This is a genomic window from Phycisphaeraceae bacterium (assembly GCA_040222855.1).
In the GTDB taxonomy this organism is placed as follows: domain Bacteria; phylum Planctomycetota; class Phycisphaerae; order Phycisphaerales; family Phycisphaeraceae; genus Mucisphaera.
On the sequence record JAVKCD010000019.1, the window covers coordinates 115,344 to 1,038,089 of the forward strand.

The following is a 922,746-nucleotide window of genomic DNA, read 5'->3' on the forward strand; positions in this document are numbered from 1 at the left end:
CTTGATCAGCATGCTCTGGCCGTCAGCGAGCACCCGTACTGACCTGCCGGATTGGAGGCCGATGTATCGCTGGGCCTTCTCGTCCCAACTGTCAGCATAGGCGAAGGTGTCGCTCTGCCACGTCAGGCGACTTAATCCGTCGCGGATGGCCGCGATCAGCACGTCGGGACTTTGCAGACGTGGTAGGTACAGGTAGGTCGCAAAATCGTCCACCAGTTGCTTGACGCTCACGTGATCGCCACGCCAGAGCGGCACGCGGTCCAGTTCCAGACGCAGCCGCGTCCCACCCAACTGCGCCAGCAGGAGCTCTTCGTTCGCGAGCTTCTTGGACGCCCGGTTCGCCAACGACTCCTGGCCTTGCTGGCGAATCTCGATCCACTCTGGCTGGGCCTTGGGGTCTGGCTGGCTCGGCACCAGCAGCCACTGGTACGTCTCCGGGATACGAGCCTTCACAGTCTCGTCGGCGTTTCGGCACTTCGTTTCCGCCTGTTTGGTCTGGAAGTTGTCCAGGTTGAGCTGCTCCCGCTCGTCCCAGATCGACGTCCAGGCCAGGTACTGCCGGACCGCCTGCAGAAGCTCCTTCTGCCGCGTGGCATCCGCCGCCAGGAAGACGATGGAGTTGCGATAGTTCCTCGGGCTGGACCCACGCATGTCCAGGATCGCCTGTGCTTCCTGGCGTGCCAGACTCTCGGGCTGGTTCTTCGTGTGGGGGAACTCCGGCCCAAGGATGACCAGACGGGCTTCGCGGTCGTCCACCACATCGCTGCTGGCCACGCACGCGTGGACCTTGCTGAACTCGCCTCGATACTGAGCCTCCTTGCGCAGCCGCTTCACGACCTCGTCGATCACGTCGTGCTCGTGAAGTTGCGTCGCCCGGTCCTCGGCCAACCGTGTCACCGTTGGCTGCGTGGAATACCAGTAGCGGGCACCATCCACGTACAGGTACGTCGCCTTGTCGGTCAGCCGCCGCAGGGCGTCACCGAACGTCGCCACGGCCTCGCCCGGCTGCACGCAGCCAAGTTTCACATGCCGCTCGTCGATGCCGCGATTCGCCGCCTTCTGGATCGGAGCCGAACCCATGTAGATCGTTCGGGACACGCGCCGGCAGGCCGAGTACCTCCCCAGCGTGCCTGGGTTCTCCCGGTCGACGTTCAGCGGCAGTGAATGCTCGCCGTCCACATCCTTGCTGATCACAGCATCCCACTGGTCCTCCAGATAGTGTGCAAGTTCAGAGCGAACATTGGGGTCATCAAGCGGCACCGTGGCGGGCATGATCAGCAGATTGCTGTCCTGCCGCTCCCACAACGCGTGGATCACCGCCGCCATCAACCGCAGCACGCCGCGAGTCCGTTGGAACTTATCCAGTGTTGACCAGTCGTCATAGAGCCGATCGAACAACTCCGGGTGAATCGGGTACGCCATCTTGACTCGGCGTTCGTACTCACCCTCGCGGCATTCCGAGGGGAACTCGTTCTGCTGCGCCCCATACATGTCCACGAATGTCCGGGCCACCAGGTCGCGCTGGGCAAACAACTTGTTGTCGCCAATCGGTTCGAACAGTCGCCGCCGCACAATCTCAAAGCCCTCGTCCGGGCTCGCCGGTCGCCACGACGACTCGACGCGGCCGATGGCGTTCTTCAGCCGCGCCAACGCCTGCTGGCCCCAGTTCCCGCCGATCTCGTTGTCCGACGCCGGGACGCTCACCACCAGCAGCGTGTTCTTCGCCGCCTTGGCACTCTCGCTCAGCGCTTGGGCAAAGGTAAACTGTGTGTCAAAGGTTCCAGCCGGCAGTTTGCTACCCTCATGCAACTGCCGTGCGTAGGCGACCCATTCGTCAATCAGGATCAGGCACGGCGAGTACTTGTTGAACAGTTCCTTCAGCGTGTCGCCGGGGTTCGTGGCGTTCTCATCATCGCCGCGAACCATCTCGTAACCTTCCTTGCCGCCAAGCTGCCAGGCGATCTCGCCCCAGAGTGTGTGGACGACCGTGCCGTCCTCCTTCTTGCTGGGCTTGCCGGGCGAGATCTTCGTGCCCACCAGCACCGCCCGCCGCACGTTCTGCGGCAGACCTTTGACCTCCGCCTCGGTGATCACGTTGTCCACGCCCGCCAGGTCGCCCGCCTTCGCGCCGCTGAGCATGTGCCACAGCGCCAACATCGAGTGTGTCTTGCCGCCGCCGAAGTTCGTCTGAAGCTCGACCACCGGGTCGCCGCTTGAGCCACCATCTCCAGGCGTCAGCCGTCGCAGGGCATTGACCAGAAGCTGTTGCAGGCCACCGGTGATGAACGTTCGCCGGAAGAACTCCACCGGATGCTGGTACTCGCTCACCGCCTCGCCCTGGTACACCTGCCACAGGTCCGCCGCGAATTCCGCCTGCTGATAACGACCGCTCGCAACATCCTTGTGCGGCGTGACGATCTCCCGCCACGGCCGCAGGTTGCCCGACGGCTGGCCCTCGATCGGCAGCATCTTTTTCTTCTCGTCGCGCCGCTGCTGGTCGAACTTCGTCCGCATCAGCTCCGTCTTGATCGCGTTGGCCTTCTCCGCCTGGTCGCCCGCCGACACCGCCAGCAGCAGCCGCTCGATGCTGTCCAGCGCCCGGTAGCCGTCATCGCTGTTGAACGTGTTCTGGTGCGCCCAGCGGTTGCGGATGTCCCGCAGTTCCGACACCAGCGACCGCTCGGCCGGCCCCAGCGTGTTGCGGAACACCGTGTTCCACTGGTCCCACATCACCGTCAGCAGGGCCGTGGTGTCCCAGTGAATCTCGTCACTTCCGGGGGCGGTCTTGCCGCGAGTCTTGTTGTCGAGGATTTCCAGGACGACGCCCGTCCACTTCTTGTCGTGGTGGGCCTTCATCTCCCGCTCGACGAACGGCCGCAGGCCGTCGTTCAGCAGTTCCAGTCCTTCGCCAACACGTGCGTGATTTGTCTTTGCCATGGTTCCAATCCACTCTCAGCACGGATGTGCTGACTTAAACATCCTCAGCACGGTCGTGCTGACTCGAGCAGTTACTCAAACAACCCCGCCGACTTGGCCGGCTTGGACGCGCTCACCGTTCGTGACAGTTTGCTGATCTCGCTCCAGGCGATGACCAGGCTGTTGTAAGCCAGGGCTTCCTGCGCCCAGCCCTTGCGTTCGCAGATGCTGTAGAGGCGGTACGCCAGGTCGCGGGCCATCTCGCCGTAGTCGCCGCCCAGACGAGCCAGCAGCTCAGCCGCCGACAGCTCGCCTTCGTTCTGCAGACGGCGGATCAGGTGCTGCATCGCCTCCCAGCTCGTCGCCCGGGCGTCCGTGGTCGGGTTCCAGTCTTCGGGTAGTGATTCGCGTGGGATCAGCTTGACCTTCCCGCCGCGCGCGGTGATGACCCCGGCCTCGACCAGGCCCTGCACGCTGGTGTTCTTGGCCTTGCTGAGCGTCTCGGCCACGCCGTAGGGGCCTTCCTGCACGCCGTGCGTCTCGAACCACGCCACCGCCCAGCGCGTGTCGCCGTCGAACTCGCCTTCCTGCTCGGCCAGCACTTCGTCTAACATCTGGTTGATGATCGTCAGAGCCGCTCGCACGGTCATTGCCTCGCCGTCTGACTCGACGACCTTGCTGTATCTGCTGAAGACCGCCATGCCCGGACCGATGGCGGCTTGGGCGAGGTCCACGGGCGCAATGTTGCCGCTCTGGAGTTTCTTCATGGCGTCCGGCAGTTCTCGCTTGAGCGCGTTGAGGAACTCTCGACGCGTTGCCATCGGCGCATCCTCTGCCCGAGGTACGCATGCCAAGACAACTGAGGATGCGAGCACATTTGTACCGGTCTTTAATCCCTGGTCTCGCTCAGTACGCATGGGCCAAGTCCCAGCGATAGCAAAGCCATGATCTATAATTCCGAACAGAAATGTCTCCCAACCAGTAGATGCCGTCCCTGTACTGTCCGTCTCGGCTTGCTTGAATGCATAGAAGATTGTGGTTGGGTAATCCGCAACACTGTTCTTCCTCCATTGCGAGATCGCAATCGCCAACTGGGCCTCAAAGAACGACGCAGCTTCAGCCTTGTTGCCTCCGTGCCTGTACCTACTAGCAATCATTTCTTCGCTCTTTGGTGTAAGCAGCGTGCTGAAGAGTTGCGGATAGATGGACCGGAGGCTGTTGCGCATCCACAAGTAGAAGAAGTCACTGAGGTCGGCGTAGCCGATATTGTCGTAATACGGCGGGTCCGTTGATACGATTCCTTTTCGAAGCTGCGAGGTTGCATTTAGCTGTTCGACATCAGACTGTCCTGACGCCGGGAGCAGCGGCAGAATTTTGGCGATGTTCTTGCAGGATTCCCCAAAATCACCTGCCGCGCCAGCAAATGGATTGACTTCAGGAAAGTCCCACGTCATAGGCAGAGCTTGGCGACCAAATGCATTGATTGACTGACCGCGTGTCGTTGACCAAATCGACGCCGTTGAAAGGCTATTGGCAGTGCGGCTCACAACAAGTCCGAGATACGTTGCCACGGCGTCCGCATAGTTGTCAGCTGGACCTGTTTTCAATGCTGTCTTGTCCGTCCGCATTTCTGCAGTGACGCTTGCAGCGTCTGCAGCGATTCGCGTCCTTGCATCACTCACGAGCGTGCTTAGGGTATGCATCGCTGTAAGCTGGCGCGGAGTGAACAGTTGCCACCATTCGCTAATGCCGTAGCCACGCCCACTCACTAAGTCTGGACATTGGTCTGGCATCGCCTCAGTTAGAAGGCCTTCGGGCCTAGGTACATCAGCAGCCGAGGCTAGCTCGTCTGTCGGGGTGAGATAGAGGCGCTCCCGCTTGCCATCACAAACAACAGCCATGAGTCGTGTAGAGTCGTTGTGGGACTGAAACTGCTGTCGGGTATAGCTCTTATCGATGACTGTACCAGAGAGCACACAGCGAAAGCTCGCGCCTTTTCCGAGCTTCGTTCCTTCAGCCGGGTCGTACTTGTCGTCTGGACATCCAAGGCACACGCGGAACGAGTAGTCTTGGTCTTTCTTGTCGATGTCCACTCGAACGTACGCTTCCTTACCCTTCTTCTTGCTCAACCAGAATGATCCGGCTAGAGGCACGTGTTGTCCCGCAAAAGAGGGATCGGGACTCGGCACGGTTCTGGCCCACAAGCACGCAATCACAGTCAACTCATGCCCAACGTAGTCCTTCAAGTCCGGCCGATCCTTGGCCATCTCCTTCGTGATCTTCACCTTCGGGTAGAGGTGGCCGATGCGTTTCTCGGCCTCGTCGCGCATCCACTTGCCGTAGTAGCGGACATCCTCGGCGAGGCCCTCCGCGCCGTGGTAGCGGGCGGTCTTGAGCTTCTTCTGGGCTTCCGGATTCACCGGCGGCTGGTTGGCGAACTTGGGCGGAATCTCGATCAGCGCCTTGTTGATCAGCACCGGCACCGGGTTTAGATCACTGGCATAGGCGCGCAGGCCCAGCCGTTGGGCTTCCAGCGGTATGCTCCCGCCGCCGGCGAACGGGTCGAGCACGGGCGGCGCGTAGGTGGCCAGGAAGTGGTTGACCACCTCCGGCGGGCAGAGGCGCGTGGTGCGGTTGTCGAGGGCTTCGAGGTCGCCGTTGCCGTAGATGATCAGCTCCCAAGCCGTGCGGAACTCGCCGGAGATCGGCCCCTTGGGATGCGGCTTGCCCTCATCCTTCCCGTGGATGATCGTGTCCTTCTGGAGCTTGCCCTCCTCGATGAGCCGACTGGCCACGCAGCGGGCAATTTCCGCCCGGGCGGCGTTGATGACGCGGTCGTTGTTGGAGTTCTCCCACTTGACCAGCTCTTCGATCAGGTTGAAAAGCTGCGCCCGCTTCAGCCCGGCCCGCTCCTCATCGACGCTGCCATCGGCGTTGCGATACGCCGGATCGGAGTCCGGATCGTCGACAAGCTGCGCGAACAACACCGCCCGACAAGCAGCCAGCGGTCGCCGCGCCCACCACAGGTGCAACGTGGACGGGTGCCCGTGCCGAATCGACTTCTCCCGAGCCGATTCCTTATTGATCGCCTCCAACGGGAGCGCAACTTCGATGAGTTTCTTTCGTCGTTCAGCCATTAGTCCTTGTCACCCTTCCAGCCAAGCATGCCCTCACACATTGAGCAGCCGTGCAGATATGAGCCTTCCATATCGCCTGTGTTGTACTCGCTACACCATTCACAGACTTCGATCTCGTCCCACTCCTGCATGCAGTTCATGCAGACGTACCGGCCGTCGACCTCATAGACCTCGTCCGTCCCACATTCGCAGCAGTTGATCGGCAGCGTACCGTGGCCTGTATCATCGCCAGGCTCTTCCCCGCCAATCAGCGCGCCTGTCTCGTGAGGTGTGAAGGCGTGGCCGCATTCGGAGCAGTGGTCGTAGCCATTCTCGATCAGAACGTCTTTCTCGCAATCAGGGCACCTCACACGCATCAACGTGTTCTGGTAGCGACACACCAGGCACTGCCCGCTTGTGTATCGCTCCGTGTCCTGAAGTGCGAGAGCCTTGAACTCGCAGGCTGGACACTTCAGAACCGGGTGTCCCGCCTTGCGATGCTTCTCCAATTCCGGTTTCGCGTCTTCGAAAATCGTCTTCAGGAACTTGCGTTCTTCCCGCATCTTGCGGTCGAGCTTGCTCAGTCTCTTGTCGAATCCAGCGAACGTGTCCTTCCACACATTCGCAAGTAGCCGGTGCAGGTGCAGCCACACGCGACACTGTCGCTGAACGATGTTTCGGGGCTTCTCGTCGCCATCAAGGCCAGAGTGGAAAAAGTGGGCGATCTTGTTGCGTTCGGTAGCCAGGTCGGCGAACTCAGCAGCCGCATCCTTGGTGACGGCGGCATCCGGAGGAAGGACGCCACGAAGACGTTCGATGGCCTCCGATAGCGTGACAGACACGAAATCGCCAGACTGCAACTGGTCGAAAGTCGGGGGCTTCTTGGGCGAGACGATCAGCGTCCAGTGCTCTGCCATCAGGCGAGCCTTGAGAAAGAGTTCGACAGACGCAGCCAGATGAAGGATCGCGTATTTGGGCGAATCGTTGTGCTCTTCCACTGCCCGCTCAAAGAAGTCGAACGCGCTCTCGACTAAGCTTGTCCAGAGCGTTTCGACATCCTTTTTTCGCGTATCCCGTGAAGTCTTAGCCATTGCCTTCCCCCTTGCCGTTCTCATACACAAGCCGATACTTCGCCGGATACAGCGTCAGTTCGCCGCCGTCGCACATCTCGCGGAGGCGACGGCCGCTGATCTCCAGCGGAGTATCGTCGGCGTCGACCAGCAGGAGCGTGTACTTGTCCGGGTGCTGATCGCAGAGCTTCCAGACGTCCGCGTCGAGCTGAAGCGCATCACGCTGAATGCAGTGCTCCTTGTCCCAGTAGCACTGGAGGAGCTCACCGCCGGCCGAGCGGCGCTCCCATGGGAAGCTGTGGCCGCCAGAGACCTTGTCGATCCAACTACCGTCGGTGTGGTAGAAGCGGTCCGTTTCGTCCTTGGCGTAGCCGTTGGCCTTGGCGTAGCGCTCCATCAGGCTCGGCTTAGGAGGTTTTGGAGGCCTGGGTGGGGTCGGTGCTGGTGGAGGATCAAGAGGCTGGGAGACATCAGGAGGTTGTTGCCCTCCTGTAGGGGGTCTGATGGGTGGTGTCGGGGGCTTTGGTGGATCGACCGGAGGTTCTGATGGTGGTTCCACTGGTAAAGAGACCGCCAGAAGCTTGAAGTTCTCCTCGAGATACTCCAGCACATCCACGGGGGACCGGTTGAAGCAGTACAAGACGGCGTCGGTAATTTCCAGCTTGCTAAAGACGCGACCGATCTCCTGCGCGACCGGTTTAGCAAGCCTGGCAGGTGAGCGGTCTTCGACGTAGAGCAGGGAGTCCTTCCAGAGCACATCGATTCGGCGAGGCGTGCCTGCGGGCGTACCGTCGATGTACGGGACTGTTTGAAGCCCCGAGGCAACCTGCCAGCCGGTGCCGGCCAGGCGGTTGGCAAGCTCGCGGACGCGGCTTGCCTCGTTCTGATCGTCGAGGGCGATGCGACGTAGCCCAGCGCCCAACGCGTTCAGCCAGGGCATCTTCTGCGGGTGGGGCAGGCCGTAGACTAGGTCCTCGAAGCGGTCTTCAATACTCTGGGCCAACGGCCGCAGCGCCGAGAATGGATGCAGCTTGCACACGTCGGCCGAGAGCTTCTGAAGGTCGGCGGTCTTCTTCTTGATCGCCTTGAACAGATGCTTCCAGGCCACGAGCGACTGCATCGTCAGTGAGTAGACGAGGTCTTCGGTGGGCGTCCACTCGCCTTCGAGGTTAAGCCAATGGCCGCACTCACTCCAGATACGCTCGGGGTGGCGCGGCAGGAGCGAACGCACCCGCCGCACTTCATCGTCCGTGAGGCCCTTGCCGGACTCAAGGCTGGTGAGCCAGTCGATGGCCAAGTCGGCCGTGGGACGATCCGCCACGCCGACCTTGTGCCAGAGCGTGAGGTTCCGTACTGAGGGATGGACGAGGGCGGCACCGGGAACGTCCTCCTCATCCGCCGCGAGGAACACTTCGGCGGCAGTGCCCCAGTCGTTGACTTCGGTCAGGATGATCTTCTTGTCGGCGAAGGCGTCTTTGATCTCCTCGAACTCGTCGGTCGAGCACTTGTTCACCAGCTGGTCGAGGCGGTGATACCACTTCTCGACCTCGTAGAGCGGAGGGTTGTCCACCGTCGCCAGCGCCCGCAGTCGATCCAGCAGCCGATCGGGTCCGGTCGGCGTGTCTCTGACGCCAAGCATGATCAACAACGGACGCGTGGCCTCGGTGTCGAACTCGGCCCGCACGAACGGTTCAACGTCCAGCAAGGATTCGGTATCAGGCGTTCGGCGCAACAGTTCCGCCGGCTGGCAGAAATTCCCTCGTGTGTCCTGGAGGCAGGGTAAGTCACGAAACTTCGTGACCCAGGACGTAAGCAACGGCTCCGATGTGATCGCACGGAGATTACCAGTGGTAGCCACCTGTACGATTTTGGCGCTTGCTGCTTTGCTCCAGAATGCCACAGGCTGCTGCAGAATGCGAGTCAGCAACCGGCCCCAGAAAGTCTGGTCCTCTACGGCCAAGCTTCGCCATTTCCGCCAATGCTCATCGGCGAAGTCCCAGTCCTCGACTATGAACTCGTCAGTTACGAAGTGATAGTACGGCTCACGGGCAAAGCCTTTTGCCTTGAGTGTCTCGCCAAGCTGATGGCGGCCCCAGATGCGATTACGGACTGGCATAAGCGGCACGAAAGTGAAGAGGCCGCTTCGTCCAGACGAGATCCACTTCCGCCACTCATCCTCTGTGCACGACAGCAGCACGCGGTAGTCTTCGTGCAGTGCATGTGTCTTGTACCAGTCAGCTTCGACGAGCGCGTCAAGATCATCCCGTTCGTCAGCAACGATGCAGGCGATCACTGGGCGACAATAGCCATCACGAGTGATATACTGAAAGTCCCCAGAAACCGTCGCGCCGAGCGATGCTGCTAGTTGGGCGAGCCGGATGCAGTCGTCGAGGTCGCACTGATCTTGGACATTGAAGCTCGCAGCAACTCGCTTGAGGATTACGCTTGCCTCACTCGCTTGGGAGAGTCCCAGCTTATCCAGAACGCGGATGGCGGAATCAACGTGTTTGCCAAGGGTAACGTTGTTATTCTGTTCGGCAGATCGGCGCTGATCCGTCAGATATCGAGGCCAGGTGTGCTGTAAGACCACGAGGTGAGAGGCAAGGAATGCCCAATCATCATCAGATCTAAGCGTCTTGTCTTCGGCCAAACGGACAATATCATGCGCGGCGTGAAGAACGTCCTGACCTTCTACGGGGCAGATTTTAAGTCCATAGTGTTTCGCTCCATGCTGATACCCGGTGATCTCAGGTGCTACAAAGCTCCATAGGAGTAGGAGTTTAGCCCAGCTATCGGGGCGCGGCAGGTGCTTCGTGTTCAGTGTGTCAAGTATCGTCTCTCGAGAAAGTTGGTGCGCACATCCCCAGTGGACGAGCTTGGCGCGATCATCTGAGTTTATGCAGCGAGCTAACGGGGGCCTCTTATCGGAGTCGAAGAAGGATGACACCTGCTCGGCATTCCACACATCCATAATTACGGACGGAGCGGCAAGCACCTGACCCCAAGTTCCAAGCGAAGCGCACTCGGTCAGAAGAAACTCACGCTCTTGAAGTCCATCCTCAATAGCCTTTTCTACCAACGCCGCACACGAACCCTCGATGGAGTTGTCATCCCGATCTACGTCGGAAAGAAGGCGATACGCCTGCGCCCGCTGATCGGCCTCCAGCGTTTCGTCGCTGACCCAAGCCAGCAGCACCTTGGCTGCGAGTTCCCCAGCACGGTGTAGCAACCACCGATTGGTTGGCGAGATCTCCGGGTCTTTGATCTTGACGCGAGCCGGGTCCTGCACGAACGGTGCATTGCATGCGAAGGGCAAATCTGTGGTGACGCCAGTCGGAAGGATAACGAACAGCCGTCCCTCTAAGCCAAGCACGATCTCGACCCGGCAAGGCGGGAACGTCGAGTCCTCATCGACAGATACCATCCGCTCCTGCCTGATCTCCTCAAGGGCTTCGGTGGGGAAGTCTTCGGCTGACGACCGAATCAGAAGATGTTTCTTCTCAGGGCTTGAGGACAGCGACATCCATTCCGAGTCCGGGATAGGTCCAGCGCCTTGAGACTCCCAGCGCACCTCCTCATCGCCGATGCGGAGACTCCGAATGTGGTGGAAGAACAGGAGAGATGCAGGGCTTCGCAGCCACTCCTTCAGGTTCTTCTCCAGGTCTCGTCGTCGATGCTCGTCCTTGATGGCAACTTCGACCGACGTGCGGGACGGGTGTTTTGCGATGTCACACCAGACCGGCTCGGTAAAGCGTTCGCGATGGAAGGCGACAGAAAGGGTTGGTGTGGCCAGGCAAACTTGGTCGCCAAGGCTGAACGTGCTCTTGAAGCCAATACCACGGAACCCGATCGTGTGCAGTGCTCGCTTGTTCGAGTATCCGAAGCGACACAGAGACGCGAAGTGCTCGGCAGTGAAATCCTCGCCGTTGTGCGTGAACACGAACTCCCCATCCTGCAGGTCAACGGCGGCTTCGGTCGCGCCCGCATCGTCAGCATTCTGAAGCAGTTCCGAAACGACGTGGCGCGGACTCTGCACCTGCTTGAATAGCTGATGCCAGGGGCCTGCGAGCTCGGGGTCCTGTTCCAGTTGAACCCAGCGTCCGGCGGCTCTCTCGCGAATGCTCTCGAAATAGTCGGGCTTGCGACTCACGCTGGCGGTCCCCCCTGGGCGATGAGTTCGGACAGCTTGTAGTTGACGCTTGTGACGGCGAAATCCGGCTCGCGGCTGAAGGGCTGGCGCACATAGCAGGGAATCGCGGCCTCACCATCGACCTCGACGATGGCAAGAATGAACTGCTCCGGCTTGTTCAGAGCGGTCAGAATCTCGTTCTTCGTGACTGTGACGGTATCCGCGCCCTTCACCCGACCCTTGACCTCAATGAATCGCAGGTGCCCGTCGTTGCCCGACACCTTCGACTCCACGTCATAGCCGCATTTGTCCGCCGACACGTCCGACGGTTCGAAGCCGAGTGCTCGCTCCGCATCCATCACAGCCTTCATGGCGGCCGCTTCCACTAGTGCGGTCTCGCGAGCGAACGTGTCGGGCTGGCCACTCGACCCCTTGAGGCGACGGATCAGCCCCATCGGGATGATCATCGCACCCCCGATTACGTTCGGAGGCAGCGGCGATACGCGTCGCTCCTGAGCCAACTCATCCATGCGTTTCTGGAGCCGACTGGTGAGTTCATCTGCTCGCTGCCTGGCTTTCCCAGAGTTGATTTTCGCGTTGGATTTCCCAGCGAGTTCCTGCTCCTTGAGCTGCTCCGCTCGATGATCCCAATAGTTGATCTCTGCCGTGAGCCTGGCTTTCACCGCCTCGACGGTCTTGTCAACCAGACTCTCCTTTCGTTGCTTCACTTCCGCGAGATGACGAGGAACGAGATTGGCGACGGCGAAACCCATCGCCTTCGATTCGATGTGTTCGCGCAGCCATTCGGGCTCAGGTATCTGGTCCAGCAGGGAGTGCTCGTCATCTTGCGGCGGGCGATAGTCCAGATAAGGCGCGAATCCTGCGTTGCGCACCTCTTCGCCCTGGTTCACCTCGACGAACTGAACCTGCCGCGAGACCACGCGCCTATTGCCGGACCGGTCAGTCCTGGCATCTTGTATCGAATGCTCCAGATACACCAGCGCCCGGACCTCCTCTCCTGCGTCGGCTTCGTCAACGAGAACTGTGCCCTGTTTGAGCAAGTCACGATGGCGTTCGATGACCAAGTCAATCGTGGCGTCGAGCAGTGGGTGGCCTGGACAAACGAACTCAGCCACCGGCTTGCCTCCGACGCTGATCAGGTCCTTTTCGAATGTGATACGCTCATATTTCGTAAGGACGGGGTCACGCATGCCGATCAGACGGTCGCGATTCCTGATCACTGCGGGGACGTGGGTAATTTCAAACCGCTTGGGCTCCCGCTCGCGTGCTGTGCCGCCCAATCGCTTGAACGCTTCAAGGAAGAATGCGGCGATGAAGTGCGGCTGAAGGCGACGTGCCTCGGCTCGCTCCATGTCCTCACGAATCTGCTGGACGCGCGTGGCGTCCATGGAATCGTGCGCGAGCGCGTGTTCTTCGATGAGGGAGCGAAGCTTGTCACGATCCAGAGCCGTGTCGACAACTTGATCCAGGCGGGCGCGAACGTCCGGCTGATCGCCGTAGCGAATCGCCTCCAAGAGGAGATCACGAAGCGGCTTGTCGTTGAAGGTGACCTTGCCGAGGATGTCAAACACCTTGCCGCCGAGAGCTTCACGCTCCTGCTCGATCTTTTCAAGGAGCCTCCGGTAGACGTCGCCTTCGCGAGTTTCAGAAGCTACAAGGTTCCAGCAGTGGCAAACCTCCGTCTGGCCTATGCGGTGAATACGGCCAAACCGCTGCTCAAGACGATTGGGGTTCCATGGCAGGTCGTAGTTGACCATCAGGTGGGCGCGTTGGAGGTTGATGCCTTCGCCAGCCGCGTCTGTCGCCACCAATACTTCCACATCGCGATCCTGGGTGAACAGGGACTGAGCCTTTCGGCGATCTTCCCGACCCATACCGCCGTGAATCATTACCACGGCTTCGGGCTTGCCGATCAGAGAGCCGATACGGTCGCGCAGGTAATTCAACGTGTCACGATGTTCGGTGAAGATGATCAGCTTGCGCCGGTGACCATGCGCATCGAACATCTCCGTCTGGTTCTGTAACAGACGCGACAGCTCGTCCCATTTGCGGTCACTGGTCGATTGGCGCACACGAAGTGCAAGTTTCTCCAGGTCGGATAGGATCGCAATCTCGGCCTTCAGTTCCGCGATCGTCCTTGCTGCCGACGCCTGATCAACGACATGTTCTTCGGTCGCCTCGACTTCCTCCTCAGGCGCATCTTCCAGGTCCTCTAGGTCATCCTCGGTGAACGAGGGAAGATCGGGACTCCAACCCAAAGAGACCTCCGCACCCCGCTTGAGCAGCTCTTCCTCCCGGCAGCGCTTCTCAAGGCGTTCACGGCGGCGACGCAGGGACTGATAGATTGCCTCAGGCGATGAAGCAAGCCGTCGTTGTAGGATGGTGAGTGCAAATCCGACTGTGCCTTTTCTGCCGTCGTTCGCCAGTTGCTCGGCTCGATTGAACTCCTCGCGGACATATGCGGTGACCTTTGCGTAGAGTTCCGCCTCTGCATCGGACAGCTTGTACTCCACGGTGTAGGCGCGTCTCTCCGGGAACAGCGGTTTGCCGTCAAACTTCAGGAGGTCTTCCTTGACCATTCGCCGCATCAGATCAGACGTGTCGACGGAATGGACACCATCCCTAAACTTGCCCTCAAATCGGTCGCCATCCAGGAGAGACATGAACAACTGGAAGTCCTCTTCCTTACCGTTGTGGGGTGTTGCCGTAAGGAGCAGGAAATGCCGCGTTAGCGTCGATAGCAGTTGGCCAAGCTGATGCCGCTTCGTCCGCTTGATCTCACCGCCCCAGAAAGAAGCGCTCATCTTGTGCGCTTCGTCGCAGACAATCAGATCCCAGTCAGTCGCACGGAGCTTTTCCTGAACGTCCTCGTTGCGGCTCAGCTTGTCAAGACGACAGACAGCGAGGGGGTTCTCGTTGAACCAGTTACCTGTGCGAGCGGCTTCGTACTTGTCGTTCGTCATGATCTCGAATGGCAGATGAAAGCGTCGATAAAGTTCGTCCTGCCATTGCTCGACCAAATTGCCCGGACACACAACCAAGCACCGTTGGAGATCGCCTCGCGCGAACAGCTCTTTTATCAAGAGACCAGTCATGATCGTCTTGCCGGCACCGGGATCGTCGGCAAGCAGGAAGCGCAATGGCTGCCTTGGGATCATCTCCTCATAGACGGCCGTGATCTGATGAGGTAGGGGATCAACCAAGGACGAGTGAACTGCGAGTAGCGGGTCGAAGAGATAGGCCATTCGGATGCGGTGGGCTTCTGAGACAAGACGAAACAGGTCAGCGTCACCATCGAAACTCCAAGGCTTGCCATCTTGGAGAACCTCCAACTCCCCCTCCCGGTCGCGATAGACAAGTTCGCTGCCGAGTTTTCCGGAGCTGTCTTTGTAGGTCAGCTCGATTGCTACCGTCCCGATCCAAGACACGTCTACGACGGTCACAAAGCCATCAGGCATGATGCCTTTGACTACCGCCCCCCGTGTGATGTCTTCTAGTTGAGCCATCGTTGATCCTTCTTAAGCATTTTCAGCCGAATGTTTCTTTGCCCTAGTTCGAGAATTGAACGTTCTACTCATATCTCGGCCGACATCGCTGCCCCACCATTTGTGCTGGACGTTGACTTCAAGGACCAGCTTACATGTGGAGGGAACTGATATGCGCAGCGACCTGCTTTGCGGCCTTGTTCTGTTTTGGTGGCTTGCTTGTTGCAAGCAGAGCATCTCACAATCCATGTGCTCGTTACGAGACTTGTTCAGCAAACTTGCCCCGGCCAGATATGTCAGAGAACTCCACGGAACAATGTGCCCAAGGCTTTGCGTAGGCTTAACAACCGAGATTAAGTATACCTCTTACTCTGGTTCTTCTCATTGTCATTCCACCGACGGTGTATGACCTAAATAAAGACTTGAGTCCATTGCTGAGCTAGTGACCACACGCCTTGGAGCACCGTGCAGGTATACCCCCCCTTCCAGAAGGACCCCCGCCATGAGCGGGGGTCCTTTCCGGAAGCCTTCGAAGTCGAGATAGATCGCCCGTTGGGCTTCTCCCGGGTCATCAGTCCTTGTCCTCCCGCTCCTGCTCGGCGATGTACGCCAGTTCCTTCTCGAGGAAATCCATGTGGACCAGATCGTTGAACTCCCTGGTGGCGCGGACCTTCCGGGAGGCGACCTCCATGCCACGGCGGTAGGACTCCGGCGTTTGGCGCATCCTCGCAGCTCGTTCCACACGGATCCCCAGGCCCTCCCGCTGGTTGAAGGCCTCGAGCCCGGCGGCCATGAAGACGAACCGCCAGCCGTGCGTCTCGGCCTTCGTGATCATCTCGCTGATCTGTTTGAACGAGTACCGGGTGCTCGAGTTCTCCATGCCGTCGGTGAGCACCAGCACGATCACGTCCGGCTCGTGCCTGAGGTTCTTCACCCGTCGTCGGATGTGCCCGATAGTCCCGCCGATGGCGTCGAGCAGGGCCGTTGTCCCGCCGGGAAGGTAGTCCTTCTCGTCGATGTCGCGGATCTGGTCGATCGGCAGGGTCTGGATGGTGCTCCGCACGTCAGCATTGAACTGAACCAGCGAGAAGGTGGCGGGCCGGTCCAGCTCCCGCTGCTCGGCGAGGAAGCTGTTGAAGCTCTCGATCACCTGTGCCTGCATCCCATGCATGGAGCCCGAACGGTCGAGGATCATCGTGATGTCGGTGTGCTTGTCGGTCATGGTGCTGCTCCTTGGGGCATGGCCCGCTGGGTGATGGTGCTGGCTGTCGAACGCTTCGACAGCCGTAGAGACCCTCAGCGGCTGGGTCGCCGGTGCGAGGGTCCTCGGATCAAGACAATGAGGGGTTGGCCTGACTGCCCCTTGACAGTGTGTACATTGTAGTACACACTACCTTCATGAGCAAGGACGAGTTCGGTGATTTCGTCCGCAGACGGCGTACCACGCACCGCGAGCATGACCGCAGCTACTCGCTGCGGCAGGTGGCCGAGCGGATCGGCGTCGAACCCTCGTTCCTGAGCAAGGTCGAACGCGGAACACAGCCCCCGCCCTCGGAGGCCCGCATCATCGCCCTGGCGCAGGAACTCGGCGAAGATCCGGATGTTTTGCTTGCCTTGGCCGGCAAAGTGTCGTCTGATCTGCGTGAAGTGATTCTCAAGCGACCGAAGCTCTTTGCAGAGCTGATCCGGGCCGTGCGTGACGCCCCGGATGACGCGATCCTCCGGGTGGTCCGCGAGGTTCGAGACGGAGACTGGTAAATGAACTGATCGAAGGAGCCGCCCATGATCACACTCGATGACGACAAGCTCGTCGTACGTTTCCCCGACGTCTTTGACCAGGCGCGGCTCGAGATCAGCTTTGCCCGCACGCTCCGCATCCCCGATGACGGCCACGACCACCCGCTGCCCGCGGGCCTGGGCCGCTTCCCGGTCCGGCACGTCGATGACTTCGGCGACCGGGTGCCCAAGAGCTGGCGTAAGCGTGGCGGGGTGATGATCCCGATGCACCGCAGCGAGGCGATGTGGATCTGTTTCGAATCAGATGCGATCCACCGCAGAGACACGGCCTATCCCTTCGCGGTCAAGGTCGGTGCCGGCAAGATCAACGCCATGTCCGGTCTGCCCTGGCAGAACGGGCTGAATCCCAAGCCTCAGGACTACGTGGTGGCGCCCGATCAGCCGTGGCTGGACGGTTTCAACGTAGGTAAGGAGGTCATCCGGCAGTTCGTGGCCACGCCGCTGGGCTCAGGCGAAAGCGTCGAGGAGCAGCTCACAGGCATGGCCGAGCACGGGGGCGTCCAGCTCGCCGTCTGCCCGATGCGATTCGACGAGTTCGACAGGCGCTGGCCTCAGCAACCGGAGGTGCACTACGAGAGGAGTCTCGCGTGTCCCTCGCCGATGCCTTCGATGAAGAAGAAGATGGGCATGGGCCTGGCTGCCGGGGGGCTCATCCGTCAGGAGATCTACCGGGACCCCTACAGCATCGACGCTTGGCAGCAGAGCGCCATGAGCCGCTGCTTCGTCCACCTCTGCGACGCGGCGACGTGGAAGCACATCACGGGCGAGGACCCGCCGACGGACCCGATCACGGCCAGGCAGTACAAGAAGCACGGGATCCCGTGGTTCGAGCACTACAACGAGGAGCTGGGTGCGGTGGAGGGCTCAAAGCGACTCAAGACCGTCAAGCCGGTGACGGCGGCATTGGGGGAGGCGTCGTACTGGGACCGGCTGGAGGGGTCGGTCAAGCTGACTCGTGGCCAGATATCCCGCTGAGGGTCGAGGAACTGACACGGCGCTGTCAGTTGTCGCGCATAGTCTGCTACTCGCCATAAGTTCTAGAGATCGCCAGCTAAAGAAAGGCCTCCGAAATGAGCGAACTAAGAGCAGATCATTACACCAGCCCATGGTCCAACGAGGAAGGAGCTGTGGCCGCCTGCATCAACCGCTGCCTCGAGGCCGCTGATTGGTCAGATTTCGCCACGATGCTCGACGAGTCTGAAGAACTCAGGGACGCGGTGACCGACGGCGAGTACGACCGCGTACTACTGCACTACGCGATCCCGTGGGACGAGTCCAGCTGGGCAATGTTTGGGATGGACTACGACTTCATCTGGACGGGTAGACCAACCGCTCGAGGGATTGAGTACTGGTATGGCGATGGCAACTCTGGTGCCGAAGAGCCCAGCGAAGTCAACACGGGTCTTCTTTCCCTGCGAGACGTCTACGTCCTCGAGCCCGGTGATCCGTTCGAGTACGACGGAACTACCGATGCCGAGGCGTTCTGGGATCACATCCTCGAACAGTCCGAGCAAGAGGGCGAAGAGAACGACGAGAGCGAGGAGGAGGACCGGGAAGTTCCCGAAGACAAGCTCGGCCATATCGCTCGGGTCCGCGTGGTCCAGAGCGTGTACCCCGAGGCCAGTGACTACCTGAAGCGGCTGGCAGCGCATTGGGTTAAGCAGCACGAATAGCCCCTCCGTGCCCCCAACGATAGCGGCAGATAGCAGTCTGCTCGCGTCCGTACAGTTGCCTGCATATCTCAACCACTCTCCTGCCTTAGCCCTGCAACACAACCGCAGGAACCTGCGCTTTAGCAACTACCTGCTAGACGACTAGCATCTCATCTTCAGCTCTATGAGTATGCCGGCAACGCCATCCGGCACGTACACCTTGAGGCGGCTCGTCCCGTTGGGGACCGCAACAACACCGACCTGAACCCCGGCCGCACCGTGGATCACGTGCTGGTCTACAACGTGCCCTCGGCGGCGACTGGAGCCCTGCGGCTGACGCTGGATATGTCTCAGCTCGGTAGCGCAGGAGAGGAAGGCCTGCCCATCTCGATTGATGAGGTGGCGGGGTTTGGGGACTAGGTTTCGTCTGCTTTAAAGAATCACCTTCTACGGCTGCCTCGCGGGAAGTGTACGCCCTTCTTATAGGCGTCGTTCGAATACCACTCGACACCTTCCTTGCGGGTTCGGTAGCTGGTGTCTTTGGAGCTGAAGTCGCTATACGCTTTGGATCTGTGGATAGCTGAACGCATATGTTCAATGCGTTTCGTCTTGGCTTCGCTTAAGGCTTGCTTATACCGTAGCCATAGCTTCTCGTACCTAGTTGTCTTCTTTACCACCTGACGCCGATTCACGACTCTCTGAAATCTCTTTTCACCTTCCGTCAATAAATTCTTGAGCCTTCCAGAAGCCAGTGCTTCCATGTAGGTGCCGTAGTTCTGAAGAAGACGCAGTTCTTCAGAAGTGAACTTACTTCGGTCAAAGTAATCGCTACTTGGGGGAAGGGGCATGGCCAAGCGAAGCGCTTTTTGCCTCTCTATTCTTGGTTCCATAAAGCCAACCTAACATGACACTTACTTCATTACAAGGTCTTAGCTGAAACTATGTCTGCGTCATTTTTGACAAAACGGGGACGATTGAACTCAGGCCTAACTCTCCCGTGAACCAGACACAGCCGCAGCATGCGGCGATAGAACCCGCTGCAAGCATGCGAGCCGAGAAAGGTCTTGGCGTGTCATCTCAGATCCCCTCGATACAGCAACTCCGGCTGTAGCGCATGCACCAGCTCGCGCAGCTCCGCGGCGCTCATGCCGGGCAGCGTGGCGATCCACCGGGTGCGTTCTTCACAGGTGAGTTCCACGAGTCCTTAACCATGATTAACCCGGTGCGGTTCGAGCAGCTGCGATACGCCTGTCAGTATCACACGCTCAAGACACACAGCAACGATCCCACGATCTGGGCCTGCTGGGATGCGGATCGGCTGGACTTGGGGCGGGTCGGGATCACACCAAGCCCCAGATATTTGAACACTCACCGAGCGAAAGAGATTGCCTGGGATCAGGCGGTTCATCTTCTCGCGGAGCAGCCGATTCGTTCGCCCTGACCGCTCACGCCACCGAGCTCTTGGCGACCCGACTGACCCTCTGGGGCATCGCGTGCTCCAGCCGCCAGACGATGCTCACCGGCCGGCTCCCCTCGTGGGAGACATAACCCGCCGGCCCGAGGAACACGTAAGGCATCGCGAGTCCGCCCGGGCCGTGCTTGCGCTCGCGCACGAACAGCAGGGGGGTGTACCCCAACTCCCGGTGACGGAGGTACCGTTGGCCGGTCTTCGATTCGGCCGAGGTCGTGCTCTGCGACTGCCAGTGGAACAGGCGGTCGCTGATCGCGTAGTCCTCGTACATGGTCGTCGGCGAATAGGCGTCCTCGGTCTTCTGCAGCGTGACGAAGAACGCGTCAACCCGCTTCTCAGGAAGGTGCAAGACCCCTTCGCGGAAGTCTGGCCGACGGGTCTGCGTCCAGTGACCGAGCCCCACCAGGATCTCGTCCCGCGTGTAACGCGCGTGCAGCGCGAGCGGCCCGGTCAGAACTGCATCCAGCGGGCCGCCCACGGCCTGGGTGTGGCGAAGCCGGTAATCCAGCACAGCTTCTAGGTCGCTCACGACGCCGGGCTGTTCCTGCAGCCGCTGATCCGCCTCGTCGAGGCTCATGCCGGTACCGCCCGGGCCCCAGAGCGTCACGTGGAGCAGCGACCGCCTGAGATCTCCCAACGGATCGGCCGTGGCGTTGCTCTGCAGATAACTCTGAAGGAACCGGATCTGGGCGGGATCGTCGAGGTGCGCCAGCCGCCGGATGCCCTTGGCCAGCTGGTCCTCGTCGCGGACGTTCGGCTCCGAGACCAGCCCCGCCTCGTGCAGCAGCCGGCTCCAGAGGCCGCGCTTGAGGATCTCATCCAGCGTGGTGTCGAGGTAATCGAGCGCCTCGCGGAGACCCGGCGGCCGGCCGAGGTGCCTGCCGAGGTCGCGCAGGTCGCGGATCATCTGAGGACGGCGGAGGTTCAGCGACTGCCGCACGTTCTCCAGGACCCGCTGCTGGGCGACGCGCTCGAGCTGGATGAAGCAGCCCGAGGGCAGGTGCGGGAAGCCGCTATCGATCTCGTGTTCGAGCTTCCCAGCGGGGTCGGTGCTCAGGGCCCGGAACCGTGAGGCGAACCGGAACTCACGCCGCTGGGCCCCGATGAAGTCCAGGACCGTCAGGCATTCTTTCTCATCGTGCAGCCGCAGGCCCCGGCCCAGCTGCTGGAGGTAGAGCGTCAGGCTCTCGGTCGGCCGCAAGAACAGCACCGTGTCCACCTCGGGGATGTCGACGCCCTCGTTGTAGAGGTCAACCACGAAGATGAAGTTGATCTCCCTGCGGACCAGCCGGTCACGGGCCGAGCGTCGCTCCGCGTCCGAGCTCTCGGACGACAGGCTCATCGCGGGCACGCCGTGCTGGTTGAAGAACCGCGCCATGAAGCCCGCATGGGCGATCGAGACGCAGAAGCCCAGACCCCGCGACGCTCGCGGATCCAGCAGGGTCTGGTGCACCTTCTCCAGCACCAGGCCCGCACGGACGTCGTTGCCGGTGTACAGCTGATCCAGATCCTCGACGCTGTAGCCGCCGCGTTGCCAGCGGATGCCCTGAAGATCCACACTGTCGGCGACGCCGAAGTAGTGGAACGGGCAGAGCAGCCGGCGTTCGATGGCGTCGGGCAGCCTCACCTCGGCGGTCGCCTCGCCGCCAAAGTGCCGCAGCACGTCCAGCCCATCGGCCCGCTCGGGGGTAGCGGTTAGCCCAAGCAGCACCCTGGGCCGGATCCGCTCGAGCAGCCGCTGGTAGCTCGGGGCCGCGGCGTGATGGAACTCGTCGATGACGACGTAGTCGTAGCGATCAGGAGGCAACTGGTGCAGCCCCCGGCTGTTGTAGCTCTGGATCGAGCAGAACAGGTGGTCGTGCTGTTCGGGGCGTTCGCCGCCCACCAGCAGGTCCCCGAAGTTCTGGTCCCGCAGGATTCCCCGGAAGGTGCCGAGAGCCTGCCGCAGGATCTCCTCGCGGTGGGCGATAAACAGCAGCGAAGGACGCGAGCCCGCGGCCCATCGGTGGTAGTCGAAGCCCGCGATCATCGTCTTGCCGGTGCCGGTCGCCGCGACCACCAGATGTCGGTGCTTGTCCTGGACCCGCCGCTCGGCGGCAAGGGCATCAAGGATCTCTTCCTGGAACGGGTAAGGTCGCAGGTCGAACGCCGGCATCTCGCCCATCGACACCACGCCCCGCTGCTTCTCGCGATGGATGGCCTGACGCAGTCGATCCGGGGCATCCGCGGCATAAGCCTCGAACTCAGCGTCATTCCAGTAGCTCTCGAACGTGGCGGTGACCTTCTGCCAGAGATGCGGCAGCTCGTACTGGCTGATCTTGCTGGTCCACTCCAGACCCTCGGACAGCGCGGCCCGGGAGAGGTTCGCCGAGCCGACATAAGCGCTGCCGAACCCCGTGGCCCGGTGCACCAGGTACGCCTTGGCGTGCAGGCGGGTCCGCTCGGTGTCGTAGGAGACCTTGATCTCGGTGTGATCGAGCGCGGCCAGGGCCTCGATCGCCCTGGGGTCGGTCGCGCCCATGTAACTGGTCGAGATGATCCGCAGCCGGGGCAGGCCCTCGGGGTGAGGCGTCGCCGTGAGGCTCCTCAGGCTCTCGAGCAGCAGCCGCAGGCCGCTCCACTTGATGAACGAGCAGAGGATGTCCACCCGATCCGTGGCGGCGAACTCCGCGGCCAGCTGCGAGGCGAGCGAGGGATCGACCCGCGTGCCGGTGAGCAGCGCCGAGCGCGCCAGCGGGGTGTCGGGCCGCTTCAGGGAGCCGGGATGATCCGACGCGTGCACCGCCAGCAGCCGCCGCAGCGGGCTGTCGAGCCTGAAACGCTCGCCCCAGTCATCACCCAGCTCTTCTCGGAGCGTCGCGATCAGCCGATCCACCAGCCGCCGCTGCTTCTCCGCAGCCTCCTTGCCCCGCAGGGTCGAGAGCGACAGGGCCAGCAGGTGCTCGAGATGCTGAGCGATCGCCGCATGGGCCTCGTCGGCATCAACCTCCGACGCGTCCTCGGGCCGAAGCCCGCCGACTCGGTCGAGCCGCTCGCGCAGGGCGACCGTCAGGAGCTGGTCGTACAGACCGGGGGGCAGCCCAGAGGAGTCGGGTTGAGTCACGGGGCCAGGATAGCGGATCCGTGGCTGGCGTCGTAAGCCGCGACATGCACTGCGGCAGGCCCGTGCTGGTCTAGCTGCTTGCTCGGATCTTGATTTCTTCCACCCAGCTGTAGAGGACGGGCACGACAAAGAGCGAGAGCAGGGCGACGGCCATACCGCCGAAGGTGGGGATGGCCATGGGCACCATGACATCGGAGCCGCGCCCGGTGCTGGTGAGGACGGGCAGGAGCGCGAGGATGGTGGTCGCGCTGGTCATAACCGCGGCGCGGATGCGCAGCCGGCCGCCGTCGATCACGGCGTGTCTGATGGTGTCGATCGAGCCGCGATCGGTCTCATCGAGGGATTGCCGGATACGAGTGGCCATGATGACGCCGTTGTCCGCGGCGATGCCAAAGAGCGCGAGAAAGCCGACCCAGACAGCGACGGAGAGGTTGAAGGTCTGGACCTGGAAGAGCTGACGCAGTTCAATCCCGAGGGGTGCGACGTTGAGGAACCAGGGCTGGGCGTAGAGCCAGAGCATCAGGAACCCGCCGCCCCAGGCGACGAAGACTCCTGAAAACACGATGAGCGTGACAGCGACGCTGCGGAAAAGGAAGTAGAGCAGGAGGAAGATGATGCTCAGGGTCAGGGGCAGAGCAATAGCGAGTGTGCGCGCGGCACGGACCTGGTTCTCGTAGGACCCGCCGAAGGCATAGGTCACGCCGGGAGGCACTTCCAGTGATCCATCGTCGATCTTCTCCTGGATGTGGTCTCGAGCGTCGTTGACCACGGTGACCTCGGCGACATCTGGCTGGCGGTCGAAGAGGACGTAGGAGACGAGGAAGGTGTCCTCGCTCTTGATGACCTGGGGTCCGCGTCGGTATTCGATGGTGGCGAGTTGATCGAGCGGGATCTGCACGCCGGACGGCGTCGGGACGAGGATGCTGCCGAGCGTGTCTGGCTGGTCACGGAGCTCGCGGAGGTAGCGGATGCGGACCGGGTAGCGTTCACGGCCCTCGACGGTCATCGTGAGGGGCTTGCCGCCGATGGCGACCTCGATCACCGACTGGACATCAGCGATACGCAGTCCGTAGCGCGCGATGCGCTCGCGATCGATCTCGATCTCCAGGTAAGGCTTGCCGACCACGCGGTCGGCGAAGACCGACTCGGGCTTGATGGATGGGACCCGCTGGAGGATGCGTTCGAGCTCAAGACCGAAGGCCTCGATGGTGTCGAGATCGGGGCCGTAGACTTTGATGCCCATAGGCGCACGGAAGCCGGACTGGAGCATGACGATACGCGTCTCGATGGGCTGGAGCTTGGGGGCGCTGGTGACGCCGGGCATCCGGGCTGCCTCGGCGATGGCGTCCCAGATGTCCTGAGGCGAACGGATCTCGTCGCGCCACTGGCGATAGGGTCTGCCGTCGTCGTCTTCAATGAGTTGGTCCTGCTCATCGCGTTCGAAGGCCTCCGAAACGCGGTCGTAGCGGAAACGTTTGGGTCTGCCATCTTCATCGGTGATGTACTCGCTTCGGTACTGGATGATGGTCTCAACCATGGAGAGCGGGGCCGGATCGAGTGGGCTGTCGACGCGGCCGATCTTCCCGACGGCCTGCTCGACCTCGGGGACGCTCATGATTCTTCGGTCGAGCTCGCGGAGGATGTCGGTCGCCTCGCCGATGGACACGTGGGGCATGGTGGTCGGCATGTACAGAAAGCTGCCCTCGTCCAGCGTGGGCATGAACTCGCTGCCGAGGCCGGGGAAGGCGTTGGCCACCTGACGGATCGGAGCGCTCTCGCGAACGGTCTGCGGCAGCCAGCCGAGCACGCGATCGAAGCCGAGCCAGATGGTGACGCCCAGCAGAACGATCAAGAGTGAGGGACTCAGCGCAATCAGCTTGTGACGCAGACACCAGGCGAGCATCGTGGGAAAGGCGATGCGATAGAGATAGAAGAGCAACAGCAGCCCACCAACGATGACAGCGATGAAGAGGCTGTTGCCCCATCGTCCGGCCTCCGGGCCGATGGGCATCCAGGCCTCCGCGAGCGCCACCAGCACCACGAGCACGACAATCAGGTTGGCGATGCGGTAGGACCAAGTCGTCAGAACCGGCGTGAGCCAAGGCCGCCCCAAGTGGAACAGACCCAGCAGCACGAGCACCAGGCCGAGGACCAGATTCAGCAGGCTCAGGACAAACAGGCCCGCGACCAGGGTGAGGGCCGCGAGGACGCCGATGGTTCGCTGCGCGTGTGCCTTCTGCCCGAAGAGCAGATGCGCCGCGGCGGGGAGGATCGTGAGGGCGATGAGAATCGACGCGATCAGCGCCATGGTTTTGGTCCATGCCAGCGGCTGGAAGAGCTTGCCCTCCGCGGCCTGCATGGTGAAGACCGGCAGGAATCCGACGACGGTGGTCGCGACGGCGGTCAGCACCGCACCGCCGACTTCGGCCGAGGCGCGGTAGATCACGTCCAGTCGGTTGTCGCTCTCGCCCGCCTCATCGAGCCGACGGAGGATGTTTTCGGTGAGCACGATGCCCATATCGACGATCGTGCCGATGGCGATCGCGATGCCCGAGAGCGCAACGATGTTGGCATCGACGCCCACGAGTTTCATCCCGATGAACGTCATGAGCACAGTAATGGGCAGCATGGCGCTGATCAGCAGGCTGCTGCGCAGGTGCATGACCATCAGGACGACGACGATGATGGTGACCAGCACCTGCTGGGTGATCGCGTCACTGAGGGTCGCCAGGGTCTCACGGATCAGACCGGTCCGGTCATAGAAGGGCACGATCTTGACGCGGCTGACGGTGCCGTCTTCGAGGGTGCGCTGCGGCAGGCCCGAGGCGATGTCGTCGATCTTGTCACGGATGCGTTGGATGACCGCCATCGGATTGGCTCCGAAGCGCACGACAACGACTCCGCCGACGGTCTCACGGCCCTCACGGGTAAGGACACCGCGTCGCAGTGCCGGCCCGAGCCCGACACGAGCGATGTCGCGGATGAGGATGGGCTGGCCCTCTCGGGCGGTCACGGCGGTCTGTTCGAGGTCCTTCACGCTCTGGATGAAGCCGAGGCCACGGACGATGTACTCGACCCGATTCACCTCCAGCGTTCTGGCTCCGACATCGAGATTGCTCTGGCGGACCGCGGCGATGACCTGATCGAGCGTGATGCCCGCGGCACGCATAGCGTCGGGATCGACATCGACCTGATATTCCCTCACGAAGCCGCCGATCGAAGCGACTTCGGCGACACCTTCGACACTCGCCAGCTGGTAGCGCACGGTGAAGTCCTGCAGCGACCTCAGCTCCTGAGGGTCCCAGCCGCCGACGATCGCGCCGTCCGGATCGACACCCTCAAGCGAGTACCAGAACACCTGGCCCAGCGCGGTCGCGTCGGGACCGAGAGAGGGCTTGACAGCTTCCGGCAGCGTGCCCGCCGGCAAGGCGTTGAGTTTCTCGATGAGTCGTGAACGCGACCAGTAGAACTCGACGTCCTCCTCGAACACCACGTAGATGGTTGAGAAGCCGAAGGCCGAGTAGCTGCGGATGTCCTTGACGCCCGGCACGCCGAGCAGGGCGACCGTGAGCGGGTAGGTGATCTGATCATCGATGTCCTGCGGGCTTCGCCCGGGCCATTCGGTGAAGACGATCTGCTGGTTCTCGCCGAGGTTGGGAATGGCATCGACGGGCACGCGATCACGAGGCAGGCCGCCCAGATCCCAGCCAAAGGGCGTGACCATGAGGCCCCAGAGCAGGGTGCCTGCGAGCAGGATCGCGACGACCAGCTTCTGTTCGAGGCAGAAGCGGATCAGGGCGTTGAGGGGGCTGCGCGGCGGATCGGGAGTGTCACTCATGATCGGGCGCCTCGTGACCCTTGGCCGGCTCTATCGGCTCCAGCGTCTCACGAATCTCGCCGCAGCCGAGCATCATCGCACCGAAGTAGGGGTTGCTGATCGCCTGATCACGCTGAAGCCAGTCCGCACCGCGGTTGTCGAAGGCCATCGGGCAGTGAGCGCGATACCAGGTCGCTGAGCCGGTGTGGCCGAGTCGTGATTCGAGACGGATCACCGCGTCGCTGATCGGCTCAAACTCATCTCTCAGAGACTCCAGGCTATCAGTGAATCGGGACTCGATCAGAGGCTTCAGAATGTGCAGGTCAAGGTTCTGATCTGTTTCGGAGCGGATCTTCTCATCGAGAGCCTCCGCGGAGACCCGCAGCTGCGTGCGAGCTTCCTGGGCAGCCTGAAGGTCATCCGACGCCAAGGCTTGCTGCAGGGTGAAGTAGGCGTTGTAGACGGGCATCAGATTCTCAGACTCAGAGAGACCCGACGCCTTGGGTGCCTCGGCACGTTCGGCCGGATCCACGGTCTTTGTGGCCGAAGTATCCGTGCTGGCTTGAGGCTGCTGGCGGTGCTGATGGCTCTCGCCGTCGTCCTCCTCGTCGGGGCTCATCATGCTCGGCCTGGCGGCGATCTGCATCGCGCTGTCGATCCGGAAGCTGCCGTGGGTCACCACGAGCTGGCCCTCATCGAGCCCCGATCGGACCACGTAGTCTTCTCCTGCTCGTGGGCCAAGGATGATCTCGCGTGGCTCGTACAGCCAGCCCTCTGCCTGCTCGCTGGCGAGGTAGACCAGCGAGCGCCGCCCGGTGAAGAGGACGGCGGACGCGGGGATGACCAGGGGCTTGGTGACGGGCTGATCGGTGTCGATGATGCCGAGCTCCTTCACGGGCACAAGGTCCATGCCGCAGACGTCGCACTGCCCCGGTCCGTCTTTGACCACGGTCGGATGCATGGGGCTGACCCAGCGGCCAGTGAGGGACGCGTCAGGCACGACGCCTGACTCGGAAAGTTGAGGCAGAGCGACCGCGGTGGCGAACATCCCGGGTTTGAGCTCACCGTTGCGGTTGTCCACCGCAACCCGTACGGCGGCGGTCCGCGTCATCGGGTCGATCACCGGCTCGATGAAGGCCACCTTCCCTTCAAAGGATTGACCCGGCAGGGCCTCAACGGTGAAGCGCACCGTCATGCCCCACCGCAGAAGCGGCAACTGGGATTCGTAGGCCTCGAGGTCCAGCCAGAGCCGGGAGAGATCAGCGACGGTGGCGATCGGCTCGCCGGTGCCGACGTAGTCGCCTTCGCGCACGGCGAGGTGGGTAACAACCCCGCCGATGGGCGCATGGATGGTCAGCCTCTCGGTCGGCTGCTGACCTTTCTCAATCGATGTGATCTGTTCATCCGTCATCCCAAAGAGCTGGAGACGTTCGCGTGCGGCGGTCAACGTACGGCGTGTCGACTCGCGGATCAGGGTGCTGCCTCCCTCACCCAGGCGTTCCAGGGTGCCTTGGACCTGCTTCAACTCTTCAAAGGCACTGATCAACTCGGGGCTGTAAAACTCGGCCATATGATCCCCCTGACGGACCGGGACGCCGACGTAGTTCACGAACAGTCGTTCAACTCGTCCAGGTATATAGGCGGTCAGCCGTGCGACGCGGGTCTGGTCGTAGGTGATCTTGCCGAACAGTCGGACCTCGGCGGTGGGGAACCGACGTTGAACCCGGGTGGCGCGCACCCTGGCCGCGTCCGCCTGAAGTTCGCTGAGGGAAAGACCCTTCGACGCCTGTTCCTGCCCCTCAGCCTGATCCACGGGGATCAAGTCCATCGAGCAGATCGGGCACTTGCCATCGGGATCGCGCGAGCGGACCGACGGGTGCATGGAGCAGGTGTACCAGGCGTCCTGATCGACTTCTGCTGATTCTGTTTCTGGTGAAGTCGGTGAAGTGGTGGAGCCAAGTCCCAACCAGTAGCCGATTCCGACGGCAACGAGCATGAGACCCAAGACCGGCAGCCATCGCAGGCCTTGCTTGCCGAAAGGCGGAATCACGAATCGTTGCTTGTCGCGGTTGGTCACGGCTGCATGTCCTGTTCGTTCTCATCCTCAATGGCGATCGCGGTCAGCGGCTCACCCACGAGCGTCTGCAGGCGGACGAGCGACTTGCCGCGGTCCGCATGAGCTCGTTCCGCGGCGAGTTCGAACTCGAGCAGAGTGCGTTCAGCATCGAGGAGTTCGAGCATCGAGATCTCCCCGGTACGAAACGCGGCCCGTGAAGCCTCCAGCGACTCCTCCGCCTTGGGGATCAGGCTCTGGAGGTACAGGTCGGATCGACGGATGGCGTCGCGGTGCTCAAAGACCAGACGCTCGATCGAAGCGTCAAGATCGCTCGCCTGCTGGGAACGTTCGTAACCGGCGGCGAGTCGCCTGGCGGTCGCCTCGCGGATACCCGCGTCGATCCGGCCGCGCCAGATCGGCAGGTTGATCCCGAATCTCAGCAGGATCGGGTCGTCACCGCTCTCAGCGATCCTGCTGTTGGGTGCCTCGCCAGTCACCAGATAGTCCACGCCGACCGTCACGTCAGGGATCGATGCTTTTTTGGCGGCTTCGGCGAGATAGCGCTGCTGCTCGATCTGCTGCTCGAGCGCCCTCAGATCCGGGTTGCTGCGCTGCGCACGATCCCTCAACTCCGCGATGCTGGCCGAGAGGCTCAGATCGGGGAGTGGATGCAGCCCTGGCACCGGCGCGTTTGCACGGCGATGCAGCGAGCTGTTGAGCTCGGCGACGTACGACGGCCGCATCGACCGGAGTCGTTCGAGACGATCCTCCATCTCGCCGAGCTCGACCTGAACCCGTACGAGTTCGGGATGGGATCCGGATCCCACGCGGTATCGGGTCCGCACGAGATCCTCGAAGCTGCTGAGCAGCAACAGGTTCGCCTCGGCGATGCGCGTTGAGGCGTCGAGATAGGCCAGATCGTGAAGCGCAACCACCACACGCTCCGCAACGTCAAAACGTGCGGCCCGGTAGTCCTCCCAGGCCGCGGCCGCGGCTCTTCCGGCCGCGTCCTCACGGTCCCTGAGCTTCCAGGGCCAAGGCAGGGTCTGCTGGACGCCAACGCGGGCCTGCTGCGGGCCCACCCGCGTTTCGAGCTCATCGAGGAAGAAGCCGACGCCGAGCTTTGGGTCCGGCAGACTGCTGACCTGCGGGACCCGCGCCTTGGCGGCGGTCCACCGCTGGCGCGCGGCCTTCACGGCGGGGCTGTGCTCGAGCGCACACGCCACGTAATCGCCGGGCAGACTCGTAGCCGTGAGCGGATGTTCTGACTTCTCGGCCAAACGCGCAGGTGAGGTCGATCCGGAGAGGGCTAATCGGTCGGTAAGGCCATGTCCATCGCTTTCGTGGTGGTCCAGCGGAGACGCGCATCCCCAGAGCAGACCGATCAGCACAGGCATGCTCCAGCGAAGGCCATAAGGGGTCATGCGAGTCTCCTGCAGGCAATAGGCGGCCCCAAAGCCGCCGGAACAGGGCGGGCAGAGGCGTGGACGCGCGTGCTGAATCAGCGAGTGCCCGCGGCTTCATCGAGTTTGGCCAGGTAAGACTCCGGATCGGCCCGCAGGCTGGCCTCACAGCCCGAGCAGCAGAGCAGGACGGTGCGTCCCTTGACCTGTACCTCGATCGGTGACCCCATCGACCCGAGTTTCTGTCCCGAAACGACGCAGACATCGAGCGGGTAGCTTGGTGAAGCCGAGCTGTCAGCAGGAGGTGTCGCTCGTGCGCTGGCCGTTGCAGCTGTATGGGAGGATGTTTCTGGCGTGGCCTGGCATCCAACCAAGAGGAACAGCAGGGCCATGGCCAGACCGAGCCGTGGCAGGGACGCGGGGGTGATCATGAAAGGGTCTCCTTACTGATCTGAACGAGAGAAACCGCTTCTGAGGTTCCAGCGGATCGCGAATCTCGAAAAAAGACGAGAATCAGTAATCATGGAACCTCGTGCGAAGGTTCCTGCGTTGAGAAAGGTGACCGAGCCCGTGTCCGAGAGTCGCGACGAGCTATCCGAGTCGAGCAGCAACGAGGCGTCGCGGGCGTTTCGTGATGAGGCCTGGCCTCTGCTGCCCTCGCTGCTGCGTGTCGCCAGGATACTGACGCATGACGAACACAGCGCAGAAGACCTGGTGCAGGAAAGCATGATGCGCGCCTTCCGACACATCGGTTCGTTCCAGCGCGGGACCAACATGAAGGCCTGGCTTATGACCATACTTCGAAGGACCCACGTCGACCTTTACCGCCGGGCTTCGCGCTCGGTGGAGGCAGGGTCGCTGGATACTCTGACATTTGAACCGGCAGGGCGGATGGCCGCGTCTGAGGAGGTCGTCTGGCCGGAACCGGAGGCGATCCTGGATCGCTTCGACGACGAGATGATTGAGGCAGCGCTCCGCGAGCTGCCCGAGCCGATGCGGTGGGTCCTGCTGCTGGTGGACGTCGAGCAGCTGTCCATCGAAGAGGCTGCCGAGACGCTGGAGGTGGCCCCGGGCACGGTCAAGTCGCGGGCCAGCCGGGCGCGGGCCCGGCTGCGAGAGCACCTGCAGCCTCTCGCGATCCAACGTGGCTGGGTGCGATCCGAAGCCGGAGGTTAATGCGATGTCGGAACCGTTTGACGAACGTCTTGATCGGGCCACGGCGGACCGTCTTGAACGGCTGGGGCAGCGACCGATCGACACGGCGCGTCTGGAGCAAAGACTGGCGGCGGCTCTTCGGGGCGAGGCTCAGGCAGAACGCGGCAACGTGTTGGTCGAAACGTCCAGCAGCCGAATGCGGATCACAAGCTGGCTAAGGCCTGCGGCTGGCCTGGCGGCCGTCTTCGCGCTGATCATCGGTCTTGCGATCACGCTCAACACCAGCACCCCCCGCGCCTCGGCCGCGGTGCTGGATCTCTCTACACTCCATCACGAACTGGTTGCCGGACGACTCGACATCACGCCCGCCACAACCATCGAGCAGGCCAACAGACGAATCGCTGAACAGCGGGCTTCAGCGCCCGCTCTGCCGGGTGAACTTGAGGGAGTTCGTGTCCAGTCCTGTTGCCTTGTGGATGTCCAGGGTCGTCTGGCCGCCGTCGCTGTTCTGCAAGACGGCGAGGTTCTGATCACCCTCGTGGTCGCGCAGGCTCCCGATTTTGCTCACGAAATGGGCGTAAGGATCGACATCGATGGACGCAGGTTCTTCGGGCACGAACTCGACGGGGTGCGGATGATGATGGCCAACCGCGGCGATCGCTGGCTCTGCGTCATGGGCGACACGAGCTATGAGCGACTCGCGCGACTCGCGGCCGATGCGGATTTCTAACAAGAGAAGGATTCGACCCATGCAATCCAGTTTCGCCGTCGAGGGCATGCACTGCAGAAGTTGTGAAGCGAAGGTCACCAATGCACTCGAGCGCCTCCCGGGCGTATCGCGAGCCGAGGTCTCGGTTCAGCAAGGCCGGGCTCAGCTTCAGCACGAACACGCTCTCGATCTGGCCTTGCTCCGGGGCGCTTTGTCGGAGGCCGGCGACTATCGGATCTCACCCTTGAGCGCACCCGAGGCTCCAGACGCTGAGCCTACGACGGGAGTCGAGGACGCACCGGGTGAGAGTCTCTACCCACTCTTTCTGATTGTGGGTTTCATCGCCGGCGTCGTCGGGCTGATCGCTTACGGCCAAGGCAGCTGGGATTGGGCCACGATGATGCGGCACTTCATGGCCGGCTTCTTCATCGTGTTCGCGTTCTTCAAGCTCCTCGATCCCCCGGGCTTTGTCTCGGCCTATCGCGGCTACGACCTTCTGGCCCGACGCTCAAAAGCCTGGGCCTGGGCGTATCCGTATATCGAGCTGGGGCTAGGCGTCGCCTACCTGCTCAACGGGTCGCCCGTGGTGGTCAACAGCGTCACGCTGGTGCTGATGCTGGTTGGAGCCGCCGGCGTCCTCAAGGCTCTCATGGACAAGCGAGCCATCCGCTGCGCGTGCCTCGGCACGGCGCTGAATCTCCCGATGACCAAGGTCACACTGGTCGAGGACCTCACGATGGCGGTCATGGCGGCGGCGATGCTGGTCCTGCACGCCTGATCATCTATTTCTGGGCATAGCCCGAAAGAAACAGCTCACGTACACGTGTGGAGTGAAGCTAAGGCCCAGGCGGCCCGCACACTCCGCCTCACCACGCTCGTACTGGTCAAGAAACCAACCGCTCAGCCGACCCCTTCGTCCTCGATCGCATGATGACGGCTGATTCGTTGACCAACCCCCAGCATCGCCATCACCACCTCCCGCTCGGCCGGTGTCAGTCGTTCGATAAGCCGCACGATCACGAACAGCCGCCGAAGCGGGTCTTCATGCCCCACTGCGTCGCTTTTTGCGCCGCCTTCGCCAGAAATCTCGGTTTTCCCAGTGTTTTTGAGCACGTTTCGAGTCCTGTCGGGCCCATTTCCTTAGTTTTGCAGAGAATCGCATAGCTTCGCATCTTGCTGCACAACCCCCCTTCCAAGCATGCTTTAGATAGCCTTCAGTGGTCTTGGTTCAGTCACGTGCAGCCAGACGCAGCACCGCATTTTGCACCAGAGGTGCACCGGATTCTACACCACATGATCGTTGCAACAACCATCACCGGTGACCTGCCCCCCTCAATCTGATCCGTTTCTTAGACTTTGTTCTTGGGTACGGATCAAGGAGGATCAGGCGCGTCATCCAACTGATCCACCGGATCGCCACAACGACACCGAGGGCGGGACCTGCGTGAGACGGCAAGTGCATCATAAAGACGGCCTACTTTACCCATCTTCGCGCATCGGTGCGTCAACGCGGTGAAGGCGAAGCAATCGGCATCCGCAGAAAGAGGTATTCCGAGATCTTTCACCGAAAATAGATTGCGGGACAACCGGAAGGGGGTATTCTAAAGGCGGATATCAAAGTCTGGAGCCGCTTGTATTTGCTCTAGATCGTATATGTCAGTTGTAGAAGTAGTCAGATTATGCAGTGCTGGGAGCATCTCCCTAGTTGGCTCGGTGCTGCCCGGCTGAGGAAAGACCGGAGAAGGAACTTCACCATGCGCTTCGTGCTATCTACGCTCGCCACGTCGCTGTTTGTTTCGTCGGCTTCGGCCGTACCGATTAGCTGGGTTGATTGGACATCGGGCACGGCAGGGCCTAATGGGTCTGCGGTCGGGACGTTAAATGTGGATGGCGAGATCGTCGATGTGACCTACACCGGTGAGATCCAGTTCATCCAGACCGCCGGGGGCACCAACTATTGGAACCCCGACGCGTACAGCACGACGACCCCGGTCATCGATAACCCGCCGCCGGCCAGCGACATCATCGCGCTGTCGCGAGCGACATCGAAAACGCTGACTTTCTCCCGGCCGATCGCCAACCCGATCTTCTCAGTGGTGAGCCTGAACGGCAACGGGTACTCGTTCGACCGCGACTTCGACATCCTGGGCTTTGGCAGGGGCTTCTGGGGCAACGGCACGCTGACCAAGACCAACCCTGCCCCGGGCGTATACCAGCTCAACGGTAGCGGCGAGCCGCACGGGTCTATCCAGTTCACGGGTGCGTTTACAACGGTCTCATGGACGAGTTTATCCAACGAGAATTGGAATGGCTTCACCATCGGGGTGACCGGCGTGGCGGACCCGATTCTTACCACGACGCCGGGCGATGGTGGCAGCCTCGATTTCCTCGCCCGCGCGGGCACCTCCGACAACCAGAGCCTGAACGCCGGCAACGCGGGGATCGTCGGGACGACCCTGACGGGTCTGGCGGGCAGCCCCGCCGGCGGCGCACCGTTTTCCGGGCCACTCGAAGCGCCTGCAATCAGCCTCGATGGCGGGCAAACGACTGACTTCACGTACACCTTCAGCCCGACTACCCGCGGCGCGGTCAGCGGCAGTGTTGACATCCAATCCAACGAGGACGGGATTCACCAGATCAACCTTGCCGGTGTCGGGGTTGGCCCGGTCTTGGGCAGCTCGATTTCGCCGGGCACGACGCTTGACCTGGGCGCGATCGCTGAGCTGGCCAACCTAGATGAGATCCTGAGCGTCTCGAACACCACGCCGGACAACAACGGCGGCGTGCCTGAGCTGACCGACATGACGCTGGACTTCTCGATCGGTGGCGTCGATGCGGGCTTGTTCGAGGTCGATCTGGTGGGCGGCGAAGTCATCGGCAAGGGCAGCAGCCTCGACATCATGGTGACATTCCTCGGCTCGCTTGCCCCCGGCGAGGGGACCTACGAGGCTGAGCTGACCCTGTTCACCGATGAAGGCGTTGCGTTGGGGCAAACGAACGCGGGTGAGGTCTACAGCTTCAACCTGACTGCGGTCGTGATCCCAGAGCCGGCATCACTGGCGCTGCTCGGGCTCGGTGGCCTGGCGCTGATCCGGCGGAAGTAGGTGTGTCCTCGGTCAGGCATCCAGGCGCATATATGTGTCTAGGGATGCAAGAGCACTGCTTATAGTTTGGCTGCGATCTAGTCCTGCGCCTGTGTGAGCACCCGTCATACATAGCTTACAGCAGCGGCCAACTGCTGAGGTCTTGAGATGCATGGATCCCGCACCATCACTCCAGAGCTACATCCGTAAGTACATCAAACTTATTCTCTTATGCCTTAATGGCCCTGTCCTGTCGGGTCCATTTTCCGCACTCAAGTGCTTACATCAAGATCGAGCCACCGCAGCTCCTGCTCGCTCAGTTCGACTGCTAATGCGGGCAGGGATGATTCGAGTTCCCGAAGCGTGCGGGGACCGAAAAGGGCAAAACTAGGGAACGGCTGGCAGAGCACATACGCTGCGGCGATGTTGACCGCAGAGACGCCTCGTTCTTTAGCGAGCTTCGCGGCACGTTCACGACGCTCGCGGTTCTCGAGTCCATCAAAACAATCATCCGTCGTCTGCTGGCCCAGATTGGTCTTGGTGTCCGCTTCGGCGAAGTATCCCCGCGCCTGACTCGACCACGCCAGGTGCGCCGTCTGGGTCTCACGGAGGTAGGCTCTTGACGCCGGGTCCGAGGCGCTGATGCACCCGCCCCAGACAGGCTTGAGCATCCGCGCGAGCGATAGGTTGTTGTTGAGCACGGCGAAGGGTTGCTTGCCCTGTGCCTGAGCGTAGGCCTGGGCAGCCTTGAAACGATCAACACGCCAGTTGCTCGCCCCGGTCGCTCCGACCTTCCCCTCACGAACTAACTCATCGAGCACATCGATCAGTTCGCCAACCGGCAGATCAAGGTTATCACGGTGCAGGATGTACAACTCGACCCGGTCCAGGCCCATGCGGTCGAGTGACTCGGAAATCTGTCTCCTGATTCCCTTTGGCGTGCAATCAGGTGTATGTCCACCCTTGCTGATGACGACACATTCCTCGCGAACCCCTCGTGAACGCAACCACTGACCGAGCAGTTTTTCCTGCAAACCCCAGTTGTACAACCACGCCGTATCGAACGTGTTGCCACCGGCCTCGAAGTAGGCATCGAAGATCACCCCTGCATGGCCAAAATCCTGTTGATTGTCGCAACCCATGATCAGTCGAGACACTGGCTTGTTGACGCCGTCGATCTGTCCGTATCTCATCGGTGCCGACTCGGCCCGAATCAGTTTTTTCCCGTGGAGCGGCTCGGCAAAACCCTCAACCGTTGAGGTCGGGTAGGACACGCCCGCTTGCTTGAGCCAGCGATCCAGCGTCTCCGCCTGCCCGAGTGAATCCTCCCATGTCATCGCGGGCGACTCGGATTCCCCCGCTTGGATCGCCTGGCAGGCGGCCTCGATTTCATAGGCAAACATCGGTCGATCCGCCGTCACGCTCACCTCGCGCGTCTCGTCCCCCTGATGAAGCAAGAATGAACCCTCACCGCCCTCGAACGCCGGATGCCAGCTCATCCCCGGGACCTCGATCCAGCCCTTCTCGCCGTAGATACGAATCCACACCATCTTGGCCTCAAGCGAGGTCGTGACCGTCGCCAGCATCCCACCCTCGAACTTGAGGACCGCCGACGCAGCGACATCGACGCCGGTCGTGCCGAGATGGCTCGAACCACGGACTTCCTGCGGATTAAGAAAAGGCTTGCCGTTCGCAATCCCCGCGATCTTCCGAGCCAACTCCACCGGGTAGCAGCCCACATCAAGAATCCCGCCCCCACCCAGCGCCGGGTTCAGAACTCTCGACTCAGGATCGTGCTGTCCCCCGAAACCAAACGCCGCATCCACCAGCCGGACTGTCCCGATCTCGCCACGTTCAATCAACGCAAACATCTCGAGGAACAGCGGGTGCACCCGGTCCTTAAAGCCCTCCATGAAGAACACGCGGTGCTTCCGGCATGCCGCGATCATCGCTTCGACCTGCCATCGGCTCATCCCCGCCGGCTTCTCTGAGAGGACATGCTTGCCTGCTTCTGCAGCCCGGATCGCCCAGGTCGCGTGGAACGGGTGAGGCGTCGCGATATAGATCGCGTCCACTCGATCATCCGCCAGTACGTCCTCATACGAGGATGTCCAACGCTCGATGCCGTACTGCGCTGCAAACGCCTCGGCCTTCGCGCTATCACGACGAGCCACCGCCACGACAGCCGCCTCAGGCACGGCGTTGAGCCCGCGCATAAAGGCGTGGGCGATGTTTCCGGCTCCGAGGATTCCCCAGTTGATCTGCTTCATGCCCGTGATGATAGCGATCACGGCCTTCAACCGAGCCGGGCATTGATCACTTCATCTAAGAGGCTTAAACGGTCTTTGCTTAAGCCACGACGCCATGCCCGTCCACATACCCCGGTCGCTCATAAGGTGCCGGGTAATCCCCCAACCGCGCGACCGCCAGCCGCGACAACTCATCCCGGCGTTCCGCCGCCATCGGCTCGAAGCCCGCCACCGTGGCGGCATTCTCCTCCAGATTCGCCAGCTTATCGAGACCGATGATCGCCGTGTGCACGCCCTCAAGACTCAGCGCGTACCGGATCATGTCCGATGCCGGCAGGTCAGCCTCTCGCGCTCGCCGGAAGACCTTCATCGCGATCACACCCATCCCCTTACGCTTGGCCAGCTCGAGCGTCTGGGTCTCGTAGCGACCCTCATCCGGCCGGGTCACCGGGAAGATGGTCAGCAGCGCATCGGGATCAAATCGCTCGATGGCGTCGGTCAGAATCTGCGCCCCGCTGTGCCCGGTGACGCCAAACGCGCCGATGACGCCTTGCTCCTTAAGGGCCCGCACCGCCCGCGCACAGCCTCGCTCCATCACATCAAGATCATCCTGACCGGGCTTGAGATTATGAAGATGGTACAGATCGACCTTATCGACACCCAGGTTCTGGGTTGTCTGCTCGAACTCACGCATGAACCCGTCGTAGTCTCTCGCTCCGCTCTTGCTCACAAGAAAAATCTTGTCGCGATGCTTCTGCACCACCGGCGCGATCATTCGCTCCGACGGGCCATAGCCCCGCGCTGTGTCAAAGTAGTTCACCCCATGCTCCAGCGCCCGCACCAGCAGCGCCTGACCGGCTTCGACATCACGCTCATGAGGCGACGTGAACGCTGAGCCCAATCCCAGCCCGAGCATCGACACCTCAGCCCCGACCTTCCCCAGCACCCGCCGCGGGACACGAACCGTCGTGTCTTGTCCCTGCTCCTGACCTGAGGCAACCGTCCCGCCCGCTGTCAGACCAACCCCCGCTGCTGCCACACCCTTGAGGAAAGTACGCCGGTCAGTCATCTGCAGATCACTTTCTATGTATAGGTAGCCCAGTGAACCCGCTACAGTTTAGGCGCTAACCGCCCTACTCCCTAGAGGTTTCTTCTGATGTTTTTCTCAACGACCAAAGCGCATCGACAGCAAACCCGGCTCTCTTCGGCCTGGTGCGCCCTCTGCTGCGTCCTGATCTTGGCCAGCGGAGCGTCCGCTCAACCCTCAGAATCTCCCGATGGCATGGTCTGGGTCCCCGGCGGGCGCTTCACCATGGGCTGGGACGGACCCGAAGGCCGTTTCGACGAGCGACCCGCCCACGCCGTCGAAGTCGATGGCTTTTGGATCGATCACACCGAGGTCACCAACGCCCAGTTTGCTGTGTTTGTGGAAGAGACCGGCTACCGCACCACCGCCGAACAACCCATCGACTGGGAAGTCATGCGTCAGCAGGTCGCGCCCGGCACCCCCAAACCACCCGATGAGGTGCTGGTCCCCGGCTCGCTGGTATTCACCCCGCCCGACCACGCCGTCGATCTGCGTGAGTACTGGCAATGGTGGACGTGGACCCCCGGTGCCAGTTGGCGTCACCCCGAAGGCCCGGGCAGCACCCTCGAAGGCCGCGAGAACCATCCGGTTGTCCACATCTCCTGGGACGACGCCGTCGCCTACGCCACGTGGGCCGGCAAACGCCTGCCGACCGAAGCCGAGTGGGAACGTGCCGCCCGATTCGGCCAGGAGGGCAAACGCTTCACCTGGGGCGACCGACTCAAGCCCGATGACCGCCACATGGCCAACATCTGGCAGGGAACCTTCCCGCATCGCAACACCGGCGACGACGGCTTCACGGCCACCGCACCCGTCGCCAGCTTCCCGCCCAACCAGCTCGGACTCTATGACATGGCGGGCAACGTCTGGGAGTGGACCACCGATCAGTTCCGACCCGACGCCTACCAGCAGCGCGTCGCCGCCCTCGAAGGCGAGACCTGCTGCTCCAACCCCACCGGCCCCACTTCGACCGCTGACCCCCGCAACCCCCACGCAAAAGACTCACGGGTCCAGAAAGGCGGCTCCTTTCTCTGCCACGCCAGCTACTGCGAGAGCTACCGCCCCAGCGCCAAGATGGCCTCGCCCCCCGACTCCGGCATGAACCACCTCGGGTTCCGCTGCGTGATGGATGCCCCGACCAGCGGTGTTACAAAAAAGTAACGCCAGCTATCACCATGACCGAGCAGCTTCTGGCGATTGGCGCTTGTCCATCTCGCCTTAACCGCGTACTTTCCCACACTCGGTTTTACGAAAACACCCATTAAGGAGATGCGGATCATGCCCCACGCTCGCCGCGCGTTAGCATTCATGCTTTTGACCGTCGGACTCGTCATCGGCTGCGCTCAAGCCCAGCCCCAGGCTCGCTCACAGAGCGAGAATGCCCAGAGTCAGCAACAAACCAAGCCCAACATCCTCGTCATCTGGGGTGATGACATCGGCACTTGGAACATCAGCCACAACAACCGCGGCATGATGGGCTACAAGACACCCAACATTGATCGTATCGCGCGTGAAGGGCTCAGCTTTACCGACTACTACGCTCAGCAGTCCTGCACGGCTGGTCGCGCTGCATTCGTCGGCGGAACCGTCCCCGTCCGAACCGGCATGACCAAGGTCGGCCTGCCCGGCGCTCCCGAGGGCTGGCAGGAAACCGACATCACCATCGCCGCCGTCATGAAGTCGCTCGGCTACGCCACCGGACAGTTCGGCAAGAACCACTTCGGCGACCGCGATGAGCACCTCCCCACCAACCACGGCTTCGACGAGTTCTTCGGCAACCTCTACCACCTCAACGCCGAGGAAGAACCAGAACACGAGGACTACCCCACCGACCTCGTCCTCAAGAACGGCAAGACCTTCCGTGAACAGTTCGGCCCTCGCGGCGTCATGAAAGCCTCGGCCAACGCAGACGGCACGCAGACCCTCGAAGACACCGGACCGCTCACGAAGAAGCGGATGGAAACCATCGACGACGAGACCGTCGCCGCAGCCAAGGACTTCATCAAACGCAAAGTCGAAGCCGGGGAACCCTTCTTTTGCTGGTGGAACGGCACCCGTATGCACTTCCGCACCCACGTCAAGGAAGAGCACCGCGGCATCTCCGGACAGGACGAGTATGGCGACGGCATGGTCGAGCACGACATGCACGTCGGCGAACTGCTTGACCTTCTCGATGAACTGGGCATCGCTGACAACACGATCGTTCAGTACTCGACCGACAACGGACCCCACTACAACACCTGGCCCGACGCTGGCACCACCCCCTTCCGTGGCGAGAAGAACTCCAACTGGGAAGGCGCTTATCGAGTCCCAGCCTTCGTCCGCTGGCCCGGCCACTTCCCTGCTGGCGTGACCCTCAACGGCATCGTGTCCCACGAGGACTGGTTGCCCACCTTCGCCGCCGCCGTCGGCAAGACCGACATCAAGGAAGACCTGCTCGATGGCTATGAGGCCATTGGCCGCACGTACCGCAACCACCTCGACGGCTACAACCAGCTCGACTACCTCAAGGGCAAGACCGAAGAATCCGCCCGCAACGAGTTCTGGTACGTCAACGATGACGGCCAGATCGTGGCCATCCGCTACCAGCCCTGGAAAGCGGTCTTCCTCGCCAACCGCGGCCGGCAGCTCGGCGTCTGGCAGGAGCCGTTCATCGAACTCCGCATCCCCTATCTCTTCAACCTCCGCCGCGATCCCTTCGAGAAGGCTCAGGAGAACTCCAACACCTACTGGGACTGGTACATCGACCGTGTCTACGTGCTCGTCCCAATGCAGGCCCTCGCCGGACAGTTCCTCGAATCCTTTATCGAGTACCCGCCCAGCCAGACACCGGGCTCGTTCAACCTCGAGAAGGTCATCGAGAAGCTCAAGGAAAGCAGCGGCTCAAAGTAAACACATGCCCACTCAGCCCGCTCGTCTCAACGGACGCGCGGGCTCTTCTACCCTCCCTTCCATCAACCACAAGGTCCCCGCATGAGAAACCTCCTGCTCACCCTGGTCCTGCTTGTTGGCCTCACCGGCTGTGCCACCCACACCGGCAAGCCGCTTACCTCCTGGTACGAGGGCGGGAACCGAACCGCCATCCTCGACTTCATCCAACGCACCACCGACCCCAACAGCCCCGACTTCGTCCCCGAAGCCGAGCGTATTGCCGTGTTCGACAACGACGGCTGCCTCTGGGCCGAGCAACCCGCCTACTTCCAGCTCCTGTTCGCGATCGACCGGATCCATGCGATGGCGCCCGACCACCCCGAGTGGAAGACCACCGAGCCGTACAAGTCCATCCTCGCAGGCGACACCAAGGCCCTCGCAGCGCAGGGCGAGCACGCCATCCTCGAACTCGTCATGACCACCCACGCCGGCATGACCACCGACGAGTTTGACCACTCGGCCCGAGAGTGGCTCGCCACCGCCACCCACCCGACCACCGGCAGGCTCTACACCGACATGGTCTACCAGCCCATGCTCGAACTGCTCGGCATCCTCCGAGCGCACGGCTACAAGACCTTCATCGTCTCGGGCGGCGGGATCGACCTCATCCGCGTCTTCAGCGAGGAGGTCTACGGCATCCCGCCCGAGCAGGTCGTCGGCTCCAGCATCAAGACCGCCTTCGAGATGACGGACCACGGCCCTGTCATCCGCCGACTCGCCGAGATCAACTTCATCGATGACAAAGCCGGTAAGCCCGTTGGTATCCACCAGCACATCGGCCGCCGGCCGGTCTTCGCCGCTGGCAACTCCGATGGCGACCTGCAGATGCTCCAGTGGAACGACGCTGGCGATGGCCCCAGCCTCAATCTCATCATTCATCACACCGACGCTGAGCGAGAGTGGGCCTACGACCGCGATTCGCACATCGGTAAGCTCGATAAGGCTCTCGACGCCGCTCAAGCCGAAGGCTGGCTCGTGATCGACATGGCCCGCGACTGGAAAGCCGTCTACCCCCAGTAGCCCGTTCCACGCCGGAACCATCTCGCCTATCCTCACCCCATGGCCAAGCCAGGCGGGAAGTTCGGACCGATCAAGCGCCAGCACGGCCGCATTCAGGGCCTCGACCCGCTTCTCGACCGAATCGTTTCCGACTGCCCGCACATCACCCGCATCGTCCCGGGCCGCATGGGTCGCAAACGCGGCAAAACCCCCGCATCCCTGCGCATCCAGTACCCCACCACACCCCATGGCTCAGGCGATGCCAAACGAGCCACCGGCCTCAAGTGCCTCTACACCCACGCGGGCTCATGGCAAGAAGTCTTCCTCGTCTGCTCCGACATCGACGCGGCTCGCCTGTGGCTGGTCAACCACGCCAATGCCATCGACGCCGAAAAGACCTGATCAAGCCGCGGCATCAAGATCCTCATAGGGATCGAATGGCTGCGTCATGAACTCCCGTGATGGCCGGCCCACCAGATACCCCTGCACATAATCCACGCCCAACTCCCGACAGAAATCCAGCTCTGCCAGCGTCTCCAGGCCCTCAGCGATCGTCGTGATCCCTCGCTCCTGCGCGTATCGGATCAACCCGATGAACATCGACGTCTCGCCCGTCGCCACAGCGCGGCGCAGCACCTCACGGTCAATCTTGATCAGGTCCGGGTTGAGCTGATCAATAAACAAAATCGCCGTGTTGCCACTCCCAAGATCATCGAGCGCCACCTTCGCCCCACGCTCACGGTAAGCCACCAGAATGCTCTTGAGATGATCGATGTCTGGGAAGGCCTCACTCTCGACAACCTCAAACGTCAGTTGACTGATGTCCGCCCCGGCACGCTCGGCCGCCGCGAACGTTGTCGCCAGGCACACCTCAGGGTCATACACCGTGATCGGGAAGAAGTTGATGAACACCCGACCGCCCGTCCTCAGGTACATCTCGCTCTGCTCAATCGCGGCCCGCCGACAGGCCTGATCGAGCACCAACAGGGCATCGTGCGCCTTGGCCGATCGCACCAACGCATCCGGCGAGATCGCTTGATCCCCCCGAAAAGCACGCATCAGAGCCTCATGCGCAAACACCTCACCCGTCACCGCATTCACAATCGGCTGATACTGAAAACGCAGCGAACGGTCTCGCAGCACAGCACCGAACCACGGAGAGTCCAAACGCGTAAAAACCTCCTCGATCGCCTTCGAAGACCACGGGTCAAACCGACCCGCCTCATCCGCGACACAAGCCCTCAGCGACTGACGATCCACCACCGTGAAATCCGCCACCATCGCCCTGAGCTCATCAAGCCGATCGCCCAGGATGACAAACACCCCAGCCTCTCGCTCACAGTCTGGAAAAGACGCCCGAAGTGCCGGCTCCGCTGTCGGCGAAGAAGTCTTCACCACAACCCCAGCATCGACTAAGGAACCGTCATAAGTCTGACAACCACAGCGATGACCACAGCTCATAACCAGCTCCTTGGGGATGCCCGTGCCTACGGACATTCGACTCAAGAAAAGGCTGTAGCCAGCGCAACAGCAGAACAGTCACCAAGACCGAATCCTCATCCCCTCCCCAAGCAGAACAAGCGTTACGGATCACATACCCGTTAGCCCACCGTCGATCCCGATGGCACCGAGTTATCGGGCATCAGCAAAACCACATCCTTGGTCTCGCCATCCTCCTCAACCGAAGCCGCCAGCAGCATGCCGTTCGACTCCTCGCCCCGGATCTTCCGCGGAGCCAGGTTCGCCACGATCACGATCTGCCGCCCCACCAGTTTCTCCGGATCATAAAAATCGCGAACCCCGGCGCAGACCTGACGGCGTTCGCCGCCCACATCCAACTGCAACTTCAGCAGCCGATCCGCGTTCGGGTGCGCCTCGGCCTCCACCACGGTCGCAACCCGCAGGTCTAGCTTCACAAAATCTTCAAACGTAACGGTCGGCTTTAAGTCCATCGGGTCCGGCTCCTCGATAGTACAGGTCTCCGCGTAGAATAACGCCTACAGCCATCCGCACGCCAAACCCCTACTCCTCACCAGCACCATGCTTGAAAGCCTAAGACAGGCCTGGAAGAACACACGCCGAGGCGGACGCCTGCGACGCTCCAACCGCTGGCGTCGTCGCCTCGCTCTTTCTCTGCTCGCCATCATCCTCGCCCTCACAACCGCCGCCGCATGGATGCTCCACCCCGCCAACCTCACCCCCTCCATCACCTCCGCCCTTCGCAACACCCTGGGCATCAACATACGTATCCAGCGTGCCTCGATTGACCTCACCAGCATGACCCTCCACATCGAGCAAATCCAACTCCTCAACACCACCCCTCAGGACAAACTCGACACCGCCGCGGTCGTCCCGCTCGCCCTCGTCCGACCCAACTGGATCGGTCTGATCACAGGCAGCAACCCCATCGACACCGTCCTCCTCATCCGCCCGACCCTCCGCATCGTCGAGAATCAGGCCGATGGCGAACTCAACCTCGCACGACTCCTCCGCCTTGCACAGAAGCAACGAGACACTCAGACCACACCTGGTCAACAGTCCGCACGAGAGCCAGTCGATCTTCCCACCGTCTACCTCCGCGCGGCCGAGATCCACTTCGCCTCCCGCGATACCCAGGGCAACGTGACTGAACTGGCTCAGTACCCGCTCACCGGACACATGAAACCCCGAGGCTCCACCGGCTACCAGTTCATCCTCAAGCAGGCCACCCGCACCAGCCGACCCGGCTTCATCCTCACCGGACGCTTCAACGCTGAAGAACCCTCCATCAACCTCGACCTCGAACGACTCGACCTCGAACAAGGCATCCGCTACGCCCTACCTCGCAACGCCAGAACCTGGTGGGACTCCCTCGATCCCCAAGGCGACGTCACCCGTGTCAGCCTGGGCGTCAGACAACTCCAAGACACCTGGCAGGTCAACGCCCAGCTCATCCTCAATCAGGCCGCCATCACCCTCCCCTTCACCGACCAACGCCCACCACGTATGACAGGCGTCACAGGTCGCCTCGCCATCAACAACAATCAGCCCAGCATCGAACTCACCGGAAACATCGAAGGCATCCAGTACGCCATCGAAGCTACAGCCCAGTCACTCAGCCCCGACGCCTCTTTCACGATGACCGCGAAGACCGACCCCTTCGTCGTTCCCGATCGCCCCGACCTGATCTTCGCCCTGCCCCCCCAGGCCCGTGACCTCTACAACAACCTCGAACCCGCTGGCACCCTCGCGATCGAAACTACCCTGAATCGCGCTACACCTAATGGCCCAATCACCTATCGCGGAACCATCCACGCCATCGACGCCTCCATCCGATACTTCCGCTTCGCCTACCCGGTCCGCAACGTCCGCGGAACCGTCAAGTTCAGCCCCGAAGCCGTCGAACTCATCGGACTCACCGGCAATGGCGTCACCGGAGCCTTCATCGCCATCGACGGCCGCATCGCCCCCGTCGGACTCGACCCCGCCGTCAACATCAACGTCACCATCAACGACCTCCCCATCGACCACCTGCTCTTCGAGGCCCTCAACGATGGGTCCGATCAGGCCGTCCAGATGTTCTTCGATCGAGAGCAATACGCCCGACTGCAATCCGAAGGCATCCTCGATTCCCCGCCCCTCGAACCCGATCAGATCATCCCCCCCACCCTCGGCGGAACCATCGATGCCGACTTCACCCTCCGCCGCCCCGTCGGCCCCGACCAGCCTGCCATCACCACCACGGTCATCGACACCACAGGACTCCGAGCCCTCCAACGCCACTGGCCCTACCCCATCACATCACAACGCGGGACGTTCACCGTCTCAAACAACTACGTCCGCATCGATGACCTCCACGTCACAGGACCCACCGGCGGGTCAGGTGTGATCAACGCCCAACTCCAACGCGAAGAAGAAACCGGACGACTCGATGGCGACGTCGTCATCACCCAGGCACAACTCCCCGTCGATCCTTACCTCCTTGCCACCATCCCGGGCACCGCCCGCAACATCGTCACCAACCTCGCGCCAACCGGAAACCTCGAAGGCAACGCCACCGTCTCACTCAAGATGGACGGAACCGCCTCCTTTGATGTCAACGCCAACGTCCTCAGCGCGTCTCTAACACCCCACGGCGGCGACTACCGAATCCTCGATGTCAACGGCAGCTTTAGCGTGACCAACGAACAACTCACCATCCCCGCCATGACCGGCGACCACGCCGGTTCAACCCTCGCGGCCTCTGGCACCATCAACTGGGGCGACCCCGCTGGCCCCGCCATCATCGCCGATGTCAACGCGACCAACCTCACCATCGAGCCCGGCCTCATCCACCTCATCCCGCCCGACACGACGCTCCGGCCCGCCGTCGAAACACTCTTCGACACCCACAAACCAACAGGCACCACCCACGCCCACCTCTCCGTCCGACGACAACCCGTCTCGGATGACCCCGGTATCAGCCTCGAACTCACGCCCTCACGACTCGCCTTCGACTTCAACGACCTGCGCTTCGACTCAAGCAACCTCACAGGCACCGCCACCATCAATACCTCCATCATCACCCTCAACCAGATCACCGCCGCCACCTCAGACGCCACCTTGACCCTCCATGGGACCTCCTCTCACAACACCGACACCGCCAACCTCGACATCTCCGCCTCGGGCGGCGCCATCGACACCTCCATCCGCGCCTTGCTCCCTCCCGGCGCCGTCCGCTTCATCGACAACTTCCAACTCACAGGCGGCTGGTCCGTCAACGCAACACTCAACCGAACCCCGCAAGCCAATCAACCCCATCCGATCACCACCTTCAAGGGCCGCATCGACCTCGAAAAAGCCGCGTTCAACCCCGGCATCATCATCACCGATGCCTATGGCAGCGTTGACCTCGCCATCCGCGCCGACAACACCTCCGACTGGCCGCTGATCGACCTCACCGCAGTCATCGCCCGTCTCCAGGCCACCAAACGAACTGTCGAATACGCCGCCCTCCAACTCTCCAACACCAAAAACCGCGAACGAATAGATATCCCGATGCTTCGTGGTGCCCTCTACGACGGCAGCATCTCCGCAAATGGCTCGATCGAACTCACCGGCAGCACCGAATACCGCTTCAACCTAGATATCGTCAACACCGACATCGACCGCTTCGCCGAACCCAAAGACCCCGCTCCACCGACCGACGCACAACGAGCCTGGGTCCAGCAAGCACTCGCCGCCAAACCCGATGACTTTGAAAGCCTCACCGCCCCGCCACCCATACCAGCCAGCGCCAACCCCGACAATTTCTCCGCCTCCCTCTCCCTCGCAGGCATCACCGGGCAGCCCGACTCCCGCATGGGTCGTGGCGAACTCCAAGCCGTCAAGATCAACCTGCTCGACCAACCCCTCTCACTCGCCGTGCTCCGCGCCTTCAACCTCACCCTGCCCAACCGACGACCTCTCGACACCGCCACCATGCGCTACCTCATCGACGGCGACCACGTCCGCTTCGATGGCGTCCAGTTCACAGCACCCGACTTTGCCATCATCGGCGCTGGCAACATGAACTACGTCACCCGCGAAATCGATCTCGCCCTCTACTCTCGCTCGCGCACCGGCTCGACACTCGGACTCAACCGCGTGGTCGATACGCTCCGCGACCAGATCGCCGCCATCCGTGTGACCGGGACCGTCGAAGAGCCCCAGACCTCCGTCTCCTTCTTCCCCGGACTCCGCGACTCGCTCCAGAGCACCCTCGGACTCTCCAGCGTCCCCCCCTTCCTCGACCGCGTCTTCAATGACCCCCTGCCTTGACAACTTACCTCAGTCGCGAACCTTACTCACCTCCAGCACGCGAGCCAGAAAACTCGTCGCTGCCTCCTCCGCCACTGGTCCGCCCTTGTAATAAAGCTCACTCGATACACCCGCTGCCTCACAGACCTGGTGAAGCGCCACGCCGTGCGAAGGGTGATGCAGCATCGCGCCCGGCGACGTGCGATCCGTGATCGAGAGTTCCGCCGCATAATCAAGACGTACCGCAGGGTCATCCGCAGTCACATGCGTGATCGGCGACGCCTCCGCCACCCGAACACGCATTACCTCATCCGTCAGCTCTTCCCCCTCCTGCTCCACCAGGTAACGCCACGACCGCGTGTCTACCAGACGCCCCAACCCAAGACCGCGCCAGAACTCAGGGTCATACGAAACCTGCGCATCCTTTACCCACGCACCCGATACGCGCGACGACTCCCGCAAAACCGGATCATCCGACAGCGAATCAGCGACATCGTCGTGCAGCGCAACCCACAGCGCGATCCCTGCCCCCGCCGAACTCCCCATCACCGCTATACGCTGTCCGTCTAACTCATAAGTCTCGGCATGCAGCCGCAAGTGCTGGATCGCCCGCGCACCATCAAGCATCGCCGCTGGCAATGGATCCGTCTTCACAAACCGATAGTTCACCGCCACCACGCTGATTCCCAACTCATGCAGCCTCGATACCAGCTTCGCACTCACGCCCGATTTATCGCCGCGAGCAAAGCCGCCGCCATGAAAGTAAACCAACACCGGGCTCAGACCCTCTCCACCCGGTGCCGGATACAGATCCAGTCGCTGTCGTTCTGCCGGGCCGTACGCCACGTCAAGCACTGGCTCGACACCCGCAAAAGCAACCGAGGACAACACCATCACTAAACTTAAGACCAACAAACACTTGACCATACTCAAGCCTCTTGCCGCAACAACACCCGATCCAGATACTCTCCGAGCATCTCCGCCCACGCCTCATCTTTCCAAACCGGATCACACGTCGATACCCCGAGCCGCGCCACCACAGCGACACCCGTCATCCGCTCCAGCCATTCCCGATTCGTCGCCACCGATACATCATCAGTCATCACCTCGGCCCCATCATTCATCACGATCCCCGCCACCTCGATGTTCGCCACGCGCAAGCGCTCAATCGTCAGCGTCGTATGGTTCAAGGTCCCCAACCCGCTCCGCGCCACCACCAACGCCGGCAGCCCCACCGCCGCCATCAACGCCCATACCCGAGGCGACCCATCCGGCCCTAGCGGGACCTCCACACCCCCAGCCCCCTCCACCAGCACCACCTCATGCTCCCGCCGCACCCGATCCCACGCCCGACCAACCCGCCGCCAGTCCACCGCCTCGCCCAGCTCAGCCGCCGCGATCCCCGGCGCCAGCGCCGCCTCGTACACCACCGGACAGACACTCTCCGCATCCATCCCTGCCGCCTCCGCCAGCACCTCAGCATCCTCCGCCACCAGCATCCCATCGCGCCACACCGCCCCACTCGCCATCGGCTTGAACACCCCGACCGACAAACCCCGCCCACGCAGCGCACGACACAAGGTAGCCGTCAACGCCGTCTTCCCCACCGCGGTATCGGTGCCCGTCACAAAAAAACCACGCCGACCCGCACGCCAGTCCACATCCGTCCAAGGGGTCCCGCTCATACTCATAGCTTAGAACATGCTGGGAACCAGATCAGCATGCGTCGTTATCACCCTTACCGCCAGCATTCAGAATCCTCTCGATCTCCTCCGCCGATGCCCCGCGCTCGATCAGACGTGCCTTCAGCGCAGCCTCTTCCCTGATCCGGATCGACCTGACCACCGCGGTGCTGATGATGTACACCACCCCCGCTCCGATTCCCAGCACAAACGCCAGATTGCCCGTGTCGTTCAGAAAACTCAAGTCAGGCCCTTGGGCCATCAGCATCATCATCACGACTTCTCCTTTTCCCCAGCGGTCGCCCGCAACACCCGCTCGATCTCCTCCACCGACGCCCCTCGCTCCAGCATGAGTGCCTTCAACGCAGCCTCCTCACGCACGCGCGTCGATGCCACGACCGCCTTGGTAATCAGCGTCGTCAACACCACAGCCAGCGCAAACCCCATTCCCGCCAGTCCAAGCACAATCGGTACCGAGTCACCAGAAGAAAAACCAAACATTTGAGCAAGCACCAGCATCATGATCACCTCAATAGCAGAGTTCTGGCCCCGGATCGTCGCACACCACCTCGGTTTCTTGCAACCCCGCTAACCCTTTCTGCAGCCCGCCAACCCCCTCACCCGACCTTTCCCATAGATCAACCCCCGCCAGAGACCCCAACCATGCCACGACAAACCATGACCTTCGGCGACTGGAAAAAACGACTTGGCCCCGCCGTCCCCCTCGAACGCATCCCCGGCATGACCAGCCGATCCCCCAACCAGGTCGCCGCCGCCGTCCGCGAAGGCTCCCTGCGCGTCAACACCTTCCGCGGAGCCAACGGCCGCACCTACCAATGGGTCCGACTCGAAGACCTCCTTCGCTACCTCCAGACCGGACAACGAGCCCAGCCCAAGGTCACCCTCGAAGGCATGGCCCGCGCCTTCAAACAGATGGTCGGCGAAGAACCCCGTCGCTCCGCCTAAGTGCCGTACAAACCAGCAAAACAAAAGAAAATCGCCCGAATCCGTCAGGACCCGGGCGACATACTAAGTCTTAAAAATGAACGACGAGCCAAACACTCGATGCGACGGCTTAACCCTGACCGTCGGCCTGCCGTTTACTCAAAAGGATCTGCTGCAGCGAACGCTCGATCTGATCCAACTCCCGCAGCACCACGCCTCGGCGTGAATCCGACACCACGGCAAGCTCCTCACACAACGCACGCCACCGAGCACGAAGAAGGCTGGGGCTTTCGCGGTCCGTCATGGCCCGTTCCATCGACGCCTCCTCTCTGGGCTTCTACCCAGATTCACAGGAAATGAGAACCGGCTGCTCACACCCGACCCTACACCAGGCCGGAAACAACCACGCCACAACATAGCAAAGGCCAACCACCTTGTCACGCCTTTTCTCCCGGAAGTCCAGTCTTATCCATAACTTATGGTTTTCTAGAAGACTCTCGCGCAGATCTTGTATCACCCCGACAAAGCCACAGATCAAGCCTCACCAAGAGGTTAGAACAAATCATGGCGGGCTTTGTTTGGCAAAATCAAATGATCCGCCAGCTAACCCAAACCCCCGTCCAGAGAAAAAAAACCGCCCACGAAGGGACGGTCAACAAGCTCATCATCACCGCAGCGAGCCTCACCCCTTCGCCATCTTCCGCAGCACCGTCTGGAGAATCCCGCCGTTCCGGTAGTACTCGATCTCCACCGGCGTATCGATCCGGCACACCGTCTCAAAACTCGTCACCCTCCCCGACGGATGCGTCGCCGTCACCTTCACCGTCTGCCGAGGCGTCAAACCATCATCCACTGGGATCGAAAACGTCTCCGTCCCATCCAGCCCCAGCGACTCATGAGTCGCACCATCCTTGAACACCAAAGGCAGCACACCCATCCCCACCAGATTCGACCGATGAATACGCTCGAAACTCGCCGCGATCACCGCCTTCACACCAAGTAGAAACGTCCCCTTCGCCGCCCAGTCACGCGACGAACCCATCCCGTAATCCTTACCCGCCAGCACCACCAGTGGCGTCCCCGCCTTCTGATAGTTCACCGCCGCGTCATAGATGTACGTCGCGTCCCTCCCCTTCGTAATCAAGCCATCGTGCTTGGTGAAATCCGTCGTCCATCCCCCCTCCGTACCCGGAGCCAACTGATTCCGCACCCGGATGTTCGCAAACGTCCCGCGCGTCATCACCTGATCATTCCCACGCCGTGAACCATATGAGTTGTACATCGGCCGCGACACACCGTTCGCATCCAGATAGTCCGCAGCAGGCGTCCCCGTCTTGATCGCACCCGCCGGCGAAATATGGTCCGTCGTCACCGAATCCGCCAGCTTCGCCAGGCATCGCGCACCCTCGATCGCACCAATCTTCCCCGGCTCAGGCGACAACCCGCCAAAGAAAGGCGGAAGCCGCACATACGTCGACTTCTCATCCCACGAATACAACTCGCCCTCCGGCGCCTCAATCGTCTGCCAGGCATCCGAACCCGCGAACACGTCCGAGTACTGCTCCAGAAACTGCTCGCGCGTGACGTTCTTACTCACCACCTCAGCGATCTCCGCTTGAGATGGCCAGATGTCCTTGAGGTAAACCGACGACCCGCTCTCATCCTCCCCGATCGGATCATTCACCAGATCAACATCCACCGTCCCCGCGATCGCATAAGCCACCACCAGAGGCGGGCTCGCCAGATAGTTCGCCTTCACATCCGGATTCACACGACCCTCAAAGTTTCGGTTCCCCGACAACACCGAGCAAGCCACCAGCTTGCCCTTGTTGATCCCCTCCGAGACCTCCTCCGGCAACGGTCCGGAGTTGCCAATACACGTCGTGCATCCATAACCCACCGTGTGGAAACCCAAAGACTCCAGGTCCTTCGTCAACCCCGCCCGATTCAGATAATCCGTCACCACCTTCGACCCCGGTGCCAGCGACGTCTTGACCCAAGGCTTGCGCTTCAAACCTCGCGCCGCCGCCTTCCGCGCCACCAACCCCGCCGCCAGCATCACCTCCGGATTCGACGTGTTCGTGCACGACGTAATCGCCGCGATCACCACCGCACCATCCTTCAGCGCAAACGTCTCCCCGCTATACGTCACCGACACCTCAGGCGACGCAGGAGCCTCGGCCACCGCCACGCCACCCTCGGCCTGCATCTCATCAGGCGTCGAGACCGCCGCACCCACCGCCGTCCGACCAAACGTCGCCGATAAATCCTGACGCCACTGATCCCGCATCGCCGACAACGCCACCCGATCCTGCGGACGCTTCGGCCCCGCCAACGCCGGCTCCACCGACCCCATATCCAACTCAAGCTCGTCGCTGTAGACAATCTTCTGCGTCTCATCACGCCACAGCTTCTGCTTCTTCGCATACAGCTCCACCGTCTCGATCAACGCCTCATCCCGACCCGACAGCCGCAGATAAGCAATCGTCTGCTCGTCGATCGGAAAGAACCCCATCGTCGCCCCATACTCCGGCGCCATGTTCGCAATCGTCGCTCGATTCGCCAGCGGCATCTCCGCCAACCCCGGCCCGAAAAACTCAACAAACTTCCCGACCACCCCGTGCTCACGCAACATCTCCGTCACCCGCAACACCAGGTCCGTCGCCGTCGATCCCTCCGCGAGCTTCCCCGTCAGCTTCACACCCACCACCTCAGGCAGCAGCATGTAAATCGGCTGACCCAGCATCACCGCCTCCGCCTCAATCCCGCCAACACCCCAACCCACAACCCCCAATCCATTGATCATCGTCGTGTGCGAGTCCGTCCCCACCAACGAATCCGGATACAGCACACCCTCGGACCCGGCAGCGGAGGGGGCGTCCCAGACCACCTTCGCCAGGTACTCAAGATTCACCTGATGCACGATCCCCGTCGCCGGCGGAACCACCCGGAAGTTATCAAACGCATCCTGACCCCACTTCAAAAACTGATAACGCTCATTATTCCGCTCAAACTCGTGGTTCGAGTTGATCGTCAACGCCACATCACTCGCAAACGCATCCACCTGCACCGAGTGATCAATCACCAGATCACAAGGCACCAGCGGGTTCACCTTCGCCGCCATCGACGCATCACCCGTCATCGCCACGATCGCATCACGCATCGCCGCCAAGTCCACCACAGCCGGCACACCCGTAAAGTCCTGCAACACCACCCGACCCGGCATGAACGGGATCTCCACCTCACCCACCGACTTCGCGTCATACGACGCAATCGCCCGCACATGCTCCTCCGTCACCACAAACCCATCCAGATTCCGCAGCGCCGACTCCAACAACACCCGGATGCTGTACGGCAGCGACTCAATCGACCCCACCGACTCCAGCCGATACACCGCCCGACGACCCAAAGGCGTCTCCATCACCTCGCGAGCACCAAACGGATCAAGGCTGGACATCCACAAGCTCCTGTCATCAAAAGAGTTAACATCAACAACCCGCCACACTGGCGAACCCCATCACCACCCCGATGCTATCACACCACCACCCCCACCTTCAAAAACACACCACGCCATCCGTCACCAGATACCAACCACCGACCGTGCCGTGTGCCACGCATCTTCAGATGCGTGCTCTAGCCACCACCAACCTCAAGGCTCAATGCGGGGGGGGCGAGCCAACACATTCACCTGACGCGTCACCCCCACCAACACCCCACCTTTCAGCTCCACCTCACGCATCGACCGCCCCACCACCTCGAACCGCCAGTCCACCCCCTCACTAACCTCCGTGAGCACCCCCAGCCACCTTCCGGGGGCGTGACCGGCCCGACTGGCTTCGCCGAAGCCGTACTCGCCAAGCACCATCGGGCACGACGGACCCCGAAACAGCCCCGCCGCACCCGCCACCGCCAGCGGCTCCGCCCCCTCCAGGTCCAGCTTCATCAACCGCACGTCCGCACCACCCACCACCTCATCCAGCCGCACCGTCTCCACGTCGTACCCCTCCGTCGCACCCTCCTCCGCTCCATACAACGACGACATCCCGTGATTGTGCGCCGAATCCGTCTCCACAAAACGATGAAGCGTCGCCCACCCCCCACGATCCGACAACGCCACCCCGTGCACCGTCACCCGATCCTCTAACCCGTTCAACGCCAGATGATCCATCAACCGCTTGCGATTCCGCGGGTCAGGCTCAAACGCATGCACCCGCCCACCCTTCTCAGCCGGCCCCACCAGCGTCGCCATCAGCAACGTGAAGTAACCCAGATTCGCCCCCCCATCCACCACCACATCCCCCTCCCGAACCACCCGCCGCAGGAGCCGTGCCGTCGCCAGCTCATACAACCCAAACGCCATACAACAATCCGGATACGTCCCCAAGTCCAGATCCAACACCACCCCCCCGCCCCCACCCCCACCAAACCCCGGTACCCGAAACCGATCAGCCCAAGCCTTCCGGGGGCGCAACCGCCGCACCCCCCGAACCAGCCGATACCCCCCCCGCTCATCCCAAGCCACCCGCGCATAACCCCGCAACACAGCCTCAGCCAGTCCACTCAGCATCAGAACAGAATAACCGCCCCTCCCACACCTGACCTCCTTATATCAATCATGACATCTGTACCGCAGTTCAAAGCTCCATTCTTTACCACGTCCTAATAACCCCGATCACCCCCCCGCGAGCACCAACCGATCCTCCATTAGTCCTACTCCTTCCTCACGTCAGGGCACACCATGACCACCACGCTCTTCCGCGATGACCTCCTGCTCACCCACACGAAGCAACAGGATCTCAAGCTCTCAGAAATCGTCAGCGCCCTCTCTTACGCCCTTGACATCACCGAAGGACAACCCGAAGGACACGCGATCCGCTCGTGCCTCATCGGCATGCGCCTCGCCGAAGAAATCAACCTCAGCTCGGACGACCGATCTGCCCTCTTCTACGCCCTGCTCCTCAAAGACCTCGGCTGCTCATCCAACGCCGCCAAGGTCTGCTACCTCTTCGGCGCCGATGAACACAACGTCAAACACGACTTCAAGTTCATCAACTGGCAGAACATCTTCAACATGCTCCCCTACATCATGCGCAACGTAGCGCCCAAGGGCACCCTCCACGAACGCCTCACTCGATTCCTCGCCGTCGCCGTCTCAGGCCGCAAAGGCGCCAAACAACTCGTCAAGATCCGCTGTGAACGCGGGGCCGCCATCGCCCAGACCGCCGAGGTCTTCGCCACACGCTACGGACTCCCCGCCGCCCTCGAGATCGTCCGAGACCGTCGCGGAACCTGGTTCGATCCCCAACTGGTCGACGCCTTCCGTACCATCGCCCGCGACGAAACCTTCTGGACCAACACCCTTTCGCCCGGCCACCGCGCCTACCTCCCACACTTCGAACCCGAAGACCGACTCCTCCACGCAGATGACGCCATGATCGACCGCATCGCCCAGGCTTTCGGCCAGGTCATCGACGCCAAAAGCCCCTGGACCGCATGCCACTCCCAAGGCGTATCCGACGTCGCCGTCGGCATCGCTCAGACCCTTGGACTCCCCGAACACGACATCACAAGGCTCCGACGCGCAGGCCTCCTCCACGACATCGGCAAGCTCGGCGTCTCCAACGCCATCCTGGACAAACCCGGCAAACTCACGGACTACGAGTTTAACGCCCTTAAAGCACACCCCGACCACACCTTCCGCATCCTCTCCCGCTCCGTCTGTTTCGCACCCATTGTCGAACTCGCCGCACGCCACCACGAAAAACTCGACGGCTCCGGCTACCACCGCGGACTCCAGTCCCACGAACTCAGCCAGACCGACTGCATCCTCGCCGTCGCCGACATGTACGAAGCACTTGCTGCCAAACGACCCTACCGCAAAGACCTCACCGATGGCGAAGTCTTCGATATCCTCAACAAACAGATCGGCACCAAACTCTGCCCCGAAACCATTAACGCCCTTAAGACCTTCATCGATCAGTCCAACTTCACCCCCTATTGCGTCGCCGCCTGACCCCGCCCCCCAACACCCCTCACGTACATTGTCCCCATGCCTGCCCCCGAGCAACCCCGACCCATCATCCTCCTCGGACCCACCGCCGGCGGAAAAACCGAACTCGCCATCCAACTCGCCGAAGCGCTGGGCGGGGAGGTGATCAACGCCGACTCCATGCAGGTCTACCAACTCATGGACGCTGGCACCGCCAAACCGACGCCCGACCAACGGGCCCGCGTCCCGCACCGCGGCGTCGATTGCGCGCACCCTTCATCGCGTTTCACCGTCTCCGATTGGCGTTTGATTGCAGAGTCCAGCATGGTTTCGGCCCAAAACCGCGCAAAACGACCCATCATCGCAGGCGGAACCAACCTCTATCTCAAAGCCCTCCTCCACGGCATGTTCGACGGCCCCCCCGCTGATGAAGCCTACAGGGCCTCACTGGCCGCGATCGACAGCCCGCAACTCCACGCCCAACTCCGAGAGGTCGACCCCCAAGCCGCCGAGCGCATCGCCCCCGCCGACCGCAAGCGCATCCTCCGTGCCCTCGAAGTCCATCACCAGACAGGGGTTACCATCACCTCCCTCCAGGCCCAGTGGACCGACGACCCCGACCAGCCCTACCGCCACAACCCCATCCTCATCGGACTCGACTGGCCAACCGACGCCATCAACGCCCGCATCAACCTCCGCGTCAAGGCGATGTTCTACCCCGACAAAGTACAACCTGAGCTGGCACAAGAGGTTCTGTTCGCCGGTCGCACCCTCGTCGAGGAAACCGCCGACCTCGAATCCCGGGGCCTCCTAGGCGTCCAGGCCCGCGAAGCCATCGGCACCAAACAAGTTCTCGAACACCTCAAAAACCCCACAAAGGTCTCTCTGGAAGAGGCTTACGAAAAGACCAAAATCCAGTCCCGCCGGCTCGGCAAGCAGCAACGGACCTGGATGAAGCGCTACCACCACGTCCACTGGATCCCCATGACCCCCGAGACCTCTCCCGAACAGGCCGCCAAGGCGGCCCTGAACGCCATCCGCGCTGCGGAAAAATAACACTCACTGTAAATACTTGAAAAACATAGGCTTACACAACGTCCCGTAACCCCGCAGCCAAAGCCTTTTTGCGCGGACCTGTTGACAATGCTCCGATCCGGTGCTCAAGTACCGCGCCGATCGGGCGGGATGAACCTAATTAGGAATGCGCGCACACCCCACGAGACGCCGGACGCCATGGCCAAGAAGAAAACCACCACCAAAAAGAAGACCACCACCCGTAAGCCAGCCGCCCGAAAAAGCGCCGCGGGCGGACGCGGGCGGAGTCAGTCCATCAAGATCGAGGACGCCAAGGGCAAGCACCTGGTCATCGTCGAGTCGCCGACCAAAGCTAAGACCATCAACAAGTACCTCGGCAGCGACTACTTAGTCATGGCGTCCGTCGGCCATGTCCGCGACCTGCCCTCACGCAATCCCAAGGGCGTCAAGGCACCGGTCCCGGGCGTCGATCTCGAACACGGCTTCGAACCAACCTACGAGATCCTCCCTGATAAGAAGAAGACCGTCGCCGAACTCAAAAAAGCCGCGAAGTACGCCCAGGACGTCTGGTTCGCGACCGACCTCGACCGCGAGGGGGAAGCCATCGGCTGGCACCTGGCGCACGCCCTGGACATCGATCTCTCGACCGCCAAACGGGTGGTGTTCAACGCGATCACCAAAACCGAGATCGCCAAGGCCTTCGATCACCCGCGCCCGATTGACGAGCACCGCGTCAACGCCCAGCAAGCCCGGCGAATCCTCGACCGCATTGTCGGCTATCAGGTCTCGCCGTTGCTCTGGAAGAAGGTCGCTGGCGGGCTCAGCGCGGGGCGCGTTCAGTCGGTCGCTACGCGGCTGGTCGTCGAGCGCGAGCGCGAGATCGATGCGTTTATCCCGGAAGAATCCTGGCGGCTGGCCGCCCTGCTCGCAACCGATCCTTCTAAGGCAACAGCACTGAGCGAAGCCTGGCAGGCGTTTCTCGCCGGGGCTTCCGAGGGGGCGACGCGGACAGTGCGGGACCAGAACGCCTGGCTGTCCGAGCACGCCGTGATGCGGGCCGAGCTGGTGTCCCTGGACGGCACCGCGGTCAAGGAAGCCGACCGCGACCTGATCCTCGACGCCGCCAAGCGGCTGGGTTATGAGCTGGAAACCCTCGATACGGTCGAGGACCCCAAGGGCAAGGGCCCAGCGAAGAACGTGATCACCGCCATTGGCGGCGTGGGCAGCAAGCCACCCGCCTACGCGATCGAGTCGATCGCGACCAAGCGCACCACCAGCCGTCCGGGCGCACCGTTTATCACCTCGTCGATGCAGCAGGCCGCGGCGAACCGGATGGGATTCGGCCTCCAGCGGACGATGCGGGTGGCGCAATCCTTATATGAAGGTGTAGACCTGGGCGGGGCACGTGGGCAGACGGGCCTGATCACGTACATGCGTACCGATTCGACGCACCTCGCCCCCGAAGCGATTCAGGCGGTGCGGTCGCACATCGGCGGATCGTATGGTGACGAGTACCTGCCGGAGAAGGCCAACTACTACACCTCATCGAACAAGAGCGCGCAGGAAGCGCACGAGGCGATTCGGCCGACAGATGTGACGATCAAGCCGAGTGATATCCGCGGGAAGCTCAACGAGGATCAGTTCAAGCTGTATGACCTGATCTGGAAGCGGTTTGTGTCGTGTCAGATGACGCCTGCGAAGTGGGATTCGACGACGGTGACGGTCAAGGCCGAGCTGTTAGGCGGCGGGTCGGCCCAGCTCAAGGCAACTGGTCGAAAGCTGGTGTTTGACGGTTTTTACCGGGTGACGGGCGTCCCGCAGAGCGACGAGGTGATCCTGCCCGAGCTGAGTGAGGGGCAGGCGGTCGCGCCGGTCGACATCAACCCGACGCAGCACTTCACCAGCCCCCCGCCACGGTACACCGAGGCGTCACTGCAAAAGAAGCTGGAAGAGGAAGGCATCGGCCGGCCATCGACGTATGCGGCGATCATCCAGACGATTCAGGACCGTAAGTACGTCGAGCCGTTCATGCCGAGGGACAAGCGGTTGTGCGCGACGGATCTGGGCATGGTCGTGACGGACATGCTGGTCGAGGCGTTCCCCGAGATCCTGGACGTGGCCTACACGCGGGAGATGGAGAGCGAGCTTGATCACATCGAGGATGAGAACAAGGACTGGCGCTCGATGCTGGCGTCGTTCTACGGGCCGTTCACGGCTCAGCTTGAGCGAGCGCACGAGGAGTTGACCCACGCCAAGGCGGTGACGGAGCCGGCGCCGTACAAGTGCGAGACCTGTGGCGCGGACACGATGTATCGGTTTGGCAAGAACGGCCGATTCCTGTCGTGCAGCCGGTACCCGGACTGCAAGTACGCGGCGCCGATCAATCGTGAGGGCAAACCGCAGCCGCCCGAGCTGACGGATGTGCTGTGCCCGGAGGATGGTGCGCCGATGATCCGGCGGACGGGGCGATTTGGTCCGTTCCTGGCGTCGTCGAACTACCCGGAGGTGAAGTTCATCGTAAAGCTGGACCCGAAGAAGGGTCATGTGGTGCTGCCGAAGGCCCCGCCGATGCTGACCGGGCTGACGTGCACTAAATGCGATGAGAAGGAGTTGTACATGCGCGAGAGCAAGCGCGGCCCGTGGCTGAGCTGCTCGGGGTTCCCAAAGTGCCGGGGGCGCATGGCGTGGAGCGCGGTGGAGGAGGACAAGCAGCAAGAGCTTGAGAAGAAGTGGGCCGAGCACCTCAAGGAGAACCCGGTGCCGGAGATCAAGACAGCGTCCGGGCGCGTGCTGAAAGAGGGGGATGAGTATGTGCCGGAAATCGCGGGGGATGAGACGGCAGGGAAGGTCGAGGCGCGGGGGGATGCGGCGTAAGAAAGCGATTCGCTGATGCCGTCTCCACTCGTCAGATATGTCTGCTTTGTGTGTCGTGAAGGCCAAAGCGATTTGGCTGCTGAACCCTCGTCTGCCTGCAGACATGATTGGGTTGATCTCGGGTGCTTACTTCCGGCCCTCCCATCAGACTGCCCTAAGCTGTGGCAGGATCTAGCGGATTCGTATGACATAGCGCTTCGATTCGAGGATCTAGAGGAGAGGCGAACTGCCCACCTGTTCCATAGGCAGCACAATCTCAGGCATCGCATCAACCAGCTACGGGCGAGGAGATTTCAGATTGATGCTCAAGAGCAACTCCTGCAGCTTGAAGAAGTCCTCTCTGAGACACTCGAACTTCTCAACTTCGATGAGTCAAAAATCGCTGGTTCCACAGAGCATTACTTCCGACTCAGAGAATGCCCGTGCTGCGGCAAACGAACTTTACCTGAGGTTGTTGGGAGCTATGTAATTTGCAATGTATGCGGTTGGGAAGATGACCTGTTTCAGCAAGATGATCCTTCGCTTACTGGTGGGGCGAATCGATTTTCTCTTGAGCAGTCTCGTGGGAACTATCGGAAACACGGGTGCTCTGATCCAGAGAAAAACAACTCTTAGCAAACTGCCATCGATTGATCTAGGCATAGTTGGTTCTCAACCAATCTGAGATCAATAACTGAGACTCTTCGTCTCGTAAGGCTAACGATGTTGCGACACACTGATGGAGTAGCCCCGTCTCGTCCACTCGAGGATTCCATCTGCCCTGTTTTCTGCGTCACCGCCAACGAAGGCCGTGTGATCCACCGCTTCTTCGACACCTGTCCATTCAGCCCGTCGGGGCGGTATCTGGCGGGCTTTCGGATGCCGTATGAGGATCGGCGGCCGTCGCCGGGGGAGGCGGGTCAGGTCGTGGTGGTGGATCTGGAGGCGGGGACCGAGCGGGTGGTGGCGGAGACGGCTGGCTGGGAACCCCAACTCGGCGCCAACATCAACTGGGGCGCGGACGACCGGACGCTGGTGTTCAATGATGTGGACACGCAGCGGTGGCGGCCGGAGGTGGTGCGGCTCGACTGGACGACGGGGCAGGCGGAGCGGTGGCCGGGCGGGGTGTATCAGGTCTCGCCCTGCGGGCGGTACGCGGCGGCGTGTTCGCTCGAGAAGATGCGCAGGACGCAGGCCGGCTATGGCGTGATGGTGCCGGATGATCGGGTGCCAAGGAACATCGGGGCACCGGAGGACGATGGCTTGTTCATCGTCGATCTGGCGACGGGGGAGCGGTGGCTGGTGCTCTCGCTCCGTGACGCGGTGGGGGTGATTCCTGAACTGCGTGGGCTGAGTGATGCCGAGTTGGAGGGGTGGGAGGTCTACGGGTTTCACTGCAAGTGGTCGGGAGATGGCGAGCGGCTGATCTTCACGATCCGGCGGTTTCGGAACCGTGGCGAGGCGCGGTGGGATGTGCTTCATCTGGACAAGGGTGCGGTGCGGTTTGACGTGCTGACGCTCCGGGCGGGCGGGACCGAGGTCGTTGATGCGGTGCCTGCGGTGTGCTGGGAGCATGGCGGGCATCACATCAACTTCTACCCCGATGGCACGCGGCTCTCGATGAACCTGCGTGACCCCGAGCTGGATGCACTGCGGCTGATGCGCGTTGGGGTTGATGGTTCTGGTCTGGAGGCGATGACCGATGTGCCGGGGTCGGGGCACCCGACGGTGTATCCGGACGGTGTGCATGTGCTGACGGACACCTATCAGCACGAGCCGTGGACGCGAGATGGGTTAACGCCGCTGCGGTGGATTGATCTGCGAGCGGGAACCGAGCGGGTGCTGGCGTGGATTGATACGCGTCCGCCTGGGGGTGACGATGACGCGGTGCTCCGGGTGGACCCGCACCCGGCGTGGGACCGGTCGTGGCGTTGGGTGGCGTTTAATGGCGTGTCGGGCGGAACGCGGCGGGTGTTTGTGGCGGACCTGGGTGGTCTGGTTAATGACTGATCACAAGCGTGTGATCAGTTGGCCTTGAGCATCACCTGTCGGTCGGGGAGGAAGCCGGTGGAGTCCTGGGGGAAGTCGTCTTCGCGGGAGGCTTTGTCGAGGATGACAGTCTTGCCGCGGAGGGGGCCGTCGAGGATTTCGGCGAACACGCGGACGAAGGCGCGGCGGGTGATGGTGATCTCTTCGTCGTCATCAGCGTCATTGTGATTGGCGTCGGAGTCCTCGGATTCATCGTCGGCGTCGTTGTCGATTTCTTCGGTTTCTTCGCCGTAGCGGATGAGTTCCTCGATCTGGAGGCGGGTGCCTTTGGCTAGGACGCCGCGGACGTCTTTGTAGCTGTTGGGGTTGGCTGCGTAGGTCTCAGCGGCGGTGAGTTCGCCGGGGCTCGTGGCGTAGCCGACCAGGTAGATGTCACCGTTCCAGCCGTCTGGCTTGATCATCACCAGGTCCTGCTGGGTCTGGTAGATGTCGCCGGGGACGTAGCCAACGCGGAAGGCGGGGTCGTCGGTGACATTGTTACCCAGGGCGAGGTTGACGGTGGGGACCCAGTCCCAGTTCCAGGTGGTTGGGTTAGCGGAGTGGGTGGACTCGCAGGCGGGGAGGGCTGCGAGGCAGAGGGCGAGCAGGAGGGTGGGGAGTTGTCGCACGGCTGGGCTCCTGGGGGACGAATGATTGATGGCAGTTTAATGGATTTAGAGGATCGACCTTTTACAGGTCAGTCGCCTACGGCTTGATGACCCGTGCCACCCGGGTGAGGTCAGACGTCGAAGTACATACAGAACTCGAAGGGGTGGGGTCGTTGGCGGAGGGCGTCGATCTCGTTCTCGCGCTTGTAACGGATCCAGTAGTGGATGACGTCGGGGGTGAAGACGTCGCCTTGGAGGAGGTAGTCGTGGTCGTTTTCGAGGGTGGTGAGGGCGGATTCGAGGTCGGCGGGGACGCGGTCGAGGGCGGCATCGGTGTCCGGGCCGAGGTCGTAGAGGTTGCGGTCCATCGGTTCGCCGGGATCGATCTTGTTCTGAATGCCGTCGATGGCGGCCATGAGGATGGCGACGAAGGCGAGGTAGGGGTTGGAGGCGCCATCGGGGCAGCGGAACTCGAGCCGCTTGGAGCGGGGGTTGTTGTGGTAGACGGGGATGCGGATGGCGGCGGAGCGGTTGCGCGAGGAGTAGCAGAGGTGGACGGGTGCCTCGAAGCCGGGGACGAGTCGTTTGTAGGAGTTGGTTGTGGGGTTGGTGAAAGCAAGGAGGGATGGGGCGTGTCGGAGGATCCCGCCTATGGCGTAGAGGCCCATCTGCGAGAGACCGGCGTAGCGGTTGCCGGCGAAGAGAGGTTTGTTCTGTTTCCAGAGGGAGAAGTGGGTGTGCATACCCGAGCCGTTGTCGCCCCAGAGGGGTTTGGGCATGAAGGTGGCGACTTTGCCGTGGCGGGCGGCGACCTGTTTGACGGCGTACTTGTAGATCATGCACATGTCGGCCATGCGCAGGAGAGGTGCGTAGAGCAGGTCGATCTCGGCTTGCCCGCCTGTGGCGACCTCGTGGTGATGGGCTTCGATGGGGAGGCCCATGGACTTCATCACCGAGGCCATCTCGGAGCGGAGGTCGGTCATCGAGTCCATCGGCGGGATGGGGAAGTATCCCTCGCGCTGGCGGACCTGGTAGCCGAGATTGGTGGGGTGTGGGTTGCCGCGGTTCCAGATGCCTTCAACCGAATCGACCTGGTAAGAGGCGGCGTTGACGGTCTGGTCGTAGTGGACATTGTCGAAGACGAAGAATTCGAGCTCGGGCCCGAAGACGGCTTTGTCGGCGATCTTGGTCTTCTTGAGGTAGGCCTCGGCTTTTTTGGCGATGGAGCGGGGGTCGCGGGAGTAAAGTTTTTTGGTGACGGGGTCCTTGATGTCGCAGATGATCGCGAGGGTGGGGCGGTCGAGGAAGGGGTCGCGGTGCGCGGTCTCCGCGATGGGCATCAGGAGCATGTCGGACTCATTGATGGCCTGCCACCCGCGGATGGAGGAGCCGTCGAATCCGAAGCCTTTTTCGAAGGCTTCTTCGGTGAGCTGGGCCGAGTCGTAGGTGACGTGCTGCCAGAGCCCGGGGAAGTCCATGAAGCGACAGTCGACGTATTCGATCTGCTCTTTGCGGATCAGGGCGATGACCTGCTTGGGCGTCATGGAGGGCTCCGTGTGTGGGATCAGTGGCCTTCGGCGACTTCGCCGAGGCGGGGCTTAAGTTCGGCCAGGAGGTTGTCGAGGGTTTTCTGGTCACGGGCTTCGGCGTTAAGTCGGAGCAGCGGTTCGGTGTTGGAAGCACGGACGTTGAACCACCAGCCTTTGGACTCGAAAGCGTCGATGGAGACGCCGTCGAGTTCGTCGATGGTGCTGCCTTGGGCGTAGTCAGTTTTGAGAGCGGCGAGGACGGCGGCTTTGTCTTCGGTGCGGAAGTTGATCTCGCCGGACTGCGGGTACTTCTTGAGGGGTTCGATCTGCTGGCTCAGGGGTGTGTCGGAGTTGGCGAGGACACCGAGGGCGACGGCGAGAAGGATCGCGCCGGAGTCGGCGAAGCTGTTGTCGCGGAAGTAGAAGTGCCCTGAGAGTTCTCCGCCGAAGACGCCGTTGGTCTCGCGGAGGAGGGCTTTCATAAAGACGTGTCCGACGCGGGATTTTGCGGGCTTTCCGCCAAGGTTGCGGATGGATTCTTCGACGACCTTGGAGGAGCGGAGGTCATAGATGATGGTGGCGCCGGGATCGGTCTTGAGAAAGTGGTTAGCGAGCCAGGCGGTGAGGTGATCGCAGCCAATCGTGTTGCCTTGTTCATCGACAAGCATGCAGCGGTCGGCGTCGCCATCGAAGCAGGCTCCGAGGTCGGCTTTGTTTGATCGCACGCCTTGCTGGGTGGGGATCATGTTCTCGGCGACGAGTGGATTGGGGTCGTGGACGAAAGAGCCGGTGATCTCGAAGTTGAGTTTGATGACTTCGAGGTTGGGGACGCCGTCGAAGACCTTGGGCATGAGCTTGCCAGCCATGCCGTTGGAGGCATCGACGAAGAGTTTGATCGGTCGGTTGAGTTTGGGGAGGAACTGGTGGATGTGGGCGCGGTATTCGTCCCAGAGGTCTTGCTGGGTGAGCTTGCCGGTGGGCTCGGCTTTGGGCTGGCCGTAGGCTTGGGTGGCGAGTTGCTCGATCTCTTTGAGTCCGGTTTCGGCCCCGATGGGTTTGGCACCTGCGGCGGAGATCTTGAAGCCGTTGTAGTTGATGGGGTTGTGGGAAGCGGTGGTCTGGACCCCGCCTGCGGCTTTGAGTCGGGGGATGGCGAAGTAGAGGAAGGAGGTGTCGGCCATGCCGAGGTCGATGACGTCCATGCCGGTCGAGCGGATGCCGTGGATCAGGGCCTCGGCGAGCTTGGGGGAATGGGGTCGCATGTCGCGGCTGACGAGGATGGTTCCGGGGCCGTTGTTGGCGTTTTTGAGGAACAGGCCAGCCCCGACGCCTACGGCGTACGCGGCGTCCTCGTTGAGGGGGTCGGGGGTGGTGGCTCGGACGTCGTAGGCCTTGAAGATCTTGGGGAACATCGCATCTCTCGGTTGAGTGAACGGGGTTTGGTGTTAGGGATGTTGTGATACGGGATCATATCGCGCTGGGGGCGGGGCGCAGGGGGACGAGGGATGGGGGGTGGGGTTAGACTTGTTGGATGCAGCGATGGTTGACGATTGGTGTGGCTTGCGTGGTGGCGGCGGTGATTCTGGGCTTGTCCCTGATGACAGGGCCGGTGACGACGCCGGAGGAGGAGCTGGTTGACGGCGGTCCGGTGAATCTGCCCGATGCGTTCGTGGGCGGAGCCGTCTCTGACATGGGGTCGCTACCGGCACTGCCGACCGAGGAGGGATCGGTGTTTCTGGCCGAGCAGCGGACGTGGGTGCGGTGGTCGTCGTTGACGCCCGAGCCGGACGGCATGTTTGAGATCGATCGACCTCGGGTTCGAGTCGCGCTGGAGGGGAGTGGGGTGCTGGAGATCGTGGCGGACGAAGGGACGTTTTATGCGCCGGGTCGTGATCCGCGAAATGGTGAGTTTCGTGGGTCGGTGGTGGTGAATCTCTATCAGACGCCTGAGGGGAGGGCACCACGCTATGGCGAGGCGAGCGATGTCACGGCGCGGGCTTATCTGGATCGGGTGCGGTTCGATCTGGAGTTGGGTTTACTCGAGACCGAGGGCCCGTTGCACCTGACGGGGCCGTTGTTTGATTACCGGGGCGTGGGGTTCGAGTTGCGGTACAACCAGTTGCGGCGTCGCGTGGAGGAGCTGCGGGTCGCACGCAGTGACGTGCTGCGCCTCAACAGTGCATTATTGGGTGATGAGGATGGGGCGCCGGGGGCAGGGGATGGGCGTCGTGCTGTGGATGGTTCCTCGGGGGTCGATGACGTGGCGGGCGATACCGATGAGAACGGATCGGTGTTGTACGGTTTGGACGTAGATGGTCCGGTGTTGGCGGAGGTGCGCGGAGGCGAGGCCGTGGTTCGGGGTGAACGATTGGAGGCGCTGCTGCGTGTGGGAGACGGTGAGGAGGGCTTTTCGCTCGGCGATCCGGAGCGCGGGCTTCGGGGATCGACGGAGGGAACGCAGGAGGCGGCAACGGCGGGGACCGAAGTTGGCGAGCCTGATGTCGGGGCGGATGGTTCGTTGTGTCCAGTCAGCGGGGATGACACGCTGGTGACGTGGTCGGGTGCGGTGGTGTTGCGGCCGAGTCAGGGTATCGAGGGGTTGGCGGTGCCAGCGGTGGGTGAGTTGTCGGGGCGTGTTTTGGGGACGCCAGCGCTGCTGACGACGGCCGAGGGGACGGCGACGGGTCGTGGGATCGGCTTTGACAGTGACGGTCGCACAGTGTGGGCTCAGGCTGAAGATAAGGCGTCGCCCGCCCGGCTGGCGACGGCGGGGTCTGGTTTTGTGCAGGGAGATCGCCTGAGCTACCGGCTGGCCGAGCGGCGTGGGGTGTTTGAAGGACCGGGGTCTTGGGAGGCACCGGTCGAGGGAGCCTTGTTGGGTGGGGCGCGGGACCTGGTGTGGGGTGAGCGGCTGGCTTTCACGGTCATGCCGGAGAGCCCGGACGTGAGGGCAGGCGCGGTGTTCGGGCGGGTGGCGGAGGCCGAGGTGTTAGGGTCCGTGAGTGGATCGCATGATCAGGGTTATGTGGATGCGGAGCGGCTAGCGCTGGTGACGCTGGAGGACGGCGTGGGTGCGGTGCTGGCAGAGGGGGGCGTGACCACGCGGTATCTCGGGGACGGCCGAGAAGAGCCGGTGCTGCTAGTGAGCGAGTCGGCGGAGGTCATCGTGCAAGAGGGACTGGAAGGGTCACGGACGGTGGTCGAGCGGGCGGGTGCCGGGGGCGGGGCGAAGGTTTCTCAGGACGTGCGGTCGCTGGAGGCGGAGTCGATGGCGGCGCATTTTGCGACCGGGCCGGGTGTGGCGAATCGCGTGGATCGCATCACAGCAACGGGTAAAATACGGGCGACGGATCGGGCACGGGATCTGGAAGCAACGGGTCAGCGCGCGACCTTGCTTGCCGAGCGTGGGGAGGTCCGGTTGGTAGGCGGGGATGAGGTGGCGTCTTGGGCCATGGTGCGTCAGGGTACCAGCGAACTCCGAGGCGGGGTGATCACCGGGACACAGGCGAGTGATGCGCTCGCAGTTGATGGGCCGGGTGAGGTCAGACATGTCATCGATGAGGGTGGTGAGGTGGTGACCGCGCAGCAACCAGAGGCTGTCGATGATGGCTTGGTGCCAGGGCTGCAACCGGTGCGGGTTGCGGCGAACCCTGCGGTGGTGCCGTCGACGAGCCTGGAGCTTGGGTGGGTTGAGGGAATGACATTCCAACGGTCACTGGGGCTCGCGGTCGCGCGAGGTGAGGTGGATGGGGTGTACCGGCGTGGTCTGGATGAGGGGCGGCTTGCTGCCGATGAACTTCGGATCGAGGTGGGACAGGCTGAGGCGATCAACCATCAGGACACGCTGCTGGACGAGGGCTTCGATCTGGGTTCGCCCGACGTGCGCGCGGTGCGAGCAACCGGTGGTCAGCAGCGTGGTGCTGAGCTGACCTGGCTCACGAGAACCGACTCCGGCGTTGATGCGACGCGGACGACGTTGTCCGGGCCTGCGGTGGCTTACGACCGCGAGACAGCCTCGTCGGAGGTCCTGGGGGATGGGTGGCTGCTGTATGAAACCTTTGGCCCGCCAGCTGCAGGGCAGCGCGACGGTGCAGCTTCCGGTCTTGGCGGGGGCGGCGGGTCGGGTGTGTTCCCGCTGATGCTGCAGGGCGAGGGGGCGCAACGGGGGTTGCTGCGGTGGAGGGACCGAATGACGCTGGACATGAACGATCAGCGAGCGGTGGCGGAGGATGGTGTCGAGCTGGTTTATGAGGCGGGAAGTTCGCCAGCGGTGTATGTCGATGCCACGCGGATGGAGGCGGCCTTTGAGGGGTTGAGTTTCTTTGATGAGCAGGGCCAGACGGCTCGGCTGCTGGGCGTGGAGGCGTATGAGGATGTGCAGGTGGTGCGCGAGGAGCGTGTGATCACCTCAGACGGCCTGCGGTTTGATGCGATCGACCGGGTCGTCGAGTTGTGGGCCGACCCGGGCAGGCTGGTCCGCGAGGCCGGGACGGTCGAGGCGGCGGGTTTGTCGGCCAAGCGTGTGAAGTGGTCATTGGATCGGGATGAGGTGGACATTCTGGAGCCGTCGCCGGTGGTGATGCCGGTGGAGGGGCGGAGGCGTTAGCAACTCGTTCACGGTTTGTAACCTGTCAATCCAGAAGCACACCCAACAAAGTATTCTTGGTACGAGACTTCAAGACCTGTAGCCATGAATGCGGGAGCTGCCGTACGGCAGCTAGTAAAGGCGGCGGTGTAAACGCCTAGCAAGCGATAGTTATCAGGATTGCCCATGAGCGTCTGGCCGATCAGCGGAATGAGGTGGTTGAGGTACAGCATGTAGGGCCAGCGCATGAGGCAACTCTCCGGCACGGATATCTCAAGGAATGAGAACTGGCCGCCAGGTTTGAGGACCCTGCAGACCTGTCCTGCCAGAGCTTCCAGTTGCCGGACACTAAAAGTCTTAAGCCCGAACGAGGAGACAATGTAGTCAACCGATGAGTCTTCGATCGAAGGTAACTCCAGAGCATCCTCGCGGAGGATCGTCGTGCCATCGATGACATTCAGCTTGGCTGATGTCTCCTGCGCCTGACGACACATCTCGGGTGAGATATCGACTGCGATCAGTGCGCCAGATGGCCCTATTCGCCTAGATAGGCCTGGCAGCAACTCGCCCATACCCGTCATCAGATCAAGAACAACGCTTCCCTGATGGATCGATATGGCATCGATGCATTGACGTCGCCATCGCGAGCAGAAGCCGAATGAAGAAATGAGGTTAACGACGCCGTAGGTCCTCGACATTTCGTCGAACAGCCTACGTACAAAGACCGGGTCATATATATCCTGCGAATCGGTGTCGTCAGTGCTGTTGTTGTAATCAGACATGGTTCCCCCAACAGTGAACTACTTATCTGGACTATACCGCGGGTACAACGCCTCCCCCTGTGCCAGCGTATCGCCCGGCTTCAGCCCGCCCCACTGGGTCCAGGTGGCGAAGTCGCCCTGGCCTTGCTCGATCTGCTTGGCGTAGGAAAGCTGGTTGAAACGACGCCAGAGTTCGGGCATCTGGTTGGGCACGACGGGGTAGAGCATGACCGAGGCGATGCGCAGGGCTTCGGCGCAGCGGGCGAGAATCCCGCCCACTTCCGGGAGCTTTGAGGGGTCTTTCGCCAGCTTGAAGGGGGCGGTGCGTTCGATGTAGCCGTCGACTTCCTGAACCAAAGCGATCGGCCCGTTGGCCAGGGCGTCGGGGAGGCGGAGGGTGTTCATGCCCTCGGTGTAGGCGGCAACGCAGCGGGCGGCGGCCTGCTGGAGGGTGTCATCGGGCGCGCCCTGCTCGGCCGGGACCTGGCCGCCGAGGTAACGATTGATCATGTTGGTCACGCGGGACGTGGAGTTGCCGATCGTGTTGGCGAGGTCCTGGTTGTAGGTGTCGATGAAGGCGTCGTGGGAGAAGTCGGCGTCGGTGGCGCTCATCGGGCCCTTGCTCGTGAGGAACCAGCGTAGGGCGTCGAGGCCGAAGTCGTTGGCGTAGGCATCGAGCTTGGGGTAGTCGATGAAGTTGCCCAGCGTCTTGGACATCTTGCGTCCTTCGGCGATCCAGAAGGAGTGGGCGTAGAGCTGGTGGTACAGGGGTTTCTCGAGGGCCATGAGCATGGCGGGCCAGATCACGGCGTGGAACCACAGGATCTCCTTGCCGATGAGGTGGAGGTTGGCTGGCCAGAACTCGTCTCGGTTTTCAGATTCGACGGCGGTGAGGTAGTTCAGAAGCGCGTCGATCCAGACATAGATGGAGTGCTCGGCGTCGCCGGGCATCGGGACGCCCCAGGGCTCGGTTGAGCGGCTGACAGCAATGTCGTTGAGGCCGTCGCGGATGCGGCCGAGGACCTCGTTGCGTCTAGCGTCAGGCTGGATGAAGTGCGGGTTAGCGTTGATGTGTTCGAGGATGCGGTCCTGGTATTTGCTCAGGCGGAAGAAGTAGTTTTTCTCTTTGACCTTGGTGAGCGGGCGGCCTGAGATGGCGGACTTGTAGTCCTGGGTGCGGGCGTTGGTCTCGGTGACGTATTCTTCCTGGCCTTCGTCGTACCAGCCCTCGTACTCGCCGAGGTAGACATCGCCAGAGTCCTTGAGTTGCTGGATGTACTGGGCGACGAGCTTCTCGTGGCGCAGCTGCGTCGTGCGGATGAAGTCGGTGTGGGTGAACTGCATCCGAGCAAAGGCCGCTTGGAACTCATCGGAGACAGAATCGACGAACTGCTGAGGCGTGATGTCCTTCTCTCTGGCGGCGTCGGCGACTTTCTTGCCGTGCTCATCGGTGCCGGTGAGGAAGTGGACGCGATCGCCGAGGAGTCGGTGATAGCGGGCCAGGACATCGGCGAGGGTCGTGGTGTAGACGTGGCCGATGTGCGGGCTGGCGTTGACGTAGTAGATGGGCGTGGTGACGTAGAAGGTCGGGGTGGTCATGGCGTGGTGTCGATGGGTGGTGATGTTGCCCGCGGGTGACGGGTCGGGGAGGATCGTGGGATGGGACGTTTGTTGGACCTAGTGTATGGATTGGGGCTGGCGGTGGCGTCGCCCTGGCTGGTGTGGGGCCGGGGGGGCAAGGGTCCGGTGGACTGGGCCGGGAGATTCGGGAAAGGGGCGGTGATTCCGAGGGTAGAAGGCCAACGGCGAGTCCTGATTCATGCGGTAAGTCTCGGGGAGGTGAATCTGATCCGACTGCTGGTGAAGAAGCTCGAGGGGCACGAGTCGGGGCTGGACGTGGTGGTCGCGGCGACGACGAACACGGGTTTTGATCGTGCGGTGAAGCTTTTTGGCGCTGAGCGGGTGTTGCGCTATCCGTTTGATTTCACCTGGGCGGTGGATCGACTGCTGGACCGGGTGCGACCGGAGGTGGTGGTCGCGGTGGAGCTGGAGGTGTGGCCCAACCTCGTTGAGCGGTGTCGCAGGCGAGGGGTCCCGGTGGCCGTGGTAAACGGACGGCTCAGCGACAAGAGCATCAGGGGGTATCGAAGGCTACGGTGGCTGCTGCGAAAGACCTTTGCGCAGCTGGCGGCGGTTGGAGCGCAGACGCAGACCTATGCGGACCGGTTTGTTGAGATGGGGGTGCCAGCGGAAAGAGTGTCGGTTCTCGACACGATGAAGTGGGACACGGCGGAGGTGGCGGAACAGGTCGAGGGGGCGGATGAACTGGCGCAGGAGATCGGCCTTGATCACTCACAGCCCGTCGTCGTACTCGGATCGACTGGCGTGGGTGAAGAGAGGCCGCTGGTCGAGGCGATTCGAGGGGTTGCGGGAGGCGTGCAGATCATGGTCGTCCCGCGCAAGCCCGAGCGGTTTGATGAAGTGGCGAAGGAGCTTGGGGATGTCAGGCGTAGGAGTAAGGGAGAGACCCTTGGCGATGGTGGGGTCTATCTGCTGGACACGCTTGGGGAACTCCGCAGGGCGTATGCGCTGGCGGATGTGGTGGTGGTTGGGCGGAGCTTCAATGGCTGGGGTGGATCGGACCCGATCGAGCCGGTGGCGCTGGGTAAACCGACGATCATCGGGCCGGATCATCAGAACTTTTTAGAGTCGGTAACCGTGTTGCGGGAGGGTGACGGCATCCGGGAGATCGGTTCGGTGGAGGGGGCTGGCGCTGCTGTGGCTAAGTTGCTCGGGGATCCGACAAGAGCTCGTGCGATGGCGGAAGCGGGGCGTGGGGTTATTCTGTCGCGGCAGGGCGCTACCGATCGTTACGTGGCGCTGATCGTGAGCCTATAGCGGAAGAAGTAGTGAGTCATGCCGTCGAGAGGATTACGTCAGGAGCGTTTGGTGCCGGCGCGACGGCTGGTGGTGAAGGTCGGCACGGCGCTGCTGACCAGGCCTGCGGGTCAGGGACCCGGTCTGGACTTGGATTTTATTCGTGAGCTGGCGCAGCAGATCGGGGCGCTGACGAAGAGGGGGTACTGGATCACGCTGGTGTCGAGCGGAGCGGTCGGCGCGGGGTGTGCTGAGCTGGGTCTGGACAAGCGTCCCGACGATGTCGCGGAGTTGCAGGCGGTGGCTGCGGTGGGTCAGAGAAGGTTGATGACGCACCTGCATGATGCGCTGGAGCCTCACGGTCTGCACGTCGGTCAGTTGCTGCTCACCCGGCAGGATTTCGATAATCGGGAGCGATTCCTTAACATCAGGAACTGCGTCACCAAGCTGCACACGATGGGATGCCTGGCGGTTCTTAACGAGAACGACTCGGTGGCGGTCGAGGAGATCCGGTTTGGTGACAATGACCTGCTCGCGGCGCTGACGACCAACGCGCTGGCGGCGGAAGCCTTGATCATTCTGACAACCGTGGACGGGCTGCTGGATGAGACGGGGCAGGTCGTTGATCTGGTTGACGACGTCACGGATCGGATCGGTCTGGTTCGGGCCAGCCGAGGGGGTTGGGGCAGCGGCGGGATGGGGACCAAGCTCGAAGCGGCCCGGTTGGTTACGGAGGCTGGCGAGGTCGCTGTGATTGCACCTGGTAAGCCCAAGAGTTCAACGGATCAGGACGGCGTGCTACTCAGAATCATGGCGGGGGAACAGGTCGGGACATTTTTCCAGCCCGCCGAGCAGCGGATGGATAGCCGAAGTCGATGGATCGGCTTGACCAAGCGCCCCGACGGGACACTGACGGTGGACGCGGGGGCGAGTCGAGCGGTGACCGACGCTGGGAAGAGCCTGCTGGCGAAGGGGATCACCGACGTGACGGGACGTTTTGAGCGTGGCGGGCTGGTGGTGGTCCGCGACCCCCACGGCAGGGAGATCGGGCGGGGGCTGATCAACTACAGCGCAACGGAGACGCGGGCGATCATGGGGCATGACTCGTCCGAGTTTGCCGAGATCCTCAAACAGCCCGGGTTCGCTGAGGTCATCCACCGGGACAATCTGGTGGTGATGTAGATCGGCAGGCGGATTGGGTTTTACCGGCAGGTTGCAGTTTGTCGTCTGGGGAAGTTGATCGCCCGATTGATCCAACCGATACGACCCTCAAGACCCTCTTGAGGATCGTCAACGCATGGCTGGATCACCGAGCACAAGCAGCGACTGGGCGGAACGGGAGTTAAAGCGGCTCGCGCAGCAGGCGGTCACGGGCGACCGCTACGGCGCGATGCTGGGGTTATCGGACTGGCTGATACGGGGCGGAGCGCCGGAGGAAGCGGGCGTGCTGCGGGCGGCTCTTGACGGGCGGCCCGCAGTCAAAGCGCCGGTTATTGATGAGCCAGGCCGGGTCTCGAATGCGGACGTCGATGCGGTCGCTGGTGCGCTTGGGCAGCGGATGGACCTGCTGCCAACGATGGTGCGTGCGCTGGAACTACGTGCCGACGAGGGCTTGGTTGCGCTGATGCTCGCTGTCGGTCGGCGGCTGTGGGGCTCCGTGGTGGTGTCGGAGGATCGGCTGGTTGTTTGTGAAGCGATGGCTCGGCTGTCGATGCTGGCTCAGGACGAGAAGGAAGCGACGCGATGGGCCCACGAGGGGCTGAGGATTGATCCGGCGTCAGCCCGACTTGCGTTGATTGTCGGACGGTGCGCGGACGACCAGCGACACGGCCCCCCTGCCAGGGTGGTGCTGACGCGGGCCGCCCGGGCTTGGCCGGCTTATAGGGACGTGAGGGCGGCTCTGATCCGGCGGCGGGCCGATGATGGCAAGCAGGCCTCGGCTCGGCGGATGCTGGGACGATGGCTTGAACGTGAACCGCGCTCGCCCCTGGCGAGGCGCTTAGCGGAGGAACTGGCAGCGTGATCAGCTCCCGAAGTCAACAGGATCGTGCCGGGCTCGAGCGAGCCATCGAGCGGCTCCGGGCTCAGGCAGTGCAGCACCCAACCCTTGGGCACCAGAGCCTGCTCGCAAGGCTCCTGGTGCGGGCTGAGCGGCTGCGTGAGGCCCATGAGATGTATCAGGCCATCAGCCTCGATGTTGAGGCTCCTGAGTCTCTGGTGGACGAGGCGGCAGTGTGTGCCGAACGACTGGGCGACCTCTCCTCGGCCGAGGCAACACTCAGGACAGCCATCACAACCCGAGAGGACGACGGCGTCAGCCTCGACCTGCGCGTAAGACTCGCCGAGGTGGTGATGGCTCGGGGCGGCTGGGCGGAAGCGGGCCTCATGGCCTGGCAGGTCACGCGAGTGGACACGGATCACGCGGGAGCCTGGGCGGTACTGGCCGCCGTCGGCTGGGTGACGGCGCGGAGCGGGATCGCTCGGGCCGCCGTCGAACGCTTGCGTTCGATCGACCCGCAAGGTGGATCGAATCGGGTTGGAGCGTGCCTGGCACGCGTGGTGCCTTCGGTCATCACAGAGCACGGGGCGGATGGAGAGAAGAGCTATCCGACGATGCGGGTCCGTCGTTGGCGCGAGACGGAAGGGCCTCGGCTGACCTGCGGAGCGTCTTCCGCTGTGGATCGGTTGCTGGTGCATAGCTCAAGGGCTCTGCTGTCCGAGGCGGCCAAGCGCCCGACTCACGCCGACGTGTGGTACCACCTGGCGCAGACGGACCTCGCCCTAGGCGACAAGGCAGGAGCAGTCGACGCCCTGAGCAAGGCGTTGGTGGCGAACCCGGGATACCGGGCGGCGCTGTCAGCCATGCGGGGCATGAACACGACGCGGCAGGCGGCGTAAGCGGTCGCCGAATCCAACAAATCCAAATGTGAGTAGCACTCAAAGCATCCATCACGATGGCGTGGATTCGTCTCAGTCTGCTTCGCGAAGGAGCAGGATTTTGATTTCAACCGTCAGCGGCTTGATCGCGTCGTCGATCATGGGACCCTTCGCCCGCCAGAGGTAGAGGGCACGCTCGATCGGACCATCGTGAATCGGGAGTCCGGAGGTGCGGACCCAGTGAACCTCGGTGGGCTTGCCGTCAAGACCAAAGGTGATGCGAACGATCGGGTTGCGCTGCGGGAGCGTGGTGCGTGCGGCGATGGTGTAGCGAGGGACGACGGTGTCAATGATAAGACCCTCTCGCGCCAGCACCTTGCCTGGCTGCACTTCCAGTTGACCTTTGATCGATGTGGGCGGGACTTCACGAGTGTCCAGAGGGATTGAGGTTGGCCGGTCGGGCCCGGTGATCGCGCCGCCAGCGGGCTGTGGCGTGCTCTCCGGCTGGGGCGGCGTCTGCGGAGACAGTAACTGAGGAATGAGCGGTCCACCCGCGAGGAAGCGCTCGGTCTGGCCCTGCTCTGGCGGGGATTCTCCGGCTTCGGGCGCTTCGCGGGGCTCAGGGCTGGGTGCGCTCTGTGCCTCAGCTAGAGGTTGCTGGGCCGTAGCTCGGGGTGATGGTTGCCCAGGGCTTGGGGCGGTGGGGGTCAACTCGGCTGGAGCCTGATCCTGCGGGTTGGCCGTCGCCTGAACCGCTGGTTGCTGAGTCACCGATCGGCGAGCTTTGAGATCCTGGTAGGTGTCGTATGAAATCCACGCGACACGCGCTGGTGATGGCTCCGTGTCGCCGGGTTCGATGAGATCATCCGGCACTGGTGGCGGGAGAAAGCGTTCGGGCGCTGCGGTCGAGGTGGTGGCGGTTCCTCCAATGAAGATGGCGATGTGCACAACCAGAGACAACCCCAGCGCGAAGAGTGGGGCGAGTGCTTCGGATGATGGGAGTGTATGACGAACCATGCGGGTCACTCGCTCGGGTTGCCAACAACCGCGACATCCTCGACGCCAGCCGCGCGGAGTTGTTCGATGACCTTGATCAGCAGGGGCCCCCGATCAACTGGTGCCTGCATGACCAACCCGCCCTGCTCCTCACGGGTGTCCTCCATCGCGATGTAAACCCGCAGCCCCGGCTCGGCGGCCTGGCGAGAGGTGATCGTCTTGGCCAGTTCAGCGAGGGTGCTGGGCTCACGGTCGACGTACAACTCGCCAGCGTTGTCCAGCGTGATGGCGAGAGAAGGCGGAATCTCTGCGGCGGTCCCCTGCTCGAGGCTCGTGAGTTCAACCGGCAGCAACTCGGCTCGGACCATGACGGTCATCGAGTAAATAAAGAACGTCAACAGCAGAAACACCACATCGATGAGCGGGACAAGCTCGACGCGGGGTGAGAGATCGATGGCGGACGGCAAACGCATCACACCATCGTAGCCCCCCGGGCTGGATTCATGCTCGCGGGTTGCTTCTAAGGGTTTCCCATGCAGCAGCGACCTGCTCGGGCGTGGGCTGATGGGTGATAATCACCTCACCCAGGCGCGTGGGCAGGACAAAACGAAGGCGTCTGTCGGCGACCTTCTTGTCCATCGCCATGACCTTCATCAGGATCGCGGTGATCGGCAGGTCATCGTGCCAAGTGGGGAGCCCGACGGCGGCGATGAGGTCAACAAGCTGATGTTCGAGTGAGGGATGGCAGAGGTTCATCGCGATCGCCATGCGCGTGGCGGCAATCATGCCCAGGGCGACGGCTTCGCCATGCTTGATCTTGCCGTAGGCCGAGCCGGCTTCGATGGCGTGGGCGAAGGTATGGCCGAAGTTGAGGTGGGCGCGGACGCCTGTCTCACGCTCATCTTCCTCCACGACGGCCGCTTTGATCCGGACGTTGCGGGCAACCAGTTCGACAAGGGTTTCCGGGTCGAGCTTGTGGATCTTCTCGACGTTCTCCGAGATCCAGGTGAACAGCTGAGGATCGCGGATGACCCCGTGCTTGATGCACTCGGCCAGACCGGAGCGGAGTTCGCGTTCGGGTAGAGACGAGAGCGTGTTGGTGTCGCAGACGACCAGTCGGGGCTGGTGGAACGAACCGATGAGATTCTTGCCGTGAGTGGTGTTGACGCCTGTCTTTCCGCCGGTCGATGCATCGACCATGGCGAGGAGTGTGGTCGGGCACTGAATGAAGGGAACGCCCCGGAGGTAAGTTGCGGCGACGAACCCCGCCGTATCGCCTGTGATCCCCCCGCCGAGAGCGATGACCGGCGAGCTGCGCTCAAGCCGGTTCCCGAGCAGGACCTCGTAGAGTGAGCGGACGGTGCCGAGGGTCTTTTTTTTCTCCGTGGGCGTCATCACCGCGACCGTGGTCTCGAACCCCGCGTCCTGAAGAGACCGCGCGACGGGCTTACCGATATCAATCTCGACGGCTTCATCGACAATCAAGGCCGCCTGCCGGTGAGGGGCCACCTCGCGGACCAGGTCGCCGAGGCGATCTAGCAAGCCGGGCTCGATCCGGATCGAGTAGCCGTGCTGGACGGGAGGGAGTTGGAGGTTAACGGTCGCCATGAGAGCAGGATAGCGAGCTCAGAGAGGTCGTTGCGGCAGGAGGGTGTTTTATGGCGCACGGACTTACTACCATGCTGGATTCCCTCCAGCGTGACGCGAGATGAGTATGACGACGCCCCAGCCCGTATCCCAGGCTCTCCTGGAAGTTCCCGAGTCGCTGTATGGCGAGGTCGTCCCGATCGTGGACTTCGGATCGCAGTACGTCCAGCTCATCGCCAGAAGGGTCCGCGAGGCTGGGGTTTACTCCGTGCTGGTGAGCCCTGAGACGCCGGTCGAGGAGCTTCGAAGGGTGCGGCCCAAGGGTGTCATCCTCTCGGGAGGCCCATCGAGTGTTTATGACGAGGGCGCTCCGCGCTGCGATCCGGCGTTGTTTGATCTGGGCGTGCCGGTGCTGGGGATCTGCTACGGCATGCAGATCGGAGCCGAACTGCTCGGTGCCAGCGTCACGGCCGCAGAGGCACGAGAGTATGGCCGGGCCAAACTGCATGTCGAAGAAACCGATGGATTGTTCAAGGGAATCCCGCAGGACACAAGCGTGTGGATGAGCCATGGCGACCAGGTCTCATCACTGTCAGAATCATTTATCTCGCTGGCCACGACTCCGACTTGCCCTTACGCCGCGGTTCGGCACCGCGAACGAGACTTCTATGGACTTCAGTTCCACCCTGAGGTCACCCACACGCCGCATGGTGCCGAGATCCTGAGCAACTTTCTCTTCGGTGTCTGCGGGTGCGCGGGCACCTGGCGGATGAGTAACTTTGTCGAGATCGCGATCGAGCGAATCCGTGAGCAGGTCGGAGACGGCCGGGTGATCTGCGGGCTCTCGGGCGGGGTCGATTCCTCGGTCGCTGCGGCACTGCTGGCCAAGGCGATCGGGAAGCAACTGACCTGCGTGTTCGTTGACAACGGCCTGCTGCGCAAAGGCGAGCGAGATTTTGTTGAGACGACGTTCCGCGGTCACTTCGACATTGATCTTCGCGTCGTTCATGCGGGAGAGGAGTTTCTCAGCGATCTTGCTGGCGTCACCGATCCGCAGGAGAAGCGACGCAGGATTGGCCATCGGTTTATCGAGGTCTTCAAGGCGTCCGCTGATCAGATCGAGGGTGTTTCCTATCTCGCACAAGGAACGCTCTACCCCGATGTGATCGAGTCGGGGCACGGTCACTCGGGACAGGCGGCAAACATCAAACTTCACCACAACGTCGGCGGGCTACCCGAGCAGCTTGGCTTCGAGCTGGTTGAACCGTTCCGCCAACTCTTCAAAGACGAGGTCCGGCAACTCGGGGCGCTCCTCGGTCTGCCTGAAACCATGGTCTGGCGACACCCCTTCCCCGGTCCCGGCCTGGCGGTGCGTTGCCTCGGCGAGGTCACGTCCGAACAGCTCAGCATCCTCCAGGAAGCCGATGAGATCCTCCTCGAAGAAATCGTCGCGAACAACCTCTACCGGCAGACCGCGCAGGTCTTTGCGGTGCTGCTGCCCGTGCGCGCCGTGGGCGTCATGGGCGACGGCAGAACCCACGAGCAGGTGATCGCCGTGCGGGCCGTCGAGAGCCAGGACTTCATGACCGCCGACTGGGCGAGAATCCCCTACGACGTCCTCGCAACCATCTCAAACCGGATCATCAACGAGGTCCGAGGCGTCAACCGGGTCGTCTACGACATCTCAAGCAAACCGCCCGCGACGATCGAGTGGGAGTAACGTGCTCGCGCGACTCAGATGAGCATGCAATATCGTACGAAAGGATTCGCCTGATTTTTCGCAGACTCCGGCACGGGCCCGATCGGTAGGCTCTGATCGCGTCTGAGGCTGCTGGGAGGATTACTTCTAAGAAGTGTGTCGCCGATTGGAACTCGGTGATGCTTCACGGCGTACGATGATCTGAACACATGACGATCAAACGCCTCGCCATCCTGTTCCTGGCCCTTGGCCTCAGCACACTCTCCCTGGGTTGCCGGACGACCAGAGTGATCGAGGACTCGCGATTTCTAACCGTGGGAGACATGCCCGCCGAAGTCAGCGTCCCGCTCTTGCAGGATCGCATGTACTACCGTGTGCCGGTGACGATCAATGAACAGGACGCTGGAACCTTTCTTCTCGACACTGGGGCGGCGCTGATCGCTGCGGACCTCGGCGTGGTCCGTCGGCTCGAACTCCCAAGGCGAGGCGGCGGGACTGCAATAGGGATCGCCGGGCGAGAACCGTTTAGTTACCACGATGTCGATTCGCTAGCGGTGGGACCGTTGCTGCTCAACCAGGAACGTGTGGCGGGGCTCAACATGCTCAAGCTCCATCGGCGTCGCCGCTCACGACTCGATGGTCTGGTTGGGTTTCCGGCGCTCGCCGAGGTCCCCTTCGCTCTCGATGGACCTGCCCGAGAACTGACGTTCTATGACCCCGATCACTTCAACGCACCCGATTCCGTCGGATCATTCAGACTGATCCGATTCAGGAACCTCCCGACCGTCGAGGCCACCATCGGAGAGGGTAGACGCATCTGGCTGGTCCTCGACACCGGCGCCGATGAGATGCTCTCCCTGCCCGCAGATGTCCCTAGCTTCTGGCCCGAAGTTCTGGCAACCGAGATTCACGGCCGATCGATGAACCGCGGCGTGGGCGGCGTCATCGCGGGGCGGAAGGGCTGGGTGAGTCGCTTGGAGGTGTTTGGCTACCATTTCAACGACGTGCAAGCTAATTTTGCCCCGCCACCTGATTCATTCAAGCAAGCTCCGGTGCCCGTGGGGCGGATCGGCAACGCATTCCTCAAGCGATTCCGCCTGACCTTCGACCAGCGGAGCGGACGAATGTGGGCGGAGCTGGACCGAACGCAGGTGACTCAGGTGGAACCGACTGAGGCTGCAACGACAGGCGTCTCATCCGGCAATCGATAAAAGACACGGCCTTCTCGTGAGTGAATCTCTGACTGAGGTTGGCCAAACTCACTCAACGCTCCCGCAGCCAAAGCCGTACAGATCAGGCTATCTAAAGCGTCCCCTCCCTGGTCTTCAAGGATGATTCGTTGCTCTTTCGGCGACAAGTCAAGATTGATCTGAGTATGCAGCCAGTTGAAGATTCGCCTTCGCTGCTCAATATGCCCACTCGTCCTGCCCTTGTACGGGGCAAGCGTCAGTTGATCACATGAGGCTGCATGCTTTATCGCTGATGCGGGACACGCTTCGATGAGCGTTGGCTGATCCGGGCGAATGGACATCATGGGAAACACCCTGGCGGCTCGTGCCGTCAGAAGCGGATGAAGCACATGAACGATCGCAGCGTAAGTCTGGCGGTACAGCCGGAGGTTGCCCGGTGCCATAGGCGTTCGTGTCTCGCGATCCGTCTGCCGCTTGGTTTCTCCGAGTTCTTGTCGAAGCGACTCGGGGGCAGGGAAGCGCGATGGAGAGGCTAGGACAGTCTGATTCCATCCAGACGTCATGACAGGCAGCGGCAACGACAGCGGGGCATCAACTGCAACAATGGCGTCATGATTGGATTTAAGGAAATCTACCAGGGCAGGAAAAGTATCCGCGGGCGATGGATCACAAGCCAGTTCCTCACAGGCCGAGCGGACTGATTCAACCGTCAGGCATCGGCTGGCGCCTGACCACCAAGCAACGGTGATCCAGAGACGCTGGCCTGCATCCATAGCCCCGCTGAAATCGATACCGATGCAACGATGTTGTTTGGATCGGCGCATAAAAAAGGCCCTGTCAGCTTTAGGCTGAAAGGGCCCTTAAGTCGGCGATGACCTACTTTCCCGCAGTGGCAGTATCATCGGCGTGACAGGCTTAACTTCCGAGTTCGGGATGGGATCGGGTGTGACCCTGTCACTATGGTCACCGACAAGCGTGGGTCTGAGGTTTCCCTCAGACCCACGGGATAAGCGGATCTGCTGACGATGCACAAGGCGTGTTGTGATACAACGCCGGGGGTTGGGGTCCGGCGAAGCGATGTTCTTGAAACAGGCCATGCCATCACAGACGAGTCACTCCTGTTGAGTGAACTCGGCCGGTGATCGGAATGACTAAGCAATCGACCGTTAGTACTGCTCACCTGAAAGTATCTCTACTCTTACAGCTGCAGCCTATCAACCCGGTGGTCTACCGGGGGTCTCAATGCAATCCTTATCTTGAGGGGGGCTTCCCACTTAGATGCCTTCAGCGGTTATCCCTGCCGCACTTAGCTACCCGGCTATGGCCCTAGCGGGCCAACCGGCGCACCAGGGGTGCGTCCGACCTAATCCTCTCGTACTAAAGTCGAATTCTCTCAAGATTGCTCCGCCCACAGCAGATAGGGACCGACCTGGCTCACGCCGGTCTGAACCCAGCTCGCGTGCCACTTTAATGGGCGAACAGCCCAACCCTTGGGACCGCCTTCAGCCCCAGGATGTGACGAGCCGACATCGAGGTGCCAAACCGCTCCGCCGCTATGGACGCTCGGGAGCGATCAGCCTGTTATCCCCGGAGTACCTTTTATCCGTTGAGCGATAGCCCTTCCACACGGGACTACCGGATCACTAGAGCCCACTTTCGTGACTGCTCGACGAGTATGTCTTGCAGTAAAGCCGGCTTATGCTCTTACACTCGACACACGGTTTCCAACCGTGCTGAGCCGACCTTTGCGCTCCTCCGTTACTTTTTAGGAGGAGACCGCCCCAGTCAAACTGCCCGGCTGACACGGTCCCCCGCCCGGATTCACGGGTCGGGGTTAGGTCAAAAACATGATCAGGGTGGTATTTCAAGGATGGCTCCACCTGGACCGGAATCCAGGCTTCAAAGCCTCCCACCTATCCTACGCAGAACAAGTTCTTGGCCAGTATCAACGTACAGTAAAGGTTCACGGGGTCTTTCCGTCTTGCTGCGGGTACGCGGTATCTTCACCGCTTCTTCTATTTCACCGAGTCGGTTGTTGAGACAGTGCTCCAATGATTACGCCATTCATGCGCGTCGGAACTTACCCGACAAGGAATTTCGCTACCTTAGGACCGTCATAGTTACGGCCGCCATTGACCGGTGCTTAGGTCGTAAGCTTCGCCGAAGCTAACCTACTTCCGTGACATTCCGGCATCGAGCAGGCGTCAGACTGTATACATCCTCTTGCGAGTTAGCACAGTCCTGTGTTTTTGATAAACAGTTCTCAGAGCCTTTTCTCTGCGCCCTTCCCGAAGGTTAGGGCCCCCTTATCGCGAACTTACGGGGTGAATTTGCCTAATTCCTTAACAACCGTTCTCTCGAGCGCCTGAGGCTATTCGCCACGACTACCTGTGTCAGTTTTAGTACGGCCACGTTTTCGTCCACACCGGCTTTTCTTGGGACACATCCAGCCATCATCGGGATCAAGCCCTTAGCCTTGCGGCAACGACCATCTAACGGGTCGCATGACCTTCAGAATCCGTCACGGTGCTTCAACCTACAACGCGGTGCAGGAATATTAACCTGCTGTCCATCGACTACGCCTTTCGGCCTCGCCTTAGGTGCCGACTAACCCTGGGCGGATTTACCTTCCCCAGGAAACCTTAGTCTTTCGGCGTGCAGGATTTTCACCCGCATTATCGTTACTCAAGCCCACATATTCACTTCCGGGCGCTCCACGAGACGTTGCCCGTCTCGCTTCAACGCTGCCTGGAACGCTCCTCTACCGCTACATAAGTAGCCCGCAGCTTCGGTTCATATCTTATTCCCGATCATTATCGGCGCCAGAGTCCTCGACCAGTGAGCTATTACGCACTCTTTAAATGGTGGCTGCTTCTAAGCCAACATCCTGGCTGTCATGGCACCCTGACTTCCTTAAGAACTAAGATATGATTTGGGACCTTAGCTGGCGGTCTGGGTTGTTTCCCTTTTGACCACGGATATTATCACCCGCAGTCTGACTCCCGCGACAAAAGCAGTTGGTATTCGGAGTTTGGAAGGGGTGGGTAGGCGGGTAGCCCCCCATCCCCTGTCAGTAGCTCTACCCCCAACTGCTGTAACGCGAGGCTAGCCCAAAAACTATTTCGAGGAGAACGAGATATCTCCCAGTTTGATTAGACTTTGACTCCTCCCCACAGCTCATCCCATAACTTTTCAACGTTAACGGGTTCGGTCCTCCAGGAGGTGTTACCCTCCCTTCAACCTGGCCATGGGTAGATCACAAGGTTTCGCGTCTAACCCCTACGACTCGACGCCGGTTAAGACTCGCTTTCGCTTCGGCTCCGGTGGTGTACACCTTAACCTTGCCGTAGAGGCTAACTCGTGGGCTCATTATGCAAAAGGCACGCCGTCACTCCCGAAGGAGCTCCGACCGCTTGTAAGCGTGTGGTTTCAGGTACTTTTCACTCCCCTTACGGGGAACTTTTCATCATTCAATCACCCTACTGGTCCACTATCGGTCGTTGAGTAGTATTTAGCCTTGGGGGGTGGACCCCCCATGTTCACGCGGAGTTTCACGAGCTCCACGCTACTCTAGGGCTACCCCACTACGCTGCTACGGGACTGTCACCCTCTTTGGTCGGCCTTTCCAGACCGCTCGCAGTGCTATGGGTTTGTCCGCTTTCGCTCGCCGCTACTTACGGAATCGAGGTTTCTTTCTTTTCCTCTGGTTACTTAGATGTTTCAGTTCACCAGGTTCGCTTCCGCAACCTATTCATTCAGTTACGGATGACCTTTCGGCCGGGTTTCCCCATTCAGAAATCCCAGGATCACAGGTTGGTAGCCACCTTCCCTGGGCTTATCGCAGGCTCCCACGTCTTTCATCGCCTCTCAACGCCAAGACATCCACCACACGCTCTTAGTAGCTTAATCATTCCGACCTCCGGTCGAGCTAATGCCCGCCTTCGGATGATGACCCACCGTGCACGATTGACACACAGTGGACCCCGACCGGCTCAAACATACCGTTACGCCGGGGCTAAGCCTGCTTCAAAACGCATCGCTTACTTTTCTCGGTATCACAAATCAATGCAATACGCAGCAGATCCACTTGTCAAAGAACTCAAAACCCGCCAAAACGGGCCCTCCCACACACGCTGGCGGCAAGCCGCGTCACGCTTGGGGGAGCCGAGTAGATTAGCGTAGTCCACGTGACTGTCAAGTCGGCCAGCCGCCCACAATCCCGCCATCATCGCCCTGGTGGATAGCCGGTGGACTCACTGAGACCCGACCGATAATCGGCAGGCCAAGCGACGCAAGACGCGTTAAACTCCCCGCTTACGACGACCCCAACGCAGGGCCAACAACCCCTGCCAAACCCCCGGTGGGGTGCCAGAGTGGTCGAATGGACCGGTTTTGAAAACCGGCGTACGGTTCGCCGTACCGTGGGTTCGAATCCCACCCCCACCGCTTCCAAGTTCATTTGAATCAAAAACTTAACCACCAAACTGCAGCTCGACCCAGCCCAGAAAAATATCGCCACTTCTGAGTCAACCCAAGGGCGGCGCTCACCAGACCGACCCTCCGCCGCGGTCGGTCCGGCGATGCGCTCGCCCTGGCGGTTGCCGGAAGGGCTCACTCAAACCGCCCCAGTAATGTAAATCCCGATTGTTAGCTGATCATGCAGATCATTCTCAAAGCCTGAGAGTTCACACTTCTGCCACCCGCCCCCGCTCCAAGAGCCCTCTGGGATGGGTTATGCTCCCGCGATGATCGAACGCATCCGTCAACTCCAGGAAAAAGCCATCGAGGACCTTCAGGCAGCCAGCGACGCCCAGGCCCTGGAAGCCTTCCGCATCCGCTATCTCGGCGCCAAGGGTGAGCTAAAAGCCCTCATGGGCCTGATGAAAGACGTGCCCAAGCATCAGAAACGTGATTTTGGTCAGGGTGCCAACGCTCTCAAGCAGACGCTACAGGACGCCTTCGACCAGAAAATCGCCGCTGGCTCATCGCAACGAACCTCCGGCCCCCTTCTCGACATCACCGAACCCGCCTCACCGCCCCGCCGGGGCCGCCAGCACATCATCACCCGCACGGTCTCCGAGCTGGTCGAGATCTTCGGTCGCATGGGCTTCGATTCCGCCACCGGACCCGAGGTCGAGGATGATTACCACAACTTCGTCGCCCTCAACATCCCCGCTGAGCACCCCGCCCGGGAACCGACGGACAACTTCTACCTCACTGTCCCCAGCGACAACACCAACACCCAGGCAGACCCCTCCTTGCTCCGCTCGCAAACCTCGACCGTGCAGATCCGGGTGATGGAAAAAACCCAGCCGCCTATTCGCATCATCTCCCCCGGCCGCGTCTACCGCCCGGACGAACACGACGCCACCCACTACTCAATGTTCCATCAGATCGAAGGTCTCTACGTCGATCGTGGCGTCACGATGGTCGATCTCAAGACCACCCTCGTGCAGTTCGCACACGCCTTCTGGGGCAAAGACGCCGAGATCAAGCTCGTGCCTTCCTACTTCCCCTTCACCGAGCCTTCCGCAGAACTGTATGTCAAGGTCGATCTCGGCAAGGGGCCCATCTGGATGGAGGTCGGCGGCTGCGGCATGGTCGATCCCGCCGTCTTCGAGCACGTCGGCTACGACCCCGAGCAATGGACCGGCTTCGCCTTCGGCCTCGGCATCGAGCGACTCGCCATGCGAAAACACAACATCCCTGACATCCGACTACTCTTCGAGAACGACCTACGATTCCTCCGGCAGTTCTGACCTCAACCACGTACACAACACTCCCACTCAAACAAGGCGGTTCATAACCATGATGATCCTGACAAGGGGCTACGCCCTTCTCTCCATGATGATCCTGCTAACGGTCATCCTGACCGGCTGCGCCAACAGCCCAAGCTCGAAACAACGCGCCAAACACGCAGCCCCCGTCATGCTCGGCATCGACGCCCTCGCCGCCGATGGCTTCTCAGCCCTCAGCGGGATGCGCGTCGGCGTCGTCGTCAACCCAGCCTCAGTCAACGGCGACCTCAAGAGCACCATCGACGTGCTCATCGCCGGACAGATCGAAGGTGACTACCAACTCGTCGCCCTCTACGGACCCGAGCACGGCGTCTGGGGCGATGTCTACGCTGGCGACAAGATCGAAGACCAGACCGATCCCAAAACCGGTTTGCCCGTCTACTCGCTCTACGGCTCCACACGCAAGCCGACTCCCGAGATGCTCGCCGGCATCGACGCCCTGATCTTCGACATGCAGGACATCGGCTCGCGTTCCTATACCTACATCTCGACCATGAGCGAGTGCCTCCTGGCCTGCGCTGAACAAGACAAAACCTTCATCGTGCTCGATCGACCTAATCCCCTAGGCGGTCAACGCATCGAAGGCCCCATGCTCGAACCCGAGTTCCGCTCCTTCATCAGCCACCTCGATATCCCTTACCTCCACGGTATGACCATGGGCGAACTCGCTCTACTCGAACGTAACCGAATCGCACCGGACTACGACAAGCTCAAAGTCATCCGCATGCGCGGGTGGCAACGCGACATGGTCTGGGAAGACACCGGCCTCCGCTGGGTGCCCACCTCACCCCACATCCCCTTCGCCAGCAGCACCTACGCCTACGCCGCCACGGGCGTGATCGGCGAACTCCTGGTCATGTCCAATGGCGTCGGCTACACCCTGCCATTTGAAGTCGTAGGCGACACCGGCGTTGATGCCGATGCCCTCGCCGAACGACTCAACAACTCCCCGCTTGCCATCGATGGAGTCTCCTACCGACCCGCGCGCTACCGACCCTTCTACGCCACCCATCAGGGTGACACTCTTGGCGGGGTCCAGATCTACATCGACCCCAAAGAGGCGGAGTCGCTGTACGAGATCAACTTCCTCGTTCTCGACGCAGTCGATGCCAAAACCCAACTCGAAGAAGGCACCAAACGCCACAGCAGTTTCGATAAAGCCAACGGCACCGATGATGTCCGACTCTGGCTCGAAGAAGGAAAACCCCTCGCTGAACTCTTCGAAAGCTGGCGAGATCAGAGCGAAGCGTTCCGCGATAGCCGCGAAGACTATCTGCTCTACAACTAACCGATCACAACAACTCAGCCGCCATGACAAAGGCCGTCACCCCAAGGTGACGGCCTTTTCTGCACCTCTAAACAAACCAAATCGACTCAGCCGTGCCAGTCCAAACGACGCGCGACATCGTTCCAGTTCACGACCTTCCACCAGTTCTTGATGTAGTCCGCCCGACGGTTCTGATACCGCAGGTAATAGGCGTGCTCCCAGACATCAACAACCAGCACCGGCGTGATCCCCCACGTCGTCAGCTTCTGCTGATTCTCGCCCTGCACAATCACCAACTTCTTGGACATCGCATCGTGGGCAAGGATTCCCCAGCCCGATCCCTCCACACCACCCGCTGCGGCCGCAAAGTGCGCGGTGAACTTGGCATACGACCCAAAATCCTCATCAATCTTGTTCCGCAGGGCACCCTCAGGCTCTCCGCCTCCACCCGCACTCGGCGGGGCCATGTTCGACCAGAAAATCGTGTGCAGCGTATGACCACCGCCGTTGAACGAGACCTTGCGCGACCAGTGCTGAACCATGCTGTAATCGCCCGCATCCCGGGCCTCGGCGAGCTTCTTGAGCGCTGTGTTTAACCCTCTTACGTAGCCCGCGTGATGCAGATCGTGATGCAGCCGCATCGTCTGCTCGTCGATCGCCGCGTCCAACCCGTCATAGGCATAAGGCAGCGCTGGCAGGACATACTCACCCGACCTCGGGTCGTACCCAGGTAGCGCGTGCTCGTGAGCCTCATCGTGGTGGGCACCACGCGCCACACCAGCCGTCGTTGCCACGGCAGCCCCTGCCGCCAGTGCCATCGTTCCTAGCATCTCTCGTCGGTCCATCGGAAACTCCTTCATCTTGCGGTTTCAGTCAGTCACACAACATTGTAAGCCGGGCAAACTGGCAATACGGGGTCATCCGCCCGTCAACGCCGTAAACCCAGTCAAACCCTCACTTAACCAAGCAGAACCGAGTTAAGTGGGTGGAGTTGGTCGGCGTATTGCCCCACGTCCGCAGGTTCCGACAAGTCCACCGGCAGACACACGCCATGGTTGTGATCCGATGCGATCACCAGAATCTTCTTCCCCTCACGGAACCACCCCATCTCCGCCTTCTGATGCCCGAGCAAAAAGCTCGTCACCTCCCACGCGGCCCCCAAATGATCCGCCAGCGTGTCGTCGTGCCGCCGACCCCAGACCAGTTGATGAGCCGACCCGCCCGATCGCAGGTCATCATCCGTCACCGCGCGATGCAGCACGCCAGGGTCAAACTCCCCGAGCCGCTTGGGCCACGGCAGGCTGTGCGCCGCCAGCAACCCGTTGGGCGCTCGAACCGCCAGCAGCATCGCTCGGATGTAGCCGTTCGCCGCCTCGAGCACCGCGTCTCCCGCAGAGGGATACACCATGTGCGCGCCGTCGATAAACGCCTGATTCATGTCGGTCCCGGACTTGGTCACCGCATCACCAAGCATCTGAGCCAGCTCGTGGTTGGACTGAAGCACGTGAACCCGGTCGGGATAACGTGTCACCAGCCGAGCGCACTGCGCCAGCATCCGGATCGACAGGTCCCGCCCATTAACCAGATTCGGCCCATGGATCACCTCGTGCAGCACCAGGTGCCTATCCTCGTGCTGGTCCAGATCGGCGAAGTGCAGGACCCGGGCGAGATTGAGGGTGTTGTCGTGAAGATCGCCTGTAACGATCAGGCGGCCACGGTCGGGCAACTGCACCAGACTGCCATGACGAGAGGGATTCGCCAGCAACCGGTCTCTGGCCTGCTCACAGGCTTCGATCACCGCGTCCGGGTCACGGGTGTCAAAGCCGCCAAGATGATGGTCCAAAACCTCTGCGGGGGTGGGCATCCGGTTAGGATGGGGGAAGCAGCCAGTGCGGGCAAACCCGCGACCTCTCTTTTTCAGGCTGCAATAACCCGGGGACTTAGACGTTATTCAGCCAGGGTTGCTGCATGAGACCTACCCCCGACGCCCAGCCACTGGATCAGATGCTCAAAAGCGCGTCGGCGGGCGATGCGGCGGCCTGGCGGGGTCTGGTCGAAGCCTACTCCCGCCGCGTCTACGGCTTGCTCTTCCAAAAATGTGGCAATGCCGAACTCGCCGAAGAGCTCACTCAGGAGACTTTTGTCAAAGTGGTGACCGCCCTGAACAAACTCGATGGCTATCGCGAGCAAGGCCGTTTCGAGCCCTGGCTGTTCCGCATTGCCACCAACAGCCTGCGCGACGAGATGCGTCGGAGAAAACGTCAGGCGGTCGGCCGCGGGCAAACCGCTGAGCACCTCGACCGTGAAGACCCCATGACCGCCCTGCCCGACCAACAGAGCGATGACCCTCTCGACAGGATGACCCACGATGAACAGCTCGAATCGATGAAACAATGCCTTGACCGCCTCAGCGAGGCCGACCGCGAGGTCCTCTACCTCCGCCACACCGCTGGCCTGAGCTTCGCCCAGATCGCCGAGACTCTCGAAAAGCCTCTTGGCACCGTACTCGCTCGGGCGCACCGTGCGCTCGGCAAACTCCGCAAGATGATGACCGACAGCCCCAACGAAATGGACGCGGCATGAACCCGCTGCAAACCCCTAACGATCCCAAACTCGAAGCATTGCTCGATGAGTCGCTCAAGCCCATCGACCTGCCCGATGGCCTGACCGAACGGATCCTCGCTCAGACCACACCCCTGCTTGAGGAACCCGAAGTCGTTGGACGCATCCGCCCCGGTCTCGCGTGGTGGCGTGTCGCCCGCTTCGCCGCACTGATCACGCTGGTCGCTGGCGTCGGCTGGGCCGTCTTCACCACGCAGAACCAGAGCGTGTCAACAAGCAAGCAGACTCAAGTCGCGACAGCCCCGACTGAGGATGTCATCACCGATGACGCGTTCGCTCAGGTCAGCTTCGAGAGCGGGTTTGTCGATCAGGCACTCGACAACCGGATCAATACCCTGCGGACGCAGATCGAACTCGCCCGCGCCTGGCGGGATGACGTGGCCGCAGGCGGCAACGCCGAATCCGCCGTCCTGCAGGCCGAGTGGCAGGTGCTGGTGGACGACACCAGCCGCTGGTTCTAAAAGTAGATCATGGCTCCAGCCTTGAGGAACAACATCATGACCCCGCCCGTCCGCACAACCCTCCGCACCGGTGCCTGGCTGCTGGCTGCGCTGCTGTTCATGATGCCAGCGACCGAAACCTTCGCTCAGGATCGCCGAGAGAGTCCGCCACCACCGCGCGAGCGCGACGATCGCCAACGCCACAACCGTCCGGAGGGCGGCGATGGGCCGCAACACATGGGCCCGTTCGGCATGGAGCGTCCTGGCCCCTGGGGACGCGATCCCGAGCAGGTCCGCGAAGACGCCGAGGCCGCCCTGGAGATCATGCGCGAGATGGAGCCCGAGATCGCCGCCCGGCTCGAACGCATGATCGAGCAGAATCCCGAACGCATGCTCATGATGCTCAATGATCGCTTCCCCCGACTCCGCGCCATGCTGGACCTACGCAAGCTCAACCCCGAGATGTTCGACCTGCGGATCCGCGATTTCCGCTACACGTCGCAGAGCCGGAAACTCGCCTGGAAGATCCGCCAGCTCGAACACGAGGATGCCCAGCCTCTCGAAATCGAGCAAGCCGAGGCCGACCTGCGCGATCTGGTCATCGACCACTTCGAGGTCAGACAGCAGATCCGCGAGAAGGAGCTGGAGCAGCTCGAAGCCGAACTCGAACGGCTGACCGCTGAGGTCGAGACGTTGCGAAATGAGATTCAGGATCGCTCTGCGGATCAATCGACGGTGATTGATGCCCGGGTTGATGAGCTGCTGGAACGTGACCGCGTCGAGTTCTGATTCAGCGTGCCTCTGCGAACCCGCTGAGGACGGCATCCGCTGACTTCAACGGGTCGGGCAGCCCTGCCGCCTGGAACGACTCGCTGCGTTTCCGGCACCCTTCGCAGGCCGAGCAGGGTGTGCGCCCGCGGCGGAGGCACGACCACGCCAGCGTCCAGTCCACTTTCAGGTGCTCGCCGAGCCGGATCACCTGCACCGGCGTCAACTCACTCAGAGGGGTCTCGATCGCCGGCGGCTTGGGAGCCTCCAGCCGGCTGAGGCCATCAATCAGCAGCGTCGTGGAAGTCACACGCACCGATCGCTCGACATCCGCGGCGTGAGCCACCGGCCAGATCACGCGATCGGCGTCGTGCCCGAGGGCATGGCCCGCCGCCGCGAGGAGCAACTGGGACCAGCGAAGCGGCGCATCGGGATAGCGAGAGCCATCCAGACCCACCGCCTTGGCCACGAGGTGCTGAGCTTCAACACGATGCACCCGGGCATCGATGAGCGACTGGGCCTGAGCCTTGGCGTAGCGCAGCCTCAGCCCGGCGTTCTCGCGGCCATCGTCGATGTGCAGCAGCGTCAGCCGGAGCGAAGACGGGGAGGCGTTCTTCTGGGCCAGCGCCCCTGCGACGAGGGAGGCGAGCCCGCCGCCGGACAGGATGACCGCGTGAGGTCGGTTCATATCGGGTTTATCGGACGGCTCCCGTGTCCGAGCGGCATAAATCCCGCGTGCCCGCCTCGGCGGAGGGCGTTAGGATGCCAAATCTGGCCATGATGGCCGGTATTGGAGGCTTTTGATGGCAGTTGTCGTGCTGGAACATCACCCGCTGGAGACTGCGGGGCGTCTGGGGCAGATTCTCAGGGACCACGGGCACCGGCTCCGGGTCATCCCCCTGCACGCCAACGCCGCCCTGCCCGAAGACCTGGACGACATCGATGGCGTCATCTCGATGGGCGGGCCCATGGGTCTGGCTGAGAAGAGCGAGCACGCGTGGATCGAGCCGGAGATGGCGTTTCTAAAGCAGGCCCACGAGGCTGGGCTGCCGGTCACGGGTATCTGTCTGGGGGCCCAGCTCATCGCCGCGGCGCTGGGGGGCGAGGTCGCACCTATGGAGAAGGCCGAGATCGGCTGGGGTCGGACTGAGTTATCGTTCTTCGGGACTGTGGACCCGGTTCTGACCGGGATGCCTTGGAAGAGCGTGCAGTTTCATGCGCACGGGGATCAGATCACGCGCTGCCCGCCTGGCGGGACGCCGATCCCGCTTATCTCGACGCCAGCGTGCAAGGCTCAGGCGTTCAGGGTGGGGATGACGACGTATGGGTTCCAGTTCCACTTTGAGTGGGACCGGGCGCAGATGGACGCGTTCCTGGCTGAGTTTGCGGACTGGGTTCGGGCGTCTGGGTTTGATGTCGATCGGGTCCATTCCGAGGCCGAGAGCGAGTACGCGATGTACCGGCATCTGGGCGATCGGCTGTGCAACAACCTAGCAACGCTGGTGTACCCGGTGGATAAGAGACGCTCCGCCTGAGCGTTACAGCGGTCGCCGGGTCCGGGCGATTGAGGTCCGGGGTGATAAAAACATAAGTCGTTATGACCGCTATCCTGTCATCATGCGTGTCTACCGGAGCCGTCACCGGCATAACCACGATGCGGCGGCCCATGAACAGGAGCACGAGCCCGCGCCGATTCTCGACCATGGTCTGGTCCCTCAGGGTGAGCCGGAACTGATCATGGATGCGGGGGGGCTTGATCGTGTCTTGAAGGTGCTAAAGGGTGTGGGGCGTTTTGGTTATGACACCGAGTTTATTGGTGAGACGACGTTTTTCCCGCGAATCTGCCTGATCCAGCTCGGCACGGCGGACGGTCTTTATCTGATTGATGCGTTGGCGGGTCTGGACCTGACGGGGTTCTGGGAGCTGCTGGCGGACCCTGGGGTGATGAAGCTGGTGCACGCGGGTCGGCAGGACCTGGAGCCGGTTCTGAGGCTGCTGGGGCGTCCGGCGCGGTCAGTTTATGACGTGCAGGTGGCGGCGGGGTTTGCTGGTTTTGGGTATCCGCTGTCGCTGGGGAAGTTGGTGATGGCGGCCACGGGGGCTGATTTAGGCCACAGCGTGAAGTTCAGTCAGTGGGATCGGCGTCCTTTAACGAGCGCACAGCTTCATTACGCTGCCAACGACGTGCGTTATCTGCCGCTTGTCTACGACGCGTTGTGCGCACGGATTGACGATTTGGGTCATACCGAGAAGGTCGCTGAGGAGATGGCTGCGCTCGAGGAGCCGGATCGGTATCGGCTCGATCCGCTGGGCGGGAGGCTCCGCGGCGCGGGGGCGGGGAAGTTGAATCGGCGTGAGCGGGTGATTCTGGATGCGTTGCTGGTCGAGCGTTTTGCGATTGCGCAGGAGGAGGATTTGCCGCCACGGAGTGTGATGGGTGATGACGTGCTGGTGCGGGTGGCGGGTGGTCAGCCGGAGACGGTGGATGCGGTCGCAAAGATCAAGGGTCTGCCGCGGCCGATCGCGACGGTGTATGGGGATCGGCTGCTGGCGGCGATCGAGCGGGGTCAGGAAAGTCCGATTCCGGCACGGCCGGGGCGGCCGAAGATCAATCCGGATAAGCATAAGAAGCGGGTGGAGGCGGTGTGGGAGCGGATGGAGGAGCGTTGTGCGGCGATGTCGATTGATCCTGCGGTGGTAATCAGCAAGCGTGATCTGGCGACGCTAGTGCTGCCTGTGAGGGATCGACTGGTGCGCGATGTCGCGGAGCCGAACGGGTGGCGGGCGGCGTTGCTTGATGGTTGTTGGCCTGAGGATCGGAATCCGATCGTTCCGATGGATGGAGCTGAGTCTTGATTGAGGCGGTGTACGAGGTTGCTGGGCGTGATCGTGGGGGGGCTGCGGACCTGGCGCTGCGGGTGGCGGTGGAGCAGTCGGTGGAGGTCCCGCTGGAGGTGGCGGAGGCGGCGGGTCTGCCGGAGGGGACGATCGGCGAGGTGGTGTCGGTTGATGAGGTGGAGGGCCGGTGGCGGGCGACGGTGCGGTATGCGACGTGGCAGGCGAGTGGTCGGCCGTCGCAGTTGATCAACCTGTTGACGGGTAACTGCTCGATGTACCGGGGTTCGCGGCTGGTGGACGTTCGGCTGCCGAGTGACTTTACGGATCGGTTCGAGGGTCCGCGATATGGGGTGGCGGGGTTGCGGGCGATGCTGGGTGTGCCGAAGCGCCCGCTGCTGTGTTCGGCGATCAAGCCGAGGGGGTTGTCGAATGAGGCGTTGGGTGATGTGGCGGCGGCGATGGCGCGGGGTGGGTGTGATCTGATCAAGGATGATCACAACCTGGTGGATGAGACGGCGGAAGCGTTTGCGGCGCGGATTAAGGTTTTTCAAGCGGCGGTGATGCGGGAGGCGGAGCGGTCGGGTCGGCCTTGCTGGTATCTGCCTTATCTGTCAGTGGGGCCTGCGGAGTGGGGTCCGTATCTGGAGGCGATCGAGCGGGAGGGGATTCGTGGGGTACTGGTGTCGCCGATGTTGATTGGGTTCGATGCCGTTTGGCATCTGCGGAAGACGACGGACCTGCTGCTGATGAGTCACCCGACGTTTGCGGGTGGGACGATGCTCGGGCCGGATCACGGCGTGGATCATGCGTTGCTGCTGGGGACGCTGGTGCGGCTGGTGGGTTGTGATGCGTCGGTGTATGCGAATGCGGGGGGTCGTTTTGATTTTGATCAGGCGACGTGTCTGCGGTTGGCTGATCGGTTGCGCGAGCCAGCGGGTGATCGTGGGGTGGGCCCGGCGTCGTGGCCGACGCCTGCGGGCGGGATGTCGGTGGAGCGGCTGGATGAACAGGCGAAGGCTTATGGAGCGGATACCTGCTGGCTGGTGGGCGGGGCGATGCTCAAGCATTCTGGGGGCGTTGAGCGTGGGGCGGCGGCGTTGCGGGCGGCGCTCGTCGCGAAGTTCGGTGATGAGCAGGAGACGCCTGTGGATGCGCGGCTGGCGAGTGCGTGCGAGATGCCGGGTACGGCGGTGGTTGGGCAAGAGGCGAGAGCTGTGTTGCGGCGGGCGGCTGAGGGTTGGGAGGGACGGTCGGCGGTTGCTTACAAGGGGGATGAGGCGCTGCCGTTTGCGGGGGTGAAGCGTTATGAGCTGATGGGCAAGGCGGGCGAGCCGATGGGGTTTGATGTGAGGTACTTCGAGTTGGAGCCGGGCGGCTACACGAGTTGCGAGAAGCATCGTCACGTGCACGCGATCATCGCGGCGGAGGGTGAGGGTGAGGTGGAGATTGGGGGGGAGGTTCATGCGCTGGGGCCGCATGATCTGGCTTATGTTCCGCCTCTGGCGATTCATCAGGTGCGGAACCGTTCGGCGGGTAAGGCGTTTGGCTTTTACTGCATCGTGGATCGTAAGCGGGATAGGCCGGTTGGGGCGTAGGTGGCGGTGGGTTTTTAGATCAGCGGTGTGTTAGCGCGGGGGTCCGAAGCCCCGGGGCGATCGGCGTGGTGGTTGTCCGCGCCACATTCTGGGGATGGAGGGGAAGTCTTGGGTGATGACGTAATAGTAGGTTCCGTTGGGGAACTCGGGGGTAACGCCGAAGCGGCCGTTGCATTCGTCGAGGTCACCGAGGTTGGGTACGTATTCGAAGTCGAGTCCGAAGGTGCCGTCGTAGGGTCCGCCTGGGCCTTGGGGGCTCGCGGGTCGATGGCCTTGTTTGAGTTGGTAGCTGGATTTGAGTTGGCGTAGTTCCGAGTTGGGGACCATGGGATCGTCGTAGCCCCATGGTCCGTAGATAGGGAAGCCGTCGAGTGCCCAGCCGAGATGCATGACGCGGTGGGTGTCCTGCTCGCCGGCGATGGTTTGGATGAGTCCTGTTGGGATGCCGTGGTAGTGGTATTTCCCGGTGGGCTGGACGTGCGCGTTGTTCTGGTCGAGTCCGAGGTTGATGCCGCCTGTGAGGGCTTCGTAGTTCCAGGGTGAGCGTCCACCGAAGGCTCGATCGCGTGTGGGGGTCCAGAACTCGGCGGTGCCGGCGTCGAAGATGACACCGTTGAGGGCAACGCCGAACTGCGGTCGGGCACTGGTGGGTTCGTCGCTGATGGTGGGGTTGAGGGGGAGTCTAAACTCATGATTCTGGGGTCGGATGGCGTTAGGGTTCCCGTTGTTGGGGAAGTCGCCGGTCTGGTGGTTGGGCAGTCCGTTGGCGCGGATCACGCGTGTGTCGCCTTCGATGGTGATGGAGATAATGGGTTCGGGGAGTTCGACGGGCTCCATGTGTCTGGGCGGTCGGTTTGTGGAGCGCTGGTTGTTGAAGGGTCGGTCGGCCTGTGCGAGTTGTTGAGGTTCATCATCATGGGTGTGGGAAGGGTGGGCTTGAAGGCTTGTTGTGAGCAGGAGTGCTAAGGTGAAGAGCGTGGTGCAGCAGAGGGTGGGTTTCATGGTGCTGGTCCTTTTGGGATGGCTTGGACAAGGAACCTCAGGGTATTTGGCGTGCACGTCGTGGGCTCTGATCTGATGTTTCTCTGCGTTGGCCACGTCGTTGCTCGCTTCGGGCGCTGTGAGGTCGCGAGGGGTCGTAGTCTTGGTTGATCTGGGGCATTCCTGCATCTGCTTGTGCGAGTGCGTTGGCGAGTATGCGTTGGAGTGAGGCGGTTCGGCGCGGGTCGGCCTGGCTGAGATCGTGCTGCTCGGCAATGTCCTTGCTGATGTCAAAGAGAAGGGTGTCACCTGATTCGTAGTAGGTGATGAGTTTGTAGCCGTCGAGGTAGATAGCGGATTGTGGTCCGCCTTGGCTCTGGTAGTGAGGGAAGTGGAACAAGAGGTGTTTCGACGGGCGAACGAAGCGATCGCCCTGACCTGCGAGCAGGGGTGTGATGCTTACGCCATCGAGTGATGGGGGGAGGTTGTTGCTGCGTGCCCACTGCAGGAAGGTGGGGAAGAGGTCGTAGCCGACGATGGGGGTGTGTGACCAGGAATCAGGTGGGATACCGGGGCCACGGATGATGAAGGGGATTCGGATCCCGCCTTCGCTGAGAGTCCCTTTCCCGCCAGAGAGGGGGCCTCGCGGGCTGGCTCCGCCACCGTTGTCTGAGGTGTAGATGACGTAAGTGTTTTTGGCCAATCCGAGTTGATCCAGAGTGTTGAGGACACGGCCTACGGCGGTGTCGAGGTCTTCGGAGAGTGCGGCTCGATTGGCCTGCCGACCTCGGAGGCCGGTTTCACTGGCGTACTTGGCCTTCGTGGCTTCGAGAGCATTCTCGGGTTCGTGGAGCGCATGCCAGGAGAGTTGAATGAAGAAGGGCTGATCGCTGGCCTGGCTCTGGTGCATGAACGTTGCGGCACGGTCAGCCATGCCGAAGAGGTCGACTGGGTTCGGGTCTTTGAACTGAGCGGCGGCTTCGTTGCCGAGGTTACCGTCGCTGGTTTTGAAACCGTGCTGCTCGGGCCCGCCGCCTAGGAGATGCCATTTGCCGAAGTGGGCGGTCGCGTAGCCGGCTTGCTGAAGACGTTCGGCCAGGGTGATTTCATTGTTCTGCAGGTCGCGTCTGCTGTCGGGTGTCAGGAGTTTTGTGTTGTCGGTCCGTGCTCGGGAAGGTGCTGCTGTGGTCCAGTTGAGTCTGGCGGGGGTTTGGCCAGTCATGATGCTTGCGCGCGTGGGGGAACAGACCGGCGCGGGCGCGTAGGCTGCGGAGAAGCGCATGCCCTCGCGGGCAAGGCGTTCCAGATTGGGTGTTTCGATGACTGAGCTACGGGAATCAGGGAGGTCCGGATGCATCTGGACCGATGTGCCATTCCATGACTGGTCATCGGCGAGCATGAGGATGATGTTGGGTGTCTGGCTGGATGATGGACTGGCGGGTGGATTCGTTTGTCCGTCAGATGTGGCGTTGCCGGTTATCAAGAGTAGGCCAGCGATCAGGGGGACGACGAAGCGTGATCTTGCTCGTGTTTGCATGAGATATCCCGCATTGGGTGACTAGCGGCAGGTGTCCGGTCGATGGGTTAACGCGGGATTCGGATGGTTATTGCATCGTGGATGAGGCAGGACTCGGGTATGGCACTTTCCAGAACCCTGACTCGCGGGTGATCAGCGGAGGGGTTCGACGAGGGTATAGAAGGTGTTGGGGTTGAGGGTGATGCGGGGGGTGTTGAGGGTTTGAGTGGTGGTGGGGTAGCCGTTGTGGTCGAGGGTGGTGATGCGGAGGGTGTTGGTGCCGACCTTGAGGTCGATGGTGGCGCGGATGGGCCGGGTCTGGATGGGGGCGGAGCCGATGGAATCGATGCGGAGGAGGTTGTTGTCGGTGGGGGTCGTTTTCCAGCCGTAGTTGGTTTCCTCGGTGACGGCTTGGATGAGGATGCGTTCGCTGACCACGAGAGGTCGGTCGTCGAGGGCGACGATGAGGATGGAGGCGTGGTCGTTGGTGGCGAGGATGATGGTGTCTCGTGTGATGACTTCGCCAGCGTTGGCGAGTTCGCCGATGACGCCTTGGGCGGCCGGTGTGTTGAGGATGAGCAGGCGGCGGTTGAGGTCGGTGGTGAGTTCGCCGTTGACGGAGGTGATGGTTCCATCGGGTGAGCGGTGGGCTTTGAGGTCGTCGGCGACGATGAGTCGGGATTCGTTGGCATCGGGTTCGATGCGGGTGCGGCCCAGGAGCGGGGCGATGGAGGTGAGGGTGTTGCGGCTGAGTTCGTTGACGGCCTGAGGTCCGACAGCGCGGAGGTCGTCGAGGTCGGCGGGTCTTGCGAGTTGGGAGCCTTTGAAGGCGAGGAGGTCGGTGCGGGTGAGTTGTTCGCGGATCACGATGGGTGCTTCGCTGACGAGTCCTTGGCGGAAGATGCGAGCGGCGGCGGGGAACTGGCCGGCGACGGCGGGGGAGAGGGTGGAGAACTTGGTGAGTTGGCGTTCCCAGTCGAGGGTCCCGACGGAGAAGAAAATGATGGCGTCGAGTCCGGAGGCGCGGCCGGTGGTGGCGGCGAGGAAGGTGGCCTCGGCGCGGTGGGCGTTGGGCATCGGGTAGCCGTACTCGGAAATGACGTGGGGGGTGTCGGCGTATTCGGGTCGTGAGGTGGCGGGGATTTCGCGGGCGATGGTCGAGCGGGATTGGTAGGTCTGGCCGGGGCGCAGGTCGTATGAGGCGGCATCGCCCTCGTGGCGTCCGCCTATGTAGGCATGACGGTCGAGGCTTCCGGTCACGGTGTTGGAGAGTTTTTCGAGAGGCAGGAGGGTGGGGTCGTCGGCGGTGATCCAGTTGGAAGCGACGATGGCGCAGCGGACGTTGAGGTCTTCGCGGAGGTAGCGCGTCGTGGCTGCGTAGAAGGCGGTCTGGAGGTCGGTGAAGAAAGCGAGTTGGTCGGAGGCGCGGCGAGGGTTGCGGGCGTTCTTTGCCCAGTCCTGGTTGGTGAGGAAGCCAGCGGGATAGAGGCCGACGCGGCCCTGGTCGAGATCGTCGCCTTTGACGCTTCCTGGGCGCACGCCCCATGACGTGAAGGCGGAGGCGAGGTCGTTGTGGCGGCGGCGGAGCCAGTTGGCGAAGACGCGCTCGAGGGTCTGAGTCGCTTGCTGGGAGATGGTTTCGTATGGGCTGAAGGTCCAGAAGAGGAGGGAGTCTTCGTTTTGGATCTCGATCCAGGCGACGGCGGTGTTGTCGGCGAGGGTCACGCCTGTGCGTGGTGAGGGTGTGTGGAGGAGGGCTTTCATCCAGGCACGGTGCTGAGCCTGGAAGGTGCGGTCGAAGAAGAGGAGGGCAAAGGGAGGTTGCTGGTCGGTGTAGCCGGGGAAGCGGGGGTCGTTGTTCAGGCGGATCCAGAGGGGGAAGTAGAAGGAGAGGGTTGAGTAGATGCCCTCATCGGCGAGGGCTTCGATCATGAGGATGGTGTTGTCGATGCGCTGGGTGTCGATCTGGTCGGGGCGGTCGGTCGAGACCCTGTGGTGGAAGCGAGCGAGGTTGACGCCTAGCTTGGCGAGTTTTCGGGCGAGGTAGGCGCGTGAGGCGTCGTCGGTGGGGAGGATGCCGAGGTTGACGCCCCAGAAGCGGGCGGGGTCGCCGGTGTGCTGATAGATGAAGTCGGTGCCTTGGGGGATGACGAAGCCGTGGTCGCCAGCGCGGGGGTGGTTGAGGGATCGGAGGTCGATGGGCGAGGGGTCGAAGGGGTCGGGCGGTGGCTCGAAGGGGAGGTAGCCGGGGTCGGAGCGGCCAAGGGCTTGGCCGGGCTTGAGTTTGCCGTTGGGGATGAAGGGTTGATCGGTAAGGAGGAAGCAGTCGAAGGCGGCGGGGCCGGCATCGGGGAGCATCTCGATCCAGAGGACGGTGTGGCCCTGGTCGAGGGTGACTTCGCCCAGGTGGACCCAGTTGGCTTCGAGGTGGGTGCGGAGGACGGTGCGGTCGGCGAGGGTGATGTCACGGGAGCAGGTCTGCCAGGGCTGGTCGTCGAAGCGCCAGCGAAAGGGGCCGTGTTTCCAGAACTTGCGGGACCAGAACTGGTAGGTGCCGGGCTGGTTGATCTCGATGCGGTAGGAGATGCGGGCGCCGGCAGCGCGATCGGTCTGGAGCCAGTCGCCAGCGGAGAGGGCGTCGCGTTCTTCGCGGGTGTTGGGGGAGAAGCTGTTGGATGGCGGGAAGGTGTGGCGGACGGGGTGTTCGGCTTCCCACCAGATGGTGCCGCTGGCCTGACTCGTGAGGCGAGGGTTGAGCAGGACAAAGAGAAGGAGGCAGACCACACGAATCTGAAGGGTGCTTGGCACCCAGGCGTGTGTCACCGGTTGGTAATCAGCTCGCTTCGTTCCATGAGACGAGGTCGTTGCGGTAGAGCTGGGCGTAGTGGCCGTTTTCTTGGAGCAGTTCATGGTGATCCCCGCTTTCGGTGATGTGGCCGGTCTGGATGACAAGGATCCTGTCTGCGGAGCGGATTGTCGAGAGGCGGTGGGCGATGACGAAGGCGATGCGGTTGTGGAGTACGCGTTCGATGGCTTGTTGGATGAGACGTTCGGTCTCGGTATCGACAGAGGAGGTGGCTTCATCCATGACGAAGATGGCGGGGTCGGCGATGACGGCGCGGGCGAGCGCGATGAGTTGTTTTTGGCCTGTGGAGAGGAGGATTCCGCCCGAGCCGACGGGGGTTTGGTAGCCGTGTTCGAGTTCGCGGATGAAGCGGTCGGCGCGGACGATGGCGGCGGCTTCGGCAACTTGTTCATCGGAGGCGTCGAGTCGGCCGTAGCGGATGTTCTCGGCGACGGTGCCAGTGAATAGGTGGGGTTGTTGGAGGACGATGCCGAGTCGTGACTGGTACCAGGCGAGGGAGCGATCGCGGTATTCGACGCCGTCAAGGAGGATGCGGCCCTGCGTGGGTTCGTAAAAACGGCAGAGGAGGGAGACGAGTGTGGACTTTCCGCCCCCGGTGGGTCCGACGAGGGCGATGGTTTGGCCGGGCTCTATGTCGAGGTTGATGTCCTTGAGGACGGGGCGGTCAGGGTTGTAGCCGAATGCGATGTTCTCGAAGCGGACGCGCTCGATGCGGTCGGGCAAACCGTCGATGGCTTGTCCGGGTTTGGGTTGGGTGGTGGCGATGCGTTGCGTGATTTCGGCGCTGTCGCGGATGGCGGGGACGGTTTCGAGGAGGTCGGTGATGCGTTCGGCGGAGGCCTGGGCGCTCTGGATCATGGTGAGCTGGCGGGCCATTTCCTTGATGGGTTCCTGGAGGAAGTTGGCGAAGCTCATGAAGAGGACGAGGGTTCCGATGGTAATGATCTCGCGCTCGACGAGGATTCCGCCCCGCCACAGGGCGGCGGCGATCCCGATGGAGCAGATGACAGAGACGACGGGCATGAAGGCGGCGGCGTACTTGGCGTGGGCCATGGACTCGGTGTACTGGCGTTGGGAGACCTCGGCGAAGTCGCGGGCGTTGTTGTGTTCCTGCACGAGGGTTTTGGTGGTTCGGACGCCGAGGATGGACTCGTTGTAGGTCGCGGTGATGCGTGATGCGGTTCTGCGGACGTGGCGGGCGGTATCGAGGAGTCGGACCTGGAAGAAGCGTCCGACCCAGAAGAGCATGGGGATGATGCAGAGGATGACGAGTCCGAGTTCAAGGTTGATCCAGAGCATATAGACGGCGATGGCGGTGATGGTGGCGGAGCCCCAAGCGAGGTCGAGGGTGGCCCAGCCCATGATGCGGGCGATCTTGTTGCAGTCGGAGGTGAGTCTGGACATCAGCCAGCCGGTGGGTCTTGTGTCGAAGTAGGCGAACTCGAGGTCCTGGAGTTTGTCGAAGCCGTCACGGCGGATGTCGTGGGCGATGTTGGCGGTGACAGAGCCAACCAGATTGATGAAGGCGACGATTGCAGCGGCCATGGTCATCACCAGGGCGATGAAGATTGGGATCATGAACTGGATGGTCTCGCGGTCGGCTCGGTCGGCGGCGTCGATGACCTTGGCCATGACAGTCGGGAAGCCGATCTCGAAGGAAGCGACGACGAGAGCTATGGCGATAATGCCGGCAAAGGGCCAGGTGTAGGGGCGTGCGAAAGCGATAACGCGGAGGAAACTGGCGGCGCGAAACTTCTGGAGTGGTGCATCGTCTTCGAAGTATCCATCAGACATGGGTGGGCTCCTAGTTGGGCTGGTCGTCGATGGTGCCTGATTGGATGGCCCAGAGGCGCTGGTAGGGGCCGGGTTGGGTGATGAGTTGCTGGTGGGTCCCGCGTTGGATGATGCGGCCGTGATCGAGAATGAGGATGAGGTCGGCGTGGATCACTGTGGTGAGTCGATGGGCGACAAGGAGGGTGATCTGCTCGGCGTGTCGTTTGCGGAGTCCCTGGAGGATGCGCTGCTCGGTCTGGGTATCGACGGCGGAGAGGGCATCATCGAGGAGGAGGATTGGGGCGTCGCGGAGGAGGGCGCGGGCGATGGCGAGGCGTTGGCGTTGTCCGCCTGAGAGGGTGACGCCACGTTCGCCGACAAGGGTGTCGTATCCGCGTTCGAAATCGAGGATGGAGCTGTGGATCGAAGCGGTTTCGGCGGCACCGGCGAGCTGGTCGTCGCCAGCGGATCTGGCGGCGAGGAGGAGGTTCTCGCGGACGGATCGTGAGTAGAGGAAGGGTTCCTGCAGGACGGACGATATCTGTCCGCGGAGGGTTTGTCGGGGCAGTTGGGTGATGTCGTGACCTGCGAAGGTGACGGTGCCTTCTGCGGGCGTGATGAAGCGGAGCAGCAGGCTGATGAGGGTGCTCTTGCCGGAGCCGGAGGGCCCGAGGAGTGCAACGGTCTGGCCGGGTTTGGCGGTGAAGGAGATATCGTGGAGGACGGGTTCGGCGTCGTCGTAACGAGCGGTGACGTTGGTGAAGACAAGGTCGCCTTGGAGGCGGTCGGGGAGGTTGTTTGTGGGCTGAGGGTCGTTGATGGTTTCTTCGGGTGTGGCGAGGACCTCATTGATGCGGCCAGCGGCAACGATGGCCTTGCCCCATTCGCCGAGGATGCGACCGAGTTGGCGCAGCGGCCAGCCGACCATGCCGATGTAATACCAGTATTGGTAGAGCTGTCCGATGGTGATCCCGCCTTGGTCGGGCCCGAGGATGGCGAGGTGGGCACCGTAGAACAGAGCGAGTCCGAGCTGGCTGAAGATGAGCAAGTCGGTGAGTGACCAGAAGCGAGCGAAGAGCACAAAGAGTCGTATTTCGCCATCGCGGAAGGCGGCGTTCCGCTCGGCGAGTTTGGTGCGTTCGTAGTCTTGTCGTGCGAAAGCTCGGACGACGCGGATACCGGAGATATTCTCCTGGATGGTGGCGGTCAGAGCGCCTTCGGCCTCATCCATCGTCTTGAAGCTGTTGCGGATGGAGAAGAAGAAGTAGGTGGAGACGAACAGGAGGACGGGCATGAGGATGGTGGAGATGAGTCCCATGCGCCAGTCGATCCAGAATAGGATGGGGACGATGAGGGCGGCGAGTAGGACGACGCGGAAGAGTTCGACGATCTGACTACCGACGAAGAGTCGGACGGTGTCGATGTCGGAGGTACAGCGTTGGACGAGGTCACCGGTCTCGGCATGAGCGAAGTACTGAACGGGGAGTCGTTGGAGGTGGTCATACATCCGGTCACGGACGCTGCGCGCGATGCGTTCGGAGGCGTAGGCGGTGTAGCGTCCGCCTAGGTACTCGAACACCGCACTAGCCGAAACGATGATGAGGACGAGTGTTCCTGCGGCGGCGAGGATCGTGGCGGTGGTGTAGTTCTGGCTGATGGATGACCAGAGTTCGAGGAGCCATGCGGGCCCCTGCGTGGCATCGTTGCGGAGGACGAAGTCGATCGTGTAGCGCACGATGACCGGTGTGCCGATGACGGCGAGGCCAGCGGATGCGATCACGGCGAGAAACGCCGGGAGATAGTCGCTGATCCTGCTGAGGATGAGCGAGGTGATCGAGAGCGTGGATTTAGATCGAGACACAGGGTATTCCCGTGGTCAGTGGGGGTGCTGCGCTTCGGCGTAAGCCGGGCGCAGCCGTAGAGTAGGGTGAGGATGTGCGGTGGTCGCTGAGGCGTAGCGCGAGGCTGCGGGTCAGCGGCGGGTGGCGTGGATAATCATGAGCATGAGCGTGCCTCCCGAAGTGGGGAAGCGAGCACCATACTCAACCGGCGCAGCGGATGCCAGCGTGTTGAGAGAGAAATGAGAAAAAAGTTCAGCGCCTGCTGAGCAAAAGAGCCGGGAGGCCGAGGAGTAGGGCCGAGGCAGGTTCGGGAAGCGCAAGAGGAGCGGCTGCGGGTGTGGCGTCGAAACCGAAGGCTGAGGCGAGGAGTGAGAGGTCGATGAGATCGACGACGGCGTCGCCGTTGAAATCACCCAGAGACCAGCGGGCGTCGGTTGCGCCAAAGTGGGTGGCGAGTGTTGAGAGATCGACGAGATCGACTTTGAAGTCGAGGTTGGTATCGCCTAGTTCTGATCCGAAGATGTCGCGGACCCAGAAGGCGATGTCATCGGCGTCGGTGTCGAGGTCACCATCGAGATCGAAGGCTGGGTCGCCTAAGAGGGTTGCCAGGAGTTCGAGGTCTCGGAGGTTGACCATAGCGTTGAGGTCAATGTCGCCTGGGACATCGCCGAGATTGACATTAACGATGGTGGCTCGTGCAAGGGGATCGCCGAGGACCATGTTTTGCCAGGAGAGGTAAGGGATGCCTGACCAGGCAGCTTCGACCCATGACAATCGTTGGAAGGCTCCGAGGTCGGTCAGGAAGTTGGGGAGGAGATGTTCGTTGTCGGCCATGCCAAAGGTAAACGGCTCGTAGACAGCGCCGATCCCGAAGGTTCCGCCTGCTGCTATCCAGTCAGCGAGTTGCGCCTGATCGTTATAGCCATTGACGATGCCGTTGAAGTTGCGGGCAGAAAAACTTTCGGTGCTGTTATAGATAGCACCATCGACAAGCTGGTCTGACCATGTGTTGATGAAACCACGATTATCTGTGTTACCGCCATTGTGGTTTCCGCCGTAGGTAATGAGGCCTGCGACGGGCCCTTCGACGACGCGAGCGCTGGCGGTTCCGAGAAAGGCGGCGGTCTCTTCACCAAGAAGAAACTCTGAGCCGTTATCGTCGAACTCAACGGCATTGTAGTAGAAGGGAGTTGAGTTGACGAAATCATCGAAGTCATCGCCGCCCTCATTGAGGCCGTTGAAGATTGACCAGTCGAACTCACTGCTTGAGTTTTCATCGACGACGATGGTGTAGTGACTAGTGTTGTAGATGGGGTTTTTAGCGCGATCAATCATCGCCAGAACATCTTTGACGGAGTAGCCATCGAGACGCGATGTAAGCAGCATGTCGCCAGCATCAGACTCAGTGCCTCCGGGCTCTCTCATGCGGTAGGCTGTTCCGCCGCCGATGATCTGGAAGCTGTTGGGATTGGTGATCGTTGAGCGATCAAAGTCTGTGATCTTCGACGTGCTACTCCAGTAGGGGTTGGTCACAAAGTTATCGGAGGCGGAGTCAAAAGGTCCGTTGGCCTCGCCAGTCTCGGTGTCCTGCCAGAGGAGTGTGAGTTCAGAATCGACGGAGGCGTAGGTTGCGTTGTCGGCATTGAGCAGATTGACGGCTGTGGGCGGATTGTTGCCGGCGCTGGGTGTGTTGCGATCGTCGATGCGATGGGGGATGCCCTTGGTGAGGGTGATGACGGCGACCTGCTGCTCGAGGTTGTTGGTGGTGAGATAGTCGCGGATGGGGTCGCGGAGTTTGCCGGTGTAGTCGGCATAATCGAAGAAGGTGCTGCCGGTGACGGTCGGGTCGTTGAGATCGAAGCCTAGGACGCCGGGGCGTGAGGTGAGGTAGTGGTTGTAGACGGCGACGCTATCGGCCTGGGCCGAGTTGTAGACGACCAGGACGTTGTCCTCGTCCAGTGCGAGAGCGGGAGCGGCCGCAGCAAGCAGTGTGCAAGCGGCTGCCAAGAGCCCGCGGGCACTGGTGCAAAGCGATGGATAGAGCTTGGGCATGCATTCCCGATCGAAGGCGGGGGGTTTCTCCCCGTGAGTTGGAACGCACGGGATACCTACATTATGCACGATGGACCCCTGCTGGGTCGTAATTTTCGGTGATTCATCGAGTTGCGCGTCTGGATAAAGGGGTTTTGCAGGCCTTGGGGTCGGTCTATCAGGCCTGAACGATACGGGCGGAAGGGTTTACCTGGTTTCTCATAACCCCCCGAGTGTCCACGATCAGGCGGGCGTGCTGGGCGATCATGGACCAGTCGTACCAGCCGTGGTGGCAGGCAATAACAATAGCATCGGCGTCGGCGAGAGCCTGCTCTGACCAGTCGATGCTCTTGAGCCCGAGGTTCAGACCGTTAGCAACGGGTGCTTCGGGCAGGTAGGGGTCGTGGTAGGTGATGCGGGCACCGAGTTGGCGAAGTCGGCGGATCAGTTCGTAGCTTGGTGACTCGCGGACGTCATCGACATCAGGTTTGTACGCGAGACCAAGGATCAGGATTTTGGCATCGCGAACGGAAAGGCCGGCGTCGTTGAGCGCGAGGGCGGTGCGTTCGACGACGTAGCGCGGCATGGCGTGGTTGACCTCACCGGCGAGCTCAATGAAGCGTGTGGGTTGACCCGCCGCTTTGGCACGCCAGGCCATGTAGAAGGGGTCGATCGGGATGCAGTGCCCGCCGAGGCCGGGGCCGGGGTAGAACGGTTGGAAGCCGAAGGGCTTGGTGGACGCGGCCTGGATGACTTCCCAGATATCGACGCCTATGTCGGAGAGGACAACTTTCATCTCGTTGACGAGCGCGATGTTGACGGCGCGGTAGATGTTTTCGAGGAGCTTGGCGGCCTCGGCGACTTCGGCAGAGGAGACCGGCACGACCTGATCGAAGGCCGTTTGGTAGAGCGCGGTCGCGCGACGTGTGGCTTCATCGTCGAGCCCGCCAACGAGTTTGGGGACGCTGCGGAGCGTCTGGTCCTGGCGGCCGGGGTCTTCGCGCTCGGGTGAGTAGGCGATAAAGCAATCGGAACCTGGGGTGTAGCCGTGGGCAGTGAGGATGGGGGCGACGAGGTCCCGGGTGGTGCCGGGGTAGGTCGTGGATTCGAGGACGACAAGGGCACCTCGCCTGAGTCGTTGGGCGGCGGTGGTGGCTGCCTCGATGACGTGGCTCAGGTCGGGTTCGCGGTGTGGCCCAAGAGGGGTGGGCACGGCGATGAGCACGGCGTCGGCTAGCCCGATGGCGACGGGGTCGGTGGTGGGTGTGAAGCGGCCGGAGCGGATGGCCTCAGCGACGCGGGTTTCGGGGATATGCCGGAGGGTGCTGCGGCCCTCAGCGAGCCTGGCGACCTTGGAGGCGTCGAGGTCGAAGCCAATCACCTTGAGCCCGGCTTCGGCGAGTGTGAGCGCCAGCGGGAGACCGACGTAGCCCAGGGCCATCACGGCCACGGTGGCTGGGGGGTGCAGGGCGAGGGGTTGATCAGTGTTCTCAGTCACGCCGAGGATGATAGCCCGTGTCGGGGGTGTTCTGTGATGTGTGTGGAATAGTGGGGGCATGGCCGTGGTTGACGGATTTACCCGGCTAGAGGCCGGGCATGGCAGAACGACGGACCTTGGCCTAGGATTCGTGAAACGAGAACCCCTTGCTCGCTGCGGCGGGCTGAACCTGAAGGATAGAACTATGGCCAGTGAAACTGTGCTGGAGCTCACCGATTCGAACTTTGACCAGGAAGTCATCAACAGCGATCAGCCCGTGCTGGTCGATTTCTGGGCCGAGTGGTGCCAGCCGTGCCGGATGCTCGGACCGACGATAGACGAACTGGCGACTGAGTACCAAGGCAAGGTCAAGGTTGGTAAAGTGGATACGGACAACAATCGCGACACCGCTGTGAAGTACGGCATTCAGTCGATCCCGACGGTAATGCTGTTCCAGAAGGGTGAGGTCGTGAAAAAGTTTGTCGGCCTCCAGCCAAAGCCGGCTTTCGCGGCGGAACTCGACAAGGTCTCCGGCTAAACCGCCGGTTTAACCAGCCCCCCCACCGATGCCCGCGGCGTGCTCTGCAATAGAGCCCCGCGGGCGTCTTATTTTGACCGATAGGCGATAAGCTCTGGGACAACAGTGGAGGTCCTGATGTCGACACGATTCGAGCAGACGCGGCTGGATAACGGCCTAGAAATCGTAACCGAGAGCTGGCCTTCGGCGTACACCTCGGCGATTGGGTTTTTCGTGCGTGCGGGAGCGCGTGACGAGACGCCGAAGCAGATGGGGGTGTCGCACTTTCTTGAGCACATGATGTTCAAGGGCACAGCGTCGCGGAGTGCGGAGGAGGTCAACCGGGCTTTTGATGAGGCGGGGGCGAACTACAACGCTTACACCTCGCACGAGCAGACGGTGTATTACGCGCATGTGCTACCCGAGCGGCTGGATGAAGTCACAGACCTGTTCGCGGACATGCTGCGGCCCGCGCTGCGAGAAGAAGACTTCGATATGGAGAAGAACGTCATCCTCGAAGAGATCGGGATGTACGACGACCGGCCGGACTGGCGGCTGCAGCACGAGTTGCTTGAGCGGTATTTCGGCCATCACCCGCTGGGCTTTCGAGTGTTGGGCACCCATGACACGGTCTCGAAGCTGACGGCGGAGGGGATGCGGAAGTATTTCGATCATCGCTATGCGAGCAATCAGATCGTTGTTGCGGCGGCGGGGCATGTGGATCACGCTCACCTGGTGAAGCGGGTTGGTGCCTTGACGGATCATTGGAAGGCTTCTGACCTCAATGGTCGTCATCCGGCGGAGCCAGCGGCGGCGGCAGGGCCCGTGACGGTTCAGGATGACAAGGCGGCGCGACACTACTCGGCTTTTGTGTGCCCGGCCCCCGGGATGCAGGATGAGCGGCGGTATGTCGCCAAGATTTTTGCGGACCTGGTCGGTGACGGCGAAGGTTCGCGGCTGTTTTGGGCGCTGATCGATCCGGGGCTGGCTGATGAGGCCGACCTCTCTTACGACCCTCATACCGATGGCGGGGTGTATATGGCGTACGTGGCTTGCCCGCCTGGCGATGCGGAGCGGGTTGAGACGATCCTGATGGAGACCCTCAAGTCGGTGGCCACGGACCTGGATGAAGATGAGTTGACACGAGCAAAAAATAAACTGGCCACGTCGGCGACGCTTCAAGGTGAACGGCCGAGCGGTCGGATGCACGCCATCGGTTCTCAGTGGCTCAATCTGGGGACCTACAGCACGCCCAGGGAAGAACTTGAGCGGCTGATGGCGGTGACGCGACAGGATGTGCTGAGTCTGATCGAGGCTTTTCCGATCGAGCCGCGAACGTGGGTGCGGATGTCACCTTCGGGGAAAGGCTGATCGATGCACCCGATCTCGGAGATTCTTGATGAGCTTCGTCAGGGGAAGATGATCGTTCTAGCGGACGACGAGCACCGCGAGAACGAGGGTGATCTGGTGATCGCGGCGCAGTTCATCACGCCTGAGGTGATCAGTTTCATGCTCCGTCAGGCGGCGGGGATGATGTGTATTGCGTTGAGCCCGGCGATCTGTGATCGGCTGCGGCTTGATCCGCAAGCGGTGGTTAATACGTCGTCTCGCAGCACGGCGTACACGGTGTCGGTGGATGCCCATGATCGTTACGGGGTGACGACAGGTGTGAGTGCGCAAGATCGGGTGACGACGCTTCGGCTGCTCGCTGATCCGGCGTCGGGTCCGATGGATTTTGTGCGGCCGGGGCATATCCACCCGCTGCGGGCTCGGGCGGGAGGTGTGCTGGTGCGTACCGGGCAGACGGAGGGATCGGTTGATCTGTGTCGCCTCGCGGGTCTTGAGGAGGCGGCGGTGATCATCGAAGTGATGAAGGGCGACGGCACCATGGCCCGGCGGCCGGACCTTGAGCGATTGTGCTCGGAGCACAACCTGAAGATGTGCACGGTGGCGGACGTGATCGAGCACCGTTTGTCTCGGGAGTTGCTGGTCGAGCGGGTCGATGAGGCCGAGATCGAGACGGCGGAGGGCCCATTTCGGCTGATTGCTTTTGAATCGCGCGTGGACCCGATGCCGCATGTGGCGTTGGTGAAGGGGGAGATCGGGCGACTCGACGCGGACGGGCTGCCAGTGGATATCGATGAGCCGGTGCTGGTTCGGATGCACAGCCAGAATCTGCTGGGTGATGTTTTTGGTGACGTGAGCAAGCCGTCGGGCCGATCGCTTCGGGCGGCGATGCGGAAGATCCAGGCTGAGGGGCGCGGCGCGGTGGTCTATCTCCGGCACGAGGGGATGGGTGCGGGGTTGCTCAAGCGATTGCAGACGCTAAAGGAATCGGAGCGTTCGGATGAGCCGCGGCCCCAGCCGGTGCGCAGTCAGGAGCATCCGGGGGTTCGCCCGCCCGCTCGCAAGCAGGACTACGGGATCGGGTCGCAGATCCTTCGGAATCTGGGGATTCGGCGTCTAAAGCTGCTGACCGATCACCCGTTTACGCCTACGGCGCTGAGCGGGTTTGGGCTGAGCATTGAGGGGTTCGAGGGGCTGCTGGATGACGCTTCAGAGGACTGAGGCGATCTCCCGATCACTCGTCATCGTTACTGATCCCGCGGTAGCCACGGCTCGGGGCATCCTCGTCTCTGGGCTGTGCTTGAGGCTCGTCCTCATCGTGGGCCGAGAGCACGCTATTGGAGTAGCCCCGGCTGCCTGAGGGCTGATCGGAATCAGACATCGAGGAGGCGGAAGGGTGCTCAGCGCGGAGGTCGTTGTGCCGATTGGTCGGGGCTTCGCCGCGAGGACGGGCCTCGTTGATGGTGAGCGGACGGTTATTAAACGGCTGACCGGCGAGCGCCTCGATGGCTTTGGCACCCTCATCGTGATTCGGCATCTCGACGAAGGCGAAGCCTCGCGGACGACCGGTTTCGCGGTCAAACACGAGGGTGGCTCGATCGACCACGCCAAAGGGCTTGAAGTGCTCGACGAGGTCCTGATCGGTGGTGTCGTAGGGCAGATTGCCGACGTAGATATTCACGCCCCTGTGTCCTTCATGGTGAGTTAATAAACGGCCGGGAACCCGCAGACAGCTTTGAACAACGCAGGATGCTTCCCGGTGTGACCTAGAACACTAGCCCGGAAAGCGGGTGAGTTCAAGGGCTGGGTCACGATGGTTTGATCAGCTCAGGAGCATTTCCAGGTCCTCGCGGGAGAGTTGCTGGAGGCCTTCGTCGGTCTGTTGCTGGTCGACGACGGCTTCGGCAAGCTGTTTTTTCCGCTTCTGGAGCTGCTGGATGCGTTGTTCGACGGTTCCCTCGCAGATCATGCGGTAGGCAAAGACGGGCTTGGTCTGGCCGATGCGGTGGGTTCGGTCGATGGCCTGGGCCTCGGCGGCGGGGTTCCACCAGGGGTCGAGGATGAAGACGTAGCCGGCGGCGGTGAGATTGAGGCCGACCCCGCCAGCCTTGAGGCTGATGAGGAAAGCGGGGATCGAGGCGCTGTTCTGGAATCGCTCGACCTCTTCCTTGCGGTTTCGGGTCTGGCCGTCGAGGTAGCACAACGGGATGCTCTTGGCCTCGAACCGCTTGCGGACCAAGGCGAGCATGGAGGTGAACTGGCTGAAGATGAGGACCTTGTGTCCTTCTTCGATCAGGTCTTCCATCATCTCCATCAGGGCGTCGAGCTTGGCCGAGGAGGTCTGGTCGTATTCGGACGAGATGAGCGCGGGATGGCAAGCGGCCTGCCGGAGACGGAGGAGGGCTTCGAGGACCATGACCGAGGAGTGACGCATGACCAGGTCGTTGCCGGTGGTGGCGCCAGCGGCGTCGAGCTGGGTGAGCAACTGGCCGCGGTAGTGGTCGCGCAGCTTGTCGTAGACCTTGCGCTGGTCGGGGTCCATGTCGCAGAGGATGGTCTGCTCGGTCTTGGGCGGGAGGTCCTTGAGGACCTGGTCCTTGGTCCGACGGAGGATCATCGGGCGCAGGGCGCGGGCGAGCTGCTGGATCGCTGGCATCACATCGTCTTCAACATCGTCGTCATCGTTAACGGCTTCGGCAGCAGTGACCCCACCGTTGGCGGGTGCCGTGCCATTGGTGACCCTAGCATTGGAGGCCTTGACGAGTTCGCTGAATCGGCTTGAGACGCCGAGCATGCCGGGGTTGAGATACTCGAAGATGGACCAGAGGTCGCCGAGGTGGTTCTCGATCGGCGTGCCGGTGAGGGCGAGTCGGTGGCGAGCTTCGATGAGTCGGCTGGCGCGGGCGACTTGGGACATCGGGTTCTTGATCGCCTGCGCCTCGTCGAGGATGGCGTAGTCGAAGGTGATCTCCTGGAGCTGCTCGACGTCACGGCGCATCAGGCCGTAGGAGGTCACCACGAGGTCGTAGCTGCCGAGTTTCTTGAGGTCCGCAGCGCGATCGGGTCCGGTGTAGGCGAGCACGCGAAGCTCTGGCGTGAATCGCTCGGCCTCGTCGATCCAGTTGAACACGACGGATCGCGGCGCGACGATGAGGGTCGGGTTAGTGACCGGCGAGCCCTGCGGCTGGTCAGGGTTGAGCGAGGGTTCATCGGAACCATGCCGGACACGAGCCTGGAGCATCGCGAGCACCTGGATCGTTTTACCAAGGCCCATGTCGTCGGCGAGGATCCCGCCCAGGCTGAGCTGGCGCAGAAAATGAAGCCACCCAAGACCGACACGCTGGTAGGTGCGGAGCTTGCCGTGGAAGGTCTCATCGGGGTCGATCGGCTCGACCGAAGCGCCCTGGGCCAGAGACGCGCGGAAGTTGTCGAAATGCTCATCGGTTTCGAGTGTGGTCTTGTCCGCGAGCATGGTGTCGAGGAGGGCAGCCTGCGAAGCGCGGAAGCGGAGGTGATCACCCTGAGCTTTGCCGAGTGCGGTCAGGAGTCCGCGATCGGCGAGCCATTCTTCTGGAAGGAGGCCGGTCGAGCCATCATCCAGCCGGACCAGATTCTGCCCGCTGCGGACGGCCTCGACGATCTGCGGGAGCCCAACGGTGACGGTCGCGCCGTCATCGGTGGTGTAGCTCACTTCGCCGCGGAGCTCGAACCAGTCGATACCCGAGCGGATGGCCAGGCGCGGGTCACTGGGGCGTCGCACAGCAGCGTCTTCAGCGAGGACGATCCACTGGCGGCTGATGAGGTCGGCCACGACGCCGAGAACGTCGCGCCGGCGGATCGAGAGCAACGGCCGGCCGTTGGGTGATGTGCCTGCCGAGCGGAGCCCGAGGATGCCGAGTCGTTCTGCGGCGGCACGTTCGGAAGAGCGGTCGCGGAGGACCAGATCAGTGGCGGTCGCCACGGCTTCGGTGGCTTCGGTGGCTTCGCCTTCAACGGGTTCAAGCGGGGCTTCCTGGGGCGCGATGTAGCTGCCCGGGGTGCCCCATTCGATCCGGGTGCCGGCGTAGTCGAACGACAGTTTGGCCAGGAGCTGCTGACGGCTGTTCGAGCTCTCTGCGACGCCATCCGCGGCGGAGAGGATCTCAAGTCGCGGGGTCGGTGTCGTTTGAACGACAGGACGGCCGACGCCCTCGGGCAGGTCGAGTTCGGGCAACTGCGGGAGCCTGTAAAGCCGGTCGAGGAAGCGTTCGACATCGGCCTTGGGGATCAGCAGCGAGCGGTCGCCATCGTCGATGGGATCGTTCTCACGAAACTGCCAGACCCAGCGGGAGGACCCGCCGTCTTCAAAGCAAGAGGCTCGGCCCTGGACCACAGCGACGCCACCCGACCCTGCGAGCAGCAGGGAGGGCTCATGGATGGGGACGTTGGCGTTGCCCCGGCGAAGCTCGGCGCTGAGGCGCAGGTTCTCGTTGGTGTCGTCCCACTGGCCAACCGCCCAGAGGGACCAGTGCCCCGCGTCATCCCACGACAGCGGCTGTTCGTTGGGGTGCTCAGGATCGGTGATGAGCACCGCCCTGCCGGTTGAGGCGACTAAGCGGAGCACGCGTTCGGTCGCGCTGCGGGGGACCGCGAACAGTGATCCGGAGCGATCACCACGCGAGACGGTGGTGTCCTCCGAGTCCGTCATGGTCGTGGCGCCAACGAGAAGCGTGGCGATCTCACGATCGGTTTCTTCAGTGAGCGTCGCCAGCGTCGAGGGTGCCAGGCGGAGAGCTCGGGGGCGACTCCAGCCGCGTGCAATAGGGGTCTGCTGCCGGAGTTCGAGGATCAGTTGGTGGTGGCGGTGAGACAACTCAACGCGAACAACGTACTGGATACGTCTGGGAGCCAGCAGGTCATCGACTTCGGGCTCGGTGTTCTCCATCGAACTGGGGCGGAGAAGGGTCAGGCGCCCGGACCACTCGGGTTCTGAGCGAACCGGCGAGCGTGATTCTTCGGGGCGTTTACGCGCTCGTGGCGGCCGGACGCTCAGCTCCCGGATCTGCCGGGCCAGCTCTGCGGTCCCCGCGATCGAGGGCCGGCTCTGGAGGTCCACCAGGCTGGCCCAGATGTGCCTGCAGAACAAACCGTTATCAAACACCTCGCACCCGCATTCAGCGATCGCCGCCCGGTCCTCCTTGCGGAGGATAACCAGGTGCTCCCCGTCATCGTTGACGAGGAACCGGACCAGTTCGGTCTCGGTCTCGGGTGTTGAGCGATCCACGGCACCAGCCTGCTGAAGCTGACGGCCACGGACCCGCTCATCACTCTGAAAGAAGGGTGACCACGACGTCACCAAGGACATAAGCATTCACCCCATCGTTCGGGACAGCGGTCTCTGAGTAAGAGGAACAAGGTTATCTCGCCAGCGTGTGCGGGGCAATCCGGCTCCCCGATCCAGCCGACTTTGACCTATCCTTCGCCGGTGGCTGAACCGGTGAACTTCCTGCTTGTACTTCCCTGGCTGTTGGGCTGGGCCCTGACGCTCGTCTGGTTCTGGCGGCGCGGGGTGATCGGTCCGCGGGCTCGGCTGGTGGCCTCCGCAGGACCGATCTCGCCTCTGGATGGCCTGGTCGCGATCCTGCTGGTGATCGGGGGGTCAACGGCGTTCGGTCTGGTCGTCCAGCAACTCGGCCTGAACGCGGAATCATCCAGCGACCTGACCAAGGCGTTGCTGATCCCTGCGGGTCAGTTCGCGTTTCTGGGGATCGCGGGACTCTACGGGCTGGTTGTGATGATGCAGGGGGCTAAGCACACAGCGCCGACGATCCATCACCTGGTGTTGATTACGGCAGGCGGGTGCGTCGCCACGATCACGCTTGGGCAGGGGACGGTGGTGGTGATCGCGTGGATCGGATCGTTACTGGGATTTGAAGCCCCGACGATCGCGCACAAGGGGCTGGTTGAGATCATTGCGGCTTCGGACCCACTGGTGCTGACCATCCGGCTGGCCTCGGCGTTGCTATTGGCACCGGTCTTCGAGGAACTGGTGTTTCGCGGAATTATCCAGCGGGCGATTCACAGCGCAATCGGGAGCATCTGGCCGACGCTGATCCTGACCTCACTGTTCTTCGGGCTCGTGCACGCTTCACTCGTTCCGTTGCAGGGATTGCCCGGACTGGTTGTGCTTGGTGTTATTTTCGGTTGGCTTTACGCGCGCACCGGGCGGCTGTGGGTTGCGATCGTCGCACACGTTGTCTTCAACGCATTCAATGTCGCGATGGCCTTCATCTTCTACGCGGCCTCAGTGCCGCCAGCTTCTTAGGATGAGCCTATGAACAAGACCATCGAATGGATTGGCGACGCTGACTCAGGATTCCTGCGACTCCTCGATCAGACCAGACTTCCTGGTGAGACGGTTTTTCTCGACTGTGCTGATGTTGATGCGGTCTGGCACGCGATCAAACGACTCTCGGTGCGTGGGGCACCGGCGATCGGAATCTCTGCAGCGTATGGCTGCGTGCTCGGGGCACGCGAGGGTAAGCTCGCCGAGTCGATTGCCTACCTCCGCACCTCGCGGCCGACGGCGGTCAATCTCTTTTGGGCCCTCGACCGCATTGAATCACTCGGTGACGCCGATGCCCACCGGGTGCTGAACGAGGCCAGGGCGATTCACGCGGAAGACGAGGCGATGTGCCAGCGTATCGGCGAGCACACCCTCGATATCCTCCAGAAGCTGACCGGTCAGAACCAGGATCGAGACCTGCGGCTGATTACCCATTGCAACACCGGTCGGCTGGCCACGGGTGGGATCGGAACCGCCGTCGCCGGGGCCTATCTGGCCAAGCAGGCAGGCCGGAACGTGGTGGTCTTCGCTGACGAGACTCGCCCGCTGCTGCAAGGCGCACGACTGACGGCGTATGAGCTGGGCGAAGCGGGCATCGACGTTCGGGTTGGTTGTGATGGAGCCGCCAGCGAGGTCATGCGGTGCGGGATGGTCGATGCGGCAATCGTGGGCGCTGATCGCATCGCCGCCAACGGCGACACGGCCAACAAGGTCGGCACCTGCGGACTCGCCGCTCTGGCGCGACACCACGGTATCCCTTTCCTGGTTGCAGCGCCAGTGACGACCTTCGATCTCAAGACCGCCAGCGGAGCCGAGATCCCGATCGAACAGCGAGCCGGAGAAGAAGTCACCGAGGGGATGGGACGACGAACCGCGCCACCGGGTGTCGCTGTCTTCAACCCGGCTTTCGACATCACACCCGCTGAGTTGATCACGGCGATCGTGACCGATCGTGGCGTTATCTCGCCCGTGAACGAAGTCGAAGTACGCCAACTCATCGGGGATTAACTCATCACGACACCTCGATGAGACAGCGCCCTTCAGTCTCTCTCGCGCAGCGCGTGACAACCATCCCGCGCTTTTTCAAGGAGACGACTCAGCCGCTGGAGTTCGTTGTCGGAGAGCTGCCCGAGTTGCCTGTGGTGAATCTCGGTTTTCGACGCTTCAAGTTTATTCAGCAGGTCAAGGCCCTTGCGGGTGATGGACACCAGCACCAGCCGCCTGTCCTCTTCGGTGCGGTGACGCGCTGCAAAGCCATCATTGACCAGGCGATCGACCAGGCGCGTGACGTCCGGCACGCGGGCGACCAGTTGCTCGCCGATGTCCTGAGACGGAACCGGATCGGGGTGATGCCCACGGAGGATGCGCAGCGCGTTGTAAGTCGATTCGGACAGCCCCACGGACTTGAACAGCCTGCGAAACGCCTCCGAGAGCGTGTGATGGGTGCGGACTAGGTTGAGGTAGGCCTCCTCCGCGGGGTCATCGAAGGGACGCTTCTTGCCGATCTCGTCTTGCAGCCGCGCCATAGCTCTTCCTCTCGTTGAAACAGGTCTCGATGAAATGATATGCATCAACGATATCTGTATCAACAAGTATCGGCTGCACTTCGCTCAAGCCCCGTGATTCGTATGCTGCTCGGATGAGTGAGCCACCCGCCGCCACCGCCCCCCTGCCGCCCCGCGAGCCGATGATCGCCTTCGAGGCGAGTTATCGCGGCAAAGTCCGCGATCTCTATCGGGTTCAGCTGACCGATGGACGGCGAGCGGTGATGCTGGTCGCGACCGACCGCCTCTCGGCGTTCGATGTCGTCCTTCCCGATCCGATCCCCGGACGCGGGATCATCCTGACGCAACTCACACGCTTCTGGCTCAACAAAATCGAACGCGAACTCGATGACGCCCCCGACCATCACCTGCTCACCACCGATCCAAACGATGTCGAGGGTCTTAGCACAGACGACGCCGAGAAACTCCGTGGCCGCGTGACCCTCGGTCGCCCCTGCCGGACGATCCCGATCGAGTGCGTCGCCCGAGGCTATCTCGCCGGCTCGGGCTGGAAGAGTTATCAGCACGACCGGACCGTCTGTGGCGTGACACTCCCCGACGGCCTCCGCCTGGGTGATCGTCTGCCCGAACCGATCTTCACGCCCGCCACCAAAGCGGAGACCGGCCACGATGAGAACATCAGTTTCGATCAGGCCGTTGAAATCGTGGGCGGCGAGCGTGCAACTTGGCTGCGCGACACCACCCTGAACCTCTACCGTTTTATCGCTGCACACGCGGAGGCCCGCGGCCTCCTGCTGGCGGACACCAAGTTCGAGTTCGGCCTGCCACTGGATGAGCAGGACCATCCGATCGAGTCGGCGACGCCCATCCTGATCGATGAGGTCGCCACGCCCGACAGCTCGCGCTACTGGCCGGCGCAGGGCCACGAGCCGGGTCGTGAACCGGCGAGCTTCGACAAGCAGATTGTTCGCAATGCACTGGAAGCGATCGCCGCGCGGGGTGAATGGAACAAGACCCACCCCGGGCCACGACTGCCGAGCGACGTACTCGACCAGACCGCCCAGCAGTACCGGCTCGTCTACGAACGACTGACCGGCTCAACAGCCCCCGCCTGAGTCGTTGGGGGCATCAACCGCCCAGATTCTCATATTCAGCAGACCTCAAGGCCGTTCGGCATGAAGTCCGAAATCATGATTGTGACCTGAGGCGAGCGCGGGTATGCTTGCTCTTCCTGACCAGCACGGGCTGGATGACCTCGGGGTGTAGCTCAGCTTGGTAGAGCGCTTCGTTCGGGACGAAGAGGCCGCAGGTTCAAATCCTGTCACCCCGATTCACGTCTGATTCACCCCCGCGACATCTGTATTCGCCAGAAACCAAGCCCCACAATCGCGTACACCCCGACCGGCTCGGGAAGATTCGTCGGCGACCCGACGCCGAAGCTCATGGCGAGTTGTGACAGGTCGATCAGATCCACCAGGCCATCGGCGTTGAAATCGGCATCAGCCCAGCCATCAGCCGAGCCACCAAACCCACTCGCCAGGATGCTCAGGTCGATCAGGTCCACCGCCAGGTCGAGGTTGGCGTCGCCGCGTGCGCTCCCGGCGAGCACCAGCCACGCGTCCACGTCCGCCGAAGTCACCAGCCCGCTGCTATTGAGGTCGAGCAACGGGTTCGCCGAGCCAAACCCCGCCGCGATCAGGTCGATGTCCGCCGCGGTGAGCAGGCCGTCACCATCGATGTCGCCGGGCAGCCCCAACGGGACGTAATCATCGATCCAGTCGAGGAACGCCGAGACGCGCGTCAGCCCGCTCAGGTCGCCATACCCGCTGAAGATGCCGTCGAACGACAGGCCGACCGACACCACACCCGCGACGTGGGGGACACCGTCGATGTCGATGTACCCCGGCCCGCCGGAGTCGCCGATCGCGCTGAGGCCTTCAAACGCCGTGGGCGTCCCCAGCCCCGTCGGATTCGACGCCGAGGTACCCGGCACCGGATCGAAATCCATGAACATCACCGAGGCCTGGTACGCCGAGAGATTAAACGGGCTCGCCGGCTCCCCGCCGAACACATCGACGGTGTTGGTGACCGCTGAGGGCACACCGTTGCTGTTGACCAGACCACCCGAAAAACCATTCCCAAACTGACCGTACCCGACGATCGTGATCTGCTCCCCAAGCTCCGCGCCATCATTCATAAACAGCGGCGCTGGCGTGATCCCGACCAACGGCGCATCCAGATGGATCAGCCCGATGTCGAGATTGAACGCCGACGCGAACGGGTTGAACCCCGGAAAAGGAATCCACGCGCTCGCCGAAGCGACGACCGGGGCGCCGTTGTCCCGATCGGTGAAGCTCAGGTCGATCGCCGTGATCGTCGGCGACGTCAGAGGGTGGGCCGCCGTCAGCACCCACTCAGGGTGAATCAGTACGCCGGAGGCCAGCGCGTTGCCCAGCGCAGGATTTGTGATGCTTAGCTGCCCGGCCGACTCATAACCCACCCCCGCCGCGAGCCCGCGGACATCGGCCAGTTGTAGGTCATGCCGGTAGGTCACCGCCATCGACGCCGGCGTGACGGTCAACACGGAACACAGAGCAAGGATCGACGACGCACGCATGTCTCTCTCCGCTCCAAAGACCCGGAATCAGTTGCCCGCAATAAAGTACTGCTCGAGCGTTTCACCACGGGTATCTAGCCAGCTATAAAGATCCGCGATCCCGCGGACATTCGTCGGGTCATCTCTGAAAACCTGATTAAACGAAAGAAAGCTCCCGCTTCCATCACCGTACGCCACATTCACACCCTTGCCCTTGTGCGCTCCGAGACTGTCATTGAACTGATGCTGACACCAGGACAGCGCCAAAGCCGCGTTGTCGCTGAATCGCAGTGAGCCGAAGTAAACATTCTTCTCGTTGACGCCCTGAGATGCCGCGTATCCCGACTTCTGCTCTTTCGATACCATCTCAGACCGGTTCGCATAGGTGCCAAGCCCCACCCGCTTGCCGGGATTGAACCCCAGCGTCCCCCAGTTCTGAGCGCCGAAGTTCTCATCCGCCTCCGTGACCTGCCTGGCCTCACCCGAGCCACCAAAGGCGCTGACCTCTGCGACCGCAGGCTCAGGACAGAAGAAAAACTCAAGGTCCCCGATGTACTGCTCCTCGTACAGAATTCCGTGCCCCGAAGGACCGCCCACGTTCCAGAGAAAGACGCCCCCAACCTGCGTACTCCCGGGAAGATCCCGGTCTGCTGAATAGACGTTCAATGTGTACCCCCCAAAGGTCACGTTATAAGTCCGTGGCTGAGTATCCAGTGGCGGCACCGTCGCCACAAACATTTTATCGTTGTAGTCCACCGCATAAGCATTTCGTGCGATCGCAACCTGCCGCTGATTCGACAGGCACTGAATCGACCGCGCACTGTCACGCGCCGCGCCCAACGCCGGCAGCAGAATCCCGATCAACAGGGCGATGATCGAGATCACCACCAGCAGTTCGATCAGTGTGAAGCCTCGGCCAACATGAGATCGATGGTCCATGACAGAGTCCTTGCCGTCTGGGTAATTACAGACAGTCATCATGCCCGCCGACGCAACGCGGCCAGCACACCGAGCCCGAGCAAGGTCACCCCCGCTGGTTCCGGAGCCGCGGCCGTCGAGCCGAAGTTGCTCGCCAGCGTCGAGAGATCGATCAGATCAACCGCGCCATCGAGATTAAAGTCCCCCTGATCCCAGAACGCGCCGGAAGTTGTGCCGAAGTTCGACGCCAGCGTCGAGAGATCAATCAGATCAACCGAGAAATCCAAGTTCGCGTCCCCGCCGAACGTCCCGTAGGCATCGGTCACCCACAGCAACGCGTCCTCCACCGTGATATCCCCATCCGTGTTGAAGTCATCCTCGCCCAGCGGATCATTCCCAATGATCGAAACCATGTACTGCAGATCACTCAACCCTAGCGAAGAGCTGGCGTCAAAGTCTCCCCGCTGGAGGCTTGTCACCGTCTCACCCGCGAGGAGCGGCCGGCCATGCTCAGTCTCATACGCCCACTGCGTAATGATGAACTCGCCCAGACCGTTGCCGGTCGGCGGAGTGTTGATCTGGAACTCGATCCAGCCATAGCGAAGCATCCGATTGCCGAACGCATCATTTTCGCCCTGGAAAGACACTCCGATCTTCGCCGTCAGTGACTCACCATCCGGAACATAGAACTCACCGGTCTGCTCACCTCGCAGCGCCAGAGTCCCACGGAAGTCCGTACCAATAGTCCCGACCGTCAGCGGGCTGATCGCGTCGCCATTCTCCAACTTCGACACCATCGGGTAGGTCTCGGTCTGCTCGCTGCTCGTGCCAGCAAAATACGTAACTTCCTCGACCGTACCGTTGAGCACGACGGTTCCAGGAAAGCCCCGAATCGCGACGCTGTAATAGGTCGAAAAATCGGGCGCAAACCAGTGATTGACAAATACATCCCAAGGTGGCGTACCCCCCAACTCAGGATCGAAGAGCGGGAAGCCATCCATCTCGAGCTGCTGGGTGAAGCCGGGCATCACCGCGATCGGCTCTTCAAGCACCACATGATCGATCTCGGCAAATGTCGATCCAGCACCGAGCGCAGTAGCCAAAACCACGCCCAAAAACACAGAAGGACGCATCAACATGATGAGGGTTCTCCAGACCCGGTCACCCGCACACACGGCTCCGGGTTTCTAGTGGATAGCAGGCCGAGAACGCTTACTACTTAGCGGCTCGTAGCACTGCGAGTATACCCCCGGATTGATGCCAATCCAGCGCATGACCTCATAACGATGACCCAGCCCGAATCTTATAGAAGAATGGGCGGTTCGATGGCATTCTCTCACTTACCGCTCTTGCCCGGGTTCAACCGCAACGTGGGCAGTCGAGCCAAAACCGCTCAGATTCCCTTCTGCTGGCCCTTGACCGGGAAACGAACGGGCGTCATTCTTAGCTACCCGCAGCAGCGACCTATCGTGCTGCGCCACCGCCTGCCCACCCCTTCGAAGAGGAGAAACCGACCATGTCCCATCGTGACAGCGATCACGCCCTGCAGAACCGCCTGATGACCTATTCCCTCGCCGCTGGTGCCTCGGCTCTTGGCCTTGCCGGTCAGAGCGCCGACGCTCAGATCGTCTACTCCGGCGTCCAGGACATCGCCATCAGCCAGTCCAGCTCGCAGGACCTCAACCTCGACGGCGACGCCTACAACGACATCCTGCTCAAGAACTACGTCTTCGGCGGGAACTACCAGGGAGCCACCGTCAACTTCTTCCCCGGCAAGGTCGTCGGCTTCTTCTCCGGTCTCGCTTACGCCAGCGCCCTCTCGGCAGGCGACCCGATCGACGCAGCCGCCACCGCAGGCGGTCCCTTCGCCGTCTCGCTGGCCTATGCCAACAACCCCAACTCGGAGTTCGACAACGCCACCAGCGCTTACATCGGCCTCGAGTTCCCGATCAACGCCACAAGCCACTTCGGCTGGATCCGCGTAACGATCGACAATGCCGCAGGCACCTTCGTCATCAACGACTGGGCCTACGAGAGCACCCCGGGCGCTGGCATCGCCGCCGGTGCCATCCCCGAGCCCGGTGCCCTTGGCCTGCTCGCCGCCGGTGCCTTGGGTCTGGCTGGCTACCGAGGTCGCCGCACGGCCTGATCAGGCTCGATAACCCTTGCTTTTCTGACACGGCCCCGGCTTCCCCCGGGGCCGTTGTCGTTTGTCGCTCAACCCTGCCGATGACCCTGACATGACCCACGACAAACCCCGCCGCGTCCTGCTGATCGGCTGGGACGCCGCCGACTGGCGCTTCGCCGATCCGCTGATCGAGCAAGGGCAGATGCCCACGCTCGCCAACCTCCGCGCTCGTGGGGCATGGGGCAAGATGGCCACCCTCCAGCCCATGCTCTCGCCGATGCTCTGGACCTCCATCGCCACCGGCAAGACCGCGCGCCACCACGGCATCTGCGGGTTCACCGAACCCATACCCGATGGCTCGGGCATCCGCCCGGTCTCCAGCGTCTCCCGTCAGTGCCAGGCCATCTGGAACATGCTCACGCAACGCGGCAAGCGATCCCACGTCGTCGGCTGGTACGCCTCTCACCCCGCCGAACCGATCCTCGGGACGATGGTCTCTAACCAGTTCGAGCTGCCCGTCGGCCCGCCCGACAAAGCCTGGCCAGCCCCGCCCGGTTCGATCCACCCCCCTGAACGCGCCGAGGAACTCAAGCAGCTCAGAGTTCACCCCGCTGAGATCACCGCCGAAGCAATCCTGCCTTTCGTGCCTGATGCCGCGCGTGACGCCCGGCGAGAGGGCAACCGCATCGGCAAGCTCCGCACGCTGCTGGCACAGACCGCCTCGATCCATACCATCGCCACCCACCTCATTCAGCAGGATGACTGGGACCTGATGGCGGTCTACTACGAAGGCATTGATCGCTTCGCCCACGAGTTCATGGAGTTCCACCCACCCCGAATGGACCACGTCAGCGACGACGACTTCCATGCCTACCAGCACGTCATGACCGGCGTCTACCGCTTTCACGACATGATGCTCCAGACCCTGCTGACCCTCGCTGGTGAGGACACCGCCGTCATCCTCATCAGCGACCATGGCTACCTCGATGACCAGCGTCGGCCGGACCCCGAGAAAGCAGGGCCTGTTGACTGGCACCGGCCCTTGGGCATCGCCACCATCACGGGATCGGGCATCCAATCCGGGGGGCGGCTCATGGGTCCGACCCTCCTCGACGTGACACCAACGATCCTCAGCCTGCTGGGCCTGCCGATCGGCCTGGACATGCCCGGACGCGCCTGGGCCGAAGCGATGACCCAAGCCCCGAAGACGGAACGCATCCTCACCTGGGAGAACCCAACCACCCCCGATGGCCGGCACCCAGCCGATATTGAAGAAGATTCAGAATCTGCCCGCGCAGCACTCCAGCAACTCATCGACCTTGGCTATGTAGAGGCACCCTCCGAGGACACCGAAACAACCGTCCGCGACACCCGGGCTCACAATGATCTGACACTTGCACGCTCCATGCTCAGCTCCGGCGACACCGCCGAGGCACTCGCGGTCATGGAAAGACTTCCTCAGTCTTTCCGCGACGACCCCGGGATCCGCAGCGCCATCGCCCAATCACGACTCTTGTTAGGTGACCTCAAGGGCTGCAGAACAGAACTCGATGCGATGGCCAATGACCCCGACGCCACCGCAAGACGTGAACTACTCCTTGGCGCGATCGCCCTGCGCGAAGCCGACAAGCCACTAGCCCTAAAGCACTACGAAGCCGCCTTGTCAGCACAACCCGACGATGCCGCCCTGCTGAATCGCCTCGCTGGCCTTCACCTTCTGCTCGATCAACTCGACCGTGCTGAGACACTCTATCGCCTGGTCGTTGAGCTGATGCCCGAGGACGCCACCGCCTGGGACGGTCTGGCCGAAACACTCCTTCGCCTGGATCGCCCTGCAGAAGCACTCGAAGCGGCTCTCGAAGCCGTTGGCCTCGCCTTCGGGCTCGCCCGCGCCCACCTCCGACTGAGTAAAGCCCTGTTCGCCGTCGGCGACCCGGAGCGCGCCGCCGAAGCCGTCGAGGCCTGCCTGCTCCGCTCACACGGTTTTGTTGCCGCCCATCAGCACGCTGCCAAGGTCTACGAACAACTGAATCAGCCAGAGAAGGTCTCCGAGCAAGAAAGGCTCACCACGGAGGCCAAGATCGCCCAGTCCCGATCGGCCAGAAGCTGATCTGATCGAGCTTTCTGATCATCCCGAGCCATCGCTGATCCATCGCCGAACACCCAGGGGAACCACAGACTCCCTCGCCACCAGCCACTATCATCGCGGCATGACCACCACACCCACCACCACCCATACGCTCAGCGTCTTTGAGACCGCCCGAGATACCAAAGACCCGATTGCCCCCGCCAGCCAACGCCCCTTTCAAACCCAACGCCCCGAGGCCTTGATCGATATCTCCATCGACCCAAGCCAGCGGTTCCAACCGATCATCGGCTTTGGCGGGGCACTCACCGAAGCCTCCGCCATCAACTACCAGTTGATGACACCCGACAACCGCGAAGCCTTTCTCAAGCATTATTTTTCCTCGACCGAAGGCCACGGCTACACCCTCTGCCGAACCCACATCCATGCCTGCGACTTCTCCCGCGGCCACTACACCTACGTCGATGATGGCGACACCTCCCTCAACTCCTTCTCCCTCGACGCCGACCGGCAAACCCTTCTTCCCTTCATCCACGACGCCATCGCCGCCAGCGACCGCCCCATCAGCTTCCTCGCCTCACCCTGGAGCCCGCCTCCGTGGATGAAAACCACCGGCCGCATGGTCCGAGGCGGAAAACTCCTCCCCGAACACCGCCAGACCTGGGCCGACTACTACGTCCGCTACATCAACGCCATGCGCGATGAAGGCATCGACATCTGGGGCGTCACCGTCCAGAACGAGCCCGACGCCGAGCAAACCTGGGAATCCTGCATCTACACCGCCGAAGACGAACGCGACTTCGTCCGCGATCACCTCGGACCGACCCTCGAAAAAGCCGGCCTTGGCGACATCAAGATCATCATCTGGGACCACAACCGCGACCGACTCTTCGACCGCGCCTCGGTTGTCTACGACGACCCGCAAGCCAGCCACTACACCTGGGGCGCCGGCTTCCATTGGTACTGCGGAGACTTCTTCGAGAACCTCACCCGCACCCACGACGCCTACCCCGACAAGCACCTGATCTTCACCGAAGGCTGCCAGGAAGGCGGACCCCACGACGGCTCCTGGGCCACCGGCGAACGCTACGCCCGCTCCATCATCAACGACCTCAACCGCTGGACCGAGGGCTGGATCGACTGGAACCTCCTCCTCGACGAGACCGGCGGCCCGAATCACGTCAACAACCTTTGCTCCGCCCCCATCCTCTACGACCGCCCCACCGGCGTCATGAAGCTCCAGAGCTCCTACCACTACCTGGGCCACTTCGCCCGCTTCATCCAGCCCGGCGCGACCCGCATCGGCTGCAACCCCAGCCACGCCGACCTCCCCGCCACTGCCGTCGAGAACCCCGACGGCTCCCTGGCCGTCGTCATCCTCAACACCGGCGAATACGCCCTGAGCTACCGCTTGGAACTCGATGGCCGCTTCGCTGCTGGCTCAGTCCCCGCCCACGGCATCCAGACGCTCACCACACCAGCCAGCTAAACGCCCAGAGCCTTCCAACCTCTCCATCCTGACAAATAACCGGGCTGGCCATGAAACAAAAATGTTTGTTTCATGGCCAAGTTTATCTTGTTTTACATTGACATCAGCGATTGTGATGTCATTATTTCATCTGGTTCCAGCTTGTTTCTGATTTTGTTTCGTACCGTTTCCCGTTTGGATCACTCATGGCCACTGTCCGCGACATCGCGAGTTCCCTTGGCGTTTCGCCGGCGACGGTGTCGCGGTCGCTGAATAACGCGCCGGAGGTCAGTGACAAGCTCAAGCGGCGGGTGATCGATGAGGCCAAGCGGATCGGGTACGTCGCCAGCCGGAGGACGCGGACGCGCACGGGGACCGTGGGGCTGATGTTTGTGAATGAGACGTCGGGGCCGATGTTCTCGGGGTACGACGCGATCATCTGGTCGGGCGTGGCCCGGGCGGCGGCGGCGGCGGGGTACGCGGTGTCGGTGTTCGACCCGCGCCAGCGGCGCGAGAACGAGTCCCTCGACAGCCTGGCGACGCGGCTGCACCTCGACGGGCTCTTGGTGCGCAACGACTGGCACTCGCGCGAGTTTGTGCGCGAGATCGCCGAGACCGGGATGCCATCGGTGGTCATCGCGGATCGGTTTGAGGACAAGTCGGTCAACTACGTCTGCTGCAACTCTTACGCGCCGACGCGGCAGGCGATCGAGCATCTGCTTCACCTCGGGCACCGGCGGATCGCGCTGTGCCATCACGTTCTGGTGGACACCGATCACCGCGACCGCATCGACGCATACGAGGCCGCGATGACCGACGCGGGGTTCGGGCCGGAAGAACAGATGCGCATCGCCATCCGCGCTGATGTTGACGGGGGTGGGGCGGCGCTGAGCCGGTTCCTGGCGATGCCGGACCCGCCTACGGCGATTTTCTTCACCGACCCCCCCGCCACCGTCGGGGCGCTGCGTCGAGCGGTGGAGCTTGGGCTGAGTGTTCCCGAGGACCTTTCGATCATTGGGGTGGACGACGAGGACCTGCGGCGGATGACGCACCCGGTCTATACCGCGGTGTGCCAGGACGCCGCGGAGATCGGCTATCAGGCGGCGCGGTGGCTGTGCCGGGCGCTGTCCGGGACCACCAGCTCGACCGAATCCGACGCCCGACTGCACCTTGAGCTGGACGCTGTGCTGGAGATCAACAAATCCACCGCGGCCCCGCCAGCGCGGGCGCTGCGGATGTCCCCCAACGGCCATCGCATCGAAAACCATGCATAAAGTCGGTCTGAATCGCTTTGACTCGCTTTTCATCATCAGGATCGGAGCACCCCATGCTGCCCGTCACCACAACCAGAGTCCCACGCCCCACGGCGTTCACGCTCATCGAACTGCTGGTCGTCATCTCGATCATCGCGCTGCTGATCGGCATCCTGCTGCCAGCGCTGGGTGCGGCGCGGAACACGGCGCGAAATGCGTCTTGCGCCTCGAATCTCCGTCAGCAGGTTCTGGCGATTGTTTCGTTTGCGACTGACAATAACGATCAACTGCCTCTGGCCAAGAACTATCCGGCAAGCATTAACGGCAAGGAAACCTCGATTTCGGGTGTGACCGAGACGGTGGATGTATACCAGCAGAATCTGCTGACGCCCTATGTCGGCGGGTCGGATGCTCAGGATGATTTTTCGGAGATTTTTGTTTGCCCGTCGATTGACGGCGGGGCGAGCCGTGAGTGGCTTCGTGAACTCGAACCGCAGCGGCATACTCACTACCGCTACAACACTTTCAGCGCCTATTGGTGGCCTTCGCTGATCAATCAGGTTCTTGTCAGTTCGAATCTTTCGACACCCACTTCCGCCTCTGAGGCGGTGATTCAGTACGACGTGGTGTGGCCGGATTGGCCAGCGGAGGATCATGCCCACGCTCAAGGCGGGGCGGGCATCAATGTGGGCTATCTCGATGGGCACGTCAGCGGCGTCGCGAGCGAGGCGTATTTGGAGCAGAGTGATCTTGGCAAGGCATTCGCGGAACAGGTCAATCCGTTCCTGACGGATGGTTGGCCGTACCCGCCGAGCAACTGAGGTCACTCCAGGGAGACTGATGCGGATCATGAGCACGACGAGCTCCATATTGACCACGCTGGTGCCTGCGACGCTTGTTGCGGGGGTGGTGATGGTGTCGTCGTTGGCGGGTGGGGTGTGCGCGCAGGTGGGATCGGGGGTTATGCCGCTGCGGTATGACGATGCGACGGCGCGGTTTGTGGATGAGCGGGGGCGGGGGATGATTTTGCGGGGGGTGAATCTGGGGAACTGGTTTTTGCTGGAGCCTTGGATGCTGGGGCTGGATTCGTCGGCGTACCGGGATCAGCACGACATTCTGATGACGCTTGAGTCGCGGTTCGGGGCGGTGGCGGCGGAGTCGTTGCTGGATACGTATCGTGCTAACTGGATTACGGAGAGGGAGTTAGCTCAGGCCAAGGCGTTTGGGTTCAATGTTGTCAGGCTGCCGTTCCATTACAGTTTGGTGCTGGATTACGAGCGTCCCTACGGGATGCGGGAGGATGCGTTCCGGTGGCTGGACCACGCGATTAAGCTCTGTGAGGATCAGGGTTTGTATGTGATTCTGGACCTGCACGGGGCACCGGGCGGGCAGAGCCATGACATGCCGTCGGGTCGGGTGGGTGAGAACGCGTTGTGGACGGATGAGGTAGCGCAGCGGCAGATGGTGGCGCTCTGGCGGGCGGTGGCGGAGCGTTACGCGGGGCGGGCTTCGGTGGTGGGGTATGACCTGGTGAATGAGCCGTGGGGGGATTTTCAGCAGGACCTGCGTGAGGATATCGTCAGGCTGGTCAACAGGTTGCATGATGCGGTGCGAGAGGTGGACCCGGAGACGGTGATCTATGCGCCGGGGCTGCTTAACGGGGTGCTGTTTTATGGCGACCCGCGGGAGCGGGGGTGGACGAACACGGGCTACACGATCCACACGTATCCGGGGCTTTTTGGGAATGGCGAGCCGACGCTGGCGACGCATCAGCAGTTTTTAGAGAAGGAGATGCCGGCGTTGGCGGCGGCTGTGGCACGGGTTCGTGTGCCGGTGCTGGTGGGTGAGTTCAACCCAGTGTTTGCGGAGGTGGATCGTCCGGCGATGCTGCGGCGTCATTTCGATGTGTTTGCCGAGTTGGGCTGGCACGCGACGGTGTGGTCGCTGCGTAAGATCAATCCTGAGGGTGGTTTAGGGGCGAGTGACTGGTGTCTGCTGACGAACGCTGAGCCCTTCCGGCTGCCTGATCCTGCGACCGCGACGGCGGTGGAACTGGACGAGGCGTTTGAGCAACTTGGGCGTCAGCGGCTGGCGGTGGACCCGTATCTTGTTGCTGAGCCGTTGGTTGCGGCGTATGACGATGGGAATCGAGAGGCTGTGGCGGAGGCGGCCTGGCCGTCGGACGCAGCGCCTGCGGGGTGGTCGATGACGGCGGTGGGGAATGGGGCGAAGGCAGGTCTTGGCGTCGATGGCGAGGGTAAGTCTTTTACTGTTCACGCTTTGGGTCAGGACATCTGGGGCGGTTCGGATGCGTTTGCGTATCTGAGTCGTCCTGTGGCGGGGCTGGATGAGGTGTCGGTGGTGGTGGAGGGGTTTGATTCGCCGGGGCGTTACGGGAAGGCGGGGGTGATGCTACGGGGGTCGGAGGGGGTGGACGCGGCGCATGTGCTGGTGCATATCTTCCGTGATGGCAGGGTGTTGCTGGCGCAGCGGGATCGTGATGGCGGTCCGACGCGGGAGCAAGTGGTTGGTTTTGGGGGGATGCCGGTGGGTCTGGCGGTTCGGCGGGATGGGGAGCGGGTGAGCTGGCGGGTGGGGTATCCCGAGACGGGGTGGGGTGCGTGGCAAGTGGTTGATGGGGAAGGATTTGCGGCGGATGCGCGGATTGGGGTGGCGGTGTCGTCGAACGCGGAGGCGGGTCGGGCGGCCTTGCGGGCGCGGTTTGGCGATGAGCTGGGGTCGGGGGCGCCGGCTGGGGAACGGGTTGACCTGGGATCGGGTTCGTGGGGGTCTTGGGGTGAGGGTTTTGAGTTTTTAAGTGATTCTGATTCTTTAGTTTACCGTCCTGATGGGGGTGGTGCGGGGATGTTCCGGGATGTGTCGGGTCTGGGTGAGGGTGTGGTGACTTTACGGATGGGGTTGCGAGGGCTGGAGGGTTTGACGGGTGAGGGGACGGTCGAGTTGCGGCTGGAGTCGGTGGGTGAGGAGGGTCGATTGCTGCGGATTTCGAGTCGGAACTACGCGGTTTCGGACCTGAAAGCGGCCGCGGTCGTCAATCAAACGTGGTTAACGGGGCCTCAACGACGCGACACTGTGCGCGCGCTGGTGGTGGTGGACGGCGTGACGGGCGTTGCGGGGGCACCGGGGGCGCGGCTGATTTTTGAGAATCCGGAGCTTGTTTGGTCGCCGGCGCGTGGCTGGTGACTATGGTTCATCCAGGAGGAGAACCCTGTCTTGTTTTAAGGATGCCATTCGGCACGAGTCACTCTTGAAAGGGAGGAACGGATCATGATGAAGACGACAGTTGGAACGGCGATGGTGTTGGGTGCGGCGCTGGCGATGCCGGCGTCGGGCCAGGAGTTGTTGACGAACCCGACGTTTGACGGCCCGCCTGTGGGCGATGGTTGGGGTTCGTTTGGCGCGGCGGGATTTCATAGTTTCTTCGGTCCCAATGGTCACGCGAGTCTGTTTGCGGACAACGCCGGGAACTTTGGTGGCGTGTTCCAGACGGGGATTGCCGGCAGCGAGGGCACGGAGTATCTGTTTGAGTTGCTGGACGTGCGGATCGAGTCGAGCTTTGACGCGAGTCTTCGGTTCGGCCTTGAGTATTACGACGGTGCGGACAGCAGCAAGCTGGGCGAGACGATCGTGTCGATTGACACGTCAACGACGGGTGATGGGCTGAGTTTTTCGATGACGGGTACGGCTGTGCCGGGCACGGTGTTCGTGCGGCCGATCGTGTTGTTTGACAACGTCAATCCTGGGTATGCCGGTCAGGGGCAGGCGAATGTGTTTGTGTTTGATTCGTCGCTGACGGTGGTGCCTACGCCTACGGCTCTGAGTGCGTTGGTGGTGATGGCTGGTCTGATGCTGCGTCGGACGCGGATGGCGTGATGATGATCTGATGCGATCGGGGCGTTAGCGCGTCCCGATCGTTTTTTGACTGTTTTTTGATCTGCTTACCGGCTTGCCTGGAGGATTTCGAGATGACTGGACGCCTGCTTACCGTTGCTCTGCTTGCTGCCGGGCTTGCTTCGCCTGCTTTGGCGCGGACGAACTTGCTCGTGAACCCGACGCTGGATGGCCCGCCAGCGGGTGATGGGTGGGGTGTGTTTGGCGCGGCGGATTTCAACAGCTTCTTTGGCGCGAACGTGCACATCAGTCTGTACGCGGACTTCGTGGGCAATGAGGGTGCTGCTTTTCAGCTGGGCATCCCGGGTATGGCGGGGGCGTCGTACACGTTTGAGCTGCTGGACACGCGGGTGGAGAGTAGCTGGGACGCGGACCTGATCGTGGGTCTGGAGTATTACGGGGCGGACGACACGACGAAGCTGGGTGAGTCGGTGGAGATTGTTGACACGTCGTCTTTGGCTGCGGTGGACGGTAACTTTTTCAGCGTGTCGGGGACGGCGGTCCCGGGGACATCGTTTGTGCGGCCGATTGTTCGTTTTGACAACGTGAACTTCGGTTATGCGGGTCAGTCGCAGGCGAATACGTTTGTGTTTGATACTTATCTGTCGGAGACGCCTGGGGCTGGGGGTGAGTTGCTGCGGAACCCGGGGTTCGGTGGTGATGGCGGGCCGGTGGGTCATGCGTGGAGCCAGTTTGGCAACACGGGTTACAACGACTTTTTTGGCGGGAATGCGCACCTGAGTTTGTTCGGCGATTTTGTTGGTAATGAAGGGTTTGCGTGGCAGTCGAAGATTGAGGGTGAGGCGGGGACGGAGTATCGGTTTGAGTTGGCGGATGTTCGTATCGAGGACAACTGGGACGCGGACCTGTTTTTCGGTCTTGAGTACTACGATGCGGATGACGGCATCAAGCTGGGTGAGACGATTGTTGAGGCCGATACGTCGATCACGGGCGATGGGCTGAGTTTTGATATGACGGGCACGGCGGTGGCGGGCACGGCGTTTGTGCGGCCTGTGGTGTATTTCAACAACGTGAACTTTGGTTATGCGGGCCAGTCACAGGCGGCGGCGTTTGTTTTCGAGACGAGCCTGACCGAGGCGCTGGGATTCCTGCTGGGTGATACGAACGAGGACGGGACTATTGATGCGGACGACATCGATTTCCTGTTTGCCAATCTCGGATCGGCGGCCACGGTGTTTGATGTGGCGGAGAATGGCGGGAGTGCGGACAGCTCGGATGTGGACGCGTTGGTGCTGGGCGTGCTGGACACGTTCTATGGGGATGCGAATCTCGATGGGATGGTGGACCTGATTGATCTGTCGGCGCTGGCGAGCGGCTTTGATGGGGCTGCTGGCTGGGCGGGCGGTGATTTTTCGGGTGATGGGCTGGTGAACCTGGTCGATCTGTCGCTGCTGGCGACGAATTTTGGTTCGGCTCGGGCGGTACCGGAGCCAGCGGCGGCGGTGCTGCTGGGTGTGGGAGCGTTGGCGCTGCGGCGTCGAGTCTGAGATTATTCTTCAGTAAGTGAGACGTTCATATGGGTTTGTTTGACCCTACCTCCTCCTTGTGGCTCCGGGCGTTAGCGCTCGGGGCCATCTTGTTGCCTGGTGATGCGCTGGCGATCGGCCCGGTGCGGAGTTGGGTAACGCGTGGTGACCAGTCGTTGTTGCTGGCGGAGCAGACGCCGGTGTTTTTTGGTGCAAGTGGGTCGGCGCCGTTGACGGTGGTGGTCGATCCTGGGGTGACGTATCAGACGATGGAGGGGTTTGGTGCGGCGATGACGGATGCGTCGTCGATCATTTTGAATCAGCGGATGAGTTCGTCAGCGCGGGATGCGTTGATGACGGATTTGTTTTCGCCGGTGGACGGGATTGGGCTGAGTTATTTGAGGCTGCCGATGGGGGCATCGGATTTTTCGACGAGTCATTACACGTATCACGATCTGCCGGTGGGTCAGAGTGATGTGACGCTGGGGTCGTTTTCGATTGCGGCGGATGAGGTGGATCGGATTCCGTTGTTGCAGCAGGCGGAGGCTTTGAATCCGGGGTTGCAACTGATGGCGTCGCCTTGGTCGGCGCCGGCGTGGATGAAGAACAATCAGTCGCTGTATGGGGGTTCGCTGCGGTCGCAGTATTTCGGCGCTTATGCGTTGTACTTCAAGAAGTTTATTGAGGCGTATGGGGCGCATGGGTTGGAGATCGATACGCTGACGGTTCAGAACGAGCCGCTGCATAGCAACAGTAGTTATCCGACGATGTTGATGAGTACGTTTCAGCAGAGCACTTTTATCGGGGATCATTTGGGTCCGATGCTGGCTGGGAGTGGGATCGAGACGGGGATATTGGCTTATGACCACAACTGGGATGAGTGGAACTACCCGTTGGTGGTGATGAATGATCCGGAGGCGGACCCGTTTATTGTCGGTGCGGCGTTTCACGGTTATGCGGGGGTGGTGGAGAATCAGTCGTTGTTGCAGGGGTTTCGGCCGGACAAGGGGATTTACTTCACGGAGATCTCGGGGGGTGATTTTGCGCCGAACTTCAATAACAACCTGATCTGGAACTTTGACAATCTGATCATCGGGGCGACGCGGAACTGGTCGAAGACGGTGATCATGTGGAATCTGGCGTTGGATGAGGATCATGGCCCGCATCTGGGGGGTTGCAGTGATTGTCGGGGTGTGGTGACGGTGGATTCGGAGACGGGTGAGGTGACGCGGGAGGTTGAGTATTACTCGTTGGCGCACGCGAGTAAGTTTGTGCAGCCGGGTGCGGTGCGGATTGATTCGACGACGTTTGAGGGTCAGTTGGAGACGGTGGCGTTTATGAATCCGGATGGGTCGGAGGTGTTGATTGCGATGAACCCGACGCAGTCGACGAAGAGTTTTGTGGTGGAGCGAGATGGTCAGGTGTTTACGTACAGTCTGGCGCGGCGGTCGGTGACGACGCTGACATGGTCGCCTTTTGAGGGGCTGATCGTGGGGGATGTGAATCTGGATGGGGTGGTGGATGATCTGGATATTGATGAGTTATTTGCATCGCTGGGGAGCGCGGAGGGTCGGTTTGATGTGGAGGGAGATGGCGGGTTGGCGGACGAGGGGGATGTGGATGTGCTGATTGAAGATGTATTGGGGACGCGTCGTGGGGATGCGAATCTGGATTTGCGGGTGGATTTGATTGATCTGTCGCTCTTGGCGGTGAACTTCCAGACGTTTGGTCCGTGGGCGGAGGGGGATTTTTCGGGTGATGGGATCGTGAATCTGGTGGACTTGTCGTTGCTGGCGGCGAACTTTGGGTATGTGGGTCAGGCGGTGCCGGAGCCGGTGGTGGCGGGGTGGCTGGTTGGGTTGGTGGTGATGGGGCGGCGGCGCGCGTCGTAAGCGCAGGATTTTATCGACGGTGATTGTTGGTGGCCACTGCGATATCGGGTTGTTGCACATAGCACGCCTATGGCGTGCAATGTGGCACCCGGCGATGGTGTAGCTGCGGTAATCTATCGGCGTTGGGAAGCGATGGGGATGGTGGTTTGATGGGGGAGGGACGGGAAGGTGATGGTTTGTTCGCCGTGGCCGGAGAGGTCGGGGAGGATGAGTTTGAAGCCGTTGGGGGGTGTGGCGTCGCCGGCGGCGGAGAAGTGGAGGGTGTCGCCTTGGCGAACGAGGTTGTAGGCGATGTGTCCGTAGCGGGTGGGTGCGTTGTGGACGCGGACGCCTGGGGCGTCGAGCCATTCGGGTTTGAGTCCGAGTCCGAGGAGGAGGGTGTTGTTGGGTTCGTCTTCGGTGACGAAGATGGCGCGGGCGGCGTTGACGAAGCCGGCGCCGACCCAGGTGTGGGGCATGTCGCCTATGAAGCGGGGTGCGCGGTCGTCGCGGTAGGCGATCTCGGCCCAGTGGAGCCATCCGGCGGGGAGCTGGTCCTGTGCGAGCCAGTCGAACATGGCGTGGGCGCGTTGGCGGTGTCCGGTGCGGAGCATGGTGGTGATGACGCGGAGTTCGTAGGGGGTGTAGTCGAACCAATCGCGGTCGTCGGAGATGCGGAGGGCAAAGTCGTTCCAGTAGCGCTCGAAGGTGTTGGCGAGGAGTTGTTGGGGGAGGTCTTTGGTGAGTTCGCCGATGGAGATGGCGATGGCGGTGGAGGGCGGGTCGAAGTCGCCGAGTTCGACGCAGCCGGGGATGAAGTTGATGCCTTGCTCTTTGGCGGCCATCTCGATGGAGCGGACGAGGGCGGCTTTGTGGTCATCGGCGAGTTGCTGGAAGTGATTGGCGTCGTCGTGGAAGCCGAGTTGTCGGGCGATGGCTGCGGCGTCGTCGAATCCGCGGACGACGAAGACGTTGTCCCAGTAGCTGTGCATGGGTTTTTCGGAGTAGCCTTCGTGGCTGATGGATTCGGGGACGAGTCCTTCGTATGCGGTGCCGATGTATTGGGGGGTGAGTCGCTGGTTGCGGAGGTTTTCCATGTAGGCGACGCCAGCGCGGATGTGGTGGTAGTGCTCGCGGGCGAAGTCTTCATCGTGGGTGTGTTCGAGGAGGAGTCTGGCGAGGTAGATGAGTTGTCCGGTGGAGTCGTGTTCGTCGACGGGGTCGGGTCCGCGGTGGTCGACGACGCAGGGGACTTTGCCGTTGTCGTACTGATAGGGTGCGTACCAGGCGAAGTAGTCGGCGACGGCGTTGGCCTGGCCCATGTTGATGAGGGCTTTGCCGGTGAGTGCGCCATCGCGGATCCAGGAGCGTTGGTAGGTTCGTGAGCCGGGTTGGATTCGGACGCCGTCCATGTTGATGAGGATGTAGGCGAGTTGGGCGTTGAGGCTGTCGAGAATGAGCTTGGCTGAGGGGTGAGCCACCTCGAACATGGGTGGTCCGAGGAGGGTTTGCCATGCGGCAGCGTGGGCTTCGAGTCGTTTGTCGAAGGGTTGTTCGGCGAGGGCGAGCTTGATGGCTGAGGCGTCGGGCATGCGGGTCGGTGGGCCGAGGGGTGTGGCGATGATGATGTCGGTGTGGGCATCGGGGAGGAGTGATCTCTTGAAGGTCATGGCGGCGGAGGTGAAGCCTTGATCATCGTGAGCGGCGGTGTTGGCAGGGTAGGTGTCGGCGGCGATCCATTCGGAGGCGTCGCCGGCGGTGAGGTTGGCGGTGGCGAGTTTGTCGGGGTCGTTGATGGCGATGACGGGTGTTGTGTGGTTGATGAGGAGGGTATTTTGTTGTGGTCGGGTTTCGATGGTGTGGATGGGGCTGTGTCCGCCATCGAGGTTGAGGGTCTGCCAGGGCGGGAGGACCTGGAAGGGTCGGATGGCGATGGCGAGTGTGGCGTCGATGGTCTGGTTGGAGAGGTTGTGCCAGCGGTAGCGGGTGAGGAGGAGTTCCTGGCCGTCGATGACTTCGGCGAGGGGTGTGATGTCGAGTTGCATGTCGGTGTGGTGGCGCTTGACGGTGCTGATGGGGAGGTGATCGCGGGCGAGGGATTGGGTGTGGGTGGCGTCGGCCCAGGTGAGGAGGTTGTTGTTTCGGTGGATGAAGGGTTCGAGGGTGAAGGAGCCGATGTCGGGTTCGATGACGCCATGCTCGCTGATGAGGGCTTCGTGGTTGCTGGCGGGGTTGCCGGCGACGTTCCAGAAGACCTGGCGGTTTTCGAGGGTCATGGGCCAGTGACCGCGGGGCTGTTTGGCGGCGTAGGCTTTGAGCAGGGTGTTGGCGGGGTGCGCGGCTTCGACGGGGAGGAGTTGGATGGCAGCGAGGTTGACACCGGCGGCGCGGTGGGTGGCGTTGGTGGTGATGCGGAGGTGGCGTGCTTCGGACTCGGGTGCGAGGAAGGCGTCGGTCTCGCCGTTGCCTTGTTCGGTGGTGGCGAGGGTTTGCCAGGTGTTGGCGTCGCGGGAGGTTTCGAGGGTGTACTGGGTGGGGAATCGCTGGTCGTGCCAGTTGAGGAGGATGGCGGAGAACTCGCGGGGTTCGGAGAGGTCGAGGTTGATGGTGTGCTGGTCGCCTGGGGTGGTCAGTAGGTTGAGTTGGGTGGGGTCGGCGACGACGGAGGGTGTGCGGCGTTCGGGGGTGAGAGCGGTGCGTGAGGAGGCGATGAGTTTGAGGGGTCCGGTGGCGGGTGGTGGTGTGGCTTCGAGTTTGAGGTTGTCGATCCAGATGGTGCCTTTGCCGCCGGTGGAGGCGGTGACGACGATTTCTATTGCGCCGAGTTGGTCGTGGATTTTCTCGCTGCCTGCGGGCCCCCATGCGAAGGAGAAGTGGCGACGTTTGAGTCGGATGGTCTGGGAGGTGGTGGGGAAGTTGATGTTGCGACGGTTGACCCACCAGACGTTTTCGTAGGAGGTGTCGAGGAGTTTGACTTCGAGGGTGTTGGGTGGGATGTCGCCTTCGAGGTCGAAGCTGAGGGTGAAGTGTCCGGGGAGTTCGAGGGGCGGGTCGAAGGGGATCCTGGTGACGGCGTAGCCGGAGCCTGCGGCGAAGTTGACATCGACTCGGAGTCGGGTGTCGCCTGTGGCGGTGGTTTCGTAAGCGAGGGATTGTTCGACGCCGTCGGCGGGGTGTGCGGACCAGGGTTGGTCGGCACCGTCGAAGAGAGTGGTAGCGAGGGTGGGTAGGGTGAGGAGGAGCGAGAGGAGAGGCGCGAGGCGGAGAGGGAGGGGTCTTGGCACGGGTTGTCTCCGGAGTGGCTGATGTCGTGAGATGTCAGTGCGAGCGGCGGCGGAGCATCAGGAGGGCGAGCAGCGGTAGGGCTGCGGGCTCGGGGATGGTGATGCTCTGGCCGAAGTTGGAGGCGAGGAATGAGAGGTCGATGAGGTCGATGAGGCCGTCGGTGTTGACGTCGCCCTGGGCCCATCCGCCGGTGCTGTCGAAGTTGGTGGCGAGGATGGAGAGGTCGATGAGGTCGACGGTTCCGGAGAGGTCGGTATCGCCGAAGAGGGCTCCGGTGGCGCTTCCGAGGGAGGTGTCGACGAGGGTGGTGACGAGGGTTTCGTAGTCGGCAGCGGTGACGGCGCCGTCGGTGTTGAGGTCGTACATGAGGGCGGAGTCGGCGACGAGGAGTCCGAGTTGGGAGGTGAGTTGGTCGATGTCGTCGGCGTTGACGAGTCCATCGCGGTTGAAGTCGCCGGGGACGAGGGGGAGGAAGACTTTGTCGAGGGCGGCGGCGATGTCGGGGAGGTCGGCGAAGGCGGCGGCGTCGTTGTAGAGGTATTCGAAGAGGGCCATGGTGGAGAGCGCGGTGTTCCAGAGGTCGTGGAAGGCCCGGACCTCGGAGGGTGTGTTGGCACCGGTGGTCCAGCGGGCAGCGTCGGAGAGTCCGAAGGGGCCTTCGAGGTTATTGATGAGGTGGTGTCGGATGGCGGCGTCGGCGGCGGCTTCATCGCCTAAGAGTGCGAATGCGGCGGACCATGGCATGAAGAGTTCGGGGCTGCCCTGGTCGTTGTAGGGGGAGTACTGTTCGTAGGAGGAGCCATCGGTGTCGGCGCCGGCGTCGGGCTGGAGGAAGAAGGGTCTGCCGATGGAGGCGAAGTAGGCGGCGACTTCCTGCTGGTAGAGGGTGGCGTTGCGTTGCGGGTTCCCGGCGAGGGAGGGGATGGGGTAGGTGTCGTTTCCGCGGTCGGAGGTGTCGGCGAAGAGGGGCATGAGCCATTGGGTGAAGGGTGGTCGGAACTGCGAGAAGGTGGAGACGAGGTGCTCGTTTTCGGGATCAACGAGGTGGTCTTTGGTGCGGAAGATGGCGGAGTGGTATTGCTCGGTGATGGGGACGTGGTTGTCGGTGGAGAGGTGGGCGGCGAGTGAGATGAGCCAGGGTTCGCCGGAGTAGGAATCGTAGGTTCCCGGGGTCATCTGGTTGGTGTCAGTTTTGTAGGCGAGGCTCCAGCCACGGGTGGGTCCGGTGGTGTCGGAGAAGGCGTCCCAGTCGAATCGGTTCTGGAGGGTGTTGATGTCGTCGCGGAGGGTGGTGGAGGTTTCGGGTCGGTTGGCGAAGCGGTGGAGGCCGAGGGAGAGGAAGGCGGTGTCGATGTTGGTTTCTTCGGGGACGAGATCGTTGGCGAGGGTGGTCCAGTTGAAGTAGCGGCCGGGGGCGTGGTCGGCGGAATCCATGATGGTGTTGAAGGAGTTGACGATGGTGTTGATGTACTGGTCGGCGGTGGCGGGGTTGACCCAGCCGTTGTCGACGGCGCGGGGGAGCATGGTGACGACGGCGGCGGTGGCGTTGATGGCGCCGTGTCCTGAGGTGGTGGAGTGGACGGGGATGAGGCCGTTGACGCGGTTGCGTGATCCCCAGAGGGCGTCCCACTGTCGTTTGGCGAGTCGTTCGGCGAGGGTGTGGGTGGGTGTGGTGGCGACATCGAGTGGCCCGCCGGGTTCGACGAGACTCATGTCGTCGATGTAGACGGAGCCGTTGACGGCGGTGCCCTGGTTGGCCTGGATGACGAGGTCGAGGGACTTGGTGCGGTCGAGGTAGTTGGTTTCGGTTCCGGGCTGGATGCCGGAGAGGGACCAGCCGGGAGCGGTGAGGTCGAGGGGGATGGAGACCTGCTGCCAGGTGCCGGAGGCGGGGATGACGGAGGTGTAGGAGGCGATGGCTCCGGCGCCGTCGCGGTAGTCTTTGATTTCGAAGTTGAGGGAGAAGGGGTCGCCGGTGCTGTTGCGGAGTTGGAAGTCGACGGACTGGTAACCGGCGAGGCTGCGGCTGGTGGCGAACTCGCCGGTGGGTCCGTAGGGGGCGAGGGGGTGCTGGACGAAGCCGATGTCGTTTTGTGGGATGGAGGTTGCGATGCGGTAGCCGTAGCGGCCGGAGGTGCGGACGGCGGTGGATCGTGCGAGGGAGGTGTTGAAGGTGAGGGGTGATCCGCCGAAGCGGTTGATGAAGGGCTCAACGGTCTCGCCGTCCCAGAAGGGGACGATTGCGAGGTCATCGGCGGGCGCAGCGACTCCGAGGAGGAGGGTAAGTGCGATGGGGATGGTGGGGCTTGATGACGCCATCAGGTTCTCACAGCATGAACGATGGGTCGGGGGGAGGCGAGGTTCGTTCGTGAAAAGAGGTCAGTTGACGTTGCCGTAGGGGTGACCCCAGTTGAACCAAGGCCCGTTACCAAGGGGATCGAGGGGGGTTGGGCTGCCTTGGTAGGACTTGTATTCGCGGACGGCTTTGTATTCGCTGTGGCCGTCAAGGAAGCTCATGTTGAGTCCCTGGCCGTTGCCGTGGCGGAGGATTTCTTTGCCAGCTTCAGGCCCTGCAGGTAACGGCGTATCGAGGTCCATAGCGATGACGGTCCAGGTAGTAAGGGGCAGTGCGCTGATTCTGAAGTTCAGTACACCCTCTCCAGCGGTCGGTACATAGGTGTTGTCGTTGTACTTGTAGTCGGTGAAACGTGCTTCACCATTGACTAGGTCAATTTTACCGTTCTCGTCAGTTTTAGACTCGTACCATCCCCACCCATAGTTGTTGGTTGAGAAGATATTGGGCGAGACAAACTGATCTCCACCGGTGCTGGATCGTTCGGCCGAGGGGCATTTGAAGGCTTCGAAGGTCCCGATATAGGGCATGATCAGGGGGATCTGGATGCCCTGCCATGCAAACCCTATGTTGACGTTCTGACTGAACCCGCTGGGGAGCGTGATTTTGATTGCGCTTGGGAGGAAGTCCTTGTGGTCATGGGCGTAGAACTGGGCACCGAGGGCGATCTGTCGGAGTCCGGAGAGGCACTTGACGTCTTCGGCGGTGCGTCGAGCGGCACCGAGGGCGGGGAGGAGGATGCCGATGAGGAGGGCGATGATGGAGATGACGACGAGGAGTTCGATGAGGGTGAACCCGCCCCGCATCGGGGTCAGAGGGTTTGGGGCCGTTGAGGGGTTGGCGTCCATGTCGGGTCTCCGTGTGTGACGCGGCGTGGCGCGGCCTCGCGGGGCCGGGGAGAGGGTTTGCCGTGTCTGGATCGAGGAAGGCGGTGCACCCCCGTTGAGGGGTGCACCGGGTGGTAGACAAGAGGGATCAGGCGATGACCCGGCGGCGGGTCAGGGCGAGGGCACCGAGGGCCAGGAGGCTGGCGGCGGCGGGTTCGGGGACGATGCGGATGTCGGCGAAGGTGGCGGTGGCGAACTCGGCGGTGTTCTGGCCATCGGGCGAGAACTGGCCGTAGAAGCCGACGTTGTACTGGAGGGGTCCGCCTTCGAGGTTGGCCCAGTCGAGGAGACCGGAGGACTCGAGGCCGGCGCCGCGTTCGATGACGTACTCGACCTTGCCGGGGACGCCGAAGGTCCCGCTGGGCGTGTAGTTCATCTGCATGAAGATGGTGTCGCCGGGGGTGTAGGAGCCCGAGAAGATGTAGAAGGGTGCGCCTCCGCCGAAGGCGACGATTTCGCCGGCGTCGGAGTTGATGAGGAAGAGGGCGTCGCCTGAGATGCCGGAGTTGACACGGATGCCGGCTTCTTTGCGTGGTGCGACGGAGCCGACTTCGAGGGTGACGTTGGCGCTGATGGAGAAGCCATCGGTGAGGTCGAACTGGGCTTCGGTGGCTCCGCCGTCGGTTGACGCCATGGCGTCGTGACGGTTGGCAAAGCCCGCGCCGGTGTAGCCGGATTCGGCGAACTGGACGACGGATGGGAAGTTATTGGTGGTGGTGAGGGACGTTCCGGGGAAGTCGTTGAAGACTCGTTCCTGGATGTTCATGCCGTTGGTCTGTTCGGCACCGGCGAAGGCGGGTGCGGAGCAGGCGAGGGCGATTCCGAGGGTTGCTAGGGTACGAATGATCTTTCTCTCCATGATGATCCTCCTGGGGTTGGTGAAACGAGATGCGAATCCGGCGTGGCGTGTGCCGCGTCGGTTTGGGACATACGGCTTGTTGGCCGTTGAGAACGCGACTGGTGGGTTGCTGTTGTGCATGATTTCTATCGACGATCAGGCGCGGCGGCGGGTAGCGGCGACGCTTGCGAGGGCGAGGAGTGTGAGTCCTGCGGGCTCGGGGATGGCGGCGGACGAGCCGAAGTTCGAGGCGAGCAGCGAGAGGTCGATGAGATCGACGACGGTGTCGGTGTTGAAGTTTCCGCCAGCCCATCCGGCGGTGTTGCCGAAGTTGGAGGCGAGTGCGGAGAGGTCGATGAGATCGACCTCGAAGTCGAGGTTGGCGTCGCCGAAGAAAGTTCCGACGAGGACGCCTACGAGTTCGTCGAGGTCGCCGGCGTCCACGGTGGTGGAGCCATCGACGTCGTAGAGGGTGTCGGTGGAACCGGCGCGGATGGCCGCGGTGAGGAGGTCGATGTCGTCGGCGTTGACGAGGGTGTCGGCGTTGAAGTCGCCGGGGATGCCTGGGGCGTCGCCGGTGATCTGCCAGTTGGTGAAGGTTCCGCGGCCGAAGTCGGCGGGGAATGCTGCGAGGTTTGGCGGGAACTGGGCGTAGGCACCGAGGTTCGAGTTGGGGATGATTCCGTTTTCGAGGTTACCGAAGTCGCGGGGCCCGCTGGAGACGCCATCGACGAGATACTCCATCGTGGAGGGTGTTGACCCGCCTGGGCCGTCGCCTGGGGTGTAGATGATGCGGAGGTTGATGGTTTCGCCGGTGACGTAGGTTCGTCCGCCGAACTCTGGGCCGTCCCCGTCGAGGGCGGTTGAGCTGACGAAGGGGAACTGTCCGAAGGCGGCGATTTCGCCGTTGGGCTTGATGATGAACTGGCCTTGCCCGCCTACGAAGGTTTCCATATAGATGCCGACTTCTTTGGTCGGGTTGAGAGAGCCGATTTCGAGTTTGATGTCGATGGAAAGGTCGAAGGCTTCGTCGGTCTGGAAGGCGTAGGGGGTGGAATCATCGGTTGACAGCCAGGCGGCGTGTCGGTTGGTGAAGCTTCCGCCGACATCGTCTGGGATGAAGTCGGTTTCAAAGATGACGAACTCGGCGAGGTCATTGTCGGTGACGTTGAGCGTGGAGACCTGGTAGTCGTTGAAGATTCGTTCCTGGAAGACAACGCTGTTGATGTCGTTGATGGCTGCATGTGCGGTCATCGGCACGAGGGTGGCGATGAGGGCAGCGGGCAGCAGCAGGCGAGTTGGGTGGGCGATTCTCATAACTCCGGGCTCCTTGGGGTGACGTGTTCTTTGATGCATGATTCGAAGAGAATCAGTTGGTTGTAGACGAGTTGAGGCGGGCCTTGAAAGCGCTTACACGAGGCATGGAATACGGGGAGAGTCGGGCTATTCTCGCCTTGTTTGTTTTGGTCGGTGACACTTCCTTGAGACTATGGAAACGCTTACATGGTACCTCATGGCTGGCGGGTGTCAAGCATTTCGTGCGTAAGTCGGTGGGAAGAAAAACCCTCATGGGAGGTGAACCTCGAGTTTGAGGGCGGTGCCGGGGGAGGTTTTGAGACGATCCCACGGGATGAGGAGGCCGCCTTGGCGGTAGGGGTGGGGCTGGCGGGTGAGGTTGGGGATTTTTTCGCCGTTGAGGAGGACGGTTTGTGGGCCGTAGCCCTGGGTGCCGACGCGGTAGGTGCAGGTGATGCGTTGGTTGTTTCTTGTGAAGGTGTGCTGGAGGCCGTCGAGGCGGTCTGGGAGGACGGGGTCGAGGAGTAGGGCCTGGTGGGTTTGGTTCCAGCCGAGGAGGCTGCGGAGGACGACGCTGACGAAGATGCCGGGCCCGCTGGAGTAGATTCGCCATCCGCCATGGACGGGGACTTTGCCGGCCATGATGTCGGGGTAGCGTCTGGAGGCTTCGTGTCGGTCGGCGACATCGGCGTCGGAGCTGCTGAAGTAGGCGTTGGCTTGCCTGGGGTTGGCGTTGGGGACGGTGTGGTTGAGGCCGATGGGGTTGATCTGGAGGAGGGCGTGGAGGAGTTGGTCAGCGCGACCGAGTCGAGCGAGGGCTTCGGCGTAGCGGAGGTGGGCGTGGACGTACATGAGTCCGATTTCGCGGCTGAAAGCGGAGGCGGACTCGGCGCGTTGGAAGAATCGTTCGAGGCCGCCGTGGTAATCGGGCGGGCAGTCCATGAGGCGGGCGCCGTCGGGCGCGAGGAGGTGTTCTTCGATGAGGTCGAGGTGGTGGAGGGCTTCTTCGCGATTGAGGACTCCGCTGAGAATCCCGCGGGTCATGGCGATAAGGCTGAGGCGTTGTCCGGTGCGGGTGTCTTCGGGGTGAAGAATGGGCTCAAAGCGGAGGGGGTTTTCGTGAGCGTAGCCGAGGCCGGCGACGACGCCTGAGGGCCTGAGGTGTTTGGCGAGGTCGCGGCGGATGTTGCTGGAGAGGGTGTCGAGTTCTTCGGCGAGCGGGAGGTCGGGGCGGAGCTGGTGGAGTGTGTCGGCGAGTTCGGCGGCGGCCTGAGCGAGGAGTTCGCAGGTCCATGTGCTGACGAGGTGATCGCGGAGTTCGGGTCGTGCGGGTTGGAGGCTGTCGTTCCAGTCGCCGTGACCGTAGCGGACGAGAGCGGTGCCATTGACCGTCTGATTGTTGATCTTGCTGAGAGCTCGTTTGATGTGCTGGAGGATGGTGGCAGGCGGTTGGTTGTCTTCGCCGTAGAAGGGGAGGGTTTGGTCGAGGATGGCATGGTCGCCGGAGGCTTCGAGGTATGCGGCGAGTGCTTTGAGGGGCCAGACGATGATGTCGCCGTGGCTGTCGGCGGTGCGGATGTGTTCGTAGCCGTCGAACATGAACCACTGCGGCCAGTCGCCATCGGGCTGTTGCTGGGCGAAGACGCGGAGGAGGATATCGCGGACTTCGTGGGTTTTTCCGAGTGCGAGGAGGAGTTCGACGGGTCCCTGGCAGACATCGCGGACGCCCCAGGCTCCGCCTGTGTACTGCTCGAGTCCGTGGGGTGAGGCGAGGTGGATGACGGCGTTGTGGATCATCCAAGGGAGGGCATCGTTGAGTCGGGTGATGGCGGGGTCACTGTGGGTGAGGGTTCTGTCGGCATCGAGTGTGGACCAGAGATCGTGTTGGGGATTGTTCGAGGTGTCGTGACCGGCTGCGTTGTGGTCGGCGCTGAGGGTGATGGCGAAGTTGTTCGTAGGTTTGGTGGTGATGGCGACGACGGGGAGATTTCTGGAGCGGCCATCGGCGAAGAGCAGTTCGTCTCCGCCTATGTTGTCGATGGTCGATGGGTCCTGAGTCTGGAGGATGAGGCGGAGATCGGATGTTGTTGTGGCGGGGGAGAGTGCTAGTTGGCCGGCTTCGGGATCGATATCGAGTTGGATCGTGTTTTCGTTTTCGATGTTGCCGAGGATGGGGTCTGCGAAGAGCAGCAGGCGGACGGGTTCGCCTTGGGCCTGGATCTCGCAGTTGATGTCGGGGCCGTTGTTGTTGGCGTAGGTGCGGATGGTGAGGATGGTTTGCGGGGCCTTGTAGATCCAGCGCGATTGCTGGCGACGGATTTCCATGGCGGAGGGGACGGCGAGGAGTTGCCATTCGTTGCCGGTATGAATGGCGATGCGTAGCCCGCCTCGTCGGGTGATGTCGAGTGGACTGCGTGCGACGGGGAGGAGTTTGTGGAAGACGGTGTTGCCGATTGTGAGGTGCGAGGCGAAGACACCGTGCATCCAGACGGTGGTGGAGAGCTCTTTGCGTGTGGGCATCAGGCTGGATGCGGCACGGAGGATGTGGCCGTGGGGGCGTTCGGTGAGCATCTCCTTGGCACGGGTCACGACGTGGGCATCGTGGTCATGGAAGAAGGAGAGGAGGGTTTGGTTGTGGTGTTCTTCGTGTCGCCAGGGGCCGGGGAAGTGGTCGGCGAGTTCACTGTCGGTCATCGACTGGGCCTGGAGGATCGAGAGTTGGTCGAGACGATGGCGGTCGATGCGTGCGGTTGAAACGGGGGACCTGGGTGATGCTTGCTGAGCCCAAATACTGAGGTTGGTCAGGAGATTGAGATCATCCTCGGATGAGATCTGAGGGTGATCGGGAGAGAAGCTGGCGGCGAAGAGCCATTGGGCGGGGTTGTTGTTGGTGACTTCGGCGGGAGCGGCTTGCTGGGCAAGGCAGGCGGACTCGTGCTGGCGGACGGCGGTGCCGATGAGGTTGGCGTTGAGTCGTTCGGGTTGTCCGGTGGCACGGCTGGTGCGGCCAAAGAACTGGTGGGTATCGGTGAGGCATCCGACGGCGCCGGTGATGCAGGCTTGTGCGAGCCAGGGGTGGCGACGACCCTTCTGAGGCCGGTTTTGTCGTGTGAGGAGGACGGGGCCGAGATTTGCGTCGCTGTGGATCTGGTGGTCGAGGTACTGGCTGGCGTAGGCCTCGTTGATGAGGACGGCGTCGCGCATGGTGAGGGCGATGTCCTGGACGAGGATGACGTCGCAGGTGTGCGGTGTGGAGCTGGTGTTGGCTTCGATGCGCCAGCACCAGGCGGTGTCGTTGGGGTGGAGGTGGAGGGTGCAGTTGATGTCGAGGTCATGGGAGCGGAGTGACCAGCGGGCGTGGTCTTCGGCGACGGCGAAGGAGCTGTTGGAGGCGGGGCCGGTGAGTGGGACGGCGTGGATGCCATCGGGCTTGTGGATGCGGAGGTAGAGTCGGCTGATGGCCCCGCGGAGCGGATCGGCGAGCATCTGATTGATGAGCAGGCCATCGTGTTCGATGGCGTGGATGACGCCGTTGGGCTGGAAGGTGATGCTCAGGCCGGCGGCGTTCTCGATCCGGCGTAGGGGCATGGTGGCTTCGGAGCGCAGGGTGCGCCGCGAGCGGACTGGCTCGGTCGTGGTGGTGTTCGGGATGTCGGCGACTGGTTTCATGGATCAGGGTTTGCGGATGTCAGCGGGGATGGGTTCGTCGGTGAAGATCGAGATGCTCTGGGTCTGCTGTCGTTCGGCTTCGGTGAGTGGTCGGAAGCCGGCTCGGTCCATGCCGCGTTGGACTTCGGGGTTGCGCTGGAAGAGTTCCCAGACGAAGCCGGTGCGGTGGTTTTCGACCATGAGGAGGGTGATGCCGATGTCGATGCCGATGACCTGCTCGTTGTACCAGTCGGTGTGGGGGTTGAAGGCATCGACGAAGCCGTAGGTGGTCCAGGATTTGGGGAAGCGATCTTTCATCTCGCGGAGGGCGGGGATGGTGGCATCGGGTGCCATGGGGATGGAGCCAGCGGGGGCGCAGGGGACGATGACGCCATCGATGGGTCCGTCGTAGGGCGGGGCGCCGACGACGCGGTAGCCGTCGGGTCCGTCGGCGGCGGTGAGTCCCCACATGGTTTTGCTGTAGAGGGGGAAGCGGTCGGCGAGATCGACGACGGCTTGTTGCTGGGCGAGTGTGGCGAGGATGGAGTTGCGCCAGTAGTCGGCGTAGTCATCTCGTTTGTCGCGGAAGTCGTACCAGGCTTGTGAATACTGGTGGGTGAAGAGGGGCGGGCAGGAGAGGAAGGTTCGCCCGCCATAGGTGACGACGTATTTTCGTTCCCAGGCGTGCCAGGCTTGTTCGTCGAGGGGATGTGTTTTGGAGCCGAGTCCCAGGAGGTAGAGGATTTTTAGTTCGTTGTAGTCTTTCCAGTGGTGGGGTAGGAAGCCGGACTCGGGTTTCCATCCCATGCTGAGGGTGGCCTGGCCATCGTGCATCCAGGGCCATTCGACGCGGTCGTAGATTTTCTGGGCGATTTCGGCGGCTTCGGTGTCGGCAAAGTAGGCCTTTGAGGTGAGGACGCCGGCGATGAGGAGGGCTGTGTCGATGGAGGAGAGCTCACACTCCCAGACGCGTTTGCCGGTCTCCATGCTGATGAAGTGGTAGTAGAAGCCGTGGACATTTTCGAGTTCATCGTGGACATAGCGGAGCGTGTTGAGGGTGCGGTCGTAGGCCTGGTCGTGTGAGACCCAACCGCGTTCGGCGGCGATGGTGTAGGCGGTGAGTCCGAAGCCGACGGATGCGATGCTGGCGACGTCGCCGGCGGCGGAGCCGTCGGCCATGGCGCGGTCGGGGACGAGTCCGGTGACGGGGTCGCCGGTGCGCCAGAAGAAGTCGAAGCTCCTGCGGCCGAGTTCTTCGAGGAAGGCGTCGTCGGCGGGGTCGATGGTGGGTTGAACGACGGCCGACACCGAGGTGACGGCGAGGGTGAGGATCATGAGCAGGCAGAGGGCGTTGCGGATCAAGGTGAACCTCATCTGTAGAAGGAGAAACCGCTTACATCTAGAGACACATGGACAGAGCGATTGGTTGATGCGTTGATTCAGGAGCAACCGCAGGTTTTTCGGGCGACGAAGCGAGTCGGGACGGAGGGGGTCCAGTCGTCATCGGGCGACTGTTTACGGAGTTGCATGAGGGCGGCCTGGACGGCTAGTTCGCCGAAGGCGCGCATGGGGACGTTGACGGTGCTGAGGTCGAGGTGTCGTGCCATGGGTTCGTCGTCGAAGCCGATGAGTTTGATGTCTTCGGGGACGCGGACGCCGGCGTGGCGGAGGGCGTCGAGGGCACCGATGGCCATGCGGTCGTTGAGGGCGAAGATGGCGTCAGGCATGGGCTTTCCGGCTTCGAGTCGCTCGCTGACGGCGCGGTACCCGCTGTCTTCGCGGAAGGAGCCGTGCCAGAGGGCATCGGGTGGGAGTCGGATGTCGGCTTCTTTGGCGGCTTTTCGGCAGCCGAGGATGCGTTGGCGAGAGTCGGAGGAGTCGGAGGGTCCGGTGATGACGGCGACGGATTGGCAGTGGTGTTGCACGAGAAGGTGGCGCATGGCCTGGTAAGCGCCGGTGGCGTTGTCGATCTCGACGACGAGGCTGTCGCAGTGGTCTGCGGGTCGGTCCATGAGGACGACGGGGACGCGGGAGGTGTCAAGGTTTTCGAGTAGTTCGCCGGGGAGCTGGAGGTTCATGACGACGAGGGCATCGACGCGGCGTTCCATGACGTATTGGCGGACGAGTCGGACGCCGTCGGTCGGGCTGTGGCCGAAGGCGAAGACGGCTTCGTAGCCTTCGCGGGAGGCTTCTGCGGAGATGCCTTTGAGGACCTCGGCGAAGAACCCGCTGTCGAGGTCGGGGAAGATGACGCCCAGGGTGTTGGTGGCGTGGCTGGCGAGGGATCGGGCGGCGTAGCTGGGGGCGTAGTTGAGGTCGGCGATGGCTTTGAGGACGCGTTGTTTGGTGGCATCGGAGACGGGGGCGGTTCCGTTGAGGACACGGGAGACGGTGGCGATGGAGACGCCGGCGCGTTTTCCGACCTGCTCGAGGCTCATGGGTGTCGGTCCGGGTGGAGACAGAGAATCATCGCGGGCCGGGGCTCGCGTAAGCGTTTACATTGTGAGTGTACCCCGGAATGGGTCGTCCGCAAGGGCGTTCTGAAAAAGAGTGGCTGGGGCCAAGGGGATCGAGCGGCGAGCTGTATGAAGGTCAGGTGCCCGAGGGGTAGCGGAGGCGGACTCTGAGTCCCTGGCCCTGGAAGATGGCACCGGAGGCGTCGATGCGGAGGAGGGTGAAGCCGTCGAGCTGGTCGCCGGGGCGGAGGCGTTGGTTGTCGATGAGGACGATCCCCCCTCGGGCGTCGCGGAGGAGGGCCTGGAGTTTTCGGGTGGAGAGGAACTGGCGTGCGCGGTCTTCGGGTGTCTGGGTGGCGTTGTAGGTCTGGGGTCCTGGGGTCTGTTGGGCGGCTGGGTCGGTGAGGGCCGAGACGGCGAAGGGGTTGCGGGGCTGGTCGGTGTCGGGTTGCTGAATGCGACCGGCGACCCGGAGCAGTTCGGCGAGGGAGCCGATCGACTCGGTGAGGGTTGGCGTCGCTGGTGACGTGTTGGGTGAGGTGGGGGTGGCTGAGCTGAGGATCGAGATCGCTTCGGCGGGTTGGGGGTCGCTGGCTCCGCGGAGGACGAAGTGATCCAACCCGAGGGCGCTGACGGCGAGTGTCATGACGGCGATGAGGATAGAGCGTTGTCGGGTCATGGGGTGGCCTCCGGGTTGGTGGCCGTGATGAGGCCGGAGGCGATTCTGTCGGTTGGCGGGGTGGCGTACCAGGTCATGCCGAGGGTGAGGGTCATGGGGCTGTCGGATGCGGTGGGCGTGTCGCTGGCTGTGGAGAGGTTGAACTCGGTGATGCGTAGGTCGGGGAAGTCGGAGCCGAGGCGGTCGAAGAGCTTGCGGGCGTTGGTGTAGGTCGCGCTGGTTTGGGTCTGCAGGGGAACGATGACAAAACCATCCTGCAGAGCTGGGTCGGCGGGTTCGATGCGTTCGGCGCGGTGGTCGAGTTGTTTGAGGAGATTGGCGAGGTCGCGGAGTCTTCGGTTGAGGGCGTCGGCGGTCAGGAGTTGGTTGGAGCCTTCCTGAGTCAGCAGCAGCAGGTCATCGCGTTGTTTTTCGACGCTGCGGAGTTCGGTCTGCGATGTGGCGAGGGCTGCTTCGGTTTCCTGTTGCTGTTGGCGGGCGATCTCTGCGGCGGTGTTGCTGAGGATGGACGAGATGACAAACCCGCCTGTGACGAGGATGGCCAGGAGGATGACCGCGCCCAGGGCGTCGAGTTGCGAGATTTTGAGGGGTGGGTTGTGTTTGGTCATTGCTCGCCTCCGCGTTCTGCCATGAGCGCGAGGATTCGGAATCGGACGCGTTCGTCATTGGGATCGAGGCGTCGTGATTCGTCGATCATCACGCGTTGGAAGAGGCCGGTTGCTTCGAGGCGTACGGCGTAGTCGGAGACCGAGGCGGTGTCGCTGGCGTTGCCTTCGAGGTCGATGCGGGCTTGTTGGAGCGGTTCGGTGGGTGAGGCTTCGGATGGTGTTGCCAGGCGCAGGGAGCGGAGGACGATGAGATCGCCCTGGACGGCGGCTAGGGCGTCGAGGAGGAGGCCCCAGTTGGGGTGGTGCCGGATGATTCTCGCGCTGGCCGTCTGCTCGTGGAGGCGGGCGTGTTCGGCGCGGACGGTGATGATCTGGGCGTTGACCTTGGAGAGTTTTGACTGGAGGTTGGCGAGGGTGGCTCCCTGCTCGGGTTGTTGCTGGGAAGCCCAGACGACGCCTACGGTGGCGGCTGTGCCGGCGAGCGCGATGATGGTGATGGAGGTCCATCGCTGGAGCCTGCGGCGGAAGCGGCGTAGCTCGATTCGGTATTTCGGGATGAGGTTGCCGTTGCTCATGCGGCGGCCCTCCATCCGGATGCAGCCAGGGCGAAGGCGAGCTCGGTGCCGGGTTGCGGGTCGTTGGTGTTCTGGGAAATGTCGGCTTCGATGGTGCGTGCGAGGTGCTCGGCGACTTGCGGGTAGCGTGCTCCGCCGCCGGTGAGAATGATTCTCGGTCGATCATCCTGGCTGCCGAGACGGCTGACGTAGTTTTTGCAGACGGCGGTTTCTTCGGTGACGAGTCCGGCGTACTGCCTGATGGCTTTGGTCAGGGTGGGATCATCTTGCGTTGGGGTTTCGCTGGATTGAGTCTGCTTGAGTAGTTCGTGGACGGTGGCGAAGGGTTGTCCGGCGGTCTCGGCGACGGTGGCGAAGAGGGTTTCTAGGCCGGCGGGTTCGATGGTGCGTTCGTAGACCACGCTGCCTGAGAGGCAGGCGATGACGCGGCAGGCGCTCCAGCCGAGGTCGACCAAGAGGGTCAGGCCGCGCTCGGTGTTGTCGTTGACCAGGGTCGTGGCGAGCGCGAGGGCGGGGACTTCGATGCGCTGGGTGTCGAAACCGGCCTGGGTCATGCTTTCGATCAGCTTGTCTGCGTGCGCGTGTTCGAGCACGTAGGACATGATCTGCTTGCGGCCTTTGGCGCCTTCGGCTGGTTCAGCGCGGTGCAGGGCATACTCGAAGCCGGTGGGCTCGATGCGGTGAAGCCTTGACAGGGCCATCCGCGCGGCTTGTTCGGCGGCGACGGGGTCTGACGCTGAGGGGAGTTCGACGATCGAGCTGTGCAGGTGTTCGATGGGTGCGGCGAGGACGCATGATCGACCGTGGAAGCCACGGAGTGTCATCAGGCTATCGAGCTTGCGGTACCAGGTGGCATCGTCGGTGTGGTCGGGCCGTGTGATTGAGAGTGAGGCGGAGATGCGCGGGTTGGTCGCGCTGCCTGAGAGTTGGACGGCTTTCACCTGACGGGTGCCGAGGTCGAGGCCGATGGGTGATCGTCGTGAGAGGTGGAGGTTCATCAGTTACCTCCTGCGCTGGCGGTGAGGTCGAACAGCGGGAGGAAGAGACTCACGGCGACGGCGCCGACGAGCAGGCCGATGAAGACGAGGACGGCGGGGCCGAGCATGTTAAGGACGGCTTTGAGAACGATCTCGTTGTCTTCGTCCATAAACTCGGCGACGGTGATCAGGAGTGTGTCGGTGGTGCCGGTCTCTTCGCCGTTCTTGAGGGCTTCGTAGAGCGAGACGGGGATGAGTTCGGTGCGGCCAAAGGATGTGCTCAGGGGTGATCCCTGGGCGGTGGCTTCTTCGGCGCGTTCGAGGAGGGCCTGGTAGTGATGGTTGCTGACGGTGGTTCGTGTGAGTCTTAGGGCGTCGAGGAGATCGACGTGGCTGGCGAGCAGGACGCCGAGGAGTCTCGCGATCCGAGCGCTGACGAAGCCTTGTGTGACGGTCTTGACCAGAGGGGCTCGGACCAAGAGGGTCTGGACGTGGCTGCGGCCGATGTCGGAGGCGAAGTAGCGGACGATCCCCGCCACGATCACCAGCAATGCGGGGACGATTCCCCACCAGTAGGCGGTGAAGAGTTCGCTGGAGACGATCATGGCTTTGGTGAGTGGCGGGAGCGGGACGTTCATGGTTTCAAAGAGGGTCGAAAACCTGGGCAGGACCACGCTGATGAGCATGGCGACCATGCCGAAGCCGACGAAGAGGACCATGATGGGATAGGTCAGAGCGCCCTGGACCTGGCGGCGGAGGTGGAGTTGGTTGTGGGTGAGTGAGCCGAGGCGGGCGAACATGTCATCGAGTTTGCCTGAGCTTTCGCCAGCGGAGACGAGGCTGCAGGCGATGGCGTCGAAGTAGCGGGGGTGCTGCTCCATGGCTTCGGACATCGGGATGCCTTCTTCGAGGCGTTCTCTGATCTTGACGAGCATGGCACGCCAGGCGGGATCGGTGGACTGTCGTTCGACGGCGTTGATGGCGGTAACCAGTGAAGCGCCGGACTTGAGAAGCACGTGGAGGTGTCGTGCGAAGGAGGCGACGAGTCGGAGCCGTTTGTTGGTAGAGACATACTGCCAGCCGGTCTTGCGCTTGGCGGTCTTTTTGCCGGCCTTGACCGGCTGGAGGTCGGTTGCGAAGAGGCCTTTGCGATGCAGGAGGTCAGCGGCCTGCATGGCGTCGTCGGCTTCGATGATGTCGCTGACGACATGTCCGGAGGCGTTGAGGGCCTGGTAAGCGAGTTTCATGCGGCCCTCCGTTCCTGCTCGCCGGGAGACTGGGCGTCGAGCATGTCGTCCTGAGTGACGCGGAGGGCTTCTTCGAGGCTGGTTTGGCCTTCGACGGCGAGGCGGACGGCTTCATCGCGGAGGGTTTTTCCCCCGATTTCCCGCCAGGCTTCGCGGAGGACGTGGGTGGGTTCAGCGCGGTGGACCATGCGTCGGAGGGCGGGGACGATTTCCATGACTTCGTAGACGCCGAGGCGTCCTTTGAAGCCGGAGTTGTGGCAGCTCTCGCAGCCAGCGCCCATGTGGAAAGCGCGGCTCTTGTCGGGATCGAGCCCGGCGTCGCGGAGGACGTGGGGCTCGGGGTAGTAGCGGGTTTTGCAATCGGGACAGACGCGTCGTGCGAGGCGCTGGGCAACGACGCCATTGATCGCACCGGAGAGGAGGTAGGACTCGATGCCCATGTCGAGCAATCGGGAGACGGCGCCGGGCGCGTCGTTGGTGTGGAGGGTGGCGAGGACAAGGTGACCGGTGAGGGCGGCCTGAACGGCGACACGGGAGGTCTCGTCGTCGCGGATCTCACCGACCATGATGATGTCGGGGTCCTGTCGGAGAATACTGCGTAGGGCGCGTGCGAAGGTCATGCCGATCTGGGTGTGGACCTGGATCTGGTTGATGAGGTCGAGCTGGTATTCGACGGGGTCTTCGACGGTAACAAGGTTGGTCTCGGGGCTGCGGAGGAGTTCGAGGGCGGAATAGAGGGTCGTGGTCTTGCCGCTGCCGGTGGGACCGGTCACGAGGACGAGGCCGTGGGGCTGCTTGAGCATGCGTTTGAAGGCGTCGAGCTGTTCTTCCTGAAATCCGAGTTGTTCGAGACGGATGCGGAGATTTTCCTTGTCGAGGATTCGCATTACGAGCTTCTCGCCGAGGAGAGTCGGCATGCTGGACACACGGATATCGATCTCGCGGCGTTCGGCGACGATCCGGATTCGTCCTTCCTGGGGGAGTCGTTTCTCGGCGATGTCCATGGACGCCATGACCTTGATTCGTGAGGAGATGGCGGCGTGCATGCCGGATGGCGGGCTCATGAGTTCGCGGAGCATGCCGTCGATGCGGTAGCGGATGCGTGTGCCTTTTTTCTCGGGCTCGACGTGGATGTCGCTGGCACCGTCGCGGATGGCGGTGAGGAGGGCGAGATTGACAAGGTTGATGATCGGGCTGCCGGTGGCCATCCGGTCGAGGTCGGTAACGGGGCCTTCATCGACGGCTTCCTGCTCAACGAGTGTGACGTCGGACTCGGCGAGTGAGGTGAGGAACTGGTCGACATTGACGTCGCCGGAGCTGTACTTGTCGATGAACTCGCGAATGTTGGCTTCGAGGGCGAGCACCGGGCGGACCTGGCAGCCGGTGATCTGGCGGATCCTGTCGATGGCTGGGAGAGAGTGCGGGTCGGCCATGGCGACGGTGAGGGTGCCGTGGACTTTGAACATCGGGATGGCGATGAGTCGTTCGCACTCTTCGACGCCAAGAAGCTCGAAGAGCTCGGGGTCGATCAGGCCGTGGCGGAGTTGGCAGCCGGGCATTCCCTGAACACGGGCGAGCGCGTTGATGAGGGTGTTGGCTTGGATGACGCCTTGTTCGACAAGCACTTCGCCGAGTTTTTTTCCGCCCGTCTGCCGGCGCAGCGCATCGGAGAGCTGCTGTTCGGAGAGGTGACCTCCGTCGAGCAGGACTTCGCCGATGCGCTTGGGTGGTCCTGTGTCACTCACAGGAAGCTCCTGGCGGCTGCGTTGACATCGACGTAGTGCTCGAACATCGAGTCGAGGTCGGTGAGGGTGAGGACTTCACGGATCAGGGCGTTGGCGGAGGCGAGCTTTAGGACGCGCCCGCTGGCGGACATTGACTCGGTGAGGTCGACGAGGGTTTCGAGGGCTTTGCTGTCGAGGAAGGGGACGGCGGTGAGGTCGACGACCACGCGACCGAGACTGGATTTATTGAGGGGCTCGGCGGCTTTGCGGAGCGTCTCCCCTGCGTCGCCGGTGAGGGGTCCGTTCGGCGCCAGCACGGCGACGGCCCCGACGTTGGTCTGAGCGATCTCCATACCTGGTCTCCTTTATCCCACGACCGCGGCGCCGACCACGGCGGGGAGGCTCAGGGTGAAGGTGCTGCCCTCGCCGGTAATCGAGGTGACGGTGATGTCCCCGCCATGGAGGCGTGCGATGTCCCGGGCGAGGCCCAGGCCGAGTCCGGTGCCGGTGATGCCCTTGGTGCGTGCATCGTCGGTGCGGAAGAAGCGATCGAAGATGCGCGGCAGGTTCTCTTCGCTGATACCGATGCCGGTGTCGACGACACGGACGGAGAGTTTGCCGTCGGCGACATCGGCTTCGACGGTGACGGTGCCAGACTCGGGTGTGTACTTGATGGCGTTGCCGACGAGGTTGTGGATGGCCATGAGGAGCTTGTCCTGATCGCCGGTGAGATTAGGAAGCCTTGGAGGGAGATCGAAGCGGAGGGTTTGCTTCTTGGATTCGGCCTGAGGTCGATGGTCCTTCTCGACCTGTTGGAGGATCTTTTCGAGGTGGACATCATCGCGGCGCAGGCTCATGGCACCGGCTTCGATCTCGGAAACCGAGAGCATGTCCTGGACGACCCGCTCGAGGCGGCCGGACTCGGTGTTGATGACGTTGAGGCACTCGCTGCGGGTTGCGGGGTCTTTGTCGCCGTGCTCGATCGCGGTGTCGATGTGCAGTCGGATGTTAGTCAGCGGGGTGCGTAGCTCGTGGGCGGCTTGGGCGAGGAAGGCGCTGTGGGCTTCCTGAGCGACGCGTTGCTGGGTGATGTCTTCGATGATGACGATGGCGGCTTCGTTGTCGGATCGTCGGGACGGGCGGGTGATAAAGCGGAGGACGCCGGTGCCGCCTTCTTCGCGCTGATCGACTTCCATGATGCCCCGGCTGTAGCCGCGACTGAGTGTTGCCCTGCGGGCGGCATCGAGTACGCCCTCGTAGGTGATCAACTCGGCCAGGGGTGTTCCGGTGCAGCCTTCGGCGTCTTTCTGTAGGAAGGCGGCGGCAGCGCCGTTGGCGTAGGTGACGCGGAGCTCATCGTTGATGAGGACCATCCCGCTTTCGATGGCTTCGCAGGCGGCACGGAGCGACCCGCCAGCGGCTTGGCGGCGGTCGGTTTGCTGCTGTGCCTCGTGAACGAGTTTGCCGCTGCGGAGTGCCTGGTACTCATCCAGGAGGCGGTTCCAGTTTTGCGCCTCGCGTCCAAAGGATTCGCCGAGTCGGAGTGTTTCGGTTTCGAGGTCATCGCCATCGAGGTCGGCGAGGGCTTTTCTCAGGAGTGCGGGGGCGAGGAGGTGCCTGCGTATGAGCAGAAGGCTCGTGGCTAAGCCCGCGAGTGCTAACCCGCCCAGGGCGGCGGGCATCCAGGCGCTGGTGCTGAACCAGCCCCAGGTGAGAGCGGCGATCAGGACCAGCAAGCTGGCGATGGTGCTGATGATCGCAGCGGGCGGCTCGCCGGGCAGTAGCCAGCGTCCGAATAAATCTCCCAGGTTCTCTCGTCGGCCCTTGTGTGCCACAGGGCATACCTCCTACAGGTCATGTCCTGAGCATCATCGACCCAAGTTCAAGGGTGCTTAATGGCCAGGCCAGTTATGCAGGACGACTCGTAGAGGGAACCTGATCGAGAGAAAAGTTACAGGTGGACCTTAAGCGGTCAGGTTGAGCGGACGATCCTGAGCTAGCCGGGGGTAGGAAACTGCGAGTTGCAGTCCTTCCGGTGTGAAGTAGGGAACCGTTCGACTAGGAGCTAGATGATGTTCAGGTACCGTGCGGGATTCAGTCTGATTGAACTGATTGTGGTGCTGGTGATTCTCGCGGTGATCGCGGCGATTGCGATCCCGAGGATGAGTCGAGGTGCGAACAACGCAGACATCACAGCGATGCAGGCTGACCTCGCGGTGCTGCGAGGAGCGATCGAGCTCTACCGTGTTGAGCACACCGGGTACCCGGTACTGGCGGACATCAAGTCTCAGCTCACGGGCAAGACGGACAAGGACGGGACGATCAACACGTCGGGTGCTTATGGCCCATACATCGCGGTGATCCCGCCTCTGAAGACGGGAGCCAAGGCCGGCGAGGTTGATTTCGCGGCCCCGGCGGCGATCCCGCCTGCGGCTGAGGTCGATGATGTCGGCTGGTTGTACGACGCGGCGTCGGGCTCGATCTGGGCGAATGACAGTACTCACTTCGATAAGTGATCCGGGCTTCCGGATCGCCTAACGGGGCGGACAGGGAGCGTAACCATGGATGGTTTGACGGCCTCGATGCAGCGTGAGACCCGGAGTTCGCTCCGAGCCTTCACGCTCATCGAGGCCGTTTGCGTGCTGGTGATTATGGCGGCGCTGGTGGGTGTGGCTGCTCCACGGTACGCGGCGTCGCTGGAGCGGTATCGGTTGGATCTCGCGGCGCGGCGGATCGTGAGTGATCTGGCGTACGCCAAGACTCATGCACGCAGGACCAGCACCACCGTGAAGCTGACCTTTGATACGAGCACGGACCGGGTCCTGGGCACAGGCTTGCCTCAACCGGGCAAGCCAGGGGAGAGCTACAGCCTGTCGCTCGGAGATGATCCGTTTCTGGTGGGCTTCTCAGGGGTTGATCTGGGCGGGGACGTGGCGATTGTGTTCAATGGTTATGGGGACCCGGACTCGGGTGGTCAGATCAAGCTGATCGCGGGGAGCCGAGAGTTGATCATCGACGTGGACCCCACGACGGGCCAGGGGGTAATCCAGTGAGTTGTCGGTATCGTCGCGGACTGACGCTGATTGAGCTGATGCTGTCGTTGTCGATCGCCGGTCTGCTGGTGGCGGGGATGACGGCGTCGCTGACGTTGTCGATCGATGCTGCGGAGATGGCGACGATCGACTCGGCGGGTCCGGATCAGGCGGCGAGGGCGCTGGAACTGGTGCTGGCTGATCTTCAGCAGTCGATCCGGCTTGATGAGTATGGCAGCCAAGTATTCCTGATGACGCCTGATCGGACTGTGCCTGCGGACGGGTTGTCTGAGTCGGTGCTCTACCTCTGGTCGGGAACGGCTGGTGACTCACTGACGCGGGTCACCAACAACGGGACGACAGCGACGATCGCTGAGGACGTGAATCTGTTTGAGATCGAGATCGACACGCGGACGATCCCGGCCAAGGCGGTGACGGACACGGCCAACCCGCTGTCGTGGGGCTATTTCTTTACTGTTCGTTAGGGTCGAGGATGAATACGCCAGCCAGCTTGGATGAGCGACGCGAGCCACGCCGTAGGCCTCGGGCGGGGCGAGGGTTCACGCTGGTGGAGACGATTCTGGCGGCGGTGATCGTGAGCCTGACGGTGGTGGCTGCGCTGTCGTCGGTGGCTGCGGTGGCTCGGACCGAGCGGATCGGTCTGGACTCGGCGCAGGGTCACTTCCTGGCTCAGTTGCTGATGTCTGAGGTTCTCGCTTGCCATTATTCGGACTTGAGCTTTGCTCCGGGGAGCTTCGGGCTGGGTGCGGGTGAGAGCCAGAGCGATCGGACGACGCTCGATGATATTGATGACTACCACGGCCTAGTGGAGTCGCCGGTGACGTATGCCGACGGCACGGCGGTACCGGGTGCAGCGGGATGGAGCCGGCGTGTCTCGGTGACTCGGGTCAATGGGAGTACCTTGGGACTGAGCGGGAGTGACACGGGGTTGCGGAAGATCGTGGTGCAAGCGGTGTCGCCGTCGGGGGCGGTGACTGAGCTGCAAGCACTGATGAACCTCAACTCGAATCTCAGCGAGAGGGGGTTGTATGAGCGCACGGTGCCGGCGGTGGCTCGTGTCCGGGTCCGATCGGGCGACGCGAACAAGCTGACGCTGGCTGCGGCGCTGCCGCTGCTGAACGAGCCGACTGCAACCACCAACCTGCTGAAGAACCCGGGATGGGAATCGGGTGCGAGCAACTGGTATTCGCCGGAGACTTTGCAGGCGTACTTCGACCTCAACGGGATCACGGTGTCGGGCGGGTTGTATCGGGAGGTTGATGCCGCGTGCGATCTTGAGATCAAGGACGATGGTGAAGAGCATAGCGGGGCCTTCTACCTGAAAACCAAGAGCAGGTCATGGAACGATACTGGGCCTGCCCAGGTGATTACCGACGTGTTTCAGGTCGGGGTGACGTACTACACGGAGGTCTGGGCATCGACGGACGACACGCAACGGGTCTATATGGTGCTGCTCTATGGCGACGACAAAGGGGACTACCGGCTGGAGACATCACAAACGCGTGTGGTCGAGAAGACAGGCTGGAAACGGGTGACGGGCAGTTTTACGGTTCCGAGTATCACGGGGAGTCTGCGGTACGCGGTCTGGCGGGTTGAGACGACGCTTGACAAAGACATCTTGTTCGATGATGCGGTGCTGCGATGAGTGGTCCTGCCCCCCTGCTGAGGAAGTCTGCGTTGCCGCACCCCTGCGCGAGGCGTGGGGCGGTGTACATCCTGGTGATGATGGTGGCGGCGCTGGTGGCGGCGTTGGGGGTGGCGGCGGTTGGGAGCGCACGGCTGGGGCTCAAGAGTTCGGACGCGACGGCACGAGCCGGGAGCGCGCGGCTGCTGGCGTTGTCGGGGCTGGAGCAGGCAAGGTGGTTCATCGATCAGACCGTGGCGATTGAGGCTTCGGGCGGGGCGAGTTGGCGGAGCAGCTTCACCTCGGGTGCCTGGGTCTCAGACCGGACGATGGGTGAGGGGACATTCACCTGGCGGCTGGTGGATGAGGATGGTGATCTTGAGGACGATCCTTCGGAGGCGTTCACGATCGAGGCGATCGGCACGATCGGGGAGAACCGGCACCTGATGAGCGTGCGGATGACGCCCGGCGAGAGTGATGAGCCGATCTCGGCGTTGAACGCGGCGGTCACGGTGGGCGGGAACATCCGTGTCGAGGATGACGTCTGGCGATCGGGATACACCATGCACGCCAACGGCAACTTCACGGCGAATAACAAGGACGTTCGACCGCAAGCAACCGCGAGCGGCAATATCTTTGGGAATATTTTCTATGGCGGGGCCGCGAGCAACCAGACGGCGCTGACGATGCCTGATCCATCGAGCGTTTTTGATTTCTATATCGCGCACGGGACGGATATCCCGCGAACCTCACTGCCGATCTCAGGCGGGGCGCGGACGATCAAGGACCGGGTGCTGAGCCCGGCGTCGAACCCGTTCGGGAGCATCAACAGCCTGGGCATCTATGTGATCGATCTGGAGAACCTCGACAAGATCTCGATCGAGGACAGCCGGATCGTCGGGACGCTGGTGGTGCTGAACAGCGCGGATGGTTCGGAGGTGGTCGAGACCGTGACCTGGGAGCCTGCCGTGTCGAACTATCCGGCGCTGATGGTGAAAGGGAACTTTGAACTGAGGTTCAGCAGTGACTCGACTCTGTCGGAGGGCCTGACCAAGAACTACAACCCTCCGGGCACACCTTATCGGGGCATCAGTGACATTCTCCCCCTGGGGTCATTTCCGTCGGTGCTGCGTGGGCTGGTGTATGTGTCAGGAAATCTGACGATTGAGAACAACGACTGCTACACGGAGGGTCGATTCATCGTGGGCGGGGATCTGCTGGTAGATCGTGACTGGTATCACTACGCGTTGGCGCTCTGGCGGAACGACCCGCCGCCGGGCTTCAGGACGATGACGGGGCCGCCGGTGATGGTTCCCGGGAGTTTCACGCAGCAAATCGATTAAGCGGCCTGGGGTACGGTCTCGAAGTCGCTGAGGCTCTTGTGCTCGTCGAGCATCATGTCATAAGGACGCAGGTCAATCCGGAGGAAAGCCTTGGCCATATCGGGGTCGAACTGGCTGCCCGCACAGCGTTCGATTTCCGCGATCACCTTCTCCCGATCCAAGGCGGCGCGATAAGAGCGGGTGGAGCTCATCGCGTCGAAGGTGTCGGCGAGGGCGAGGATGCGGCCATAGAGCGGGATGCTGTCACCCGTGAGGCCCTGGGGGTAACCGCGGCCGTCGTAGCGTTCGTGATGCGTGAGCACGCCGTCGCGGACATCATCCAGTGGCGGGACGTCCTTGAGGATGCGGTAGCCGATCTCGGGGTGCTTCTTGATCTGCTCGAACTCCTCGTCGTCGAGACGGCCGTTCTTGAGGAGCACGCGTTCGGGGACGCCGATCTTGCCCACATCGTGCACCAAACCGGCGATGCGCACGCGCTCGGCCTCGTGCTCGGAGAGCCCGATCTTCCGGGCGATCTGCTGGGAGATCAGTGCGACACGTTCGGAGTGACCGCGGGTGTAGGGGTCCTTGGCGTCCAGCGAGGCGGTGAGCGCCTTGAGGGTGCCGATGAACATCGCCTCCTGCTCGGCGAAGCGTGCGAGGTTCTCGTGATAGGTCCCGAGAAACTCGCTGGTGGCGTCGAAGAACTGCACCTCGACGCTGGAGACGTCTTCCTCATCACCCTTCCGGTTGCCCGCTGCGATGATCCCGACCACGTCGTCATCGTGATGGATCGGTTCGGCGAGGATGACGGTGTTGGCCAGCTCGGCCAGAGGGTGGGTGTCGGGGTCGAGGACCCGGCTCCATGAGTCGGCTTTGATCGAGTCCACGGTCTGCGTGAGTCGCTCGCGGAACTGCTCATGGTCACAGCCCATCTCGCCCGCGATGATCTGAAAGCCCGCCAGCTGGGGCACGGACGACTTGGTGCTGAATGCTAGCGCCACCCAGTCAAACGGCTGGATCGACAGGATCTGCCGTACCATGGCTTCGAGACTCTGGCGGGGTTCCTCGGTGGCGTTGAGCATCCGGGAGACGCGGTAGATCAATCGGGTTTCTTCGTAAGACTGGATGAGCTTGCTGCTGAACTCGTCCATCGCCTCGATGTCGCTGAGGGATTCGGCCTGATCTTCGTAGAGCCATCCAAGCAGCGTGGAGAGTCTTGCGTTGTCGGGGGGATGGGTGCTGAGGAGTCGTTCCGCAGACGGGTCGATCGCCAGGCTCTTGTGGATTCGCTGGTCGAGGGCCACGGCGACCAGGGGTTTCGCGGCGTCTTGTCCGATCAGGAAGAGCGTGCAGCCGGGCCGGGGTTCGATGGTGCGCTGTGTGTCACCGGCCTGCCATCCGGTGATGGCTTCTTGGACAAAGACATCCAGTGAGTCCGGGAGAACGATGTCATCTGGCTCAGGCCAGAGACGCTGGGCGGCTTGATCACGAGCGGACCAGAGCGCGAGGCCCAGGGTGGAGCATCGTTCAATCAAGGTGTCGAGCATCATCTCGTGCATCGGCGGTCCATCATCAGGCCGCGGCGGCGGCCGAGCCTTCTTCCAGCCCCAGGGTCTCGCGGACTGCGGCATCGAGTTCCGAGCCGCTGAGGGGTTTATCCAGCAGCGTGCGGATGTTGGTTGAGACCATCTCGCTGTGGGAGAGCCGGTGGCTCCGGGCCGTCAGCATGATGACCGGGGTCTCGGCGGTGGCCTCTTCCTGCGCTAAAGCAACAGCTAGCTCGAGCCCGCTCATCAGCGGCATCTGGTAATCCGAGACCACCAGCGAGGGTCGCTCGGCACGGATCAGATCCAGGGCCTCTTTTCCGTTGAACGCGGTCAAGACCTCCAGCCCGAGCTGCTTGAGCCGGAAGGCCAGGATCTTGGTGATGTGCCGCTCGTCATCAACGACAATGACCTTGTGTGAAGCCACGGGATCCTCCTGCAGTGAGCTCCACGATCAGGCCGTTGAGTACGGATAGCTCATGCTTTAACGGTTTCGGGCTGACGGGGCGACGACTCAAGAGCGAATCCACGAGCGTGCCATGATCCTCCTGGAATGCAGCGAGAACTCCGTTTGTAGCGATTGTGACGATGACATCCTTCAGAGTGGTTTACCTTAACTCTGGCTTCACGCTCAGTGGATTGATCCGTCCAAGGGCTAGGCTGTTTGGCCCGACCGATCCTGATCCGGCAACTGCGTCTCGGGCCGAGCTGAGTGAATCGATGTACTGCGGTGGATGATTCTAGCCCCTTTCGTGTTCATGAGATAAGCCCAGACCCAACCTATGACCACGAACACCTTTGACCGAAAACCCACAAGTACCAGCACGTGGACCAGTGACCATGCCAACCAGGCGAGCAATCCCTTGAGATGTATCCCGTGCTTGAGGTCGGCAACCGCTTTAGCCTTCCCGATGGTGGCCATCATGCCACGGTCTTTGTAGATGAACTTCTTCCTGTTCTCCGGCGACAATCGTGTGCCTGACCTGACTTCGTCAGCGATCAACCGGCCGACATACTTGCCCATTTGAATGGCCGCTGGGGCGACTCCGGGTACCGAGGCGCCTTCGTCATCCACGACTTGGGCCGCATCACCGATGACGAACACCTCGGGATGATCCTTGATCGACAGGTCTGACTGGACCTTGACCTGACCCCCTCGGTTCCGTTCGATATCGAGTGCGCCCGTTAGTTCATTGGCCTCGACGCCTGCGGCCCAGATGACGTTGCTGGTCGGGACCTTGTTGTCGCCGATCGTGATCTCTCCGCCGCTTATCTCGCGCACGCGATGCCCGAGGTGAACCTCAACACCCAGGCGTTCGAGTTGCTCCTGAGCACTATGCGACAGTGATTCGGGCAGAGCGCGCAGCAGACGATCGCCAGCGTCAACCAGAATCACTCGAGCCGCCCGCGTGTTGACGTTCCGGAAATCTTGAGGAATGGTGACGGCGGCGATCTCCATGATCGCCCCGGCCAGTTCCACGCCCGTGGGTCCGCCGCCTACCACAACAAACGTCAACCGGTCCTGCCGCCGCTTAGGGTCGGCCTCGCGTTCTGCATCCTCGAACGCCAGCAGTAACCTTTGCCGTATCTCCAGGGCATCTTGAGCGTCTTTGAGACCCGGGGCGTGTTCCCGCCATGACTCGTTGCCGAAATAGGTCGTCCGAGCCCCACAAGCCACGACGAGATAGTCGTAGTGACCTTCTCCACCATCAAAGATCACCCGCTTGCGGTCAAGGTCTATACCTTCCACCTCGGCCATATAGACTTCAGTGTTCCGCTGATTTCTGAGGATGTGTCGGATCGGTTGGGCAATATCCGAAGGGGAAAGAGCCGCAGTGGCGACTTGATACAACAGGGGCTGAAACAGGTGATAGTTTCGACGATCCAGGACCATGACCGTGCAGCGTGACCGTTTCAATGCCTTGGCGACGGCGAGCCCGGCGAAGCCTGCACCGACGACCACCACGGTGGGCTGGTCATGGGGATTATCACGAAAAAAAGCGTGTTCGTTGTTCTGCCGTTTCATGTACGATGCTAGGCTTCATCTCTGATGATTGGGTTCTGACGGTGGAGTCATAATCCCACAACCTAGTAAACATCAACTGGAGATTAGCGTATGAGCGAGCAGACAACTACTTGGCCTGATTTGGCCATAGACCTTTATGACCGCCTGACCGGGCGACAAGCCACTATCAGCTACACCTTTGAGGACATGAACATCAAAGTCCCCAGTGGGACAGGAGACAACGCCCAGCACGCACATTGGATCCTCTCAGGGACTGTGAAAATTACAACATCAGATGGCATCAACCGCCCAAACTAAATCTGGTCGGCCATCTGCAGGGCACGCTCGAGAGCGTACCGGTGTCCATTCGCATGGCCGACCAAGATGTTGTTCTTCGATTACCCCTTTCTTTCAAAGCGGGGCTGAGCCTCCTGCGATCCAAACGTGCTTCGCGTAGGCTCCCGCCACTCGGGCTCAATCTGAAGCTCCACTGCGGATTCCTTCCGGCCATAGCTCTGAGAATCTGACACTTGGCCGGAACTCATGAATCATCATCGCCCCCAACGCATCTTCCTGACTGGAGCCACGGGCTACATCGGCGGTCGTCTGGCCCCGCGTCTGCTCGATGCGGGCCATCAGGTCACCTGCCTGGTTCGTGATGCCCGCAAACTTGTCGAGAGGCCCTGGTCACACCACGCGAATCTGCGGATCATCGAAGGGAATGTGGTCCACACCGACTGGCTCGCTGAGCAGATGGCCGGGCACGACGCGGCGTATTACCTCGTGCACTCGATGGTCGCGACGGGCGGGAAGTACGCTGAGCACGACAGGAAACTTGCCGAGAGTTTCACCAGGGCTTCGGACATGGCGGAGCTCAGGCGCATCATCTACTTAGGTGGGCTCGGCGAGCTTGGGACGGGATTGAGCCAGCACCTTCGTTCGAGACGAGAGGTCGAGGACATACTCGCCGCAGGTGCTGTCCCGCTGACGAGCTTCCGGGCGGCGATGATCATCGGCTCAGGTTCGGCGTCGTTCGAAATCCTGCGTTATCTCGTTGATCGTTTACCTGTGATGATTACGCCTCGCTGGGTGCGTACCGAATCGCAGCCGATCGGCATCGCCGACACTCTTCATTACCTGGTGCGTTGCCTCGACGTGCCCGAGACGACCGGGCAGACGCTGGAGATCGGTGGGCCCACGGTCCATACCTACATCGATCTGATGCAGATCATGGCCAAGGAACTCGGGCTGATGCGGCGCATCATCCTGCCCGTTCCGGTTCTGACGCCTCGACTTAGTTCGCACTGGATCGGTCTGGTGACGCCAGTCTCATCGCGGCTGGCGCGTCCGCTCGCTGAGGGCCTGCGGAATCGTGTGGTGGTCACTAACGACCTTACGGATCAGTTGATGCCGCACGAGCCTCTGAGTGCTGCGGAAGCGATCCGCCGGGCTGTTCGCAAGACCACGCTGGCCGACGTCGAGACCCGCTGGTCCGCCGCTGGCGTGATCCCTGGCGATCCCGACTGGGCAGGAGGGTCCACACTCGTCGATCGTCGTGAGATCGAAATCACGGCTGGCCCTACTGAGGTGTTTACGGCGGTGTGCCGGGTTGGTGGGGGCCACGGCTACTACGCGGCCGACATTCTCTGGAAGATCCGCGGGTGGATGGACCAACTCGTAGGCGGACCCGGCCTGCGTCGCGGGCGACGGCACCCCGAAAACGTCGAGTACGGTGAGACCCTGGACTTCTGGCGCGTGATCGATGTCCAGCACGACAAGCGGCTCGCGCTGTTTGCCGAGATGAAACTCCCCGGCGAAGCGGGTCTTGAGTTCACCCTCGACCCGATCTCCGAAACGACGACACGACTCACCATGACCGCTCGCTTCCGCCCGCGCGGGCTGCCCGGACTCGCCTACTGGTACGCCGTGCTGCCGCTGCACCACATTGTCTTCTCGGGGATGCTGCACGGGATGAAGCGGGCGGCGGAAGAACTCAGCAGCCAGCCCCTTCAGCCCAAAACCTCGTCCTCTTGAAACGTGTCAATCCCGACACGAAATCCACCGGTGAGTCGTCCATACACGTTGAACAGAACAGCCAGCACCACACCAATAATGAACCCCTGCAATGGCAACTGGATAAGCAGATAACCAAAGCTATTAATCCATCCGTCCAGATATATCAGCGCATAACCGAAACCAAAAAGCCCTTGCACCAGATGGAGTAGCATCACAAAAACACCACCATCCACCAGAGAGATCCGCCGCAGCTTGTAGTTGTGCATACCCTGCTCCTTTCAGACATAAGCCCACAACATCACCCTGCCTCCACCATCATGCGACCTGCCGTGGTCATACCGATACCAAACGAGTCCTTGCCGTCCTCGATTCTCAGCAGCAACGTGCCCGCGAAGGCATCGCGTTTCTCGATCTGAACATTGACGCCGGGATGGAGTCCGCGACCGGTCAGCCAGGTCAGGAAGGCCGGGTCATCGCCGAGGATGCGCACCAGCCGGTACGAGCCGACACCACATTCCGAGAGCGCGGTGAGATCGAGGGTCGGGAGTTCGCCGGAGGACGAGGGGATCGGATCGCCATGGGGATCGTGTGTTGGATGGCCGAGCATCTCGTCCATCCGTTCGAGCATGCGTTCGGAAACGACATGCTCCAGAAGCTCGGCCTCAGCGTGCACCTCGGACCAGTCGAGTCGCATGACCTCGACGAGGAACAGTTCGACCAGCCGGTGCCTGCGGAGCACGTCCAGCGCCACCGCCCTGCCCTTATCTGAGAGGCGGACGCCCTGCCGGGCCCGGTAGTCGACGAGCTTGCGATCGGCGAGCTGCTTCATCATCACGGTCGCGGTCCCGGGCGTGATGCCCAGACGCTGGGCGAGAGCGCCGGTGGCCACCCGGTCAGAACCCGAGGACTGACCCAGCCCGTAGATCGCCTTGAGATAGTTCTCCGTCGTGCTGGTCGCCATGAGGACAGTCTATTTTTTGATTAATCAAAGTCAAGCCTCGGACAAGTGTTCCTAGAATGGAAAAACCATGCCACGCCACGACGATCCGACTTGATAAAATATGAAGCATGGGATATGGTTATCCAAACACTTGTTTTTGATTAATCAAAATATGATCCGATTACTCACCCCCCTGTTGATCCTCTTGTTGACCGCCTGCGGACCCGCACCGGAGCCGCCCACCTCGACGGGGACCTACCGGATTGTCGCCACCATCGGCATGGTCGCGGACGTCGCCCGGAACATCGCTGGCGACCGCGCGGTGGTCGAGAACGTCATTGGCGAAGGCGTTGACCCTCATCTCTACAAGCCATCGCGTGCCGATGTCGCGCGGTTTCAATCCGCCGACGTGGTTCTCTACAACGGCCTGATGCTCGAAGGGAAGATGGGCGACGTGCTCGTCCGCCTGGCCCGGTCGGGCAAGCCGGTCTACGCCGTCACCGAGAAGCTACTTGACAGTAGCAACTACGTGATGACGGATGAAGCGGAGCATCACGACCCTCATGTCTGGATGGATGTGCAAGGCTGGATGCGCGCCGCCGAAGTGATCGCTGAGGCCCTTTCGGAGTACGACCCACAAGGCAGAGTCGTCTACCAACAGAATCTCGCGGCGTACCTGATCCAACTCCAGGCACTCGACGACTACGCACGCTCAACCCTCGCGACGATCCCGGACAATCAGCGTGTTCTCGTGACTGCGCATGACGCCTTCGGCTACCTCGGCCGTGCCTATGGCGTCGTGGTCCTTGGCATCCAGGGGCTCTCAACCGAATCCGAAGCGGGGCTGCTCGACCTTGAGCGATTGATCCAGCGCATCGTCACGGACAAGATCCCCGCCGTTTTCGTCGAGACCTCCGTGGCGGACAAGAACGTCCGGGCCTTGGTCGAGGGTGCTCGCGCTGCAGGACACGATGTGCGCATCGGCGGGTCACTCTTCTCTGATGCCATGGGGCAAAGCGGCACCTACGAGGGCACGTACATCGGCATGATCGATCACAACGTCACTACGATCGCCCGCGCCCTTGGCGGGACCGCCCCGAAACGCGGGCTCAACGGCCTACTTGCCTCGCAGAAGATCGATCACACGCCATGAGCCCCATCCGATACCACCGCCAGCGATCGCCCGGCGACCATGAGCACGCCGCAGAGAACCCGCTGGCGATCCACGACCTCACCGTCGCCTACCAGCGCAAACCCGTGCTCTGGGACGTCGATCTCGATATCCCCGAAGGCTCACTTGTCGGCGTCATCGGACCCAACGGCGCCGGCAAATCGACACTGCTCAAGGCCTGCCTCGACCTGATCCCGCGAGTCTCCGGGGAGGTCTCGATCTATGGCGAGCCGTATCGAAAGCAGCGTCACCTCGTTGGTTACGTCCCTCAGCGAGAGTCGGTTGACTGGGACTTCCCGGTCAGCGCGCTCGATGTCGTTGCGATGGGTACCTACGCCCGACTCGGCTGGTTCCGCAGGGTCGGCAAAGTCCAGAAAGCCGAGGCGCTCGACGCCCTGGAGCGTGTCGGCGTGGCCCACCTCGCGCGCAGGCAGATCAGCCAGCTCTCAGGCGGTCAGCAGCAGCGCGTCTTCCTCGCCCGTGCGCTCGTCCAACAGGCGCGCCTCTACTTTATGGATGAGCCGTTCGCCGCTGTGGATGCCGCCACCGAACGTGCGATCGTCGAACTTCTCCGCGAGCTGCGAGCCCAAGGCGGGACCTGTCTGGTGGTTCATCACGACCTGGCCACCGTCGCCCAGTACTTCGACCACGTTGTGCTGCTGAACATGCGTGTGGTCGCGTCGGGATCGACCCGCGAGGTCTTCACGCCTGAAAACCTGCACAAGACCTATGGCGGGAAGCTGACCCTCCTGGACCAGGCCACCGAGGCGGTCCGCGTCGCATCGAGCTGACACCATGACCACCGTGCTCACACAACTCGCCGGGGAGGGTGCCAGCCTCGCCGATGCTCTGCGCGTCCTGCTGCTGGAGGATTACAACACCCGACTGGTTGTGCTCTCGACTGCCATGCTCGGGCTCGCTTCCGGCTTCATCGGGTCGTTTCTCCTGCTGCGCGAACGCTCGCTGATGGGCGATGCATTGTCGCACGCGACACTCCCCGGCATCGGGATCGCCTTCATGCTGATGGTCGTGGCTGGGGGATCGGGCAAGAATCTGCCGCTGCTGCTCGCCGGGGCCGCGATCTTCGGCGTGCTCGGCGTCGGATTGGTGCTGGCCATCCGTGAGACGACCCGCCTCAAGGACGACGCCGCGATGGGCATCGTGCTGTCGGTGTTCTTCGGCGCAGGCGTCGCGATTCTTGGGATGGCTCAGGCCATGCCCGAGGGCTCCGCCGCTGGTCTCGAATCGTTTATCTACGGCAAGACCGCGTCGATGGTGCTGGCTGATTTCACGCTGATTGCGGTCGTCGCCATCATCGTGCTCATCGCCTGTCTGTTGATGCTCAAGGAGTTCACGCTGCTGGCGTTCGATGAAGGCTATGCGGCCGCACAAGGCTGGCCTGTGCGCACGCTCGACATGCTGATGCTCGCTCTGGTCGCCGCGGTCACCGTCATCGGGCTCCAGGCGGTCGGATTGATCCTGGTGATCGCGTTGCTGATCACACCCGCCGCCGCGGCACGCTTCTGGACGCATGATCTCCGACGGATGCTACTCATCGCGGGGTTCATCGGTGCCGCCTCCGGCTGGATCGGTGCGTCGCTGAGTGCTCTTGCTCCAAGGATGCCCGCAGGAGCGGTCATTGTGCTTGTCGCCGCAGGGCTCTTTGCCCTCAGCATGGCCTTCGGGCCAGCGCGAGGCGTGCTGATCCGTGGACTCCGACATCTGCACGTCAAACGCAAAATCGGCCGCCAGCACCTGCTGCGCGCCGCCTACGAACTACTCGAGTCCAGGCGACACCCCGAGACCGAACTCGTGCACAACACACCGATCGCCGTCGCAGAACTCCAGACGTACCGATCGTGGTCCCCCAGCGAACTGCGCAGGCTTCTCCGCACTGCGCTATGGGAAGACCACGTTGACCAACTCGATCCGCGCACCATCCGCCTCTCCGAGTCGGGCTTCGGCGAAGCTGCCCGAATCACCCGCAACCACCGCCTGTGGGAGCTCTTCCTGATCCACTACGCCGACATCGCGCCGTCGCACGTTGATCGTGACGCCGACATGGTCGAGCACGTCCTGGGACCGGACATCGTCAGGCAGCTCGAAAGCAATCTCGACGGTCCGATTCAGCCCCTCGCCGTGCCGCCCAGTCCGCACGACCTGAGCGCAGCGGGAGCCACACCATGATTGAGTGGATGCCCCTCGATACCTGGATCGTGGTCGTCGGAGCGCTCTGCGCTATGGCGTGTGCGCTGCCCGGATGTTTCCTGCTGCTCCGACAGATGAGCATGATGGGCGACGCCATCAGCCACGCGGTGCTCCCCGGACTCGCTGTTGCTTTCCTGGTCTCCGGAAGCCGATCGAGCTTCGGGATGTTCGTCGGGGCGGCCATTGTCGGCGTGCTCACCGCCCTGTTCACACAGTGGGTCTCGCGGTTCGGCCAGGTTGATCGTGGAGCCTCCATGGGCGTGGTGTTTACGACGCTCTTTGCGATCGGGCTCCTGATTCTTGTCCAGGCCGCCGACAAGGTCGATCTCGACCCAGGTTGTGTTCTCTACGGTGCCATCGAGTTCACACCCCTTGACACGGTTGCGATTTTTGGCTTCGACATCCCCCGTGCCGCCGCCGTGCTGGCGAGTGTTCTGGTCATCAACCTGGCCGTCGTCCTCCTGCTCTTCAAGGAGCTACGCCTGAGCGCCTTCGACCCTGAACTCGCGACCACCGTGGGCGTCAACGCCACAGCCATGCACTACCTGCTGATGACCCTCACCGCCATCACGACCGTCGCGTCCTTCGAGGCCGTGGGCAGCATCATCGTCATTGCGATGCTCATCGTCCCCCCCGCCACGGCCTTCCTGCTCACCCGTTCGCTTCCTGCGATGCTGATCATCAGCCTGATCACCGCCGCCGTCAGCGCGTGGCTCGGTCATGTCATGGCCCTCACCGTCCCCACCTGGTTCGGCTTCGAGGGCACTTCCACAGCAGGCATGATGGCACTCGCCGCGGGCCTTCTGTTCCTCGCCGCCTGGGTCTTGGCGCCCTCGGATGGACTGCTCAGCAGACTCCGCCAGAACCACCGGAGCCTCCGGACCCCCGACTTTCCGACTACCGGATAAGGATTCACCCTCAGTCCCACACGGCGTGCCGCTTTGGTGATAGAAACAGGTCATGGAATTTGCCTGGTACCTGCCGCTGCTAATCTTCTTTGCTCGCATCGCCGACGTCTCCCTCGGGACCGTCCGGATGATCTTGGTCATCTCCGGCAGACGATGGATTGCCGGTTTCATCGGTTTTGTCGAGGTCACAATCTGGGCCCTGGCCATCGGCGGGCTCGTCGCCAACCTGTCCAACCCGATCATCCTTGTGTTCTACGCCAGCGGCTTTGCAGCGGGCACGGTTCTGGGTATCTACATTGAGGAGTGGATCGCTCTGGGCGTCCGCCTGGTTCGCATCATCAACCGCGAACCGAGCATCAACCTCTGCCGTGAACTCAGGAAACACGGCTACAGGGTCACTCGCGTCGAGGGCACCGGCAAGGACGGTCCCGTCGAGATCGGCTTCTCCCTGGTTAATCGCTCTGAGCTGCCAACCTTCCAGAGACTCGTCTACAGCATCACCCCCGACGCCTGGATGTCCATCGAACGCGCCGAACACGCCTCCGCCACACCCTCCGGTTCAGAAGCCAACCATCATCGATTCAGGCTGTTTGGGCTGGGGGCAGTGAGGAAATAACGCCTGCAGCCCCAGAGGCCCCCTCGTTTGGCCGGATCAGGCTATTCCACTAGAATACTCGGTCCGCTGGCGCAATCCGTGCGCCCGCCCTGGGACGGCACCTGTCCCACATTGGAGCCGCGGATGACCCGAGCCGCCACCTACGCAGAGCCTGCGCCAAAAACCTTCCTCAAACCCGCCGTTCACCAGAGCAAGCTGTTCTCGCGCAAGGGCCTCAACGAACGCCTCTTTACCGCCTGGTTTGGCGGGTTTGTCTACAACCAGATCTGGGAAGACCCCCGCGTCGATCTGCAGGCTCTCCGCATCACCCCCGATGAGTCGAAGATCCTCCAGATCTCCTCCGGCGGGTGCAACGTCCTCAACTACCTTGTCGCTAAGCCCGCTCGCATTGTCGCTGTCGATCTCAACCGGCATCACATGTATTTGACACGCCTCAAACTCGCGGCGGCTCAGCACCTCCCGGACCACGCGGCCTTCTTCCAGTTCTTCGGCTGTGGTGACACCAAGCCCAACGTCGCCGCCTACCACCAGCACATCAAGCACCACCTCGACCCCGGCACCCGAGCCTACTGGGAACGACGGCCGAAACTCACCGGCCCATTCCGTAAGCCAAGGATCGAGTACTTCGGCAAGAACTTCTACAACCAGTCCAAACTCGGTCTGCTGCTGCGCGTGACCCACGCCCTGAGCCACTTCACCCGCATGAACCCGGCCCGCATCCTCGAGCTCAAGACCGTCGAGGAGCAGAAGGCCTACTTCGACGAGCACATCGACCCGTTCTTCAACCGCAAGGTCGTCCGGTTCCTTGGCCGCGTCCCACTTGTCGGCTTCTCACTCGGCATCCCGCCTCACCAGCACGACGCCATGATGAAAGAGTGCGACGGCCAGGTCATCGACCTCTACCGCGAGCGTGCCCGCAAACTGCTCTGCGACTTCCCGATCAAGGACAACTACTTCGCCTGGCAGGCCGTCTCACGACGCTACGACCGCGAGAACCGCGAGGGCATCCCCGACTACCTCAAGGCCGAAAACTTCGAGACCGTCCGTGCTATGGCGCCTCGTGTCGAGACCCACGTCACCTCTCTCACCGAACGCCTCCACCGCGAAGACGTTGGCGGCCTCGACCGCTTCGTCTTTCTCGATTCCCAGGACTGGATGCCGCCGGAAGTGCTTACCGAACTCTGGACCGAGATCGCTCGCGTCGCTCCCGTCGGGGCCCGCGTGGTTTTCCGCACCGCGTCCTCCGTCTCACCCCTGGAAGACGGACTCCCCGCTGAGTTGCTCGCTCGCTTCACCGCTCACCGCGACGAAGCCGACGAACTCTTCAAGCAGGACCGCTCGGCCATCTACGGCGGCTTCCACATCTACGAGAAAACGGCCTGAACCCCGTGACCGACGCAGCTCCCTCCAACCACCAGCCATCCAAGCTGGACCACCAGACCCATCAGGCAGGTGGTGATCCGGCAGCGTCGATGGACCGGATGTACCGCTACACACGGCACGTTTACGACGCCACCCGCAAGTTCTATCTCTTCGGCCGCGACCAGCTCCTGCGTGACCTCGACACCCGCCCCGGCGACAACGTCATCGAGATCGGCTGCGGCACCGCGCGCAACCTCATCAAGCTCGCGAAAATGCGCCCCGACATCACGCTCTTTGGTATCGACGCCTCCGATCAGATGCTCGAAACCGCACGCACCCGCATCCAGGCCGCGGGCCTCGCCGATCGCATCACCGTCCGCCAGGGCCTCGCTCAGGAACTCGACGCAGCCCACTTCGGACTGGATAAGCCCTTTGACGTGCCCTTCTTTTCCTACTCGCTGTCGATGATCCCGCCCTGGAAGGAATCCATCGACGCGGCCCTGCACCATCTCGCGCCGGGACGCAGCCTCTACGCCGTCGACTTCTGGGACCAGCAGGCCCTGCCCGCCCCCTTCCGCTGGGCCCTGACCCGCTGGCTACACCTCTTCCACGTCCACCACCGCCCCGAGATGCTCGCCTACCTCGAACGACTCGGCGACACTCAGGACTTCCAACTCGACCTCACCTCCATCATGGGCCGCTACGCCTACATCGCACGATTGACACCCGCGACTCAACCCTAAGAGCGCGTCTCGCAAGCACAGTCAGGGAGAGCCACCATGACCACCGCGACCACTCGCCGCCTCACGCTCGCGTCCTACGACCCCGCCAACGGTCAACAACTCGGTGAGGTCGAGATCACGCCTGTGGATCAGATCACGAGCATCGTCGCCAGCGCCCGCCGAGCCCAGGAAGACTGGGGGGCCCACCACCTCGACGCCCGTGCCGATGCGCTCCGCCCGCTCGCCGACCGACTGCGCGACCGCCGGGATGAAGCCGCCAACCTCATCACCGCCGAAATGGGTAAGACCCTCCGCGAGGCTCAAGGCGAGATCGACGCCATGACCGAGGGCCTCAACGCCGAACTACGCTCCATCACTCAGGCGCTTCAGCCCGAGCACTTCGAGTCCGATGGCATCCGCTCGATTCAGCATCAGGACCCGCTTGGCGTCGTCGCTGCGATCACGCCCTGGAACTACCCGATGATGATGCCCCACTGGCTCCTCATCCCCGCGCTGGTCGCTGGCAACGCCGTCATCCTCAAGCCCTCCGAAGAAACCCCGCTGTGCGGAGCGTTCTACGCCAGCCTCTTCGACGGATTGCTCCCCGCCAATGTTCTTCAAACCGTGCAGGGTGCCGACGATCAGGGTAAGGCTCTGGTTGAAGCCGACATCGACCTCATCGCCTTCACCGGCTCGCGCGAGACTGGCCGCAAAGTCCTCGCCGCCGCCGCTCAGGGCATCAAACGAGCCATCCTCGAGCTCGGCTCGAAAGACCCACTGATCGTCCTCAATGACGCCGACATCGACGATGCTGTGGCCTTCGCCGCACGAAGCTCCTTCGCTAACGCCGGCCAGGCCTGCGTGAGCACCGAACGTATCTATGTCCACCACACCCTCTACAATACCTTCCTCGACAAGCTTGTCAGCGCCGCCGTCGCCACACACGCGGGCGACGGTCGCAACCCCGACCACACCCTCGGACCCATGGTCAACGCCCGCCAGCGCGACCATGTCCTCGCCCAGATCGCCGACGCCAAGGCCCGCGGGGCCCGAGTCCTCCATGGCGTCACCACCCAAGGCAACACCCTCCAGCCCGTCGTCATCGCCGACTTCACCCACGAGATGGACCTCGCCCGCATCGAAACCTTCGGGCCAGTTGCCGCCGTACGATCGTTTAATGACGACGAGCAAGCCATCCAACTCGCCAACGATTCTGACCTCGGCCTTGGCGCCGCCGTCTTCGGCGAGCCCGAACACGCCGAAACCATCGCCGCCCGACTCAAGGTGGGTATGGTCGGCATCAACAAGTCCGTCGGCAGCGCCCACGGCTGCCCCTGGGTCGGAGCCCGGCAATCAAGCTATGGTTTCCACTCTTCTCGAGAAGGGCATCGACAGTTCGCCCAGACCCGCGTAGTGAGCCGATTGATATGACCCACACACCCACGCTGTTCCTGACCCTCTTCCTCTCGATCTGGATTGGTTCCATGACAAGCCCCACCGACGCATCCAATGCCCTCACCCCCGAAGTCGATGTCGATGAAGAGAACGTCACCACCGGCGAGATCCGCCGCGGCGTGGTCGTCGGCTCAACCGACGGCAAGTCCCGCGAGCAGCGCATCTACGAACGCGCCATCGCCGTCGTCGAACCTAGCCTCATCGGCAACCCCGCCCGGCTCGACGCCTACATCGACCTCTTCAAACTCAAGTTCGTCGGCGACAACCGCTTGTTCTTCTTCGACGCCAAAGCCACCTGGGACCCCCAGACCGCCACCCTCACCATCAACGGTCAGGCCGAATACGAAGAACACCATGAGAGCATCGAAAAATACTTCCGCTATATGGGCTTCGAGAAGATCGACAACCAGGTCGAGCTCCTGCCCGCAGCCTCTCTCGGCGAGCAACGCTTCGCCATTCTCAACACCCATCAGGCCTTCATCTACTCCGCCCCCACTGAACCCCGCGAGACCATCACCCAGACCGTCCTCGGCGACCCGCTCTACCTTCTATCGCCCGCCGACAACAACCACTACCTTGTTCACGGACCCGATGGCTACACCGGCTACATCGCCGCCGACAACCTGGTCCGCGTCGATGCCGAACGATTCAATGGTTGGCGGTCACGGGATCAGGCCGTGCTGCACACCAGTATCAAGGTCAACGACATTCCCTTGAGCCTCGGCATCTCGCTGCCCATCGTCGCTCAGTCCGCCGACCACGTCCGCGTCGAACTCCCCGATGGCTCACAGACCCTTCTCCCCTTCGACGCCATCGACATCCATCCCAACCTGCCCGACCCCCGCTCCGAAGCCACCATCACCGTCGCCCACCAACTCCTCGGCGTCCCCTACGTCTGGGGCGGCATCGCCGCCGATGGTCTCGACTGCTCCGGCTTCGTCCAGATCACCCACCGCTCTCAGGGCGTCCTGCTGCCCCGCGACGCCGACATGCAGGGCACGATGGGCTCTCTCTCCGGCACCCGCTGGCACCGCGATAACATCCGCCGCGGCGACCTCATGCTCTTCCTAGGCTCTCGCGGACGGATCAACCACGTCGGCATCTACCTCGGCGACGGCCAGTACATCGAGTCCGCAGGCGGCGGCGTCCAGATCACCTCCATCGATCCAAAAGATGACAACTACAACGAGCGCCGCGACAAAGCCTTCTGCTTCGCGAAAAGACTGTTCCGCTAACGAGATCTGCCGATCACCGGCGCCTCCACCGAGCCCTTGACCTCAAACGTCAACAGCCGATCTGTTACTTCCTCCTGCACCTCACGACGCACCCGACGCCCGAGGTCCCCCAGCAGCCCACCCAACTCACCGCCAACCCGATCCGCCACCCGGCCGATCTCGTCATCAACCTTCTGACCCAACTTATCCTGCGCCTTGAGCTTCACGCTCACCACCGTGTCCAGCGTCTGATCAAACCCCACCGTCCCATGCCCCTCTACCACCGCCAGCGACGTATCAATCTGTACATCGCCTAGCCGCACCCGGTTGCCCTCCAGCGTAAACGCCACGTCCGCCGCATCCTGCAGCTTATTCCCGCCCGTGATCGCATTCAGGTCCAAAGGCGACTCGAGCGCAAACCCCAGCACCTCCGACAACACCGGTAGCGGCGCTAAATTCCCCTCCCGCACTCTGACCGTCCCGCCCCCGCCCGCCTGGGTCATCGCCTCCATAAGCGGCCCATCAAACGCCACCGCCGCATCCAGCACCCCCGCTGTGTTCGACACAAAGTTCTCCGGTCCGAGATAAGCCACCAGCAAGGGCCGAAGCGACAGCGCCTCCACCACCACATCCAGGTCCGCCGGCATCAACGCATCCATCACACCGATCGTCCCACTCAAACCGACACGACCACCGGACGTGAACTGGACACCCGTCGCATCTTCCAGCACCAATGTCTGACCCGACAACCGCGCGACCAACGCCGAGTCACCCAACGGCAGCAAACGCCCACCCATCTTCATCACCGGTGCCGGGATGTCCACACGCACCATCGCATCCTCCGCGGAGGTACCCAAAGCCTCGACATTCACCACCAGACCTTCCATCGACAGCGGTTCTGCGAGCGAAGCGTGCGTCACCACCACAGGCGTAGCCAGCACCCGCAGCCGCAACGACCCCGTCCCATCCTCCGCCACCTCTCCTCCCTCGACATTCACCGTCAGCGTCACCGGACGATCAATGGTCGCCGCCCCCTCAACCCCTTCCTGCAACAACGCCAACCCCGCAGGCCGCAGCGTCCAGTTCAACGCCTTCCCGCCCCGCGATGTCCCATCGGCGACCGTCAACACCCCATCCTTGTATTCAGACGCCACATCCACCTGAACCCGGTCACTGAGAATCCATCCCATCAACTGACCCTGCTGCTCATGCCAGGAACCCCCACCAGCCAACTCAATGACCTCCCCAAATAACTCCGTCCCCAACGGCCGACCGGCGATTGCGTCAATCAGAGCCGAAGGCAGATCCTCTAGCTTCGCCTGTCCCTGAATCTCTCCTGTCTCCAAGGTCAACATCCCATCGGGAGCTACCCATGCACTGGCCTGCCACGAAGTAAACAGCCTGCCTTCATGGCCTCCATGCGCAACGGTAGCAAGCACCGAAACCAGCAGATCATCCAGCGTCCTAGCCTCAAACGTCATCTCAAAACTCGTCGCCACATCACCCACCACCGGGTCAACTACCCTCAACTCCGCCCCCGTTACCTTCACCTCTACCCGCAACCCATAGGGCAACCCAACCATCGAGCCACCCGACCCCGACCCCGTCCCGCCAACCCCGCCACTCGATCCAGACGACGACACCCCCAGCGCTCGCTCCAAATTCGTCGAGCCATCCGCAAAGCGTTCGATCTCCGCCACAGGCGACACAACCTCCACCACCCCAAAGTCCAGCCCGCCCATCAGCAATGACACCAGCGTCACATCAACCGCCTCAAAACGATCCAAGGTCAACACCCGCTGCCCCCGCTCATCCATCAACTCAAACCCTTCCATCCTTGGAGCTGTCCACCACCCCATCGACCACGACTGCACCGCCATACGCCCCGGTATCTCGCCATTGACAGCATCCACCACCACCCCACGCACCATCGACGAACTCAACATCGTCGGCAGCAGCGACACGAACAACACCAACAACATCACCACGGCCAGCATCCCCCCCACCACCCAGACCCACACCCGCCGCTTGCGACGCACCGGCTTCAGCTCCACTGCGCCTGATTCCGACACCTCCGCTACACCCTGATCACTCATCAGCAGTCTCCTGCATAAAACCAACCGACCGACCCCCATCCTACGCCCCCCATCCCCACCAGTTCACCCTTTCTTCCGGTCCCGCCGCCCCCTCTGTTACGATATCACCGTCGAGGGAGACCCCCGCATGGCCCGCAAAACCACTACCACACGAGCCGAGTTCCCCGCCACCCAGTGGACGCTCATCGGCGAAGCCTCCGGCGCTGGCGATCACGCCCGGGAGGCGCTCAACCGACTCCTCACCAGCTACCTCCCCGCGCTCCGCTCCCACCTCATCTACCGCAAACGCTTCCGCTCCGACGAGGCCGACGAACTGCTCCAGGGCTTCATCGCCGACAAGGTCATCGAACGCAACCTCCTGGCCAAAGCCGACCAGACCCGCGGCAAGTTCCGCACCCTCATGCTCACCGCCCTGAGCAACTACGTGATCTCCGTCAAACGCGCCGAAAACGCCGCCAAACGCTCACCCGGCCCCGCCGGCCAGAAAGGCACCACCGGCGCAGGCGGGATCCGCTCCATCGACGATGAAGGTGCCGAGCACCTCGGCGCTGTCCCCGATGACCACGTCCGCTCCTTCGATATCGAGTGGGCCCGCGTCATCCTCCGCCAGACCATCGACCGCGTCCGAGAACAATGCCAGGACACCGACCGCCCCGACCTCTGGGGCATCCTCGAACTCCGCATCCTCCGGCCCACCCTCGAAGGCGTCGAGCCCATCGAGTACGACGCCCTCGTCAAGCAGTTCAACTTCCGCACCCCCATGCAGGCCTCCAACGCGCTGATCACCGCCAAACGAATGTTCGTCCGCCAACTCCGCGAGGTCATAGGGGAATACGCCACCTCCGAAGACGAGATCGAAAACGAGATCAACGACCTCCGCGAAATCCTCGCCAGCGCAGAACCCGACGATTCCTAGCGTAAACACTCCATAGTTACAGCCGAATTAGCCGATTCATCTCTTAACACAGAAGGGCCAGGGCAGAGGACATGCTCGAAAACATGGACTTCACCACCAACCCAACCAGGCTGGCCGACATCATCGCCCTCGACCCCACAGGCGGGCACGGCTGGGGAACCGCCGACCTCGCCACCATCTTCAAACACCAGCTCACCAGCCCCCTGCTCCTGGATCTCTCCGAGTTCGACCCCTCCTCCTCCGCCAAAGCCCGTGGCGTCGCCATCAAAGCCGAACCCCCCATCGAAACCTTCCAGGACCTCCTCACCCACCCACACCCCCCAACCGAACTCCTCGACCTCGTCAAACGCTTCGCCAAAGCCCTGATGAACCGACTCGACACCGTCCTACCCCGCGAACTCGCCGTCACCCTCTACTACCTCGCCATCGCCGCCTCCCTCGACAAAAACGACCACCGCCTCACTTCCCTCTCCGATACCGAACTCAAACAAGGCCTCGCCTGGTCCGCCGACCAACCCTGGCTCGATGCAATCCTCAAAGACACCCTCAAGCAGGCACACGAGAAGGTGTGATTCAAGGCCAGTTCACTGGAAAACGAGTGCAAAAACGCGGGTGCCACACTTTGACACGCCGAAGGTCAGTCAAAGTGTTCTGAGGACCAGCATCACCAGAGCAAACAACCTCACCCATCCCGCGTCGGATGCTCATCCACATCGTGACCGAACGCGATGTCGTGGTTGTCCAGGTCCTGTATCCCGAACTCTCGACAACCGTACGGCTGATCGCACGGCCCGTAATCAATCGTCGCGCCCGCCTTCACAAACTCATCGTGCAACGCGTCCGCATCATCCACCCAGAAGTAGATGTCCCACAGCTTGTCCTCCACTGTCCAGTTCGCCACGATCTTGTCGTGCTGATCAGTCTGCCGGAGCATGATGCACAACCCATCCCTCCACACCATGCAGAAATCAGGCGGGTCACCCCAGAAACGCTCATACTTGAACCCGCAACAGTCCCGAAAGTAGTTCGCCGAAGCCACCACATCCCGAACCAGCAGCACCGGCGCACTCGTCGTCAGCTTAGCCATGATCACCAATTCCTCTGAGGGTAAGACGAACAATCTCTATCCTACCCCCATGCCCCGCCCAATCACCTCCCCAACCAACCCCCTCCTCAAACGCACCGCCCTCCTCCGCAAGCCCGCGCGCCAGCGGAAAGAAAACGTCTTCCTCGCCGAAGGCGCCCGCGAGATCGCCCGCGCCCTCGACGCCCACCTCACCGTCGAAACCCTCCTGATCTCCGACGAATCCCTGCTTCAGCAACTCCCCAGCCTCCACCCCGACACCGACTGCGCCATCCTCCCCGACAACCTGCTCAAAAAACTCACCTACCACGATGAACCCGAAGGTCTCCTCGCCATCGTCAAGCGACCCGCTTGGCCCGACTCCCTCCTCGATACCGCCCCGCGCATCCTCGTCGCCGTCGGCACCGCCAAGCCCGGCAACCTCGGCGCCATGGCCCGCACCGCCGCCGCCTTCAACTTCGACCTCATCCTCGCCGCCGGCGACACCGTCGACCCCTTCAACCCCAACGCCATCCGCACCTCCACCGGCGCCGTCTTCACCCTCCCGATCCTCTCCCGATCCCTCGATGACCTCCACACCTGGCTGCGCGCCCTGCCCCAACGCCGACCCTCCGGTCGAGTCCTGGCCGCCGAAGTCATGGCGTCCACCGACTACCGCAAAGCCACCTACACCTCACCCATCGCCATCCTCATCGGCCCCGAAGACACCGGCCTCACCCCCGAGACCCTCGCCGCCGTCGACAACGCCCGCGGCAAGCGCGTCCGCATCCCCATGAACTACGCCACTGTCGACTCCCTCAACGCCTCCACCGCCGCCGCCCTCTTCATGGCCGAGGCCGCCCGTCGCACGCTTTAGTCGCGCGACCCGCGACGCCACATCCCATCCCGCCTAAACTAATCTCCCCACAGGAGACCCTCCCCATGACCACCACCACCGCCGCTGAACTCCTCGCCTCCGCCGCCCCCACCCTCAAGGACTCCGGCCGCTTCGCCGCGATCTCCTTCGACAACAACACCCTCACCGCCAAAGCCGACGGCCCCGAAGCCGACGCCTTTTACATCGCCGAGGCCACCCCCGATGGCAAAATCGTACTCGGCTGGTACACCACCGACCGCTGGCTCTCCGAATCCATCGAAGCCGACCTCATGCACACAGGCGACGACCTCGCCGAACTCATTGAAGAAGAACTCGTCGAACTCGATGTCCCCCACCGCTTCAGACTCGACCACTTCCGCGATGACGACAAACGCTACGTCTTCCGCGCCACCTGCCCCGACTTCCCCGACGCCCAGACCTTCGCCAAAACCCTCCTCGGCTGGGAAGCCGCCTTTCGCCAACTCGGGGACATGGAAGCCGACGACGACGAATAAACCCCACCGCAGCCTCACCTTCCGGGACTTCCCTACCTACCCCGAATCCCGCAGATCACGCACACCCCCGCGTTGGACAGCCCCGTCCGTCCTGTTATCCTTCACCACGATCCGGTCAGCGGGCAGCTTTTAGGCCGCACGAGCTCCTTCGTTCCAGCTCGCCGACCCACCCCCCAACCGAAAACCGGGTCCTGCGCAGCCTGCTCGATCCAATCGCCCCCTGGGCACCCAAGAGGAATCCGTCGCGATGCGTGTCCTGATGCTGGGATGGGAGTTCCCGCCATACATCACCGGTGGTCTCGGAACCGCCTGCTACGGCCTCACGCGCGCCCTCTCGCGCCAGAACCACGAGATCACGTTCGTTCTGCCCAAAACCGTCGATGACGAATACACCGAGCACGTCCGCCTCCTGACCCCGCAAAACCGCAAGGCCGCCCAAGGCGACCGAGCCCCCGAATCGGTCGCCTCGACCTTCACCTCACCCAAAGTCGAGCAAAACCCCGCTCCCGAACTCGAACACGTCACCTTCAAGGCCGTCCCCTCCCGCATCAACTCGCCCTACCCCCAGGGACACCAGTTCTACGATGGCCCCCGCGAAGGCGTCGGCTTCCTCCACCCCGCCGCCACCCCACCCCCGACCAACCCCGATGGCACCCCGGACCCGCAGGCCCAGCAAAAACTCGCCGCAGCCGCGACCTACCACGGCGACATCGTCGCCGAAGCCCACCGCTACGCCGACCTCTGCCTCGATCTCGCCGCCCAAGGCGACTTCGACGTCATCCACGCCCACGACTGGCTTACCTTCCTCGCCGCACAGGCCATCGCCGCCAAAACCGGCAAGCCCATGATCGCCCACGTCCACTCCACCGAGTTCGACCGCTCTGGCGACAACATCCACCAGGGCATCTACGACCTCGAACGCGCCGGCGTCCATGCCGCCTCCCAAGTCATCGCCGTCTCACACCTCACAAAATCCATCCTCGAACACCGCTACGGCGTCCCCGCCTCCAAAATCAAAGTCGTCTACAACGGTATCGACAACAACGGCAAACCGCCCGAGCAACCCGACCCTCAGCGTGACGCCATCCAGAGCAACGAGAAAATCGTCCTCTTCCTTGGCCGCGTCACCATGCAAAAAGGCCCGGAATACTTCGTCCGCGCCGCCAAACGTGTCCTCGACGTCATGGACGGCGTCCGATTCGTTGTCGCCGGCACAGGCGACAAAGTCCGCGACCTCATCGAACTCTCCGCAGAACTCGGCATTGGCCACCGATGCCTCTTCACCGGCTTCCTCCGCGGACCCGAAGTCGACAAGATCTTCCAGATGGCCTCCGTCTACGTCATGCCCTCGGTCTCCGAGCCCTTTGGCATCGCCACCCTCGAAGCCATCTCCCACGATGTCCCCGTCATCATCTCCAAGACCTCCGGCGTCTCCGAAGTCCTCACCCACGTCCTCAAGGTCGACTTCTGGGACACCGACGAGATGGCCAACAAGATCATCGCCGTCCTCAAGCACCCACCCCTCGCCACCACCCTCAGACATCACGCCACCATCGAGGTCCGACAGCTCACATGGGATGGTGCCGCCCAGAAATGCGCCAGCCTCTACACCGACCTTACCGGCATCGCAGAACCCGCCACGCCAAGCCCAAAGCCTGACGCCGGTTCACACTCCGCCCGATAAACCACGGGCTGTTCAGCTCATCCCAACACCCGAACACCCGCTAACTCGGCGGGTTTGTTGCCTTTACAATCGCACTTGACGTTCGGCGTCGATTTGGGTAACGTAACCCAAACAGAAAAGACGATAGAAGTTCAAGAGACCCGCCAACACCCGTCGAAATCGGAGTCAGCAGAGACCGGATACCCCAACATCTTGGGGATTCACCCACCGGTCATCGCAAGATGGGATACACCTATGAACGCTCCAATCCTCATGCTCGGCCCAGGCGGAGACTACACCACCGCCTGGAACGCCCGCGACAACGGCCGCCTCGTCCCCTCCTCCGGAAGCCACACCGCCTCCGAGGGCGACGGCCATCAGTCTGGCTACCAAACCCCGAACCGCCGACGCCAGACCCTTGCCCCCAAACCCGCCCTTCGCAGCCGCCCTCACGACACCTTCGAGCCCTCGGGCCAGGCCGCCCCCGCCTACACCCTCAACGACTCCTTCGAGGAAGTCACCCTCCTCGCCGCCGCCTCAGCGTGGCTCACCGAACAGATGAACCGACTCGCCGTCGCTTCCGCATCACTCCACCGCTTTAGAAACCTCCTCACCTGGGACGCGGACAACCCGCACCACCGGCAGCGAAACCTCCTGCCCAACACGGAGCCTCACCATGAACCTCACGCCCAAACAACTCCACATCCTCAGCCGAATCCGCGACCTTCGCTTGGCGCGAGGCTACTCGCCAACGATGCAGGAACTCGCCGACGAGCTGGGCGTCAGCAAAGTCACCGTCTTCGAACACGTCGAAGCCCTCATCAAGAAGGGAGCCTTGCAGCGGCAGCCCAACAAGGCGCGCTCTTTGGAGTTAACGGATGACGTCGACCTCCCCGACGAATCCTCCGGACTCAAACTTCCCCTCGTCGGCACCATCGCCGCCGGCTTCCCCATCGAAGCCGTCGAAGAACGTGAACACCTCGACCTCGAATCCCTCTTCACACCACCCGGTGCCCCCGCAGGAACCTACGTCCTCAAGGTCCGTGGCGACTCCATGATCGACGAACACATCGCCGAAGGCGACTACGTCATCTGCGAAAAACGCAACGCCGCACGATCCGGCCAGACCGTCGTCGCCCTCCTCGACTCAGGCGAAGCCACCCTCAAAAAGATGTACCACGAGCCCAACGGCAAAATCCGACTCCAACCCGCCAACGACAAATACCAGCCCCTCATCGTCGACGCCGGCCGAGTCCAGATCCAAGGCGTCGTCATCGGCGTCGTCCGAGCCTACTGACTCCCCCCTTACTTCAACAACTCGATCACGACACGAGCCACACCGCTAGCCTGCAGAGCCCAGCCTCTCATAACTTCAACGGCCAGCCAGCACCTCTGCCCGTCACCCCCCCAGACCCGCACCCCTCGCCACCCCACATCTCCTATCATCTCCTGCCTATGACCGACCGCCCCATCGGACTCCTCGCAGGCGGGGGACGCCTCCCGATCATCGAGGCTCAGGGTATCCGCGCCTCCGGCCGGAAAGTCGCCTGCGTCGGCTTCACCGGCCAGTTCGACCCCGAACTCCCCGACTACTGCGACCACTTCGAGACCGCTGGCGTCGTCCGTCTCAACCGCTGGCTCAAACTCATGCGACGCTGGGACGTCGAAAAAGCCATCATGGTCGGCTACGTGCGCAAAACCCGCATGTACCAGCCCTTACGCATCGTCTCTAACCTCCCCGATAGCCGCGCTATCCGCCTCTGGTATCGTGTACTCCGTAACGACAAACGATCACAACAGATGCTCGCCGCCATCGCCGACGAGCTCCGAGACAACGGAGTCGAGCTCATCGACACCACCACCTTCATCAAAAATCACCTCGCCGAGCTGGGCACCATGACCAAAACCCAGCCCACCGCCGATCAGCAGGCCGACATCGACTTCGCCATCCCCATCCTCGCGCGCATGAACGACCTCGACATCGGCCAGGCCCTCGCCATCAAAGAACGCGACGTCATCGCCGTCGAAGCCATCGAAGGCACCGACCGCATGATCAAACGCGCCGGCATGCTCTGCCGCGCAGGCGGGTGGATCCTCGTCAAAGGTGCCAAACCCTCCAAAGACCTCCGATTCGACGTTCCCACCATTGGCGTCTCCACCATCCGCAACCTCCGCTACGCCAAAGGCTCCTGCCTCGTCATCACCGCCGGCAACGTCATCATGATCGACAAACAGGACGTCATCGAAGCCGCCGATGAAGCCGGCATCGCCATCGTCGGCATCGAACCCGTCGAAGGCACCAAACTCCCCATCGAAACCCTCGCCAAGTACGCACTCCCCACCGAAGACCTCCCTGATCTTCCCGATGACCTCAGCCCCAACGCACACGCCCTCGACCAGGAACACGATGACGACCAGGACGCATCCGATGACGACGAACATATAGCCGACTCAGAACCCCACCCTTCAACGAAGTAGCGCCGCCGTAAACTTCGCCCCATCCCAAGCTTCTTGACACATCTCAGCTGGCGTTCAGCCAACTCCGGGCCTCAGCCTAAAAAGCAGCTTTATGGTTTACCCAGATTACTATCTGTGTGGATAACTCTAATATATTCTTTGAAATTGTCGGTTTATCTGCTTAAATGCACAATAGAGCTGTTTGGATTCAACGTCGATAACTCGGATCGAGAGAAATGTTATGTCACATCGATACGCCGCGCTCCTCGCTCTGTGGCTCGTGGTAGCCACATGCACAACATCACCAACATCGGCAGGCATCCTCGGCGACGGCACACGTGTCCTCGACACCGAGACCGGCCTCGAATACCTCCACTCCAGATTCTCTCGTGGCGAGTTCCCCGGACACTGGCTCTACCCCAATAACTATCCGGGCACCTACCCCTGGATCCCGCCCACGCCCCCCGGCTACCGACCCGCCACCGACGCCGAAGTCCGCTCCTTACTCGCAGCCGTCGGCGTCGCCCCGGGAATCAACAGCTCGCTCGCCGCCTACACCGCCATCGACACCCTCCACACATTCATGGGGCATACATACGAGTTCACCGTTAGCCGGTTCGAGCGAACCGCCGTCTACCTCTCTTCCACCCTCACGCCCGAACCTTGGGACTCCAACCTCAACCTGCTCGGCTACACCGTCCGCGTCGATGAGAACTACAATCACACCGTTCAGACCGGCTCCATCTGGCGCACCGACGGCGCCATCAACGGCGCATCACAAAGAGCCTTCCTCGTGCTCGTCCGTAACACCGCCGTCAACCCCTCCGCCCCTCAAACGCCCGTCAACTCGGACGAAGCGTCCCGCTCATTTGTCTCAGTAACCGACGACCTCGGGGCCTGGTATGACGTGATCGCCACCCCCGGTCTCAACATCAGCATCTCCTCTGACTCAGGCATCACACGCATCGGACTCCCCGCATCCTTTTCGGATAGTGACAACCTCTTGATGTTCAACGACCCGATCCTCGGCCAGCTCAACCTCGCGCCCGGTCAGGTCATCGAACTCTCCGAGCCCGTCAACAAACTCACACTCACCGGATACAACCTCGCCGATACCGACAGCTCCGCAGCCCCGCCGCCCTCGACTCCCGGTCTGCCACTGTTCCTCACCTTCGCAGAGCCCGGTTCCAGCTTCACCACCAGCATCCCCGAACCCGCAAGCTTTGCGTCCCTCACCCTCGCCAGCCTCGCCCTCACCCGCAGGCGGTAAGGGCAGCCGACAACACAAACCCCGCCTTACTTCAGCAGCGCCGCCGTAAACTTCGCCCCGTCGCGATCTCGCTCCCAACCCTCCGCCGGACCGACCCGACGCTCATAGTCAGTCCACAACTCAAACCAGTACGCCAGAAAACGATAAGGCCTCATCGGCTCGTAGTACGCCTCGATCAGCGAGTCCAGCGACTTCACATTCGCCGGACGCTCCATCCCCTTCACCAGACAGAAGTGTCGATACGTCTCGCTGTCGATCGGCAGCCGATCATAAAACCCCAGCAGCTGCGCGATGTTCGCCGCCGCATACGGCCCGATCCCGTTGATCGTCCGCAGCTCGTCAATCACCTCACCTTCCTCCCGCGACGGGTCCTCGTACCACGCTGCGTCCACTGTCCCATCAAGCATCCCCCGAGCCACCCCGACAATCCGCTCCGCCCGATACCCCACCTTGCACCGCGTCTTCAGCCGCCTCGTCCCGAACGACACCACCGCCTCCGCCGTCGGAAACGCTCCACCCCCAACCTCCTCCGTCATCAACCGATTCATCCGGATCGTGCTCCCCCACGTCGTGTTGCACCCCGTGATCGTCTTCACAATGTCCTCCCAAAGCGTCGCCGACCGAAACACACGCCCAAACCCCCGACGACGCGCGACCTTGTTGAGCTTCCACCAACCCCGCAGGTCCTCTTCCAGCCGCAACATCCGACCCAGTTGCCACTTCGCCTCCACTCGTTCTTCCGCATCAACCTCACGGTGCCCACGCACCGACACCCTCCCGCCCGCCTTCGCCTGCGTCAGCCGCACACCCAACGGCCCCCCGGCCAGCGTCAGCACGGTCGAAAACGACCGTGTAGTCGGGTCCCAATGATTCGGAGCCAACAAAAAATACCCATACGAGCACACCGCACGCCCCAGCCGAAAACCCTCTGGGACGCTTAAAATCAACTTTGAACCTCGGTCAACCACCTTTCGACTCATTCGCGGGACGAACCTCTCTTTATTTCCCCAGTCCGACGAGCCTTCACGCCGATGTTCCGATAGAATATGCCCAAGATCGGGCAGTCCCGGTCGGGCAGCCACATCGCCCCTCACACAACCGAACGCTCGCAGACGATACCGTGGCTTGATCGTCAAGCAACCGAGTCCACACTCGGTCGCCCAACGAGGCACGGACCCCCAACCACAACTGGAACACAGACAAACGATGGAATATCTCCTCAAGCGTTTCCCCAGCCTGCGTCTCCCCTGGAGCGCCAGTCGATCCAACCACCCCTCACTCCGAGGCGGACTCGACTGGCCCGTCATCGTCGGACTCACCTTCCTCCACCTCGTCGCACTCGCCGCGCCCTGGACCTTTACCTGGTCCGGCTTCGCCCTGATGATCGTCTTTTGGTACATCACCGGCGGACTCGGCGTCACGCTCTGCTACCACCGACTCCTCACCCACCGATCCTTTACCTGCCCCAAATGGCTCGAATACGCCCTCACCTTCTGTGCCTGCGCCGCCTGGCAGGGACGACCCACCCAGTGGGTCGGCACCCACCGCATCCACCACAAACACTCCGATGAAGAGGGCGATCCCCACACCCCACAGCACGGCTTCACCTGGTCCCACATGTTCTGGACCCTCTTCCGCGAACCCGAAGGCATGAAAGCCGACGACTTCGCCAAAGACCTCCAGCGTGATCCCGGCCAACGCGTCTTCGACCGCTGGTTCGTCCTGCCCCAGGTCATCATCGCCGCCCTCCTCGTCGGAATCGGATACGCCCTCGGCGGATGGGAACTCGCCGCATCATGGTTCGTCTATGGCGTTGCCCTCCGGACCGTCTGGGTCTGGCACATCACCTGGTTCGTCAACTCCGCCACCCACACCTGGGGCTACCGCAACTTCAAAACCAAAGAACACTCCACCAACCTCTGGTGGGTCGCCATCCTCTCCTTCGGCGAAGGCTGGCACAACAACCACCACGCCGAGCCACGCTCCGCTCAACACGGCATGCGATGGTTCGAGATCGATCCCACCAACTGGGTCATCCACGCCCTCGAGTTCACCGGACTCGCATGGGACGTCAAACGATCCAACGTCCCGCACACCCACTGACCCAACACCTCCAACGACCCGCCTCAAGCCGCCCAAACGGGCGGCTTTTTTGTTCACCCGCTATCTTGTGCCCTCCATGACCGATTCTTCCAAACCCCTCCCAACCCTCAACACACGCTCCGCTGGCGTCCTCCTCCACGCCACCTCCCTAGGCGGGCACTACGGCACCGGCGACCTCGGCAAACCCGCCTTCCTCTTCGTCGACTGGCTCGAACGCGCCGGCTTCCGCTGGTGGCAGATGCTCCCCATCACACCCGCCTCCGCCGACAACTCACCCTACGAATCCATCTCCGCCTTCGCCGGGTGGGAAGCCCTCATCTCCCTCGAACAACTCATCGAACCCGGCCTCCTCAAACGCCGCGAACTCGCCGAGTTCGACAAACTCCCCGAACACACCGCCAACTTCACCGCCGCCCAGAAGATTCGCCGAAAACTCCTCCGAACCGCCTACCAACGCTTCGAACCCGCTGAAGACTTCCACGCCTTCTGCGCTGAACACCAACACTGGCTCGAAGACTGGGCGCTCCACGAAGCCATCCGCTCAACCCAACACAACAAGCCTTGGCACCAGTGGCCCCAGGCCCTCCGGCTCCGCCACAAACACGCCCTCACCGATGCCCGCAAAGAACTCGCCCCCGAAACCGGCTTCCACGTCTTCGTCCAGTACCTCTTCGAATGCCAGTGGTCCCTCCTCCGCGCGGTCTGCCGTGACGCCGGCATCGCCCTCATAGGCGACGTCCCCATCTTCGTCGGCATGGACGCCGCCGACGTCTGGGCCAACCGCAGACTCTTCGACCTCGACCGCCACGGAGAACCCAACGCCATCTCAGGCGTACCCCCCGACATGTTCTCCGCCACCGGCCAGATCTGGGACCACCCCCTCTACAACTGGAAAAACCACGCCAAAACCAACCACGCCTGGTGGGCCCAGCGCATGCGCCGAGCACTCCAACAGTTCGACGCCGTCCGCATTGACCACTTCCTCGGATTCTGCCGCAACTGGGCCATCCCCGCCTCCACCCGGGACGCCCGCGATGGCAGCTACCGCAAAGGCCCCGGTGCCGCCTTCTTCGCCTCACTCATCGAACAACTCGGACCCATGAACGTCATCGCCGAAGACCTGGGCGTCGTCACCGACCATGCCATCGAACTCCGCGACGCCATGGGCTTCCCCGGCATGTCCGTCACCCAGTTCGGCTTCGGCGAAGACAACGCCCAACACGCACCCCACAACCACCTCAAACACTCCGTCGCCTACTCCGGCACCCACGACAACGACACCCTCGTCGGCTTCTTCCGCAACGCCGAGTCCCACGTCCAAAAACGCATCCTCACCTACGCCGCCGGATCACCCGCCACCGTCGCACAGGATCTCACCCGACTCACCCTCACCTCGCCCGCCAACATCGCCATCATCCCCCCTCAGGACCTCCTGAGCCTCGGCTCAGAACACCGTATGAACATCCCCGGCAAAAAACGCGGCAACTGGACCTGGCGACTCCACCCCAAAGCACTCACCACCACCCTCGCCAAACAAATCAACCCCCTCCTCAAAGCCACCGGACGACTCGCCTAAGAAATCAAGCCCCAACGGGTGGCACACTGCACGCCAAAGACGTGCTGTGTGAAAGCACCAAGCCAGGCTTTCTCCTCTCGAAACACAAGCGCCATCAAGGCGTGATCTGCCCCAACGACGTCACCCCCGTGTTGTTCACACGGTTATACAGATCAATCGTCTCCTGATCCGTCGCCTGCTCAGGCACCCGCGCCCGAAACGACCCGTTCAGCGGATTGTACCAGTAAATCCCGCCCCAACTCGCCGGGATCCCCTCAGGCGGAACACCCTTCGCCGTCGTGTGCCACTTGTTCGCATTGTTCGACGCGTCATAACCCACCGTCTCCGGCAGCCCCTGACCAATCGGACTCGTCAGATCATTCACAAACCAGTCCCCGTCAATCAACTCCGGATACACCCCGTGCCGCGCGTAATACATCGCTATCTGATCCACCACCGCACGAACATTCGTCGCCGACGCCGCCACCCGAGCTTCCTCCGAAGCGTCCGAAAACTGCGGGACCACCACCGCCGCCAGGATCCCCAGAATGACCACCACAATCAGAATCTCGATCAACGTAAAACCAGTAAATCGCATCAGCAAGCTCCTGATAGGTCTAAAGCCATATCGACCAACAGGAGCACAACATGAATAGCAGGCTGGCCTGAACCAGCCTAAATAATCAGGAGCAAATCACAGAATAAAACCTATCAACCCACCGCCGAAGCCATCCCGCAAACCGCCGCCACATCACCCATCAATGCCCCGTGCAACCGCCGCGACACCGGGCCCACCCCGCCATCGCCCACCGCTCGGCCGTCGATCGCCGTGACCGCCGTCACATGCGTCGTCGTCCCAGCCAGAAACGCCTCATCCGCCACAGCCAGCACATCCAACCCGTACAAGGACTCCCGCACCTCGATCCCCAAACCACCCGCCAGCCGAATCAGCACCTGCCGCGTGATCCCGTTGAGAATCCGACCGTTATCCGGATGCGTCCACAACACCCCATCCTTGACCACAAAGAAGTTCGCACTCGTCGCCTCCGTCACCACTCCATCCCGGTGCATCACCGCCGCCCCATAACCCGCCTCCAACGCTCGGTTGTACGCAAGATTATTCGGCAGCAGCATCGTCGACTTGATCCAGCAGTTCGCCCACCGCTCATCCACCGCCAGCATCGCCGTCGTCTCCACCGGAGCCGCCGCAGGATCAATCGCCTGCACCGGATACACCATCGCCATCACCGTCGCCGGATTCCCCGCCTTGAACACAAACGACCTCGGCCGTGACACCCCCCGCGTCACCTGCCAATACACCAATGCCTCGCTCAACCCATGCACCCGCAGCAACTCCGCAGACACCCCCCGCAACTTCTCGACCTCAGCGTGCACCCCCTCATCCACCACCCCAATCCCCCGCAACGACTGGTGCATCCGCTCAAGATGACCCTCCAACTCGTAGCCCACCCCGTTGTACACCCGCACCACCTCGTAAACACCCTCCCCAAACAACCCCCCACGCTCCTCAACAGGCAGCACCGCCTCGGCACGCGTCACATAAGACCCGTTGAGATAAAACGTCGGCTCACGATCCAGCGTCAAGGCTTCCTGAACCATCTCTGACCTTCCCTCAAACAACCCTGCAGGCAAACTAGAAGATCCATAATATGAACCTCCGCCCCCGCGGTCGAGCCCCGCAACCAACGCCCAACCTGGAGCACCACGTGTCCCGCCGAATCATCGTCCTCACCGAAGGCCATTCCTCCGTCTACTACGCCAAAACCGCCTACTCCGTCCTCCGCTACGCCCAGGACGAAGTCCTCGCCGTGCTCGACTCGACCCAAGCCGGTAAAACCGCCGGCGAACTCCTCGGCGTAGGCGGAATCACCCCCGTCATCGCCTCCATCTCCGAAGAACCCAAAGCCGACACCCTGATCATCGGCATCGGCGTCCACGGCGGGAAACTACCCCCAGCCATGCGCCACCACCTCCTCGAAGCAGCCGAACGCGGCATGACCATCATCTCCGGACTCCACGAATACCTCTCCGATGACCCCGAAATCGCCGCCGCCGCCGAGCACGCCGGTGCCCACCTCTGGGACGTCCGCAAAAACCACGAACACGAAGTCGCCGAAGCCAAAGGCCTCGACGAAACCTGCTACCGACTCCACACCGTCGGCCAGGACTGCTCCGTCGGAAAAATGATCGTCTCCGTCGAACTCACCAACAACCTCAAAGCCCGTGGCGAAGACGCCAAGTTCGTCGCCACCGGACAGACCGGCATCATGGTCGAAGGTGACGGCACACCCATCGACACCGTCATCGCCGACTTCATCAACGGCGCCGCCGAAAAACTCGTCCTCCGCAACCAGCACCACGACATCATCATCGTCGAAGGACAAGGCTCCATCCTCCACCCCGCCTACTCCTCCGTCACCCTCGGACTCCTCCACGGCTGCCGACCCGACGCCCTCATCCTCTGCTACGAAGCCAAACGAACCCACGTCAAAGGCCTCGACCACATCCAACTCAAATCCCTCGATACCTACAAAAAACTCTACGAAGACCTCGCCTCACAACTCCACCCCTGCCAGGTCATCGGCGTAGGCGTCAACACCCGAACCCTCAACGACGCCCAGGCCAAAGACGAAATCAACCGCGTCGCCGACCACTTCCAACTCCCCGCCACCGACGTCATCCGACACAACGCCGACCCTCTCGCCGACGCCACCCTCAACCACAAATCCGAAATCGGAAAGTAACCCCCACCTCGGGTGCCACACTTTGCGCAGCAACGTGTGCCCGACCACCTTCAACCGTCCCCTTCCCCCGCCACCTGACGCCAACTCCACACCTCCGTATACGCCGCGCTTCAGCGCGTCTCCCCCCCACCCTCGGGGGCACCTATCAACCTCCTCTGCAACCCACTCAACTTCTCAGGCGTCAACTCATACGCCCGCTCCAGCCACACCCGCGTCTCATCCAAACCCGCCTCCATCGCCTCCGCCGCCCGCAACGCACTCTCACCCGCCGCCTCACGCACCTCCGCCGCGATCGTCCCCACACGCTCCTCATCAATCATCGCCCGAAGCTGGTTATAAGCCTCCTCATACTCCCCTGCATTCACGAGGTTCTGCACGATCCGGTTGTACTCCGTCCGCGCATCACGCTCCCCCGAGTTCATCATCCACACACCCGCCGCCACCGCCAGCAACACCACCACCAGCAACACCTTCAAACCCTGACCCTTCGACTCAGCCATCGAATACACCTTCCAAAAAATCACTCAACGACCATAACGCATCCACCACCACCCCACCATCAAACCCACATGCGCCACCACAATCAACCACGACACAACCCGAAACGACACCTTCCGACTCTTGTGCCGCAGCAACCGCCGCGCAATCATCGCCCCAACCCAACCCCCCATCAGCTCCAACAGATGCAACGTACCCTCAGTCGTCCGCGCCCTCCCCTTCACCGCCGCACGCTTGTCCAACGCATACAACACAAACACCACCACCCCCAATACACCCACCACCACCAGATAAACCCGAGCTTCAATCGGCATCACAGTCTCTCGAAACCCTGCCTTGGATGCGGGGGGGGGGGGGGTTAGGTGGGTTTGACGATGGAGGCCATGATCTCGGTCGGGTCGATCCCCGCCTCGAGTGCTGCTGCCTCAGCACGCCGCTTGATCTCATCCACCACCGCCAGGTGCTCCGCCGACGCCAGGCAGCTCAGATCACCCGCCTCATCCGCACCCTTTACAAACCGCTCGCACAACGCATCCAGCCGCCGGTTCGCCTCCGCCACCCGCGCCTTAGGCAGCCACCCCGTCTCAACCGCATGCACCACCGCATCAATCGACTCGTGCGCCAGCGCATGCGTGTGACAGCAAAGCAGCAAATCCACCCCCGCCTCGATCGTCCGCACCGCCGCCTCCGGCACCGAGTACGTGCTCGCGATCGCCTTCATCTCCAGATCATCCGAGATCACCACCCCGTCATAGCCCAGCCGCTCCCGCAAAATCCCCGTCAGCACCGCCCGACTCATCGTCGCCGGCACCTCATCGTCCAGCGCCTCGAACACAATGTGCGCCGTCATGATCGACGCGATTCTTGCCTCCGCCGCCGCCACGAACGGCACCAGCTCCACCGCATCCAGCCGATCCATCGCATGCCCAAGCCTCGGCAGCATCAGATGCGAATCCTGATGCGTGTCCCCGTGACCAGGGAAATGCTTCCCACACGACGCCACCCCCGCCGACTCAATCCCCCGCGACACCTCCACCCCCAGCCGCGCCACCACCCCCGCCTCACGACCCAGCGACCGCGTCGCAATAATCGGATTGTCCGGATTCGAGTCCACGTCCAGGTCCGGCGCAAAATCCAGATCAAACCCCACCGCCCGGCACTCCGCACCCAGCACCGCACCAGCCCGCCGTGCCAACTCAGCATCACCAATCGAACCCAGCGCCCGCATAGGCGGCATGTCCGTAAACCCCTCCCGCAACCGCTGCACTCGACCCCCCTCCTGATCCACCCCAAGAATCAAAGGCCGATCACCCGCCCTGGTCTTAAGCACCCGGGACAAAGCAGCCACCTGCGGGGGGGAGCCGACATTCCGTGCGAACATCACCACACCACCCACCCCGCGATCAATCAGACCCAGCACCCCCTCGCTCGGCTCCGTTGATGGAAACCCCACGCAAAAAAGCCGCGCAACCAACCGCTCCAGGTCCGACGCCATAGCTCATCTCCTCAATCAGAAAATCAATCTTCGCTGACGATCTCGATCCCGTTCCGATCCAGCAACGTCCCCGTCACCTGATAAAGCTGCGCAATCGCCGTCGCATAATCCGACAACGCCCGCACCTCCTGAACCTCCGCATCCGCCAGCCGCTGCTGCGTGTTGAGCTTCTGATCCAGCAAAAACTCAGGCGTCAACGCCACCCCCGCATCCTCCTGCTCCTCGATCGCCCGCAAACTATCCGCCGTCGCCCGCCGCGCCGCCCGCGTCGAGCCAATCAACTCATAAGCATTGATCACCGCACGCATCGCGTCCTTCACATCCAGAATCACATCCTGAGCCACCCGCTCGTACCCCGCCGCCGCCGCCCGACGCTCCAGCCGCCGCTGCTCCAGCAACGCCTCCGCCGAACGATTCCCGATCGGCTGCTCAAACGCCACGCCAAGATTCCAGTTAATGAAATCCCCCTCCAACGTGTCATCCACCGCACGCCCCAACGAGTTGGTATCCACCCCGTTAAACCCCACCCCCGTCGACAAATCCAACTGCGGCAGCCTCAGGTTATCCGCCAGCCGCTGACGCAGCGACGCATCTTTGATGTCATACAACGCAATCGCCACCTCCGGCCGACGCTTCAAGGCCGTCTGCACCGCATCCAGCGGGCTATACCGCACCGCCATCTCAGGCGGGCTGTCCGTCGCCAACACCAACGACTCACTCGCCACCGGTAACTCCGGATCACCCAACAAACGCTTCACCGTGTCCGACGCCTGACGCACCACCTGACGCGCCCGAATCACATCCGCACGACGAAGCTCCACAAAACTGTTCGCCTCCGTGATCCGCACCGGACTCACGTCAAACTGCTCTCGCTTCTTCAGACGATCACGATCCTCAACCGTCCGCTCCAGCAACCGCAACTGAATCAGCAGCTGCTTCTCCGCCGTGTACAAGTTCCAGTAAGCCTGCTCCACCGACAACGCCAACGACAGCAAGTTCTGCCGCAGCGTCTGCTCCGCCACCCGCTCCGAGTTCCGCGCAATCTGAATCTGCGTCGTGTTGATATCCCGCCCAAACCCCCGCAACAACGGCTGCGTCAGCGACACCGTGATGTCGTGATCAATAAACGACGACACACCCGAAAACTGATCCTCGTTGTACGTCGCCGATGTCACCACCTGAACCTGACCACCCGACACCAACGGCTTCCGCACCCCCACCTGACCCGTCACCGTATCCGCATAGACATTCGTGCCCGCACCAAACACCGCCGTCGCCTGACCCCGCGGCCCAGGCGTCGCCGTCCGGTTGTACCCCAGACTCCCAAACAACACCGCATCAAACTGCGCCTCCGCCTGAACCCGCTGCGCCGTCGAAATCCCCGGCCCCAGCCGCGCCACCCGCAAATCCACGTTGTGCCTCACCGCCGTCTCGATCGCCTGCCGAAGCGTCATCCGCACCCGCGCCCCATCCAATCGCCCAATCAGGTCCGGACCCACCTCCAACGGGTCATCCGCATACGCCTCCACCCCACTAAGCTCATCCAACTCCTCCAGCCGCTCATCCGTCATCTCCGCCGTCACGTCCGATTCGTCCCGCCGAACCTCCGTCACCGGAGCCCCCATCACCGTCTCCAACTGCGCCCGGTGACTGTTCAGCACAGCCTCCCGCAACGCCTGCTCCGCATCCCGATCCATCGGACTCACACACCCACCCAACCCACCCGAAAACAACAGGCAGGCCGCCAGAAGACGACGGGTCGGAACAACACAGAATAATGCGGCCATAAGTGACGCGAATATAGGCAAGCCCCCCATAACGGTCAAAAAAAACGACGTTCCTGCCCCCACCCAGCTACCCCATCTCCACGCCACGCTCTCCATCCTCCTCGCTCGCAAGCAAACCCCGCAACCCACTAGCAGACCGCCCTCCAACGGCCTACGATGAGGGTTCTCCCCCTGTCGGGGATCCGACCAGGAGTTCTCAGCATGCCACGCCCCATGACGATGACCGAAAAAATCCTCGCCGCCCACGCAGGCAAATCCGAAGTCACCCCAGGCGAAAACGTCTGGGTCAACGTCGATGTCCTCATGACCCACGACGTCTGCGGGCCAGGCACCATCGGCATCTTCAAAAAAGAGTTTGGCGAAAACGCCAAAGTCTGGGACCCCACCCGCATCCCCATCATCCCCGACCACTACATCTTCACCGCCGATGATAAGTCCCACCGAAACATCCAGATCCTCCGCGACTTCGTCAAAGAACAAGGCATCAAGTACTACTACGACCCCGACTTCATCAACACCCAGGCCGGCTCCGGCATGCCCAACCCCTACCGCGACCCCACCAAAACCTCCTACAAAGGCGTCTGCCACAAAGCACTCCCCGAAGAAGGCCACTGCCGACCAGGCGAAATCCTCCTCGGAACCGACTCCCACACCTGCACCGCCGGGGCCTTCGGACAGTTCGCCACAGGCGTAGGCAACACCGACGCCGCCTTCGTCATGGGCACCGGCAAAACCTGGCTCAAAGTCCCGCCCACCATGAAGTTCGTCTTCCATGGCGAAATACCCCCCTACCTCACCGCCAAGGACCTCATCCTCGCCGTCATCGGCGAAATCTCCGTCTCCGGAGCCACCTACAAGTCCATGTACTTCACCGGCGACGGCATCAAGTCCCTCACCCTCGAAGACCGCATGACCCTCACCAACATGGCCATCGAGGCCGGCGGCAAAAACGGCATCTGCGACGTCGACGAAAAAACACTCGACTACGTCCGCGCTCGATCCAACCGCCCCGACTGGACCGTCTTCGAAGAAGACCCCGACGCCGAATACGACTACGTCCACGAGTGGGACCTCGCCACCCTCGACCCTCTCGTCGCCAAACCACACTCTCCCGACAACAAAGACACCGCACTCAACTGCCGCGACGTCAAACTCGACCGCGCCTACATCGGCTCCTGCACAGGCGGGAAAATCACCGACATGATCATGGCCGCACACCTCCTCAAAGGGAACCAGGTCAAAATCCCCACCTTCGTCGTCCCAGGATCCACGGAAGTCCACCGCGACATGAAAGAAAGAGGACTCGACGGCGAACTCCGCAAACTCGGCGAACCCACCATCGAAGAAGTCCTTACCGACGCCGGCTGCATCCTCGGACCAGCCTCCTGCGCCGCATGCCTGGGCGGGCCCGTCGACACCTTCGGCCGACTCAACGACCCCATCAACTGCATCTCCACCACCAACCGAAACTTCCCCGGACGAATGGGACACAAAGAAGCCGGCGTCTACCTCGCCTCTCCCCTCACCGTCGCCGCCTCCGCCCTCACCGGAAAAGTCACCGACCCCCGCGAATACATCGACGCCCCCATCCTCACCGGCTCCGCCGGCGTCCTCTAAGCACAACCGCTCACAACCCGAACCCGTCCCTGCCGCCCTTCACCGGGGCGGTTTTTCATGCGGCGGTAGGGTTTAGATTGCGCCTCCCGGCCATCCTGAGGTATTCTTCCAGGAAGAACAACAGCCGTACTTTCCCCGGGGAGCCTCACATGACCACCGCCGGACGCACCCTACACCCAGCACCCACCGCACGCGCCCTACTCGCCGCCGCTCTGGCCGCCCTCACACCCCAACTCAGCGACGCCCAGATCTACCGCTGGGACAACGGCGAACTCATACCCGGAACCGAGAACCAGACCCCCTCACCGGGCGTCATCTGGTGGGGTGACCACCTCGATTTCGCCCAACTCGACAACGCGAACCTCTCCAACGCTGCGCTCATCGACGTCAGCCTCGTCTCAGCCAGCCTGATCCAGGCCAATCTGGAATCTGCCGGGTTCCCTAACTCCAACCTCAGGTCGGCCAACCTCACAAGCTCCAACCTCCGCGACGCCACCTTCGTGAGCAGTGACATCACCGGCGCCAACCTCACCCAGGCCACGATCGTCGGTGCCACTTTCGTGGACATGATCCGATTCGGCCTCACAGCCAGCCAGATCTATAGCACCGCCAGCTACCAGCAGCGGAGTCTCCAAAACACCAACTGGGCCAGCAACGACCTCTCGGGATGGAGCTTCGCCAGCCAAAACCTGAGCGAATCCAACTTCCAGGGCAACGAACTCGTACAGACCGATTTCTCCAACACCAACCTGAATAGGGCCAATCTCAGCGGTTCCAATCTCTCAAGCGCCAACCTCACGAACGCCAACCTCCAGGGCGCCAACCTCTTCAGCAGCTACCTGATAGGCACCCATCTGGCCGCGGCCAATCTTCAGAACGCCAACCTTGCAGGGACCAGGCTCATGCGAGCCAAACTCACGTCCGCCAACCTTGCTTCCGCAGACCTCAGCAGTGCCGAGTTGGGTCATGCAACACTAGACGGTGCTAGCTTCGTCGATACCAACATCACAGGCGCCAGGTTTGGACTGTTCGATGGATCGAACCAGCTCAACTCTCCACAGATATCAAGCGCTCAGTTCTACAGCACCGCCAACTACAAACATCAGACGCTGAGCCGGATTGACCTCAGATACCTGGACCTAAGCAACTGGAACTTCAGCCATCAAAGACTCGATGATGCCTACCTCGGGTTAAGTAACCTGACCCAAGCCAATCTAAGCCACGCTGATCTGACTGGGACAAGTCTAGTGGCAGCAAGTTTAGTAGGCGCAACGTTTTCCTCCTCAGACCTCACAAGCGCTAACTTGGGAAGGGCAGACTTCACAAGCGCAAACTTATCCGACGCCATAATCCGTGATGCCTCATTCGTTGCAACTAACCTCACACATGAACAGCTCTACGCGACCACCAGCTACAAGGAGCGTACACTCGGCGGAATCGACCTCAGCCGCATCAGTGACCTCACGGGCTGGGACTTCAGCAGCCAGATGATGGTCAGCGCCAACCTCTCAAGAAGCACGCTGACGAACGCTGACTTCGCCAACGCTGACCTTTCTTCGGCAAACCTCAGGCTCGCAGGACTTTCCGGAGCTAATCTCGAGTCCACCAACCTCTCTGGTGCCGACCTCTATAACGCCAATCTCGACGACGCTTCACTCCAACACGCCAACCTGACCGGTGCCAACCTCGAAGGCAGCTACATGCCCGGCATCTACCTGCAGGGAGCCATCCTGAATAACACCAATCTCAGGAGCGCCAACCTCACCAGTACCGACCTAACCGGTATCGACCTGACCAAAGCCGACCTCGACCACGCCATACTCAGTTACAGCAATCTCTCAGGCCTCGACCTCAGACGCTTCGTCGGTCTCAAAGGCCTTCACCACGCCCAGACCCTGAACACCCTCATGACCGACGCCTCGGTGTCCGACGGCATCCTCCTACCCCTCGGTAGTAACCTGAACATCCCCGATGTCCTCGACGATAACGGCATCCCGATCCCCACCGAAACCACCACGCTCTTCATGAGCCCCACCACGCAGCTGACACTCCAACTCACCACAACTGCTCCAGAACCCAGGATCATCATCGACGGACAAGCCTACCTCAGCGGCACGCTTGTCATCGATAGCGCAGAAGGCTTCGATCCACAGGATCTCACCGGTCACTCTCTCGCATTGTTCGACTGGTCGTCCACCGAAAGGATCGGTGCCTTCGACGACATCCTCCTAGGCGACAACATGATCGCGCTGCTCGACAATCTCGACCTCAGTGATTTCTATACATCTGGAAACATCACCTTCTACACGAACGAAGATGTCCGCATCCCAGGCGACGCATCCGGCGACCGAGTGGTTAACCTTATCGACCTCTCCATCCTTGCCACCCACTTCGGCACCGGAAACAACACCTTCGTCACCGGCGACTTCAACGGCGACCGCGCCGTCAACCTCATCGACCTCTCCATCCTCGCCTCAAACTTCGGCCAATCCACCACCAACCCCATCCCCGAACCCTCAACCCTCCTCCCACTATCCGCCCTCGCCCTCACCCGCCGACGCTGAAGCCATCTCTCAAAACCAAAATACTTACACCACGCCCCGACCACCACGCGGAGCCTGTTTTTCTAGCTCAGCCATGTAACGATATGTAACAATGTGGTCTATTTGTCACCAAAAAGACAGATGAAGCTTGCGGTAACACCAAGTAACACTATGGTCTAAGTAAAGCATCTGACTCCGAGTAAACCAACGCCCACGGCTCAACAAAAACCACACACCAAACGTGTGACCCAACACGAACCGCAACCACACGAGGAGAGACCACTCATCCCCTCTCTGATATTCCCTGTTCGACTCAATAAAACCCTCTTAAGCCAGACCCGTAGCGGTCAGCATCCACCTAACCCCGAATCAACACATCCAACATGGAGATTGACATGACCCGTTCATCAACCCTTTGCGCGATCGCTGTGCTGACACTCACCGCCACGAGCATGAGTGCCTCCGCAAACATCCTGCTCAACCCCGGCTTCGAAAATGGCTCCGCCGCCGACGCCAACGACTGGAACGAAGTCTCCGGTCCCGCAGGAAGCGTCACCCGCAGCAGCGAACAACCCAACTCCGGCTCCTTCTCCGCTCGCATGGAAATCGACCACATCAGTAACCCGGCCGCAGGCGCCGCCTACTTCATCGAACAGTCTCAACCCGCCGGCAGCATCGACAACTCCAAAAACTACAACCTCACCTTCCAGGCCAGATCAGCCACCACCAACTTCGACGGCATCGATATGTTCTATCAGATCCTCTGGATCGATCAGGACGCCAGCGACGGCGGCGGCGTCAAGGGCGAGTCCCTCATCCCCCTCATCCCCGCAGGTCTTAATACCACCTACCAGCCGTTCAGCCTCCTCGATATCAACGTCCCCGACGGGGCCGATGCCTTCCTCCTGCGATTCCAGGCCTCAGCTGGCGCCGTCGCCAACATCGCCAACACACTCTACGTCGACGATGCGTCACTCTCGGTCGTCCCCGAACCCGCATCAGCCCTCCTCCTCGCAACAACCCTGATCGCGCTGCGCCGCCGCGCCGCCTGAATCGACACAACCCGACCCGACCCATCGAAAGATGTGTCGGGCCCTTTTGTCAATCGTCACCGTCGTGCGTAAGGACAAACGACTATGGCAAAAAAAGCCTTCACCCTCATCGAACTCCTCGTCGTCATCTCAATCATCGCCCTGCTCATTGGCATCCTCCTCCCCGCACTCAGCGCCGCACGAAACACCGCCCGAGACATCCAGTGCAAGTCACAACTCCGCCAGTTCGGACTGGCCTTCTTCGTCTACGCCGAAGACTTCGATGGACACCTCCCCACAACCTCATACGCCCCATCACCCACCGAACCAAACTGGTTGACCTACGGCAGCAACGCCCTCAGCAGCTACCAGAACGGCCCCGACGCTGGCTCCATCTTCCCCTACCTCGGCGAACAGGCAGATATGTACCGATGCCCCGCACTACCCGCAGGTGAACTCAACAAACCCGAGACAGGCAGCAACGGCAAGTTCGACTACAACGTCTTCTCCGCATGGAACGCCGTGCAACTCAGCCACCTCCCCTCGCAAACCGAAGTCCACGCCAACGGTGCCGCCACCACCAACCCCCTCAAAGTCATCACACCCATCCTCATCGAAGAAGACCCCTTCTTCTACCTCAACCGAACCTACTACGACGCGCAACACACCTACGCCGACCGCGTCGGCAACTGGCACAACGGCGACCAGGGCAACTTCTCCGCCTACGACGGCAGCGTCGCCTCCATCATCGAAGCTCGAGAACCCGACGGCTCTCAAATGCAAGCCTTCAGCTGGTTCGCCCAAACACCCAACGGCACCCTCCGATCCCTGGGCGATGCCTACCGCGTCATCGGCACAGACCGCCGCGACACCAGCTTCCTCCTCAACAGCATCGAATACCGCCCCAACCAGTGGGGACGCATGTAACCCCCACCCACAAATCCAGCCAAGAACCACCCAACCGCCCAACAAAGGGCGGTTTTTTAATCAGCTTCAACAAATAGACCACCGCCCTCAGACGACCGCAAGGTAACCTCTACAAGGAGACAGAAAGCACCTCGCTGCACATGCACACCCGGGAAGCCCTTCATGCCCTCAACCCTCCTCCCTCTAACCGCCCTCGCTCTCACCCGCCGACGCTGACCACCCCAGCCAACACCCCAAACACCACCAGCTTCATACAAGCTCTGCCACGATGGGAAACCTGAAGCTTTACTTCCGGGGGCAGCTCCGCCGTCGTCCGACCCTCGTGCCCCCCATCCTCGCCCAGCACAAACAACGGGTCATAACCAAAACCATTCACCCCGCGACCACGAAACGCCTCACCCCCCACACCCGAATCCGCCGCCTCCTCAGGCTGCAAAATCCGACCCTCCACCTCACCCCGTACCACCGCCAGACAACGACCCCGCAGATCCCCCGGAACCCCCTCCAATGACGTCAAGGAATTCGCAAGCTTCATCGTAGGGGGGGCGGCGACAACCATCGTGCACACAAACCGCGCCGCCCGACGAACCAACGGCACACCCTTGAGCTCCCTAAGCAACTTCCGATTGTTCGCCAGGTCCCGCTCACCCCGCGACATCCCCGCCCAAGCCTCCGGCCCAACCTCATCCATCGCATAAAACGCCGAGTCCACCCCCGGCCGCCCCTCCAGCTCATCCACCACCAACCCCGAATCATCCGCCACACAAACCATCCCCGTCGCCGCCGCATAACCAACCGCCTTCACCGCCGCGTTCCCCACAAACGTCCCCCGATCCTCCACCGGTTCCTCGATCCCCACCCCCACCTCCCTCAGCGACCGCAACGCTATTCCCTCCAAATGCCCGCCCAGCGCAGCCGCAATCTCGTCCACCTTATGCGGGTTCCCCGTCGCAATCAGAAGCTGACACACCGGCTCCGACATACCGACTACATATCCCACCAGTTCAGATCGATCTCCGGGAAGATCACGTCGTGCACGTCCGCCTCCTGAATCTCAAACTTCTCGACCTCCGTGAGCGCCCCCAGATACTTCGAGTCCGCCGCCACCTTCTCCGCGATATCCGCCAGACACTCAAACCGCGCCACATGCTGCATGAAACGCTTGATCCCGTAATCCACCGCCTGACCCCGCCGAATCACAAACGGCCAGTCCGACGCCTGCATCAGCAACAACTCACGACCCGCCTTCTCCAGCAGCTCCTTGACCTTCGGCTTGTCCTTCCACCCCAGCTGCGCCGTCAACCGACCAAACGTCGACTCACAACGATACTCAATGTCCCACATCCAGTTCACCGTCTCATTCGTCCACACCCGGTGATCACCCTCCTCACCCCACGAACCCTCAGGCAGCGCCGCCACCTTGTCCACCGGATGACGCTCCAAATACTCCTCCGACGTCACCACGTTGATCGACGGATCAGCATGAAGCGTCAACATCAGATCACGAATAAACCGCGGGCCCTCAAACCACCAGTGACCAAACAACTCCGCATCAAAACACGCCGTCACCAGCCCCGGCCGCCCACCCGTCCGATGCAGATGACCCGCCAGCCGATGCTTCAACTGATCCACAAAATGACTCACATGCTGATGAATCTTGTGTGGAATGTCATCCGGGTAATACAAATGCTTGTCACCCAGGTCCACCTTGTTCCCCGTCACCTTCCAGTAACGCAGACCACGCTTAGGCGACCACTTCTTGTGAAACTCCATGTACTCACCCGACGCCGGATACCCAATATCACCCGACCATACGGTCTCGCAGATAATCGGGTCCCGCGCAAACGCCGCCACCCGCGCCGGGCCCAAACCATCCGAGTTCACACCGTGAGGCTCGTGCACCGAGTTCCAACCACGGCCCGGATACTTCGCCGACTCATCCCATCCCACCTTCCACCAATCACCATCATTAAACACAAACTCCGACCGAGCCTGCTCGATCAGATGATGCTCCGTGTAAAAATGCGTGATCCCCTCGTCCGCCACCAGATGCTCAATCCCGATCCGACCATGCCGACGACCCCAGTTAATAGGCGGGTCCCAATCCCCACCCGGACGATACGCACACTCAGGCAGCCACATCCCCTTCGGCCGGAAACCCAGGACCCGCTCCGACGTCGCCAAACCCGCACGAATCTGCGCCCGAATACTCGAGTCCTCCAACAACAACGGCATATAACCATGCGTCGCATTCGACGTCAAAATCTCAATCAACCCCTCCTGCGCACACTTCGCATAAGCCTTCGGAATGTCCCGCCCAATCTCCTCAAATCGCTTGAGCAGCCCCCCGTAAAACTCCGCCCAGTACTCCGCCAGATACACCAGGTGACCATTGTCTATCTTCTCGAAATCCTTCTTGTCCTGACCCGCCTGCGCCACCCGATCCTCTAGGTAGTGCACAAAACCCTTCTTGAAATCCTCGTGCGCCAACTGCTCCAGCAGCACAGGCGTCAAACCCATCACCAGCCGCGGGCGAGCATTGAAAAACAGACACTCATCAATCACATTCAATAGCGGCAGATAAGTCTCAGCCGCCGCCTCGTACAACCAGTCCTCGCCGTGAGGCCAGGTCCCGTGACGAAGCACATAAGGAAGATGGCCATGAAGCACGAGACTAAACGATCCAAGAAAGTCGCTCATCCCCCTATCCTACTACCGATAGCCTCTCCATGACCCCACAACCCTACCCACACGCCCACACATGACCAACCACCCCGCTGAACACGTTAACCCCACCACCAACACCCCCGACTGGGCCGCCCAACGCATCCACTGGGTCGGCGTCGCCGGCTCCGGTATGTCCGGACTCGCCCGAATGGCACACGCCTTCGGCGCCTCATGCACCGGCACCGACCGCTCACCCTCCAAAACCGTCAACGACCTCATCGCCCACGGCATCTCCGTCTCACTCGACCAGACTGGCGACGCTCTGCCCGATAACACCACCCTCCTCGTCGCCTCAGCCGCTATCCCCGACAACCACCCCGAACTCCAACGCGCCCAACAACAAAACATCCCCATACTCCGTTACGCCCAGATGCTCGGCCGCATCATGAGCCAGCACACAGGCGTCGCCGTCGCCGGAACACACGGCAAATCCACCACCACCTCACTCCTATCACACATCCTCATCCACGCTCAACTCGACCCCTCACTCATCGTCGGCGCCAACTGCGCCCAAATAGGCGGAGGTTACCGCGTCGGATCCCCAAAACGAACCCCCGCAACAGACAACACCGACCCAGCTAGCCAAAAGATGCGGGGGGGGATACTCGTCGCCGAGGCCTGCGAATACGCACGATCCTTCCACCACCTCCACCCCACCCACGCCATCATCCTCAACATCGAAGCCGACCACCTCGATATCTACAACGGCATCGACGACATCATCAAAGCCTTCCACACCTTCGCCAGCCAGATCCACCCCGACGGCTCCCTCCTCGTCCAACACGAACTCCCCCAGCGCATGGACGTCGTCGCCGGACTCCCCTGCCACGTCGAAACCCTCGGCTTCGCACCCCAGGCCGACTGGCACCTCACCATCAACCAACGCACCACCACCCTCACCTCACGCCATGGCGACACCGCCTCCTACACCATGCCCCTCCCCGGCGAACACATGGCCTACAACGCCGCCGCCGCCGCCATCACCGCACACCGACTCGGCGCCCCCTGGAACACCATCACCCACGCCATCAACACCTTCCAGGGTCTCGACCGCCGCATGCAACGCATAGGCGTCATCCCCGCCAAAAATGACAACGAGGTGGGGGGGGGCGTCACCGTCATCGACGACTACGGACACCACCCCACTGAAATCGACACCACCCTCCGCGCCCTCCGCGACGCCTACCACCCCAAGCGACTCATCTGCGTCTTCCAACCCCACCAGCACTCCAGAACCCGCTTCCTCATGGAACAGTTCGCCGCCTCCTTCGCCGCCGCCGACCTCGTCATCGTCCCCGAAATCTTCTTCACCCGAGACTCCGAACTCGACCGACAACAGGTCCGTGCCGTCCACCTCGTCTCAAAACTCCGGCAACAAGGCGTCGCCGCCATGCACGTCGACCCCCTCGACGCCATCACCGAACAACTCAAACTCATCACCCAACCCGGCGACCTCGTCGTCACCATGGGCGCCGGAAACGTCAACCAAATCGCCCACCAACTCATCAACCCCTAATCCCACCCCCCACAACCAACACAAGCGCATCACCCCACAAAAAAACCGCGGGCCCAACGGCCCGCGGCTTCATGAACTCAGTATAAACGCATCAGTCAATCAACAGATCAGTACCACCAGGCACATAGGTATTGTTAGAACCCGCATAGACATGAGACAAACTACCGGACGGTTTACCCGTAATGGTCCACCGATTGTTCTGGTGAGTTCTCGCATCCGTAAGAAAACCCTCATACTCACCAGGCTCAAGACCGCTGGTTCCACCACCACGCTGGCCGCCACCCGAACCCGGATCACCATAAAGACCACGAAGATAATCAACAGTTGCTCGCGTAGATCCAGGATCAGAATCGTTCGCGCCGCTCAGGGATAGATAACCCGCATGACCATCCGCGTATACGATCGCAATGCTCCCATTATTCCGGGCATCTGGCATGGTCATCGGGCTAGGCGGTTGACTCATGTCCCAAACGAAAATATTCCCGCGACGCTCGGTTGGACTGCCAGCTGAGCCCAGCTCAACCACCGCCGTCGTGTAGGCAATCATGCCCGATGGGTTCCGTACATCGGTACTCCTGGGAGTATAGAAAGTATCGTTAACTTGATCAGCAGGCGCATATGCTGCAAAACCCGTCGCTCGCTGCATCGTCCCGATGTTCGAGGTGTTCATCGAGAAATGCGGGAACTGCCAGTTCAGTTTCCTGAAATCCTCTTCATCGCCCGATGGCGCTTCGATGATCGGCGCAATCTGCCCGATCTCTTCCAACAATGGGTCGGTGAACACCTCGGTTGTCCCCAAATACCCGCTCGATACCAGATTCGCTGTCCACCACTGACCCGCAGACGTCAGATCAGGATTTGTCGACGCCAACCCAGCTCCCCAGTTCCCCTGCCCAACGGAGTGATACGGCACATAGTGATCCCGGTTGTCCAGCGTGTACAACCAGATCGCCTGACCCAACGACCTCGCATTCGCCAACGCCCCCATCGCCCGCGCCGAGTTCCGCGCCGCCCCCAACGCCGGCAGCAGGATCCCAATCAGCAACGCAATGATCGAAATCACCACCAGCAACTCAATCAACGTAAACCCGCGCCCAACACGCTTCTTCAACATCACAACATCTCCAGGAATCAACATAGGGTTCGCTTCCCGACACAGCACACGCAACAGCCCGTCACGCACGCGAAAGAAAAAACTGATCGATTGGGCCGTCTTCCCGATCGGCGTAAAGTGAAACACAAGCCATCCATAATGCTACCCCCCATACTTCTGTAAGACAACACCCAACTCAGACCACATCACAGAAAAACCGCAAACCCACCAGACAAAAAACTCCCAACACCAAACCCCGCGTAGCTCACGAAGCAGAGCCCATTCACCAACCCAAGCACGAAACAAGCCATAGGCGCCAGCCTATGGGCCCATCCGCTCACGCCCCTTCCATCGCAGCAACCAACCCAAGCGAAAGCCAACCAAAATCGATCCGGGCAAGAGACAGCCACACCGCATCAACGATCTCTTGCCGCGTCTCAACTCACTGACCGTCAAAGTTACCCGTCGGAGCCCGATACTCACCAGGCAACGCCTCACCACTCAGCGTCCAACGATTCTTGTCGTGAAGTCGCGCATCCGTCAGATACCCGTCGTAGTTGCCGGGCTCAAAAGACGAAGTGCCTCCTCCACGCTGACCACCGCCAGCACCCGCCGGATAATAAAGGTCAACCTGAGACCCATCGGTCTCCGCAAGCTGCAGATACGAAGCGTGCCCATCCGTAAACACAATCGGCATACTCCCTCGATACCGAGGATCAGGAATACCGTTGCTCACATTCCGGGCGTAGTCCCAGCAGAACAACGAACCCTTCGTCGCCGTCTGCGCACCACCACCACCTCGCTGTCCCGTCGCAGTCGTCGACTCCTCCCTCGCCGGAATGAACCAGATCGTCTCCGTCGGCCTAAACGCATCCGAAGTCTTAGGCGTCGGCAACGGCTTGTCCGAATCCGCACCGTAATTCGTGAACTGCGTCACACGCTGAAACGTCCCAATGTTCGACGTGTTCATCGCAAAGTGCGGATACACCCAACTCACATCCTGGTAAGCATCGATGTCCCCCGTCGGAGCATCCAAGATGGGCGTGTTGTTGCCGTCTTCCTCAAACAGCGGGTCCGTAAACACATCACCACTGCCCAGATACCCAAGACGCACCAGCGTCGCCGTCCACCAAGTCCCCTCATCACTGTAAGTGGAAATGTTCGGCCACCCCCCAAAACCGTGCGACTGATAGCTGATGTAGTGATCACGATTATCAATCGTGTAGGTGTACACCGCCTGCCCCAGCGACCGCGCATTCGCCATCCCACCCAGCGCCCGCGCCGTCTCGCGCGCCGCCCCCAACGCCGGCAACAAGATCCCAATCAGCAACGCAATAATTGAAATCACCACCAGCAACTCAATCAGCGTAAACCCCGCCACCCCGCGACCCGCTCCACCACACTGCGCCATCCGCTTCACTCGATCCATCATCCGTCGCACTCCTGGTTCAGTCATTCTTCATCGCCACGCGGGCACCCGCGCCGCGACCTCAATCCAGCAATCTTACGCACGACCACAAGACCCGGCCCGTGCGCACCATCGATCGCGTTTGAGGCCATGAAAGACACGTTTGATTGACGACCACGGCATCCTAAGCCGGGTTCCCAACAGCAAGCCACCTGTAACTTACCCGCCCCCTTCTATAAGACAACCCAATCACCCCCACATTCTTATACTTTTCCCCCAATTAAGTGAAGCCCACCCACACGTTGTGGATGGGCTCCGGGGAGGGAGAGGACTTCATTTACCCCCCCCACCATCACCCCGCAACCAGCACCCCCCAAGGAACCCAAGACCAATGCGGGGGGGAGGGGGGGAGGGGGTCTGTCGCTGGATACGCGGGGTCCGAGAACACCCTGCGCACCCCAATCCCCCCAGATCGCTATTTTTTCGCGCCCCTCGCAAACGCTGCATCCGTAACGCCTTAAAGCCTAAGGCCGCGGATGAAAACTCGAAATCACCTCTTTGAGCCGACTCCGATCCACATGCGTGTAGACCTGCGTCGTGTTCAGGCTAGCGTGCCCCAACAGCTCCTGAACCACCCTCAGGTCCGCCCCACCCGCCAGCAGGTGCGTCGCAAACGCGTGCCGCAGCACATGCGGGTGAATCCGCCGTATCCCCGCCCGCGCCGCGTGACGCTTGACGATCTGCCACACCACAATCCGCGTGATCGGCTGCCCCGTCCGCGATAAGAACAGCCTGTTACTCGGCTTATCCTTCTTCTCCAGCTCCGGCCGCACCCCCTCCAGGTACGTGATCACGTGCTCCAGCGCCGCCCGAGCCACCGGCACGATCCGCTCCTTACGACCCTTACCCATCACCCGGACCACCCCCAACGCCCGGTTGAGCCCGTCAAGCTCCAGGTCCGCCAGCTCCGACGCCCTAAGCCCACACGCATAAAGCAGTTCCAGCAACGCCCGATCCCGCAACCCCAGCGGTTCCTCAGGCAACGGCGTCCTCAGCAGCTTGTCCACCACCTCAAACGATGGCGCATGCGGCAGCTTCCGACCCAGCTTTGGCTGCACCAACGCCTCCGCAGGGTCCACCTCAAACACACCCACCGAAACCAGATAACGCGTAAACACCCGGATCGTCGCCAAATGCCGCGCCAGACTCGTCGCCACCAAACCCCGCCGCGACAACGCCTGAACGTGCGCCCGAATCCGAGCATCCGACAAATCCGCCCACGACTTCGCCCCATCCTCCGCCATCCAAACCCACAAGTCCTTGAGATCACTCGCGTAAGCCGTGATCGTCAACGCCGCAAACCCGCACTCCACCTTGCAATACGCCAGAAAACCCCGTACCGGCCCATCAAACGCCGACACCGGCCGCCCGCCGCTAACCACCGACCTAGCCTGTGCTTCCGAGTTGTACGCGGCCGTGCTGATGTCGAGTTCCTTAGTCCGCCGGAGCTTGCTCATCCGTCGCCCCGCAACCCATCCCAGGGCTTTTCCGAGGGATATGTCCGGGTGGGGTGTCCGGGGGCTTCCTATCTATCGGGCAACCCACCGTCAACGGATCGCAAAACCCCCGCCACACCCCCCTGACCGACCTCCAGACCACAGTAAGTCCCTGATCCTCAACAACCTACACCGCTCGCCCACCGTCACGGCCACCTGCGCTTGCCGCTCAGCACGCGACCCTTACAATACCCGGCTCGCGCCACCACGCGACACGCCGGCATAGCTCAGTTGGTTAGAGCGAGGGATTCATAAGCCCTAGGTCGCTGGTTCGAATCCAGCTGCCGGCATTCAATCGATCTCAGCACCACAATTATTCTTGATTGATAGAATCTTCTTGCTAAACTGAGCGCATGACCAGCGAGAGACTCCTGCACCTGCATCAGGCTTCCCCGTTTCGCCATTTCATCATTCACCTGGCTGACCGACGCGCCCTGGGTGTCGATCACCCCGAGTTGCTGACCTACCAACGCAACAGCAGAACCGCAGTGGTTTACGCGTCGGACAGCAGTGCGCACACGATCGACCTGCTTCTTGTCACAGGCCTTGAAGTCCTTCTAGCCTAGTCGGAGTCTGTTGGGATGATTAACCAAATACGCAAGGCCTACCGCTCTGAACCCTTCAAGCCGTTGACCCTGCGAACGAAAAACGACCGGCGTTTCTTTATCCCCGACCGCTATCTGCTCGCCATAGCCCCCCTCCGGGCGAACCGTCGTCGTCCAGGCCGCCGGCGAAGCCTTCGACATCATCGACGTGGACACCATCGTGCAGATAGAAGTGCACGGACGTGATGATCAGGCCGCCTGAACGCTTGCCCTGACCCACAACCACCCCCGCTCACACACCTTTATTCCGACCCGACCGCAGCCCGCGCCAACACCCCATCAATCCGCCCCTTCACCTCATCCGTGATCTTCTCCACATCACCGATCGCCTTCAAGTTCTCAACCAGCTGCTCCGGCCGCGAAGCGCCCAGAATCGCCGTCGAAACATTCGGATTCGACAACACCCATGCAATCGCAAGACGCGGCAACGTGATCCCCAGATCGCCGGCAATCGGCACCAACGCCTTGACCTTCGCAAGCTGAGTCCCGCCATCCGAGAGCTTCATGTCCTTGAGCCACTCATAACCCTCAAGATCAAAACGCGAGCCCTTCGGCACACCATCGTTGTACTTGCCCGTCAACAAACCCGCCGCCAACGGCGAAAAGATCGTCGTGCCCAAACCAATATGCCGCGGGTCATACAACCCCTTGAACTCCTCCTCAAACGTGTCACGAACCAGCATGTTGTACTGCGGCTGGTCCATCGTCGGCGGGATCAGATAGTTCTGCGTCGCAAACGTATGCGCCTCAATAATCTCCGCCGCAGACCAGTTCGACGTCCCCCAATAAAGCACCTTCCCCTGCCGAACAAGGTTGTCCATCGCCAACACCGTCTCGCCCACAGGCGTCTCCGGGTCATACCGATGACAAAAGTACAGATCGAGATAATCACACCGCATCCGCTTGATCGCCGCCTCACAGCACTCCACCACATGCTTCCGCGACAACCCCGTCTGACACGGCCGCGGGTCACCCTCACGAACCGTCCCCCACCAAACCTTCGACGACACACAATAAGAGTCTCGCCGCCACCCCAGACGTGACAACGCCTCACCCATCAACTCCTCGGAACGACCCCGCTCATACCCCTCAGCGTTATCAAAAAAGTTCACCCCCGCGTCATACGCCGTCGCCATGAGCTTGTCCGCAGCGTCAGCCTCAACCTGCTTGCCAAACGTCACCCACGACCCAAACGACAACGCCGAAAGCTGAAGACCAGATTTTCCAAGGCGACGGTACTGCATGAGTTTTGTCCAGTAGATAAAGAGATTCGGCACACCCTGCCCGACAAGACAAGGCATCAAAGAGCCGACAGCAACAGGCTAGAGCTTAATCGACTCAATCGCCTTCGCCAGCTTCACATCAAACTCCGTCACCTGGTCGCCAGCGTCATGCGTCGAGAGACCGATGCTCACGTTGTTGTAGACATTAAACAACTCCGGATGATGCCCCTGCTGCTCAGCATGCAACGCAACCTGACTGATAAACCCAAAAGCCGCCTTGAAATCAGCCAGCTTCCACGTCTTGGTCAGCTTACTCCCATCAAGCGCCCAGCCGGGCAACTCCTTGAGAACAACTTCGAGATCAGCGGGTGTAAGCGGCGTGGGCATGAGATTCTCCTATGGGTTTACTCAACTGATACTAGAAGCGTCCGGCATCAAAACAAGGCGAGCTTCCCACTACTCCCACTCCGCCACCGAATCACCCACACCATTCGCCAGAAAACCCCCATCCACCACCACCGTGTGACCGTTCACAAACGAACCCGCCGGCGACGCCAGATACACCGCCGCCCCCGCGATCTCCTCAGCCCTGCCAAACCGAGCCATAGGCGTGTTCTCAATGATCCGCCGCCCACGATCCGTGCCCTCAATAGCCTTCCGATTGATGTCCGTCGGGATGAAACCCGGAGCAATCGCATTCGTCCGAATCCCGTGCGCCGCCCACTCCGTCGCAAGCTGACGCGTCAACCCCAGAATCGCCGCCTTCGCCGCCGCATACGACGTCACCTGCGTCAACCCCACGAAACTCGACACCGAGGCGATATGAATGATGCTCCCGTCGTGCTGCTCGTGGAAAATCGGCTGAGCCGCCTGAGCCAGCCGCAGGGCTCCCGTCACATGGATGTCGTACAGCTCGTTCATCGTCTCAGCGGTGAGATCAATCGTCGGCAGCTTCGCCAGCACACCCGCCGCATGGACCGTGATGTGCAGCCCCCCAAGAACATCAACCGCCTTCCGAACAGCACGATCAACCGATTCCTGCTTGGTGACATCCAGCACAACCCCCGCCACGGCCGGCTCGTCCGAATCCTTGATCTGGATCGCGCCGAGCTCCTGAACAGCCCGCTCAATGACATCAGAACGCCGCCCCCCAATCAGCACCTTGGCCCCGTGTGCAAGCATCGCACCAGCGATAGCCTTGCCGATGCCGGTGCCACCACCGGTGACAAGCGCAACTTTCCCGGAGAGGTCGAACAGGGAGGTCGAAACGGGCATGGCTGGTACTCCTTAAGAGTATCCAGCATAGCGGGCCGCGGGCTCAGCCGTAGCTGTAGTCAGTGGGTCGCCGGTAAGCCGACAGGTCCAGATCACGGAAGTACGCAATGGTCTTGCCAAGCCCCTCCCGCAGCGGAACCGTCGGCTCCCAGCCGAGCTTTTCCCTCGCCAACGTGATGTCCGGCTGACGCTGCGTCGGGTCGTCAGCTGGCAGCGGCTTATGGATGAGCTTGGACTTGGAACCGGTCAGCTCAAGCGTCAGCTCAGCAAGCTCACGAATCGTGAACTCAACCGGATTCCCAATGTTCACCGGACCAATAAACGAATCCGGTGCGTCCATCATCTTCAGGAAACCATTAATCAGATCATCGACATAGCAAAACGATCGCGTCTGCTCGCCATCGCCATACAACGTGATGTCCTCGCCACGCAGCGCCTGAATAATAAAGTTCGACACCACCCGCCCGTCATAAGGATGCATCCGCGGCCCGTAAGTATTGAATATACGCACAACACGAATATTGACCTTATTCGCCCGGTGGTAATCAAAAAACAGCGTCTCCGCCGCCCGCTTACCCTCGTCATAGCACGCCCGAGGCCCGATCGGGTTCACGTTCCCCCGATAAGACTCCGGCTGAGGATGAATATCCGGGTCGCCATAAACCTCAGAAGTCGACGCCTGAAACACCTTCGCACGACACCGCTTCGCCATCCCCAAAACATTGATCGCACCCATCACCGACACCTTCATCGTCTTGATCGGGTTGTACTGATAGTGGATCGGCGACGCAGGACAAGCAAGATTGTAAATCTCATCAACCTCAAGCCAGATCGGATGCGTCACGTCATGACGAATCAGCTCGAAGTTCGGATTCCCCAGCAGATGCTTCACGTTCAGCTTCTGGCTGGTGAAGAAGTTGTCAATGCAGATCACATCATGACCCGCCGCAACCAGACGGTCACACAGATGAGAGCCAAGAAAACCGGCACCGCCAGTGATCAGAATACGTTTGTGGGCTGGGGTCATAGATCTGTGGCCTCAAGAAGTATTCTAGACTCGGGGCGGGCTGCCGGGGTACCGGAATCTACGACGATACCGCTTGAGGATGGCACGCAGAACAGCAGCAGAAAAACTGTCCGATGGGCATCTTGAGACTCGGACCCTCTCGATCGAATCAGTCGTTGTCTCGTGTATCCCAGCAAGCATTGCACGGTAGTGACGATCGAAAAGTAAGTGGCGATAAGTCGTCATAAAGTGAATAGCGACCGGGACGTAACCGAGTCGAGCATGGCAGGGAAGACGTACTTGCCGCTGATCGAAATATGCTGACGAAGCTCGGGCGGCCAGAGCTGAGTAGGTGGTCTGTTCGAGAAACCATGGGTGATAGTCCGCGGCGAGTACATATTTAACAAACCAGTCAACGAAAGAAGGCTCATAGAAATCCTTTGTGACGTCGAAGAGCCCTGAGTTGATTCGGGGGACGAGTCTGATACCTCTAGGAGATGCCCACCCACGACGGTAAGCAGGAATACTGTAGTCATCATCCTCATCCTCCATGAAACGATTGGAGAACGAACAGTCTAAGCGCTTAACCACACCCTTAAAAGACCTCGTGAAGAGTATGTCGCTGTCAACAAACGTGAACCCTTCTGGGAAAAAGAAGGGGATGTCAGTCAGTTTATAAGCCAATGCCCCCTGCAATCGGTATGACCTGAGATGTGGCAGACCCCTCAGCGGGGTGCTCGTCCGGTCATCGGCTTCCTGTCGCGGAACGTATCGAAACTCCCCCAGCCCCTCCCGTAGCCTTTCAATATCCCCCGCCTCAAGAGAACCATCATCAAACACCCAAAGATGGTGAGGGTCCCGACAAAACTCCTTGAACGAACCTAAACACTCAAGAGCCATCGGCACATGCCGCTGACAGAGCAGGGTCGCGACAGGCGGAGCGTCTGGGTGGGTGGCTTGCGTCACGAGTGTCCAATGCTTCAGGCTAGGGTAAACGTAGCACCAGGCTCCACATCAAAAGACACAAGCTGCCCAGTCGCAAACTGCGTCGTCTTCTGCCGGGAGTCCGTCAGCGTGCACACCACAGCCGTCGCCGCCTTCACCGTGATCGTGTTCTTGGCCGGATCCCCCCCAATGATCCGCCCCTGAACCCGTCGCGGGCGACCAGCGACCGGCTCGATGTACCGCCCACCCGCCGGAACAACATCAACCCGTCGTGCACGAGCATGGATCGTCCCGGTCGTCCGACTGCCAGCCGAAGGGGGCTCACCCTCCAGCACAAGGGCCAGCCTGTAGTCCGTCCCGGTCAGCTTCAGCGTCAGAACACCGTCGTTGACGGCCTCAGCGGTGCCTGTGGTCTGGTCTTGATCGGCCAAGAGGGCTGCCTCCGTGTGCGCAGCGGCGCGGGGGTGAAGCACTTACGATAGCTTGGACTCCAGCCCTTGCCACTCGCCACATAGTCGAGAGGAGGCGGAGGGTGCAACAAAGCTCCTCGATGAGGTCGCCGCGTGGCCGTGGATAAAGAAATCAATAAGCAGTACTGCACCGACCGCATCCTCGTGGATTATGCGCACGTCGGCCTCTACGACGCCAAGAACCGCCAGACCTGGATTGCCAAAAAACGCTGGGGCATCGTCCCCGTCCGCGTCTCCCACGCCCGACTCCTCAAAGGCGGGACCCAGGACACCTCCACCGCCGAGAAAGACCGCTTCGTCTGCTACTGGTTCCACACCCCCAACACAGGCGAAGGCTACGTCCACGGATACCCCATCGAATGGGACGAAGGACACCTCCTCGTCCGACTCGACCCCAACTGGAACTTCCTCACCCGCGCCTTCATCCCCAACACCGACACCGCCAAAATCGAACGCAACCTCCGCGTCCAGCACGACTGGGGCCAACGCATCTTCGAGATGTACGCCGCCCGAAAACCCAAGTTCCCCCTGAGCTGGCACCTCGTCGGACCCAGAGCAGCCGACTCCATGTTCTACGTCGAACGCATCGAACCCGGCGGCAAACGATGACCCCCGCCTCCCCAGCCGATCGCGACATCGTGACCGAGCAACTCGGCCGCACACCACGTGGCGACTTCTCCATCGTCGCCCGACTCACCGACGGCACCCCCACCGTCATCATGACCTACCCCGCCGTCCGCGCCACAGACGGCTCACTCGAACCCTTCCCCACCCTCTACTGGCTCACCGAACCCACCCTCTGCGCCGAAGTCGGACGCCTCGAAAGCGACGGCTGGATCGCACGACTCGAAGCCGGCATCGCAGAAGACCAGACCCTCATCGACCGCCTCCGAGAAGACCACCAACGCTACCGCGACCGCCGCTGGTCCATGCTGACCGCCACCCACCGCGCCGAACTCCAAGCCTCCGGCCGCGCCACAGCCCTCCGCGAAACCGGCGTAGGCGGAATCACCTTCGCCACCCGAGGCGTCACCGGCCTCAAATGCCTACACCTCCACCTCGCCCACCACCTCGCCGAACTCAACACCACAAACCAACCAACCCTCGTCGGCGAACTTCTGACCGGCCTGTCCACACAGCTGCGCAACGTCGCAGACCAGGTCACTACAAGATGAAGTTTTGCTTGGGAATCTAGACGCAGCGAGGTAAGGTTAGTTCGTAATGACTCATGAGCCGGGCAGAAACACGCCCGGCGACAACGCGTGCTTGATTCTCGCTGGTAGACGCCAAAGGCCGGATCAAACTGTTCTTATTCATGCCCTCTGATACCGGCCCCGTCATCAACGGGGCCAGTCGGGCCGGGACGCGTAAGGCACCAGCGGGAGATTTCTGGACCTTCTTACCGAAGGAGTAGTGCCATGCGCGATTCATACCGTTCAGGCTTCACCGTCGTTGAGATAATCGTTTGGGCAATCATGATCTTGCTATTAGTAGCACTGATATTACCCACGTGTGGCAGAAGTTATCCAAACACAACGAGATTACAATCGAACGCCAAACTCCGCAGCATCCATCAGGCGATGGTCACCTTCGCCATGGGAAACAACGAACGCTACCCCGGCCTGGACGAGCAAGGCAGCATCATCCCGGGCGACGCCTCGATTTGGACGGTCAATGGTTCACCAGCATCAGGCGGACATCCGGCGACACGCCTCGCTCTGCTCGTACAAGGTGGGCAAATCTCACGCGAGCTCTTGATCAGCCCAGCAGATGCTCACACCACTTGGCCGGAGAATGACGAGACGCTCTCAAACATCACAACCGAGAACTACTCCTACGCCATGCTCCGCCTGCAACAGAACCAAGACGCAGGCGATGCCGCAGACCCCGAGAGCCTCAAAGATCAAGCCTTCGGGGACCTGCCCAACGAATGGCGCGACACCATCAACACCGAAGCCGCCGTTCTCAGCGACCGGAACCTGGGCCCGGACGCTGACGCGGGAGCCCACAGCCTGCATTCCAATGACGACAGCCAATGGCACGGCTCAGTCGGCTGGAATGATAACCATGTAACGTTCGAGAGCACGCATGTGCTCCCAACCAAGTGGACCAACGGCCAAGAGATGATCATCAACCAAACACCCATCGACAACCTCTTCTCCGACCACGAACAAGCCGCAGCCCCCGAAGTCGGTCTCGCAGCCCGCCCCTCCAACGGCCGCCTCGGCAACTCCGCCGTCGCCGCAAAAGCCCCCGCCGGAACACAAGGCCAGGCCGCCATGGTCCACGACGACCACTGGTCCTACATCAACCACGGCAACAACTAACCCCCCCCCCGCAACAAACCACGCCAACGAGCCCCTCCCGGAAGGGTGGGGGCCCCGAGGACCACAGACGACAAGTGACCAACCCTGGAACGGTGCCACGGGTCATGCCCGAAGGGATGACCCGTACCCGGCTACCAACAGCCGGGTGCCACACTTTGCCACCGCGCAGCGCAGACAAAGTGTGCCCAACCACCAACAAACCCACCGATCCAACGAGCCCCGGGCGCGAGCCCGGGGTGCCAACCCCCGTGCGCACACCAACGACCCGCGCGCACAAACCACCGCCGTTCCCATCGTTTCGCCGTCGTTTGAGACCGTTTCAAGTCATCTCACGGTCGAAAACCACCCGAAAACATCACCGCAGCGCCTCACCCAAACCGCCACCCCGACCCCCAAAACCCCTCCCACGCCCCGCCACAAGGGCCCACACCCCCAACCCACCCCAAAACCCACGCCGCTCATGCGCACAACCCCCATGCGCACACTCCGCTAACGCCCGCCGCCCCCCAGCACCAGACGCATCGCCTCAGACTCCGTCTGCAACAGCTCCCGCGCATACGCCGTCAGCAGCCGCGTCGCCCGCCGGAGCGTCTCCACCTCACTCCCATCAGCCACCCCCCCATCCCGATGCAAAGCCTGCAGCAGCCCCAGCGTCCCCGGCCGAACCCGCCACGGACCCTCCCGCCTCGCCGTCGTGAACCCCCCCGCCATCGGATCAAACCACACCGCCGACCGCCCCGGCAACTCCGCGTTCGTGTGCACATCCGCATCCGTCCGCGGCTGATAGCCCGCCTCCGTCAAAAGCGTCCACAGATAAACCAGCAGCACCCCCGAAACGCGCTCCGGCGCCGCCAGCTCTCGCAGGCACCCCGCCAACGCATCAAACAGCACCGGGTGCGGATCGTGATCCTCAAAAAACCGTGGCGTCAGGTCCGCCGCCACCAGCGCCGCCCGCTGAGCCGGCAGGTGCGTGCGCAGGTGCCGATGGTCATCCTGCAGGTCCCACTCCGTCAGCGTCGCCAGGTCCGAGGAAGCCCGCGTCGTCGCCACGATCTGCCCATACGTCAGCAACTCAATACCACCCGAATACCGCGCAATCGCCGAAGGCGATAGCCGCTTCGACCCCTTCGCAAGCCCGCGCAGCCGACCCTGGCTGGCCGTAAACAGCGTCACAAGCTGACTGGTCTCGGACCAGTCAGTCGAGCGGAGAACAATGGCCTGATCGATCAATCGCGCCATGACCAGATGGTAAGGACAAAGCCCAACCCACAGAGCCGACCAACCAAGAAACCTCGTGATTAGTCGCGCGGCAACGGGAGCATCGTCAGCCCATACCCGATATAGCGCAGATGCATCGCGTGATCCGAGCCGTCAGTCCGCGGGGAGCCGAAGACCTCGAACCTACCCTTCCCCGCCCGCGAACTGAACGTCAGCTTCTCCCCGATCGGCATGTTCGTCGTGTACCGGCTCAGCCCCAGCTGATTCACAATGTAGTCCGCAGTCTCCGCCGTCGAGGCATACCCAGGCGGGTCATAACTGTTGTGCGTCAGAATAAACCACTTACGACCCTCAGCCGCTTCCCGCGCAAACCGCGTGAAATCCACCATATTCACCGGGCTCACGACCTTGTCGGCGACGTCCCCGTCGTACCCCGCGTAGATCGTGTCGGCCATCACCAGGTGGTCGATCGCCTCGAAAGCCGCCGGGTCCTTCAGAATCTCACGCACCGCGCCAAACCCTGCGGAAAACGACGTGACCGTCAGCGAAGTCATCGGCGCATCATCCCTGACCTCCGGCCGGGCCCGAGTCTGCTCCAGAGCCGACTTGATGAGGTTGAAAAACAGCTCGGGGTCCTCCACGATCGGCACCCGGTACTTCGACGAGAGCCCGCCCGGAGAAAAATGGATCAGGATCGCGCGGGTGCTAGTCCGGTCCATCTCCTCCACGACTATGTTCAGACCGAGATGAAAATGGAAGATGACGCTGAGTTCTTCCGGCTGATCATCGAGCAAGGCGTAAGGAATGTGCATCTTGGCGTCCGGATGAGGAAGGGCAAGAACGACACCCAGACGGTCGGCGGCGGAGATAGGCTTCGGGGGGACGGGAGGCAACGGAGGTGCAGGGGTGGCAGAGGGTGCCGCGACCTGGGGTTGTGTGGTGGGTTCAAGAACCGCTGGCGCGGGTTCCGTCGCAGCATTGGGAACGGCGGCAGGAGAAGCGATGGGGGCGGGCTCGGGGGCTGGCACCGCGACAACCGGCGGAGCACCATCGGCCGCGGTGGGCCGGGGGGCCAGATCGGCACTGCAGGCGGTCAGAAGCAGGCCGAGAAACAGCACAGTCAAGCGTGAGGTGTTCATGTGAAGAAGCGTAACGCGCCTGGCTCAAACGCAACACGCTGGAGTTACCCCGGCAGTTGATCGAGTTGCTGATGGACGGTCGCGTGCTCGGCCTCGGCGGCGGTGAGCTGGTCGCGGGTCTCCTGGACCAGCTTGTCGGGGGCGTTGTTGACGTACTTGTCGTTGGACAGCCGCCCCTTGAGGTTCTTGAGCTGGCCATCGAGTTCGCCGAGGCGCTTGGTCAGGCGGGTGCGCTCGGTGGCAACGTCGAGGACGCCATGGACGTAGATCTCGACGCCCGAGGCGACGGCGGAGGCCGCATCCGCGGGGCGCTCGCACTCGTTGGCGATGGTGTCTTTGGTGCAGTTGGCCAGCCCGAGGATCAGGGCTTCATGCTTCTGGAGCGTGGCGAGGTGGCCGCCCCCGGCTTTGAGCGACAGCGTCGTGGACTGCCGGGGAGGCACCTTGTTGGCGGTGCGCACCTCGCGGACCCCGCCCACCACCGAGCGGATGAGCTCGAAGGTCGTCTCCGCTTCCTCATCCACGAGGCCCGGCGCGAGGCGGGGCCACTTCGCCTTGGCCAGCAGGTCACCCGGCGGCAGCTCGACGCCCGCGCCCGGGAGGGACCGGTCGGGGATCACGGCGTTGAAGGCCTCGAAGAGCCGCTCGGTGATGAACGGCATCGTGGGATGGAGCAGGCGCAACGCCGAGTCGAAGCAGGCGGCGAGGACGCGTTGCTGCGTGGGGTTGTCCCGGACGGTGGGCTTGATGGCCTCGATGTACCAGTCGCACAGGTCCCGCCAGACCAGGTCATAGAGGCCGTTGGCGTAGGCGGCGAACTCGTAGGCGTTGAGCTGACTGGTCGCCTGTTGGGTCGCGCGAGCGAAGCGGGAAAGGATCCAGCGATCGGCCAGCGAGAACTCGCCGAGTTCGGCGGAAGCATCAAGATCCTTGAGGTACCCCAGCGCGAAGCGGGAGGCATTCCAGAGTTTGTTGGCGAAGCGTTGGCCGGCGTCGAACTTCTCGGAGGTGTTGCGGGCCAGGGGCTTGTCGGGGGTGGGGGTCGCTTTGCCGGAGGCGACGCCGTAGGACGAGACGATCTTCTTCGACGGGTCGGCGGGGGATTCCTGCTCGGGCGCGGCGACCTTGACCCCGCCCGCGCCCCCCCCACTCGCGGTGATGAACTTCGGCGTGAAGGTCTGCCCGGAGTGCGGGTCGATCATGTCGACGGGCATGCGGACGTCCTGGGTCTGGGTGGTCATGGAGGTGAGGGTGAAGCGCATGGCGTCGGAGCCGTGGGAGTGGATGATGTCCATCGGGTCAACACCGTTGCCCAGGGACTTGGACATCTTCTGGCCATGGCCGTCTTGGATCATGGCGTGGATGAACACGTCGCGGAACGGCAGGCGGCCGAGGAAGTAGAGGTTGAACATGACCATGCGCGAGACCCAGAGGGTGATGATCTCGCGCGCGGTGCAGAGGACGGAGGTGGGGTTGTAGCGGTCGAGGAGTCCCGCGGTGTCACCCTCGGGCTGCGGCCAGCCCATGGTAGAGAGAGGCCAGAGGGCGGAGGAGAACCAGGTGTCAAGGACGTCGGGGTCGCGTTCGAAGCCTGCGGCTTCGAAACCAACCATCTCTTCGTCCGAGAGTGAACAGATGTAGATGGTGTATTCGCCTTCAGTCTCCTTGACCACCGGCATCAGCTCGGTCTTGGGATTAACAAGCTGCCCATCTACTGTGCGGAGAAAGACCACATGAGCACTCGACCATCCACCCTCGATGATGTCATCTAGGCCAGTCTTACCCGCTAGGTGCTCGACCCAGTTGTCCTCGGTAAGCATCACGCGATTTGACCAGACCGGGATCCGATGCCCCCACCAGAGTTGTCGGGAGATGCACCAGTCGCGGATGTTCTCGTGCCAGGTCTGGAAGGTCTTGGCGTAGCGTGGCGGGTGGAAAGTGAGGCCGGTGGCTTGATCCGTGCGCTCGAAGCCGAGCTGCTCGAGCAGCTCGTTGAGTTCGTTGATTTCGAGCTTGTCCTCCCAGCCCTGGTTGACGCGGACGATGAGATCTTCACCTTCGGCGGTGATGGTGTAGGCATCATGGGGGTAGTTTTGGAGGCCGGTTTCCAAAGCGTCCGCGTCACCGGTGGTCTTGCGCCAAGTACCGGCGATCGGTAACTTGAAAGGATGGTCGTAGGACCAGACAGCGCCTTCGGAGTCGGCCCGCTGGGTCTCGGTCATGGCGCGCAGGGCGGCCCCGGCGAGGCGGTCGTCGGCGACCTTCACGTACCACTGGTCGGAGAGATAGGGCTCGACAGGGACGTGGCTGCGGTAGCTGTGGCCGACGGCGTGCTTGTAGGGCTTCTCGTCCGCCATGAGGTCGTGGTCGCGGAAGTACCGGATGACGGCCTTGCGGGCGTCTTCGCGGGACAGGCCGAGCAAAGAATCGAGCGCCTCACGATCGGCGTCGTCCTGATACTGATCCCAGTCGAGCCAGCCGTTTTTCTCGGTGATCGAGGCGTCGTCCGCCATGATGTTGATGACGGGCAGGCCGTGCCGCTGGCCGATCTCGTAGTCGTTGGGGTCGTGGGCGGGGGTGACCTTGAGGAAGCCCGAGGCGTACTGGGCCTTGGCGTCGGACGACTCGGGGTCGGGGATGACGACGTAGTCGTCGGCGATGATGGGGATAATGCGGCCGACGATGGGCAGCCGGACCTTCTTGCCGACGAGGGCGGCGCGGGGTGGGTCGTTGGGGTTCACGGCGACGGCGGTGTCGCCGAGCATGGTCTCTGGTCGTGTGGTGGCGACGGTGGCGAAGTCGCCGGTGTCATTGCCGGCGTCGTCGATGATGGGGTACTTGAGGTACCAGAAGTGGCCGTCCACATCCTGCATCTCGACCTCGTCGTCGGCGAGGGCGGTCTGGGAGACGGGGTCCCAGTTGACCAGGCGTTTGCCGCGGTAGATCAGGCCGTCTTTGAAGAGCTGGAAGAAGGCCTCGCGGACGGCGCGGGCGCAGGTGGGGTCCATGGTGAACCGCTGGCGGTCCCAGTCGCAGGAGCAGCCCATCTCGCGGAGCTGGTCGGTGATGCGCTGCTCGTAGTCGTCCTTCCAGGCCTGGACTTTTTCGATGAAGGCGTCTCGCCCCCCCCCGCTTTGGGCTTCGAGGATCTTGAAATCCTTCAGGGAGGGCTCGCCGGCCTGCTGGAGTCGTTTATCGACGACGGTCTGGGTGGCGATGCCGGCGTGGTCGGTGCCGGGCATCCATAGGGTGTTGAAGCCGCGCATGCGGTGGAAGCGGATGAGCACGTCCTGGAGGGTGTTGTTTAGGGCGTGGCCGAGGTGGAGGGCGGCGGTGACGTTGGGCGGCGGGATGACGATGGCGTAGGGGTCGCCGGGATCGGACGGCTCGGCGTGGCCGGTGCGGGCCTCGAGCCATCGGGCGGTAATGGCCTGTTCGACATCGGCGGGGTTGTACGCGGGCGGGAGGTCGGTCGTGGTGTTCTGAGGCGCGGGGGTGGGAGTGGTCATGGGGTGGTCCGTTGAGGGGAGCGCGGCCCGGGTGAGGGCTGGGGACTGTTTCTGGATGGTTTGAGGGTACAGCGTGATGCTGCGGGGGGGAGGAGGGTGGGGGTCGACCCCTCAGCTAACGGCGACGCTGATGGTGAGACGGGTGGGCTGCATGGCGAGAGTTTAGCAGGCGTGGAGAGGCGTGATCTCCGGTAGAGTCTATTGACTCGCTTCATCCCTACAGGAGGATGCTGTTTATGGCTTCGTACCCGTGGTATCTGATGATAATTCTGCCCTATACACGGCGCGAGCTACCTGGCTGGGGGCGTTTGGCAGGGTGGCTGGGTGTTCTGGGCAATCAGTGCGATTATCGTTGGACGGGTGCTCCGACACGCACGATCCGGAGTACATGGCACGGCTATCGCATGCGGCTTGATCTTCGGAACTGGAGCGACCGCCATACTTATTTTCTTGGGCGGTACTTTGATGCGGAGACGCAACTTACACTCAAAAGGCTGCTGAACCCCGGTGATGTTCTGATGGATGTCGGCGCGAACATCGGCATGATGACACTTCTTGGGGCCGATCTGGTTGGTAGTGAGGGTCGAGTTCTGAGTTTTGAGCCGAATCCAGAGAGCGCGGGACATGTCCGTTTTCATCTGGAGTTGAACGGGATCGATCATGTGAGGCTTTATGCTTGTGCACTGGGTTCACAGGAAGCCGTGATGAGGCTTCATGTCTCCGAGGGTTACAGTGGTTCAGCAACACTGGCTGATGTAGCCAATCGGCAAGGTGAACGTTTTTCGAGGGAAGTGGACGTGCCCGTACGGCGGGGTGATGATGTGCTTCGAGAGGCAGGGCTACGTGCAAGCGTCGTCAAAATCGACGCAGAAGGATTCGAGCCCTATGTGCTGGAGGGACTCGAAAGGACACTCGAGCAAGATCGGCCTGCTGTGCTGATGGAGTGTGTGGATCGCTTGCTGAAGCCGGTGGGTTCGAGCCGTTCTCTGCTGGCTAAACAGATGGAGACGATGGGTTATCGTGGTTACGACATCCGGATAGAGCGTCGCACCCGTCTGAGTTTTCTCCCTTTTGACCCTGCGTCAGAATCAAGCTCGGAGGCGGTTTGGCTTCACCGAGAGGACAACCGGAACAGCCTGCTTCATGGTGGTTAGAGAGGTCTTGCCGTGTGCGTGGGTATGCTGTTACGGATTGACTGATGGCGAACGGAGTCGCTCTGAATCGCGCATCCCAATCAGGTAGAGGATGGCGTCGAGGCCGAGGGTGGTGATTTTCTGGTCGGCGGATTGCTGGACGAGAGGTTTGGCGTGGAAGGCGATGCCGAGGCCGGCGCGGGCGAGCATGGGCAGGTCGTTGGCGCCGTCGCCGACGGCGATGGTCTGTTCCAGGCGGATACCCTCGCGGGCGGCGATCTCGCCCAGGAGTTGGGCTTTGCGTTGGGCGTCGACGACCTGGCCCAGGACGTTGCCGGTGAGTTGGCCGTTGATGATTTCGAGTTGGTTGGCGGCGACGTGATCAATGCCGAGTTTCTGCTGGAGGATGTCGCCGAAGTAGTTGAACCCGCCTGAGAGGATGGCGGTCTTGTAGCCGAGGTGGCGGAGGTTGGTGATGAGGGTTTCGGCGCCTTCGGTGAGGTTGAGTCGGTTGGCGACGATCTGGAGCGCTGACTCGGGAAGACCTTCGAGCAGGCCGACGCGTTGGCGGAGGGATTGCTCGAAGTCGAGTTCGCCGCGCATGGCGGCTTCGGTGACCGCGGCAACCTGGTCGCCTACGCCGGCTTCGATAGCGAGCTCGTCGATGACCTCGTGCTGGATGAGGGTGGAGTCCATGTCGAAGGCGACAAGCCGGCGGATCCGACGGAAGGCGTTATCGACCTGCCAGGCGATATCGACGGCGTGGTCGCGTGACAGATCGAGGAAGGCGGCTTTGAGGTCAGCGGGGTCGTCGAGGTCCCCCCGAACCACCATCTCCACGCACGCCACCCCCCCCGCACTTTGACCGTGGGTTCCCTGAACGGTTAAGGGTGGGCGGCCGGAGAGTCGGGTGATGACGTCGATGTTGAGGTGATGGGCGGCGAGGGCTAGTGAGACGGCGTGGACCTTGTCGGCGGTCAAGGTGCGGGCGATCAGGGTAAGGATGTAGCGTGGCTTGCCCTCGGCGGCGCGCCAGGAGTTGTAGTCGTGGTCGGAGAGCGGGGTGGCGGTCAGGGTCATGCCCAGGGAGGTCACGACACGATGTAAGTTTTTTAGCGTAAGTTCATCGGCATCGACGACCATGGCCAGGAGGACCGACTGATGGATGACCGCCTGATTGAGATCGAGGATGCGGGTGTCGCCCAGTGCCGCGGTGATGGCGGCTGTGATGCCGGGGTGGTCGGGGCCGGTGATGTGGAGGGTGTGGGGCATGGGTGGCGTATGGTGTTGGATGAGCGAAGATATCTTCTTGAACGTATCGCGAGGTTCTGAGCGTGGCGAATGAGGACTCGATGCTGCTGGTGCTTCCGACGCCGTTCCGGGGTCGTCAGGATGATCTGTGGTTTGAGACACAGGCAACTAACGGGCTACGCCGATGGGCATCGCATTTCCCTGAGCTTAGAGTAGCGGCCGTTCTTGAGCCGGGTGATCCCGAAGGCACCTCTGGAGGCGCGTCTCGGTTCAGTCGACTGGCATCCAGCGGACTTCGTGAGAGCGTACGATTTTATCCGTTGCCTTGGGCGTATCGACCGTGGGCATTCGCGCGTCATCTGCGTCAGGTCGATCAGCAGCTACTTCGACTGATCGAGTCGTCGGCTCATCTTCAGTTTGCTATATCCTGGCATATCGGGGACTGGGCCTCGCGCGCTGCTGTGCTGGCAGGCCGACAGGGACGGCGCTACGCGGTTCACACAGACCTTGTGGATCATCAGGTGGTTCTGGAGCAGTCCCGTGGGTCGGGTTGGATGAGGCGGTCAAAAGCATACGCTGACTCGATCGTTCTCAAACGATACCACTTAGGGATCATCCGTCGATCAAGCCTTGGTCTGTTTCATGGCGCATCGTGCTTTGAGGCCTACGCTGGTTCCTGCCGGGAGCCGCACCTGGTCCACAATGTCCATACCAGTCCTGAGGATCGCATTGATGCGCAGCGATTCGATATGAAGTGCCTGAGGCAGCGAGATTCTGCCGAGCCTCTGCGCGTGATCTATTCGGGGAGGATGGCGGAGGCCAAGGCACCGCTGGACTGGGTGAGGGCGGTGGGGCACGCGCGTGATCTTGGGGCAACATTAAACGCCCGCTGGCTGGGGGATGGTGATCTCTATCATCCGACGCAGCAGCTCGTAAAAGACTTGGGTCTCGAAGCTGTGGTTGACCTGGCAGGCTATGTGTCGGATCGGTCGGTTGTGCTCAACGCGTTGAGGGATGCAGATGTCATGGCTTTTTGCCACATCACCCCTGAATCACCGAGGTGTCTGCTGGAGGCATTGATCTCGGGGACTCCCCTGGTTGGCTATTCAGGCGCCTACGCACAAGACCTTGTCTCGGGGCATGGCGGAGGCTCTCTTGTTCCGGTGCGCGATTGGCGAGCTTTGGGGGTCTTGCTGTACGAGTTATCGCACCAGCGCGATCGCCTTACGGGGCTTGCCAGGGGGGCGTATGAGAGTGGCGAGGAGTTTAGCGACGAGGCTGTATTTGCTCATCGATCGGGTCTTGTGCGGCGGTTTGCGGGCCAATAGGTCAACGGCGTTTTTTACGCTGTTTGTACTTTGACTTGATGCTCGGGGTGTGGGTTGAGCCCTTGCGTCCGGGCATCCCGCCTGCGCCGCCTAGGGCGGCCATGGCTTGTTCGGGGTTCATCCCGGCCATGGACTTGGCCTTGCCGAGCATGCCCATGCCGGACATGGCTTTTCCCATCTGAGAGACCATCTCGAAGCCTTTGACGAGCTGGGAGACGTCTTCGGCTCGGGTGCCCGAGCCTTTAGCGATGCGGCGGCGGCGGTTGTTGTTCAGGGCGACGAGTCCCTTGCGCTCATCGCGGGTCATCGACTGGATGATGGCCTCGGTGCGGTCGATTTGTTTTTCTTCAATCGGCAGGTCCTTGATGGCCTGACCGACGCCCGGGAGCATGCCGAGGAGGGATTTGAACGAGCCCATCCGGCGGATCGCGCGGAGCTGGCCAAGGAAGTCGTCCATGGTCATCTGGCCTTTGGCCATCTTGTCCTGGAGGGCCTGGGCTTCTTCTTCGGAGACCTGTTCCTGAGCGCGTTCGACCAGCGACACGACATCGCCCATGCCGAGGATGCGGCCGGCGACGCGGGTGGGGTGGAAGGCTTCGAGGGCGTCGAGTTTCTCGCCGACGCCTACGAACTTGATGGGTTGGCCGGTGACATGGCGGACCGAGAGGGCGGCCCCGCCTCGGGTGTCGGAGTCGTATTTGGAGAGGATGACGCCATCGACTTCGAGCTGGTCGTTGAAGGCTTTGGCGGAGTTGACGGCGTCCTGTCCGGTCATGGCGTCGATCACCAGCAGGATCTGGTGGGGGTTGACGGCGTCACGGACCTGGCGGAGTTCGGCCATGAGGTCGTCGTTGACGTGGAGTCGGCCGGCAGTGTCGAGGATCAGGAAGTCGGCCTCGCGGCGGCGGGCTTCGGTCAGGGCGTTGCGGCAGACGGAGACGGCGGCGCCGACGGCTTTGCCGTACTCAGCGACCTTGTCGGGCTCGGCGTAGAATGAGACCTCGCCTTCACCCTCGACTTCGGACTGGACCTGTGTGGCGAGGACTTCGAGCTGCTTGACGGCGGCGGGTCGTTGGAGGTCGGCGGCGGCCAGAACCACGGACTTGCCGCGCTTGCGGAGGTAGCTGGCGAGCTTGCCGCAGGTCGTGGTTTTTCCCGAGCCCTGGAGTCCGGCCATCATGATGATGGTGGGTCCGGGCACGACTTCCATGAGGGGGGGTACTTCGGGAGCGGGGGCTTGATCGGTGTCGGTGACGGCCTCGTCTCCGCCGAGGAGGCGGACGAGTTCGTCGTGGACGACCTTGATCATCTGCTCGCCTGGCTTGACGGCGTCGAGGACCTCGCTGCCTAGGGCGGTGGTCTGGACACGGGAGCAGAAGGACTCGACGACGTCGTAGTGGACATCGGCTTCGAGAAGCGCGGTGCGGACATCGTCCATGGCCTCGCGGACGTTGGCGGCCGAGAGCTTGCTCTGGCCGGAGAGTCGGCGGAGGGCGGATTCGAAGCGTTCCGAGAGCTGGCCGAACATGCGGCGGGTCTCCAAGGGATAGCGGAAACCCGGATTGTAGCGGCTTGAGCGATCGGCTCAGGCGGTCTCGACAGGGATGCCGAGCTTGTGCATCTTCTTGTAGAGGGTCGCCCGGTTGATGCCGAGCTGGTCGGCGGCGCGTTGCTTGTTTCCGCCATTGGCCTTGATGGCGGCCTCGAGGATGCGGCGCTCGGGGCCTTCGAGGGCTTCGGAGAGGGGCATGGGGACCCAGTCGTGAGGCGTTGACTCGGAGGGGGTGTCGGTGGTGTGGACCTGGGGTGTGGCTCGGGGCTCACCGGCGGCGGCGACGATGTGCTCGGGCAGGTCGGAGGGCTGGATGGTCGGTGCGGGGCTCAGGAGCACGGCACGTTCGAGTGCGTTTTCCAGCTCACGGACGTTGCCGGGCCAGGCGTAGGTCTGAAGGACTTCGCGGGTCTCGGGCCCGAGTCGGCGCTGCTTGCCCATCTCTTCGCAGTGTTCGTGGAGGAAGTGCTCGGCGAGTAGTTCGATGTCGCCGGGGCGATTGCGCAGGGGTGGGATTTCGAGGTTGACGACATTGATGCGATAGAACAGGTCTTCGCGGAAGCGGCCCTGCTCGACGAGAGGCTTGAGTTCCTGATTTGTCGCGAGGATGAATCGGACATCGGCGTGCCGGGTCTGCGTGGACCCGACGGGCTCGAAGGTGCGCTCCTGGAGGATGCGCAGGAGTTTGAGCTGGAGGGCGGGGGTGGCGGAGTTGATCTCGTCGATGAGGAGGGTCCCGCCTTCGGCGGCGAGGACGCGGCCTGGCTTATCGGTGTCGGCCCCGGTGAAGGCGCCTTTGACGTGGCCGAACAACTCGGATTCGAGCAGGGATTCGGGCACGGACCCGCAGGAGAAGGTGATGAGTTTGTGGTCGGCGCGGGGTGAGTGGGTGTGGATGGCGCGGGCGACCATGGTCTTTCCGGTTCCGGATTCGCCGGTGAGCAGGACCGTGGTCCTGGACTCGGCGACGGCCTGGACCATGTCGTAGACCTTTTGCATGCGCGGGTCACCGCCAACGAGATTGCCCATGCCGAAGCGTTGTTCGAGTTGGTCGCGGAGCCGGCGGTTTTCGTCGATCAGGGCGTGATGGTTAGCGGCGCGTTCCACGGCGCGGAGCAGCTCTTCGTCGATGATGGGCTTGGAGAGGTAGTCGGCGGCACCGAGTTTCATGGCCGCGACGGCGGTCTCGATGCGTGCGAAGCCGGTGATGACGATGGGGACCACCGAGGGGAATCGCTCGCGGAGGTCTCGGAGCAGGTCGTCCCCGGAAATGCGGGGGAGGCCGAGATCGACGACGACGACGCCAAAGTGTCCCTGTTCGGGATCGTCGTTGGCGTGGTCCTGCTCGATGATGTCGAGGGCCTGTTGGCCATCGTTGGAGATGGCGGGGCGATAGCCTTCACGCTGGAGTAGTGCGGCGAGCGCTTCGGCGACGAAGGCGTCGTCGTCAACGATCAAAACTCGGGGGAGGGTTGACATGTTGATCGGGTTCCTCAAGCGGCTTCGCGGGCGGCGCTCAGCGCGACGATGGGGAGGGTGGCGTGGGCGTGGACCCCGCCATGGGGGTACGGGCTGATGTGGAAGGTTCCGCCGGCGCGACCGATGGCGTCACGAACCAGTCGCAGGCCCAGGGCGGTCGCGCCGGGCTTGATCGATCGCCCGAAGATCAGGTTGCCCTGGGCGTCGAGCAGACGGGGATCGAGGCCGTCGCCTGTGTCGGTCACCGAGAGGGTCTGCCGATCGCCTTGCTGCTCGATGGTCACGATGATCTGGTGCGGCACTGTGTCGTTGGTGGGTCGAGGCGAGCGGGCGACCGCATCGAGGCTGTTCTCGATGAGGTGTCCGAGGATGGCGGGTAGTGGCCCGGGCGAGGACTCGGCGGCGGTGAGACCGAGCTCGAGGATGAACTCGGCGCCGAGTTGCACGGCACGTTGATGGACTTCGCGGAGCACCTGCTCGACGGCCTGGGCGAGGTTGATCTGCTCTGATGCATCCTGCGGTGTTGTGCTGCCCTGGCTGGTAGGGATGGTGGTCATGGTCGAGGCTCCGGAGACTCGGGTTGGTGCGGCGCATCGCTGATGACGGTCATACCGATTGATCGGCGAGGGCGGGGTCGTCCTGCACGGCTTGCTCGGTGTACTCGTCGATATCGGTTGATGATTCTTGTTCTTCATCAACAGGTGGTGTGTCGTCTGCTGGTGGCGTGCTCGTTGCTTTGGGGGCTTGGGTCTGGCTATCGTCAAGCGTTGGTTCAGGGCTCTCGGTCTGGCGGCTGATCCAGGATGCGTCTGACCAGAAGCGGCCCGGGTCGGTGCGTCCGCCGACGCGGACAGAGAAGCGTGATCGGCCGTCTGAGTTGAGCTTGAGCAAGGCCTTATCGACGAGGACACCGGCGAGTCTGCGGAGCAGTTCGACCTGATCTTCGGATTCCTGCCCGCCTTTACCACGACCGACGCAGACATCGAGGATCGGGCGGCCGACGTTGCCATCGAAGAACAGGGCCGCGCCGATGATCTTGCCCTCGAAGCGTGCGAGCACGCTTAGGTTGTGGTGCAGAGACCATCCGCTACGCCCCTCGCCAGGCCCGCCAGAGAAGGCGATGGCGGCATCGACTTCGGTCATGCGGACTTCGCTGACATCGAAGCGTGTTAGGACGAGTTCTTCGGTCACAGGAGCGGCCATATACAGGCCCCATCGGGCCATCGGGAGGGTCGGATAACCCCGGACGGACCTTCGCGGGTACGCAGCGATCAGCGTGAAACGATTGTGCGGGCAGGAGGGATCGTGTGGAGTGGGGGAGCAGAGTGTTGAGGATCAGGCCAGGCCGAGGGCTTGGGCGTCGCGGTCGGAGAGGAGCCCGCCATCGGAGCGTTGGCGCACGGTACCATCGCGTTTCCATGAACGCTCGCAGCGCGGCTCGGCGGCGAGGTCCAGGACGTTCAATGCTTTAGCGGCTGTTGAGAAGCGAGAGACACCGATGAGATCGGCGAGGTCCGCCGGGTCGAAGTCAGCGAGTTTGCCGTCGGGGTCCGGGACTTCGATGCCCAGGTCCAGGGGGTTGTCGAGGTCGCGCTGCTGGCGGGCGGTCTCGATCGCCTTGAGCCATTGCTCGCGCTGGTCCATGACGGCGGCCCAGTCGTCCGAGGCTGAGACGGCCTGCGGCTCGGGGAAGGTCGCGAGGTGGATCGACTCGGCGTCCTTGCCTTCGAGCGCGAGGTGTGCCTCGTCGGCGGTGTGAGGGAGGATGGGCGCGAGCAGACGGATCAGGTCGGCGGCCATGATGCGGAGGGTGGTGACGGTCCGCTGGCGACGGGGGCTGTCGAGGGCATCGCAGTAGAGCCGGTCTTTGACGGCGGCGAGGTAGACCGCAGAGAGCGTGTCGTTGCAGTGGTTGAACAGCAGGCGCGTCAGCGGGCGATAGGCGAAGTTCTCGTAGTGCTGGAGAGCCTGCGTCACCACGCGGGCGTGTTCGGCAAGCGCCCAGGCGTCGATCGAGTGCTTGTCGGCTTCGGTGAACACATAGGCATCCGACGCGTCCGTGCCGGCGGAGGGTGGGATGCTGCCCATCAGGAAGCGGAGGGTGTTACGGAGCTTGCGGTACTCGTCGCCAGCGGTCTCGAAATAGGACCAGTCGACCTTGATGTCGTTGTCGGTGTTGAGCGAGGCGACCCACCAGCGCGCGACATCGGCGCCGAGCTTCTTGAGCAGGTCCTCGACCTCGACGGTGTTGCCCAGCGACTTGGACATCTTCTTGCCGTCTTTATCCACCATAAAGCCGTGGGTCAGGACGGTCTTGAAGGGTGGCTGGCCGGTGACGGCGAGCGCGGGGAGCAGCGAGTGCTGGAACCAGCCGCGGTGCTGGTCGGAGCCTTCCAGGTAGAGTTCGGCGGGGTAGTGATCGCCCGATTGCTTGTCTTTCCAGCCGTGGCGGAGCACGGCGTGCCAGGACGAGCCGGACTCGAACCAGACGTCGAAGGTGTCCCCCCCCACTCTGGCTTGCGAGAGTTTTGCGGGGTCTTTGGACCATGCGGGGGCATCGGGATCGGTGTTTGGGTCGTAGGTGGCGAGCAGGTCGGGGGGGGGTGCTTTGAACCAGCTGTCCGAGCCGTGTTGGGCGAAGCACTCGGCGACCGCGCGGACCGACGCGGGCGTCAGCAGCGGGTCGCCTTGGCTGCCCTCGGGTGGAAAGAAGGCGGGGATCGGCAAGCCCCACGAGCGCTGGCGCGAGACGCACCAGTCGGGGCGTGATTCGAGCATCCCCCGCATGCGATTCGCCCCCCAACTCGGAATAAAGTTGACCTTTGCCTGTGTGTCTTGAAGTGCTCGTACACGGAGTGAATCGTGTGAGATTTGGTTATCGACAACACTCTTAGGGAGGGTTGTTACGAGGGTCTTCCCAGTCTTTTCATGGTGATCTAGTCCACGTGAATTCTTCGGCTCAAATGCTTTATCTACGAGGATGAACCACTGCTCGGTAGCGCGGAAGATGACGGGTTGTTTGCCCCGCCAGTCGTGGGGGTAGCTGTGGGTGAAGGTGTGGTGATGGAAGAGGTGGCCGGACTGCTTGAGGCGGTCGAGGACCAGCTGGTTGGCGTCCCAGATCATGACGCCCCGGAGCCAGTCGGGGGCGGTGTCGTCGAAGTTGCCGTCTTCGCGGACCGGGCAATAGATGTTGAGTTGTTCGCGGAGACCGGTCTGGTAGTCCTCGCTGCCGTGGCCGGGGGCGGTGTGGACCAGGCCGGTGCCGTCTTCGAGGGTGACGTAGTCGGCGGTGACGACAGGTCGCCCCCCCGCCTTGGGTCCCTCGGTGTCTTTGACGAACGGGTGGGTGTAGATCATGCCCCGGAGTTCTTCGCCCTTTTTCACTTCGAGGGGTTCAGCGGGCTCGAATCCGCCAGCGGTGAGGACTTTGCTGGCCAGGTCGAGGGCGAGCCAGACCGAGCGCCCGTCGCCCAGGTCGAAGCGGCCGTAGTCGGCGCGGGGAGAGGCGGCCACGGCGAGGTTGGCCGGAAGGGTCCATGGCGTGGTGGTCCAGATCATCACGTGCTCGCCGGGGCGGGCGTCGGCGTCGGATCGTGGGAAGAGCACATAGATCGAGTGGTCTTCGCGGTCGTCGTATTCGAGTTCGGCTTCGGCCAGCGCGGTGCGGTTAGCGATGGACCAGTGGACCGGCTTGAGTTGACGATCGACCAGTCCCTTGGCGACCAGCTCGGCGAAGACCTGGAGGACCCCCGCTTCGTACTTGGGGAGCATGGTGAGGTAGGGGTCGTCGTAGTCGGCGAGGGTCAGCAGGCGTTGGAGTTGCTGCTTCTGGGTCTTGACGTGTTTCTCGGCGTACTTCTTGCACTGCCTGCGGATGTCAAGCGGTGACATCTCGCGGGCCCTGGCTCCGAGGTCCTGCATGACCCGGTGTTCGATAGGCAGGCCGTGGCAGTCCCAGCCCGGGGTGTAGGGGCAATCGAAGCCCATCATCGAGCGCGAGCGGACGACGAAGTCCTTGAGGACTTTGTTGAGCAGGTGGCCTAGGTGGATCGAGCCGTTGGCGTAGGGCGGGCCGTCGTGGAAGACGTAGGCGGGGGAACCCTGGCGAGCCTCGCGGAGCTTGCGGTAGAGCCCGGACTTCTCCCAGCGTTTGACGGTATGGGGCTCGTTCTGGACCAGGTTGGCACGCATGCCGAACGGGGTCTTGGGCAGATTGAGGGTTGGGCGGTAGGTCCGCTCGCCCTCGGGCTTCTTGGCTTCGGCAGTGGGTGTCGACATGGGCTCTGGGACATTCAGGCGTGTGGGGAAAGAGGGGCATCAGCCACGGCGACCCGATGCGGGCATCAGTATAGGTTGGCCTGCGGAGAAGACCGCCCCCCCCGCACCCGCGCTCCATACCTCCCTCGCGCAACTGGGTGGGGGGGGCGGGGGGGGGGGTTAAGCTTGCAGGAGCCGGCTGAGGGGTTGGCTCAGGCGGTCGAAGTCGGCTTTGCGGAGTGAGACGGTCCGCCAGCGTGATGAGCGAGGCCGCATCGCTGCGGCGTAGTCGTCGAGCATGACCAGCGAGGGGGCGTACCAGCGCCCGCGGTGCTCGAAGACCTCGTGGAACAGCCCGTCTGCAGGGATGTCGTCCCACCAGTGCAGGAAGACGAAGGCCGCCCGGAAGCTTGGGCCGAACAGCTCCTGCCAGCGGGTCAGGCTCGATACATCGTCCTCGGTGACCCAGCACTCGAAGCGGCTGTGCCGGCAGGAGCGCCCCTTGACGTCCACCAGCAGGTTGTCGCCCGCTTCGGATTGGGTGTAGACGACAAAGTCGAAGCTCTTGAGGGGGGTGCCTTCGGTGGAGATGGAGGGTCGTTGTTGCGGGTCGAGCGAGGGGGCGGAACAGGGCGATCGGCGGGCTTCATCGACGGCGACGTATGGGGCGCTGAGATCGCGGAGGTAGGTCTCGAAGGCGCAGTCGTCGGGGAAGCGGCGGAGGACCATGAGGTAAGCGTATAGCGATGGGTGTGGATGAGCAAGGATTGATGATCTCTTGATGGATCGGAACGCGGTAGGATGCTGTGTTCAAGGAGACTCGGATGCAACGACACGAAGATGGCCTGGTGGTCATCGCCTGCGACTTCACTGGCACCGACTGGGACGAAGAGATTCCCATGATCGAGGGTCACCACGGCTCGGTGATCTGTCTGGAGGGACTCGCTTTGGCCATCGACGGGGCGGCTGATCAGGCCGAGGGGTTTAGTTGCACGATGTGCCTGCGTGAGTTTGAGGCAGGCGACAAGGCCTGGCGACAGGAGAACCCGCCAGCCACGGCCAACCCGCACGCGGTGATCTGTTGGGACTGCATCCAGCAGGCCGACCGCAGCTTCGCCAAAGACCCGGACGTGGCCTGGGACCGCAAGATCGCCCCCACCAACCGATGGCGCTAACCCCACCCCCCCCCACTAATCCGCCTCTGGGTTCCGCCGGTGCCGCTCATTCTCGGAATGGTGAAGGGGCTGATCTAAACCGGCACCGTCTGCGTAAGGGCTTCTATGGGCATCTACTGGCGTTCGGGCTGGTGCTGCTGGTGAGTCTTCCGGGGCTGATTGTGGGGGTGGTGACGCCTCGGGAATCGACGCATCACATGGAGCGACGGGTGCTGGTCTCTGCGGATGAGACCTGGCGTCGGGCCATCGGCGACGCGGATTTTGAGGCGATGGGCCTTGAGTCCTATCTGATCCCGACGCTGAATGATGCGGATCGGATCATCAAGCCGCCACTGGCTGTGTGGCTGACACGGCTCGGCTGGGTGGGGGTGGATGGTCATCAGGCGGGGTGGTTCGAGCTGATGAGCCGGGCCCGGTGGGTCGCTATCGGGATGACCTGCGTGCTGCTACTTGGGACGTACCTGCTGGGCGTGAGTCTATGCGGGGGCCGTGGAACATCAGAGGCGAATGGGATGGTTGTGGGGATGCTGGCGGGGGCGAGCGTCGGCACGAGCCTGATCGTCCAGCGGTGGGGGCGGATCGCCGCGTACGACATCCATCTCGCGGGTTGGATCGCGCTTGGGCTGGGCTTGGCTTTGCTGGCTGCGCGTCCGGGGCGGGCAACGGCGCACCGTCACTGGCTCCTGCTTTCCGTCTTCGGGGGTGGCGGGTTGGGGTTCGCCTGGCTGAGCAAGGGGCCGATTGCGTTGCTGATGATGTTGGCGCCGCTGGTGGTGGTTGCTGTCGTCGATCGTGTTCGCTGGTCGAGGCATCTGGGGACGCTAGTGGTTGTTCTGATCACGGGAGCCTTTGTGGCGCTGCCCTGGTATGGCTACGTCTTCTGGCGGGTTGATGATGTGGGGGGTGAAGGCGGGGTGAGGGGGGTGGGGGGTGCTCTGCTTCGGGAGTACGGTGCCGATCGCAACGAAGCCTCGCCGGTGTGGACGTATCTGAGTCTGATGGCGTTGATGCTGCCGTGGTCGGTCTGGTTCGTCGGCGGTCTGCTGCTGCCGTGGCTGGGTGAATCGAAGAAACGGCTCTCGAAGGCGGGGCGCACGGCGTTGCTGATCGCGGGGGGCTGGCTGGTGGTCATCGTGTTGGTGATGTCGCTGCCCGAGGCCAAGCAGCAGCGGTACATCCTGCCGGTGCTGCCGGCCGCGGGGTTACTCGTCGGTCTTACGGCGGTGCACGCTCGGCGAGCCATGGCGGGCTGGGCATCGTGGCTGGCTCCTGTGCATGGCGTCATCGTGCTCGGCATGAGCCTGGCGGTGTACGGATTTGTGATCCTGTCGGCAGGGGATGAAGCCCTCGGGCTGAGTGATGCCCTCAAGGCGACCGTATGGGTCTACGGCCTCGGGCTGGTCGTCGTGGCGGGATGGGTCGCGGCCTCGTGTTGGCGTCACGACAGCGTGATGATGCTGCGTCGCACGGCGTGCTGGGTCGGGCTGATGCTCCCGCTCTACTGGGCGGTCTATCTGCCCGTTGATGACCGGGCGGAACCCACGATCGCCAGTGGCGTTCTGGTGCGCGAGATGGCTGGCGACCAGCCGATCGCCTGGCTGAAGCTGGACGAAACCTCGGGCGACCCGGACGAGAAGATGATGGTGAGCCTCCGGCGTCTGATCCCCAAGGTGGGGCAGGCGGCCCTCGCCGAGCGATCTGGGCTGGTTGTGGCCAAGGATGATGATCGTCACGCGGAGCTGCTGGAGTCTGTGGGGTTCATAGCAGTGAGCGAGCCGATCGCCGACCGTGGCAAGCCCATTCGGGTCTGGTCACGAAAAGCACTCGATTGACGGTAGAATGCTGTCCGGCTGAAGATCACGTATCGGGAGCAGTGTTTGGCTGAGATGGACCCCGCTCAAGGGGGAGTGGAGCGACGCGCGGACGAACTGACCGTAGCGGTCTACGTCCACATGCTCGAACGCCGGTTGGCGGGCGAGCCTGTAACACCCGAGCAGGCGCTTCGCCACGTTGAATCGACTCGTGGCTCGGTTCTGGAAGACCTGCTGCGATCGGCCGAAGCCGTCGTCGAGGCCTCCGAAGAAACCACCTCACACGAGGCTCCCGAAGCGCCCGCTGTGGTGAAAGTGGCGGTCAGCCGGCAGGACCCGGCCGAGCCTTCGCCGACGCCAGAGAATCCTGAACTCCCTAACGCATCGAGTTCCCATGAGGACCCACAGATTCCCGCAGTTTCGCGTGTCGATCCGGTCAACACGACTCGGGTGATGGTCGGCGGGCTCCCGCTGGGCAAGCAGAGCCAAGCCGTTGAAGCCCTCGCTGTCGATCGGATCGTGGATGGCCGATACCGGCTGATGCAGTCGATCGCGGCTGGTGGGTTTAGCCGGGTTTACATGGCCGAGCGGGTGAGCACACACGAGGCGGTGATCCTCAAGTTTTTCGCACCCCCTTCTGAGGCCGATCGACCGGCTTGCGACGAACATTTCCGCGCGGAGGTCCGTGCCCTGGGTCGGCTCGACCACCCGGGTGTTGCGCACCTGCTCGACTCGGGTGTGTACGAAGGTTTGTATTACCTGGTGATGGAGTGCGTCCTCGGTGAGACCCTTAGAGCTCGCATGCGGCGCGACCCACGCCTTAATTTGTCCTGTTCGCTGGATGTGATGGTGCAGGCGTGCGAGGCTCTGGCAAGAGCGCACGAGCGAGGCGTGATCCATCGCGACATCAAACCGGAAAACCTGATGCTCGAGATGGAAGGCGAAGGCAGCTACCGGGTCCGACTGGTCGACTTCGGGCTGGCGATGGTGGAACTGTTTGAAGGCGATGGTGTTCTGCCAGAAGCCTTCGCGGGAACACCGCGGTACATGTCGCCCGAGCAGATCAGGCGTGAGGTGCTCACCGAGGCCTCCGACATCTTCAGCCTCGGGCTGGTCGCTTACGAACTCCTCGTCGGCGAGCACCCCTTCTCTCGGGACACGCCCGAGGAGACCAAAGACGCGATCCTGGTGGATGAGCCCACCCATCCGCACGTTCACGCGCCCACGCTGCCGGAGGGGATTGTCATCGCGTTGCTCGGCTCGCTGGAGAAAGCACCTGTGGATCGCCCAACATCTGCGGATCAGCTCGGCATGCTGTTTGGTGCCCAACGATAAGGTCACGACCATGAACCAAGCCAAATCTTTAAGTGGACTCCGGGTGCTGATCTACGTCGGCGACGACTACGAAGACCTCGAACTCCAGGTGCCCAGGTTCCGGCTGCTCGAAGCGGGTGCGCAAGTCGTCATCGCCGGTTTGGAAGCCGGTGTCCTGCACCACGGTAAACACGGGTACCCTCAGCGTTCGGAGGCGGCCATCAAAGACCTTCGGGCCGATGACTTCGGGGCCTTGGTCGTGCCCGGTGGGTGGATGCCCGACAAGCTCAGGCGCTACGATGAGGTGAAGGAGATGACGCGAGCTATCGCAGACGCTGGCAAGTGCGTCGCCTCGATCTGCCACGGCCCGTGGATCGAGATCTCCGCGGGCATCGTCAAGGGTGTGAACTACACCAGCACGCCTGGGATCAAAGACGACCTCGTGAACGCAGGAGCCATCTGGCACGACCAGCCGGTTGTCGTCGATGGCCCGCGTGTCAGCAGCCGCAGGCCGGACGACCTGCCGGAGTTCTGCGCGGCGATGATCGAGGTCATGGCGTCATCTCTTTCTGTGAAGCGTGGAGCATAATAATGATCAGAGACTTAATACTAGCCGGACTTCTGGTGGGGGTGATCACAGCGATGAGCCTCACGAGTGCCGCGGCTGTGGACGATAACGAAGCGGCATCTTTCAAGGTGATGACCTTCAACATCCGCTTCGGCACCGCGAACGATGGCGAGCATGCCTGGCAACACCGACGGGATGCGGCGATCGGGATAATCCGCAGGCACGACCCGGATGTCCTTGGCGTCCAGGAGGCGCTCTCGTTTCAGATCGATGAACTCAGCGCCGCTTTGCCGGGCTATGCATTCCATGGCGTCGGTCGCGATGACGGGGGAGCAGCTGGGGAGTACTGCGGGATCTTTGTCCGCAGTGACCGCTTTGTGATCGAGAACGGCGGGCACTTCTGGCTGAGTGATACGCCTGAGGTCATCGCATCGGTTGGCTGGGATGCGGTCATCACCAGGATGGCGTCGTGGGTCGTGCTGCGTGACCGGAAGAACGGACGACCTGTGGTGGTCGGCAACACGCATTTTGATCATGTTGGTGAAGTGTCAAGAGTCGAGTCGGCAAAACTGATCCGACAGCGCATCCAGGAGATTGCTTCGGGTATTGCGGTGGTGGTCATGGGCGACTTCAACGCCGCAGAGGGCTCCGCCCCCTATCAGGCTCTTGTTGATGATGATGCCGGTCCGGGTGACGGTCTGATTGATGCTTATCGATCCGCGAAACCAATCTCCGAGGGGGACGAAGGGACGTTCAGCGGGTTCAACGCTGAGGCTGTTCGGGGGCGTCGGATTGACTGGGTTTTGCACAACGATGCTTTATCAACCGTCGCGTGCGAGATCGACCAGCGGCTGGTCGATGGCGTGCTCGCCTCAGACCACGACCCGGTCATCGCCGTGCTGCGCTACAAGGACTGATCTCTATAACGCCAGCAGCACCCGCCGACGAAATGCCGTGAGTGCGATCGCCAGCGCGTCCGAGACATCTACAGGTTTAGGCGGCTCGGCGAGGCCGAGTTGCGTTGTCACGGCGAGCTGCACCTGCTCCTTCGAGGCGTGGCCGTGGCCGGTGATTGATTTCTTGACCTCGGTTGATGGCAGATGATCAATCGGCAGCCGGGCCTGCTGCGCCGCCAGAAGGATCACACCTCGGGCGTGAGCCATCACGACCGCAGTCTGCGGGTGGGCGTAGTGCGAGTAGAGCTTCTCGATCGCCATCACGGAGGGCTGGAGTCGCGCGATCAGCTCACGAGTCTCGGCGTGCAACTGAGCAACACGCGACTCGATCGAATCCGTTCCTGGGAGTTTGATGATGCCGGCTTCGAGCACACGCGGCTCACCCCGGCGGCTTGATTCGCAGAGCACGGCATAGCCCGTGATGCGCGAACCAGGATCAATCCCGAGGATCACTGGCGATTCGGTTGAAGAGCTTTCAGTGGACGACATGACTCAAGAGTACCCGCTGGGCGCGTATACTCGGAGCCGGGTCCCGCCACGGAGGGCAACTTGGCCAAGCGTAAGCGAACAAAGAAGGATGATTCGGACCTCTTCGGCTCCCTCGCCGGAGACCATAGTGCCGCTGGTCTTGCCGTCGAACAGGTTTCCCTGCACGACGCCGCCAGCGAGCGTTATCTCAACTACGCCCTGTCGGTCATCACCAGCCGAGCCCTGCCGGATGTCCGCGACGGGCTCAAGCCTGTCCAGCGGCGGATCCTCTACACCATGTGGCAGCAGCGACTGACCGCTGAGGCCAAGCATCGCAAGTGCGCTAAGGTCGTCGGCGACGTGATGGGTAACTATCACCCCCACGGCGATTCAGCGATCTACGACGCCCTGGTTCGCATGGCTCAGCCCTTTTCCTTGCGGCTTCCCCTGGTTGACGGCTCGGGCAACTTCGGGTCACTCGATGGCGACCCTGCTGCGGCGATGCGCTACACAGAGTGCCGCCTCGCTCCCGTGGCCAGCGAGATCCTCCGCGAGATCGGCCAGCAGACCGTCCACTTCCGCCCGAACTACGACGGAACCAAGAGCGAGCCGGTCGTGCTGCCTTCCAGGCTCCCGAACCTGCTGATTAATGGATCGTCCGGAATCGCTGTGGGCATGGCGACCAGCATCCCGCCTCATCATCCCGGCGAGGTTTGTAAGGCCCTGCTCAAGCTCCTGGACAACCCCGAGATCAAGCCGTACCAACTCGTCGGAAAAGACGCTGTCCAGGGACCGGACTTCCCCACAGGTGGCGAACTGCTCGCCGACAAAGCCACCCTCCGCGACATCTACCTCAATGGGTCCGGCGGGGTGAAGCTCCGGGCCACCTGGCAACCCGGCACTGTCGCCGAGGGCTCGCGCACCACCAAGGTGCTCCATGTCACGTCGGTTCCCTATGGCGTCAACAAGGCCGTCGCCGTCGAACGCATCGCCGAGCTGATTGTCGGTCGCAAGCTCCCACTGCTGCTGGATGTTCGGGACCTCTCGACGGACGATGTCCGGATCGTTCTGGAACTCAAGCGTGATGCTGACGAACAGATGGTCATGGCCTACCTGTTCAAGCACACGCCGCTGCAGGTCAATATCTCCGTCAACATGACCTGCCTGGTGCCGACCGAGAATCCTGAGGTCGCCGCCCCGCAGCGGCTTGGGCTCAAAGAAGTGCTCTGGCACTTTCTGCACTTTAGGCTTGGGGTCGTCACGCGTCGGCTCGAGCACGAGCTGGCCCAGCTCGAAAAACGAATTCACCTGCTCGAAGGCTTCGCGATCGCGTTCGATGCCCTCGATGAGATCATCAGGATCATCCGCGCTTCCGAGGGGAAGGCCGATGCCGCGACCAAGATCCTCAAGAAGTTTGGGGGTAAGAACGGGCTCGACGAGGAGCAGACCGACGCGATCCTCGAACTCAAGCTCTACCGGCTTGCTCGGCTCGAAATCAACATCATCCGTGAGGAACTGAAAGAGAAGAACAAACGCGCTAAAGAGATCCGCCAGCTCCTCAAGTCCGATGCCTCTGATACCGGCTCCGGCATCTGGCAGATCGTGCGCGGGGAGATCACCGAGCTGGGCAAGCAGTTCGGCAAAGCCCATCCCAGACAAACGCTCCTGGCCGATGGCGGGGACGAGCCGGAGTTTGCCGCTGAGGACTTTATTGTCGATGAAGACAACCACGTCCTGGTCACCGCCGACGGGTGGATCAAACGCCAGAAAGAGATCAAAGACCCGGGCAAGTCCCGGGTGCGCGACGGCGACCGCGTGCTCGCCTGTGTGGGCGGGTCCACCCGATCGACGGTCGTCTTCTTCTCCAGCCGTGGCGTGGCCTATACCGCGCGCATCATCGACCTCCCGGCGACCACGGGCTACGGCGAGCCGATCCAGAAGCTCTTCAAACTCGCCGACGGCGAACGCATCGTCTCCGCCATCTCCCTCGACCCTCGGTTCATCACGGAGGTCGCGTCTGAGCCGGATGTTCCGCATGCGCTGGCCGTGAGTGATGATGGCTATGGCTTGCGTTTCTCCTTGGCCGGGTACGCAGAGCCGAGCACCCGCTCGGGCAGGCGGTTCGCCAAGCTGGGCAAGGGTGCCCGCATCCTGGCGGTGGCCTACGCCGCAGACGATGAGACCCTGATGGTCGCCTCCGAGCAACGGCGTGCTCTGCTCTGCCGCGTCGATGAGGTCAACGCCCTGTCAGGACCCGGGCGCGGGGTCATCGTCATCAAGCTCGCCTCAGCTGACCGGCTCATCGGCGCTCGGGTCGCTGAGAGCGAACGGGACACACTGACCGCCGTCACCGGGCGCGGGGCCGAGCAGCGGATCAACACCGCCAAGTACGAACTCACTTCCCGAGGCGGCAAAGGCCGTGAAATCATCAAAACCGGAACCCTCACCGAGGTAATTCCGGACGAAGTTCAGGCACCCGAGCTCAAGTCCGAAGGGTAAGGGCCGATAACTCATCCTGTCGCCCGTAAGCCGGATGGTCCGGCGGGCATAGTCAGGGGAGATATCGAATGTTCAAGCCGTATGTGATTGTGTTTGCCCTAGGGGCCATGATGGCCGCCCTGCTCACTGGGTGTGGGCCCAAGGAAGCAGAGGCCGAGTCGAGCCAGCCGGATCGCAAGCTGGTGTTCTTGGTCGAGAACGACACGCCATTTGAGATCAGCGAGGTCGTCGTGACCGGGACCGAGATGCCGATGAGCTTCGGCACCATCCGACCTGATCAGGACGAAGACCTCAAGCACCCGTCTCTGACCGCGCCCCGCCACGCTGAGGTGCACTGGACCGAACCCGGCAAGGGCCGTTTCTGGCGTCCTTTGAAGATGGGCCGCTTCTACAAAGACGGCTATACCGGCCCGATCCGCTTCGTCATTCACAGGGACCGAACCGTCTCGGTCAAACTCGACCGATGACGCTTGACTCGACGTGCGGGCTGGTCAGGTCATGATCGGCTGTGTCTCCCGGTGGATGGGCCCAACGGCCCGTCCACCTTTTTCGTAGTCTGGTGGGGACTCGCCGACGTCAAGGAGGACGCCCGTGCCCCCCCCACCCCCCCCGCCAGCGGCCGCCGCGTACACCGCCAAGGACATCACCGTCCTCGAAGGGCTCGACCCGGTCCGCAAACGACCGGGGATGTACATCGGCGGGGTCGGCACCGCAGGACTCCACCACCTGGTCTGGGAAGTCGTTGATAACTCCGTCGATGAAGCCATGAACGGCCACGCGACCGAGGTCTCGGTCACCCTCGACGCCGAACGCGAGACCATCACCGTCTCTGACAACGGCCGAGGCATCCCCGTTGACATCCACCCCAAACACAAAAAATCAGCCCTCGAAATCATTCTCACCACGCTCCACGCGGGCGGGAAGTTCGAGGGCCAGAACTACAAGACCTCCGGCGGGCTCCATGGCGTCGGGGCCTCGGTCGTCAATGCGCTCTCAAAACGACTCGACGCCGAGGTACGCCGTGATGGCAAGCTCTTCACGATGTCCTTCGCCGCAGGTAAACCCACAGGCAAGCTCAAAGCGAAACCGGGAGCACGCGGAACAGGGACCACCATCCGTTTCACGCCCGACCCGACGATCTTCCCGAAAACAAAGTTTGATCCCACGACCATCCGTGAACGTCTCGAAGTGATCAGCTACCTCCACCGCGGTCTCAAGGTGATCTTTGAAGACCAGGGGGCCTCCGGCAGCGATGGTGAGGAACGCAGGGTCATCTACCAGCACGACGAGGGCATCCGCCAGTACCTCGATCACCTGATGACAGCCCGCGCCGCCCGACCGATCCATGAGACGAGCTTCTGGACCGAGAAAGACAACGGCGGACGTGTCGAACTCACCCTCCGCTGGACCGAGTCCACCGACGAACACGTCCGCAGCTACGTCAACGGCATCCCCACCGGCGATGGCGGGACGCATGAGAATGGCTTCCGCGCCGGGCTCGGTAAGGCCGTCCGCAACTACATCGAAACCCACAGCCTCGCACCCCGAGGCGTCACCCTCACCGCCGAGGACATCCGCGAAGGCCTGCTGGCTATCGTCTCGATCTTCATTGCAGAACCGCAGTTCCAGGGCCAGACCAAAGACCGTCTGAACAACGCCGAAGCTTCTCAGATGGTCGACAACACCGTCCGCAGCAGTCTCGAGCAGTGGCTCAACGCCAATGGAACAGCCGCCCAGTCGATCGTTGCCCGCATCATCGCCGCCGCCCGTGCCCGCGAAGCATCCCGCGCGGCTTCTGCTGCCGTCTCACGAAAAACCCCGACCGCACGCCTGATGCTCCCCGGTAAACTCGCCGACTGTCTCGCCAAAAACCGTGATGAAACCGAGCTGTTCATTGTCGAAGGCGACTCCGCTGGCGGATCAGCCAAGCAGGGGCGCGCCCGCCAGCATCAGGCGGTTCTGCCCCTTCGCGGCAAGGTGCTCAACGTCGAATCGGCCACCCTCAAAAAAGTCCTCGACAACAAAGAGCTCGCCGACCTCGTCACCGCTCTGGGCTGCGGAATCGGCAAAGACTTTGATCTCAGCAAACTCCGGTATCAGCGACTGATTCTCCTCGCCGACGCCGATTCCGACGGCCACCACATCACCACCCTGCTCCTTACTTTCGTGTATCGCTTCCTGCCCGGCCTGATCCAGGACGGCCGGCTCTTCATCGCCGTCCCGCCCCTCTACCGCATCGATGTCGGCCAGGAGACCCACTGGGCCGCCGACGAGACCGACCGCGAAAGAATCCTCAGCGAAGCCAACGGCCGTGCGAAGATCGAGATCACCCGCTTCAAAGGCCTCGGCGAGATGATGCCCAAAGTCCTCTGGGAGACGACCCTGAACCCCAAGACCCGTCGTTTGCTCTGCGTGGAAATCCCCGACGCCATCGAAGCCGACCGTGTCGTAAACGAGCTGATGGGAAAAGACGCCTCCGCCCGCTTCCGTTTCATCATGGACCGCGCCGAGACAGCCGAGGCGCTCGACGTCTAGGTGCTCAGAGATCTGGATCGGCTTGGCCTAACCCCCTGAGACGACCTTGCCCACCGAGAAGATCGGCAGCAGCAGCGCGATCGCGACGAAGCCGACGACCAATCCGAGGCAGGCGATCATCGCGGGCTCAACAAACTGAGTCATCGACTTGACCCCACGTTCGAACTCCTCCTCCGAGCGATCGGCGATTCGCCGCATCACGTCCGAGACCCGTCCGGCACGCTCACCAGAAGACACCATCTGCGCCGTGGACTTCGGGATCAGAGGTGATGCCGTCAGCACCGACGAGATCGATCCGCCCTGCTTGACCTTCTCCGCGACTTCATCCCAAAGCCTCGACATGTGCCGATTGGACGTCACCTCTCGGGTGATCGCGATCAGGTCGAGTAGTGGTACCCCCGCATCGATCATCACGCTCATCGTTCGGAATGACCGTGTCAGATAGAGCTTGTTGAACAGCGGGCCGATCAGAGGCAGCCGGAGCTTGGCCGTATCAATAAGAGAGCCACCGGTTTCTGTTTTGAAAAACAGGACCAGGCCAACAACCGCCGCTATCACGCCAGCGATCATGTGCGGCCAGTACGTCGTGACAGCGTAAGAAATCCCCAGCAGCGCCTGCGTCGGCAACGGCAGGTCCGCCCCACGACTGGCGTAAATCGCAGCGAATCGTGGGAGAACAAAACCGATCAGGAACCCCGTGATCGCGAACGTTGCCACGAACATCACCGCCGGATACGTCATCGCCGACCGCAGCGTCCGCTGAATCTTCTGCTCCTGCTCCAGGTAGTTGCTCACCCGATCGAGCATCTCCCCAAGCGTTCCTGAGGCCTCCGAGGCCTGGATCATGCTGATCATCAGAGGCGGAAATACCTTCCGATGCTTCGACATCGATTGCGACAGCGTTCCGCCCGCTTGTACCTTCTCGCTGATCTCTGTGAGCAGCGCCCGCATCGCTGGCGAACTCGCCTGATCCGTCACACAGTCCAGAGCATCACGAATCGTGACTCCGGCATCAAGCAGCACCGACAACTCGTGAGCAAACGCGATCACCTGGGCTCGCTTGACCGTACCCCCTGCTGCGGACACCGGGGTATCAGCCTCGGCCTTAGCTGGCTTACCCTTTGAGGGCTGAATCGAAACGGGAAACAGACCCCTCTGACGCAATCGAACCCCCGCCTCGGTCAGCGACGAGGCTTCAAGGACACCCAGGTCAAGACCGCCCGTGTTGGTTCGAGCTTTGAATGCAAAAGAAGGCATAGTCTGTTCTCCGCGCTACAGGGCCGTAGCGGTCAGCAACTCAGCCAACGTGGTATGACCATCACAAACCTTCTCGATGCCGTCATCGCGCAGCGTGATGTAGCTGTCACTCTTGATCGCAAGCTCGCGCAGTTCCTGAAGACTCGCACCTCGGCACACCGCGTCAAGCCCCTCATCTGTGGGTATATACAACTCATAAATACCCAGACGCCCCTTGTAGCCGGTGTTCCCGCAACTCCGACACCCAACCGCGTGGTAGATCTCGGTTAGACCTGCGATCTCCGGGCCGAAGCGGCGAAGCAGCCGACTCTCATCATCCGTTGGCGGGCCCGCTTCACGACAGGAGATACACAGCTTGCGTACCAGCCGCTGTGCAAGTGTCGCTCGCACGGAGGCGGCGATCAGATAAGGTTCCACACCAATATTGATCAGCCGTGTCACCGCTGCCGGTGCGTCATTCGTATGCAGGGTCGAGAGCACCAGGTGCCCGGTGAGCGCGGCCTGGGTGGCAATACGTGCCGTCTCCGCATCACGAATCTCACCCACCATGATCACGTCCGGGTCCTGGCGGAGCAGCGCCCGCAATGCTGAGGAAAAGGTGAATCCCGTCTTCTCATTGACCTGAAACTGATTGACGCCGTCAATGGCGTACTCGACCGGGTCTTCCACCGTCGAGACATTCCGCGTCGGATCGACGACGCGCCGAAGTGTGGCGTAAAGCGTCGTCGACTTACCCGAGCCCGTCGGGCCGGTGACCAGCACAATTCCATTGGGCTGAGCAACGATATCGAGATACCGCTCGAGCATCCTCGGGCTCAGCCCCAACGCATCCAGACCAACCATCGCGTTGCGCGCATCGATGATCCGGATCACAACCTTCTCGCCATACCGCCCCGGCATCGTCGAGACACGCAGGTCTACCTGACGCCCCTCGCAGTGAATCGAGATCCCGCCATCCTGCGGGATGCGCCGCTCGGAGATATCCATCCCCGCCATGATCTTGATCCGGCTCGCCATCGGTGCCTGCATCCCATGAGGCGGAGCCATCTTCTCGGTCAACTGACCATCGACACGAAACCGGATCCGCAGCGACTTATCACCCGGCTCAATATGAATATCCGACGCACCCTCACGAACGGCCTCGAAGAGGATGTGATTCACCAGCTTAATCACCGGCGAACTGCCCGAAGCAATCTCTTCAGCAGAGATCTCCGCGACATTGACGCCATCGAGCTCATTCTCGAACTGAGTGTCCCTGACGATGTCCTCCATCGACGTCGCCATCGTCCCCGAGGTCAGGAACCGCTGGGCGTCACGGATGTCGTCTTCGGTGGCCACAACCAGTTGGACGCTTGCCTGCGTGAGTCTCTCAACCTCCTCGACCAGAAAAACGTCCGTCGGCTCGTTGACCGCGAGCGTCAACACGCCGTTGATCAGAAACAAAGGCGCCGCCACATTCTCCGAGAGAAACTTCGTCGGGAGTGTCTCGCCCAGCATGACATCGACCATCCCGTTTCCGAGCCGGGTAAACGGGATCTCCAGGGCTTCGGCGACTGCCTCAAGCGTTTGTTGCTCCGTGATCATCCCAAGCTCGATCAGCACCTGGCCCAGCAGCTTCCCGCTGCCCTCTGACCGCTGGTGCTCGAGCGCATGATTGATCTGATCCTGGCTGATCAGACCCTTGGCCAGCAGAACATCACCGATGCGCAGCGGCCGCATGGTTGGTTTAACACTGTCAATGCTCGCATCACTCATGCCGCGGCTCCCAACGTCTCAAGTGCCTTCTCAATCGACGCCTCACGGTCGAAACGACTCGTGAGCCGAGTCGCGTAGAGAATCCGATCGACAACCTCAGAACAGTCGCCGATCACCAAACGCCCAAGGCGGTCAGCCACTTCTTCTTGAAGGCTCAGCAACGCTTCCAAGCACCTTGAGTCGATGGATTGCAGCTGCGAACAATCAAGGACGATGTCACGCCCCCCATTGCCCAGGGACTCTGTGATCTTCTGGTGGACTTGCACATGATCGCCTTCAATGCACTCGCCGGTCAGCGTCACGATCGCGATGTCACCCTGCTGTTTCAGTTTGATCTTCATGCTTCACTCTCAGGCCGCACGAGCCGCGGGTGGGTCCGTCTGCTGGTTGTAGGTCGAAAAATCTAGCTCACAAAAAGCATCGGCCAACTCCGGGTCAAACTGCATCCCCGTGCCTTGCCTGATCTGGTCGAGGGCCTCCTGATGATTCATCGCACGCCGGTAACTCCGGCGGGAACGCATCGCGTCAAAGCTGTCCGCCAACGCGATGACACGGCCGGCAAACGGGATCGCATTCCCGCTCAGTCCCTGCGGATACCCACCGCCGGACCACCTCTCGTGATGCGACAGCACACCCGGCATCAGGTCCGTCATCGCCTCAATGTCAGCGAGAATCCGCGCACCTATCTGCGGGTGCAGCTTGATGGCGTCGTACTCCTCATCCGTTAACGGGCCATCCTTCGTTAGCACCGCCTCGGGCACACCGATCTTGCCCAGATCGTGAACCAATGCCGAGAGATAGAGCCTCTCGATCCGGTGCTCATCAAGATCAATCTTCTCCGCGAGCAGCCGCGTCAGGAGTGCCACACGATGAGAATGACCATGTGTGTACGAATCCTTCGCGTCGATCGATGCCGACAACGCCCGCAACGTACCGAGAAACATCGACCGCATCTCGGCGAACAGGATCGCGTTATGCAGAAAGATCGACAGGCTCGACGCCAGCGTCTCGACCCGATCAATATCCACCGCGTCGATCGGCTGACCATCAAAACGATCCGCGCCAAACAAAACGCCGACTACTTCTTCACGATGACGGATCGCGACGGCGACCAGATCCCGGCCAAATCCCGTCAACTCATCAGGGACCGGCAGGCCATTCTGACCGAGATGAATCGCGTGACGCTCACCAGAAATCCGCCTGATAAACCACTGCCCCACCGAGCGAATCAACCGCATGTCGCCGACCGCATCGGGAGGAAAGTAGACCTTCCCACGCAACGAGGTCAGCCTCGGGCGATCATCAGCAAGACACAACGCCATCACCCGCAGTCGCGCGACCTCGCGCAGGTCGTTAACCGCCTCATCAAGTAAAGGCTCTGCCGCGTGGTGGTATTCAACGTGAGCCGACAGCCGGTGTATCAGACTCAACTCTTCATACGTCCCCGCCAGCTCGCGACTGACTCGACCCAACTCGGCGCGCAACCCGTCTTCCGACGAAGCCGTTTTATAATCTCGATTAAACTCATTCATCGAAGGACCCCACTCTGCGGTTCAAGCCGGTCGCTCGAGGCCAACGCAGATTCACGATGGTCGCGATCGCCGACCCTCAGGACGCAGCGTCTGCAACGCCCTGAATCGCGCGTTCGTCGGATCAAGCTGACTGGCTCGCCGATAGGCTCCAACCGCCTCATCGCGGCGCCCGACCTGCTCAAGTCCGACGCCGTACAAAGCCCAAGCCTTCGCATGATTCGGGCTGACCTCAGTCGCCGATCGGAACCAGCCCAGCGCTCGCTGATGATCATTTCGCTGCCGCGCAGCAAGCCCGAGCCAGATCATCGCCTCAGGGTCACGCGGGCTCAGATCGTGAGCACGACCCGCTGCCGTCTCGGCACCGCCGAAGTCTCCGAGTTCCCAACTCACCGCAGCCAGATGCATCAAGTCATCCGCAGACGGCTCAGACTCACGCACCAACTCACGGTACAGCCGTCGCGCCTCCGACCAACGCCCCGCATCACGATTCGCACGGGCCAGCGCGCGCCGAAGATCACGCCGCGTCTGCTGGTTCGGATCGCTGAGTAAAGGCGTCAACAGATCAATCGCCTCCACCGAACGCCCCGCCGCCACCAATTGAATCCCAAGCTCCGCGCGGAACTCAACACGATCCGGATCAAGCGTCACCGCCTGACGTAGATGGTCGATCGCTTCTCGCTTGCGATCCTTTAGAAGCAGGACTTGAGCCAGAGCGTGATGCAACTCCGCAGGCTGCGCAAAGTAATCCAGTCGCTCGGCCAGGATCTCGACGGCTTTGTCATCACGACCAAGCGCCACCTCAGACTCAGCCAACGCTAAGACGTACTCAGGATTGTCCGGTGCCCGCTCGACCGCCTCCGAATAACGCTCACGCGCAGCCTGCGGCCGTTGCCAGCGCTGCTCGATAATCCCCAGGTAATAACGGGGCGCAGCCGCCTCAGGCACGGCCTCGATCGCCGTCCGCAATGTCAACGCAGCCCGCTCCAGCTCGCCTCGTTCAATGGCGATACGACCGGCTAAGGTCAGCACCTCCGCATTGTCAGGATCAATCCGGGCCGCCTCATTGAGCGCCGCCTCGGCCTGCCCCAGATCGCCGTTATCAAAGTGCTGCTCGGCCTGCTCAAGCACCATCGAGCCCCGGAGCGTCCACCACCGGCTCTCGGCACCTTCACGGTGCTCCGCGATGCCCGGTACACCTGAACACCCGCCAAGCACGCCAGCTACGAACAGGAGACAGAGCCCTGATCGGACTTCATGGGGTAGTCGACTTAGCTTCATCATGGCCTGGTCTCCACCTGCGCCTGCTGCTGACTCGGCGCATCACCCTCGGTCCAAAGACCTCGCTGCGCCTCATCACGCACCTCAAGGAGCTGATCGATCATCACACGAACCCAGTCCGCACTCGTTGCTTCCGCTGGTGGCGCAGGCACATCACCCCGTGGCACGTCACTCAGATCAACCGCATCCAGACTCACCGCACGATTCGCGCCCGACGTGGGAACTTCCTCCGCCACCTGACCCTGCTCATGCGCTGCCGGAGCACCAGCAGGCTCAGAGACCGCAGGCGGAGCCGAAACAGGCTCGGGCTCGCTCTTGAACTGCAGGATCGCCGCATCAAGCGCACGCTGGACAGGACCCTCAAGAAGACCCCGCTCCTGATCCTGCAACGACCGGCCCACCAGCTGACTCTTGAGCTTCAACGCCTCCGTTGAGATCGGCTCCAGCGACAACGCGATGTTTGTATGCCACAACGCTTTACTCGTATTTCCCTCACGGGCATGCCGCTCCGCATCAGCCAGGTGACCACGAACCATCCGCAGTCGCGAGCTGGGCAGTAGCCCGGTTCGAGCACCCAAACGAATCCGCTCGATCCCGCGAGCCGCCTCTTCGCCCGCAGCAGCCAGAGCACGATCACGAATCACCGTGGGCTTGATCAGGAAAATAATCTCGACCCGGTCCGAGCTGTCGTCCGTCCCGCGGAAGAAGTTGCCAAGCACCGGCAGCCGACCCAGGAACGGCACCTGATTCGTGGTCTTGGTCGTGTCTTCCTTAAACAGCCCGCCGAGCACCACGGTCTGGCCCGAGCGCACCAGAACATTTGTCTGCAGGGCCTGCGTCGAGGTGTTCGGCAGGATCACCCCGATCGGACTTAACTCCGTGCTGCCCTCGGACAGAATCGGATTGAGTTCCAGCCGGACATACCCATCGCTCGACACGAACGGCCGCACGATCAGCTGCGTACCGACATCGATCGTCTCGACCGTCTGCGTCGATGACACCTCCGTGTCCGTCGTTGAGATATACGGTAGCTGCTCCGTCGCGTCGATCGTCGCCCGCTGACGATTCAGCACGACCACCTTAGGCGTCGAGATCACCGTCGTGTCCGTGATCGTCTCAAGGGCACGCACAAAGACCGCCGCGTCACCCCCAATCACGCCGAGCTTGATCGATGAATCGCCCGTCGCCGTGTTGCCCGCCGTCGAACTGATCGCGGTCCCCGAGTCAGCTGCCAGCGTGCCTGTGATCAACTCATTGACCGCGGCCAGGGGCGATGTCGCCGACGCCAGCGACAGGTCCGTCAGAATAGCGAAATCAACACCGAATGCGTTGTTCTCACCCAGCCGCGCCTGAAGAATCGTCACCTCGATCATCACCTGCTCTGGCTTGCGATCAAGCTCCTTGAGCGTCGCGATAATCTCCTCGACCCGATCAGGCGTGTCACGGACAATCAGTGTGTCCGAATGCGAAAACGTGTTCGCCCCGCCATCCGAGATCGACGGCTGGAAACCCTCCGGGACCTCTTGACTCACCGCGATCACACCATTCTGTGACAGCAGCGGCTCCGCAAAAGCCTGAGCATCCGCAGCACTCAGAAAATCAAGCCGAATGATCCGAGTCACCGGCTGATTCTCTGACGCCTCGATAGCCGCCATCTCCTCAGCCGTGTAGACATAGATAAAGTTGCCACGCTCGGTGTACCGGTACCCGTTCCCGCTGATCAGCGCGTCGAGCGCCTCATCAAAGGTCACGCCATAGAGACTCGCTGAGATCGTCCCACGTACGTTCGGGCTGGCCACGATGTTCCGCCGCGACTGTTCACTAAGCAGGCTCAGCACCGCGTCAACCTCGAGATTCTGAACGCTCAGGTCAATCTCGCCAAACGCGCCGACGCTGACGATCCCAGGCGTCGATCCGCTGGGTGTATCTGCCGTCAGGTCAATCAGCTCAACGATCTCGCCGTCATCAGGCACAGCCGAAACACCACCCTGCTGCGCCAGGGCCGGTGCCCAGCACGACAACGCAAATGCCAACAGACTGTGCCGGGCAAGACGATGGGGTGTCCGATGATTCATATCAATCTCTCCTCGCCGCGTCATTGAAGACCAAGCCTCACAACCACGCCATTGAGTTCCAGGTCGGCATGACGACGCTCAAGCCTCAGCAGCTTGAAACCCTCGATGCTCTCCCCAGGACGTAGACTCGTGCCGTTGATGACCGCACGAGGCTCGCCGCCGAGGATGATTGCCTGAAGCAAAAGCGCCTCAGCACGATCCCTGACCAGACTCCTTCGTGGGGTATCGGTGCTTTCAACTTGCAACTGTTGGGACGACTCTGCCGAGCCCGGGCTCTGGGCAGACGACGGCAGCCGGAACAAATCCCGCGGCAACTGACTCGGCACCATCACCGTGATTTCCGGACCCTCCGCTGGACCAGCACGATCACCCGACTCGGCATCGCCGGCGGATGACTCCACCGAAGCCGCAACGGTCCCGGGCTCCGCCGTCGCCACACGAGGCGGGTCCTTCAGCAGCAACCGCCCCCATAACAACAGGCCAAACACACTCATGCCCGCGAGCACCCACACCTTGCTCGGCTGCGCTCGATACTGTGCCAACAAGCGTTGCTGGTACGTACTCACGGGCTGCCCTCCTTCGCTGCTGGAGCAGCAGTGTGCCGGGCATAAGCCAGCAGCTCCAGATCAATCCGCGGTAGCTCATCCGGGTCCCCACCACTCACCGCCATCGACTGCGCCGCGACGAGATAGGGCAGACTCTCGATCTCATCAAGAATCCGGTAAGCACGCTGAAAATCAGCCCGGAAACCCAGCCGAAAACGCTTCGCACGAAAACCATCACCCAACCGCTCGCCCTGGGTCGTGATCTCAGGATCACCCGCCGCATGACGCTCCGTGATCTCCGCGATCCATCCCAACACCTCTGGCATCGGGTCCGTGTCTGGCACCAGGCCCTGCCGACGATCGCGATAGGCATCGCTTAGATCAGCAATCTCAAGCCGTGCGCGCTCGACCTGAACCTCAAGACTCGCCAAAGATGACTGAGCATCCCGCGCCTCATCCAACCGCTGATTCAGACGATCCAACTCAGCCGCGTGCGGGAGCCACGCGCTCACCAGGAACAGCAATCCGAGTGATGGCACAGCCACCAGCAGCCGCCACGAGTCTCGCAGCACACTCTTCTTATGCTTCATGGCGTCACCTCCTCCGCAACCAGCGTCAGCCGACGCATCAGATCAATGTGAACCTCAAGACTCAGCTCACGCATCGGGCCATCATCCGACTCGATCGGCCCGATCGAACCGACTTCAAGATCAGTAAACAACGGGTTCGCCGCCAGCAGCCCCACCGCCTCCGCGACCTGCCGATCATCTCGACACAACCCTCGGAACGAAAACTCGATTCGCGGCCGCTTGTCATCCGCCTGAGCCACCCGAAGATCAGTCAAACCAACGGTCTCAGGCAGCGTCCGACTAAAGATCCGCAGCGCCTGCGAAAACCGAACCCGCGGCTCAAGCCGACGATACAGGCTCGACTGCTGATAGAGCTTGCTCCGCTCCTTCTCGAACGTCAGCAGTTCCTCACGCAATGAAAACGCCTGCGCCGCATCACGCTCGGCTACCTCAACGTGTGCCACCACTCCCCCGCGCCGCTCCCACAGCATCGTCCACGCACTGGCAAACACACCGACCAGCACAACGACACTCACGATCTCAACCCGCCGCATCCGATGACGAGACCGCTGGTCCACAAAAGCCCTAGGCAGGAAGTTCATGCCGGTCATGCCGCCAACCTCCCGCCCGGCCAGTTCATCGCCAGCCCAATCGATGAGGCCATCGACGCCAAGGGCTGACCGATCGCATCAAAAAGCTGGGGCAGTCGGACATCAAACTCATGCGGCAGCATCACCCGGACCGATGCCCGCTCCGCCAGCGAGGGCGCAACACATCGAGCGATCGTCTCCGGGGCAATCAGCCAGGCCATCTCCGGCCGCTTGCCCGGGAAGGTCACGCCGTAGTACCGAAGACACAACGCCACTTCCTGAGCCAGGTCCACACGCTTCTTCACCCCGACCTTCTCGGCCTCCACCCGATCAATCGACACCCGTAGCCCATAGGTTCCATCGTCTTGGTTCGACTTGATCGCCGGCGCCACAGCTTCCTCGAAGTCCTTGGCACCAAACTCCATCCGCCTGAGAAACACCACCTGCCCGTTCTCGGAAATGAACACCCAAGTATGCTCCGGGCTGACCTGAATGATCAGCCTCGGCGCACTCATGTCCTCGCCGTCACTCACCCCATGCTTCTCAATCACGTGCTGAAAACGCGTCAGCAGCGTAGGCGTAGGATCAAACGAAGCCACGTCAAGACCAGCCCCATCCAATGATCGCGCCAGCTCCAGCAACGGCTCCGTGGGCGCAGCCATCAGGATGATCTCCCGCTTGGTCTCGCTGCCTTGCGTCACCTCGCCCACGTCGTAATAACGGATCACCGACTGCTCGGGATCAATCTGAAAACGCTCAGCGGCTTCCCACTGCGCTGCCTCGAACAAATCCTCATCCGGTATCGGCGGGACCCGCACATTCTTCATCATCAACAGCTTGTCCGGCACACGAACCACCACCCGACGCCCGACAAAACGCCCCTTCTTGATCGCCTCCGCGATCAACTCCGCCTGCTTGCGCAGGTCCTCAAGATCAACCGCCCCATGAGGCACCATCGACCAGTTCCACCCGCCAAACGCCTGCAACGTCAGCCCACCACCCGACACCCGCCTCAGCTGAGTCAGTTGCACACGATCGTCAGCGAGATCAACCCCGATCGGGCTGGTCCTACTCTGTCCGAGCATGACCCCTCCCCTCAGACCGCCCCGCCGCTTCTTCAAAATGAATCACAATGCCCCGTTCAAGCTGCCCACCAATCTGCTCGACCTCCGCCCGCAGTAAGCGCAACTCCCGGATCAGCTCCAAACGCTGCTCCGCCGGATTCGGCACCGCCTCGGCCTGACTCAACCAGGGCCGATCAGGCTGCGCACTCCAGAACGACCACGCCGCCACCGCGATCGCGGCACCACTTAACCACCATGCAGGATGTACGGGGCGTCGGGCGGACAAGGACTCAATCTCCTGGGCACCATGGAACAACTACACCGTTGGTATCGGCTGGTTGGATCAGGGGCTTAGGGGATCGAGCACATCAATTAACAGAGGCGGCCGGCATCAGCCGACCGCCTCAGAAAGCTTCGATTATCGGAGCCAGAAGTTATGGCGTGTACGTCGCCACATCCTCCGACGAGAACGATAACGCCGTGGCCTTCGCATCCGTCGTCACCGCCTTGATCCGACCGGTCAACTCATCGTAGACCCAACCCACACCAGCACCGGGCGTCCCGATCACGTCGTCACCCTGATCCACCGTCGAGCTGTTCTCAAACGGATTGATCGGGGACTTCTGCAGATACGGCCCAAAGTCAGAACCCGACGTCGAACCACTGATGTTCGTCGTCTGCGTCATCTGATTCCAGTTCGACGAAAGGTCCGGATAAGAACCGTTGTGCTGGATCATGTACAGCTCCAGCTGCGACCGAACCGTCTGCAGCTGCGACACCAGGCTCGATGCCTTAGCTGTCTCTGCCGCATCACTGAACTGCGGAATCACCACCGCCGCCAGAATCCCGAGAATCACCACCACGATCAGGATCTCAACCAGCGTAAAACCGTGGCCAACACGTCCTACAAGACTCATCTGTTATCTCCCATAACAAGGTCCAGGCCGCCCATGCAAGGCACAACCAGTGCCTTCAAGGCTCAATGCACGGACAACCCCATGCTGACAGGAGAATCGACCCGAACATTAGGGATCATCACGCCGGGCAAACGCAATCAACCAGAAACATGACCCGCAGTCAGACCTTTACCGACTCCCCCGGATGTAGCGTCTGGGATGTTTCAGCCGACCTGGCGAACCTCACCGCCATCACGGTCCAGATACGCGTCCACCTCACGCAATAATCGGCGCCCCTCCTCAAAACTCATCCGCCCCACCGTCTCCTCAACATCCCCCCAGGCGGCCGCCTGCAACTCCTCTTCCTGAACCTGAAACGACCGCGACCTCACAAACCCTACGAAATACGTCACGGTCTTGTCTACGACCTTCCCGGATCGCTTGCGAAACACATAACGCTCGGCAAAAGGCGTCGCCTCCAGCACGCGCTCAGGAGCAAGACCCGTCTCCTCACCCAACTCCCGCAGCGCCGTCTCGAGCTCGCTCTCACCCATCTCCGGATGTCCCTTGGGAAACCCCCAGTGACCCGCCTTGTGCTGAACCAGCAGATAACGCCGTGGCTCACCATTCGCACCACCATGAACCGGAATAATCCCACACGAATGATCGCGATCCATCAGGCTCTACTCCCCCGTATCAAGCACAGCCATAAAGGCCTGCTGCGGGATATCCACCGTGCCAATCCGCTTCATCCGCTCCTTGCCCTTCTTCTGCTTCTCCAGCAGCTTGCGCTTCCGCGATACGTCCCCACCATAACACTTCGCCGTCACGTTCTTCCGCATCGCCTTGATGTTCTCGCGTGAGATCACCTTCCCGCCAATCACCGCCTGAAGCGGGATCTCGAACAGATGACGGTCGATCTCGTCCTTGAGTTTCTTGAGCAGCGCTCGCCCCCGCTGCTCCGCTTTGGTCCGGTGAACGATCACCGACAACGCATCCACCTGCATCCCGTTGACCAGAATATCCATCTTCACCAGCTGATCCGCATGGAACCCCGACACCTGATAGTCCATCGTGCCGTACCCCGACGTGATCGACTTGAGCTTGTCGAAGAAATCAAAAATGATCTCAGCCAATGGCAGGTCGTACTCCAGAATCTGACGATCATCCGCCAGAAAACGCTGCCCCTTGTACTCACCCCGCCGGTTGTCACACAGCTTCATGATGTCGCCGATCGATGCCGTCGGCAGAATGATCTCAGCCTTCACAATCGGCTCGCGGATCGCTGAAATCTGCGACGGGTCGGGCAGGTCCGCCGGATTGGTGATCTGAATCACCGACCCGTCCCGCAACGCCACCTCGTACGTCACCGTCGGAGCCGTCTGCACGATCGACACATCCTGCTCACGCTCAAGCCGCTCCTGAATGATGTCCATGTGCAACATCCCCAGAAAACCACAGCGAAAACCCGACCCCAGCGCCTCCGACGACGTCGGCTCAAACGTAAACGACGCATCATTCACGTGCAGCTTGGTCACTGCATCACGCAGATCGTCAAAGTTCGTGTCACCCGTCGCATAAAAGTCGCAGTACACCATCGGCATCGGCTCCTGGTACCCCGGCAACGCCTTCTCGGCGGGCCGCAGGTCCAGCGTCATCGTGTCACCAATGTGCACATCCTCAAGCGTCTTGATCGCCGCCACCATGTACCCCACATCCCCCGCCTCAAACGGCTCGTCCGTCGCCGTCATCGTCGGCCGGAACTTCCCCAGCTCCGTAATCTGATACACCCGCCCCACCTTCATCATCCGGACTCGATCCCCCTTCTTCATCGTCCCATTGATCATTCTAAAGTACACAATCACGCCCCGGTAGTCGTCGTACTTCGCGTCAAAAACCAGCGCCTGCAAGGGCGCATCAATCTTCCCCCTCGGCTCCGGAAAACGCTCGCAGATCGCGTCCAGCAACTCCTTGACACCCTCCCCCGTCTTCGCCGACGTAAACACACAAGACTCCGCAGGAAGCCCCAGCACCTGCTCCACCTGCAACGCCCGCTCCTCCGGCTGAGCCGAAGGAAGATCAATCTTGTTGATCACCGGAATGATCTCGAGGTCAGCATCCACCGCCTTATACAGATTCGCCACCGTCTGAGCCTCAACCCCCTGCGTCGCATCCACCACCAGAAGCGCACCCTCGCACGCCGCTAAAGCCCGCGACACCTCGTAGTGAAAATCAACATGCCCGGGCGTGTCAATAAAGTTCAGCTCAAACATCTGCCCCTTGTACGTGTGCTCCACCGACACCGCCGACGCCTTGATCGTGATCCCCCGCTCACGCTCAAGATCCATTGAATCCAGCTTCTGATCCTGATGCGTCCGCGCATCCATCGCCCCGGTACCCGTGAGCATCCGGTCCGCAAGCGTCGACTTGCCATGATCAATGTGCGCAATGATGCAGAAGTTGCGGATGTTCATGCTGATGACCGCTACAGCCGAATGGCCATCTCCAAGGTGAGGACTGCTCAGGATCTTCCGCCAGACCCGTGACCCGGCGAATCAGACATCATAGCGTGCCCCAACGCCCCCGCAGCACCGCGATCGCCCCCGGATCAACCTCTCCCAAACCAGATAAAAACATCGCCCGCTCCCGCTCCGTCAAGCCACGCCCCAGGTCCGCCTCCAACGTCTCCTCCAACATCCCCGCCATCGCCAGCACCGGCCGCCTCTCCCGCCCCAGCCTCGGCCGCACCCCGCCCACATCAATCATCCACAACCCCTCATCCCCATCCATCACATGATTCGACGCCTTGTGATCCCGGTTCCACCACCCCGCCGCCAGCAGACCACCCGCCAGCCGCCCCAGACCCATCATCAACCGCTCCATCGCCTCAACACTCAACCCACCCCTCGAAACCACCCGCTGCACCGAATCCCCCACCCATCGCGTCATCAGCCACCCCCGCCCCCCTTCCATACCCAACCCCACCACCGGCACCACCGCAATCCCCGCCCTCACCAGCCGCCTCGCACCCCTCGCCTCCCGCTGCGCCGGATGAACCCCAAGCCCCCACGCCAGCCGCTGCCGCACCACCTCGTGCTCAAACCGCTTGACCACCCACCCCACCCCCTCACCATCCCGCGCCAACCAAACCCGACTCCGCCCATCCGCCTTGAACACCACCTCCTCCTGGCAGGACCAACCAGGAAGCCGACGAAAGATTCGAGATGCATCCTTAGCCATGGCCCCTATCATGCCACGAGTCGGATGCTTAGTCGCGCTAGGAGCCTTCGTATGTGGGTTTTCTCCGCAGGGATGCCTCGATCAGGCTCCACCCTGCAGTTCCAGATCACCGCTGAACTCATCGAGTCCGCTGGGCTCGGTCGCAGGCTGGAGTACGCACGGACCGCCGAGTTCCCAACCATCAGAGACCAACACCACAACGAGCATCAGCACCTCGTCTTCAAAACCCACCACTGCTCCCAGGACATTGAAGCCCAGTTTGCCGCCGGCAACGCCAAAGCCGTCTACACCTTTCGTGACCTCCGAGATGTCTACGCCTCACGCATGCGCATGCGTGAAGACACCTTCAAGACCGTCTGGAACGAAAACTTCCTCGACAAATGCCTCAAAGACGACGCCTGGTGGCGATCCCTTTCCCCCGTCTACATCACCCGTTACGAAGATATGATCAATGATCTCCCCCGCGAGATCAGCCGACTCGCAACCTTCTTCAACATCGATATCACAGACGATCGTTGCACCGAGATCGCCGATCGCTACAGCTTCGATAAGCAAAAACAACGCATCGAACACCAGCGGGCCCAGCATGACGACAACTTCGACCCCAAGATGCTCCTGCACGGCAACCACCTCACCGCCAAACCCGGCTCCGGCTGGTCCGACACCCTGACCGATGAACAGGCCGCAAAGATCGAACTCAAAACCACAGACTGGCTCACCCAACACGGCTACCCCATCCTCAACCCCAGCCCCTCGCTCACCCAGCGGCTACGGCTGATGTTCACCCGATGACCACCCCAAAACGCATCCTCTCCGTCACCCGCAAGCCCGATGCCGCCAGCTACGAGCAGCGGGTTCTCCGCTGCCTCCCCGCACTCCGTAATCGCGGACACGCCATCGACCTCACCGTTATCCCCGAAGGGCGACTCGCCCAAACCCGATTCTTCACCTCATTCCGCCACTACGACATCATCTGGTGGCAACGCCACCTCGCCATGCCCTACGACCTCCCAATCATCGCAGCCTTTGCCAAGCGACTCGTCTTCGACTTCGACGACCCACTTACCTACAGCGCCCGCTTAGGCGGGTCACCAAGCTGGTCCCGACGCACCCGCTTCGCATGGATGCTCCGCACCTGCGACGCCGTCACCACAGCCAGCGAACACCTCGCCCAATCAGCACAACCCTTCTGCAAACAAGTCGAAGTCGTGCCCATGCCCGTTGATCTTCCCGACAACCCACCACCACTCGACAGCCGCAACGCGACAACCACCCGGCCCGGAGAAGTCACCCTCCTCTGGCTCGGCTCCCAAGCCACTCAGCCCTACCTCGAACTCATCCGCCCCATCCTCGAAAGCCTGGATCATCGTTTCACCCTCCGACTTGTCGCCCACCAACCCATGACCTTTGCCAACCTCAACATCGATTTCCGGCCCTGGTCCTTCCAGCAGCAGGAACAAGCGCTCCGTGAAGCCCACATCGGCCTGTGCCCCATGCCCGACACCCCCTGGACTCGTGGCAAATGCCCCTACAAAGTACTCCAGTACATGGCCTATGCCATGCCCTGGATCGGTTCGGCCGTTGGCGAAAACCTCAACGTCGCAGGGGTCTCAGAACCCGGTCAGGGACCGAGAGGCTGGTGCGCTCAAACCGTTGACGACTGGATGAACGCCATCCATCAACTCGCCATCAACCCAAACCTTGCAAGCACGATCGCCGCAAAAGCTCGTTCCCATATCGCCGAACGGTATGACCGCACACGACTGATCGCTAAACTCGAACACATGCTCGTAGGGTAAGCAGCAACCACGACAGGCAGATATCCCAATGCCCATGAAACCAATCAACATCCAGCCACCGAGCAAAGGTTTCCAGCGCTGGATACGCAAGACCCACACGTCGCTGCTTCGACGCATCAACCCTCTTGGCTTCCACACCATCCCGTTCGACCACGGACTCCGCCTCCGCGTTCGCCACATCGATCGCATCGGGCGACGTATCTATCTCGACGGCTACTCAGAACCCGAGCTCGCCACCTTCCTCTACGCCACACTCCAACCCGGCATGACGTTCATCGACATCGGCGCAAACCTCGGACAGTTCACCGTCCTCGCCGCCCGCCTCGTTGGCCCCACGGGGACCGTCCATGCCGTTGAGGCCGCCTCCGTCATGCACCAGCAGATCGTCGACAACCTCCAGCTCAACGCCTTCGATCAGGCCACAACACACCACCTGGCACTCTCAGACCGCGAAGGAACCATCCAGCTCAACACCTGTGTCCCAGGTCAGGAGGCCTTCAACTCCATCGGCCGCCCCGACCGCCAGGAAGCCCGCGTCACAGGCTCAGAAACCGTTCGCACCACCACACTCGACGGCTTCTGTCACGAACAACACATCGATCACGCCGACATCCTCAAGATCGACGTCGAAGGCGCTGAAGCCCTCGTCCTCCAAGGCGGAGCCACACTCCTGGGCCAACCAAACGCCCCGGTTATCTTCTGTGAGTTCAACGAAACCGCCGCCCGGGGCGCTGGCAGCTCCACAGCCACCATCCGTAATCTGCTCAACAACTACGGCTACAGTCTCTACCGCTTCGACCTTCACCACATCTCGCTGACGCCCGAACCAGACCACGATCACTACCAAGACTCAGCCAACCTGATAGCAGCCAAGCACCCCAACCATGTGTTCCCGCAACTGAGCAAGTGACCCGCCCATGACGACCGCTCGAACCAGCCTCGAATCACACCTCGAGCACGCTACCAACCGCCACAACCTCTGGCTCACCGCCCTCGCCATCTTCATCATCATCACCCACTTCCAGTGGTGGTGGCACGGCTCCGGCGACCAGATGAACTACCTCTCCATCGCACGCCACTTCGCCCTAGGCGAAATCGCCCGATTCGACGAACCCACCCTCCGATACGCACCCGGCTACGCCCTCATCATCGCTCCCACGTTCTGGATCATGGAACGACCCTTCCTCCTGATCAACCTCATCCACACCGCCTTCCTCCTCGCCATGATCCGACCCATGACCCGCTGGTTCGAATCCTACGCAGGAAAGGCCTCCACCCTCCTCACAGCCCTCGTCGTGGTCAACCTCAGCCTCTGGTTCTATACCCAGCGACCCCTTAGCGAAGCCGTCTTCGTCCCCTGGCTGATCCTGACCGGGCTCCTCCTCCAGAAATCCGCCGACGCTCCACGCCTGTCCAAAGCCCTCCCATGGCTGATCGCCGCGATGCTTGCCACCATCCTCCTGGTCATGATCCGGCAGCTAGGCGTCTTCCTCCTCGCCGCGCTAAGCGTCGTCCTTCTCATCAGAACCCTCCAGGGCACCCTCCGCTGGTGGGATGCCGCCCTCCGACTCACCTTCACCGCCCTGCCCGCATGCCTCTCCATCATCGCCCTCAGCCACTTCGAACAAGCCAATACTGAGGCATCCACCGACAACGAAATGTCCTATGTCGATCACCTGCTCCGCGAAGACGTGGGCCTTCTCGAACGACTCGCCCTGTGCACCCATCTCCGCATCAGCGAAATCGGCCGCATGATGATGCCCGGCATGCGAACCTCCTACGCACAGGAAGGCGACTGGCTCGACATCAACATGCTCATCTACTCCGCCCTCTTCCTCCTCCTAGCCTGGGGATGGTGGCGCATCATCAGCCGCCGCGCTGACGTGCTCATGTGGTTCCTCCCCTTCTATTTGGGCTTCCTCCTCTTCTGGCCCTACGAAGCCGCCACGCGCTACGCCATCCCCCTGCTCCCCATGCTCGTCCTCGCCCTCTGGGGAGCCGTCGTGCCACTCAAAAACCGCCGTCTCACCATCCTCGCCGTCGCAGCCACCCTCCACCTCCTGGTCACCCTCGGTTACTGGGGTATCGAGCTCACACGAATGAACACAACCGCGCAATGGGCTTCCGCTCAGGCCGTCGCCGACCAGACCCAAGACGATCCCGACAGCATCGTCGTCCGTGGCGTCTCCACCCCCTGGCAGTACCGCCTGAGGTTCATCACCAACCGCAACATCGCCTTCGCCCGCACCGATGAACAACTCAAGACTTCCGACGCCCGCTGGATCGCCGTAGGCGACAACAAACCCGCACCCCCAGGCTGGCTCGAAGTCTCCAATATCGACAACATCCGCTTCTACCGACGCCCCGACACCAAAGATCCAACCCTACCCTCACCGCATCCGGTACAGTGACCCTCTAGATCGACCTCAACCCCAAAAAAGCCCTATGCGGGGGGTGGTAGGAACACGATGAAGCTTGAAATTGTCATACCCGCTCTTGATGAAGAACAGAGCATCCGCTCGATCATCGAACGCTGCCTAACCGCACGAGAACAGATCACCGCCCAGACCTCCGTCACCGAAGTCTCAATCACCGTTACCTCCGACGGCTCGACCGACAACACCGTCCCCATCGCCCGCGAATACCAGGACCGCATCAACCTCATCGTCTTCGAGAAGAACAAGGGCTACGGCGCCGCCATCATGGCCGGCTGGGCAGCATCCGACGCCGAACTGCTCTCCTTCCTCGACGCCGACGGCACCTGCGATCCCCTCTTCTTCATCACCCTCTGCAACGCACTCGATCAGGACTCAGCCGACATCGCCCTCGGCTGTCGCATCAACCCCCAGAGCCAGATGCCCCTCACCCGTCGGATCGGCAACTTCGGCTTCTCCACCATCATGACCCTCTTCTCGCTGAGCAGAATCAAAGATACCGCCTCCGGCATGCGCGTCGTCCGACGATCCTGCCTCCGCAAACTCATGCCCCTACCCACCGGTCTCCACTTCACCCCCGCCATGAGCAGCCGCGCCATCCTCGCCCGCGACCTCAAAATCATCGAACGCGACATGCCCTACCACGAACGCGAAGGCGAATCCAAACTCAAAGTCGTCCGCGATGGCATCCGCTTCCTCAACGTCATCATCACCAACGCCCTCCTCCACCGACCCTCAAGACCCCTCGGCATCATCGCCACCGCAGCCGCCCTCCTGGCCTTCTTGATGATGCTCTACCCCATCTGGCACTATCTCAACGACGGCCGCGTCGAAGAATGGATGATCTACCGCTTCGTAGCCTCCAACCTCCTCGCTGGCTCCGCCATACTCCTCTGGTGTGCCGGGTACCTCGGCCGAAAAGCCGTCGATATCGCTCTCTCCGACAACCCCGCCCGCGACAAGCACCACGGCGTCATCGGCTGGCTCATGACCAGCCGATGGTTCTGGGTCATCATCACCCTCTGCTTCGCCAGCGCCGCACTCCTCGTAGGCGACGCCTTCATCGATTACCTCACCACAGGCAAAGTCACCGAGCACTGGTCACGATTCATCGTCATGTCCTTCTTCATCTGGACCGCCATCATCCTCCTGATCACGCGCACCATGGACTACTGCCTCAGCCTCCTCGCCGACCGCCTGCACTACATCAGGCACGACGAAAACCTCTTCGCTCTCCCGGCCGATAGCCATGCCGAAAAAGCCTGATCATCACGCCGCCTCAGGATTGCTGCGCGGCGTCGGGGCCGTACACGGCCGACTCGTCCACGGCCGCCGCGTCACCGCGATCGCTAACGCCATCGCCCCGCTCATGAGCCAAGGTCAATCTCTCCTCGACATCGGCTGTGGCGACGGCACCCTCGCCGCTCAGGTCAATGAGCGGGTCGGCAACCTCCAACTCACCGGACTCGAGGTCATCGCAAGACCCCAGGCCGCCATCCCCGTCACCGTGTTCGATGGCCAACACATCCCGCTCGACGACAACACCGTCGATGTCGCCATGATGGTCGATGTCCTGCACCACACCCACGATCCCATGATCCTCCTCCGCGAGGCCGCCCGCGTGGCCCGATCAGCCGTCATCATCAAAGATCACCGCATGGAACGACCCCTGGCCGGATTGACCCTCCGGTTCATGGATTGGGTCGGCAACAAACCCCATGGCGTCACCCTCCCCTACAACTACTGGAACGCCAGGCAATGGTCGGGCGCCTGGAAACAACTTAGCCTCACACCCGACCAATACCAGACTCGACTCGGGCTCTACCCCGCGCCCGCCAACTGGCTCTTCGAATCCGGACTCCACTTCGTCGCAAGACTAAGACCCGAGCAGGCACCATGAGACAGACCGACATCGACCCGTCACTCGCTACATGGGAAGCCGCCTACGCACGCTTCGAAACCCCACTCCAGGAACGCGCCAAGTTTCGCAAACGCCTCCGCCAACTCGACGCCCTCAACCTCGATCGTTCGAGCCGAATCCTCGAAATCTTCTGCGGACGCGGCAACGGGATGAACGCATGGGCCGACCTCGGCTTCAACAACGTCGAAGGCCTCGACCTCTCCCCGAGGCTCTTGGCTCAATATGACGGACCCTTCAAAACCCACGAAGCCGACGCCTGCAATCTCCCCTTCAACGACCACACCTTCGATATCCTCTGCGTCCAAGGCGGACTCCATCACCTACCCTCTACCAGCCACCTCGCCCAATCTCTCGACGAAGCTCGACGTGTGCTCAAACCCACCGGCCGATTCCTCATCATCGAACCTTGGGAAACCCCCTTTCTCCGATTTGTCCACCGTCTGTCCCGTACACCCCTCCGGCACCTCTGGCCCAAACTCGATGCCCTCGCCGTCATGATCGACAACGAACGCACCACCTACGAAGCATGGCTCGCCGCAGGACCCACCATCCTCACCATGATCGAAGAACGCTTCGCCTTTGAACAACGCACCATCGCCACTGGCAAACTCATGGCAGTCACCCGCCCACGCCCAAAAACCTGATCAACATCGCCGCCGTGATGCGGGACGCATGGGAGAGTGGGGTCAACCCTCCAGCACCGGAGCCGCCCTGAACCGCGACCCCAGCGCCACCCGACTGTCCAGACCCAGCCAGTCATCCAGCACCGCCGCATAAACCGACCGGAAATCGACCCTGAACTTCAGGTCGCCGTTGTCCAGATCCGTCAACGACGGGTGCGGGCCAATCAAACCCGCACGCACCTTCGGGCCAAACAGGAACATCGGCCCCGCCGCACCGTGATCCGTGCCGTTCGACCCATTCGTATCCACCCGCCGACCAAACTCACTGAACGCCATCGTTACCACCCGCTGATCCTGGCCGATCGCCGCCAGCTCGCGATAAAACGCCCGCACCGACGAAGCAAACTGGTCCAGCAGCCTCGCATGCGTCCCCGCCTGATTCGCATGCGTATCAAAACCACCCAGCGCCACATAGTAAATCCGCGTCGGCAGCTCCGCCGCGATCATCGACGCCACCGCCTGAAGCTGACGACTCAAACCATTGGCCGGAAACTCCGTCTCGGCACGGCGACTCACCGCTCGCCGAACCCGATCCGAAGCCGCTTGCGCATCCAACGCCGTGCGGAACACAAACGATGCCGGGTCCGCCGTCGTCACCGGCTCAACCCCCGCATTGATCTGCTCGTAAGCCCTGGCCAGCTTCGGGTGAAGCCCTTTACCCGACCACTCAAACAACTCCGCCCGCGAGAACGACACCGGCTTCGCCTCCACACCCTGCGTTGCCATCGGCGCTTCCTCTCCCACCGTCACGCACGACAGGCAATCATGCTCGCCACGCTTCGCCTCCGCATCCATCGCCCGCCCGATCCAACCCACCCCACGGTGACCATCCGCCGCCTTCGTGTCACCCGCGTGCCACACGTCCATCGACGCAAAATGCGAACGATTCGGATTCGGATAACCCACCCCCTGCACCACCGTCGCCTGTCCCTCCTGATACATCTCCTGCACGCCGCGCAGCGACGGATGCAGCCCAACACCCACCCGCGGATCCAACTCCAGTACATCACGCTCCGCCACTGCCAGACCGCCCCGCATCCGGTAATACTCAGGCATCCCCGCCGGAATCACCGTGTTCAAGCCGTCATTGCCACCGGATAACTGAATCACCACCAGCACCCGCCCCTGATTCACCGCGTCCGCGTCCAGCAAGGCAGCCGGGTCCGCCATCGCCGTCGATGTGTGCGAGAGAAATCCCGGCACCGTCCCCAGCGTCGACATCAACGCAAGACTCGCCTGCAAAAACTCGCGTCGGGTGTAAGGCATCTTCTCGCTCATCACATCATCCTCACCCAGCTCAACAGAGCTGATACTCAGGCATCGCGGTCACCAGCGTCAAAAAACCCATCAGCCGATCACCCGTGACCGGCCCACCACCCTCGTTCAAAAACGCCTCCAAAGGCGCCCGACGATCCTCCGCCACATGCGCTCCCAACAGATCATTCATCAGCACCCGCGACACCTCCGCTGGCTTCGCCGCGTCCAGATCAGCCACCAGCGACATCGGGTCGTAGTTCGTCGCACCCCTGTCCCACCGCCGACCCGGATTCTTCCCCGTAATCATGTACACACAGGTGTTCTGCCGCGCAAACAACGTCGACGTATTGATCCACGACCGCCCCACACCCCAGCCCGCCACACTCGGCGGATCAAACAACGACTGACCCATCATCCGCATGTTCTCATGCAGCCGCGACGTCGAACGCTCAGGCGTCCCCAGCGACCGCGCCGTCCCCACCACCAACTGCGCCGGACTCTTGATCTTCCTCCCGACAACTTCCGCGTCATAAAAATGCCGACTGCTCAGCAGCACCCCCAGCGTCGGACCCAGCGCATACTTGTCCGCTCGAAGCCTCTTCGCAATCTGATCCACCACCGATTTCTGCGCCGCGGAGAGATCACCAAATCGGTCGCTCACATCCGCCACATAGTGCCGATAAAGCTTCAGCGCGATGTACCGCGCACACGCCGGATGCCTCAGAAGGATCTCGACAAAGTCGTCCCCATCGAACCGTCCTGTGCGCCCAAGGATGCTCTTCTTACCATCGTCATGCCGCGTTTGATTGAAGCTGAAAGCGTTGTCATCATAAGTAAACCCAGTGAGCGCACGCGCTCCCTCCCTGATATCGCCCTCCCTGTACTGCCCCTCGCCAAGCGTGAACAACTCCATCAACTCCCGCGCCAGGTTCTCGTTCGGCTCACCTTTACGGTTCTGATGGTTGTTCAAGTACTTAATCATCGCAGGATCACGCACGATCCCCCGCGCCAGCGTCGCAAAGCTCTCCAGCCCATACCGCCGGAACATCTCGTTCTGCTGATACAACAGCCAGGCGTCCTGCACCGGTTGATACGCCGTCGCGAAATGTCCGTGCCACAGCAGCGTCTGGAACTCCCGCATCGGCGACGCCGTCTTGATCATCCGCCCTAACCACCAGGTCTGCAGGTCCTTATGCATCTGCCGATCATCACGATCGATCTGCTGCCGCGAGGCCCGCGCCCGCTCTCGCAGCGCCGGATCGTCCGACCCCAACGCCTGCCGATAAGCGCGCCGCTCCTCCTCCGTAAACGGCCGCCGGATGTCCGGACCCCCAGGCGGGCCCGGCAAGCCAGAATCATCCCCGCCAGCCAATACCCAAGCCACCGCACCCTGCACCCCAAGACCCACCAACGCCCGAGCCCTGTGTCGGTCCGGCGCAAACGCCGTCCTGACCAGCAGATGCCGCGCTTCGGCAGGACCAAAACGATCATCGGAAATCGGGCTAAGCGACGTATCCATCAACAGTTCCAATCCCGACGGCACCACAGCCGCCTCCGGATCAACGACCCCAACCAACCATCATTGCATCGACACCCACCCCGCAGCAAGAGAAAAACTCAGACCCCCCAGCTTCACAACTCATCCTCATCCGGCTCCAGCAGCGTCAGCGCCGGCCCCATCGTGTCCCCCGCCGAGGTCTCCGGCAGCTCACCCACCGGCAGCACCAGCGTAAACGTCGTGCCCTCGTTCCGATCACTCTCCACCACGATCCGCCCGCCATGCTCATCAATGATCTTCTTGGTCACCACCAACCCAAGCCCCGTCCCCTTAAGCCCTTTGGTCGAGTGAAACGGCTCAAACAACCGCGCCTGCGTCGCCTTGGTCATCCCCTCACCATTGTCCACCACCGAGATGCGCACACTCGCATCCTCCGCCGCATACGTCGCCCGCAACGCCACCACACCCGATTCGGGCTCCACCGCATCGAGCGCATTGCTCAGCAGGTTCAACACCGCCTGATGCAACCCCGAAGCGTCCATCGGGACCGGCGGAACGCTATCCCCAAAGTCCGTGATCAACGCCACCTTCTTGCCGTCGTACTGCGGCTGCATCAACGCAACCAGCTCCTGCAGCAGCGGCTCAAGATTACCCATCTCCAGCTCAGGCTCACGCTGCTTCGAATAAGCCAGCATGTTCATCGCCAGCTCATAGATCCGCTCCTGATTCCGCGCGACGATCTCCCATCCCGAACCGATCACCTTCAGGTTCTGCTTCCGCAGGCCCAGCTCCACCACGTCCGCCCCGCCACGCATACCCTGCAGAATATTCTTGATCGAGTGCGACAGCGACGCCACCGTCTGTCCCACCGCGGCAAGCCGCTCGCTGCGCAGACGAGCATCAACCAGCTCGAGATTCGCCAGCGCCAAGCCCGTCTGGACGCCAATCGCCGTCAGCAGCGTGAGCTGATCCTCCGTGTAGGTGTAGTTCGCGACCTGAGAATCAAGCTGGATGACGCCGTAAAGCTTGCCCTTGTACTTAATCGGCACACACATCGTCGAGCGGATGCTGTACGCCTGAACCGAGTCGCCGGTCGCAAAACGCTGATCGTTCATCGCGTTGGCCGACAGCACCCCCACGCCCTTACGCATGACATACTGAACGATTGTCCGGCTCACCGTGAACGTGCTCGGCCTCAGCGTCGGATCAACCTCCTTGCCCCGCGTGTTCTCCGGGTCCTTCTTACGGATCACCACTGGCTCAAGGACTTCGGTTTCCCCCTCCTTGAGCATGATGAACCCGCGGTCCGCGTTGAAGTACGCGAAGATCACGTCCATGACCTTCTCCAGCAGCTCACGCTTCTCAGTGACCGACCCGATCAGCGCCACCAACTCGTAAACCACCTTGAGCTGGAACTCCGCCGCCTGCGCCGGCTCAGGAACCGCCATGATCATCGATTCATCGTTCGCATCAACCGTGTGCTCGACCGAGATATCCATCTCTCCCTTGCGCGACAACCGGACCTGATGCTGAAAAGCCCGCTCCCCTTCCTCACCAAACACCATCAGCGTCGAGCCGGTCCGGATCTGATCCCCAGGCCGCAGCGTCCGCTGCGTCGTAACACGCACGCCGTTAACAAACGTACCGTTCGCACTGCGCAGGTCGTGAATAATCCACTGCCCGTTGTCAGGCGTCAGCGAAGCATGACGACGCGAGATCGTCTGATCCAAAAGCGGCAACGACTCCGACGATCGCCCGATCATCTGCGGCTCGTGATCCGGCAACTCGAACCTGCGGCCCTTGTCCGGTCCCTGGAGGACGGTCAGAGAAAGCATCTAGTGAACCCGCTCTTTCACAGACTCAAGCTGAGCCTGGAAGCCTAACAGCCCCGCATTCCCCTCACTCTGATAACGCTTCACAACATTCTCAGCACCGAGCCATTCATAAACGTCATCCTCAATCTGCTCCACCTCGGCCTTGAACTGCTCCAGACTGAGCTTGCGCAACTCACCCAGCCTCAACGCCTCGCACCGATGAACGAGTCGACCAACCATCTGATGCGCCGTGCGAAACGGAACCCCCTTCGTCACCAGATAGTCAGCCAGCGACGTGGCGTCGAGGTAACCACGACTCAGGGACGCCTCGATCCTCTCTTTCTGGAACGTCGTGCCCGCCACCATCTTCGCGGCCATCTCCAGGCAGTCGCACACATCATCGTAAGCCCGAAATACGTGCTTCTTATCTTCCTGCAGGTCACGGTTGTAGGCGATCGGCAGACCCTTAAGCGTCGTGAGCAACGCCACGAGCGAGCCGTAAACCGCCCCACACTTGCCGCGCACCAGCTCCAGCATGTCCGGGTTCTGCTTCTGAGGCATCATCGATGAACCCGTCGTGTACGCATCGGCGAGCTTGATGAAACCAAACTCCGTCGAGGCATACAGGATCCACTGCTCCGCCCAACGCGACAGTGTCATCGCCGTCATCGACAAGGCATAGACAAAGTCAACAGCCACGTCTCGATTCGCGGTAGCGTCGATGCTGTTACCGGCGGTCTGTGGGAAATCGAGAAGCCGACTCGTCAACCCGCGATCTAGCGGAAGAGAAGAACCAGCCACCGCACCCGACCCGAGAGGGTTATCGCTCGTCGCCTCCGCGTTAAGAATCGCCAGACGCTGACCGCACCGCCTGATCGCCGAATGCCATGCAAAAATCTCGGCCCCAGCACAAACAGGCTGTGCCCGCTGAAGATGGGTGTAAGACGGCATCACAATCTCGCCGTCACGACTGGCGAGTGCAACATAGGCATCCTCGAGCCGCTGCATCAGCGGGATCACCCTCTGCTCCACCGCGTCCCGGACCCACAACTTCAGGTCCAGGGCCACCTGATCATTCCGTGACCGCCCGGTGTGCAGCTTGCGCCCCGGCTCGCCGATGCGCTCGATCAGCGCTGCCTCGACGCACATATGGATGTCCTCAAGCTCATACGTAAACCCGGGCCAGCCTCGCCCTGTCTCGTCGATCTCACCCTCGATCTGGCGCAGGCCCTTTTCGATGGCCGAGAGATCCTCCGCGGCGATCAGCCCGACCTTCTTGAGCATCGTGGCGTGGGCGATCGAGCCGCTGATGTCCTGCTTGTACAGACGCCAGTCGTAATCGATGGAAGAAACGAAGCGGGCCGCCAGCGGGTCGGTCTCGCTGCCGGACGACTTGGCGTGCTCCCAGGGCTTGGAGGTCGATGCTTTCGGGTTGCTCATATCGCTGAGTGTATCGGAGCCAGAAAAAAAGCCCACGGAACCGGTCCGTGGGCTTGTCATTTCGTCTCGATTCTCCCGCTAGAACGAGAAGGTCTCGTCGTCCTCGCCTTCGTAAGGCTCATCGCCCATGTGCCGGTGGTGGACGCGGATCACCTTCGCCAGCGACTCGCCCAGCAGCGGGCCGATCGCCTCGATCGTCTCCAGGATGCGGTCGTCAAAAGGCTCAGATCGCTCGCGGAACAGCACCAGCACCGCCAGCGTCTCGTCCTCGGCCCGACACGGCATGGCGACCAGCTCGGTCCCGCTAAGGAAGCTGCCGTCCTGACCGATCCACGAACCAATGGCCTGGTCATCCGTGAGATGAACAACTTCATCACGATCGCCTAGCGTCGGCGGGATCCTGTCTGCGATCAGGTCGAGGAGGATGTCGCCCGCCCCTTCGCCGGTGTCCGGGTTGATGTTCACATAACCGCCTAGCGAAAACTCATCCGCCGACGACGGCAGATAGATCGCCGCGTTGGTCGGGCCGGACTTCTCGACCAGATGCTCGAGGGTTTTTCGGATCAGCCCTTCGAGATCGAGCTCCTCTTTGATGAGCGTGCCAAACTCGGTGCTCTGAACCATGTGCTGCATCTGCACAGCGAGCTCCTGATAGGCGGTCACAAGGTCGTTACACAGCACATCCACCTGCTGACTGACCTCGATCCTGGCCTCGTTGAGCTTCTTGCACAGCTTGCGGAGACGGCGGATGCGCTCCGCACTCGCATGGTCGGGAGCCAGACGATCCAGAGCGCGCCGGATGGTCGCCTGATACGCCTTGGGCTTGGCCGACGGGTCAATCACATCCACGACGCCAGCCCGCAGCGCCGCGAGGGTCTGATCCGGATCGTTCCCCGGACTCAGCAGAACCACTCGGGTCATCCGACGGTTTCGCGTCAGCTCCGCCGCCAGCTCGATGGCTGGCTCATCCTGCAAGTCGGCGGCGAGGAAAACCACCTCGTAACGCCCCTTGTCCAGAACCTGCCTGGCCTGCGCAGCCGTCACAGCCTGCTCAACCCGCATCGGTCGTCGATCCACGCTGGTGATGCCGGCAAGCGTCGGCCCGGCAACGGCCTGCGGTTCAACGACCAGCAACGAGACCGGTCGGGTTGGCACAGCGACATCAACGCCAGCCTGATTTCTGATGGTCGATCGTGTACTCAAGGAGACCCCCAAATCAGGTCCACCCGGCGCGGCATGCGACGGCGTTGAAGTACCGATCGACGGCTTAGAGACCTCGGTCAAGCGGAACTGTGACGGTCGCCGTCGTTCCGCGCCCCGGCGCGCTGTCAAGGACCAACCGACCGTCGTGACCGTTAATAAAGGTGCGAGCCCTCGAAAGCCCCATCCCCACCCGTCTTCCCGAGGGCTTACGACTGAAGAACGGATCGAAGGCGTGCTCAAGCGTGTGCAGGTCCATGCCTGGGCCATCATCCTGCACGCGGACCTGCGCCCGACGCCCACCGGCAGCCAATTCCAATGACACCCGGACCGTGGAACTGGCGGGCGCTTCAAATGCATTCTGGATAACCTCGGTCAATGCCTGCCGGATCAGGTCGGCATCGATCGCCGCCTTGGGCAAGCCCTCCGGAATAATCAGCGTCAGCTCGACATCGTCCGCCAACTTCCCGGCTCGCTCTCGTGCATGGCCGGCGGCCTGCTGGATCACCTGACCCAGGTCTGATGCCGAGCGCGAGGGCACTGGCGGCCGCGCCATCAGGTGCAACCCCGAGATCAGATCGGTCAACTTCTGAGCTTCCCGGACCATCAACTGAGCCGACTTCTGAGTCTCAGACCCTGGCTGAGACTTCATCGCCAGCAACTGCGCCCGACCGGAAATTACGGTCAGCGGATTATTCATCTCGTGCGCAGCGCCCGCCGTGACCTCCCCAAGCCGGGCGAGCGATCGCTGACGAATCAGCTCATCCTGCGCGTCGCTGAGCTGCGTGCTCACCCGAATCACCTCTTCACTAAGCTGCTGGCTGCGTTCCATCGCCGCAGACGCCGCGAGTGCATGAGCCCAGACCGACAACAAGCCCCCCCACGGATCGCGCGCCGGCCATCGATCAGCCTCGACGATGAACCCCGCCCACGGCTCACGCGCACGTCCGATCACCAGCAACCGGTAACTCGGCTGGTCTTCGAGAGCCACGGCACGCACCAGCCAGGGCACCGCCTCGCACGCCGGCACGGCCCACATGCTGGCGATCGACTCATGGTCCAGATCATCAGGAGCCTCAACGCGTCCCGATGTCACCGGCTCGCCCTGCTCGTTGAACTGGAACCACGCACCATCCCAGAGGCCCCTGCGTTGCTCATCACCGGCAAACCAGGCGGCCCGAACCCGTCCGGACGACCACGCGGTGATCGATCCGCCAATCGCCGCGATGGTCTCTGTCAGACTCGCCTGAGGACTCAGCGAGTCCTGAAACGTACCGATCAGCTTGATCGCCCGCTCAGCGAGCGGATTGCCCGTTGGCGGCGCCTTCTGACGACTCGACTTGGCCAGCGCACGGTTGGCTTGCCGAACCGCATCCAGCAGCAGCTCGATAGACGGCTTGCTACCCATACCAAGCGTCTGACCAAGCTCCTCAACCCGATGAATCACCCGGGGCGCGATCTTGTCGATCAGCTCGGTCCGGATATTGAGTTCTTCAGCGTACTCCGCGAGACGATTCCGGCGATGGTGATTCCCCGAGTTCCCCAGGTGCAGCGTGCGAACCGCCTCGTTAGCCAACGCAACCAAGGTGATCAGCGACCCCGATGGGCGCTCAGCGTGTCCCTCCGCCGGCATCCCGTGCAGCCAGATCACGTCACGCATCAGCTCCGGCAGACCCCAGCTCTCGGCCAGCCGCTTGCCCGCCGTGTGGTGATCCATCCCCAGGATCCGCGTCTCGATCTCGGCCAGCCCGCACTGATGCTCCTCAGCGACCCGCAGCACCCGGCCATATGACTTAGGCAGAACGTAGTCCAGAGCGAGCTTGCCCAGGTCGTGCAGCAGCCCGCAGACAAAAGCGCGATCCCCACGCAGGTCTTTCCGGTCGGGAAACAGCTCGGCGATCTGCTCCGCCATCACCGCAACGGCCAGGCTGTGAATCCACAACGCCTCGCGATCGAGCAGTTGCTCACCGTCGGCTCGCTCGGGCGCAGCTTGTTCAAAATATGCGCCGACCTGCAGCGAGAGCACGACGTTGCGCACCGTCGTGAAGCCCAGCAGCATCACCGCTTTGTCGATCGTCAGAACCTGCCCGCTGATGCCCTTCTCAGCGGTCCGGCACATCGAAAGGATACGCGAGGTCAGTGCCGGATCGGCCTTGACCAGCCGGATGACTTCCTGAGCATCAGCATCGTCACGCGCCGTCAGGTCCAGCAGGCGCGTGGCGACCGCTGGCAGGGTCGGCAGCGTGTCCACACGACGGAGGATCAGCTCCACACGACGTGCGTCATCAAACTGGGCCGCCTTAGCGGGGGCCTCGGGCATAAACCCCTCCGTTGTGCTCGCAACGACGAACTAAACTCAGCGAACCTCAACGAGTCCCAACAGCGACTCAACCTTCTCGAGCAGGCGATCGGCCTGGAACGGCTTCTTAATAAAGTCGTCCGCGCCGTCATTGAGAAGACCATCGATCTCGTCCTGATTCACCACGCCCGAGATGATCACCACCTTCATGTGCGCTAACGCCTCGTTGCTGCGAACCGTGTGGCACACGACATTGCCGTTGACATCCGGGAGCATGTAGTCCAACAGCATCAGGTCGGGTCGGACCTGCTCGGTGAGAATGCCAGCGTCGTAGCCGGTCGATGCCGTCTTGAGGTCGATCCGTTCGTCCGCGCCAAGGATCTCGCGGAACAGCTCAAGGATCTGCGGGTCGTCATCGACAACAAGCACGGTCTTGCGGGCACGCTCGAACTCATCCGTGGGGATGTCGTTCTCTCGCATGAAACGCAGTAACTCTTCACGCGGGATCCTCCGAAAACGACTCCCCGGCACGCGGAAGCCGTTGAGACGCCCGCTGTCGAAGCAGCGGATGATCGTCTGCTGCGACACCTTGCAGACAGTCGCGGCCTCACCTGTCGTAAAGACCTGTTTGCTCGCCAGTTCAGTCGTGGTCCCGTTGCGGTCATTCATACCTGATGTCCCTAGCACGGAAGGATCCCCTTGCTGCCGTCCGGAAGCCGTGGGCTCCGGGCGTCGAATGGCGGTCTCGCGAGAAGGCAGACGACCCACTCGCTCCAGATTCCCGAATCGGGTTCAACTGCCCCGCACTTGACCCCCTCAGCCCGTCCCCGCCGGGTTCCCCCCGACTCGGGTCCGCGCCAGACCCGCGACCCGTTCCACCCGTCACAAACCAACCCGAAACAGCACCCATGACGCTTGACTCCAATGGCCCTCCACCAAAGTCTGCCTCAAAAATACCCAAGTGCCTACAAACACCACGCTTAGACGAGGCCAACGCGTCATAACCCCAGCCCGAAACCGGGTTATCCCTCAGACAAAAAAGTGAAACAGGTCAAGCTGGAGAAGGCTTGTGAGCCTCAGCGCAGCTCAACCGACCAGTAGGCCTGGTCCAGGAACGCCCGCCAGCTGGCATACTTGTTGTGCCCCAGCCGGATGCTGATGACCGGGTTGCGGGTCGGCTTGACCGGCTTGCGGATCAGTTGCATGTTCGCCTGCCGGGGCGTGCGCCCCCCCTTGCGCGAGTTACACGCCACGCAGCAGCAGACCAGATTCTCCCAACTACTCCCCCCGCCTTGGGCTCGGGGCAGGATGTGATCGAGGCTCAGCTCCGAGGTCGGAAAGTGCTGCCCGCAGTATTGACAGAGGTTTCGGTCCCGCGCGAAAATATTACGCCGATTGAGTTTCACGGCCTGATTCGGCAGCTTGTCGTAGCCCAGGAGCCGGATCACCTTCGGCACCGCCAGTTGCATCCGGACCGTGCGGATCCACTCGTAGGCGTCCTCCTCAGACCCGATCTGGTCGTGAAACGCCGAAAGGTCCGCCCAGCTATCAAAGTCATGAGCCGTGTACGACCCGTCATCAACCCGGACGACCTCAGCGAGATTTCGCACCAGCAGCGAGAACGCCCGCCGCGCATCCACCACCCGAACGGCCATCCAGAGCCGATTCAGCACGAGCACATGACTATCGAGAGCGGTAGCAGTCAAACGAGCCTCCTGCTCCGTGAAACAACCGACCCAAGCGTGGGCTGATGAAGCGTAACCCTCGATCCGGCCAGAATCAACGTGAAGATTCCGTTCAGACCCTAGAAAATGACCCCCGATCACTCAAAAGCGCCCGCTTAGTTGACGCCTCGGCCTTCGTCGATGTAAAAGGTTTGGTTCCCCATTGGGCGAATGCCAGAGTGGCCAATTGGGACGGGCTGTAAACCCGTTGGCGTAAGCCTACGTAGGTTCGAATCCTACTTCGCCCATTTTCACACCCCTTCCCCCCGCCTCCTCGCCTCACCCGGTTCAAGACAGGGCGCCACGCACGCGATCCATGAACTGCCGGGGTGTGATCTCCTCCGCCGTGCTGGGGTATCGCGATGGCTTGCCCTCTCTGAGCAATCGAGGCACGCGCTTGCACGCCGTGACCACGGTCGAGTGATTCTCCTTGCCCATCGCACTGGCGATCTCGGGATAGCTCAGCGTGGTCATCTCCCGGACCAGCGCGATACAAACCGACCGGGCGATCACCACCGCCGGCTTACGGCTGCTGCTGACGATCTGCGCCCTCGTGATCCCCGAGACCTTCTCCACCTCAGCGACAATCTCGTCAAAACGCACCGGTCGTTTCCTTGTGTTCATTCGCTCATCGGACAAAGCTCGATCAATGATCGCCCCATCAACCCCGCCCCCAACCGGTTCGTGGCGGAGCGCCGCGATCATCAGCGTCGCCTGAACCTTCCGCAGCAACCCCTCCAGGTCTCGGACCGAGCCGTTCCACCGCTCAAGCAGCCGCGAGACCGCTTCATCCGTCAGCCGAAGGTCGAGTCGCTCGGCGAGACGGCCGATCAGCCTGGCTCTCGTGCTGTCATCCGGCGGCATCACCTGCGCGACCAGACCCCGCACACACCGGCTGCGCAACGCTTCGCTAAACCGATGAATCGTCCGCGGATGGCTGTCGCTGGCCATGATCACGCGTGCTCCGGCTAGCTCAATCTGCTCGAAACTGTGCAGAAACTCCTCCTGCGTCGCCTGCTTGTCAGCAAGAAAGTGCACGTCATCGATCGCCAGCAGCGTCAGCCTCCGGATCCTTTTTCGAAAAGCATCGATCTTGTTCGACCGGATCGCCGTGATGAACTCGTTGGTGAACTGCTCACCGGTCGTATAGACGACCGACGCCCCGGGATCGAGCTCCAGCACCCGCTGACAGATCCCCTGCAACAGGTGTGTCTTGCCCAGCCCACAGCTCCCGTGGACGAACAGCGGGCCGAACTCGTTGCCCTCGGCCTCGGCCAAGCGAGTCGCTGCGGCGTACGCCAGCTCGTTCGAAGGCCCGACGATGAACTGATCCAGACGATGGCGAAGCACAGGGCCACGAGAGACCGGCCGCGCCGGAGTCTTGCCTCCAGCCGCTGCCCGCTCCGCCTGTGGCGGACGCGCCATATCACTCGATGACGTCTCGGTGCGGAACCGATCGCTGTCCACCGGAACATCAACGGACGCTTCCGGACCGACCACCTCGCTCACAATCCGATCCAGCGTGCCGCTGAAGTTCTGCCGGATCCAGTCCGCGGCAAAACGATGGGGCGCGTAGACCCGAACCTGGTTGTTCTCGGGATGGAAGGCGAAGCGTTCCTCGCCCTCGAACCACATCGTGAACTTCCGGGGCCCCACTTCCTCGGCCAGCAGGGAAGCGATGCGCGCGGGGATATCGATGGCAACTGTGTCAGTCGCGGTCAAGGTGGTGTCCTCAGCTCTGAGGCGGGGCTAACAGCGTGCCCGCGCCGGACCAGCCCGGCTTACGCCGTGCCTCCAGGCACCCGTACACAACATACGAGTGCGCTCCGTCGAGCCGGGTCCGTCCGGCGAGTGCTCCGAGGCCATGAATCGTGCGTTGTTCCGGGCCACATGGGCTCGCACAACGTTCGGCCTGTTAGGCGTTGACCCTCAAGAATGGGTCACGCGTCCATCCGCGACGCGGGGCCCAACATAGGCAAGCCCAATCAGACCATCAAGCGATGCGCAGCGTCCATTCCGCGTCTGCGCACCCAGCGCCTTGATTCATCAAGGCTTATTGACTTGATTTTTCTTTTATCCACCAACTCTTCGCACACACTCGCCGTACTCGTGGAAAAACCTGAAAAAACACGGTTCTTTACGACCCGATCACCCACGACAAGGCGCAGCTCTTCATCCAGGCAATGTTTATGTCGTGCGCAGAAACACGGCGCGCTCCGCCGTCTGTCGAAAACCCGACCGCCGGTACAAACGCAGCGCTGGGGTGTTGCGCAAGTCCACCGCGAGATACATCGTGCCGTGGGGTGATCGCTCAGCAACCCTGCTCATACCCAGCCGCAACAGACGCATCGCCAATCCCTGACCCCGCGCCGGCACCGAGACCCCGAGGTACACCAACTCGTAGCCCCCGGGCTGCATCAACGGGTTGATCAGCGACACCGCGACCGGCTCATCCGAACCCTCTGGGGCCACTAGAAACCAGAGTGTGGGGTCGTAGACGCCCGTCGCCCGATGACCGGCGACGATGTCCTCGACGTTCCGCCTCCCCACCAGCGACGGGCAATCGAGGGTCTGCTCGTAACTGTCGAGAATAGCCCGCTCGAGCCAACCCTCCGGAGCCTGATCGGCACGGAGCACGCGGAAACCGGGCATATCCGTGGGCAGGGGCTCTTCGGGGCCCTTCAAGCCCCGCTGGAGATACGCCAGGTCCGCCAGATGCTCGAAACCGCCTTGATCCACCGCAGCACGCTCCAGCCGCTGAGACGGCTCCAGCAGCACCTGAACCAGATGACCGGGCAGGTCCCCAAGGTTCGCGAAGACGTGACGAATCAGGCTGCCCAGGGCGTCAATCTGACCCCGCGAACGGGTGGGCGAGAGAAACAGCATCGCCGAACGCCCGGGGTTCGGCACCACCAGGCCCGCCACGCGCGGCGTCTCGCCCTCCCAGGCGACCCAGAGCCGGTGAATCGATAAGCCCTGCTGCTGGATGTACGCCCGGAAGCCATCCACCGCCGTGCCAGGCTCGCCCCACTGCCCGGTCAGGAGCAGACTCAGGGCCCGCGCCCGCTGCCCCTCAGGCACCATCTCGAACCGATAAGCCGGTCCAGCGGAAGGTGTTGTGGGGTCCTGGGTCATCGGTTCCTCGGCATCGGGTTGTCAGCAGTCTACCGGCCCGCCCTTCACGCCGACCGGTTAAACCGGTACCCTAACGGGCCCGTTGGAGACCGTGCACCCCGGAAGGAAGCCCCCCATGCGTGCAGCCCGAACCGCCATGCTCGCCCTCTCCCTGACCCTCGCCGGAGCGGCCATCGCTCAGGACGCCGAGCCGGTCAGCGGGCACCCTCAGCCCCAGATCATCAGCACGTCCTGGAACCTCGACTTCTCCTTCGACACGCCCAAGGCCATTGCCGTGACCGACCCCGCCGGCGTGACCCGCTGGTACTGGTTTATGACCTACAAAGTCGCCAACAACACCGGTCAGGAACGCCTGTTCGTGCCAGAGGTCGATATCGCCGACGACAACGGTCGGATCGTGGCCGCGAACCGGAGCATCCCCCCCGCCGTCTACGCCGAAGTCGAGCGCGTGATCAACAACCAGCTCCTGCAGAGCCCAACCGAGTCGGTGGGCCGGCTGCTCCAGGGTGATGACTTCGCTCGCGAGACCTACGCCGTCTGGGAAGCCTCGTTCGAGGACGCCGACCTGCTGACCGTGTTCATTGGCGGGCTGTCCGGCGAAACCGCCTCCATCGCCCACCCCGACCCCGAGATCGATGAACGCATCCAGCTCCGCAGGACCCGGATGCTACGCTTCTCCCTGCCAGGCTACTTCGAGAACCCGCAGTATCAGCCCGTCGAACTCATCGACGAGCGCGACGTGATGCGCTGATCCCCCGCAGGTTTTACTCGGACAACACGCACCGGATGACGCGATCCAGACCCTCGTGGTCCTTGAGGACGCTCATGTCTGACCAGCATCCTGCTTGCTGCACCAGGCTTCTGAGCACCTCGGTCTGGGGTCCGCCGTTGTATTCCATAAGCAGCAACCCGCTGGACGCAAGGTGGCCCGGTGCCCCGCTTAAGAGCCTTCGGATCAGGTCGAGCCCGTCTTCGCCGCCATCGAGCGCCGCGTGAGGCTCGTGATCGCGCACGTTGGCATCAAGCCCCGGCAGATCGCCCGCAGGGATATAAGGCGGGTTCGACATCAACACATCGAACCGCTCGCCTTGTGGCGGATCGAGTAGATCACCCTGCTTAAAAGTGATGCGCTCAGTCAGCCCGAGACGCGCCGCGTTCGCTCGGGCGACCTCCAGCGGGCCCTCGTGGAGATCGGTCGCGGTGATCTTGGCCTCCGGAAGCGCCTTGGCGATGGCCAGCGCGATGGCGCCGGTGCCGGTGCCGATGTCGGCCATCGAGAGACTGCCCCCGCGCTCGCGTGCGAAGGCGACCGCCTCATCCACCAGCGTCTCGGTCGATGGCCTGGGGATCAGCACACGCGCATCGACGGATAGGCTCATGCCATAGAACGGGGCTTGGCCGACCAGGTAATCGACGGGTTCGTGTTGGGTGGCACGCTCGACCAGCTCGCGGAAGCGGGCCCGCTCATCGTGGCTCGCGGGGCGCTCGGGGTCGGTGTAGAGCCGGAGCCGCTCGACGCCAAGCACATGCGACAGCAGCATCTCCGCCGCCAGCCGAGGGCTGTCGATCGCGTCGCGCTCGAACCGTTGCGTGGTCCAGGCCAGCAGCTTGCGGGTCGTCCAGATCTCTGCGGGTGCCTCGGGCATAGCCCCAGAGTCTAGCCGCTGGGTGGGCGTGCTAGGATGATGGCGTGCAAGTCGCCCTTCTCGCCAACACCGCATGGCTCGATGAAGAGCTGCCGATGTTCCAGCACCTGATCGTCGGGCTCATCGACGAGCAGGTGCGTGTGGTACAGGTGGTGCCATCGTCGCTGGCGGTCTCGGAGTGCAGCGTCTTCGGCGAGAGGCTGCCTTGGAACGAAACCACCTGGCACTGGATCAACCAGCGTCGATTGCGACAGCTCATGGACCCGCTGATGGATCTGCAGGTCAACGCGCTGCACGCGCTCGATGGGCGGATGTGGCGCGCGGCGGGGTATCTCTCGCGGGAACTGGGGGTCCCAGCCATCCTGACTGCGAACTCTCACTTCGATATCCCCCTGGCCCGACAACTCGCGCCACGGCTCGACCCCGCCCGAACGATCCTGTTGCCAACGACCGATCCCATCGCCGAGGGGCTCCGCGAGGCGGTTGGCGATCGAATCGAGGTCCAGAAGATCGCGTTGGGTGTCTACTCCCCGAAGAATGAGAAGGCTTGCAACATCAGTGAGGCGCGCGCGGTGGTCATCTCCGGCAATGGCCTGATGGACCGCTACTACGATGCGCTGCTCAACGCCATCAAGCGGGTGCAGCATCACCACCCGCAGGTTCAGTTTTTCTTCGATGGTCAGGGGGCCGATCAGTCGCTGATCTGGCGTGAGGCCAAGCGTCTGGGGCTCTCGGCGAACACGTCGCTGGTGCCCAGGCGGCTGGGGCATCGTGAGATGCTGCTGCGGACCGATGTGTTGATCCACCCTCAGCCGCAGGGCCGGGCGCGGGGGATCACGCTCCAGGCGATGGCCAAGGGGCTGCCGATGATCGCGATGGCCGATCCGTGGCTCGACCACCTGATCGATGACCAGACCGCGTGGGTGGTTACCAACCCAACCGCGGAAGGTTTTTTCGACCCGCTGCAGCGGTGCCTGAGTGACCCGTCGAGCGCGAGGGGCCTGGGTGAACGTGCTCAGGCGTGGGTGCATAAAAACCGGTTGGCGTCGGCGTACATCCGGAGGACGCTGAGGGCGTATCGGTCGTTGACGGGTGAAGGAATCCCGATCGCGGCGGGAGCTGCGGCGTCATGACCGCGATGCGCGTGGTTGAGACCGTGAGTGAGCTGAGAGAGGTGCGGAGCACGCTGAGTGGGCGGCTGGCGGTGGTTCCCACGATGGGGGCGCTTCATGATGGGCACATGCGGCTGGTGGAGCGGGCGCACGAGCTGGCGGAGCATGTGTGGGTGACGATCTTCGTGAACCCGACGCAGTTTGGTCCGAACGAGGACCTGTCGCGGTATCCGCGGGACCTTGAGGGCGATCTGGCGCGGTGCGAGAGGGCGGGGGTGGAGCTGGTGTTCGTGCCTGCGGTGGAGGAGGTGTACCCGCCTGGGCTGCCTGAGGTGCTGGTGACGGTGCCGGCGTTGGCCGGGGAACTGGAGGGGGCGGCGCGGCCGACGCATTTTGCGGGGGTGTGCCGGGTGGTGGCGAAGCTGCTGAACATGACGCGGCCGGACGTGGCGTGCTTCGGGCGGAAGGATTATCAGCAACTGGCGGTTGTGCGCGCGTTGGTGGGGGACCTTGCGATGGGGGTGGAGGTGGCTGCGGTGGCGACGGTGCGGGAGGGGGATGGGTTGGCTATGTCGAGTCGCAATCGGTACTTAGGTGAGTTGGAGAGGCCGAAAGCGAGGGCGATTTATTGTGCGCTCACGGGTGCGGTGGAGGGGGTGGGTCGGGGGGAGCGGGAGGTGGGGCGGCTGGAGTCGGGGATGCGGCAAGTGCTTATTGAACAAGGATTTGAGGTGGATTATGCGGTGGTGCGAGATGGGGTGACGCTGGGGCGATTGGAGCGGGTTGAGGGTGATGGCGGGGGTGCGGTGGCGCTGATCGCGGCCCGTCTGGGCGGGGTGCGGCTGATCGACAACATGATGCTGGATGGGGGTTAGCTACCAGCCGCCCGGTGGGGTTTCGTCGGCTTCGAAGGGTCGGAAAGCCTCTTGAAACAAAGGGGTTGCGGAGATCGGGGTGATGCCGGACTCGCTGCGGTCGAGGGCGACGGGTGCGACGGCTGGGGCGAGGTTGTAGGAGGCGTCGAGACGGAGGTCGAGCTGTCCGGGGCGGAAGGGGTCGTTGCGGATGGGCTCGGAGGTGTCGGGAATGAGCGAGAAGTAGCTGTTGGGTGCGATCAAACTGACTCTTTCGACCCCATCAACGCCCGCCACGTTGTGTGTAAAGCCGTCTCTTGTGCGCACGAGGTAGTCCATCTGGCCGAGGACAGCGGTGAAGCCGGCGGCTTCCATGACGTACCCGCCCTGGGGTTGAACGGGCAGGCGCTGGTCATCGCGGTGGTCATCGGTGAGGTCGAAGAGTCGGGCGCGGTTGGTGATGGCATCGATGCCCATGTCGATGCGTCGGAGGCTGGCGGCGTTGGGGTCGAGGTCCTCGACGCCACGGTCGATCATCCTCGGCTCCTGGGTCTGACCCTGGGCCAAGGGGGCCATGGTCATGAGCAGGGCGAGGATGGCGGCGATTTGGAACTTCATGTGAGGATCACCTGAGAGGGTGAGCCGGGTCAGCGGCGACGGCTGCGGGGCGGGGCTCCGCCTTCGAGCAATGGCACGGGGTCGGCTTCTTCTTCGACGACTGGTGCCGGGGGCGGGGGTGGTGGCGTGGGTTCTTCATCAAGCGCCTGGTCGAGCGTCTGAGGCTCGGGCTCAGGCTCGGGCATAACCTGAGGGGCGGGTGAAGGTGCCGGAGCGGGGTCGGCGGGGACGATGACGGGCGCGGCGGCAGGAGCCGCAGCGGGCATGGGGGCGGGGGTCTGCTCGAAGAGTTCGGGCATGGGTTCGTCGAAGGCGGCGTCGAGGGGGCGGATGGTCATGCGGGCGACGACGGGGCGGCCGGGGAGTTCGACCTTGCCTTTATCGAGGGCGCCGTAGACGTAGTACTGGCCGAAGATGGTTTTCCGACCGGCGTTGTGGAGTTCCCAGGTCATGACGACCGGGGGTGCCGGGTCGAAGACGAAGATGGAGTCTTCGTTGGGTGAGTCGAAGTCGAGGACGAGTTTCTGGCCGACGGGGACGTCCATGGTCCAGAGTGTTTCATCGTTGATGGCGTCGATGACCTCAACGGATTTCGGGCTGAAGGTGGTGCTGAGGTAGGTGGTGCGGTTGGCGGTGCAGCCGAGGGGCAGGGCTGCGGCTGCCGCGGCGAGCGTCATCATCGCGATCCGGTTCGTCGGGCGGTCGATCCGTGCCATGTACCAAAGTCCTTTCGGGGTGACTGAGCGAGCCCACAGGATAGACGGTTGGGCGCTTGGGGCCAAGCGGTTCCGGGGGCTGATCTACCATCGGCCACGCCGGGGGGCGAGGCTAAGGATCGGGGGCGTGGGTTACCGGACGGCCGGGCGGGTGGGGTTAGTTGGTTTCGCGGTATTGGGTGGGGCTGACGCCGACGATGCGGTGGAAGGTGGCGGTGAAGTGTCCATGGCTGGAGAAGCCGGTTTCGGTGGCGATGACGCCGATGGGCTTTCGGCTGGCCCGGAGCAGCCACTTGGCGACCTGCATCTGGAGGCGGAGCTGGAAGTGCTTGGGGCTGATGTTCATCTGTTTGGAGAACAGCCGGTGGAAGTGGAAGGGGCTGGTTTCGACCGAGGCGGCGATTTCGGTGAGGTTGGGCGACTCGGCGAAGTGGTCGGAGATGTAGGCGGCGGCCTGTGCGATGCGGTCGTCGGGGACGAGGCCGGAGGGGGGGACATCATCTTCGGAGAGGGGTCGGACCTCGACGTAGAGGTGTTCGCCCTCGGAGTCGCCTGGGGCGTGTCCGAAGTGGAATCGGACCCAGGTGGGGTCGCCAGCGAGTTCGATGGAGAGATCGTGTCGTTGGAAGTATTCGGTTTCGGGCCATCGTTGCTCGATGATGGGCCGGAGGTTTTCGGAGAGTTCGGCGAGGAGTTCGGGCCGGGTGATGGCGCGGGCACGGAGGGTGGGGTCGGCGTGGATGAGGCGGTCATCTCCGCCTAGGACCACGCGGGCCATACCGGGTTCGGGGACGTAGTCGAAGGCGGTGCGGATGGCGCGGAGGGCGAGGGCCCAGGCGTTGGCTTCGTCTTCGGAGAAGGCGGCGTCTCGGCCAGCGGCGAGGACCCAGTGGGCTTTGGAGCCGGGGGCGACGGGCTCGGCGGCCATGACGATGTTCTTGCCGGGGACGGGCGGCGAGGGTCGTGTCTTGAGGGCTTTGCCGGTGCTCAGGCCTTTTTTGATGGCCTCCTGGTAGGTCTCATCATTGCCGAAGCCCGAGGAGCACCATTTATCGACGGCGTCGCCTTTGATCCCCGCGCCGGCGACGAAGCCATCGCTTTGGGGCTTGTTGGGTTCGAGGATGGCGAGGACAAAGCCGTCGACTTTGACCTGCTTGCTGAGGAGTTTGTGGAGGTGCTCGGAACCGTGGTCCCAGGGAGCGAAAGAGGCGGTATCGGGTGCGATGTCACGAGTCTTAGCCAAGAGGGGGTCCATTCACGGAGGGTGCGGGTATCCAGAGACACTAGGCAATAAGCAATAAAAAAGGGTAAGGCGGTGTTGAGGTCGAGCGTTCTCAGCCAACAAGCTGAGTGCTTTCCTCTCGAGTCCCCGCCCCAGAAAATACCGCCGGGCTGCTGTTGTAGCGGAAAACTACTTGTGTGAGCAAGTCGGCTACTTAGTTTATCAGCAAGATTTCAAGATAGGGGATTTTCAGTGGCGGACGGAACGATCGACGGACCAGGTCATGGGGTTGGTGGTGCAGTCGATGTGCACGGCGAAGAACCCGCCACGGTGTTCCCAGAAGAGTGGCCAGATGACCTGTCGGTCGGTGTCGGGCATGGGGAGACGGCTGATGTCGCTGGGGTTGACCCATTCGAGACGGCCTTCATCGTGCTGGTCTTCGGTGACGTTTTGTGGGGTGTGGACTTCGTAGAGGAACATGAGCCAGTGGGCTTCGCCGCGGTAGGCGGTTTCGGAGACGATGCCGGTGAGCCGGATGGCATCGTGTTCGAGGTGGAGTCCGGTTTCCTCACGGATTTCTCGGAGGGCGCATTGTTCGGGGCTCTCGCCTGAGACGGTGTCGAGTTTGCCGCCTACGGGTGAGTAGAGGTCGCGGTTGGGCTCTTTGCGTCGGTGCAGGAGGAGGACTCGGCCCTGCTGGTCGAAGATGTAGCAGAGGGTGGCGATCTTGTAATCGATGCCGATGGGTGGGGTCATGCGTCGGCCTCTCGTGAGGGCGGACGATACCCGATGGTCGAGGGCGTGATGGGATGTGTTGAATCGACGGGGTTGTCAGGCGGCCTGGTCGTGCTCGTCGATCGTCGGGGGTGGGAAGGCTGGGGCGTCGGCGGTTTCGGTCCAGTCTTCGGTGCCGGGGAGGGTGAGCTGGCTGGTGGCGGTCTTGCGGTAGCCGAGTTTGCGGAGGACTTCGAGGACCTCGGTCCAGCCGGGGAAGGGTCGGTCATTGGATCGTTTGTAGGCGTCCATGGCTTTGACGAAGAGGAACTGTTCCTGGGTGAGTTCGCCCTCTTCGGCGGCTTTGACGAAGTCGGAGAGCCTGCGGCCTGGTCCGCGTCGGCGTTCGGTGCCGGAGCCTGGTGATCGGAGATCGACCACGGAGGTTCTGCGGTCGGGGCCTCGGCTGCTGGGGGCGGTTGGATGATCGGACGGCTGCTTATTGCCCATGATGGCTCCCGTGTGTGGCGACGGGTGAGCCGGGCGAGGGATCACTCGTCGTCTTCTAAGAAATCATCATCGTCATCGTCGTCTTCATCATCGTCGAGGAGGTCATCGTCATCGTCGTCGTCGAAGTAGTCGTCATCGTCGTCGTCAAAATCGTCATCATCATCGTCATCGTCGAAGACCTCATCGTCGTCGTCCTCGTCATCGCGGGCGAGTTGGAAGGGGTCGGTGGGCGGCCATGGGTTGGTCCAGGGGTTGGCGAGGGATTCGAGTTCGGTGGTGTCGCTGAGCGGGCGGGTTGCTGCGGACATCGTTGTCTCCACGTCACCTTTGGCGTGATCTGATCGGTGATCGGGGGAACGCGCCCCGGTCCGAACGCCATCGGTCGGCAAGCGGCGGTTACACTAACGAAGAGGCTATGGATGTCAATCAATTTATCGGCTTGTCGGCGTGTCCGGCCAGCCCCAGCGGAGCAACAGAACGTTGATTGCAAAGCACGATGAAGATCGACCGCAGTGGAATGTCCTGGCCGGTATCGCGGGGTGGCTGATTCCGGGTGGCGGCCATGCGGTTCTGGGCGAGCGGGACCGTGCGCTGGTCCTGCTGCTGTCGATCGGCGGGTTGTGGATTTCGGGGGCGTTGCTGGGGGGCATCTCGGTCTTTGATCGGGCGGAGCATCCGGCGTGGTACGCCTGTCAGGTGCTGGTGGCCCCGACGGTGCTGGTGGAACGATTTCACGCCTCGCTCAAGGACCCGGACGGCAAGGCCCCCGCCCCGCCCTCTCCTCCCTCCCCAGCCTCGCCCTCAGTCACGGGTGGCGGGGGACAGACCGTGATGACGCCAGCGTATGAGCCGAGTCATAACCGGGTGAATGAGCAGGGGACGATTTTCACGGCGATGGCGGGTTTGCTGAACCTGCTGGCGATCATGGATGTGATGTACCGGGATCCGAGGCGGCACCGGGAGGCTGAGGGTTCAACGGAAGGGACGCCAGCGCATGCCTGAGATGATGATGGTTTTGTTGTTGGCCTGGCGTCCGTTTCTGGACCCGCTGCCGATCGAGGATGTATGGCTGTGGTTTCTGATCCCGTTGTCGCTAGCGGTGGCGGTGGTTTACAAGGCGATCAAGCTGCCGACTTTGGAACGTTTGTGGATCGAATCGGTGCTGTTGGGCTTTCAGATCCTGGCGTTCATGGCGTTGGCGGCAGTGGGTCTTTGGATTCTGACGGAGATGGTCTAACGCCGTAGGAGTTGATCGTGATTCGTGAGGTGCTGCCAGATCTGGTGAAGCTGCGGAGCCTGTCGAGGGAGTCGGCGGAGGCGATCTTTGATGCGATCATGGAGGGGAAGGCCGAGCCGCTGGAGATCGCGGCGCTGCTGGCGCTGATTCAGGCTCGGGGGGCGACGGTGGAGGAGGTGGTCTCGGCGGCCAGGGCGATGCGTCGTCATCTGGTGCCGGTGGAGACGCCGGTGGGCCTGCGGGTGATGGACACGTGCGGGACGGGCGGGACCGGGTCGCGGGTGTTTAATATTTCGACGTCGGCGGCGATCGTGGTGGCGGCGGCGGGTCGGCCGAGGGGGTTGGCGGTGGCGAAGCATGGGAATCGTGCGGTGACGAGTGCCTCGGGGTCTTCGGACGTGCTTCAGGAACTGGGTGTGGAGCTGCCGATGCCTGCGGGGTCGTTGCCCAAGGCAATGGACGAGGCGGGGGTCTGCTTTTGTTTTGCGCCAGCTCATCATCCGGGCATGAAGCACGCGGGGCCGATCCGGGCGGCGCTGGGGATTCGGACGATCTTCAATCTCTTGGGCCCACTGACGAATCCTGCGGGGGCGCGGCATCAGTTGTTGGGCGTGGGGGATGAGGCGACGCAGGACCTGATGGTGCGAGCGCTGGAGCAGCTCGGGGCGGAACGGGCGTGGGTGGTGACGACGGAGCTGCCGGATGGGCGTCGGTTGGGCGAGCTGACGCCTTTTGCGCCGATCAGTGTGGCGAAGCTGGAGGGTGGGGTGATCGAGTCGATGACGGTTGATCCGGCGGGGCTGGGGTTGGCGGGGGATGATCCGTCTTCGATCGTGGTCGCCAACCCGGCGGAGAGTGCGGCGATGATCCGGGCGGTGTTTGATGGGGAGGCGGGGGCGGCGCGAAACACGGTGGTGCTCAACGCGGCGGCAGCGCTGGTCGTGGGTGAGGTGGCGGAGGGTCTTGAAGAGGGGGTGGTGATGGCGGCGGAGGCATTGGATTCGGGGGCGGCGCGGTTGACGCTGGCGAAGCTCGCTGACCTGTCGCGGGCGGGTTGAGGTGGGCGCGGTGACGGGATCGGGATCACGGCTGCTGGTGGCGATCGAGACGAGCGGGAGGGTCGCGTCGGTCGCGGTGGGCTCTGAAGATCAACCGGAGGTGGTGGAGCGGTTTGAGCCGTCGCGGCGGCACTCGGTGGGTCTGGTGGCGAAGCTGTCGGAGGTGTTTGATCGTGGGGGGTGGTTGGCGCGGGATGTGGGCGTGATCGCGGTGTCGAGTGGGCCGGGGTCGTTCACGGGGTTGAGGGTGGGGTTTGCGGCGGCGCAGGGTTTGGTATTGGCGACCGGTGCGCGGGTGGTGGTGGTGCCGACGGCGGAGGTGCTGGCGCACAACGCACCGGAGGCAGTTCAGCGGGTTGGGGTGGTGCTGAACAGCAAAGGGCGGGCGGGTTATCTGGGGGGATACGAACGGCGCGGGGCGGAGTTGATGGCGATCCGGGAGCCGGAGGTGGGGTCGGTGGAGGACCTGGTGGGGATGTCGGTGGGGGTGGTGGTGGCGGAGAAGCTGCCGGAGGGGTGGGGGGCGATGCTCGAGTCGGCGGGGGTTGAGGTGCTCGAGGGTGAGTCGGCGGTGTGTTCGGCAGGGGTGGTTTATCGGCTGGGTCGCGCAGCGGTGGAGCGGGGCCACTACAGTGATCCATCCGCGTTGGTGCCGACGTATGGGCGAGAGCCTGAGGCTGTGACGCTGTGGAAGCAGCGTTCGCGGGGCTGAGTTGGCGTGAACGTGTGCTTTTTTCTCCTAAGACCCCCTTCTGATCAGGTGCTGCTGTGCTGCCGAAGATTGTCATTGTTGGCCGACCGAATGTTGGGAAGTCGTCGCTGCTGAACCTGCTGGCGGGGCGGATGATCAGCATCGTGGACGATCAGGCGGGGGTGACGCGGGATCGGATCATGGCGATCGCGGAGGTTCCGGGGCACCCGGGCGAGGAGCCGCGGACGGTGGAGGTGATCGATACCGGGGGGTACGGGATTGAAGACAGTCAGAATCTGACGAAGGAGGTCGAGCGTCAGATCGCGGCGGGGTTGGCCGAGGCGCACGTGGTGCTGTTTGTGGTGGATGCACAGTCGGGGATGACGCCTCTGGACCGGACGGTGGCGGACGTGATCCGTGAGAGTCTGGGGCGCGGATCGGCGGCGAAGCCGTGTCTGCTGGTTGTGAACAAGGTGGACTCGGAGCGATTTGAGGCGGAGGCGTGGGAGGCGGCGGCGCTGGGGCTGGGGGAGCCGGTGTTTGTGTCGGCCAAGACGAATCACAACAAGCGGTTGTTTTATGAGGCGCTGACGCGAGCGTTGTCGGGTGTGGTGGTGGAAGAGGGTGGCGGGGACCTGCGGGACGCGGGGATCAAGATCGCGATCGTGGGCAAACGGAACGCGGGGAAGTCGACGCTGACCAATGCGCTGGCGGGTTCGGAGCGTGTGATTGTTTCCGAGCAGGAGGGCACGACGCGGGACTCGGTGGACGTGCGGTTTGAGGTGACGACGGACAATGGCGGGACACGCGTCTTCACGGCCATCGATACGGCGGGGGTGCGGAAGCGCAAGTCAATGAAGCAGGACATCGAGTACTACGCGCACCATCGCGCGCTGCGGAGTGTGCGGCGGGCGGATGTGTGTCTGCTGCTGATCGACGCGACGTTGCCGCTGAGTCAGGTGGACAAGCAGCTGGGCAACGAGATGCTGGAGCATCACCGGCCGACGGTGCTGGTGATCAACAAGTGGGACATCGTGGAGAAGCAGCACACTCAGGAGGAATACGCTGAGTACCTGGATCGTGAACTAAAGGGGTTCTCTTTTGCGCCGATCGTGTTTGTGAGCGCGAAGAACGCTGAGGGGATTCGGGACATGCTGGCGCTGGTGGTGAATTTGTATGAGCAGGCGGGCCATCGGGTGGGGACGGGTGAGCTGAACAGCGCGATCGAGCGGATCATGGCGGAGCGGGGTCCGAGTGCGAAGGGCGGGAAGCTGCCGAAGCTGTACTACGCGACGCAGACGGCGGTTTATCCGCCAACGATCACGATTTTCGTGAACGACCCGGACCTGTTTAATCTCAACTACCGGAAGTTCCTGATGAACCGTTTCCGGGACGAGTTGCCTTATGCCGAGGTGCCGATCGACCTGCAGTTCCGCGGCAAGCCGAAGCAGACGGCGGCGGAGCGGGTGGAGGGGAGGCGGGGATTAGGCAGTTGAAACAAGAAGGAGATGAAAGAGAAGTTCACTTCAAGTTGTTCATGCCGTACTTCGGTGGGCGGCCGATCTTTCTTGGCCTTGTGATGCCGTCGATTCTTGCCATCTCTGGTCTGGTCTTTGCGTCTTTTGGCGACCTTCTCATAGACGGTCCTTCACGAACCGAGCAACGGAATCGAATGATTGTCGATGCTATCTACGGCCAGGGGACGCACGACCAGAACAGCAGCGATTACGGCATGCCGGCTTACGTATTTGGGCTCATGCTTCTGCTGTTCGCGATTGAACTGCATCTTGTTGAGTATTGGATCGATCGGCTCGAGTCAGAAACCGCTATCAAGCGTGTTGCGTTTACGGCCAACTGTATGATCGTGCTGGTGTTAGTTGTTGGAGTCTTTTCGGTTACACAACTTCGCTAGCGATTTCTGAAGTCGTTCTTAACCCCTCACTCCCCCTGCCCCTCACCGATGAGGAGTTTGATGCCGCGGTTCATGGTGTGGATTTCGCGGGTGAGTCGTTTGAGGTGGTGGAGGTCGATGCGGGCCATGCGGGTGCGGTCGTGTCCGATCATGAGGTTGAGGGAGGCGGAGTGTCCGCGGACGCGGGCGAGGATGACGGCGTCGGGCTCGTCGAGGGAGACTTCGCCGTTGTTGTGTCCTTTGCGGAAGATCAGACGCTGGTTGGTGATGAGCACGCCGTTGTAGCCCTCGTCTTCGGGCCCGAAGTCGGCGTCGGGGTAGTACTTGCGGAGTCGTTCGCCGGGTGCCATGGGGGACCAGGTTTCGAGGCGTTGGCGGCACTCTTCGGAGACAGGGGCTTTGGCACCGGCCTTGGCCTTGGCTTTGGCTTTGGTCTCGCGGGCTTCGGCGCGGGTCTGGACGGCGGGCTGGATGGTGGAGTCGAAGGAGCTTGGGGTCTTGCGGACTTTCTCGTAGCTGAGTTCGTCGAGGTCGGGGCGGTTGCGTTCTTCGTAGAACTCGTCGCGTTTGGTGAGGACCTTGTCGACGTCTTCGAGGATCCAGTCGGAGACGGTGTCTTCCATGAGTGCTTTCTGGGTGGGCAGGCGGAAGACGTTTTCGCACTTGAGACACTTGGCTCGGCGCCCGCAGGCACCCTCGCCGAACTGCATCGTGGCCCCACAGCGTCCGCATCGGATGGAGAACATGGCCAACCTCGTATGTGGGCCGCCCGGGGGCCGGGAGAGCCCTTGAATGTGATTCATTGACGCCAGACTGCGTCCTAGACAGGTATCGTCACGGTATCACCGGAGGCTCTAGGGGACAAGGGGTTTTTTTAGTCCTGGTGGGCCCAAATGGCGATGTGGGCGATGAGCCAGGCGGCGAAATCGGCTTTGGCGAGGCGTTCGAGGCGTTCGGTCGGGCCGTTGGCGGGGACCCATGTGGCGGTGATGGCGTCGGCTTCCATGGTGCCGAGGGGGTTGGCGATGATGGCATCGACGGCCTTGCGGCGCAGCTTCTCGGCGGCTCGTTGTTCAAGGTGCCGGGGCTCTTCGAGGGCGAAGGCGACAACCCGCTGGCCGGGGCGTTTGGTGGCGGCGGCGCGGGCGACGAGATCGGGTGTTGGCATCAGTTTGAGGGTGGTTTCGTGGTGGGGGTCGGTGTGGCGAGTGAGCTTGCCCTCGGCGACCGTCGCGGGGCGGAAGTCGGCGACGGCGGCGGCCATGATGAGGGTCTCGGCATCGCGGAAGTGGGCTTCCATGAGCTGGCTCAGCTCGGCGGAGGACTCGAAGCGGTAGAGACGGCCAGCGGATCTGGCTTGCGCGGCGAGGTCGGGACAGACGGGGCCGAGGAGCGTGGTGACTTGATGACCTGCGGCAGCGCCTGCGGCGGCGAGCGCGACGCCAAGGGACCCGCTGGAGCGGTTGCCGATGTACCGGACGCGGTCGATGGGCTCGCGGGTGGGGCCAGCGGTGATGAGCAGGCGCATCGCCGGTCCTCTCAGGATGCCGCTGGCTCGGCAGGAGATTCGGCGGGTGCGGCGATGGGCTCGGGGCCGATGGTGACAATTCGCTGGGGTCCTGGCAGGCGTTTGGCGAGGAAGGTGTTGAGGGTGTCGAGATCGATGGCATCGATCTGCTCGGCGATTTCTTCCAGGGATCGGGCTCTGCCGAGGATGGCGTGGTCGGAAGCGAGGGCTGAGGCTCGGGCATTGGTGGACTCGCCGGACATGATCACGCGGGCTTTCATGCCGGTCTTGGCGCGGCCAAACTCGCCGTCTTCGACGCCTTCGTGGATGCGGAGCAGCTCGGCGGAGAGGACTTCGAGGGTCTGGGGGGCGCGTTCGGGTGTGGTTCCGGCGTAGGCCAGGATGGCACCGAACTCGGGCCCGCCTGCGTAGCTAGCGAAGACGGAGTAGCAGAGCCCGCGTTTCTCGCGGACCTCGGTGAAGAGGCGGGCGGACATCCCGCCAGAGAGCACGGCGAGGGCGAGGCGCTGCGACCAGATGTCGGGGTGCTTCTCGGGGATGGCGTCGAGGCCGATACCGATGTGGACCTGGGCTGTCTTCTCGTTGCTGTGATGAGTCTGCGGCTCGGGGGCTGGGGCAAGCGTGATGTCATCGGCCTGGCCGGTCCACGATGAGACGAGTTGTTTGATCTGTTGCAGCAAGGCATCGGCGTCGATCTTCCCGGCGACGGCGAGCACTGAACCTGCGGGCAGGCAACGCGAAGACCAGAACGCGCGGAGCTCATCGATCGTGGCGTCCTCGATGTCTTCCCGGCGACCGTGGGGTGAGCGGCCCAGCGGATGCGGGAACTGGAGGCGGCGGAGGTCGAGCATGACCCGATGCTGTGGGTCGTCCTGGAGGCCGTCGAGTGTCTGGAGGGAGAGTTGCCGGCTGGGCTCGAAGTCGGGTTCAGAAAGATTCGGGCGGAGGACCATATCCAGCAGAGGCGGGAGTGCTTCGGTGAGCCGGTCGGCGACCATGGTGGCCCCGACGCGGAGGTAGCGGACGGAAGCGGAGGTGGATCGCTGGACGCCCAAGCGGTCGAGAAGATTGACGTGTTCGCGGCTGCTCAGCCCGCCAGCACCTCGACAGATCATCTCGGCGAGGAGTCCGGCCAGACCTTGGCGGTCTTCGGGCTCGGCGGAAATTCCGGCGGGGACCAGAAGCGAAAGCGACACGGACTCGATGCCGGTCATGGGTTCGAGGACCACGGCGAGTCCATTGTCGAGCGTGTGGGTGCGGATCGATGACATGACGGAACTATACCCGTCAGGGCATGGGGCCGGTGGGCGTCAGGCCGCAGCGGCGGCGGGGTTGAGTGATGCGAACCCGTCGCGGCCGTTGTGCTTGGCCTTGTAGAGAGCCTGGTCGGCGGTGGTGATGAGTTCCTCGGCGGTCAGCGGGCGACGGGCGTCGGTCCCGGCGATGCCGATGCTGCACGTCACGCCTGTGGGGTCGAGGCGGATCACGGTCTCATCGGTGTGCAGGGCACCGCATAGGCGCTGCGCGACCGACTCGGCCAGGGGCAAGCGTGTCTGGGGGAGGATGAGGGCAAACTCGTCTCCGCCGAGCCGACAGGGGATGTCGCTGGTGCGGCAACTGGCCATCAGGAGCTTGGCGATGCGCTGGATGACCTGATCGCCTCGGGGGTGACCGAGACTGTCGTTGATGGATTTGAAGTGGTCGATATCGAGGAGCAACAGCGCGAGCGGGCACTGGTACCGCCTGGCGACCTCGATTTCCTGGACGAGTCGCTCGTCGAAGAAGCGTCGGTTGTGCAGCCCGGTGAGGCCATCCATGTTGGCGTGCTCGGCGAGCATCAGCAGGAGGGTGCGTGTTCGCAGGGCCGAACGCATCCGCGCGAGCAGTTCGCCGTAGTCAAACGGCTTGACGACGTAATCCACGGCGCCGACCTCGAACGCGAGGACCTTGCTCTCGCTGTGCTCCTGAGCGGTGAGGAAGATGACCGGGATGTCCTGGGTCGCGGGATCTGCCTTGAGCTGAGTGCAGAGATCGAATCCAGAGGCGCCTTCTCCCAGATCGACGTCCAGAAGGATCAGGTCGGGGTTGTTCAAGCGAGCTAGTTCAAGCCCTGAGGTGATGTCGAATGCTGAGATGAAATCGACTTCGAGCGATTGTCCGCGCGTCTCGATGAGACGGTGGATGTCGGGCGAGTCGTCAATGATCAGGACGGTTTGGCGTTGGTTCATGGGACGGTGACGCGTTGCGGGTTTCTTCACTTAGACGGTTGCCCTCTGGCAGAGCTGCACGAGTTGATCGACCTGAGCGATGAGTCCGTCCATGTCTTGCTCAGAGCGTGCCAGGGTTTCGACCTCGCGTGCCTTCTCGGTGATGGGCATGAACCCGTAACCGCCGGCGGCCCCTTTGAGTTGGTGGGCCAGTCGGGTCAGGTCGCTGATCTGATGCGCTTTGAGGGCAGCGGTGATCTGATCGAGTCGGGCGGGGAGTTCATCCACGAACATTCGTGCGAGCTCGCGCATCTCGGGTTCGTCTGCGTATGTGCTGATCAGGGGTTTCGCGGGCGTACCCAAGGCCAAGAATCTCCGCGTCGGTAACTCTTTATCTCATTGGATGAACCGATGGCCTCTTGCCATCGGGATGATTTGCCTTTCGGTTGATCAGCAGCCCTTGGCGACGACACGAATGCATGCTCATGGTTAGCCGCACTGATCAGAGGCCTATAGACGCCAGAGTCGTTACAAACGGTGCATGCAGCAGAGACTTAAGCAGTTGAACCAGACCGTGGCGGACTGTAAGCGGTGCCCGCGGCTGGCGGCCTATCTCAAAGAGGTCGATGAGCGCAAGCGGGCTTCTTATCGGGAGGAGGATTATTGGAGTCGGCCCGTGCCGAACCTGCTGTCCTCGGATGAGCTACCGGCTCGCATCCTGATCGTGGGTCTGGCGCCTGGTGCGCACGGGGCCAACCGGACCGGGCGGATGTTCACCGGCGATCGTTCTGGTGACTTCCTGTTCGAGGCGATGCACCACGCGGGGCTGTGCAATCAGCCAGTGTCCAAGCATTGTCAAGACGGCCTGACGCTGCGTGGCTGTGTCATCACGGCGGCGGCGCACTGCGCCCCGCCCGGCAACAAGCCGACGGGTGAGGAGTTGATCTGCTGCCGGGACCACCTGACCGCGACGATTGATCTCATGCCGGAACTGAAGGCTGTCGTCACCCTGGGTCGTATCGCCCACGATGCGGTGCTGAGCCAGGCGATCGAGCGGGGCTGGATTGAGAGGCGAAAGGATGCGCCCTTTGGCCACGGCCTGGAGCATTGCGTGGCCGGCGGAGCGGTGGTCTTGCTGCCGAGCTACCACCCGAGTCAGCAGAACACGTTTACCGGGCGGCTGACGATGCCGATGCTCACTCAGGTCTTTCAGGCCGCCGCAGGATGTACCCGCGATGCGATCAGGCCGGATTTCGCAGGGGATGATTGACCGGGGGTCCGGGAGCAAGGATGATTATGCAGACGGGTCGGCGTGATCCGGGTCATCAGACGCAGAAGCCAACTTTCCGGAGATCAGCCCATGGCAAGCAGCAACCCGGCATTCAGCGATCGTGCGATGGATCGGATCCGAGCCCAGGCGGATGACGTCCTACGATCGCCATCGGAGCCCCAGGAAAGCGCGCCGGTGCGAGCGACGGGTTCGATGACCATCACCGGGTCGTGCCTCAAGACGCTGTCGATGTTTGGTCTGGTGATGATCGCTGGCAGCTTTACCTGGGATATGGCTATGAGCGGGTCGCCCAATGCGCAGGCCTGGCTCTTTGGCGGAGCGATCGGCGGGCTGATTGTTGGGATTCTGACCTGCTTCAAGCCCAATCTGGCACCGATCACCGCACCGATCTACGCGGTCCTGCAAGGCCTGTTCTTAGGCGGGATCTCGGCGATGTACAACGCCCAGTTCCAGGGCATCGTCCTGCAAGCGGTCATGCTGACCATGGCCGTCGCCTGTGCGATGGCGGCGCTGTATGCGTTTCGCATCATCCGTGTGACCGCAAAGGTCCGGGGGATGATCGTCTCGGCAACCCTGGCGGTCATGCTCGTATATCTGGCCTCGTTCGTACTTGGCATGTTTGGAGCGGGGATTCCGTTCCTGCACGACACCGGCCCGCTGGGCATCGGCATCAGCCTGGTGATTGTCGGCATCGCCGCCTTCAACCTACTGCTGGACTTCGATTTCATCGAGAAGGGTTCGGCCCAGGGCCTGCCGAAGTGGGCGGAGTGGTACGCGGCGTTTGGTCTGATGGTCACGCTGATCTGGCTGTATCTGGAGGTTCTCCGGTTGCTCTCGAAGCTGCGGAGCCGGTAAGTGGTGCGGGGGATGGGGGCTCTAGCCGTCGAAGGCGTCGAAGTGCTTCTGCTGGATCGGGACGACAACCTTGAGGATGTCGTGGAGGATACCCGCAGGTGATCCAAGTGAGTCGATCGGGATGACGCGGTCCTGGGGGTAGTGAGCGAGCACGGGGGCGGTCTCTTCTTCGTAGACGCGCCAGCGTTTGCGGATGACTTTTTCATCGGCGTCATCGTGGCGGTTGTCCTTGAGGGCGCGTTTGCGGAGACGGGCGAACATCTCCTTCTCGTCGTTGCAGACCAAGTGGACAATCTTGAGCACGTCGATGTGCTCATCCATGAGCTTGGCCTGCTCGAGCGTGCGTGGGATGCCGTCGAGGATCAGCAGGTCGAAGTGAGGCTTGAACTGACTCAGGACGGTGTGGGCCTTGATCACCTGGGCCCACATCTTCACGGTGACTTCGTCCGGGACCAGTTGTCCGCGTGACGAGTATTCGTAAAAGATCTTGCCCAACTCGGACTGCACGTCGATCGAGCGGAACACATCCCCGCAGGAGCAGTGGTAGAAGCCGGGGATGCGGCCGAGGATCGCGCCCTGGGTGCCTTTGCCGGCCCCGGGGGCACCAAAGAGGAGCATGGTTTTGTAGCGGTTCATGCTGATCACGGCCTTTCGAGCCCGAGGCCCGACCGGGCCCTGTGGGGGAGGAACGTCATAACCTAACGGGGTTTACGACTCCAATCGACCCCGAGAAGCAGATTGAGAACATCGACCGGGTTGAAAGCGTACTAAAACAGTCCTACTATGCAGACGATCTCAAACCATGGAAACGTCATGCTGAGCCTGACCAAAAAGTCCGATTATGCCCTCGTCGCCCTGGCCTACCTAGGCCTGAGGTGGCACGATCAGACCGGTCCGGCCAGTGCCCGGCAGGTCGCTGCGTCGTTCGATCTGCCGGCCGCCCTGCTGATGAACATTATGAAGGACCTCGCGTCTGCGGGCATTGTCACCTCGACCCGCGGGGCCCGAGGCGGCTACGAACTCGCCCGCGAGCCGGGTGAGATCAATCTCCTCGATGTATTTGTCGCTCTCGAAGGCCCGATCCATCTTGTCGAGTGCTGCACCGACCGTCAGAAAAACGGCACCTGCAGCATCGCCGAGGGCTGCCCGGTCCGGCTCCCGATGCAGAAGCTCGACCGGCGGCTGCAAAGCTTTTTCCGATCGGTCAGCCTCCAAGACCTCATCACTTCCGACGCTGACGCGCCTATGAATAGCGACCGGGTAGCATTAACCCGTTCGGGTCATCTCACTGACCCTGGCACGACCACCAACCCTACGTCCCATCCAAAACCGTCCACGAGCTAACAGGAACTCTCAGGCATGGCCCCCAAACTCCCGATCTACATGGATCACAACGCAACCACGCCGATGGACCCCAGGGTCCTCGATGTGATGCTTCCGTATTTCACCGAGCACTATGGCAACGCCTCGAGCCGCAACCACAGCTTCGGGTGGGCGGCAGAGGACGGCGTCGATAAGGCCCGCCATCAGGTCGCGAGCCTGATCGGAGCCAACTCCAAGGAGATCATCTGGACCTCCGGTGCGACCGAGTCGAACAACCTGGCCATCAAGGGTGTCGCGGAGATGTACGCCAGCAAAGGCAAGCACATTATCTCGGCGTCCCACGAGCACAAGGCCGTGCTCGACCCCTGCAAGCGCCTGCAGCGTGAGGGCTTTGAGGTCACCTTCCTCGATCCCAACGAGGACGGTGTTATCTACGCAGAACAGGTCCGCGAGGCGATGCGCGACGACACGATCCTCGTCTCGATCATGTGGGCCAACAACGAGGTCGGCACCGTCAACGAGATCCCTGAAATCGGTGCCCTCTGTAAAGACCGAGGTGTGCTGTTCCACACCGATGCCACCCAGTGGGTCGGCAAGATGCCGACCGATGTCGAAGCTGCGGGCGTAGACCTGCTCTCGGCGACGGCTCACAAGATGTACGGCCCGAAGGGCGCTGGCTTCCTCTACGTCCGTCGGCGTAAGCCCCGCGTGCGTCTGGCCCCGCTCATCGACGGCGGCGGGCACGAACGCGGCATGCGCTCGGGCACTCTCAACGTCACCGGGATTGTCGGTCTCGGTGCCGCCTGCGAGATCTGTGCTAACGAGATGGAATCCGAAGCCAAGAAACTCTCGACTCTGCGCGATCGCCTGATCGAGGGCATCTGTGGAAAGCTCGAAACCGCCGTGCTCAACGGCCACAAGACCCGACGGCTCCCGCACACGGCGAACATCAGCTTCCCCTATGTGGAAGGTGAGTCGTTGATGATGGCGATGAAGGAAATTGCAGTCAGTTCCGGCTCGGCCTGCACCTCAGCCTCCCTCGAACCGAGCTATGTCCTCAAGGCGCTTGGCGCTGGCGACGAGATCGCCCACAGTTCGATCCGCTTTGGCCTGGGCCGATTCAACACGCAGGAAGAAATCGATTACGTCATCGACAAGGTCAACAAGAGTGTCGAGCACCTGCTCGCCATGAGCCCGCTCTACGACATGGTCAAAGAAGGCATCGACCTCTCGACCGTCGAGTGGGGCAGCCACTAACCCCCGCCTCCCGCATTCGTAAGTCTGGAAATAAGCCGGACCTGAAACAGGTCCTTGAGTCAAGAGCAAACAAAAAAGTAAGGAGCCAACCCATGGCCTACAGCGAAAAAGTCATCGACCACTACGAGCGCCCTCGAAACGTCGGGACGCTGGACAAGGAACAAAAGACCGTCGGCACCGGCGTCGTCGGGGCCCCGGAGTGTGGGGACGTCATGCGACTGCAGATCCAGGTCAACCCGGAGACCGGCGTCATCGAGGACGCGAAGTTCAAGACCTTCGGCTGCGGCTCGGCGATCGCGTCGTCGTCGCTGGCGACTGAGTGGCTCAAGGGCAAGACCGTCCACGAGGCCGAGCAGATCAAGAACACCCAGATCGTCGAGGAGTTGAGCCTCCCGCCCGTGAAGATCCACTGCTCGGTGCTCGCTGAGGACGCCATTCGCGCGGCGATCCATGACTACGAGGAAAAGAACGGTCTGGATCACGACCATGACCACGATCACAGCGAGGCCCAAGCCACGGCTTGACCCCCGCTGGAAGAGGCTATAATCCGCATCCCGAGTCCGATGAAAGGCCCGGGTTTTTAAGAAACCAGCACGCACCGCGGCCTAGCGCCGCCTGATGAGAGACAAGGACCCCACCATGGGCATTCTTCTAAGCGAAACCGCAGCCCGCGAGATCAAGACCATCATCGACCAGCAGGAACTCGACGGCGAGAAGGTGCGGCTCCGCGTCGGCGTCAAGGGCGGGGGCTGCTCCGGCTTCTCCTACCTCCTCGACCTGACCGAGACGTCCCGCGACAACGATGAGATGTTCGACCAGCACGGCGTCAAGGTTGTCTGTGACCCCAAGAGCTACCTCTACCTCAACGGCGTCTCCATCGACTTCAAAGACGAGGTCATGGGCCGCGGGTTTGTGTTCAACAACCCGAATGCGAGCAGCAGCTGTGGGTGCGGGAGCAGCTTTAGCGCTTGATCGAAGCCAGGTGAATCACACCAAACCCGTGAGGAAGCATACCGCCTCCCGCGGGTTTTTTAATGGAATCAACGCCATCCCCGCCGGCCGCTTCTCCAACGCCTCCACGAGCGCTGGCCTTCCCGTCCGTTTGAAATGCCACGCGTACGTTAGGAATTCCCAGTCAAAGCTCTCCCGGCACCCCTCGGCCATGTCGGGGCGACCACGCCACCGGCCCGTGATCTGCCGCTTGAGAACCCGCCAGCGGTAAACGTGTGGGGCGTAGTCCAGGTGAATCACCGTGTCGGCACGCGCCAAGCGCATCGGCAGCGTCGGCGCGAAGTTGCCATCGATGATCCACTGGTCCTCCGCGACGATGGGGGCGAGACGCTCGGCGAGTTCTTCCGTCGATCGCGCCTGCCAGCCCGGCTTCCAGAAAAGCACGTCAATGTGATGCACCGGCAGCCCGGTCGCCGCACCCAGGTGGCGGGCAAAGGTGCTCTTCCCCGCCCCACAGGGACCGACGACGCAGACTCGTTGCATCTGCGTCATGATAAGGCCGTGACGCACACCACAGGTCCAACGAGGGGGGAGGGCTTCGCCTCCCGCGCCGGCGTCAAGCTCGATGCGGCTCTCACATCCTTTGGGGTCGACCCCGCCGGTCTCACCTGTGCCGACCTTGGCTGCTCGACCGGTGGGTTTACCGACTGCCTGATCCAGCGCGGGGCTCAGCGGGTCTACGCCGTCGATACGGCCTACGGCGAGCTTGCCTGGAAACTTCGGCAACACGACCGCGTCACCGTCCTGGAACGAACCAACGCCCTGCACTTTGATCCGCGCGAGGAACTCGAAGGCTTTACCGGCGCAGACCTCGTCTCGATTGACCTGGGCTGGACCAAGCAGCAGCGTGCCATCCCCGCAGCGATCCGCTGGCTCAAGCGCGACCACGATCAGCCCGTTGGCGACGTGATCGCCCTCATCAAACCGCACTACGAATCCGGCCAGCACAAGCTCGACGATGACGAAGCCGAGCGGATCGCTCGCGAAGTTGCTGTCGGTCTTGAAGATGATCATGTGAAGCTGGGGGGGGTGATTGCCTCGCCGGTTCGTGGCGGGAAGGGCAAGAACCTCGAGTTCCTCACTCACATCAAGGTCCGGTAAGCACGGGCAACGCTTTGCACTCAGCCAGGTTGGCGTATGCTGTAGTGCCTGCGATCAAGTCTGAACTAGGCCGAGCATGAGCAAAACTGAGAGCATCAAACCCAGCACACCCCGGGTCGCATCGTTCCCGCAGAACGTCGAAGAGTTGTGCGAAGCACTGCCCCACGTCACGCCCCACGAGGGCGCCGGCCTCCTTCTTCTCAATGACCCCGCCGACGCCGCCAAGGCGCTGCAGACCATCAACCCCTCCGTCGCCGCTCCGATCCTCGATGAGTTGAGCGTCAACGACCGTGACACCATCGCCCGTGCCGCCCCCGCCGCCGTCGGCGAGCAGTGGCAACGCAACGCCACCTACGCCCGCGGCACCATCGGCCGGGTCATGCGCCCCGCCTTCGCCGTCTTCCAGCAAGGCATCACCATCGGCGACGCCGTCGAACAACTCCGCGGTCTCGTCAAAGAGTTCTTCATCACCTACGCCTACGTCGTGGATGAAAACCGCAAACTCCTCGGCGTCGTCACCATGCGCGAGCTGCTCTTCGCTGACCGAGCGGCCAGCATCAGCTCGATCATGATCAGCAAGCCCTACGCCGTCCCCGCCTCCCAGCGCATGGAGGACACCCTCGACGAACTCGTCCGCATGCACCTGCCGGTCTATCCCGTCGTCAGCGACGACGGCGTCCTCGTCGGCGAAGTCCGCGGGCAATCGATGTTCGAGAACCAGAAAATGGCCATCTCGGCACAGCTCGGTTCATCCGTCGGCGTCGGCAAGGAAGAGAAGCTCACCACCAGCATCCTCACCAGCCTGCGACTCCGCCACGCCTGGCTCCAGGTCAACCTGCTCACCGCCTTCATCGCTGGCGCCGTCGTGAGTCTCTTTGAAGGCACCATCGCCCAGGTCGTCGTGCTTGCCGCATTTCTCCCCGTCCTCGCTGGACAAGCTGGCAACACTGGTGCCCAGGCGCTCGCTGTCGTGATCCGCGCGATCACCCTGGGCGACCTCAAGCCTGGCATGACGATGCGTGTCCTGCGAAAAGAGATGATCCTTGGCACGCTCAACGGCCTGTTCGTCGGCGTCGTCGCCGGTCTCGTGATGTTCGGCTACGCCATCCTCGCCGGTGCCGAGCAGAGCCCGGTCGTCCTCGCCCTCGTCGTCCTCACCGCCATGGTCGGGAGCTGCCTGCTCAGCGGGCTCTCCGGGGCGCTGATCCCCATCATGCTCAAGCGCTTCGGCGTCGATCCCGCGACCGCCTCCTCGATCTTCCTCACCACCTGCACTGACATCGCCGCGCTCGGCCTGCTGCTCATCCTCGCGTCGATCTTCGTCGTCTCGGCCACCTGATTCACGGCTTCTCGGCGGGCCGATCGCCAACACGATGCGCCATCCGTGCAAACCCTGCCCAGGCGACGCACGCCAGCGCCAACGAGATCGCGAAGTACCAACCACCCATGCCCGCGAACCCCGGCAGGCTCAGGCCCGCTGGCAACCGGATCTCACCCCAGCCGGTGTAGAGCAGCACACCGATGAATGGCGCGGTCGCGCCCCGCACGCCGGTCAATGTGACGTGAATCCCCATGTAGATCGACACCAAACGACGGTCGGCGAAGTCGTTGTGTCCAAGATTCCAGGCCAGCGTCCCGCCAGCCCGAGTCATGCCGATCACAACGCGTGCTACAGCAATCAGCGTGATCGACCCCATCACCGCCCCGAGCAGATTGAAGATCTGCGCGCCGGTCCAGAACCATCCCTGGCGTGATCGGAACCGCGCGATGTGCACGCTGTCGAGAAACCCCGCCCAGTAGGGCATCGTCACCACGGTTAGCAACAGCGGGATCGACGTCGAGAGCAGCACCGAGAGCAAGTATTCGTTGTCACGCCCGGCGGTCATCTCCGCGATCGCATAAATCACTGCCGCCTCACCCGACATCATCGACATCCCCGCGATGAACTGCCAGAACATGTACGTCCGAAACTCTGGGTCATTCCGCAGCACCGACCAGAACGTGTCATCGCGCTCGCCGTTCTTCTGATACTCATAGATCGCGCCCGTCTCACCTTTGGGCTGCGGATAGGCATCGACCCGGTTCTCGTAGGCCAACAGCGAACGTTCGCCACGCAACCGGACCCTAGAAAACGCGAAGACCCCTGCGATCGCGAGCACCGCGGCGCTCGGATAGAGCAGCCGGAAGTTCTCCGGATTCTGATCCAGAAACGTGTAGCCCACCATCGGGGCCACCGCCATGATCAGACTCACCAGCACCGTCAACCGCCCGGTGATCTGACCACGCGACTGCCGGGGGTAGTTGTTCCGCCAGACCACGCTCCGCAGCGTCACGATCCCCGCCAGGAGACACCGCGCTGCGATCACCAGCAGCGTCAACGCCAGCGCCCCCTCAGCCCCAACCGGCAACAGCGCAATCCCCGCGATACACCCCAGCGTCGCCACCATCAGCAGGGTGATAAACGGTACCTTCGACCGCCCTCGAGCCAGCACCGCCCAGACCACACTCGTGAGATTCGCGAACATCGGCGCCGCCTGGATCGCCGCGAACATCACCGGCGGCGCATCAAACGCCTTGGTCGCCAGCACCCCGATCACCCCGCCCTCGACCATCGATACCGCAATCGGCAGCGTCGTCGAGGTCATCAGCTCACGCTGATAGCTCGGGCGGGTCATCAGCGGCTGGGCCGCCGGCAAAAAACTAGCCAGATAAGGGATCATCCGTACGCGTTCCTCGGACGCTCCGGCCATCATCGAGACCTTCGAGTCCCTTGTCGAACCGCACTTAGGACCGGGTGTGCCAGTCTGGTACTCTGCCGCAGACTTACAACTGTTCTAGAACCATACGGAGGTCTTCCATGCGTGCCCTCACTTCGATCGCCGCCTTCCTCGCCATCATCAGCCTGCCGCTTGGCTGCACGACCTCTGCGGTCTCGCAAACCGATCGCAACGATGCCGCCTCAGAACCGGCCGCCGAGCTGGTCATCCCCGAGGTCCCCCGCGAGTTCCGCGCCGTCTGGATCGCCACCGTCGCCAACATCGACTGGCCCTCTGCACCCGGCCTGCCCGTTGAGCAGCAGAAAGCCGAGCTGATCGAACAGCTCGACCTCTTCAAGAAACTCAACATGAATGCCATCATCTTCCAGGTCCGGCCCCACGCTGATGCCCTCTACGCCTCGAAGTTCGAGCCGTGGTCCTACTACCTCACCGGCGAGCAGGGCAAGGCGCCCGAACCCTTCTACGACCCCCTCGAGTTCGCCATCGACGAGGCCCACCAACGCGGGATGGAACTACACGCCTGGTTCAACCCCTACCGCGCCGATCACCCCTCTCACAAGGGCGAGATCGCCGACGACCACATCGTCAAAACCAACCCCGACCTCGCCCCCGTCTACGGCAGCCACCGCTGGATGAACCCCGCCGAGGAACAGGTCAAGCAACGCTCCCTCGACGTCTTCCTCGACGTCGCCACCCGATACAACGTCGACGGCATCCATATCGACGACTACTTCTACCCCTATCAGATCCGCGATGACGACGGCAACGTGGTCGACTTCCCCGACGCTGACAGCTACGCCGCCTATCAGGCCGCTGGCGGAACCATGTCCATCAGCGACTTCCGCCGCGCCGCTGTCGACGACTTCATCGAACGCTTCTACACCCAGCTCAAGGACAAAGCCCCCCGCGTCCGCTTCGGTATCTCCCCCTTCGGCATCTGGAAGCCCGGTTACCCCGCACAGGTCCAGGGCTTCAACCAGTACGAAGGCCTCTACGCCGACGCCAAAAAGTGGATCGTCGAAGGCTGGGTCGACTACTACACGCCTCAGCTCTACTGGGAAATCGCCAAGCCCCAGCAATCCTTCGTCGCGCTGCTCACCTGGTGGACCCAGCAGAACCCCAAGGGCCGCAACATCTGGCCCGGCCTCGGAACCTACAAAACCGAACGGCAGTTTGACGACAACGAGGTTCTCTATCAAATCGAGTGGATCCGCCACATCGACGGCACCAACGGGCACGTCCACTTCTCCGCCAAGTCCATCATCAACGACCTCGGCGGATTCCAGGACAAGGCCATGAAAGGCGTCTACGCCCAACCTGCCCTCGTGCCCGCTTCCCCGTGGCTCGCCGATGACCAGCCCGCCGCCCCGACTCCTCGCCTCGCTGGCATCAGCCCACGAGGTGCCCGCGTGATTCTTGACGCCAAGTCTCTCCAAGGCATCCGCAACTGGGTCGTCCAGATCAAGCGCGGCGAGACCTGGGGCTACCAGATCATCCCCGCATCACAACGCGCCATCACCATCCCACTCCCCGAAGGCGCCGTCGCCCAAGGCGTCCCCAATCAGGGCGTCCAGGCCATCGTTGTCTTCACCGTCGACGACCTGGGCATCAGCAGCCCCAAAGTCGTCATGGACCTGCCTGAATAAAGCAGCACGACGAAACGAGCCTCGGGCGGAAGCCCGGCGGCCACGGAACCCGACAGCCATGCCCGACATGCTCGTCAAACTCTACGAACTCCCCCCGCACGAGAAACTCCTCGAAGACCTCCGCGCGGCGGGTGTCATGGTCCGTCGAGCCTCTGCTCACGAAAAACGCCACGTCCTGCGCTTCGCCAAAGAAGAGTTCCACCCCGGCTGGGCCGACGAGAGCGATGTCGCCTTCACCCGCAACCCCATCAGCTGCTTCATCGCTGTCGAGAACGAGTCCGTCATCGGCTTCGCCTGCTACGACGTCACCCGAAAGAGCTACTTCGGCCCCACCGCTGTCCTCGACACCGCTCAGGGCCGCGGCATTGGCAAAGCCCTGCTCCTTGCTGCCCTCTGGGCCCTCTGGCACGAGGGCTACGCCTACGCCATCATCGGTGGCGCAGGCCCCACCGGCTTCTACGAAAAACACTGCAACGCCGTCACCATCCCGGGATCATCGCCGGGGATCTATGGGAACAAGATTCGGAGTGAGTTGGACCCGCCTGTAGCATGACGCCATGGCTCAGAATGACTTCAAACGCCACCGGCTGGCAGTCCACTGTCTTATGTTCTATCTGGGGATTTGCGGCATCGTTATGGTCATACCCATATTACAGACACCAGCGGAAGATGTTAGGCCCGGAGATTTCTCAAGCCTTTACATTCATCCGGTTGTCTGGAGTCTTTGGGCCGCGCTAGGCTTGCTCAACTTCATGATGGGTTCGGCCTATATTTCGTGCCTTGCTTTTCAAGGGTATCTCAATTGGCTTGGCAGAAGACAAAGGGATAAAGCCCCTACCGCCGATCCACCAGCAACTCCACCTTCGCCGCGTCCTTGATCACGAGCCGGTGCTCACCGGCATAGAAGAACCGGCTCTTGACCACACCCCACGTCTCACCATCATGCGCGATCACCCGGTATTGCCCCGGCTGCTCCACCGTCACCGACCAGGCATTCAGGTCGACCTCATCCGCCACGGCTTCGATCGGTGCAGGACGCCACGTCGTCCCCAGCTTCGGATGCGGCGCGTGACCCTGATTCGCCACATCGTAAAACGCCGTCAGCTCCTGCTCATACACGTCCAGCACGCCTCGGCTAAACCAGTGGCAGTGCCCGCCCGCGCCCGTCTCGCGAGGCAGCGTCATCTTCTGCACCATCTCGGGCCACGTCGTGTCATCCCCTTCACCCACCACCCGGATCCCCGACACCAGGTCCATCAACCGATTAGGGCCCGCCGCATCCATCTGCGCCGGCCAGTCCCGCAGGTACGTCTCGTAGTTGAACCGGTAAATCTGCGGGAGATACTCGTCCATCCACCCCCGCCGTGACCACGTCCGCCAATCGCACGCGTAGTTCTCCAGACTCCAGGGATAGATCGCGGGGCTGATCGACACGATCAGGTGCGGGCGCTTCTGCTTGAGTTCTTTATAGAACCGCTCGGCGAAATCGCCCACCTTCTCCGCACGCCAACGCACCCAGTCCGGGTCCCGCGCATCCGCAGGCGGCTTCGCGCCATTGTGCTCCAGCTTGTACTGCTCGACCGTGTACGGGTCGTAACCCATCGTCACCGGCCACGCGATCCGGTCATCCAGTTGCACCCCATCGAGGTCGTAGTTGTCCACCGCCTCCAGCATGATCGCCATCAAGAAATCACGCACCTCGGGGTGCAGCGGGTTCATCCACACAAACGGGTTCTGATCCGACACCAGCTCCCCATCTCTGGTCTGCGTCAACCACTCCGGCTTCCTCCGCCGGAGATGATTGTTCGTGTCCTTGTACGCCGCCATGAAGCCGTACTCGAACCACGCGATGTAGATCAACTGATTCCGGTGCGCCTCGATCAGCGTCTCCTGCAACAAGTCACGCCCCGCCTCCCGAATCCGCTCGGGTGGATCGCTCGGGTCCGCCGGCATCAGCGCCGGCCGACGATCCACGCCGATCGTGTCCATCAAGACCTGCGACGGGTACTGCGTGTACCCGTTCTTCCACGTCTCGACGTACACGGTGTTGAGCCCGATCGCCCGGAGCCGCTTCATGCTCTCCGCCGTGTTCGCCGGATTCGCGATCGCCTCGTTCGCCGTCGTCGTCATCCATGTCCCCCGCAGCTCAGGCGGGGCCGCCAGCGACCCACTCCCCATCGACAGCACCAGGCCGACAACACCCCCAACAGTCCATTTCATCATCGAACGCATCGCGAGATCTCCAGATAAGACCGTGGATCGATAAGCTAAGACGGTTAGAGTGTAGCCCAAGTCTTATGTAAGACCCAGCCCCAAGTGAGACCACCCATGCCCGCCGTCAAAACAGCACTCACCCTCCTCGCCTTGATCCTCGTCGCCATCATCGGCACGGTCGCCTGCCAGACTCAGCCCGAAAACCCGACACCACCTGCGGTCACAGCACCCCCTGCCTTCGGCGAGCCCGGCTGGCAACCCGCGCCCCTCGAAGAGGCCATGGCCCGCCTCCAACACCGCGAAGAATGGTCACCCGATGGCGAACACCTCAACTTCCCGCGTCACCCCGCTGAGAAATACCTCGAAGGCATGGTCATCGTCCTCGACCCCGGCCATGGCGGGGCCGCCGACCGCGCCGGCTACAAACGCGGGCCGACCGGCGTCCGCGAAGCCGAGATGAACCTCCGCACCAGCCTCCTGCTCCGCGAACTCCTCGAGCAAGCCGGCGTCATCGTTCACATGACCCGCGAAACCGAACGCTCCGACATCGCCGACGACTCCATGGACGGAACCCTCCAGCGACGCGCCGACCTCGCCAACACCATCGAACGACCCGACGGAACCCTCGGTGCCGACCTCTTCCTCTCCATCCACCACAACGCCAGCTCAAGACCCGACGCCAACTTCACCTCCATCTGGTACCACGGACACGTCGATTGGGCCGAAGTCGAACTCGACCTCGCCCGACACATCGCTTTCAACACCTTCCGCACCATGCGCACCTCTGAAGTCGGGCTTACTTCTCCCCTCCTCTCCGACCAGCTCATGTACAACGCCGGCTTCGCCGTCCTCCGATACTCCCGCGTCCCCGCCATCCTCACCGAACTCTCCTTCTTCTCCAACCCCACCGAAGAACAACGACTCCGCGACGCGAACTACAACCTCAAAGCCGCCTACGGCATCTACCTCGGCCTCGTCGACCATGCCTACAGCGGGCAACCCACCCAATCCACCCCCGTCGCCACCGCCGAAGACAACGAGATGACCATCACCACCACCCTCGACGACGGCATGCCCGGCTGGTGGGGCTCCGACCGACAACGCACCCTCTCCACCACCATCCGCGTCCTCGTCGATGGCACCCCCATCCCCCACACCTTCGACCCCGAAACCAAACAACTCACCGCCAGCCTCCTGTTACCCGATGGCGACCTCGAAGCCCGAACCATCAGTATCCACCACGCCAACTACCACAAACAGCACAACTACCCTCAACGCTTCGGCCTCGCCTTCATCGCCGAAGACGACGGAACCATCATGACAGGCGTCACCCCCATCGGACGACCCCGCTACGAACCGCCAGCGGAGCCCGACGAACAATGACCAGCCCGCGCAACCCAGAAGCACCGTGGCTCGACCTCCCCGATGTCGCCCAACCCGTCGAGCTCGTCAACGCCAACGTCTCCATCGATGACCTCGTCGATCTCCCCGTAGGCTCAGCCCTCACCCTCGCGCGCATCACACCCGACGGCCAACTCCGCACCACCCGCTGGCGCGACACCGGCCGCCTCGGCTTCTACCCCGCCTCGTCCATCAAGTGGGCCACCGTCGCCCTCACTCTCGGACTCATTGACCAACATGGCTGGGGCCTCGACACCGTCATCCAGATAGGCGACGACCCCGCCCTCTCCCTCCGCCGCCTCATGGCCTCCACCATCATCCTCTCCTCCAACACCGGCTTCTGCACTCTTCACGAACTCGTCGGCACCCGCGAGACCCACCAGGCCATGCAACGCTGGGGCATCCACGACTCTGTCGTCCGCCGACACTTCAGACGCCCCACCTACACCCACAGCCGCGAGATCAAGGTCTACAACAACGGTCGGCACACCCAGACCCTCGAAGCGCGCCCACCCTTCGACGCCCCCGACCCCCCGATCCACACCCAGCCCACCTCAGGCGGTAAAGGCAAGTCCAACTGGTACACCACCGATGACCTGACCCGACTCGCCGCCGCCACCCTCGCCGGAACCACACGCCAGACCCGCTTCTTCAACCACTTCGCCAACTGGCTCGCGCTGACCAACCACTGCTACGTCGCCGATGGCCTCGCCGAAGTCACCGCCAGCGAGCCCGCACGCCCCCCCTTCATCGTCCTCAACAAACCCGGCTGGTGGCCCGGCTCCGGCTCCGTCCTCGAACTCGGCTACATCCACGATGTCAACCGACAAGCCGACTACGCCTTCGCCATGTACCACGAGGGCACCCTCAAGGACGCCCACCGCAACACCAAGCAGGCCTTTGCCTCGATCTTCCGGGCCATCCACCAGCACCGCCTCGACCTCTGACCCACCCCAACCCCCCCCCGATCACGCGCCCCTCCCCCGGGAATCGCTAAACTGACCCAAGGCTTCCGCCCGCACCAGCCGCGGGCTCGCAATATCCGATCAACCGAGGCGCGATGGGCACGACGACAAGCATCCTGAGCCTGACCACCTTGGCGATCACCCTGCTGATCACCGCTGGCTGTCAACAAGCCCCCGTCGTCCAACCCGCCCCCGAGCCCATCCCCGAACCCAAAACCGATTCGATACGGGTCTCCCCTTACTCAGCACAAACCCCCGACGGCCCCATCCGCGGTTACCTCGCCTGGATCGACCTCTCCGACCCCGCACTCGATGTCACCGTTACCGCCCCTCTCCCCGAAGATCACCCCGGCAACCCCGCCGCCGAAGCCTCCAACCTCCCGACCAACACCTGGGCCCAGAACAACAACCTCATCCTCGCCACCAACGCCAACTTCTACGGCTTCCTCAAAGAAGGCGGAACCGATCTCATTGGCCTCTCCGTCTCAGAAGGCACCGTCGTCTCGCCCCCTCGAATCTCCGACAACGGACCCGACCCCGCCATCGCCTTCACCCATGACAGCAAAGTCATCATCGCCAACCTCGGACCCGCTCAACTCCCCTTCATCGAAGACGCCGTCGCTGGCGTAGGCGGGTCCGAAACATCTTCCAACCAACTCGGCACCCTCCTCGTAACCAACGGACAAAACACCGGCCACACGGCACGCGTACAGCCCACCAACCGACACCCACGCACCGCCGCCGGCGTCGATGCCTCCGGCTCCACCCTTATCCTCGCCGTCATCGACGGACGCCGCGAAGGCTGGTCCGTAGGCGTTACCCTCCCCGAACTCGCCGACATCATGATCGACGCAGGTGCCATCGATGCCGTTAACCTAGATGGCGGCGGCTCCTCCTCCTTCTACTTTGACCGTGCCGCATGGCTCGGAACCGATGAGCCGCCCGTCACCAACCTCCCCAGTGACGCCAAAGGCTGGCGCGCCGTGGCCAACCACCTGGGCGTCCGCATCCTGCCCCGCAACAACACACCCTGACCCCCGATCGAGACCGAGCTTGAACGAAGAAGCCCAACTCAAACCCGTCAAGCCCCAACAAGGCCGACCCCTCTACGAAACCGTCAAAGAGGCCGTCATCGCCGCGATCGACTCCGGGGTCTTCAAAGCCGGTGAACGCATCCCCTCCACCAAAGAGCTCAGCCAGCAACTCTCCGTCTCCCTCGTCACCGCCCACCGCGCCCTCCAGGACCTCGTCACCATCGGCATCCTCGACCGCCGACAGGGACGCGGAACCTTCGTCATCGACCGAAAAGATCGACCCCGGCAGCTCCGACGCATCGGCGTCCTCTTCTCCGAACAGGCCTCCATCGCCGATTTCTACCACTCGCAAATCCTCGAAGGCATCCGCCAACGCGCCGACGACTGCCTCATCGAACCCACCATCCTCCCCTGGGGAACCCGCCAACCCCCCAACTGCAAGGGCTTTCTCCTCATCAACCCACAGGAAGAACAAGTCCGACGACTCACCTCAGAAATCGACGGCAGAGCCCCCCTGCTCGTCATCGGCGCCAAGTCCGCCGTCTCTTCCATCGCCTCCGTCGGCATCGACAACCACGACGTCAGCCGCCAGGCCGTCGAATACCTCCACCACCTGGGACACACCCGCATCGGCTACATAGGCGGAATGACCGACCTCTCCGACACCCGCGACCGACGCCGCGGATTCGAGGAAATCTGTCAACGCCTCGACATCGACACCGACAACACCCTCCTCCTCGAAGCCGACTCCTGGCGGCTCTCCGCCGACGAAAAATCACGCCTCACCGACATGCTCAACGCTGAGGACCGGCCCACCGCCGTCTTCGCCGCCGGCTACTACCTCGCTCTCGACCTCTACGAAGTCGCCGCCCGCGCCGGACTCGCCGTCCCCGAGCAACTCTCCGTCGTCGCCGTCGATGACCCCCCCTCCGCCGAACACCTCTCCCCACGACTCACCACCATCCACCAGCCCCTCGTCGACCTCGGCCGTGTCGCCGTCGACACCATGGTCCGACTCCTCGATGGCGGGGCCACCCCCACCGTCGCCGACACCGTCCTGCGAACCCACCTCATCGCCCGAGACTCCGCAGCCAACGCACCCTCTCAGGGTTAACCCCACCCAGCTACCCCACAAACGACAACCCCCGCCAATCGCCACCCAATCGTGGCGATTCCTCTAGCCTCCCCTCAAACACAGGCTATGCTTACTGGTTGCTAAGTGCTGATCAGTATAAGACTTGAAAGACTTAACGCGAACAAAACACCACCACGATTTTCTCTGGCTTTTACCCGCAACCGGTGGTAGCTTATATAAGTATCCTTTGGGCTGGCGCTCAACCCGCCGCCCCATGCTCTCGTTTGCTCAACTGATTCCCGCCCACAGTCACCGGGCCAAGAGTACCGAAACCCATGACCCCGTCCCCCGCTTTTTCTTCCCAGGAGGTTTGAGATGAAAGCACGCAAGACATCAGCCCTGCTCGCCGTGGCCCTCACCGCCACACCCGCCCTCGCGCAAGTCACGTTCAACCAGCGAACGGCCATCGAGGTCAGCGCCGCAGGAGCCCTTGTTAATTCCGGCAACCCGTTTATCGGATTGATCCCCGCCGACCCCTCGATCTATGTGGGGCGCCCCATTACCGTCGCTTGGGACGGAAGCACCGCGTACATCGCAGGCATCGAGAATGCTGGACTTGGCGGGCAGACCGCTAACACCGGCATCGTTGAAGTGACCAACGCCGGAGCAGCCGTCAATCTAACAGCGGGAACATACGGCACACCCTTTGCCAAGGTCCAAGGCAGCGCCTTCATTGGTTTCAACGACATCGATATCCAAGGCGACCGCCTCATCGCAGGGTACGAAGGTGCTGGCTCTACGCCCCCCTTCAGTATCTGGGATGTCTCGACAAGCTCACCGAGCCAGGTCGGAGCGGGCAGCAATGAACAGTCTGGCCGAGGCGTAGCATTCGACCCCGGCTTCGGCGGAGCAGGTGCTGGCGCAGCTTGGATCTCATTCGGCGTTGGCTTCACGCTCGGACGTGGTCTCCACGACCCAATCACCGGCGACCTCATCGATACGCTTGCCGATGGTGTCGTGCAGGCTGGCAACCAAGACCCCGCAGCTTTTCCGGGCGATCCGCCGGTCACCGATCCCGGCGAAGTCTTCGAAACCAACCGCGAACTCGACTTCGGACCCAATGGCGACATCTACATCCGCCACAACAACTTCCTCGATCGTGGCGTCCGCGACTCGGCTGGGACCGTCTCCTCGGTCACCCGCATCGACCTCGGCGAGCCCCAGGGCGACTTCTTTGTCGGCCAGAACCTCGAGTACGTCGTGATGGGTGAAGAATCCGATATCTCCGATGACTTCGTCCTCTATAACAGCCGCTACCGCGATGTGAACTCAGTGAGTGAGTTCACGCCTCTGCACCTGAGCTTTGCTGATGCTGTGAAGGCGGTTGATCCCAGTGGCAATGCCGTCGATGTCCAGTTCAACTTCCTCGTCGATGGCGGGGCCGGTGACCTGACACCCGGCGTTCAGGACCCCATCTACGACTTCTCCTACGACCCGGTGACTCAATCACTGGCCATCCTCGAGTTCGGCCGTGGCATCATCCACATCTTCGACCTCGACACCGGCGGCGAAGGTCTCTTCGGCGACTACGACGACTCAGGAATCCTCGACGAGCCCGACATCAACCTCCTCACCGCCGCCATCCGCGCCGGGTCCACTGACCTCGACTTCGACGCCGACAGCTCCGGCACCATCGACGCGGATGACCTCAACGAGTGGGTCACCGTCCTCTTCGGGACCTTCCTCGGCGACGCCAACCTCGACGGCAACGTCGACCTCATCGACCTCTCCGCCCTCGCCTCCAACTTTGGCGGAACCGCCGGTTGGGCTGGCGGAAACTTCAACACCGACACCATCGTCGACCTGATCGACCTCTCACTCCTCGCCTCTAACTTCGGCTCGACCACGACCATCCCCGAGCCGGCCGCTATCAGCCTCCTCGGCCTCGGCGCCCTCGCCATTGGTCGCCGTCGCTGACCCTTACGAAACACTCACTCATCGAGGCGGAAACGCCTCGATGAGACTTTGCCCACAAACCGACAACATCCAAGACCCGTTATCCACACATCCCAGGAGCGTGCTATGTCACAGCCCACCCCACGCCGCACCCACGGCTTCACCCTCATCGAACTTCTGGTGGTCATCTCCATCATCGCACTCCTCATCGGCATACTCCTGCCAGCGCTTGGCGCAGCACGCAACACCGCGAGAAACATGGGATGCCTCAGCAACAACCGACAACTTGTGATCGCGCTCTACGCCTACGCTGTAGATAACGACTCATCCTTCCCGGACAATACCGCTGGCGGCACCATCTCTTGGTATGACCTGGAACGCCTTGGACAATACCTGCCCGGAGAACTTGAGAGTGACGCCAATCAGACGATTGTTGGCGGAGCCATGGTCTGCCCAAGCGATCGCGGTCCCCAAGGAACCGATGCCCAAAGCAACGACATGGAAATCGGACGCTCCTATGCTATGAATATTTTTGGAACCGCAAGGGCAGCCGCACTGATGGGCGGGATCAGCGGAACCTCCGAAGATGCCGTTGTACAAGCAGGAATGAACTTCAACGCAGACAGCAACAATGCCAGCAGCGTCATGCTGATTTCAGAAGCCTGGTCCGAAGACTTTGAAGGTGAACGTGCAACCACACGCTCCACCATCGGCGAAGAAGCTGGCTACGCCATTCCATGGAGTGGTATCGTCAACGGTTCACAACGTATCCCAGGGGCCATGGGGCTCAGATGGGTCGGCTTCGACGGATTTAGTGTCGGCAACTTCCAAGGCTGGAGTGGTATAGCCACAGCAACAGAACTCGACTGGACCCGTCACGGGGGCAACAATGATCCCTCGACCGTGACGCCCGGAGCCAGCATCAACATCGGCTATGCCGATGGTCATGGGGCCTCGAAAGCTGCTGGTAGCCTGGTCACCGAAGTCAGAGGCGGAACACCAGCCAGTACCTTCGATGCCATGTGGACCCCCGTCGATAAGACGCTCGAAGGCAACTAACCCCCCTCGAACTTTGTGACTCCCCCCAACGGGCCAACGCCCTCGCGTCGGCCCGTTATCATGCGCCAGTCTTATAGTTCTTCTGTCTCAACACCCCAAAACTGATACCTTCCTCCCATGATGACCACCACGCTCCTCGCGCAGGCCACCGACCCGCACACCAACGGTTCCATCGCAGGACACTTCACCTGGATCGACTGGGCCGTCGTCATCGGATACCTCGCCATCACCACAATCCTCGGCGGACTCCTCGCCGGAAAACAGGCCACCGTCAAGGACTTCTTCCTAGGCGGAAGAAAACTCCCCTGGTACGCCGTCGCCGGCTCCTCCATCGCCACCGAAATCTCCGCCGTCACCTTCGTCGGAGCACCCGCCATCGTCTACGGACTCGGCGGAAACTTCACCTACCTCCAACTCGGACTCGTCGGCGTCCTCATCGCACGGCTCATCGTCGCCTTCGTCCTCGTCCCCGCCTACTACAGAAACGAGATCTACTCTCCCTACGACTACATGGGCAACCAACTCGGCGAATCCGCCAAGTGGGTCACCACCGCACTCTTCTCCCTCGGCGGGGTCCTCGGACAATCCGCCCGCGTCTACCTCACCGCCGTCATCCTCGAACTCGTCATGGCCGAACAACTCGCCCAGATCGAGAGCTACACCGGCATCGACCCACTCATCACCGCCATCGGCATCATCGGATTCGTCGCCATCGCCTGGACCATCATGGGCGGCATCGCCACCGTCATCTGGACTGACGTCGTCCTCTTTATCGTCTTCGTCGTCGGCGGACTCACAGCCCTCTTCACCATCATCGGACGACTCCCCGACGGCCTCGAACAACTCATCACCGTCGCCGACGACGCCGGCAAGTGGAAGCTCTGGGACCTCGAGTGGGACGCCACCAAAGAGTTCACCATCTACACCGCCGCCTTCGCCTCCGTCTTCGGCAACGTAGGCGTCTACGGCACCGATCAGCTCATGGCCCAACGCATCTTCTGCTGCAAAAACCAACGCGAAGCCAAGATCGCCGTCCTCGCCGCCTACGCCGGACAGGTCATCACCGCCATCATGCTCGCCGTCGGCGCAGGCCTCTACGTCTTCTACCAGCAGTTCCCCCTCGTCGGCGAAGCCAAACGACGCGTCGAAGAAGTCGGCGACGGCATCTTCCCCATCTTCATCCTCTCCGAACTCCCCACAGGCGTCACAGGACTCATCATCGCCGGCATCTTCGCCGCAGCCATCTCATCACTCGACTCCATCCTCGCCGCCCTCTCACAGACCACCATGTCCGTGACCTATCTCCGCTGGCGACACAAACAAGGCCACGATATCGAAGAACACGGCAAAGAAGCCGTCTTCATCTCACGACTCCTCGTCGTCTTCTGGGGCGTCGTCCTCTGCCTCGCCGCCTACGTCGTCAAAATCGCACAGGACGAGTTCTCCATCCCCATCCTCTCCCTCGCACTCGGACTCGCCTCCTACTCCACCGGCTCACTCCTCGCCGCCTTCCTCCTCGGCTTCCTGCCCCTCAGAGTCACCGGCTACGGCCTCGTCTTCTCCGCACCTCTCTCCGTCATGATGATCTTCGCCGTCGTCTGGCACGAACCCTGGTCCATCAACACCAACATCGCCGCCGGCGTGATACTCGTTGCCGCATGGATCATCGCAGCCCTCGCTGGCCAACCCGAACGACGAAACATCCGACTCGCCAAAACACCCATCATCCTCTTTGGTGCCGTCCTGATGTGGTATCTCGCCGAGTACGGCTACTTCATGATCGATGGCGAACGCGACACCGTCGCCTGGCCATGGTGGGCCGTCATCGGCTTCTTCACCGCCTTCATCTTCGGATACCTCCTCGCCGATCCCAAAACCGAGCAGGTCCCCGCTGACCAACCCCAACCCGCCAACCCCACGTGAGCACCCTCGGCCAACCCGACTTCACCCCCGTCCGACCCATCGCCGAGGTGATGGCCGAAGCCCTCCGCGCCACCCCACCCGCTGAAGAAGGCCCACTCAACACACCCGACCTCGTCGAACTCCGCAGCCTCTTCCCCTCACTCCACTACGGCAGCCGCTGCGCCACCGATCACGACTTCACCACCTTCGGCTACTTCCCCATCACCAAAGCCTTCGCCCAACGCACCCTCGCCAAAGCACTCGCCAAAGCCATCAAAACCCTCACCGCCCAAAACTTCGGCGTCATCGTCCACGACGCCTACCGACCCTGGCACCTCACCTACGTCTTCTGGCACGTGACCGCCGAAGAACACCACAACTTCGTCGCCAACCCCGCCCGCGGCTCTATGCACAACCGCGGACTCGCCGTCGACCTCTCCCTCTACGACCTCAAGACCAACCAACCCCTCGCCATGCCCTCCGAAGTCGATGAACTCTCCGAAAGAGCCTTCACCAACTACAACGAACCCGATCCCGAAAAACGACACCGCCGCGATGCCCTCCAGAACGCCATGACCGACGCCGGATTCGAATCCCTCATCGACGAATGGTGGCACTTCGCCTTCCGAACCAACCCACCCTACCCCATCATGAACACGCCCATCGAGGCCATCAAGGTATCCTGACACCGTGGCCACTCTGGGCATCGACATCGGCGGAACCTCCACCAAACTCGCCCTCCTCCAGGACGACCAGCCCCCCCACACCCTGCGCACCGATACCTACCGCGAACCCTCCAACAACCAACTCGCTAACGCCATCCGCGACACCATCGCACAACTCCCCAAAGCATCTATCGACCGCGTCGGCGTCTGTGTCCCCGGTCCCCTCAGCAACGACGGCACCCTCGAAGCCGCCGCCAACCTCCCACACCTCATCAACCAGAACATCCCCCGCTGGATCCAGACCACAACCCCCACCGCCACCCACATCATCGCCTGCACCGACGCCATCGCCGCCGCCATCGCCGACCACCGCGAACACCCCACCTCCGGCCGATCCCTCTACCTCTCCATCGGCACTGGCGTAGGCGGGGCCGTCCTCGACGCCGGCATCCCCCTCATCATTGCTCGCGGAACACCCGGACACCTCGGACACATCGACGTCTCAGGCGGACAACCCGACGCACCCATCACCCCAGGTGCCGGCCGCGGCGCACTCGAAGCCTACATCGGCGCCCGAGGACTCCGCGACGACGGCGTCCCACTCGATACCCCCGAACAACTCAATGCAGCACAAACGCACCCCAGAGTCCTCGATGGCATCGACGCCCTCGCCCGCGGGCTCCGCATCTTCCTCGCCATCTTCCGTCCCAACGAAATCGTCTTCATGGGCGGAGTCGCCCCCCTCATCGAACACCACCTCGACCGAATCCTCAACCACACCCACACCGACCTCACCCCCGCCGCGCCCAAAGACTTCACAGTTCGCTTCACCCAGGTCGGCCGCTTCGCCGCAGCCATTGGCGCCGCCACCCACGCCAACCAGTAACGCACCATAAAAAACAGCCCCGACGAATGACCGTCGGGGCTGCGCTCGCACAGGATTCAGATCATCGGGCCAACAAGGCTCGATGAAGATTCAACAACACTTACCGACCACGACGCAGGGCCAGAGCGCCCAGACCAAGCAACACAAAGCTCGCTGGCTCAGGGGCCGGAGCAGGTGGCCCGCCAAACCCAAAGTTGCTCGCAAGCACCGACAGGTCGATCAGATCAACAGCACCAAACCCATTAAAGCTGCCGCCCGACCACCCCGCTATGCCTCCAAAGTTGCTGGCCAGCGTCGAGAGGTCAATCAGGTCAACCGCACCATCAAGGTTCGAGTCACCATACGTCGTCTCAAGAATAGCGAGGACTTCATCAACGTCACTGGCATCGATGACCAGGTCGCCGTTGATGTCCGCCGACAGGTCCACCCGATCGCCATCAACATTCACCTTGCCCGCGACTTCATCGAGGTTCGACCACTCCACCCCGCCTGAGCTGTCGAGGTCAAGACCAACGAAGTTGGCAAAGACATAATCAATGTCCTTGGTGTCCACAACACCATCCTGACCCAGCGGGGCCCAGCCAGCCGCCTCGAGGCCCGAACCAGCAACATCAGCCCGTGCATCGCCAGCGTCATAACTGCCGTTGGCCAGCGTTGTGCCAAACAGATTCCCGCCAAAGGCCGTGTCCACATCGATAAAGTTCTGCTTGCGGTCGAGCTGGTGACCCGCACGACCCTGTGAGCCCAGGCCATCCGCAAAGTAACGCACATCTTCAACATCAAAGCTGCCGTCCATGTTGAAGTCGCCGATGATCTCAAGCGACTGCTTGGCGTTCGGTAGCGAAGCGCGGTTGCTGGCCAGAGCGGCTTGATACGCAGCCACCATCGCCGGAATATCACTCGCGTCACGATCGCCGTCGCCCTCAAAGTCACCAGCGATCGCGTTGATGTCGCCCAACGCCAGCACGGTGTTGTAGGCGATCGCCGTACCGTCGTTCGCAACATAGTTAGTCAGCGCACCGTCGCTGTAAGTCACCGACCCATCGAGCGCGGGACCACGCGTATCACGAGATGGAACGTTACCAGCATTCACGCCGCCATAAGCCGGCGCGATGTTCTGCTGAGGAAGAATCGCCGCTGCCTGCAACGCCGGGTTCGTACCCGGGTTGTTGGTAAACACAGCAGGGTTCTCAAAGTCGGGAATCGAGTCGGTCGCACTCACCAACGCAAAGTTGGAAGCCAGATACTCGCCAGGCGTGCCTTGTGTGGACGGATTACCGGGAATCGCCACAAACGCGGCAATTGATGCCTCGATATTACGGATGTACAAAGCCGCCGAAGGATCAGCCATCGGAGCGTCACCAGCCGCGAAGCCACCGACCACAGGATTCACCACCGGGGCAAACACCTTCTCGCCCGCCAACGCGTTGGCCGCATCATCAAACCGGGCCACACCCGATGTGCTGACGATGATCGTCCCCGCGAACGGGTTACCGATCGTCGAGAACGTCTGGATCGCTCCCACGGTCCAACCCGTGTTCGGGTCGCTATTGAAGATGATATTGTTGTCCGCAGCGGTCGTGCCGTTCCGTGTCATCACCGGACGAACATAGGACGAGCCATCCCAGTTCGCATCAATGTCGTTGGCAATGCTCAGGATCTCATACCGGCCGTTGACCGAGTCAGGACCCGCGTCGTTGACGACGCCCTGATAGCCCACACCCAGACGCGTGTTCTCCACCGCGATCTCCATCCGCGATGACGACTGCTTCTGGTTGGGAATGTAGTCCGGTCCGGGGGTATCGATGTTGCTCGTCGAGTTCTCATTACTCGAACCCGAGTTCAGGCTGCCGACGTTGTCGCCAACACCCCACGAAGGGTCAACTCCCAGGGAGTTCATCGCACCATTCCGGGTGCCCGAACCAGAATCTCGGGTAAGCGCGATCAGGTTCTCACCCGATACCTCACGTCCCGAAACGAACAGGTGCGCCAGCTCACTCTTCTTCGCCTGACCCGTACCTGCTCCCACCGCAGCGCCGTAGTTCGAGATGATCGCAATCGGAGCCGTGGCAATCGGCGTCTGATAGATCCGGGTGTTGTCCTGCACAGCACCATCAAGCGTCAACGCCGTCCCGCCACCGCTCGGCGTCAAGGACTGGATGTCATTGTTAAACCCACCAGCCTGCTGGTCGATCACCTGCGGGGTCTTCACCGCATCCGAGAGCTGACCGTTCGAGCCATACCCAGGCGTAGGCGCCCCGCCCGTCTCAGGAGCAGCACCCCAGTAAGCAGCACCCGCCGTGTTCTTCACAAACCAACTCGCCGGCACGTCCGTCGTCGCAATATCAATAATCGCCGGACCCGAAAAACTCGCCACCGATGTCCCCGTGCTCACGTTATTCACAACATTCGGGCTGCCCGTATTCAACGCGTTGAGCGCAGCCCAGTCAGCACCCGGCCCGTTAAGCGAACCGTAGTCCACCAGCTCCTGAAAACCGTTGCCCGAGCCCACCGCACGATACTGCTGGATGATCGCGCCACCCACCACATTGTCAAAGCTCGGAATCGTGAAGTTGGTCACGACGCCGTCATTGTCGATGTCGATAAAGTCCGACGTATTCGCCGGAACCTGGAAATACGACTCAAACAACGTCGCTCCGGAAATTGTGACAACCTGCGCACTGGCGGAACCAGTGAGACCCACAGCGATCAAGGCTGCCGTCGTGAATCGGTTCGATAACTGCATGATGAAGGCTCCTCCAGGTAGATCAATCAGCGCGGAGCCACACGGCACCGCAGGTACTCATGGCCAAAAACCAGACCGACGTCACGCCGGTCACTTCTCAAAACCCCGCTTCGCCGCTAGGCAATGCGGGGTGATAGACTCTTCTCAGTCGAGGTACACGATGTCATTCGCCCCCGTCATGCTGTAGAACTTCCGGCCCCACAGACGGTTCTCAATCGATTCCCGAACCGTCAGCCGCTCATAGTGGCCATCCGAAAACAGGAAGTTCGTGCTGCCCTCAGCACCAACCTGACCACCACCCCCTCCGTGATGACGACCAACACCGTTGATCCCGCCCTCATCACCCAACACACCAACACCAGCATTCGTATTGATCAGGTCCTCGTAAGGCGTCAGCCCGTAATCATTCGAAGCATTAGAACTCTGAGACCGAACTTCCAGAATCCCTCGCCTCGCAGGCGTGCCGATCGTCTGCTCCGGTGTGTTCAGGGGATGCCCCTGCGGAGTCTGAATCGCCGTCACAGGGCGGTGCGACTTGATGGTGCCCAAGCCCTCCGTGTCATCCTGCATCGCCTCAAGACGATTGATGAACTCAGTCGCCAGAATCTCCTCCGATGGGGCATACAACTCAACATCCCGCACCAGCCTGGTGAGTCGACCCGCCGAGCTGACTTCACTCGGCGAAAACTTATTCCTCGGCATGATCCCCTCGTTGGCCGTGAACGCCAGACGACTGACCTGGTAATCAACAAGCCCCGTGTCAAAAGCCTCATCCTGAGCCTCACCAGCGCCCGGATTCGTCGGCTGCCACCCGCCATCCTCCAACGTCGGGCACGTAAACGACTCAGCCCCGGTGCTCCCGCCACCCACAAGAGTCCATGACCAGTGGATGACACTCACAGATCGATTCGACGTGCTGCCAAACTGATTATTCCAGGTCCAGCTCGGCGAACCATTACCCTGCCCGTTCCACGTCTGATCCGCGTAAACATAAGAAGGCGGGATGTAACCATTACTCGACGCCGAGTAGCTGTACATCCCGATACCAAGCTGACGCTGATTCGACGCACACACAATCGACCGCGCACTCTCCCGCGCCGACCCCAACGCAGGCAACAGAATCCCGATCAGTAACGCGATAATCGAAATCACCACCAACAACTCAATCAGCGTAAAACCACTTCGCTGACGATCCACCGCCGACTTCATAAACCGACACGACACGCCAGCCGAATCACAGGACACAAAATGGAGCATGACTATTTCCTTAGCTGAGGGCTCTATGAGAACAAGACAATGTTCGGGCTCGGTCAGCAGCGTGCTAAAGTGCGGTTAACTCCCGCGCCAACAGCCAACCACCGAATCGCGCCGCACACTAACCCTCGCAACAACATCCCCACAGATACTCATTAATTATTCACACAGCCTTAACATCGCTAACACATCACCGTCCCCGCACATTGCCCGCTCCACTCAACACCGTCATCATGCCCCCTATGGACCCCTCCGCACCCGACAACCCCGCTAGGCAAAATCCGACGACTGCCCAGCAGCACCACCTCTGGTTCCCCTACGCCCAGATGAAACGCATGCGAACCCCGTACAAGGTCGTCGGCGCAAGCGGCGTCCGTATCCACCTCGCCGACGGCACCCAACTCATCGACGCCGTCTCCTCATGGTGGGCCGTCATCCACGGCTACGACCATCCCGACATCCTCAAAGCCGCCCACCAACAACTCGACACCCTCCCCCACGTCATGCTCGGCGGGCTCACCCACGAGCCAGCCACTCAACTCGCCGAAGCCCTCGCCAAGCGCACCCCAGGCGACCTCGATCACGTCTTCTTCGCCGACTCCGGCTCCGTCGCCGTCGAAGTCGCCCTCAAGATCGCCATCCAGTTTCACCGCAACCACGGCCACCCCCAACGACACAAGTTCGTCGCGCTCCGCAAGGCCTACCACGGCGACACCACCGGCGCAATGGCCGTCTCTGATCCCCAGGACTCGATGCACCACCTCTTCGCACCGATCCTCCAGCAACACCACTTCGCGCCCGCACCTCGAGGCGGGTTCGACGCCGACCAGCAAACCGTCGCCGATGACCTCGCCGACCTCGAAGCCCTCCTCCGCCACCATCAACATGAACTCGCCGCCATGATCTGCGAGCCCATCCTCCAGGCTGCTGGCGGGTTCAATATCTACAGCCCCGCCTACCTCCAGGGAGCACGCGAACTCTGCGACCGCTTCGGCGTCCTACTCATCTTCGACGAAGTCGCCACCGGCCTGGGCCGCACCGGAACCCTCTTCGCCGCCCAGCTCGCCAATGTCACCCCAGACCTCATGGTCCTCGGCAAAGCCCTCACCGCCGGCTACACCGGACACGCCGCCGTCATCGCCCGCCGACACGTCTTCGACGCCTTCTGGTCAGACGACCCCGACCACGCCCTGATGCACGGCCCCACCTTCATGGCCAACCCCACCGCCTGCGCCATCGCTCTCGCCGGACTGAACGTCTTCGAACGCGATCGTTATCCGGACCGCATCGCCCACATCGAAGAACAACTCCAGGAACGCATCCTCCCCTTGGAAGGCCCCCAAATCGCCGACACCCGCGTCATCGGCGCCACCGCCGTCGTCGAAGTCCACGACCGTAGCGACCTCGAAGGCCTTCAGGCCTACGCCGCCGCCCGAGGTGTATGGCTCCGCCCATTCGGCCGATATGCCTACACCATGCCCCCCTACGTGATCACCGATGACGACCTCTCCGCCATCCTCGACGTCTTCGAGAGCTGGTTCGGATGAGTACCCCATGAACACGCTCACCGTCATCGTCAACTACCGCTGCGCCGACCTCACCATCGACGCCCTCCGTACAGTCGCAGATGAAGCCACCCGATACCGCGAGCAGATTAACGGCGACCTCCACGTCGTCGTCACCGACAACGCCTCAGGCGACGACTCGGTCCAACGCCTCGAACAGGCACGCACCGACAACCACTGGCACGACTGGCTCACCATCCTGCCCCTGCCCAAAAATGGCGGCTTCGCCTACGGCAACAACGAAGCCATCCGCTGGGCCAACACCCACCGCGCTCCCGCTGACTTCATCCATCTGCTCAACCCCGACACGCTCCTTCGCGACAACGCCATTGTCAAACTCGTCCGTTTCATGCAGACCCACCCCGAGGTTGGCGTTGCCGGATCAAGACTCGAAGACCCCGATGGCACCGTCCAGACCAGCGCCTTCCGTGAACCAGGTATCCTCAGCGAGTTCGAGGGCAGCATCAACCTCGGCCCCATCTCTACTCTCCTCTCGCGCTACCGCGTAGCCCCCGCCCCACCCACCACCTCATCGCCCACCGACTGGGTCGCTGGCGCCAGCATGATCGTCCGTCGCGAAGTCATCGACACCATCGGACTCCTCGACGAGGACTACTTCATGTACTTCGAGGAGCTCGACTGGATCTGCAGCGCAGCACGCAACGGCTGGCCCTGCTGGTACGTCGTCGAAAGCCGCGTCGTCCACCTCGTCGGTCAAGTCTCTGGCGTCACCAACACCCGCGCATCCGATCAAACACCAGCCTCACCCCCTAAGCGAAAACGAATCCCCAAGTACTACCACGAGGCACGCCGACACTACTGGCTCAAAAACCACGGCCGACTCAAAAAACTCATCGCCGACACCGCCGTCATCATCGGAACTCTCTTGTGGTGGACGCACATGGCCCTCCGAGGCAAAAAACCCAACAGCCCACCCCACTTCCTGGCCGACTTCATCGCATTCCACCTGCTGGGCTCCTACCCCGATCGCCGATGATCTACCCATGACCGCTGCGCCCGATTCATCCCCCACCGGTTTCGAACTGTCCCCTGGCGACACCAACCAGAACCCCCAGGGTCTCGGGCTCTGGAAACTCATCGCCGAAGACTGGCACACCCATGGCCGCCGCATCACCGCCCACGGCTTCTGGGCTCTCGCCATCCACCGCTTCGGCAACTGGCGCATGAGCATCCGCACCAAACCCCTCCGCGCCCCGTTCACGCTCATCTACCGATTCCTCTTCGCCTTCAGCGAATGGGTCATCGGCATCCACCTGCCCTACACCACCCGCGTCGGCCGCCGCGTCCGCATCGAACACTTCGCCGGAATCTTCCTCGTCGCACGAGAGATCGGCGACGACTGCGTCCTCCGACAACACACCACACTCGGTGCCCTCGACGACGCTCGCATCGGCCAGTACCCCATCCTCGGAAAACACGTCGAAGTCGGCTGTGGCGTCGCCATCCTCGGACCCGTCCGCATCGGCGACCACGCCTCCATCGGCGCCAACGCCGTCGTCGTCCGCGACATCCCCGCCCACGCCGTCGCCGTTGGCGTCCCCGCCAGAGTCATCAAGCACAAGCAGCCGTAATCACCGCCGCCATCTGACCATTCAACCCACGATCACGCCGATACGAAAAAAACTCCCCCTCGTGCTCAAACGTACACCGATCCGTCGTGTCAATCCGCTCCCGCGCTAGCCCCGCCTGCTCCAGACAAAACACCGCCGCCCCCACCAGATCCACGTGCGCCTTCGCACCAAAGTCGTCGCTCACAAACTCACCGTAACCGCCCGATCGAAACGCTGAGGCCACCTCGTCGCCCACCTCAAAATGCGCCACACTGATCGCCGGGCCAACCGCAGCACACAAATCACCAGGCGACAAATCAAAGTGCTCCTCTAGCCGCGTCACACACGCCCGAATCACCCCACCCGTCCCCGCCAGAAACCCCCGCCACCCCGAGTGCACCCCTGCCACCACACGCCCATCGCGTGAACACATAAGCACCGGCACACAATCCGCCGTCCGGATCACCACCAGCTTTCTCCGGTCCGCCGAAACAATCGCGTCCGCCTCCGGCGCATCGTCTGGCCGCACCACCTTCGCCCGCTCATCCACATACACCCCCGCCCCATGCACCTGCCGCGCCTCCAGCCGCATCTTCCTCTCCACACCCAACGCAGCTCGCAACCGCCGAAAGTTCTCCGATACATGCCTGTTCGGATCACCCGCCCCCTTCTTCAACGGCCCCAAGTTCAGCGTCGCATACACCCCCTCAGATACACCACCGATCCGTGTCGAAAACCCGTGCTTCACACCACATGACGACAGCAACGCCGACTGATACGTCACGACACCATGGCCATGCTCCACGCGCTCAAGCACGCGACGCATCCTCCCGCAGCGTCTTGGCGATCGCCTTCTCCGCCAGCGGAATCGACGCCCGGTCCATCCCATCCAGCGCATCCTGAAACGCCTGAGCATCAGGCGTCTCCTGATCCAGAAAACCCTTCACCACCCCGATCTTCGCCTCCATCCCCGATCGCTCCGACTCACCCAACTCATCACCCACCTTGGCAAGCTGCTTCTCGATCGCCCGCAAATCCAGCCGCGCCTGATTCCGCAGATCAATGATCCGGTGCGCAGTCATATCCGCCAACGCATGACCCAACGCCTCGGCTTCCATCGCCGCCACCCGCTCGCGCGTCAGCCCGTGATTCGGCACGATCTGGATCGACGCCCGCCGCTCCGATCGCTTCTCGACCGCCTCCACCGACAAGATCCCGTTCGCGTCCACCAGGAACGTCACCTCCACCTTCGCGAGCCCCGCCGGCATCACCGGAATCCCCTTCAACTCAAAACGACCCAGCAACCGGCAATCCTGCACCAGCTCACGCTCACCCTGATACACATTGATCTGAACCGCCGTCTGGTTGTCCGCATACGTCGAGAAAAACTCCGTCGCCCGCGCCGGGATCGTCGTGTTCGCCACAATCAACTTCGCCACCGCCCCACCCATCGTCTCGATCCCAAGCGACAACGGCACCACATCCAACAACAAAGCATCCCGCCGCAACCCCGCCAGGATCGCACCCTGCACCGATGCCCCCAATGCCACCACCAGGTCCGGGTCCAACGCCGTATACGGCTCCCGCCCAAACAACGCCCCCACCCGCTCCCGCACCAGCGGGACCCGCGTCGATCCACCCACCAGAATCACCCGATCAATCGCCTCCGCCGTGAGCTTCGCCGCCCGAAGAGCCGAACGACAAGCCATCAGCGTCCGCTCCACCAACGGCTCAATCATCCCCTCAAACTCACCCCGCGTGACCTCCCGCTCGTACACACGCCCCTCCCCCAGATCGATCACCAGCCGCGCCGTATCCTCCGAAGACAACCGCACCTTCGCCGCCTCCGCAAACCGCTTGAACGCCTGACGCGTCGCCGCCGAAAACCCACTCACCCCAAACTGCTCCCCGATCTCTCGCTGAATCATCTCGATCAACAGCCGATCCACATCATCCCCACCCAGATGCGTGTCCCCCGCCGTCGCCAACACCTGATCCACCATCCCCTGATCCGTCTGCCGCAACCGCAACACCGACACATCAAACGTCCCACCCCCCAGATCAAACACCACCACTGTCTCCACCCCCCGACCCTTCGATTCAACACCAGACGAACCCGCCTCCCCCACCCCACTGCACGCCTCAGGCCGAACCTTCGTGTTCAACGACAGCCGCCCCCCACTGCTCTTCACGTGCAGGTCCTCATTCCCCCTGCCTTGAGTGGGGGGGGCGGGGGGGGGCGGGGTGAGGTTGTAGGCGAGGGCGGCTGCGGTCGGTTCATTCAGAATCCGCACCACCTCGAGCCCGGCGATCCGCCCCGCGTCTCGCGTCGCCTGCCGCTGCGCATCATCGAAGTACGCCGGAACCGTCACCACCGCCTTACGCACCGGCTTACCCAACGCACCCTCCGCCAACGACTTGAGCTCCTTCAGGATGATCGCCGACACCTCCTGAGGGCTCACCCGCGACCCGCCCAGGTCCACCTCCACCATCCCGTGCTCAGCCGCCTCGACCCGATACCCAAGCGACCCGACCTCCCCCGCCACATCCGCAAGCCCTCGACCCATCAACCGCTTCACCGAAGCCACCGTCCGCTCCGGATACTCCACAGCGTGCTCCCGCGCCGCAGCACCCACCGCCTCCACCGACCCATCCTCCGCAAAACGCACCACACTCGGCACAATCGGCCCTCGACCCTCATACTCCAGGACCCGCGGACCCGCCTCATCGCACCACGCCACCAGCGAGTTACTCGTCCCAAGGTCGATCCCGACCACCAACTCCGCCACGCTCTCACGATCACCGTCTGGTGTAGCCTTACTCATAGCCCAGAGTGTAGCGCACTCACCCCAGCACGCACGACCGAAAGCCACCGACCATGACCGACTCAGGCACCTACGCCATCACCGTCCGCACCGTCTTCGCCGCCTCCCACGCCCTCCGTCTGGCCAATGGCGACACCGAACCCCTCCACGGACACAACTGGGACGTCCTCGCCGAAGTCTCCGCCATCGACCTCGACCGCATGCAAGCGGTCATGGACTTCCACGACGTCCAAAACGCCCTTGCCGACATCCTCAAACCCTGGAACAACCGCCACCTCAACGACTGCCCCCCCTTCGTCGATGGCACCCTCAACCCCACCGCAGAACGCGTCGCCTGGGCCATAGCCCAGCAACTCATCGCCGCCATGCCAGAAGGCGTCCAGGTCACCTCCGTCGCCGTCGGCGAAGCCCCCGGCTGCACCGCCATCTACCGCCCGTAAGCCCCCAATCCCCCTAAAATACGACCCCAATCCATATCAGAACAAAAAAAGGCCCGGCAAGGCATGAAGCCAAGCCGAGCCCTTCCGGGGGCAAATGAGTGTCCGAGGGCTTATACTCCCGAACATTAACGTATTTTAGCACCTGCCTCACAACACGCAAGTAGATATGACCCCAAACCGCCCAAAAATCATATCCTATCGTTTGTTCAAACAAAACCATTAGTCGTTCAGATTAACCAAACAATAACACCAGACAACCGCTTCCGTTCATCGTAGCAACCTCCACAACGCCTCAACCTCGACTCAGCCGCAAGCTCAAGCCGATAACTCACCCATGAACGACACCCCCCGCCGTCTCTTCGTCGCCGCCATCGGCCTGCTCCTCATCACCACCCTCACCGGCTGTGGCGTCCCCTTCGTCCCGCTCATCTAACCCACCCCTCCGCAACATTCCGCCCCACACCTCGACAACCCCGAAGCGAATCAACGCTTGAGGGATCACGCATGGAATCAACACCCCCACCCAACCCACCCTCCTTACTCCAACGCCTTCTCCTCGCGCCCTCCGCACGCCCCGGCCTCTTAACCGATGCCCTCATGCTCGGCGTCCGCCTCTACGCCGGCATCACCATCGCCAACGCAGGCTTCGACAAACTCCCCGTCCCCAACTGGATGGTCGAGCAGGTCATCGAACTCAACTTCCCCCAACCAGAACTCTTCGCCCTCATCGCCTGCTACACCGAAGCCGTAGGCGGACTCCTCGTCGCTTTCGGACTCCTCACCCGACCCGCCGCCCTCCTCGTCGCCTTCACCATGGGCGTCGCAGCCTTCGGATACCAGAACCAGACCCCGATCCTTGGCGGGATCCACGTCGCCCAACTCCTCTTCTGGTTCTTCGTCGCCTTCACCGCCCTAGGCGCAGGCCGATTCTCCCTCGACCACTTGCTCACCCGTCAACGAACCGCCGCCACCAAAACCCGCATCGGCCTCTCCGGCAGCCTCGCCGCCATCGTCTTCATCACCCTCAACGCCCTAGGCGTCTACTTCGCCTTCCTCCAGAACCCACCCGAAACCGAAACCCAATCAGACACCACCACCATCGAGTCCATCGCCGTCGCCGGGACCTTCAACAACTGGGACCCGACCGCCAACCCCATGACCCAGACCGATGACCACCTCTGGACCCTCGACATCCAGATCGATGCCCTCGGACCATACGCCTTCAAGTTCGCCGCCAACGGATCCTGGGACATCAACCTCGGCGAAGCCGACCAACCCACCCAACGCTTCCCCATCACAGGCACTGCCGAACCCAACGCAGACAACATCCTCACCTACATCCCGACCCCAGCCACCTACCGCATCACCCTCGATTCCACCACATACGCCTACAACCTAACACACATCGAGCCCATCAAATCACAAGACCCACCGACCGATCCAACAACGGAGTAAACCTCCGGGAACCCGCTTAGTCACAAGCCCTTAAGCACAACTCTGGACGCCAATAAGACCACGCCAACCTATCCTTAATCTCAAGACTTTTTGATCTGTTGTACGAACGGTCAACTGGAAAAGAGAAAAAGGATCGAGTCATGACAACTCAAGGCCATCGCGGGCACACCACCATCGTTGCTGGCGTCTTAAGCCTCGCTGCACTCCTCACGCCGCCACTCCACGCAGCTCCCATCGCCACCCTCGATGGCGGACAGCTCTTTAACCTCAACTACGCCTCCGACGCCGCCATCACCACCTCCGGAACCTTCGACTTCACCATCGCTGGCTTTTCCGCCGCTCCCGGAACCATCGGCTTCCTCAATGTCGCCGCCGACCTCAATAACTCCGGAACCGTCGAAGCCTCCGAATGGCTCGTCCAGAACATACCCCTCGGCCTCGACACCGGACTGACCAGTCAACCCCTCATCAGCGCCTGGTGGGATCGAGACCTCGGCGGCGTCACCACAGGCAATACCTACGAAACTTACTTCACCATCGAAGACAACCAGGTCGCCGACCCCTCCGGACACCTCGGCTGGCAATCAAATACCGCCGATGCCGGCACCACCACCTGGGGTGCCAACGACCTCCAGGGGCAGGCGGGCGCAAACCCAGTTCCCCCCAGCGGACCCGCGACCTCAGGCGGAACCATCGAAATTTTCCTCCAAGGCGGAGTCCCCGACATCGCCCAGAAAACCAACGAGTGCGGACCCACCTCCGCCGCCAACTCCCTCCGATGGCTCGCCGAAGAACACGACTTCGAGTCCAAACTCCCCAACAGCGACGACATGCTCATCCAGGACCTCATGCAGGCCATGGCCGGAAACAAAACACGACCCTTCGCAGGACTCACAGGCGACCAGCTCTACGACGGCAAGAAGAAATACATCAAAGACAAAGACCTCCCGCTCATCGTCAAAGGCGGAAACGCCAGCGCCGCCGCCAGCGGCGCATCCATGTTCGACTTCATCAAGAAAGAACTCAAAGAGGGCGAAGACGTCGAGTTCCTCATCGGCTGGACGGGCTCCGGTGCCCACTGGGTCACCGCCATCGGCTACGGCATCAACGGCGACCGGCTCTTCATCACCGTCAACGACCCCGACGATGGCAAAACCGGCATGGCCATCTGGGAACTCGACAAAACCGGAACTTTCAAGGCACCCAAAGGCACCGCCCTCTGGGCCGTCTCCGAGTCCTACGTCCCCGCCCCGGGCGCAGCCACCAGCCTCATCCTCTTCGCCTGGATCGCCCTCAGAAGAAAGGCTTGAACACACCCACAACACGACCTCGCCAAGGAGGACACCATGACACCCCTCCACGCAAACAAAAGCACCTCGCGACAAACCAGTCAACCACCCACACCCCATACCCACTGGCTCAAAGCTCCTGACTGGTACCGAGCACTCACCGCAGCCGTCCTCATCATCACCGCCGCCCTCAGCCACACCACTCAAGCTGCCCTCCTCGACCGCGGCCACGGACTCATCTACGACACCAGCACCGGACTCACCTGGCTCCAGGACGCCAACTACGCCCAAAACTCAGGCTACGACGCCGACGGCAAGATGCACCTCGCCGCCGCTCGGTCATTCGCCAACAACCTCGTCTACAAAGGAATCGACGACTGGCACCTCCCCAACACCCACCCCGGTAGCTACGAACTCGACCTCGAAACCCTCGTCGAAGTATCACTCCTCAACCACTATCACCCACAGCCCGACTTCCAATACACCGCACCCTTCCAGAACATGAACGCCGGCACCCCCTACTGGTCACCCGGCACCGGGGCATGGGCCAACCAGACCTGGACCTACACCTACAACAACCCTCACCAAAGCCGAATCCACTACGCTGGCGAACTCGGCGGAGACTTCATCCCCTGGCCCGTCCGCCACGGCGACCCACTCCAACACATCACCTCTGACTTCGACAGCAAACTCTTGGGCGGAGACCTCAACTCCCTCCAGGGCTGGGACCTCACCGGCCGAGGGTCCGCCCAGATCACACAACGCCACGGCCGCACCATGCTCCAACTCACCACCGGCTCACCCGTCAACCTCTCACAACACTTCGACACACCCAACGAGCCCTTCATCCTCACCTACGACCTCGACATGTCCGAAACCTGGGGCCAGGACCTCCGCGTCTACCTCAACAACCAACTCATCGATCAGATCTTCAACAGCACAACCGGACTCACCACACGCACCCTCACCATCGACTCCCCCACCCTGCTGAGCCTGGAAGCCACCGAACTCCGCTTCACCCTTGATTACCACGCCCCCGGCTACACCGCATACCTCGACAACATCACCGTCTGCCCCGTCCCCGAACCCGGGACGCTAGCGATTTTCACCCTGACCCTGATTCCCCTGAATCGTCTCTACAGCTCTGTCAATCCGCAACAGGAGAAAACACCATGAACATCAGAACCATCGCCGCAGCCTGCCTCGCACTAACCCTCTCCACACCCGCCCTCGCCGGTGAAAATCAGGCCGGCAACCTCACCGGCACCCGCGTCCACACCAAGGTCAAACGACTCTGCAACAACACCGGCCAGGACGCCAACGACTTCCACGTCGCCGCCTACCAGAAAGAAAAAGGCGTCTCCGTCAACGGCGCCGCCTTCCGCACCAGCGCCTTCGACAACATCACCGTCGGCCTCTCCGGAGGCAGCTTCCACAACGACGGGAAAAACCATCAGGCCAACGCCAACATGACCGGCGGACTCGTCACCGACGGACAGTGCATCGAACTCGATATCTGGCTCTACCTCACCAAACGAAACCAGACATGGCTCCGATACGACTGGACCAAAGACGGACAAGTCATCGGCGGACAAGGCGACGCCGGCGTCAACATCGACCCACCCGCACCAGGCGGGGACGGCGGAGACCCCGGACAACAGGAAGGCGATGGCGGCAGCGACGGAAACCACGTCCACGCCATCACCATCTACAACGATATGAACAAAGCCTTCCTACTCGACGACTTCTACGCACTCGCCTCAACCACCACCTACGACGAACTCAACGATATCGACTGGACCAACGTACCTCCCATCTTCACCGAACCCATCACCGTCCCGGCGCTCAGCACCTGGTCCTACGACTTCGAAACCTCCGGCTCCTTCTTCAACGGACACATCTACCTCAACTACCTCCTCATCGACGATGAAATCCAGATCATCTTCGACCACCCCGTTCCCACACCCGCCACCCTCTCCCTCATGTCCCTCGGCCTCCTCACCCTCACCCGTCGCCGCTGACACCCCAGGCAGGCCGCCTCGCCCCGCCACGAGGAGCAAGACCCACCCGAAGCGGGGCAGCAGCCTGCACCAACAAGGAGATAGCCATGACACGCCTCCAGCCCCTGCTCGCACCCCTCGCCCTCATCAGCCTCCTCGCCCCCTCCACCACCGACGCCGCCATCACCTTCTCCCAGACCTTCACCAACCGAACCAACAGCGCCGCCTCCGGCCTCCGATGGTGGTTCGCGCCCGACGCCACCGTCTCCAACACCGGCAGCAACGTCTTCGCCAACTCCGCCATCACCCATCACCCCAATCCCATCCACGGACAGGCCTCCGCCGTCGATATCTGGTACGCCTCCGGCAACGTCAACGTCGGTAACTCAGCCAAAGTCTGGGCCAAGGTCGGCGGGTCCTCCAGCACCGCCTACCGCGCCGAATGGACCAACAACCTCGGAACCCCCATCGGCTCGGCCTACCTACCCTGCAGCTTCGGTGGGTCAACCCTCGTCCAAGGCGCGCAACACATCTGGTCCATCCCCATCGACAACCCCAACGACGCCGTGCAGATGACCATCCGCAACCTCGAATACAGCCTGACCACCATCCAGCTCAGCGGCCCCCAACTCCAGACCTTCTCCGGAACCTGGAACGTCATTACGCCCATCACTGTCGTCGATCCCGGTCAGACCTACACCTTCGACATCCTCGCCGCACCCGATGAACTGCCCGTCATCCGAGCAGACCTCAGCTACGACTCCATCGACGACGCCACCAGTTCCATCATCTTCCAACCAGTCCCCGAACCCGCTACCCTCGCCACACTCGCTCTGGGGTGGCTCTGCATCAGCAAACGATCCCACACCTAAAGGGAGAGGGCAGACTCCGCCGCCGGAGGGTGAGCTTGCATCGCGGCGGAGTCTTCTCCACATCAAGAAACAACACGCCACCAGAAACTCACAAACCCGCGGGAACCCTTCACACACCGTCGCGTCTATCAAGACATGAGACCACCCAACACCAATCGCCTCACCCTCCTCTTTCTCGCCACCCTCCTCCTCACCCTCACCGCCTGTGACGAACCCGCACCACCCCCAGCACCATCCCCAGCACCCCCTCTCCCAACCACACCCACCGGCGCCTGGTTCAGCCGCGACAACACCGAACCCGATGAACACCAACAAGCAGCCCTCACCGCCGTCCAGCAGCACATCGCCCAGAACCGTAACCCCAAGTCCCCCACCATCGACTACCGCTACCGCGTCCAGACCAAAGACAACCAAACCACCGTCTTCGTCGAATGGATCACCCAATACCGCGACGGCCAGCCCGCCCTCATGCCCGGCGGACACGCCCTCTACATCCTCAACCCCGACAACACCGTCGCCCGAAAAATCCCCGGCCACTGAACCACCCCACCCGGAGCTTTCGAACCCCAAAAACAAATCAAATAAAGCCAGACGGATACCGGGGCGATGTCTCCGACTCGACGCTGATGCAGTGCCTATCGATATGCTGGAAGCTAAGCTAACGCGTTCGAGCACCCCACATGAACATCCTCCTCATCCTCCTTGGCCTCGCCCTGCTCACAGCAGGCGGGGAACTCCTTATCCGCGGCGCCTCCCGTCTCGCCGCAGCCGCTGGCATCCCACCCCTGCTCATCGGACTCACCGTCGTCGCCTTCGGCACCAGCGCACCCGAACTCGCCGTCTCCATCAAAGCCGCCCTCACAGGGCAGGCCGACCTCGCCCTCGGCAACGTGGTCGGCAGCAACACCTTCAACGTCCTGCTTATCCTCGGGCTCTCCGCCCTCATCCTTCCCCTCGCCGTCTCCGTTCAGCTCATCCGGCTCGACGTCCCCATCATGATCGCCGTCTCCGCCCTCGCCTGGATCCTCGCAGCCAACGGCGTCGTCTCCAGGATCGAAGGCGGCCTCCTCGCCGCCGGCCTGGTCGCCTACACCGCGCTCCAGATCCGACTCGGACAACAACAGCAAGCCGCCGACAACACCGAGCAAACCGCAGGCAGACCACCCAAGACCAGTCCCTGGCCTTCCCTCCTCTGCATCGCCCTCGGACTCATCCTCCTCGTCTTCGGCTCACGCTTTCTCGTCGATGGCGCTACCGCCGTCGCCCGCGCCTTCGGCGTCTCCGAACTCATGATCGGTCTGACCATCGTCTCCGCCGGCACTTCCCTCCCCGAAGTCGCCACCTCCATCATCGCCGCCACCCGCGGACAACGCGACATCGCCGTCGGCAACGTCGTCGGAAGCAACATCTTCAACATCCTCGGCGTCCTCGGCATCAGCGCCGCCCTCTCACCTCAGGGCATCGCCGTCGCACCCGCCGCCCTCAGCTTCGACATCCCGATCATGCTCGCCGTCGCCTTCGCCTGCCTGCCCATCTTCATCACCGCTGGACGGATCGACCGCTGGGAAGGCGCCCTCTTCCTGTGCTTCTACGCCGCCTACCTCGTCTTCCTCATCCTCGACGCCACCACCCACCCGGGTCTCAACGCCTTCACCTCCGCCATGGCCACCTTCGTCATCCCCCTCGCCACCCTCACACTCGGGCTCAGCCTCCTCTACTCACGAACCCCACCCCGCCCGTGACCGCTGAACCGAACCACAACACCGCCCTCCTCTGATTCCCCGCTCGACCCCCCAGCCCCCCCTCCGCTACCCTGACCCCATGCAACCCCAGGGCCGCAAGGTCGATCTCACCATCGTCGCACCCGCTCACAACGAGCAGGACAACATCGACGGACTCGTCGAGGAAGTACACACCGTCCTCTCCGCCACCAACCTCAGCTTCCAGATGATCATCGTCGACGACGGCTCCACCGACGACACCGCCGCACGCGTTCAACAACACATCAACGCTGGCGCTGACTGGCTCGAACTCGTTTCCCTCATCACACCACCGGGCCGCGGACTCGGCCCCGCCGCTGGCTACCGCGCCGGCATCCTCCGCGCCCAAGGCGACCTCGTCGCCATCCTCGACGCCGACCGACAGAACGACCCCAACGACCTCCCACGAATGATCGACGCCCTCCGCCAGCAAAACATCGACCTCGTTCAGGGCGACCGCTCCGCCAACCGCCGCGATAACCTCATCCGACGACTCTCCTCCTCCGTCGGACGACTCTTCCGCAGCACCATCCTCGGCGACGACATCCGCGACTCCGCCTGCGCCATCCGCGTCATGAAACGAGAGGTCGCCCTCGCCATCCCCTTCGAGATCAAAGGCTCCCAACGCTTCACCGCCTACCTCGCCCGCATGATGGGCCACAAAGTCATCCAACTCCCCGTCAACCACCGACCTCGCATCGCCGGAAAAGCCAAGTTCGGCGTCTGGAACCGCGCCCTCCCCGGACTCATCGACCTTATCGGCGTCCGCTGGATGAAAGCCCGATGGCGCAACGTCAACACCCGCTGACCCCGCCACATCCCCCCAAAATCCAACCCCTTCGGATACCGTGTGATGCGCTCCACACGACCACCGGAACCCCCACACCATGACCACGCCCCTCCTCACACGCCCGCCCCTCGTGCCCATCTCTCGACGTGAACTCACCCACGCCCTCCTCATCGCCCTCGCCCTCTTCGCCGCCTTCTTCGCCCTCGCCGCCGGCACCGACCTCTGGGACCGCGACGAACCTCGCTACGCACGCGCCGCCGTGGAAATGTGGAACACCGGCGACTACCTCATCCCATGGCTCAACGACCAGCCACGACTCCGCAAACCACCCATGATCTACTGGATGATGGCACCCTTCGTCGGACTCCTCGGACCCACCGCCCTCGCCGCTCGACTCGTCTGCGTGATCTGCATGACCGCCGCCGCACTCCTCACATGGCTCGCCGGAAGACGACTCTTCTCACCCAACATCGGCCTCGGCAGCATGGCCATCTTCGGCACCGCCACCCTCACCCTCTACGTCGGCTCCGCCTCCATCATCGACGCACCCCTGGTCATGTTCACCAACCTCGCTATCTACTGCTTCATCGACGCCATCTACCGAAAACCAACCTGGTGGCACTGGCCCACGATCGCCCTCTGCCTTGCCTCCGTCGTCCTCCTCAAAGGCCCCCTCGTCTGGCCCATCCCCGTCGTCACCATCGCCGTCGCCGGATTCCTTGCCCGAAAACAAATCACCCTCCCACGCTCATGGTGGATCGGCTTCGCCTCCCTCGCCCTCCTCAGCTTCGTCCCCCTCATCGCCTGGGCCATCCCCGTCGACCGCGCCACCGACGGACAGCTCTACGCCATCGGATTCCAAAAACACGTCGTCGATCGCATCACCACCGGACTCGAAGGCCACGGCAGCTCCAACGCCCTCGAATACTTCCTCCTCCTGCCCCTCTACATCCCCATCCTCCTCCTCATCTTCTTCCCCTGGACCCTCCACCTCCCCGCCGCCCTCTCCGCCATGATCGGCCGCCGCCTCGGTAACCCCCTCGAACGCGCCATCCTCTGGGCATGGACCCTCCCCTGGTTCATCCTCGCCAGCCTCGCCTCCACCAAACTCCCCCACTACATCCTCCCCATCCTCCCCGCCCTCGCCATCGCCGTCGCCGCCACCATCGCCAGACACCACGCCGGACAACTCTCCGATTCCGACCGCCGCTGGATGACCCGCGGCATCTTCCTCGCCCTACCCGTCGCCCTGGGCGGGGCCATCGCCGCCATCGCACTCCCCTGGGCCCTCGACAGCACCGGACTCATCCTCAACGAACTCCCCGTCGTCATCGCCCTCCTCGCCATCACCTTCCTCGCCACCTACCACCACCTCAAAGGCCGCGTCCTCCAGTCCGCACGACTCATCGCCGCCGCAACACCACCCATCGTCATCGCCATGGTCCTGCTCGTCCTCCCCACCATCGAAAACCAGCTCAAAGCCTCACCCACCATCGCCGCCGCCATCCACCAACAACAAACCGACCCCACCGCCCCCCTCTACATGCGCGACTACGACGAACCCACCCTCTTCTTCTACGTCAACCGACCCACCGGCCACCCCATCGTCCAACTCAACGGCCAACAGGTCGCCAACTGGGCCCGAGGCGAAGCCGACTTCACCCGCCAATCCCCCAATGAAGCCGGACTCCTCATCATCGGCTCCGAAGAACTCGACCGCATCCAACAACGCTTCGGCGAACTCCCCCTCCAAACCACCTTCACCAAAAGCATCATCGACTACTCCTCCGGTACCCAATACACCCAGGTCATGCTCGTCAAACCCACCACACCCAACCCCTGATCAGACCCAGGCGGCCCTCCTACCATCCCGCCCATGACGCAGATCGACCCCTCCACCACACCCACCAACACCTGGCGAAACTGGCTCCCCACCCTCGCCCTCCTCACCGTAGCCCTCGCACTCCCCGCCCTCGGCGCGATCGGTCTCGCCCAACCCATCCGCTCCGCCGCCGATGCCCTCCGCGATCAAACCCTCTGGTCCGCGCCCCTCTTCATCACCGCCGCCGCACTCCTCGCCGGAACCGCACTCCTCCCCACCCACGCCATCTCACTCGCCGCCGGTTACATCTTCGGCGTCACCCTCGGCACACCCCTCGCCCTCGCCGCCGTCCTCATCGCCACCACCCTAGGCGTCCAACTCGCCAAACGACTCGGCTCCAACCACCTCCGCCAATGGGTCGACCAACACCCCACCGCCCGACGACTCACCAGCCTCATCGACACCCCCAACCGAAGTGCCATCCTCGCCATCACCCTCCTCCGACTCCCACCCCAGGTCCCCTTCGCCCTCGCCAACGCCCTCGCCGCCCTCCTCAACCTCCCCCTCACCCCCCTGCTCATCGGCACCGCCCTCGGCATGCTCCCCCGCGTCGCCCTCGTCACCTACCTCGGCAGCCAACTCGCCGCATGGGACCAAGGCACCACCTCCACCAACACCCTCCTCCTCGCCCTCGCCTCCGCCACCATCGCCCTCCTCGGACTCTCCCTCCTCGCCCGACACACCCTCCGCCACACCACCTGACCCACCCCTCCAGACCCCAGCGCAACAGGGCGCAGGCCTCCGAAGCCTTGGCGAAGGAGGGAAAAATCCACCGGGTGAGCCTCTCCCCTCCGGGAGCATCTCACCCGATGGTCAACCCCCACCCCGCCCTTCCCCTCTCCCCCTTCCCTCCTCCTGGCCGCGAAACACGCCGCAGCCACGAACCCCAACTAAACCACACCCACCCAAACCCCACAACCCCTAACTTTCCCCTACAGAGTTCCCTCAACCACCCCCATCCGCTTGACGAAATACCCCCCATCGGTACCCTTACCTGACTGCGATCCCCTGTAGCTCAATTGGTAGAGCGAGCGGCTGTTAACCGCTAGGTTGCTGGTTCGAGTCCAGCCGGGGGAGCTTCAAGCCGGTATCGAGCACGATGCCGGCTTTTTCGTTGCGCCGATCACGCGACGAAATGGATCGCCCATTACCCGCTGTGTCAAAGCGATATGAAACAGGTGGGTCACCCAGCCCCCGAACACAATTCTCGCGCCTGTTAACCACGCCGCGCGGGGTCGGGGCGATTTGCGGCCAAACCCTCGGACTCTCACCGCCGAGAGCCGGTACGGGTTAACAACGTCGATTGGGGAGGGGTGGACCGCTGTTAACCGGGGGTATCGAGCGCAAAGTAAAGGCGGCCGACGGCAGTCGACCGCCTGTTGGATGTTCGTGACGAAGTGGCGCTATGCTCTGCGACGACGGATCAGCGATAGACCGCCGAAGCCCAGTAGGCACATTGTGGTCGGTTCGGGAACATACTGTTCGATGCCGTCGCTGTAGACCAGCGTGTAGTACTGGGCGTATTCCCAGTCGGGATCGATCTCGATGATCGGATCCAAGTAGCCGGACACGCTTGCCGAGCCCTGTCCTGTACCGCTCCAGTCGTTAATGAGTTTCATGTGAACCCCGCCCGCCAGTTGCATGTCGACCTTAATGTGCATGTCGGCGGGCAGTTCAAGTTTCCTATCGACTTCGAACGATGCCGGGTCAGAGCCGGAACCATTGTCGTTGTACCAATCGAAAGCTAACTCGCTCTGCCAAGCTTCACTCGCATACCAGCTGATTCTTATCGACCCGGTGACATAAGCCGTGCACTCGCCGTCGTGGGTGACAGTTGAATCGCCGTGAGCGCGGTAGCGGAATGGCACCGGAACATGCTCTGCGTCGGGGGGCAGCGGAGCGATTCCGACGGGCAGGACGTAGTAGATGATGCGGCCGGTCGCTCCTGTCTGGACGGGTTGGTATGAAAAATCCCGCTGATCCGTGGGCCCATAGCCGGACATACTGTGAGCAAGTTGGATCCGAGGCAGCGATCCGGCAATCGTCTCCGCGTAACCGCCGATGGTGTAGTTGTTGTCGTACCATGAGACGCTGTATCTTGAATGCGCCCATGAATGGCTGTAGTCAAGGCGATCCGGTTCCTCTGCATTGGGGGTCTCCCAGCCTACGCCCCCTCCGCCCCAAGCGGTTGTTCCGGAAGAGGCCCCCGCGTAATAATATGCCGGTACTATGACGAGGGCCTGCGAGGGCGAGGCGGCCAAGCCTGTAATCGTGGCGAAGGCAAGGAGGATGGCCGTGCGGGTCAATGGTGAACAGAATTGTCCGATCATGGCGAGTCTCTCTCCCGGGGATACAGGTACAGCGGGGAGCCCGCCTCCGGTATCGCCCGAGAACAGATTTTAGCACAATGTCCGAATCCAGAGAAGCAAAAAGAAGTATTGCTGCAAAGGTCTTACAGAAAGAGGGGGCAATCGAGCCTGCAATGGAAGTGGTGCGGCAGTTCGCGGCCTACATGGCGCGGACGCCGCAGGAAGTTGACCTGGCCCGTAAGGCTTAGCCGGTGTGATCTACGGTCGCGTGCTCGATACCCGTTAACCCCGCAACACACTGATTTGAAGTATGTTACGTTTCACCCACCGTTTGAAACTCGTTCGACTCCGGGAGTTTGAAGTGGGGTCACGGCCCACTCTGGATTTACTCCCTCCAAAACCACGCCAGCCGCTTCTACATCGGGCACACCGATGACCTTGAGCGCCGCCTGACCCAGCACAACGACGCCTAGGCCACCACGCCAAACAGCGCACCAATGCCCGCCGTCAACGCCATCGCCAACACCCCCCAGAAAGTGACACGAAACACCGCTCTCCCGATCGGAGCGCCCCCGGTTGATGCCGATAGACCGCCAAGCAGCGCTAAACACACCAAAGACGTCACGGAGACGATCAGCACAACCATGTTCGGCGGGCAGAGAAACGCCGCGAGCAAAGGCAACGCCGCCCCCAACGCAAACGTGCTTGCGGAGGTGAAGGCCGCCTGCACCGGTCGCGCTGACATGACGTCTGAGATACCCAACTCATCCCGAGCGTGAGCGCCCAAAGCGTCATGGGCCATCAGCTGCGTCGCAACCTGCCGAGCCAACAGCTCATCCAGCCCGCGCCGGACATAGATGGCGGCGAGTTCAGCAAGTTCCGATGGAGGATCAGCCTCAAGTTCCCTCCGCTCACGATTCAGGTCCGCCGTCTCGGTGTCGGCCTGAGAACTGACCGACACATATTCCCCTGCGGCCATCGACATCGCCCCGGCCACCAAACCCGCAACACCTGCCACCATCAAACTGCCTCGCGAAGCATCGGCCGCGGCAACACCAACCAACAGGCTCGCGGTCGAGACGATCCCGTCATTAGCGCCCAGCACCGCCGCCCGCAGCCAGCCAACCCGGCCGGTTCGATGCCTCTCCTTGTGAATCATGATGACCTCGCTGTCAAGAGGATGCTCACACAGCCCATACCAACCGTCAAGAACAGCATGCCTCCCAGAACCCGCACACGTGTTCAAACTTGCCCCGATCGGCTCCAAGGCCACGCCGATTCCGACCTGACTGAGCTAAATCAGCGACGAGGATCAACAACCCGCAAGACCAGATCGCCCCCGATCAACTCGAAGCAGACGAACAAGAGAAACACCCCCCCACCATCCACCCCGACTAAACCCTCCCCCCACCCCGCCGCCGCAACCCCAACAACCCCAGCCCCAACACCGCCACACCCGCCGGCTCCGGCACAATCTCAAAATCAGGCGACGTCATGTAAAGCACCTCATCAAAGAGCATGCTCCCCGTCCCCGTAGGCGTCGACCCGCTCCCATCACCCATCACCATAAAGCCCGTCGGCACCGACGACGCCACCGCAGGACCGTGATACAGCACCCGCGACTCATCCACCCGGTACGTCACCACCCCGTCCTTCATCAGAAACTCATAAACGTGCCACTCGGTCGGGTCCCACGCCATCGAACCCCCGCCCCCAGCCGTCCCCCAGCTCAACACGTCCGCATCCAACCCGAACCCCACATAAAAATCCTTGTCGTACAGATAAAGACTCCACTCCGTCGCACCCTCACCCAGCTTCGCCCGCACCCGCAGATAGTTCCCCTCCGACGAAGACCCCACCTGCCACGGCACGCTGAATCCACTCGCATGGTTCGCATTCCCAAACCAGATCCCCCGCGATGGACCCGTCGTCAGCGTCAGCACATCCCCATCCGATGACCAGCTCGTCCCCCCAAACACCACAAAACTAAACCCCTCCGGCGTCACCCCACCCGGCGACCCCGACCCGTCATAATCAATCACCACCCCCGACGCCGACACCCCACCCAACCCCATCAACAACACACCAGCAAGCAAACTCCGCACAGCAGCACTCCTTCTCCAAGAACGACCTAAAAACCTGTCATTCCAAAAGATACACCACACATCCCCACCCGCCAAACAACAACCCAGCTTCACACCAGCCGAACGGGATCCATCGCAGATTCGCGACGCGAGCAACAGACCCCCGAGTACCATCGCAGAGAGCACTCAACCATGATCCAGCCCAACCAACCCAACCTCATTACCGAAACCCAACCCGCCATCGAACGCGCCCACCAGCACACCCTCCAACAAGCCGCCTTCCACCACCTAATAATCCTCCGCTGGATCGACAGCCAGGTCGTCTGGGTCGAACCCGAAGAGCTAGATCCTAAACCTCACTACACTGATCCACCCTCAAGCACATTAAGCTGCGCCCCTATCCAGCGCGCGACACTCGCACACAACAAAGAAATACAAGTTCATCTTGACTCGATCTACAGCCGATATATGCTTTACACGGACAGGCATGTGCAGGAGTTTATTCAGGTCGCCTTATAGGTGGCAGCCCTCACGGGTGGGATCCTGAATCCTGAGGCCTGTCCTTTTTCTTGTCCACATCCTTTAGCCAAGCGAAATGTGCTTCGACGCACTCGGACACTTCACGCGGCCAGAGCTTCAAACCATAACCCGTGGCAACACCATCATGACGGTAGAGAACCGGCTGAAGCATCGTTGCGTACCGTGATTCGTTAAAGCCCTGTGGTGATAACTCACAGGCCATGTAGTACGACGAAGCAACCGCGTCCGCAATCTGAAGACCCATCAACGAGTCGTGAGTACGCGCCTCGATTTGATCAGGAGTAACTGAACTCCAATCAATCTGAACCCCAAACTCATTCGTTCGCTGCCGGAGTCGAATCAGATAATTGCGCAGTTCATCATAAGACATGCAACTGCGGTTCGAGAAAAACACCTTGGCAAAATCGTTACCATTTAGACGATGATCACGACATAACCAGGATACTCGCTCCAGCAGGTAACGCGTGGCATAGCGATAGAGCAAGTGAGCCTGCGCCCTGAACTTCTCAGGCTCACGAAGACTTGGTTTGTAGACCAGAACACTGATCGTGCGCAAACGACTACGAGCTATAAGATCCACATAGGGCAATCGATGCTCATGCTTAAGATTCCTGAAGTGAAGCGGAACACGCGGTTGCTTGCCTAAACGCTCTCGAACCTCGTCCACAAGCTTGACCGTGGCTAAGTCTGAAGCGACCCGGGTAACGACGGCCGACAGCACAAACCACCGAGAACTGCCCTTGCCGGGTTCATCAAACTTGAACCCTTCATCGCCTGACTCATCAATGTAGACATGAAAACCAACCGCCAAATGAACACCTCACTCATGACATAGGTTGAGCCAAGTATTGCAGAAGGTTAAATAAAAATAAGAGAATTTCAATTGCTGGCTGTCTCTGGACGAGAGGGACTAGACCCAACGATTGCAAACTCCCTCCATCTTAACCCCCCTCCCGCCCCCCAAATTCCCCGTGCTATACTGTCAGATTAAGGGTCCCCACACCCCGGCCCCACGCAAGGAGACCACATCATGGCAACCAGCTTCGGGGCACTCTCCACCGACTTCTACGTCAACCTCAAACTCGCCCTCAAAATGGACCTCCCACGCGAGCGCGAAACCGTCCTCCACTTCTTCGACCGCGTCCGCCGCGCCCGACCCTCCATGGACCGGTTCAAACGCTACGAAGGCGAACTCGCCCTCGAAGCCTCACGACGCGACTCCGAATACACCTGGCTCGCCCTCCGCAGAAACTCCATCCGCACTGGCCACGTCAACCCCACCACCCTCGAAGACGCCGCCTCCTACCACCGGATGATCCTCGAACTCGTCCCCCACCACCTCACCATCTCGCCCCTCGATATCGACTACACCGAACTCATGTTCGGCTTCGACCTCGAATGCCGCGACAACCACGATGAGATCATCTACGACGCCCTCTACGCCGACTCCCAGATGGGCAACCTCCTCAAATCAGCCAACGGCCGCGTCCTCGACGTCCAGCCCGTCTTCGGCATGTCCCTCAACGAACGTGGTGATGCCCAAGCCTACTTCGAGGTCAAATCACGACCCCGCTCCCGCAAAGGCTCCTCCCGAGCCTACCGCGGCGAACCCATCACCCTCTTCCTCACCGTCCGCCAGTACGGACCCGTCGAACGCATTGAAGACCTCCCCCCGGCCCTCGACAAACTCATGACCACCTGCGAAGCCCTCGCCACCGACAAACTCCTCCCCGACCTGCTCACACCCATCGCACGCATGATTTCCGCCCGCTCCGCAGGCTCCTGACCGATAGCAGTCAGGTATGACCACCCCCCCAACCCCGCCACCCGCAAACCCCCTGCTTGACCGCGCGCCGGCGGACACCACCCACCCCGTTATCGTCCTCGCCGGCGGGCCCGACCGCGAACGACCCGTCTCCCTCCAGTCCGGCCAACAGGTTACCCACGCCCTCACCACCGCCGGCTTTCACACCCTCCTCCGCGACGCCACCCCCGACAACCTCTCCGCCCTCGACGAAGCCGCCACCCTCAACGCCACCCTCTTCCCCGTCCTCCACGGACCCTGGGGCGAAGGCGGGCCCCTCCAACACGAACTCGAATCCCGAAACCTCACCTTCGTCGGCTCCGGCTCCGCCGCCGCCCGACTTGGCATGGACAAACTCGCCACCAAACAAGCCCTACGCGACGCCGGACTCCCCACCCCCGACTTCCAACCCCTCACCCCCGGCGACCCCCTCACCCTCGAACCACCACTCGTCCTCAAACCCCTCGCCGAAGGCTCCTCCTTCGGCGTCAGCATCTGCCACGACCGCGCCGCCATCGAATCCGCCCGCGACAAGCTCCACCCCGAGTTCGGTTCACTCCTCGCCGAGCGCTTCATCGCCGGCAAAGAGATCACCGCCGGCGTGCTCAGCCGTGCGCACAAAGCACACGCGTTACCCCTCATCTGGATACGTTTGATTGCAGAGTTCTACGACTTTGAGGCCAAATACGAGCGCGAAGACACACAATACGACCTCGATCCGCTACCCCCAAAACAGGCCGATGACCTCCAGAAACTCGCCATACAAACCCATCAACTCATCGGCGCTCAACACCTCAGCCGCGTCGATTTCATCCTCTCCGAAGAAGGCCCCCAGATCCTCGAAATCAATACCCTGCCAGGGTTTACATCGCATTCCCTGCTCCCCAAAGCCGCCGCCCACGCCGGCCTGAGCTTCCCCGAACTCGCCGCCTGGCTCGTCGCCGCAGCCCAAAACGACGCCCGCAACCCCCCTAATATTCCCTGCACCCCACCCGCCCTGTGCGCCGATCCTAGACCCTAGAAAACCCAACCGAACCCCCCCGGACACCGGAGACGTAAGTACATCCTATGTGGCCATTTAGCTCCAAAACCAAACCCAAGTCCCGCGCCCGCGCCAAGACCACCAAACCCCCCGCCTGGGACACCCAACGCACCGCCCGCGGCCTCAAAGTCGTCGGCGGAGCCGCCCTCCTCCTCGCCATCGTCTTCGGCTGGGACCCCGCAGAACGCGCCCTAAATACTTATCTCACCGAACGTTCCGCCCTCGCGACCGACGCCGCCAACGTCGTCCTCATCGACCAGCCCGACTGGATGAGCGAGGTCGTCGCCAACGAACTCCGCCGTCTCGTCGCCGAACGCCTCACCCCCGACCGCCTCGACCAGCAAGGCGTCGCCATCGCCGCCGAGGCCATCGCCGTTAACGCCTGGATCGAAAACGTCTTACGGCTACGCCGCCTCACCGATGGCGGGGCCGAAGTCCACGCCACCTACCGCCAGCCCGTCGCCGTCCTCCAAGGCCGCGACGGCTTCTTCCTCGTCGATAACAACGGCATCCGCCTCCCAGGCGTCTACACCCAGGCCCAGGCCACCCGGATCCCCCTCCCGCTCATCACCGGCGTCAATCGCCCAACCCCCGTACCAGGCAAGACTTGGAACGCCGACGAAGTCGAGGCCGGCATCCGTCTGGCCATGCTGGTCCAAGCCGAAACCTACGCCGACCAGGTCATCGCCTTCGACGTCAGCCAACGCGACCGCCAGGGCCGCGTCCGCCTGGTCATGCACACCGCCAAGGGCCAGGTCCGCTGGGGACTCCCACCAGGCGAAGAGCGAGCCATCGAACACCCCGCCGACGTGAAGCTCGGCTGGCTCCGTGAGGTCGCCAGCGAGCGCGGAACCATCGACGCGGGCGGGGCCATCGTCGACCTCTACACCCCCGCCATCCAGGTCAGCAAGATGCCCTAACCTTAGGCTGGAGCGCCTCTTGCAGGCGCGGGAGCGTGCTCATGCGCTGGGTCATCTTCTGGTCCTCCCTCTGGCTTCTCGGCTGCTGGGGCGTCGTCGGCGCCACCCTCGGCTGGGTCGGCACAGGTGCCCGCGTCATGGCCGTCATGACCGCCGCCGCCATCCTCCTGCTCTGGCCCATCGCCCGCCTGAGCTGGATACCACCCCTTGATGAGCATCGTTTCTCCAGCGATACCCACCTGCGTCCCGCTTTCGAGGCATGCGCCCTGATTGTTCTGATTCAGTTCGTCCTCTGGCCGCTCGGATTGCTGGGCAACTGGCCGCCGGCGGCCAACGCCATGGTCACCGCAGTGCTGCTGGGCTGGGCACTCTTCGCCGCGGCGCTGCTCCGGCTCGGCCAGCGAGGGGGCGGGATGCGCCGATCCGGCCTCGCGGCGCTGCTGTGCGCGGTCGTGCTGGTGCTTCCTGTCGCGCATGGCTTGATCGCGGCTCCGTGGGCAGAGCGCGTGGCTGAACTCGCTGCCCTGCCCGCGATCTGGGGTCTGCTCAAAGCGGACGCCGTGTGGTCAACCTCCACCATCACCGCAGGGTGGTCAGCGGCGCTGGGGGGATGGGCCATCGTGGTGGTTCTGGGTGTTGTGGATTGGGCGGGAAAACCACGCGAAAAAGTCGGAGCGGGTTAGGGTTCTGCTAGAATGCGGGGTTGACGAACGAACAAACCACAAGGGCTCGATGCAACAAGGGACGGCTATGGATTTCATCACCGCAGAAGACAAGACCAAGATCGAAGCCCGGCTCAGGGAGCTCAAGGAGCGCCGCGTCGTGCTGACCGAGCGGATCGCCGAGGCACGGGCGCAGGGCGATCTGAAGGAGAACGCCGAGTACCACGCCGCCAAGGACGAGCAGGGGATGGAGGAGGCGGAGATCCGTCGACTCGAGGTGCGGCTCAAGACCGCCAGCGTCGCGGAGGACGTCGATGTCCCCGATGACATGGTCTTTCTCGGTGCCAAAGTCCGTCTCAAGGACCTCGACGATGAGACCGAGGACGTATACAAGCTGGTCGGTGAATCGAGCGGGTCGTTTGATGTCGAAGAGATCGAGGTGACCGTGAGCAGCCCGATGGGGGAGTCGCTGCTGAAGTCCCGGGTTGGTGAGACGGTGCGGGTGGATTTACCTCGGGGGATCAAGCGATTCGAGATCCTGGAGCTTCTGTAGTTCGTAGGACACCAAGGAGATTCGTGATGCATCGTTCAATCCTGATCGCGGCGTGGCTGTTGATGGCAGGCGGAGCGGCGGAGGCTCAGCAGCGCGTCGGTGGCGACGGGCGTGCGCTCGACGCGTCGCTGCAGGTCGGCTCGTCCGGGACCAACCGGCTCGAGGGGCAGGTCGATTACAGCGCCCGCAACAACGTCATCACGGGGAACGTGACGGACTTCAGCGGGTTTAGAGGGGTCATCAACTACTCGGCGGCGGGTGAGTTCGGGGACAGCCTCGGGAGCAACAGCCTGTTTCGTTTCCGCGCGGACAGCTTTAACTCAGGTCTGGGGAACACGAACACGTCGCTGGTGCCGAACCAGGCGTTGGGTGTGACGCCTTCGGTCGCGCGCGATTTCTCGGCGGCGCAGCAGCTTCAGGGGATCCCGCAGGCGGGCAACCGTTCAACGCGCATCATTCCTGAGGGCGGTGACTACCGGTTGTACGGCGTGACGAACGCGCCGGGGGCCGGGGTTCGTCTGGACGATGCGGCGTTTGAGGCTGATGGGTCTTCGATCGCGCGGTTTCAGGATCAGGCGGGTCGGGCGCTGGAGATTCGCGTGTCGCCTTTGACGGGCGTGCGGAGTCTGCGCTCGGGCGACGGTCTTAGTGGTGCAGCGGCGTTGCCCGAGGCTGAGCCGGGGTCAAGGCCGCTGCTGGGGAGCAGCAGCGTGTCGCCTGGCACGGATGTCGGCAGTTCGGTACTCCGGCGAGCGGATGAGCGTCTGTCGTCACAGCGTATCGGCGGGTCGTCGCTGATCATCGGGCAGCAGTTGAACATGTCGGTGTCCGGTGCGTCGCCGCTTGGGCTGGACGACAGAACGCTGGCGGATGTGGTGAAGTCGCTGGAGTCGAAAATTTTTGATCAGCAGGTGACACGGCAGTATGCGCCAGGTGAAGACGTTTACGCAGATATCCTCCGGCGGGGGAATGAGACCGTGGATGCGCCAGCGGCGAGGATTTCTAATCAGTTGCTTTATCCGGATGGCACGGAGTTGGCCCCTGAGTTGAAGGGTGCGGTCCAGGCCCCTTCGCTGGATCGTGTGGAAGCGGCGGAGGCGGAGCGGAACCGGGCGATGGGACTGGGGCAGGACCCGTTGCTGGGTACTGATCTGCCGACGGATCAGCCGCTGCGGGACGGGACGCCACAGGAGACAGTTGATCCTGAAGATGTCGATGAGCTTGAGCAGTTGGTGAGGCGGCTGGCGATCCCGACGCAGCGGCTGGACACGCTGGTGAGCGATCGTGAGGATCGTTTCAACCAGATCATGGACGAGGCTCAGGCGCAGCTGGGTAGCGGGGATTACTTTGCAGCGGAGCGCGGGTATCGGCGTGCGTTGACCCAGTTGCCGGGCCATCCGATGGCTCGTGTGGGGTTGATTCATGCGCAGATGGCGGCGGGGATGATTCGGTCGGCTTCGGCGAACCTGCGGAGCTTGTTTAGTGATCATCCGGAGTTGCTGACGGTGCGTTACGGCGGACGGGTGCTCCCGCCAGCGGATCGTGTGAACTGGATCCAATCGGAGTTGCAGCGGTCGATCAATGTGACGGCGGATCAGAGTCAGCCGGGTTTGCTGCTGGCTTATCTGGGTTTCCAGCTCGAGTCGCGGCAGTTGGTTCGGTATGGGCTGGCGATCGCGGGAGGGGCGTCGCCTGGGGACCCGTTGATCCCATTGTTGCAGCGCTTGTGGCTGCCTGAGCTGGACGAGCCGGTGCCGTCGATCAGCGTGGAATGAGGCGAGCGTTGCGAATCTTATCGTGCGGGGCGGACTCCGCAGAAGACGCTGGGCTGGTTGTCGTGAGCAGGAGACGGTGGCTTGGATAACCCGAGCGAGCCACGCCTGGCGTCTGATTCGGGCTCTGTGACGACGCACTCCGGTCAGGATCGCGTGGTCCGGAGCGATACGCTGTTGGCTTATTTTGACCAGGAGATGCTCCAGCAACTGCAGGACACCATGACCGCTGCGCTGGGCTTGTCGGCGCGGTTCTCAGACGGTAGTGGCAAGGCGTTGACCGAGCCGACGGACCCGGCGAAGCGGGCGTTGTCGGATGCGATGCTCGGTGAGTTGCTGACGGGTGACGGTGAGTCGGATGGGATGTTTCGGGCCGGGATCGTGGTGCAGGGCCAGAAGCTGGGGTCGGTTGAGCTGAACGCTGGCACGATGCTGGACAGTGATGGTCGGGTGACGACGGCGCGGCCGGATGCGCGGCGGCTGGCGATCGGGATCGAGCTGATGCACCTGATCGCGAACAGTCTCACTCGCTTGTGTGAGCAGGAGATTCAGTCGCGTCAGCGTGTCGAGGAGTTGGCGGTTCTGTATCGGGTGAGTTCGACGCTCTCGGGTCAGCGTGATCTTCGGTTGGTGCTTGATCTGGCGGCGCGATCGGTCGCCGAGGCGATGGGGGCGCGGGCGGTGAGTATCCGGTTGCTGGGTGAGGACGGCGAGTCGCTGGAGACGCGATCGAGCTACCGGTTGTCGCCTCGGTATCTGGACAAGGGGGCGCTGAGCGCGGAGACGAGCTCGATTTTTTCTCAGGCGTTGAAGGGCGGTCCTGTTTATGTCGCGGATATGGGCAGCGATCCTCGGGTGATGTATCCGGAGGAGGCGCGGGTTGAGGGGCTGGTGTCGATGCTGTGTGTGGGGATGGCTTTTCAGGGCAAGCCGATCGGGACGATCCAGGTTTTTACCGGGCGCAAGCGTCGGTTCACGGAGTTTGAGAGTGACTTGGTGGTGGCGCTGGCGCAGCTGCTGGGTTCGGCGATTGAGAACGTCCGGCTTGATGAGGAGCGGCGGCAGAAGGAGAAGATTCTTCACCAGCTTCATCTGGCGGCGAGTGTTCAGCGGCGGATGCTGCCGCAGCGGAGCCCGGATGTTGCGCGGTTGGATATTGGTGCGCGGTATGTACCGAGCTTTGAGCTGGCGGGAGATTTTTACGACTTTATCCGTCTCGACGGTCACCTTGGGATCGCGATTGGTGATGTGGTCGGCAAGGGGGTAGCGGCGAGTCTGTTGATGGCGAGCGTACGGGCGTCGCTTCGGGCTTATGCTCAGGATGTTTATGACATCGATGAGATCATGTCGCGGGTGAATCGGGCGTTGACTCGGGACACGCTGGACAGTGAGTTTGCGACGCTGTTCTACGGTGTGATCAACCCGGAATCGCTGCGGCTGACGTACTGCAACGCGGGTCACGAGCCGCCGCTGCTGCGGCGCAAGGGGAGGTTGCACAAGCTGGAGACCGGCGGTCTGGTGGTGGGAATTGAGCGGGAGGCGCACTACGACCGGGGTCTGTGGGACCTGGAGTCGGGGGATGTGCTGGTGATGGTGACTGATGGGGTGACGGAGGCGCGGTCGTTTGATGGCGAGCAGTTTGGTCGATCGCGGTTGCAGGCTGCTGTGATGGCGGCGGAGGGGTCATCGGAGCAGATTCTGAATCACATCCTGTGGGAAGTCCGGCGGTTTACGGGGATTCGTCGGGCGAATGACGATACGACTTTGGTGGTGGTTCGGGTCCTCTGACTGCGGGTCAGGTGAGGATTTCGAAGCGTTGTTCGAGGGGTTCGTCGATGAGGGGGATGTCGCTTTGGTTGGTGTGTTGGATGTTGGGGGTCATGTCGTGTGCCAGGCGATCGCGGAACGCATCGAGGTCGGATGGCGAGCCCTGAGCTTCGAGTTGAACGGTGCCATCGGGCAGGTTGCGGACGAATCCGGTGATGGGGAAGGCCTGGGCGAGTCGAGCGGCGGTGAAGCGGAAGCCGACGCCTTGGACGTCGCCAGCGTAGATCACGCGGATGCGTTTCGGGGTAGGGGTCATGGCTGTGATTTGAGGTATTTGGCGGCGGCTTCGATGACAACATCGGGGGTGAGGAGTCCGGGTTGTTCCCAGGGGACGCGGATGTCGGGTTCGACGCCCATGCCCTGTATTTCGCGGCCTTGGGGGGTGTAGGCTTTCCAACTGGGGACGTGGAGGATGACGCTGTTGGCGAGGTCGTGTGGCACGGGGTTGCTGGACGCTCCACGGGAGTTTTCGCCGACGATGGTGGCGCGGGGGGCGGTTTTCATCATGAGCAGGAAGGACTCGGATGCTCCCATGGCGGCTGGGCCGGAGAGGATGATGACTTGGCCGGGGTAGCGAGGTCTGGCGAGGTTGGGGGCGACGATGCGGGCGAGGGGTTCGGTGAATCCGCCGGGGAGTCCGGGGTCGCGGAAGCGGTAGCGGCCGTAGACAGCTGGCTGGTCCATGAAGCAGCCGGCAAACTGCGCGGCGATGCGTTCTGATCCGCCTGTGTTGAGGCGGAGGTCGATGACGATGGCGGGCTCGTCGATGTTTCTGCCGATGTACTCGAAGAGGGGTTCGTAGGCGTCTTCAGCGGTGGCGGCCCAGGTGTTGATGGCGACGTAGGGGAGCTGTTCTCTGAGCCTAGCGAAGACGAGGTGAGGGGCGGGTTGCTCCCAGGTGATGGCGGAGGCTCGGATCCAGGCGAGGTCGATGTTGGGTGTGGCCAGGGGTGGTGCTGTGTGGTAGGTCTCGCCATCGACTTCGAGAAAGAGTTGCGGGTCGTTCGCGGGTTCGAGGGCGTGGGCGAGGATCATGGCGAAGCGTTCGGGGCGGTGTTCGCGTTCGAGGCTGCTGGCGAAGCCATCGAGGTGTCGGTTCCAGTTCATGCCGGAGCGACCGATGTGGCTATAGCGGAGGCTCATGAGTTCGCGGGCGAGATCGACGGCGGCTCGTTGTTGAGCGGGGGTGTAGGTGCGCGTGGTGGTTTGGGTGTCGTCGATGCTGCGCGCGGTCTGGAAGTCGAGTTGGAAGGGTTCAGCGGGTTCGCCGTTGCGGTTCTGGAAGTTGAGGGAGGTGTCGCTGTTGAAGCGGAGTTTGTAGTGTTTGTCGGGTTCGAGTCGGATGGTGATGCAGACGGTTTGGGGGTCGATCCAGAGGGCCCTGCTGCTGCGGAGGGGGTTGTCGCTGGCGCTGACGTCGCCGAGTTCGGTTTGGGCCATGGGCTGGTCGAACTCGATGCGGATGATCTGGAGTTCGGGATCGACATCGCGGGCGTCGTTGGGCGGGTCGGTCTGGATGATCTGCGGGGGGTAGCCGAGGGAGACAGCGGCCACCAGCAGGCTCAGGCCAGCGGAGAGCGTCAGACTTGGAGCTCCACGGAACGGCATATGAGTCCCTTGAGGGTGTTTGAGCCGGTGCCCAGTTTATCCCCAGTGCCTAGGCGGGCCTAGTCTAAAGTTGCGAGTTCTTCTTCGGGGATGTCGAAGTTGGCGTAGACCTTCTGGACGTCATCGTGGTCTTCGAGGGCTTCCATGAGGTTGAGGACTTTCTGGGCGTCCTTGCCGGTGCAGGTGACGGTGGTGTCGGGGATCATGGTGAGCTGGGCGGATTCGGGTTGGATCCCTGCGGTTTCGAGGGCTTCACGGACGGGGATGAAGTCGGTGGGTTCGCAGGTGATGAGGAAGCTCTCCTCTTCAGTGGCGACGTCTTCGGCGCCGGCTTCGAGGGCGATCTCCATGAGGGCGTCTTCGGATGCGGCTGTTTTGGGCAGGTAGATCTGTCCTTTGTTCTGGAAGACGTAGGCGACGCAGCCGGAGGAGCCGAGGTTCCCGCCTCCTTTTTCGAAGATTTTCCGGAGTTCGGGGACGGTGCGGTTTTTGTTGTCGGTGAGGCATTCGAGCATGACGGCGACGCCATTGGGCCCGTAGCCCTCGTAGAGGACGGACTCGTAGTTGTCGCCATCGAGGTTACCGCTGCCTTTTTTGATCGCGTTGGCGATCGTGTCCTTGGGCATGTTCTCGGCTTTGGCTTCGTCAATCGCGTAGCGGAGGGCGAGGTTCATGGCGGGGTCGCCCCCGCCGTTGCGGGCGGCAACGATGATGGCACGGGAGCACTTACTCCAGACCTTGGAACGCTTGGCGTCCTGGCGCCCTTTGCGGTGTCTGATGTTGGCCCATTTGCTATGGCCTGCCATGGCGGCGATCTCCATCTGGGGTGATTGAAGGCTGGATTCTAGCGATTCGAGGTCGGCGTCACGGTGTTGGTAACCTTATATAATGCGGGAGCTTGGGGGTTGGTTGTGCGGAAGGCGGATCATGGCTGGCATTTCATGGCTGTCTGTTGACGGCTCGCCCTACGAAGCGGGGCTGGCTCATGGGCGGGCGTGGGCGGAGGAGATCCGAGTGGTGACGCGGGAGCGGATGGAGCTTCTGTCGGACCCGCACTGGACACAGGGCGGGGCACCGGCGGCGACGATTCGCCGGCTTGGGGAGGCGTGTCTGGAGGCGCAGGAGGCCTATGACCCGGTGATGACCGAGGAGTTGCGGGGGATTGCGGATGGTGCGGGGGTGGATGTGGTCGAGGCGCTGATCATGAACGGGTTCACGGATTTTGTGGACGCGGTTTTTGCTGAGCGCGGGGATGCGCCGGTGGGGGATGATTCGGGTGGATGCACTGCGGCGCTTGTGAGCCAGAGGCGCAGTGGGTTTGGGGGGCCGTTGTTTGCACAGACCTGGGACATGCATCCGGCGGCGACGCCTCATGTGCGGATGGTGTCGGTCGAGCGGGCGGGTGAGCCTTCGGTGGTTACGTTTACGCTGGCGGGCTGCGTGGGGATGATCGGGATGAACGACGCGGGGTTGTGTGTGGGGATCAACAACATCCTGGTGACGGATGGACGTGTCGGGGTGACATGGGTGTTTGTCGTGCGGGCGATGCTGCGGCAGCGGACGGTGGAGGCGGCGATGGCCGAGCTGGATCGGGCGGAGCTCTGCGGGGCGCACAACTATCTTGTGCTCGGGCCGTCGGCGGGTGGGGGTTGGTCGGGATGTAATGTTGAGGCGACACCGAGTCGTCGGGTGGTGACCGAGTTGGAGGATGTGCTGCTGCACACCAATCATTGCCTGGACCCGGGGACGCTGGCGATGCAGCGGCCGAAGCACCCGATGGCCTTGGCGTGCACGAAGACTCGGCTACGGGACGCGACGGCTTATCTTGAGCAGCAGTCGATCATCGAGCCGGTGACGCTGCGCGAGATGCTGGCGATGCGGCGTGCGGATGGTCTGGGGGTCTGTCACGATCCGATGGAGGGGTACAACGTGGAGACTTCGGGTGCCGTGGTGATGGACCCTGTGGCCAAGATGATGTGGGCGTGTTGGGGGCGCCCGGATGTTCAGCCGTGGGAGCTGTTTGGTGTGGATGATTCCGGTGGTTTTAGCCCTCAGGGCGTGGAAAAGGAGACGAGACGATGAGTGCATCTCTGATGAGTGGGTCGATTGATATCAAGACGGCGTTGCCGGGCCCCAAAGCGCAGGCGATGCTCGCACGTCGAGATGCGGCGGTGGTCAAGGGTAATGCGCGGGCTACGCCTCTGGTCGCAGATCGAGCTGAGGGGGCGCTGGTGGTTGATGTCGATGGGAATACCTTTATTGATATGGCGGGTGGGATCGGGGCGCTGAATGTTGGGCACGTGATGCCGGGGATCAAGGAGGCGGTGCACGAGCAGGTGGACAAGCTCTGGCACTTGTGCTCGATCGTTGGGACGTATGAGCCGATGGTGGCGCTGAGTGAGAAGCTCAATGCGATCGCGCCGATCTCGGGTCCGAAGAAGACGTTGCTGCTGAACTCGGGTGTTGAGGCGGGGGAGAACGCGGTGAAGATTGCGCGGTATGCGACCAAACGGCAGGCGGTCATTGTTTTCGAGGGGGCGTTCCACGGGCGGTCGCTGCTGGGGATGACGATGACCAGCAAGTACGACCTGTTTAAGCGCGGGTTCGGGCCGTTTGCATCGGAGGTTTACCGGATTCCCTATCCGTATCCGTTTCGTTGTACGAGGTCGGGCTGCGGGGGAGCGCAGTGTGCGGGTTCGTGTATTGATGAGCTGTACAAGGCGTTTGTGGCGCAGGTGTCGCCTGAGTCGGTGGCGGCGGTGGTGATCGAGCCGGTGCTGGGGGAGGGTGGGTTCATTCCGGCCCCGCCAGCGTACATGCAGGCGATGCGGAAGATCTGTGACGATCATGGGATTCTGCTGGCGTCGGACGAGGTGCAGACGGGCTTCTGCCGGACGGGCAAGATGTTTGCGATCGAGCATTCGGGGGTTGAGCCGGACATGCTGATTACGGCGAAGAGCATCGGGGCGGGGCTGCCGATCTCGGCTGTGACGGGCAAGGCGGAGATCATGGATGCGCCGCACCCGGGTGGGCTGGGGTCAACGTATGGCGGGAACCCGGTGTCGTGCGCGTCGGCGTTGGCGACGATTGATTACATGGAGAAGCACGATCTGGCTGGTCGAGCGAACGTGGTGGGTGGGGTGATCATGGAACACTTCCGTCAGTGGCAGAGCCAGTACGAGTTCATCGGCGATGTGCGGGGTCTTGGTGCGATGTGCGCGATGGAGTTTGTGACGGACCCGAAGACGAAGGAGCCGAACAAGCAGGCGCCAGTGGACATCGTTGGTGAAGCGTTCCAGCGTGGTCTGGTGATGATCCGGGCCGGTCTGTATACGAGTTGTCTGCGGGTGTTGTGTCCGCTGGTGATTACGGACGAGCAGCTTGATGATGCGATGAAGGCGCTGGGTGAGGCGGTGGAGGCGGGGTACAAGAAGTGGAAGTCGTCGCGTTAGAAGATTCGGCACGCACCTGAAGGTGCGTGGCACCCTGAGTTGTGCGCTAAGAGTTTTTGATGCCTATCTCTGCTGATGATCTGCGGTTGTTGACGATCACGCCGGTGCACTTTGAGGCGTTGGAGCGGCTGCAGATTGACTGTTATCCGACGCTGGACCGGCGGGAGTTGATGCGGGTCCCGCAGTTCGAGAGTCAGTACCAGGTGTTTGCGGAGGGCCAGATTGTGGCGGTGCTGCCCGACGGTCCGGGGCTGGGAGAGGCACCTTTGTGCGCGGACGGCCGGGTTGTTGGGCAGGGGTCGGGGTTCTTCGTTGACTTTGATTTTGACGACCCCGGGCACACGTTCCTGGAGATCGTGGACGGGAACTACTTTCGGAACCACGACCCTGAGGGTGATTACTACTACGGGGCGGACATCTCGACGCATCCGTGTGCACGAGAGCGCGGCATCGGCAAGCGGCTCTATGAAGCGCGGAAGGACCTGGTGCGGCGGTATGGGAAGAAGGGGATCGTCGCGGGCGGGTTGATCCCGGGATATGCGGCACACAAGCACGCGATGTCGGCGGAGGATTACGTCACGAAGGTCGTCGCGGGTGAGTTGGCGGACCCGACGCTGAGCTTTCAACTGCGGAACGGGTTTGTGGTGCGGGGGGTGCTGCGGGATTACCTGCTTGATGCGGCGAGTGACAACTGGGCGACGTTGATTGAGTGGGTCAATCCATCTCAATCCATGTAGCCGATGCGATGCAATCAATAATTCTCCCGCCCCATCGGCGACATGTCATCGGCGGCGGGTTGTTGTTGGCTGAGGCAGTGGAGGGAACCGCGGCCGACGATGAGCCATTCGGCGCGGATGGGGACGATGGTGAGGTGGGGGGCAGCTTGTTCGTAGAGGCGGATGGCGGTGTCGTCGGTCGGGCGGCCGAAGACGGGGAGGAAGAGGTGGCCGTTGGAGATGAGGTAGTTGGCGTAGGAGGCGGGGAGGTGTCCGCCGCCTGAGGTGGCGCCGTTTTCGTTGCGTTCGGCCTCGTAATCTTCGGGCATGTTGTAGGTGACGGCGGGGTGGACCTCGGGGAGTTCGATGAGATTAAGTTTGTTGCCGTCCTGATCGCGGGCCTGCTGGAGGGCTTGCCAGTTGGCTTCGAGGGCATCGTGATCGGGGTGGCCAACGGGGGCGCGGACGGCGGCGATGGTGTCGACGGTGATCCATCGCGCGAGGTCATCCTGATGGCCATCGGTGTCGTCGCCAACGATCCCTTGTGGCATCCAGATAATGTTGGTGATGCCGAGGGTGCCAGCGAGGTTGGCCTCGATCTGTTCACGGGTGAGGGAAGGGTTGCGGTTGGGGTGGAGGAGGCAGGCTTCGGTGGTGAGGAGTGAGCCGCGGCCATTGACTTCGAACGACCCGCCTTCGAGGACCATGTCGTGGCGCCAGTGGGGGATGCGTTTGCCGTTTTCGGATTCGAGGAACTCGGCGATGATGTCTGGGACGGAATCCATCTTATCCCACGGGGGGTACTTGCCCCCCCAGGCGTTGAAGCGGTAGTTATTGAAGGCGAGCCCGCCTTTGTCATCGACGAGGAAGATGGGTCCGTAGTCGCGGATCCAGGCGTCTTCGGGGGCGAGGCCGATGGAGTTGATGGCGGTGACGTTGACGACCTTCGACATGGCCCCGCACCACTCGGCGTGCTGCTCCTGAGCCTCTTTGAGGCAACCCGGGAAGGTGTCGGGGTTGGTGGGTGTGGTGACCCAGACGCGTTCCTGGGGTTCCCATTCGGCGGGCATGCGATAGCCGAGGTCGGCGGGGGTCGGGCCTTGTTTCATGACGGCGGAGTCGCCGTCGCGTGTGACTTCGTAGTAGGGAGGCATGGCCTCTTCGTTTCATGCTTGGGGTGCGGACAACTGGTGGCACAGACCGGGGCGTTGTTCCTTCAGCGGAACACGCTGGGTCTGGGTCAGGTTCCGTCGAGCATGCGTCGGATGAGGTCGCCATAGGCATCGACGCGGCGGTCGCGGAGGAACGGCCAGCCGATGCGGGCTTGCTGGATGCGGTTGAGGTCGCACTCGGCGACGAGGACGGCTTCCTGATCGATGGGTGCTTCGGCGAGGACGGTGCCGCCTGGGTCGGCGATGAAGGAGGAGCCCCAGAAGGTGAGGTCGCCTTCGGTGCCGATTCGGTTGATGGCGGCGACGTAGACGCCGTTGGCGATGGCGTGGGAGCGCTGGATGATCTGCCAACTCTCGCGTTGGCGGAGGTTTTCGCTTTGCTCTTCTTCGTGGTGCCAGCCGATGGCGGTGGGGTAGAAGAGGACTTGAGCGCCCTGGAGGGCGGTGAGTCGTGCGGCTTCGGGGTACCACTGGTCCCAGCAGACGAGCATACCGGTGCGGGCGAAGCGTGTGTCCTGATTACGGAAGCCAACGCCGTTGCCGTTAGTTTGTCCGGGGAGGGGGGCGTCGCCTGGGGTGAAGTAGTATTTTTCGTAGAAGCGGGGGTCGTCGGGGATGTGCATCTTCCGGTAGGTGCCGATGATTTCGCCTTGGGGGCTGATCATGACGGAGGTGTTGTGGAAGAGGCCGGGGGCGCGTTTCTCGAAGATGGAGGCGGAGATCTCGATGTGTAGTTCTTTGGCGAGATCAGAGAGCGCCTGGGTGGTTGGCCCTGGGATGGTTTCGGCGAGTTCGAAGAAGGCGGGGTCTTCGGCCTGGGGGAAATAGTGAGCGCAGAAGAGTTCTTGGGTTGCGACGAGGTCGGCACCCTGTCCAGCGGCATCCCGGATCATCTCGATGGCCTTAGCGCGGTTGGTGGCCGGGGCGGCATCGACTGGGCAGGCATGCTGCACGAGGCCGAGCTTGATCGATGTTGGCGAACCCACGACCGGACCTCCCAGGGCGAGTTTTGCCCTTAGTCTTTCAGAAGCATCCTATCCGGGCCTGTTAACAATGGCCAGATGATGCCTGTGTCCGGGGCTATGGGCTGGATTCGGCGATTTTTTGATCGGGCTGGAGTTCAGCCATCAGCTGGTCGTAGGTATAGAGGCCCTGGAGAACGCGGGTGGGTCGGTTTTGGCCGGGGTGGTAGACGGCGGCGAGGGGGATCCCGCCACCGGCACCGAGTTCGCGTTGGAGGGGCCAGCCGGGGGCGTTGGCGGCGGTGAGATCGACCTTGAAGGCGACGTAGTCGGTGTTATTGAAGACGGCGACGACATCGGGGGTTCGGTAGAGGGTGCCTTCGAGGTAGTGGCAGTTGCCGCACCAGTCGGCGGTGAACTTGAGGAGGATGTGTTTGTCATCGGCGCGGGCCTGTTCGAAGGCTTCGACGGTAAAGGTCTGCCAGGGGAGTGGGCTTGATCCGGCGAGGGTTCGGGCGATGAGGACGCCTGAGGTGGTCAGGATGATGGCCAGCAGGGTGACGCTTAGGCGTGGGACGAGTCGGTGCGTGATGCTGAAGGTGCGCACCACCATGTAGAGCATGGTGAGGGTGAGGAGGGCGGCGATGATCCACCATTCCCAGCGGCCGGGGATGAGGGCGCCGAAGAAGAAGATGGCGACGACGATTAGAAGCCCGCCCATGGTCTGTTTTGTGAGTTCGCTGGCGGGACCGGAGCGTGGGAGTCGATCGACGAGCGTTGGGAAGGCGGTGAGGAGGAGGTAGGGAGCGGCCATGCCGACGCCTACGGCGGTGAAGGTGCCGAGTGCGAGGGCGGGCGGTTGTTTGACGGCCCAGGCGATCGTGGCGCCGAGCATCGGCCCTGTGCAAGGGGTGGACAGGATGGCGGTGAGCACGCCGAGGAGCAGGTTGCCGGTGGTGGTGTCGGAGGAGGGGTTGAGGGCGTAGACCGACTGCGGGAGTTGGAAGGTGAAGAGGCCCATCATGCCCAGGGCCATGGCGATGATGATGAGTCCGAGCCCTGCGGAGACCGGCGGGTAACTGAAGATCTGGCCCCATTCGAGGGCGTCGAGGCCGGAAACGAGGCCTGCGACGAGGAGTCCGAGGAAGACGAAGGTGAGGACGATGCCGAGGGCGTAGATGACGCCGAGGTAGAGGGCGCGGCTACGGTGACCGGCGGCCTTGTGGAGGCTCATGATCTTGATGGGGATCACCGGGAGCACGCAGGGCGTGACGTTGAGGAGGACACCGGCGGCGGCCCCGATCAGGAGGACGAGAGCGATGCCTGCGGGGTTGCTGGTGTCGATGGTGAACTCGACGCCGAAGAAGTCGTTGCGGAGCAGTCCGGAGGCTGGGAGGGCGTCGGGTGCTTGCTCGTAGACGGTGGCGAAGCTGCTGGGGTCGAAGTCGGCGAACAGAGTCGTGTCGGCGGGGATTGAGGTTTGTGCGGGGAGTTGATCGGTGACGGTGAGGGTCGTCTGGAGGGTGAGGGTTTTGGGTGGGAAGCAGACCTGATCGTTGCAGGCCTGGTAGGTGAGGCTGATGGCGATTGGGCGGTCGCCGAGGGCGGCTTCATCGGGGATGACGACGGGGATGTAGATGATGGTGCGGCCGATGAAGGAGGCAACGGGTTCGGGGTCGTACTGGACTTCGATGTCGATGGGGTCGGGGAACTGGACCTGTCCGGGGAGGAGGCCGTCGACGGGTTCGATGCGGACGGCGGTGGGAATGTACATGGTGTCCGCGGGCATGGCGGCGGCGTTGGGATTGGTGTGGAAGCCATCGGCGATGTCGAGGACGAGAGCGAGGGCACGCTGGTCGCCTGGCATGGCCTGGGGGTTCTGCCAGACGAGTTTTGCGGTGACGATCTCGCCGGGCGGGGCGAACTGGGCGAGGGCTGGGGTGGAGATGATCGAGCTGAGGGCGAGGATCAGGGTCGTCAGGATGGAGAGGCGGTGTCGTGACATGGGGTGAGGTGGTCCTAAGGGTCCTACAACGATAGACATCCTGGTCTGAGAAAGGAAAACGGGCGGGAATCGTGGGTGATTCCCGCCCGTGGCGAACAAAGTTGAGATTTCGGTTTAGGCGAGGGATCGGAGGAGCATATCGACGGTGTCGATGTCACCGACGGGGAACTCAAAGGGGCTCAGTGTTGATGTGCCAAAACGCAGACTTTCGCCCACAAGCGCATCACTTGGGATGAAGGGGCCCGCTGACATGAGGTGCAATGGGCTGGTGTTGGAGTTGTTTAGAGTCAGCGGGTTGTTGTCCGGGTCATCACTCAGGAGGCCTGCTACCGAGTGGTTGTGACCGAGAATATGGCCGAGTTCGTGGGCTGCAACATTTGCGAAAGCATTCGCGTACTCGTTGTAGGCTTGGTTTGTTGTCGTGGCTTGACTGAGGCCTATGAAGTTTTCTGCAAAGATAATGGCGCGATCAGTTTTGTCCATGTTCAGGCTGTCGAGCTGCTCGGCGCGTCCGAGTGTTCCGGGGTCTCCAAGGTTAGTAAATCCGAAGAACAGCTCTGAGTAGGCGATATCCAGACCGGCGGCACTCGGATCAGTGAGCGTGAAGTAGACGCCGGAGCTTGCTGACAGGAATGGCGTAAAGTCCGTTCCGAGCAATCCAACGTTTAGTGTGGGAGTAACCGCGCCGTCAAAGATTCTGGCTCCGGTCGGTATCGCTTCATAAATATCAACGATGCGGCTAATGATCTCGATCATCAGGTCATCTGTGCGGCCTGACAGGCGAGCATCGATGATCCCTGCATCGAATGTTATTAGCTCTGCGGTCGTGCCAAAGATATTAAATACGGTGTCGCCCTCAAAGTTCAGGTAGACCAACTGCTTGGGGCTGTTGAACCCGAGCAAGTTGCCGTTTTCGCCGATGAAGTTGCTGACGTAGTCGATGGTTTGCTGCTGGAGACTTGGTGTCAGATTGAGGAGGTTCACATCGGTGGATGCCCGGACCAACTCGATCTCGTAGACCGAGGTGCTATCGACTGCGGCTACGGCGATGAAGTATTCACCCGATTCGGACAGCTCCACACCGGCCGTATAGCGTCCGTTGATCGTGTCGGGGATATTGCTGCGGGTGATGACCTGTTCGTAGGTGTCATCGCTCTGGTCGAGGGTGCCCTGGGTATCGCGGTAGAAGAGGCCGACCTGGGCTTCGCCGTCGAAGACGGTGACGTCGAGGCTGAGAAACTCAAAGGCGTTAGCCTGGAAGGAGAAGATATCGACATCGCCAAGATTCTCGAACGCACTGGTGACGGAGGCGGCGGGGGTGTTGAGGCCGATCCCGCTGGCGAGGGTTCCGTAGTTGGCTCCGGGGAAGAAGTCGTTGGCGACATCGAAGCCATTGAGCTGGACGACGGAGCTGCCGCCGCCTTCGACGCCGTCAAAGTTGGCATCGAGGATCGTCCCGCTGACGTCTTCGCCGAACTCGGCGGTTCCGTCGTTGTTCGGATCGCGTTCGATGGAGCGGAGTCCGGAGCGGTCGAGGATGGTGGTATCGGAGAGGCTGCCGGAGAGGATGATTTCTACCGGGTTGGTCGTGGCCGTATCGAAGCCGTCAGGTTTAACGATCTCGACACGGGTGCGGCTTTGGCCCTGGTCATCGAGTTCGCGGAAGACCCGGAGTTCGATGCCGTTGCCGCCATCGAGGATGGCTCCGGTGACACTATCGACGATGGCGATGCTGCCGCGGACATCGTCGAGGTCGAGCAGGTCGCCATCGTTATTGGTGTCCTGCGCGAGAACGAGGCTAGAGGTCAGAATCTCTTCATTGAAGGTAATGAAGGCGGTGGTGAAGGTGAGGGCACCCGAGGGGAGCGTGGCGAGGTCTTCGAAGCCGATATCAACGACGGTGGGTGCGTTGTGGGCGTCGGTGTACTCGCGGGTGATCAGGAGGTTTGTGCCGGTTCCGGTGAGGCGGTCGATATCGCCTGCGGCGGCCACGATGGAGGCCTGTGATGATCCGGCGCCTGCTCCAAAGACACGACCGAAGCTGATCTGGCCGATCCCGCTGGCGAGCAGTCCGCCTGCCTCTGCGGAATCGACGGGGGATAGATCGTTGAGGTTCTGGCCGAGGAGGGTGTCGTTCCCGGTGTAGGCCCGGAGGTCGGTGGGGATGCCGGAGCCGTTGTCGATGCTGGGCAGGACGCCAGCGACGATGGCACTGCGGACGTAATCGCCACGGATCGAGGCGCGGTCAAGTGTTCCGCCAAAGATCTGGTCATCGGCGGTGTTGTAGATGCCGTCCATACCGATCCAGACGCCTGCGGAGAGCAGGCCGTTTCTCATGTCACCGCTGATAGAGACGTTGCCCAGGTTGGTTCCGGCGAGGAAGGTTCCGCCATCGATCTCGCCGAAGCGAGCGGAGCGGACGGCCCCGCTGGTGGCGATGAGTCCGGCGTGTGTTCCTCGGAGGGAGATGTTGGAGGCGTCGCCGTGGATGATCACGGTGCTTCCGGAGGCCGTTGCGCTGGTGGTGAAGCTGGAGAGATCGCCGGTGATTTCGATGCTGGCGGCTGCGCCGAGATCATCGAGCCGTAGCGAGCGGGCTTCGCTCAGGATCAGGTTGCCATTGAAGGTGCCGGAGAAGGTAGCGCTGCCGAGGGAGTCGACGCGGACGCTGGAGAGTGAACCGGCGGCACCGGACACACGCAGCGAGCCGAGGTCGGGGGTGACGATCTCGCCAGCAAAGGAACCGGCGATGCTGACACTGCGGATGCTGTCGCCTGCGGAGATGGACCCGCTGAGCATCGAGCCTCGGAGATTGACGGAGCTGATGTCTTCGCCAGCACGGAGTCCGCCGGTGAAGTTTCCGCTGTTCTGGTTGAAGGTTCGGATGGACGTATTGGATTCGATGAGCCCGGCGAAGTTTCCGCTGGCGGTGACGGTACCGATGGTGTTGCCGGTAGCGAAGATTCGGCCATCGAAGTCGTTATCGATCGAGATGCTGCCGAAGGAGTCGGCCTGGACCCGATCGATCCCGGCTGCTCCGGCGATGATGGGTACGATCTCGCCGGAGGTATTCGAGGCATTCATCGTGGAGCTTGCGGCGTCGTAGTTGAGGCTGGTGATGCTGGCCGGATCGACGGAGCCTGCGGGCATGAGGCCCGTGGCGAGGGCAGCATCGAGTGTGCCGTCGCCATTGGTATCTGTCAGTTGGATGGAGACGAGTCGTCCACGAGTGGCATCAAGGCCGACGAGGGTATTGAGCGTTTCGTCAAACTCGATGGCGGAGATGCTGAGCTGCTGGCCGTTGCTCTGGTCGGTCACTACGCCGAGGTCTGCGATCTGCTGGCCGGTGATGGGATCGATCTGGAGGAGGCGTCCATCGTCGGTGGCCACGAAGAGGTCGCCTTGGCCGGGCCCGACGCCGAGGCTGTTGAAGGACAGGCTGACGCCTGTGCCATTGATCGCGGCGGCACGACTGAAGTTGCCGTTGGTGGGATCGACGGTGCCCACTGCGGTTCCGAAACCGGAGGAGACGAGGAGCTGAGCGTTATCGTTGACAAGGTTGCCATCGGTATCGGTCAGGTCGAAGGCGTAGAACTCGGTGCCGTAGCGTCCACCGGACGGATCAACGAAGAAGCCTTCGAGGCCCTGGCTGATGCTGTTGTCGAGGAGGGTTGCATCGGCTGCTGAGTTGAGGGTGGTATCGACGGTGAGGACGCTTCCTGCGGTTGGGTCGTAGGCGAACAGTCGTCCGTTGATATCGAAGCCGATGCCCTCGATATCGGTATCGGTGGCGGCGACTTGAATGAGCGAGCCGCCGAGGCCAGCGTTGGCGATGCTTCGATCAACAGGGCTGATGGTGATCAGTCGGTCGGTGTCGGCGTTCACACTGGCGGTTGTGAACTGATCGGAGTTGTCTGACGCAACGGCGAAGATTCGGCCATCGGGATGCACGGCGAAACCGTTGATGGCGACCGGTCCGGCACCGAGGCTGAACTGGTTGCTGAAGGCGGGGGCCGTGTTGTCTTGGATGAGCAGGGCGCTGGTGACCAGTTCATTGAGGCCAGCAACGAGGATGTCTGGGTTGGAGATGGTGGCGGTCAGATCGCCAGTGGCGTTGACGGCATCGAGGACATCTTGCAGTGTGAGTGCTGCGGTGAGGTCGATGACGTCGGTCAAGCCCGAGCGGGTCGTATAGGTCATCAACCGGTTGAAGTTGGCAGTAATGCCGAGGTCGCTCAGGAGGTCGGTGCCCTGCGCGGCGAGGCGGATGTCACGGCCCTGGAGGATTGAGTTTTCTGAGTTATCGCGATCAACGCCGAGGGTGCCGTCCGAGAAGGCTATGCCGAGGAGTGTTGCGGCATCAGAAGCGCCAGCATCTGCGGCGGCGGTCACGTTGGTGGCATTGGTGTCGTCGAAAATGGTGAGGTCTTCGAGAATGACGCCGCGGAGGTCAGTGCTGAGTCGAGCGTCTACGACATCAAAACCAGCGATGCCAGTGGTCGCGGTTTCAATGAAGGCTAAAGCTTCATTCAGCGTTATGACGCCGTTTCCATCGCTGTCGGCTTGAGCACTATCCAGATCGATGCCGATCTGTCCGTTGCCATTCACGGTCGAATCCAGCAGCGTAATTGTCAGATCATCAGCACCGCCGCCATCGGTCGTGATACCGAGGTCCACAAAGATGTCTTCATTCCCTGTCAAGGGCTGACGGAGGTCACGCCCGAGGATGAAGCCGACGCTCGAGTTCCCGTCTCGGAGGGCGTCGTTATCGGTGGTTGCGAGTCCGAGTTGGCTGGCGAGTACTCCGCCGAGGTTCTGGAGGGGGAGGTTGACCGTACTGATGTTGCCGTTGACGTCGGTGGTCATCCGCCGGATCGTCACGCGGCTGTCGGCATCGGTGTCGCTGAGATCAAGGACACCGATTGCCTGGCCCTGGAGGCTCGAAGCAAGACCCCCCAGACCGTCGGCATCGTTGACGATGGCGAGGAGCTGACCTTCGGGTGTGAAGGCGAGGGCCTCGATGTTGCCCCGGTAAAGAACACCGTTGCTGTTCTCTATGGCACCGAGAGTCGTGGCCTGACCGGTGACGGGGTTGACACGGACGAGAGTGTCGTTGCCGCCATTAAGGCGAACGACGCCGAAGATGTCGCCCTGAGCGCTGGCAGCCATGGCCTGGACGCTGAGAGACTGGAATGAGTTGGGGCTGAAGAGGTTTCCAACGAGAGCGGTGGGGTTGAGGTCGAGTGACTGGGCGAGTGCGTAGAGGTTGACCCCATCGGAATCGAGCCCAAGGATCTGGCTGCGGATCGCCGAAAGCAGGGTGTTTGCTACGGAAGCGCCAGGCACGGCATTGCCGACGATCACGCCGTTCGCGGTGCCATCGCTGTCGCCAACGGCACCGTCCGTGGTACTGAGATTCGCGACCAGTCCAAGGTCGATGGCGGTGTTGGATTCGAGCGGGTCACCATTGACGTCGGTGCGGAGGACCGAGAAGGCACTGCCGCCAGCGGTATTGTCAGTGAGGATTAACTGGCCGTCGCTGTTGAGCGATGCGGTGACCAGACCTGACTGAACGACGGTGCGGACGCCATCAGAGTCAACATTGAAGCGAACGGCCTGAGCGTTGATGGCATCGACGACTTCCTGAAGGGTGGTCGTGCCCTGGAGGTTGATCTCGATCGCAGATCCGCCATCGCGGAGGAGAATACGGAAGTCGATCCCACGGTCGATGCTGATGCCAAGGTCTGGCCCGATGAGGGTATCGGTGGCATCGAGCTTGGCGACCAGTTCGCCGCCGAGGATGCTGCCGTCGACCGCGGCATCGCCGTCTGCGGGCCCGCCATCGGTGGCAAGGATGCCGAGTTCGGTTGCGGGGGTACCGGAGAGGTTGACGACGCTGAAGGTTCCAGCACCTGCGGTGTTGTCAGTGAGTTGGAGTCGGTCGTTGCCATCGATGGTGACGGACACATCACCCGAGGTCTGTGACTGGATGGCGTCGATGACGTCGCCGATTGTCAGTGCTTCAGATAGATCGACGACGCGGTTGCTGCCATCCTGAAGGTTGATGCGAATCTCTTCGGCTCCGGTGCCGGAGAGTCCGACCAGTGACATGCGTGTGGACGACACGAACACGCTGGTGCCGGTGATCGTTCCGTTGTTGAGGTTATCAATATCGCCAGCCCCGCCATCGCTGGCTTCGAGTCCGAGTTGAGCCAGAGCGTTGCCTGTGTCGGTGGCAGCCGTGAAGATGCGGAAGGCGTTGGCCCCTGCAGAGGTATCGATCACGTTGAGCCGGCCATCAAGCCCGATCGAAGCGGAGAGATTAGCGATGCCGTTGAAAGCGGCGAGCAGGTCAGCCACGCTGGTGTCGGCGGAGAGGTTCAGGTTATTGGTGGTGGCACCATCAGCTTGGACAATACTAATCGTTGTGCCGGACAGGTCGATACCGAAGGTAGACAGAGCGACGTTCGCAGAATCGGCCTCATAGAGACTAAGCCCCACGATGACACCATCGGCTGCTGTGTTGCCATCTTCGTCGCCAAGACCGCCGTCAACAGCCTCAAAGCCGAGGTCTGCGGCGGGAGAGCCAGCCGAGTCGGTCACCTGGAAGGTCGCCACGCCTGATGTATTATCGATTAGAACGATGCGAGCATCGACGCTCAGACGAGCGGTGACATCGCCGCTACCGGCCTCGTTGATCGTGTCGATGATCTGTCCGAGCGTAGTTGCGTCTGAGATATCCACGCTGACGATTACGCCGTTGCGGAGGTCAATGTCGAAGGACTGAGCGCCCGCCAGACTGATGCCTGTGGGTAAGGTCGCCGCGCTGGTGAGGAGCCGGTTACCGAGGATGTCACCATCTTCGGCTGAACCATCGTTGTCGGTTGCGGTACCGTCGGTGCCTGCGATACCAAGGTCGGCCGCGATGGTACTGGCCCCGTTATCCGAGATATCGAAAGTACCGGCACCGGTTGAGCCATCGACGATCTGGAGTCGACCATCGGCGGTGACGCTGAGTGTCAGGCGACCGGACGATCCTATGTTGAGCAGGTTGGCCACCTGAGCGAGCGTCTGGGCAGAAGCAATGTTGATCGAAGTGGATGAACCATCCCGGAAGTCAACATCGATCAGACCCAAAGTGGGGTCGATGCCAAGCGTGCTCAATCGCGTCGATGTCGTGACGATCTTCTGGGCGACGATGACGCCATTGATCAATCCGTCGGTATCGTTAGCGATACCGTCGGTCGCCGCGATTCCCAAGGTGTTTGCGAGTGTGCCCGTGTTGTCACTGATCTGGAAGTCGTTAACTCCGGCGGTGCCATCGATCAGTACGAGTCGTCCGCCAGCACCAAACTGAACGGAGACCTGATTACCCGTGCCCTCGACGATAGAGGTCATGACCTGCTCGAGCGTCCTGGCCTCGGAGAGGTCAATCGTGAAGAGCGAGCCGTTACGGAGCGTTATGTTGATGCTGACGCTGTCATCGTTGTCAATGCCAAGCTCTTCGAGCGTGCTGTTGAGGGTGACAATCGGGGTGATCGGGAGCGTGGTAATGACGCCATCCTGGATTCCTGCGACACCACCCGGCGGCAGGAGTCCAAGAGCCTCACCAGCATCACCGGCGGTCTGCGTGACGGTGAAGGGGTTACCGCCAGCGGTGTTGTCCAGGAGAACTAAACGCCCGCTAGCGTCGATACCAGCGGCGATGCTGCCAGCACCCGCGACTTCGAAGGCATTGAGCGCGTCGTAGAGAGTCGTCACGCCGGTGAGATCGACGTTGACCGTGCTGCCGTCTCTGAGGTTGAGGTCGAGCGTCTGGGTTCCGGTGAAGAGGACACCTGTGGCGACCAGGTCGGCATCTCTGGAGACAAGAGCCGGACCGGTGATGGTGTTATTCGCAGAAGTGTCCAGGTCGGTTGGCCCACCATCGAAGCCGGTGAGGCCGAGTTGAGTCAGGATGGTGCCGTTGATATCGGAAGCACGAAGAACGCCGGTGCCGCCGCCATTATCCGTCAGCGTCAAGAAACGGCTGCCATCGGCTGCGGTGTTCAGAATCAGAAGGAGTCCATTGTTACCCTCGACACCGATGGCTCCCTGGAGATCACCGATTGAATTCAGGACATTGTTGCTCAGGTCGATCTGCCAGCCCGTCGTGCCGTCCCCGAAGTCAAAGCCAAGCACCTCATTGCCTGAGATGCTGATGCCGAGGGTCGAGAGTTGGGTGGCGGTGGTGATGAGGCCGGGGCCAGTGATGCGGGCGTTGGCTGCTGCATCAAGGTCGCCGACACCACCATCGATTCCTTCGATGCCGAGGGCTGAGCCGAGTGTGCCTGCCGAGTCTGCGATGGAGAAGGTGCCGCCACCGGTTGTGTTGTCGAGGGCAACCAATCGGCTGCCGCCAGCGACAAGGACCGTGACGCGCTGGTCGGTCTGAACCGAGATGGCGCGGGCGACATCTTCGAGTGTGGTCAACCCGGTGAGATTGACGACCACGCCGGTGCTTCCGTCCTGAAGATTGATCCCGAGACGCTGAGTCCCTGCGAAGGTCTGGCCCAGCAAGCCTTCGATGCTTGTACCGGTATCGGTTGGGACAATCGCGCGTCCGACGATCCGGTTTCCATCAGCTGAACCTTCGCCAACCCCGCCATCGGTGACGTTCAGGCCGAGCACAGTGATCAGCTGCGAGGTGGGGTCGTCAACGGTGATCTGGAAGGTTCCGCCGCCTGCGGTGTTGTCGGTGAAGACGAGGGCGTTGCCTTCGGCATTGAGCGCTGCGGTCACGAGCGAACCGCCGACAGTATCAAGCAGGATGTTGCCCGCCGCATCGCGCTGTGGATTCCCTGATCCATCTAGCAAGGGTCGGAAGGACTGGTTGTTGACAGCGTCGATCAGGTCCTGGATGTCATGGACATTGGAGAGATTGATGGTGACATCGGCACCAGCATCCTGGAACGAGAGGGTGATCGTCTCGCCGGGATCGATATCAATCCCACTAGCCAGGGTGTCGGTCACATCAACACGAACCGTGGTGGTGCCCGCAACGGTCGTCTGCAGCAGGCCGGTGACACCATCGAAGGTATAGAGCGTATTGCCGGGGGCAAAGGCGAGTTGGGTCACGTTGGCGGACGCGGCGGCGGCAGGAACACCGAAGATCGGCGAGGCGACACTGCCATCGATGTCGAAGCGTCGAACCTCACCACCGATAACGAGATTACCCGCACCAATGTCGTCGATCGCCAGCGAACTGACACCTCCACCGGTCTGGCCTGTCAGGCCTCCCGCGACAGGACTGGCGTATCCACCAAGCGTGAGATTGCGCAGTTCGTATTCAAACCAGAAGTCGGTTGTGCTGGTGCCATCACCGGTGACGGTGCCAGCAAACTCGAAGTTGCTGATCGCTGCGTCGTCATCACTAAGGACTCGCTGGAGCTGCCAGGTGCTGCTGTCTGCGGTGCCATCCAGAATGGAGACCGTGCCTCTGCCGCTGCCACCCGTGATCACGAGGGCATCGATCACGTCATCTGCAGGATTGTCATCGAAGACCTGAACCGTAGCGTCGCCAGTCACGCGGACGATGATCGTTCCACTGGCCCCGGCCACGGTGATGTCTGTACCTGCGCTTGCCGTACCCAGTAGGGTCGCTGGCAGGGCACCGATCGGGCTTCCGGCGAGGCCATCGATATCGGCGACGTTGAAGGTAAAGGTCGCCTGCTGCCCGCCGGGGATGGTGGTGCTGCCAATCGCGGTATCGGCCAGAGCCAGGCTGACGCCGTCGAAGGACCCGCCACGCAGTGAGCCGATCTCGCTCATCCCGCCAGTGATGGATGTGTGCACGTTGCTGTCGTTGGCCGCCGGAGCTCCTATGAGGGTGGTGGCCGTGATATCGAACACGCCGTCATCACCCGGATCAATCCCTGCGGTGATGAAGCTGCTAGAGACACTGCCGCCAATAGATGCAGAGCCAAAATCACCATGTGTTAGGACGCGATCACCAGCGGTTCCCCGTGCTGCATTGCGCTCTGCGGCATTGGCGAGAGCAGAGGCGTCATCCGAGACACCACGGACGGCTGCAACGCCAAAGACGATGCCGGACGAAGCACTGCTGCCCGTCATGTCGCCCGAGAGGCGGAGCGAACCGAACTCTCCTCCAGCTGCCAGGACGGAATCCCCGAGGTCACGAGCCGAGAAGGAGCCAATCTCTCCACGGGTGGCATCCGTGCCCGAAGCCGGATCAAAGATCGTGATCGACTGGGCGGGCACCAGTTGATCGATGCGAAGTGCAATCTCATCAATATCTACTGAAGGGAGGATGCCCGCCTGGACGAAGCTGTTGGTTACATCCTGGCGGATCGAGGCACTGCGGATGTCCTGGCCTGCCGTGAGGACAGCGTCCGACATGGAATCTGCGGAGAAGCGGTTAATCGCACCGGCGGCAAAGAAGTTTCCGGAAGCGGCTCCCCGGATCGAGACATTGGTGGCGTTGCCATCGACAAAGACCAGAGCCTCGGACAGTCGCGCTCCGAGAATCACGCCATCAAGCGCACTATCGAGATCGCCAGCGGCACCATCGGTCGCTACCAACCCAAGGCGGGTCGCCATCTGAGACCCGACAGCATTACTGATCGTGAAGGTGCCGGGGCCAGCGGTGTTGTCGGTCAACTCGAGGGCGTTTCCACCCGCGTCAAGAGCGGCGGTCAGGTTGGCCCCACCAATCGCGTTAATCGCGTCGACTACACCCTGGATAGTGTCTGCGCCAGCGAGGGAGATATTCAGTGTCACGTTGTTCCGGAGGGTGATGGTCAGATCACTCTGCGTTGCCACTGAAACACTCAATGTTTCGAGCACTGTGTCATCTGTGAGGCCAAAACCGATCGATGCACCATCAATGATGCCGTTGCTGGCTCCATCACGATCACCCGCCCCGCCATCCAGGGTATTGATGCCTAGCGCCTGGGCGATGGTGCTGCTGCCAACATCGCTGACCGAGAACGTAGCCCCATTATTTGGTGAGATGTCTGTCAGAATCAGGCCTTCCTGATCCGCATCAATGCCCACCGTAACGAAGGGAACGGTCGATTCGATCGCGTTGATCACATCCTCGATCGTCGTTGCGCCTGCGAGACTCACGGTGATCGGGTCAGTCCCGTCGCGCAACTGAATCTCGATGGAAGAACCCGGTGAGGACTCGATCCCCAGTGCGAGCAGAGTCGTCCCAGCCCCAACCGAACCGACAGGCGCAAAATCACCGCCGACCATGATCGAGGCATCTCCACCAACAAACACTTGACCGGTCAGGTCGTTGCTTACATTCAAGGAGAATCGGCCACCACCATCCTCAACCAGCAGCAGTCCAGCGTGGTCATTGCGCACCTGGACGGAGCCCGCCGAACCAAGCAGAACACTTGCGCCGTTCTGGATGTCAACGCCGATGCTGAATCGACGCGCCTCATCGACGTCGATGACAGCCCCTGTCAACAGCGAGCCATCAATCGAGAAGCTACCCAGTTCACGGGTAGAAAGAAGGCCGCCAAAATCCGACCCGCGAATCGAGAAGTTACCAATAGCACCGGCGTTGGCGATGGCGTCGCCAAGGAAGTCGCCACCACTCACCATGATGCTGCGGATATCGCCGAGGGTCGAGGCGACTGAAGCGTCCGCCAAGACGTCACCCCGTGTTACGCGGAAGCTATTGATGCCCTCGCCAGCCGTAAACCGGACACGCTCCAAGACCGAATCGGTGTTGCCGTCAATGATGCCATCACCAACATGGCCACCGGTAATGCTGACCGTCGACAACATCCCGCCAACGGTGATGTTGGTATCGCCGAATGCCGAGCCAATGATCGTGCCGCCCGCGGTCGTCGCATCGGCACGGACCGTGAATCGGCTAAGGTCACCGCCCACGAACAGCCCGCCACTGAACTGGCCTGAGACATCGAAGGTCCGCAGATCACCAAGCACAACCAGATCGAGCGCGAGATCGGCACCAACGACTCGGCGTCCAACACTGAACGTGCCCAGGTCACCGTTAATAATCAGTTGGTCCGGCTGCGGGCTAAATGCGTTGCGAGCAGCGCCTGCCGACCCATCGATCTGAATCCGAGAGACATCACCATCGATATCCAGACCGCCTTCAACCAGTGAGCCAGCGAGGATCAGGGTGCCCAGCCCACGCCCACGAAGATCAGCGTCATCAACCGTGATCGAGCCCGTCAGGTCGCCGCCGATCTGGATTCTGTTGATGTACGAGGTCGAGCGGACGTCGGCCTGCATATCGCCAGCAACAATCAGCGAGTTGATGGTGCCGGCCGGTCCTGCCGCGTGAATGCTGGAAACCAGATTCGGGTCGATGTTCGGAAGCGAGAGCAGGTTGCCGTCGAATCGCAACGAGCGGATCTCGCCAGCGACTGTCAGGTCAAGACCGACCACATCAGCACCGGGGGTAAAGGTTCCCAACTCGCCCGCAGTGATTGACAGGCCGGCAATCGAAACATCCGACAGAGCGACCGGCATCTGAGTGCTCGGATCAACGCCGAGGCTCAGACCGGCGACGCGTGTGATGTCATGGACCGCCGTCAGCGACGCAGCGGTGCTGGTCAGGTCCAGGCGATTGAGTTTCCCAACGACGTTGATGTAGCTGTAGGCGGGCGTGGTTTGACCAAAGTTATCGATATCTAACAGGATGCCGCCGATGAACGGGAACTGATCGCTCGGGTCCAGGGTTGAGAGGACCTGATAGGCACGGATGCTGCCTGTAACGTCTCTCGATGTCTGAATCACGGACGAATCAATCACGCCTGAAGTGGAAAGGTCTGACGTGCCAGGCGCATCCGGTGTGGTTCCCAGGTACTCGTGCAGGTCGTTGTAGCGGTCAACCTGCAATCCGCTGAACGGGTTGTACAGAAGCCCTGTCGCAGCATCCGCAACGACCGTCTCGCTCTCGCGGGCGATCGTCGAGAAGTCAGTGACAGCGAGTTGCTGTCCACGACCATTGACCAGGATGTTGCCGATGTCGCCCTTCGACGTTACCAACGTCCCAAGCAGGCCGTAACCATCAACACTGATCTGCTGTATCCGGCCCTCGGTGCCCGGCGACCCGATGATGCTGTTGAAGATACCGAAGCCGTTATTGACATCGACCGAGCCGATCCGGCCAGACTGGATCGTCGAACCGATGATCCCACCGGTGCCGTTGATCACGATACGGCCAATCCCCTCCTCCAGTTGCTCGCCAAGCGGGATGCCCGACACACCACGCGGGTTATCCAGTGATTCACCGTTCCCGAGACCGGTGCCCACCTGAAGCAACTCTTCAAACTGCAGCGTCGCAGCCGGAATATCGTCTGTGATGATGTCAGCACCGCTGATCACCGAATCGCCGGTGAGCACAATGCGGCCGATCGCGTTCGACGCGTAGATGTCGCCATAGATCGCAGCATCGTGACCGATGATCGACCCGATGCTGCCACTGCCAAGGATGATGGCATCGTCACCCTCGAAACGGGGCAGGGCGAACAGGCCCGCACGGGCGAAGCTGCCACTACCGGAGTCAGCGATGCCCTCGCCCACATTCACAGAGTAGATGTTGCCGTTGAGAATATCGCTCGACTGATCGTCCGCAACGAAGAAAGCACCAACAATGCCCTCGAAGACGTCGGGGTTGTCGATGCGGTCGGCGTCAGCAATGACGGTGTTAACGATACCCGTGACGAAGAAGTTGCCCAACGCCTGGTCGCTGCGGACCGTAACAATCGAGCCGCTGACCACACCGGTGCGCGGCTGCGCGGTCACCGTGTAGATCGCGGGATCCACCAACTCATCGCCCAGCACAAAACCCTCAACCGCAGCGGCCGTCGCCTTGGCGGTGCTCAAGCCGATGTTGCCACGCGAACTGAGCAGACCGATGCTGGTCGCCTCGACGTTGACGATCTCGCCGCCGGTGTTGTTCACGATCGACGTAAACTGCCCACGCGTGGCGTCGGTGCCGTTGGGGTCGTCACCGGCCTCATCAAAGCCTATGTAGTAGACATCCACCGGGTTGTTCAGGCCGCCACCGATGTTGACGTAGAGGTCAACCAGGTCTTCCTGGGCCACATCGCCATTAACCGGATCGTTCACGTTCTCGACCAGCACTGCACTGCCATCACCGACCTGATCGTTGAAGAGAACCGGACGCCCGCGACCATTCGCGAAGATCGAGCCCACCTCAGCGGTTGCCCCAGTGCCGTTGCTGTCGCTGGCGATCGAAATCCCGCCAGTGCTCTTGATGTCCACCAGCACCCCGCCACCCGACCCACGGATGCCATAGGTTCGATACGTCAGGAACGCTTCATCCGGGCCGCCGACTGTTCCGTCATCCCCGCCATCGAGCACTTCACCGGTGTCAACCGGCGCCACGGTCAGCACGGCGCCGCTATCGTCGCGGATCGTGTCCTGCTGACCGTTGACCAGGCGGAACTCACCAAAACCAGAGAGCCCGAAGAACTGATCCTGGAAGAGCTCCCCGCCGACACGGATGTAACGGACATTCCCGCCAGGACCGGTGGAGATCTGCGGCCCGCCAAGCTCAGGCGTCCCCATGTTGACGGTCACGTCGATCAGGTCGATGACGCCGTCGCCGTCATTGCTGTTGTCCGCGTTGACGCGAATCGTCGATACAGGAGGGTTAAAATCAAACGGGCCCCCCGAACCATCGCCGCTGAAGGCATCGGCACGAATCACACCGACGCCGCCACCTGTCTCAATGTTGGCGACCAACAGCCCGCCAGCATCAATCGTTTGAAGGTCCTTGCCCGCCACAACACTCAGGAAGGTGAAGCCCGTGACCGCTTCGCGCGCCCGCAACAGACCGATATCCTGGCCGGCAAAAACACCTACCGTAGAATCGCCAATGTAGGTTCCGCCATCATCAATGTATCCCAGCAGCTGGCCATCAATCGAGCGGATCGATCCCTGGTCTGCGGCAAAGGTTGCAACATAAACACGACCCGTATCAGCACGCACGGAACCGATATCACCCTGCAACGAGCGAATGTTGGCGAGCGCTGGAGACAACACACTCACCGGCGGAGCAAATTCAACCGACGAGATGTTCGTCGCCGTGAGCCCGCCGATGCCCAGATTACCCACACCAAAAATCTGCAGGGCGTAATCGACCGCGACAGTATCGCCCCCATCTTCAAACGTGTTGTTGGTTGGCACTGCCACCGCAAACCGGTACTCGCCCGCCGTCTCCGTGGTGAACTGGAAGAGCTGATCAAACTTGCGTACGGAATCCACATGCGAAGTGCTCGTCGCCACAAGGCGGTTATCCGCATCAAAGATACCCAACACCAGACCGGGGCTTACCAGCTGCACCGAGATGGTCTGGCCCGCGAGAAGCCCGAGGCTGTAGTAATCAACGAAGTCTGTATCGTCGATCGCTGATCGAAGCTGCCCGAAGACCCGGACCGCATCGGATCCATCCAACCCGCCACCACGGAGCGAGCCCAATGCCTCAGCAGTCTCGAACGTGTCGTTCGAGAAGCGACCGTCACCCGCGTAGAAGGTCGCGTTGGGATCGGCATCGGGCAGTCGCCAGGCGTTGGTTACAGGGACATCCGAGTCATCGTCGTTCCCCTCGATCTCGGAAAACGCCAGTTCGTCAAAATCAAGCCCGTTGGTGAAGTTGACCGGATTCACCGCGACTAACGTGCCCCAGAAGCCCTCGCCGTCATTGGCTATCAGCAACCGGCCCAGTTTGCCGCCCACCAGGATGTCTGTCGCCGTGTAGAACGTCGGCTGACCCTCGTTATCCACCTCACCCACGCCACCGATAGACGCCGAGGTCACCAGATCACGGATGTCGCCCGCGATAAAGAAATCCTGGTCAAACTGCTGGGCAGCTGAGCCAAACTCAGGAAGCCCCGTAGCGTCCCCCGTGATCAGCCAGCCGACATACAGGGTCTCGATCGACCCGCTGCCGTTGAAGACACCGGTGAGCGTGCCGCCGATCCACAGGTCGCGCAGGTCTTGGCCGACAGCGTCATCGCTCTGGTCGCCAGTCAGCCGGATCAGAGACGCCGACTCAAACGAGGCGCCCTCCTGATTACTCCGCGGGATCGACACCGCGTTCTCGACGCCCAGGAACTCACCCGTCTCCGGGTTGAAGGTGATGGCACCGATACTCGGCCCGAGGCTACCGCTCGGCGTCACCACACTCGTGCCAACCGTCACGAGCGTGAAGTTCACATCGCCCTGAATCACGCCAGCGTTCGGGCTGTTGTCAGCTGGCCCGCCGTCGGTGATGTTGATGCCCAACTGCGCCGCCGCTGTGCCGATCACATCACGAATCTCAAACGTCCCGCCACCCGCCGTGTTGTCCGTCAGGATCAGCGAACTCGATCCACCCCGTTCGATTGTGACATCGCCACCCGTCGAGAACTCGATCAGGTCAATCACGCCCTGAAGCGTGGTCGCCCCGGTCAGGTCCACCACGAAGTTGGTCGTGCCGTCCTGCAGGTCCAGAGCGATCCGCTGGGTGCCAGCTAGGTTGATACCAAGGTTGGACAGGTCGTCGCTGCGGAAACTGTCGACGTTGATATCGACCATCTGCCCCGTGGCCGTGTTGTGGATTCGCAACTGGCCATCCGCAGCGAAGTCCATCGAGCCCACGATGTCCTGAGGCGACAGGCCGCCAATATCCTGAATCAGGCCCGAGCGGAACGCCGAGCCCGAGTTCAGGTCGATCTCAATCAGACTAACACCATCGGGAGAGCCGTTATCGATCACGAACCCATGGCCGGTCGCCGGGTCGATCGCAAAGGCCTGAACCTGTGACACAAAGGCGGCTGCGTCGCCAAACAGCACGCTGATGCCTGTGTTCGAGCTAAAGCTCTGGCCTGCGACACTAAATACATCAGGAACCACGAGAGCACCGACGTCCGTGGTGCTGCCATCGCCTGCAGCGTTATCGTCAATCGACGTTGTCGCCACGCCTCCGTTCACGTCGAACAGGACGTCGACAAAACCAGAGCCCGCCAGGTCCTGAATATTCAGCGTCGTGCCCGCAGACGTTCCGTCATCCACACTCACCGCTGCGCCGGGGGTCAGATTCAGCGTGAAGCTGTCGCTGGCCAGCGCTGTAGCGACATCATCCAGAGTGTCACCCGCCGCAAAGTTGTAGTTGACCGTGACGCCGTCCTGACCGGTGATGCTCAAGTCATTGCCCGCATCAATCACCACCGCATTGCCGCCAGCATCCAGAAGAGCATCCACAGGCGTATCGACACTCACCTGCAGGTTGCCGTTGACGCTGTCGACACGCCCACCCTCGATCCGTGTCTGAGTCCCGGTCGAGTTATTCGCGGTGGTCGAGAACAACTCAAGAGCGCGAGCCGCCTGGTTAGCCTCGGGTGCGCCACCGTTGCCGGTGCCCAGCGTGATCTGAAAAACACTGTTGCCATCAAAGGCCGTGTCATCGGTAAAGACCAGCCGACCCTCGGTATTCGCCGACACCGTCAGCGCGGTACCGATCGTGATTGATGCCGTGGTGTCCTGAACGGTGTTGAGTGCTGCGATGAAATCCGACAGCGTGCTCGCATCGGTCAGAGCCCCGAACGCACCGGCATCGAGGTCAATGTTGAAAGTTGAACCATCGCGCGTCTCGATGATCAGATCAGGGTTGCCCAACCCGTTAGTCAATGCGGTGTTCACGCCACCTGTTAGAAAGAGCGCCTCTCCGGCCGCGTCCTCAATGTCACCCAACGGTGTCCCACCCGCCAGACGGATTCGTAAGTCCTCGAAATTCAAGGACGAGGTAATCGAACCATCAGGCAACTCGCCATTAAACCCCCGATCAAGCCCGTCCTGTGCTCCAAGTCCAAGGACCGTTGCAAGATTCGATGCGTTTAGATCGGTGATCGTCAGCGGGCTGCTGCGATCGATAAACTCAAGTCGAGTAAACAGGCCCTGATTCAAAGCCGCAGGATCATCATTGCCGCCACGGACCTCTAGACCGGTTGTGGTCCCACCCACGTTGTCAGGATCATTATTGAATAGATCAATGAGCGACTGAATCGGGTCGTTGATCAGGTCAATACTGTCAAGATCAACAGATATCACCGTGCCATCACGCAACGTGATCTGTACGTCATCAGCGCCAGTCTGGCCGGTAGCAGGTGGATTCGCCGCTAGCCGCGTGATGGGTGCGGTCCCATCAAACCCGCCGGTGAACTCGCCGTTGGCGTCACGCACAAACTGACCAACCAGAGCAATGCCGCCGCCAGTCCCGGAAGTGTCGTAGATCGCGTAAAGCTCTTCTTGGCCATCGCCATCAAGGTCGGCAAAATCAAGACCCTGGATCCCGGACAACGCCGTGCCCGAGTTCACATCAAACACACCCAACGGCAGGGTTGTGACCTCGCCCGTCGAGAGGTCGACGATCGCCAACTCGTCGCCAGCAATCGCATCACCATTGGCATCCAGCCCATCGATATCAACCACCGCCATGAAGCGGCCATCACTGCTCACGGACGCCTCTTCAATGATGTCTAGGTTGTTCTGGAGCATCGACCCGATCATGGTGCCATCAAAGAAATCCCAAAGAGCCGGCACGATCTGAACGCCGGGCTGCGCTATGCCCCCGTTGTAAAAAGTTGGGTAGGTGATGAGTGTCGGGATGTCACCGTTCGTTGCTGAGGGGAACAGGCCGGGGTTGCCTACGATATTTTCCGGGTCATCACCCTCGGGGCGCAGGATGCTGCCGACGAGAACGCCACCCGATCCGCCCGGCTGACCGAGAACAAACGCCGCCCCGCCTTGCGCTGGCGTCACTAACCAATCGTATGACTCGCTGCCAAACGGATCGAGCTCAATGACGTCCGTCTGGTCAAGGATGTCGTCGGTACGCACCGCCATCCGGATGCGTCCGTTCTCGGCATCACCCTTGACCACGTAAATCATGTACAGATCGGCACCCAACCCCGATTCGGTCGAGGGTCTGAAGCGTTGATCCAAGATGAGCAGGTTGTCGGTCTCGGTATCCGTCGCAAAGAACACACCGCGGTTACCCGTGAACGGGTTGATCGTCGTGGGGTCATAAGACATCCCCTCGATATCACCACCCGACTCGTTATCAGGGTTCCCGTCCGTGGTGACACCCATCACCTGAACCACACCAGCATCGGCCGCGAGGATGTCAAAGCGATAAAGCAGGGCGTCATCACCATCGACCAGGTAGATAAACTGTTCTTCACCCAGCGGGTTGTCACCGAAAAACTCGATGCCCGTCACACCGCTGAGGAACTGGATGTCGCCCGTACCAATCGACTCAGGGAGGATGATCCGCGAAAGGATCGAAGGGGTCGCTCCAGGGATAGCGGGATCGACAAGGCTGACAGCGCCTGAAGCCGGATCAACAAACAACTCCGTCAAGTAGCCGCCTAGGTCACCATCGTCATCATCAACAAACAGCACGAGCTTGGCGCCTGTGCCCGTCCGCTCAAACGCCAGCGAAGAAACAAAGGTGCCCCCCAGCGAGTCGATCAGGCTGGCCGGATCGCTGCCCCCTGGCAACTCCAGATTCAAGACACTCTCGACCGCGTTGGCCGCATCAACCGTAAAGTCGATCGAGAAGAGATGATCACGATCGATCTCGTCGACGTCCGTGGCCTCAACAACAAAATACAACTTGTTGTCGAGCGGATTAAAGTCCGCCGCCCGCACGACCGGCTCAAAGTCCTCAGCATCCACCCCGAACTCACTCAGAATGGTGCCCTCATCGATTCGGGCAATCACCTGATGATTATTGCCGCCCTCGGCGGTATCGATCTGAATCAGGAAGATCGCATTCTGTGTGATGGGCTCCGCGTCTGGATCGGTGGGATCCGGTATTTCCACCTCTCCAGCGATGAAGGCAAACGTCGCGCCTGCGCCGGGGGCGACCCCGCCAAGCAGCGAGGTCCCGCTGATCGTGGCACCCGCTCCAAAACCGACGTCCAGGGTCGCCAACGCTTGCAGATCAAGGTCATCGGGATCAGGAGACGTAAAGTTGGGGACATTCAGATCGTTCCCAATAAACGCCGTGCTGTTCCAGACCGTCGATCCGATCGTACCGTTCAGGCCGCCATTGACAGAGCCAAACGCCCCAGAAACATCGGCACCGTCATCATTGAAAACCGCCACATTCGACGTGTTTCGCCCCGGGATGAGGCTGTTACTCTCGATCAAGCCCGGCAGGTTGCCCAACTCGATCTGGCCGGTCGCCGGGTTGTACTGAGCCGCGATCAACTCAACGATGATGTCGCCATCAAGCTGAACCTCGACCGTGTTGTCAGTCGAATCCACATAAACAAAGGTGTCCCCGCCTACGAGCGTCGTCAGCAGAACGCGAGGCTCCAGCGCTTCAAGCTGCAGCCGCGATGCCGCAGCCGGCTTGGGTTCGCCACCCTTCCCCTTGCCCCCGAACGCCGATCCCCTGTCTAAAGCCGAACGAAGAAGCTTTTTAGGTGAGAACACTTAGACACCTTTCCGTCTGCTGCGAGGCCGCGGGTTGAACGAACTGATCTAAGACTCGATCCATCTCCAGAGAACAGCTTAAATAGTACCGGCGAAGGCGCACTGCACATGGAGAAGGATGGCACGGGTGGAAGATCTCTGGCTGGAGGGCGGTGAACAACAGATGACGCCCCTAAAAAACTCAACCGGCCTTCGCCGACACAGTCGAGGTCAAGGAACCAAGCTAAACGCCGCCCCATACAAGTGTCAAGGATCTCCCGCCCTCCCCACAACCCTTCCCCACCGCCCAACCAGGCCCGAGAACCTCACCAGCCACACCCTGCTTACGTCCGAAAACACACACACCACCATTGACAGCACCGCCCCGAAGGGTTCCAATCATGGACTAACCCACACCGAACATGAACCATGATCACTCACCAGTGACCCCCATGCAGGAATCCACAGCTCAAGCCCGGCTCGCCGTTCAGCAGGCCCTCGAGCAGTTCCAACAGCTCGGTGCCGCCGCCGACACGCCCCCCACCGAGGTCGCCAAACGCGTCCTCGCCCTCGTAATCAGCTCTACCCAAGCCTCAGCTGGCGTCGTCTGGCTCACCACCGACGCCTCTGGGCGGGCCTTCAGGGGCATCGCCGCCGAAGGACAACCCGCCCGACGCATTATCGATGAGAACTCGGAACCCGTCGGCGAGGTCGCCAACGCCCTCCGAAAAGCCTGGTCCGACCCCGCCCAGGCCGTCGTGGTCCCACCCGGCGAGATGTCCTTCCAGAACTGCGGCCTAGAGAACGTGGTTCAGTTTTATCTGGCGATCTCCACCGGCCGCAAACGCCTGGGCGTCCTCCAGATCATCTACGCCGACAACCTCGACCCCAAGATCTACCGCGAGTACGTCGGCTTCGCCCAGAAAGCCGCCGAGTCCATCGGCCGCCAGTTCGGACACCGCCAGACCGAACTCGTCGAGCGTTCCGCAACCCATTATAAGGCCCTGCTTGCCCTCCTCCAGAACCTTGGCCGCATCGAAAAGCCCGACGAACTCGCTCACGAACTCGCCCAAGGTGCCCGCCAGCTCTTCAAGGCCCAGCGGGCCGCCGTCGTCGGCTTCTGGCCGCGAAAACCCCAGGCCTGGTTCTCAGACGCCCTCGACCCTAATCCCAAAGCCAATCTCGCTCACGCTGTTCGCACCATCGCCGATGCCGCCCGCCAGGCGGGTCAACCCATCGCTTTCCAGAAGGGCCAGCGGCTCCAGGGTGAAGCCGGAGAACTACAACCATTTGTCGACCAACTCTTCGAGCTGGGTGGGGCTCAGGCCGCCGTCGTGACACCGATCAGCGAAGGCGACCGCACCGACGCCGTCCTGATCGTAGAGCACGAGGCCGCCGTGGACGCCAGCAAGCTCGCCCCAGCCGAACTCGAGCTCGCCCAGTGCGCCGCACCCTTCCTCGCTCGATCCATCGAACTCGATTCACGACCCCTCCGAAGACTATCCCTCCAACTCGCTCAAGCCCGCACCCACCCCCGTCGCGCCGCCTGGCAGGCCACCGCGCTCGCCGCCATCATCCTGACGTTCATCATGGCCATGGTGATGCCCTTCCCCATGGCCATCCGCGCCGATGCCCGCCTCGAACCCCATCAGCAGCACACCCTGACCGCCCCCTTCTCCGGCACCATCACCGAGATCTTGGTCACCCCCGGACAAACCGTCGAGCCCGACCAGCCACTGCTCCAACTCGACACCACCGACCTCGATCAGGAACTCGCCTCGGTCCGCCAATCCATCCTCGAACAGGAACTCGCCCTCCGAGAAGCCCGCACCACCCAACGCCCCGGCGAAATGCTGCTCGCCGAACTACGCACCGAGCAGCTTCGCATCCAGGAAGCCGCCCTGCTACGCCGCATCGATCGCTCCACCCTCCGCAGCCCCATCGCAGGCGTCATCCTCACCAGCCGACCCGAAGAACTCCTCGGCAACACCGTCGATGAAGCCGCCGGCCTCCTGCGCATCGGCAACCTCTCAGGCTTCGACCTCGTCGTCGATGTCCCCGAACAAGACGTCGGCCTCGTCCAGATACGCCTCGCAGACGGTAACGAAGTCCCCGCGACCTTTCTCAGCCGACCCTGGCCAGACCTCGAACAAACCACCCGCTTCGCCAGCCTGCTCGACCTCTCGCCCTCCAGCAGCCCCGACCCCATGACTCAGCTGGTCCGCTATGAGCTACGCACCGACATCCAGCTCGAGGGACTCGAGCCCCACCTCGCGCTGGCCAACCCCACCGGCCGCGCACGTCTCGACCTCGGCTACGCCCCGCTCGGCTGGCGACTCTTCCGAGAAGCATGGCACTACATCCGCATGACGCTCTTTTAGTCCTGCCGGAGCCTCATGCAGTGAACCCCTACAAACCCAGGCCAACACAGCCAACAGGCCAACCCGCCGCTCCCGACGCGCCGCCCCCGGTACCCCTGCCCGCGGCGCGCGCCGACCTACTCATCTCCCCGCAGCTCTACCACGGACAGTCCGTCTACGTCGTCAAAGACCCTGTCGGACTCACCTATTTCCGCATCCGCCCCGCCGAGTACTTCGTCCTCAGACAACTCGACGGCCACAACACCGCCGAACACATCGCCACGCTCTCCGAAGCACGCTTCCCCGACGCCGGTCTCTCCGCCGATGAGATCCGTGCCTTCACGCACCAGCTCCTCAGTGCCGGCCTCCTACTCCCACCCGATCCCGAAGCCGCCAAGCGCCTCAGAGGTATCCGCGACCTCCGCCGATCCAAGATGCGCAAGGCCAAGCTCAAGAGCTTCCTGTTCATCAAGATCCCCGTCTTCGACCCCGAACGATTTCTGACCTGGCTCTATCGCTACGTCGGCTTCGTGATGAACCGGCCAATGATGATCCTCACCATCATCTGGATGCTTGCCTCAGCGGTCATCGCCCTGGCCCACCTCCAGCACATCGGCAACCTCGCCTTCCCGATCCTCAGCTGGACCAACGCCCTGATCTTCACGTCCGTCTTCCTCGCCATCAAAGTCATCCACGAGATCGGCCACGGCCTCGCCGCCAAGCACCACGACCTCGAAGTCCATGAGACAGGCGTCATGCTCATGGTCTTCCTCCCGCTGTTCTACGTCGATACCTCCGACGCCTGGACCCTCCCCGACAAACGCGATCGGCTCTGGATCACCGCGGGCGGGGTCTTCATCGAGATGATCTTCGCCGCCGCCGCTGTATGGATCTGGATCGCCAGCGAGCCAGGCTGGATCAACCAGCTCGCCTTCAACATCATGCTCTCTGCTTCTATCACCTCCCTCCTCTTCAACGCCAACCCCCTACTCCGCTACGACGGCTACTACTTCCTTATGGACTGGGTCGAAGTCCCCAACCTCCAGTCCAAGTCACTCAAGTTCCTCGGGCAATCGTTCGACCGCTATATCCTCCGCTCGCAACCCAAAGAACCGACCCCCGATGAAGCCAAGCGGATGCCCGTCTTCTTTGTCACCTACGCCGTCGCCGCAGGCCTCTACCGCATCATCGTCCTTCTGAGCATCGTCCTCATCGCGTGGACGCTGTTGGACGCCTTCGGCCTCCAGGCCATCGGAGCACTCCTTGGCGTGTTCTCACTGACCACGATGATCCTCCTCCCCGCATGGAAAGGACTCCGGCACGTCTGGAACACCCAGCTCCAATCTCCCACACGCATCGCCGCCACCGCTGTCGTCCTCACCCTCGCGGCCCTCGGCCTGTTCGCGATCTGGTCCTTCCCCGTCACTGAATCGGTCCGGCACCCGGGCGTCATCCTCGCCGAACACCGTGTGCCAATCTATGTCCAAACCGAGGGTGAACTCCGAGAAGTGCTTGTCGATACCGGACAGCAAGTTATGGCCGGAGAGCCGATCGCCATCCTCTCAAACAGCCGCCTGACCGACACTGTCGCTGACCTCCGTATCCAACTCCAAATCCTCGAGGTCGAACGCAACATCGCACGCCGCGACGGCAAGACTGTCGATACCGCCTCCCTCCAGATCCAGATCGATCAACTCAACGACCAACTCCTCTATGGCGAGGAACAGGTCAACCGGCTCACCCTCCGCGCACCCTTCGACGGCCGACTCCACATCAAAGGGAAACTCAAGGACCTCGTCGGCCTCCGAATCCCACGCGGACAGACCATCGGCTCGCTCGTAGGCGACGAAAACCGACGACTCGCCCTAATCGTCCCGCAGGATGACGCCGCTCTGGTCCAACCCGGTCTCAAGGCCAGAGCACGCCTCTGGTCCGCCCCATGGCACGAACTCCACGGCACCGTGGTCGCCGTCGAACGAGCTGGCGTCAGCCAACTCCCCCACCCCGCCCTCGCCACCACCACGGGCGGGGAGGTGGACACCCAGCAAGGCGACCCGTATAAAAGCGCCCCCAGCCGACCTTCCATCCTCGCGTGGATCGAACTGGACCCCGGCACCGATCAGGCCCCGTGGTGGACCGACGGCATGACAGGACGAGGCCGCATCGAAACCGGCCAGACACGTCTCGGACCCGAACAGTGGCGTCGCCTAAGACAAGCACTCACACTCGACTGGTGGATCTGAAACAACAACATTCCCAGGCTCTAAAGCCTGGCTCTCAAAAAAAGAGGAACTCAAGAAGTGGCCAAGACCGAAACCGAAAAGAACGAAACCGTCACCGCGCCCGATCAGCAGCAGGGCCAGCAGCTCCAGCTCCGCATCGATGACGCTGATGCCCCCACCTACTACGCCTCCACCGCCCGAGTCGCTGGCACCGGCGAGGAAATTACCCTCGACCTCTCCCGCGGACTCCAGCCTGGTACCAACAACCAGGCCACCATGAAGATCGACGCCCGCGTCATCCTCAGCCCCTGGGCGGCCAAACGCCTCGCCATGGCCCTTGGCCAGGCCGTCACCCGCTACGAGCAAACCTACGGCACCCTCGAGATCGACCCCCGCAAACGCCTCCAACCCGGCGCGAAGAACGGCTAACTCCTTGATCGCCATCCGGTCATCCCTGAGAGGACTGGCGACGGCCACCCTGGCCCTGGCCATCGCCGCACCCTCGACCGGCTCGGCTCAACAATCCGAACCCGTCACCCTCGACGCCCTGCGCGAGCGCATCGCCGAGATCGAAAACCTCCCCGGTCTCGGTCGAGGGCAGATCGCTGTCTGCGTCGTCGATGTCGCCGGGCGTGAGGTCATCCTCGCACGCAACGCCCAACGCGCGATGGCCCCCGCCTCGGTACTCAAGGTCGTAACCTCCGCCGCAGGTCTCGCCCGACTCGGGCCCGAGTACACCTGGAAAACCCACCTCCAGACCGTAGGCACCGTTAACGATCAAGGCGTCCTCGACGGAACCCTCATCCTCAAAGGCTCAGGCGACCCCACTCTGGGCTCCTGGCGATTCGAGGCCGACGGCTTCCCCGGCCTCACCGCCTGGACCGACCTGGCCGCCAAGGCCGTCGCCGACGCTGGCATTAAGACCATCCAGGGCGACGTCCTCGCCGACGCCTCCATCTTCAGCGACCAGCTCATCCCTGACGACTGGACCTGGGACGACATCGGCAACTACTACGCCGCCGGCGTCGCGGGCGTCAACCTCCACGAAAACCTCTACCACCTCGACTTCCAAATCCCCAACCGCCAAGGCGACCCCACCACCATCACCGACATCCGGCCCGCCCAGACAGGCGTCGCATTCCACAACCGCGTCACCGCAGGACCCCCCGGATCAGGAGATCACGCCTACATCTACTCCACACCCTACGCCCAACTCGCCATCGTCCGCGGGACCCTCCCCTCCGACGCAGGAACCTACTCCATCCGCGGGGCTATCCAGGACCCCGCACTCTTCGCCGCCCGAGAACTCGTCGCCGCCCTCAACCGCGCCGGCATCGAAGTCACCGGAAAGCCAGCGGGAACTTTCCAGCAGCCACGACTCGGCGAAGGCGAGCGCAACACGCTCTGGACCCACACCTCCCCACCACTCTCCCGCGTCGCCTTCTGGCTCAACAAGCAGTCCGTCAACCTCTTCGCCGAAGCCGTGACCCTCACGCTCGCCGTCGAAGAAGGACGCACAGGAACAACCAACAGCGGCACCCAAGTCACCGTCGAAATCCTCGAGAGCCTGGGCGTCGATACCGCCGGCATGATCCTCGCCGACGGCAGCGGGCTCTCACGACGCAACGCTGTTACAGCTCGGCAAGTCTGCTCGATCCTCGAACGAATGACGGCCCATCCCTCGTTCCCCACCTTCTTCGACTCACTCCCCGCCGCTGGCGTCCCCGACGACCCCAGCTCGTTCTCAAGCCTCGGCGTCGACACGCCCGCCGCCAACAACCTCCGCGCCAAGAGCGGCTTCATCGGACACGTCCGCGCCTACGCTGGCTACGTCGAAGACGCCTCTGGCCGCCAACTAGCCTTCTGCCTGATCGCCAACGGCTTCCCGGGCTCCAGCGCCCCGGTCACCAACGCCTTCAAAGACCTGATGGTCGATCTCGCACGCCTCACCGATAAAGAAATGCCCGCCCCGTGACCTCCCCCCGGCTCATCATCAGACCCGCTGACCTCTCCGAAGCCCAGGACGCCAACAACCTCCTCCACCTGATCGATGCCTACGCCCGCGACCCCATCGGCAACGATGGACCCCTCGCCCCCGAAACCTACCAACGCCTCATCCCTGCCCTCCGCAGCCACCCCGCGACCCAAGCCCATCTCGCCCTCCTCGACGAGAAGCCCGTCGGCTACGCCATCACCCTCCTGAGTTTCTCCACCTTCAAAGCCGCCAACGTCCTCAACCTCCACGACATCGCCGTCCTCCCCGAGCACCGCGGGCAAGGCATCGGAAACGCCCTCCTCGACTACCTCGATCAGCACGCCCGCCAACTTGGCTGTTGCAAGATGACCCTCGAGGTTCGTGTCGATAATCCCGCCCAAAAACTCTACCAGCGGGTTGGCTTCGGCTCCGGCGAAGCCTTGGAGCACTTCCTCACCCGCTGGTGCCTGCCAGACTGACTCACCCCACTCGATATCTGCCCATTTCTTGCGCAGCGCTTACACTCCATACCTGCGGTTGCCTAGTATCAGAGCAGCGGGGAAGCCCTTAGCCCTAATAAGTCTTCTGGCACAAGCTTTGCAGCACTAATCGTAGCCAAGCTCCAGAACAGGTTGTCCGGGACCGAGTGCGAAGCTCACAGACGCCAACAGAACAGACTGCAGCATGCTCGTCGCCACACCACACAACCACGCCCACGGGCCGCATCCCGGCCTCGAACGCCTCAGCGACCTCACCCACGCCCTCGAAGACGCCGTCATCACCGTCGCAGAGGACCGCCACGCCCACCGCTACATGGGGCAGCTCGCCCATATGCTCGGCCGCGTGCACGAACTCCAGGATGACTCCGTCGATGCCTCGGGCCGAAACAACAGAATCGATGAGACCCCTTCGCTACGCCTGGGCGTCGAAGAGCTCTCCAACCGCACCCTGTGGCTTCAGCACAACGCCACGGCCCACGAAGACGACGACCTGGCCCGAGCCTTTCAAGGCCTCCACCAGCGGCTCGCCTCTCTGAGCTGATCACAGCCCAAAGCGCTCGCCATGTTCCCCTGTTCACCCTACGATCAGGGCATGCAGTGCAACATCGACCGTCGCGGCAGCAGCATTCGGATCACCATAGGCATCATCCACCTCGTCGCCGCCGCCATCCTCGGCGTCCTCATGCTTCTCGCGATCCTCACCTCACCCTGGTGGTGGCTCGCCCTCGCAATCCTCCTCGCCGTCGGAGCCTTCACCCTCTTCGAAGGCGTCAATGGCTGGTGCGCCGTCCGAGCCATGGGATTCCACACACCCTTCTAAACCCACAAGCCTCGAACACCTACACCAACGCTCCTTGCTCCTCGGCGACCGCACCCTCCTCCTCGACATCCGGGATCTCGACCGGCCGGTGCACCACCCTCGGCCGCGGCTTCTCGTGCCACAACCAGTACGCCAGGTCACAGATGTCCTCAAAAATCAGCAACAGACTCGGCAGCAACAACAAAATCAAGAGCGTCGCCGAGATCAACCCCGCCGCAATCGAGATCGCCATCGGAATCAAAAACCTCGCCTGAAACGAGGTCTCCAACAACAGAGGCGTCAAACCCAGCACCGTGGTGATCGTCGTCAGCGCAATCGGCCTTAGCCTTGCCTTGCCCGCCTCCACCAGCGCCTCTCGCAATACAACCCCATGCTCGATCAACTGATTCACAAACTTCACATAGATCAGCGAATCGTTGACCACGATCCCCGACAGCGCAATAAACCCTATGAGACTCAAAAAAGTGATCTCGTAATCAAGCAGCCAGTGACCCCACACCACACCGATGATCGCAAATGGCACGCCCGTCAACACCAGCAACGGCTGCACATAACTCGAAAACAGCCAAGCCAGAATCACATAAATCATCACCATCGCCGCCATAAAACCATAGGGCAGCGACCGGAACGCATCCGCCTGCTGCTCCTGACGACCCGCAAACTCGATCGTCAATCCCGGATAGTGCGCCTGCAACTCACCCCACATCGAACGGCCCGTCTCCGGATCAATCTCAGCCAGCGCACCCGTAACCAACTCCGGCGACAAACCCGGGTCAGTCTCCGCCGTCACCGTCACGGCACGATTCCGATTCACCCGCGTGATCGCCGAGTACGTCAGCGTTTCCTCCACCGTCACGATCTCCGCCAATGGAACCGCCTCGCCCCACGGACTGATCACCCACAAACGCTCCATCGCCCCAAGGTCCCGCCGCGTCGCTTCATCCAGCCGAACCCGCACATCAATATCTTCCTGCCGCGCCGCAAACACGTGCGCATCAATCCCAAACAGCGCCCCACGCACCTGTTGTGCCACGTTCACCGCATCAAAACCCAACGCCGCGCCCGAAGGCGTCACCGAGAACTGAAGCTCAACTTGACCCAAGTCCTGGTCATCAAAAATATCATTGACCCCTCCAAACTCCGCCAGCATGCGCTTGACCTCAAGCACCGCCTGCTCAATACGCTCCTGATCCTTGCCGCTCACCCGAACCGTGATCGAAGGCCCACCAGGCCCGCCCGAAAGCTCCTCAAACACCAACCGCTCAGTACCCAGGTCCTTCCCGCTCAGCGCCGCACGGATGTTCGCAATCACCTCAGGCGACGGCAGATCACGCTCCTCGACAGCGACCAGCTCAACAAACATCTGCGCCGTGTGCGGAGCATTCGCCGTCTCATTTGTGTCGATGTTCGTCGACTCCCCCACCACCGACGTCACCGAACGAACCTCACGCTGCGCCCGAACCGCCTCCTCCACCTCCGCCACCACCGCCTCAGTCCCAGACAAAGACGTCCCGATCGGCATCCGCAGATTCACCAACACCGTCTCGGCGTCATTCTTCGGCAAAAAGACAAACGGCACATGCCCCCCCTGCACCATCCCCAACGACGCCAGCAACACCGCAACCCCGATCGAAAGCGTCAGATAACGCCGATGCAGCGCTCGCTCCAGAACCCGCGCATAGGCCGGGATCAACCGATTATGGATCTGACCATCTCGCCATCGCTCGAAACGCTGACTCCAGGTCGGCGCACGATCCTTGTTCTTCTCGGCACTCCGATCACGTGCCAACAGACTGTGCCCGAGGTGACTCGGCAGGATCAGCAACGACTCAATCAGACTCATGAACAACGCACAAGCCACCACCGCAGGCAACGCCCCCAGCAAATCCCCGATCTGACCCTCAATAAACGTCAGCGGCAAAAAAGCCACGATGCTCGTCATCACTGTCGCTACCACCGGCCACGTCACCTGCCGAGTTCCCCGCACCGCCGCCAGCAAGGCCGGCTCGCCCCGGTCATGCCGCGCCTGAATGTTCTCCGACACCACAATCGCATCATCCACCAACAACCCCAGCACCACAATCAGACCAAACATCGTCAAGAGATTCAGCGTGATATCAAACCACGCCATGATCACGATCGTCCCCGCCAACGCCGTCAGCAAACCCACCCCCACCCAGAACGCCACCCGCCAGTTCAGAAACGTCACCACCGTTGCGAAGACCAGAATCGCACCCCAAAAAGCATTCCGCGTCAACAGGTCCAGACGACCCTCAACAAACCGCGCCAGGTCCGAGTTGGTCTCGATCTGCGCCTCCGTCGGCAACGCCGTGGCTCGATCCATCCCCAACCGCCAGGCCCCGAGCCGATCCGTCTCCGACCAATACCCCGCCACCGCTAGTCGATCCAACAGACCCGTCGCCTCGAAGTCTCGCCCCTGCCGCGCCGCCACATACGCCCGCACCATCTCCGCCATCCGCACGATGTCCTGACGCCCGACCTTGTAAACCGTCAGGCTCGCCGAGGGCTGCCCATTAAAACGAATGCTGATCTGTGAATCGACAAACCCATCGCGCACCGCCGCGATCTCCCCCAGCCGGATCACCGTCCCATCCTCACCCGTCACAATCGGGATCTGCCGCATCTGCTCAGCCGTCTCGACCACACCCATCGTCCGCACCCGCACGTCCCCGCTTGCGCCGCGCAGTGTGCCCCCAGGCACTTCCAGCATCCACGCCCGAACCCGGTCCGCCACCGCAGGCAAACTGATCCCGTGCTCAATCAGCGACTCAACCTGAACATCAACCCCCATCTCGTAATCACGCACCCCTTCGATCCGCGCATCACCCATCCCATCCAGCAGACGCAGGTCATCCCGCACCCCACGGATCGCCTCCTTCAACACCGCCTCGTCATAGTCGCCAAACACCGTGACCCGGATCACCGGCAACTCGGGCTCGAAGAGCGTGACCCTAAGCTCCTCCGCCTCGTCCGGCAGGTCCTGCAGCGAATCAATCGTGCGCTCGACCTCATCGAACGCCTCATCAACATCCACCGCTTCCCGGAACGTCACCACGATCGACCCGCCACCCTCCAGCAGCGTCGTCCGCAGCTCATCCACCTCATCCAACTCGATCAGCGCATCCTCAACCTTGATCGCCAGCGCATCCTCAATCTCCTCCGGCGTCGCACCGGGATAAGGAAGCGACACTGACGCCCGCTCCGGGTCCGACTCCGGAAAAAACTCCTTGCGCAACGACAACCCGTAAAAAATCCCCGCCAGCAGAATCGCCCACATCAACAGGTTGATCGGAACCGGTCGCTCCACCCCAAAACGGATCAGGCTCATCGGATTCAAGGCTCTACCCCGGCCAGGGCTTCAACCGCCCGAGTCTCAACCCGGACACCATCACGCAGCAGCGCCGTCGACTCCGAAACCACCAACTCACCCTCGCTAAGACCCGATTCCTCCCCCAACACCACCCACTCCGCAAAAGGAAGCCCCGCCAACACTTCCTTCAGCGTGTACCGAACCGACACCGCACGACTCACCAAACCCCCATCCTCCACCACAAACACACGCCCCGCGCGCACCGCCCGACGCGGGATCACCAGGTCCCCCTCAGTCCGCAGGCCAGGGACCTCCACCGACACAAAGAGACCAGGCGTCAACGTCGTCGCCGCCGAAGCATCAGCGCCCTGCTGCTCGACCATCACGTAAGCCGTCAACGTCCGCGTCGCCCCATCATCCGTCGGGTTGATCCGCGCAATCCGACCGACCCATCGCCTTGATGCGTCCGATGCCGCCACCACCACCGCCTCGTCCCCCAACGAAAACGTCCCGCGCGAAGACGCCGGCAGCCGCACCGGGACCTCAATCCGCGAAACATCCACCACCTCTGCCATCACCTGCCCAGGCGTCACACTCTCCCCCACCTCCAGATCATGCATCGACACCACACCATCAATCGGACTCACCAGACGACTCCGCTCAACACTCAACTCAGCGAGCGCCAACCGAGCCCGAGCCGACTCACGCGCCGCCTCCAACCCCGCCCGTCGAGACGGCAGACCCTCCAAACCTTCCTGCGAAGCAAGACGCTCCCGGGCCACCATCAGCCGATCACGCTCAGCCCGCTCCACATCCGCCACGTTCGCCGCATTCCGTTCAGACAGGTCCCGCAGCCGATCCTCCTGCCGCTGCGCGATCGCCAAATCCTCATCCAACAACCGCAACCGGTCCGCCAGACGATCACCCTCGATCACCAAGCGATCCAACTCCGAGTCGAGTCGCGCTATCTCCTGACGTTCCGCATCGCCCTGCCGCTCAAAATCATCCGAGTCCAGCACCGCCAGCAGTTGCCCCGCCTTCACGGCGACACCCGCCTCGATCCCCTCCGGCACCGCCTCCACGACACTCGCGACCCGAGCCGGCACCCTCGCTTGCTGCAAAGCCTCCGCACGGCCGTAACCCTGCCACGGACGCTGAACCCCCATCCGTTCCACCTGATACACCGGCACCACCACCATCGAAGCACCATCCGGATCGACCCGCGCCGCCTCGGTCCGCGAGGCGATCAGCATCCACATCACCAACACCCCCGACAACACCACAGCCAACGCCACGACGCTTCGCGTCACAGCGGCCACGGGTCGTCGGAGCCGTTCCTTGCTCTGGGCCATAGCTTCGTCCTTGATCTAGATCGGAGTCTAGCCGCTCCGCCCTGTCTTGCCTTGGCCCCCTAGAGTTTCCGGGCGTTGTGCGACCGGTGAGAACGAGTCCGGAAAATCACATAAACGGACCCGGGCTACTTGTAATCTCTCCGCCATACGTTAGGCTTTATCTATCGAGGCGCAACGCATTATATAAACTATGTTTATCGCCATCAACGACGTATACTTCCCATTCAAAGCTAGGTGTTGAACCTCCTCAAACCAGAAATCCGGGCTTTTGGCTAACCTTAACTTCCACCACCTTCACCACTTCTGGGCCGTCGCCCGCGAGGGCAGCATCGCCCGAGCCTCCGAGACCCTCAACGTCTCCCCGCCCACCATCAGCACCCAGATCAAGGCCCTCGAAACCGCCCTCGGCGAACCCCTGTTCCACCGCAGGGCCCGACGCATGGACCTCACCGAAATCGGGCAATGCGTCTTCGAGTACGCCGATGACATCTTCTCGCTCGGCAACGAACTGGTCCGCTCGGTCCAGAACGGCGAGATCAGCCAGAAACGAAACCGCATCGTCATCGGCGTCACCGAGTCCCTCCCCAAACTCATCGCCCACTCCATCCTCCGACCCGCCATCGACGCCACCAACGCCCCACGCGTTGTCTGTCGTGAGGGTGACCTCGAAACCCTGATGCTCGACCTCGCCAGCTTCAGACTCGACCTGGTCCTCTCCGAAGAGCCCGCCCCCGCCTCTAGCCCGCTCAAAGTCTTCAGCCACAAGCTCGGCGACTCCGGCATCAGCTTCTACGCCACCGCAGAACTCGCCGCGCAACTCAAAGGCGAGTTTCCCAATAACCTCGACGGTGCCCCCCTGCTGATCCCCACCGAACGCAACGTCCTCCGCCGGACCCTGGACCAGTGGTTCACCCAGCTGGATATCCAGCCTCGGATCGTCGCCGAGTTCGAAGACACCGCCCTGACCAAGTACTTCGCCGCCGATGGCACCGGCATCCTCGCCATCCCCACCGTCGTCGGCGAAAACTCCGCACGACTGTTCGGCCTCGAGCTGATCGGCAGCAGCGAACAGTGCCGCGAAAGCTTCTACATCATCAGCCCCGAACGCAAACTCACTCACTCCGCCACCCTGATGCTCACCGATCGCGCTCGCAACAATCTCTTCACCAACCAAAGCGACGACGCGATCGAATCCCTCAACAACCAGAATCCGTGATCTTCGACCGCGCCGACACCACACACCGCTCCGCCTCTGACGCCGTCGCCCCCAGCGCCGTGAGGTGCCCCATTTTCCGACCCACCCGAGGATCATGCTTCCCATAAAGATGCAGCGACACCCCCGCCTCACCCAATACATCCAACCACGCTGGCTCGCCATCAACCCACAGATCGCCCAATAGATTCACCATCGCCGCCGGTCCACGCCAGCCAACGTCTCCCAAGGGCAAGCCCGCCACCGCGCGCAGGTGCTGCTCGAACTGAGACGTGGCGCAAGCCTCGATCGTCACGTGCCCCGAGTTGTGCGGGCGCGGGGCCAACTCATTGACCATCAGCGACCCGTCACCCAAAACAAACATCTCAACACACAACACGCCCACCAGCGTCAATCGCTCCGCCACCCGACCCACCAACCCCAACGCCACTGATGACGACGCCTCGCTCAAACCCGATGGGTACACGCTCACGTCCAGGATGTGGTTCGCGTGTCGGTTCCAGATCGGACCGTAAAACGACATCGCCCCATCCATCCCGCGCGCGACGATCACCGACACCTCGCGCTCGTAAGGCACCCACGCCTCCGCCACACACCGCACACGCCCCAGCTCAGCAAAACCAGCCTTCGCTTCGTCGAGCGAAGTCACCACCAGTTGCCCCTTGCCGTCATACCCCGCCGCGGAGGTCTTGAGCACCCGCTTGGCATCCCACCACGCCGGTTCTTTATCGAAGTCGTCCGCCGAATCGACCACGCGCACGTCCGGGAGCGGGCAGCCGATCTCCGCGAGAAACGATTTCTCCCGCGCACGATCTTGGGCCACCTCAAGGATCGCGGGTGATGGCAGCAGACGAGTCACCTCATCCACCGCCCGAGCGGTCGCCAAAGGGATGTTCTCCCACTCCAGCGTGACCCGATCACACGCCCCCGCGAACGCCCGCAGCGCCCCGTCATCATCCCAGTTCGCTTGTGTGTGCGCATCACTCACCTGCGCGGCTGGCGGGTCGTCACCCGGATCGAACACATGTACGCGGTAACCCATCCGCTTGGCCGCCTGCGAGAGCATGCGCCCGAGTTGCCCGCCCCCCAGTACGCCGATCGTCGCTCCTGGCAGGATCACCCCACTCATGCCAGCGTCTGGCCTCGACTTGCCTCGGCTTGCTCCGATGCAAACTCAGCCAACGCTTTCGCCAGAGCGGGTTCGTGCAACGAGAGAATCCGCACGGCGAGTAGCCCCGCATTCTTCGCGCCTGAGGTCCCGATCGACAGCGTCCCAACGGGCACGCCGCCGGGCATCTGCACGATTGACAGCAGGGAATCCACCCCGCTGAGCGCTTTGCTCTGAACCGGCACGCCCAGCACGGGCAGCGTCGTGTGTGACGCCACCATGCCCGGCAGGTGCGCCGCTCCGCCCGCGCCCGCAATGATCACCTCGATCCCCCGATCCCGCGCCGTGCGCGCGTACTCCGCCATGTCCTCGGGGGTCCGGTGCGCCGAGACGACGCGACACTCGTGGGCCACGCCAAACCGCTCGAGCGCCGCCGACGCCTCCTGCATGGTGGGCCAGTCGCTCTGGCTCCCCATGATCACGCCAACACACGGATTCTTGGCTCCGGAGCTGCTCATGGCCGCATCCTACCCCACACGCCCTACTCGGGGCCCGGTTGATCCTCGAGCTTGCAGACGTCGCCGAGGTAGTGGACCTGGACCTGATTGGTCACGCCGGGCACGCCGATCGGCTGGCCCTTGACAAACACGACCGGATCCCCCGCTTCGCCCCAGCCGTGGGTGCGGAACATCTTGTCCACGGCATCCACAAACTCACTGGTGCCTGCAGGTCGCTCCATGTGCATGGGGATCACGCCAAAGAGCAGCGTCATCTGCCGTAGAGCCTGGAGGTTGGAGCTCACCGCGATGATCGGGACGGTCATACGGCTGTGCGCCAGGTAGCGCGCGCCGCCGCCCAGCTCGGACCACATGACCACGCAGTTGGGATGGATGTCCTCGACGATGACCTTGACGGCGCGCGCGAGGGCCGCGGTGCGGTATTTGGAGCCGCGGAGGGCGGTGTCGCGGAGGCCGTAGGCGGTGGGCTGCTCGGCGACGAAGCGTTCGGTCATCACGGCGGTCTGTTTCATGACGTAGACGGCCTGCACGGGGAAGCGGCCGACGGCGGTTTCGCCTGAGAGCATGACGGCGTCGGCCCCGTCGCAGATGGCGTTGGCAACGTCGGAAACCTCGGCCCGCGTTGGGGTTGCGTGCTCGATCATGCTCTGGAGCATCTGGGTCGCGACGATGACCGGCTTGCCCAAGCGGTGGCACGACTCGATGATCTGCTTCTGGATGACCGGGACGCGGGGCAGGTCCATCTCGACGCCCAGGTCGCCGCGGGCGACCATGACGCCATCGGAGACCTCGATGATGTCTTCGAGCTGGTCGATGGCCTGGGGTGTTTCGAGTTTGGCGATGACGGGAAGGCGGGTGGTGCTGAAGCGGGTGACGTTGTCGCGGCCGCGGTCCTTCATCAGGTCGAGTAAGTCCTGCACGTCCTGGGCTTTACGGACGAAGCTCAGGGCGAGGTAATCGAGTTCGCGGCGGATGGCCCAGTCGATGCACTTCTTGTCGTAGTCGGTGACGGAGGGTGCGGAGATGTCGGAATCGGGGAGGTTGACGCCTTTGCCGTTGGAGATGCGCCCGCCTTCGGTCACGCGGCAGTGGAGTCGGGGGCCGTCTTCGGCGTCGATGCGGTCGATGGCGAGGAGACGGACGGCGCCGTCGTCGATCAGAACTCGTTGTCCCACATCGACTTCCTCGACGAAGACCGGGTAGTTGGTGGAGAGGACGACGAGGTTGGACTCAGTGTCGCGGTGTCCGATGAGGGCTTCGGTGGTGAACTCGACGCGGTCGCCGGTTTTGATGTCGAACCCGCCGGCGTCGAGTTTTCCGAGTCGGATTTTGGGTCCGCAGAGGTCGCCGAGGACGCCTACGGGGATGCCGAGCTGCTCGGAAGCGGCCCTGATGAGCCCCAGGGCGTGATCAAAGGAGTCGAAGTCCCCGTGAGAGAAGTTGATGCGGAAGGCTCGGACGCCCTCTTCGATGAGGCGGGTGACGGTCTCCTGGGTGGCGGAGGCGGGCCCGATGGTGGCCAGGATCTTGGTCAGGATGGCGTGATTGGGGTCATGCAAGGGCTCATATCTCCGTCAAACGCGCTTCTATCGGGCCGTGCTCGACAATCAAACGTGGCACGAGGGGGTTGTCGAAAGGTAGTTTGTGCGCTCCAACCCGACATTTTCATCATCGGCTCCGGCGGCCCCCAGACGCGAGCCGGTGCGTGTGTTGACGGTCGATGTGGAGGAGGCGTGGCAGACGGAGGTGGCGCGGAAGGTGGTGGATCGGTCGAGCTGGGACGGGCGTGAGGCGCGGGTGGAGATCGGGACGCGGGCGGTGGTGGAGATGATGGGTCGGAACGATGTTCGGGGGACGTTTTTTTTTCTGGGGTGTGTGGCGCGGCGGCATCCGGGGTTGGTGCGGGAGGTGGCGGCGGCGGGGCATGAGATCGCGTGTCATGGGGATCAGCACGATCATCTGAGTCGGCTGGATGCGGCGCGGATGCGGGCGGATGTGGAGCGGGCGCGGAAGACGCTGGAGGATTTGGTGGGCGAGGCGGTGGTGGGGTATCGGGCACCGACGTGGTCGGTGACGCGGCGGACGGGGTGGGCGGTGGATGTTCTTTTAGAGGCGGGGTTTGTTTATGACGCGTCGGTCTTTCCGACGGTGCATCCGAGTTACGGGGTGAGCGATGCGCCGCTGGGGGCGTTTCGGGTGAAGGGACATGAGGCGGGGAGAGAGTTGTTGGAGATTCCGCCTCTGATGTGGCGGGTCGGGAAGCGGCGGGTGCCGGTGGCGGGTGGCGGGTACTTTCGGTTGCTGCCTTCGTCGCTGATGGAGCGGGGGATCGAGCAGGCGGGTCGTGAGGGGCGTCCGGCGGTGGTGTATTTCCATCCGTGGGAGTTTGATGGGGGGCAGCCGCGTTTGGATTTGCCTTGGTTGAGCCGGGTGCGGATGTATGTGGGGGTGGGTTCGGCGTTGGGGCGGCTGGAGCGTGTGGTGAAGAGGTTTGCGGGGTGGACGCCGATGCGGGAACGGATTGCTGAGTTGGAGGGGATGAGTGTTGGGGGTGGGGTGGTGGTGTTGGGGGAGGGAGAACAGGGGCGGGTGGCGGCGTGATGTTGGTGCAGCTGCGCCGGGGGTAGTCGTATTGGTGGGGGCGGTTTGCTTTCGTGTTGATGGGGTGTGGCAGAGGGTGGGGCGTGACCACCCTCAGCTCCCGCAGGGGGCTCGTTGGGACGGTTGGGGTGGTTGGGTGGTTGTCTCTTTGGTAAGCGCCTGGTTGCTGGTGGCGGGCACGGGTCACTCGCCTGCGGCGAGGATGACCCGTGGCACCCGAGCGGAATCTGAGCGGATGGGGTGTAAGGCGGGGTGGGGTTGGGGTACGAATGGTGGTGAAGGGATGTTCACTATTGTCTGAGCGCGACCACGAGCTTGTGTTTCTGGAGTGGCTGGAGCGGCATGGGGCTGCGGTGGTGAAGGTGGCGCGGGCTTATGCGGTGACGGAGGAGGAGTGTCAGGACCTGGCGCAGGAGATTCTGTTGCAGGCGTGGCGGTCGGTGGAGCGGTTTGAGGGTCGGTCGATGGCGTCGACGTGGTTTTATCGGGTGGCGCTGAATACGGGGATGAACTGGAAGCGGAACGATCTCAAGCGGAGGCAGCGGCAGCGGCCGATGTTTGATGTGGCGGTGGTGTCGGATGAGGGGGTGGATGGGTCGGTGCGGGCGGAGCGGCGGGAGGTGGTGGAGCGGTTGTACCGGGCGATTCATCGGCTGCCTAAGGCGGATGCGGCGTTGGTGCTGTTGTATCTGGAGGAGCTGAGTTATCGGGAGATGGCGGAGGTGCTGGGCATCTCGGAGAGCCATGTGGGTGTGAAGCTGAACCGGGCGAAGAAGGCTCTGCGAGAGCTGATGGAAGGGACGAGCGATGGAGCGTGATCCTCTGCAAGAGGCGTGGCGGGCGCATAGTTCTGAGATGCGTGTGACGGCTGACCACGAGGCGTTGTTGCGTGAGGTGCGTCGGAACCAGCGTTATCTGGATGCGATGCTGAGGGCTCGGGACTACCGGGAGGTGGGGGTGGGGTTGTTGCTGATCCCGGTGTGGTTCGGGATGACGCTGCTGCTGGATGAGACGCTGTGGACGTGGTACCTGGGCATTCCCGGGTTCTTGTGGCTGGTCGTGTTCATGCTGGTGTTTCGGCTGCGGTACGGGAAGTCGCGGGTGCAGGCGGACGATGCGTTGGTGGATCAGGTGAAGGAGGCGCTGCGTCAGGTTGAGGATCAGATGTGGCTGCTGCGACATGTGCTTTGGTGGTACATCCTTCCGCTGCTGGTGCCGATGCTGGTGTGGCTGGTGCATCTGGGTTGGGTGATGTCGGATTCCGGGGTGATCGAGACGGTGGTGTTCACGGTGATGATGTTGGTGTTTCTGGTGGGGTTGAATGTGTTCGTTTATTGGCTCAATCAGCGCGTTGTGCGGAGCGAGCTGGCGCCGCGGCGTGATGAGTTGGTTGCACTGCTTGAGAGTCTTGAGGTAACCGATGAAGAAGAGGAGTCTGTGATGCGGAAGCGAGATGGGCGGTTTGGTTTTGGTGGTTATCTCTCGATGATTCTGGCTGCTTGTGCGCTTTCGGCGTTGGTGCTGCCGGTGGGTTTGGCGGCGACGGACTGGGTGCGGTCGGCGATTGCGGATGAGGAGTTCACGGCGGATTCGCTGTTGCGGACGGAGGGGGTGGGGTATCCGCGGGTGTCGCCTTTTGAGGCGATCGAGTGGGGCGAGGCTGAGGACGATGTGATCCCAAGGGTGAAGGTGGATGGGGTGTGGTATTTCCTGGGTTCGATTCACATGGTGACGGTGAGTGATCTGGTGGCGTTCAGCCGTGAGACGTTTGGAGATCGCTGGCAGAAGCGGATTGATGAGGACCTGGTGGAGGTGCTGTCGAAGATGGGGCACCCTCCTGGGGAGACGGTGTTGCTTCGGATGGTGTCGGTGGAGGAGACGGAGTTTGTGTCGGTGGAGGTGTTGATGACGGAGGAGAATCGGCGGGCGATCTGGCGGGCGCGGCGAGAGGTTGAGGATGCTGCGGATGATTTGGAAGCAGAAGACGCCGAGATGGAATCGGAGTGATCTGGTCAAGAGAAAACCCCGGATGGTGGTCCGGGGTTTTAAGTGTGGTCTGGTTTTGATACGTGGTTTATTCGGGTCGGGGTTCGCCGATGACGGCGTTAATGTCGGAGAGGAGGGTGACGTTTTGGAGTTTGGGGACGACGACGGCTGAGAAGGGGTGGGAGATGACCTGTGAGACCATCTGGCCGTCGCCTGGGCGGTTGGCTCGGCCTTGGACGACGAGGTCGGCGCCTTCGAGTTGAAGGGCGTCGATGGAGGCCCAGTAGCCGCCTGTGGGTTGTTGTCCGAGGGCGAGGACGATGATGGACTGGTTGTCGAAGTTGACGTCGAGGTTGGCGAGGGGTGAGGTGTTGTAGCCGGGGAGGTCGGCGGGGTGGTTGATGAGGAGGACGCCTGGGTCGGGGAAGGCTTCGGACTCGCCGGCGGTGCCGTCGACGATGCCGATGGGTCGGGCGAGTTGGGTGTAGGGGACGGTTGTGGAGCTGGCGGCGTTGGTATCACCCTTTTGCAGGATGCCGCATCCGGGGAGGGTGGCGATGGAGGCGGCCAGGAACGTTGCGGCGAGGACAGGCTTCATCGACGGGGTCTCCAGAGAAACGGGTTCATTGATTGCAGCACTATACCGGATGGGGGGCGGGTCGCTTGCGGAGGATCATGCCGTGGAAGGCGCGTCCTTCGGCGATGTATTTGCGTTCAAAGTTGGACCCGACGACCTCGGACTCGGAGGCGGAGGCGGGGGGTTGGTAGGGGAGGCGTTCGAAGAGGTGGGTGGCGAGGGCGGCGTGTTCCTGCATCCAGGCGAAGTAGTCGGCGTGGTCGGTGGCGACGCGGAGCTGGCCGGAGTCGGGGTCCTCGGGGTGGGGGTCGATGAGCACGCGGTGGACCTGTTCGAGGTTGGAGAGCTGGAAGAAGCGTCGTTTGTGGTGGCGTTTTTTGGGCCAGGGATCGGGGAAGTAGAGGTGGACCTGATGGAAGACGTGGTTGGGCATGGCGAAGCGGAGGAAGGCGGCGGCTTCGGCGTGGAGCATGCGGGCGTTGGTGATGTTGCGTCGGCGGAGACGGTCGGCGGTGTAACGGTAGTAGGCTCGGGCGTATTCCATGCCGAGGAAGCGGGTGTTGGGCTCGGCGAGGGCCTGTTGGACGAGGAAGGTGCCCTTTCCGGAGCCGATTTCGAGTTCGATGGGCGGCAGGCTGACGGGGTCGGTGTCGGGGGGGGTGCCGAACCAGGTGTGGGGGGAGACGGGCGGGTCGTCGAAGGAGGGGAGGGCTTCGGCAGGGACGCCGAAGGTGCCGGGATCGAGTTTTGAGGTTTGGCTGACGGCCTGGGGCATAACGCGTGAGTTTATCCGGGCTTTGGAGGGCCGGTAAAGAGGGCGGGGATGAGCCGGGGGTGGGTTTGTCAACAGGTGGAAAATCCTAGTTTCGCCTGAGTTCGGGCTAGCCGATGATTGGGATCAGGAACCTGTTCGGGGCATGTTTTGCTTGTGATGGGGCCCAGACAGGGTGGAAGACGGCCTATTTGAGGCACTAGAATGCTTGCTGGAGGTTTGATGAAGCAGAGTCTGTCCCCGAAAGAGTTGGCCCAGGCGATCGGCGTGAGCGAGTCGTCACTGAAGCGTTGGACGGATTCGGGTCGTGTGCGGGCTTCGCGGACGATTGGGGGGCACCGTCGGATTCATCTTCAGGAGGCGCTTCGGTTTATTCGTGAGTCGAGGCTACCGGTGGTTCGTCCTGAGTTGCTGGGGCTGCCGGAGCTGGGGGATGCGGAGCAGATCAGTGAAGATGTGAGCCACGCGGGCGAGGTGATGCTGTCGTTGTTGTCACGGGGGGAGTTGACGCGGGCGCGAGGGTTGGCGCTGAATCTGTACCTGAGTGGTCACAGTGTGGCTTGGGTGTGTGATGGTCCGTTGTCTCATGCGATGTCGGAGATCGGGAAGATCTGGGAGACGCAGCAGGACGGGATTTTCACGGAGCATCGTGCGACGGAAATGTGCACGCAGATTGTGAGTCAGTTGCGGGTGGTGCTGGAGCCGAGTGGGGAGCTTGAGCAGGAGTCTCGTCCGGTGGCGGTGGGTGGGTGTCCTGCGGGTGATGCGGGAGCGTTGTCGTCGATGATGGCTGCGGCGACGCTGGCTGAGTGTGGGTACTCGACGACGAATCTGGGGGGCAACACGCCCGTGGATGCGCTGCTGGAGGCGTTATCGAGGCACGAGCCGCGGCTGGTGTTTCTGGCTTGCCCTCACCAGGGGCATCTGCCGAAGGGGGCGGCGATGGAGACGTTGTCGGAGCGGATGGCGGAGCTGGGTGGGTGTGTGGTGGTGGGTGGTTATGGCGCGGAGCGAGAGTTCCGGGCGTCGTTGCCGAATGTGTTTTTGCATCGTTCGATGAGCGAGTTGTCGGCGTTTGCGCGAGGGTTGCTGGCGGTTCCGCGGTTGGATGCGTCTGGGCCTGCGGCTGTGAATGGGCACTCGCTGAACGGGCACGGTCAGGGTGGCGGGGTGTCGGCGTCCTGAGATTCAGAGGGATTGGGTGATGGCTTTTCCGAGGCGGCTGAGGCCTTCGGTGATGGCTTGGGGTTCGGCGTAGCCGAAGCTGAGTCGGATGGTGTTGTTGGGTTTGGTGCGGGTTTTGTCGGCGGGGTAGCAGTAGCTGCCGGGGACGAAGAGGACGCCTTGTTCGATGGCGTTGTGGAAGAGTTTGGAGTCGGGGTCGGTGGGGATGGAGGGGGGGAGTTCGACCCAGCCGTAGAGTCCACCTCGGACCTGAGTGGTTTTGAGATCGATTTTGGATTGTGAGGCGAGTCGTGAGAGGCCGGCGTTGAGGAGTTCGGCTTTTTCGGCGTAGAGGTGGCGGAGTTGATTGACGTGGTTGTGGTAGACGCCCTGGTCCATGGCGGCGGCGAGGAGTTTTTGGGCGAGGAGGTTGGAGCCGAAGTCACGGCCGTCTTTGGCGCGGAGGATGGGGGCGACGAGGTCTTTGGGGAGCAGGGCGTAGCCGGTGCGGAGACCGGGGGAGAAGGGTTTGGAGAAGGTCATCAGGAGTGCGGTGTGTTCGAGGTCGGGGTCGCGGGAGGCGATGGTTTTGGGGGCGGTGCCGGTATAGGTGAGTTCACGGTAGGCGGCGTCTTCGAGGAGGAGGATGCGGTGGTGTCTTGAGTGGCGTCGGACGATGTCGAGGATTTGGGTGCGTCGCTCTTCGATGAGGGTGCGGCCGGTGGGGTTCTGGTGGTAGGACTGGAGGTAGACCATCTTGACGCGGTGGAGGAGGTTGACGGCGTCGAGGGATCTCAGGAGGGCGTCGAGTTTTTCGGGGATGATGCCATGCTCGTCCATCTCGACGGCGCGGGTCTGTCCCTGCCAGGCGGTGAGGGCGCAGGTGAGGACGAAGTAGCTGGGCCAAGCGACGATGACGATGTCGCCTGGGTCGAGGAGGACTTCGGCGAGTAGGTGTTGGGCTTGTTGTGAGCCGGTGGTGATGACGACCTGATCGGCGGAGCCGGGGTAGTCGTTTTCGGTGATGCCGTCGAGGGTGGCGATGTGTTTGTAGACGAGGTGTCGGAGTTTTTCGTCGCCTCGGGTGGGGCCGTACTGGAGTGCGGCGCGTCCGGTGGTGGGGTCGGCGAGGATGTCGTCGAGTAGGCGTTTGGATTCGAGGTGTGGGAGGGAGGCGTGGTCGACGAGTCCGGGGGCGAGGGAGATGAGGTCTGGCCGGGAGAGGGCCATTTCGATGAGGGGTCCGATGGGTTGGTCGGTGGTGTGGCGGGCGGCGCTGGAGAGGGCGAAGCCCTGGTGCTTAGACGGTGTGGCGCGGATGCGGTTGAGGTTATTCACGGGGGCATGGTAATGGCTGGGTGGATCGGCGTAGCTGAAAACGAGAGCGGGGCACGCCGTTGGGCGTGCCCCGCCAGGGGAGATCAGGTGATGTCTATTGGGTCTTTAGCGTCCCTGGGTCTTGTGTTTGGCTGGCTTGGGAGCTGGCTTCGCGGGCGTGGGTTTTGCTGGAGCGGCTTTGACCTTCGATGCGTTGGGTTTGGTGGCCATGTTGGCCTCCTTATGGAATCGCCCGGGTTGGGCGGATCGACGTGACGGGTTGTCTAGTCTCCGTTTCGGCCCTAAGCCGAACGGACCCGTTGGGCGTCGATTGATATTTCACCACAACGCGATGGGAAAGCAATAGGGATTCTGGCCGATTTGCAGAACTGGTTTATGGGGTGTTGGTTGTGGCGTTCTCGATGATGGCGGGGGCATCGATGATGGAGGTTTGGGCACGATCCTGGTCGTAGAGGTTGAGGACGCCGCGATCGGTCCAGATGGGTCCCGGCATGAGGAGAGGAGCGATGACCAGGGAGACGATGGCCATGACGTTGATGAGGATGTTCATGGAGGGGCCGGAGGTGTCTTTGAGGGGGTCGCCTACGGTGTCTCCTACGACGGTGGCCTTGTGGGCTTCGGAGCCTTTTCCGCCGAAGTGTCCTTCTTCGATGTACTTCTTGGCGTTGTCCCATGCGCCGCCGGCGTTGGACATCATGAGGGCGAGGAGGATACAGCCGAGGAGTGAGCCGACGAGGAGCCCGGAGAGGGCTTCGGCGCCGAGGATGAAGCCGGTCCCACAGGGGATGAGGATGGCGAGTGATGCGGGGAGGATCATGCGGCGGAGGGCGGCGCGTGTGGCGATGTCGACACATCGTTCGGCATCGGGTTCGGCTTTGCCTTCGAGGAGTCCGGGGATTTCGCGGAACTGGCGTCGGATTTCTTCGATCATCTCAAAGGCGGCGTCGCCGACGGCTTTCATGGTGATGGCCCCGTTGAGGAACGGCCCGACCCCCCCGAGGAAGACGCCGAGGAGGACCATGGGGTTGTTGATGTCGAGTTCGAGTTGGATGTTTTCGCCCAGGTGAGCGGCGACGGATTCGATGAAGGCGGCGATCATGGTAAGGGCGGCGAGTCCGGCGGCACCGATGGCGAAGCCCTTGCCGATGGCGGCAGTGGTGTTTCCGACAGAGTCGAGGGAGTCGGTGATCTTGCGGACTTCTTTGCCCATGCCGGCCATTTCGGCGATCCCGCCGGCGTTGTCGGCGACGGGTCCGTAGGCATCGATGGCCATGGTGATGCCGACGGTGGCGAGCATGCCGACGGCGGCGATGCCGATGCCGTAGAGGCCGACGAGAGAGTTGGCGGCGAGGATGATGCCGGCGAGGGTAAGGAGCGGGACGACGACGGATTCGAGTCCGACGGCGAGTCCGGAGATCATGACGGTGGCGACGCCTGTTTGTGAGGCGTCGGCGATGTCGCGGACGGGTTTGGCGGAGGTGTAGTACTCGGTGACGAAACCGATGATGATCCCGCCCACGGCTCCGGCGACGAGTGACCACCAGATATTGACGGAGACGCCAAGGGCCTGGGTGACGAAGAAGGCGGCGATCATAAAGAGGATGGCGGAGCCGAGGGTGCCGACACGGAGGGCGGCGGCGGGGGCCATGCCTGCGGCGGCTTTGACGAGGAAGATGCCGATGAGCGAGGCGACGAGTCCGACGGAGGTCATTACCAGCGGCAGGAGCATGAGGGTGGCACGGGCGGATTCGGCGTCGGCGGCCCCAGGGACGAGGGTCGCGGCGAGGGATCCAGCGAGGGTGGCGGCGATGGCGATGGTGGCGATCTGGGAGCCGCAGTAGGACTCGAAGATGTCGGAGCCCATGCCGGCGACGTCGCCTACGTTGTCGCCTACGTTGTCGGCGATGACGCCCGGGTTGCGGGGATCGTCTTCGGGGATGCCAGCTTCTACTTTGCCGACGAGGTCAGCGCCGACGTCGGCGGCCTTGGTGAAGATTCCGCCGCCGACGCGGTAGAAGAGGGCGACGAGCGAGGCCCCCATGGCGAAGCCTTCGATGGAGTGGGCGCCCTTGGCGGCTTCGGCGTCGAGGACGTAGAAGATGAAGAGGGTGCCGATGCCGATGAGTCCCATGGAGGCAACGGTGAGTCCCATGACGGACCCGCCGAGGAACGCGATGGAGAGGGCCTTGGGCATGCCGTGGTCGCGGGCGGCGACAGTGGTGCGGACATTGGCTTTGGTGGCGGTGTACATGCCGACGAAGCCAGCGGCGGAGGCGCAGATGGCACCGGCGAAGAAGGCGATGGCGGTCGGTATGGAGAGAGCCCATGCGACGAGAGCGCCGAGGACGATGGTGAAGATGATGAGGAGGGAGAACTCGCGGCGCATGAAGACCATGGCGGAGCGGTGGATGATGGCGGCGATTTTGGCTTCGCGCCCATCGCCAGCGGGCTGGCGGAGGACGTTGAGGAGGACGAGTCCTGCGAAGAAGAGGCCGACGACGCCTAGGAACGGTGCGAGATACGGGAGAGCTTCGAGCATGCTCCTGGGACTCCGGTGAGGGCGCGGCGGTGTGCCGGGCGGTGGTTGGAGGCGATGGTTCGCCTGATATTGACAGCCCCTTGGCCTGGTGGCCCTAGGGGGAAGGATTCTATAACCCGTAAAAGACTCGGGGTCCACCTGCGATCGGCAGAACGGGGGAGCTGCCTGTGAAAACGGCGGTTATAGCGTTATGTGGGCGATCGCGGGTGAGAAAGAGCGTTAAGATGCCCGCCCGGCAGTGCGGGAGGTGTTGGGTCATTATGCTTCTTGTTGCTTAGTGACGACATCCTGGAGTTTGGTTTGTGGAAGTTGAGTAAAGAATGATCATTACCCTGCCGGATGGCAGCACGCAGTCGTTTGATGGCCCGGTGACGGCTCGGCAGGTGGCGGAGCGGATTGGCGCTAAGCTGGCCGAGGCGGCGATCGGGGCGCGGTTCACACCGGCGGGGTCGTCGGAGACTGAGCTGCTGGATGCGGATCGGGTGCTGCCTGGGGATGGCTCACTGGCGATCGTGACGGCCCCGCGGGTGAATAAGAAGGGACGGAGTCAGTGGCGTGATGAGCAGCACGAGAAGGATGCGCTGTATCTGCTGCGGCATTCGGCGGCGCATGTGATGGCGGAGGCGATCGAGCGGCTGTGGCCGGAGACGAAGCTGGCGTATGGCCCGCCGCTGGACAACGGGTTTTATTACGACCTGTCACTGGAGGCTCCGATCTCGACGCATGATTTCGAGCGCATCGAGGCGGAGATGGCGAAGATCGTGGCGGAGGACCGGCGGTTTACGCGCTACGAGATGCCGGTGTCGGAGGGGTTCGGGAAACTGGAGGCGGAGGGGAATAAGTACAAGCTGGATAATGCGGCGCGAGCGAAGGAGCGAGGTTCGGATGCGCTGTCGTGGTATGTGACGGGGGAGTCAGATTCCGGGCAGTGGGAGGACCTGTGCATGGGTCCTCATGTGGATCGGACCGCGCGGATTGGAGCGTTCAAGGTGATGTCGGTGGCGTCGTCGCATTGGCACGGGGATGTGACCTCGGATCGGTTTCAGCGGGTGTACGGGACGGCGTTTTTCACGGAGGGGGACCTGGAGGCGCATCTGGAGGCGCTGGAGCAGGCGAAGGCGCGGGACCATCGGGTGCTGGGCAAGCGGCACGGGCTGTTTGAGATTGATGACAAGGTGGGTCAGGGTCTGGTGCTGTGGAAGCCGAAGGGGGCGGTGATCCGGCAGGAGTTGCAGAGCTTTATTCAGGGGCATTTGGATCGTCAGGGATATAGCCAGGTGTTTACGCCTCATATTGGAAGGCTGGGGCTGTACAAGACCTCGGGGCATTTTCCTTATTACAGGGAGTCGCAGTTCCCGGCGTTGGTGGATCACGATCAGATGAAGCTGCTGAGCGATGAGGGGTGCACCTGCGCGCAGCTGACGAATCGGATGGGTGAGGGTGAGATTGACGGGTATCTGCTCAAGCCGATGAACTGCCCGCATCACATCCGGATCTACGCGAGCGAGAAGCGGTCGTACCGTGATCTGCCGATTCGGTTGTCGGAGTTCGGGACGGTGTACCGGTGGGAGCAATCGGGTGAGCTTGGGGGGATGACGCGGGTGCGTGGTTTCACGCAGGATGATGCGCACCTGTTTGTGATGGAGGAGCAGGTGGGGGCGGAGGTGAATGGTTGTCTGGAGCTGGTGAAGATTGTGTTGGGAACGCTGGGGATGGAGCAGTTCCGGGTGCGGGTGGGTTTGCGTGACCCTGATTCGGGCAAGTACGTCGGGAAGCCGGAGCAGTGGGATCGTGCGGAGGCGGCGTGTCTCGAGGCGGCGGCGTCTTTGGGTGTGCCGTTCTCGAAGGAGCCGGGGGAGGCTGCTTTTTACGGGCCGAAGATCGATTTCGTGGTGCGCGACGTGATCGGTCGGGAGTGGCAGCTGGGGACGGTGCAGGTGGACTATCAGCTGCCGGAGCGGTTCGAGCTGGAGTACACGGGGGCGGACAATGCGGCGCATCGCCCGGTGATGATTCATCGAGCGCCGTTTGGTTCGATGGAGCGATTTGTGGGGGTGCTGATCGAGCACTTTGGGGCGGCGTTCCCGCTGTGGTTGTCACCTGAGCAGGTGCGGATGCTGCCGATTAGCGACAAGTTTGTGGATTACGCGCGTGAGGTGGAGGGGAAGCTCAAGGCGGAGGGCTTGCGGGTGTCGATGGACGCTGGGAATGATCGGTTGAACGCGAAGATCAAGGTGGCGCAGGAGGAGAAGGTGCCGTACATGCTGGTGGTGGGTGGTCGTGATGCGGAGGCGGGGACGGTGTCGGTGCGGCACCGGACGGAGGGTGACCTGGGGGCGTTGGACGCGGGGGCGTTTGTGGCTCGGGCGGTAGCGGAGCGTGATGAGCGGGTGATCCACTAACCCCCCCAACCCCCGCGCACCCGCACCCCGGTCAGTCATCGCGTGATGGTTGTTAGTTCAAGCTGTTGAGGCGGGCGAGGAGTTCGCGGCGGGAGGAGACGCCGAGTTTGAGGTAGATGGATTTCACGTGGACGTGGACGGTGTGGGGTGAGCGGTTGATTTCTTCGGCGATCTGTTTTTCGGTGAGGGCCTGTTTGAGGTATTTGAGGATTTTCTGTTCGGTGGTGGAGAGTCGGTCGCTCACGGTGGCCGGCTGGAGGTGTTGATTGAGAACCGCACCGGAGACAGGGCCCGTTGGGGGCTGGATGCTGTCATTGCTGGCCAGGGTGAGCCGTTGGCAGAGGATGTCGATGGTGTCGGTGAGGCTGCGTTCGTCGTTTTGGGAAAAGCGGGAGCGGTTGGACCAGCGGAGGAAGACGAAGGCCTGACGGGTCGTTGTGCCGAGTTTGAGGCTGAGGGCGAGGGCGTCGCCGACGGAGCGAACACGCTCGATTCGACGGAAGAGCGCCCCGCGGGCGACGGCGGAGGCCCCGACGATCTCGATGGGTCGCAGGGCTCTGTTGGTCGGCGCGGGTCCGGCGAGGTATTCGAGGGCGGACCCGGGGTCCTGTGGCCAGGTGGCGAGGTCGAGGGAACGGGCGATGTCAGGGGAGAGGCCGACGTGATAGGCGTGGGAGGGTGAGTTTGGTCCCTGGTCAAAGCGGGCGGAGACAGCGATGTCCGCTTCGAGCTGCTGGCGCAAGTTTTCCAGGGCGTGCGTGAGATAGGCAGCGAAAGCCGAGTCTGCGTGCCAGGGGTGATGTTGAACCATGACCTCACCGTCCCAGTTGCAGCGGGATGCCGTTGTGGCCTGCCGCTTTGTGAATTTGCCACTGTGCAGTGGCCTTAAGGAGAAACCCTGAATAAGTAAGGGTAAATACTTATATGAACTTACGCTCTCTTGACCTCATTGTCATCACTTATCTTCAGGATTGTCCTACGTACGCCACTATTTTTTGTGTTAACTGCGTGGATGCTAGCCTGAGCCTCCTTAGATTCAACCTAATTGTACGGCTGGTTGGTTTTTGTTTATCTACTATTTCAAATGATTTAGTGGATTTTTTTTCACTGTGCGGCGATATTTTCCGCTAGGGGTTGCTTCTAATCAAATTTTAGCCCTGTGAACGTTAAACAAGGAGGTTTTGGCAATATTAATCTATCATGTATTTATCTTAACCCATTGTTTTCCGCCAGCTTTGAGCCATAGCTGTTTGGCGTGAGCGCTCTTGGCAAGCTCAGCCACGAATTTAGGATCGATGACGACGGTTTAGGATTTTCGTGGGGGGCTGACGCCCGCTGGCATTGGCCCTATGCCGGCGGGTCGGGGTGGCGTAGGATCGTGGCGTGGAAGTTAATGGACAGCAACAGGGTGTCTTGGCGGGGCGACGGGCGATCGTGGCGGGTTATGGGCCGGTGGGTCGGCTGGTCGCTGAGGGGCTGCGGAGGGCGGGGTTCGAGGTGGTGATTGTGGAGTTGAATCTGGAGACGATCGAGCGGCAGCTCGGGCTGGACCAGCGGGTGGTGTATGGGTGTGTCACGGATGCGGAGATTCTAAAGAAAGCGGGAGTGGAGACGGCGGACGCGCTGGCGGTGACGGTGCCGGTGGAGGCGGACGTGATCGAGGCGTGCCGGGTGGCGCGGTCGCTGAACCCGGGGATCCGGATCACGGCGCGGACGAACTTCGTGAGTCAGGGGATGCGGGCCCGGCAGGCGGGGGCGGACGAGGTGATCGTCGAGGAGATCGTGACGGCGGAGGCGATGCGGGACGCGGTGGTCAGGGGGTTGGGGGAAGAAGAAATCTCTATCTGATCGTCACCCCGCGCTCGACAGCAATCCTGTCTCCATGCCGGGTGCGGGGAGGGTGGAGGAGCCCATGAGGTGGGCGTCGATGGCGTGGGCGGCGGCTCGGCCTTCGGCGATGGCCCAGACGATGAGGGAGGCGCCGCGGCGCATGTCGCCGGCGACGAAGACTTTGTCGTTGGAGGTGGCGAAGCGGCCGTAGTCGGCGGTGACGGTTCCGCGGTGGGTGTCGAGGCCGAGTTGTTTGACGAGGTTGGGGGTGTCGTGGCCGGTGAAGCCGATGGACAGGAGGATGAGTTGGGCGGGGAGTTCGCGGTCGGAGCCGGGGACTTCGGTGGAGGTCATGCGGCCGGTGGCGGGGTCGGTGGTCCATTCGAGGGTGGACACGTGCATGGCTTTGACGTTGCCGTGGCCGTCATCGACGAAGCCTTTGGGGAGGATGCCGAAGGTGCGTGGGTCGCGGTCGTATTTGGCGGCGGCTTCGGCGTGGCCGTAGTCGATGTAGAAGGTTCCGGTGGGTCCGGGCCAAGGGTGCTCGTTGTCTCGTTCGTCGGGTTCTTTGGCGCGGCGGGTGATGTTGGTGAGTGATCTGCAGCCGTGTCGGAGGGCGGTGCCGATGCAGTCGGTGCCGGTGTCTCCGCCGCCGATGACGATGACGTCTTTATCGTGGGCGGTGAGGTAGTTCCCGTCTTTGAGTTCGGAGTCGAGGAGGGATTGGGTGGATTTCCAGAGGAACTCCATGGCCATGTGGACGCCATTGAGGTTGCGCCCGGGGAGCTGGTCGAGGTCGCGGCCCTGGAGTGCGCCGCAGGCGAGGAGAGTGGCGTCGAAGTCGTTGGTGAGGGTGTTGGGGTCGATGGTGGTGGCGCGGTGAGCGGAGCCGTGGTGAGCGGGGTCTCCGCCTACGTTGGCGTTGGTCTGGAAGTTGACGCCTTCGGCGGCGAGAAGGTTGACGCGTCGTTCGACGATGCCTTTGTCGAGTTTCATGTTGGGGACGCCGTACATAAGGAGTCCGCCGATGCGGTCGTCGCGCTCGAAGACTGTGACGGTGTGCCCGGCCTGGTTGAGCTGGTCGGCGGCGGCGAGCCCTGCGGGGCCGGAGCCGACGATGGCGATTTTCTTGCCGGTGCGGTGTTTGGGTGGATGAGGGACGACCCAGCCTTCTTCGAAGGCGCGGTCGATGATGGCGCACTCGATGGACTTGATGGCGACGGGGGGCTCGTTGATGCCGAGGACGCAGGCGCTCTCGCATGGTGCCGGGCAGATGCGGCCGGTGAACTCGGGGAAGTTGTTGGTCTTGCGGAGTCGGTCGTAGGCGTCTTTCCATCGGCCGTGGAAGATCAGGTCGTTCCATTCGGGGATGAGGTTGTCGATGGGGCAGCCGGTGTCGGCCTGGCAGAAGGGGACGCCGCAGTCCATGCAGCGCGCGCCTTGTTCCTTGAGGACGTGATCGGGGGCGCGGTCATAGATCTCGTAGAAGTCGGCGAGACGGACATCCGGCTTGCGCGAGGGCATGGCGACGCGGTCGTATTCCATGAATCCGGTGGGCTTGCCCATCGTTGAACTCCTGAACTTTGGCGGGTGGCGATCGTGCGGATCAGCCGAGCCCGGTGGCTTCCTGTTGGGCGCGGGCCTGTGCCTTGCGGGCGAGCAGGACGCGGCGGTAGTCGATGGGCATGACCTTGATGAACTGAGGGGCGAGGCGGTCGAAGTCGTCGAGGACACGCTGGGCAACCGTTGAGCCGGTGTGGTCGATGTGGTTACGGATGAGTTGTTTGACTTCGACGATGTCTTCGAGTTCCTCGAGTTTTTCGAGTTCGACCATGCCGAGGTTGCAGTGCTGGAGGAAGTCGGCGTCGCGGTCCCAGACGTAGGCGATCCCGCCTGACATACCGGCGGCGAAGTTGCGTCCGGTGCGGCCGAGGATGACAACGCGGCCGTCGGTCATGTATTCGCAGCCGTGGTCGCCAACGCCTTCGACGACGGCGCGGGCTCCGGAGTTGCGGACGGCGAAGCGTTCGGCGACGACGCCACGGAGGTAGACCTCTCCGCCAGTGGCACCATAGAGGCACACGTTACCGGCGATGATGTTGTGTTCGGGCTCGAAGGTGGCATCTTCGCCGGGGGTGATGATGATTTTGCCGCCGGAGAGGCCTTTGCCGACATAGTCGTTGGCGTCGCCGAGGAGTCGGATCGTGACACCTCGGGCGAGGAAGGCGCCGAGGGATTGGCCGGCGTGGCCCTGAAGGTTGATGCGGATGGTGTCATCGGGGAGCCCGATTTCGCCGTGGGCTTTGGAGACCTCATGGGAGAGCATGGTGCCGACGGCGCGGTCGGTGTTGCGGACTGGGAGGTGGGTCTCGACAGGCTCACGATTGATGAGGGCGGGTTGCGCCTGGGCGATGAGTTGTCGGTCGAGGACATTGTCGATGGCGTGGTCCTGCTCGATGAGCTTGCGGACGCCGACGTTGGGTCGGTGAGCGGGGATGACGGCGGGCTGGAGGATGGGGGTGAGGTCGAGACCGTCGGTTTTCCAGTGGTTGATGGCATCGTTGGCGTCGAGGAGGTCGACACGGCCGATGAGTTCATCCCAGGTGCGGATGCCGGCGGCGGCCATGTAGGCACGAGCTTCTTCGGCGACGAGGAAGAGGTAGTTGATGACGTGCTCGGGCTGGCCGGAGAACTTTTTGCGGAGCATCGGGTCCTGGGTGCAGACGCCGACGGGGCAGGTGTTGAGGTGGCACTTGCGCATCATGATGCAGCCGATGGCGATGAGAGGGACGGTGGAGAAGCCGTACTCTTCGGCGCCGAGGCACGCGGCGATGACGATATCGCGTCCGGTTTTCATCCCGCCATCGGTTTCGAGCCGGACTCGAGAGCGGAGGTCGTTGAGGACGAGGGTCTGGTGGGTTTCGGCAACACCGAGTTCCCAGGGGAGTCCGGCGTGCTTGATGGAGGTGAGGGGTGAGGCGCCGGTTCCGCCATCGTGTCCGGAGATGAGGATGTGGTCGGCGTGTGCTTTGGCGACGCCTGCGGCGACGGTGCCGACGCCGACCTCGGCGACGAGCTTGACGGAGATGTCGGCGGCGGGATTGGCGTTTTTGAGGTCGAAGATGAGTTGGGCGAGGTCTTCGATGGAGTAGATGTCGTGGTGGGGTGGCGGGGAGATGAGTCCGACGCCTGGGGTGGAGTAGCGGATCTTGGCGATGTAGTCGTTGACCTTGAAGCCGGGGAGTTGTCCGCCTTCGCCGGGCTTGGCGCCCTGGGCGACCTTGATCTGGATCACGTCAGCGTTGGTGAGGTAGAAGGAGGTGACGCCAAAGCGACCCGAGGCGACCTGCTTGATGGCGGAGCGCTTGGAGTCGCCATTGTTGAGGATGTTAAAGCGCGCGGGGTCTTCTCCGCCTTCGCCGGAGTTGGACATCCCGCCGATGCGGTTCATGGCGACGGCGAGGGTTTCGTGGGCTTCCTGCGAGAGGGCGCCGAGGGACATCGCACCGGTTCTGAAGCGTTTGACGATCTCGGCTGCGGGCTCAACCTGGTCGAGTGGGATGGAGCGGTCAGGGTTGGCTTTGACCTTGAGGAGACCGCGAAGGGTGCATCGGTAGCGGGCGTCTTCGTTGGTGAGTTTGGCGAACTGGTCGTAGTTCTCACGGGAGTTCTCGCGGGCGGCGCGTTGGATGGTGGCGATGGCGGTGGGGGCGAGGCTGTGGCGCTCGCCGGAGGGTCGCCAATGGTACTCGCCGGGGTTGGGGAGCTCTTCGGTCTGGTTTCCGATGGCGCGCTGGGGGAAGCCAAGTTCGTGGCGTCGGGCAGACTCTTCGGCGAGCACGGCGAAACCGACGCCCTGGAGTCGGCTGGCGGTGCCGGCGAAGCAGCGGGCGATGACTTCATCGCGAAGTCCGATGCACTCGAAGATCTGCGCGCCCTTGTAGCTAGCGAGGGTAGAGATACCCATCTTGGACATGACTTTGAGGATGCCCTTGCCTGCGGCCTTGATGTACTGGGCGACAAGGTCATCGATGCCGGCGTCGAGGTCGAGAAGGCCCTGGCGGTTCATCCACTGGAGTGACGAGAGGGCGAGGTAGGGGTTGATGGCATCGGCGCCGAAGCCGATGAGCACGCAGTGGTGGTGGACTTCGCGGGGCTCGCCGGATTCGACGACGAGGCCGATGCGGGTGCGCTGTTTCTGGCGGATCAGGTGCTGGTGGACGGCACCGGTGGCGAGCAGCGCGCTGAGGGGAATTCGATCTGCGGAGGTGTTGCGGTCGGAGAGGACGAGAAGCGGGATCTCATCGGCGACGGCTTGTCCGGCTTCGGCGCAGACGCGGTCGATGGCTTCGATCATGGCGGCGGACCCGCCTTCGCGTGCGTAAGTGATGTCGACGATGCGGCTGGTCCACCCGCGGTAGTTGAGCTTTTTGATGGCGGCCATCTGGCTGTTGCGCAGGATGGGCTGGCTCAGGTGCAGGCGATGAGCCTGCCTCTCGGTGGTGTCGAGAAGGTTGCGTTCGGGGCCGATGAAGCCGTCGAGCGACATGATGATCTCTTCGCGGATCGGGTCGATGGGCGGGTTGGTGACCTGAGCGAAGAGTTGTTTGAAGTAGTCGTAAATCAGTCGAGGCTTGTCGGAGAGGACGGCGAGGGCGGCGTCGTTGCCCATCGAGCCGACCGGCTCGGCGGCCTTCTGGACCATGGGTCCGAGGACAAAAGAGAGGTGTTCGGTGGTGTAGCCGAAGGCGCGGAGGAGTGGGATCAATGTGTCGGAAGGGACCTTGTCCCGCTGCTCTTTCGGCGGCAATGGGAGGTCGGCGAGTTCGATCTTCTGGTTCTGGAGCCACTGGCCGTAAGGGCGCTTAGAGGCGATCTGCCCCTTGATCTCGGCGTCATCGACGATCTGACCGCGATCAAAGTCGACGAGGAACATGCGACCGGGTTCGAGGCGTCCTTTGGACACGACCTGGTCTTCGGGGATGTCGAGCACGCCGACCTCGGAGGCCATGATCACGCGGTCATCGTTGGTGACGTAGTAGCGCGAGGGGCGGAGGCCGTTGCGGTCGAGGACGGCACCGATGTAGCGGCCATCGGTGAAAGAGATGGAGGCGGGGCCGTCCCACGGCTCCATGAGGTTGGCGTGGAACTCGTAGAAGGATCGCTTGGCCAGCGGCATCGACTCGTGGTTCTCCCACGCCTCGGGGATCATCATCATGATCGCCTCGGGCAGCGAGCGTCCGGCCATCAGCAGGAGCTCGAGAGCGCCGTCGAAAGTGCCGGAGTCGGAGAGGTCGGGATCGATGAGGTTGATGTGCTCATCGGTGAGCAGGTCATCGATGAGGCTGCCCTGCTGGGCGGTCATCGCCCCGGCACGGGCGTTAAGCCAGTTGGCGTTGCCACGAACGGTGTTGATCTCGCCGTTGTGGCTCATCCATCGGCAGGGCTGGGCGCGGTCCCAGGAGGGGAAGGTGTTGGTGGAGAACCGAGAGTGGACCATCGCGAGGTGGGAGACGTAGCGTTGGTCACGAAGATCGGGGAAGTAGAGGGGGACTTGCGGGGCGGTGAGTTGGCCTTTGTAGATGATCACGCGCGATGAGAGTGAGCAGACATAGAACATGTCGGACTGCTCGACGGCTTTCGCGGCGCGAATCAGGGCGGTGGCCTTCTTGCGGACGAAGAATAGCTCCTGCTCGAAGCGGGTTTCGTCGTCGGCGTCCTGGGCGGGGGCGACGAAGAGCTGCTCGATATAAGGCTCGGTCATGCGCGCAGAAGGGCCGATGTCTGCGGTGACGGGATCGGTCGGCAGGTGTCGCCAGCCCAGGAGGCGGAGCCCGCGCTGGCTGATGATATCGGCGACGATCGCTTTGGCTTGATCGCGGGCATCGGGGTTGGTGGGCAGGAAGACATTGCCTGCGGCGAAGGTGGTGTCGGGGAGAACGAAGTCGGTGACCTCGCGGAGAAGTCGGACGGGGAGTGCGGTCATGATGCCGGCGCCGTCGCCTGTGTTGACCTCGCACCCGCAGGCCCCGCGGTGGTCCATGCGGGTGAGCATGGTGAGAGCGTCGGCGACAATGTTGTGGGACTTTCGGCCTTTGATGTTGGCGATGAAGCCGACGCCACAGGCATCGTGCTCATTGGCCGGGTCATAGAGGCCGGTGGGGCCGGGCCGGAGGCTGTTGTGAGGTGCGATGGGGGTGGTCATGGTGTCGAGGCTCCGAGCGCGGCAACGGTCTTGCCGTTGGCGTGCTCACGCAGGTATTCGGCGAAGGCTCGGGCGGCGGGGGCTAGTCCGCCTGCGGGCCGCGCGCTCTGGCGATGGATGATCCCGATGGGTCGGGTGAGTTCGGGCGTGAGAGGGATGACACGGACGAGACCTGCGTCGGCTTCGCGGGCGACAGACTGGGCGGGGAGGATCGAGACCCCACCCGAGCTCATCACGGCGGACTTGAGGGTGTCGAGGTTGTCGAAGGTCTGGCTGGTGATGACGTGGACGCCATGGTCGCGTAGATAACCCCGGGTCTTGCGGGCGACGGGGAGGTGGTTGTCGAACATCACAAGGGGGACCTCGTCGAGGTCCGCGGGGGCGAGTTGAGTGGCGTTGGCGAGGGGATGGTGGGGGGCTACGACAACAGCCATCGGCTCTTCGCGTAGCGGGATGGCGGTGGTCTTGCGCCAGGAGTCGGGGTAGGAGACGATGCCGAAGTCCAGTTCGTGGTCGAGGACCATGCGGACGATGTCTTTGGGGTGCTGGTAGACGATCTGGATGGTGGATCGGGGGTGCTCGGCGAGATAGGCCTCGCGGAGCCTGCCGAGGAGGTCGATGCCTGCGGAATAGATGGCTCCGACGCGGATGGCGGCCTGTTCGCCTTCGCCGAGTTGGGCCACACGGCGTTCGAGAGCGTCGTAGCGGGAGAGAACATCCTCGACGCCAGCGAGGAACAGTACGCCAGCCCCGGTGAGTTCGAGGGGGCGGACGGAGCGGTTGAAGAGGGTGGTGCCCAGACGCTTCTCGAGCTGACCGACCCGCTGACTGACCGCGGACTGGGTCAGCCCGTGCAGTTCGGCGGCACGGGAGAAGCTGTGGCAGCGAGCCACGTCGTAGAACAGACGCAAGGACTGCATAGCCCCGTATTGTAGCATTAAAAAGAATGAATTAACATCAGAACAAATATAAGATTGTCTTATGGTGTAAGCCTTGTGGACTCTGGGGCGCGGGTGGTGAGGGGGAGTGGCGGCGGCCGATTGAGATGTAACCCCCTGAGCGAGACCGACTTGACAGACTCCCGACCGAGCGTGGTTCATGTGCTGCACCGGCTATACCGGGCGGGTGCGGAGCTGTTGGCGGCCGACCTGGCCAGGCGGCTGGGGGACGGGTACCGGTTTTCGTTTGTGTGTCTGGATGAGGTGGGCCCGCTCGGGGAGGAGCTGTTGGCCGAGGGATACGCGGTGCGCTGCCTAAATCGGCAGCCCGGCGTGGACCTGGGGACGGCTTGGCGGATGGCGCGGGTGCTGGATGAGCTGGGCGCGGACATGGTTCATGCGCATCAGTACACTCCGTTCTTCTACTCGGCGTCGGCACGGCTGGGCATGGGGACCCCGCCGATTGTGTTCACGGAGCACGGCCGGCATGTGCCGGATGTGCGCAAGCTCAAGCGGTTGATGGCGAACCAGGTTCTTCTGAAGCCGGGGGATCGAGTCACGGCGGTGGGGGCGTATGTGCGCGACGCGCTGGTGGCCAACGAGGGGATCGAGCACGAGCGGGTCGAGGTCATCCGGAATGGGATTGATGCGGCAGCCTTCGGTCAGCCAGTGCGGTCGAGGGGTGAGGTGCGGGCCGAGTTGGGTTTGGGCGAGATGACGCCTGTCGTGATTCAGGTCGCACGGTTTCATCCGGTGAAAGATCACGGGACGGCCTTGCGGGCACTGGCGAGGCTGCGGGAATCGATGCCTGAGGCGGTACTCCTGCTGGTGGGTGATGGCGAGGGGCGTGGCGAGCTTGAGGGTCTGGCGGAGGAGATGGGGCTTGACGAGAGCGTTCGCTTTCTGGGTGTGCGCGAGGAGATCGCTGATCTGCTGGGGGCCTCGGACGTGTTTCTGCTGACTTCGGTGTCGGAGGGGGTCTCTTTGACGCTGCTGGAGGCAAGTGCTGCGGGACTGCCGATCGTGGCGACGCGCGTTGGCGGCAATCCCGAGGTTGTGGCGCATGGCGTCACGGGTCTGCTGGCGGATGCGGCTGATTCCACGGCGCTGGCGTGCCGTCTAAGACAGTTGCTTGAGGATGATGGGCTTCGTCAGACGATGGGGGCAGCAGGGGCTGTGCGCATCAGGCGCTGGTTTGATCAAACCGAGATGCACGAGTCGTATCAAAGGGTCTACGATCAGGTGTTGTGTGTCCGGGGCGTGAGCCAGCGGGCGGCCTGATCTGAATCCAGGAGACCTCGTAATGTTTCGACCGTCAGTGTGGATCGCGGTGTTGGTGCTGATCGTCAGCGGATTCCTGATGATGACGCCGGGGCGCGCTGATTTAAGCGAGCTGCGGTCGGGGTGGAACGCTGATCCAATCTGGTACGACGGGCTGTGTGAGATCGCGACGTACAAGGCGACGCGAGTCATTTATGGTCAGCCACGCGACTACACCGCCCGGGTGTTTACGAACAAGGAGCAATACAGCCCGAAGACAACAACCAAGGCGTCGGGCGCTAGCGGGATCGAGGTGTTCAAGCATCACCGTCGGGATGAAGTGCCGACGGAGAACTACACCTACTACTTCTCGACGATGGCTTATCTCGATGCCGGCTCGCTGGGCCCGGTGAAGCTGGAGATGGCGTCACAGGAGGATTGCGGGGCGACGTTCAAGTCGCTGGTGGTCGAGGGCGGACGGATGCGGTATCTGCAATCCTCGTATTTCCCGGGTGAGGGCATTCGGGAGGGGGACGAGCGGATTGATCGCGGGGTGACGGTGTTTTTTGATGGCTTGACGCTCTCGCTGCGGTCGTTTCCGTTTGGGTCGGGCAAGGTATTGACGCTTGAGGTTGTTCCGCCTCAGATCGACACGCATCTCACGCAGGTGACGCCTGTGCGGGCGACGGTTCGGGATGTGGGCAAAGAGGTCGTGAGCCTGCCGATCGGGGATATCGAGGCGCATCATCTGGTTGTTGAGTTGGATCGGGCCATTGGCGGGGCGAAGCGTTTTGATTTCTGGTTCGCGGCGGAGGGTGCTTACGTCGAGGGAGAGGCGGGGCTGCACATGCTGGTGAAGCACGCCGGGCCGTGGGGCCAGACTCTGGAGCTTGAGGGCATCGAACGCCGGGCGTACTGGCTGCGCTGATCGGCTGTAGACTTCACGGGGTGCTGATGAATCGATCCCATACCGGTCTGAGAAGGATAGTGATCTGCCTGTTCGCGCTGGCGGGGTCTGCGGGGTCTGCGGGGGCTGCGCGGGCGAGTCTGGAGAGCGATGTCCAGGAACTGATTAACGCGGCGAGTCTGGGGCCGACAACGACCTCGATCTATGTGCGCGATCTGAGCAGCGAAGAGGAACTGGTGGAGATCAACGCCGACGCGCTGATGATCCCGGCGAGCAACATGAAGCTGGTGACGACAGCGGTGGCGTTGGATGTTCTGGGGCCGGGGTTCACCTACTTCACCGAACTGCGGAGCGTGCAGGCGGGGGATGGCCCGCCGGCGCTGTGGATCATCGGCAACGGTGATCCGACGTTCGGTGCCCCGGATGTGCTGAAGGCGCACGGGATCGAGATCGATCAGTTGCTGGGAACGTGGGTGGAGGAGGTCAGGGAAACCGGGCGCAGTGAGTGGGCGTCGGTCATGATTGATGACCGGGTATTTGATGATCGGTTCACCCACCCGAACTGGCCAGCTGACCAACTGAGCAACCATTGGTGTGCCGGGATCGCGGGGCTGAACTTCTACTCGAACTGCGTTGAGGTCATTCCCCAGCCAGCAGATGTCAGGGGGGCGGCCCCTTCGGTGCGGCTGTTCCCGCCTGCGGCGTTTTTTGAGACGACCAATCGTGCAACAACGGGTCGGACCGACTCATTCTGGGTCAGCCGTGACCTTGATCGTGATGTCCTGGTCTTCCGGGGCTCGGTGCGTCATCGGCGGAGCGTCGGGGTGCGCGTCGCGGTGCGCGATCCGGCGTACTACCTGGGTCAGCACGTCCGGCAGGCATTAGTCGAGGCGGGCACGGTGGTCGGCGAGGTCCGGCGGCCAGATGTCGGCTTCGATCCCGAGAACTACGAGGCGCTGCACAGGGTCGAGACGGCGTTGTCGGTCGTGCTCGAGCAAGCAAACCGGGATTCGGACAACCTCGCTTCCGAAGGGCTGTTCAAGGCGATCGGCTGGCAGACCACAGGCCAGCCGGGCTCGTGGGAGAACGGGGCTGCGGGGGTACGGCTCGCGCTGCGGAATCGGATGGGCCCGCGAGCTGCGGTGTTTCAGGTCGATGACGGGTCGGGCATGAGCCGAGAGAATCGGGTGACGGCCCGGCTGATGGTGGAGCTGCTGGATTCGATGTGGAACGCGCAAGACAAGCGCGAGGCGTACCTCACCACGCTGGCCGTCGGCGGGGAGACCGGGACGCTGGATGATCGGATGGATGATTCACCCCTGAACGACGTGGTCATCCGGGCCAAGTCGGGGTATCTCAACGGGGTCTCGGCGCTCTCGGGGTATCTAACGATTCCTGGGGCCGCGGCGGGAACGACGCGGACGCTTGCGTTTAGCATGTTATTCAACGGGTTTGAGCGGCCGGTAACTAACTCGCGCCTCAAGGAGGTGCAGGAGAGAGTCCTGGCCACCCTAGCCACGCGGATTCGGCGGGAGATCGCCAGCGAGGTATCTGCGGCACCACGTTGATCCAGTTTGAAATCTGGGCCGGATGTCCAGGCAGGGCCGGACGGTTAAGCTAAAACCGAGATGAGGCCAGGCTCTTGGCGTTGATCTTTGGGGTATCAAGAATAGGGTGATGTCGGTGAAGTTTGAGGATTACTACAAGGTGCTCGGGGTCAAGCGATCAGCGTCGCAGGAGGAGATCCAGAAGGCGTACCGCACGCTGGCGCGTAAGCATCACCCGGATGTCAACAAGGCGGCGGATGCAGCGGAGAGGTTTTCCCGGATCAGCGAGGCCTACGAGGTGCTCAAGGACCCGGAGAAGCGCAAGCAGTATGACCAACTCGGGGCCAACTGGAAGCACGGTCAGGATTTCCGCCCGCCGCCGGGCTATGAGGGATTCGGCGGTGGGCAACGAACAGGGTCAGCCCAGTTTCAGGGGGGATTTCACGACTTCTTCGAGGCCTTTCTCAATCAACAGACCGGCGGGCGCGGCGGGATGGGCGGAGGTATGGGGGGCGGAGGCTTCGAGGACCTGTTTAACCAGGCGGGCTTTGGAGGAACTGCAGGGCGCGCCCAGGCGCAGGCCCCGCGAGCACAAGAGCACGAGCTGACGATCTCGCTCGATGAGGCGTTCCGTGGCTCCACTCGGCAACTGACACTCAATGGTCCGGGCGGGAACAAGACGATCGACCTCAAGGTCCCGGCTGGCTCGGCAGACGGGAGCAAGATTCGGCTGCGCGAGGAGAACCTGATCCTGAAGATCAAGGTCGCCAGGCACCCCGACTTCGAGGTCGACGGGCGGAACCTGACCACGACCGTGCGCGTGCAGCCCTGGCAGGCCGTGCTCGGCGACAAGGTGGAAGTGCGCACGCTCGACGGCAGCGTGGATATGACGATTCCCGCAGGAGCATCATCGGGTCAGCGGCTGCGGCTGCGCGGCAAGGGACTGCCCAACGCCAGGGGCGAGCCGGGCGACCTGTTCGTCCGGGTCATGATCGATGTCGGCAAGGAGCTCTCCGAGGAAGAGCGGCGGCTTTACGAGAAGCTGCGCGAGCTGGATCGCTAGCGGCATCAAACTGATAGAACGATACCGGTCAGTCAGAGCTACATTAAAAACCCAACAATCGGGGGCACTGATTGAGGGTCTAGTGGTCCCACCAACTGCCATTGTGGCGGTCGCGGCCGCGGTCGCGATCTGTGTAAATCTATTTACTGAAGGCACTTAACCGGATTTATGGTCTGGCGCGCCACGTGCATAGTAGTGAGGTAATTCGTGAGGCTATCGATTGGAAGGACCTGCTGATGGACCTGAGCAAGACAACCGAGAAAGTCCGGCTGGCGCTCCAGCAGGCGCAGCTGGATGCCGGCAGGCGCGGTCACCAGCAGGTGGACCCCGAGCATGTGCTGCTCGCGTTGGTCATGCAGCCCGAGGGTCTCATCCCTCGGCTGCTGGAGCGAGTCAACACAAAGCCTGAAGTGCTTCGCGCCGCCATTGATCGCGAGTTGAGCAAGCGGCCGTCGGTGTCGGGTCAAGGGACCCAGCAGGCGGGCGGGTCGCAGCGCTTCGCCCGGATGCTGGCGGGCGCCCAGGACGAGGCGAAGTCGATGGGGGATGGGTATGTGTCGGTCGAGCATCTGGTGCTCGCGATGCTCGGGGAAGAAGGGTCGCCAGCGGCGAGCCTGCTGCGCGACGCCAACCTGGATCGCGATGTGCTCAAGGCGCTGCTGGAGAAGGTGCGTGGGAACCAGCGCGTGACGACCGACAATCCCGAAGCGACTTACGAAGCCCTCGAGAAGTATGGCCGCGACCTGGTCGCTGAAGCCAGAGACGGCAAGCTCGACCCGGTGATCGGTCGTGACGACGAGATCAGACGCACAATCCGGGTCCTCTCACGCAAGACCAAGAACAACCCGGTTCTCATCGGCGAGCCAGGCGTCGGCAAGACCGCGATCGTCGAGGGTCTGGCTCAGCGGATCGTCCGAGGCGATGTGCCGGAAGGGCTCAAGGACAAGTCAGTTTTCTCGCTGGACCTTGGATCACTTATCGCGGGCGCGAAGTTCCGTGGTGAGTTTGAAGAGCGGCTCAAAGCGGTGTTGCACGAGATCAAGGCCGCAGAAGGCCGGGTCCTGCTGTTCATCGACGAACTGCACATGATCGTCGGGGCGGGCAAGACCGAGGGGGCGATGGATGCGGGCAACATGCTCAAGCCGATGCTCGCGCGCGGCGAGCTTCACTGCATCGGCGCGACGACGCTCAACGAGTACCGCCAGAACATCGAGAAAGACGCGGCCCTCGAAAGACGCTTCCAGACCGTGCTGGTCGATCAGCCGACAGTCGAAGACACGATCTCTATCCTTCGCGGGCTGCGTGAACGCTTTGAGGTTCACCACGGCGTACAGATTCAGGATGGCTCGCTCGTCGCGGCGGCCCGAATGTCACATCGCTACATCCCCGACCGCTTCCTGCCGGACAAGGCGATCGATCTTGTTGATGAGGCGTGCGCCATGATCCGCACAGAGATGGATTCGATGCCAGCAGAGCTCGATGCGGCGGTGCGGCGCGTCATGCAACTCGAGATCGAGGAGAAGGCGCTGCAGGCCGAGAATGACAAGGCCAGCGCCCAGCGACTGGAGGACCTGCGGGCCGAACTCGCCGAGGCGCGATCGCAGGCCAGCACGATGCGGGCGCAGTGGGAGACCGAGAAGGCCTCGATCGGCACGACACAGCAGTTGCTGGAGCAGATCGATCAGGTCAAGCGCGAGATGGAGACCGCGGAGCGCTCGTACAACCTCGAAAAGGCGGCGGAACTTAAATACGGCCGACTCCCTGAGCTCGAGAAACAACTGGCCGACCGCGAGAAGGCGGAGCAATCCGAAGATAACGGTGCGGCGGGCTCTCAAGCAGGCCGCCTACTCCGCGAGCGTGTGACCGAAGATGAGATCGCGTCGATCGTGGCCCGATGGACGGGCATCCCTGTCACGCGGCTGCTCGAATCAGAGCGTGACAAGCTGCTGCGGCTGTCCGATGTGCTGCACGAGCGCGTGGTCGGGCAGGATGAGGCCGTGTCGCTGGTATCGGATGCGATCCTTCGATCACGGGCGGGTATCTCCGACCCCAAGCGGCCGATCGGCTCGTTCCTCTTCCTCGGCCCAACAGGCGTCGGCAAGACCGAGCTCGCACGCGCGCTCGCCGAGGCACTGTTCGACTCCGAGGACAACATGGTGCGGATCGACATGTCGGAATACATGGAGAAACACGCCGTCTCTAGGCTGATCGGTGCCCCTCCCGGCTACATCGGCTTCGAGCAAGGCGGCCAGCTCACCGAAGCCGTTCGCCGCAAGCCCTACTCGGTTGTGCTCTTCGACGAGATCGAAAAAGCACACCCGGATGCATCCTCAATCCTGCTGCAGTTGCTCGACGATGGCCGGATCACCGACGGCCATGGCCGAACGGTGAGTTTCAAGAACACGATCGTCATCATGACCTCCAACCTTGGCTCGCAGCACCTTCTCGACGATGCGGTCATGGGTGGCGGAGACGTGTCGCAGATGGTGCGCGACCAGGTGATGCACGATGTCCGCCACCACTTCCGACCGGAGCTGCTCAACCGGATCGACGAGATGATCCTCTTCGCCCCGCTCACCCTCGCGCAGCTCACGAGCATCGTTGACCTGCTCGCGGCGGACATCAGCAAGCGGCTGTCAGAGCAGCGCATCTCACTGGAGTTGACGGAGCATGCCAAGCAACACCTTGCCGAACGCGGGTTTGACCCCGTGTACGGGGCGAGGCCGCTTCGCCGAACGCTGCAGCGCGAGCTGGAAACGCTGATCGCGCGTCAGATCATCGCTGGCGACGTGCCGGAGGGGTCGCACGTCGTGGTGGATGTTGATGGGGATCATCTGACCCTGGCTATACGAGAAGGCATCAAGACTTAGAGGAACTGCCAGTCGTCGGTGTAGACCGTGTAGCCCCAGAGCAGGGCGTTGGTGATGCCGTGGGACCAGGCGATCGGGCCGATGCCCTGTCGCTTGTGCTCGGGCAGGCTCGCCCGATTGGTGTACCAGACCAGCCAGCACCAGACGATGCCACAGGCGATGCAGCCCGGCCAGTCCCTCATCGCGTGGCTCATGCTGAACACCAGCGTCGAAGCGAACACCGCCCACAGCGTCATCGCGCCGACAGGCGTATCAATGAGCTGACGGGTCAGAATCGGCTGCTCCTTCGAGACCTCCTCGCCGAAGCGGGTGTTCATCAGCATGTCGCCGATGACCGGCATATCGCAGAGCACCTGACCAACACCTCGGAGCGTGGGCCGACGTTTCTGAAGCCCGCGCACCATCGCCGAACGGATGAACAGCTCCTCGAACAGCGGGACCACCAGCGACATCCCCAGCAGACGCAGGAAGAGCAGCACATAACCAAAGGTCCGCTCGAGCCCCTCGTCCGTGGTCATGTCACGGATGGGATGGCTGTCGGTCGTTGCGAAGACACCGGGCTCAGCAGCGGTGTTGACGTAGTCGATCGCGGCGATGGGCTCGCCTTCGAGCAAGGCATTCCAACGCGGACCAAACTCCCCCGCCATCAGCCAGCCCAGGACGACCCACGCGACGAGAAGAAACACCCCTGTGGGGATCGCCAGCCAGTGGAACCGGATGTTCAGCTCAGGCGTGAGCCTGCGGTACCGCCAGAGCAGCCAGAGCACCAGCAGGCACTGAACCGAATACAGCACGACCTGCACCGGCGACGACTGCCACGCCAGGCCAACCGCCTCCAGGCCGGGAATCGCCTGCACGGTCGAGCCCAGGCCAATCAGCATCAGGCCGACGATGTAGGCGAAAAAAGGCAGGACGCGCGGGTGCCATGGGTTCTCAGCGACCCAGGCATCGAGACGTTCAAGGAACGACGTGGCGGGTTGTCGGTCAGGTTCCTGGGTCAACTGCATAGGCCTCTGATCGGCACAAGGGCAGCTTCGGCGGCATCCAACAAAAGCTTGAGTCCGGAGGAAGTTACCATCAATCAAGACCTTGATGGAGACCTCGTGCCCGACATCTTCGATGTCTTTGACCCCGATCCCCGCGTGATGACCCACCCGGCGGCCATCGACCCTGACTCACTGCTCAAGCAGTGCGACCTGCTGCGTGCCAAGCGCGGGGGTCCTGGCGGGCAGCGGCGCAACAAGGTCGAGACCCATGTCGAGCTGGTTCATCGGCCCACCGGCATCAGGGCTGGTGCCGGGGAGCGGCGGTCGGCCGCCGATAATCAGCGCGTTGCGCTCCAGCGGCTGCGAATCCGCCTGGCGATCCAACACCGCGAGGCCGCGAATCTGACGGAGAGTCCGAGTGCGCTTTGGTCGTCCAGACGTAGGCGTGACCAGACCCTCGCGATCAACCCCAGCCATATGGATTATCCCGCCCTGCTTGCCGAGGCGCTCGATCTCATCCACGCCTGCGGGTACGACCTCCGGCGGGCGGCCACGCTCCAAGGCGTCAGCCGAACGCAGATCATTAAGCTGCTCCGGCACCAGCCCGAGGCCCTGGCAACCGTCAATCAGGAGCGCCAAGGCCGGGGACGACCCCCGGTTAAGTAAAGCCGTGCGTTCTGTAGTGATTGTGACGGCGCACAGGCAACCATCGCCCAGCCCTAGGGGATTCCCGAGCATCGGTGCGGCTCAAGGTCCCGATATAGGACATAGGAGCCGTTTCAACATCGCTTGCGTGGAGACCGTGAATGCTGAGGGTGGATTTGCGTCGAGCACAAGAGGGAATGGCGCTGGCTCTGCCGGTGATGAACCCCAAGAGCCCTTCCAAAGTCTTGTTGAAGATCGGCTTTGAGCTGACCGGCAAGATCATCGCGAAGCTGCGCGACCTGCAGGTTCGGTACGTGTGGGTGCGCTACCCAGCCCTGCAGTCCATCGAGAGTTTCATGAACGCCGAGGCCAATCAGGTGCGTTCGGAAGTCGTCAACGATGTCGCCGCCGCCTTTGAGGACCTGCAGACCAAGTCCGCAGCAAAACTGCCCTACGACCAGTACGAACGATCCATATCGAAGCTCGTGGATCAACTGATCGGCAACCCGCGGTCGGCCGTATTCCTCGGCGACCTCGCCGACATCGACGACAAACAGGTCCGCCACGCCACCTCGGTGATGTACCTGTCGATCCTCATCGGCCTCAAGCTCGAAGGCTACATCGTCCACGAGCGCAAGCACGTCGATCCGTCACGCGCCAAGGAAGTCATCAACCTCGGCATCGGCGCGATGCTCCACGACATCGGCATCAGCACCCTCGATAGCGAGGTGCGCGACCGCTTCTACGAAACACTCGATGAGTCCGACCCAGCCTTCCAGGAGCACACCGCAGCCGGCTACGAGATGATCCGTGGCAACCTCGAGCCTTCCGCTGCGACCGTCGTGCTCAACCACCACCAGCGGTGGGATGGCTCGGGCTTCGCCGGCAGAGATTTCCCGGCGCTGCCCGGCAAGCGCACCCACGTCTTCGCACGCATTGCCGCCGTCGCTGATGTCTTCGACCTGATCCGCCGGCCCCCCAGCGGGGAGCAGGAGCGCCCCACCGTCTGGGCCCTGCAGGTCATGCTCCGCGACCCGATGTGCAAAAAGTTCGACCCGAACATCCTAGAAACCCTCACGGAGGTCGTCCCCCCCTACCCACCAGGCATTATCGTGAAGCTATCCGATGGCCGCTCTGGCGTGGTCCTCGACACCAGCCGACTCGACCCCTGCCGACCCAAGGTCCAGGTCCTCGAGGACCCCGAAAACCTCGGCAACCCAAAGAATGGCTCCGGCGAGGTGCTCAACCTCACCGAGATGCCCGCGTCAATTGTGATCGCCGAAGTCGACGGCATGGACGTCAGCAAACTCAACTTCTCGAACAAGCTGCTGCCCTCGGCCCAGGGCCTGCTCGCGGCGTAGGCGAATCGATCGCGGTAGCCTGATATCGTGATCAAATACCTCGGCTCGAAACGAACTCTGCTCCCGAAGATCCTCCAAGTTGTTGGCTCCTTCGGTAGCGATCAATCCACCATCATCGATCTCTTCTCCGGCACCTCGCGCGTCGGCCACGCCCTCAAGGCCGCTGGCTACCGCGTGCTGGCCAATGATCACAACGCCTACGCCGCCACCCTCGCCCGCTGCTACGTCCAGGCCGATCGCGAGGATCACCTTCATGATGCCAAGCAACTCGTCGCCGAGTTCAACACGATGCCAGGGCAGCCCGGTTACATCACCAAGACCTTCTGCGAGCAGGCGCGCTACTTCCAGCCCAAGAACGGCGAGCGCATCGATGCGATCCGCGAAGCGATCGCCCGCAAGAACCTCGACCCCGAACTCGAAGCCGTCATGCTTGTGTCCTTGATGGAAGCCGCGGACCGCATCGACTCGACCACCGGCGTCCAGATGGCCTACCTCAAGTCCTGGGCCGCCCGATCCCACAAAGACCTCGAACTCCGCGTCCCTAACCTTCTTCCGCAAGCCGCTGGCGGGAAGGGCCAAGCCACCCAGCTCGACGCGATCGAGGCCGCTCAACAGCTCGACGCCGACGTGATCTACCTCGACCCGCCCTACAACCAGCACTCCTACCTCGGCAACTACCATATCTGGGAGACGCTGGTCCGCTGGGACGCGCCCGAGGCCTACGGCATCGCCCGAAAACGCATCGACTGCCGCGAACGTGCCTCGGCCTTTAACAGCAAAAAGAAGTTCAACAACGTCATGCGCGACCTCCTTGGTGCTCTCCGCTGCCGAGCCTTAGTCGTCTCCTTCAACAACGAGGGTTATATCGATCGGCCCGCCATGGAAGCGATGCTCGCCACCTGCTTCGACGGCAAGGCCCACGTCCTGACCCTCGAACACGACTACAAACGCTACGTCGGCGCCCAGATCGGCATCCACAACCTCAAGGGCGTCAAAGTCGGCAAGGTCAGTCACCTGCGCAACAAGGAATACCTCTACATCGTCACAGCAGACGCCAGCCTGCTCGAACGCCTACAACCAGACACCACCGAGGTTCAGGAAGTCATGTTCACCACTGATTAAGACTCAGGGATCGACGCGCTCAAAGCCCGCCTGATCGAGACGCATGCGAACCACGTTAACCAGCGCATCACCAAGCGTGCCCTCATCACCCCCAGCCAGGCGCTTCCGCTCGGCCGCCAGATAAACCTCCCGCTCGGCCTGCAGCGCCTTGATCTCGGCCTGCACCTCAGCACGCTCGGTACCTCGCCGCTCGACCTCAGCCAGCAGCGCATCATCATCCAGCGACCGCAACGCCTCCGGGAGCTGATCGCGTTCAACCTCATCCATCTCGACACGCTCAGCAGCCACCGCATCAACAAGGTCCCATGTGTCGTTGTGATACGCCGAACTCGCCTTTGAGGCGACCCGTGCCATAGCGGTCATCGGTGCAACCGATTCCGCCAACCCATCCTGTACTTCCTGGCGACGCAACATCGCAGAGCCTTCATGCCCGTAAGGGATGTAGGTGCTGTTGAGCTTCCGGTTGAGTTCCAGAATACGATCGTCCTGAGGGCACCTGATGTCGAGAATCGCACGGTCCTGCTCGATGGTCAGAAACTCACCATTCCCAAGCTGAGCCCCCAGGTGCCATTCACCCCGTCGGCCCTCATCCGCCGACCCACAATGAATCGTGTTGACCGTGATGTCCTTGTCCGTCGCCGCCTTGCACGCCAGCGCGTAGTCCAACGATCCCTGCGTGAACGCCTCGTTACCTGCGATAAACACAAACCGTGCATCCCGCCCCGAATCGCTCCACGCCAACTCACCCACAGCACGACTGATGACCTCTCCGCAATGCTCACTCCCGCCATGCGTGTCGAGCGCAAACAGCGCCTCGGACACAGCGTCAAGATCACGAGTCAGCGTGACGACCCGGCGGATGTACCCGCTCTGGGCCGAGAGATCATTGTTGCCATATTCATAAAGGGCGACCTCAATGACCGCATCACGACCGTTGCGTCGATGCCGAGCTAACTCGTTGACCATGCCCCAGAGCTGCGCCTTCGCCTGATGGATCAGACCGTCCATCGAGTTCGAGGTGTCGAGCAGCAGCGCCACCTGAATTCGCGGGGCATCCCGAGCCTCATCAACCACCACAGGCGTTGGCGGATTACTTGTGGGCACAAGCGACTGGCCCGAAACACTAAGTGGACAAGCCAACGCGGCAGCAAGCAGACAAGAGGACAGCGTGGGACGCATCAGACGCCTCCTTTCACAGGATCGGTTGTCGGTCACATGGCAGTTAGACGCACTCGATCACCGGGCGGTTCCAGAATCAGACAGATTTTTTTAGTACGCGTTCAGCTTGCGCAGCGGAATACGCTCAAGATCGATTCCCGCCAGCAGCTCGGCCACGCGAACCCCCGTATCTCCCCGACCATAAGGGTGACGCGCTTTCGACGTGTCCAGCGCAAGCGCCTGACGAACCGCCGCACGAACCGCTCGCTCGCCGTAGTCACAATCAACCATCGTCCCCGGCCGCTCGCGCCCCGCCTGCCGCGGGCCGATGTTGACCGCTGGCGTCCGCAGCGCCGCAGCCTCAATCAACCCCGCCGAGCTGTTGCCGACCAGCACCCCGGCGCCAGCGAGAAGCGACAAGAACAGGTCTCGTGGTAGGTGCTTGACCGTCTTCACAGCAGCCTTCTTGATCGCACGTCGGATCCCCTCGGCACCTGCATCCGTGTTCGGATGCAGCACCAGCGGATCATGCTTCTTGACCGCCTGAAGCGTCGCCTCCATCCAGGCTTGCTCCTGCTTGGTTGATTCGCCTACCGGATGCTGCAACACCATCACCTTCGGCGCATCACCGTCCGCGACGACCTCTCCAAGCCCATCCATCGCGGGAGACCCCACCACCATGACGCGATCCTTCGTCTCGCCCATCCGAACCAGCCGGCGGCGACTCCCAGCCGTAGCGGGCAGGTGCAGATGCGCCAGCTTGCTGATCGCATGACGCATCGATTCGTCTGCAACCCCTTCCGCACGGTCCCCGCCATGCAGATGCGCGACCCTAAACCCCCCCACCGCCGCCGCACTCGCCGCGGCGAAAGCCTCGATGCGATCCCCCAGCACCACCACAAACGTCGGACGCAACGACTCAAACACCCCAGCCATCCGAGTAACCCCACGCCCCAGCGCTCTCACATCATCGACACGCCCCTCTTCGCCAGGCTTCTGCATCGGTACCCGCCGCGCAATCCGATACCCCGCAGCCCGAATATCGTCGATCGTCCCCAGCGTCAGATGAGTCCCCGTCACGATCAGACTCGTCTCAAGCCCACGATAGGCCAGACAAGCATCAAGCACCGTGCGCAACAAACCAAACTCCGCCCGCGTCCCGGTGACGATCACAACCCGCCGCCGCGATGACATCAGGCGACCCTGCCCGCAGCACACAGATTCAGGAGCGCCGCCTCGGCCACCGCCAGATCCGCCGCCGTATCAATATCAACCACCTCGCCGGGCTCTGTCACCACCGCTCGTCGATCGGCCCCAAGAAACGCGTGCGGCTCGCCCTCCTGAACGGTAAACAACGCCTGACGCCGAACCACAATCAACCCGCCATCCAACAGATACACAGGCGGAAGGTCCTGCCGACGATAAACCTGATTCTCAACATACGCCGACATCCGCCCCGCATCATCCACCGTCTTCATCCACCAGGGATGCGTCTTGCCAACCGCGCACACCGACTGCACCGAATCGCATCCCGTCTCAAGCAGCATCGACACCCCCCGATCAATCAGCCCCTCCGGCCGCACCGGAACATTGCCGTACAGCAACACAATCACCTCGTAAGGATCACCAACCGACTCCACTGCATGACGAGCCGCCGCATCGACCGTCGCTGTGTCCGTGGCCAGATTCGAAGGGCGCTCGATCACCTCGACGCCAAGTGTTCGGCCGATCGTCGCGAGCCGATCACCATCGGTTGTCAGAACAATCTTCCCGATCGACGCAGCGGATCGCGCATGATCCACCGTCCACGCCAGCATCGGCCGCCCCGCCACCACCGCCTCGTTCTTGCCCGGCAGCCCCTTGCTGCCCGAGCGAGCCAGAATCACCGCCAACGCCTTGTCACCCGACATCGCAGCACTCATGGCCGGTGCCACTCCTTGCACGATCCACAGATCGTCAGCTCGTGGAATCGACTCTCATCGTGCGCCGCTTTTGACTCCGCCCCTCGCCGCCAAATCGTCAACAGACTATCGATCCGCGCATCGCCCATCGGCGATCGCCCCTGCCAATCCTGGTCACACAACGCGACCACCCCATCCGACAGAACACTCATCCGCTGGCCCAACTGCTTGCACCCCACCCGCCGTGGCGGCTCCATCGGCACCGGCGACAACTCCGGCATCAGCCCGCAACCTGAACACGACGGCTGAATCATCGCGTACCCACCCGCCCGCAACCACCGCTCGAAGAAACTCTCCATGTCCGATAGCGTCTCCGGCACCTTCACCAGACGAGGGACAATCCACGGCACCTGATCTCCCCGGCCATCCGCGCTCCGCCGAACCCGCCGCTCGTTGAACAACCGCTGAAGGTTGTCCGTCACCACGCCAAACTCCTGCCCCATCACCTTCTTGTACGTCTCCGACGAATCCGCGTTGATCCGCACAATCACCAGGTCCAACGGCAGGTCAAGCAGCTTCTCCGCTTCAGACCAGGACGACAACAAGTCCGTCTCGATGCCAATCCCCATCACACCCGCCTCATGCGCTGCCATCACGACCCGATCCCACTCCGGATGCTCCATCGCATCGCCCAGGCCGCCCAGCAACAACGACACATCACCCGGTTCGCCTAACTGATCAACCAGCCGCTCAGCCAGATCGAGCTCCAGATCGGGCCGCTCGAACGCCACATAAGCCTGTGGCGTGATCGGCCCTGTCGCCGGCCGCCGGGGCGTCAGCTCCAGATTCACCTGCTGAGGCAACCGCTCAAACAAATGCTCCGGGTGATCTCGCTCCCACGACGCGATCGCCTCCACTAGACGGTCTGCGTCAACGGTCGCCAGCCGATCACCAAAAAATCGCTCAAGAACACGCAGCCGCTCGATCGACCTCGGCGTGTCATAGACCAGCCGCTTCCGACAATCACGCACCTTCGGGCTGATCGGCACCGTGACCTCACGCCCGATCGGATCAATGGCCGGACTGTGGCTGTTGTACCCCAGCATCGAGCCGAAGTTCCCGCCGTGCTCCGCAAACTCGGCCAAAAACGGAACCGACATCACCAAGGGACCAAGCCCTGGCGGGGCCTGCGTCAGCGTGACCTTCATGTGCTCAGGACTCGTCTGATGCAGCTCAATCAACTCGCGCGCATAGCCCGTATCAAACAACGGCCAGTCCCCACGCACCAGCAGCACCGACTGCGCACCATGCGTTTCCGCCGCACGAGCCAACGGGCCCGCCGGCAGCAGCTCATCAAAGCCCGTTGCAAACCCCAGCCCACCACGCCAGCTATCCACCGCCCACTTCCGTGCCGCCACCAGCCGCGCCGTCTGCCGATCGCGTAAGCCCTCAGGGTCGGCGTACACCTGAACGCGCTCACGCACGTCGTCCGGCAGCAACGCCAGCGGATTCTGCCCCTCGGGATAAACCAGCACCACACCATCCAACGACTCGATCGACAACACCCTGCGGACGGTCATCTCTAAAACAGTCATCCCCGCGATCTGATCACTCAGATCACGCGCATGGCCCAACCGGCCGTTCATCACATCCGTCGGAATGATCGCCAGCACTCGCGACACCACCTGCTCCTAAGCAGCCACCGGCCGTTGTTCTGGCGACAGCCGTTCAACGCGACGCAGCGCCTCCCGGAAAATCGATTCCGCCTCATGGCACGCCTGTAGCAGCCAGTCAATGTTCTCCAGGTCCCGCTTGAGCTGACCCGCCTGCCGAGCCATGAAGTCGCCGGTGATGTGGCTGATCCGGCGATCCGCCGCCTGGCGGCGAAAAACGCCGATGGTGTTCATCGCGTTGACCGCCATAAACGTCGCCTTCAGTTCACCATGCACTCTGCCATCATTGACCTTGAGCTTCTCGAAGAGCTTGAGCATCTTCGCCTTGTCCTGCTGATGCCGCTGCATCTTGTTGAGGATCCGCGTGGTGTCGCCCGAGACCCGACGCAGCTCGTCCAACTCCCGCAACCGCAGGCTCAACAGCTCCCGCGCCCTCTCAAGTCGCTCCGGGTCAAGCTCAAGCCCCGCCGCTGGCAACTCCGGCACCACGCCGGTCGTCAAACCAGTGATCGCATCCGTAAGCGACATCCGCTCGGTGTGCTCCTTCGGCTGCCCCCCTTCGGTCGCGTCGATGACCCGCTCCGACGACTGCGCAAAATCTCGCTCAAACTGACGCAGATACGTCAGCATCTGCTCGTCGGTAAACATCGGTCGCCCACGGATGTCCTCCACTCGCTTGAGATTCCCACGCATCCGAACTATCCGCTGCCACTCCATCATCTCGATCGTGTTGAACTGTGACAGCTCCGGCGACCATACCTGATGCACCGAAGTCCCCGGCGCGTAATACAACCCATCCGAAAAACCCAAGTCCTGACCGATCAGCAGGATCGGGTCGCAACCAAGGTACTGGGCCAGATAAAACGACAGATGCGCCACCGTCGAGCCCGCTCGCATTGGCGGGATCGGCCTTGCCAGATCACCAACCAGCTTGTCGTTGAACTCCGAACCAATAATCCGAACCGGTCCCGGAAACACCTCCAGAATCCTCGGGTGCGCCTTGGGCTCAGCCACCAGCGTCACATCCGGAAGATCAGGAAGATCCTCGTAAAAGCGCGTGCAGATCGGCGAGTAATCCAACGCCGTCACAAAATCCGGTCGTATCCCCCGATCCAGCAGAGGCCGCAGCGCCGTCTGCGCCGCGATCACCACCAGCCGCGACCGCGCCTCAGGATCACGCAGCAGATCGACATTCCGAACCAGACTCGGCCCCGCCGCCACACACACCGCCGGATAACCTGCCGCTGCCCGATGCAGCTCCGCGACCGTCGCCCCCGCTACATAGTGCCCCAGGTTGTTCACCAGATTCCGGCACGTCCGCGCCGAGTTCACCAGCGCCGTCGCAACCGTCGTCCTGAAAAACGCCAGCACCTCCGTGAACGTCTTGGAAAACCGCGCCATCGCAGCGCCCTGCCGGCTTCGAGATGCAGGATGCGTGAGCAGTTGTGCCCCCTGCGTGATCAGCCCGCCCATACCCTCCAGCCGCGAAGTCAGCGCCGCCCGGTCATCCGCATCATCAACAAAGACCACTGTGCCCCGAGCGATCCAGTCCGCATGATCGACACGCTCAAACACCGCCCGCATCAAGGACAGGTCCGGCTCAAACACAATAAGCACAGCCTTCGGGCCGATCCGCTCCGACACCGCCGCCACGTGATAACCCAGCCCCAACCCCATCACCACCGCACACCCCGCCTGATCCTGATCGATCTTCTCCGCCAGCTTCGCCGCCTCAGCCTGTGGATCAAACCGGCTCGCCAGCCAGCTCGCCTCCCCCTCGACCTGCGCCGTCAACGGCCCCTTCTTCGACGCCTGCCACGCCAGACGCGCAGGCTCCGTCCGGCTCAGCCGCTCGGCCAGCTCCGCATTCCGCAGCCCCAGTGCACTGAGGTTCCGGGTCAAAATCTTGTGCTCATCCGACATCGTGTTATCGGAACATCGACCAGCCCCCACCCCCGCCATGAACTTCACCCCTCACCGACCCGTACGCATGCTGAACGCTGTATCGTCTCAGTGGATCACCAAGGAGCCCTCGCGATGGTCGACCTGCTTCGATCGCTGTTTCTCGAAGAACCCTGGCCACTGATCGTCGCCGCCTTCGCCCTCGCCGCCGTCGCGGTGATCATCGCCCGCGCAGCGGGCAAGCCCGCCTACGGACTCACCGCCGGCCTCGCCCTGATCGCCACCGCCCTCCTCGCCATCCCTCTCTCCATCGTGATCACCACCGACCACGAACAGGTCGCCCAGCGGCTCGATGCCCTCATGGCCGCCGCCAGCAACTACGACCGCGCCGCCCTCGACGCCGTCGCCACCGACGACCTCACCCTCCTCGGGCCCTCCGGCACACCCATCCGACAACGCCCCGGCCTCGACATCTGGGTCCAGAACATCGCCGAGCAATACAACCTCCGCCAGCACAGAATCTGGACCCAGCAAACCACCTTCCCCAGCGACGGCCTCGCCATCACCCAAGCCGAGATCCGCACCTACACCGAAAACCTCGGCGCCCCCGCACGCACCTGGTGGGAACTCCGCTGGACCCGAACACCCCAACACGGCTGGAAAATCTCCTCCATGACCTGGCTCCGCTCCTCCGCAGGTGTCCCCGAACCCGGATCCTTCTGATGAGCCACCACACAAGAACACCCCCGCGCCTCCGCTACCATAACCCCATGCCACGCCGACTCTTCATCACCTGCCTCTTGACCCTGCTCATCCCCGCCCTTGCCTCCGCTCAGGACCAGACCCTCACCCTCCGCCCCGCCTTCAAAGAAGGACAGACCCGCACCTACGAGGAATGGGCCCTCTGGACCACCACCACCGACGTCCAGTTCCCCGGAGGGGTTAACAACCGACAAGAAATCCTCAAGGTCAACGCCCTCACCCGCTGGGAAGTCCTCCGCGTCCGCCCCAACGGTTCAGCGACCTGCAAACTCTCCGTCGATTGGATCGAACTCCAGATCGAGGCATCCGCCCGTGGGGAAACCGATCGCTTCACCGTTGACACCCGTAAAGGCCCCGGCGACCACAAACCCATCCACGACAGCCTCTCCGAAGTCGTCAATAACCCCCTCACCTACACCTTCGCCCCCGACGGCACCATCGAAAAAGTCGACGGCGTCAACCAGCGAAAACTCCGCATCGACAACGTCGGACTCGATCGACTCAAACAGGAAGCCATCTTCGGCGTCGCCTCCGAAACCCAGCCCGGCAACCTCCCCGCCACCCTCCGCGAAGGCTCCACCTGGAAACAAACCCTCGACGGCTACGCCTTCGAGAACATCAACCTCGAACTCCCCCTCCAATACCAAGCCCAGACCATCACCACCATCGAAGACGTACCCATTGCCATCGTCTCAGTGACAGCACGACCCAAACTTATCGAACCCGAAACACCGCCACTCCCGCCGGGAGCCACACCCCCCGACTTCCAACCCGGCCCGACAAGCTACGACTCCGAAATCTTCTTCGACCTCGACCGCCGCGAAGTCGCCGCACGCCACAGCAGCCAGTCCCAGAGCTACACCCTCCGACTCAACGCCCCCAACGGCAACATCACGGTCACACGTACCGAAGCCATCCAGAGCCAGTCACTCAGAGTCCAGACCAGCGACTAACCCGCTCACTCCGCCGCCGCCAGCACCGCCGTGGTCGACTCAAGCTCAAAACTCACCGCGACCCGTAGCGTCGTATCCACACTCACATCACCGAGCTTGAGCACCAGCCCGGTCTCAAGCTCCTCAACCCCACGCACCCCCTCCACCTCGTGTGCCTTTGCCCGCGCTGGTAACTCAAGATGAAGCCGCGCGTCACGCGCCTGCGCTGAGCCCCGGTTGGTCACACGAACAATCCACTCCGTCCGATCACCCGGCGCTAAATACTCAGGCGCAGCATCCGCCTCGATCGCCAACAACGGCCGCTCCGCACGCTCCTGCGTGGCCCCCGATAAAGAATGCTCGTGAGTCTCATTCTGATACCGGTGCGTGCTGTTCAACGACTTCGCATCCCACGCCACCTGCGTGTTCGACACCACAACACTCGTACTCGACCCACTCGCCGCATTGGCAAACGCAAACGTGTTCGTCCGATCCGCCAGCGCATAACCCGACCGCGGCATCGCCGCAGCCGTCGCCCCAACCATCGAACCCCCGCCATGATCCCCCGAATAATCCCGACCCCGATAGGAAGGAGCCGACCGCCACGCCTGGCCCTCAAAAGCCAATGTGCGATCCTCCACCCGACCCACCGGCAGCACCAGCTTCCAGATCGTCTGCGCAATAGGCGTCTGCCACCTCTGCTCCGCCCACTCGCTCCCGTACTCCGCATACACCGACGCCGCCGTCAGACCCACCACAGGAAAATGCTCGCGACTACTCTGCTCCGAAGCGAACGAGCAGCCGCCCAGCGCCCCCAAACCCAACCCACAACACAGCCACGACGCCAACACAGCTCGCATCATCACAAACTCCCTGAGTTCAATCTCACCAACCACAAGCCAGACCAGCTGCCCGATCACCCCTGCCACAGAAGACACAAAGAACCCCTCAATCCCATGCGGGGGGCGGGGGGGTTAGCGTTCTTGGCCGATCGTTAGTTGATAAATGTGCTGACCACTCGCCGAGGTCCCGTTGAGCACGATCGCCGACCCGCGCTCGATATCACGGATATGCGACGGCTGAATCTTCAGGAAGTTCTTCGACAGCCGATCCACATCCTGCTCCTCAAAACCGAACGTCTCGAGCACACCCTGCGCCGGGATCGTCTCACCGCCCAGCACAAAATCAAACTCGATCGCCTTCCGTGCCGGCTTATCCTCCACATCCCCCGGCCGCGGCACCTTGATCATCGCAGGCGTCGGGTCCGTGTCCCCCCGAAACGTCACCGTCGAACCCTGCGGCGCCTCAAGATCAATCATCAACCGATTGGAACCACAACCCACCAGCAGCAACGACGCGCCCAGAACGCTACCCATCAACATCAAACGACTCATGCTTTTGGCTCCATCACAACCCAGCAACCGCTGACTGTGTCTCCATTCACTCAGACCCCACGGCCTGACACACCCTCCATCGACCCCAAACCCCCACCCCTGAATACCGAAGTCCGAAAAAATCACCCCACACACCCAAACCCGTCCACACCTGACGCCTGCGCAAACCCTAAGGATGACAGCGATTAGCTAGGCGCGGAAAATAGGCCCGGGCCGTCCCCAAAATCTTCCTCAAGCGGGTCAATCACACAGTACACAAGGGGTATCATTCCCAGTCATACCGACACCAACGGTCACACCACCCCAACACCACCAGGAGCACCCATGCGCATCCTCATCATGGCCGACATGGAAGGCGTCGCCGGAATCTGCACCTGGGATATGGTCGACCGCGATGGCCAACGCTACGAAGAAGGCCGCGCCCTCTACACCGCAGAGATCAACGCCGCCGTCCGCGGAGCCGCCGCCGCTGGCGCCACCGAAATCGTCGTCGTCGATTGCCACGGCGCTGGCGGAGACTGCTCCTTCAACTCACTCCTCGCCGAAAAACTCGACCCCCGCTGCGAATACGTCGCCCACCACCCCTGGGGACGCTACATCAACATGTTCCACTCCGGCTGCGACGCCGCCCTGATGGTCGCCATGCACGCCAAGGCCAACACCCCCGATGGCGTCATGTGCCACACCATCTCCACCACCACCTGGGACGACGTGCTCTTCAACGACACCTCCGTCGGCGAGTTCGGCATCAACACCGCCCTCTGCGGACACCACGCCGTCCCCGTCGTCCTCATCACCGGCGACGACGCCACCTGCCGCGAAGGCGCCGAACTCCTTGGCGACGGCCTCGAAACCGTCTCGGTCAAAAAAGGTCTCTCCCGATTCTCCGCCCAACACAAACACCCCAAAGTCGCCCGCGAACTCATCGAAGCCGGCGCTAAACGCGCCCTCGATAACCTCAATAAAAACCTCGTCCAGCCCTGGGTCCCCACCGGTCCCTGCACCATCACCGTCCACCTCTCCACCGTCGATACCGCCCGACGCTTCAAAGGCCGTCAAGGCGTCAGCCTCGTCGAACCCCTCAAGGTTGAGAGCAAAGCCCCCACCTGGATGCAAGCCTGGGACCAGATCTGGGATCATTAACCCCAGCTCGGTACGCTGTGCCGATTGGAGAATCCATGACCCGCGCCCTCCCCGCACAACTCCTCGCCCTCATCTTCCTCGTCCTGACCGGCTGCTCCGGCACCGCCGAACCAGTCGATCAGCCCGTCGTCGATACACGCCCCAACACCGGCCGCGAAACATGGCCAGCCTCACGCTGGCTCAACAACCCCTACCGATTCGCCGACCGCACCATCACCTACGACTCCGCATCCGATTGGGCCCAAGGCTCCTCCACCGGACTCGTCGCACTCCCCACCGGCGACCTCCGACTCCCCCCCAACAGCAAGACCTACCCACGACTGGGTATCTGGACCTCACCCGAAATCACCGCCGACTTCCCCTTCACCGAAGTCCTCCCCTCCTGGAACGTCCACACCCCCGAACACACAGGCGTCTCATTCTTCATCCGCTCCCGTGACGCCGCCACCAACGAGTGGTCCCCCTGGCTCTACCTCGGCGCCTGGGGACAACGCGAAGTCGCCCACCCCGTCGAGATCGAGTTCCCCGGCGGCGAAATCAAGATCGACTATCTCGTCCTCAACCAGCCCGCCAACGCCTACCAACTCGAAGCCCGTATCGAGTCCGCCTCTCTCGACCCCAGAGCCACACCAACCCTCCGAAAACTCGAAACCGTCTACTCCGGCACCCCGGCCGATGGCGTCAACAACAGCCTGATCCAAACCTATCCAGCCGTCACCGACGGCTGGGCCCGCGACCTCCCCGTCCCCTTCCGAGCCCAGGGCATCGAGCACAAGTCCATCAGCTCGCGCATCTGCTCACCCACCTCGACCTCCATGGTCATGGCCTACTTCGGCATCGACCTCCCCACCGTTACCAACGCCCTCGCCATCTACGACCCCGAATACACCATATTCGGCAACTGGCACCGCGCCGTCGCCTACGCCTCACAACACGGACTCGAAGGCGAACTCGTCCGCATCCGCGACTGGGACCAGGTCAAGGCCTACATCGCCGACGGACAACCCCTCATCGCATCCATCCGCTTCCGCAGAGGTGAGTTCCCCTCCAACGTCATGGCGTCCACCGGCGGACACCTCATCACCATCCGCGGACTCACACCCGAAGGCGACGCCATCGTCAACGACTCCGCCTCCAAAGACCGCGGCCACGCCGTCATCTACAAAGCCGAAGAACTAGCCCGGGCCTGGATCGGCCGAGGCGGCGTCACCTACGTCATCCGACGACCAGCCACCAAACCTAACGGAATCTAACCCTCAATCCCGCCGATACACTATCTGCCCCACCCGCCAGCCAGCGGGCCCGATAACCTCGCGCGGAGACCCACGGTGACCACACCCCACCACCCCGAACTCACACCCACCCAGAACGTCCACATCAAGGGGATCAGTCCCCTCATCGCACCTCGCGACCTCGAACAGGAACTCCCCCTCTCCGACGCCTCGCGCAGAACCGTCGTCGAGTCACGCAAAACCATCAAAGCCATCCTCTCAGGCGAAGACCACCGGCTCCTTGTCGTTATCGGGCCCTGCTCCATCCACGACCCCGCCGCCGCCATGGACTACGCCGAACGACTCCTCGAGCTCCGCGCCGCCTACGCCGACCGCATGGTCATCGTCATGCGCACCTACTTCGAAAAACCACGCACCACCGTCGGCTGGAAAGGACTCATCAACGACCCCCACCTCGACGGCACCTTCGACATGTCCCACGGACTCCGCATTGCCCGAAAACTCCTCCTCGACATCACCGCCATGGGACTCCCCACCGGCACCGAGTTCCTCGACCCCTTCACACCCCAGTACCTCGACGACATGGTCACCTGGGCCGCCATCGGTGCCCGCACCACCGAGTCACAAACCCACCGCCAGATGGCCTCCGGCCTCTCCATGCCCGTCGGCTACAAAAACGGAACCGATGGCAACCTCCAGATCGCCATCGACGCCATGAAGTCCGCCAAAGCACCCCATCACTTCCTAGGCATCGACGACGACGGGCGCTGCTGCGTCGTCACCACCACCGGTAACCGCTGGGGACACGTCATCCTCCGGGGCGGATCAGCCGAACCCAACTACGACCCCAAAACCGTCACCGAAACCTCAAAACAACTCAAAGCCGCAGGACTCCCCGACGGCATCATGGTCGACTGCTCACACGCCAACGCCAACAAAAAACACGAACAACAACAAACCGTCTGGAACTCCATCCTCGAACAACGCCAACAACCCACCTGCCCCATCCTCGGCGTCATGATCGAGTCCAACCTCGAAGAAGGCCGCCAAAACATCCCCGACAAACTCACCGACCTTAAATACGGCGTCTCCGTCACCGACGAATGCATCGGCTGGGACAAAACCGCCCAAATGCTCGAACAAGGCTTCAAACAACTCGCCTAACCGGGTCGTACCATCATCCGCCGGGTGGCCGGGGTCTCGCCCAGCGAGCCCTCGGACCCTCAAGTCCACCCCAAAGACCGCACCTGGTACCCGTGGTCACGGCACAGCCGCGCCCACAGAACCAACCCCAAAAACATTCCAGACAATCTTCTCCAGCACCAGAAACATTCCTCGCCATCGCGCGGTTAGTCTCCCAACAAGCGCTGTCATCCGCCCCACAGGAGACCCCCGTGCCAGACCAACCCGCCCGCCGCGACACCCTCAACACCCTCCACAACCCCAATGACATCCTCGCCGAATGCGAACGACTCGCCACCGCCGAAAGCGAAGGCCGACTCACCATGGTCGGCGACTGGACCCTCGCTCAGAACATCAACCACCTCGCCCAACTCATGCACCGCACCGTCGATGGCTTCGAACCCGACCTCCGCGTCAACCCTCTCCTCGCCTGGTTCATGCGCACCTTCCTCAAGCACCGCCTCCTCACCCGCTTCCCGCCCACCGGACTCAAACTCAAACCCGCCTTCCAACGCGTCTTCATCGCCAAACCCACCCTCGACACCGAAACCGCCCTCGACAACATGCGCCGAGGCGTCGAGAAATCCAACACCACCACCACCCGACACCCCTCACCCATCCTCGGCGAACTCACCCTCAACGAATGGAACGCCTTCCAGTCAAGACACGCCGAACACCACCTCTCCTTCGCCGTGATCCAGAACTAACCCGGGTGGCACATTGCACGCCAAAGGCGTGCTGTATGCAATAACCGCTGGGTGGCCGGGGTCTCGCGCAGCGAGCCCCCGGGATCGCCCCCCTCACACCCTCGGATAAACCAAAACCTCCAGCCCCGGCAGCACCTCCCGCACCTGACCCGCGCGCATCTCAAGCTCCGCCAGACTCAGCGCCTCTACATCCGGCTCTCGGCAATCCCGCGCCACCGTATACAACTGCACCCGCTCGATCACCCCGCCGCGATCCACCACCATCCGCAACCGATCCAGATAAGCCAGAAACTCCCGGTCCGGCATCGGCCCGCCCACATCCTTTAAGAGCATCGTCTGGATCGTCACCGCCCGCCGCCGCGACACCCCCACCAGATTTTCCAACACCCGCTCCAACGGCACCGCCGACCGATCCACCCGCTGGTAATACGCCTCCGTCCCCGCGTCTAGCTTCGCCCACACCTCACCCCGATCACCCAGCAGCTCAACCGCACGCTTCACCGACGCCCGATGCAAAAGCGTCCCATTCGTGATCACCACCACCTTCGCCAACCCCAACCGGTACTGCTCGTGCAGTTCGAGCACCATCTCCACCGCCGCCTCAAACAACGGCGACGCCGTCGGCTCGCCATCCCCCGAAAACGCCACGTCATGCAACACCCGATGACCCGCTGGCACCTCCGCAAAATCCGGATCGCTCCACAACGCACCACTCGTCACCAGCCCCAGCATCACCGACAACTCCGCGTGCAACTCATCCAGATCAACCGGCGCCTGATCCTTAACCTTCTCCCGATCCACCGAGCAGTACGTGCAATCAAAGTTGCACGCCCCCTCAGGCGTCAGGTTCACCCCCACCGACAACCCCCCCGCACGACGACTGATCACCGGATACACCACCCGAAACGACCGCCAATGCCGAGGATGATGCGCATAAGCCCGCGCCAAACCCCCGCCACCCTCGCGATCATCGGAATCTGAAGACATACCCGTATTCTAACCCGCCGACCCGCTACCACCACCCTCTTTTACGACCCCCTTCTCCGCCAGCAACATCAGCAGCCCACCCTCCATCGCGTACCGCACCCCACTCACCTCACTTACCAGCACCTCACCCTCCCGCCGCAGCCGCTCGCCCGTCGCCGGACACCGCAGCACATCAAGCCATCGATCAATCGCCTCCATCTCACTCACGCCAGGTCCTCCTCACGCACCCGCTCGATCTCCGCACCCAACCCCCGAAGCGTCACCTCCATCCGCTCATACCCACGATCCAGGTGATACACCCGCAGCACCCGCGTCTCCCCCCGCGCCGCCAATCCTGCCAAAACCAGCCCCGCCGATGCCCGCAGGTCCGACGCCATCACCGGCGCGCCAATCAACTCCGGCACCCCCGTTACCAGCACGCTCGGACCACTCCGCGTCAGGCTCGCCCCCATCCTCAGCAGCTCCGCGACATGCAGAAAACGATCCGGAAAAATCTTCTCCGTCACCATCGAGTTCCCGTCCGCCAGACACAGCAGCGCCATCAACTGAGCCTGCAGGTCCGTCGGAAATCCCGGATGCGGCTGCGTCACCACGTGCACAGGCGTCAACCGCCGCTTCGTCACCACCCGAACCGTGTCCCGCAAACCACCACCATCAACACCACCACCCTCCGCGCCATCCTTGGTGTCGGCGGCGACCTCAACACCCACAAACTCCAGCCGATCGTGCAACGCTGCCAACGCCCGCGTCGGATAGTTCTCCAGCACAATGTCACCGTTCGTGATCGCCGACGCCATCACATACGTCCCCGCCTCGATCCGGTCCGGCATCACCCGATGCTCCACACCCCCCAACCGCTCAACCCCCTCAATCACGATCCGTGGTGTCCCCGCCCCTCGAATCTTCGCCCCCATCCCATTGAGCATCACCGCCAGGTCCTCAACCTCCGGCTCGCACGCCGCACACTCAATCGTCGTCACCCCCTCCGCCAGCGCCGCCGCCGACATCACATTCGCCGTCCCCAACACCGTCGAGCCATTCGGACCACCAAGAAAAACACTCCGCCCCCGCAAACGCCCCCCGGGCGCACGCGCGACGATGTACCCCCCATCCAACTCGATCTCCGCACCCAACGCCCGCAACCCCCTCAAATGCAGGTCCACCGGCCGATCCCCGATCGCACAACCCCCAGGCATTGACACCCGCGCCGCGCCCCGCTTCGCCAGCAACGGACCCAACACGCACACACCCGCCCGCATCGTCCGCACGATGTCATAGTGCGCCTCAACCGACGACGCATCTTTCGCGTGAAGCTCCACCCGCCCGCCATCCCCAGGCCGCTCCGCCCCGCACCCCAGACTCTCCAGCAGCCGAACCATGTTCCGAATATCCGACAGCTTCGGCACATCCTCCAGCACCACCCGCTCATCCGTCAGCAACGACGCCGCCATCAAAGGCAACGCCGCATTCTTCGAACCATTCACCCGCACCGTCCCCCGAAGCGGCCGACCTCCACGAATCACAAACGCGTCCATAAATCACCTTGTCCCACATCAACAACCACCGAACAACCCGCCCCCGACCGCAGGGGCTCCAACCCTTATCGGCGGACCACCGCCCCGCGCCCCAGACACAACCCCACCCAGGAAAAGGTAAAACACACCTCCCTCACCACCACGCACCGGACACCACTCATGATCCAGCTCACCGACCTCATCCGCGACATCCAGGACTTCCCCAAACCCGGCATCGTCTTCAAAGACATCACCCCCCTCCTCGCCGACCCCGCCGGACTCGCCATGGCCGTCGAACTCATGGCGTCACCCTACCGCTCCCAGAACATCGACCTCGTCTGCGGCGCCGAGTCCCGCGGCTTCATCTTCGGCACCGCCATCGCCCAATCACTCTCCGCCGGCTTCATCCCCATCCGCAAACCCGGCAAACTCCCACACAAAACCAGAGCCATCTCCTACGACCTCGAATACGGCTCCGACACCCTCGAAATCCACGAAGACGCCATCCAGCCCGGCAAAAAAATCCTCATGGTCGACGACCTCCTCGCCACAGGCGGAACCATGAAAGCCTCCTGCGAACTCATCGCCTCCCTGGGCGGAACCATCGCCGGCATCACCGTCCTCATCGAACTCAACGACCTCAAAGGCCGAAAACACCTCGGCGGACCCATCGACGTCCACGCCGTCATCAACTACTAATCCCCCTCCGGTTCAGTCCACAGGACTGAACCGGGTGCCACAGGGCAGTCCCGATGAACATCGGGATGCCCTGTACGACCACCAACAAACACCACCACATCCACCACATGCCACGCAAACCAAGGGACAACAAGACGCCACCGCCCCTCGCGTCCTACTGGGAACAGACGCGCTGGCCACTCCAGTCCCTCTACTTCCTCGCACCACTCCTCGTCCTCTACGAACTCGGCGCCCTCTGGCTCGGACCCCAGCCCGGCGAACGACTCCCACCCATCTTCGCCGAACGACTCATGTTCGACTTCTTCCAGGTCGTCGGCGTCCCCGGCACCTACCTCCCCGGCATCCTTGCCGTCGTCGTCCTCCTCCTCACCCACACCCTCCGAAAAGACCCCTGGAAACCCAACCCAAGACTCTGGGGCGTCATGTGGATCGAATCCATCCTTCTCGCCATCCCACTCCTGGTCATCATGGCCGCCATCTTCCGACAACCCATCAACCCACCCACAGAAAACACCGTCTCATTCGTAACCCAGATTCCCGGGATGCTCGCCGCCCAACCCGGCTCCGACGCCTTAAGCGCTATCGGCTCCTGGCCCCAGGGCGTCGTCTTCTCCATCGGTGCCGGCCTCTACGAGGAACTCCTCTTCCGCCTCATCGCCATCGCCCTGATCCACATGGTCCTCGCCGACCTCCTCGCCCTACCCGAACCCGCCGCCACCCTCACCTCCATCGCCCTCTCCGCCCTCCTCTTCGCCCTCTACCACTTCGACAACCCCAACCCCCTCGCCTGGGACCCCACCCAGTGGGCCCGCTTCTCCTTCTATATGATCGCCGGCGTTTACTTCGCCGCCGTCTACGTCCTCCGAGGTTTCGGCATCGTCGCCGCCACCCACGCCGTCTACGACATCATCGTCATCACCCAATACTTCTACAGCCGAAGCTGACCCTCTATGAGTTCGGGTGCCACACTTTGGCCAACGGCCAACGTGTGCCGACCCCCAAAAACCGCCACGCCCTAACGAGCCCTCGGCGCAAGCCGTGGGTGCCCACCCCCGCGTGTAACGCCCAGACGCAACTCCCACAGGAAACAAGGGTGGCCGGGGTCTCGCGCAGCGAGCCCCCGGAACTGACACCCTATCCCAACACCCGCCCCTTAGGCATCACACACTTCCCAACAGGCAGCCACCGCCGCACCCGCGCCACCACCCCATAAACAAAATCCCGCAAAAACCCCGGCACCCATAACCCCACGCGCGCCAACCCGCCCCAGAAACCGCCCACCACCACCAACGACCGAAGCACCGCCCCACTCCGGCGATGCACCTCGCCCGCCTCATCGACCAACACGGCAGACCCGGACCCACTTCCGGACGCCACCCCCATCAACCCCGCCGTCTCACCCCCCAACGGCGCATACCTCAAAACCCCCTCGCGATCCTTCGACGCCACCCACGCCACCGACCCCCGACAAAAACCACAACCCCCATCAAAAAACAGCACCGGCCCCCCCACATCCCCCGACTCAGCCTCGCGCGTCACGTCAACCACACCCCATCCTAGCCCCCAACTTCTTTCAACTCTCTACTTTCCACCCTCTACTCTTTTGAGCATCTGTGACAAAGTCACAGATGCTCAAGGCACCACTCAAACAGCGTCCGCCACTCCCGCCGCTGAATCGCCACCAACTCCGAACGCCCATTCTCCCCACGACCCACCGCCCGCTCCACCCGACCCACAAACTCAAGTGCATCAAACGGCCCCAGACTCGTCCCCGACCCCGCTCCACCCCCAGCCGACGAAATCCGACTCTGCGCCGGGTGCACCCCCACCTTCCGATACCAGTGCCGCGCATTCCCGAAATCACCCTCCCGACGATGCATCATCGCGTGCAGACAACTCCCCGTAGGCGTATCAATCCCCTGACTCACCGCATGACTCGACTCAAGATCATCCACATAAAACCACAACGCCGCCACCAGCTCCGGATGACCCGAAACCGGCTCTAGCTGAACCAGACCCCGGACCATCTCCACCAACTCCGGCTCCGGCGGGGACTCCCGCACCAGCGTCGGCATGGTCTGGTTGATCGTCAGCCTGTCAAACAACGGCCGCAGCAGCGGCTCCACCGGTTCAGTCAAATGTGGGCACATGCCGGATTCAATCCTCCTCAACCTCCGCCATCAACAAGAACATGTTCACGGGGAGTATCATAAGACCTTCTATCGGAAAGCTACGCAACACCCCTTGACCCTTGCGCACGATTCCCCAACTTCGACCTACTTCGAGAGAAAATCCCCGCACCCGCGTACCATCCCAACGTGTTCTGCGACCTCCATGCCCACACCACCGCCTCCGACGGACTCACCCCACCCGCCGACCTCCCCCAGCTTGCCATCGACGCCGGGCTCAAGGCCCTCGCCATCACCGACCACGACACCACCGCCGGCATCCCACCCGCCCGACTCGTCGCCAAAACCCTCAGCCTCCCCCTCCTCACCGGCATCGAACTCTCCGCCGACCCCTTCTCCATCCTCGACAAACACCGCACCCCCTACACCAACGACACCCCCAAATGGGGAACACTCCACATCCTTGGCTACGGCATCGACGACACCAACACCAACCTCCAGAACGTCTGCGACGAACTCAGCAACGCCCGCAGCGAACGCAACCCCGAAATCGTCGAAAAACTCAACACCCTGGGCGTCAAAATCGACTACCAGCAGGTCATCGAACACGCCGCCACCACCGGCTCACAGGTCATCGGCCGACCCCACATCGCCGCCGTCCTCCAGCAACACGGCTACGTCCGTTCACACCACGAAGCCTTCAAACGATACATCGGCGAAGGCGCCCCGGCCTACGTCCGCAAAGACGCCCTCTCCGCCCAGCGCGCCATCCAAACCATCCACGACGCCGGCGGACTCGCCATCCTCGCACACCCCGTCCAACTCACCCGCGACCGCGACCTCCTCGCCAGAGCCGTCCTCCAACTCCGATCCCTCGGCATTGACGGCATCGAAACCATCCACCCCGACCAGAAAAACACGACCCGACAAGGACTCGCCGCACTCGCCAAAAAACTCAACCTCCTCACCACCGGCGGCTCCGACTTCCACGGAAAACCCCACGGCGCCCAACTCGGCGCCATGCGCGTCCCACTCACCTACCACCAAACCCTCACCCAACGACTCACCCCTCCCGCCTGATCCTTCATGGCGGGCTCGGGTGCCACACTTTGCGCAGCAACGTGTGCCTTCAGAAAATCACCACAGACGAACCGACAACCAACTCCCTCAACCCTCCCGCCGAACACTCATCCCCGCAAACCCCAATCCACACTTTTCCCCCATGATCTTGCCCACCACACCCCCACTCCAGTACAACCACACACCATGACACCCCTCTGGCCCATCCTCGCAAACGCCCTCAAACACCCCACCCGAACCGCCGTCGTCGACGACTTCGCCACCACCTCATACGCCAAGCTCACCATCGCCTCACTCGTCCTCGCCGACACCATCCGACGGCTCACCGACCGCCAACGCTTCGGCGTCATGCTCCCCACCTCCGCCGCCTTCCCCATCACCATCCTCGGCGGATGGCTCGCTGGCCGAACACCCGTCCCCATCAACTACCTCCTCTCCAAAGAAGACCTCCGATACGTCGCCAACGATGCCGACATCGACACCATCATCACCGTCGAAAAAATGATCGAACACGTCGGCGGACTCGACGCCATCCCACCCAACGTCCGCGTCGTCTACCTCGAAAAACTCAACCTCAAAAAGTTCCCCGCACTCCGCTGGCCCAAACCCCCCAAAACCGACGACGACGCCGTACTCCTCTACACCTCAGGAACCTCCGGAAAGCCCAAAGGCGTCCGACTCACACACGGAAACCTCGCCGCCAACGCCTTCGCCATCGCCACCCTCGCCAAACCCTTCAACCCAAAAACCTTCGTCGGCGTCCTCCCACAGTTCCACTCCTTCGGACTCACCGCGCTCACCCTATGGCCCCTCATGACCGCCTCCAAAGTCGCCTACACCGCTCGATTCCAACCCAAAAAAGTCATCGAACTCATCCGCGACCACAAAGCCGAAGTCTTCCTCGCCGTCCCCTCCATGTACGGCGCCCTCCTCTCCGTCAAAGACGCCAACGACGCCGACCTCCAATCTCTCACCTGCCCCATCTCGGGCGGAGAACCCCTCTCACACGACCTCGCCAAACGCTTCAAACAACGATTCAGCACCGACCTCTTCGAAGGCTACGGCCTCACCGAAACCTCACCCGTCACCAACTGCTGTGTCCCAGGCTCCACCAAACCCGGCTCCGTCGGAAAACCCCTCCCAGGCGTCCGCAACATCATCGTCGACGACAACAACCAACCCCTCGGACCCAACCAGGACGGCGAAATCCTCATCGCAGGACCCAACGTCATGGCCGGGTACCACCACCTCCCCGAACTCACCAACGAAGTCATCACCAACATCACCCTGCCCAACGGCGAAACCCTCCGAGCCTTCCGCACCGGCGACATCGGACAACTCGACGAGGACGGCTTCCTCTACATCACCGGCCGCAAAAAAGAAATGCTCATCATCGCCGGCGAAAACGTCTTCCCCCGTGAAATCGAAGAGATCCTCAACCAACACCCCTCCGTCCACGCCTCCGCCGTCGTCGGCCGCAAAGACCCCGCCCGCGGCGAACTCCCCATCGCCTTCGTCGAACTCACCGAAAACAGCACCCTCGACGAAAAAGCCCTCCGGGCCTTCTGCCGCGACCACATGGCACCCTTCAAAGTCCCCCGCGAAATCCACCACCTCCCCGAACTCCCCCGAAGCCCCACCGGCAAAATCCTCCGCCGAGAACTCAACCCGAACTAATCGCACAAAAATCGGGCAACCCCAGCGCAGAAAAACCGCCCCCTCACGACTATGGTTATAGAAGGCCGATAGGCCTGATTCGCACACCATCGAGGGACGAGGCCATGCAACACCCGACATCCACGCGCCAGGGGTTCACCCTCATCGAACTCCTCGTCGTCATCTCCATCATCGCCCTGCTCATCGGCATCCTCCTCCCAGCCCTCGGCGCCGCCCGCGACACCGCCCGTACCCTCCAGTGCTCCAGCAACATCCGCCAGATCGGCATCGCTTCCGAAATCTACGCCAACGACAACCGCGAGCTCTACCCCATCGCCGGTCGATTCATCCGCTGGAACCAGATCGACAACCGCGCCACGGGCGGCACCGGCTTCAACGCCTGGATGCAGCAACTCTCAACCTACATCTCAGACGACAACTACTGGTACGCCGGCTGCCCCAGCTACCCCATCGACATCGACACCACCAACAACGCCGGCGACGACATCTCCGGCTACCACTACTTCATCTCCGACAACGCAGCCTACATCGACAAACTCCTCAACCGGCCCGCCGAGTTCGCCGCCTACAAATGGGCCTCCACCGACCGCAAACGCATCCGATACACCTCCGCCTTCGTCCTCGGCGGAGACCTCAACCGACAGTTCAACGAAACCGACGCCGACAAAGACGACTACACCCAAGAATGCCTCGTCTGGGATAACTCTCCCCTCGTCCCCGACCCCATCCGCATCGCCGGCTCCTTCTGGGACCCACACCACCGCGGAACCCTCAACGTCCTCTTCGCCGATGGACACGTCGCCGGCTTCTCCGCCTACGACCCCACAAAACTCACCTTCCGCTACGAAGAAATGGGGTACTGGCGCGACGACGACAACCCCACCTTCGACTTCCCAACCTTCTAACCCCCACCCACCAAAAACCAATCCGCCCTAAAGAGCCCGCGGCGCAAGCCGTGGGTGTGCCTTTCACGCACCAGTGACACCCATAGGTCACCACCCCTCGCACGCTCCCGCTACCATGCGCTGTCCAACCAACAACGCCCGGAGCCGCCACCTTGTCAACCACACGCACCCTCATCGCCGACCTCGGACCCGCTGAACTCGTCGAAGGCGTCTTCGCCATCCAAAACTGCCAACTCGGCCAAACAAAAAACGGCAAACCCTTCATCAAGTGCCTCCTCGCCGACCGCTCCGGCCGCACCCCAGGCCGCATGTGGAACGCCACCGAAGAACTCTTCACACAACTCCCCACCGACGGCTTCGTCCACATCGAAGGGCAAACCCAGCCCTACCAGGGCGAAATGCAGATCATCATCAACCGCATCCACAACCACGAACCCACAGCCTCCGAACTCGCCGATCTCCTCCCCTCCACCGAACACGACATCGACGAAATGTTCGCCGCCGTCCTCAAACTCCTCGGCACCCTCACCAACCCCAGCCTCGCCGCACTCCGAGACCGATACCTCGAAGATGGCGAACTCATGGAACGCTTCTGCCGCGCACCCGCCGCCATGACCCTCCACCACGCCTACCTGGGCGGACTCCTCGAACACACCCTCTCCGTCATGCGACTCGCCGACAACGCCCTCCCCAACTACCCCGAACTCAACCGCGACCTCGTCCTCTTCGGACTCTTCATCCACGACCTCGGCAAATGCGCCGAACTCTCCTGGGACGCCGGCTTCGGCTACACCGAAGATGGACAACTAGTCGGACACATCGCCCGGGGCGTCGTCTGGCTCAATGACAAAGCCCGCGCCTGCAACGACCCCGACATCAACCAACCCATCCCAAAACGACTCCTCAACACCCTCGAACACATCATCCTCTCCCACCACGGACAACCCGACTTCGGCGGCCTCAAAATCCCCGCCACACCCGAAGCTATCGCCATCTCGCTCTTCGACAACGCCGACGCCAAACTCAACCTCGCCATCGCCGCCGCCAAACGCGACCAACTCAAACCCGACTCCCTCCAGGGCGACTTCACCGAAAAAATCTGGGCACTCGAAACCAGAATCTTCCGCCCAGACCCCACTCTCTAAAAAGTTACACCCTGACTCTTACCTGACCACCCCGCCTCTCCAACTGGGTGGCCGGGGTCATCGCGCAGCGTGACCCCGGAGCAACAACTGCCCGATCCACGATCGACGCCAGCTTAGCAATGACCCGCCAAGATCAAGGCTCGTAGTTCGTCGTGATTTTGGGTCACTGCTTTTGTTGCTCGGCTTGTTTGCGGGCTACTTGCTCTTCGAGAGATTCTTCTTTGGGTGGGAAGGCGATGTAGATGAAGTAAGCCATGAGCATGGCCCCTGCCGAGGTGTAGGTGAGCCACTTGGTGAGGAACTGGACCCAGCCGATGGCTGGAGCCCAGGTCGGCTCAACGGCCGCAAAGCCGTAGCCGACAAACGTGGCGAAGAACCAGAGGAAGAGGCCGAGCAGAGCAGTCAGCCCGAAGAAGATCGCGAGCTGGCGGGGTGGGAGTCGGATATCAAGTTTTCGCATGAAACAGCCCCGGGGTAGCTGGTGTCCCGATTACTTGCCGGCATAGTCGATGAATCTTGAGATCTCAGTTCTCAGGTCGTGTCTTGGGGTGATGCGGTCAACAAAGCCCTTTTCGAGAAGGAACTCGGAGCGTTGGAAACCTTTAGGGAGTTCCTGTCGGACCGTGTTGGCGATGACACGGGCGCCAGCAAAGCCGATGCGAGCCTTGGGTTCGGCGATGATAAGGTCGCCGAGCATGGCGAAGGAGGCCGTGACCCCGCCGTAGGTGGGGTCGGTCAGGACGGAGATGAAGAGTCCGCCAGCGTCGTCGAGCCTTGCGAGGGCAGCAGAGGTCTTGGCGAGTTGGGCGAGGGCCAAGGCGGACTCCTGCATACGCGCCCCGCCTGAGGCGGAGACGATGATGAGGGGCCGGTCGTCCTCGGTGGCGAGTTCGATGGCGCGGGTGAGCTTCTCGCCGACGACGGACCCCATGGACGCCATCATGAACTTGGGGTCCATCACGGCGAGGATCACGCCTCGGCCTTTGATGAAGGCTTGTCCTGTGATGACGGCGTCTTTGGAACCGGTTTTCTGCTGTTCCTCTTTGAGTCGGTCTTTGTAGGGTTTGCGGTCGGTGAACTTCAGAGGGTCCGCAGGCGCAAGGTCTTCCCAGAGTTCTTCAAAGGAGTCAGGATCGACGATCTGGGTGATGCGCCGTGCGGCATCAACCGGAAAATGGTGATCACACATGGGGCAGACATCAAGGTTCTGCTGGACCTGTTTGACGAAGCACATGGCTTCGCAGGCGGGGCAGCGCGACCAGAGGCCCTTGGGCACATCGGATCGCTCCTGGGCTTCAATGACGTCCTGCCACGAGCGCGGAATATCAATGCCTGGGGCGCCGTGCGCGGGGGCCTGGGTGACGGGGTTCTCTGGCAAGTGCAGGCTCCTGAGGCCCACCCAAGGCCCAGCGTTGGCCGGGTTTGCGGGGCGAGTTGATTGGGCGATCATAGCGGAGCGTGAAGGAGCGTCCAGATGCGGCTGATCCGATATCGGAGTCAAGAGGGTTTAGTTTGTTCCGGCGTGGAACTGGACGCCGGTCGTGCCGAGCGGCTGGTCGGGGACCCCGTGCGCGAGGGCGTGGTGCGGTCGGGCGAGGTGGATAAGGTTGAGGCACTGCTGTCGCCGGTGCTGCCGGGCACAATCTACTGCATCGGGCAGAACTACCGGAAGCACGCGATCGAGACAGGGGCGGCGATTCCGGAGAACCCGGTGATCTTCATGAAGCCCGTGACGGCGGTCCAGCACCCGGGCGGCCCGGTGCGCATTCCCAAGGCTTGCTCGCGGGGCGATGAGGTGGATTATGAAGTGGAGCTGGCTGTGGTGATCGGCAAGCACGGCAGGGATATCCCCGAAACACAGGCGCTCGAGCACGTGTTCGGTTACACCGTAGCGAATGACATTTCAGCACGGCGCTGGCAGAAGCACGGGGGCGGGGGGCAGTGGATTCGCGGAAAGAGCTTCGACACGTTCTGTCCCTTGGGCCCGGCGCTGGTGACGACGGATGAGATCCCGGACCCACAGACGCTGGCGTTACGGACGACGGTAAACGGGGTGGAGATGCAGAAGAGCAGCACCAGCGACATGATCTTCGGCGTGACGAAGCTGATCAGTTTTCTAAGTGCCGACACGACCCTGGAAGCAGGAACGGTGATTCTGACCGGGACCCCCGAGGGGGTTGGCTTCACGCGGAACCCACCCGTGTTCTTGCGGGCGGGTGATGAAGTCTCGGTGGAGGTGAAGGGGATTGGCGTGCTGACGAATCCGGTAGAGGCTTGAGGACGGGTGTGACCCCAGACTTGGTGTCTCCTGCGCCGAGCCCATTCACCCTTTTATGGCCGTTACCTTCATCCCAAGCCCCGGCCTGGACCCGCCAAGACTGAGGCCAACCAGCCACACCAACCCCCTCAAAAACCCAAACCCCCACCCCGCTTCGAAAAAACCAAACAAACCCTAAACCCAACGCCACAACGAGCCCAAACACCACTACGGGTTTTCCACCATTCTCTATAAAAACACTTGCACAGCCACCGCCACCCCGTAAATTTAATAGTAGCGTTCTGACAGAAACCTAGGAGAGGCCCCACAACACCCAACCCCCGGGACCCTCCATCAACCATCCCCACAGGAGACGGAAGAGATGAACACCACGCTGAAGTCCGCCATCGCCATGACCACCCTGATGATCGCCACCGCCCCCGCGATGGCCTACTTCCAGGGCTTCGAAGACCCCGCCTTCGCCCCAGGTGACCCCAACGACTGGAACAACTTCACCGGAACCATCACCCGCGCCACCTCCGGCACCGCTGGCATCACCTCCGCCACCGGCGTCGCCCACGCTACCGTCTCAGCCGACTCCTCAGGACCCTTCACACGCCTGGGTGGATACAGCTCGACCTTCGGACCCGGCTTCACCGCATCCCTCGACGTCTACCTCGACACGTCGTGGGTAAACGGCCAGGGCTTCGACTACTCCGTCGCCGTCAACAACCAGGCTGGCGACCACCTCCGCGACTTCATCTGGCACGTCGGTGTCGATTCTGGCTCACTCCTCGTCAACGCATCAAACAACACTGATTTCGCATTCAATGCATTTAAACTCAACAACGAAAACGGCGGAAACAACTACACCGTCGCCTCCACCGGCTGGTACACCTTCGAACAGGTCTTCTACGACAACGCCGGCGCCCTAGCCGTCGACTTCAACCTGCTCGACAACCTCGGCAACACCCTCTACTCCATCACCCGAAGCACCCCCACCGACCTGATAGCATCCGTCGTCGGCGGAAACCGCTACGGCTGGATGACCTACAACAACATCGATGGGCTCGCCGTCGATAACACCTCGCTCTCGGCCAACGGCACCGTCATCCCCACCCCAGCCGCCTTCGGCGCCGGACTCATCGGCCTCAGCCTCGTCGCCCTCCGCCGTCGCTCTGCCTGATCCACAACCCAACTAAACCACCAACCAAAGCCCACCCGAAAGGGTGGGCCTTTTCATGCACCCACACCCCCTACAGGTATTCCCACGCTTGACGGCGCCCCAACAACAGCTTCTGATTTGTTATCTGTCTCGTCACATCTCTAGGAGAGGACTCATGAAACACACCGCCCCCCTTCTCGTGGCACTCTTCGCTACACCCGCCCTCGCCACCACCGTCACCATCGACGCCTACACCTTCGACCTCGACCAGTTCACCGGTGCCGCCGTCACCTACCGCACCGACGCTTCAGGCGGAACCGTCGACTTCGACGGCAAACTCTGGGACAACGAGGCGGGCGTCGATGGCTTCACACCAGGTGAGCTCGCCGCAGGACAGTTCGGCTCCGACCCAGGCGACCAGATCACCCTGCAAAAACGCTCCTCACCCGATTGGTTCCAACTCACCTACGCAGGTGCCGGTATCCCCATCGGCGGAACCAACAACGACACGTTCGTTGTCTACGAGATCACCAGCTCCAACTCAGGCGTCGACCTCGAAGGCACCAGTTGGAAAATCAGCTTCAACGGCGGAACCCTCATCAACGCCTCCTCCGGCACCGCCTCCTTCCTCACCTATCAACCCACCGCAGAAAACGTCAACCAGATCGCCTTCGACCTCACCAGCTTCGGCTTCTCCTCCGGCGACTTCCTCAAGTCCGTCTACATCGAAAACATCGACTCCGGCTCCGGAACCTCTGACCCCGACTTCATCTTCACCGCCCTCGAAGGCATCACCGCCACCGGTGGCCCTACCGTCATCCCCACCCCAGCAGCCTTCGGCGCCGGCCTCATTGGGCTCAGCCTCATCGCACTCCGTCGCACGAAGTAAGACCCGCCGCAGGCGGGCCGATCACGCTAAACCGCCCCCACAACCCAATCCCCCCCAAAGACCCAGGTAACTGGGTCTTTTTTATCCCAAACTTAATCAGTTATTTCGTGACCCGAGTAAATACCCTCTAAACGCAACGCGACACTTGCATAATGCCCTGAACGGTGTACCCTAGTAGAGAGTTATGCGATTTTATATAGATCGCTTCCGAGGAAAGAGACACACCACAACCCCCGAGAGAAGAGGAATCACCATGAAGAAGCTTGCACTTTTGACCGCCGCCCTCATCGCATCACCCGCTATGGCCGCCGACGTCACCCCCGACGTCATCTTCGGTTCCGGCAACGCCAACGGCTCCTTCACCGTCGATCAGAACATCAGCGTCGAGCTCGGCCTCCGTGCCAAGCTCCGTCATGGCCCTACCGGTGCCCCCGCCAATGTTTTCAACTACGACGGCACCGACACCTACTACTTCGTCGCAGGCGTCGCCCCGACGCAGTCCTTCCCTACCGCCGAGTGGTCCTTCGAGTGGTCGATTAACTCCGACTTCGACGGCTCCACCGGCTGGACCCTGGGCGATCTCACCTACGAACTCGCCATGACCTCCGACGTCGGCACCTCGATCACGGCGTTTGATCCCATCAACGCCTTCAACCCCGGCACCGGTTCCGTCCAGTGGGACCACGCGATGGGTGACAACAGCACCGGCAATGGCGCCGGCGTCTCGATCTCCAACGGCGTCTCCGATGCCGCTGGCTACGCCACCAACATCGGCAGCCTCAATGTCGCCCAGAACTCCTGGAAGCCCCACTGGTTCACCCCCGGCTTCAACCCCAACGCCGTTGGCAACTACGACTTCACCCTCAAGGCTTTTACTCAAGGTTTCTTAGGGCGTGTTGAAGTCGCCTCGACCTCGATGACCGTCCAGGTCGTCCCCACCCCCGCCGCCTTCGGCGCCGGCCTCATCGGCATGGCCGCCGTCCTGCTCCGTCGTCGCTCGGCCTAAAGCAACGACAACCCATGATCCCCACCAAGGGCCGACGCGAAAGCGTCGGCCCTTTCTCTTGCGCCAAACCACCAGCGCGCGCACCAGACCGACCATCCCGCCAACTCCGGGCCATCAACACCCGCCCCGCCGAAAACACAAAACACGCAGGATCGTGCGCACCAACTTCGTCTAGAATGACCCCGTAAACCACGTTTGATTGACGACCCCGGTCGTCTCCGCGCTGTTTGGAGCCAAAAATGCACATGAAAGCCACCAAAGTCACCGGCCCCAAGGTGGTCCCCATCCGCTTCCTCCTCGAAGACCCAAAACCCCTGACAGGCAAGGACTTAAAGGAAATTGACCTCAAGGCCGCCGTCGGCCAGTCCGTCCTCGAAGTCGCCCTCGACAACAACATCAACATCGAACACGCCTGTGGCGGGGTCACCGCCTGCTCCACCTGCCACGTCTATGTCGAGCAAGGAGAAGAACTTACCAACGAACCCGAAGACGAAGAACTCGACCGCGTCGACGAAGCTCCAGGCGTCCAGATCAACTCCCGACTCTCCTGCCAGTGCCGAATCCAACAACAAGGCGAACTCGTCATCAAAGTCCCCGCCTGGAACCGAAACGCCGTCAAAGAAGTCCCTCACTAGACCCGAACCACACCTCCGCCGCTGGTCTAACCGTAGATTTCCAAGAGCTTTACAGCCATCGCCCGGTTCAGCGCATGCCCCGACTTCCGCGCCGTGATCCGCCCCACCAACGGCCGCCCCACCAGCGACAAGTCCCCAATCAGGTCCAGCAGCTTGTGCCGCGCCGGCTCATCCTCAAACCGCAACCGGTTCGGCCCCAACGGCCCCGAATCACCGACCACCAGCAGCGACTCAGGCGTCAAATGCTTCCCTAAGCCCTGATCCCGAAGGGCCTTAGCCTCCTCCTCCAACACAAACGTCCGCGCTGGCGCAACCTCCGTCGCATAATCCTCCACCCCCGCCTGATAGCTCGCCACCGACCGACCCAGAAACGGATGCGGGCGGTAGTCCAGCTCGTAGCTAAACACCGTCCCCGCCTGATCTTCAGGCTCACACACCACCTCACCGCCCCCGCCTTCAAGTCGAACCCGCTCCCGGATCACCAGCGGCTCAACCTCCCCCTCAAGCCCCGTAACCCCTGCCTGAACAAGAGCTTCAACAAACCCCGCCGCCGAGCCGTCCAGCGCCGGCACCTCGGGCGCATCCATCTCGATCCGCAGGTCCGTGATCCCCAACCCCACCACCGCCGACAGCACATGCTCCACCGTTTCCACCATCACCCCATCCACCGCCAGCGTCGTCCGCCGAGGCTGGTCGATGGCATACTCAACCCTCGCTGAAATCAGCGTTTGCGACGCATCCACCCGGACAAACCGGACCCCCGCACCGGCCGCATCAGGACAAAACGTCAACCGCACTGGCGTACTCGAAAACAGCCCCACCCCCTCCAGACGCGCCGGTCGCGCGATCGTCTTCCGAGGGAATCGCATCACCCTAAACCCCTATTTCTTCTTGAGTTGCCGGATCAGACCCGGCAGCGACTTAAGCCCCGCGATCTCGCGCATCCAGTCGCGCATCGGCTTCGCCGGGAACCCGCCCCACGTCTCACCCGCTGGCACATCAAACCCGACCACCGCCGCACCCGCGACAATCGCGCCCGCCCCGATCGTCACATGGTCACGAAGCACCACCCCACCCGCGATCGTCGCCCCGTCCTCGATGGTCACCGACCCCCCGACGCCCGTGTAACCCGCGATAATCACAAGATTTCCGATCACGCAGTTGTGCGCAATCTGGACCAGATTATCAATCTTGACTTGGTTCCCGATCGCCGTCGGGCCGAACTTCCCGCGATCAATACAGCTGTTCGCCCCGATCTCGACATCGTCGCCGATCGTGACCGTCCCGATATGTGGCACCTTGATGATCGCCGGCCCACGCTCATCCTCACCCAGCCGGAACCCAAAACCATCGGTCCCGATCGACACGTTGGGGTGAAGCGTGCACCGCTCGCCAATTGTGCACCGCTCGCGGACCACAACCCCTGCAAAAAACTCGGCTTGCGCTCCGATGACCACATCCGCATCGATATGCACGTTCGCGTGCAGCGTGCCCTCATCCCCCAGGCGCACACGCGGACCGATCACGCAATGAGGCCCGATGCGCACGTTCTGACCAAGGCTCGCGCTCGGATCAATGACCGCGGTCGGGTGGATGCCGAGATCGGGCTGGTAGTGAGGCGGGGCGAACAACGCCAGGGCCTTGGCCATCGCCAGGTCAGCACTCACCACGGTGATGAGCGCCCGCCCGTCACCCGCTTCCAGCTCCACGCCATCAGTAATCAGCGCTGCCGAGGCCCGGGAGTCTCTCCACTGCCCCGCATATTTGTTGTCGCCGATGAATGCCATCTCGCCGGGCTGGGCGAGCAGCAGGGTGTTCAGCCCGGTGACCCGCAGGTCATCGGGGCCGCGCAAGACACCGGCGAGCTGTTGGGCCAGCTCGCCGGTGGTGTACGTAGGCGGGGTGGGCGTCTCGGCCATGGGACCTTGGGACGCTGGTGACTCAGCGGGCCTTGAAGTTGAGGTTCATGCGGTTGATGACCGCGTCGGTGATGTCCACGTCGTCGCTGGCCCAGATGATCTTGCGGAGCTGGACCTGAGCGGTGGCCTGCTGGGGGGTCTCGAAGCGCTCCTGGAGATCGTTGTCACGGAACAGCACAACATCGATGCCATTCTGCATCGCCACGTCCTCGATCGCATCGACAGCGTCGGCGTACAGGCTCTTGATGAGGCGGGCGCCCTCGAACTGCAGCTTGCCCTGCTCCCACTTGAGCCAGTTCTCGGCCTCGTAGTTGGCTTCCTGGATCTGCTCGATGCGCTGGCGGTGGTTGGCGGACCCGGGCTCGAACAGGTCAAGCTCGTTGCGGAGCGCGGTCAGCGACTGGCGCCGCTGTTCGGCCTGCTCCTGGACAGCCTCACGCTTCTGATTGATGCTGGCTTCGAGCTGTGACCTCATATCCGAGGCAGCGAAGACGCGTTGGAGGTCAACCACGGCGACGGAGGTTGGTCGCGCGGCGAGTTGGCCTTGGGCGATGACCCCGCCAACGAGTCCCGAGACGAGCAGGGTGAGTGAGGCGACGAGGATGGTCCACTGGCGAGTGTTCATGTCGATTCCTTGTGATGAGCGATCGCGGGATGTCGATCCGCGCGTCTGGAAGAGTCTGTTTTATCGCTCGTTGTTCTATCAGGATGGGGTGGGGGGGGCAATGCGGGTGATCCGCGCGGGTTTCCTCGGGGATTACGCCGATGAGCCCGAGCCGGTTCGGCTTTTCGGGGCCCTGTTTACTGGAACGGGAGTGAGATATCGAAACTAATGAGCTGTTCCTCGTCGGTGGACTCGGCGAGAATGGGGAAGGCGAAGTCGATGGCGAAGGGGGCGGCCCCCAGGAAGGGTGCCTTGATGCGGAAGCCGAAGCCGATGGAGGCCCGCCAGTCTTCGAGACCGGGGTCGGCCAGAACGGTGCCCTGATCGAGAAAGACAACACCCCGGAGGAAATCATCGAGGAGGGGTCGTTCATACTGGAGCCCAAGGAGGAGACTAAAGTCTCCACCCACCGAGTCGTCGGTCTGCCGTGGCGGGGCGGGCGTTGAGCGGATGCCGCGGGGGCCGACGCCCCGGAACTCGAACCCGCGGAGCGTGCGGTGGCCGCCTGCGAAGAGGCGCTCAAAGATGGGGGCTTCGCCGTCTTCGATGATCAGGGCGGATTGCAGGCGGAGGGAGAAAACGGATTTTCTACCGCGGTAGTCGGTGTCGATGGGCCAGAACTTCCGGAAGTCAGCGTCGATGACGTTGAAGTCAAAGTCTCCGCCCATGGCTCCGACGTTCTCGATGCCGAGCTCCAAGGAGCTGCCCGTTGTGGGGTAGATCGGGTCGTCTGTGGTGTTACGCCGTATGGAGAAGCCGAGCCCGGTGACGAAGTTGTCGCCCTCGACTTCGAGGACGTCATCGGGGGCGTCGCTGTCGGGGTCGGAGATGCCGACGTTCTCAAATCTCGTTCGGGCGCGGGCGGACCAGATGTCGCCAAAGCGTTGCCCGAAGGAGAGGTTCAGGGCGGCTCGCTCCTCGTCGAAGTCGCTGCGTTCGAGTTCGCGGAGGACACCCGAGACGGTGAAGAAGAAGTCGGTGTCCAGAAAAGCGGGCTCGCCGAAGGAGATGGCGTACTCGGAGTTCTCGGTGCCCGGCTGCAAGGAGAGCAAGAAGTTCTGCCCGGCCCCGCGAAAGGCCTCGATACGGGCCAGCTCAGCGAAGGATTCAGGCCAGTCGAGGATGTCGAAGTTGCGCTGGGTAATGCGCACCCCGCCCGACAGGCCGGCGTCAGAGCTGATCCCGGCACCGAAGGTGATGAAGCCGGTGTTCTGTTCTTTAATGTCGATAACAACGTCGCGGGTGTCGGCGTCAGGCCCGGGGATGATGGTGACTTGCGGCTGGGCGAAGAGCCCGGACTGCTGGAGGCGACGCTGGGTGGTTTCTCGGCCGTTGCCGTCAAATCGGCGGCCCGGAGTCATCCCGCGAACCTCGCGGAGAATAACCTTGGTGCGGGTCAGGTCGTTGCCCTTGACCGTGATCTTCCCGACGTTGGCCGGTTCGCCCTCGCTGGCGGTGACAAGCACATCGACGACCGCTTCGGTCTCGCGGTAGAGCGGTTCGATGTTGATGGCGGTATCGAGGTGGCCCATCGTGCCGTAGAGGTTGTCGATGGCATCAATCGAGTCACGGGCTCGTTCCTGACTGTAGTAATCGCCGGGCAGGAGTTGGAGGTACCGGCGGACCTGAGCATCGGGGAAGAGGGTGACGCCCTCGATACGGATGTCGCCAACGCGGTACTGCGGGCCCTCTTCGATGTCGAAGGTGACGATGGCGTCGGTCTGATCGGGGGAGAGGTCGAGCCGCCAGCCGACGCGGGCATCGAGGTAGCCGCGGGCGCGGTAGTACTGGCGGATGGCTGCGGCATCCAGGTCGAGCTGCTCGCGGTTGAGCCGGCCCTTGCGGAAGATCAGCAGCGGCGTGTCGGTCACGATCTCGGGGCGGAGACTCCGGGCTTCAAACGCCGTGTTTCCCTCAAAACGGATGTCACGAACCTTGATGCGGGGGCCTTCGCGAACACGATAAATGAGGATGCGCTCGTCGCGCAACAGCGCCTCGTTGATCTGGACGTCAGCGGTAAAGAAGCCGGCCTCGCGGTAGAGGCTCAGGACGGCCAGGCGGCCCTGGTCGATCAGAAATGTGTCGATGGGGTCGCTGGCGCGGAGCTGGATCCCGGCGAGGAGTTCGTCATCGTCAAGGGCCTTATTGCCGACGACGCCGACGGCGGCGATGGCGTTGAGTTCGTCAACAGAGAAAGTAACGATCGCGCTGCCATCGGCGTCGGCCTGCCAGCGGACACGGACCGCGCCGAAGCGGCCGAGGTGAGTGACCCGAGCAATGTCGTTTTCGATCACGTCGGGGTCGTAAGGACCACCAATACGCGAGCGGATCTGATTGCGGACAAGGGATTCGGGGACATCCCGGAGTCCTTCGAGGCGTATCTGTGAGATGACCCTGCCGGTCGGGTCCGGGGGGGCGGATTGGGCCACGAGGGTGCCTGTGAGGAGGAGGCAGGCCAGCAGGGCGGTCAAAATCGGGCCCGGGGTCGGCCGCACGCGGGCGCCTCCGTGGGGGTGTGTAGGTCGGAACAAGCGTCAGGCAGTGTAATGAAGTCTGCGCGAGATGCCGATGTCGGATGCTGTGGATCACTTGCGGGTGTCCCAGGCGCGGCCTAGACTTAAGGGTCCGGGAACCCGGATTTCGGTCGGCGTTGGGGCACATCCGAGGCCTCGGAACCCTGTTCGGCTAGCCTCGCGGCTCGGCCAGACCCCTGAAGGAGTCGCCATGACCATGGCTACGGAGGAGGCCGCCACGGCCAGCACACGCCCGAGCGACACGCTCTCCTCTGAAAAGATGCTTGAGATGCTGTGGATGCTGCGTCTGATTCGTCGCTTCGAGGAGCGCACGATGCAGAGCTACATGCAGCAGAAGATCGGCGGGTTCTGCCACATCTACATCGGCCAGGAGGCCGTGGCGACGGGGATCTGCCAGACGCTCCGCCAGGAAGACCCGATCGTCGGGGCTTATCGAGACCACGGCTACGCGCTCGCCAAGGGCATGGACCCGCGCTACTGTATGGCCGAGATGTTCGGCAAGATCACCGGCTGTGCCAAGGGCAAGGGCGGGTCGATGCACATGTTCGACAAGCCCAACCATATGTACGGCGGGCACGCGATCGTCGGCGGGCAGTGCCCGCTGGGCGTGGGACTGGGCTTTTCGATTCAGTACGAGAAGAAAGACAACGTCGCCATCTGTTTCCTGGGCGACGGGGCGCTGAATCAGGGCGGATTCCTGGAAGCCATGAACCTGGCGGCGATCTGGAATCTCCCGGTGATCTTCGTGCTCGAGAACAATCAGTATTCGATGGGCACGCACATCGCGCGGGGTACCTCGATGGCCGAGGACCTGGCGGCGAAGGCGGAGGCTTTCGGGATGCGCTACGCCGAGTGCGACGGCCACGATGTGCTCGATGTCTACGACGTGTTCACCCGCGAGGTCGAGAAGACCCGCGGCGCCGAGAACCCCCAGTGGGAGCGCGGGGCAATCCCCGAGTACCGACGCGAGGGCCGGACGCCGGGGCCCGCGTTTGTGAACGCCAAGACCTACCGGTATCAGGGCCACTCGATGTCGGACCCGCAGAAGTACCGGAGCAAGGACGAGGTTCACGCGGTTCAGGAGCGCGACTGCATCGAGTCGCTCGAGCGGGCCCTGCTGGAGCGCGGTCTTGCCGAGCAGACCCAGCTCGACGAGCTGGATGCGAAGGCAAAGGAAGTTTCCGCCGACGCCGTGAAGTTCGCCGAAGAATCCGAGCCCCTGGGCCGGGACGAGTTGTTTACCGACGTGTACGCCAACCCGTATGGGCCGTACAAGCACGGCGAGAAGGTCCAGATCCTCAAGGATGCTGAGGGCGACGCTTGAGTCGTCCGGTGATGGTTGACCCGAATCCAAGGAAGATCCCGATGCGTCTAACCGGTCTGCTCGTCGTGGTGATGCTTTTTGTCGGCGGCGGCTGCCGTTACACCGACGACCTGCCCGTCGAGGGGCGGAGCTTCTTTATGTATGGCGAGATCGGGACATCGACTGAGTTGCAAATCGAGTCGATCCTGGCGGTCCGCGGCGGGACCGTGGCGACGCACCTCAACGAAGAAACATCGGTGGTCATCCGAGGCAACGAACCCGCAGGCGTAACGCCGATCGAAAAGACGGTATCGGAAGACGAGGCGATCACCCAGTGGGCGATTAACGAGACGGCGTCCAATCATTTTCAGCACCTCGAGCAGCGGGCCGAGAAGTTGGGTGTCGAGGTGATGACCCCCCAGCGCTTCCTGAACCTCGCGCGGCGCGAGGAAGTCGACTGGATGAAGGTCCTCCGCCTGGGCTTCGGCGATTAGCCCCCCCCACAACGAACCCGCCTCCCCATAACGCCCCAAGCACGCACCACGTTTGACGAATAACCCCGCGTAGAGAGAGTTCAGCCCATGGTCGCCAGTGACCGGAAGATTCAGTACCGCGAAGCCCTCCGCGAAGCCATGCAGGAGGAGATGCGTCGTGATGAGCGCCTGTTCCTGATGGGCGAGGAGGTCGCGGAATACAACGGGGCGTACAAGGTCAGCCAGGGGATGGTCGAGGAGTTCGGTCCGCGCCGAATCGTGGACTCGCCGATCTCGGAAACCGGTTTCGCCGGCCTGGGCGTCGGCGCAGCGATGTACGGGCTGCGGCCGATCATCGAGTTCATGAGCTGGTCGTTCTGCCTGGTCGCCGCCGACCAGATCATCAACAACGCACCCAAGATGCTCTACATGTCCGGCGGGCAGTTCGGCTGCCCGATCGTCTTCCGCGGCAACAACGGCGCTGGCGGGCAACTCGGATCGACCCACTCCTGGTCAGTCGAGTCGCTGTTTGCCCATGTTCCCGGCTTGAAGCTGGCTGTTCCCTCCACACCCCGTGACGCCAAGGGCCTGCTCAAGGCCGGCCTCCGCGACGCCGACCCGTTCTTCAACCTCGAATCCGAACGCATGCTCGGCATGGGCGCGCGGGGCGACAAGGATTACTCCCGCTACCTCCATGGCGGGAAGTGGGCCCCGCCCGAGGGCGACGAGGACTTCGTGATCGACCTGGGCGTCGCCGACATCAAGAAAGAAGGCGCGGACGTTACGATCGTGTCAGCCGGACGCCCGGTGCACTTCGCGCTCGATGCCGCTGAGGAACTCGAGAAAGAAGGCATCGACGTCGAGGTCGTGGACGTGCGAACCTACCGGCCCCTGGATATCGAGGCGATCGCCAAGTCGGTCAGGAAAACCAACTACGCCGTGGTGGTGGACCAGAGCTGGCCGTTCGCCTCCGTGGGCGCCGAGGTGGCAGCACAGATCTACGAGCGCTGCTTCGACGACCTCGACAATCAGGTCTTCCGCGTGCACAGCGACGACATCCCCTCGCCCTACAACCGCGAGATGGAACACGCATTCCTGCCCAACACCAAAAAGATCATCGAGGCCGTCCGGGCGGTGACGTATAACCTTTAAATCCCGGGTGTAGTCAATGACTGAAAGTATATATGACGCGGTTATTCCGCCAATACCGGAAAATTCTCCGTATATAAACAGCGTTGGCTTTTTTAACGAACTAAATTCTTGCGGCCTGCCTGCCTCAGGGCTTTATAGCCGCGATCTATTTTATCATGCAGGAAGAGCACTTAACCGCACTGGCCTATATGGACGCCTGGCAAATTTACGTAGGAAAACACATATAGTCTTTGTTGGCTACAACCAAGTAAGGTATTTCGCACCACGTGGAACTTTGTCTCAAATTATTCCCTGGTGCCTTGATACCTGGCCAGGGGAGGACCACCTGCTTAATAGAATATTGTGTAGATATGGCGTAAAACGGGCCGCCTTCGGGCAGCGCATGTCTTGCGAGAGGTGGCGTAAGCTTAAACCCGATGTAGACTTCTGCTGGATTCCTGAAAGTGCTAACCCGGAAGATTATTATCAAAATGCCGATTTAAGCACACGCTCCATGCTGTTACTTGAGTATGGCCGGGGATTGCCTGAGATCTCTGAGCAAATTAAGCGGTCGGCCAGTCATTTCGGCTGGTCTTATTCACCAGTGGAGGCCTCCCGACAACGGTATACGAGTTGGCGAGATCTTCGAGTCGCGCTCGGACAAAGTCGGGCAATTATAGCCCTTCCTCGTTCTATAACGCACCCACTGGTTGCTGGGGGTTGCGAGACCATGTCCTTGCGATACCTCGAGGGCATCGCATCTCGGACCATCCTGCTTGGCCAATGCCCCCAAGAGCTCTTTGACTTATTTGGTTTCGACCCCGTCATCCATGTAAACAAGAACAATGTCGTCGATATCCTGGCCGACATCCAAAACCATCCCTGCGATTACCAAGAGCATGTCGACAAATGCTACGGAAGATTCCTAGAAGCAGGAACACATCACGTGAGGGCGAGGCAGCTTTTGCGCTGGATTATGAAAGATTAGTCGTATTTGCAATACGACTACACCCATTTCACCTAAGGATTCGTATATGCGTGCGTGGATCAAAGAGAGACTTCAATTATATCTCAAGTCTCATGGCCTCAAAATTACTTACGACCGAGACGAGCGGATGGTTGATGATTTTGACCTGCTTACTTTGCTACTAAATAGTAATGGGCTTAATGTCAATCAAATCAATTCAATAGTTCAGATTGGTGCCAATGATGGCCTGGCTATGGATCCGGTTGCTAGGCTTATTCAACAATCCAACGCACGCGCATATTTGGTTGAGCCGCTTCCCGATCGTTACGAGAAGCTGGCTGGGCTCTATGCCAACAGTAGCCGTGTAACTACTATTCGGGCCGCTTTAAACGATTCAGATGCCGAATCAATGTTATGGCGCGTTGCCCCAGACAATAAAGCGCTGGCGAACTTATCTGTTTATTCAAGTTTTGATCGTTCTAAACTTGAACGGCAATACTCAGCATATTCTGGATTGGGGGGCAGGATTGTCGGTGAGGCTGTGCCGTCTCTAACGGCCGAGACATTTATTAATAAGTATCGTATTGACAACATTGACCTGCTTCAGGTTGATACGGAGGGTTGGGATGCAAGGGTGGTAAATTGGTTTCTGGACTGCGGGATCCCGATTCGGGCAATCAACTATGAGCACGTCCACTTATATGGCCAAGAGGACCGTGGTCTACTTTCTAGGCTTAAAGGCGAGGGGTACCGTTTGGCAAGATATGGCTTAGACACTACCGCGATCCGGGATTGATGCCTGAGCTTTGGCGTATGGTTCACGGCTGCCTCCGTTATCCGCTCCCGTTTCATTGGCTGTAGATCACTATTAGAGATTACTGCTGGATCTCGACTAGAATGCTTTCTCACACGCCCACTGGAGACCGCCGCTATGCCGATCACGATTGAGATGCCTCGCCTGTCGGACACGATGGAGGAGGGGACCCTGCTGAAATGGAACGTGGCGGAGGGCGACAAGGTCGCGGCGGGCGATCACCTCGCGGACGTCGAAACCGACAAGGCCACCATGGAACTCCAGGCCTTCGACGATGGCACGGTCGCCAAGATCGTCATCGGCGAAGGCGACACCGTGCCCATCGGCGAGACCATCCTGATCCTCGCGGCAAAAGGTGAGTCCGTCGAAGACGCGGCCAAGGCCGGTGCCTCCGGCGGAGGTGGGAACAAAAGCTCAAAAACAACTCAGACTCAGACCGACACCCCAGAGGATGACAAAGATGATGATGACGGGGATGACGATGGGGGAGATGCACCGAAAGATGAGCCGTCGAATGGTGCGGCCACGACGACCAAACAGGCTTCGACCACGGCGAGTGTGCGGATCCGTGTGAGCCCGCTGGCACGCAAGCTGGCGGAAGAGAAGGGCCTGGACCTGGGCTCGATCGAGGGCTCGGGACCCGACGGCCGGATCATCAAACGCGATATCCTCAAAGCAGAGTCGGGTGGGGCCGCCAAGGCAACAGGAGGCGGCAAGGCGATCCCCGAGGGCCAGCTCAGCAAGGCCCCCATCGGCGGGGGCACGCCCTCTCCCGCGACAACCTCCGTCAAACTTGAAGCCAAAACCATCAAGCTCTCGGGGATGCGCAAGACCATCGCCAAGCGCCTGGTCGAGAGCAAGACCACCGTCCCGCACTTCTACGTCACCCAGGCGGTGCGCATGGACGCCCTGCTGGAACTCCGAGCCACCCTCAACCAGCAACTCGAGGTCCAGAAGGTCAAGCTCTCGGTCAACGACTTCATCCTGCGCGCAGTCGCGCTGGCCGCGGTCCAGCACCCGGTCGTCAACAGCTCCTGGGGCGGCGACTCGATCCAGCAGCACGGGACGGTGAGCATCGGCGTCGCGGTGGCCCTCCCGGCCGAGCGCGGCGGTGGGCTGGTGGTCCCGGTCGTCCGCGACGTGCAGAACAAGGGCCTCCGGACGATCTCCGAGGAGATCCGGGCGCTGGCCAGGAAGGCCCGCGAAACCGGCCTGACGCCCGAGGAGATGGCCGACTCGACGATCGCCGTGTCGAACGTCGGGATGTTCGGTTCCGAAGACGTGCTCCCGATCATCAACCCACCCAACGCCGTGATCCTCGGCATCGGCGCAGCGCTCCCGACCCCGGTCATCAAGGACAGGGCCGTCGTGCCAGGACACGTCATGCGCATCACCCTCTCAGGCGACCACCGCGTCGTCGACGGCGCCGCCGCCGCAGAATACCTCCAGACCCTCGCCGCCATGCTCGAACAGCCCGCAGGGTTATTGGTGTGAGGCTCGCTTAACTGACGCCTCGGTCTCGGGTCAACGAACCACCTCGATCCAATCCACATCCAACCGAAACGGCCCGTCGCCGGTGTCGTTGAGAATGAACCCGAACTGGACCGCCCGGTCGCCATCCAGCGGCTCGGCGCGGACCGGGTTGCCGTGAAAGGAGGGGATGAGGTCATCAAGGTCGATGGCGACGGTCTGCCATTGACCCGGATGCACGTCCGGGTCCAACGGCAAGTCGTGGCGGTGCAGGATCGTGCGGGGGCGGGTCGGGAGGTTGTCGATCACGAGCAGCCGGTAGGGCGTGCGGCCATCGGATCGGACGCGGAGGCGGATGTGGGTGGCGTCGCTCAGCGTGCCGGGCTCAAGCCGTAGTCGAACAGACGAAAACCCCCCGCCGTTGGTGTTGATCGACCCGGAGAAAGTCATCACGCCATCCTCGAACCCGACCCGCCCCAGAGAGCGCCCGCCCATGACGTTGTCGTTGACCATCCGCCAACGCCGGTTGTGAGCCGGGTCGGTGAAATCGGTGAGTCGGGTCGTTTGGGAGGATTCCGCAGCGGGCTCCGCAGGCTCAGGTGAAGGTCGGGTGCCACAAGCGGTGAGGCTGAGTGAAAACGTGGCAACACAGATGGCGAGAAGTCGTCTTAAGTCCATGGGCGACTGTAGGCGGGGTCGCGCTCACAACACCACCTGCACCAGCAGCATCGCGCAAAAACCGAGCGTGAACGCCCAAGCAATCGGGGTGGGTTTTTCTTCTTCGAGAGCATGGGGGATCAACTCAAGGACGATCAGAAAAATCATCGCGCCAGCGGCAAAGCCCATCAGCAGAGGCATCAGCGGCTGAAAAAACCACGCCAGGAGCACCGCCGGGATGGCGGCGAGAGGCTGTGGAACCGACGTCAGCACCGCCGCCCAGAAACAACGCCAGATCGACGCCCCCGCAGCCCGCAGCGGAATCGCCACCGCCAGCCCCTCCGGGATATTGTGGATCCCGATGGCCAAAGCCAGCACCGGCCCGAGGTTCTGCGTCAACTCCGCCGCGTCCGACGTGTACCCCGTGCCCACAGCGACCCCCTCGGGAATCGAGTGGACCGTCATGGCGATCAACACCAGCAGGCCGACTCGCCCTCCCCAGCCCGCGTGTTTCTCCGGCTTGCCCGAAGCGGCCAGTGCGAGGGCCGCGTCCTCAGGCTCGTGGCCGAGGAAGCGATCGGTGAACGAGAGAAAGCCCGCCCCGAGGAGGATGCCGATGAGGATGGGGATGATGTGGCCTAGATCGACCTGATATTCGCCGGGGCTCTGGCCCATCTGCAGGGCGGGGAGGATCAGGTTGTAGACCGACGCGGCAAACATCAGCCCACCCGCGACAGCGTAGCCCAGCCCCTTGTGCCTCGCCGGGTCGATGGTCTTCAGCGCGAGCGGCAAAGCACCCAGGCCGCAGGCGAGGCAGGCAAGGAGGCCAGCGACGAAGGCCTTGCCGAGCACGTCGAGGGGTAGGGACTCTGGGTTCACCGCATCAGCGTACCGTGTGGTGTTCTTTCTCGCGCGGCGGCAACGAATGCCAAAGTGGCGGTCAGATGAGAATTATTGCAAATCTTGAGTCGTCACTCTTGTAACGAGGGGAAACGAACGATACCGTTCTCCGTTCGCGCCACAAGGTGTGGTGCCCCGCCTTTTGTTGGAGGTTTTATGCGTTGCTGGAACACAAACATCTGATCATCCGTGCCGATACCCTCCGCACCCCCAACTCGGTGGAGCAGACCATCGAGTGGTTCAATGAGTTGGTCGAAAAAATCGGCATGAAGCTCGTTGACCTGCCCAACAACCCCAACTGCTTCTACATGGATACGCCGGGGAATCGAGGCCTGACCTGTGTCGGGATCATCGAGACATCTCACATCGCCCTGCACTGCTGGGACGAGGGTGAGCCGGGCATGCTGCAGCTGGACGTCTACTCGTGCAAGGACTTTGATCCCGAGGTCGTTCTCGATCATCTCCAGCAGTTCGAGCCGACGCGCGTGCTCTACAAGCACCTCGACCGCGACAAGCACCTGATCGAACTCACGCCAGCCGAGAGCCTCGCTTAACCCTCACGATCGACCTGACGCTGTTGAACCCGTGGGCTGCAAGGCCCCCGGGTTTTTCTCCTGCGCAGACGTAACGGTTCAGCGTCGGTCGGTGAGGGACCTGCGGGGGACCAGCCGGTCGTTGGTGCCCGGGCGCAGAGCCTCGGCCTCACGGCGGTGGAGCTTCATCAGCGTCTTGTGTGTGCCACGAGCTTCGCTCTTCGGCGTCTTGGGCCCGGGCTGACGCTGGATGTAGGAACCATCACCGTGCATGTCCCAGGCCTGCCTCTGGTCCGTCAGCATGATCTCGATGATCGTGCTGAGACGACGACGGGCAAACGCATCAACAATCGGTGTGATGCACTCGACCCGGTTGTTGAGGTTGCGGTACATCCAGTCGGCGGAGCCGATGTAGTACGCCCCAGGCCTGAGGTCTTCGGTGGCCGACTCACCCCGGTTCACCGGGTGGTTGTGGAAGTAGTAGATACGTGAGTGCTCAAGGAAGCGGCCAATCACCGAGACGACCGTGATGTTGTCCGAGAGCCCGGGAACGCCCGGCCGCAGGCAACAGAAACCCCGAACGATCAGGCTGATCTTGACGCCCGCCTGCGAAGCCTCATACAGACGGTTGCAGAGCTTCTTGTCTTCGAGGCTGTTCATCTTGGCAACGATCAACGGGCGGGCGGGGTCATCGGGGTCAGCCCCACGTTCCTTCCAGGCGGCGCAGTGCTCGATCTCACGGTCGATCATGGCGTTAAAACGCTGACGCATGTTGATCGGCGCAATGAGCAGGTGCTTAAACTCCGACATCGCACTGCGGCCAGTGAGGAAGTGGAAAAGCTCAATGAGGTCTGCCGTCAGCTCCGGGCGACAGGTCAACAGGCCGTGGTCGGTGTAGAGATTGGCGGTGCGCGAGTGGTAGTTGCCGGTGCCGATGTGGGCATAACAGCGCATGCCCTCCGGCTCGCGGCGGACGACCAGCGTCGTCTTGGTGTGCGTCTTGTAGCCGACCAGCCCATAGACAACGTGAATCCCAGCCTTTTCAAGGCGCTGAGCAAGCTGCACATTGCGCTCTTCATCGAAACGAGCCTTGAGCTCGACTAGACAGACGACCTGCTTCCCGCGCTCCGCCGCCTTGATCAGCTCGGGGATGAACGGCGAGTCTTCGGAGGTGCGATATAGCGTGGCCTTGATGGCGACGACGTTGGGATCGGTCGCCGCAGAACGGATAAAACGCTCGACGCTTGCGGAGAACGATTCATAAGGGTGATGGAGAAACACATCGCCCGCGCGGATCACCGAGAAGATATCGGCCTCCGTGTCGGCCAGGCGCGGGGGTGTCACCGGAGTCCAGGGGCTGTGTTTGAGGTCGGGGCGATTGACGCTATGGATCGACCACAGGTCGGTGTAATCGAGTTCGGCGGGCATCTGATACACGTCGGCGTCATCCAGACCCATCTCCTCGATCAGGAAACGGTTCATCGGCACGCAGGGGTCGTCATCGACTTCGAGACGAACCACGCGAGCAAACCGCCGGTCTCGAAGCTCCTGTTCGATGAGGTCGAGCAAATCCTCAGCGTCTTCCTCATCGCGTTCCACATCAGCGTTGCGGGTGATGCGAAAAGGCTCAACCTCAACAATCTGCATGCCCTGGAAAAGACGATGAAGGTTATGCCAGATGATCTGGTCGAGGCGGATGAAGCGCTCGTTCTGGGCGTCCGAGGTCCCCAGCCGGATCCAGCCGGGCAGAACCTTGGGCACCTTGACACGAGCAAACTCCAAATTCTCTTCCTCGCTGAGTTCGCGCTGACGCTCGTTGTCGGTGTACCGGCGGCCAGAGCCCTCGCCCAGCGGGCGGAGCATGACGCCCAGCGACCGACTGAGGTTGCTCATAAAAGGAAACGGGTGGCCGGGATCAACCGCGAGAGGCGTGAGGATCGGGAAAACATTCCGATCGAAGTAGTCGGTGGCAAAAGCACGCTCGTCTTCGCTCAGCTCCGCCCAGGTCAGCAAGTAAATGCCCTCACTGGCTAACGCGGGCCGGACAAGCTGGGTATAGCATTGGGCCTGCGCCTCGATCATCGGGAGGATGGCCTGGCGGATGGCGTCGAGTTGTTGTTCAGCCGTGAGACCATCAGGCGTGCGCGTCGCGACGCCAAGCTGGATCTGTCGTTTAAGCGCACCGACACGCTTCTGCACATACTCATCGAGGTTCGAGGTGAAGATCGCCAGAAAAGCAGCGCGTTCGAGCAGGGGCGTGCGCTCGTCGATCGCCTCGTGAAGGACGCGGCGATTGAACTCAAGCCAGGCGATCTCCCGATTGAGAAAACGACTGTCCGCCGCATCCGGCTGAGGAAGGGGACCCACCTCGATCGATGAGGCGGCGTAAGAAGCACTGTCGATGGGGTTGCTGTTGGTCATAATGAGTCCATGAAAGCCACATTCTAGCTCACTGGCATGAAGGGCATAGACGGCTCCTCACGAATGAGGCTTCTAGAGTCCCAGACGCCGGTTCCGAGGCGAAGCGAGAAGCACCTCCGCGTCACGGATCAGCAGGCGATCGAGCACTGGCCCATGCTGCCCAGCGTCAAGATCAATCGTCAGCAAGCCAGGGCTTTCAGCCACAAGGTTGATGATGTGCTCAGGCGTCTGGGCGTCGATCTCGACGGATCGCGGCCGGGCTGATCCAATCGCCAGATTTGCGATCATCGACGGCCAGTGAAGATCGGCTTGGGGGATGGAAGGGTCGAGTTCCAAGCGAAGCGTGACGGCCAGCGTGTTCTCAGGCAGATCAAACGCAACCGCAGCGGGCGCGTGAAGCCTGAACCCTTCGTGGTCCCGAGAAGACCCAAGCGTGATACCAAATACATCCGCAGGCCTGGTCTCACGCATCGGCAGGTCGGTCAGCGAGACGAGTCGCAGACCCTGACGGCGAAGGTCGATGCTAAAGACACTGGCCGCAGGAAGCTGCGTGGTGCGTGTCCCGAGAATCGGCCGCAGAGACCACAAACCCCGGGCAAGGGTCACGCCTTGGGCATCGATGATCGTGCCGTCGAGGAGCGTGAGCCGGTCGAGACTCGGCGGTTCAGGGGGAGTAACCGCGCGGACGATGGCCGCGATAGCGCTCAGAGGCAGGTCGAGAGGCTCCTCGGCACCCGGCGTCAGGAAGCGAACCTTGTCGGCGACCAAGGTAATCAAGGTGCCATCAAGCTCGTCACCATTGGTGAGGATGATCCGGTCAAATCCATCGGGCGGGACGATCGGAGCGGGCAACGGCATCAACCGCATGGCTCGGACACTAGCGAGCGGAACGATCAGGCGACCAAGGCCGGGGTGATCAACGACGATACCCTCGCCGTCCTGAGTCGGTCGGATCGTACCACGCAGAAGTTGACCATCAGCAAGATCGATCGCGGGGGTCAGGGTCGCGTCAGGCGGCGAGACGCCAAGACGCGTGAGCCGAGTGATGTCAGCGACTGGAATCGTCAGCGGTTGATCATCCGTGTCGAGCCCGGAGATCGAGGTCGCACCAAGCTGCACCGGACGCAGCGTGCGTAGATCGAAAGAACGATCCATCAGACGCCAGCTGTCGCCGATCGCCGGGCTCACTAGAAGGAGCATCAGGAACAGGAATAAGGTGATGGGATGACGCATGGGCTCTCAACGTTCAAAGATGGGAAGCAGGCGATTGGGCATCTGCAGCACCAACAACGCCATCGCGGTGGAGTAGGTCGAGCCATGATTACCCTGCCAGGAACCGTCGGCCTGCTGCCGTGCGAGCAACTCCGCGCGGATGGCCGGGTACCACGAGCGCCAGTGCTCATCACCAGCCAGAAACATCGCCTGCACGGCGTAGTACTGACCGTAGTAATAATGCCCGCCCTGCTGGGCTCGCCCTGCGCCCGGCTGGAACTGCTCAAGATAAGCAAGGGCGGAGTCAATCTCATCGCCCTCGTAAATGCCCGCGTAGTAGAGCGAAGCCAGACCAGCGGCAGAGCGAGGAAAAGCGGACCCACCCGCACCGGTCATATAACGAAACCCGCCGTCATCAGGATTCTGGCATCGGCGGACATACTCGACGGCACGCTCGATCGTCGCCTTCGGTACAGAGAGCCCCGCGTTACGCGCCGAACGCAACGCCATGATCTGGCAGATCGTCACCGAAATATCGGCGTCTGCAGGAATCGGCTGGTAACGCCACCCACCCTCGTGATTCTGACTCGCAACAATGAGCTGCACCGCACGACGCAGCGCCGAACGAACCTGACGGTTCCCCGTCATCCCATAGACCTCGCCGAGAAACAGCGTCGCAAAACCATGGCCGTACATCGGTCCATGCGAGGTATCGGCGGCCAACAGACCAGCATCCGATGAACTCGACAGCACAAAGCTCAGACTCTGATTAAGCAGCTCGCCGTGTGGTCCACGATCAGGCATGTGCCCATCGGCCATAAACGCAAGACTGACCAGCGCGGTAATGCCGACGTGGCGACCATATCGATCGGCCCCGAAGCTGCCATCCTCAGCCTGAGCCTGGGCGAGATAAGCCAGCCCGCGCCCAACAGCTTGTGTCACCTCAGGCGTAATCTCAACAAAGCCCGGCGCGCCAACCGGGCCCGCCTGTGGACTGGAGATCGCGGGCGTCAGGAGCAATGCCAACGCCGTGAGCCAGGTGACCGTAATGAGTCGCTTTCGGATCATGGTCGTGACTCATTCTCCAGATCGGCGAGGGTGCGAAAGTAGGCCTCAGTCTGCTGGCGATGCGTCGGACTAAACGGTTCGCTCAGGCTCTCGGACAGTTCCTGTCGGAGCCGCGGCGGGAGGTTGCCCCATTCCCGACGCAGCTCCTCGATCGGGCGCGGCGATGCGGTCGTAGACCCTACCCCGCCCGGCGAGAACGAGCCCTCACTGGGCACGGTCTGAGCAGGCACCGGCTGGCCCGCAGCGGGAACAGGCTGACCCGGCACCGGCTTGGGCTGCTCTGCGGGACGCGTCTGCGGTGGTGGTGATGAGGAACTGGAACCGCTCTGCTGCTGGCGGAGCTGCTCGATGAGTCTGTCGAGCTTGTCGAGAACCTCCTCCTGCAGGTGCTGCGTCGACTCGCTCGGGTCGAGGTCGAGCCCAAGTCGACGGGCTGCAAGCTGCATGTCCTCCAATGCCGACTGAAACAACTCGTTGGGGTCACCCGGCGTGATCATGTCCTCAAGCGATTGATCCGCCTCAAGCGGGATCATCGGCAGTTGCTCAACAGGAACCGGCTCGCCGAGAAGCTCGTCAAGGGTAAGCGGTCGCTCCCCATCAGTACCCGCAGCCCGCGCGACCGCGGGCATCGTGATCAGCAGGATCAGCGACATATAAAACAAATGACGCATCAACTCATCGTATGGCCGGGGCCGGGCTAATGTCACGGGTTTTGCTCCTCCGTAAGACGATTGGCGTAGCGGGCCAGGTCCCGCTGCCGGATCGAGAGCACCTGCAGAGCGTCTCGCTGATCAGCCGTCAGGGGCTCCTCAACGGCCTCACGCAGGGCCTGGGTCTGGAGAAGGATCTGCTCCTGAAGCGCGCGAACCAGACGTAACTCAGCCATCGACGGCACCAACTCAGGCTCGCCCTGCTGCCCCCCGGAGCCGCCCCCACCCTCGGACCCGCCTTCGTCCTGATTCGGTTCCTCCGGCGGCTCGTCAAGAGCATCGGCCATCAAACGCAGGGTGTCGGCGATCTCCTGCTGCGACCGCAGCACATCGTTCTCCGCGTAACCAATACGCAGTTGACGTGTGATCCTGTCGGCAAGATCAGCGATACGCTCGTGCAGCGGGGCGAAAATCGCGGTCTCAGCAACCTCCTCGGCCAGGTCCTGCACCTCATCCCGGATCGCCCACTGATCGTCCGCGACGGCGGCGAGACCAAGGCGACGCGTCGCCAGCGGGCGACGCGGGCGCAGTGACTCAACCGCAACTCTCAGTTCATCCTCACGCTCAGCGAGATCCCGGTAAGCCTTCTGTAGCGCCGCCCGCCGCTCGGCAGCGGCCTGAGCCTCGTTCTCCTCGAGCCGTGCTTGGAGTGCCTCAAGCGCCGATATCAACGATTGCTCCGCAGCTTCCTGAGCATCGACGGCAAGCCGTTGGCGTTGCGACCGAAGGGCTCGGATCGCCTGAGTCTGGCTGTCGGCTGCATCACGCACACCCGCTTCGGCCGCAGGGTGATCCTCAAGCGCCTCCACCTGCTCCAAAGCATCAAGTGTGCGAAGACGCAGCGCCTGGGCCGGGTCAGCGATGTCCTCGAGCTCAGTTTCCGGCGTTGCCTGAGTCCTCTGTCGCTGCTGATTCTGCTCCGCAATGATCTCTTGAAGCACACCGACGAGTGACGCAAGCTGATCCTGCTGATCCTCTGAATCCTGAACCGCCTGCTCGAAGCCCTGCGCAATAGCGTCCAGTTGCTGAGCGATCGCCTGCTGCTGACTGCCCGCCCGAGAAAGCTGGTTGTCCTCAACCCGCTCTCCCGCCTCGCTCATCTGCCCGGATATCTGCGCCGATTCGGACGCATCCACTGCTTCACGAAGCGCCCTCGCCAGGTCCTGGGCACGAGGGTTATCCGCCTGCTCAGCGAGGTCATCAGCCTGCGCCCGGAGTTGTTCAACCGTCTGCCGGGTCTGCTCGGCGAGGCGTTGCTGATCGCGCGCGAGTTGTTCGAGTTGCTCACGAAGCTCTTGAGGCAGGTCCTCGGGATTCTGGCCAAGAGTCTGCGGCAACAACCCAGCGCTCCGCTGCGCGAGGGCACGTTGTTGCTCCGCCAAATCACGCAAGTCAGCAGCAGCCTGCATCGCAGCAGAGTTATCGTCGAGCATGGCCCGCAGAGCCTCGAGTTCATTTGCAGCTTGCTGCTGAGAAGCTCGACCAGCTTCGGCTTGAGGGTCCGCCTCGTTGTCGGATGCACCAAGCGCTTGCTCCGCATCACGGGCCGCCTCAGCAGCCCGGTCAAGCCCTTCGCCCAGCCGCTGAACCATCTCACGAAGCGACGCATCATCGAACCGGTTGCGTTCCTGGCGCAGCTCCAGGGCCCGAGCGGCCCCGGCGAGTTCGGCAATGCGTGCGGCGAGTTGCTCCTGGCCAGCGGCCGCAGATTCAAGGTCCTCTCCCATGAGCCGACGCTGCTCACTCAGTGCTCGACCAATCCGTCGATCGAGAAGCGACATCTCCTCGCGGAGGATGTCACGGAACGTCGCCTCATCCACCACGATGATCCGCCGATCAGCCGCATGCTGGATCGGATTCTGGCGAACATCCTCGGCACTCGCCGTGACCAGCAGGACATCACCGGCACGCAGCCCTAACGACGCCAGCGGCCAGTCAGTAACCAACTCCAGACGCGCAGATTGCTCGGTTCGATCGCTGATGACCAAAGCCTCGTCGTGATCTTGCCCGTCTCGCCGATGTGTCAGCATCAGCGAGCCAACACCAACGTCATCGGTCACCTGAGCGTGCAGCGAAACCGTGGCCTCAGGAAGCACACGCTGATCAGTCGCCGGTTCGATCAGCCGAACCGAGGGCGGCCGATCCTCAATCGATTCACTGCGCACCTCCGGCGGCCGCGAAAACCTGAGCCCTTCCCGACTCTCTGCATCCACACGAAACACCGGCGTCCTAAGCGTGATCAACCAGGAAACCTCCGAGACATGTTCACCAACAGTAAGCGTGAACAAGGCCTGTTGATCTTCAGCAACGATGATCTCAGGCTGATCGGTCGGGCGCGCCAGACGCACCTTGAGTGTCGCCGCGCTGCCTTCGAGCGCGCGCAGCGTCGCGCTCCCGCCATCGAGATCGAGTGTCTCTACACGTTCCTCCAGCAAGCCCTCTGCGTAAGCGGGGGGCACGATCTCAGCAATGACCTCGGTCAGCCGCGGCCGCGTAGCCAGCGGCAACGGCTCCGGTTGGTACCGATCCCAACCGGTCTTCAACTCGATCGCCAGCGCCCCGACATCAACAGCGTTTTGCGCCAGGTGGCGAAGCAGCGCCGCCGGCGGATCGAGGCGTGTCTCAAAAATAGCCTGTGCTGCCCCTTCATCCACAGACCTCGTCAGGACAATCTGATTGGCGCTCTCAAACCTCTCGTCATCAACTCTCCAAGTAGCGTTGAGGACGATCCTCCGGTCAGCAGATGAATCGGGCGTGCGCACCTGAACATGAACCGGCACCCCCAGGGGCCGCACTCGCTCCATATCAAGAAGCTCTATGCGCGTCATCGTCGGCCACGGCCCAGCCGCCCAGGGCCAGAGCCAACGCGACAACGCCGACCCCGCAAACGACGGAGCGATAAGCGCAAAGACCAGCCAGACCCCCACCAACAACCCCGCCACACGCGCCGTACGCACCAGCGGGCGACAATCCAGCAGAGGTTCGAGGTCGAGAGGCCCCTCGGGCAGGTCGCTCTGTGCCGCCTCCCGGAAGGCACGCGCCAGCGCGTCCCGGTCGGCACCCTCAGCAAGATCAACCGCCACCGCGAGACGCCCCCGCCAGGCTGGACGGAGCCTCTCAACCGATAAAGCAAAAGCAACCAACGATGAATGCCAACGATGCCGATCCGCGATGCGCCTGACCCATTGCACAATCAGGTACACACAGATGAACCAGCCAAGCAGCCGCAGCGACACAGGCAACCGAAACAGAAAATCAAAGACGCCCAGCACCATTAACGCAGCCAGCGCAACAACCAGTCCGCGCACAAGATGCTGCATCAACGCGAGGCGTTGCGCTCGCTCACGCCCGTGTTCGAGTTGTCGAATCGCTTCATGCGACACGTCGTTCATCGTCTCCTAGCTAAGCCCGGCAATCCGCCGGACAACCCACTCCGCGGTCAGCATCCCGATAAGCAGCACAAACAACGTCGCCGAACTCCAGATCGACTCACGCGTTTCTTCAACCACCGTGCGCGCACGCGATGGGAGTGATCCGGCCAGACCCGAGGCCTCATCCAACTCCAGCAGCCGCCCGGACGTACGCATCGCCAGGTCCGCCAAAAGCGCCCGATCGGGCTCAGTCACACGGTACTCCGGCGTATCATCAAGAACCGTTAGCGATGTCTGGGGTCCGGTGCTACCCGCCTGCAGCGTGTACACCCCGGGCGTGCTCGGCACGAGCCGCCCAGCCCAACGCGTCGATACACCCGGCCCCTCCGGCACGAGATCAAGACGCCCGCTGGGCAATCCCTGTCGATCGACCGCAACCGTTGGCGGGCCCGCCGAGGGACCGGTCCAGGTCACCACGGCGGTCTGCCCCAATGTGATCACACCCGGATCAACAGAAATCGCCTCACTCTCGGATGAGCCCGAAGACAAACGGTCACGAACAGCAAGACGAATCAGCGGGAGCCAGAACTCAGCATAAGGCCCTTCACCCTGCCCATACCGCCAACGCCACCACTCATCGGTCGCGAGGTAAAGAGTCTGCCCCGCCCCGTAGCGCATCGCCGTGACGGCCCAGGTCTCACCGGGCCAACTCGGATGAGTCGCCAGCAACAACGGCTGCGCCGCCGGCTTGGGATCCACCACCGCCTGCATCCAGATAAACCCCCGCCTGCTCTCGATCGCCTCCGGCGCGAGGAGACCCAGCGCCCGCGCTGCAGGGGCCGCAGCAATCAACCAGGACGACTCCGCCGCCATACGCCCGACGCTCGATGAAGGAGCCCGTGTCGGAAGCAAGGGCTCTAACGAAGTCCCAGCATAGCTCGCGGGCATGTGCTGCTGACCACCAACCCAGATCAACCCCGCCCCATCCTCACCAACGTGATCGAGCAACAACCGCGACTGATGATCCGTCAGGAAGCTCGGCGGAACGTCGCCAAGAATGATCAGGTCATACGGCTCCAGCTCACGCTGAGTCTCTGGAAAACGCTGAATCGGCTCGTCACCCTCCTGGGCAAAACCCCGATCAGCACTCAGCAAAAGACTGCTCAGCGACACCGAACGCTCACGAAGCAACAGGTTCTTGAGATACCGAAACTCCCATCGCGGATAACCATCAACAAGCAGAACTCGCACCGGACGATCCACGATCCTGATGGTCCGCTCCCGCTGATTGTTGTCAGGCAGCCGATCGTCAGCCGCCACGATCTCGACCACCCACGTCCTCTCACCAGCTTCCTCCGGACGAGCTAGCAGCTGCACCGAGTCACTTTGTTCAACCGGCTGATCGTCGAGAACCGCCCCACTCTCTTTGTCAATGAGTCGAACCCGAGCGGATGAGTCCTCTTGATGCCCACGCACCGTAACCCGAACCGGGACACGGTCACCCAGAAACACCGCCTCCGGTGCCTGCACATCGGCGACCGCGAGATCGCCTAGTGACGAGTCCCCGCCAACAGCAATCGCGTACACAGGTGCCCCGGCCTGCTCAAGCTCCTGCAGCAGCGCCGGCGGCAACGGCTGATGCGTCCGGCCATCGCTAACCAGCACAACGCCCGCAAGTAGCGCACGATCACTCGATTCAAGTGCCTCCCGCAATGCTTCATCCAGCCGCGAGGCTCGGCCAACAGCCTCGGGCCACGCCCCGGGGTCTGAGTCAATCGACTGCAGGTTGTCGCCAAACCCGATCCAGGTCGCTTCACGCTGCCGGGCGAGCTGTCCCTCCGCGGCCTTTGGCTTGATCCAGTCGGAAAGCTCCGCCAAACCCGTTCGTGCGGCAGTATCACGGCTCCGCGGCCGCGCCTGGTCATCAAAACCCGCATCGGTCAGCGTCATCGAGAGACTCCGATCGATCAACACCACAACACGATCAGGCTCAACACGATCACGACTCCAGATCGCCTGCGGACCCGCCAGCAGCATCGCGATCAGAAGCATCGTCAACCCACGCAACACCCCACCCGTGATCCGCAGCGGAATCGATCCCGGCAGCCGCGAGTAGGCCCACAACACAACCGCCGCAATCAGCAGCGCAACAACCAGCCATCCCCAAAGCGGGACCGAAACCGACCAGCCAAGCGACCACCGCACGCTCTCGCCAAGCATCACCACCATCGGCGTTCCCCCGTCGAGGACCACCGGGCCACCACCAACTCACTCAGCAGAACCAGCAATGCCATGACCAGCACCAGCGGGCCGATCGCCGACCGCGACTCAGCCTCTTCTAGCGCCCCACCAACACCGCCCGACTCAACCCACACCACCGCCCCAGGTAGAAACGATTCGACCCGAGCCGACGTCGCCGCCGAGAGATCACCCGCCTGCGTGGCGGGTCGCGCAATCAGCCAGCGACCGTCCTCACCCGCTGAAACGTACCAACCCGAACGACGATCCGGGGCGACGCCAATGTCCTCAGCGAATCCCGCCCCCTGCCGAACCCAGACATCGGACACGTCCATCTCACTCGCGCCCACGACCCTCTGCTCCGTCGCCATCCGTGACGAGATCAGGTCCCGGACCAACGTCTGAATCAGCGGAACCGCCAGCGGCTTGACCGGCAGATTCGTCCAGTCCGACTCAAGACGCGACGCCATCAACACCACACGCCCACCCCCCGTCGCATACTCAGCGAGCCAGGGCGACGCCGACGCAGAACCAAGCATCACCAGAGGCCGAACACCCGGAACAACGATCGGCGACCAACGAAAAACACGAACCGTCCGCGCAAGCGTTGGCCATTCCGCAGACAAGCCCGCCAGCAACCCGCGAGGTTCAACACTCTGATCCAGAGCAGCGCCCGAATCCTCGCGCTGCTCGACTCCCCCGTAGACACGCTCAGGCAACCCAAGACCCCCGGACCACAAGCCGTCAGTCGCATCCCCGGGCGGGAGCAACACCGCAGAACGCCCACCCTCAAGCCACCGACGGACCGCCGCCTGCTCCGAAGCATCCATCGCACCAGGCTCAGTCAGGACCAGAACATCTGCGTCGCCTAACGCCTGCTCAGACAGCCGCTGAATCAACACCGCACGCAGCGGGTTCTCGTCATCCGCAACCGGCTCGAGCGCCAGAGCAAACCAACGCGCCGCCGTCAGCCCGGGCACGGCCGTGTGCTGAATCAGCACCGTCGCCGATCGCCGCACCTCAACCGCCGTCATCGCCACATCATCCGAAGACAAACGACTCGCAGACTGCACCCAACGAGACTCGATTAGTAACCGCTGCGAGTCGCGCGTCAACACATCGACAGGCAGCGTGAGAATCTGCCGCACCATCCGCCGCTCATCACCCGCTTCCAGACGCACCGCCTGCGACACCACCGTCAACTCACGACCCGCCTCATCCAGAACACGCCACACCAACTCAGCGGTTTCATCCACCGGCTCCCCACCAAGCCGCGTGAGCTCGGCTTGCACCGAGATCATGAGCGCCCGACCACCCGCTTGAGGCACCACGGCCGACTGCGACGCCACCAACGATGCCACCTGATCATTCCGAAGAGACGACTCAGCACGACGAACAACCCATCGCCATCGAGGGTTCGGATCATCACGCGCAGACACATCACCAACCCACCGGCTATCCGCAACCGCCAGGTCAGACAGCACAACCCCGATCGTCTCCGCAGCACCCACACCAGGCGACCGCAGCACCTCGGCCATCACCTCCACAGGCCTCGTCGCGGCATCCGAGCTGCTTAACGCATGGAGCTCTTCAATCGCCTGCTCACGCCCGCCGTCTGACAACTGATAGCTCGTTGACGACCCTCCCGTCAGCGTCCAGATCGTCAGGTCATCCGATGACCGCAGCCCCTTAACCAAATCAACCGCCTCACGCCGCAGCGTCTCGAAGCGCTCCTGCCCATCACCACCCACCGCCCGTGTCGTCAGACCATCATCGATCACCAGATGAACCTGACGTGACCCGGCACTCGAAAACCACCCCGCCAGCAGAGGCTGCGCGAGCGCAAGACCCAGAAGCAACACCACCAGACACCGCAACAGCAATAGAAGCCACTGACTGATCAGCAGCTTACGCCGCTCCTGCTCAACCGCCTCCCGCAAAAAACGCATAGCGCCCCAAACGACGTGCCTCTGGCGTTGTCGCCTCAGCAGGTGCAGCGCAATCGGAATGCTCACCGCCAGCAACCCCGCAGCCGCGAAGGCCGGGGCGAGAAACAGCGAACCGATCTGGGCCAGCGGCCAGTACGTAAACAAGCTCCTTCCCGTCAGCCGCGACGGCTGGCAAACCCCGCACGCAACGACAAACACTCCCTGAGCACCGGCAACAAAGGCTCATCCGTCGCAAGCGTCAGGTGATCAAACCCAAGACTGGCCGCGGCGCGCCCCAGGGACTCCAGGTGCTCCGCAAACACACGCCGATACGACTCCCGCAACGCCGCCGGCTCAACCGGCAGCCGCCCCTCACCTTCGAGACCCTCAAACTCGGTCGAACGACGAAACGGAAAGTCCCGCTCCGCCGGATCAATCAGCTGCAACAACAACACATCATGTCCCGCGAACTTCAGCCGAGCCAACGCCGAGCGGATCGCGGTCGGATCATCAAAAAAATCACTCAAAATCACCACGATTGACCGCCGACGAAGACGCGCACCAAGTCGAACCACCGCTTTCGACAAATCATCCGCACTCGAAGGCTCCGCAGGTGCCCGAGAAGAAGGCTGCGCCTGATCCAACACCCGCGCGGTCAAGCGCCACTGCTGACGCGCACTGCTCATCCCCAGTTCATGCGCCGAATCCTGCCCAAACGTCGCAAACCCCGAGCGGTCATGCTGCTGATGCGCCAGCATCGCCAACGCCACCGCCAACGTCGACGCACCAGTGAACTTGCTCCAGACCGCACCCTCCGACCGATACGCCATCGACCCCGAGGCATCCACGAGCAGCATCAGATCGACATTGGTCTCCTGATGATGCCGCTTGAGATAAAGCCGATCACTCTTGCCATACGCCTTCCAGTCAAGATGCCGAAGATCATCCCCCGGCGTGTACGGCCGATGCTCAGCGAACTCCAGGCTCAGCCCGCGCAACGGCGATCGGTGCTGACCAACCGACAGCCCCTCAATCAGCAACCGCGCACGCAGCTCCACCGTGCCCAAACCCGCGAGATTCTCCGGCGTCAGCCACGCTGGGTCGCCAGACATCGGGTTGAGCTTGGAACTGGACATCAGCCCTTTATTCCGTCCGCAACATCGCCGCGGCGGGTGACGCCTCAGCAGAATCAGGCGTAACGCCCAGGAGTTGATCGATCAGATCATCCGGCGCGATATGGTCCGCTTCCGCCTGAAAGTTCAGGTGCATCCGATGCCTCAACACAGGGTGCGCCACGGCCTGAATGTCCGGGATCGATGCCGCCATGCGCCCATCCAGCAGCGCACTGGCCTTCGCCGACAGAATCAGATTCTGAGTCGCCCGCGGACCCGCACCCCACGCCAGATAATCACGCACAAACGCCGGACGCTGATCCTGCTCACCCCGCGCTGGACGCCGCGTCGCTCGTGTCAGTCGCAACGCGTAATCAATCGCATGTTCAGGCACAGCGACCGCCCGCACCCACCGCTGAAGCCGCTCAATCTCTTCTGCGTTCACCACCGGCTCAACCACGTCACTCGCCCCCGAAGTCGTCCTGCGAATGATCTCCGCCTCCTCATCATGCGACGGATAGTCAACCTTGATCATCACCATGAAACGATCCAGCTGCGCCTCAGGAAGCGGGTAAGTCCCCTCCTGCTCAATCGGATTCTGCGTCGCCAGCACGAAAAACGGCTCGGTCAACTCGTGCCGAACCCCACCCGCCGTCACATGACGCTCCTGCATCGCCTCAAGAAGCGCCGCCTGAGTCTTCGGCGGGGTCCGATTGATCTCATCAGCCAGAATCACATTCGCAAACAACGGACCACGCACAAACCGCATCTCGCGCCGACCCGTGTCCCGGTTCTCTTCAATCACCTCGGTCCCCGTGATGTCCGAGGGCATCAGGTCTGGCGTGAACTGAATTCGATTGAACTCAAGACTCAGCGACCGCGCCACCGTCGAGACCAGCAGCGTCTTGGCCAGACCCGGCACGCCAATCAGCAGCCCGTGCCCACGACACAACAAGGTCAACACAACCTGTCGAACAACCTCATCCTGCCCCACCACCGCCTTGCCGATCTCACGCCGTAGCGCCTCAACATGCCGGGTAACCGTGGACCGGACCTCATGGGGGTCCGAATCACTCAACGCAGGGGAATCGGCCGGAAGGTCACTCATACAGGCTGCTCTCGCTTCAGGATGACATCAACAACTGAGTATACGGGCGACTCGGGCCTAAACTGGGTTCATGCCCGAGTTACCCGAAGTCGAAACCATCCGTCAGGGACTGGCTCAAGCCGTCATCGGACGCCGGGTGGTTCGAGTCACGCTCAAACGCCCAGACTTCATACGGGAAGGGTCCTCCCGGCGTTCGCGAATCGGTGCCATCAGCCCCGACGATCTGCTCGAGGGCCAGACCATCACCCGAATCGAACGCCGCGGGAAGCAGATCGCCGTCATCGGCTCACAGGACACCGCCCTCTGCCTCCACCTGGGCATGTCCGGATCGCTCGCCGCAGGACCCGCCGACGCCCTCCAACCCACCCCGCACACCCACATCCGCTGGGACCTCGACGAAAACTCCGCCTTCCAGATGACCGACCCCAGACGCTTTGGCGGAGTCTGGGCCTTCACCAATCTCCAGGAACTGACCGCCACACGCTGGTCCACGCTCGGCCCCGACGCCCTGACCGTGACCGCCCGACAGCTCCAAACCGCCCTCAAGACCACCAAACGAGCCATCAAAGCCGCCCTGCTCGACCAGACCCTCCTCGCTGGCGTCGGCAACATCTACGCCGACGAATCCCTCCACCGCGCTCAAATCCACCCCCAAACCCCGGCCCACCGACTCCAAACCGACCCCATCAAGTCCCTGGCGACGAACCTCCGACAAATCCTGCGAGAAGCGATCACGGCCGGCGGGTCGTCCTTGAGGGATCATGTCATGCTCAACGGGGCCGCAGGCTCGTTCCAGTTCGCTCACCGCGTCTACGGCCGGGGCGGCCTGCCCTGCCAACGCTGCGGAGCCGAGCTTAGAAAAACCCTCATCGCCCAGCGAACCACCGTCTGGTGCGCCACCTGCCAACCCAAAGAAAGAACGAGGAAGAAGAGAATTAACCATCTTACCTAGTAATAAGCCCTGTCACACCGTGCGTAAAGACGGCCGGGGCGACCACTAATACTTTATCGACAATGGCTTAAAGCCAGCCACCCGGCGTGCAAGACCTGACGCTATCCCTTGCCGTCGCGCCGCATAGCGCCGATTCAACCCTCTGAACCACGTCCCCAATCAAGCCCAACCAGCTTGAGCGCCGCTCATCACCGGGCTACCGCCAGCCAGCCAGATCACCTCCCGGCGCTTTCTCCACACCCCCCACACACCCTGTGGAGAAATCAAATCGACACAAGCGATCTGTCTGACCACTGATCACACCCCGACAACAAGCAAGAAAGTCTTGGAACCGTCCCACGCCAACTGTAGCGACCGGGTGGCACATTGCACGCCGAAGGCGTGCTGTGTGAACTCACCAAAAATCGTTGCCAACACACCCACGACAGCTGCATATCAGACGAGAACGCTCTAGCTCCCCAGCCCCGACGACTGCTGCAGCCGGTCCTCCAGCAGATTGAGCTGCTTGAGGAACGTCTCATCACGCCCCGAACGCTCTTCCACCATCTTGATCGAGTGCATCACCGTCGTGTGGTCACGGCCACCAAAATGCCCACCGATCTCCTCCAGACTAAAACGCGTGTGCTTACGCGCCAAAAACATCGCCAGCTGCCGCGGCTCAGTAATCGACTTATGCCGCCGCCGCGACTGAAGATCGCTGAGCTTCACACTAAAATAACCCGTGATCACATCGATGATCTGCTGCAGCGTCGTATGATTCGAGCGCGGCTGATTGATCTGTTCCCCCAGCGCCTCCGCTGCCAACGCAAGATTGATCTCGCGATCACAATTACCCAGCGAGGCGTAAGCCATCAGCGACGTGATCGCACCCTCCAACTCCCGCGCATGCGAATCGATCTTCCCGGCCAGATAGGCGATGACATCATCTGGAATTTCAAGACCTCGAAGCGCCGCCTTCGCACGCAGAATCGCCACCCGCGTCTCAAAATGTGGTTTGGTCACATTCGTCACCAACCCCCATTGGAACCGCGATAGCAACCGCTCCTCCAGATGGGGAATCTCCGACGGTGCCGCGTCCGAGCTGAGCACCAACTGCTTCCGCGCCTGATAAAGCTCATTAAACGTGTGGAAAAACTCCTCCTGTGACCGCTCACGGTTCGCCAGGAAGTGAATGTCATCAATCACCAGCATGTCCGCATACCGATACCGATGCCGAAAATCCAGCATCTGCCCCCGCTGCACACACTCGATGAACTGCGTCATGAACGCCTCGCACGAGACGTAAACAATCCGCGTGTCCGGCTTGTTCGTGAGAATCGTCTGACAGATCGCCTGAAGCAGGTGTGTCTTGCCCAGCCCGACTCCGCCATGAATAAACAGCGGGTTGTACGCATCACCAGGCTGATTCGCCACCGCCACCGATGCCGCATACGCCATCTGATTGTTCGGACCCACAATGAAGTTCCCGAACGTGTAGTCCGGGTTCAGAACCACATCATCCTGCAGATCAAACGGCTGACCATCCTCACCCAACCGCCGGCTGTCACCCCGCACGCTCAACGTAGGCGGTTCCACCGGATCATTCAGATCAATCTCCAACGCCTCCGGCACCGCCCGCCCATTCCGCTCACCCGCCGGCTCCTCCCCCTCACGCAGCGCCCCGTTCGTCTCTGATTTACCCCCCAACCCCATCCCCGTAACCTCCTGATCAACCTCAGACTTCGCATCCTCCCCAAAATCGAAGCGAACCGCGATCAGAGCATTCGTCACACTCTGCGCCGCCTCCGTGAACGGCTCCAGACAACGCTTCTGCAAATAGTTCTGCTGAATCGAGTTCGTAGTCCGAATGCGCAGCAGCCCGCTCTTCAGAGCAATCGGCTCGAGCTCGTCGAACCACTGCCGGCAGATCGGTGCGTGATGACGCCGTAAATACGCCATCACGTCACGCCACAACTTGTCATCGAGCCTCGGCATGAGTGAGCATCTTCCCCTGTTTGTCGACCCAAAACGACCGGCCACAAGAGGCCCCGAAACCTCATAGGGGCGCAGCGACCAAGGTAAGCGCACGGTTAATCAGATGCAACGGACCGCCCCCGATTTCCCGCCTCACACCCCGTTCCCGGGTACAAAAGGCCCTATGGACACCACGCGTCTGCTCATCTTCGACGATGACCGCGGCAGCTTCGGGCCACTCCGCCATCGCAGAGCCATCTTCGCCACACGAACCGGCGCGCTCGAAATCCGCCAACGCATCGAACGCCAGCTCAAACGACCCGTCGATGCACTCTGGATGCCCTCACGCTACCAGGCCGTCTCCGCCCCACGCTACCCCGCACCCGTCAACGCCGGCCTCGACGACGGCGACTGGCTCATCGTCAACGGACGATGGAACGCCATCCGCCAACCCGAACTCATCCTTGCCCTCGAACCCGGACAAGTCCTCGTCGAACCCGATGGCCAACTCGTCGCCGCCCACGTCTCATGGATCGACGCCGGAAAAATGCTCGAAACCTCCGACCCCCACACAGGCGTCGAAACCATCCATTCCGAACAGGACATGCTCCTCGAACGACCCTGGGAAATCTTTGAAGACCTCCCCAAGGCCATCGCCTTCGACCTCAACGCCATCGAACTCTCAACCTTCACCCCCCACGCCCTCAACGATCGCTGCCCAGGCGTCTCCGCACTCGGTGACCACCCCATCAAACTCGGACAACGCGCCACCATCGCACCCAACACCGTCCTCGACACCTCCCACGGCGCCATCGTCATCGACGACGGCGCCGCCATCGGTCCCCTCTGCTCCATCGAAGGCCCCGTCTACATCGGCCGCCACACCGTTGTCGCCGCCCAAACCTACCTCCGACCCAACGTCTCCGTCGGGCCCTTCTGCAAAGTCGCTGGCGAGATATCCAACTCCATCATCCAGGCCTGGAGCAACAAAGCCCACCACGGCTACATGGGACACACCCTCGTAGGCCAATGGTGCAACCTCGGCGCCGGCACCACCGTCTCAAACCTCAAAAACACCTACACCCCCGTCCGCATGAAACTCAACCCCGATGACCCTGCCGAAGACACCGGCATGCCATTCCTCGGACCCATCATCGGCGACTTCGTCCGAACCGCCATCGGCACACGACTCCTCACCGGATCCTGCATCTCCACCGGCTGCATGCTCGCCCTCTCTGGCTTCGCCCCCAAGTTCGCCGAGCCCTTCGGCTTCTACACCGATGAGGGCCGGGAACACTACGACTTCGACAAGTTCCTCGACACCGCCGGCACCATCATGGCCCGCCGCGATCACCCCCTGCTCGAACCCGAAGTCGATCTCCTCCGAGAACTCGCCGGAGCCTGATCACCTCCGCCTCGAACCCACACCCCTCTTCTTCCGCTCACCCTTCACCTTCCGATGCAACCACAACCGATCGTCTGTCCGGTACGTCAGCAGCAACGCCCCCGTCGCCGCAAACCGCTCAAAACACGCCTCCGCCACCGGCTCCTCGCCAGGCCACGGATAAACATAAATCACATCAAAATCATCAATCTCTAATCCCAGCTCGTCGTAACCATCCGGCCGATCCGTCTCCAGCCACGACATGTCATTGATCTGATCCGCGATCTTGTCCGCATCCTCCGGCAGATACGACCCCCGCGCAAACGTCGCGGCAATCCCGTGATCCTCCACCAGCATCTCCGCCTGATCCACCAGGTCCGGCTCCACCTCCACACCAAACGCGTCATACCCCAACAGCGAAGCCATCGCCGTCACCACCCCAAAACCAGAACCCCACTCCAGAAACCGCCTCCCCGGCGCCAACCCATGCTGCTCCACCGCCGCCAACGCCTGATACACCAGCGGATAATCCGCCGGCACAAACCCAGGAATCGGACTGTCCCGACGATCATGTATCCACCGCGGAATACGCTCGTCCAACGCCTCACCAATCAACGACGAAGCCCGATCACACAAATCAGGATCACCCAACGGCAAATCAAGAGCTTGAAGTGGCATAGCAGGCCCGCTTATCGCGTCGGCATTCAAGCTTTCGCGGGGTGACTCGTCGATCCTGACGCACCAAACGCCGGCACCAGCTTACGACACCCCAGCCCCACCAACATCACCAGCGTCACCCAACCGATCACCAACCCCACCGACCCACCATGAACATGCACCGCCTCCGGAGCCGTCCACCCCGCCGCACCCAGCACCCAATCCGTCACCAAACCCGACACGATCGACACCACAATGATCGCCCCCAGATACGCCGCCGTCGACGCCGTCCCCAACTCACGCCGTATCAGCGCCACCGTCCCCGCATTCGTCGCCGGACCCGCTAACAAAAACACCAACACCGTCCCAGGCGACACCCCCGCCACCAGCAGACTCGCAGCCACAGGCGTCGACGCCGTCGCACAGATGTACATCGGGATCCCAAGCAACACCATCGCAACCATCGCCGGCAACCCCGACCCGATCGACGCCAACGCCGAAGGCGGAAACGTCGTCACCACAACCGCCGCAATCACCAACCCAATCACCAACCACAACGCCATGTCATCCAGCAACCGCGTCCACGCATACACCTGACCCGCCCACGCACGCTTCCACCACGCCCCCCCCAACCCATCCCCCCCCCCCGACGAACAACAAGTCGCCTCCTCGGCCGCAGGCACCAACTCCGCCACCGGACCATTCATCACCGCCAACGACACAGACGTCCCCCCATTCCCCCCGCAACACTCTTTCACCTCCACCGGCATCTCACCACAACAAGACCCCGGCCCCTCTTCACGCGCCCCCTTGTTCGCGCGCGCTTTCTGCGGGGGGGGGTCGATGAACTCTGCGGCTAACCCGCCCGCGATCGCCGTGATCACCGAGGCGATCGGCCGCGCGATCGTCAGCATCGGCCCCAGCATCGCGTAAGACACCGCCAGCGAATCCACACCCGTCTGAGGCGTAGCCACCAGAAACGACACCGTCGCACCCTTCGACGCACCCTCCCGACGCAATCCCAACGCCGCAGGTATCACCCCGCACGAACACAACGGCAACGGAACCCCAATAAACGCCCCCCGCACCACCGACCACACCCCAGGCCTCCCCACAAGCCGCGACAACGCCCCCACCGGCATCAATCCCTTCAACATCCCCGCCGCCACCAGACCCAGCGCCAGCCACGGAGCCGCCTCCAGCGACAGATCAAGTAAATTCTCGAGAAACAAGGTCATCCAACTCATGATTACTATTGTTGCAAGCCATTCTCAAAAAGCGAGTCAGCCCGGACAAACACACGCCAAAGGGCTTTCAAAAGAGTCTTTTATCATCTATACTACGCGCACCGCCACGAGAGGCCGATCACGACCGTGACCCCACCGCCCTCGCACGCCCATCCCTCCACACTCGAGGACCAGCGATGACCCGTCTCGCCACCGAACTCTCCCTCTCCGATGACTTCCCCGCCGTCGATCACGCCACTTGGCAAGCCTTGGTCGAAAAAGACCTCGCCGGGGCCCCCTTCGAGAAAAAACTCATCACCCACACCTACGAAGGCATCGACCTCAAACCCGTCTACGTCGAGTCCGACTGGCCCGCTGCCCAGCAACCCGCCGACTTCCCAGGACTCGCCCCCTTCACCCGCGGGTCCTCTCCCGTCGGCAGCGCTGCCTGCGGATGGGACATCCGACAGCAGCACGACCACCCCGACCTCGAAACCGCCAACAGCCTCATCCTCGATGACCTCGAAAAAGGCGTCACCTCCCTGCAACTCCGACTCGACGTCGCTGCCAGACGCGGACAAGGCCCCGACAACGCCACCGACCCCGACCACCTCGGCCGCGACGGCCTCATGGTCTACTCCCTCGCCGACCTCGAAGCCCTCCTCGCCGGTGTCCACGTCAACATGATCGCCATCGCGCTCGAAGCCGGTTCTGCCTTCCTCCCCGCCTCCGCCCTCCTCGCCGCCTGCTGGGACAACAAAAACATCGCACCCGACAAAGCCCGCGGGGCCTTCAACGCCGACCCCCTCGCCGTCCTCGCCCGCGATGGCGAACTCCCCTCCTCCCTCGACAACACCCTCACACAAATGGCCGACCTCGCCGTCTGGACTTCCAAACGCTACCCCATGGTCCGCTCCGTCCGCGTCGGCACCGCCCCCTACCACCACGCCGGCGCCACCGCCGCCCAGGACCTCGGCCTCTCTATGGGCACTGCCGTCACCTACCTCCGAACCCTCACCGACGCCGGCCTCGACATCAACGCCGCCGCCAAACAACTCCTCTTCTCCATCGGACTCGGCACCAACTTCTTCCTCGCCATCGCCAAACTACGCGCCGCCCGACGACTCTGGGCCCGCGTCCTCGAAGCAGCCAACGCCGACACTTCGCCCGAAGCCGGCACCGCCATGCTCATCCACGCACGAACCTCTAAACGCGTCCTCACCCAGCGAGACCCCTGGGTCAACATGCTCCGCAACACCGCCACCTCCTTCGCCGCCATCGTCGGCGGAGCACCCATCATCACCACCGAACCCTACGACGCAGCCACCGGACCCTCCGACGAGTTCGGACATCGCATCGCGCGAAACACCCAGATAATCCTTGGCGAAGAAGCTCATCTCGGCCGCGTCGTCGACCCCGCAGGCGGGTCATGGTTCGTCGAATCCGTCACCGATGACCTCACCGAAAAAGCCTGGCACTTCTTCCAGCAGATCGAAGCCCAAGGCGGCATGATCAAAGCCCTCACCTCCGGTTGGATCCAGGACCAGATCGACTCCGCCTTCGCCCCACGCCTCGCCAACATCGCCAGACGAAAAGACGCCATCACAGGCGTCTCCGAGTTCCCCAACCTCCGCGAAAAACAAGTCCCCCGCGAACCCATCGACCTCAACCAGCTCCGCCGCGAAGCCAAAACACGCTACGGCGAAAAACCCCTACCCGATAACGCCGCCTCCGAAATCAAACGCCTCGCACAACCAGGACCCGACCGCATCGACACCGCCACCCAACTCGCCAAAGCCGGCGCCACCCTCCCCCAGATCGCAGGCCCGATGCAGGCCGGTGACCCCGCCTCCGTCCGCGCCGTCGCACCCCACCCCTACGCCGCACCCTTCGAAGAACTCCGCGACGCCTCCGACCGCTTCCTCGCCATGACTGGCAAACGCCCCCGCGTCTTCCTGGCCAACCTCGGACCCGTCGCCCACCACAACGCACGAGCTGGCTACACCACCAACTTCTTCGAAGCCGGCGGCTACGAGGTCGTCCCCTCCAAACCCCTGCTCTGGAAAACCGATGACGAGATGACCACCGCCGGCGACCACGCCGTCGAAGCCCTCGTCAACTCCGCGGCCTCCGTCGCCGTGCTCTGCTCCTCCGACAAGATCTACCCCGCCGCCGTGCCCGCCTTCGCCCAGCGACTCAAAGCCGCCGGCGCCCGAACCATCATCCTCGCCGGCGCACCCGGCGACGCCGAAGCCGACTACCGACACGCCGGCGTCGACCGCTTCATCTTCATCAAATGCGATGTGCTCAACACCCTCCGTGAGCTGCTCTCCGAGGAAGGCGTCCTCCAATGACCATCCCCAACTTCAAAGACATCCCCCTCCAATCCAACGCCGCCCGCGCCTCCGCGAGCGCCTGGGAACAACACGCCACCAAACACCTCGGCAGACCACCCGCCGAGTTCCTCTGGAACACCGCAGAACAGATCCCCGTCAAACCCCTCTACACCCCAGCCGACCTCGACGGACTCCAACACCTCCACACCATGCCCGGACTCCCGCCCTACCTCCGCGGGCCCTATTCCACCATGTACGTCATGAGGCCCTGGACCGTCCGCCAATACGCCGGATTCTCCACCGCCGAAGAATCCAACGCCTTCTACAAACGAAACCTCCAGGCCGGACAAAAAGGCCTCTCCATCGCCTTCGACCTCGCCACCCACCGCGGATACGACTCCGACAACCCCCGCGTCCTCGGCGACGTCGGCATGGCAGGCGTCGCCATCGACTCCATCCGCGACATGCGCACCCTCTTCGACAGCATCCCACTCGACAAAATGTCCGTCTCCATGACCATGAACGGCGCCGTCCTGCCCGTCATGGCCCTCTACATCGTCGCCGCCGAAGAACAAGGCGTCTCACCCGAACAACTCGCCGGAACCATCCAGAACGACATCCTCAAAGAGTTCATGGTCCGAAACACCTACATCTACCCACCCGAGCACTCCATGCGAATCATCGGCGACATCTTCTCCTACACCGCCAAACGCATGCCACGCTTCAACTCCATCTCCATCTCCGGATACCACATGCAGGAAGCCGGAGCCACCTGCGACCTCGAACTCGCTTACACACTCGCAGACGGACTCGAATACCTCCGCACCGGCACCGCCTCAGGACTCTCCGTCGACGCCTTCGCCCCAAGACTCTCCTTCTTCTGGGCCATCGGCATGAACTTCTTTATGGAAGTCGCCAAGATGCGCGCCGCTCGACTCCTCTGGGCCAAACTCGTCAAAACCTTCGACCCACAAAACCCCAAGAGCATGTCACTCCGCACCCACTCACAGACCTCCGGCTGGTCACTCACCGCCCAGGATGTCTACAACAACGTCATCCGAACCTGCATCGAAGCCATGGCCTCCACCCAGGGACACACCCAGTCCCTCCACACCAACGCACTCGACGAAGCCCTCGCACTTCCCACCGACTTCTCCGCTCGCATCGCCCGCAACACCCAACTCTTCCTCCAGCAGGAAACCGATACCTGCAAAACCGTCGACCCCTGGGGCGGGTCCTTCTACGTCGAACGACTCACCCACGAACTCGCCCACCGCGCCTGGCAACACCTCGTCGAAGTCGATCAATACGGCGGAATGGCCAAAGCCATCGACGCCGGTATCCCCAAGATGCGCATTGAAGAAGCCTCCGCACGAACCCAGGCACGCATCGACTCCGGCCAGCAAACCGTCGTAGGCGTCAACAAATACAAACTCGACCGCCCCGAACAGATCGACGTCCTCAAAGTCGACAACACCTCCGTCCGCGAACAACAGATCGCCTCACTCAAAGAACTCCGCGCCACCCGCGACAACGCGCTCGTCCTCGAAAAACTCAAAGCCCTCACCACCGCCGCCGAACGCAACGAAGGCAACCTCCTCGAAATCGCCGTCGACGCCGCAAGAGCCCAGGCCACCGTCGGCGAAATCTCCGACGCCCTCGAAAAAATCTACGGCCGCCACGAAGCCGCCATCCACTCCATCCGTGGCGTCTACGCATCCGAAGCCGGCAACGCCGAAGGACACCAGGGCAAACTCACCCAGATCCGACTCCGCGTCGACGCCTTCGAACACGAAGAAGGCCGCCGACCCCGCATCCTCATCGCCAAAATGGGACAGGACGGCCACGACCGCGGACAGAAAGTCGTCGCCACCGCCTACGCCGACTTCGGCTTCGACGTCGACATCGGACCCCTCTTCCAGACCCCCGAAGAAACCGCCCGACAAGCCGTCGAAAACGACGTCCACATCGTCGCCGTCTCCTCCCTCGCCGCCGGACACCTCACCCTCGTCCCCGCACTCCGCAACGAACTCACCAAACTCGGCCGCGAAGACATCATGATCGTCGTAGGCGGCGTCATCCCACCCCAGGACTACCCCGCCCTCTACAACGCCGGCGCAACCGCCATCTTCGGCCCAGGAACCAACATCCCCGACGCCGCCCTGGAAGTCCTCAAAAAACTCGAAGAACAAAACCAAGGCGTGGAGACGTAGATTAAAGCCATGACACGGCTGACGCTGCTTTTAGTCTTCTGTCTGTGCCTGTTACTCTCAGGCTGCCGATTTCTTTGTATGTCGGGTTTCATGGGCGAAGGCAACGGCTTTGTCATTCATCAGCCGGAGCGATTAGAGGCAGATGATCTGCCAGGCTCTGTCATCCGCCAACTCCCAGATGAACCAGCAGTCAACGTGATTGGCGGCTGGCGAGAAGGCTATAGCACGGGCAGGGTTGACGGTCCCTCTTACTGTCATCGCTTTCCTCTGAACTACTTTGTGCTCTACACGTGATCGGATGAACCTGAGCATCGGGCCTATTTGATGATCACACGCAAAAAGCCGGATGATGCGGACATGCGGCTTCCCCGACATTACAGCCTGACACGATCTGGTCTGGACCAGAGTTGGCACGCAGTTGCGCAACGCTATGTTGTGGAGAACAGTACACAACCTCCTTCTGTGTACGGCTTTCCCTGGTTTAAAGAGCGGAACGACAGCTCTGATGCCCAACCTTGACCACCAATCCGACCTCCCCCCCGACCGCTCTCACCTCTCGGTCAACCCCGCCAATGCGGACGACGCCGCCGCTAAACCCCTCCCGCGCCGCCGACAACTCTCTAACGACCAACTCGCCAAAGGCATCACCGCCGGCGACCGCGCCATCCTCGGCCGCGCCATCACCCTTGCCGAATCTCACAAACCCCAGCACCAACGACAAGCCGAACAACTCGTCACCCAACTCATGCCCCAAACCGGCAACGCCCTACGCGTCGGCATCACCGGTGTCCCAGGCGTCGGCAAATCAACCTTCATCGAACGCCTGGGCGTCACACTCGCCGACGACAACCACCGCGTCGCCGTCCTCGCCGTTGACCCCTCATCATCCATCACAGGCGGATCGATCCTCGGCGACAAAACACGCATGGCCAAACTCGCCACACACCCCAACGCCTTCATCCGACCCTCGCCCTCCGCAGGAACCCTGGGCGGAGTCGCCAAAAAAACCCGCGAAACCCTACTCCTCGTCGAAGCCGCCGGCTACGACATCGTCCTCGTCGAAACCGTAGGCGTCGGACAATCCGAAACCGTCGTCGCCGAAATGACCGACTGCTTCCTCGCCCTCATGCTCCCCAACGCCGGCGACGAACTCCAGGGCATCAAACGCGGGCTCCTCGAAGTCACCGACATCATCGCCGTCAACAAAGCCGACGCCGACAACATCACCGCAGCCCAACACGCCGCCGCCGACCTCAAGCGCGCCATGCACGTCATGCCACGAAAAGACAACAACTGGCAAGTCCCCGTCCTCACCTGCTCCGCACGCACCGGTGACAACCTCACCGAAGTCTGGCAAACCGTCACCACCCGAATCCACGACCTCCGCAACTCCGGCACCCTCGAAAAACGCCGCCGCAAACAAGCCCTCCGATGGATGTGGTCCCTCATTGAAGACCAACTCCTCACCACCCTCAAATATGACCAACACACACAACCCCTCATCCAACAAATGGAAAACGAAGTGACCTCCGGACAACGCGCCCCCACCGCCGCCGCCCGCACCGTCCTCGACCAGTTCCTCCACCAACACGCTTCACCCGACAACAACAGCTAACCCCTTAACCCGACCACGCTTCCGCAGAACACGCCAGCCGTGATGCACCACAGGGTTATCCTTCACAACATAAAATTCCTTGGTCACACCGCACCCCCGGGTTATCCTCGATCTGTAAGGCTGTCAGTACACCCATAAGAAGAACAAGCGATTCGGAGCCACAACGAGGAAGAGGGAACACATGATGATCCGCCCGACCACTCGCGCCCTCCTGGCGCTCAGCGCCCCACTGCTGGTCGCCGCCACCTACGCCAACGCCCAGGACGTCACCCAACAGTTCCTCAACGCCACCTTTGTCAACGCCACCAACCCACTCGGCGACCCCACCATCCCGCCCCCCGCTGGGCCCGGCGACACCCCAGGATCCAAAGCCTTCAACAGCGGACTCATCAACGACTTCCTCAGCGTCGAAGGCGGACCCGCCGTCGAAATGGGACAGGTCCGACTTGACCTCGCCGTCGACTACAAAATCAGCGGACTCGCCGGCGCTCAGGTCGACGCCTGGCTCGTCTACGGCTACTACGGCGACATCGCCAAAAACGCCGCCGGCAACACCAGCTTCAGCTACCGCGCCCGTGTCATCCCCGAAGCAGCCGGCGTCTTCAACCCCGCAGTCAATATCTTCGACTTCAACCCCGCCGCCATCACCACCACCGGCACCAAAAGCCTCTACGCCATCCAGCCACTCGGCAACATCAATGCCAACAACTACCGCGTCCTCCAGGAAACCACCCTCTCCGCCGACACCGCCGCCGCCATGCCCGCCGTCACCAACGCTCTCGACTTCTTCCAGTCCACCGGCGCTGGCATCACCCTCCAGGACCGCGGCATCTTCGCCACACTCGTCACCGCACCACGAGGACTACCCAACTCACGAGACGCCATTGGCGTCGCCGCCGCCAGAGCCAACGCCATCCTCACCGCAACCGGCGCAAACCTAAATGGCACCGGCATCAAGATCGGACAGATCGAACTCGGCGTCCCCAGCGCCAACCACAAAGACCTCAAAGCCACCGCACCCAACCGCGTCCTCACCATCCACCCCAACAGCACCAACGCCGGATACCGCGACGAACACGCACACGCCGTCGCAGGCATCATGGTCGCTAGAAACGCCGACTCAGCCAAAGCCGGCGTCGCCAACGGCGCCACCCTCTTCTCCTCCGCCTCTCTCGCCCAAGGCTCCAACGACTCACTCGTCCAACGCCTCCGCGCCTTCGACTACCTCGTCGATACCCAAGGCATCAACGTCTTCAACGCCAGCTTCGGCGTCTCCGATGTCCCCGACCGCGGGCTCGACATCAACGACGGCAACAGCCCCCCCGCCCGCTTCTACGACTGGCTCGCCGACAAAAAACGCGTCATAGGCGTCGTCTCCGCCGGTAACACCGGCGACGTCTCTCGACCCGACGCCGGAGAAGCCGGACGAGCCAACGCCGGTATCGCCGACGTCGCAGGAACCATCACCGGGAACAACGGCGGATACAACGTCATCACCGTCGGAGCACTCGACTACGACTTCAAAGCACGCGCCTACTACAGCAGCTTCGGCACCACCAACTTTCCCACCAACAGCCCTCGCACCAAACCCGACCTCGTCGCACCCGGAACCTTCATCCTCACCACCGCCATCGCCGACATCGACGGTGCCAACGGACAAGACGACTACGCACGCAACTTCTTCGGCGTCGACGACTTCAACCGACCCGGTGTCAGCGCCGGGGCCGCCATCACCGGCACCAGCTTCGCCGCACCTCACGTCGCCGGCGGGGTCGCCATCATGCTCGAACTCGCCAACAAACTCGACGGAAACCTCAACGGCGACCGCTCCAGACCACAGGTCGTCAAAGCCATCCTCATGAACGCCGCCGACCGAACCGTCCTCCACCGTGACGGCTCACCATGGGCACAAGGCAACCCAACCGGCGACTCCGTCACCCGACCACTCGACGACCAGCTCGGCGCCGGAATGATCGACCTCGACCGCGCCCTCCTCAACCTCGTCCCCAACGAAGCCAAAGCCGCCGAAGACCCCTCCACCACCCACCAGGCCACCGTCATAGGCGTCACCAACAAACTCTGGGACTGGCAGGTCGTCGATAAAGCCGCAAACAAAGGCGAAATCGCCAGCTACCAGTTCAAAAAAGGAATCGTCCGAGGCGACAAAGTCCGCGCCACCATCACATGGCACCGACAAACCGCCAGCGCCGATGGCGACCTCAACATCGAAGACACCGACACCTTCAACGTCCAGGCTCTCAACAACCTCAACATGTTCCTCTACAACCGAGCCAACACCAAAGAAGCCTGGGTCAAAGAGTTCCAGTCCGTCAGCGCCCACGACAACGTCGAACTCTTCAACGACAAACGCATCGCACGAAACGGCTTCTGGGCCGTCGACGTCTGGAACCGCAGCGCCAACACCGAAGGCTTCGCCATCGCCATCGAAGTCAACTCCAACCCCGCCGCCGTAGGCGGAATCACACCATGGGCCTTCTCCAGCCACGTTACCGAACCCGATGCCGACATCCCCGTCCTCGGCGACCTCCTACCCGTCGAAGCCAACTCCGGCATCTTCATGAAACCCACCTTCAGCCTCGAACAGCTCGCCGCCGGCGAAGACCTTCTCCACATCCTCGATGACAACCTCGACTATACCTACGCCTCCGGCGCAACCTACAACGTCTTCTGGGGCGCCGAACTCCGCGATGTCCCCGATGACACTTACACCGATACCGACTGGTTCCAGGGCCTCATCCCCGGCATGGACTCACTCCTGAGCCTCAACAACTGGCAAGAAGCCACCTCCGGACTCGTTGATACGGACGGCAACCTCACCCCCGCACAGATCGCCGACCCTCAGTTCTGGCAGGACATCAGCGACGCCCTCAACGGCATCCCCACCCTCAACCCCGCCGCCGAGTCACTCGCCGCCCTCGTCAACAACCAGGTCCTCGAGTTCAACTTCGTCATCGACGTCGACGGCGACCGCCTCTTCTCACCCGACGTCGACGGCATCGGCTGGTTCCAGGTCACCACCACCATCCCCGAACCCACCACCACCCTCCTCACCCTCTCACTCCTAGCCCTCAACCAACGAAAATATGCCTAAGTCGATGGGTGGCCGGGGTCCAGCAAAGCTGGCCCCCGGATCCCCGAAACCCGACAACACCAAGACCCTCATTCAACAAATGAATAACGATGGGTAGCTGTGCTCACGCCCAGGCGTGCCCACAGATCAGTCAACCTCACCCCCCCCCACTCTCTACTCTCTCCCCTCAACTCTCTAGCGAGCTTCGCTCGCTACCCAGCCGGAAAAAACTCCGGACCAATCAACGCCAGCGACACCACCACCAACCCCACAATCAACACGATCAACCCCAACGCAATCAACGGGTCCATCCGCCTCGCCACCGGCTCCTCCACCCGCTCAATCGCCGCCTCCTCTTCCTCCGACAGATAACTTAGCGCCTCCTTCGCCAGCACATCATCCTCCACCTCCGGGTCCTCGACGACCGCGAGATCAGCCCGCGAAGCAACATAACGCCCCGTCACCTTCCACAAAATGATCACCTGCAACGCCACCACCGCCAGCCCCAGCAGCGGCGCACCAATCGTCGCCACCGCATCAAGCGTCACATGCCGCGTCACGATCAACGGCTCACCATGAAACCTCGAATCACCACCCGCCGACTCCATCCAAGCCATCAACGCCCCCGCCGCCGCCAACGTCATCAAACACGACACCACAATCCCCGGCGCAAAAACCAGCCACAACCCCAGCACCACCACGAACCTCGGCGACCCGTCCACCGCCCCCCGATAAGCACTTCCCGCCGCATACACCTGCTCCAACGGCCCCGTCGAAGCATGCGCCGTAATCGGCCGCGCACACTCCGGACAAAAATGATCAAACCGCCCCACAGCCGCCAGACAATGCGGACACAACCCACCCCCCTCATCACCATGCTCCTCTCGGTATTTCTCAATCGATAAAGACATCACACCAACCTCGACACACTAAGCCCATCACACAGAACAGATTAAATCGTAGCACTCAATGAGCCGTGCGCACAACGACGGCGCGCGCGCACAAAGCAACGCCGTTAACCCCCCATCCACGTCGTTTCAACGCCGATTCACGCCCTTCAACGCCCTCTCACGACCACAAAACACCCCCAAACAGCACCTCAAAACCCCGCCCAAACCGCCACAACCACCACGAAATCCCCACCCACACCCCGCCACAAGGCGTCACCACTCCACCACAACCCCAAACCACCCCCGCCATGCGCACAACAACCCATGCGCACAACCCGCTCCCCAAATCACTACTCCGGATCACCCAGCAACGGCCGCACCTGACCCGCATTCTCCTCAAGCAGCTGCTGAGCCTTATCCGCATCCAGATCACGACCCGCCATCACCAACGCCAGCTTCACCCGACCATGCGCCGCATGAAGAATCTCGAGCGCCCGGTCCCGCGTTAGCGTCGGGTTCTGTCCCCGAATAATCCGGATCGCACGATCCACCAGCTTCGAGTTCTTGATCTGCAGATCAATCATCAGGTTCCCCCAAACCTTCCCCAGCCGCACCATCGCCGCCGTCGTGATCATGTTCAACGCCAGCTTCGTCGCCGTCCCCGCCTTCATCCGCGTCGACCCCGTCACCACCTCAGGACCCACCAGCAGCTCCACCGGAAAGTCCAACTTGTCCATCGCCAACTCACTCGGCAGCGAATCCATCGACACACACGCCACCAGACCCGTCGCCGCGCCCCGCGCCTTCGCGTGCTCAATAGCACCCCACACATAAGGCGTCGTCCCCCCCGCAGCTATCCCCACAAACGTGTCGTTCTCGTCCAGACCAATCCGATCAAAGTGCGCCACAATCTCGTCCGGATCATCCTCCGCACCCTCCACCGCCACCCGCAACGCCGTATCGCCCCCACACATGATCCCGATCACATCGTTCGGATCACAGTGAAACGTAGGCGGGCACTCCGAAGCATCCAGCACCCCCAGCCGACCCGACGTCCCCGCGCCCGAGTACACCAGCGAACCACCCCGCTTATGACCCTCCACCACCCGGTCCACCAGCCGCGTGATCTGCGGGATCGCCGCCCGCACCGCCAACGCCACCGTCGCGTCCTGATCGTTAATCACCTCCAGCACCCCCGACGTCGACAACGTATCCAGACGCGCCGCCGCCTCCAGCCGCTGCTCAGTCAGCAGGTGCCCACGATCTTCTGACGGTTGCAGCTTGGGGAGCGTCGAGGCCACAGCGATCCTTCCCGATCAATCACGAACTTCAAAAACCCCTGTACCCCAAAACAGGGGCAGCGGGTCTTATGGATATTACATACTTATTCACATTCTAACCCGTAATCGACGATGGCCAAGCCCAACTGCCCGCCACACCCGGATTTTGAGCGCCGGTCACGCCCTCAAGCGTGATCGGCACTCCATCCGCCGACAAGGCCCCTAAAACCGCAAAACACGCCGCCTCACGCGCCTCACCCGCGATTCCAGCCGCTTCAGACGTCATCCACACCCCCGCCTGACCACTCGCACCGGCAATCTGGGCAACCAGGGCAGGATTCAGACTCCCGCCCCCCGCCAGCACCGCACGCTCCACCCCATACCCATCAATCGCCCCCGCCAGCTTCCGTCCCACATACCCCGCCGCCGACGCCAGCCAGTCCCCCGCCCCCACCTCCGGCCGCTTCGCGATCAAACCATCCACCCACGCCTGACCAAACTGCTCCCGCCCCAGCGTCCTCGGCGAATCACCCACCGCCGCTTCGATCAGACCCACCAACCCATCATCCACCCGCCCCGTCGACCCCACCTCACCATCCTTGTCATACGGCCGACCCAGCAGCGCCCGCGCCAACCCATCCAGCATCAGATTGCACGGACAAAGGTCCCCCGCCACCACCTCGGGAAACCCCCCGCCCTCTGCTGGCAGCGACACCGTGTAGTTGCACACGCCCCCCAGATTCACCACCGCCAACCGCCGATCCCGCCCGTAAAGAATCGGGTCCGCAATCGGCGTAATCGGCGCCCCCTGCCCCCCCGCGATCAGGTCCGCCTGCCGCAGGTCAAACACCACCGGCGCCCCGACTTCTCGCACCAGCGGCCAGGGATCAAACAACTGCCACGACAGATGCTCCTCCCCGATATGCCACACCGTCTGACCGTGCGCCGCCACCAGATCAACCTCCACCCCCGCCCCACACCGCTCCAGCAGCGCCGCTACCCCGCGCGCATACAACCCGCCCACTTCCCGACCCGCACGCAAAAAATCCGCCGCCGGATGCGCCGTCCCCTCCGCCAACGATCGCAGCGTCCCCGCCAGCCCCTCCGGCAGCCGCTCCGCATGATGCCCCACCACCTCCGCCGACATCGACAGCCCCTCACCCTCCACGCGCACCAACGCCGCATCAAGCCCGTCCAGACTCGTGCCCGTCATACACCCCACACACCACCGAACCGGCGCATCACTCATCCGCCGGCGGCTCCTCCGCCTGCTCCTCAACCTTCTCCTCTTCCTTCTTCCCGCCCAGCAACCCTCCCACGCCACTGCCAATCTTCTTCAGTTGATTCCCGGCCTCTCCCGTCACCTTCTTCGCCGCATCGGTCGCCGTACCAGCCGCGCCCTGCACTGCGCCTGTCGCCGCGCCCGCGGCACCCTTCACGGCGTCACCGGCGGCACCCCCCACCTGCTTCACAGCACCCGCCGCACCCGAACCCATCGTCGTAAGCTGATTAATACTAATCTTCGACAGCTTGTTCACCGACGACAAGCCATTCTGCAGCTGCCCCAACGCCGCCGAGGGCAGCAGCTCGACGCCATGCCGCGCCACCGCACCAAGAATCGCGCGGGTGATCACCGAGGTCAGCTGCGCCATCATCGGGCCCTGATCCCCATCCGAACGGAAGTTGCTCAACTCAATCGGCTCAAGTTTCACTGTCACCGATTTCTGCTGACTCCCGCCTAGCTTCACGTCCGCATCGGCTCGCACGTTCTTGATCGAGATCCGATCCACCGCCAGCACCGTCGTCGATGGCTCGGCTGGCTCCGCGGTCTCACCCGAAGAAAACCGTTCCAGACTCGCCAGGATCACGTCGTAGTTGTTCTTGTTCTCGCGAACCTCAAGACTCACATCAAAACCATCAATCGTCACCAGCGGCACCTCAACCAGGTCGGACATCAGCGAACCCACCAGCACCTGCACCTGAGCGTTCTTAAGCAGCATGAACGGCTTGTCCGAAAAACCCTCCGGGTTCGCCACCTTCAGATTCGTCAGCGTCAGCCGACCATTGAAGATCTCCAGGTCCGCGTCATCAATCGTCGTCTCCACACCCAGCGCATATGTCCCCCCGTACTCAATCGCGTGCTTGAGCGCACCATCAATGTTGACCGCCAGAATCGTGACCCCCAGCACCACCAGCACCAACAACGCCCCAACGATCCCAACAACCCACAACATCGCACGCTTCATCAGTCGTTCCTTCCTAATCAAGGTCTCATCACAACAGCACCACATCGTATCATCACCACCATGCCTCCCGCGGAATCGCATGCTCACGCCCCCCAGCCCCCCTCCCCCTGGATGGCCCGGGCCCTTGAGCTCGCCGCCCGCGGCCTTGGCAGAGTCGAACCCAACCCCATGGTCGGTGCCGTGATCGTTAAACACGGCCGGTGCATCGGCGAAGGCTGGCACCGCGCCTTTGGCGGGCCCCACGCCGAGGTCGAAGCCCTCAACGATGCCAAGCGTCAAGGGCACGACCCCGCCGGCAGCACCTGCTACGTCACCCTCGAACCCTGCTCGCACGTCGGCAAACAGCCCCCCTGCGCCGACGCTCTTATCCGTGCCAACGTCGCCCGCGTCGTCGCCGCCATGACCGACCCCCACATCAAAGTCTCTGGTGGAGGCTTCCGAAAACTCCAACAGGCCAACATCACCACCGCCACCGGCGACGGCGAGGAGCAAGCCCGACAACTCAACCGCGCCTGGCTCAAACACCTCGGCACCGGCCTCCCCTGGGTCATTGCCAAATGGGCCCAGACCCTCGACGGCAAAGTCGCCACCGCCACAGGCGACAGCCAGTGGATCTCGAACCCGGCCTCCCGCCGCCGCGTCCACCAGCTCCGCGCCCGCGTCGATGCCATCATCGTTGGCGTCAACACCGCCATCGCCGACAACCCACAGCTCACCGCCCGCGATGTGCCCCTGCTCCGCACCGCCCGTCGCGTCACCATCGACCCCAACCACCGCCTGCTGCCCCACAGCAAACTCCTCCAAGACAACGGCCCCCCCGTCGAATCCTTTCCCAACCCCCAACACGCCCTCGAAACCCTCGGCCTGCAACACCACGCCCTCAATGTCCTCGTCGAAGGCGGGCCCAAGCTCATCGGCTCCATGATCGACGACCAACTCATCGACGAACTCTGGGTCTTCATCGCCCCCAAACTGCTTGGCGACCACGACGCCCTCTCCGCCGCCCGCGGTAAACCCCGCCAACTCATCAAACACGCGACCTCACTCCACCTCCAACACACCGAGCACCTCGACGGCGACCTGCTTCTCAAATACCTCGTCTCGCGCTAAAGCCCCTGCCCCCTCAACAACAAAACCCCCGGCTCTAACGCCAGGGGTTTGAAGTTTCAGCATCCATGCTTCGGTGCGTCTGCGGGACTCGAATCAGACCAGACCCTCGTTCGCATCGTCGATCAACGCGTCCACCGCGCCATCGAGTCGCTGGTCATTCTCGTAGGTCCCATCAGCGATCTGCTCGCGGATCTCAGCAATCAAGCCGAACCGTGGCGGCAGGTCCGCCAACTTGCCCAGCAACTGAGCGGCAGGCGAAATTTCCGCCTGATCCGTTCCGCGACGCACCGGGTCCGCAGCATCAGCCTGCGGTCGCCCCTTGCTCGCAAGGGGAGCCATAGCATGGCTTCCTCTAATCGGTGCGATATCTGACATGGCACAACACTCCTTATGCACAGGCCCTTGGGCCCAAGTCCGGATAACTGGAAACGCTCCAGGTTATCCGGCCGGCTCGAAGCCGGAGGCTGGTTCACACAAGAACTATCGCCCATCTCATCCTCCCGCCTTGAACAACAGCACCCAACCCGTTTAGTTGGGATAACCGCCGTGATAGTTTTGGCTTATAGAAATAAATCCACCTCTTCGTCCGGTAATTCAACCCCCGCCAGCACTGGCAGAATCCCCTTCACTTTTCCACACTTCAACCCTAAATCCTGTATCCAACAAGACCTAGCAACACAAGAATGATCGGTCTTTGTTCGGTCTGCGGGGTTGAGAAAAAAACCCATCAAGCGTCCGACAGTCCCCACGCCACCTCCGCCGCCTGAAGATTCTCCCGAACGTCGTGAACGCGGATCAACCGCACCCCCGTCCGCACCGCCAGACCGGTCATCGCGACCGTCCCCCCCAGCCGATCTCCTGCCCCCTCCCCGGTCCCGGGCGACAACGCCGCGATCATCCGCTTGCGACTCACCCCCACCATCAATGGCCGCCCGCCGACCAACCCGGCGCCCTCTCCACACCACAAACCCAACGCCCGAAACAACGCCACATTATGCTCCAGCGTCTTCCCAAATCCAAAACCCGGGTCCACCACGACCGCCTCTCGATTCACGCCCGCAGCCAACGCCGCCTCAACCCGCTCGCTCAAATACGCTCCCACCTCCGCCACCACATCCCCGTACACCGGGTCATCCTGCATCGTGCCGGGCGACCCCCGCATATGCATCAAGATCACCCCGCACCCTCGCTCCGCACACAAGCCCAGCATCCCCGCATCCTCCAGCCCGCCCGATACGTCGTTCACAATCACCGCCCCGGCATCCAGCGCCGCCTCTGCCACGCCCCCAAGCGTCGTGTCCACCGAAACCACCGCCACCAGCCCTGCTTCCGACAACGCCGCCACCAGCCCCTCGACCACAGGCACCACCCGCTGGCGCTGCTCCGCCTCTCCTACACGCTCGGCCCCGGGCCGCGTCGATTCGCCCCCCACATCCAGCACCGCGGCCCCGGCCCACGCCATCCGCACCCCCGCCTCGACCGCTGCCTCCACCGATCCCAAGACCCCTCCATCCGAAAAGCTGTCGGGCGTCACATTCAGCACCCCCATCACACGGGGCCGATCGCCCCGCCCCAGTCCCCACACCCGATTACCAGGTAGCTTCCAAAGCATCATGCCAGTCTATGCCCACCCCGGCGGTTCCGTCTGGCGCGATCACAACGGTCACAACGCCCACTCACCGCAAAAAGCGTCCACCCCACGACCCCAACCTCATGCCACTCACGCTACGTCCGATAGCTTCGCCATGAGCACACTCCACTTCCCGATCGAGGTGACCTTCGCCAACCGTCTCGACGTCCTCCTGGACCGCATCGACGACCAGGAACGCCAGATGGGACAGCTCAATCGCTCCGATATCCGCCGCGGGATCTCCGCGCCCGTCGAGCTAGGCGTCCTCTCCGGGCCCGATGACCCCGACGCCATCCCCAACCCCAAACACTTCCGGTCCCTCTACCCCGGATGGCTCACCGACGCCTCGCCCATGGGGCTGGGCATCCTCACCGAGACCGAACTCCCCGCCAACATCAAACTCTGGGCCGACCTCTCCCGAGTCGCCGGCGACCCCCTGCTGCTACCCCTCCGCATCGTCTACTGCACCAAAGTCCTTCGCGCCACCTACCGCGTCGGCGCGATCTTCGAGTTCAACCAGCACGACTCGACCGCGGCCTGATCCCATCAACTCGATTCCTTCCGTAACGGGTCGGCTCCACCGTGGGGCCGGCCCGTTTTCATGCGCTCACACGACCATCCGCGTCCAACCGCCCTGCCAGAACCGCGCCGCAAACAAGGACGCCCTGAAAACCCACTCCAGACATAACCCGTACCACACCCCCACCAACCCCAACTCCAGATACCACCCAAAAAACAGCACCAAAGGCAACCGAATCCCAAACAGACTCACGAAGCTCAGCCACATCGTCGCCTTGGTATCACCCGCACCCCTCAGCGCCGACGACAACACAATCGACACCGCAAACAACGGCTGCGCCCAACCACATATCCACAACAACTCAGGCGTCACCGTCAGATGCGCCGGAACATCCGAAAACCATCCCACCCACCACACCGGCAACAACACGAAGCTCAACCCGAACAACGACATGAGCCCAATGCCGATCCCCGTGCACGACAACGCCGCCAGCGTCGCCCGCCTCGGGTCCCGCGCCCCCAGATACTGACCCACCAGAGTCGCCGCCGCCTGAGCCACGGCAAAACCGCCGAGAAAGCTGATCGACTCAATCCGGATCGCGATCATGTGCGCGCCGATCAAACCATCCCCCGCAAACCGACCCACCAGCGCCAGCACCGCAAAGTTCCCCGCCCAGATCCCCAGCGACTCGAGCAGCTGCGGGACCCCCACCCGAACGATCCGCTTCATCGTGTGCCAGTGCGGTCGCAACCACATTGGCATCAGCCGCACCCCTGACTCTCCGCGCACCAGGACCACCACCGTCAACACCCCGCCCACCAGCCACGCCACCGCTGTCCCCGCCGCAATCCCCGACACGCCCCAGCCGCCGATCGGCTCGGGACCCCGCACAAACAGGATCGACGTCACCACATTGATGATGTTCACAGCCACCATGATCCGAAACGGCGTACGCGCATCGCCTGCCGCCCGCAAACACGCCGCACCAATAAACAGCACCGCGTTCCCCACCGCCGACAACGCCACGATCTGCAGATACCGCACCGCCAACGGCCGCGACGCCTCATCCAGCCCCGCCAGGTCCGCGATCGATCCCGACAGCGCCACCAACGCCCCCATCACCACCACCCCCAGCGTCACCGCCAGCAACACCGCCTGACCCGTCGCCGCGTTCGCCAACCGATAGCGCCCCGCCCCCACCGCCCGCGAGACCAACGCCGCCGCACCGATCCCCACCGCCCCCATCACCATCCCCATCAGCCACATCACATAACCCGCGATCCCCAGCGCATCCGTCGCCGACACCGCCAGCGACTCCGGCTCCAGGTCCGCAGCCAGAATGATGTCCACCGTCCCCACCAGAAAGTTCAGGTACTGCTCCAGCAACGGCCAGATCGACAGCAACCACACCTGCCTCGGCAGCGACAACCCCGCCAATCTCCCCGACAACGCTCGCGGACCCTCCTGCGGAATACCCCCCGCCGACGCTGCCGCAGGCCCTCGACTCACAACACACTCCCGCTACCCACAGGCAGCCGACAACCAACCGTACAGAGGGACCACGCACCTCCAGGTGCGTGCCCCAAGCCGACACTCTAGCCCCTTCAACCATCGGCCCCCTAACGCACGCCCTTCGCCTTACCCCTTGCCGATCGGGCTCAACGGCTCCTTCATATTCTTCGCGTCCAGCGTGTAAGGACTCCCCTTTGCAGGCGCAGCCCACCGCACCGCGTTGCCCAGCACCTTCCGCACCTCCGCCTGCCGGTAGATCGGATACGTCTCGTGCCCCGGCCGGAAGTAAAACACCTTCCCCTTCCCCCGCCGCCACGTGCACCCCGACCGGAACACCTCGCCCCCCTCAAACCAACTGATCAACACCAGCTCATCCGGCGTCGGAACATCAAACAGCTCCCCGTACATCTCCGCCTGCGGGACCTCAAAGTGATCCCCCAGCCCATCGGTGATCGGATGCCCCGGATTCACCACCCACAGCCGCTCCCGCTCACCCACCTCACGCCACTTGAGACTGCACGTCGTCCCCATCAGCTTCTGGAAAACCTTCGCGTAGTGCCCCGAGTGCAGCACGATTAGCCCCATCCCCTCCAGCACCCTTTGATGCACCCGCTCCACAATCTCGTCCGACACCTCGCCGTGCGCCTTGTGACCCCACCACGTCAGCACATCCGTGTCCGCCAGCACCGCCGCCGTCAGCCCGTGCTCCGGCTCATCCAGCGTCGCCGTCCGCACCGCCACATCACCCCCCAACTGCTCCTCGATCGCCTCGCGCATCACCACATGCATCCCCTCCGGATAACACGCCCGCACCACCTCGTTCTCCTTCTCGTGCCGATACTCATGCCACACCGTCACCCGGATCGCCGTACCCATCGTTCAACTCCTTCAATAGAAGACTCAAAGCCAACCCGCCTTGTAGCCTCCCCCGCCCACGCCCTCAACTCAGCCGTCACCCACCCCCCTCCCCTTCGAGCCGCGTTGTGCCAACCCGGCATGGTGCTTGCCACCCCCCACCCCGCCATCTACCCTCAAACCACATTTCCGAAGGGGCGCTGAATCCAGATGTTCAACACCAAGCGCGAGATTACCTTCCCCACCACCATCACGGCGATCAAACCGGAGGCGGTCAAAGAGAGCCTGATCTCCATGGTCGCCGCCGAACGATTGCTTTCCATCAAGGGCACAGATTTTCCCGAGGCACCCTCCGTGAACTGCATCAATCTGCTTGTCGAGCCGATCCCACACAACATTGATCCATCACGACTACACATCTCTATTTCTGTTCAGGCCGAAGGCACGCAGATTGATGCGGTGATTAAGACAAGCTCTTTGAATGCCTTAAATGTGATCCGTTGGGTGCTCACCATCCTGCCCATGTTTTTCCTGGTACTCGCTATAGATAGCCTCATAAGCTCAAGTGACCCCAATGAAGTTAAATACGCTCGCTTTGCTATCGGCCTTCTCTTGTTCATGGTGATCTTTACCAATGTCGTGTATGCGTTAATTCTGAGCGGGTGGCAGCAGGCACTCGCCCGCTTCTACAAGAAGACCATTGACCAAATCGTTGGCTATGACGGGTCCAACCCATCCCTCAGCCCACCAACAACCTAAACTACTAGCGTGACCTCACGCCCCCTCCAACTCCTCGCCCTCACCCTCCTCCTCGCCGCCTCCCTCCTCGCGCAAACCACCCCCGCCCCGACCCCACGCATCGCCACCGCTTCCGCCATCCCCTCCATCATCCCCCCCGGCGGGAAGATCGCCCTGCTCCGCATCGAAGGCGTCATCCAGTCCACCCTCGAAGAACTCCTCCAACGGCGCGTCGACCGCGCCATCGCCCAGGGCGCCTCGGTCATCGTCATCGAACTCGACACCCCCGGCGGGGAACTCCCCGCCGCCCTCCGCCTCTCACGGCTCATCAAAGCCATCCCCGTCCCCACCGTCGCTTGGGTCAACCCCGACGCTTATTCCGCTGGCGCCCTGCTCGCCTCCGCCGCCGACGAAATCGTCATGGCCACCTCCGCCTCCATCGGCGACGCGGCCCCCATCAACCTCTTCTCCTCCAACCTCGGACCCACCGAACGCGCTAAAGCCCTCTCGCCCCTCCTCTCAGAGTTCAAAGACAACGCCACCCGCAACGGCTACGACTACGCACCCCTCCACGCCATGTGCGTCCTTGGCGTCGAGGTCTACTACATCGAGAACCCCGCCACCGGACAACGACGACTCGTCAACCAGGTCGACTACCAGCTCATGGTCCACGGCTCGCCCACCCTCGCCTCGCAGATCTCCCAGGGCATCAGCTCCGTCACCGGCGCCGGCAGCGTCGGCCAGCCCACCCAGGACGTCGCCACCACCGCCGACCTCGGCCAGTGGTTGCCCGTCGATGTCCTGCCCTCAGGCGACACCATCCCCGACGGCCGCGTCCACGATGGCAACTCACTGCTGACCATCAAAGACATCCGCGCCCGCGACCTCCGCATCTCCCGCGCCACCATCGACACCACCACCCAACTCATCAACGACCTCCAGGCCGCCGACCTCATCGAAGTCCGCAACTCCTGGGCCGAAAACGCCGCCCTCTTCCTCGCCCAGTGGTGGGTCCGCGGCATCCTCGTCGCCCTCTTCCTCATCGGCGTCTTCCTCGAACTCTCCGCCCCCGGTCTCTCCCTCCCGGGCGCCGTAGCCATCCTCGCCCTCACCGGACTCTTCGGTGCCCCCCTCATCCTCGGACTCGCCTCGGTCTGGCACATCGTCCTCTTCGTCATCGGCCTCCTGCTGCTCATCACCGACCTGCTCTTCCTCATCGGCTTCGGCTTCCTCGGCGCCGCCGGCCTCTCGCTGATGGTCATCGCGCTGATCGTCTCCGTCCTCCCCTCCGGATCCACACCCCTCGGGGCCTCCGACCCCGCCTACTGGAGCCAACTCGGTTACGCCATCGCCAGCCTCCTCCTCGCCACCGGCATCACCGCCGCCTTCGCCGTCGCCCTGCCCCACGTCTTCACCAGGATCCCCCTCCTCAACGCCCTCATCCTCGCCGACCCCGAACCCGCCGACCCCAGCACCGACCACATCTCCGGCGAAGAAGTCCTCGGCACCGGACACCTCAACGTCGGCGACACCGGCACCGTCGCATCCTCCGTCATGCGACCCTCCGGCGAGATCCTCATCAACAACCAACGCATCGACGCCATCACCAACGGCGAATACCTCACCCAACACCAACCCATCCGCATCACCGAGATCCACGGCTCAAGAATCGTCGTCGAACCGATCACTACCCTGGCGACTTAGATATTTGCGCCGGGTGCCTGGGGTCACGGCGCAGCCGTGCCCACAGAATCACACACCCACCGCTACCCACATCGCGCGCACAAACCCGACCATCCAACCCTAAGCGCACCACCGCGCCTCGGTCACCCCACCACCAAACGTGCGCACAACGTGGGGCATTTGGCACCCCTATAGACGCGTTTGATCGCAGAAAGGATGCCAGATATGACCGCAATCGACACGATTCCGACCGTTTCGCAGACCCCTTTTGACCCCGAGACCGACCCCATCGCTGTCTGCCTCACCGAACTCGAGCTCCGCAAACGACACGCCCCCTTCCCCGAACTCTGGGACCTCCGGCACAACGAGCTGTGTGTCGCAAGTCTTGCCCTGGACCAGACTTCCGCCATCGAAGGCAAGCTGGGCGTCAACCGCACCATCTTCCCCAACCTCCGCCCCGGCATGAAAGCCGGTTTCCTCGCCGACGGCTACCTCGCCTACGGACCCGCCAACCCCGGCGACTTCCTCGTCGTCCAACTCCTTGTCTTTGAATGTGATAGAGACATCCGGCGCTTCGGCGAAGACGTCGATGAACTGATGAAATCCAAAGCCGCCGAACTCGGCCTCGGCCTCCTCGCCGCCAACCCCTCCCACGCCGCCGCCGTCACGCTGCTCCGCGAACTCGCCCGGGCTACCATCTCGATGCTTAAACGCAATCGGGACGACCACTTAGCGTCTGTTGAGCTCTCCCTGCTCCGCGGAACCGACGTCCCCTACCAGGTCAACCGCTCCTTCACGACCGGCAACGAATACGTCGGTATGTCCATGGCGGTCAAGCCCTTACGACAATCCAACCACCAAGGCACCCCCGTCCAACCCCTCACCCTCCTCTAAACCACCTTCCGGGCTGAGCGGGGGAAATCGTGGCCCGCGCCAGTCAGGCGCGGGCTGCTTTTGTATCTGTTTGTAATCACTCAACCTGTAACACTTCAGCCGCCTCGGGCGACGGTTCAGTAACACCGTTTTCCCCCCACCGCGGGGCCACCGCCAGCGGGCCTGGACCGCTGCGCACAGCCTCAATCGAGGCTAAATCCAAACGATCCCACTCCTTGGGACGCTCCTCAGCCCACGTCGTCCACTGCCCGTCATCCAACACCCTCGCGTGCGGCGCCAGCCCCCGGGCCGCCGCGTAAGTCGTTTGTGACCAGTGGCTTTCATCCAGCAGTGCCAACGGCGTATCCACCAGCGCTCCCGCTACCGCTTTCCCCACCAGCGGCCACCACAACGACTCCGTATCCCGGTCCCAGAGCACAAAGGCATCCAGTCCGCCCCATACACCACGCTGCGCGTAAGTGTAGCCAGAGACCGCAAATGTGAGCTCCTGCCCCCCGTACCGACGATCATACACCGCGCCCAGGTCCGCCAGGATGCAGTACGCCGCGAACACCGGCACACCCCCCACGCGATCATTCACCACCTCGTGCCTCACCAGCAACCCAACCGGGTAAATCCGAGCCTCACCATTCACCTCCACCAGCAGCACCCGCTCCCTCTCAGGCAGCCAAGCGTGCGCCTCATCAACACTTACAAACCGTGGCGAGACCAGCGCCGAGAACGCCTCGCGCCCCAGCCCATACTTGAACCGCCCCTCCTTCAGCGTCAGATTCGAGATATCAAAGTGAGCCTCCCCCTCCCGTGCCCCGCCCCACAGCCAGGTGACGCCGTCTTCGTCCCAGATCGCCGAGCCATGCGGGTCGCCCATCGGCGCCCCCCGCCAATCCGGCCGACGCTGATCGTAGAAGACATACCCGGGATAAATCACAACCAGAACAGCGTTGATGACAACAAGCATCGCCACCAACCCAACCCCCACCGTCAAGATCGTTCGGATCACGGACTGTTGACGCGGCGCAGCCTGCCCCTCAGCGGGTTCCGCCCGATCGTGTGCTTCTGTCATGTCGTGCTTCCCTGTATCCGGTGATGCGGAATCAGGGATCAAACCGCCCCGCCGGGCAGGTTATTCCGCGCTCATCACGCGATGTCTTCAACCGAGGGACAGGTGCAGATCGGGTTCCGGTCGCCGAAGGCATTGTCCGTCCTGGAGATAGGCGTCCACACCTTGCGTGCCCGCACAAACGCTAGCGGGTACGCCGCCTCCTCCCGTGAATAAGCGTGCGCCCAGTCCGCCACCATCAAATCCTCCACCGGGTGCGGCGCACCGTGCAGCGGGTTGTCGTCCTGCGGCCAGTCACCCGCCGCGACCCGGTCGATCTCCCGCCGGATCTGGATCATCGCGTCGCAGAACCGGTCCAACTCCGCTCGGTCCTCCGACTCGGTCGGCTCGATCATCAGCGTCCCCGCCACCGGCCACGACATCGTCGGCGCGTGGAAGCCATAGTCCATGAGGCGCTTGGCGATGTCTTCCACCGTCACCCCCGCCGACTTCTCGAACGCCCGGCAGTCGATGATGAACTCGTGCGCCACACGCCCGGTCTTGCCCGTGAAGAGGATCGGGTAGTGCTCCTCGAGGCGTTTGGCCATGTAGTTGGCCGAGAGGATCGCCGTTGCGGTCGCCCTGCGAATCCCGGCGAGCCCCATCATGCGCAGGTACATCCAGGAGATCACGAGGATCGACGCCGAGCCGTAGTTCGCCGCCGCGACCGCGCCCACCCCCCCGTTAGGGTCATCGGTGCTCTTATCGCTGTTGAGAGGGTCGCCTGGCAGGAACGGTGCAAGATGCTTGGCCACGGCGATGGGTCCGACGCCCGGGCCGCCTCCGCCATGGGGGATACAGAAAGTCTTGTGGAGGTTGAGGTGGACCACATCAGCCCCGTAGTCACCCGGTCGGCACAGTCCGACCTGCGCGTTGAGGTTGGCGCCGTCCATGTAGACCTGCCCCCCGAACTCGTGGATGGTGGCACAGGCTTCGGCGATGCCGGGCTCGAACACCCCGTGCGTCGACGGGTAGGTGATCATCAGCGCCGCGAGCTGGCTGGCGTGGTGTGAGGCTTTATCGCGGAGGTCCTGGAGGTCGACGTCGCCGTACTCGTTGCACTTCACCGCCACGACTCGGAGCCCGGCGATGATCGCTGAGGCTGGGTTGGTGCCGTGCGCCGAGGTCGGGATGAGCACAATGTCGCGGGCGGTGTCGCCCCGCGCCTGATGGTAGGCCTTGATAGCCAGCAGCCCGGCGTATTCGCCCTGCGATCCGGCATTGGGCTGGAGTGAGGCGGCGGCGAAGCCAGTCAGCTCGGCAAGCCAGGATTCGAGTTGGGTGATGAGCTTCTGGTAGCCGGCGGTGTGTTGGCTTGGCGTATAGGGGTGAAGGCTGTTGAACTCCGGCCACGAGATCGGGATGAGCTCCGCAGCGGCGTTGAGCTTCATCGTGCAACTGCCCAGCGGGATCATCGACTGCGCGAGCGTGATGTCCTTGCGTTCAAGCTGGTCGATGTAGCGGAGAAGCTGTGACTCGGAGCGGTGGGTGTTGAAGACTTCATGGGTAAGGAAACCGGAGGTCCGCCCCCCCCACGCGGGCAACTCGGGGACGGGGTGATCCAAAGAGGCATTGAGGTTCAGCGTGCGGAGGATCGCGTTAAGGTCGTCATCGGTGGTGGCCTCATCGGTGCTGATGGCGATGTGGGTGGCGTCAATTTTGCGAAGCAGCAGGCCCTCTTTCTCTGCGGTCTGGAGTGCGGCGTTGGCTTCGGCAACCTCAGCGATCACCGTATCGAAGATCGGCTCGTCATGGGTCTTGATACCCGCGCTGCTGAGGGCGGAGCGGAGGCGTTCGGCCTTGGAGCGAACGTCGCGAGCGATCTGTTTGAGGCCATCGGGCCCGTGATAGAGAGCGGTCATTGAGGCGATGACGGCGAGGAGGACCTGGGCGGTGCAGATGTTGGAGGTGGCCTTGTCCCGACGGATGTGCTGTTCGCGGGTCTGGAGCGTGAGTCGCAGGGCGCGACGGCCCTGGGTGTCTTTGGAGACGCCGACGATACGGCCGGGGACTTTGCGGAGGTGTTCCTGTTTGGTGGCGAAGAAGGCGGCGTGAGGCCCGCCGAAGCCAAGCGGGACGCCAAGACGCTGCGCGGAGCCGACGGCGACATCAACCCCCCCGGCCCATTCGCCGGGAGGCTTGAGCAGGGTCAGGGAGAGCGGGTCACAAGCGGCGACGACAAGGCACTGGTTGTCGTGGGCCAGTTCGCAGAGGTCGTCGAAGTTATCGATACGACCGAAGGTGTCGGGCCGTTGGACGAGGACGCCTGCTGCGGAGGCGAGGTCATCAGCGGTGAGGGTGTGCGGGTCGATCCGTTTGAGTTCCACATCCATCGACTCGCAGCGCGTGCGCAGCACCGCGAGGGTCTGTGGGTGGCAGCGGTCGGACGCGAGGAAGACCCGGCGCTGTCCGCGGGCGTGGCTGATGCAAAGGGACATCGCTTCGGCGGCGGCGGTGGCTTCATCGAGAAGCGAGGCGTTGGCGACGGGCAATCCGGTGAGGTCGGTGATCAGGGTCTGGAAGTTGAGCAGGGCTTCGAGCCTGCCCTGGCTGATCTCGGATTGGTAAGGCGTGTAGGCGGTGTACCAGCGGGGGTTTTCGAGGATATGCCGCTGGATGGGCGGGGGCGTCAGGGCAGTGTGGTAACCCTGACCGATCATCGGTTTGAGCAGGGTGTTTTGCTTGGCGAGCTGGCGGAGTTCGCTCAGGGCTTGGTGCTCCTTGGCGGCGTTGGGCAGCGCGGGCACCTTGTCCGAGCGCACGGCGGGCGGGACGACCTGATCGATCAGCGCGTCGAGGGAATCGACGCCAAGGAGGCCGAGCATCGAATCGAGGTCCGCCGGGGTGATCCCCAGGTGACGACGCTCGAAGCCGGTGGTGGGCGTGGTGCCGAGTGCTGGCATGGTGTTGGAAGGCGTGGCGGAGCCTGTGGCGTGGAGGGTGGAGGACATGTTGTGTTGAGGTTCCTGGTGGCGAGCGTCCTGCTGTGCCTGGGGGTTTGAGGCGGCCCGTTGACGTTCGGGGTTCTATTCGCCTGGGCTGGATTGCGGGGGACTGCGACGCCCGGGATGAGGGAGCGTAAGCTGGTGGCATCATGTCGAGGACCAACGCAGAGCTTGCTGGGATTTTACAGGAGATGGCCGATCTCCACGAGATCCTAGGCGCCAACCGTTTCAAGGTGATCGCGTTTGCCAAGGCGGCGCGGGTCGCCGGGGACCACGGGTCGGCCTTGGCGGGGATGTCGGAGAAGGAGCTGCTGGGGATCGATGGCATCGGCAAGGGCGTGGCGGGCCGGATTGTCGAGTGGTCGGAGACGGGGCGGATCGAGGACCTGGAGGCGCTGCGGGCGAAGGTGCCAGCCGGGCTGCCGGGATTGCTGGAGGTGTCGGGGCTGGGGCCGAAGACGGTGGTGCTGCTGTGGAAAGAGGCGGGGGTCGAGTCGGTCGCGGACCTCAAGGTGGCTTTGGAGGATGAAACAAAGTCGGAAGCGATCGCGGCGATCAAGGGCCTAGGAAAGAAGAAGCTGGAGGGGGTGCGAAAGAGCCTAGCCTTTCTGGAGCGGTCCGTGGGGCGGGTCCGACTGGGGCAGGCGATGGTGCTGGCGGAGGTGGTGCTGGACAAGGTGCGCGACTTCGAGGGCGTCGAGGAGGCGCTCTCTGCGGGGAGTCTGAGGCGCGGGAAAGAGACGATCGGCGACATCGACCTTCTGGTGCGGACAGACGGGGATGAGGGACTGCACAAGGCGATGGCCGCTGCGTTTGTCGGGCTGCCGGGGGTGACCGAGGTGCTGGGGGAGGGGGTGACCAAGTGTTCGGTTCGGATGAAGCTGGGCGATCGGTCGCCGGAGATGCAGGTGGACCTGCGGATGGTGCCGAGCGGGAGCTATGGAGCGGCCCTGATGTATTTCACGGGATCGAAGGAGCACAACGTGCGTCTGCGCGAGCGTGCGCAGGAGCAGGGGCTGTCGCTGAACGAATATGGTCTGTGGCGGGGTAAGGCACCGAAGCAGGGGATGGGGGATGGCGATCAACTCGTCGCGGGGGAGACGGAAGGAGAGGTTTACGCCGCGCTGGGTTTGGCGTGGATTCCGCCTGAGTTGCGCGAGGATCGTGGGGAGTTGGAGCGCGCAGAAGGGGCATTCGGTGCCAAGGGCAAGAAGATGGCGGAGCATCGGTTGATCGCGGTCGAGGATGTGGTCGCTGACCTGCACACACACACCACGGCGAGCGACGGGTCGCTATCGATCGAAGAGATGGCGGAGGCAGCGATTGCGCGGGGCTTGAAGGTGCTGGCGATTACGGACCACTCGAAGAGTCAGGTTCAGGCGAGTGGGTTGTCGGCGGAGCGGCTGCTGGCCCATGTCGCGGAGGTGCGGGCGGCGGACAAGAAGATGAAGGGCAAGATCCGGCTGCTGACGGGGAGCGAGGTGGACATCCTGGCGGATGGGTCATTGGATTATCCGGATGAGGTGCTGGCGGAACTGGACGTGGTGGTCGCGTCGCCTCATGCGGCGCTGAGCCAGCCGCCGGAGGATGCGACGAAGCGGCTCATCCGCGCGATCGAGAACCCTCATGTGAAGATCATTGGGCACCCAACGGGTCGGCTGATCAATCGCCGAGAGGGGTTATCGCCTGAGATGGGCAAGGTGATCGCGGTGGCGAAGGAGCACGGGGTGGCGCTGGAGATCAATGCCAACGACTGGCGGTTGGATTTAAGAGATGTGCACGCGAAGATGGCGGTGGAGGCGGGGGTGGCGTTGTCGATCAACACCGATGCGCACGATGCGGAGGGGTTCGAGCAGCTTCGGTACGGGGTGCTGACGGCGCGACGGGCGGGGGCGATGAAGGGGGATGTGGTGAACTGTTGGTCGGAGAAGAAGTTGTTGAGGTGGTTGAGCGCATAAAAAAGCCCCGACTTGCATCGGGGTTTGATGGGACACGAACCCGAAGGTGCGTGGCACCCGGGCAGGGTTTCAGAGCAGCGTCTCGATCTTCGGGAGGGGTCCGACGATGGGGCTGAGGTAGTCGCGGTAGGACTCGGCGATGTCGCTGCCGTCGACGATGTAGGTGGGGTCGAGGGTTTTGGTTTTGGCGGCGACGTCGGTGAGTTCGATGCGCTGGTAGTCGATGGTGTAGGGGTCGTTGGAGGTGCGCACAAGGGCGATGGAGCCGTCGGTGTCGCCTGAGGTGGCGAGTTGGGCGGCTTTGTGTCCGGAGGCGCGGGCTTCGCGGGCGTCGGCTTCGGACACGACGCCACAGAAGGAGCGCTGAAGGTAGCCGAAGGTGTCGGCGCGGACGCGTTTGGCGCCGAGCTTGTCTTTGATGAGGTTGGAGAGCAGGTCGCCCAGGGCCCCGGTGCCGGAGAGCTGGACGTTGCCGTGGGCGTCTTTTTCGACGTCTTCGGCGAGCTTGATGATCAGGGGGTTGCCTTCGCTGTCGTGGATGCCTTCGGAGACCGAGATAAGGCAGCGGCCTTGTTTGGTGAAGACGCGGTCGACATCGGCGAGGAACTTGTCCTCGGAGAAGGCGACTTCGGGGACGTAGATCAGGTGGGGTCCGTCTTCGGGGGATCGGCGGCCGAGCATGGCGGCGGCAGTGAGGAAGCCGGCGTGGCGGCCCATGATGATGTTGATCTTGATGCCGGGGAGGGCGGCGTTGTCGAGATTGTCGCCCATGAAGGCCTGCGCGACGAACTTGGCGGCGGAGCCGAAGCCGGGGGTGTGGTCGTTGCGGACCAGGTCGTTGTCGATGGTCTTGGGGCAGTGGAAAGCGTGGAGCTCGTAGTTCTGTTCCTTGGCCATCTCGTTGACGATGCGGCAGGTGTCGGAGGAGTCGTTCCCGCCTATGTAGAAGAAGTAGCGGACGTTCTGCTTCTTGAAGACGTCGAAGATCTGTTCGCAGTAGGCGGTGTCGGGCTTATCGCGGGAGGAGCCGAGTCCTGCGGAGGGGGTGTTGGCGAGGGTGTTGAGTCGGTCTTCGGAGAAGTCCGTGAGGTCGATGAAGTCGTTCTTGACGATGCCGGAGACGGCGTGTCGGGCCCCGAGGATTCGGGTGACGCCGGGCTTGCCGCGGAGTCCTTCGATGACGCCAACGAGCGACTGGTTGATGACGGCGGTGGGCCCGCCCGACTGACCGATGACGGCGTTGCCCTTGAGGGGGGTGGCCATGGTGGGGCTCCTTGGGGAGGAGGGTTGTTGGGTTGGGGGGGGCGGGGTTCGCCCCGGGGATGTGGATTGTAAAGGATTGTGGCGACTCGTTCGGAGAGCGCTGTCCGATTAACCTTCTAGTTATTGGGCAGATGGCCGATGATGGTCTGGGAGCTTTGCGATGGTGCGACCAGAGGACTTAAAAGTTCGTGTGCTTGGTGAGGCGTTGGTGCCTTCGCCGATTGAGGCGGGGCAAATGTTGCGGCGGATGGGTTCGGGTGGGGTTCGGGCGGGGGATCGGTTGTTGTATGACGATTCGGTGCGTGGGCTGGAGGGTTTGGAGGAGGGCCAGGAGCTGGCGAGTTTTGAGGTGGCGGGGGCGCGGGCGGAGCTGTTTTTTGATCCCAAGCACGTCAGGGCGGGGATCGTGACGTGCGGGGGGCTTTGTCCGGGGCTCAACGATGTGATCCGGGGGCTGGTGATGGTGCTGAACCATCGGTACGCAGTGGAGCACGTGGAGGGGTATCGGTATGGGTACGAGGGGTTGAATCCGGCGTTTGGGCATGAGCCGATGGCGCTGACGCCTGGGGTGGTGGAGGGGATTCACAAGGATGGCGGGACGGTGTTGGGGACATCGCGGGGCCCGCAACCGCCTGAGGTGATGGTGAGGTATCTGATGAAGCGCGGGGTGAACGTGCTGTTTACGATCGGCGGGGACGGGACACAGCGCGGGGCGCTGGCGCTGTCGGAGGCGGCGCGGGAGCGGGGGTACCCGCTGGCGGTGGTGGGTTTGCCTAAGACGATCGACAACGACATCTCGTATGTGGAGCAGTCGTTCGGTTTTCAGACGGCGTTTACGCGGGCGCACGCGGCGATCGAGACAGCGCACAATGAGGCGCGGGCGGCGCGGCGCGGGGTGGGGGTTGTGAAGCTGATGGGACGCCACTCGGGATTCATTGCTGCTTATGCGTGCCTGGCGAGCAATGATGTGAACTACTGTTTGATTCCGGAGGTGACGGCGCCGCTGGAGGGGGAGGATGGGCTGCTGAGTCATTTATCGAAGCGTTTGGATCAGCGGGGGCATGCTGTGGTGGTGGTGGCGGAGGGCTTTGGTCAGGAGCACGTGCCCGCAGCGGGTGAGGATCGGTCGGGGAACAGAAAGCTGGGGGATGTCGGGCCGTTTCTGTGTTCGTTGATCCGTGAACGGATTGAAGGGGTGACGATTAAGTATGTGGACCCGAGTTACCTGATTCGCGGCTCGGCGGCGACGCCTCATGACAGCGTGTTGTGTTTCCGGCTCGCGGCTTATGCGGTGCACGCGGCGATGGCGGGCCGGACGGAGATGATCGTGGGCCGGTGGCACGGTCGCTACCTGAACGTGCCGATCCCGGTGGCGATCGCTGAGCGGCAGCGGGTGAGCCCTGCGGGCGAGTTGTGGTTTAGTGTGCTGGAGGCGACGGGCCAGCCGCGGTGGTCGAGTTAGCGGGTGCCGCCCGGGAAGTCTTTGAGCAGTTGTCTGATGGTTTTCTCGATGAGTCGAGTGGCAGTGTCGGGGTTATCGAATCGGCCCTGGACGACGCCTTGCCAGACGATGGCGCCGCGGCCGCGGTCGAGCATGTTGATGGCGATGGCGCCCTCGCGGTAGGGCGTCTTCTTGAGGGGGACGTCGAGCGTTCCGAAGGTGGTGTCGGCGGTGACCCAGTTGGTTTGTTCGAAGGTTTCACGGGCTCCGATCTGGACGCTGACGAGCAGGTCGGCGGCGGCGAGGCCAGTGGTCTCGAGGCCTTGTTGTCGGAGGTTTGATTCGATGGCTTGGCTGATAAGTGCCAGGACCTCGTTGGTCCGCTGGGGCTCGACGATGAGGATAGAGCTGCGCAGAGGATCGAAGGCGAAGCTTTTGTAGTTCGCGAAGTCTGCTGTGGGGTCGTGTGCGGTGCGCGTGTTGGGTGCGGCGGAGCAGGCGGCGAGGATCAGGCTCATGACCAACAGGGTTATGGTTTTCATAGGTGCGGATTCTAGCGATTCATGGGGTTTTGCCGGGGGTCCCGGGTTGGATGCTGTCCTACACTTAGATATCGCGTAGCAAGGAGGTCCTGTCATGGCCGGTCGCGTTGTGATCGCGGGTGGATCGGGTTTTTTGGGGAGAACTTTAGCGGGTTGGTATGCGGGTCAGGGTCGAGAGGTGGTGGTGCTGAGTCGCGGGGCTGGATCGGTGCGCGGTGCTCGGGTGGTGGGGTGGGACGGAAAAACATTGGGGCCGTGGGTGCGAGAGCTTGAGGGGTCGGGCGTGCTGGTGAATCTGGCGGGCCGGTCAGTGAACTGCCGTTATCACGCGCGAAACCGGAAATCGATCATGAATTCACGATTGCACTCGGTTCGGGTGTTGGGTGCGGCCTTGCGGGCGTGCGATAGCCCCCCGGCCCTGTGGCTTCAGTCGAGCACGGCGACGATCTACAAGCACACCTACGGTCCGGCGTGGGGCGAGAGTGGTGAGACCGGGGCGACGGCAGAGGCGAAGGATGCGTTCTCGATTGAGGTAGCGCGGGCTTGGGAGGCGGCGTTAGATGCCGAGGAGGTTCCGGGTGTTCGCCGTGTGAAGCTCCGGACAGCGATTGTGTTCGGACGTGAACCAGGTGGGGTTTATTCAGTGGTTCGGCGTCTGGTGCGCTTTGGGCTTGGTGGAGCCATGGCGGGCGGGAAGCAGTGGGTGTCGTGGATTCATGCGGAGGATTTCTGCCGGGCGCTGGACTGGATCGAGATGATCTCGGACGCGGAGGGTGTGTACAACCTGGCGTCGCCGAACCCGGTGACGAATTCGGAGCAGATGACTGCGACACGGGCTGCGCTGGGCATGCCAATCGGCCTAACTGCGGCGAGATGGATGCTGGAGTTGGGGGCGGTGTTTCCGATGCGGACTGAGACGGAACTCATCATCAAGAGCCGCCGGGTTGTGGCTGAGCGCTTACTCGATGAGGGTTTTATCTTTCGTTATCCGGAGTTTCGTGGCGCGATGATGCAGTTGGAGGGGAAGGTGTCATGTGATGAGGCTCAGTCTGCTTGATTCAGTGCGTCGAGGTTGACCTGAGCGCGGTCCTGGTGAGTCGGGCTGGAGAGCAAGGTGGTGAGGAGCTGGCGGGCTCTGGGGATGTCGCCGAGGTGAGCGTGGCAGACGGCGAGGTTGAGGGTGGCGTCATCGGCGAGGATGCGGGGGTCGAATCCGGTGACGCGGTCGTAGGTGTGGGTGTTGGCGAGGTGCAGGAGGTGTTCGAGGAGTCGGGCGGCGGCGGCGTGGTCGTTGCGGTCGAAGGCGAGGCGGGCGCGTTGCCAGAGGATGGGGGGCGCGTTGTCGAAGTGGCGTTCGGCGAGGTGTTCGGCGTGCTGCTGCGTCAGCGGGAAGCCGTCGGGCCGAGGTGCGGGGCTCAGAGCGAACTCGAGGAGCATCAGGAAGGGCCCGAGGGGGAGATCGGGCAGGCGTTTGGGGTCAAGGGCTTGCCGGGCGGCTTGGGTCAGGTGGGTGTAGCCGGCGGGGTTGCCTAGCTTGAGAAGGGAGAGGCCGAGCTCGACGAGGTAGTAGAACTGGCCGGGGCGTTCGGCGAGTTCGAGCTGCATGAGGTGGGCATCGCGGCGGATTTTTAGCGGGCCAGTCGCGGTTGGCGTAGCCGGTGTGGCGGAAGGAGATGTCGGATTCGAGGACGCGCCGGTTGTCGGGTTCGCCGAGGGTTTCGAGAGGCGGGTCGAGGTGGTGGTGGATGCGGCCGGTGTAGCGGAGGTCGGGGTGGTTGCGGAACAGGCGGAGTTGCCACATCTCGGTGAAGCGGTCGGGCTGGCTGAGGTCGGTGAGGTCCTGCCGGCGCAGCATGTAGCCCATGGCGGCGGGGTTATTCAGCGCATGAAGAATGACGTCATCCTGATCGGGAAGCAGGAACTCGTCGGAATCGAGCAGGAGGATCCAGTCGGTTGTGGTGCGTTGGACAACGTGGGTGTAGGCGGCGGCGAAGTCGTCGATCCACGGGAAGTGATCGACGGACGCGCCGAGCGCTTGGGCGGTTTCGATGGAGTTATCCGAGGAGCCGGTGTCGGTGACGAGGAGGGTGTCGGCGACGGTCTGGACGGAGCGGATCGCGCGGGCGAGGTTGTCGGCGTCGTCCTTGACGATGAAGCAGGCGGTGAGGTGGTTCAAGGGTTACTGGGGTCGTGAAAGGATGAGTCCGCCTAGGGCTATAAGGAGGGAGAGGGAGGCGGGTTCGGGGATGTTGATCGATCCGGCGAAGGAGCCGGTCGAAAAGCTGATCAGGGTGGCGAGGGTGTCGGTGCTCTGGGGGTAAGGTGCTGGCCCCAGCGGGCGGGTGAACCCACGCTCTGAGAAGAACTCGTCGGTCATGGCGGAGAGGTAGTTGTTGGCCCAGTTGGTGGCTTCTCGGCCCTGGTCGAAGATGTCGATGACGCCTGCTTCGGAGTAGTTTCGGAAGGTGCCAGCGAAGATGTCATCGAACGTGAGGGTATCGATGATGTCGGGGGCGTTGGGTCGGGGAAGGCAAGGACGACGCCTGTTTCGCTATTGTTGTCGTAGAGTCCGACAAAGTTGTACCAGGTCGTTCCGTGGAAGGAGCTGTTCGTGAAGTTGATGGGGAGGGCCTCACCCGCGTTGATGGGTCCAGTGGAGATGAAGCCGATGCTGGAGAAGCCGGTGGTATAGATCAGGACTGAGTCGGTGAGGTCGATGGAGGGTTCGATGGAGAGGGTGATGTCTTGATCGACTTGCGCGACAGCGGGGGAGGCGGCCCACGCGGTGATGAGGCCTGCGGCGAGGCAGGCTGCGGAGGGAGCAGACTGAGGGCGTGGGGCCATGGGGTTTCTCCTCGGGATCGGTAGGGGTCATCCCTATTGTGGGCGCATGGTGGCCGTGTGGCAAGGGTCTTTTGTGGATTTGCTTAGTACTTTCGCGGTTTAGGGTGACGATGCGACAGCCCCGACCCAGGACGGGTCGGGGCTGTAACGAGAAGGGTGATGCCTGGTTTGGTTAGCGTCCGCGGCGGGCCACGAGGGCGGCGAGGCCGAGGAGGCCTGCGGCGAAGCCGGCGGGGGTCGGGACGACGGGGGGCGGGGGCACGGTGGACTTCTCAGCGGTGAAGAGCCAGTCGCTCGAGTAGAGGTGAGGAACCGTGGAGGGATCGGTGGGGGCGGGAGCGTGGTTGACCCAGCCCCAGCCGGAGATGCCGCTGAAGCCGCGGTGTCCGTCGTCCAGCTTGAAGGCGTAGGAGTGTTGGCCGGAGACGGCGGTGAGGTTGTAGAGAGTGGTGCCAGAGCCGACTTCCTGGATGGTGCCGGTGTTGTTGATGCCGATGGCCCAGAGGGCGTCGCCGTCGACCTGGATATCGACGTAGGTGAAGTCGATGTTGAACAGCGCGGGGCTCGTGTATGAGGAGCCGTTGTCGACGCCACCCCAGGCGGTGCCGTAGATGTGGATGGAGGAGTCGCCTGGGGTCAGATCAATTTCCATCTTCATGTCAGCACCGGGTGCTTCGAAGTCGAATGTGACGGTGGTGTTCTGGTTGCCGTTAAACAGCCCATCGAGTCGGAGGCCGTAGAAGGGTGACGCGGCGGCACCATCGGGGTGGTTCGACAGGTTATAGAGTCCGCCGGTGATGCTGCTGGCCGACGCGGTGGCGACGGGCACGAGCAGGGCGGCGGCAAGGGCAAGGGTGGTGATCGATCGCATGGTTGGTTCTCTCCTCCGGGTGGCGGTGGTCACTGGCTTGAGAGGGAAACATGCCACATGCGGCGGATGATGCAGGCCAATCGCCGCAAAATCATCGAAGCGTTGGGTCTTCGATTAGGTCACTGCCGGTCAGCGAAGCTGGGGCAAAGAACATAGAAAACCCCGGCGTTTTGCCGGGGTTGGGGGGTTTAGGTCGGGTTGTTGATTGGGGCGGTCAGCGAGCCCGACGGAGGGCGAGGCCGGCAAGACCGAGGAGCCCTGCTCCGAAGGCAGCTGGCGTAGGAATAATGCCAGGTCCGCCAGAGGGCGAAGCGGTAAAGAGCCAGTCGGATGCGGCGATGTGGGGGACCGTGCTCGGGTCGGTGGGTGCGAGGGCGTGGTTGACCCAGCCCCAGCCGGAGATGCCGGGCTCTCCGCGGTGTCCGTTGTCATCACCTTCGTCACCGAGCCGGAAGGCGAAGGAGCCATTGCTCTTAGCGACGAGGTTGTAGGTGTCGGTGCCATCGGTGATGGTGCCGGTGCCGGTGGCACCGACCACATAGAGGTCATCGTCGCCGGGGACGGGGAGGACGGTGTTGTAGACGAAGCTGATGTCCCAGAACGTGGGGCTGGTGTAGCCCGAGCCGTTATCGACGCCACCCCAGGCGGTGCCGAAGATCGCGATCGTGCCAGCACCGGCGTTGACGGCCATGTTCATACCGACACCCGCGATGGCGGTGTCGAAGGAGAAGGTGTGGATACCCGAGGCGGTGAGCCCGTCGAGGCGGAAGCCATATAGCGGCGGTCGGGCGCTGCCATCGTCGTGGTTGTCGAGGACGTAGAGCCCGTCGGCAATGGTGGCGGCGTCGGCGGGGGCTAATGTCAGCACAAATGCAGAACACAGCACCAAGGCTTTTGTGAGTTTCATGTTGTCCTCTCCGAATCCCGTAGCAATTTAAAGTTAGTTAACACGGTAAGTTTATTTGAGATATGCGGGATAGGCAATCTGTTGTTTGGCGATGGTGCGTCGATTGTTCTTACTGCGAGATACAAGTGTTTCTATGACAATCTCTTGTGACGCTTTTGAGCCAGACTAGGACTTACCCTTTTACTGTGCGGGGTCGTCGCGGGTTGCTCGTGTATGCTGCGAGCCGTGATTTCATTGCTCGTGAGGTATGACTTGCGTTACTTGATGCTGATATTGGCGTTTGTGGTGAGCGGGTGGTCGGCGCTCATCTACGAAGTGGTGTGGTTTCAGTTGTTGCGGGTGACAATTGGTGGCTCGGCATTGGCGTTGGCGGTCGTGCTAGCCACTTATATGGGCGGGATGGGGTTGGGGAGCTGGTTGGCTCCGCGGCTGGTGCCGGAGCGTTGGCGGGCTGACCGGGTCTACGGCGTGATCGAGGTCTTGATTGCGTTGCTGGGGATAGCGATGCCTGCGGTGGTGTTTGGATTGGGCCGCTGGTATGTCGAGTTGGCATTAGCGGGTGGTGGCGGGTGGTGGGTTCGTTCCGTGGTGTGTGCGCTCGTGCTGTTGCCGCCCACGGTGTTGCTGGGCGCGACATTGCCGGTGGTCAGTCGTGCGGTGGCGATGGAGGGTGGGGTGGCTTCGCGTGTGGGTGGGTTGTACGCGGCGAATCTTGTGGGTGCGACGCTGGGTGGGGTGACGGCGGGTTTCGTGCTGCTGCCTGTGCTTGATGTGTACGCCACGAGTCTGGTGGCGGCCGGCGGGAACCTGCTGGCGGCGGTGCTGGTGCTGGGGGCATTTGGTTTCTGGCGGGCCGAGACCCGTAGCAAGAGCGCGGGGGAAAGCTCGACGGTTGATGTGGCTCGGCTGGTTTCGACGGCTGACCGCTGGGTGGTGTTGCTGGTGGTGATGGGGTCCGGGTTTATGGCGTTGATGGCTCAGGTGGTGTGGACCCGGTTGCTGTCGCTTCAGTTTGGCGCGACGGTGTATACCTTTTCGATCATCGTGTCGGTGTTCCTCGCTGGCTTGGGGCTGGGGTCCATGGTGGGGAGTCGGGTGGGTTTGCGGGCAGAGCGGAGCGGGTCGGGTTCGGCGGCGTTGGTCTGTCTGGGGGTCGCGCAGTTGTTGGCGGGGCTGGGCGTGGCGTGGGCCATGTGGGCGATCATGAATGTGTCCATCGAGTGGGGCCGATCGATGATCGGATCGACGCGGATGGACCGGGTGTTCTTTAATGATGCGCGGCGGGCGCTGGTGATTCTGTTGCCCGCGACGCTGGCGTGGGGGGCGACGTTCCCGCTGGCGGTCTCGGCGTGGCGGGCGGGTCGTGGCCGGGGTGAACCGGGTCGCGAGGTCGGCGCTTTGCTGGCGGGGAACACACTGGGCGCCGTGGGCGGCGCTCTCATCGGGACGCTTGTTGCGATCCCCTGGCTGGGCACGCTCTGGTGTCAGCAAGTGCTGGTGATTGGTTCGAGTGCCCTCGGGGCAGCGGCGCTTGTCGTGGCTATGTGCAGCGCGGGATGGGTTGAGTTACGCAGTTCGCGGTGGTTGTTCGGGCTTCCCTGGTGGTTTCACGGCGTCGTGATGCTGATGCTGATGGCATGGGTCTTGAGTTGGCCGGTTCAGCCCGCAGACGAGTTGGTGTTATGGGGACGCAAAGCGAATGTGAGGATGCTGGTCCCTGAGTCGGAGTATCTCGCGGAAGGCCGCTATGCGTCGGTTGGCGTCGCTCCGGTGCCTGGCGCGCCGTCTCATCGCAACCTGCATGTCAGCGGGAAGGTGGTGGCGTCAACGGTTCCGGAGGACATGCGACTCCAGCGCATGCTGGGTCACTTGCCGGCGCTGATTCACCCTGAGCCCAAGTCGGTTTTGATTGTGGGGATGGGGATGGGGACAACGGCGGGGAGTTTTGTGCTCTACCCCTCGATCGAGCGGATTGTGATCTGTGAGATTGAGCCGGTGGTGGCGGAGGCGGCGACGTATTTCGGCCAGGTCAATCACGATCTGATGGATGACCCGCGCACGGAGGTGGTGATTGACGATGCCCGCCACTACTTAGCGACCACTGACGAGCGCTTCGACATTATCACGTCGGACCCGATCCATCCGTGGGTCAAAGGCGCTGCGGCGCTTTACTCGGAGGAGTACTTCGCCTTGATGCGTGACCGTCTGAAAGACGGTGGCCTGATCACGCAGTGGATCCCGCTGTATGAAACGAGCGGCGAAGCAGTGAAGTCGGAGTTGGTCACGTTTTTCTCGGTGCTACCCGAGACCACGGTGTGGAGTACGGACCTGACGCACGCTGGGTACGACGTCGTCTTACTGGCGGGCCGTGAGTCGGTACAGATCGATCTGGCGGCGTACCAGTCCAGTGTCGAGGCGAACCCATTGGTCAAGAGGGCTTTGGTCGAGATCGGGTTTGACGCGATGCTGCCGATGCTGCGGATGTACGCGGGCGCGGCGGCGGACATGCGGGGGTGGCTCGCTGACACCCCGGTCAACCGTGATGTGAGTCTCCGACTGGAGTATCTGGCGGGTTTATCCTTGAATCAGCAGCGGAGCCAGGAGATCTACGCGGAGCTGGTGAGCCATCGGCGTGAGCCGGACCGCGTCTTTCTCGGGCCTGAAGACATTATTCGCGCGTTGTGGGAACGAATCGAGACACCAGCGGGTCGGTGAGTGGTTGCGGTTTTGCTGCTCGCCACGATGCAGCCTAAGTGCAGCAAGCGGGCGTAGGAATCGCCATCATTAGGTTGTCTACCTCTGTCTAGAGGGAGGGCGGCCCGCCGGGGTAGTCCGCAAAGAAGACATCCCGGAATCCGGGTGGGTTGAACTCCCAGTGCCACGGCTCGTGCTGGAAGGGGTACCAGCCGAACTTGTAGCCATGCAGGTGCAGCCACTTATGGACTGGAGAGCAACGCATCTCGACCACCTCTGCCATCGGGCTGGTCGTCAGCCTGAAACGTTCTTCGGCTTCGGCACGGGGAAGAACGAAGTCGATCGCAAGGCCGAGTGAATGCGAAGAGAAGCTGGCGACCGCGAAGTTGTTGCCCACCCGGGCAGCATTTCTTCGTGCTCGTTCTGGGTCCCGATGGCCTGAGAGAATTATTAAGTCAACGCCATCGGCGGCGGCCGCCTCACGCATCTCGACGTATGAATCCACGGCATGGCGATTGAGTTTCCAGTCCGACTCACCCGGCACAACCCGCCACTGCCCGAGGATGTACGCCCACAGGTCATCTGTCATGGCATCGCGAACGATCACGGCAGCCCTGGCGCGATTCGCCCGTCGTTCCGGGCTGACCAGGTCCAGGACGTCGGTGAGGATGTCGGCCAGTTGTTCATTGGGTCCAGTGGCCCCGCCCGGGTAGTCGTTTTCCTGCCAGGCAAACTCCCGGAAGTGAGCACTTAGCTCGGGGTTGAGAAGGTCCAGCGAAGACGTCGCGGGGCTGTGTATGAAGTCCATCTCCAAAGCATGGATCAAGTTGCTGCGAGCATCGGCGGTCTCGCCGACCAGAAGGCGATCGAAAGCGGCAGAGATCTCTTTGGAATCTCCGCGGCGATGGAGGCGCTCGTAGATGTAATCAGGGGCAAGACGGGTGAGGCCGCCTGAGTTGTCGGCGATGTGCTCAATCAGCGTCGCGGAGATTCGGGGTTGCGAGAGTCCCGTATCGCTGATGAGCGATGTGCTATTCACTGGCTTTTTTACGATCGTGGCGGGCTCTTTGGTGACACGGGTCGTTTGGGTTGCGGAGCACGCTACACAGAGAAAGCAAAACATCAAGATCAGCGTGTAACTGGCGAGCAGCCTAAACATAGCGCACCTCTTCAAGTTGCAGTATTGGGCGATAGGGGAGACGACCATCAACCTATGATGTCTCATTGGTCGTCAGCGTCAACTGTGGCGAAGCGGGGTCGATCACGCAGATGTCGCTTGGCGGAGCACAACAATCTGCTGGCCACCCTCTGACGGCGTGTCCCGGCCATGGTGGCTGACCGGGGCACGCCGGCGTGGCTTAGGTTTTGCGTTGAATCGGTACTCGCGGGCGGCTTACTTGTTGATGGTGATGACCGAGAGGGAGAAACCGGGCAGGTTGATGCCGTCCTGGTCATCGGCGAGGTTGTGGAATCGGATGGAGGGGCTCATCAGTCCCTGAGTCCAGACGGGGGCGTCGGGGTCGTTGAGTTTGACCAGGGCCATATGCTCGTGCTGTTCGTCGCCACGGTAGGTGACGATGTGGGCACGGGTGGCACCGAGTTCCGGGAGTTTGAGTTCGAGTTGGTCGGCGTCACGGTTGATGATGATCAGAGACAAGGTGTTGTCGTTGGTGACGGCGATGCCATGGAGGGCGGATGCTTGGTTGCCGCCAAAGGCGTTGGCGAGGGTGGGGTTGTTTTCGAGGTTTAGGAGGTGAACTTCATCGGCGTCGGCACCGAGGTGACTGAGATGGGCAAAGAGTTGGCCGGTGGCCGTGAGTCTTGAGGCATCGGTACTGTAAGGCAGGCCGAGTCCCCAGCCGAGATCGACGTTGAGGACGCTGTGGTGGTTGAGGATTTCGATGGCCTCGGGATGCTGCATGGCGGTGAGCCAGAAGCCAGCCTGATAGAGGGCGTTCCATGGCGTGTTGGCGGTGTCGGCGATCCACTGGTCGGCTGGGGTGATCTCGCCGTCTTCCTTCTCATCGTTGGGGTTGCCGATACGGTAGTAGCCGATGACGTTGAACTCGGTGATCCACATGGGGATCCCGCCGTATTTTTCGTCGAGGACTTTGACGGCGTGGTCGAGAGTGATCTGGGGGCAGGTAAGGAAGGCTCGGGCGAACTCGTCGTTTCCGCCCTGAACATCGTTGAGCGTTCCAGCGTTCATATCCTAGTGGTGAAGGATGATGGCGTCGTAGTGCTGTCGGAAGGCGGGTTCCATGATGACGTCGTTCTGGACTGCGCCGGGCTTCACGCCCGGCGAGGGCTTACTTACAGATTGAGATTCCGGACACTGTCGCGTTCAAAAAGCTGAGGCGCGATCTGGATCGTCTGCACCGGCGTCTCCGGGCTCTCGATCCGCTGGAGCAACCGAAAAGCCGCACGCTCGCAGACGCTGTGGATCTCGTCGGCAATGCAGGTGATTGATGGCTGAAGCAGCGAGAACACCTGAAGGTCCGAGCCCATGCTCAGCAGCGACAGGTCTTTCGGGATGTTGATGCCAAGACGAGCGGCAGCCCGGTAGGCTCCGATCGTGCTGTAATGCCCCAGCGACAGCATCGCGGTGACATCCTGACGATGCTCGGAAAAGAAGCGTGTGACGCTGATCTCGCTGTTGAGCCACGGCTCGTCGCCATTAAGGTCGAGGACATCAACATCAACGACGTGCAGGTCGTCCATCGACATCCGATGCCGACGCAGACCCGCGGCGATGCCTTCGGTCACCTGTCGCCCGGACAGCGAGTGACTGTGCGAGCCGAGGAGCGCGATCTCACGATGGCCCCTGACCAGTAGGTAGTCGATGGCCGCGCGGCCGTACTCAAACTCATCGATCGCCACCGCGTCGATGTTCGACAGGCCCACCAGCCGGTGCGTCGCCACAACCAGCGGGACCTCTCGTTTCTCGACAAACTCCCGGATGGGCTCGGCGTAGCTGTCGGCCGTCGGCGGGCAGATCACCACGCCGGCCAGGTTGTCGTGGGCCAGATACTGCAGCAGATGAATCTCATCATCAAAGTCGTTGTCCGCCGACTGGATGATGAGCCGGAAATCCGAACCCGCAAGGCCCGCGTGAACACCCGCCGACATGCTGCTCATCTGCTCAAGCCTGAGGCCGGGCAGGATCAGAGCGATATCCTTGGACTTCTTCGGCTTGGACTTGGGCTTGCTGACATACACACCTCGGCGGGGCTGCGACTCAAGCAGGCCCTCAGCGGCCAGCTTCGACACAGCCCGCTCGACGATCCCCGTGCTGCAGCCCAGGTCGTGACTCAACTGGCGGATGCTTGGCAGCTTATAGCCAGGCGGAAAATCATCACGAAGGATCCGCGTGCGCAGATTCTTTTGGATCTGCTGCACCAACGGGGTGCCCGACTGATTGTTGAGTTCCATGAGCTGAGCCATAGTATTGTTATAAGACAGGAGCGATAAAAGTCAAGTCAGATTGCACGAAATGAGGCGACTTGGGAAAGATTTGTCATTGTCAGTATCATCAAAACCCCCGTGTTATTATGCACTAAGACCATTACATAAATAAATTTATGTCTAAAAAGCCAGTCTTCGGCCTGCCCGGAAAAGGCGAGATCGCCCAGCGAACTCAGGCAAGCGATCTGTCTTGGTCATTAGGACAGGTCAGCGGAATCCCCTCGCTCCGTGGCGATGCGGAGTGTCAGGACCTGCTTGGGGCCTAGCGTGACCAAAAGCCACCCGCTGACCTCAGACAGCGGGCCCAGGTCCTCACCGGCGAGAGAGATGATTCTGCTCTGGCCCGGGCTGAACCGGATCGGACTGCTGGCGTGCGGCCGCAATCCGGCCTCGCAGGACGTGTCGAGCGGGTTGAAGAGCCTGATTTCCATGTGGTCACCCTTGAACCGCATCGCGGTCAGGCACGCGGGGCCGGTGATCTCCAGGCTGCCCGCTGTTGGAGGCAGAGCGGGCCCCGGCTGTCGCCCCACGCGGGACCGCTCGATCATCCCGGGCAGCAGGCTGACCGATCGGACGCCCGCGTTCAGCAGCGTCGCGAGATCGTGGAGTGACGAAGGGTCGGGCCGCTTGGCGATTGGCTGTATCCAGTAATGGAACGTGTGCGTGCCAGCGAGTTGCCCGCCAGATTCGCCATCGGTGAAGACCGTCTTCTGCGTGGCCCGCAGGAGGGTCAAAGCGATGGCGCGATCCGGTCGATCGAGCACTGCGGTCTCCCTCAGCCCCCGGCTGATGACCACGAGCCCGCGCTGCTGATCGCACGCGGCTGTCCACGACTGCTGCGGCTTCGACTCAAGCTCGGGCTCACGCCAGGTCGCGTGATCTTCGGCGAGCTTGATGGATCGCTGAACAACATCAAAGGGCGAATCACACCAGTACGTGTCGGCCGTAGCACCCGTTGGTATCAGCACTCGCAAACGGTGATCACAAGCGTTGTTGCGGACCTCGGTCTCGACTTCAAGCCAGTCCGCATCACGGCGCAGCGCGACACGGTGGATCACTTCCAGCGACACCATCTGGGTCGAGCGGGCTTGCGTAGCACCGTCGTAGCGAGCGGGCACATCGAGCTGGCAACGGGTCTCCAATCGCCCGAGATACGGGCCCTCATCGAGCACACGGACACTGGTCTTCGCTCCGCCCGAGACCGAGAGGCTGTCATTCGCTGGAGCGACGTAGCGCCAGCCGTCGCCGATGTCGGCACCATCTTCGAGCGCCAGCAACCTGCTGTAAGCCTGGCCGGTCTCAAGATGCGTGAGCTCGATCGTGCCATCAGCCTGCACCACGGCACGGAGCGATTGGTTCTCCAGCGTCCGCCCGTCAACGACAAGCGATGTAGAGCGATCCGAGGGGATCCATTTGCGCGAGCTCTGCTTGAGGCTGATGGATCGCCAGCCCAACGCCGGAATCTCCAGCGGGAGGCTGAATCCATACCGCATCGCCTGGTACGGACGGGGCGCCCGGATGGGATGAACCTCCAACCGACGCTCAGGGCCATGAAGCAGCCGGGGCTGATAGGCCAGCGGTTCACCCGCCTCGTCGTAGGGCTCCGCCGTAACGACGGGCTCCTTGGAAGGCTGGCCATTCCCTGTTGTTTCAGGCCAAACCGGCAGGTCCGCCTCGATATCGATCACGCCATCGAGTACGCGGGGCAGCGGGTTGAAGACCACAAGCCGAGACTGATGTTGCTGAGCAGGTATTGGCTTGGTCGCCGCTTCGGCCAGGCGGGTCAGAGCGGACTGGGTGATGCGTTCGGCGATGTCCTCGCACTGATGGAAGCGATAAATCATGTCCTGGTGGACACGATCGATGCTGCACCCGCAGATCGAATCGTGTGGGTGATTCTGGATGAGATGACGCCAGGCCTGACGGAGGAAATCTTCGGCAGAGCGTTCACCAAGCAGTGTTGTGGCGAGCGCCGCCGCAGGCTCGGCCCATCGGGTCAGCAACCATTCACATCGGGCGTTCGCGAGCTTGAGCGGGACCCTGCTGGCGAGCGTGCCGCCGGTCAGGCTCTGCTGATCAACGTCGAAAGGCAGCCGCGCGGGATCGATCAGCTCGCCGGAGACCTCCGCTTTAATGCGGTCGGTCTGCTTGAGTAGTTCTGCGGCGTGCTCATCGAGTGAGACGTGGCGGATGTTGTAGCCGTGATCGGGCGCTTCATCAGCGTGCACGCGCAACGCGGTGTACGCCGGCGCATCGAAGCCTGCGTGGTCCGCACCGTCAAACAGCAACACCGGGTCGATCTCGGTGACCGCCGCTTCCTTGTCGAGGAAGCTCCAGAGCCGTTCATCGAGCTTGAGCTTGGCATCGACCTGTGCTTCATCCTCGCAGTGGCTGCGGACGTTGACCGCGTAGCCCCAGTAACCATTGGTGCCGAATCGAAACGACGGGATGCGCGTGCCATCGGCGCCGGTCCACCACAGCGTCCGGTTCTCGTGATGGTTTAGGCCACGCCAGATGTAGGCGACCTCCACGCCGAAGCTGGTGAGGATCTGGGGCATCTGGCTGTTGTGACCGAAGAGGTCGCAGAGGAATCCACAGTTCGACGGTGTCCCGCCGAGCTTGGTGACCAGTTCACGCCCCATCTCCAGGTTGCGGATCAGCGACTCGCCACTGACCAAGAACTCATCGGGGAGCACATACCACGGCCCGGCGACCAGGCGACCATCGCGCAGACTCGCTTTGACGCGCTCGGTCTCTTGCGGGCGGACCTCCAGGTAGTCTTCGAGAATGATCGCCTGGCCGTCGCAGTAGAACGGGCCGGTCAGTGTGCCGGACTCCTGACTGTCGAGGATGTGATCCATCATCAGGACCAGCTTGTGCCGGAAGTTCTCAAATGTCTGGTACCACTCACGATCCCAGTGACTGCTGAGAACATAGAGCGCCGATCGCGTGCCGCGTGCCGAGACGCGTTGCCGCGAAAAGGCAGGCCAGGCGAACGTCTTAGAGTTGCTTTTTACGCCCACGATTACCTCTCTGGGGCACTGGATGCCACTGGCTATACAGATACGCGATCATGTCTGACCCGGCCGTCCTGGGGCCGCCCGGGAAGCAGAAGCTCCAAGATCGGCCGTCTCGAACCAAAAAACGGGGTCTGACGCCCCAAAGAGTACCGCTGACTTATGGCAGATGCAAAGGGATTGCTCTGCCCTTTTTCCCGCACAGGGCGGCCTGAAGGCTTCGGTCACGGTTTTGGTGGTGCGGAGGCGGGATTTTCTGCCGCGTCGGGCGGCCTGTCGTAGTCAGGCCTGGGGATGCCCAGTCGTTGTTCGGGGCTCGAGGCGACGTTCCGGCTCTGCTGGGCGCTGATCCGGAAGGGTATGGATGGTTGTAAGTTGAGGGTAATGCGATTCTTACCGCTGAGTCACGCTTCGTGGCCCAGGAGTCGGATGGCGGAGTTGCCGTGGGCGGGGGATTCGCGCTCTTTGAGGGGGTAGAGAAAGATGTCGCGCTCGTCCTGATCGGGCCAGCGGAAGGTGGTGATGGGTTCGGGGGCGAGATCGGTGCGAAAAGCGACCAGAAAACCTTCGCCGGAGCTGGGGAGTCCGAGGATGTGCTCCATGCGGGGAGGATCCATGAAACCGGCCGTTGGTTGGGTGTAGAGGCCGATGGGGGGTTGGTTGGGTTTGGGTTGGTGGCGGTGGTTGAGGAGCCACGGTCCGGCGAAGAGGATGACTTCTTCGCCGACGGCTGCGGCGGGGTGCCAGGTTGGGGCGACGCGGGGCTGAGCGGGCCAGACGCGGTAGCGATAAGGCAAGGATAGAACGCGGTCGGCGCCTATCGATACTTCACGAAACTCAATGTTTTCTGTGGTTGGCGTGGGGCTTGTGGCGTCGGTCCAGGCGAGCCAGTGGGGGGTGGCGATGCGGAGGGTTGTGATCGCGGGGGCGGCGGTGAGGTCGATCCTGAGCTGCTGGTGCTCGTCGTCACGGTGGATTTCGACCTGCTGGTCGCCAAAGACGAAGGTTCCGGACACGGCGTGGTGGATGTTGAGGGTGTGCTTGTCTCTCCGCGTGACCAGGTAAGCGGCGCCAGCGATGAGGCCGTAGGGGCCGAAGACCGAGCAGCACCAGGGGGCTTCTTTGCCCATCTGGGGGTAGCCGTGCTCGATCTCAACGCTGCAGAACCCGCCGTTGTAGTTCTGGTTGTAGAAGATGTTGTTTTCGAGGTTGAGGATGGCCCTGCGGAGCCAGCGATCGTTGCCGGTTTCGGCGTGCATGGCGAGGGTGAGCATGTTCCAGTCGAAGAGGGAGCAGGCTTCGTCCTGGAGGGTCCAGTTCTCATCGGGTTTGACGAGTCGCTCGGGGATCCCGCCTGTTTCCATGACCCATTGGTCGTTGAAGCGGTCGAGTTCTCGTTCGAGCTCGGCGATACCGGCCTGGTCATTGGTTTGCTGGTAGAGGGCGAGTAGGCCTCTGCGGATCATGAGGTACATGTGGGAGTGGTCGGCCTCGTTGAGTGGGGTGATGCGTTTGGCCATCTCTCGGGCGAGATCGAGATAGCGAGGGTCGGCGGTGAGGCGGTGCATGGTCATGACGCCATCGAGTGCGTGGTAGAAGCAACTGATGGTGGAGGCGTAGCCGCGGGTGATGTCTTCGCCATCGTCGGAGTCGAACCATGCGGGCGCCATGGCGAGGTAGCACTCGCCGAGGCGGTGGGCGGCTTTGGTGACAGCGTCGTCTTTGAAGGTGAGGGCGTACTGGGCCAGAGCTTTGATGGTCCAGCCGTTTCCGTAGGCTTTTTCGGGGTTGAGGGGCTCATCGGACCAGGCGAGGGAGCCGAAGCTGCCGTCATCGTTCTGGAGCTGGATGAGGTCGCGGACGAGGTCGGCGAGGATTATTGGGGGTTGTGCGCATGCGGCGTGGGTGTGTGTTTCGGCGAGGGTCCAGCGGCCGACGATGTCGCCGTGGAATCTGGGGAAGTTGGACCAGTTTCCTTTTTGTGCGGAGACCTGGGTGAGGAGGTATTGAGTGGAGTAGGGGAGCTGGTTTTCGATGCGGTCGATGGAGCGTTTGAGACGGTAACCCAGTTCGCCGGAGAGTTTATAGCGGGTGGGGCAGTTGTCGGGGAGTCCGAGGGTGTTGCTGGTGAACCATGGGGTTGACTGATTGATGAGATCGCGGATGTCGTGCATGGGTGCCTCGTATAGCGTATTTCGCGCTGCGGAACGAGGGGGAACGTGATTGAAAGTCGGTGAAGTCGTCAATCAAACGTGGTTGGATGGGGGTGAAGTGCGTTGCTTTGTGCGCGCGATGCTGGTCATCGAGGGGGTCGTGACAGGTTTGTGCGCACGACGCGTTACTTGATGCTGAGATGAGACTGGGTTGAGTCGTGAGCGGTTTGAGACGGGTTGGGGTTGAGCGCTTGGTCTGTCCTGAGAGGGTCTTGAGGGAGCGTTTTTATTTTTGGCGGTCGGCACCCGTTGCCCTTCGAGGCAGAGCGTGACGCCTGGTTCCACGATGAGCCTGGGCATCTCCTCGAGACAGGAGTCGGCCTGGGTGGGTCGGGTTTTTCGGGATGGTGGGTGTGGCGATTGAGGAACGATCGAACGTCTATCCAGCCAGGCAGTATCCGTTCAGGCATCATGCGGCGTGGATACACCAATGCCAAGCGAAACATGGTGTGGCACAGGCAGCACAAAGCTTTTACGTTACACGGATGGAGGCAGATTCGAGCCCGAGGTTGCCTGATCCGGTGACCACGTTGGTGCCTAAGTGAGTTCAGAGGTTTAATGGAGGCATCTCAATAGCGCCCGGCCTCCGGCACAGACGTTGGACTTAATGATTGGAGTTTCTTGTGAACCTGTTTTCTGTCGTAATTGCGGCGTTACTCTTGTTGTCTTCCGGTCTTTTTGCTTCAGCTCAAGAGTCTGCGCGCCGTTCGTCCGAGCCTTCGAGGTGGCAAGTCGAGATTGACCGATTCAAGGCCGAGGATGCGAAGCAGGGCTCGCCTGAAGGTGCCATCCTGTTTTTGGGCAGCTCAACCATTAAGGGTTGGGAGACAGAGCGTCTTTTCCCAGATGAGATCACCATCAACCGTGGTTTTGGTGGGTCAACGATTCCGGATGTATTGGAGCACTTTGATGGTCTTGTCTTGCCCCACCGGCCGAGGTTGATTGTCTTCTACAGCGGGGACAACGACGTGGCTGAAGGGCAACTGCCGATTGATGTTGCTCAGAACTATCGTTTGTTTGTGCAGAGGGTGCATGAAGTGCTTCCTGACGCCTACGTTGTTCTGCTTCCCATCAAGCCAAGTGTCAGCCGTTGGGACAGTTGGCCGGAGATGGCCAGGGCCAACGCTCTGATGGCCGAGGTCTGTGCCGATGATGAACGGCTTGTCTATCTTGATATCACGCAGACCGTGCTTGATGAACAGGGGCGTCCTGATCCAGATGCATTTCGCGATGGCCTGCACCTGACCGATGCGCTCTATGAGGTGTGGACGGATCGTGTCAAAGGCGCGATCGCTGTGATTGATGGGATCAGTTCACAATCAGATCGATCGGCCGCGACAGCCAAACGAGACATGCACGCGGTGCCAACAGGGACTGCGGTTGAGATAGATGGCAAGCTCGATGAGCCGGTCTGGCAGGAAGCGCCGGTGTATCGGCTGGACCTTGGTCACGACCAGGCTGATCGGCCGGGCAGCGTTCAGGAAGGCGGCGAGGTTCGCCTGGCTTATGACGATGACTATCTCTATGTCGGTGTGTTTTTAACCGACAGCGATATCGTTCAGGAGAGCGATGAAGATCAGCAGATGCACTTCAAAACCGGTGATGTGGTCGAGGTCTTCCTCAAGCCTGACTCGGCAACGTGGTATTGGGAGCTGTATGCGACGCCTAATGGTCGACGATCCGCTTTTTTCTTCCCGGGGTCAGGTCGTCTCCCTTTGCCTAGTGCGTATACCTATCAGTCGAATCTGCGTGTCGGCGCCCAGATCACGGGGACGCTCAACGCCTGGCGTGATCACGACAACAACTGGACCGCCGAGTTCGCCATCCCGCGAGAGGAGCTCGCGGCTCAGGGTGTCCCGCTTGCGCCGGGTCAGTCCTGGCGAATGCTGATTGGTCGCTACAACTACAGTCGATACCTGGATCATCCGGAGCTCTCGATGTACCCCCGATTATTACAGACACGGTTTCATAGCCATGGGGAGTATGCACCGCTCAGGTTACTGCCGAGATAGAGGAGCCCTTTCGTGCGATCTGGTTGTGTTTAGACACCGTTCTGCATAACGAATCTGTGTGGGCTGAGGGGCTGGTCGCGCAGGACAGGTCTTGATCTAGGAGTTGATAACGGCTCTTGGGTTGGTATTCATCATGCACTCGATCGCATCGTCGGAAAGCCCGACATGCTGTCGCAAGATTTCGATTGCGCCCCGCATGGGCATCGCCGAACCCGCGAGCTGTCCGGTGCCAGGCAGCCGAACGGTCAGGTCATCCTTTACGTCGAGTTGCAGTCGCCCCAGGCTGTAGCGGCCCGGTCCCATTCCGGCCGGGGCGCTTGCGTCACTCACGATAAAACACTGCTTGTGACCCGCTGCGGCGATGTAGTTTTTTAGTGCGAACGCTGGGACATGAATCCCGTCTGCAATGAACCCAATGAGCAGATGATCCGCCCGCGCGAGCAAACGCTGAATCACATTGTCGTGCCTGGGCAGCTCAACCGGGCATCCATTGCCGAGATGTGTCACCATCGATAGGCCGCCATCGATCGCGCGGTCGAGTGTCTGACCATCCGCATTTGTGTGGCCTGCTGACACCACGACCCGCCGATCGGACAGCCATCGGGTCACGGCCGCGCCCGCATCCTGCTCAGGCGCGAGCGTGAAGATCCGCAGCAGCCCGCCCGCCGCATCGAATAGAGCTGATGCATCCTCAAGGCTGGCTTCTCGCACTGCATCCAGCGGATGAGCCCCTCGATACCCATCCTTCGGGCTGATGAAGGGTCCCTCGATGTGTAGGCCGGTGATGACCGAGGCGATCAGTTCGTCTTGCTCGCGGAGCTCGACGATCCGAGCCAGCTTACACACCATCGACGACAGGTCGTCCGTGATGATCGTCGCGAGCATGGCGTCGATGCCGTCTTGGTGCATCAACTCGCAAGCTCGGCGGAGGTCTTTGGCCGATAGCTCATCGGCGTTGAAGTCGATGCCGGCGTAGCCGTTGACCTGTAGATCGATCAGGCGATTCATCGCACGCTCGATCCCGAAAGCCTCGAAGCAGCAGGCGTATCAAGATACAGCCAGCAACTCGGATGCCGCTGCAGGATCGAAGCCGGAATCTCGGCTGTCACGGGCCCTTCCAGAGATCCCTTTACCGCTTCTGCCTTGCGCTCATCCGGCACCGAGCAGATGATGTGACGGCTGCGCATGATCTCGGGCACGCTCATTGTGATCGCGTGCGTCGGGACATCTTCGAGCGTCCCGAACCATCCCTCGCCCAGTTGCTGACGACGACAGGCCTCGTCGAGTTCTACGGCCATGAACGCAGCTGTGGACTCAAAATCGGCCGGGGGGTCGTTGAATGCCAGGTGCGCGTTTTCGCCGATGCCGACAAAGGCCACATCGATGGTGTGCTCCGCGATGATTCGGTTTAGCCGGTGGGTTTCAGCCGAGGCCTTGGCATTCCCATCGATCGCGTGGAACGCCCGAACCGGCATGGGCAGCTGTCTCAGAAAGCGATCCCAGAGGTAGAGCCGGAAGGACGCCGGGTGTGTGATCGGCAACCCAAGGTATTCGTCCAGGTGAAACACTGTCACGCGCGACCAGTCCAGGTCTTTAGCCCCCACGAGGGCTTCGAGGGTCGCGAACTGGCTGGCGCCCGTTGCGACGATGATGCTGGCCTCGCCGCGCTCGGTCAGGGCTGCACGGACGAGAGAAGCACCCTGCGTCGCCGCTTCGCGGCCGAGTGTCGCTTTGTCTTCACGGATCAGGACCTCCATCATGGCACCTTCTTCTCGGATTGATCGGCTTCGTTCATGTCGGCCCTGGCCTGTCCCAGGTGCACGGTCACGGTTCCGTCGTCGTCGGCATCGCGTTCGATCGAAGCCAGTAGCCGGAACATCTTGCGCCAGTCAAGAATCCCGCCAATGATGAACCAGACCGTGCAGATCCCGCCGACCGTGCCGATGAACACGAGCTGGAACCACCACCAGTTGACCCAGCTCTGGTCCTCCCACGGCGACCAGAGGTTCCACACCGTGAAGACAACGAACGTGATGAAGAAGAAGAGCACATAGGCCAGCTTCATGCAGTAGATCACTTTGTCGCCGAGGGTGAACTCCGGGGTGAAACCTAAGGCTCGCCAGCCACGGGCCGGTGGGGCGATGTGATCGACCCCTTCCGCCGCCTTCGCCTGGTGTTCGCCCCGGTGCAGTAGTTTGTCCATGTCCAACTCGGGGTCTTCCGACATCAGCGACCCGACGATATAAGCGCCTACCGCCGCGACCGACGCCACGAACGCCATCTGGATGCCGTTGAGCCAGAACGCATCGGGCAGGTTCTGGACCCAGGCGGTGTCCGTGAACGTGCTCTTGAGATAGGGCACACCCTCAGGCCAGAACAAGTTCACCGTCAGTGCGCCTGTTACGGCCAGACCGCAGCCCACAAACATCGCGGCCCAGGCCCCCGTGACGGTGCCCCTTGCCCAGTAGAGCCCGCCGATGAGCACGGCCCCAGCTCCCCCGGTGAAGATGGCACCGGTCACTGCAAAATACATCGCGATGTATTCACGCAGTGGAAACACCATGCTGAAGCACCAGGCGAACACGGCGATCCCGAAAATGCTCCAGCGAAGAAGCCTCAGGTGGTGCTTGGGATCGAGCCGGGCGTTGCGGCCCTTCCGCAGCTGGTGGTAGGGCAGGTAGACATCCTGGACGAAGATGGATCCCCATGAGTGCATGTAGGTCGAGTCCGTGCTCAGCGCGGCCATGAGCATCACCGCCGCGAGCATCCCCATCATTCCAACCGGCAGCACCTCGGCCAGGGCCACTGTCGTGGTCATCTGCTTGGCGATCTGCGGGTCGCCGATGGCATCGAGCGTCGCTTGGGCTGAAGCAGCGGCCTCTTCGTAAGCCGGTGCGTGCATCAGGACATACGCACACACCGCTGCGAGCGGGATCAGCATGAACGTCACGCCTGCTCGGAACTGGCCGAGGATGCCGGCCATCTTCGCCTCGTGAGGTGACCGCGCGGAGCTGTTGTAGCCCTGGCTCCCCTGCCAGACCATGAACGTGTAGATGTACAGATAGCCTTGGATAAAGAAGAACCACGGGTTGAAGTCGGGCAGCTCGCCCTGATCAAACGGATTGATCTTGCTCTCGCCCTTGGGCGCCTGTGAGAGCGTCTCGATGATCACCGACCAAGGGAAGAGATAGAGCATCACCCCGAGCAGGATGAGAAAGACGATGTTGCTGGCCTGAGCCTGGATGAAATCGCTCGCCATCACGGCGATTTGCCCGCCATTGAGGGTGACCAGCAGCGCCATCCCGAGCACGACGCCCATCACCAGACCAAGCGTGAGATTCAGCTCCAGCCCGATGCCCGGCACCTCGACGATGTATTTGGGCAGACCCAGAAAATAGATCAGGAACCGACCGGTGACCGCAGGGAAGATGCCGTAGTTCAACACGCCGGCGATCCAGGCCAGCGTGCCGGCGAACACTCGGAACCGCCGGGAATAACGGCGTTCGAGAAACTGAGCCAGCGTCAGCGCCCGTGTTTCGCGGTAGCGGTAGATCACCCAGCCCGACAGTGCCAGGATCAGCCCGAGCGGGGCCAGCATCGATCCCCAGTGAAGCCCGGCGAAGCCCGCCTGGTAGTACTGCTCCCACATCGCGACGATCGAGATCGCCCCCAGTCCCGCGATGCCGCCGGCGAGCGTGAGCATGTAACGCCCGGCGCAACGATTGGCCGACAGAAAATCCGCCACGCTGTGGGTGTACCGGCGTGTGTACAACGCCGCTCCCAGGACCAGCGCCATCAGGCCAAAGATGATCAGCAGATCGATGACATGCAGATTCAAGTCGAGCCCCTAGACTTCGCCGCCAGTGCGTCACGAAGTTGTCTTGTGCCGTGGTCAAACGCGATCAACAGGTGGTCATCGCGATCAAAAGGAAACACCGGCTGCCACTTGCGAGGATCGTCCGCGAAGCGGTCTTCGTCCCAGCACGCCGATAGCCGCAGGCCAAGCGACTCGCTGACGGTCAGCAGGTCTGCATCGATAGTCACCTTCTGCATCGACGCGGCTCGCTCCCATGCATGCGCGTGTAGTTCGGTCATCAACAGCACCGCCCGACAGGAGCCATCCTCTACTTTGGTATCCGGCCGATGACGCAGCAGGGCGTCGTAGATCGCCTTCGCCTCTCGAGCCTGCTTCGCCAGATTGATGCCGTCTAGCCGCTTATCCAGCTCCAGACGTAGGGCAGCAACCCATGGGTTGCGCATCGGCATGACCCGGTGCAGCTCACCGAGTGCGTCGATCCAACCGCTTGAAACTTCTGAATTGAGCCGCCGCTCAAAAAAGCGCCGGAGCGAATCGGCCAGCGTGATGTCGGGCCCCCTGGTCATTAGTTCCGCCGCGTAGGCCGCTGAAGGCCACAAGGACTCGGGCAGGAACCGCTGCGAAGTCCAGATTGTCGTGATGATGCCCTTGGTCTGATGCGTCTGCGCGTGCCGCGCTGTATCTCGGAGGTTCCTCAGCGCGAAGCTCTCTCCCGGTGCCAGCGGCTGGTCGTAGGAGATCATCGCTGGGCAGTTCACCACGTCAAAGCCGTATCCCTGCAGCTTTGGCGTCGTCTCCGGAGGCACCACTGCGGTGTACTGCCAGTTGGCCACCAGTATGTCTTTCGGGATCGCCTCTGCGATCTTCGGGTCCTTGAGCAGGTGGTCCCCCCACATCATCATCCGCTTGCCGTGCTTAGCCAGACGGCCGTGTACGAATCGGATGTAATCAATAAACAGTTCGCTGGCCGTCGATGAGGTCAGAGCCGCCTGGGTCATAGGATGCGTCCCGAAGTTCACCTCGTCCAGACCCGCGTGGACCAGCTCGCTGTCGAACAGCTCGCAGACCTCATCGATCAGGCCGCCCACGACCTCGCGTGACTTGGGATGCACTGGGCAGAGCGAGGTGAACACCTCGTTGTTCTCAGACAGCTCGGCCAGGTCGGCCCGCGCTCGGGTGATGTATCGCGTGTGGCCCAGCGTTTCCAGTTCCGGGATGACCGTGATTCCGCGGTGCTTTGCATGCGCCAGCAGGTCTCGCAGTTCATCTTTGGTGTAGGCGTTTGGAGACGCTGCCTCAGGCAGAGAATCAAATCTCAGCGAACACCCCTGGTCGTCGGTGAAATGCCAGAGCAGGGTGTCGCAGCCCATGTCTGCCATGAAGTCGATGAAGTGCAGGTAGTAGCTGCGAGACTCCAGCAGCCGCGCGCTATCGAGCATGAAGCCGATCATAGAAACTCACTTACGCGGCGGCGCTTGGCATAGACCGGGCCAATCGCTCATCTTCAAATCAATCCAACGACGTCCGGAAGTTGTGTTTTATCGACGCCGGACGAACGGGCTCATGCCGTGCAGGTCACGCATGCCACGATAGCTGTGGGAGAGCATTCCGCCAAAGCCCGGCCGGCCCTCGAGCGTCCGGACGACCTCGTGATGGGTGTCCCAGAAAGCATCCGGACCCAGCGAATAGAAGGTGATCTGCGGTGTGTCCGTCAGTTCCACCGTTTCCAGTGACGCCAGGATGAACTTGCCGATCTCCTCGGCGTAGTCCAGCTCGTTCTCAACCACGGACGTCACGCTGTTGGAGCCGGTCGCCCGCTGGCGGTAGGACATGATGCCGATGTAGTCGCAGAGGTCCTGGATGTGCTTGTGCAGGTTCTTGGTTTCGCCTCGATAGGTGATGATGCAGCTGTCGCCCTCCTCGGTCTTGCTGTCGTACCAGAAGGGGATGTCTGCGGCGAGGGTCAGGTTCTGCTGTGACGCCTCGATGCGCGCCTTGGCCTGATCGAAGTAGGCCAGCAGGTCCAGCATGATCTGATTTCGGACGGCCTGGCTTTCGCGCCAGGCGGGCTTGATGTACGGCTCGATGTCGTAATGGATTCCGGCCAGCTTCGAGCCCTCGGGCAGGGACGCGTTGAAATCCAGGATTAGGTCGAGGATCGCGAACGTCCTGGGCCAGTTGCGCTGCATCGCCATGTCCTTGGCACCATCAAGGGCCTCGACCGAGATCCCCAGTTCGGACGCCTCGATGATCAGCGTCCGAAACTCGGCGGGAAACTCTAGCTCCGGCTTCCCGCTGGATTCATTCAGGTGCACCTGCACCATCAGCAGGTTGTAATGGTGATCCTGGGCAAACTGGAGCATCTCGGCCCGGTAGTCGTCATCGACGTACCACTCTGAGTGCCAGACCCAGAGCCCTTGAATCGGTCGCTCCACGGGCTCGGCCCGTGATGGTGAAGCTGGAAGAATCACCAGAGAGGCCAGAAGAACCGCGACAAGAACAGATACTGTGAACATCTTCATGTAGGCAGGTTAGCGAGGCCGAGGTCCCGCGCCAAGAAAATACTCATCAAATGAGACAATAAATTTAAGCCCTGAAAATCAGGTATTAGCAGGGCTTTGTGGGATTTCGAGATGAGGCTTTGAGTCTGGGTCGGGTCATTATTTCATTGACTTGAGTAATGACTGGGGTACCTTAAGCAGGGAACCACATTCCTTCAATGTAACACGCCACGCCACGGATCGGTGTAGAACCTCATCGATTCTACAAGACCGACCAGGCCGCAACCCTGCCAATACAGAATGGCCCGAGGTAAAACCACCTTGAAGAGCAGCATGCAGGGACACCAAAAGATCAACCAGGCCTCGGCCGCCGCGATGAACCGCGCCCTGGTTCTCGGGTTGGTCCGTGAGACTGGCCCGCTCTCGCGACGCCAACTCACGGAAAAAACCGGTCTTCGCAGTTCGAGTGTCACCTACATCACCCGCGATCTCATCGAAGGCCAGATTATTCGTGAGCGCGGCAAACTCGACAGCCCAGGCGTCGGCAAAAAGCAGGTCCTGCTCGAAGTCAATCCCGATTTCGGCTGGGTCATAGGCGTGGGCATCGACGCCGACTGGATGTCTTTGGTCATGCTCAACGCCCAAGGCGTCGTCATCGACCGCGACCACGTCGCCATGCTCGAACCCTTTGAACTTCTCCCCGAACGCCTCAAGCAACGCATCGATAGCTGGCTCGAGCGACGCGGCGAGCCGGCGGGCAATCTTCTTGGTATCGGCATCGGCATGCCGGGCGTCATCGATCCTCATCAGGGCATGGTGCTCCGCTCGGTGCCCTTCGGTCTTAGCAGTTGGCCGTTGGCAGAACATTTTCGCCAACGCTTCGCCGCTCCGATCACCCTTGATAACGACTCGAACTTCGCGGCCCTCGCAGAGGCCAGGCAAGGGCACGGCAAGGACGCTGGCGACTTCCTCTACTTCCTTATCAATGCTAAAGAGGACGGTGACCGCTACACGCTCCACGGCCTGGGCTCTTCCCTTTTCCTGAACGGTCAGCTGTATCGCGGGGCACACTTCGGTGCTGGCGAAATCGACAAGCTCATCCAACACGGCGACATCGAAACCCTCTCCGCCAAACAGGTCCTCGCGCTCGGCTCGCCCGACGGGCAACTCGACGAAGGCCTTAAGCGCTCCCTGCACCACCTCGGCCTCATCCTCATCACCACCACCGATCTTCTCGACCTGCCTGCGGTGCTGTTGGGCGGCAACGTCAACATCACCAACCCCCTCGCGATCGACTACCTCCAGTCCCTTATCAACCGTGAGATCGTCCCTGTCCCCGATCGACACGTTACTGTCTATCCCTCGCTGCTCGTCGAACATGGCGTCTCAACCGGTGCCGCCCTCGCCGCCATTGAGGCCGCCTTCCGAACGACCAGCCAGGTGACGGCAACGGTCGCTGACTAGAAGATGAATCGCCTTGATGATGACCCCTTACATGCCGATTGTTCCGCAGGTCGCCTCCTTCCGGCCAGAAGGTGCCTCATGCGCCCTGGCGCGTGGGCTGGAGATCGCGGACACGCACGAGACAGCGTGCCCTCCTGCGTTGCGTGAGCAGATCGAAGCATGGCTCGACACGCTCGCGCCTGCACCGCCGCCGGAGAAGCCGATTGCGATTAGCTTCCAACTCGCCGAATCCGTCAACACGAATGGTCAAGTCCACGCCCAGGAAGCCTATCGCATCACCATCCAGCAGGACGCTATCAAAGCCCAGGCCGGCACAGAAACCGGCCTTTTCTACGCCCTCCAGAGCCTCAAGCAAGCCGTTGTGGCTGCCCGGCATGACACCCATGCCGCGCTCCCCGCGGGTGTGATCGAAGACCATCCACGCTTCGCCTGGCGCGGGGCGATGCTCGACTCCGCCAGACACATGCAGTCCGTCAGCTGGATCAAAAGGTTCCTCGACCGCATGGCCTCCCTCAAACTCAACCGGTTCCACTGGCACCTCACCGACGATGAGGGCTGGCGCGCCGAGATCCGAAAGCACCCCCAACTCACCAGCACCGGTGCGTGGCGCGGACAAGGCGATACGCGCTATGGCGGCTACTACACACAAGCAGACATGCGCGAGATCGTTGCGTACGCCAAAGCACGGCAGATCGAGGTCATCCCTGAAATCGAGATGCCCGGACACTGCAACGCAGCCCTCGCCGCCAATCCCGAACTTGCCTGCACGGACCAGGCCATCACCATCATCACCCCGGGTGATGGCCAGCCCATGAGCCGCCGCGCCGCCCGCCGAGCCTTCTGTGCCGCCAACGAGGCCGTCTACCAAATCATCGCCGATGTCCTCAAAGAGTTGGCGGACGTCTTCGATCCCCAATACCTGCACATAGGCGGTGACGAAACCCCCCGGGATGCCTGGCAGAAATGCCCGCGCTGCCAGGACCTGATGCGCCTCAATGGCTACACGACCACCGACGAACTCCGCACCCATTTCCTCACCAGAGTGCACGAGACCGCTCAACGAGACACCGGCATTCCGACCATCGCCTGGACCGAAAAAGTGAGGGACGACCTACCGAGAACCCAGCTCACCCACGCGTGGTTCCCCGGCGAAGCCGCCGCCGCCGCGCGGCTGGGCCGAACCACCATCAACTCAAACCACGAGTGGACCTACCTCGACTACCCCAGCACCGCCACCGAAGCGCGCAACCGACCTGACTGGATGATCATCCTCCCCCTGGAAAAGATCTACCACTTCGACCCGCTCCCTGAAGGCCTCGAAGAAGACCAGCACCACCTCATCCTCGGCAGCGAAGCCCCCATCTGGACCGAATACACCCCGGATGAAGCCTCGCTCGAGCGCCAGATCATGCCACGTCTCGCGGCCTTCGCCGAAGCCCTCTGGTCACCCAGGCAAGGCCGATCTTACGACGGCTTTCTCAAGCGCTGGCACGCCGCCGACCAACCCCTCCCAAGCAACCCGACGCCCCGACCCGCCCTTCACGCCTAGCGCCCCCGCCACCCCCACCGGGCTTTACTCCGCCATAAAAACATATAAAGCAATATCTTAAAGAGATACATGCCCAGAATCCAGGCAAGCCATGGGCCCGATTATTTAATTATCTTTTAGAGTGAACTATTGACGGCGGCCCATCTGGCGGTAATCTAAACCACGGGGACAGATGATTCATCCAGCCCAATCCACCGCGCCGCACCGACGCACGCCGAAGGAATCAGACATGCAACGAAACCGTGGCTTCACGCTCATCGAACTGCTGGTCGTCATCTCGATCATCGCCCTGCTCATCGGCATTCTCCTCCCCGCCCTGGGCGCCGCCCGCGAAACGGCCAGGCAGATGGCCTGTCTCAGCAACCTTCGTCAGGTAGGGGTGGTCATGCGTGTCTACGCCATGGAGTTTGAAGATACCGTGATTGCGCCTAGTGCCTTCCAGATTCGCTGGAGCACGTTCTTGCAAGACAACGGCTATATCGCGAGTGACGAATCATCGATGCTGTTTTGCCCTGCGGATCAATCTGAATTACATCCCGACGCTGCGGCTGATGGCACGACAAGAGCTGATTTTGGTGGCAGCTACGCCTACAACGGCGACCTGTTTTTCAACGGGCACCGTGAAGAGAATCACGTCGACCTAAGCGACCGCCCTCCTCATACCGAACTTCTCTTGAGGGCACCTTTTGGCAGGACCTGGGATCAGATTCGCAGCCCTTCAGAGTACGCCCATCTCTGGGACTCTGCCGTGCCACTGATTCACAGATTCACCACGGGCTGGATCTATCAGCGCATCAACTACTACACCCCTATGAACGCAACCGCTTACCAGCCCGCCAGAGACAACCTAAAGCCAGACCCTGAACGGCATCGAGGCTCAGGAGATCTTCTCTTTGCCGACGGTCATGCAGCTTCCTATCAGCCCGACGATATCACCGACAAGATCGTCCGCTGGGACAATGTCAACAGCGACTTCGAGAATCGCATCTTCGGCCCCCAGTAATCTGCTAACCACCGCTCACCATGAACACACCCCAGGGCAAAGCCAATCACTCGAGCACGGCGATCCATAACCGCCGGCTCACCATCCAGCTCCTCCGGGAGTATGGGCAGCTCTCACGCCGGCAGCTCGGCGAGCTCACCGGCCTCCGCAGCTCCACGCTCACCTACATCATGCGCGACCTCCTCGAACACGAGGTCGTCCGGACCGTCGGCAAACGAGCTTCCAAATCCGTTGGCAAGAAACAGGTCCTCCTCGAGATCAATCCCCACGTCGGCTGGTCGATCGGCGTCGGCATCGAAACCGAAGCACTCCTCGCCGTCGTCATGGACGCCGCTGGCAACGTCATTGAAAAAGACCGCGTTGCTTGCGACGCCCGCGCCGAACACCTCGAAGACCGCCTCGCTGACCTGGTACACGCCTTTTGCAACGAAGAGCGATCCATGGACCGCCTCCTCGGCGTCGGCCTCGGCGTTCCGGGCGTCGTCAGCCCCGACGAAGGTATGGTCCTCCAGTCAACGATGCTCAAACGCAAGGTCTTTCCCCTTGGCAGCCTCCTCGCCAGCAAACTCAACGTCCCTGTGCACGTTGATAACGACGTCAACTGCGCCGCCATCGCCGAAGCTCGCGACGGCTGCGCCACCGACCTCAACAGCTTCGTCTTCTTCATCATCAACGCCATCGAGACCGGCAACCGCTTTGCCCTCACAGGCGTCGGGTCCGCCCTCTACCTCGCCGGCAAGATGTATCGCGGACAACACTTCGCCTCCGGCGAGATCGACGCTCTTCTCGATAACGACCCACTCGAAAGCGTCACCGCCAGCCAGCTTCTGCAACTCGCCGAGCCCTCGGCGCCACTCACGCCCGAGCTCGAAACCATCGCTGCGCGACTCGCACGCACCATGGCCATCGTCGTCGACCTTCTCGACCCGCAGGCCCTGATCATCGGTGGCAACGTCGATCTCGCCAACGAGGCCGTCATCGCACGCATTGCCGAATCCATCAATACCGGCATCATTCCCATCCAGGGCCGTAACATTGTTGTCCGTGGCTCTCGATACACAACCTTTGGCGTGCCCGTCGGAGCCTCCTGTCGCGTGCTCGATGCCGTCATGCTCGGCTTGGGACACCAGATGCCCAGCGACCGCCTGTTCATGCCGCGCTGAGGCGCAATCGTTGAGAATCTCCGATGAAACCAACGATGCCCCCAGCCACAGGAACAACCACCCCCACCGCGATTCCTTCGCCACCAGGTGATGCACACGACCAGCGCGACGCGCTGATTCATGAAGCCAAACACTTCATCACGATGGCCAATCGCCTCGAACTCGATCCGGACTACGCCCGGACCCAACGCTTTCACGGCGGGACGTACCGGATCGACGACACCCACGTCCTCGAACTGCCCCGCGATCAAGGCGACAGCCGTTATGCGCTGGGCCGCGAAGGCTTCAACCTCTGGCTCTATGCCTCAGGCGAACTCCACGCCAACAAGGGACTGTTCTCCTACTTTCTCAAGCCCGCCGAGGGCGGCGAGCCCTTCGCGGCATGCTTTCTTGGTTTATTGAGTAAAGATGGTGTACCCCAACAAACCATCCGGCTGATACCCCTCGATCAGGACGCCTCTCCGCCGACACGCCAGTTTGCCGTCCTGGCCCCCGAAGGCGCCTGGTACGTCACCCGCGTCTCAGGCGTCTGCGCCGTCGTCCGCGTTTCTCTCTCCGCGGATGAGGAAATCCGCTGGAGCACCGCCGTCTGGAATGAATCCGGCCGGGATCACACCGCCGTCCTGTCCACTTATCTCAACCCCTTTCTCCGACACGGGCTCCACCCCAGTTCGGAGGATGTCTGGTTTCGCCGAGGCGAGATCATCCCCGCTGACGATGGCAGCAAGCATGTGCTGATCCGCGTCAACGAGGACATCGACCGCAAAAACTCCGTCGCCAACTACGGCCTCATCGCAAGAGTCAACCGGTCGCAAAACGGTGCTGACATCCTCAGCGAAGCCATCACCACCTCAAGAAGCAACTACGTCGGCGGGTCTCGGCAATCTGCCCGTTCCCCGCAGGCCGTTCGACAAGCGGCTCTCACGAACACGGCAGCAATCACCGAGTTCACCGACACCGCCGTCTCCGCCGATCTCCTGCGCCTGCACCTGCCAGTGGCCGGGGTATTCCGACAGGAAACAACCCTTAACGTCACCCAGGAAACCCATCAGCCCAACCGATGGCTCAAGCAGCGCATCCAGCCAACGCAGGCCGACCAGCAACTCGCGATAGGCCGATCCGAAGAAACTACACGCCACGACACCCTCTCGCTAAGCACCACCGGTTTTGAAGGTGCCGTGAGTGACGCCGTGTTTCGCGCCTTCTTCGAGCACCTCAAGCGACAGGTCGATGTCTGCGCTGAGATCCGTGGCTACATGCAGGTCAGCAACAGTTCGCTTATTGGCGTCCGCGATGTCTGCCAGGCCATCGAAGCGCAACTCCTCTGGCGACCTGAAGCCGCCAGGTCCAAACTTCTGGAAGTCCTCGCCTACACCGGCCCCGATGGCCGCTGCCTCAGGCAGTACGCCCTCCCGGATAAAAACGGTCGACCCGGTCGAGTCGATGCCAGACCCTTCATCGACCAAGGCGTCTGGGTCATCTCCACCCTGGCCGCCTATCTCCGTACCACCGGCGATCATCAGGTTCTCAGCGAACTCGTCGGCTACCACCAGCTGATCGAAAGCGACCCGCCCTACGCCCTCAAAACCGACACCGTCGATACCGTCCTCGACCACCTGATCCGTATCGCCGAATACCTCCTCGACCATCGCGACCCCAACACCGGCTGCCTCCGCGCTATGTACGGCGACTGGAACGACGCCATCGACGGACTCGGCCTCACCGACGAGCCCGGCCAAGCCTATGGCAACGGCGTCAGCGTCATGGCCACGCTTCAGCTCTACCAGAACTGTCTTGAAATGGACGAGCTCCTGGCGATCAGCGATCACCCACAACGCGATCAACACCGATCACGCTACCGCCAAGCCGCCGAGCAACTCGCGACAGCACTCAAGCAAAACGCGATCGCCAAAGCCGACAATCACACCCGCCGCATTCTTCACGGCTGGGGACACAACCAGGGATACGAAATAGGCGGCTATCGCGATCTCGACGGCAAAGCCCGCGATGGACTTGCCGCCAATGCCATGTGGGTCCTCTCCGGCATGGCCCAGCACGACCCCCAGTTCAACAACGACATCCTTGAAGCCTTCCGACGCCTCGATGGACCCTTCGGCCTCAAGACCTTTGCGCCCGGTTTCGGTAGAGAGACCCGTGCTGCTGGACGTATCGGAAACCTCCCGCTGGGCACCGCTGAGAACGGAGCCTGCTACGTTCACGCCACCGCCTTTGGCATCATGGCCCTCTTCCGACTTGGCCAACCGCGCGAAGCCTGGAACCAGCTCCTCAAGATTCTGCCCTTCGCGATGCCCGACAGGCATATCTCCCACTCACCCTTTGTCATGCCCAACTCCTACAGCCTCATCGAGGAAGCTGGCGTCTTCGGCGAAAGCATGAACGACTGGCAGACCGGCAGCTCTAATGTCGTCCTCAAAACACTCATCCGGGACGCCGTTGGCATCGAGCCGACCAATCAAGGGCTTTGGGTAGGACCAGCAGCCTGGGCACCCTGCGAAGAGCTCCACCTCCGCCTCACCCTCCGGAATCGTCCTATGGAAATCACCTGGCGTCGAGGAGCGGGCCAATCTCGAACCTTAATCATCAATGGCAAGGTCAAAAGTGGCCAGCAGCACCCCTTGTCTGGCGTCCAACGTGTGTGGCTGAGTTACGAAGATCTCGACCCAAAAACCAATAAAATCGCCATCCTCGACGACCCTGCCGAGACCGAAACAGCCCTTGAGTGTCACCCCTGAAAATTTATTAGCTCATTGACGGAGAAAATAGTTGCGAAGACGCCGCTTCTGCGGCAAAATGTCAGGGTCAGACAAGCTGTCGCTGGCCCGCGCGAGCTCACATGACAGACTCCTGACTCATGTTCAGTAACCCTTGAAATGATTCACGACCCACTAACACCGCTGAGGAGGCGAGACCGATGAAGACACGTGACAAGAACGACCAACAGAGATTGATGGCTTACTTGGCTGCCGCCGGGATGGGTGCTTTTGCCTTTGGGGCGAACGCCGAAGCAGGCATCATCCACACGCCCGTGGAGCCCGCCCTGACCGTGGTTCCCAATCCCGGCACACCGTCGGCCTTCAACATCGACTTCGATAACGACGGCACCATCGATGGCGCCATCGTAAACAGCTCCGTCAACCTGACAGCCCGCTCTTTCGCCCCGGCAAGCACGCTTGCGTCCTCGGGCAGCTACTACGCCCGATCATTCACCCCGGGCTCGCTCATCGACGGCAGCGCCAGCCCCGCGGCCGGTGCCAAACTGATGACCAATCGCGGTGCCGGCTATGACTTCGTCGGCCAGGGCAACTTCCTCGGGTACAGCTTCGAGATCGACGGCAACACCCACTACGGCTGGGTCCAGGTCGATGTCAGCGCTGACCTGCTCAATGCCACGGTCACCGGCTATGCCTACGAGTCAACCCCCGACACCGGCATCGTCGCTGGCGCTATCCCCGAGCCCACCTCGCTCGCGCTGCTCGCAGCCGGTGCAGGTGCACTCGGCCTCCGCCGTCGCGATGCCGCCTAAAACCAACTCTACCCCTCACCGGTCTTGACGGACCGGTGAAGGTTTCCCACCCAAGCCACTTACACCACGCACGAATTAAAGGCGGAGCATCGTTATGAATGAGTACACCGGCAAAAGGCTCCTCGGCTACACCACCGCAGCTACCCTTGGTGCCTTCGGGACCGGCCAGACGGCTCAGTCTGCGGTCGTCTACACTGATCTCGTTCCCGACATCACCGTCGGCGCCGTTCCCGGCGAAGACGAAACCTTCGCCATCGACTTCAACGGTGACGGCGTCGACGACGCTCTCGCCCTACGCGTCATCATCAACAGCTTCTCCAATAACGTCCAGTTCCGCGCCTTCGGCTACGACCGGATCGATGACCCTGACGCCCCGGACATCCTTCCCTCCGATATCCCCGGCGAATGGGTCGAGCAGAACTGGGTCTTCTCCAACGGGCCAGCCGACAAAGGCCCCAACATCACCTATTACGCCCGCTCCTTCCCAGCTGGCACCACCATCGACGACTCACTCAACCGAACCGGCTTCAAAGACCCCAAGCCACCCTCAGGCGGCTACGGCATCGCCGCCCGCGCCCTCTTCGGCACCCCCTACAACTTCATCAACACCGGCGGATTCCTCGGCTTCCAGTTCGAGATCCCCGACGATCCGATCGGCTCCCTTGACAACGATGGCGTTGGACAGGACCTCCCCGTCGGCGGCAGCACCACTCACTACGCATGGCTCGAAGTCGACATCGTCTTCGACAGCAATACCGAGCCGCAGGTCATCCTCAAGAGCTGGGCTTACGAGTCCACCCCCGACACCTCGCTGGTCACAGGCGACATTCCTGTTGGTCTGCCCGGCGACTTCAACGGTGACAGCATCGTCGATGCAGCAGACATCGACATCCTCTTCCAGGACCTCGGCGACCCTGCCCTCGACCTCGACGGCGACAGCGACTCCGACCAGGATGATGTTGATTTTCTCATCGGCACGATTCTTGGCACAGTCGCTGGCGATGCCAATCTCGACCAGACCGTCGATCTCATCGACCTCAGTGCCCTGGCCTCAAACTTCAACGCCACTGGCGTCGGCTGGGCATCGGGCGATTTCAGTGGAGATACCATCGTCGACCTCATCGACCTCAGTCTTCTCGCCACTAACTTCGGCTTCTCGGCAGCACCCGCCATCCCCGAGCCCACCTCGCTGGCTCTGCTGGCTGCCGGTGCCGGAGCACTCGCAACCCGGAAGCGACGCTGAGCACACCTCGACCGATAGGTAGGTCACGTTCGTATGAGTGACGCGCCCGCGAAGAGCAAACGCGTGCTGCTGATCGGCTGGGACGCAGCTGACTGGCAGATGATCGATCCGCTGCTTCAGGCGGGCGCGATGCCCAACCTCGCGGGCATGATCGGTCGTGGAGTCCGTGGCAACCTCGCTACCATCCGCCCGATCCTATCACCCATGCTCTGGACATCCATTGCCACCGGCAAGCGTGCCGACAAGCATGGCATCTGCGGCTTTACCGAACCCAGACCCGATGGCACCGGCATCCGCCCCGTCTCCAGCACCAGCCGATCCACCAAGGCCATCTGGAACATCCTCCACCAGAAGGGCTTCACCAGCGCCGTCTGTTCATGGTTCGCCAGCCACCCCGCCGAACCCATCCGCGGTTCTATCGTGACCGATCAATACGCCCGTCAACTCGCCGTCCTCGATTGCGAAATCGATCCTGGACCCGGTACCTTCCATCCCGCTGAACTCGCCGAGGACCTCAACCCCTATCGCGTCGACCCGCGAATGCTCGACGCGGCCGCCCTGGTCCCCTTCATCCCACATGCCGCCGAGATAGACCAGGGCAAAGACGGCCGCCTGATGACGCTCGCCCATCTCGTCGCCAAGGCCTCAACCGTCCACGCCGCCGGCTGTCACCTCCTCCGCGAAACCGACTGGGACTTCGCGGCCATCTACTACGACGCTATTGATCACTTCGGCCACCAGTTCATGCCCTACCACCCGCCCGCCGTCCCCGGCATCGACGAACGCGATGCCCGTATCTACGGCCCCGTCATGGAAGGATGCTACCGCTTCCACGACATGATGCTCGGGACGCTCCTCCAACTCGCTGGTCCCGACGCCGACGTCATTCTCGTCAGCGACCACGGCTTCTTCAATGATCAGGAACGTCTTGGCACCGATGCCACAGAAGACCCCGAGCACTGGCACCGACCCTTTGGCATCGTTGTTGCATCCGGACCCAGCTTCAAGAAGCAGGAGACGCTCTACGGAGCGACACTCCTCGACGTCACCCCCACCATCCTCTCGCTCTTCGATCTTCCTCTAGGCGGAGACATGGATGGTCGCCCATGGATTGAGGTCTTCAGCCAGCCCGTCACGCCAGACCGTGTCTTTAGTTGGGACAAGGTCCCGGGCGACGCCGCTTGTCACGAACCCAATGCCGAGGAAGACGACCCCGTCGCCGCCGCTGAAGCCATCGCGCAACTCGTTGCTCTGGGCTACATCGATGACCCGGGCGAAGACGCCAACACCGCCGTCCGTAACACAGCGCGCGACTTGCTGACCAACCGGGCCTCAGCCCTCGCCGACAGCCGCCGCGCCGCCCAAGCCATCCCGATCTGGGAAAAGCTGATCCAGGAAAACCCCGAGGAAGAAGGCTTCCGATTCCAACTCGCACGAACCGCACTCGTCGTCGGACAACTTGATATATGCGAGCACGAGCTAGGTGTCCTCAAGAAAAACCACCCCGATTCACCGACCATCCTGCTCCTTCAGGCAGAAATCCATCTCGTCCGCAACCAAACGCAGCAGGCACTCGACCTCGTCCTCCAGGCCAACGATGCCGAACCCGACACCGTCCGCATCCTCAACACCCTCGGGCGCATCTACCTCCGTACCAAACAGCACGAACAAGCCCACGAAATCTTCGAACAAAGCCTGCAGCTCGAACGCGAAAGCCCCGTTGTTCACGATGGGCTTGCACAGGCCTACATCAGCCTCAAGCAGTTCGAGAAGGCCATCGAGCACGCACTCGAAGCCATCGGCTACATCCACCATTACCCTGCCGCACATCTCCACCTCGGCATAGCCCTCGCCGAATCAGGCATGGACGACCCCGCGATCCAGGCTCTCGAAGTCTGCCTCGGTATGGCACCCGAAAACAAGATCGCTCACCAGTGGCTGGCTAAACTTTACGCGTGCAATGACCGTGACAGAAGAAAAGCTCAGGAACATGAACTCATGGGACGCACCATCCTCACCCTTGGAAGCAAACCATGAAACCATCAATCCCCCTCGCCATTGCCGCCACGATCCTGACGATCTCGACGGCGCCCCTTGACGCCGCGCAAAGCATCGTGGATGGCTTCAACGGCTCCAGCATTAACCCCGGCATCTGGGAAATCCGCCTCGCACAATGGGGCGGGACCGGCCGCAACGGCGGCGTCATCCCCGAGAACGTCTCCATCGCCAACGGGATCGTCTCCATCGATGGTAATGGCGACCTCTACACCGGCCCCAAACGCGGCTGGAACGCCAACGGCTACCGAGAAGACCATGGCCGCAGATCAGGCGGCGCGATCCGAACCCGCGAACCCCAGGGACCCGGACGCTTCGAAGTCCGCATGAAACCTGTCTTTGAAGACGGTGTCACGACCGCGATGTGGACCTTCTTCTACAACTTCAACGGCGGCGACGTCATCAACCACGAGATCGATATCGAACTCCTCAACCGCCAAACCGCCTCGCCCACCGGCTTCCGCTCCGACTACACCACCATGAACACCTGGCTTGGCGAAATCCCCTCACAAGCCAACCTCCAACGTGTCAGCATCATCGATGAAGAAGGCGACCCCGCCCCCCAGGACCTCGGCGGCTTCCATACCTACCGCTTCGACTGGTTCGCTGGCGAAGGCGTCGCCAACCCACGTGTCGAGTTCTACGTCGATGGTGTCCACCACTACACCAGCCGGGAGTTCATCCCTACCATCCCCGGCCGATTCACCGTCGGTATGTGGTTCCCCTTCAACTGGGCCGGCCAGCCCGATTTCGTCACCCGAACCCTCGAAATCGACCGGGTCGCCATCACACCTCTTGCGAACATCATCCCCGGCGACGCCACCGGCGACGGCCAAGTCAACCTCACTGACCTGAGTATCCTCGCCTCCAACTTCGGCTCCACAGAAGCCGCATGGTCCCTCGGCGACTTCTCTGGCGAAGGCGAGGTCAATCTCGTCGACCTGTCCCTGCTCGCCTCAAACTTTGGCCAAACCACCGCCGACCTCCCAGAACCAGGAACTCTGACCCTAAGCCTCCTTGCGCTTGCCACCACCGCCCGCCGTGCCCTCAGGCCGTAAACCATCAACTGGCCTGCACTTCGCGGAACGTCAGTTCCCCTAACCTCTTCGCGACACGGAAGGGGGTGATCCAGAACCCGAGATTCAGGTTAAGCGGCAGAATGTGCGTGGCGATCCACGATTGCTCTATTCAGTGATGCAGGTAATCGCAAAAGTCTGTTCAGTGTCTAACAAAGGTCGGTTGGCGGAGTGCGCTGCTCCCGTCCTCAGTGACCCGCACCCAGTTTCTGATGCAAGAATCGGGGCCTTCAACCGGCCAGGCATACCTGGCCGGTTGAAGCGAACTCGCTGGGGCCAGGTTGCCCAAGGCACTGTGGGCATGGGTTCCGAAGACGACGAAATAGCCAGACTAGCGACCGAGCCCCTTCGAGAGTCGTTGGGCTGTTCTGATTGCAGCGCCGGTAGGAATCGTCACCAACCGGGTGACGCCACCGCTTGGGCCGACCACTGAGAACACTGATCGTCGAAGAGCGATTTTTAGCTCTGCGAAGACGACCGCCTCCTCTACCTCCCCTTTTTCTGTTACAGCAGTCAACCGGTGAAGTGCGTAAAGTCCAGCAAAGAAAGCGATCACGAATAGAAAATCCAGACCGCGAAGATCAAATGCCGGTAGATTCAGCGGCTCAGTTAGCGACGTTTCGAACCAGGTCAGGCTTACACGTAGCACGCGTCCTGTGAAGTAATCACCAAGAAATCCAGCGAGCAATGGCGAGATCGCGGCACCCAAGCCGGTCACCAATGCATTGGTTGCCAGGAAGGCTGTTGCCTCTCCACGCGGAGCCGCCTTCAGCGCAAGATTACCTGCCGCTAGAGCAACACCCGAGGTTGCGACGCCTAGGACGACATGTGCGATGATCAGCAGAGGCCACGTTGCCCAGTAGAAACCGGTTGCCACTCCTCCCGGGGCCTCTCCCCCCGTCAGCGGCGCAGCATCAAGCGTCATGATGGGCCAGAATAGAAAAGAGATCACCAAGACAAGACCCGATGCTCCAATGACTGCCTTATTACTAAAGCGATCTGCAAGAGCTCCCCAGATCGGAAATAGGGCGACGTTGATTAGTTGTGTCATGACAGTCAAGCCAACGACAACACCCAGACTTAATCCAAGTCTCTCAAACATATAAACAGCGAAGAAGGGCAATGCCAGATTCTGTGCAAACGCCCACGTGCCCATAAAGATGAGAACCATCCTGAACGATCGGCTCATCAATGGGCGTTGAATTAGTGCCCAAGGGCTAGCCAGTGGCATCTTGGGCAACCCAGGATCGTGCACACCACCAAGATGGTAGGTCCCGATCACGCCGAGTACTCCAGCCAATGCGAATATTAGCGAGTACGGAAGGATGGGCCCAAGTGCCTTCGTTGTTACATCCAGACCGGCGGCGATAGCAACAACCAAGCTCAATACCGCGCCTACACCGATCGCGACCGCAAGGCGTTTGCCCATGTGCCGTCCAAGGACACGTTCTGGAACGACGTCACGCATCCAACTGCCGTAGGCACAACCGCTGATGGATGCGAGCAGGCAGTGAGCAACAATGATCAGTAGTAGTGCTGGAATTTGTAGTGTTGTAGGCAGTATCCACGGGATCAAGGCCACCAAGAGAAACAAGAGTCTTGCTATCCACGCTCCGGCAACGGTAATTAGGCGTCTGCGACGCAGTGTCTGAACAAGATAGATCGCGGGGATCTGCGCCATCTGGCAGAGCGGTCCGATTGCTGCAATAATTCCGATTGTCCACTTGTCGCCACCCATAGCGAGGACGAGCCCAACCATAAAGGCACCGCCTGTCAGGACGACCATTGACTGGCTAAAGATATGATCAATAGCTAGTAGCCGTAGATCGCGCCGCGTGTTTGGTATGTGTTGCTTGTCTGCGCTATCCGTCATCTTCATGCCAGCTACAGTAACAGGTCTAGAGTGTCCTGATTCGCAGGGAGACGACACATATCCACAAGACCCAGATCACAGGCTAAGTCTCGCTAGATGCTCGGACAATACGACACCACCGCGACGATCACAGATACTGATTCTGCGTATCGGCACAGGTCGTCTCGTTTATACAGCCAGAGCCAAGGTGGTAAGATAAAACACATACTCTACTTGACAGTCATGAATATCGTCTGGTCGTTGAAGCATGGCTTAATCAGAAGATTCAATCAGCCAGTTGAACCGAGAAATATCGGTCGCGTGTGTTGCTGATAGAGAACTGTTCCGATTGTGTTGGCCAGTGTAGGCGGAGACTTCTCGTAGCCGCTGAATACTCGGCGACATAAAGCGTTCCGCTCGCTTTGGCGTAGTTGCCCCGCCATACTGGTGGCACCAGGAAGGCGCGGCGGGCACTATCTATAGTTTGAGTCGATTCCAGGAGTGATTCCGCGCATCGCAGGCGAGCTTCACTCTCAACAAACTGTGCATACGCAGGCCACTCAACCGCTCCTTGCTGATTGGCTGATGCCCGCCTGGCCACAAATCTGGCTGGCCGGTCTGGCCCCATGAAAGCGGTGATAAAGTCACCAGATGCATCAACGACAACAAAGGTATAAGGCATGTAAACAGGCAGCCGTTTTAGGGCACTCTTCGCCTCGGTGACCGTCTTGCAGGTCTGAATCACGTATCTGCAAATCAGAGATGCTGAAAACCCATCACCACACGCCTGTCGGCCACCAAACGCCAGTGCGATCGCAAGGCCATGTTCGTTGATGCCGTCGAGTGCGCCCCAGAGACAATCCGACATGGCGAGTGTCGAAGTTCCACTCCATTCGCTATTTAGGACCAATCGATCGAAAAGATTAGGGTGATGATCGTAGCTTCGTAGCAGGATCGGTCCCGTGTCATCTGACAGGACCAGCTGTGTACAAGCGCGAACGACCGGAGGCGGATTGTACATTGACAGGAATCTCTGGACCTCTATAGTTCCCCCGAATCGCTCATGAAGATGATCGTAGAGTTTGATCAGTTCTGGCATATGCCGGTGAAGTTGCAGGCGACCGTGTTGGCCGTCATCCACGGAAGATCGCTGCATCCATTTCTGGTAAGCGGGCCAGTAGGTAGCGAAGATGTTTTCTAGCTGACTGCTCGACGGGCTATCTGTTACGACACGAAAGTCGAGCTGCACAGTTGACTGCCCCTAGAGAAGCTTGAAAGAGCTGTCTTCAATACCAATTCTGGCGTGCTCTATCTTGGGGACGGGGTCACCCGTGTACAACGAGTTGATGCCCTTAATCCAGGCTTTTGCTCGGTCAGTGAGCTGGAAGTCGTTATCCATGAAGCGGCCGGGACTGACGAGGATCCCCAGGTCTGCGCCTTCATAGAAGTAGTCGCCGTTTCCGGAGATACGGAGAAAAAACGCTCTGTTTTCGTGCTGGACGGTTCGACGATGCGTCTGCATCCGAACGTGCCGAATTCCGCCGTGATCATCCAGCTCCCATACGCCTGAGGGAGGCGCTGAAGTAATTCGTTTAATGTCATCACCGGTATGTTTCATGACGAGCTGAGACCAGGAATCGATATTGTCTGGGTTTGCCCATCGATTGCTGAGTTTGGCAGGGTCAACATGGTAGTTGATGCCCATCCATTCGATGAGGTGAAACAAAAATAGTGGGGCATCGGCGTGAGCGAATGATGCAAGATTCGTCATCGAACTCGCCCCGGTAATCCGCGGATTGCACTCACCAAGATAGACCTCGTCGGAATCAAGATCGATCAGGAAATCCAACTCGAAGTAGCCCAGGTAGCCCTCTTTCTTAAGCTCGTCACCAAACTTCATGGCGGATTCGCGGGCATGGCTTCTGACTTCAGCGCTGAAAGCCCCTGCAAAGACCTCGTTGCCGCACCAGCCGCCCTTGTAGGGTGTGAGTTCTTTGAAACCCACCAGCTCGGTCATGAGTGGCCCGACAATCGTGCCGCGACGTGTCACGCAGGCTTCGAGAGCAGCCCCCCGGCAGCGGATGCGCTTCATAATCTTGACTTCAGGAGCTTTCACGATCTCTTCAGCGTGGCGCTCGAACTCCATCTCATTCGACACGAAGAAGGTTGTATGTCCTGAGTCGCCGTACGCGGTCTGGATAACCAGATCATCGCCGAGTGGCTGGCTCAGCTTTCGTAGTGCTTTGAAAGAATCTACACGACCAAGAACATTAGGTACGGAGTGGACGCCTGCTCGATCGGCGATCCGTGTTGTCTCCATCTTGTCATCGATTCGGGTTCTAAGGGCGGCTTCCGGGAAGCAGACCTCAAGACCGAGATCACGGCAGAGTTCTTCAGTCTTCTGGTCAAACATCAGAAAGACAGCTTTCCCGCCTGGGCCTCTTTTACGGATCAGGTCGATCACAGCAGGGTGCGAAAGCAGGTAGTTGTTGATGTCTTCAATCGATTCCCATGGCTCGTGTTCGAGCTCGGGTGGCACGAACACGCTCGGGTGCTGACCATCAAAGCAATCAATTGCGTTGATGAACATGAAGCCGCGGACCCACTCGTCCATACCCAGCAGATTGAAGGGCGTCGCGCTGATGAAGTAGACCGGCTCCGTGTTGCGATAGAAAAATCGGCGGACGTCGGATACGCCACGCAGGGCCTTGGGTTTCTTACCAGCCGGACGATCGGTGGTTAGCGGTCTTGCCGTATTAGCATGCTGAACTTCACGATCAATCTTGGTCTTAGGGCGGGTCCCTCCCATGCTGTTACATCCTTTCGAGCTTGACGCTCGTCTTGGTTTGTTTTGCTGAAGCGTCGATGATCTCATCGGAGAACACCCGAAGACCCTTCGTTGGGGTATAGCCGTGGATCTCTTTGACGTCGAGTTCCAGTAAATAAGCGATAATATCTTCACTGACCACCTGGCCGGGCACTAAGACCGGGAATCCCGGAGGATAGGGTGTGATGAAGGCAGCCGATACATACTCACGACCAGACCTGATCCGGTCGAGTAAAGAACGATTTAGCTCAACTAGATCAATGTTCTTTTCGTCATAGGCCAGGAAGTACGCCTTGCGAAGGTCTCCCTCAGCCGTCGGCAGCTCATCCGGCTTAAAAACAGGGTGAAATCTTGAAAAGTTCGGCAAGGGGGGGCCGTCGGTCAGTGAATCTACTTTGGCTGAATGTCTCGATAAACCATTACTACTCTCAAGCGACAGACGGTCTGCTATATCCTGAGATATCTCTACGAGCACATCCACCAGATAAGCAATGTCCCCGCGTGTGGTCCCAATATTGGGCATGAACAAGACGGTGTTCCGGGATGTCTTGTTGATCTGAATATCATACTTATCCATCAGCAGGTGACGGAAGGTGTCGCCATCCATCCCGGTTGCCCCGATGTACAGCGTGACCCTGGTCGGATCGAGTGTGAACTCATCGGTGTAGTAAGCCTCGTCGAGCGATCCCCACCCTCGTTTCGAGTCATAGTAAAACTGAACGCCCGACCTGCGGTGCTCTGTTGGAATCATATCCTTGGGCCGTAAAACCGAGAAGAATCTTCTGAGATCTGGGTGCTCGCTGATTTGCTGGCGGAGGGTCATCGCGAGGCCGATGGTCTGTTCGACCATCTCGAACCCCTCGAGCTCAACCTGGCGTCTGCCAGCATCCAGTGAAGCGATGATCTGGTAGTTCGGTGATGTTGACGTGTGCGTCATAAACGCTTCGTCGAACGAATCCGTGACTTTCTGCTCGAAGTCTTCATCGAAGACATGAATCATGGAGCCCTGCCGAAGCGAGGTCAATGTTTTATGAGTCGAATGTGTGGCATAAACGCGAACACGAACCAAGTCAGGATCGACGAGTGGCTGCGTTGAATCCTCACCAGTCGCTTCTCGCCCGTTGTGACTGCCGGATTCTGCAGAAGCGGCCGTGTATGCATCTCGATACGATTGGGATCGGAAGCGTTCTCTGAGAGAAGCGGCGGCATCCATGGCTGTGCGACGGCGGAGCGTCGGGCTGAATCGCCCATAAGCGAACCACGCCTCATCCCAGAGAAAGATCATGTCTGGCTTGATTGCCAGTACCCTTTCCATCACCTTCTGCGGGTCGTAGGTGATCCCATCAAAAGTGCAGTTGGTCAGGATGAGCATCCGGACGCGATCGAGCTTACCGGCCTGCTTGAGATCGAGAAGCTGTCGTTCAATCTCAGCCAGTGGAACCGCGCCGTACATCGAGTACTGCGGCAGCGCGAACGAGTCCAGATAGACCGGCATCGCCCCCGCCAGAACCATCGCGTAATGATGTGATTTATGACAGTCACGATCGATCAACACAATATCACCCGGCTGTATCAGAGCCTGTGAAACGATCTTGTTCGCAGTCGAAGTCCCATTGGTAACGAAAAATGTCTCTCTGGCCCCAAAAGCACGCGCCGCGAGGTTCTGAGCTTTCTTGATGGGCCCTCGGGGTTGCAGCAGCGAGTCGAGACCCCCGCTGGTCGCCGAGGTTTCAGCCATGAAGATATTGGGCCCGTAGAACTCGAGCAGGTCGCGGGTCCAGTGCCCGCTGCTCATCGACTTGCCACGAGCTATTGGTAACGCGTGAAAGACGCCTGTGGGCTTGGCACTGAAACGTCGCAGGGCATCGAAAAAGGGCGTCTCGTACCTCGCATGGACCCACTTGAGTAGGCTCAAGTGCTGTTCCATGTACTGATCGAGCCTGTAAAAAACCCGTCTAAACTCGCTTCCGGCGTTGCCAGCCACACGGCTCAACGGTGCGTCGGTCACCAGGAACAGATCGAGCTCCGGACGGACCTTGTGAAGAAGCTTCCCGAGTTCTGCACTACGCTCTAGGCCAAAGCAAACCGGCATGGGCTCGCGAGCCATGACGTCGAGATAACGTCGCAGAGAAGGATGTTCGCGCGGTGTCTTGAATGAATAGTTGTACCGGAGGAAGACCGCCTGGATGGTCCAGTTGAACTGGACTGCGATGACCGCATCCTCCAGCGTCGGGACTGTGATGATCTCGTAGATGAAATCATCGGTCTCACGCCGGCAGGAACGCAAGCCTTCCTGAAGTTGCTCGCGGTCGTAAGCATCGATGCCATCAACGACCAAGACCTCGAAGTATGGTTTGCCCTCTAAAGATGCAGCATCAGTTGACCTGTCGCGAGGATCACGCCCACGAAGGTTTGCCTTGCCACCGGTCGGCTCATGAAGTCGGTAGGTGTCGCCGACGAGTTGCCGGGTTAAGTCTCTGGCTTCGATCGCGAGATCTGCGTATTCGCCTTGTTCAAGAAGCTCACCAAGAGCCTCAAGACGGTGTAAACCGGGAAAGGCCCAATAAGCCTCAAACTCTCTCAGGTCGTTCAGGCTGGCTTGAACCAACCCTTTGGGCTCAGCGCTATCACGGCTGGACCGAGCAAACTCATTAAGCCAAGCAGATCGAGTCTGAAAGTCATTCCAGGTGTCCATCCTGAGCTGAGGGACTGAATAGGGCCCCCATGACTCCGCGTCGGACAAATCGATCGCACGAGAAGGATCGCTCATAGAGCACCCGCCGATGGAGGAGTTGTAGGAGGTGTGGCAACTGGCGCGGGGATGGCAGATGCCGGACTGGAGGCTGAGAGATCGTCAGCAGCGGGGATGATTGGCGGAGGCGAGCCACCAAAGGCCAGGCCTGCTTTAGACCCCCTCGCCATCTTCTCTAGTGGACCAAGCGTATCGAGGTATGACGCCACACCAGAGGCTTTGTCATAAACAGTGAACTCTACCTTACGATCACGGAAGCTCTTGAGCGGCTGGCCAAGACCCTTGAGCCCGACTTCGCGTGAACGGCGGACGCGATCGAGATCAATCTCGATCGGCATACTTTCCTCGTTGGTGCCTGCCTGATAAAGCACATCGCCCGTGGGAGAGACCAGCGTCGATCGTCCATTGCCGCCATCACCAATACCATTGATGTCGATCACAAAGCATTGGTTCATCGCAGCGGTGGCGCGAACGATAGATAGCTCCACATCACGGTCGATGCTCGGCGTCAGCGTCGGATGCAGAATCACTTCAGCACCCATGGCCGCGAGCGTTCGTGATGTCTCAGGGAGCCACATGTCGTAGCAGATACTCACACCAAACCGGCCAATCTCCGGAACATCAAAAACACAGAACTCGGTCCCCGATTCGACGCCCGTCTCATAAGGCATGAAAGGAAACAGCTTGCGGCATCGCGTGACGACATGCCCTTCAGGATTGATGACAGGCGCCATGTTGTAGATGCCGCTTGGCGTGTTCTCATAGAGAGAACCGGGGATCAGCCAGATCTGATGCTTGGCGGCGAGTTGGCAGTAGCGTTTCTCGATATCGTTGGGGAACTGCATCGCGTTCCCGGTCCAGCCGCCGAAGGTCGCGAGTTCACTCACGACCACCATCTGCACCCACGGATACAGAAGCATGAGCATCTCAATCCGGTCACAGATGTGATCAAGATTCGACTTCCGGCCTGACACATGAAGCTGGAGTCCCGCAACAGCGTAGGGTCGCATCGCTTGTCTTTCTCATAGCTGAGCCTGATCACGGCTCATGACTGTAGATATGATTACATTCTCAGGGAATGAATCGGGTTTTTCATGCACGTTGTTGGCCCGCCCAACCGGTTATGTTCTCCCCATCCGTACATTATACGGGAAACAACCGCCCTCGCGCATCGCGGCCTGCCAGAGGGCGCGATTACCCGGTGCTGACAAGAGCGTTAATGAAGAGCGTGGCGAGCCCCAGGAAACTGAAGAACCCCACGACATCCGTCACCGTGGTGAGAATGATCGAGGAAGACTGTGCCGGGTCCTGGCGAAGAATCGTGAGGACGATCGGAACCGCCGTACCCGCAATCGCGGCGATCGCCATGGAGATCACCATGGCCAGACCAATCACGGCACACAGAGATAGAGACTGACTCCATACATAGACACCAATCATCGTGACAATCGCGATAGCAATGCCATTGATGGTGCCTGCGGTCAGTTCCTTAAGCATCACTTGCGCCCAATGACGAACCCGGATCTCACGAAGCGCAAGCCCACGCATGGTGACAGCCAATGCCTGGGCACCGGTGTTGCCCGATTGGCCAGCGACCACAGGCAGCAGAACAGCCAAGGCGGTCACCTCGGCAATGGTGTTCTCGAATAAACCGACGACAGCAGCGGCGAGAAACGCCGTGAGCAGATTGATGTTCAGCCACACAAGCCGCTTGCGTACAGCAAAAATCGGACTCGATAGAGCCCGCTCTTCCTTGCTGACACCGACCATCGTCTGGAGACCGGCGCTCGCTTCTTCAGCAACGGTCTGAACCAGCGTGGTCTGCCGAATGACCCCGATGAGTTTACCGTTGATATCAACGACAGGAAGATTTGTCAGCCTGGATTGGTCCAGAGCCTCAACCACCTCGTCTTGCGGGGCCAGCGCTTGGATGCTCGGCGCCGGGCCCTTCACCAGTTCCGCGAGCGGCTGATCCGACTCCGCCATGACCACTTCCGGGAGCGGGACCGCGCCGACCAACTGGCCCTGCTCGTTGACGAGAAAGAGGTCAAGGATTCGCCGCTGCCTCAGGCTGTGCAACCGCTCAAGCACTTCCTCGACAGTGATATCGGGTCGAAAGCTATACACCTTTGGGTCCATCAGATGCCCAGCGGTGCCGTCCGGGTATGACATCAACTGGCGTACTTCTTCACTCAGCCCAGGGTCGAGGCTTGATAGCTGACGCTCTCGAACTTCTGGCGTGAGCCGGGCCATTAAAGCAGCGAGATGAGTCACTTCAACCATCGGAAGAATACGACCGGTGAAGTCGTGATCCATATCCTCAATACATTGTGAAGCCAACTCCGGGTCCATGCGAGAGATCACCGTCGCCGCGCACCGGTCACTCTGTGCAGATAACAGTTCAGCCGCGTCTGCAGCAGGCGCGCCATCCAGATGCCGAGCAGCCTCATCGGGATAGAGGGTAAAGAACCGCTGGGCCAGAGCATCTTCGATAGCATGGTGATTAGCGACCATCTGATGACTCCGTTGATAACTTGGACGCCGATTGAGACCCAGACGCCGGCATCTGAACACCAGAAAGTAAGCCACTCAGGGTGACCCAGTACAACTCACCCAAAGCCACAGCCGTATCGACCGTTCCACGCTTCTTAAGCCCTTGCTGCTCTTCCCCAACTGCCTTGTGCAGCACTCGCGTCGAGAGAACACCCATAAAAGTCCCGTTCTTGTCCAAGACAGGAAAAGAAAGATACCGCTTGCACTCCGAAGTTCCCGCAAACTCTTCGATCGAAGCGCTGGCCTTGAGACTCAAGACCATCTTATTCATGATTGACGAGAGCTGAATATCTGACGCTGCCATGATGAACTCACGCAGATTCAAGACACCCACAAGCTTGTGCTGACGATCCACAATGTACAGGTAGTACAGGACCCGATCCCCGGCTTGCTCAACCCGCTGACGAGCCTCGGCGACGGTGATGTCTGCTGGCAAGGTAAAAGCAAGAGGGTCCATCAACGAACCAATCGTCCCCTGCGGGGTGCTAAGCATCAGACGCAGGGCATCAGCGGTCTGAGGCTGCAGGCCAGAAAGAACCTCAGACTGCCGGTCAGGCGCCCAGTGCCGAGCAATCATGGCAGTCACTTCAATGGGCACATGAGTAAGAATGGAACTCGATTCAGAAGACGGCAGCTCATCCAGATAGCCCGCAGCAATGCCGGGCAACATCCTCTGGATAACACCCGCTGCAATCACGGGACCGCAGCCTGCAAGCGCCTCTGCCCCATGCTCGACAGAGAACCCTTCCAGGATGCGAGCCGAATCCTCGGGATGAAGCTCAAGAAACGTATGTGCGAGGCGTAGCTTTGTCGTCACTTCAGCCGCCCTCATCCATCATGAGCGAGACACTCTGGTGAAAATGGCACGCAGGAACGACCAGCCGCCCTTCATCCGTAGCAAGCACAATCGCGACTCGGGTGATCTCGGTGATGCACCCTTGCCGTTCACCAATCCGTACATGGTTGCCGACTTGATAAGTCTGATGAACATAGTGAGCGGCAATGATGTTACTGACCGTAGACTGCGCCCCAAGCCCGAACGCTAAGGCCCCAGCACCAAACAAGGACCCCCCGACGATCGCCAGTAAGACGAAGATCACACCGCTGTGGATGCCTAGTTGATCAATAGACATCAGAAGCGCGACCAGCCAGATGACCACCTGCGTGGCCCTGCCAAGTGTCTCAGAAAGCCCGCTACGCGAGTGCTCAGCGATCTTGGTGACCCAGACCCGGGCCATGTCTCCCAGGATCAAGCCAGCGAAGATGATCATCGCAACGCCCAGCACCCGAGGCAGGTAGATCGTGATGCTGCCAAACAAAGCAGATACAGCATCCAGACCAAGAGCTTCGATCCCCGCCGCAAGAAAGAACAGCAAGACGATCCAAAATAGGATACCACTGACGATCTTGGGTAGTGACTGATAGATCGGATGCAACTGAACGCTGGAGCTCATATCCACATGACGCTTGAGCTGGCCCAGTGCATAGTTGATAAGACGACGAACCAGAAAGCGAAGCACGAAGGCCGTGAGCAGCCCAATCAAGATCAGCAACAGCGCAGCAAGAAGCTTCGGCGTATACGCGATAAAACTCTCAAAGACACGCATCACCGAGATGGTGAGGTCTTCCAGTAAAGTGACTTGAGCAAGCACCATCAACCTGACTCCTTGATCTATTCGACGACAGCCCTCGGTTTGACCTTACCATGTAGATGGATTTTGAGCCGAGCGGGGGTCGATCCGAGATATGTCGATGAGTCTCTGAACCTCACGTAGCCAGATCAGCGTCTCCCGCTTGCATCTATAATTGATATTCAATCTGGGTAGAGTTCTCTCGAGATCCAGTTTGCTGGATCCCCACCGCCGTGGTCCAGGAGATTGTGGTGGGCTTGTTGAGGCTTAAGTGATGTCCGATGTGTCCGGTTTGGAGCAGGGTGGTTACGAGCTAAGTACCTCATATGTCTTTTCTTGCCGATGTCCGTGGCTTCTGACCCGGACATCGGAGGAGAAGAGGATGTCTCAAACGCAACAGCGCTCGATCTGGATCCTAATTGATGCCATATCCGTGTTATTCACGCAGGCCTACATGGCATCGAGAGCGCGAGCGCTAGCGCTGGGTATCCCTCATCAATGACCCAAGTTCAGGCACAGCGCGATCATACCTATATCAGACTCTGTCCTTCTCGAGCGCGAGCTCGCCATCTTCCGGAGCCATCGGCAGAACAAGCCGGCTAAACAGCGTCTTCATTACACCCCAAAAGAACGTGCCGAGATCCTCCAGCTGATGCGTCTGCGAGGCTGGTCTGCCAAGGAGACGGCCGCGCGCCCCAACACCGTCCGCAGCTGGAAGCGAGCCCTGGTGGACAAGCGTCGTTCCAAGGATTTGGTGGGTTCTCCGCCCTGGAACAAGCTGCACGCCGGGGTACGATGGCTGGTTCATGAGATCCGAACACTGTGCCCGGAACGCGACTTCGGGACCCGGACGATCGCCCGTCATCTCCTGCGCGCCGGGGTCCGGATCAGCGACACGTCGGTGCGGCGGATCTCGAAGAGCAGCGGCCGCCACGTTCAGTCCGCTGCGCCTCGGGTCAGTCCGAAGGGAGAAGGGCCCCTGAGCACTTCTTCAAGCCGCCCGGCCCCAATCATGTCTGGCACCTGGACCTGACGGTGCTGCGGGTTTTGTGGCTGCGGTTCGAGATCGCCGCGATCCTCGATGGCTTCAGCAGGAAGATCATCGCGATCAAGCTGTTCAAGGCCAGCCCTACCACACCACAGATGGTGGCACTGATTGACGAGGTATCGAGGTCCACGGGTGGGCCTCGATACCTCGTGACCGATCGAGGCGGTCAGTTCCAGAAGAGCTTCAGACACGAACTTGGGCGAAGAGGGATCGAACATGCTCGCGGGCGTGCTCAGACTTGGCAGTTCAACGCCAAGGTTGAGAGACTCTTCTGGAGCATGAAGAGGTGGTGGCGGGTGTCCTTGATCATTCCCAACACTGAGGCGATTCAGAAGCGCCTGAACGCCTACGCCACCTGGCACAATCGCTTCAGGCCGCATGCGGCGTTGGGTTGGTTGACACCTCATGAAGCGGCCCTCGGAGCCTCACCTCCGGCTCCACTTCGATACACGGAAGGAGGTGACATTCAGCCAGAGATCAAGGTCAAACGAAAGAATGTGCGTGGTGACCCGCGATTGCTCTATCCAGTGATCGAGGTAACCCCAAAGATCCGTTCAGTGGCCTAACAAAGGCGACTCGGAGGAGCGCCATAATCTGCTGGCGCACCCCTGAGCCCCGTTCTTTCGGTTAGTTTCCGGCGATGAACATTCATATCCGAGACCACCATCAGCGTGCCATCGACCGGCTGGCCGACGCATATCGAGACGACCCCGATTATGTCGCACTGATCATCGGTGGCTCAGTCGCTAAGGGATTTGCCCGAGCCGATTCCGATGTCGACTTCATGATCGTCGCGACCGACGAGGTCTTCGACCGACGCAAGGCAGCGCGTGATCTGTTTATCAATCGGACCGATCTGAGTGACTACGGTGGCGGATACGTCGACGGCAAGATCATCAACCTCAGGTTTCTCAAGAACGTCGCCGAGAAGGGCAACGAGCCCTCACGAGCGGCCTTCCTCGGAGCCTTCGCGGCCTTCTCGCAGATTCCGGAACTCGATCCACTTCTGCGTAGCATCCCGGTCTACCCCGAGAAGGGGCACGATGAACGCATCAAGGCTTTCTACAGCATGGCATTCATCCAGAATTGGCTGTACCACGAGGCACACCGTCATGGCAATCGATACGTACTCAACCGTGCCTCCAGTCAATTGGCGCTCTTCGCGGGTCGCCTGATACTGGCCCACAACCGAGAACTCTTTCCTTATCACAAGTGGCTGGTCGCGACCCTCGAAGCAGCGCCGAACAAGCCTGCGGAGTTCATGAACCACTTCAACGAACTGTTGGAGCAGCCCTCGCCCGAACGAGCGACGGCTCTGTTTGAATTAGTTCGCGACTTCCATGACTGTGGGGTCAGCGACCTGGATGCCTACACCTGGTTCATGACGGACATCGAATGGAGTTGGATGTCCGGCACGACACCCATCGAAGACTGGTAACAACCAAGCCGCGGCTGACCCCCTCGATATCCCGCCACAACAGCGCATCCGCCGCCATCTGAGCCCCGACGCATAGTTCCGCCGCTCTTCTCCAAATAGCTAGCACAGATCGACGTACCCGCGCTTGAGACCTAAAATCACTTTTGCAGCTTGAAATGGCTGCTGGCGAAGCACAACAAGCTGCGTGAGGCGGATGTGCTCCTGGGCCAGGGCCGGACGGTGGCTCAGGCGTGCAAGCAGCTGGGGGAGGGTGAACAGACTTACTACCGCTGGCGTCGGGAGTACGGGGGGATGAAGGTCGATCAGGCCCGGAAGTTCAAGGAACTGGAGCGTGAGAACGCCCGGCTCAAGAAGCTGTTGGCTGAGTCGGAGTTGGACAAGGCGATTCTTCGCGAGGCCGCGGCGCTAAAACGCTGAGCCCGACGCGTCGTCGCCGAGTGATCAGCGAAGTGATCGATCACCTGAAGGTGTCGGAGCGTCGGGCATGCAGGGTCCTGAGGCAGCCGCGAGCGGTGCAGCGTTACCTGCCCATCGAGCGGGACGACGAGGGGCCGCTGACGCGGCGGATCGTGGAGCTGGCGGCCATGTACGGACGGTATGGGACGCCGAGGATTACGGCGTTGCTCAGAGAAGAGGGCTGGCATGTGAACCATAAGAGAGTCGAACGGATCTGGAAGCGAGAAGGCCTGAAGGTGCCCAAGAAGCAGCCCAAGCGTGGTCGGCTGTGGCTCAACGACGGGTTATGCGTCCGCCTTCGGCCCCAGCATAAGGACCATGTCTGGGCCTATGACTTCGTCCAGGCCCGGACGCATGATGGTCGCCTGTTCCGACTGCTGACGATTCGTGGATGAATACACCCGCGAGTTCCTGGCGTTGGACGTGGAGCGCCAGCTCAGAAGCGATGATGTCCTTGAGCGGCTGGCTTGGCTGATGGCGACACGAGGCGTACCCGAGCACATCCTGGCCCGGAGTTCACCGCGAAGGCCGTGCGTGCCTGGCTCAAGCGTGTAGGTGTCAAGACGCTCTTCATCCAGCCGGGCAGCCCTTGGGAGAATGGTTACGTCGAGAGCTTCAACGGCAAGCTAAGAAATGAGCTGCTCAATGGTGAGGTCTTCTACACGCTCAAGGAAGCGAAGGTCCTTATCGAGTAGTGGCGGCGGCACTACAATACGATCAGACCTCACTCGGCCCTGGGCTACCGACCACCCGCACCCCAAACCATCATTGCAGAGCCGGGCTCCGCTCCGCTCCGCCCGGCTCTGCAGAAAGACCTCGGTCTACCGTAGACTGTGGGCCGAATCGTGGGGGAAGGTCAGGTTGTGAAGATTCCTACGGGTCACACCAAGAACGGCCAAGAGGCAGTCCAGCCCACGCGCGAACTGATCCTGCAGGAACTTACCCCCCTGCTCGGGCAAAGACTGGCCGGTGAGCATGTGTTCTGCATGCCCCGCAAGGAAAACCTCTCCAAGCTGATCAAGGCGGACCTTGAAGACGCGCAGATCCCGTACAGGGACGCCAAGGGACGGGTTGTGGACTTCCACGCCCTGAGACACACCTACATCACGAATCTCAGCCGGGGCGGGCTTCAGATCAGAGAGACTCAGGCCTTGGCGAGGCATAGCACCTCCAAGCTCACCCTCGATCGCTACACCCATCCCGACCATGCCGCGATGGCTCAGGCGATCCAGCGTCTCCCGATGCCGCTGGGGCAAGATGAAGCGGCTTGCTCCCCTGATGGTGAATCAATCACGGGTGAGCTGCTGGGCGTTCTGCTGGGCGGATCGGCTACGATTTCCCGCGACAAAGAGCAACATCCCGAGATGAGTTGCGTCGAGAGACCCGTTGAGACAAGTCCAGAGAAAAACCCACAAGTCCCTGTTAATCAAGAGCTTACGGGTGAAAGCGGAGAGGGCGGGATTCGAACCCGCGGTAGGGGAGTGAACCCCTACGACGATTTAGCAAACCGTTGCCTTCAGCCGCTCGGCCACCTCTCCGGGGTGTCGCCAACTCATGCTGGCGTAGCGGGGCCGTCTCCGGCCAACGCACATCATAACCGCTCCGCCGCTCGACTCAAAAATACCCCCAAGACCTTGGCAACCCCCACCACGCCCCTCCTCGCAGCGCTGCACGATTAAGCTAAACCACCACCTTCCTCAGGAGACCCCATATGAAGCGCTGGCTCACCCTCCTCATCCTCATCTCAGCCACCACCACCCTTGGCGACCACCACCATCCCCGTCAATCCGCACACAGCCTCAACATCACCGTCGAACAGGACCTGACCCTCAACTACCTCCTCGCCCTGCCCGACGGCTACAACACCCACCCCAACCAACACTGGCCCGTCGTCCTCTTCCTTCACGGTGCCGGCGAGCGAGGCGACAACCTCGACAAAGTCAAGGCTTGGGGACCACCCAAGATGATCGAACAAGGCGAAACCATCCCCGCTATTGTCATTAGCCCCCAGTGCCCCGATGACTCATGGTGGCCTCAACACAACGACGCCCTCATCGCCCTACTCGACGACATCGAAGCCAACTACCGAGTCGATACCGATCGCATTTACGTCACCGGCCTGAGCATGGGCGGCTTCGGAAGCTGGTCCCTCGCAGGCACCATCCCCGACCGCATCGCCGCCGTCGTTCCAATCTGTGGCGGGGCATCGTGGTACGAAGCCAGACGCATCGGCGAACACCGCATCCCACTCTGGGCATTCCATGGCGAAGCCGACAACGTCGTCGAAGTCGAGGAATCCCTCCGCGCGATGAAAAGCGTGCGCGCTGCAGGGCACGAGAACGTCAAACTCACCATCTACCCCAACGGCAACCACGGCGCATGGATCCCCGCTTACGCCGATGAAGACATGTGGGCGTGGATGTTCGAGCAGCGACTCACCGATCGGCACGCAGAAGCTGAGTAACCAGCATCCTGCCCTGAGTGCTGTGCTAGCCGGGCACTCCGGCAGACGACAAAAATAATATATTAATATATTGTCTTAACCCCGATAGGATCAGCCGCGATCAACCCCAAGTGAATCCATACCACACTGAGGCGACTTGCCGCCCTTACCCGACAACCGGGCGATAACAATCCCTACCCTCCAAACACACTATTTCAAGATACATCCGACCTAAACACGCCGATACGACCATGAATCGGCCTGGACGGAGTAAGTGCCTTGAGATCACAACACCTGGATATCATTAGCCGATCAGGCATTCGTGCTCGCCTGGGGTACCTGTACGCCTTGGCTATCCTCATCTCCGGATCCCTCCTGGCCATCGCCATGGCGGTCCAGTTCGAGCAATACCTCCACGAGCGCGATCACCAGCGATTCCTCGACCACGTTGGCTCCGTGACCGACGACTTCCAACAACGCGTGGCACTCTACAAGCAGGGACTTGCCAGCATCCGCTCCGCCTTCTACGCCAGCCAGCACGTCAGCCTCGATGAGTTCCGCACCATGATCGTGACTCAGGACCTCAAGCTCACCTTCCCCGGAACCCTCGGCATAGGCTACATCACCCGCACGCCCCGCGAACAACAGGCCGAAAGCCAACTCGAACAGGCCCTCAGGCAGGCAGGCCACGATAACTTCCTGATCCACGATGTCCCGGGACACACCAACACCACACCAGAACGCTACGTCATCCAGTACATCGAGCCGGCAGCCGACAACCCCACCGCAGCCGGTCTCGACATCGCCAGCGAACCCCTCCGCCGCGAAGCCGCCGTGATAGCCATGGAAACCGCCCTACCCACCATCACAGGTGTCATCACCCTCGTCCAGGCCTCAAACGAGCGAGCCGGCTTTCTCCTGCTCTTGCCCATCTATGAAAACAGACAAGACCCGGGCACCGTAGACGCCAGACACGAACAATGCATCGGCTGGGTCTACATGCCGCTCATCGGCTCTTCCATGTTCGCCGGGTTGACCGATCAGGTCGGACGCCAGATAGACCTCGCCGTCTACGACCAGCCAAATGATTCGTCCCGGGTCCTGATCTTCAACGATGAGGACGACGCCACAGGCACCGAGCACAACGCCGCTCCACAACAAGTAGACAACCCACTCTTTCATAAAAGAAACCAAATTCACATAGGCGCAAGAGCCTGGACACTCGCGATGAGCTCGACCAATCACTTCAACACACAGTCGCGCTGGGGCGTGATCTTCCTGCTCGTCGGCGGAATCGGCATCTCCGCACTCCTCGCCACGCTGGTCCACAACCAGGGCGTTAGCCTCCGAAGAGCACACACCCTCGCACTCACCATGACCCAGGAGCTACGTGAGCTTGCGATGGTCGCAGAGGGAACCACTAACGCCGTCATCATCGCCGACCCACAACGCCGCATCACCTGGGTCAACCGAGGCTTTACCACCATCACCGGCTACACACTCGATGAGGCCCGTGGCAGAAATCCCGGCTCGTTCTTGCAGTGTGAACAAACCGATCAGGAAACCGCCGAACGCATGCGCGACGCCCTGAGAAGGGAGCAGTCCTTCCGTGGCGAGATACTCAATCGAGGCAAAAACGGAAACCTGTACTGGCTCGAACTCGACATCCAACCCATCCGCGAAAACGGCCAGGTCACCGGGTTTATGGCCATCGAAAGCGATATCACCGAACGAAAGCAAAAAGAGCAGGAAATCCACCTCGCCAGAGATAGCGCCGAGAAGGCACTCCAACGGCTCAACACCTACCGCAACGCCCTCGACCGACACTCCATCGTCGCCATGACCGACGCCAGCGGAACCATCACCGAAGTCAACGACCTGTTCTGTGAAATCAGCGGCTACACGCGCGAAGAACTGGTCGGCCAGAATCACAAGATCCTCAACTCCGGCCATCACTCCAAATCCTTCTGGATCAACATGTGGCGTGACATCGCCTCCGGCCGTCAATGGCACGGCGAGGTCTACAACCGCGCCAAAAACGGCTCCCACTACTGGGTCGACACCACCATCTCACCCATGCGCGACGCCGACGGCAAGATCGATGGCTTCTGCGCCGTGCGAACCGACATCACCCACATGAAACAAGTCCAGGACGAGATCGAGAAGGCTCGACAAGCCGCCGAAGTCGCCAACCACAGCAAGAGCGAGTTCCTCGCCAACATGAGCCACGAGATCCGTACACCACTGACCGCCATCCTCGGCTACGCCGACCTCCTCGAAGAACCCGCCAGGACAGAAAATGATCTCGAACGACAACAACAAACCATCGTCACCATCCGACGCGCCGGAGCACACCTGCTCGCCGTCATCAACGACATCCTCGACCTCTCAAAAATCGAAGCCGGAAAACTCAACCTCGAACAGATCGACACCCACCTGCCCCGAATCCTCCTCGACATAGAAAGCCTGATGCGCTCGCGCGCCGAAGGAAAGGGCGTCCGCCTCACCACCAGACTCAACACACCCATACCCAACACGATCCACACCGACCCGACACGCCTCAGACAAATACTCATGAACCTCGTCGGCAACGCCGCCAAGTTCACCGAAGCCGGCGCCATCGAGGTCCATGTCGCATACAACCGCAACAACGATAGGCCTACCCTCCGCATCGAAATCCAGGACACCGGCCCCGGCATGACACCGGACGAGGCCTCACTCCTCTTCAAACCATTCAGCCAGGCAGACACCTCAGTCAGCAGACGCCATGGCGGAACCGGCCTCGGACTCACCATCAGTCGACGACTCGCTAGCCTCATGGGCGGAAAAATCTGGCTCGACTGGACCGAGCCCGGACAAGGCTCGCGATTCATCATCGAACTCCCCGCTCAGCCATCAGCCGATGCCGCCACCGTCGATTCACTCCAGTTTCGCCGGCACACGGAATCAGACCAGCAAAACAACGAACACAAACCCATCCAACTCACCGGCCGCATCCTCCTCGCCGAAGACGGCATCGACAACCAGCGACTCATCTCTTTCCACCTCAGCAAAGCCGGCGCCGAAGTCGTCGTCGTCGACAACGGCCGTATCGCCCTCGACGCCTTCCAACAGGCTATTGATGAACAACAACCCTTCGACCTCATCGTCAGCGACATGCAGATGCCCGAGATGGATGGCTACGCCCTCGCACGCCGAATCCGCGAAACCGGCTCCACCATCCCAATCATCGCCCTCACCGCACACGCCATGGCCGAAGACCGCCAGAAATGCCTCGAAGCCGGCTGCGACGACTACGCCTCAAAACCCATCGACCGCACCGCCCTCCTCACCACCTGCCAATACCACCTCACCAACCCACCAACAAGCCAAAACGCCGCCGCCTGACACAACACCGCACCACGCAACACGACCAAAAAACCTAACGCCACCATTCACTCAGGGACGCTCCAGACACCACCTCCCAATCAACGACGCCACACCCAACCCATCAGCCCGCCAAGAACCAGCAACGACCCCGGCTCCGGCAGCATCACGACCGCAGATCCAGCGACGAAGATTGGCGCTCCGATGGTTCCGTAGAAATGAAACCTACTATCGTAATGCACGGCATCGAGGCGGTACTCAGCCACCGAACCAGTGGGCAACACGATCTGCGCGAGGTTGAGGTCGTGGTTCGAATCACCCTTGAAGGCAAACACCGCACTCAGCTCTGACGGGCTATCAACCACGTCAAAAGAAAGAACCTCACCCTGATCAATCAACAGATGTGTGTCAGGAATGTGCGCACCAAGCAGTGCTCTGACCAGCACCTGGTCGTCTTTGAACGGCGTTGGGCGCATTTGATTGACGGCTTGGTACAGGTTTCCGGTCACTTCAAGGTCAAAAGCGTTGACCGCAACGTCCTCTGAGACGACAGAAAGCCTGTAAACCTCATAGCCAGGCAGCCCCGCAGCCGCCTCAGGCCCAGAAATCACAACTTCCGGTGCGCGCACAGGCTCCCGAACAACCACCGGCTCCAGTTCAGGCTCCACCACCACCTCAGGCAAGGGCTCAACCACAACCGGCGGGTCCGCAGGCTCCTCAACCGGTGCCCTCTGGCCCCCTGCCACGACCGACGAACCATGACCGTCCGCATAGGCGATCCCCAGAGACTTAATCCACCCGCCGTAACTTGGTATGTCTCTTCGCACAGGCCAACGGTTCTCAGACGCGTCATGAATCGACCCGCGCGCCCAATCTTGCCCGACAACCAAATCCGGCGCAGAGAAATCCGTGAAGAGCGTCGGCGTCTCAATCGTCTGTGTCACAAGCCGCGGGATGTCTTGGCGCCCCCACAGCGTCTGGTCAATAGTTGGGACAAAGACTTCAGGCGGCCGCCAAGCCAGCAGGCTCTGGTTTAGATCTGCAAAGGAAGCAGTTGTTGTCGAAGGCCCCCACATGACGGACAAACCCTGATGCCAGTTTGTCAAAAAATCCGAGCGGGTCGTTGGGGTAGGTGTCTCCGTAGCAAGAGTAAGAGGCACCACCTCGACCTCCTGTGCCCAGGCGGCCGAACCAGTCACAACGATCGCAGCGACAGCAACAGATAGACGCATCATCGTCTTTCCCCTTTGGAATGATGGATGGAGAGGGCACGAAACACGGCTGGAAACCCCGTGAATGGCTGACCCGACCGGCTCACAACAACCAATCAGATGCCCAATATTCTCAACTAACGCCCCCATCCGTCAATAGGGGCATCCCCCCCACCACAGCACGCAGCGGGTGCGGGGGATGCGGGGGGGGGAGGGGGCTCAAGCTGTTCGTCGAGACAGGGCGGCCAGTCCCAGGCCGAGAACGATCGATCCTGCGGGCTCCGGGACTAAGGGGCCGGGGGCCGGTTCTGAGCCATCAAAACCGAAGTTGCTGGCCAGGAGCGACAGATCAATAAGGTCGGTGACGCCGTCACCGTTGAAGTCCCCGCCTCCCCACCCACTATCGAGCAGCCCGAAGTTCGAAGCGAGGCTCGACAGGTCGATGAGGTCCACCACGCGGTCGAGGTTCGTGTCCCCCTGGACGGTTCCAAACAGCAGCTCGACCCAGAACAGCAGGTCAACTTCATCGATAGCGGGGTCGCCGGTGAGGTTGTAGAACGGGTCGGCTCCACCCAGCGCGTCCAGCAGGAGATCCAGATCATCGATCGTAAGCACCGTGTCGATGTTGAAGTCGCCGAAAACTTCGGTGATGGGCATCGCGGTGTACATGTACAGCTCGTAGGACCCGCCATCGGTCCCGGGCTTGGTGCCGGGGAAGAACGTGTCAGCGACAAGGATTTCAAGGGTATAGAAGCCGGTGACCGGGAGAATGACATCGATGATGCTCGAACCCAGCTCGCCATCGTCATCGTCATCGTTGGCGGCTCCAAAGGGGTCGCCGTAGTAGGGAACGACCGCCGCGGTGGGGTCGAGCAGGATGATCGCGGGGTCAGCGTTGTCGATATAGCGGTCCCCGCCTTCGAGGATTTTGGACATCACCTCAATGGTCCATATCTCGCCAGCGATGCCAAAGAAGGAGTAGTAATCGCCAAAGAAGCCGGTTCCCGGCCCCGGTTTGAGGTCGAAGGAACCGGTGACGACTTTGGCGAATCCGCTGAGGGCCACGGGAATTTCCGGGGCGGGCGTGGTGCCTGGCGTTGTGCGGTCGGGTTCTGGGAAAGGCCGTATCGGGTAGCCGATATCGAACCCGCCCGAGTCGACATCAATGAACTGCGCGGTGGGGAAGGTGTTGTTTCCACCCTCTTCCGCATCGACAAACTCATCGGAGAAGGGCTTGGAGAGGTCCAGGCGGATCGCACTGCGCTCGGAGACAAACTTGGGTGTGAAAAGCCCGGTGCCAAAGCCTGCACCGCCCGCGTGAACCGACATGAAGTTTTCGCCCGTGAACGGGGCGCCTACGGGCCCGGGGTACGCGGGGAAGAAGTCAGTTGGGAACGTGCCGATCCCGGTGCCGATGGGTCCGTACGCGTCGTGATGCCGCGCCCCCATGAGGTGCATCGCCTCATGCCCGACGGTGTTGGCGGTCGAGATCGCCACATCCATTGGCGCTAATGTCTCGAACGGGAGACTGAGGAACTTGTAGATGCTGACCATGTTGATCGAAGCGCTATCGTCATCGTCGAGGTTGCGAAAGTCGACGCCCTCGGAACCCGCGCCAAAGCCTTTGTTGAGTTGCATCACCGAACCCGCGCCGGGGATAGCGGGGAGGCCCTCGGTAAACACCATGTCGAACCCGCCGAAGTTCATGTTGAGGTATTCAAGGATGAAGTCGCGTTGCCCGGTGTCGTAGTCGTAGAGCTCATCAAGGGGCGGGACGCCCGGCGTGACGCCCGGGATCAGCGAGCCGTCATCGACGCCATCGATGATGGAATCGAAGTCGAGGTAGAAGGTTTGGGTGGCCTGGGCTTCTTGTCCGAGCAGTGCAAGCAACATGCAGAGCCCGATCGCGTCACATCGTGATGGCATAGCGGTTCCTTCCCTACGAGTCACAGATTCGGGGCGACAGCCCTGTTATCTCTAAAGATATAACTCTTCGATCGATGGTTTCAAAGGATTGTTGAGCGTTTGGTGAGGAATTGGGCGGGATTGCGTGGTGAACACTTCTAAGTAATCACCCTATGTTGCGGTTAGATCGGCGGTTGTTACAAAATGTTGTGCAACAAAGTGCCCAGATTAACATGGCTGGCAGGGTGTTCGCGGGATATATTTGACCAGATGACAGTATTTTTGTTGATTTCAGCAGAATCTTCTTGACCTGCACAGATCATTCGCCACACTGTTGCAATCAAGTTGCATCTCATATGCAACAGAATCATGTCTCTGGAGTCACTATGTCATCGGTTCGCGAGATAGCCAAGCAGGTTGGGGTTTCGGCGGCGACGGTTTCCAGGGCCTTGCGTGGTCATCCGGGGATCAGCAGTGTGACGCGGCGGCGGATTGTGAGTGCTGCGAATCGGGCGGGGTACTCGCGGGCTCGCTCGGATGTGACCGAGACGATGATGATTGGATTTGCCAGCACGTCGCCGACGCCTGCGTTGTCGCTCTATGACTGCATGTTGCTTAATGGTGTGCGGCGTGGTTTGGCGGGTGGTGGCTTCGAGGTTCAGTTGGTGGATCTGCATCGTGACAAGCCTGCGGGGGAGACGTATACGGAGTTTTTTGAGCGTCGCCGGTTGCGTGGTGTGGTGGTTCAGTCGGACACGGAGCATCGCGCCATCTGCCATGCGATCCATGCGGAGGGGTTTCCCTGTGTTGTGCTGGCGGAGGAGTTTGACGAGCCGGAGATCAGCTTTGTCTGCTGTGATGCGCGGGGTGAGATTGCTCAGATGGTGGATCATCTGGTTCAGCTTGGTCACACGCGGATCGGGCTGGCGGTTCCGGAGCATCAGGATCATGATCACGCGAACCGCGTGGTGGGCTATCGGGAGGCGCTGCGGGAGCACGATCTAGAGTTGGATGCTTCGTTGGTGGTGCGGATCTCGCCGAGTCGTGAGGGTGGGGGTCATGCGATCAATGAGCTGATGAGCAGGCGGCAGCCGCCTACGGCGATTTTTGTGACGGATCCTTATCCGGCGATTGGCGCGTTGTGTCGGACGCTGGAGGTGGGCCTTGCGGTTCCGGGTCAGTTATCGCTGGTGGGTTTTGATGATGGTCAGATGCGTCGCCAGGTTTATCCGTTGTTGACAGCGATCTGTCAGCCGACGGAACAGATTGGTTTTCTGGCGTCGCAGTGGATGGTTAAGCGTGTTGCCGGTGCGGTGGATGAGCCGCTTCGCCGGGTGTTACCGGCGACGTTTGAGGTGAATCAGACGACGGCGGTTCCGCCTGAGAAGGTGGTGAGGATTCAGCCGGATGGTAGTCCGTTTCGTGTTTCATAGGGCTTGCAGGAGCGAGGAGATCGTGATGAGTCTGATCGCTGAGCTTTGCGGGCCGACCTGATGTTGTGTTGATCGCGTGTGCCTTGTTGTGCCGCGCGTCGTGGTTCTTGATTTACGTTTCGTTCCTTTCTTTCCTTTAGAGGAGGCAGATGATGCAGTTTCACACTCATGGACTCACTTGTGCGATGGTTGGCTTGGCGATGACCGGTGCGGCGGGGGCGGAGACCTTGTTGTTCGACTTTGGCAACACGGGTAGGCAGACCAGCCCTGGCTGGAACAATGTGGTTCCGGCGACGACCACCCTTTTTGCGACGTTCGACAGTAACAACAACCTGACACCGGTTGGATTTGAGATTACCGACACGTTCTTCCAGACGGGCGAGCCGTCGCAGCTGGGTACTGAATCGCCTTCGGGTGATGCTGCTGGTTATCCGGTTGATGCTACGGATGACTATTTCTTTGGCCACGTCACCGCGTTCGCTGGTGCGGACCCCAATCCTTATGGTGAGGTCAAACTGTTTAACCTCGATCCGAACTCAACCTACAACTTCACGTTCTTCGGTTCGCGAATGGGCGTTAGCGATATCCGCGATGCTTCGTACACGGTGACTGGTACGAACAGTCTTAATGGCGTCCTGAATGCTTCGAATAATGAGTCTGAGGTGCTGAGGCTTAACGGGATTGCTCCTGACGGGAACAATGAGATCTTCATTGGCGTTGCACCGGGGCCCAACAACAGCAACGGCGTTGGGTTTTATTACATCAATCTGGTTCAGGTTGATCGAGTGATTCCCGAGCCGGCTTCGGTTGGTTTGCTTGGTCTCGGTGGGCTGGCGCTGCTTCGTCGGCGTGTCGCCTGAGTGGATGAGTTACGAACCAGGAGTACCTGATGATGTTGAAACGATGGATGATGATGGCGGGTCTGGTCTGCACGCTTGCTGTGGCGAGTGTGGGGCAGGCGGCGCCAAAGAATGTGCTGTTCTATGGCAACAGTTTTACGCTGGGCTTTGGCAGCACACGGTCGGTCAATGCGTTGTTCTCTGATATTGCGATTGCTGCGGGTCACGAGGCCCCTCTTGTGCAGAGTGCTGCAGCGAGCGGTCAGTCCCTGAACTGGCACCTGAACAACAACACTGCTGCAATCTTCACGTTGATCCCGCCTGGAAGGGATTGGGACAACATCGTGATGCAGGAGCATTCGACGAAGCTGACACGTGCGTTCGGTACGTATCCGGCGAGTATTGAAGAGTCGAAGTCGGACGCTGTGGGTTTGTATCAGACGGCGACGACGCGCAGCGCGGGTGTTGTGCCGGTGTTCTATGAGACGTTTGCGCGTGGTCCTGGTCATTCGTTCTATACCGGCGGGTCGCCGTTGTTCCCGGGCGGTCCGTCTGAGATGCAGGCGGAAGTTCGTGCCGGGTATCAGATGCTCAAGGGTGCGATCGACACGGCAGTCGGGAGCGATCTGGCGAAGATCGCTCCGGTCGGTACTGCGTGGGAGATCGGTAACTACGACCGGTTGCACGCGAACGATCTGTGGCATGCCCAGAATCGCGGGACGCTGCTGGCGGCGCTGGTGATCTATGGCACGGTCTACGAGGATTCGGATACGAGTTCCATAGACCTCGCGGGTGTGCTCGGCTCACTGGGTCTCACAGCTCAGGATGGTGTTGAGTTGACGTCCTATGCGGATGAGGCGCTGGCGATTCCCGAGCCAGCGTCTGCGGGTTTGCTTCTTGGCCTGGCAGCGCTGGGCATGGGCAGGCGCCGGGCTGCGTAGCCGGACCATGATGATCCATGGGATGGGATCAGCCGCCTCGGGTCCTGAGACTCGGGGCGGTTTTTGTTTGGCTGTGGCGTATCGTGGTGATGGAGAGTCGATGAGTTTGCGGGTAATGGGCCATACTGGACTTGAACCAGTGACCTCCTCGATGTCAACGAGGCGCGCTAGCCAACTGCGCTAATGGCCCGTGTGGCGGGGTTGCCGCCGGATCGGGGAGTATAGCCCATGGATCGGGGGGGGCCAATCGCATGGGTTTTCTGGGCGTGTTGGGTCAGGTTGGGCTGACTTCCAGGTCTTGGAAGCTGTAGAGGGATTGTGGGTCGGACCAGGCGGCTTTGGGTCGCCAGGAATTCGCAAGCCGGGCGAAGTGTTGGGGGGTGTATTTGTAGGAGCACTCGGTGCGGATCATCTCGCCTTTGGCGAGGGTGATGAGTTCGCCAGCGAAGGTAAGGGTCTGGTCGTGGCGGCTGGTGACGCCTATTTCGATGCGGCTCTCTTCGTCGTTCCAGAGGACGGTGAAGTCGAAGGCGTCGGGGTCGAAGTTGGCGTGGGCCTCTCGGTTGAGGCGTTTGAGGAGGTTGAGAGTGAAGGCTTTGGTGACGCCTTGGGCGTCGTCATAGGCGGGGACGATGATCGCGGGGTCTTTGCGGAGGTCGATGCCGATGAGGAGTTGCCCGCCCGGGCCGAGGAGGCGGGCGATGTTGTTTAGGAGGGCTCGGGCCTCGTGGGGGTACATGTTGCCGATGGTGGAGCCTGGGAAGAAGGCGACGCGCTGGCAGACTTCGCGTTCCCACTCGGGTAGTTCCCATTTCGTCATGTAGTCGGCGCAGACGGGTTGGACGGGCAGGTCGGGGTAGTCGTCGGAGATTCGTTGGGCGGCTTCGAGCAGGTGTTGTTTGGAGATATCGACGGGGATGTAGCCAGCGGGCTCGTCGAGTGCACTGAGTAAGGTCTCGGTCTTTGTGCTGGAGCCTGAGCCGATCTCGATCACCAAAGCACCCGACCCGACGGATTCTGCGATGGAATCGGACTGTTCCTGCAGGATGCTCATCTCGGTTCTTGTGGGGTAGTACTCGGGAAGCGTGGTGATGGTGTCAAAAAGCTCAGAGCCTTTTTTGTCGTACAGGAACATGCTGGGGAGAGTTTTGGGGGTGGATCGCAGGCCTGCGAGGCAGTCTGCTTTGAGGTCGGCGACCCTGGGATGTAGATCGATCAGTTCGAGGAGCGTCTCGGTGGTCATAGAGCAGGCTTTCTTGATGGTGATGGACTGTTGTGTGAGAGAGAGACTTTAGAGGATTGTGTCGCGGGCAAGTCGTAAGCCGGTGAACTGCCAGCGCGTATCGGGATAGAAGAAGTTGCGATAACTATGGCGGATGTGACTGGCGGGAGTGGCACAGGACCCGCCTCGGAGGACGTACTGATTGCACATGAACTTGCCGTTGTATTCGCCGATGGCTCCTGGGTGGGGCTTGTAGCCGGGGTAGGCGGTGTACGGGCTGGCGGTCCATTCCCATGTATCGCCAAACATCTGGCGGAGGCCTGGTGCGGCGTCGGCGGGGAGGGGGTGGTGGTGGCGCTGCTCGGCGAGGTTACCGTTGACCTTGCTGTGTTGTGCGGCGGTTTCCCATTCGGCTTCGGTGGGGAGTCGATGGCCAGCCCATCGGGCGTAGGCATCGGCCTCGAAGAAGCTGATGTGGGAGACGGGTTCGTGATCGCGGAGTGGCCTGGGCCCGTTGAGGGTGTACTCCATCCAGCGATTGCTCAGGCGGAACCAGTAGAGGGGTGATGTCCAGTTGTGTTTGTTGATGGCGTCCCAGCCCATCGAGAGCCAGAGGTCGTGCCGCTGGTATCCCCCATCATCGATGAAGTCTTGGAACTCGGCGTTGGTTACGAGGCGGTCGGCGAGCTCGAAGGGCTGGATGAGCACCTCGTGCCGTGGTTGCTCGTTGTCGAAGCAGAAGTCCTGGTTGGCGTGTCCGATCGAGTGTCGCCCACCCGTGATGGGCACCCATGCCTGATCTCGGGCAGTTTGATGAGTTGGTGGTTGCTCTGGGCGATAGGCAGGCATCAGGGGGTTGCTGGAGAAGATGTGTTTGATGTCGGTGAGGATCAACTCTTGGTGCTGCTGTTCGTGGTGGCGGACGAGTTCCATGATGCCCGCGAGACTTGGTAGGTCCTCGTCTCGGATTGAGTCCAGCAGTTCGGTGATGCGCTGATCAATCGCCTTGCGGTAGGCGTAGACCTCCTGGACGGTGGGGCGTGAGAGCAATCCACGTTCGGCTCGGCAGTGCATCGGCCCAACGGTTTGGTAGTAGGAGTTAAACAGGAAAGGATACTGTTCGTGGTACCAGCGGTAGTTGGGGGTGCGTGGTTCGAGGACAAACTGCTCGTAGAACCATGTCGTGTGTGCGAGGTGCCATTTCAGGGGGCTGACATCGGACATCGACTGGATGACCAGGTCTTCGGGTTCGAGTCCCTTGCAGAGGTTTTCGCTCGCGGCTCTCGAATCCACATAATGCGCGAGAATGCCAGCACGATCTGAGACCGTGCCGGTGTGCGGTGAGGAAAGCTGTTTGGTTGAGTCCACGTGTGCACTCTCGCGTGATATCTGCATTTGATTGTTGATCGTAGGGCAAGGATAGGCGCCCTGGCCAGCATTTCAATCGTTGGACTCACATCGGCGACCCGCTGCGGAGCTGATCGATCGCCCCGAAGGTCTCGACATGGCTGGTTTCGTAGCAGATAAGAGAGAGCGAGATCAGCATTTCCCAGAGGACCAGGCTCATTCCGGCAAGGATGCAAAGCAGACCCATGATGAAGCTTATAAATGCTGCGGGAGAGCAGGCGGGCAGCAGAAGCGATCCGGCGATGAGCAATGAGGTGATGATCATCAACATGATGCAACTGACCAGAAGGACCAGAGCATCGCGGATCAGTCGGGCGTGAACAATGACGCGTTGGGCCTGATAGCTGAGTGCTTCAACGCGGCCTTTGATCATTGCCGTCTCGGCGTGGTGTTCGTCAAGCTGTCGGAGCTGGCGCATGAGGTTGTAGCGTTCGTGGTTGAAGCCTCGGGCGCGGCCTATGAGTGTGGTATAGCGAGCGAACTGGGCGAGGCAGAGCAGGCCGCAGGCCGAGATCATGATCGCGGGGGTCAGCATCGCTGACATGACTGACGTGTCGATCATCAGGCTCGCTCCAGTATGGGGCGGCGAGCTGGTATCGCCTGGTGGTACGACGCAAAGGCTTGTCCGAGTTCTTTGGTCGATCGATTCATGAATATCCTCTCGCAGGATCGCGGTACCCACATCATGTTAGGGCTGGTGGGTTGGTGTTGTTTCTATATGATTTGTCTGTAACGACCAAGGCGCGATCGGTGATCGCGAGGGCTAATCAGGGATTAGACTATGGGCATGATTAAAGGCGTTGTGTTTGACTTTGATGGCGTGCTCGCCGACTCCGAAGCGGCCCACTGCAGGGCGATGCTGGCGGCGGTTGTGGGCTCGGGCATCCACTTTGACATGGATCACTACAGGAAGCGATACATCGGGTTCGATGACCGCGATGCTTTTCGGGCGATACTCGGTGATTTTGGATTCGACAGCGAGGCGGGGGATTACTCACACCTCCGTGGCCTGATGACCGCGAAGCAAGAGGCTTTTGACAAGATCGTCCAGGAAGGCATCCCGCTGGTTCCGGGAGCGTTCGAGCTTGCGCAGGCCCTTAAGGACGAAGGCACGCCGATCGCGATTGCCAGCGGGGCGACGCGAGCTGACATCCGTGGCGTGCTTGAGGCGCATGGTTATGACGACCTGTTTGAGTTGATCGTGACGGCGGATGATGTGACCTGCTCGAAGCCAGACCCGGAGACCTACCGTTTGGCGGCTGAGCGCCTGGCTGCCCTTCATGTCGATCATCGGCTCACGCAAGAAACTTTGTTGGCGATCGAAGACACGCCTGCTGGCCTTCGGTCGGCCCGCGGGGCTGGTCTTCGTACGCTTGGCCTGACCACCAACCAGCCGGCGGAAGACCTGACGGACGCCGAGGTGATTCGCCCGCATCTCAAGGGGTTGAGCCCAGCATTGCTACGGGCGGAGTTTGCAGGGGTTGTCTCTTGAAGCGAGCCCCACTCATGCTTGGTGTCAGCGGACTGCGTGGGATCGTCGGCCAATCTCTGACTGAGGAGGTGGCTTGGCGTTACGGACGAGCTATTGGTCGCACGCTGCTTGAGTGGGGCGCTTCGCGTCGTCTGCTGATCGGGCGTGATTCGCGTCCCTCGGGTCCTCAGCTTGCCACTGGTTTAGCGCGAGGCTTGGCGGATGAGGGGATCGAAGTACTTGATCTTGAGATCGCCTCGACGCCTGCTGTCGGGCTTGCTGCCAAAAGGCAGAACTCGTATGCGATCGTCCTGACAGCGAGTCACAACCCAACACCTTGGAACGGCGTAAAGTTGATTAGGTCAGATGGTTCGGCACCCACCGCCGGGCAGGCAAGCCAGGTTGTTGAAGCGTTCAAGGCGCTATCGGACGAGAAGCCAAGTGGGGACAGCGGCCATAGCGTCCTCAAACAAGCGGGCATTGACGCGGCGTCAGACCACGCTAGTGCAGTGGCTGGACTTCTGAATGAACAGATGATTCAGTCACGGCGTTTTACGGTTGTTGTAGATAGCGTCTGTGGTGCCGGGGGTCCTGAGGTTCGTCAGCTTCTCGGGCGGCTTGGGGTCAAACTAATTCATCTCCACAGCGAACCGACGGGGCGTTTCCCGCATGAGCCCGAGCCGCTGGAGCAGAATCTAACGGAGCTGGCCGATGCTGTGCGAGAGACTGGGGCCGATGCGGGCTTTGCTCAGGACCCTGATGCAGATCGACTGGCCATTGTCGATAACGCCGGTCGATACATCGGCGAAGAGTGCACGCTCGCACTCTGTGCTCGCCACCGCTTGCGAGAGGGTGATCTCGCGGTCGCCAACTTGTCAACCAGTCGAATGATTGACGATCTGGCGGCGAGGGTTGGGGCGCGAGTCTTACGGAGTGCCGTTGGCGAGGCCAACGTGGCCGAGGTGATGCGTGAGAACAATGCCACGATCGGTGGAGAGGGAAATGGCGGTGTCATCGACCCTCGATTGAGCCATATCCGCGACAGTCTCGGATCGATGGGGCTGATCCTTGAGCTGATGGCAACGACCGGTAAAACTCTCGCCGAGCTTCGTGATGCGTTACCGCTCTACACGATGCAGAAAGAGAAAGTGCCACGGCCGGACGAGCCCTTTGAGGCCATGGTTGAGAAACTGCTGGAGACCTTTGCTGGTTCGCGTGTTGATCAAACGGATGGTGTGCGTTTCGACCTCGATGGTGGCTGGATTCACGTCCGCCCAAGCAACACCGAACCGATCTTACGTTTTATCGCTGAGGCACCGTCTCGTGAGGCCGCCTCGGCGTTGACGGCGAGGGCCCGTCAGGCACTTCGCTGCTGAGCCTAGCTCCCGCGGAGATTTACCTCGATTTGAATCCGCTCCTGCCCTTCCGGCGTCACATAGACGTGCAGTCGCGGTCGTGTCAGCGCGGATTCTTCGTTGCTAATGGGGAGTCTCCACGTGTAGCTGCGAGTGACCGAGTCATAATGTTCCTGGTGTTCGTTGTATGTCTTGACTTGTTTGGTGATGTTGATTGCTCGACTCTGGGCGGTGCCAGCCAGACCACCCGTCCAGACCTCGAACCGATAGTCGGCGCTGTATTTGATCGGATCGCCAAAGGCATCCACAAGCTCGACGCGGACGTCCAGTTCTAACTTGCCCGCCGTGGTGACAAACCGGGTCGATGGATGGATTCTGGCCGCAACCGGTCGGGCGACCCAGGTCTCCGAATCATTGAAGCGAGTCCGCTCCCTTTGAAAGGGTCCGGGCTCGGACATTGAGCAAGCGGTTAATACAAGCCAGAGCACAGCCAGGAGGGAGAAGCATCGCATGCCACTATCGTAATCAACCGCTGCGTCTCAGGGCGGGGTCGTGGCGATCGCCTAATCGCTCGGTGAGCGAGTCCACCGCCCTCGCCAGCCGCTCCTGGGTCTGGTCAAATCGTTCGATGATCCTCGCATTCTGTCGGGCGATATCCATGAACTCGGCGAGGGCTTCCCGCTGGGCCATCAGCTTTGAATGCGCTTCATTGAGTTCACGTTCGCGCCGACTGGACAGCCCTCGCTCCCAGACCCACAGCCCGCCCATGATCCCCGCTGCCCCGAGTTGTGTCAGGGGCGTGATGGTCGTCTCAAGCAACATACTCAACCTCTCGTTCCTTCAATTACCGTATGTGATGACCCTTTGCGGCTGGTTCGTGTTGTCGCCATGCGATCGCAGATGATTGGATGCAACCCAAGGGCCTTGACCGTCACCTGGTCACCTGGACGAAGCCATGTTTCACGACCGCTACGTTCCAGGCGAAATCGTTTTTCACCACCGGCTTGTTCCAAACTTTCCAGCAGCCATCGCCGCATCGGTGCGCTGTCGTCGTTCTCTAGTGCTTTTCGAGTCCCAGCACGAACTTGCGTCGAGAAACGACTGTTGCTGTCGATACGCGCGAAGCGAAACCGTTCTTCTGTTTCAAGCGCCAAGCGTTCGTACGTTCCAGAAAAGACGTTGCCCCACCAGCGTTCAGCTTCAACGGCGACAGGGGAGCGCAGACTGGCTGTGACTCTGCATCGTGCGGCACCAGCGCGGGCGGCGGCTAGGTAAGCAGAACCCAGCGAATCAGCCGTCAATACAATTCCCGCGCGATCCGTCAGTAGTCGCCTCGTATTGATGACACGCCATGTCGCGCCGGAATCCTCGCTGATCTCGACCAGCGCGGGCATGGTCTGCCCGTCTGTGTCGAGTGACAAGGGTGCCTCTAGCCGCAGGGGGTCAGCTGGGACGCGATCATCACCAAACAGCGTACGCAAGTCATAGGCAGCGGCGTTGTAGGGAGTCCCGGAGTATGCACCGTCTTCATTGAGCACCCAGCGTCGAAAGACCTGGGCGACTTCCGTGAAGTCTCCCGGCTTGGTTGGGTCATACCGGCCGTCTGGAAGGCCTTGCGAAGCGGAGTCCCAACCCGGCTGCAACATAAAAGTCGATTCAACCCGCCAGCCGCTCGCTCGGGCCAGCCCCCTGACCGCCCGCTGCTCGCTCGGACCCTCAAGCGAGCGCCACGCGGTCCGAGTCGACATGCCACCAAAGCCCAACGCGACGCGTCGACCAATCTGCTCGCGTGTGCTAACTATCAGCACCCGGTCGGTCTCGTCCCATCTAAGCATAAAACGATGATCTGCTGTGATTCGTTCAAGAACATCACTTAGCGTGCCGGTCAGCCGAATATCCCGCTCGAGGAGCCGCGTTGCAAAGTGGTCGGGCATCATCCATCTGATGGGTATCCCACTCACCGCGAGAAGCAACCGAAGCGCAGCACCGACCGTCCATCGTTCGCCAGTATCACCAAAGCCAGCGACCTCAAGACCATTGACCCTCTTAGTGAACGACCCGAGGTTTGCCTTATCACCAGTACGAAACCAGGTTGTATGTCCTGTGTCGTCTTCAAGCGCCCAGGTGTTTGGTAGCGCGTTGATCTCGCGATCGAGCAACAGGGACCACTCATCCATGACGATCCACTGGTTACGCCTCGCGTTACGATCCGTAAGCGAGCCCCGATCATGAATGACACCACGCAGAAGAATGCGCTTCCCGCTCAACCCATCAGCCCTTAAGAAGGGTTCTGCGATCACGACCTCACGCCCATGCAGTGTCGATAGGCCAATCTCGATCCTAGCTCTTCGTCGTCCAAGCGGGCCGTGCTCCTCTAGGCGGAGAACGCGAGCATCATCTATTGGGATTCCATCAACCAGCACCAAGAGTGGGCTTTCGACATGAACCCGTGAGATTCGGCCATTAGATAGCCACATGTTGGTCTCCTTCCCGCACATGGACGCCTGGAACAACCTCGCCGCTCGTCATCGATTCAGACCATGGCGTCCATCGTTCTATCCCGCTTGCCATCCCGATTCGCAAGCGTAGACGTGAACCTATTGGCATCAACTCTTTCTCGAAGGCAACTCGATCAGCAGTTCGCTCAACCCGAAGCTTACGCTCCGTGATACTTCCATCTGCTTCGATCTCAACAGTAGCGCCGAGTACCCCAGCGACGGCAAGCCCACAAGGCCAGATCACGACACCGCGAACGCTTGTTTCTGAAATCTCTAATGGCCAGCCCTCTTCGGTCGGCCATACCCACGACACGCCAGCGTCAACCCATCCAGCCCCATCATGTGCAATATTGATGCCTCGAACACCATCGGCCAAGTTGCCTTGACCATCTCTAGCTAACACCAGCCATCTTTTGTCCTCGATAGCTCCCTCGGTTAGAGCTTCATCATCAAAGGTTGTGATTTCACTGCGTACCGCGATCACTCGCTGGCCACTTAGAGCGCCGCCTGATGCAGAGACCACATCCCACCCTGATTCATCTAACGGGACACGCATCAAGGGATCGCCCACCAGGCAGAACTCCGTCTGCAATCTGGCTTGACCGGCGTACCAGGCCTCAGCCAGAGTCCAGCCTCGTGTCAGGCGGTCAATCACAGTCGTAAGGTCTGGAATATCGCCGACTGTCGATGTCATCGACGCACCGCCGATGGCGGCGTAGCCCGCAGAAAACGATTCGATAGCCCAAGCAGACCCGAGCACGTCTTCTCTCAATGAAACCAGCGGGTACGCCGACACGCCAGCTTGCACCAGCAGAGCACGAGGGCCAGCGGGATCAGCAAAAAAACCCGAAGGCAAGGCACCCCCTAGGCCGTTCCAGACGATGGCATCATGCTGAACACGAGTCTGTACCCCGGACGACAGCCCATCCCCCACGCGTACAGGCAACCTGGTTGATCGTGCGGTGTCGCTGGCAACAAACGCTACATGTCTCGCGCTTACTTCGGTAAGCACCGTTGCCGCAGGCCCATCGGTATCCACCCAGATCGAGGCTAGTCGATCAGCAATCAGTGAACCCGCCATGACATCATCAGCACGATTGAGAATCGCGATGGCTTCAGCAATGGATGCGCCATCGATCCTTGCAGACAGCCGTAAGCCCAACAACGAGCTGGCATCTAGGCCCTCACCCCCTGCTGCATAAGCAGGATTTGTCACTGGCGTCAGATCACCCGCGTCATTGGCCAGCATCGAACCCAAAGGTAGACGCTCCACATCAGGCGTCAGCTCAACGTAACCCGGCACGCCAAAGCCAATGAGAACGCCAGCCGCCTGGTCACGCAGTCCATGTAGATCTAGGTAGTCCTTGAGTTGATTCAAGACTGAGAGGTAGCCAGCGACATCGACGCTTTCGTCCGCAGGTACGTTTAGCCCAATCAGGTTTGCATACGGCACCATCCGCCGATTCGCATACTCCTCAGCCCACGCCACAGAATTAGCATCGCTCACTCGATACAGAACGAGCCACCTGGCAGGGTCTCCAACACCTTCGCTCGTGGCTGGTACAACCAGCGGGCCGATGTACGCGGTCGCTATGACCCACTCGTCGACATCAATCCAGCCTGCAGCTTGCTCGTCCCGCCAGAGCGATCCAAGATCGAGGTTCTTTAGAGCAAGCAAGCCCGGGAGATCCACATCTCCCTGCTTGACACCATTCACCCAGAGCGTAACCCGTTCCAAAACAGCATCCGATTTGACCTCAACGGCTGCCCATGATGGTCCTTGATCGACTGGCCAGGTGAGGGCCTCACTGTTTCGTTGGACCAGCTTTAGATGTCTAGTCTGACCATCAAGTTCCAGCCACCAAACAACACCATTGCAGTCGGCCGCCGCCAACACAGTCACACGACCTCCGGTCATCATCCGAGCCCTGATGGCTAGGCGCGTATGAACCACATCCTGATCACCACTCAAACTCAGTCCGTGCCCCACACCACGCAGGTCGTCATCAAGTGTGATCCGAACACCAACCTCGCCTCGATCAGGATAAGCCGCCTCAACACACTGAAGCATGGAACTCATAAGCCACCCCCGGTCACCTTCGGGATCCCCATCGCCCAGTCGTACAAGTCACGAATCGCCGATCCTCCCAACTCAGCAGGCACCACCATGACCTCATCTAAATCTGCTGTCAGATAACTCACAGCCGGAAAGGCCGCGATTGCGCTGTTCGCACTGGCAAACCCTTGAGAATCACTCCCACTATCGACCAAGACGCCATCAACCCAAAGCTTGATGACCCCCGTGGACAGACGCTCACCCACGACAAAGTGCCACACTCCATCAAGAAGGGATTGAGAACCCTGAGCACGCACCGTCCCTCCCTTCCACCATGCAGGATAGCCCCCTGTGATCAGCCGCAAGCCAAATCGTTCGCTAGCGCCTGGTGTTCCAGTATTGACATACTGTGAGAACATCGCTCCAGTAGTCGAAGCAGTTGTGCGAATCCATACCCCAATGCTGACCGCAGAGCTATCAGACGGAAGCACAGCACGCCCGACATCAACCATCTGGTTCACACCTGCAAAACCCATAGCGGAATCTGACTCGGACTCAAGGCATCCCGAGACGCCAGTGGTGACCCCACCGATAACAGCACCTGCCGCCGCCCCGGACATGTCCATAGCCGAGCTGCCGGCATCGCCCAATCGCCAGTACCCACTGGGCCCCAGGGACAACACCCGTTCGGCATAACCCAGCCTCTCCACAGGCGCACCACCCAACTCAGCCCAGTTCGACACCTCGAAATCCACATGACGCAGCACAGCCACAACAACCCCCTTCATCAGACCGACAACATGACTTCCTTGCGCCGATCCAACACAGACACAATCTGGCCAGACTCGATGACCACTTCTGCCAGTTTGATATGCGTACCGACGGGCCAGCCTCCAGCAGCAAGACCCGCTTCAACCACAGCCTCACCCGCCGACTCACGAAGCCAGATATACACGGTGCCATTGCTGTATATTGCTAAATCAAGCGTGCTCCCGGCATAGCTCACAACCACCGATGACACCGAAGCTCGCCCGGCCAAAACCACGACTGCTGGCGATTCGCCCGCCGCTGGGATAACACGAAAATCGCCCATACCGGCATCCCCCAGCAGCCTCAGAGTGTTCATCAGCCAGCGGTAGTAAGGCTGTAGCCCTCTTTCGGGGTAGACCATCCCCGTCGCAGGGTCCTGCTGCCCGACGAGCAACTCTAACTCCTGGTCACTCAGTTCACGAACAACCATACTCATATCACTTCCTCTCTAAATCGCCTTGCTCGATCGCAAGACCACGAGCACAGCAACATCCTCAGCTTCTTGAGTGACGACACCACTCACACTCCGCGTAACCGTGACGGTTAACAGATCACCCCGTTGCGCCTGAGAAGGTGATCCGCTGAACAATGAGGCAGCCTCACCATCGCCCCGATCTGTGCTCCGATAACCGCTGCCATCGGAGACGTAAAGCGAAGCCGGGAGATCAGTCGCCAGAAGGTCATTTATCTTCAGAGAAGCACGCACTGCGTCAACCCCAGAACTCGTCTCGAGATTCGTCCCGGCGATTAGCACCACAGAATCAACGACGCCATCACTGGGTGCTACTCCGATCAACCGATCGTTCACACTCGTCGTCAACACCCCAGGCAACACCAGCTGCATCGGCACGCCGCCAACCACGCCGTAGGTTTTGCCTCCAACCTGCTGCTCAAGCCAGCCACCATCGGGCAGCACGCGCAGTAGCGTTGCCGAGGCCAGATGCTCCGGTACACTCCACCCAATCGCCACCCCGGCGCTCGCCCCAGACGAAACATTCCTTACCGTGAACGCTGACTCCCCATCCACAGAGGCAAGTGACTGACCATGTGTATGCAAGTTGTCACCCGGCGAAGTCGTGCCACCACAAAGAAACCCTAGCGCTCCCGATGTCACATCGACACTCGTACCCGCCAACACCCGATCAATCTCCCCCGCAGTCGCCGTGAGCCCAAGGTCTGCGACATTAAGACCGGCGAGAAATGTCTCCCCCCTCAGATCTCGAACCTCCGTAATCGCGCCACCCGAAGCATCGACCTCAGCCAGCCTCAGATGGAGGTGCGCTTCAGCAGGAAATCCCGTTGCACCACTCTGAATGCTCCCGACATGATCAATCCACACCGACGTCGTCGCTTCATCAGTGACAACCAAACTGCTGGTTGCTACAAAATCGAAACGAAGACCATGAACGCGACACCTCCCACCCCGGACGCCCACGGTCAGGTCACCATCCTGATACACCCGAAGGTCGTTCGATCGCTCCGCGACGCGTGCCAGACGCTCAATCATCCTCCGGAACTGAAGGTAATAGGGACTCAAGCCGGTCTCGAGATACGGCACGCCCGTCGCCTCGTCCTCAACCCGACCGAGCAACTCACTATCCACCGGACTCCACTCGCTCATCCGCACACCACCTCTCGTTTACGCACCTTGATCCCAGAATCCGTCCAGACAATCTCGCCGAGAGTCGGGCCATCAGACGCCAGCGCATCCTCCACCAGAGCTGTAGCCAAGACCTGTCCCCCTTCAAACACATCGAGTGTCAAGCCCGTTCCCAGCGCCCGGCGCACATCGCCCGGGACCGTAAACCCCTCGCCATCAAGTCCGAGTGGGCCCTCTCCCAGTTGTCCTACCCCAAGCCCGGGCGACCCTTCGCCATCAACACCAAAGGCACCATAGCCAAAGCGCCCGCCAAAACCACCTCGCCCCAGGCCGCTCGGCCACACCCGTGCCTCGATGACTCCGTCTTGACCAGCAAGCCTGACCCATGAATCCACTGGCCATCGTTCATCACGCTGCACCACCAGCCGCTCGCTCGCTGGAGAGATAATCCGCCCCTCCAATAACTCGTACAGTGCAACCTCACAAACCTCAACGCGATGACTCACCGCCCGATCCATGAGCACCCACTGTCCACGATCACCAACACCCGCTGTCCAACTCGCCAACTCGCCAACTCACCATCGACCCAGACGACAACAACCCGATCCTTGGCCACCGCGTCGGGCCAACCGACCCAAACGGCCATGGGATGCTCATCATTCTCTTCACGCACAGCAGCAATCAAACCATCCTCTACGTTTCCCATCAGTCCAGCCCACCCACTTCAAAGATCAGCCGTACCACCGCTCGCCACCGAACACCAACCTGGTCAAGGTCAACCACCTGCACTCGGCCAAGCACCGCATCACACCAGGACCGACTCGACTCATCACTCAGACCGCGGCCGACACCATCTGCCCATGCAAGGATCTCCCCCAACACATCATTAAGCTCACGGCTTGAATCCCGCAGCACATTCACTTCATACGTAACAGCTAACCCAGGCCGCTGATCCACGACCTCACCAACCCCACCCACCCCAGCGGATCGCCGCAAAGCAGTCACACGCTCCACGCGGACGAGCCGACAAGACGCGATATCCTCTACCGTCATCTCTCCATAGACCAGCATCATCCACACCCCCTAGGAACGCGCCAACGAAACCAGCCCCAATCTTCTCCGCTCATCTGCCCGCCCGTCGCCATCCAGGTCAACCCCGATGACGGCCTCTCGACAGGCCCTCCGAAATCGTTCCCGATAGAGCGATGCCTTCGCCAGCACAGCCTCATGATGGCCGCCGATCGACGCCGCTGCGCTATACACCATCCCCAGCGTGCCAAGGCACTCCAGCCGCATCATGGCACCCAACGACACCACAGCTTCCTCGCCCGGTGAATCCTCATCGCTCAGACCCAGCAACCTCAGCAGCAGGTCATGATCAGCGTGGCTTGCGGAGCGAACGTCCTGACTCGCACCGAAAGTTGCTCCCCTGCTTTAGCTGCGATCGCCGCATCCGCCTCACGCTCTCGCACCGCAGACACACCCAGCGTCCCCGCATCAACCACAGCGACGACCTCGTGAGCCACCCGCTCGATCAGTACTACACCACCCACCTCGACCCCAGCAGTAACAAAATCGGCCTCGACACTCGTCAGCGTGTTCCCACTCACCAAGCCATCAGCGACCGACACACGTTCCTGCGCCGTGAAAGGCACCTCCACAAACACATTTGGCTCATACGCCAGCAGATCTCGATCCTGTGAAAAGTTCATCAAATCCCCCGCTTCTCGGCCACTCTCGACCTCAACCCTACCGTTCAAAGCGGGCTGCGTCCTCTCGGACACAGCCCACCCGCACCGCCCGCAGCCCATCATCAGGCCGCCAGGCCCCGGATCACGCCATGCGCCTGCTCGTTTCGCAACTCCATCGTGTACTCACCAATCATCTGTCCCGCGTCGCGATCACCCGTCGCGGCCAGCGGCTTGTAGTGGAAGCTACGGCCCCCAAGCGGCAACACATCAATCCTCGACGAATCAAGCAACAAAACCGTATCCGCCGGAATCCAACGCGACAACACCACGCGACACACACCAAAATCACTCTCGTACACACTCACCAGATCCTTGAACCGAGTGTCTTCCGGCCCAAACCCACGTGCCGATGTGACGAAACCATTGATCCGACGCTTCTGCGCCCCGCCAACCACGATCAAGTCCACCGAACCCGATGACGAATCCCAGATGCCCCGAAGAGCCGCATTCAACTGCTCCTCGGTCAGGTGATGATCAACAGAACTCACCGTCTCACCCGCAGGGAACCCACCAGCGCCACTCGTATACAGATTGGTACTCACATGCGGGATGATCCCTCGCATCGTCCGCCGCACCGTCGATCCCCCCTCTGGTGAACTGCTGGCCGATACACCGTTGACCACGCAGTTCTCTAGATCACGCATCAGCTCACGAAGTCGCTCCTGCTTCTGGTAATCCATCTCATCCGACACAGCGACCCGACGCGTAGCAAGCATCGTCCCAGACACCTCAACCGCCGAGGTGAAGATCTGCGTGTAGTTCTGCTTCCTCACCCGATTCGTAAACCGAGCCACAGGCGAATCATCGCCCTCGAGCGCCGCATTACCCAGAATCCTCAGGTCCTGATTGTCCGCCAGATTCTCTGCGGTCGTCCCGCCGTACCCTCGCACGACCGTCAGAGCATTACTCCCAGTGTCAGCCGCCGTAACCAACATTACCTCTCGTGAACCCGTCACCTGAACCTGATCCCCCACTCGGAACCGGTCCGCGTTCTCCACCACGAACGTCGTATCAACATCAGCATCCGTGAACGCTGCATCGTTGATCCGATCCGTGTTCGGCAGCAAGCCGTCCTCAAGCCACTCATGCACCGTACCACTCGCCACACGCCCAGGGTCACCCAGGGCGTCAAGCAACGGCGTCTCATAAGGACTCACAATGCCCACAATGTCCGAAACGTCCTCTGCCAACTCCGGCAGCGTCGACCCACCCGAATACGTCGCCTTACCCGTAAATGCCATCCATCAGCCTCCTTCTTGATTTAACTCAAAACAACCTCAACACCACTCACCGCGACCGACGCAGCCGCAAATACGCCAGCAAATCACGACGATGACCGGATGCCCGCGCCTTACGTGCGGCAACCACATCACCCGTCTCCGGCTCCTCGCCCATCACACCCATCCCGGCATCAACCATCCGCTCACGAAACAGATACGGCCGATGCTTCCTCAGATCCTCCACCGCCAGATCCAGATCCTCCTCATCCATCTGCTCCACTGCCGCTTCGGTCAGCAACCTGGCCGCCTCAAGATCAACAACCTCTGTGCCCGCCAGAAGATCATCAATCCGAGTCCGTCTCTCCAGCCTCGTCATCGCTGCCTTCGTGCTCTCGAGCCGGCTCCGCAGCGCATCACGCTCGCGCTCGATCTCTGCCATCCGATCCTCTTCACCCATCACAACAGCCTCTGCTTCACTCATCGCGTCCGCTCCTGATCAATGTCCTCATGTGGTTCCCCAGCGGCCGCGCCGCCTTCGCTGTCGCCATAACCCAACTCATCGAGAATTCGCCCCCTCGGAACCCCAAGCTCCGCCTTCGCCTGCGCGTTCTTGAGTACCTGGCCCTCGTTCTCAGGCAGCATGCTCGGCCACTCCAGACGAATACGCCGATCCCGCGGATCATTCCCGTACCACCCCATCACATGCGCCGCATGCAAGGCCAACTCGCTCACACGAGCCAGACCATCGCCATACGTCACACGCTTCTTCTCCGTCTTCGCGAGCGTCCCCATCAAGATCACGCGTAGAGCATTCTCGCTGGTCAGATTGCCGACACGACCTCGAATCAGCCCCGCAGCAATAGGCGTAACCCCACTCACCTTGTCCAGGGCATCGCGCAGCTCCCGAAGATGCGACTCCTCCGACGGACTCACCGCATCGCCGCCAAACGATTCAATCGTCGCCTCAGGATTATCAGTCGCCCACATCTGACCCGGCCCCACGAGACGCTCTGTGAACCCCTCAATCCCCTTGCCCAGGTACATCTTGAACGACTGAAACGTCACACGGTTCGCACGATCCGACAGCCGCGTGTTCAGCTCATCCTGCAGGGGCAGCAACGGCTCAACATCACTCAACCCCGCATACCGAAGCGGTTGCGCAATATTCTGAATGTGGACCACCGGAACGCGCCCAAGCTGATTCACACCCCGCGCCTCAAGCTCCAGCCCGACATCATCTCTATCCGCTTCGGTAAACCGTCGGTAACCAAGGTCCGTCCACGCCTCGACACGCCCGCGACCAGCACCCACCCGCGTCTGGACCGCGTACCCCACAAGACGCCGGTAATCGTTCGCGTCCGTCTCTGGCACAGCCCGCGGTGCCTCAACCAGCTCAAGCGCAAACCGCGAAGCCAACGCATCCGCGTCCACTCTCCGGCCCACCACACCTGTCTCTCGTACCCGAAGCAGCACATCAACATGCCCGTAGACCGACCCCAGCAACGCCAGGTTTTGCAGAAACTGAACACCACCACTCTGCTCGATCAGCGACCCAAGAAACCGCTCGATGAACCTTCGTCGTTCGACCGTCCCGGCCTCACTGCGAATCGCCACCGGTCGCCCGAACATAAAGTCCACCAGTGAATGCACGCGCCAGGCAATATCATTCTCTGTAACCACCTCACGCCCCGGACGCCGCAGCCGCTCAGGCAGCCCAGCTTCCTGAGCCGTCCGGTGCCGCACCGAGCCATCACGCGCCGATTCCGCCACCACAGGGTTCCGGTAATAAGACCAAAGCCGCCGAAGCCACGGCTCTCTCTCAAGCCGGTGCCCCGCTAATCGCTCGGTCAGAACATCCGAATCCAGAAAACCCGTTTTCATCCGGCCGCCTCCATGAACGGGACACCCCGTCTACAGAGAGGTCCAGACACAACTCGCGCGCGCTCAAAGCCGACAAAACCACCCCCGAATATATGAATAAAATCATTTAAATAAATAACTTATAAATAACAACGGCCTCCCTGGCGCCCTCTGCGCCCAAAGCCAACCCCCACAACCTCACCTTGTGATTTCCCTCAAGTGATGATTTAATAGGCAGACGATGGGTGGACATGAACAAGAATTAGACATTCTGGAGGAGATCAGCCTCATCCTCGGCGACGGCCTCGACCTCCCACAGGTCTTTCAGCGGGCCATGGCGGTCCTCACGCAACGCCTGGGCATCCTCCGCGCCTCACTCGTCCTCCATGACCAGCAGGATGACCGCCTCAAAACCGTCGCCGCCGTCGGACTCTCCGCCAAGGAACAGCAACGCGGCCGCTACGCCCGTGGCGAAGGCGTCACCGGCACCGTCCTCGACACCGGGCAACCCGCCATCATCCCCGACATCGCCAAACACCCCGACTTCCTCAACCGCACCCGTGCCCGCGCCGCCACGGATACCGACGACAAAGCCCCGCCCATCAGCTTCCTCTGCATCCCCATCAAGGACACCCAACAACTCGTCGGAGCCATGAGCGTCGACAAGCCCTTCATCTCCGACGCCCAACTCCAGGCCGACACACGACTGCTCACCATCATCGCCGGACTCATGGGACAGGCCTACCGCATCCACAACCTCGTCCAGATCGAACGCTCTCAGTGGATAGCCCAGACCCAGTTGCTCCGCGATGACCTCCGCGATCGCTACACCTTCGGCAACATCATCGGCAGCGCACCCGCCATGCTCGATGTCCTCTCCTCCATCGCACAGGTCGCCGAATCACGAGCCACCGTCCTCATCCTTGGCGAAACCGGCTGCGGCAAGGAACTCGTCGCCAAAGCCATCCACTACAACTCCCCAAGACGAAACAAACCCCTCATCCGCGTCAACTGCGGAGCACTCGCCCCCCAACTCCTCGAATCCGAACTTTTCGGCCACGTCAAAGGCTCCTTCACAGGCGCTATCCGCGATAAAACAGGCCGTTTCGAGGCCGCCCAAGGCGGAACCATCTTCCTCGACGAAATCGGAACCCTCGACCCACAACTTCAGGTCCGACTCCTCCGAGTCCTCCAGGAACGCGAGTTCGAACGCGTCGGCGACCACCGCACCCAACAGGTCGACGCCCGCGTCATCGCCGCCACCAACCTCGACCTCGAACACGAAGTCCGCAAAGGTAACTTCCGCGAAGACCTCTACTACCGCCTCAACGTCGTCACCATCCACCTCCCACCCCTCCGCAACCGCCGCGAGGACATCCCCCTCCTCGTGGACCACTTCCTCGATCGCTTCAATCAGGAAAACAACAAGAACCTCCACAAAGTCTCCCGTAGCCTCATGAACACCCTCCTCCGCTATCCCTGGCCAGGCAACGTCCGTGAGCTGGAGAACGCGATGGAACGAGCCGTCGTCCTCGCCAACACCGAAGATTTCACCGAAGACCTCCTCCCCCTCCAGATCCGTCTCTTCTCACAGCAAACCCGCTCCTCCGGCTCTGATCAGTCCCTCGACGCCCTCTGCAGCCGCCTCGCCCAACTCGCCATTAACCAACACGCCGCCGACGGACAGATCTACGGCCAGGTCATCCACGAAGTCGAACGCCACCTCATCCGCGAGGCCCTCGCTCAGAACGAAGGCGTCAAAATCCGCACCGCTGACTTCCTGGGCATCAACCGCAACACCCTTAATAAGAAGGTTCGGGACCTCGGACTCGAAGACCCCGAGCCAGGCCCGCCTAATTGACGTTCAAGCCCCCCAGCGGTACCGTCCGCTCATCCCGAAGTACTGTTCAGCGAGCGCGTTAGCTGCCGATGAGTCGTTCCTACACACCCAACAAAACCCTTGTTGCCGCAGCATTGGCTCTCGCCATGCTGCCAGCAACCCTCTTCGCGCAGGACCGTATCCCCACTGAGATCATCCAGGCGACCACGATCACCCAGCAAACCGAACAGCAACTCCGCTCGATCACCCGACAAACTGTCCTCGTCCTGGTCGAGCCGGATGCCGATCTTCGCAAACGAACCCGTCGCAACCTGACATCCCCCCTCACACGATCCGATGCCACCGACGCCTTCCGCAACGCCTACTCCCTCGTACTCGTCGATGAACTCCGCCCCCTCCTGAGCGACGCCAGCTTCGAGACACGCCTCAACGCCGCCATCATCCTCTCTTATCTCCACGCCCCTCAAGCCCTCGACCTCGCAGGACAGGCACTCGATGATGAGAACCCTGCCGTCCGCTATTGGGCCGCCCGCTGCTTCGAGGACATCACACCCCGCGTTCAACTCACCAACCAGCAACTCCTGGGCAACGCCGACCTTCTCGCCGGACAACTCGCTACCGAGACTTCCGACATCACCGCCATCCGCCTCGTCGAGGCCCTCGACGCCTTCTCGAATCCCGACGCCTACCAACGCCTGATCGACGCCCTCTTCACGAGAACCGTGACCGACCGCGACAGCCTTGCCCCCGAGGAACGTGCCCTCACCGCCACCTTCCAGTGGCTCATCCGAGCACGATCCGAAGGCGTCAACATCGAGCCGATCCTCGCAAACCTCTCAGCACTCGTCATTGTCAATGCGCAAGTCGCTACGGAACGTCTCCAGCAAGACCCCGAAGCGCCAAACGCCGCAGAACTTATCCGCGTCTCCGATCAGGTCCTCGACCTCGCCCGCGAGACATTTTTCCCGAACACGCCCGCCCCGGGCGGGTCGCTCTCGCGCTATATTCCTCGCGCTGAGTGGACCCAGGTCCTACAGGCTCTCCAATCCTGGAAGACCCTCCTGGCCGACCCAACGGTCAACCTAAGCCAGCAAGCCCGCGACGCGCTCAACAACCGATAGAAACAAACAACATGTCCGAGCGGATCAAGGCCGCGATCGTCCGACACCTCAGCGACCGTCGCTATCAACCAGCCTCTTCTTCACAACTCGCCAAGCAACTCAACATCGACCCCGAAGACCGCGAGGACTTCGAACACGCGATCACCCAGTTGCTCAAAGATAAACACGTCGTCCTCGGCTCCGCCGACACCCTCGCCATGCCGCCCCCAGGCCGCGAGATCACCGGACGATTCTCACTCCACCCCCGTGGATTCGGCTTCATCACCCCCGACGATGACCGGATGCACACCGACCTCTTCGTCCCCGCTCAGGACACTGGCGGGGCACTCTCCGGCGACACCGTCCGCGCCCGCGTCCTCCGCGATCGTCGACCCTCCACACCCGGCACCACCTCCTACACCGGCAGAATCGTCGAAGTCGTCAAACGCTCCGACAAGGTCTTCACAGGCACCGTTGTCCAACAGGGCAGACTCTCCATCGTCAAACCCGATGGCAAAGCCCTCAGTACCGACGTCGTCCTCCGAGACGCCCAGGCCGCAGGTGCCAACCCCGGCGACAAAATCGCCTTCGAAATCATCACCTACCCCGAGAATCCCAACGACCTGCCCGAAGGCGTCGTCACCAAAGTCCTAGGCGAAGCCGGCATCCCCGAAGTCGAAACCCTCGCCACCATCCAGGGATTCGGGCTCCCAGGCGAGTTCCCCGAAGCCGTCCTCGAAGACGCCCGCAAAGCCGTCAAGAAACTCGACGCCGAACAGAAAAACCCAGACCGACTCGACCTCACCAACACCCTGATCTGCACCATCGACCCCCCCGACGCCCGCGACTTCGATGACGCCATCTCCGTGACCGAAGTCAACGACGGATCCCGCGCCGTGGTCGAACTCGCCGTTCACATCGCCGACGTTGCCCTCTACATCGAACCCGGCTCCGAGATCGACAAGGAAGCCTACGCCCGCGGCAACTCCGTCTACCTCCCACGCCACGTCATCCCCATGCTTCCCGAGGTCCTGAGCAACGGCGTCTGCTCCCTCCAGGAAGACGTTCCCCGCTGCTGCCTCTCCTGCTTCATCCGCTACGATAAAGACGCCAACGTCGTCGCCACACGCTTCGCCAAAACCCGCATCCATTCCGCCAAACGCTTCACCTATCTCGAAGCTCAGGCCATCATCGATGGCGATATCCGCGAAGCCACCAAACACTGTAAAACCGAACCCAAGTACCCACGACCCCTCATCAAGATGCTCAAGGCCATGGACGACCTGGCCAAACGCATCCGCCAGCGGCGCCTCCGCAACGGTATGATCGTCCTCGGCCTCCCCGAAGTCGAACTCGTCTACGACGACGCAGGGCACGTTGTAGATGCCCAGCCCGAAGACAACGCCTTCACCCACACCCTCATCGAGATGTTCATGGTCGAAGCCAATGAGGCCGCCGCCTCCCTCTTCGACCGACTCGACCTCCCGATGATCCGCCGCATCCACCCCGATCCACCCGCCCACGACATGTCCGACCTCCGCCGCTTCGCCCGCGTCGCCGGCTACAACATCCCCGCCCACCCGACTCGCCAGGAACTCCAGTCCCTCCTCGACTCGGCCCGCGGCAAACCCGCCCAGACCGCCGTCCACCTCGCCGTCCTCAAAACCCTCTCCAAAGCCGAATACAGCCCTGCCGTCGTCGGCCACTTCGCTCTCGCCTCCGAACACTACAGCCACTTCACCTCACCCATCCGACGCTACCCCGACCTCATCCTCCACCGCGCCCTCTCCGAGTACATCGCAGCAGAGAAAGCCAATGGCGGACAACCGCTCAAGCGCAAATCCAAACCCACCAAAGTCCTCGCCGAAAAAATCCCCACCGAAGACAAACTCACCGAACTCGGCAGCCACTGCTCCTCCACCGAACGCAACGCCGAGGCCGCCGAACGACAGCTCCGCAACTTCCTCATCCTCCAACTCCTCACCCACCACCTCGGCGACGACTTCCCCGGCACCGTCACAGGCGTCACCAACCGCGGCGTCTTCGTCCAGATCGACCGCTTCCTCGTCGATGGCTTCGTCGAAGCCTCCGAACTCCCCGGTCCCACCTCAGAACGCTGGTCCCTCAACCGCCAGACCGGCGCTCTCGTCGCCCAACGCTCTGGTAAAACCATCACCATCGGCGACCGCTTCACCGTCCGCATCGCCTCCGTCGACCTCCCCAAACGCCAACTCGAACTCGCCGTCGTCTCCACCGGCAAAAACTACGACAAAGCCACCGACCAGAAAACCAAATCCCGCAACCCCAAATCCGGCAAATCCACCAAACCCCGCCAGCAAGCCTCCGGCACCAAAAAAACCAACGCCAAAACCCTCAAGTTCAAACAGACCCGAAAGAAAAAGAGCAAACGCAAGCCACGAGGCCAGTAGCCGACGACCATCAGCGGCACTGATGACCCATGCTCCACACCCTCGACCCCATCGCCTTCACCATCCCCGGCATCGGCCTCCCCATCCGCTGGTACGGCCTCGCCTACCTCGCCGGCTTCCTCATCGCCTACGCCCTCATCCGTCGCGCCCTCACCGTCGGCCGCACACCCCTCAAGCCCGACCTCGCCGCCGACCTCATTATCCACATCGCACTCGGCCTCATCATCGGCGGACGACTCGGCTACGTCCTCTTCTACCAGCCCTCACTCCTCATCGACTTCGATTCCCAACCCCCCTTCTGGGGGCCACTCGCCATCAACCGAGGCGGAATGGCCTCCCATGGCGGCATGCTCGGAGCCATCCTCGCCGCATGGCTCTTCGCCCGACGACACAACACCCCAATCCTCCACCTCCTCGACCTCGTCGCCTTCGCCGGACCCCCAGGCGTCCTCCTCGGACGACTCGCCAACTACGTCAACGGCGAACTCTACGGCCGCGAGTGCGCACCCAACTTCATCTTCGCCACCCGCTTCCCCCAGGAACTCTTGGACTGGGCAGTCGATCCTGAACTCTACGCAACCAAACTCGCCCCACTCATGGCCAAAGCCCCCGACCTCGGCGAGACCCCGCTGAACTGGGCCTACCACGCCATGAATCGCATTCAGCAGCACGACCCCGACATCATCGCCCTCATCGAACCAGCCCTCACCCCGCGCCACCCCTCACAACTCTACGCCGCCGCCCTGGAAGGACTCCTGCTCTTCCTGATCCTCGCCGCCGCCTGGACGAAGCCCCGCAAGCCAGGACTCATCGCTGGACTCTTCTGCTGCACCTACGCCATCGTCCGCATCATCGGCGAGTTCTTCCGCATGCCCGACACCCAACTCCTTAACAGCGAGTTCGCCGCGACAGGCATCACTCGCGGCCAGTGGCTCTCCGCTCTACTCTTCCTGCTTGGCCTCTTTGTGATTCACATGGCACGAAAGAGCAGACAAGAACCCCTCGGCAGTTGGATCCCTTCCGCCCGCGAACCGGGCCGTGCCAACCCGAGTTCTGCTGAATAACGCACTCATCCAATCTTCATCGAGCCCGTCTCGATAAACGCCCTGTGCATCTCAAAGCACTTGGCAAGGTCGTGCCTCAGGTGACCGCCAGGCGACTCAGCCACATACTTCCGCAGATAGTCCTGGTAATCAGGATGAGCGCAGTGGTTGATCAGCGCCTCCGCTCGCTCCACCGGCCCCAGCCCGCGCAGGTCCGCAAGCCCTTGGTCCGTCACCACAATCTGAACATCGTGCTCGCTGTGATCGCAGTGCGAAACCATCGGCACAACCGTCGAGATCGCCCCGCCTTTAGCCACACTCGGCGCAACAAAGATCGACAGATACGCATTCCGCATGAAGTCGCCCGACCCACCAATGCCGTTCATCAGATTGGTGCCACAGATGTGCGTCGAGTTCGCGTGCCCATAAATATCCACCTCGATCGCCGTGTTGATCGCGATCACACCCATCCGTCGAATCACCCCCGGGTTATTCGACAGCTCCTGCGGGCGGATCACAATCTTGGGCGCAAAGAAATCCATGTCGCCGTAGATGCGTGCCATCTGCTCATCACTCAGCGTCAGACTCGTGCACGATGCCCCCAGCAGTCGCCCATTGATCATCAGATCAACTAACGCGTCCTGAAAAACCTCCGAATACATATAAAAAGGCGGGACATCCGACGACGCGCCCAGCCCCGCCATCACCGCATTCGCCACATTCCCAACACCCGACTGCAGCGGCAGAAAGTCTGCTGGGATCCGCCCCGCCCTCATCTCATCCAGCAGAAAACGAATCACATGCCCCGCGATCTTCTCACTCACGACATCAGGAGCCGAAAACGGAGCCACCCCATCCGACTCGTCGTTCTCCACCACCCCAATGATCCGCTCAGGGTCCACCGTCGCAAAAGGCGTCCCCATCTTTGACAACGGATGATGGATCGCAATCGGACTACGGTGCGGCGGGGGCGGCAGGATCGCCACGTCGTGACATTCAGCCAGACGCGTCGAGTGATGCCGATTCAGTTCCACCACCACCTTCTTCGCATGCCGCAGATAACTCGGCGAAGCACCCCCCGACGTACTCAGATACACCCGCCCGTCATGCGTGATGTCTGTCGCCTCGACGATCGCAAAATCCAACTCACCGAAAAAACCAAACTCCATCATCTGAGGGACATGTGATAAATGCATGTCCACAAACCGGGTCTCCTGGGCATTGATCCGCTTGCGCAAAGTCGAACTCGACTGATATGGCGCACGCCACTTGATCGCATCCGCCCTGGCCAGCGACTCATCCAACGCCACCCCCGTTGAAGCACCGGTCAGCACGCGAATCCCATACGGCTTGCCCTCAGCGTGCAGCACCTCGGCCCGCGCTGCGATCGCCCTTGGCACCGCCTTCGCCGCACCCGCTGGCGTAAAACCCGAAAAACCGACCGTCGCGCCATCCGGGATCATCGCCGCCACTTCCTCTGCCGTGACTTGCGTGATCGCCTGACACCTCTGGCATCGCTCACCTTCAACCATCGCCAGGCTCCGTCCGTTGTTCAATCCCATCGACATCACATCTTCCTTATCGTGCTGAATTTCACACGGCCAGCGTCTCGCTCTCAAGACTCAATCGCTCCACGTCCCCCGCGCAGACCACGCGCTCTGCCCCCGTATCGTCTCGCAGCACCAGGCCACCATCCGGGTCCAGCCCCACGACACAACCCTGCACCGCCTTCCCGCCCTGCACCAGTCGCACCCGCTCACCACGCCACGCCAGAACACCCCTCACCTCGCTAAGCACCGAGGCGCGCCCCGGCTCCGACCCCACCAGCCTCAGCAAACTCAGCATCCTGTAGACAACACGCTCAACCACATCATCAACCTCAGGAACATCATCCAGAAGCTCAGCAAGCGACACCGCCGGCACCCTCAGCCCCTCACCAAGCGATGCCGATCGGAGACTCACATTCACGCCCACACCCGCGATCAACCAATCATGGCCCTCACGACCCGCCCAGGGCCGCTCACACAACACACCACCCACTTTGCGCCCGCCAACCAACACATCATTCGGCCATTTGATCTCAACACGGTCCCGCAATGGCTCCGCGAGTAAATCGCTCACCACGCGATTCACCGCCAGCCCCACCGCCAACGGCGCCAACGACCAGCCACCCCAGCCCGCAGGCGGTAACCAAGCCAGACTCAACCACGCCCCACCAATAGGCGACACCCACCGACGACCCCCGCGACCTCGACCACCCGTCTGCTGCCGAGCCGCTACAACAAAAGGAGAGCAACGACCCTCCGACGCCAGCGCCGACGCCACGTCATTCGTCGAACCCACGGATTCATGCCACGAAATCAGCACGCCTGTTCACTCCATTCCGCTCAACCCAACTGGCTGAGTAACACCCCCGCCGCCACCGCCGAACCAATCACACCCGCCACATTCGGTCCCATCGCGTGCATCAGCAAGAAGTTCTGCGGGTCCTCCTCCTGTCCAACCCGATGCACCACCCGCGCCGCCATCGGCACCGCACTCACACCCGCCGCCCCGATCAACGGATTGATCGGCTCCTTGCTCAGCAGATTCATGAGCTTGGCAAACAACACGCCCGTTGCCGTCGCGATCGCAAACGCCCCAATGCCAAGCACAAACACCATGATCGTGTCCTGTGTCAGGAAGTTCGCCGCAGACGTCTTCGCTCCCACCGTAACCCCCAGCAGTATCGTCACGATGTCAATAAACGTCCCCTGCGCCGTCTTCGCCAGCCGGTCCGTGACCATCGACTCCCGCAACAGGTTTCCGAAGAACAACATACCCAGAAGCGGCAGCCCGCCCGGAGCAATAAACGCCGTCAGAAGAAAACCCACGATCGGGAAAACGATCTTCACACGCTTCGACACCGGCTTCATCTGCTCCATCCGGATCAGACGTTCCTTCTTCGTCGTCAACAGCCTCATAATCGGCGGCTGAATGATCGGCACCATCGCCATATACGAATAAGCAGCCAACGCCACCGCCCCCAGCAGATGCGGAGCCAACTGCGAACAAGTGAAGATCGCCGTCGGACCATCCGCCCCACCTATGATCCCAATCGACGCCGCCTCTTGGTCGGTAAAGCCCAGCGCCATCGCCCCAAGCAACGCCGCAAAAATGCCGAACTGCGCCGCCGCACCCAGCAGCAACGTCTTCGGATTCGCCAGCATCGGGCCAAAATCCGTCAGCGCCCCGATCCCCAGAAAAATCAGAGGCGGATAAAACCCCGCCAACCCCACACCCGCAAACAGCCACCACAGGATCGATGCATTAAACACATCCTGCTTCTCTGGCGACCACACCTGCGGATACTTCCCGCTCGGTGCCTTGACTTCCTGGGCGACCAGCAACGATCGTCCCTGACCCAGCGCCACCACCGCATTCCCCCGCTCAGCGCCATACCACCCCGGCGCCGAAAACAGCGCATGGGTATTCACCATGATCGCCCGACCCTCTTCAACCAGGTAGTCCCCACGATGCCGCTCCTGCTCGGGCAGCGGCTCAAAAAACGTCAGCGGAATCACACCATCTTCCGCCTCCCCATACTCAACCATGTAGTAGTGAACGTCATGCTCACTTACCGGCCCGTCGTACACACTCAGCGACAACGATGAAGCGTCATAAGGAATGTTCCCGATCAGGATCCCAAACCCAATCGGCACCAGCAGCAGCGGCTCAAACCCCTTCCGAACCGCCAGCCAGATAAACAAACACCCCACACCGATCATCACCAGGTTCGGCCAGCTGAACTGACCAAAACCCGAATCAGTGAGGTAATCCAAAAACACGCTGTAGACAGCTTCCATCACGCACCATGCTCACTACGCAAAGGTCACAAGCACCTGGCCCGAGGTCACCGCATCACCGGACTTCACACGCACCTCCGCCACCGTACCAGCCCGTGGCGACGAGACATTTGTCTCCATCTTCATCGCCTCCAGCACCAGCAGCACATCATTCTGTGCCACCGTGTCACCGGCCTTGACCTTCACGTCCAGTACGTTCCCCGCAATCGGACTCGGAACATCCGCCCCGCCACCACCCCCAGAAAGTGCAGCAGCAGGTTTCGCTGCGCTCGGCTTCGGTGCCATAGGGGCCGTCGTCGGACGCCCAGCCGCAACCGCTGGCGCAGGAGCCGAAGCAGGTAACGCCCCGCCACCATCCTCCAGCACCTCGACATCCACGTCGTACGCTTTCCCATCGACCGTGATACGCAGTTTCATCATGATGCTTAACCCTGTTTTACTCGCCGCGCCTTCGCTGCGGCCGGTGTGAGGTCATGATCGAACGCCGTCCCTGCTGAGCCCAGGCACGATCACGACGCGCAACCAGCCGCACGCCATGAATCCTCGCCTGACGACCCAGCGCCGCCGTCGCCGCCGCAGTCAACACCGCGACCAACGCCCCATCAACCCCGCCCCCTGATGACGCTGCAACCACAGGCGTCGGCTCACGGGGAGGCGTAACGACAACCGCTGGAGCCTCCGCAAGAACACGCTGCATCAACGCCACCACCGTCATCAACATAAGCAGCGAGCCAAACACCACCCCCATACCCACCACCATCAGCAGCAGGCCGGTCTGGACCCCCCCAGTACTCGCCAGCATCAACACACTCATGCTTCGCTCGGCCTCACATTAAAGAGGAATCAGCCCGTGCTTCTTCTCAGGACGCAGTTCACGCTTGGTCACCAGCGAGTCTAACGCCATCGCCAGATAACGACGCGTTGCCGCCGGCTCAATCACCTCGTCCACCATCCGGCGACCACCCGCCACATAAGGCGTCGAGAACGTCTCTCGATACCGCTCAATCAGCTCCGCCCGCTTCGCAGCCGGATCATCCGCCGCGTCAATCTCACGCCGAAAGACCACACCCGCCGCACCCTCAGCACCCATCACCGCGATCTCGGCTGTCGGCCACGCCGCACAACGATCCGTCCCCAAATCCTTCCCGCTCATCGCCAGATACGCCCCCCCATAAGCCTTTCGCAGGATCACAGCGATCTTCGGCACCGTCGCCGCCGAATACACAAACAACATCTTCGCCCCGTGACGAATGATCCCACCATACTCCTGCTCCACACCCGGCATAAACCCAGGAACATCCACCAGCGTCACCAGCGGGATATTAAACGCATTGCAAAACCGGATGAACCGCGAACTCTTGTCCGACGCATCAATGTCCAGACACCCCGCCTTTACCTTCGGCTGATTGGCAATAATACCCACCGACCGGCCATTGATCCGCGCAAAGCAGATAATGATGTTCTGAGCATACGTCGCCTGAATCTCCAGATATTTCCCGCCATCGACAACACGCTTGATCACCTCATGCATGTCATACGCCTGTTTCGAGTTGTCCGGGATCAAATCGTTTAGCGACTCATCGAGACCCAGACTCTCCGCGGTCGGTGCCTCAGGCGCATCCTCAACATTGTTCGACGGCAGATAGCTCAGCAGGTCCTTGCAGATCGCCACCGCGTGCTCATCATCCTCCGCCACAAAGTGAACCACACCCGAATACGCCATCTGTGCCTCGGGGCCGCCCAGTTGCTCCGCCGTCACATCCTCGCCAGTGACCTGCTTGATCACCGACGGACCCGTTATGAACATCTGCGCTTTCTTCGTCTGAATGATGAAGTCCGTCAGCGCGGGCGCATACGCAGCACCACCCGCACACGGCCCGCAGATCAGCGAGATCTGCGGAACAACACCCGACAAGAGCACGTTGTGATAGAAAATCCGGCCATACGCCGCCAGACTGTCAATCCCCTCCTGGATCCGAGCCCCGCCCGAATCATTCACAAAAATAAACGGCGAACCCGTCTTCAGCGAGTCCTTCATCATCGCGACCACCTTGTCGCAGTGAACCTCGCCCGATGCCCCGCCCACCACCGTAAAATCCTGCGATGCCACATGCATCAGCCGACCATTGACCGTTCCACACCCCGTGATCACACCATCCGCCGGCAGGTCCTTCCCCTCCATCCCAAAGTGCGTGCAACGATGCTGCGCAAAACCGTACTGCTCCTGAAACGAACCCTCATCCAACAGCAGGTCCACGCGCTCACGCGCCGACAACTTCCCCGCCTTGTGCTGCTTCGCAATGCGATCAGCCCCGCCCATCTCCAGCAGCTTCTTCTTCCGCGACCGCAGCTCCTCAATACGCTCAGCGACCGTCATCCCTCGTCGTGCCGCACTCTCAGCCATGATCCAAATCCTTCCACAGGCTCAGTAGCCCGCGTTATTGCTTGCTATCAGTGCGCCTTGGGCTCACACAACTCCGTCAACACACCCTTCGACGCCTTGGGATGCAAAAACGCAATCTTCATCCCGTGCGCCCCGCTCCTCGGCGTCTCATCAATCAACCGAACCCCCTCCGCCTTGAGCTTCGCCAAACGCCCCTCCAGGTCCGTCACCTCATAAGCAACATGATGCAGACCCTCGCCCCGCTTCTCCAGAAAACCCGAGATCGGCGAGTCCTCACTCGTCGGCTCCAACAACTCCAGCCGCACATCACCCACCTTGAAAAATCCCACCCGAACCTTCTGCTCAGGAACCTCCTCAATCATCTCAAACTCAGCCCCCAACACCCCCTCGTAGTATGCCCGGTGATCCTCGATCGACCGCACCGCAATCCCAAGATGATTCACAGCTTTCGCGTCCAACATGTCACACCGACCTCTCGGATGCCGCCCCGGCCGATGACGACCAAAGCGGCCTGGCGGGTTCAGCCCGGGAACCGCCCGACGGCGGCTGGGCCTGTTATCGTCTGGAAAACGATCGTCAGACGACCACAAAGTCTTAATATAGTGATGGCCGGGCCATCGTGCAAACCCTCTCGCGCCCAAGACTCCCCGCTACAACTCAATCCGTGGGTCCACCCACGCATAAGCCACGTCCACCATCAGATTAAACAGCACCAGCATCGTCGAATACGTCAAAACCACCCCCAGAATCAAAAACTGATCCTTATTCAGAACAGCGTTCACGAAGTAGTCCCCCATCCCCGGAATCGCGAATACCTTCTCGATCACAAACGACCCCGTCATCACCGACGCCGCCGCAGGACCCATGAAACTCAGCACCGGCAAATACGCCACCTTCAACGCGTGCTTGAACAGAGCCCCCATATGACTCAGCCCCTTGGCCCGTGCCGTCCGCACAAAATCGCTGCTCATCACATCCGCCAGCCCAAGCCGCACCAGCCGTGCCACATACGCAGCCGGGAAAAATCCCAGCGCAATCGCCGGCAGCACCACATGCTCCGGCCGCCCCCACCCCCCCACCGGAAACCAGTCGAGCAACCCCGCAAACGCGATCAACAGAATCGACCCGGTCACAAAGTTCGGCAGACTCACCCCAATTAGCGCCACCGCCAGACTCGCCGAGTCCACCCATGTCCCCGGCTTGAGCGCTCCCACCACACCCGCCGTCGTCCCCAGAAACAACGCCACCGCCAACGCCGCCAAACCCAACCCGGCACTCACCGGCAGCGCCTGACCAATAATCGACGACACCCGCTGATCCGTGTACCGCAGCGACGGCCCGAAATCGGGCCACCCATACTGCTCACTCCCCACCGTCACGTTCTTCACGTAACTCGTCAAAAACGCCGTCGGGCTATGCAGGTTGTACTGCCGAGCCATCGCCTCCTGAACCTCAGGCGGAGGCCGCTGACCCTCCGGCCGCTCCAACGGATTCCCCGGCACCACCCACGCCAACACAAACGTCACCAGAAAGATGATCGCGAGGATCAACGGGATCTGCAGCAGCCGCATCAGGATCAGTCGAATCATTCCGACGCCTCCACCCAGATCTTGTCGAAACGCCACCGAGCCCAGGCATTCAAGGTAACCCCCTTCACACGCGCCTCGTCAAATAGATAAACCAGCTTGTAATGAAAGATTGGCGCAATCGGCTGCTCCGCGTTGAACACCGCCTCAGCCTCAGCCAGCTTCACAAACCGTGCCACAGGATCACGAATCAAGATCGCCTCATCCAACAGACCATCATGCTCCGCATTGACCCACTTCGCGTCATTGTTCCCATTGGTCGCCCGGTGCTTGTCGAGCCACGTCGTCGGGTCCATGTAATCACCAAACCAACCAGACCGCGCGATCGAAAAATCCCCACGATTCACACGATCTGAGAACGTCTGAGCCTCCACCCCCTCCGTATTCACCACCACACCCAGATCACGCTCCCACATCGCCGCAATCGCGATCGCAACCTCCTCATGCCCGCTTCCAGTGTTGTACAAAATCGATAGGCCATCCAGACCCTCACCGCCCGGATAACCGGCATCCTCAAGCAGCAATCGAGCCCCTTCCACGTCGTAGACAACACCCGTCTCCACCGGCGGGGTATATCCCTGCACCGCACCAGGCGGAACAAAACTCCGCGCAATCGGCTGGCTCATCCCCGTCACCTGAGTCACGATCTGCTCACGATCAATCCCCTTCGAAAGCGCCACACGAACCCGTGCATCAGCCAATGGATTCGGCGATCCGTCCGCACGCTCAGGCTGGCAGTTGAAGTTGTAAAAATAGGTCCCCGCCGCATTCACCGTGTGAACATCCGTCCGACGCTCATCCTGAACCAAACCCGCCGGCAACGACCCTAGTGAAGGTAGCGCAATCGAAATATCAGCCTCGCCAGCGTTGTACGCCAGAAACGCATTCTGCGGGTCCTCGATGATCTTCTCCATGATCGTCTCGCTACGAACCGATGCAGCATTCCAGTAGTTCGGGTTCTTCCGCAGCTTCAGATAGCGCTTAAAGACACTCTCCTCGATCATGTACGGACCACTCGCCACCACGCGCTCAGGATCACGCCAGTAAGCCGTATCCATCTGGCGCATCCCCGTGGCAGAGTTCAACGTCGTCTCGGCCTCGACACTCCCCCGATCAACCGGTGCAAACGTCGAGAAGCCCACCATCTGAAGGAAATAAGGCGTCGGTTCCTCGAGACGAACCACCAGCGTTCGATCATCAGGAGTCGATAAACCCACCGTCTCCGCAAACTGACGCTCTGCTTCCTCCCAAAGCAGCGCCGCAGCCTCCTCCGCCGCAGCACCCGCCTGACCACCCGCAGTGTTCCGCACCCGCGCATACTCCGCAATCTGATCAGTTCGCCACTGATAATAAGCTCGCACACCCGCGATCGGATACAGCAGCTTCGCATATTCCGCCCCTGTATCAGGCAGCATTGCACGCTGCCACGCATACACAAAATCCCCCGACGTCACAGAATCACCGTTCGACCACCGCGCATCCTCACGAAGTGTGAACGTGTACGTCATCCTATCTTCGCTGACCTCCCACGACGCGGCCGCCGCAGGCTCCACCGCACCCGTGGCAAAATCAACCCGCACCAACGGCTCATACAACATGCTCGCCACCCGAATGTCGTGCGACCACGACATCTTCTGCGGGTCCAGCGTGATATGAGCCACCGCCGAAATGTAAATCAGGTCCGCCTCCCTCGGCCGCTCGCCACAACCCGCCACCGCAAGCACCAGCAGCCCCACCACCAACGACCGCATCATCTTCATCCATCCGCATCGCATCAGCATCACTCCGTAACAAGCTCCGCAGCCCTGCCACCATCAGCAGGGACCGCATCCGGTTCAATCTCCAAAGGCACATCACCCGCACCGCCTGATTCCGTACCCCCGCTCAACACCCCACTACGCCACACCCACCACCCGCCCGCCAGAAGCACGATCACCAAGACAGCCACCACCCATCCCGCCGAGGATCGCCGTCCACCCGAACCCCGAGCATCATGCACCGCCGCACCACCCGACGACACCGGCAACGATTCACCCTCAGCCCATCGCCGCGCCTGAGCCTCATCCGACTCAGACCCCGCCCTCACCTTAGACCCGTAACACCCCCCGCCCGCTCCCCGCGCAATCACATAAAACACCCGCCCCGATTCATCACGCAAAGCACGCCCGACATCCTCGGAACGAACAGCGACCTCGACCCCCGAATACGGGCTGCGAACCTTGATCGACACACAAACCTCCCGACGCAGGACCCATGATCATACACGCCCGATCCCATCGCCGAAAAAACGCCCAATCCAACACCCTCGGCGATCCCCAACGTCCACTCCAGTTACACCGTGGAGATTCTTCCCACCCCTCGCCGATGGATGGGGTCCGGACAGACCCCAGAACGCCGAACGAGGATCATCCAATGAGCAAGCACCAACTCATCGACTCCATCCGCCGCGTCAACCACGCCGCCTCCCCGGAGTTCCTCGAACGCTTCGACGAGGCCACCCTCACCGACTACCTGCGCCGACTCGCCCTCTCCAACCGACGCGGGCGCTCTTCCACCTGGACGCGAACCACCACCAGCCCCGCCCACACCACCAGAACCCACGCCATGGCCGCCTGACCGCGGCCTGATACCCCCTGTGCCCTGACCAGGCCCCCTCAGCACCGCCCACGGCCTCCCGTGGGCTTTTTCGTGCCCACCCCAACCTCCTGATACAAGATCACCCATGCCCCCGGCCTCCCTCAACAACCTCATCCAAGACCTGCCCATTCAAGTCGCCCGCCCTGGTGACCCCATCATCCACGACCTCACCGATGACTCCCGCCAGCTCACCTCCGACTCAGGTTGGCTCTTCGTCCATCGACGATCCGACTACCCTGACGATCTTGCTAGCGCCCTCCACCACTCACCCGCCGCCATCCTCACCACGCCCGATAATCAAGCCAACGTCCGAGAACCGATCCCCTTGCTCTTGGCCGAAAAAATCGACCAGGCCCTCTGCGGACAACTAGCCGAACGCCTCTTCGACCACCCCGCTCAGGCCCTCACCCTCGCTGCTGTCACCGGCACCAACGGCAAGTCCACAACCGTCATTCTCCTCCATGACCTCCTCCAATCCGCTGGCGTCACCACCGGCCTGCTCGGCACCATCCACAACGACCTCGTCACCCACCGCGAACCCGCCACCCTCACCACCCCCGGCGCCATCGAACTCTCACGCCACCTCGCCCACATCCGCGACGCCTCCGGCAAAGCCTGCGTCTACGAAGCCTCCTCCCACGCCCTCCACCAGCAACGCACCGATCACCTCCACCCTCGCGTCGCCATCTTCACCAACCTCACTCAGGATCACCTCGACTACCACGGCGACATGACCACCTACGCCGCCGCTAAAGCACGACTCTTCGAACGCCTCAGCCCCAATGACCACGCCATCCTCAACGCTGACGACCCCCACTGGCCCCGTATGGCCCGTGACTGCCCAGCCCATCTCCATCTTTCCACCCTCCGTTCTACCCAACCCGACCACCACGGCTTTGCCATCACCTCCACCTCCCGTGCCACCATCCACCACCGAGCCATTACCCAAACCGAGGCCACACTCACCGGACCCTGGGGTACCCTCCACACAACCCTCCCAATCCTCGGCGACCACAACGTCGCCAACCTCCTCCAGGCCCTCGCTTCAGCAGCCGCACTCAACCTTCTCCCCGACCACCTCGAGTCCACCCTCCACACGCTACCCCCAGTCCCAGGCCGCCTCGAACCCATCCCCAACCCAGAGTTCCCCGTGGCCGGAAAAACAACGATCGCCGACTTCCAGCAAACCCACAACGCCCCCGCCATCTTCGTCGACTATTGCCACACCCCCGACTCCATCAACCACGCCGCCAACACCCTTAGGCCTCTCGCACCAGGACGACTCATCATCCTCTTTGGCTGTGGCGGAGACCGCGACAAGACCAAACGACCCCTGATGGCCACCGCCGCAGCACGCCACGCCGACGCCCTCATCATCACCTCCGACAACCCCCGCTCCGAAGACCCACAAGCGATCATCAACGACGCAATAGCCGGAGTTCCCGAATCCATACGCCCCCACACAACCACCAACCCCGATCGCGCCACCGTCATCCGCCAAGCCATCCTCTACGCCCAACCCACCGACACCATCCTCATCGCAGGAAAAGGACACGAGACCTACCAAGAGACCCAAGGCGTCAAACACCCCTTCGACGATCGCCAATACGCCCAGCAAGCCCTCGAACAGCGTCTACAACACAGCTAACTTGATGGGTGCCGCCCACATTCAGGTGCGTGTACCAAAAAACCCACCCATGAACACCACCCCAGCACCATCACCCATCACCACCCTCGCCGCCCTAGCCAACGCCGTCGCCGGCCGCTGGCTCAGCCTCCCACCTGATGCCAACACAAAGATCACCGGCTTCTCCATCGACACCCGCACCCTCAAGCCCGGCGACGTCTTCATCGCACTCACCACCGAAAAAGCCGATGGCCACGATCACCTCGCCGCCGCCGCCAATGCCGGTGCCTCCGCCGCCCTCGTTAGCCAACCCTACCCCGATACGATCGCACTCCCTCTTCTCTACACAAACAACACACTCACCGCCCTTCACCAGGCCGCCGCCGCACACCGAAGCGCCTTCGACATTCCCATTATCGCCGTCATCGGATCCAACGGAAAAACCACCACCCGACAACTCATCCACGCGGCCATCACCCCTTCCTTCACCGGCAGCCAGTCGCCCAAGTCCTTCAACAACCACCTAGGCGTCCCCCTCACCCTCCTCCAGATGCGCGAGAACGACGACTTCCTCCTCGCCGAACTCGGCACCAACCACCCGGGCGAACTCGAACCCCTCGCCAAACTCGCTCAACCCACCCACCTCGTCCTCACCACCCTCGGCAGCGAACACCTCGAACACTTCCACAACCTCGCAGGCGTCACCGCCGAAGAAACCTCCGCCCTCCACCACCTCCAACCCCCCGCCACCCTCATCGCCTCCACCCAAGCCTGGTCCGTCGTCCGAGAGCACGCCCCAACCATCGCCGCCCACCACAAACCCATCCTCTACTCCGACCTCGACACCGCAGCCCCCATCCACATCATCCCCGACACCCTCCGCCAGTCATCAACCGGACTCAACTTCACCGCATCAGTCCACGGCCAACCCATCGACATCCAACTCCCCATGCTCGGTGGCCACAACGCCTTCAACACCCTCGCCGCCCTCACACTCGCCCACGAACTCAACATCGACCTCAACGACGCCGCCCAAGGACTCAGCCAACTCCCCACCGTCCCCCGCCGACTTGAACCCGTCCACCTCAACAACCTCCTACTCATCGACGACGCCTACAACGCCAACCCCGAATCTACCGCCCTCGCCATCGACACCTTCTTCTCATTACAGAACCCCGGCCCGCGCGCGATCGTACTCGGCGACATGCTCGAACTCGGCGACCACACCGCACCCGCCCACCGCCAGACCCTCCGACACCTCATCCCGCACGCAAACAAGATCGACCAACTTTTCCTCATCGGCCCCGCCTACACCCAGGCCCTCAAAGACACCCCCGAACTCACCATCCCCGCCCACGCCGAACCCGACGCCTCCGACGAAGCCATCAATCGCATCACCCAACTCATTCACGACAACACCTCTGTCATCCTCATCAAATCCTCCCTTGGTCTCGACTTCCTCCGACTACGCCGCGCGATCGAAGCAAGATTCGCATGATCAACCGATGATCTACACTGACCCCAGGGACAGGACCACCCGCGACACGGATGCCGCTTCCCCATGATCCACGCCCTCATCCAAGCCCTAGGTTCCTGGATCGACGAGTCCGCCTTCCTCGGCCCTCTCGCCGTCTTCCGATACGCCGAGTTCCGCGCCCTCCTCGCCATCATCCTCAGCTTCGCCATCGTCATGGCCTTCGGCGAACGAACCATCCGTTGGCTCGTCAGCCAGAAAATCCAGGACAACCCCGAGTTCCACAACGCCGACCTCAACGAGGTCATGAAGCACAAACGAAACACCCCCACCATGGGCGGGATCCTCATCTCCGCCGCCATCCTCACCACCACCCTCCTCCTCGCCGACCTCACCTCCTTCTACGTCCAGATGGGCCTCATCTGCCTCGTCTGGCTCTTTGGCGTCGGGCTCTGGGACGACTGGTGGAAACTCACCTCCGCCCGACGCATGCCCGGCACCCGCGATGGACTCCACTCCTGGGAAAAACTCCTCCTCCAGATCGGACTCGCCGTCCTCCTCGGAATCTTCATCCACCACCACGGTGCCAACAAGTTCGGCGGGCTCACCGACTACGACTTCGGCGCCACCATGTCTCACTCCCTTACCCTCCCCTTCTTCAAAACCTGGACCTGGGACGGCGAAGCCTACGTCCCCTCCCCCTACCTCATCGTCCTCGGCGCCGTCCCCTTCGTCGCCATCGCCACCTTCTTCATCGTCGGCATGTCCAACGCCGTCAACCTCACCGACGGCATGGACGGACTCGCCTCAGGCATCATGGTCATCGTCGCCTTCGCCTTCATGGTCCTCTGCCTCATCGCCGGCTACACCAACAACGACTTCATCCTCGCCAAGTACCTCCTGGTCCCCTACATCCCCCTCAGCGATGAGTTGGCGATCCTGGCCGGCGCCATGGTCGGCTCCTGCCTCGGCTTCCTCTGGTTCAACTGCTACCCCGCCCGGGTCTTCATGGGCGACTCCGGCTCACTCCCCCTTGGCGGGCTCATCGGCTTCATCGCCGTCGTCATCCGACAGGAGTTCCTCCTCCTCCTCATAGGCGGGATCTACGTCCTCGAAGCCGCCTCCGTCATCCTCCAGGTCGGCTACTTCAAAGCCACCAAAGGAAAACGCATCTTCCGCTGCGCCCCCATCCACCACCACTTCCACCTGGGCGGCTGGACCGAACAACAAACCGTCATCCGCTTCTGGCTCACCACCGCCCTTCTCGTCGCCATCGCCCTCGCCACCATCAAGATCCGCTAAGCATCAGCAAACACGGGTGGCCGGGGTCCAGCGCAGCTGGCCCCCGGAACGCTCTCAGGAGCTATCACCTTCCGGGTCGTCTATTGCTGGCTCTTTCGGAGAAAGCGAGGGTTCCTAAAGAACTGGATTCGTCAGAAAACTCATGACATGGAGATGATAGTCGTAGTTCAAACCCTCTCGAACGATCTTCTCAACAAGCAAAGGCTCTGTCTTCTGATGAGCAGAGAAGGTCTGTGAGAAATCGACCAGAGTACGACATCGCAAATCAGCCGATCTTGGCAACCTAATCTCTTGGATAATCTCCCGTACCTCATCAACCAAATACTCGAGTTTTGCAAGTGATTCGGTCTCTTCAACAGGCGTCAACCAGATGTCTTCTGTTATTCTGCGCAGCTCTTCAAGAGTTCTCTCCGACAAGACTCCTCGCTCCGCCATTTCGTGCCAGATGCTGAGCCACATCACACACGGAAACATCCCTCGATTATTTGAAGACTCTACTCCGCATAAGTACCTGGCGATCCGCCGCAATCGTCCAAACTTACTTAGCAATACCATCGGATCCCTGTGAGCATACCCGTTCAGCACGACGTGATAGCTTGGTATTGCTCGCGAGAGCCCCTCGAAGTCAACACGTCCATCCTCGATACTCTGCTGCAACCGCATGTACAGATCACGATTGTTGTACGGCTGTGTCGATGGATCATGTAGACGATGTCCCCGCTCTGCATCACAAATGCTCTGTATCACTAGTTCAAGATTCCAGTCGATTTTGCCTTCAGTCACTATCTGTATCCACCACCACAACCCCCTCCCCCACCCCAACATCCAACCCCGTCACAACCCAAACCCCATCCACCACCTCACCCTTCACTCGCACCCCGCCATCCGCCTTCGGCCCCCGCACGACATACCGCATCTCCGCCAGCCCCGCCGCCTCATCCACCGTCCCCTGAATAAACCAACCCGCCTCGATCGGCTCACCCAGCAGGTCCACCACCTCCGCCGAACCCTTCACCATCTCCAGCGACACCACCGCCACCTCCGACCCCCACAACACCCGACCCGCATACATCAGCCCCACGCTGAAACCCACCACCGTCACCAGCACCGGCACCCCGATCAAAACCGACAAGAACCAGCGCTTGTTCTGGTCCCACCACGCCTGCTGAGCAGAACGTATCTCAAGAACACTCGGCTCACTCACTCGATCCCTGCCTCTCTCCGACGACCCCGTCGTCGGGCGCCACAGGGCAGTCCCGGACCGCAGGTTCGGGATGCCCTGAGCGAGCACCAATCAGCCGGTCACACCTCAAACACCACTATGCATCCCAGTGTAAACCCCCTGCTCACCCATGATCCCCGCCTCCGCCGCCAACATCACCTGCCACCGCTCCTCAACGACGCTCCCGCTCACCCCCGGAAGCCGCTGCGACAGATTCAGAAACGTCCGATAATGCCCATGCTCACTCGCCCACAAATCCCGGTACAACCCCGCCAACTCAGCGTCCTCCGCCACCTCGGCCAGCACCGCAAACCGCTCACAACTCCGCAGCTCGATCAACGCCGCCACCATCAGCCGATCCATCAGATTCTCGATCCGAGCCCCCGCCCGCCCATGCCCGTTCCGGATCAGCCCCCGCAGCCCCGCCGCATACGGGTTCCGATGCCCCTTGCTAAACACCCCGCCCCGCTCGTGCAGCAGCCGCAACACCACCTGCAGGTGCTCAATCTCCTCCCGCGCCACCGCCGTCATCGTCTGCACCCAAGCCTCAGGCGGAACCGGCTCAGGCCACTGATTCAGCATCTCCATCGCGTTCAACGCCGCCTTCTTCTCCAGATGAGCATGATCATTCAGCAGCTTCACCGGGTCCGCCAGCACCCTTAAGCCCCACGACCCGGGCGTCCGACAACCCAACGGCATCTCAATCTCGCGAACCTCGATCACCATCAAAAACCTGCCTCTCAAGCCCGGAATTACCCGCATTCTCGAATCAGTTACCCCATTTTCCTCAACCACATCCCCCGACCGCACGATCTTAAGTGAACCGATGGCATCTGACCCCTGGCAAACTCATCAAGCCAATCCCCGCGACCTCGGCCGCGACGCCTCGCTCACGCGCGAATGGCTCCTGACCAACGGCCGAGGCGGGTTCGCTATGGGCACCCTCGCGGGCTGTAACACACGCCGATACCACGGCTTACTCATCGCCGCGACGTCCCCGCCCGTCGGCCGCATCCTCGCCCTCAACCAGGTCCTCGAGCAACTCCAGGTCCCCGAGCGCATCGGCACCAATGGCTCCACCCGAACCGCCCTCCGCACCCTCGACTTCACCACCTGCCAGTTCCGCTCCCATGACTCTGGCGGGCCCGTCTTCTCACCCGATGGACTCGCCCACCTCACCCACTTCGAGAAGGGCCTCACCATCGTCTGGGAATACGAGGCCGGACCCATCCGCTTCACCCGCGAACTCAACCTCCACGATCACGACCCCGCCGCCACCCTCCGCTACCGCATCAACGGACTCCAGCACACCCCCGATGGCGCAACCCTCCGCCTCAGGCCCATGCTCAGTCTCCGTGACTTCCACGCACTCCTCCAACAGCACGCCGCACCCCCCTTCGACCTCCGCGTCGCCGACGATGAACTCACCGTCACCGCCGGTAACCAGCACACCATCACCCTTTCCGCCGAAGGCGCACCCTTCCACCCCGACCCCACCTGGTGGCACAACATCTGGTACCCCCTCGAAACCAACCGCGGCCAGGAAGACCGCGAAGACCTCTTCGTCCCCGGTGCCTTTGAACTCCACCTCCCCCCCGCCGAGGATCACGACCTCACCCTGACCATCAACCTCGGCGAAAACCCCGCCGAACCCCAAACACCCGACCCCAACCGCCGCGGACGCACCCAAGTCGCCCAGCACATCGCCATCCGCGACGAAGCCGACCCCGACCACACCCTCCGCAACACACTCGCCCAGGCCGCCACCGATTTCATCGCCACCCGTACCGTCAACGGCCGCGAACTCTCCACCCTCATCGCCGGATACCCCTGGTTCGCCGACTGGGGCCGCGATACCTTCATCGCCCTCCCCGGACTCCTGCTCACCACCGGCCGCCACCAGCAAGCCCGCGATACCCTCGCCGCCTTCGCTGGCAGCATCCGCAACGGTCTGGTCCCCAATCTCTTCGACGACCGCGACGGCTCACTCGCCCACTACAACACCGCCGACGCCTCCCTCTGGTTTATCCACGCAGCACTCGAATATGCCGAACGCACCAACGACACCGAGTCACTCACCACCTGGCTCGCCGACGCCTGCTTCGACATCATCGAGCACTACGTCCGCGGAACCACACCCCCCGAACTCGACTCCGACCAGCCCCTCATCCAACTCGATGAAGATGGCCTGATCGCCGCCGGCAACCCGCAAACCCAGCTCACTTGGATGGATGCCGCCCGCGAAGGCGTCGTCTTCACCCCTCGACCCGGCAAGTGCGTCGAGATCAACGCCCTCTGGGCTTCCGTCAACCAGCGGCTCGCCACGGCCCTCGCCTCATCCCACCCCGAGCAGGCCGAACGCTCCCGACACCTCGCCGACCACGCCCGACGTTCCTTCACCAAGACCTTCTGGAACGACAAGGCCCAGTGTCTCTACGACCACGTCTACACCGACGAGAAAAACAAACGACACCGCGACAAATCCATCCGCCCCAATCAACTCTTCGCTGTCTCTCTGACCGAATCCCCCCTCGCATCCGGGCACCGCAAAGCCGTCGTCGAAACCGTCACCGACAAACTCCTCACCCCCTTCGGCCTCCGCACCCTCCCGACCGACGACCCCAACCACCACGCCCACTACGCCGGCGGGCAGTTCGACCGCGACCGTGCCTACCACCAGGGAACCATCTGGCCTTGGCTCCTCGGACCCTACGCCGAAGCACTCCTCCGCGCCAACGACTTCTCCTCACAGTCCCGCGCTCGCGTCGTCGCCGCCATCACCCCCCTGCTCGACCACATACGCCACGCCGGGCTCGGCCACGCCCCCGAAATCAACGAGTCCGCCCCGCCCCACCGCCCCGTCGGCTGTCCCGCCCAGGCATGGTCCGTCGCCGAACTCCTCCGAATCCTCGAACTCATCGAATCCGACCCCGCATAACCTCTCCAACAAAAGTGCCACGCACCTCCAAGTGCGTACCCTCACCAATCGCTCACCAATCAAAAAAAGCACGCCATCACAAGAACGTGACGGCGCGCCGGAGGCATCCTCCATACACATGGAGGAGGAAGAAGAGAACAAAAAAAGCGCAACGGCGACACGGCCCACCCGGCCGCAGCCGTCACGCCCCCCAACCCGCCCAACTCACCTCCGCCCCGTCCTCAACCTCCCCATAGATGACTACGGCAGACCACCCGCCCCCCATGCGCGCCGCCAAGGAAATTTCTCTGACACCCCTTAACTTGGTGGGTTTCCCTAAGCCCCCCATCGGAATGCTTCTGGCCCGTGGTGAATCCAGGTCTTACACTGAAACAGGAGAGCATCCAGACCTATTTGGGAGAGAAACACCATGCGGCAGACGTACCCCGCCCTGACACTCGTGGCCGCCTCGTGCCTCACGATAACGGCCCATGCCCCCGCCGCCATCATCCAGACTGCCGAGCCCTTTATCGGCATCACCCACCACCAAATCATCGAAGCCTCAGACGGATCGACCGCTGGCGGAACCATCAACTTCCCCCGCCCGGTCGTCATCCACCTGGTCGAGATCGATCCCGCTGCGCCAGGCGTCAGCTTCCTCATGCAGCCCGGCAACGGCCCACTCCAGGGCGAGGTCACCCGCTACACAACCCCTAACTTCGCCAACACCTTCGGCACCCAGATCGCCCTCAACGGCGACTTCTATGCCGACGCCGGTGCCGGACAGGCCAATGTCACGCACACCGGCGTCTCCCAGGGCAACGGCTACTCACCCAACTGGTACACAGGCCAGCCAATCTTCAACGTCGATGCCAACAACGTCGCCTCGGTCCTCGCCGCCAGAACCCCAGGCGGATTCGACTCTCTCGAAAACATCCCTCTCTACAACGCCCTTGGCGGAAACCAACGCATCCTCACCAACGGTTCCATCACCGCACCCAACGACTCATACACCAACGCACTCAACCCCCACAGCGCCCTCGGTGTAGCACCCGATGGCAGAGTCTTCCTCATGGCCGTCGATGGACGACAAGGCGATTTCTCCTCAGGTATGCGCACCACCGAAATGGCCTCACTCTTCCTACACTTTGGCGTCACCAACGCCATCAACATTGATGGCGGCGGATCAACCACTCTCGCTTTCGACGACTCCAACGATGGCATCGCCAACGCAAGAGTCATTAACTCCCCCTCCGACCTCTCCTCAGAACTCTCCCCCGGCAACCCGAGACTCGTCGCCAACAACTTCGGCGTCTTCGCTACCCCCAACCCCGACTACATCCCCCTCCCCTCCCCGCCACGACCCCTCGCCGAAGGCGCAGTCCCGCTCCTCACGACACTCACGATCCTCGATGATTTCGAGGGTTCTAAAGGCCGATTCGCCAGCGCCCGAGGCGTCGCAGGATCAGGCAACGTCGCCACCTACGCCACCCGGCTCGACAACACAGCTCCCCATCAAGGCTTCGAATCACTCGAAATCACCATCACCAACACCGGAGCACAACCATCAGGCATGTTCGCCCGCATCCCCTCAGGTGCAGCCCTTCCAAGCAACAACACCCAGAACGGCAAGGCCATGGCACGCACCGGTTACGTCGGATTCTTCATCAAGCTCGACCCCGGTCAGGACCCCCTCTACGCCGCCATCCAGCTCGATGACGGCTCACCCATCCAGTCCGGCCTGGAACGATCCAACTTCATCGAAATCATCCCCAACGGTCAGTGGCAACTCGTGCAATGGAATCTCGAAGACTCACGCCTATGGTCCCCACGCGACAACGGCGACGGCGACATTGACGGACCCAACACCTTCATCGACTCAATCCTCCTCTCGGCAGCGCCCGGCGACACCGGCGGGCCCAACTGGGCCGGAACCCTCCACCTCGACACCATCGCCTACAACCCCAACGGCGACCTCGCCTCGCTCATCATTCCCGAACCAACATCCGCAGCGATATTCAGTCTCGTCACGATCGGATGGATTCGACGCCGCTCCGCCGCCTAAACCCACGGCTCCACAATCGCCACCAACGCAATCACCAACAGCAACCCATACGCAGCTCGCCTCAACCCCACGCTCGAAAAGCCGCGCCCGAGATGATCCCCTGCATACTCCGCCACCATCGCCGCCGGGAACAACGCTAAGCCCAACCCGAACGACCACAACACGTCCCAGCCAAACGTCCAGCCCAGCATCACCACCAGAGGCGGCGAGAAAACCAGAAACAACGCCCACAGCGTCGCCCGCGACCGGACCGCAGCCCAGTCGTGCGCCATCACCCACATCACCACCAACGGACCGCTCATCCCCACCAGCCCGCCAAGCACCCCGCTGCCAAGACCCGCCGCCACCATCCAGCCATGACCAAGACGCGGAACGGGACGAACCCTGAACATCCACATCGCCAGCACCGCCACCGCCAAGACCAACCCCACGGCCTGCTTGATCAGCGACGGCTCCTGAGTCATCAAGGCACTAAGCAGCCACACCCCCACCGGCAGACCGATCAACCGATACACAGACATCATCCCCACCACGCGCCACGCCACATCACCACGCCGACGCCAGCAACCCATCCCCGTCGCCACCACCACACCCCCCAACATCGCCGCGATCGCATGCGGCAACTCCATCCCCGCCAACACCAGCAAAGGCGTCACGATCAGACCCGCCCCAAACCCCACCATCCCCTGAACAAAAAAACCTAGCGCCTGAGCCAGCATCACCCAGAGCAATACAGACAACTCCATCACAACTCACTCCAGCATTCAGGCCAGCGTCAGCTTACAAGAGTCCTGAATCCCATGATGACCTCATCAGCGGCGCGGGCGATGACAAGCCCGAAACACCCTTCTGGAATCTACAACGGGCTGGTAAACTGGATTCGGCTCAACACCTGTCGCGAGGAGAAGAAGATGAACCGCTATGCCCTGATGCTCGGAACCGCTGTGCTTGTCACTGGATCCCTGATCCCGACGGCCTCCGCCACCACGCGCTACAGCGCTTCCGCCGGACTCCAGAGCCAGGGCCTGCCGCTCAACCTGCCCGCCGAGACCTTTCGGCTCGTCAACAACCCGGTCGTCTTTGGGGATCCGCCACTGCCTATCAACACCACCGCAACATCCAGCGGCACCTCCGACCCCGCCCTCGACGGGTCAGAGGTCACCTGGGACGCATCTGCCGCCGTTAATATCAGCACCGGACCCGCAGCCGCGCCGCCCCGCCTTCGCGCCTCCGCATCCAGCACGTTAGACATCGCATCCGACCTCGGAACCATCTTCTTCACATCGGTTGAAGCCTCCGCCTCTTGGACCTTCGACATCACCGTCGCAGGGCCAGGCCCCACCGTCTACATGTCCCCAGTGTTCCTCATCGACGGCTCCCTCTTAGGCGATGGCACCGCTGTCACCGGCGGAGCCTCCCTCAGCGCCAACCTCCTCGGCCGAGGCGGCGGATTCTTTACCCTCGCCGATTACCCCCTCACCACCGATGGCTCAACAAGCATCATCAACGAGACCGTCGCCTCCACCGCCCTGCCTATCGAGACCGGCGGACCCCGCACCATCATCTTCAACCTAATGCTCAGTCTGGCCATGGTTGACTTTGCCGGCACTTCAACACCCTACGACGCAGCCGTCTCAGCCAACTTTGCCAGCACCGTCACACTCCAGGAAATCCGATTCTTCGCCGATGAAGAACGCACCACCGACATCTCCGACCAGATCACCATCACCTCCGATGACACCACCGATTTCAACGCCCTGATCCCCGAGCCCACCACCGCCGCCATCATCGGCTTCACCAGCATGGTCTGGCTCCGTCGAAACCGCTAAACCAACATCGTGCGCACAACCTCGACGCAACCCGGGTCTACCGGAGGGGCACTCATGCGCACAGTTCACAGCCGCGACATCCGCCAGACCGCACGGTACAAGCCCGCCACCATCTCACGCTCCACCCGACGATCCGAATACTTCGGGTTGAGTGCCTCCAGCCGCACCACCGCCCCTCCTTCCTCAAAAAACACGCGCTTGAAGGTCGTCTCATGGTCCGGCTCAAGCCGCACAAAACAATCGCATCCATTAATCACGTCCGCCTCAGGCGAAAACACCACCACATCACCCTCCCGATACGCCGGCTCCATCGAGTCCCCAACCACCCGCGCGGCAAACGCATCCCGGTCCGTCACGTCCGGACAATGCACATACTCATCCGCCACCCGCGCCGGGAAATCCAGGTCCGTGAAACCCGCCGGATACCCCGCAGGCACACGATTGATGAGCGGAACTCGCTGCCCCATCACCTCCGCCAGCCTCATCAGATCAACACCCTGTTCCGCAATCGATGCCGGTTCACACGCCGCCTCGCTCCCATCAGGAACAGGCCTCAACCCATCCTCCTCGAGATGCTCGGCATCCCCGAGCACCCCAGCGCGATACAACGCATCAAGGTCGATCGCCTTCCCACTCGAACCCTCAGCGGACGATGCCTGTTCAAACGCCAGCGACCGCAACACCTTGTGCGACAACGCCGCGTGCTCTCGCAGCCGACTGACCTCCTCGCGAACCGCCCCAGGCGTCGCCGCCCACGCACCCGCACGACTCAGCGAATCGTCCAACACCCCCAGCGCTTTCTCTAGGGCCACCAGCACCCGGTCGCTAGGCGGGCTCGGCACCCGGGCATTCTCGATCAGCGACAGATACCCCTTGGTCACCCCCACGCGCCCCGCCAGTACCTCAAGACTCAAGCCCATCCGCTGCCGATGCTCACGCAGCTTCTGGCCCAACGCCACACGCATCTCTGTCGAAGCCTTGTCCATCATTCAGACTCCGCACGGTCTAACCCAAAACAAGATCGGCGCATTAAATTGTAAAATCTTCATTAAATTTGCTTGATCGTGGTTCATTATGAGTTTAATTATCATTAAACATTGTGTTGACGCAGCGAGGACTTATCCGTACGATACCAAACATAATCCAAACAGATAGGGGATGCAAGCATGACAACCCAGATGATCAACGAGAGCGTGACCGAAAGGCACCTGCAAGCCCGTATCGGTGCCCGCAGAAGGGCCGAGCACGTTCTCCAGCGGGCTGTCCTGCTGCCCAAGGATGAGCGGATGATTCTCGAGGAGATTTTCCGGCATGGCAGCAGCATGGCCGAGGTCGCGGAGGCCACGGGACTGCCGGTCCGCACCCTCCACCGCCGGGTCCGGACGATGCTCGCGCGGATGGACTCGGACCTGTTCCTCTTTGTGGCTCGGCACGAGAAGATCATCCCACCCGCAGCGCGGCCGACGGCCCGGCGTGTCGCGCTGCACGGCCAGAGCCTCCGCTCGGTCGCCCGCGAAACCGGTGCCTCGCTGCACCGCGTCCGCGAGCACATGCGTGCCGTGCACACGCTCGCCAACCTGCTCTAGACACAACAAACAAACGGGGGATGAATCGTATGCAGCATTCAGTCTCAGTGGCGGTCCACGCGACTGTCGAGCATCAGCCAGCCACCAGTCTCGGCGCGGCGGAAGCCGCGGCGCTGTTCGGGCTGGAACTCGATCATCACGGACCGACGGCGTTGCTCCCGCCGATGGAGCTGACCCTTGCTTCCGGGCAGGTCACGTTCCTCACGGGGCCATCTGGATCGGGCAAGTCGACGCTGCTGCGTGCGGTACGTCAGGCGTTGTGTGAGCAGGCGGTTGAGTTGATTGATCTTGCCGCCCTGCCGACGTGGCCGGATCGTCCGCTGGCTGAGGGGTTTCCGGCCCCGCTGCCGGATGACCTGGACAAGACCGCGGGCTGGCTGAGCCGCGCGGGTTTGGCTGAGGCGGCGCTGCTGCTGCGACGACCGGGCGAGTTGTCAGAAGGTCAGCGATTCCGGCTGGAGTTGGCGTACGCGTTGGCACTGGCTGAGGTGGGCGAGGGCTTTGCCGTGATCGTGGCGGATGAGTTTGCCGCGACGCTGGATCGGCTGACCGCGAAGCATGTTGCGATGACGGTTCGGCGTTGGATGAGGCGGTCGTCTTGCGCGCTGGTGGTGGCGACGACGCACGATGATCTTCTCGAGGCCCTTACGCCGGACACGCTGATTGAGCTGACGGCGGCTGGCCAGGTTGAGGTGCTTACACGATGACCCTTCCTCCTCTCTTATCTGTGGCTGAGCGTTTCGCGAACCTTAAGCAAGCGGGTCCGGTGACGGCGGTCGAGATCGCGGAGGGTCGTTGGTCGGACCTGCGTGCGTTGTCGGCGTTTCATTACCGGTCGGGTAAGCCGGCGACGGCGACGCGGATTCTCTCGGCTTTTGTTGATATCGAGACGGCGGGTGATCGGTGGCTGGGTCGCGAGGTGCGGCGGCGGGCGGTGGCGGTTTTGGTGGAGTCCCTGCCAGCGTTGTCGTGTCACTTGCGGGACCACGCGTTGGCGGATCGGTTTGGTTCGTGGTTGCCGGCGGGGGAGCGGGCGCGGTGGTTGAATGAGGAGGTGCGGTGCATCAGTCGGGTGATTGTTCATCCGCAGTTTCGTGGGTTGGGTTTGGCGGTGAGGCTTGTGCGCTCGGCTTTGGGGAGCGCGACGACGCCTGTGACCGAGGCACTGGCTGCTATGGGCCGTGTGAACCCTTTTTTCGAGAAAGCGGGCATGGCGGCTTACCGCAGAGCGCCTCTGGCCTGCGATCAAAGGCTGCTTGACGCCCTCGAACATCAACGCTTTGTGCGCACGGATCTGGCGCGGCCTGCGCGACTGATGGCGGCGATCGAGGCGCTGCCGGAGGGTGATCAAGCGTGGTTGCTGAAGGAGGTTGACCGGTGGTATGCGCAGAACGCGGGTCGGACGGGTCGTCGGCATTCGCGGTCTGAGGAGAAGTTGGTTGTGGCACGCTCGCGTGTGCTGGTGGAGCCGGTGTACTACGTGCACCTGAATGGTCAGAAGGACAAGGAGTAGGTGATGAATGATGCGGGCGGGGTGATGGTGGAGATCGGGCTGGACAAGCTGGAGGCGCATCCGCGAAACAGCAACACGATGCGGCGGCGGATGGTTGATCTGCTCAAGCGTCATCTTGAGGAGCATGATCAGTATCCGCCTGTGATCGTGAGGCCGCTGGGTGGTGATGAGGGGCGGTATCAGATTCTGGATGGTCATCATCGGGTGATGGTGTTGCGAGAGCTGGGTCGTGAGGTGGCGCGGTGTGTCGTGTGGGCGGTGGATGATGCGCGGGCGTTGGTGCTGCTGGCGACGTTGAACCGGTTGCGGGGTGCGGACAGCCCGGTGAAGCGGGGCGAGCTGCTGGAGGAGCTGACGCGGCATGTGCCGATGGTGAAGGTGGCTCCGCTTCTGCCTGAGGATCGCGGGGTGGCGGAGCGGTTGATCGGGTTGACGAAGGAGCGGCCTACGCTGGTGCCGGCGCAGCGGGCGGAGGACCGGGTGGTGGCGGTGCATTTTTTCCTGAAGCCGGCGGAGCGAAAGCGACTGGATCGGGTGTTGGGGGCGCTGGGCGGGTCGCGTAGTGAGGCGTTGGTTGAGTTGGTGAATCGTTATGAAGCTGACAAAGGGGCGGCGTGATGGTGAGGATTTCGGAGCGGCGGGAGCGGGCGGTGCTGGCGGACCTGATCCGGGCGGAGTCGGACTGGGTGGGGATCGCGGAGAAGCATCGGTTATCAACCTCGGAGCTGGCGGAGTGGGCGGCGCGGGAGCCGACGGTGCGGCGGTTGACCGCGCTGAGCACGCTGGCGGATTTGCAGACGCAGTTGCTGCTGGGGCGGTGCCGGTTGATGGCGGCGTCGCGGTTGTTGACGCTAGCGTCTGCGGATGAGACGGGCTCGGCGGAGACGGCTCGCAAAGCCTGCGTCGATCTCCTCAAACTCGACCGCCACCCCCAACCCCCCCACACTAAGGCAAACCTAGGGGCACTTGATGTTGCTGGTGGTGGTGGAGACGAGTTGGATCAAGGGGTCGGTGATCTGGCGGCGCTGCTTTATGGCGAGGGTGATGTTGAGGGAGAGGGTGAGGGGGACAAGCGGGTGTTGGTGTCGGAGGCGTTGGATGATGATGGGAGTGTGAGGGATGAGTGATCGTGGGGTGATGGGTGGTGTGTTGCGGAGGTCATCGTTTCGTTTGCGGATGATTGAGCGGGCGTGTCCGAGGACGGCGGGTGAGTTGCATCGGTTTGTGAAGCGGGGTTTGGGTCTTGATGTGCCGAGGCGTGCGGTGGTGGCGGGGTCGGTTTCGCCGTTTGAGTACCTGCGTCGGAGTTTTTTTGGTGATGAGCTGGCGGGTGCGGAGCGGGCTGAGTCGGGTGATCTGGTGGTGTGGGCGAATCGAGGGGGTGGCAAGACGCGGTTGGGGGCCGTGGCGACGCTGGTGGATTTGCTGTTTAAGCCTGGGATTCAGATGCGGATTCTGGGCGGGTCGTTGGAGCAGTCGCAGCGGATGCATGAGCATTTGCTGCAGTTGCTAGAGACGCCGTTGCTGGCGGATCGGCGGGTGGGGGCCGGTGGTTCGGTGTTGGCGAAGCCGGCGACGGGGCGTGGGGTGACGCTGATGAACGGGTCGCGGGTTGAGCTGTTGGCGCAGTCGCATCGTTCGGTGCGGGGGACGCGTGTGCACAAGCTGCGGTGTGATGAGGTGGAGGAGTTTGTGCCTGAGGTTTGGCAGGCGGCGCAGCTGGTGACGCGTTCGGGTCGTTGTGGGCGGTGGAAGGTTCATGGTTCGGTTCATGCGTTGTCGACGGCGCATCGGATTGGTGGGTTGATGTCGACGCTGACGGGGATGCATGAGACGCCTGGCGAGAATGCGGGGCGATCGGGGCGGTTGCTGCGTTGGACGGCGCTGGATGTAGCGGAGCGTTGTCCTGCGTCGCGGGATTGCGCTTCTTGCGCGTTGTGGGAGGATTGCGGAGGTGTGGCGAAGGGGTCGCGGGGTTTTGTGTCGATTGATGATCTGCTCGTGCAGCGGGGTCGGGCGTCGGTGGCGACGTGGCGGGCGGAGATGTTGTGTGAGCGGCCGACGCGCGAGGATGCGGTGTACCCGATGTTCGATCCGGCGCTGCATGTGCGAGCGGTTGGGGCGTTGAGTGAGGATGCGGTGTTGGTGGGTGGGATGGACTTTGGGTTGCGGTCGCCGACGGTGTATTTGTGGGCTGTGGTGGGCGAGTGCGAGGGTCGAGAGGTGGTGCATGTGGTGGATGAGTTGGTGGCGCGGGATCGGACGTTGGGGGCGAATGTTGATGCGGTGCTGGCACGGGGTTGGCCGCTGGCGTCGTGGGTATCGGTTGATCCTGCGGGGCTGGCGCGGAATGCGCAGACGGGGCGTTCGGATGTTGAGATGCTGCGCGAGCGAGGGTTGCGGGTTCGGACGCGGCGGCATCGGGTTCGTGATGGGATCGAGCGGGTTCGTTCGTGGCTGGATCACGGGCGGTTGCTGGTGGACCCGCGGTGCGAGCGGTTGATTCACTCGTTGCAGGCGTATCACTTTGACCGACGGAGCGACGCGAGTGAGGAGCCAGCGAAGGATGGTCCGGATCACGCTGTGGATGCGCTGCGATATCTGATTGTGAATCTGGACCTGGGTCAGCGGTCTGTGTCGGTGGTGGGTTATTGAGTGGTGAGGTGGTGAAGGTGTTGGGGGTGAGGATCGGTACGCACGCGTTGTTACACGGAGCACTCATGCAGGATTATTGGTTACCGGGTCAAACGCTTGTGCGTTATGACCCGGGCCACCCAGATTTTTGATGGTGTTATTCGGGTTCGGCGAAGGTGACGGGTCCGGTGTCGGGGATGAGGTTGGCTTTGACGCCTTCATTGATGAGTTGGGCGACGGCGGCGCGTCCGCGGTCGCCGTAGTCGAGCGTCCATTGGTTGACGTACATGCCGACGAAGCGGTCGGCGAGGTCGGCTTCCATGCCTCGGGCCCATTGGAGTGCGAAGCGGACGGAGTCTTCGCGGTGTTCGAGGGCGTAGTTGATGGAGTCGAGGAGGACGCGGGTGAGTCGTGGGAGGTTGTCGGCGAGGTCTTTGCGGATGGCGTTTCCACCCAGGGGTAGCGGGAGTTTGCGTGAGGTGGTCCACCAGACGCCGAGATCTTCGACGAGTCGGAGTCCTTGTTGCTGGTAGGTGAGTTGTCCTTCGTGGATGAGGAGTCCGGCGTCAGCGTGGTTGTTGAGGACGGCGTCGGGGATTTCGTCGAAGGGTGTGACTTGCCAGTCGATGTCTTTTTCGGAGAGTCCGAGTTCGGCGAGTCGGAGTTGCATGGCGAGCCATGCGGAGGTTCGGACGCCTGGGATGGCGAGTCGTTTTCCTTTGAGCCACTGGGCGGTGTTGGCGTCGGCGTTGGTCTGCTTGGTGACGACGATGGGTCCGTAGCCGTCGCCCATGGATGACCCGCAGGAGGTGAGGACGTACTGGTCGGCGACGTAGGGATACTGGTGGATAGAGAGTGCTGTGACTTCGAGTTCGCCGCGTTGGGAGCGTTGGTTGAGGGACTCGATGTCTTCCATGACGTGGGTGAAGTCGAAGCCTCGTGTGTTGATGCGAGGGGTGTGGGTTTCGCCGGAGGGGTCGGTGAAGTTGGCGAGGGGGAACCACATGAAGGCGTCATCGGGGTCGGGGGAGTGGCCGATGCGGATGGGGATGGTGGTGGGCAAGGGTCTGCTCCCAGGGGTTTGAGGGGGAGCGGAGTTTAGGCGACGGGAGGGGTGTCAGGAGGCGGGCGGGGTGTTGAGTTTTTCGAGGAGTCGTGTTTCGAGGCCGACATCCCGTCCGGCGGGGACCCATGTGGTGCGTTCGGAGAGGGTGTTGGCGGGGTTGATCGAGTCGAACTGCAGGTTATCGCCAAAGGAGCCAATGGTGGCGGACCTGGTGTCATAGAAGCTTCGGCGGCTAAAGGAGCCGGAGATGCGTCGGTCGGAGGCGGCGAGTCGTTGGTGGCGGATTTCGATGGTGATGACGGCGGAGCGGGGGGTTTCGGTGATCTCGACGAGGGCGATGCGGCGCATGGCCGAGAGGGTGGCGGTGGCCTGTTCGGAGCCGGTGGCGGCGGGCCCGGCCCAGAACTCACCGGCGACGGGGACGGGGGATGGGAGGGTGCGGATGCGGCCGAAGCGTCGGTCGATGACCTCGATCCAGAAGCCTTCATCGCGGAGGAGTTCTTCGACTCGGGCGATGCCTTCGGAGCGTCGCATGTCGGCGATGGCGATCTGGGTGGGTGGCGTGTTGGTGCCTTCTTCGACGACGCCTGGGAGGTTGAGGCGCGTAGGCTCTGTCTCCGGTTGCTGCTGGAGAAGCGAGCAACCGCTGATGGCGAGGGTGAAAGTAAGGATCCCCGGGAAGGCGATCTGTCCGGAACGGTATTCAGTCACCGTGTTCATGCACACACTGTACCCCGTTTATCCCCGATTATGGGGTAGGGATCGCCTTTCCGGTTTGAGCCGGATAAAATCAACGAAGGTGCCAAGGCAACAGGTTGCCAACCGGCGTCGCAATCCAGCAAGCTCCCAGCTGGCCGATCACTGATGCTACCGGTCACTCCGATGGCTTGGGGTTGTCCTTAACCCTTTGCCGGAGCGTCGCAAGTCTGTGTCTTAGCGATCGGATCCTTCCTGCCTTCGTTGCTTGTCAGTGGCCCTCCGGGCCACTCTGTTCGGATGTCGCCGGGCGTTCTGCGCGGCGTGATTAGTCTGTCTGGTTCGCGGGGCCCATGGCTGCGCGGGGGTTTCTGAAGAGAGCGGGTTGGCTGAGCCGTTCGGCCATGGTGCTGCGCCAGGTGTTTTGTGGCATGAGCACGATGTGGTCTTTTCTGCCGATGAGGGCGACATCGCGGCCGAGGTTGACGGCGTTGAGGAGGACTTCGGGGAGTCGGACACGTCCCTGGCGGTCGGTTTCGACGCGGAAGCTGAGCCCGAAGAAGGTTTCCTCATAGGCGAGGAGTTCGTCTGGGGGGAGTGATGAGGTTTCGAGTTGTTGGGCGCGTTGTTTGAAGGCTGTTTCGGGGAAGAGGCGGAGGCAGTTGGTTTGTTCGGCGGGGTTGACGTAGAACACGAGGGGATCGCCGTCGGCCGCGGGGGCATCCTGCTGGACCGCATTTCTGAGGTCGGCTGGGATGGCCAAGCGGTTTTTGGAGTCGATCGTGTGTTCATAGTTGCCGGTGAGGACCACGGGTCTGCCTCGGTGCTAAAAAGGGTGGCCATCCTGGCCTCGGGTACTGGTGATCCGTCGGAGAGCACGTTACCCCACTCTTCCCCACGGTGCAACACTTTGGCCCACATTAAGGGCTTCATCCACCACTTGTCCCCTATGAGCGCGGATCACGGGGTCGCGATGTGGGTGAACAGCGATCATTTTATGGGAAAGTCGTTCAGAAGGTGAGCGTGAAGCGGCAGCCGTGGGGGGTGGTGGGCTGGTAGGTGAGTGAGCCGTTTCGGCGTTCGACGAGCTGGCGGCAGAGGGTGAGGCCGATGCCGTGGCCTGCGGATTGGGACCATGGGTCGAAGAGGGTGGCGGCGGTTTCGGGGTCGATGCCGGGGCCATCGTCTTCGATGGTGAGCCAGGTTTGGGTGGCGTTGGAGCTGGCGGTGAAGTGGATGGTGGTGCCGATGCCTGTGCGTTGGATGGCTTTGAGGGCGTTACCAGCGATGTTGACGAGGACGCGTTGGAGGGCGGCGGGTTCGATGGGGAGGGTGAGTTCGGGGGGCAGGCCTGAGAGGTCGAAGCGGATGTTGGCGGACCAGAGCGAGAGTTCGTCGAGGGCCTCGCGGGTGGCGTCGAGCGCGGGTGCCGAGGCGGTGGAGGGCTCGTGCTGGTGGACGCAGTGGGAGAGGGAGAGCACGGTTTCGGTCAGGCGATTGACCTGATCGAGGGCTTTTTCGGCATGCTCTGCCGCTTGGAGAGCGAGTTCGGCGTCGTTGGGTTTGCGACGGGCGCGGGCGGCGTAGAGGCTGACCGGGGTGAGGAGGTTGCTGATCTCGTGGGCGAGCACGGCGGCGAGGCCGAGGCCTTCGGGTTGCAGCCAGGGGGAGGCGGCGTCCTCGAGTTCGAGGAGCTGGCGCTCGGTGCGGTCGAGGAGGCTGAGGGCCTGGGCTCCCGAGTTGGTGTCGGGGCGGTGTCCAAGGCCCGGAAAACTGGGTTCGTGGGTGGGGTCCGGTTCGCTCATTGCCTTGGTTATCGGGCTCTCGATGGGCGTTATGAGGCTATGGTGAGGGTTACGGCATTAATTTGAGGGCCGAGTGGGGTGTCGAGGCGTTCCACGTGGAACAGGGTGCCTGGTTTGACACTTAGAGGCGGCTAGATCGTCTCAAGTTCATTTGTAATGGGTCATGGATGTATTGGCTGCGGTTGTTGGTGATTTCACACAGCATGCCTTCGGGGTGCAATGCCCCCCCCAAGGGTTTGCGGTGGGCGTAGGGTTGCTCCGGTGGTATGGTGTTCCACGTGGAACCGTGGTATGTGTCAAGGAGGACCCTCTGATGAGTGCACGTAAGCCATCGCGTCTGGGCCGGGGTTTGGCGAGTCTGGTGAGTACGCCAGTGTCTGTAGAGGCGCCTGTTGCCGTGAAAAACCGCCCTGCTGAGCCATCGGAGGCCATCAAAATAGCTGCGGAGCCGGTTGTGGCGACGGCTGAGGCGAAGCGGGGGGGTGAGTTGACGGTGATTCGGGTGGGTGTGGAGCTGATCGAGCCGAATCCGTATCAGCCGCGGCAGCGTTTTGATGAGGCGAAGCTGGGGGAGCTGGCGGCGTCGATCCGGGCGCAGGGGGTGATGCAGCCGGTGTTGTTGCGGCGTCATCCCAAGGAGGCGGGGCGTTATCAGTTGATTGCGGGTGAGCGGCGGTGGCGGGCGGCGCAGTTGGCGGGGTTGACCGCCCTGCCGGCGATTGTGCAGGTGCTGGAGGATCAGAAGGCGGCGGAGTGGGCGCTGATCGAGAACTTGCAGCGTGAGGACCTGAACCCGATGGAGCGGGCTGGGGCGCTGGAGCAGTTGGTTCAGCGGCATGGGGTGAGCCACGAGGAGCTGGCGCAGCAGATCGGGCTGGATCGCTCAACCGTGACTAACTTATTGCGATTACTTCAGTTAGCCGAGGGCGTGCAGGGTCTGGTGCGGGGTGGTCGGCTGGCGATGGGTCATGCCCGGGCGTTGGTGGCGGTGGGTGATGAGCGATTGCAGACGGCACTCGCCGAGCGGGCGGTTCGGGAAGGGTGGTCGGTTCGGCGGATGGAGTCGGAGGTTCGGCGGGTGTCGCAGTCTGAGCAGAAGGCCCCTGCTGTCGTCCGATCGACGCGGCAGAAGCATCTGGAGGGTCTCGAGCGGCACATTGCCAGCCATCTCGGGCTGAAAACTCGGCTCAGCACGCAGGGGGCTTCGGGTGCCGGGACGGTCGCCATTCAGTTTGCATCGGTTGAGGAGTTCGAGTCGCTGCTGGAGCGATTGGGTATCCCCGAGCCAGAATGAACATTGATCATGCAGCTTTGGATGTGGCTAATTGTGCGGATTCGAGAAGGACGTTGAGAAGGGAGTCGGGGGGTAGGGCGGCTTTGGCGGTGCCGTCTTCGACGACGGCTTTGGGCATGCCGTAGACGACGGAGGTGGCTTCATCCTGGGCGAGAATGGTTCCGCCAGCGGCGGTGATTTTCTTGGCACCTTCAGCCCCATCGCGCCCGATGCCGGTGAGAACGACGCCCAGGGCATGGCTACCATAGACTTTGGCGGCGGATTCTAAGAGTATGTTCACCGATGGTTTATAGACTTGGGTGTCGTCATCGACATGCTCGATGCGAGCAGACCCGGGTCGGCCGACGATGCGATGGTGGTCTCCGCCGTGGAGGATCATGACGGTGCCTGGCGTGATGGGGGTTCCGGGTTCGCCGTGAATGACGCTGACCTTTGATGAGCTAGCGAGTCGCTTGGTCATGGACTCGGTGAAGATGCCCGGCATGTGCTGGGCGATGACGACGGGGAAGGGGAAGTTTTCGGGGAGGCCTTCGATGATGGATTCGAGGACGGGTGGCCCGCCTGTGCTGGAGCCGATGCAGACGATGCTGACATCGTTGACGCGTTTGAGGCTGGTGTTGACGGCTTGAGGCGTGGGGGCGGCTTTGGGATTGGGTTTTCCGGTGGTGGCCCCGGCGGGGGGGCTGGCGATGTAGTGGCCGCGGGAGCGTCCGATGGCTTTGAGTCTGGCGAGGAGGTCATCCTGCATCTCGCCCATTTTGGTGGAGAAGGTTGAGTGGTCTTTGGCGATGATGTCGACGGCGCCGATGCGCAGGGCGCGAAGGGATTCGATGGACCCGCCTGTGGTGAGCGAGCTGCACATGAGGACGCGGGTGGGGCACTCGCGCATGATGACGCGGAGGGCGGTGAGTCCGTCCATTTCGGGCATCTCGATGTCGAGGGTCATGACATCGGGCTTGAGGGATTTGGCGAGTTCGATGGCCTCGACGCCGTTCTTGCCGGTGCCGATGACTTCGAGATCGGGGTCCTTCTCGATCATGCCCGCGATGGCGCGGCGCATGAAGGCTGAATCATCGACAACAACGACTTTGATCATCGGGCGGCTCCACGGTTCAGGTCCGGCGTATTCAGGCGGCGGCGCGACTGGTGCCGAGTCCTGCTAGATGTTCGATCGGCGTCTCGTGGCCTTGACGTTCGACGATGAGGTCGGATTTTTCATTCCTGCGTATGCGGGCCGGGCCACGGATTTCGGATTTAAAGCGCATGGGCAAGCCACGGTAGATCACGGTGGCTCCTGCGTGGATGCGTCCGGTGACGAGCACATCGACGATGCGTTGCTTGTTCATGCGGGCTTCGAGCAAGCCCAAGGCGTTCTCGGCTTTTTGGAGCGTGGCATCGGCGGTGGCGAAATCGCACATGATCTCGGTCATGCGTTCTTTCTGCTGGGCGCTTGGTTTGCTGATGTACTTGAGGTTCTCGTTTTCGGCGCGGAGTCCGTCGATCTGTTCTCGAGATGACTTGACGATGCGATGGAGATCGATGGCGAGTGGCTCGAGTTTAGGCAGAGCCCCCAGGGCCATGTCAGTAGGTGTTCCGCCGACGGAGCCGAGTTCGTGGATGTTTCCGGTGCCGACGAGCCGGATGATTCCGCCGATGAGGCTTGTTGAGGGGGCGTCGAGGTTACCGAAGATGGTGAGGTCGCAGTTGATCAGTTCCTTATCGACTTTGAGATCGCCTTCGATCTCACCGGTGACATCGTTGAGGTACCGGGCGTGGAGGCTCCCGCCGACGCGGGCGTTACCGAGTTCCCCACCCATGAATCCGCCTTTGGCGATGAGGTCGCCATCGCAATCGATGTCAGCGGCTTCGATGACGCCATGGACCTCGATGTTGCCTTCGGCTCGGACCTTGAAGCGGTCCTTGATGCCTTTTGCGACGATGACATCGCCACAGAAGTCGATGTTGCCGGTGGAGAAGTCGACGTCACCATTGACAGACAGCTGTGTTTCGATGGAGGCTTTAGTGGCGACACGTTCGAGGACACCTCGGCAGAGCGCGACGATCTCGCCATCGGGTTTGATCTGGATGGTGTCGTTGACATCGAGCTTGGCAGGTGTGCCTGGCTTGGCTTTGACGGCCTGCCTTGCGATGTCGAGCCCGTCCTGACCTTCTGTCTCCTGATGGAGCTTGCCTATGACCTGTCCGGGTGTCACGACGATAAAGGCACTGCGGTCATAGTGGGACACCTTGTCGTCATCTGCTTGATCAGAGCGCTCGTTTGTTTCCTGTTCAGCGGGTTTTGGCGGCTGATCGACGAGCCATTCGACTCGACCTTTGACGCCGTGTTGTGGGGGGACACCTTCGGCGATGACGGCGGTGAGTCCATCGCGACCGTTGCGTTCGTGAATGGCCTCATTGATCAGGGCGCGTTCTTTATCATCGATGTTGACGCCGCGCTCGGTCGCGATTTGTTCGACGTATGCCACGGTGAGATGCGCGGGATCGAAACCCTGGGGCACGGTCAACTCCGCCGACATTCTGTCAGCGGCAACGTGGACCGTGATGTCTCGACCGGCGTCCTGCGACGACACGTGGCTCACTCCTGGAGACGATGTTGAACTCAGGCCGCTTTGGCTCGGTCCATCGTCTCCTTGATGCGTCCTGAGAGGACGTCAGGTGTGAAGGGCTTAACGACGTAGTTGTTGACGCCGGCTTTGATGGCTTCGACGACGCGGGCTTTTTCGGCTTCGGTCGTGACCATGATGATGGGCGTGCGGTTGCCCTGTTCGCGGTATTTTTTCACGAAGGTGAGTCCGTCCATGTTGGGCATGTTCCAGTCGACCAGTAGGAGGTCGGGCTGGAAGGCGCCTACTTTGGACAGGGCGTCGAGGCCATCGCTGGCTTCTTCGAGTTGGTTGTATCCGAGCTGTGCAAGTATTCCCTTTTGGATGTTGCGCATGGTCTTTGAATCGTCAACGAGCATGACTTTCATGGTTGAAATCTCCTCTCAGGGCTTCGGGCCTGATGGGTGTTTGAGGTTGCCTGGCTCAGGCCTTGGCTGCGGCCCACTGGATCATGGACACTTCGACGCTGAAGTCGCCGACATCACAGCTGCAGGGGATGCTGACGCCCTTCATGTCTTTCTTTCCGTACACGGTGTGTCCGCTGCCGACAACGACGGAGGGGACCGAGATCGAGATGCTCTTGCCCTCGAACTTGGCTTTGGCTCCGCCGGAGATCATGTTGACGAGTTCGCCGATGGCGTCGGCGAAGTCGGGGTTGGAGGCGTCGAGGGATTCGCCGGTGAAGAGGCTGACGACTCTTTCAGCGGTCGCTGTGGGGAAGCTGAGGACGACGAGTCCTTCGATGTCGCCGGAGAGCCCGATGATGCCCGAGACGTCGTGTGACGGGTCGGGGTTTTTCTTGATCTCGGGCTTCCCGATGGTGACCGGTAGCTGGAGCATCATCTCGAACACGTTGGTGGTTGATTCGACAAAGGGTGTGATTGAACTGGAATCCACGCCTGTCTCCTTCCTGCCCTCAGGCAGCCTGCCGCTCGGCGACGGGTTGGGTTGTGTTGCGAAGCAGTTGTGCGACGTCGAGGATGAGGCTGACCTCACCGTCCTCCTGGATGGTGGCCCCGCTGAATGGGCCGCCTTGGGTGTAGCCGTCATCAAGGGGTTTGATGACAATTTCCTGTTGTCCGACGAGCCGATCGACGAGGAGTCCGGCGCGGTGATTGCCCACGCCTACGACGACGGCGAATCGTCCGGCGTCGTCGATGTTGGTCTCGTCGAGTCGCGCGGTCATATCGATGAGAGGGAGCACGGTGTCGCGGAGCCGGATGACCTGCTGTCCGTTGACGGTGTGGCGGCCATGCTCATCGGGTCGGACGATTTCGTGGATGGACTGGAGTGGGATGGCATAGAGGTGGTCGCCGATGCCGGTGACCATGGCGGGCATGATGGCGACGGTGAGCGGGATGAGGATCTCGATCGTGGTGCCTTTTCCCTTAGCCGATTCGATGTTGATGATGCCGTTGATTTTTTCGACGTTGGTGCGCACGACATCCATGCCGACGCCACGACCCGACAGGTCGCTGACTTTGGCGGCGGTGGAGAAGCCGGCGTGGAAGATGAAGCGGAAGACGTCTTCATCGCTCATCGAGGCGAGTTGTTCCTGAGTGGTGAGCCCGCGTTCGATGGCTTTGCTGCCGAGGACCTCGCGGTCCAGGCCTTTGCCATCGTCGATGATGGCGATGCGGACGTGGCTGCCCTGGTGTTCGGCGACGAGTCGGACTGCGCCTTCTTCGGGCTTGCCGGAAGCGGTTCGGGTCTCAGGTTGCTCGACGCCGTGGTCTGCGGAGTTGCGGAGGATGTGGACCAGGGGGTCGGCGAGCTGTTCAAGGACGGATTTATCGACCTCGGTGTCTTTGCCATCGATGACGAGGTTGATCTTCTTGCCGGTGGTTCTGGCGATGTCGCGGATAACGCGTGGATAGCGGTCGAAGAGTTTGGCCAGGGGCTGCATGCGGGTTCGCATGACGCCCATCTGGAGCATGCCCATGAGTTGGTCGAGTTCGCCGGTCGCGCCGACGAACTCTTCGGCCATGTCGTGAGCGACCCCGCTGTCGCGGATGGTGCGGGTGAGTCCAAGCAGACGGTTTTTGTTGAGCACGAGCTGGCCCACGAGGTTGAGCAGGGATTCGAGTCGGCTGACCTCGACGCGGATGGTCTGCTCGACGACCTGAGCCTGCTTACTGGAGCCAGCCTTGGGGTCTGGTTTGTTGTCTTTGTCGTTGGCTGGTGGAGGGGTGGCCTGTGCTGTGACCGTTGATTCGGCACAGACGGGCGTGATTCCGGCTGGAGTGGGTGCTTCGCCGAACAGCTCGGCGACCTGATTGTCACCGAAGACTTCGTCCAAGAGGAGGGTCTCGCGGACGTCGATGTCGTCGGGCGTTGGTGTGTCCAGCGATGTGCCGTTGCTGAGTGTCGTGAGGTTGTTGGTCAGTTTGGTGACGTTCATCACCAGAGCTTGGCGCTGGTCGAGGGCGTTGGCGGAGCGCTCGACCAGCCATGCGATCGCACGGACGCGAGGGGTGATTGCTGAGACCGTCTCGCTTTCAAGTGTCTTGAACTGTGGAGCAGAGTCGTGGAGGGCGGTGACGATCTTGGTGAGGTCATCAAGTTCAAAGAAGACGGCGGTTTTGACGAGGCTGTCGCCTATTTCGATGAGGTGATCAGCGGCGTCGGCGCGAGAGGCATCGTTGCTGAGACCGGAGACGGCTTCCTCGATCTGGGCGACGGTTTCGCGGAGGTCGGTGACCATGAACTCGAGGAGGTCGAGTTTTTGTTCGCCAAGGTCGAGGGGCCGCAGGGCACCTGAAGAGACTGCTGCCGTGTCGGCTGAGGGGGCTGGGTCCGTCAGGGCATCGGCGGCTGCTGGCGTGGCGGTGGTGATTCCTGCGGAGGCGGCGGCCGGTGCATCGACCAGAGCCTTGAGGGCGTCGATGAGTTTTTCGGGTGCGGCCTGGACCTCGTTGCCTTCGCCGAGGTCGCTGATCATGCCTCTGACGATGTCGGCGCTCTGGAGGAGCACGTCCATGGTGTTGTCGTTGACTTCGATCTCGCCCTTGCGCATGCGGTTGAGTGCGTCTTCGGCGACATGGGCAAAGCGGATGATGGTTTCGAGGTTGAGGAAGCTGGCGGCACCCTTGATGGTGTGCAGGGCACGGAAGCAGCTGTTGAGCAGGTCCTTCTGCTCGGCATCGTCAACGGTTTCGAGTTTGACCAGGTCGCTGTCAAGCTGGTCAATCAGTTCGCCTGACTCGGTCAGGAAGTCTTGCAACAGGCTTGGATCGACGCCGTCCATCTCAGTTCCTTCCGAGGTCGTCCTCAGGCCTTGGTGTAGGCAAACGCCTGGGGTTCGGTGATGGGTTCAAAGGGCACGCCGAGGTTTCGCAGCGTCTCGCTGTGTCCAATGAATAGGGTGCCATCGTCGGCGAGCTGATCGTGGAACGTCTTGGCCACGCGGCTGCGCATCTCATCATCGAAGTAGATCATCACGTTGCGACAGAAGATGACGTCGAAGCTGCCGAAGCGTTTGGCGGCGAGGGTGTCTTTGAGGTTGAGTTTTTCGAAGTGCACCATGGCCTTGATTTCAGGGTTGACCTCGTAGGTCTCGCCGTCTTTCTTGAAGTAGCGTGAGAGGACCATCGGATCGACCGAGCGGATGGCGTAGTTGGTGTAGATGCCCGAGGCGGCGGTCATGAGGACCTTTTCGCTGATGTCGGTCCCGAGGATCTCGACGCGCCAGTCAGCGAGGCGGACGCCGAGTGAGCGGTGGAGCTGGATGGCAAGCGTGTAGGGCTCTTCGCCGGACGAGCAGGCCGCCGACCAGAATCGGAGTTGCTTAGTGGCCTTGCGTGCTTCAAGCAGGGCGGGGAGCACGCGGCGTTCGAAGACCTCGAGTTGGGGCTCGTTGCGGAAGAAGCTCGTCTCATTGATGGTGATGCGGTTGAACATCTCCTGGAACTCGTCGGTCTGGTAAGGCCCGGCGGTCAGGAACATGATGTACTGGTCGTAGTCGCTGAACTCGAGCTCCTCGAGTCTGCGGGACAGACGGCTTTCGAGGACGTACTTCTTGGATTCCTGGAAGTGGATCCCGGAGCGTTCGTAGATGACCTGGCGCAGCTTGGCGAACTGGGCATCGTTGATTTTGAGCGTCGCTACGGGCATCGCGTCTCCTCTAGACGAAGCAAGGGCAAGAGACGAGTCGGCGTGTTGAACCGACTCGTCCGATGGCGTGTTGTTAATCAGGCGGCGTTCTTGACGGCCCGGTCGATCGCCTTGAGCTCGACGGTGTCGAAGAGGCGTTCAAGGTCGAGGAGGATGAGCAGGCGGTCCTGGAGTTTGCCAACGCCCTGGACGTAATCGCTGCCGATGCCGGTGGCCATCGTTGGGGCAGGCTCGACGATATCGGAGCTGATGCGCAGGACCTCGTTGACGCTATCGACCGTGAATCCGAGAACTCGGTTTTCGACTTCGACAACGATGATGCGCGAGTCGGCGGTGTTCTCGAGAACGGGCATACCGAAGCGCTTGCGCAGGTCGATGACGGGGATGATTTTGCCACGGAGGTTGATCACACCCTCGACGTAGGACGGGCTCTGAGGAACCTTGGTGATCTGCATCATGCGATTGATTTCCTGAACGCTCAGGATCGAGACCGCGTACTCTTCCTCGCCTACGACGAAGCTCACGAGCTGGAGCAGCTCGTTGTCGTTGTTGCTGGATGCCTTGTGTTTTTCGGCCTCGGCGATTTTCTGGGTGATCTCGGCGGTTTGTTCTTCTGCGGTGAGGGTGGTCATGCGGTTTCTCCGTCCGATAGGCGAGAGGGCATCGATCCGCGCGGTGCGGGGATGCAAAGCTATCGTCGGTGGGTCAGGCAGATGGCTTTAGATGCATGAAGTATGGAGTGGGTAATCGCCAAAGCGGCCTAGCCGATATGGACGGGGCTGCTGCGTTGTAGGTGTTGTGATTCCCCCAGATTCCGGACGGACTTACACCGCCGGCTCGTCGTCGCCGGTGTAGCGGAGGGTGTCTGGCGGGATGATGCTTTGGCGAATGATGCGGTCGCCGTGGTGCTGCCTCTTGTGCGCGTAGAGGGCGGCGTCGGCGCGAGCGAGGAGTTGCTCGCCGTTGCGTGAGCCCGAGCCGTAGAGGGTGGCGACGCCGGTGCTGACGCCTGTGTCGATGTGGTGCCCGTGTCGGAGCATCTGGGCTCGGCAGGCGAGCGCAAACTCGGTCTGGATACGTTCGGCGACGGCCTCCGCGGTGCTCAGTTCGGTCTCCGGCATGAGCAGGACGAACTCGTCGCCGCCCAGTCGACCTGCACAATCGGATCTCCGACTGTTGGCTCGCAGGACACGCGCGAGTTCGCGGAGCACCAGGTCGCCAAAGGCATGCCCCGCAGTATCGTTGAGCTGCTTGAAATCGTTGAGGTCCATCATCAGGCAGGCGATGTCGCGACCGTAGCGTTGTGCCTCGGCGACCCCGCGTTCGAGGGCTTCACCAAGGGCTCGGCGGTTGGCCAGCCCGGTGAGGTGATCGGTAGCGGCGACGGTTTCCAGCTTCGAGACGGCCTCTTCGAGCTGCTGATTCTTGAGTCGGACCTGCGTGAGTGTGGTGCGTAGCTGAGCCTGCAGGTTGTGGTTGTCCTGGCGGATGTTGTGTTGCTGGATGTTCTTTTCGATGATCGTGGGCAGCAGGTCGGCGATGTGATCGGTGCGGACGATGAAGTCGTAGGCACCATCTCGGATGACATCAGACGCGTGGTGGCTCTCGTCGTTGTTGGCGAGGATGACCACGGGCACATCACGACGGAGCAGTTCCCAGCCATCGACGAGCTCGACGCCTTCGCCATCGGGGAGGGTAAGGGCTGAGATAACCAGATCGGCATCTTGACCGAGGACCAGGGCTTCTTCGATGGTCATCGCGGTACGGACTGTCCAGTTGGGACGCGCCACGCGGAGGCTCTCGGCCCAGGCGGTGACCTCGGCCTGGTCACCCTCAACCAGCAGAACCCGCCAGCCCACAGGGCAGGAAGGTGCTGGCGTCTGGATCCCGGGCGAATCGGTCATACTCTCTCCGAGGCAACGAGGGTCCGCTTTCGTTAATGGAGCATCGGCGGATCGCGGAGCCGACTTGACCGGCATATCCGGACCCGGTGGCTGATGAGGCCTTTGCACCCTGAGCGCCCGCGTGGGATGCGGGAAGTCGGTAGCTTGATCTGATGGCCTCATCTGCTCTCCAAAAGCCCGACGCGGCATCGATCCGGCGTGCCGCAGCCCACCTGGCTGCGGGCGGGCTGGTCGGGATGCCCACCGAGACGGTTTACGGCTTGGCGGCTTCGGCGTTCGACGAAAGGGCGGTCGCGGCGGTTTTTCGAGTCAAGCGGCGACCCCGCTTCGACCCGTTGATTGTCCATGTAGAGAGTCCTGAGCAGGCCGGGTCGCTGGTGACGGCGTGGCCGGAGGCCGCTCAGCGGCTCGCAGAGCGGTTCTGGCCGGGCCCGCTGACGCTGGTGTTGCCCAAGCACGAATCGGTCCCGGACCTGGTGACCGCAGGCCTGGACTCGGTGGCGGTGAGGTCCCCCGATCACCCGGTGGCCTTGGCGTTAATTCAGGCGTTGAACGGGCCGATCGCCGCGCCGAGTGCCAATCGTTTTGGCGGAATCAGCCCAACCCTGGCCGAGCATGTGGTGGAGGAGTTGGGAGATGAGGTGGGTCTGATTCTCGATGCGGGGCCGTGCAGCAGGGGGGTGGAGTCGACGGTGGTCAGCCTTCTTGGCGAGCGGGCGGTGCTGCTGCGTCCGGGTGCGTTGGCTGTGGAAGCGATCGAGGGGGTGATTGGCCAGGTGGTTATCCCGGAACAAGAGTCCGATAACCCTTCGACTGCTCAGGCGTCGCCGGGGAGGCTGGAGAGGCACTATGCCCCAGGGACGCCGATGCTGCTCTATATAAAGACTCTGCCCGAGCCTGAGGCGATGCACCAAGCCGCTACCGCGGGGCGTGCGGAGCGGGTCGGCCTGCTGACATTGGGGCCGGACACTCTGGCGGAGTCTGCTTTTTCGTGGTCCGAGCGGGTCTGCCTGAGCGACTCGGCTGACATGGAGGAGGCTGCTGCGGGCCTGTTTGCGGCGTTGCGGCGTCTCGACCAAGCGAGTTTGGACCTGATCGTCGCTCAGAGCCCTCGGGAGCAAGGCGGTTTAGGGGCCGCCATCGCCGATCGGCTGCGTCGTGGGGCGGTGCGGGGCTGATTTTTTTGAAATCAGCAGATAATCTCATTGACAAGACTCAATACTCCGATATCTTTAATAGCGAAGTCGGAGACAAACCCGGCTTCGAATCAACCCCCTCGGCGTAGACCGGGCCCGCAGCAGAACACTAATGACGGGCGGGCGCACTGAGGGGGGCTTTGACAATCAGGGTCCTCGGAGCACGTCGCGGCCACGTTCGTCTTCCCGACAGCCCCAATCCTTTCGGTCGATTCCCTCACCCCAAGGCCCGGTGCTCCAACCCAGTGTCTCAACCGCCGACTCCCAATAGGGGCCGGCGGTTGTCGTTTGGGAGGTGGGTGGTGACGCGGGGGCGGAAAAATATTTGTCATGGTGGGCTATCATGCGGGCATGGCACACGACTTTGTTAAAGACCAGTTCCATCTCGACGCTGCGGGTGGCCGCCTTGGCTTCCAGATCATGCTCACGCTGCTTGGCGGGACGCTGCTGATTGCGGCGAGCGTGGCGCTGCTGCTGTTTGAGAATCACGACACGTCCAGGCTGGTGGCGGCGATTGCGACGATCCTGCTCGCGGGCCCGCTGGTGTGGACGGCGGTCAAGGAGATCATGCACGGGCACATGCACATGAACGAGCTGGTAGCGCTCGCGGTGCTGGCCGCGTTCGCGACGGGCGAGTACATCGAGGCGGGTGCGATCGCGTTTTTCATGATCATCTCGGTGCTGATCGAGAACCGGACGGCGTTGGGTGCTCAGAAGTCGATCGAGGAGCTGGTGCGGATTACGCCCACGCGTGCGTTCCGGCTCACTGATGGCAACGAGCAGGAGGTTGATGCGTCGTCGCTGGCGCCCGGCGATGTGGTGCGGGTTCGTCCGGGTGACAACGTCCCCGCGGACGGCATTATTCTTCGCGGGGCTTCGACGATCGATCAGGCCAACATCACGGGTGAGTCGATCCCTGCCGAGAAGGCCGAGGGTGATGAGGTTTACTCGGGCACGATCAACCTGACGGGCTTGATGGAGATCCGGGTGTCGTCAGCGGGTGAGGATACGACGCTGGGGCGGGTCAAGGAGATGATTCTGCAGGCCGAGCAGACCAAGGCTCCGTTCATGCGGATGATCGATCGGTATGCGTCTTGGTATACGCCGACGGTGCTGATGCTGGTGTTTATTGTGTGGTTTTTCCGGAGTCAGACGGACCCGCAGGACGCGGCGGAGCGAGCGATCTCGATGCTGGTGATCGCGTGCCCGTGTGCGTTGATTCTGGCGACGCCTACGGCGATGGTGGCTGCGCTATCGGCTGCTGCCCGGCTGGGTGTGCTGGTGAAGTCGGTGGTGAATCTGGAGACGGCGCGGACGCTGACGTCGATTATTTTTGACAAGACCGGGACGCTGACGACGGGGTCGCTGGAGGTTTCGCGGCTGGCTCCTGCGGAAGGTGTTGAGGCGGCGGACCTGCTGCGTTCGGCGGCGTCTGCGGAGCAGAACTCGCGTCACCCGGTGGCTCGGGCGGTGTTTGGTGTGGCGCGCAAGGCGAAGCTGAATCTCGCGGAGCCGGCGGAGTTTCAGGAAGTGGCGGGCAAGGGTGTGCGGGCCAAGCTCGATGACGGCTGGGTGCTGGTCGGTCGGGCGACGTGGCTGAATGAAGAGCAGATTGATGACCACGCGCGGACGCTGGCGAATGAGGTCTCGGTGAATCCTGAGACCGAGGGATTGTCGGTGTTGTGTGTGGTGAAGGATGGCCGGTTCCTGGGCTGGATCGGGCTGGCGGACAACACGCGGCCGGAGGCGCAGCAGGCGGTGGATCACCTGCGAGACCTGGGGATCAAGCGGATGGTGATGTGTACGGGTGACCGGGAGTCGGTGGCCAAGCGCGTCGCGGCGCAGTTGAGTACGGAGTATCAGGCTGAGGTGCTGCCGGGGCAGAAGCTCGAGCTGGTTGATGAGTTGAAGGGGCGGGGTCATCGCGTGGCGATGGTGGGTGATGGCGTCAATGATGCGCCGGCGCTGGCTGCGGGCGATATTTCGATCGCGATGGGGGCGGCGGGGTCGGACGTGGCGATTCACTCGGCGTCGATCGTGATCAACAACAACAACCTCAACCGGATCCCGTTTTTGATCGAGTTGAGCCGTAAGACTTATGCGGTGGTGATGCAGAATGTTGCGCTGGGTGGCGGGTTTATCATCATCTTCCTGGCGTTGGCGGCGATGGGTTACATCACGCCGATCCTTGCTGCGGTGCTGCATGTGGTGAGTTCGCTGGTGGTGATCTTCAACTCGGCGCGGCTGGTGCGGTGCGGGGAGGAGATCGAGGCGAATGAGGCGAAGGCGTTGGCGGCGGTGAAGCCTGCGACGCCGAAGCGGTCTGCGGCTTCGGGTGGGCCGGGTGCGGCGGGTGGTCTTGTGCCGGCTTGAGTGGGTGTGCGCATGGCTGGATTTGCGTGAAAGGGTTGGATTGGGGGTGTGTGAAGTGGGCTGGTGGAGTCTGAGGAAGGTTTGGGGGCGGGTGATGTTGCGGTGAGAGGGTGTTGAACGTGTTGTTATCGGGTATTTTTGGGTCGTAATCTGCGATCAAAGGGCGTTGAAACGACGTGAAGGGGGTTGAAACGTAGGTGGTTTGTGCGCATGGGGCGGGTTTGGGCGCACGGGGGTAGGGGAGGTCGTGAGCATCTGGGGGGGGTACGCGCTATGGCTGGGGGACTGGCTGTTTGATGCCTGGGGTGGTGAAGGAGCGAGAGACGATGTCGAGGTCTTTGAGACCCCCGTCGTCAGCTTGATCGGGGCCGATGGAGTAGATGGTGATGCCGTGCGGGGCGGTGGTGAGCTTGAGGAGGTGGCCGGGGTTGAAGGGGTCTTCGGGGATGGCGTCGAGGTAGTCGGGGGTGAGTTGGCCGAGGGCGGTGGGGAAGGTGTTGTGGTCGAGGCGGTAGCGGTCGGCGGCGAGGGCGGTGAGGGTGGCGCGGCGTTTTGCTCGAGCCTGTTGGAGGGCGTTGTAGTTAAGGAACATCAGATCATCTTCCGACCAATCATAGGGATCGGGGTCGATGCTGGTTCTTTCTTTGCTCAGTGTGTAGGCGGGTGTATTCATCCTGCTGTTGTCGTCGATGAACTTGGTGGCGGCTGTGAGCGCGTTGGCGTGGTGCCGTGTCTTGTTGGGGTCAGGCACGCTGGGCAGTTTGATGTAGTCTGAGAACACCTGCGTATTCCCTGAGAGGATCTCGTTGATTAAGACCCGTTCGGCGAGCATCGCTCGGGTGAAGCCTTCGGGCTCTGAGTCGGCATGGATCGCTGACGTGAGTCTGCCTAGTGACTGGCTAGATAAGGGAGTTATGGCCCGCAGCTCATCGAGAAGCTCGTAAGCATTAGCATCAAATCCGTTCCCGTACAGCAGACAGAGTATTTCGGGTGTCTGTTGTGTGTGATCCGCGAAACGAAAGATGGTGAGGACCATATCGGCGGCTCTTTCGGCTTGGTGCTCCGCGATATAGACGTAAGCCTGTTCGGTGATCAGCCGGGTGGATCGTTTGAGGTTGGCAAGCCATGCCAAGACGACCACGTCGGTGGGCTCAGCCCGCGTGTAGTCGACGGGAATTCTGAAGTGTGGCTGCTGGGAGGCTTTGACCAGAAGGTCGATGGTTCTCCGGTTGAGGTTTGTGTAGTCACGGGCGGCTGTCAGCAGGTCTCCTGAGAGCGGCTCACCGAGTCCCGGGACGTCGGTTACATAGTGCCAGCCCGTGGTCAGCATTCGATTTTCGAGTGCCTCATCCTTGACCCAGGCATCGAACGCCTGCTGGTAGATCTGCGCTGCGTTCTCGGCACCCTCCGGGAGAGCGGAGAAGGCGTTGAGGTCTTCGAAAGTGAGGGGTTCGCCTGCGGTGCGAATCTCATTTTGGATGCGGACGAGGTCGTCGTTGTGTGAGATACAGCCTGTATTGCAGGCGAACACGAAGAGGGTAGCTATGCAGAGTTTGCCGGTGCGGAGGGAGAGGAGGGGCATGAGGCGTCCCTTCGGAAAGGTAGTTTGAGGGTAGATGGCGGGGTGGGGGGTGGCAAGAGTGAAGCCGGGCCGGCACGGCCCGGCTCACTGGGGGGGGGGATTGGTGGCGGTTGGGTTGAGGGAGGGGGGATGTTGTGGGGGGTTCCTTGTGGTGTGGGCACCCGGGGCTTGCGCCCTCGGGCTCGTTAGTAGGAGGGGTTGTTTAGGAGAGTGGTGGGTTGTGATGCTCGGGGTGTTGGTTGGTTGTGTTTTGTTGGCGAGGGGATGGGCCCGTGAGGCTTGCGCCTCGGGCTCGTGACACGCTTGGTTTTGTTTAGAGAAGTGTGTTGTTGTTGAGTTGATTGGGTGTGCCAGAGGGTCGTAAGCGAGCACCGCCGGGCTTGCGCCCGGGGCTCGTTAGGGAGGGGTTGTTAAGGGGGGGTGGCCCTGCTTCGTCGGGGCTTCGCAGGGTTTAGGGGTTGAGAGGGGATGAGACGGGCGAGGGGGGTTGGACCCCAGGCTGACGCCATGGGGCTCGTATCGAGGGGGGGTGGGGCGTTGGTGGTTTGATCGTTCGGTGAAGAGGGTGGGACGGTGGGCCCCCACCCTTCCGGGTGGGGCTCGTTAAGGCGTTTGTTGGTGTTGGCAGGGGGGAGGTTGAGGGGTCCTGGGGCTGGCTTTGCCGGACCCCGGCCACCCGGGGTCAGAGGTTTAGCCGACTTCGCGGGATTGGAAGAGGGTGACGGCGAGTGAGAGGACGACGCCTGTGTAGAGGGTTCCGTAGGCGAGGACGGAGAGGATGTAGGTTGCGGTGAAGGGGTGTCCCTGGGTGATGGCGTCGGCGGGCCAGAAGAACTGGAAGTTGGGGAGCATGAGGTAGAGGGCTTTGGTGGCGAGGTAGATGGTTTTGGCTCCGAGGGCGCCGTCGTGCTGGATGATGGCCTGGAGGGTTGGGAGCATGCCGTAGCCGATGGGGACGTTGACCTGGCGGTCGACCCAGCCGGAGAGGAAGCCGGCGGAGATGCCTAGGAAGAGGACGCCCAGGCAGATCATGAGTGTCATGACCTGTCCGAGTCGGGTGGAGGCGGCGATGGCGACGGCGGCGATGACGAGGACGCCCTGGAGGACGAGGATGAGTCCGTAGAGGGTTTGTCCGAGTTCGCCATCGTGTTCGGTGAGGTCGTGCCAGGGGAGTTGGAGGGCGAGGTCTTTGTTGACGACCAGGACGAGTGCGAAGGAGAGGGTGAGGGTGATGGCGAGTGATTTCATGAGGACGGAGGTGAAGACCCAGCGGTAGAAGTAGTTGCCGAGGGTTGCGAGGAGGAAGGACCCGAGGAGGGCGGCGACGGCGGTGATGATGACGGGTAGGTCGAAGTCGTCGCGGGCGGTCTGCATGACGCGGTGGCGGATGGTGAGGGCGAAGACGGCGGCGAGGATCCAGAAGGCGAGGGTGATGGCCCCGGCGACGCCAAAGAACTTGCCGAGGACGAAGACGGGGCGGCTGACGGGCTTGCTGATGACGGTGAGCACTGTTCGGTTTTCGATTTCGGCGGCGAGGACGCCTGTGGCGGAGAAGGCTGAGAGGACGAGGCCGGCCATCAAGATGATGGAGAGGCCGTAGTCGATCATGAGTTTGTTGTCGTCTTCGAGCGTGTAGGCGGCGAGCATGGGGTTGAGGACGAGGAGGAGGATGCCCACGAGGGTGATGACGACGTAGATGGGCTGTCGGACGGCCTCGGCGAAGGTGTTGGCGGCGATGGACCAGAGCTGCTGGAACATGATGGGTCTCGAGCGGGGTACGGAATCGGGATCATCTCGGCGGTAGCGCGTATCATACGGCCTGATTGGTCGGTCTCGGCAGAATGCGTGCCGGGGACTACAATCCCCGACCCGCGGGTTATGCAAGCGGGGCCGGGTTTCTCAGGCACACGCACCGATAGCGAGGATCGTTCCACCCTCATGGCCAACGACGCACAGACCTATCGTCGAGCAACCAACGCCGCCTTCGTCGGCCTGGGCACGCAGGCGCTGCTTTTTGCCGCCTTCGGGCTGCTTGGGCTTTATGCACAGTCGGGCGCGATTAACGCTCTGGCCTGGCACACGGCGGCTGGGCTGCCGATCTGGGTTGCTCTGATCATTCTCTACTACCAGCACCGGCTGGAGCAGGAGGAGGCTCTGGAGGCCGAGCGTCTGACGCGATCGGACCGGCGGGCTGCGGCACTTTTTGAGGAAGCCGGGGCGAATCTGCAGCTCTCGCGTCAGCGGCTCGAGTGGCTGCAGAAGTGGGGTCTGACGATCGCGTCGATTCTGACCGCCAGCTTGCTGCTGGCGATCGGCCCGTCGCTTCTCTATAGCCACTATCTGCGGATCGCCAACGACGCGATCGAGCCGTGGGTGCGGGGTGATGTGCATCACGGGTTGCTGATCATTCTGCTGGCGAGTTTTGCGTTTGTGGGTTTTCTGGTGGGCCGGTTCATCTCGGGCATGACCAGGACCGAGAGCTGGCTTGCGCTGCGTGGCGGGGCCGGGACGCTGATGGGCACGGTCTTTTTGGCTTTGCTCTCGATCGTCGCGGTGGTGCTGCACATGGTCGGCTTCGAGCCGGCGTTCGAGTGGCTTGCGTTGGCGGTGCCGGCGGTTACGACGCTGATTGGTCTTGAGGTGTTCGCCAACCTTGTGCTTGCGTTGTATCAGCCTCGTCGGCCGGGTCAGTTTGTTCGGCCTGCGTTTGATTCGCGGCTGCTTGGGTGGATGTCGAGTCCTGAGTCGATCGGCAAGATTGTTTCGGAGACGCTGGCGTACCAGTTCGGTTTTGATCTTTCAAAGAGCTATGCGTATCGGCAACTGATGCGGCTGCTGACGCCTATGTTTCTTGTGGCCGTGGTCACGCTTTTCGGGATGACCAGTCTGGTGGTTGTCGAGCCTCAGCAGCAGGCGGTCATCAAGACCTTTGGTCAGCTCTCGGATCGTGTGCTCTCTGCGGGTCTACATGTCAAGGCGCCGTGGCCGATCAGCACGATCAGTCGGCACGATGTTTATCGCGTGTCGGAGTTGCGCATGGGTTCGACGGAGGGTGCTGAGCGTCGTCACGATGCGGCGATCCTCTGGACCAACGAGCATGTCGAAGGCCAGGAGACTTATCTGGTTACGGCTCCCTCTCGTTTTCCGGATCAGCCGGAGTCATCGGATATTGCGGCGGGTGAGCTGGTCGGCGGGGATGTGATCATCAAGTACCGGATCAATCCCGAGGGCGGGCTGCTTGAGTACTTGACGAGTGCGGTGAGTCCTGAGGCGGTTTTTAGCTCTGTGGCGAGTCGGCGGATGAACCAGTATTTCGCGACGCGGCAGATTGATGATCTGCTTCGATCTGATCGGATCGAGGCGAGTCGTGCGTTGCTGGTGGATATTCAGCGGGATGTTGATGGGCTTGATTTGGGCATCGAAGTGCTTGCGATCTCGATTACGTCGATGCACCCGCCTCAGGCGGGCGAGGTTGCCCAGAGTTTTCACGACCAGATCGGCGCGTTGCAGGAGAGTTTATCTGAGGTGAATCGGGCTAATCGCGATGCGGTGACGACGCTGGCGGAGGTTGCGGGTTCGCGTGAGCAGGCGTTGGCGATCAGTGATGCTATCCAGCGGCTCGAGCGTCTTCGGTTGCAGTTGGCTGCGGAGAACACGGCTGATCTTCAGGGTGAGGTGTCCAGGCAGGAGGCCTTGATTGAGGAGTTGGTTGCTGACGCTGGCGGTCGGGCTGCTCAGTTGATTGCTCAGGCTCGTGCGTTCCGGTGGCAGTATGCCATTGAGGAGCGTGCCAAGTCCGAGCAGTTCCCGGCGGAGATCGCGGCGTTTACTCATGCACCTGACTATTTCAAGGCTCGGCGGTACTTCGAGGCGTTGACTCAATCGCTTGAGAACCGGCCGAAGATCATCCTTGCCAAGCCCGACATCACCTCGCCTGTTGAGGATCGTGTCATCGAACTTGATCTTCAGGAATCCCGTACCGGTCTGGAGTCTATCCTCGGATCGAACAACTGAAATTCAATCCCCCACCCGGCGGGGCCGTTGCTCTGCCGCCTGAGGTTTCCGTGTCATGCAGAACTACATCAACACCATCATCATCGCTCTGGTGATCTCCATTGTCCTGGCGATCTACACGTTTACTTACTCGGTCCGCTACGACGAGGTGGCGGTCGTCACCCGGTTCGACAGGGTGGTCGAGGGCAGTCTGGTTGAGCAGCCGGGGCTTGGGCTCAAGGCCCCGTTGCCGATCAACCGGGTGTACAAGTTCTCCAAGAAGCTGCAGATTCTTGAGGATCAGCTCGAGGAGTTTCAGACGTCTGATGGCTACGCGGTGATCGTGAAGACCGATCTGATCTGGCGTATTGAGGACCCGCTGGCTTTTTTCCGGAGTCTGCGGACGGTGGAGCGAGCCGAGGAGCAGCTCAACCCGTTGCTGCGTGAGTTGACGGCGGTGGTGAGTCGGTATCGGTTTGATCAACTGGTCAACAACGACCCGTCTGAGTTGGCTCTGCCGGAGATCGAGCAGGCGGCTGCTGACGAGCTGCGCAGGAAGCTGGAGGGGCTTGACTACGGCATTGCGATTGAGCGGATCGGCATCCGGAGGCTGACGCTGCCTGAGTCGACGACGGAGAAGGTTTTTGAGCGGATGCGGACGACGCGGCAGGCGCTTGCTGAGAAGGCTCGGGCTGAGGGTCGTGCGCGTGCGGCGACGATTCGGTCTGATGCGGAGTCGGCGCGTGACCGGATTCTGGCGTTTGCTCAGCGGCGGGCTGAGGGCATTCGGTCGGAGGGGTTGCGGGAGGCGGCGACGTATTACGCGGCGTTCGCTGAGAACGAAGAGCTTGCGATCTTCCTGAACTCGATGGAGAGTCTCAAGACGATCCTTTCTAATAACACCAAGTTCCTGCTGGACGCTGAACAACTCGGTGCCGCCCGCGTGTTCGATACTGAGCAGCGCTGAGCCACCGCCCAGGACCCCGCTATGAATCAGGACAACGATCCGATCAGTCAGTTACAAGACGCTCCTGCGGCGTCAGAGCCCGTGGTGGATCCGCGTGACGAGCAGGTTTTCGATCCTGCTCAGCAATCGCTCGCGGACGCGTTGCAGGTCAGCTTTCGGGTGCTCGCGATCATCATGGCGTTTCTCGTCGTTCTCTATCTGGCTTCCGGGACCAAGCGCGTCGAGGAGCAGGAGAAGGCGGTTCAGCTGTTTTTCGGCAACATTGCGGGGGAACCCGGGCAGCAGACGTATGGTCCTGGCTGGCACCTGGGTTGGCCACGGCCCATCGGCGACTGGATTGTTGTCCCGACGGCGCCTCGAACGATCCGCATTGATCGCGCGTTCTGGTTCCAGGTGACCGAGGCGAATCAGGGGCGGACGCTTGACGATCTTTCGGGGTCGGCGGGCCCGCTTAATCCTGAGTTTGATGGCGCTCTGATCACGGGTGACGCCAACGTGGTGCATGCTCAGTATGAGGTGGCTTACCGCATTGGTGATGGCCCGAGCGATCCGATTGATTTTGTGGTGAATGTCGGCACGGTTGAGAAGGCGGATGAGTTGGTCCGATCGGCGGTGGAGTCGGGGATTCTCCGGGCGGTCGCTGAGATCGAGGCGGATGACGCTGTTCGCGGGCGTATCAACCAGACGCTGTCGCTTCGGTATGCGCAGGAGACGCTGAGCAACTTGAAGACCGGCGTCGAGCTGACCACTCTGGCGGCGAACCGGACGACGATGCCGTTGTCGGTTCGGGCGGCTTATCGTGAGGTCAACGATGCCGAGTCGGAGCGGGCGAATCTGATTAATCAGGCGCGTCAGGAATCGACGCAGATTTTGCGTGACACGGCGGGCCCGGGTGCTGATGGTCTTTTCGAGATGATCCAGGCTTACGAGATCGCTCAGACCGCAGGTGAGACCGATGCTTCGGAGCGTATGCAGGCGATGCTCGACAATGCGTTGAGTAATCAGCAGCTCCCGATTGAGTTTGGCGGGCAGCCGATCGTTGGTGAGGTACGGTCGATTTTGAATACCGCGTCGTCATTTCGGACGCAGGAGGTTGAGCGGATTCGCACGGAGGTTCGTCGGTTTGAATCGGTTCTCGCTGAGCACCGGAGCAACCCAACGATTGTTGAGAACCGTATCCTGCAGGACACCCGGCGGCAGATTCTGTCGGGTGAGAGCAATGAGGCGTTTTATCTCGCACCGGGCCAGGTTCGTATTCAGATCAACCGGGATCCTGACGTTCAGCGAGAGATTGATGAGCAGCGGATGCAGGCCATTGATGCCCAGTCCAATACTGTCCGGAACCAGCAGCGCTAGGCTTACCGTATGACAGCGACCGCCAGCCAGACCGAAGCCGTTGGTGATCAGGCTCCCAAGGCCATGATCCGCTGCATCGACCTGACCAAGGTGTTCAAGGATTTCTGGCTGCGTGATCGTGTCCGCGCTGTCGATGCGATCGACCTCGATGTTCTGAGCGGAGAAGTTTTTGGGCTGCTTGGTCCGAACGGCTCGGGCAAGTCGACCACGATCAAGATGGTTCTTGGGCTCCTGCGCCCGACTTCGGGGCAGATCGCTGTGCTTGGCAAGCACCCCGAGGATGTCGCGATCAAGAAGCGTATTGGTTATCTGCCGGAGGAGTCGTACCTGTATCGCTTCCTTACGGCGCGGGAGACTCTTGAGTACTACGCCCGGCTGTTCGGGCTCAACGGTCGTCAGCGTAAGACCCGTGTTGACACGCTGCTTGAGCTGGTTGGGCTGACTCATGCTGAGCGGCGGCCGGTGGGCGAGTTTTCCAAGGGTATGCAGCGCAAGATCGGGCTGGCTCAGGCGCTCGTGAACGACCCGGACATCCTCATTCTCGACGAGCCGACCACGGGGATGGACCCGATTGCGACGGCGGACGTCAAGCGTGTGCTTCAGACGCTAAAGAGTCGCGGCAAGACGGTCATTCTCTGTTCGCACCTGCTTGCGGATGTTGAGTCGGTCTGCGATCGGGTGGCCATTATGTTTGGCGGGAAGATCCGTGCGATCGGGCCGGTCGATGAGCTGCTAACGGATTCGGGCAAGACCACGCTTGAAACAGCGCACCTCTCTGAGTCGGAGATCCAGCATGTCGAGGAGACGCTTCGCCAGCACGGCAAAGCTCTTGACGGTGTTCGGCAGCCGCGCACGACGCTTGAGCAACTGTTCCTTGAGATTGTGAAGCAGGCTGAGCTTGAGGGTCTTGCTACGTCCGGTGCGCGCTCGGGTGGGGCGATCACCGGTTTCCTGGCTGACGATGCGGATGCCGCTGGCGACGACGATACTCAGCAGCTCATCGACAATCTGGTCAGGCCGAAGGCCAAGCCCGCGACGCCTGAGCCCAAGCAGGGTGGTGGGTTCGGGGTGCAGGTTCCGCCCCCTCCCCCTCCGCCTCCGCCAGCCGACCCGGAGATTGAGGAGGCCGATGCCGTGCTTGGCGATCTGATCCAGAAGATGGAACAGCCTCGACGGTCGTCATCACAACCGGAGTCGGATGATGGTCGGTCAGCCGAGGAGAAGCCGCGGGCAGAAGAAGACCTGTCGGTTCTCGATGATCTGACCGGCGGCTCGGCCAACAAGAACCCGGACCGCCCGCCCTCGTAATGGAATCGGAGGACGCGCGACGGTGTTCACACGCCCCATACTGCTGCTGATTGTCGCCCTCGGGGTTTTCCTCGCCGGGTTTGTGCTCAATGTTCTTCTTGGTGCACAGGGGTATGTTGGTGCCGCTGGCCTGGTCAACCTCACGGGCAGTTTTTTCGCTCTGCTGATTCTCATCATCAGCTACATCCGATACAACGCCGTGCCGTGGGTGGCGATCGTCGGTCGGTTGGTTGGCGCTACCGCGTTGGCGATGCTCATCGCCCAGTGTTTTGCGCTCTTTGGTTGGTTCAATGGCATCATCATTGTTGTTGGTGTCTACGCGATGGGGCTGGCTTATGTCGCGGGGATGTGGTTGATTCGGTTCGTGCTGCGAGCGGGTCATCCGATCTTGGGGGTGGCGCGGACGCTGATTGATGAGTCGATCCGGATGCGGGTGCCGTTGGTGTTCCTGATCGTGCTGTTGTTGCTGGTGCCCAGTCTTCCGCTGGTGATGGACCCTGCGGAGCGGCTTGAATACCGGGTTGCTTCGTTTCTGAGTTGGTCGATGCTTGCTGTTTCGGGTTTGCTTAGTCTGCTGACGATTTTTCTTGCGGTCGGTACGGTCGCCAGTGAGTTCAGCCAGAAGCAGATTTTCCTGACGTTCACCAAGCCGGTTGCCCGCTGGCAGTATCTCCTGGGCAAGTGGCTTGGCATCGTGATGCTCAACGCCTTGCTTGTGCTCGTCGCTGGTGGTGGCATCTACGCGTTTACCGAGCTTATCGCGCGGCAACCGGCGCTTGATGGCCCGGATCGCATGGGCGTCGATACTCAGGTTCTCGCGGCGCGTATCGCGGTCGAGCCTCAGTTCGGTAGTGCTGACGAGCTTCAGGCGCGGTTCGCTCAGCAACTCCAGCGGCTTCGGCTCGAACAGCCCGAGACTTACGGCAGCCCGGGTGATCCGATTGACCGGCTCTCCGACGCCGCGATCAATCAGATTCAGATGATCGCGATCAGCGACTGGCTGAGTATCGCGCCACGCAACAGTCAGACTTACCGGTTCGAGAATCTCGCTGAGGCCAAGGGCCTGGGCGGGAACGTCCAGCTTCGGGTTGAACCCAACGCCGCGGGCACGGTTCCTGAAGGCATGGTTGAGCTGGGGATGCGGGTGAATGGTCGGCCGTATGGCAGCAGCGTGTTTCCCGATGGTCGCATTCGGCTTTCGGAGGAAACGCATCACATCCTGGATATCCCCGCTTCGGCGATCACCGACGATGGCGTTCTGGTTCTTGAGATCTTCAACGCGCGAGCCGATCAGCCGAGCATCAGCTTTAGCCCGGCTGACGGCATGCAGCTTCTCTACCGGGTTGACACGTTTGAGAGCAATCTATTCCGCGCGATGGTTCTGCTCTGGACGCGACTGGCTTTTCTGGCGATGGCGGGGCTCGCGGCGGCCTCGTTCCTTGGTTTCCCCGTCGCCTGTCTACTTGCGCTGATGATCTACTTTGGGGCGGCTACCTCGTCGTTCCTCGATGAGTCGCTCACTTGGTTCGGCGACAAGCCACCCTCGACCGCCACGCTGCCTGAGGTCTTGCTCTGGTATCCGCTTACGTTCATCGGCAAGCTGACTGAGGGTGAGATCGTTGATGCGGCGAAGGTCGTCATCCGGGCGGTTGGTCGCGGGTTCATGATGCTGATTCCTTCTTTCGGCGAATACACGGCGACGGAGCAGATCGCTAAGGGTTTGTATATCCCCTGGCGGACCGTGCTGATGGCGTTGGCCTGGGTGAGCGGGATTTGGACCGGGGTGGTCTTCCTGATCGGCTACCTGCTGCTTCGCCGGCGCGAACCTGCGGAGGTGATTGTTTGATCCGAACCGACGCCCAGGGGCGATCGTAGATTTCTGTGACCCTGCTTATGCGACACACCCGAACCATCCAGCTCATCAGCCTCGTGACCGCGGTGGCGCTCCTTATCGGCGCGACGGCGGTTACGCCTTGGATCAACCAGCAGCGCCTGGACCTCAACCTCACCTATGAGATTGATACCGGTGACGACACGCCCGCGACCTACAGCCTGCTCGCGGCGACACTCGGCTCGTTTCGAGGGATCCTTGCCAACTGGGCCTGGTATCGCATCGAGATGATGAAGCGTGACGGGGAGCTCTACGAGGCCAACCAGCTTGCGACGATCATCACGACGCTGCAGCCGCGCTTTCCTCAGGTCTGGGTTTTCCAGGCGTGGAACATGGCCTACAACATTTCGGTCATTACCAAGACCCCGCAGGAGCGATGGGACTGGGTGAATAAGGGGATCCGACTGCTTCGTGAGAAGGCGATCCCCAACAACCCCAAAGCGATCCGGCTGTACCGGGAGCTGGCGTGGATTCTGTTCCACAAGATGGGCCAGTACTCCGATGACATGAACTGGTACTACAAACTCCAGTTTGCCAAGGAGTGGGAGGAAGTTCTGGGCGCTCCCACCGAGGGCGCGACCCAGCAGGAGGCGATAAATCGGCTGACGCCCGTTGCGGCTGCTGCGGACCGGTACTTTGTGTTCAGCCGCCCGCCTCACGAGGCTCGCCGGGTTTTGGAATCGATCATTGAAGATCACGAGGGCCTCCGCGACACGATCGAGGACCTTTTTGACATCGGTGCGGTCCGTCTGCGTGATCGGTTTAATCGCGTCGAGGCTGAGATCCGGCGTGCTGCTCCCGAGCGAGCCGAAGACCTTGTCCGTGTTCGTCAGATCATCGAGGAGCAGGCGCTTCGCGCGGCGCAGGAGCCGTATGCGATGCTCCGGGCCGACAACCCCGAGGTCAACCTACTGTTGGATCTGCTCGACGAGAATCAGATCGAACCCGACACCAGTTTCCTCCGGGCGATTGGCGTCAATCTGACCTTTGCACGCTACTACAGTGCTCAGGCCCTGGTCGACATGGCGAATCAGCAGCAGTTCCCGACGGAGCGGCGTATTGCGCTGGCCTTCATGCTCGACCCGCAGTTCACGGCTGGCCTTGAGGCGCTCGTTCCTTTTCTCCGGGCGAAGGCGCTCGTCACTGAGTACCGCATGGATGCTCAGTACATGCTTCGGCTTACCGAGAAGTACGGGCCCATCGACTGGCGACACCCCGCGACCCATGCGATCTACTGGGCTGCGCTGGGTGTCGAGCGATCTCGAGTCGTTTTTGATATCGACCGCTACGACATTCTCAACACCGATCGCCAGGTCATTCACGGCCTGCAGGTGCTGATGTTCACCGGTCGGCTGACTTACGACCCGTTCACCGGAACGGTCGATCAGCTGCCGGACCCGCGGTTCATCAAGCCCTACGAGATGGCCGTTTATGAAGGCTCGGCTCGAACCAAGGAGGTCGATCTCGACCGAAAGGGTGTGATCGAGCAGTTCGCTTCGGGCTACGAGAACTTCCTGCACAAGGCGATTGTGTTCTCTTATCTCTACGGCGACGAGCAGCAGGCTCAGGACTATTACCAGAAGGCCCGCACGGAGTTTTCGGAGAAGCACTACGACAATCGTTACTCGCTGCCGCTGGAAGAGTTCGTCATGCTCCAGCTTTATCTGGACAAAGACCAGCGCCCCATGGCGACCGCCTTTGTCTCGTCGATGATCAACCGAGGGATTTCCGAAGGCCTTGCCCGAGCACGCCCGGACATCTTTGGCCGCTTTGCTCGCATCGCCGAGCAGATGCATGCCTGGTATCAGGATGAACGCGCCTACAACATCGCCAACGCGCCACGCCAGCGTCTGCAGCTCGAACCGTTCAACATCATGCTGACCAAGGCTTACGAGACTTTCATGCGTGATCCCTCTGTCCCGCTTCTCTACCGCATCCGCGCGTATGGCAACACCCCGATTCAGCTACGCCAGGCGTCCTACAACGCTTTTAAGTCGTCTGTCGAAGAGCAGGCCACGCAGCAAGGGATCGACTTCGCGCGTGCCTTTCCCGAGCCGCCGGGGATCGCCGGGCCCAACACCGCCGACCTGCAGACCGAGGTTAATACCCCTTCGACAATTCAAAGGCAGTAGGCGTCAGCCCTCTTGGTTCTCGCCGAGCACGCGCTCGGCCAGTGCTTTGTCGTCTCCGCGTAGCCGGGGCAGCGCCGACGCCAGCAACTCGCGTCCTCGTGCGGGTTGTTCGAGGTAGCGCGTGTACAGCAGCGCCAGCACGAGCATGACCTGGCCCCGGTCGTGGTACGACGGATAGGTGGAGAGGAACAGTTCGTAGGCCCGGGCCGCGGCATCGTGCCGCTGGTCCGACATCAACTGATTGGCGATGTCGAGTTGTGCATCGCTGCCGAGCGACTGCTTGGGATCGATCGTCAGCAGGTCGGTGTAGAGCGTGGCGGCTTCGGACAATGCTCCGCGCCCCATCGCCTCGCTGATCTGTTGGCGGACGGCGGCGACCCGCTGCTGCTGCTCGGTCATCGGCGTCTCGCTGCTGATCTTTCCTGAGACCCCGCCTCGGCCTTCCCACGGCTCGAACCCCTGCTTGGCCAGTTTTTTCATGTCCGAGCGCCTGCGGCGGCGTTCGATCAGGGCGAGCATGTCGTAGGGCTCACGCTTGAGCAGGCCCGCGAGCAGGAGGCCCATGCCCACGGCAAAGCCGTAGGCGTAGCCTGCGAGGTGCGCCATATAGGCCACGTTCCCGATCCCGTAGAGCTGGAAGATCAGGTCCTGCACGACCCGGAAGAGGATCAGGGCCATCCCCGTGACCTCGAACGTCCCGATGATGACGAGCACGTAGAGGATGGTGATGACGCTCTGGGGGAACAGCGCCAGGTAAGCCCCTGTTACTGCGGCGACCGAGCCGCTGGCGCCGATCACCGGCGTCGTCTCCAGGACAGCGTGGCCCACGCCGGCGATGATCCCGCCAGCCAGGTAGAAGAACAGGTACGCGACTTTCCCCAGTCGATCCTCGACGGCGTTGCCGAAGACAAACAGAAACACCATGTTGCCGGTCAGGTGCAGCCAGTCTGCGTGCAGGAACTGATAGGTGATGAACTGCCAGAGCGTCGCTGCTTCGGGCCAGAGAAAGTACTGAGCGACCTGTCGCCAGGGCTCGGTGCTCGATGCCTGGCGGATGCCGGGCGTGATGAGGTACACGAGCACGCACAGGCCGATGATGCCGTAGTTGACCACGGGCGTGGCACGCTGGGGTCGATCAGTCTTTAGCGGTAAAAACATGCATGCCCCGCTCGGTACCCCGCGGAGTCCAACACGCTCGCGGCCCCGGAGGATAGCCGATCTGACTCAGATTTCAGGGCGATACGCCTTCCATCAGCGTCACCACACAGAGCGTGCCGATGGGCTCGCCGATCTCGATACACACCGGGCCGTTGAGGAGTTCAGGAAACTCCGCCCGCCAGGCGTGATGGTTCGGCGTCGTGATGAGGGCCAGTGTTACCCGGTTGCTCTCGGCGATCACCTCGTCGGCCAGCGAGAGAACCCGTCGTCCGTCCATCTCAATGACCCGGGTCTCGATCATGTGCATCGGGAGCTCGCCGACGCGTAGGCTCTGATCGACAACGCGTTCTGCCAGCACGGTGATCACCGGCAACTCGCGGGTCTCGGCCATCATCAGCATCAGCCCGGTCACGACGGCCACGAGGCCGACCCCCAGGCCGAAGTAGCTGAGCAACCTTTTTCGCCGCTGACGCTCGCCAGCGCCCGAAGCGGCCGATGTGACCACGACCTGCTCCGCATGATCGGAGGGGACTGCCGCCAGCTCAGGTGATGTTGCGGGCTCGGGCCGTTCTCCAGCGGGGTTAGGTCGGCCCAGTACGTGCTCGGGTTGAATTCGAGAGGTCTTCTCACAAGCTTCACAGCGACGCGCCGCACCCATCCGCACAAAAGGCAGGGACAACTCATGACCACACGATGGACAACGAACGATGTACATATAAGAGTTCGCTAGACGAATCTCCCCGTCTCATCGTAAGCCTTTCCGCACCCTCCGCCACCCCTTCTCGTCATGTTCTTGACCCATTCCATCCTGCCCAACCCCTGCCCAAGTCTCTAGAATCGCCCACCATGCCACAGCACACCCGACCCGAGACCTCCAGTGACCCCATCCGTGACGCCGCCCAACGCTTCTCGCTGCCCGGCCTGACCTTCGAGGCTGGGCCCGGCGGGGTTCCTTTTGCCCATATCACCAATGCCCATGGCCGGGCGTCCATCGCCTTTCTCGGGGCCACCACCCTCGGCTACCAGCCCGCCAACGAGTCCGCCGTGCTCTTTCTCTCGGACGACGCTCTGTTCGCCGAGGGCCAGGCCATCCGGGGCGGGGTGCCCATCTGCTTCCCCTGGTTCGGACCCAGAGCGGATGATCCCAAGGCCTCATCTCATGGCGTCGTCCGCACCCGGCTCTGGGACCTCGACGACGCCATGGCTCACAACGGTGCCCACACGCTCCGCTTCTCGACCTCCGCCCCGCCTCTCCAAGCAACCTTCGAGCTGACCCTGGGCCCTCGCCTCGGGATGGCCCTGACCGTCAGCCACACCGATAGTGCCGCTGAACCCGTCATCTTTGAGGAGGCTCTGCACACTTACTTCGCCGTCGCCGACGCCCGCGAAGTGACGGTCACAGGCCTTGAGCAGACCGACTACCTCGACAAGGTCGATCACGGCGAGCGCAAGACCCAGGGCGATGACCCTATCGGCTTCGCTGGCGAGACCGACCGGGTCTATCTCAACACCTCGACCTCCTGCACCATCCACGACCCGCAACTCGACCGCGCTCTGGTTATCGACAAGGACGGTTCGCGTTCTACGATCGTCTGGAACCCGTGGATCGAGAAGGCTCGCCGACTCACCGACCTCCCGAGTGAAGACTGGCCGCGCTTCGTCTGTGTTGAGTCGGGAAACGTCGCGGAGAACGCCATCACGCTCCGCCCGGGTGAGCATCATCGTCTGGCTGTTTCCATTCGCGTCCAGCGCCGCGACACAGCTTGACAAGAGGACGGCACAAGGCGGCGGTGGTGTGGTTTGATAGGGCATGAAGCTGCCCTGCGCATAAAAAAGGCGGGCTCCGAGGAGCCCGCCATCCACCCATCTCTTCTCATCACATCACTAGAGTGCGTCGTTGTCGGCTTCGCCGGTTCGGATCCGGACGACCTTGTCGAGGCCATAGACGAAGACCTTGCCATCGCCGACGTTCCCGGTCCGCGCCGACGAGGTGATGGCGTCCAACGCCTTGTCCAGGTCTTCGTCCTTGACGGCGACCTTGAGCATCACCTTGGGAACAAAGCCGACGTCCATCCGTCCGCCACGGTAGCGTTCGGTATGACCCTTTTGTTTGCCGAAGCCCTTGCACTCCAGCGCGGTGGCGCCGTAGATACCGAGTTCGGCGAGTTTCTTGGTGATCGCGCCCAGGGCCGAGGGCCGGATCACGGTTTCGATCATTCGCATCGTTCAATCTCCTAGTCGCGGCGGGCAGGGCCTTGTCCAGGCCCGTGGGCCCGCCGATGGTTTCGAGGTTCGAACACGTCGTGCGGGATCAGATCTCCCGGGCGTGATAGCTCTTGATGTAGGTGTACTGGAAGTCAGGATAAGCCGACATATCGTGCTCACCAAGGTCCAGACCCTCGATCTCCTCGGCCTCGCTGACACGCATCCCGAAGATGGCATTGAGGACACCAAAGATGATCAGGGCCACCACAAACGCGAAGCCCACGCCAGCGGCGGCACCGAGTGCCTGCACGCCAAGGTTACCGAAGTTGCCCTCGAAGGCTCCCGAGAAGGCAACCGCGCACGTGCCGTAGATGCCGCACACGCCGTGGACCGAGATCGCACCCACGGGGTCGTCGATCTTGATCTTGTCGAAGAACAGCACCGAGAAGTAAACCAGCACACCGGGTACAGCGCCGCAGATGATGAGAGCACCGATCCACGAGGGAACGTCAGGACCCGCTGTGACACCGACCAGACCGGCGAGGATGCCGTTGAGGGCCATCGAGAGGTCCGGCTTGCCGCCAAAGATCCATGAAGTGATCGCCGCCGCGAGGCCGCCACCGCAGGCAGCGAACGTCGTGGTCACGAGCACATAGGACACGCCTGCGGGATCAGCCGACAGCTCTGAGCCGCCATTGAACCCGAACCAGCCGAACCACAGGAGGAACACGCCGATGGTGGCCAGGGGCATGCTGTGACCCGGGATTGGCTGAACCGTCCCATCCTTGGCGTACTTGCCAAGGCGTGGGCCAAGGATCAATGCACCGGCCAGAGCACCGGCTCCGCCCACGGCGTGAACCAGCGTTGAACCGGCGAAGTCGGCGAAGCCCATGTCATCAAGCCAGCCCGCGCCCCACTCCCATGAACCCACCACGCAGTAGCCGAAGGCCACGAACAGCGGGCAGAAGATCATGAAGGGAAGCAGTTTGACTCGGCCAGCGACTGCACCCGAGACGATCGTGCAGCAGGTGGCCGCGAACATGGCCTGGAAGAAGAAGTCGGTCCAGACCGTGTAACCGGTGTTGTACGCCGGGGTGATCCCCGAGTAATCCAAGCCATCGGAGTAGTAGACGCCGCCACCCTGAATACCCCAGCCAAAGGCGAAGACATCCGGCACGATCCAGCCGTCGCCGGGGTACATGATGATCCATCCGCAGACGCCGTAGGTCACGATGCCGAGCATCACGATCATCACATTCTTAAAGAGAATGTTGACCGTGTTCTTGGCTCGGGTCAGCCCCGACTCGACCATCGCGAAGCCGAGGTGCATGATGAACACGAGCATGCCCGCGATCATGATCCAGAGGTTATTCGTCGCCCACATCTCAGGCGAGATCCCCGCTTCAGCGAAGATCGCCGCAGCGTCAATCACCTCCGCGACTTCCTCGGCGGCGCTTTCCATCGCCGCTGTCGCCTCCTCGGCCTGGGCCCAGGCGCTCGGGGTGATCGCAAGCGAGCCTGCGACGACCAAGAGCGGAATCAGCCATCCCCTGATGCGTTCCAACATTCCGGTTCTCCTTAGCTATAGAACTCGTAAGTTCTCGTGAATGTGACTTGGGCCTATTCCAAACCCGGAGCAGCTTAATCCATGAGTGCCTAGTTTGCAATCGTACTTGGAAATCAACGCCTATAAAATAGGCTTATTCTTATACAACGCACGCCAGATCAGCACTGTCGAGGAAAAAGCCTTACCCAGTGACACACTGGGTAAAAAAGCGGACACCCGGTTAGGGGTGCCCGCTCATCGCCCCCCAAGAACGCCTTGGGGGTGGCCTGCGTCCAAACTTTGTGCCCGCCTGGCTCGCCCGCATCACCCGGAAGGACTCGGGGTGACAGTGGGGGGAGTAAGGCGGGTGTCGCTTGCTTCATGCTCGCAACACCCCTGTTAGTGCAAGCAGCGCGCCAAAGCCCAAGAAGGCGCGCGAAAAAATCATCAGATAACTCATACATCATCACTAAGACCTGTTGAGACAAGACTTGCGCACAAGAAGAAACTATGGGCGTGGTCGGACGAACCTTGGCACGTCCGTGGCTCACACGCAGAGACTGCGCGCACAGCGAGCAGATTTCAGGGGTGTGCCTAAAACTTCATCGTCCGCACGAGAAAGTTTCTGGGTGCGCACTGGCGTAATCAGGGGTCGAGGGGCTACCTTGTGGCGTAGCGACGACGGCGGTTCACCGCTTCCTTATTAAGCTTTCTGACAGCGAGGGCATTGTGCGTAACCAACATCTCTTTCTCTGGGCGGCTCTTGGTCTGTCTATCTTTTTTACACAGGGGGTCTTAGCTCAGGACGAGGGGGCGGAGCGGTTGGTGTTGGACTGGCGGGCGTTGGTGGTGGAGCCGGGGGTGTTGGAGGCGGGGGTTGCGGATCCGGTGTGGACGCTGGAGCCGCGGCCGGGGCGGCGGCAGGTGATGATTCCATTTGAGGTTGTGCGCACCGAGGGTGAGGCGGAGGTTGCGTTGCGGAGTCCGGGGGTGGGGTTGCGAGGCGGGCAGTTTCAGGCTTGGTATATCCCTTTTTCTGAGAGTAATTTAACGACTGATGGGCCTTCGGCGGCTCCGGTTTCGGCGTTGGGTGGGCTGGGGGGTGGCGGTTTCGGGGCGGCTGGGGGTTTTGCGGGCGGCGCTGGTGGAGGATTTGGTGGGGGTGTAAGTGCTGGTGGGGGCAGTGTTAACGATGCGGATCAGGGTCCGCGGCTGGCGAAGTCGATCGTGATCCTGCCTGGGGGTGGGGTGCGGTGGGACATGGATCGAGTGATTACGGGGGCGACGTTAAGCGGTTCTGGTGGCAGTGGTTATTTGTTGAAGCTGGACCCGGCGGCGATGCGGGATCAGCGTCCGACGCCGCCTGAGCGGGGTCAGGCGGGGGCTGCGGTGGATCGGCAGGCGCAGCGAGAGCGTCTGGCTCAGTTTCGTTCTGAGATGAGTGCTTACAATGACTTGCGCGATCAGCTTAAGGCGCTGCCGGAGACGTTTGAGGCAGAGCCTGTTCGGGTCTGGGGTGTCTATAGCTTGTCTGAACGTGAGGATATGCTCGAGTTTTCGGGTCTTCATGACCCGAACTCGTCAATCAAACGTGACACATGGGGGGTCAGCATGCTTGATTTGGAGGCACTTCGTGCGCGCGCGGTGGGCACGGGTGTCAGCCAGACCGAGGCGGACCCAGGTCTTGCTGCGCGGTTGGTGAGCGACGGTCATCCGCTGGGGATGAGGCTGCTGGCGCTGGCTGAGGCGCGGGGTGGGGCGATGAATGCGATTGAGACGGCGGACGTCCGGGTGCTGGCGGGGGTGCGGACGATGTTGAGTGTTCCCGATGAGCCGACGCGGCAGATCGTGGTGGAGGCGTTGGCGAATGGTGAGACGATCGGTCCGCAGTCGACAATGTTGTTGCAGGCGGCGGCGCAGGACCCGTCGGCGGAGGTGCGGCTGACGGCGGTGACGGGATTGTTGCGGGGTGATCCTGCGGAGCCGGGGTTGTCGGCATCGGTCACGCAGATGCTTGAGGGGGGTGAGGTCTCGGCGGTCACGGTGCTGGATCGTGTCGCGGAGCGGGCGGACGCGGCGCTGAGCGGGCAGCAGCGGGGTGGTGGCGAGGACACGAGTGGGGCGTGGGCGGCGATGCTGGATGTGCTGCCGGTCGATGTGGCGGCGGAGCGGAACCCGGAGGTGGTGCGGCATGTGGTGGCGCGGTCATCGGAGAGTCTGGCGGCGCGGCGGTGGCTCAGCGGGTTGCTGGGGTCGGAGCTTGAGTCGGTGCGGTCGGAGACGATCGCGGCGCTGGCGCAGTGGCCGGGTGATCGTGCGGCGCTGGTGCTGAGCGAGGCGGATGACCCGCTGGTGGTTCTGCTTGAGGCGGGTGATGCGGGGGCGTGGACGGCGCTGGCGGCGTTTGCGCCTGACGCTGGGGATGGCTCCCGGCGGTCCAATCGGTCCGATCCGCGAGGTTTTGCTGCGGGGGGTATGGGGGGTGGTTTTGGTGGCGGTTTGGGGGGGCCAGCGGGCGGTGCGCAGGTTGCGCCAGTCAGTGATGTCGAGGAGGCGCCGGAGCGTTCGGTGTATGAGCGTGTGATGGGTGCGGCGACGGGGATGGAGCCTACGCCTGTGGAGGTGGTGGGTTTTGTGTCGCGGGCGTCGGATCGTGAGGCGGCGGATGGGGGTTTGCTGGTGATCGCGGGGGAGGGTTCGGGTCCGGCGGCTCAGCAGGCGGCGCGGCTGGTGCTGCAGAGCCCGAGTTCGTTTCAGCAGGTGTTGAATCGTCAGCCGATGGAGCGGAGGGGTGAGTTGGTGGCGGGGCTGTATCGGTCGATGGGCCTGGAGGCGCCAGCGGTGGCGGCGTTGCTGTCGGCGGATGAGCGGGGTGAGCAGACGCGGTGGCTGAGTGAGTTGGTTGATCGCGGGGTGCTGCCGGATCAGACGACGTGGGCGATGGCGTTTAGTAGTGATGATGTGCTGCTGGAGTTCGCGGTGAGTGAGGATGATCTGATTGCGACGGCGGCGTGGACGGCGTTGGCGATCCGGGCGGGTGGCGAGGCGACGCTGGGGGAGCAGATTCGTGATGATGCGGTGGCGGAGGGGGTTGAGAACGCGCAAGCGGCGAGCGCGTTCTGGGATGGTTGGAAGTCGCGGATCAACGCGGAGCAGATCGGGGCGCGGAGCGGGTCGTACCGGTTGGGTGTGGAGCTGGCGGATCGGCGGGAGGGCGCGACGAAGTCGGCGAGCCTGGGGCTGATTGAGTTGTATGAGGAGGGGGGTCGGTTGCGGGTTCGGGGGGAGGGTTTGACGGTGGAGCCGGGGGAGGCGCCGTTGAGTCTGGTGCTGACCAATCCGGTGGAGCTGGAGATGATGTCGCCTGACGGTCCGACGGTGCTGCCTGGGACGCGGTGGCCGGAGCGGATTGTGCTGAGCAGCCGTGCGGACGGTGGCTGGGAGGGCGAGGAGCGGGCGGGGATGTGGGTGGTGCGGGTGCGGTTGGAGTGGGTGGGGTAGAGTCGGTTTCCCAAGTAACCAGCATCTAGGTTTACAACGTGATAGAACGAGTTGAAATCACGTTGATTCTTGTATTCCTTGTTTCATCTTTTTTTGGATGTACTGGCGATCAAGAGCTACTCGTCCATCGGGAACGGGGGAGTCTGACGGGATCTGCGGTTTATGTGTCGTCACACTCAAGCTGGCATGGGGAATCTCATGCAGATGTAGCACTTGAGGACTTCAAGGAGCTTGCAGTTGAGAACCTACAAATCATTGGCGCGAGTCTTGAAACCAGAGGCTAACGATACGACATTCGTGACAGATCTCTCAAGGGACGCTTCTGTGATCTGATTCTGATTACGACTTCTGGACCCAGTGTTGTCGAATGCGGGTGGGTGGCAACCTCACAATCGGATCACATTTCCTACTCCGGATACGTCGCCGCCGCATACTCTCCGGACTTATTAAAGAGAGTATTCGCAGGCTCACTAAGGATTTGGCGAGTCAGTTGGAGGCCATGAAAAACGAGGATCTACTGTTCTATAACGAGCTGGGGCGTTTTATCAACCTTTCTCCTGCTGAAGCACGGGACTTAGACAATCGGCATGGGCTTGCTCCACGGACTCAAACTGATAAGCGTTAAGTAATGCTTTTACGCATGGCTTCATGAAGCTCTGAGAGACTGAGGGTGTAAGACCTATCAGAGATATGTGATCCTGTTCACGCGTCCCGCTCCAGCACATCCCGGATGTACGCTTTGGTTTGTTCGAGGGTTTCGGGGGTTTCGGGTTCGAGGAGGTGGTTGAGGTCGTGGCGGGTTTGGAGGGCGTGGTTGATGAGGGGGTGCCAGCGGGTGGAGAAGGTCTGGCGGGCCCAGGTGACGCCTTGTTTTTTTGAGTGGATTTCGCCGGTGGTGAGGGAGAGGGCCATGCGGGCGTAGCTGAGGACGGCGAAGGCGGCGTACCAGCGTTGGGTCATCTCGTTGGGGTTGGTGAGGATGGTGTGGGCCCAGTCGTGCATGGTGGTGCGGATCTCGTGGCGGAGGGCGTCGGCGGGGATCTCGGGGATGAGGGTGTTGGGGTGGGGACCGGCGAGGACGACGGCGCGTTCGCGGAGGATCCAGAGGACGGCGAGGTAGTGGTCGTGGTCGGAGCGTTCGAAGATTGTGTGGCCGTGGTCGAGGTACCAGAGCTGCTGTCGGGGTGGCGGCAGGGTGGTGAGGTGATGGCGTGGGATGTAGGAGCCTTCGAGGTGTCTAGCCCAGTAGGAGGGGTGGTTGGCGTGGAGGTGCTGGTGGCGTAGCTGGAGTTGGTCGACGGTGGTGTCGGTGAGGTCGTGGTGGGTGGCGATGATGAAGTCGATGTCGCTGGCGTCGTCGAAGCCGGAGGTGGCTTGGGAGCCCTGGAGATAGACGCCGAGGAGGTTATCGGCGAGGGTTTCGCGGGCGAGGGTGACGAGGTGGTCGAGGACGCTGCGGAGGCCGTGGGGGTCGTGGCTGGCGGGTTGATGGGCCATGTTGAGGCTTTCTGCTGATGGCGATGGCCCCGGCGGTGTTGCTGGGGGTGCGTGTGGAGCTGGGATGAGGGATCGCTTTCGCGGCGGGGCCGCGTCGGCGTGGGGGGAGGGGAAGCGAGAGGGTCGCTATCAGCGGGAGTGAATCAACATGGAGGGTAGGGTAGCGGATGGGGGCGGGTGGGTGAAGCGGCGTGTATTCGTCGCTGATGGCACGCTGCAAGCCGAAAGCGTGCAGTGTGCCACCCGGACGCGACGGTTGGATTGTTTGGTCTAGAAGCCTTTGTAAATCATTCGGTATGAGTTCATGAAGGTTCGAGTGTTTTCTGATCGGCAGGATGCCATTGCTCTTGACCCCGCCATGTGAATAGCCAGAGGAAGGTGTGACTTGTAGTCTCGCGGTCTCCGGACCGAGTGGCGACAAGCTCGCGTTCGTTGCGGAAGGCGCCCCAGAGATTCGAGTTGAAGTCGTGCCGTGTCAGCAGTTGCTGTTTCTCGTCGTACCGACTGACCGTTCCGTTAACGAAAGCAAACAGAGGTAGACACGCGGCGATATCGGCTTCGACGAAAGCAGTGGGCGTGTCGTCTTCATCGACGGGGCTAAAGACGTGCAGATGGGAATGAACCAGCGGGACAAGACTGATGTCGTAGAGTTCCTCGTCTGCTTGAGGCTCTGCGTTTCTCAGCTGATTGAGGTCATTGACGAGATGTGAGACCCGTGACGGGTCATTGGGAGCTGCCACGAAGTCGTAGTTGTGGGAGTTGCATCCCGATATTGCCATACTCGTCGCCAGTAGGCAGGTCCATTTAGAAGGGTTGTTCATACTTGGTTACTCAGTGAAAAGGTTTGGTTGTCATAGATTCCATACGGCGGATCGTGAGTTCGGCGATGGTCAAGCGAGCGTGCTGATCAATGATCCGCCTCCGGTTTGGGGACTCGTGTCAGGTCGACTGATGTGCCTTCGTTGTCAGCGATGAAGACTTCATCGAGCGGCCGGTTGAGTGCGATGGCGATGCGGATCGCCAGCTCCAGGCTGGGTGAGTATCGCGCCTTCTCGATGGCGGCGATCGTTTGTCGGGTGCAGCCCACGCTGTTCGCGAGAGCTTGTTGCGTCAACTCGCCGTTTTCGAATCGAAGTCGACGAATCGTGTTGGTGATTCGTAGTTTGGCCACGTTATGCGCTGATCCTGTAGCTGGCGAGCCTTACGGTATTCCCGAGCAGGTCGCCTAGGGCGAAGGTGAAGAACAGCAGGTTGAGGCCGATGATGGCGGTCCAGCCGATGGCGAATCCTGCGAGCATCGTGATGTAGCCGAGGCCGACCACCACGAGCGTGACGAAGATCCCGCGAAGCTGGAACTGTCGGTCTCGTTCATCGACGACCATCGCCTTGTCCGCGCCTTTCTCAGCCATGGTGAACAGGATGTTCAGCACGATCGTTAGGCCGATGGCTAATGGGATGACCCAGATAACGGCTTGTGCCCAGACCATCAGCGCGTCCTCGCTGGATAGAGCTCCTGCGTCGTAGAGTTGGCCGACACGGACGGCGGCGTAGCCGTTGACCAGGAGGTTCGTGATGATGGCGACGATGCTTGCTCGTTCTTGGTGGCTCATGGTTGGGGTCTCGAATGCTTCGGGCTATAGTGTTATGTGCGAGATACATAATGTTAATCATTGCTAACACAATGTCAAGTATAGATAACACATATTTGAAGGCTAGAGCGCTCTCATCTGATTCGTAGCGGTATTGGAGGTGTTGGTTGCGTCCTTTGGTGATTTCACACAGCACGCCTTCGGCGTGCAATGTGCCACCCGGGAGGTTTGTCGGCGTGGGTAGGGGTTAGCTAGCGTTCTGCGGCTGCGGCTTGGGCTTGTTGGTCGGGGAGTTCGATGCGCCAGGCGAGGGCGTAGTCCTGGTCGCGGGGTTGTCGGGTGAGGGGGTAGGGGTGTCGGGTGATTTCGAGTCGGTAGCGGCCGGGGGGTAGGGCTTCGATGTAGAGGTGTTCGACGTTATCGACTCGGGAGGAGCTTGAGGCGAAGACGGTTTGGCTGGCGTTGGGTGCGGTGTCGACATCGGGGAGGGCGATGAGTCGGAGGTCGAGGTCGGAGAGGAGAGGGACGGGGAGCCAGATGTCGCGGGGTGCGAAGGGTGGGCCGATGACTTCGCCGTGGATCTTGCGGTTCCAGACGATCATGATGGAGATGGGTCCGAGGATTCGGTTGGCTTTGAGTTCGATGGAGCGGGTCTGTCCGTTGGTGAGGGTGTCGAAGGCCCAGCCGTAGCGTCGGACGATGCGGCCTGTGAAGGCGGTGGGTTCGGTGTTGACGACGGGAAGGTCGTCGAGTTCCATGCGGCCGGCCATGAGGATTTTGAGGGCGTTGTCGATGTTGGCGACGCCTGCGCCCCAGCGGTCGGCGAGGGGTCTGCCGGGCTCGCGGGTCCAGCCGTCGGGTTTGGTGGCCCCGGCGAGGAGGGCGGCTTTGATGACTTCGGAGCGTTGGGCGATGTCGGCGTGGTTGTCGAGTTTGCCGGCGGCTTCGAGGAGGCAGGCGACGATGGCGGTGACGGCGGGGGTGGTGAAGGAGGTTTGTCCGCCAGGTGCGACGAGGTCGGGTTTGGAGCGGCCGATGCCGTCGACTTCGGTGCGTCCCCTGGAGCTGAGTCCGTTGATCGCGCCAACGGCGATGACGTTGTAGGCGGAGGCGAGTGCTGCGGGGATGGGTGAGTCGGCGCCGTTGTTGACGCCTACGGCCATGATGACGTCGCGGGTGTCGATCTGGTAGTCGACGCGGCGGAGGAGTTGCTCGACGCCTTGGTGGCTTTCGGAGATCCATGAGTGGTTGAAGACGCGGATGGGGTCGTCTTGGAGGGGTGGGAGGTCGGAGTTGAGTCGGAGGTAGCTTTCGGTGAGCCAGCCGAGAGTGGAGAAGGCGTGGACGGTGCGGATGCCGGGGGCGATTCCGGTGGAGCCGTAGATGACGCGAGAGGTGGCGGTGGCGTGGCCGAAGGGTGTGGAGGGTCCGGTCCGGGGGACGAAGGTGATGGCGCGGAAGGCGAGGTTGGTGACATCGGCGAGGTATTCGGTGTCTCCGCCTTCGACGTGTCCGGCAACGATGCCGCGGCCTCTGGGGAAGTGGTTGCCGAGTCGTCGTCGGGCGGTGTCGAGGCCGATAGCGCGGACGGTGGTGAGTCTGGGGAGGCTTGGGGCCTGGATCATCTGCTGGTGTTGTTGGTCGTTGCCGGCATCGGGGACGCGGCCGTCGACGCGGGTGTCGAGTCGTTGGGCGTTGGCGTTGAGGGGGTCGAGGCGGAGGGCGATGATGCCTGCGAGGAGGATGATGAGGGTCGTGAAGATGGTGGTCCAGGGCGGGCGCTTCATGCCAAGGATCGTATCGGGACGATGATGAAACGACTTGGATGGAACATGGTTCCTTTGGGAGCGTTGCGGTGTCGGAGTCGGCTTCAGATCAGTCATTGCGGGTGCTGCATCTCACGGCGGGGTCGGATGCGGGTGGGATCAGTCGTTATCTGCATGTGCTGAATCATGAGTTGGTGGGTCGGGGTCATCGGCCGGTGATCGCGGGTGAGGTGGGGTTGTGGCACGATTTATTTGAGGATGCGCCTTGGCCGTGGGTGGAGGCTCCGTTGAAGGGTGGGGCGGTGTCGCTGTGGCGGGCTCGGGGGTTGGTTGAGCGGGGGCTGCGGCGAGAGGGTTTTGATGGGCGTCCGCCGGTGGATGTGATTCATTCGCATTATCGACGGGCTTCGCTGGTGGGTCGGTGGCTGGCGAAGCGTTGGCGGGTTCCGTTGGTGTACACCTTGCATCTGACGGGGATTCCGGTGGGGGGTGCGTCGGGTTGGATGAGTGACTGGGGGGATATCACGCATGTGCCTTCGTCGCAGGCGCGGGACTGGCTTCTTGAGGAGGTGGGTTTGGCGGCGGAGCGGATTGAGCTGATCCCGCACGGGGTGCGGGCTGAGAACTATCCGGAGGCGGGGGACGATGCGCGGCGGGCGGCGCGGGAGGCGTTGGGGTTGGGGGATCGGTCGCCGGTGGTGACGTTTGTGGGTCGGTTTGATGATCCGAAGAATGAGGCGTGGGTGGTGGACCTGGCGGACCTGAGTCGTCAGATTGCGCCGGAGGGTGTGTTTGTGATGCAGGGCGAGGGGCCTCACGAGGGTGAGCTGCGGCGTTCGATCCGGAAGCGGGGGCTTGGTGAGCGTGTTCGGGTTCTTGCGTATGGGGATCCGAAGGACGCTTATGTGGCGTCGGATTTGGTGGTGATTCCTTCGTCGCTGGAGGGATTTTCGTATGTGACGACGGAGGCGATGGCGTTGGGGCGGCCGGTGCTGCGGACGCGGACGGCGGGTTGGGCGGAGCATGTGATCGAGGGTCGGACGGGGCGGTCGTGTGCGGTGGATCGTGAGGCGTTTTTGATGGCGGGGCTGGAGATGTTGAATGATTCTGAGGGTTTGAGGGCGATGGGGCATGAGGCGGCGGCGCATGTTCGGGGGTCGCTGACGCTGGATCGTCAGGTGGATCAGACGGTGGAACTTTATAAAAGGGTGATCGCTGGGGCGAGGAAGTATTAAGATAGGCGGAAGAGGCAGCTTGAAGCCCCAGGAGACCCCGCCATGTTTAAGCATCTGATGTTGTCACCCGTGAGTTTGGTTTGTTTGGTCATCGTGATGATGACGCTGGTGCTTCCCGGGGTGGTTCGGGGCCAGGACGGTTTGGATCAGGTTGATCTGCCGTTTTTTGGTGTGGTGGTTCCGGAGCGGGCTGAGTTGAGGGCGGGCCCAGGGAAGGCGTACTACACGGTGGGGAGTCTTGAGTCGGAGTCGTTTGTCGAGGTCCACGAGGGTTTGCTTGGGTGGTACAAGATCACGGCGCCTCGTGATGTTTACAGTTATGTGTCGAAGGCTTTTGTGAAGGCGAGCGGTGATGGGACGGCCGGTGTGATTGATGGTGATCGGGTTCAGGTGAAGGCGGCGAGTGAGAAGGGTCCTGGGTGGAGCTTTAAGCCGCAGACAACGCTGGATCGCGGGACCGAGGTGATGATCGTTTCGGAGGAGGGGAGTTTCTACAAGATCGTGGCACCGGAGGCGGCGCGGGTGTTTATCAGTCGTGACGCGGTGCGGATAGCGAGTCCGGGTGAAGTCGAGCAGCATCGGCGGATGTTGTCGGGGGATGAGGGTGAGGTGGCAGTGGCGGTGGTTGAAGCGGAGGCTGTGGTGAGTGAAGTTGCGGTGGAGGTGAGGGAGGCGAGCCCTGAGGTGGCGGTGGATGAGCCGGAGATGGAGCCGATTCGGTTGGAGAGTGTGACGCCTGCGTCGGAGGCGGAGGTTGAGGTTCAGGTGAGTCGGCCTTTGATTCCTGTTGAGCCGGAGTCTGGGGTTGCGGTGGAGACGGCGGAGGCAGCGGTGGCGGTTGTGCCTGAGATGGAGGCTGACGTGCCTGCCACGTCGGAGGCCGAGGTGGTGGCCGTGCCTGCGCCGGAGTCGGAGGAGTGGGCGGTGATTGGTAAGGATGCGGTTGGGGTGTCGACGGAGGTTGAGTCGACGACGTTGCAGTCGGTTGAGAAGGAGATGCGGCCGAAGTTCAGTCTGCCATTGGATGAGATGCCGATCGACGAGATGGTGGCTGCGTATGAGGCGCTGCGGGATGCGGGGGGTTTGAGTGCGCAGGATCTGCAGGTGATCGAGATCCGGTTGATTGCGTTGGAGCGGAATCGTCAGTTGCTGGCGGCGATGCTGAATGAGCCGGTTGTGCCGGTGATTGTGGAGACGGAGCCTGCCCCGGTGGTGGGGACGCAGCGGGTTCCTGCTGCGGAGGTTGAGGATTACACCTATGTCGGGGTGTTGATGCAGTCGTCGCTTTATAACGGCCAGGCGGGCCGGCCCTCGTTGCTGCGGCTGGTGGACCCGACGACCCGGCGGACGCTGGGGTACATCGTGACCCGGAAGGTGAGTGATCGGCGGGCGATCTCGTCGCTGGTGGGGATTGTCGGCAAGGATCAGCGTGATGTGGATTTAGGGATTCGTCTGATCGAGCCGGAGCAGGTGGACATCCTCTCGGTGCGTCCGTAACGGCTGGGTGATCTGGGTAAGTGCAGGGCGAGGGTGTATCTGTCTGTGGCGATCTGGACGTTTCGCAACCCCCTGATTTTCATGGGTTTCTGTCGTTTCCCGGGTCTTGTGGTGTTATGCGGGTGATCTATCGGACCGATCCTGAGGGTGTTGCTATGAGTTCGCCACACACCTCAGGGGAGTGATCCTGATGACGACAAAAATCCAGCGTGGTATCCGGATTGGAGAGATTCTTGTTGAGCGAGGGGTGCTGACGGAGCAGCAGGTCTTCGAGATCGCGCAGGCTCAGAAGAAGCAGCATCTGCCGTTTGGTGTTCTGGCGGAGCGGATGTTTGATGTCACGCTGGACAGTGTGGAGGAGGCGTGGATCGAGCAATATCATCGGGTGTCGGGGACGCTTGACCTCAACAGTGTGCAGATTGATACCGATGCGTTGAAGCTGATCAATCGTCGGCAGGCGTGGCAGTTCGAGATTCTGCCGGTGCGTTTTGAGCCGGATGGTCAGCTGCTGATGGCGGCGACGCGCGAGCGGTTGGCGCGTGCGGTGACGTTCTCGGCGCGACGGATCGATCGTGAGGTGTACATGCGGATCGCGGAGAGCGAGCAGCTTCGTGATTTTCTCAAGGAGCATTTCCCGATGCCGGAGGTGAGTGATGATCTGCTGCGGCAGGCTCGGCGGATGGCGGGGTAATCAGTACGGCATACCGCCGGCAGCTTGCCAGCGTTTGAACAGATCGACGGCTTCCTTGCGGAGGCATCCGGGTTGGACGATGACGGGTGACCCGCCACGGTCGGCCATGTCGATGTTGCTGATGCCCAGTTCGTTGAAGCCGAAGTCTTCGGCGTCGGCGATGGCGGCTCCGAAGACGATGCGTTGGATTCGGGCCCAGTGGATGGCGGTGAAGCACATCGGGCAGGGCTCGGTGGTTGAGTAGATCGTGGTGCCGGGGAGGTGGATGTCGCCCAGGATGGCGCAGGCTTTGCGGATGGCGCAGACCTCGGCGTGGGCGGTGGGGTCGGTGTCGTGTCGGACGTGGTTGTGGGTGGCGATGATGACGCGGTCGTTGTGGGCGATGACGGCGCCGAAGGGTGATTGGCCCATCTCGACGCCGGCGGAGCAGGCTTCGAGGGCGCGGCGCATCATTGATTCATCGAGTTCTGAGAAGCTCACGATGGGGTGCCTCCGGCGTGTTGCTGGGCTACGGCGAGGGCGAGTTTTTCGTAGTCGCGGGCGCCTGGGCAGCCGGTGGCGTAATCGAAGATCGACTGGCCGAAGCTGGGGCTCTCGGCGAGCTTGATGTTGCGGCGGATGGGGGGCTGATAGACGACGGCGTCGGCCCAGGGGACGGGTGTGCCGCGGGATTCGGTGAGGAAGTTATCGACGTCGGCGGTGACTTCGGCGGCGAGGATGGTCTGGCCTTCGTGCATGCAGAGGACGACGCCTGCGACTTTGAGGGAGGGGTTGATGCCCTCGCTAACGAGGCGGATGGTTTCGAGGAGCTTGCCGAGTCCCTGGAGGGCGAGGAAGTGGGCCTGCATCGGCACGATGACTTCGTTGGCGAGGGTGAGGGCGTTGACGGTGAGCAGTCCGAGGCTTGGCGGGCAGTCGATGAGGACGTAGTCGAACTGTTTGACGAGGTCGCGGAGTTTGTTTCGGAGGATGACCTGGGCCCCGCCGGTGACGAGTCTTGAGGCGAGTTCGGTTTCGGCTCCGGCGAGGTTGACGTGGGCCGGGAGGATTCCGCGGTGGGGGTCGAGTTCGATGACGGTCTCGGCGGCGGTGACATCGTCTTCGACGAGGAGGTCGTAGGTGGTGTGATCGAGGGTGTCGGGGTCGACGCCGTTGTAGAGGGTGAGGTGTGCCTGCGGGTCGAGATCGACCATGAGAACGCGTTGTCCGGCGCGGGCGAGGGCGTGACCCAGGTTCATGGTGGTGGTGGTTTTGCCGACGCCGCCCTTCTGGTTGAGGAGGGCGATGGTGCGGGTTTCGGCGGGCGGGCCGGGTTGAGCTGGCGGTGTGGCCGGGGCCGTGGGCGCAGCCTGGGGTTGGGCCGGGGCAGCGGCGGGGTCGATGGTGGGGTCGGCTGGGGTGGTGGCGGTTTCGGTCATGGCGACGCCTCCCTGCGTCTGAGGATGGATGACTCGTTCTCCCGACTCGGTGCGAGTATATCGACGTTCAGTGGGGAAGCGGCGTGTCTGATGGCCGATTGGCGATCGACCCCGGCTCAGGCTACGCTATCGCTCCTTTGCCCCCGTGTCGTCGGGGGCTTGCGCCAACCAGCGACCCACCCTTTAGATCAGCTTTCGTTCAGGAGCTCGCTATGCCCGCCAACGGTACTGTCAGCCAGGTCATCGGATCCACATTTGACGTTCAGTTTCCTGATGACCAGCTCCCTGATATTTACAACGCTCTTGAAGTGACCTTCAAGCTCGTGGATGAGGACATCAAGCTCGTCGGCGAGGTGCAGCAGCACCTTGGCGGGAGCCAGGTCCGTGCGGTGGCCCTCGGTTCGACCGACGGTCTGGCTCGCGGGATGAGTGTGACTGACACGGGGGCTCCGGTGTCGGTGCCGGTGGGTCCGGAGGTGCTGGGCCGGGTGTTCAACCTGCTGGGCGAGCCGATTGATAACGCCGGGCCGGTCACAGCGACCAAGCGTCGGCCGATCCATGCGGACCCGCCGGAGTTCACGGAGCTTAACCCCAAGACTGAGGTGCTTGAGACGGGCATTAAGGTCGTCGATCTGCTGTGCCCGTTTGTGCGTGGCGGCAAGATCGGTCTGTTCGGCGGGGCGGGCGTGGGCAAGACGGTCATCATCCAGGAAATGATCGCGCGAATCGCGCGTGAGCACGATGGTTATTCGGTGTTTGCCGGTGTTGGTGAGCGCACACGTGAGGGCAACGACCTCTGGCGCGAGATGGCTGAGGCGACGTTTACCGATGCCCAGGGCAAGACCATGACGGTGCTTGACCGTGTGGCGATGGTGTTTGGTCAGATGAACGAGCCGCCCGGTGCTCGTCTGCGGGTTGCTTTGTCGGGTCTCACGATGTGCGAGGAGTTCCGGGACTCGTCGGGTAAGGAGACGCTGCTGTTCGTCGACAACGTCTTCCGGTTCACGCAGGCCGGTTCGGAAGTGTCGGCGCTGCTTGGGCGAATGCCTTCTGCGGTGGGTTATCAGCCGACGCTGTCGACTGAGATGGGCGACCTTCAGGAGCGGATCACCTCGACGGAGCGTGGGGCGATCACGTCGGTGCAGGCCATTTATGTGCCTGCTGACGACCTGACGGACCCTGCTCCGGCGACGACGTTTGCTCACCTTGATGCGTTCGTTGTTCTTGAGCGTTCAATCGCTGAGAAGGGTATTTACCCGGCGGTGGACCCGCTGACGTCGACCTCGCGTATTCTCGACCCGAACATCGTCGGCGACGATCACTACGCGGTGGCTCGTCAGGTACAGACGATTCTTCAGCGGTACAAGTCGCTGCAGGACATCATCGCCATTCTCGGTGTTGACGAGCTGGCCGAAGAGGACAAGCTGATGGTCTCGCGGGCGCGGAAGATCGAGCGTTTCTTCTCGCAGCCGTTCTTCGTGGCGGAGCAGTTCACCGGTTTCCCGGGCATCTACACGTCGCTGGCCGAGTCGATCGACTCGTTCCGTCGGATCTGTGCCGGCGAGGCGGACGATCTGCCGGAGTCGGCGTTCATGTATGTCGGGACGTTGGATGATGCGAAGGCGAAGGCGGAGAAGATGGCGGCGGGGGCGTAAGGAGCGACTCACAACTCTGATTGATCGCAAGCCCACGACGGTTTTCGTCGTGGGCTTGTTGGTTTACAATCGCAATGTCAACCGGGAGTTGCGCATGTCGATTCTTTCACTCAAGACAGGTCAATGGTGGAAGCTTCCGGTGCTGCTGTTCATTGTGTTGCCATTGGTGCTGTTGTTGACGTGGCACGTGGGGTTGAAGATTCGGACGGCGTGGATTCTGTCGGAGATTCGGGACACCGGTCTCCCGACGACCGTTGCTGAACTTGATGCTTATCTGGATGAACCCGGAAAGATGAATGCCGTAGAGATCTTTCTGGAGGTCTTTGAGCTAGTAGAAAGTGATAGCGATCTAGAGGCGTTGCTCCCGGGATACGGCCGTGATGTCGAGGAGCCTGATTACGGCGTTCATTGGCCGGAGGAGCTTTCTGAAGCAAGGCGAGATTTGCTTCTGCTTAATCGAGAGGCTTTGGCCAGATCCTCGGAGGCGGTTGGTCTGACCTTTGCGCGTTACCCGATCAACATGGACGAGGGGATCGAGGTTCTCTTGCCCTATCTTGGTCAGGTTCGTTCATTCTAACGGCTGCTCAGGCTGCAGATGGCGGAGGCGGTTCAGGATGGTGACGGGCCCGCCTACATAGAGGGCGTCGCTGTCTATGCGTCACTCCTGCGAAGCATGGAGCACGAGCCCACCATGATCAGCGGGTTGGTGTACTCATTAATACTTGCCTACTTGATGGATTCGGTCGAACGAGATCTCGCTTTGCACTTGATGTCGGTTCAACAGTATGCCGAGATAGCTGATGCGATCTCACGCGACGCGCTTGTGGCGACGCACAAGAGAAACCTGGTCGGCGAGTACGTGCTGATTGACCAGACCTACCGATATCCGGTACCTGATGGCTGGGTGGTGGGCGATTTGTTTCCTTATGATCCACCGTGGGGTCGCATTGCACTGCGTGCATCGCAGCTTAGTGGTGTGTGGGCGCTGAACCGACAAAGATCACTGACGGGCTATCTGTCGTTTGCGTCAGATTTTGAGTTCAACGAGGTCTCGATGCTTGTTTTCGATCACGATGTGCAGACGCTGGACCCCTCAACTTGGTTTTCCTCCGAAGGTATCTTCGATGCGTTTGCTGATTCATCTCGACAGATGGAGATGAGGTTTGCTGTCTTCAAAACTGCATTGGCCTGCTATCAATACATGCTCCAGTATGGACGGATTCCCGAGACTCTGGATGAACTCGTGCCACAATTCCTGCCCTCAGTTCCCTACGACGACTACGGCCTGGGCCCACCAAGCACAGGGTTGAAGCTCAAGCGGCATGACTGGGGTCTTGTGGTTTACTCCAGAGGACCCGATGGGGAGGATGATGGTGGGATTCCGGTGAACTGGGATACGGAGCAAGATCCGGCCTCTGGCGATATCGTCTTCCGTGTCTTTGAGCATCCTGGTGAACCGCAGCCGAGGGCGGATCTGTTGCCATCGTCTCAATAGCCACAGACCACCCTTGCGGGTGGTCTGGGTGGGGGTCTTTGGTTTTTGGGTGGTGGTTGTTAGTAGACCAGGGCGGTGGCATCTTCGACGGCGTTGATGATCTGTTTGACCTGGAAGGGTTTGCGTAGGAAGCCGTCGAAGCCGGCCTGGGTGAGGCCTGCGGCCTGGCCTTCGGTGAGTTTGCTGCTTACGGCGATGACCTTGGTCATCTGCAGGTCGGAGTTGTCGCGGACGAGTTTGAGGACGTCTTCGCCGGAGATGTCGCCGAGGTGCAGGTCGATGAGGATGACGTGGGGTCGGAACTTTTCGCACTCGACGCCGGCGGCGAAGCCGGAGCGGGCGAGGGCGACTTCGTAGCCGGCCTGCTCGGAGAGCATTTTCTTGAGCACGTCGACCGTCTCGGAGGGTTCCTCGACGAGCAGGACGCGGGTCTTGCCCGATTGGAGGCCGTCGAGGGGGATCTGGTGCTGCTTCATGAACTTGATCAAGGCGGTCAGCGGGATCCGTCGGTCTTTGGAACCGGGGATCCGATAACCCTTGAGCTGCCCTGAATCGAACCATTTGCTGACGGTTCGGGGGGCGACGTTACAGATCTTGGCGACTTCGCCCGTGGTCAGGATGTCCTTTTGCTTCGGCATGGCTGTCTTTCTCCGTGGGTCTCCGTGTCGCCGACAAACGGCCGGCGACAAGGGCAACATCGGAAGAGCGGGGGGATGGATTAAGACCGTCGGCATCAAAAAAAACGATCGTGCCCATCGTGCCGGGTCCGATCATCATGCCGACAGGGGGTTGTCCGGGGAAGGTCCGGAATTGTCCGGCTGCAACGCCCATGGGGCCGGGCACGCATGGGGCGTGATATTGGCTTTCAGGGGCAGTGGGTTGGGCACAGGGGAAAGCGGGTCTTTAGATCGCCTGAGGGAATCGGGGATCGGTGTGCGCTACTACAGGAAAACCCTCGGTCGCGCGCCTATGCTTCCCTGTTCGACGCAAATTTCTCGAAAGGAAACAGAATGAATACGTTAAGCAGAATGTTTGTTGCGACCTTCGCCGTCATGGCTTTTGCTGGGGGCGCTACGGCTTATGCCTGCAGTGACTGTGGTTGCTCGACGAAGACCGAGGATGCTGGCAAGAGTATGACCGCCAAGTCGGACATTGTGGCGACGGCGATCTCGGCGGGTAAGTTTGAGACCTTGGTCGCTGCGGTCAAGGCGGCGGGCCTTGTCGAGGTGCTTCAGAGCGAGGGTCCGTTCACGGTGCTGGCACCGACGGATGAGGCGTTTGCGAAGCTGCCGAAGGGCACGGTCGAGACACTGCTGAAGCCTGAGAACAAGGACCAGTTGGTTGCGATCCTGACTTATCACGTGATCCCGGCGAAGGTGAAGGCGACCGATGCGCTCGACGCTGAGGTGGCGAAGACGGTCCAAGGCCAGTCCGTCAGCTTCGACCTTGAGTCGCGAGATGGCAAGCTGGTCGCGACGGTCAATGGGGCCGATATTCTGTACACCGATATCAGCACATCCAACGGCGTGATCCATGTGATTGATGAGGTGTTGTTGCCCGCGGCATCGAACTAAGCGACGCGACCGACCGCGTCTTGATCTTGAGCGAGGGCGACTGTTTCAGTCGCCCTCGCTTTTTTTGATCTCTGTGGGATTACACTTTGGTCTTGGACCCACTTCGCAGCCACTATCTCCTTGCTTACGCCGTTTTCGGGATCGTCCAGCCCTATGCCCCGCTTCTGCTTAAGGACGCGGGTCTGACGCAGAATGAGATTGGCTGGGTGATCGCGCTGTTTGGCGTCTCGGTGTTCATCACGCCGCCGCTGCTGAGTGCTTTGGCGGACCTTCATCTTCAGCCGAGACGGCTGATCGCGGGCATCTTTCTGGTGATGAGTTTTGGCCTGGCTCTTTTTGCGCAGGCCGAGGGCCTGGTGTTTGCTGCGGTGGGTTACGCCCTGGTTGCCTTGTGTATCACGCCGACATTTCCGGTCTCTGATGCCCTGCACTTCCGGGTTGAGGCGGAGCGTCCGGCTGATGTGCCCGAGACGCCGTTCCATCGCATCCGGGTCTATGGGGCTTACGGGTTTATCCTGCCGGCCGTCCCGCTGGCGATCTTTCTTCCGGATGGCGGCTTGGGTTCGCGGCTGGCGATGGTGTTCGGGATCGTGGTGTGTCTCCTGACGATTCTGAACACCCGGAGACTCCCCACGGTGAGGCATGAAGTGGCCACGGGGTCGCTGGCTGCGTTTCCGACCTGGACGGCGGCGAGGCGGCTGCTGCGGCCGGATGCGCGGTGGTTCTGCCTTGCGGTGCTTCTGTTTTCGTGCTCGCTCTCGGCGTATTACGGTTTTTATCCTCTGCATCTTCGTGAACTCGGGGTCGGCGACCGGTATATCGCGCTGATTGTCGCGCTGGGCGTGATCGCTGAGGTGTTCTGCACGCTGACGTTCGGGTGGCTCCGATCGCGTATCGGGCTGAGGGGCGTCGTGATTCTGGGTGCGGGAGCGTTGTGCGTTCGTCTTCTGCTGTTGTATGCGGTGCCAACGGCTGCTGCGGCGATCGTCTCGCAGCTCTTCCACGGGCCAGCCATGCTGCTGCTGGTGATCGCGGTCCCGGTGTTTCTCAATCAGCTCGCCGGTCGCACGGATCGGACGTCGATTCAGGGGGTGTTCGCGTTCATGGTTTTTGGTCTTGGACGGACGCTCGGCCCGATCGTGCCGGGTTTTGTGCCGGATAACAACCTGTCGACGGTCTTCGCGATGGGGATGACGCTCTCCGGGATCGCGACGCTGATTTTGGTACTCGGGTTCCGTGAGCCTTCTGACCGGACCGGTCCGGTCGAGTCGGCTATGCCGGCTCCGAGCCCTCGGCCATGACCCGTGGCTTGATGACTCGGGCTGGGTTCCCGCCAACGATCATGGCGGGCTCGACATCCCGGGTCACCACGGCTCTGGCTGCGACGACGGCGTTGTCGCTGACGGTCACGCCGGGGCCGACAAAAGCCTCGGCGCAGACCCAGACGCCCGAGCCGATGGTGATCGGGCTGCGGACCAGCGGGAGCTCGGGTCGGGTGTGGTCGTGGGTGCCGGCGCAGAGGTGGGCGTCCTGCGAGACGACGGTGTGGTCGCCGAGCTTCACCGGGCCCAGGTTGTAGACGTTGACCCGGTCGCCGATGAGGGTGTAGCTGCCCAGTTCGAGGAGCCAGGGGTGCATGATCCGGGTTGAGGGTCGGGTCCCGGAGGTTGAGGGGATGGTGGCTCCAAAGCGGCGGAGCCAGAATCGTCGCCAGCCGTAGCAGCGCGCCGGGCTTGGGCGGATCAGCAGGGTTTGAACGAGGGTCCAGAGCAATCGGCCAAGATATTCGGACCTTGCGTAGGGATACGCCGAGGTGCGATCGAGCCGCTGGACGGATCGCACCGTCTGGGTCGACGTGGGAGGGTGTGAATCGTGCTTGGGATCGCTAGCGGGCATAAGTGGCTTCATCGGATCGGCGGAGCAGCCGAAGTGACTGATACGCCAGCTGACGTATCATCGGTTCATCCCGAGATGCCCCCGCACCCCTCGAACGAGGCCAGGCCAGATCATGATCGACGTGATGATCATCACGTACAACGAGTCGCTCAACATCAAGCACTGCATTGTGTCGGTGCGTGGTTGGGCCAACAAGGTGTTTGTCGTCGATTCCGGATCGACCGATGGCACCCAGCAGATCGCTACGGAGCTTGGGGCCGAGGTGGTCCAGCATGACTGGGAGGGGTACGCGAAGCAGAAGAACTGGGGGCTGCGGACGCTGCCGTTCACGAGCGAGTGGGTGCTGATCCTCGACGCGGACGAGGTCATCACGGAGAAGCTGCGTGACCGGATGCTGGAGGTCACCCGCCAGCCGATGGACCGGGTTGCTGAGAACGGTTTTTTCATCAACCGGGTGACGTACTTCATGGGCCGGCCGATCTGGCACTGCGGGTACTACCCCAGTTGGAACATGCGGCTGATCAAGCGAGGCCGTGCGTTCTATGAGAACCGGGCGGTGCACGAACACATGATCGTGGATGATCCGATTGGTTACATCGACGAGCCGATGCTCCACAACGACCGCAGGGGCCTTGAGCATTTCATTGCCAAGCACAACCGCTACTCGACTCTTGAAGCGCAGCAGCTCTTCCATGAGTACGCCAGCCACCGCTCTTCGGACGAGGCCAACCTCACCGACGAGACGCGCAGGCGGCGCTGGCTCAAGCGCAACATCATGCACCGGATGCCGTTTCCGTGGCTCTGGCGATTCATCTACATGTATTTTTTCCGTCTCGGTTTCCTCGACGGTCGGGCGGGTTTTGACTTCTGCAAGCTCATCGCCACCTACGACGGGATGGTAGCGCTCAAGTTTCGCTACATCATGAGTCAGGCTAAACAGGCTGGTTTTGAGCCTGCTGAGGCGATGCAGTCGTCGGGCGGGACTCTTGCTGTGCCTGAAGGCGACACGCTGACCGCTCCGCCCACGATGCCGCTGCCCGATGACGAACCCGACCCGGTTGAGGGGACGGTTCGCCAGCTCCCGCCGGACCCGAGTCAGGATGGCTCGCATCGCGGGCCGGCGATGCAGACCCAGCCCGAGGCCAGTCCGTGGAACTTCCGTGAGAAACTGGCTCGCGCGGTCTGGATGCTTGTCGGTAAGCCGCTGTTCCGGGTGACGTTTCACAACTGGTACGGCCTGCGGGCGTGGATTCTCCGGCGCTTTGGCGCCCGGATCGGCAAGCGGGTCGCCATCCGGCCGACGGTGAACATCGAGGTGCCGTGGATGCTGCACATCGAGGACGATGCGACCGTCGGCGACTACGCCATCCTCTACAGCCTCGGACGCATCCACATCGGCAAGCGTTCGATCGTCAGTCAATACGCTCATCTCTGCGCCGGAACACACGACTACACCGACCGGACTTTTCGCTTGCTCCGCACGCCGATCAACCTCAGCGACGACGTGTGGATCGGTGCGGATGCCTACATCGGCCCGGGTGTCACCATTGGGCGTCTAAGCGTCGTTGGCGCTCGATCGAGCGTGTACAAGAGCATGCCCGAGCGTCATGTCTGTGTGGGTAACCCGGCCCGCGCGATCAAGGAACGCGTGCTCATCTGAGTCGTATCAGAATTTCTCGATGATCTCGGCGAGCTTCACCCCGCTGTCCGACCACCGATAGCGATGAATCCTCTCTCGACCGCGCTCGATCAGCGTTTTGGCGAGGTCTCGATCGGTCAGCAAACGCTCGATTGCATTGGCGAGTGCTGTGGTGCTGTCGGGGTCAGCGTGGAGGGCGGCGTCGCCTGTCACTTCGGGCAGGGCGCAGCAGTCGGCGACCACCACCGGTACACCAAAGGCCATCGCCTCGATCGCCGGGATGCCGAAGCTCTCGCACTGACTGGGCAGCGCGAAAATCCGCGCCCTGCGATAGGCCCAGGTGATCCGCTCGGTCGCGACACGTCCCTCCACGGCGACCCGATCGCTCAGTCCCAGCGTCTTGGCACGCTCAACCAGGGCGTCGAGGTCTTCTTTCGCTCCCCCGCCAAGAACCCGGTAGCTCACGCCTTTGTGACCCCGCTGGTCGAGTTCGGCGAGTGCCTCGATCACGCGCCATTGCTGCTTGTAAGGCGACACATTGCTGACGGTCAGGATCTCGTCGGCTCGCGGGTCGATCTGCTCGCGATGAGCTTCCTCGTAGAGATGATCCGGCAGACCGTTGGGAAGAACCGAGCATCGCTTCGTGTCGAATCCGTGATGCGTGGTGACGGTCTGCATCAGGTATTCGCTGGTGAAGGTCAGCCATGTCGCATCGCGTAGTGACCTGCGATGCCGTCTGCGCTTGAACCAGGCGATGAGGTGATGTTTCCAGCTAAACCACGCCTGGTAGCGATACGGCCAGGGGTCCTGATGATGGCAGATCACCGGCACGCGGACCCTGCCGCACGGCATCATGCCGTTGAGTTGAATCAGCACACGGACCCCGCGGTCTTCAACCAGCTTCGGTAGCATCCTGGCCTCATAACGATCCCTGGCTTGTCGCTGGCGAGTCGATGGGTCGGCCCAGATCAGCTTGACTCCTGCGGGCCAAGTCACATCGCTCGCCTCCTCGTGCAGCGGGTGGCCGCGTGTCAGCAGCAGTCCGATAGCCCAGCCCGGTCGAGCCTGGGCTAGTGCGCGCGTCAGCTCGATCCCGACGGTCAGCCCGCCACCACCTCCGATGGAGAGACCGTTGATCAGAATCATGCCGCTTTCCGCCATGAGGAGTTCCTGAGCGACCGCCTTGCGGCCGATCGTTAAGGTAACGGGATAGACGCCCTCAGGAGCACCGCCGTCAGCCCATCGTCGTCACCTATTCGCGTGGTCATCCAGCAGCCGGCCCTCCCGGCTTATCGGGTCCCGGTCTTCAAAGAACTGGCACGCCGTCCCGGACTCGATGTTCTGGTGACGTATACGCACGATCCGAAGCTCCCGAATCTTGAGCCGGATGGGTTCGCCGCTGAGCCAAGCACCCTGCGTAGCCTCCGGCTGGGCGGGCGCGAGGTCCTCTGGGACCCGGCCCAGATCCGCTACGCCACGAAGAAGCGTGCCGATGTCCTTGTGCTGACCTGGAACGCCCACTATGCGTCGCTGCCGATCGCTCTCAAGCGTGCTCGATGGTCGGGCGTCGGCACCGTCGTCTGGGGCCATGGCTACTCCAAAACCGAAGCCGGTTGGCGGGCGAAAGTCCGCACGCGCCTCGGCCGCCAGGCCGACGCCATGATGTTCTACAGCCGCTCGATCGCCAAACGGTACGAACAAGAGGGCTTTGAGCCCGAGCGACTCCACGTCGCCGCCAACGCCCTCGACCAAACCAACATCCAGCACGCGCGAGAGAACTGGGTCTCACGGCCACTCGAGCTCGAGCGTTTCAGGGACCAGCACGGACTCAATCACGGGCCGATCGCCCTCTACGTCTCTCGCTTCGCGCCTGCGAACCGGGAGGACTTACTGATCCGTGCGACGCCCTCGCTCGTCGAGCGCTTCCCACAGTTCAGAGCCGTACTTATCGGCAAGGGCGAGACCGCGGGTGAGCTTAAAGCCCTCGCGGAGAAACTGGGTGTTGCAGACCATGTCCTCATGCCGGGCGCGATCTATGGCGACCTCGAACTCGCCCCCTGGTTCCTGGCTGCTGATGCCTTTGTCTACCCCGCCAACGTCGGTCTGAGTCTGATTCATGCCATGGGCTACGGCGTGCCGGTTGTGGTTGGTGACGACTTGGCCTCTCACAACCCTGAGATCGATGCGCTGGAACCGGGTGTCAACGGCCTGACTTTCGCCGATGGCGACGCCAATGCGCTCGCCGAAACGCTGACCGATCTGTTCCACGACAGCCAGCGACACGAGGCGATGCGGGACGCAGCGCTGCGCACGGTCACCGAAGATTTCACCCTTGAACACATGGTCGATGGCTTCGAGGCAGCGATCCGCTACGCGGCCGGGCGGCACGCCTGACGACGCGCGATCAGGAACCCACTTAACCAGAAAAGACTCGCTGGCTCCGGGACTGGATAGGGTCCGGGGGGAATTTCGAGCGTTGCGCGTTCTCGCGTGGCAGTGCTCGCCGAAGGGATCGGGAAGTCCGGTTCGAGATGTGAGAGCAGGTAGCCGTCTTCGACATCAAAGCCCCAGACCAGCGCTGCGCAGAACCCGCTGTTGGCGTCGTGAGCAAACTGAACCCTCGAATCGCTCTCTCCGCTGAGGTAGAGCTCAAGCGTCAGCGTCGAGCCGATCACGGCCTTGAGAGCCACCAGTTCATTTCCGCGATTGTTGTAGGGGTCATCGTCCGCGTTGGCTATATCCTGCTGAAGCACGCCGGTGCTGCCGGTCTCGCCGGCCCGGTTGCGGGTATGGGTTGCGGTGTGTTCGTAGAGATTGTCGGTTGAGCCATCAGTCTGGACGCGAACCGTCGCAAGTCCGTTGTTGGTGGCGTTGTTCCCGCCAAACCCACCGGCGCTGGATGACGCGGTGTGGTTGGTCGAGTCGAGGACACTCATGGCGAACTGGAACCAGACGGTGACCTCGGTGCCGTCAGGAAGGGTGTCGGAGAGGACATCAAAGGTGTCGTGGTAGCGAGACCAGCCGGAGCTGTCGCCGAGGAAGTCGCGGGAGTTGCTGGTCTCGGTTCGGGTGCCGGCGCTCATGCTGATGACGCCTTGGTCTGGCTTGGTACGAGCCAGACCGGCCGCGCCGGCGAATCCGTCGATGGACCCTTCGTTGATGTCGAACTCAGCACGCTGGTAGTCGATCGACGTCGTCGGGTAGGCGTACGTGAGGGTCTTGATCTCCTGGAAGACTCGTGAGCCCACGTAACGGGCCACACCCTGGCCATTGCCCTCGGCGATGGGGGTGGTCATCGGTCCGGCCCACGCGACGCTCTGGCCCAGCAGCACCAGTCCGACCGCCACGATCATCGGCAGAATCCGTCTCATCATCAGATGACTCCTTCTCCAATGGATTACACACCTCTCCCTGTGCCCATCGAAAGCAAGATTAAGCTTACGAAAGGTGCTCTGGAGAATCCAGAAAAAACTTTATCGCTAAATAAGACTCTACGGCTGGGCGGCTCGCGGATCGATCAGCCGTTCGCCGTGCTCGGCCATGACTGCCAGTGTCTCGCGCCACCACGGGGCTGTCGGGTCCCAGGAGAGTCGCTGGCCCTCGCTGTCCATCCACCCGCCCCAGATGACGATGCCGTCGGCGTGCTCCAGGCAGGTCTCGAGTTGGATGCGCCAGAAGGCGGGCTCGATGAGCTGCAGTTTGACCTTCTGATTGGACACGTGGTACTGCGGCCAGAGGAAAGCGTAGACCGGCTTGCCGTACTGCCGCGCTTCGCGGAGATTGGCCTCGGCGTAGGTCACCCAGCCTTCACGATCTTCATAAAACGTGTAGAGCGAGGGATAGATGATGTCGACGCGGTCCGCGATCGGAGCCACCGCCCGATTATCTGCCTGCCACCGCAGGTACTCCGGCGAGTCGACTGGTTTGATCGCACGCCAATAGTCCCTCACGGGCGGGAAGCTGTAGTAGCCGATGGTCAGGTCCGGACGCGCCTCGCGCACCCACTGCGTCACCAGATTGAACTTGCGGACCGTCTCGGCAACGACCTCGGGCTCTCCCCGCATCGGCCAGTGCTCGATGTCGAGAAACATGATCTCGCCGCGCGGGATATTTGCCATGGAGGCAATTACTCTCGCCCGGATCGGCTCGTCCTGATCCTCGCCCTTGGACCATAACCGACCGTGAGTGCGGAGCCGGGGCATCCCGAAGAGCGATTCGAGATCGGGCTTGTTCTGGTAAAGCGTCGCGTCGTAAACAGGAAAAGCGGGCCCCGAAACGAGAACCCGCTCGCCGATGGGTCCGTGCATGATCGTTGGCTGCGCCCGGGACATCCCGGATGAGCAGAGCAGCAAGCCCACACACAGCATCGGCCCACAGACCAGTAACATCACAGACTTCATACTGGCTGCACTCTCTCACCGCTACGATTGGCCGTGTTCTCAATGTTCTGAGGTGCCTGGGGCATCATCCCTTGTGCGCCCGCCGCGAGCATGACCCTCACGTCGCGGTCGATCGTCCCGATCATGATGAAAAAGATCATCAGCGGATAGGAAGCGATGAACGATCCCTGCTTGAGTGTGAGCAGGCTGTAGAACAGCGCCAGGCCGAAAACGGTCGCGACCAGGCTACGCGCCTCGGGAAACGGGGCAACCGCTGAGAATGACCGATAGAACGCCCTAAGTATCAGCGCATAAGCCACGAGATACATGCCCATACCCACCAGACCAAGCTCGCCTAGAACCTCTGCGGGAACAAAGTGCGGATAAAAACCAATGATGTCATTGGAAAACGACGCAGAGCTACCCAGCCCAAGAAGCCAGTACAGAACCCCCGCTTCGGCCCACGCACCCAACAGGATGGCCGATGGTCCCAGCCGCGTGTCCCAGTAGTTTTCCAGCATATTGGCGATCGCAAACCGCTCGCCCGTCGATGTCTGGAGCAGCACCAGCGCCAGCACACCCACGATGCCGATACCAAAAACAATCGAGATGAAGTTGCCGAGTGATTTGATCTTGTAAGCAAATGGCAGCATGAGGATGATCACACCCACCGAAGCAAAAAACTGTCCACGGGATGAGGACGCGATGATCAGAGTCAACGCAAGACCCACCACCAGCCAACGAGCCCACCGGAACCAGTCCGGCAGGAACGGCAGCTTGAGCAAGGCAATAATGATCGCCAGATAGCCGCCAAGCGACGCCAGTTCGAGCGGGTTGCCGATCTCGCGGATCTGATTATTTGCCGTTCCCTCCACCGCCAGCTGGACACCCCGGACACTCCAGTTCGGGTTCATCAGCAAGGTAATGAGAAGAAACAAACCGAGAACCACGGTCATCACCAGCCCATCCCGGATCGCCTTGGTGTCACTCGCCGCCAGCGGGGCCAAGAACCCAAACGGAATCAGGTAGATAAGCGAGCTCCGCAGCACCCCGAGCGTCTCTCCCCGGTCCACCGACCAGACCACCGAGATGGCGCAGTAGACATACATCGCCGCCAACACCCCAGCCCCCGCCCCGAGCTTGGGCAAACGCATCTGCTGCTGCATCATCATCGATGTAAACGCCATCAGGACGATCAGCGCTGTCATGTAGTTGGTAAGCCAGTAATACGACACAAACACGTTGCTGCCTGCCTGTGCCCACTGCTCGAACACGAAGCAGCACAACACCAGGCCGACCGCGTAGCCCGGCCGGATCCACACGGCGATGCTCAGGGTCGTCATGATCAAGAAGAAGATGAGAATCGTCAGTGCAGAAATAACCGGACTCCTGATCGGGGGCCGCAACCGGCCCACATCCTGTCCTTCGGCGTTCGGTACGCCTCTTATCCATGCTACCGCACCCCGACCCAGTCTTCCGCCCCATATTCCTCACGCCACGTCCGAATAATCCGCACCTGAACGCTCCCGTACCACCCCGCGATCCGCCGATGATCCGCTAACCAGCCCGCTGAGATACCCCGCACCCTGCGCCACCAACCCCCGCCCGAGCCGTCCATGCGCGTCCTAATCCTCAACCAGCCGTTTCATCCTGATGTCGCTGCCACGGCTCAGCACGCCCACGACCTCGCCCGCTACCTCGTCCAACAGGGCCACCAGGTCGACGTCGTCGCCTCCCGCTCCATCTACGGCCAGACCGGAGCGACCCTGCCTCAATTCGAGGTCATGGATGGCGCGATCGAGGTTCACCGCGTTGGCGTCTCGATCTTCGGCAAACGCGGCATCGCCGCCCGGCTCGCCGATTTCCTGCTCTTCTACGCCCTTGCCGCACTCAAAGTCCTGACCCTTCCTCGCGCTGATGTCGTGGTCACACTCACCACACCTCCTTTTATCGGACTCCTTGGGGCGATACTCGCCAAACTACGCGGGTCTCGCTGGGTCTACTGGGCCATGGACCTCTACCCGGATGTCCCTGTTGCCCTGGGCGTGATGAAGCCAGACAGCATCCTGACGCTCGGCTTCGAGGCCCTCAACCGCTGGTGCCTGCACCACGCTGACCGCACGGTCGCCCTGGGCCGGTGCATGAAGGCACTTATCGAATCCAAAGGCATCCCGCCCGCCAAGGTCGACTGGATCGGCGTCTGGGCTGCCAACCAACCTCAGGAAACCGACCCGTCTGCCAGTTCCTACCGCGCTGACTGGCAGCTTGGCGACCGTTTTGTCGTCATGTACTCCGGCAACCTCGGCCTCGCCCACGATGCCGAGACGCTGGTCGCCGCCGCCGAGCGTCTCCAGCACCGCGAGGACATCCGCTTCGTCTTCGTCGGCTCGGGCAAACGCATGGCCGAGATCCGCGACCGAGCCCAGGCCCTCCCCAACACCGATCTTTACGGCTACCAGCCCCGCGAACGCCTCGCCGACCTGCTTGCCGCCGCTGACCTCCACCTCATCAGCCAACTCCGCGCTTTCACAGGCATTGTCGTGCCCTCGAAGCTCTACGGCATCATGGCCGCGGGGCGCGCCTCGATCTTCGTCGGGCCCCAAGACGCCGAAGTCGCCCTCGAACTCACCGAGTCCAACGCTGGCATCACCCTGCCCGTTGGCGACGCCGACGCCCTTGTCCACGCCATCGAACAACTCGCTGCTGACCGACCGCGCTGCAAACAACTCGGCGACAATGCCCTCGCCGCCGCCCGCGACAAGCACGCCGTCGAGCACCGCTGCGCCGCCTGGGAACGAGTCCTCCTCGGCGTGATACGCACGCCACGCGATCAAGAGATCGCGCCGTGATGAGCGCCCCCCTTCACCCCGCTGGCCCTCGTTCCCCGATCGAACGAACCCTCGACCGCTGGTCGCGCCCGCTGCTGGTCATCTACTGGCCCATACTCTTCCTGGCGACCCACTGGCCCGGCCTCACACTACCCTCCGCCACGCCCGTCGTTCAGACCGACAAGCTGGTCCACGTCGCGGTCTTCGGCCTCCTCGCATGGCTGGCCCTCAGAGCCCAACTCCTCACCCGTCTCCTGGGCCGCCACGTCGGCGACCTGGTCACCCTCACCATCGTCCTTATCTATGCCCTGCTCGATGAGTACACCCAGCAGTTCGTCAACCGCTACTCCGGTATCGAAGACGCCGTGACCAACGTCATAGGCGTCCTTACCGCCTACCTCGCCTGCCGACCCAAGCACACCATCCCGCGGCGCGATCGACTCGCTATCACCGCCCGCTGGCTGGTCATCCTCCTCACCCCCGGCCTCCTGCTGCTGTTCATGCGCCCCGAAGCCAATCCATGGCTGATCCGGCTCGCTTCTACCGTGGGCCTTGGCACCCATGGTGCTGACAAACCCGGTCATCTCTACGTCGCCGCCCTCTGGACCTTCCTCCTCGCCACCGCCATGCCCGCCGGGCTCAGGCGACCGCGTTGGTCGGTCCTCATCACCGTCTTTGTTATCGCCGCCTCGGCCCCGCTCATCGAGATGGCCCAGCGGGATACTGGTCGTGGCTTTGAAACCGCTGATGTCTACTGGCATCAGGTCGGCCTCCTCGCCGCGCTCGTCGCCTGGGTCCTCATCGCTGGAGCCCAGCCCCTTCTGACCGCTTTGAACATCGGGACCCGCACCCATGCCCGCTGACTCCGCGCCCCCATCCTCTGCCGAAGCAAGCGCCAAGAGCGCAGGCGATCAGGTGGGGGGGGCCACCCTGACCGTGAGCGGGCTCACGCTCGTCTCCCGGGTCACCGGACTCGTCCGCGATGCCGTCCTCGCCGCCACCCTCGGCCTCTCGGCGTGGGCCGACATCTTCTTCCTCGCCTTCCTCATCCCCAACCTCTTCCGACGACTCTTTGGCGAGGGTGCCCTCACCTCCGCCTTCATCCCCGCCTACACCCGCATCGCCACCGCTGACCCGCCCCGCGCCTCGCGCTTCGCCTCCGCGGTCCTGCTCATCACCACCCTCATCACCATCACCCTGATGATCCTCGCCCTCGCGCTCATCGGGCTGTTGCTGACCAGCGACGACCTATCCCAACGCGCCACCGAAACCCTCCGGCTTACCGCCTGGATGCTCCCGTACATGCCGCTGATCTGCCTGGTCGCGCTCCTGGGCGGACTCCTCCAGACCGCAGGCCGCTTCGCACCCGCCGCCGCAGCGCCGGTGCTGCTCAACCTCTGCATGATCGCCGCCGCGCTCTACGCAGCCTCGATCTCCGATGAGTCCCGCGACATCGCCTACGCCCTCGCCTTCGCTGTGCTCATCGCCGGAATCCTCCAACTCACCTGGATGATCGCCACCGCCTCACGCCGCAACCTCCTCACCGCCGCACGCCACGGCACCGCACCCGATGTCCGCGCCATGGCCTGGCGGATGCTCCCCATGACCGCTGGCCTCGCCGTCTTCCAGATCAACGCCCTCTTCGACAGCCTCATCGCTTTCCTGCTCTCACCGCCCGCGATCGACATGACCCTCCAGCAGATCACCTATACCACCGTGTCCTGGCTCCCCGGCGAACCGGCTTATCCCATCGAATCCGGCTCCGTCGCCGCCATCCAGTGGGCCCAGCGCCTCTATCAGTTTCCTCTTGGCGTCTTCGGTATCGCCGTCGCCACCGCCACCTTCCCCGCCCTCGCTCGTGCCGCTTCCCATCGGTCTGACTTCCGGGGTGTGCTCCGCCGCGGTCTCGCCCTGGCCCTTTTCCTTACCCTCCCGGCGAGCATCGGCCTGGCTCTGGTCGCTCGTCCCATCGTCGAACTGATCTACCAACGCGGCGCCTTCGACGCCGACGCCACCGCCCGCGTCGCCCAGCTCCTCATGGCCTATGGCGTCGCCGTCTGGGCCTACTCCCTCACCCATGTGCTCACTCGCGCCTGCTACGCACTCGACCGACCGTCCGCCCCGCTGAAGATCATGGCGTGGACGGTCCCGCTGAACCTCGCCCTCAACCTCACTTTGATCTGGCCTCTCGGTGCCACCGGCCTCGCCTGGTCCACCGCGATCGCCTCCATCGCTCAAGTCCTCGGCCTGCTCATGCTCCTTCGCCACCACCTCGACCCCCGACTTCTCTCCGACCTTACCCGCACCATCTTCGCCACCGTCGTGATGACCGCCACCATCCTCGCCGCCGGTCAACTCGTTTCGGATGCAGCCCACCCCGGCGTCCATGTGCTCGTCGCCATCACCGTCGGCATGTGCAGCTACGCCCTCTGCGCCTGGCCCCTTGGCCAGCTCCACCTGCTTGGTCTCCGCTCCCGGTCTTGATGTCTACTTCAACGCAAACGTCTGCTGCACCGACGCCACGATTCCCGATTCAGTGTCCGTGATCGTCACCCTGACGGTTGCCTCATCGACCGCCGCGCCATCAATCGGCAACTCGAAGGTGTAATGCGTGCCCGTGATCCCTGACCGGTACGCCGCATCAAACGCCTTAGGTCCGTACACTTTCTGCGCCAGCACCACCGGCTCACTTCCGGAGACGATGCGCACGACATCAACAACAGCCTGACCGCTGATCGGCCGCATCCGCCCGCGATTATCCAGCGTCCGGACATACGCCCGCAGCGTGTCCTTCACCCCATCCTCATCTGTATCCACAGCACCCGACAGCCGACCCAGCGTCACCTGACTAAACACCGGAGCGTCCGCGCCCTCCACATTCCCCTTCAACTCCAGCCGCTGCCGCAGCGCCGCTACCTCGGCCTCCGACCGCCGAAGCTCCTCTGTCATCCGAGCGATCGTGTCCTGATGCTCCGCTCGTTCACGCCGGAGCACAGCGTTGTCCCGGCTCGCCGAGCAGCCCGGCAGCCACGCCACCGAACCCATCAACAACGCCGCCATCAAAACAGGTCGCACAACCATGAATCGGCCTCCGTGCTGACCGCGAGGGTTATTCACCCCCGCCCTTGCCCCCCTCGCCGGCACCAGCAACACCCTCAGGCAAGTGCGTCAGAATCGAGTCCGCCACGCCGTACTTCACCGACTCCTCCGCATCGAGCCAGAAATCACGCTCGCAGTCCTTGGCGATCTGCTCGTAATCCTTGCCCGTGTGATGACTCATCACCTTGTACAGCCGTTCGCGCGTCCGCAGCATCTCCTTGGCATGAATCGACAGGTCCGTCGCCTGGCCCTGCATCACCCCGCCCATCAACGGCTGGTGCACCAGCGACCGGCTGTTCGGCAGCATGTAACGCTTGCCCGCCGTCCCCGCCATCATCAACACCGCGCCCATCGACGCCGCGACGCCGATGCAGTACGTCGCCACGTCCGGACGGATGAACTGCATCGTGTCGTACACACCCAGACCCGCCGACACCGACCCGCCCGGCGAGTTGATGTAGAAGTGAATGTCCGACTTCGCGTCCTCGTTGGATAAAAACAGTAACTGAGCGATGATCAGGTTCGCCGACTCGTCGGTGACCGGACCCGGCAAAAACACAATCCGGTCCTTGAGCAGACGCGAATAGATGTCATACGCCCGCTCGCCCCGCCCCGTCTTCTCGATCACCATCGGAATCAAACTCATATCGTCTCAGCCTTTCGCTTGGCGTCTTGAGGAATCAAGCCGGATTGTAGCGATCGGCGCAGACCGCCGACGGCGCTCGACTTTCTCTCCCCGGATACGATACGGACATGACCGCCACAGGCATCAAAGCCCACCCCCAACAAACCACCCTCGCCCCCGAGGTCGGACCCGTCTCCCTCTGGCTCCGCGCCACCCTCGCCCTCGCCTGGCGCGAACTCACCCGATTCTCAAGACAGCGAACAAGGATCATCGGCGCCCTCGCCACACCCGTTATCTTCTGGATCCTCCTCGGCTCTGGACTCAACAACGTCGTCACCGTCGGCGAAACCGCCGCGATGCCCAGCCCGTTAAGCGATCCCTCGGCCAATGGTGGGGGGGGGGTGGGCTACATGGCTTACTTCTTTATGGGCACGGTCCTGATGATCGTCCTCTTCACCGCCATCTTCTCGATGATCACCGTCATCGAAGACCGCCGCGAAGGGTTTCTCCAAGGCGTCCTCGTCTCCCCAGCACCCGGCTCCGCCGTCGCCGCTGGCAAAATGCTCGGTGCCGCCACCATCGCCACCCTCCAAGGCGGGCTCTTCCTCATCGCCTGGCCCCTCGTCTACGGCCCCATCGCCATCACCTGGTGGCTGGCCGCCTTCGCCATCATCGCCGTCGTTGCCCTCGGCCTCGCCGGGCTCGGACTCCTGCTCGCCTGGCCCATGAACTCCACCGCCGGCTTCCACGCCCTGATGAACGTCCTGCTCATGCCCATGTGGTTCCTCTCCGGGGCCGTCTTCCCTCTCGACGTCGCACCCCTCTGGCTGCGCATCCTCGGCTACATCAACCCGCTTACCTACGGTCACACCCTCCTGAGCTTCACCATGTTTGAAGGCGCCCCGCCCGCCCCGCTCGTCCCCGCATGGCTCGCAGCCATCCTGTTGCTTGCCTCTGTGGCGGCCGCCCTGTTTTTCGCCTCCCGAGCCGTCCGAGGTGGACGATGAACGCCATGGTCCGACACCGCATCTTCCTCGCCCTCGGCTTCACCATGCTCACGCTCGCTGGCGGGATGATCGTCATGGGCCTCATGACACGCCCCGCCTCCACCACCACCGTCGGCACCGCCGAGCCCGACCCCGCCTTCGGCAGCCCCCTCGAACAACCCGCACCCGCCTTCTCGCTCATCAACGCCGACGGCGAAGCCTTCGACTCCGAAACCCTCGCCGGACAAGTCTGGGTCGTTGACTTCATCTTCACCCGATGCCAGCTCGTCTGCCCCATCATGACCCTCCGCATGAGCCAGCTCCAGGAACGCCTTGAACTCCTCGGCCTCAAAGATGCCCGCATGGTCTCCATCTCCGTTGACCCCGACAACGACACCCCCGAGGTCCTCGCCGCCTTCGCCGACAAGTACTCAGCCGACCGCGCCCGCTGGTCCTTCCTCACCGGCGACCGCACCACTATCTGGGACCTCGTCCAGGACGGCTTCAAGCTCGCCCTCGATGAAGATCCCGGCAACGACATGATGCCCATCACCCACTCCTCCAGAATCCTCGTCGTCGATCGCTCCGGCACCGTCCGCGCCACCTTCGACGGCCTGACCGAAGGCACCGTCGAAGCTATCGCCGCCTACGTCGGCGCTCTCAGCGCCGAGTAACCTCTCCCTCTCCTCCTCCTCCCTCAAACCCTTTACCAACTACCCTCTAGATATCACCCTCACCATGCTCGCAGCGCTCCTCCCCAATACCTGGTTCGTCGATCAGCCCCAGTGGCTCCTGCTGCTGTTCATCGTCATCGCCCTCACCGTCCTCGTCCGCGGCGCCGACTGGCTCGTCGAAGCCGCCGCCGCCACCGCCTACAAGTTCGGACTCCCCCGCATTGTCGTCGGCGCCACCATCGTCTCCCTCGGCACCACCAGCCCCGAGATGGCCGTCTCCGTTCTCGCCGCATGGTCCGGCAACGCCGGACTCGCCCTGGGCAACGGCGTCGGCTCCATCATCGCCGACACCGGACTCATCTTCGGCCTCGGCTGCATCGTCGCCGGCACCCTCCCCGCCAACCGCTTCCTGCTCACCCGCCAGGGCTGGGTCCAGTTCGGCTCCGGCGCCGTCCTCGCCGCCATCTGCTACACCCTCTGGTTCAACCAGGGCGACACCGCCACCTTCGGCCGCATCTTTGGCGTCGTCCTTGTTGCGCTCCTCGCCGCCTACCTCTGGATCTCCGTGCACTGGGCCCGACAACAATCCGCCCAGGCACCCATCTCCGACGAACACCACGGACACGAAGTCCAGCCTCATTCCACCCTCTGGCTCGTGGGCTTTGGCCTCCTCGGACTCGCCATGGTCATCCTTGGCGGAGAAGTCATGGTCCAGTCCGCCTCCACCCTCGCCCTCCGCTGGGGCGTCCCCGAAGTCGTCATCGCCGGCACCCTCGTCGCCATGGGAACCTCCACCCCCGAACTCGTCGTCGGCATCATGGCCATCCGCAAAGGCCACCCCGAACTGCTCGTCGGCAACGTCATCGGCGCCGACATCCTCAACGTCCTCTTCGTCATCGGCTTCGCCGCCCTCGCCGCACCCCTGCCCCTCGTCGAAGCCACCTCCTCCTGGCCCAACGTCTTCCTCCAGCTCCACATCCCCACCATGCTCGCCATGCTGGTCCTGTTCCGAATCTACGTCGCCATGGCCGCCCGCAAAGGCCACTTCTCCGGCTGGATGGGCTACCCCCTCGTCCTCATGTACGTCGCCTACCTCGTCATCCAGTACGCCGGGTCAATCGAGTAAGGTCACTCTGCTCGGGCACCACGGGTCATCTCGGGTTCCACATGCATCTCGGGTGCCACGGGTCATCGGAGCAACGCGACGTGACCCGTGCCGACAACCACCAACCGTGGATTGCCGCTTTTCATCACCATCAATCGAGCCGAGCGTGACACGAGCCAGAGGCGCAAACCTCTGGGCCCATCCCCTCACAAAACTCTCAGCACAAGCCAACAATCCGAGCGTACTCCACGAGATGAAACCCGCTCCACCAACCCTTCACTCAAACAACCCCTCATCCCGCTCCGCCAGCTCCACCCCCACATGCGCCGCCGCCCGCGCTGTCAGCGCCCGACCCCGACGCGTCCGCGCCAGAAAACCGATCTGCAACAAAAACGGCTCCACCAGCTCCTCCAGCGTCGCCGAGTCCTCACCCAGCGTCGCCGCGATCGCCTCCAGCCCCACCGGCCCGCCCTCGTACACCGTCCCGATCACCTTCAGGTACTTCCGGTCCAGCTCGTCGAGCCCTAGCTCATCCACGCCCTCGAGCGCCAGCGCCTCATCCACCACACGGCTCGTCACCTTCCCCGCCGCACGCACCTGCGCAAAATCCCGCACCCGTCGGAGCAACCGATTCGCGATCCGGGGCGTCCCCCGCGCCCGATCCGCGATGGTTTTGAGCCCCTCCAGCAACCCCGCATCCTCCGAACCCTCCGCCAACATCCCCAGCAACCCTGCACTCCGCCTCAGGATGCTCAGCAGCTCCTCCACCGTATAAAACTCCAGGCTGTGCACCAGCCCGAACCGCGACCGCATCGGACCCGACAACAACCCCGCCCGCGTCGTCGCCCCGATCAACGTAAACGGCTTGATCGGCAGTGTGATCGCCTTCGCGTGCATTCCCTGGTCCAGCGTGAAATCAATCTTGAAATCCTCCATCGCCGGGTAGATGTACTCCTCCACCACCACCGGCAACCGATGAATCTCATCAATAAACAGCACATCCCCCTCCGCCAGCCGCGTCAGCGTCCCCACCAGGTCCGTCGGCCGCGTCAATGCCGGACCCGATGTCGTCACCAGATTCGCCCCCATCTCCTGCGAAATGATCGTCGCCAGCGTCGTCTTGCCCAATCCAGGCGGGCCATGCAACAAAACATGATCCATCGGCTCACCCCGCTGACGAACCGCATCCAACGCGATCGTCAGCTTCTCCACCAGCCGCGCTTGACCCACATACTCCCCCATCCGCGTCGGCCGCAACGACTGCGCCACCGCCTCCTCCACCGGCCCCTCCGACTGCGCCGTCACAATCCGTTGCGTCGCCATCAACGCATCCTAACACCACCCAACCCGATCAGTCAGCCCACCCCCAAACCACCACCCCGACACAAGCTCAACCCTCCCCCGACACCCGATCCACTTCCTCCAGCGACGTGATCCCCGACACCACCAGCTCCGCGCCGTGCTGCACCATCGGCCGCAACCCGCCCGCCAGCGCCGCCTCCTTCAAACCCGACATGCTCACCTGACCCAAAACCGCATCTCGCACCGAATCCGTCAACGGCATCAACTCAAAAATCGCTCGACGACCGTTGTAACCCGAACTGAAACACGCCTTGCAACCCACCGCCTCCCACCGAACCTTCGCGTTCGCCGCCACCTGACCCAGCCGCGCCAGGTCCTCATCCCGCATCGGAACCTCTCGACGACACCGCGGGCACAACACCCGAACCAGCCGCTGCGCCAGCACCAGCGTCAACGACGACGCCACCATGTAAGGCTCCACCCCAAGATCAAGCAGCCGGATCACGGTGCTGATCGACCCCTGTGCGTGAACCGTCGACATCACCAGATGCCCCGTGTTCGCCGCCTGCATCGCCGTCTTCGCCGTGTCCGCATCCCGGATCTCACCCACCACCACCACGTCCGGGTCCTGCCGAAGCGTCGACCTCAGCAGATTCGCAAACGTGTGATCTCGCTCCGGCTTCACCGGGATCTGCGTCACCCCCGTCAACTCATACTCCACCGGGTCCTCGATCGTCACAATGTTCCGCTGCGTCGCGTTCAACTCCCGAAGCGCCGCATACAACGTCGTCGTCTTCCCCGACCCCGTCGGCCCACAGATCATCAGCATCCCGCTCTCACGAGCAATCGCCCGCCGGATCGCCTGCTGCTCTTGCTCGGGCATCATCACATCACCCAAGCCGCTCGGACAGCGATGCGGGTCCAGCACCCGGGCCACCAGCTTCTGACCAAACCGCGAAGGCGTCAGGCTGATCCGGAAATCAATCCGCCGGTCCGGCAGCTCCGCCGCCAGATGCCCCTCCTGAATCACATCACGCTTGGAAATATCCAGATCACACAACACCTTCACCAACGCCAGCATCTGCGAAGTCGCCCGCTCATCCAGGTGCGTGACGTTCACCATCGTGCCGTCAATTCGCAACCGCAGCAGCGCCGACCCCGACTTCGGCTCGATGTGAATGTCCGACGCCCCCGTGCGCGCACACCCGTAAATCGACATCCGCAGCAGATGCAACGCCGTCCCCGCGCTGTCATACTCCGACTCAAAATCCGCCGCGTGAACCGTCTGGCCCCGCGCATTCACCAGCGAAATCCTGTTCTCATCAAACGTCAGCGGCTTGCCAATCTTCGTCAACGCCTTCAGCGATCCCAGCGTCCGCTCGCCCCGCTCAACCTCCGAAGGCGCCTCGGCCACCGCTGGCGCAGCCGTGCCCATCATCATCTCGTCAGCAACCGCCATCGCCTCCTGACTCGGCCCTCGACGACCCAATCCACCCGGGAACGAAGTCCGACCCCGCGGCTTACTCCCGCCCTTCGCCGCCACCCCATCCAGCACCCGAAACACCGTGTGACCCGCTCGAAAGATCGACCCCGAATGCAGCAACTCCTCCGACACACGTCGGTCACCCACCATCGTCCCGTTCCTCGATCCCAGGTCCTTCAACCGATACCCGTCCGGAACCCGGCTGATCTCGCAATGAAACCGACTCAGACGATGGTCACTCAACTTGATCCGGTTGTCCGCATGACGACCAATCGTCACCTTCTCCGAGCCAAACTCGAAACGCCGAACCGTCCCGTCCTCAGTCTTGATCTCAAGCATCGGCATGATCGGCCTATCCCTCTCGGAACACAGGACCTATTCATCATAAGGTCAAACCCGCGCAAAGCATAGAGCGGTCAACACCAACTCCTTGACATGCCCCACACGACGCCCAAGCCTGATGACCGAGGCAGCCGGGGCAACCTGGGCGACCGACACAGCCCCATCTGTGGAAAGCCCCGCGATCCCCTAGGTCAAAGCGGGGGAGCGGGGGGAGACCTCATGCCGCACCAAATCCTCATACACCTCCCGCTCCCGGATCACCCGCCACGTCTCACCCTCGACCAGCACCTCCACCGGCCTCGGCAGCGAGTTGTAATGACTCGCCATGCACATCCCATACGCCCCCGCCGAAAACACCGCCACCAGATCACCCCGCGCCACCGCCGGCATCGGCCAACCCAGCGCCAGATAGTCCCCCGTCTCGCAGATCGGCCCCACCACATCGCAAGGCTCCAGCGACGGCATCGCCATCTCCCGCTTCCGCTCCACCGGAACATGATCCGGTCCCACCCGAACCGGCCAGATGAAGTGAAACGCGTCATACAACGTCGGCCGGATCAGATGATGCATCCCCGTATCCAGAATCACGAACTTCCGGCTCCCGCCCTGCTTGAGATACTGCACCCGCGACACCAGCAACCCCGCATTCGCCGCGATCGACCGCCCCGGCTCCACAATCACCGTCCCGCCCCCCGCCTTGAACGCACGCAGCAACGGCACGATCACCTCCGCATAATCCTTAAACGCCGGCGTCTGACCCGTCTCATAGTCCGCCCCGAAGCCGCCCCCAATATCAATTGCATCGATCGTGAACCCCTCCGCCCGCAGCTCCACAATCAGCTCCATCGCCTTCGCCACAGCCTGACCGTAAGGCTCCGTCACGTACACAGGCGACCCGATGTGCAGATGCACCGCCGTCAGCCGCAGATGCTCATCCTTCCCATACCGCGCGAAAAACCGCTTCGCCCGCTCGATATCCACCCCGAACTTCGACTCCTTCTTCCCCGTCGTCGTCTTCGCATGAGGCGTCTTCGGGTCCACATCCGGATTAATGCGCAGCGCCCCCTTCGCCGTCTTGCCCATCCGCTTCGCGATCCGCGAGATGTTCTCGAACTCCGCCTCCGACTCAATATTGAACCACCCGATCCCCGCCTCGATCGCGTCCGCGATCTCGTGGTCCGTCTTGCCCACCCCCGCGAACACCACCTTGCCCATGTCCGCTCCCCCCAGCCGCGCCCGGTACAACTCCCCCCCCGACACCACATCCATCCCGCACCCCGCCCCCGCCAGCAACCGGATCAGATGCACATTGCTGCAGCTCTTGATCGAGTAACACACGATCGGCGTCAGCTCCGCAAACGCCGCGCACAACTCCCGATACCGCCCCAGCAGCGCCGCCGACGAATACACATAAGCCGCCGTCCCCACCCCCCCAACGCCCCCCACCAGCTCCTCCACCGACACCCCCTCCGCAAACAACGTCCCATCCCGATAAACAAACGCCTCAGTCATCACCTGCTCCAGTCTGAAGACCCCGATCGACAGGACCGGGGAGGGGCAGGATCATACCGCAGCAGGCCATAGGTCTCTGCAGACATGCCGTTGCTTAAGTTCTAAGAGGTTGACGAAGCTGAAACGGCGGATCGCCAAGCCATGAACCCTAAGACATCGTGTAGATGATGCCTTGGGCTCTCAGCTTCTCGATGAACGCGTCTACATCCCGTTCAAGATTCTCAAGCTCCTGATCGGTGAGAGCCTCTCTGATCGAGGATTCTCGTTCGTAACGATTGTGCTCGCCATGCATTCCTGAGAACTCGATGGCGACTCGATATCAGAAGTAGGCTAGCGCATCGTCCTCATCGACGCCTTCCCCAAAGTCGTAGATCCTGCCCAGCAGCTCCATTGCTCCGGCATGACCCTCCTTGGCCGCATGACGCAAATACCGGATCGCTTGCTCGTCACGTTCACCACCAAGATCATGGCTAACGACACCATGGCGATACATTGCAGCTCTTCGGATGATGCGACTGTCGCTAGATTCGATTAATCGATCGAGCCAGAACAAGGCCTTGTCGATATTCACGTCTACGTGATGCCCGCGCAAATACCATTCAGCTAGCAGACTCATTGCCCCGTCATGACCTAAGTCTGCTGCTCGTTCGAGCCACGCAAGGGCTACAGGCCCGTCGATCCTGGCCTTGTTGTCTTTGTCTGCATAGCCGTAATGCCGAGCAAGAATCAACATCGAGGCTGCGTCGCCGAGTTCGGCAGCTTCTTCGTACAACGCGAGGGCGGCCGCTTCATCCTGATGATCTTCTGCCGATTGATTGGTGAGATTCGCCAGCATTCTGACGGACTGCACACCGCCCAACTCTCGCGCCTGCCCCAATAGGCGTTTTGCTCTGGTGAGATCAACGAGGTCCTGTGAGAACGTACTGCCCCAAGCGTAAATCTCGGCTAGCCGCCTCATCGCTACAACAGAATCGGCATCAGCCGCAGCCTCTAGCCACTGAATCCCTTGCGCGTACGCCTCTGGATCATCACGATAGAGCATGGACGTATAGGCATCCACCAGCTCAATCATCGCCGGCAGGTGGCCACCCTCAGCCGCTACCTGATACCAACTCAACGCCTCGGCCTCATTCGGAATGACCTCGTGGCCATGCTCGTACTTGAAGCCAAGCCAGTAGGCAGCGTCAACTTCTTCTTCGCCCCGATAAGTCTCCAGTGATTTGATATCCCATCTGTACGAGGGTGAGCCAGAAGTTTTTGTTGGCACATCATCAGCCTCAACAACTGAGCAGCAGATGGCTAAGCAGAAAAGTACGCCAACTCGTAAAGAGTCATTGTGAATGGACATTCGGCAAAAACCTCCGGATGGCAGATTGATATTAGAGCACATGAAGTGACGCCTGCTTGACTCGCGTACCATCCCCCCAGATGCCCACCACCTACCTCGACAACAACGCCACCACACCACCCGCCCCCGAGGTCATCGACGCCATCGACCGCGCCCACCGCGAACTCTGGGCCAACCCCTCCTCCGTCCACCGCTTCGGACAGTCCGTCCGACAGAAAATCGAACTCGCCCGCGCCACCGTCGCCCGACTCATCGCCGCCACCCCACGCGAACTCCTCTTCACCTCGGGCGGAACCGAGTCCAACAACCTCGCCCTCCACGGAACCCTCCGACCCGCCCTCAAACAAAACCGCCGCGCCATCCTCATCACCACCGCCGTCGAACACGCCGCCGTCCGCGAACCCGCCCAACAACTCGCCGACGAAGGCGTCAACGTCATCAACCTCCCCATCGACCCCGATGGCGTCGTCAACCCCGCCGACCTCGCCAACACCCTCGCCGAACTCTGCGCCGCCGATGACCCCGCCACCGCCCTCGTCTCCATCCACTGGGCCAACAACGAAACAGGCGTCATCCAACCCATCATCGACATCGCCGCCGTCGTCGCCGAAGCCCGCGCCACCCTCCGCAAAGAAGGCCGTCGCACCACCATCACCCTCCACACCGACGCCACCCAGGCCGTCGGCAAACTCCCCGTCGACACCACCCTCGCACCCGTCGACCTCATGACCTTCGCCGCCCACAAGTTCCACGGCCCCAAAGGCGCCGGCGTCCTCTACCTCCGCCGCGGCGTCCGACTCACCCCCCAGCAACGCGGCGGACCCCAGGAACTCGACCGCCGAGGCGGAACCGAAAACACACCCGCCATCCTCGGACTCGCCGCCGCCGCCGAACTCGCCATCACCTTCCTCAACGACACCGAACGCATCCAACACCTCCGCCAACTCCGCGATAACTTCGAACAACTACTCCTCGACCAGATCCCCGGCTCCCTTATCAACGCCCAAGACCGCGACCGACTCTGGAACACCACCTCCATCGCCTTCCCAGGCGTCGAAGCCGAAGCCATCCTCCTCGGCCTCTCCGAGCGCGGCGTCTGCGCCTCCGCCGGCGCCGCCTGCTCTTCCGGCTCCCTCGAACCCTCACCCGTCCTCCTCGCCATGGGCATGGACCGCGCGCGCGCACACGGCACCATCCGCCTCTCTTTGTCACGTTTGATTGACGAGCACGACCTCCAAACCGCCGCAAAAGCCCTCATCGCGGTCGTTTCAAGGCTCCGCCAGACCATGCCCATGGCCGAAAACTGACCCACCCAGAGCATCCCCCGCGATCCCGCCCTCCTGCTCCCGACTCACAAAAACCTCCCGCCAACCCACTCCCCGCCCTTGTCCCATCCAGCCGCATCCCTCAGAATGCCGATAAGCCTATGCCACCTGAGGAGTTCCGATGCAGTTGATGAGTTGGACCCTGGCCAGGCTCGGCAGCCGCTTCGGCCTGCTGTTCGAGCCCCACCGCCGCCGTGTCATGCACTCGGCGCTCGGCCGCTTTTGCGATCAACCCCTCGACCTCATGGTCGGCATGGAAGAACCCGACGGCACCCGCCGCGTCCTCCCCCTCTCCGCCGACGGCCAACTCCTCGCCAACCCTGAACAGTTCGAACGCCTTAACTCCTTAACCTTCAGAGGCTTCAGCGAACGCTACCGACTCCGCTTCGAGTTCAACATCCACTCGGTCTTCTACCCCCAGGACGAACGCCTCTGCCTGATGCCCGTCTTCTACCTCGAGATGCGCATCAACCCCATCACGAGCTTCCGCTGGGAACAACCCCACGGACCCACCCCCGAAAAAGTCAAGCTCTTCATCCGCATCCGTAGACACGACACACAGTTATGCGCCGACCCCGGCCAGGGCAAACAGCCCGGCCGCATCGACATGCTCTACCGCGCCTCGCCCACTCCACAGCCCGTCACCGGCCAGGACCCCCACCGCAGCGAAACCGTCGAGGTCCACGAACGCATCCTCTCCCTCAACCCCAACTGCGAAATGCTCGAACAAGGCGACGGGTTAGCCTGCACCCTCCCCGTCACCGATGACAGCAGCGGGATCAAATGGCGACTTGTCTGGGGTGCGCACACCGCCGAACCCACCCTCCAGGTCAAACACCCCCAAGGCGACGGCCCCGCCCGCTTCCGCTACGCCGCCATGTGGTCCTCTCTCGACGAGGTCATGGCCGAAGCCATCGAGCGCCGCGATGACCGCCTCGCCAAGTCCCGCCGACTCGAAAAACTCGTCGAACAAGCCCCCATCGACCCCGCCCAGCGACACCTCATCAACCAGAGCTTCCAGTCCATGCTCTCCAACTCCTACTGGATGCAGGTCGAACCCACCGACGGCTCCGGTAACTGGCCGTGGTTCAGCGTTCTCGAAGGCGCTCGCCTCTACCACTCCCCCATTGACGCCGAATACAACTCCGCCCTCTTCTACCTCGCCCTCTGGCCCGAACTCCTCGCCCTCCAGCTACGCACCTGGGCCGGACTGCCCGTCGATCACGAAGACTCAGGCGGATGCTGGCTCCGCCGCGACCTCGGCTCAGGCGACCGACCCTCCGGTGCCGCCTACCCGTATCCCATGAAGGTCGAGCACGCCACCGACTTCCTCCTCCTCCTCGACGCCTACACCCGCTGGACCGGCGACCGCACCGTCGCCGCTTCCATGACTAGCGTTATCGAAGGCCTCGCCACCTACCTCCTATGGTCCGACCGCGGCGACACCGGCTTCCCCAGCAAGGGCCTGGCCAACACCCTCGATGACGGCCTACCCGTCGTCCAGTTCGCCCGCGGACAAACCTACCTCGCCGTCAAACGCATCACCGCCCTCCGCGCCGTCGGCGCCCTGCTCTCCATCGACGAACCGACCGACCTCGGCGTGCGCTGCAGCTCAGTCGCCGAAGCCGACGCCGAGAAAGTCGAAGCCGCCGCATGGCTCGGCGACCACTACGCCGTCTGCGTCGATAAATCCGGCCTCGGCGTCTACCCGCCCGGCTCCCAGGTCCCACTCGCCCAGGAGAAACTCGAAGGCTGGGACGCCTACTCAATCCACACCGGCAACGGCGCCCTGCTGCCCCTGATGGTCGGCCACCCTCTCCCGCTCGACAAGACCCGCCTCAAGCGCGATCTCTACGCCGCCGCCCGCGAGTGTCGCGGCCGCTACGGCTGCGGCCACACCTCCGCCGAGCCGGAAAACATCTGGGTCTCCCAGAACCTCTGGCGCGATACCCTCGCCCGCTACCTCAAAGTCGGCGGGACCACCCTCGCCCAGCTCTACTGGGACCTCCAGGTGATGAGCAACACCCACGCCCAGTCGCTGGGCTTCGCCGACGCCTACGTCCACAACAACCTCGTCTACAACCCCCGCGGCGTCTGTGCCTTCGGCATCTTCCTCGCCGGCCCCCGACTCGTGATCGACCGACTCGCCGCCTCAGGCCCCTACATCGCCATCGACCCCGACCGCTACGGCGCCCAGCGCTGGCCCCTGCTCCCCCTCGCCGACTGGAAAGCCGGCAAGATCCCCGTCTGCGTCGTCGAAGAATCCGGCCGCGTCATCATCGAAGGCGAAACCGACCCCGTCATCGTCCTAGGCGACGCCGAAGCCGAATCCCTCACCAGCGGCACACGGGCGATCGGCTAGGGTGTCGGAGTGATCCCTGAGCCTATATGGAGTGTGTGGCCCGCGCTGGGCATCCCCACGCTGGCGGCCTTGATGTTCCTGCTTTTGACAGGACTCTGGGCCGGGCGCGATCGCCATCGATGGATTGCAGGGCTTATCCTCGGGCTGCTCTGGTTTCTGAGTACCGGACTGCTCGCGTGGACCGGCGTGCTCCAGCGATTCGACACGACGCCGCCCCCCATCATCGTCATACTCGGGCTGGTGCTTGTGATCGCGGTCGCGATCGGACTGTCGCCCCTTGGCAAGCGGTTTACGCACCGGGGAATAGCCATCCTGCTAGGCGTCCAGAGCTTCCGCTTCCCTCTCGAACTGCTGATGGATCAGGCCGCAACTGACGCCGTGATGCCGGTCGAACTTTCGTTTCGAGGCTACAACCTCGACATCATCACGGGTATCACTGCGGCCGCCCTCGCCATGTTCATCGGACTCGGCGTCCATATTCCCACCTGGATGATCTGGATCTGGAACCTTTTCGGCATGACCTGCCTTGGGGTGATCGTCTTCGTCGCAGTCAGTTCCTCGCCAATGATCAAGCTCTTTGGCGAGAACCCCGAGCACGTCAACACCTGGGTCCTGTTCCTGCCTTACGTCTGGCTGCCTTCGGTGCTGGTCCCGATCGCGCTTTTTGGTCACGTGGTTGTGACGCGTAAACTCATGAGCCCGCCAAACCGGGCTCAATCCATCCGCATATCCCCACGCTGAAACAACGCCTCAAACCCGAAACCCGCTTCGGTCATGTTCTCGCGCGCACCCTCCTCGCGATCCAGCACGGCGATGACCGCGAGCACCTCGCAGCCGCACGCGTCCCGCAGCAGCTTCGCCGCCTCCAGCGCCTGACCGCCCGTCGTCGCCACGTCCTCCAGCAGCACGATCCGGTCCCCCGCCTCCAGCCGACCCTCGAACTGCTTCGCCGTCCCGTACCCCTTCTTCTGATTCCGGATCAGCACCGACGGCAGCCCCAACTTCAGCGACGTCGCCACCACCAGCGGGATCCCCCCCAGCTCCGCACCCGCAAGCCGTGTGACGTTGTCGTACTTCCCGACACGCTCGGCCAGCAGCCCCGCGACCTCGCTCAAGATCTCCGGATCGGTCTCGAACAGGTACTTATCCAGGTAGTACCGGCTCTTCTTGCCCGAGCGGAGCGTGAAATCGCCTTCGAGCAGAGCGGTGGCGCGGATGCGATCAATAAGGTCGGCGTGCGGTGAGGTGGGGTGGGGAGGTGGGGAGCTCATGGCCGTGAGTATAGAGCCGATGAAACCTTAGACTGAGGGCATGAAGCGAGACCTCACAGGCAAAGTGCTGGCGATTACCGGGGCGAGTTCGGGCATCGGGGCCGCAACGGCTCTGGAAGCAGCACGAGCAGGGATGGTCGTGTCGCTCGGCGCCCGGCGAGTCGAGAAGCTCGAAGAGGTCAAGCAACAGATCGAGGTGGCAGGCGGGCGAGCGGTCGCGTTTCAGTGCGATGTCACGGACCCTGACTCAGTTCAAGCGTTCATCGACCAGACCCTTGAGGCACTCGGCCGACTCGACGCGGTCTACGCCAACGCCGGCTACGGACTCGTCCGCAAGGTCCTCGACATGACCGAAGATGAACACCGCGCCATCTTCGAGACCAACTACTTCGGCACGATGCACACCGTGCGCGCTGCGATGGCGGCGTTGCGGGAGGCAGAGGGCGGGCTCCGTCACATCATCATCTGCTCATCGTGTGTCAGCGAGATCGGGCTACCGGAGATGGGCGCGTACTGCGCGACCAAAGCGGCGCAAGACGGTCTGGCCGGAGCGCTCCGAGGGGAGTTGATGGACGAGGGGTTCTCGGTGACGACGGTGCACCCGGTCGGAACCAAAACCGAGTTTTTCACGACGGCCGCCGAGCAGTCCGGCTACCGACCCAAGCGCCGCCTCCTCCCCGATGGCCCAAACCAGACGCCCGAGCAGGTCGCCCGAGCCATCGTCCGAGCCCTCCGCCGCCCGCGCCCGGAGGTCTGGCCCCTCCCGTGGGTCCGGTGGTCGCTGGGGGTCGTCACGGCGTTCCCCTCCATCGGCGTCTGGGCCGGACGTCGTCACCAGCCGCCCCGCGAGTAGGATGAGGTCATGAAGGATCTAAATCAGACCTTGCGGGCAAACCTGGCGGCTTCTGCAGAGATGCATGCGCGGTTGACCGAGTTGGCCCGACCGCTGCAACAGGCGACCGAGATGGTGCGCGATGCACTCGTCGGCGGTCACAAGCTGCTGTGCTGCGGCAACGGCGGCTCGGCGGGCGATGCCGCCCACCTGAGCTCGGAGTTCGTGAATCGGTACTGCGACGATCGGGAGGGCTTCCCGGCGATGGACCTCTCGGCGGATCACAACGTGGTCACGGCGATGGTGAATGACTATCCGCCGCAGGACTTGTTTGCTCGACAGGTCCGCGCCTTCGGCCGTCAAGGGGATGTACTGGTGGTGTTTTCGAGTAGCGGCAAGAGCCCGAACATTGTCAATGCGCTAAAAGAGGGCCGTCGTCAGGGGTTGGGGACGATCGCCTTTCTCGGCAAGGGGGGGGGGCTGTGTCTGGGGCTGGCAGATGTGGAACTGGTCGTGCCCTCAGCGGTGACGGCGCGGGTGCAGGAAGGGCATCTGATGCTGTACCACACGCTCTGCGAGGCGATTGATGAGGACCTGATCCAAGCCGGTCGCCAGCGGATGGGTGGTGGCGGGACCGCGTCGCTGGGGCCGAAGCTCACATAATCAAATCAATCGCGGCGGGGCGATTCAAACAGACACGAGCGGCTGTTGGCCGCCCGTGGGCAAAAGAGGTGGGGCTGGTTCGCCTGAGGAGAAGGCGCGCGTGGGGAGCTATCCGCACATGGGCGTGGCGCAGGGCCTGTCGGACCATTGTCCGGACTCGATCGCGAGCGTGCGGACGCGCAGGAGGACATCGACAAGCGTATCGACGCAGCACGTCACGATGCAGGCCCGCTGATCCATGGGGATGACGCCCTGCGGGGCCCTGACCAGCCCCTGTTCAGTGATGATGGTGTAGATGGCCGGGCGCAGAGAGTGGACATCATGGTGAAGCTCAGTGGCGACGAGTTCGAGCAGCAGCGGCATGAGTCGCCGCACGGTCGTGCCATTCTCGAGCAGGTGATCGGCTTCGAGCCGCTCAGCCCGGGTCAGGCGTCGGCAGGAATGCTCCCAAGCCTCGTCAAACCAAGTCGCGGCGGTCTGTTCAAATCCGTGTAGAGCCAGCATGAGAACCTCCTTGTGATGACCACGCAGCGAGTTGCTGCCTGTTCCCCTGCTCCTTCCTACCGAACCGGAGTCGCGTCGGCGTACTCCGAAAGTTGCGATCTGTGAGGCGACTCGTGATGCCCATCCTTGGGTCGTGCTGATCTACTTACCTAGGTTATCGGACACCGCCCCTTGATCAAGGGGTAACTGTCCCAAATAAGGGAAATCTCTAAGAAGTTGGCTGGCCTCAGGGCAGAAGGAAGCTGTCGTGATCGGATTGAGGTGTTTCGACGCCCAGGTAGGAGGTGACGCCCTGCGCGGTCCAGATGTTGTCTTCGACAGCGTCGGTTTGAAGAACGGGTGAACCCCACCACGAGGCAGTCCCGTCGGCCTGGAGGACGTTCTGTCCGGGCGTCCGATGCATGGTCGCCGAGGTGTCCTCGGGAACGGTGCTGTCGAACCGGAGACCCTGAGGCGTTTGCTTGAAGAGTGGGTTGAGATCGGCGAGCAGGGCGAGTTGTGGGAAGGCGTCGATCCGCGTGACCGGCTCGCCAAACTGGTTCTGGTAGCTGTAGGAAACAAGCTCGGGCTTCGCCCAGTTGGAAGCTGAAGCATCAGCCTGGGAAGCGATCTCAAAGTGATCGTTCTCAGGACAGGCGAGCTGCACAGGCTTGAGGTACCCGCCCCGGATCATGCGGAAGAGGTTCGAGGAGTTCGAAGCAGAAGCCACGCCAGCCTTGCCCCAGTTGCTACCGGCCGCCACCGGTGTGGCTGGGAGGTGTCCGTCGTGATCGATGGCGTAGGCGTTGAATGCCAGTCCCGCAGCGGCAAGGTTGTCCCGGCAGAGAAGGCGATTCGCAGCGGCGCGATTCTCCTCGAGGATCGGCAGCAGCAGCGACCCGCCGACAAGAAGGACGAGGCCAGCGACAAGAACCTGCCGCCAGGAGGTGCCCATTGAGAAGCCAGCTGCGGGCCGAGAGAGCTCATCGATCTGCTGATTGAAACGGCTCCGGTGTCGGACATCGCGAACGGCACGCATAGTGCGCTCACGCAGTTCATCAGGGAAAGGTTCGGCCGCTGGGTCGTCAGCGGCAAGCAGAGCCACGAGGTTATGGAGCTGCTCCGAGCGATCTCGCCCACCGGGAGGCATGGGGCCCTGATCCTGGCCAGCGGCGCGGGCATCGAGGAGGGCGTCGAGGGCTGCGCCGTCGAGTGAATCGAGGCTCCGCAGGTGGTTGTCTCGGGTTGGTTTCTCCTGGCTCATGGGGTTCCTACGCGGCGGGGTCGTCGTCGGTTCGGTCTTTCATACGGGACTTCCAGAGTTCAGCAAAAGTGCCGACGGCGGCGTGGAGACGGCTCTTAACCGTGCCCAACGGGACCGACAGCATCTCGGCGATCTCCTTGTAGGGAAACTGGTGGAAGTAGGCGAGCAGGAGGACTTCGCGCAGATGATCCGGCAGCTCCGACACAAGCTGCCGGACCTGCTCTCCCAGTTCGGCGGCCTCTGCGGTCTCGGAAGGCTGGGGCAAATCGGCCTGGAGCAGGTCAATCAGCGACGGGGCGTCGGAATCGGCGCTGCCCATGGCAGAGACCGGGGTCGAGCGTTGCCGACCTGATTTTCGCAGGGCATCTCGGGCCTTGTTCGCCGCGATCGTAAACAGCCAGGGGCGAAACCGCCGTGAGGTATCAAACGTGTCGGCGGAGATGTGCAGCTGGATAAAGGTTTCCTGAAAAACGTCCTCCGCAGCGGCATTCTCGTGGACGAATCGCCGGATGAAGAACAGCAGCTCCCTCTGATAACGAGTCATCAGCAGCTCGAAGGCCTCGTCGCTGCCGGTGCAGTAAGCGGCAAGCAACTGCTCATCGGTGGCCTCGGCGAGATGATCGGGGGCGTGTTCTTCGGTCACGGATTGGATTCTACTGGCATCTGCTGGCCAGACCGCCGGGTCCGGGTCGGGTAGGCTTGTTGGGATGACGCTGCTCGCCGTTCCCATCATGGTCGAAGGCCTGGACGAAGCGTTGCGCGCCGCGATTCTGGCTGGCGAGCACGGCGCGGATGTGGTCGAGTACCGGGTCGATCGGGTCGCCGATGACGTCGAGTTGGTCAAGACGCTCGTGGATCGCTCGCCGTTGCCCTGTCTGCTGACCTGTCGACCGACATGGGAGGGCGGTGAGTACGACGGCGACGACCAGCAGCGAATCAGCCTGATCGAGGCCGCAGGCCTGGTGGTCCGCCCGCCCGCCTACATCGATGTCGAACTGCTGGCCTACGAGCGCTCAGCGAACCTGCGTCAGAAGGTCCACCTCGTGGTCGAGCACGAGCAGCAGCTCCGCCCAGTGGACGCCGGCCTGATCCTGTCATCGCACGATTTCGACGGTCGGCCCGCCGACCTGATGCGCCGGGTCGCCGCGATGGTCGACACCAAGGCGTGTCGCGTGGCCAAGGTCGCCTGGCGGGCCCGATCAATCCGCGACAACCTCGAGGCTTTCGACCTGGTACGCGAGAGCGCCAAGCCGATGATCGCCCTGTGCATGGGCGAGTTCGGTCTCGCTTCGCGCGTGCTGGCCAAAAAGTTCGGGGCCCACCTGACCTTCGCCGCCTTGGATGACCAGAGCGAGACAGCCCCGGGCCAGCCGACGCTCGAACAGATCAAGGGGCTCTACCGCTGGGATCGGATCGGCCCGGCGACCAAGGTGTTCGGCGTCGTCGGCTGGCCGGTCGGTCACTCACTAAGCCCGGCGATCCACAACGCCGGCTTCGATGCCGTGGACCCCGAGCGAGGATCGCTTAAGGGTGACGGAGGCACAGTCGACTTCGGCTACGACGGCGTCTACCTACCGATGCCCGTCGCGCCCGGCTACGAACCCTTCAAAGCCAGCGTCGGCGCTTGGCTCGATCACGAAACACTGGACTTTCGCGGGGCGTCGGTAACCTTGCCGCACAAGGAAAACCTGCTGCGCTTTGTTCAGGAGCGAGGCGGTGAGATCGAGGCGCTAGCGGCACGCATCGGCGCAGCAAACACACTGACAGTTCGAGAAGACGGCTCGCTCTTGGCGACGAACACCGACTACGCAGCCGCACTCGATGCGTTATGTGATGGGCTTGAGACGACCTGGGAAGGACTCGCAGGCATGCGCGTCGGCGTCCTCGGCGCCGGCGGCGTATCACGAGCCCTGGTCGCTGGCCTGGCACACGCCGGCGCGACCGTGGTGATCTACAACCGAACCAAGGAACGCGCCGAGGCTCTCGCCGAGGCGTTCAACGGGACACCAACCATGCTCGGGGCCAAGGCAAAGGTCGTGCCCGCGTCGATCGAGAAGCTCTGCGCAACGTGCTGCGAGGCGATCATCAACGCCACCTCAGTCGGCATGCACCCGGAGGTCGCCGCGTCCCCAGTGCCGCAGTCACTGTTCGAGGACCAGACACGACCGCGGGTCGTGTTCGACACGATCTACAACCCCCTCAAAACAAAGCTCCTCCAACAGGCCCAGGCCGCCGGCTGCCGCACCATCACCGGCGACGAAATGTTCATCCGCCAGGCCGCCGCCCAGTTCGAACAATGGACCACCCAACCCGCCCCCCTCACCACCTTCCGCCAAGTCATGGCCAACGCCCTCAGCCCCCACAAAACCTAACCTTTCACGCTCCCCGTTGCTCCCCCACGAGCCCCACCTGGAAAGGTGGGGGCCCATTCGTGCCGCCCTCTTCAACAAACAATCAAACCACCAACTCCTCTCCCCCTCGATATGAGCCCCATGGCGTCCGCCTGTGGCCCAACCCAACCAACCCACCCTCGAACCCCTCCCCACGAGCCCAAGGCGCAAGCCCGGCCTTCAACACCCACGGGATGGTCTACCTGGAGCAGGACGATTCCTACCGCGCCACCAACGCCCTCGAACACGCCGCCGATATCGCCTACGTCCAGTCCTGGCTGGGTCACGCCAACATCAGCACCACCCGGCTCTACGACCGGCAGCGGTCACGGCCAGAAGATTCTCCGACGTTCAGAGTGACCTATTAGGCAGCTTCAAGCTGGGGCAAAGGGTCAACCCCTGCCCCGCCGCAGCAGCAAGGGGGCGGCCAGCGCCACGATCGCTAAGGACGCCGGCTCCGGAACGGGACTTGCGAGACGGAACCCGAAGCTGCTGCCCTCGAACGCCGGGAAGCTGTTGAACCGGTCCGACGACCGCAGGACGCCCTCGAAGAGGCTGAACGAGCCGCCGCGGAGGCCGCGGGAAGAACCGATCTGCGTCTCGTTCCACTCCCACACGTTGCCGTTCATGTCGAACGCGCCGTAGAAGCTCGTGCTGCCCGCCGAGCCCACGGTGGTCACGTTACCGTTCAGCCCGTTCCAGTCGGCGCCGGCCAGGTAGTTCACCACGTCCTGCCCCGGGTTGGCCACGTCACCGATGCTCGTCGCGCTCGCGACCGTCGGCACAGCGTTGCTCTGCGTGGCGTACAGCCAGTAGTCGTCGGTGTCGCCGCCCTGAGCGAGCGGCTGGTGATAGGCCGCCTTGTACCACTCGTCCTCGGTCGGGATGAAGACCTGGCTGGGGTTCGAGAGGTCGCGGGTGATGGCGCTGATGGAGGTCACACCCGTGAAGGTGTAGACACCGGTCTCGGTGCCAGCGCCCCCGGAAGGCTGACCGTTGGTCATCCAGTTACTCATCCGGGCCGCGTCGTACCAGCTCACGTAGTTCACCGGCTTGTCGCCCATGTTCTCGCGAACCGAATAGGCGTACGACCCGTCCGAGCCGGTGCGGGTGATCCCGCCTCGATCGTTCGAGACTATGTTGGTGCTGTAGAGCCCGTTGGGGTCGCTCGCAGCGGCGCTGTTCAGGAACGCGGCGTACTGGGCGTTGGTTACCTCATAAGTGCCGATGCGGTACTCATAAGACACCGCGCCGAAGCCGGTCGTCGGGTCCGCCGCGTTGCCGGCGTTGCCGACGGTGGACCAGTCCATCGTGATCGGGCCCGCCTTGGCGGCCGGGGCCACGACCAGCGGGAGCAGCAGGGCCGCGGCGGGAAGCCACAAGGACCGGCGGAACAGGGCTGATAACATCTCTCGTCCTCCTCTGGGATCTGCTGGGTATGAAGACCGCATGCCACTGAATGCAGTGACTTCACGTGCAGTGTACCCCCCCCCATCACCATGCCTGCAAGAAAACTTCCGACTTATTGTGTCTTGTACCGCCATGGGCTTTTGTTGGGTTGCTGGAAGGGTTTGTTAGGGCCGGGGCAGTAGGAAAAGAAGCCGGGGGTGGGTGGTCACCGGCTTCCGTGGCTCTAATGCTCGGACGGCAGGTAGAGCGTCCAGTACCGGCCGTCGAACGCGGCCCACAGGTCGATGCGGTCGAGGGGGAAGTTCGTGAGCGGGATGGTCGCGCAGACCACCGCGGGCTGTGCCGGCCCTGCTTCACCCTTGCCCACCACGCCCGCGCCACCACTTCGCCCCTCCGTGCGCCCAAACGCGCCCCATGCGCACAAACCACCCCCGTTTCAACCCCATTCACGTCGTTTGAGCCCCCTTTGAACGCAGATTACGACCCAAAACCACCCCAAAAAAGCACGTTCAACACCCTCTCACCGCAACACCACCCACCCCCAAACCCTCCTCAAACCCCACCAGCCCACTTCACACCCCCCAACCCAACCCTCCCGCGCACAATCCACCATGCGCACACCTACCCCGCCGTCACCGCGTTCTCGTGATGCCGGATCACCGGTTCGCCGACAGGCGGGCGCTCCACCGCGATGATGTCGATCCGCAGCGGGCGATCCGTCAGGCTGCGTTGTTTGACCAGGCTCTGGGCCAGCCGTCGGAGTTGCTGCTGCTTGTCGTGACCGACCCTCGCCTCGGGTCGCCAACGTGAAGCGGTCGTTGAAGCTGAGGATTTCACCTCGATGATGACGATCGTCCGCCGGTCCGGAGCCTCAACCACCAGATCAAGCTCCCCACCCGCGACACGCACGTTGCGGCCAAGGACGCGGTAGCCCTGCCGTCGAAGGTGCTGCTCAGCGACACGTTCACCCGCGCGGCCAGCCGAGCCAATGCGCACGGGCCGAAGCCAGCCGGACAGCCAGCGACGCAGGGTCGAGGGCGGGCGCGTCATCCGCCCGTAGTTGCGGTGGTGATGTTGTATCGGGTCATCACAATCTCCATCACGGCCAGGGTCATCGCTTCGATGGGCGTGTGGCTGGCTTCGGCGATGAGTCTGCTCTGGTACTTGACCGACAGCTCGCGGAGTTGCTGAGTCAGAAGAATCTCGCGGATCTCCTTCTGCGCATCGGTCAGAGATTGCCTGTCCGGCTCGGTGCGGGTGAGGAGTTGAATAAAGGTCTTGCCAGCGGGCAGATCGATGGGGCCGGTCCAGCCGCCGGGCTCGAGGCTGGCGATGGCATGGTTCAGTTCGTCCTGCCGCAGCGGCGTGTCGCCCATGAGCCCAGTAAAAACCCCTCCGCCAAGCATCTGATTGATGGCCGTCGCGGCGACTTCCTCGAAGCTGTAGCCGGCCTCCAGTGAGGCGACGACGCGGTCGGCGTCTTCTGCGGTCTTCACCCGGATCAACCGGACCGACTGCTCGACAGGGGGGTTAAAGCGATCAATGTTTTCGCGGTAATAGCGCTCGATGTCCCGCCGGCGTACCTCGATCAGGGGGCGCAGGTTCTTCATCTGGAAGTTGCGGATCAGCCAGGTCTGCCGGAAATCCTCGATCTTTTTATTCAGCGTGACTTCCTCGCGGAGCATGAGTTGTTGCTCTGCGATGGCCAGCGAGCCGCGGCCGTACTCACGGATGAACTCCTCACGCTTAAACCGGAGCATCGCGTCGAGCATCTGACGCCCGCGGTCGTCGAGGTCGCGTTCGGCGGCGGCGAGGATGAGCTGGTTCTGCACGATCTCCTGGATGCGGCCAAGCACGAGCGAACGGGCGAGCCCCTCGAAATCACGCTCAGACTGCCGGGTCGCGATCTGGGCGAGTTGCTGCTCGATGGGTTCCAGCACGGTCCTGGCGTAGATCGCCCGACCATTGACCTGACCGACCATACCGTCGATTACCCAACTGGTGGTGGTGTCGATCGCCGGGGCAGGCGGGTTGCCCAGTTCCGCAGCCCGTTCGAGGTATTCCTCGTCGGCCGAGCCGAGGGTAACCAGGGGCGGGGTTGCCGCTTCGGGAATGATCGGGTTGGGTTGAGGCGCGGTTACCGCGGCAGAAGCCGGGGCGATCTCGGGCACAGGGCGGGGTTCGACGACGAAGTCGCGGTCGCTGAGCGACCCGCCTCGCTCTGGAGATTGGGCGCACGCGGCGAGGAGCAGCGGCAGGATCAGCGACGTGGCGGAGAGGGCTCGATGCATCACCTCATCGTATCAGTGACAAGCCATTGACTGGAGATTGTTTTTTTGAGTCCGAAAATGCGTCGTGTTCGGGGGTCGCTATCCGATGAATAGGGAAAAGCCGCTATTTGCCGGGTCTGTTGGGCTGGCGAGCTGAGAAGGGTTCTCAAAATGTGGCATAAAGACGGGTTAGCATAAATAGCACTGATATTAGGTCGGATTGAACGGTCGGAGAACTCCGGCTAATGTCCGGCCTCCCGCAGGCTGGCGGGTATTTTTAACACCCGATGGGCACCCTGCCCGGGTATGTAGCGCAAACCCGTCAAGGGTTTTCCCCAAGAGGCTTTCGATGACCGACAGTCAGGACCGACCCTTCGTCTTTCCAGCATGGGCGAACTATTTACTACCGGTGATTCTGCTTGTGGCGGTGGGTGCGGGGATGTACGTCCCTGCGACGACCTATTACATGCTCAGCGCCGGGACGTTGAATCCGGGCTACCTGCCTCAGCAGCCGGTGCCCTATAGCCACGAGTTGCACGTGGGCGAGTTGGGCATGGACTGCACGTACTGCCACAACACGGTGGATGAGGCGGCGTTCGCCGCGATCCCGCCGACGCAGACGTGTATCGCCTGCCACAACCCCGAGACCAATGCCTCCGGGATCCGGAAGAACAGCGACAAGCTCCAGCCGGTGTACGACAGCTACCGCTCGGGTGAGCCGGTCAAATGGGTCAAGGTCCACGACCTGGCTGACTACGCCTACTTCAACCACTCGGCGCACATCAACAAGGGTGTGGGCTGCTACTCGTGCCACGGGCGAGTCGACAAGATGGGTGAGGAAGGGGTGTACCAGGTCGAGAATCTGAGCATGGGTTGGTGCATCGAGTGCCATCGTGAACCGGAGAAGCACCTGCGTCCGCTGGATCAGGTGACATCGATGACGTACCACACGGGTGAGGGTCCCAACGACCTGCAGGCGCAGGCCGGTGAGACCCTTGAACAGGCTCAGTTGCGTGTAGGCCTCCGCTTGAAGGAGACCAACAACATCCATTCCATTGCCTATATGACGAGTTGCTCCACGTGCCATCGCTAGAAACCACCGATCAAGGCAAGACGTACTGGCGTTCCATCGCGGAATACGCTGATTCCGAGGCGTTTGCCGCGAAGATTGCCGAGGAGTTCCCCGGCTACGACCCGGACGAGATCCGTTCGATGTCGCGGCGTAACTTCCTCGCTCTGGCGGGTGCCTCGATGGCACTGGCCGGTCTGACGATGACAGGTTGTCGTCGCTGGCCGCGCGAGTACGTCGTGCCCTACGCTTCGCGTCCGGGCGGCTCCACGCCTGGGGTTCCCGAGAAGTTTGCGTCGATGATCGATCGGCAGGGCGTGGCTCGGCCGACGCTTGTGACGAGCTTTGACGGCCGGCCGATCAAGATCGACGGCAATCCATCGCACCCCGCGTCGCTGGGGTCGTCTGATGTGCAGACACAGGCGGCGATTCTCGAGATGTACGACCCGGATCGCTCCCGGTCGCCGTTGTACGGCAAGGGTGAGCAGGCGGCCTACAGCTCGTGGGAAGCGTTTGACCGCTACGCGGGGACTCAGTTCGGCCCGCTCAAGGGTGGGCAGGCCGCGGGCGTGGCGTTCCTTTCCGAGGCGACCAGCAGCCCGACGCTCCTGGAGATGCGGGCTCGATTGCTTTCGGCGTACCCCGGTGCGGCATGGCACACCTGGGAGTCGGTGAATCGTGACAACGCGCTCGAGGGTGCTCAGGCGGCGTTTGGCCGGAGGGTGCGTCCTCAGTATGACCTGGCTAAAGCAGACGTCATCGCTGCGTTCGAGAGTGACCTGCTCGCAGACGATCCCGGTTATGCGATCAATGCTCGCGGCTGGGCTGCGGGTCGCAAGCGTGCGGATGCCGATGTTTCTGGAGAGATGAACCGGCTCTATGTGGCCGAGTCGACCTTTACGCCGACGGGCATGTCAGCGGATGAGCGTCTGCCGGTGAAGGTGTCCAAGCAGATCACCCTGCTGCGAGCCCTCGCGCTCCGTGTGGGCGCTTCGGGCGTGGCGGACCCCGGCTCGCTCAATGGCGAGTCGGCGTGGGTCGAGGCGTTGGCTGCAGACCTGGCGGCGCATCGCGGCCGGTCGGTTGTTGTGGTTGGTGATGCCCTCCCCGCTGAGGCTCATCACCTCGCACACCTGATCAACGCTCGGCTGGGCAACGCTGGCAGCACGGTGACGTACATCGACGAGCCGGGTGCCGATCAGTACCCGTGTGGCGCAAGTCTCTCTGACCTTGCAGCGAAGATCGAGTCGGGTGCGGTCACGCATCTGGTGATTCTTGGTGGCAATCCGGCGTATGACGCCCCCGCGTCGCTGGATATGACCAGCAAGATCGCGGGTGTGGCCAACACGGTTCACCTGAGTCTTTATGTGAACGAAACGAGCCGTCTGTGCCAGTGGCACCTGCCGATGGCCCATGCCCTCGAGTGCTGGGGTGATGGCACGGCGTGGGACGGTTCGCTGATGGTTCAGCAGCCGCTGATCGAGCCGTTGTTTGGCGGCAAGTCGGCGATCGAACTGCTCGCGGTGGTGCTCCGAGAGCGCCCGCTAGCGGGTTACGACCTCGTGCAACGCACCTGGGCGGGGCGACTGGGTGGCGGCGACTTCGAGAAGTCGTGGCGCAAAGTCGTGCATGATGGCATGCTCGATCAGAAGCCTGAGACGCGGACGCCAAGTCCAAACCAAAATGTGCAGGCCGGAACCTATCCGACGCCAGCGATCGAGGCAGTCTTCAAGGCTTCGCCCGCGTTGGGTGACGGACGGATGGCCAACAGCGGGTGGCTGCAGGAACTGCCTGATTCATCGACGAAAGTCTGCTGGGACAACCCGGCGTTGATTCATCCTGCGGACGCCAGCAAGCTCGGCGTCACGAAAGATGGCGACCTGATCACGGTTTCGGTGGATGGCGTGTCGCTGACGATGCCAGCCTTCCGCAAGCAGGGTCAGGCGAAAGGTTCGATCACGCTCTACCTGGGCTACGGTCGGACCGAAGCCGGTCAGATCGGCAGCGACGTGGGCGTGAATGTCTACCCGGCACGGCCTGCGGGTCGTGATGTCGCAGAAGCAAGCGTGACGCTGGCTGGCGGACATCACAAGCTCGCGCTAACCACGCAGCATCACCTTGTGGGCCTGGATTGGGTCGGCGAATACGGTCTGAAGAAGCGTGTCGGTGACCCGAAGGACCCGAACTACGAGCCCTACGTCGTCAAGAGCACTTCGCTGGAGCGCTACAAGAAGCTGCCCGGCTTCGTCGATCAGAATGTTCACGGCGACCTGAGTCTCCAGCTCTGGAGCCCGCCGCCGCTGGACAGCACGACATCGAAGGTGGCGACCAAGGCCAAGCGCGAGGGCGGGCCAGAAGCCTTTAATGATCCGCACGCCTGGGGCATGAGCATCGACATGAATGCCTGCACCGGTTGCGGGGCGTGCATCATCGCGTGTCAGTCTGAGAACAACATCCCGGTCGTGGGTGCTCATCAGGTGGACATGAGCCGTGAGATGCACTGGCTCCGGTTGGATGTCTATTACAAGGGTGACCCCGAGGGATCGCCCGAGGTCATCTCGATGCCGATGATGTGCACGCACTGCGAGAACGCGCCGTGTGAGCAGGTCTGCCCGGTCGCGGCGACGGTGCACGACACCGAAGGCCTCAACACGATGGTCTACAACCGCTGCATCGGCACGCGGTACTGCTCGAACAACTGCCCGTACAAAGTCCGGCGGTTCAACTACTTCGATTATCACTCGAAGGACCCGCGCGGCGCGGCGATGCCCTGGCTGGACATCCCCGACAACCAGCAGCAAAAGAGTGTCGATCAGATCAAGCGCATGGTCTTCAATCCCGCGGTCACCGTCCGGATGCGTGGCATCATGGAGAAGTGCACCTACTGCACCCAGCGGATTGCCACGGCAAAGATCACGGCGAAGAACGAGCACCAGAAGAAGCTGCGGCCCAGCCCGCTTGTGCAGGATGGCGAGATCATCACGGCGTGCCAGATGGCCTGCCCGACCGAGGCGATTGTCTTTGGCAACCTCAACGATGCGGACGCGAAGGTCTCGAAGATTCAGTCGAATCCAAGGGCTTACGAGGTGCTGCGAGAGTTGAACACCCGGCCGAGGACCCGCCACCTGGCGAAGATCATGAACCCCAACCCCGTGCTCGCTGCGGCTCGCAAGGCCTCTAAGGGCAAGGCAACCGACGGCGCGCACGAGGAAACCAAGCACGAGGCCGCGACCCACGGCTGAACCGAGGACCCTGCGGGCTGACGCCCGCTTTGGCCCGGCGACGGCCGGAGTGAAGAACCATGGCGACGATCCATCCCCAAATCCTGATGACGGACCAGAACACCTACGACCACCCGTCGGAGCGTCCGCCGCTGGTCACCGGTGCCAACGACTTCACGACCGTGACGGACAAGGTCGTCAACATCGCGCTGGGCAAGCCCACGGCGTGGTGGTGGATCGCGTTTGGCATCACCAGCTTCATCGCGATGCTGTTCTTTGTTCAGATCGGCATCCTGTTCGCGACGGGTGTGGGCATCTGGGGCAACAACCAGCCCGCCTCGTGGGGCTTCCCGATCATCAACTTCGTGTTCTGGGTCGGCATCGGCCACGCCGGGACGCTGATCTCCGCGATCCTGTTCCTGTTCCGGCAGAACTGGCGGACCTCGATCAACCGGTTTGCTGAGGCGATGACGATCTTCGCCGTCGTCTGCGCCGGCGTCTTCCCGCTGATTCACGTCGGCCGACCGTGGCTGGCGTTCTGGCTTTTCCCGTACCCGAACCAGATGGCGATGTGGCCGCAGTTCCGCTCGCCGCTGCTCTGGGACGTGTTCGCGGTCTCGACCTACTTCAGCGTGTCGCTGGCCTTCTGGTACGTCGGCATGGTGCCCGACCTGGCTACGATCCGGGACCGGGCCAAGAATCGTTTAACGCAGATTTTCTACGGCGTCCTGTCCATGGGCTGGAACGGCTCGAGCCGTCACTGGCAACGCTACGAGCGGATGTACCTGCTGCTCGCGGCCCTGGCGACTCCGCTGGTGCTCTCGGTGCACTCGGTCGTGTCGTTTGACTTCGCCATTTCGCAGCTTCCCGGCTGGCACACGACGATCTTCCCGCCTTACTTCGTCGCCGGGGCGATCTATGGCGGGTTCGCCATGGTGCTGACGCTGGCCATCCCATCACGGGTGATCTTCGGCATCAAGGACCTGATCACGATGCGGCACATCGACCTGATGTGCAAGGTCATGCTCGGCACGGGGCTGATCGTGACGTTCGCCTACGCCGTCGAGTTCTTCATCGCCTGGTACTCGAACCACCATTTCGAGCAGTTCCTTTTCCTCAACCGCCCCTTCGGTCCCTACAAGTGGGTGGGCTTCGCGGCGATGTTCACGCTCAACTGCGTCATCCCGCAGATCCTGTGGTTCCGCTGGTGCCGCATGAACGTCTGGACCGTGATGCTCGCTGCGATGTCGATTAATGCCGGTATGTGGTTCGAGCGTTATGTGATCGTGGTCACCTCACTGACCCGTGATTTCCTGCCGTCGAGCTGGGACGACTTTATGCCGACGTTCTTCGATTACAGCATGTTCTTCTGCTCATTCGGGCTGTTCCTGAGTCTCTTCCTGATCTTCCTCAAGGTGCTCCCGATCATTGCCATCGCTGAAGTGAAGACCGTGATGCCGGGCGCACACGAGGGCCATGGTCATGGCGAAGACCACCACGGTGAGGAGTCCGACCGATGAGCGTGATGGATGCCCCGATTCCCGACACTCCGACCGATGAGGGCTCCAAGAAGGACCTCTACGGCATCATCGCGGAGTTCAAAGACATCAATGTTCTGATGCCTGCGGTCCGCAAATGCCGGGACGACGGCTACAGCAAGTGGGATGTCCACGCACCCTTCCCGATCCACGGCATCGACGAGGAGATGGGGCTCAAACGCAGCATCCTCCCGTACTTCGTTCTGGTCGGCGGGCTGATCGGCATGAGCCTGGGGATTATCCTCACGGTCTACACCATGGCGGGCCCGATCAACACATGGCTGTGGGTGAACCTCGAAGCGTACCCGTACCTGATCTCAGGCAAGCCGTACAACAGTTTTCCCGCGTACATCCCGCCGATCTTCGAGTTGACGATCCTCTTCTCGGCGTTCACGGCGGTGTTCAGTATGTTCGCGCTCAATGGATTGCCGATGCTCTTCCACCCGCTGTTCAAGAGCACCAACTTCCGGCGTGCGACGGCGGATCGGTTTTTCATCTGTATCGAGGCGCGGGACCCGAAGTTTGATCCCGAAACCACCTACAACTACCTCCGCGAACTCGGACCCGAGTCGCTTGAGGTCATTGAAGAGTAAGCGACGATGGCCAGGCCCAACGATCCCGATATCAACTACCGGCTCCCCAAGGTGCCTTTCGTCCTGATCGCAGCGATCCTGATCGTCTGCGCGTTCGCGCTGATCCCGCCCTCGCTGGCGGCGTTGGCCCGGCAGAGCATGAGTGACCAGCCGAGGGTGCACCTCTTTCAGGGAATGGACCACTCCATCGCCCCGAAGGCTCAGGACGCCTCGACGGTGTTCGCTGACGGTCGAGCGATGCGCCCGCGCGTGGTGGGCACCGTCGCCCGTGGCGAGCTTCGTGAAGACGATCATTATTACCGGGGTTACCGGGTGGAGAACGGCGAGACGGTTTACTTCCGCGGGTTCCCTGAGGTGTTCGAGATTTCTGACCGGACGATGAACCTCGGTATGAAGGAATACAACACCAGTTGTTTCCCGTGCCACGGCAAGGACGGCTACGGCAATGGCCCGGTGCACATCCGAGCAAGCTGGTTGTCGCAGCGAGACCCGGCGAACAACGCCTGGGTCCCGCCGTCGAATCTCCACGCAGTCGATCCGACCGCGGGCAAGCCTCAGTACGGACCAGAACTGTACGAGGATGGCCGGTTGTTTAACGTGATTACGCACGGCATCCGCAACATGGCTGGCTACGGCCACAAGCTCAACGAGGAAGATCGCTGGGCGATCATCCTCTACATCCGCGCGATGCAGCGGAGTCAGCACGCGAGCCTGGCCGATGTGCCAGCCGACAAGGTCGAGGCACTCGGGCGGTGAGCCCCGGTAAGCCATTGAACAAGGTCAACCGATAGCAGACAGGGCAAGATGGTGTCGCACCACGGACCACAAAAACTCCAGGAATCGGACAAACGTCGCATCAGCGAGCGGCTCGCCGGCTACGGCCCGGCGCTGCTCATCGGCGGGTTCATCTTCCTCGGCCTGGCACTGGCACTGTCCATGTTTGCGGATCGAGGCTGGGAGCGACTCTCACACGCTTACCTGCTCAATGCCACCTTCTACCTGACACTCTCCATCGGCGGGCTGTTCTTCGTGCTCGCCACGCACCTGTTCCGCGCGTCATGGTGCGCGGTGGTTCGGCGGATCCCGGAAACCCTCGCGGCGAACCTCGGCGTCGTCGCCGTCATGTTCATCCCGGTGCTGGCGGTGGTGATGTCCAACACCGGCATCCTGTACCCCTGGGCCCAACCGTTTAATCAGATGATGGGTTATCACGGCGATGACCACGCGATGGTGAGTCCCGTTGACGACCACACGCTTCACGCCAGCGGTGACCTCACTCAAGGCTTCGAGATCACGATGATCGCCGACGAGGCGGGTCACGAAGAAGGCAGCCACGCCGAGGCGGGCTATCACGATCGCAGCAAGCCCCACCACAGCGACAACTACAACCCCGCTGTCGATGGTGCCGGGCGTGAGATGACTCACTGGATGGTCACCAACAAGCAGCCCTGGCTCAGCGGATGGTTCTTCACCCTCCGCGTTGTGTTCTACTTCGTCGTGTGGATCGGAATTGCCTGGTGGTACTTCGGATTAGGCCAGCGGCAGGACGCCTCAGGCGAAGCCGACCTCTCGCGAATCCGTGAGGTCTACTCCCCGCCCCTGGTGTTTATCTTTGCTCTGACGCTCGGTTCAGCTGTCTTTGACATCGTGATGTCACTCGATCCGGCGTTTTATTCGACCATGCTCCCGGTGATCGTGTTCGCGGGCTCGTTCCTCTCAGCATTGTGCCTGACCGTCCTGCTCGCGTTGTTGCTCCAACGGCACGGCTATCTCGGATCGGTCAACGTCGAGCACTACCACGACCTGGGCAAGCTGATGTTCGCCTTCGTGTTCTTCTGGGGCTACACCAGCTTCAGCCAGTTCATGCTGCTCTGGTATGCCTCGATCCCCGAAACCGTCTACTGGCTGGAGAACCGTGGCCTGTCGATCTCCGAGCGCTTCGTCAACGAGCCCACCGGCTGGTGGACCATCTCGGCGATCCTGCTCTTTGGACACCTGCTGCTGCCGTTCGCCTACCTGGTGACCCGCAAGACCAAACGCAACATGGCTTGGCTCGCCACGGCGGCCGTCTGGCTGCTCGCGATGCACTGGATCGATCTCTACTGGATGATCATGCCCGAGTTCAGCACGCCGACGCTCCCTGGTTTCTCCGTCGAACTGGTGCTACTGCTCGCCCTTGGCTGCTTCTACGCCTTCGGCATCACCCGGCTGGCCGTCGGTCGGCACGCCATGGCCATCAACGACCCCCGCATGCCCGAGTGCCTAGCACTCAAGCAGCTCTGATCTAAAAAGGCGTATTCGATGGACAGCCACACCTCATCCCAGACCCCTAAGCCCGAGCTTCACGAGCAGGGCATCAACGTACCGATTCTCGCCGTGACCCTGGCGATGGCGGTACCGATCCTCGCGGCAATCGTCATCCTGACCAACGCCGCCTATCGCTACGCCTGGGCCAATGAAGAGGAACGCAAGGTCATCGATGCGCCCCACAAGGCCGTCGATCCGGTCTCGGGTCAGCGTGTCGATCAACTCATCACCGAGCAGCTAGCCAATCTTGGCGCCGGTTCGGCCGCCGAGAGCGCCTATCGTTGGAGAGACCGGGAAGCCGGAACCGTGGTGATCCCCATCGACCGTGCGATGGAGCTAACGATCCGCGATTTGCACGAAAACTGATGGCTGGCCTGGCCCCGACGCCACGGCGTCAGCCTGAAAAGGACCCGTGGCGATGTCTCGCCCCTCAGGAACAAGGTTTTTCGGTCTGCTGACAGCCCTGCTGGTCGGCCTGTCGTCATCATTCGCGATGGCTCAGGGCGCACCTCCTGCTGCCAGTCCCGCAGCCGTCAAACCCGTGGACGACAAGCTCCCCGCGTATCAGCCATCCTCCCCGCCGACGGATCGCACCGAGTTGCTGCCTCCCGATCTTCAGGGGGCCAACATCGACGAGACCAATCTCGGCCAGACCATCCCGCTGGACCTCGATTTCTTTGATGAAAACGGCCGCGCGGTCAAACTCTCCGATTACTTCCGCGACGGTCGACCGGTCATCCTGCAGATGGCTTATTACCGCTGCCCGATGCTCTGCCCTCTGGTGCTCGACTCCATGAGCAACACCATCGAGGAGATGGGCTGGCTGCCGGGCGAGGACTACCAGGTCATCACGGTGAGCATCGACCCCCGCGAGCGCCCCAAGGACGCCATGGAACGCAAGCGCGAAGTGTTCCTGACCCTTGATGAGGATGCCGCAGCAGGTTGGGCCTTCCTGACCGGCCGAGATGAGGACATCCGGTCGCTGGCCGATTCGGTCGGCTTTCAATACCGGTACATCGAACGTCAGGATGAGTACTCCCACGCAGCGGGGATCATGGTGCTGTCCCCCGAAGGCCGGATCTCACGGTACTTCGTGATGCTCAAGTATCCCGCCCGCACACTAAGGCTCTCACTGGTCGAAGCGGGCGAAGGAAAGGTCGGTTCGACGTTAGACCGAATTCTCCTAACATGCTTTCAGTACGACGCCGCCGAAGGGCGTTACGTCCCGGTCGCGATGGGGCTGATGAAGCTAGGCGGAGCGGTTACAGTGACCGCACTCGGGCTGTTGGTTGGGTTGATGTTCGCCTTCGAGGCGGTTCGTCGCCGATCTAGAGACCAGGTCAAATCAGCGTAAGAAGGATGACCCCGCCGCTTGAGCGGGATACAGTTAGGGAAAACCCCGGCGAAAACGGGGTTCATCGGGCCAGACCCAGCAAGGTTGCGTGTGATGTCGCTATTGATGGCTTCTTTTATCGACGAGTGGGTCCTCAACTGGATGCCGCGCCAGGCGTCCACGACCGCGGAAGACATTGACTACGCCTTCTACTGGATCTACTGGGTCAGCGTGGTCTGCTTCGTGGCCATTGGCTTCCTCATGTTCTTCTTCTCGTGGAAGTACAAGCAGAAGGATATGGACACTCTCGGCGAGGGGCCGACCCACAGCACCGCTCTCGAGCTGGCCTGGACCATCCCACCCACCATCGCCGTCCTTGCCTTCTTCGCCATGGGGTTCGTCGGCTACCGCGACATGGCCGTCCCGCCCTCGAATACCTATCAGATCGTCGTGACTGGCTACAAGTGGGGCTGGTCCTTCCAGTACCCCAACGGCTACAGCGACTCCAACCTCCACGTCCCCGCTGGCCGTCCGGTCGAGCTCATTATGCAGTCGCAGGACGTGATCCACTCGGTGTTCATTCCCGATTTCCGCGTCAAGAAGGACTGCGTGCCCGGCCGGTACAACAAACTCTGGTTCGAGACCGAGTTCGACCCCGAGTATGCCGAAGAACTGGCCGCTGGCGACACGACCTTCACAGTCAATAAGCACATCCTCTTCTGCACCGAATACTGCGGGAACAAGCACTCCCAGATGCTCGCCGATGTCTACGTCCACCAGCCGGCTGACTTCGCCGCCTGGCTCGACTCCGCCGCCGACATCCGCAAGGACCCGCCCGCAGTCGCTGGCGAGTCCCTGCTCAACAAGAGTGGTTGCTACCAGTGCCACTCGATCGATGGAACCGTCATCATCGGCCCGAGCTTCAAGGACCTCTACCAGCATCAGGGTAAGTGGGCCGATGGCCAGGACTACGTCGCCGACGCGAACTACATCCGCGAGTCGATCCTCTACCCCGGCGCCCACATCGTCGCCGGTTACCAGAACGTGATGCCCTCCTATAAGGGCCGTCTCAAAGACATTGAGATCACAGCGATCATCGAGTACCTCAAGACCATCAGCACCCACTTCTCCGGCTCGGTCGAGACCGACTGGGAGAAGCTCGAGTCCACCGGCACCGCCAGCGAGTAAGCCATCAACTGTTCCCGCCGCATCATCGGCGGGTGAATATCGAGGAAGACGTCCATGTCCGTCATCAGCACGCCCGAAACCGTCGAGGGCAATCACGCCCAAGACCATGGCAGCAACTACATCACCGCAGAGAAGGGCATCCTGTCCTGGCTCACCACGGTCGATCACAAACGCATCGGCCTGATGTACATGATCTTTGTGCTCACTTCGTTCTTCATCGGCGGGGTGTTCGCGATCGTCGCACGCACCGAGCTGCTCTCCAACGAATGGACGCTGCTCGCCGATGAGGCCGCAGCCAACGACTTCTACAACCACTCCTTCACACTCCACGGTGCGGTGATGACGTTCCTCTTCATCATCCCCGGCATCCCCGCGATCCTGGGTAACTTCGCGCTGCCCCTGATGCTGGGTGCCAAAGACGTCGCCTTCCCCAAGCTCAACCTCGGGTCTTGGTACCTGTACATGATCGGGATGTGCTTCTTCCTCTGGATCCTCCTCAGCGGGGTCATTGGCGTCCTGCTTTACGCCAACGGCGTCACGCCTCCGGATTGGCTCCCTGTTGGTCTCGATACCGGCTGGACCTTCTACACGCCTTACTCAACCTCGACGAGCACCCAAGTCGTCGCCGCCACTATGGGCGTCTTCATCCTCGGCTTCTCGTCGATCCTGACTGGTCTGAACTTCATCGCGACCGTGCACATGCTTCGTCCCAAGTGGATGGGCTGGTTCCAGATCCCCCTCTTCGTGTGGGCGCTCTACGCCACCGCCCTGATCCAGATTCTCGCCACGCCGGTCCTTGCCATCACGCTTCTGCTCCTCTGCGCCGAGCGCATCCTGGGCATCGGCATCTTTGACCCAGCCCTAGGCGGTGACCCGGTGCTCTACCAGCACTTCTTCTGGTTCTACTCACACCCAGCCGTCTACATCATGATCCTCCCGGGTCTCGGGATCATCTCCGAGCTGATCTCGACGTTCTCGCGCAAGAGTATCTTCGGCTACAAGTTCATCGCCTTCTCCTCGGTCGCCATCGCGATCTTCGGCTTCATTGTCTGGGGCCACCACATGTTCACCTCGGGCCAGTCATCGCTGCTCAACGCGATCTTCTCCCTGCTGACCATGAGCGTCGCCATCCCCTCAGCCATCAAGGTCTTCAACTGGCTCGCCACCATGTGGAAGGGTCAGATCCGTCTCGACACCCCGATGCTCTACGGCCTCGGCTTCATCTGGCTGTTCGCTATCGGCGGGCTCACGGGCCTCTTCCTGGCCACCATCTCCGTCGATATCTTCTTCCACGACACCTACTTCGTCGTCGCTCACTTCCACTACGTCATGGTCGGCTCGACACTCTTCGCGTTCATGGGCGGCATGTACTACTGGTGGCCCAAGATCTTCGGCAAGATGTACAACGAGTCCTTCGGTCGCTGGTCAGCGATTGTTGTGTTCATCGGCTTCAACATGACCTTCTTCATCCAGTTCCTGGCCGGTACCAAGGGCATGCCCCGGCGCTACGCGCACTACCTTGATGAGTACGCCTTCTATCACTTCTTCTCCTCGATCGGCTCGTACGTCCTCACCGTTGGGCTGTTCATGGTGCTCTGGAACTGGGTCACTTCGCTGATCAGTGGACCCAAGGCCTCCGCCAACCCCTGGGGTGCCAACTCGCTGGAGTGGTACACCAGCTCCCCGCCTCCCGCGCACAACTTCATCGGCGAGCCGCCAACGGTTCTCGATCCCTACGACCACGCCAACTGGAAGTATGATGCCGAGCAACATGGCTACGTCCTCAAGGAAGACCCCGAGGAGTACGCCAAAAAGTTCGCCGCACAGGGCGGCCATCACTAACTGATTTTCCGCCGGTCCTGTACGTCAACGGGCCCGGTCATTTTCCACTGACGACGACGAGGCTGACAGCGTCATGACCGAGGCCAGTCACCACGGGCACGGCGAGGAGGGTCACCACCCGCACCTCGCGCACCACTTCCATACCCCCAAACAGCAGTTCGAGTCCGCCAAGCTGGGCATTTGGCTCTTCCTGGCGACCGAGATCCTGATGTTCGGCGGGCTTTTCTGCGCCTACGCGATCTATCGCGGGAATCATAAAGAGGTCTACCTCTACGCCCACAAGTTCCTCGATACCAACCTCGGCGCCATCAACACCGCTGTCCTGCTGACCTCCTCGCTCACCATGGCGTGGGGTGTCCGCGCCGCCATGCTCGGCCAGAAACAGCTCCTCTCGATCATGCTCGCGCTGACGTTTATGGGTGGCGTCGGCTTCATGGGCATCAAGACCATCGAGTACACCAGCAAGTGGAACTCCGAACTCTGGCCCGGCACCGCCAACGCCTACTACCCGGTTGATACCGAAGGGCTTTCCTCCGAAGAAGTGGCTCAAAAAGAAGTCGAGCGGCTGAACCTCATCAGCAACTATCTCGACCGCAAGTACCTCGGCAAATACCGCTCCGGTGCGGTCGGCCCCGGTAGCAGCTACGAGTTCGGACCCGATTACAAGTACAAAAACGACCCCTACTTCTACGACCCCCACAAGGGCCATGGCGAAGACGGCCACGACAAGGAGCACGTCGCCGACGGCTCTGAGCCAGAACACAATGGAGAAGTAGCACACGCTACCAGCGAACACGCCGAAGCACCCCATGCCGAAGCCCATGACATCGGCCACGGCGAGCACGCCTCGGCGTCCTCCCCCGACGACGCCAACTACGTCCCCATCGCGGGTGAAGATGTGCATCACGCTCAAGGCACGCCCGCTGAGGTCTCGATGATCCCCCCGCCCGCCGAGGCCACCTCAGCGGTCGTCGCCGCCTACGCCGACCCCGGCGACCACCACCACACCGACCATGGCGGACACGCCCCCGTCATCACCTTCGTTGACCTGCCACCAGCCGAGCAGGGCCGGGTGCATATTTTCTATCAGATCTACTACATGATGACCGGCCTCCACGGCCTGCACGTGCTCGTTGGCATGGGCCTGCTGTTCTGGGTCTGGGTTCGAGCGACCTTCTACGACGCCTTCGGACCCAACAACTTCACCACCATCGAGGTCGTCGGCCTCTACTGGCACATCGTTGACCTGATCTGGATCTTCCTCTTCCCGCTGCTGTACCTGATCCACTAAGCCCGAGAGCGATACCACCATGGCGCATCACGAACCCAAGGTCGATGAATACGGCTTCGACCACAGCTACAACCACCCGCTGCCCTACACCGAGATGTTCCTCACCTTTGTCGCTCTGATGGTGCTGACCTTCATCACCGTTGGCGTCACCACCTACGACTTCGGCTATGTCATGAACCTCGTCGTCGCCATGACGATCGCGTTTATCAAGGCCAGCCTCGTCGCCTGGTACTTCATGCACCTCAAGGAAGACGCCCCGCTCAACGGCATCATCCTGATTTCTTCGCTACTTTTCGTGACGCTGTTCATCACCTTCACCCTGATGGACACCAACGCCTACGCTTACTTCCTGGAAACACCATCAATTGTCTCAACGCCCTGACGGATTCTCTTAGGCCCAATGGTCTAAGCGGGGTAGAATAGACTAGTGGTGGATGCATGGAGGTGTGCCATGGCGGACCCGAAGACGACGGTCCCGGCTCGCGTTGGTGACTTCGGCATGTGGCTGTTCCTGCTCTCTCTGGGGATGCTCTTCGCCGCTTCGATGCTGGCCTACGTCATCATCCGCATCAACGGGATGATGGAAAAGACCAACGTCATCACCGGCGAACCCATCCCACCCGCCGGTCCGCCCTGGGGATCGCTCGATATTCCCTGGCCGCTCTGGGTCTCGACCGTCGTGATCCTCCTCTCTAGCTTCACCATCCACCGGGCAGCGACCCACATCCGATTCGAGCGGGTCGATGCCTTCAAACGCATGATGACCGCCACGCTGTTACTGGCGATCGGCTTCCTCCTCGTCCAGACCCCCAGCCTCGTCGGCCTCCTCGCCGAACACTACGACGCCATGGAACAGCGAGAGCTCATGGCAAACATCGGCGGTCCGGCGGGTGCCATGACCAACAACGCCCTCTATGGTGCCGTCTTCTTCCTCATCCTCGTCCACGCCCTCCACGTCATAGGCGGGGTCGTCCCCCTCGCCATCGTCACCAGCCACGCCCACGCGAACCGCTACGACCACGAGCACTACCGCCCGGTCAAGCACCTCGCCATGTACTGGCACTTCCTCGACGCCGTCTGGATCATCATGTTTGTCGTGCTGCTGGTCACGGCGTGAGCCGGTCCTGATCAAAAAAAGAGCCGTGGCCTAAAAACCACAGCTCTTGTGTCATCTCGACAGCTTCTTTGAATCGAAGCTGGCCCTCAGGGACTCGAACCCCGACTAACTGGACCAGAACCAGCCGTGCTACCATTACACCAAGGGCCAAAGGGGCAGGTCTGGGGACTCCCTGCCGCAACTCAACATCGTAAGAATCACCGCCGGGGCCGTCAAAGATCGCGTGATCGGACCCCCCCCCAACCCCCCGCCCTTCCGCCCGACATCAGTCGAGGTCACTCAACGCCTCTGGCCGCCATCGCCCGCTCCACCACATCCAGGTCCAAACCCTCCAGCGTCGCCAGCACCATCGCCGCTCCCGGGAAGGTCTGGTCCCTCGTCACCTCGTTCGGCACCGCGACCGCGTACAACCCCGCCGCATGGGCCGAGGCGATCCCGTTCGGCGAATCCTCCAGGGCCAACGCATGCCCCGGAGCCACACCCAGCCGTCGGCACGCCTCCGCAAACGGCTCCGGCCCCGGTTTATGCGTGGTCGTCTCCTCACGGGTGACCAGCACCGGGAACGACCCCAGCAGCCCGTGCCGCTCCAGATACCCCGCCACCCACGGACGGTCCGAGCCCGACGCCACAGCCAGCTTGAGCCCCCACGCCACCGCCCGCTCAACAAGATCGCGAACGCCCGGCAGCAGGTCAGCCTCATCAATCAAATCCCGCGTCGCCGACCGGCGTTCCGCGGTCAGCCGCTCCCGATCCAGCCTGAGCCCGGCAAGCTCTTCAAGATGAGCGTGGAAATCAAAGCTCCACTCCGGTCTGCCCAGCACATCGACCCATCGCTCAATCGGCAGCTCGTGGCCATGCCGCCGAAACAGCTCGCGCCACGCCAGATACTGCGGGGTCTCGGTGTCGAGCATCAACCCGTCAAAATCAAAAACAATCGCCCGCAGCATCATCCGGGCCCCGCCAGGCTCGACTCGTGAAACGCACGAATCACACCCGCACGATCATCCGAGCCAAACAGCGCCGACGCCGTGACCATCACGTCAACGCCATGCGCCGCCGCCTCACGACACGTCCGGGGGTTCAGCCCGCCATCCATCTCAATCCGCAATCGCTCATCGGCGTGCTCGCGCAGACCACGCGCCTTAGGCAGCACCTCGGGCATGAACTTTTGACCCGACTTGCCCGGATGAACACTCATAATCAGCACCATCTGCAAGTCATCCAGCACCGGGTCGATCACCCGCAGCGCATCCGCTAGCGAGGTAGGGGGGTTCACGACCAGCCCCGCGTCACATCCCACCTCGTGGACCTGTCGGACAACGTCGCTGGCGTCATAACCGCCAGACCGCAGCGGCTCACACACCTCGACATGAAAGGTCAGCATGTTCGCCCCCGCCTTGGCGAAACTCTCGATGTAGTCAACCGGACGCTCAACCATCAGGTGAACGTCAAGATAAGTCTCCGGCAGGTGACGACGCAGCCCGCGGATCATGTCGGCGCCCATCGTCAGGTTCTGCGCAAAGTGACCGTCCATGACATCCACATGCAGCAGGTCCGCCCCGGCATCCAGCACACTCCCGGCGTCCTCGGCCATCCTGCCAAAGTCAGCCGATAGCACCGACGCCGAGACAAGCGGACGGGACGGTTTCTGTCGTAAAGAAAGCATCGTGCCAGTGTATCGACACGGCCCGGGAGAGTCAGAAGGCGAAACGCGCATGAAGCCCAAGGTAGGGTGCATCATCGAGCTTGCGCAGCGTTGTGTCATCCCGACGATCAAAGCCCGTCGAAAACTCCTGGTTGAACGCATACCCCACCGCCGCACCAAGCTCGATGTCCGGATTCGCCTTCCAACTAAAACCCAGCTCCGCACGATCCTGCTCGAAGAACATCCGCCGATCCTCAGGCAGCGCCTTGGTCGCATATGCCTCCGCCTGCCCCGTCAGCGACACATACACATCAAACCGCTCGTGCACCTCATACGTCACCATCGCCTCGACTGACTCAGGGAAAAACCACGTCCCCTCGACCGTCAACCGATCCATCGGCTGCCAGCTAACCGCGGCATACGGAAAACCAAAACTTACGATCAGCGGCGTCTCCACATCAAGACGCTGCGTGTAAATAAACCCCGGCAGCGGAATATCCGGGAACACACTCCGATTCCCGTTCCAGTCCAGCAGCACCGTGTACGAAGTCCGCTCATCGACCTGATGCGTCGCCGCCACCCCCGCCGACCCATACCAGCCATCCTCCCCATCGAACGACAGGTCCCCATCGTTGTCACGCACCTGACCCGCGTACCCCACACCCAACGCCCAACTCACCGACCAGTCCGATTCATCAAGCTGATGCGTCATCCCCCCGCCAACAAACAAATCCATTAACCCCTCAGGAAACACCGGGTCCGAACTCTCGATCGTCAAGGTATGCAACCTCAGCCGCAGAGCCGCTCGTGTATCCGGCGTAGCCTCATCACCGACGCCTTCGCTCCACAGCCGCCCGCGCACGTCAATATCATTGATCGCCAGCCCGACACCCGTCCCCGTGCGCTCGACATCACTCCCGAACACGCCAATCGACTGAACATCCACCAGCACCGTCTTCTCAGGCGGGTAAGGCATCAACACCGCAGGCAGTGCCGACTCACCCCATACCGGTGCGGCCATCAAACAACCAAGAACGCAGGCAGGCATGGTCTGTTTCATGGACAACATTGTACGCTCCCGCTCGGGTCAGACCGCCACACCCTGCTTCTCGTCCAACAACTCTACGCTGTTGAACTTCTTGCCCTCAAGCATCTCCAGGCTCGCTCCACCCCCAGTGCTGACGTGCGAGACCTTGTCCGCGTAGCCAAGCTGAGCAATCGCCGCAGCGCTGTCGCCCCCACCAATAATGCTCACCGCATCCGACTCCGCGATCGCCTGCGCCACCGCCTTGGTCCCCTCATCAAAAGGCGGCATCTCAAACACACCCATCGGCCCGTTCCAAACCACCGTCTTCGCCTCACGAACCAGATGGCCAAAAAGCTTCGATGAATCAGGACCGATGTCCAGACCCTGATAGCCCTCAGGCACCTCCCCCGCCTTCACAATCTGCTTCTTGCAGTCACCCGAAAAAGCATCCCCCACGTGCGTGTCCACCGGCAGCACCAGCTTACTCCCGGCCTTCCCAATCAAACGCTTGGCCAGCTCAACCTTGTCCGGTTCAACCAGACTCCCGCCAACCTCCCCGCCCTGCGCCAGCGAAAACGTGTACGCCATCGCCCCGCCGATCAACACGTGATCACAAACCTTCAGCAGATTATCAATGACATTGATCTTGTCCGACACCTTCGCCCCGCCAAGGATCGCCACAAACGGCCGTGCCGGGCTGTCGATCGCTTCAGACAGGTACTGGATCTCCTTCTCGACCAGAAACCCGCACACCGCCGGCTTGCCCTCGGCCTTCATCTTCCGCGGAGCCGCCACCATCGAAGCGTGGTCCCGGTGACACGTCCCAAACGCATCATTGCAATACGCATCCCCAAATGACGCCAGCGTCGCCGCAAACGCCTCATCACCCTTCTTCTCCGCCTTGTCGAACCGCAGGTTCTCCAGCAGCACCACCCCGCCCGGCTCCAACCCCTCAACCTTCGCCTTGGCGTCGTCGCCAACTGTATCCGACGCAAACACCACCTCGCGCCCCAGCAGTTCCCCAAGCCTCTTCGCCGCCGGTGCCAGTGAATACGCCGCCTCGGGCCCCTCACCCTTTGGCCGCCCCAGATGGCTCATCAGCACCAGCGCCCCCCCACGGTCCAGCACCGCACGAATCGAGTCCAACGCCATCCGAATCCGCCGATCATCCGTGATCTGACCATCCTGTAGCGGGACGTTGAAGTCCACCCGCATCAGAACCCTCAGTCCCGCCACATCGAGATCAGCAATGGTTTTCTTGGGCAAGAGATCGTCCTCCATGAACTGGCCAAAAGCAGGGGCGTGACCTATGACTATCCAGCAACAAGCCGACTACAGAAACCGACCCACCAACCGATAGCTTACTCCGAACATGACCTCTTTTCACGATCACCTCACCAGCCTCGGAGCCGAGTTCCTCACCTACGGCCCCGACGCCGACTCCGCCGTCCACCTCGCCGAACACCTCGGTGCCTTCGAGGCCGAGTACGCCGCCATCCGCCGCCGTGTCGGCATCCTCGCCCTGCCCCAGCAGGCCATCCTCCACGCCTCCGGGATCGACCGCCAGGACTTCCTCCACCGCATGGTCACCCAGAACATCAACGCCCTCGAGCCCGGCCAGACCACCCGCTGCTTCCAACTCGACGGCAAAGGCCGCATCCTCGCCGACATCCTCGTCCACCATGGCGGGGACGACACCTGGCTCGAAATGGACCGATTCCGACTCGACTCCGTCCATCAACTCCTCGACAGCCGACTCTTCTCCGAAGACGTCACCCTCGAGCCGCAACCCGATGCCCGGCTCTTCCTCGCCCTCATCGGACCCGCAGCCCTCCGCCTCCTCGCCGCAGCAGCAATACACACCGTCGAGGGCATGACCCCCGATGACCTCGGCTCAATGCCCCGCACCACCCATGTCCTCAATATCGGCACCGCCCTCGTCTCGGCAACCCGCTGGGACATGGCTGGCGAACTCGCCATCCGACTCGCCGTCCCCACCGAGCACGCCGTCGAAGTCCACCAGACGCTGCTTGACGCCGCTGGCTACGAGCCCAACGCCGAAGTCGATGCCGACTTCGGCCAGCGCCGCCGCGACTCCCTCCGCGGACGACCCATCGGCTGGGCCGCCTACAACACCGCCCGCATCGAAGCCGGCGAAGTCCTCTTTGGCGTCGACTTCGGCACCGACTGCCGACCCGCAGAAGCCGGCAAAACCGTCATGGACCAGACCGTCTCCTTCACCAAAGGTTGCTACCTCGGCCAGGAGGTCGTCGCCCGGATGCACAACCTCGGACACCCCAAACGACTCCTCATCGGCCTCACCATCGAGAGTGACAAGCTCCCCGTCGCCGGCTCCCAAGTCCTCAAAGCAGGCGACGATGGCCCCACCCTCGACGTCGTAGGCGGAATCACCTCCTCCACCCTCTCCCCCCTCCGAGGCGGCCTCGCCATGGCCATCGCCATGGTCAAGTGGGGCCACCACCGCCCCGGCAACAAGCTCTACGCCACCGAACTCGGCCAGCCCGTCGAAGCCCTCGCCGGACCCCCAGGCGTCGAGAGCCTCCGACCCACCCACAACGACTGAATCAACGTCACATCACTTTTTTCCAAGCTCGGGAATGAATATCTGTTGCAACAGGTTTTGTCTCCGAAGCCAGCAAGAACCACTGGCCCGAAAACAAACACCCCCCCAACAGGAGACATCACCATGGGATACGACGTCAAGAACAGCACGGCCTTCGTCACAGGCGCCAATCGCGGCATCGGCAAGGCCATCGTCGAGAGCCTCATCGCCCACGGCGCCAGCAAGGTCTACGCCGCCGTCCGAGACCCTGCCTCAGCCAAAGACCTCGTCGATGCCCACGACGGCAAAGTCGTCGCCATCGAAACCGACCTGAGCAAACCCGAGACGATCACAGCCGCAGCCAAGGCCGCCGCGGACGTGACCCTCGTCATCAACAACGCCGGCGTCCTCCGCGTCTCCGACCCCCTCGACCCCAAAGCCGAAGAAAACTTCCAATTCGAGTTCGATGTCAATGTCCTCGGACTCATCCGAGTCGCTCAGGCCTTCGCACCAACCCTCAAAGCCAACGCCGGAGGGGCCTTCGTTCAACTCAACTCCGTCGCCTCCGTCAAGAACTTCGCCGCCTTCTCCACCTACTCCGCCTCCAAAGCCGCTTCCTACTCCATCACCCAGGGCCTCCGCGACACCCTCGCCGAACAAAACACCCACGTCCTCAGCGTCCATCCCGGCCCCATCGCCACCGACATGGCCGAAACAGCCGGCCTCCCCGATGGTGACCCGCCCAGCGTTGTCGCCGAAGGCATCGTCGCCGCCCTCAAAGCTGGCGATTTCCACCTCTTCCCCGACACCATGGCAAAACAGATTTTCGACGCCTACCGTAGCTTCGCTCAAAACGTCGTCGAAGCCCAGATGACCGAGGCCTGACCCACCCCTGATAACCCAGTCCCTTCTCCTCGGCCCGCGAATCCCCACAAGGAATCGCGGGCCTTGTCGTTACCGCCCCTCGAGCAGCCGCTGACCCAGAAAATCATGCAGCTCCGGGACCGCATCGATCTTCGCCGCCACAGCATTCACGTCATATTCCAGCCGGTGGAACGACACCTTGTCACCCTCCAGAATCGCATACGACGCCCGCGGATCACGATCCCGCGGCTGGCCCACCGAACCCGGGTTGATGATGCACTTCTCGTCATCCGAAAACGTGTAGGCCCCGCCAAGGTCCGAAGGCGGATAAAAATCCGGCTCATCCGTAAACACCCCCGGCACATGTGTGTGACCCACAAAACACCGCCGCTCGATCCGATCAAAAATCTGCTGAACCTTCTGCGGGCTCGTGATCACGTCGTCCGGAAAAATGTACTCATTAATCGGCCGCCGGGGCGACGCATGAACGCACAACGCCCCCTCATACTCCTGTCGAATGCTCAGATTCCCCAGAAACTCCCACCGCGCACGACGCAGGCCCGCATCCGGCTCGCTCTCAAGCTGCTGACGCGTCCAGAACGCCGCCGCCTCCGCCGTCGCATTAAAACCCGTCGGCTCATACAACGCCGCAAAATCGTGGTTCCCCATCAACGCCCACAAGCACCGCTCCTTCACCACGTCCAGGCACTCACGCGGATTCGGGCCATACCCAATGATGTCCCCCAGGCAGACAATCGTCTCGATCCCCTTGCCGTCGATGTCCGCAAGCACCGCCTGCAAAGCGTCGAGGTTGCCGTGAATATCCGATATCAACGCCGTCGCCATGAAGATGCGCCCTGTGAAAGGGGGTCCCTCTCTCGAATCGTCCAGAGAGTCTGAGCATTTCCCCGCCAGACGCAAGTACTACGCCAGCGGGCACCTACCCGTTATAGTCGGTTGTTATGGCAAGCGGAGTACAGGTTCCGGGCCGATTCGGCCCTCGCGATGGCACACGATGCCTCATCGTCCGCCCATCTGCCCTGGGCGATGTCGCCCGCACCGTCCCCGCCCTTGTCGCCCTCAAGGCCGCCTTCCCACAGACCACCATCGACTGGCTCGTCCACCCCGCCTACGCCGACGCCGTCCGCTGCCACCCCGCCCTCGACGCCACCATCCCCTTCGACCGCGACGGACTCTCCGGCTTCGGCTACCGCTGGAGCGCCACCAAAGCCGGCTTCGCCCTCATCCGACAGCTCCGCAACAACCGCTACGAACGCGTCTACGACCTCCAGGGACTCGCCCGCAGCGCCCTGTTCACCTACTTCTCCGGCTCACCCCACCGCGTCGGCTTCGCCAACGCCCGCGAAGGCGCCTCATGGGCCTACAACCACAAACACCAGGTGAACGAGGTCCATACTGTCGACGAGATGATGGGCCTCCTCCGCGCCGATGGCGTCCCCATCCCCCCGGACCCCGACCTCAGGCTCTACACCCCACCCGAAGACCTCGCCTGGGCCCAACGCTATCTCGACAGCCGCTACATCGACCCCGCTGAGGGCTACACCTGCATCGCACCCACCGCCAAATGGCGTTGCAAGTGCTGGCCCCTCGACGGCTGGGCCAAGGTCATCACCCGCGTCATCGGCGACCGACACCTGGGCGGGAAAATCCTCGTCCTCGCCGCACCCCACGAAACCGAGTACCTCGCACCCCTCCGCAAAGCCCTCGACGACGATGTCGAAGTCTCCAAACGCGTTTTCTTCCCCGAAACCACCACCGTCGGACGCCTCATGGGCCTCATCGCCCGCTCCCAGGCCGTCATCAGCAACGACTCCGCCGCCCTCCACCTCGCCGTCGGACTCCTCCGACCCGTTGTCGGCATCTACGGCCCCACCGACCCCCGCACCGTCGGACCCTATGGCCGCCACATGGCCGCCATCCAGCCCAAAGAGGCCGCCCGACCCAGCTTCGTCTTCGACTACCGCAAACACCGCGATGACCAGTCCCTCATCGCTCAGGTCCCCGCCGCCGCCGTCCTCGAAACCCTCCTCCGCGTTTCGGGAACCTCCCCCGACCTCCAGGCGTCTGTAGCTGGGTAGCCAGACACCATCTCCGCTCCCGAAAGGACTGTCCCGTGACGGGTAAACGCATCGTCGAAATCGTCGTCGTCCTCCTCATCATCGCCCTCCTCGTCGCCATCCTCACCCCCGCCCTCGGGGCAGCGCGAAGCACCACACAGACCGACCCCTACACCGAATATCTCGGCACAGCCAGCCAGGACCGCTATTTTGACCCCAACGCCGTCGGTCGCTGGGAAAGGCCACCCGGATCACTCAGCGTCGAAAAGGATCAATCCGCCGGATTCGCCGAGAGCCAGGAAAGCGTGATGGGTCGCCGGATGGCAGTGTCGAATACCGGTGCCATGGCTGGAGGCGTCATGTTCGCCCAGGCCTCCGCCCCCCCCGAAGCCGCCGACCTCGAAGCCTCTTCCGAACAGAATGTGGGGGAGGGCGACCCCCGCGAGATCATCTACACCGCATCCCTCAACCTCGCCGTCGAAAACCTCGCCTCCACCCTCGACTACATCCGCGCCTACGCCAAAGCCCAGGGCGGGCACATGGAGCAGCAGACCTCCAACATGATTCGCATCCGCGTCCCCGCCGCGACGTTCGACGAGGTCCTCGAAAAACTCGCTGGCATCGGCGAACTCCGCGACAAGAACATCGGCGCCCGGGACGTCACCTCACAGGTCCGCGACATCGAGATCGAACTCAAGACCGCCACCACCTCCCGCGACCGCCTGCTCACCCTCCTCGAACGCGCCGAACGCACCGAAGACGTCATCCAGATCGAACGCGAACTCCGCCGGCTCAACACCCAGATCGACCAGGTCCAGGGACGACTGCGCTACTTCAAAGACCAGGTCTCGATGTCCACCATCACCGTCGTCCTCAACGCCAAAGTCCCCCAGCAGCCAACCGACCCCGCCATGCCCTTCGTCTGGATCGACCAGCTCGCCTTCGAACTCATCAACCCCTCCCGCACCCCGCCCAGCACACCCGACCTCGGCGACGGCGTCCGCATCGAACTACCCAACGGCTTCGTCCGCCACTACCAGGAGGACTACGTCACCATGGCCCTCTCCTCCGATGGCGTCGGCCTCAAGATCATTCGCCACACCAACTACGACGAGGCTGACCTCGACTTCTGGCTCGGCCTCGTGCGCACAACACTGATCGATCAGATGGCAATCCCGGTCGGTGAACCCGTTTTGGACAAGCTTGACGGTCGTTGGTGGGGCAAAAGCAGCACGGAAATAGCCACTTTAGAGGGCCCCAAGACCGTGGGCGCACAGCCGCACCGCTACCTCATCGGCCTCGTCGCCACCGACCGCTACGTCTACACCGCCGAAGCCTGGGGCCCCGACCAGGCCCTCGCCAACCACCGCGACGCCATCACCCAAGCCATGATGACCCTTCGCGTCCGCTGAGTACCCCCGCAAGTCCTGCGATTGGAACGCTTTATGAGAATCATCGCCGGTATCGACGAAGCGGGCTACGGCCCCCTCCTCGGCCCCCTCACCATCGCCCGCGCCGTCATCGCCCTCCCCGACACCGACCAGGACCCCTGGAAACTCCTAAGCAAAGCCGTCGCCCGCACCCTCTCGGGCCGAAAATCCCGCCTCGTCGTCAACGATTCCAAAAAACTCGGGGTGCGCACAGCCGGACTCCAGCACATCGAGACCAGTTGCCTCGCCTTCGCCCACGCCGCGGGCCTCGACACCACCGACGCGGGCACCCTCTTCGACGCCCTGGGCGAATCCACCCACCGCCACCTCGACCACCTCCCCTGGTACAGCCCCACCACCCGCTGGCCCTGGCAGCCCCTGCCCACCGCCCTCACCGCTGGCGAAGTCTCGATCGCCCGCTCCATGCTCAACACCACCATGGCCGCAGCAGAAGTCTCCGTCCGCTCCCTAGGCGTCAGCCTCGTCTTCGAAGACGCCTTCAACGACCTGGTCAGCAAGACCAACTCCAAGGCCTCCGCCAGCTTCACCTACGTCGCCCGCCACCTCCTCGCCATCTGGCGCGACTTCGGCGGTCACCACCCCCTCGTCGTCATCGACCGCCAGTCCGGCCGAACCCACTACCGCGAGCTGCTCAGCCTCCTCCTGCCCGAAGCCTCCTTCCGCGTCCTCGAAGAAGGACCCGACCGCTCCGCCTACGAGGTCCGCGAGGGCGACCGCTTCATGACCGTGAGCTTCGAGACCAAAGCCGATGGCACCCACTTCCCCGTCGCGCTCGCCTCCATGATGGCCAAATACAGCCGCGAACTCATGATGCAGCGCCTCAACAGCTGGTTCGCCAATCGCCTCCCCGACCTCCGACCCACCGCCGGCTACGCCCTCGACGGCCGCCGATTCGTCGAAGAGATCGCCCCGCACCTGCCCGAGTGGGGTGTTCACCGCTCAAACCTCTGCCGAATGGCCTGAGGATCGGTTGGAATCGGCCCTGATCCGATCTATACTGCTGGGCTCGACGCCCCGTTCGTCTAGTGGCCTAGGACACTGCCCTCTCACGGCGGCGACATGGGTTCAAATCCCATACGGGGTACTCCCATGGCGGCCTCCCGGCCGCCTTTTTCATGCCTAAACGCCTCCAACCAGCCTCGTAAACCATCAGAGAAAGCCAGCCCACCATGAGCTCCTGGAACGAACTAAGCGACCCAGCCAAGGCACAACTCGAATCGATCGCCGCTGAGCTGGGACTCCATCAGGCCCCCGCCGTGTTCTGGTCGCTCGCTCGGGTGCCCAGCCTTCTGGCCGATCACTGGGCCAACCTCAGGAGCACCCTCATCGATGACGGTCCTCTTGAGGCGAAAGCTCGTGCCTCCGTGGCGTGGGCGGTGTCCTCAATGGCCCCGGACCCCGACCTCGACGCGTTCCTCAGCGAGCGATTCCAAAGCACACTGACCGAAACCGAGCGCGCCGAAGCCGCCGCGGTCGCATCGATCTGCACGACCTACAACACGCTGTTTAAGTTCCGCCACATGGTCGAGGATGAGGACTTCGGCAAGCTCCGCGCGGGCCTGCGGGTCAAAACCTTCAAGGAAACCTCGCTCGAACCCGCGACGGTGGAGTTGATCAGCGTCGCCGTCTCCGCGATCAATGCCTGCCAGCTCTGTGTCGGTTCTCACACCAAGAAAGCCCGTGATCTGGGCCTGAGCCCCGAGCAGATCGATCACGCGGTGAAGATCGCCGCTGTTGTCGGCAGCCTCGCCCAGTTCGCTCGGGCCTCCGCGTCGGTCGATCCGGTAGATTGACACTATGAGATACGCCCTGATTATCGCGGGCGGGTCCGGTACCCGGCTCTGGCCGATGTCGACCCGCGATCTGCCCAAGCAGCTTATCCCTTTGTTCAACGGCAAGTCCCTGCTGGAACTCGCGGTCGAGCGTCTACTCGGTCTGGTCGATGCCGACAAGCTCTACGTCTGCGCGGGCGAGAGCATGAAGGACGTGATGCTCCAGAAGATCCCGTCGCTCTCGGCGGATCGCTTCATCGCCGAACCCATGGGCCGCGACACCCTTAACGCCGTGGCACTGAGCTGCGCGGTCCTGCAGAAGATCGACCCCGATGCGACGGTCGGCGTGTTCACCGCAGATCAGCTCATCGAGCCTGCGGACACGTTCTGCAAGGTCGTCTCCTCGGGGTACGACGTCGCCGAGTCATCGGATGACCTGCTGGTGACCTTCGGCGTCGAGCCCACGCACCCCGCCACCGGGTACGGCTACCTCGAACTCGCCAAAGATCTTCTCGGACACGAGCAGGCGAAGCTCGTGGGCACCTTCAAGGAGAAGCCAGACTTAGCGACCGCTGAGCGGTACGTCAGTCAGGGCCCCGATCGCTTCCTGTGGAACAGCGGGATGTTCGTCTGGCAGGCCAAGACGCTTCTCCGCGCGGTTGAGCAGTTCGCTCCCGAGAACCACGGTCCGATCATGGACCTCGCGTCTGCCTGGGGCACCAGCCAATGGTCGAGTCGGGCCACGGAGATCTATCCAAATCTCAAGAAGATCAGCATCGATTTCGCGGTGATGGAGCCGGCGTCGGAGTCGAGCGAGTTTCGTGTTGCGGCGCTGCCGCTGCCGATCCGCTGGCTCGATGTCGGGAGCTGGCCGAGCTATCAGGGCACGCTGACGCCCGATGGCGAGGGCAACGCGACCTCCGGCTGCAAGCAGACACTGCTGGACTGCCGGAACACGCTCGTGGCCTCGGATGATCCCGACCACTTGGTGGCGGCGATCGGTCTTGAGGATGTCATCATCATCAGGACTGACAAGGCGACGCTCGTTTGCCGAGCCGAGGACGCGGAGCGGATCAAACAGCTCCACGCGGCCATCGGCGACGCGCACGGCGACGACTACCTCTAGCCATGCGTTATCTCGCCATCGATCCTGGCGCCCGACGCACCGGTCTGGCGGTCGGTGATGACGAGACCGGGATCGCGAGCCCGCTGGAGGTGATCGATACCGCCAGCGAAGTCGAGCGGATGCGTCGAGTTCACTCGGCGATTGCCAGCGAAGAGCCGGACGCGCTGGTGCTTGGGCTTCCGTTCAACATGGATGGCAGCGAGGGGCCTGCGGCCAAGCGGGCACGAGCATACGCCGAGGTCCTGAGTAAAGCGACGGGACTGCACGTGCACCTTGCCGATGAGCGGCTGACTTCTGCGGTCGCTGATGAACAGATGGCGCGAACCGGGTTAACACACAAGCAGAAGAAGCAGCTTCGTGATGCGTTGGCTGCTGCGGCGCTTCTCCGATCATTCCTCGCTGAGCGGCTTGGTGACTGATGCAGCGGACTCAGAAGACGATGACGTAGAGCAGCAGCACCAGAGCGGTGAAGACATTGAGCAGCCCGATGTAGCCCAGAGTCTGGCGGACCTCGGTGGGCAAAGCCATGAGCGGGCGGCTGATCAGGACGCAGAAGCGCCAGGTCATGTCCCGGAATGCGTCAAGACGATTCCGGGTGGGCCGATCAACAGATGCATCGCGTGACAGAGCCCGCTGGGGCGGGGTGCGTTTGGCGTCTTCATCGAGTTCGGCGGCGACCGCATTGCTGCCTGAGTCATCCTCCATCGCGGCGAGGGCTGCGGCTTCTTCTGCGGCCTGGCTCTTGCCGATGACGCCCAGCTCGTTTGTGGTGGCCTGCTCGACGGTCTCAAAGTCGCCTTCAGGAGCGTCATCATCCTGCTCGACATCAGCTTCTGTGCTGCTTGAAACCTCTCGTGGCGTGGATGCTGTTGGCGGGGCTTTGGTGACCTGCTCGACGGACTGGAAGTCGCCTTCGGGGGTGTCGTCTTCTGAGGTTGTATCGGCTGGATAGTCATCCTTGGCGGGGGGGGCAACCCTTGTGACGGGGCGAGCATCTGATGCCTGCTCGATCGCTTCGGCGAGGCTCACGTCGTCGCCTGCGTCGGCGTCCTCGGCGTGATCGAACTCGCCCTGAAGCTCGGCTTCGACCTGCTCGGCGAGCGCGGCGTCGAGGTCTTCCAGTGCAGCGACCTCGTCGGGCACCACGCCTTCGGGCTCCTGCTCCGGGTCTTGGCTCTCGGAAGCCTCGTTGGCGGGAGATGGTTCCTGCAACTCACCGATCAGGTCTTTGAGTTGGCTGTCCAGGTCGCCAGATGAAGGGGTGCTTGCGTCTTCGGTGACCTCTGTGGCTGGCGGGGCTTGGTTGTCCATCTCGGCAACGGACTTGATGTCTTCCGATTCGTCGAGGAGGCCATCGATCGCGCTGGTGACCTCATCGGAGCCCTTGATGGCCTCGGGTTGCTGCGCCTCGGCATCGGGGCTGGCGGGCGATGCGGCCGGAGTCTCCTGCTTTGTTTCGTCGTCGATCTCGTCGAGGACAGATTCGAGGTCGGCGACCCAGGAAGGCTGTGCCTCCGCCTCAGTCTCGGCCTCCAACTTCGCCTCGGTTTGGGGGTCCGGATCGGAGGCGACCGCTTCTTCGGGCGGTGGCGATTCCGTTATCCCCGCAGCGTCGTCAGGGTTGGCGTTGTCCGCTTCGCGTTCGGCTTGTTCAGCCTGGTCGATGTGCTGCCCAACGGCCTCATCGACGAGGTCCTGAGTCGATGTGGGGGGGTCTGTGGTCTCGCTTGGTGGCGCGGCTTGCTCTGCGGCCTGAGGTTCTGCTGGTTCCGGTTCGGGCGAGGCGGGCTTGGGGCGAGGGCGATCGGGGAGCGTGCCCGGGGCGGCCAGCTCGATCCGATCCAGCAACTCTTCGAGCTGTCGATCCAGCTCGAAGGGATCGGGGGCGTTGGTGTTGCTGGAGGTCGCGGGTTGTGCCAAGTGCTGGCGCTCCCTGGGGCTGGGTGCTGCCGATCCTTCGGCGGCGAAACTCGCTGCTTGCGGCCGGGCCCGTGATCGTCCATGCTCGGGCCACAACAGGGCGGACACAGGGTCCGTCCCGTCTCCTGTCGATCGACCCCTCTTGGTAGGGGCCTGCAGTGGCCAATGACGAGGTCCGAGAGCAACGCCCCTCATCGGCCGCAGACGCGGATCGGTCTTACCCACGATTCTACGCTCAAGCCCTGCCCGCCTCGAACATCGATCAGGATGTTTTGCTCGATCTGGACCCGGAGGAAGCCCGACACGCTACACGGGCTCTGCGGCTGGAACACGACTCACCCATCGAACTCATCGATGGATCGGGCCGGATCGCCCGTGGGAGGCTGCAATTGGCGGGGAAGAAGGCCGTTTCAGTGGCGATTGAGGCGGTTGTTGTCGCTCCAGCCCCCCGCCCGCTGATCACGATCGCATCGGCGATCCCGAAGGGCTCCCGGGCTGAGGACCTCATCGACCTGCTGGTCCAGACCGGTGCCGATAGGCTGGTGCCGCTGGATGCAGAGCGATCGGTGGTCCATCCGGCGGCAGGGCGGTCAGACCGCTGGCATCGGCGTGCTCTGGCCGGGCTCAAGCAATCCCGCCGGGTTCATGGGATGGGCATTGACAGCCCGGCGCGACCGGCTGACCTCGTGAGCTGGTCGCAGCCCTTGCGGCTGTTTGCGGACACACAGCCGAAGGTCGAAGCAGCCATCGATGAATCCATGCAAGAAGCGGCTGAGGTCGCTGTCGCGATCGGCCCCGAGGGCGGCTGGTCTGATGCCGAGCGTGTCAGGCTGCTGGATGCTGGCTGGCAACCTTGGTCTCTTGGGGCGACGGTGATGAGGGTGGAGACCGCAGCGGCCACTGCGTGTGCGGTGATTCGCTACCTCACCCGGCCCTGATTCGCGTCCGGGACAACACGCTGGCAACTGTCTAGTCTGGTGGTATGAGCGAACGATCCCATTCCGTCGTCGGCAGGCCGGCACTCGAAGAAGTCGATCTCCGTGAGCACGGAGCCAAGGGCACAACCTCGGACCGCAGGCTGTTTATCCAGTTCCAGGCTTTTTCCAGGATGGATGGCCAGCCCGCGCCGACGACTCAAGACCTAGTTGCTGCGCTGAGTAACAAGAGCACGGACCTGGTCCTCTACGAGGACGCGCGCGACCCCCGTGGTTTCGGGTTGGCGTTGGCATCAGAGGACCCCGGCGTCATCATGGATGTGACCCGTCAGGTCTTCGCTGACCCGGCCTGGCAGGGCCTGACGATCAAGCCCGAGTACACAATGATGGGGCGGACGTATGCCCTGGGATATGAGGCCGACCTGGAGGACACGCTGCTGCAGCGTCCGCGTCGGCATCTGCTCGAGGCCGAGTGGCCGTGGTGTGTCTGGTACCCGCTTCGTCGGGCCGGGGCCTTCGAGACACTGGAGAAGGACGAGCAGCGTGCGATTCTGGGCGAGCATGCCACGATCGGGATGAGTTGGGCCCGGTCCGGTGTCGCGCGTGACATCAGGCTGGCCTGCCACGGCTTGGCGGGCGAGGACAATGACTTCGTCCTGGCCCTGTTTGCCCACGAGGTTCATCCGCTTTCCGCGTTGGTCAACCGGATGCGATCGACCGTGCAGACCTCTCGATATCTCGAAAAACTAGGTCCGTTCTTCCTAGGCCGGGCAGTCTGGCGTTCGACGACCCTGCAAGGGTGAGTAGAATCATCTCTCAGAGCTAACCTCCTCCAGCCAGAAGCAGATGACCATGATCGAGACGACCAGCGAGCAGCACATCCAGGCCCTCGAAACCCTCAAAGCCGTGGGGCAGGAGCACATCCTGGCGGGTTATGACCGTCTCAAGCCCGCAGAGCAGGAATCGCTGCTCGCCGAGATCGCATCGGTTGACTGGGCCGAGGTTGCTCGTCTGGTCAAGACTCATGTCGAGAGCAAGCCGAAGTTCAAGCTGCCTGAGAACATCGAGCCGGCACCGTGGTACCCCAACGTGCCCTCCGCTGAGCTGGAGCAGTTCTACCGGACCGCCTTCGAGGCGGGTTGTGCGATGGTTCGTGATGGCAAGGTGTGTGCGTTCACTGTCGCGGGTGGGCAGGGCACACGGCTGGGCTGGGATGCGCCTAAGGGCACTTTCCCGGCGACGCCGATCCGGAAAGTCCCGCTCTTCGGCTGCCTGGCCGAGTACATCCGCGCTATCGAGATGCGCTTTGGCGTGGTCATCCGCTGGTACATTATGACCTCCCCGGCGAACGACGCGGACACGCGTGCGTATTTTGAGGATCAGAACTACTTCGGTCTCGATCCCGATCAGGTGATGATCTTCCCGCAGGGCATGATGCCTGCCATTGGCATGAGTACTGGGAAGGTTCTGATGGCGTCGCCGTCATCGGTTGCACTCTCGCCCAACGGCCACGGCGGATCACTCAAAGCGCTCGAAACCTCCGGGGCGCTTGACGACATGGCCCGGCACGGCATCGAGCACATCAGTTACACCCAGATCGACAACCCGATCGTGCGTGTGATCGATCCGCTGTTCCTCGGGCTGCACGCGATTTCCGGTTCGCAGATGTCGTCAAAGATGCTGCCCAAGGCGTATCCGAAGGAGAAGCTGGGCAACTTCTGCGTCGTTGATGGGCGCGTGACAATCATTGAGTACTCCGACCTGCCCGATGAGCTTGCTTACGAGACGGTCGAGTCGGGCGACCTGCGTTTCCGTGCGGGGTCGATCGCGATCCACACGATCCGTCGGGATTTTGTTGAGCTGCTCAATCGCTCGGCCCAGGGCTTTGCGCTCCCTTATCACCGAGCGGAGAAGAAGGTTCCGTATCTGGATCTCAAGTCAGGCAAGCAGGTCGAGCCTGACAAGCCCAACGCGGTCAAGCTCGAGACATTTGTTTTCGATGCGCTCCCGCTCTGCTCGACCTCGATCGTCTATGAGACCGAGCGGATTGATGAGTTTGCGCCGATCAAAAACGCGGATACGCCAGCAGGAGAGGAACCTGCCAACGACAGCCCGCAGACCAGCCGGACGATTCAGTCCGAACGTGCGGCCCGGTGGCTCTCGGAGCTGGGGGTCCAGGTCCCTCGTCAAGCCGACGGTTCGATCGATGCCACGCTGGAGATCAGCCAGATCACGGCGATCTACAAGGAAGACCTCGACGGCTCGAAACTCCCCGGCCGGATCGAACCGGGGCAGGAAGTTCTGCTCTAGCCCGAGCGATCCGCTGAGCTGGTCTATGCTGTAGTCATGTCCTCTGGTTCACCCCCTATCCGAGAAGGCTCCGGGACCGACCCCACGCCAGCGGAACTCATCCTCAGGCTGCCCTATCGGCTGATGGCTTCGTCGTCGATTGCGCACGACAACAACCCGCTGCTGGACGAGCTGCTCGGAGATTCTTCAAAGGTTCGCCTCATCGTTTTCGTGGATGATGGGCTGGCCGCGGCGCAGCCGCGCTTCGTTAAGGACCTCACCCGGCGGCTGAGTGTGAAGGCGGGCTGGTCGGGCCTCCATTTGCTGCCAGGTGGCGAGCGGGCGAAGAACGACCGCGCTGTCTTCGACGGTTTGATCGAGACGCTCGCCGGTGCAGGGCTGTGCCGTCACAGTTATGTGGTGGTGGCGGGTGGCGGGGCGGTGCTCGATGTGGTTGGCTTTGCGGCATCGATGGTGCACCGCGGGGTGAGGCTGATCCGTATCCCGTCGACCACGCTGGCGCAGGCCGACTCGGGCGTGGGCGTGAAAAACGGCATCAACGCCTATGGACAGAAGAACTTTCTGGGCACGTTCGCGGTGCCTGATGCGGTGGTGCTTGACCCCACGCTGCTTGAATCGCTGACGCCTCGTGACTGGCGCTGCGGGCTTAGCGAAGTGGTCAAGGTCGCCTTGCTCAAAGACGCCGATCTTTTTCAAGCCATCGAGCGTTTTGTCGGCGATCACCCGAGCGACCGGGTCGCGGCGCAGCCGCTGTGGCTAAGGTCGGCTGAGTTGCATGCTCAGCACGTTCTGAACTCGGGTGATCCCTTTGAGCTGACCAGCGCCCGCCCTCTTGACCTCGGGCACTGGTCGGCTCACCAGCTCGAGGTCATGTCCTCTTACCGACTCCGGCATGGCGAAGCGGTCAGTCTCGGGCTGGCTCTGGACACGATTATCAGTCAACTTGTTGGCGTGCTCGAGCCCGCCACCGCTGAGCGTATTATTCGGTGTCTGGACGCGACCGGTCTGCCCGTGTTCGATGATCTGTTGCTCGATACCGGCCGTCTTCTCGAAGGCCTGGATCGTTTCAGGCAGCATCTTGGCGGGGTGTTGTCGATCCCGCTGATCCACGGTGTTGGCGATTGCCGGGCGGTCAGCAGCATCGATACGCCGACCATTCACGAGGCCGTCAACCTGCTCGCGCAGCGTGAGGTCAGCCATGCCGTCTAAGCCAACGTGCCCTTTATCACGCGAGCAGCTCATCGACCGCTATTTCCTCGAACATCGTGCCCGCCTGATTGATCTCGCGGCTTTTCTTGATCGCATTGATCGTGCCCAAGATGAGGCAGTCGCCGATCGGCGTGTTGCCGCGCTCCTACAGGCGATCCAGCTTCTGGATGATGGCAAGCCCGAGCGAGCCCGGCGAATTCTCGAACTGTTCTCCGACCTGACAACCGACCCCATCGATAAGGCTGCAGGTAAAGGAGCCATCGGCGTAGCGATCAATCGTTTCTACGATGAGACGAGGGCGTGAAGTACATTGACCCCCACATCCACATGGTCAGCCGGACGACGGATGACTACCAGAACATGGCACTTGCAGGCTGCGCCGCCATCACCGAGCCGGCTTTCTGGGCTGGCTACGACCGAGCGTCATCCGAAGGCTTCGCTGACTACTTCCATCAGCTCACGGAGATCGAACCGAAGCGTGCGGCGCGCTATGGCATCGCCCATCACAGTTGGCTGTGTATCAACCCCAAGGAAGCCGAAGACCTCGGTTTAGCGCGTGATGTTCTTGCGATGATTCCCGGCTTTCTTGAGTGCCCGAACGTACTCGGTATCGGCGAGATCGGTCTCAATAAGAACTCGCGCAACGAACTGACCATCCTCGAAGAGCACATTGGGCTTGCCGCAGAGCACCACCAACTCATCCTGGTGCACACACCGCATCTTGAAGACAAGCTCAAGGGCACACTGCTGATCATGGACGCCCTTGAGCGCAATGGCGCAATCAAGCCCGAGCGTGTGCTGATCGATCACGTCGAGGAGCACACTGTCGCTGCGGTGCTCGATCGAGGGTACTGGGCGGGCATGACGCTCTACCCGGATACGAAGTGCACGCCTCAGCGAGCTGTTGACATCATTGAGATCTATGGCAGCGAGCGACTCTGGGTCAACTCGGCGGGTGACTGGGGGCCTTGCGACCCGCTCTCGGTCCCGAAGTTTCGCATGGAGATGAGCGCGCGGGGACACGATGCGAAAATCATCCAGCACATCACCTACGACAACCCGTTGGCCTTTCTTAGCCAATCGCCCAGGTTTCGAGTGGATGGATAAACCGATCCTCGGGTACTGCACCAACGTCCATCCCGGCGGGGACCTGGAGACGCTCCGGTATCATCTCGATCGCTCCGCTGTCGGTGTTCGGCAGCACCTCGGTCTCGACGTCATGCCCATCGGCCTCTGGCTCTCGGATACTGCCTCAGAGGTCCTGTCTCAACCCGGAGAGGCCCTCCGTTTCCGGCGGTGGCTTCGTGAGCGCGGGTTGGCCGCGTTCACACTCAACGGTTTTCCGCAGCGCGACTTTCACGAGTCCACGGTCAAGCATCGCGTTTATCAGCCCGCGTGGTGGCAACCTGAGCGTCTGGCCTACACCCTGCGGCTGGCGTCTCTCCTCGCGGTGGTCGCCGAGAATGAGGGGCGTCTATCGATCTCAACCTTGCCCATCGGCTGGCGAGGTGAGTCGACCAATGATCTGAGCGAGCGAGCCATGTCACATCTCATTCAACTCATCGAGGCTCTTACTGAGCTTGAACGCCGAACACATCGTCATGTCGCGATTGATCTTGAGCCGGAGCCGGGCTGTGTTCTGGATCGCAGTGAGCATGTGATCGAACTGTTTACGGCTCTCCGCTCGCGTTCTGATCCTGTACTGGTCAATCGCTATCTTGGCGTTTGCCACGATATCTGCCACGCTGCGGTCATGCATGAGGATCAGTCTGCGGTGATCGACTCCTACCATGAGGCCGGCATCACCATCGGCAAGCTCCAAGTCTCGTCCGCGATCAAGGCGACCGCTTCCTCACGAGACGCGCTTCGATCTTTCAACGAGCCAAGGCATCTTCACCAAACGAACGTAACTCATGCCGGCCGTAACACGCTGTATGAAGACCTTGATGTTGCGTTGGCTGCACCGTTTGACGAGGCCCGTGTGCACTTTCATGTCCCGGTCTTCCTCGAAACAGTTGGTGATCTTGGAACAACCCGTGATGAGATTGCCCCTGCACTAAGTTCTGCCTGCGCTGCCGGGGTCACGCACTTCGAGGTCGAGACATACGCCTGGCCGCAGCTGCCCGAAGGCGTTTGGGCAGGCAGTCTCGAAGCTGGGATCGCGGAGGAGCTCCGGTACACGCAACACCTGTTCGAAGCAGCATCATGATCGGCACGCCTCTCGACTGGCTCCGACTCACGCGATCGAGCAACCTCCCCACGGTGGCCACGAACATCCTTGCCGCGACTGCTGTCGTAGGCGAGGCGTTCACCTCGCGCTGGTGGCTCCTGTTTGTCGCCGTCACGGCGGTCTACGCTGCGGGGATGATCCTCAATGATCTCACCGACCGCGCCACCGACCGGCTTGAACGCCCCGATCGCCCCATCCCCTCGGGCCGGATCGCCCTCTTTCCCGCTCGGCTCGTTGCGGTCACGCTGATCGGTCTCGCCATGGCTTTGACCGGGCTGCACGCGATGGCCGCGCTGCCTTGGATGCTGTTGCTGATCTTACTGGTTGGCCTCTACAACGCTTTACCCCGGCACTCCTTTGTCAGCACGCGTTTGATGTCGAGTTGCCGTGCGATGATTCCCGTCATCACCTGTTTCTGGCTCGGCGTCGATCTCAGTCTGAGTCTGCAGATTCTTGTCGTGAGCTGTTTTGTCTACACCGAGCTCATCAGCCAACTGGCCAAGGCTGAGGCCACAATCGAAGGTCGTGCGGGAGTTGTTCAGTATGTTATTGCCGGTTTCTGTCTTCATGACGCGATGTGGACCCTTGGCGAAGGCCGATCAGAGCTTGCGCTCATCGCCGTCGTCTGTTTCTTCTTGACGCTAGCCCTCCATCGTGTGATCCCAGGGAGTTAGTGCCGATGAAGCGCCCGTTGGCTGTCATCAATCTGGTCGGACTGACGCCTGAACTCCTTCGTCACGCCCCGCGTCTGTCATCACTTGCGGCTTCGCGTCGCGTCACGCCGTTGGTGCCTGTCTATCCTGCGGTGACCTGCTCGGTGCAATCATCCATGCTCACCGGGCAGCCCGTTCGAGGTCATGGCGTTGTTGGCAACGGCTGGTTCGACCGGGGTCTTCGCGAAGTCCACTTCTGGAAGCAGTCGAATCACCTTGTCCAGCATGCCAAGGTCTGGGAGACCGCCAAGCGCACTAACCCCGAGTTCACCTGTGCCAATCTTTTCTGGTGGTTCAATATGGCCACGGCGGCAGACCTCAGCGTCACCCCGCGCCCCATCTACAAGGCCAACGGCCGCAAGCTCCCGGACATTTACACGCAGCCACTCAGTCTCCGCGACCGACTCCAGCGGGAGTTAGGGACCTTCCCACTCTTTCGCTTCTGGGGGCCTGCTGCTGACGTCAGTTCTTCGCAGTGGATCGCTGATGCAGCCCGTATCGTGGCGGATGAGCATCATCCGACGCTGCTGCTTGTCTACCTGCCGCACCTTGATTACCCGCTGCAACGGCTTGGTCCTGATCACGCTGACGTCCCGAGTGAGGTTCGGGCGATCGACGCCGTGGCGAGCGACCTGATCAATCATCTTGATTCTCTCGGCTACGACACCGGCATCGTTAGTGAGTACGGTATTGAACCCACGACCGGCGTCATTACACCCAATCGTGCGCTCCGTGAACAGGGCTATCTCCAGGTGAGAGCGGAAGACGGCCACGACATGCTCGACGTCTTTGCCAGCCGCGCGTTTGCCGTTGTTGACCACCAGATCGCGCACGTCTACATCAATAGTTCGGCGGACCTTAACGTGGTCGCTTCGATCCTTAGCGACTTGCCTGGTGTCGATCAGGTGCTGGATCACTCGGCACAGCGCGACCTACAGATCGATCACCCTCGTACCGGTGATCTTGTTCTCGTCCCTAAACCCGGCTATTGGTTCGCTTACGACTTCTGGCTCGACGATGGTCGCGCTCCCGACTACGCCCGCACCGTCGATATTCATCGCAAGCCGGGCTATGACCCGCGTGAACTCTTCATGGACCCTGAACTCCGCTTCCCCAGGCTTCATGTGGCCCGCCGGCTGCTTGCGCGTAGGCTGGGGTTTCGTAACCTGCTCGACGTGATCCCACTTGACAACCAGTTGGTTCGCGGCACGCATGGCAGGAGCCATCTTCCAACCGGAAAAGGTCCGTTACTGATCGCTCCCGAAGAGACGCCGGTTGATGATCTGATCGATCATGGCGGCATCCCCGCTACCGCGATCTACGATCTTATTCTTCGCGCGACCAGTTCATAAACAGCGACCGAATGTTCTGAGCCTGGCGGTCACAGATGTCTTCCAGATCGCCGACGGGTTCCTGAGTCCTTGGCAGTGTGTGCAGGTAGGGGGGCGGTCCGAACTCAGGCGTGAGCGTCGTAAACGACTCGCCGTTTGCCCTCTGCTTGTCCCAGACCTGCATCCACCAGGTCTCGTGTGCCGCGCGCTCAGTGGCGAACTCAGGGGCATCGGGGTCGGTCACTTGTGGGCCCTCCGCATAGCCGATCCGGGCGTGAACGTGCACACAACGATCTGAGCAGAGGTCAAAGATTTCCGGTTCCTCCGGGATGCGTTCGCACACGCAGACCCAGTGGCTGTAGTCACACAGGAGTCTGATCTCGGGCACGGCCTCCAGCACAGTACGGGTCGTCCACGGGTTGTAGAACACGCGACTCCGGTGCGTCTCGTGGCCGACGGTGATCCCGAGGTCGGACTCAATCTTTACAAACTCCTGATACATCGTGATCGCGTCTTTGATGGGGAAGCGATCCAATCCGCTATGACACCCGATCTTGATCGGTCTCAGAGGCATGACACGATCCAACTCCTCACGGAACGATTGGACGTGATCAGCGACCGTATCGCCAGCGGTAAACGTCGGCGTGATGCAATCAAAACTAACCTCATCCAGCAGGTCACGAAGCTGCCGGGTGTTTACGCCATGGGGGAGCTTCTCAGCAGACGGGCACTCGATGCCGTCGTATCCCTTCGCCTTGTAGCGAGCGAAACACGTTTCCAGGGGCTCGGTGACGCCCCAGGTATGCCGAAAAATACACAGCTTCATCGTTCAGTTCCTGATGATTTTTAAGTGAAGCTCTCGCAGATTGTGAGCGAGACTGGTTGGCAGTCTACCCACCTCTGCCCTCAGCTAGCTGACCTTTGGAAACAGTTCGTGGTCCAGACGCCCGCCAATGTCAAGCCCAAGACCATCGGTAACGACGTGTTCACGCCCGGTGTAGGTTGTAGCTTGATCGATAAAGATCACCACGTGAGCCACCCTGTGCTCATCGGTGAAGTTGGGTGTTGCCATATGGGCGCAGCGTCCATGATGAAACGTGCAGTCACCGGCTCTAAGCGGGACCGTCACCCGCCGGTCCCAGGTCAACTCTGGACAGACTCGGAACAGACTGGTCGCATCCTCCAAGTCCTGCTCTTCGAGATCATCACGGAGATGCGAGCCCGGGATAAAGGTCATGCATCCTCGCTCGATGGGCACATCCACCAAGGCGATCCACACTGAGATCGGGTGTGTCGAGTTCGCGTGTGGCCAGTAGGGCTGATCCTGGTGGAACTCGGTTGGCGCACTGTTTTTTGGCTTCTTGATCAGGAGTTGGTCGTGCCAGAGCCGTAGCGGGACGCCAGCCAGCATCTCAGCGATCTTTCCAAGCGATTTGTTTAGAGTCAGCGCCTTTATCTTGTCGTCATGCCGCCAGACGTTCACATGCTGGTTGAAGACGGCGGTGCTGTAGTTCACGGTTGACTGGCCTCGTGTATCGAAGTCCATCGCGGCCTGGCGATACGCATCGGCTTCTGCCCTTGTTATCAAGCTGGGCACCTGGACAAAGCCGTCTCGCCGATAGGCTTCGATATGCTCCGTGCCAAGGGTTTCCGGTGTTGTTCGCGATCGCTCCGCATCACTGGTGATCATGGCGTTTCCTGCAAGCTAGGGTGTTATCGATCGCTTCCCGAGACGAGGAAAGCATGACGCATCCTGCAGCACATGGTTAGGATGATCGTATCTGATTAATGAGATGATCCTGATATCATCCAGTCCTGAGCAAGCTCTATGGCGACGGTTCAGACGCTTACATCCAGCGATATTTCCTGTGATCTTCGCCCAATCCGCGTTCTTGCCGTCAGGAACATCCGGGCCGATGAGTTACACGATCATGACTACCTGGAGATTCAGATGATCACGGCTGGCAGGGCCACCCATGTGACTGCCAACGGGTCAGAGATGGTTCGCGCGGGCGATATCCTGATTATCCGGCCCGGCGCGTGGCATGAGTACGCAGCGACAAGGAACCTTGCCGCCTATGTGCTTTGTATTCGTCACGATGCCCTCCGTAACGATCTGGGGTGGTTAATCTCGGATGCTCGGGCTTTCCGGCTTCTCTGGTGCCCGGCGCGGGTGCCGGGTTCGCTGGGGATCACTCGCTTGAGCCTCAACCGCAGGGAACGCCTGCGGCTCATCCCATTTCTGAACCAGCTTGCCGCTCTTGGCGAGGCGGACTGGAACGTGACACGCCTTGAGCAACTAGGCCTTTTCCTCATCATCCTCGATGGTCTTCTCAAGATCTTCGATGATGAGCATGATCTGAAGGCTGGTTCGGTGCCCCAGTTGATCGATCAGTTCCACCCGGCTATCGAGCGATCACTGAGGGCCCTCGACAGCAGACCGGCTGAACCCTGGCGAGTTTCCGACCTCGCCCGTCAGGCCGGGATCGACCCTGCGTATCTCTCTCGGTTGTTTACGCAGCAGATCGGTCTTGCTCCGATGACTTATCTCGCGCGCATCCGCGCTGAGCGAGCGGCACGGCTGCTCCTGACCACCAACCGGACGATTCAGCAGATCGCCTGTGAGGTGGGCTGGGATGATCCGACCTACTTTGCCAGACGCTTCAAGCATCACTTCGGCATATCAGCCAAGCTGTATCGGCAGCGGGCACGCTGAGCTGCATCAGGTCGGAATACCTAGCCTTTTAGTTGATCCCGTACCCCGAACAGCCCATTTTGACATCTGAGCGTTGCTGTTTGGGAACAGTGGTTCTGTGGGTTATTCTTATGCCTGTGTGCTCAGCCGTAACAGCACCTCGCCACGCCGATCCAATCGGGAAAATCTCATGCTCCGGACTGCCTTCCACCCTATCTGTCTGATCGCTGCCCTGCTGTTGGCGTCGGCATCCCCGTCACACGCCATCACGCTCGACGCCAGCTTCGACCATGCTTCTCTCGAATCGTGGTCCATCGGTGGCGGGCAACGCGGAGGCAGCACCGTCAACCTCGTAGGCCGTGACAACTACTATGGCGGGGGTCGCTGGCGTTGGCTTCACTTTAAAGCCTCCGATGTTCTCAATGTCGCGCCGCGCTTCAACATCTCGGATAACTTTGCTGGCGGCGGTTCACGGCTCGACAACCACGCGATGGTCTGGTCGTACGATCAGGAGAACTGGCACTACTTCGACAACAACAACCGGACCGTCGGCAACTATCAGTTCTCCAACAGCACACGATTCGAGCAGAACGAGGTGTACGTCGCCTACGCCTTTCCTTACTCCTACGGCATGTCCGCTGCTCACAGCCAGCAGGTCCTTAACAGCCCGTGGGCTGCACCGACCTCATCGGGCGACGCCAACGGCGTCATCGGCCTCTCGCCCGGCGGCATCGACGATCTTGGGCGCACGGTCGATCCGCGCGAGATCTATGCCTACCGGATCACCAACCCGGCCACCGACAACCCGCGACTGCGTAAGAACAAAGTCGTCGTGATGACCGGGATGCACGCGGGCGAAACCCTCGGCACACACACGTATCAGGGTCTCATCGATTGGTTGATCTCCGACGACCCGGTTGCCGCGAAGCTCCGCAATATCACGGAGATTTTCGCTTACCCGACGGCCAATCCTGATGGGCGTTTCGCGGGTAACAGCCGGGCGACTGTGCAGAATCCCAACACAGAGCCCAACGGCCGCTGGAACCCCGGGCTCTGGACCGGGCACGATGACATCAGGATCAACGGCGAAGCCATGCAGGTCGATATCACCTCGACACCCGGCAACGTGGTGGATTACTTCATCGACTTCCACTCGACGATCCCCGCGTTCCCCGGCGATGATTTTGCCTTCATCGAAGAAGACCAGGGCGATGACCAGAGCCCCTTCTGGCAGGCACTACTCCAGATCCAGCCCAACATCCTGCAGACCGACTCCTCGGGCACGAGTTGGACCTCCGCGAACTTCGCCGAGGCCTTCCTCAACGCTGAGGTCGATATCACCTTCGAGACCCAGTTCGGTTTTCAGCGACCCCTGGCTTACTACCACGAGATGGGCAAGAACTTTGGCCTTGCCCTGGCGCAGGGTTATGGCATCACGATCCCCGAGCCCGCCTCGGCGCTCCTCCTCGTAGGCCTCGCCGCCGCCTTCGCCCGTCGCCGCTGAGAGCACGGGCAGATAACTGAATAATCATGATTAACCATCGCTTTAGCATGGCCAACCGGTTAGGCTGAATTAGCCTGTCACAGATACGCAGCCCGCCACATCCACCGGAGAAGAGACCATGCCGCGCACCCACCACCTGGCCACCGCAGCGCTCCTGGCCGCAGCGCTAGCCACTGCCAGCCACGCCCAGACCGCCTACTTCTCCATCGAAGGCGAAATCACCGCCGAACTCGGCCAGCACAACATCTTCTTCGACCTGACACGACCCGTCTCCACCTCCGAAGAACTCCGCTTCGAAACCTGGGGCTCCGCAGGTGGGTTCAACGCCGCCGGTAACTTCATCAATGCCTCGTCCGTCGATTCCTTCCTGGAGTTCTTCGATTCCGACAACGCCATCGGTGCCAGCAACGACGACGGCGCCGTCGGACCAACCCGCAACCTCGATTCACTCCTGAGCTGGCCCGGCGTCGCCGAAAGCGGCGGCACACTCCCCGCAACCGGACTCCCCGCCGCTCTGGCCAACCGCCTCAAGTTCCGCGACTTCGCCGACAATTCGACCGGCACCTGGGCCGTCGACCTCGTCGGACCCGCCGACGCCCTCCAACTCCTCACCCTCGTCCCCGATGCAGCCAACCCCGGCGGCGTCAGCGTCGTCGATCGGATCTCTATCGGCACCGATGTCCAAGGCGGAACCCCAGCCACATGGAACTGGATCAGCTTCGCAACCCTCGAAGTCCAGGACACCATCGTCGTCGCACCAACCGGCAACGCCGTCCTCAACATCCCCCTCGGCCGCATCAACGCAGGCATCCTGGGCCTCGACGTCAAAGAAGGCGGCACCGTCAACATCCAGGGAGGCACCCTAGGCGGCGAAAGCCCTTCCGTCCGAGGACAGATGAACCTGACCGCCGGCTCCATCGAAACCCCCGGTATCTTCCTCTTCGACGGTGAACTCAAGATCGATGGCGGGACGCTCAATCTCGGCGGCCTCGGCGTCAGAGTCGTTGGCGGTCAAATGACCGTCAACACCCCCTTCACGGTCAGCAGCAACAGCCGTATCAGGGCCACCGGCAGCAACAGCACCGTGACCTTCAACGACAATGTGACGGTCTCCAGCGATCTCATCATCGAAACCAACGCCAACCTGAGTCTCGCACCAAACACCAACCTCCACATGACCGGAGGCCTCTTCCGCCACGAAGATCAGCTGATCTTGGCAAACGGCAAGTCCATCACCATGGACAGCAGCTCCGCCCGTATCGAAATGCCCAGCGGACTCCGCTTCGATACCGCCACCCTCGAAGTCGATGCCGGAACTGTCGACCTCGAAGACAGCCTCTTCCAGGTCGGCATCTTCGAAAACAGCACCGCCACCTTCAGCGGGCCCGACTCAAAACTGGTGAACGCCAGAACCCGCATCGGCTTCGGCGGAGGAACCGGCACCCTGACCTTCGACAACAACGCCACCGGCAACACCCTCCGCGACGTCGAGATCAACCTCTTCGACAACGACGGAAACACCGGCAGACTCGTAGTCCTCAGCGGCTCCGAGGTCACCACCAACAATGTCTTCTTAGGCACCGGCTTTTCAAACAGCACCAGCAAAATCACGGTCGATGACGCCACGTTCAATCAATCGGCAGGAGCCAGCCTGACCATCGGGGCCGCAGGCGCTTCCGGGACAGCCACACTCGATCTGGACAACAACGCCAACTTCAACACCGGCCATCAGGGAGCCACCGTCCACACCAACGGCCTCATCACCATCGACGCCAGCTCAAAACTCCTCGTCAACGGCCCCATAGATCTCATCGGCGGACGCCTCACAGCCGCAGGCTTCCAGTCCCTCGACCTCGCCGGCAACATCACCGTCACCGCATCACAGAACGCCTCCTTGGAGTTCAACACCTCTTACGCCTTCGGTGGGAACAACACCGTCAACATCACCGACGGCTCGACATGGAACATCGATAACTTCCTCGACGTCGCCAACAGCATCGGCGACGCCACGCTCAACATCCTCGGGTCGAACAGCCGCGTCGTGACCAACCTCACCTCGCCCACCCGGGCGGACTGGGGCCTCAGCGGATCGACGGCCAACGTCACCATCGCCGATTCCGGCAGCCTCAAAGTCAACGCCACAAGCCTCAACCTCAGCAACAGCTTCTTGCCCGGCGTCGTCAACCTCCGACTCGAAACCGCTGGCTCCCTCATCGCGAGCGATGTCAACATCAACGAAGGCGCCACCGTCCAACTCGACTTCGGCACCACCTTCACCTCACTGGGCTCGATCAGCCTCAACCCCAACGGATCCATCATCGGCAGCGGAACCATCGACGTCCTCTCTGGCCTCACCAACAACGGAACCCTCGACCCCCAATCTCTCAGCACCTACAACGGCCTCGAAGAACTCACCCTCTTCGGCAGCTACACCCAGACCGCCACTGGCGTCATCCGCTTCGACACCATCGACGGCGACGCCACCCTCCTCGACGCCATCGGCATCAACGGCGTCGCCACACTCGCCGGCGAACTCGCCTTCGTCTCCAACGACCCCCTCCTAGACTTCGGCCTCCTCCCCCTCTACTCCCACGACCCCCTCGGCGGGCTCTTCTTCAACACCGAGAACGCCTACACCGGCATCTTCCGAATCACCGGCAACCTCCTCGGCGACGGAACCGGACTCGCCGTCATCTACAACGAGGACAGCATCGACATCTTCCGCGGTCTCGTCGGCGACACCGACGGCTCACAGGTCATCGACCTCATCGACCTCTCCACCCTTGCCTCCAACTTCGGATCCAGCACCGCCACATGGAACATGGGCGACTTCAACGGCGACAACACCATCGACCTCATCGACCTCTCCCTCCTCGCCTCCAACTTCGGCGAGTCCGCTCCCTCTATCCCCGAGCCGGCATCGGCCGCCCTGGTACTGCTATTGGCCGCTTGCCTGCGACGCCCGGATCAACAGCAATTCGGGCAATGAAACACTCCATGTAACGCTTGTGTCACTGGTTTCTCTCCAGTTTGAGGCTACACTTTCTACGCGTAAACCCGGTAGTGCTTGTTTCCTGATGATTTGGGGTGATTTAACAGATGCTTAATCAGTTCCGCATCGTGCAGTTTTTTCTGATTTGTTTCTTTATCGTGACTTCCACAAGTGGGGCCAACCCACTGGACCGTCCCGGATTCGAGTTCGCCTGGGAGGATGCTTTTGATGGCAGCTTCCTCGATACCGGCAGATGGAACGCTCTGAATCGTCGCAACAGCTTCAACAACGAGAAGCAGTATTATCGGCCTGAGCAGGTCAGCGTTACTGGCGGCAACCTCATCCTGACCGCGACGGATGAGGCGCTCGATGGCAAGGCCTACCGATCCGGGCTCGTCCGGACCATCGAGGAGCAGACCTACGGCCGCTGGGAAATCCGGGCCAATCTCCCGACCACTCAGGGTATGTGGCCGGCCATCTGGCTTCTTCCCAGGACGGCACCCTGGCCGACAGGCGGGGAGATCGACATCATGGAGAACCGTGGGTCCAACCCCTTCGTCACCTCCAGCGCCTACCACTGGGGACCGAGTTGGCCCTCCAACTTTGTCTACGGCGAGTATCAGGAATCCAGTGCGCAAGGTGATCCCGTGAACTTCCACGAGTCCTTCAACACCTACGCCGTCGAGTGGGAGCCCGAGGAGATTCGCTATTACGTGAACGACAATCTCCATTTCACCGTGCACGAATCGGTCGCACCGATCTCCAGCACGCCGATGTCACTGATCATCAACCTCGCAATTGGCGGAGACTTCGGCGGAGACCCCAACGGCTCGACCCAGTTCCCTCAGGAGATGCAGGTCGATTACGTTCGGGTGTGGGAGCTGGGTGATCAGGCGTCAAAACCCCCGTTCGTCGCCGGGCCAAACATGATCCCCGGCAACAGCTTTGAATCAGAATCTGGAGGGCTCAGCGGCTGGATTCGGTTCGGCGGCGGGCCCAACGTCGCTCTCTCGTCTCAAGAAGCCCTCGTGGGTGATGAGTCACTCAAGGTCTTCGGTAACAATGGGAGCTCAACCAACTACTCGGGCGTCGCTCGTGGCTTCGCGGTCGAGCCCGGCCAGCGACTGCGATTTTCGACCCAAGCCCTCGTATCGAGCGAGGACCCTCTCGTGGGGGACAACTACCTCGATATGAAGATCGAGTTCTACAGCCAGTTTGGCGGGGGCTACGGCACTCCGGCGATGATTTCCATTCTTGACACTCAGATTGCCAACAGTGACACGGTTTTAGATGACTGGCTCTATCATCAAATTGAAGGTATTGCACCGGCCAACGCAGTCGAAGCAAGAGTGGTGTTTGTGTTTGCGCAACTCGATCGTAATCCGGGATCGGTTTACCTCGACGGCACGAGTCTTCAACTCCTTCAGGAGGCGATCCCTGGCGACGCCAACGCTGATGGCGAGGTCAACCTCATCGATCTCTCTGAGCTAGCGGCCAACTTCAATCAAACCGGCAACTGGGCTCAGGGCGATTTCAATGCCGACAACACGATTGACCTGATCGATCTCTCGCTGCTTGCCGTATCCTTTGGCCAGCCCAGCACCCCGACACCCGAGCCAGCCTCGGCCATCCTCTTTGCCGTCGTGGGTCTTGCTTTGCGGCGATGATCACACACAGCAGCCAGAGATTGTGATCACGCGGCAGCAGGCAACTCACGCCGATCAACTCTGTTCAGGCTCAACGCCTCTGCGACCAGGTGAACACACGCCACCGAGTGCGACCTCTTGGGCTCCGCCTGAACAAACTCGATGCCTACGATCAGTAGATTATCGTTAAATGCTCGACACGACGGACCACAGCCCGCGTCTCTTTCGTTTCTCCCTCAACGCGGTCCAGACGAAGATTGATGTACATCCCGACCTCGGGGTGATGCGCCCCACGCCATGCGTACCCGCAACCTTCTTCGGAAGATTCCAGCAGCCAGCCCATCTCGTAGGATTGCGCGTGATTACCCCGCTGCCAAGGCCAGCAGGAGCAACTTCTGATGTTCGAGGTTGTCTTCCGCCAGTAGTATCTTGTGATGAGCCATCATGCTTCTCCAGTACCCGATAAGTTGATCAGACTTGACACGAAGTCAGTCAAATCATTCAGGAGCCATTCCGGGCAGTTATTATTGGCCCTACCCGTCTGTATCGGACGTAAGGATCACCCGACCTAGGCACCAGCTAGCAAGCCTAAACAGGCCAGCAGACCAACACCGCAACCACCAGCACCGACGGACTCATTAGTAAGCAACTCAAGCAGCCCCACAAGCTACAGGACGTCATCCAACCCCCAAGCGGTCAACTCAACCCCACCCCCACCATGCCTCAGACCCTCAACAGGCAACCCTCAGAACCAAAAGCGGGCGAAGGGACTCGAACCCTCAACATTCAGCTTGGAAGGCGAGCGAGTTTCTGCGCAAAGTCTAGATGAGGCTGCTGTTTATGAATCAGGCGATCTAACCCCCAGCGTTAGTCCCAGCGATAGTGATTCGGCAGGGTTTGTAGACGCGGATCTTGCTCAACTTGTCGAGGTCTGGACTGAGCTTCCTCAAGCAGTACGCCAAGCGATCATGACGCTGATCAAGCTGTCAGGACCTGACAAACCATGAGTTCGAGATGGTGAGTGTGGGGTTTCTTGACCAGTACGTATAAAAGATCACCTGAGTGTCCCCGTCCCCGAAACCTCTAGGTGTCGCATAGCAACCGAGGTTCTGGGGACAGATGTGTTTTTCAGTCAGACCTGTGGCCAAGAAAGTGAAGAGGTTGAAAGTTAAGTCGGTCGCTGGCGCATCTGAAAGCTCTTCGAACTGGCCTAGGCTGAGGGGCATTTCGGAGGCCATGCACACGTGGGCCCTTCACTTCATCTGGCCTGCCCCCCTCAATCTGGTCCGATTCTTAGACTTAGTTCTGAGGGATGGATTATGGAGGCTCAGACATGGGACGCAAGCGTCATTCGGCGGAAGAGATCGTCAACAAGCTTCGCGAGGCGGAGGTCTTGATGAGTCAGGGGGCCTCGGTGGCTGGGGTGTGCAAACAGTTGGGTGTTCACGAGCAGACGTTCTACAAGTGGCGTCGGGAGTACGGCGGGCTCAAGACCGACCAGGCCAAGCGGTTCAAGGATCTGGAGCAGGAGAACGCTCGGCTCAAGAAGCTGGTGGCTGAGCTGAGCCTGGACAAGCAGATTCTTGAGGAGGTGGCTCGGGGAAACTTCTAAGCCCGCGGAGGACGCGTCAGGCGGTGGCAGCGGTTCGTGATCGCCTGGGCGTGTCCGAGAGGCGGGCATGTCAGGTGCTGGGTCAACCTCGTTCGACGCAGCGTTATGCACCGTCGGAGCGTGACGACGAGAAGCCGCTGACGCGTCGGATCATCAACCTGGCGGCATCCTTCGGACGTTACGGGTATCGGCGGATCACGGCGTTGCTCAGACGCGAGGGCTGGGATGTGAACCACAAGCGTGTGGAAAGGATCTGGCGTCAGGAAGGGCTAAAAGTCCCGATAAGCCAGCCTAAACGTGGTCGATTGTGGCTCAACGATGGGTCGTGTGTGAGGCTGCGGCCGTTGCAAAAGGACCACGTCTGGGCGTATGACTTCGTGCAGGATCGGACCGCAGATGGCAGACCGGTTCGGATGCTGGTGATTGTCGATGAGTTCACCCGGGAGTGCCTAAGCATTGACGTAGCTCGCGGGCTCAAGCACGACGACGTGCTCGAACGGCTGGCGTGGCTGATGAGCACGCGAGGCGTTCCTGATCACATCCGGTCGGATAACGGCAGCGAGTTTACGGCCCGAGGAGTTCGTGATTGGCTGGCCAAGGTGGGCGTCAGGACGCTCTTCATCGAGCCCGGCAGCCCTTGGGAGAACGGCTATGTCGAGAGTCTCAACGGCAAGCTGCGGGATGAACTGCTGGCCCGAGAGCGGTTCGACACGCTCAAGGAGGCGAAGGTCCTTGACCTGCCCCCGGGTTTAGTGCCAGAAGTAAGCGTTACGACTGGCACAAGCACCGGGGGCAGGTCACTCTTGTAGATAAAAAACGTCCGGGCCACGCGAACGCGACCCGAACGCTTCCGGGGGCTAATCAACTTCTCTATGTTAACGCCAGTCAGCTTCAACCTGAAGTGATTGTCGGCGCTTTTTTCTGGCTCGTGGGGTGGCCTGCGGTCGCCATCAAGGCGCGAGGGTGGCGGAACTCGCCTGACAGCCCGCACCGAGCACCTGGGGTCGGAGGGCATCGCGCAGCCGGGCCGGGGCGAGCGGGGGCTTGCTGCAACCGTGCTGCAGGAGGGGGCCGCCGCCAGAGGGGGGGGCGGCGCAAGCCGTCCTAAGTCGCGCAGCGACCGGCAGCTGCGGGGACGGCGGCCGGGGCTGAGCCAGCGCGCCTCCGGCGGGTAAACCCGGAGGTCAGACAGTGAACGGATGAAACTACAGAGTGCACCGGCACTTTTGCAAGTTCTTGGTCCGGCGGCTTCAAGTCACGTTCAGAGGCTAATGCAAACCGCTTGTTACTTATCTAGAACTAAATGTTGATAATATATTTTATCAACAGTAAACTGGCGACCACGGCTCCTAGTTAATCAGGCACTAGGGTGTTAGTGATTCGGGACCATTTGAGACTCATGATCTTTGGCCTCTCTGCGAAACTCGGGCTCGATGGTGGTGTGGTCGATGCCGAAGTTTTCCCAGAGTAAATTCTTAAGTTCTTGTTTGATTGCGGGCCACTGTTCGAGGCGATCGTCTTCGACCACGGCGTGGGCTTCCAAGGCTCGGTGGTGCTCGTCGAGTTCCCAGACGTGCAGGTGATGGACGCTGACGATGCCGGTCGATTGCGCCATGCGTTCGGCGAGATCGTCGAGGTCCAGGCCGTCGGGCGTACCCTCCATCAGGATGCGCACCGCCGAAGGGAGCATCTTGACCACCTGCCAGAGCACGTACCCCGCGATGAGCAAGGTGAGCACCGGGTCGATCCACGTCCAATCGAACCAGATGATCGCTGCGGCTCCGATCAGGACCGCGACCGACCCCAGGGCATCGACCAGGTTGTGGACAAAGGCGGCCCGCACATTAAGCGAGCCCTTGCTCATCGCCCAGAGCAGTGCGGCCGTGCCTACGTCGATCACGATGGCCAGGCCGGCCGCCGCCGCCATCAGCCACCCGATGATCTCGGTCGGGGCAAAGAATCGTGCGATCCCTTGGTACACCAAGTACAGACCGATGACCGCGAGCAGGGTGAGGTTGATGACCGCCCCGATCAGCTCTGCCCGGCGGTAGCCGAAGGTGAACCGGGCGTTGGCTGGCTTCCGTGAGAATCGCCGGGCGATGTAGGCGATCAGCAGCGCGTTGGCGTCGTTGAAGTTGTGGGCCGCGTCCGACAACAACGCCACGCTGCCCGAGACGAGCCCGGCGATCACTTGGGCCACCGTCAGGAATTGGTTGATGAGCACCGACCAGAGCAAGCGGGCGTCGCTGACGTTTTCGGTTCCGTGGCTGTGGTCATGGCCCATCGATGTAACCTCTAAGAAGCGCGGGTGGCGTCGGATTAGTCATGGGCTTTGTTCTCCTTGTCGCCGTGGTCATGCCCATTCTGGCTTTCGACCTCGGAGGTCACGGGACTGGGATCGGCCGCGTCCTCGCATCCCGCGAGAGTGGCGAAACCGGCCAACAGCAGGAGCAAGAGAAGGGATTTCATCGGGGAACCTTTCGGCAGGGGGGTGAAAACAAAGGGTCATACGGCTTGGTGGCCACGCTCGCCGGTGCTGATGCGGACCGCGTTCTCGACGGGGAGGACGTACACCTTCCCGTCCCCTCGCAGCCCGGTGTGGGCGGCCTTTTCGATCGTCGTGACCACGTTTTCCGCTAACTCATCGAGGCAAAAAACCTCGATGCGGACGATCCGGTGGAACTCGTCGAACCCGTGCTCGGCGGGACGGCCCCGGCCGACGCCGCGGGCTTCGGTGACCGACATGCCGCCGAGGTGCTCGACCCTGTGCAGCGCGAGCGTCACGTCGTCCAGGCGGTGTGCCTTGATGTACGCTTCAATCTTCTTCATCGATCATGCCTCCTTCACGGTTGGCGTTGAGGTTTGGTCTTCGGCCTCGGTCTCGACCCGGACGGAAAACCACTTGTAGAGCGCGGGGATCACCAGCAGCGTGAGGATGGTCGAGGTGACCAGACCGCCGATGACCACGATGGCCAAGGGGCGTTGGACCTCGCTGCCCGTGCCGGTGGCTAAGAGCAAGGGGATCAATCCCAGGGCGGTCGTGACAGCCGTCATCAGAACGGGGCGGACCCGCAGGGACGCGCCCTCAATGCTGGCGTCGTTGACCGACTTGCCCTCGCGGATGAGTTGGTTGAGGTAGGTCACCAGCACCATCCCGTTTTCCAGGGCGATGCCGAACAGGGCGATGAAGCCCACCGACGCCGGGACCGAGAGGTTTTCGCCGAACAGCCACAAGCCCAGCACGCCGCCGACCAGAGCCAACGGGATGTTGAGCAGGATCAGCGCGGTGTTCTTGAGCGAGTTAAAGGTGCTGTAAAGCAGCAGGCAGATAAACAGCAGCGTCACCGGGACGACCACGGCCAGCCGCTTGTTGGCTTCCTGTTGCAAACGGAACGACCCGCCCCAGGTGGTGAAGTAGCCCGTGGGCAGCTCCACCTCGGCCTCGATGGCGGCCTGGGCATCGGCGACAAACGTGCCGATGTCCCGGCCCACGACGTTGTTCTGGATCGTGATGAACCGCTGCGTGTCCTCGCGGGTGATCTGCCGCGGGCCGGTGATGCGTTCGATTGTCGCCAGTTCCGAAAGCGGAACCCGCAGCCCGTCCGGGCCGGCCACCAGAATGCCGCCGATCGCCTCGCGGGTCTCGCGGGCTTCGGGGGCGTAGCGCACGAGGATGTCGAAGCGGCGGACACCCTCGAACACCTGCCCGGCCTCGACCCCGCCGACGGCGGCTTGGATCGTGTGCTGCACGTCATCCAAATTCATGCCGTAGCGGGCGATGGCCTCGAAGTCCGGCCGGATTAGAAGTTGCGGCGTACCGGTCACCTGGTCTACCTGCACGTCGGCGGCCCCAGGCACCTCACGCAGCACGGAGGCGATCGCGTCGGCCCGTTCTTTGAGAACGGCCAGGTCCTCGCCGAATACCTTGATCGCCAGCTCGGCCCGGACGCCTTCGAGCAGCTCGGCCACCGAGGCCTCGATCGGCTGGGTCAGGTTGGCCATGATCCCTGGCAGGCCTTCGACCTGCTCGCGGATGCGAGCCTCGATAAACGCCTGGTCGTTGGGTTGCCGCCACTCGTCCTTGGGCTTGAGGATGACGTACATCTCGACCGAATTGATCGGGTCGGCGTGCGCTCCGACCTCGCCCCGGCCGACGCGACTGGTGACCTCGATCACCTCGGGGATGTCGAGGAGGCGACGCTCGACCCGCATCGCATTTTCCTTGCTCTCTTCCAGAGAAATCGACGGGGCCATCGTCAGACGCACCATGATCGTGCCCTCGTTGAGCTTGGGCGTGAACTCCGAGCCCAGACGCGGGAACACCGCCGCTCCGGCCAGCAGCAACGCCACGGCCAGAACGATCGCGGCCCACCGTTGGGCGACGAAGAAGCGGACAACCGGGCGGTAGGGAAGCAGAAGCAACCGCACCATCAGCGGTTCTTGGGCGGGCCCTTTGGCACGATCGGCCTGAGCGGCCGTGCGGGCACCAGCCTTGGTCAGCAGGGAGATGAGGCGGCGAGCAATCGGGGTGCGGTTCGGATCGTCTTTGCGCATCAGCAAGCCGCCGAGCATCGGGGCCAGCAGCAGCGCGTAGATCAGCGAACCGAGCATCGCCAACGCCACCGTGTAGGCGAGCGGCCGGAACGTCTTGCCCTCGACGCCTTGCAGCGTGAACAGCGGCAGGAACACCAGGATGATGATGGCGATTGCGAAGACGATCGGACGCCCCACCTCGCGGCAGGCACGGGCGACGATCCGCCGCTTGGGTTCGTCGGGGCCGGATTCCCGCAGCAGCCGATCGATGTTCTCGACCATCACGATCGTGCCGTCCACCATCATGCCGATGGCGATCGCCAGGCCGCCGAGCGACATGAGGTTGGCCGACAGCTCGAACCAGTACATGGCGATGAACGCGAACAGCACCGAAAAGGGGATGGCCAACGCAACCACCACGCTTGGTCGAAAACCGCCCATGAACACCAGCAGCACGAGCACGACTAGCACGATGCCGGTTACCAGAGCGTTCGTGACCGTCGCTACTGAGCCCTCCACGATGTCTTTTTGTTGGTAGTAGGGCACGAGCCGCAGCTCGTCGGGCAGGATGTTGTTGATCTCGTCGATCTTTTCTTCAACCCGCTCGATCACCGTGGACGCGTTGGTCCCGTAGAGCTTCACGACCATCCCAGCGACGACTTCGCCCTCGCCGTTGCGGGTCTGGGCCCCACGCCGCACCGCACCGCCGATGGTCAGCTCGGCCACGTCATCCAGATAAACCGGGCGGCCGTCGTCGGTCTTGACCACAATCCGTTCCAGGTCGGCCATGTCCTCGGCCAGCCCGACCGAACGCACCACCAGTTCTTCGTTGTTTTCCTCGATGAACTGGGCCCCGACGTTGAGGTTGTTTGCCTCGACCCGCTCGATCACCTTGTCGATCGTCAGGTCGTAACGCAAGAGCGCATCGGGATCGATCACGACGTGGTACTGCTTCTCAAACCCGCCGATGCCCAGGACCTCGGTCACGCCCGACACGCGTGCCAAGTTGCGGGCGACGACCCAATCGTGGGTGGTCCGCAACTCTTCGAGCGAGTAGGTGCCCGAAGTGTCTTCGAGGAAGTAGAACAGCACCAGGCCCATGCCTGTCGAGATCGGGCCCAGCTCCGGTTCCCCAAAACCCTCGGGGATTTGCTCGCGGGCTTCCTGCAGCCGCTCGTTGACCAGGCGACGCGAGAAGTAGATGTCCACCCCGTCCTCGAAGTAGACGTTGACCACCGACAGGCCGAAGTTGGAGATCGAACGGATTTTCTCGACACCCGGCAGGCCGAGCATCGCGGTTTCGACAGGATAGGTGACGAAGGCTTCGACCTCTTCGGGCGCTAGCCCCTCGGTCACGGTGAAGACCTGCACCAGGTTGGGCGACACGTCGGGGAACGCGTCCACGGGCAGGCGGTTGTAGCTCCACCAACCGGCGGCCATCACCACTACGGCCAAGACCGCCATCAGCAGACGGTTGTGGAGCGAATAGTCAATAAGTCGATCGATCATGGGAGTCCTCGCTGCCGCGTCGTTGAGTGCGGCATGGTTGGTTTAGTGAGCGTGCCCGGCATGTTCCAAGGCTCCGCGGTTCATCTCGGCCTTGAGGGCAAAGCCGTTTTCCACGACCACCCGCTCGCCGGTTTTCAGACCCGACAGCACCTCGGCAGTGTCGCCCGTGCGTTGCCCGATCCGCACCGGCCGCGCCTCAAAGGCCCCGTCGTGCTCCACAAACACGGCCGTCTGCCCGTCGAGGTCCTGGATCGCCGAGATCGGCACGACCACTTTGGCCTGGCTCGAAGCCGTGGCGATTCGGCCGGTTACAAAGACGCCCGGACGCCAGACGCCGTCGGGGTTCGGAAGCACCACCCTGGCGTTGGCCGTGCGGGTCCGTTCGTCCACGGCCGGGCTGACAAACGCCAGAGTCCCCGTCGCGTCGGGCAGGCCGTGTCCGAATTCGATGCGGACTTTTTGCCCGCTCCGCACAGACATCAGCTCGCGTTGATGCACCGTGAGATCGACCCATACGCTCGACAGGTCCGCCACAACAAACGGCACCTCGTCGGGCTGATCGGACACGATTTCGCCGAGGGTCAGGTGCCGTTCAATCACGACCCCACCCAAGGGAGCACGCAGCTCGAATCGATCGAGCGCCGTGTTCTCGGCGGCGGCCAGGACCTTGAGCTGCTCATCCATCTGGCCCAGGGCGAGAAGGCTTTGCTCGGCCAGGTTCAAAGCAATCTCAGCCTCGCGGAACGCTTGACGCGCTTCGAGGACTTGCCGCTCGGTGCCGATACGGTCTTTGAGTAGCCGCTCGTCGCGGGATAAGGATTCACGGGCCAGCTCCAGCCGGGCTTGGGCCGCCAAGTACTCACTTCGCGCCGCGGCCAGCTCACGGCTGCCGAGGATCGCCATCACGTCGCCCGCGGCGACCTGATCGCCGACGCTGAAACGCACCTCACGCACTACGCCCGCCACGCTCGGCGTGACGTGTGCCAAGCGGTCCGCGTTGAACACGACCTCGCCTGGCAGGCTGGTGGTACGAGTGATTGTTCCGGGTCCAACGGGCGCGACGACGATCCCGAAGTCCTTCATCATCGCCGGGCTGACCGTGAGGCCTTCTTCTTCCTCGCCGTGGTCGTGCCCGGCGTGTTCGTCCGCTTTGGCTTCGGCCTCGTGATCGTGGCTCGCGTGTTCATCCGGTTCGTCGTCGTGCTCGGTTTCGGCGGCGTGGTCGTGGCCGTCGTGGTTATCTTGGGCCCCGACCGAGACGACCGAAGCGCCCATGAGGAAGACGACGACCGCCAGCCCGGCGAGCCAATGGGGGGAGGGGATAGAAAGTTTCATTGCGGTGTTTCCTGTGGCGTGATTGCAGAGTTGGACGGCGGCAGCGGGCTGCCGATCAGACCTTCGATCTCGGCGGCAGCCCCGTGGTATTCCGCCAGGGATTCGAGGTGCTGTTGACGTAGGTCAATGAGGGTGCGATCGGCGTCGAGCACGTCGATGAACCCGAGGTTGCCCCGGTCGAAAGCCTGTTGGATGTCCCGATAGGCGGCCTCGGCGGGGGGGAGGGCGTCGCTACGCAACGCGAGCGCCTCCGAACGGGCGTTGGCCAATCGGGCGTACGCGGCCGTCAATGTGGCGGTGAGCCGCAGCTCGATCGCACGCTGTTGGTTGCGGGCCGACGCCACGCCGAACCGAGCGGCCAGAATGTCCCCCTGGCGGCGGTCGAAGACCGGCAGCGGGATCGAGGCTCCCGCGACCAGGGCGGTGTCATCGCTTTCGTTGAACCATCGGAAGCCCAGGCCTGCGGTGAGGTCGGGCACCGCTTCGGCGCGGGCCAGCTCGGCCTCAGCCTGACGGCTGGCGATCTCGACCGCGTACCGGGCCACGTCGGGGTTCTGGCCAACGAGGGCGGTCAGCGCCTCGATCGTGGGGATCGGATCGACGTGTTCGAGGTCGCCTTGGACCTGCTCAAACCGCGGTTCGTTGCTGCCCCAGGTCAGGGCCAAACGAACGCGGGCGGTTTCTAACTCCCGTGTCGCGCGTTGGTGTTCGATCCGGGCCAGAGCCACCGGCACGGCGGCCCGCGACTGTTCGACGGCCGCGGCGTCTCCCGCAGCCACACGACGCTCGATGGAGTTGCTCACTCGCTCGGCCAGAGCTAGGGAATCTTGGGCCAACTCGGCCCGCTTCTGGGCCGCCAGCAGATCGATGTAGCGCTGCGTGACTTCGGTCAATAGCGCAATCCGGGCGGCTTCGTAGTCCCAGCCGACCAATCGGCCTTCGAGTTCCGCGAGCGCTTGTCGGCGGCGGACGTCGCCGCCCAAAGGGAATGTCTGGCTGAGGCTGAGTGTCGCCTCGGCCCCGTCTACGCCGTCCAGCTCGTCGCTCCCGGCGAAGTTTTCCAGCTCGAAACCCAGCTCGGGGTTTTGCCAGAGCCCGGCTTGCACCACGCGGGCTTCGGCCGCTCGGATGTCGTAAGCAAAGCCCGACAACTCCGGGTTGCTCCGCAGGGACGCGGCGATCGCGTGGGCGAGCGTAAGGTCACCTGCCGGTTCGACCGCGTCGGGTCCAGGCCGCACGTCGTCGCTTGGCGGCCGTGGATCGGGGCGAAACGTCGCCACCTCCCGCGCTAGGGGCCGCGCTTCTGGGTAAAGGTTTTTGTCAAACGGGTGGGACGCGCAACCGCTGATCCCGAGGAGGGCGGTACTAACCGCCAAGCCGCACCAATGGCGCATGGCATTTTCCTTTCGCTGTTTTTTGGGCAAACCAACAAGCCGCCGACCGACGGCCGGGGCATTGTTTACAAGGTAAAAATGGCTTGCAACGCTAGACTAACAGCACGATGCTGCGCAGCGCAAGTGAATATCGCGTGCCGGGAACCGGCACAGCGGGAAGGCTGCTAAGACACAGATCGGTTCGCAGCTCGATGTCGTCGAGGACGAATAAAACTTGCGGGATGGGCTCGGAAGACGAAGGGCCGATTAGGTCGATCCGGTCCCGGATCAAGGCCTCGGCGACCCAATCCAGAGCGGTGTCCTCGCACCCCGGATCACCGAGCTGCTCGTGGGCTTCGGTGTGTCGCTCAATGCCGTTGTGTTCAGGGTGGGCCACCTCGATCATCGTGTGGCCGTCGGCCGCGAGGCAGTTCACCCAGAGGCCGCCGGGCATCAGCACCGTCGCGACGACCGCGAGGTACGCCAGCACGCGTCCCAGGTTATTTCGAGTAGAGCCCATACGCTTGTCACTCTATCAATACACGTTCCGACCCGCAAAGATTCGATAGTCCAATGAGCAGATCTAGGTCAATTGAACATAATATCTATCTGGGGACGTGTAAATGCATAGCCAGCCTTGTTTTATCGAGAAACTGAAGACTTCTGCTTATCAACTGCTCATCTCCACTCCCGTGGAGGCTGATTTTCGCTTCTGGCCGAGACGAACGCTTCGATCGCTCGGCATGAGATTCATGTACTCGCTTGGATTCCCCCGTAGTTCGAGAGGGCCAGAACTCTCTCGCGAGAACCGAAGTGCTGGTCTTGGCGTGGACCGCTGACCGGCAGGCGGGTGACTCCCCAGCGGATTTTCTGCTCTGACCGATCGCTGCAACCTAGGACAATCTAGTGCTTTCGTCGTTATTCACGCGACCCGGTCCTAGGCCTGTTGGGCATTTGAACTTGGATGCTTGTGGTCGATAGGCTGCCGTTAAGCGATAAGCTCAATGAGCCCGTTTCTGCAGGAACCTCACTTTGCTAAGGTGATTGGCTCCTAGAGCCCCCGGGGTCACGCATGCCCGATTTCTTCAAGTCGCCGATCCTGAACTCGCCCTACGACTACCCCAGCCAGCACTGGGAGCTCGATGAGGCGGGCCAGCCAACATCCAGAACCCTCGACGAGCGGCGTCGCGCGGATTTCATCACGCCGATCCCGAAGGCCAAGAAACAGGGCAAGAAGAAGTCGAAGCAGGCCGCGATCGTCTTCGATGAGGCGACGCAGGTCGGCTCGGACGGCCAGAAGTACGAGAAGACTGCCCAGACGATCAACGCCCTCCGCCAGCGGGTAGATGCCTGGCGGGCCGAGCCTGACCCTAATTCTTGGGGGGTCACCCCGGAGACTGCACGCCTGCTGAAGCACTGGCGGTCTCACGCGTTTACCGACATCCGCCCCTTCTTCTGTCAGATCGAGGCCGTCGAGACCGCGATCTGGCTAACCGAGGTGGCTCCTAACCGCCCCGCAGAGAAACGCACGTTCATCGACTACCTGGACGACGCCAACGAGAGCGCGAATCCGGGTCTGCCGCGGCTCGCGCTCAAGCTCGCCACGGGTGCCGGCAAGACCACGGTGATGGCCATGCTCATCGCTTGGCAGACAATCAACGCCGTCAGGCGGCCGAACCGCAAGAACTTCACGCGTGGGTTTCTGGTGGTCGCCCCGGGCATCACGATCAAAGACCGGCTCCGGGTGCTCCAGCCCAATGACCCCGACAGCTACTACAAGACGCGTGAGCTGGTGCCGACTGACATGCTCCCGGACCTGCTCAAGGCCCAGATCGTCATCACCAACTATCACGCCTTCAAGCTGCGCGAGCAGACCGATGTCTCCAAGGGCACCCGAGCGGCCATCGAGGGCTGGCGTGGCGAGTCGATGCAGACAACCGAGACCGAGGGCCAGATGCTCCAACGGGTCATGCCCGGTCTCATGGGGATGAAGAACGTCGTGGTGCTCAACGACGAGGCGCACCACTGCTACCGCGAGAAACCCGGCGACCCGGACGAGGAGACCGATCTGAAGGGTGACGACAAGGCCGAGGCCGAGACCAACGCCAAGGCCGCTCGCCTCTGGATCAACGGCCTGGAGGCCGTGAAGCAAAAGCTCGGGATTCGGCGGATCTTCGACCTCTCCGCCACCCCCTTCTTCCTGCGTGGGTCCGGCTACGCCGAGGGCACCCTGTTCCCCTGGACCATGAGCGACTTTTCGCTGATGGACGCCATCGAGTGCGGCATCGTCAAGCTCCCCCGCGTCCCCGTCGCGGACAACAGCATCCTCAAGAAGCACAACTACAACCAGAGCGACATGCCGATGTTCCGAGTCCTCTGGGAGCACATCGGCAAGCACATGCCCAAGGGCAACCGGACGACCACCAAGGGCTTGACGCCGGAGAAACTCGAGACGCCGCTGATCACGGCCCTGGACGCCCTTCATGGCCACTACGCCAAGACCTTCGACCTCTGGCAGCAAGAGGGCATCAAGTCCCCGCCCTGCTTCATCATCGTCTGCAACAACACCGCCTCGTCCAAGCTGATCTACGACTTCATCGCCGGCTACGAGCGCGAGAACGAGGACGGGAGCACGACCCACGTTCCGGGACGTTTCGAGCTCTTCCAGAACCACGACGAGCACGGCAACCCGCTCGCCCGTCCGCGGACCCTGCTGATCGACAGCGAGCAGCTGGAGTCGGGTGAAGCTCTGGACAGCAACTTCCGCAAGATCGCCGCGACCGAGATCGAGCAGTTCCGCAAAGAGATCATTGAGCGGACCGGCAATCGGGCCGAGGCCGACCGCATCATCAACGACGACGCCGCAGTGCTCCGCGAGGTCATGAACACCGTGGGCAAGCCCGGCCGCCTGGGTGGCGACATCCGGTGCGTGGTCTCGGTCTCGATGCTCACCGAGGGCTGGGACGCCAACACGGTCACCCACATCCTCGGCGTGCGGGCCTTCAAGACCCAGCTGCTCTGCGAGCAGGTCATCGGCCGCGCCCTTCGCCGGCAATCCTACGAGCTCAACGAAGAGGGCCTGTTCAACGTCGAGTACGCCGACATCCTGGGCATCCCCTTCGACTTCACCGCCAAGCCCGTGGTCGCCCCGCCGCAGAAGCCCCGCGAGACAGTCCATGTAAAGGCAGTCCGCCCCGAGCGTGACCACCTGGAGATCACCTTCCCCCGGGTTCAGGGCTATCGCGTCGAGTTGCCCGATGACCGGCTCGAAGCGGAGTTCACGGACAACTCGACCTACGAGCTCACCCCCGAGGCGATCGGGCCCTCGATCACCGAGGTCCAGGGGATCATCGGCGAGGGCGCAAGCCTCGATCTGGGCCACACAGAGGACCTGCGTCGCTCCACGATCCTCCTGCGCCTCACCAACCACCTCATGAGGTCGAAGTTCCGGGACGGCGACGGCGACATCAAGATCCATCTCTTCGGTGATCTCAAGCGCATCACCCGGCAGTGGCTCGACCACCACCTGGTCTGCCGGGGCAACACCTACCCGGCCCAGATCCTCTACCCGCAGATGGCCGATATCGCCTGCAATCGGATCAACGACGCCATTGTCAAACGGTTCGCCGGCGAGAGGGCCGTTAAGGCCGTTCTCGACCCCTACGTCCCCTCGGGTACGACGGCCGCGGTCAACTTCAACACCTCCAAGACCGAGCGATACGACACCTCAGGCCCGCCCCCGAAGTGCCATGTGAACTGGGTCGTGCTCGACAGCGACTGGGAGGCGGAGTTCTGCCGCGTCGCCGAGGCCCACCCCCGTGTGCACAGCTACGTCAAGAACCACAACCTCGGCTTTGAGGTGCCCTACCTCACGGGCCCCGACCCCAGAAAGTACCGCCCGGACTTCATCGTCCGCATCGACGACGGCCGAGGTGAGGACGACCTGCTTAACCTCGTCGTCGAGATCAAGGGCTACCGGGGCGAGGACGCCAAGGAGAAGGCCAACGCTATGACCGCCCGCTGGGTTCCCGGTGTCAACAACCTGGGCGGCTTCGGCCGCTGGGCCTTCGCCGAGTTCTGCGACCCCTGGGATATGCAGATGGATTTTGCGGCGGAGGTTGAGAAGTACTTCAACGACATGATCGATTCAACGCTCTCAAGCACCATCAAGACGGGGGCTACGGATGTTTGATTCCACCAAGGAAGACCTCAAGGACATCCTCAAGAAGGTCGACGAGGGCAAGCTCCAGCTCCCTGACTTTCAGCGCGACTACGTCTGGGGTGAGGATGATGTTAAGAGCCTGATCGCTTCGATCGCCAAGGGCTTCCCCGTGGGGGCGTTGCTCACGCTGGAGACTGGCGGGGAGGTCCACTTCAAACCGCGCGTCCTCTCCGGGGCACCCGATCGCGGCCAGGACCCCGAGGAACTGCTTCTCGACGGCCAGCAGCGGATCACGAGCCTGTATCAGGCGCTTCACGCCGACAGCCCCATGAAGACCAAGACGGCCAAGGGCGTCCAAGTGGAGCGGTATTTCTTCATCAACATCGAGAAGGCCGTCGCCAACGCAGCGGACATCGAGGATGCCATTGTCGGCGTGCCAGCCGACCGAGTGCTCCGCCGGGACTTCGGTCGCGAAGTTGTCCTCGATCTCTCGGAGCGCACGGCCCAGTTCGAGCAGAACCTGTTTCCCCTGAACCAGGTCTTCGACCGCGATGACTGGATCTACGACTGGCGCGACCATGCTCGCGCTCAGAACCGCGATATCGACGAACTCGAGCGCCCCTTCGTCCGTGGCGTGATCGACGCCATCGAGCGCTACAAGATGCCGATCATCCGGCTGGACAAGCGCAACAGCCGGGAGGCCATCTGCCTGGTCTTCGAGAAGGTCAACGTCGGCGGTAAGAAGCTGGACGCCTTCGAACTGGTTACCGCGGTCTACGCCGGGGAGGGTTTCGACCTCCGGCATGACTGGCTGGGGCCGACGGGCCGCCCCGAGGAGGGGCGTCGTGGCCGTCTGCACGGGGGCGCTACCCCGCGTCGCGTCCTGAAGCACATCGGCAGCGTCGACTTCCTCCAGGCCTGCACGGTCCTGCATACCCGGGGCCGCCGTCTCGAGGCCGAAGCTCAAGGCAAGCAGGGTGCCGATCTCCCCTATGTCACCTGCAAGCGTGACGCCCTGCTTGCGTTGCCCCTTGTTGCCTACAAACAGCACGCCGACGATGTCGAGGAGGGCTTCATCCAGGCCGCCCAGTTCCTCAATGAGCTGAAGATCGTCCTCGATCCCGATGTCCCCTACCCGCCGCAGCTCGTGGCTCTGTCGGGCATGTTCTCCGTCCTCGGCGACCGCGCCCACAACGCCGCCATCCGGGAGAAGCTTCGCAAGTGGTTCTGGTGCGTCGCCCTCGGCGAACAGTACGGCTCGAGCACCGAGAGCAAGATCGCCCGCGACATCCAGGAGATGGCCGGCTGGATCCTCGATGAGGGTGATCTGCCCCGCTCGATCGACGAGGCCATCTTCCAGCAAGACCGTTTGTACACCCTGCGCAGCCGCAAGTCGGCGGCTTACAAGGCCATCTCGGCCCTGCTCATGACGCGCGGGTGCCAGGACTTCATCTCCGGCCAGGGCTTCGAGTTGATGACCTTCCATGAGGCCAAGGTCGACATCCATCACATCTTCCCCCAAGCGTGGTGCAAGAAGCAGGGGATCGATCGCAAACGCTACGACGCGATCGTCAACAAGGCCCCGCTCTCGGCGAAGTCGAACCGCATCATCGGCGGCCGTGCGCCCTCGGTGTATCTCAAGACCATCGAGTCCGCCCATGGCCTGACCACTGACCAGCTCGACGCCATCCTCCGCACCCACCTCATCGAGCCTGAACTGCTCCGGAATGATGATTTCGAGGGCTTTATGGCCTCTCGCACCGAGGCTCTGACGGGTCTCATCGAGCAGGCCCTCGGCAAGCCGGTCGTCCGCAGCCAGGGGCACGACGAACCCGAACTCGACATCGACGACGACGAAGATCTGATGGAGGCGTACGAAAGCGACGCAGCTCGCGAGGACCTCCAAGTCTCCTGAGGACGCGAACCATCCATGGCCAAGAAGAAGTCCAAGAAAACCCCCACCAAGAAAACCGTCCAGACCCTCACCCACGGCGAGGCGTCGCGGAAGAACATCCCGACCGCGGAGTTCCAGTCGGTCGTCGCCAAGGATGACCTGGCCCCTAAGCCCGTCGGCTACGAACGGCCGGGCGGGGAAGCCGCCGAGGCCATGCAGGACGAGCTCCAGGGCCGCAATCCCGATCTCGACCCCCAGCTCGTCTGGCGGGGCAAGGACCTCCAGGACTGGTCCGACCTCGTCGTCCAGGCCCCGCCGCTGTTCATCCAGGAGAAGGTCCACCCCAAGGTCCTGGTCGATGACCTCCGCCGGCAGACCGAGGCGGCGGAGATCGCCCGCAAGATGGCCGACAAGGCCGAGTCCGGCTCCTTCGGCACGATCGACGACCAGCTCGACATGTTCGCCGACTTCAACGGCATCCCCGACCACGCCGACGCCAAGACCGAGTTCTACGCCCACGACGCCAACTGGACCAACCGGATGATCCTCGGCGACTCGCTCCAGGTCATGGCGTCCCTCGCCGAGCGTGAGGGCCTGCGCGGGCAGGTCCAGTGCATCTACCTCGACCCGCCCTACGGCATCAAGTTCAACTCCAACTTCCAGTGGTCCACCACCTCCCGCGACGTCAAGGACGGCAAGGCGGACCACATCACCCGCGAGCCCGAGCAGGTCAAGGCGTTCCGCGACACCTGGCGCGACGGCATCCACTCCTACCTCACCTACCTTCGCGATCGCCTCACCGTCGCCCGCGACCTGCTTCACGAGTCCGGCTCGATCTTTGTGCAGATCGGGGATGAGAATGTTCACCGCGTCCGGGCGGTGATGGATGAGGTGTTTGGTGAGGAGAACTTCTGTCTGCTTATCTTCTTTAAAAAGACAGCGGGTGACACAAGCACACTTATGCCCGCGATGGGTGACTACATCCTTTGGTATTCAAAAAACAAGACGAGTGCCAAATACCGGCCGGTCTATGTTGAGAAGCAACTTGGCGAAGGCTCTGGCAGCTTCTACACACAGCTCGAAGCGGAGGACAGTTCAGGCACCCGTCCCATGACAACCGACGAACGGCAGAACCCAAAGCTGGTACCAGATGGATGGGAGCCCTTTACGAGCGCTGACCTGAAGCGACAAGGCAGAAGTAATACGGCTACTTTCAGCTACGAATACGAGGGGCGGAAGTACCATCCAGGATCCAACCGCCAGTGGAAGACAAATCGGGCGGGATTAGATCGTCTCAATGCTGCGGGATGGCTCTATCCAGTAAATGCAAACCTGCGTTACAAACGATTTTTCAAGGATTTCCGCGTAAGTATGCTCGGAAACATGTGGACCGACACGGAGACCGGTAGCTTCATTCAAGACAAGGTTTATGTTGTTCAAACCGGAACCAAAGTGGTCGAGCGTTGCCTCCTCATGGCCACCGACCCTGGGGATCTCGTCCTCGACCCGACCTGTGGCTCCGGTACGACCGCCTACGTCGCCGAGCAGTGGGGCCGGCGGTGGATCACCATCGACACCTCTCGCGTCTCCCTCGCCCTGGCCCGCGCCCGGATCATGGGGGCCCGCTACCCCTACTACCTCCTCGCCGACTCCAAGGCGGGCCAGCTCAAGGAGGCCGAGCTCACCCACACCGAGCCCTCCACCGCCCCGACCCACGGCAATGTTCGGCACGGCTTCGTCTACGAGCGCGTGCCCCACATCACGCTGAAGTCCATCGCCAACAACGCCGAGATCGACGTGATCTGGGAACGCTACCAGGCGAAGCTCGAGCCCCTGCGCGAGCAGCTCAACCAGGCCCTCAAGAAGACCTGGGAGGAGTGGGAGATCCCCAGGGAAGCCGGCGACGGCTGGAGCGATAAGGCGAAGGCTGCCCATGCCGACTGGTGGAAGCTCCGCATCCAGCGGCAGAAGGAGATCGACGCCTCCATCGCCGCCAAGGCCGACTCCGAGTACCTCTACGACAAGCCCTACGAGGACAAGAAGACCGTCCGCGTCGCCGGCCCCTTCACCGTCGAGTCCATCTCGCCGCACCGGATGCTCGGCGTGGACGAGAACGACGAGATCATCGACCCCCTCGACAAGCTCGCCAGGTCCTCCGGCTCGGGCGGATACGGCGCGAAGGACGCCGACGCCTTCATGCAGATGGTGATCGAGAACCTCCGGACCGCCGGCGTCCAGCAGGCTCACAAGGAGGACCGCATCGAGTTGACCTCGATCACCCCCTGGCCCGGCAGTTACATCGCCGCTGAGGCCCGCTACGACGAGTCCGGCACCCAGCGTCGCGCCGGGATCTTCATCGGTCCCGAGTTCGGCACGGTCTCCCGCCAGGAGCTCGTCAACGCCGCCCGCGAGGCCGGCGACGCCGACTTCGATGTCGTCATCGCCTGCGCCTTCAACTACGAGGCCCACACCACCGAGTTCAGCAGCCTTGGCCGGATCAAGGTGCTCAAGGCCCGGATGAACGCCGACCTGCACATGGCCGACGACCTCAAGAACACCGGCAAGGGCAACCTCTTCGTGATCTTCGGCGAGCCGGACATCGACATCCTCCCGCCCGAGGACGCCCCCGAGACCGCGAGCCCCGCCGACTACGACCAGATCCGCGTGCGGATCAACGGCATCGACGTCTTCAAGCCCCAGCTGGGCAAGGTCGAGTCCTCGGAGCCGGATGAGATCGCCTGCTGGTTCATCGACACCGACTACAACGAGGAGAGCTTCTTCGTCCGCCACGCCTACTTCCTGGGCGCGAGCGACCCGTACAAGAACCTGCGGACGACCCTGAAGGCCGAGATCAACGCCGAGGCCTGGGACTCCCTCAACAGCGACGTCAGCCGCCCGTTTAAGAAACCCGCCAGCGGCCGGATCGCGGTGAAGGTGATCAATCATCTTGGGGATGAGGTGATGAAGGTGTTTAGGGTGGAGTAAATATGACACGTCTTTTAGACCTGATCAAAGATAGCTCGCAAAGTGTTTTAACGATGTCGTCGGCAGATGCTCGCCGCTTTTTCATGAAGCCGAGTAGCTATTGCAATATCGATCTCCCGAATTACTTCGACTTCTCCAAAATACTGATATCTGTTTCAGAGTACCTTAGAGAAGGCAGAATCAGCGATCACTCACAGAGAATTAGAGAACAAGATGGGCTAAACTATCGCGTGCTAGTGAATAAGGATGGAGGATATGCCTGGCGACCCCTGGAGATCATTCATCCAGCTATTTACTATGATCTAGTTCAGGCTGTAACAGAAGAGACCAATTGGACCGTTATTGGGTTTGCACTATCTGAGTATCAGGGACACAGCAACATCGAGTGCTTGAGCATACCAGTTGAGTCACTCTCTGCTGAATCGGATAGGGCCGAGCAAATCAGTAAATGGTGGGCTGGTATCGAGCAACGATCCGTGGAGTTATGCCTAGACTATTCAACCGTAGCCCATACCGATATAGTAGACTGCTATGGATCTATTTATACGCATTCGATAGCCTGGGCGCTCCACTCTAAAGAACACGCGCAGGCAACTCCCAGAGACATGGACCTGGCAGGCAATCAGATAGATCGTGCTATTACATCGATGCGTAAGGGACAGACCAATGGCATACCGCAAGGATCTGTCCTTATGGACTTTATTGCAGAAATAGTCCTATGCTACGCTGACTCATTGCTTGCGAAATCGATCAACAACTCACATCCTCAATTAGACTATAAAGTACTTCGATACAGAGATGATTACAGAATATTCTGTAATTCTGACGAGGATTGTGCTGCGATACTTAAAAAACTAAGTGAAGTTCTGTCGGGACTTGGCATGCGGCTTAGCCCAGCCAAGACTTCAGTCAGTACCGATCCGATCAGTGTTGCGTTGAAAAGAGACAAGATGGCGTGGTTGCGTAATGAATGGATTGGAGCCGCGGGTAAGGATTTGACTATTGAAAAACATGCGATAATAGTCCATCAGCACCTCGTCGATCACCCCAACGCAGGCAGTGGCATTCGTTCTCTTGGTGACTTGAACAGCCGAGTCCACGCCCTAGATGATTTGAAAACAGCGATGGAAATCATATCCATAGCTACTGATATTGCCCACAGGAACCCCAAAACCTATCCAATCATCGCTTCGCTCATTAGTAAGCTGATGAGGTTTCTTCCGACAGACCAGTCAAGATCTGAGACGGCATCACGTATACATCGGAAGTTTCGCGATATTCCGAATACGGGCTATTTGGATATCTGGCTCCAACGATTTACGAGGGCATATGCATCGAATATCAAGTTTAATGATCCGCTATGTGATTCAGTTATAGATCCAGCTACAGAGCTATGGAATAGTTCATGGATCAAGACTCCAGAGCTAAAGCAGATACTTAATAATACGCCGATAGTTGACCAAGAACGTCTCGCTAAAATGGATGACGTCATCCCGCCTGATGAAGTTGCTCTATTCATTGAGCGCGCTGCTTGGGCATCGTAAAGCTTATGAACTTCCTCCTCGCCGACACCTTCACCTCCAGCCTCGCCAGGCTCACCGGCGAGGAGCAGAAGGCCGTCAAGACCACCGCCTTCGACCTCCAGACCAATCCCGCCTCACCCGGCCTGAGCTTCCACAAGCTCGACCGCGTCAGGGACAAGAACTTCTGGTCCGTTCGCGCGAGCCTGGACATCCGGATCATCGTCCACCGCACCGACGAGAGCCTGATGCTCTGCTACGTCGACCACCACGACAAGGCGTACGACTGGGCCGAGCGCCGCAAGATCCAGCGGCACCCCAGGACCGGGGCCGCTCAGCTCGTCGAGATCCGCGAGCGCGTCGAAGAGATCACCATCCCGACCTACGTCGAATCGTCCGAGCCCAAGAGACCGAAGGCCAAGCCCCGGCTCTTCGACCACCTCACCGCCGATGACCTGCTTGCTTATGGCGTTCCCGAGGAGTGGATACCCGACGTTCAAGAGGCCACCGAGGACACGATCTTCGCCATCACCGACCGCCTCCCCACCGAAGCGGCTGAGGCTCTTCTCGAGCTCGCCACCGGCGGCACTCCCACCCCCGCCGCAACGCTGCTTGCCGAGACCGAGCACGCCGGCTTCGAGCACCCCGACGCCCAGCGACGCTTCCGGGTCATGTCCAGCTCCGAGGAGCTTCAGCAGGCCCTGAGCTACCCCTGGGAGAAGTGGACCGTCTTCCTCCACCCCTCTCAGCGTGAGCTGGTCGAAAAGGCCTACGCCGGCCCGGCCCGCGTCGCTGGTAGCGCCGGCACCGGCAAGACCATCGTCGCCCTGCACCGAGCCGTCTACCTCGCCCGAACCGCCCCGGACGCCAGGGTCCTCCTGACCACCTTCTCCCGCACCCTCGCCCGAGCCCTGCGGATCAAGCTCGACCGCCTGGCCGGCAGTGAGCCCACGGTTCTGGATCGCATCACCGTCCGCGCGATCGATGAGGTCGGCCTGGACCTCTACGAACAGCACCACGGCAAGCCGACCCTCGCAACCCCGGCGATGATCCAGACCCTCCTGCGTGAAGCGAAGAAACAGTCCCCCGACCTCAAGTTCAGTCTCCGCTTCCTGGAGTCCGAGTGGAGCGATGTCGTGGACGCTTGGCAGCTCACCACCTGGGAGGCCTACCGCGACGTCGCCCGCCTCGGCCGCAAGACCCGTCTGGGCGAGAAGCAGCGTCAACAGGTCTGGGAGGTCCTCAGCCGCCTCAAAAGCGAGTTGGAAGGCCGAGGCCTGACAACCATGCCCTCGGTCTTCGCCGCCGCCGAGCAGGCCATCAGGGGCCGGGAGACGCTCCCGTTCACCCATGCCGTGATCGATGAGGCGCAGGACATCAGCGTGCCCCAGCTCCGCCTGATGGCTGCCCTCGCGGCCGATCGAGGCGACGCCCTTTTCTTCGCCGGCGACCTCGGCCAGCGGATTTTCCAGACGCCGTTTTCCTGGAAGTCGCTGGGCGTCGATGTCCGCGGCCGATCGCAGACCCTGCGGATCAACTACCGCACCTCCCAGCAGATCCGCGAACACGCCGACCGGCTCCTGCCCCCCGAGGTCACCGACGTCGACGGCAACAAGGACACCAGGAAGGGCACCATCTCGGTCTTCAGCGGCCCGGCCCCGGAGATCGAGATCCTCGAGACCGAGGCCGGCGAGATCGAGACCGTCTCCGGCTGGCTTACTCGCCAGATCGAGTCGGGCCTGCCTGCCGAGGAGATCGGCGTCTTCGTCCGGTCGCCAGCCCAGCTGCTGCGGGCCCACGCGGCCATCAAGACCGCCGGGGTCGATGCTTTTGATCTCGACGGCCAGAATGACCTCGAGCCGGGCCACATCGCCGTGAGCACCATGCACCTGGCCAAGGGCCTCGAGTTCCGGGCCGTCGCAGTGATGGCCTGTGATGATGAAGTCATCCCCCTGCAGGAGCGGATCGAGGCCGTCGCCGACGAGGCGGACCTGGAGGAGGTCTACAACACCGAGCGGCACCTACTCTACGTCGCGTGCACCCGAGCGAGGGATCATCTGCTCATTACGGGGATCGACCCGGCGTCGGACTTCCTCGCCGACCTCACCGTGACAAGTTCTTGAACCGCTATGACGAGCGGATATCCTTGGGTCATGGCCGAACAGAGCCCAACCCGACGCCCCGGCCGCCCGTCGTCGTACTCCAAAACGCTGGCGGCAAAGATCTGCGCGCGGCTGGCGGAGGGGGAGTCCCTCCGCTCGATCTGTCGGTCCCCTGGTATGCCCTCCCGCCCGACTGTCATGGCCTGGCTCGATCAGCACCCGGAGTTTTTTGACCGGTACGCGCGAGCCCGTGATATCGGCTACGAGCTCCTGCTCGACGAGATCCTGGACATCGCCGACGACGGTCGCAACGACTGGGTCAAGCGCCACGATCCCGAGAACCCGGGTTACAGGGCCAACCGCGAGCACATTGCCCGCAGCCGGCTACGGATTGACACGCGCAAGTGGGTGCTGGCGCGGATGCTGCCGAAAAAGTTTGGGGAGCGAACTGATGCCAAGGTTGGTGGCGAGGTCAAGCTCCAGGTGGTGACGGGGATCGATCGGGCACCGAACCAGTAAATCTCTCAGCCATTTTAGGGCTCGTCGTGGAAGATGATGATTTCGATGTCCGGCGTCTCTTCAGCTTTGAAACGCGCTATAGCTTCGAAGATGGTGACCACGAACTCACCACAGGACAGCTTTTTTGCCCAGCCCAGGATGCTTTTGAAGCTTGGTATGAGGATGCGATTCCAGATTTAGCAGATCCCGAGCTTCCATACGACATCGAATGTCTCTACGAGACGAAAAACAACATCTTCGTCTGGATGAAGGCGCAAATTTGGCACACGGAGTTCGGGACGCGATCCACCGTTTATGAAGGGAAAATTGTTCCCCCAGAAGCGGCAGTCAAGTGGATCATAGCTACCGAAAACAGGCTTCCGCCAACCCTCAAGTCGGCCTGTAGGTCTGTCTCGGATCTGACCCCAAGCCCGGCATCAGAAGCGACCGATGAGGTTGATCAATCAGAGATTCCCAAGACCTCCGCGCTGACCCGCAGCGACAGGATAGTCTTGGTGGCGATTTACAAAATGAATGTTGATGTCCTTGTCTCAATCTCGAACATTGAACAATCTCTTGCGCCCAGTGAAAGACTGAGTCCTAAGACTATAGGCAAATCGATCAAGAGGCTCATAGATCGAGGTTTGGTGGAACGCCCGGAGGGCACTAAGTCTGGTGCTCGTTTGACGATTCAGGGCCGAAGGAAGGCGAGCGAGATCAATACTTCCTGAACTTTACCGTTCCTTTTCCACATAGGTTCGTCTAAAGGTCAGGACCGTGCTCGATGCTTCGAGCATGGAAAAAACACCCATCCCATCGGATCCCCTTCCCCTCAATAGAGCGGCTCGCTACCTCTCGGTTCCGGCTGGCTGGTTGCGCGAGGAAGTTGAGGACGGACGCCTCCCCGGCCTGAAAGCCGGTCGCGTCATTCTTGTCCACGCGCCCACCATCGCCAGGCTGCTGCGTGAGCGAGCCATGGGTCAGGAGGGTGACCGCCATGCCTAAGCCCGCCCTGATCGACGTCAAAGCCGCGATGCAGCTGCTCTCCCTCGGCCGGCGCACACTCTGGTCCCTGACCAACCGCAACGCGGTCCCGCACCGCAGGATCGGGCGTGCGGTCCGTTACTGCCCGCGGGAGCTCGAGGCCTGGATCCAGGCCGGCTGCCCTACCGAGCCCGATGCGGCCAGGAAGATCCGGTCTCGAACCTTGACGGGGGTGGGCCGATGAAACCGCTTGAAAAAGTCCTCGAAGCTCTCAATCAGCACAATTGCCGCCCCAAGCGATCCGGAAAGGGCTACAAGGCCCACTGCCCCGCCCATAACGACAAGAACCCAAGCCTCAGCATTACTGAGGGGGACGACGGCAAGGTACTCATCAAGTGTCACGCCGGCTGCAAAACAGAAGATGTCGTTGCTGAGCTCGGGCTCCAGATGAGCGATCTTTACGCTGCGTCAAAGTTCCCAGACAACAAAGCAACACCGCAGAATCAGAAGCGCCGGGGCTTCGACTCAGCTGAGCAAGCGATCAGCTCTCTGGAACAACAGATGGGGACGGTCTCCCAGAAGTGGTCCTACTCCGATGCGGATGGCCGAGTTCTTGGGTACGTGCTCAGGTGGAACCGCGACAACGGTAAGAAGGACATCCGCCCGATTAGCCTGCACGAGGGGCGCTGGTTCATCGAGGGTATGGTCAAGCCCAGACCCCTGTACAACCTGTCGAACCTGTCAATGGCCAACCGCATCTACGTGACCGAGGGCGAGCCCGTGGCCGACGCCGCCATCGCGTGCGGCCTAGCAGCGACCACCTCACCCCACGGCTCAAAATCCCCGCAGGAGGCCGACTGGTCCCCCTTGAAGGGCAAGGACGTCGTGATCCTGCCCGATTACGATGACCCCGGTGAAGCCTATGCCGAGCGGGTCAGTCAGCTAGCCCGGAAAGCCGGTGCTCGATCCATCAAGGTGATCCACCTGTCCGAGCTTTGGCCGGATTTGGAGGCCGGGGGGGACCTCGTTGACGTCCTGAAGATGACCAACGGCGATGTCGAAGCCGTGCGTCGAGCCATCGACGACGCCATCGAAGCTGTCGAAGTCATTGAGCCCGAAACCCCGGAGCCACCTCTCTCTTACCGTCCCTTCCCCACAGCAACCCTACCCGAGCCGATCCGCACCTTTGTTGAGACCGGAGCTAAAGCGATTGGATGTGACCCGTCGTTCATCGCGCTACCCATGCTCTCGGCCCTGGCCGCCGCGATTGGGAACACCCATCGTCTCAAGATCAAGGAAACCTGGATCGAACCTGCCATTATCTGGACCGCAATTGTGGGCGAATCTGGTACGGCTAAAAGCCCAGCGATGGACCTTGCTTTACGGGCACCGCGACGACGCCAGCAACAAGCCATGCTCGAGTACCAGGACAAGATGACGGTCTGGAAGCGAGATCACGCTCATTGGAAAGCCGAAATGGAGGGCTGGAAACGTCTAAAGAAAGTGGGACGTGGCGATCCCCCACCCGAGCCGCCGAAACCCGTGCTGTCCCGGAACTTGATCAACGACACGACGACCGAAGCCTTGGTCAGCCGTCTCCAGGAAAACCCGCGCGGCCTGCTGCTGGCCTGTGACGAGTTGTCAGGATGGATGCACTTCGACCGCTACAAAAGCAAAGCCGGCGGCCAAGGCGCGGACGTCTCTAGATGGCTGGAGGTTTTTGGAGGCCGTGCCCTGACCGTGGACCGCAAGACCAGCGGCACCGAGTTTGTGCCCCAGGCCAGCGTGAGCATCACGGGCGGGATCCAGCCGGAAATCCTGCGTCGCGGTCTGAGCCAGGAAAACCGCGATAACGGCCTGGCGGCACGCCTGCTCTTCGCGATGCCGCCGCGACGCAAGAAAATCTGGACCGAAGATGACGTCGAGCCCGCACTCATGGCCAAGGTCCAGGCAGTGTTCGACTGGCTCTATGACCAGGAGTTGAACACGAATCAGTCGGGAACCCCCGAGCCAACCCTTGTGACCTTCACGGGCGAGGCGAAAACGAAATGGATCGAGTTTGTCAACGAGCACGGAGACCAGCAGCTCAACCTCGTGGGCGACGAGGCGGCCGCCTGGTCGAAGCTCGAAGCATATGCGGCACGGCTGGCGTTGGTGATTCACATGACGCGTGTGGCGGCCGGTGACCCAACGCTGGAGGACGCCTCGAGGGTCGACCTGAACTCCCTTGAGTCCGGTATCAAGCTCGTCCGCTGGTTCGCCAACGAGGCCGAACGGGTCTATGCCGGGTTCCAGGCCAACGAAGAAGATCAGGATCGACGACGGCTCATCGAGTGGATCGGGGCCAGGGGCGGAGCAGTCACCGTCCGCGACCTCACCAAGGGCCTCAGGGCCTACAGGGGCGAGCAGGGCAAAGCCCGCGAGGATCTGGACGCCCTGGTCGAAGCGGGCTACGGCACATGGGAAGACCCCGCACCGGGGACCAAGGGTGGCCGACCCACCAAGCGGTTCGTTCTGCATCAAGCCGGCCCCGTCCCCGGAACCTCGACTCCAGAACCTTCTACAGGGGGTATTGGGGACGGGGACAGTGGGGACACCTCTGAAGACGACGGCTGGGGTGCGGTATGACCCAGACGGCTCAGACCAGGCCCTCGGTAGTCGCCGAGTTCCTGCTCCAACTCGGGCAGGCAGGGGTAGAACTGGCGATCGACCCGGGTAACGACGCACGCCTGAGATACCGACCATCCGATCTTGGAGCAGATCTGCGGCAACAGCTTTCCGATCATAAACCCCACCTACTCGCCCTCCTCCGCGGCGAGGCCCTTCCTGACGAGCATGATTCGAACACCGAGGCCGGCTACGTCCTGGGCGAGCGCCTGGGGATCGCCGAGGACCTCGGCATGCCCGTCCACCCCGGCAGCCCCGCCTGGCTGGTGGCCGTGGGCGAAGCTCTGCTTACGATGGACCCAGATCGAAAGGACACGTGATGGCCAAGAAGACCAAGCCCAGAACCCGCAGTAAGGGCTCCGGATCGCTGTTTAAGCGCAGCGGCAAGGGGCCCTGGATCGCCACCTGGTACGACCACGACGGCCGCCGGCGGGAGAAGTCAACACGCACCACCGACAAGGCCGCTGCCGAGCGGATCCTGGCCAAGCATGTCGCCGACGCCGCCCTCCGCCGCGACGGCGTCATCGACGTCAAGCGGGACCGCTTCGCCGTCGAGGGCCGCAAGCCCCTGAGCGAGCACATCGAGGCCTACATCACCCACTGCAGGCACCGCGGCCTGGCGGATCACCACATCAACCAGAAACAGCGTCACCTCGACCGCATGGTCAAGGCCGCTCGCGTGACAAGACTGGCCGACCTGACCTCTGATGCCCTGGAGCGTCACCTCCGACAGCTCAAGGACTCGGGGCTCTCCGCCCGCTCGGTCAACTTCGCTCGCCAGATCGCGGTGGCCTTCTACTCCTGGTGCGTCAAGACCGGCAGGGCCGAGGTCAACCCCCTGAGCGTGGTGCCCAAGCTCGACGAGACCCGTGACCGCCGCCGGGTGCGTCGTCCGCTGACCGACGATGAGCTGGCCCGGCTGCTGGCCGTAGCACGGGAGCACGGGCGTGAGGCTTGGTACCTCGCCGCAGCCATGGCCGGGCTCCGCCGCGGTGATCTTCTTCGTCTGAAGTGGTCCGACGTGGACTTCGAGGCGAGCACGATCACCATCCGTGAGGGCAAGGCCAGGCGGGTCGATGTGATCCCGATGCACCCGCAGCTCACCGAGTCACTGCGTCGCCATCAGCAGCAGAACCCGGCGGTTGGAGCCACCAAGGTCTTCTCTGCCGCGGTCGGCAGCCCGACGGTGCTGAATGACTTCTACCGAGCCGGGATCGCCAGGAAAGAGCCCGTACGCGATACCGACGGCAACATCGTCCAGATCGGCAAGGGCACCCGACGCTCGCCCAAGCGGACGAAGATGCGGATCGTCACCATCGACGAGGACGGCCGTGAGATCGATCTCCACGCCCTGAGGACCACCCTCGGCACCCAGCTCGCCCGGGCCGGCGTCGCACCCCAGATCGCCCAGCGGATCATGCGTCACGGCGACTACCGCACCACCCTGAAGCACTACACCGTCCTCGGCCTGACCGACACCGCCCGAGCCATCGAGTCACTCGACGCGATCCGAGAATCAAGCTCGATGCATTCAGCTTCCGGGACCGACGGAGAAGGTCTCGATGAACCCGCTATACCCGACCCCCAGCTATACCCCCAGCAGTTGGCGCGCGTAACAGGGCACATTCATGCGTCGCCACGCACAAACTCGAAGCCTACTCCGAGTACTCCGAGATCCACAAACCCAGTAAAAAAAGGCCCTTACAGGCCGTTGGACGGAAAGCGGGCGAAGGGACTCGAACCCTCAACATTCAGCTTGGAAGGCTGCTGGGGCAAGTTGCAACCCCTTGAACGATCAAGGGGTTACGGCTGGGGGTAGGGGTGGGCGCAGCGCAAGCGTTAGCGCAACACCCCCGGAAGCAACCCAAGACCCCGATCTGAAGCGCGTGGCGGAAGCGTGGGCATCCCTGCCCCGGTCGATCCGGCGCGCGGTGTTGTCGTTGATCGAGGACGCGGGGGAGGACGACTGATTCTGTGCCGGGTGGCTGGAGTCACCCGGCTGATATTCACCTGGGGCGTGTGCCCCTTCACGGAAGGATTCGACGATGACCATTGATGACCGAAGTGATGTTGGATGGGATGGGCGGTTTCAACCCGTCCCCCTCAAAGCTGGCGCGACGCTGGTGGTGGATAAGTCACTGCCTGATGACTTTGTGCTGACCCCCGATGGGGGCGTGCGGGTGCGGTCGAGTGCTGCCCTGGAGGTGATTCTGGTGCGGGCGTTCTTCGCTGGTAAGGCTGCTGCGGCGCGTGAGCTGAGCAACGCATACAAGGGCGAGGGGGTGGGTGATGCATGAAGTTATTCGAGAGCTAGAAACCCGGGCGGCTGAGTCGCGGCGTCTACGGGCTGAGCGGCTGGCTGAGGTCCTGCGGCGCTGGGGGGTCGATGGATCGCCCCCGCTGCCGAGTGAGGCTGAGCTGGTGTTGGAGGCTGTAGAGCGGCACGGCGTCGATCCTGTGGCGATCGTCGAGGCCGGGCGCGACCTGCGGGCCGCAAAGCCCGCTCTGACCGAGGCGGCCCACGAGTTGGCCCGGTTGCGGCGTCGCGCCCACGAAACCGTCATAAGGGCGCGGACGGGCGGCCGATCGGCCGGTCTGGGCGTGCGGCCGCTGCTGGTGGCAGGCGTCGAGGTGACCGAGGGCGATCTGCTGGCGGCTGAGCCCAAGTTGGAGTTTGTGGGCCGGGCGCAGGGGGCGGCGCAAGCTGCCTTGCTGCGGGCCGATACACGGTTGCGAGAGTTGTTGGCTGACCTGGTGGCGACGTTGAGTGCCCCCGCCGAGGTGGCCGAGGCATGAGTCCGGCTGAGCGGTGGACGCTGGCGCTCCACGAGTGCGGGCATGGCTGGGGGGCGGCGTGCGTTCTGCGTCGCCCCTCAGTGGCCCGGCTTTATCAGGATGGTCAAGGGCGTGCCGAGATCGTCGGGGCGACCCCGAGTGAGTGCTGGAGCATCGGCTATGCCCTGATGCTGGCGGCGGGCAAAGCGGCCGAGTCGCTGGCGAAGGATCACGCCCCCCCCGAGGTCGCGGCGGTCGCGTCCCTGCCCCGGGCGAAGTCTGAGCCGGTGCTGAGGATCGAGGGTCCGGCTGAGCCGGGACCGCCCCGGCGATTCGAGGGGAGCGATTGGGAGTCGCTGACCTGGTGGGCGGTGATGGGGGCGGCGAGCTGCCCTGAAGCGTGGGCACCCCGACTACGCGAAGCCGAGCGGCTGGCGGGTGAGTTTGTGGCTGATGAGTCGGAGCGGATTCTGGAGTTGGCGCGGCTGGTGTTCGAGGTGGGGTCGGTCGAGATCACGCCCCCGACAGAGATCACCCGGGCCGAGTCGGGCTGGCGATCAGCAATCGTTCAAGAGATCGAGGATGACCCGCTGATCGCGGAGTATGAGCGGCTAATGATGGAGGCGGAGCACCTTAACGTTCGCGGTAAGTTCTGATGCAGTAATCCACTTGAGGGTAGCCGTAGTCATCTGCCCAAGGGATGCGCGATCTTTACCCAGCCGATTCTTGCACCTTAAACCTTTATAAAGTGATGTATCTTCGCTAGACTGTACGTAATACATGGCCGTATCTTAAATTCCATCTAGACGAAGGTGGTTTCATGGATAGCCATGGGTGTCGTTTTGACTTTTATTTAATAGCTGCACTTGCAAAGGAAGAAAGCAATGAGACTATTCTGGGGAATACTTTTTCTGGCAGTAACCTCGATCCAAACGCAAGCAATCAGCTTCCAGATTCTGACTCATGATAACATCCGGGACAGCAAGGGCTTTGGCATCAGCGACGATGGCTCGACCATTTTCGGTACTGCCAGATCACTTGACGACTCTTTTGGAATAGTCGCCGTCAAATGGGATGTTTCAGATGGCTCGATGACGGTGCTGCCGGACACAGTGCTTGAACTCAGGGGCTTTACACTGATTAATGGGGTACCCGTAGAGACTTATTCTTTCCTGGAAAGTCAGCCATTCGATATCAGCTCTGATGGAAGCAAGATCATCGGACTTGCAGAGTTTACGGATCGCGTAATGCAGCCCTTTGTCTGGACCGAGGAGTCCGGCATGCAACAACTGCATGTAGAAATGCCGCCGCAGTTCAGGGATACACATGCAACGGGTATAAGCGGCGACGGCGCAAAAGTTGTTGGCTGGTTTGATACCACACCCGCCACGGTGGAGACATCCTACATCTGGACCGAATCCGGGACTAGTCCTCTTATAGTTCCTTCTATGGGCGGCCTTTACCACTACGCGGCTGGCATCAGCGCTGACGGTTCAACAGTTATTGGCCACTTCCAGACGCGAGATAGCTGGGACATCCAAGCATTCCGATGGACTGCTCAAGAGGGTTTGCAGTCCCTCGGGGATCTTCCAGGTGGGCGTACTCATAGTTTTGCCACCGCAGCTAACTCTAACGGCTCAACAATCGTTGGGTTTGGAAGTCCGGGCGAGCCGGGTGCAGATGGGCCTTTCGACGGTGTTAATCAAGTTGCTTTCATCTGGTCCAAAGAGAATGGCATGCGCAGCCTAGGGTCACTATCACCTGGTGAACCCAATAGCCGAGCTTATGGCGTTAACGGTGATGGAACTGTCGTTGTCGGGGAGACTCGATCGCCTGATAGCAATAAGGCGTTTATCTGGACCGAAGAACGCGGTATGCGGTCCATTGGACAGATGCTTGAGCAGAATGGCGAAGACTTGGCCGAATGGTCGTTACTCAATGCTACAGGCATCTCATCTGATGGGAAGAAGATAGTCGGCACCGCATATAGAACTGAAAACACCATATACAATGTCGAGTACGCGGTCTGGATAGCGACTATTCCTGAGCCGACTGCTTCATTCTGGCTGCTGTCAGGCCTATCGATCCTTTATCGACGCAGGCAGAATGTATAGCAATCAGATATCTGTTTCCATAGCCTCACCAGGCGATGTCGAGTTGCAGTGCACTAAGTAGGATTCAACTTTTAGTTCGCAAACCCCGCCACCTCATCAATCGAGATCGACAAGGCCTCCTCTCCGCTGCCGCCGAATGCCTCATGTGGAGCGCGAGCCGCGGGCTCTAGGTTACTGGCGTGAGCAGCATAGAGAAGTTTGGTGGCCGGCTGGAGGTAGTAGGACAGTGTATAATGAAAAGTTCTTAGATTTCATTGTCGCTACTCGATCAACAGATCAATACTCTAGTCGTTATTGACACTTCTGCAAGTTTTTCAAAGGTATAAAATGTATTCTAGCTACTCGCTCGGCCATCATTTCCATGGCGCGCGACTCGCCACAGAACGGCGTAGTTCTTGACAGGACTCGTGAACCACGCTTTCGAACCAATCACAAAACGCCAATGTCCATGACGCTCTCGGTGGGTTTGGCGGACCTGGCTCGAATCGGATCGGTACGCGAGTACACTCGCATGCAGCAACAGCTCGATTGATCACCCATGACATTGTTCTGCTGGTATCTTCTTCCAAGCCAGCGGTCTTAGCGCTCTTGAGATACAGCCGCGCCTCGTCCCATCGCCCAAGGCTGAAACTAGCCTTGCACGCAACGATTGCGTACACAAGGGTGTTTGGTTCAAGTCGTACTGCTTCTTCAAACGCTTTCAGTGCGTCTTCCGTGTGCCCAGCTCGGTACGCCTGAAGCCCACAGTTGAAGAACGCCGCCGCAAGCACGGCTTCTGGTGAGTCAAGATTCGCTGGTGTCATGCTCTCGCCTCCTCATGGGAACCTTCCCGACATTCAAACAGGTCGACAAAGGGCTGAAGCCTACGACGAAGGGTTGGTTGAACGTCGATAGCTTTATTGAACCACTCGATAGCCTCGACTCTCCTCCCGTGGTCTCTCGCGATCCGGAATCCGATCTCAGCCGGCTTGCGGCCGTCGCCTTGATCCCAGTCTTCACCAGCCTCTATACGCGAACGTAGGCACGACTCGATCACGACGGCTGCAGCCCCAGCATTGCAGAAACGATTCTCGAGCGAGGTGTCCAGCATTCCTTTGATGAGATAGTCGATGTCCGGCCCCAAGGATGGATCATTCACCGATGGCTTAGTTTGAAGGTCGGTATGCATCCCAGCGAGCATGGCTCGAACTTCAGAGTCGTTCGAACATCCTCTCAACTCACTCTTTCGGAACGGCAAGACGCCTGTCAACAACTCATGAAGCACCAGACCTAGTGAGAACACATCGCTTGCTGGTGTCTCGAATCCGCGAAGGCTCTCAGGGGCCGTGTAGAGCAACGTCCCGGCTGCGGCGACACAATCTGTAAACCGATCGACAGCTTGCGCGAGTCCAAAGTCCGCCACTCGCGCCGTCAACCCCGAACCTGCACTCTCGATGAGAATGTTCGAAGGCTTGATATCGCGATGGACGATTGCTTCCTCAAGTTGGTGGGCATGCGCCAGAGCGCTAGCGATCTGAAGCCCGAGATCGAGCGCAGCGATTGGTTTTAGCCCAAAAGCACTGGCGTCGATCATGTCAGCGAGAGTACCGGACTCGACGTACTCCATCGTGATGTAAGGGTTGTCACATTCGCGAAGTCCGATTCGATTCGCATCGAACACTCTCACGATTCCAGGATGTGTAATTCGACTAAGGACAAATGCTTCCCGAAACGCCTCGTGACCTGCTTCCTCGTCGAAGGCATCGACTAGGAGCTTTAAGGCCTGCATACCGAGATATCTGTGACGTACCAAGTACACGTCAGCGAACCTTCCAGAGCCCAGATATCGGTCAACCGTGTAGGTCTCGCGTAGTCTCGTGCCTGCTTTGAGAGATATCCTCGGCTCCTGCATGATCGCCGCCTCGCTTACATGACATCCGAGCGGATTGCAGCTCCCTGAGCTTCTGCCGCCAGTTCGGCGGGCAGCTCTTGGATGAGCTCACGACAGACACTCTCCAGAGAGTCGACGTCACCACGTCTCATCGCGCCTGCGCCCTCGGCCATCAACTCGCGAGCCTTGACCTGATCCGGAAACTCGCCGATTCGCTCAGCACAAAACTGCAGCATGCCCGCCCAGAAACGCGGGTCGCGTTGCAAGCCCATCATTCGAATCTGATGAAGCATCGTGATCGATGCCTCAAGCATCTTGGGATCGTGGGCTTTCACTGCTCGCTGCCCTTCAATGATCACGGTGTCAATTGCCTCGTTCAAGTCCGTCTGGCCAAGTTCAGCGAGCAGCTCTTTGACCTTGGCAGATTCTTTCTCGAACTCTGCCAGCTTCGCGGGCCAATCGACGAGCGTATCGAGCCGATCAACCTCAGTCGCGAGCGATGCGAGTTCGTTCCTTGCCTTTCCAGCCGCCACATCGTCTCCGGCTTCCCAGGCATGGATCAGCTGTTCAATCCGATCCTCTTGCGATGACACTTCAAGCTTCTGAACTTCTTCTAGAACCTCTTGGGCATCTCCCTGGCTGGCTTTTTCCGCGACAGCAGTAACCTTCGCGCGTGCCGCTGCTAGCCTCTGACGCATGACCTCAGGAGGCTCATGCTCCAAGACCGTGTTCCTGCCACGCTCCTGGGGCACGAACTCCTGATCGAGTCTCTCGATGTACACAAGCGGATGCGGAACGCCTGATTCATCGACGCGAACGCTTGCCTCAACCTTCGAGCCCTTTGGTAAATCGCGTCGAATCTGAGCCCCATGAATATGGATCATGGTGCCGACTCTGTTGTGATCAGCTCGTGGGGCATCACCCGACAGAAAAGGGATCACGAGCGAATCGTCACTCCCTGCCTTCAAGTCCCGGCTCGTTCGAAGATCGTGGTGGCCATCCGCCGGGAGTGTTGTGCCAGCGGACACCAGCATTTTCGCGGAACCATCAGCCAAGGCTACCTGGCAGCCAGACGGAAGCGTTGCCTTTCCGACAGTCAGCCCATGAGTGATCGCGAACTCAGACGGCGTGACTGGGACCAGTTCACCATCGGGGCCACGCAGCTCGAGTCGAAATGAGGATTGACCGGAGTCACGGATCTGCACATTGGTGAAGAACATGCCGGTAGCGTCGAGCGCGAGATTGCCGCTCGTGAACCCATTATCGTCGCGAGTGATGGTTAGTCGGCAGTCGGTCGCATTAAGACCATCTGGAGTGGACACGCGTCCGCCAACCAGCGGCGTGGCTTGCTTTGTGATCCGTTCAAACTCAAGGTTCACGCTTGCCTGCCCAGAGGCGACGACTGCCGCGCCAGCACCCTCTGCTTCGGGCATGACCTGTGTTGAGGCGAAGACCGCGGCCCCTCGCGCAACTACGGTCATCGGATCAAGCTCAAACGACGTCGGGATTCCGAGCGTTCCGACCTGCTCACGGACCATGGGAACGAATGTGGTTCCGCCGACTAAGACGACCTTCTCAACGTCACCGGGACCGTATCCGGAGGCACGTATAAGCTCTCTTGTGATCTGGACAGACTTCGAGACGCTGTCCCGGATTAGACGCTCGAACTCTCCTCGCGACACACTCAGATCGAGCTCTACCGGTGCACCGGTGTCGTCTTCGAAGACGTCGCCAGCCTCACGATACAACTCGCTGCTATCCGATCGGCTCAGTTCAATCTTGATATCTTCAGCGATCGCTTTAAGGCGGCGTAGACGACCGATTGACTGCCGGTCGTCCGCAGAGTGCCGCTTGAGGGATCCGATATTGAACTTCTGAGCGATCTTGGGCAGCAGAATGTGATCAACAATCGCCCAGTCAAAGTCCGCACCTCCGAGATAGTTGTCTCCTGCATGCCGGACAACGGTCAAGGCTCCATCGCGGATCGAGATCAGCGATGTATCAAAGGTACCGCCGCCGAAGTCGTACACGAGCCATAGAGCCTTCTCGGATTCTGTACTCATACCGTAGGCGACCGCCGCGGCGACTGGCTCCTGAAGCAGTTGCGAGTGATCAAATCCCGCGAGTCGCGCTGCTCGTGCGGTTGCTTCATTCTGCGGAAGCTCAAACATGGCTGGGACCGTGACAACCGCGCCCCGCGGCGATGTCCCAAAGCGTTCTTCGGCCGCTCGCCGAAGATCCTGCAGCACAATCGCTGAGAGCTCTTCCGGCGACTTTGACACATCACAGTTCGCAAAGTGGAGCTGGACATCTTGGCCCATCTTCCGCTTGAACTCGGCCTGGACATCCGGACCCCGACGTGGATCACCGTAGCTAGCTCTAGCCTGCTGTCCGACCTTCTCGGTTCCCCTCTGGTCGTAGGCAACCATCGAGGGTGTGATCTCGGCATTGCGGTTCTTGACGATTTCGATGTTCCCGGATCGTGAGATGGCAACAACAGAGTTGGTCGTTCCCAAGTCGATACCCAAATCAATGGTTGTCGTCATTGCTGTGTCTCCTCGTGCTACTTAGTGGCCTGCCCTGCATCATCTGGGTCTGCTACCACAACCTCGCCTTTACAGAGCAGGCCATCACCTCTGCGTATGATGGGACGAATCGTCTGTTTAACCCACGGACCATGGATGCCTTCTGGAGCTGGGCCATCTGGCTCTTCCCAAGCGATCACATCGACTTCAAGCCAGCCATCCGTGTATGCTCGATCCGTAGGATCATCGATAGTGAGGCCGAGTCCATAGAGCGCATCGGTCAACCGCTTGTGCGAGTCTTGGAGTTGGCGCTTGATTCGTCTGTCCGAATCAGCCATTCCATCGACCCGCCGACCGAGTCTCCATGTGTGTAAGGCGAACGACTCCAGTTCTGGAAGGTCGGGGCTCGAACTGGACTCAGGCTCTCCACGCAACTGAACCGCGAGCATCGCCAAGGCGGCGCTCGGAATCTCGATCGGCGACTCGGTGATACGCATGCAGCGTGGAACAGGTCTGTGCGATATCAATCTTCGATCGCTACTCATAACATAAGCCCTCGTGCCACCGCCGCTCCGAGAAGCGTGATGCCAAACACTATGGGCACCAGACAGCCGGTCTTCTGTTGTGCCGCAACTTTTGTTTCAACTGTGCGGATCTGCTGTAAGAACTGATCGAGTCTGGCACGCATTTCGGCATCACGTGCGTACCGCCGTGCTTCTTCGAGCTTCAGTCGTACCGAAGAGGGGGTAGCTCTGCGTTGCATAAGTCCCATGGCCTCTGCGAATACATTGAGAGCATGGTGATTCGAGACTTTCTCGATCAGTGAGTCCAGCATCTTCTGTGACTCCGCTGACTCCACTTTGGACTTCAGAGCTTTGAGCTTCTCGATCGCTTGCGGTGCTGAGGCCCCAGCCGCGAGAGTCATGATCTGCTCGAGCTCAGGACCGAGAACTGCCTGATCAGAAAGCTGGCCAAGGGATTTCGTGAGCTTGTCTTTGAGAGATTTTGCATCCGCGAAACGATTTGCTAAACGCGTCGCGTCTTGGGCTAGCTCAGCATCATCTGCCAGATTCCATGCGATGAGTCCGAGCTGCTCTAGGAAACGCGATGCATGGTCGCGAGCATGCTCTTCGGCCAAGCCCGGCAGATCGCCGAGTTCAAGCATTACTTCAAGATCGGGAGCGACATGTTCCTTGAACGCGACAAATAGGTCGTGCAGTTCGCGTCGCACCGACTTTGTATCAGACGACGTGGTTTCCGAAGACTTCAGGATCTCTGAGCGACGTGAATCCAGCTGGTCTATTTCTGACTCAACCCTTCGAGCCAGCGGGCGATAGACAGTCTCCAGTACGTCGTCGATGAACCCTGCATCAAAAGGTGCAGACCTAATCATGTCTACGAGGGCAACCGCATCGGTCACCCGCCTACTCTCTAGCGCATGGGACGCCAATGCTGCGGGCTCCGCGAGCAGCCGCCTAGGTACTCCAGAGAGTTCTGCTGACACGAATGTATGTGTGAGCCGACTATCTTCCAGTCTGCGGGCTCGTTCTCGTTGTTGCTGGAGAAAGTCCTCCGACGCCAGACACAGAGCCCATCTCTCGAAGCCTCGCCGCCAAGAGGCTGCCGCCGCCTCAATCTCACCCTGCACGGCGAGCCGGTGTGCGTCAGCACAGAGAAGCACAGCGATGTTGTGATTCCGTATCGCCACCGACTCTGCCGTGGCAATACGTTCGTATGCATCATTAGTCAGCATGGTCTGGTCGAATGCCAGAGACCGCATCTTGGCGGCACTTCCCCAGGAGTCGATCTCTTGTTGATTGAGAGTGACCCAGTGCATGGCTGCGTGGAAACGAGACTCCGGATCCTTCAGACGCTCTTGAGCGCCTTCAATAGCACGTATCTGATCCGCAGTGTCCGAGGAGGATGCACCCAGCCGACGCTCCATAAGCGCCCGTTGAGCAGCTTGCTGAATCTCAACCCCGGCCGCATCAGCCGAGAGACCAAGTACACAAAACGGGTTGGCGTACCCCTCGGTACTGGCTTGTGCCCGACTCGTGTGTCGGTGGCTGGTCATTTTCTGTCTCCATCACAGTTCCAACAGCTTCGGCCAACCAGCAAGTCATGCTTGACCTGCCACTCAATCTAATCCGTAACTCGCGATTATGTTTAAGAAACGGTTCTGATTGAGGGGGGTATTTATGACGAGCCTTCGTCGAGAGGGCGAGGAGCAAAGACGCGATCGATCTGGCAGAGATCCTCACTCAAGTCCCGACTGAGACTTGGGGAATAGCGTGAGGTGTTATGTTGGCGGCGGGCAAGCATCAAGGTGATCAAGGATGACTCGTTGATAGTGGATTCTGCGCACTTGATGATGGAGTCGGCGCCGCTGTAAGTCTAGTTAATGCAGTAGGATAGCGTTCTGGGTCCTCCGTGGACTTTTAGCCCGCCCCAGCCCCTCCGGGAACACCCTCAAAGTTAGTGTGTGTCGTACAAGTTGCGACGCGATCGCAATAAGGGCGGTGCGGCGTACAAATAAAATCGGGGGTTGTGGGGGCATCGGCAGGGGTGGCGGGCTTTGCCGGTGGGCCGGAGGACCCGGCCGGGTCGATCGAACAACCGAGGATCGTGGGGGTTCGCTGGGCGGTGACGTAGCTGTTGAGCTGTCGGAGGACCCGGGCAAGTTTCAATGAGACTATGCAAGGTGCGGGGTTTGATCGGGTAGACTGTGACTTGCGGGTGGCTGCCGACGGGCGGCCCGATGCGGACCCGGGGTCGGCTGTCCTCCAGCGGCCGACCCCGGGCACCGGCCCGCTTTTCTGGAGGTTCCTGGCATGGATGCAACGGTTGGTTTGACACGGGCTGAGGTTCGGGAGATCGGGCTGGCGGTGTTCGCTGCGATCGAGCAAACCCGGCACCTGGGCAACACGGTTAAGTGGATCACGGAGACCGACCCCCGACCCGAGGTGGACCCAGCCCCCGAGATCGGGGCGTGGTTGGCTGCGGTCGATCGTGTCAAGACGGCGACGATGGACGGGGGGCTGGACGCGATGGGTTCATCTATAGGGGGTGTTGATGGTAAGAGGGTGCTGGATGGCGTGGGGGTGTCGGGGGCACCTACGGCGATTGAGGACGCGGTGGTGACGCTGTGGGGAATACGGTCTATGGTCTGTTTCGCGCGAGACCTGCCCCCCGAGGACTTGCCCCCCGAAAAGGATTGGCCGAACGCTGTGCCGACCCCCGATCCCCACGACCCGAGGGGCTGGGATCGCTTGGCTAAGTGGGTTGATTGGGAGGCCAACCACAATCACCTATGGCGACTGCGAGCCGATATCCGGCGTGAGTTGCTGGTGCTGGAGGGGCGCGCGGGTGGATCGTCACACCAGGCGACCAAGACCCCGGCCGACGGTCCGGTGTCGGAACCGCGTGCGGCGGAGATGAAGCCAAGTAGAGCGAAGGCGTGGACGGTGTGGACCGAGTTGAGAGATGTGGGCGGCGATACGTGGGCAAATCTGGATCATTCGGAGCAGGTGAGGGTGGCGCACGCGCACTACGAAACAAAGTATGGCGAGATCAACCCGGATACCTTCGCAAAGTACGTGAGGGAGGCTCGATTACAGGCCGAAGGGCCGAGGACCGCACCCGGGCGGGGGCGTGCTGTTGATTCAAGGTCTGTCGTGCTGGCCGATGAGGTCTAAGACCCGCGCGGACCGGCGCGGACCGAATAGCGGACCGTCTGAAAAATAATCCGGGGCGATCACCTGCGATCAGACGCAACGGGGGGCGATTGACGTGCGCAGACGCGGACCCCGAAGCGGTCCGCGCGGTCCGTGCTGTGGTTCATAGCGGGCGTGCGTCGGCACGCGGCCGACGGCGACCCGCTGAAGGATCACACGATGACGGACCTGAAGTTGATTGACGCTGAGGAAGCGGCGGTGCGGCTGCGAATCGGCCGACGGACCCTGTGGAGTTTGACGAATAGGAACGCGATCCCGCACACCCGGATCGGCAGGGTGGTGAGATACGACCCGCGGAAGTTGGATAAGTGGCTGGACGCTGGCGCGCCAACGGAACCGGGTGCGGCTGAGCGGTTGCGGGAGAAGGCGGTGCGCCGATGACCCGACCCAAGCAATCATCGACTCACCTGGAGGGGGGCGGTGCTGCTGGGGCCGGTGAACCGGACCGATTGTGGCAACGGTTGATGGAACTGCCGAAGGTGCGAGCCGAAGGCGACGGGTTCAAGGCGTGCTGTCCTGCCCACGACGACAACAACCCGTCTTTGAGTTTCTGGCGCGACGCTGAGAACGGGGTGGGGATCAAGTGTTATGCGGAGTGCGAGTCGGCTGCGGTGCTGGGTGCCCTGGGGGGCGGGTTCACGAAGGCGGATATGTGCGGGGGCAAGCGGAGATCCCCCCGAACGAAGGCGATCAAGACGAGGATCAGCAAGAAGGTGAAGGACGCGGGGGAGGTGACGGCACCGACAACGCACCCGACCCCCGAGGCGGTGGTGGAGGATCAGAGGCGGCGTATCGGCAGGGTGGTCGCGCAGTGGATCTATCGGAATCGGGCCGGGGACCCGGTGGTGATCGTGACCCGTTTCGAGCAACGGAACGGGGGCAAGACCTACCGGCCCGCTTCAAAGGTGCCGGGGGGCTGGGCCGATCGTGCGATCAAGCCGCACCCGTTGTACCGGCTGCCTGAGCTAGCGAAGGACCCGGACGCGGCGGTGTACGTCACTGAGGGGGAGAAGTGCGCGGACCTGGTGGCGTCGCTGGGGCTGGTGTCCACGACGAGCGCAGGCGGGGCGCAGAGGGCATCCGGAACCGACTGGACCCCGCTGGCCGGTCGGGATGTGATCGTGCTGCCGGACGAGGGAGGCCCCGGGGGGCGCTACGCGGGCGCGGTGGGGCGGCTGCTGGGTGGCCTGGACCCGGCACCCCGAGTGCGGGTGATCCGGCTGCCTGATCTGAAGGAAGGGGAGGACGTCGAGCAACGGCTGGAGGCGCTGGGCGGTGACGGCGAGGTGCTCAAGGCCGAGATTCTGAAGCTGACGGCTGAGGCGGCCGAGACCCCGGCGCTCGAGGACGACCCCGGTGGGCCGGTGTTGAGGTGTCTGGCTGATATTGAGCCGCAGAAGGTGAGGTGGTTGTGGCCGGGGCGTATCCCGTTGGGGCGGATCACGTTGCTGGTGGGACGGCCGGGGGAGGGTAAGAGTTTCCTCACCTGCGATATGGCGGCGCGGGTATCGACGGGAACGGACTGGCCGGATGGGACGGTGTGCCCCGAGGGTTCGGTGCTGCTGGTGTGTGCCGAGGATGACCCCGGCGACACGATCCGGCCCCGGCTGGACGCGCACCATGCCGATGTGCGCCGGGTTCATCTGCTGGCGGGAGTGCGACGGCCGACCGGACGCGATGGTGAGATGGTCGAGACGTGGTTCACGTTGGCCGATGTGCTGGAGTTGGAGTCGGTGCTGGAGCGCTTGTCGGATTGCAAGCTGGTGGTTGTCGATCCGATCGGGAGTTACCTGGGGAGCGGGACCGACGCGCACCGGGACAACGAGGTGCGGTCGGTGCTGGCACCGATCGGTCGGCTGGCTGAGAAGTATGGACCCGCGTTTGTAGTGGTCGCGCACCGGCGTAAGGGAACCGGCACGAACGCGGACGAGTTGGCGTTGGGATCGAGGGCGTTCACGGGCATAGCGCGGGCGGTGTGGCACGTGACGCGCGAGGAGGAGGACAAGACGCGGCGGCTGCTGCTGCCGGGTAAGAACAACCTGGGACCCGAGGGGAGCGGTCTGGCGTTCACGATCGCGGGGGACCCTGCGGTGATCGCGTGGGAGATGAACCCGGTCGAGATGTCTGCGGACGATCAGTTGAGACGGGAGAACGGCGGCGGTGAGGAACGGACCCCGGGGCCGGAGCCTGTGGCGCGCAATCATGCGGCGGCGTGGCTGAGGGGTCTGCTGGAGGAGGGGGCGAAGCGGGTGAAGGAGATCGAGGGCGAGGGGCGTGCTGCCGGGTTCAGCATGGGAACCCTGAGGCGGGCTAAGGATGAGTTGGGGATCACCCCGCACCGGGAGGGGTACGGGGAGGGTGGTGGCTGGTGGTGGGAGCTGCCGTCAAAGGTGCGCACCAAAGATGCGCAGACCCCTAAGGGTGAAATAACCTGCGCATCTAGCTCACCTTTGAAAAAACACGGTGAAAACGGGCAAAAGGACCTGCGCACCTTTGGGGCGGATTCCAAAGGTGCGCAGGTTCTAAGACTTGAGCACCTTTGCGATCAGGGGGACGGAACCGGCCCGGACGTCGGCGACGGCGGCCGGGTCATTGACCTGTGACGGGGGCACGACCTGATACCTGTCGGCGAGTTGCCGACTCAACACGAAGGCCGCTGAGGCGGCAGATTGGACTAGTGATGGGATTCTGTATTGATGCGAGCGAGCGGCTGGAGCACCTTTCAATCCTTAGATCAGAGTTTGAGTCTGACCCGGGGCCGAGCGTGATCGCGCTGCTGAAGGATTGCACCCTGGGGGGGCGCAGGCTGTCTCCCCTGGAGGCTGCGGCGCTGCACCTGCTGTCGGGCCACTGCGGGGTGAGGTTGGATTCACTGGACGATCTGTGGCGGCTGGGTGCCGAGATCGCGGACGCTGAGGACGAGCTGAGGCTGTATCGACTCCAAACCCTGCACGGTCTGTCGGTGGAGCCGGAGCGATCGCAAGCGGTGATCAGGAAGCATGAGGCGCAGGAGGCATACGACGAGATCGTGAGCCGATTGGCTAAGAGTTTCGAGAGGCTGTCGAAGCATGGGGGGGTGAGGTTGTCTGCGTCGGGTCCTGCGGCTGAGTGACCCCCCGACCCCCGGCCGGGGAGACCCGGCTTGGGGCATTACTGGAGATCCCATGAGCACGAACACGTTCCCTAAGACCCTGCTGGCCGAGGCCCGAGACGCGGGCGTGTCGGTGTGGCTGGACGGCGACCGGCTGAGGGCACGGGTCCGGCCCGAGACCCCCGAGGACCTGGTGGAACGGCTGAGACGCGAGCGTGAGCCGATCACGGCGATGCTGGTGCGGGCTGAGGTGGGGACGATCCTGCGCCGTCTGCGGTCGCTGTCACGGGGGCGTGCGATCGCGGCGCGGGACGCATGGGATGAGCGGGTGGCGATCGTGACGGTGGACGGGGGCGGAACCGAGATCGAGGGGATGGTGACGGCGCTGGCCGAGATCAGAGAGGACTATTGCGGTGAGTGATAATCGTGTTATCATGTGCCTTATGAATCTATTCGATCAAGTACGGCGGGCGGTCCGGGCCGACGTGCGATCGGTGAACCGGCTGGCGGCTGATGCGGGGATGTCGCAATCGGCGCTCCAGCTATTCGCTACCGGGGACCGTGGATTGAGCGTGGAGACGTTGGAGAGGTTGGCGGGGGTGCTGGGGTTCGAGGTCGCGTTGAAGCGAAAGCGCCGGGCACCCCGGCCGAGAAAGGATTGACCGATGCCGAGGAAGTCTAAGACAAAAACACGGCGACCCCGCAGCACCGGATCACTCTATAAGCGGGAGGGCAAGGGGAACTGGCAGGCGTGCTGGACCGACTACAACGGCAAGCGGCAGGTGCGATCGACCGGCACGACGGACCGAGCGGCGGCGGAGCGGATACTGGCGAAGTTTGTGGAGGACGCGGCGCTGAAGCGGTCGGGTGTGGTGGACCCCCGGTTGGATCGCGTGGCGACCGAGGGACGGCGCAGCCTGGAGCGGCATATCGAGGACTACCTGAAGCATTGTGAGCGTGCGAAGCAAGCCAAAAAGACTGTGAGCCAAAAGGCGATGCACCTGCGGACACTGTTGGATCACGGGATCAAGCGGTTGAGTGACCTAACCGCAGACGCGCTCGAGAATCGGCTGGCGCTGCTGAGTGATCTGGGGCGATCGGCACGGACGGTCAACCACTACCGGCAGGATGCGGTGGTGTTCTGTACGTGGTGCGTCATGACCGGCCGGGCGGAGGTGAACCCGCTGAAGGTGGTGCCCCGGCAGGATGAAGAATCAGACCGGCGACGGGTCCGGCGACCCCTGACAGACGATGAGTTGGGGCGGTTGCTGGAGGTTGCACGGGGGCGTGGGCGGGAAGCGTGGTATTTGGCGGCGGTGCTGGCCGGGCTACGCCGGGGAGACCTGGAGCGGTTGAGGTGGTCGGATATTGACTTCGAGGGCATGACGATCACGATCAGGGGCGGGAAGGCGAAGCGGACCGATCTGTTGCCGATGCACCCGCAGCTTGCCGGGGCGCTGGAGCGACGACGGCAGGAGGCCCGGGCGATCGGGGACGGGCGTGTATTCGGGGTCAAGGTAGACGGCCGGACTCAGTTGTTGGACTTCTTCTTGGCGGGGCTGGCCGAGCGGGTGCCGGTGCTGGATGAGAACGGCGAGCCGGTCATGATCGGTAAGGGCAAGCGGCGCAGGGTCGATACGAAGCTGGCGGTTGTGCCGGACGATCAAGGAAGGGTGGTGGACCTACACGCCCTGCGGACGACCCTGGGCACCCGACTCGCACGGGCCGGTGCGACCCCGCAGGTGTCGCAAAAGATCATGCGGCACGCGGACTACCGGACGACCCTCAAGCACTACACGGCGCTGTCGTTGCATGACGCGGCCGGGGCGGTGAACGCGATGGATGAGGTTGGCGTGGCCGAGACCCGGGTGGCGACCGGCACCGACGGCAACCGGGGCGAGGCTGGGCCATGTGAGCGCATACGTCAGCGCAACACGCGCTCACAAGCGCTCAAGGGCGCTCAAGCTGGCGAGGGGGTGACGGGTGGTGGTACAGGGGGGGAGAGTCGTAAGTCGTTGTCTATTGCGACTCTAGGCGACTCGGGGAGCGCTGATGCTCAAAGCGGGCGAAGGGACTCGAACCCTCAACATTCAGCTTGGAAGGCTGACACTCTACCAATTGAGTTACGCCCGCATGATTCCTATTCTAGCAAAAACTCCGTTGGCACTCTTCCCGCGGCGTACAGGCCCCGATAGCCTAAGCCAAGTAACGTCTGAGGACTGCCAGCATGTCAGCGATTAACGACAGGGTCTTATCGGGAATTCTAGCCCTTTTGCTTGCCGTCCAGACCGGATGCCCTGCAGCAGGAGCGCCTCCTCAAGACCACGTTCCCACGACCGACGCTCAGTTTCGGCTGGCCTACCGTGACCACTTCAATCAGCAACTCCAGGTGGCCTACAGGTAGCATGGCCTGCGGAGTCCCGCTTGGGACCAGTCCGCTGAAAAGGCATTGGAGGAGGTCGCCTCATATTGGTCCACCGTTAGCTACATGCGCCCGGACGAGTGGTCCACCACAATTCTCGAAGAAGCGGAGCGCGCGATTGCGACTGGCTGTAACGATCCGCTCATCGCTTACGTTCGCGTGCGCATGCTTGGTGATGTCAACGCCCGCAATATCTCTCGTGATCAGGCTGACCTGCAACTGATCCCAGTCGTCGATTCTCTTCGGCAGCAGGGCTATCCAACCGAGCGCATCTGGTTGGCGGCAAAGAATGCTCATAGCGGTCTCGCTGAACTCGATCCAGATAATCCACTGACGCCTCTGATGCTTGAGCAAGCTATCAAATCCTGCATCAAGGCACTTCAGCAGGCAGATGGTTTTGAGCGACGTGTCTACGCGCAATGGATCGCTCAATGGGCCGACGACCTCAAGAAGCATGATCTGATAACGCTGATCGATGCAATCGAACGAGCCGATGGGATCGAAACTTGGCTCTATCACACAGCCCTTGGCACCGCGTATGTCGAGCGAGCTTGGCAGGATCGAGGCTCGGGTTTTGCCGACACCGTCAACGAGCAGCAATGGAACGCCTTTCATGAGCAGCTAAGCATAGCGAGAGGACATCTTGCGAAAGCCTGGACCAAAGACCCCACACTCCCCGAAGCTCCAACGCAGATGATCACCGTAGCGATGGGCGCCAGCATCGGCTCAGCAGAGATCGAGATGCGTCAGTGGTTCGACAGGGCCGTCCAGGCCCAGTTTGACTACGAGCCCGCCTACCGTGGCTATGAGTGGGGGATCCGACCGAGATGGCATGGCTCCTTCGAGGCTCTTGAGTCCTTTGGCAGAGAGTGTTTTGATACTGGACGCTTCGATACGGCCATCCCCTGGCGATATATCCTTTGCATCGAAGCCATCAGAATAGATCTTGCCCGGTCAGACCCAGACCGTCGCTGGGACTACGACAAACAGCCGCGCGTCTATGAGGATCACGCTCGTGTACTGGAGGGTTACCTGGGAAAAGCTCCCTATGGCTTCACCAACAACTGTCTTGTTGAGCGGCAGATCGCCTACGCTTATGCAGCCGAACGATACGATGAAGTCGTCCGACTCATCGGCGGACTCAGTCACACGCCGACGGGCCTGGATACCGTGACGAAGGTTGCATGGGAAGACATTGCCGGAGAAGCGTTTGCTCAGAGCTCTCCGTTGGCCCAGCGTATCCAAACTGCCAGCAACCAGGTCCAGAACCAGAGATTCGATCAAGCTCTCCAGGTCTACCATGGCCTGCTTCAAGAGAACACTCACCCGCTACTCCATAAATACCTGGCAAACCGAGCCATTACGCTGGACTGGTATCAGCATTTCCATCAGAACAAGGTCGTACAACTCCAGCCAGACAAAATCCTCTCAGGTTGGCAGCCTATGCAAGGAGCATGGTCAGTCGATGAAGATGGCTCGCTCATCGGAGATGCTCAGGGCGGCTATCTCCAGATAAGACTCTTCGGCGACTTCGGCACGAGATGGGAACTCTCGGGCAGAGCCCGAGTGATCGAAGCTCCCACCGACTCGAGACGGCCACTAGTTGTTGTCGCCGGATGGTCGCGAAGTACGCCGCTTGGAATCATCTTCGACATCGCACGATCAGAAACAAGCGTTGGCGAACTATCGCGTAACAGAATGCTTGCCAATGTCGATGGACTGGATGATGATTTTACCTTCAGCATCCGCTTCACGGATGGGCACGCAACCATCAAGATAGACGACAATGTCGTCTTGACCAATGCATACTTCGGCTGGTTTGATGCCGATGACGATAACCGGCTGGGCCTCGGCGGATACTACTGGGATCACACACACCAGGCCCGGATCGCTTTCTCCGACTTGAATCTACGCAAAGTTCGTTGATATCGATCGCAGAACAAAGACGCTGGCATCCCCTCAGGCCTATCAGAGAATCACATCGATATCAGCTTGGCCACAGATTGATCGATTACCCGAGTGCACTTGTCACAATCGCTGCGTCGATATCAACCGATAGACCGTTATTGCTCAATGGGGCGCGGCCTCATGGCGAGTATTTTTGCTAGCCAGTGCAGCTCGCTCTTCAACCTCAGACACCAGCCGAGATAGCCCCGAGCAACCGCTAGACTCTTGCAGGTCAGGCCATACCTCGTACTCTGACCCCATGCACACGATTGACTACCTCATCGTGGCGGCCTACCTCTTCATCCTCGTCGCCAAGTCCCTCTTCCTCGCACGCCGCGCCGCCGCCGGGGCCTCCGACTACTTCCTCGCGGGCCGCAAAATGCCCTGGTGGGCTCTCGGTGCGTCCGGCATGAGCTCCAACCTCGACGCCGCCGGCACGATGACCATCATCACCCTCGTCTACCTCTACGGCCTCCACGGCTTCTTCATCGAGATGCGTGGCGGAGTCGTCCTTCCTATCGCCGTCTTCCTCGCGTTCATGGGCAAGTGGCACCAGCGCTCCCACGTTGTCACCACCGGCGAGTGGATGCTCCTGCGCTTCGGCGACACCTGGCAGGGCCGCGCCGCCCGCTACACCGCCGCCTTCACCTACCTCATCATCACCATCGGTATGGTCGTCTTCTTCCTCGCGGCAGCAGGCAAGTTTCTCGCCGTCTTCCTCCCCTTCGATCCCGTGACCTGCGCCGTCGCTATGGCCGCCGTCGCCCTGCTCTACACCATGATCTCAGGTCTCTATGGCGTCATCTGGACCGACGTCCTCCAGGCCGCCCTCATCGGCTTCGCCGCCATCTACATCGCTATTACCGCCGCTGGCTACGTCACTCCCGAACTCCTCGCTCAGTGGCCCGGCAACGCGTACAACCAAGCCACGCCGCTGATCACTTCCGGCCTCACCCAGACCCAGACCGCTGGCGTCGATCAGCCCATCACCGAGTACTCGCCCTTCATCCTCTTCCTCCTCTTCTGGGCGGGCAAAGGCATCCTCGAAGGCCTTGGCGGGTCGGGGGGGTCCGCCTACATGGCCCAACGTTTTTACGCCTCGCAGGACGTTCCCACGGTCAAGAAACTCTGCATGCTCTGGACGGTTCTCTTCGCCTTCCGCTGGCCGATGGTCCTCGGCTTCGCCATCCTCGCCATCCATCTCGGCATCGGCGAGCAAGACCCCGAACGCATCCTCCCAGGCGTCCTGCTCTCCGATCTCTTCCCGCCCGTCATCCGCGGACTCCTCGTCACCGCCATCTTCGCTGCCTCGATGTCGACCTTCGACTCTACCATCAACGCCGGAGCCTCCTACGTCGTCCGCGATCTCTACCTCCCCTTCGCTCAGCGCAACAAACGTCCCGAACCCACGCAACGCGCTCAGGTCATCGCCGGCTACATCGCCTCCGCCGTCATCGTCGCCGCTGGCCTCACCCTCGCCCTGCTCTTCGCCGAAGGCGTCGTTGATGTCTGGGTCACCATCGTTATTCAACTCTTCCCCGCCTTCCTTGTCCCCTTCGCCCTCCGCTGGTTCTGGGCCCGCTTCAACGGCGCCGGCTTCACCCTGGGCGTCATCACCGGCTTCGTCGCCGCCTTTGCCTGGACCTTCCTTCCCACTCCCTATCAACTTGGCATGGCTGACTCCGTGTCGATCTTCATCCAGAACAACGCCTTCACCGACATCGCGACCCTCTCCGCGATCTCGCTCGCCTCGATCTTTGGCTGCATCATCGGCACCTACGCCTCACAACCCACCGATACCACTCGCCTCAGAGCCTTCTACGAGCAGACCCGCCCCTTCGGCATCTGGCCCCGAGACTGGAAGCAAAACGACCGCGCCGAACACACCGCCGACCTGGCCCGACTCGCCCTCGCCCTCACCTGGCAGATCGCTACCTTCCTGCTCCCGATGTTCGCTATGCTCCGCATGACGACGCCGACCCTCATCGCAGCCGTCATCTGGGCGATCACCGGTTGGCTTCTGCTTCGCGATACCAATCAGTCGATCAAAATCTCTTCCTGATGGCCTGCCGGGGAGGTAGGATCCCATCCATGATTTACATGCTGTCGCGCCGGTTCTGTGTTCTAATCTGCCTGTCACTCCTGCTCGTCTCCTGCGCTTCCTCACCACAGCCCGATACCCCAGCCCGTCCCATCCAAATCGCCATCTACACCGGCCCCGGTGCAGGCGACGCCGGACCACCCGCCGTCCAACGCGCCCTCGCTTCCCTCGACCACGTCACTACCACCCTCCTCACACCTGACGACTTCACCACCGCCGACCTCTCCGCCTACGACATCCTCGTCTTCCCAGGCGGCCGCGGCCGAGCGCAAGGTCAGGCCCTTGGAGAAGAAGGGCGTGCCAACATCAAAAGCTATGTGCACCAAGGCGGACACTACATCGGCATCTGCGCAGGAGCCTACCTCGCCACCGCACGCTTCCCCGACTATCTCGCCATCGTCAAGGCCTACCACCACCGACCCTGGCAGATGGGCCGCGGAACCGTCACCATCCAACTCACCGAAGCCGGCACTGACTACTTCAACCAGCCCGCCACACCGATCAAAGTCCGCTACGCCAACGGCCCCATGCTCGCCCACGAAGATGGCCTCATTCCCAACCTCGACCTTCCCGACTACGAAGTCCTCGCCACCTTCACCTCCGCACCCCCCGAGAGCCACGACCTAGCCCCAACCCTTATGCCCGGCCAGCCCGCCATCATCGCCTCAACCTTCGGTGAAGGCCGCATCGTCCTCATCAGCCCCCACCCCGAATCCTCACCCGAACTCGACTGGGTTCTCCAGACCAGCGTCCACAACATAACCACGCGCTAGGCAAAAGCCCGACCTGCTCGTACAACAGGCCAGGCTTACTAATGTCAATAAGAAACTGAAAGTCTAATATGCGGAGGGGGGGTCATTCCCCCTGCCCCAGCGAATACGCCAGCTCCCCATCAAACCGACAAAGATGCTCGGTCTTGATGAAGTCCAGACCCGCGGCCGACAGCCTCTGCAGCAGACCGATGACCTGCTCGTGTCGGATCACACTCGGATGCTCCGGGTGCACAAACCGGCAGCGCCAGTGATCGGTGCAGAACGTCTCCGCGTGCCCCTCCGGGTACACCTTCACGCCTCGGTTGCTGATCATCTTCAGCTTCAGGTCAGGACCGGCGACCTGCTCGAGCTTCTGCCCGAGCACCTCAGGCGACCGATCCGCTTCATCCCAGTCGAGAAACACATCGACACCCACCAGTTCCTTTAACGGCTTCGCCGACCGCTTCGCCTTGTACAGCTCCATCCCACCCTCCCGAGCATGATGCACTTGCATCGCCAGCGTCTGCGGCTGCTGGCCCAACCGATCCACCACCGCCTGCGCGAACGCCTCAGTCCCCACCGCGTCATGCTCACCACGGATGTCACCGGTCCGCACGCCATCCTCGATCGCACGCAGCCAAGCATTTTCGATCGCCTGGGCGACCTCCGGCTGACCCACATGATCCATCATCATCACCGCCGCATGCAGCAGACCCGAAGGATTCGCGATCCCCTTGCCCGCAATGTCCGGCGCCGAGCCGTGGATTGCCTCGAACATCGAAGCCACTTCGCCGATGTTCGCCGATCCGCCCAGCCCCACCGATCCCGTCAGCTCCGCCGCCACATCCGAAATGATGTCGCCATAGAGATTCAGTGTCACAATCACATCAAAACCCGTCGGGTCCTTCGCAAGCCGTGCTGTCGCGATGTCAATGATCTGCGCGTCCGCCTCGATCTCCGGATACTCCGCAGCAATCTCATCAAAGACCCGATGGAACAAGCCATCGGTGATCTTCATGATGTTGTCCTTGATAAAGCACGTCACCCGCTTCCGCCCCTGCTGCTTCGCGTACTCAAACGCGTACCGCACGATCTTCTCGGTGCCCGGCCGCGTGATCAGCTTGAGGCACTGCGTGACCTCCGCCGTCTGTCGATGCTCGATCCCCGCGTAGGTGTCCTCCTCATTCTCGCGCACGATCACCACATCCGTCCCCGGGTTCTTCGTCACGATGAACGGGTCATAACTCCGACACGGCCGCACGTTCGCAAACAGCCCCAGGCTCTTCCGAAGCGTCACGTTCAGCGACTTGTACCCCTTGCCCTGAGGCGTCGTGATCGGTGCCTTGAGCATCACACCCGTCCGCCGCAGCGAGTCCCAAGTCGCCGTCTCAATACCCGCGCTGATCCCCCGCTCGTAAACCTTCTGCCCGATCTCCACCTCCTCGATGGCGAGCTTAGCCCCCGCCTCCTTGAGCACGAAGAGCACGGCCTTCATGATCTCAGGCCCGATCCCGTCGCCATACGCCACCGTCACAGCAGCTTCCGCCGACACGTTCGCACGGGGGCTTGGTTTCATCGCGGGGGTCAGCTCCTGCTCGGGGGTCTGCATCATCAGCGTCGTCATCCTAAGGCTCCTGTCGGTCTCGAGATCATCTACACGGGTCTGGCCAACAGGAGAAGAATAATACACGAAGTCTATTTCGTCAAATGAGAGTCTTGTATACTCGTCATCCCGCGATAAACCCTGCGGGTCACAAAGGTGGTATCGGTGATGCCTAAGACAACAGTCAAGAAGAAGCCACGCTCGTCGGGGTCCGCTCGGAGGGCAGCGGCGGGGGGTAGCGGGGGCGCGGGGGGCGCACGGATGGCGGGAGCGATAGCGGGGGGCGGGGGGGGGGCGGGGGGTGGGCAGTGGACGTTTTTGTCTAACCACGCGCATGTGCTGATCTGTCTGGTGGAGGACCCTGGGGCTCGGCTGCGTGATATGGCGGTTCGCGTGGGGATCACCGAGCGGGCGGTGCAGAACATCATCCAAGACCTGGAGCAGGGCGAGGTGATTACGCGCATGCGGGAGGGTCGTCGGAACCGGTACGAGGTTCACGCCGACCAGCCACTGCGGCACCCGGTTGAGAGTCACCGCACGGTCGCTGACCTGCTGGCGCTCGCACGACCAAAGACCATGCCAAAGACCCCGTAGCGGAGCGTCGTATAATGATTTCGCTGGGACGGAAGACCCGGCCCTCCAAAGCCTGACCACCCGTCGAAACCTAGCCCTCCCACGCTGGCCTCGACCCGTGCGGAGCCCCTGATTGATGCCCGATCCTGCTGCCCGACAGACGTTTGCTGGCGACCGACCATTGCGGCGGGATATCCGTCTGCTGACCTGGTTGCTCCGCGAGGTGATCATCGACCACGAGGGGCGTGACCTGTGGACGCAGATCCTGGGTCTGCGCGAGCAGATGACCCGTCGGCAGGACGCGGACGACCCGAGCCGGTCGCAGGAGCGGATCAACAAGCTGATCACGGGACTGCCGACTGATCGTCTGATCGAGGTGGTTCGTTCGCTGGGGCTGTTTTTTGACCTGGCGAACCTTGCGGAGGATCGGCATCGGATCCGCGTGCTCCGGCAGCGGGCGGCGCGGGGCGTGGTCAAGGGTTCGATCGCGGCGAGCATCATGGCGCTGCGCGATCGCGGGCTGGAGCGTGATCAGATCGACCCGCTGATCGAGGCGTTGGATGTGGAGCTGGTGTTTACGGCGCATCCGACCGAGGCCAAGCGCAAGACGGCCCGGCGGATCATCGCGCGGCTGCGTAACAACCTGGGGCGGCTCGACGAGCCGGGTCTGATCCGGCCAGCCCGTCGGAGGATTATCGAGCGGCTTCGGCTGGACCTGGTTTGTCTCTGGACGACCGACACGCTCCGGCCGCGGCGGCCTGACGTGGATGACGAGCTGGGGCGCGCTCTGTTTGCGGTGCGCACGGTTTGGAATGTGGTTCCGGAGATTCATCGGCACCTGGAGCGGGCGTTGGACGCGGAGCGGCCGGTGATTGACGCGACGGGGCATCGGCCGGTGCGGTCGGTGCTGCGGTTTGGGAACTGGATTGGCGGGGATCGGGATGGGAACCCGTCGGTGACGGTTGATGTGACGGCGGGGACGCTGCTGCGGCTGCATCGGGCGGCGATTCAGCTTCATCTTAAAGCCTGCCAGGACCTTCATTTGCGCTTGACGCTATCGCGTCATCGGGTGGGTCGGACGACGCCTGAGGGGGCGAGGCTGGAGACGGCGATCGCGCGGGCGGCGGCGCGGTGGCCGCGGCTGCGGTCGCGGATCGGGGATGTGCATGATGACGAGCTGCTGCGGCAGTGGATGACGGTGGTGCGGTACCGGCTCAAGCGCACAACTGATTCTGAGCGAGGGGCTTACGGCTCGGCGCAGGAGCTGGCGGCGGACCTGAGGCTGGTGGAGCGATACCTGCGGTCGCTGGGGTATGACGACCTGGCGGATGCTGAGCTGCGTGACTGGCAGGTGCGGGTGGCGACGTTCGGGCTGCACCTGCTTCGGCTGGATGTGCGGGAGAACTCGGATTCGCTGCGGGCGGCGATCAACGAGTTGTTGAAGGCGGAGCGTGACGCGGGGGTTGTGCGCGTGGCTGAGGGGGGTGGGATCGAGACGATGAGCGAGGCGGAACGGATTGCGTATCTTACGCAACCCATGACCATGGATCGGGTTGCGGCGATGCAGGCGGCGACGCTGAGTGAGCCGACGCACGATCTGGTGGAGTCGTTCCGGGTGTTGCAGCGGACTGCGCGGACGCGGGGCGAGGCCCCGCTGGGGATGCAGATCATCTCGATGACGCACGAGCCGAGTGATGCTCTGGCGATGCTTTACCTGTCGCGGCTGGGGGCGGCGCTGGATTCCGGGGCGTCGGGGCGGTTGTACCCGCAGCCGATTGTGCCCTTGCTGGAGACGGTGGACGATCTGGATCACGGGCCGGAGATCCTTGATCAGTTGCTGTCGAATCCGGCATACCTTGCGCATGTGGAGGCGACGGGCGGGGAGCAGGTGGTGATGGTGGGGTACTCGGATTCGGCGAAGGATGGGGGGTATCTGAGTTCGAACTGGTCGTTACATCATGCTCAGCAACAGCTTGCGGAGATCGCGGACCGGCATGGGATCAAGCTGCGGGTCTTTCACGGGCGAGGCGGGGCGCTGGGCCGGGGCGGGGGTCCGGCGGCGCGGGCGATTGCGAGTCTGCCTTCTTCAGCGTTGCGTGGCCGGTTGCGGATGACGGAGCAGGGCGAGGTGTTGGCGGAGCGGTACGACGATCCGGCGGTGGCGGACCGGCATCTGGAGCAGGTGCTTTCGGCGACGCTGTTGGCGTCGGCGGCGCACGATCAGAAGATCCCTGCGGAATGGCCGGGGATCGTGCAGCGGATGTCGGATGCGAGTCGGGGGGCGTATCGGGAACTGATTGAGCAGGAAGGGTTTGTGGCGTATTTCCGGAGTGCTACGCCTATTTCGGCGATCGAGCAGATGCCGATCGGGTCGCGGCCGAGTCGGCGGACGGCGCAGACGACGCTGAGTGATCTGCGGGCGATCCCGTACACGTTTGCGTGGACGCAGAGCCGGCAGTTGCTCAACGCGTTCTTCGGGTTTGGCAGCGGCTATAAGGCCTTGTCGGATCAGGAGAAGGATGAGGTTGCGGAGATGTATGTGCGGTGGCCGTTTTTCACGGCGTTGGTGGACAATGCGGAGCTGGCACTGGCGAAGTGCGACCCGGAGATCGCGCGGTTTTATGCGTCGCTAGGGGAGAGCCCTGATCGTAACCTCAGTATTTGGGGGATGATACGGGATGAGGTGGCGGTGTCGACGGAGGCGGTGCTGGGGATCACGGGTCGGGGCGGGTTGCTGGAGGGTACGCCTTGGTTGCAGCGGATGATCCGGGTGCGGAACCCGTATGTAGACGCGCTTAACTTCATTCAGGTGGACCTGTTACGGCGTCAGCGGGCGGTCGTGGCGGCGGGCGGCGACCCGACGGAGGAGACGGCGGAGAACCGGGACCTGCAGCTGGCGGTGCGGCTGTCGATCCAGGCGATCGCGTCGGGGCTGCGGAATACGGGCTAGTTCTCGCCATCAAGCCACCCTTTGGACGTGTTTTTTGGTCGGTTTTGGGGCGTTTGGCGACCGGACTCGTCAATCAAACGTGGTTTGAGGGGGTCAAAGTGCGGTGGAATGTGCGCACGCGGGCCTGTGGCCCGCGTAGAGAGTTGAGACAAGAGAGTAGAGAGTTCAGGGGAGGGTTTGGGTCAGCGGCGGCGGAGCAGGGCTGGTGCGGCGAGGGCGAGGAGGGTGGCGGAGGTGGGGGTGGGGATGATGGCGACCCAGCCTTCCAGGTTGCCGTTTGGGTTGAAGCCCTGACCGGCGAAGACGGTGCCATCGTTTGAGAGGGCTAACACGCTCGACAGCTGCCATCCCTGGAGGTCCAGGTTGTGCTGGGACGCGAGCCAGGCATCCATGCGGTAGAGGGTGGTGTCGAGCCAGATGATTGCACCGTTTGGGTCGTAACCCACGATGATCGATCCATCCGCTGAGACGTCTGTTGCTCTGGTGTCCGAGCTTGTTCGAGGCAGACGAGATAGGCCGCCTTCGGGTGTGGATGTGAAGGCTATGCCGAAGCTGCCTTGACTTTCGCCTACAAACAGGCTCCCATCATCGGTCATGCCCAGGGTGTTTCCTCTTTCTGGTCGTTCGCTCAGGTCCAAGGGGTGGAGTTTGAGGTCAGCGTCCCAGTAGACGGGGCCTTGCGATTGGCTTGGATTGACCCCGCCGGCGATGATTGATCCGTCGAAGCTGACGGCTCTTGCTGCTGCGAAGAGTCTGTTTCCGTTGCCGTCGTCGAGTTCGATGGCTCCTGTTTCGGAGGTCCACTTGAAGGCGCGAGAGGATGAGATTCCAACGACTGTTCGTCCGTCGCCTGATACGTCCTGGGCACTCGAGTTTGAGCCGCCGATTAGATTGATTCTGTGGAACCCATCGGTTCTGGACCACCTGTAGGCTGATGTGTCGGCCCTGCCCACGATGACGGAGCCATCGTGGCTTGTGGCGGTTGCGATGCTCGTCGCTGCATCGGTGGAGGTGAGGAATGTTTCGAGGCCGTTCTTGAGTGTCCATCGGACGGCCTGAGAGCCAGCGGAGCCTTCGCTGGAGCCGACTGCGGTTCGCCCGTCTCCGCTGAGTCCGTTGATGGTGCTTCTGGTGTCCCCGCCCTCGAGGTCACCGATGCCGTAGAAGCCGTTTTGGGCCACGCAGAGGCTGGTGGAACCGCATAGAAGCAGTAGCCCCATGGCTGCTGAGCGTACGATAAGCATGTCTTTCTCCTCCGGTTAAGACTAGTATTTTATAAGGGTTTTTTGCATCTCCAAATCTATTTGCAGCGGGCAGATGGGATTGTGGTTTGCTGGCCTGTAAGAAACTTGGGCCTCGTGGAGGCGGCGATTGTGGTCCGGGGGCTGGCTTTGTCAGACTTCGGTCACTCGACAATGTTTGGCGGTGGCCCTGCTTCGCTCGCTGGCGCGAGCGTCGCAGGGTTGGGGGGGGGGTGTGTTGGGTCAGCGGTGGCGGCGGAGGAGGGCGGGAGTGAGTAGGGCGAGGACGGTGGCGGAGGCCGGGGTTGGGATGGGTAGGCCGTTGCCGGTGTTGAAGTTGGTGGCGAGGATGGAGAGGTCGATGAGGTCGACGATGTTGTCGCCGTTGAAGTTTCCGCCTGCCCAGGTGGCGGGTTGTCCGAAGTTGGCGGCGAGGTTGGAGAGGTCGGTGAGGTCGACGGTGAGGTCGAGGTTGGTGTCGCCTGGGATCAGTGAGTCGATTGTGAATACGACCGTGCCGCTGGTGGCTAAGTTCGTGATATCAAAGTTCCCGATAGGGGTGTTGGTGGTGATCTGATCGAACCAGCCGGAGGTATTTGCGTAGGTCCAATCGAAGAGATGGAAGGTGGTGTTGTTGAGTGCCAGGAGGTCGTTGATCGTGAGGCTGCTATCGATTTCGAGGCTTAGGGTTCCGTTGAGGGAGACGTGTGTCTCTGGTTCTTCAAAGTTGATTGTCGAGCCCCATTCGTTGTCTTCGAAGACCATCCTGAGGGTGGAACCCTGCAGCATCGTTAGCTGCTGGACGATGGTGATTGGGACCGGCTGCCCGCTGGGATCGGGCTGGTAATCCCATATGCGAAGAGAGGCATCGATATCGATGGTCAGTCCATCGATCTGTCCGTCGGGGAAGATGAGATTGTTGATATTTGAAGGGTAGACAAGAGGGTGATTCCACCAGTCATCAGGTCGAACCAGTTGCTCGCGGGTGATGTTGCGGGCGCCGCGCAGGTCGGTGCCCTGCATGATCGTGTCGCGCAGGTTGACGCCGTCGAGGTCGGCGTTTGCGAGGTTGGCGTTGGTCAGCGAGGCGATCTGAAAGTTGGCTCGGGACAGGTTCTGTCGGGCGAGGTTGGCGTCGGACAGGTCCGCTGCGATGAAGGAGACATCCTGCAGGTCACGAACCTTGTAGCTGCTGGTGCTCTCGAGCATCTGGACCGTGAAGCCGACCGTATGATCGAATCGCGCACCCCGGATGATCGCGTCTGTGAAATCTGCATCTGTCAGATCGTTGCGGAGGAAGTTGACTTCGGTCAGATTCGTGTTGCGGAAGGAGGCGTTGTTGCGTGGGGCGTGCTCATACCGCAAGGATCCGCCGAGGTCGGCTCGTGTCAGGTTTGCGTGGCTGAAGTTGGCGTCTGTCAGGACTGATTGGAAGGACGATATGCTGCCGGCCCTGAGGCTGGCGTCGGTGAGGTTCTGGCCGCTGAAGTCCCATCCTGTGAGATCGTTGCCGTCCAGGTTGAGGCTCGACAGGTTGGTGTTCTGATAGCTCTGCGTGCTCTGGAGCATGGCCTGCGTGAGGCTGTTCTGCTGCATGTTGGAGAAGCGTGCGCCTGTGATGATGGCCCCTGACATGCTTGCTGCGGAGATCTTTGCGTTGTTGAAGTCTGTGTTCGATAGGTCGGCGTTGTCAAAGTTAGCGCCAGTCGTATCTGAGTTCGAAAGATTAGCATTGGCTAAGTTCTGATTAGAGAAGTCCCAACCGGGCATATCCAGCAGATGTAAAACTATGCCTGTGAGATTCTGGTTCTGGTAGCTCGCTGTGCTTTGCAGCGTTGAAAACTGGAAGTTGCTGACGCGTTGGAAGTTGGCACCCACGATCGTGGATCCCGCGAAAGTCGAACCCAGCAGGTCGGAGGCGCCAAAGTAAGCGTTGGTCAGATTGAGATTGTTGAAGTCCCAGTAGTGAAGCTTGATCGATCCGAGGATGGTTCCTGTGAGGTCGCCGTCCTGGAAGCTCCGGGTGCTCTGGAGCATTTGGTAGGTGAGACCGGTTACTTGAGAAAAGTCGGCATGTGTGACGTTCGTGTCGGTGAGATTCGCGCCAGTCAGATTCGCGCGGTCAAAACGTGCATCAGTCAGGTCTGAGCCATAGAAATCGGTGTTGGTCAGGTTGGCTCGGACTAAGTAGGTTCTGACCAGCTGGGCATTGCGGACAGTGGAGTTCACGAGTTCGGTTCTGTAGAAGTTTGCATCGGTCAGGTTGGCCTGATCGAGCCACGCTTTTGTGAGGTCAATTTCATTGAGGAAAGCTTCGGGTTCGGCAACCATCCCTGCTCCATCAGGGGTGAGTGTGGTGGACTGCTGCTTGCCTAATGACGGATTCAATGGGTCGATGTACTGCCATTCAAAAATGTCTGCGTATGTAGACGCTGAGGCGCACACAATCAGCAGTCCGGCGCAGGCGGTTTGGCGGGGGGTGATCATGTTGGTCTCCTCCGGAGTGAGGCGGGGCTAGCTGGTTACGACTCTTTATCTATTTTACTTGTGGGGGGGGGTAGACCAAGAGAAAAACGGGGTGGTTTGGCAAATAGTGTGGGGTAGGGGGTTGTTACGGGTGGGTGGTTGGCACGCGCCTGAAGGTGCGTGGAATCCCGAAGGAGGGTGTTTGGGATCCGGGGGCCGGCTTTGCCGGACCCCGGCCACCCGAGTGTTGTGGTTGCCGAATCATGCTGCGCGATGAGTCGGGCCACCCGGTGGTGGATCAGGGGGTGGGGGGTTGTGTGGTAACGGTGTAGACGTAGCCTTGGGTGGCGTGGTTGCCGGTGCCGGTGATGAGGGTGTTGGGGTTGATGGCGGCGAGGTTGCTGGCTCCGCCGGTGTTGTCTTTGGCGAGTTCGATCCATTCTTGCCATGTGTTGGCGTTGTCGGTGGAGATGAGCAGGACGTGTCGTGAGGGTTTTTGTCGTTGGTCGGTGGCGCTGAGGATGATGGCTTTCTGGTTGTTGAGTGTGAGGGTGGTGGTTTCGCCGAGGAAGCCTTTATTCCAGATCTGGTGTGCGGTGGTCCAGGTTTCGCCTTGGTCATCGGAGGCGTAGAGGGTGGCGATGCCGGAGGCGGTGACGAGGATGCGGTTGTTGGCGGTGAAGAAGTGCATGAGGTCGCGGGCGTCGGGGAAGTCGGCGGTTTGTCGCCAGGTGAGGCCGGCGTCGGTGGATTTGAAGATTTTGCCGGAGGCTTCGAAGCCGACTCCGGCAAGGACGACGCCTTGGCCGAGGCCGATGAGGCAGGTGACGTTTTGTCGTGGGAGGGCGTCGGAGAGGGGGATGTGGTCGAAGGTCTGGAAGCCGTCGGCGGAGCGGATGATGCTGATGCGGTTGTTTTCTGAGCGACGGAGTCCGGCGAGGATGGTGCCATCGTCGAGTTGGGTGAGTGCGACGGTGCGTGAGGCTTGTGGTCGAGCGACGACGGACCAGTTTTCGCCTTCGTCGGTGGATTTGAGGATGAGGGCGGGTTCGGAGGTGGTGGCGTAGAGGGTGTTGTCGTGGGCGCGGATGAAGTTGCGGATGTCAGCGGCGTCCCAGAGGTCGCCGGCGTCGGTGGTTTTGCGCCAGGTCACGCCGTGGTCGGTGGTTTTGTAGATGTCGGCGGTTTCTTCGGTGCCGATGAGGGCGATGCCTTGGGCGAGTTGGATGGAGGAGCGGACATTGGATTCGCCTGGGGGTGCAAAGGTGTGGGTGATGTGGGGTGTGGGTGTCGCGGCTGGCGTGGCGGTTGGTGTTGTATGCGGTGTGTTGCAGGCGGTGAGGGTGGCGATGAGGGCGAGTGCGGTGATGAGGTTGCGCATGGCTACTCCTGGGCATGGCGGGTGCAAGTGCTCAGGGTAGTGCGGGTTGGGTGTGAATTTAAGTGTTCATTAGGGTGTGTGGGGGCTTGGCGGCGTTGTGTGAGCAGCCAGTATTTAGTCGGCGATGAAGAGTTGGGCCCAGGCTTTTGGGCTGGCGACCTTGAGGAGTTGGTCGCGGAGGTGGGCGAGGGTTTGTTTGAAGGCGTTATTCTGCTTATCGATGTTGCTGTAGAGGCGGTCGAGTCGTTCTTCGGTGGTGGTGTCTTTGGTGCTTTTGATGGTGTGGCTGGTGTTTTCTTTTTCGATGATATCGAGGGTTTCATCGATGCCGGCGAGGAATGTGAGGATGGCGGTTTCGGCGGTGGTGTTGTCGATGTTATCGACGGTGCTCGTTTCGACGGCGCTGAGCGAGGTGTGTGCGTGTTGATGGGGGATGGGCGGGCTGATGGAGGAGCAGGCGGTGAGGGCGAGGGTGGTGATGACTAGAGTGATTTGGGGTTTCATGGTGGCCTCGATGAGTTTATCGGCGAGGCGGGGGTGTGGGTGTTAGCGGGGGGTTCTGCGGTTGAGGGTGAGGAGGCTGAGGGCGAGGAGGCTTAGAGAGGTGGGTTCGGGGATTTGGGAGCCGGTGAAGTAGAGGTTGGCGAGGTCCCAGACGTCTTGTCCGATTTCGGCGCCGATGATTCGGCCTGGGAGGTCGTCGGCGCGGACGTGGATTCCGCCGTAGAGACGGGAGAGTCCGGCTTCGTCGGCGGCGTCGAAGTAGGTGGCCCATTGGAGTTGGATGGGCTCGGAGGGTCCGTATTCAAAGAAGAGAGAGTTGGCGGCGGGGAAGTCGTAGGTGCCGAGTCCGCCGGGGAAGTAGTCGGAGTCGGTGATGGCTGCGAGGACTTCGGCGGCGGCGCGTGAGAAGGTGGAGTGTCCTGAGACGTAGGCGGCGAAGGGTGGAGTGACGAAGGTGTCGCGTTGGTAGGGGAGCCATTCGGTGGCGAGGACCCAGTCGACACCGCCGACGTCGTCGGGTGTGAGGAAGGGTGGTTCTGGGGGACCGGTCCAGGAGAGGATGGCGATTTCACCTTCGCGTCCTGCGAGGTGTTCGTGTTTTCCGCCTGGGGCGGTGGTTTCGGGCGTGATGACTTCGACGAGACCGGGTTCGAGGGTGAGCCCTTCGGGGTGGTAGGTGGCGACGAGGTCGCCATCGACTTCGATGAAGAGGTTGGGGTCGGAGGCTTGTCCGCGTTGTCCCATGTATCGGATCATGGAGACGGGTCGGGAATAGTCGTAGAAGCCTTTGTGGTTCCAGGCGGCGACGCCGGCGTCGTGGACTGCTGCGTTGAGGGCAAAGTAGGTTTTGATATCCCAGGTGAGTTCATCGACGACTGGTCCGGTTCCGCCGATGCGTTTTTCGATGCCGAGTTGGTTCATTTTGTCGGCGACATCGTTGGCGATGGTGTTCCAGTGTCCTGGGGGGGCTTCGGAGTCGGGGCCGTCGGCCCAGAACTCGGCGACGATGCGTCCCCAATCGGCGTGTTTGACGAGTTCGGGGGTGTAGGGCTGGTTGGTGTGGGGGTTGATGGCGTGGCCGACATCGTTGTAGCTGCCGAGGGTGCGGTTGCCCATGGAGGCGGGTGAGATGTCGATGTAGTCGTGGTTCTTGTTGGGGTCGAGGAGAGCGGAGTAGCGGATGACTTCGTTGACGGACTCCCGGAAGATGGCGTCGCCGGTTCCATTCAACTGGGGGGGAGGCCCCTGGTCGTGGTGGACGTTGTTGATGGGGTTGCGGTCGGCATCGGAGATGGCGAAGCCGTTGACATCGCCCCACCAGGGTGTCTGGAACTCCTGGACGGGGTTGGTGATGGTTTGCCCGTTCTGGTCGATGCGTTCGCCGACGAACTCGAGGGGTTGCCAGCGGTTGGGGTCGGTTTGTGGGGTGCCGGGGTCGTCGAAGCGCATGGGTAGATTGACGGGCGAGTAGCCTGATGGGTCGGCGTAGTCGAGGGTTTCGTTGCTGCCGTCGTTGAGGCCGTGGTTGATGACGGCGTTGGCGATGCGGTTGCCGATGGCGGCGGGTGAGTCGCCGGTGGTGTTGGTGTTGTTGAAGTTGTAGCCGAGGTTGACCATCTGGGATTTGGTCTGGAAGTCGGTGAATCCGCGGCCGGGTCCGGTTCCGCCTGGGCCGGTGACGAAGCGGTGCTGGATGATGCGGTAGGCGGCGAAGGAGATGGCTTCGTTTTTTGCTGCGTCGGTGTTGAGGGTGGCGGTTTCATCGACGAGGTAGGGGGTGATGGAATCGTCGAAGGCGGCGAAGGCGTCGTACATGCCCATGGAGAGGTGCCAGAGGTTGCGGGCGTGGACGGTGGGTCGGGCGGTGTCGGCGCGGATGGCGTCGAGGAGTTGTTCGTTCCAAATTCTGGCCACAGAATCAGCGTGGGCGGAGGTGGTGACGCAGGCGGTCAGGGCGGCGGTCAGGAGGCAGGTGGAGCGGGCGGTCATGGGTTCTCCTCGGCGGTCGAGATGGGCGCACGGGAATGGTAGGCCCCGGTTCTATAACGATGGCCGATGGGGGCGTGGGGGCAAGTTTATTGGGGTGGGGGAGGGGTGAAGATGGGGGGGGTGTAGTGAGTGGAGAGAAGAGAGTTGAAAGGAGAGAGGGGAGGGGGCGGGGTGTTGTTGGATTGATTCTTCGGTCCAGAGGGTGGGGTGCGAATACCCCGGACTGCCGTCCGGGGCTCGTTGGAGCCGGATGGTTGGTTGTGTTGGGTTAGGTGAGGGGGGTGAGGTGGTAGCCGGAGAGGTCGGCGAGGCGGATGTGTTGGAGGAGGTGGAGGTGGAGTTTGGAGCCGAGGCGGCGGGTGAGTTGGAGGCCGAGGTCGGGGCGTTCGGTGATGAGGTGCATGACGGGTGCGGCTTCGGGGTCGAAGCGGCACTGGCGCTGGGTGAGTTGGAGGAGTTGGCGGTGTTCGGTGGCCCAGTGGCGGGCGTCGGCGAGGTCGAGGAGGGCGGTGTGGAGGGTGGCGAGGTCGGTGTCGGTGGTGTCGCGGGTGGTGGCGGTTCGGGGGGTCTTGCGGTGACGCTGGATGAGGTGGAGGCGGCCGTCGGCGTCGAGGAGGAGTTTGATGTGTGGTTGATGGGGGCAGGTGGCGTCGAGTTTGATGGCGTCGGCGAGGCCGAGGTCTTCGTGATCGATGAGGAGTTGGGCGAGGTCGGGTTCGGGGGGTGTTGCGGTGGTGTTTTGAGGGGTGGTGGTTTCGGTGTGTGGGGTGTGGCCGCTGCGGGTCATGGGCTGGGCGAGCTTGCCGATGCGTGATCTTGCTGCCCCCCCGCTTAGGTCTGCGGGGTCGTTGCTGTTTTCGGGTGTGGCTTCGGTTTGGTTTGGTTCGGGGTCAGTCTGGTGGAAGGCTTCGAGTTCGATGTCGGGGAGGGTGTGTGCGGGGTGGCCCATGGTCGGTTCTCCGTCACGGGTCGTATGCGGGGTGTGGGGTGTTTCGGGGAGGGGTGTGGGGTTGGGTGTTTCGTTGTGGGCGAGGTCGTCCATCCATCCGCGGAAGCGGAGCCACATGCGGGCTGCGGGTGTGAAGCGCGCGACGGGACGGGTACGGACGGGGCGCATGCGGGCGAGGGTACCGACGAGATCGACGGCGATGCCGAGGTGGGACTGGGCGGCGGCCTGGACTTTTCGGGCGGCGTCGAGTCCTTCGATTTCGGATGAGCCGAGGATCATGACGGCGACGCGGCGCGGTGCGGCGGAGGGATCGGCTTCGATGAGGTGTTTGAGGAGTCGGTAGCAGGCGACGACGGCGGCGTCATCGGCTCCGCAGAGGAGTGTCCAGCGGTCGAAGGCGGCGAGGCGGCCGAGGGCGACGGGCTGGATGGAGCCATCGCGGTAGGGCTCGATGTGGACGAGCATGCGGGCGAGAGGCTGGTGGGGGTTGGTGAGTTGCGCGTCGAGGGTTTCGACGAGGTCATCGCGTTCGCGGCTGCCCGGAGGGATACGTCCGGGTGCGGTTTCGCGTTGTTCGCCGACGACTTCGAGGTCGAGGGCGTCATCGTCGGCGTGGAGGAGTCCGATGGGACCGTGGTCTTCGGCGAGGAAGTGTGCGTACTGGGTGAGCCATGCGCCGCCCAGGCCGGGGAGGTTTCCGAGGATGACGGCTTCGAGTCCGATGGCGTGTGGTTTTTGGGCGTCGTCGTCGGGGGCGTCGTCGGTTTCGTGGTTGTTGTCGGCGTGGTCGAAGCCGGAGAGTCGGAGGTGTTCGGGTGTGGGATCGCTGGCGCTTTTGGTGGGCGTGTCATCGGTGCCGGTGAGGAAGACATCGGCGAGTTCGTCGAGTGTTTGTTTTGTGCGGGGGTCGTCCATAGTGGGTCCCGCTAGGCGATTTCGACGACGTTGTTGACGTCGCCGAAGGGATTTCGTTCGACGGTGGGGTTGTAGGGGTCGTTGTACCATCGTCCATCGGCGACGAGTCGGTATTGGTAGTGGCCGGGTTGGAGAGGGAGGCAGACCTGCCAGACGCCGAGGTTGTCATCGCGGCGCATGGGTGTTTGGGTGGGGTTCCAGTCGTTGAAATCGCCGGCGATTTCGAGTTTGACGGCGCCATTGGCGGGCTGGACGAAAAGCATGCCTTGCTGGGTTTTTCGGACGCCGTAGATCTTGGCGAGTTTTTCGGCGAGGGAGGGTTCGGTCTGAGGTGCTTCGGCGATGGCGAGGGCAGCGCCGTTGTTGTGTTCGTGTTGTGGGGCGAGGGGAGGTTGTCCTTCGGTGGGTGGCGTGACGGGGTTGGCGACTCGTGCGGTGAGGGCGCGGGCGCGTTCGACGAGTTCGGCGGCGCGGGAGAGGGCTGGGTTGACGGAGGGTTCTGGTTCTTGGGCGGGTCCGTCGAAGACGGGTTTGGCGGGTGCGTTTTCGAGGAGCCAGTCGGCGAGTCGGTCGAAGTCGGACATGCCTCTGGAGGAGGCGTCGTATTCGGTGATGGGTTGTCCGAAGGAGGCGGCTTCTTTGAGTTTGGCGTTGAAGTTGACGACGACGGGTAGGAGTTTGTCGCCGAAGTGTTTTTTGAGTTCGGCGAGGATCTCGCGGGCGAGTTTGGTGCGGACGTCGTACATGGTCGGGAGGATTTTGAATCGTGCGACGTGGCCGACTCGGCGGGAGAGCATCTCGATGGTTTGTTGTTGTTTGACGGCGCCTCGCATGGCGAAGTAGCCGGTTTCGACGGGGATGATGACTTCGCGGGAGGCGCGGAGTGCGTTGAAGGTGAGCAGTCCGATGGAGGGTGGGCAGTCGACGATGCAGAAGTCGTACTTGGCATCGACGGTTGAGAGGATGTGGGCGAGTCGGCGGTCTTTGTCGGGTGCCTGGGCGAGTTTTTGTTCGATGCCGGCGAGGGCCATGGTGGAGGGGGCGAGGTCGAAGTGTCGTGCGACCTGCCAGACGACGTCGGCGATGGCGATGGAGCCGTTGAGCCCTGCGGCGAGGACATCGGAGATGGAGCGTTCGATCTGGGTTTCGGGGACGGCTAGTCCGAGGGCGCAGTGGGCCTGCGGGTCCATGTCGACGAGGAGGGTTCGGAAGCCTTTGGCGGCGAGGACAGCGGCGAGGTTGATGGAGACGGTGGTCTTGCCGCATCCGCCTTTCTGATTGATGACCGAGATGGTCCGCACGTCGTGGCCCTTCGAGTCTGTCTTCCGTCGGCTCGGCTGGAGCTTTGGGAGAGACAGGCGGTGGGTCGAAGCGTTGTTGCGCCGACCGCCGTTCATGGTTATCGGGGCAGGTTTTTGCCCGCCTTGAAAATGATCGGCGATTTCAGTGTTTGGGCGTGGGTTATTCCCGGACAGGCGAGTGGCTTACACTGTTTTGGTGATGACCGAAGGCTCGATTTCGAGGTCGCGATTGATTTTGGCCAGTCGTTCGCCGAGGCGTGCGCGGTTGCTGGCGGAGGCGGGTGTGGTGTTTGTGCAGTTGTCGCCTGAGTTTTCGGACCCGTTGAGTCCGGTAACGGAGGGGGGTGAGACGGCGGCGGGGTTGGCGGAGCGTCTGGCGTTGGCGAAGGGGCGGTCTTTGTGCGCTGTTCACCCGGGGGACGACTGGATTTTGGCGTCAGACACGCTTTGTGTGGGTGCTGGGGGCGAGGTGTTGGGGACGCCTGTGGGGGTGGAGGAGGCGCGGGCAATGCTGCGGGGGTTTATGAACTGCGATCACCAAGTGATTACGGGGGTGGCGCTGCTGGACCCGGCCGGGGAGGTGAACCGAGTTTTTTCGGATGCGGCGGTGGTGACGTGGGGCGAGGTTGGGGATGAGGTGATCGAGGCGTATCTGGGGACGGATGCGTGGCGGGACAAGGCGGGGGGTTACAACCTGTTCGACCGGCTGGAGGCGGGCTGGCCGATCGAGGTGGAGGGTGATGAGACGACGGTGGTGGGGTTGCCGATGCGGCGGTTGCTGCCGGTGCTGGCGGAGCTTGGGTTTGTGGGGGGGAGGGCTTGAGTCGGGGGGTGTCGGAGCTGATGTCGGGGGAGGCGCGGGGTTTGGGAGCTGTCGTGGCGCGGGCTGGGCTGGGGTTGCTGGAGCCGTTGTATGGGGCAGGGGTGTGGTGGCGGAATCTGGGGTATGACCGAGGGTGGCGTGAGGTGGTGGACCTGGGGCGGCCGGTGGTCTCGGTGGGGAATCTGACGACGGGTGGAACGGGGAAGACGCCCATGGTGGTGGAGGTGGTCCGGCGGCTGGAGGGGATGGGGAAGCTGACGGGGGTGTTGCTGCGTGGGTATGGCACGGAACTGAAGGAGCGGGAGCCGGGGGGCCCGCGGGCGATGGGTTCGGATGAAGCGATGGTGTATCGGGAGGCGTTGGGTGACGGGGTGATGGTCGCTGCGGACCCGGATCGTGTGCGGGCGGCGCGGTGGGTGCTGGAGAAGGATGCGGGGGTGGATGTGTTTGTGCTGGATGATGGTTTTCAGCATCGGCGGGTGAAGCGGGATGTGGATTTGGTTCTTGTGGATGCGATGACGCCTTGGGGTTTCGGGCACTTGCTGCCACGGGGGATGCTGCGGGAGTCGGTCGGGGGGTTGAGGCGTGCGGATGGGGTGGTGGTGACGCGGTGTGATCGGGTGTGTGAGGGGGAGATCGGAGCGATTGAGCGGAGGGTGCGTGGGGTTCACGAGAGTGTGGCGATGATGCGGTCGGAGAGTGATTGGACGGGGTTGAAGGGTGTGGAGGGTGAGGCGATGGGGGTGGAGGTGTTGTCGGGCAGGCGGGTGTATGGGGTGTGTGGGGTGGGGAACCCAGCGGCGTTCGCGGCGATGTTGCGGGAGCGGGTGGGCGAGGTGGTGGGGATGTGGGAGGCGGCGGATCATCATGCGTACAACGAAGCGGATGTGTCGGGGATCATGGCGGCGGCGCGGGGTGCTGGGGCGGAGCTGATCGTGACGACGGAGAAGGACTGGGTGAAGCTGGTGGGGCTTGTCGGGGGTGAGGGCTTACCGGTGGTTCGGGTGGTGCTGGGGACGCGGGTGGTTCGCGGGTCGGATGAGCTGGATAGACTTCTGGCTGGTTTGTTTGCTGAAGGGTTGCGCGGATGAATGGTCAGGGTCTGCTGGATCGGTTGGACGGGTGGGATCGGAAGCGTGTGCTGGTGGTGGGTGACTTCATGCTGGATCGGTACACGTATGGGAATGCGGAGCGGTTGTCGCCTGATGCGCCGGTGCCGGTGCTGGCTGTGGAGCGGGAGGAGACGCGGCCTGGGGGTGCGTCGAATGTGTGTCGGCAGCTGGCGGCGCTGCGGTGTGCGGTGATGGCGGTGGGTGTGGTGGGTGAGGATGAGTCGGGTCGGCAGTTGTGCGAGGCGCTGGAGGCGGGTGGGGTGGATGCGAAGGGGCTGGTGCGGTGCGGGGATCGTCCGACGACGGTGAAGCACAATCTGGTGGGGCTGGCGCAGCATCGTCACCCGCAGAAGATGTTTCGGCTGGACGTGGAGTCGAAGGGGGCGTTGGATCGTGAGGCGTCGAATCGGTTGCTGGAGGTGGTGGATGGTTTGATCGGTGAGGTGGACGTGGTGTGTCTGGAGGATTACGGGAAGGGTGTGCTCAGTGAGGCGGTGTGTCAGCATGTGATGCATCGGGCGCGGGAGCATGGTGTGGCGGTGTTTGTGGATCCGGCGTCGATTGCGGATTACGGGAAGTACCGGGGGGCGACGGCGATCACGCCTAACCGGACGGAGGCGGAGCTGGCGACGGGGCGGTCGACGGCGGTGGAGGGTGATGGGGATCCGGTGGAGGCGCTGGACCTGGTGGCTAACCAGTTGTTGAGTGACCTGGGTCTCGATGCGGTGGTGCTGACGGTAGACAAGCAGGGGGCGTTGCTGCGGGTGGGTGATGACCCGCCTGAGCTGGTGCCAACGGTGGCGCGGGCGGTGTATGACGTGACGGGAGCGGGTGATGTGGTGCTGGCGATGCTGGCGGCGGCGCGGGCGAATGGTTGTTCGTGGCGTGAGTCGGTGGAGTTGGCGAATCTGGCGGCAGGGTTAGAGGTGGAGCGTTTCGGGGTGGTGCCGATTGAGCTGGATGAGGTGTTGTTGGCGGTGTTGTCGCGGCAGTCGGAGGTGATGGGGAAGATCCGGACGGTGGAGATGTTGCTACCCGAGTTGGCGGCTCATCGGCGTGCGGGCAAGCGGGTGGCGATGACCAACGGGTGTTTTGACATTCTGCACGCGGGTCATGTGGCGTATCTGCGGGCGGCGCGGCGTGCGGGTGATTTATTGGTGGTGGCGGTGAATGATGATGCGTCGATTCATCGGCTCAAGGGTGAGGGGCGGCCGGTGAATCATGAGGGTGATCGGGTGCTGGTGCTCAGTGAGTTGGAGAGTGTGGATTATGTGGTGGTGTTTGATCGGGATACGCCGACGCACTTGATTGAGGCGATCCGGCCGGAGGTGCTGGTGAAGGGTGCGGACTACACGCGGGACCAGGTGGTGGGTCACGAAGTGGTGGATGCGTATGGCGGGGAGATTGTGCTGGTGGATCTTCGTGCGGGGTTGAGCACGACGAACATCATCAGGAAGATCACGGCTGGTTCGGGGTGAGGGGTGAGCTGATTTCGTCGGCGACTTCGGTGATGAGGGGGTGGGTGGGGTTGATGGAGCGTGCGCGTTGGAGCCAGTCGTTGGCGCGGGGCGTGTCGCCGGCGCGGAAGCGCCAGCGGGCGGCTTCGGCTGCGAGAGTGACGTCTTCGGGGAGGATGAGGGCGAGTTGTTCGAAGTGAGACGCGGCCCCGCCTGGGTCGCCGGCGTCGGTCAGGCACTGGGCGTATTCGCGGGAGGCGTCGAGAGTGGCGAGGTCGTTGGGGGGGAGATTGCGGAGTTCGGCGGCGGCGTCGGCGGGTCGGCCCAGGGCGCGGAGGAGTCGGGCTTTGCGGATGGTGATGTTACGCCAGGCATCGGGGTCGGCGAGGTCATCGGTGAGGTCGATGGCCTGTCGGAGGTGTCGTAGGGCGGCGGGGATGTCGCCTCGTTTTTCGGCGACGCCTGAGAGGCCGGCGTGGGCGCGGTTGGCGGTGGGGTCGAGTTGGGCGGCGCGGGTGAAGGCGGTCTGGGCGGCGTCGAGTTGGTTGCGTCGGAGTTGGGCGGTGCCGAGGAGGAGGAGGGCTTTGATGTCGTTGGGTCGTTGGGCGATGACGTGGTCGAGGTGGGGGATGGCCTGGTCGTTTTGGTTGAGGCCGACGGCGATGGTGGCGGTGAGGAGTCGTAGTTCGGGCTGGTCGGGGTCGAGACTCAGGGCGTGCAGGGCGGAGGCGTAGGCTTGTTGGGTCTGGCCGATGGCGAGTTGGAGTCGCGCGACGAGGGATTGGGCGGTGGGGTTGTCGGGGAGCTGTTTGGCGAGGTTGAGGATGTCTTGTTGGAGTTGGGCGGGGATGGTGCCGGTGTTGTTGGCTTCGAGGAGTCGGGATTCCTGGGTGGCGATGGCGATGGCGGCTTCTTCGGGGGAGAGGGGCGAGGCGGTGGGCTGGTTGGGGGCGGACTCGGAGCAGGCGGTGAGGAGGGTGAGGGTCAGGAGGAGAAGGAGGGTGAGGGGTTTGGTGGTCCGAGCGCGTGCGGGGTGTCTTGAGGGATGATTGAGAAGGTGAGCGCCCGGGGGTGAAGGGCGGGACCTAGGATGTGGGGAGATGTTGGACACGCTGGTCAGGATATGCGGTTGTGGTTGAGTTGACTCGGACGGTACGGGTTTGTGTGAATGATCCTGCGGAGGATGCGGGTCGGGGTGCGTCGTTATCGAGCGGGGTGGACAATGCTTTTGCGGCGTGGCCGGCGATGAGGGGATTGGGGCGGTATTACGAGGTGACGGTGGCTTACGAGGGGGAGCCGGACGGGGCGACGGGGTATCTGGTGGACATCCGGCTGGTGGACCGGGTGGTGCGGGAGCGGGTGCTGCCTGTGCTGGGTCGGGCGGTGTCGGTTGGGAAGCCGGTGGCGATGGGGCGGCTGATGGGGGAGGTGTTGACGGAGGTCAAGGCTGGGGTGGGTGCGGGTGTGAGTGGTGTGGCGTTGTTGTTAACCCCGATGCTGAGGTTGCGGATGTTGGCGAGTGATCCTGAACGCGTGCTGGTGACCCATAGCTATGAGTTTTCGTCGGCGCACCGGTTGGCGTTGGCGGACCGTGATGATGCGGAGAACTTTGATTTGTTCGGCAAGTGTGCGAACCCGGCGGGGCATGGGCACAACTACCGGCTGGACGTGACGGTGGGGTGTGAGGTGGATGAGGCGGGGGGTGTGCCGATGGCGGAGACGCTGGATGGCTGGGTGGATCGGCGGGTGATCGAGGTGCTGGATCACAAGCATCTGAATGAGGATGTCGCGGCGTTCGCGGGGTTGAATCCTTCGGTGGAGCACATTGCGCAGGTGATCTGGGGTTTGCTGGCGGGGTCTGAGGGCGAAGTGGGGTCGGGTGTGGTGCTGGACGAGGTGCGGGTTTGGGAGACGGGGAAGACGAGTTGTCGGTACCGCGGGCCGGTGGCGGGTAGTCTGAGCTGATGGCGATGATGATGCTGGCACAGGTTCTAGGGCTTCGGGTGGCGATGTATGCGCTGCTGGTGGTCGTGGTGGGGGTGGTTCTGGTGTTGGCGGTGATGGCGTTGTTCGGTTCGTGGCGGCGGCAGTTGCGAACGCGGGGCGAGCGTGGCGGTGAGCAGGATGAAACGCTGGATGCCTGGCGGGCGGCGGGTGAGCGGATGAAGGTGGAGCCGGAGGAAGAGGATATTGAGGATGAGGATGAGTCGGGGCGGAATGGGCGGTCGGACGGGCGTGGATGAGGGGGCTTTGTTGGCTGGTCGCGGTGGTGTTGGTGGTGGGTGTGATGTTGTCTGGTTGGGGTGCTGTCGCGGATGAGCTGGAAGGTGCGGGTGCGGAGCGGGTGCGGGGGATGACGGTGAGCTGTTTTCGAAATGGCCGAGGGGAGTGGGATGGTCCAGAGATGGGGCCGACGTTGACGGATTTACAGGGGTTAGGGGTGAACGCCGTGGCGACCCATCCATATGCGCGGATTGGCGGCGATGGTTCGGTGGGGTATCGGGTCGTGGCGGACGACCCGATGGTGTTGGTGCCTGCGGCGTTGGCCAAGCGTCGGGGCATGGCGTTGATGCTCAAGCCGCATCTGGCTTACTGGAGGAGTCCTTTTGCTTGGCGGGGTGAGATTACGTTTAACGATGAGGCGTCGTGGGCGCGGTTCTTTGAGGCGTACCGCGTTTTCATTCTTCATCAGGCGGAGCTGGCTGAGCGGGGTGGTGTGACCTTGTTTGTGGTCGGGACGGAGTTGCAGGGGACGGTGCATCGTGAGGCATCGTGGCGGGCGTTGATCGCTGAGGTGCGTGGTGTTTATTCCGGGCGGTTAACGTATGCGGCGAACTGGGATGTGTATGAGGAGGTGCCGTTCTGGGATGCGTTGGATGTGATTGGGGTGCAGGCTTATTTCCCGTTATCCAATGCGGAGCGGCCGAGGGATGCTGAGCTGCGGTCGAGTTGGGGGCGGGTGATGGAGCGGCTACGGCTACATTCGGCTGAGCAGGAACGGCCGGTGTTGTTCACGGAGTTGGGGTATGCGCCTAGTGTGAACGCGGCGCGGGAGCCCTGGTTGGATGAGCCGAGGGGTGAGATCGTCCCGGAGGGGGAGGAACTCAAGCGGCGGTGTCTACGGATTGCGCTTGAGGTCACGGGTGAGGCGGGCCCGTGGTTTGAGGGTGTGTATCTGTGGAAGTGGTTTCCGACGGATCGGGTGATTCGGCGGAACTTTGTGCTTCAGTACCCGGAGGCACGGGCGCTGTTGTCGGAGGCGTGGCGGGGTGTTGAGTTGGGCAAATAAAAAACCCCGGCTTGTCGCCGGGGTCCTTGGATCGGTAGTGGTAGTTGGGCTTAGCCAGCGATCTTGGTGATCTTGACTTCGATGTAGCCCTGGCGGTGGCCGTTGCGTCGGCGATAGGTTTTGCGACGGCGGAACTTGATGATCTCGACCTTGTCGGCGCGGCCTTCTTCGATGATGTCGGCCTCGACTGAGGCGCCATCGACGTAGGGGGCGCCGAGTTTGGAGGTGACGCCTTCGCCGACGAAGAGGACGCGGTCGAAGGTGAGGGTCTTGGCGTCTTCGGGTAGTTCGCGGAGGTCGATCTTGATTTTGTCGCCTTCGGCGACCTTGATCTGGGTTCCGCTGTCTTCGATCACGGCGTACATGGCGTGGTCCTTTGGGGCTGGGGCCCGTTGTGGGCCGAGCCGAGTAGTTTAGCGGGCGGGGCGGTCAGTGCCAAGTGAGGGCTGGGTGTGGGGTAGGGGCGTTTACGATCCCGAGTCACACGCCTTGGGGCGTGATGACTCGGGCCATCCTGGGTGATGGCACTCAATACCTTGCTGACAATAGGTTTAGCGAGATCGATCGGGTCGGATTTCGAGGTTCCAGTCGGAGGCGAAGTAGTCGACGGCGGTTCCGGAGAGGAACTCTTGAACGTCGGGTTCGAGGACGGCGGTCTGCCAGGCGGCTTCGTGGTTGATGGGGACGCCGTTGGGCTTGAAGAAGGTGTAGCGGTATTGGATGGCGACCGGGTCGTCGTCGGTGGAGCGGACGGGGACGGTGACCTGGAGGGGGGTGTCGGCGGAGCCGGGGGTGACGACGTAGCGACCGGTGCGGAGGTCGCTGCGTAGGTCGGGGTCGGAGCAGATGACCTGTGAGGTGTCTTCGCCGGCGACCCAGCCGGACTTGACGCCTGGGTCTGACTTGCAGCCAGCGGCTGTCAGGAGGCTGAGTGCGAGGGTGACGGCGGCGAGGGGTGTAATGAGGTTCACGGTGGGTACTCCTTTGGGGGTCTTGGTCTAGTTTACCTGTGGATGGTGGGTCGTCGGCGGTTTTCTAGGGTTGTTGCGGAAAACCCGGATTGGTTCGACCCGGGTTACTGGGTCTGGGGTTCGGGTTTGTTGCCTTTGAATGAGGGGTGGATTTGGCCAAAGAGGCGTGCGAAGCCGGTGGTTCCGGGGAGTGGTGGGACGAGCGATTTTCCGCCTTCGAGGATGTGGAGGCCGGTCTGGCCGTATTGGTCCTGGACGGTGAGTTTGATGTTCTGGGTGCGGTAGAGGTCGAGGAGAGTGCCCCAAGTGAGGTTGGGGATGAGGTTGGCCTGGACGAGGTCGTTGAGCATCTGGTCATCGGGGGTACGGGCGTCTCGGCCGCCCAGAGGCAGGGGTAGGGCGTTGTCGCCGGTGAGCGGGAGGGTGGGTTGGGCGTGGTCGGTGTGGTAGCAGACCTGTCCGGAGGTGGCCCAGGGGCGTTGTTCGACGCCTGGGGAGGTGGGCATGCGGACGTAGCGGAGTTGGGCCTGGGCTCGTGTGGGGGGGGAGAGTCCTGCGAGGACGAGTCTTGATCCGGGCTTGCCCGCGATCTGGAGTTGGATGCGGTCGTCGCCGGTGCCTGTGAGTTTGAGGGGAACGAGGTAGAAGCGTTGGGGGGTGGCTTCGCAGTAGCGGATGTCGGCCTTGGCGGATGCTTTGAGGAGGGCGCCGGAGCCTGCGGCGATGAGCCCGGCGAGGACAAGGGTCTGGTTGTCGTTATCGATGCCGGCTTTGGTGGCGGCGAGTCCGCCTATGACGAGGCCAGTGCCGGCGATGGCTTTGAAGGTGCGGACGTCTTCGAGGTTGTTCCAGCGGTGGTCAGCGGCCATCTGGTTGACATCGGTGACGACGGGGAAGGTGCCGATGGTGTTGTTGTTGAGCTGGACTTCGAGGGGTGCGTTGTCGGAGGCGGTGCGGGGTCGGAAGACGGCAAGGGCGCCCTCGAGGCCTTCGGCGCGCTTCTGGGGTCCGAGTCCCCATGAGACGACGAGGATGGTGTTGTAGTCGCCTTGTCGGATGGTGTTGACGGTGGCTTCGAGCTGGGGGACGAGTTTCTGGGCGAAGGCGAGGTTTTCGTTGCCTTCTTCAGGTCGAGCGAGTTGGAGGTTGGCGATGCCTGAGAGGAGGTAGCCGAGGGTGAAGTTGGAGGCATCGACGATGTATCCGGCGTCGAGGTAGTCGTCCTGGGCATCGGGGCCGGTGGCACGATTGGCGATGTCGGTTTTATTGAGGAGATTGCCCTCATCGTCGGTGCCGAAGTCGCGGAGGTAGAACAGGGCGTTGTCGAGGGCGGCGCGGCTGTTGTCCCATGTGTCGAGGGAGGCTTGCTGCATGGCGTAGTAGGTAAAGGCGAGGGCTTGCTCGAAGGGTTCGCCTTTCCAGATTTTGACGCCTTCGTTGATGACGATGGAGGCGGTGGTGCGGTCAGCGTTGAGTCCCTGGATGCGGAGGGTGTCGTAGAGCTGCTCGAAGGTGAGGTTGGCGGCGTGGGGGTAGCCGTCGGCCATGGTGAGCAGGGCGGTGCGCATGCGGTCGAGGACGTAGTCGCGGTCGGAGCGGTCGTCGGTGATCTGTTGTTGCATGGCGACGCGGGCGCGGGCGTAGTTGCCGGAGTAGAGGCTGTCGGCGATGCGGGGGTCGAGGGGTTTGTTGCAGGCGGTGAGGAGCGAGCAGAGGATCAGGAGGATGAACGACAAGTACCATCCTGAGGCGCGCCGGTTCGGTCTGATCGGATGTGGGTCGCGGTAGGGCATCGCGTGTCCCGGTGTGGGGTTAGTCCCAGATGTGTCCGACGGCGGCGCGTTTGAACTCGATGGAGCCGGTCCAGAGGAGTTGTCCGGTTTGGAGGTCGAGGAGCTCGAAGGCGCAGTCGTAGGCGTCGGTGCGTTGTTTGGCCTGGGCTCGGGTCGCTGAGCGGAAGGTGGCGGCGAGTCGGTGGGTGGGTTGGCGGTTGGCGGCGAGCTGCTGGAGTTCGGGGATGCCGGTGTTGCGGGCGTTTTGCACGTCGTCCATGGGGACGATGAAGGTGATGTTTTTGTTGTCGGCGAGTTGTTTGAGCGGTGCTCCGCTGAGGATGCGTCGGATGGTGGCTTTGCGTTCGAGGGGTGAGAGGACTTCGGATGAGAGGTTTTCGATGCGGTCGGCGACGATGACCCAGGGTTGTGAATCGGGCCGACGCTCGGCGATGGCGGGTGCGGCGAGGAGGTCCTGCGCGATGGCGGAGCTCATGCGGGAGAAGTCTTCGGTGTCGGTTCGGGTTGTGCGGACGGGTTCGGCACAGGCGGTGAGGAGTGCAGCGAGGAGGAATGGCGTGAGTACCAAAAGCGTCCAACGCGAGCACCCCGGGCTTGCGCCCGGGGCTCGTTGGAGGGTTGTTGGGTTACGGGGGGTCATCGTGGTTTAGTTGTCGATGACACGTTTGGAGTCGTAGGTGGTGGAGAAGACGATCTGTCCGTCTTCGAGTCGGATGAGGGTGTATTCGAGGAAGTAGGACTGGGTGTCGCCTCGGGCGGAGCGGTAGAAGTTTCCGGTGAGGGCGTAGGTTTGCCCGCCTTCGAGGGTGGGTGGGGTGCGGGTGACGCCTTCGGACTCGGCGATGGCGTTGACGCGGGCGCTTCGTTCGATGAACTTGATCTGTTCGCGTCCGACGCGGGACGAGAGGAGGGTGGAGGTGATTTTTCGGGCGACGATCTCGAAGTCTCGGGTGGAGACGATGTCGGTCTGGTTGGCGAGGTCGCCGATGAAGATGGTGGGTTTGGGGGTGACGCCGTTGAGTTCGGGGGTGTTGCGGGTCTGGGCACCGAGTTCGGGGAGTTCGGCGAGGTCGCGGATGAGGTCGGTGGCGGCCTGATCGGCGAACTCTTCGAGCTCGACGAGTTGGATGCGGGTGGATTCGCGTTCGCCCTGCGTGACTTCGCCAGCCCCGACTTTTCCGCCTTGGGATTTGCAGCCGGTGAGGGTGATGAGGGTGATGACGAGGAGGGTGGTGATGCGTGTCATGGTCGGTCTCCAGCGGTGGGGCGGATAGGTGGGGTCGGTATGACGCCACGGCCTATTGTAAGACGTTCGGAGGCTTTGTCGGGTTCCCGCAGGTTTTCTTGTGATCTCTGTCGATCGTGTGGGTCAGCGTCGCAGGCGGTAGCTGGCTTCGAGGAGTTTCCCGGCGACTTTGGTGGGGGCGAGGACGCTGGCGCGGATGTTGGAATAGAAGATAGAACTGGTGAAGACCATGGCTTCGCGGGTGCCTTTGGCGCGGGGTTCTTTGAGTTGGAGCACGAAGAGCAGGGAGAGGATGCGTGTGATGAGGACCATGCCGAAGACGATGGCATGGAATGTGATGATGGAGCCGGTGATGGGTGCGACCCAGTAGAGGTCGGCGTACTCGTAGGCGTAGAAGGCCCCGAGGAGCCCGCCGATCATCCCGCCGAGGGAGACCCACAGAGCGTTCATGGCGGGATAGGCGGAGCCGGATCGCTGTCTAGGTTGCCCTTCGCGTTGCTTGCGGTTGCCAGAGATGTCGAGGAGGAAGTTGAAGCCGGCGAGTTCGATGGCGGTCCAGCCGACGTTGGCGATGAGGACGAGGGCGTAGCCGGGCCAGATGGATTCGGGGGTCATCAGGAGCCAGAGGATCGAGCCTGGCTGGACGAGGATGATGCCGATGATGAGGACGGGTTTGTTGCCCATTCTGTCGATCACGGGCCCCCACATGTGCATGATCAGGAACTTGAGAACGAAGGGGATGGCGAGGAGCAGGATGTTGATTTTGAGGGCGGACCAGCCGAGGACTTCGATCCCGTAGTGGAATGCGTATCCACCCATCATGCCCATGCCGATGTTGAAGAAGAAGGAGAAGCCCAGGTAGTAGCGGAACTGGGGGTCGAGCATCGGGACGAGGAGTGAGCGTAGCGGGGTGGGGTTTTGTTTCTTGTGTTTGGGGCCGGGGTCTGGGATGGGCATGAAGCAGAGGATGTCGATGACGCCCATGACGCCGGCGAGGGCGATGAAGGCGGAGGTGACGGCGAGGAGGTATTCGGCGGCGTGGGACTCGGTGAGTTGGAGGATCCATCCGACGATGAAGGTAGCCCCGATGGCTGGGAGGAGTCCCCATCGCTGGCGTTGTCCGAAGTAGGTTCCGCGGATGCGTCGGGGGATGACATCGGACATCCAGTTGAGCCATGCGGGCCCGCCGGCGTCCATGCAGAGTCTGGAGATACCGAAGAGGACGAGGTAGATGGGCCACCAGTAGTCTTCGAGTCCTGGGAGGATCCAGGGGAGGAGTCCGATGATGACCCACATGCCCCGGCCGACGGAGAGTGAGATGAGGAAGAAGATTCGTCGGTGCCCGATGGTGTCGATAAAGAGGCTGGCTGGGAGCTGGGCGAGGGGTCCGAGGAAGATCAGGGCACCGGCGACGCCAAAGGCCCAGTCGGGCATGCCGAGTTCGAGTCCGTAGATGGTGATGGCGGAGCCCTGGATGGTCCAGAGCCACCAGGAGCCGAAGAGCCAGGCGACGAAGATCCAGTTGAGCTGTCGGTTGAGTTCGCTGGCGCGCCCGCGGTCGTTGTTGGTGAGATGGGCGGGCGTGAACACGTGATGGCTCCATGGGTTGGCGGCGTGGCCGCCATCGTTTTCCCAGGTGGTGTATTGATTTTCTTCAGTTGAGCCCATCCGCAGCGCGCATCGTAACGAGGTTGCCAGAAGATTCGAGGGGGTTGAGGGCTTAAACTGGTGTTTTTCTTGAGAAACTTTGAGGAGCGTGATGGTGGCTGATCAGGATGTGACTCTGGCGGAGCTGAAGCGTCGGGTGGCCCGGTTTGTGGCGGAGCGAGATTGGGGGAAATACCACCAGCCGAAGAATCTGGCGATGTCGGTGGCGATTGAGGCGGCGGAGCTGATGGAGTTGTTTCAGTGGTCGCCGCAGGGGAATCCGGTGCGGCCGATGGGGGAGAAGGAGCATCGCCAGCGGGTGCGGGAGGAGGTGTCGGATGTGCTGGCGTACCTGCTGAGTCTGGCGGAGGTGATGGAGATCGATATCTCGGAGGCGTTCGAGGCGAAGATGGCGTCGAATGAGGCGCGATACCCGGCGGAGGGGACATAAAAAAGCCCGCCTGAAGGGCGGGCTCTTGTGGTGTCGTGATGTGTGATGATTAGCCGCGTCGTGAGAGGAGCATGCCGAGCATAGCGAGTCCTGCACCGGCGGCGGCGGGGGTTGGGATGGTTTGGGGCGGGGGCGGGATGAAGTTGGTGAAGGTGAGGTTATCGATGGCTGCTGACCCGCCGAGGCTGATGACGATGCGGTCGATACCTTCGTCGAAGGTCGGGAGGCTGGTGCCGTTGGCGAGATTATTGGCGTCGATCACGCCGTTGAGCAGGTTGAGGTCAAACTCGGGGATCTGGTTGGCGTAGTTATCGCCGAAGACGAGCCCGCTGACGAAGAAGGGAGAGGAACTGTCGATGAAGGAGGCGAAGGGGATGTCGAGGCGGACGTTGCGAGAGCCGACGATGCGCTCAAAGGTCAGGATGTTGCTGCCATTGGCTTCGGCCCCGTTCTCGAGGTCGATGATGTCGAATCCGAAGGACTCGACTGGCGTGTCGAAGAGAATTCTGATGTTGCCAGCGGGGCGTTTGCCTTCGTCATCGGGGGTGCCTGTGGGTACACCGGCTTCCTGAATAATCAGGGCGTTGTGGAGGGTGGCATTGGCGATGTTCCCGCCATCGAACGGCGAGACGAGGTCTGGGTCGCGGTTGCCGGGGTCGGTCGGCGGGCTGGTGTCGAAGATGACGCCGGGGTCGTTGTAGGCGTTGGGGTTGCTGCTGAGGTCAACGTTGATGTTGTTGACGGAGATGCGGATGCCGTAGGTCTGGCGAAGGGCGGTTCGGAGCACCCCGCTGGTTACCACATCGCCGTGGTCAAGGTTGTAGTCGATGTCGGTGCCACCACCGGTGGTACGGGTGATGACATCGTCGAAGGTGACCGTTGTGGCGTGGGCTGATGTTGCCAGCGCGAGGCTCGCGAGGGCGAGCGCATAGGTGGATCTGCGAATCATGTGGTGGGTTCCTCTCTCGTTCCCAGTTATTGCAGGCGTCACGCCCCCCTCCCAGAGGGCGTGAAATGTGAACGTAGCCGATGATCGCGACTGATGCGTGGGGGTTAGCCACTAACTGATGGAGTTTTTTGTGTGGTTAACGGATGTAACGGCTGAGCGTGTGAAACTGGGAAGTCTGGGTGTTTCTGGAGGTCAGTTCTTGATGTGCTCGTCGAGGAAGGCGGGGACCTTGTCGAGGTTGATGCGTTCCTGGGCCTGGGTGTCGCGGTGGCGGACGGTGACAGTCTGGTCGGTGAGGGAGTCGCCGTCGATGGTGAAGCAGTAGGGGGTTCCGGCCTCGTCCATGCGGGCGTAGCGTTTGCCGATGGACTGCTTGGCGTCCATCTGGACCGTGTGCTGGTTGCGGAGGGTCTTGTAGAGGTTGTGGGCGACCTCGGGCATGCCGTCCTTGTTGACCAGGGGGAAGACGGCGGCCTTGATGGGGGCAAAGCGCGGCTTGAACTTCATCACGAGTTTTGACGCGCGGGACTCGTCGGGGGTGTAGGCCTCGCAGAGCAGCACGAGGACAGCGCGGGTGAGTCCGGAGGCGGGCTCGATGACGTTGGGGATGTACTTGCTGAGCTTGTCGATCTCTTCTTTAGGCTTGCCTTCGGCCTTGGCGGCGAGCTGGCGCTCCTGATCGAAGTATTCCATCTTGGCGCCGGAGTGGGTCTGGTGCTGGGTGAGGTCGAAGCTGCCGCGGTGGGCGACGCCTTCGAGTTCGCCGAAGCCGGGCGAGGTGAAGGGGTACATGTACTCGACGTCGACGCACATCTTGGAGTAGTGAGCGAGCTCGTCGTCATCGTGATCACGGAAGCGGAGGTTCGATTTCTCGATGCCGAGAGACTCCCACCAGCGCATGCGTTCGTGTTTCCAGAAGTCGTACCACTTGGGGGCATCGTCGGGGGCGCAGAACCATTCCATCTCCATCTGCTCGAACTCGCGGGAGCGGAAGATGAAGTTGCGGGGCGTGACCTCGTTGCGGAAGGACTTGCCGATCTGGGCGATGCCGAAGGGCACCTTGACGCGCATGGTGTCGAGGACGTTTTTGTAGTTGAGGAAGATGCCCTGGGCGGTTTCGGGGCGGAGGTAAGCCTTGTTGTCCTCGTTGCGGATGGCGCCGACGAAGGTCTCGAACATGAGGTTGAACTGGCGGGGCTCGGTGAGGGTGCCGATTTTCTGCGTGAAAGGGCTGGGAATACCAGCGTGCCGTTTCGCAAGCTCGCTCATATTTAGCGACGTATAGATCCACCGCCAGATTGAGCCATCCGCATGCTCTCTGTATTGGAAACTGACCCAGTGTGAGCCGTCGGCATAGCCGCCCGACTGTCCAACTGCTTTCGATTTACCAAACACCTTATTCTCAGCTTTGAGGAACTCCGAGAGCGCTTCAGAAGGTGTGTTGCCGATGGAGGAAGCGACTGGCTTGCCTTCTATGAGTTGGAAGACATCCAGGCTGCGGATCACTTCAGATGCTCGCCCAGCATCTTCGATGTATTTCACTTCCTCCTCTGGAACTTGATACGACCAAAGAATCCAAAGATGATCGGCTCGTACTCGTTGCTTCGTCTCTGTGTCGTCAACCATCGGATCGTTAAACCCACCAACGTGTCCGGAGGCTTCCCATGTTCTGGGGTTCTGGATGATGGCGGAGTCGAGGCCGACGATGGTGAGGGGTTCGCCGTCGGGTCCGATGGGGGGGCATTCGACGGTCTGTCGCCACCACCAGTCGCGGATGTTGTTTTTGAGGGCGGTGCCGAGGGGGCCGTAGTCCCAGAAGCCGTTGATCCCGCCATAGATCTCGGAAGCGGGGTAGACGAAGCCCCGGCGTTTGCAGAGGGCGACGATGTCTTCCATGGATTTCTGGTCGGGGGCGATCGAGGGGGTGGCCTGGGACATGGGGGAGCTCCGGTTGGGCGCGTTTGGTTTGTCGCGCGGGGGGGCATGGTAACGGGAGGGGAGGACAGAGGTGATAGGAGCAGGATCCGGGGGCCGGCTGCGCCGGACCCCGGCCACCCTGAGGTATCGATCAGCGTCGGACGGCGGCGATCAGCATCCAGGGCAGGTCGGTGTCGGGGAGGTGGGGGGTGAAGCCGGCCTGTTTGAGGAGCTTGAGCCAGGTGTCGAGGGGGAAGGCGGCGCAGCGGTGGTGGTCGTGGTGGGTCGTGGTCCGGGCGGTCTGGTGGTCGGTGATCTCGATGGTGAGGTGGAGGTCGTAGGTGTGGTTGGCGTCGAGGGGAGAGACGGTGGAGGTCAGGCGGGTGGTGAGGTGGTCATCTTCCTGCTCATCGGTCGCGGTGTCGGAGGGGTCGAAGGTCTCGGCGGTGTGGTCGGGAGCGAGGATCAGCAGCCCGCCCACGGGGAGATGGTTGGCTGCAGTGGTGAACGTCGAGAGGAGGTCATCGGATGTGAGGAGGTAGTCGATGGCGTCGTGGATGAGGATGGCGTCGAAGGTCTGGTCGAGGCTGAGGGTACGCATGTCGGCGGGGATGGTCGGGAGCTCGGGGTTGAGTCGTCGGCACTGGGCGAGCATCGATTCGGAGAGGTCGGAGGCGGTGCAGCGGTGGTGATGTTTGAGGTGATAGAGGGTGTGCCCGCCGCCGGCGCCGAGTTCGAGGAGGTGGAGCTGGCGGTCGCCGAAGTGCTGGGTAAGCAGTTCGTTGATGATCTCGGCTTCGGGGGCGTAGTCGTCGGGTGGGGACAGTTTTGGCCAGAGGTGAGCGAGGTCGTCGTAGAGGTGAGGGGTGGTCATGTTGAGGTTATGGCCGGCGGTCGAGGCGTCGGCTCAGGAGGTAGTCGGCTTCGGCGGGGATCTGGGCGGAGAGCATCCAGGCGATGGTCTCGGTGGTGACGGCGGAGACGGGGCCGAGGCTGAGGTCGAGGGGTTCGATGCGGACGACGGCGTCGCCTACGGGGCCCCATGTGTCGATGATCGCGTCGCCAGGGCGGAGCTGCTTGTGGCTTTGGCCGTAGCTGGCGATCACCCAGACGACGCCTCGGCCAGCGGAGCGGTAGCGACCCTGCTCGCCCCACCAGGGGTCGTTGGGTGGGTGGTGCTCGCCGAAGGCGATGACCATGTCACGCTGGCCGGGCCGAGCGTTGTTAAAGGAGCGGAGGGCGTTGGGGTCATCGGCGAGCTGGTTGCCGAGGTGTCGCGGGGGCTGACGGCCGCCGGGGAGGACGAAGATGGACCCGCCATCGGCGAGGGAGCGACCGGCGCGTCGGGCGGCGGCGGAGAGGGTGTGCCAGGAGGCGGTGCCGATGTTACGGAGGACTTTGCTGGTCTCGGTCAGGTAAGCGTCGCCGAGGGTCTGGGGCGGGATGGGTTCGAGCCAGCGGTCGTGCATGAAGCGTTGACCGGCGTAGCGGGAGGAGTGCCGCTGGAGCCGGTCGAGTTCGTCGCTGATGACGACAACGGGGACTTTGTCTCGGCGTGTGCAGGCGGCGAAGAGTTCGGCCTGGAGGGTCCATGCGGCGATGGTGTTGAGTACGGTGAGCGTCGGGGCACCGTGCGGCTGGTCGTGGCCATCGTTATCGATCAGGACATCGACGGCTTCTTGGGCGGGTTCGAGGAGGTTGTGTTGTTCGAGGGTTTTGAAGGGCGCGATGCCGATGAGTACGCCGGAGCCGCGGAGCCGTTGAGCTTCATCGACCTGGTTGCGCAGGTGTTCGGCGAGCGGGGGGTCGGAGGTCTTGCGGACGCCGAAGATGTAAATGACCGGTTCGCCTGTGCGGCCGGGTTCGCCGGAGACGAGGGTCAGGGCACCGGGCCGGTGGCTGAGTTCGGCGGCGAGTCCGTCGGAGCCCATGACGCCCAGGTAGAGGTCACGCTCGACGAGGTCATCTGCGATGAGGTTGGCGGCGTTGGTGATCTCGGGCAACTGCTCGCGGATTCGCTCGATGCCCTGTTGAATGCGGTTGAGGTAGTCACGGGCGTTGGGCAGCTCGTCAGGGAGGTTGGTGGTCTGGGCGTGGCTAGGCGCGGCGAGGGACAGGGCGACGAGTAGGGCGACCTGGAGGATGATCAGAACCCAACGATGGCGCTGCGGTCTCTGGTGAGGGTTTGATTGGATTGCGAGGGGCATGGGTTTATTGTCGGCCGAGGTATTCGCCGGAGTCGGTGGAGATCTTGACGGTGTCGCCGTTGTTGACGAAGGCGGGGACGCGGGTCTTGAGTCCGGTTTCGAGGATGGCTTCTTTGGGTTGGTTGGTGGCGGTAGCGCCCTTGATGCCCGGGGGGGTGTCCTTGACTTCGAGTTCGACGGCGGCGGGCGGGTTGATGGACATGACGTTGCCCTGGTAGACCAGGGCGGTGACGGGGGTGTTGGGTTTGAGATAGAGGATGGTGTCGCCAAGGATGTCTTTTGGGACGGTGAACTGCTCGTAGGTTTCGTTGTCCATGAAGACGGAGCCGGAGGCGTCATCGTAGAGGTACTCCATCTCACGTCGATCGAGTACGGCCTCGGTCACTTCGTCGGAGCCGCGGAGCCGTTTTTCGATGTGGTTGCCGGTCTGGAGGTTCTTGAGTTTGACCTGGGTGTAAGCGGGGCCTTTGCCTGGCTTGACGTGGTCGAGCTTGACGACGAGCCAGAGTTGGCCGTCCATTTCGAGTGCGTTTCCGGTTCGGACATCGTTGGCCTTCATGGGAGGCTCCTGGTTGGATTTGTGTGTCGGTTGGAACAACCTGTTTAGTCTAAAGCAGGAATGCTTTTTGAGTTATCACCGGATTTGGCTGAGTAGGGTTAATCTGCCCTGAGCCTATGTCAATGATGAACTTATAGAGTTTAGCGGAGTATTTTGAGAGGCGTATGCGAAGGCGTTGCCTTGACATCATGATGAGGTTTGTTAGGACATGGGTTCACCATGTATGTGCATGTAACGATCAAACCGCTCACGAAGCGGTTGAAGCGGCATTGGTTCGATGAGGGAGAGAAGCTCTCTCAGAGGAAGGCAAGTTAGACTTTTATGGCGATTCCCCCTTCAAATAGCCCGCGTCCGCTCGACGAGATGAACTCGCTTGACGCGACGATCGGCCGTTACGAGATCCGTATGCCGTCAGAGGCCGGACTGATGAGTCAGGATCAGGAGTGGTGTGAGTTGACGCTCGATGGGGAGACCTCGACGATCCGGTTTCATGATTACGACCTGATTTATCACCACCCTGGTCTGTATGAGTCGTTGTTCTACCGGATGCTCAAGTGCACCTCACCGAAGCAGGTGGTTCGATTGCTGGAGACCGTGTTTGAGCAGGATGATCAAGCGGATCTCAGTGGCCTGCGCGTCTTGGACCTGGGTGCCGGGAACGGGATGGTGGGTGAGCAACTGATCGATGCTGGAGCGGACGCGGTGGTGGGTCTGGACATCATCCCCGAGGCCAAGGCGGCGTCGGAACGCGACCGGCCGTGGGTTTATGACGACTATCACATCGTTGACCTGCTGAGTCTTCCTGAAGAGAAAGAGAAGAAGATCCGTGAGGCGAGGCTGAACTGTCTCACGACGGTGGCGGCACTTGGATTCGGTGATGTGCCGTCGGGGGCATTCCTCAAGTCGCTGGACCTGATCGAGTCGCCCGGCTGGGTCGTGTTCAACCTCAATGAGAACTTCCTGGCACCCGATGATGAGAGCGGGTTTGCCGCGTTGATTCAGGAGTTGAGTGCCCGGAAGGTGCTGCGGGTGGATGCATGGCTGCGGTATCAGCATCGCTTGAGCACGACGGGTGAGCCGCTTTTTTACCTGGCGATGATCGCTCACAAGCTCGACGATGTGCCGGTGGAGATGCTTGAGGAACTACTGGGTTGATCACGCTCGAAGCGGTGGCCAAGCGGTTCCCGAGTGGGGCTGTCGCGTTGGGTGGGATTGACCTCAAGGTCGAACGAGGTGAGTTGGTGGTGCTCGTGGGGGCTTCGGGGTGTGGCAAGACGACGACGCTTCGGCTGATCAATCGGCTGACGGACCCGACAGAGGGCCGCGTGCTGGTGGACGATCAGGATATCGCGGGGGTTGACCCCGTGATGCTTCGGCGATCGATCGGTTATGTGATTCAGGAAGTCGGGTTGTTCCCGCACCTGACCGTGGCGGAGAACGCGGGGCTCATCCCGAGGATGCTGGGCTGGGCCAAGACGCGGACGCGGGATCGGGTCCGGGCGTTGCTGGAGCTGGTTCGCCTTGATCCCGACGAGTTTGCGGATCGGTTGCCAGCGCAGATGTCGGGCGGGCAACGCCAGCGGGTGGGTCTGGCGCGAGCGCTGGCGGCGGAGCCTGGGATCATGCTGATGGATGAGCCGTTCGGGGCGATTGACCCGGTGAATCGTGCGAGGCTGCAGGACGAGTATCTGGCGATTCATCGGCGACTGGGTCTGACGACGGTGATGGTCACGCATGACATCGGCGAGGCGTTGCTGCTGGGCGATCGGGTTGTCGTGATGGCGGAGGGGCGAGTGCTTCAGGCGGACACTCCGGAGCGGATTGCCAGTCATCCGGCGAACGACGCTGTGGAGCGATTGATTCACGATCCGGTCGCGCGCTCGGCGAAGATCGCGGGGATGGTGGCGCGGGGTTCGAGTGGGGGTGGCGGATGAACAGTTGGTGGTCACTGATGGAGGGGTTGGATCGTCTGGTGGCATGGCACACGCTGCTGGTGCTGGTGTCGATCGTGCTGGCATCTGCGGTGAGTGTGCCGGTGGGGGTGATGCTGGCGCGAGGTCGTCCGCGTGTTCGAGCGGCGGTGCTGGGGGCAGCGTCGGTCATGCAGACGATCCCGGGGCTGGCGTTTCTTGCGCTGATCTACATGGTGCTGGTGGAGATCAATCGAGCGTTGCAGGCGGCAACGGGCAGTGATGATTCGCTGTTTCGATCGATCGGCCTGCTGCCGACACTGATCGCGTTGACGCTGTACGCCGTGCTGCCGATCCTCAGGAATACGGTGGTGGGGATCGCCTCGATTGAGCGTGGGTTGCTGGACGCTGCGGACGGGATGGGCATGACGGTGGGGCAGCGGCGATGGATTCTGGAACTCCCGCTCGCGGCACCGGTGATCCTCGCGGGCGTGCGCACGGCGACCGTCTGGACCGTGGGGATTGCGACGTTATCGACGCTGATCGGTCAGCCGTCGCTGGGTGATCCGATCATCGCGGGGTTGCAGACCCTCAACAGCCAGCAGGTGATCGTGGGGTGTCTGATGGCGGCGGGTCTGGCGGTGGTGCTCGATGGCGTGCTGGGGATGATCGAGCACGCCATGTCGAAGCGCCGGATGGGGCGGGCTATGGTGGGCGCGGTTGTGTTACTGCTCGCCGGGGTGGTGGCGGTCGCCGTGGTGCTGGACCTGGGGCGTGGCGATCGGTTCGAGGTGGGAGCCAAGACCTTTAACGAGTCGTATGTGCTCGGGTATCTGCTTGGTGAGCAGTTGGGCGATGATTACGACGTGGCGTATCGGACGGGGCTCGGATCGACCGTCGCCTTCGAGGCGCTGCGGAATGACGAGCTCGATGCGTATGTTGATTATTCGGGAACGATCTGGGCGACGCTGATGAAACGGACTGAGCCTCTGGGGGCCGAGCCGCTTCGGATAGAGGTCACGCGCTGGCTGCGAGACGAGCATGGCGTGGTGTGTCTGGGGAGTCTTGGATTCGAGAATGCTTACGCGCTCGCGGTTCGGCGGGAGCTGGCGGAGGAGCTGGGACTTGAGACGATTGATGATCTCGCGCGTCACGCTGGGCGATTGAGCATCGGGGGGGACCCCGAGTTTTTTGGTCGTGCGGAGTGGGATCGTGTGCGATCTCTTTACGGATTGGGTTTCGATCGGCAGGTCTCGATGCAGTCGACGCTGATGTACCAGGCGGTGCGTGATGGCGAGGTGGATGTGATCACGGCGTACACGACGGACGCCAAGATCGATGTCTACGACCTGGTGTTGCTGGAAGACCCACGGCAGGCTTTCCCGCCTTATGAGGCGTTGGTGTTGCTCGGTCCGCGCGCGGGCGGCGATGCGCAGGTGGTGGCACGATTGACGCCATTGATCGGAACGATCGATGCCACGCTGATGCGTGAGATCAACCGGCTGGTGGATGAAGAGGGGATGCTGTCGCGCGATGCTGCGAGCACGCTGCGGCGTAGGCTGGTGGATCAATCGTTGTTGTCGAATTGAGAAGCGTTGTTCTTGAATCGTTCGAGCGAGGCGTCGGGGACGTCGTTTTTCATCACCTCGCGCAGGATCATGGTGGCGAAGGCTCCGCGGGTGAGGGTGAAGGCCACTTTGATGAAGGGTCCGTGCTCGTCGGCCCCGCCTTCGAGTTCGATGTCTCGTGCGAACACACGTAGGGGTCGGCGAGACCCGCCGACATTGAGGTGGTTGGCGGCCTGGAGATCACGCTCGCCAAGCCCTTCTTCTTCGAGCGCGAGCAGTTCTCGGTTGAGGACTTCACCCTGCGGCTGGAGCATGCTCGGCCCCCACATGGGGCCGGAGGGCGAGATCTCGAGTCGGGTGATGCGGCCTGTCGGGGCGTTTTCGGTGCGGGCGATGTCCTTGTCGACAGCGAACACCGAGCCGTTGTCGTGTTTCCAGGCGAGGTCGCCCGTAACGAGACTATCGAAGGTGTTCTCACGGATGCGGCGATCGAGAACACGGTTGAAGACGGCTCCCTGGAATGCGCTGATGTAGAGCTGGCGCTGCGCTTTGTCGATTGCACGGACAGCCTGTTCGGCGGACTTTCCTTGCCGGAGTGTTTCGAGCGCCTGCCGGTCGCTTCTCAGTGATTTCGGGCAGCGTTCGAGTGCTTTGTCGTAGTCGCCTTCGTCGTAGGCCTTGCGTGCTTTGCGCAGGTCGGGGGTCTCGATGTCGAGAGGCTTGCCCAGAAGTTCATTAAGAAGGTCCTGATAGCGGCCAAGGATGAGGTGGCGGCCAAGGTGATGGCCGTTGTCGCGGTAGCCAAAGCGCTGCTGCCCCAGATAGTTCGGCGCACCGACCTGCTCGATCTGTTTGAGGGTGGCGCGAGCGTGAACGACAGCGGTCGCGTTCACCCGACGGATTCGGATCACGAAGCGGTTGCCGGCGTGGTGGCCCCGGCGGAGCTTGTTGGTGTGGCGCGTGTGCCAGAGGACTTTCAGGCGCGGGGGCATCTCGACGTTGGCGAGTCGCTCGGCCTCATGTTTCTGGTTGGGCAGATAGACGGAGAGGAGCTGGCGGGTGACCGCGTGCTTGTCTTTGAGTCCGGCGTAGCCGATGTCGTTGCGGCTGACTCGAAAGGCCTTGGCGAGTCGGCGAACGACCTCGGCGGTCGGGAGTTCGCGCTTCTCGATGTAGAGGTAGACGTGTTCACCCTCACCGGAGGGCTCGTAAAGAGGGGCTTCCTCGACGAGGAAGTCTTCCGGGCGTTCTTTGATAACCCCGCCGATGCCGGGGAGGTTGGCGGTGAGTTGTGCGAGGTTGGCGGTGAGGGACATGGTGTTTGGCGCGTTCGGTATGGGAGCAAGACCCGGTTGGCTGTCCCGGGTGCGTCATCGTGTCAGGAATGACGGCCGTTCTTAGTCTTCGGGAGCGTTCGTCGCGACGAGGGCATGGAAAGCGTCGATGAGCTTGCGCGTGACCACGCCTGGCTTGCCGTCGCCAACGGTGCGGCCGTCGATTCTGGTGACGGGGATCACCTCGGCGGCGGTTCCGGTGAGGAAGAACTCGTCGGCGGTGTAGAGGTCGTGTCGGGTCAGATCGATCGACTCCACGCGGTAGCCCGACTGCACCGCGATCTGTTCGACGGTCTGCTTGGTGATGCCGTCGAGGATCCCGGCGTGCAGCGGGGGTGTGCGGATCACCGGTTCGCCAGCGACGTGCTTGACGATGAAGATGTTGTCGCCGGTGCACTCGGCCACATAGCCCTGATGGTTGAGCATCACGGCCTCCATCACGCCGGCGTCGATGGCTTCGATCTTGGCCAGGATGTTGTTGAGGTAGTTGAGGCTCTTGACTCTTGGCGAAAGAGCGGCGGGATGCGTACGGATGGTCGAGGCGGTGATGATCGCCATCCCATCGCGGTACATCTCTTCGGGGTAGAGCTTGATCGCGTCAGCGATGATAAACACCACGGGACGTGGGCAGCGGAACGGGTTGAGGCCGAGCGTCCCGGCTCCCCGGGTCACGGCGAGACGGATGTAGCCATCGTGCTGCTGGTTGGCGGCGGCGGTGGCTTTGACGGCGTCGGCGAGCTGATCGAGTGTCCAGGGGATCTCCATGCGGATCGCGCGGGCCGACTCGAAGAGCCGGACCAGATGGCTACGGAGCTTGAAGACGCGCCCGCTATAGATGCGGATGCCCTCGAACACCCCATCGCCATAGAGGACGCCGTGGTCGTAAACGCTGACGGCCGCGTGCTCGGAGGGCACCAGCTTGCCGTCAACCCAGACCTGTCGTCCTGTTGGGATCGACTCGGCGTTGGGCAGAAGCGAGCTGTCGGTGTCCGTGGCCACGGCGTGGATTCCTGAGGGTTTAGCCACCCACCTGGTAGCGCACGAACTTCTTGATGGTCGTGCCTGCGGGCAGGAGGTCCTTGATCTGCTTCTTGTCGTCCTTGACGAACGGCTGGCGGAGCAGGACGACGGAGTCGAGGTATTTGCGGATCTTGCCTTCGACCATCTTCTCGGCGATTTCTTTGGGCTTGCCGGATTCGATGGCTTGGGCGATAGCGATCTCGCGTTCTTTCTTAACGATCTCCTGGGGCACTTCCTCGGGGTTGACGCCCAGGGGTGCGGGGACGATCGCGGTGATATGCATGCACAGGTCGGCGAGCAGTTCGGGGGAGGCTTCGCCCTCGACCTCGACAACCACACCAATCTTACCGTTGTGATGGAGGTAGGTGCCGATCTTGGAGCTCGACCCGCCCAGGACTTCGGCCTTGGCAAACTGGACGTTTTCCTTGGTCGTCAGCCGGACGTTGTCGATGAGCGCCTTCATGGCGTCGTTGCTCTCGACGGGGCCGGCGCTGGCCTTGAGGGCTTCGTTGGCGACGCCTTTGACCATGGCGATGTAGTCGCCGTTGTTGGCGGTGAAGTCGGTTTCGGTGTTGATGGCGACGATCGCGGCCTTGGCCTTGTCATCGGCCACGGCGATGCCGATGCGTCCTTCGGCCGACTCGCGATCGGTGCGGCCATCCATCTTGGCCAGACCCTTCGTGCGGACGAGATCAACGGCGGCATCGAAATCGCCGCCTGCCTCTTCGAGGGCGGCTTTGCTTTCCATCATCCCGAGGCCCGTCGCTTTGCGAAGGGCCATCACGTCCTTGGCGGTGATCGCCATGGTTCGTCGCTCCCAGTTACGGTGAAAGACAAGTTGTCAGGTTATGGCGTCCGCACGCGCGGACCGCTTGTTTCTTGGTCACGAGGCGGCGGGGCCGGCTTGCTCGGTCGCGGCGCTGGCAACGGCCTCGGGGGACTCATCCTCGGGAGGTGCTCCGGCATCTTCAGCAGTGAACTGAGCGCGCTTGCTGCGTCGACGGGGCTGTCCATCTTCACCTACTTCGCCACCAGCGGCCTTGGCCTGCTCAGCGGCGGCCTGCCGGTTGTGCTTGCCCTCGGCGATGGCCTTGGCGAGGTTGGAGACGATCACCTCGATCGCTCGCATGGCGTCATCGTTGCCGGGGATGGGGATGTCGGCGTACTCGGGGTCGGAATCGGTATCGATCAGACAGACCGTGGGGATGCCGAGCTTCCGAGCTTCCTTGACCGCGTTGACCTCGTTGTTGACATCGATCACGACCATGGCTCCGGGCAGCTTGGTCATGTTGCGCAGGCCGGCGAGGTTACGGAGGATCTTGGTCTTCTCGCGGTTGAGCTGGCTCTCCATCTTCTTGGAATACTTCTCGATGTCGCCGGACTCTTCGAGGCGCTCGAGTTCTTCGAGCCTCTTGAGGCGCTCGCGGATGGTTCGGAAGTTGGTGAGTGTCCCGCCCAGCCAGCGTTCGGTGACGTAGTGCATGCCGACATCGGAGGCGTACTGCTCGACGATGGTGCGTGCCTGCCGCTTGGTGGCGACGAAGAGCACGTCCTTGCCATCGGCGACGGTCTGGGTGAGGAACTTACGCGCCAGCAGAAGACCTTTCACGGTCTCCTTGACATCGATGATGTGCATCTTCTGGCGTTTGCCGAAGATGTAGGGAGCCATCTTCGGGTTCCAGTGGGTCGAGCGGCTGCCGAAGTGAATTCCGGCTTCCACCAGATCCTTGACGAGTGAGGCCATAACGTGCTCCTGGGCCGCAGGCCCGAATAAACTCCGCACGCCAATCGAGGCGTGAGGTCTGCCGCATGTCGAGGGTTGCGATACCCCGTCATCAGCACCGGTGCGGCCACCGGGTTGCCTGAAAGATCAGTCTCTGCGGGCCGGATCGCCACGACGCGACCCTTGTACCCGCCAGCGAATCCTTTCGCCGGATCACTCAGTCTAAGCAGGGGTTAGGGAACCTGCAAGCAGGCTGAGCGGGGTCGCCAGGGACCGATCGGGTTCTGGGAGAAGGTCGAGAGCCCGGAATCAGGCCGGTTTGGGACCAGAATCACCCTCTGAGGCGGATTCGCCTTTCATCTTTTCTAATAGCCACTGCTGCTCACCGTACTTATAAGCCGTGACCATGATGAAGCTATAGAGCACAATGAAGGCGGCCAGGGCGTACCGCCAGCGGATTTCGAGAGCGACCATCGTGCAGCCGATGACTGCGAACATTCCGGCGGCGAGGTAGATGACCAGAACTGCCTGCTTGACCGAGAGACCGGCTTTGCGGAGAAGGTGGTGGATGTGCTGGCTGTCGGGGCTAAACAGGGGCTGCCCACGCATCTTACGCCTGAAAATAGCCAGCGACGTATCGGTGATGGGGACGGCGAAGGTGATGAGCGAGGCGGTCACCAGCAGCAGGGCCTTGCCGGGGACAGTGGCGAACATCAATACGGTGGCGATGCACAGGAACCCGAGCAACAACGAGCCGGCATCGCCCATGAAGATGGTGGCGGGGTTGAAGTTGTAGGGGAGGAAGCCCAGGACCCCACCGATGATCGCCAGACACATGACCAGGCGGACCGGGTGGCTGAGAATACCCTCAGCGAAGGCGCTGGTGTCGGACGTCTGGATCGCGACCAGTGCGGCGATGACCAGGAAGCCGGTCGCGGAGATAACGGTGACCCCGCCGGCGAGACCATCGAGCCCGTCAATGAGATTCAGGGCGTTGCAGGCTCCGATGACCAGGAAAGCGATCAGCGCGGTGCCCAACCAGTATTCCAGTCCGTACTGGGCGGTCATGATCCAGTCCGGGATCGGGTTCATCAAGCCGGTGGAGCGTTCGGTGGCGACGATCAGCTCGTGAACGATCTGCACGCCGACGTTCTCGTGAGCGAGCATGGCGGCAGCGAAGAGCTGGCCAGCGACTTTCATCCGCGGGCTCAGACCTGACACGTCGTCGATCAGCCCGGTGAGGCAGATCAGCCCGGCACCGACCACGATCCACATCGGGAAGCGGATGGTGGAGAGACCGTTGGTCATCATGGCATCGTGGGGCTCGGTGAAAGAGCCGGTGACGATCCCCGCGACCCAGCCGAGGAAGATCGCTACCCCGCCCAGGTACGCGACCGCCTGGATGTGGTTTTTCCTAATGAGGTCGGGCTTATCGACGATGTTGTTGTGAGTGGCGATGGATCGCATCACCGGCGTCATCACCAGCGAGACCAGGAACGCCACGAAAAAAACCGGCATATACGGGGCCACCACCTCGGAGAAGGTGAGGGCGACTTGCTCAGCCTCGGTCATATCCGCTTCTCCATGCTGGTGGCTGTGACCTTGTCCTGGCGGGCGATCTCGATGAGTTCATCGAGGGTCTGCTCCAGGGAGATCATCGGCTCAAAACCGATCGCGGCGCGGAGACGATCGATGCTCGGGGCTCGATCAGGCGTCTCCTCAAACCCCGGCGGGTAGACCTCATCGTAGGGTTTGAGGATCAACTCGGACGTTGTGCCCGCTCGCTCGATGACTCGTTGGGCCAGAGCGCCGATGGTGATCTGGTGTTCGCTACCGAGGTTGTAGGCACGCCCGTGGGTATCGGGCTTGCTCACCAGTTGACTCATCGCGCGGGTGACGTCCCGGACATCACAGAAGGCACGGGTCTGCGTGCCGTCGCCATAGACCTCCAACGGCTGATTGGCGACGACGCGGGCAACGAAGCGGGGCACGACCATGCCGTAGTGACCGACCTGGCGGGGACCGATGGTGTTGAACAGCCGGGCGATCACGGCGCGGAGTCCTCTGCGGCGCACGGCGTCGAGAACAAGGTGCTCATCAAGAGCCTTGGCCATGCCGTAAGCCCATCGAGACGACGTGGTCGGGCCGTAGACCAGGTCCCCGTCTTCCCGCAGCGGCAGATCGTTGCTGCGGCCGTAGACCTCGGAAGAGGAAGCGATCAGGAGCGAGGCGTCGTGCTCGACGGCAGCATCCACGACGATGGCGGTCTCGTCGATGTTGTTGCGGATCATCGAGGTCGGGTCTTCGAGAACCCGCTGGACACCCACGGAGGCGGCGAGGTGAAAGACCGCATCCACGCCTTGCCAGAGACTCGGCGTTGACGCCATGACACGACCCGCAAGGCCTTCGATCAGCTCGCAATCAGGCCCGAGCAGGTGCTGAAGGTTGTCAGCACTCCCGGTTGAGAGGTCATCGACGATGCGCAGGGACCATCCTTCAGCGAGCAGGTGCTCGGCGAGATGGGAACCGATGAAGCCGGCTCCGCCTGTGATGATGGCCTTGCCCGCCACGCGATCACCCCTGCCTGAGGCCCGAAGCTCCAGCGGACTCAGGCGGAGAGCCGGTCGGGCCCGCTGGTGCTCTGGTAGTCGTAGTAGGCCTGGTAGTTCTTCCTGAAGTATCCGCCTGCGGAGGACTGCACCCAGTTGAGGATCACGCCCAGGACTTCGGCTTTGTGACCGTCGAGCTGGCGGAGCATACGGTCGGCCATGCCTCGCTTGTCGGCTCCGGCGCGGACGACAGTGGCGACGGCATCGACGGACTTACTCATCAGCACCGGATCGGAGCTGAGCAGGGCTGGCGGGGCATCGAGGATGACCAGGTCGTACCGCGCGGAAAGGTCCGCGATCAGGTCGCGGAAGGTCTGGGTATCGAAGAGGTCGGAGACGGCGTTGGACGTGTGGCCCGCAGGAACCACAGCGAGCCCGCTCTCACCAGCCAGGGTGGTGACCTGATCGATCGAGGCGTCCCCGCGGAGCACATCGGCCAGACCGCGATCGGAACTAAGACCGAGCAGCGCAGCAAGACGTGGCCGGCGGAAGTTGGCATCGAGAAGAATGACCTTGCGGTGGTTCATCGCAAGGCTGGTCGCCAGGTTGTGCGCAACGGTCGTGGTCCCGCAGGTTGGCTGAGAGGCCGTGATCATCAGGGACTTGTGGCCCGCCTGCTCCATCCGTCGGAGCACAGCGGTACGCACCTGCCTGAACTGCTCGGCGATGAGGCTGTTGGCGTCCCGTTCGACCACACGGTCGATGGTGCCCGAACCCGAAGGGTCTTCGGTGGCGTCGGGAAGCAGGCCCAGGAGGTTGCCGCGGGAAAGCATGCGGACGTCGGTCGGCGACATCACCCTCTGATCGAGAAGCTCACGCACGAAGATCAGACCCGTGACCAGGCCCAGAAGAGCCACGGTGATACCGGGCACGATGACCATCAGCTTGGGGAAGGTCAGTTCAGCCTCGTTGGGCTGACTGATCTGACGGATCTGGAGACGCTCGTCCGTAAGCTGACGGCGATTGCGGATGCTGCCTAGTTCGCTCTGGACCACTTGCCGCTGGTTGAGCATTCGAGTCAGTTCGTCTTCGAGTTGGGTGTAGCGAGCGAGTCGCTCGGTCAGATCGACCATTTTGCGGGAGGACTCGTCGAGGCGCGGTTGGAGCCCTTCGAGCGTGGCTCGCAACTGCTCGACGATCTTGCCCGAAGTTTCGAGCCGGCCGGCCTGCATCTCGCGGGCGATACGGCTCTTCTCGCTCTTCTTCTCTTGCTCAATGGCCGCGATCTGGGCGTCAATGATCCTGATCTGCTGGTGACCCTCGCCGAAGCGAGCCAGAAGGGCTCGCTTGGCCTCCCTGAGCTGGCTCATCTGGTTGTTCATGCGTTGGATAGCGGGCATCATCTCTAACTCGGACTCGAGATCCGGTCCGATCTGGACGTCGCCCCGGCTCTGAGCATTCGCGAGTTGCTCATACTGGGCGGTTGCCTGCTCGAGCTGGAGCTTGATCCCGGTCATCTGCTCATTGAGAATCTGGAACTCCTGCGCAGCGGCGGAGCCTTCGCGGCGGAGGGATTCGAGACGCTCGGTCTGCAGGAACGTACGCTGCTGACGACGCAGACGGTCAACATCTTCGTCAAGCTGGCGCAATGAGGAAGTGAGAGAGGCAACGGCCGATTCATCACCCTGATTCAGGCCAGCTCGGAGAATCGAGTCGTAGGCCTGGGCCACTGCATTGGCAATGGGGGCGGCTTCTGAGGGGATTTCTGTCCAGACACCCAGTTCAATCAGCAGAGAGTTGCGCTGCGTACGAACCACGAGGTGGTTGTTAGCGAGAGAACGACGGGCATCATCAGGGGAATCAAACTGCTGAAACCACGTTGTGGCTTGCACAGAGGGTTGCTCAATCGCGCGCTGCATCACTTCCTGCCCGCGGATGCGCTGGGTTTCGCTGAGGATCCGCATCTCGATGATGTCTCGGCCGCGGGCAGTTTCGAGTCCAATGTCACTCGCTTGCCGGATCGGCGTCTGATAGGTCAGCAGGATGGTTGAGGTGTACTGGGGGGATGTGCTTCTCAGCACAAGATGCACAGCGACGCCAAGCACCAGACCAATGACCAGCGTGATGACCAGAGGCACCACATTCGCCCTCAGGGTCTTGATCGGGTCAATCGGACGGAAGCGTACGGAGCCTCCGCCTGTAGCGGGCTGGGTCGGTGGGGTGCTGGCACCAAGTGGATTCGCGGTCATAGCTTAATTTCCTCGGGTTCAACCCTGATTGAGCGCGTTCAGACGCTCGCGTGCCTTCTCCAGTGTCTCCGGGTCGTTTGACGCCTCCGCGTCCCTGATGGCCTGCTCCAGCAGGTCTCGTGCCGCTGCGGTCGATCCGAGATCGGCGAGCACGACCGCCAGATGATACTGATTCACGGGCATCCGACCGAAAGACAGACTCTGCTCGAGCGTCCGTCGGGCTTCGGCGGGCATCCCGGCCTTGAACTGCACCCAGCCGAGGGTGTCGAGTGTGTTGGGGTTCTGAGGGGCAAGGTTCACGGCCCGCTGGGCGTAATCAAGGGCGATCTGGGGCTCACCCAGGTCGTTACCCAGCAGGAAGGCGAGGTTGTTGAGCGTCAGCAGATCGCTCGGAACGATCTCCAGCACGGCCTCGTAAGCCACGCGGGCGTCGGCGTAGGCTCCCGAGAGCTGCAACGCTCGGCCCAGCAGGGTCAGTAGTTGATAACGCAGGGCCTGATCCTTCTGCTCCAGGCTGCCCTCGAGCGCACGGAGTCTGGACACCGCGTCGGCGAAGCGACCATCATTGGTTTCGAGTCGAGCCGCAGCAAGCTGAGCCCACAAGGGCTCGGTGCTCTGGGTGTTGCTCACGAGGATGTCGATCGCGGTCGGAAGATCAAATGAACGCTGCACACGGTCTGCAATCGCATTGAGTTCGTCGTAGGAGTCCGCACGCTCCAGCGCTCGGGTGAAGACCCGGCGGGCGGCCTCGCGACTGCCCGTTCGAGCTAACGCCTCGCCACGGATTGCCTGGATCGTCGGCTCGGCGGCGAGGATGTCCTGGTGCTGATCGATCAGGCTCAGAGCGAGGTCAGGCCGGTTGTTGTTGATCATCAGGCCAAGCAAGGCACCGACGTTCGCCGAGGACGGCTGGATCTCCACAGCATCACGCAGGAGCTGCACCGCATCCGCAGACCGTTGCTGACGGGCGGCAATCTGGGCTCCCAAGCGGTGCCAGAGCGTGTTTTCCGGGTTGAGCACAAGGGCCTCTTCCACGACGGCCCGGGCCTGCTGAGTCTCGCCGGTGAGCATGTGCAGCCGGATCAGCTTCTCGCGGGCGTTGGTCTGATTGGGCTCGCGGGCGAGAACCACCTGAAGTTCGCTGGCGGACCCGGCATAGTCGCCCGACCGCCTGCGGATATCAGAGAGCAGCAGACGCGCCGCGGTCTGAGTCGCATCGATCGACAGGGCCCGCTCGAGATCGCGGATCGCGGGCTCGGGGTCATCAAACGCGATCAGATTCGCACGACGGACCAGCGCCGGCACACTGTCCGGGTCGAGCTCAAGTGCCCGATTGACCAGAACCAGTGATTCATCCCGGTCGCCTTCCATCAAGAGCAGCTGGCTGCGGAGCAGGATCGTGGTGGCGGTCGCCTGGTCCTGCTGGGCCAGAAACTCGCGAGCCTCGTTCAAGCGATTGGCACGCAGAAGGGATTCAACCAGCCGGAGTGTGAGCATTTCCTCGTCGGGAAAGGTCGACTGGAGCTTCATGTACAGCGCGGTGGACAACTCGCTCTCGCCCTGCTCAAAGAGCAGTGCCGCCAGCTCACGACTGACGGTCATGTTCTCGCCCTCGAACGCGATGCCCTCGCGGTACGCCTGGACCGCAGCGGGCAGGTTGCCCGAGCGCAGTCGGTAGCGAGCCAGCAGCAGATAATCCTGAACAGCAACCTCAGCACCCCGCGTCGCGATGTACCGGCGGATCACAGCTTCTCCCTCGTCACCCCGCTCAGCCTGAAGCAGCACATTGGCCTGTGTCGCGACGTTGGGCAGATTAATGCCCTCGTCTTCGAGCAGTCGATCCACCACCGCTTCAGCATCGTCGTAGCGTTCCTCCTCAGCCATCATCAGGGCCAGAGCTCGCTTGTTGGCGTAGTCATTGGGCTCATCGTCTGCCAGGCGCTCTCGAGCAGCCAGCGCCAGATCCCGTTGGCCATGCTGCGTCTCATAAAGCAGATACAGATTGCGGATCTCGGCGTTGCGAGGTTGGATCTGGTATGCCTGCCGCAAAGCGTCGAGAGCCTCTATGGGACGGCCCTGCTCGTTGCGAATCGCCGCGAGCAGACGGAGTGCATCGAGATTGTTGCCCCGCTGAGCGAGGGCCTGCTGGATAGCGTCTGCGGCCTGCTCGAGCAGGCCCTGACGCCGATAGATCTCCCCAAGCAACGTCCAGCTCTCGGGGTTCACTCGGTCAATATCAAGTCCTTGGCGCAGCACGATCGCGGCCTGCTCGAACTCCTGCTGAGCGGCAAGCACCCGGGCGCGGAAGAAGGCACCGTTGACCCTGTCGATGTTCTTCTGCCGGGCAAGCTCCGCGACCTGTTCGGCTTGAGCCCAGTCCTGCTGAACCATCGCCAGGTCGAACCGAAGCTCGACGATCGTGTTGTCGTCGGGGTTGATCGCGGCCGCCTCATCAATCGCGCTTTGGGCAGCGGAAAAGTTGCGTGACCGGATCGCGGCTCGAGCTTTACCTATAGCTAGGGCAAAAGGCGTCGCCTGCTGCTGGAAGACTTCGGTCAGGGCTTCGCTAATGTCACCGCCTTCGGCGAGCGTGCGCAATAGACCGGTCGCCTGAGCATCAGCCCCCGCAGACTCTGCCGCTTCGATCAGCATGAGCTTCTCGGCTGGGTCCTCGATGTAACGCATGACCTGGGCGAGGACTTGAGCGTTGCCGGGATCCTCCTGCAGCATCTCACGGAGCACTTGTTCCGCCTCATCATCACGATTGAGGTCACGCAGCAGTCTCGCTCCAAGCAACCCGATGCTGCCGTCAGCGGCTTGAGCGCTGGTCTTGAGCCCTTCGAGGATTTGCTGCTTCTCGGCATCAGTACCGTGCCGAATGATCAGCTGCGCCATCGCATTGTTCGCAAACGCGTCACCTGGGTTGCGGGCCATCAGGTCTTCGATGTGACGGCGGGCCTCATCCGGCTTTTGCTCAGCGAGATAGACCTCGACCAGCTCCTGCCGTGCCTCGGTGAAGCTAGGGCGAGAGGCCAGGATGGACTCGAGACGGTCCGCCGCAGCACCCCATTGCTTCTGGAGCCTCCGCGTCTTGGCTGAGAGCAGCAGCGCCTCGAGATTGGACTCGCCATACTGAGCCGAGGCGCGATCGAAGAGGATGGCGGCCTGACGAAAATCCTGCTTCGAGTAAGCGAGCTTGCCCGAGAGCATGGTGACCTGAGGAAGGTCGGGGAAGGTGATCTCCAACTCCTTGGCCAACTCACCAATGCGATCCAGAATCGGCGGACGCTGGTCCGCAGGTAGACGATCAGCCAGCAGGAACAGCCCGTTGGCCATCTCCAGACTCGCCATCAACCGCGTGTTCCGCGAGAGCAGGGTCGGGATGGGCGGGGCCTTGGCTTCGGTCAGCCGGCGGACTTCCTCCGCAGTAGCAACCGCTATTTCGGGCTGGCCACTCGCGCGATAGAGCATCAGCAGGCGTAGTCGCAGCGAAGCGTCATTGGGCATGGCCTCGACGGCCCGTTGCGCGAGACGAAGGGCTCGCTCCTGATCGGCAAGCACCGCCGACTGGCGATCTCCGCTGGGATCAACGTCGGTCACGGTCGGCCCGCCTGAGCGCCCACGATCCAGGATCGCGAGCGCCGACTGAACCGCACGCCGGGATGGGATGGCTTCGAGCATCGCGCCCTCGATCTGGCCAAAAACCTCCTGAGCTTGCTCACGCATCCCGGTCTCGGGGACGAGCGCCAGGGTGACAAAATCCAGCCGCCGATCGATGTCGTTCTCACTGGCTTCGAGCAGTCGGGCAAGGATCTCGTTTGCTTCACCACGGAGCTCAGTGACTTCTGGGTCGTCACTCGCCAGGCGGCTGATGCGCTGAGCCTCGATGAGCATCCATGAAGCCAGGCCGTAGAGCGCCTCTGCGTCGTCAGGGTTCTGCTCCAGGTAAGTCTCAAGATCAGCACGCCCCTGCTCCCGCTGAGTCTGGTCCGCGATGCCACGGCTCATGCGGACCGCTGTCGAGAGCCCGCGATACTTGCGTGCGATCATGTCATCCTGAACCGAACGCAGCCTCTCGTCGGCGATCTGATAGATCCAGTCGATGAAGCCGGGGTCCAGTTCGCGGCGGAGCTGGTCGAGGAACTGATACTGAGCTAGCTGCGCTTCGGGGTCGTTGATGCGGAGCGTCGAGATCTTCCGCCTGACCGATCGCATCTCGTCGAGACGGGTCCGAGCCTTCTGATAATCGTCGACGGGAATATCGCGATAAAACTCGAAGAGCATGTTGAGCAGCTCGACGTTGTTGGGATCGTCGGAAACCGCTTTCCCCAACTCCTCCATCGCCAGCCGGTAATCCCCCGCATCAAACGACTCGCGCGCCTCAGCCGCACGAGCGATCGGGTCCTGATAGACCGCGAAGAAGTAGAACGCCCCGGCCCCGCCCACGACCAGGACGAGGGCGGCAACCAGCATGAGGACGAACGGCGTATTGATGCGCTGCTTCTTGGCCATGGGATTCAGACTCTCTCGTTCCATCAGGCCCGACTTCGCGGGCGGCTTGCTTCGTACTTAATCAGACTTCAGAGGCCAGCGTCCCTCGGAGACCTCCACCCAGTCGGGAAGAGCGGCCATCACCTCGGGGAGCATGTCATTCAGGGCGTTCTCGACCACCTCGATCGCCTTGGCACTGTCAGAGACGCCCAGCGGCTGGATTTCGATCTTGCAGTAGTAGCTGTAACGGTCTCGCGGGTCGAAGGCGAGGATGCGGATTTCCTCGGCACGGGCGGCGAAGTCGCCGTTGGCCGCAAACACATACATCACATGCATGTCCCGTGTCGGGTCCGATTCGCTGCCGTAGATGAACTGCCGCATCTCGATCTGTGACTTGGGAATGCGAACCTGCTCGCCATCAGGCAGGCTGGCAAAGTACCCGCCATGCTGCGTGTCTTCGGTCAGCCTGGACGAGTCAAGATTCATCACCGGGTAATCGCCGCCTCGGGCCACGAGACCGCCAGCAATGAAGCAGCGTTCGGGGACATGAGGCACGGTGTCCGCGGTCCCGGTGTAATACGCGACATGGAAGCGGACGATCGAGCCAATCGGCGCATCGTTAAGATACATCCCCAGCTCACGCTCGTTCTTGAAGTTCACGCCATCAGCGGAGTGCATCTCGGTGTTGACGTACATCCGGCTGATGTACTGCTCCGTGCCGAGTTCATCGACCACGTCCTTGGGCAGACGCTGGTCATCGATCAGCTTCCACGGGCCGATCTCGAAGGGAATCGCCGTGATCGGCGACCGCAGCGGAACCGCTTCCTTAAACAGCACCGTCCGGGTAAACGCGACAGCCTGGTTGAGCCCCGCCGTCGCCGTGAGCAGCGAGCCGACAACCACCATCAAGGCGACCGGTCGTGCCACACCCCCGGCGAGACCGCCCGGCAGAGCCTTGAACAGACCCGGGACCAGCTTGAGCACTGCGATCAGCAGCACGATCACGCTCACACCGAGGCCAACCCAGCCGAGCCACGCCGGAAAGTTCTCGCTAACCACATCAGGTCGGACCGCAGACAGCAGGCTGAAGTAGGCCAGACCAGCCAGCGCCGTGACACCAATGCCTGTCACCAGGGCCAGCATCACCCGGCCGGGTGTAACCCAACGGGTGTCATCAACAGCGGACTCCTCGGCGGTCTCCTGCGGCTGCTTGGAGACCTTCTTCGGCAGGTCTTCCGCCTCCTCGTCATCGGCGACGACAAGGTTGTCGAGCACCCAAGTCACCAGCATGAACAGCAACGCGGCCGGGATCAGCATGAGCATGCCGACAAATACGTGGAAATCGCCGGTGGCCATATCCTTGTTGTAGATATAGAGCACCCCGATGATCGATACCCGGCCGACGTTGACCAGCACCGCGATCGGGAGCGTCAGGCTCACCAGCGTGATCCGCTGCCACCACCGGAGATTCTGAATAAACGCAAAGGCTACGCCCAAAGCGATGAAGGCCATCAGCATCCGCAGCCCGGAGCACGCTTCCGCGACGTTGATGCCCTCGGTCACGAGCTGGCCGGCGGCGTTGGTAAAGGTCAGGTCGATGGTGATCCCACGGTTCGTCACCGAGGCGAGATTCCTGTCAAAGACCGACCAGCACTCAAGCACCACGGCCGACGAGTTGGCGGCGATGTTCTGGAGAAAGTTGGCGATCTTTTCCCACAGCGCATCCGAGACCTTGACGGCAAAGACCAGATAAGCCACAGGGAACCACAGCCAACGCATCGCCGATGGCCCCATGATGAACCAGACCAGGCCGAACATCGCCAGGATCATCGAGTAGCCCTGAGCCATGTCGTTCCGCACCGGGTAGATGCCCAGCCCGTACCCGACAAAGCCCGCCAGCATGATCAAAAGCCCAACCGGGCTTACCCGCGGGATCGCCTGGCGGATGTGATCCTGATGGATGCGGATGTAGTAAAGAGCAATCAACGGCACGATCAAAGCGTGCGACCAGTCCGAATCCGTGGTGGCGAAGATCCAGGTTCGCCGGAGAAATACCCAGTGCAGCAGGCCGAACAGCAGCACCACCGCCGCCACCAGCCCCCAACTCAGGGGCGAAAGAAGCGGTCCTGAGCGTTGTTCGCTCAGGGGTCTGGATAAGTTGGCCGTCGTCATAGTCTCTGCACCATCAGCCGATCCGGCGGCATGCCGGTCTTGCGAACTCGATATCGACGAAAAAGGCCCCTCGCTGAGCCGGGTCTGGGCTGTACGTCCTGAGCCCATCGGGAGTTCGCCGATCCATCGGCTGATGACGCACAACCGGTGTACGCCATAGAAAAGCCATCACGCGTGATGGCTCAAGATAGCAAAGATGGGCACCCCGGGGGAGTTAACCCTCTTGAGAGGGGGTGAGGTCAGTTGTTGTTCTGTCGCGGCCCGAAGACGTTCTCGTCGAAGTTCCGGTCGAGGATGAAGCCGAAGCCGTAGCTCATCCGGAAGCCGTTGCGAAAGACCGCGAGCGGGGAGGCAATGAAGTTGGTGCCGATATTGATCGTGTCGTTGGGCTTGAGATAGATATCGGGCTCTGTCATGTCGAAGATGGCCCGGAGGTTCAGGCGGATCGATGCCTCCTGGTTGTCACTCACCCTGCGGACCAGGTCCACACGCTCGGGGATGGCGATGGCCGAGAGGTTGCCCGCGGAGGCGATGAGCTGCTTGAGCGTCAGGTCGCGTTCGCCGGGGATCTGGTAAGCACCAGGCCGGTTGATGGCCCCGCCGATGTAGACGAACCCGCCGCTGGACTCGGGCACGCGGATCACGTCGCCGGGGCGGATCACGATGTTGTAGCGCATGTCGCCCTGGAGCAGCCCATCGCGGTAGGGGATCTCGATGATCCGCTGGGTGATCATCCGTCCGAGTGGGTCGTCGGCCTCAGGCGTTTCCTCGCCTGGGAGCGAGACCGGGGCGTTGGGGCGTCCGGCACGGACCCAGCGGCCATTGACGTAGATCCATTGGGCACCGCCCTCTTCGGGATCGAGCCCGCGTTCCAGGGCGGAGGGGGCGGCGCTGGTCGAAGGGGTTTCGCCAAGGCCCAGATCGCCTAGGGGGTCGGCGTCGGGGCTCATCCCGCTGGCACTCGGCTCCTCGCCAAGGCCCTCGAAGAGGTCATCAATCAGTTCGCGTGATTGTTCCGGAGCCGGTTCCTCGGGGAGTCCCAGGTCCTGCTGGAACATGCCCTCTGATTCAGGCGTCAGGCGTGCCTGGCGGAGGATCTGGATGCGCTTGGTCCGACCCGGGACGCCGCGGGCCAGGGCCAGGGCGTCCATCAGGCGGAACTCGGGCTTGGGAATAACGTAGGTGCCGATGGCCACGCCACCGAGGGTGGGCTCGCCATAGACGGTGAAGGTGTTTTGTCGGGACTCCTGGATGATGACGCTGACGGTCGCGTCGCGGAGGATGCCCTTGTCTTCGAGTTGATCGATGATGGTGCGCTCGAGCTGGCTTGGCGTCATGCCCGAGACCTTGATGGGTCCGACGACTTGGAGGCGGACCGTGCCGGTCTCGTCGATCCTGCGGGTCTGGACCGACTCGACGCCTGGGACGATCAGCTCGAAGACGGTCACGGTGACGAGGTCGCCCGAGCCCATGACGTATTCCTGCACGTCGGGGACCAGGTCGCTGGGCTGGACCTGGGTGACGGGGAGGGCCTGGTTATCCCGTGATTCGATGATGTCGAGGCGGTCGAGGATGGGGGCTTCGCCGGGGGTATTCTCCCAGCGGCCGACGACGGAGGGGTCGAAGTACGAATCGAGTTCGCATCCGATCATCCCGATGGCCATGGCGACCACGAGGGTGGACTGGATCAGCCCGCCGACGGTGGTTCGTTTCCTGGATTGACGCTGCTTGATGCTCACGCCTGATGCTCCTGCTTACTGTCGTGCTCGAACGGCCCGCGGGGTGTCTTGGCACCGGATCATCACCCGATCCGAGTCGGGCGCATCGTACTCAAAGGCTGCGCCGATCGCACCTTGGAGCCACCTTACCATCGGCTACGCGTGGGTCTGGGCGTCACCTTAGGTTTGTGTTTCGGACTCAAAAAGGGTTGTGATCGTTAATGTGGTTGGGTCTGGATGATCGGACGTTGGGTCGGTTGGCGTGGTGCGGGAGCCGGTTCTCCGTTAAGAAAGGGGGATGAAGATCGCCATCATCGGCAACGGCGCTATGGCCACGGTGTGTGCCCTGATCCTGGCACCCGGTAATCAGGTGCGTATCTGGGGTCGTGATCCGCGGGTTCTTGGGGAGATGGCACGGGCGCGGGAGAACCTGCGTTATCTGCCGGGGCCGAGGCTGCCGGAGGGTGTGCTGATTACCAGTGATCTGCGGGAGGCGTTGGAGCGGTCGGAGCTGATCATTAATGCGATTCCGACGCAGCACATCCGGTCGGTGTGGGGTCAGATGGCCCCGCACACGCCTGGGGGGGTGCCGGTGGCGTCGGTGTCGAAGGGGATCGAGCAGGAGACGATATTGCGGCCGACGCAGATCATCGCGGAGGCGTTGCAGGACCCGGCGCACGGTCCGGATCACCCGGATGGGGCGCCGCGGCGGATGGCGACGCTATCGGGTCCGACGGTGGCGGAGGAGCTGGGGCGGTGTCTGCCGGCGACGTTGTGTGCGGCTTCGGAGGACTTGGAGCTGGCGGAGATGTTGCAGAAGTTGTTTTCCACGCACTGGTTACGGGTTTACACGAACACGGATTTGTTGGGGGTGGAGCTGGCTGGTGCGACGAAGAACGTGATTGCGTTGGCGGCGGGGATTCTGGATGGGCTGAAGGCTGGGATTAACGCGAAGAGTGCGTTGTTGGCGCGGGGGTTGGCGGAGATCTCGCGGCTGGGGCTGGCGATGGGGGCGCGTCAGGAGACGTTTTTCGGGATCGCGGGGGTGGGTGATCTGGCGACGACGTGTTTTTCGCCTTCGGGTCGTAACCGGAGCTGTGGTGAGCAGTTAGGGAAGGGGAGGAAGCTGGCGGAGGTGTTGGCGGAGATCCCTGGGGTGGTGGAGGGGGTGCCGACGACGCGGGGTGTGGTGACGCTGGCGGAGCGATATCGGGTGGAGATGCCGATCACGACGGCGATCCATCGGGTGCTTTTTGAGGGGTTGGACCCGATTGACGGGATCTCGTCGCTGATGACGCGGGACCTCAAGGCGGAGCGTGTGAACTGAGTCTTTTTGGCTAAATGAACACCGTTTCGGGGTTGTTGTCGTCAATCAAACGTGACCGATGGCCCCCGGAATGCGGTTGTTTGTGCGCACGTTTGGTGTGGTTGCGCGTTTGGGTTGGCCTTGTCTGACTTACCGGTTGGTGACGGGTTGGTGCGCACGGGGGTGGTATTTGGCGCGGTGGGTTGGGGGTTCTGTGGGCACCCCTTCGGGGTGACCCCAGGCACCCGGAGTGAGTCTTGGGTTTGGTCAGGGGGTGGGTGTGAAGCCGGCGGCGTCTAGGGTGCCGGCGGGGTCGTCGAAGTCGATGGAGCCGGTGATGGTTCCGCCGGTGTTGATGGCGGTGGGGCTAGCAGTGAGGGGGTCCTGATCGAGGACGGTGAAGGTGTTACCGGTTCCGTTGATGGTGACGTTGGAGTCGACGAAGTCGAAGGTGGTGGTCTGGACGGTGTCGGCGGCGTCGGCGTTGGTCTGGAAGAAGCTGTCCTGGATGGTGACGGTGCTGGAGTCAATGGCGAAGAAGGTTCCTGCACCGGGGTCACCAGCGGAATCGAGGTTCTGGCTGAGGTCAAAGCCTACGCTGTCGAAGGTGATGGGCGTGGTTCCGCCTGAGTTTTCGACGCGGACGAGGGCACCGACGAAGTGTCCGCCGGTCTGGAAGAAGGAAGCGGGGCCGAGGACGCCTGGGGTGGTGTCGGCCTGGAAGGTGATGTCCTGGGAGTTGTTGATGTAGACGAGGCTGTCGAAGCTTCCGGGTGTGCTGGCAATGGAGATGACATTGACCTGGGCGAGATCGATGTTGGTGAGTGTGGCGGCGTTGACGTTATCGAGTACGAAGATTTCGCCTGTGGTGATTCCGGCCTGGGTGGGTGATGTCCCGCCGACGAATCCGGAGGCGGCGAAGGTGTTGATGGTGAGGTTGGTGACGTTCTGGGCGTTCATGATGCGGTTGGCGGCGGCGTTACCTGCGAATGGGTTGCCCTGGACGTTGATGTTGCTGAGGTTGATGGTGTCGGCATCGGTGATGCGGAAGGCGTCGGTGGATGTTCCTGAGCCTGAGGTGAAGAGGCCGTTGATGGTGATGTTGTTGGCATTGTTTTCGATGACAAGGCCGTCGCCTGCGAATGAGTCGAGTGTGGTGTTCTCGATGGTGATGTTGTTGGTGGCGGCATCGGTGATGCGGATGTTGGAGGAGGCGGTTGTTACGGCTGCGCCGCCACCACTCGGGGTCGAGGTGGTGAAGCTGTTTCCGATGCTGACGTTGGAGGCTCCGTTCTCGATGAGGATGCCTTCGTTGGTATGACCCCGGATGCCTGAGTTCTGGATGCTGACGTTGGAGGCGTTGTTGACTCGGATCGCGGCCTGGGAGCTGGCGTTTTGGAAGACGACTTCGGTGCTCTGGATGAGGATGTTGTCTGAGCCGCCGGAGATGACGAGGCCATCGCCTGATTGTGATGAGAGGGTGCCGGCGTAGAAGACGTTGTTGACGTTGTTGACGACGAGTCCGTTGTTTCCGCCGATGAGGACGACGTTGTCGATGGTGTTGTCATTGGCGGCGACGAGGACGTTGGTGAGGTTGTCAGTTTGTTCGATGAATCCTGAGCTACCGGGCACACGGAAGAAGCTGGTTTGTGAGCCGTCGGTATTCGCGAGTTGGAGAACGGCCCCTCCGCCGTAGAGTCGCTGGTCGTCCTGGAGATTAAGGGTGTTGGCGGGTTCGAGTCGTTCGCCGCTGGCTCCGGCCTGGATGAAGATGACGGGTGCGTTGGCGTTGATGGTGGCTTCGAGGTCGCTGGTGGGGTCGGCCTGGGTACCCGTGCCGGTGGGCGAGCCGTCTCCGCGTACTACGGTGACGTTGCCGAAGGGTGTGCCTGCGGTTCCTGGGATGGTGGCGGGTTGGGTGTTGACGATTTTGGAGGTGGTTCCGGTGACGATATCGACATCGCGTTCGACCTTGCGGGTCATGCGTTTGGGTTGCCAGTCGGGGAGGGGCGCGGAGACGGCGCCGGGTCGCCCGCCGAAGCCGAGGGGTACGCGGAATCCGATGGTGACCTGGGTGATGTCGTTGCGGACGTCATCGGTTTGCCACTGGACGCCTGTGGAGATGGTGGATCCTGGGAGGATCATGTCGGTGGGGATGTTCCATTCGGCGCGGATTCGTGGACCGGAGACGGTTTCGAAGCCGGAGTCATCGAAGTGGAAGTAACCGGCGTAGAGCCAGGCGTTGATGTCTTTGACGGGTGACCGGACGCCGGCTTCGAGGTCGAAGCCTGGGAGGGGTTTTTCGACGCCTCGGCTCTGGGCGAAGTTGAGGGTGTTGCCGATGAGGAGTCCGGAGTTGGTGAATGTGCCGAACTGTGATTCTTTGTCTTCGGGGATGTAGATGTTTCCACGGAACTCGAAGTATTCGAGGAGGACTTCGCCGCCGAAGGTGAGTTGGCTGAACTGGTTGTCGTTGGGGGAGAGGAGGTGGTCGTAGAAGCCGTATCCGCCGAGGATGATGTTGTCGGTGATGAGGTGTCGGTAGCCGAGACCGAGGTTGAACTCTTGTGAGCTGTCGTCGGCGAGTCGGTAGCGGAAGTCGGTGAAGAGGAGCTGGTCCTGGAACTGCGTGAGGGGGATGAGGAGGTCGACTTCGCCGATGTTGCGGTCGGGTCCGAGTTTTCCTTCGATGGAGAGGAAGGCGTCCCAGTATTCGCGGATGCCGAAGTGGCCCTCGGTCTGTGCGGTGGCGGGGCAGGTGAGGGTGCCGAGGAGGGTGAGTCCAAGCAGGTAGCCGGTCTTCGACCAGGATGAACGCATCAGCGGCAAACTCCGTGGCTGCGGGGTCGTTCCCTGCCAGCGGGACGAGGGTATCAGAGGCGGTAGCGGGGGGTCAAAGGTCTGTTCGGCGGGTCGATGGGTTCAGGATGAGGGTTTTCGGAGGATGAGTGAGTCGTTTTGCCCGCCGAAGCCGAAGCTGTTGCTCATACAGAGGTTGACGGAGGCCTGGCGGGCGTGGTTGGGGATGTAGTCGAGGTCGCAATCGGGGTCGGGGGTGTTGAGGTTGATGGTGGGGGGGAGGACGCCATCGCGGAGGGCGAGGATGCAGGTGATGGCTTCGACGGCTCCGGCGGCGGCGATGAGGTGTCCGATCATGCTTTTGGCGGAGCTGATGGGGATGTTTTTGGCGTGTTCGCCGAAGACGGCTTTGACGGCGGTGGTCTCGGTGGCGTCGTTTTCCTTGGTGGAGGTGCCGTGGGCGGAGATATAGTCGATGTCCTGGGGTTTTGCGTTGGCGTCGGCGAGGGCGTTGTTCATGGCTTCGGCGGCGCCTCGGCCTTCGGGGTGGATGTCGGTGAGTCGGTAGGCGTCGGCGGTGGAGCCGTATCCGGCGACTTCGGCGAGGATGGTGGCGTTGCGGGCTTTGGCGTGTTGTTCGGTTTCGAGGATGAGCATTCCGGCGCCTTCGCCCATGACGAATCCGTCGCGGTCGGCGGAGAAGGGTCTGGAGGCGGCTTTGGGGTCGTCGTTGCGGGTGGACATGGCGGTGAGTCGGATGAATCCGGTCATGCCGAGGGGGTGGACCATAGTGTGGGCCCCGCCAGCGAGCATGACGTCGGCGTGTCCTTGTCGGATGAGGTCGAGGGCTTCGCCGATGGCCTGGGTGGAGGCGGCGCAGGCGGTGAGGCATGAGGAGGAGGGTCCACGGGTGTTGAACTCCATGGCGAGTCGTGTGAGGGTGAGTCCGGTTTCCTGGTCCATTTCGGGTGCGGGTTGCATGTGCTGGGTGGCGGCCTGGGCCCAGTTTTTTGCATCGATAGCGCGGTCTTCGGGGTTCCAACCGGCGAGGTTGGCGGCGACGTAGTTGTCGAAGTCGGGTGGCGCTTCGCCTGCGCCGAGGTAGATACCGACGCGGTCGCGGTCGAGGGATGTGGCGTCGTCTAGTCGGGCGTTTTGCCAGGCCATGGCGGCGGCGCCGAGGGCGAAACCGGCGTAGCGGCTGAGGGGGCCCTGGCGGTCGGTGGTTTTGAGGAGTGGGGTGGGGTCGAAGTTTTGGACCTGTGCGGCGAAGGAGGTGGCGAGTGTGGATCCGTCGAAGGTTTCGATGGGTTTTGCACCGGATTCGCCGTTTAGGAGTCGTTTCCAGGTGGTGTCGATGTCGCAGCCGAGGGGTGTGACCCAGCCGATGCCGGTGATGACGACGCGGGGGCGGCCTGTCATGGTTGGGCTCCGGTGTTGGTGTCGATGGAGCGGAGGATGGCGGCGGCGGATTGTGCGCCGGTGCTGGTGCCGAAGACCAGGGCGTGTTGGAGTTTTTTGGTTTGGGCGGGGCAGTCGGTGGTGATGTTGTTGCGGGGGTTGTTGCGTTTGGTGATGGCGGGGATGGTTTGGTGTTTGAGGGCGAGAGCGGCGACGGCTAGGTCGATGGGTCCTCCGGCGGCGAAGCACTCGCCGAGGATGGCCCGGGGTGTGATGACGGGGATTGCGGGGAGGAGGTCGCCGAAGACTTGGAGCATGGCGTCGGCGTCGGCCTGGTCGAGGATTGGGTGTCCTGGTGAGCCGGCGACGATGAGGTCGATGTCGGAGGGTTTGAGCTTGGCGTGGTCGAGTGCTCGTTGGATGGCGAGTTGGATGGCTTTGGGGTCGGCGGCGGGTTGTGTGGAGGGGATTTGGTCGAGGACGCCTTGGGCGGAGCCGAAGGCGAGGAGTTCTGCGTAGGCGGGGTGGTTACGGGGTGGTTGCTGGTCGGTGGCTTCGAGGATGAGGACGGCGGCGGCTTCGCCGAGGACGGTTCCGCTGGCGGCGTGGTCGAGGGGTCTGGGGAGGTGTTGTGGGTCGGTTCCGTGGGAGGCGAGGCTGGAGAACTGTTGTCGGAGCATGGCGAGGGGGTTGATTCTGGCTTCGGCTCCGCCTGCGAAGGCGATGTCGGCGTCGTTTCGGCGGATGGCGCGGAGGGCTTCGCCGACGGCGAGGAGTCCGCTGGCCTGTCCTGCGGTGATGGTGTTGGAGGGTCCGTGGAGGTCGTGGATGATGGTGACGTGGCAGGCGAGCATGTTGGGGAGGTACTTGAGCATCCAGAGGGGTGTGAGGTGTTCGATGCCTTTTTCCCCCCACATTTGGAGTGAGAACTTTCCTTCGCTGTCTGTGGCTTGGTGGAGGGCGGCGGTGAGTTCGTCGAGATCGGCGACGATGAGTCCGGCGCCGAAGTGGGCGGCGACGCGTTCGGGGGGGTAGGTGCGTTCGGTGTCCTGGGTGGTGCCGGCGGTGAGGAGGTTGGCGTCGCGGGCGGCGAGGTCGGCGGCTGCGACGGCGAGTTGGGTGTCGCGGGCCATGACCTTGGTGGCTTTGCGGTAGGACTTGGGGACGGCGTCGCGGACGTTGAAGTCGGTGATTTCGGCGGCGAGGGTGGTTTGGAGTCCGGAGGCGTCGAAGGCCTGGATGGGAGCGATGGTGGAGCGGCCGGATTGGAGGGTGTCCCAGAGGGCTTGGTGATCTGCGCCTGCGGCGGAGAGGGTGCCGAGGCCGGTGATGAGCACGCGTCGGTGCATGGTGTTGGTTGTCCTGCTCGGGGCGTGTCTGGTGGGCGCGAGTCTAATCCGCGCTGGTGTGGTTCACCACTTTGAGCTAGGTGAGATAGGATGGAGGTTTATGTTTGGTGGTTCCTCTGCCCGTCTTGGTGTTCCCAGGAGGCTCTCGTTATGCGGCGTTCACTTTCGTTGATGGTTGTTTGTGTTGTGATGGTGGGTGGGCTGGTGCTTGGAGGTTGTCGGGCGGCGGAGCGTGATCGGGGGGTGGCGTGGTCGTCGTCACGGCCGGTGGAGCGAGCGGTTCCGGCAGCGCTGGGTGGTCATCCGTTGGCGATGTTGCCTGAGAACATCAAGCTGTGCCGGGCGTTGGGTTTGGACCCGATGGTGATTGCGCGGCTGGAGCGGATGCAGCTTTATGCGATGTCGCCTGGGGAGGTGCATCAGTATTTGAGGTATTTGCATGCGAGGGAGCCGGACCTGCGGACGCGGCTGGGAATCCTGGCTCGGAAGAACAAGGGTCAGGCTTACGAGATCTTTTTGCTGGGGGAGCACCCGTTTGAGTTGTATGACGCGCAGCCGCTTTACAGTTTGACGAAGGGTGACTGTGTGGTTTATGCGGAGCACACGCTGGCGATGGGGTTGGGTTGGGACTGGGAGAGTTTTTTCGGGTTTTTGCAGCGGATCCGGTACAAGGATGGTCAGATCGGGGTGGCGACGAGGAATCACTTTACGGAGTCTGACTGGGCGCCAAACAATGCGTGGTTGTATACGGAGGTGACTCGGGAGTTGGGCGGGGAGGCGGTCGTGGCGTTTTCGCAGCGGGTGAATCGTTCGGCTTCGTTGCGGAGGACGTTTGGGGTGGAGACGGAGATCCCGATCGAGCCGCGGGTTGATGGGTATCTGCCTTATGAGGAGGCGGGTGTGGCGTTGGAGGGTTTGCAGACGGGTGATCTGGCGTTGATTGTTCGGGGCAAGGGGGTTGAGAATCTGTGGGTGGGTCATGTGACGATGGTGATCCGGAATGAGGATGGGACGATTCAGCTGATTCACTCGGCCCAACCGGTGGTTCGGGAGGAATCGATCCAGCAGCTGATTCGGAACGAGGTGGGTCGGATTCCGACGAAGCAGGCTGAGGGTAAGGGGTGGTTTCACGGGTTTAAGTTTCTGCGGCTGAATGATGAGCCGCTGAAGCGGCTGGCGGAGGTTGATGGTCCGGGTGCTCCGGTGATCAGGGTGCCGATGGGGGCGCTGATCACGAGTGAGCCGGAGCGGCCGGTGATTGAGGTGGAGTGAGGGTTTTCGTTTCAGATGAAACAAGCCGCGACGCGTTGGGCGTCGCGGCTTGTTGTTTTGGTGGAGGATCGGGTAGTTGGGAGGGTTGAGTCTCGTCGGGCGTCGGTCAGTCGCTCTGTTATCGGCGACGAGGTTTCAGGGCGGCCACGCTTATCAGGAGCAGTGCTGCGCTTGATGGTTCGGGGACGAAGCCCGGGGTGATCCCCAGGTAGAAAACGTCGTCGAGCTGGATGTCGGGAAGGGATGGATCGAGTGCTCGCATGTCGTCGTAGCGCGCCTGATCGAAGTCAAAGGTTGGGTCGATGATCGTCTCTCCCGTGGCGACATTGATCGATCCCGGGCCATCGCCTGAGGTGACGGCGACGTCGGCGTAGGCGCGAATTTCGAGTGTGTGGTGCATTCCGGGGTGCATCCAGAACTCGCCGACGAAGTCCTGAAGCTGACCCTGGCGGAGGTATTCGGGGATGACGTCGGTGGAGTACGAGTAGACCCCGATGGAGTTGCTGTCGAGGACGTTGATGTTCCCTTCGCCGGAACTGCCCAGGCCGTTTGTGTAGCCCATCTCGTCGATTGAGGCGGTGCCGAAGAGGGTCAGGGGGATGTCGAAGCCGTATTCAGTTCCGCTTTCGAAGGGGAGGGTTACGATCTGGTAGGTCAGCGTTGCCTGGGCTGAGGCGCCGTGGTTCCGGGCCGCCCCGCCTTCGGCACGCGAGGCGGAGCCTGAGACCCTGGCGATTGCTGTGGGGTTCTTGCCGATGAAGGTCGTGCCCTCGGTTTCGAAGCTGCCGGTGCTGCCTTGTCGGGTTTCCTCGCCGAAGGCTGAGTTGGAGATGGCTCCATCGGCGGTGTCTCTGCCGCCTGGTGCCAGGAGTGTCTCGCTGTGCGCTGGCCCGAACTGCAGGACTTCATAGAGTTCGAGGGCGTTGGCGGATGAAGCGAGGGCGGGTGCGATCAGGCAGCCGAGGCTCAAGGCCAGGCTCTTTTGCATCTCTTTCTTCTCCAAGGTGTTGTGCGAGCGGTCGTTGGGTCGTTTTGAGTGGCTTACAGGATAACCCGAGAGATGGAGGTGTCCAAGTCTTTTTTAGACGTCCTAGTCTGATTGGGGTGGGCGACGCGCTGAAGCGCGTCGCATACGAGGAGCAGGCGTCACCCTTTGGGAGAGGGTTTGGGAATTAGCGGAGGTTGGGGTTGGCGTAGCCGTTGTAGAAGCCGTTGTCGGGGGTGCCGTCGTTGTTGCTGTCGTCGAGTTGGTTGACGGTCATGGCCTGGGCGTGTCCGTCGGCGAAGACGAACTCGCCGGTGTTTGCGCCGCGTTCGGTGGGTAGGGCGCGTGTGTTGGCGTAGAAGCCGGAGGCTTTTCCGGAGCCTCGTTCGGAGGGGAGGGGCGGGTCGATGACGTACTGGCCTTCGGTGCCGTTGTCGGCGCCGGCGGTGTCGCCCAGGACGACGGTTTGGCTGGAGGCGTAGACGGTTTCGATGGGTCTGCGGAACTGTGCGGCGGGTCTTGCGTTGCCGAGGTACTGGTAGTTGTAGCCGTAGCCGCCCCAGAGGTCCCAGTCGGTTCTGTCGGGGTCGCCTTGGGATGAGTAATCGGTGGCGGGGTTCTGGGCGGCTTTGAGGGCGGGGGTGGTGCTGGCCTGGTGCCACCAGGTTTTGGCGAGGACGGATTCATCGAGGTCGAGGTGGGGGTTGATGAAGATGTCGGTGTTCTGGATGAAGGGGTAGAGGTAGTCGGCCCAGCGGGGTTTGGCGCCGTTGGCGGGCCGGCTGGCGGAGGGGATGTCGGAGGAGTGCCAGGGGAAGCGGCCGTCTTGCTCGACGAGGAAGCTGGCGAGTGCGATGGAGCCGATCTGGCGGGCGTTGGAGAGGGATTGGGCGTCCTTTGCGAGGGTGCGGGCGCTGCCCAGGGCGGGGAGGAGGATGCCGATGAGCAGGGCGATGATGGAGATGACGACGAGGAGTTCGATGAGGGTGAAGCCCCCCCCTACATTGGGGTTAGTGGCATGGATCCTTTTCTGTTGGTTGGGCACGATGAAGTCCTTTATGGTTATGAGAGTCAATCTCAGTTGATTTGTGTAGCGTATCAAGTTGAGACTGGATCGCAATAGGGGGTGTTGGTGTTCGGACACACGTTGCTGTGCAAGGTGTGGCATCCGGTATGACAGTCCGGGAGCCGGCTTTGCCGGACCCCGGCCACCCTGAGGTTGATGGGTGTAGGATTCGGGGATGCTGACGCACCGGATCATTCCGTGTCTTGATGTGAAAGCCGGCCGGGTGGTGAAGGGGGTGAACTTTGTTGATTTGGTGGATGCGGGGGACCCGGTGGCGGTAGCGAAGGCTTATGACGAGCAGGGGGCGGATGAGTTGGTGTTTCTGGACATCACGGCGAGTCACGAGGGTCGGGGGATTATTCATGAGGTGGTGCGGCGGGTGGCGGAGCAGTGTTTCATGCCGTTCACGGTGGGGGGTGGGATTCGGACGGTTGAGGATGTGACGGCGTTGATTCAGGCGGGAGCGGAGAAGGTGAGCATTAATACGGCGGCGGTGGTGACGCCTGGGATCGTGGAGCAGGCATCGCGACGTTTTGGGCGGTGCGCGACGGTGGTGAACATCGATCCGAAGCGGGTTCCGATTGATGATTATTTGGAGCGTGCGGGGTCGGGTGCTTCGGTGACGGAGTCGGAGGAGCGGCCGGGGACGTGTTTTGAGGTGCACACGCATGGGGGTCGTACGCCGGTGGCGTTGGACCCGGTGGCGTGGGCGCAGCGGGTGGTGGAGCTTGGGGCGGGTGAGATTGTGTTGACGTCGATGGACGCGGACGGGACGAAGAGCGGGTACGACCTGGAGATCACGCGGCTGGTGGCGGACGCGGTGGACGTGCCGGTGGTGGCTTCGGGGGGTTGCGGGAATCCGGGGCATATTGCGGATGCATTGGAGGCGGGGCACGCGGATGCGGCGTTGGCGGCGAGTATTTTTCACTTTGGGACGTACACGATTGCGGAGACGAAGGCCCATCTGGCGGAGCGGGGACTGCCGGTGCGGGTGCTAGTGTCGTGATGACCTTGACCGTCGAGGGTTGACGGGCGACGATACCGGGCTCAGGAGCCGGGCAGGGATGGCCCAGCGGGAGACGTGCAAGGATGGTTTTGATGCCCGGTCAGACTCGAACTGAGGTCTGCTTGTGAGTGATTCCTCTCCGTCTTCGTCGCATGGCACTTCCCATGGCACGTCGTTTGGCACGTCGTTTGGTGATCCGGTGCCAGTGGATCATGTGGATCAGAAGCGTTCGTTGGCGGATACGCCTTTGAAGAAGTTTTTCAAGGCGGCGATTCAGTTTGAGTCGTCGGACGTGATCATGCGTGCGGGTCAGATCCCGAAGCTGCGGCTCAAGGGAGCGCTCAAGGCGTTGGATCATCCGGCGATTCCTGAGGTTCAGTTCGAGCGTTGGGTGGAGCAGGGTTTATCTGAGGCGCAGTTTCAGTATTACGCGGAGCACGGGTCGATTGACTTGGGGATTGATGTGGAGACGGGGGGGACGAGTCATCGTTTTCGTATTAATCTGTTTCGGACGCGGGGTCGTTCGGCGATTGCGGCGCGTCGTGTGAGTGCTGAGATTCTGAGTTTTGAGCAGCTTCACTTGCCGGCTGTGATGGAGACGGTGTGCCAGGTGCATCAGGGGTTGGTGTTGCTTTGTGGTGTGACCGGATCGGGCAAGTCGACGACGATTGCGTCGATGCTGGACCACATCGCGAAGGAGCGTGCGTGTCATATTCTGACGATTGAGGATCCGATTGAGTACATCTTTTCGGATGAGGGTCGGAAGGCGACGATCAATCAGCGTGAGGTGGGGATTGATGTGCCGGACTTTCCTTATGCGTTGCGTGCGATGGTTCGTGAGAACCCGGACGTGGTGCTGATCGGCGAGATGCGTGACCGCGAGACGTTTGAGGCGGCGTTGCAGGCGGCGGAGACGGGTCACCTGGTGTTCGGGACGATCCATGCGTCGTCGGCGACGCAGGCGTTTGGTCGTATTTACGACCTGTTTCCTCAGGAGGAGCGTGAGGCGATCCGGAACTTGCTAGCTTTTCAGTTGCAGGCTTTTGTGTATCAGAAGCTGCTGCCGACGATTCGTCCGGAGATGCAGCGTGTTCCGGCGGTGGAGATTTTGTTGCAGTCCCCGCCAGTGCGTAAGTTTATTCTTGAGGGTCGTGAGGATGAGATTGCGGAGATCATCAAGGACAGTCGGGAGTCGGGGATGCAGACGTTTACGGACAGCCTTGTTGACCTGGTGGAGACCAACTACATTCATCCGCGCGTCGCTCAGTCGGCGGCGCCTTCTGCTGAGGAGTTGAAGATGCGGTTGCGTGGCATCTCCTCGAACTGACCTGTTTGTCCTTCTGCTTCCCACCCCACCTGCGTGACGTGGTGGGGGCTACCTGAGAGACTCATGACGCTGGTTACGCTAGCCCAGGCCGAGACCGTTTTCCTGCTGAGTTGGATCAAGCCTCTGCTGGTGCTGGGGGCGTTGATTGGCTGGGCGCGGCTGGTGTCGGGTCTTGACAAGGATCTGGAATATTTCCGGTTGCAGCGGACGCTGTGGAACAGCGGCCAGATGCTGGCGGGAGCGGTTGGTTTTGCGGCGATTCTGCTGATCCCGATTTTCTGGTTGGGTTTTCCGATCGGTCTGGCGGTGTTGTTTGGTGTGCCGTATGCGTATGCCAGTTTCAGGAATCATCGGGTGCCGGTTGATGCGCGGTGGGACCTGTCGTTTAACGGTTTGCAGCGGAAGATGACGGCGTGGAAGAAGGATCAAGCGGATCGTCGGGCGAGTCTGCGGTTGATTGGACCGGATGGTGATCAGATCGAGGTGCCGGTGGGGAATGATCCTCATGTGGCGAGCCACGCTGAGTTGGCGGAGATTCTGAGTTTTGCGGTGCCGCGGAATGCTGACCGGATTGACCTGACGATTGATGCTCAGGTTGGGAAGGTGGTGGCGCGGATTGACGGAGTGCTTTATCCGCAGGCGGACCATGATGCCAAGAAGGCGATGGCGATGTTTGAGTACATCAAGGGAGCGGCGGGGATGGATTTGTCGAGTCACCGGAAGCGTGAGCAGGCGATTTTGACGGTTGATCTCGGTGAGTTTGGGACGCATCGTTTGGCGCTTGATGCGGCGGGTTCGACCAAGGGTGTTCGGATGCTCATGGATGTGAATCCGGCGAAGCAGGCGAACATTCCGCTGGACAAGCTCGGGCTCAACGAGGCTCAGCACGATCAGGTTGTTGGTTTGCTTGGTGAGCCGGGCGGGATCGTCTTGATCACGGCGCCGGCGCAGCAGGGGACGACGACGACGCTTTACAGCGTGCTGCAGAGTCACGATCCGTATACGTCGAGTGTGTTGACGGTGGAGCGTCAGAAGCCGTTTGAGGTTGAGGGGGTGAATCATCAGGAGTTTGGGGAAGAGGCGACGGTTGAGAAGATCAATGAGCGGTTGACGGTGTTGCTGCGATCGGACCCTCAGGTCGTGATGCTCAGTGAGTTGTTTGATGAGCGGACGGCTCAACTGCTGGCACCGATGGCCGAGGAGTGTCGGATGTACGTTCCGATGCGTTCGGAGGGGACGTTTGAGGCGGCGGCGCAGTGGCTGAAGCTGGTTGGCGACAAGAGTGTTGCGAGCAAGAGTCTGCTGGCGGTGGTGCATCAGCGGTTGCTGCGTCGCTTGTGTACGACGTGTCGGACGCCTTACAAGCCGGACCCGTCGGCGTTGAAGAAGCTGAACATCCCGGCGAACAAGATTGAGACGCTTTATCAGATGTCGGGGCAGGTGGAGGTCAAGGGCAAGCCGCAGACGTGTCCGGCGTGTATGGGGATTGGTTACCGGGGTCGTGTTGGGGTGTTTGAGTTGATGATTCTTGACGATGGGGCGCGGTCGTTGCTTAAGCGTGGTGACATGGATTCGTTGCGGACTCATCTGCGTAAGCAGCGGATGCAGTATTTGCAGGAGGCAGCTCTGGCGAAGGTCGTCGAGGGCGTGACCGATATCAAGGAGATCACCCGCGTGCTCGGCGGAGCGAGTTCCAAGTCCTGACGCCGGCACCCGGAGAAGCCTATGTATCTCAGCATTGCGATCATTATTTATCTGTTGCTTATGGCGATCCTGTGGTCGACTCAGGGTTTGTTTTCGTCGTTCATTCACCTGGTGGTGGTGATTGTTGCGGGGGTGTTGGCGTTTTCGTTCTGGGAGTTGGTGGCGGTCAGTCTGCTTATGCCGTGGGCACCTCACATGGCGTGGGGTGTGGGTTTGCTGGTGCCGTTTACGGTGTTGGTGCTTGCGATTCGTGTATTGACGGACACGGTGGTGCCATCGAATGTGAAGATGCCTGGGATTGTCGACACGATTTTTGGTGGAGCGGTGGGTGTGGTGTCGGGGACGTTGACGGCGGGCGTTGTGATTATTGGGTTGGGTTTTTTGCCGCTTGATGCGGAGTTGTTGGGTTATCAGCCGTATGCTTACAACGCGGACGGCACGGTGACTCAGACGGATCAGGAGCTCTGGGTGGAGGCGGATCGTTACGCGGACGAGTTTTTTATGACGCTTTCAGCGGGTGCGATGTCGTCGGGTCGGCCGATGGCTATGTATCAGCCTGGGTTGCGGGAGCAGAGTGGGTTGTATCGGTTGCGGTATGACCCGAATGCTTCGCTGGTGGCGACGCCTGGGACGGTTGAGGTTGAGCGGTTGGTGGTGAGTGTTTTGCCGGTTGAGGGGGTGCCGGCTGAGGTGGTTGGGGTGTTGCCGGGTCTGGGGGAGGGTCAGCAGCAGCAACTGGTGTTGGTTGATCTGAAGGTGACGAAGGGATCGGGAACGTTTGATCGTGATGCCACGCTGCGTATGCCGCCTACGCAGGTGCGGTTGTTGGCGGGTCAGCGGGGTGTTCGGGAGTCGTCTTATGTTGCGCCGATTGCGTTTGCGCGACTTGAGAATCCGGAGACGGGTGAGCGGGTGTTGTATCCGGTGACGGATGACAGGATTTCGGCGGACAGTGCGTTGCCGGATCAGAATCTCACGTGGGCGTTTGTGATCGGCGAGCGTGATGTGGCGAAGTATCTGATGGTGCGTAATCTTCGGTTGGATTTGCCTCAGCAGGAGGATGGTCCTGAGCAGTTGGCGGGGTTGCTGGGTCTGCCGAAGGTTGAGGCGGTGGTGGAGTCGGTTGATGCGATCAACACGGGGTCGGCTGAGGCGGGTAACCGGACGGGTGTTCGGGCGGGTCATGCTGCGGACATTGCGGAGGTGACGAATCGGTTGCCGCGGGCGATCAGTCGTAATAACTCGGCTGGTCTGACGATGACCAGTGATGGTGATGAGACGTTTATTCAATCGGGTGAGAGCGAGGTGGCTCGGCCGAGTGTGAGTTTATCGGGGCGTTCGCGGGTGGATTCGTTTTATCTGCCGGACCATTTGGGGATGGTCCGGGTGCTGCTGGAGGAGGATCAGGCGGTTTCGATTCTGGGTCGGGCGCGGGCTTCGGCGGCCTCGCTTCAGGGTGTGTGGATCAAGGATGATCGGGGCAACATTTTCCAGCCGTTCGCTTATGTGCTTTTGAAGGGGGATGGCACGCAGCTGATCAAGGCGGACCCTGAGTTCCCGATCCGATCGGCGCGGCAGTTGCCGCTGAATCAGCTTGGTGATGATGACGCGTTGTATCTGTATTTCCAGGTGGCCAAGGGGACTCGGATCGCGACTTATCACATCGGGAACTCGACGACACAGGACCTTGACCTACTGGTTGAGTGAGTGGCGCGATAGACTTGTTGGCCGTGACTGAGCTAAGCGATCGTCGGGTTACGGTGATGGGGCTGGGTCGCTTCGGCGGCGGGGCGGGGGTGACGCGTTTTCTGGTTGAGCAGGGGGCGCGGGTGTTGCTGACGGATCAGTTGTCTGAGGGAGAGCTTGCGGAGAGTCTTGAGGGTGTGCGCGATCTGGTTGAGGGGGGAAAGGTTCGGCTGCGGCTGGGCGGGCATGAGGAGGCGGACTTCACGGGGGCTGATCTGGTGGTGGTGAATCCGGCGGTGAATCCGAGCACGGATCGGTATGTGCGGGCGGCGGTTGGAGCGGGGGTTGCGGTGACGTCGGAGGTCCGGTTGCTGGTTGAGCGGCTGCCGACGACGAGGGTGGTTGGTGTGACGGGGACGGCGGGGAAGTCGACGACGGCTGCGATGCTGCATCATGTATTGGTGGATCGGTTTGGTGATGAGCGGGTGTGGCTTGGGGGGAATCTGGGCGGGTCGTTGTTGGGTGACCTCCCGCGGATGGAGGCGGATCATCTGGTGGTGCTGGAGTTGTCGTCGTTCATGCTGGATGGTTTGCGGCATGATCGGTGGTCGCCTGGGGTGGCGGTGGTGACGAACGTGCATCCGAATCATCTGGACTGGCACGGGAGTTTTGAGCATTACGTCGGGAGTAAGCAGCAGATTCTGGAGTATCAGGGGGCGACGGACTACGCGATTCTGGATGCGAGTGCTGCGCGGGTGTTGCGGCCGAGGACGACACGGCTGGCGTGGCTGGACGATGTGAGTCTTCAGGGGCTGGCGTTGCCGGAGCTGCGGGTGCCTGGGGCGCACAATCGGGATAACGCGCGGATGGCGGTGGCGGCGGCGGCGCGGATGGGTGTGGATATGCGATCGGGTTGTGCGGCGCTGGCGGGTTTTGGCGGGTTGCCACATCGGTTGTGCACGGTGGCGGTGGTGGGTGGGGTGCGGTATGTGGATGATTCGAAGTCGACGACGCCTGAGGCGGCGGTGCTGGCGATGGACGCGGTGATGGCGGATGCGCCTGATGCGGGGCTACATCTGATTTTGGGTGGGTATGACAAGAACGCTGATCTGTCGGCGCTGGCGGAGCGGGCGGCGGGTATTTGTCGGGCGGTTTATGGGATTGGTCAGACGGGGCCGGTGATCCTGGATCATGCTCGGAAGGCTGCGGGCGGTGCGGAGCTGGTGGAGGCGGGGACGGTGGAGGGTGCGGTGGTGGCGGCGAAGGCGCGGGTGCGGGCGGGGGATGTGGTGTTGTTGTCGCCTGGGTGTGCGTCGTGGGATCAGTTCCCGAACTATGAGCATCGGGGTCGGGCGTTTGCGCAGGCCGTGGCCCTGCGGGAGAGTTGAGACAGGAGAGTAGAGAGTTGAGGGAGGGGTGACGGGCGCGTAAAAAACCCCGACTACGGGTCGGGGCTCGGAGGAGAGAATCACGATGTTCTAAGGGGTATACGGAGGAAGGTGGGGGGTGGTTCGGGGGTTGGGGCGGATTTTTGGTGGGGTTTTGTGAGGAGTTTGGATCCGGGGGCCGGCTGCGCCGGACCCCGGCCACCCGAGATTGTTGGTGGTTGGGCACTGAAGGTGCTTGGCACCCGGCTTGGTGGTGTCTGGGGAGGTGAGCCACACTTTGCGGTGCGAAGTGTGGCGCGTGGCTCGTCATCATGGCTGGCCGGGCCGACACGGCCCGGCTCGCGGGTTTGGGGAAAAAGCACCCCCGCCTCGGGGGCGGGGGCACCGGAGAAGGGACTGGGTTGATGGGGTGGGCGGGTTGGGGGAGACTTCGGTGTCTGGGGTTGTCTACGTTGCTGAATACCAGGAGGGTTCTAGATTTCGGAGGGATTCGATGCGTTTTTTGGTGGCGGGGTGGGTTGAGAAGAGTCCGGCGAGGCCTTCGCCTGAGAGGGGTTGGACGATGAACATGTGGTTCTGGGTGGAGGATGATCCCTGGAGGGGGATGCGTTTAGCGTAGGCGTCGAGTTTCTGGAGGGCTCCGATGAGACCATCGGGTGAGCCGGCGATGCGGGCGGCGTCGGCATCGGCGATGAACTCGCGGGAGCGGCTGATGGCCATCTGGATGAGGGCTGCGGCGAAGGGGGCGCCGATGATCATGGCGATCATGACGATGGGGTTTACGTTGTCGCGGCTTCCGCCAAAGATGAGGAGCCACTGGGCTGCGTTGAGGGTGCCAGCGATGATGGCGGCGATGGTGGAGATGAGGGTGTCGCGGTTCTTGATGTGTGCGAGTTCGTGGGCGATGACGCCTTCGAGTTCGTTGTAGTCGAGGAGTTGGAGGGCGCCTTCGGTGACGGCGACGGCGGCGTTTTTGGGGTTGCGTCCGGTGGCGAAGGCGTTGGGGGCCTGTTGTGGGCAGATGTAGACCTTGGGCATGGGGAGGCCGGCGTTGTTGGCGAGTCGCTCGACCATGGTGATGAGGTCGGGTGCGGTTTGGGGGGTAGCGAGTTGTCCGCGCATGGCGGAGATGGCGATTTTGTCGGAGAAGTAGAAGGAGATGATGGCGCCGAGTCCGCCGAAGAGTGCGGCGAGGATGACGCCTCGGGGCCCGCCGAGGACGGCGCCGAGGGCGACGATGAGGCCGAACATGAGTCCGAGGAGGATGGCGGTTTTGGTCTGGTTCCAGATGACGGTCATGGGTGTTTGTCTCTCCGGCAGCCCGTGTCGGGGCGTAGGTGCTGGTCGTGGTTATGACTTGAGTGTTGCAATCTTTATGCCGTATATGGGTGTCGGTTCGGGTGGTGGTGCAGTTCCGGCGTTGAGATGGCGTTTTGTGGCGGGGTTGCAGAAGGCGTGGGTTTTGGTTGTGGGGCCCCAGGGCTTCCGCCCTGGGCTCGTGGGGCTGCTGGTCAGTTGGGGGCTCAGAGGGCGGCCATTTTGTAGGCGGAGAGTGCGAGGACGATGATGAGTGCGATGCGGACCTGCCGTGTTGGCAGGCTGTGGGTGAGGTTGGCTCCGAGTCGACCGCCTATGGCGGCGGTGGGTGCGAGCATGGCGGCGAGGAGGAGTCCGGTCCACCAGGGCATGCCGTGTTGGGCGAGGGTGGCGTTTTTGACGAGGGCGCCGATGGTGGCGGAGAGGCAGATGACGGCGGCGGAGTTGGCGATGGCGTTGCGGAGGGGCATGGCCATGATGGCTTGTTGCATGGGTACGGCTACTGCCCCGCCGCCGATGCCAAGGAGTCCTGCGACGACGCCCATGGCCCCGCCTGTGGAGGCGGAGGCGAGGGGTGTGATTCGGGCGTTGGCGGTGGTGTTGGAGGAGGGTTGGAGGAGTCGGTGGATGTTGAGAGCGATGACGTAGAGTTGGAAGAGGGCGAGGAGTCGTCCGAGCCAGATTCCGCCTTGGGGTCCCTGGAAGATGGGCAGGTTGCTGAGGGCGACGCCCAGGACGACGCCAACGACGGCGAGGGGGATCATCCAGCGGAGGGCTTGGGGGATCATGGCACCGGCGCGTCGGTGTCGGAGGGCGCTGGGTACGGAGACGGCGATGTTCACGACCATGGCGGCGGCCTGGTAGAGATGCTGGTCGCGGCCGTAGCAGATGGTGAGGAGGGGGATGATGATGAGGGACCCGCCTACGCCCAGGAGTCCGCCGAGGGTGCCGGCGGCGAGGCCGATGGAGGCGATGACGAGGAAGCCAAGGGTGGAGAGTTCGACCCAGGGGGCGTTCATGTGGGTGGATTTCGTGGTTGAGGGTTTGTTGGCGTGGGCGTTGTGGGGGGTATCATTGGTTACGGAAGACGAAGATGCACAGGGTTGGCATTGGCGGCCGATAGAGTCTGGAGCTTACTGGACTTGCCGCTGATGACGGCAGGTGGAGAACGTGATGGAACATGAGTCAGATCAGCCGCTGCTTGACAGTTCGAGTCTTGCGTACGCGGAGTCTCTTTACGAACAGTATCTGAGTGACCCGGGGTCTGTGCCCGAGGACTGGGCGGCGGAGTTTCGGCGTTGGCAGGCGGGCCCGTTGGGGGAGCGTCGGACGCTGGAGCCTGGGTTCAGGCCGGGGAGTATTTTCCATGGAGGCCCGGCGGCGACAAACGGTGCGATGGTGCGTCGTGACGAGACGACGTCGGCGTTGCAGCATCATGTGGACCGGCTGATTCGGAACTACCGGGTTCGTGGTCACATTATTGCGAACATCAATCCGATTGGTGAGCCGTCGGCGCGGCCAGATGAGTTGACGCTGGACTGGTATGGGTTGGGGGAGGCGGACCTGGATCGGACGATCACCTCGTCGACGCTGCCGGGCAAGAATGTGTGGACGGTGCGAGAGGTGATTGAGCTGCTGGAGCAGACGTACACGCGGTCGATTGGTGTGCAGTACATGCACATTGACAACCTTGGGGTTCGGGAGTGGCTTCAGAAGCGGATGGAGACGACTCGGAACTCGGTGGGCCTGAGTCTGCGGGAGCAGATTCGTGTTCTGACGAAGTTGACGGACGCGGTGATTTTCGAGGAGTTTATTCAGAAGAAGTTTCTGGGTGCAAAGAGTTTTTCGCTGGAGGGTGCGGAGAGTCTGATTCCGCTATTGGACCTGACGATGGACAAGGCGGCGGATCAGGGGATTGTGGAGGTGGTGTTGGGGATGGCGCATCGTGGGCGGTTGAATGTGCTGCACAACATTGTGGGCAAGAGTGCGCAGCGGATATTCCGGGAGTTTGAGGATATTGATCCGAAGCTGTATCTGGGTGGCGGGGATGTGAAGTACCACCAGGGTTTTTCGGGCAAGTGGCTGAGTCGCACGGGTAAGAGTGTGCATTTGTCGCTTTGCTTTAACCCGTCGCACCTGGAGTTTGTGAACCCGGTGGCTCTGGGTCGATTGCGGGCGAAGCAGGATCGGGCGGACCTGGGGACGCGCGGTGAGCGGAGCATGTGTCTGCAGATCCACGGGGATGCGGCGTTTATTGGTGAGGGTGTGGTGCAGGAAACATTGAACCTGAGCAGTCTGGATGGGTATGCGACAGGCGGGACGCTGCACATCATTTTGAATAACCAGATCGGGTTTACGACCGGTCCTGATGATGCGCGATCGACGCGGTATTCATCGGATATCGCGAAGATGCTGCAGATCCCGATTTTCCATGTGAATGGTGAGAATCCGGAGGCGGTGGCGGCGACGGTGCGGCTGGCGATGGATTTCCGTATGGCGTTTAAGCGTGATGTGGTGATCGATCTGTACTGCTATCGGCGTCGGGGTCATAACGAGGCGGATGAGCCGGCGTACACGCAGCCGAAGATGTACAAGGCGATCCGTTCGCGGCCGTCGTTGCTTAAGTCGTATACCGAGGAGCTTGTGAAGCTCGAGGGTTTGTCGGCGGAGGATGCGGAGCGGGTTTCGAAGCGGCGGACTCAGGTGCTTGAGAAGGACCTGGATGAGTCGTGGGGTGCGAACTCGGCGCCGACGCATGATTTTGAGCTGACGGGGTTCTGGGGTGGTTATGTGGGCGGGACGGAGAAGACGGTGCCGGATGTGGAGACCGGGTTGCCGGTGGATGAGTTGAAGGGCTTGCTTAAGAAGCTCAACACGATGCCGGAGGGCTTTACGCATCACCCGAAGCTGCGTCGGTTTTTCGAGGCGCGGGACGGGATGATTGCGGGTGAGAAGCCGTTGGACTGGGCGACGGCGGAGGCGCTGGCGTTTGGTTCGCTGGCGGTGGGTGGTCATCGGGTGCGTTTGAGTGGTCAGGATTGTCAGCGGGGGACGTTCTCGCATCGTCATGCGGTGCTGCATGATGCCGAGACGGATGCGATTTATGAGCCGCTTAATGCGTTGTCGGAGGATCAGGCATCGGTCGAGATCTACAACAGCCCGTTGTCTGAGGTGGCGGTGCTGGCGTTTGATTACGGCTATTCGCTGGATTATCCGTCGGCGTTGGTGTGCTGGGAGGCGCAGTTCGGGGACTTTGTGAATGTGGCGCAGGTGATCATTGACCAGTTCATCGCATCGGCGGAGGACAAATGGCGGCGGTTGTCGAACGTGACGATGTTGCTGCCGCATGGTTTTGAGGGTCAGGGACCGGAGCACTCGTCGGCGCGGCTGGAGCGATGGCTGGTGTTGACGGCGGAGCACAACTTCCAGGTGGCGATGCCTTCGACGCCGGCGCAGTATTTCCATCTGCTTCGTCGTCAGGTGGTTCGGCCCTGGCGGAAGCCGTTGTTTGTGATGACGCCTAAGAGTCTGCTGCGGAACCCGGCGTGCACGAGTTCGCTGGAGGATCTGGCGGTGGGGACGTACCGTCGGTTTATCCCTGACGACCCGGCGATCGAGCCGGGAAAGGTGCGGCGGATTCTGTTGTGTTCGGGGAAGATTTATTACGAGCTGCTGGCACGTCGTGAAGAGGGTGGGCATGAGGACGTGGCGATCTGCCGAGTGGAGCAGTTTTATCCGTTCAAGGACCCGATGTTCTTTGAGATGCTGGAGGCTTATCCGGCGGAGACGCCTGTGACTTGGGTGCAGGAGGAACCGGAGAACATGGGGGCGTGGCCATTTATGAAGAACCGGTTCCCGGGTCGGATCCATGATCGTCATCCGTTTACGCATGTGAGTCGGTTGGCGTCGGCGTCGCCGGCGTCGGGGTCGAAGGCGGCGCACGAGTTGGAGCAGGAGGAGGTGCTGTCGCAGGCGTTTGCGGGGGCCCCGGTGCATGCGTGAGTGGGGGCTGCGGGGCGGGTGTTCGCAGTTGGGGTCTGGTGGGTAGTATGGGGTTAGAGTTGAGTCCGCCGTTGGAACAAGCAGGAGCCCTCGATATTGAGGGATGTGAGACATGGCCGTCGAACTGACCGTCCCCGAAGTGGGCGAATCGATTACTGAGGTTGAGATTGGCAAGTGGCTCAAGAGTGAGGGGGACGCCGTTTCGAAGGACGAGACGCTTTGTGAGATCGAGACGGACAAGGTGACGCTGGAGTTGCCTGCGCCGGCTGACGGGGTGGTTGGGAAGCTGCTGAAGAAGCAGGGGGAAGCGGCGAGTGTGGGGGATGTGATTGGTTATCTGGAAGAGGGGGGAAGTGGGTCGAAGTCGAAATCGGCGTCGAAGCCGAAGGCTGCGAAGGCGTCTGAGTCCTCGAAGAAAACCGCGTCCTCGAAGAAGGCGGAGCCTGCGAAGGCATCATCTGATACGGCTGATTCGAGTGGGAATGGGGCGGCGAAGTCGGAGCGGGAGGCGGCGCAGAAGGCGGATGGCAAGCTGGTGATGCCGGCGGCGCAGGTGCTGCTGGAGAAGCACGGGCTCACGGCGTCGGAGGTCGAGGCGACGGGTCCGGGAGGTCGGTTGCTCAAGGAGGATGTGCTGGCTCATGTGGCGGGTGGCAAGCCTGAGATCAGTGCGCCTCCCCCGCCGGCGTCATCCTCATCGTCGTCTCAACGGTCATCGGAGACCGGGGCAGCGTCGTCGAAGGCAGATTCTTCGTCGAAGGCGGCTTCGAGTTCGGGGGAGTCGGATGCGTTGGAGGAGGTGGTGCCGATGACGCCTCTGCGGCGTCGGGTGGCGGAGCATCTGAAGAATGCGCAGAACACGGCGGCGCTGCTGACGACGTTTAATGAGATTGACATGTCGGCGGTGATGGCCCTTCGGAGTCAGTACAAGGAGGGGTTTGAGAAGAAGCATGGGGTGAAGCTGGGGTTCATGTCGTTTTTCGTGAAGGCGGCGATTGATGCGCTTCGGCAGATTCCTGCGGTGAACGCGGAGATCCGGGGGACGGACATTGTTTATAAGAATCACTATGACATCGGGATTGCGGTGTCGGCTCCGAAGGGGCTGGTGGTGCCGGTGTTGCGGCGGGCGGAGCGGATGAGCTTTGCGGATATTGAGAAGGGGATCGGGGATCTGGCGGCGCGGATCAAGGCGAACCAGTTGAAGATCGATGAGATGCAGGGTGGGACGTTTACGATCACCAATGGTGGGATTTTCGGGAGTCTGCTGTCGACGCCTATTGTGAACTACCCGCAGTCGGCGGTGCTGGGGATGCACGCGATTCAGGAGCGGCCGGTGGCGGTGGACGGGCAGGTGGTCGTGCGGCCGATGATGTATGTCGCGCTGACGTATGACCATCGGCTGATTGATGGTCGTGAGGCGGTGACGTTCTTGGTGCGGATGAAGCAGGTGCTTGAGGACCCGTCGCGGATGTTGTTGGAGGCTTGAGGTGGGGGAGAGTCCTGAAGAGATCCGTGGGGAGGCTCAATCAGATGAAATGCCTCGGGTAGTCAAGCAACGTGCGCATCGACGGCGACTACGCATCACTCTCAAGGTCTTTGGCGTAGCTATTGGGGGCTTTCTGGTGTGGCCAGTTGGTCGTGCATTGACAGGTGAAACCGAGCCTTGGGATAGTCCCACCTACTGGTATTGGATTTTATGCTTCATTAGCGGCCTTCTGGCGGGTTCTCAGTTTCGGCGTCGTTTATTCGTAGGTGGATTTCTTGCGTTGCTTGGGCAGGTTCTCTACATGCAAGCTGTCTATCTCCCCAGTCTTCCTGGGGGAGATCCTGTCATTCTCCCAGCCTATATCTCGGTACCGTTATTCGCGGGGATACCTGTTATGGTTGGCATGTTTATCGGAGCGTTGATCTTCTGGGCGGTATTGAGCGTTTACCCAAGTTCTCGAAGTTAGAGGCTCTGCCTCTGGATATGGATGCTGTGATGAGTGATCAGACACACGATCTCTTGGTGATTGGTGCGGGGCCGGGTGGTTATGTGGCGGCGATACGGGGGGCGCAGCTGGGGTTGGATGTGGCTTGTGTGGATGAGCACGAGGCGCTTGGGGGGACGTGTCTGCGGGTGGGGTGTATTCCGTCGAAGGCGCTGCTGGAGTCTTCGGAGCATTTTGAGGTGGCGGGGCATCATCTGGGGGATCACGGGGTGAGGGTGTCGGGGGTGGAGTTGGACCTGGGGGCGATGATGGCGCGGAAGGACAAGGTGGTGGGGAACCTGACGAAGGGGATCGCGGGGCTGTTTAAGAAGAACAAGATCACGCGGTATCACGGGCGGGCTGCGTTTAACGAGGATCGGACGGTGTCG

At 61.9% G+C, this 922,746-nt stretch carries 741 protein-coding genes, 10 tRNA genes, 2 rRNA genes and 2 pseudogenes (2 of these 755 running past the window's edge); 375 read left to right on the forward strand and 380 right to left on the reverse strand.

Annotation, left to right across the window (positions count from 1 at the left end):
- From RIG82_05760 to RIG82_05785, 6 genes are all read right to left on the reverse strand, one after another.
- Positions 1–2,937, reverse strand: the 5' portion of a protein-coding gene (locus RIG82_05760; GenBank protein ID MEQ9460438.1) for a Swt1 family HEPN domain-containing protein. Its footprint begins 417 nt before the window's first position; only the first 2,937 of its 3,354 coding nucleotides appear in the window; the start codon lies at positions 2,935–2,937; the stop codon falls past the left edge of the window.
- A gap of 71 nt (positions 2,938–3,008) precedes the next feature.
- Positions 3,009–6,053: a DUF1156 domain-containing protein gene (locus RIG82_05765; GenBank protein ID MEQ9460439.1), complete on the reverse strand. Its 3,045-nt coding sequence runs from the start codon at positions 6,051–6,053 to the stop codon at positions 3,009–3,011.
- A complete protein-coding gene (locus RIG82_05770) occupies positions 6,053–7,123 on the reverse strand; it encodes a hypothetical protein (GenBank protein ID MEQ9460440.1) in 1,071 nt (356 codons plus the stop codon). The genes RIG82_05765 and RIG82_05770 overlap by 1 nt, the downstream gene beginning before the upstream one ends.
- Positions 7,116–11,252: a hypothetical protein gene (locus RIG82_05775; protein MEQ9460441.1), complete on the reverse strand. Its 4,137-nt coding sequence runs from the start codon at positions 11,250–11,252 to the stop codon at positions 7,116–7,118. Before RIG82_05775 ends, RIG82_05770 begins: the two co-directional genes overlap by 8 nt.
- Complete coding sequence (locus RIG82_05780; GenBank protein ID MEQ9460442.1) at positions 11,249–14,758, reverse strand: helicase-related protein; 3,510 nt, start codon at positions 14,756–14,758, stop codon at positions 11,249–11,251. Before RIG82_05780 ends, RIG82_05775 begins: the two co-directional genes overlap by 4 nt.
- A 550-nt stretch (positions 14,759–15,308) precedes the next feature.
- Positions 15,309–15,959 carry a VWA domain-containing protein gene (locus tag RIG82_05785; GenBank protein ID MEQ9460443.1) on the reverse strand — a complete coding sequence of 217 codons (651 nt, stop codon included), beginning with the start codon at positions 15,957–15,959 and terminating at the stop codon, positions 15,309–15,311.
- 176 nt (positions 15,960–16,135) lie between these two features.
- Here RIG82_05785 and RIG82_05790 point away from each other — a divergent pair, with 176 nt between their 5' ends.
- From RIG82_05790 to RIG82_05810, 5 genes are all read left to right on the forward strand, one after another.
- Positions 16,136–16,495 carry a helix-turn-helix transcriptional regulator gene (locus RIG82_05790; GenBank protein ID MEQ9460444.1) on the forward strand — a complete coding sequence of 120 codons (360 nt, stop codon included), beginning with the start codon at positions 16,136–16,138 and terminating at the stop codon, positions 16,493–16,495.
- A 24-nt stretch (positions 16,496–16,519) separates the two neighbouring features.
- Positions 16,520–17,509, forward strand: coding sequence for a hypothetical protein (locus RIG82_05795; protein ID MEQ9460445.1), 990 nt, complete (start codon positions 16,520–16,522; stop codon positions 17,507–17,509).
- A gap of 95 nt (positions 17,510–17,604) precedes the next feature.
- Complete coding sequence (locus RIG82_05800; GenBank protein MEQ9460446.1) at positions 17,605–18,207, forward strand: hypothetical protein; 603 nt, start codon at positions 17,605–17,607, stop codon at positions 18,205–18,207.
- A 258-nt stretch (positions 18,208–18,465) separates the two neighbouring features.
- The gene (locus RIG82_05805; protein ID MEQ9460447.1) at positions 18,466–18,606 is read left to right on the forward strand and encodes a hypothetical protein; all 141 of its coding nucleotides are present in this window, start codon (positions 18,466–18,468) and stop codon (positions 18,604–18,606) included.
- A gap of 694 nt (positions 18,607–19,300) precedes the next feature.
- Positions 19,301–19,627 (forward strand): hypothetical protein, encoded by a 327-nt coding sequence (locus RIG82_05810; protein MEQ9460448.1) that lies wholly within the window; start codon positions 19,301–19,303, stop codon positions 19,625–19,627.
- Between the two features lie 4 nt (positions 19,628–19,631).
- On the opposite strand, the gene RIG82_05815 is transcribed toward RIG82_05810, so the two are convergent.
- The 5 genes from RIG82_05815 to RIG82_05835 all read right to left on the reverse strand — a co-directional run bounded on the left by RIG82_05815 (position 19,632) and on the right by RIG82_05835 (position 30,266).
- A complete protein-coding gene (locus RIG82_05815) occupies positions 19,632–22,760 on the reverse strand; it encodes a DUF3427 domain-containing protein (protein MEQ9460449.1) in 3,129 nt (1,042 codons plus the stop codon).
- 70 nt (positions 22,761–22,830) lie between these two features.
- Positions 22,831–26,598, reverse strand: a complete 3,768-nt coding sequence (locus RIG82_05820; GenBank protein MEQ9460450.1) for an efflux RND transporter permease subunit — start codon at positions 26,596–26,598, stop codon at positions 22,831–22,833.
- Positions 26,591–28,654 (reverse strand): efflux RND transporter periplasmic adaptor subunit, encoded by a 2,064-nt coding sequence (locus RIG82_05825; protein ID MEQ9460451.1) that lies wholly within the window; start codon positions 28,652–28,654, stop codon positions 26,591–26,593. Before RIG82_05825 ends, RIG82_05820 begins: the two co-directional genes overlap by 8 nt.
- A complete protein-coding gene (locus tag RIG82_05830; protein ID MEQ9460452.1) occupies positions 28,651–30,057 on the reverse strand; it encodes a TolC family protein in 1,407 nt (468 codons plus the stop codon). Before RIG82_05830 ends, RIG82_05825 begins: the two co-directional genes overlap by 4 nt.
- A gap of 77 nt (positions 30,058–30,134) precedes the next feature.
- On the reverse strand, positions 30,135–30,266 hold the full coding sequence (locus RIG82_05835) for a hypothetical protein (protein MEQ9460453.1): 132 nt from the start codon (positions 30,264–30,266) through the stop codon (positions 30,135–30,137).
- Between the two features lie 340 nt (positions 30,267–30,606).
- On the opposite strand from RIG82_05835, the gene RIG82_05840 reads away from it, so the two are divergent.
- Genes RIG82_05840 through RIG82_05850 form a run of 3 tightly spaced genes read left to right on the forward strand, consistent with a single transcriptional unit; the run spans position 30,607 to position 32,678 of the window.
- Positions 30,607–31,212 carry an RNA polymerase sigma factor gene (locus tag RIG82_05840; protein MEQ9460454.1) on the forward strand — a complete coding sequence of 202 codons (606 nt, stop codon included), beginning with the start codon at positions 30,607–30,609 and terminating at the stop codon, positions 31,210–31,212.
- Between the two features lie 4 nt (positions 31,213–31,216).
- Entirely contained in the window at positions 31,217–31,921 is a 705-nt protein-coding gene (locus RIG82_05845) for a hypothetical protein (protein ID MEQ9460455.1), read from the forward strand.
- A gap of 19 nt (positions 31,922–31,940) precedes the next feature.
- The gene (locus tag RIG82_05850; GenBank protein MEQ9460456.1) at positions 31,941–32,678 is read left to right on the forward strand and encodes a cation transporter; all 738 of its coding nucleotides are present in this window, start codon (positions 31,941–31,943) and stop codon (positions 32,676–32,678) included.
- A 122-nt stretch (positions 32,679–32,800) separates the two neighbouring features.
- On the opposite strand, the gene RIG82_05855 is transcribed toward RIG82_05850, so the two are convergent.
- The gene (locus tag RIG82_05855) at positions 32,801–33,013 is read right to left on the reverse strand and encodes a hypothetical protein (GenBank protein ID MEQ9460457.1); all 213 of its coding nucleotides are present in this window, start codon (positions 33,011–33,013) and stop codon (positions 32,801–32,803) included.
- A 641-nt stretch (positions 33,014–33,654) separates the two neighbouring features.
- Between RIG82_05855 and RIG82_05860 the strand changes: the two genes are divergently transcribed.
- The gene (locus tag RIG82_05860) at positions 33,655–35,004 is read left to right on the forward strand and encodes a PEP-CTERM sorting domain-containing protein (GenBank protein MEQ9460458.1); all 1,350 of its coding nucleotides are present in this window, start codon (positions 33,655–33,657) and stop codon (positions 35,002–35,004) included.
- A 251-nt stretch (positions 35,005–35,255) separates the two neighbouring features.
- Here the strand turns inward: RIG82_05860 and RIG82_05865 are convergent, their stop codons facing one another.
- On the reverse strand, positions 35,256–37,253 hold the full coding sequence (locus RIG82_05865) for an aldo/keto reductase (protein MEQ9460459.1): 1,998 nt from the start codon (positions 37,251–37,253) through the stop codon (positions 35,256–35,258).
- Between the two features lie 79 nt (positions 37,254–37,332).
- Positions 37,333–38,301, reverse strand: coding sequence for an aldo/keto reductase (locus RIG82_05870; GenBank protein ID MEQ9460460.1), 969 nt, complete (start codon positions 38,299–38,301; stop codon positions 37,333–37,335).
- 213 nt (positions 38,302–38,514) lie between these two features.
- On the opposite strand from RIG82_05870, the gene RIG82_05875 reads away from it, so the two are divergent.
- From RIG82_05875 to RIG82_05890, 4 genes are all read left to right on the forward strand, one after another.
- On the forward strand, positions 38,515–39,480 hold the full coding sequence (locus RIG82_05875; GenBank protein ID MEQ9460461.1) for a formylglycine-generating enzyme family protein: 966 nt from the start codon (positions 38,515–38,517) through the stop codon (positions 39,478–39,480).
- A 117-nt stretch (positions 39,481–39,597) separates the two neighbouring features.
- Positions 39,598–41,211, forward strand: coding sequence for an arylsulfatase (locus RIG82_05880; GenBank protein ID MEQ9460462.1), 1,614 nt, complete (start codon positions 39,598–39,600; stop codon positions 41,209–41,211).
- A gap of 81 nt (positions 41,212–41,292) precedes the next feature.
- Positions 41,293–42,270, forward strand: a complete 978-nt coding sequence (locus tag RIG82_05885) for an HAD family hydrolase (protein ID MEQ9460463.1) — start codon at positions 41,293–41,295, stop codon at positions 42,268–42,270.
- Between the two features lie 39 nt (positions 42,271–42,309).
- The gene (locus tag RIG82_05890; protein ID MEQ9460464.1) at positions 42,310–42,651 is read left to right on the forward strand and encodes a DUF2103 domain-containing protein; all 342 of its coding nucleotides are present in this window, start codon (positions 42,310–42,312) and stop codon (positions 42,649–42,651) included.
- Here RIG82_05890 and RIG82_05895 read toward each other — a convergent pair whose 3' ends face one another.
- Positions 42,652–43,644 (reverse strand): EAL domain-containing protein, encoded by a 993-nt coding sequence (locus RIG82_05895; GenBank protein MEQ9460465.1) that lies wholly within the window; start codon positions 43,642–43,644, stop codon positions 42,652–42,654. It abuts the gene before it with no gap.
- A 206-nt stretch (positions 43,645–43,850) separates the two neighbouring features.
- Positions 43,851–44,219, reverse strand: a complete 369-nt coding sequence (gene metG / locus RIG82_05900; protein ID MEQ9460466.1) for a methionine--tRNA ligase subunit beta — start codon at positions 44,217–44,219, stop codon at positions 43,851–43,853.
- Positions 44,220–44,289: 70 nt separating this feature from the next.
- Between metG (RIG82_05900) and RIG82_05905 the strand changes: the two genes are divergently transcribed.
- Positions 44,290–48,027 (forward strand): hypothetical protein, encoded by a 3,738-nt coding sequence (locus RIG82_05905; protein MEQ9460467.1) that lies wholly within the window; start codon positions 44,290–44,292, stop codon positions 48,025–48,027.
- Positions 48,028–48,036: 9 nt separating this feature from the next.
- Here RIG82_05905 and RIG82_05910 read toward each other — a convergent pair whose 3' ends face one another.
- The 4 genes from RIG82_05910 to RIG82_05925 are packed head-to-tail and all read right to left on the reverse strand — an operon-like array spanning position 48,037 to position 50,210.
- Entirely contained in the window at positions 48,037–48,900 is an 864-nt protein-coding gene (locus RIG82_05910; GenBank protein MEQ9460468.1) for an alpha/beta hydrolase, read from the reverse strand.
- A gap of 35 nt (positions 48,901–48,935) precedes the next feature.
- Complete coding sequence (gene bioD / locus RIG82_05915) at positions 48,936–49,691, reverse strand: dethiobiotin synthase (protein MEQ9460469.1); 756 nt, start codon at positions 49,689–49,691, stop codon at positions 48,936–48,938.
- Between the two features lie 31 nt (positions 49,692–49,722).
- Positions 49,723–49,962 carry a hypothetical protein gene (locus tag RIG82_05920; GenBank protein MEQ9460470.1) on the reverse strand — a complete coding sequence of 80 codons (240 nt, stop codon included), beginning with the start codon at positions 49,960–49,962 and terminating at the stop codon, positions 49,723–49,725.
- Complete coding sequence (locus RIG82_05925; protein ID MEQ9460471.1) at positions 49,962–50,210, reverse strand: hypothetical protein; 249 nt, start codon at positions 50,208–50,210, stop codon at positions 49,962–49,964. The genes RIG82_05920 and RIG82_05925 overlap by 1 nt, the downstream gene beginning before the upstream one ends.
- A 141-nt stretch (positions 50,211–50,351) precedes the next feature.
- Between RIG82_05925 and RIG82_05930 the strand changes: the two genes are divergently transcribed.
- Positions 50,352–50,654 (forward strand): hypothetical protein, encoded by a 303-nt coding sequence (locus RIG82_05930; GenBank protein ID MEQ9460472.1) that lies wholly within the window; start codon positions 50,352–50,354, stop codon positions 50,652–50,654.
- Between the two features lie 109 nt (positions 50,655–50,763).
- Here the strand turns inward: RIG82_05930 and RIG82_05935 are convergent, their stop codons facing one another.
- The 3 genes from RIG82_05935 to RIG82_05945 all read right to left on the reverse strand — a co-directional run bounded on the left by RIG82_05935 (position 50,764) and on the right by RIG82_05945 (position 55,200).
- A complete protein-coding gene (locus tag RIG82_05935) occupies positions 50,764–50,949 on the reverse strand; it encodes a hypothetical protein (GenBank protein ID MEQ9460473.1) in 186 nt (61 codons plus the stop codon).
- A 366-nt stretch (positions 50,950–51,315) separates the two neighbouring features.
- The gene (gene acnA, locus RIG82_05940; GenBank protein MEQ9460474.1) at positions 51,316–54,090 is read right to left on the reverse strand and encodes an aconitate hydratase AcnA; all 2,775 of its coding nucleotides are present in this window, start codon (positions 54,088–54,090) and stop codon (positions 51,316–51,318) included.
- A 192-nt stretch (positions 54,091–54,282) separates the two neighbouring features.
- On the reverse strand, positions 54,283–55,200 hold the full coding sequence (locus RIG82_05945; GenBank protein MEQ9460475.1) for an FkbM family methyltransferase: 918 nt from the start codon (positions 55,198–55,200) through the stop codon (positions 54,283–54,285).
- Positions 55,201–55,371: 171 nt separating this feature from the next.
- On the opposite strand from RIG82_05945, the gene RIG82_05950 reads away from it, so the two are divergent.
- The 4 genes from RIG82_05950 (at position 55,372) to RIG82_05965 (ending at position 62,520) form a co-directional block, all read left to right on the forward strand.
- Complete coding sequence (locus RIG82_05950) at positions 55,372–56,646, forward strand: HD domain-containing protein (protein MEQ9460476.1); 1,275 nt, start codon at positions 55,372–55,374, stop codon at positions 56,644–56,646.
- Positions 56,647–56,682: 36 nt separating this feature from the next.
- A complete protein-coding gene (gene miaA / locus RIG82_05955; protein ID MEQ9460477.1) occupies positions 56,683–57,678 on the forward strand; it encodes a tRNA (adenosine(37)-N6)-dimethylallyltransferase MiaA in 996 nt (331 codons plus the stop codon).
- A gap of 129 nt (positions 57,679–57,807) precedes the next feature.
- Positions 57,808–60,531 carry a type I DNA topoisomerase gene (gene topA / locus RIG82_05960; protein ID MEQ9460478.1) on the forward strand — a complete coding sequence of 908 codons (2,724 nt, stop codon included), beginning with the start codon at positions 57,808–57,810 and terminating at the stop codon, positions 60,529–60,531.
- Between the two features lie 702 nt (positions 60,532–61,233).
- Complete coding sequence (locus tag RIG82_05965) at positions 61,234–62,520, forward strand: hypothetical protein (protein MEQ9460479.1); 1,287 nt, start codon at positions 61,234–61,236, stop codon at positions 62,518–62,520.
- Between the two features lie 14 nt (positions 62,521–62,534).
- Here RIG82_05965 and RIG82_05970 read toward each other — a convergent pair whose 3' ends face one another.
- The 3 genes from RIG82_05970 to RIG82_05980 all read right to left on the reverse strand — a co-directional run bounded on the left by RIG82_05970 (position 62,535) and on the right by RIG82_05980 (position 66,087).
- The gene (locus RIG82_05970; protein MEQ9460480.1) at positions 62,535–63,167 is read right to left on the reverse strand and encodes a hypothetical protein; all 633 of its coding nucleotides are present in this window, start codon (positions 63,165–63,167) and stop codon (positions 62,535–62,537) included.
- Positions 63,168–63,277: 110 nt separating this feature from the next.
- Positions 63,278–64,690, reverse strand: coding sequence for a type I glutamate--ammonia ligase (gene glnA / locus RIG82_05975; GenBank protein ID MEQ9460481.1), 1,413 nt, complete (start codon positions 64,688–64,690; stop codon positions 63,278–63,280).
- A 20-nt stretch (positions 64,691–64,710) separates the two neighbouring features.
- A complete protein-coding gene (locus RIG82_05980) occupies positions 64,711–66,087 on the reverse strand; it encodes a phosphomannomutase/phosphoglucomutase (protein ID MEQ9460482.1) in 1,377 nt (458 codons plus the stop codon).
- Between the two features lie 119 nt (positions 66,088–66,206).
- On the opposite strand from RIG82_05980, the gene RIG82_05985 reads away from it, so the two are divergent.
- Positions 66,207–69,281 (forward strand): hypothetical protein, encoded by a 3,075-nt coding sequence (locus RIG82_05985; GenBank protein MEQ9460483.1) that lies wholly within the window; start codon positions 66,207–66,209, stop codon positions 69,279–69,281.
- Positions 69,282–69,289: 8 nt separating this feature from the next.
- On the opposite strand, the gene RIG82_05990 is transcribed toward RIG82_05985, so the two are convergent.
- Together RIG82_05990 and metG (RIG82_05995) are read right to left on the reverse strand one after the other, a co-directional pair.
- Entirely contained in the window at positions 69,290–70,042 is a 753-nt protein-coding gene (locus tag RIG82_05990; GenBank protein ID MEQ9460484.1) for a class I SAM-dependent methyltransferase, read from the reverse strand.
- Between the two features lie 18 nt (positions 70,043–70,060).
- Positions 70,061–71,620, reverse strand: a complete 1,560-nt coding sequence (metG, locus tag RIG82_05995) for a methionine--tRNA ligase (GenBank protein ID MEQ9460485.1) — start codon at positions 71,618–71,620, stop codon at positions 70,061–70,063.
- Positions 71,621–71,680: 60 nt separating this feature from the next.
- Here metG (RIG82_05995) and RIG82_06000 point away from each other — a divergent pair, with 60 nt between their 5' ends.
- From RIG82_06000 to RIG82_06015, 4 genes are all read left to right on the forward strand, one after another.
- A complete protein-coding gene (locus RIG82_06000) occupies positions 71,681–72,919 on the forward strand; it encodes a glycosyltransferase N-terminal domain-containing protein (GenBank protein MEQ9460486.1) in 1,239 nt (412 codons plus the stop codon).
- 18 nt (positions 72,920–72,937) lie between these two features.
- Positions 72,938–74,080, forward strand: a complete 1,143-nt coding sequence (proB, locus tag RIG82_06005; protein ID MEQ9460487.1) for a glutamate 5-kinase — start codon at positions 72,938–72,940, stop codon at positions 74,078–74,080.
- A 115-nt stretch (positions 74,081–74,195) separates the two neighbouring features.
- Positions 74,196–74,921: a hypothetical protein gene (locus RIG82_06010; GenBank protein MEQ9460488.1), complete on the forward strand. Its 726-nt coding sequence runs from the start codon at positions 74,196–74,198 to the stop codon at positions 74,919–74,921.
- Positions 74,918–75,796 (forward strand): hypothetical protein, encoded by an 879-nt coding sequence (locus RIG82_06015; GenBank protein ID MEQ9460489.1) that lies wholly within the window; start codon positions 74,918–74,920, stop codon positions 75,794–75,796. Before RIG82_06010 ends, RIG82_06015 begins: the two co-directional genes overlap by 4 nt.
- Positions 75,797–75,868: 72 nt before the next feature.
- Here RIG82_06015 and RIG82_06020 read toward each other — a convergent pair whose 3' ends face one another.
- From RIG82_06020 to aroB, 3 genes are read right to left on the reverse strand one after another with little or no spacing between them, the layout of a single operon-like run.
- Entirely contained in the window at positions 75,869–76,792 is a 924-nt protein-coding gene (locus tag RIG82_06020; GenBank protein ID MEQ9460490.1) for a hypothetical protein, read from the reverse strand.
- Between the two features lie 5 nt (positions 76,793–76,797).
- On the reverse strand, positions 76,798–77,244 hold the full coding sequence (locus tag RIG82_06025; protein MEQ9460491.1) for a biopolymer transporter ExbD: 447 nt from the start codon (positions 77,242–77,244) through the stop codon (positions 76,798–76,800).
- Between the two features lie 28 nt (positions 77,245–77,272).
- Complete coding sequence (gene aroB, locus RIG82_06030; GenBank protein ID MEQ9460492.1) at positions 77,273–78,379, reverse strand: 3-dehydroquinate synthase; 1,107 nt, start codon at positions 78,377–78,379, stop codon at positions 77,273–77,275.
- 100 nt (positions 78,380–78,479) lie between these two features.
- Here aroB and guaA point away from each other — a divergent pair, with 100 nt between their 5' ends.
- Positions 78,480–80,078, forward strand: coding sequence for a glutamine-hydrolyzing GMP synthase (gene guaA / locus RIG82_06035; GenBank protein ID MEQ9460493.1), 1,599 nt, complete (start codon positions 78,480–78,482; stop codon positions 80,076–80,078).
- A gap of 188 nt (positions 80,079–80,266) precedes the next feature.
- Entirely contained in the window at positions 80,267–81,268 is a 1,002-nt protein-coding gene (locus tag RIG82_06040; GenBank protein MEQ9460494.1) for an aspartyl protease family protein, read from the forward strand.
- Here RIG82_06040 and RIG82_06045 read toward each other — a convergent pair.
- The 3 genes from RIG82_06045 to RIG82_06055 all read right to left on the reverse strand — a co-directional run bounded on the left by RIG82_06045 (position 81,214) and on the right by RIG82_06055 (position 85,156).
- Positions 81,214–82,071, reverse strand: coding sequence for a DUF429 domain-containing protein (locus tag RIG82_06045; GenBank protein MEQ9460495.1), 858 nt, complete (start codon positions 82,069–82,071; stop codon positions 81,214–81,216). The genes RIG82_06040 and RIG82_06045 overlap by 55 nt on opposite strands.
- A 39-nt stretch (positions 82,072–82,110) precedes the next feature.
- Positions 82,111–82,218 (reverse strand): 5S ribosomal RNA (gene rrf / locus RIG82_06050).
- Between the two features lie 176 nt (positions 82,219–82,394).
- Positions 82,395–85,156 (reverse strand): 23S ribosomal RNA (locus RIG82_06055).
- A 450-nt stretch (positions 85,157–85,606) separates the two neighbouring features.
- Here RIG82_06055 and RIG82_06060 point away from each other — a divergent pair.
- The 3 genes from RIG82_06060 (at position 85,607) to RIG82_06070 (ending at position 88,333) form a co-directional block, all read left to right on the forward strand.
- A tRNA-Ser gene (locus RIG82_06060) sits at positions 85,607–85,693 on the forward strand.
- Between the two features lie 299 nt (positions 85,694–85,992).
- Positions 85,993–87,006 carry a phenylalanine--tRNA ligase subunit alpha gene (pheS, locus tag RIG82_06065; protein MEQ9460496.1) on the forward strand — a complete coding sequence of 338 codons (1,014 nt, stop codon included), beginning with the start codon at positions 85,993–85,995 and terminating at the stop codon, positions 87,004–87,006.
- Positions 87,007–87,055: 49 nt separating this feature from the next.
- Positions 87,056–88,333 carry a DUF1343 domain-containing protein gene (locus RIG82_06070; protein MEQ9460497.1) on the forward strand — a complete coding sequence of 426 codons (1,278 nt, stop codon included), beginning with the start codon at positions 87,056–87,058 and terminating at the stop codon, positions 88,331–88,333.
- Between the two features lie 86 nt (positions 88,334–88,419).
- Here RIG82_06070 and RIG82_06075 read toward each other — a convergent pair whose 3' ends face one another.
- A complete protein-coding gene (locus RIG82_06075; protein ID MEQ9460498.1) occupies positions 88,420–89,157 on the reverse strand; it encodes a superoxide dismutase in 738 nt (245 codons plus the stop codon).
- A gap of 113 nt (positions 89,158–89,270) precedes the next feature.
- The gene (locus RIG82_06080) at positions 89,271–90,176 is read right to left on the reverse strand and encodes a hypothetical protein (GenBank protein MEQ9460499.1); all 906 of its coding nucleotides are present in this window, start codon (positions 90,174–90,176) and stop codon (positions 89,271–89,273) included.
- 104 nt (positions 90,177–90,280) lie between these two features.
- On the opposite strand from RIG82_06080, the gene RIG82_06085 reads away from it, so the two are divergent.
- Genes RIG82_06085 through RIG82_06095 form a run of 3 tightly spaced genes read left to right on the forward strand, consistent with a single transcriptional unit; the run spans position 90,281 to position 92,163 of the window.
- The gene (locus tag RIG82_06085; GenBank protein MEQ9460500.1) at positions 90,281–90,895 is read left to right on the forward strand and encodes an RNA polymerase sigma factor; all 615 of its coding nucleotides are present in this window, start codon (positions 90,281–90,283) and stop codon (positions 90,893–90,895) included.
- A complete protein-coding gene (locus tag RIG82_06090) occupies positions 90,892–91,395 on the forward strand; it encodes a hypothetical protein (GenBank protein MEQ9460501.1) in 504 nt (167 codons plus the stop codon). Before RIG82_06085 ends, RIG82_06090 begins: the two co-directional genes overlap by 4 nt.
- A gap of 36 nt (positions 91,396–91,431) precedes the next feature.
- Positions 91,432–92,163 (forward strand): hypothetical protein, encoded by a 732-nt coding sequence (locus RIG82_06095; GenBank protein ID MEQ9460502.1) that lies wholly within the window; start codon positions 91,432–91,434, stop codon positions 92,161–92,163.
- Between the two features lies 1 nt (position 92,164).
- Here the strand turns inward: RIG82_06095 and RIG82_06100 are convergent, their stop codons facing one another.
- Positions 92,165–92,830 carry a 7-cyano-7-deazaguanine synthase gene (locus RIG82_06100; protein ID MEQ9460503.1) on the reverse strand — a complete coding sequence of 222 codons (666 nt, stop codon included), beginning with the start codon at positions 92,828–92,830 and terminating at the stop codon, positions 92,165–92,167.
- A gap of 115 nt (positions 92,831–92,945) precedes the next feature.
- On the opposite strand from RIG82_06100, the gene RIG82_06105 reads away from it, so the two are divergent.
- From RIG82_06105 to RIG82_06115, 3 genes are all read left to right on the forward strand, one after another.
- Entirely contained in the window at positions 92,946–93,677 is a 732-nt protein-coding gene (locus RIG82_06105) for a type 1 glutamine amidotransferase (protein MEQ9460504.1), read from the forward strand.
- 82 nt (positions 93,678–93,759) lie between these two features.
- Positions 93,760–94,998, forward strand: coding sequence for an HRDC domain-containing protein (locus tag RIG82_06110; GenBank protein ID MEQ9460505.1), 1,239 nt, complete (start codon positions 93,760–93,762; stop codon positions 94,996–94,998).
- Positions 94,995–96,575, forward strand: a complete 1,581-nt coding sequence (locus RIG82_06115; GenBank protein MEQ9460506.1) for a RuBisCO large subunit C-terminal-like domain-containing protein — start codon at positions 94,995–94,997, stop codon at positions 96,573–96,575. The genes RIG82_06110 and RIG82_06115 overlap by 4 nt, the downstream gene beginning before the upstream one ends.
- A gap of 30 nt (positions 96,576–96,605) precedes the next feature.
- Here the strand turns inward: RIG82_06115 and RIG82_06120 are convergent, their stop codons facing one another.
- The 7 genes from RIG82_06120 to RIG82_06150 all read right to left on the reverse strand — a co-directional run bounded on the left by RIG82_06120 (position 96,606) and on the right by RIG82_06150 (position 109,081).
- The gene (locus RIG82_06120; GenBank protein ID MEQ9460507.1) at positions 96,606–97,577 is read right to left on the reverse strand and encodes a YHYH protein; all 972 of its coding nucleotides are present in this window, start codon (positions 97,575–97,577) and stop codon (positions 96,606–96,608) included.
- Positions 97,578–97,614: 37 nt separating this feature from the next.
- Entirely contained in the window at positions 97,615–99,093 is a 1,479-nt protein-coding gene (locus RIG82_06125) for a sulfatase (GenBank protein ID MEQ9460508.1), read from the reverse strand.
- A gap of 132 nt (positions 99,094–99,225) precedes the next feature.
- Complete coding sequence (locus RIG82_06130) at positions 99,226–101,880, reverse strand: hypothetical protein (GenBank protein ID MEQ9460509.1); 2,655 nt, start codon at positions 101,878–101,880, stop codon at positions 99,226–99,228.
- A 25-nt stretch (positions 101,881–101,905) separates the two neighbouring features.
- Positions 101,906–103,732, reverse strand: coding sequence for an ABC transporter ATP-binding protein (locus RIG82_06135; protein ID MEQ9460510.1), 1,827 nt, complete (start codon positions 103,730–103,732; stop codon positions 101,906–101,908).
- Between the two features lie 10 nt (positions 103,733–103,742).
- Positions 103,743–105,572 (reverse strand): ABC transporter ATP-binding protein, encoded by a 1,830-nt coding sequence (locus tag RIG82_06140; GenBank protein MEQ9460511.1) that lies wholly within the window; start codon positions 105,570–105,572, stop codon positions 103,743–103,745.
- A gap of 232 nt (positions 105,573–105,804) precedes the next feature.
- On the reverse strand, positions 105,805–107,604 hold the full coding sequence (locus RIG82_06145) for a hypothetical protein (protein ID MEQ9460512.1): 1,800 nt from the start codon (positions 107,602–107,604) through the stop codon (positions 105,805–105,807).
- A 157-nt stretch (positions 107,605–107,761) separates the two neighbouring features.
- Complete coding sequence (locus RIG82_06150; GenBank protein ID MEQ9460513.1) at positions 107,762–109,081, reverse strand: nucleotide sugar dehydrogenase; 1,320 nt, start codon at positions 109,079–109,081, stop codon at positions 107,762–107,764.
- Positions 109,082–109,139: 58 nt separating this feature from the next.
- On the opposite strand from RIG82_06150, the gene trxA reads away from it, so the two are divergent.
- The 3 genes from trxA (at position 109,140) to ribB (ending at position 112,145) form a co-directional block, all read left to right on the forward strand.
- Positions 109,140–109,598: a thioredoxin gene (gene trxA, locus RIG82_06155; protein MEQ9460514.1), complete on the forward strand. Its 459-nt coding sequence runs from the start codon at positions 109,140–109,142 to the stop codon at positions 109,596–109,598.
- 117 nt (positions 109,599–109,715) lie between these two features.
- Complete coding sequence (locus tag RIG82_06160; protein ID MEQ9460515.1) at positions 109,716–110,948, forward strand: pitrilysin family protein; 1,233 nt, start codon at positions 109,716–109,718, stop codon at positions 110,946–110,948.
- Positions 110,949–110,951: 3 nt separating this feature from the next.
- On the forward strand, positions 110,952–112,145 hold the full coding sequence (ribB, locus tag RIG82_06165; GenBank protein ID MEQ9460516.1) for a 3,4-dihydroxy-2-butanone-4-phosphate synthase: 1,194 nt from the start codon (positions 110,952–110,954) through the stop codon (positions 112,143–112,145).
- Between the two features lie 13 nt (positions 112,146–112,158).
- On the opposite strand, the gene RIG82_06170 is transcribed toward ribB, so the two are convergent.
- Together RIG82_06170 and RIG82_06175 are read right to left on the reverse strand one after the other, a co-directional pair.
- Positions 112,159–112,605, reverse strand: a complete 447-nt coding sequence (locus RIG82_06170) for an RNA-binding protein (protein ID MEQ9460517.1) — start codon at positions 112,603–112,605, stop codon at positions 112,159–112,161.
- A 141-nt stretch (positions 112,606–112,746) separates the two neighbouring features.
- Positions 112,747–116,274 carry a DEAD/DEAH box helicase gene (locus RIG82_06175; protein MEQ9460518.1) on the reverse strand — a complete coding sequence of 1,176 codons (3,528 nt, stop codon included), beginning with the start codon at positions 116,272–116,274 and terminating at the stop codon, positions 112,747–112,749.
- 114 nt (positions 116,275–116,388) lie between these two features.
- On the opposite strand from RIG82_06175, the gene RIG82_06180 reads away from it, so the two are divergent.
- Both RIG82_06180 and mtnA read left to right on the forward strand, forming a co-directional pair.
- Complete coding sequence (locus tag RIG82_06180) at positions 116,389–117,228, forward strand: CPBP family intramembrane glutamic endopeptidase (protein MEQ9460519.1); 840 nt, start codon at positions 116,389–116,391, stop codon at positions 117,226–117,228.
- Positions 117,229–117,237: 9 nt separating this feature from the next.
- A complete protein-coding gene (mtnA, locus tag RIG82_06185) occupies positions 117,238–118,257 on the forward strand; it encodes an S-methyl-5-thioribose-1-phosphate isomerase (GenBank protein MEQ9460520.1) in 1,020 nt (339 codons plus the stop codon).
- A gap of 32 nt (positions 118,258–118,289) precedes the next feature.
- On the opposite strand, the gene RIG82_06190 is transcribed toward mtnA, so the two are convergent.
- Complete coding sequence (locus tag RIG82_06190) at positions 118,290–118,775, reverse strand: MarR family transcriptional regulator (protein MEQ9460521.1); 486 nt, start codon at positions 118,773–118,775, stop codon at positions 118,290–118,292.
- 113 nt (positions 118,776–118,888) lie between these two features.
- Between RIG82_06190 and RIG82_06195 the strand changes: the two genes are divergently transcribed.
- Positions 118,889–119,869: a phosphoribosylaminoimidazolesuccinocarboxamide synthase gene (locus RIG82_06195; protein ID MEQ9460522.1), complete on the forward strand. Its 981-nt coding sequence runs from the start codon at positions 118,889–118,891 to the stop codon at positions 119,867–119,869.
- 141 nt (positions 119,870–120,010) lie between these two features.
- Positions 120,011–120,084, forward strand: a tRNA-Pro gene (locus RIG82_06200).
- 12 nt (positions 120,085–120,096) lie between these two features.
- On the opposite strand, the gene RIG82_06205 is transcribed toward RIG82_06200, so the two are convergent.
- The 3 genes from RIG82_06205 to RIG82_06215 are packed head-to-tail and all read right to left on the reverse strand — an operon-like array spanning position 120,097 to position 123,407.
- Entirely contained in the window at positions 120,097–121,371 is a 1,275-nt protein-coding gene (locus tag RIG82_06205) for a trypsin-like serine protease (protein ID MEQ9460523.1), read from the reverse strand.
- A gap of 27 nt (positions 121,372–121,398) precedes the next feature.
- A complete protein-coding gene (locus tag RIG82_06210; protein ID MEQ9460524.1) occupies positions 121,399–122,289 on the reverse strand; it encodes a prepilin-type N-terminal cleavage/methylation domain-containing protein in 891 nt (296 codons plus the stop codon).
- A 38-nt stretch (positions 122,290–122,327) separates the two neighbouring features.
- Positions 122,328–123,407 carry a hypothetical protein gene (locus tag RIG82_06215; protein ID MEQ9460525.1) on the reverse strand — a complete coding sequence of 360 codons (1,080 nt, stop codon included), beginning with the start codon at positions 123,405–123,407 and terminating at the stop codon, positions 122,328–122,330.
- A 377-nt stretch (positions 123,408–123,784) separates the two neighbouring features.
- Between RIG82_06215 and RIG82_06220 the strand changes: the two genes are divergently transcribed.
- The 9 genes from RIG82_06220 (at position 123,785) to RIG82_06260 (ending at position 136,494) form a co-directional block, all read left to right on the forward strand.
- A complete protein-coding gene (locus RIG82_06220) occupies positions 123,785–124,417 on the forward strand; it encodes a hypothetical protein (GenBank protein ID MEQ9460526.1) in 633 nt (210 codons plus the stop codon).
- Positions 124,418–124,508: 91 nt separating this feature from the next.
- On the forward strand, positions 124,509–126,506 hold the full coding sequence (locus RIG82_06225) for an alkaline phosphatase family protein (protein ID MEQ9460527.1): 1,998 nt from the start codon (positions 124,509–124,511) through the stop codon (positions 126,504–126,506).
- Positions 126,507–126,606: 100 nt separating this feature from the next.
- Complete coding sequence (locus RIG82_06230) at positions 126,607–127,971, forward strand: glycoside hydrolase family 30 protein (GenBank protein ID MEQ9460528.1); 1,365 nt, start codon at positions 126,607–126,609, stop codon at positions 127,969–127,971.
- Positions 127,972–128,156: 185 nt separating this feature from the next.
- Positions 128,157–129,224 carry a LacI family DNA-binding transcriptional regulator gene (locus RIG82_06235; protein MEQ9460529.1) on the forward strand — a complete coding sequence of 356 codons (1,068 nt, stop codon included), beginning with the start codon at positions 128,157–128,159 and terminating at the stop codon, positions 129,222–129,224.
- A 53-nt stretch (positions 129,225–129,277) separates the two neighbouring features.
- Positions 129,278–130,024 (forward strand): prepilin-type N-terminal cleavage/methylation domain-containing protein, encoded by a 747-nt coding sequence (locus tag RIG82_06240; GenBank protein ID MEQ9460530.1) that lies wholly within the window; start codon positions 129,278–129,280, stop codon positions 130,022–130,024.
- A 28-nt stretch (positions 130,025–130,052) separates the two neighbouring features.
- Positions 130,053–132,407 carry a cellulase family glycosylhydrolase gene (locus RIG82_06245; protein ID MEQ9460531.1) on the forward strand — a complete coding sequence of 785 codons (2,355 nt, stop codon included), beginning with the start codon at positions 130,053–130,055 and terminating at the stop codon, positions 132,405–132,407.
- Between the two features lie 84 nt (positions 132,408–132,491).
- Complete coding sequence (locus RIG82_06250) at positions 132,492–133,097, forward strand: hypothetical protein (protein MEQ9460532.1); 606 nt, start codon at positions 132,492–132,494, stop codon at positions 133,095–133,097.
- 92 nt (positions 133,098–133,189) lie between these two features.
- Complete coding sequence (locus RIG82_06255) at positions 133,190–134,623, forward strand: hypothetical protein (protein MEQ9460533.1); 1,434 nt, start codon at positions 133,190–133,192, stop codon at positions 134,621–134,623.
- A gap of 29 nt (positions 134,624–134,652) precedes the next feature.
- Positions 134,653–136,494, forward strand: coding sequence for a glycoside hydrolase family 30 beta sandwich domain-containing protein (locus RIG82_06260; GenBank protein ID MEQ9460534.1), 1,842 nt, complete (start codon positions 134,653–134,655; stop codon positions 136,492–136,494).
- A gap of 113 nt (positions 136,495–136,607) precedes the next feature.
- On the opposite strand, the gene RIG82_06265 is transcribed toward RIG82_06260, so the two are convergent.
- From RIG82_06265 to RIG82_06340, 16 genes are all read right to left on the reverse strand, one after another.
- Complete coding sequence (locus RIG82_06265; protein ID MEQ9460535.1) at positions 136,608–139,757, reverse strand: discoidin domain-containing protein; 3,150 nt, start codon at positions 139,755–139,757, stop codon at positions 136,608–136,610.
- Between the two features lie 34 nt (positions 139,758–139,791).
- Complete coding sequence (locus RIG82_06270) at positions 139,792–142,077, reverse strand: dockerin type I domain-containing protein (GenBank protein MEQ9460536.1); 2,286 nt, start codon at positions 142,075–142,077, stop codon at positions 139,792–139,794.
- A 60-nt stretch (positions 142,078–142,137) separates the two neighbouring features.
- The gene (locus tag RIG82_06275) at positions 142,138–142,959 is read right to left on the reverse strand and encodes a prepilin-type N-terminal cleavage/methylation domain-containing protein (protein MEQ9460537.1); all 822 of its coding nucleotides are present in this window, start codon (positions 142,957–142,959) and stop codon (positions 142,138–142,140) included.
- A gap of 127 nt (positions 142,960–143,086) precedes the next feature.
- Positions 143,087–143,857, reverse strand: a complete 771-nt coding sequence (locus RIG82_06280; protein MEQ9460538.1) for a hypothetical protein — start codon at positions 143,855–143,857, stop codon at positions 143,087–143,089.
- 135 nt (positions 143,858–143,992) lie between these two features.
- A complete protein-coding gene (locus tag RIG82_06285) occupies positions 143,993–145,153 on the reverse strand; it encodes a hypothetical protein (protein MEQ9460539.1) in 1,161 nt (386 codons plus the stop codon).
- A 249-nt stretch (positions 145,154–145,402) separates the two neighbouring features.
- The gene (locus RIG82_06290) at positions 145,403–148,801 is read right to left on the reverse strand and encodes a hypothetical protein (protein ID MEQ9460540.1); all 3,399 of its coding nucleotides are present in this window, start codon (positions 148,799–148,801) and stop codon (positions 145,403–145,405) included.
- 3 nt (positions 148,802–148,804) lie between these two features.
- A complete protein-coding gene (locus tag RIG82_06295; GenBank protein MEQ9460541.1) occupies positions 148,805–150,154 on the reverse strand; it encodes a glucoamylase family protein in 1,350 nt (449 codons plus the stop codon).
- A gap of 65 nt (positions 150,155–150,219) precedes the next feature.
- Positions 150,220–151,218, reverse strand: coding sequence for a LacI family DNA-binding transcriptional regulator (locus RIG82_06300; protein MEQ9460542.1), 999 nt, complete (start codon positions 151,216–151,218; stop codon positions 150,220–150,222).
- A gap of 154 nt (positions 151,219–151,372) precedes the next feature.
- On the reverse strand, positions 151,373–151,915 hold the full coding sequence (locus tag RIG82_06305; GenBank protein MEQ9460543.1) for a hypothetical protein: 543 nt from the start codon (positions 151,913–151,915) through the stop codon (positions 151,373–151,375).
- A complete protein-coding gene (locus tag RIG82_06310) occupies positions 151,912–152,523 on the reverse strand; it encodes a hypothetical protein (GenBank protein ID MEQ9460544.1) in 612 nt (203 codons plus the stop codon). Before RIG82_06310 ends, RIG82_06305 begins: the two co-directional genes overlap by 4 nt.
- On the reverse strand, positions 152,520–153,098 hold the full coding sequence (locus tag RIG82_06315) for a hypothetical protein (GenBank protein MEQ9460545.1): 579 nt from the start codon (positions 153,096–153,098) through the stop codon (positions 152,520–152,522). Before RIG82_06315 ends, RIG82_06310 begins: the two co-directional genes overlap by 4 nt.
- Positions 153,095–154,096: a hypothetical protein gene (locus RIG82_06320; protein MEQ9460546.1), complete on the reverse strand. Its 1,002-nt coding sequence runs from the start codon at positions 154,094–154,096 to the stop codon at positions 153,095–153,097. Before RIG82_06320 ends, RIG82_06315 begins: the two co-directional genes overlap by 4 nt.
- The gene (locus tag RIG82_06325) at positions 154,096–155,322 is read right to left on the reverse strand and encodes a type II secretion system F family protein (GenBank protein ID MEQ9460547.1); all 1,227 of its coding nucleotides are present in this window, start codon (positions 155,320–155,322) and stop codon (positions 154,096–154,098) included. The genes RIG82_06320 and RIG82_06325 overlap by 1 nt, the downstream gene beginning before the upstream one ends.
- Positions 155,319–157,067, reverse strand: coding sequence for an ATPase, T2SS/T4P/T4SS family (locus tag RIG82_06330; protein ID MEQ9460548.1), 1,749 nt, complete (start codon positions 157,065–157,067; stop codon positions 155,319–155,321). Before RIG82_06330 ends, RIG82_06325 begins: the two co-directional genes overlap by 4 nt.
- Entirely contained in the window at positions 157,064–157,399 is a 336-nt protein-coding gene (locus RIG82_06335; protein ID MEQ9460549.1) for an STAS domain-containing protein, read from the reverse strand. The genes RIG82_06330 and RIG82_06335 overlap by 4 nt, the downstream gene beginning before the upstream one ends.
- Positions 157,400–157,411: 12 nt before the next feature.
- Entirely contained in the window at positions 157,412–158,881 is a 1,470-nt protein-coding gene (locus RIG82_06340; GenBank protein ID MEQ9460550.1) for an ATP-binding protein, read from the reverse strand.
- A 234-nt stretch (positions 158,882–159,115) separates the two neighbouring features.
- On the opposite strand from RIG82_06340, the gene RIG82_06345 reads away from it, so the two are divergent.
- Genes RIG82_06345 through RIG82_06365 form a run of 5 tightly spaced genes read left to right on the forward strand, consistent with a single transcriptional unit; the run spans position 159,116 to position 163,066 of the window.
- Complete coding sequence (locus RIG82_06345; protein MEQ9460551.1) at positions 159,116–159,562, forward strand: prepilin-type N-terminal cleavage/methylation domain-containing protein; 447 nt, start codon at positions 159,116–159,118, stop codon at positions 159,560–159,562.
- 45 nt (positions 159,563–159,607) lie between these two features.
- Positions 159,608–160,099 carry a hypothetical protein gene (locus RIG82_06350; GenBank protein ID MEQ9460552.1) on the forward strand — a complete coding sequence of 164 codons (492 nt, stop codon included), beginning with the start codon at positions 159,608–159,610 and terminating at the stop codon, positions 160,097–160,099.
- On the forward strand, positions 160,096–160,563 hold the full coding sequence (locus tag RIG82_06355) for a type II secretion system protein (protein ID MEQ9460553.1): 468 nt from the start codon (positions 160,096–160,098) through the stop codon (positions 160,561–160,563). Before RIG82_06350 ends, RIG82_06355 begins: the two co-directional genes overlap by 4 nt.
- A 26-nt stretch (positions 160,564–160,589) precedes the next feature.
- Positions 160,590–161,744 (forward strand): carbohydrate binding domain-containing protein, encoded by a 1,155-nt coding sequence (locus RIG82_06360; GenBank protein MEQ9460554.1) that lies wholly within the window; start codon positions 160,590–160,592, stop codon positions 161,742–161,744.
- Complete coding sequence (locus tag RIG82_06365; GenBank protein MEQ9460555.1) at positions 161,741–163,066, forward strand: hypothetical protein; 1,326 nt, start codon at positions 161,741–161,743, stop codon at positions 163,064–163,066. The genes RIG82_06360 and RIG82_06365 overlap by 4 nt, the downstream gene beginning before the upstream one ends.
- Here RIG82_06365 and RIG82_06370 read toward each other — a convergent pair.
- From RIG82_06370 to RIG82_06380, 3 genes are all read right to left on the reverse strand, one after another.
- On the reverse strand, positions 163,063–164,607 hold the full coding sequence (locus RIG82_06370; GenBank protein MEQ9460556.1) for an HD-GYP domain-containing protein: 1,545 nt from the start codon (positions 164,605–164,607) through the stop codon (positions 163,063–163,065). The genes RIG82_06365 and RIG82_06370 overlap by 4 nt on opposite strands.
- Before the next feature lie 13 nt (positions 164,608–164,620).
- On the reverse strand, positions 164,621–165,019 hold the full coding sequence (locus RIG82_06375; protein MEQ9460557.1) for a response regulator: 399 nt from the start codon (positions 165,017–165,019) through the stop codon (positions 164,621–164,623).
- Positions 165,020–165,247: 228 nt separating this feature from the next.
- Positions 165,248–166,618 carry an NAD(P)/FAD-dependent oxidoreductase gene (locus RIG82_06380; protein ID MEQ9460558.1) on the reverse strand — a complete coding sequence of 457 codons (1,371 nt, stop codon included), beginning with the start codon at positions 166,616–166,618 and terminating at the stop codon, positions 165,248–165,250.
- A 90-nt stretch (positions 166,619–166,708) separates the two neighbouring features.
- Between RIG82_06380 and RIG82_06385 the strand changes: the two genes are divergently transcribed.
- Together RIG82_06385 and RIG82_06390 are read left to right on the forward strand one after the other, a co-directional pair.
- Positions 166,709–166,915: a hypothetical protein gene (locus RIG82_06385; GenBank protein MEQ9460559.1), complete on the forward strand. Its 207-nt coding sequence runs from the start codon at positions 166,709–166,711 to the stop codon at positions 166,913–166,915.
- A 225-nt stretch (positions 166,916–167,140) separates the two neighbouring features.
- A complete protein-coding gene (locus RIG82_06390; GenBank protein ID MEQ9460560.1) occupies positions 167,141–168,631 on the forward strand; it encodes an SDR family oxidoreductase in 1,491 nt (496 codons plus the stop codon).
- On the opposite strand, the gene RIG82_06395 is transcribed toward RIG82_06390, so the two are convergent.
- A complete protein-coding gene (locus RIG82_06395) occupies positions 168,607–168,879 on the reverse strand; it encodes a hypothetical protein (protein ID MEQ9460561.1) in 273 nt (90 codons plus the stop codon). The genes RIG82_06390 and RIG82_06395 overlap by 25 nt on opposite strands.
- A gap of 32 nt (positions 168,880–168,911) precedes the next feature.
- Complete coding sequence (locus RIG82_06400; GenBank protein MEQ9460562.1) at positions 168,912–169,574, reverse strand: metal-dependent transcriptional regulator; 663 nt, start codon at positions 169,572–169,574, stop codon at positions 168,912–168,914.
- Positions 169,575–169,725: 151 nt separating this feature from the next.
- Between RIG82_06400 and RIG82_06405 the strand changes: the two genes are divergently transcribed.
- The 9 genes from RIG82_06405 (at position 169,726) to RIG82_06445 (ending at position 179,230) form a co-directional block, all read left to right on the forward strand.
- Positions 169,726–170,706, forward strand: a complete 981-nt coding sequence (locus RIG82_06405) for a zinc ABC transporter substrate-binding protein (protein ID MEQ9460563.1) — start codon at positions 169,726–169,728, stop codon at positions 170,704–170,706.
- Positions 170,703–171,515, forward strand: coding sequence for an ABC transporter ATP-binding protein (locus RIG82_06410; GenBank protein MEQ9460564.1), 813 nt, complete (start codon positions 170,703–170,705; stop codon positions 171,513–171,515). The genes RIG82_06405 and RIG82_06410 overlap by 4 nt, the downstream gene beginning before the upstream one ends.
- 4 nt (positions 171,516–171,519) lie before the next feature.
- Positions 171,520–172,911: an iron chelate uptake ABC transporter family permease subunit gene (locus RIG82_06415; GenBank protein ID MEQ9460565.1), complete on the forward strand. Its 1,392-nt coding sequence runs from the start codon at positions 171,520–171,522 to the stop codon at positions 172,909–172,911.
- Positions 172,908–173,840 (forward strand): metal ABC transporter permease, encoded by a 933-nt coding sequence (locus tag RIG82_06420; protein MEQ9460566.1) that lies wholly within the window; start codon positions 172,908–172,910, stop codon positions 173,838–173,840. The genes RIG82_06415 and RIG82_06420 overlap by 4 nt, the downstream gene beginning before the upstream one ends.
- 52 nt (positions 173,841–173,892) lie before the next feature.
- Entirely contained in the window at positions 173,893–174,456 is a 564-nt protein-coding gene (locus RIG82_06425; GenBank protein MEQ9460567.1) for a DUF5698 domain-containing protein, read from the forward strand.
- 123 nt (positions 174,457–174,579) lie between these two features.
- Positions 174,580–175,839, forward strand: a complete 1,260-nt coding sequence (locus RIG82_06430) for a DUF3419 family protein (protein MEQ9460568.1) — start codon at positions 174,580–174,582, stop codon at positions 175,837–175,839.
- 5 nt (positions 175,840–175,844) lie between these two features.
- Positions 175,845–176,561: a class I SAM-dependent methyltransferase gene (locus RIG82_06435; GenBank protein MEQ9460569.1), complete on the forward strand. Its 717-nt coding sequence runs from the start codon at positions 175,845–175,847 to the stop codon at positions 176,559–176,561.
- Between the two features lie 36 nt (positions 176,562–176,597).
- On the forward strand, positions 176,598–177,971 hold the full coding sequence (locus tag RIG82_06440; protein ID MEQ9460570.1) for an aldehyde dehydrogenase family protein: 1,374 nt from the start codon (positions 176,598–176,600) through the stop codon (positions 177,969–177,971).
- On the forward strand, positions 177,968–179,230 hold the full coding sequence (locus tag RIG82_06445) for a C40 family peptidase (GenBank protein ID MEQ9460571.1): 1,263 nt from the start codon (positions 177,968–177,970) through the stop codon (positions 179,228–179,230). Before RIG82_06440 ends, RIG82_06445 begins: the two co-directional genes overlap by 4 nt.
- Here RIG82_06445 and RIG82_06450 read toward each other — a convergent pair.
- Positions 179,227–181,305 (reverse strand): hypothetical protein, encoded by a 2,079-nt coding sequence (locus RIG82_06450; GenBank protein ID MEQ9460572.1) that lies wholly within the window; start codon positions 181,303–181,305, stop codon positions 179,227–179,229. The genes RIG82_06445 and RIG82_06450 overlap by 4 nt on opposite strands.
- A gap of 127 nt (positions 181,306–181,432) precedes the next feature.
- Here RIG82_06450 and RIG82_06455 point away from each other — a divergent pair, with 127 nt between their 5' ends.
- Entirely contained in the window at positions 181,433–182,221 is a 789-nt protein-coding gene (locus tag RIG82_06455) for a hypothetical protein (protein ID MEQ9460573.1), read from the forward strand.
- A 71-nt stretch (positions 182,222–182,292) separates the two neighbouring features.
- Positions 182,293–182,793 carry a hypothetical protein gene (locus tag RIG82_06460; GenBank protein MEQ9460574.1) on the forward strand — a complete coding sequence of 167 codons (501 nt, stop codon included), beginning with the start codon at positions 182,293–182,295 and terminating at the stop codon, positions 182,791–182,793.
- Between the two features lie 110 nt (positions 182,794–182,903).
- Here RIG82_06460 and RIG82_06465 read toward each other — a convergent pair whose 3' ends face one another.
- Entirely contained in the window at positions 182,904–183,308 is a 405-nt protein-coding gene (locus RIG82_06465; protein MEQ9460575.1) for a hypothetical protein, read from the reverse strand.
- A 49-nt stretch (positions 183,309–183,357) separates the two neighbouring features.
- Here RIG82_06465 and RIG82_06470 point away from each other — a divergent pair, with 49 nt between their 5' ends.
- The 6 genes from RIG82_06470 (at position 183,358) to RIG82_06495 (ending at position 190,066) form a co-directional block, all read left to right on the forward strand.
- Positions 183,358–184,161, forward strand: a complete 804-nt coding sequence (locus RIG82_06470; GenBank protein ID MEQ9460576.1) for an RNA methyltransferase — start codon at positions 183,358–183,360, stop codon at positions 184,159–184,161.
- A gap of 65 nt (positions 184,162–184,226) precedes the next feature.
- A complete protein-coding gene (locus RIG82_06475; GenBank protein ID MEQ9460577.1) occupies positions 184,227–184,676 on the forward strand; it encodes a hypothetical protein in 450 nt (149 codons plus the stop codon).
- 247 nt (positions 184,677–184,923) lie between these two features.
- Positions 184,924–186,360 (forward strand): glycosyltransferase family 4 protein, encoded by a 1,437-nt coding sequence (locus RIG82_06480; GenBank protein MEQ9460578.1) that lies wholly within the window; start codon positions 184,924–184,926, stop codon positions 186,358–186,360.
- A gap of 655 nt (positions 186,361–187,015) precedes the next feature.
- A complete protein-coding gene (lexA, locus tag RIG82_06485; GenBank protein ID MEQ9460579.1) occupies positions 187,016–187,636 on the forward strand; it encodes a transcriptional repressor LexA in 621 nt (206 codons plus the stop codon).
- Positions 187,637–187,794: 158 nt separating this feature from the next.
- Entirely contained in the window at positions 187,795–188,817 is a 1,023-nt protein-coding gene (lpxI, locus tag RIG82_06490) for a UDP-2,3-diacylglucosamine diphosphatase LpxI (GenBank protein MEQ9460580.1), read from the forward strand.
- A 220-nt stretch (positions 188,818–189,037) separates the two neighbouring features.
- Positions 189,038–190,066 (forward strand): hypothetical protein, encoded by a 1,029-nt coding sequence (locus RIG82_06495; GenBank protein MEQ9460581.1) that lies wholly within the window; start codon positions 189,038–189,040, stop codon positions 190,064–190,066.
- 26 nt (positions 190,067–190,092) lie between these two features.
- Here the strand turns inward: RIG82_06495 and RIG82_06500 are convergent, their stop codons facing one another.
- The gene (locus tag RIG82_06500; protein MEQ9460582.1) at positions 190,093–191,013 is read right to left on the reverse strand and encodes a hypothetical protein; all 921 of its coding nucleotides are present in this window, start codon (positions 191,011–191,013) and stop codon (positions 190,093–190,095) included.
- A 259-nt stretch (positions 191,014–191,272) separates the two neighbouring features.
- Here RIG82_06500 and RIG82_06505 point away from each other — a divergent pair, with 259 nt between their 5' ends.
- Both RIG82_06505 and malQ read left to right on the forward strand, forming a co-directional pair.
- On the forward strand, positions 191,273–192,169 hold the full coding sequence (locus tag RIG82_06505) for a fatty acid desaturase (protein ID MEQ9460583.1): 897 nt from the start codon (positions 191,273–191,275) through the stop codon (positions 192,167–192,169).
- A gap of 67 nt (positions 192,170–192,236) precedes the next feature.
- Positions 192,237–193,745, forward strand: a complete 1,509-nt coding sequence (gene malQ / locus RIG82_06510; protein ID MEQ9460584.1) for a 4-alpha-glucanotransferase — start codon at positions 192,237–192,239, stop codon at positions 193,743–193,745.
- 94 nt (positions 193,746–193,839) lie between these two features.
- On the opposite strand, the gene RIG82_06515 is transcribed toward malQ, so the two are convergent.
- Both RIG82_06515 and RIG82_06520 read right to left on the reverse strand, forming a co-directional pair.
- Complete coding sequence (locus tag RIG82_06515; GenBank protein MEQ9460585.1) at positions 193,840–194,322, reverse strand: prepilin-type N-terminal cleavage/methylation domain-containing protein; 483 nt, start codon at positions 194,320–194,322, stop codon at positions 193,840–193,842.
- 113 nt (positions 194,323–194,435) lie between these two features.
- Positions 194,436–195,344 (reverse strand): aminotransferase class IV, encoded by a 909-nt coding sequence (locus RIG82_06520; GenBank protein ID MEQ9460586.1) that lies wholly within the window; start codon positions 195,342–195,344, stop codon positions 194,436–194,438.
- A 107-nt stretch (positions 195,345–195,451) separates the two neighbouring features.
- Between RIG82_06520 and RIG82_06525 the strand changes: the two genes are divergently transcribed.
- Positions 195,452–196,489 (forward strand): DUF1611 domain-containing protein, encoded by a 1,038-nt coding sequence (locus RIG82_06525; GenBank protein MEQ9460587.1) that lies wholly within the window; start codon positions 195,452–195,454, stop codon positions 196,487–196,489.
- A gap of 110 nt (positions 196,490–196,599) precedes the next feature.
- On the opposite strand, the gene RIG82_06530 is transcribed toward RIG82_06525, so the two are convergent.
- From RIG82_06530 to RIG82_06545, 4 genes are read right to left on the reverse strand one after another with little or no spacing between them, the layout of a single operon-like run.
- Positions 196,600–196,989, reverse strand: a complete 390-nt coding sequence (locus RIG82_06530; GenBank protein ID MEQ9460588.1) for a hypothetical protein — start codon at positions 196,987–196,989, stop codon at positions 196,600–196,602.
- 24 nt (positions 196,990–197,013) lie between these two features.
- Positions 197,014–197,301, reverse strand: coding sequence for a DUF1294 domain-containing protein (locus RIG82_06535; protein ID MEQ9460589.1), 288 nt, complete (start codon positions 197,299–197,301; stop codon positions 197,014–197,016).
- Positions 197,302–197,345: 44 nt separating this feature from the next.
- Positions 197,346–198,482, reverse strand: a complete 1,137-nt coding sequence (gene nagZ, locus RIG82_06540) for a beta-N-acetylhexosaminidase (protein ID MEQ9460590.1) — start codon at positions 198,480–198,482, stop codon at positions 197,346–197,348.
- Between the two features lie 23 nt (positions 198,483–198,505).
- On the reverse strand, positions 198,506–200,269 hold the full coding sequence (locus RIG82_06545; GenBank protein ID MEQ9460591.1) for a TolC family protein: 1,764 nt from the start codon (positions 200,267–200,269) through the stop codon (positions 198,506–198,508).
- Between the two features lie 201 nt (positions 200,270–200,470).
- Here RIG82_06545 and RIG82_06550 point away from each other — a divergent pair, with 201 nt between their 5' ends.
- The 4 genes from RIG82_06550 (at position 200,471) to RIG82_06565 (ending at position 206,387) form a co-directional block, all read left to right on the forward strand.
- Positions 200,471–201,886, forward strand: coding sequence for a 3-isopropylmalate dehydratase large subunit (locus RIG82_06550; protein ID MEQ9460592.1), 1,416 nt, complete (start codon positions 200,471–200,473; stop codon positions 201,884–201,886).
- A gap of 149 nt (positions 201,887–202,035) precedes the next feature.
- Positions 202,036–204,450 carry a pentapeptide repeat-containing protein gene (locus RIG82_06555; GenBank protein ID MEQ9460593.1) on the forward strand — a complete coding sequence of 805 codons (2,415 nt, stop codon included), beginning with the start codon at positions 202,036–202,038 and terminating at the stop codon, positions 204,448–204,450.
- A gap of 374 nt (positions 204,451–204,824) precedes the next feature.
- Positions 204,825–205,481, forward strand: a complete 657-nt coding sequence (locus RIG82_06560; protein MEQ9460594.1) for a hypothetical protein — start codon at positions 204,825–204,827, stop codon at positions 205,479–205,481.
- 84 nt (positions 205,482–205,565) lie between these two features.
- The gene (locus tag RIG82_06565) at positions 205,566–206,387 is read left to right on the forward strand and encodes a DUF1559 domain-containing protein (GenBank protein ID MEQ9460595.1); all 822 of its coding nucleotides are present in this window, start codon (positions 205,566–205,568) and stop codon (positions 206,385–206,387) included.
- A 199-nt stretch (positions 206,388–206,586) separates the two neighbouring features.
- On the opposite strand, the gene RIG82_06570 is transcribed toward RIG82_06565, so the two are convergent.
- Entirely contained in the window at positions 206,587–207,369 is a 783-nt protein-coding gene (locus RIG82_06570) for a non-canonical purine NTP pyrophosphatase (protein ID MEQ9460596.1), read from the reverse strand.
- A gap of 5 nt (positions 207,370–207,374) precedes the next feature.
- A complete protein-coding gene (locus RIG82_06575) occupies positions 207,375–209,087 on the reverse strand; it encodes a DUF1957 domain-containing protein (protein ID MEQ9460597.1) in 1,713 nt (570 codons plus the stop codon).
- 61 nt (positions 209,088–209,148) lie between these two features.
- Here RIG82_06575 and murC point away from each other — a divergent pair, with 61 nt between their 5' ends.
- Positions 209,149–210,630, forward strand: a complete 1,482-nt coding sequence (gene murC / locus RIG82_06580) for a UDP-N-acetylmuramate--L-alanine ligase (protein ID MEQ9460598.1) — start codon at positions 209,149–209,151, stop codon at positions 210,628–210,630.
- A 91-nt stretch (positions 210,631–210,721) separates the two neighbouring features.
- On the opposite strand, the gene RIG82_06585 is transcribed toward murC, so the two are convergent.
- From RIG82_06585 to RIG82_06595, 3 genes are all read right to left on the reverse strand, one after another.
- Positions 210,722–211,744: a prepilin-type N-terminal cleavage/methylation domain-containing protein gene (locus RIG82_06585; GenBank protein ID MEQ9460599.1), complete on the reverse strand. Its 1,023-nt coding sequence runs from the start codon at positions 211,742–211,744 to the stop codon at positions 210,722–210,724.
- A gap of 421 nt (positions 211,745–212,165) precedes the next feature.
- Positions 212,166–213,155 carry a prepilin-type N-terminal cleavage/methylation domain-containing protein gene (locus RIG82_06590; GenBank protein MEQ9460600.1) on the reverse strand — a complete coding sequence of 330 codons (990 nt, stop codon included), beginning with the start codon at positions 213,153–213,155 and terminating at the stop codon, positions 212,166–212,168.
- A gap of 500 nt (positions 213,156–213,655) precedes the next feature.
- Positions 213,656–214,648, reverse strand: coding sequence for a site-specific tyrosine recombinase (locus RIG82_06595; protein MEQ9460601.1), 993 nt, complete (start codon positions 214,646–214,648; stop codon positions 213,656–213,658).
- A 255-nt stretch (positions 214,649–214,903) separates the two neighbouring features.
- Between RIG82_06595 and RIG82_06600 the strand changes: the two genes are divergently transcribed.
- Together RIG82_06600 and RIG82_06605 are read left to right on the forward strand one after the other, a co-directional pair.
- Positions 214,904–214,977, forward strand: a tRNA-Met gene (locus tag RIG82_06600).
- 63 nt (positions 214,978–215,040) lie between these two features.
- On the forward strand, positions 215,041–215,253 hold the full coding sequence (locus RIG82_06605; GenBank protein MEQ9460602.1) for a hypothetical protein: 213 nt from the start codon (positions 215,041–215,043) through the stop codon (positions 215,251–215,253).
- A gap of 281 nt (positions 215,254–215,534) precedes the next feature.
- On the opposite strand, the gene RIG82_06610 is transcribed toward RIG82_06605, so the two are convergent.
- The 5 genes from RIG82_06610 to RIG82_06630 all read right to left on the reverse strand — a co-directional run bounded on the left by RIG82_06610 (position 215,535) and on the right by RIG82_06630 (position 220,172).
- Positions 215,535–216,536 carry an aldo/keto reductase gene (locus RIG82_06610; protein MEQ9460603.1) on the reverse strand — a complete coding sequence of 334 codons (1,002 nt, stop codon included), beginning with the start codon at positions 216,534–216,536 and terminating at the stop codon, positions 215,535–215,537.
- Positions 216,537–216,614: 78 nt separating this feature from the next.
- Positions 216,615–216,902 carry a 4a-hydroxytetrahydrobiopterin dehydratase gene (locus RIG82_06615; GenBank protein MEQ9460604.1) on the reverse strand — a complete coding sequence of 96 codons (288 nt, stop codon included), beginning with the start codon at positions 216,900–216,902 and terminating at the stop codon, positions 216,615–216,617.
- Positions 216,903–216,971: 69 nt separating this feature from the next.
- Positions 216,972–217,790, reverse strand: coding sequence for an SDR family oxidoreductase (locus RIG82_06620; protein ID MEQ9460605.1), 819 nt, complete (start codon positions 217,788–217,790; stop codon positions 216,972–216,974).
- 43 nt (positions 217,791–217,833) lie between these two features.
- On the reverse strand, positions 217,834–218,817 hold the full coding sequence (locus RIG82_06625; protein ID MEQ9460606.1) for an SDR family oxidoreductase: 984 nt from the start codon (positions 218,815–218,817) through the stop codon (positions 217,834–217,836).
- 959 nt (positions 218,818–219,776) lie between these two features.
- Complete coding sequence (locus RIG82_06630) at positions 219,777–220,172, reverse strand: hypothetical protein (GenBank protein ID MEQ9460607.1); 396 nt, start codon at positions 220,170–220,172, stop codon at positions 219,777–219,779.
- 132 nt (positions 220,173–220,304) lie between these two features.
- Between RIG82_06630 and RIG82_06635 the strand changes: the two genes are divergently transcribed.
- From RIG82_06635 to RIG82_06645, 3 genes are all read left to right on the forward strand, one after another.
- Positions 220,305–220,820, forward strand: coding sequence for a hypothetical protein (locus RIG82_06635; GenBank protein MEQ9460608.1), 516 nt, complete (start codon positions 220,305–220,307; stop codon positions 220,818–220,820).
- Positions 220,817–221,386, forward strand: a complete 570-nt coding sequence (locus RIG82_06640; GenBank protein ID MEQ9460609.1) for a DUF501 domain-containing protein — start codon at positions 220,817–220,819, stop codon at positions 221,384–221,386. The genes RIG82_06635 and RIG82_06640 overlap by 4 nt, the downstream gene beginning before the upstream one ends.
- A gap of 405 nt (positions 221,387–221,791) precedes the next feature.
- Positions 221,792–222,538 (forward strand): hypothetical protein, encoded by a 747-nt coding sequence (locus RIG82_06645; protein MEQ9460610.1) that lies wholly within the window; start codon positions 221,792–221,794, stop codon positions 222,536–222,538.
- 489 nt (positions 222,539–223,027) lie between these two features.
- Here RIG82_06645 and recO read toward each other — a convergent pair whose 3' ends face one another.
- Genes recO through RIG82_06660 form a run of 3 tightly spaced genes read right to left on the reverse strand, consistent with a single transcriptional unit; the run spans position 223,028 to position 228,404 of the window.
- Positions 223,028–223,777 (reverse strand): DNA repair protein RecO, encoded by a 750-nt coding sequence (gene recO / locus RIG82_06650; GenBank protein MEQ9460611.1) that lies wholly within the window; start codon positions 223,775–223,777, stop codon positions 223,028–223,030.
- Between the two features lie 59 nt (positions 223,778–223,836).
- Positions 223,837–224,895, reverse strand: coding sequence for a hypothetical protein (locus RIG82_06655; protein MEQ9460612.1), 1,059 nt, complete (start codon positions 224,893–224,895; stop codon positions 223,837–223,839).
- Positions 224,896–224,939: 44 nt separating this feature from the next.
- Positions 224,940–228,404 (reverse strand): valine--tRNA ligase, encoded by a 3,465-nt coding sequence (locus tag RIG82_06660; GenBank protein ID MEQ9460613.1) that lies wholly within the window; start codon positions 228,402–228,404, stop codon positions 224,940–224,942.
- Between the two features lie 227 nt (positions 228,405–228,631).
- Between RIG82_06660 and RIG82_06665 the strand changes: the two genes are divergently transcribed.
- On the forward strand, positions 228,632–229,558 hold the full coding sequence (locus RIG82_06665; GenBank protein MEQ9460614.1) for an FkbM family methyltransferase: 927 nt from the start codon (positions 228,632–228,634) through the stop codon (positions 229,556–229,558).
- Positions 229,559–229,588: 30 nt separating this feature from the next.
- Here the strand turns inward: RIG82_06665 and serB are convergent, their stop codons facing one another.
- Positions 229,589–230,809, reverse strand: a complete 1,221-nt coding sequence (gene serB / locus RIG82_06670) for a phosphoserine phosphatase SerB (GenBank protein ID MEQ9460615.1) — start codon at positions 230,807–230,809, stop codon at positions 229,589–229,591.
- Positions 230,810–231,342: 533 nt separating this feature from the next.
- On the opposite strand from serB, the gene RIG82_06675 reads away from it, so the two are divergent.
- Complete coding sequence (locus RIG82_06675) at positions 231,343–232,116, forward strand: glycosyltransferase (protein MEQ9460616.1); 774 nt, start codon at positions 231,343–231,345, stop codon at positions 232,114–232,116.
- A 1-nt stretch (position 232,117) separates the two neighbouring features.
- Here the strand turns inward: RIG82_06675 and ffh are convergent, their stop codons facing one another.
- The 6 genes from ffh to RIG82_06705 form a co-directional block, all read right to left on the reverse strand.
- The gene (gene ffh, locus RIG82_06680) at positions 232,118–233,644 is read right to left on the reverse strand and encodes a signal recognition particle protein (protein ID MEQ9460617.1); all 1,527 of its coding nucleotides are present in this window, start codon (positions 233,642–233,644) and stop codon (positions 232,118–232,120) included.
- Positions 233,645–233,701: 57 nt separating this feature from the next.
- The gene (locus RIG82_06685; GenBank protein ID MEQ9460618.1) at positions 233,702–235,147 is read right to left on the reverse strand and encodes a sigma-54 dependent transcriptional regulator; all 1,446 of its coding nucleotides are present in this window, start codon (positions 235,145–235,147) and stop codon (positions 233,702–233,704) included.
- Between the two features lie 14 nt (positions 235,148–235,161).
- On the reverse strand, positions 235,162–235,704 hold the full coding sequence (locus tag RIG82_06690) for an ATP-binding protein (protein MEQ9460619.1): 543 nt from the start codon (positions 235,702–235,704) through the stop codon (positions 235,162–235,164).
- A gap of 49 nt (positions 235,705–235,753) precedes the next feature.
- On the reverse strand, positions 235,754–236,350 hold the full coding sequence (locus RIG82_06695) for a hypothetical protein (protein MEQ9460620.1): 597 nt from the start codon (positions 236,348–236,350) through the stop codon (positions 235,754–235,756).
- Positions 236,351–236,482: 132 nt separating this feature from the next.
- Positions 236,483–239,428, reverse strand: coding sequence for an isoleucine--tRNA ligase (gene ileS / locus RIG82_06700; protein ID MEQ9460621.1), 2,946 nt, complete (start codon positions 239,426–239,428; stop codon positions 236,483–236,485).
- Positions 239,429–239,587: 159 nt separating this feature from the next.
- Positions 239,588–240,136 (reverse strand): HYExAFE family protein, encoded by a 549-nt coding sequence (locus RIG82_06705; GenBank protein MEQ9460622.1) that lies wholly within the window; start codon positions 240,134–240,136, stop codon positions 239,588–239,590.
- 95 nt (positions 240,137–240,231) lie between these two features.
- Here RIG82_06705 and RIG82_06710 point away from each other — a divergent pair, with 95 nt between their 5' ends.
- Genes RIG82_06710 through RIG82_06730 form a run of 5 tightly spaced genes read left to right on the forward strand, consistent with a single transcriptional unit; the run spans position 240,232 to position 245,192 of the window.
- On the forward strand, positions 240,232–240,582 hold the full coding sequence (locus RIG82_06710; GenBank protein ID MEQ9460623.1) for a hypothetical protein: 351 nt from the start codon (positions 240,232–240,234) through the stop codon (positions 240,580–240,582).
- The gene (locus tag RIG82_06715; GenBank protein ID MEQ9460624.1) at positions 240,573–242,414 is read left to right on the forward strand and encodes a hypothetical protein; all 1,842 of its coding nucleotides are present in this window, start codon (positions 240,573–240,575) and stop codon (positions 242,412–242,414) included. Before RIG82_06710 ends, RIG82_06715 begins: the two co-directional genes overlap by 10 nt.
- A gap of 54 nt (positions 242,415–242,468) precedes the next feature.
- Positions 242,469–243,728, forward strand: a complete 1,260-nt coding sequence (locus RIG82_06720) for a serine/threonine-protein kinase (GenBank protein ID MEQ9460625.1) — start codon at positions 242,469–242,471, stop codon at positions 243,726–243,728.
- A 10-nt stretch (positions 243,729–243,738) separates the two neighbouring features.
- Complete coding sequence (locus tag RIG82_06725; protein ID MEQ9460626.1) at positions 243,739–244,296, forward strand: type 1 glutamine amidotransferase domain-containing protein; 558 nt, start codon at positions 243,739–243,741, stop codon at positions 244,294–244,296.
- A 53-nt stretch (positions 244,297–244,349) separates the two neighbouring features.
- Positions 244,350–245,192 (forward strand): endonuclease/exonuclease/phosphatase family protein, encoded by an 843-nt coding sequence (locus RIG82_06730; GenBank protein MEQ9460627.1) that lies wholly within the window; start codon positions 244,350–244,352, stop codon positions 245,190–245,192.
- Positions 245,193–245,195: 3 nt separating this feature from the next.
- Here RIG82_06730 and ruvC read toward each other — a convergent pair whose 3' ends face one another.
- Positions 245,196–245,720 carry a crossover junction endodeoxyribonuclease RuvC gene (gene ruvC / locus RIG82_06735; protein MEQ9460628.1) on the reverse strand — a complete coding sequence of 175 codons (525 nt, stop codon included), beginning with the start codon at positions 245,718–245,720 and terminating at the stop codon, positions 245,196–245,198.
- Positions 245,721–245,780: 60 nt separating this feature from the next.
- Here ruvC and RIG82_06740 point away from each other — a divergent pair, with 60 nt between their 5' ends.
- The 3 genes from RIG82_06740 to RIG82_06750 all read left to right on the forward strand — a co-directional run bounded on the left by RIG82_06740 (position 245,781) and on the right by RIG82_06750 (position 250,733).
- Positions 245,781–248,198 (forward strand): DNA topoisomerase IV subunit A, encoded by a 2,418-nt coding sequence (locus RIG82_06740; protein MEQ9460629.1) that lies wholly within the window; start codon positions 245,781–245,783, stop codon positions 248,196–248,198.
- Between the two features lie 68 nt (positions 248,199–248,266).
- Positions 248,267–248,665, forward strand: a complete 399-nt coding sequence (locus RIG82_06745) for a hypothetical protein (GenBank protein MEQ9460630.1) — start codon at positions 248,267–248,269, stop codon at positions 248,663–248,665.
- Positions 248,666–248,789: 124 nt separating this feature from the next.
- A complete protein-coding gene (locus RIG82_06750; GenBank protein MEQ9460631.1) occupies positions 248,790–250,733 on the forward strand; it encodes a DNA topoisomerase IV subunit B in 1,944 nt (647 codons plus the stop codon).
- A 27-nt stretch (positions 250,734–250,760) separates the two neighbouring features.
- Here the strand turns inward: RIG82_06750 and RIG82_06755 are convergent, their stop codons facing one another.
- From RIG82_06755 to RIG82_06825, 15 genes are all read right to left on the reverse strand, one after another.
- Positions 250,761–251,990 (reverse strand): type II secretion system F family protein, encoded by a 1,230-nt coding sequence (locus RIG82_06755; GenBank protein ID MEQ9460632.1) that lies wholly within the window; start codon positions 251,988–251,990, stop codon positions 250,761–250,763.
- Between the two features lie 15 nt (positions 251,991–252,005).
- A complete protein-coding gene (locus RIG82_06760) occupies positions 252,006–253,745 on the reverse strand; it encodes an ATPase, T2SS/T4P/T4SS family (protein MEQ9460633.1) in 1,740 nt (579 codons plus the stop codon).
- Positions 253,742–254,086 carry an STAS domain-containing protein gene (locus tag RIG82_06765; protein ID MEQ9460634.1) on the reverse strand — a complete coding sequence of 115 codons (345 nt, stop codon included), beginning with the start codon at positions 254,084–254,086 and terminating at the stop codon, positions 253,742–253,744. Before RIG82_06765 ends, RIG82_06760 begins: the two co-directional genes overlap by 4 nt.
- A gap of 9 nt (positions 254,087–254,095) precedes the next feature.
- Complete coding sequence (locus tag RIG82_06770; protein MEQ9460635.1) at positions 254,096–255,277, reverse strand: HD domain-containing protein; 1,182 nt, start codon at positions 255,275–255,277, stop codon at positions 254,096–254,098.
- Positions 255,278–255,328: 51 nt separating this feature from the next.
- Positions 255,329–256,558 (reverse strand): tetratricopeptide repeat protein, encoded by a 1,230-nt coding sequence (locus tag RIG82_06775; protein MEQ9460636.1) that lies wholly within the window; start codon positions 256,556–256,558, stop codon positions 255,329–255,331.
- On the reverse strand, positions 256,555–258,630 hold the full coding sequence (locus tag RIG82_06780) for a secretin and TonB N-terminal domain-containing protein (GenBank protein ID MEQ9460637.1): 2,076 nt from the start codon (positions 258,628–258,630) through the stop codon (positions 256,555–256,557). Before RIG82_06780 ends, RIG82_06775 begins: the two co-directional genes overlap by 4 nt.
- Positions 258,631–258,650: 20 nt before the next feature.
- Positions 258,651–259,196: a hypothetical protein gene (locus RIG82_06785; protein ID MEQ9460638.1), complete on the reverse strand. Its 546-nt coding sequence runs from the start codon at positions 259,194–259,196 to the stop codon at positions 258,651–258,653.
- Positions 259,193–259,765 carry a hypothetical protein gene (locus RIG82_06790; protein ID MEQ9460639.1) on the reverse strand — a complete coding sequence of 191 codons (573 nt, stop codon included), beginning with the start codon at positions 259,763–259,765 and terminating at the stop codon, positions 259,193–259,195. The genes RIG82_06785 and RIG82_06790 overlap by 4 nt, the downstream gene beginning before the upstream one ends.
- Positions 259,762–260,355: a hypothetical protein gene (locus tag RIG82_06795; GenBank protein MEQ9460640.1), complete on the reverse strand. Its 594-nt coding sequence runs from the start codon at positions 260,353–260,355 to the stop codon at positions 259,762–259,764. The genes RIG82_06790 and RIG82_06795 overlap by 4 nt, the downstream gene beginning before the upstream one ends.
- Positions 260,352–261,419, reverse strand: coding sequence for a pilus assembly protein PilM (gene pilM, locus RIG82_06800; protein MEQ9460641.1), 1,068 nt, complete (start codon positions 261,417–261,419; stop codon positions 260,352–260,354). The genes RIG82_06795 and pilM overlap by 4 nt, the downstream gene beginning before the upstream one ends.
- Complete coding sequence (locus tag RIG82_06805; GenBank protein ID MEQ9460642.1) at positions 261,403–261,684, reverse strand: hypothetical protein; 282 nt, start codon at positions 261,682–261,684, stop codon at positions 261,403–261,405. Before RIG82_06805 ends, pilM begins: the two co-directional genes overlap by 17 nt.
- 148 nt (positions 261,685–261,832) lie before the next feature.
- Positions 261,833–262,315 carry a prepilin-type N-terminal cleavage/methylation domain-containing protein gene (locus RIG82_06810; GenBank protein MEQ9460643.1) on the reverse strand — a complete coding sequence of 161 codons (483 nt, stop codon included), beginning with the start codon at positions 262,313–262,315 and terminating at the stop codon, positions 261,833–261,835.
- Positions 262,316–262,518: 203 nt separating this feature from the next.
- Positions 262,519–262,971 (reverse strand): NUDIX domain-containing protein, encoded by a 453-nt coding sequence (locus tag RIG82_06815; protein ID MEQ9460644.1) that lies wholly within the window; start codon positions 262,969–262,971, stop codon positions 262,519–262,521.
- A 6-nt stretch (positions 262,972–262,977) separates the two neighbouring features.
- A complete protein-coding gene (lepA, locus tag RIG82_06820; GenBank protein MEQ9460645.1) occupies positions 262,978–264,768 on the reverse strand; it encodes a translation elongation factor 4 in 1,791 nt (596 codons plus the stop codon).
- Positions 264,769–264,856: 88 nt separating this feature from the next.
- On the reverse strand, positions 264,857–265,534 hold the full coding sequence (locus RIG82_06825) for a lipopolysaccharide kinase InaA family protein (protein ID MEQ9460646.1): 678 nt from the start codon (positions 265,532–265,534) through the stop codon (positions 264,857–264,859).
- A 51-nt stretch (positions 265,535–265,585) separates the two neighbouring features.
- Between RIG82_06825 and RIG82_06830 the strand changes: the two genes are divergently transcribed.
- The 7 genes from RIG82_06830 to RIG82_06860 are packed head-to-tail and all read left to right on the forward strand — an operon-like array spanning position 265,586 to position 272,333.
- Positions 265,586–266,326: a sulfotransferase domain-containing protein gene (locus RIG82_06830; protein ID MEQ9460647.1), complete on the forward strand. Its 741-nt coding sequence runs from the start codon at positions 265,586–265,588 to the stop codon at positions 266,324–266,326.
- Positions 266,323–267,333, forward strand: coding sequence for a glycosyltransferase (locus RIG82_06835; GenBank protein MEQ9460648.1), 1,011 nt, complete (start codon positions 266,323–266,325; stop codon positions 267,331–267,333). The genes RIG82_06830 and RIG82_06835 overlap by 4 nt, the downstream gene beginning before the upstream one ends.
- Positions 267,334–267,367: 34 nt before the next feature.
- On the forward strand, positions 267,368–268,243 hold the full coding sequence (locus RIG82_06840; protein MEQ9460649.1) for an FkbM family methyltransferase: 876 nt from the start codon (positions 267,368–267,370) through the stop codon (positions 268,241–268,243).
- Between the two features lie 7 nt (positions 268,244–268,250).
- Positions 268,251–269,744 carry a hypothetical protein gene (locus tag RIG82_06845; protein ID MEQ9460650.1) on the forward strand — a complete coding sequence of 498 codons (1,494 nt, stop codon included), beginning with the start codon at positions 268,251–268,253 and terminating at the stop codon, positions 269,742–269,744.
- A gap of 57 nt (positions 269,745–269,801) precedes the next feature.
- Entirely contained in the window at positions 269,802–271,034 is a 1,233-nt protein-coding gene (locus tag RIG82_06850; protein MEQ9460651.1) for a glycosyltransferase family 2 protein, read from the forward strand.
- Positions 271,018–271,668, forward strand: a complete 651-nt coding sequence (locus tag RIG82_06855; protein ID MEQ9460652.1) for a class I SAM-dependent methyltransferase — start codon at positions 271,018–271,020, stop codon at positions 271,666–271,668. The genes RIG82_06850 and RIG82_06855 overlap by 17 nt, the downstream gene beginning before the upstream one ends.
- The gene (locus tag RIG82_06860) at positions 271,665–272,333 is read left to right on the forward strand and encodes a class I SAM-dependent methyltransferase (GenBank protein ID MEQ9460653.1); all 669 of its coding nucleotides are present in this window, start codon (positions 271,665–271,667) and stop codon (positions 272,331–272,333) included. Before RIG82_06855 ends, RIG82_06860 begins: the two co-directional genes overlap by 4 nt.
- A gap of 42 nt (positions 272,334–272,375) precedes the next feature.
- Here the strand turns inward: RIG82_06860 and RIG82_06865 are convergent, their stop codons facing one another.
- From RIG82_06865 to RIG82_06900, 8 genes are all read right to left on the reverse strand, one after another.
- Positions 272,376–273,650, reverse strand: coding sequence for a DUF1501 domain-containing protein (locus tag RIG82_06865; protein ID MEQ9460654.1), 1,275 nt, complete (start codon positions 273,648–273,650; stop codon positions 272,376–272,378).
- A gap of 19 nt (positions 273,651–273,669) precedes the next feature.
- Complete coding sequence (locus RIG82_06870) at positions 273,670–275,148, reverse strand: DUF1800 domain-containing protein (GenBank protein ID MEQ9460655.1); 1,479 nt, start codon at positions 275,146–275,148, stop codon at positions 273,670–273,672.
- A gap of 113 nt (positions 275,149–275,261) precedes the next feature.
- A complete protein-coding gene (locus RIG82_06875) occupies positions 275,262–276,962 on the reverse strand; it encodes an ATP-binding protein (GenBank protein ID MEQ9460656.1) in 1,701 nt (566 codons plus the stop codon).
- Positions 276,963–278,381, reverse strand: coding sequence for an argininosuccinate lyase (gene argH, locus RIG82_06880; protein ID MEQ9460657.1), 1,419 nt, complete (start codon positions 278,379–278,381; stop codon positions 276,963–276,965). It abuts the gene before it with no gap.
- A gap of 78 nt (positions 278,382–278,459) precedes the next feature.
- Positions 278,460–279,584 carry a hypothetical protein gene (locus tag RIG82_06885; protein ID MEQ9460658.1) on the reverse strand — a complete coding sequence of 375 codons (1,125 nt, stop codon included), beginning with the start codon at positions 279,582–279,584 and terminating at the stop codon, positions 278,460–278,462.
- 64 nt (positions 279,585–279,648) lie between these two features.
- Positions 279,649–281,901, reverse strand: a complete 2,253-nt coding sequence (locus RIG82_06890) for an HDOD domain-containing protein (protein ID MEQ9460659.1) — start codon at positions 281,899–281,901, stop codon at positions 279,649–279,651.
- A 36-nt stretch (positions 281,902–281,937) separates the two neighbouring features.
- Positions 281,938–282,549 carry a response regulator gene (locus RIG82_06895; GenBank protein ID MEQ9460660.1) on the reverse strand — a complete coding sequence of 204 codons (612 nt, stop codon included), beginning with the start codon at positions 282,547–282,549 and terminating at the stop codon, positions 281,938–281,940.
- A 407-nt stretch (positions 282,550–282,956) separates the two neighbouring features.
- Positions 282,957–283,586 carry an HNH endonuclease gene (locus tag RIG82_06900; protein MEQ9460661.1) on the reverse strand — a complete coding sequence of 210 codons (630 nt, stop codon included), beginning with the start codon at positions 283,584–283,586 and terminating at the stop codon, positions 282,957–282,959.
- A gap of 183 nt (positions 283,587–283,769) precedes the next feature.
- Between RIG82_06900 and RIG82_06905 the strand changes: the two genes are divergently transcribed.
- Positions 283,770–283,852 (forward strand) — tRNA-Tyr (locus RIG82_06905).
- Positions 283,853–283,892: 40 nt separating this feature from the next.
- Here the strand turns inward: RIG82_06905 and RIG82_06910 are convergent.
- Together RIG82_06910 and RIG82_06915 are read right to left on the reverse strand one after the other, a co-directional pair.
- Positions 283,893–285,326: a DnaA/Hda family protein gene (locus tag RIG82_06910; protein ID MEQ9460662.1), complete on the reverse strand. Its 1,434-nt coding sequence runs from the start codon at positions 285,324–285,326 to the stop codon at positions 283,893–283,895.
- Positions 285,327–285,791: 465 nt separating this feature from the next.
- Positions 285,792–286,739: a GNAT family N-acetyltransferase gene (locus RIG82_06915; protein ID MEQ9460663.1), complete on the reverse strand. Its 948-nt coding sequence runs from the start codon at positions 286,737–286,739 to the stop codon at positions 285,792–285,794.
- A 115-nt stretch (positions 286,740–286,854) separates the two neighbouring features.
- Between RIG82_06915 and RIG82_06920 the strand changes: the two genes are divergently transcribed.
- Positions 286,855–287,490: a hypothetical protein gene (locus tag RIG82_06920; protein MEQ9460664.1), complete on the forward strand. Its 636-nt coding sequence runs from the start codon at positions 286,855–286,857 to the stop codon at positions 287,488–287,490.
- Between the two features lie 13 nt (positions 287,491–287,503).
- On the opposite strand, the gene prmC is transcribed toward RIG82_06920, so the two are convergent.
- Positions 287,504–288,385 carry a peptide chain release factor N(5)-glutamine methyltransferase gene (gene prmC, locus RIG82_06925; GenBank protein MEQ9460665.1) on the reverse strand — a complete coding sequence of 294 codons (882 nt, stop codon included), beginning with the start codon at positions 288,383–288,385 and terminating at the stop codon, positions 287,504–287,506.
- A 44-nt stretch (positions 288,386–288,429) separates the two neighbouring features.
- Here prmC and RIG82_06930 point away from each other — a divergent pair, with 44 nt between their 5' ends.
- Positions 288,430–289,518, forward strand: coding sequence for a glycosyltransferase (locus RIG82_06930; protein MEQ9460666.1), 1,089 nt, complete (start codon positions 288,430–288,432; stop codon positions 289,516–289,518).
- Entirely contained in the window at positions 289,515–290,372 is an 858-nt protein-coding gene (gene panC, locus RIG82_06935; protein ID MEQ9460667.1) for a pantoate--beta-alanine ligase, read from the forward strand. The genes RIG82_06930 and panC overlap by 4 nt, the downstream gene beginning before the upstream one ends.
- Here the strand turns inward: panC and RIG82_06940 are convergent, their stop codons facing one another.
- The 6 genes from RIG82_06940 to RIG82_06965 all read right to left on the reverse strand — a co-directional run bounded on the left by RIG82_06940 (position 290,373) and on the right by RIG82_06965 (position 294,439).
- Positions 290,373–290,969, reverse strand: a complete 597-nt coding sequence (locus RIG82_06940; GenBank protein ID MEQ9460668.1) for a hypothetical protein — start codon at positions 290,967–290,969, stop codon at positions 290,373–290,375. It lies immediately after the preceding gene.
- 29 nt (positions 290,970–290,998) lie between these two features.
- Positions 290,999–291,685, reverse strand: coding sequence for a hypothetical protein (locus RIG82_06945; GenBank protein MEQ9460669.1), 687 nt, complete (start codon positions 291,683–291,685; stop codon positions 290,999–291,001).
- A 157-nt stretch (positions 291,686–291,842) separates the two neighbouring features.
- Entirely contained in the window at positions 291,843–292,928 is a 1,086-nt protein-coding gene (locus RIG82_06950) for an AraC family transcriptional regulator (GenBank protein ID MEQ9460670.1), read from the reverse strand.
- Positions 292,929–293,156: 228 nt separating this feature from the next.
- The gene (locus RIG82_06955) at positions 293,157–293,663 is read right to left on the reverse strand and encodes an NUDIX domain-containing protein (protein MEQ9460671.1); all 507 of its coding nucleotides are present in this window, start codon (positions 293,661–293,663) and stop codon (positions 293,157–293,159) included.
- Positions 293,664–293,738: 75 nt separating this feature from the next.
- Complete coding sequence (locus tag RIG82_06960) at positions 293,739–294,131, reverse strand: hypothetical protein (protein MEQ9460672.1); 393 nt, start codon at positions 294,129–294,131, stop codon at positions 293,739–293,741.
- Between the two features lie 41 nt (positions 294,132–294,172).
- On the reverse strand, positions 294,173–294,439 hold the full coding sequence (locus RIG82_06965) for a hypothetical protein (GenBank protein MEQ9460673.1): 267 nt from the start codon (positions 294,437–294,439) through the stop codon (positions 294,173–294,175).
- Positions 294,440–294,611: 172 nt separating this feature from the next.
- On the opposite strand from RIG82_06965, the gene RIG82_06970 reads away from it, so the two are divergent.
- Genes RIG82_06970 through RIG82_06995 form a run of 6 tightly spaced genes read left to right on the forward strand, consistent with a single transcriptional unit; the run spans position 294,612 to position 299,029 of the window.
- Complete coding sequence (locus tag RIG82_06970) at positions 294,612–295,133, forward strand: hypothetical protein (GenBank protein MEQ9460674.1); 522 nt, start codon at positions 294,612–294,614, stop codon at positions 295,131–295,133.
- Complete coding sequence (locus RIG82_06975) at positions 295,126–295,368, forward strand: hypothetical protein (protein ID MEQ9460675.1); 243 nt, start codon at positions 295,126–295,128, stop codon at positions 295,366–295,368. Before RIG82_06970 ends, RIG82_06975 begins: the two co-directional genes overlap by 8 nt.
- A gap of 17 nt (positions 295,369–295,385) precedes the next feature.
- Positions 295,386–296,426 carry an anthranilate phosphoribosyltransferase gene (gene trpD / locus RIG82_06980; GenBank protein ID MEQ9460676.1) on the forward strand — a complete coding sequence of 347 codons (1,041 nt, stop codon included), beginning with the start codon at positions 295,386–295,388 and terminating at the stop codon, positions 296,424–296,426.
- Positions 296,427–296,436: 10 nt separating this feature from the next.
- Complete coding sequence (tsaB, locus tag RIG82_06985; protein ID MEQ9460677.1) at positions 296,437–297,138, forward strand: tRNA (adenosine(37)-N6)-threonylcarbamoyltransferase complex dimerization subunit type 1 TsaB; 702 nt, start codon at positions 296,437–296,439, stop codon at positions 297,136–297,138.
- A 56-nt stretch (positions 297,139–297,194) separates the two neighbouring features.
- Positions 297,195–298,613, forward strand: a complete 1,419-nt coding sequence (der, locus tag RIG82_06990) for a ribosome biogenesis GTPase Der (protein MEQ9460678.1) — start codon at positions 297,195–297,197, stop codon at positions 298,611–298,613.
- On the forward strand, positions 298,610–299,029 hold the full coding sequence (locus RIG82_06995; GenBank protein MEQ9460679.1) for a hypothetical protein: 420 nt from the start codon (positions 298,610–298,612) through the stop codon (positions 299,027–299,029). The genes der and RIG82_06995 overlap by 4 nt, the downstream gene beginning before the upstream one ends.
- A gap of 26 nt (positions 299,030–299,055) precedes the next feature.
- Here RIG82_06995 and RIG82_07000 read toward each other — a convergent pair whose 3' ends face one another.
- The 5 genes from RIG82_07000 to RIG82_07020 all read right to left on the reverse strand — a co-directional run bounded on the left by RIG82_07000 (position 299,056) and on the right by RIG82_07020 (position 303,076).
- Positions 299,056–299,775, reverse strand: a complete 720-nt coding sequence (locus RIG82_07000) for a hypothetical protein (GenBank protein ID MEQ9460680.1) — start codon at positions 299,773–299,775, stop codon at positions 299,056–299,058.
- A gap of 128 nt (positions 299,776–299,903) precedes the next feature.
- On the reverse strand, positions 299,904–300,557 hold the full coding sequence (locus RIG82_07005; GenBank protein MEQ9460681.1) for a phosphopantothenoylcysteine decarboxylase: 654 nt from the start codon (positions 300,555–300,557) through the stop codon (positions 299,904–299,906).
- Positions 300,558–300,568: 11 nt separating this feature from the next.
- A complete protein-coding gene (locus RIG82_07010) occupies positions 300,569–301,828 on the reverse strand; it encodes a pitrilysin family protein (GenBank protein ID MEQ9460682.1) in 1,260 nt (419 codons plus the stop codon).
- 39 nt (positions 301,829–301,867) lie between these two features.
- Entirely contained in the window at positions 301,868–302,785 is a 918-nt protein-coding gene (locus tag RIG82_07015; protein ID MEQ9460683.1) for a diguanylate cyclase, read from the reverse strand.
- Positions 302,786–302,815: 30 nt separating this feature from the next.
- Entirely contained in the window at positions 302,816–303,076 is a 261-nt protein-coding gene (locus tag RIG82_07020; protein ID MEQ9460684.1) for an Hpt domain-containing protein, read from the reverse strand.
- Between the two features lie 229 nt (positions 303,077–303,305).
- Between RIG82_07020 and RIG82_07025 the strand changes: the two genes are divergently transcribed.
- Together RIG82_07025 and RIG82_07030 are read left to right on the forward strand one after the other, a co-directional pair.
- On the forward strand, positions 303,306–304,034 hold the full coding sequence (locus RIG82_07025; GenBank protein ID MEQ9460685.1) for a uracil-DNA glycosylase: 729 nt from the start codon (positions 303,306–303,308) through the stop codon (positions 304,032–304,034).
- 90 nt (positions 304,035–304,124) lie between these two features.
- A complete protein-coding gene (locus RIG82_07030; protein MEQ9460686.1) occupies positions 304,125–304,910 on the forward strand; it encodes a Bax inhibitor-1/YccA family protein in 786 nt (261 codons plus the stop codon).
- A 21-nt stretch (positions 304,911–304,931) separates the two neighbouring features.
- Here the strand turns inward: RIG82_07030 and RIG82_07035 are convergent, their stop codons facing one another.
- Positions 304,932–305,546 (reverse strand): nucleoside monophosphate kinase, encoded by a 615-nt coding sequence (locus RIG82_07035; protein MEQ9460687.1) that lies wholly within the window; start codon positions 305,544–305,546, stop codon positions 304,932–304,934.
- A gap of 147 nt (positions 305,547–305,693) precedes the next feature.
- Here RIG82_07035 and RIG82_07040 point away from each other — a divergent pair, with 147 nt between their 5' ends.
- The 4 genes from RIG82_07040 (at position 305,694) to erpA (ending at position 308,462) form a co-directional block, all read left to right on the forward strand.
- On the forward strand, positions 305,694–306,254 hold the full coding sequence (locus RIG82_07040; GenBank protein MEQ9460688.1) for an Rrf2 family transcriptional regulator: 561 nt from the start codon (positions 305,694–305,696) through the stop codon (positions 306,252–306,254).
- Between the two features lie 15 nt (positions 306,255–306,269).
- Positions 306,270–307,490, forward strand: a complete 1,221-nt coding sequence (locus RIG82_07045) for an IscS subfamily cysteine desulfurase (GenBank protein ID MEQ9460689.1) — start codon at positions 306,270–306,272, stop codon at positions 307,488–307,490.
- A gap of 92 nt (positions 307,491–307,582) precedes the next feature.
- The gene (gene iscU, locus RIG82_07050; protein ID MEQ9460690.1) at positions 307,583–308,014 is read left to right on the forward strand and encodes a Fe-S cluster assembly scaffold IscU; all 432 of its coding nucleotides are present in this window, start codon (positions 307,583–307,585) and stop codon (positions 308,012–308,014) included.
- 94 nt (positions 308,015–308,108) lie between these two features.
- Complete coding sequence (gene erpA, locus RIG82_07055; GenBank protein MEQ9460691.1) at positions 308,109–308,462, forward strand: iron-sulfur cluster insertion protein ErpA; 354 nt, start codon at positions 308,109–308,111, stop codon at positions 308,460–308,462.
- Positions 308,463–308,477: 15 nt separating this feature from the next.
- Here the strand turns inward: erpA and RIG82_07060 are convergent, their stop codons facing one another.
- A complete protein-coding gene (locus RIG82_07060; protein ID MEQ9460692.1) occupies positions 308,478–308,984 on the reverse strand; it encodes a hypothetical protein in 507 nt (168 codons plus the stop codon).
- A gap of 18 nt (positions 308,985–309,002) precedes the next feature.
- Here RIG82_07060 and RIG82_07065 point away from each other — a divergent pair, with 18 nt between their 5' ends.
- Positions 309,003–309,602, forward strand: a complete 600-nt coding sequence (locus RIG82_07065; protein MEQ9460693.1) for an SAM-dependent methyltransferase — start codon at positions 309,003–309,005, stop codon at positions 309,600–309,602.
- Between the two features lie 76 nt (positions 309,603–309,678).
- Positions 309,679–310,941, forward strand: coding sequence for a magnesium transporter (locus RIG82_07070; GenBank protein MEQ9460694.1), 1,263 nt, complete (start codon positions 309,679–309,681; stop codon positions 310,939–310,941).
- Between the two features lies 1 nt (position 310,942).
- Here the strand turns inward: RIG82_07070 and RIG82_07075 are convergent, their stop codons facing one another.
- Positions 310,943–312,352 (reverse strand): hypothetical protein, encoded by a 1,410-nt coding sequence (locus RIG82_07075; GenBank protein MEQ9460695.1) that lies wholly within the window; start codon positions 312,350–312,352, stop codon positions 310,943–310,945.
- Positions 312,353–312,459: 107 nt separating this feature from the next.
- Here RIG82_07075 and RIG82_07080 point away from each other — a divergent pair, with 107 nt between their 5' ends.
- The gene (locus RIG82_07080) at positions 312,460–314,025 is read left to right on the forward strand and encodes a family 10 glycosylhydrolase (protein MEQ9460696.1); all 1,566 of its coding nucleotides are present in this window, start codon (positions 312,460–312,462) and stop codon (positions 314,023–314,025) included.
- A 58-nt stretch (positions 314,026–314,083) separates the two neighbouring features.
- Complete coding sequence (locus tag RIG82_07085) at positions 314,084–314,578, forward strand: GNAT family N-acetyltransferase (GenBank protein MEQ9460697.1); 495 nt, start codon at positions 314,084–314,086, stop codon at positions 314,576–314,578.
- Positions 314,579–314,859: 281 nt separating this feature from the next.
- On the opposite strand, the gene RIG82_07090 is transcribed toward RIG82_07085, so the two are convergent.
- Positions 314,860–316,257 carry a family 10 glycosylhydrolase gene (locus RIG82_07090; GenBank protein MEQ9460698.1) on the reverse strand — a complete coding sequence of 466 codons (1,398 nt, stop codon included), beginning with the start codon at positions 316,255–316,257 and terminating at the stop codon, positions 314,860–314,862.
- 96 nt (positions 316,258–316,353) lie between these two features.
- Between RIG82_07090 and RIG82_07095 the strand changes: the two genes are divergently transcribed.
- The 9 genes from RIG82_07095 (at position 316,354) to RIG82_07135 (ending at position 327,182) form a co-directional block, all read left to right on the forward strand.
- Positions 316,354–317,622 (forward strand): N-acetylmuramoyl-L-alanine amidase, encoded by a 1,269-nt coding sequence (locus RIG82_07095; GenBank protein ID MEQ9460699.1) that lies wholly within the window; start codon positions 316,354–316,356, stop codon positions 317,620–317,622.
- Positions 317,619–318,587, forward strand: a complete 969-nt coding sequence (locus RIG82_07100) for a serine hydrolase (GenBank protein MEQ9460700.1) — start codon at positions 317,619–317,621, stop codon at positions 318,585–318,587. Before RIG82_07095 ends, RIG82_07100 begins: the two co-directional genes overlap by 4 nt.
- 113 nt (positions 318,588–318,700) lie before the next feature.
- Positions 318,701–319,639 (forward strand): phosphodiester glycosidase family protein, encoded by a 939-nt coding sequence (locus RIG82_07105; protein ID MEQ9460701.1) that lies wholly within the window; start codon positions 318,701–318,703, stop codon positions 319,637–319,639.
- Positions 319,640–319,658: 19 nt separating this feature from the next.
- Positions 319,659–320,753, forward strand: a complete 1,095-nt coding sequence (locus RIG82_07110) for a GntR family transcriptional regulator (protein MEQ9460702.1) — start codon at positions 319,659–319,661, stop codon at positions 320,751–320,753.
- A gap of 336 nt (positions 320,754–321,089) precedes the next feature.
- Complete coding sequence (locus RIG82_07115) at positions 321,090–322,691, forward strand: hypothetical protein (GenBank protein ID MEQ9460703.1); 1,602 nt, start codon at positions 321,090–321,092, stop codon at positions 322,689–322,691.
- Positions 322,692–322,796: 105 nt separating this feature from the next.
- A complete protein-coding gene (locus tag RIG82_07120) occupies positions 322,797–323,729 on the forward strand; it encodes a prepilin-type N-terminal cleavage/methylation domain-containing protein (protein ID MEQ9460704.1) in 933 nt (310 codons plus the stop codon).
- A gap of 117 nt (positions 323,730–323,846) precedes the next feature.
- Positions 323,847–325,652, forward strand: a complete 1,806-nt coding sequence (locus RIG82_07125) for a hypothetical protein (protein MEQ9460705.1) — start codon at positions 323,847–323,849, stop codon at positions 325,650–325,652.
- Positions 325,649–326,317: a M15 family metallopeptidase gene (locus tag RIG82_07130; GenBank protein ID MEQ9460706.1), complete on the forward strand. Its 669-nt coding sequence runs from the start codon at positions 325,649–325,651 to the stop codon at positions 326,315–326,317. The genes RIG82_07125 and RIG82_07130 overlap by 4 nt, the downstream gene beginning before the upstream one ends.
- Positions 326,318–326,321: 4 nt before the next feature.
- The gene (locus tag RIG82_07135; GenBank protein ID MEQ9460707.1) at positions 326,322–327,182 is read left to right on the forward strand and encodes an ROK family protein; all 861 of its coding nucleotides are present in this window, start codon (positions 326,322–326,324) and stop codon (positions 327,180–327,182) included.
- A gap of 100 nt (positions 327,183–327,282) precedes the next feature.
- Here RIG82_07135 and RIG82_07140 read toward each other — a convergent pair whose 3' ends face one another.
- Together RIG82_07140 and RIG82_07145 are read right to left on the reverse strand one after the other, a co-directional pair.
- Positions 327,283–329,928, reverse strand: coding sequence for a hypothetical protein (locus RIG82_07140; GenBank protein MEQ9460708.1), 2,646 nt, complete (start codon positions 329,926–329,928; stop codon positions 327,283–327,285).
- 144 nt (positions 329,929–330,072) lie between these two features.
- Positions 330,073–331,185, reverse strand: a complete 1,113-nt coding sequence (locus RIG82_07145; protein ID MEQ9460709.1) for a DUF1559 domain-containing protein — start codon at positions 331,183–331,185, stop codon at positions 330,073–330,075.
- Between the two features lie 230 nt (positions 331,186–331,415).
- Between RIG82_07145 and bioA the strand changes: the two genes are divergently transcribed.
- From bioA to RIG82_07160, 3 genes are read left to right on the forward strand one after another with little or no spacing between them, the layout of a single operon-like run.
- Complete coding sequence (gene bioA, locus RIG82_07150; GenBank protein ID MEQ9460710.1) at positions 331,416–332,729, forward strand: adenosylmethionine--8-amino-7-oxononanoate transaminase; 1,314 nt, start codon at positions 331,416–331,418, stop codon at positions 332,727–332,729.
- 7 nt (positions 332,730–332,736) lie between these two features.
- The gene (locus RIG82_07155) at positions 332,737–333,744 is read left to right on the forward strand and encodes a glycosyltransferase family 2 protein (GenBank protein ID MEQ9460711.1); all 1,008 of its coding nucleotides are present in this window, start codon (positions 332,737–332,739) and stop codon (positions 333,742–333,744) included.
- 7 nt (positions 333,745–333,751) lie between these two features.
- Complete coding sequence (locus RIG82_07160) at positions 333,752–334,339, forward strand: serine acetyltransferase (protein ID MEQ9460712.1); 588 nt, start codon at positions 333,752–333,754, stop codon at positions 334,337–334,339.
- Here the strand turns inward: RIG82_07160 and pgeF are convergent.
- The gene (gene pgeF, locus RIG82_07165) at positions 334,320–335,135 is read right to left on the reverse strand and encodes a peptidoglycan editing factor PgeF (protein ID MEQ9460713.1); all 816 of its coding nucleotides are present in this window, start codon (positions 335,133–335,135) and stop codon (positions 334,320–334,322) included. The two genes, RIG82_07160 and pgeF, sit on opposite strands and share 20 nt — an antisense overlap.
- Positions 335,128–337,143 (reverse strand): Hsp70 family protein, encoded by a 2,016-nt coding sequence (locus RIG82_07170; protein MEQ9460714.1) that lies wholly within the window; start codon positions 337,141–337,143, stop codon positions 335,128–335,130. Before RIG82_07170 ends, pgeF begins: the two co-directional genes overlap by 8 nt.
- Positions 337,144–337,196: 53 nt before the next feature.
- Here RIG82_07170 and RIG82_07175 point away from each other — a divergent pair, with 53 nt between their 5' ends.
- The 12 genes from RIG82_07175 to RIG82_07230 all read left to right on the forward strand — a co-directional run bounded on the left by RIG82_07175 (position 337,197) and on the right by RIG82_07230 (position 348,708).
- Positions 337,197–337,583, forward strand: coding sequence for a 6-carboxytetrahydropterin synthase (locus RIG82_07175; protein MEQ9460715.1), 387 nt, complete (start codon positions 337,197–337,199; stop codon positions 337,581–337,583).
- Positions 337,584–338,087: 504 nt separating this feature from the next.
- Complete coding sequence (locus tag RIG82_07180; protein ID MEQ9460716.1) at positions 338,088–339,038, forward strand: DoxX family membrane protein; 951 nt, start codon at positions 338,088–338,090, stop codon at positions 339,036–339,038.
- A gap of 140 nt (positions 339,039–339,178) precedes the next feature.
- Positions 339,179–340,348 (forward strand): hypothetical protein, encoded by a 1,170-nt coding sequence (locus RIG82_07185; GenBank protein ID MEQ9460717.1) that lies wholly within the window; start codon positions 339,179–339,181, stop codon positions 340,346–340,348.
- A gap of 36 nt (positions 340,349–340,384) precedes the next feature.
- Complete coding sequence (locus RIG82_07190) at positions 340,385–341,503, forward strand: DUF1566 domain-containing protein (GenBank protein ID MEQ9460718.1); 1,119 nt, start codon at positions 340,385–340,387, stop codon at positions 341,501–341,503.
- A complete protein-coding gene (locus tag RIG82_07195) occupies positions 341,500–342,348 on the forward strand; it encodes a PEP-CTERM sorting domain-containing protein (GenBank protein ID MEQ9460719.1) in 849 nt (282 codons plus the stop codon). The genes RIG82_07190 and RIG82_07195 overlap by 4 nt, the downstream gene beginning before the upstream one ends.
- An 86-nt stretch (positions 342,349–342,434) precedes the next feature.
- Positions 342,435–343,199 (forward strand): PEP-CTERM sorting domain-containing protein, encoded by a 765-nt coding sequence (locus RIG82_07200; protein MEQ9460720.1) that lies wholly within the window; start codon positions 342,435–342,437, stop codon positions 343,197–343,199.
- Positions 343,200–343,334: 135 nt separating this feature from the next.
- Positions 343,335–343,739, forward strand: a complete 405-nt coding sequence (locus tag RIG82_07205; protein MEQ9460721.1) for a hypothetical protein — start codon at positions 343,335–343,337, stop codon at positions 343,737–343,739.
- A gap of 140 nt (positions 343,740–343,879) precedes the next feature.
- Positions 343,880–344,941 (forward strand): calcium/sodium antiporter, encoded by a 1,062-nt coding sequence (locus tag RIG82_07210; protein ID MEQ9460722.1) that lies wholly within the window; start codon positions 343,880–343,882, stop codon positions 344,939–344,941.
- Between the two features lie 79 nt (positions 344,942–345,020).
- Positions 345,021–345,767 carry a glycosyltransferase family 2 protein gene (locus tag RIG82_07215; protein MEQ9460723.1) on the forward strand — a complete coding sequence of 249 codons (747 nt, stop codon included), beginning with the start codon at positions 345,021–345,023 and terminating at the stop codon, positions 345,765–345,767.
- Positions 345,768–345,846: 79 nt separating this feature from the next.
- The gene (locus RIG82_07220) at positions 345,847–347,592 is read left to right on the forward strand and encodes a glycosyltransferase family 39 protein (protein MEQ9460724.1); all 1,746 of its coding nucleotides are present in this window, start codon (positions 345,847–345,849) and stop codon (positions 347,590–347,592) included.
- A gap of 33 nt (positions 347,593–347,625) precedes the next feature.
- Positions 347,626–348,333, forward strand: a complete 708-nt coding sequence (locus RIG82_07225; protein ID MEQ9460725.1) for a VTT domain-containing protein — start codon at positions 347,626–347,628, stop codon at positions 348,331–348,333.
- A gap of 302 nt (positions 348,334–348,635) precedes the next feature.
- Positions 348,636–348,708 (forward strand) — tRNA-Asn (locus RIG82_07230).
- Positions 348,709–349,034: 326 nt separating this feature from the next.
- Here RIG82_07230 and RIG82_07235 read toward each other — a convergent pair.
- Entirely contained in the window at positions 349,035–349,961 is a 927-nt protein-coding gene (locus tag RIG82_07235) for a PEP-CTERM sorting domain-containing protein (GenBank protein MEQ9460726.1), read from the reverse strand.
- A 335-nt stretch (positions 349,962–350,296) separates the two neighbouring features.
- On the opposite strand from RIG82_07235, the gene RIG82_07240 reads away from it, so the two are divergent.
- Positions 350,297–350,413: a GIY-YIG nuclease family protein gene (locus RIG82_07240; protein MEQ9460727.1), complete on the forward strand. Its 117-nt coding sequence runs from the start codon at positions 350,297–350,299 to the stop codon at positions 350,411–350,413.
- Here the strand turns inward: RIG82_07240 and RIG82_07245 are convergent.
- Together RIG82_07245 and RIG82_07250 are read right to left on the reverse strand one after the other, a co-directional pair.
- Positions 350,410–351,099, reverse strand: a complete 690-nt coding sequence (locus tag RIG82_07245; GenBank protein ID MEQ9460728.1) for a VIT family protein — start codon at positions 351,097–351,099, stop codon at positions 350,410–350,412. The two genes, RIG82_07240 and RIG82_07245, sit on opposite strands and share 4 nt — an antisense overlap.
- Positions 351,100–351,334: 235 nt before the next feature.
- Complete coding sequence (locus tag RIG82_07250; GenBank protein ID MEQ9460729.1) at positions 351,335–352,045, reverse strand: hypothetical protein; 711 nt, start codon at positions 352,043–352,045, stop codon at positions 351,335–351,337.
- A gap of 171 nt (positions 352,046–352,216) precedes the next feature.
- Between RIG82_07250 and RIG82_07255 the strand changes: the two genes are divergently transcribed.
- Positions 352,217–352,543, forward strand: coding sequence for a hypothetical protein (locus RIG82_07255; protein ID MEQ9460730.1), 327 nt, complete (start codon positions 352,217–352,219; stop codon positions 352,541–352,543).
- A gap of 10 nt (positions 352,544–352,553) precedes the next feature.
- Here RIG82_07255 and RIG82_07260 read toward each other — a convergent pair whose 3' ends face one another.
- A complete protein-coding gene (locus RIG82_07260) occupies positions 352,554–353,375 on the reverse strand; it encodes a DUF3800 domain-containing protein (protein ID MEQ9460731.1) in 822 nt (273 codons plus the stop codon).
- 219 nt (positions 353,376–353,594) lie between these two features.
- Between RIG82_07260 and RIG82_07265 the strand changes: the two genes are divergently transcribed.
- The 7 genes from RIG82_07265 (at position 353,595) to RIG82_07295 (ending at position 361,105) form a co-directional block, all read left to right on the forward strand.
- Positions 353,595–354,350: a hypothetical protein gene (locus RIG82_07265; protein MEQ9460732.1), complete on the forward strand. Its 756-nt coding sequence runs from the start codon at positions 353,595–353,597 to the stop codon at positions 354,348–354,350.
- A gap of 16 nt (positions 354,351–354,366) precedes the next feature.
- Positions 354,367–355,389: a D-alanine--D-alanine ligase gene (locus RIG82_07270; protein MEQ9460733.1), complete on the forward strand. Its 1,023-nt coding sequence runs from the start codon at positions 354,367–354,369 to the stop codon at positions 355,387–355,389.
- Between the two features lie 47 nt (positions 355,390–355,436).
- On the forward strand, positions 355,437–356,330 hold the full coding sequence (locus RIG82_07275) for a hypothetical protein (GenBank protein MEQ9460734.1): 894 nt from the start codon (positions 355,437–355,439) through the stop codon (positions 356,328–356,330).
- A 41-nt stretch (positions 356,331–356,371) separates the two neighbouring features.
- Positions 356,372–357,013, forward strand: a complete 642-nt coding sequence (locus RIG82_07280) for a hypothetical protein (GenBank protein ID MEQ9460735.1) — start codon at positions 356,372–356,374, stop codon at positions 357,011–357,013.
- Between the two features lie 49 nt (positions 357,014–357,062).
- The gene (gene greA, locus RIG82_07285) at positions 357,063–357,545 is read left to right on the forward strand and encodes a transcription elongation factor GreA (protein ID MEQ9460736.1); all 483 of its coding nucleotides are present in this window, start codon (positions 357,063–357,065) and stop codon (positions 357,543–357,545) included.
- 26 nt (positions 357,546–357,571) lie between these two features.
- The gene (locus RIG82_07290) at positions 357,572–359,320 is read left to right on the forward strand and encodes a hypothetical protein (GenBank protein MEQ9460737.1); all 1,749 of its coding nucleotides are present in this window, start codon (positions 357,572–357,574) and stop codon (positions 359,318–359,320) included.
- Positions 359,321–359,401: 81 nt separating this feature from the next.
- Positions 359,402–361,105 carry a SpoIIE family protein phosphatase gene (locus tag RIG82_07295; GenBank protein MEQ9460738.1) on the forward strand — a complete coding sequence of 568 codons (1,704 nt, stop codon included), beginning with the start codon at positions 359,402–359,404 and terminating at the stop codon, positions 361,103–361,105.
- A gap of 7 nt (positions 361,106–361,112) precedes the next feature.
- Here RIG82_07295 and RIG82_07300 read toward each other — a convergent pair whose 3' ends face one another.
- From RIG82_07300 to RIG82_07310, 3 genes are read right to left on the reverse strand one after another with little or no spacing between them, the layout of a single operon-like run.
- The gene (locus RIG82_07300; GenBank protein ID MEQ9460739.1) at positions 361,113–361,400 is read right to left on the reverse strand and encodes an acylphosphatase; all 288 of its coding nucleotides are present in this window, start codon (positions 361,398–361,400) and stop codon (positions 361,113–361,115) included.
- On the reverse strand, positions 361,397–362,752 hold the full coding sequence (locus RIG82_07305; protein MEQ9460740.1) for a S41 family peptidase: 1,356 nt from the start codon (positions 362,750–362,752) through the stop codon (positions 361,397–361,399). The genes RIG82_07300 and RIG82_07305 overlap by 4 nt, the downstream gene beginning before the upstream one ends.
- A 59-nt stretch (positions 362,753–362,811) precedes the next feature.
- Positions 362,812–363,558: a YebC/PmpR family DNA-binding transcriptional regulator gene (locus RIG82_07310; protein MEQ9460741.1), complete on the reverse strand. Its 747-nt coding sequence runs from the start codon at positions 363,556–363,558 to the stop codon at positions 362,812–362,814.
- A gap of 121 nt (positions 363,559–363,679) precedes the next feature.
- Between RIG82_07310 and RIG82_07315 the strand changes: the two genes are divergently transcribed.
- The 3 genes from RIG82_07315 to RIG82_07325 are packed head-to-tail and all read left to right on the forward strand — an operon-like array spanning position 363,680 to position 366,941.
- Positions 363,680–364,834, forward strand: a complete 1,155-nt coding sequence (locus RIG82_07315; protein ID MEQ9460742.1) for a C45 family peptidase — start codon at positions 363,680–363,682, stop codon at positions 364,832–364,834.
- A complete protein-coding gene (gene gabT, locus RIG82_07320; protein ID MEQ9460743.1) occupies positions 364,831–366,204 on the forward strand; it encodes a 4-aminobutyrate--2-oxoglutarate transaminase in 1,374 nt (457 codons plus the stop codon). The genes RIG82_07315 and gabT overlap by 4 nt, the downstream gene beginning before the upstream one ends.
- Before the next feature lie 59 nt (positions 366,205–366,263).
- Positions 366,264–366,941: a GNAT family N-acetyltransferase gene (locus RIG82_07325; GenBank protein ID MEQ9460744.1), complete on the forward strand. Its 678-nt coding sequence runs from the start codon at positions 366,264–366,266 to the stop codon at positions 366,939–366,941.
- 14 nt (positions 366,942–366,955) lie between these two features.
- Here RIG82_07325 and RIG82_07330 read toward each other — a convergent pair whose 3' ends face one another.
- From RIG82_07330 to RIG82_07345, 4 genes are all read right to left on the reverse strand, one after another.
- A complete protein-coding gene (locus tag RIG82_07330) occupies positions 366,956–368,074 on the reverse strand; it encodes an agmatine deiminase family protein (GenBank protein ID MEQ9460745.1) in 1,119 nt (372 codons plus the stop codon).
- 86 nt (positions 368,075–368,160) lie between these two features.
- The gene (locus RIG82_07335) at positions 368,161–369,078 is read right to left on the reverse strand and encodes a carbon-nitrogen hydrolase (protein ID MEQ9460746.1); all 918 of its coding nucleotides are present in this window, start codon (positions 369,076–369,078) and stop codon (positions 368,161–368,163) included.
- A gap of 94 nt (positions 369,079–369,172) precedes the next feature.
- Positions 369,173–371,059 (reverse strand): cytochrome c biogenesis protein CcdA, encoded by a 1,887-nt coding sequence (locus RIG82_07340; protein MEQ9460747.1) that lies wholly within the window; start codon positions 371,057–371,059, stop codon positions 369,173–369,175.
- A gap of 114 nt (positions 371,060–371,173) precedes the next feature.
- Entirely contained in the window at positions 371,174–391,555 is a 20,382-nt protein-coding gene (locus RIG82_07345) for a hypothetical protein (GenBank protein MEQ9460748.1), read from the reverse strand.
- 401 nt (positions 391,556–391,956) lie between these two features.
- Here RIG82_07345 and RIG82_07350 point away from each other — a divergent pair, with 401 nt between their 5' ends.
- The 7 genes from RIG82_07350 to RIG82_07380 all read left to right on the forward strand — a co-directional run bounded on the left by RIG82_07350 (position 391,957) and on the right by RIG82_07380 (position 399,411).
- The gene (locus tag RIG82_07350) at positions 391,957–393,915 is read left to right on the forward strand and encodes an efflux RND transporter periplasmic adaptor subunit (GenBank protein ID MEQ9460749.1); all 1,959 of its coding nucleotides are present in this window, start codon (positions 391,957–391,959) and stop codon (positions 393,913–393,915) included.
- A 20-nt stretch (positions 393,916–393,935) separates the two neighbouring features.
- Positions 393,936–396,137: a hypothetical protein gene (locus RIG82_07355; GenBank protein ID MEQ9460750.1), complete on the forward strand. Its 2,202-nt coding sequence runs from the start codon at positions 393,936–393,938 to the stop codon at positions 396,135–396,137.
- Positions 396,138–396,194: 57 nt separating this feature from the next.
- Positions 396,195–396,545 (forward strand): DUF3467 domain-containing protein, encoded by a 351-nt coding sequence (locus RIG82_07360; protein ID MEQ9460751.1) that lies wholly within the window; start codon positions 396,195–396,197, stop codon positions 396,543–396,545.
- A gap of 4 nt (positions 396,546–396,549) precedes the next feature.
- Positions 396,550–398,091 (forward strand): D-alanyl-D-alanine carboxypeptidase/D-alanyl-D-alanine-endopeptidase, encoded by a 1,542-nt coding sequence (gene dacB / locus RIG82_07365; GenBank protein ID MEQ9460752.1) that lies wholly within the window; start codon positions 396,550–396,552, stop codon positions 398,089–398,091.
- Positions 398,088–398,570, forward strand: a complete 483-nt coding sequence (locus tag RIG82_07370; GenBank protein ID MEQ9460753.1) for a GNAT family N-acetyltransferase — start codon at positions 398,088–398,090, stop codon at positions 398,568–398,570. The genes dacB (RIG82_07365) and RIG82_07370 overlap by 4 nt, the downstream gene beginning before the upstream one ends.
- A 205-nt stretch (positions 398,571–398,775) precedes the next feature.
- Positions 398,776–399,132, forward strand: coding sequence for a hypothetical protein (locus RIG82_07375; protein ID MEQ9460754.1), 357 nt, complete (start codon positions 398,776–398,778; stop codon positions 399,130–399,132).
- Positions 399,133–399,183: 51 nt separating this feature from the next.
- Complete coding sequence (locus RIG82_07380) at positions 399,184–399,411, forward strand: hypothetical protein (GenBank protein ID MEQ9460755.1); 228 nt, start codon at positions 399,184–399,186, stop codon at positions 399,409–399,411.
- Between the two features lie 19 nt (positions 399,412–399,430).
- Here RIG82_07380 and RIG82_07385 read toward each other — a convergent pair whose 3' ends face one another.
- Entirely contained in the window at positions 399,431–402,760 is a 3,330-nt protein-coding gene (locus RIG82_07385; GenBank protein MEQ9460756.1) for an efflux RND transporter permease subunit, read from the reverse strand.
- A gap of 5 nt (positions 402,761–402,765) precedes the next feature.
- Positions 402,766–404,094 carry an efflux RND transporter periplasmic adaptor subunit gene (locus tag RIG82_07390; protein ID MEQ9460757.1) on the reverse strand — a complete coding sequence of 443 codons (1,329 nt, stop codon included), beginning with the start codon at positions 404,092–404,094 and terminating at the stop codon, positions 402,766–402,768.
- Between the two features lie 268 nt (positions 404,095–404,362).
- Between RIG82_07390 and RIG82_07395 the strand changes: the two genes are divergently transcribed.
- Positions 404,363–405,310 (forward strand): LysR family transcriptional regulator, encoded by a 948-nt coding sequence (locus tag RIG82_07395; GenBank protein MEQ9460758.1) that lies wholly within the window; start codon positions 404,363–404,365, stop codon positions 405,308–405,310.
- Here the strand turns inward: RIG82_07395 and RIG82_07400 are convergent.
- Genes RIG82_07400 through pyk form a run of 3 tightly spaced genes read right to left on the reverse strand, consistent with a single transcriptional unit; the run spans position 405,291 to position 408,492 of the window.
- Entirely contained in the window at positions 405,291–406,436 is a 1,146-nt protein-coding gene (locus RIG82_07400; GenBank protein MEQ9460759.1) for a 5-(carboxyamino)imidazole ribonucleotide synthase, read from the reverse strand. The two genes, RIG82_07395 and RIG82_07400, sit on opposite strands and share 20 nt — an antisense overlap.
- The gene (gene purE, locus RIG82_07405) at positions 406,433–406,933 is read right to left on the reverse strand and encodes a 5-(carboxyamino)imidazole ribonucleotide mutase (GenBank protein ID MEQ9460760.1); all 501 of its coding nucleotides are present in this window, start codon (positions 406,931–406,933) and stop codon (positions 406,433–406,435) included. The genes RIG82_07400 and purE overlap by 4 nt, the downstream gene beginning before the upstream one ends.
- Before the next feature lie 23 nt (positions 406,934–406,956).
- The gene (gene pyk, locus RIG82_07410; GenBank protein MEQ9460761.1) at positions 406,957–408,492 is read right to left on the reverse strand and encodes a pyruvate kinase; all 1,536 of its coding nucleotides are present in this window, start codon (positions 408,490–408,492) and stop codon (positions 406,957–406,959) included.
- Positions 408,493–408,634: 142 nt separating this feature from the next.
- Between pyk and RIG82_07415 the strand changes: the two genes are divergently transcribed.
- The 3 genes from RIG82_07415 (at position 408,635) to RIG82_07425 (ending at position 411,541) form a co-directional block, all read left to right on the forward strand.
- Entirely contained in the window at positions 408,635–409,534 is a 900-nt protein-coding gene (locus RIG82_07415; protein ID MEQ9460762.1) for a DUF3473 domain-containing protein, read from the forward strand.
- 293 nt (positions 409,535–409,827) lie between these two features.
- The gene (locus tag RIG82_07420) at positions 409,828–410,352 is read left to right on the forward strand and encodes an RNA polymerase sigma factor (GenBank protein ID MEQ9460763.1); all 525 of its coding nucleotides are present in this window, start codon (positions 409,828–409,830) and stop codon (positions 410,350–410,352) included.
- The gene (locus RIG82_07425) at positions 410,342–411,541 is read left to right on the forward strand and encodes a hypothetical protein (protein ID MEQ9460764.1); all 1,200 of its coding nucleotides are present in this window, start codon (positions 410,342–410,344) and stop codon (positions 411,539–411,541) included. The genes RIG82_07420 and RIG82_07425 overlap by 11 nt, the downstream gene beginning before the upstream one ends.
- Positions 411,542–411,608: 67 nt before the next feature.
- Here RIG82_07425 and RIG82_07430 read toward each other — a convergent pair whose 3' ends face one another.
- Complete coding sequence (locus RIG82_07430) at positions 411,609–412,118, reverse strand: protease complex subunit PrcB family protein (GenBank protein ID MEQ9460765.1); 510 nt, start codon at positions 412,116–412,118, stop codon at positions 411,609–411,611.
- A 40-nt stretch (positions 412,119–412,158) separates the two neighbouring features.
- A complete protein-coding gene (locus RIG82_07435) occupies positions 412,159–412,872 on the reverse strand; it encodes a hypothetical protein (protein MEQ9460766.1) in 714 nt (237 codons plus the stop codon).
- Between the two features lie 219 nt (positions 412,873–413,091).
- Here RIG82_07435 and RIG82_07440 point away from each other — a divergent pair, with 219 nt between their 5' ends.
- Positions 413,092–414,054: a helix-turn-helix domain-containing protein gene (locus RIG82_07440; GenBank protein MEQ9460767.1), complete on the forward strand. Its 963-nt coding sequence runs from the start codon at positions 413,092–413,094 to the stop codon at positions 414,052–414,054.
- Between the two features lie 3 nt (positions 414,055–414,057).
- On the opposite strand, the gene RIG82_07445 is transcribed toward RIG82_07440, so the two are convergent.
- Together RIG82_07445 and RIG82_07450 are read right to left on the reverse strand one after the other, a co-directional pair.
- Positions 414,058–415,371 carry a PLP-dependent aminotransferase family protein gene (locus tag RIG82_07445; protein MEQ9460768.1) on the reverse strand — a complete coding sequence of 438 codons (1,314 nt, stop codon included), beginning with the start codon at positions 415,369–415,371 and terminating at the stop codon, positions 414,058–414,060.
- Between the two features lie 373 nt (positions 415,372–415,744).
- Positions 415,745–417,910, reverse strand: coding sequence for a sodium-translocating pyrophosphatase (locus RIG82_07450; GenBank protein MEQ9460769.1), 2,166 nt, complete (start codon positions 417,908–417,910; stop codon positions 415,745–415,747).
- Positions 417,911–418,230: 320 nt separating this feature from the next.
- Between RIG82_07450 and thrS the strand changes: the two genes are divergently transcribed.
- A complete protein-coding gene (gene thrS / locus RIG82_07455; protein ID MEQ9460770.1) occupies positions 418,231–420,312 on the forward strand; it encodes a threonine--tRNA ligase in 2,082 nt (693 codons plus the stop codon).
- A gap of 52 nt (positions 420,313–420,364) precedes the next feature.
- Here thrS and RIG82_07460 read toward each other — a convergent pair whose 3' ends face one another.
- Entirely contained in the window at positions 420,365–421,123 is a 759-nt protein-coding gene (locus tag RIG82_07460) for a LuxR C-terminal-related transcriptional regulator (protein MEQ9460771.1), read from the reverse strand.
- 572 nt (positions 421,124–421,695) lie between these two features.
- On the opposite strand from RIG82_07460, the gene RIG82_07465 reads away from it, so the two are divergent.
- Positions 421,696–422,160 carry an NAD-binding protein gene (locus RIG82_07465; protein MEQ9460772.1) on the forward strand — a complete coding sequence of 155 codons (465 nt, stop codon included), beginning with the start codon at positions 421,696–421,698 and terminating at the stop codon, positions 422,158–422,160.
- Between the two features lie 3 nt (positions 422,161–422,163).
- Here RIG82_07465 and RIG82_07470 read toward each other — a convergent pair whose 3' ends face one another.
- The 3 genes from RIG82_07470 to RIG82_07480 are packed head-to-tail and all read right to left on the reverse strand — an operon-like array spanning position 422,164 to position 429,267.
- Complete coding sequence (locus RIG82_07470; GenBank protein ID MEQ9460773.1) at positions 422,164–423,708, reverse strand: glutamate synthase subunit beta; 1,545 nt, start codon at positions 423,706–423,708, stop codon at positions 422,164–422,166.
- A 40-nt stretch (positions 423,709–423,748) separates the two neighbouring features.
- A complete protein-coding gene (gene gltB / locus RIG82_07475) occupies positions 423,749–428,347 on the reverse strand; it encodes a glutamate synthase large subunit (GenBank protein ID MEQ9460774.1) in 4,599 nt (1,532 codons plus the stop codon).
- Positions 428,344–429,267 (reverse strand): LysR family transcriptional regulator, encoded by a 924-nt coding sequence (locus RIG82_07480; protein MEQ9460775.1) that lies wholly within the window; start codon positions 429,265–429,267, stop codon positions 428,344–428,346. Before RIG82_07480 ends, gltB begins: the two co-directional genes overlap by 4 nt.
- 150 nt (positions 429,268–429,417) lie before the next feature.
- On the opposite strand from RIG82_07480, the gene pelF reads away from it, so the two are divergent.
- The 5 genes from pelF to clpB all read left to right on the forward strand — a co-directional run bounded on the left by pelF (position 429,418) and on the right by clpB (position 436,932).
- Complete coding sequence (pelF, locus tag RIG82_07485) at positions 429,418–430,566, forward strand: GT4 family glycosyltransferase PelF (protein ID MEQ9460776.1); 1,149 nt, start codon at positions 429,418–429,420, stop codon at positions 430,564–430,566.
- Between the two features lie 22 nt (positions 430,567–430,588).
- On the forward strand, positions 430,589–431,473 hold the full coding sequence (locus tag RIG82_07490) for a hypothetical protein (protein MEQ9460777.1): 885 nt from the start codon (positions 430,589–430,591) through the stop codon (positions 431,471–431,473).
- Between the two features lie 26 nt (positions 431,474–431,499).
- Positions 431,500–433,020: a D-alanyl-D-alanine carboxypeptidase/D-alanyl-D-alanine-endopeptidase gene (gene dacB / locus RIG82_07495; GenBank protein MEQ9460778.1), complete on the forward strand. Its 1,521-nt coding sequence runs from the start codon at positions 431,500–431,502 to the stop codon at positions 433,018–433,020.
- Positions 433,021–433,129: 109 nt separating this feature from the next.
- Positions 433,130–434,062 (forward strand): DnaJ C-terminal domain-containing protein, encoded by a 933-nt coding sequence (locus RIG82_07500; protein ID MEQ9460779.1) that lies wholly within the window; start codon positions 433,130–433,132, stop codon positions 434,060–434,062.
- Between the two features lie 236 nt (positions 434,063–434,298).
- Complete coding sequence (gene clpB / locus RIG82_07505) at positions 434,299–436,932, forward strand: ATP-dependent chaperone ClpB (protein MEQ9460780.1); 2,634 nt, start codon at positions 434,299–434,301, stop codon at positions 436,930–436,932.
- Here the strand turns inward: clpB and RIG82_07510 are convergent.
- Complete coding sequence (locus RIG82_07510; GenBank protein MEQ9460781.1) at positions 436,929–437,939, reverse strand: CPBP family glutamic-type intramembrane protease; 1,011 nt, start codon at positions 437,937–437,939, stop codon at positions 436,929–436,931. The genes clpB and RIG82_07510 overlap by 4 nt on opposite strands.
- A 96-nt stretch (positions 437,940–438,035) precedes the next feature.
- Between RIG82_07510 and RIG82_07515 the strand changes: the two genes are divergently transcribed.
- The 3 genes from RIG82_07515 to RIG82_07525 all read left to right on the forward strand — a co-directional run bounded on the left by RIG82_07515 (position 438,036) and on the right by RIG82_07525 (position 441,046).
- Positions 438,036–438,584 carry a peptide chain release factor-like protein gene (locus RIG82_07515; protein ID MEQ9460782.1) on the forward strand — a complete coding sequence of 183 codons (549 nt, stop codon included), beginning with the start codon at positions 438,036–438,038 and terminating at the stop codon, positions 438,582–438,584.
- A 155-nt stretch (positions 438,585–438,739) separates the two neighbouring features.
- Complete coding sequence (locus tag RIG82_07520) at positions 438,740–439,924, forward strand: HD domain-containing protein (GenBank protein ID MEQ9460783.1); 1,185 nt, start codon at positions 438,740–438,742, stop codon at positions 439,922–439,924.
- Positions 439,925–439,951: 27 nt separating this feature from the next.
- Positions 439,952–441,046 (forward strand): DNA adenine methylase, encoded by a 1,095-nt coding sequence (locus RIG82_07525; protein MEQ9460784.1) that lies wholly within the window; start codon positions 439,952–439,954, stop codon positions 441,044–441,046.
- Positions 441,047–441,049: 3 nt separating this feature from the next.
- On the opposite strand, the gene RIG82_07530 is transcribed toward RIG82_07525, so the two are convergent.
- From RIG82_07530 to RIG82_07550, 5 genes are all read right to left on the reverse strand, one after another.
- On the reverse strand, positions 441,050–442,225 hold the full coding sequence (locus tag RIG82_07530; GenBank protein MEQ9460785.1) for a vWA domain-containing protein: 1,176 nt from the start codon (positions 442,223–442,225) through the stop codon (positions 441,050–441,052).
- 90 nt (positions 442,226–442,315) lie between these two features.
- On the reverse strand, positions 442,316–443,398 hold the full coding sequence (neuC, locus tag RIG82_07535) for a UDP-N-acetylglucosamine 2-epimerase (protein ID MEQ9460786.1): 1,083 nt from the start codon (positions 443,396–443,398) through the stop codon (positions 442,316–442,318).
- On the reverse strand, positions 443,398–444,126 hold the full coding sequence (locus RIG82_07540; GenBank protein MEQ9460787.1) for an acylneuraminate cytidylyltransferase family protein: 729 nt from the start codon (positions 444,124–444,126) through the stop codon (positions 443,398–443,400). Before RIG82_07540 ends, neuC begins: the two co-directional genes overlap by 1 nt.
- Positions 444,123–445,787: an SPASM domain-containing protein gene (locus RIG82_07545; protein ID MEQ9460788.1), complete on the reverse strand. Its 1,665-nt coding sequence runs from the start codon at positions 445,785–445,787 to the stop codon at positions 444,123–444,125. Before RIG82_07545 ends, RIG82_07540 begins: the two co-directional genes overlap by 4 nt.
- A 9-nt stretch (positions 445,788–445,796) precedes the next feature.
- Positions 445,797–447,680 (reverse strand): DUF115 domain-containing protein, encoded by a 1,884-nt coding sequence (locus RIG82_07550; protein MEQ9460789.1) that lies wholly within the window; start codon positions 447,678–447,680, stop codon positions 445,797–445,799.
- A gap of 135 nt (positions 447,681–447,815) precedes the next feature.
- Between RIG82_07550 and RIG82_07555 the strand changes: the two genes are divergently transcribed.
- A complete protein-coding gene (locus RIG82_07555) occupies positions 447,816–448,403 on the forward strand; it encodes a hypothetical protein (GenBank protein ID MEQ9460790.1) in 588 nt (195 codons plus the stop codon).
- A gap of 47 nt (positions 448,404–448,450) precedes the next feature.
- Positions 448,451–449,395, forward strand: a complete 945-nt coding sequence (locus RIG82_07560; protein ID MEQ9460791.1) for a hypothetical protein — start codon at positions 448,451–448,453, stop codon at positions 449,393–449,395.
- A 5-nt stretch (positions 449,396–449,400) separates the two neighbouring features.
- Here RIG82_07560 and RIG82_07565 read toward each other — a convergent pair whose 3' ends face one another.
- Together RIG82_07565 and RIG82_07570 are read right to left on the reverse strand one after the other, a co-directional pair.
- On the reverse strand, positions 449,401–450,237 hold the full coding sequence (locus RIG82_07565) for a hypothetical protein (GenBank protein MEQ9460792.1): 837 nt from the start codon (positions 450,235–450,237) through the stop codon (positions 449,401–449,403).
- A gap of 111 nt (positions 450,238–450,348) precedes the next feature.
- Entirely contained in the window at positions 450,349–450,768 is a 420-nt protein-coding gene (locus RIG82_07570) for a hypothetical protein (GenBank protein ID MEQ9460793.1), read from the reverse strand.
- A gap of 324 nt (positions 450,769–451,092) precedes the next feature.
- On the opposite strand from RIG82_07570, the gene RIG82_07575 reads away from it, so the two are divergent.
- From RIG82_07575 to RIG82_07590, 4 genes are all read left to right on the forward strand, one after another.
- A complete protein-coding gene (locus RIG82_07575; GenBank protein ID MEQ9460794.1) occupies positions 451,093–451,911 on the forward strand; it encodes a M55 family metallopeptidase in 819 nt (272 codons plus the stop codon).
- A gap of 35 nt (positions 451,912–451,946) precedes the next feature.
- Positions 451,947–453,164: a C39 family peptidase gene (locus tag RIG82_07580; GenBank protein ID MEQ9460795.1), complete on the forward strand. Its 1,218-nt coding sequence runs from the start codon at positions 451,947–451,949 to the stop codon at positions 453,162–453,164.
- Positions 453,165–453,239: 75 nt separating this feature from the next.
- Positions 453,240–454,307: a 3-deoxy-7-phosphoheptulonate synthase gene (locus tag RIG82_07585; GenBank protein MEQ9460796.1), complete on the forward strand. Its 1,068-nt coding sequence runs from the start codon at positions 453,240–453,242 to the stop codon at positions 454,305–454,307.
- Positions 454,308–454,537: 230 nt separating this feature from the next.
- The gene (locus RIG82_07590; GenBank protein MEQ9460797.1) at positions 454,538–455,032 is read left to right on the forward strand and encodes a DUF1569 domain-containing protein; all 495 of its coding nucleotides are present in this window, start codon (positions 454,538–454,540) and stop codon (positions 455,030–455,032) included.
- Between the two features lie 93 nt (positions 455,033–455,125).
- On the opposite strand, the gene RIG82_07595 is transcribed toward RIG82_07590, so the two are convergent.
- The 3 genes from RIG82_07595 to murA are packed head-to-tail and all read right to left on the reverse strand — an operon-like array spanning position 455,126 to position 457,554.
- Positions 455,126–456,019 carry a radical SAM protein gene (locus RIG82_07595; GenBank protein MEQ9460798.1) on the reverse strand — a complete coding sequence of 298 codons (894 nt, stop codon included), beginning with the start codon at positions 456,017–456,019 and terminating at the stop codon, positions 455,126–455,128.
- A 9-nt stretch (positions 456,020–456,028) separates the two neighbouring features.
- On the reverse strand, positions 456,029–456,226 hold the full coding sequence (locus RIG82_07600; GenBank protein ID MEQ9460799.1) for a hypothetical protein: 198 nt from the start codon (positions 456,224–456,226) through the stop codon (positions 456,029–456,031).
- Positions 456,223–457,554, reverse strand: coding sequence for a UDP-N-acetylglucosamine 1-carboxyvinyltransferase (murA, locus tag RIG82_07605; protein ID MEQ9460800.1), 1,332 nt, complete (start codon positions 457,552–457,554; stop codon positions 456,223–456,225). The genes RIG82_07600 and murA overlap by 4 nt, the downstream gene beginning before the upstream one ends.
- Positions 457,555–457,713: 159 nt before the next feature.
- Here murA and RIG82_07610 point away from each other — a divergent pair, with 159 nt between their 5' ends.
- Together RIG82_07610 and RIG82_07615 are read left to right on the forward strand one after the other, a co-directional pair.
- Positions 457,714–458,232, forward strand: a complete 519-nt coding sequence (locus RIG82_07610) for an adenine phosphoribosyltransferase (protein MEQ9460801.1) — start codon at positions 457,714–457,716, stop codon at positions 458,230–458,232.
- A gap of 65 nt (positions 458,233–458,297) precedes the next feature.
- Positions 458,298–459,176 (forward strand): CPBP family intramembrane glutamic endopeptidase, encoded by an 879-nt coding sequence (locus RIG82_07615; protein MEQ9460802.1) that lies wholly within the window; start codon positions 458,298–458,300, stop codon positions 459,174–459,176.
- Positions 459,177–459,366: 190 nt separating this feature from the next.
- On the opposite strand, the gene RIG82_07620 is transcribed toward RIG82_07615, so the two are convergent.
- Together RIG82_07620 and RIG82_07625 are read right to left on the reverse strand one after the other, a co-directional pair.
- The gene (locus RIG82_07620) at positions 459,367–459,780 is read right to left on the reverse strand and encodes a DUF393 domain-containing protein (GenBank protein MEQ9460803.1); all 414 of its coding nucleotides are present in this window, start codon (positions 459,778–459,780) and stop codon (positions 459,367–459,369) included.
- A 74-nt stretch (positions 459,781–459,854) separates the two neighbouring features.
- Complete coding sequence (locus RIG82_07625) at positions 459,855–460,370, reverse strand: hypothetical protein (protein ID MEQ9460804.1); 516 nt, start codon at positions 460,368–460,370, stop codon at positions 459,855–459,857.
- Positions 460,371–460,550: 180 nt separating this feature from the next.
- On the opposite strand from RIG82_07625, the gene RIG82_07630 reads away from it, so the two are divergent.
- The 4 genes from RIG82_07630 (at position 460,551) to RIG82_07645 (ending at position 465,168) form a co-directional block, all read left to right on the forward strand.
- Positions 460,551–461,441, forward strand: coding sequence for a PHP domain-containing protein (locus RIG82_07630; GenBank protein MEQ9460805.1), 891 nt, complete (start codon positions 460,551–460,553; stop codon positions 461,439–461,441).
- A gap of 186 nt (positions 461,442–461,627) precedes the next feature.
- Entirely contained in the window at positions 461,628–463,118 is a 1,491-nt protein-coding gene (locus tag RIG82_07635; protein ID MEQ9460806.1) for an AMP-binding protein, read from the forward strand.
- Between the two features lie 104 nt (positions 463,119–463,222).
- Positions 463,223–464,023 carry a DUF1559 domain-containing protein gene (locus tag RIG82_07640; GenBank protein MEQ9460807.1) on the forward strand — a complete coding sequence of 267 codons (801 nt, stop codon included), beginning with the start codon at positions 463,223–463,225 and terminating at the stop codon, positions 464,021–464,023.
- A gap of 152 nt (positions 464,024–464,175) precedes the next feature.
- Positions 464,176–465,168, forward strand: coding sequence for an HD domain-containing protein (locus tag RIG82_07645; GenBank protein MEQ9460808.1), 993 nt, complete (start codon positions 464,176–464,178; stop codon positions 465,166–465,168).
- 163 nt (positions 465,169–465,331) lie between these two features.
- On the opposite strand, the gene RIG82_07650 is transcribed toward RIG82_07645, so the two are convergent.
- The gene (locus RIG82_07650) at positions 465,332–465,628 is read right to left on the reverse strand and encodes a hypothetical protein (GenBank protein MEQ9460809.1); all 297 of its coding nucleotides are present in this window, start codon (positions 465,626–465,628) and stop codon (positions 465,332–465,334) included.
- A 30-nt stretch (positions 465,629–465,658) separates the two neighbouring features.
- Positions 465,659–466,546, reverse strand: coding sequence for an acetyl-CoA carboxylase, carboxyltransferase subunit beta (accD, locus tag RIG82_07655; protein ID MEQ9460810.1), 888 nt, complete (start codon positions 466,544–466,546; stop codon positions 465,659–465,661).
- A gap of 96 nt (positions 466,547–466,642) precedes the next feature.
- On the opposite strand from accD, the gene RIG82_07660 reads away from it, so the two are divergent.
- From RIG82_07660 to RIG82_07680, 5 genes are all read left to right on the forward strand, one after another.
- On the forward strand, positions 466,643–467,446 hold the full coding sequence (locus RIG82_07660) for a fumarylacetoacetate hydrolase family protein (protein ID MEQ9460811.1): 804 nt from the start codon (positions 466,643–466,645) through the stop codon (positions 467,444–467,446).
- 361 nt (positions 467,447–467,807) lie between these two features.
- Positions 467,808–468,611, forward strand: coding sequence for a hypothetical protein (locus tag RIG82_07665; protein ID MEQ9460812.1), 804 nt, complete (start codon positions 467,808–467,810; stop codon positions 468,609–468,611).
- Positions 468,612–468,765: 154 nt separating this feature from the next.
- Positions 468,766–469,479 carry a hypothetical protein gene (locus RIG82_07670; GenBank protein MEQ9460813.1) on the forward strand — a complete coding sequence of 238 codons (714 nt, stop codon included), beginning with the start codon at positions 468,766–468,768 and terminating at the stop codon, positions 469,477–469,479.
- 253 nt (positions 469,480–469,732) lie between these two features.
- Positions 469,733–470,485 (forward strand): hypothetical protein, encoded by a 753-nt coding sequence (locus RIG82_07675; GenBank protein ID MEQ9460814.1) that lies wholly within the window; start codon positions 469,733–469,735, stop codon positions 470,483–470,485.
- A gap of 245 nt (positions 470,486–470,730) precedes the next feature.
- A complete protein-coding gene (locus tag RIG82_07680) occupies positions 470,731–471,120 on the forward strand; it encodes a 2Fe-2S iron-sulfur cluster-binding protein (protein MEQ9460815.1) in 390 nt (129 codons plus the stop codon).
- A 26-nt stretch (positions 471,121–471,146) separates the two neighbouring features.
- Here the strand turns inward: RIG82_07680 and lpxC are convergent, their stop codons facing one another.
- From lpxC to bamA, 4 genes are all read right to left on the reverse strand, one after another.
- Positions 471,147–471,989: a UDP-3-O-acyl-N-acetylglucosamine deacetylase gene (gene lpxC, locus RIG82_07685; GenBank protein ID MEQ9460816.1), complete on the reverse strand. Its 843-nt coding sequence runs from the start codon at positions 471,987–471,989 to the stop codon at positions 471,147–471,149.
- Between the two features lie 12 nt (positions 471,990–472,001).
- Entirely contained in the window at positions 472,002–473,039 is a 1,038-nt protein-coding gene (gene lpxD / locus RIG82_07690; protein ID MEQ9460817.1) for a UDP-3-O-(3-hydroxymyristoyl)glucosamine N-acyltransferase, read from the reverse strand.
- A 22-nt stretch (positions 473,040–473,061) separates the two neighbouring features.
- Entirely contained in the window at positions 473,062–473,664 is a 603-nt protein-coding gene (locus RIG82_07695; GenBank protein ID MEQ9460818.1) for an OmpH family outer membrane protein, read from the reverse strand.
- A gap of 176 nt (positions 473,665–473,840) precedes the next feature.
- Entirely contained in the window at positions 473,841–476,198 is a 2,358-nt protein-coding gene (bamA, locus tag RIG82_07700; GenBank protein ID MEQ9460819.1) for an outer membrane protein assembly factor BamA, read from the reverse strand.
- A gap of 229 nt (positions 476,199–476,427) precedes the next feature.
- Here bamA and RIG82_07705 point away from each other — a divergent pair, with 229 nt between their 5' ends.
- The 5 genes from RIG82_07705 to RIG82_07725 all read left to right on the forward strand — a co-directional run bounded on the left by RIG82_07705 (position 476,428) and on the right by RIG82_07725 (position 482,419).
- Entirely contained in the window at positions 476,428–477,561 is a 1,134-nt protein-coding gene (locus RIG82_07705) for a thiamine pyrophosphate-dependent enzyme (GenBank protein MEQ9460820.1), read from the forward strand.
- A gap of 41 nt (positions 477,562–477,602) precedes the next feature.
- Positions 477,603–478,034 carry a hypothetical protein gene (locus RIG82_07710; protein MEQ9460821.1) on the forward strand — a complete coding sequence of 144 codons (432 nt, stop codon included), beginning with the start codon at positions 477,603–477,605 and terminating at the stop codon, positions 478,032–478,034.
- Positions 478,035–478,121: 87 nt separating this feature from the next.
- Positions 478,122–479,165: an alpha-ketoacid dehydrogenase subunit beta gene (locus RIG82_07715; GenBank protein MEQ9460822.1), complete on the forward strand. Its 1,044-nt coding sequence runs from the start codon at positions 478,122–478,124 to the stop codon at positions 479,163–479,165.
- 1,013 nt (positions 479,166–480,178) lie between these two features.
- Positions 480,179–480,907: an FkbM family methyltransferase gene (locus RIG82_07720; protein ID MEQ9460823.1), complete on the forward strand. Its 729-nt coding sequence runs from the start codon at positions 480,179–480,181 to the stop codon at positions 480,905–480,907.
- Between the two features lie 135 nt (positions 480,908–481,042).
- A complete protein-coding gene (locus tag RIG82_07725; GenBank protein MEQ9460824.1) occupies positions 481,043–482,419 on the forward strand; it encodes a dihydrolipoamide acetyltransferase family protein in 1,377 nt (458 codons plus the stop codon).
- A gap of 30 nt (positions 482,420–482,449) precedes the next feature.
- Here RIG82_07725 and RIG82_07730 read toward each other — a convergent pair whose 3' ends face one another.
- Together RIG82_07730 and RIG82_07735 are read right to left on the reverse strand one after the other, a co-directional pair.
- Positions 482,450–483,073, reverse strand: coding sequence for a CIA30 family protein (locus RIG82_07730; GenBank protein MEQ9460825.1), 624 nt, complete (start codon positions 483,071–483,073; stop codon positions 482,450–482,452).
- Positions 483,074–483,097: 24 nt separating this feature from the next.
- A complete protein-coding gene (locus RIG82_07735; protein ID MEQ9460826.1) occupies positions 483,098–483,931 on the reverse strand; it encodes a ZIP family metal transporter in 834 nt (277 codons plus the stop codon).
- 182 nt (positions 483,932–484,113) lie between these two features.
- Here RIG82_07735 and RIG82_07740 point away from each other — a divergent pair, with 182 nt between their 5' ends.
- On the forward strand, positions 484,114–484,506 hold the full coding sequence (locus RIG82_07740) for an S-adenosylmethionine decarboxylase (protein ID MEQ9460827.1): 393 nt from the start codon (positions 484,114–484,116) through the stop codon (positions 484,504–484,506).
- Between the two features lie 78 nt (positions 484,507–484,584).
- Here RIG82_07740 and ppk1 read toward each other — a convergent pair whose 3' ends face one another.
- The 9 genes from ppk1 to RIG82_07785 form a co-directional block, all read right to left on the reverse strand.
- Positions 484,585–486,906 (reverse strand): polyphosphate kinase 1, encoded by a 2,322-nt coding sequence (ppk1, locus tag RIG82_07745; protein ID MEQ9460828.1) that lies wholly within the window; start codon positions 486,904–486,906, stop codon positions 484,585–484,587.
- A 72-nt stretch (positions 486,907–486,978) separates the two neighbouring features.
- Positions 486,979–488,139, reverse strand: a complete 1,161-nt coding sequence (locus tag RIG82_07750; protein MEQ9460829.1) for a hypothetical protein — start codon at positions 488,137–488,139, stop codon at positions 486,979–486,981.
- 6 nt (positions 488,140–488,145) lie between these two features.
- A complete protein-coding gene (locus RIG82_07755; protein MEQ9460830.1) occupies positions 488,146–489,186 on the reverse strand; it encodes a terpene cyclase/mutase family protein in 1,041 nt (346 codons plus the stop codon).
- Positions 489,183–489,857, reverse strand: a complete 675-nt coding sequence (locus tag RIG82_07760) for a hypothetical protein (GenBank protein MEQ9460831.1) — start codon at positions 489,855–489,857, stop codon at positions 489,183–489,185. The genes RIG82_07755 and RIG82_07760 overlap by 4 nt, the downstream gene beginning before the upstream one ends.
- A 32-nt stretch (positions 489,858–489,889) precedes the next feature.
- On the reverse strand, positions 489,890–493,288 hold the full coding sequence (locus RIG82_07765) for a hypothetical protein (GenBank protein ID MEQ9460832.1): 3,399 nt from the start codon (positions 493,286–493,288) through the stop codon (positions 489,890–489,892).
- Between the two features lie 6 nt (positions 493,289–493,294).
- Positions 493,295–495,496 carry a vWA domain-containing protein gene (locus RIG82_07770; GenBank protein MEQ9460833.1) on the reverse strand — a complete coding sequence of 734 codons (2,202 nt, stop codon included), beginning with the start codon at positions 495,494–495,496 and terminating at the stop codon, positions 493,295–493,297.
- Entirely contained in the window at positions 495,487–497,598 is a 2,112-nt protein-coding gene (locus RIG82_07775) for a BatA domain-containing protein (protein MEQ9460834.1), read from the reverse strand. Before RIG82_07775 ends, RIG82_07770 begins: the two co-directional genes overlap by 10 nt.
- A gap of 11 nt (positions 497,599–497,609) precedes the next feature.
- Positions 497,610–498,569 carry a DUF58 domain-containing protein gene (locus RIG82_07780; protein MEQ9460835.1) on the reverse strand — a complete coding sequence of 320 codons (960 nt, stop codon included), beginning with the start codon at positions 498,567–498,569 and terminating at the stop codon, positions 497,610–497,612.
- A gap of 7 nt (positions 498,570–498,576) precedes the next feature.
- Entirely contained in the window at positions 498,577–499,653 is a 1,077-nt protein-coding gene (locus RIG82_07785) for a MoxR family ATPase (protein MEQ9460836.1), read from the reverse strand.
- Positions 499,654–499,723: 70 nt separating this feature from the next.
- On the opposite strand from RIG82_07785, the gene mutM reads away from it, so the two are divergent.
- Positions 499,724–500,605 (forward strand): bifunctional DNA-formamidopyrimidine glycosylase/DNA-(apurinic or apyrimidinic site) lyase, encoded by an 882-nt coding sequence (gene mutM, locus RIG82_07790; protein ID MEQ9460837.1) that lies wholly within the window; start codon positions 499,724–499,726, stop codon positions 500,603–500,605.
- A gap of 450 nt (positions 500,606–501,055) precedes the next feature.
- On the opposite strand, the gene dnaA is transcribed toward mutM, so the two are convergent.
- Complete coding sequence (gene dnaA, locus RIG82_07795; protein MEQ9460838.1) at positions 501,056–502,579, reverse strand: chromosomal replication initiator protein DnaA; 1,524 nt, start codon at positions 502,577–502,579, stop codon at positions 501,056–501,058.
- 163 nt (positions 502,580–502,742) lie between these two features.
- On the opposite strand from dnaA, the gene RIG82_07800 reads away from it, so the two are divergent.
- Positions 502,743–503,963, forward strand: a complete 1,221-nt coding sequence (locus RIG82_07800; GenBank protein ID MEQ9460839.1) for a putative sugar nucleotidyl transferase — start codon at positions 502,743–502,745, stop codon at positions 503,961–503,963.
- Here the strand turns inward: RIG82_07800 and RIG82_07805 are convergent, their stop codons facing one another.
- Both RIG82_07805 and RIG82_07810 read right to left on the reverse strand, forming a co-directional pair.
- On the reverse strand, positions 503,964–504,620 hold the full coding sequence (locus RIG82_07805; GenBank protein ID MEQ9460840.1) for a hypothetical protein: 657 nt from the start codon (positions 504,618–504,620) through the stop codon (positions 503,964–503,966).
- Positions 504,621–504,646: 26 nt separating this feature from the next.
- On the reverse strand, positions 504,647–505,846 hold the full coding sequence (locus tag RIG82_07810) for an SO_0444 family Cu/Zn efflux transporter (protein MEQ9460841.1): 1,200 nt from the start codon (positions 505,844–505,846) through the stop codon (positions 504,647–504,649).
- A gap of 176 nt (positions 505,847–506,022) precedes the next feature.
- On the opposite strand from RIG82_07810, the gene RIG82_07815 reads away from it, so the two are divergent.
- The 5 genes from RIG82_07815 (at position 506,023) to RIG82_07835 (ending at position 515,101) form a co-directional block, all read left to right on the forward strand.
- On the forward strand, positions 506,023–508,179 hold the full coding sequence (locus tag RIG82_07815; protein ID MEQ9460842.1) for a methylmalonyl-CoA mutase family protein: 2,157 nt from the start codon (positions 506,023–506,025) through the stop codon (positions 508,177–508,179).
- A complete protein-coding gene (scpA, locus tag RIG82_07820; GenBank protein ID MEQ9460843.1) occupies positions 508,176–510,374 on the forward strand; it encodes a methylmalonyl-CoA mutase in 2,199 nt (732 codons plus the stop codon). Before RIG82_07815 ends, scpA begins: the two co-directional genes overlap by 4 nt.
- A gap of 9 nt (positions 510,375–510,383) precedes the next feature.
- Complete coding sequence (locus RIG82_07825) at positions 510,384–510,668, forward strand: hypothetical protein (protein ID MEQ9460844.1); 285 nt, start codon at positions 510,384–510,386, stop codon at positions 510,666–510,668.
- A gap of 211 nt (positions 510,669–510,879) precedes the next feature.
- On the forward strand, positions 510,880–511,989 hold the full coding sequence (gene meaB, locus RIG82_07830) for a methylmalonyl Co-A mutase-associated GTPase MeaB (GenBank protein MEQ9460845.1): 1,110 nt from the start codon (positions 510,880–510,882) through the stop codon (positions 511,987–511,989).
- Positions 511,990–512,170: 181 nt separating this feature from the next.
- Positions 512,171–515,101, forward strand: coding sequence for a S8 family serine peptidase (locus RIG82_07835; protein MEQ9460846.1), 2,931 nt, complete (start codon positions 512,171–512,173; stop codon positions 515,099–515,101).
- 191 nt (positions 515,102–515,292) lie between these two features.
- Here the strand turns inward: RIG82_07835 and RIG82_07840 are convergent, their stop codons facing one another.
- The 4 genes from RIG82_07840 to RIG82_07855 all read right to left on the reverse strand — a co-directional run bounded on the left by RIG82_07840 (position 515,293) and on the right by RIG82_07855 (position 519,496).
- On the reverse strand, positions 515,293–515,991 hold the full coding sequence (locus RIG82_07840) for a hypothetical protein (protein ID MEQ9460847.1): 699 nt from the start codon (positions 515,989–515,991) through the stop codon (positions 515,293–515,295).
- 329 nt (positions 515,992–516,320) lie between these two features.
- Positions 516,321–517,271 carry an N-acetylmuramic acid 6-phosphate etherase gene (gene murQ, locus RIG82_07845; GenBank protein ID MEQ9460848.1) on the reverse strand — a complete coding sequence of 317 codons (951 nt, stop codon included), beginning with the start codon at positions 517,269–517,271 and terminating at the stop codon, positions 516,321–516,323.
- 94 nt (positions 517,272–517,365) lie between these two features.
- Positions 517,366–518,499: an anhydro-N-acetylmuramic acid kinase gene (locus RIG82_07850; protein MEQ9460849.1), complete on the reverse strand. Its 1,134-nt coding sequence runs from the start codon at positions 518,497–518,499 to the stop codon at positions 517,366–517,368.
- Positions 518,492–519,496: a hypothetical protein gene (locus tag RIG82_07855; protein MEQ9460850.1), complete on the reverse strand. Its 1,005-nt coding sequence runs from the start codon at positions 519,494–519,496 to the stop codon at positions 518,492–518,494. Before RIG82_07855 ends, RIG82_07850 begins: the two co-directional genes overlap by 8 nt.
- A 60-nt stretch (positions 519,497–519,556) precedes the next feature.
- On the opposite strand from RIG82_07855, the gene ribD reads away from it, so the two are divergent.
- Positions 519,557–520,606 (forward strand): bifunctional diaminohydroxyphosphoribosylaminopyrimidine deaminase/5-amino-6-(5-phosphoribosylamino)uracil reductase RibD, encoded by a 1,050-nt coding sequence (gene ribD, locus RIG82_07860; GenBank protein ID MEQ9460851.1) that lies wholly within the window; start codon positions 519,557–519,559, stop codon positions 520,604–520,606.
- A 93-nt stretch (positions 520,607–520,699) separates the two neighbouring features.
- Here ribD and RIG82_07865 read toward each other — a convergent pair whose 3' ends face one another.
- Positions 520,700–520,945 carry a flagellar biosynthesis anti-sigma factor FlgM gene (locus RIG82_07865; GenBank protein MEQ9460852.1) on the reverse strand — a complete coding sequence of 82 codons (246 nt, stop codon included), beginning with the start codon at positions 520,943–520,945 and terminating at the stop codon, positions 520,700–520,702.
- Positions 520,946–521,333: 388 nt separating this feature from the next.
- Complete coding sequence (gene folP / locus RIG82_07870; protein MEQ9460853.1) at positions 521,334–522,218, reverse strand: dihydropteroate synthase; 885 nt, start codon at positions 522,216–522,218, stop codon at positions 521,334–521,336.
- Between the two features lie 133 nt (positions 522,219–522,351).
- Here folP and RIG82_07875 point away from each other — a divergent pair, with 133 nt between their 5' ends.
- The gene (locus RIG82_07875) at positions 522,352–522,777 is read left to right on the forward strand and encodes a hypothetical protein (protein MEQ9460854.1); all 426 of its coding nucleotides are present in this window, start codon (positions 522,352–522,354) and stop codon (positions 522,775–522,777) included.
- Between the two features lie 66 nt (positions 522,778–522,843).
- Here the strand turns inward: RIG82_07875 and RIG82_07880 are convergent, their stop codons facing one another.
- Positions 522,844–524,265, reverse strand: coding sequence for an MATE family efflux transporter (locus tag RIG82_07880; protein MEQ9460855.1), 1,422 nt, complete (start codon positions 524,263–524,265; stop codon positions 522,844–522,846).
- Between the two features lie 129 nt (positions 524,266–524,394).
- The gene (locus RIG82_07885; protein MEQ9460856.1) at positions 524,395–525,144 is read right to left on the reverse strand and encodes a ThuA domain-containing protein; all 750 of its coding nucleotides are present in this window, start codon (positions 525,142–525,144) and stop codon (positions 524,395–524,397) included.
- A gap of 189 nt (positions 525,145–525,333) precedes the next feature.
- Between RIG82_07885 and RIG82_07890 the strand changes: the two genes are divergently transcribed.
- The 3 genes from RIG82_07890 (at position 525,334) to RIG82_07900 (ending at position 528,438) form a co-directional block, all read left to right on the forward strand.
- Positions 525,334–525,882 (forward strand): hypothetical protein, encoded by a 549-nt coding sequence (locus RIG82_07890; GenBank protein MEQ9460857.1) that lies wholly within the window; start codon positions 525,334–525,336, stop codon positions 525,880–525,882.
- Between the two features lie 9 nt (positions 525,883–525,891).
- Positions 525,892–527,565 (forward strand): NfeD family protein, encoded by a 1,674-nt coding sequence (locus tag RIG82_07895; GenBank protein ID MEQ9460858.1) that lies wholly within the window; start codon positions 525,892–525,894, stop codon positions 527,563–527,565.
- Between the two features lie 204 nt (positions 527,566–527,769).
- Entirely contained in the window at positions 527,770–528,438 is a 669-nt protein-coding gene (locus RIG82_07900; protein MEQ9460859.1) for a hypothetical protein, read from the forward strand.
- Between the two features lie 76 nt (positions 528,439–528,514).
- On the opposite strand, the gene RIG82_07905 is transcribed toward RIG82_07900, so the two are convergent.
- Complete coding sequence (locus tag RIG82_07905) at positions 528,515–529,501, reverse strand: DUF3179 domain-containing (seleno)protein (protein MEQ9460860.1); 987 nt, start codon at positions 529,499–529,501, stop codon at positions 528,515–528,517.
- A 74-nt stretch (positions 529,502–529,575) separates the two neighbouring features.
- Positions 529,576–532,488, reverse strand: coding sequence for an aminomethyl-transferring glycine dehydrogenase (gene gcvP / locus RIG82_07910; GenBank protein MEQ9460861.1), 2,913 nt, complete (start codon positions 532,486–532,488; stop codon positions 529,576–529,578).
- A 143-nt stretch (positions 532,489–532,631) separates the two neighbouring features.
- On the opposite strand from gcvP, the gene polX reads away from it, so the two are divergent.
- Entirely contained in the window at positions 532,632–534,440 is a 1,809-nt protein-coding gene (polX, locus tag RIG82_07915; GenBank protein MEQ9460862.1) for a DNA polymerase/3'-5' exonuclease PolX, read from the forward strand.
- Between the two features lie 69 nt (positions 534,441–534,509).
- On the opposite strand, the gene RIG82_07920 is transcribed toward polX, so the two are convergent.
- A complete protein-coding gene (locus tag RIG82_07920) occupies positions 534,510–535,703 on the reverse strand; it encodes a 6-phosphofructokinase (protein ID MEQ9460863.1) in 1,194 nt (397 codons plus the stop codon).
- A gap of 160 nt (positions 535,704–535,863) precedes the next feature.
- Between RIG82_07920 and RIG82_07925 the strand changes: the two genes are divergently transcribed.
- Positions 535,864–537,165 (forward strand): ATP-dependent 6-phosphofructokinase, encoded by a 1,302-nt coding sequence (locus RIG82_07925; protein ID MEQ9460864.1) that lies wholly within the window; start codon positions 535,864–535,866, stop codon positions 537,163–537,165.
- Here RIG82_07925 and RIG82_07930 read toward each other — a convergent pair.
- Complete coding sequence (locus tag RIG82_07930) at positions 537,162–537,686, reverse strand: DUF4136 domain-containing protein (GenBank protein MEQ9460865.1); 525 nt, start codon at positions 537,684–537,686, stop codon at positions 537,162–537,164. The two genes, RIG82_07925 and RIG82_07930, sit on opposite strands and share 4 nt — an antisense overlap.
- A 94-nt stretch (positions 537,687–537,780) precedes the next feature.
- Between RIG82_07930 and RIG82_07935 the strand changes: the two genes are divergently transcribed.
- Positions 537,781–538,743 carry a DUF1731 domain-containing protein gene (locus tag RIG82_07935; GenBank protein MEQ9460866.1) on the forward strand — a complete coding sequence of 321 codons (963 nt, stop codon included), beginning with the start codon at positions 537,781–537,783 and terminating at the stop codon, positions 538,741–538,743.
- A 420-nt stretch (positions 538,744–539,163) separates the two neighbouring features.
- Here the strand turns inward: RIG82_07935 and RIG82_07940 are convergent, their stop codons facing one another.
- The 5 genes from RIG82_07940 to RIG82_07960 all read right to left on the reverse strand — a co-directional run bounded on the left by RIG82_07940 (position 539,164) and on the right by RIG82_07960 (position 542,308).
- The gene (locus RIG82_07940; protein ID MEQ9460867.1) at positions 539,164–539,862 is read right to left on the reverse strand and encodes a glycosyltransferase; all 699 of its coding nucleotides are present in this window, start codon (positions 539,860–539,862) and stop codon (positions 539,164–539,166) included.
- Positions 539,863–539,865: 3 nt separating this feature from the next.
- Positions 539,866–540,063: a PEP-CTERM sorting domain-containing protein gene (locus RIG82_07945; GenBank protein MEQ9460868.1), complete on the reverse strand. Its 198-nt coding sequence runs from the start codon at positions 540,061–540,063 to the stop codon at positions 539,866–539,868.
- A complete protein-coding gene (locus RIG82_07950) occupies positions 540,060–540,530 on the reverse strand; it encodes a hypothetical protein (protein MEQ9460869.1) in 471 nt (156 codons plus the stop codon). The genes RIG82_07945 and RIG82_07950 overlap by 4 nt, the downstream gene beginning before the upstream one ends.
- Positions 540,531–540,702: 172 nt before the next feature.
- A complete protein-coding gene (locus RIG82_07955) occupies positions 540,703–541,401 on the reverse strand; it encodes a hypothetical protein (protein ID MEQ9460870.1) in 699 nt (232 codons plus the stop codon).
- A 214-nt stretch (positions 541,402–541,615) separates the two neighbouring features.
- Entirely contained in the window at positions 541,616–542,308 is a 693-nt protein-coding gene (locus RIG82_07960; protein MEQ9460871.1) for a hypothetical protein, read from the reverse strand.
- Between the two features lie 225 nt (positions 542,309–542,533).
- On the opposite strand from RIG82_07960, the gene RIG82_07965 reads away from it, so the two are divergent.
- Positions 542,534–545,023, forward strand: coding sequence for a fused MFS/spermidine synthase (locus tag RIG82_07965; protein ID MEQ9460872.1), 2,490 nt, complete (start codon positions 542,534–542,536; stop codon positions 545,021–545,023).
- A gap of 88 nt (positions 545,024–545,111) precedes the next feature.
- Here RIG82_07965 and RIG82_07970 read toward each other — a convergent pair whose 3' ends face one another.
- The 5 genes from RIG82_07970 to RIG82_07990 form a co-directional block, all read right to left on the reverse strand.
- Complete coding sequence (locus RIG82_07970; protein MEQ9460873.1) at positions 545,112–546,041, reverse strand: D-alanyl-D-alanine carboxypeptidase family protein; 930 nt, start codon at positions 546,039–546,041, stop codon at positions 545,112–545,114.
- A gap of 354 nt (positions 546,042–546,395) precedes the next feature.
- Positions 546,396–547,211, reverse strand: a complete 816-nt coding sequence (locus tag RIG82_07975; protein MEQ9460874.1) for a hypothetical protein — start codon at positions 547,209–547,211, stop codon at positions 546,396–546,398.
- Between the two features lie 104 nt (positions 547,212–547,315).
- Positions 547,316–548,446: a GntR family transcriptional regulator gene (locus RIG82_07980; GenBank protein ID MEQ9460875.1), complete on the reverse strand. Its 1,131-nt coding sequence runs from the start codon at positions 548,444–548,446 to the stop codon at positions 547,316–547,318.
- 218 nt (positions 548,447–548,664) lie between these two features.
- Positions 548,665–551,490, reverse strand: a complete 2,826-nt coding sequence (locus tag RIG82_07985; protein MEQ9460876.1) for a glycoside hydrolase family 38 C-terminal domain-containing protein — start codon at positions 551,488–551,490, stop codon at positions 548,665–548,667.
- Positions 551,491–551,888: 398 nt separating this feature from the next.
- A complete protein-coding gene (locus RIG82_07990) occupies positions 551,889–553,658 on the reverse strand; it encodes a glycoside hydrolase family 127 protein (protein MEQ9460877.1) in 1,770 nt (589 codons plus the stop codon).
- A gap of 662 nt (positions 553,659–554,320) precedes the next feature.
- On the opposite strand from RIG82_07990, the gene RIG82_07995 reads away from it, so the two are divergent.
- Complete coding sequence (locus RIG82_07995; protein MEQ9460878.1) at positions 554,321–555,709, forward strand: GDSL-type esterase/lipase family protein; 1,389 nt, start codon at positions 554,321–554,323, stop codon at positions 555,707–555,709.
- A 96-nt stretch (positions 555,710–555,805) separates the two neighbouring features.
- Here RIG82_07995 and RIG82_08000 read toward each other — a convergent pair whose 3' ends face one another.
- The 5 genes from RIG82_08000 to RIG82_08020 all read right to left on the reverse strand — a co-directional run bounded on the left by RIG82_08000 (position 555,806) and on the right by RIG82_08020 (position 562,048).
- A complete protein-coding gene (locus RIG82_08000) occupies positions 555,806–556,717 on the reverse strand; it encodes a hypothetical protein (protein ID MEQ9460879.1) in 912 nt (303 codons plus the stop codon).
- Complete coding sequence (locus tag RIG82_08005) at positions 556,714–557,469, reverse strand: glucosamine-6-phosphate deaminase (protein MEQ9460880.1); 756 nt, start codon at positions 557,467–557,469, stop codon at positions 556,714–556,716. The genes RIG82_08000 and RIG82_08005 overlap by 4 nt, the downstream gene beginning before the upstream one ends.
- Positions 557,466–559,547, reverse strand: coding sequence for a hypothetical protein (locus tag RIG82_08010; protein ID MEQ9460881.1), 2,082 nt, complete (start codon positions 559,545–559,547; stop codon positions 557,466–557,468). Before RIG82_08010 ends, RIG82_08005 begins: the two co-directional genes overlap by 4 nt.
- Positions 559,544–560,965 (reverse strand): family 20 glycosylhydrolase, encoded by a 1,422-nt coding sequence (locus RIG82_08015; protein MEQ9460882.1) that lies wholly within the window; start codon positions 560,963–560,965, stop codon positions 559,544–559,546. The genes RIG82_08010 and RIG82_08015 overlap by 4 nt, the downstream gene beginning before the upstream one ends.
- Before the next feature lie 99 nt (positions 560,966–561,064).
- A complete protein-coding gene (locus RIG82_08020) occupies positions 561,065–562,048 on the reverse strand; it encodes a hypothetical protein (protein MEQ9460883.1) in 984 nt (327 codons plus the stop codon).
- A 312-nt stretch (positions 562,049–562,360) separates the two neighbouring features.
- On the opposite strand from RIG82_08020, the gene RIG82_08025 reads away from it, so the two are divergent.
- The 9 genes from RIG82_08025 (at position 562,361) to RIG82_08065 (ending at position 575,106) form a co-directional block, all read left to right on the forward strand.
- Positions 562,361–563,491: an ROK family protein gene (locus RIG82_08025; protein ID MEQ9460884.1), complete on the forward strand. Its 1,131-nt coding sequence runs from the start codon at positions 562,361–562,363 to the stop codon at positions 563,489–563,491.
- Between the two features lie 16 nt (positions 563,492–563,507).
- A complete protein-coding gene (locus tag RIG82_08030) occupies positions 563,508–565,040 on the forward strand; it encodes a beta-N-acetylhexosaminidase (GenBank protein ID MEQ9460885.1) in 1,533 nt (510 codons plus the stop codon).
- Between the two features lie 229 nt (positions 565,041–565,269).
- Positions 565,270–566,043, forward strand: coding sequence for a prepilin-type N-terminal cleavage/methylation domain-containing protein (locus tag RIG82_08035; GenBank protein MEQ9460886.1), 774 nt, complete (start codon positions 565,270–565,272; stop codon positions 566,041–566,043).
- Between the two features lie 20 nt (positions 566,044–566,063).
- A complete protein-coding gene (locus tag RIG82_08040; GenBank protein ID MEQ9460887.1) occupies positions 566,064–567,206 on the forward strand; it encodes an ROK family protein in 1,143 nt (380 codons plus the stop codon).
- 35 nt (positions 567,207–567,241) lie between these two features.
- Complete coding sequence (locus tag RIG82_08045; GenBank protein MEQ9460888.1) at positions 567,242–569,959, forward strand: hypothetical protein; 2,718 nt, start codon at positions 567,242–567,244, stop codon at positions 569,957–569,959.
- Between the two features lie 179 nt (positions 569,960–570,138).
- Positions 570,139–570,750, forward strand: a complete 612-nt coding sequence (locus RIG82_08050; GenBank protein MEQ9460889.1) for a PEP-CTERM sorting domain-containing protein — start codon at positions 570,139–570,141, stop codon at positions 570,748–570,750.
- 94 nt (positions 570,751–570,844) lie between these two features.
- A complete protein-coding gene (locus tag RIG82_08055) occupies positions 570,845–571,993 on the forward strand; it encodes a PEP-CTERM sorting domain-containing protein (GenBank protein ID MEQ9460890.1) in 1,149 nt (382 codons plus the stop codon).
- 33 nt (positions 571,994–572,026) lie between these two features.
- Entirely contained in the window at positions 572,027–574,030 is a 2,004-nt protein-coding gene (locus RIG82_08060; protein MEQ9460891.1) for an alkaline phosphatase family protein, read from the forward strand.
- On the forward strand, positions 574,027–575,106 hold the full coding sequence (locus RIG82_08065) for a family 16 glycosylhydrolase (protein MEQ9460892.1): 1,080 nt from the start codon (positions 574,027–574,029) through the stop codon (positions 575,104–575,106). Before RIG82_08060 ends, RIG82_08065 begins: the two co-directional genes overlap by 4 nt.
- A gap of 349 nt (positions 575,107–575,455) precedes the next feature.
- Here the strand turns inward: RIG82_08065 and RIG82_08070 are convergent, their stop codons facing one another.
- From RIG82_08070 to RIG82_08105, 8 genes are all read right to left on the reverse strand, one after another.
- Positions 575,456–577,003 (reverse strand): hypothetical protein, encoded by a 1,548-nt coding sequence (locus RIG82_08070; protein MEQ9460893.1) that lies wholly within the window; start codon positions 577,001–577,003, stop codon positions 575,456–575,458.
- Positions 577,004–577,262: 259 nt separating this feature from the next.
- Positions 577,263–578,225 (reverse strand): C45 family peptidase, encoded by a 963-nt coding sequence (locus tag RIG82_08075; GenBank protein MEQ9460894.1) that lies wholly within the window; start codon positions 578,223–578,225, stop codon positions 577,263–577,265.
- A 12-nt stretch (positions 578,226–578,237) separates the two neighbouring features.
- The gene (locus tag RIG82_08080; GenBank protein ID MEQ9460895.1) at positions 578,238–579,785 is read right to left on the reverse strand and encodes a biotin carboxylase; all 1,548 of its coding nucleotides are present in this window, start codon (positions 579,783–579,785) and stop codon (positions 578,238–578,240) included.
- A 4-nt stretch (positions 579,786–579,789) separates the two neighbouring features.
- Positions 579,790–582,498 carry a hypothetical protein gene (locus RIG82_08085; GenBank protein MEQ9460896.1) on the reverse strand — a complete coding sequence of 903 codons (2,709 nt, stop codon included), beginning with the start codon at positions 582,496–582,498 and terminating at the stop codon, positions 579,790–579,792.
- A 71-nt stretch (positions 582,499–582,569) separates the two neighbouring features.
- Positions 582,570–583,565 (reverse strand): carbon-nitrogen hydrolase family protein, encoded by a 996-nt coding sequence (locus RIG82_08090; GenBank protein ID MEQ9460897.1) that lies wholly within the window; start codon positions 583,563–583,565, stop codon positions 582,570–582,572.
- Between the two features lie 184 nt (positions 583,566–583,749).
- A complete protein-coding gene (gene mgtE, locus RIG82_08095; GenBank protein ID MEQ9460898.1) occupies positions 583,750–585,069 on the reverse strand; it encodes a magnesium transporter in 1,320 nt (439 codons plus the stop codon).
- Positions 585,059–585,925: a CBS domain-containing protein gene (locus tag RIG82_08100; protein ID MEQ9460899.1), complete on the reverse strand. Its 867-nt coding sequence runs from the start codon at positions 585,923–585,925 to the stop codon at positions 585,059–585,061. Before RIG82_08100 ends, mgtE begins: the two co-directional genes overlap by 11 nt.
- Position 585,926: 1 nt before the next feature.
- A complete protein-coding gene (locus tag RIG82_08105) occupies positions 585,927–586,763 on the reverse strand; it encodes a mechanosensitive ion channel (protein MEQ9460900.1) in 837 nt (278 codons plus the stop codon).
- Between the two features lie 798 nt (positions 586,764–587,561).
- On the opposite strand from RIG82_08105, the gene RIG82_08110 reads away from it, so the two are divergent.
- The 3 genes and pseudogenes from RIG82_08110 (at position 587,562) to RIG82_08120 (ending at position 590,511) form a co-directional block, all read left to right on the forward strand.
- A complete protein-coding gene (locus tag RIG82_08110) occupies positions 587,562–588,353 on the forward strand; it encodes a DDE-type integrase/transposase/recombinase (protein MEQ9460901.1) in 792 nt (263 codons plus the stop codon).
- 74 nt (positions 588,354–588,427) lie between these two features.
- Positions 588,428–589,225: a nucleotidyltransferase domain-containing protein gene (locus tag RIG82_08115; protein MEQ9460902.1), complete on the forward strand. Its 798-nt coding sequence runs from the start codon at positions 588,428–588,430 to the stop codon at positions 589,223–589,225.
- A 150-nt stretch (positions 589,226–589,375) separates the two neighbouring features.
- Positions 589,376–590,511 (forward strand): annotated as a pseudogene (locus tag RIG82_08120) (IS3 family transposase).
- On the opposite strand, the gene RIG82_08125 reads toward RIG82_08120, so the two are convergent.
- Both RIG82_08125 and RIG82_08130 read right to left on the reverse strand, forming a co-directional pair.
- Positions 590,503–590,937 (reverse strand): hypothetical protein, encoded by a 435-nt coding sequence (locus RIG82_08125; GenBank protein MEQ9460903.1) that lies wholly within the window; start codon positions 590,935–590,937, stop codon positions 590,503–590,505. The pseudogene RIG82_08120 and the gene RIG82_08125 sit on opposite strands and share 9 nt — an antisense overlap.
- Positions 590,938–591,128: 191 nt before the next feature.
- Positions 591,129–591,219: transfer RNA gene (locus RIG82_08130), tRNA-Ser, on the reverse strand.
- 173 nt (positions 591,220–591,392) lie between these two features.
- On the opposite strand from RIG82_08130, the gene RIG82_08135 reads away from it, so the two are divergent.
- A complete protein-coding gene (locus tag RIG82_08135) occupies positions 591,393–592,145 on the forward strand; it encodes a prolyl oligopeptidase family serine peptidase (GenBank protein ID MEQ9460904.1) in 753 nt (250 codons plus the stop codon).
- Positions 592,146–592,403: 258 nt separating this feature from the next.
- Positions 592,404–595,511 carry a PAS domain S-box protein gene (locus RIG82_08140; protein ID MEQ9460905.1) on the forward strand — a complete coding sequence of 1,036 codons (3,108 nt, stop codon included), beginning with the start codon at positions 592,404–592,406 and terminating at the stop codon, positions 595,509–595,511.
- 80 nt (positions 595,512–595,591) lie between these two features.
- Here RIG82_08140 and RIG82_08145 read toward each other — a convergent pair whose 3' ends face one another.
- Positions 595,592–596,725, reverse strand: a complete 1,134-nt coding sequence (locus RIG82_08145; protein ID MEQ9460906.1) for a PEP-CTERM sorting domain-containing protein — start codon at positions 596,723–596,725, stop codon at positions 595,592–595,594.
- 195 nt (positions 596,726–596,920) lie between these two features.
- Complete coding sequence (locus RIG82_08150) at positions 596,921–598,627, reverse strand: hypothetical protein (protein MEQ9460907.1); 1,707 nt, start codon at positions 598,625–598,627, stop codon at positions 596,921–596,923.
- 365 nt (positions 598,628–598,992) lie between these two features.
- On the opposite strand from RIG82_08150, the gene RIG82_08155 reads away from it, so the two are divergent.
- The 3 genes from RIG82_08155 (at position 598,993) to RIG82_08165 (ending at position 601,819) form a co-directional block, all read left to right on the forward strand.
- Positions 598,993–600,039, forward strand: a complete 1,047-nt coding sequence (locus tag RIG82_08155; protein MEQ9460908.1) for a LacI family DNA-binding transcriptional regulator — start codon at positions 598,993–598,995, stop codon at positions 600,037–600,039.
- 149 nt (positions 600,040–600,188) lie between these two features.
- Entirely contained in the window at positions 600,189–600,899 is a 711-nt protein-coding gene (locus RIG82_08160; GenBank protein MEQ9460909.1) for a PEP-CTERM sorting domain-containing protein, read from the forward strand.
- Between the two features lie 29 nt (positions 600,900–600,928).
- Positions 600,929–601,819, forward strand: coding sequence for a hypothetical protein (locus RIG82_08165; GenBank protein ID MEQ9460910.1), 891 nt, complete (start codon positions 600,929–600,931; stop codon positions 601,817–601,819).
- A gap of 116 nt (positions 601,820–601,935) precedes the next feature.
- On the opposite strand, the gene RIG82_08170 is transcribed toward RIG82_08165, so the two are convergent.
- From RIG82_08170 to RIG82_08185, 4 genes are all read right to left on the reverse strand, one after another.
- Positions 601,936–602,009: transfer RNA gene (locus tag RIG82_08170), tRNA-Val, on the reverse strand.
- 84 nt (positions 602,010–602,093) lie between these two features.
- On the reverse strand, positions 602,094–603,062 hold the full coding sequence (gene egtD / locus RIG82_08175) for an L-histidine N(alpha)-methyltransferase (protein MEQ9460911.1): 969 nt from the start codon (positions 603,060–603,062) through the stop codon (positions 602,094–602,096).
- 48 nt (positions 603,063–603,110) lie between these two features.
- Positions 603,111–604,409, reverse strand: coding sequence for an ergothioneine biosynthesis protein EgtB (egtB, locus tag RIG82_08180; protein ID MEQ9460912.1), 1,299 nt, complete (start codon positions 604,407–604,409; stop codon positions 603,111–603,113).
- Between the two features lie 85 nt (positions 604,410–604,494).
- Positions 604,495–605,010, reverse strand: coding sequence for a DUF2721 domain-containing protein (locus tag RIG82_08185; protein ID MEQ9460913.1), 516 nt, complete (start codon positions 605,008–605,010; stop codon positions 604,495–604,497).
- A 225-nt stretch (positions 605,011–605,235) separates the two neighbouring features.
- Between RIG82_08185 and RIG82_08190 the strand changes: the two genes are divergently transcribed.
- Entirely contained in the window at positions 605,236–605,940 is a 705-nt protein-coding gene (locus tag RIG82_08190; GenBank protein ID MEQ9460914.1) for an HAD family phosphatase, read from the forward strand.
- Positions 605,937–607,295 (forward strand): phosphoglucosamine mutase, encoded by a 1,359-nt coding sequence (gene glmM, locus RIG82_08195; protein MEQ9460915.1) that lies wholly within the window; start codon positions 605,937–605,939, stop codon positions 607,293–607,295. The genes RIG82_08190 and glmM overlap by 4 nt, the downstream gene beginning before the upstream one ends.
- Before the next feature lie 2 nt (positions 607,296–607,297).
- Here glmM and RIG82_08200 read toward each other — a convergent pair whose 3' ends face one another.
- The 15 genes from RIG82_08200 to RIG82_08270 all read right to left on the reverse strand — a co-directional run bounded on the left by RIG82_08200 (position 607,298) and on the right by RIG82_08270 (position 619,090).
- Complete coding sequence (locus RIG82_08200) at positions 607,298–607,786, reverse strand: hypothetical protein (protein MEQ9460916.1); 489 nt, start codon at positions 607,784–607,786, stop codon at positions 607,298–607,300.
- Positions 607,787–607,799: 13 nt separating this feature from the next.
- A complete protein-coding gene (locus RIG82_08205; GenBank protein ID MEQ9460917.1) occupies positions 607,800–608,102 on the reverse strand; it encodes a hypothetical protein in 303 nt (100 codons plus the stop codon).
- A complete protein-coding gene (locus tag RIG82_08210) occupies positions 608,099–609,451 on the reverse strand; it encodes a hypothetical protein (protein MEQ9460918.1) in 1,353 nt (450 codons plus the stop codon). Before RIG82_08210 ends, RIG82_08205 begins: the two co-directional genes overlap by 4 nt.
- A 286-nt stretch (positions 609,452–609,737) precedes the next feature.
- A complete protein-coding gene (locus RIG82_08215) occupies positions 609,738–611,675 on the reverse strand; it encodes a hypothetical protein (protein MEQ9460919.1) in 1,938 nt (645 codons plus the stop codon).
- A gap of 173 nt (positions 611,676–611,848) precedes the next feature.
- Complete coding sequence (locus tag RIG82_08220) at positions 611,849–612,601, reverse strand: LamG-like jellyroll fold domain-containing protein (GenBank protein ID MEQ9460920.1); 753 nt, start codon at positions 612,599–612,601, stop codon at positions 611,849–611,851.
- A 14-nt stretch (positions 612,602–612,615) separates the two neighbouring features.
- A complete protein-coding gene (locus RIG82_08225; GenBank protein MEQ9460921.1) occupies positions 612,616–613,074 on the reverse strand; it encodes a hypothetical protein in 459 nt (152 codons plus the stop codon).
- A 12-nt stretch (positions 613,075–613,086) separates the two neighbouring features.
- Entirely contained in the window at positions 613,087–614,259 is a 1,173-nt protein-coding gene (locus RIG82_08230; protein ID MEQ9460922.1) for a hypothetical protein, read from the reverse strand.
- The gene (locus tag RIG82_08235) at positions 614,256–614,744 is read right to left on the reverse strand and encodes a hypothetical protein (GenBank protein ID MEQ9460923.1); all 489 of its coding nucleotides are present in this window, start codon (positions 614,742–614,744) and stop codon (positions 614,256–614,258) included. Before RIG82_08235 ends, RIG82_08230 begins: the two co-directional genes overlap by 4 nt.
- Positions 614,741–614,944 (reverse strand): hypothetical protein, encoded by a 204-nt coding sequence (locus RIG82_08240; GenBank protein ID MEQ9460924.1) that lies wholly within the window; start codon positions 614,942–614,944, stop codon positions 614,741–614,743. The genes RIG82_08235 and RIG82_08240 overlap by 4 nt, the downstream gene beginning before the upstream one ends.
- Positions 614,944–615,312, reverse strand: a complete 369-nt coding sequence (locus RIG82_08245) for a hypothetical protein (GenBank protein MEQ9460925.1) — start codon at positions 615,310–615,312, stop codon at positions 614,944–614,946. Before RIG82_08245 ends, RIG82_08240 begins: the two co-directional genes overlap by 1 nt.
- Before the next feature lie 9 nt (positions 615,313–615,321).
- Entirely contained in the window at positions 615,322–615,552 is a 231-nt protein-coding gene (locus tag RIG82_08250; protein ID MEQ9460926.1) for a hypothetical protein, read from the reverse strand.
- 47 nt (positions 615,553–615,599) lie between these two features.
- A complete protein-coding gene (locus tag RIG82_08255) occupies positions 615,600–615,950 on the reverse strand; it encodes a hypothetical protein (protein ID MEQ9460927.1) in 351 nt (116 codons plus the stop codon).
- A 101-nt stretch (positions 615,951–616,051) separates the two neighbouring features.
- On the reverse strand, positions 616,052–617,230 hold the full coding sequence (locus RIG82_08260) for a DUF5309 family protein (protein MEQ9460928.1): 1,179 nt from the start codon (positions 617,228–617,230) through the stop codon (positions 616,052–616,054).
- 46 nt (positions 617,231–617,276) lie between these two features.
- On the reverse strand, positions 617,277–617,690 hold the full coding sequence (locus RIG82_08265) for a hypothetical protein (protein ID MEQ9460929.1): 414 nt from the start codon (positions 617,688–617,690) through the stop codon (positions 617,277–617,279).
- Positions 617,687–619,090 carry a phage portal protein gene (locus tag RIG82_08270; protein ID MEQ9460930.1) on the reverse strand — a complete coding sequence of 468 codons (1,404 nt, stop codon included), beginning with the start codon at positions 619,088–619,090 and terminating at the stop codon, positions 617,687–617,689. The genes RIG82_08265 and RIG82_08270 overlap by 4 nt, the downstream gene beginning before the upstream one ends.
- A gap of 220 nt (positions 619,091–619,310) precedes the next feature.
- Between RIG82_08270 and RIG82_08275 the strand changes: the two genes are divergently transcribed.
- The 4 genes from RIG82_08275 (at position 619,311) to lgt (ending at position 625,502) form a co-directional block, all read left to right on the forward strand.
- A complete protein-coding gene (locus tag RIG82_08275) occupies positions 619,311–620,930 on the forward strand; it encodes a sigma 54-interacting transcriptional regulator (protein ID MEQ9460931.1) in 1,620 nt (539 codons plus the stop codon).
- Between the two features lie 68 nt (positions 620,931–620,998).
- Positions 620,999–622,030, forward strand: a complete 1,032-nt coding sequence (locus tag RIG82_08280; protein ID MEQ9460932.1) for a HEAT repeat domain-containing protein — start codon at positions 620,999–621,001, stop codon at positions 622,028–622,030.
- A gap of 11 nt (positions 622,031–622,041) precedes the next feature.
- Positions 622,042–624,438, forward strand: a complete 2,397-nt coding sequence (gene rnr, locus RIG82_08285; GenBank protein MEQ9460933.1) for a ribonuclease R — start codon at positions 622,042–622,044, stop codon at positions 624,436–624,438.
- 29 nt (positions 624,439–624,467) lie between these two features.
- Positions 624,468–625,502, forward strand: coding sequence for a prolipoprotein diacylglyceryl transferase (gene lgt, locus RIG82_08290; protein MEQ9460934.1), 1,035 nt, complete (start codon positions 624,468–624,470; stop codon positions 625,500–625,502).
- A 5-nt stretch (positions 625,503–625,507) separates the two neighbouring features.
- On the opposite strand, the gene RIG82_08295 is transcribed toward lgt, so the two are convergent.
- From RIG82_08295 to RIG82_08340, 10 genes are all read right to left on the reverse strand, one after another.
- Positions 625,508–627,049, reverse strand: a complete 1,542-nt coding sequence (locus RIG82_08295; GenBank protein ID MEQ9460935.1) for a succinate CoA transferase — start codon at positions 627,047–627,049, stop codon at positions 625,508–625,510.
- A 25-nt stretch (positions 627,050–627,074) separates the two neighbouring features.
- A complete protein-coding gene (locus RIG82_08300) occupies positions 627,075–627,848 on the reverse strand; it encodes a biotin--[acetyl-CoA-carboxylase] ligase (GenBank protein ID MEQ9460936.1) in 774 nt (257 codons plus the stop codon).
- A 20-nt stretch (positions 627,849–627,868) separates the two neighbouring features.
- Positions 627,869–629,326 (reverse strand): sodium ion-translocating decarboxylase subunit beta, encoded by a 1,458-nt coding sequence (locus RIG82_08305; GenBank protein ID MEQ9460937.1) that lies wholly within the window; start codon positions 629,324–629,326, stop codon positions 627,869–627,871.
- A 15-nt stretch (positions 629,327–629,341) separates the two neighbouring features.
- Positions 629,342–629,746 (reverse strand): biotin/lipoyl-containing protein, encoded by a 405-nt coding sequence (locus RIG82_08310; GenBank protein MEQ9460938.1) that lies wholly within the window; start codon positions 629,744–629,746, stop codon positions 629,342–629,344.
- 16 nt (positions 629,747–629,762) lie between these two features.
- Entirely contained in the window at positions 629,763–630,140 is a 378-nt protein-coding gene (locus tag RIG82_08315; protein ID MEQ9460939.1) for an OadG family protein, read from the reverse strand.
- 18 nt (positions 630,141–630,158) lie between these two features.
- A complete protein-coding gene (locus tag RIG82_08320; GenBank protein ID MEQ9460940.1) occupies positions 630,159–631,730 on the reverse strand; it encodes an acyl-CoA carboxylase subunit beta in 1,572 nt (523 codons plus the stop codon).
- Between the two features lie 47 nt (positions 631,731–631,777).
- Positions 631,778–632,191, reverse strand: a complete 414-nt coding sequence (mce, locus tag RIG82_08325) for a methylmalonyl-CoA epimerase (GenBank protein ID MEQ9460941.1) — start codon at positions 632,189–632,191, stop codon at positions 631,778–631,780.
- A gap of 189 nt (positions 632,192–632,380) precedes the next feature.
- Positions 632,381–633,319 (reverse strand): ABC transporter permease, encoded by a 939-nt coding sequence (locus RIG82_08330; protein MEQ9460942.1) that lies wholly within the window; start codon positions 633,317–633,319, stop codon positions 632,381–632,383.
- Complete coding sequence (locus RIG82_08335) at positions 633,316–635,091, reverse strand: peptide ABC transporter substrate-binding protein (protein ID MEQ9460943.1); 1,776 nt, start codon at positions 635,089–635,091, stop codon at positions 633,316–633,318. The genes RIG82_08330 and RIG82_08335 overlap by 4 nt, the downstream gene beginning before the upstream one ends.
- A gap of 5 nt (positions 635,092–635,096) precedes the next feature.
- On the reverse strand, positions 635,097–635,546 hold the full coding sequence (locus RIG82_08340) for a hypothetical protein (protein ID MEQ9460944.1): 450 nt from the start codon (positions 635,544–635,546) through the stop codon (positions 635,097–635,099).
- Between the two features lie 182 nt (positions 635,547–635,728).
- Between RIG82_08340 and RIG82_08345 the strand changes: the two genes are divergently transcribed.
- From RIG82_08345 to mraY, 4 genes are all read left to right on the forward strand, one after another.
- Complete coding sequence (locus RIG82_08345; GenBank protein MEQ9460945.1) at positions 635,729–635,932, forward strand: hypothetical protein; 204 nt, start codon at positions 635,729–635,731, stop codon at positions 635,930–635,932.
- Between the two features lie 106 nt (positions 635,933–636,038).
- Positions 636,039–637,601 carry a UDP-N-acetylmuramoyl-L-alanyl-D-glutamate--2,6-diaminopimelate ligase gene (locus RIG82_08350; protein ID MEQ9460946.1) on the forward strand — a complete coding sequence of 521 codons (1,563 nt, stop codon included), beginning with the start codon at positions 636,039–636,041 and terminating at the stop codon, positions 637,599–637,601.
- Positions 637,602–637,650: 49 nt separating this feature from the next.
- Positions 637,651–639,078, forward strand: coding sequence for a UDP-N-acetylmuramoyl-tripeptide--D-alanyl-D-alanine ligase (gene murF, locus RIG82_08355; protein MEQ9460947.1), 1,428 nt, complete (start codon positions 637,651–637,653; stop codon positions 639,076–639,078).
- A 63-nt stretch (positions 639,079–639,141) separates the two neighbouring features.
- On the forward strand, positions 639,142–640,356 hold the full coding sequence (mraY, locus tag RIG82_08360) for a phospho-N-acetylmuramoyl-pentapeptide-transferase (GenBank protein ID MEQ9460948.1): 1,215 nt from the start codon (positions 639,142–639,144) through the stop codon (positions 640,354–640,356).
- Between the two features lie 114 nt (positions 640,357–640,470).
- Here the strand turns inward: mraY and RIG82_08365 are convergent, their stop codons facing one another.
- From RIG82_08365 to miaE, 3 genes are all read right to left on the reverse strand, one after another.
- Entirely contained in the window at positions 640,471–641,139 is a 669-nt protein-coding gene (locus RIG82_08365; protein MEQ9460949.1) for a hypothetical protein, read from the reverse strand.
- A complete protein-coding gene (locus RIG82_08370; protein ID MEQ9460950.1) occupies positions 641,132–641,560 on the reverse strand; it encodes a cytochrome c oxidase assembly factor Coa1 family protein in 429 nt (142 codons plus the stop codon). Before RIG82_08370 ends, RIG82_08365 begins: the two co-directional genes overlap by 8 nt.
- Before the next feature lie 105 nt (positions 641,561–641,665).
- Positions 641,666–642,304 (reverse strand): tRNA isopentenyl-2-thiomethyl-A-37 hydroxylase MiaE, encoded by a 639-nt coding sequence (gene miaE, locus RIG82_08375; GenBank protein ID MEQ9460951.1) that lies wholly within the window; start codon positions 642,302–642,304, stop codon positions 641,666–641,668.
- Between the two features lie 100 nt (positions 642,305–642,404).
- On the opposite strand from miaE, the gene RIG82_08380 reads away from it, so the two are divergent.
- Together RIG82_08380 and RIG82_08385 are read left to right on the forward strand one after the other, a co-directional pair.
- On the forward strand, positions 642,405–644,516 hold the full coding sequence (locus RIG82_08380; protein MEQ9460952.1) for an amylo-alpha-1,6-glucosidase: 2,112 nt from the start codon (positions 642,405–642,407) through the stop codon (positions 644,514–644,516).
- Between the two features lie 409 nt (positions 644,517–644,925).
- Positions 644,926–646,560, forward strand: a complete 1,635-nt coding sequence (locus RIG82_08385) for a phosphodiester glycosidase family protein (protein ID MEQ9460953.1) — start codon at positions 644,926–644,928, stop codon at positions 646,558–646,560.
- Here the strand turns inward: RIG82_08385 and RIG82_08390 are convergent.
- A complete protein-coding gene (locus RIG82_08390; GenBank protein ID MEQ9460954.1) occupies positions 646,557–647,306 on the reverse strand; it encodes a sulfite exporter TauE/SafE family protein in 750 nt (249 codons plus the stop codon). The genes RIG82_08385 and RIG82_08390 overlap by 4 nt on opposite strands.
- Positions 647,307–647,471: 165 nt before the next feature.
- Between RIG82_08390 and RIG82_08395 the strand changes: the two genes are divergently transcribed.
- The gene (locus tag RIG82_08395) at positions 647,472–648,389 is read left to right on the forward strand and encodes a hypothetical protein (protein MEQ9460955.1); all 918 of its coding nucleotides are present in this window, start codon (positions 647,472–647,474) and stop codon (positions 648,387–648,389) included.
- A 65-nt stretch (positions 648,390–648,454) separates the two neighbouring features.
- Here the strand turns inward: RIG82_08395 and RIG82_08400 are convergent, their stop codons facing one another.
- Positions 648,455–649,375, reverse strand: a complete 921-nt coding sequence (locus tag RIG82_08400; GenBank protein ID MEQ9460956.1) for an XRE family transcriptional regulator — start codon at positions 649,373–649,375, stop codon at positions 648,455–648,457.
- Between the two features lie 180 nt (positions 649,376–649,555).
- On the opposite strand from RIG82_08400, the gene RIG82_08405 reads away from it, so the two are divergent.
- Genes RIG82_08405 through RIG82_08430 form a run of 6 tightly spaced genes read left to right on the forward strand, consistent with a single transcriptional unit; the run spans position 649,556 to position 654,143 of the window.
- Positions 649,556–649,975, forward strand: a complete 420-nt coding sequence (locus tag RIG82_08405) for a sigma factor-like helix-turn-helix DNA-binding protein (GenBank protein MEQ9460957.1) — start codon at positions 649,556–649,558, stop codon at positions 649,973–649,975.
- Between the two features lie 29 nt (positions 649,976–650,004).
- The gene (locus RIG82_08410; GenBank protein MEQ9460958.1) at positions 650,005–650,682 is read left to right on the forward strand and encodes an ATP-binding cassette domain-containing protein; all 678 of its coding nucleotides are present in this window, start codon (positions 650,005–650,007) and stop codon (positions 650,680–650,682) included.
- On the forward strand, positions 650,679–651,488 hold the full coding sequence (locus RIG82_08415; GenBank protein MEQ9460959.1) for a hypothetical protein: 810 nt from the start codon (positions 650,679–650,681) through the stop codon (positions 651,486–651,488). Before RIG82_08410 ends, RIG82_08415 begins: the two co-directional genes overlap by 4 nt.
- Before the next feature lie 3 nt (positions 651,489–651,491).
- The gene (locus RIG82_08420) at positions 651,492–652,106 is read left to right on the forward strand and encodes a ParB/RepB/Spo0J family partition protein (GenBank protein ID MEQ9460960.1); all 615 of its coding nucleotides are present in this window, start codon (positions 651,492–651,494) and stop codon (positions 652,104–652,106) included.
- Positions 652,106–652,615: a hypothetical protein gene (locus RIG82_08425; GenBank protein MEQ9460961.1), complete on the forward strand. Its 510-nt coding sequence runs from the start codon at positions 652,106–652,108 to the stop codon at positions 652,613–652,615. Before RIG82_08420 ends, RIG82_08425 begins: the two co-directional genes overlap by 1 nt.
- Positions 652,608–654,143 carry a hypothetical protein gene (locus RIG82_08430; protein ID MEQ9460962.1) on the forward strand — a complete coding sequence of 512 codons (1,536 nt, stop codon included), beginning with the start codon at positions 652,608–652,610 and terminating at the stop codon, positions 654,141–654,143. The genes RIG82_08425 and RIG82_08430 overlap by 8 nt, the downstream gene beginning before the upstream one ends.
- A gap of 136 nt (positions 654,144–654,279) precedes the next feature.
- On the opposite strand, the gene RIG82_08435 is transcribed toward RIG82_08430, so the two are convergent.
- From RIG82_08435 to RIG82_08450, 4 genes are all read right to left on the reverse strand, one after another.
- On the reverse strand, positions 654,280–655,185 hold the full coding sequence (locus RIG82_08435; protein MEQ9460963.1) for an MqnA/MqnD/SBP family protein: 906 nt from the start codon (positions 655,183–655,185) through the stop codon (positions 654,280–654,282).
- A 54-nt stretch (positions 655,186–655,239) separates the two neighbouring features.
- On the reverse strand, positions 655,240–655,908 hold the full coding sequence (locus RIG82_08440) for a hypothetical protein (GenBank protein MEQ9460964.1): 669 nt from the start codon (positions 655,906–655,908) through the stop codon (positions 655,240–655,242).
- 304 nt (positions 655,909–656,212) lie between these two features.
- Positions 656,213–656,695: a hypothetical protein gene (locus tag RIG82_08445; protein ID MEQ9460965.1), complete on the reverse strand. Its 483-nt coding sequence runs from the start codon at positions 656,693–656,695 to the stop codon at positions 656,213–656,215.
- 199 nt (positions 656,696–656,894) lie between these two features.
- Positions 656,895–657,689 (reverse strand): HAMP domain-containing sensor histidine kinase, encoded by a 795-nt coding sequence (locus tag RIG82_08450; protein ID MEQ9460966.1) that lies wholly within the window; start codon positions 657,687–657,689, stop codon positions 656,895–656,897.
- 313 nt (positions 657,690–658,002) lie between these two features.
- On the opposite strand from RIG82_08450, the gene RIG82_08455 reads away from it, so the two are divergent.
- Entirely contained in the window at positions 658,003–658,983 is a 981-nt protein-coding gene (locus RIG82_08455; GenBank protein ID MEQ9460967.1) for a ParB/RepB/Spo0J family partition protein, read from the forward strand.
- 7 nt (positions 658,984–658,990) lie between these two features.
- Here RIG82_08455 and RIG82_08460 read toward each other — a convergent pair whose 3' ends face one another.
- From RIG82_08460 to RIG82_08495, 8 genes are all read right to left on the reverse strand, one after another.
- On the reverse strand, positions 658,991–660,079 hold the full coding sequence (locus RIG82_08460) for a chemotaxis response regulator protein-glutamate methylesterase (GenBank protein MEQ9460968.1): 1,089 nt from the start codon (positions 660,077–660,079) through the stop codon (positions 658,991–658,993).
- A 31-nt stretch (positions 660,080–660,110) separates the two neighbouring features.
- The gene (locus RIG82_08465) at positions 660,111–661,574 is read right to left on the reverse strand and encodes a FapA family protein (GenBank protein MEQ9460969.1); all 1,464 of its coding nucleotides are present in this window, start codon (positions 661,572–661,574) and stop codon (positions 660,111–660,113) included.
- 29 nt (positions 661,575–661,603) lie between these two features.
- Complete coding sequence (locus RIG82_08470; protein ID MEQ9460970.1) at positions 661,604–661,975, reverse strand: response regulator; 372 nt, start codon at positions 661,973–661,975, stop codon at positions 661,604–661,606.
- 55 nt (positions 661,976–662,030) lie between these two features.
- The gene (locus RIG82_08475; protein MEQ9460971.1) at positions 662,031–662,504 is read right to left on the reverse strand and encodes a chemotaxis protein CheX; all 474 of its coding nucleotides are present in this window, start codon (positions 662,502–662,504) and stop codon (positions 662,031–662,033) included.
- Positions 662,505–662,523: 19 nt separating this feature from the next.
- On the reverse strand, positions 662,524–664,854 hold the full coding sequence (locus RIG82_08480) for a chemotaxis protein CheA (GenBank protein MEQ9460972.1): 2,331 nt from the start codon (positions 664,852–664,854) through the stop codon (positions 662,524–662,526).
- Between the two features lie 23 nt (positions 664,855–664,877).
- Positions 664,878–665,720: a protein-glutamate O-methyltransferase CheR gene (locus RIG82_08485; protein MEQ9460973.1), complete on the reverse strand. Its 843-nt coding sequence runs from the start codon at positions 665,718–665,720 to the stop codon at positions 664,878–664,880.
- Between the two features lie 77 nt (positions 665,721–665,797).
- Entirely contained in the window at positions 665,798–666,352 is a 555-nt protein-coding gene (locus tag RIG82_08490) for a chemotaxis protein CheW (protein MEQ9460974.1), read from the reverse strand.
- 192 nt (positions 666,353–666,544) lie between these two features.
- Entirely contained in the window at positions 666,545–667,624 is a 1,080-nt protein-coding gene (locus tag RIG82_08495; protein MEQ9460975.1) for a diguanylate cyclase, read from the reverse strand.
- A 152-nt stretch (positions 667,625–667,776) separates the two neighbouring features.
- On the opposite strand from RIG82_08495, the gene RIG82_08500 reads away from it, so the two are divergent.
- Positions 667,777–668,802 (forward strand): L-threonylcarbamoyladenylate synthase, encoded by a 1,026-nt coding sequence (locus RIG82_08500; GenBank protein MEQ9460976.1) that lies wholly within the window; start codon positions 667,777–667,779, stop codon positions 668,800–668,802.
- A 369-nt stretch (positions 668,803–669,171) separates the two neighbouring features.
- Positions 669,172–671,193, forward strand: coding sequence for a cation-translocating P-type ATPase (locus tag RIG82_08505; protein MEQ9460977.1), 2,022 nt, complete (start codon positions 669,172–669,174; stop codon positions 671,191–671,193).
- Between the two features lie 271 nt (positions 671,194–671,464).
- On the opposite strand, the gene RIG82_08510 is transcribed toward RIG82_08505, so the two are convergent.
- Together RIG82_08510 and RIG82_08515 are read right to left on the reverse strand one after the other, a co-directional pair.
- The gene (locus RIG82_08510) at positions 671,465–672,775 is read right to left on the reverse strand and encodes a hypothetical protein (protein ID MEQ9460978.1); all 1,311 of its coding nucleotides are present in this window, start codon (positions 672,773–672,775) and stop codon (positions 671,465–671,467) included.
- 690 nt (positions 672,776–673,465) lie between these two features.
- Positions 673,466–674,533, reverse strand: a complete 1,068-nt coding sequence (locus tag RIG82_08515) for a hypothetical protein (GenBank protein MEQ9460979.1) — start codon at positions 674,531–674,533, stop codon at positions 673,466–673,468.
- Between the two features lie 180 nt (positions 674,534–674,713).
- On the opposite strand from RIG82_08515, the gene RIG82_08520 reads away from it, so the two are divergent.
- Genes RIG82_08520 through RIG82_08545 form a run of 6 tightly spaced genes read left to right on the forward strand, consistent with a single transcriptional unit; the run spans position 674,714 to position 684,422 of the window.
- A complete protein-coding gene (locus RIG82_08520; GenBank protein ID MEQ9460980.1) occupies positions 674,714–676,789 on the forward strand; it encodes an SPFH domain-containing protein in 2,076 nt (691 codons plus the stop codon).
- A 55-nt stretch (positions 676,790–676,844) separates the two neighbouring features.
- Entirely contained in the window at positions 676,845–677,735 is an 891-nt protein-coding gene (locus RIG82_08525) for an SPFH domain-containing protein (GenBank protein MEQ9460981.1), read from the forward strand.
- A 21-nt stretch (positions 677,736–677,756) separates the two neighbouring features.
- The gene (locus RIG82_08530; protein ID MEQ9460982.1) at positions 677,757–679,091 is read left to right on the forward strand and encodes an SPFH domain-containing protein; all 1,335 of its coding nucleotides are present in this window, start codon (positions 677,757–677,759) and stop codon (positions 679,089–679,091) included.
- A gap of 9 nt (positions 679,092–679,100) precedes the next feature.
- Complete coding sequence (locus tag RIG82_08535; GenBank protein MEQ9460983.1) at positions 679,101–680,399, forward strand: ABC transporter ATP-binding protein; 1,299 nt, start codon at positions 679,101–679,103, stop codon at positions 680,397–680,399.
- 22 nt (positions 680,400–680,421) lie between these two features.
- On the forward strand, positions 680,422–682,245 hold the full coding sequence (locus RIG82_08540; protein MEQ9460984.1) for an ABC transporter permease: 1,824 nt from the start codon (positions 680,422–680,424) through the stop codon (positions 682,243–682,245).
- A 47-nt stretch (positions 682,246–682,292) separates the two neighbouring features.
- Positions 682,293–684,422, forward strand: coding sequence for a hypothetical protein (locus RIG82_08545; protein ID MEQ9460985.1), 2,130 nt, complete (start codon positions 682,293–682,295; stop codon positions 684,420–684,422).
- A gap of 3 nt (positions 684,423–684,425) precedes the next feature.
- Here RIG82_08545 and RIG82_08550 read toward each other — a convergent pair whose 3' ends face one another.
- The gene (locus RIG82_08550; protein ID MEQ9460986.1) at positions 684,426–685,580 is read right to left on the reverse strand and encodes a rhomboid family intramembrane serine protease; all 1,155 of its coding nucleotides are present in this window, start codon (positions 685,578–685,580) and stop codon (positions 684,426–684,428) included.
- 73 nt (positions 685,581–685,653) lie between these two features.
- Positions 685,654–686,085 carry a hypothetical protein gene (locus RIG82_08555; protein ID MEQ9460987.1) on the reverse strand — a complete coding sequence of 144 codons (432 nt, stop codon included), beginning with the start codon at positions 686,083–686,085 and terminating at the stop codon, positions 685,654–685,656.
- Positions 686,086–686,426: 341 nt separating this feature from the next.
- Between RIG82_08555 and RIG82_08560 the strand changes: the two genes are divergently transcribed.
- The gene (locus tag RIG82_08560; protein ID MEQ9460988.1) at positions 686,427–687,347 is read left to right on the forward strand and encodes a D-hexose-6-phosphate mutarotase; all 921 of its coding nucleotides are present in this window, start codon (positions 686,427–686,429) and stop codon (positions 687,345–687,347) included.
- Between the two features lie 117 nt (positions 687,348–687,464).
- Here RIG82_08560 and RIG82_08565 read toward each other — a convergent pair whose 3' ends face one another.
- Positions 687,465–687,803 carry a P-II family nitrogen regulator gene (locus RIG82_08565; protein MEQ9460989.1) on the reverse strand — a complete coding sequence of 113 codons (339 nt, stop codon included), beginning with the start codon at positions 687,801–687,803 and terminating at the stop codon, positions 687,465–687,467.
- A gap of 88 nt (positions 687,804–687,891) precedes the next feature.
- A complete protein-coding gene (gene amt, locus RIG82_08570; GenBank protein ID MEQ9460990.1) occupies positions 687,892–689,352 on the reverse strand; it encodes an ammonium transporter in 1,461 nt (486 codons plus the stop codon).
- A gap of 804 nt (positions 689,353–690,156) precedes the next feature.
- Between amt and RIG82_08575 the strand changes: the two genes are divergently transcribed.
- Positions 690,157–692,832, forward strand: coding sequence for a hypothetical protein (locus tag RIG82_08575; protein MEQ9460991.1), 2,676 nt, complete (start codon positions 690,157–690,159; stop codon positions 692,830–692,832).
- Between the two features lie 702 nt (positions 692,833–693,534).
- Here the strand turns inward: RIG82_08575 and RIG82_08580 are convergent.
- The 5 genes from RIG82_08580 to RIG82_08600 all read right to left on the reverse strand — a co-directional run bounded on the left by RIG82_08580 (position 693,535) and on the right by RIG82_08600 (position 697,705).
- Positions 693,535–694,329, reverse strand: a complete 795-nt coding sequence (locus RIG82_08580; GenBank protein ID MEQ9460992.1) for a DUF4111 domain-containing protein — start codon at positions 694,327–694,329, stop codon at positions 693,535–693,537.
- Between the two features lie 302 nt (positions 694,330–694,631).
- Positions 694,632–695,150 carry a hypothetical protein gene (locus RIG82_08585; protein MEQ9460993.1) on the reverse strand — a complete coding sequence of 173 codons (519 nt, stop codon included), beginning with the start codon at positions 695,148–695,150 and terminating at the stop codon, positions 694,632–694,634.
- An 86-nt stretch (positions 695,151–695,236) separates the two neighbouring features.
- Positions 695,237–695,500, reverse strand: coding sequence for a helix-turn-helix transcriptional regulator (locus RIG82_08590; protein MEQ9460994.1), 264 nt, complete (start codon positions 695,498–695,500; stop codon positions 695,237–695,239).
- A 1-nt stretch (position 695,501) separates the two neighbouring features.
- The gene (locus tag RIG82_08595) at positions 695,502–695,939 is read right to left on the reverse strand and encodes a hypothetical protein (GenBank protein ID MEQ9460995.1); all 438 of its coding nucleotides are present in this window, start codon (positions 695,937–695,939) and stop codon (positions 695,502–695,504) included.
- A gap of 230 nt (positions 695,940–696,169) precedes the next feature.
- Positions 696,170–697,705 (reverse strand): S8 family serine peptidase, encoded by a 1,536-nt coding sequence (locus RIG82_08600; protein ID MEQ9460996.1) that lies wholly within the window; start codon positions 697,703–697,705, stop codon positions 696,170–696,172.
- Positions 697,706–697,743: 38 nt separating this feature from the next.
- Between RIG82_08600 and RIG82_08605 the strand changes: the two genes are divergently transcribed.
- From RIG82_08605 to RIG82_08615, 3 genes are all read left to right on the forward strand, one after another.
- Positions 697,744–698,919, forward strand: coding sequence for a glycosyltransferase family 4 protein (locus tag RIG82_08605; GenBank protein ID MEQ9460997.1), 1,176 nt, complete (start codon positions 697,744–697,746; stop codon positions 698,917–698,919).
- 42 nt (positions 698,920–698,961) lie between these two features.
- Positions 698,962–700,416 (forward strand): SH3 domain-containing protein, encoded by a 1,455-nt coding sequence (locus RIG82_08610; protein ID MEQ9460998.1) that lies wholly within the window; start codon positions 698,962–698,964, stop codon positions 700,414–700,416.
- Positions 700,417–700,606: 190 nt separating this feature from the next.
- On the forward strand, positions 700,607–701,107 hold the full coding sequence (locus tag RIG82_08615; protein ID MEQ9460999.1) for a hypothetical protein: 501 nt from the start codon (positions 700,607–700,609) through the stop codon (positions 701,105–701,107).
- Here RIG82_08615 and RIG82_08620 read toward each other — a convergent pair whose 3' ends face one another.
- Positions 701,108–701,587: a nucleoside deaminase gene (locus RIG82_08620; protein MEQ9461000.1), complete on the reverse strand. Its 480-nt coding sequence runs from the start codon at positions 701,585–701,587 to the stop codon at positions 701,108–701,110.
- On the reverse strand, positions 701,584–702,525 hold the full coding sequence (locus tag RIG82_08625; GenBank protein ID MEQ9461001.1) for an AAA family ATPase: 942 nt from the start codon (positions 702,523–702,525) through the stop codon (positions 701,584–701,586). Before RIG82_08625 ends, RIG82_08620 begins: the two co-directional genes overlap by 4 nt.
- A 212-nt stretch (positions 702,526–702,737) precedes the next feature.
- On the opposite strand from RIG82_08625, the gene atpD reads away from it, so the two are divergent.
- From atpD to RIG82_08640, 3 genes are all read left to right on the forward strand, one after another.
- Positions 702,738–704,180 (forward strand): F0F1 ATP synthase subunit beta, encoded by a 1,443-nt coding sequence (gene atpD, locus RIG82_08630; protein ID MEQ9461002.1) that lies wholly within the window; start codon positions 702,738–702,740, stop codon positions 704,178–704,180.
- 94 nt (positions 704,181–704,274) lie between these two features.
- Positions 704,275–704,757 carry a hypothetical protein gene (locus RIG82_08635; protein MEQ9461003.1) on the forward strand — a complete coding sequence of 161 codons (483 nt, stop codon included), beginning with the start codon at positions 704,275–704,277 and terminating at the stop codon, positions 704,755–704,757.
- 96 nt (positions 704,758–704,853) lie between these two features.
- A complete protein-coding gene (locus RIG82_08640; GenBank protein ID MEQ9461004.1) occupies positions 704,854–705,675 on the forward strand; it encodes a hypothetical protein in 822 nt (273 codons plus the stop codon).
- 59 nt (positions 705,676–705,734) lie between these two features.
- On the opposite strand, the gene RIG82_08645 is transcribed toward RIG82_08640, so the two are convergent.
- Entirely contained in the window at positions 705,735–706,313 is a 579-nt protein-coding gene (locus RIG82_08645) for a response regulator (GenBank protein MEQ9461005.1), read from the reverse strand.
- A gap of 372 nt (positions 706,314–706,685) precedes the next feature.
- Between RIG82_08645 and RIG82_08650 the strand changes: the two genes are divergently transcribed.
- Both RIG82_08650 and RIG82_08655 read left to right on the forward strand, forming a co-directional pair.
- Positions 706,686–707,249, forward strand: coding sequence for a fasciclin domain-containing protein (locus RIG82_08650; protein MEQ9461006.1), 564 nt, complete (start codon positions 706,686–706,688; stop codon positions 707,247–707,249).
- 92 nt (positions 707,250–707,341) lie between these two features.
- Positions 707,342–708,550, forward strand: coding sequence for an MFS transporter (locus RIG82_08655; GenBank protein ID MEQ9461007.1), 1,209 nt, complete (start codon positions 707,342–707,344; stop codon positions 708,548–708,550).
- On the opposite strand, the gene RIG82_08660 is transcribed toward RIG82_08655, so the two are convergent.
- Positions 708,522–709,145, reverse strand: coding sequence for a hypothetical protein (locus RIG82_08660; protein ID MEQ9461008.1), 624 nt, complete (start codon positions 709,143–709,145; stop codon positions 708,522–708,524). The two genes, RIG82_08655 and RIG82_08660, sit on opposite strands and share 29 nt — an antisense overlap.
- A gap of 124 nt (positions 709,146–709,269) precedes the next feature.
- Between RIG82_08660 and RIG82_08665 the strand changes: the two genes are divergently transcribed.
- The gene (locus tag RIG82_08665; protein MEQ9461009.1) at positions 709,270–710,805 is read left to right on the forward strand and encodes a WcaF family extracellular polysaccharide biosynthesis acetyltransferase; all 1,536 of its coding nucleotides are present in this window, start codon (positions 709,270–709,272) and stop codon (positions 710,803–710,805) included.
- Between the two features lie 6 nt (positions 710,806–710,811).
- Here RIG82_08665 and RIG82_08670 read toward each other — a convergent pair whose 3' ends face one another.
- Positions 710,812–711,945, reverse strand: a complete 1,134-nt coding sequence (locus RIG82_08670; protein MEQ9461010.1) for a glycosyltransferase family 1 protein — start codon at positions 711,943–711,945, stop codon at positions 710,812–710,814.
- Positions 711,946–712,044: 99 nt separating this feature from the next.
- Here RIG82_08670 and RIG82_08675 point away from each other — a divergent pair, with 99 nt between their 5' ends.
- A complete protein-coding gene (locus tag RIG82_08675) occupies positions 712,045–713,178 on the forward strand; it encodes a glycosyltransferase family 4 protein (GenBank protein ID MEQ9461011.1) in 1,134 nt (377 codons plus the stop codon).
- Here the strand turns inward: RIG82_08675 and RIG82_08680 are convergent.
- From RIG82_08680 to RIG82_08695, 4 genes are all read right to left on the reverse strand, one after another.
- Complete coding sequence (locus RIG82_08680) at positions 713,154–714,158, reverse strand: hypothetical protein (protein ID MEQ9461012.1); 1,005 nt, start codon at positions 714,156–714,158, stop codon at positions 713,154–713,156. The genes RIG82_08675 and RIG82_08680 overlap by 25 nt on opposite strands.
- 117 nt (positions 714,159–714,275) lie before the next feature.
- The gene (locus RIG82_08685; protein MEQ9461013.1) at positions 714,276–715,184 is read right to left on the reverse strand and encodes a hypothetical protein; all 909 of its coding nucleotides are present in this window, start codon (positions 715,182–715,184) and stop codon (positions 714,276–714,278) included.
- Positions 715,181–716,506 carry a hypothetical protein gene (locus RIG82_08690; protein ID MEQ9461014.1) on the reverse strand — a complete coding sequence of 442 codons (1,326 nt, stop codon included), beginning with the start codon at positions 716,504–716,506 and terminating at the stop codon, positions 715,181–715,183. The genes RIG82_08685 and RIG82_08690 overlap by 4 nt, the downstream gene beginning before the upstream one ends.
- Before the next feature lie 110 nt (positions 716,507–716,616).
- On the reverse strand, positions 716,617–716,781 hold the full coding sequence (locus RIG82_08695; protein MEQ9461015.1) for a hypothetical protein: 165 nt from the start codon (positions 716,779–716,781) through the stop codon (positions 716,617–716,619).
- Between RIG82_08695 and RIG82_08700 the strand changes: the two genes are divergently transcribed.
- Genes RIG82_08700 through murJ form a run of 3 tightly spaced genes read left to right on the forward strand, consistent with a single transcriptional unit; the run spans position 716,780 to position 720,475 of the window.
- A complete protein-coding gene (locus RIG82_08700) occupies positions 716,780–718,012 on the forward strand; it encodes a glycosyltransferase family 4 protein (protein MEQ9461016.1) in 1,233 nt (410 codons plus the stop codon). The genes RIG82_08695 and RIG82_08700 overlap by 2 nt on opposite strands.
- The gene (locus RIG82_08705; protein MEQ9461017.1) at positions 718,012–718,854 is read left to right on the forward strand and encodes a VanZ family protein; all 843 of its coding nucleotides are present in this window, start codon (positions 718,012–718,014) and stop codon (positions 718,852–718,854) included. Before RIG82_08700 ends, RIG82_08705 begins: the two co-directional genes overlap by 1 nt.
- A complete protein-coding gene (gene murJ / locus RIG82_08710) occupies positions 718,844–720,475 on the forward strand; it encodes a murein biosynthesis integral membrane protein MurJ (GenBank protein ID MEQ9461018.1) in 1,632 nt (543 codons plus the stop codon). The genes RIG82_08705 and murJ overlap by 11 nt, the downstream gene beginning before the upstream one ends.
- A gap of 3 nt (positions 720,476–720,478) precedes the next feature.
- Here the strand turns inward: murJ and RIG82_08715 are convergent, their stop codons facing one another.
- Both RIG82_08715 and RIG82_08720 read right to left on the reverse strand, forming a co-directional pair.
- On the reverse strand, positions 720,479–721,072 hold the full coding sequence (locus RIG82_08715) for a hypothetical protein (GenBank protein ID MEQ9461019.1): 594 nt from the start codon (positions 721,070–721,072) through the stop codon (positions 720,479–720,481).
- A 28-nt stretch (positions 721,073–721,100) separates the two neighbouring features.
- Positions 721,101–721,736 carry an ATP-dependent Clp protease proteolytic subunit gene (locus RIG82_08720; GenBank protein ID MEQ9461020.1) on the reverse strand — a complete coding sequence of 212 codons (636 nt, stop codon included), beginning with the start codon at positions 721,734–721,736 and terminating at the stop codon, positions 721,101–721,103.
- A gap of 107 nt (positions 721,737–721,843) precedes the next feature.
- Here RIG82_08720 and RIG82_08725 point away from each other — a divergent pair, with 107 nt between their 5' ends.
- From RIG82_08725 to RIG82_08735, 3 genes are all read left to right on the forward strand, one after another.
- Positions 721,844–722,722 carry an ABC transporter permease gene (locus RIG82_08725; GenBank protein ID MEQ9461021.1) on the forward strand — a complete coding sequence of 293 codons (879 nt, stop codon included), beginning with the start codon at positions 721,844–721,846 and terminating at the stop codon, positions 722,720–722,722.
- 5 nt (positions 722,723–722,727) lie between these two features.
- Positions 722,728–723,375, forward strand: coding sequence for an SCO family protein (locus tag RIG82_08730; protein ID MEQ9461022.1), 648 nt, complete (start codon positions 722,728–722,730; stop codon positions 723,373–723,375).
- 64 nt (positions 723,376–723,439) lie between these two features.
- The gene (locus RIG82_08735) at positions 723,440–724,501 is read left to right on the forward strand and encodes a sodium:calcium antiporter (GenBank protein MEQ9461023.1); all 1,062 of its coding nucleotides are present in this window, start codon (positions 723,440–723,442) and stop codon (positions 724,499–724,501) included.
- 255 nt (positions 724,502–724,756) lie between these two features.
- Here RIG82_08735 and ruvB read toward each other — a convergent pair whose 3' ends face one another.
- The 4 genes from ruvB to RIG82_08755 form a co-directional block, all read right to left on the reverse strand.
- Positions 724,757–725,803: a Holliday junction branch migration DNA helicase RuvB gene (gene ruvB, locus RIG82_08740; protein ID MEQ9461024.1), complete on the reverse strand. Its 1,047-nt coding sequence runs from the start codon at positions 725,801–725,803 to the stop codon at positions 724,757–724,759.
- 67 nt (positions 725,804–725,870) lie between these two features.
- Positions 725,871–727,610 carry an ATPase, T2SS/T4P/T4SS family gene (locus tag RIG82_08745; GenBank protein MEQ9461025.1) on the reverse strand — a complete coding sequence of 580 codons (1,740 nt, stop codon included), beginning with the start codon at positions 727,608–727,610 and terminating at the stop codon, positions 725,871–725,873.
- Positions 727,611–727,793: 183 nt separating this feature from the next.
- Entirely contained in the window at positions 727,794–729,119 is a 1,326-nt protein-coding gene (gene lysA / locus RIG82_08750; GenBank protein ID MEQ9461026.1) for a diaminopimelate decarboxylase, read from the reverse strand.
- Positions 729,120–729,438: 319 nt separating this feature from the next.
- Positions 729,439–730,467, reverse strand: a complete 1,029-nt coding sequence (locus RIG82_08755; protein MEQ9461027.1) for an SEL1-like repeat protein — start codon at positions 730,465–730,467, stop codon at positions 729,439–729,441.
- A gap of 80 nt (positions 730,468–730,547) precedes the next feature.
- Between RIG82_08755 and RIG82_08760 the strand changes: the two genes are divergently transcribed.
- The 3 genes from RIG82_08760 to RIG82_08770 all read left to right on the forward strand — a co-directional run bounded on the left by RIG82_08760 (position 730,548) and on the right by RIG82_08770 (position 734,895).
- Positions 730,548–731,774, forward strand: coding sequence for a cysteine desulfurase family protein (locus RIG82_08760; GenBank protein MEQ9461028.1), 1,227 nt, complete (start codon positions 730,548–730,550; stop codon positions 731,772–731,774).
- 139 nt (positions 731,775–731,913) lie between these two features.
- Positions 731,914–734,154, forward strand: a complete 2,241-nt coding sequence (locus RIG82_08765; protein ID MEQ9461029.1) for a hypothetical protein — start codon at positions 731,914–731,916, stop codon at positions 734,152–734,154.
- A gap of 33 nt (positions 734,155–734,187) precedes the next feature.
- On the forward strand, positions 734,188–734,895 hold the full coding sequence (locus RIG82_08770) for a hypothetical protein (GenBank protein MEQ9461030.1): 708 nt from the start codon (positions 734,188–734,190) through the stop codon (positions 734,893–734,895).
- On the opposite strand, the gene pyrE is transcribed toward RIG82_08770, so the two are convergent.
- On the reverse strand, positions 734,868–735,425 hold the full coding sequence (gene pyrE, locus RIG82_08775; protein MEQ9461031.1) for an orotate phosphoribosyltransferase: 558 nt from the start codon (positions 735,423–735,425) through the stop codon (positions 734,868–734,870). The two genes, RIG82_08770 and pyrE, sit on opposite strands and share 28 nt — an antisense overlap.
- Before the next feature lie 40 nt (positions 735,426–735,465).
- Here pyrE and RIG82_08780 point away from each other — a divergent pair, with 40 nt between their 5' ends.
- Together RIG82_08780 and RIG82_08785 are read left to right on the forward strand one after the other, a co-directional pair.
- Entirely contained in the window at positions 735,466–736,278 is an 813-nt protein-coding gene (locus RIG82_08780) for an SDR family oxidoreductase (GenBank protein MEQ9461032.1), read from the forward strand.
- A gap of 9 nt (positions 736,279–736,287) precedes the next feature.
- The gene (locus RIG82_08785) at positions 736,288–736,920 is read left to right on the forward strand and encodes an SIS domain-containing protein (GenBank protein MEQ9461033.1); all 633 of its coding nucleotides are present in this window, start codon (positions 736,288–736,290) and stop codon (positions 736,918–736,920) included.
- Positions 736,921–737,028: 108 nt separating this feature from the next.
- On the opposite strand, the gene RIG82_08790 is transcribed toward RIG82_08785, so the two are convergent.
- The 3 genes from RIG82_08790 to RIG82_08800 form a co-directional block, all read right to left on the reverse strand.
- Positions 737,029–737,424 (reverse strand): hypothetical protein, encoded by a 396-nt coding sequence (locus tag RIG82_08790; GenBank protein ID MEQ9461034.1) that lies wholly within the window; start codon positions 737,422–737,424, stop codon positions 737,029–737,031.
- Between the two features lie 226 nt (positions 737,425–737,650).
- Positions 737,651–738,667 (reverse strand): hypothetical protein, encoded by a 1,017-nt coding sequence (locus RIG82_08795; GenBank protein ID MEQ9461035.1) that lies wholly within the window; start codon positions 738,665–738,667, stop codon positions 737,651–737,653.
- 7 nt (positions 738,668–738,674) lie between these two features.
- Complete coding sequence (locus tag RIG82_08800; GenBank protein ID MEQ9461036.1) at positions 738,675–739,310, reverse strand: RNA polymerase sigma factor; 636 nt, start codon at positions 739,308–739,310, stop codon at positions 738,675–738,677.
- 64 nt (positions 739,311–739,374) lie between these two features.
- On the opposite strand from RIG82_08800, the gene RIG82_08805 reads away from it, so the two are divergent.
- Together RIG82_08805 and RIG82_08810 are read left to right on the forward strand one after the other, a co-directional pair.
- Positions 739,375–741,039: a type I 3-dehydroquinate dehydratase gene (locus RIG82_08805; GenBank protein ID MEQ9461037.1), complete on the forward strand. Its 1,665-nt coding sequence runs from the start codon at positions 739,375–739,377 to the stop codon at positions 741,037–741,039.
- Between the two features lie 212 nt (positions 741,040–741,251).
- Positions 741,252–741,425, forward strand: a complete 174-nt coding sequence (locus tag RIG82_08810; protein MEQ9461038.1) for a hypothetical protein — start codon at positions 741,252–741,254, stop codon at positions 741,423–741,425.
- A gap of 24 nt (positions 741,426–741,449) precedes the next feature.
- Here the strand turns inward: RIG82_08810 and RIG82_08815 are convergent, their stop codons facing one another.
- The 4 genes from RIG82_08815 to RIG82_08830 all read right to left on the reverse strand — a co-directional run bounded on the left by RIG82_08815 (position 741,450) and on the right by RIG82_08830 (position 744,758).
- Positions 741,450–742,466 carry an SUMF1/EgtB/PvdO family nonheme iron enzyme gene (locus RIG82_08815; protein MEQ9461039.1) on the reverse strand — a complete coding sequence of 339 codons (1,017 nt, stop codon included), beginning with the start codon at positions 742,464–742,466 and terminating at the stop codon, positions 741,450–741,452.
- Positions 742,467–742,690: 224 nt separating this feature from the next.
- Complete coding sequence (locus RIG82_08820) at positions 742,691–742,834, reverse strand: hypothetical protein (protein MEQ9461040.1); 144 nt, start codon at positions 742,832–742,834, stop codon at positions 742,691–742,693.
- Positions 742,835–743,088: 254 nt separating this feature from the next.
- On the reverse strand, positions 743,089–743,517 hold the full coding sequence (locus tag RIG82_08825) for a YraN family protein (protein MEQ9461041.1): 429 nt from the start codon (positions 743,515–743,517) through the stop codon (positions 743,089–743,091).
- Positions 743,514–744,758, reverse strand: a complete 1,245-nt coding sequence (locus RIG82_08830) for a peptidylprolyl isomerase (GenBank protein MEQ9461042.1) — start codon at positions 744,756–744,758, stop codon at positions 743,514–743,516. Before RIG82_08830 ends, RIG82_08825 begins: the two co-directional genes overlap by 4 nt.
- A 328-nt stretch (positions 744,759–745,086) precedes the next feature.
- Here RIG82_08830 and RIG82_08835 point away from each other — a divergent pair, with 328 nt between their 5' ends.
- The 13 genes from RIG82_08835 to RIG82_08895 all read left to right on the forward strand — a co-directional run bounded on the left by RIG82_08835 (position 745,087) and on the right by RIG82_08895 (position 760,236).
- Entirely contained in the window at positions 745,087–745,830 is a 744-nt protein-coding gene (locus RIG82_08835) for a cytochrome c3 family protein (protein MEQ9461043.1), read from the forward strand.
- Positions 745,818–749,048 carry a TAT-variant-translocated molybdopterin oxidoreductase gene (locus RIG82_08840; protein ID MEQ9461044.1) on the forward strand — a complete coding sequence of 1,077 codons (3,231 nt, stop codon included), beginning with the start codon at positions 745,818–745,820 and terminating at the stop codon, positions 749,046–749,048. The genes RIG82_08835 and RIG82_08840 overlap by 13 nt, the downstream gene beginning before the upstream one ends.
- Before the next feature lie 59 nt (positions 749,049–749,107).
- A complete protein-coding gene (gene nrfD / locus RIG82_08845) occupies positions 749,108–750,547 on the forward strand; it encodes an NrfD/PsrC family molybdoenzyme membrane anchor subunit (GenBank protein MEQ9461045.1) in 1,440 nt (479 codons plus the stop codon).
- Positions 750,544–751,158 carry a DUF3341 domain-containing protein gene (locus tag RIG82_08850; GenBank protein MEQ9461046.1) on the forward strand — a complete coding sequence of 205 codons (615 nt, stop codon included), beginning with the start codon at positions 750,544–750,546 and terminating at the stop codon, positions 751,156–751,158. The genes nrfD and RIG82_08850 overlap by 4 nt, the downstream gene beginning before the upstream one ends.
- A gap of 6 nt (positions 751,159–751,164) precedes the next feature.
- On the forward strand, positions 751,165–751,914 hold the full coding sequence (locus RIG82_08855; protein ID MEQ9461047.1) for a cytochrome c: 750 nt from the start codon (positions 751,165–751,167) through the stop codon (positions 751,912–751,914).
- 48 nt (positions 751,915–751,962) lie between these two features.
- Entirely contained in the window at positions 751,963–753,441 is a 1,479-nt protein-coding gene (locus RIG82_08860) for a hypothetical protein (GenBank protein ID MEQ9461048.1), read from the forward strand.
- Between the two features lie 18 nt (positions 753,442–753,459).
- A complete protein-coding gene (locus tag RIG82_08865) occupies positions 753,460–753,831 on the forward strand; it encodes a hypothetical protein (protein MEQ9461049.1) in 372 nt (123 codons plus the stop codon).
- Between the two features lie 52 nt (positions 753,832–753,883).
- Positions 753,884–754,819 carry an SCO family protein gene (locus RIG82_08870; protein MEQ9461050.1) on the forward strand — a complete coding sequence of 312 codons (936 nt, stop codon included), beginning with the start codon at positions 753,884–753,886 and terminating at the stop codon, positions 754,817–754,819.
- A gap of 93 nt (positions 754,820–754,912) precedes the next feature.
- Positions 754,913–755,986 (forward strand): c-type cytochrome, encoded by a 1,074-nt coding sequence (locus RIG82_08875; GenBank protein ID MEQ9461051.1) that lies wholly within the window; start codon positions 754,913–754,915, stop codon positions 755,984–755,986.
- 54 nt (positions 755,987–756,040) lie between these two features.
- Positions 756,041–757,828 (forward strand): cbb3-type cytochrome c oxidase subunit I, encoded by a 1,788-nt coding sequence (locus RIG82_08880; protein MEQ9461052.1) that lies wholly within the window; start codon positions 756,041–756,043, stop codon positions 757,826–757,828.
- A 73-nt stretch (positions 757,829–757,901) separates the two neighbouring features.
- On the forward strand, positions 757,902–759,119 hold the full coding sequence (locus RIG82_08885; protein MEQ9461053.1) for a cytochrome c oxidase subunit 3: 1,218 nt from the start codon (positions 757,902–757,904) through the stop codon (positions 759,117–759,119).
- 19 nt (positions 759,120–759,138) lie between these two features.
- A complete protein-coding gene (locus RIG82_08890) occupies positions 759,139–759,501 on the forward strand; it encodes a cytochrome C oxidase subunit IV family protein (protein MEQ9461054.1) in 363 nt (120 codons plus the stop codon).
- 69 nt (positions 759,502–759,570) lie between these two features.
- A complete protein-coding gene (locus tag RIG82_08895; GenBank protein ID MEQ9461055.1) occupies positions 759,571–760,236 on the forward strand; it encodes a cytochrome c oxidase subunit 3 in 666 nt (221 codons plus the stop codon).
- Positions 760,237–760,315: 79 nt separating this feature from the next.
- On the opposite strand, the gene RIG82_08900 is transcribed toward RIG82_08895, so the two are convergent.
- From RIG82_08900 to RIG82_08920, 5 genes are all read right to left on the reverse strand, one after another.
- Positions 760,316–760,386, reverse strand: a tRNA-Gln gene (locus RIG82_08900).
- A gap of 125 nt (positions 760,387–760,511) precedes the next feature.
- Entirely contained in the window at positions 760,512–761,186 is a 675-nt protein-coding gene (locus RIG82_08905; protein ID MEQ9461056.1) for an HAD family phosphatase, read from the reverse strand.
- Entirely contained in the window at positions 761,183–761,902 is a 720-nt protein-coding gene (locus RIG82_08910; protein MEQ9461057.1) for a ribulose-phosphate 3-epimerase, read from the reverse strand. The genes RIG82_08905 and RIG82_08910 overlap by 4 nt, the downstream gene beginning before the upstream one ends.
- 31 nt (positions 761,903–761,933) lie before the next feature.
- Complete coding sequence (locus tag RIG82_08915; protein ID MEQ9461058.1) at positions 761,934–762,941, reverse strand: hypothetical protein; 1,008 nt, start codon at positions 762,939–762,941, stop codon at positions 761,934–761,936.
- A gap of 27 nt (positions 762,942–762,968) precedes the next feature.
- On the reverse strand, positions 762,969–764,174 hold the full coding sequence (locus RIG82_08920; protein MEQ9461059.1) for a phosphoglycerate kinase: 1,206 nt from the start codon (positions 764,172–764,174) through the stop codon (positions 762,969–762,971).
- A gap of 106 nt (positions 764,175–764,280) precedes the next feature.
- On the opposite strand from RIG82_08920, the gene RIG82_08925 reads away from it, so the two are divergent.
- Together RIG82_08925 and RIG82_08930 are read left to right on the forward strand one after the other, a co-directional pair.
- A complete protein-coding gene (locus tag RIG82_08925) occupies positions 764,281–765,492 on the forward strand; it encodes a glycine cleavage T C-terminal barrel domain-containing protein (GenBank protein ID MEQ9461060.1) in 1,212 nt (403 codons plus the stop codon).
- 123 nt (positions 765,493–765,615) lie between these two features.
- Complete coding sequence (locus RIG82_08930; GenBank protein ID MEQ9461061.1) at positions 765,616–766,356, forward strand: SDR family oxidoreductase; 741 nt, start codon at positions 765,616–765,618, stop codon at positions 766,354–766,356.
- A 69-nt stretch (positions 766,357–766,425) separates the two neighbouring features.
- On the opposite strand, the gene RIG82_08935 is transcribed toward RIG82_08930, so the two are convergent.
- A complete protein-coding gene (locus RIG82_08935; protein ID MEQ9461062.1) occupies positions 766,426–767,181 on the reverse strand; it encodes a metallophosphoesterase family protein in 756 nt (251 codons plus the stop codon).
- A gap of 116 nt (positions 767,182–767,297) precedes the next feature.
- Between RIG82_08935 and RIG82_08940 the strand changes: the two genes are divergently transcribed.
- From RIG82_08940 to ruvX, 7 genes are all read left to right on the forward strand, one after another.
- Entirely contained in the window at positions 767,298–768,434 is a 1,137-nt protein-coding gene (locus RIG82_08940; GenBank protein MEQ9461063.1) for a glycosyltransferase family 9 protein, read from the forward strand.
- 35 nt (positions 768,435–768,469) lie between these two features.
- The gene (locus tag RIG82_08945; GenBank protein MEQ9461064.1) at positions 768,470–769,825 is read left to right on the forward strand and encodes a DUF4349 domain-containing protein; all 1,356 of its coding nucleotides are present in this window, start codon (positions 768,470–768,472) and stop codon (positions 769,823–769,825) included.
- Between the two features lie 33 nt (positions 769,826–769,858).
- On the forward strand, positions 769,859–770,827 hold the full coding sequence (locus RIG82_08950; protein MEQ9461065.1) for a hypothetical protein: 969 nt from the start codon (positions 769,859–769,861) through the stop codon (positions 770,825–770,827).
- A 48-nt stretch (positions 770,828–770,875) separates the two neighbouring features.
- Positions 770,876–770,948 (forward strand) — tRNA-Glu (locus RIG82_08955).
- An 85-nt stretch (positions 770,949–771,033) separates the two neighbouring features.
- A complete protein-coding gene (locus RIG82_08960) occupies positions 771,034–771,657 on the forward strand; it encodes a carboxymuconolactone decarboxylase family protein (protein MEQ9461066.1) in 624 nt (207 codons plus the stop codon).
- 4 nt (positions 771,658–771,661) lie between these two features.
- The gene (locus tag RIG82_08965) at positions 771,662–772,762 is read left to right on the forward strand and encodes a mannose-1-phosphate guanylyltransferase (protein ID MEQ9461067.1); all 1,101 of its coding nucleotides are present in this window, start codon (positions 771,662–771,664) and stop codon (positions 772,760–772,762) included.
- Between the two features lie 2 nt (positions 772,763–772,764).
- Complete coding sequence (gene ruvX / locus RIG82_08970; GenBank protein MEQ9461068.1) at positions 772,765–773,181, forward strand: Holliday junction resolvase RuvX; 417 nt, start codon at positions 772,765–772,767, stop codon at positions 773,179–773,181.
- 10 nt (positions 773,182–773,191) lie between these two features.
- On the opposite strand, the gene RIG82_08975 is transcribed toward ruvX, so the two are convergent.
- Positions 773,192–774,682 carry a hypothetical protein gene (locus RIG82_08975; GenBank protein ID MEQ9461069.1) on the reverse strand — a complete coding sequence of 497 codons (1,491 nt, stop codon included), beginning with the start codon at positions 774,680–774,682 and terminating at the stop codon, positions 773,192–773,194.
- A 158-nt stretch (positions 774,683–774,840) separates the two neighbouring features.
- Between RIG82_08975 and RIG82_08980 the strand changes: the two genes are divergently transcribed.
- From RIG82_08980 to RIG82_09020, 9 genes are read left to right on the forward strand one after another with little or no spacing between them, the layout of a single operon-like run.
- Complete coding sequence (locus RIG82_08980; GenBank protein MEQ9461070.1) at positions 774,841–775,620, forward strand: RsmE family RNA methyltransferase; 780 nt, start codon at positions 774,841–774,843, stop codon at positions 775,618–775,620.
- A 44-nt stretch (positions 775,621–775,664) separates the two neighbouring features.
- Positions 775,665–776,420, forward strand: coding sequence for a chlorite dismutase family protein (locus tag RIG82_08985; GenBank protein ID MEQ9461071.1), 756 nt, complete (start codon positions 775,665–775,667; stop codon positions 776,418–776,420).
- A gap of 49 nt (positions 776,421–776,469) precedes the next feature.
- A complete protein-coding gene (locus RIG82_08990; protein ID MEQ9461072.1) occupies positions 776,470–777,927 on the forward strand; it encodes a UDPGP type 1 family protein in 1,458 nt (485 codons plus the stop codon).
- Positions 777,928–777,963: 36 nt separating this feature from the next.
- On the forward strand, positions 777,964–779,136 hold the full coding sequence (locus tag RIG82_08995) for a 3-dehydroquinate synthase (GenBank protein ID MEQ9461073.1): 1,173 nt from the start codon (positions 777,964–777,966) through the stop codon (positions 779,134–779,136).
- Entirely contained in the window at positions 779,126–779,440 is a 315-nt protein-coding gene (locus RIG82_09000) for a hypothetical protein (protein ID MEQ9461074.1), read from the forward strand. Before RIG82_08995 ends, RIG82_09000 begins: the two co-directional genes overlap by 11 nt.
- Entirely contained in the window at positions 779,437–780,243 is an 807-nt protein-coding gene (locus tag RIG82_09005) for a TatD family hydrolase (protein MEQ9461075.1), read from the forward strand. The genes RIG82_09000 and RIG82_09005 overlap by 4 nt, the downstream gene beginning before the upstream one ends.
- Complete coding sequence (gene eboE, locus RIG82_09010) at positions 780,236–781,345, forward strand: metabolite traffic protein EboE (GenBank protein MEQ9461076.1); 1,110 nt, start codon at positions 780,236–780,238, stop codon at positions 781,343–781,345. The genes RIG82_09005 and eboE overlap by 8 nt, the downstream gene beginning before the upstream one ends.
- Entirely contained in the window at positions 781,342–782,040 is a 699-nt protein-coding gene (locus tag RIG82_09015) for a UbiA family prenyltransferase (protein MEQ9461077.1), read from the forward strand. The genes eboE and RIG82_09015 overlap by 4 nt, the downstream gene beginning before the upstream one ends.
- 5 nt (positions 782,041–782,045) lie before the next feature.
- On the forward strand, positions 782,046–783,431 hold the full coding sequence (locus tag RIG82_09020; GenBank protein ID MEQ9461078.1) for an alkaline phosphatase family protein: 1,386 nt from the start codon (positions 782,046–782,048) through the stop codon (positions 783,429–783,431).
- Here the strand turns inward: RIG82_09020 and RIG82_09025 are convergent.
- Together RIG82_09025 and RIG82_09030 are read right to left on the reverse strand one after the other, a co-directional pair.
- Entirely contained in the window at positions 783,406–784,236 is an 831-nt protein-coding gene (locus RIG82_09025) for a hypothetical protein (protein MEQ9461079.1), read from the reverse strand. The genes RIG82_09020 and RIG82_09025 overlap by 26 nt on opposite strands.
- Positions 784,237–784,320: 84 nt before the next feature.
- Positions 784,321–785,100 carry a phytanoyl-CoA dioxygenase family protein gene (locus RIG82_09030; protein MEQ9461080.1) on the reverse strand — a complete coding sequence of 260 codons (780 nt, stop codon included), beginning with the start codon at positions 785,098–785,100 and terminating at the stop codon, positions 784,321–784,323.
- Between the two features lie 138 nt (positions 785,101–785,238).
- Here RIG82_09030 and RIG82_09035 point away from each other — a divergent pair, with 138 nt between their 5' ends.
- From RIG82_09035 to RIG82_09055, 5 genes and pseudogenes are all read left to right on the forward strand, one after another.
- Positions 785,239–786,126 carry an AraC family transcriptional regulator gene (locus RIG82_09035; GenBank protein MEQ9461081.1) on the forward strand — a complete coding sequence of 296 codons (888 nt, stop codon included), beginning with the start codon at positions 785,239–785,241 and terminating at the stop codon, positions 786,124–786,126.
- A 169-nt stretch (positions 786,127–786,295) separates the two neighbouring features.
- The gene (locus RIG82_09040; GenBank protein MEQ9461082.1) at positions 786,296–787,609 is read left to right on the forward strand and encodes a M14 family zinc carboxypeptidase; all 1,314 of its coding nucleotides are present in this window, start codon (positions 786,296–786,298) and stop codon (positions 787,607–787,609) included.
- Positions 787,610–787,727: 118 nt separating this feature from the next.
- Complete coding sequence (locus tag RIG82_09045; GenBank protein MEQ9461083.1) at positions 787,728–790,598, forward strand: hypothetical protein; 2,871 nt, start codon at positions 787,728–787,730, stop codon at positions 790,596–790,598.
- A gap of 110 nt (positions 790,599–790,708) precedes the next feature.
- Positions 790,709–792,268 carry a family 16 glycosylhydrolase gene (locus tag RIG82_09050; GenBank protein MEQ9461084.1) on the forward strand — a complete coding sequence of 520 codons (1,560 nt, stop codon included), beginning with the start codon at positions 790,709–790,711 and terminating at the stop codon, positions 792,266–792,268.
- Between the two features lie 1,312 nt (positions 792,269–793,580).
- A pseudogene (locus tag RIG82_09055) lies at positions 793,581–794,593 on the forward strand (IS3 family transposase).
- Positions 794,594–795,231: 638 nt separating this feature from the next.
- Here RIG82_09055 and RIG82_09060 read toward each other — a convergent pair.
- The 6 genes from RIG82_09060 to RIG82_09085 form a co-directional block, all read right to left on the reverse strand.
- A complete protein-coding gene (locus RIG82_09060; GenBank protein ID MEQ9461085.1) occupies positions 795,232–796,143 on the reverse strand; it encodes a cation diffusion facilitator family transporter in 912 nt (303 codons plus the stop codon).
- Positions 796,144–796,364: 221 nt separating this feature from the next.
- A complete protein-coding gene (locus tag RIG82_09065) occupies positions 796,365–796,688 on the reverse strand; it encodes a P-II family nitrogen regulator (protein MEQ9461086.1) in 324 nt (107 codons plus the stop codon).
- A gap of 3 nt (positions 796,689–796,691) precedes the next feature.
- On the reverse strand, positions 796,692–799,901 hold the full coding sequence (locus tag RIG82_09070; protein MEQ9461087.1) for an efflux RND transporter permease subunit: 3,210 nt from the start codon (positions 799,899–799,901) through the stop codon (positions 796,692–796,694).
- Positions 799,902–799,943: 42 nt separating this feature from the next.
- On the reverse strand, positions 799,944–801,236 hold the full coding sequence (locus tag RIG82_09075) for an efflux RND transporter periplasmic adaptor subunit (protein MEQ9461088.1): 1,293 nt from the start codon (positions 801,234–801,236) through the stop codon (positions 799,944–799,946).
- Positions 801,233–802,474, reverse strand: coding sequence for a TolC family protein (locus RIG82_09080; protein MEQ9461089.1), 1,242 nt, complete (start codon positions 802,472–802,474; stop codon positions 801,233–801,235). Before RIG82_09080 ends, RIG82_09075 begins: the two co-directional genes overlap by 4 nt.
- Positions 802,475–802,721: 247 nt before the next feature.
- Positions 802,722–803,129 (reverse strand): hypothetical protein, encoded by a 408-nt coding sequence (locus tag RIG82_09085; GenBank protein ID MEQ9461090.1) that lies wholly within the window; start codon positions 803,127–803,129, stop codon positions 802,722–802,724.
- 552 nt (positions 803,130–803,681) lie between these two features.
- Here RIG82_09085 and RIG82_09090 point away from each other — a divergent pair.
- The 16 genes from RIG82_09090 (at position 803,682) to RIG82_09165 (ending at position 824,310) form a co-directional block, all read left to right on the forward strand.
- A complete protein-coding gene (locus RIG82_09090; protein MEQ9461091.1) occupies positions 803,682–806,801 on the forward strand; it encodes a DEAD/DEAH box helicase family protein in 3,120 nt (1,039 codons plus the stop codon).
- Positions 806,794–808,686 carry a DUF262 domain-containing protein gene (locus tag RIG82_09095; GenBank protein MEQ9461092.1) on the forward strand — a complete coding sequence of 631 codons (1,893 nt, stop codon included), beginning with the start codon at positions 806,794–806,796 and terminating at the stop codon, positions 808,684–808,686. Before RIG82_09090 ends, RIG82_09095 begins: the two co-directional genes overlap by 8 nt.
- A gap of 15 nt (positions 808,687–808,701) precedes the next feature.
- Positions 808,702–811,650: a site-specific DNA-methyltransferase gene (locus tag RIG82_09100; GenBank protein ID MEQ9461093.1), complete on the forward strand. Its 2,949-nt coding sequence runs from the start codon at positions 808,702–808,704 to the stop codon at positions 811,648–811,650.
- Between the two features lie 2 nt (positions 811,651–811,652).
- Positions 811,653–813,194 carry an RNA-directed DNA polymerase gene (locus RIG82_09105; protein ID MEQ9461094.1) on the forward strand — a complete coding sequence of 514 codons (1,542 nt, stop codon included), beginning with the start codon at positions 811,653–811,655 and terminating at the stop codon, positions 813,192–813,194.
- Positions 813,182–815,293 (forward strand): 3'-5' exonuclease, encoded by a 2,112-nt coding sequence (locus tag RIG82_09110; GenBank protein ID MEQ9461095.1) that lies wholly within the window; start codon positions 813,182–813,184, stop codon positions 815,291–815,293. Before RIG82_09105 ends, RIG82_09110 begins: the two co-directional genes overlap by 13 nt.
- 30 nt (positions 815,294–815,323) lie before the next feature.
- On the forward strand, positions 815,324–815,791 hold the full coding sequence (locus RIG82_09115) for a hypothetical protein (protein MEQ9461096.1): 468 nt from the start codon (positions 815,324–815,326) through the stop codon (positions 815,789–815,791).
- Positions 815,792–815,817: 26 nt separating this feature from the next.
- Positions 815,818–816,501, forward strand: coding sequence for a hypothetical protein (locus tag RIG82_09120; protein MEQ9461097.1), 684 nt, complete (start codon positions 815,818–815,820; stop codon positions 816,499–816,501).
- A 64-nt stretch (positions 816,502–816,565) separates the two neighbouring features.
- Positions 816,566–816,775: a hypothetical protein gene (locus RIG82_09125; GenBank protein ID MEQ9461098.1), complete on the forward strand. Its 210-nt coding sequence runs from the start codon at positions 816,566–816,568 to the stop codon at positions 816,773–816,775.
- Complete coding sequence (locus tag RIG82_09130) at positions 816,768–816,998, forward strand: helix-turn-helix domain-containing protein (GenBank protein MEQ9461099.1); 231 nt, start codon at positions 816,768–816,770, stop codon at positions 816,996–816,998. Before RIG82_09125 ends, RIG82_09130 begins: the two co-directional genes overlap by 8 nt.
- Positions 816,995–819,382: a DUF3987 domain-containing protein gene (locus RIG82_09135; protein MEQ9461100.1), complete on the forward strand. Its 2,388-nt coding sequence runs from the start codon at positions 816,995–816,997 to the stop codon at positions 819,380–819,382. The genes RIG82_09130 and RIG82_09135 overlap by 4 nt, the downstream gene beginning before the upstream one ends.
- Positions 819,379–819,741 (forward strand): hypothetical protein, encoded by a 363-nt coding sequence (locus tag RIG82_09140; GenBank protein ID MEQ9461101.1) that lies wholly within the window; start codon positions 819,379–819,381, stop codon positions 819,739–819,741. Before RIG82_09135 ends, RIG82_09140 begins: the two co-directional genes overlap by 4 nt.
- On the forward strand, positions 819,741–821,240 hold the full coding sequence (locus RIG82_09145) for a tyrosine-type recombinase/integrase (protein MEQ9461102.1): 1,500 nt from the start codon (positions 819,741–819,743) through the stop codon (positions 821,238–821,240). Before RIG82_09140 ends, RIG82_09145 begins: the two co-directional genes overlap by 1 nt.
- A gap of 226 nt (positions 821,241–821,466) precedes the next feature.
- On the forward strand, positions 821,467–821,718 hold the full coding sequence (locus RIG82_09150; protein ID MEQ9461103.1) for a hypothetical protein: 252 nt from the start codon (positions 821,467–821,469) through the stop codon (positions 821,716–821,718).
- Positions 821,711–822,217, forward strand: coding sequence for a hypothetical protein (locus RIG82_09155; GenBank protein MEQ9461104.1), 507 nt, complete (start codon positions 821,711–821,713; stop codon positions 822,215–822,217). Before RIG82_09150 ends, RIG82_09155 begins: the two co-directional genes overlap by 8 nt.
- A complete protein-coding gene (locus tag RIG82_09160) occupies positions 822,214–822,852 on the forward strand; it encodes a hypothetical protein (protein MEQ9461105.1) in 639 nt (212 codons plus the stop codon). Before RIG82_09155 ends, RIG82_09160 begins: the two co-directional genes overlap by 4 nt.
- 228 nt (positions 822,853–823,080) lie before the next feature.
- Positions 823,081–824,310, forward strand: coding sequence for a hypothetical protein (locus tag RIG82_09165; protein MEQ9461106.1), 1,230 nt, complete (start codon positions 823,081–823,083; stop codon positions 824,308–824,310).
- Positions 824,311–825,109: 799 nt separating this feature from the next.
- Here RIG82_09165 and RIG82_09170 read toward each other — a convergent pair.
- Genes RIG82_09170 through RIG82_09185 form a run of 4 tightly spaced genes read right to left on the reverse strand, consistent with a single transcriptional unit; the run spans position 825,110 to position 830,779 of the window.
- A complete protein-coding gene (locus RIG82_09170) occupies positions 825,110–826,201 on the reverse strand; it encodes a serine/threonine-protein kinase (GenBank protein MEQ9461107.1) in 1,092 nt (363 codons plus the stop codon).
- A 14-nt stretch (positions 826,202–826,215) separates the two neighbouring features.
- Positions 826,216–828,726: an Hsp70 family protein gene (locus tag RIG82_09175; protein MEQ9461108.1), complete on the reverse strand. Its 2,511-nt coding sequence runs from the start codon at positions 828,724–828,726 to the stop codon at positions 826,216–826,218.
- A 17-nt stretch (positions 828,727–828,743) separates the two neighbouring features.
- On the reverse strand, positions 828,744–829,202 hold the full coding sequence (locus RIG82_09180; GenBank protein ID MEQ9461109.1) for a hypothetical protein: 459 nt from the start codon (positions 829,200–829,202) through the stop codon (positions 828,744–828,746).
- Between the two features lie 44 nt (positions 829,203–829,246).
- Entirely contained in the window at positions 829,247–830,779 is a 1,533-nt protein-coding gene (locus RIG82_09185; protein ID MEQ9461110.1) for a hypothetical protein, read from the reverse strand.
- Positions 830,780–831,536: 757 nt separating this feature from the next.
- Between RIG82_09185 and RIG82_09190 the strand changes: the two genes are divergently transcribed.
- From RIG82_09190 to RIG82_09210, 5 genes are all read left to right on the forward strand, one after another.
- Positions 831,537–832,400 (forward strand): hypothetical protein, encoded by an 864-nt coding sequence (locus RIG82_09190; GenBank protein ID MEQ9461111.1) that lies wholly within the window; start codon positions 831,537–831,539, stop codon positions 832,398–832,400.
- A gap of 198 nt (positions 832,401–832,598) precedes the next feature.
- Positions 832,599–832,820 (forward strand): helix-turn-helix domain-containing protein, encoded by a 222-nt coding sequence (locus tag RIG82_09195; GenBank protein MEQ9461112.1) that lies wholly within the window; start codon positions 832,599–832,601, stop codon positions 832,818–832,820.
- Positions 832,817–835,042 carry an AAA family ATPase gene (locus tag RIG82_09200; protein MEQ9461113.1) on the forward strand — a complete coding sequence of 742 codons (2,226 nt, stop codon included), beginning with the start codon at positions 832,817–832,819 and terminating at the stop codon, positions 835,040–835,042. The genes RIG82_09195 and RIG82_09200 overlap by 4 nt, the downstream gene beginning before the upstream one ends.
- A gap of 77 nt (positions 835,043–835,119) precedes the next feature.
- Complete coding sequence (locus RIG82_09205; GenBank protein MEQ9461114.1) at positions 835,120–835,551, forward strand: hypothetical protein; 432 nt, start codon at positions 835,120–835,122, stop codon at positions 835,549–835,551.
- Between the two features lie 52 nt (positions 835,552–835,603).
- A complete protein-coding gene (locus RIG82_09210; GenBank protein ID MEQ9461115.1) occupies positions 835,604–835,951 on the forward strand; it encodes a hypothetical protein in 348 nt (115 codons plus the stop codon).
- Positions 835,952–836,858: 907 nt separating this feature from the next.
- Here the strand turns inward: RIG82_09210 and RIG82_09215 are convergent.
- Both RIG82_09215 and RIG82_09220 read right to left on the reverse strand, forming a co-directional pair.
- Positions 836,859–837,197: a hypothetical protein gene (locus RIG82_09215; GenBank protein ID MEQ9461116.1), complete on the reverse strand. Its 339-nt coding sequence runs from the start codon at positions 837,195–837,197 to the stop codon at positions 836,859–836,861.
- A 393-nt stretch (positions 837,198–837,590) separates the two neighbouring features.
- A tRNA-Gly gene (locus tag RIG82_09220) sits at positions 837,591–837,663 on the reverse strand.
- A 355-nt stretch (positions 837,664–838,018) separates the two neighbouring features.
- On the opposite strand from RIG82_09220, the gene RIG82_09225 reads away from it, so the two are divergent.
- From RIG82_09225 to RIG82_09235, 3 genes are all read left to right on the forward strand, one after another.
- On the forward strand, positions 838,019–839,878 hold the full coding sequence (locus RIG82_09225; protein ID MEQ9461117.1) for a hypothetical protein: 1,860 nt from the start codon (positions 838,019–838,021) through the stop codon (positions 839,876–839,878).
- A gap of 280 nt (positions 839,879–840,158) precedes the next feature.
- Positions 840,159–841,961: a hypothetical protein gene (locus tag RIG82_09230; GenBank protein ID MEQ9461118.1), complete on the forward strand. Its 1,803-nt coding sequence runs from the start codon at positions 840,159–840,161 to the stop codon at positions 841,959–841,961.
- Positions 841,962–841,990: 29 nt separating this feature from the next.
- Entirely contained in the window at positions 841,991–842,773 is a 783-nt protein-coding gene (locus RIG82_09235) for a BPL-N domain-containing protein (GenBank protein MEQ9461119.1), read from the forward strand.
- Positions 842,774–842,855: 82 nt separating this feature from the next.
- Here the strand turns inward: RIG82_09235 and RIG82_09240 are convergent, their stop codons facing one another.
- Positions 842,856–844,376, reverse strand: coding sequence for an NADP-dependent isocitrate dehydrogenase (locus RIG82_09240; GenBank protein ID MEQ9461120.1), 1,521 nt, complete (start codon positions 844,374–844,376; stop codon positions 842,856–842,858).
- Between the two features lie 147 nt (positions 844,377–844,523).
- Between RIG82_09240 and RIG82_09245 the strand changes: the two genes are divergently transcribed.
- Together RIG82_09245 and RIG82_09250 are read left to right on the forward strand one after the other, a co-directional pair.
- Complete coding sequence (locus RIG82_09245; protein MEQ9461121.1) at positions 844,524–844,949, forward strand: winged helix-turn-helix domain-containing protein; 426 nt, start codon at positions 844,524–844,526, stop codon at positions 844,947–844,949.
- A gap of 115 nt (positions 844,950–845,064) precedes the next feature.
- Positions 845,065–847,878 carry a phosphoenolpyruvate carboxylase gene (locus RIG82_09250; GenBank protein ID MEQ9461122.1) on the forward strand — a complete coding sequence of 938 codons (2,814 nt, stop codon included), beginning with the start codon at positions 845,065–845,067 and terminating at the stop codon, positions 847,876–847,878.
- A gap of 182 nt (positions 847,879–848,060) precedes the next feature.
- Here the strand turns inward: RIG82_09250 and RIG82_09255 are convergent, their stop codons facing one another.
- The 7 genes from RIG82_09255 to RIG82_09285 all read right to left on the reverse strand — a co-directional run bounded on the left by RIG82_09255 (position 848,061) and on the right by RIG82_09285 (position 858,720).
- The gene (locus RIG82_09255; GenBank protein ID MEQ9461123.1) at positions 848,061–849,122 is read right to left on the reverse strand and encodes a hypothetical protein; all 1,062 of its coding nucleotides are present in this window, start codon (positions 849,120–849,122) and stop codon (positions 848,061–848,063) included.
- 240 nt (positions 849,123–849,362) lie between these two features.
- Positions 849,363–851,606, reverse strand: coding sequence for a pentapeptide repeat-containing protein (locus tag RIG82_09260; GenBank protein MEQ9461124.1), 2,244 nt, complete (start codon positions 851,604–851,606; stop codon positions 849,363–849,365).
- 277 nt (positions 851,607–851,883) lie between these two features.
- Positions 851,884–852,966: a sialidase family protein gene (locus RIG82_09265; protein ID MEQ9461125.1), complete on the reverse strand. Its 1,083-nt coding sequence runs from the start codon at positions 852,964–852,966 to the stop codon at positions 851,884–851,886.
- 114 nt (positions 852,967–853,080) lie between these two features.
- Complete coding sequence (locus RIG82_09270) at positions 853,081–853,470, reverse strand: hypothetical protein (protein MEQ9461126.1); 390 nt, start codon at positions 853,468–853,470, stop codon at positions 853,081–853,083.
- Between the two features lie 42 nt (positions 853,471–853,512).
- A complete protein-coding gene (locus tag RIG82_09275) occupies positions 853,513–855,459 on the reverse strand; it encodes a vanadium-dependent haloperoxidase (protein MEQ9461127.1) in 1,947 nt (648 codons plus the stop codon).
- 268 nt (positions 855,460–855,727) lie between these two features.
- Positions 855,728–857,323, reverse strand: a complete 1,596-nt coding sequence (locus RIG82_09280) for a hypothetical protein (protein ID MEQ9461128.1) — start codon at positions 857,321–857,323, stop codon at positions 855,728–855,730.
- Positions 857,324–857,334: 11 nt separating this feature from the next.
- On the reverse strand, positions 857,335–858,720 hold the full coding sequence (locus tag RIG82_09285; protein MEQ9461129.1) for an AAA family ATPase: 1,386 nt from the start codon (positions 858,718–858,720) through the stop codon (positions 857,335–857,337).
- A gap of 103 nt (positions 858,721–858,823) precedes the next feature.
- Between RIG82_09285 and RIG82_09290 the strand changes: the two genes are divergently transcribed.
- The 3 genes from RIG82_09290 to rfaE2 are packed head-to-tail and all read left to right on the forward strand — an operon-like array spanning position 858,824 to position 862,037.
- Positions 858,824–859,447 carry a Maf family protein gene (locus RIG82_09290; GenBank protein ID MEQ9461130.1) on the forward strand — a complete coding sequence of 208 codons (624 nt, stop codon included), beginning with the start codon at positions 858,824–858,826 and terminating at the stop codon, positions 859,445–859,447.
- A gap of 8 nt (positions 859,448–859,455) precedes the next feature.
- Positions 859,456–860,538, forward strand: a complete 1,083-nt coding sequence (lpxK, locus tag RIG82_09295) for a tetraacyldisaccharide 4'-kinase (protein ID MEQ9461131.1) — start codon at positions 859,456–859,458, stop codon at positions 860,536–860,538.
- The gene (gene rfaE2 / locus RIG82_09300; protein MEQ9461132.1) at positions 860,535–862,037 is read left to right on the forward strand and encodes a D-glycero-beta-D-manno-heptose 1-phosphate adenylyltransferase; all 1,503 of its coding nucleotides are present in this window, start codon (positions 860,535–860,537) and stop codon (positions 862,035–862,037) included. The genes lpxK and rfaE2 overlap by 4 nt, the downstream gene beginning before the upstream one ends.
- On the opposite strand, the gene RIG82_09305 is transcribed toward rfaE2, so the two are convergent.
- Positions 862,018–863,127: a tetratricopeptide repeat protein gene (locus RIG82_09305; GenBank protein MEQ9461133.1), complete on the reverse strand. Its 1,110-nt coding sequence runs from the start codon at positions 863,125–863,127 to the stop codon at positions 862,018–862,020. The genes rfaE2 and RIG82_09305 overlap by 20 nt on opposite strands.
- 20 nt (positions 863,128–863,147) lie before the next feature.
- On the opposite strand from RIG82_09305, the gene RIG82_09310 reads away from it, so the two are divergent.
- Genes RIG82_09310 through RIG82_09320 form a run of 3 tightly spaced genes read left to right on the forward strand, consistent with a single transcriptional unit; the run spans position 863,148 to position 865,305 of the window.
- Positions 863,148–863,981: a 6-carboxytetrahydropterin synthase gene (locus tag RIG82_09310; protein MEQ9461134.1), complete on the forward strand. Its 834-nt coding sequence runs from the start codon at positions 863,148–863,150 to the stop codon at positions 863,979–863,981.
- The gene (locus RIG82_09315) at positions 863,981–864,259 is read left to right on the forward strand and encodes a hypothetical protein (GenBank protein ID MEQ9461135.1); all 279 of its coding nucleotides are present in this window, start codon (positions 863,981–863,983) and stop codon (positions 864,257–864,259) included. The genes RIG82_09310 and RIG82_09315 overlap by 1 nt, the downstream gene beginning before the upstream one ends.
- Positions 864,256–865,305: a glycoside hydrolase TIM-barrel-like domain-containing protein gene (locus tag RIG82_09320; GenBank protein MEQ9461136.1), complete on the forward strand. Its 1,050-nt coding sequence runs from the start codon at positions 864,256–864,258 to the stop codon at positions 865,303–865,305. Before RIG82_09315 ends, RIG82_09320 begins: the two co-directional genes overlap by 4 nt.
- Positions 865,306–865,355: 50 nt before the next feature.
- On the opposite strand, the gene rplU is transcribed toward RIG82_09320, so the two are convergent.
- The 6 genes from rplU to RIG82_09350 form a co-directional block, all read right to left on the reverse strand.
- Positions 865,356–865,670: a 50S ribosomal protein L21 gene (gene rplU, locus RIG82_09325; GenBank protein MEQ9461137.1), complete on the reverse strand. Its 315-nt coding sequence runs from the start codon at positions 865,668–865,670 to the stop codon at positions 865,356–865,358.
- Between the two features lie 186 nt (positions 865,671–865,856).
- Complete coding sequence (locus RIG82_09330) at positions 865,857–866,276, reverse strand: DUF1425 domain-containing protein (GenBank protein ID MEQ9461138.1); 420 nt, start codon at positions 866,274–866,276, stop codon at positions 865,857–865,859.
- 104 nt (positions 866,277–866,380) lie between these two features.
- Complete coding sequence (locus tag RIG82_09335) at positions 866,381–868,012, reverse strand: hypothetical protein (protein ID MEQ9461139.1); 1,632 nt, start codon at positions 868,010–868,012, stop codon at positions 866,381–866,383.
- Between the two features lie 76 nt (positions 868,013–868,088).
- Entirely contained in the window at positions 868,089–868,709 is a 621-nt protein-coding gene (locus RIG82_09340; protein ID MEQ9461140.1) for a hypothetical protein, read from the reverse strand.
- 6 nt (positions 868,710–868,715) lie between these two features.
- A complete protein-coding gene (locus RIG82_09345; protein ID MEQ9461141.1) occupies positions 868,716–869,315 on the reverse strand; it encodes a hypothetical protein in 600 nt (199 codons plus the stop codon).
- Between the two features lie 123 nt (positions 869,316–869,438).
- Entirely contained in the window at positions 869,439–870,905 is a 1,467-nt protein-coding gene (locus tag RIG82_09350; GenBank protein ID MEQ9461142.1) for an MFS transporter, read from the reverse strand.
- 172 nt (positions 870,906–871,077) lie between these two features.
- On the opposite strand from RIG82_09350, the gene RIG82_09355 reads away from it, so the two are divergent.
- A complete protein-coding gene (locus RIG82_09355) occupies positions 871,078–871,413 on the forward strand; it encodes a nucleotide pyrophosphohydrolase (GenBank protein ID MEQ9461143.1) in 336 nt (111 codons plus the stop codon).
- Positions 871,414–871,462: 49 nt separating this feature from the next.
- On the opposite strand, the gene RIG82_09360 is transcribed toward RIG82_09355, so the two are convergent.
- From RIG82_09360 to efp, 5 genes are all read right to left on the reverse strand, one after another.
- Positions 871,463–872,362 carry a hypothetical protein gene (locus RIG82_09360; protein MEQ9461144.1) on the reverse strand — a complete coding sequence of 300 codons (900 nt, stop codon included), beginning with the start codon at positions 872,360–872,362 and terminating at the stop codon, positions 871,463–871,465.
- A gap of 192 nt (positions 872,363–872,554) precedes the next feature.
- A complete protein-coding gene (locus RIG82_09365; GenBank protein MEQ9461145.1) occupies positions 872,555–874,300 on the reverse strand; it encodes a glycine--tRNA ligase in 1,746 nt (581 codons plus the stop codon).
- Between the two features lie 130 nt (positions 874,301–874,430).
- Positions 874,431–875,153 (reverse strand): class I SAM-dependent methyltransferase, encoded by a 723-nt coding sequence (locus RIG82_09370; GenBank protein ID MEQ9461146.1) that lies wholly within the window; start codon positions 875,151–875,153, stop codon positions 874,431–874,433.
- Between the two features lie 7 nt (positions 875,154–875,160).
- Complete coding sequence (locus tag RIG82_09375; protein MEQ9461147.1) at positions 875,161–876,486, reverse strand: hypothetical protein; 1,326 nt, start codon at positions 876,484–876,486, stop codon at positions 875,161–875,163.
- A gap of 4 nt (positions 876,487–876,490) precedes the next feature.
- Positions 876,491–877,045, reverse strand: a complete 555-nt coding sequence (efp, locus tag RIG82_09380) for an elongation factor P (GenBank protein ID MEQ9461148.1) — start codon at positions 877,043–877,045, stop codon at positions 876,491–876,493.
- A gap of 363 nt (positions 877,046–877,408) precedes the next feature.
- Between efp and RIG82_09385 the strand changes: the two genes are divergently transcribed.
- The 3 genes from RIG82_09385 to RIG82_09395 are packed head-to-tail and all read left to right on the forward strand — an operon-like array spanning position 877,409 to position 880,544.
- On the forward strand, positions 877,409–878,200 hold the full coding sequence (locus tag RIG82_09385; GenBank protein MEQ9461149.1) for a class I SAM-dependent methyltransferase: 792 nt from the start codon (positions 877,409–877,411) through the stop codon (positions 878,198–878,200).
- The gene (locus RIG82_09390) at positions 878,197–878,979 is read left to right on the forward strand and encodes an ATP-binding cassette domain-containing protein (GenBank protein ID MEQ9461150.1); all 783 of its coding nucleotides are present in this window, start codon (positions 878,197–878,199) and stop codon (positions 878,977–878,979) included. Before RIG82_09385 ends, RIG82_09390 begins: the two co-directional genes overlap by 4 nt.
- Positions 878,976–880,544 (forward strand): ABC transporter permease/substrate-binding protein, encoded by a 1,569-nt coding sequence (locus RIG82_09395; GenBank protein MEQ9461151.1) that lies wholly within the window; start codon positions 878,976–878,978, stop codon positions 880,542–880,544. Before RIG82_09390 ends, RIG82_09395 begins: the two co-directional genes overlap by 4 nt.
- Here RIG82_09395 and truD read toward each other — a convergent pair.
- From truD to RIG82_09445, 10 genes are all read right to left on the reverse strand, one after another.
- Positions 880,523–881,839 (reverse strand): tRNA pseudouridine(13) synthase TruD, encoded by a 1,317-nt coding sequence (truD, locus tag RIG82_09400; GenBank protein ID MEQ9461152.1) that lies wholly within the window; start codon positions 881,837–881,839, stop codon positions 880,523–880,525. The genes RIG82_09395 and truD overlap by 22 nt on opposite strands.
- Positions 881,840–881,920: 81 nt before the next feature.
- The gene (ilvE, locus tag RIG82_09405) at positions 881,921–882,856 is read right to left on the reverse strand and encodes a branched-chain-amino-acid transaminase (protein MEQ9461153.1); all 936 of its coding nucleotides are present in this window, start codon (positions 882,854–882,856) and stop codon (positions 881,921–881,923) included.
- A gap of 19 nt (positions 882,857–882,875) precedes the next feature.
- On the reverse strand, positions 882,876–883,682 hold the full coding sequence (gene tsf / locus RIG82_09410) for a translation elongation factor Ts (GenBank protein ID MEQ9461154.1): 807 nt from the start codon (positions 883,680–883,682) through the stop codon (positions 882,876–882,878).
- A gap of 78 nt (positions 883,683–883,760) precedes the next feature.
- Positions 883,761–884,621: a 30S ribosomal protein S2 gene (gene rpsB, locus RIG82_09415; protein MEQ9461155.1), complete on the reverse strand. Its 861-nt coding sequence runs from the start codon at positions 884,619–884,621 to the stop codon at positions 883,761–883,763.
- A 288-nt stretch (positions 884,622–884,909) separates the two neighbouring features.
- Positions 884,910–886,172, reverse strand: a complete 1,263-nt coding sequence (locus tag RIG82_09420; GenBank protein ID MEQ9461156.1) for an MraY family glycosyltransferase — start codon at positions 886,170–886,172, stop codon at positions 884,910–884,912.
- On the reverse strand, positions 886,169–887,170 hold the full coding sequence (locus RIG82_09425) for an NAD-dependent epimerase/dehydratase family protein (GenBank protein ID MEQ9461157.1): 1,002 nt from the start codon (positions 887,168–887,170) through the stop codon (positions 886,169–886,171). Before RIG82_09425 ends, RIG82_09420 begins: the two co-directional genes overlap by 4 nt.
- A 38-nt stretch (positions 887,171–887,208) precedes the next feature.
- Positions 887,209–889,398, reverse strand: a complete 2,190-nt coding sequence (locus tag RIG82_09430) for an AAA family ATPase (GenBank protein MEQ9461158.1) — start codon at positions 889,396–889,398, stop codon at positions 887,209–887,211.
- 18 nt (positions 889,399–889,416) lie between these two features.
- Complete coding sequence (locus RIG82_09435; GenBank protein ID MEQ9461159.1) at positions 889,417–893,934, reverse strand: tetratricopeptide repeat protein; 4,518 nt, start codon at positions 893,932–893,934, stop codon at positions 889,417–889,419.
- Positions 893,935–893,967: 33 nt separating this feature from the next.
- Positions 893,968–896,061 carry an exosortase/archaeosortase family protein gene (locus RIG82_09440; protein ID MEQ9461160.1) on the reverse strand — a complete coding sequence of 698 codons (2,094 nt, stop codon included), beginning with the start codon at positions 896,059–896,061 and terminating at the stop codon, positions 893,968–893,970.
- Positions 896,062–896,300: 239 nt separating this feature from the next.
- Entirely contained in the window at positions 896,301–897,800 is a 1,500-nt protein-coding gene (locus RIG82_09445; GenBank protein MEQ9461161.1) for a polysaccharide biosynthesis/export family protein, read from the reverse strand.
- A 277-nt stretch (positions 897,801–898,077) separates the two neighbouring features.
- Here RIG82_09445 and RIG82_09450 point away from each other — a divergent pair, with 277 nt between their 5' ends.
- Positions 898,078–899,106, forward strand: a complete 1,029-nt coding sequence (locus RIG82_09450; protein ID MEQ9461162.1) for an NAD(P)H-dependent glycerol-3-phosphate dehydrogenase — start codon at positions 898,078–898,080, stop codon at positions 899,104–899,106.
- A 246-nt stretch (positions 899,107–899,352) separates the two neighbouring features.
- Here RIG82_09450 and RIG82_09455 read toward each other — a convergent pair whose 3' ends face one another.
- The 3 genes from RIG82_09455 to RIG82_09465 all read right to left on the reverse strand — a co-directional run bounded on the left by RIG82_09455 (position 899,353) and on the right by RIG82_09465 (position 904,634).
- Positions 899,353–901,905 (reverse strand): inverse autotransporter beta domain-containing protein, encoded by a 2,553-nt coding sequence (locus RIG82_09455; protein MEQ9461163.1) that lies wholly within the window; start codon positions 901,903–901,905, stop codon positions 899,353–899,355.
- A gap of 102 nt (positions 901,906–902,007) precedes the next feature.
- On the reverse strand, positions 902,008–903,306 hold the full coding sequence (locus tag RIG82_09460; GenBank protein ID MEQ9461164.1) for a beta-ketoacyl-ACP synthase II: 1,299 nt from the start codon (positions 903,304–903,306) through the stop codon (positions 902,008–902,010).
- Positions 903,303–904,634: a beta-ketoacyl synthase N-terminal-like domain-containing protein gene (locus RIG82_09465; protein ID MEQ9461165.1), complete on the reverse strand. Its 1,332-nt coding sequence runs from the start codon at positions 904,632–904,634 to the stop codon at positions 903,303–903,305. The genes RIG82_09460 and RIG82_09465 overlap by 4 nt, the downstream gene beginning before the upstream one ends.
- Positions 904,635–904,784: 150 nt before the next feature.
- On the opposite strand from RIG82_09465, the gene RIG82_09470 reads away from it, so the two are divergent.
- Positions 904,785–905,906: a DUF1460 domain-containing protein gene (locus RIG82_09470; GenBank protein MEQ9461166.1), complete on the forward strand. Its 1,122-nt coding sequence runs from the start codon at positions 904,785–904,787 to the stop codon at positions 905,904–905,906.
- 118 nt (positions 905,907–906,024) lie between these two features.
- On the opposite strand, the gene RIG82_09475 is transcribed toward RIG82_09470, so the two are convergent.
- Both RIG82_09475 and RIG82_09480 read right to left on the reverse strand, forming a co-directional pair.
- Positions 906,025–906,894 (reverse strand): hypothetical protein, encoded by an 870-nt coding sequence (locus tag RIG82_09475; GenBank protein ID MEQ9461167.1) that lies wholly within the window; start codon positions 906,892–906,894, stop codon positions 906,025–906,027.
- A 184-nt stretch (positions 906,895–907,078) separates the two neighbouring features.
- Positions 907,079–907,936, reverse strand: a complete 858-nt coding sequence (locus tag RIG82_09480) for a prepilin-type N-terminal cleavage/methylation domain-containing protein (protein ID MEQ9461168.1) — start codon at positions 907,934–907,936, stop codon at positions 907,079–907,081.
- 196 nt (positions 907,937–908,132) lie between these two features.
- Here RIG82_09480 and hisF point away from each other — a divergent pair, with 196 nt between their 5' ends.
- From hisF to murD, 5 genes are all read left to right on the forward strand, one after another.
- Complete coding sequence (gene hisF, locus RIG82_09485; GenBank protein ID MEQ9461169.1) at positions 908,133–908,963, forward strand: imidazole glycerol phosphate synthase subunit HisF; 831 nt, start codon at positions 908,133–908,135, stop codon at positions 908,961–908,963.
- 124 nt (positions 908,964–909,087) lie between these two features.
- Positions 909,088–910,290: a PilT/PilU family type 4a pilus ATPase gene (locus tag RIG82_09490; protein MEQ9461170.1), complete on the forward strand. Its 1,203-nt coding sequence runs from the start codon at positions 909,088–909,090 to the stop codon at positions 910,288–910,290.
- A 63-nt stretch (positions 910,291–910,353) separates the two neighbouring features.
- Positions 910,354–911,994 carry an ATPase, T2SS/T4P/T4SS family gene (locus RIG82_09495; GenBank protein ID MEQ9461171.1) on the forward strand — a complete coding sequence of 547 codons (1,641 nt, stop codon included), beginning with the start codon at positions 910,354–910,356 and terminating at the stop codon, positions 911,992–911,994.
- Positions 911,995–912,015: 21 nt separating this feature from the next.
- Positions 912,016–913,701, forward strand: a complete 1,686-nt coding sequence (locus RIG82_09500; protein MEQ9461172.1) for a hypothetical protein — start codon at positions 912,016–912,018, stop codon at positions 913,699–913,701.
- 23 nt (positions 913,702–913,724) lie between these two features.
- On the forward strand, positions 913,725–915,068 hold the full coding sequence (gene murD / locus RIG82_09505; protein ID MEQ9461173.1) for a UDP-N-acetylmuramoyl-L-alanine--D-glutamate ligase: 1,344 nt from the start codon (positions 913,725–913,727) through the stop codon (positions 915,066–915,068).
- Positions 915,069–915,515: 447 nt separating this feature from the next.
- Here murD and RIG82_09510 read toward each other — a convergent pair whose 3' ends face one another.
- The gene (locus tag RIG82_09510) at positions 915,516–916,367 is read right to left on the reverse strand and encodes a M48 family metalloprotease (protein ID MEQ9461174.1); all 852 of its coding nucleotides are present in this window, start codon (positions 916,365–916,367) and stop codon (positions 915,516–915,518) included.
- Positions 916,368–916,591: 224 nt separating this feature from the next.
- The gene (locus tag RIG82_09515; GenBank protein MEQ9461175.1) at positions 916,592–917,404 is read right to left on the reverse strand and encodes a sulfite exporter TauE/SafE family protein; all 813 of its coding nucleotides are present in this window, start codon (positions 917,402–917,404) and stop codon (positions 916,592–916,594) included.
- Positions 917,405–917,558: 154 nt separating this feature from the next.
- On the opposite strand from RIG82_09515, the gene RIG82_09520 reads away from it, so the two are divergent.
- The 3 genes from RIG82_09520 to lpdA all read left to right on the forward strand — a co-directional run.
- The gene (locus tag RIG82_09520; protein MEQ9461176.1) at positions 917,559–920,387 is read left to right on the forward strand and encodes a 2-oxoglutarate dehydrogenase E1 component; all 2,829 of its coding nucleotides are present in this window, start codon (positions 917,559–917,561) and stop codon (positions 920,385–920,387) included.
- A 112-nt stretch (positions 920,388–920,499) separates the two neighbouring features.
- On the forward strand, positions 920,500–921,873 hold the full coding sequence (odhB, locus tag RIG82_09525) for a 2-oxoglutarate dehydrogenase complex dihydrolipoyllysine-residue succinyltransferase (GenBank protein MEQ9461177.1): 1,374 nt from the start codon (positions 920,500–920,502) through the stop codon (positions 921,871–921,873).
- Between the two features lie 495 nt (positions 921,874–922,368).
- A protein-coding gene (gene lpdA, locus RIG82_09530; GenBank protein MEQ9461178.1) for a dihydrolipoyl dehydrogenase crosses the window boundary here: on the forward strand, positions 922,369–922,746 show its 5' end (the start). 1,017 nt of this gene lie beyond the right edge of the window; the window shows 378 of its 1,395 coding nt (coding positions 1–378); it begins with the start codon at positions 922,369–922,371; its stop codon lies beyond the right edge, outside the window.

Coding starts and splice junctions, on each gene's coding strand:
- RIG82_05765 (MEQ9460439.1), bottom strand. CDS start 6,053: ATGGCTGAACGACGAAAGAAACTCATCGAAGTTGCGCTCCCGTTGGAG.
- RIG82_05770 (MEQ9460440.1), bottom strand. CDS start 7,123: ATGGCTAAGACTTCACGGGATACGCGAAAAAAGGATGTCGAAACGCTC.
- RIG82_05780 (MEQ9460442.1), bottom strand. CDS start 14,758: ATGGCTCAACTAGAAGACATCACACGGGGGGCGGTAGTCAAAGGCATC.
- RIG82_05785 (MEQ9460443.1), bottom strand. CDS start 15,959: ATGACCGACAAGCACACCGACATCACGATGATCCTCGACCGTTCGGGC.
- RIG82_05790 (MEQ9460444.1), top strand. CDS start 16,136: ATGAGCAAGGACGAGTTCGGTGATTTCGTCCGCAGACGGCGTACCACG.
- RIG82_05795 (MEQ9460445.1), top strand. CDS start 16,520: ATGATCACACTCGATGACGACAAGCTCGTCGTACGTTTCCCCGACGTC.
- RIG82_05800 (MEQ9460446.1), top strand. CDS start 17,605: ATGAGCGAACTAAGAGCAGATCATTACACCAGCCCATGGTCCAACGAG.
- RIG82_05810 (MEQ9460448.1), top strand. CDS start 19,301: ATGCACCAGCTCGCGCAGCTCCGCGGCGCTCATGCCGGGCAGCGTGGC.
- RIG82_05820 (MEQ9460450.1), bottom strand. CDS start 26,598: ATGAGTGACACTCCCGATCCGCCGCGCAGCCCCCTCAACGCCCTGATC.
- RIG82_05830 (MEQ9460452.1), bottom strand. CDS start 30,057: ATGACCCCTTATGGCCTTCGCTGGAGCATGCCTGTGCTGATCGGTCTG.
- RIG82_05835 (MEQ9460453.1), bottom strand. CDS start 30,266: ATGGGGTCACCGATCGAGGTACAGGTCAAGGGACGCACCGTCCTGCTC.
- RIG82_05845 (MEQ9460455.1), top strand. CDS start 31,217: ATGTCGGAACCGTTTGACGAACGTCTTGATCGGGCCACGGCGGACCGT.
- RIG82_05850 (MEQ9460456.1), top strand. CDS start 31,941: ATGCAATCCAGTTTCGCCGTCGAGGGCATGCACTGCAGAAGTTGTGAA.
- RIG82_05860 (MEQ9460458.1), top strand. CDS start 33,655: ATGCGCTTCGTGCTATCTACGCTCGCCACGTCGCTGTTTGTTTCGTCG.
- RIG82_05865 (MEQ9460459.1), bottom strand. CDS start 37,253: ATGAAGCAGATCAACTGGGGAATCCTCGGAGCCGGAAACATCGCCCAC.
- RIG82_05870 (MEQ9460460.1), bottom strand. CDS start 38,301: ATGACTGACCGGCGTACTTTCCTCAAGGGTGTGGCAGCAGCGGGGGTT.
- RIG82_05875 (MEQ9460461.1), top strand. CDS start 38,515: ATGGTCTGGGTCCCCGGCGGGCGCTTCACCATGGGCTGGGACGGACCC.
- RIG82_05880 (MEQ9460462.1), top strand. CDS start 39,598: ATGCCCCACGCTCGCCGCGCGTTAGCATTCATGCTTTTGACCGTCGGA.
- RIG82_05885 (MEQ9460463.1), top strand. CDS start 41,293: ATGAGAAACCTCCTGCTCACCCTGGTCCTGCTTGTTGGCCTCACCGGC.
- RIG82_05890 (MEQ9460464.1), top strand. CDS start 42,310: ATGGCCAAGCCAGGCGGGAAGTTCGGACCGATCAAGCGCCAGCACGGC.
- RIG82_05905 (MEQ9460467.1), top strand. CDS start 44,290: ATGCTTGAAAGCCTAAGACAGGCCTGGAAGAACACACGCCGAGGCGGA.
- RIG82_05910 (MEQ9460468.1), bottom strand. CDS start 48,900: ATGGTGTTGTCCTCGGTTGCTTTTGCGGGTGTCGAGCCAGTGCTTGAC.
- bioD (MEQ9460469.1), bottom strand. CDS start 49,691: ATGAGCGGGACCCCTTGGACGGATGTGGACTGGCGTGCGGGTCGGCGT.
- RIG82_05920 (MEQ9460470.1), bottom strand. CDS start 49,962: ATGATGATGCTGATGGCCCAAGGGCCTGACTTGAGTTTTCTGAACGAC.
- RIG82_05925 (MEQ9460471.1), bottom strand. CDS start 50,210: ATGATGCTGGTGCTTGCTCAAATGTTTGGTTTTTCTTCTGGTGACTCG.
- RIG82_05930 (MEQ9460472.1), top strand. CDS start 50,352: ATGCCACGACAAACCATGACCTTCGGCGACTGGAAAAAACGACTTGGC.
- RIG82_05935 (MEQ9460473.1), bottom strand. CDS start 50,949: ATGGAACGGGCCATGACGGACCGCGAAAGCCCCAGCCTTCTTCGTGCT.
- acnA (MEQ9460474.1), bottom strand. CDS start 54,090: ATGTCCAGCCTTGATCCGTTTGGTGCTCGCGAGGTGATGGAGACGCCT.
- RIG82_05945 (MEQ9460475.1), bottom strand. CDS start 55,200: ATGCTGAGTGGACTGGCTGAGGCTGTGTTGCGGGGTTATGCGCGGGTG.
- RIG82_05950 (MEQ9460476.1), top strand. CDS start 55,372: ATGACCACCACGCTCTTCCGCGATGACCTCCTGCTCACCCACACGAAG.
- miaA (MEQ9460477.1), top strand. CDS start 56,683: ATGCCTGCCCCCGAGCAACCCCGACCCATCATCCTCCTCGGACCCACC.
- topA (MEQ9460478.1), top strand. CDS start 57,808: ATGAACCTAATTAGGAATGCGCGCACACCCCACGAGACGCCGGACGCC.
- RIG82_05965 (MEQ9460479.1), top strand. CDS start 61,234: ATGTTGCGACACACTGATGGAGTAGCCCCGTCTCGTCCACTCGAGGAT.
- glnA (MEQ9460481.1), bottom strand. CDS start 64,690: ATGACGCCCAAGCAGGTCATCGCCCTGATCCGCAAAGAGCAGATCGAA.
- RIG82_05980 (MEQ9460482.1), bottom strand. CDS start 66,087: ATGTTCCCCAAGATCTTCAAGGCCTACGACGTCCGAGCCACCACCCCC.
- RIG82_05985 (MEQ9460483.1), top strand. CDS start 66,207: ATGCAGCGATGGTTGACGATTGGTGTGGCTTGCGTGGTGGCGGCGGTG.
- RIG82_05990 (MEQ9460484.1), bottom strand. CDS start 70,042: ATGTCTGATTACAACAACAGCACTGACGACACCGATTCGCAGGATATA.
- metG (MEQ9460485.1), bottom strand. CDS start 71,620: ATGACCACCCCGACCTTCTACGTCACCACGCCCATCTACTACGTCAAC.
- RIG82_06000 (MEQ9460486.1), top strand. CDS start 71,681: ATGGGACGTTTGTTGGACCTAGTGTATGGATTGGGGCTGGCGGTGGCG.
- proB (MEQ9460487.1), top strand. CDS start 72,938: ATGCCGTCGAGAGGATTACGTCAGGAGCGTTTGGTGCCGGCGCGACGG.
- RIG82_06010 (MEQ9460488.1), top strand. CDS start 74,196: ATGGCTGGATCACCGAGCACAAGCAGCGACTGGGCGGAACGGGAGTTA.
- RIG82_06020 (MEQ9460490.1), bottom strand. CDS start 76,792: ATGGTTCGTCATACACTCCCATCATCCGAAGCACTCGCCCCACTCTTC.
- RIG82_06025 (MEQ9460491.1), bottom strand. CDS start 77,244: ATGCGTTTGCCGTCCGCCATCGATCTCTCACCCCGCGTCGAGCTTGTC.
- aroB (MEQ9460492.1), bottom strand. CDS start 78,379: ATGGCGACCGTTAACCTCCAACTCCCTCCCGTCCAGCACGGCTACTCG.
- guaA (MEQ9460493.1), top strand. CDS start 78,480: ATGAGTATGACGACGCCCCAGCCCGTATCCCAGGCTCTCCTGGAAGTT.
- RIG82_06040 (MEQ9460494.1), top strand. CDS start 80,267: ATGACGATCAAACGCCTCGCCATCCTGTTCCTGGCCCTTGGCCTCAGC.
- RIG82_06045 (MEQ9460495.1), bottom strand. CDS start 82,071: ATGCGCCGATCCAAACAACATCGTTGCATCGGTATCGATTTCAGCGGG.
- pheS (MEQ9460496.1), top strand. CDS start 85,993: ATGATCGAACGCATCCGTCAACTCCAGGAAAAAGCCATCGAGGACCTT.
- RIG82_06070 (MEQ9460497.1), top strand. CDS start 87,056: ATGATGATCCTGACAAGGGGCTACGCCCTTCTCTCCATGATGATCCTG.
- RIG82_06075 (MEQ9460498.1), bottom strand. CDS start 89,157: ATGGACCGACGAGAGATGCTAGGAACGATGGCACTGGCGGCAGGGGCT.
- RIG82_06080 (MEQ9460499.1), bottom strand. CDS start 90,176: ATGCCCACCCCCGCAGAGGTTTTGGACCATCATCTTGGCGGCTTTGAC.
- RIG82_06085 (MEQ9460500.1), top strand. CDS start 90,281: ATGAGACCTACCCCCGACGCCCAGCCACTGGATCAGATGCTCAAAAGC.
- RIG82_06090 (MEQ9460501.1), top strand. CDS start 90,892: ATGAACCCGCTGCAAACCCCTAACGATCCCAAACTCGAAGCATTGCTC.
- RIG82_06095 (MEQ9460502.1), top strand. CDS start 91,432: ATGACCCCGCCCGTCCGCACAACCCTCCGCACCGGTGCCTGGCTGCTG.
- RIG82_06100 (MEQ9460503.1), bottom strand. CDS start 92,830: ATGAACCGACCTCACGCGGTCATCCTGTCCGGCGGCGGGCTCGCCTCC.
- RIG82_06105 (MEQ9460504.1), top strand. CDS start 92,946: ATGGCAGTTGTCGTGCTGGAACATCACCCGCTGGAGACTGCGGGGCGT.
- RIG82_06110 (MEQ9460505.1), top strand. CDS start 93,760: ATGCGTGTCTACCGGAGCCGTCACCGGCATAACCACGATGCGGCGGCC.
- RIG82_06120 (MEQ9460507.1), bottom strand. CDS start 97,577: ATGAAACCCACCCTCTGCTGCACCACGCTCTTCACCTTAGCACTCCTG.
- RIG82_06125 (MEQ9460508.1), bottom strand. CDS start 99,093: ATGCAAACACGAGCAAGATCACGCTTCGTCGTCCCCCTGATCGCTGGC.
- RIG82_06135 (MEQ9460510.1), bottom strand. CDS start 103,732: ATGTCTGATGGATACTTCGAAGACGATGCACCACTCCAGAAGTTTCGC.
- RIG82_06145 (MEQ9460512.1), bottom strand. CDS start 107,604: ATGCCCAAGCTCTATCCATCGCTTTGCACCAGTGCCCGCGGGCTCTTG.
- trxA (MEQ9460514.1), top strand. CDS start 109,140: ATGGCCGTGGTTGACGGATTTACCCGGCTAGAGGCCGGGCATGGCAGA.
- RIG82_06160 (MEQ9460515.1), top strand. CDS start 109,716: ATGTCGACACGATTCGAGCAGACGCGGCTGGATAACGGCCTAGAAATC.
- ribB (MEQ9460516.1), top strand. CDS start 110,952: ATGCACCCGATCTCGGAGATTCTTGATGAGCTTCGTCAGGGGAAGATG.
- RIG82_06175 (MEQ9460518.1), bottom strand. CDS start 116,274: ATGCTTATGTCCTTGGTGACGTCGTGGTCACCCTTCTTTCAGAGTGAT.
- mtnA (MEQ9460520.1), top strand. CDS start 117,238: ATGAACAAGACCATCGAATGGATTGGCGACGCTGACTCAGGATTCCTG.
- RIG82_06190 (MEQ9460521.1), bottom strand. CDS start 118,775: ATGGCGCGGCTGCAAGACGAGATCGGCAAGAAGCGTCCCTTCGATGAC.
- RIG82_06195 (MEQ9460522.1), top strand. CDS start 118,889: ATGAGTGAGCCACCCGCCGCCACCGCCCCCCTGCCGCCCCGCGAGCCG.
- RIG82_06205 (MEQ9460523.1), bottom strand. CDS start 121,371: ATGCGTGCGTCGTCGATCCTTGCTCTGTGTTCCGTGTTGACCGTCACG.
- RIG82_06210 (MEQ9460524.1), bottom strand. CDS start 122,289: ATGGACCATCGATCTCATGTTGGCCGAGGCTTCACACTGATCGAACTG.
- RIG82_06215 (MEQ9460525.1), bottom strand. CDS start 123,407: ATGTTGATGCGTCCTTCTGTGTTTTTGGGCGTGGTTTTGGCTACTGCG.
- RIG82_06220 (MEQ9460526.1), top strand. CDS start 123,785: ATGTCCCATCGTGACAGCGATCACGCCCTGCAGAACCGCCTGATGACC.
- RIG82_06225 (MEQ9460527.1), top strand. CDS start 124,509: ATGACCCACGACAAACCCCGCCGCGTCCTGCTGATCGGCTGGGACGCC.
- RIG82_06230 (MEQ9460528.1), top strand. CDS start 126,607: ATGACCACCACACCCACCACCACCCATACGCTCAGCGTCTTTGAGACC.
- RIG82_06235 (MEQ9460529.1), top strand. CDS start 128,157: ATGGCCACTGTCCGCGACATCGCGAGTTCCCTTGGCGTTTCGCCGGCG.
- RIG82_06240 (MEQ9460530.1), top strand. CDS start 129,278: ATGCTGCCCGTCACCACAACCAGAGTCCCACGCCCCACGGCGTTCACG.
- RIG82_06245 (MEQ9460531.1), top strand. CDS start 130,053: ATGAGCACGACGAGCTCCATATTGACCACGCTGGTGCCTGCGACGCTT.
- RIG82_06250 (MEQ9460532.1), top strand. CDS start 132,492: ATGATGAAGACGACAGTTGGAACGGCGATGGTGTTGGGTGCGGCGCTG.
- RIG82_06255 (MEQ9460533.1), top strand. CDS start 133,190: ATGACTGGACGCCTGCTTACCGTTGCTCTGCTTGCTGCCGGGCTTGCT.
- RIG82_06260 (MEQ9460534.1), top strand. CDS start 134,653: ATGGGTTTGTTTGACCCTACCTCCTCCTTGTGGCTCCGGGCGTTAGCG.
- RIG82_06270 (MEQ9460536.1), bottom strand. CDS start 142,077: ATGGCGTCATCAAGCCCCACCATCCCCATCGCACTTACCCTCCTCCTC.
- RIG82_06275 (MEQ9460537.1), bottom strand. CDS start 142,959: ATGGACGCCAACCCCTCAACGGCCCCAAACCCTCTGACCCCGATGCGG.
- RIG82_06280 (MEQ9460538.1), bottom strand. CDS start 143,857: ATGGAGAGAAAGATCATTCGTACCCTAGCAACCCTCGGAATCGCCCTC.
- RIG82_06285 (MEQ9460539.1), bottom strand. CDS start 145,153: ATGAGAATCGCCCACCCAACTCGCCTGCTGCTGCCCGCTGCCCTCATC.
- RIG82_06290 (MEQ9460540.1), bottom strand. CDS start 148,801: ATGAAACCAGTCGCCGACATCCCGAACACCACCACGACCGAGCCAGTC.
- RIG82_06295 (MEQ9460541.1), bottom strand. CDS start 150,154: ATGAGGTTCACCTTGATCCGCAACGCCCTCTGCCTGCTCATGATCCTC.
- RIG82_06300 (MEQ9460542.1), bottom strand. CDS start 151,218: ATGAGCCTCGAGCAGGTCGGAAAACGCGCCGGCGTCTCCATCGCCACC.
- RIG82_06305 (MEQ9460543.1), bottom strand. CDS start 151,915: ATGACCCGACAACGCTCTATCCTCATCGCCGTCATGACACTCGCCGTC.
- RIG82_06310 (MEQ9460544.1), bottom strand. CDS start 152,523: ATGACCAAACACAACCCACCCCTCAAAATCTCGCAACTCGACGCCCTG.
- RIG82_06315 (MEQ9460545.1), bottom strand. CDS start 153,098: ATGAGCAACGGCAACCTCATCCCGAAATACCGAATCGAGCTACGCCGC.
- RIG82_06320 (MEQ9460546.1), bottom strand. CDS start 154,096: ATGAACCTCCACCTCTCACGACGATCACCCATCGGCCTCGACCTCGGC.
- RIG82_06325 (MEQ9460547.1), bottom strand. CDS start 155,322: ATGAAACTCGCTTACCAGGCCCTCAACGCCTCCGGACATGTCGTCAGC.
- RIG82_06335 (MEQ9460549.1), bottom strand. CDS start 157,399: ATGGAGATCGCTCAGACCAACGTCGGGGCCGTCGCCGTGCTGGCGCCG.
- RIG82_06345 (MEQ9460551.1), top strand. CDS start 159,116: ATGATGTTCAGGTACCGTGCGGGATTCAGTCTGATTGAACTGATTGTG.
- RIG82_06350 (MEQ9460552.1), top strand. CDS start 159,608: ATGGATGGTTTGACGGCCTCGATGCAGCGTGAGACCCGGAGTTCGCTC.
- RIG82_06365 (MEQ9460555.1), top strand. CDS start 161,741: ATGAGTGGTCCTGCCCCCCTGCTGAGGAAGTCTGCGTTGCCGCACCCC.
- RIG82_06370 (MEQ9460556.1), bottom strand. CDS start 164,607: ATGCACGAGATGATGCTCGACACCTTGATTGAACGATGCTCCACCCTG.
- RIG82_06380 (MEQ9460558.1), bottom strand. CDS start 166,618: ATGAAACGGCAGAACAACGAACACGCTTTTTTTCGTGATAATCCCCAT.
- RIG82_06385 (MEQ9460559.1), top strand. CDS start 166,709: ATGAGCGAGCAGACAACTACTTGGCCTGATTTGGCCATAGACCTTTAT.
- RIG82_06390 (MEQ9460560.1), top strand. CDS start 167,141: ATGAATCATCATCGCCCCCAACGCATCTTCCTGACTGGAGCCACGGGC.
- RIG82_06395 (MEQ9460561.1), bottom strand. CDS start 168,879: ATGCACAACTACAAGCTGCGGCGGATCTCTCTGGTGGATGGTGGTGTT.
- RIG82_06400 (MEQ9460562.1), bottom strand. CDS start 169,574: ATGGCGACCAGCACGACGGAGAACTATCTCAAGGCGATCTACGGGCTG.
- RIG82_06405 (MEQ9460563.1), top strand. CDS start 169,726: ATGATCCGATTACTCACCCCCCTGTTGATCCTCTTGTTGACCGCCTGC.
- RIG82_06410 (MEQ9460564.1), top strand. CDS start 170,703: ATGAGCCCCATCCGATACCACCGCCAGCGATCGCCCGGCGACCATGAG.
- RIG82_06415 (MEQ9460565.1), top strand. CDS start 171,520: ATGACCACCGTGCTCACACAACTCGCCGGGGAGGGTGCCAGCCTCGCC.
- RIG82_06420 (MEQ9460566.1), top strand. CDS start 172,908: ATGATTGAGTGGATGCCCCTCGATACCTGGATCGTGGTCGTCGGAGCG.
- RIG82_06425 (MEQ9460567.1), top strand. CDS start 173,893: ATGGAATTTGCCTGGTACCTGCCGCTGCTAATCTTCTTTGCTCGCATC.
- RIG82_06430 (MEQ9460568.1), top strand. CDS start 174,580: ATGACCCGAGCCGCCACCTACGCAGAGCCTGCGCCAAAAACCTTCCTC.
- RIG82_06440 (MEQ9460570.1), top strand. CDS start 176,598: ATGACCACCGCGACCACTCGCCGCCTCACGCTCGCGTCCTACGACCCC.
- RIG82_06445 (MEQ9460571.1), top strand. CDS start 177,968: ATGACCCACACACCCACGCTGTTCCTGACCCTCTTCCTCTCGATCTGG.
- RIG82_06450 (MEQ9460572.1), bottom strand. CDS start 181,305: ATGAGTGATCAGGGTGTAGCGGAGGTGTCGGAATCAGGCGCAGTGGAG.
- RIG82_06455 (MEQ9460573.1), top strand. CDS start 181,433: ATGGCCCGCAAAACCACTACCACACGAGCCGAGTTCCCCGCCACCCAG.
- RIG82_06460 (MEQ9460574.1), top strand. CDS start 182,293: ATGCTCGAAAACATGGACTTCACCACCAACCCAACCAGGCTGGCCGAC.
- RIG82_06465 (MEQ9460575.1), bottom strand. CDS start 183,308: ATGGCTAAGCTGACGACGAGTGCGCCGGTGCTGCTGGTTCGGGATGTG.
- RIG82_06470 (MEQ9460576.1), top strand. CDS start 183,358: ATGCCCCGCCCAATCACCTCCCCAACCAACCCCCTCCTCAAACGCACC.
- RIG82_06475 (MEQ9460577.1), top strand. CDS start 184,227: ATGACCACCACCACCGCCGCTGAACTCCTCGCCTCCGCCGCCCCCACC.
- RIG82_06480 (MEQ9460578.1), top strand. CDS start 184,924: ATGCGTGTCCTGATGCTGGGATGGGAGTTCCCGCCATACATCACCGGT.
- lexA (MEQ9460579.1), top strand. CDS start 187,016: ATGAACCTCACGCCCAAACAACTCCACATCCTCAGCCGAATCCGCGAC.
- lpxI (MEQ9460580.1), top strand. CDS start 187,795: ATGACCGACCGCCCCATCGGACTCCTCGCAGGCGGGGGACGCCTCCCG.
- RIG82_06495 (MEQ9460581.1), top strand. CDS start 189,038: ATGTCACATCGATACGCCGCGCTCCTCGCTCTGTGGCTCGTGGTAGCC.
- RIG82_06505 (MEQ9460583.1), top strand. CDS start 191,273: ATGGAATATCTCCTCAAGCGTTTCCCCAGCCTGCGTCTCCCCTGGAGC.
- RIG82_06515 (MEQ9460585.1), bottom strand. CDS start 194,322: ATGCGATTTACTGGTTTTACGTTGATCGAGATTCTGATTGTGGTGGTC.
- RIG82_06520 (MEQ9460586.1), bottom strand. CDS start 195,344: ATGGTTCAGGAAGCCTTGACGCTGGATCGTGAGCCGACGTTTTATCTC.
- RIG82_06530 (MEQ9460588.1), bottom strand. CDS start 196,989: ATGGCTGAGTCGAAGGGTCAGGGTTTGAAGGTGTTGCTGGTGGTGGTG.
- RIG82_06535 (MEQ9460589.1), bottom strand. CDS start 197,301: ATGCCGATTGAAGCTCGGGTTTATCTGGTGGTGGTGGGTGTATTGGGG.
- nagZ (MEQ9460590.1), bottom strand. CDS start 198,482: ATGGCGTCGGACCTGGAGCGGTTGGTTGCGCGGCTTTTTTGCGTGGGG.
- RIG82_06545 (MEQ9460591.1), bottom strand. CDS start 200,269: ATGGCCGCATTATTCTGTGTTGTTCCGACCCGTCGTCTTCTGGCGGCC.
- RIG82_06550 (MEQ9460592.1), top strand. CDS start 200,471: ATGCCACGCCCCATGACGATGACCGAAAAAATCCTCGCCGCCCACGCA.
- RIG82_06555 (MEQ9460593.1), top strand. CDS start 202,036: ATGACCACCGCCGGACGCACCCTACACCCAGCACCCACCGCACGCGCC.
- RIG82_06560 (MEQ9460594.1), top strand. CDS start 204,825: ATGACCCGTTCATCAACCCTTTGCGCGATCGCTGTGCTGACACTCACC.
- RIG82_06565 (MEQ9460595.1), top strand. CDS start 205,566: ATGGCAAAAAAAGCCTTCACCCTCATCGAACTCCTCGTCGTCATCTCA.
- RIG82_06570 (MEQ9460596.1), bottom strand. CDS start 207,369: ATGTCGGAGCCGGTGTGTCAGCTTCTGATTGCGACGGGGAACCCGCAT.
- RIG82_06575 (MEQ9460597.1), bottom strand. CDS start 209,087: ATGAGCGACTTTCTTGGATCGTTTAGTCTCGTGCTTCATGGCCATCTT.
- murC (MEQ9460598.1), top strand. CDS start 209,149: ATGACCAACCACCCCGCTGAACACGTTAACCCCACCACCAACACCCCC.
- RIG82_06585 (MEQ9460599.1), bottom strand. CDS start 211,744: ATGTTGAAGAAGCGTGTTGGGCGCGGGTTTACGTTGATTGAGTTGCTG.
- RIG82_06590 (MEQ9460600.1), bottom strand. CDS start 213,155: ATGATGGATCGAGTGAAGCGGATGGCGCAGTGTGGTGGAGCGGGTCGC.
- RIG82_06595 (MEQ9460601.1), bottom strand. CDS start 214,648: ATGAGCAAGCTCCGGCGGACTAAGGAACTCGACATCAGCACGGCCGCG.
- RIG82_06605 (MEQ9460602.1), top strand. CDS start 215,041: ATGACCAGCGAGAGACTCCTGCACCTGCATCAGGCTTCCCCGTTTCGC.
- RIG82_06610 (MEQ9460603.1), bottom strand. CDS start 216,536: ATGCAGTACCGTCGCCTTGGAAAATCTGGTCTTCAGCTTTCGGCGTTG.
- RIG82_06615 (MEQ9460604.1), bottom strand. CDS start 216,902: ATGCCCACGCCGCTTACACCCGCTGATCTCGAAGTTGTTCTCAAGGAG.
- RIG82_06620 (MEQ9460605.1), bottom strand. CDS start 217,790: ATGCCCGTTTCGACCTCCCTGTTCGACCTCTCCGGGAAAGTTGCGCTT.
- RIG82_06625 (MEQ9460606.1), bottom strand. CDS start 218,817: ATGACCCCAGCCCACAAACGTATTCTGATCACTGGCGGTGCCGGTTTT.
- RIG82_06640 (MEQ9460609.1), top strand. CDS start 220,817: ATGACCCCCGCCTCCCCAGCCGATCGCGACATCGTGACCGAGCAACTC.
- RIG82_06645 (MEQ9460610.1), top strand. CDS start 221,792: ATGGTCACCTTCGCCATGGGAAACAACGAACGCTACCCCGGCCTGGAC.
- recO (MEQ9460611.1), bottom strand. CDS start 223,777: ATGGCGCGATTGATCGATCAGGCCATTGTTCTCCGCTCGACTGACTGG.
- RIG82_06655 (MEQ9460612.1), bottom strand. CDS start 224,895: ATGAACACCTCACGCTTGACTGTGCTGTTTCTCGGCCTGCTTCTGACC.
- RIG82_06660 (MEQ9460613.1), bottom strand. CDS start 228,404: ATGACCACTCCCACCCCCGCGCCTCAGAACACCACGACCGACCTCCCG.
- RIG82_06665 (MEQ9460614.1), top strand. CDS start 228,632: ATGCTGTTTATGGCTTCGTACCCGTGGTATCTGATGATAATTCTGCCC.
- serB (MEQ9460615.1), bottom strand. CDS start 230,809: ATGCCCCACACCCTCCACATCACCGGCCCCGACCACCCCGGCATCACA.
- RIG82_06675 (MEQ9460616.1), top strand. CDS start 231,343: ATGAGGCGGTCAAAAGCATACGCTGACTCGATCGTTCTCAAACGATAC.
- ffh (MEQ9460617.1), bottom strand. CDS start 233,644: ATGTTCGGCCAGCTCTCGGAACGCTTCGAATCCGCCCTCCGCCGACTC.
- RIG82_06685 (MEQ9460618.1), bottom strand. CDS start 235,147: ATGTCAACCCTCCCCCGAGTTTTGATCGTTGACGACGACGCCTTCGTC.
- RIG82_06690 (MEQ9460619.1), bottom strand. CDS start 235,704: ATGACCACCATCCCTACCAGCCAGGGCAGCACAACACCGCAGGATGCA.
- RIG82_06695 (MEQ9460620.1), bottom strand. CDS start 236,350: ATGGCCGCTCCTGTGACCGAAGAACTCGTCCTAACACGCTTCGATGTC.
- ileS (MEQ9460621.1), bottom strand. CDS start 239,428: ATGTCGACACCCACTGCCGAAGCCAAGAAGCCCGAGGGCGAGCGGACC.
- RIG82_06705 (MEQ9460622.1), bottom strand. CDS start 240,136: ATGGTCCTCCGCCGCTTCCCCGACGACTGCGCCTTCGAGACCTACCTC.
- RIG82_06710 (MEQ9460623.1), top strand. CDS start 240,232: ATGCAACGACACGAAGATGGCCTGGTGGTCATCGCCTGCGACTTCACT.
- RIG82_06715 (MEQ9460624.1), top strand. CDS start 240,573: ATGGCGCTAACCCCACCCCCCCCCACTAATCCGCCTCTGGGTTCCGCC.
- RIG82_06720 (MEQ9460625.1), top strand. CDS start 242,469: ATGGACCCCGCTCAAGGGGGAGTGGAGCGACGCGCGGACGAACTGACC.
- RIG82_06725 (MEQ9460626.1), top strand. CDS start 243,739: ATGAACCAAGCCAAATCTTTAAGTGGACTCCGGGTGCTGATCTACGTC.
- RIG82_06730 (MEQ9460627.1), top strand. CDS start 244,350: ATGAGCCTCACGAGTGCCGCGGCTGTGGACGATAACGAAGCGGCATCT.
- ruvC (MEQ9460628.1), bottom strand. CDS start 245,720: ATGTCGTCCACTGAAAGCTCTTCAACCGAATCGCCAGTGATCCTCGGG.
- RIG82_06745 (MEQ9460630.1), top strand. CDS start 248,267: ATGTTCAAGCCGTATGTGATTGTGTTTGCCCTAGGGGCCATGATGGCC.
- RIG82_06755 (MEQ9460632.1), bottom strand. CDS start 251,990: ATGCCTTCTTTTGCATTCAAAGCTCGAACCAACACGGGCGGTCTTGAC.
- RIG82_06760 (MEQ9460633.1), bottom strand. CDS start 253,745: ATGAGTGATGCGAGCATTGACAGTGTTAAACCAACCATGCGGCCGCTG.
- RIG82_06765 (MEQ9460634.1), bottom strand. CDS start 254,086: ATGAAGATCAAACTGAAACAGCAGGGTGACATCGCGATCGTGACGCTG.
- RIG82_06770 (MEQ9460635.1), bottom strand. CDS start 255,277: ATGAATGAGTTTAATCGAGATTATAAAACGGCTTCGTCGGAAGACGGG.
- RIG82_06775 (MEQ9460636.1), bottom strand. CDS start 256,558: ATGATGAAGCTAAGTCGACTACCCCATGAAGTCCGATCAGGGCTCTGT.
- RIG82_06780 (MEQ9460637.1), bottom strand. CDS start 258,630: ATGAATCATCGGACACCCCATCGTCTTGCCCGGCACAGTCTGTTGGCA.
- RIG82_06790 (MEQ9460639.1), bottom strand. CDS start 259,765: ATGAAGCATAAGAAGAGTGTGCTGCGAGACTCGTGGCGGCTGCTGGTG.
- RIG82_06795 (MEQ9460640.1), bottom strand. CDS start 260,355: ATGACCGGCATGAACTTCCTGCCTAGGGCTTTTGTGGACCAGCGGTCT.
- pilM (MEQ9460641.1), bottom strand. CDS start 261,419: ATGCTCGGACAGAGTAGGACCAGCCCGATCGGGGTTGATCTCGCTGAC.
- RIG82_06810 (MEQ9460643.1), bottom strand. CDS start 262,315: ATGAGTCTTGTAGGACGTGTTGGCCACGGTTTTACGCTGGTTGAGATC.
- RIG82_06815 (MEQ9460644.1), bottom strand. CDS start 262,971: ATGGATCGCGATCATTCGTGTGGGATTATTCCGGTTCATGGTGGTGCG.
- lepA (MEQ9460645.1), bottom strand. CDS start 264,768: ATGAACATCCGCAACTTCTGCATCATTGCGCACATTGATCATGGCAAG.
- RIG82_06825 (MEQ9460646.1), bottom strand. CDS start 265,534: ATGGCTAAGGATGCATCTCGAATCTTTCGTCGGCTTCCTGGTTGGTCC.
- RIG82_06830 (MEQ9460647.1), top strand. CDS start 265,586: ATGTGGGTTTTCTCCGCAGGGATGCCTCGATCAGGCTCCACCCTGCAG.
- RIG82_06835 (MEQ9460648.1), top strand. CDS start 266,323: ATGACCACCCCAAAACGCATCCTCTCCGTCACCCGCAAGCCCGATGCC.
- RIG82_06840 (MEQ9460649.1), top strand. CDS start 267,368: ATGAAACCAATCAACATCCAGCCACCGAGCAAAGGTTTCCAGCGCTGG.
- RIG82_06845 (MEQ9460650.1), top strand. CDS start 268,251: ATGACGACCGCTCGAACCAGCCTCGAATCACACCTCGAGCACGCTACC.
- RIG82_06850 (MEQ9460651.1), top strand. CDS start 269,802: ATGAAGCTTGAAATTGTCATACCCGCTCTTGATGAAGAACAGAGCATC.
- RIG82_06855 (MEQ9460652.1), top strand. CDS start 271,018: ATGCCGAAAAAGCCTGATCATCACGCCGCCTCAGGATTGCTGCGCGGC.
- RIG82_06860 (MEQ9460653.1), top strand. CDS start 271,665: ATGAGACAGACCGACATCGACCCGTCACTCGCTACATGGGAAGCCGCC.
- RIG82_06865 (MEQ9460654.1), bottom strand. CDS start 273,650: ATGAGCGAGAAGATGCCTTACACCCGACGCGAGTTTTTGCAGGCGAGT.
- RIG82_06870 (MEQ9460655.1), bottom strand. CDS start 275,148: ATGGATACGTCGCTTAGCCCGATTTCCGATGATCGTTTTGGTCCTGCC.
- RIG82_06875 (MEQ9460656.1), bottom strand. CDS start 276,962: ATGCTTTCTCTGACCGTCCTCCAGGGACCGGACAAGGGCCGCAGGTTC.
- argH (MEQ9460657.1), bottom strand. CDS start 278,381: ATGAGCAACCCGAAAGCATCGACCTCCAAGCCCTGGGAGCACGCCAAG.
- RIG82_06890 (MEQ9460659.1), bottom strand. CDS start 281,901: ATGCCCGAGGCCCCCGCTAAGGCGGCCCAGTTTGATGACGCACGTCGT.
- RIG82_06895 (MEQ9460660.1), bottom strand. CDS start 282,549: ATGAATGACCGCAACGGGACCACGACTGAACTGGCGAGCAAACAGGTC.
- RIG82_06915 (MEQ9460663.1), bottom strand. CDS start 286,739: ATGACCCAGGACCCCACAACACCTTCCGCTGGACCGGCTTATCGGTTC.
- RIG82_06920 (MEQ9460664.1), top strand. CDS start 286,855: ATGCGTGCAGCCCGAACCGCCATGCTCGCCCTCTCCCTGACCCTCGCC.
- prmC (MEQ9460665.1), bottom strand. CDS start 288,385: ATGCCCGAGGCACCCGCAGAGATCTGGACGACCCGCAAGCTGCTGGCC.
- panC (MEQ9460667.1), top strand. CDS start 289,515: ATGACCGCGATGCGCGTGGTTGAGACCGTGAGTGAGCTGAGAGAGGTG.
- RIG82_06940 (MEQ9460668.1), bottom strand. CDS start 290,969: ATGAAGTTCCAAATCGCCGCCATCCTCGCCCTGCTCATGACCATGGCC.
- RIG82_06945 (MEQ9460669.1), bottom strand. CDS start 291,685: ATGGCACGGATCGACCGCCCGACGAACCGGATCGCGATGATGACGCTC.
- RIG82_06955 (MEQ9460671.1), bottom strand. CDS start 293,663: ATGACCCCACCCATCGGCATCGATTACAAGATCGCCACCCTCTGCTAC.
- RIG82_06960 (MEQ9460672.1), bottom strand. CDS start 294,131: ATGGGCAATAAGCAGCCGTCCGATCATCCAACCGCCCCCAGCAGCCGA.
- RIG82_06965 (MEQ9460673.1), bottom strand. CDS start 294,439: ATGTCCGCAGCAACCCGCCCGCTCAGCGACACCACCGAACTCGAATCC.
- RIG82_06975 (MEQ9460675.1), top strand. CDS start 295,126: ATGCCTGAGATGATGATGGTTTTGTTGTTGGCCTGGCGTCCGTTTCTG.
- RIG82_07000 (MEQ9460680.1), bottom strand. CDS start 299,775: ATGTTCTCCATCCGATGCGGACGCTGTGGGGCCACGATGCAGTTCGGC.
- RIG82_07005 (MEQ9460681.1), bottom strand. CDS start 300,557: ATGCGCCTGCTCATCACCGCTGGCCCCACCCGCGAGCCCATCGACCGC.
- RIG82_07010 (MEQ9460682.1), bottom strand. CDS start 301,828: ATGTCATCGATCCGCACCCACACGCTCGACAATGGACTCGCCGTGGTC.
- RIG82_07015 (MEQ9460683.1), bottom strand. CDS start 302,785: ATGAACCAACGCCAAACCGTCCTGATCATTGACGACTCGCCCGACATC.
- RIG82_07020 (MEQ9460684.1), bottom strand. CDS start 303,076: ATGCGCGAGCTCGCACGAATGTTCGTGGATGAACTCCCCGCCCGACTC.
- RIG82_07025 (MEQ9460685.1), top strand. CDS start 303,306: ATGCAGCAGAGACTTAAGCAGTTGAACCAGACCGTGGCGGACTGTAAG.
- RIG82_07030 (MEQ9460686.1), top strand. CDS start 304,125: ATGGCAAGCAGCAACCCGGCATTCAGCGATCGTGCGATGGATCGGATC.
- RIG82_07035 (MEQ9460687.1), bottom strand. CDS start 305,546: ATGAACCGCTACAAAACCATGCTCCTCTTTGGTGCCCCCGGGGCCGGC.
- RIG82_07040 (MEQ9460688.1), top strand. CDS start 305,694: ATGCAGACGATCTCAAACCATGGAAACGTCATGCTGAGCCTGACCAAA.
- RIG82_07045 (MEQ9460689.1), top strand. CDS start 306,270: ATGGCCCCCAAACTCCCGATCTACATGGATCACAACGCAACCACGCCG.
- iscU (MEQ9460690.1), top strand. CDS start 307,583: ATGGCCTACAGCGAAAAAGTCATCGACCACTACGAGCGCCCTCGAAAC.
- erpA (MEQ9460691.1), top strand. CDS start 308,109: ATGAGAGACAAGGACCCCACCATGGGCATTCTTCTAAGCGAAACCGCA.
- RIG82_07060 (MEQ9460692.1), bottom strand. CDS start 308,984: ATGCAACGAGTCTGCGTCGTCGGTCCCTGTGGGGCGGGGAAGAGCACC.
- RIG82_07070 (MEQ9460694.1), top strand. CDS start 309,679: ATGAGCAAAACTGAGAGCATCAAACCCAGCACACCCCGGGTCGCATCG.
- RIG82_07075 (MEQ9460695.1), bottom strand. CDS start 312,352: ATGGCCGGAGCGTCCGAGGAACGCGTACGGATGATCCCTTATCTGGCT.
- RIG82_07080 (MEQ9460696.1), top strand. CDS start 312,460: ATGCGTGCCCTCACTTCGATCGCCGCCTTCCTCGCCATCATCAGCCTG.
- RIG82_07085 (MEQ9460697.1), top strand. CDS start 314,084: ATGCCCGACATGCTCGTCAAACTCTACGAACTCCCCCCGCACGAGAAA.
- RIG82_07090 (MEQ9460698.1), bottom strand. CDS start 316,257: ATGCGTTCGATGATGAAATGGACTGTTGGGGGTGTTGTCGGCCTGGTG.
- RIG82_07095 (MEQ9460699.1), top strand. CDS start 316,354: ATGCCCGCCGTCAAAACAGCACTCACCCTCCTCGCCTTGATCCTCGTC.
- RIG82_07100 (MEQ9460700.1), top strand. CDS start 317,619: ATGACCAGCCCGCGCAACCCAGAAGCACCGTGGCTCGACCTCCCCGAT.
- RIG82_07105 (MEQ9460701.1), top strand. CDS start 318,701: ATGGGCACGACGACAAGCATCCTGAGCCTGACCACCTTGGCGATCACC.
- RIG82_07115 (MEQ9460703.1), top strand. CDS start 321,090: ATGAAAGCACGCAAGACATCAGCCCTGCTCGCCGTGGCCCTCACCGCC.
- RIG82_07120 (MEQ9460704.1), top strand. CDS start 322,797: ATGTCACAGCCCACCCCACGCCGCACCCACGGCTTCACCCTCATCGAA.
- RIG82_07125 (MEQ9460705.1), top strand. CDS start 323,847: ATGATGACCACCACGCTCCTCGCGCAGGCCACCGACCCGCACACCAAC.
- RIG82_07140 (MEQ9460708.1), bottom strand. CDS start 329,928: ATGCAGTTATCGAACCGATTCACGACGGCAGCCTTGATCGCTGTGGGT.
- RIG82_07145 (MEQ9460709.1), bottom strand. CDS start 331,185: ATGCTCCATTTTGTGTCCTGTGATTCGGCTGGCGTGTCGTGTCGGTTT.
- bioA (MEQ9460710.1), top strand. CDS start 331,416: ATGCCCCCTATGGACCCCTCCGCACCCGACAACCCCGCTAGGCAAAAT.
- RIG82_07155 (MEQ9460711.1), top strand. CDS start 332,737: ATGAACACGCTCACCGTCATCGTCAACTACCGCTGCGCCGACCTCACC.
- RIG82_07160 (MEQ9460712.1), top strand. CDS start 333,752: ATGACCGCTGCGCCCGATTCATCCCCCACCGGTTTCGAACTGTCCCCT.
- RIG82_07170 (MEQ9460714.1), bottom strand. CDS start 337,143: ATGAGTAAGGCTACACCAGACGGTGATCGTGAGAGCGTGGCGGAGTTG.
- RIG82_07175 (MEQ9460715.1), top strand. CDS start 337,197: ATGACCGACTCAGGCACCTACGCCATCACCGTCCGCACCGTCTTCGCC.
- RIG82_07180 (MEQ9460716.1), top strand. CDS start 338,088: ATGGAATCAACACCCCCACCCAACCCACCCTCCTTACTCCAACGCCTT.
- RIG82_07185 (MEQ9460717.1), top strand. CDS start 339,179: ATGACAACTCAAGGCCATCGCGGGCACACCACCATCGTTGCTGGCGTC.
- RIG82_07190 (MEQ9460718.1), top strand. CDS start 340,385: ATGACACCCCTCCACGCAAACAAAAGCACCTCGCGACAAACCAGTCAA.
- RIG82_07195 (MEQ9460719.1), top strand. CDS start 341,500: ATGAACATCAGAACCATCGCCGCAGCCTGCCTCGCACTAACCCTCTCC.
- RIG82_07200 (MEQ9460720.1), top strand. CDS start 342,435: ATGACACGCCTCCAGCCCCTGCTCGCACCCCTCGCCCTCATCAGCCTC.
- RIG82_07205 (MEQ9460721.1), top strand. CDS start 343,335: ATGAGACCACCCAACACCAATCGCCTCACCCTCCTCTTTCTCGCCACC.
- RIG82_07210 (MEQ9460722.1), top strand. CDS start 343,880: ATGAACATCCTCCTCATCCTCCTTGGCCTCGCCCTGCTCACAGCAGGC.
- RIG82_07215 (MEQ9460723.1), top strand. CDS start 345,021: ATGCAACCCCAGGGCCGCAAGGTCGATCTCACCATCGTCGCACCCGCT.
- RIG82_07220 (MEQ9460724.1), top strand. CDS start 345,847: ATGACCACGCCCCTCCTCACACGCCCGCCCCTCGTGCCCATCTCTCGA.
- RIG82_07225 (MEQ9460725.1), top strand. CDS start 347,626: ATGACGCAGATCGACCCCTCCACCACACCCACCAACACCTGGCGAAAC.
- RIG82_07235 (MEQ9460726.1), bottom strand. CDS start 349,961: ATGATCGGACAATTCTGTTCACCATTGACCCGCACGGCCATCCTCCTT.
- RIG82_07245 (MEQ9460728.1), bottom strand. CDS start 351,099: ATGATTCACAAGGAGAGGCATCGAACCGGCCGGGTTGGCTGGCTGCGG.
- RIG82_07255 (MEQ9460730.1), top strand. CDS start 352,217: ATGATCCAGCCCAACCAACCCAACCTCATTACCGAAACCCAACCCGCC.
- RIG82_07265 (MEQ9460732.1), top strand. CDS start 353,595: ATGGCAACCAGCTTCGGGGCACTCTCCACCGACTTCTACGTCAACCTC.
- RIG82_07270 (MEQ9460733.1), top strand. CDS start 354,367: ATGACCACCCCCCCAACCCCGCCACCCGCAAACCCCCTGCTTGACCGC.
- RIG82_07275 (MEQ9460734.1), top strand. CDS start 355,437: ATGTGGCCATTTAGCTCCAAAACCAAACCCAAGTCCCGCGCCCGCGCC.
- RIG82_07280 (MEQ9460735.1), top strand. CDS start 356,372: ATGCGCTGGGTCATCTTCTGGTCCTCCCTCTGGCTTCTCGGCTGCTGG.
- greA (MEQ9460736.1), top strand. CDS start 357,063: ATGCAACAAGGGACGGCTATGGATTTCATCACCGCAGAAGACAAGACC.
- RIG82_07290 (MEQ9460737.1), top strand. CDS start 357,572: ATGCATCGTTCAATCCTGATCGCGGCGTGGCTGTTGATGGCAGGCGGA.
- RIG82_07300 (MEQ9460739.1), bottom strand. CDS start 361,400: ATGACCCCTACCCCGAAACGCATCCGCGTGATCTACGCTGGCGACGTC.
- RIG82_07305 (MEQ9460740.1), bottom strand. CDS start 362,752: ATGCCGTTCCGTGGAGCTCCAAGTCTGACGCTCTCCGCTGGCCTGAGC.
- RIG82_07310 (MEQ9460741.1), bottom strand. CDS start 363,558: ATGGCAGGCCATAGCAAATGGGCCAACATCAGACACCGCAAAGGGCGC.
- RIG82_07315 (MEQ9460742.1), top strand. CDS start 363,680: ATGGCTGGCATTTCATGGCTGTCTGTTGACGGCTCGCCCTACGAAGCG.
- gabT (MEQ9460743.1), top strand. CDS start 364,831: ATGAGTGCATCTCTGATGAGTGGGTCGATTGATATCAAGACGGCGTTG.
- RIG82_07325 (MEQ9460744.1), top strand. CDS start 366,264: ATGCCTATCTCTGCTGATGATCTGCGGTTGTTGACGATCACGCCGGTG.
- RIG82_07330 (MEQ9460745.1), bottom strand. CDS start 368,074: ATGCCTCCCTACTACGAAGTCACACGCGACGGCGACTCCGCCGTCATG.
- RIG82_07340 (MEQ9460747.1), bottom strand. CDS start 371,059: ATGTCACGACACCGCCTCTCCATCCTGACGACCCTGATCCTCGCCCTC.
- RIG82_07350 (MEQ9460749.1), top strand. CDS start 391,957: ATGAACCATGATCACTCACCAGTGACCCCCATGCAGGAATCCACAGCT.
- RIG82_07375 (MEQ9460754.1), top strand. CDS start 398,776: ATGCTCGTCGCCACACCACACAACCACGCCCACGGGCCGCATCCCGGC.
- RIG82_07380 (MEQ9460755.1), top strand. CDS start 399,184: ATGCAGTGCAACATCGACCGTCGCGGCAGCAGCATTCGGATCACCATA.
- RIG82_07385 (MEQ9460756.1), bottom strand. CDS start 402,760: ATGAGCCTGATCCGTTTTGGGGTGGAGCGACCGGTTCCGATCAACCTG.
- RIG82_07390 (MEQ9460757.1), bottom strand. CDS start 404,094: ATGGCCCAGAGCAAGGAACGGCTCCGACGACCCGTGGCCGCTGTGACG.
- RIG82_07400 (MEQ9460759.1), bottom strand. CDS start 406,436: ATGAGTGGGGTGATCCTGCCAGGAGCGACGATCGGCGTACTGGGGGGC.
- purE (MEQ9460760.1), bottom strand. CDS start 406,933: ATGAGCAGCTCCGGAGCCAAGAATCCGTGTGTTGGCGTGATCATGGGG.
- RIG82_07425 (MEQ9460764.1), top strand. CDS start 410,342: ATGGAGCGTGATCCTCTGCAAGAGGCGTGGCGGGCGCATAGTTCTGAG.
- RIG82_07430 (MEQ9460765.1), bottom strand. CDS start 412,118: ATGAAGCCTGTCCTCGCCGCAACGTTCCTGGCCGCCTCCATCGCCACC.
- RIG82_07435 (MEQ9460766.1), bottom strand. CDS start 412,872: ATGCCCCAGGCCGTCAGCCAAACCTCAAAACTCGATCCCGGCACCTTC.
- RIG82_07440 (MEQ9460767.1), top strand. CDS start 413,092: ATGAAGCAGAGTCTGTCCCCGAAAGAGTTGGCCCAGGCGATCGGCGTG.
- RIG82_07450 (MEQ9460769.1), bottom strand. CDS start 417,910: ATGCTCGAAGCTCTCCCGTATCTCGCACCGTTCCTAGGCGTCGTCGGC.
- thrS (MEQ9460770.1), top strand. CDS start 418,231: ATGATCATTACCCTGCCGGATGGCAGCACGCAGTCGTTTGATGGCCCG.
- RIG82_07460 (MEQ9460771.1), bottom strand. CDS start 421,123: ATGGTTCAACATCACCCCTGGCACGCAGACTCGGCTTTCGCTGCCTAT.
- RIG82_07470 (MEQ9460773.1), bottom strand. CDS start 423,708: ATGGGCAAGCCCACCGGATTCATGGAATACGACCGCGTCGCCATGCCC.
- gltB (MEQ9460774.1), bottom strand. CDS start 428,347: ATGACCACCCCCATCGCACCTCACAACAGCCTCCGGCCCGGCCCCACC.
- RIG82_07480 (MEQ9460775.1), bottom strand. CDS start 429,267: ATGCAGTCCTTGCGTCTGTTCTACGACGTGGCTCGCTGCCACAGCTTC.
- RIG82_07490 (MEQ9460777.1), top strand. CDS start 430,589: ATGTTTCGACCGTCAGTGTGGATCGCGGTGTTGGTGCTGATCGTCAGC.
- dacB (MEQ9460778.1), top strand. CDS start 431,500: ATGAATCGATCCCATACCGGTCTGAGAAGGATAGTGATCTGCCTGTTC.
- RIG82_07500 (MEQ9460779.1), top strand. CDS start 433,130: ATGTCGGTGAAGTTTGAGGATTACTACAAGGTGCTCGGGGTCAAGCGA.
- clpB (MEQ9460780.1), top strand. CDS start 434,299: ATGGACCTGAGCAAGACAACCGAGAAAGTCCGGCTGGCGCTCCAGCAG.
- RIG82_07510 (MEQ9460781.1), bottom strand. CDS start 437,939: ATGCAGTTGACCCAGGAACCTGACCGACAACCCGCCACGTCGTTCCTT.
- RIG82_07530 (MEQ9460785.1), bottom strand. CDS start 442,225: ATGCGTCCCACGCTGTCCTCTTGTCTGCTTGCTGCCGCGTTGGCTTGT.
- neuC (MEQ9460786.1), bottom strand. CDS start 443,398: ATGTCATCGCGGCGGCGGGTTGTGATCGTCACCGGGACGCGGGCGGAG.
- RIG82_07540 (MEQ9460787.1), bottom strand. CDS start 444,126: ATGAGTGCTGCGATGTCGGGTGACAAGGCGTTGGCGGTGATTCTGGCT.
- RIG82_07555 (MEQ9460790.1), top strand. CDS start 447,816: ATGGTCGACCTGCTTCGATCGCTGTTTCTCGAAGAACCCTGGCCACTG.
- RIG82_07560 (MEQ9460791.1), top strand. CDS start 448,451: ATGCCACGCCGACTCTTCATCACCTGCCTCTTGACCCTGCTCATCCCC.
- RIG82_07565 (MEQ9460792.1), bottom strand. CDS start 450,237: ATGATGCGAGCTGTGTTGGCGTCGTGGCTGTGTTGTGGGTTGGGTTTG.
- RIG82_07570 (MEQ9460793.1), bottom strand. CDS start 450,768: ATGAGTCGTTTGATGTTGATGGGTAGCGTTCTGGGCGCGTCGTTGCTG.
- RIG82_07575 (MEQ9460794.1), top strand. CDS start 451,093: ATGCGCATCCTCATCATGGCCGACATGGAAGGCGTCGCCGGAATCTGC.
- RIG82_07580 (MEQ9460795.1), top strand. CDS start 451,947: ATGACCCGCGCCCTCCCCGCACAACTCCTCGCCCTCATCTTCCTCGTC.
- RIG82_07595 (MEQ9460798.1), bottom strand. CDS start 456,019: ATGTCTTCAGATTCCGATGATCGCGAGGGTGGCGGGGGTTTGGCGCGG.
- murA (MEQ9460800.1), bottom strand. CDS start 457,554: ATGGACGCGTTTGTGATTCGTGGAGGTCGGCCGCTTCGGGGGACGGTG.
- RIG82_07610 (MEQ9460801.1), top strand. CDS start 457,714: ATGATCCAGCTCACCGACCTCATCCGCGACATCCAGGACTTCCCCAAA.
- RIG82_07615 (MEQ9460802.1), top strand. CDS start 458,298: ATGCCCTGTACGACCACCAACAAACACCACCACATCCACCACATGCCA.
- RIG82_07635 (MEQ9460806.1), top strand. CDS start 461,628: ATGACACCCCTCTGGCCCATCCTCGCAAACGCCCTCAAACACCCCACC.
- RIG82_07640 (MEQ9460807.1), top strand. CDS start 463,223: ATGCAACACCCGACATCCACGCGCCAGGGGTTCACCCTCATCGAACTC.
- RIG82_07650 (MEQ9460809.1), bottom strand. CDS start 465,628: ATGCGAAAACTTGATATCCGACTCCCACCCCGCCAGCTCGCGATCTTC.
- RIG82_07660 (MEQ9460811.1), top strand. CDS start 466,643: ATGCGGCTGATCCGATATCGGAGTCAAGAGGGTTTAGTTTGTTCCGGC.
- RIG82_07665 (MEQ9460812.1), top strand. CDS start 467,808: ATGAACACCACGCTGAAGTCCGCCATCGCCATGACCACCCTGATGATC.
- RIG82_07670 (MEQ9460813.1), top strand. CDS start 468,766: ATGAAACACACCGCCCCCCTTCTCGTGGCACTCTTCGCTACACCCGCC.
- RIG82_07675 (MEQ9460814.1), top strand. CDS start 469,733: ATGAAGAAGCTTGCACTTTTGACCGCCGCCCTCATCGCATCACCCGCT.
- RIG82_07680 (MEQ9460815.1), top strand. CDS start 470,731: ATGAAAGCCACCAAAGTCACCGGCCCCAAGGTGGTCCCCATCCGCTTC.
- lpxC (MEQ9460816.1), bottom strand. CDS start 471,989: ATGCGATTCCCTCGGAAGACGATCGCGCGACCGGCGCGTCTGGAGGGG.
- lpxD (MEQ9460817.1), bottom strand. CDS start 473,039: ATGGCCGAGACGCCCACCCCGCCTACGTACACCACCGGCGAGCTGGCC.
- RIG82_07695 (MEQ9460818.1), bottom strand. CDS start 473,664: ATGAACACTCGCCAGTGGACCATCCTCGTCGCCTCACTCACCCTGCTC.
- RIG82_07705 (MEQ9460820.1), top strand. CDS start 476,428: ATGACCATGGCTACGGAGGAGGCCGCCACGGCCAGCACACGCCCGAGC.
- RIG82_07710 (MEQ9460821.1), top strand. CDS start 477,603: ATGCGTCTAACCGGTCTGCTCGTCGTGGTGATGCTTTTTGTCGGCGGC.
- RIG82_07715 (MEQ9460822.1), top strand. CDS start 478,122: ATGGTCGCCAGTGACCGGAAGATTCAGTACCGCGAAGCCCTCCGCGAA.
- RIG82_07720 (MEQ9460823.1), top strand. CDS start 480,179: ATGCGTGCGTGGATCAAAGAGAGACTTCAATTATATCTCAAGTCTCAT.
- RIG82_07725 (MEQ9460824.1), top strand. CDS start 481,043: ATGCCGATCACGATTGAGATGCCTCGCCTGTCGGACACGATGGAGGAG.
- RIG82_07730 (MEQ9460825.1), bottom strand. CDS start 483,073: ATGGACTTAAGACGACTTCTCGCCATCTGTGTTGCCACGTTTTCACTC.
- ppk1 (MEQ9460828.1), bottom strand. CDS start 486,906: ATGACCAACAGCAACCCCATCGACAGTGCTTCTTACGCCGCCTCATCG.
- RIG82_07750 (MEQ9460829.1), bottom strand. CDS start 488,139: ATGCGTCATCCCATCACCTTATTCCTGTTCCTGATGCTCCTTCTAGTG.
- RIG82_07755 (MEQ9460830.1), bottom strand. CDS start 489,186: ATGATCCGAAAGCGACTCATTACGGTCACCTGGCTCACGGCGTTGGCA.
- RIG82_07760 (MEQ9460831.1), bottom strand. CDS start 489,857: ATGCGTCATTTGTTTTATATGTCGCTGATCCTGCTGATCACGATGCCC.
- RIG82_07765 (MEQ9460832.1), bottom strand. CDS start 493,288: ATGAACGACGTGTCGCATGAAGCGATTCGACAACTCGAACACGGGCGT.
- RIG82_07770 (MEQ9460833.1), bottom strand. CDS start 495,496: ATGGTGGTGATGCTTGGCGAGAGCGTGCGGTGGTCGCTTGGCTGGTCG.
- RIG82_07780 (MEQ9460835.1), bottom strand. CDS start 498,569: ATGTCCAGTTCCAAGCTCAACCCGATGTCTGGCGACCCAGCGTGGCTG.
- RIG82_07785 (MEQ9460836.1), bottom strand. CDS start 499,653: ATGAGTGACCTTCCGGCCGATTCCCCTGCGTTGAGTGATTCGGACCCC.
- mutM (MEQ9460837.1), top strand. CDS start 499,724: ATGCCCGAGTTACCCGAAGTCGAAACCATCCGTCAGGGACTGGCTCAA.
- dnaA (MEQ9460838.1), bottom strand. CDS start 502,579: ATGCCGAGGCTCGATGACAAGTTGTGGCGTGACGTGATGGCGTATTTA.
- RIG82_07800 (MEQ9460839.1), top strand. CDS start 502,743: ATGGACACCACGCGTCTGCTCATCTTCGACGATGACCGCGGCAGCTTC.
- RIG82_07805 (MEQ9460840.1), bottom strand. CDS start 504,620: ATGCCACTTCAAGCTCTTGATTTGCCGTTGGGTGATCCTGATTTGTGT.
- RIG82_07810 (MEQ9460841.1), bottom strand. CDS start 505,846: ATGAGTTGGATGACCTTGTTTCTCGAGAATTTACTTGATCTGTCGCTG.
- RIG82_07815 (MEQ9460842.1), top strand. CDS start 506,023: ATGACCCGTCTCGCCACCGAACTCTCCCTCTCCGATGACTTCCCCGCC.
- scpA (MEQ9460843.1), top strand. CDS start 508,176: ATGACCATCCCCAACTTCAAAGACATCCCCCTCCAATCCAACGCCGCC.
- RIG82_07825 (MEQ9460844.1), top strand. CDS start 510,384: ATGACACGGCTGACGCTGCTTTTAGTCTTCTGTCTGTGCCTGTTACTC.
- meaB (MEQ9460845.1), top strand. CDS start 510,880: ATGCCCAACCTTGACCACCAATCCGACCTCCCCCCCGACCGCTCTCAC.
- RIG82_07835 (MEQ9460846.1), top strand. CDS start 512,171: ATGATGATCCGCCCGACCACTCGCGCCCTCCTGGCGCTCAGCGCCCCA.
- RIG82_07840 (MEQ9460847.1), bottom strand. CDS start 515,991: ATGTCTTTATCGATTGAGAAATACCGAGAGGAGCATGGTGATGAGGGG.
- RIG82_07850 (MEQ9460849.1), bottom strand. CDS start 518,499: ATGAGTGATGCGCCGGTTCGGTGGTGTGTGGGGTGTATGACGGGCACG.
- RIG82_07855 (MEQ9460850.1), bottom strand. CDS start 519,496: ATGAAGCGTGCGATGTTGTGGGTTGTTGGGATCGTTGGGGCGTTGTTG.
- ribD (MEQ9460851.1), top strand. CDS start 519,557: ATGCCTCCCGCGGAATCGCATGCTCACGCCCCCCAGCCCCCCTCCCCC.
- RIG82_07865 (MEQ9460852.1), bottom strand. CDS start 520,945: ATGGCTCCCCTTGCGAGCAAGGGGCGACCGCAGGCTGATGCTGCGGAC.
- folP (MEQ9460853.1), bottom strand. CDS start 522,218: ATGCTTTGGAAGCTACCTGGTAATCGGGTGTGGGGACTGGGGCGGGGC.
- RIG82_07875 (MEQ9460854.1), top strand. CDS start 522,352: ATGAGCACACTCCACTTCCCGATCGAGGTGACCTTCGCCAACCGTCTC.
- RIG82_07885 (MEQ9460856.1), bottom strand. CDS start 525,144: ATGGGTACGGCGATCCGGGTGACGGTGTGGCATGAGTATCGGCACGAG.
- RIG82_07890 (MEQ9460857.1), top strand. CDS start 525,334: ATGTTCAACACCAAGCGCGAGATTACCTTCCCCACCACCATCACGGCG.
- RIG82_07900 (MEQ9460859.1), top strand. CDS start 527,770: ATGACCGCAATCGACACGATTCCGACCGTTTCGCAGACCCCTTTTGAC.
- RIG82_07905 (MEQ9460860.1), bottom strand. CDS start 529,501: ATGACAGAAGCACACGATCGGGCGGAACCCGCTGAGGGGCAGGCTGCG.
- gcvP (MEQ9460861.1), bottom strand. CDS start 532,488: ATGTCCTCCACCCTCCACGCCACAGGCTCCGCCACGCCTTCCAACACC.
- polX (MEQ9460862.1), top strand. CDS start 532,632: ATGTCGAGGACCAACGCAGAGCTTGCTGGGATTTTACAGGAGATGGCC.
- RIG82_07920 (MEQ9460863.1), bottom strand. CDS start 535,703: ATGGCCACCCCCCTCAAGGGCAACGCCGTCATCGGTCAGTCGGGCGGG.
- RIG82_07925 (MEQ9460864.1), top strand. CDS start 535,864: ATGGTGCGACCAGAGGACTTAAAAGTTCGTGTGCTTGGTGAGGCGTTG.
- RIG82_07930 (MEQ9460865.1), bottom strand. CDS start 537,686: ATGAAAACCATAACCCTGTTGGTCATGAGCCTGATCCTCGCCGCCTGC.
- RIG82_07935 (MEQ9460866.1), top strand. CDS start 537,781: ATGGCCGGTCGCGTTGTGATCGCGGGTGGATCGGGTTTTTTGGGGAGA.
- RIG82_07945 (MEQ9460868.1), bottom strand. CDS start 540,063: ATGACCGACGAGTTCTTCTCAGAGCGTGGGTTCACCCGCCCGCTGGGG.
- RIG82_07950 (MEQ9460869.1), bottom strand. CDS start 540,530: ATGGCCCCACGCCCTCAGTCTGCTCCCTCCGCAGCCTGCCTCGCCGCA.
- RIG82_07955 (MEQ9460870.1), bottom strand. CDS start 541,401: ATGCGATCGATCACCACCCTTGCCCTTGCCGCCGCCCTGCTCGTGCCC.
- RIG82_07960 (MEQ9460871.1), bottom strand. CDS start 542,308: ATGAAACTCACAAAAGCCTTGGTGCTGTGTTCTGCATTTGTGCTGACA.
- RIG82_07975 (MEQ9460874.1), bottom strand. CDS start 547,211: ATGAACGCTGGAACGCTCAACGATGTTCAGGGCGGAAACGACGAGTTC.
- RIG82_07980 (MEQ9460875.1), bottom strand. CDS start 548,446: ATGGCTCAGCTCATGGAACTCAACAATCAGTCGGGCACCCCGTTGGTG.
- RIG82_07990 (MEQ9460877.1), bottom strand. CDS start 553,658: ATGCACGACATCCGCGATCTCATCAATCAGTCAACCCCATGGTTCACC.
- RIG82_08000 (MEQ9460879.1), bottom strand. CDS start 556,717: ATGAATCGCCTGATCGATCTACAGGTCAACGGCTACGCCGGCATCGAC.
- RIG82_08005 (MEQ9460880.1), bottom strand. CDS start 557,469: ATGATGGAGGTCCTGATCCGTGAAGACAAAGCGACACTCGGCCGCGAA.
- RIG82_08015 (MEQ9460882.1), bottom strand. CDS start 560,965: ATGCTCGATAGCGCGCGGCTGCTGGAGTCTCGCAGCTACTACCTGCAC.
- RIG82_08020 (MEQ9460883.1), bottom strand. CDS start 562,048: ATGAAGATGTTCACAGTATCTGTTCTTGTCGCGGTTCTTCTGGCCTCT.
- RIG82_08025 (MEQ9460884.1), top strand. CDS start 562,361: ATGCAGGGACACCAAAAGATCAACCAGGCCTCGGCCGCCGCGATGAAC.
- RIG82_08030 (MEQ9460885.1), top strand. CDS start 563,508: ATGATGACCCCTTACATGCCGATTGTTCCGCAGGTCGCCTCCTTCCGG.
- RIG82_08035 (MEQ9460886.1), top strand. CDS start 565,270: ATGCAACGAAACCGTGGCTTCACGCTCATCGAACTGCTGGTCGTCATC.
- RIG82_08040 (MEQ9460887.1), top strand. CDS start 566,064: ATGAACACACCCCAGGGCAAAGCCAATCACTCGAGCACGGCGATCCAT.
- RIG82_08045 (MEQ9460888.1), top strand. CDS start 567,242: ATGCCCCCAGCCACAGGAACAACCACCCCCACCGCGATTCCTTCGCCA.
- RIG82_08050 (MEQ9460889.1), top strand. CDS start 570,139: ATGAAGACACGTGACAAGAACGACCAACAGAGATTGATGGCTTACTTG.
- RIG82_08055 (MEQ9460890.1), top strand. CDS start 570,845: ATGAATGAGTACACCGGCAAAAGGCTCCTCGGCTACACCACCGCAGCT.
- RIG82_08060 (MEQ9460891.1), top strand. CDS start 572,027: ATGAGTGACGCGCCCGCGAAGAGCAAACGCGTGCTGCTGATCGGCTGG.
- RIG82_08065 (MEQ9460892.1), top strand. CDS start 574,027: ATGAAACCATCAATCCCCCTCGCCATTGCCGCCACGATCCTGACGATC.
- RIG82_08070 (MEQ9460893.1), bottom strand. CDS start 577,003: ATGAAGATGACGGATAGCGCAGACAAGCAACACATACCAAACACGCGG.
- RIG82_08080 (MEQ9460895.1), bottom strand. CDS start 579,785: ATGGGAGGGACCCGCCCTAAGACCAAGATTGATCGTGAAGTTCAGCAT.
- RIG82_08085 (MEQ9460896.1), bottom strand. CDS start 582,498: ATGGACACCTGGAATGACTTTCAGACTCGATCTGCTTGGCTTAATGAG.
- RIG82_08090 (MEQ9460897.1), bottom strand. CDS start 583,565: ATGCGACCCTACGCTGTTGCGGGACTCCAGCTTCATGTGTCAGGCCGG.
- mgtE (MEQ9460898.1), bottom strand. CDS start 585,069: ATGGTCGCTAATCACCATGCTATCGAAGATGCTCTGGCCCAGCGGTTC.
- RIG82_08105 (MEQ9460900.1), bottom strand. CDS start 586,763: ATGGTGCTTGCTCAAGTCACTTTACTGGAAGACCTCACCATCTCGGTG.
- RIG82_08115 (MEQ9460902.1), top strand. CDS start 588,428: ATGAACATTCATATCCGAGACCACCATCAGCGTGCCATCGACCGGCTG.
- RIG82_08135 (MEQ9460904.1), top strand. CDS start 591,393: ATGAAGCGCTGGCTCACCCTCCTCATCCTCATCTCAGCCACCACCACC.
- RIG82_08145 (MEQ9460906.1), bottom strand. CDS start 596,725: ATGATGCGTCTATCTGTTGCTGTCGCTGCGATCGTTGTGACTGGTTCG.
- RIG82_08150 (MEQ9460907.1), bottom strand. CDS start 598,627: ATGCCATCACGATGTGACGCGATCGGGCTCTGCATGTTGCTTGCACTG.
- RIG82_08155 (MEQ9460908.1), top strand. CDS start 598,993: ATGTCATCGGTTCGCGAGATAGCCAAGCAGGTTGGGGTTTCGGCGGCG.
- RIG82_08160 (MEQ9460909.1), top strand. CDS start 600,189: ATGATGCAGTTTCACACTCATGGACTCACTTGTGCGATGGTTGGCTTG.
- RIG82_08165 (MEQ9460910.1), top strand. CDS start 600,929: ATGATGTTGAAACGATGGATGATGATGGCGGGTCTGGTCTGCACGCTT.
- egtD (MEQ9460911.1), bottom strand. CDS start 603,062: ATGACCACCGAGACGCTCCTCGAACTGATCGATCTACATCCCAGGGTC.
- RIG82_08185 (MEQ9460913.1), bottom strand. CDS start 605,010: ATGATCGACACGTCAGTCATGTCAGCGATGCTGACCCCCGCGATCATG.
- RIG82_08190 (MEQ9460914.1), top strand. CDS start 605,236: ATGATTAAAGGCGTTGTGTTTGACTTTGATGGCGTGCTCGCCGACTCC.
- RIG82_08200 (MEQ9460916.1), bottom strand. CDS start 607,786: ATGCGATGCTTCTCCCTCCTGGCTGTGCTCTGGCTTGTATTAACCGCT.
- RIG82_08210 (MEQ9460918.1), bottom strand. CDS start 609,451: ATGGATGAGTGGTCCCTGTTGCTCGATCGCGAGATCAACGCGCTACCA.
- RIG82_08225 (MEQ9460921.1), bottom strand. CDS start 613,074: ATGAGTATGGTTGTTCGTGAACTGAGTGACCAGGAGTTAGAGTTGCTC.
- RIG82_08230 (MEQ9460922.1), bottom strand. CDS start 614,259: ATGAGCGAGTGGAGTCCGGTGGATAGTGAGTTGCTCGGTCGGGTTGAG.
- RIG82_08240 (MEQ9460924.1), bottom strand. CDS start 614,944: ATGGGAAACGTAGAGGATGGTTTGATTGCTGCTGTGCGTGAAGAGAAT.
- RIG82_08245 (MEQ9460925.1), bottom strand. CDS start 615,312: ATGATGCTGGTCTATGGAGAGATGACGGTAGAGGATATCGCGTCTTGT.
- RIG82_08255 (MEQ9460927.1), bottom strand. CDS start 615,950: ATGAACTTTTCACAGGATCGAGATCTGCTGGCGTATGAGCCAAATGTG.
- RIG82_08260 (MEQ9460928.1), bottom strand. CDS start 617,230: ATGGCATTTACGGGTAAGGCGACGTATTCGGGTGGGTCGACGCTGCCG.
- RIG82_08265 (MEQ9460929.1), bottom strand. CDS start 617,690: ATGAGTGAAGCAGAGGCTGTTGTGATGGGTGAAGAGGATCGGATGGCA.
- RIG82_08270 (MEQ9460930.1), bottom strand. CDS start 619,090: ATGAAAACGGGTTTTCTGGATTCGGATGTTCTGACCGAGCGATTAGCG.
- RIG82_08275 (MEQ9460931.1), top strand. CDS start 619,311: ATGGGTGGACATGAACAAGAATTAGACATTCTGGAGGAGATCAGCCTC.
- RIG82_08280 (MEQ9460932.1), top strand. CDS start 620,999: ATGAGTCGTTCCTACACACCCAACAAAACCCTTGTTGCCGCAGCATTG.
- rnr (MEQ9460933.1), top strand. CDS start 622,042: ATGTCCGAGCGGATCAAGGCCGCGATCGTCCGACACCTCAGCGACCGT.
- lgt (MEQ9460934.1), top strand. CDS start 624,468: ATGCTCCACACCCTCGACCCCATCGCCTTCACCATCCCCGGCATCGGC.
- RIG82_08295 (MEQ9460935.1), bottom strand. CDS start 627,049: ATGTCGATGGGATTGAACAACGGACGGAGCCTGGCGATGGTTGAAGGT.
- RIG82_08305 (MEQ9460937.1), bottom strand. CDS start 629,326: ATGGAAGCTGTCTACAGCGTGTTTTTGGATTACCTCACTGATTCGGGT.
- RIG82_08310 (MEQ9460938.1), bottom strand. CDS start 629,746: ATGATGAAACTGCGTATCACGGTCGATGGGAAAGCGTACGACGTGGAT.
- RIG82_08315 (MEQ9460939.1), bottom strand. CDS start 630,140: ATGAGTGTGTTGATGCTGGCGAGTACTGGGGGGGTCCAGACCGGCCTG.
- RIG82_08320 (MEQ9460940.1), bottom strand. CDS start 631,730: ATGGCTGAGAGTGCGGCACGACGAGGGATGACGGTCGCTGAGCGTATT.
- mce (MEQ9460941.1), bottom strand. CDS start 632,191: ATGTTGGACGCGAAAGCTGTGAATCATCTTGGGATTGCGGTGCGGTCG.
- RIG82_08330 (MEQ9460942.1), bottom strand. CDS start 633,319: ATGATTCGACTGATCCTGATGCGGCTGCTGCAGATCCCGTTGATCCTC.
- RIG82_08335 (MEQ9460943.1), bottom strand. CDS start 635,091: ATGCGATGCGGATGGATGAAGATGATGCGGTCGTTGGTGGTGGGGCTG.
- RIG82_08345 (MEQ9460945.1), top strand. CDS start 635,729: ATGAGCAAGCACCAACTCATCGACTCCATCCGCCGCGTCAACCACGCC.
- RIG82_08350 (MEQ9460946.1), top strand. CDS start 636,039: ATGCCCCCGGCCTCCCTCAACAACCTCATCCAAGACCTGCCCATTCAA.
- murF (MEQ9460947.1), top strand. CDS start 637,651: ATGAACACCACCCCAGCACCATCACCCATCACCACCCTCGCCGCCCTA.
- mraY (MEQ9460948.1), top strand. CDS start 639,142: ATGATCCACGCCCTCATCCAAGCCCTAGGTTCCTGGATCGACGAGTCC.
- miaE (MEQ9460951.1), bottom strand. CDS start 642,304: ATGGTGATCGAGGTTCGCGAGATTGAGATGCCGTTGGGTTGTCGGACG.
- RIG82_08380 (MEQ9460952.1), top strand. CDS start 642,405: ATGGCATCTGACCCCTGGCAAACTCATCAAGCCAATCCCCGCGACCTC.
- RIG82_08385 (MEQ9460953.1), top strand. CDS start 644,926: ATGCGGCAGACGTACCCCGCCCTGACACTCGTGGCCGCCTCGTGCCTC.
- RIG82_08390 (MEQ9460954.1), bottom strand. CDS start 647,306: ATGGAGTTGTCTGTATTGCTCTGGGTGATGCTGGCTCAGGCGCTAGGT.
- RIG82_08395 (MEQ9460955.1), top strand. CDS start 647,472: ATGAACCGCTATGCCCTGATGCTCGGAACCGCTGTGCTTGTCACTGGA.
- RIG82_08400 (MEQ9460956.1), bottom strand. CDS start 649,375: ATGGACAAGGCTTCGACAGAGATGCGTGTGGCGTTGGGCCAGAAGCTG.
- RIG82_08405 (MEQ9460957.1), top strand. CDS start 649,556: ATGACAACCCAGATGATCAACGAGAGCGTGACCGAAAGGCACCTGCAA.
- RIG82_08410 (MEQ9460958.1), top strand. CDS start 650,005: ATGCAGCATTCAGTCTCAGTGGCGGTCCACGCGACTGTCGAGCATCAG.
- RIG82_08415 (MEQ9460959.1), top strand. CDS start 650,679: ATGACCCTTCCTCCTCTCTTATCTGTGGCTGAGCGTTTCGCGAACCTT.
- RIG82_08420 (MEQ9460960.1), top strand. CDS start 651,492: ATGAATGATGCGGGCGGGGTGATGGTGGAGATCGGGCTGGACAAGCTG.
- RIG82_08425 (MEQ9460961.1), top strand. CDS start 652,106: ATGGTGAGGATTTCGGAGCGGCGGGAGCGGGCGGTGCTGGCGGACCTG.
- RIG82_08430 (MEQ9460962.1), top strand. CDS start 652,608: ATGAGTGATCGTGGGGTGATGGGTGGTGTGTTGCGGAGGTCATCGTTT.
- RIG82_08440 (MEQ9460964.1), bottom strand. CDS start 655,908: ATGAACACGGTGACTGAATACCGTTCCGGACAGATCGCCTTCCCGGGG.
- RIG82_08450 (MEQ9460966.1), bottom strand. CDS start 657,689: ATGAGCGAACCGGACCCCACCCACGAACCCAGTTTTCCGGGCCTTGGA.
- RIG82_08455 (MEQ9460967.1), top strand. CDS start 658,003: ATGAGTGCACGTAAGCCATCGCGTCTGGGCCGGGGTTTGGCGAGTCTG.
- RIG82_08460 (MEQ9460968.1), bottom strand. CDS start 660,079: ATGATCAAAGTCGTTGTTGTCGATGATTCAGCCTTCATGCGCCGCGCC.
- RIG82_08470 (MEQ9460970.1), bottom strand. CDS start 661,975: ATGAAAGTCATGCTCGTTGACGATTCAAAGACCATGCGCAACATCCAA.
- RIG82_08480 (MEQ9460972.1), bottom strand. CDS start 664,854: ATGGACGGCGTCGATCCAAGCCTGTTGCAAGACTTCCTGACCGAGTCA.
- RIG82_08485 (MEQ9460973.1), bottom strand. CDS start 665,720: ATGCCCGTAGCGACGCTCAAAATCAACGATGCCCAGTTCGCCAAGCTG.
- RIG82_08490 (MEQ9460974.1), bottom strand. CDS start 666,352: ATGACCACCCTCACCGCAGAAGAACAAACCGCCGAGATCACCCAGAAA.
- RIG82_08495 (MEQ9460975.1), bottom strand. CDS start 667,624: ATGACCGATTCGCCCGGGATCCAGACGCCAGCACCTTCCTGCCCTGTG.
- RIG82_08500 (MEQ9460976.1), top strand. CDS start 667,777: ATGGCCTCATCTGCTCTCCAAAAGCCCGACGCGGCATCGATCCGGCGT.
- RIG82_08505 (MEQ9460977.1), top strand. CDS start 669,172: ATGGCACACGACTTTGTTAAAGACCAGTTCCATCTCGACGCTGCGGGT.
- RIG82_08510 (MEQ9460978.1), bottom strand. CDS start 672,775: ATGCCCCTCCTCTCCCTCCGCACCGGCAAACTCTGCATAGCTACCCTC.
- RIG82_08515 (MEQ9460979.1), bottom strand. CDS start 674,533: ATGTTCCAGCAGCTCTGGTCCATCGCCGCCAACACCTTCGCCGAGGCC.
- RIG82_08520 (MEQ9460980.1), top strand. CDS start 674,714: ATGGCCAACGACGCACAGACCTATCGTCGAGCAACCAACGCCGCCTTC.
- RIG82_08525 (MEQ9460981.1), top strand. CDS start 676,845: ATGCAGAACTACATCAACACCATCATCATCGCTCTGGTGATCTCCATT.
- RIG82_08530 (MEQ9460982.1), top strand. CDS start 677,757: ATGAATCAGGACAACGATCCGATCAGTCAGTTACAAGACGCTCCTGCG.
- RIG82_08535 (MEQ9460983.1), top strand. CDS start 679,101: ATGACAGCGACCGCCAGCCAGACCGAAGCCGTTGGTGATCAGGCTCCC.
- RIG82_08545 (MEQ9460985.1), top strand. CDS start 682,293: ATGCGACACACCCGAACCATCCAGCTCATCAGCCTCGTGACCGCGGTG.
- RIG82_08550 (MEQ9460986.1), bottom strand. CDS start 685,580: ATGTTTTTACCGCTAAAGACTGATCGACCCCAGCGTGCCACGCCCGTG.
- RIG82_08560 (MEQ9460988.1), top strand. CDS start 686,427: ATGCCACAGCACACCCGACCCGAGACCTCCAGTGACCCCATCCGTGAC.
- RIG82_08565 (MEQ9460989.1), bottom strand. CDS start 687,803: ATGCGAATGATCGAAACCGTGATCCGGCCCTCGGCCCTGGGCGCGATC.
- amt (MEQ9460990.1), bottom strand. CDS start 689,352: ATGTTGGAACGCATCAGGGGATGGCTGATTCCGCTCTTGGTCGTCGCA.
- RIG82_08580 (MEQ9460992.1), bottom strand. CDS start 694,329: ATGGCCCATCAACCCGCCAGCCACGACCCCCACGGCCTCCGCAGCGTC.
- RIG82_08585 (MEQ9460993.1), bottom strand. CDS start 695,150: ATGAACAACCCTTCTAAATGGACCTGCCTACTGGCGACGAGTATGGCA.
- RIG82_08595 (MEQ9460995.1), bottom strand. CDS start 695,939: ATGAGCCACCAAGAACGAGCAAGCATCGTCGCCATCATCACGAACCTC.
- RIG82_08600 (MEQ9460996.1), bottom strand. CDS start 697,705: ATGAAGCGCCCGCCCTGGACCACCATCTTCACGACCCTCATCATCCTC.
- RIG82_08605 (MEQ9460997.1), top strand. CDS start 697,744: ATGGAACATGGTTCCTTTGGGAGCGTTGCGGTGTCGGAGTCGGCTTCA.
- RIG82_08610 (MEQ9460998.1), top strand. CDS start 698,962: ATGTTTAAGCATCTGATGTTGTCACCCGTGAGTTTGGTTTGTTTGGTC.
- RIG82_08615 (MEQ9460999.1), top strand. CDS start 700,607: ATGACGACAAAAATCCAGCGTGGTATCCGGATTGGAGAGATTCTTGTT.
- RIG82_08625 (MEQ9461001.1), bottom strand. CDS start 702,525: ATGACCGAAACCGCCACCACCCCAGCCGACCCCACCATCGACCCCGCC.
- atpD (MEQ9461002.1), top strand. CDS start 702,738: ATGCCCGCCAACGGTACTGTCAGCCAGGTCATCGGATCCACATTTGAC.
- RIG82_08635 (MEQ9461003.1), top strand. CDS start 704,275: ATGTCGATTCTTTCACTCAAGACAGGTCAATGGTGGAAGCTTCCGGTG.
- RIG82_08640 (MEQ9461004.1), top strand. CDS start 704,854: ATGGAGCACGAGCCCACCATGATCAGCGGGTTGGTGTACTCATTAATA.
- RIG82_08645 (MEQ9461005.1), bottom strand. CDS start 706,313: ATGCCGAAGCAAAAGGACATCCTGACCACGGGCGAAGTCGCCAAGATC.
- RIG82_08650 (MEQ9461006.1), top strand. CDS start 706,686: ATGAATACGTTAAGCAGAATGTTTGTTGCGACCTTCGCCGTCATGGCT.
- RIG82_08660 (MEQ9461008.1), bottom strand. CDS start 709,145: ATGCCCGCTAGCGATCCCAAGCACGATTCACACCCTCCCACGTCGACC.
- RIG82_08665 (MEQ9461009.1), top strand. CDS start 709,270: ATGATCATCACGTACAACGAGTCGCTCAACATCAAGCACTGCATTGTG.
- RIG82_08670 (MEQ9461010.1), bottom strand. CDS start 711,945: ATGGCGGAAAGCGGCATGATTCTGATCAACGGTCTCTCCATCGGAGGT.
- RIG82_08680 (MEQ9461012.1), bottom strand. CDS start 714,158: ATGATGAGACGGATTCTGCCGATGATCGTGGCGGTCGGACTGGTGCTG.
- RIG82_08685 (MEQ9461013.1), bottom strand. CDS start 715,184: ATGAAGTCTGTGATGTTACTGGTCTGTGGGCCGATGCTGTGTGTGGGC.
- RIG82_08690 (MEQ9461014.1), bottom strand. CDS start 716,506: ATGACGACCCTGAGCATCGCCGTGTGGATCCGGCCGGGCTACGCGGTC.
- RIG82_08700 (MEQ9461016.1), top strand. CDS start 716,780: ATGCGCGTCCTAATCCTCAACCAGCCGTTTCATCCTGATGTCGCTGCC.
- RIG82_08695 (MEQ9461015.1), bottom strand. CDS start 716,781: ATGGACGGCTCGGGCGGGGGTTGGTGGCGCAGGGTGCGGGGTATCTCA.
- RIG82_08705 (MEQ9461017.1), top strand. CDS start 718,012: ATGAGCGCCCCCCTTCACCCCGCTGGCCCTCGTTCCCCGATCGAACGA.
- murJ (MEQ9461018.1), top strand. CDS start 718,844: ATGCCCGCTGACTCCGCGCCCCCATCCTCTGCCGAAGCAAGCGCCAAG.
- RIG82_08715 (MEQ9461019.1), bottom strand. CDS start 721,072: ATGGTTGTGCGACCTGTTTTGATGGCGGCGTTGTTGATGGGTTCGGTG.
- RIG82_08720 (MEQ9461020.1), bottom strand. CDS start 721,736: ATGAGTTTGATTCCGATGGTGATCGAGAAGACGGGGCGGGGCGAGCGG.
- RIG82_08725 (MEQ9461021.1), top strand. CDS start 721,844: ATGACCGCCACAGGCATCAAAGCCCACCCCCAACAAACCACCCTCGCC.
- RIG82_08730 (MEQ9461022.1), top strand. CDS start 722,728: ATGGTCCGACACCGCATCTTCCTCGCCCTCGGCTTCACCATGCTCACG.
- RIG82_08735 (MEQ9461023.1), top strand. CDS start 723,440: ATGCTCGCAGCGCTCCTCCCCAATACCTGGTTCGTCGATCAGCCCCAG.
- ruvB (MEQ9461024.1), bottom strand. CDS start 725,803: ATGGCGACGCAACGGATTGTGACGGCGCAGTCGGAGGGGCCGGTGGAG.
- RIG82_08745 (MEQ9461025.1), bottom strand. CDS start 727,610: ATGCCGATGCTTGAGATCAAGACTGAGGACGGGACGGTTCGGCGTTTC.
- lysA (MEQ9461026.1), bottom strand. CDS start 729,119: ATGACTGAGGCGTTTGTTTATCGGGATGGGACGTTGTTTGCGGAGGGG.
- RIG82_08755 (MEQ9461027.1), bottom strand. CDS start 730,467: ATGTCCATTCACAATGACTCTTTACGAGTTGGCGTACTTTTCTGCTTA.
- RIG82_08760 (MEQ9461028.1), top strand. CDS start 730,548: ATGCCCACCACCTACCTCGACAACAACGCCACCACACCACCCGCCCCC.
- RIG82_08765 (MEQ9461029.1), top strand. CDS start 731,914: ATGCAGTTGATGAGTTGGACCCTGGCCAGGCTCGGCAGCCGCTTCGGC.
- pyrE (MEQ9461031.1), bottom strand. CDS start 735,425: ATGAGCTCCCCACCTCCCCACCCCACCTCACCGCACGCCGACCTTATT.
- RIG82_08780 (MEQ9461032.1), top strand. CDS start 735,466: ATGAAGCGAGACCTCACAGGCAAAGTGCTGGCGATTACCGGGGCGAGT.
- RIG82_08785 (MEQ9461033.1), top strand. CDS start 736,288: ATGAAGGATCTAAATCAGACCTTGCGGGCAAACCTGGCGGCTTCTGCA.
- RIG82_08790 (MEQ9461034.1), bottom strand. CDS start 737,424: ATGCTGGCTCTACACGGATTTGAACAGACCGCCGCGACTTGGTTTGAC.
- RIG82_08795 (MEQ9461035.1), bottom strand. CDS start 738,667: ATGAGCCAGGAGAAACCAACCCGAGACAACCACCTGCGGAGCCTCGAT.
- RIG82_08805 (MEQ9461037.1), top strand. CDS start 739,375: ATGACGCTGCTCGCCGTTCCCATCATGGTCGAAGGCCTGGACGAAGCG.
- RIG82_08810 (MEQ9461038.1), top strand. CDS start 741,252: ATGGTCTACCTGGAGCAGGACGATTCCTACCGCGCCACCAACGCCCTC.
- RIG82_08815 (MEQ9461039.1), bottom strand. CDS start 742,466: ATGTTATCAGCCCTGTTCCGCCGGTCCTTGTGGCTTCCCGCCGCGGCC.
- RIG82_08825 (MEQ9461041.1), bottom strand. CDS start 743,517: ATGACGCGCCCGCCCTCGACCCTGCGTCGCTGGCTGTCCGGCTGGCTT.
- RIG82_08830 (MEQ9461042.1), bottom strand. CDS start 744,758: ATGCATCGAGCCCTCTCCGCCACGTCGCTGATCCTGCCGCTGCTCCTC.
- RIG82_08835 (MEQ9461043.1), top strand. CDS start 745,087: ATGACCGACAGTCAGGACCGACCCTTCGTCTTTCCAGCATGGGCGAAC.
- nrfD (MEQ9461045.1), top strand. CDS start 749,108: ATGGCGACGATCCATCCCCAAATCCTGATGACGGACCAGAACACCTAC.
- RIG82_08850 (MEQ9461046.1), top strand. CDS start 750,544: ATGAGCGTGATGGATGCCCCGATTCCCGACACTCCGACCGATGAGGGC.
- RIG82_08855 (MEQ9461047.1), top strand. CDS start 751,165: ATGGCCAGGCCCAACGATCCCGATATCAACTACCGGCTCCCCAAGGTG.
- RIG82_08860 (MEQ9461048.1), top strand. CDS start 751,963: ATGGTGTCGCACCACGGACCACAAAAACTCCAGGAATCGGACAAACGT.
- RIG82_08865 (MEQ9461049.1), top strand. CDS start 753,460: ATGGACAGCCACACCTCATCCCAGACCCCTAAGCCCGAGCTTCACGAG.
- RIG82_08870 (MEQ9461050.1), top strand. CDS start 753,884: ATGTCTCGCCCCTCAGGAACAAGGTTTTTCGGTCTGCTGACAGCCCTG.
- RIG82_08875 (MEQ9461051.1), top strand. CDS start 754,913: ATGTCGCTATTGATGGCTTCTTTTATCGACGAGTGGGTCCTCAACTGG.
- RIG82_08880 (MEQ9461052.1), top strand. CDS start 756,041: ATGTCCGTCATCAGCACGCCCGAAACCGTCGAGGGCAATCACGCCCAA.
- RIG82_08885 (MEQ9461053.1), top strand. CDS start 757,902: ATGACCGAGGCCAGTCACCACGGGCACGGCGAGGAGGGTCACCACCCG.
- RIG82_08890 (MEQ9461054.1), top strand. CDS start 759,139: ATGGCGCATCACGAACCCAAGGTCGATGAATACGGCTTCGACCACAGC.
- RIG82_08895 (MEQ9461055.1), top strand. CDS start 759,571: ATGGCGGACCCGAAGACGACGGTCCCGGCTCGCGTTGGTGACTTCGGC.
- RIG82_08905 (MEQ9461056.1), bottom strand. CDS start 761,186: ATGATGCTGCGGGCGATTGTTTTTGATTTTGACGGGTTGATGCTCGAC.
- RIG82_08910 (MEQ9461057.1), bottom strand. CDS start 761,902: ATGCTTTCTTTACGACAGAAACCGTCCCGTCCGCTTGTCTCGGCGTCG.
- RIG82_08915 (MEQ9461058.1), bottom strand. CDS start 762,941: ATGAAACAGACCATGCCTGCCTGCGTTCTTGGTTGTTTGATGGCCGCA.
- RIG82_08925 (MEQ9461060.1), top strand. CDS start 764,281: ATGACCTCTTTTCACGATCACCTCACCAGCCTCGGAGCCGAGTTCCTC.
- RIG82_08930 (MEQ9461061.1), top strand. CDS start 765,616: ATGGGATACGACGTCAAGAACAGCACGGCCTTCGTCACAGGCGCCAAT.
- RIG82_08935 (MEQ9461062.1), bottom strand. CDS start 767,181: ATGGCGACGGCGTTGATATCGGATATTCACGGCAACCTCGACGCTTTG.
- RIG82_08940 (MEQ9461063.1), top strand. CDS start 767,298: ATGGCAAGCGGAGTACAGGTTCCGGGCCGATTCGGCCCTCGCGATGGC.
- RIG82_08950 (MEQ9461065.1), top strand. CDS start 769,859: ATGAGAATCATCGCCGGTATCGACGAAGCGGGCTACGGCCCCCTCCTC.
- RIG82_08960 (MEQ9461066.1), top strand. CDS start 771,034: ATGAGCTCCTGGAACGAACTAAGCGACCCAGCCAAGGCACAACTCGAA.
- RIG82_08965 (MEQ9461067.1), top strand. CDS start 771,662: ATGAGATACGCCCTGATTATCGCGGGCGGGTCCGGTACCCGGCTCTGG.
- ruvX (MEQ9461068.1), top strand. CDS start 772,765: ATGCGTTATCTCGCCATCGATCCTGGCGCCCGACGCACCGGTCTGGCG.
- RIG82_08985 (MEQ9461071.1), top strand. CDS start 775,665: ATGAGCGAACGATCCCATTCCGTCGTCGGCAGGCCGGCACTCGAAGAA.
- RIG82_08990 (MEQ9461072.1), top strand. CDS start 776,470: ATGATCGAGACGACCAGCGAGCAGCACATCCAGGCCCTCGAAACCCTC.
- RIG82_08995 (MEQ9461073.1), top strand. CDS start 777,964: ATGTCCTCTGGTTCACCCCCTATCCGAGAAGGCTCCGGGACCGACCCC.
- RIG82_09000 (MEQ9461074.1), top strand. CDS start 779,126: ATGCCGTCTAAGCCAACGTGCCCTTTATCACGCGAGCAGCTCATCGAC.
- eboE (MEQ9461076.1), top strand. CDS start 780,236: ATGGATAAACCGATCCTCGGGTACTGCACCAACGTCCATCCCGGCGGG.
- RIG82_09015 (MEQ9461077.1), top strand. CDS start 781,342: ATGATCGGCACGCCTCTCGACTGGCTCCGACTCACGCGATCGAGCAAC.
- RIG82_09020 (MEQ9461078.1), top strand. CDS start 782,046: ATGAAGCGCCCGTTGGCTGTCATCAATCTGGTCGGACTGACGCCTGAA.
- RIG82_09025 (MEQ9461079.1), bottom strand. CDS start 784,236: ATGAAGCTGTGTATTTTTCGGCATACCTGGGGCGTCACCGAGCCCCTG.
- RIG82_09030 (MEQ9461080.1), bottom strand. CDS start 785,100: ATGATCACCAGTGATGCGGAGCGATCGCGAACAACACCGGAAACCCTT.
- RIG82_09035 (MEQ9461081.1), top strand. CDS start 785,239: ATGGCGACGGTTCAGACGCTTACATCCAGCGATATTTCCTGTGATCTT.
- RIG82_09040 (MEQ9461082.1), top strand. CDS start 786,296: ATGCTCCGGACTGCCTTCCACCCTATCTGTCTGATCGCTGCCCTGCTG.
- RIG82_09045 (MEQ9461083.1), top strand. CDS start 787,728: ATGCCGCGCACCCACCACCTGGCCACCGCAGCGCTCCTGGCCGCAGCG.
- RIG82_09050 (MEQ9461084.1), top strand. CDS start 790,709: ATGCTTAATCAGTTCCGCATCGTGCAGTTTTTTCTGATTTGTTTCTTT.
- RIG82_09060 (MEQ9461085.1), bottom strand. CDS start 796,143: ATGGGCCATGACCACAGCCACGGAACCGAAAACGTCAGCGACGCCCGC.
- RIG82_09065 (MEQ9461086.1), bottom strand. CDS start 796,688: ATGAAGAAGATTGAAGCGTACATCAAGGCACACCGCCTGGACGACGTG.
- RIG82_09070 (MEQ9461087.1), bottom strand. CDS start 799,901: ATGATCGATCGACTTATTGACTATTCGCTCCACAACCGTCTGCTGATG.
- RIG82_09075 (MEQ9461088.1), bottom strand. CDS start 801,236: ATGAAACTTTCTATCCCCTCCCCCCATTGGCTCGCCGGGCTGGCGGTC.
- RIG82_09085 (MEQ9461090.1), bottom strand. CDS start 803,129: ATGGGCTCTACTCGAAATAACCTGGGACGCGTGCTGGCGTACCTCGCG.
- RIG82_09090 (MEQ9461091.1), top strand. CDS start 803,682: ATGCCCGATTTCTTCAAGTCGCCGATCCTGAACTCGCCCTACGACTAC.
- RIG82_09095 (MEQ9461092.1), top strand. CDS start 806,794: ATGTTTGATTCCACCAAGGAAGACCTCAAGGACATCCTCAAGAAGGTC.
- RIG82_09100 (MEQ9461093.1), top strand. CDS start 808,702: ATGGCCAAGAAGAAGTCCAAGAAAACCCCCACCAAGAAAACCGTCCAG.
- RIG82_09105 (MEQ9461094.1), top strand. CDS start 811,653: ATGACACGTCTTTTAGACCTGATCAAAGATAGCTCGCAAAGTGTTTTA.
- RIG82_09115 (MEQ9461096.1), top strand. CDS start 815,324: ATGGCCGAACAGAGCCCAACCCGACGCCCCGGCCGCCCGTCGTCGTAC.
- RIG82_09125 (MEQ9461098.1), top strand. CDS start 816,566: ATGGAAAAAACACCCATCCCATCGGATCCCCTTCCCCTCAATAGAGCG.
- RIG82_09130 (MEQ9461099.1), top strand. CDS start 816,768: ATGCCTAAGCCCGCCCTGATCGACGTCAAAGCCGCGATGCAGCTGCTC.
- RIG82_09135 (MEQ9461100.1), top strand. CDS start 816,995: ATGAAACCGCTTGAAAAAGTCCTCGAAGCTCTCAATCAGCACAATTGC.
- RIG82_09140 (MEQ9461101.1), top strand. CDS start 819,379: ATGACCCAGACGGCTCAGACCAGGCCCTCGGTAGTCGCCGAGTTCCTG.
- RIG82_09145 (MEQ9461102.1), top strand. CDS start 819,741: ATGGCCAAGAAGACCAAGCCCAGAACCCGCAGTAAGGGCTCCGGATCG.
- RIG82_09150 (MEQ9461103.1), top strand. CDS start 821,467: ATGACCATTGATGACCGAAGTGATGTTGGATGGGATGGGCGGTTTCAA.
- RIG82_09155 (MEQ9461104.1), top strand. CDS start 821,711: ATGCATGAAGTTATTCGAGAGCTAGAAACCCGGGCGGCTGAGTCGCGG.
- RIG82_09160 (MEQ9461105.1), top strand. CDS start 822,214: ATGAGTCCGGCTGAGCGGTGGACGCTGGCGCTCCACGAGTGCGGGCAT.
- RIG82_09165 (MEQ9461106.1), top strand. CDS start 823,081: ATGAGACTATTCTGGGGAATACTTTTTCTGGCAGTAACCTCGATCCAA.
- RIG82_09170 (MEQ9461107.1), bottom strand. CDS start 826,201: ATGCAGGAGCCGAGGATATCTCTCAAAGCAGGCACGAGACTACGCGAG.
- RIG82_09175 (MEQ9461108.1), bottom strand. CDS start 828,726: ATGACGACAACCATTGATTTGGGTATCGACTTGGGAACGACCAACTCT.
- RIG82_09180 (MEQ9461109.1), bottom strand. CDS start 829,202: ATGCGTATCACCGAGTCGCCGATCGAGATTCCGAGCGCCGCCTTGGCG.
- RIG82_09185 (MEQ9461110.1), bottom strand. CDS start 830,779: ATGACCAGCCACCGACACACGAGTCGGGCACAAGCCAGTACCGAGGGG.
- RIG82_09190 (MEQ9461111.1), top strand. CDS start 831,537: ATGGATGCAACGGTTGGTTTGACACGGGCTGAGGTTCGGGAGATCGGG.
- RIG82_09195 (MEQ9461112.1), top strand. CDS start 832,599: ATGACGGACCTGAAGTTGATTGACGCTGAGGAAGCGGCGGTGCGGCTG.
- RIG82_09200 (MEQ9461113.1), top strand. CDS start 832,817: ATGACCCGACCCAAGCAATCATCGACTCACCTGGAGGGGGGCGGTGCT.
- RIG82_09205 (MEQ9461114.1), top strand. CDS start 835,120: ATGGGATTCTGTATTGATGCGAGCGAGCGGCTGGAGCACCTTTCAATC.
- RIG82_09210 (MEQ9461115.1), top strand. CDS start 835,604: ATGAGCACGAACACGTTCCCTAAGACCCTGCTGGCCGAGGCCCGAGAC.
- RIG82_09225 (MEQ9461117.1), top strand. CDS start 838,019: ATGCGCCCGGACGAGTGGTCCACCACAATTCTCGAAGAAGCGGAGCGC.
- RIG82_09230 (MEQ9461118.1), top strand. CDS start 840,159: ATGCACACGATTGACTACCTCATCGTGGCGGCCTACCTCTTCATCCTC.
- RIG82_09235 (MEQ9461119.1), top strand. CDS start 841,991: ATGATTTACATGCTGTCGCGCCGGTTCTGTGTTCTAATCTGCCTGTCA.
- RIG82_09240 (MEQ9461120.1), bottom strand. CDS start 844,376: ATGACGACGCTGATGATGCAGACCCCCGAGCAGGAGCTGACCCCCGCG.
- RIG82_09245 (MEQ9461121.1), top strand. CDS start 844,524: ATGCCTAAGACAACAGTCAAGAAGAAGCCACGCTCGTCGGGGTCCGCT.
- RIG82_09250 (MEQ9461122.1), top strand. CDS start 845,065: ATGCCCGATCCTGCTGCCCGACAGACGTTTGCTGGCGACCGACCATTG.
- RIG82_09255 (MEQ9461123.1), bottom strand. CDS start 849,122: ATGCTTATCGTACGCTCAGCAGCCATGGGGCTACTGCTTCTATGCGGT.
- RIG82_09260 (MEQ9461124.1), bottom strand. CDS start 851,606: ATGATCACCCCCCGCCAAACCGCCTGCGCCGGACTGCTGATTGTGTGC.
- RIG82_09265 (MEQ9461125.1), bottom strand. CDS start 852,966: ATGCGCAACCTCATCACCGCACTCGCCCTCATCGCCACCCTCACCGCC.
- RIG82_09270 (MEQ9461126.1), bottom strand. CDS start 853,470: ATGAAACCCCAAATCACTCTAGTCATCACCACCCTCGCCCTCACCGCC.
- RIG82_09275 (MEQ9461127.1), bottom strand. CDS start 855,459: ATGACCGCCCGCTCCACCTGCCTCCTGACCGCCGCCCTGACCGCCTGC.
- RIG82_09280 (MEQ9461128.1), bottom strand. CDS start 857,323: ATGGACGACCCCCGCACAAAACAAACACTCGACGAACTCGCCGATGTC.
- RIG82_09285 (MEQ9461129.1), bottom strand. CDS start 858,720: ATGAACGGCGGTCGGCGCAACAACGCTTCGACCCACCGCCTGTCTCTC.
- RIG82_09290 (MEQ9461130.1), top strand. CDS start 858,824: ATGACCGAAGGCTCGATTTCGAGGTCGCGATTGATTTTGGCCAGTCGT.
- rfaE2 (MEQ9461132.1), top strand. CDS start 860,535: ATGAATGGTCAGGGTCTGCTGGATCGGTTGGACGGGTGGGATCGGAAG.
- RIG82_09315 (MEQ9461135.1), top strand. CDS start 863,981: ATGGCGATGATGATGCTGGCACAGGTTCTAGGGCTTCGGGTGGCGATG.
- RIG82_09320 (MEQ9461136.1), top strand. CDS start 864,256: ATGAGGGGGCTTTGTTGGCTGGTCGCGGTGGTGTTGGTGGTGGGTGTG.
- rplU (MEQ9461137.1), bottom strand. CDS start 865,670: ATGTACGCCGTGATCGAAGACAGCGGAACCCAGATCAAGGTCGCCGAA.
- RIG82_09340 (MEQ9461140.1), bottom strand. CDS start 868,709: ATGACCCCCCGTAACCCAACAACCCTCCAACGAGCCCCGGGCGCAAGC.
- RIG82_09345 (MEQ9461141.1), bottom strand. CDS start 869,315: ATGACACGCATCACCACCCTCCTCGTCATCACCCTCATCACCCTCACC.
- RIG82_09360 (MEQ9461144.1), bottom strand. CDS start 872,362: ATGATTCGCAGATCCACCTATGCGCTCGCCCTCGCGAGCCTCGCGCTG.
- RIG82_09365 (MEQ9461145.1), bottom strand. CDS start 874,300: ATGTCCCAGGCCACCCCCTCGATCGCCCCCGACCAGAAATCCATGGAA.
- RIG82_09370 (MEQ9461146.1), bottom strand. CDS start 875,153: ATGACCACCCCTCACCTCTACGACGACCTCGCTCACCTCTGGCCAAAA.
- RIG82_09375 (MEQ9461147.1), bottom strand. CDS start 876,486: ATGCCCCTCGCAATCCAATCAAACCCTCACCAGAGACCGCAGCGCCAT.
- efp (MEQ9461148.1), bottom strand. CDS start 877,045: ATGAAGGCCAACGATGTCCGAACCGGAAACGCACTCGAAATGGACGGC.
- RIG82_09385 (MEQ9461149.1), top strand. CDS start 877,409: ATGAACTCGCTTGACGCGACGATCGGCCGTTACGAGATCCGTATGCCG.
- RIG82_09395 (MEQ9461151.1), top strand. CDS start 878,976: ATGAACAGTTGGTGGTCACTGATGGAGGGGTTGGATCGTCTGGTGGCA.
- truD (MEQ9461152.1), bottom strand. CDS start 881,839: ATGTCCCTCACCGCCAACCTCGCACAACTCACCGCCAACCTCCCCGGC.
- tsf (MEQ9461154.1), bottom strand. CDS start 883,682: ATGGCGATCACCGCCAAGGACGTGATGGCCCTTCGCAAAGCGACGGGC.
- rpsB (MEQ9461155.1), bottom strand. CDS start 884,621: ATGGCCTCACTCGTCAAGGATCTGGTGGAAGCCGGAATTCACTTCGGC.
- RIG82_09420 (MEQ9461156.1), bottom strand. CDS start 886,172: ATGACCGAGGCTGAGCAAGTCGCCCTCACCTTCTCCGAGGTGGTGGCC.
- RIG82_09430 (MEQ9461158.1), bottom strand. CDS start 889,398: ATGACCGCGAATCCACTTGGTGCCAGCACCCCACCGACCCAGCCCGCT.
- RIG82_09435 (MEQ9461159.1), bottom strand. CDS start 893,934: ATGGAACGAGAGAGTCTGAATCCCATGGCCAAGAAGCAGCGCATCAAT.
- RIG82_09440 (MEQ9461160.1), bottom strand. CDS start 896,061: ATGACGACGGCCAACTTATCCAGACCCCTGAGCGAACAACGCTCAGGA.
- RIG82_09450 (MEQ9461162.1), top strand. CDS start 898,078: ATGAAGATCGCCATCATCGGCAACGGCGCTATGGCCACGGTGTGTGCC.
- RIG82_09455 (MEQ9461163.1), bottom strand. CDS start 901,905: ATGCGTTCATCCTGGTCGAAGACCGGCTACCTGCTTGGACTCACCCTC.
- RIG82_09460 (MEQ9461164.1), bottom strand. CDS start 903,306: ATGACAGGCCGCCCCCGCGTCGTCATCACCGGCATCGGCTGGGTCACA.
- RIG82_09465 (MEQ9461165.1), bottom strand. CDS start 904,634: ATGCACCGACGCGTGCTCATCACCGGCCTCGGCACCCTCTCCGCCGCA.
- RIG82_09470 (MEQ9461166.1), top strand. CDS start 904,785: ATGCGGCGTTCACTTTCGTTGATGGTTGTTTGTGTTGTGATGGTGGGT.
- RIG82_09475 (MEQ9461167.1), bottom strand. CDS start 906,894: ATGCAAAAGAGCCTGGCCTTGAGCCTCGGCTGCCTGATCGCACCCGCC.
- hisF (MEQ9461169.1), top strand. CDS start 908,133: ATGCTGACGCACCGGATCATTCCGTGTCTTGATGTGAAAGCCGGCCGG.
- RIG82_09495 (MEQ9461171.1), top strand. CDS start 910,354: ATGACGCTGGTTACGCTAGCCCAGGCCGAGACCGTTTTCCTGCTGAGT.
- RIG82_09500 (MEQ9461172.1), top strand. CDS start 912,016: ATGTATCTCAGCATTGCGATCATTATTTATCTGTTGCTTATGGCGATC.
- RIG82_09510 (MEQ9461174.1), bottom strand. CDS start 916,367: ATGACCGTCATCTGGAACCAGACCAAAACCGCCATCCTCCTCGGACTC.
- RIG82_09515 (MEQ9461175.1), bottom strand. CDS start 917,404: ATGAACGCCCCCTGGGTCGAACTCTCCACCCTTGGCTTCCTCGTCATC.
- RIG82_09520 (MEQ9461176.1), top strand. CDS start 917,559: ATGGAACATGAGTCAGATCAGCCGCTGCTTGACAGTTCGAGTCTTGCG.
- odhB (MEQ9461177.1), top strand. CDS start 920,500: ATGGCCGTCGAACTGACCGTCCCCGAAGTGGGCGAATCGATTACTGAG.